We start from the raw sequence: 846,130 nt of genomic DNA on the forward strand, positions 1-846,130 counted from the left end.
CGGCCGAACAGCATAGGATCGCCGCCCTTGAGACGCACCACGCGCTCGTACTTCGTCGCCATGTCGATGATCTGGCGGTTGATGAACAGTTGTGCCGTCGAACGCTTGCCGCAGCGCTTGCCCACTTCCACCAGCCTGGCCTGCGGACACCAGGCCAGCATCTCGGGCGACACCAGTGCGTCATGCAGCACGACCTGGGCTTCGCCCAACAACCGTGCACCGCGCACCGTAATAAGGTCCGCCGCCCCGGGGCCCGCCCCGATCAGGTAGACCTTGCCGGTCGATTTGCCTGCCTTGTCCATCATCTGCCCCTTGCCTCGCGTGACGTGTGTCCTGATGCTCAGGAGTATGCACGGATCATGCCCGCGGCGACCGTGTGGTTGGTTGCCTCGTCGATCAGCACGAACGCGCCGGTCGCCGGGTTGTCACCGTAGGCATCGCACACGATCGGCTTCTGCAGCGAAAGCTGCACCGAGCCGATGTCGTTCAGGCGGATGTCGTGGCGGCCGGTCTCGTGCGACAGCGTGTGCACGTCGAGCACGCGGTCCACTGACGACACGCGCGCGAACACGCTGGCCGTGGTGTGCTTGAGCACATATTTACGCGACGGGTTCAGCGATTCATCGTCGAACCAGCACAAGTCGGCTTGCAGCTTCTTCGCGGAAGCGGCGGTCGCATCGGCGGCGACGAACATGTCACCACGTGACACATCGACGTCCTCGGACAGGCGCACCGTGACGGTGTCGCCAGCGCTGGCGGAATCGGCCGAGCCGTTCGGCGTCAGCACTTCGGCCACCACCGCTTCGCGGTTGGCCGGCAGCACGCGCAGCTTCTGGCCGACGCGCACGGTACCCGCTTCGACGCGGCCGGCATAGCCGCGAAAGTCGTCCGACTGCGAACCGTCCTGGCGGATCACCAGCTGCACCGGGAAACGCAGGGCGGCATCGCCTTCCGGAGCGGCTTCTTCCACCGGCAGCGCTTCGAGCAGCGGCAACAGCGACTCGCCCTGGTACCACGGCATGGCGTCGCTGGCGTGCACGATGTTGTCGCCGCGCAGCGCCGACACCGGCACGTAACGCACGTCCTTCAGCCCAAGTTGCTCGGCCAGTTCGGTGTAGGCAGTACGGATCTCGTTGAAACGCTGCTCGCTGTACTCGACCAGGTCCATCTTGTTGACGGCCACGATCACGTGCTGCAGTTCCAGCAGCTTCAGGATGGCCGAATGGCGCTTGGTCTGGGCCAGCAGTTCGGCGCGGCCGTCCTTGACCGTCACTCGCGTGGCATCGACCAGCACGATGGCCGCATGCGCGGTCGAGGCGCCCGTGACCATGTTGCGCGTGTACTGCTCGTGGCCCGGCGTATCGGCGATGATGAACTTGCGGCGCGCGGTCGAGAAGTAGCGGTACGCCACGTCGATCGTGATGCCCTGCTCGCGCTCGGCTTCCAGGCCATCGGTCAGCAGCGAGAAGTCGATCTGCTCGCCGGCGGTGCGCTTGTTCTTGGCGTTGGCCAGCGCGGTCAGCTGGTCCGACAGCACGGCCTTGCTGTCGAACAGCAGGCGGCCGATCAGCGTGCTCTTGCCGTCGTCGACGGAACCCGCGGTGATGAAACGCAGCAGGCCCTGATGGGTAGATTGGTGAGTCATGTTCTGAATCCTTGGCTGCGTCGGCTTAGAAATAGCCTTCCTTCTTGCGGCGCTCCATCGACGCCTCGCTGGTCTGGTCGTCCATGCGCGTGGCACCCCGCTCGGTGATTTCGGTCACCGCGGTTTCGGCGATGATCGCTTCGGGCGAATCGGCCTCGCTGGCCACCGGGCAGGTGCAGCTGATGTCGCCGACGGTACGGAAGCGGACCGACAACGTTTCGCTGACGTCACCATCTTGCTTCGGCGTGATCGGCGTCACCGGCACCAGCAGGCCGTTCTTGCGCACGACTTCACGCTGGTGCGCGTAGTAGATCGGCGGCAGGGCCAGCTTCTCGCGGGCGATGTACTGCCACACGTCGAGTTCGGTCCAGTTCGAGATCGGGAACACGCGCATCTGCTCGCCCTGCGCCATGCGGGCGTTGTACAGGCTCCACAGTTCGGGGCGCTGGGCCTTCGGGTCCCACTGGCCGAATTCATCGCGGAACGAGAAGATGCGTTCCTTGGCGCGGGCCTTCTCTTCGTCGCGGCGGGCACCGCCCATCAGCGCGTCGAACTGGTGCGCCTCGATGGTTTCGAGCAGCGTCACGGCCTGCGCGGCGTTGCGCGAATCGGTTTCCTTGCGCAGGCGCACGGTGCCGCGCTTCATGGAATCCTCCACATGGCCCACCACCAGGCGCGCGCCGAGTTCGGCCACGCGCTGGTCGCGGAACTGGATCACTTCCGGATAGTTGTGGCCGGTGTCGATGTGCACGAGCGGGAACGGCAGCTCGATCTTGCGGTCACCGAGGCGGAAGGCCTTCAATGCCAGGTGCAGCATGACGATCGAATCCTTGCCGCCCGAAAACAGCAGCGCCGGGTTGCGGCACTCGGCCACGACCTCGCGGATGATGTAGATCGACTCGGCCTCCAGGCGGTCGAGGTGATCGTTCTGTACCTGCAGCAAGTGCGCCACGCTGCTGGTGGCGCTTGCGATGTCGTTCATGATGCCCATGTCGTTCGGCCTCGAATGCTTCAATGCGTCAATGCTTGATGTTCTGTTCGTGGAGCCCGCACTCTTTCGAGTCCTTGCTCTCCCACCACCAGCGCCCGGCGCGCAGGTCCTCGCCCGCGCGCACCGCACGCGTACAAGGTTCGCAGCCAATGCTGGGGTAGCCCTTGGCATGCAGCGCGTTCACCGGGACGTTGTGGCGCTTCAGGTATGCCCACACCTCGGCCTCGGTCCAGTCCGCAAGCGGATTGAACTTCGGGATGGCGCGAGCTTCGTCCATTTCCTCGAACGGCAGTTCGGAACGCGTGACGGCTTGCTCGCGGCGCTGGCCGGTCATCCAGGCGTCCGCGTGCGACAGCGCGCGGTTGAGCGGCTCGACCTTGCGGATGCCGCAGCAATCCTTGCGCAGGTCGATGCTGTCGTAAAACGCGTTCAGGCCATGCTTCTTCAGGTAGTTCTCGACGGCCTCGGTGTCCGGCGTGAACTGCTCGACGGTGTAGCCGTAATGCACCTTCACCTCGTCCAGCACAGCCAGCGTTTCGGCGTGCAGGCGGCCCGTGTTCAGCGTGAACACGCGGATGCCCGCGCGCACGGCCGGCGTGCCGCGCAGGATCGCGTCGGTCAGCACCATGTCTTCGGCAGCAAGGCTAGTGGCAAAACGCGCGCGGAAGAAGCGTGCGGCAATGCCGGCCAGGCGGGCCGACAGCTCGCGTTCCTTCTCGTCGAGGTCCGCCAGGCTGCCCGTGTACTCGGGCATGGTCCACAGCGTGGGACGCAGCGCCGATGCCGGCGCGCCGCCATCCACGACTGCGATGTCGCTCAGGCCGCTCATGCCGATTCCCTTGCGCCAACCTCGGCACGTGCGCGGCGGAACAGCGGCAGCGGCTCATCGACCGAAGCCTGGTAGGTCACGGTGAATTCGGTGAAGCCCTTGATCGCGTCGTCGATGTTCTTGTCGGCGCGCACCGCGAAGGTGTCGAAGCCGCAGCGCTTCATGAAGTTGAGCTGGTCGCGCAGTACGTCGCCGATGGCGCGCAGCTGGCCCTTCCACTGATAGCGGGTGCGCAGCAGGTAAGCCGTAGAAAAACCACGGCCATCGCGGAACACCGGGAAGTCCACCGCCACCACGGCCACGCCATCGAACAGCGCCTGGGCATCGCCCGGCTCGTCTTCGGGCGCGAGCCACACGCCGGTGCGCTCACGCGCACGGCCGGCCAGCAGGCCTTCATGCGACTTCCACACCGTCAGCGGGAACAGGACAGCGTCCTGGCTCTGCACCGCGGCGACGATCTGCTCCTCGGTCAGCGGCTGGCCTTCGGCGCCGCGCAGCACGGTCCAGCTGTCTTCGACGATGACCGGGGTGACGGCGTCGGCCGTACGTTGCAGTTGAATAATCTTTGCCATGTCTGTTTCTCCGGTCCTCAGGCTTCTGCGCGCTCGCGCGGTTGCTTGTCGGCGTACACGCGCTCCTTGAACGGGGCGATGCCGATCCGGTTCACGGTCTCGATGAAGCGTTCGTCTTCGATGCGGTTCGCCACGAAGGTCTCGATAATGCGCGAGATCACGTCCGGCATTTCCTCTGCGCTGAACGACGGGCCGATGACCTTGCCCAGCGCCGTGCTGTTGCCTTGCGCGCCGCCGAGCGTGACCTGGTACCACTCCGAACCGTCCTTGTCGACGCCGAGGATGCCGATGTTGCCGACGTGGTGATGGCCGCAGGCGTTGATGCAGCCCGAGATGTTCAGCGACACTTCGCCCAGGTCATGGACGAAGTCCAGGTTGTCGAAGCGCTCCTGAATGGCCAGCGCGATCGGGATCGACTTGGCATTGGCCAGCGAGCAGAAGTCGCCGCCCGGGCAGGCGATGATGTCGGTCAGCAGGCCGATGTTGGCCGTAGCCAGGCCGGCCTTCTTCGCGAGTTGCCACAGGTCGTACAGGTCGTGCTTCTTCACGTCCGGCAGCACCAGGTTCTGCTCGTGCGCCACGCGCAGCTCGCCGAAGCCGAATTGGTCGGCCAGGTCGGCCACGGCTTCCATCTGTTCGGCGGTGGCGTCACCCGGAGGCGAGACCGGACCCGGCTTGGTCGACAGCGTCACGGCGGCGTAGCCCGGCACCTTGTGGCCGTGCACGCTGCGGCTGACCCAGCGCGCGAAGGCCTTGTCCTCGAGCAGGTGCTTTTCGTACGAGGCGTCAGTGTCGGCCAGCTTTTCATAGGCCGGCGGCGTGAAGTACTGCGCCACGCGATCGAACTCGTCCTGCGTCAGCGTGCCGGGACCGTCCTTGCTGTACTGCCATTCCTCTTCGACTTCCTCGGCAAACTTCTCGGCGCCGATGGCCTTCACCAGGATCTTGATGCGCGCCTTGTACTTGTTGTCGCGGCGGCCATAGCGGTTGTACACGCGGATGGCGGACTCGACGTAGGTCAGCATGTGCTGCCACGGCAGATCGTCCTTGATGATCGTGCCGAGGATCGGGGTGCGGCCCAGGCCGCCGCCAGCCAGCACGCGGATGCGGGTCTCGCCGGCGTCGTTCTTGTACACGTAGATGCCGATGTCATGCATCTGCACCACGGCGCGGTCGTCCTTCGAGGCCGAGATGGCGATCTTGAACTTACGCGGCAGGAAGGCGAATTCGGGCTGGAACGTGCTCCACTGGCGCAGCAGTTCGGCCAGCACGCGCGGGTCCACCGACTCGTCCGGCGCGACGCCGGCGAAGTGATCGGTGGTGATGTTGCGCACACAGTTGCCCGAGGTCTGGATGCCGTGCATCTCGACGCTGGCCAGCTCGGCCAGCACGTCGGGCACGCGCTCGAGTTCCATCCAGTTGTACTGGATGTTCTGGCGCGTCGAGAAATGGCCGTAGCCGCGGTCGTACTCGCGTGCGATATGGGCCAGCTTGCGCAGCTGCTTCGAAGCCAGCAGGCCATATGGGATCGCCACGCGCAGCATGTACGCATGGCGCTGCATGTACAGGCCGTTCTGCAGGCGCAGCGGCAGGAATTCTTCCTCGGTCAGCTCATCCGACAGGCGGCGGCGCACCTGGTCGCGGAACTGGGCAACGCGCTCGTTGACGATGCGCTGGTCGTATTGATCGTACTGATACATGGTGTGGGTCCGTTCAGTATTCGTTGAATTCAGGAGACGAGCTTGATGGCGACCAGCGTCAGCGTGGTGGCCAGGGCCGCGCGTACGAGCCGCTCGGGCAGCGCGCGCGACAATTGCGCGCCCAGCCAGATGCCGGGGATCGAGCCCACCAGCAGCGACAGCAGCAGATTCCAGTCGACGGTGCCAAGCCATACGTGGCCCAGCCCCGCCAGCGCCGTCAGCGGGACGGCGTAGGCGATATCGGTGCCAGCCACTTCGGCCGGCTTCATTTGCGGATACAGCAGCAGGATCAGCGTCGCGCCAACCGCGCCGGCGCCGATCGACGACACCGTGACCAGCACGCCGATCACGGCGCCGACCACGATGGTCGCAATCACTTGCGCACGGCCGTGCAGCTGGAAGCGCGGATTGCGCTCGAGCCAGGCCAGCATCTGCTTGCGGAACAGCAGCGACAGCACGGTCAGCAGCACCGACACGCCGATCGTCACGCGAATCACATGCAGCCACTGGGCATTCAGTTCGCCGGCGTTCTTCAGGACGAGGATGGCGGCCACAGCGGCCGGCAGGCTGCCGATGCACAGGCGGCGCACGACCTGCCACTGCACGTGCCCGTGGGCGCGATGCGCGATGGTGCCGAAACCCTTGGTGATCGCCGCGAAGGCCAGGTCGGTACCCACGGCGGTGGCCGGCGAGAATCCGAACAGCAACGTCAGCAGCGGCGTCATGAGCGAGCCCCCGCCCACCCCGGTCAGACCGACGAGGACGCCTACGAGCAGACCGGAAACGGTATAGGCAAGGGACATGTGGAGGCTTGGCTGGGCCCGTCCGTCTTGCCGGCGTCACTTTCAGGGTGGTGACTGCGGGCGCAATGCGGGCTGGCCGTTCATTAACAAAGTTCGAGAATCGTAATAAACTGGCCTCATACCTCAAACTAATAAGAAGTTGTTTGTTTATACGACCCGAGTTATATGAACCTGCACCAGTTTCGCTTTGTGCGTGAGGCGGTACGCCAGAACTACAATCTGACGGAGGCCGCCAAAGCGCTCTACACATCACAACCCGGTGTGTCCAAGGCCATCATCGAGCTGGAGGAAGAGCTCGGCGTCGATATCTTCACGCGCCATGGCAAGCGCATCCGCAGCCTGACGGAGCCGGGGCGCCGCATCCTGAACTCGGTGGAAAAAATTCTTCAGGAGGTGGAAAGCCTCAAGCGTGTCGGCATGGACTATGCGGCACAGGACCAGGGCAATTTCACCATTGCGACCACGCACACGCAGGCGCGCTACGCGCTGCCGCGCGTGATCAGCGAGTTCACCAAGCGCTACCCGAAGGTCCGGCTGTCGATCCAGCAGGGCAATCCTTCGCAGATTGCCGACATGCTGCTTCATGACCAGGCGGATATCGGCATCGCCACCGAAGGCATCACCCACGAGAAGACCTTGGTCTCCCTGCCTGGCTACCAATGGCAGCACGTGGTGATTACGCCACCCGATCACCCGCTACTGGAAAAAAAGCATCTGGCGCTCGAAGACCTGATGAGCTACCCGCTCATCACCTACGACCCGAATTTTGCCGGGCGGCCCAAGATCAACAAGGCGTTCGAGCTGCGGCACTTGCAGCCTGACATCATCCTGGAAGCGATCGATGCGGACGTGATCAAGACCTATGTGGAGATCGGCCTCGGCATCGGTATCGTTGCGGGGCTTGCCTATGACGCTGAGCGCGACCGCAACCTGCGCGGCATTCCCGCCGGGCACCTGTTCGGCACCAATGTGACGCATCTGGCCGTCAAGCAGGGCGCCTACCTGCGCAGCTTCGTCTATACCTTCATCGAGTTGTTCTCGCCCACGCTGAACCGCAAGCTGGTCGAACAGGCGATGTCGGGCGACCACGAGGCGTACGAACTCTGAACGGGGCGGCTACGCCCTTCCCTCTCTATATAGCAGGACAAAATTCATGAACATTTCCCTGGCACTCGTGTGCCGCGCGCAGCCGGAGGCCCGCCTGTGAGTGATTTTCCGCAGATCCACTGGACCGAAGACGGCGTCGAACACAGCGCGCGCTGGCGCTCGGAAGCCGGCCTGCCACCACCGCGCCGCGTCGTGGTGGCCGATGACACCACATCGGCCGATACCGCCTACCGCCTCGCCTGCGAAGGCACCGCGCTGCTGTGGCGTGGCGACTTCCAGAATGCGCGCCAGCTGCTGCAGGCCATGGCCCGGCGCACCGAGCGCAAGCCGAAGAAAAAGAGCCGGCCCGGCCACAAGCACGCCGCAGGCTCGGCGACCGAAGCCTTCCACCAGCACCGGCTGGCCCAGTCCCAGCGCGCACGCACGCTGGGCATGCTGCTGCTGCCGTTCGAGCCCGGCCACACGCTGCCGCTGCGCCGTGCGCCAGAGGTCAGCCAGGCCTGCGAGCAGGTCTACGGCAGTGCCGCCGAACCCTATGTGGCGTCCATGCGCGAACTGCTCGGCATGATCGGCGCGTATGAATGGCGCCGCAAGGGCGTGGAGATCCCTGCGCTCGACGCACGCATCCACCCGTGGTACGGCGTGTTCTCGCCGGTGCGCGGCGAGTATGTGGATCTCGTCGCCAACGAGCCGCTGCCGGCCAAGACGCTGGCCTTCGACATTGGCGCAGGCACCGGCGTGCTGTCGGCCGTGCTGGCCCGGCGCGGCGTACAGCGCGTGGTGGCGACGGACATGGACGAGCGCGCGCTCGCCTGCGCCCGTGAAAACATTGCGCAGCTCGGCTACGACAAGCAGGTGGAAATCATCACCGCCGACCTCTTCCCCGAAGGCCGCGCACCGCTGATCGTCTGCAACCCGCCGTGGGTCCCAGCGCGGCCCAGTTCGCCCGTGGAGCGTGCGGTCTATGACCCCGACAGCGCCATGCTGCGCGGCTTCCTGGACGGCCTGGCGGCCCACCTGGAACCGGGCGGTGAAGGCTGGCTGCTGTTGTCCGACCTGGCCGAGCACCTCGGCCTGCGTTCGCGAGAGCAGCTGCTCGGCTGGATCGATGCAGCCGGGCTGCGCGTGCTGGGCCATTCCGACATCCGCCCGCGCCACCCGCGCGCCGCGGACGCTGCCGATCCGCTGCATGCGGCGCGCTCGGCAGAGGTGACCTCGCTCTGGCGGCTTGGCGCCAAGTAAGCCGCGAAACAGCGGGAATGCGCCAAATGCGGATCACCTGCCACTTCGCTATGCTTGCTGCCTGACTGCTTCTCTCTCCCACCGGGGAGAGAAGCGGCGGAGAAAAAGAAAACACATACCGAGGAGAACCATGCCCAACCCGCTGCGCCGCGCGCTCGTCATCGCCTGCGTGTCCGCCACCGCACTGATTGCCAATGCCGCGCTTGCCGATATCCACGTCGGCGTCGATGTCTCCACCACCGGGCCGGCGGCGTCGATCGGCATTCCATCCAAGAACACCGTGCTGATGTGGCCACAGACGCTTGGCGGGCAAAAGGCGCACTACATCGTGCTGGACGACGCGACGGACCCGTCCGCCGCCGTGCGCAACGTGCGCAAGCTGATCTCCGAGGACAAGGTCGACGTGATCGTCGGCCCCAACATCACCGCCACGGCGCTGGCCTCGCTCGACGCCATTCGCGAGGGCGAAACGCCGATGGTCACGCTGGCCGCCTCGGCCACCATCGTCGAGCCGCAGAGCGACCCGAAGCGGCGCTGGGCCTTCAAGATGCCGCAGAACGACTCGCACATGGCGACCGTGCTGACCGAGTACATGAGCAATCATGGCGTGAAATCGGTCGGATTCATCGGCTTCAATGACGCCTACGGCGAAAGCTGGTGGCGCGAGTTTTCGCGGCTGGCGGATCTGCGCAAGATCAAGGTGGTGGCCAACGAGCGCTTCTCGCGCGCGGATACCTCGGTGACCGGCCAGGTGCTCAAGCTGATGGCTGCCAATCCGGATGCGATCCTGATCGCCGGCGCCGGCACGCCCGCCGTGCTGCCGCAGAAGACGCTGGGCGAGCGCGGCTACAAGGGCAAGGTCTACCAGACCCACGGCATCGCCTCGTGGGAATTCCTGCGCATGGGCGGCAAGGACGTGGAAGGCACGCTGTTCCCGACCGGCCCGGTAGTGGTGGCGCGCCAGTTGCCGGACGGCCATCCGGTGAAGAAGGTCGCCCTGTCCTTCGTCAACCAGTATGAAGGGAAGTACGGCCCGGACACCGTTACCCAGTTCGCCGGCGACGCCTGGGGCGCGTGGCAACTGCTCGACGACGCCAGCCGCCGCGCGCTCAAGACCGGAGCACAGCCCGGCACGCCCGCATTCCGCCATGCGCTGCGCGATGCGCTGGAAACGACCAACAATCTCACCGTCCCCAACGGCGTGCTGAACCTGTCGGCCAAGGATCACCAGGGCTTCGACCAGCGTTCGCGCGTGATGGGGGTCATCCGCAACGGCAAGTTCGCCTACGCGCCGGACCAGTGATCCGGTGCGAGGCGGCTGCCGGATTCGCAACAAGGAAGTTCTGACATGACTGCAACGCAATCGACTACCGTCGCCTTCATCGGCCTGGGCGCCATGGGCTCGCACATGGTCCGCCACCTGCTGGCCGCGGGCCACACGGTGCGCGCATTCGTGCGCCGCCCTGAGGCGGCCGAAGCCGCCCGCGCGCTCGGCGCCGAACCGTTCTTCACGCCCGCCGAAGCGGCGCGCGGCGCGAGCGTCGTGTTCACCAACGTGACCTCGTCCGAGGACGTGCGCGAGGTGCTTCTCGGCGAGAACGGCGTGATCCACGGCGCCGCGCCCGGAACCGTATGCGTCGACCACAGCACCATCTCGCCGATTGTCACGCGCGAGATCGCCACGGCGCTGGCCGCGCGCGGCATCGACGCACTGGACTGCCCGGTGTCGGGCGGCACGGCCGGCGCCGAGGCTGCCACGCTGACCATCATGGTCGGCGGCAAGCCGGAAGTGCTGGAGCGCGTGCGCCCGCTGCTGGCGCTGCTCGGCAAGAGCATCACCTACATCGGCGGCAACGGCGCGGGCCAGGTGGCCAAGCTGTGCAACCAGATCGTGCAGGTGGTCAATATCGAAGGCATCGCGGAGGCGATGCATTTTGCCGCTGCACAGCAGGTCGACACCGGACGGGTGCTTCAGGCGATCTCCACGGGCTTTGCGGGCAGCCGCATGCTGGACCTGATGGGCCCGAAGATGGTCGAGCGCGAGTTCGCAGCCGGCATCGAGGCGCGGTTGCACGACAAGGACTTCGGGCTCGCGCGCGATATCGCGCAGGAAATCGGCCTGAAACTGCCGGCCATGCAGGCAACTTCAGCGCAGCTGAAGTCGCTGATGGAACACGGCTGGGGCAAGGACGATACCTCGTCCCTGCTGCGCGTGCTGGAAAACTGAGAGCGATTACGTCCTGACGCCCGTCAGTGTCAGGACAGCGCGCAGCAGCGTGCTGTCGGGATTGGCCAGGTCGTCCATCACGTTGAAATGGTGCCGGCCCGGCAGCGGCACATCCTGCGCCGCATTGGCCGGCCACGCCGCTCGGATCAGCGCGTTCTGGCGGTGGTACTCGGCCGCTTCCAGTTCGCCGACGGCCGTCACCAGCGGCGCGTTCGTCGCGGGCTGCATGAACGCCGGCGACAGGCGCGCCACGTCCTCCTCGGACAGGCGCAGGTCGCGCTGCAGGAAATCGGCGCGCCGCAGCGGTTCGAGGTCGTACAGGCCGCTGATCGACAGGCCGCCCTTGACCAGGTCATCCGGCAAATCCGGCCCGACCTGTGGCCATAGCGCCGCCATCAACATGGCCACCAGGTGGCCGCCGACCGAATGGCCCGCCACGAAGATGCGGGAATGGTCATGCCCAAGCCGTTCCGACTGCCGGTAGAGCCACGCCACGCTGCCCACCACCTGGCGCACGATGGCGGGCACCGTCACGGACGGGCACAGCGAATAGTTCACCACCGCCACGGATACGCCGAGCCGCGGCAACTCGCTGGCCACGAAGCTGTGGTCGCGCTTGTCCAGCGCGCGGAAATAGCCGCCATGCACGAAGACCAGCAGCGGCGGACGCTCGCCGGTGCCCGGGAAGTAGTCGAGCCGCTGGTCCTGCGCATGGGTCGCACCGGGCGCCGCGTAGCTCAGATCCTCCTGATAGCCGCCACGCGCCCGCACCTCCGCCGACAGCCCCGCCCAGCGCGCCATGTGCTCGGCGTTGTCGGGCACGCGCGCACGGTTGTTGTATTCTCGCTCGTAAAAGGCCGGGTCCTGCGAAGGCAACCGGGCCAGGCTGGACAGGGAGGATTGTGCGGGCATGGCGGGCTCGACAAGGTGGCAAACCCTGGCATGCTAGCCCCTGCCCGGCTCGCGCGGATATCCGTACCAATACCCACTCACCGGACGCGCCACATGGTCGTCAAACGCAGTCTCCGGGCCGGCCGGCATGACCAGCTCGGCCCGCCTGACCCCGACCCCGAGGCCGCCACAGGCCGCTGTCCGCTCTGCGGCCGGGAACTCGTGGCGGGCCCGAGTACCGACCTGCACCACCCCGTCCCGCGCAGCCACGGCGGCCGCGACACCGTACCGATGCACCGCGTCTGCCACCAGAAGATTCATTCGGTCTTTACCGAGGCCGAGCTGGCCGGCAGTTTCCATGACTGGGAAGCGCTGCGGCGCCACCCGGCCATGGCCGACTTCATCCGCTGGATCGCCCGCAAACCGCCCGAATACTACGACCGCAGCCGCCACACCAACGAACGGCGCGGTCGGTGAACGGCCTCAGGTTGTCGCCAGAGGCAATTTCCGGCATAATTCGCGGCTCAGCGCGGTGCCGATTCCGGCGCCCACACCTGCCCGGGTGGTGAAACAGGTAGACGCAGGGGACTCAAAATCCCCCGCCGCAAGGCGTGTCGGTTCGAGTCCGACCCCGGGCACCACATACTCTTCCGAAGCAGTCCACGGAAATCCATCCACTCCACACGCTCAGCGTCCCGGCAATTCGTAGGCGATTGTGCGGATGACTCCACCGCTGTCGGGCACTTCGCAGAGGATCCGCGCGGACAGCACCTTCATATTGAATGGCGGCGCAGTCAGGACTAGTCCACTCGGTTGTTCCCCGAACAGGCGCAGGTGCGAGCCGATCGCTTTGTCGAGATTGGGCGTGAAACTGGATCCCAGGGGCAGGTATTCGGTCAGAATCAGAATCTTGTACGGCCCCAGTTTCGATAGCACGGTGGCAATGCGCACATTGTCCAGGTGGTCCAGCACCTGGCGCAGGAACACAATATCGCCCGGTGGCAACGGGTCGGTCGTGATGTCCACGCAACGAAAGTCGACGTCGAGATGGGAAAAACGCGTGCGGTTCGATTGGATCGCCGCATCGACCACGTCGCACGCCATATAGCGTCCGCATACAGACCGGATGCGCTTGCCGACGTTGAAATCGCCGCAGCCCAGATCCACGACCGTCGGCCGCTCGGGCAGTGCACTCAGGTACTCGGTCACTGCCTTCACATACGGCTCGACAATTTTCGGGTCATGAGAACTGCTGCCGCTATAGAACCCGGACTGATCTTCCGCTACGCCCCAAGCGCCGGTCTTGTACACATGGGTGAACACTTCGCCCAGCGGCTTGCCTTCATACATCGAGCCTTCCCTGCGTATCACACGGTCGCGATGGAACTTCAACACCCATGCCGGAATCAACGGCTTCAGCCTTTGCTTGAATCGTTGCGCCAGCACGGAACGTGTGGAAGTGACAGCCGTAGTCATGTTGCCTCCTGTTCTGGGACGGGGGTGGGGAACGATTTGGTTGTCTGAGTCTAGCAACAACCAAATGCCGCTCCATACCAAAGGATGATGACGTTTGTGCGGAAGGCCTCAGAACGGCAGAACTGCTTGGCTTGTTGTCATGGGGTCGCCACTTCGCTTCAGCGATGACACGCCAAGTGGATGATCCCCATTTCGACAACCCGGCAATCAACAATCAAAAGCGCATGCCCTTATGTGCGCCGATCGCCTATGGATAGAACGAACGCGTCGTTTGCATGGCGGGCCCTCCGCAGTATCGTCTCGATACCCTGACGCGGTCGCCGCCATCAACAACACATCACCGGAAATCCATCGTGCCCAAGCCCCTGAAGATCGTTGCAGTCAACGGCAGTACCCAGCAACCCTCGCGCACGCTAGCGCTGGTCCACGCGCTGATCGGCGCGCTCGACGCACGGCTGCATGTCGACGCTCGCGTCATCAGCCTTGCCGATATCGCGCGCCCCCTCGGCGGCGCCCTCTGGCGCACGGAACTGCCGCCCACGATCGAGGCGGAACTGCAGGCGCTCGAATCCGCCGATCTCATCATCGCCGCGGCGCCGGTCTATCGCGGCACGTATCCGGGACACTTCAAGCACCTGTTCGACCTCGTCGGCCAGGAAGCTCTCACGGACAAGCCCGTGCTGCTGGCAGCCACCGGCGGCAGCGACCGACACGCACTCGTACTCGAGCACCAGTTGCGGCCGCTCTTTGGATTTCTACAGGCTTTGACACTGCCCATCGGGGTCTATGCGAGCCCCTCGGATTTCGCGGGCCACACGGTGCAGAGCCCCGCGCTGCTCGAGCGTATCCGGCTCGCGGCCGACCGCGCTGTGCCGCTGTTCGCGGCAAATCAGCGGGTCGCATTGAAGGCCGCGTAAGCGCCGAGCACAGCCCGCACGATCGCGCGAAACGCCTAGCCGCCTCGTCGATGCACGCGAGACGGCCGGTATCCCCGGCACCACATCCGTGCGACCCACTCGCCGCCCTGCGTGTCGGACGGAATCCACTGGCGCATCCGCCCACGGTTTTCCTATGCTATGCATTGGTCAATCCCGCCACGGAGTCCCAGCCATGACGCGATATGCACGATATGCCGTCCCTGCCCTTGCCTGCATTGCCCTGCAGGCCGGTTGCGCCAACATGAACATGGACAGCATGACGCAGGCGGGCGGCAGCCTGTTTTCTGCCGCCTCGCTGTCCGATGCCAACGTCAAGACCTTGTCCGACCAGTCATGCGCGGAGATGGACAAGAAGAACACCATCGCCGCAGCCGACAGCACCTACACGAAACGGCTCGCCAACGTCATGAGCGGCCTGGGCAATACCGGCCTGCCGCTTGATGCAAAGGTCTACATGACCAAGGACGTCAATGCCTGGGCCATGGCCAACGGCTGCGTGCGTGTCTACAGCGGCCTCATGGACCTGATGACCGACGATGAAGTCCGCGGCGTGGTCGGGCACGAAATCGGCCACGTCGCGCTGGGGCATACCAAGGCCGCCATGCAGGTTGCCTACGGCACGTCGGCTGCGCGCGGCGCGCTGGGCGCGCTGGGGAACCCGACGCTTACCGCGCTGACGTCATCGCAGATCGCGGACCTTGGTGAGCAGTTCATCAACGCGCAGTTTTCCCAACGGCAGGAAAGTGCCGCCGATGACTATTCTTTCGATTTGCTGACGAAGAACGGTGCAAACCGGCAAGCGCTTGCCTCCGCGTTCCGCAAGCTGGCCTCGCTCGATGGCGGGCAGTCAAGCATGCTGAGTTCCCACCCGGGCTCGCTTGAGCGCGCCAAGCATATCGACGCGCGCCTTGCCGGAGGCAAATAAGCGCGACACCGTGACAGCCGTGCGACACCCGATTGGGTGAAGCACGGCACAAGCATCTCCAGCCCACACTGCACCGCACCGCGATGCAGTGCAGCAGCCATTGACGGCGTTTAAATCACAGACAAAAGCTTTCACTACGCCGGCCACAACTCGACAGTGATAATCCATCGCGCCGCATCCAGGCGGATGCGGACGCGTACTGGCTGCTCGCCTGACCGTACGTTTCTCACGGCCAGTTTCGACGGCATGTATCCGCGCCACGCTGAACGCACCAGGGATATCGTTGCCGCGCAATGGAATTGCTTTCAGACTTGCTTGCCTCCCAACCGGAGATCGCGCTCTTCCTCGCGCTCGCGGTCGGCCATGCGATTGGCGCGATCCGTTTCGGGCCATTCCAGCTCGGCGGCATCTGCGGCACGCTGATCGCCGCGCTCGTGATCGGGCAAAGCGGGGCGCGTCTCGACAACGACGTCAAGAACGTTGCCTTCGCGGTGTTCATCTTTGCGCTCGGCTTCACCGGTGGCCCGCAGTTCTTCGCCAATGTCGGGCGCGAATGGCGCATCGGATTGCTCTCGCTCGTGGAAGCCTTTGTACTCCTGGCACTGCTTGCGATCGCCGTACCGTTGCTGAGCCTGGACCAGGGTACGGCCGCCGGCCTGCTCGCCGGCGCCGCGACCGAATCGGCCGTGATCGGCACCGCTTCCGAAGCGATTTCCCGGCTCGGCATCTCTTCCGAGCAGGTGCGCGTGCTGCAGACCAATATCGTCACCGCATACAGCGTGACGTACCTGTTCGGCCTGATCTCGATCGTGCTGTTCACGAGCCAGCTCGCGCCGTGGCTGTTGCGCGTGAACCTGCGCGAATCGGCGGAAAGGCTGTGGCAGAAGCTCGGCGGCGAGAACGACTTGGGCGAAGGCCAGAGCAGCGCACTGCCGTTGCTGGTCGGTCGCGTGCTGCGCGTGGAACGCGTCGCGGGCAAGACGGTGCTGGAAGCGGAGCAACTGGTCGCGCTCGGCGCAACGATACGGCGCGTGCGGCGCGATGGCGAGACCTTCCGGCCATCGCCCGCCGAGTTGCTGCGCACCGGTGACGTTGTGCTCGCAGTCGGCCGGCGCGATGCAATGGTGGCCTTCGCCGGCTACGTCGGCACCGAGTTGCCTGAAGAGCCCGGCATGGAAGCCGTGCAGAACGAGCAGGACGTGCTGCTCACGCGGCGCGAGATCCGCGGACTGACGCTGGCCCGGCTGCGCCAGATGGCCGACGTCGGCATGGGCCGCGGTGTCTATATCCAGCGTATCTCGCGCATGCAGCATCGGGTGCCCACGCTGCCGGAAACGGTGCTCGAGCGTGGAGACGTACTGACGCTGAGCGGACCGCAGGAAGCCGTGCAGCGCGTGGTGCCGGAACTCGGCTACGCGGTCACGCCGACGATCAAGACGGATTTCGTGTTCCTGGGCATCGGCGTGCTGCTAGGCATGCTGATCGGTGCGTTCAGCGTCAAGTTCGGTCAGGCCGATCTCACGCTGGGGACCGGCGGCGGCTGCCTCGTGTCGGGCCTGATCTTCGGCTGGCTGCGCGCGCGCATGCCGCTGTTCGGCTCGCTGCCCTCTTCCGCGGCCGAGATCCTGAAGGACTTCGGCCTCGCTACGTTCATTGCCGCAGTCGGCCTGTCCGCCGGACCCGATGCGATCACGCTCATCCGCGAGTACGGCCTGATCCTGCCCGTCGCGGGCATCCTGGTTTCCGTGGTGCCGGCCGCGATTTCGCTGTTCATCGGCCACCGCTGGCTGAAGCTGGACACGCCGATCCTGCTCGGCGCCGTCGCAGGCCAGCACTGCAGCACGCCGACGATCATGGCGCTGACCAGCGCGGCCGGCAACGGCACCCCGGTGATCGGCTACACGATCACGTATGCGATTTCCAATGTCCTGCTTCCGCTGCTGGGGCCGATTTCCGTGGCCATGGCGGGCGCCCTGGCGAGGCACTGATGCCCCGCGACTGAGAACACGTTTCACCAACCGGGCAGCACATTCAGCCCTGCAGTCTCAACCCGCTCCCATCGCAACAGGAGGCCCTCATGGAATGGTTGCATGACATTTTCCAGAAATCGCCGGAATCAGCGCTATTCCTGTCGCTGGCCGTCGGCTATGCCATCGGCAAGATTACGTTCGGGCGCTTCCAGCTTGGTGGCGTGGCGGGCTCGCTGCTGGCCGCGGTGCTGATCAGCCAGGTCGGCGTCCAGATCGACAATGGCGTCAAGGCGGTGATGTTCGCCGTCTTCATCTATGCGGTCGGCTACGAAAGCGGCCCGCAGTTCTTCAACTCGCTGAACCGCAGCTCGCTGCGCGAGATCGCCATGGCGGTGTTCATGGCGGTATGCGGCCTGGTCACGGTGGTGGTGCTGGCCAAGATCTTTGATCTCGACAAGGGCATCGCCGCAGGCCTGGCCGCAGGTGGCATGACGCAGTCGGCCATCATCGGTACGGCCGGTGATGCGATCACCAAGCTTGGGCTGCCACCGGACCAGGTGAAGCAACTACAGGCAAACGTTGCAATAGGGTATGCGGTGACATATGTGTTTGGGTCTCTCGGCGCGATCATCGTTTGCGTGAACATCCTGCCGCGCTTCATGAAAGCCGACCTGAAGGAAGACGCGAAGAAGATGGAAGCGCAGCTGCACGGCGGGCTGCCGCAGTTCGGCCCGAACCAGCGCGGTGCGCTGCCGCGGCTAGTGGGCCGGCTTTTCCGCGTGGGCGGCGCTGCGGGCAAGACCGTTTCGCATATCGAGATCGGCGGCGAGGATCTCGTCACGGTGGAGAAGATCCAGCGCGGCGGCAAGGCGCTCGAGGTCAAGCAGGACATCGTGCTCAAGGACGGTGACCTGGTGCTGCTGGTGGGCCGCCGCGACGCCATGGTGCCCACGGCCGCGCTGATCGGCGAGGAAGTCGCCGATGTGGAAGGCATGGGCGTCGTCATGCAGACGCGCAAGGTGGTGTTCACCGCCAAGGGCATGAACAACAAGACGGTCGCGGAGATCGTCGAGATGGTGGGGCGCGACATGCGCCACGGTGTGTACATCGAGCATATCGAGCGCTACGACAACCCGCTGCCGTTGCTGCCAGAACTGAAGCTGCAGCATGGCGACATCCTCACGCTGTACGGCACGCCGGCCGATACCAGGCGTGCCGCGCAGATGGCCGGGTACGAACTGGCGCCCACCGAGAAGACGGACTTCGTCTACTTCGGTGCCGGTGTGCTGGTGGGTCTGCTGATCGGCCTGCTGGTATGGCGCATCGGCTCGATCCCGCTGACGCTCGGCGCCGGCGGTGGTGCGCTGCTCTCCGGCCTGGTGTTTGGCTGGGCCCGATCCAAGCACAAGATGTTCGGCGCGATGCCGACTGCCGCGTGCCAGTTGCTGAAGGACTTCGGGCTCGCTGCGTTCGTGGCCATCGTCGGCATCAACTCGGGTCTGCAGGCTGCTACCACGTTGAAGCAGCAAGGCCTGACCATCTTCATCCTTGGTGCCGTGGTCACGCTGCTGCCGCTGTTCCTGACCATGTTCTTCGGCCGCTACGTGCTCAAGTACGACAACGCCGCGCTGCTCGCGGGCGCGCTGTCCGGGTCGCGCAGTGCGAACCCCGCCTTCGGCGGCATTCTCGACAAGGCCGAGAGCCCGGTGCCGACCGTGCCCTTCGCCATCACCTACGCCATTGCCAACGTGCTGCTGACGCTGCTCGGACCGCTGGTGGTCGGCCTCGTCTAGCGGTCACGTCGTTTCACCGTTCTTCCTGCTGCGCGGGCCGCCCTTCCCTCCCGGCCCGCCAGCGCCAACCCGACAAGCGTCTTAACAGGAGCAAGTCATGACCAAACCGGATATGTCCAAGCTGGCGAGCCTCTCGCCGTTCGAACTGAAGGATGAACTGATCAAGCTTGCCAGCAGCGATGCGGACCGCCTGATGCTGAACGCGGGCCGCGGCAACCCCAATTTCCTCGCCACGATTCCGCGCCACGGCTTCTGGCAACTCGGCCTGTTCGCCATGCGCGAATCGGAGCGTTCGTTCTCGTACATGCCCGAAGGCGTAGGCGGCTTCCCGCGCCGCGAAGGCATCGAGGAACGCTTCGACCTGTTCGCGCGCGAGTTCGCGCACGTGCCGGGCGTCTCGTTCCTGGCCGGAGCCGTCTCCTATGTGCGCGACCAGCTTGGGCTGAACGCCGGCGCTTTCCTCTATGAAATGTGCGAAGGCATCCTGGCCTGCAATTACCCGGTGCCGGACCGCATGCTGAAGCTGTCCGAGGTCATCGTGGGCCAGTACATCCGCAAGGAGATGATCGGCAACCATCCGTTCATCGGCGAGTTCGACCTGTTCGCGGTCGAAGGCGGCACCGCGGCGATGACGTACCTGTTCAACTCGATCCGCGAAAACCACCTGCTCAAGGCCGGCGATACCATTGCGCTGGGCATGCCGATCTTCACGCCGTACATCGAGATCCCGGAACTGAACGACTACAAGCTCGTCGAGCTTTCGGTCGAGGCCGATCCCGGCGAACGCTGGCAGTACTCGAACAAGGAACTCGACAAGCTGCGCGACCCGAAGGTCAAGGCCTTCTTCCTCGTCAATCCGAGCAACCCGCCCTCGGTACGCATGAGCGATGAAAGTCTCGAGTACCTGGCGTCAATCATCGAGGAACGTCCCGACCTGATCATCCTGACCGACGATGTGTATGGCACCTTTGCTGACAACTTCGTCTCGCTGTTTGCGATGTGCCCGAAGAACACCATCCTGGTGTACTCGTTCTCGAAGTACTTCGGCGCGACCGGCTGGCGGCTCGGCGTGATTGCCACGCACCGCGACAACGTGTTCGACGAAAAGATCGCCGCGCTTCCCGATGCCGCGCGCAAGGAGCTGCACGAACGCTATACGTCGATCACCACCGAGCCGGACAAGCTTAAATTCATCGACCGCCTGGTGGCCGACAGTCGCACGGTGGCGCTGAACCACACGGCCGGCCTGTCCACGCCGCAGCAGGTACAGATGGTGCTGTTCTCGTTGTTCTCTCTGATGGACACGCCCGACAACTACAAGATCGCCATGAAGCGGCTGATCCGGAACCGCAAGGCTGCGCTGTATCGCGAAATTGGCATCGCGCCGGAGGCGGACGATCCGAATGCCGTGGATTACTACACGCTGCTCGACATCGAGGCGCTGGGCGGCAAAGCGCTCGGTCCTGACTTCGTGAAATGGGTGCTCGCCTCGGTGGAGCCCAATGAGCTGCTGTTCCGCCTGGCTGAAGATGCAGGCGTGGTGCTGCTGCCAGGCCGTGGCTTTGGTACGCGCCATCCGTCCGGCCGCGTATCGCTGGCCAACCTGAACGAATCGGACTACGCGAAAATCGGCCGCTCGATCCGCAAGCTCTTCGAGGAGTATGTGGAAAAGTACAACGAAGCCACCGGCAATAAGGCCAACAAACACGTGGTGAAGAAGTAGGCGCGACGCGCCCGGCACTGCGGTTCCGGGCGCGTCGCCGGCTGCATGCGGTTGGCTGCATGCAGCCGGCTCTGGTATGGTCGTGGGCGATTCCAGTGACCTCCGCCGCCATACCCGAGCCCCGGCATGCCGCTTCCACCGTTCCTGTCCTCGCTGCCCGATCCTGCCCTGTGGTGGGGCCCGCTGTTCACGGTGACCGAATGGGCGATCCGCCTGACGATGCTGGTCTACGTGCCGCAGCGCCGTGCGCCGGCTGCCGCGCGCACGTGGCTGCTGCTGGTGTTCTTCCTGCCGTGGCTGGGCCTGATACTTTATGCGCTGTTCGGACGCATCTACTATCCGAAGTCACGCCGCCTGAAACTGGCCCGCATCAACCAGGGGATCGAGCAGCTGCGCGCGCGCATCAGCCATGAACTGCCACAGGGTCCATTGCCGGATGGGCTGTGCCAGACGGGTTCCTGCCTGATTGAACGGGTCGGCTCATTCGCGCCGATGCGCGGCAACGATGTCACGCTGATCGACCGCTACGACGACGTGATTGCCGCAATGGTGGCCGACATCGACGCCGCGAAGCAGTCGGTGCACATCCTGATGTACATCTACGCGGACGATGCGACGGGCCGAAGGATTACCGACGCCGTGCTGCGCGCCGCGCGCCGTGGCGTACGCTGCAGCGTGCTGATGGACGCGCTCGGTGCGCGCGACGGACTGAAGGCCTTTACCGGCAAGCTGCGCTCTGCCGGCGTGCAGGTGGTACCGGTGCTGCCGATGCGCTCGCTGTCGGCAGTGCTCAAGGGCAAGAGTGCGCGCTTCGACCTGCGCAATCACCGCAAGATCGTCGTGCTCGATGGCAGCGTCGGCTATATCGGCTCGCAGAACGTCGTCGATGCCGAATCGATGCCGGGTCTGCCCAATGAGGAACTGGTGGCCCGCGTGACCGGCCCGGTGGTATCGCAACTGCAGGCTGTGTTCCTCGCGGACCGCTACCTCGAGACCGGCGACAAGGACCTCGGCGCTGCCGATTTCCCGCCGCTGGCGCCGGACGGGCCGTGCATTGCGCAGATGCTCCCGAGCGGGCCTGGCTACGGCACGCAGAATGCGCAGATGGTGCTGGTGTCGATGATCCACAATGCCGTGCGCCGCGTGGTCATCACCACGCCTTATTTCGTGCCCGACGAGTCGTTCCTGCAAGCGCTGCACGTCGCGTGCTATCGCGGCGTGGAGGTGCATCTGGTGCTGTCCCAGCGCATCGACCAGCGCTTCACGCAGGCCGCGCAGGAAGCGTATTTCGGTGTGCTGCTGGAATCGGGCGTGAAGGTCCACCTGTACCGGCCCGCGTTCCTGCATGCCAAGCATGTGACCATCGACGACACGGTGGCGATGGTCGGCTCGACGAACATGGACATCCGCTCGTTCGCGCTCAATGCGGAATCGGCGCTGGTGATTTACGACAGGGATGTGGTGGCGAAGATGGTGCGCATTCAGCAGCGCTATCTGGCTGCGAGCGACACCGTGGTACGCGAGAAATGGGCCGCGCGGCCGTTGCGCACGCGGACCTGGCAGAACCTTTGCCGGTTGGCGGATTCGTTGTTGTGATGGCGAGGGCTGCGGCAAGCGCTGGCCCTCTCCACGGAGTTCGGCTTAACGCCCTTCTACAAACCCCAGCACCGCCGCCAGCATCTGCTTCAGCGACGGCTGCAGCGCCGAGGCCTTGGCCTCGTCATACGCGAACGGATACGACTCGCTCATGTACGCCGATTGCGCGAGTTCGAGCTGCACGGCATGCACGCCGTCGCGCGGTTGCCCGTAATTGCGCGTGATATAGCCACCCTTGAAGCGACCGTTGAGCACCGCAGTGTGGCCCGGGATACCCTGTGCAATCTCCAGCAGTTCGTCCGCCAGCGATTGATCACAGCTATCGCCATTGGCCGTGCCGAGGTTGAAGTCGGGCAGCCTGCCTTCGAAGAAGCGCGGCAGCATCGAGCGGATCGAATGCGCATCCCACAGCGCCACCGTGCCGTGCTGCTGGCGCAGGCGAGCGAGTTCCTCGGCCAGCGCGCCGTGGTACGGGCGCCATACGGCATCACGCCGCGCGCCGATCTCGGCATCGTCAGGACCGACGCCGTTCGCGTACAGCGGCGTCTTGTCGAAGGTATCGACCGGGCACAGGCCGGTGGTGTCCTGGCCCGGATAGAGATTGGCGTTATCGGGCGGTCGGTTCAGGTCCACCACGTAGCGCGAATGGGTGGCCGCCAGTACCGACGCGCCAAGTTCGCGCGCGAAGTCGTAGAGGCGTTCCAGGTGCCAGTCGGTATCGGGCACCGTGCGTGCCTCGGCGGTCAGCCGCTGCGACACGGTGGCGGGTAGGTAGGTGCCGACGTGCGGCATCGATACCAGCAGCGGACGGGTGCCGCGATGCAGGGTAAAAGCGGGGGTGTCGGTAGAAAAGGACATGGTCTGTGCAATGCAGGGCAGCGCGCCGCGCAATGCGGCGGCTGCCGGTTTTCAGTCGCCCAGCAGGCTCGCGCGCGCCGACACGAACAGCTGGCCAGCTTCCGCCTGCAGCGGATGCGCACCATGCTGCACGCGGCAACGGCCGGCAGTGCGGACTTCCGCTAGTGTCTCATGGCCGTGGTTGGCAAAGACGTGCGTGGCCAGCGCCTGGGCGCCGTCAAGCCCCGCCAGCGCGGGATGCGAGCCATCGAGCACGACGAAATCGGCCTGCTGGCCCGCCGCGAGCCCGGCTACCGCGCGGCCCGTTGCACGCGCACCGCCGGCCACCGCCTCGAGGTAGAGACGATCCGCGACCTGCATATGCGATTCCGAGGCCAGCACATTGCGCTGCTGCAGGGCCAGCCGCTGGCCGTACTCGAACATGCGCAGCTCTTCGGCGACGCTGACGCTCGCATGGCTGTCCGAGCCGATGCCCCATGCACCGTGCTGGGCGAGGTACGGCGCCGCTTCGAACACGCCATCGCCCAGGTTTGCCTCGGTGGTCGGACAGATGCCAGCCACCGCCCCGCTGTGCGCGAGGCGCCGGCGTTCATCCCAGTCCATATGCGTGGCATGCACAAGGCACCAGCGCGCATCGACCTCGGCATGGTCGAGCAGCCATTCGACGGGCCGGATGCCGGTCTGCGCGATGCAGTCGTCCACCTCGCGCTGCTGCTCGGCGATGTGGATGTGCACAGGTGCAGTAGGATCCATCGCATGCAGGCCGGCCAATGCGTGCGTGAGGCTTTGCTGTGGCACTGCGCGCAACGAGTGCGGGGCGAGGCCCAGGCGCGCGCCGTGCTGCGCGCACGCGGGCGACAGGCGTTCGAGCAGCCTGAGCATGGCGTCGGTGTCATGCAGGAAGCGGCGCTGCTCCGCCACCGCCGGCTTGTCGCCGAAGCCGGCCGTCTGGTACAGCACCGGCAGCAGCGTCATGCCGATGCCAGCGCGTTCGGCCGCGCGCAACAGGCGCAAAGACATCTCGGCCGCGTCTGCATATGGCTTGCCGTCGATGTCGTGGTGCACGTAGTGGAACTCGCATACGCTGGTGTAGCCCGCGCGCAGCATCTCGATGTAGAGCTGCGTGGCGATGGCCTCCAGCGTGTCCGGCGACAAGCGCAGCGCGAAGCGGTACATCAGCGTGCGCCAGCTCCAGAACGAGTCTGCGCCGGCGGGATCGCCGCCCTGCGTCACGCTGCGGTATTCCGTCAGGCCGGCAAAGCCGCGCTGGAACGCGTGCGAATGGAGATTCGGCATACCGGGCAGCACGGGGCCGGCGGCGCGCGGCACATCGGCACTGGCCGATGCGCCCGCCTGCACCGTTGTCAGGCGGCCCGTTGTATCCCATGCCAGTAGCACGTCGCGCGCCCAGCCGGTCGGCAGCAGCGCGTGGGGTGCAAGAATGCGTGCTTCGTTCATGCGCTCATGCCCTCCCGCCGTGTTGCGACGTCGCCGGATGGATGCGTCCCTGCCGCACGACCACCGCGGCCGGGTTGCGGCCGAACCAGTAAGCCAGTTCCGCCGGTGACTCGACGCGCCAGAGCACGAAATCCGCTGCGCGTCCGACTGCGAGCTTTCCATGCCGGTCCGCTGCGCCGAGCGCGCGCGCCGCATGCGTGGTCACGCCGGCCAGCGCCTCGGGCACCGTCAGGCGGAACAGCGTGCAGGCCATGTTCATCATCAGCAGCAGCGATGTGACCGGCGAGGTACCCGGATTGTGGTCCGTGGAAATCGCCATCGGCACGCCGTGCTTGCGCAGCAGCGCAATCGGCGGCAGGTTCGTGTCACGCAGGAAATAATAGGCGCCCGGCAGCAGCACTGCCACCGTACCGGCGGCCGCCATGGCTTCTACGCCGGCCTCGTCCAGATGCTCCAGATGGTCCGCCGACAGCGCATGGTGGCGCGCGGCCAGCGCAGCGCCGCCGAGGTTGCTCAGTTGCTCGGCATGCAGCTTGACGCGCAAGCCATGGCGCGCGGCGGCTTCGAACACGCGCTCGGTCTGCGCGAGCGAGAAGCCGACCGATTCGCAGAACGCATCGACAGCATCGACCAGTCCTTCTTCGGCCAGTGCCGGCAGCATCGTGTTGCAGACCAGGTCGATGTAATCGTCGGCGCGCCCCGCGTATTCGGGCGGCAAGGCATGCGCGCCGAGGAAAGTCGCATGCACCGACACGCCGAACGCTTCGCCAAGACGGCGCGCGACACGCAACTGGCGGCGTTCGGCTTCGAGTTCGAGGCCATAGCCCGACTTGATTTCGATGGCCGTCACGCCTTCCGCCAGCAGCGGCGCGAGGCGCGCAGCGGCTTGCGAGAACAGGGTGTCTTCGTCGGCCGCGCGCGTGGCGCGTACCGACGAAACGATGCCGCCGCCGGCGCGTGCGATCTCTTCATAGCTCGCGCCTGCGAGGCGCATTGCGAACTCATCGGCACGCTGGCCGCCATAGACGAGGTGCGTATGACAGTCGACCAGTCCGGGCGTCATCCAGGTTCCACCCGCATCGTGGCGCGGCAGGCTGCGATAGTCTGCGGGCAATTCCGCTTCGGCGCCCAGCCATGCGATGCGGCCCTGCTCGACAACCAGCGCTGCGTCGCGCACGGCGCGGTCGGGATCGGCATCTGGCAGCAAATGGCAGCAGTGCCAGATGCCGTCGGCGGATTGAATGTCGGGGCGTCCCGAAGCGAGGGGCGCGTTCATTGGTCAGCCTCCGTTTCCAGCGTGATGCAAAGGCACAGCGAATCGCCTTCGAGCGGCGCGAGCGCATGGAATGCAGCGGTCACGCCTGTCGGATACCAGACGCCTTCATTGGCGCGTAGAGGTTCCATCTGGCTCGCACCGGGATCACGCCACGCGCCGCGCAGCACGAACAGCGCCACGGCATCCTCGCCCGAGTTGAAAGAGAAGCCGTGCCGCATGGCATGCACATTCGCGCGGCAGACGCCGCGGCGCGCCATCACGTTGAAGTCTCGCGTGGCACCGGCAATCAGCGTGGCGTTGACGGCCACATCACCCGAAAATGCGAACGGCTCGCCGACGGCGTCAAGGCGGTGGTCAAAGCTGCCATCGGCAGCGCGCAACTGCACGCCCGCGCCGTCAAGCAGCACGATCTGCCGGTCGATTCCCGCAAACGCCGAGAACGGTCCATCCGCGGCAATATCGGCGATGCTGATGCGCCAGGCAAAGTCGTCGAGCCCGGCATCGGGCGGCCACACCGCGACTTCGCGCGTGGTGCCGCCGCCGTTCTTCCACGGCGTAGGTTCCATCGAGTCAAGTGCGAAGCGGGTCATGAGCGATTCACCATCGGCAAGTTGAGGCCCTTCTCGTGCGCGCATTCGATGGCAAGCTCGTAGCCCGCATCGGCATGGCGCATCACGCCCGTGGCCGGGTCGTTCCACAGCACGCGCTCAATGCGCTTAGCCGCCGCGTCGGTACCGTCGCAGACGATCACCACGCCCGAATGCTGCGAGAAACCCATGCCGACACCACCGCCATGATGCAGGCTGACCCACGTCGCGCCGCCGGCGGTGTTCAGCAACGCGTTGAGCAGCGGCCAGTCGGAAACGGCATCGGAGCCGTCGCGCATGGACTCGGTTTCGCGGTTCGGCGAAGCGACCGAGCCGCAGTCCAGATGGTCACGGCCGATCACGACGGGCGCCTTGAGTTCGCCCGACTTCACCATCTCGTTGAATGCAAGGCCCGCGCGATGACGCTCGTCCAGCCCAACCCAGCAGATGCGCGCGGGCAAACCCTGGAACGCGATGCGGTCGTGCGCCATGTCGAGCCAGCGGTGCAGGTGCGTGTCCTCGGGGAAAAGCTCCTTCATCTTGGCGTCGGTCTTGTAGATGTCCTCGGGATCGCCGGATAGCGCGACCCAGCGGAACGGGCCCTTGCCGCGGCAGAACAGCGGCCGGATATAGGCCGGCACGAAGCCGGGGAAATCGAAGGCATTCTTCACGCCCTCGTCGAACGCAACCTGGCGAATGTTGTTGCCGTAGTCGACAGTCGGCACGCCCATCTGCTGGAACGCGAGCATTGCCTGAACGTGTTTCACAATCGACGGTCGCGCGGCGGCTTCCACCGACTTGGGATCGTGCTGGCGTGCGTGTTCCCATTGGTCAACGGTCCAGCCTTGAGGCAGGTAGCCGTTGACGAGGTCGTGTGCCGAAGTCTGGTCGGTGACGATGTCCGGACGCATGCCACCGGCCTGCGCGCGCTTGACGAGTTCCGGGACGATGTCGGCCGCGTTGCCGAGCAGCCCCACGGAGATGGCTTCCTTCTTCTGCGTGGCCTCGGCGATCATCGCCAGCGCTTCGTCGAGCGTGGTGGCCTTCTTGTCGAGGTAGCGCGTACGCAGGCGGAAGTCGATGCGCGATTCCTGGCATTCGATCGCGAGCACGCACGCACCGGCCAGCACACCGGCCAGCGGCTGCGCGCCGCCCATGCCGCCCAGGCCTGCCGTCAGTATCCACTTGCCCGACAGGTCGCCGTTGTAGTGCTGGCGACCCGCCTCGACGAAGGTTTCATACGTGCCCTGCACGATGCCCTGTGTGCCGATGTAGATCCACGAACCCGCGGTCATCTGGCCGTACATCATCAGGCCGGCGCGGTCGAGTTCGTTGAACTTGTCCCAGTTGGCCCAGTGCGGCACGAGGTTGGAGTTGGCAATCAGCACGCGCGGTGCATCGGCGTGCGTGCGGAACACGCCCACCGGCTTGCCGGACTGCACAAGCAGCGACTCGTCTTCGCCGAGTCGGCGCAGGCTGTCGAGGATCGCGTCGAAGCATTCCCAGTTGCGCGCGGCCTTGCCGATGCCACCGTAGACCACCAGGTCTTGCGGGCGCTCGGCCACGTCCGGGTCCAGGTTGTTCTGGATCATGCGGTAGGCCGCTTCGATCAGCCAGTTCTTGCAGTGCAGCTCGGTGCCACGCGGCGCGCGGATTTCGCGCTGGCCGCGCTGGAGGAATCGGGATTCGTGAGCGTTCATGGGGACTCTCTCCTTGCTCAGGCGTTCTTGGTATTCGTCGGCAGGATGTCGCGCACCGCAGCAGGCCAGCCTGCCCCCGCATCGCCCTGCACCACCCACCGCTTCATCGCCTCGATATCCGGCGCCAGGTAGCGGTCGGCCTCCACGAACGCCACGCATGCGCGGATGCGGGCCAGTTCCTGCTCCACCAGCGGCGACGACTTCAGCGGGCGATGGAATTCGATGCCCTGCGCGGCGGCCATCGCTTCGATGCCGACCACCACCGCGGTATTGGCCGCCATATCGCCAAGCCGGCGTGCGCCGTAGGTGGCCATCGACACATGGTCCTCCTGGTTGGCCGAAGTCGGCAGGCTGTCCACGCTCGACGGATGCGCGAGCGATTTGTTCTCCGAGGCCAGCGCCGCGGCGGTGACCTGCGCAATCATGAAGCCCGAGTTCAGGCCGCCATCGCGCACGAGGAACGGCGGCAGGCCCGACAGGCCCGTGTCCAGCAGCAGCGCCAGGCGGCGCTCGGAAATCGCGCCGATCTCGGCAATCGCCAGCGCGATGATGTCGGCCGCGAACGCAACCGGCTCGGCGTGGAAATTACCGCCCGAAATCACGTCGCCCTGCGCGGAGAAGACAAGCGGATTGTCCGAGGCGGCGTTCGCTTCGATGCGCAAGATGCGCGCGGCATGCTGCAGGTTGTCCAGGCACGCGCCCATCACCTGCGGCTGGCAACGGATCGAGTATGGGTCCTGCACGCGGCCGCAGGCCTTGTGCGAGTCGACGATCTCGCTGCCATCGAGCATCGCGCGCACCGCGGCGGCCACCGCGATCTGGCCGGCCTGGCCGCGCGCTTCATGGATGCGTGCATCGAACGGCTTGACCGAGCCCTTGATCGCTTCGAGCGACAGCGCGCCGGCCACCAGACCGGCGGCAAAGGTATCTTCGGCGGCAAACAGCCCGGCCAGCGCCAGCGCGGTGGAAACTTGCGTGCCGTTCAGCAACGCCAGCCCTTCCTTCGGACCGAGTTCAAACGCCGACAGGCCGGCATGTGCGAGGCCTTCGGCAGCCGGCACGCGACGGCCATCAACGATCACATCGCCCACGTCGATCAGCGTGCACGACATATGCGCGAGCGGCGCGAGGTCGCCCGAGGCACCCACCGAGCCCTTGGCCGGGATGCAAGGGGTCACGCCGTGGTTGGCCAGCGCGAGCAGCGCTTCAATGATTTCGGGCCGCACGCCCGAGTGGCCGCGCGCGAGGCTCACTGCCTTGATCGCGAGGATCACGCGTACCACGTCCTCGGCCAGGTCCGGGCCGGTGCCGACGCTGTGCGACAGCACCAGATTGCGCTGCAGCGTGGCGAGCTTGTCATTCGGAATGCGCGTCTGCGCAAGCTTGCCGAAGCCGGTGTTGATGCCGTAAACCACGGCATCGGCGTCGATGATGTCCTGCACGGTGGCCTGCGCGGCACGTACGCCGGCCCAGGCCGAGTCGGCCATCTCCAGGCGAACTTCGCCACGGTAGATGCGGCGCAGGTCAGCCAGGGTGACCTGGCCCGGATTCAGGGTCAGCAGCGGGCGGGAGGCTTGGTTGGTTTGGCTGGCGCTCATGAGTGATTCCTGTCTTGTATGTTCCTGTCTATACAGCTTAGAACAAAATTTGGGTGAGATGGCTGACTTCTGTCGGAAATCAGCCGAAGGCGGGATTGCCGTCGGCGCGGAAGCGGCTCCCGAGGCGGTAGCGGTTGCCGGGGTGCAGGCAACGCACGAAGGTCACGGGCACGCCATTGGTCCACGTGCGGCGTGTCAGCATCAGGCAAGGTTGCGTCGGCGGCATTTCGAGTTGCGCGGCCTGCTCGGGCGTGGCGGAGATGGCGTCGACCACGTGCTCGACCTGATCGTAGGGCACATTGCGCAGCAGGTACTCGCCGGGCTTGATGCCGCTGAAGTCCTGCGTAATGAAATCCGGTGCCACGCGCGGATTGACATAGCGGTCTTCGAGCTGCACGGGCACGCCGTCCTCGCGGTGCACGCAGACGGAGTGGAAGACCGACTCGCCCGTGCGCAACTCCAGCGCCGCGGCCACTTCGATCGACGCGGCCACGCGCTCCACCAGGATCACGTCGCAGGCATAGTCATGGCCGCGCATGCGGATTTCGTCCTGCAGGTTGACCACGCTAAGCAGCGTGGACTGCGGCTTGTGCTCCGCCACGAAGGTACCCACGCCGGCCACGCGCACCACCCTGCCCTGCTCGGACAGCTCGCGCAGTGCGCGGTTGACGGTCATGCGCGACACACCGAAGCGGGTCACCAGTTCCTGCTCTGACGGCACGCGGTCGCCCGGCTGCCACGCACCGCTCTGGATCTGGCGGGCGATGTACTCCTTCACCTGCTGGTAGAGGGCGGTGGGAGAGTTCGTAGCGGAAGTGGCAGGCCCCTGGCCGACGGCGTGGTTCATGGCGTTCAGTGCTCGGCCGCGGCCATGGCCTCGGCGCGGATCTCCTCGGTCAGCCGCGCCTTGAGCGCGGAGAACTCCGGCGACGTCTTGATCGTGTAATGGCGCGGATGCGGAAAATCGACCGCGATCTCGCTCTTGATCCGACCCGGCCTGGCGGAAAACACCGCCACCCGGTTGGCCATGAAAATGGCCTCGTCGATATCGTGGGTCACGAATAATACCGTCTTGCGCGACGCCTCCCAGATGCCGAGCAGCAATTCCTGCATCAGCACGCGGGTCTGGTTGTCGAGCGCGCCGAACGGCTCGTCGAGCAGCAGGATCTTCGGGTCATTGGCCAGCGCGCGCGCAATCGCGGTGCGCTGCTGCATGCCGCCCGAGAGCTGCCTGGGGTAGTGGTGTTCGAAGCCGCGCAAGCCCACGCGCTGGATGAAGAAGTCGCTGCGCTCGCGTTGCTCGGCCTCGCTCATGCCACGCTCGCGCAGGCCGAACCGAACGTTCTGCGCGATCGTGAGCCACGGGAACAGCGTGTAGGACTGGAACACCATGCCGCGGTCGGCGCCCGGGCCGGACACCGGCTGGCCGTCGAGCAGCACGGTGCCGCCGGTTGGCGTGTCGAGGCCGGCGACGATGCGCAGCAGCGTGGATTTACCGCATCCCGACGGGCCCAGGATGGTGACAAAGTCGTTGTCACGCACTTCGAAATCGACCGGCAGCAGCGCCTGCGTCTGGCCGCCGCGCGGATTGGTGAAGGTGCGCGAGACCTGCTGGATGGACAGTGCGCTCATCAGATCGAACTCCACGGGAACAGGTGCTGGTTGGCCTGCTTGAAGACGAGGTCCGACACCAGCCCGATGCAGCCGATGACGATGATGCCGAAGATGATCTGCCCGGTGTTCAGCAACGCCTGGCTGTCGGTGATCATGTGGCCGATGCCCGACGACGAGCCGATCAGCTCGGCGACGATCACGTAGGTCCAGGCCCAGCCGAGCACGAGCCGCAGGATCTCCGCGATCTCGGGCGCAGCGCCTGGAATCAGCACGCGCTTGACGATGCCGCGGCTGTTGGCGCCGAGCGTATAGGCGGCTTCCACGAGATCCTTGCGCGCACCGCCGACGGCCACCGCCACCATCAGTACGATCTGGAAGAACGAGCCGATGAAGATCACCAGCAGCTTCTGCGTCTCGCCAATGCCGGCCCACAGGATCAGCAGCGGGATGAAGGCCGAGGCGGGCAGGTAGCGGCAGAACGAGACGAACGGCTCGAAGAACGCCTCGGCCGCCTTGTACGCGCCCATCAGGATGCCGAGCGGCACCGCGAGCACCGCCGCCAGCACGAACCCGCCAAGCACGCGCCACACGGTCATGCCGATGTCGCCGATGAAGTTGTACTGCGTGAACAGCGTCAGCCCTTCGCGCGCCATGGTCGCCGGATCGGCCAGGAACGTACGCGGCACGAAGCCGCCCAGCGTCACCACAGCCCACACCGCGAAGAACAGCACGAAGAAGGACAGGCCCAGCACCCAGCGCGCATGCGGCGACACCGGCACCAGCGGCGACAGCCAAGGATGGCGGCGACGTGCCGGTGCCGCCTTGGCAGCCATCGCCACCGGCGCTGCGGAACTCACTTGAACTTGCGCCATGACATCAGCCCCTGCTTACTTGAGGAAACGCGCGTCGTAGAGCGTGGTCACGTCGGGCACCTGGCGGATCACGCCAATGTCGAGCAGCACGCCGGCGGCTTCCTTGCTGAAGCTGGCCAGCTCGCCCGAGAAGAACTTGCGATTGGCCTCGCGATCCTGCCAGCGCAGGTAGGCCGACGACTTGGCGAACTGCTCGCCGGTTTGCTTGACCGCCGCGCCCATGATTTCGTTCGACTTCTCGGGCTCCTTTCGGATCATCTCAATCGCTTCGAAGTAGCTGTCAACCAGCGCCTGCGCGGCCTTGGGATTGTCCTTGAGCCATTTGGGCGCGCAGCCGAGCGTGTCGGTCACCATCGGGTAGTCGAGCGTGGTGGCCAGGATCTTGCCCTTGTCCGGGTTCTGGCGAACGGTCGACAGGTACGGCTCGTACGTCATGGCGCCGTCGTTCTGGCCAGCCACGAACGCCTGCGCTGCCGCCTGCGGCGACAGCGTCGTGGTCTTCACGTCCTTGAGCGTCATGCCGTTCTTCTTGAGCATCCAGGCCAGGCCGAAGTAAGGCGCGGTACCCGGCGCATCGACGCCGATGGTCTTACCCTTCAGGTCGGCAAAGCTCTTCACGTCGGCGCGCACGGCCAGGCCGTCGGCGCCATAGGACTTGTCGAGCTGCACGATCTGCGTGATCGGCACGCCGTTGGCGTTCCAGGCGACATGCGTTTCCACGGTGGTCGCCGCGCACTGGATCGCGCCCGAGGCCAGCGCCAGGTGGCGGTCCTTCTGCGGGATCATCTTGATGTCCACATCGACGCCGTGCTTCTTGAAGATTCCTGCCTTGTCGGCCAGTGTCAGCGGCGCGAAGCCGGTCCAGCCGCTCATGCCGAGCGTGACCTGCGTCGTCTGGGCATGAGCAGCCCCGACCATGGCAACCGCTGCCAGCAGCGACGCGCGGGCCATGCGCATGGCGGCCTGACCTGCAATCCGGCTCTGAATCCTCATCGGTAAGCTCCTTTGGTTTGTCCGTCAGCGGCAGCGCCATGCATGGTGGCAGTGCTCGGTTCCGGAGATTTTACAATCCTGTATATACAAGTCAACGTAGTAGTTGCCCGGGGCAATGAAGCGCCATGAGTGCGATAGCAGGCGCTTTTTCCCCAAACGCGCAGCAAAGTGCACAGTCGAACGGCTACCAGTGCGGGGACAGCTTGCCTCGCATTGGTGCGGAATACCGGTTGCTGTATAGACAGGAGTCGACGCGGCGTGGGGGACGCAAGCGCCGTGCCTGAAACGGCACGGCGCAACGCTCGCCCGGATCAGGCGTCAAAGAAGGAAGCGACGGTCGGATAGCGCAGCCGCAGGCGCAGCTCGCGTTTAAGGCGCCGGTTGTCGAGGCGGCGCGATTCGCTCATGAAGCTGAGCAGCGTGGGGTCGATCACTTCCCGCGCTTGTTGGCGCGTGATCCGTGGCGGCCGCGGCAGGCCACGGCGATCCGCCACGAGGTCGAAGTAATCGGCCATGCGCAGTTCGGTGTCGTCGCTGGCGTGGACGATGCGCTGGGCCCGGCCGCGGAACAGCGCGGCGATCATGGTGCGCGCAAGATCGTCGGCGTGAATGTGGCTGGTGTAGACGTCGTCCTGGGGCGCGAGGGCCGGGGTGCCGCGCTTGAGCCGCGCCACCGGCAGGCGGTCTTCGGCGTAGATGCCGGGGATGCGCACGATGCTGGTGCGCCAGCCGCCACTACGGCCGAACTTGCGCACTGCCTGTTCGGCCGCAACGCGGCGACGCGCGCGGGCCGTTTCCGGGCGCACGCGCGCGAATTCCGCCACGCGCGCGCCAGCCCGGTCGCCGTAGACGCCCGAAGTGCTGGCATAGACAAAGGCCGGGCGGGTGCCTTGCCGGTCGGGTAGAATGACGGGCTCGCCGGCATGCACCCGGCTGCGGCGCCATGCGGTGCGGCGCAGGGTGGCTAGCAAGGCGCGTGTGCGCGGATCGCCCTCGCCCGTTCCGGGCGGCGGAGCCAGGTCCAGCACGCGGCTGGCCAGCCCGCGCAGGCGCGCAAGCGTGGCTGGTCGGTCGAGATTCGCGACGAGCGGCACCGCACCGGCCGCACGCAGTTCCGCCCGGCGCTCCGGCTGCGACGTCACGGCAAATATACGCATGCGCGCCGAGAGGATTCGCAGGCAGCGCGTCCCCACATCCCCGCACCCCACGATCAACAGGCGCGGGCGGCCCAGACGAATAGCTGGGCGCGGACGGCGCACTGGCTGCAGTTTCGTAAGAATTTGGCTCATAGATCGATTATGGCTTATCAAGTCACCGTAATGCCCAGCGGCCACAAGTTTGAAGTGGCTGACGATGAAACCATCCTGGGCGCCGCCCTGCGCCACAGCATCGGCCTGCCCTACGGCTGCAAGAACGGTGCATGCGGCTCGTGCAAGGGCCGCGTTCTGGAAGGCTCGATCGTACAGGGCGACCATGCCCCGGCCGCGTTGACCGCGCAGGAAAAAACCGAAGGCCGCGCGCTGTTCTGCTGCGCGAATGCCAGCTCGGACATCACCATCGAATGCCGCGAGGTGCACGGCGCCGGCGACATCCCGATCAAGAAGGTGCCGTGTCGCGTCACCTCGCTGGAACGCCTGGCCGACGACGTGATCGCCATCAAGCTGCAACTCCCCGCCACCGAGCGCATGCAGTACCTGGCCGGCCAGTACGTGGAATTCCTGCTGCGCGACGGCAAGCGCCGCAGCTACTCGATCGCCACGCCGCCGCATGAAGACGGCCCGATCGAACTGCATATCCGCCACATGCCGGGCGGCGCGTTCACCGACTACGTGTTCGGCGCCAAGGAAGGCGCCCCCGCCATGAAGGAACGCGACATCCTGCGCTTCGAAGGCCCGCTGGGCAGCTTCTTCCTGCTCGAGGAATCCACCGCGCCGATGATCCTGCTGGCCTCCGGCACGGGTTTCGCGCCGATCAAGGCGATCGTCGAGCACGCTGCCTACACCGGCATCACGCGCCCGATGACGCTGTACTGGGGCGGCCGCCGGCCGAAGGACCTGTACATGCACGCGCTATGCGAGCAATGGGCGCGCGACCTGCCGAACTTCAAGTACGTGCCAGTCATTTCCGAAGCGCTGCCGGAAGACAACTGGAGCGGCCGCACCGGCTTTGTCCATCAGGCCGTGATCGCCGATCATCCCGACCTGTCGGGCCACGAAGTCTATGCCTGCGGCGCGCCGGTCATGATCAACGCGGCGCGTGGCGATTTCACGAAGCAGTGCAAGCTGCATGAGGATGCGTTCTTCGCCGACTCGTTCACGTCCGAGGCCGACATGCACCCGGCGGGCTCGGCGCCGGCGGCCTGAGGCGCGCGCCGCCAGCCGTTCCCGAAGCCGCTCTCCCCGTACAACGATGCCCGGGACTGCCAAAATTCGTTTTGACACCCGGGCGCATGCGCCTTATATTTGTGCGCATGCACATGACCTTCAACCGACGCCGCAGCTTCCGTACGTCGCTCCCCGCTGGGGTGCCGCGCGGCTGACCGTCGACAGCGTCTGTTCATGTCAACGAGCCACGGGCAACCCCCGTGGCTTTTTGTTTTTGTTCCGGCCCTTCCGCCCCTCCGTCCATCATTCAAAGCCGACCCCTGGAGTCCGCCATGGCATTTGCTGAGTATCCCGTTCAATCCCTGATGTACATCACCAACCGGCCCGAACTCGTGTTCACCGAGGGCAAGGGCTCCTGGCTGACGGACCATAACGGCAAGCGATACCTGGACTTCGTGCAAGGCTGGGCAGTGAACTGCCTCGGCCACTCCAACCAGGGCATGGTCGACGCCGTGGTCGCGCAGGCCGGCAAGCTGATCAACCCGAGCCCGGCTTTCTACAACGCGCCGATGATCAAGCTGGCCAAGCAGCTCACCGACAACAGCTGCTTCGACAAGGTCTTCTTCGCCAACAGCGGCGCCGAAGCCAACGAAGGCGCAATCAAGCTCGCGCGCAAATGGGGCCGCAAGCACAAGAACGGCGCGTTCGAGATCATCACCATGGACCACAGTTTCCATGGCCGCACGCTCGCCACCATGAGCGCGTCGGGCAAGGCTGGCTGGGACACCATCTTCGCGCCGCAGGTGCCCGGCTTCCCAAAGGCCGACCTGAACGACCTGGCCTCGGTGGAAAAGCTGATCACCGACAAGACCGTCGGCATCATGCTCGAGCCGGTGCAGGGCGAAGGCGGCGTGCTTCCCGCCACGCGCGAGTTCATGCAGGGCCTGCGCGCGCTGGCCGACAAGCACAAGCTGCTGCTGATCGTCGATGAAGTGCAGACCGGTTGCGGCCGCTGCGGCACGCTGTTCGCGTACGAGCTGTCGGGCGTGGAGCCGGACATCATGACGCTGGGCAAGGGCATCGGCGGTGGCGTGCCGCTGTCGGCGCTGCTGTGCAAGGCTGAAGTCGCGAGCTTCGAGGCCGGCGACCAGGGCGGCACCTACAATGGCAACCCGCTGATGACCGCGGTCGGCAGCGCCGTCATCGAGCAACTGACCGCACCGGGGTTCCTGGACGATGTGAAAGCCAAGGGCGAGTACCTGAAGGAACAGCTGCTGGCCCTGTGCAGCGAATTTGGCCTGGCCGGCGAGCGCGGAGAAGGCCTGCTGCGTGCCCTGCAACTCGGCAAGGACATCGGCCCGCAGCTGGTCGAGGAAGCGCGCGACATGGGACCCGACGGCCTGCTGCTGAATGCGCCGCGCGCCAACCTGCTGCGCTTCATGCCGGCACTGAACGTGACGCGTGAAGAGATCGACCAGATGATCGGGATGCTGCGTACGCTGCTGAAGAAGCTGGCCTGATCGTCAGACGAAACGGGCCCTGAACGGGCCCTCTGCCTGCCATCGGGGAGGCGGGACGGGGCACCCCGCGCCCCGTCCCCCAGCACAGGTCACCGCGCCCGGATGGTCAATTCCAGATGGGATTTTCCTTCTGCATCTGTTCCTTGGTCTTCGCTTCCCAATACGCGCCGATCTGGCGTTGGGTGACATAGCCGCGCTTCAGCGAATCGATCTTGCTGAAGTTCTTGTAGACCTGTGGCATCCCCGCTTTCGCTTCGTCACGGCTGAGCTTGCCGTCGTGGTTGGCATCGGCCGCCTTGAAGCGGTCGGATATAAGCGCCTTGGCTTCAGCGGTGGTCGGGGGTGCCGTCGGAACCTGGCTGTCCGCCCCCGGAGCACTCGCCTGCTGGGCACTCGCGGCCGTACAAGCCAGCGCCATCACGGCTGCCAGGCATACTGCAGGCAATTTACGCACGATCATTTCCATCTCCTCTAGGATTTTGTCGAGAAGGGCCTTCTTGCGAAATACCGGCAAAAAAAATCCCTGTGAGCCAAAGCTCACAGGGAATTCTAGGCACTGGTGGCCCGCCTACCAACACATTTATGCATCGGTGGGTCTGCCAGTCCAGTGCTTCTTGACTGACGACAAGCCTTACTCGCCCAGGTAGGCGGCGCGGACCTTCGGATCGTCCAGCATCTGCTTCGCCTCACCGTTCATCGTGATCAGGCCTGACTCCATCACGTAGCCGCGGTGCGCGGCCTGCAGCGCCAGGCGCGCGTTCTGCTCCACCAGCAGCACGGGCACGCCTTGTGCGGACACGTTGCGCACCACCTCGAAGATCTTCTCGACCATGATCGGCGAGAGACCCATCGACGGCTCGTCCAGCAACAGCAGCTTGGGCTGGCTCATCAGCGCGCGCGCCATGGCCAGCATCTGCTGTTCACCGCCCGACATCGTGCCGGCCAGCTGGTTCGCACGCTCCTTGAGGCGCGGGAACGTCTGGAACATGCGGTCGATATCGTCCTTGATGGTGCTCTCGTCATTGCGAGTGTAGGCGCCCATCTGCAGGTTTTCGGTGATGGTCATGCGCGCGAACACGCCGCGGCCTTCCGGCACCATCGCCAGGCCCTGCTTGAGCAGCGCGTAGCTGGGCACGCCCTTGATGGACTTGCCCATGTACTCCACGTCGCCGCCGGACCAGCTTTGCAGTCCGGTGATGGCCTTCATGGTCGTGGTCTTGCCGGCGCCATTGGCTCCGATCAGCGTCACGAGTTCGCCGTCCTTGATTTCGAGGTCAACGCCCTTGACGGCCTGGATGCCGCCATAGGCAACCTTGAGGCCGGAGATCTTCAGTACTGTCTGTTTCATTGCTGTCCTCCGCCTCAGTGCGCCGAAGCACCCAGGTAAGCCTCGATCACCGCCGGGTTGCTCTGTACTTCCTGCGGCAGCCCTTGCGCGATCACCTTGCCGTAGTCGAGCACGGTCAGGCGGTTGCACAGGCCCATCACGAGCTTCACGTCGTGCTCGATCAGCAGGATGGTCTTGCCATCGTTCTTGATCTTTTCGAGCAGGCCGCGCAACTCGACCTTTTCGGTCGCGTTCATGCCAGCTGCCGGCTCGTCCAGCGCCAGCAGCTTGGGCTCGGTCGCCAGCGCGCGGGCAATTTCCAGACGGCGCTGGTGGCCGTAGGAAAGATTGCGCGAGGTGAAGTTGGCGTATTTGCTGATGCCAACGTACTCGAGCAGGTCGTGGGCCATGTCCTCGATGCCTTCTTCCTCACGGCGCACGCCGGGCGGACGGAAGATAGCGCCGAACAGGCCGGCCTTGGTACGGACGTGACGGCCCACCATGACGTTCTCCAGCGCCGTCATGTCGCCAAACAGGCGAATGTTCTGGAACGTACGGGCGATCCCGGTCTTGGCCACCTCATGCACGGCCGTCGGCTGGTAGGGCTTGCCGCCCAGCCTGAACTCGCCGGAATCGGGCGTGTACAGGCCTGTAATCACGTTGAAGAACGTGGTCTTGCCGGCACCGTTCGGGCCGATCAGGCCATAGATTTCACCGGCCTTGATCTGCAGGCCCACATCGGACAGCGCCTGCAGGCCGCCGAATCGCTTGTTGACCCCCTGTACCGACAGGAGGAAATCGTTGTTGCTCATGTTGTCCTCCTGGTCAGAAACGGCCCACACTGCCCGCACGGCGCACCACCGGGCGGTCTTCCTTGCGCGGCGACGGCCAGATACCTGCCGGGCGGTAAAGCATCACACCAACCAGGGCCAGGCCGAACAGCAACTGGCGCAGGACTTCGGCGTCAACGATCACGTGACCGAAGATACCGGTCTGGATCGGCTCGGCGACCACGCGCAGCAACTCCTGGAAGCCGACCAGCAGGATGCCGCCCAGGATCACGCCCGGGATATGGCCCATGCCGCCCAGCACCACGATGGCCAGGATGTAGATCGACTCCCACAGCGTGAACGATTCCGGCGACACGAAGCCCTGGAACGCACCGAACACCGCGCCCGAGGCGCCGCCGAACGATGCGCCCATGGCGAAGGCCAGCAGCTTGATGTTGCGGGTGTTGATGCCCATCGCCTTGGCGGCGATCTCGTCTTCGCGGATCGCCACGAACGCACGGCCGATGCGCGAGTTCTGCAGGCGCAGGCACACAAACACGATCACGATGACCAGGAACACGAGCAGGTAGTAGTACATGAACACCGGCGAGAATTTCAGCCCGAAAATCTCGTGCGTCTTCGAGAAGTCGAAGCCGAAGATGTGGACCGGGTCCACCGCCGTGATGCCCTTCGGCCCGTTGGTGATGTTCAGCGGGCGGTCCAGGTTGTTCATGAAGATGCGGATGATCTCGCCGAAGCCAAGCGTCACGATGGCGAGGTAGTCACCGCGCAGCTTCAGCGTTGGCGCGCCAAGCAGCACGCCGAACGTGGCCGCCACCAGCACCGCAAGCGGCAACACCCACCACATCGACAAGTGCAGCCCGTGGGGGAACAGTTGATGGATCCACTCGAACTGGTTGGCCAGGTGGGGCGAGCCGAGCAGCGCCATCATGTAGGCACCCACCGCGTAGAACGCGATATAGCCGAGGTCAAGCAGGCCGGCAAAGCCCACCACGATGTTCAGGCCCAGCGCCAGCATGATGTACAGCAGCGCGAAATCGAGCACGCGCACCCAGTAGTTGCCGCCCAGCGTCTGGACGAAGAACGGGGCGCACAGCGCGATCACCAGGAAGCCCAGCAGCGCGGCCAGGGTCTTCGCCGGAACTCGGGACGGCGCAGCGACGGCGGCCGCGGATGGAATCGGAGTATTCATGGATTCTCTCCCCTCAGGCACGGTCAGCCACGCGTTCGCCCATGATGCCGGACGGACGGAATACAAGTACGGTAATCAGCACAATGAACGCAAAGACGTCCTGGTAGTTCGAACCGAACACGCCATTGGTCAGGTCGCCGATGTAGCCGGCGCCCAGTGCTTCGATCAGGCCCAGCAGCATCCCGCCGACCATGGCGCCGGCCAGGTTGCCGATGCCGCCCAGCACCGCGGCGGTGAACGCCTTCAGGCCCGGGATGAAGCCCATGTAGAAGTGGGCGTTGCCGTAGTTGGTCGCCATCATCACGCCGGCCAGTGCGGCGAGCGCGGCGCCGATCATGAAGGTGGCGGAGATGACGAAGTTCGGGTTCACGCCCATCAGGCCGGCCACCTTCTGGTTTTCGGCGGTGGCGCGCATCGCGCGGCCCAGCTTGGTGCGGTTGACCAGGGCCAGCAGGCCAGCCATGACCATCACGGCCAGGCCAATGATGACCATTTCCTTGCCGGTAATGGTGGCGCCCGTGGATCCGATATCGATCGGCTCGGAAGGCAGCAGTTGCGGGAAGGTCAGCGGGTTGCGCGACCAGATCAGCATGCCCGCGGTCTGCAGGATGATGGAAACGCCGATGGCGGTGATCAGCGGGGCCAGGCGCGGCGCATTGCGCAGCGGCCGGTAGGCGATCCGCTCGATGGAATAGGCAAGCACTGCACAAACCGGCATGGCGATCAGCGTGGCAATCACCAGCGTCAGCCACTCGGGCAGGCCGGGCGCGAATTTCTGCAGCCCAAGAATCGCTGACAAAGCGGTCAGCGCGCCAATCATCAGGACGTCGCCGTGGGCGAAGTTGATGATGCCCAGAATGCCGTAGACCATGGTGTAGCCCAGTGCGATCAGCGCATAGATGCTGCCGAGCACCAGACCGTTCACGATCTGTTGGATAAAGATATCCATGAAAACTCCTGCTTCAGTCCCGGTTCCTGCGGCATGGTGTGGATGCCGGGGGGACCATGGTGTGGGATGGGTAGTATGTTGCGGTGGTGGGTTTGCTGGTAAGCGGCCTGCCCTGCTCCATCCATGGTAAGGATGCTTCTACATTAGGCGAGGCTAAAAAGAACGGCACCGCAAAATACTCACGGTGCCGTTCGGATGGGCCGGTAAGCCCGAATTACATCTTCACGACGTCGAGAACGGACTTCTTCTTGTCCTTGTACTCGTACAGCGTGATGGTGCCTTCCTTCATGTCGCCCTTCTCGTCGAAGGCGATGTTGCCGATCACGCCCTTGTAGTTGGTCTTGGGCATTTCGGCCAGGATGGCTGCCGGATCGGTCGAGTTGGCGCGCTTCATGGCGTCGACGATGACCATCACGGCGTCATACGTGAACGGTGCATAGATCTGCACCGGCGCGTTGAAACGAGCCTGGTAGCGCTTCTCGAAGTCGGCGCCGTTCTCCATCTTCGACAGGGCCAGGCCTGCCTCGGAGCAGATGATGTTCTGCACGGCATCGCCGGCCAGCTCGGCCACCTTGTCGGTACAGACGCCGTCGCCGCCAACGATCTTGGACGAGATGCCCAGTTCCTTGGCCTGCTTGGCGAACGGGCCGCCGGTGGCGTCCATGCCGCCGTACATGATGACGTCCGGCTTCTTGCCCTTGATCTTGGTCAGAATGGCCTTGAAGTCGGTGGCCTTGTCGTTGGTGGCTTCACGCGCCACCACGTTCACGCCGGCCGCCTTCGCGGTCTTCTCGAACTCGTCGGCCAGGCCCTTGCCGTAGGCGGTAGCGTCGTCGACGATCGCCACGCTCTTGGCATGCAGGGTCTTGGCGGCGTAGTTGGCCAGTGCCGGACCTTGCTGGGCATCGGTGGCGACCACGCGGTAGGTCGTCTTGAAGCCTTGCTTGGTGTAGTCCGGGTTGGTCGACGACGGCGAGATCTGGACAATGCCGGCATCGCTGTAGATCTTCGAGGCCGGGATCGACACGCCCGAGTTCAGGTGGCCGACCACGGCCACGACCTTCTGGTCGACCAGCTTCTGGGCAACGGCGGTGCCGGTCTTCGGATCCGCGGCGTCGTCTTCGCCGATCAGTTCCAGCTTGACCTTCTTGCCGCCGATCTCCAGACCGTTCTTGTTGACTTCTTCCACGGCCAGGCGGGCGCCGTTTTCGTTGTCCTTGCCAAGGTGGGCGATACCGCCGGTCAGCGGAGCCGCGTGGCCGATCTTGACGACGACTTCACCGCCGCCTGCGGCCGGAGCAGCCGCTGCCGGAGCCGATGCCGACGGTTCAGCCGGCTTTTCTTCTTTCTTGCCGCAAGCTGTAACGAGCGCCACTGCGGCCGCGATCGGCAGAATCTTGGCAAACGTGATTTGCATGAGTGATCTCCTAGGATTCACAAAATGGGGATTTTGCAACGCCTCCCGGGCGCGTCCCCATACCGCCTTTGTTTAGTTTCAATTTGAAACGCGCGCATTGTATCCCCTTTCTTCGGCGATGCAATACGCGACGCAACAACCTGAGCGAATTACCCGCCAAATGAGCTAGGGAATTTCCCCAATGCACAGATTGGGGCAATTCCCGCTCACCTGACGGGGGCCGCACCACCGCTTACAAGAATCGTGCCCGGTAGCTCTCTCCCATCGCAATTTGCACGCCCGGTGCCACGTATAATCCATCTGTATTAATTAGGCGTTCATTCCATAAATCCTGCACCGATCTCTAATGTGCAGAATGTAGCGCCGCACCATAATAGGGAAAACCCCAGTCACGGGGATTACCCTGATTTGTCTGCTTGCATTGACAGGTACGTAATCGATGCACCTTATCGGAGCATAACGACCTAGGAATGGTGGATTATCGTTGTGACGGTAAAAGCATTCAGCGAAATGGAATGAAAATGCGCGCGCGATCACGCACGCATCGCGCGAAAGCAGTCTGACGAAAAGGCAGGAGAGAGGCGCCGCAGAACGCGGCGCCGGCAAGACAGGTCAGCAGGTCAGGCCGTGACGCCGACCGTGGCAGCGGCCTGGAGGCCGCGCGGTAGCGGGAACGCCATGTTTTCTTCGATGCCGGCAAGGGCACGCACGTGGCCGGCACCGAGCTCGCGCAGTCGTGCAACGATGGACTGGGCCAGTTCCTCGGGCGCCGATGCGCCGGCGGTCAGGCCGATGCGCCGCTTGCCCGCCACCCATTCCGGGTGCACCTGCTCGGGTGCATCCACCATATAGGCGGGCACGCCCAGTCGTGCGGCCAGTTCGCGCAACCGGTTCGAGTTCGAACTGTTGGGGCTGCCCACCACGATCACCACATCGACCTGGGGCGCCATGAACTTAACGGCATCCTGGCGGTTCTGCGTGGCGTAGCAGATGTCCTGTTTCTTTGGCTCGCGGATCAGCGGGAAACGGGCCTTGAGCGCGGCCACGATCTCGAGGGTTTCATCGACCGACAGCGTGGTCTGCGTCACGTACGCCAGGCGCGCGGGATCGGCAACCACCAGCCCTGCGACATCCGCCACCGACTCCACCAGCAGCATGCCGCCTTCGGCCTGGCCCATGGTGCCTTCGACTTCCGGGTGCCCGCGGTGGCCGATCATCACGATCTCGCAGCCCTCCGCGCGCATCTTGCCGACTTCGACATGGACCTTGGTCACGAGCGGGCAAGTCGCGTCGAACACGTTGAGGCCGCGTGAGGCAGCTTCGGCGCGAACGTCCTTCGACACGCCGTGGGCGCTGAAGATGACAGTAGCGCCAGCCGGCACTTCATCGAGCTCGCGCACGAACACCGCGCCCTTGCGGCGCAGGTCGGCGACGACATAGGCGTTGTGGACAATCTCGTGACGCACATAGATGGGCGCCCCGAAACGCGTAAGCGCGCGCTCGACGATCTCGATGGCGCGGTCGACGCCGGCGCAAAAGCCGCGCGGCTGCGCCATCAGGATCTCGGCATCGGGTGCGGTAGTCAGGTCAGGCATGCTGCAATGTCAGGACAAGTGAGCGCAATCAGAGGATCCCGATCAGCTGCACGTCGAACAGGATGGTCTGCCCGGCCAGCGGATGGTTGAAATCGAACAGCGCCGCAGTGTCGCCGATCTCCTTGAGGACGCCCGCATATTTGCCACCGCCGGGTGCGTTGAACTCGACCAGATCGCCGGGGCTGTAGTCTTCCTCGAACGAGCTGTTCTCGCGCAGCGTGGCGAGCGATACCCACTGCAGCAATTCCGGGTTGCGCGGGCCGAAGGCCTGTTCGGGCGCCAGGCGGTAGGTCATGCGCTCGCCCTCGGGCATGCCGAGCAGCGCCTGCTCCAGCGTCGGGGCGAGCTGCCCCTGGCCAAGCAGCATCGTGGCGGGATTCTCCTCGAACGTGCTCACGACTTCGGTGCCGTTTTCGAGAGAGATACTGTAGTGGAGGGTCAGGAAGGAGTCGGCCTGGACCGTCTTGCGGTCAGCCGCGCCGCCGTCGGCTTCCGACGCAAATGTTTGCAAATTCATGGGTGATCAACCTGTCGACAACCCGTATTGTATTCGACTGGGCCACCGGACGCCCTGCCGATCCACCCTCGCCCGGCCCGACGCACCCGTCACGAGACTCCCGCGACATGAGTATCACAAACTGGCCCGCCTGCGAGCGGCCACGAGAAAAACTGCAGGAATGCGGCGCCGCCGCGTTGTCTGACGCCGAACTGCTGGCTGTGTTCCTGCGCGTTGGCGCAACCGGCAAGAGCGCGGTGGAGCTTGCGCGCGACCTGATGGTCCGCTTCGGCTCGCTGACGCGCCTGTTCACGGCCGACGCGCGCGCCGTGCTCGGCATCCGGGGCATGGGCGAAGCCAAGTACACCCAGCTGCAGGCCGTGCCCGAACTGGCGCGCCGCATGCTCGCCGAGTCACTGGAACTGCCGAGCGGGCTGGATTCCCCCGCGGCAGTACGCAGCTATCTGCGCCTGACACTGGCGCCGCTCGCCCAGGAGGTCTTCGTCTGCCTGTTTTTGGACACACGCAACCGCATGATCGCCAGCGAGGAGCTGTTCCGCGGCACGCTGAACCAGACCGCCGTCTACCCCCGCGAAGTGGCGCGCCGGGCGCTGGCGCATAATGCGGCCAGCGTCATCGTTGCGCATAATCATCCCTCCGGCTGTTGCACGCCGAGCCAGAGCGACCTGCAGATGACGCGCATGCTGGCGCGCGCGCTCGACCTGATCGATGTGCGGCTGCTCGACCATTTCGTCGTGGCCGGCACCCATGTGCACTCGTTTGCCGAACACGGCGAGCTTAAGACCGCCACGTGACGCCTGCGGCACGGTGCAGAGGTATACGGCCGGTATACAACGCCAGAGTGGCGAAGGCATTGATTAGCCGATGCTTTCCGGTCTATAATGCCCGTTTTGCTGAAGTCTCATCCGCTGCAGTCCGGGCCGCGCGCCTTTTGTTGATCTGTTGCGAACATTGTCCACGAATAGAAGAGTTAGGAGTGCTTCATGGCACGCGTCTGTCAAGTGACCGGGAAAGCGCCGATGGTCGGCAACAACGTTTCCCACGCAAACAACAAGACCAAGCGCCGTTTTCTGCCCAACCTGCAGAATCGTCGTTTCTTTGTTGAATCGGAAAACCGTTGGGTGAGCCTGCGCGTCTCGAACGCCGGCCTGCGCCTGATCGACAAGAAAGGCATCGACTCCGTGCTCGCCGACCTGCGCGCACGCGGCGAAGTCTAATTAGGAGTACATCATGGCAAGCAAGGGCGGCCGCGACAAAATCAAGCTGGAATCGACCGCAGGTACCGGTCACTTCTACACCACGACCAAGAACAAGCGCACCATGCCGGAAAAGATGGAGATCATGAAGTTCGATCCCGTCGCCCGCAAGCACGTCGCTTACAAGGAAACCAAGATCAAGTAATTGATCCCGGTTTTCACCCAAAAGGCCCCGCAACTGCGGGGCTTTTTGTTTTGTGGCGCTGACGCGGCTTGGGGGCCAGCCACCGTGCAATTTGACCCTCGCGGCATTGCAGCTCTGGTGCATCAGGGCATCACCCGGGTGTAGACTTTCGAGCTTTCCCTCTAGCGCCGCGCCCCCGCGCGCGCCACTCCTGCACCATGAACTTCGACGTCGCCATCGTAGGCAGCGGGCTGGCCGGTCTCACGGTCGCGCTGCAACTGGCCGACACCCATCGGGTTGTCATCCTCAGCAAGCGCGCCATGACGCAGGGCGCCAGCGACTGGGCACAGGGCGGCATTGCCGCCGTGCTTGATTCGGGCGACAGCCACGACGAGCATACGCAGGACACGCTCGTGGCCGGTGCGGGCCTCTGCGATGAAGAGGCAACGCGCTTCATCGTCGAGCATGGACGTGAAGCGATTCAGTGGCTGATCGACCGCGGCGTGCCGTTCACCAAAGATGAGCAGGCCGAACTCGGCTATCACCTGACACGCGAAGGCGGACATAGCCGGCGCCGCATCATCCATGCCGCGGATGCAACGGGTCACGCCGTGGTCAGCACGCTGTCGGAGATGGCCCGCCAGCATCCGAACATCACTGTTATTGAAGACCAGTTTGCGATCGACCTGATCACGTCGCGCAAGCTGGGGCTGCCGGGGAACCGCTGCTACGGCCTGTACGTGCTCGACGACAGCACCGGAGAAGTCCGTACCATCACCGCGACGCACACGGTGCTGGCGGCCGGCGGCGCAGGCAAGGTGTACCTGTACACGACCAACCCAGACACGGCCACCGGCGACGGCATTGCCATGGCATGGCGCGCGGGTTGCCGCGTGTCGAACATGGAATTCATCCAGTTTCATCCGACCTGCCTGTACCACCCGTACGCCAAGTCCTTCCTGATCTCGGAAGCCGTGCGCGGCGAAGGCGGCCTGCTCAAGCTGCCGGACGGCACCCGCTTCATGCCCGAGCACGATGAGCGCGCAGAACTCGCGCCGCGTGACGTGGTGGCACGGGCGATCGACTTCGAAATGAAGAAGCGCGGCCTGGACTGCGTCTATCTCGATATCACGCACCAGCCCGAGGCCTTCCTGAAGGAACATTTCCCCACGATCCACGCGCGCTGCCTGGAACTGGGCATCGACATCGCGCGCGAACCGATCCCCGTGGTACCGGCTGCGCATTACACCTGCGGCGGCGTGGTGACCGACACCCTGGGCCGAACCGACATCGGCAATCTCTACGCCGTGGGCGAGACGGCATGCACCGGGCTGCACGGCGCTAACCGTCTTGCATCGAATTCGCTGCTCGAATGCATTGTGATCGGCCGCGCGGCCGCGACCGACATCGCAAGCCAGGACAAGGCCGGCCTGCCGGATCTCGCACTGCCGTCGTGGGATGAAAGCCGCGTCTCCGACGCCGACGAGGAAGTTGTGGTCTCGCACAACTGGGACGAGCTGCGCCGCATGATGTGGAACTACGTCGGCATCGTGCGCACCAGCAAGCGCCTGGAACGCGCGCAGCACCGTATCCGCCTGCTGCGCGAGGAGATCGCCGAGTACTACGCGAACTTCCGCGTCACGCGCGACCTGCTCGAGCTGCGCAATCTCGTCGAAGTTGCCTCGCTGATCGTCGATAGCGCGTACTCCCGCCACGAAAGCCGCGGCCTGCATTTCAGCCGGGACTATCCGGATACGTTGCCGAAGGCTCTTCCTACCGTGATGCAGCCGGCCCGCAAGCGCTAAAGAGAAGTCCCTGCACGCAGAAAGCAAAACGGCCCACATAAAGCGGGCCGTTTTTGTTCTGACGTAGCTGACGATCAGCCGATGATCCGCAGCGAGTAGTCGGTGGCGCGCACGTCCTTGGTCAGTGCTCCCACCGAGATACGATCCACGCCGGTCTCGGCAAATGTGCGAATGGTGTCGGCATTGACACCACCCGACACCTCGAGCAGTGCACGGCCGGCGTTGATGCGTACGGCATCATGCATCATCGGCACGGTGAAGTTGTCGATCAGGATCGAGGTCGCGCCAGCGGCCAGCGCCTCTTCCAGCTCGGCCAGCGATTCCACTTCGATCTGGATCGAGGCGTTGGCACCGAGTGCCAGCGCGGCTTGCATCGCAGCCGTGATGCTGCCCGCCGCGGCGATATGGTTTTCCTTGATCAGGATGCCATCGTAAAGCGCGAGGCGCTGGTTTTCGCCCCCACCAATCCGGACCGCATACTTCTGGGCCAACCGCAGGCCCGGCAGCGTCTTGCGCGTATCAAGCACGCGCGCATTGGTGCCGGCGATCAGGTCGGCGTAGCGTCGCGTTGCCGTTGCCACGCCCGACAGCAGTTGCAGGAAATTGAGCGCCGGACGCTCCGCCGTGAGCAGAGCCCGGGCCGGGCCAGTGATCTCGCAAACCACGGAATCCGGCGCCATGCGGGCACCCTCTTCCTGCTTCCACGTGACCGTCAGCCGCTCGTCCACCGCCTTCATGCAGGCCGAGAACCACGGTTGGCCGCACAACACGGCCTGCTCACGCACGATCACGCGCGCGTGGGCCTGCTTGTCCGCCGGCACCAGCAGGCCGGTCAGATCACCACTGCCGACGTCCTCGGCGATCGCCGCGCTGACGTTGGCTTCCAGCGCCGACTTCAGCGCCGGACCATAGCTATCGAACACCGAATTCACACTCATGCCGGACCGATTCCCTGGAACAAGGCCTGTTCCTTCGCAAGGTCAGCCGCCGGCCGGACATTGGCCTTCTGCTGCGCAGCGAAGTCGAGCATGCGATTGATGCAGGTCACCGCCTGTCGGCCGGTGGCCGGATCCACATGGATCTCGTTGCGGCCGGTCTCGAGCACTTCGGCCAGGTTCGACAGCGCATTCATCGCCATCCACGGGCAATGTGCGCAGCTCTTGCAGGTAGCGCTGTTGCCCGCCGTCGGAGCTTCGATGAAATGCTTGCCCGGTGCCGCCATCCGCATCTTGTGCAGGATGCCGTTGTCGGTCGCCACGATGAACTCGGTCGCGTCCAGTTCCTGCGCGGCCGCGATGAGTTGCGACGTGGAGCCCACCACATCGGCCTGCTCGACCACATTGGCCGGCGACTCCGGATGCACGAGAATCTTGGCCTTCGGAAATTCGCGGCGCAGCAGGTCGAGTTCGATGCCCTTGAACTCGTCATGGACCAGGCACGAGCCCTGCCACAGCAGCATGTCGGCGCCGGTCTCCTTCTGGATATAGCTGCCGAGGTGCTTGTCGGGCGCCCACAGAATCTTCTCGCCGCGCGCATGCAGGTGCTGCACGATCTTCAGGCCAATGCTGGACGTCACCATCCAGTCCGCGCGCGCCTTCACCGCCGCGCTGGTGTTCGCATACACGACCACGGTGCGATCCGGATGCGCGTCACAGAACGCCGCAAACTCGTCGGCGGGGCAGCCGAGGTCGAGCGAGCAGGTCGCGTCCAGGTCCGGCATCAGGATGGTCTTTTCCGGACTCAGGATCTTGGCGGTTTCGCCCATGAAGCGCACGCCGGCCACGACCAGGGTCTGGGCCGCATGGTCACGGCCGAAGCGGGCCATTTCGAGCGAGTCGGAGACGCAGCCGCCGGTTTCTTCGGCGAGGTCCTGCAGGTCGGCGTCCACGTAATAGTGGGCAACCAGCACGGCATTGCGTTCCTTCAGCAACCGCTTGATGCGCGCCTTGAGCGCCTGGCGTTCGTCCGGCGTCAGCACGGGGGGCACCTTGGCCCAGGCGTGGGCCACGCAGCTACCGCCGGCGGGGCTTTCGGTATCCGTCAGGTCCGGCTTTTCGAACTCGACGGTCTTGATCGATTGTGGGGTCATCTCCGGTACTCCTCTAGACCTCACGCATGCAACATCATGCGGACAGCCAGAACCTGGGGGAGTTTATCTAAAACAAAAGCCCCGCCATGGGCGGGGCTTTGTAACCATACGGCGCGGCCGAATTGTATCAGGCGTAGCGGCGCAGGCGCAGCGAAAAATCGTGCAGCGCCTGGATACCACTAGCCTCGGCACGATGGCACCAGGCCTGCAGCTGCTGCAGCAGCTGCTCGCGCGTCAGGTTCGAACGGCCCCAGATGGCGGCCAGTTCACGTCGCATTTCCACGAACGTGTGCAGCGACTTGCTCTGCTCGACGATGCTCGCGAGCTGCTGGCGCTGCGGCGCGGCCAGCTTGGCCTCTTCGCGGTGGAACCACTTGCTGGCCGGCTTGAACGTGCGGTACTCGGCAACGCGGCCTTCCTTCAGTTGTTCCAGCTCTTGGCGGAACGCGCTCTTCACGGCCTTGGCGTAGCGTGCCATTACGTCATAGCGGTTGGCGATGATCGCTTCCAGCGTGTTCTCGTCGACCGGGCGCGCTTCCACCAGGCGAGCCTTGGGCGGCGTCTTCTTCACCTTGGCGAGGCCTACGGCTTGCATCGCGCGGATATAACCCCAACCCACATCGAACTCGTACCACTTGATCGAAAACTTCGCCGAAGTCGGGTACGTGTGGTGGTTGTTGTGCAGCTCTTCGCCACCGATGACCAGGCCCCACGGCGAGACATTGGTCGATGCATCCTCGCAATCGTAGTTGCGGTAGCCCCACCAGTGGCCCAGGCCGTTGATGACGCCGGCAGCGTTGATGGGGATCCACAGCATCTGCACGGCCCAGACGGTCATGCCGATCACGCCGAACAGCGCCAGGTCGATGATCAGCATCAGGCCGACGCCCTGCCAGCCGAAGCGCGAGTACACATTGCGCTCGACCCAGTCGTTCGGGCAGCCATGGCCGAACTTGGCGATGGTTTCCTTGTTCTTGGCCTCGGCGCGGTACAGCTCGGCGCCTTCCAGCAGCACCTTGCGGATGCCACGGGTCTGCGGGCTGTGCGGATCATCCTCGGTCTCGCATTTGGCGTGGTGCTTGCGGTGGATCGCGGTCCACTCGCGCGTGACCATGCCCGTGGTCAGCCAGAGCCAGAAGCGGAAGAAATGCTGGGCAATCGGGTGCAAGTCCAGCGAGCGGTGCGCCATGCACCGATGCAGGAAGATGGTGACGCCCGCGATGGTGATGTGCGTCACCACCAGCGTGTAGATCACGATCTCCCACCAGGACCAGTTGGCAAGGCCATTCGCGGCCCAGTCAAGAATAGTGTCGAACAAACTCTGTTCTCCGTCAGTTAAACAGGGGCTTTCCTTTGCGGCTGCCCCGGCGCCGTGCCCAACGCGCAGAAAAAAGACTGCAAATCTACTGATTGCGATTTGGTCTGGCGTCCGCCACGGACCCGCCATCCGTTGGCGGGAACCCCTGGCGCGCAGTTCCGGCGCCGGCGTTGGCAGGCGGGACAGGCACGAGCCGCTGCAATCTGGCGGCTGTCTGGTGTGGGGGCGGGATGGTAAACCCGCGACAACCCGGCATTCTACCGGATCATGCAGGTCTGAGTCATACGCTTTTTCCCCGAGTTTGACGGGCACGCTTCATTTTTGTTCCCTTGTGAAGCGCCCGCCTGTTTCCTTATACAGTCATGCCTGATTCGCCACTTCTACGGCTTGCGCGGAGGCGTCACTCAACGACTGAAAGTGACCATTGGTCAACACACGGACCTCGCGCTGGGGATAAGGAATGGAGATGCCGTGCTCGCGCAGCGTCCGCCAGATCGCGCGGTTCATGGCGGATTGCACGCCAAGCTTGCCGTTCTGCGGATCGGCGATATAAACCGCGACTTCATATTCGATGCCGCTGTCAGCAAACAGAACCAAGAACGCCGCCGGTGCCGGATCCTGCAGCACTCGAGGCAGTTCGCGGACACATTCCGTCAGCAGCATGATCACAGTCTCAGGATCGGCGCCGTAATCAGCCTGCACGCGTGTTGCCACGCGGACATTGGTGTTCGAAAACGAGTGGTTTTGCACTGATTGGGCCACCAGCTGCTCGTTCGGCACCAGCGTCTCGCCATCGCCATTGCGGACGACCGTGTAGCGGGTGCGGATCTGCGAGACGATGCCCGTGCACTTGTCCACCGTGATCTGATCGCCAAGTTTCACGGAACGATCGAGCAGGATGATGAAGCCCGAAATATAGTTACTGGCGATTTTCTGCAAGCCAAGACCAAGGCCAACACCCAGCGCGCCGCCAAACACCGACAACACCGTCAGGTCGATACCGACCAGGGACAGGCTCAGCAGCAGTGACACCAGCAGCAGCAGCGCCTTGGAAATGCGTGTCAGCACCACCTTCAGGTTCACGTCGAGGCTGGCCGAGCGCATCAGGCGCTCTTCCAGCCAAGATCCGAACCACATCGCGACCAGCACGGTCAGCAGGATCCACACCACGGCCATCAGAATGTCTGCAAGGCTCACCTTCTGCTTGCCGAGCGAGAAGCGCATGGCCTCCATCCACTTGGTCACCTCCGGCAACACCCCCAGCACATACAGCGCCATGGCCACCCACACCAGCGTAGTCAGCACCTTCTCGACAAGGAGCAGCATGCCGTGCAACTGGCCGCTGCCCGAGAGCACCCGGCGCAGGATGTAGAAGGTGAAGTACAGCGACGTGATGCCAAATAACGGCACGAGCGCGAGCCGCAGCACGCTGATCGCCATGACAGGCTCCAGCACGAAGCGGGCCGTCATGACCAGCAGCCAGCCGAACAGCGGGAACATCGCCCGCTCAAGGCTGGCCGCGGCGAAGCGCAGCGAGAAGCTGGAGGCGGCGTAGTGTTTCTCGAGCCGCTTGTCGACAAAACGCGCGAGCGGCCAGGCGGCCAGCAGGCAGCCGGCCAGCACGACAAGTTGCCAGATGAAGCCGGGCCCGCCTGCGTCCCGCATCAAGTCGTCGAGCATTCTGCCGAACGTCGCGTGCGAAGCCGTCAGGTCCGTTAATGGGTTTCCGTTCATGGGAATTCTGCCTGGATACCCTGTCGCCGCACCGGCAGCCGCGCGAACCGCGCGAGTGCCGGTGGGATGGGGAGATTACTGCGTACGCTCCAGCACGGCGGCGAAGAAGCCGTCGGTCTGATGCAGATGGGGATACAGCGCGAACATGTCGCCTTCTGTCTGCAACGCGGGCACTTCGATCTTTTGCTCGGCCAGCACTTCCGTCGCCGGGACCAGCCGGAAAGTCGGGTGTTTGGCGAGGAAGTCTCGAACGATCGCCTCATTCTCCGCCTCAAGCACACTGCAAGTGGCATACACCACTCGCCCCCCACCTTTGACGAGCCGTGCCGCAGCCTCGAGGATCGCGCTCTGCTTGGCGGTCAGCTCAAGCACCGATTCGGGGTTCTGGCGCCACTTCAGGTCGGGATTGCGCCGCAGCGTCCCGAGCCCGCTGCACGGCGCGTCTACCAGCACGCGGTCGATCTTGCCCGCCAGGCGCTTGACCTTGGCATCGCGCTCCGAGTCGATCAGCACCGGGTGCACGTTCGACAAACCGCTGCGCGCAAGCCGCGGCTTCAGGTTGGCAAGCCGCTTTTCCGACACATCGAAGGCATAGAGTCGGCCAGTCGAGCGCATGGCCACGCCAAGCGCCAAGGTCTTGCCGCCTGCGCCGGCACAGAAATCGACGACCATCTCGCCGCGCTTCGGTCCTACCAGGCTGCACAGCAGCTGGCTACCCTCATCCTGGACTTCCACCAGGCCGTTCACGAACATCGGCAACTGGTTCAGCGCAGGCTTGCCTTGCATGCGGATGCCGGCGGGAGCCATCGGCGTGGGCTCGGCACGCAAACCTGCCGCCTCGAGCTCGGCGAGTGCTGCCTCGCGCGTGGTCTTGATGAGATTTACACGCAGATCCAACGGCGCCGGGCGCAACCAGGCGTCGCCAAGCGCCGACGTAAAGGCTTCGCCATGGCGCGCCACGAGGTTATCGAACAGCCACTCGGGCAGGTTCGCCCGTACACGCGGCGACAGGCTCGATCGCTCGATCGTGGTCAGGCGGTCCAGCCACTCGGCCTCGTCGGGATAGAGGAACGGCGTAAGCGTATCGCGGCCCAGTGTTGCCGCCAGGCCCAGCAGCGCCAGGCGGCGCGAGGCCGAACCGGTGCCGCTTTCGGCAAACTGACCGAACTCCACGCGCCGGCGCAGCACCGCGTAGACCGCCTCGGCAATGATGCCGCGCTCGCGATGGCCAAGCTTGCTGTTCTCGCGGAAGTAATAGCTCACCACGGCGTCGGCCGGACGCGCAAACAGCATGACCTTGCCGAGCAGCCGGTCGATATGCTGGATATGGGACGCGTGCAGGCCTCCGTGCACGCGCGTGGGCTGACCATCCGCTCCCGGACCCTGAGCGGACCGCGCGTTTGCCGGCCTGCGGATCGGGCTCGACTTGCGGGCTTTAGCAGGTTGGCGGGAATCCTTGGGCGCCGGGCGCGCCCCGGCCTGATGACGACTCATGGCTTTGCTCCTGCCGCCGGTACACCGGCGGAGATGGCCATAAGCAGTTGCGGCTCGGCCGGATTGACGTGTACGACCCCGTTTTGCACCTGCAGGCGTCCTTCGACGAACCACTGGACGGCGCGGGGATAAATGACATGCTCGCAGTCGAGCAGGCGTGCGGCGAGGCTCTCTGGAGTATCGTTTGGCAATACATCGAGGCCCGCCTGGATCACGATCGGGCCGTGATCGAGTTCCGGGGTCACGAAATGCACGGTCGCACCGTGCAGCTTCACGCCTGCGTCGAGCGCCTGCTTATGGGTGTTCAGACCCGGGAAGCACGGCAGCAGCGACGGATGGATATTGAGCAGTCGGCCGGCATAACGATCGACAAAGCCGGTCGTCAGGATGCGCATAAAGCCGGCCAGCACGACCAGATCGGGTTCGTAGGCATCAATGGCCTCGGCCAGCGCCGCATCGAAGCTGGCGCGGTCGGGATGCTGGCGATGATCGACCACGCCGGCGGCAATGCCGTGGTCCTTGGCAAACTGCAGTCCGGCGGCATCCGGCCGGTTGGAAATGACTGCGGCAATGCGCGCCGGCCAACCCCCGGCCGCGCATGCCCGGACGATGGCTTCCATATTGGAGCCACGCCCTGAAATCAGGATTACGATTTTTTTCATCGCGCAATTCTACCAAGTGCAAGCACTAAACTCTGCCAAAGCGAATACATTAGGCACTTAATTCACGACAATCCGAGATTCGGGGCGCAACCGGGATGCGACACCCGGGCTGTAAACCCCCATTTGATGGATTGTGACGCTTCCCACGCTCTGATAGAGTGGATCCTACGTCCACGCGCCAATTTTGTGCATGCTGGTGACAACAAGGACGAAACGGGAAATTAGACGGGAATTAGCATGTCGAACGCTGCACCGACGTTGTTGGTGGTCGATGATCATCCTATGGCCTTGTCCGGCACTACCGCATTCCTGACGGAGGTGATGCCTGATGTTGCAGTCCACGCCGCTGGCAGCGCCAGGGAGGCATTGACGAGCCTTCAGCAGGGCCTGCGTCCTGATATTGTCCTGCTCGATATCTGGCTGAACGATGGCACGGGTTTCGATGCCATGCAGACGTTCAAGACCGTGATTCCGGGCGCCCGCTTCATTTTCATGTCAGCTGAGGCCACGCCTGAAATCGTCGGGCGCGCCCGCGCGCTGTCGGCCTGCGGCTTCGTAGGAAAGCACCTCGATGCTCACGCCTTTACCTCGGCTGTACGGAAGGTATTGGCTGGCGACACGTCGTTTCCGACCGATGAGGCCCTCAGCGGCCGCGCCCAGTCGTTCGGACCGGCCCACGGGATCCCCGTCACGCCGGCCGAGCTTGGCCTGACGCCGCGCCAGGGCTCCGTACTCGCGCTCGTACTCGAAGGCCTGCCCAACAAGGTGATCGCGCGCCGGCTAGGCCTGACCGAGAACACGGTAAAGGAGCACGTTTCCGCCATCCTGCAGCGGCTCGGCGTGCGTACGCGCATGCAGGTCATGTCCCGCATGGAGCGCTTCCGCCTGCGCCAGTAAGTCGGAACGCCGGTGCGACACACGCCGTCAGGCGGGGCGCAACCAGCGACGCAGCAGCATGCGCAGTGAAGCCGGATCGACGGGCTTCGGCAGCACAAAATATCCCGCCTCCTCCGCCGCCGCCAACGCGGCAGATTTCAGGTCTCCGGTCAGCAAGGCGCTGCGCGCCTGCGGTTGGGTGTTCTGCCAACGCTCCAGCAGGTCGAGGCCGTTTTCGCTGCCTGGCAGCCGCAGGTCGCAGAAGATGATGTCCGGTCGGAATCCCTGGGCAAACAGTTTGTCCGCTTCCGCGCCATGCGCTGCACACTCAACGCGGATACCCCAGGCCTCCATCAGCGCAATCCATGCCTTGCGGATCTGGGTATCGTCGTCGACGACGAGTACCGTGCCCTGAAGCTTGTCCGGCTTCGATTCCTCGGCCGCCGCCATGGCGCGCATTTCGCGCACGCTGGCAACGGTCTCATCGGGCACCGTGCCCAGCGCGAACCAGAATACCGACCCCTTGCCGGGCACCGAACGCACGCCATAGGTGCCGCGCATCAGGCGCACGCATTCCTTGAAGATGGCCAGCCCCAACCCGAGACCCTGCGACGGATCGCGCTGTGGGTTATGCACCTGGTAGTACGGCGAAAAGATGTCCGGCAAATGGTCGGGCAAGATGCCAGCGCCCGTGTCCCACACCTCCAGCCGCACGTGCTTGCGGCGCTGCCGGGCCGTGACCAGCACGCCGCCGCGCTTGGTATAGCGCAGCGCGTTCTGCACGAGGTTGAATAGCGCGCGGCGCAGCAGCACCGGCTCCGCCATCGCAAAGAGTTCGTCGGGCACGCGTGGCGTCAGCGTCAGACCGCTTTCGCGCGCATCGGCGGCGAACTGACTCATCACATCGCGGATCAGCGCGCTAAGCTCGCATGGCTCGAGCGTGGGCAGCACCTTGCGGCCCTCCAGCTTGGAGAGATCGAGCAGCGAGCGGAACAGCAGGTCGATGGTCTGCGTACCGGCCGCGACCTGCTCCACCAGCGGATGCAGCACCGTGGACTGGTTGCGCGCGCGCAGCGCTTCCACCAGCATCACCAGCGCATGCACGGGCTGGCGCAAGTCGTGGCTGGCCGCGGCCAGGAAACGGGATTTTTCCTCGCTCGCGTGCAGCGCACGCTCTTTTTCCTCCTGGAACTGCTTGGCCAGACGGCGGCTGTCGCCTTCGAGCTGGATCGCCCTGACCAGCGTGCCCTGCAGGCCGAGCGCATGGCGGCCGAGCATCATCGCGTAGATGACGAGCAGCAGCTGCACGTAGATGCCATGGCCGGGGAACGCAATCTCGGCCATCAGCAGATTCGGCACCAGGATGGGAATCCCCGCATAGGCGAGGTTCGACGGCACGGGCGCCTGGGATACCGCACCACCGGCCAGCACGCCCAGGCTCAACAGGTAAAGCACGCTCGAGAACACCGCCGAGCCCGTGTACATGTGGAGCACCGCGGAACTGCCCCATGTCACCCCGGTCAGGAACGCCAGGGCGCGCATATTGCCCCACCACTTGCGCGTGTGGGCGGAACGGCTCATGGAAGCACCGTCGCGCTGGTAACCCAGGTAGAACCACAGGCCGCCAGCGAGCAGCAGCAGCATCACGGCGCCCCAGCCAAGCAGCGCGGCATGGTCGGCCGAGTTCCAGAAGGCCAGGATGGTTAGCGCCGGCAGCAGTACCGCCGCCACCGCAGCGGACGGCGAGGCCTTATGGACGATGGCCATCAGCTTGGCCCGCGTCTCGATATCGAGCTGGGCGCCGGGAGGCGGCAGGATTCTTGGCAACAGCCGGTTGAGCAGCGCGTTCAAGTGAATGTGTGAAGGAAGCGCGGGCGCCGGCATACATGCTTCGCGCCCTTCTTGGGTGGCGCATATCATGCCGCCTTTTGCGGTATCGCGCCACGGAGGTGGGCCGATTGCGCCACAAATTCAGTGACTTGACGCGGTGGACGGGCACCCGGAAGGGGCAATCGCAACCATTCGCCTTATAATGCTCGCTTTACCCGAAACATTTCCCGCCGTCCCCGTGAAAGTCTTCCGCGGCCTGCCCAACGCCGAGAGCCGGGCGCCCTGCGCGCTCACCATCGGCAATTTCGACGGTGTGCATCGCGGCCACCAGTCGCTGCTTGCGCGCGCCCGCGCGGCGGCCGACGCGCGCGGCCTGCCCCTGTGCGTGATGACGTTTGAGCCGCATCCGCGCGAGTTCTTCACCCCGGACAAGGCGCCGACGCGCATCGCCCTGCTGCGCGACAAGCTCGAAAGCCTGCGCCGCAACGGTGTCGACCGCGTCGTGGTCGAGCATTTCAACGCCCATTTCGCCGGCCAGTCGCCGCAGGCGTTCGTCGAGAACGTGCTGTGGCATGGCCTGCATGCGCGCTGGGTGCTGGTCGGCGATGACTTCCGCTTCGGCGCGAAGCGCGCCGGCGATTTCACTTACCTGCAGGACGCCGGCCGCCGCTTTGGCTTCGACGTCGAGCAGATGGGCTCTGTGTCCGAAGGCGGGATCCGGATCTCAAGCTCGGCTGTGCGCCAGGCGCTGGCCGACGGCGACCTCGAACACGCTCGCCGCCTGCTCGGCCATGGCTACGCGATCAGCGGGCACGTGATCCACGGCCGCAAGCTGGGCCGCGACCTCGGCTTCCCGACGCTGAACCTGCGCATCTCGCACAAGCGTCCCGCAGTCAATGGCATTTTCGTAGTGCAGGTGCACGGCATTGCCGATCATCCGGTACCCGGCGTGGCCAGCATCGGCGTACGCCCGACCATCGAGGATGCCGGCCGGGTGCTGCTTGAAGTTCACCTGTTCGACATCAACGAAAACCTGTACGGGAAGCTGATCCGCGTCGAGTTCATGAAGAAGCTGCGCGATGAGGCGCGTTTCGACAACCTGGAAGACCTGACTGCGGCCATCGCCAAGGACAGCGCCGAGGCACGCGCCTTCTTCGGCCTGACCGCGCCGGACGCCCACACCGGCCGTGCCGAAGGCACTGGCGGCCGCGACTTCGCCACGTCGGCCACCGACCGAATTAGCTAGCGGCCCGGCACCCTGCGGTGCCGGTTCGCGCTCCGCCTCATCCCGACTTTCCTGCGCGCATGCCCGTATCCGGCCCTGCGTGGCCCAAATATGCGGCCCGATGCGCGCCAAACGAATTGCCCCGAGAATCGACATGTCCGACGACAAACGCGCCAAGCCCGAGAAAAGCAAGTATCCGGTCAACCTGCTGGACACCACCTTCCCGATGCGCGGCGACCTGCCCAAGCGTGAACCGCAGTGGGTCAAGCAGTGGCAGGACAAGCAGCTCTACAAGAAAATCCGCGCGGCCCGCAAGGGTGCGAAGAAGTTCGTGCTGCACGACGGCCCCCCGTACGCCAACGGCGACATCCACATCGGCCACGCGGTCAACAAGGTCCTCAAGGACATGATCGTCAAGGCGCGCGGACTGAGCGGCCTGGACGCCGTCTACGTGCCGGGCTGGGACTGCCACGGCATGCCGATCGAGATCCAGATCGAGAAGCAGTTCGGCAAGGGCCTCCCCGTGCAGGAAGTCCAGGCCAAAGCGCGCGCCTATGCCACCGAGCAGATCAAGCGCCAGATGGTGGACTTCGAGCGCCTGGGCGTGCTCGGCGACTGGGGCCACCCGTACCTGACCATGAACTACAGCAACGAGGCCGACGAACTCCGCGCCCTTGGCAAGATCATGGAAAAGGGCTATGTGTTCCGCGGCCTGAAGCCGGTGAACTGGTGCTTTGACTGCGGCTCGGCGCTGGCCGAGGCAGAGGTTGAGTACAAGGACAAGGTCGACCTGTCGATCGACGTGGGCTTCCCGTTCGCCGAGACGGACAAGCTGGCGCACGCGTTCAAGCTTTCGATCGAGCAGCTCAACGCCAAGCCCGGCTGGATCGTGATCTGGACCACCACGCCGTGGACGATCCCGAGCAACCAGGCGCTCAATGTGCACCCGGAAGTGGAATACGCGCTGGTCGACACGCCGCGCGGCTACCTGATCCTGGCAACCGAGCGCGTCGAGGAACAGCTCAAGATCTACGAACTCGAAGGCAAGGTCGTGGCGACCACCACGGGCGCCGCGCTGTCGGAGATCCGTTTCCACCATCCGCTGGCCAAGATGGACACCGGCTATGACCGCCTGTCGCCGATCTACCTCGGCGACTACGTGACCACCGACACCGGCTCGGGCATCGTGCACTCGGCCCCGGCCTACGGCGTGGAAGACTTCCAGTCGTGCAAGGCGCACGGCATGAGTGACCACGACATCATCAGCCCCGTGATGGGCAACGGCGTGTACGCCGGCACGCTGCCGCTGTTCGGCGGCCTGTCGATCTGGGACGCGAACCCCAAGATCGTCGAGGTGCTGAAGGCGTCCGGCAATCTGTTCAACTCGCACAAGTACACCCACAGCTACATGCACTGCTGGCGTCATAAGACGCCGATCATCTACCGCGCCACGTCGCAGTGGTTCGCGGGCATGGACGTGGATCCGGTCGAGCAGGACGGCAAGGCCGTGCCGACGCTGCGCGAAACCGCGCTGGCCGGCATCGAAGCCACCGAGTTCTACCCGTCGTGGGGCAAGCAGCGCCTGCACAACATGATCGCCAACCGCCCGGACTGGACGCTGTCGCGCCAGCGCCAGTGGGGCGTGCCGATGGCCTTTTTCGTGCACAAGGAAACCGGCGCGCTGCATCCGCGTACGGCCGAGTTGCTCGAAGAAGTCGCCAGGCGCGTCGAGCAGCATGGTATCGAAGCGTGGCAAACGCTCGACCCGAAGGACGTGCTCGGCGACGAGGCCGACCAGTACGAAAAGAACCGCGACACGCTCGACGTGTGGTTCGATTCGGGCACCACGCACTGGACCGTGATCCGCGGCTCGCACCGCGACGACCTGTACGATCCGTCCGCCGATGAAGCCGACGGCCGCCTTGCGGACCTGTACCTGGAAGGCTCGGACCAGCACCGTGGCTGGTTCCACTCGTCGCTGCTGACGGCCTCGATGCTGTACGGCAAGCCGCCCTACAAGGCGCTGCTGACACACGGCTTCACCGTGGACGGCGAAGGCCGCAAGATGTCGAAGTCGGTCGGCAACACTGTGTCGCCGCAGGACATCGCCAACAAGATGGGCGCCGAGATCATCCGCCTGTGGGTGGCCTCGACCGACTACTCGGGCGAGCTGTCGATCTCCGACGAGATCCTGAAGCGCGTGGTGGAAAGCTATCGCCGCATCCGCAACACGCTGCGCTTCCTGCTGTCGAATCTGTCTGACTATGACCACAGCAAGCATGCGCTGCCGGCTTCGGAATGGCTCGAGATCGACCGCTACGCCGTGGCGCTGACCGAGCGCCTGCAGAAGGAAGTGCTGTCGCACTACGACTCGTACGAGTTCCACCCGGTGGTCGCCAAGCTGCAGACGTTCTGCTCCGAAGACCTGGGCGGCTTCTACCTGGACGTGCTGAAGGACCGCCTCTACACCACCGCAGCGGACTCGAAGGCCCGCCGCGCGGCGCAGAACGCGCTCTATCACATCACGCAGGCCATGCTGCACTGGATGGCGCCGTTCCTGTCGTTCACGGCCGAGGAAGCCTGGCAGGTGTTCGCGCACGGCACCGGTCACACCGACACCATCTTCACGAGCACGTACTACACGCTGCCCGAAGTGGACCAGGCCGACGACCTGCTGCAGAAATGGCACAGCCTGCGCGAAGTCCGCGCGGAAGTCACGAAGCAGCTCGAGGCGGTGCGCGTGGAAGGCGCGATCGGTTCGTCGCTGCAGGCTGAGGTCAACATCCAGGCCGGAGGCCCGGTGCTGGCCGCGCTGCAGAGCCTGGAGGACGACCTGCGCTTCGTGCTGCTGACTTCTGCGGCAACGGTTACGCCGGCGCCCGAAGCCGGCGACCTGCTGGTCACCGTGACGGCATCGACACATGCTAAATGCGAGCGCTGCTGGCACTACCGCGCCGACGTCGGACAGAATCCGGACCATCCGACCCTCTGCGGCCGCTGCGACAGCAATCTGTTCGGCGCCGGTGAACACAGGAGCCATGCCTGATGGCATCGACCACGTCCCGTTCCGCCCGCCCCGCGCGGCGCAATAACAAGGCGTCGGGCAACACCACGCCACTGCTGTGGATGGCGTTCGCCCTGCTGGTGGTGGTGCTGGACCAGTTCTTCAAGATCGTCATCGTGCGTACGTTCACGTACGGCGAATCGCGCCCGGTGACGCGCTTTTTCAACCTGGTCCTGGTGTACAACAAGGGCGCAGCGTTCAGCTTCCTGGCCGACGCCGGCGGCTGGCAGCGCTGGTTCTTCACCGGGCTCGGCCTCGTGGTCGGCGCGTTCATCGTCTGGCTGCTGTACCGCCATACGGGTCAGAAGCTGTTCTGCTTCGCTGTGTCGCTGATCCTCGGCGGCGCAGTGGGCAATGTGGTCGACCGCGTGGTCTACGGCCACGTGATCGACTTCCTCGATTTCTACGTGCGCAACTACCACTGGCCGGCGTTCAACGTGGCCGACTGCGCCATTACCGTGGGTGCGGTGCTGCTGATCGTCGACGAGCTGCGGCGCGTGCGCAAGCACTAAGCCGCCGCCGGCAGCCTGCGCAGGCTGCCGGTATCATGCCGAAACCCAATCTCTGACGAGCCTTCCATGGATTTGCGCGGCAAGCACATCGTTCTCGGCCTGACCGGCGGCATCGCCTGCTACAAGTCGGCCGAACTGGTCCGCCTGCTGACCAAGGCCGGCGCCACGGTTCAAGTGGCGATGACCGAGGCGGCGACCCATTTCATCACCCCGGTCACGATGCAGGCCCTGTCGGGCCGCCCGGTGTTCCTGTCGCAGTGGGATGCGCGCGTCGACAACAACATGGCGCACATCGATCTCTCGCGCGAGGCCGATGCCATCGTGATCGCGCCAGCATCGACGGACTTCCTCGCCAAGCTGGCCAACGGGCTCTGCGACGATTTGCTGACCACGCTGTGCATTGCGCGCGACTGTCCGCTGCTCGTGGCACCGGCCATGAACCGCCAGATGTGGGCCGCTGCGCCGACGCAACGCAATGCGGCGCAACTCCGTGCCGATGGCGTCGTCATCCTCGGCCCCGGCAGCGGCGATCAGGCCTGCGGCGAAGTCGGCGACGGCCGCATGCTGGAGCCCGAAGAGCTGGTCGACGACATCATCGCGTTCTTCCAGCCCAAGCCGCTGGCAGGCAAGCGCGTGCTGATCACCGCGGGCCCGACGTTCGAAGCGATCGACCCGGTACGCGGCATCACCAACCTGTCGTCGGGCAAGATGGGCTTTTCGATCGCGCGCGCCGCGCGCGAAGCCGGTGCCGACGTGCGGCTGGTCTCCGGCCCGACTGGCCTGCCCACGCCGCGCGGCGTAGTGCGCAGCGATGTGCGCAGCGCCCAGCAGATGCATGACTCGGTGCTGGCCCAGTTGCACGACGTCGACGTGTTCATTGCGGTCGCCGCCGTGGCCGACTGGCGCCCCGCCGAGGTCGCCCAGCAGAAGCTCAAGAAGGTCAACGATACCGACACCCCGACGCTGCAGTTCGTGCAGAACCCGGATATCCTCGCCACCGTGGCGGCGCGCGCCGATGCGCCCTACTGCGTCGGCTTTGCCGCCGAGAGCGAGAACCTTGAGCAATACGGCGAGCAGAAGCGCCAGCGCAAGGGCGTGCCGCTGCTGGTTGGCAATATCGGCCACCATACCTTCGGGCTCGACGACAACGAGATCGTGCTGTTCGATGCCGCGGGCATGACGCGACTGCCGCGCGCCGACAAGCTGACGCTGGCGCGGCAGCTTGTGGCCGCCATCGGTCAGCGCCTGCCGGGCCGTGCCCACCCCTGACGCGCATGACTGCGAACCGACCCCGGCTGCGCCTGTCCGTGCTCGACCAGAGCCCGGTGATCGCCGGCCATACCGCGCGTGACGCGCTTGCTGCCACCATCGAACTGGCCCAGATGGCCGACGCGCTCGGCTACACGCGCTACTGGTGCGCCGAGCATCACGGCCTGCGCGGCGTCTGCAATCCGGCGCCCGAAGTCATGCTCGCGCGCATCGGCAGCGTGACGCAGCGCATCCGGCTCGGCTCGGGTGGCGTGATGCTGCCCTACTACAGCCCGTTCAAGGTTGCCGAGCAATTCCGCATGCTCGAAGGACTGTTCCCGTACCGTATCGACCTCGGCGTGGGCCGCGCGCCTGGCGGCGATATGCGCACTGCACAGGCTGTGGCGATGGGCCAGTATGATCGCGGCTCGCAGTTCGAGGAGCAGGTGCGTGACCTTGCATGCCTGCTGAGCGGCGAGGTCCCTTCCGGCCATCTCGCTGAAGGCGTATTGCTCCAGCCCGTCATCGATACGCGGCCCGAACTGTGGGTGCTCGGTTCGAGCGACTACGGCGGCGCACTGGCCGCAAAGCTTGGGCTGCGGTTTGCCTTTGCGCACTTCATCAACGCGCACACCGGCCACCACGTCGCGCGGCAGTATCGCGAGGACTTCCAGGAAGGCTACGAGGCCAAGCCCTACAGTGCCGCCGCGATCTTCGTGATCTGCGCCGACACTGACGCGGAGGCAGCCGAACTCGAGCGCGCTGTCGACCTGCGCCGCCTGCAGATGGCCTACGGCGTAAACGCGCCGATTCCCTCTCTGGAACAGGCCGGAAGCCACACGCCAACCGAACGCGACCGGCTGATCATCGAGCGCGAACGTCCGCGCACGATCTGCGGCACGCCGGAACGCGTGACCGAGCGGATGCTTGCGCTGCGCGAGCAATTCGCTGCGGACGAACTCGTCGTGCTCAGCGTGACCGCCACCTACGCCGCGCGGCTGCGTACGTACGAACTGCTCGCCGAAGCGTTCGAACTGAATTCCGAAAACTGATGTCCGGCCCGGGCAAGCTGCCCGGCCTGCGACTGACTGAACCGATCCAGAAATGAGCCAACAACTGAACCCGACCGTTGAAATCAAGGTCCTCGACGCCCGCCTGAACGAGTGGGGCCTGCCCGCCTACCAGAGCGACATGGCCGCCGCCATCGACCTGCACGCCTGCGTCGATGCGCCCGTGTCCATCGCCGCGGGCACCGCTGCGCAACTGGTGCCGGCCGGCATCGCCGTGCATATGGGCAACCCGTACATGGCCGCGACCATCGTGCCGCGCTCGGGGCTGGGCCACAAGAAGGGGCTCGTGCTCGGCAATTCGATTGGCGTGATCGATGCCGATTACCAGGGCCAGATCATGGTCAGCGTGTGGAACCGCAACGCGCCGGGTACCGAGCCGATCGTGATTCAGCCCGGCGAGCGCATCGCGCAGATGATGTTTGTGCCCGTGCTGCGCCCGGTGTTCACGACGGTAGAAGAGTTCTCGGAGAGCAGCGAGCGCGGCGCCGGCGGTTTCGGGTCGACAGGCGTGCACCACGCCAAGGCCAGCGCCTGAGCGCCGGCTGGCTTCAGTGCATCAGTCCTGCTGCTCGAACAGCAGGGCCACACCTCCGGCGGCATCCGCCGGAATCAGTGTTTCATGCGGCCCCAAGTCCATCGCGGCAACCCCTGCGGAGCGCCATAGCTGGCGCGCCTCCGCCAGCGCGGTAGTGCGCAGGCGGATCGCCGCATAGCCGGGCACGTCGCGCCGGATATGCGACGTGCCGGTCGCGGCCGCCAGCGCCTGCGGCGTGCTGATGACCAGCGTGGCATCGTCGACCGCCAGGCTGCAGATGTGGTCGCTTAGCTGGGTCATCTCGCCGCCGGTCAGTTCGGCATACGCGCGGCCGGCCGCATCCACCAGCGACGGCGCAACCACCAGAAACATCGACGCAATCGCCTGTGCACCATTGGCGTGTCGAATCCATTCCGGCCGCCAGAGTAGTTCAGGCGTACGGTGTTCACAGACGAAGTAGCGCGCGCCCGGCGCGTCGTCGAGCGCCGTGACGCGGAACGTGGCCGCGTACTCGCTGCCATCGTCGAGCACCACGGGACGCGAGAACTCGATCGGGTCCGAGGTGTGCCATCCGCCCTCGCGCAGACGCGCTGCCGTTGCGAACGCATCAGCGCTCTTGCACGACATGGCCGCGCAACCGCCTCCGCGCTGCTGCGCTTCCCAGTAATACTGCCGGCTAGGATTGGGCGCGGTGACGTGCAGCAGTTCGACATAGTCGCGGGCGAGCATGATGCAGTGGTTCTGCGAACCGAGCGTGTGGTAGCCGCGCGGCGTCAGCGTGAAGCCGAGCCGCCGCCAGGCTTGCGCGCCGGCATCGAGATCGAGACAGACCACGACGGCGTGGTCAAACATTTCTGCCTGGTTTGCCATTACTCGAACTGGATATTGGCCTTGCGTGCCACGGCCTGCCACTTGTCGTGCTCGTGCCGCACGAGGTTGCCAAGCTCAGCGGGGCTGCCCCCGACGATTTCGAAGCCCTGCGCTGCCAGTGCATCGACCACGCGCGGCTGGTGCAGTGATTCCACGAGTGCGTCATGGATCCGGCTCACGGTGGCGGGCGCCATGCCCGCCGGGCCGAACACGCCGATCCATGAGTACGCTTCAAACCCGCGCACGCCCTGCTCCGCCACGGTCGGCACCTGCGGCAACTGCTTCAGGCGGCTGGTGCCAGTGACACCGAGCACCTTGATGGTTTTGGCCGCCACATGGGCCTGCACGGCTGCGTAACTGCTGAAGAAGATATCGACCTCGTTCGATAGCACCGCCTGCACGGCCGGCCCACCGCCCTTGTAGGGCACGTGCAGCATGTGCACGCCGGCTTCGGTCGCCAGCGCTTCGGCGGCAAGCTGGTTCAGGCTGCCGATACCGGACGAGGCATAGCGCACGCCGTCGTGCTTCGCCTTGGCGAGCGCGATCAGCTCGCGCACATTCGACGCGGGCAGGGCCGGATTGGCGGCGATCACCAGCGGGAAACGCACGAGCTGCGAAATCGGCGTGAAGTCGCGGAAGGTGTCGTAGGGAAGCTGCTTGTAGGCAAACGGGTTGATGGCGTGGGTGTCGAACGCCATCAACAGCGTATTGCCATCCGGCTTGGCCCGGGCCACCGAACTCGAGGCGAGCAGGCCGCCCGCGCCTGGCTTGTTGTCGACCACAACCGTCTGGCCCAGCAAGGATTTCAGGCCCGGCTGAAGCTGACGCGCCACGATGTCGACGCTGCCACCGGGCGGGAACGGCAGGACCATCGCGATCAGACGGCCGTTCATGGGCAATTCGGCGGGCGCGCTGGCAGCAGTGGCAGCAACGGCTTGCACCGCGGTCAGGGGCGTGGCGGCCAGCGGCAGCGCTTTGAGCAGCATGCGGCGCAGCCGCGTGCGATCGGGACGGGACATCGGGCTTTCAGGAAGGGGCAGCTGGCAGCTGCCTGGACAAAAACAAAGGGCGGCATTTCTGCCGCCCCTGTATTTTGCCCGAGGATGGCCGCAATTGCAGACAATGTCCTCGCGCGCCCGCTCAGGCCTCTGCGCGCTGCTCGCTTTCCGGTGCTTCCGGCGGTTCCGGATCGGCCTCGGAGAAGTCCAGCTTGATCTGGTCCTGCTCGTCGAGATCCACCACGACCTTGCCACCGGACACCAGCTTGCCGAACAGCAGTTCGTCGGCCAGAGCCTTGCGGATCATGTCCTGAATCAGGCGCTGCATCGGGCGTGCGCCCATCAGCGGGTCGAAGCCCTTGCGTGCCAGGAACTTGCGCAGCTTTTCGGTGAAGCTCGCTTCCACCTTCTTCTCGTGCAGCTGCTCTTCGAGCTGCATCAGGAACTTGTCGACCACGCGCAGGATGATTTCCTCGTCCAGCGAACGGAAGCTGATGGTGGCATCCAGCCGGTTGCGGAACTCCGGCGTGAACATGCGCTTGATGTCGGCCATCTCGTCGCCCTGCTGGCGCGACGTCGTGAAACCGATGGTGGCGCGGTTCATGGTCTCCGCCCCCGCGTTCGTGGTCATGATGATGATCACATTGCGGAAGTCGGCGCGCCGGCCGTTGTTATCGGTCAGCGATCCATGGTCCATCACCTGCAGCAGGATATTGAAGATATCCGGATGCGCTTTTTCGATTTCATCGAGCAGCAGCACGCAGTGCGGCTTCTTGGTGACGGCCTCGGTCAGCAGGCCGCCCTGGTCGAAACCGACGTATCCCGGCGGCGCACCGATCAGGCGGCTCACCGCATGGCGCTCCATGTACTCTGACATGTCGAAGCGCAGCAGTTCGATGCCCATGATGAACGCGAGCTGCTTGGCGACTTCGGTCTTGCCCACGCCGGTGGGGCCCGAGAACAGGAACGAGCCGATCGGCTTGTCGGTCTTGCCAAGGCCCGCGCGCGACATCTTGATCGCCGACGCCAGCGCCTCGATGGCCGGATCCTGGCCGAACACCACCGACTTCAGGTCGCGTTCCAGCGTCTGCAGCTTGCTGCGGTCGTCCTGGTTCACGCTCTGCGGCGGGATGCGGGCGATGCGCGAGACGATGTCCTCGATCTCGCTCTTGCCGATGGTCTTCTTCTGCTTCGACTTCGGCAGGATGCGTTGCGCTGCGCCGGCTTCGTCGATCACGTCGATCGCCTTGTCAGGCAGGTGACGGTCGGTGATGAAGCGCGCCGACAGTTCGGCCGCCGCGGTCAGCGCGGAAGACGCGTACTTGACGCCATGGTGTTCCTCGAAGCGCGACTTCAGGCCGCGCAGGATCTGCACGGTCTGGTCCACCGACGGTTCAACCACGTCGATCTTCTGGAAACGCCGCGACAGCGCTGCGTCCTTTTCGAAGATGCCACGATACTCGGTGAAGGTAGTTGCACCGATGCACTTGAGCTGGCCCGACGACAGCGCCGGCTTGAGCAGGTTACTCGCGTCCAGCGTGCCGCCCGATGCGGCGCCCGCGCCGATCAGCGTGTGGATCTCGTCGATGAACAGGATCGCGTTCGGATTGTCCTTGAGCGACTTCAGCACACCCTTGAGGCGCTGCTCGAAGTCACCACGGTACTTGGTGCCGGCCAGCAACGCGCCCATATCGAGTGAGTAGACGGTCGCCTTCTCGAGGATGTCGGGTACCTCGTTCTTGGTGATGCGCCAGGCCAGGCCTTCGGCGATCGCGGTCTTGCCGACGCCAGCCTCGCCGACCAGCAGAGGGTTGTTCTTGCGCCGGCGGCACAGCACCTGCACCACGCGCTCGACTTCGCTCTCGCGGCCGATCAGCGGATCGATCTTGCCGGCCTTGGCCAGCGCGTTCAGGTTCTGCGTGTACTGTTCGAGCGGGCTTTCCTTGCCGTCGCCGCCCTCGCCTTCGCCAGTGCCGTCACCGTGCTTGGCCGGTTCGGACTGATCCTTGCGGATGCCGTGGCTGATGAAATTGACGACGTCCAGGCGCGTCACGCCCTGTTGCTGCAGGTAGTAGACGGCATGGGAATCCTTCTCGCCGAAGATCGCGACCAGCACATTGGCGCCCGTCACTTCCTTCTTGCCGTTGGAAGTCGACTGGACGTGCATGATCGCGCGCTGGATCACGCGCTGGAAACCGAGCGTGGGCTGGGTATCGACTTCGTCGGTCCCCGGAACCACCGGCGTGTTGTCAGCAATAAAATTCTTCAGGCTCGTGCGCAAGTCCTCGATATTGGCCGCGCAGGCGCGCAAGACCTCGGCTGCCGTGGGATTGTCGAGCAACGCCAGCAGCAGGTGCTCCACGGTAATGAACTCGTGGCGTGCCTGCCGGGCCTCAACGAACGCCATGTGCAGGCTCACTTCCAATTCTTGCGCAATCATGCTTCCTCCATCACGCACTGCAAGGGGTGCCCCGCCTGCCGCGCGTGCGTTGACACCAGCTCGACTTTTGTCGCGGCGATATCTCTGGTGTAGATACCGCAGACGCCCTTACCTTCCCGATGCACCGTGAGCATGATCTGCGTCGCGGTTTCCCGGTCCCTGCTGAAATACTGTTGCAGGATCATGACTACAAACTCCATCGGAGTGTAGTCGTCATTGAGCAGCACCACCTTGTACATAGCGGGAGGTTTGAGCTGCTGCTCTTTCCGCTCCAGAATGGTGCCTGCTTCGCGTTGTGGGACATTCGCCAGCCGTGTAGCCATGGCTTTATTCTAACCCTTACTCGCAACTCTGCAATTTGGGGAACAGTTGCAGGATTCAAGAGCCGTGCCACCTGTTTCCATCTGCTTCCCCGACGATCAAGAAGCGCCAAAGGCACTGCAAAGCACGTGGCTGGTGCACATGTGCAGGCTACCGCTGGCGCGCTCCGCACTACCGTGCGCACCCCCACACGGTACCATCAGCCGCCGTCCCATTCCCGCCACACCCTGCCGCGAGTGGGGAATCCGCCAGCTTGACAGTAGATGGGTTTGCCAGAAAAATCGGTCGCACATCCGGTACAGGCCAGCGAGCCAAGCAAAAAGGCCACGCCGGGTGATCCGTGAGCAGGGAGGCCCACGAATCCAGTGGCGGCATTTCGGGCAGGCAACTGCCAGATCCGTCGCCGCGCGAGACATCATGCCGCGTCATTGCCGACCGCATCCGACAGGAAGCGGCCGCCATGGCGCCGCAGCGCTTGTCATCCGGCTGGCCGCAGGCATCCCCGCTTTGAAATCTGCAATTTCGTTGGGGGAGTATATGGCAAGCGGTATCGTCAAATGGTTCAATGACGCCAAGGGCTTCGGGTTCATCAAGCCGGACGAAGGCGAAGAAGAACTGTTTGCGCACTTTTCGGCTATCCAGATGGCGGGCTTCAAGACGCTCAAGGAAGGTCAGCGCGTCTCGTTCGAGGTCGTGCAAGGCCCCAAGGGCAAGCAAGCCACGAACATCCAGGACGCCTCGGCCTGAAGTGCGCCGCGACCGCACCCGGGCCGACAGAGTTCCGGGGTGGTCACCAAGGATGCGGGGGGAACTCCCCCGGAACGGGATCCGCGCAGGTTGTGCCGCCGCCCTCAGGGCTGCGGAGGTGCCATGGCACGGACTCAGCTGCACGCTACCGCATCCGACAGAAAGCCCGGCTTCGTGCCGGGCTTTCTGCATTTCTTTTCTGCATCTCGTACCTGTGATAACGGGGCGCAGATCAGGCCCAGCCCTCGATCTTCAGCCCGCTGGCCTGCTCGGCCTCTTCCCGGCTGACCTTTCGCACGGTCTGGCCGAAAGTCCAGACATGGCCTTCCGGATCGCGGGCGGTATAGGCGCGATCGCCGTAGAACTGATCCTCCGGCTCGCAGATGATCACTGCGCCGGCCGCACGCGCGCGCTCGCAGTGCGCATCCAGCCCTTCCTGAAGGTGGACATGGATCGACTGCGTGTTCTTGCCGTTCACGCTGGCGGGGCTCGCCGTGAAATCAGCCCATTCGCTACCCACCATCAGGTAACTGTCCCCGAAACGCATCTCGGCATGCGCAAGCTTGCCCCGGTCGTCGGTGATGACCATGGTGCGCGTGAAGCCGAACGCCTGCTCCAGCCAGTCCAGCGCGCCCAGCGGTTCCCTGTAGAACACTGCCGCGCCGAGTGCGGCGCGGCGAAACGGGTCTTCCATTTGTTGGCTCCTTACACTGTCGGACACCCTGACGTTCTAGGCAGCCGGCATCGCGCAGACAAGAAAAAAAACCCCGGCAGCCTCATCGCTTACCGGGGTTCTGACGCGCCGCGCCCGCGCATGGGCGCCGGGCGGGATCACATGTTTTCGATCATCACCTGACCAAAACCCGAGCACGACACCTGGGTCGCACCTTCCAGCAGGCGGGCGAAGTCATAAGTGACCTTCTTCGACAGGATCGACTTTTCCATCGAGGCGATGATCAGGTCGGCCGCTTCGGTCCAGCCCATGTGGCGCAGCATCATTTCTGCCGACAGGATTTCCGAACCCGGGTTCACGTAGTCCTTGCCAGCGTACTTCGGCGCCGTGCCGTGCGTGGCTTCGAACATGGCCACGGAGTCGGACAGGTTCGCACCGGGGGCAATGCCGATACCACCGACCTGTGCTGCCAGTGCGTCCGAGATATAGTCGCCGTTCAGGTTCAGCGTCGCGATCACTGAATACTCAGCCGGGCGCAGCAGGATCTGCTGCAGGAAGGCGTCGGCAATGGCGTCCTTGATGACGATGTCGCGGCCCGTCTTCGGGTTCTTGAACTTGCACCACGGGCCTCCATCGACCAGCTCGGCGCCGAATTCCTTCTGGGCCAGCTCATAGCCCCAGTCACGGAAACCGCCTTCCGTGAACTTCATGATGTTGCCCTTGTGCACCAGCGTGACCGACGGCTTGTCGTTATCGATGGCGTACTGGATAGCCTTGCGCACCAGGCGCTGGGTGCCCTGCTTCGACACAGGCTTGACGCCAATGCCCGACGTTTCCGGGAAGCGGATCTTCTTCACACCCATTTCGTTCTGCAGGAAGGCAATCAGCTTCTGGGCCTGCGGGCTTTCGGCCTCCCATTCGATCCCGGCGTAGATGTCTTCCGAGTTCTCGCGGAAAATGACCATGTCGGTCTTTTCCGGCTCGCGCACCGGCGAAGGCACGCCCTTGAAGTAGCGCACCGGGCGCAGGCACACGTACAGGTCGAGCTGCTGGCGCAGCGCCACGTTCAGCGAGCGGATGCCGCCGCCGACCGGCGTGGTCAGCGGGCCCTTGATCGAGACGACGTATTCCTTGAGCACGTCCAGGGTTTCGTCAGGCAGCCACACGTCCGGGCCATAGACCTTGGTGGACTTCTCGCCGGCGTAGATTTCCATCCACGAGATCTTGCGCTTGCCGCCGTAGGCCTTTTCCACCGCGGCATCCACCACCTTGATCATCACAGGCGTGATGTCGAGGCCCGTACCATCGCCTTCAATATAAGGAATGATCGGAGTGTCCGGGACATTCAGCGAGAAATCCTGGTTGACCGTGATCTTCTCGCCGGCCGGGACCTTGATGTGTTGGTACATGACGTCTCCAGTACGGAACGGTTAAGACGGCCGCCCGGTACACGACCCGGCAGCGAAATATGGGAGGCGTAGCGAAGGCATTGTAGCCGGGCACCCCGGTTCATCTGCACTGCGCCGCACAATCCAGCCTTGCTTTCAGTCTTATATAAGACACAAGACTGGTTTCATATTATGCAGCAATTTTCCGTGATCTGCCATTCCGCCAAGCCGCGCCAGTCAAGGAAAGCAGGCGATTGGCCCCGTCTGCGGCATACTGCTGCCCCATGACGTTGATTGCCCTGAACAAACCCTTTGGCACGATGAGCCAGTTTTCCGAGCATCCCTCTCGCCCAACGCTGGCCGAGTGGATCGCAACGCCTGGCGTGTACCCGGCAGGCCGGCTTGATGCCGACAGCGAAGGCCTGCTGCTGCTGACCGATGACGGCGGCCTGCAGGCGCGCATTGCCGATCCGCGGCACAAGCTAGCCAAGACCTACTTCGCGCAGGTCGAGGGGATTCCCGACGAGGCCGCGCTGGCGCGCCTGCGACAGGGCATCGACCTCGGCGACTTCCACACCTTGCCGGCCAAGGTACGCGCGGTCGAGGAGCCGTCATGGCTTTGGCCCCGAAACCCACCGGTGCGCTTTCGCGCCGCGATTCCGACCAGTTGGCTGGAGCTCCAGATCCGTGAAGGCAAGAATCGCCAGGTTCGCCGCATGACGGCGGCCGTCGGCTTCCCGACGCTGCGCCTGCTGCGCGCCACCATCGGGCGGCTGGATCTACGTGAACTGGGCCTGCAGCCCGGACAGTCGTGCATCGTGGAGCCGGACCGGCTGGGCCTGCCACCGACTCGCACACCGCGCCCGGAGCCGCGAACCCTCGGGTCGGGCAACGCCGGAACGCGCGGCACCGGCATCAAGGGTCGAGTGCGTTACAAAAACTAACACCCGGCACGTCAACGCACCGGGCGGTGTCCTCGTTGTTGTCGGTGACGCGCCCAATTGCGCGCCGACCTTTCCGACTACAGTCACCCTTCGAGGTAATCGCAATGAAAAAACTGATCGCTGCCCTGGTTGTTGGTCTGTTCGCCACCGGCGCTTTCGCCCAGGCTTCGGCTCCTGCTGCTGCCGACGCTGCTCCGGCCGCCAAGGAAGCCCCGAAGGCCCAGAAGAAGAAGACCTCGCACAAGAAGCACCACGCCAAGAAGTCGACGGCTGCTGCTTCGGCGCCGGCTGCGCAGTAAGCATGCGGCTGCGGCGGGCATCCGCCGCACCGTGTGAAAGGCAGGTTGCCCGGCAACCTGCCTTTTTTGTATCTGCCGGACCGCCATACCCATGCCGCTCAGTCTTCGCCGGCGTGCGTTATGCTTGCGGCTGCCTTCGAATCTCCCGCCGCATTGCCATGCGAACCTTGACCAAGACCCCGCTTTCCCGCTGCATGTTGGTGGCCGCTGCCTTCAGCGGTCTGGCCCACGCCCAGAGCGCCCTCCCCGTGGTGCCACTCACAGCCGGCATGTACGCCATCCAGGCAGAGGTCGCGTCAACCCCCGCGGCACGTGAACAGGGGCTGATGTACCGGAAGTCGATGCCGGCCAATGCCGGCATGCTGTTCGTGTTCGAGCAGAAGGCCGGACACTGCTTCTGGATGAAGAACACCGACCTGCCGCTATCGATCGCCTTCCTGGCCGATGACGGCAGCATCGTCAATATCGAGGACATGGCACCGCAGACGCAAGACAACCACTGCCCGAAGGCAGCGATCCGCTACGCGCTCGAAATGAACAAGGGCTGGTTCGCGCAGAAGGGCATCCGGGCCGGCGCGAAGATAGGCGGACTGCCGCAGCCGCGCTGAGCGCACGCTGCAGCGAGGCGCCGGCATTGCACCGGCGCCCCTACAGGTACGGGGCAATCAGTCCCGGAAGTTGTTGAAGTCCAGCGGCGCCTCGGACACGTCCTTGCGCAGCATGGCGATCACGCTCTGCAGATCATCGCGCTTGGTGCCGGACACGCGCACGGCGTCGCCCTGGATGCTGCCCTGGACTTTGATCTTGCTGTCCTTGATCATGCGCACGATCTTCTTGCCCAGGTCGCCAGTCACGCCCTTCTTGATCGTGATGACTTGCTTGACCTTGTCGCCGCTGATCTTCTCGACCTTGCCGTAGTCGAGGAACCGCACGTCGACGTTGCGCTTGGCCATCTTGTTGAGCAGCACGTCCTTGACCTGCCCCAGCTTGAAATCATCGTCGGCAAAGGCGGTCAGTTCGCCCTCCTTCTGCTCGACCCGTGCGTTCGAACCCTTGAAATCGAACCGCGTCGAGATCTCCTTGTTGGCCTGCTCCACCGCATTCTTGACCTCGACCATGTTCGCTTCGCACACTACGTCAAACGACGGCATTGCATTCTCCTTGTCACTTGCCTGTCCGGCGCCCGCAACCCGGGCGGTCCGCGCCGGTACTTCCGTATAATCCAGCCTGCCTCGCGCTCCACGGAGCACCCGGCCGCCCAGCGGCGGCCGCATCACCTCTAGCTTGCATGGCAGATTTCCACGAATTTTATCCCCTGCGCCGCCACAATACATTCGGATTCGACGTCCGGGCGCGATATGCATCCCACATCCGCAGCGAAGCCGACCTTCTCGCCGCGCTGAATGACCCGCGTGCCGTCGGACTGCCGCTGGTGGTGCTCGGCGGCGGCAGTAATGTGGTGCTGACCGGCGATCTCGACGCGCTGGTTCTGCTGATGGAGATTCCGGGCTTTCGCGTTGGCACGGCGCCAGATGCCTGGCTGGTCACGGCGGGCGCTGGCGAAAACTGGCATGGGCTGGTCTGCCGCACCATCGCGGAGGGCCTCCCTGGCCTCGAAAACCTTGCCCTGATTCCCGGCACCGTCGGGGCGGCGCCTATCCAGAACATCGGCGCGTATGGCGTCGAACTGCGCGAGCGTTTTGCGAGCGTGCGGGCGCTCGACCGCCAGACGATGCGTTTCGTGGACCTCGACCTGGAACAGTGCGCGTTCAGCTACCGCGACAGCCTGTTCAAGCAGGCTGGTCGCGACCGTTACATCATCACGGCAGTGACGCTGCGCCTGTCGCGCGACTGGCAGCCGGTGCTGGCCTATGGCGAGCTGGCACGCGAAGTGGAAGGCAATGCCGCGCCTGACGCGGTGGCGATCCGCGATGCGGTGATCGCCATCCGCTCGCGCAAGCTGCCCGATCCCGCGCAGATCGGCAATGCGGGCAGCTTCTTCAAGAATCCGCTGGTCAGTGCAGAGCAACGCGACGTGCTGCTGGCGAGCCACCCCGATCTGGTCAGCTATGCCCAGCCCGACGGCTCGTTCAAGCTCGCCGCGGGCTGGCTGATCGACCGCTGCGGATTCAAGGGACTCAACGACGGCCCGGTGGGCGTCTATGGCAAGCAGGCGCTGGTGCTGGTACACCACGGTGGCGGCACCGGCGCAGCGCTGCTGGCGCTGGCCGGACGTATCGCCGATACGGTGCAGGCCCGCTTCGGCGTGCGGATCGAACCGGAACCGGTCGTGCTGTAATGGGCTCCGCGGCTGAGATCAGCCGTTCTGGTCAGCCAAAGTGGCAGACGTAGTCCAGGGTTTCCTGGACTTCAATGTCAAAGCTGCTGTTGCCCGGCACATCGAACTGCTGGCCGGCGCCATACGTCTGCCAGGCTTCGGAGCCGGCCAGGCGCACGCGGCACACGCCAGCGTTGATTTCCATGATTTCCGGAGCGCCGGTGTTAAAGGTCAGCGTCGCCGGGAAGATCACGCCGAGCGTCTTGCGCGTGCCATCGGCAAACAGCACGGTGTGGCTCACGCACTTGCCGTCGAAATACAGGTTGGCCTTCTTGACGACCGATACGTTATCGAACTGGCTCACTTCCATCTCCTTGATTGCAGTTTTGTGGATGCGGTCACGTAAAAAGAGGGGCCATGGCGGCCCCTCCCGTTGTGCCTGCCGGCGCGCGCCTCAGTGTCAGTAGCGGCCGCAGAGCAGATATTCCATCAGCGCCTTCTGCACGTGCAGGCGGTTTTCCGCCTCGTCCCAGACCACGCTCTTGGGGCCGTCGATCACGGCGGCCTCGACTTCCTCGCCGCGGTGGGCGGGCAGGCAGTGCATGAACAGAGCGTCCGGCTCGGCACGGTCCATCATCGCCGTGGTCACCATCCAGTTCTGGAACGCGCGCTTGCGCGCCTCGTTCTCGGCTTCGAAGCCCATGCTGGTCCACACATCGGTGGTCACCAGGCTCGCGCCCTTGCAAGCAGCGAGCGGATCTTCAAACACCTTCAGCTGGCCTGCCGCCGATGCCGGCACCAGGGCCGGATCGAGCTGGTACCCCGGCGGCGCCGAGAAATGGAACGTGAAGCCCAGCCGTTCGGCTGCCTGAATCCAGGTATAGGCCATGTTGTTGGCATCGCCGATCCACGCCACCGTTTTGCCGCGGATGCTGCCGCGCTGCTCGATATAGGTGAACACGTCGGCCAGCACCTGGCACGGGTGATATTCGTTGGTCAGGCCGTTGATCACCGGCACGCGCGAATGCGCGGCGAAGCGTTCGATGATGTCCTGCCCGAACGTGCGGATCATGATGATATCGACCATGCGCGAAATCACCTGCGCCGCATCCTCGATCGGTTCGCCACGGCCAAGCTGCGAGTCGCGCGTGTTGAGGAACACCGCATGGCCGCCGAGCTGGTGGATGCCGGCTTCGAACGACAGGCGCGTACGCGTCGAGTTCTTCTCGAAGATCATGGCCAGCGTGCGGTCGTGCAGCGGATGCCATGTCTCGTAGTTCTTGAACTTGGCCTTGAGGATCCGTGCGCGGTCCAGCAGGTACTCGTACTCGTCGGGAGTCAAGTCGCTGAACTGGAGGTAATGCTTGATCGGGGTTGAGCTCATAAAACAAAGAAGGCGGCCCGGAGGGGACACGCCGTCATCAAGTGCATGACAGAAGCGCGTCGCGGAGCCGCCTTTCGCGTCGCATACGCAATTTACTTGGAATGATCATAAGGGATTATTTCTGCTTTGGCGAGCCCGGAAGAACCCGGTTCGCCACCCGTTGACAGGTTCCCGACAGGATTTCGAGCTTATGCGCAAGTCTTATATAAGATATAATACTGGCTGATTCACGCGGGGCCCGGCATACCCATGCCGCCTGCCCGCCGCCGGCATCAAAAGTGCCCCCGCAGACACCGACGCCCCGCCAGTCCCGGCCGGAAAGAGCGAACCAACACTCGCCGGCCGCGTCAAACCGGGCGCCCGTTACGCGGGTTTTCCGTCGAGTCACCACGCCTCACCCGCAGTCGCCCAGTCTCATGAACCCCAATGTTCGCGAATATTTCATCCAAGGCATTACCAAGGAGGGCAAGACCTTCCGCCCGAGCGACTGGGCTGAACGACTCTGCGGCGTCATGGCGCAATTCCGTCCAGAAGGCGATACCGGCGATCCCCGCCTGACCTACTCCCCGTATGTACGCCCGATCTTCTCGGGCAACGTCAAATGCGTCGTGGTCGATGTGCGACTGCGCGAGATTGAACCCAAGGCGCTGGACTTCGTGCTGAACTTCGCGCGCGACAACAACCTGCAACTGGTCGAAGCCTGCTCGCTCGAATAATCCAACCGGGGCCGCAGCAGGATGCGGTAGCCAGAAAGCAAAAAAGCTCGTCGGATGACGAGCTTTTTTGTTGGGCGGGTACCGTAGCACCCGTCAGCGGGCCGCCGTGGCGGCCCGGGCAGCTATCAGGCAGCCATGGCCTTGATGGCAGCCGACAGACGCGACTTGTGACGTGCAGCCTTGTTCTTGTGCACGATCTTCTTGTCAGCAATGCTGTCGATGGTGGCTTGCGAGTTCTTGAAGATCTCGGCAGCGGCAGCCTTGTCGCCGGCGTCGATAGCCTTGCGAACAGCCTTCACGGCGGTACGCAGACGCGAGCGCAGGCTGGAGTTGTGGGCGTTCTGGGCAACGGCTTGGCGAGCGCGTTTGCGAGCTTGTGCGGAATTTGCCATTTAAATAAGTATCCTGAATTCTCAGATGCGTGCCGCGGGGGACACAACAATTAAGTCATATCAAGCGACCCGGGATGCACTGACACACGAATCCGGAACGCAACTGTCCTTGTGAATCGGCAATTATACACACACGTCAGCGCCACACGCAAGACTCACCTCGGTATACGGCGCTGCCCCCGGAAGCCGCCGGGACGATCCGTATAATAGTCGTCACTTCGACGCGCGCGCGTGCCGCCGCGGCAACTTTACCGCGCGCCGGGCGTCAGAACCGCCATCCCGATGCTAGCGCGGCGTGCGCGACCCGCACCCTGCCGTGCCAGCGCCAGCACTGCCGATCCACCACTTCCCGCCCACTCACCTTGAATCTGCTCAAAGCGCTCGCCACCATCAGCGGCCTGACCATGCTCTCGCGCATCACGGGGCTGGTGCGCGAAATCCTCATCGCCCGGGCGTTCGGCGCGTCGGACATGACCGATGCCTTCAACGTGGCCTTCCGGATTCCCAACCTGCTGCGGCGCATCTTCGGCGAAGGCGCGTTCTCGCAAGCCTTCGTGCCAATTCTGGGCGAATACCACGCCAAGCGCGGTGACGCCGAGACCAAGCTCCTGATCGATGCCGTCGCCACGGTCATGACCTGGGCGCTGATGGGCGTGTCACTGCTTGGCGTGATTGGCGCGCCACTGGTGATGACTGTGGTGGCGACCGGCTTTCGTGGTCAGGGCGAAACCTACACCGCCGCGGTATTCATGACGCGCGTGATGTTCCCGTACATCGGCCTGATCTCGCTGGTGGCATTGGCATCCGGCATCCTGAACACATGGCGCAAGTTCGCGGTGCCTGCCTTCACGCCAGTCCTGCTGAACCTGTGCCTGATCGTCGCTGCGCTGTTCGTGGGCCCGCACATGGCGCAGCCGATCTATGCGCAGGCTTGGGGCGTGCTGGTTGGCGGCATCCTGCAACTCGTGATCCAGGTACCTGCGCTGCGTCGCCTGGGCGCGATGCCACGCCTGAGCTTCAGCGTGCGCGCAGCATGGGCCAACGCCGGCGTGCGGCGCATCCTGAAGCAGATGGGGCCGGCCCTGCTGGCCGTGTCGGTCGCGCAGATCAGCCTGATCATCAATACCAACATTGCTTCGCGCCTGGCTGCGGGCAGCGTGTCGTACCTGACCTATGCCGACCGCCTGATGGAGTTTCCGACCGCGCTGCTCGGCGTGGCGCTCGGGACCATCCTGCTGCCGAGCCTGTCGAAAGCAAGCGCCCAGGACAATCGCGAAGAATACTCGGGCCTGCTCGACTGGGGCCTGCGCCTGACCTTCCTGCTCGCGGTGCCATGCGCGGTGGGCCTGTTCGTGTTCGGCACGCCGCTGACCGCGGTGCTGTTCAACTACGGCAAGTTCGACGCGCACGCTGTCGAGATGACGCGCCAGGCGCTGGTGTCGTACGGCACCGGCCTGCTCGGCCTCATCGTCATCAAGATTCTGGCCCCGGGCTTCTATGCGCGGCAGGATATCCGCACGCCGGTGAAGATTGCGATCGTGGTGCTCGTCATCACGCAGGCCTGCAACTATCTGTTCGTGCCATGGATGGGTCATGCGGGCCTGGCGCTGTCGATCAGCGTCGGCGCAAGCATTAATGCACTGCTGCTTTTTGCGGGGCTGGTGCGTCGGGGGTTCTACCGGCCGGCGCCCGGATGGTGGCTGTTCCTGGCGCAGCTCTTCACCGCGGTGCTGCTTCTCTCGGGCCTGCTGCTCTGGTTCGTACGCAACTTCGACTGGGTCGGCCTGGGTGCCACGCCGCTGCTGCGCATTGCCCTTCTGGCCTCCTGCCTGATACTTGCGGCGGTGGTCTACTTCGGTACACTGTGGCTCATGGGACTGCGATACGCCGCCTTCAAGCGCCGGACGGCCTAAGGCCTGTTCATATATGGAACGTGCCATAGCGAGTAGTGGGCGCCAGCGCACGGCCCGGCCGTGCCGCATCAGGAATCCGCAATGACAAGTACGAAAGTCCTGGACTATTTCGCCAGCCTCGTGGCCGACGAAAACGGCATCCCCCTGACTGAAACCGCACTTTCCATCGCGCAGGACGCTTACCCGGATCTGGATTTGCAAGCCGAACTCGCGGCGCTCGATGTACTGGCGCTGCGCCTGAAGCGCCGGATAGCCGAGGGCACCCCAGCGATCCAGCGGCTGCGTCTGCTGAACCACTTCTTCTATCGCGACCTCGGCTTTGGCGCCAACGCCAACGACTACTACGACCCGGACAACTCGTACCTGAACGTGGTGCTGAAACAGCGTCGCGGCATCCCGATTTCGCTGGCGGTGCTGTACATGGAACTTGGCCAGCAGATTGGCCTTCCGCTCAAGGGCGTATCGTTCCCGAACCATTTCCTGGTGCGCATGACGATCCCCGCCGGCGAAGTCGTGCTCGACCCGCTGACTGGGGAAACCCTGTCAAAGGAACAGCTTCAGGAGATGCTCGACCCGTATCTGGAGCGAGAAGGAATTTCCGACCCCGGCCAAGTGCCGCTGGGCCTGTTCCTGCAGGCTGCAAGCCATCGCGAGATCATCGCGCGCATGCTGCGCAACCTGAAGGCGATCTATCTGCAGGAATCACGCTGGCAGCGGCTGCTTGCGGTACAGAACCGCCTGGTGATCCTGCTGCCCGGGTCGATCGAGGAAGTACGCGACCGCGGCCTGGCGTATGCGAATCTCGAGTGCTTCCGCCCGGCGCTCGAAGATCTGGAAGCCTATGTGAAGGCGCGCCCGGACGCCGCCGACATCGCGCAGATTCGCGACCGCATGCCGGCCCTGCGCATGATGAGCCGCAGCCTCAACTGAGACCGCGGCAGAGCGGGTTCAGCGCTCGACGCTCGGCGTGCTGCGCTTGTTGCCGCGCACCAGCCGCCACAGCCCGCCCAGCACCAGCGGCACCACAGCCGCGCCGATACCGGCCAGCACGATCAGGTTCAGGTACTGCTTGATGAACGGCAGGTTGCCGAAGAAATAGCCCGCAAACACAAGCCCCGCGACCCACGCCATTGCGCCGATCACGTTGAAGAACTGGAAGCGCGCGAACGTCATCTGCGACACGCCCGCGACGAACGGCGCGAAGGTGCGCACGATCGGCACGAAGCGCGCCATCACGAGGGTCTTGCCACCGTGGCGCTCGTAGAAATCGTGTGTGCGGCGCAGCGCTTTCTGGTCGAGAAAGCGCCATTGATGGTCGAACACCTTGGGCCCGATCCAGCTGCCGACCCAGTAGTTCACGGTGTTGCCCGAAATCGCCGCCGCCAGCAGCAGCCCGATCAGCACCCATTCATTCATGGCGCCGGTTGCGCAGAACGCGCCCGCAATGAACAGCAGCGAGTCGCCCGGCAGGAACGGCAGCACCACCAGCCCGGTTTCGGCAAATACGATGAGGAACAGGATCGCATAGACCCATGCACCGTATTGCTGGATAACCGTGCCGAGATATTTGTCGACATGCAGGAGCATGTCGATGAGCTGCAGAGCGAGATCCAAGTCGTTCCCCGTTATGTTGTAGGTTACTTCACCAAGCGCGACATCATACAAGACCCGCCCGACGCATCGGTCACCTGGCGGGGCTTGCGCGGCCATCTCGCGTGTGGCGCGCCACGTATAATCGCCCGCATGCCAGCCTCCGCCTCCCGCACCGCGCAGCCGCCACGGCCGATCCGTCCCCTGCCCGACCAGCTCATCAGCCAGATTGCCGCCGGCGAAGTCGTGGAACGGCCGGCATCCGTGGTCAAGGAACTGCTCGAAAATGCACTCGACGCAGGGACAAGCCAGCTCGGCATCCGGCTCGAAGAAGGCGGCGTGAGGCGCATCGTCATCACGGACAACGGCTGCGGCATTCCGCCCGCCGAACTGCCCGTCGCGCTGATGCGCCATGCCACCAGCAAGATCGCTTCGCTCGACGAACTCGAGGCCGTACTGACCCTCGGTTTCCGCGGCGAGGCCCTTGCATCGATTGCGTCCGTCTCGCAACTCTCGCTGACCAGCCGTACCGCCAGCGACGCGCACGCCACGCAGGTCAGTGCCGATACCGGCGCAATGCAGCCGGCTTCGGGCGGCGTCGGCACCACCGTCGATGTCCAGCATCTCTACTTCAACACGCCAGCGCGCCGAAAGTTCCTCAAATCGGAACAAACAGAGCTAGGTCACTGCCTGGAAATGGTCCGCCGCGTGGCACTGGCCCGCCCAGACGTGGCCATTTCGGTCCATCACAACGGCAAGCCGCTGGAACACTGGAACGCCGGTGACGTGGCCACGCGCACCGCACAGGTCCTCGGCAGCGATTTCGCCCGTGCACGGCTGCCGCTCGACGAGGAAGCCGGCGACCTGCATCTGTATGGCTTTGCAGGGTTGCCCACGGCCTCGCGCGGCCGCCCGGACCAGCAGTATTTCTTCGTGAACGGCCGCTTTGTGCGCGACAAGCTGCTTAATCATGCCGTGCGCAGCGCCTACCAGGACGTACTGCATGGCGACCGCTTCCCGTCCTACGTGCTGTGCCTGGACCTGCCGCCGGAAATGGTGGACGTGAACGTCCATCCGTCCAAGATCGAGGTGCGCTTCCGCGAATCGCGCTCCGTGCATCAGTTCGTCTATCACGCCGTGCAGCGCTGTCTCGCGCGCCAGGCTGGTGAGAACGGCGACAGCCTGCACACCGGGACCGACGTCGAAGACGTGCCGGCAGCAGGCGGCGCGGGCGAACTGCGCGAGCCCCGCGCGCCATACGGTGGCACGGCGAGCAGCGGCAGCCAGTGGATCAACTATTCGGCGGCGCGCCAGACCGAACTCGGCATTGCGCAGCCACGCCAGGCTTATCTGGGCATGGTGCGCGAAGCCACCATGCCGCGGCCTTACGTGCCATCGTCCCAGCCGCCCGCGTGGCTCGCCGATGCGCAAGCCGCGCGCGCCGATGAACCGCCGAGCCTGCTCGATGGTGTGGCCCCGGCCCGCATGGCGCTGCCGATTGCGGAAGACGCTACGGAAGGCGCTGAGGACCACCCGCTCGGCTACGCGATTGCCCAGCTCCACGGCATCTACGTGCTCGCGCAGAACGCGCGGGGCCTTGTGCTCGTCGACATGCACGCGGCGCACGAGCGCATCCTGTACGAGCAGATCAAGGACGCGCTTGATGCACGCGATCTCGCCGTGCAGCCGCTGCTGCTGCCCGTGACACTGCCGGCAAACCCCGTGGAAATCGGCACTGCCGAAGAACATCGCGAAACGCTCGAACTGCTCGGCTTCGACATCGCTCCCGTATCGCCCACCACGCTCGCGGTGCGTGCCGTGCCGGCGCTGCTGCAGCAGGCCGACGCAGAAGCGCTGGCCCGAGACGTGCTGCGCGACCTGCATTCTTATGGCGGCTCCCGCGTGCTGGCCGAGCGCCGCAACGAACTGCTGGCCACGCTGGCCTGCCACAGCGCTGTGCGCGCCAACCGCAAGCTCACGCTGGAAGAGATGAACGCGCTGCTGCGCCAGATGGAACAGACCGAACGCGCCGACCAGTGCAATCACGGCCGCCCGACGTGGGTTCAGCTGAGCGTGTCTGAGCTCGATCGTCTTTTCCTGCGCGGCCAGTAACACCGCGTTTTTCACCGCGTTCGCGCACTACGCCTTGCAGAAGTCCTGATGTCCGCCCTGCCTTCGTCCGAACACCCGCCCGTCGTCTGCCTGCTGGGCCCGACCGCCTCAGGCAAGACCGCGGCCGCCCTGGCCCTGGCACAGCAGGCGCCGGTCGAGATCATCAGCCTCGATTCGGCGCTGGTCTATCGCGAGATGGATATCGGCACTGCCAAGCCCACGCGTGAAGAGCTGGCCTCCGCGCCACACCACCTGATCGACATCATCGATCCGACCGACAGCTACTCCGCCGCGCAATTCGTCACCGACGCCGAACGGCTGATCGCCGAGATCCGCAGTCGCGGCCACCAGCCGCTGATCGTCGGCGGCACCATGCTGTACTACAAGGCGCTGACGCAGGGCCTGAACGACCTGCCGCAGGCTGATCCTGCCGTGCGCGCCAAACTCGACGAACTGGCCGCCGAACGCGGCTGGCCCGCACTGCACGCGATGCTGGCGGAGGTCGACCCGGTCACCGCCGCGCGGCTCGCGCCCAACGACGCGCAGCGCATCCAGCGTGCGCTGGAGATCCACCGGTTATCGGGGCAACCAATGTCCGAGCTGCTGGCGCGGCAGGCCGACGGCCGTACCTTTACGGGCGCAGCGGATCAGCGCTACCGCGTGATCGCGCTGGAGCCGTCGGACCGCGCCGTGCTGCATGCACGCATCGCCGCGCGCTACGACGCCATGCTGGCTGGCGGCTTTATCGAGGAAGTCGAACGCCTGCGCCGGCGCGGCGATCTCCATCCGGGCCTGCCGTCGATCCGCTGCGTAGGCTACCGTCAAGTCTGGGAATACCTGGACGGCGACACCGATTACGCGACCATGCGCGAACGCGGCATCGTGGCCACGCGCCAGCTCTGCAAGCGCCAGATCACGTGGCTGCGCAGCACGCCCGAGCGGCTGTCCGTCGATTGCGTCGCACCCGACTACGTCCAGCAGGTAGCGCGGCTGGCGGGCATGTGACCCACCCGTCGGCACTAAGCCAGCCTATTGCGGCGACGCCTTGCGCTCGCCGTGGATCTCGCCTGCCACGCGCTCGATGCAACGCATCGCCTTCATCGCCATGGGCGACGGCGTGCGATTGCGCAGGCTCACAATACCCATGCCGGCATGCAGCGTGGGAAGCCCCTCGACGTCGAGCGGTACCAGTTCGCCCGAAGCCACCTGCGCCTCTACCGCTGCTTCTGTCGCGCCGAGCACCATGTCCGTGGACAGGGTGACCGCCCGGATCACGGCGAAATCGTCGCACTCGAGCGCCAGGACGGCTTCCTGACCGGCGGGCAATCCCAAGGCTTTCGTCAGCGCCGCCGTTACAGCGCGCGGCGCCTTGACGGCGGCGACGCCGTACGCCCACGCAGCCTTGATCGTGCATGACGTACCGGCGAGCGGATGCCCCGCGCGGACAAAGAAGCGTGCGGCCTGCGCCGGCAGCGGCCGGATGTCCAGCGCGTCGTCATCGGGCAAGTCGCGTACGTCAGCGACAAAGAACTCAATGTCCTCGGCACGCAAACGCTCAAGCAACAGTACCCAGTTGCTCTCTTCAACGCGCAAGGCGACCTGCGGATGCAGGCGCCGCAGTTCCGTCAGCACGCGCGGCATCAGGGTCGCGGCGGGGAACGGCCCGACGCCGAAAGCCGTGTCTCCAAGTTGATTGTCGAGGTAGAGATCGACGTCGCGCTGCATGCAGCGGGCCTCGAACAGCAGCCGCCTGGCACGTTCGAGCACGAACTCACCGGCCGGCGTCGGCCGGATATCCCCCACATCACGCTCGAACAGGCGCACCCCGAGATCGTTTTCGACCGCCTGGATGCTTCGGCTGAACGCGGGTTGACTAAGGTGCACTTGCTCGGCTGCACGTGCGAAGTGCAGCGTGTCGGCAAGGGCAACCACATGGCTGAGCCGGCGAAGGTCCATGGCGTTCTCATTGCGTTTTGCACATTGGAATGATGTCGATTATGCATTGGACGCATCGATATCGCCAACCTAGAGTGGTCCGTACAAAAAGCATTACCGGAGACATACCTCATGAACTTGCAGCTTCAGAACCTGCTGATCGGCAGCATCATCGTCGGCTTTGCCGTGATGGAATTCGCCTCGCGCCGCTACCAGCAAAGCGTGCGCGCCGACGCCAACGACACCAAGCTCGAAGTCCTGATGTTCGTCAGCCTGATCGCCGTCACGCAGCCGCTTGCACTGCTTGGTGCCAACTGGCTCTGCGGCTGGCTAATCCCCGAGATGCACGGCGCTTGGTCCCACCTGTCGTGGTGGAGCATGGTTGCCATCCTGCTGGTCGCCGACGACATGACGCAATACTGGTGGCATCGGGCGTCCCATACACCGTGGTTGTGGCCGCTGCATCGAGCGCATCATTCGGCGTCGTACATGAGCATCCGCGTCACGTACCGGAACAACTTCTTCTACTACCTGATGATGCCGGGGCTGTGGATCGCGGGCGTGCTGCTTTACCTGGGCTTCGGCAAGGTCTACGGCGTATATATCGTGGTCAAGATGCTGGTGATCCTGGGTGCGCACTGCGCGTGGCGCTGGGATGAACCGCTCTATCGGATGCGCGCGCTGCGACCGTTGATGTGGGTCGTCGAGCGGACCATCTCTACGCCTGCCACGCACTGGGCCCACCATGCGCTGACCAATGCCGATGGCATCGGCCACTACAAGGGCAACTTTGGCAACCTGCTGTTTTTCTGGGACGTTCTGTTTGGGACGGCCCACATCACCCGCAAGTACCCGGCTAAAGTCGGACTGGAGGATGATCGCCGCTTCGGAGCCGAACACTGGGCCGCGCAGATGTTTTATCCGCTGCGCCAGTCGCAACGGCAGCACACGGCACTGCGGTTCGGGGGCGAGGCATTTGGCGATCAGGACACCGCTGCAGATGTCACGGCCGCCGGAAATCGCTGATACACGTGACTCAAAACAAAAAAAGCGCATGCAGTGCATGCGCTTTTTTTTATTGCGTTGCCGGCCAGCGAGCCGGCATCCGGGCGTGTCAGACCACCACGGTCTGCGCCTGGCCTTCAGCGCGCTCGCGGATCTCGCCAATCTCCCACACGGCTTCACCGGCAGCCTGCAGATGGCGGATCGCACGCTCGGCATCTTCCTTGGCAACAATGACCACCATGCCGATGCCGCAGTTGAACACGCGGTGCATTTCGTCATCGGCCACGCGGCCTTGCGACTGCAGCCACTGGAACAGCGGCGGCAGCGCCCACGCGTCGCGCTGGAGCACGGCCGTGGTGTTCTGCGGCAGCACGCGCGGCACGTTCTCGGTCAGGCCACCGCCGGTGATGTGAGCCATGCCCTTGACCGGCAGCGTTTCGATCAGCGACAGCAGCGGCTTCACGTAGATGCGCGTCGGCGCCATGATGGCGTCCTGCAGGCGCTGGCCGTGGAAATCGGCGTCCAGGTCCGGCTTGGCGACTTCGATGATCTTGCGCACCAGCGAATAGCCGTTTGAGTGCGCGCCCGACGAGGCCAGGCCCAGCACCACATCGCCCGGGGTGATGGTGGTGCCGTCGATGATCTTCTTCTTCTCGACCGCGCCGACCGCAAAGCCGGCCAGGTCGTATTCGCCGTCCGGGTACATGGTCGGCATCTCGGCAGTTTCGCCGCCGATCAGTGCGCAGCCGGCCAGTTCGCAGCCGCGGGCGATGCCTTGGATCACGGTGGCGGCCGTGTCAACGTCGAGCTTGCCGCAGGCGAAGTAGTCGAGGAAGAACAGCGGCTCGGCACCCTGCACCAGGATGTCGTTCACGCTCATGGCGACCAGGTCCTGGCCCACGGTATCGTGGCGGTTAAGCTGGAAGGCGAGCTTCAGCTTGGTGCCCACGCCGTCGGTACCCGACACCAGCACGGGCTCCTGGTACTTCTTCGACAGTTCGAACAGCGCGCCGAAACCGCCGATGCCAGCCATCACGCCTTCGCGCATGGTGCGCTTGGCGAACGGCTTGATGCGGTCGACCAGGGCATCGCCGGCATCGATGTCAACACCGGCATCGCGGTAGGAAAGGCCTGCCTGGCCGGCGGTCGAGGAAGCGCTCATGAGAACCTGCTTGTGTCAGAGGAGATAAAGTGGAGACTTCGCCGCTCCGGCAACCTAGCTGTGGCAGGGGGCGGGCGCGAGTCCAGTAGAATTGCGATTTTAACGGATACAGGCGCCCGGCTTCCAGTTTCGCCAGTTCCGCCCTGTGCGCCCATTCGATGAACGCTCCCCTGCTGAACGATGAGACCAAGCGCGTCCTGCTCTGGATCGCGGTCGCTGCGGGCCTGTTCGCCGCCATCATCGCGCTGGCGCCGATCCTGACGCCCTTCCTGCTGGCCTTCATCTTCGCCTACATCCTGACCCCGGGCGTGGACTGGATGGCGCGCCGGCGCGTGCCGCGCGCGATCGCCGTGGCCGTGATGATCCTGTTGCTTGTCGTGGTCTGCGTGGTGTTGGTGCTGCTGCTGATCGCCGTGCTGCAGCGGGAAATTCCGCAGGTGCGCGAGCAGTTGCCGATGCTGCTGAAGAAGCTCAACGCCGTGGTGGCGCCTCGGCTGGCGGACTTCGGCGTGCGCGTGCGCTTCGATTTCCCCGGCCTGCGCAGCATGCTGTCGGACCGCTTCTCGGCGAGCCCCGAAGACCTGCTGGCGATGCTGCTGAACTATGCCAAAGTCTCCGGCTCGGCGCTGCTCGAGGTGGCCGGCATGGCGTTCGTCATTCCGATCGTCATGTTCTACCTGATGATGGACTGGCACATGGTGATGCGGCGCATCGAAGGCCTGGTGCCGCGCCGCTGGGTGCCGAAGGTGCGCGAACTGACGGCCGAGACGGACGTGCTGCTGTCGCAATACCTGCGTGGCCAGATTCTGGTGATGGTAATCCTGGCCTCGATCTATTCGATCGGCCTGACCGTGGCCGGCTTTGACGTCGGCGTACCCGTGGGCGTGTTCACGGGATTGGCCGTGTTCATTCCGTATATCGGCTTCGGCATCGGCCTGGTGCTGGCTATCCTGGCTGCGCTGTTGCAGTTCGGCGACTGGTACGGTTTGGCAGCGGTGGCCGTCGTGTACGGCATTGGCCAGTTCATCGAAAGTTTCTACCTGACGCCGCGGCTGGTCGGCGAGCGCATCGGGCTGCATCCGCTCGTGGTGATCTTCGCACTGCTCGCATTCGGACAACTGTTCGGCTTCTTCGGCGTGCTGCTGGCGCTGCCCACCTGCGCAGTGCTGCTGGTCGGGGCGCGGCAGCTTCGTCGCGTGTACCTGGCCAGCGACCTCTATCGGAAGTAATGGAAATAACGGAAGCGACGGGAAAAATGACGGACAATAGTCGGCTTGAGCCGATTCCATGTGCACCGCGCAAGCTGTCCCCCGCAAGTTAGCCATACGTCATGTCCCCGCGTCCCAAGCAACTTTCGCTCGAGCTTGGCAGCCCCCCGCCTTCGACCTTCGACAATTTTGTCGTGGCTTCGAACCGCGAGGCGGTGCAACGCCTGCACGACCTGCCCAGTGCGGTCGCGCAGGAGCGCGCCATTGACCGGCTGTTCTATCTGTGGGGGGAAAACGGCTGCGGCCGCACGCACCTGCTGCATGCGGTGTGCGAGGCGACGCCCCAAACCGGCATCAACTGCCGCTACCTGAGCCCGCACCACCCGCTGTCCGATTTCCTGTTCGACCCGTCCTGCCAGCTTTATACGGTCGATGACGTCGAACTGCTCGATGAAGCGCGGCAGATCGCGGTGTTTTCGCTGTACAACGAAGTCCGCGCGCACGTGCGCACCGCGCTGGTCGTGGCAGGGGGCATGGCACCGCGCGCCATGCCCGTGCGCGAAGACCTGCGCACCCGGCTCGGCTGGGGATTGGTCTACCAGGTCCAGCCGCTGTCGGACGAGGACAAGATGTCCGCAGTGCTTCAGGCGGCACGCGAGCGGGGCCTGCAGCTGTCCCCGGAAATCACGCACTGGCTGGTCACGCGCCATTACCGCGACATGCCCAGCCTGATGGCGCTGCTCGATGCGCTGGATACCTACTCGCTGGAGCGCAAGCGCCCGGTCACCCTGCCCCTGCTTCGCGAAATGTTCGCGGAGTTTCGGGAATAATCGCCGGAAATCTTCGCCACCCGCCTTTTTGTGGCCGGCGCGAGAGCACGCGGACCGGCACACTCGCTTAAGGTAAAATCGCGCCCCATGAATCTGGCACTCTTTGATCTCGACCATACCCTGATCCCGACTGACAGCGACCACGAATGGGGCCGTTTCCTGGTGCGCCAGGGCGTTGTCGACGAGGACTCCTACCGCCGCAGGAACGATGAGTTCTATGGCCACTACAAGGCCGGCACCCTGGATATCCAGGCATTCCTGCGCTTCGCGCTGGCGCCGCTGGCCGCCAACACGCGTGAGCGGCTTGACACCCTGCGCCAGCATTTCATGCGCGAAGTCATCGATCCGGTCATCACGCCGCAGGCGCGCGCGCTGGTCTACAAGCACATCGAAGCCGGCGACCTTTGTGCCGTGGTGACCGCAACCAACAGCTTCGTCACCGCCCCAATCGTGTCGGCATTCGGCATCAAGCACCTGATTGCGACCGAGCCAGCGACAGTCGACGGCCGGCCCGAAGCCCAGTTCACCGGCGAGGTCGACGGCGTGCCGAGCTTCCGCGAAGGCAAGATCACCCGTGTCGAAGCATGGCTCAAGAGCCAGGGCGCACACTGGGACGACTTCAGCACGACCTACTTCTACAGCGACTCGATCAACGACCTGCCGCTGATGGAAAAGTCGAGCGAACCGATCGCCACCAACCCGGACGATCGCCTGCGCGAGCATGCCGCCGCTGCGGGCTGGCGCATCATGGACCTGTTCTGACGTGATCAAAAAGCTCATCAACCGGCTACTCGGCAAGCCCGGCCCCAAGCAGCGCCGCATTGGCCGCGCCCACACGCCGCGCATCGTCACCGTGGAAGAGCACCGCATCGACCCGACGCTGCTGTCGCGCAATGCGGTCAAAGTCACTTCCACGCTGCAACAGGCGGGGTACCAGGCCTTTATCGTCGGCGGCGCTGTGCGGGACCTGCTGCTTGGCATCAAGCCGAAGGATTTCGACGTCGCCACCAACGCCACGCCCGAGCAGGTGCAGTCGCTGTTCCGGCGCTCGCGCATCATCGGGCGGCGCTTCCAGATCGTCCACGTGACGTTCTACGGCGGGCGCGAGCAGGAAATCATCGAGGTTTCCACGTTCCGCGCGCTGGTCGATGCCGTCGCCAGCGAGACGCTGCCAGAGGGCCGGCGCCTGAAGCGTTCGGAACTCGACAGCAAGACGCACGCGATCGACGCATCGGGACGCGTGTTGCGCGACAACGTGTGGGGATCGCAGGCCGAAGACGCGGAACGCCGCGACTTCACCATCAATGCGATGTACTACGACCCGGCCGCGCAGACCGTGCATGACTACCATCACGGCATGGAAGACATCCGCGCGCGCACGCTGCGCATGATCGGCGACCCGACCCTGCGCTACCGCGAGGATCCGATCCGCATGCTGCGCGTGGTGCGCTTTGCGGCCAAGACCGGCTTCGGCATCGACGAGGCCACGCGCGAGCCGATCGGCGGCCTGGCGTCGCTGATCCACAACGTGCCGAGCGCGCGCCTGTTCGACGAAATGCTCAAGCTGCTGATGTCCGGCCATGCGTGGGCATCCCTACAGGAACTGCGCAAGGCCGGCCTGCACAAAGGCCTGCTGCCGCTGCTCGACGTGGCGCTGGAACAGCCGATGGGCCAGCGCTTCGTGCAGCTCGCGCTCGACAACACCGACCGGCGCGTACAGGCCGGCAAGCCGGTCTCGCCGGGCTTCCTGTTCGCGGCGCTGCTGTGGCACCACGTGCTGCAGCGCTGGAACGCCGAGCGCGAACGCGGCGAGCATCCGATCGCTGCGCTCAATATCGCCATGGATGCCGTGCTCGAAAAGCAGACCGGCCAGCTTGCGATCCAGCGCCGCTTCGTCACCGACATGCGTGACATCTGGGGCATGCAGCCGCGCTTCGAAAAGCGCGTGGGACGCATGCCGTTCCGCCTGCTGGAGTCGCCGCGCTTCCGCGCCGGCTTCGACTTCCTGCACCTGCGCTGCCAGTCCGGTGAAATGCCCGAGGAGATTTCCCGCTGGTGGCAGGACTTCCAGAATGCCGACCCGGATGAGCGCGAAGGCCTGATCGACGCCGCGCGCACCCCGCGTGGCCCGGCCGGCCAGGCCGGTCCTGCTGGCACCGAAGGCGAAGGCCCGGCGCGCAAGAAGCGCCGCCGACGCGGTCCGCGGAAATCGGATAAAGTTTCTTCCCGGAGCGACACGGACGCGGGGCAGGAATCACATGCCGGCCGCGGCCAGCCGGAGGAACATCAATGACACTCGCCTTCATCGGCATTGGTGCCAACCTGGGCGATGCCCGCCAGGCACTGAAAGACGCGATCGTATGCCTGGCTCAGCAGGTCGGCATTACGGTACTGGCACGGTCTTCGCTGTATCGGACCGCGCCCGTCGATGCCGATGGCGACGATTACTACAACGCGGTGGTCAAGGTGCAGACCTCGTTCACGGCCGCGCAGCTGCTTCGCATCTGCCACCACATCGAAGACCAGTTTGGCCGCGAACGCCCGTTCCGCAACGCGCCGCGCACGCTGGACCTGGACCTGCTTGTGTTCGGTGACGAACAGCACAACCACGAGCATCTGACGGTACCGCATCCGCGCGTCACCGAGCGCGCCTTTACGCTGGTGCCGCTGCTGGAGCTGGCCCCCGAACTGGTGATTCCCGGCGTCGGCCCCGCCGTCGACTTTCTCGCTCGGGTTGGCGGCCAGCGCATCGATAAAGTCTCCACCTGCAAGTGCATGCGCGCGCAGGCCGCCGGTTCAGCCGGCCCCTCCGACGCTAAGGACTGAGCCGGCGGAGCCATCCGCCTCGCGCCGGCAACGATATGCTCGAACACCTGCGCCGCATCGTCGTGGAAGGCCCGGTCGGGTCCGGCAAGACTTCGCTGGCCCAGCGCCTTGCGCACACGCTGCACGCGGCCGAACTCCCCGACGGCGTCCGCAGCAACCCCTTCCTCGAACGCTTCTACCGCGATCGCGCGCGCTATGCGCTGCCGCTGCAACTGGCCTGCCTGAACAAGCGTGCCGACCAGCTCCAGCAATGGCAAAACGCCCTGTTCGCAGGGCAGCGCATGGTCAGCAATTTCCTGATCGCAAAGGATCGCCTGTACGCTTCGCTGAACCTGCCCGAGGACGAGCTGGCACTCTATGACGCGATTGCCTCACGGCTGCAGTTGCCACCACAGCGCACCGACCTCGTGATCATGCTGCAGGCCACCCCGTCGCTGCTGCGCGAGCGCATCGCCCGCCGTGGCGAGCCCGGCGAGGCTGCCGGCATCGACGAGGCCTACCTGCAGCAGCTGACGGACGCCTACGGCGAACTGTTCCATCGCTATGACGAAGCCCCCGTACTGATCGTGGATACGGCCCACTTCAATCCGGTGGACAACGATGGGGATTTCCGTACACTACTGACGCGCATCGAGAACATGCGCGGCCGCAGGGCCTTTCTCAATCTGGCTGCGCCCTGACCGCAGCGGGCTTGCCCGCGACGGCACACAACCATAACGACAGCCGCGCCGGCCCGCCTCACGCCGAGCGCCCTCTCCTGACTCGTCACTGCCATGAGCTACCTCCTCGATCCCTCCCGCAAGACCGTCACCATCACCCGGCTGCAGGCCATGCGCGACGCCGGTGAAAAGATCGCGATGCTGACCGCTTACGACTCCAGCTTCGCCGCGTTGCTCGACTACTGCGGCGTGGAAGTCATCCTGGTCGGTGATTCGCTCGGCAACGTGATGCAAGGCCAGCAAACCACGCTGCCCGTGACGCTGGAGCACATGGCTTACCACACCGAATGCGTGGCACGCGCCAACCAGACGGCGCTGCTGGTAACCGACCTGCCCTTCGGCACCTACGGCACGCCGGAAATGGCATTTGCAAGCGCGGTCACGCTGATGCGTGCGGGCGCGCACATGGTCAAGCTCGAAGGCGGCGACTGGCTGGCCCCGACCGTGAAGTTCCTGGTCGAGCGCAGCATCCCGGTGTGCGCCCATATCGGCCTGACCCCGCAGTCGGTGCATGCGTTCGGCGGCTTCAAGGTGCAGGGCAAGACCGATGAAGGCGCAGCCCAACTGCGGCGCGACGCTCAGGCAATGGAGGCTGCCGGCGCACAGATCGTGCTGATGGAGGCGGTGCCGGCCACGCTCGCCGGCGAGATCACGCAGATGCTCAAGGTGCCGACCATCGGCATCGGTGCCGGCGCGGACTGCTCGGGCCAGGTGCTGGTGCTGCAGGACATGATCAACGTCTACCCGGGACGCAAGGCCAAGTTCGTGCGCAACTTCATGGACGGCCAGACGACGATCGAAGGTGCGATCCGCGCCTATGTGGCCGCCGTGAAGGATGGCAGCTTCCCGGCAGCAGAGCACACCTTCTCCGCCTGACCGGTGGAGATCGGCGCCGCCACGCTGGCCGCGTTCCGCCTGCTTGCCAGCGGCGACGCGGCGCTCTGGTTCATTGTCTGGACCTCGCTGATGGTCGCGGTGCTGGGCCTGGCCATCGCCACGGCTCCCGCCGTAGGTGCGGCCTGGCTGATCGCCACGCACCGGTTCCCGGGCCGCCGCGCGGTCGTCGTCGTGGCGCAGGCCTTTCTCTCATTTCCGACCGTGCTGGTCGGGCTCATCCTCTACCTGCTGCTGACGCGACAGGGCCCGCTTGGCGGCTTTTCGCTGCTGTTCACGCCGGGTGGCATGGTGCTGGGGCAAGCGGTGATCGGCTTTCCCGTGATCCTCGCGTTTTCGTTGTCCACATTGCAGGGCGCCGATCCACGACTGCAGGAAACCGCGCGCGTGCTCGGCGCGGGCCGCTGGCGCATCTTCTTCACGGTGATCCGCGAACTGCGCTTCGGGCTGATGGCCGCCATCGTGGCAGGCTTCGGCCGCGTGATTGCCGAGGTCGGTTCGGCGCTGATGATCGGCGGCAATATCGAAGGCTCCACGCGCACCATCACTACGGCGATCGCGCTTGAAACCAGCAAAGGTGAGTTTGCGCAGGGCATTGCGCTGGGCATCGTGCTGGTAGCACTGGCACTGCTCGTGAATATCGGAATGGCGTGGCTGCAGGGCGCCGGAGGATTCCGCCGATGAGCGCGTCCTCCACACCATTGCTGACCGTACGCCGCCTGTCGCGCAGCATCGGCGCGCGCCGCCTGTTCGATATCGGCGAACTGATGTTCCCGCGCGCCACGGCCATTGTGCTGACGGGACAAAACGGCGCCGGCAAGACCACGCTGCTGCGCATGGTGGCCGGGCTTGAGCCGGCGCCAGGCGCCACAGTGCACTGGACCGACGCGCACACATCCGCGCGCAGCGCACCGCTGGATCCGCTGCCACGCGAGTTGCGCGAGCGCATTGCCTACCTGCACCAGCATCCATACCTGTTCCGCACTTCCGTGCGCGAGAACGTCGCCTATGGCCTGCGCGCACGCGGCCTGCCGAGCGATGAAATCCTGCGCCGCGCCGACGAGGCACTGGCCTGGGCGGGTGTGACACACCTGCAGGACACGGCGCCCGAGAAGCTGTCCGGCGGCGAAGTTCAGCGTGTGGCGCTGGCGCGCGCCAAGGTACTGGAACCGGACCTGATGCTGCTCGATGAACCGACCTCAAGCCTGGACGGGCAGGCGCGAGAGCAGGTCATTGCGCTGGTGCGCGAACTGGCGGAGGAAGGCCGCACGGTGGTGATGATTTGCCACGACCGCGAGCTGATCAATCTGCCCGGTGTGGTGCGGTGGAAGCTTGGCGATGGGTTGCTGGATATTCACCATCGGTAGAGCGCGCTCGCCGTCGCAGCCTAGCGCCAGCTTGCCCGCATCACGCCGCGCAGCGAATTGACGGCCAGCACTGCCTCCGCGCGCATCAGCATTGCCCGCGTTACAACCGCCTCGCGAGCCGGACCATCGAGCATTGGATCGCCCTCCTCCAGCACCACCGCCCGCATCACGCCGGGCAGGATGTCCGCGGCCAGCGGTGGCGTCAGCCATTCTCCATCGACCTTGACGAATACCGAGCTGCGGCCACCCTCGAGCAATTCATCGCGTGTGTTGAAGAACAGGCGATCGAAACAGCCGGCGCGCTCCGCTGCCTGCCAGCCGGCGTCGTAGACAGCGCGCGCGCTGGTCTTGTGCCGGCGCAGCGGGTCGGCGTCGGGCAGCGGCTCGTCGGCGATGTCGAGTCCGACGGTCGCTTCCGCCAGTGGCCGCAGCGCGCCGCTGGCAAACGACAGCTCGCCGTGTTTGTCGACGCTCATGCGCAGGCGCCAGTTTCCGGCGCCCAGACGGACCATCTCGGCCGTCAATGCGGCCATGACCGCCGGCCGGTCGAAGGCAAACCCAAGCGCAGCACATGACGAGGCCAACCGCGCGAGGTGCCGATCGCCGCGAAGGCAGCGGCCGTCTTCGACGTGCATGGTCTCGAACAGCGTAAGGCCGGGATCATGGCGAGTGAGGAAGCGCGCCTTCCAGCCGCACTCGGCAAACTCGTCGGCCGCCACGCTGTCGTGCACGATGCCACCACCAACGCCCATCTCGCCGGCTCGCAAGCCATCCGCCGCACGCGGCGACAGCACTAGCGTGCGAATGGCTACGGACATGGCGAAACGGCACAGGCCACCATCGCTGGGCTCTGGCGCATCGAGCCAGCCGATTGCACCGGTGTAGAGGCCGCGAGGCGCGGGTTCGAGCTCGGCAATGATTTGCATGGTACGCCGCTTGGGCGCGCCGGTGATCGAGCCACACGGGAACAGCGCCCCGAAGAGTTCGCCGAACCGCGTGGCAGCGCGCGCCGTTGCCCTGACGGTCGAGGTCATCTGCAGCACGGCGCCGAACGGCTGCACAACAAAGCGGTCCGGCACTTCCACGCTGCCCGGTTGCGCAATGCGTCCAAGGTCGTTGCGAAGCAGGTCCACGATCATCACGTTCTCGGCGCGATTCTTCGCATCGGCGGCGAGGCCGGCGGCGGCTTGCGCGTCTTGCCCGGGATCGCCGGACAGCGGCGCAGTGCCCTTCATCGGACGCGTGAGCAGACGGCCGCTTCCATCGTGCTGCACGAAAAGCTCGGGCGACAGCGACAGTACCCAGCCATCGCCGGGCAGGCAGGCCAGCACGCCATAGGGCACCGGCTGCGCGTCGCGCAACGCGGCGTAGAGCGCGCGCGGATCGCCAAACGACGAGAATGCGATCCGCTGCGTGAAATTGACCTGGTAGGTATCGCCGGCTTCGATCCATGCATGGATGCGGGCAATGGCGGTATCGAAGGCTTCGCGCGGGGTATCCGCGGCGACATTCATGAGCCCGGCGGGCGCTTGTGCATCGGGTTCAGGCAGCCAGGCGCGCACGGCATCGCCGTCGAGCCGCCGCATGTCGCGGAACCAGAGCAGGCGCACGGCGCCATCGTGGAAGGGCAACCTGTCGTCGGTGTGCGCCGGGGCGCCGACCAGCGCGCCGCCGAATTCGTAGGGTGCGAACAGCGTCGCGTGCCAGCCCTGGCGCCAGCCTTCGGCGAGCAGTGCATCGATCAGCGCGACATCACTGCCAGCGGGCAGCCGGTCTTCGCGAACGAGGCCGGTGTAGAGCCGTGACATCGCTTCGCCAGATGGCGCAGTAGCATCGTCCAGCAGTACGAACGGTTGGGGATCGGAGCAGGAAAGCGAGAGAGGCACGACAAGAAGGCGGGAAAATGCACGGCGCCTGCATTATGCGCTGCCGGCCCGTGTTGCGGGCTCAAAAGCAAACCGGCCACGCGCTTGCGTGGCCGGTCTAGCGGGGGCTGGCTTAGCTGAAGAAGCTCTTCACCTTGTCCAGCCAGGACTGCTCCTGCGGACTGTGGCGCGAGCCGCCTTCGTGCACAGAGCGGTCGAACTGGCGCAGCATGTCCTTCTGGGCCTCGGTCAGCTTGACCGGCGTCTCCACGTTCACATGCACGTAGAGATCGCCCGGATAGCCCGAACGCACGCCCTTGATGCCTTTGCCGCGCAGGCGGAACGTCTTGCCCGACTGGGTGGCTTCAGGCACCGGGAACGTGGCCTTGCCGTTCAGCGTCGGCACTTCCAGATCGCCGCCCAGCGCCGCGGTGGCGAAGGAAATCGGCATCTGGCAGTGCAGGTCGTCGCCGTCGCGCTCGAACACCGGATGGGCCTTGATATGGACTTCGACATACAGGTCGCCCGGCGGGCCGCCGTTGATGCCCGGCTCGCCGTTGCCCGACGAGCGGATGCGCATGCCTTCGTCGATGCCAGCCGGAATCTTCACTTCCAGCGTCTTCTGCGACTTCAGCTTGCCCTGGCCGTGGCACTTGGTGCACGGCTTCGGAATGAACTTGCCGCTGCCGTGGCATTTCGGGCAGGTCTGCTGCATGCTGAAAAAGCCCTGCGACACGCGCACCTGGCCGGCGCCGTGGCAGGTCGGGCAGGTTTCCACGCTCGAGCCGGGCTCGGCGCCATTGCCGTGGCAGTGGTCGCAATCGTCCCAGTGCGGCACGCGGATCTGCGCCTCGTGGCCATGCGCGGCCTGCTCCAGCGAGATTTCCATGCTGTAGCGCAGGTCGGCGCCGCGGTAGGCCTGCGGGCCACCGCCACCGCGGCGGCCACCGCCGGCCTGCTGGCCGAAGATGTCGCCGAAGATGTCGCCGAACGCTTCGGCAAAGCCGCCGTAGCCCTGACCGCCGCCAAAGCCGCCTGCCATGTTCGGATCGACGCCGGCATGACCATACTGGTCATAGGCCGCCTTCTTCTCCGCGTCGGAAAGCATCTCGTAGGCCTCTTTGACCTCCTTGAACTTTTCCTCGGATTCCTTGCTGTCCGGATTGCGGTCCGGGTGGTATTTCATCGCGAGCTTGCGATAAGCCTTCTTGATCTCGTCGTCGCTCGCGTTCTTGCCTACCCCGAGCACTTCGTAGTAGTCACGTTTTGCCATGGTGGCTCATTACCTGATGGCCCGGAACCGGCAGAACACGGCTCGGGGCGAATAGCAAAAAAGCCGAGCGAGGCATCCGACGGCGGTTTCCCGCTGGGTCCGATGTCCGTCGCCCGGCGTCGGGACAGGGGCGGCGCCGGCGCATGCCCGCGCCGCCGCCCTTCCCGATTACTTCTTGTCGTTGACTTCCTTGAACTCGGCGTCGACCACGTTGTCGTCCTGCGGCTGGGCTTGCTGCTGGGCACCGGCGCCGGCTGCACCGGCCGCGCCCTGCTCGCCGGCCTTCGCCTGCATGTCGGCGTAGACCTTCTCGCCCAGCTTCTGGCTGACTTCCGACAGCGCGGTGACCTTGGCGTCGATCTCGGCCTTGTCGCCGCCGCGTGCGGCGTCTTCCAGTTCCTTGATCGCAGCTTCGATCTTTTCCTTCTCGCCGGCTTCCAGCTTGTCACCGTATTCGGTCACGGCCTTCTTGGTCGAGTGGACCAGCGCGTCGGCCTGGTTGCGGGCGTCAGCCAGCTCGCGGGCCTTCTTGTCTTCCTCGGCGTTGGCCTCGGCGTCCTTCACCATGCGCTGGATCTCGTCTTCCGACAGGCCCGAATTCGCCTTGATGGTGATCCGGTTTTCCTTGCCGGTCGCCTTGTCCTTCGCGCCCACGTGCAGGATGCCGTTCGCGTCGATGTCGAACGACACCTCGATCTGCGGCGTGCCGCGCGGCGACGGCGGGATCCCTTCGAGGTTGAACTCGCCCAGCAGCTTGTTGCCGGTCGCCATTTCACGCTCGCCCTGGTACACCTTGATGGTCACGGCCGGCTGGTTGTCGTCAGCGGTCGAGAACACCTGCGCATGCTTGGTCGGGATGGTGGTGTTCTTGGTGATCATCTTGGTCATCACGCCACCGAGGGTTTCGATACCCAGCGACAGCGGCGTCACGTCCAGCAGCAGCACGTCCTTGCGGTCGCCCGACAGCACCGAACCCTGGATCGCGGCACCGACGGCCACGGCTTCGTCCGGGTTCACGTCCTTGCGCGCTTCCTTGCCGAAGAACTCCTTGACCTGCTCCTGCACCTTGGGCATGCGGGTCATGCCGCCGACCAGGATCACGTCGTCGATCTCGCTGACCTTGACGCCCGCATCCTTGATGGCGGTGCGGCACGGCTCGATCGTGCGCGTGATCAGGTCTTCGACCAGCGCTTCCAGCTTGGCGCGCGTGATCTTCAGGTTCAAGTGCTTCGGACCCGACGCATCGGCCGTGATGTACGGCAGGTTGATCTCGGTCTGCTGCGAGCTCGACAGTTCGATCTTGGCCTTTTCAGCGGCTTCCTTCAGGCGCTGCAGGGCCAGCACGTCCTTCGACAGGTCGACGCCCTGGTCCTTCTTGAACTCGCCGATGATGTAGTCGATGATGCGCTGGTCGAAGTCTTCGCCGCCCAGGAAGGTGTCGCCGTTGGTCGACAGCACTTCGAACTGCTTTTCGCCGTCGACGTCCGCGATCTCGATGATCGAGATGTCGAAGGTACCGCCACCGAGGTCATACACGGCGATCTTGCGGTCGCCCTTCTCGTTCTTGTCCATGCCGAACGCCAGCGCGGCCGCGGTCGGCTCGTTGATGATGCGCTTGACGTCCAGGCCCGCAATGCGGCCGGCGTCCTTGGTCGCCTGGCGCTGCGAGTCGTTGAAGTACGCGGGCACCGTGATCACGGCCTCGGTGACCGGCTCGCCCAGGTAGTCCTCGGCGGTCTTCTTCATCTTGCGCAGCACTTCGGCGGACACCTGCGGCGGCGCCAGCTTCTGGTCACGCACGCCGACCCATGCGTCGCCGTTGTCGGCCTTGACGATGGAATACGGCATCAGGCCGACGTCCTTCTGGACTTCCTTCTCTTCGAACTTGCGGCCGATCAGGCGCTTCACGGCATACAGCGTGTTGCGCGGATTGGTGACGGCCTGGCGCTTGGCGGGTGCACCGACCAGGATCTCGCCGTCTTCCATGTAGGCGATGATCGACGGGGTGGTGCGGGTGCCTTCCGAATTTTCGATGACCTTCGGCGTATTGCCTTCCAGGATCGACACGCAGCTATTGGTGGTACCGAGGTCGATACCGATGATCTTACCCATTTATTCTCTCCTATTGAGCCATCGCTATCCGCGCGGCTGCAATTCATCCTGAGTGCGAAATGTGGCCGTCCGGGGCCATTTCAAGGGCGGAATTCGCAAATCCGAGTAATTTTCTCGGTTACTTCCGTCCAATTCACGGCAAGCTCACTGTCGACATTGAGTGGCGCGGGCCGGCGGACCATCGAACGGGGATGTCGACGGCCAAAAGAATTCTATTAATCACTTTTTTCCGGTGCATTTGCCGTATCACGCCCGCGCTGCCAGAGCACGTCGCTACCGCCGTCCAAGCGATTGAGCACGCGGGCCAACACGAACATCAGGTCGGACAGGCGGTTCAAGTACTGGCGCGGTGCCTCATTGAGCGCTTCCATGGCACCGAGGGCCACCAGAGCGCGCTCGGCACGCCGACAGACGGTACGACAAACATGCGCGAGCGCTGCGGCACGGCTGCCGCCCGGCAGGATGAATTCGGCCAGGCGCGGCAGGCCGGCGTTGTAGTGCTCCAGCCAGACGTCCAGCTGTGCCACCTGCTCCGGCTTGAGCAGCGTGTAACCGGGAATGGAGAGCTCCCCGCCCAGGTCGAACAGGTCATGCTGCATATGCAGCAGCGCCGCGCGCACATCGTCCGGCAGCGTTTCCGTGAGCAGCACGCCGATCTGGCAATTCAGTTCGTCCACGTCGCCAATCGCGGCGATGCGCAGGCTGTCCTTGCCCGTGCGACTGCCGTCGCCGAGGCCCGTGGTGCCCGCGTCGCCGGTGCGGGTTGCAATCTTGGACAGGCGGTGTCCCATGCCGGTCTCCTCTGGAAGTCTCTGTGATGGCGCGCATTATGGCGCCCTTTGCCTCCCGCGCGAACGGATTGTGCCGCCGGAATGGCCGTCATCTCGGCCAAGGGCGGGGGTGCATCAGGCGCCGCGCGGCGTAGAATGGCGATATTCCCCAATCAACAACCGGATCGCGCCCCTTCCGTCGCCGACGCCGCCGACAACCGCCGACGGTTCCGGAAGCCTGCCGCATCGCGCAGCGACCCGCCGGAGACCCGCATGAACCACCCCGCGCCACACGCCGCCCTGGCTCGCCGCCCGTTGCCTTCTGCATTGCGTGACGCGCTGCAGGCACGCTTCGGCGACCGTTTCTCGACCTCCGCCGGCGTCTGCGAACACCATGGCCGCGACGAATCGCCGTTCCCGCCGGCGCTCCCGGACGGCGTGGTGTATGCGCACAGTACCGAGGAAGTGGCCGAGGTTGCGCGTCTGTGCAACGAGCACGGCGTGCCGTTGATCCCCTACGGTGCGGGCTCCTCGCTCGAAGGCCACCTGCTGGCCGTGGCCGGCGGCATCAGCCTGGACCTCTCGCAGATGAACAAGGTGCTGGCGATCCAGCCGGAAGACCTGACCGTCACCGTGCAGCCCGGCGTCACGCGCAAGCAGCTCAACCAGGACATCAAGGACACGGGCCTGTTTTTCCCGATTGACCCGGGCGCGGATGCGTCGCTGGGCGGCATGTGCGCGACGCGGGCCTCGGGGACCAATGCAGTGCGCTACGGCACGATGCGCGAGAACGTGCTCGCGCTGACCGTAGTGACCGCCGACGGGCGCGTGATCCACACTGGCACGCATGCGCGCAAGTCGTCGGCGGGCTATGACCTGACGCGCCTGTTTATCGGTAGCGAAGGCACCCTCGGCATCATCACCGAGGTAACGGTGCGCCTGTACCCGCAGCCGGAAGCGATTTCCGCCGCGGTCTGCGCATTCCCAAGCATGAGCAGCGCCGTGCAGGCCGTGATCCAGACCATTCAGCTCGGCGTGCCGATCGCGCGCGTGGAGTTCGTCGATGCGCTGGCCATCCGCGCGATCAACCGGCACGACAACCTGACGCTGCCCGAAATGCCGCATCTGTTCTTCGAGTTCCACGGCACCGAGGCCGGCGTGCGCGAACAGGCCGAGACCGTGCAGCAGATCACCACCGAGCACGGCGGCCAGGACTTCGAGTGGGCCACGCGGCCCGAAGACCGCAGCCGTCTGTGGAACGCTCGCCATACCGCGTATTTCGCGATGCTGCAGCTCAAGCCGGGCTGCCGCGCAGTGACCACCGACGTGTGCGTGCCGATCTCGCGCCTGGCCGACTGCGTGGCCGAGACCGAGAAAGACCTGATCGCCTCGTCGCTGCCCTGCCCGATCGTCGGGCACGTCGGCGACGGCAATTTCCACGTCGCGATCCTGATCGACCCCGACAAGCCCGAAGAGATGGCCGAGGCCGAGGACATCAACCGCCGCATCGTCGAGCGCGCGCTGGCGATGGGCGGCACCTGCACCGGCGAACATGGCGTCGGCCTGCACAAGATGGATTTCCTGGTGCAGGAGCATGGCGAGGACGCGCTGGACCTGATGCGCGTGATCAAGCACGCGCTCGATCCGAACGGCATCCTGAATCCGGGCAAGATCTTCCGCTCCGCGCGCGGCCCGGCGGGCTGAGCGGCATGGCTTCGATGTTCAACCGCGTCCCGCCTCTGCACCTGCTCGTGGCCTTTGAGGCCGCGGCGCGCCTGGGCAGTTTCGCGCGCGCGGCCGAGGAGTTGTCGGTCACGCCCAGCGCGGTGTCGCACCGCATCAAGAACCTGGAAGAGCTCTGGGGCGAGGATCTGTTCGTGCGCTCGAACGCTGCGCTGCGCCTGACTGCGGCCGGCACGCGTTATCTGCGCAACGTGCAGGACGCGCTCAAATCGCTCAACGAACTGGCGCGGCCCGAGTACAACAAGATGCGCACGCGGCTGCGCGTGGCGATCCCACCGACGTTCGGGCGCCAGCACCTGGTGCCGCGCTTGCCCGAGTTCGGCGCGCTGTATCCGCATATCGACATCGAGCTGCACCTGGCCATCCCGTTCCTAGACGTGAAGGCCGAAGACACCGATGTCGAGATCCGCTACGGAACGGGCCGCTATCCGGACCTGAAGACGACCAAGCTGCTGGTCGAGCCCGTGTTCCCGGCCTGCGGGCGCGAGTACTACGAGCGCGTCAACGGCCGCGCCATCACCAAGCCCGAGCATCTGCACGGACTGGTGCTGCTGCGCAGTCCGCTGGAACCGTGGAAGCCGTGGTTCGAAACCGCCGGCCTGGACTGGCCCGAGCCGCAGACCGGTCCGCAGCTCAACGATATCGGCCTGATGCTGGAAGCGGTCGCCTCCAACCAGGGCGTGGCGCTTGTGCGCCAGCGCATGGCGCGGCACTGGCTGTCGCTGGGCCAGATGGTAAGGCTGCTCGATATCGAATCGGTGTCGCCGCACGGCTACTACATCGTCGAGCGCGAACAGGCGCCACTCAAGCCCGAAGCGCGCTACTTCGTCGACTGGCTCTTGAGCCTGGACTGGTAAGGAAGAGACTCGCCATGGAACTGCGCCTGTTGACCCCCACCGATGCTCTCGCTTTCCAGGCCTTGCGCCTGGCCGGGTTGGTCGAGGCGCCCGAGGCATTCGCCTCCAGCCTGGAAGAGGAAACAGACCTGCCGATCGAGGTCGTGGCCGCGCGTCTTGCCGCGAATGACGACGGCGCTGTGTTTGGCGCCTTTGACGGCAGCGAACTGGCCGGCGTGGTCGGCGTACTGCGCGAAGCCAAGCGCAAGCACCGCCACAAGGCGTTCATCTGGGGCATGTACATTGCGCCCGCGTGGCGCGACCGCAAGCTCGGCCGCGCGCTGATGGAATTCGCGCTGCAACGCGCCGCGGCCATGCCGGACGTGCGCCAGGTCACGCTGTGCGTCAACGCGGGCAGTACCGGAGCGGTGCGCCTGTATGAATCGCTCGGCTTCGTGCGCTTTGGCCTGGAACCCGAAGCGCTGTACGTTGCGCCGCACTTCCACGACAAGCTCGACATGGTGTACCGGCTGCCGGCCACGACCGCACCCTGACGCCGCCCGGCGCGGCCTTCCCTGCACGCGCCCGGCGATGCTACGCTGATCTGGCAGGCCCGGCACCGCACAGCGGACCGTGGCCATGATGAGCATTTTTGATCGGCTTGCCGTGCCGAATTCACGTACCGGGGCGTGCTGGCGGCGCAAGCGCTGCGCTATAGTCACCCGTCCCCTCCGGCCGCACGCCGGCCTCGCAGACAGGCACATAGGAGTCGCCATGAATGCCCCGCACGAAGCCCCACTGACCACCGGCGCCACACCCGCCGGTAACGGCGCCGCCGATGGCCGCCGCAGCGCGCTGCTGGCGGGCCTTGCGCAGATCCTGCCGGACGCCGCATTGCTGTGGAAGCCGGAAGACACCGTCCCCTACGAGTGCGACGGCCTGGCCGCCTACCGCCAGGTGCCGATGGCCGTGGCCCTGCCCGATACCGAGGAACAGGTCTGCGCGATCCTGCGCCTGTGCCACAGGCTCAGCGTGCCCGTGGTGCCGCGCGGCGCGGGGACGAGCCTGTCCGGCGGCGCCATGCCGATCGCCGAAGGGCTGGTGCTGTCGCTGGCCAAGTTCAAGCGCATCCTGAAAGTTGACCCGCACTCACGCACCGCGGTGGTCCAGCCGGGCGTGCGCAACCTGGCCATCTCCGACGCCGCCGCTCCCTTCAACCTGTATTACGCGCCCGATCCGTCGTCGCAGATCGCCTGCACCATCGGCGGCAACGTCAGCGAAAATTCGGGCGGCGTGCACTGCCTGAAATACGGCCTGACCGTGCATAACGTGCTGCGCGTGCGCGCGGTGACGATGGAAGGCGAGGTCGTCGTGTTCGGCTCCGAAGCCCCGGATTCGCCGGGCCTGGATCTGCTCGCCGCAATGATCGGCTCCGAAGGCATGCTGGCCGTGGTAACCGAAGTCACCGTGCGCCTGATCCCGAAGCCCCAGCTTGCGCAGGTGATCATGGCCTGCTTCGACGACGTGGAAAAAGGCGGCAACGCGGTGGCCGCGATCATCGCGGCCGGCATCATCCCGGCAGGCCTGGAGATGATGGACAAACCCGCCACGGCCGCCGTGGAAGAGTTCGTGCACGCTGGCTACGACCTCGACGCCGCGGCCATCCTGCTATGCGAATCCGATGGCACGCCCGAGGAGGTCGCAGAGGAAATCGAGCGCATGAGCGCGGTGCTGACGGCTTCGGGGTGCACGCGCATCGTCGTCTCGCAGAACGAAGCCGAGCGCCTGCGTTTCTGGAGCGGCCGCAAGAACGCGTTCCCGGCGGCGGGCCGCATCTCGCCTGACTATTACTGCATGGACGGCACTATCCCGCGCAAGCATATCGGCACACTGCTGCGCCGCATCGAAGAGATGGAGCGCAAGTACGCGCTGCGCTGCATCAACGTGTTCCATGCCGGCGACGGCAATATGCATCCGCTGATCCTGTTCGATGGTGCGGACGAGGACCAGTGGCACCGTGCCGAGCTGTTTGGCTCGGACATCCTGGAAGCTTGCGTGGAACTGGGCGGCACCGTCACCGGCGAACACGGCGTGGGCGTGGAGAAGCTCAACTCGATGTGCGTGCAGTTCTCGCCGTCCGAGCGCGATGCCTTCTTTGGCGTCAAGGCTGCCTTCGACCCGGCGCGACTGCTGAACCCGGACAAGGCCATCCCGACGCTCGCGCGCTGCGCCGAATACGGCAAGATGCACGTCAAGAAGGGGCTGCTGCCCCACCCCGACCTGCCGCGCTTCTGAACGACGCGCCAGCCATGCCGCACCGCGAGACCAACCAGACCCTGCGCCAGCGCCTCGGCCGGCCCGAGACCGGCTGGCGCGAGCGCTGGTACACGATCATCTTCGAGGCCGATACGCGCGAAGGCCGGCTGTTCGACATCACGCTGCTGGTCGCCATCGTGGCCAGCGTGCTGATCGTGATGGTCGACAGCCTGCAAGGCGTGAACGAACACCTGCGCACGCTGTTCACGGTGCTCGAGTGGATGTTCACGCTGCTGTTCACGGCCGAGTACGTGATGCGGATCCTGGTGGTGCAGCGGCCGTGGCGCTATGTGTTCAGCTTTTTCGGCGTCATCGATTTCATCTCGATCATGCCGACGTGGCTCGCGTTCTTCCTGCCGGAGCTCGCGTTCCTGATCGATGTACGGCTGCTGCGGCTGCTGCGCGTGTTCCGGATCCTCAAGCTCACGGTGTACTTCGAGGAAGCCGAGATCCTGTACCGCGCGCTCGCTAACAGCCGGCGCAAGATCTTCGTGTTCCTGGGCACGGTGTTCATCATCACCGTGATCCTCGGCACGGTGATGTACGTGGTGGAAGGCCCGCAACATGGCTTCACGAGCATCCCTGTGAGCATGTACTGGGCCGTGGTGACGCTGACCACGACTGGCTTTGGCGACATGGTGCCGAAGACCCCGCTGGGGCAGTTCATCACCTCGCTGACGATCCTGCTGGGCTACGGCATCATCGCGTTCCCGACCGGCATCGTCGGCGCCGAGCTGGCCGCCAGCATCATGAAACGCCCGCTCACGACGCGCACCTGCACGCACTGCCTGACCGAGGGGCACGACGCGGATGCGCTGTACTGCAAGCATTGCGGCAGCAAACTGCCCGAGTACCAGAACGACCGCCCAGAAGTACCGGGCGGGCCCGCCGGCGGTCGCCGGAAAGACGCCTGACCCACGGGCAATACGTACCCGCACGATAAAGAACCGGACCCACATGCAAGCCACTCTCGACGCCCTCCGCGATGCCGTACGGCATGCCTCCGAGACGCGCACGCCGCTGCGCCTGCGCGGCGGCGGCAGCAAGGACTTCTATGGCAATGCCATGGACGGCGCACTGCTCGATACGCGCGCGTACCGCGGCATCGTCGAATACGATCCTGCCGAGCTGGTGGTCACCGCACGCTGCGGCACGCCGCTGGCCGAGATCGAGGCCGCGCTCGCGGAGAAGCGCCAGATGCTGGCATTCGAGCCGCCGCATTTTGCCGCCCCGGGCCAAACGAGCAGCGCGACACTCGGCGGTGCCGTGGCCGCGGGCCTGTCCGGTCCGCGCCGGCAATCGGTCGGTGCGCTGCGCGACTTCGTACTGGGCGCGCAGATGATGGATGGCCACGGCGAGGTCATGAGCTTTGGCGGCCAGGTCATGAAGAACGTCGCGGGCTATGACGTGTCGCGGCTGCTGGCGGGATCGCTCGGCACGCTGGGGTTGATTCTCGAAGTCTCGCTCAAGGTGCTGCCGACGCCGTTCGACGACGCCACGCTGTGCTTTGCGATGAGCCAGGCCGAGGCCATCGACCGCATTAACCAGTGGGGCGGCCAGCCGCTGCCGATCGCGGCTTCCGCATGGCATGAAGGCGTGTTGCACGTGCGGCTGTCGGGCGCCACGGCCGCAGTGCGAGCCGCACGCGCGCGGCTCGGCGGCGATGCCGTCGCGCAGGACGAAGGCGTGGTCTTCTGGCAGTCGCTGCGCGAACAGACGCATGCGTTCTTCGCGCCGGCGCTGCAGGGCCGCGCGCTGTGGCGCCTGGCGGTGCCGCCGACATCGGCGCCGCTGGATCTGCCCGGCTCACAGCTGGTCGAATGGGGCGGCGGGCAGCGCTGGTGGCTGCCCGATGCGGGCCCGGACGGCAACCATGCCAGGCTCGTGCGGGGAACCGCGCAGGCCGTCGGCGGACATGCCACGCTGTTCCGCAACGGCGACAAGTCGGTCGGCGTGTTCACACCACTGGCCGCACCGCTGGCCGCGATCCATGCACGGCTGAAGGCCACCTTCGACCCGGCAGGCATCTTCAATCCGCAGCGCATGTACCCCGGCCTCTGAGCCGCGCGCATCGTTCAACGCCAAGGCAAACCCACCCCACACCATGCAAACGACCCTGGCCAATTTTCTCCGCAATACGCCTGAAGGCGAGGAAGCCAAGTCTATCGTCGGCAAATGCGTGCACTGCGGCTTCTGCACTGCTACCTGTCCGACCTACCAGTTGCTCGGCGACGAGCTCGACGGCCCGCGCGGGCGCATCTACCTGATGAAGCAGGTGCTGGAGGGGAATGCCGTCAGCGAAAGCACACGTCTGCACCTGGACCGCTGCCTGACGTGCCGCAACTGCGAATCGACCTGCCCTTCGGGCGTGCGCTACGGGCGGCTCGTGGACATCGGCCGGCAGGTGGTGGATGAACAGCTTGAAGCGCGCGGCGTGCGTCGTCCCGCGCGCGAACGCGTGGCGCGCTGGGTGCTGCGCGAAGGCCTGACACGCCCCGCCCTGTTTGGCACCGCGCTGAAGCTGGGGCAGATGGTGCGGCCGATGCTGCCGCCCACGCTGCGCAACAAAGTGCCCCAACTCAGCAAGTCCGCCGAGCCCGGCCAATGGCCGCGCACCACGCATGCACGCAAGATGCTGTTGCTCGACGGTTGCGTGCAACCGGCCATGTCGCCCAACATCAATGCCGCAACCGCGCGCGTGTTCGACCGTGTCGGCGTACAACTGATCGTGGCGCGCGAAGCGGGCTGTTGTGGCGCCATCCGCTTCCACACCGGCGACCACGATGGCGGCCTCGACAATATGCGCCGCAATATCGATGCATGGTGGCCGCATCTCGAAGCGGGCGCCGAGGCCATCGTCATGACCGCATCGGGCTGCGGTGCCATGGTCAAGGACTACGGCCACCTGCTGCGCAACGACCCCCGCTACGCCGAGCGCGCGCGCCGCGTCTCGGCACTCACGCGCGACCTGTCGGAGATCCTGCCGGACTTTGCCGACCTGCTGCACAAGCGCGCCGGCGCGGTGCCGCGCGATGGACGCCGCGTGGCGTACCACCCGCCATGCACCCTTCAGCACGGCCAGCAGATCCGCGGCAAGGTCGAAGCGCTCTTGACCGGCCTCGGTGTGGAAGTCAAACTCTGCGCTGACAGCCACCTGTGCTGCGGCTCGGCGGGCACGTATTCCGTGTTGCAGCCGGAACTGGCCTACCGCCTGCGCGACGACAAGCTCGCCAAACTGCAGGCCACCGAGCCCGAAGCCATCGTGTCGGCCAATATCGGCTGCATCACCCACCTGCAGGGCGGCACTGAAACGCCGGTCGTGCACTGGATCGAACTGGTGGACAAGATGCTGGGCTGAACAGCCCCGGGGCGTGGTTGTCTCCCCGCTCCCGCTTGCGGGAGCGGGGATAAACAGTACAACCAAGACGCCCTCATGCTCCAGACCTTTGCCATCCTCCTGGTTTTCCAATCCGTCGGCGAGGTGGTCAGCTACGCGCTGCGCCTGCCCGTGCCCGGCCCCGTGCTGGGCATGATCATGCTGTTCGGCTGGCTCGTCTTCGACGACCGCCTGCTGCCCATCATCCAGGGCACGACCAGCGAACTGCTCAAGCACCTGTCGCTGCTGTTCGTGCCGGCCGGCGTCGGCATCATGGTCCACGCGAACCGCATCGAAGGCGAGTGGATGCCAATCCTGATCGCACTCGTGGTATCGACCTGGCTCGCCATCGCGACCACCGCCGTGGTCACGCGCATGCTGATGCGCAAGCCCAAGGCGCCCGCCGCGCAGGCTGCCAATGCTGCCGACCACAGCGGAGAACAAGCATGATGACGCCCCGCCTCAACGAGATCTGGGTCTACCTTGCCGCGAGCCCGCTGGTCGGGCTGACCGCAACGCTGCTGGCCTATGTGTTCGCGTTCCGCATCTACGAGCGCTCGCGTTTCTCGCCGCTGGCCAACCCGGTGATGATCGCCGTGGCGCTGCTGGTCACGGTGCTGACAGTCACGGGCACGCCGTACAAGACCTACTTCGATGGTGCGCAGTTCGTGCACTTCCTGCTCGGCCCCGCCACCGTGGCGCTGGCCGTGCCGCTCTACCTGCAACTGCCCAAGCTGCGCACGCATGTGTTCCCGCTGCTGGTAGGCCTCGTCGCCGGATCGCTGGTCGCGGTGGTATCGGCGGTCGGCATTGCATGGCTGCTCGGCGCATCGCGCGAGACGGTGCTGTCGCTCGCACCGAAGTCGGTGACGATCCCGATCGCCATGGGCGTAGCCGAGAAGATCGGCGGGCTGCCTTCGCTGACCGCAGTGCTGGTGATGGCCACCGGCATCATCGGCGCAGTCAGCGCAACCAGCCTGCTGAACCTGCTGCGCGTCCGCGACTACACGGTGCGTGGTTTCGCCACTGGCGTGGCGGCGCACGGCATCGGCACCGCGCGCGCATTCCAGGTGAACCAGGAAGCCGGTGCATTCGCCGCGCTCGGCATGGGACTCAACGGCGTGCTGACAGCCATCATGGTGCCGGTGCTGGCGGCCTGGATGCCCCACTGAACGTGCTGACACGCTCCTGACAGGACGCTGTCAGCAGGCCCCGCGCAAGATGCGGACTCCTTTTCCCCGTGACCAAGGAGTCCATCATGAGCAACGGTCTGATCAACTGGCTGGAGATCCCCGTCGTCGATATGCATCGTGCGATCCACTTCTACGAGCAGGTATTCCAAACGACGCTCAAGCGCGAAACCATGAGCCAGGTCGACATGGCGGTGTTCCCGAACCCAGATCCCGGCGGCGCGCTCGTGGCCGGCGAAGGCTACCGGCCCAGCCAGCACTACGGCCCGGTGCCTTATCTGCACGCGCCAGGGCTCGATGCGCTGCTGCAGCGCGTGGCCCACGCGGGCGGCAAGACCGTGTTCGGTCCGCTCCAGCTGCCCGGCGACATCGGCCGCATCGCGCATATCGCCGACAGCGAGGGCAACCGCATCGGCCTGCACGAGCCGTTCACGGGCTAATGCCCGCCATACCGGAGGACCGATGAGCCGCCGCGCCGACCGCCTGTTCCAGATCGTCCAGGTCCTGCGCGGGCGCCGCCTGACCACGGCGGCGTTGCTCGCGCAGCGGCTCGGCGTGTCCGAGCGCACGGTCTACCGTGATATCCAGGCGCTGTCGCTGTCGGGCGTGCCGGTCGAGGGCGAGGCCGGTATTGGCTATCGGCTGCGTGCCGATTTCGATGTCCCGCCGCTGATGTTCACCGCCCTCGAAGTCGAAGCGCTGGTGGCCGGCCTTCGCCTGCTCAAGGCCTGGGGCGGTGGTGCGCTCGCGGCCGCCGCCGACCCCGCGCTGGAAAAGCTGATGGCAGCTCTGCCGCCGCCACGCCGGCTAGCTGCGCAGCAAAGCCGCGTGTTCGCGCCGGAGTATGTCAATCGCGCGCAGGTACGTGAGGCATTCGACGTCGTGCACGGCGCGCTTGGGTCGCAAAGGCTTCTGCTGCTTGACTATTGTGATGCCGAACAGCGCATCACCGAACGCGTGGTGCAGCCGCTCGGCCTGTTTTTCTGGGGCAATGCATGGCTGCTGGCGGCATGGTGCACGACGCGCACCGACTACCGCAGTTTTCGCCTGGACCGCTGCCGCGAAATCCGCATGCTCGACGACCGCTTCCACGAAACGCCGGACCGCTCGCTCAACGGCTTTCTGCGCGCGGTGCGGGCCAGTGGCGTATAGCGTGTTTCAGGCAGCCGGATCGGCCAGCAGCGTTTCGATATCCGCGCGGATCTCTTCCGGCTTGGTGATCGACCCGTAGCGCTTGTAGACCGTGCCGTCACGGCGCAGCAGGAACTTGGTGAAATTCCACTTGATTGCCTGCGTGCCGAGCACGCCGCGCTTCGCGCTGGTGAGCCATTGGTATAGCGGGTGCGCGTCAGGCCCCTTCACGTCGATCTTGGCGAACATCGGAAACTTGACGCTGAAGCGCGATTCGCAGAACTGGCCGATCTGCTGCGCGTCGCCTGGCTCCTGCTTGCCGAACTGGTTGCACGGGAATCCCAGCACTTCGAGTCCGCGCGCGGCGTACGCGTCGTGCAGGGCCTGCAGGCCCGCGTACTGCGGCGTAAAGCCGCATTCGCTGGCGGTGTTGACGATCAGCAGTACCTTGCCGCGGAACTGCGACAGCGGCACGGGCTGCCCCGCGAGGGACTTGGCTTCGAACTGGTAGACATTGCTCATGCGGACTTGGCTCCTGGAACGGACGCGCGGATCAGATAACGTTCAAGTGCTCGGTGCCGGCACCCAAATCGCTGTCCTTCCTGGTCGCACTGTGCAGCTTGATCATCAGCCGAAGGTCATTGAGCGAATCGGCATTGCGCAGCGCGTCCTCATACGTGATCTTGCCGCTTTCGTGCAGGTCGAACAACGCCTGGTCGAACGAAATCATGCCCTGCTCGCGCGATTTCTTGATCACTTCCTTGAGTTCGTGGATCTCGCCCTTGAAGATAAGGTCGGCCACCAGCGGCGTGCCGATCATGATTTCGACGGCCGGCACACGCCCCTTGCGGCCCGCTCGCGGCAGCAGCCGCTGCGACACCATGGCCTTCAGGTTCAGCGACAGGTCGATCAGCAACTGCTGGCGCTTCTCTTCCGGGAAGAAGTTGACAATACGGTCGATCGCCTGGTTGGCGTTGTTGGCGTGCAGCGTGGCCAGGCACAGGTGGCCGGTTTCCGCGTACTGCATCGCGTATTCCATGGTCTCGCGATCGCGGATTTCGCCGATCAGGATCACGTCGGGCGCCTGGCGCAGGGTGTTCTTCAGCGCCACATGCCAGGACTCGGTATCGATGCCCACCTCGCGCTGTGTGACGACGCAGTTCTGGTGCGCATGCACGTATTCGATCGGGTCCTCGATGGTGATGATGTGGCCGTACGAATGCGCATTGCGGTGATCGAGCATCGCCGCGAGCGTGGTCGACTTGCCCGAGCCCGTGGCGCCGGTCACGATCACCAGGCCGCGCTTGGACATGACGATCTCGTGAAGCGTGGGCGGCAAGTCAAGGTCCGACACCGACGGAATGCGCGTGTTGATGGTCCGCACCACCATGCCGGCCTTGCCCTGCTGGATAAAGGCCGATACGCGGAAGCGGCCGGCCTTGGGCGCCGAGATGGCGAAGTTGCATTCACGGCTGTCGTCGAACTCCTTGACCTGGCGCTCGTTCATGATCGAACGCACCAGGCCCAGCGCCTGCGTAGGATTCAGCGGCTGCTGCGAGACGGGCGTGATCTTGCCATCGACCTTGATAGCCGGCGGAAAGTCGGAGGTGATGAACAGGTCCGACCCGCGGTTGCTCACCATAAGCTCGAGCAGGTCGTTGATGTACTTGGCGGCGGATTCGCGGTCGAGCATGGCGTGGTCCTGCTGAATGGACGAATTGGGCGGATGGAGCGGAACGGCGGCCGCGCGCACGGCGCGGCACGGCACGGCGCGGGACTCAGCCCATGAAGGCGTCCGGGTTCTTGGCGATGGCGCGCGCGTCGCTGTAGCTGATCAGGCTGCGCTTGATCAGGTCCGACAGGCACTGGTCCAGCGTCTGCATGCCCAGGCCGCTGCTGGTCTGCATCATCGAGTACATCTGTGCAATCTTGTTCTCGCGGATCAGATGGCGGATCGCGGGCGTGGCGATCATGATCTCGTGCGCCGCGGTACGGCCATTGCCGTCGCGCGTCTTGAGCAGCGTCTGCGAGATCACCGCCTCGAGCGATTCGGACAGCATTGTGCGCACCATGTCCTTCTCTTCGGGCGGGAACACGTCTACCACACGGTCGATGGTCTTGGCCGCGGAACTCGTGTGCAGCGTGCCGAAAACCAGGTGGCCGGTTTCCGCCGCGGTCAGCGCGAGGCGGATGGTTTCAAGATCGCGCAATTCGCCGACGAGGATCACGTCCGGGTCTTCACGCAGTGCCGAACGCAGCGCGTTGGCAAACGAATGCGTGTGCGGACCGAGTTCGCGCTGGTTGATCAGGCTCTTCTTCGACTGGTGCACGAATTCGATCGGGTCTTCCACCGTGAGGATGTGGCCCATGTCGTTTTCGTTGCGGTGATCGACCATTGCCGCGAGCGTGGTCGACTTGCCCGAGCCGGTCGGCCCGGTCACCAGCACCAGGCCACGCGGCTTCATGCACAGGTCGGCGAACACCGCCGGCGCGCGCAGCTCTTCAAGCGTGAGAACCTTCGAGGGAATCGTACGGAACACCGCGGCCGCGCCGCGTTGCGTGTTGTAGGCGTTGACCCGGAAACGCGACAGGCCGCCGATCTCAAACGAGAAATCGATCTCGAGCCGTTCTTCGTAAACCTTGCGCTGGGAGTCGCTCATGATGTCGTACACCATGGCGTGGACGTCCTTGTGCGCCATGGACGCGACATTGATGCGCCGCATGTCGCCGTGGATACGTACCATCGGCGGCATGTCCGCCGAGAGATGCAAATCGGACGCCTTGTTCTTGACTGCGAAAGCCAATAGCTGCGCGATGTCCATCTATAATGACCCCACCCGATTAATTGTATGCAGTACTTTTAGTACTTCTTTTTACTTCTTCTGTATGTCCGCCGGATTATGTCTGTAATTGCCGCCAACTTGCAAGCTGTGTACCGCGGCATCGCGGCGGCGGCACAACAAGCCGGAAGGACGCCCGAAGAGGTGGCGCTGCTGGCCGTTTCCAAGACTGTCGCGCCTGGCATCGTGCGCGAGGCATTCGAGGCCGGACAGCGCGCTTTTGGCGAAAACTACGTGCAGGAAGGCGTGGAAAAGATCGTCGCGCTGGCCGACCTGCGCAGCCAGATCACATGGCATTTCATCGGGCCGCTGCAAAGCAACAAGACGCGTCTCGTCGCCGAGCATTTTGACTGGGTGCATGCGCTCGATCGCCTCAAGATCGCACAACGGCTGTCGGAACAGCGCCCGGCCGGCATGGCGCCGCTGCAGGTCTGCATCCAGGTGAATATCAGCAACGAGGCAAGCAAGAGCGGCGTAGCCCCCGGCGAGGTGCCGGAACTGGCTCGCGCCGTAGCCGCCCTGCCCGGCCTGCGGCTGCGCGGGCTGATGGCGATTCCCGAACCGGCGACCGATCCTGCGGCACAGCGCGAGCCATTCACCGCCATGCGCAACCTGTTGCAATCGCTGCAGGCCGAAGGCCTGCAGCTCGACACCTTGTCGATGGGCATGTCGGGCGACATGAACGCAGCGATCGCAGAAGGCGCCACCATCGTGCGCATCGGCACGGCCATTTTCGGCGCACGCGCTTGAGCGCCACGACAGCATTTCCCTACACCATTCCAGCCAGAGACTGACATGCTCGACACCCTGACCTTCGGCTTCCTTGGCGGCGGCAATATGGCCACCGCGCTGATCAGCGGCCTGATCGCCCGCGGCGTGCCCGCCGGTTCGATCCGCGTGGTCGATCCGTTCCCCGATGCGCAGCAGCGCCTGGTGCGCGACCTGCGCGTGCATGTCGCCGGCGCACCCGACGCGGCGTTCGGTGGGTCCGACGTCCTGGTGCTGGCCGTCAAGCCACAGCAGTTCCGTGAAGCCGCCGCCAGCTTGCTGCCGCACCTGCCTGCGACTGGCGCCGGCAACCTGATCATCAGCGTCGCCGCCGGGATTCGCCTGCAGGACATGGAGCGCTGGCTGGGCGGCCGCACGCGTCTGGTGCGCGCCATGCCGAATACGCCCGCACTGTCGGGCATGGGTATGACGGGCTTGGCCGCGCCCGCCGGACTATCGCAACACGATCGCGCGATTGCCTCCGCCGTGGCGGAAGCCGTGGGCAAGAGCGCATGGGTCGATGGCGATGAGCAGATCGACGCGGTTACGGCCATTTCGGGCAGCGGTCCGGCTTATGTGTTCTATTTCATCGAAGCGATGGAACGTGCGGCGACGGAACTCGGCCTGACCACGCAGCAGGGTCGCGAGCTTGCGGTGCAGACTTTCCTCGGGGCAGCCACGCTGGCCGGGCAATCGACGGAACCGGTCGCTACGTTGCGCGAGCGGGTGACATCCAAGGGTGGCACGACGTATGCGGCGCTCACTGCCATGGAAAGCGCTGGAATCGGCGATGCTTTCGTGCGCGCCATGCAGGCTGCAGCGGCGCGTGGGAAGGAGATGGGGGAAGAGTTCGGGAAGGATTGAGCGGGCGTTTAATCTGACAGGGCGCTCGCCATACAGCAGACCGGCTCCCCCCTCCCTTGTGAAGGGGAGAGGGGAGAAAACCTAGCGGATCGCGTAGGCCACCGCGGTTCCCGCAAACACGCAGGCACCCAGCCAGTTGTTATGGCGAAACGCCGCAAAACACCGCATGCGATCCCGGTCGCGGATCAGCGTGTAGTGATAGCCGGCGCAAACCGCCGCAGCAGCCAGCCCCACCCAATACGGCCACCCCAGCGACAGCATCACGCCTGCCCAGCCCATCAGCACCAGGAACGCCGCGTAGCACAGCATGATCGCGGCCACATCAAAGCGGCCAAACGTGATGGCCGAAGTCTTGATGCCAATCAGCAGGTCATCGTCGCGGTCCACCATCGCGTAGGCCGTGTCATAGGCGACCGCCCAGAACACATTCGCCAGCAACATCACCCACGCCACCAGCGGCACCTGATCCTGCACGGCCGCGAATGCCATCGGAATGCCGAAGCCAAACGCAATGCCGAGGTAAGCCTGCGGAATCGCGAAAAAGCGCTTGAAGAACGGATACGTGCCAGCTACCACGGCAGCCACCACCGCGAGCCATTTGGTCAGGCTGTTCAGCGGCAGGATCAGCGCGAATGCGATCAGCGCGAGCACGGCGGCAATCAGCACCGCTTCCCACGCCGCGATCTTTCCCGCGGTCAGCGGGCGTTCCTTCGTGCGTTTCACATGCTTGTCAAAATCGCGGTCGGCATAGTCGTTGATCGCGCAGCCTGCCGAGCGCATCAGGAACGTGCCGGCAAAGAAGATGCAGAACACGCTCAGCGCAGGTGGGCCACCGGCCGCCATCCACAGCGCCCACAGCGTGGGCCACAGCAGCAGCAGCGTGCCGATGGGCTTGTCGATGCGCACCAGGCGCGCATAGAGGGCTAGGCGTTCAGACATGGGAGCTTGGGGGAAGGAAAGCAACACGGCGACAGCGGGGCGAGAGGAATCGGAGGAGCACGCGTTCAACGGACAGCGCCCATCGAACGAAAACGCGCCGCAGCCAGGACGGTTGCGGCGCGTTGGGGCAGCATGGGGATCAGATGGCCATCAGGCCAGCATCGAGCGCAGCATCCACGCAGTCTTTTCGTGTGTCTGCATGCGCTGGGTCAGCAGGTCGGCCGACGGTTCGTCGCTGGCGGCATCGACCAGCGGGAAGATCGAGCGCGCGGTGCGCACCACGGCTTCCTGGCCTTCGACGAGCTTGCGGATCATTTCGGTCGCTTCCGGCACGCCTTCCTCTTCCTGGATCGACGATAGACGCGCGTATTCCTTGTAGGTGCCCGGAGCCGGATAGCCCAGCGCGCGGATGCGCTCGGCGATGGAATCGACGGCCAGCGCCAGTTCGTTGTACTGCGTCTCGAACATCAGATGCAGCGTGTTGAACATGGGACCCGTCACGTTCCAGTGGAAGTTATGGGTCTTGAGGTAGAGGGTGTAGGTGTCAGCCAGCAGCTTCGACAGGCCTTCCGCGATCTTCTTGCGGTCCTTGTCGGAAATGCCGATGTTCACGCTCATCTCATTCTTCTTTGCCATGGTGATTACGCTCCGTTCGGAAAACTGGGAAAGCATGGGTCGCCGCCCAAGGGCAGCCCAACCCGCGCTGGGTGGCATAACCCCGACATTATTGCATTACCATGCAAGCCCGGACAAACCCCGAGGCAATTGATATGTATGGGTTTCTGGTGGCGGTGGTGATCGCGCCTGGCAGGCGCCCGCGCCCGATTTCCTGACTCTACGCGGCTGCAAGCAGGTCGCCGGCTACGCCGACGAAATAGCGGCGCCGCCAAGAACGACAACCCGTCAAGCCGCCTCAGCCAACTCCTTGGCATTCAACTTCCTGACCCCCGGCAATTCACACGCCGCCACCGCGTTCGCCAACGCCTCCATAGCTGGCAGCCGCGTAAAACTCTTCCGCCAGGCCAATACCACGCGCCGGTCAGGTACGGGCTCGGCAAACGGCACATAGGCCAGCATATCGCCCTTGGCCTTCATATCCGGCACAGACGTGCGCGGCAGCACGGTTATTCCTACGCCGCTCGCCACCATATGGCGAATGGTCTCGAGGGACGAGCCTTCAAACGTCTTCTGGATCCCGTCCGACGCCTGCGAGAAGCGCGACAGCTCGGGGCAAACGCCAAGCACATGATCACGGAAGCAATGCCCGCTACCAAGCAGCAGCATGGTCTGCTGCTTCAGCTCATCCGGATCAACATGGCTGACCTGCGCAAGCTGGTGCCCGCGCGGCACGGCAACGACGAAAGGTTCGTCATAGAGCGGCCGCACAGTGAGACCGGAATCGGCAAACGGCTCAGCCATGATCGCGCAATCGATCTCGCCCTGCTTGAGCAGTTCGATCAGCTTGACCGTGTAGTTCTCCTGCAGCATCAGCGGCATCTGCGGTACGTTCTCGATCATCTGCTTGACCAGGGCCGGCAGCAGGTACGGCCCGATCGTGTAGATCACACCGACTCGCAGCGGACCGGCCAGCGGGTCCTTGCCCTGTTTGGCAATCTCGCGGATGGCCATGGTCTGTTCGAGCACGCGCTGGGCCTGGGCCACGATCTGCTCGCCGACGGAGGTCACGGAGACCTCCGAGGTGCCGCGCTCGAAGATCTGCACGTTGAGTTCGTCTTCCAGCTTCTTGATCGCCACCGACAGGGTCGGCTGCGATACGAAGCACGCTTCGGCAGCACGGCCGAAATGGCGCTCTCGCGCCACGGCGACGATGTACTTCAGTTCGGTGAGCGTCATGACTTATCAATGTGCGGTAGGCGATAGATTTTACCTTCGATTCCCGAATCTGTCAGAACGCCGCGCGAATGCGGCGAACAGGCCACTGCGTCGTCAAAAAGAGCCGTAGCTCAGGCCTTCAGGTAGTGCTCGCGCCCGCCGAGCCAGCGCGACAGATGCGCCTCCACCGCCTCAGGAAACTGCGCAAGCATCACCTGTGCGGCTTCCCGAGCATATTCGACGAGCCACGCATCGGTGTTCAGGTCGGCGAAGCGAAGCATCGCTTCACCGGACTGTCGCGCACCGAGAAATTCGCCTGGCCCGCGGATATCGAGGTCGCGCCGCGCGATCTCGAAGCCGTCGGTCGTCTCGCGCATGGTCGCAAGGCGCTCGCGCGCCGTGGGCGACAGCGGCGCCTGGTACATCAGCAGGCAGACGGACTCCGCGGTGCCCCGCCCGACGCGGCCGCGCAACTGGTGGAGCTGCGCGAGGCCGAAACGCTCGGCATGCTCGATCACCATCAACGAGGCATTGGGTACATCTACGCCGACTTCGATCACCGTCGTCGCCACCAGCACCTGCAGGCGGTTGGCGCTGAAATCGTCCATCACGGACGCCTTCTCGGCCGGCGGCAGGCGGCCGTGGACCAGGCCGACGCGCAGGTCCGGCAGCGCGGCGACCAGCGTTTCATAGGTTTCCACCGCGGTCTGGAGCTGCAGGGCTTCGCTTTCCTCGATCAGCGGGCAGACCCAGTAGACCTGGCGCCCTTCTGCGGCGGCATGGTGGATACGGTCGATGACTTCGTCACGCCGCTCGTCATTGACCAGGCGCGTGACGATCGGCGTGCGGCCCGGCGGCAATTCGTCGATCACGGATACGTCGAGGTCGGCGTAATACGTCATGGCCAGCGTGCGGGGAATCGGCGTGGCCGACATCATCAGCTGGTGCGGGACGGTGTCCGGGGCAGTTTGAGCAGGCTCCGCGCTGCCGGCCTTGCCACGCAACGCCAGCCGCTGCGCGACGCCGAAGCGGTGCTGCTCGTCCACCACTGACAAGCCCAGCCTGGCGAAGCGCACGGTGTCCTGGATCAGCGCATGCGTGCCGATGGCTAGCCGCGCTTCCCCTGACTCCACGCGAGCCACGGCCTCGCGCTTCTCGCGCGCCTTGAGGCTGCCGGCGAGCCATACCACCGGCACGCCCAGCGGCTCGAGCCACGCCGACAGCTTGCGATAGTGCTGCTCGGCCAGGATTTCCGTCGGCGCCATGATCGCGGCCTGGTAGCCGGCGTCGATGGCCTGGCACGCGGCCAGCGCCGCGACGATGGTCTTGCCGCTGCCCACGTCGCCCTGCAGCAGACGGTGCATCGGGTGCTGCGCGGTCATGTCGGCCGCGATTTCCTCGACGACGCGCTGCTGGGCGCCGGTCAGGCGGAACGGCAGTGCGGCCAGGAAGCGCGTGAGCAGGCCGCCTTCCTGCCGGGGCATCGATGGCGCGTTCTTTTCGCGCCGCGCCTCGTGGGCACGCCGCAAGGAAATCTGCTGAGCGAGCAGTTCATCAAACTTGATGCGCTGCCAGGCCGGATGCGACCGGTCGGCCAGTGCCGCCTCGCTTTCCTGCGGTGGCGGCGTATGCAGCAGGCGCAGGGATTCGGCGAGCGGGCGCAGCTTTAGCTTTGCGACCGGGCCTTCGAGCACGGCGGGGGGCAGCGTCTCGGGCAAGGGCGTACGCGCTAGCGCGCCGGAGATGGCTTTGCGCAGATAGGCTTGCGAAATACCGGCCGTGGCGGGATAGACGGGCGTGAGCCGGTCTGGCAAGGGCTCATCCGGTGCGACCGGCCGCACCGTCGGGTGCACCATCTCGGCCCCGAAGAAGCCGCCGCGGACTTCGCCGCGCACGCGCAGGCGCACGCCCTCTTCCATCTGCTTGGTCTGGCTGCCGTAGAAATTCAGGAAGCGCAGCGTGAGTTCGCCGCTGTCGTCAGCGATCTTCACGACGAGCTGGCGACGCGGGCGGAACGTGACTTCATTGGAAATCACTTCGCCTTCGACCTGTGCCGGCTGGCCGAGCCCGGAGCGGCGGATGGCTTCAGCGATCGGCATCAGCGTGGTTTCGTCCTCGTAGCGCATCGGCAGATGCAGCACGAGGTCGACGCTGCGCCGCAGCCCCATCTTGGCGAGCCGCGCGACGGCGGACGATGGCTTGCTGTCCTTGCCCGTCGCCTTGCTCCCAGCCTTGCCCGCTGCCTTGGCCTTCGCGGACGGCGCTGAGTCGGGGGCTTCGGCTTTGTCCTCGGTGGGTTCGGTGGCGGTTCCGGGCATCGGTAATCGGGCGGGCGGAGAAATAAGGGGGATCACACCGGGCCGGGCGGCGCCTGGCGCCCAAGCCTTACAATATCGGATTCGCCGATTGTACCTATCCCGGTTGCCGCTCCGCGCGGCGCCTTGCCGGGGCATTGCCGTTTCCCCATGTTGACGCTGTCCGATTTCGACTTTCCGCTGCCACCCGAACTGATTGCACAGAGCGCGCTGCCCGACCGCAGTGCGAGCCGGCTGCTCGTGGTCGAGCGCCTCGCGCCAGGCGAGCAGCCCGATGCCATCCGGCTCGTCGACCGCGCGTTCAGCGACATCATCGGGTACCTGAAGCCCGAAGATTTGCTGGTCTTCAACGATACCCGCGTGATCAAGGCGCGCTTCTTCGGCCAGAAGCCGAGCGGCGGCAAGGTCGAGGTGCTGGTCGAGCGCGTGCTCGATACGCACACCGTGCTGGCCCAGGTGCGCGCATCGAAAACGCCCGCCGAGGGCAGCCTGCTGCACCTCGCCGAAGACGCGTTCGCTGTCACCGTCGGCCCGCGCGTCGACCAGTTCTTCACGCTGCGCTTTCCCGCGCCCGCGCTGGACCTGATCGAGCAGTACGGCCGCCTGCCGCTGCCGCCGTACATCACGCACGATCCCGACGCCTACGACGAAACCCGCTACCAGACCGTTTACGCGCGCAATCCCGGCGCCGTGGCCGCGCCGACGGCCGGCCTCCATTTCGACGATGCACTGTTCGCGCGGCTCGACGCCGCCGGCGTGCGGCGTGCGTTCCTGACGCTGCATGTCGGCGCTGGCACCTTCCAGCCGGTACGCACCGAGAACATCGCCGAACACAAGATGCACTCCGAGTGGTACGCGATTTCGCCGGAACTGGCCGATGCCGTTCGCGAAACGCGCAAGCGCGGCGGCCGTGTCATTGCGGTGGGCACGACCTCGCTGCGGGCACTGGAATCGGCCGCCAAGCCCGACGGCACGCTCGAAGCCGGCAATGGCGACACCGACATCTTCATCACGCCGGGCTACCAGTTCCGGCTCGTCGATGCCCTGATCACCAACTTCCACCTGCCCAAGTCGACGCTTCTGATGCTGGTCTCGGCGCTGGCCGGCGTGGAAGCCATCCGCGCCGCGTACCGCCATGCGGTCGAGGCGCGCTATCGTTTCTTCAGCTACGGCGATGCCATGTTGCTGACCCGCCAGTAACGCCTGAAGCCGAACCGAATCCCGCCATGCTCAATTTCGAACTCATCACTACCGACGGCAACGCACGACGCGGCCGGGTCACGCTGAACCACGGCGTGGTCGAAACGCCCATCTTCATGCCGGTCGGCACCTATGGCTCGGTCAAGGCCATGTCGCCGCTGGAACTCAACGAGATCGGCGCGGAGATCATCCTGGGCAACACTTTCCACCTGTGGCTGCGCCCGGGGCTGGACGTGGTGAACACGCATGAGGGCCTGCACCGCTTCATCGGCTGGGACAAGCCGATCCTGACCGACTCTGGCGGCTTTCAGGTGTTTTCGCTCGGCGACCTGCGCAAGATCACTGAAGATGGCGTCACGTTCGCGTCGCCCGTCAACGGCGACAAGCTGTTCCTGTCGCCCGAGATTTCGATGCAGATCCAGCGCACGCTGAACTCCGACATCGTCATGCAGTTCGATGAATGCACGCCGTACGAGATCGAAGGCCGCCCCGCCACGCATGAAGAGGCGGCCAAATCGATGCGCATGAGCCTGCGCTGGGCCAAGCGCTCGCGCGACGAGTTCGAGCGGCTGGCCAACCCGAACGCGCTGTTCGGCATCGTCCAGGGCGGCATGTTCGAGGACCTGCGTGATGAATCGCTGGCGGGCCTGTCCGAACTGGATTTCCATGGCTTCGCGATTGGCGGCCTGTCGGTGGGCGAGCCAAAGGAAGACATGATGCGCGTGCTCGAGCACGTGGCGCCGCGCCTGCCGGCCGACAAGCCGCATTACCTGATGGGCGTCGGCACGCCGGAAGATCTGGTGGCGGGCGTGGCGGCTGGCGTCGACATGTTCGATTGCGTGATGCCGACCCGCAACGCGCGCAACGGCTGGCTGTTCACGCGCTACGGCGACGTCAAGATCCGAAACGCTGCGCACCGCAATGACCCGCGCCCGCTCGACGAAAGCTGCGCGTGCTACACCTGCCGCAATTTCTCGCGCGCGTACCTGCACCATCTGCACCGTGTCGGCGAAATTCTTGGCGCACGCCTGAACACGATTCACAACCTGCACTACTACCTGCAGCTCATGCGCGAGGTGCGCGAGTCCATCGAGCAGCACCGCTTCAGCGACTTCCGCCGCCAGTTCGCCAGCGACCGCGCGCGCGGCACGCGCTGAGCCGCGAACTTTCCGACGCGGCGCGGTCGAATACCGGGCGACGGGTCTGTCGCGCATCTGCGCCAAGTCGCCCGCAACGCACCCCGAACAAACCCGGATTCCCGCCCTAGAATGCCAGGGCCGGCCTTGCACGGGTGATAGAATGGTCGATTACTTGAATGACTTTTGTGACGGAGAATCAACGTGCTGATTTCTAACGCATTCGCCCAGACCGCCGGTGTCGGCGGCGCAGCGGGTGGCCTGATGAGCTTCCTGCCCATCATCCTGATGTTTGGCGTGCTGTGGTTCATCATGATCCGCCCGCAGATGAAGCGCCAGAAGGAAGCCAAGGCAATGATGGAAGCACTGGCCAAGAACGACGAAGTCGTCACGGCCGGCGGCATCCTGGGCAAGGTCACCAAGGTGACCGACCAGTACGTGAGCCTGGAAATCGCCCCGGGCACCGAAATCACCGTGCAGAAGAACGCCGTGACCACGGTACTGCCGAAGGGCTCGCTGAAGTCGCTCTGATTCCTGTTCGCGACACTGCCCTTTGTCTTGTTCCGGCGTGCCGCCTTGTGCATGCCCTGGCAGCCGCCTGATCAGCCCGAAGGCCTGTAAAGGACCCTTCGTGGCGGCCAGGCGGCTGTTTGCCAACCGGTCCGGCCCCGACGGAGTGCCTCCAAGGCTCCCGGCGGACCCGCCAACCGCAGAATGACTGGCCAGAGATGAATCGTTATCCGCTTTGGAAATATGTCGTGATCCTGGTGGCCCTGGCCATCGGCATCATCTATACCCTGCCGAACTTCTTCGGCGAGGCGCCTGCCGTGCAGGTCTCCTCGGGAAAGGCCACGGTCAAGGTGGACCTCTCCATGCAAAAGCATGTGGAGGAAATCCTGGCCCAGAACCAGCTCCAGCCTGACGGCGTGTTCTTCGATGTATCGGGCCAGTCCGGCTCGGTCAAGGCGCGCTTCCGTACCACCGACGACCAGCTCAAGGCCAAGGACGTCTTGTCGCGCGCGCTCAATCCGGACGCTGCCGATCCGACTTACGTGGTCGCGCTGAACCTGCTCTCCGGCTCGCCGCGCTGGCTGACCGCGATGCATGCGCTGCCAATGTACCTGGGCCTGGACCTGCGCGGCGGCGTGCACTTCCTGCTGCAGGTCGACATGAAGGGTGCCGTCGACAAGAAGCTCGACAGCCTGGCGGGCGATGCCCGCACCCTGCTGCGCGACAAGAACGTGCGCCACGGCGGCATCGACCGCGACGGCGACAAGCTGACCGTGCGCTTCAACAATGCCGACGACGCCAACCGCGCGCGCGGTATCCTGGCCGACAACCTGCGCGAACTCGCCTTCGCGATGGACGGCAACAACGTGGTCGGCACCTTCACCGAAGCCGCCCGCAAGGCCGTGCAGGACGCCGCCGTCAAGCAGAACATCACCACGCTGCACAACCGCGTGAACGAACTCGGCGTGGCCGAGCCGGTGATCCAGCAGCAAGGCGCCGACCGCATCGTGGTCCAGCTGCCTGGCGTGCAGGACACCGCCAAGGCCAAGGACATCATCGGCCGCACCGCCACGCTGGAAGCCCGCCTGGCCGATCCGGACGCGCCGCGCAACCCGCGCGCAGGCGACCCGGTTCCGTTCGGCAGCGAGCTGTTCACGCAAGGCAACGGCGCCCCGGTCGTGCTGAAGAAGCAAGTCATCTTCACCGGCGACCGCATCGAAAGCGCATCGGCCGGCTTCGACCAGAACCAGCGCCCGTCGGTCAACATCAAGCTCGACGCCCAGGGCGGCCGCGTGCTGCGCGACGTCTCGCGCGAGAACATCGGCAAGCCGATGGGCATCGTGCTGTTCGAAAAGGGCAAGGGCGAGGTGCTGACGGTCGCGACGATCCAGTCCGAACTCGGCTCGAGCTTCCAGATCACCGGCTCCTACTCGACCGAAGCCGCCAACGACCTCGCGCTGCTGCTGCGCGCCGGCTCGCTGGCCGCGCCGATGGAGATCATCGAGGAACGCACGATCGGCCCGTCGTTGGGCGCGGACAACATCCAGAAGGGCTTTGACTCGGTGGCTTACGGCTTCGGTGCCATCACCTTGTTCATGGTGCTGTACTACATGCTGTTCGGCGTGTTCTCGGTCGCGGCGCTAGGCATCAACCTGCTGCTGCTGATCGCTGTGCTGTCGATGCTGCAGGCCACGCTCACGCTGCCAGGTATTGCCGCTATCGCGCTGGTGCTGGGTATGGCCATCGACGCGAACGTGCTGATCAACGAACGTATCCGCGAGGAACTACGCGCGGGTGCTTCGCCGCAGATGGCCATCGCCGTCGGCTTCGAACGCGCCTGGGCCACCATCCTGGACTCCAACGTCACCACGCTGATCGCGGGCCTGGCGCTGCTGGCCTTCGGCTCCGGCCCGGTGCGCGGCTTTGCCGTGGTGCACTGCCTGGGCATCCTGACCTCGATGTTCTCGGCGGTGTTCTTCAACCGCGGCCTGGTCAACCTCTGGTACGGCCGCAAGAAGAAGCTGCAGAGCGTGGCCATCGGCCAGATCTGGAAACCGGGTGCGGACTCCCCGGTCGCCAAGTAAGCACCGATTCATCAGGACAACATCATGGAATTCTTCCGCATCCGGCGCGACATTCCGTTCATGAAGCACGCGTTGATCTTCAACGTGGTCTCCTTCCTGACGTTTGCCGCGGCCGTATTCTTCCTGTGGCACAAGGGCTTGCACCTGTCGATCGAATTCACCGGCGGTACGGTGATGGAGGTCAACTACCAGCAGGCCGCCGATCTCGAAAAGATCCGCGGCCAGGTGGGCAAGCTCGGCTATACCGACGTGCAGGTGCAGAACTTCGGCACCTCGCGCGACGTCATGATCCGCCTGCCGCTGCAGAAGGGTCCGGACGGCAAGCAAGTGACGTCGGCCCAGCAGAGCGAACAGGTCATGGGCGCACTGCAGGCCGCCACGCCTGACGTGAAGCTGCAACGCGTCGAGTTCGTCGGCCCACAGGTCGGCAAGGAACTGGCGACCGATGGCCTGCTGGCGCTGCTGTGCGTGGTCATCGGCATCGTGATCTACTTGTCGTTCCGCTTCGAGTGGAAGTTCGCGGTGGCGGGCATCATCGCCAACCTGCACGACGTGGTGATCATCCTGGGCTTCTTCGCGTTCTTCCAGTGGGAATTCTCGCTGTCGGTGCTGGCGGCCATCCTGGCGGTGCTCGGATACTCGGTGAACGAATCCGTCGTGATCTTTGACCGGATCCGCGAAGCCTTCCGCAAGTACCGCAAGATGACCACGCACGAAGTCATCGACCACGCCATTACGAGCACGATGTCGCGGACCATCATCACCCACGGCTCGACCGAAATGATGGTGCTGTCGATGTTCTTCTTCGGCGGCCCCACCCTGCACTACTTCGCGCTCGCGCTGACGGTCGGTATCCTGTTCGGCATCTACTCGTCGGTGTTCGTTGCCGCGGCGTTGGCCATGTGGTTCGGTGTCAAGCGCGAGGACCTGATCAAAGGCGAGAAGAAGGCTGGTGGTACGGATCGCGATGATCCGAACTTCGGGGCGCAGGCCTGAAGCCGGCCTGATGTCCAAATAAAAAAGCGCACCAGCCGGTGCGCTTTTTTGTTGCCCGCGGTAGCAAGTCGCTCAAGCCAATTCAGAAAACCGCTCGATCCAGATCGCCAGACGGTCCGTCGAAAAGCTGGCCGCGCGTTCGCCGACACGGCACGCAATGGCATCGCCTTCTCGCGCGAAGCGCAGCGCGCCGCCGACTTCCTCAAGCCACAGCAGGCACGCCAGCCATGTCGCATGCTGGGCCGACACCGCTTCACCAACCGGCTTCGCCACGAACTCGCTGAGCGCAGACGGCGAGGTCCATACCACCGCTTCGCCGTCGCGGCGCACGGTACCATCGCCGAGCGATTCGGCAATGACCTGTACCGCGTCCGCGGCGCCGCGCCCCGCATAGCGTCCGCGCAAACCCGCAAGCTGCGTCGCTACCGCATGGCCGAAGCTGCCGCTGCGTTCGCTCTCGGCGCGCACAAGGTCGGCGTAGTCCATACGCTGCCAGTCAGGCTCGGCATTGCGCGCGCCCGCCAATTCGGTTGCGGCCAGGTAGGTTTCCACGGGCTGGAAACGGCCAGGGCCAATCAGGCTCGCGCACAGCGCGTGAATCATCCCGATGCGCGTTGCCACGGTCTGCGTCTGCAGCACGCTCAGCTTTTCGCGCACGAGTTGGTCGCGCTCCTTGCGCAGGCCGGCCATCTCCAGCGCCTGCTTCAGTTCCATGCGCAGCGCGGTGATGTCCCACGGCTTTTTGATGTAGCGGTGGATCTGGCCCTGGTTGACCGCTTCCACGGTCTGGTCGAGTTCCGAGTATGCCGTGGTCAGGATCCGCACGATATGCGGATAGCGCTCGCGCGCATGGCGCAGCAGTTCATTGCCGTACTCGCCGGGCATGCGCTGGTCCGACACCAGCACCGCGAGGCTGTCGGCGTGCGCCTCGAGCAGCGTCTTGCCCTCCTCCACGGAGCCGGCCGTCACCACCGGGGCCAGGGCGCCGATCGCGCGATGGAAGTATTTGACGGCTGTGGCTTCGTCGTCGACGAACAGAATCGCCGGGGGTGGTGCCTGGGTGGCATTCGGTTCGCTCATCGGTCACTCCTGTGCATTCGATTCTTGAAATTTGGGAAGTCCAGCGTCACCGTCGTGCCGGCTCCGGACGCTGAGGCGATCCGGATGCCGCCGCCAAACGACTGCATGACGCGGTTGCAGAAAATCATGCCGAGGCCACTGCCGCCGGCCCCCGCGTGAGTAGTGACGGGATCCACGAGCAGGCGGTCCATCACTTCGGGCGGAATCCCCGGACCGTTGTCGCTGATGCGGATCTCCTGCCGCGGCTGCGCGACCACGACAAAGCGCAGGTTTGGCACACTGGTGTCGCCGAGTGCGCGCAGCGCATTGCTCATCACCGACGACAGCACCAGCGCCACGCAGTTGGGCAAGGTCTGTACCGGGAAGTCGCCGTGCATCTCGACCTGTACCCAGTTGCGCTGATCGCCGGCAAACGGATAGGTATCGAGCAGCGATGCGACCAGCGCGCCCGCGCTCACGTCGGCGGCGGGCTCCTGACGCGTCGGCGCGCTGCCCGCGCTGCTGCGCACGGATTGCAGGAACGACGACAACACCGCGAGGCAATACTGCGCGTTGTCGTGCATCGCGGTGGCTGCCTGTCCGATCTCGCCCTGCCGCTGGGCACTGTATTCGGCTGCCACGCGGCCTTCGATACCGCGCGCGAAATTGGCGATGGCCGCCAGCGGCGTGTTCAGTTCATGGGCCAGGAACGCCAGCGTCTCGTCGATGGCCATCAGGCGCTGCTGCCGCAGGGTCCGCTCGCGGGAGCGCTCCACGGCCAGGCGCAGCACGTTGCGCACATCGCCGACGCTGAGCGGCTTCTCCAGGATGCGGAACACCTCGCCGGAATTGACAGTCTGCAGCAGCACGTCCTTGTCGGCATAGGCCGTGACGAGGATGCGCACGATCTGGGGGAATTCCTCGGCCACCTGGCGCAGCAGGTCCCCGCCGTCGCGCCCCGGCATGCGGAAGTCGGTCACCAGGATGACCGTACGCGTACCGGCGGCACGCAGCATGCCGATGGCTTCGTCGGCGCCGGCGGCGGTCAGCACTTCGTACTCGTTGCCGACGGCGCGCGCAAAGTACTTGCGCGCCATATCTTCATCGTCGACGTAGAGCACGGCGGGCCGTGCCTGCTGGGCTTCTGTCATGGCCGTGTCACTCCGCGCGCGGCAGGTCGAAGCTGAAGGCGGCCCAGTGGCCGAATTCGCTCTCGACGATGAGCTGGCCGCCATGCCGTTCGATCACCGCGTAGCTGATCGACAGGCCGAGCCCCAGTCCCTGGCCCACGTCGCGCGTGGTAAAGAACGGCTCGAACACCCGTGCGATGTTCTCTTCCGCGATGCCCGGGCCATTGTCCTGCACGCGCACATGGAGCCGGTTCTCCATCCACTTGACCGTGGTATGGATCGCGGGCGCCGCCGTGCCTGCCTTGCGCATCGCCAGCGCGGCGTTCGAGAACAGGTTGATCAGCACGCCGATGACAGCAGCTTCGTCGCCGAGCACGAGGGTGTCGTCCGGCAGCTCGCGCGTCACCTTCACGCCGCGCAGTTCGTGGGCCGTGAGGCGGATCGACGAATCCAGCGCCTTTTCGAACAGGAACGGCGTGCCTTCGACCTCGGCACCAGGCTTGCGGTACGCAAATGTCTTCAGGTCCGACACGATATGCTGGATGCGCTGCATGCCCTGCTTGGCATCGACCAGGCACTCTTCGAGCGACGGGTTTTCCTTGGCCTGCGGCTCTTCCATGGCCACCTCGATCGCCATCAGACAGAAGTTGACCGGGTTGTTGACCTCATGCAGCAGGCCGGCCGCGAGCGTACCGATGGCGGCCATCTTTTCCTGCTGCAGCATCTGGCCTTTGATATCTACGAGCTTGCGGTTGATGACTTCGAGTTCGGCGTTCTTCTCGGCCACCTCGGCCTTGAGCCGGAACAGCATGAAGCGCGCGCGCTCGTTGAAAAAGGTATAGACCCCGCTGGCGGCCGCCGCAAACAGCAGGAACAGCGAATTGACGATGAAGGTACCTACCGGATCGATGCCGCCGTGGTGCAGCAGGCAGGCCGCCGCGTACAGCAGGTACGAAAGCAGGCCGAACACCAGGTTTTGCCACAGCCCGAACGGCAGTGCGATGCCCGAGGCGAAGATCGCGAGATTGAGGCCAACGTAATAAGGCGACTCCACGCCCTCGGTCTGCGAGATCATCCACGCGATCATGATCTGCGGCAGCAGCAGCCAGGTCAGCGTAAGCCATGGCGCGAAACGCCGGCCCGCGGCGCTGTAGAGCATGACCACCACGCCGGCAATCAGCAGCGACACCACCACGCGGGCCAGGCCAAAGGCGAGTTGCTGCTGCGGATACTGACCGTAGTCCAGCCCTACCCCGAGCAGGACGAGCGCGATGGCGGTGTAGGCACCCCCGCGGCTGAACGCCAGCCGGAAATCCGCGAGTTCCGACTGGTAGCCTGCATATAGTTGGTTCGTACTCATGACCTGGTCCGTTGGTGCCCCACCGCGCCAGCCCGCTGGCGCGGAACATGCACGGTCAGTGCCTCATTGAATGGTCGCTTCGGCGAATACGTTGACGCCGGTGGCATCGACATAAATCCGATGGCCATGCGAGTGCTCGGGCAGCAGTGACTCCATGCCCGCGTCGTCCCGATAGATCAGGTACCACTCGAGCAAGTGCTCCATGCCGAATTTCTCCGGATTGTCCGCATGCACGTTGGTCACGAGGATCTGCCCGCCAGGCCGGGTGCGCGACGCGAAGTACGAAAGCAGGCGCGAGCACACTTTGTCCGACAGGTAGTCGAAGAGACCCGCGCAGTAGACGGCATCGAACTCCCTGGCATCGATATCGTCCGGGGAGATGCGGCGCTTGAGCAGTTCGTGCACCGACTGGTGGACCATCTCTACCGAGACCTTGTGCCCGGCCTGCGCGGCGGCGCGTTCGATCGAGCCCCTGGTGTAATCGAGTGTCTCTTCGCTGAAGTCGACGAGCTGGAACGACAGCATTTCCGGATGCTGGTACTCGCGGACAAAGCGCTGGATCTCGAAAGCCGGACCGCAGCCCACATTGAGCACGCGGAACGGGCGCCCTGCCTGGCGCGCACGCTCGGCTTGCCGCGTCAGGAATTCGATCAGCAGGTCGATGCGGTTGCGGTGCGCCGTCGCCACCGCCGCCTTGAGGAAGGCGGTGTTGACGATCTGGAAGTAGGTGGTGGGCCCCTGCTGCGGATCGCTCAGGATCTGGTTCACCATCTCGTAGTCGCCGGCGTAGCCGAGCGGCTTGGTAAAGGTCCGGTAGACGAACGGTGCGCGCAGCAGCAGCGGATGCAGGGCCGCCTGGGCATAGGTGCGGTGCACCGGGGCGATTTCCGGGTCGACACTCTGGGCCTCGCCCTCGAGCCACTCGAGGTAGCGCTTGGTGCGGCCCATGATCGGCGTGGCGAGTTCGTAGAACACGTCCTCGCGCAGGCGGCCTTCGACCTTGGGCAGCGTCTCGGTCAGGTCGACCTGCTCCACCCAGCGCGACACCTCGGACAGGAACGCGCGCATCTCGTTGACCACGATCTGGTAGTCCCGCCGGATATTGAAGCGGGCATCCCAGTCCTGCACGAACAGCTCGGCCTCGCGGGCCACCGACTTGGGCTCGTTGTTCAGGTCGGTCAGTTCGCGCCATTCGTCGATCAGCGTCAGCGACACCACCGCGGTCAGGCCGGTATTCACCAGGCTCATGACCACGGCCTTGCCGAGGTAGGCGTTCTTGGCCCCCATCCGGACACTGAGCTCGCTCAGCACCTCGCTGACCTGCACGATCGAATATGGATTGTAGATTTCCATCACCAGAGACTTTCTCTGGAGATTGATGATCGTGCCCCGCACCTGCTCACCCTGCGAGTTGCGGAAACTGACCACCGGATCGATTTGCGTTTTGGAATACACGGTATTGCGCCAGGGGAAATCCGAGAAACGCTGCGGCCATGCCGCCCGACAAATCCGCCGGGCAAGGCACGCAGGGGCGAGTGGGACGCGGGAATGGCTACCGGAACGGGCTACGACAGCGAATGCTCATAGTAATGCGCGATTGCCTGAGTTGGATGCGGGGGCTGGCTCCCCCCCACGCAGACGGGCAGGCGCGTTGCCTGCACCGACGATGGGGAAATGCCGCGGACCATTGTACTGTGGCTGCCGCATGCCGTACAACCAAGTGCATAGTACGCCCTCTTCGCAATGAGCGCCCAAGAAAAAAGCCGGCGGATGCCGGCTTTTCGTGTGCAGCAGATGGCGGATCTTACTCGGCGCGGATGCCTTCGACCTGGATCGCCAGCTTGACATCGGGCTTGAAGCCCATCTTTACGCCGTAGTCGATGCCGAAATCGGCGCGGTTGAACGTGCCGACTGCGTCGGCACCGCAAGCTTCACGCTTGAGCATAGGGTGCTGGATGCACTTGAAGTCGCGGATTTCCAGCTTCACGGGCTTGGACACGCCGCGCAGCGTCAGCACGCCCTCCACTTCGGTCGGGACGTCGCCCTTGAACTTGCTGAACTTGCCCTTGTAGCTCGCTTCCGGGAAAGCCTCGACGTCGAACATGTCGGGGCTCTTGACGTGCTGGTTCAGCTTGGCATTGCCGAAGTCGATCGACGCCGGATCGATCTTCACATCGACCGTGCCGGTCTTGGCCACGCGATCGAGGGTGACCACGCCGCTGGACTTTTCGAACTTGCCGCGCCACGTCGACAGGCCACCGAGGTGGTCGGCTTCGAAGCTCGGGTAGGTGTGGGTCGGATCGAGGTTATAGGTTACCGTGTTGGCCGAAGCCACGCCGAAGGCGGCGGTTGCGGCAATGGCTGCCACGGCGGTCATGAGGGTACGCAGTTTCATGGGATCTCCCGACAGAAGGTTGGAGAGGAACATCAATGGGAATGGCAGCGGCTGTTCAGTGCGTAAAGTCCGGCAATGCCGGGCTTCACGTCTTTCACTTCTTTGCCGCCATCACGATATGGAATTTGATCTGCACGTCGTCGGCCACCACGGAAGTGTCCTTCCATTCGCCATCGCCGACATTGAAGACCGTGCGCTTGATCGGCAGCACGCCGTCGAACACCTGGGCACCGCCTTCTTGGCGATAGGTTGCCGGCACCACGACATCCTGGGTCTTGCCCTTGATGGTCAGCTTGCCGGCGACTTCGTACTTGCCCGGCGTGCCATTCTTGATGCTGGTGGACTGGAACACGGCCTTCGGATACTTCGCCGCGTCGAACCAGTCCTTGCCCTTCACTTCCTTGGTGGTCTCGGCATCGGCGATCTCGAAGCTCGACACGTCGATCTCGATCTTGGCCGACGACGTCGCCAGCTTGGCCGGGTCGAAGTCGACGTTTGCATCGAACTTCTTGAACTTGCCCTCCATGGGCACGCCGATCTGGCGCGCCACCGCGGTCACCGAGCTCTTCGCGGCGTCGATCTGCGCCCAGGCGAGATTTGCGGCGAAACCGGTAGTGGCCAGCACGGCGGCCAGCAGCAGCGAACCGGGGCGGGGAATGCGTTTCATCAATGACTCCTGTCAGTGGGCGGCGCCAAACGCCGCGCATCAGAACCGAAAAGGGACTTCCCGAACAATGGCAACCGGGTATGCAGCCTAGCGCAGGAACGGCAGCATGCGGCCGAGCGTGCCGTCGCGGTCGACCACCTGGTGCTTGATGGCAGCCGCCGCATGCACGGCCACCACGGCTGCCATCAGGTAATTCAGCCAGACGTGCACGGCCTTGAAGACTTCCTTCAGTGCATCGTTGGGCTCGATCAGCACCGGCATCTTCCACAAGCCCAGATAGACCACGGGCACGCCCGCAGACAGGCTGTACAGATAACCGGTGATGGGAACCACGATAATCAGAACATAAAGCAAGTGGTGAGCACCCGCAGCCGCCTTAGCCTGCCACGCCGGTGTGCCCGCGGCCACCGGCGGCGCTGCGTGCGTGGCTCGCCAGAGAACGCGCAGCACGGCAATGCCGAACACGGTCACGCCGAGCCATTTGTGCCATGAAAACAGCTTGAGCTTGGTAGGAGTCAGACCGGGGATGCCGGTCATGTACCAGCCAAGCCCGAAGGCGGCAAAAATCAGCAGGGCAATGATCCAGTGCAGGCCGATGGCCGTGGCACCGTAGCCGGTAGCATTGGCGTTAGAACGCATCAAATTCCTCAGCCCGAGTCGCGGGCGTTTCACAATCTTTGGGTAATTCCGCAGCGGAAGATCGGGCCCCACGCTTACGATTCTCGCATTATTGCGACGAATCGTGCGCAGATGAAGGACAGTCCTTAATTAAGTTATTCAAATGATTTGAAGCGACATTCTGACGCACGGAAAGCCGGACCATCGTTTCGATAGGCACAAAAAAGCCACCCCTTCGGGGGTGGCTTTCTCATTGACGGCTGGAACAGCGGCAGATCAGATGCGCTCGGCCAGCACCACTGCCTTGCCAATGTAGCTGGCCGGCGTCATGGCCAGCAGCAGGTCCTTGGCCTCTTGCGGAATCGCCAGGCCGGTGATGAACGTCTGCAGTGCCTCGCGCGAAATGCCCTTGCCGCGGGTCAGCTCCTTGAGCTGTTCGTACGGGTTCGGCACGCCGAAGCGACGCATCACGGTCTGCACCGGCTCGGCCAGCACTTCCCAGCAGTTGTCGAGGTCCTCGCTCAGGCGTTCCGGGTTGGTTTCCAGCTTGCCCAGGCCGCGCAGGCACGCCTCGTAGGCCAGCAGGCTGTAGCCGAACGCCACGCCGATATTGCGCAGCACGGTCGAGTCGGTCAGGTCACGCTGCCAGCGCGACACCGGCAGCTTTTCCGACAGGTGGCGCAGCACCGCGTTGGCCAGGCCCAGATTGCCTTCCGAGTTCTCGAAGTCGATCGGGTTGACCTTGTGCGGCATGGTCGACGAGCCGATCTCGCCGGCCTTGGTCTTTTGCTTGAAGTAACCCAGCGAGATATAGCCCCAGACGTCGCGGTTCAGGTCAAGCAGGATGGTGTTGGCGCGTGCGACCGCGTCAAACAGCTCGGCCATGTAGTCGTGCGGCTCGATCTGGATGGTGTACGGGTTGAAGGTCAGGCCCAGGCGCGTTTCGATAACCTGCTTCGAAAACGCTTCCCAGTCGAACGTCGGGTACGCCGACAGGTGCGCGTTGTAATTACCGACGGCACCGTTCATTTTGCCGAGCAGTTCCACGCGTTCGATGCGATCGATCGCACGGGCCAGGCGCGCGGCCACGTTGGCCATTTCCTTGCCGAGCGTGGTCGGGCTGGCCGGCTGACCATGGGTGCGCGACAGCATCGGCTGCGTGGCATTGAGCTTGGCCAGTTCGACCAGGCGCGCTTGTACGCGCTTGAGCGCCGGCACGATGACACCTTCGCGCGCGCCCTTGAGCATCATGCCGTGCGAGGTGTTGTTGATGTCTTCCGAGGTGCAGGCGAAGTGGATGAATTCGCTCGCCGCTTCAAGTTCGGCATTGCCCTTTACCTGCTCCTTGAGCCAGTACTCGACGGCCTTCACGTCATGGTTCGTGACGGCTTCGATTTCCTTGATACGGGCGGCGTCGGCCTCGCCGAACTTGTCCACGAGTGCCAGCAGTGCCGCTTCCGAAGCCGCCGAGAACTTCGGCATATCGGGCAGGCCGGCCTGGGCCAGCGCGATCAGCCAGTGCACCTCGACCTTGACGCGGTTGCGCATGAAGGCCGCTTCGGATAGCCATTCGCGCAGCGGGTCGGCCTTGGAGGCATAGCGACCATCAATGGGGGACAGGGCGGTGAGCGGCGAAAGCGAAGAGGTGGACATGCTGGCAACCGGGGAGAATGGGGGTACGGGATGGATTGCAGGCGCGCGCCATGCGCGGGGAGGGCCCCGCGGGCAGCTGGCAAGCGGCCGATACGCCGCACCGCGGATGTCTTGCGGCTAACGGCGCTGACGGGCCGGCGCCGCGCAACGGGCGATTTTACCACCCATGCCCCGGTACCGGGGCAACGCTGCAGCACCGCCATGGGACATCCGTTCGGGAGGACTCATTCGCCATGCAGCGCGGGTATACTCGCGCTCGCCGTTCCGCTAGCCTGTTATGAAGTGCATCGGGCAAGCATGGCCCCGAGGCTCCTGCGCAGCTTGCCGCCGAGCGTCGATGCACTTCATAACAAGCTCGAGGGGAGAAAATGAAGCTGTTCGCGTCCCAAACCAGTCCCTACGCGCGCAAGGTGCGCGTAGTGATGGCGGAAAAGAAGATCGACTACCAGTTGATCGAAGAGAACGTCTGGTCAGCCGATACGGTGATCAGCCAATACAATCCGCTCGGCAAGGTGCCTTGCCTGGTCATGGAAGACGGCAGTTCGATCTATGACTCGCGCGTGATTGTCGAATACGTGGACACGCTCACCCCGGTCAGCCGCCTGATTCCGCAAGGCGGCCGCGAACGCCTCGAAGTGCGCTGCTGGGAAGCGCTGGCCGACGGCCTGCTCGATGCCGCGTTGCTCGCGCGCCTGGAGAACACCCAGCGCGAACCGCACGAGCGCAGCGAGCGCTGGGTGCAGCGCCAGCTCGGCAAGATCCACGCCGCGCTGGCTGCCATGTCGAACAACCTGGCGGATCGTCAGTGGTGCAGCGGCAACCACTATTCGCTGGCCGATGTGGCCGTGGGCTGCGCGCTGTCCTATCTGGACTTCCGCTTCCCGGAAATCAACTGGCGCGAGCGCCATCCGAACCTGGCCACGTACCACGAGAAACTGGCCAAGCGCCAGTCGTTCATCGACACCGAACCGCCAAAGGCCTGAGGCCGATCCGCAAAGCAGAAACGCCCGCAAATGCGGGCGTTTCTGCCTTCTGACGGCACAATCGGCTTACTGCGCTGACTGAATGATGCCGCCGCCGAGGCAGACATCGCCGTCGTACAGCACTGCCGACTGGCCCGGCGTGACCGCCCATTGCGCTTCGGCAAACGCAAGCTTCAGCATATCGCCATCGGCCGCATCGACCACGCATGGCGCATCGCTCTGGCGATAGCGCGTCTTGGCTGCCATCGATGCGCCGGCCAAAGGTGGCTCGCCCGCCACCCAGGAAAGATCGGCGGCGACCAGCGTGGGCGTGAGGAGCCACGGATGGTCGTGCCCCTGCACGACATAGAGCGTATTGCTCGCCATGTCCTTGCGCGCCACGTACCAGGCATCGCCAGAGCCCTCGCGGCTGCCGCCAAGGCCGATACCTTTGCGCTGACCAAGCGTGTAGAACGCCAGCCCGATATGCTCGCCAACCACCTTGCCGTCCGGCGTCTTCATCGGTCCCGGCTTGGTCGGCAGGTAGCGATTCAGGAAATCGCGGAACGGCCGCTCGCCGATAAAGCAGATGCCGGTCGAGTCCTTTTTCTTCGCGTTCGGCAAGCCGATTTCCGCGGCGATCTCGCGCACGCGGGTCTTCGGAATCTCGCCGAGCGGGAACAGCGTGCGCGACAGCTGTGCCTGGTTCAGCCGATGCAGGAAGTAGCTTTGATCCTTGGTATGGTCGAGCGCCTTGAGCAACTCGAAGCGACCAGCCGCGTTCTGCCGCACGCGAGCATAGTGGCCCGTGGCGATGGTCTCTGCGCCCAGCGACATGGCGTGGTCGAGGAAGGCCTTGAACTTGATCTCGGCATTGCATAGCACGTCGGGGTTCGGCGTGCGGCCCGCGGAATATTCGCGCAGGAAATCGGCGAACACGCGGTCCTTGTACTCGGCCGCGAAGTTCACCGCTTCGACATCCACGCCGATCAGGTCGGCCACCGATACCACGTCGAGCCAGTCCTGGCGCGTGGAGCAGTACTCGCTGTCGTCATCGTCTTCCCAGTTCTTCATGAACAGGCCGATGACTTCGTAGCCCTGCTGCTTGAGCAGCCATGCGGTGACCGACGAATCGACGCCGCCCGACATGCCCACTACGACACGCTTGCCGCTCACGATGCCGCTCCGGTAGCGAGTACGGAGGGGTGCGTGTAGAGCGCGTCAAGCGCAAAGCGCTTGCCGGCAAGATAGTCTTCCACGCAGGCAAGCACCAGCGGCGTGCGGTGGCGTTCCGGACAGGCGCGAATTTCGTCGGCGCTCATCCACACCGTGCGCACGATGCCGGTGTCGAGCTGGCGGCCCGCGTCGAGCGAACCGAGGTCGCCCGTGAACGCGAAGCGCACATAGGTGACGTCCGTATCGGTGCGCGACGACAACGCACGGCCCATGTAGCAGCCGAGCAGCGCGCGGGGTTCAAACGTGTGCGCGGTTTCTTCCAGCGTTTCGCGGATAACGGCGCGGATCAGGCTTTCGCCCGGGTCGAGATGGCCCGCTGGCTGGTTCAGCCGCAGGCCGTCGCGGGTTTCTTCTTCCACCAGCAGGAACCTGCCGCCGCGTTCGATGACCGCGGCAACCGTCACGCTGGCATTCCAGTCAGTGGGCATGGTGCACATTTTTTAGGCAATCCGGCATTTTACCGGTTGCGGGGGCATTGTGCAGCGCGGCGACAGGCGGCGAGGCGGTCACGTGGCGCCACGCCAAAACCCGACCAATCGGTCACCAACAAACGTCAGATTCCTGTAAGCTGCGTGAAAAATTGTGCGCTGCGGCTGTTGACAGTCGTAGCGAACAACGGGCCAGACGTCGGCTCGCCAACCAGATATGACGCCAGCAAAAGGAGAAATTGACGATGTACATCGGCATCCCGCAGGAGACGCGGGCCGGCGAGACTCGCGTCGCCGCCACCCCGGAGACCGTCAAGAAGTACGTCGCACAAGGCCATAAGGTCGTGGTGCAGGCGGGCGCCGGTGTACGGGCCAGCCAGCCTGACAGCGCCTATGAGGCCGTTGGCGCGACCCTTGGCACCGCGGCCGACGCATTCGGCGCCGACCTGGTGCTGAAAGTGCGCGCCCCGGAAGCCGCGGAGCTGGCGCTGATGAGGCCCGGCTCGGCACTGGTGGGCATGCTCAACCCGTTCGATGCAGAGAACAACGCGCGCATGGCCGCTGCATCGGTCACGGCCTTCGCGCTGGAAGCCGCGCCGCGCACCACGCGTGCGCAGAGCATGGACGTGCTGTCCTCGCAGGCAAACATCGCCGGCTACAAGGCCGTGCTGGTCGCCGCGCACCACTATCAGCGCTTCATGCCGATGCTGATGACCGCCGCGGGCACCGTCAAGGCCGCGCGCGTGCTGATCCTCGGCGCCGGTGTGGCGGGCCTGCAGGCGATCGCCACGGCCAAGCGCCTCGGTGCGGTAATCGAAGCGTCAGACGTGCGCCCGGCGGTGAAGGAGCAGATCGAATCGCTCGGCGGCAAGTTCCTCGACGTGCCGTTCGTCACCGACGAAGAGCGCGAGATTGCGCAGGGCGTGGGCGGCTATGCGCGCCCGATGCCGCCTGACTGGATGCGCCGCCAGGCCGAACTGGTCCACGAGCGCGCCAAGCAGGCCGATATCATCATCACCACCGCACTGATCCCGGGCCGCAAGGCACCCGTGCTGCTGCAGGAAGAAACCGTGCAGCAGATGAAGCCGGGCTCGGTGGTGGTCGACCTTGCCGCCGCGCAAGGCGGCAACTGCCCGCTGACCGTGGCCGACGAAGTGGTCGAGCGCCATGGCGTGATCTTCGTGGGCCATACGAACCTGGCCAGCATGGTCGCGGCAGACGCCTCGGCGCTGTACGCGCGCAACGTGCTGGACTTCCTCAAGCTGGTCATCGACAAGGACGGCAACTTCACGCTCAACCTGGAAGACGACATCGTCGCTGCCTGCCTGATGTGCAACGGCGGCGAAGTCGTGCGAAAGGCGGCGTGAGTCTTCCCGGCACCCGGGTCTAAGCGCATGACGGCCAGCCTGTGTCGGGATTCCGCAGCGAAGGCGGCACCATGGGGTGCCCGCCTTGGCATGCGGTTCGCCCAGGCGGCCGGCATTGGATTGCTGGCGCTGTGCGCGGCCTGCAGTACATCTGGCGGCGGCAACGCCGATATGGCAAGCGCTGCGGCCACCAGCGGCCCAAAGCTGCTTGATCCCCTGCCCGCCTGGCGCGACGGCGCTGCCAAGCAGTCCGTCCTGAATTTCGTCAGCAAGACCACCACGCCGGGCAGCCCCGAATTCGTGGCGCCCGAAGACCGCATCGCCGTGTTCGACAACGACGGCACCCTGTGGCGCGAAGATCCGGTGATCGAACTGCTGTTCGTGATCAACCGCGCGCAGGAGCGTGTGCGGGCCGAGCCGGCATTGGCCGGACGATCGCCCTACAAGGAATTTCTGGCCGACCCCGCGGCCTATTTCAAATCCACCGGGGAAGCGGGCGCCGTGCGCCTGCTCAACGAGCTCTACGGCAACACCTCTCTCGATGCCTTCCAGGACGACGCGCGGCGCTACTTCGCCAACGCGCGCCACCCGAAATCCAAGGCGCCGCTGCGCGAAGGCACTTACCAGCCGATGCTGGAACTGCTGGCGCTGCTGCGCGCGCACGGCTACCAGACCTGGATCTGCTCAGGCGGCACGACGGACTTCATGCGCGTCGTCTCTCAGTCCTACTATGGCATCCCCCCGCAACAGGTCATCGGCTCACGGGTCGCCGCGCAGTTCCGTGAAAGCGGCCGCGACAACGAGATCTGGCGCGAACCGAAGATCGAAAGCTTCAACGACAAGCAGATGAAGCCGGTCAACATTGCGCTGCAGATCGGCAAGCGGCCAGTGTTCGCGGCGGGCAATGTCGGCGGCAAGGGCGATATCGCGATGCTGTCGTACTCGCAGGCACGCAAGGGACCGTCGTTCCAGCTGCTGGTCAACCATGACGATGCCGAACGCGAATCGGCGTATGCGGAAAGCGACGGCGCGTCGCTGCGCGCGGCATCCGAGCGCGGCTGGACGGTGGTCAGCATGAAGCGCGACTGGAGCCGGGTGTTTCCGACCCCCGGCGCGGCGGCGGCATTGCAGGCACCGGCGCTGGCACAGGCGCCGTAGCGCAGCGACGCCATCCCGGTCGTTCGCATTCCAGACAAAGAACACAAGCGGCATCCAGGATTCAATGCAAGGGAGGAGAAGTCGATGGAGATGGTGAACCACACGGTGATCAACCTGATCATCTTTGTGCTGGCGATCTACGTGGGTTACCACGTGGTCTGGACGGTAACGCCCGCGCTGCACACCCCGCTGATGGCCGTGACGAATGCGATCTCGGCCATCATCATCGTCGGCGCCATGCTGGCCGCCGGCCTCACCGAGGGCGCCACGGGCCGCATCATGGGCACACTGGCGGTGGCCCTGGCTGCCGTCAACGTGTTCGGCGGCTTCCTGGTGACCCAGCGGATGCTGGAGATGTTCAAGAAGAAAGAGCCGAAGGCCAAGGCCGCCAAGGAGGGTGCGTGATGACCGAACTCGTCAGCATGAACCTTGTCACCCTGCTCTACCTGATCGCCTCGGTCTGTTTCATCCAGGCGCTCAAGGGGCTTTCGCACCCGGCTTCGGCCCGCAAGGGCAATGCCTTCGGCATGATCGGCATGGCCATTGCCGTGGTCACTACGCTGGTGCTGATCATCAAGCTCAAGAACGAGTTCCTCGCGGCCGGCACGGCGCAGTCCTCGGTGGGTTCGGGCCTGGCGCTGATCTTCGGCGCGCTGGTCGTGGGCGGCGGCATTGGCGCCTATGTGGCGAAGAAGGTCGAGATGACCAAGATGCCCGAACTGGTCGCGGCGATGCACTCGCTGATCGGTCTCGCGGCGGTGTTCATCGCGGTGGCCGCGGTGGCCGAGCCTTCGGCCTTCGGCATAGCGCCGGCGGGCTCGCATGAGATCCCGCTGGGCAACCGCATCGAACTGTTCATCGGCTGCTTCGTCGGTGCCATCACCTTCTCCGGTTCGGTGATCGCCTTCGGCAAGCTGGCCGGGCGCTACAAGTTCCGCCTGTTCCAGGGTGCGCCGGTGGTGTTCGCGGGCCAGCACATGCTGAACCTGGCGCTCGCCGTCGCCATGGTCGGCTTCGGCATCGCGTTCTTCATGACGCAGGAGTGGCTGCCGTTCCTCGTCATGCTGGCCATTGCCTTCGTGCTCGGCGTGCTGATCATCATCCCGATCGGCGGCGCCGACATGCCGGTGGTGGTGTCGATGCTGAACTCGTACTCGGGCTGGGCGGCGGCAGGCATCGGCTTCTCGCTGAACAACCCGATGCTGATCATTGCCGGTTCGCTGGTGGGTTCGTCCGGTGCCATCCTCTCGTACATCATGTGCAAGGCGATGAACCGCTCGTTCTTCAACGTGATCCTGGGCGGATTCGGCGGCGAGGCGGCGGCGGCCGGCGCGGCCGGGGCACAGGCCCAGCGCAACGTGAAGTCGGGCTCCGCTGACGATGCGGCCTTCCTGATGGGCAATGCCGAGACCGTGATCATCGTGCCGGGCTATGGCCTGGCGGTGGCACGGGCCCAGCATGCGCTCAAGGAGCTGACCGAGAAGCTGACCGAGAAGGGCGTGACGGTGAAGTACGCGATCCACCCGGTAGCGGGCCGCATGCCGGGCCACATGAACGTGCTGCTGGCCGAAGCCGAAGTGCCGTACGACATGGTCTTCGAGATGGAAGACATCAACAGCGAGTTCGGCCAGGCCGACGTGGTGCTGGTGCTCGGCGCCAACGACGTGGTCAACCCGTCGGCCAAGACCGATCCGAAGTCGCCGATCGCCGGCATGCCGATCCTGGAGGCGTACAAGGCCAAGACCATCATCGTGAACAAGCGATCGATGGCGGCCGGCTACGCGGGCCTGGACAACGAGCTGTTCTACATGGACAAGACCATGATGGTGTTCGGCGACGCCAAGAAGGTGGTCGAGGACATGTTCAAGGCCGTGGAATAACCACGGGCGCTACAGTCGAATCGCGAATTCGTGCCTGATGCGCCACGCTGCCGCCCTTCGGGGCGGCAGCGCGTTATACTGGCCTGCGCTGAATTCCCAGCGTTGCTGCATGGCCCGAACGCACCATGACATTCAACCCGCACGACAGGAACCTGTCGGTTTTCCATCACCCGATCCTGACCGTCCTGGTCGATGACAGCAAGTCGTTCATCGACAGCCTGGCGTTCCAGATGGACGCCTCGCGCGCGGTGGTCACCTTCACCGACCCGCGCGAAGCGCTGCAATGGATCCGTGAAGCCTACGCCACGCGCTTCCCCGCCTTCCTGCCGGTGCGGGTCACCCACGACGACCTGACCTTCCTGACCGAGCGGCGCACCGTGCAGCTCGACATCGACCGCATCCACCGCCAGATCCACGACATCAACCGCTTCCTGCAGCCGGGCGTGATCGTGGTGGACTATTCGATGCCGCAGATGGACGGACTGGAGTTCTGCCAGGCCCTGCAGGACCTGCCGTGCAAGACCATCCTGCTGACCGGCACCGCCGACGAGAGCATCGCCGTGCAGGGCTTCAACCATGGCCTGATCGACCGCTACGTGAAGAAGCACGAAGCCAATATGGTCGAGCGCCTGGGCCAGGAAATCGACGCGATGCAGCAGCAGTACTTCGCCACGCTGTCGCGCACGCTGCGCGAGCTGCTGACGCGGCATTCGTATTCGTTCCTGTCGGATCCGGCCATGACGGAGCGTGTGCGCCAGATCACCGCGCGCTACGGCTTCGTCGAATACTACCTGTACCCGAATCCGGTCGGCATCCTCATGCTGACCGCGCAGGGCCATGCGACGCTAATGGTGATCGAGACCCGCGCAGGGCTGATGAGCCAGGTCGAGTCGGCCGAGGCCTACGATGCGCCCGCCACGCTGATCGAAGGCCTGCGCGAAGGTCGCCTGCTCCCCTTCTTCTGGCCTGGCAACGGCATGTACACGCCTGCCTGCGTTGACTGGGAGCAATATTGCCTGCCGGCCGAACGCTGCGAGGGGCGTGAGGAATACTTCTATGCGCTGTTCGACCTGCCGCGCCACCTGCTGCAGGAGCCGGTAATCAGCCAGCAGGCCTTCCTGGCCGATTTCACGCGCAATCCCGACGCGCTGATCGGCCGCAAGCACCCCTGACGCCGCGGCCGCCCGGGCGGCCCGGGCCGATTGGACCGCTCAGCCCGGCTGCGGCCCGCGGTTGCCGCCCCGCACCATATCGAAGCGGAACAGGCGGCATTCGATATTGCCGTTGTAAAGCGGCGTGCGACGCGACTCTTTCAGGCGCAGCCGCTTCGGCATAGACAGATCCCCCGTGAAGACCCACGCCTGCCAGCCGGCGAAGTTCTGCTTGAGGGTGGTCGCAAAGGCGCTGGCGAACTGGTTGGCGGCGGCCTCTTCGGCCTCGTCGCGCGGCATTTCGGCCTGTGGCTGACGACGGTCGCCGCGCACCACGATTCGTTCGCCGTACGGCGGGTTCATCATCAACAGCCCCGGTTCAGCGAACGGCGGCTGCGTAAAGCGCGCATCGACCTGCTTGGTACGCGCTTCGCCGGGCAAGCCGGCGCGCGCCCAGTTAGCGTGGGCCATGGCCAGCATGTCGGTGGAAATGTCCGAGCCTGCGATCTGCAGGCCCTCCGCCGACGCCAGCATGCGCGCGCGCTGCGCGTCCGACTTCAGCTTCTGCCAGGACTTGGTGTCCGCACCCTTGAGCCATTCGAAGGCAAAGCTGCGGCTGCCGCCCGGCGCGATATCCAGCGCCACCTGCGCGGCTTCGATCAGGAACGTGCCGCTGCCACACATCGGGTCGTAGAACGGCAGGTTGGTCTGGCCGCGCACCCAGCCGGCCAGGCGCAGGATACCCGCCGCGAGATTCTCCTTCAGCGGCGCCTCGCCCTTCTCCATGCGCCATCCGCGCTTGAACAGCGGCTCGCCGGTCGTGTCGAGATACAGCGTGCAGTCGTGCTCGGTCAGGTGGGCATAGATGCGCACATCCGGGCTGACCGTATCGACGCTCGGCCGCGCGCCGACGCGGTCGCGCATGCCGTCGCAGACGCCATCCTTGATGCGCAGCGCCGTGAAGTTGAGGCTGCGCAGCGGCGACTTGGTGGCCGTCAAGTCCACTCGAATCGACTCGTCGGGCGAGAACCACTGCTCCCAGCGCTGGTTGCGCACCAGCGAGTAGATGTCGTCCTCATGCCGGTAGCCGCGCGCCGCCACGCGCATCAGCACGCGGCTGGCAATGCGCGAATGGAGGTTGACGGCGTAGGCAGCGGCCATCTCGCCCGAAAAACTGACACCGCCCGGCACCTCGCGATGCACCTCGAACGGGGCCAGCGCCGCCATGCCGGGCCGCGCGGCAATCTCGCGCAGTTCTTCGGCGAGCGCACCCTCGAGGCCGCGCGGGCAGGGAGCAAAGAAAGCTTGGGTCATGGATTCGGGTTCCTGCAAACAAAAACGTCCGCCGTGGCGGACGGGAGATCAGATTAGCCTAGCCGACGGTTCAGCCTGCCGCCAGTGCGCGGTCGAGGAAGTCCAGCCGGTCCTGGCCCCAAAAGGGCTGGCCATCGTAGATAAACCACGGGGCCCCAAAGACGCCCGCGGAGATCGCATCCTGCGTGTTTTGCGCATAGGCATCCTGCACGGCCTTCCCTTCGCTGGCCTTGAGCAGGTTGGCGCCGTCCAGGCCGGTTTCATCCGCAAGCTGGGCCAGCGTGGCGGCGTCGGCGATATTGCGCTGCTGCGCCCACACCGCCGCGCCGATGGCGCCGGTGAGCTGCATGGCCCGCGCGGTGCCGTGGGCAAGCTGGGCAGCGATGATCAGCTTGCTGGCCGCATCGCCGGACACCGGAAAATAAGTTGGATGGAGATTCAGCGGCAGCCCGAGGTATTCGCTCCAGCGCGCAAGCTCGACCAGGCGGTAGGCCTGCCGCTGCGGCGGACGCTGCGCGAGCGGCAAACCGCCCGAGACGGAAAACACCTTGCCGAGATCGCACGGCTTCAGGTTCACCTGGGCACCGTGCCTGGCCGCGATGGCGACAAAGCGCTCATGGCCGAGGTACACGAAGGGGGACTGCGGCGTGAGATAGTAGTCGACCTGCTTGCTCATCTTGCTCTCATCGAGGACATCCGGACGGGCCGGGATTCAGAACGGCTTGACCACCACCAGGATCACCACTGCCAACAGCACAAGTACGGGCAGTTCGTTGAACCAGCGGTAGAAGGTATGCGAGCGGGTGTTGCGGCCCGCCTCGAACTTCTTGAGCAGCCGGCCGCAGCCATGGTGATAGCCGACCAGCACCAGCACCAGTGCCAGCTTGGCATGCATCCAGCCCTGCCCCGGCCCGCGGCCGATGCCGTAGCCGAGATACAGCCACAACCCGAACACCACCGCCGGCACGGCCAGCATGGTCATGAAGCGGTACAGCTTGCGCGCCATCAGCAGCAGGCGCTGCGTGCTGGCGGGCTCGGTCTCCATGGCCAGATTGACGAAGATTCGCGGCAGGTAGAACAGGCCGGCAAACCAGGACACGACAAAGACGATATGAAGCGCTTTGACCCAGAGCATTCAGCGAAGCGTTTGCGGAGCAGTTGTTGTTCTTTGCGGCGGGCATGATCGCCCGCCGGCGCGTTCTCAGGTACGGATCTCGCCGTGGCCGAACACCACATACTTCAGCGACGTCAGCCCTTCCAGTCCGACCGGGCCGCGTGCGTGCAGCTTGTCGTTGGAAATGCCGATCTCCGCGCCAAGGCCGTACTCGAAGCCGTCAGCAAAGCGCGTCGACGCGTTGATCATCACGCTCGCCGAATCGACTTCGCGGATAAAGCGCATGCCGGTCGAGTAGTTCTCGGTGATGATCGAATCGGTATGGTGCGAGCCGTATTCGTTGATATGCGCGATGGCCTCGTCAAGTCCGGCCACTGTCTTGATGGCGAGGATCGGGGCCAGGTACTCCAGGCGCCAGTCTTCTTCGTGCGCATCGACAAGCCCGCTGAAGCCCGCGGCTTCCAGCATGGCGCGCGTAGCCGGGCAGACACGCAGCTCGACGCCCTTTTCCTGGTAGATGCGGCACAGCGGCGGCAGCGCGCGCGCGGCGATGTCCTGCGACACCAGGAGCGTCTCCATGGTGTTGCACGGCGCGTAGCGCTGGGTCTTGGCGTTGTCGCAGACGCGCACGGCCTTGTCGAGGTCCGCGTCGGCGTCGATGAACACGTGGCAGATGCCGTCCAGATGCTTGATCATCGGCACGCGCGCTTCTTCCATCAGACGCGCGATCAGGCTCTTGCCGCCACGCGGCACGATCACGTCGACGTACTCGGTCATCGTGATCAGGCGGCCGACCGCAGCGCGGTCCGTGGTTTCGACGACTTGCACGGCCTCGGGCGGCAGGCCGGCGGACGCCAGGCCTTCAGCGACGAGCGCGGCCAGCGCGGTGTTCGATTCGATGGCCTCCGAGCCGCCGCGCAGGATCGTCGCATTGCCCGACTTCAGACACAGCGCCGCTGCATCAATGGTCACGTTCGGACGCGATTCGTAGATGATGCCGATCACGCCGAGCGGCACGCGCATCTGGCCGACCTGGATGCCGGTCGGGCGGAATTTCATGTTCGAGATCTCGCCGATCGGATCGGCCAGCGCGGCGATCTGCTCAAGGCCTTCAGCCATGGTCTTGATGGCCTTGTCCGACAGGGTCAGGCGGTCGACGAAGGCCGCATCCTGGCCGTTGGCGCGGGCACGCTCGACGTCACGCGCGTTGACGGCCTTGAGCTTGTCGGCATCACGGCGGATCGCCGCGGCAATGGTCAGCAGCGCGCGGTTCTTGTCGGCAGTGGAGGCGCGCGCCATCGCGCGCGATGCCGCGCGTGCCTGGCGGCCGACGCGGTCCATGTATTGGTTGAGATCGAGCTCGGTCATGTTCGTGGCCTACAGACGACGGCCGTCTGAGAATGTTTCTTCGTTCCCGCGAGCGGGAGCGCGGTGCAAGGATCAGCGCGCAATCATCAGCGCCAGCTGCTGCAAGCCATCCCATGGCTCTGCCGGCAGCGGCGCGCTGCCCGGTGGCGGCAGGTCTTGCAAACCCTTCACTTGCCGGTCCAGCCGCGCTGCCATTGCCAGCGCCGCATCGAGTTTGCCCTGCGTGAGCCGCTGCGCGGCCTGCGGCACCAGCCGTTCGCGTGCGCCCCAGACCCGCAGTTCGCGCATCAGCACGGCGGCGGGCTTGCCGGCCGCAATGCCTTGCCGGACCTTGGATAATACGCGAATTTCCTCGGTCAGCGCCCACAGCACCAGGACCGTGGCTTCGCCCTCGCCTCGCAGCCCTTCGAGCATGCGCACCAGCCGCGGCACGTCGCCGCCGAGCATCGCTTCAGACAGTTTGAAGACGTCGTAGCGGGCCACGTTGAGCACCGCATCGTGCACCTGGTCGAAGGTCAGTTCGCCGGTCGGGTACAACAGGCCGAGCTTCTGAATTTCCTGGTGGGCGGCCAGCAGGTTGCCTTCAACCTTGTCGGCAATGAACTGCAGCGCTCGCCGGCCGGGCTCGCCGCCTTCCACGCGCTGCTGCTGCAGGGCCAGGCGTTCGCCGACCCAGGCCGGCAGCCGGGTTCGGTCCACGGAGTCGACCTTGATCGATACGCCCGCACCTTCCAGCGCCTGGAACCACGCCGACTTCGACGTGGCGAAATCCAGCCGCGGCAGCGTGACGAGCATCACCACGTCGGGCGACGGCTGAGCCGCCACGGCGCGCAGCGCCTCGCCACCCTCTTTGCCAGGCTTGCCGGACGGAATGCGCAGTTCGACGATCTTGCGATCACCGAACAGCGACATCGACTGCTGCGCCTCGACGAGCTGGCTCCAGTGGAAATTGCGTTCGACCACGAGCACGTCGCGCTCGGAGAAACCGGCCTCGCGCGCGGTCTGGCGCAGGCGGTCCACCGCTTCGAGCACCAGCAAGTGCTCGTCGCCATGGACGACGTAGAGCGGCGCGAGACCCTTGGCCTTGGCCTGCCGCAAATGGGCGTCGAGTCCGTCGAGCTTGAGCTGCATGCCGGTGCGGGACGTCGATGCGCTCAGATGGCCTTGACCGCGGCCAGCCGGCGCATGAGCTGCTGCACGATATCGCGCTGCATGTCGCGATAGAGCTGCTGCTCTTCGTAGTCCTTGGCCAGCGTATTGGCTTCGTTGTACGTAAGGTCGCGCGTGAGGATCAGCTGCGACGGCGCGATCAGTTCCTTGCCCGTGGCGTCGCGCAGGCGGAAGCTGAAGCGCTGCGTCAGGCGGTATTCGCGCACCACGCCTTCGGTTGTGATCGACAAGATGGTCTTGGTGCGCGTGTCCTGCAGCACGTCCAGCAGCGCGTCGGCCTCTTTCTGGTCGGCCACGACCACGGTGTCCGAACCGCCGCGGATCGCGCGGCGCAGGTCGGCGCCCATCAGCGTATTGGGCGGAATGCCGATATAGAGCCGCTTGAACGCAAAGTCAGCATTGCCGCGCATGTGGAAGCCGCAGCCCGCCAGCAGGCCCGTGGCCAGCATCGCGGCGAGCAGCTTGCGGCGGCCCTTGTCCAGTCGATCCATTCTCGGCGATTCCTTCATCCGCTTATCGGTTCCGATCCCTGTGCTTACAGCACCACGTTGACCAGGCGGCCCGGCACGACCACGATCTTCTTCGGCGCCTTGCCCTCGGCAAACTTGGCCACGGTCTCGCTGGCAGCGGCGGCGGCCTCGATCGCGGCGCGGTCGGCATCAGCCGGCACGGTCACGCTGCCGCGCACCTTGCCGTTGATCTGCAGCACCATTTCGATTTCGGTTCGCACCAGCGCGCCTTCATCGACCTGCGGCCACGGGGCGTCGAGCAGGTCGCCGTACTGCGTGGCGTAGCCCAGCGCATCCCACAGGCCGTGCGTGATGTGCGGCACCACCGGGTACAGCACGCGCAGCAGGATGCCGAAGCACTCGCGGCGCGCGACCGGCGAAGCGTTCTTGGCGTCTTCGAGCGCGTTCAGCATCTTCATCGTGGCGGACACCACGGTGTTGTACTGGATGCGCTGGTAGTCGTAGTTGGCCTGCTTGAGCACGCCATGGATCTCTCGGCGCAGGTCCGCGTCATCCGCGGTCGGCGCGGCGCCAGCACCATCGCGTACGGCCGCGGCGTTGGCGAAGCCATAGTTCCACACGCGGCGCAGGAAGCGCGATGCGCCTTCCACGCCCGAGCCACTCCATTCGAGCTGCTGTTCCGGCGGGGCGGCGAACATCACGAACAGGCGCGCGGTGTCGGCGCCGTGCTGGTCGATCAGGGCCTGCGGGTCGATGCCGTTGTTCTTCGACTTCGACATTTTCTCGACGCCCCCGATCACCACCGGCTGGCCATCGGCCTTCAGCGTGGCGCCCACGGGACGGCCGCGGTCATCGGTCTGCACGTCAACGTCGGCCGGGTTGTACCAGGTCTTCTTGCCGGCAGCGTCTTCGCGGTAGAAGGTTTCGTTGAGCACCATGCCCTGCGTGAGCAGGTTCGTGAACGGCTCGTCGAACTTGACCAGGCCCAGGTCGCGCATGACCTTGGTCCAGAAGCGCGCGTACAGGAGGTGCAGGATCGCGTGCTCGATGCCGCCGATGTACTGGTCCATCGGCATCCAGTAATCGTTGCGCGCATCGACCATGGTGGCCGCGTCCGGGCACGTATAGCGCATGTAGTACCAGCACGAATCGATGAACGTATCCATCGTGTCGGTCTCGCGGCGCGCGGGCTTGCCGCAGGACGGGCAGCTGCACTGCAGGAAGCGGGGGTCCTTGTTCAGCGGGTTGCCCGTGCCGTCCGGCACGAGATCCTCGGGCAGCACCACGGGCAGGTCCTGCTCGGGCACCGGCACCACGCCGCAGCTGTCGCAGTGGATCAGCGGGATCGGCGTGCCCCAGTAGCGCTGGCGCGAGATGCCCCAGTCGCGCAGGCGCCAGGTGATCTTCTTCTCGCCGAGGCCCATCGCGCCGAGATCGGCAGCGATCGCCTCGACCGCGGCCAGGTAACCGAGGCCGTTGTACTTGCCGCTTTCGATGCAGACGCCGTTTTCCTTGTCGCCGTACCACTCCTGCCAGGCTTCGGTCGAATACGGCTGGCCCTTGACGTCGATGACCTGCCTGATCGGCAGCTTGTACTTGTTGGCGAATGCGAAATCGCGCTCGTCGTGCGCGGGCACGCCCATCACGGCGCCGTCGCCGTAGCTCATCAGCACGTAGTTGCCAACCCAAACGTCGACCTGCTCGCCGGTCAGCGGATGCGTGACCTGCAAGCCTGTCGGCATGCCCTTCTTCTCCATGGTCGCCATGTCGGCTTCCATGACCGAACCATGCTTGCATTCGTCGATGAAGGCAGCAAGTTCGGGGTTGTTCGCGGCGGCGTGCGTGGCCAGCGGGTGCTCGGCGGCGACCGCGCAGAAGGTCACGCCCATGATCGTGTCGGCGCGCGTGGTAAACACGTACAGCTTGCCGTCATTGATCAGCTGACCGTCGTCGCCCTCGATATCGTGCTTGAACGCAAAGCGCACGCCCACGCTCTTGCCGATCCAGTTCTGCTGCATGATCTTGACGCGCTCGGGCCAGCCCAGGCCGTCGAGGTCGCCGAGCAGTTCCTCTGCGTAATCGGTGATACGCAGGTAGTACATCGGGATCTCGCGCTTTTCCACGATCGCGCCCGAGCGCCAGCCGCGGCCGTCGATGACCTGCTCGTTGGCCAGCACGGTCTGGTCGACCGGGTCCCAGTTGACGGTGCCGGTCTTGCGGTAGGCAATGCCCTTTTCCAGCATCTTCAGGAACAGCCACTGGTTCCAGCGGTAGTAGTCGGGGCTGCAGGTCGCGACTTCGCGCGACCAGTCGATCGCCAGGCCCATCGACTGCATCTGCTTCTTCATGTAAGCGATGTTGTCGTAGGTCCAGGCGGCCGGGGCCACGCCGTTATTCAGCGCGGCATTTTCCGCCGGCATGCCGAAGGCGTCCCAGCCCATCGGCATTAGCACGTTGTTGCCGTTCATGCGCAAGTAGCGCGCCATCACGTCGTTGATCGTGTAGTTGCGCACGTGTCCCATGTGCAGCTTGCCCGACGGGTACGGCAGCATCGAGCAGGCGTAGAACTTGGGCTTTTCCTTGCCGTCGGGGCCGGTGGCATGCTCGGGCACGCGGTAGGCGTCGATCGCCTGCCAGTGTTGCTGGGCGGCTTGTTCAACGGCGGAAGGAAGATATTTGTCTTGCATGGTCGGGACAACGTTCAGGACAACGGTCTGCGCGGCGTCAGGCATGCCCGCATCCGGGGGACAGGAAGGCAGATGGCGAGCAACCGCTGGTGCGGCGTCCGCCTGTCGTGCAATGCGAAAGAAGCTGATTATAACCGTGCGGCAAGGCCGTCACGGCCTTGCCAACCCGGGTGCCGCCTTACTTCAGGCCCAGCACGTCCTGCATGTCGAACAGGCCGTTCGGCTTGTCGGCCAGGAAGCGGGCCGCGCGCACGGCGCCATCGGCATACGACTGCCGGCTCGAGGACTTGTGGCTGATCTCGATGCGCTCGCCGATGCCGGCGAACATCACGGTGTGGTCCCCGACGATATCGCCGCCGCGCACGGTGGCAAAGCCGATCGAGTTCGGATCGCGCTCGCCCGTGTGACCTTCACGCGCATAGACTGCACAGGTCTTGAGGTCGCGACCCAGAGCTTCTGCCACCACCTCGCCCATCTTCAGCGCCGTGCCCGACGGGGCATCGACCTTGAATCGGTGGTGAGCTTCGATGATTTCGATGTCGTAGCCGGTAGAAAGCAGCTTTGCCGCCACTTCCAGCAGTTTGAAGGTTGCATTGACGCCCACGCTCATGTTCGCGGCGAACACGATGCCAATCGACTTTGCCGCTTCGGCCAGCGCGGCCTTGCCGGCGTCGTCAAAGCCCGTCGTGCCGATCACCATCTTGACGCCCAGGCGCTTGGCCACGGCAAGGTGAGCCAGCGTGCCCTCGGGGCGCGTGAAGTCGATCAGGCAGTCGGCGCCGGCCAGGCCTGCTTCGAGGTCGGCCGTAATCGCCACGCCGGTTTGGCGGCCCAGCAACAAGCCGGCATCCTGACCCAGCGCAGGCGAGCCCGGCACGTCGAGCGCGCCCGACAGCGAGACGCCTTCGGTGGCGAGAATGTGTTCGATCAGCATGCGGCCCATGCGGCCGGAGGCGCCGGCAATGGCAATGTTCATGGTGTTTTACCTGGCGAAATCGGAAAACGGCCGGTCGCAAAGCGCCGGCCGGGAATCATGGTGGCAACCGTTGCGGGTTGCCTCACGCGCCTGAAGCGCGCTTCAGTTGGACTGTGGAGCGGATTCAGGCTGCGTAGCGGCGGCCGGCTGGGCGGCCGGCGTGGCGGCGGAAGTCTCCGGAGCGACCGCCTGCGGTTCGGTGGGTGCCGCCGGAGCGTCTTGCGGGGCAGCGGGCGTTGCCGCCGGCGCTGTTGCTGCCTGGCTGCTGGCACTGCCGCCGATGCCCGGTTTCTGGTCTTTCAGTGCCTTTTTCATGCCATCGATTTCGGCAATCAGCTCGTATTCGGACGGCAGTTCGTCACCGCCAAACTTCACCAGCTTGTCGCCGTCAAAGTAAACGGTAAAGCGGCGCTGCTGGACAATCGCTGCATTGCCACGGCGGAATGAGAACACGTAGTCCCAGCGATCGGCATGGAAGACGTCGGTCAGCAGTGGCGTACCGAGCAGGAATTTGACCTGGTCGCGGGTCATGCCCTCGTGCAGTTGCGAAGCCGCCTCACGCGAGACGAAGTTGCCCTGCACGATATTGATCCGATACGGCGTAATGGCGTTTGTGAGCTTGCGCGAAGTGGAGTCGTAGGTCGAGCAGGCACCGGCCAGAAGCGCCGCAGCCAGCAGGGAAATCACCAGCGTCGGACGCATGGCAGACGAACGGAATGAACGCATGTATCTCGCTTCCAGAGGGAAAGGAAAGTGCCGACAGGGACATTTCCGCCGCGCGGCGGCTGTCTGGGCTGCCACGGCGTCCGGCGGGCTGAAGCCGCCTTTGCTGGCCCTGGCACCGGGCGACTTTTGTCGCCAAAACCCTTATGATTCAACTATCCAGACATTGTACTCTAGGGAGTCACGCCCATGCCGAGTCCGGCGGAGCTCAAGAATATCGGCCTAAAGGCGACCGTGCCGCGGCTGAAAATTCTTGAGATTTTTCAGACCAGTGAACAGCGCCACCTGAGCGCTGAAGACGTCTACCGAATCCTGCTCAACGAGCATATGGATATCGGCCTGGCGACCGTTTACCGTGTGCTCACCCAGTTCGAGCAGGCGGGCCTTCTGTCGCGCAACAATTTCGAATCCGGCAAGGCCATTTTCGAGCTCAACGAAGGCAAGCACCACGACCACTTGGTATGCCTCGATTGCGGCCGCGTGGAGGAGTTCTTCGACGGCGAGATCGAGCAACGCCAGCAAAGCATCGCGCGCGAACGCGGCTTTGCGCTGCAGGAACATGCGTTGTCGCTGTACGGCAACTGCACCAAAACTGATTGTCCCCACAGACCAAAACGATAAGCCGGCCACCGCTCGTGCGCGGCGGGATGGCAGCAAGAAAAAACCGGCGCCTGTGCGCCGGTTTTTTCTTGGGTCCGAATGAGCCTGAGGCTGCGATCAGGGGGTTTCGACGTCCTGCTCGGCAACCATACGCAGCTGCCGTGCGGCCGGCATGCCGACGAATTCGCCCACTACCTGTCGGAACAGGCCGCGCGCCCACACCAGCATCGGGTGCGTATTGCGGCTGCGGTGCCAGAACATGTTCAGACCGACTGTGGTGTTGAGCTCGGCCGGCAGCGGAAACGCCTTGAGGCCGTAGGTCTCGCAGGCCATGTCCTTGGTCAGTGCGTTGACCGTGAAGATCATGTCGGTCTGCGCGGCCAGCTCGGCCTGCGCACGCCACGAATGGACGGTCAGCGTCGCGTTGCGCTTGAGCCCTCGCTGCTGCAATGCGTAGTCGAGCGGGATCAGCGACGGAGCCGGCCGGCCCGCGCCGCCCGAATGCGCCATGAAGATATGGCCACAGTCGAGGTATTGCTCCAGCGTGCACTGGCCTTTCAGCAGCGGATGGTTCTTGCGTGCGCACACCCACAGGCTCAGCGACGTCACCATCTCCTCGACGATTTCCGGATGCCGCGTCGGGAACGGCGAAAAAGCCAGGTCGAGTTCGTTCGCGCGCATCGAAGCCACATCGGTTTCCCACGAATGGGATTCGACCAGCTTGATATGCAGTTCCGGTGCCAGCTGCTTGATGCGCAGCACGAAACGGTTGAACACCGTGTCGCCCAGTTCCGCGGCAAAGCCGATGCTCAGCGTGCCCGTGGCGATCGCCGGATCGAAATTGTCGGCATCGCCTTCATTGATCGACGACCACAGGTCCAGCATGTCGCGGATCTTGGGGCCAAGTTCGAGCGCGCGGGGCGTCGGGGTCAGCCCGTGCGGCACACGGATGAAAAGCGGATCGTCGAAGATCTCGCGCAGCCGGCCAAGCGAATGCGACACGGCCGGGGCCGTCATGTGCATTTTCTCCGCGACATAGGTCGCGTTCCGCTTGCTCAGCAGTTCGGTGAAAATCACAAGAAGCTTGGTGTCCACGTTCACCATGATCAGGCCCTGTTCCGATTTATTCCGATCTTAGATGGCCCCGCGACTTGCACTGGCTGCACATCAGATATCAACGGCTCGTTATTAGTGTAAGTGGAAAAAACGCCATCGGAAAGCAGATTCAGCATTTCACTCCGGGCAATGGTCTGCATTTTTCGCGACTGTATGATGAACTTCAGGTCCATTTCGTGAAAAAGGGCTCCCGCCGTCGGACAGCAATCACATGAAGGTCGGCGTATAGTCGGGTTTCCCCCGATCCCACTTTTGCGCCTATGCCATCACACCGCCAAGCGGTTCAACTCGTGAAAGCCTACCGGTTGCTGAACCACGGGCCGACCGTGCTGGTCAGCGCAGCCGCCGGCGGGCACCGCAACATCATGGCGGCCGCATGGGCGATGCCGCTGGATTTCTCGCCGCCCAAGGTCGCGGTGGTGCTGGACAAGAGCACTTGGACACGCCAGCTGCTGGAGCAGAGCGGCGAATTTGTGCTCCAGGTGCCGACCGTGAGCCAGGTCGACCTGACCGAAGCGCTCGGATCCAGTTCCGGGCAATCGCTCGCCGAGCAGCAAAGCACGGACAAGTTCGAAACCTTCGGCCTGGAAACGTTCGCCGGCGACGTCGTCGGCGCCCCGCTGCTGGCTGGCTGCGCCGCCTGGCTGGAATGCCGGCTGCTGCCCGAACCGCCGATCCAGCAAACCTACGACCTGTTCCTCGGCGAAGTGGTGGCGGCCCATGCCGATGCGCGCGTATTCAGCAACGGTCGGTGGCATTTCGAAGGACACGACGCCCTGCGCACGATCCACCACGTCGCCGGCGGCCATTTCCTTGTGGATGGTGCCGCCGTGGACGCACGGCCGCTCGCGGCACGGCCCGCCAGTTGACGCGTAGCTTGACGCCCGCCCAAAGAAAAACGCGCCCGAAGGCGCGTTTTTTCGCGACAGGCAGCCGGATTACTTGGCCACCACGCGTGCCATTTCCAGGCACTTGTTCGAGTAGCCCCACTCGTTGTCGTACCAGCTCACGACCTTGATAAAGGTGCCGTCCAGCGCGATGCCGGCTTCAGCGTCGAAAATCGAGGTGCGTGCATCGCCGCGGAAGTCCGTGGCAACAACCTTGTCTTCGGTGTAGCCCAGCACGCCCTTCAGCGCGCCCTGGCTCTGGGCCTTCATCTCGGCGCAGATTTCTTCGTACGACGCCGACTTTTCCAGTTCGACGGTCAGGTCGACCACGGACACGTCCGAAGTCGGCACGCGGAACGACATGCCGGTCAGCTTCTTGTTCAGCTGCGGAATCACCACGCCCACGGCCTTGGCGGCGCCCGTCGACGACGGGATGATGTTTTCCAGGATGCCGCGGCCGCCGCGCCAGTCCTTGTTGGACGGGCCGTCGACGGTCTTCTGCGTGGCGGTGGCAGCGTGCACGGTGGTCATCAGGCCGCGCTTGATGCCCCACTTGTCGTTCAGCACCTTGGCAACCGGTGCCAGGCAGTTCGTGGTGCACGAAGCGTTCGAGATGATCGCTTCGCCCTTGTACGTTTCGTGGTTCACGCCGTACACGAACATCGGGGTGTCGTCCTTCGACGGTGCCGACATGATCACCTTCTTGGCGCCCGCGTCGATGTGCTTCTGCGCGCCTTCCTTGGTCAGGAAGATGCCGGTCGACTCGATCACCACGTCGGCGCCGACTTCGCCCCACTTCAGCTCGGCCGGATCCTTGACGGCGGTCAGGCGGATCTTCTTGCCGTTGACGACCAGCGTGTTGCCGTCGACCGACACTTCACCGTCGAAACGGCCGTGCACCGAGTCGTACTTCAGCATGTACGCGAGGTAGTCGGGCTCGAGCAGGTCGTTGATGGCAACGACTTCGATGTCCTTGAAGTTGGCGGCGGCTGCACGGAATACCATGCGCCCGATGCGGCCGAAGCCGTTGATGCCGATCTTGATGGTCATGTCTATCTCCTGAAATGCCTGATGCTAGAAAACTGGGGCGCCGGGTTGTCCGCCGCGACTCTTATTGCAGCGTGTCCTTGACGGTCCGCACGACGTTCTCGACGGTGAAGCCGAAGTGCTTGAACAGCACGCCGGCCGGCGCCGACTCGCCGAAGGTGTCAATGCCCACAACAGCCTGGACCTGGTATTTCCACCAGAAATCCGTCACACCGGCTTCCACGGCCACGCGGGGCACGCCGGCCGGCAGGACGCTCGCCTTGTAGGCGCTGTCCTGCTTGTCGAACACAGTCGTGGCCGGAATCGATACCACGCGCACGTGCACGCCTTCGGCGGCCAGCTGGTCGGCAGCGCCGACGGCCAGGCCCACTTCGGAGCCGGTGGCCAGGATCACGGCGTCGGGACGGCCGGTGTTCGCGTTCGTGCCGTCGCGCAGCACGTAGCCGCCGCGCGCGATATTGGCGCGGGTCGCGTCGTCACGCTGCTGGAACGGCAGGTTCTGGCGGCTGAAGATCAGGCAGCTCGGGCCGTTTTCGCGGCGGATCGCCTCGGCCCAGGCCACGGCGGTCTCAGTGGTGTCGGCGGTACGCCAGACGTCCATGTTCGGGATCAGGCGCAGGCTGGCGACGTGTTCGATCGACTGGTGCGTCGGGCCGTCTTCGCCCAGGCCGATCGAGTCATGGGTGAACACGAACAGCGAGCGGATTTTCATCAGCGCCGCCATGCGCAGCGCGTTGCGGCTGTAGTCCGAGAAGGTCAGGAACGTGGCGCCGTAGGGGATGTAGCCACCGTGCAGCGTAATACCGTTCAGGATGGCGCTCATGCCGAACTCGCGCACACCATAGTTGATGTGGTTGCCCCAGGCATCCACACGCACGGCCTGGCTGCCCGACCAGTTGGTCAGGTTCGAGCCGGTCAGGTCGGCCGAGCCGCCGAGGAATTCGGGCAGCACCGGGCCGAAGGCCTCGATGGTGTTCTGGCTCGCCTTGCGGGTAGCGATGGTCTCGGCCTTTTCCTCGCACTTGGCGATGAAGGCGTCGACGGCGGCGTCGAAGCTGCCTGGCAGCTCGCCGCGCATGCGGCGCTGGAATTCACCGGCTTCATACGGGTGGCGGTCGGCGTAGCCTTCGAACAGCGCGTTCCAGGCCTTTTCCAGGGCGAGGCCAGTGGCCTTGGCATCCCAGGCGTCGTAGACATCCGCCGGCACTTCGAACGGGGCGTGGGCCCAGCCAAGCGCTTCGCGCGTGGCCAGCACTTCGGCGCCGCCAAGCGGGGCGCCGTGCACGTCGTGACCGCCTTCCTTGTTGGGCGCGCCCTTGCCGATCTTGGTGCGGCAGCAGATCAGGGTCGGCTTGTCGCTGGCCTTGGCCTGCGAAATCGCCAGGTCGACAGCGGTCACGTCGTGGCCGTCGATGCCGCGGATCACGTTCCAGCCGTAGGCTTCGAAGCGCTTGGGCGTGTCGTCGTTGAACCAGTGCACCACGTCGCCATCGATCGAGATGCCGTTGTCATCCCACAGTGCGATCAGCTTGTTCAGCTTCAGCGTGCCGGCCAGCGAGCAAGCCTCGTGGCTGATGCCTTCCATCAGGCAGCCGTCGCCGAGGAACACGTAGGTGTAGTGATTGACAATGTTGAAGCCCGGGCGGTTGAATTCTTCACCGAGCAGGCGTTCGGCCAGCGCCATGCCGACGGCATTGGTGATGCCCTGGCCCAGCGGGCCGGTGGTCGTTTCCACGCCAGGGGTGATGCCGTATTCCGGGTGACCGGCGGTCTTGCTGTGAAGCTGGCGGAAGTTCTTCAGCTCCTCGATCGGCAGGTCATAGCCGGTCAGGTGCAGCAGCGCGTAGATCAGCATCGAGCCGTGGCCGTTCGACAGCACGAAGCGGTCGCGGTCCGCCCAGTGCGGATTGGCCGGGTTGTGCTTCAGGTGGCGGCCCCACAGCGCCACTGCGATATCGGCCATGCCCATCGGCGCGCCAGGATGGCCGGAATTGGCTTGCTGGACGGCGTCCATGGCAAGCACGCGAATGGCATCGGCCATCAGCTTGGCAGGCTGGGAAGCAAAGGGACTTGTGGCGGGATGAGCAAGGGCGGACATGCGGGCGTAAGGGCGCTGGGCCTGGCGGCAGGAAAACAGCAATTTTAGCAGAAGCTAAGGGTAAATCCGGCTGCAACGCTGCCGTCGGACGGACCGGACAGGGGCCGGTAATCGCACAGGCACTTGCCCGGCAGCGATCGCAGATTGCCGTTGATGCACTTTGGAGCGCGGGGCGAGGACTTCGACAGCACCGGCGCGCACGCGTAAGATGCACACTCGCACCGCGCTCCCGCATCCATTAAGGAACGCGAGGTTTCCCCGACAGGAGACGACCATGACGAGACCGGCCAACACCCCGAGGCTCACGCCCTACCTGACCGTCAGCAACGGGCGCACCGCCCTGGACTTCTACCAGCGCGCCTTCGGCTTCGCGGCGGGCCACGTGGTCGACGAGAACGGCGTGCCCACGCATGCCGAAATGTCCTATCAGGGCGAGCTGATCGTCATGTTCGCGCCCGAGGGCGCCTGGGGCAGCACGGCGCGCACACCGCGCTCGCTTGGCGTGGAGTGCCCGCAAACGTTCTACGTCTATTGCGACGACGTCGACGCCATGCATGCGCAAGCCGTGGCGGCCGGCGCGGTCAGCCTGATGGAGCCCGCCGACCAGTTCTGGGGCGACCGCTACTGCATGGTCGAAGACCCGGACGGCTACCGCTGGGGTTTCGGCAAACCCGTAGCGGGCAAACAGGAAGACAAGACCAGCTGATGCCACCGCGTTTCTTTGTCGGCAGCGCCGACGCGGCGCTTGCCGCCGGTACCGATTTCGACCTCCCCGAAGCCGTCGTTCGCCATGTGCAGGTGCTGCGCCTGGCGCCGGGCGACGCCATCACGCTGTTCGATGGCCGTGGCGGCAGCCATGCCGCCACGCTGCTTGATTTGGGCAAGCGCCACGCACTCGCGCGCGTGGGTGAGCGAGACAACACGGAAACGGAACCACCATTCCGTGTCATGCTTGCCCAGGGCCTGGCCGGCGGCGACAAGATGGACTGGCTGATCGAAAAGGCCGTCGAACTGGGCGTGACTGCCATCCAGCCGCTGCAGGCCGCGCGTTCGGTCGTACGGCTCAGCGGCGACCGCGCGCAGAAGCGCCAGGCCCACTGGCAGGCGCTCGTAGAAGCTGCCTGCGAGCAATGCGGCCGCAATCGCTTGCCGGCCGTCGCGCCGGTAACTAACTTGGATACGTGGCTGCGTGCCGCAGGCGAAGGCAACCGGCTCTTGGTGTCGCCACGTGCCGACCAGTCGCTGCCGGCCTATGCCGCGGCGAACAGGGTAAGCCTGCTGGCTGGCGGCGTCACGCTGCTGATTGGGCCAGAAGGCGGCCTGGCGCCGGAAGAGGAAGATGCCGCCCTGCACGCGGGCTTCACCGCCGTGTCACTCGGCCCGCGCATCCTGCGCACCGAAACTGCCGGGCTTGCCTGCCTGGCAACGCTGAACGCCTTGCTGGGCGGATTCTGATGGCGGCGCACGCCATCCTTCATCACAAAGGAGTCGACCATGGGATTACTCGATAGCGTGCTGGGCGGGGTGCTCGGGCAACTCGGCGGCGCGCGCCAGGGGGAAGGTGAAGGCGCCGAAGGCGGCCTGAACCCGAAGCTGATGATGGCGTTGGGTCTGCTGGCAATGATGGCAATGCGCCACAAGAGCGGTGCCTCAGGGGATCCGGCTCAAGCCACCACGGACGATGGACTCGGTGGACTGGGCAGCCTGGGCGGCTTGCTGGGGGGCCTGACCGGCGGTTCGGGCGCTACCCCCGGCGGCGGCCTGGACCTTGGTTCGCTGATCGGCGGCTTGCTGGGTGGACAAGGTGGCGCGCCGGCGAACAGCCAGGCGCTCGGCGCCGCGGCCGGCGGCATCGGCGCGCTACGCGATGTGCTCGCGCAGGCGGGTCTTGGCGAGCAGGTGGATTCATGGATCGGCTCCGGCGCCAACCAGCCGGTCACGCCTTCTGCCCTGAGCGATGCGCTGGGCAACACCGGCGCCCTCGACTCGCTGGCGACCTCCACGGGCATGTCGCAAGAAGACGTGGCCGCGCAGTTGAGCGAAGGCCTGCCCGAGCTGATCGACCGGCTAACCCCGCACGGCCACGTGCCGTCACAGTCCTGATCGACTGGCCGACCTGCCATCAAACAAAAGCCCGCGACGTCGGTGACGGTCGCGGGCTTTCTAATTTCTGTCCCGCCAGGCATTAAGCGGGCAGGCGGTCAGGAATTAGCAATCAACGATCAGGCAAACGAATAGAACACCCGGAACTGGACCTTGCGTTCGCCCCAGAACTCGGCGGCATCGCGGAATACGTCCAGCAGGACCTCGCGCCCTTCCTTGTCAAACTTTTGCGCAATCGGCAGGCCTTCGAGCACGATTACGAAGCCCGGCTGCTGGCCGGCCTTGTAGATCATGTCGGTCAGGCAATCCGCCAGCGCGTCGAAGTTCTTGCCGAAATGCTTGGGGAACGTGAACGACGTGGCGATCGTTTCCAGAACCTCCGCCTTGCTCGCGCAATGGGCGCAGTTCGCGTACAGGAAATGCTGGCCAAGGTCGGCCGCCGCCTGGGCAAGATCGGGCACGCGGAATGCGCGGATCGACTGGACAATGTTCGGTCGCACCGACTTGAACAGGTTCATGGCTCCCTCGGCCCCGTCGGCCCAGCTTGCGATAGCCGGCACGGCGACCGGGGCAGCGGGCGGAAGTCTGTGCGTGAGCTCTTGGCGCGGCATCATCAGCACGTTGTCGTAAAGGTTCTGGGCCTGATGCTGCGCCCGCTGCCAGCCATCTCCGGCGCCGCGCTCCTCGCGGGCGGCAAGGGCGTCGCCCAATCCGAAAATGTCAGTCATCATTTGGTTATCCGTTTGAAGCTGTTGTAGTGGTCTTCTGTGTAGTAGCAGTCGTTCGCCGCGCGCTGGTCGCCCCCGCAAACGATCCGCTTTGCTCCCCGGTTCCGGCTGTTCTGGCTCTTGACCGTATATTCGCGGTAGTAACCGCGTTGTTGTTGAGGGAGGGCGCGTTCATAGTTGCCGAATCGCGTGCCGTCCTTCTCGTAGGGAAACGGGCCGCCGGCCTCGATACGCTCCAGCGTCTGCCGTGCCTCATTGGGCAGTTGCTGCACGGCAATGGTTCCCGCCAGTCCCTCGGCCTGTTGCTGCCTGGCCAGCGACGGCTGCATGAAGGCCAATGCCAGGACCATGCCTGACAACGCCTGCGCCAGCAAGCGCCGGCCGCGCACGGGCAGCGGTTGCCGCTGCTGTATCACGGGAATCTGGAAACCCACGTTGGTCTGTCTTGGTTGAACCGGAAATCGAGCCTGCCGCCTGCTGGGTAGACAAGTATCCGGGCCACCCTGGCCGGCTTACCTGCCGCCGACCGCACCGGAGCGCCCGTGGCGAGCGCCTGTATCAAGGGCGTAAGGGTACGCGTATGCAAGCAATTAATCAATCCCGGCTCTGCGCCAGCGCGAAATCCTCAATTGTTTCAATGTGTTAATAGGATGTGTGCGCATACTAACTGGCAGCCGCAAAGCGAAAAAAAGCCGGGCAAGCCCGGCTTTTCCGCCACATTGAACCGTACTGCGGCTTAGCGCTTGGCAGCAGCGTCGACCACGACCAGCGAGGTCATGTTGACGATGCGGCGCACCGTTGCCGACGGGGTCAGGATGTGCACCGGCGCCTTCACGCCGAGCAAAATCGGCCCGATGGCGACGTTGTTGCCCGCCGCAACCTTCAGCAGGTTGTACGAGATATTGGCCGCGTCGATGTTCGGGCAGACCAGCAGGTTCGCCTCGCCCTTGAGCGTGCCGTCCGGCACCAGGGTATTGCGCAGCTTCTCGTCCAGCGCGCTGTCGCCGTGCATTTCGCCGTCGACTTCGAGCTCCGGTGCGCGTTCGCGCAGGATCGCGAGCGTATCGCGCATCTTGCGGGCCGAAGGCGCTTCGGACGACCCGAAATTCGAGTGCGACAGCAGCCCCACCTTGGGCTCGATGCCGAAGCGCTTGAGCTCTTCAGCCGCCATCAGCGTGATCTCGGCCAGTTCGTCGGCGGTCGGATCCACGTTCACGTGGGTATCCACCAGGAAGATCTGGCGGCCCGGCAGCACCAGGCCGTTCATGGCTGCGTAGACCTTGCTGGTCCCACCCAGAACCTGGTCGATGTAGCGCAGGTGTGCGGCGGTGTTGCTGACGGTACCGCAGATCATGCCATCGGCCTCGCCCCTCTTGACCAGCATGGCGCCAATCAGCGTGGTGCGGCGGCGCAGTTCGAGCTTGGCGTACTGCGGCGTAACGCCTTCGCGCGCCATCATGCGGTAATACGCGTCGGAATAATCGCGGAAGCGCTCGTCGTGCTCGGGGTTGACCACGGCGAAGTCCACGCCGGGGCGCAGGCGCAGGCCGAAACGCTCAATGCGATGCTGCAACACCGCCGGGCGGCCGATCAGGATCGGGTTGGCCAGCTTTTCATCGACGACCACCTGCACGGCGCGCAGCACGCGCTCCTCCTCGCCCTCGGCAAAGACGATGCGCTTCTTCGCCATCTCGACCTTGCGGGCGGCGGCGTAGATCGGCTTCATCAGCGTGCCGGAGTGGTACACGAACTGCTGCAACTGCAGGCGGTAGGCGTCCATGTCCTCGATCGGACGCGAGGCCACGCCAGATTTCATGGCGGCTTCCGCCACAGCCGGTGCCACCCACACGATCAGGCGCGGATCGAACGGCTTCGGGATCAGGTATTCCGGGCCGAACGCCAGGTCCTGGATGCCGTAGGCCGTGGCCACGATATCGCTCTGCTCCTGGCGCGCCAGCTCGGCGATCGCGTTGGCGGCGGCGATCTCCATCTCACGCGTGATGGTGGTCGCACCGCAATCGAGCGCGCCGCGGAAGATGAACGGGAAGCACAGGACGTTATTGACCTGGTTCGGGTAGTCGGTACGGCCGGTCGCCATGATGGCGTCCGGGCGGACTTCCTTGACCAGTTCCGGTGCGATTTCCGGGTTCGGGTTGGCCAGGGCCAGCACCAGCGGCTTCTCGCCCATGCGCTGGACCATGTCCTGCTTGAGCACGCCGGCGGCGGACAGGCCCAGGAAAATGTCGGCGCCATCGATCACCTCGCCAAGCTTGCGCTTGTCGGTCTTCTGGCAGAAGCGGGCCTTCTCCGGGTCCATCAATTCGGTACGGCCTTCGTAGACCACGCCGGCCAGGTCCGTCACCCAGATGTTCTCGATGGGCAGGCCCAGGTCCACCAGCAGATCCAGGCAGGCCAGCGCGGCGGCGCCGGCGCCCGAGGCCACCAGCTTGACGCTCTTGATGTCCTTGCCGACGACCTTCAGGCCGTTGATGACGGCGGCAGCCACGACGATGGCGGTACCGTGCTGGTCATCGTGGAAGACCGGGATCTTCATCTTCTCGCGCAGCTTGCGCTCGACGTAGAAGCACTCCGGTGCCTTGATGTCTTCGAGGTTGATGCCGCCGAAGGTCGGCTCCAGCGCGGCAATGACCTGCACGAGCTTTTCGGGGTCTTTTTCGTCGATTTCGATGTCAAAGACGTCGATGCCGGCGAATTTCTTGAACAGGCCGGCCTTGCCTTCCATGACCGGCTTGGACGCCGCGGCGCCAATGTCGCCCAGGCCCAGCACGGCGGTGCCATTGGTGATTACCGCCACCAGGTTGCCGCGCGCGGTGTAGCGGAAGGAGTTGGCGGGGTCGGCGACGATCTCCTCGCAGGCAGCTGCCACGCCCGGCGAATAGGCCAGGGCCAGGTCGCGCTGGTTCGACAGCGGCTTGGTCGGCGTAACGGAGATCTTCCCGGGAGTCGGAAACTCGTGATACTCGAGCGCCGCTTTGCGCAGCGCCTCACGCTGCTGCTGTTTCAGATCGTCTTGGGACGGGGACTGCTGAGGGCTGGTCATCGGCGCATATTCCAATCGGTGGAGCCGTCATTTGACAGGGCTTCGGATGATTGGCGGACCGGCTCCACGTGCCCGCCAATCTCTTCCTCTGGACCCGGCATTTTATATTGTGAAATACTATTTCACAATAAGCATTTGACGAGGACCAGCATTGTGTTTCGGTACAATATGCCCCAAGCCGCTGGCCTTGAACAGCAAGCAACAGTCAATGCTGCCGCCCGCTGCAGTATCTTGCCGAGCCGCTGGCCTGGCACCATCCTTGTCCCGATCCGCCTTTTTTGCGCCGGCGCCGCCCTGGCCCGGTTAGTCCCATGTCCACGATCCGCCGCGCGCAGCTCTCCGAGTTCGATCTGATCCGCCGTTTCTTTACGCGTCCGGTACGCAAGGCCGTGCTTGGCGTGGGCGACGACTGCGCGCTGATCGATCCGCGGCCCGGCCATCACCTGGCCATCAGCACCGACATGCTGGTCAGCGGGCGCCATTTCTTTGCCGATGTCCCGCCCCGTGCACTGGGCCATAAGGCGCTGGCGGTCAACTTGTCAGATCTGGCGGCCATGGGCGCCGAGCCGCGCGGGTTCACGCTCGCGCTGGCACTGCCCGAAGCCGATCCCGCATGGCTTGAAGAACTGGCTGCAGGCATGTTGGCGCTCGCCGACGAACACGGCTGCGAGCTGATCGGCGGCGACACCACACGCGGGCCGCTCACGCTTAGCCTGACCGTATTCGGCGACGTGCCGGCGCGCGCCGCCCTGCGACGCGATGCCGCGCGTCCTGGCGACGATATCTGGGTTTCCGGAACACTTGGCGACGCGCGTCTCGCACTGGGCGACTGCCGCGGCGAATGGCTGTTGCCCGAACCCGAATTCAGCCGCGTGCGCCCGCGTATGGAAATGCCGACGCCGCGCGTCGCGCTGGGCATGGCGCTGCGCGGTGTAGCGCATGCGGCACTTGATATTTCAGATGGCCTGATCGGCGATCTCGGCCACATCCTGACCCGCTCGCAGGTCGGGGCACTGCTCGACGTGGACTCGCTGCCGCGTTCAACCGTGCTGGCGGCCCAACCGGACTCGCTGCAACGCGAATGCGTGCTGGCCGGCGGCGACGACTACGAACTTTGCTTCACCGCGCCGATCGGCAACCGTGAAGCCATTGCCGCCATCTCGGATCGCCTGGAACTGCCGCTGACACGCGTCGGCTCGATCACACCGGAACCCGGCTTGCGGCTGGTCGACCGCCATGGCAGCCCCGTGACCTATGCCGGCGCTAGCTTCGACCACTTCGCGTCGCCCTGACAGCCTGCGCGCGGGCGTGTCATGATGCCGGCTTGCAGCGCCAGCATCATGATCTGCCCGGGAGGGAACCCGGGAAACTGGCACGCCGGGCGCCGCGCACATAAAACATAAGTACACGAGCCAAATCCGATGTCGACCTCTCCCCCCGCGGCCGCGCCGCGCGACCCCGCCATGACCCTCGAAGCCGGGCAGACTGTCAAGGTCACGCGCCCGACGGCCCGCTTCATGCTCGCGCACCCCGCGCATCTGATCGCTATCGGCTTCGGTTCCGGCCTGTCGCCGGTCAGCCCGGGTACCGTAGGCACGCTCTATGGGTGGCTCTCGTTCGTCGTGATTTCCCTGTGGATCGAACCGACGACATGGCTGTGGATCATCGGTGCGGGCTTCCTGATCGGCATGTGGGCCTGTGGACGCACGGCGCGCGACATGGGCGTGGACGACCACGGCAGCATGGTCTGGGACGAGATCATCGCGTTCTGGCTGGTGCTGACCTTTGTCATGCCCACCGGCCTGTGGGGCCAGTTTGCCGCCTTTCTATGGTTCCGACTGTTCGATATCGCCAAGCCGGCACCGATCGCCTACTACGATCGCACGCTGAAAGGCCCGGGACTGCGCGGCGCATTCGGCGTGATGTTCGACGACATCTTCGCGGCGTTCTACACCCTGCTGGTATTCGCGCTGTGGCGCTCGTTCTGACGCTTTCGCCACGTTTCCCGCGACGTTCACTCGCCATCTTTCTTCAAACGCCACGCACCTTTCACCCATGTCCATCAGCCGCTTGCTCGACCAACTGGCCATCCAGGCCGGCGTAGCCCTCGCCGAAACATCGCTGATGCTGGCCACGGCCGAGTCCTGCACCGGAGGACTCGTTGCCGCCGCCATTACCGATGTATCGGGCTCTTCCGGATGGTTCGAACGCGGCTTTGTCACGTACTCGAACGAGGCCAAGAGCACGATGCTCGGCGTGCCCGCCAAGATGATCCGCGACTACGGCGCGGTCAGCGAGGAAGTGGCCCGCGCGATGGCGGAGGGTGCGCTGCTCAACAGCCGCGCACAGGTATCGCTGTCCATCACAGGCGTGGCCGGCCCCAACGGCGGCACGCCCGAGAAGCCGGTCGGCATGGTCTGCTTCGGCTGGAGCAACCGCATCACCACGCGCACCGAGACCCAGCGCTTCAAGGGCGACCGCGCACAGATCCGCCGCCAGGCGGCCGAGCATGCGATGCGCGGACTGCTGGAACTGGTACGCAACGAGGCCTGAAACGACAAAGGCCGCGCCCGGTCAGGCGCGGCCTTTTGCTGTACTGACGCTATCTGACAGCCTGGCTCGGATTACCCGTGCCGGTAGCGGTTGATGGTATCCCGCGTTTGCATCGCCACATGGCGTGCAGCGGTGGCGAAATCCTTCTCGCCGCTCGCATAGAGAATCGCGCGCGACGAGTTGATCATCATGCCCGTGCCGTCAGCCGTGCGGCCAGCCTTCACCGTTGCCTCGATATCGCCGCCCTGCGCGCCGATGCCCGGAATCAGCAGCGGCATGTCGCCAACGATCTGCCGCACACGGGCGATCTCGTTTGGGAACGTGGCGCCGACCACCAGGCCCATCTGCCCCGTCGTATTCCAGCGTTCCTTCGCGGCTTCGGCCACGAGTTGGTAAAGCGGCTTGCCATCCACCTGCAGAAATTGGACGTCCGAGCCGCCCGGGTTGGACGTGCGGCACAGCACGATCACGCCGCGGTCTGGATAGGCCAGGTACGGCTGCATCGAATCGAAGCCCATATAGGGGCTCACGGTCACCGCATCGGCCTTGTAGCGTTCGAATGCCTCGCTCGCGTAGTGCTCGGCGGTCGAGCCGATGTCGCCACGCTTGGCGTCCAGGATCACCGGAATACCCGGGTGCGCATCATGGATATAGTGGATCAGCTGTTCCAGCTGGTCTTCGGCGCGCTGCGAATGGAAGTAAGCGATCTGCGGCTTGAATGCGCAGACCAGGTCCGCGGTGGCGTCGACGATTTCGCGGCAGAAGGAAAAGATTGCGCCGCCGGCCCCGGTCAGGGACAGCGGCAGCTTCTGCGGGTCGGGATCGAGTCCGACGCAGAGTAGGGAATCGTTGCGCTGCCAGGCGGCAGACAGCTGCTCGATGAAGGTCATGGGTTGACTCGATATCCTGGTTGCTCCGGCGCCGCCGGCGCGTGGCGGGCGACCCGGTTGCTGCGGGCTGGGGCGGATAGACCCCCTCATATCGCAGCATATGTCGTTTCCGGCAATTTTACCCGCTGCGTGCTATCGTTTTGCGCTCAAAGTCAAAACAAAGAGCGGCGTAGTTCACAGCCGCCATCCACGACATGTCTCTCGATCGCCGCGGCCTCGTCCTGCTGGTCATCCTGACCATCGCCTGGGGCGTCAACTGGCCCATCATGAAAATCGGCGTGGCGCACTTCCCGGCCATGGGTTTCCGGCTGCTGTGCATGGCCGGCGGCGTCGCCGCGCTGGGGATTGCGCTGACCGTGCGCGGCGAATCGCTGCGCGTGCCGCGCTCGCAATGGGCCACGGTAGTGAAGCTCGCCATCCCGAACATGGTGTTCTGGCACCTGCTGGCCATCTGCGCCGTCAAGATGCTGTCCTCGGGACGCGCCGCGATCCTCGGCTACACCATGCCGATCTGGGCCGTAGTGTGGGGCCTGGTGCTGTATCGCGACCGCATCGGCGTGTCGGCCTGGGTCGGCATCGGCTGCGCGCTGGCCGGCACCGTCCTGCTGCTGTCTGGCGAGATCCGAGCGCTGACCGGCAGCCCGGCCGGTACATTGCTGATGCTGGCTGCAGCCGCCGGCTGGGGCTTCGGCACCCAGCTCATGAAGCGTACGCAGATCGACATCCCTATCGGCACGCTGACGTTCTGGATGCTGGCGGTCACCCTGCCCTTCCTGGCCGCCGGCACGCTGTTGCTCGAGACCGGCTGGCGCATGCCCACCGCCGCCGAGTGGGGCGCGATCGCCTATAACGCCGTGGTGGTGTTCGCCTACTGCCACCTGGTCTGGTTCGGGCTCGCGCGCAACCTGCCGCCGGTGGTGTCGAGCCTGTCGGTCATGTTCATCCCCGTGGTTGGCGTGTTCTCCGGCATGTGGATGCTCGGCGAGCAGCCGCACTGGCAGGACTACGCGGCGATTGCACTGATGTTCGCCGCGCTGTCCTCGGTGATGCTCGTGCCACTGTTGCGGCGGCGACTGCGGACCGGCATGGCGCGTGGAGATTTCACTTAACAAGCCCCCCTGCGTTGGGCTACACTCGCGGCCATCACAATCCCGGAGAAACTACGTGGGCAGTAGCATCGGGTGTTCGAGTTGCCGCGGTAACGCAGTTAACGCAGCTTCGTCGGATGCCATGTCACTGCGGGCTGCGTAGACGAACCGCCGGAGCCGCCAAGCGCTCCCGCATCGTCGCATCGCCCGCAGAATCCATGCGGGCGAGTGTTTTTCCGTATCGCCGACGGCCACCGAAGCGTGGGCCGTGCCATTGCGGATATTCCCTCTCCCGGCTTGCCAGCCACCCCAGGCAAACGCCATCGCCTTGCGCCCGTCGGCCCTGCCGCCGCCCGCAGCGCGATCACGCTTGCCCGTGATTCCGCACTGAACCGGTCCGGACCACCCTGGGATGCGGCGAGCCTGCCTGCGCTTGTCTTCGCGCTTGTCTTTGTTTTTCGTCGCAATCAGCATAGCAATAAGGAATCCCGGGGATGATCAACCTGTTCGTCCTGCAGAAAGGCCGGCTCGCCCAAGAGCAGGTCGACGAGCGCAACGAGCTGCTGCAGCACAAGCCGATCTGGATCGACGTCGTCAGCCCCGACGACGAGGAACTCGCCTGGATCAAGGAAGCGTACGGCGTCGCCCTGCCGGAACTCGAAGACCTGGGCGACCTGGAAGCGTCCGCGCGTTATTTCGAAGGCGAGGACGAGAACATCCACATCCGCACCGACTTCCTGCTCGATGAGGAAGAGGCTTCACGCAACGTGCGCGTGGCATTCGTGCTCACGCGCGACGTGCTGTTTTCCATCCACGACGAAGACCTGCCGGTGTTCCGCCTGGTGCGGCTGCGCGCGCGCATGCGCCCGGGCTCGGTGCGCAACGCCAAGGACGTGCTGATGGATCTGTACGCGACCGATGCGGAATACTCGGCCGACTCCATCGAGGAAGTCTACGAACGCCTGGAAGAAGCCAGCCGCCGCGTGCTGGCCGAAAACGTGACCGATGCCGCCGCCGCCGACGTGCTCGAAACCATCGCGCGCGAGGAAGACTTGAACGGCCGCATCCGACGCAACGTCATGGACACGCGCCGCGCGGTGTCGTTCCTGATGCGCAGCCAGCTGCTGTCAGCCGAGCAGCAGGACGAGGCACGCCAGATCCTGCGCGACATCGACTCGATCGAGAACCACACCGCATTCCTGTTCGACAAGATCAACTTCCTGATGGATGCGACCGTCGGTTTCATCAACATCAACCAGAACAAGATCATCAAGCTGTTCTCGGTGGTGTCGGTGGCATTGATGCCACCGACGCTGATCGCGAGTATCTACGGCATGAACTTCAAATTCATGCCGGAGCTGGACTGGGCGGCCGGGTATCCGTGGGCGATTGCGTTGATGGCGGTGTCGGCGGCGATTCCGTTGGTGTATTTCAAGCGGAAGGGGTGGTTGAGCTGAGGGCTGAAACAACGACAGGCTGACTCCCCTCTCCCCCGCTCCTCTCCCGCAAGCGCGAGAGGAGAGAAACCAAGGAACGCCAGCCGTCAATCCGGCAACGTAGCCGCCCCCATCCGCCGCGCAATAATCCCCGCCTTCACCCTGAAGTTCACGCGCACATTCGCGCAGTACTCCTTCTTGTCGAAGCACTTCGGCGCAGGCAGCGCCGCCGCCAGGCGCGCCGCCTGGCCCACGCCGAGCTTCCCGGCGTTCGTACGGAAGTAGTGCTGCGCCGCAGCCTCCGCACCGAACACGCCTTCGCCCCACTCCACCGAATTCAGGTAGATCTCGAAGATGCGCTGCTTGTCGAGCCAGAACTCGAGCATCCACGTGATGGCCAGTTCCTGGCCCTTGCGCAGGTAATGCTGCTCGGACGACAGGAACAGGTTCTTGGCGAGCTGCTGGGTGATGGTCGAACCGCCGCGCACGACGCGGCCGCGCTTCTTGTTGCGCTCCCACGCGTCGAGCATGGCGTCGATTTCGTAGCCGGGATGATTGACGAAGTCAGCGTCTTCGCTCGCGATCACTGCGCGCTTGAGGTTGCGCGAGATCTGGTCGTACGGCACCCAGCGGCGGTCGATGCTGCAGTTCCAGACGTTGAAGCCGCACAGGCGCCAGCGCTCGGCGCGCATGAACGACGTGGAAGACGGCGCCACGTACTGCCATGCGGCGATCTGCAGGAAGAAATAGACCTGCATCGCGACCACGCCGGCCACGATGCAGCCGAGCAGGAAACCGATCCAGCGCAGCGGGGAGAATGCCGTGCCGGCGGCGCGCGCGGAGCGCTGTCGGGTGGCCACGGGCACTGGCGGCGATCAGCCCTTGCGCTCGGCCTGCAGCGCGGCGCGCAGGTCGGCCAGCACGGGCGCGGTGCGCGGACGCACGCCGCGCCAGATGTAGAACGCTTCAGCTGCCTGTTCGACCAGCATGCCGAGACCGTCGGCCGTGCGCGCGCCGCATTGCGCAGCGTGCTGCAGGAATACGGTCGGCTCGGCGCCGTACATCATGTCGTAGGCGAGCACGCCTTCGCCGAGCAGGAACGCCGGCACCGGCGGCACTTCGCCATGCAGGCTGCTCGACGATGCGTTGATGACGACGTCGCAGACATCGTCTTCGGACAGCTGCTTAAGCGCATCGAGGCCACCGCCCCACAACTCCACGCCGAACGAATCGGCCGCTTCCACGAACTCTTCGAGCATGTCGCTCGCGCGCGAGGCCGTGCGGTTGGCCACCACAATGCGCGACGGCCGGCATTCAATCAGCGGCAGCATCGCGCCCATGGCCGCGCCGCCCGCGCCGAGCAGCAGCACACGCTTGTCTTCGAGCAGGGTGTCGAGATTGTCCTGGATATCGCGCACGAGGCCGATGCCGTCGGTATTGTCGCCGTGGATCAGGCCATCCTCGATCCACATCGTGTTGACCGCGCCAGCGGCTTCCGCGCGCGGCGTCAGGCGGTCGGCCAGATCATAGGCCTGCAGCTTGAACGGCACGGTCACGTTGAAGCCATAGCCGCCTTCAGCAAGGAACGCGCGCATGGTGTCTGCGAAAGCGTCGAGCGGCGCTTCCAGGCGGCCGTATTCGACGGCTTCGCCGGTCTGCTTGGCAAACGCGGCGTGGATGAACGGCGAACGGCTGTGCGCGACGGGGTTGCCGACCACGACGTAGCGGTCAGCCGGCTGGGAGGATTCGGTGGATGTCATCAGCGTGCCTGCAAGCGGGTTTCCAGCCCGCTGCGCGAAAACTTGAATGTGGAAATCACTTCGAGAATGTCCTGGCGCGCGGCCATCTCGGCCGTGAACGGACCGAACGGCGCGGCGGCGCGGACGATCGCGACGGCCTGGCGGTCGAGCGCTGGATCGCCCGAACTCTTGACCACGTCGATGGCGTCGACGTTGTAGCCGTCGCGGTTGTAGCCGAGCTTGCCGAGCCGGTTCACGTTGATCACGAGGATCAGCTGGCCGTACAGCGGCTTGCCGTTGTGCTGCGGGAAATCGCTGGTGCCGCGCGCCTCGATCTTGCGGCGCAGGCGGTCGTAATACTGGGCGTAATCCACTTCGCGCGCGCTCGTGGCGGTGAGCTGGTAGCGCTTGGGCCGTTTGGCGTACTGCTCGAGATTGCGGCCGATCTCGGCCTCGAGCTTGGCCATCTCGTCGGTGGAGGTACGCTCGTCCTGGCCGCGAAGCAGGTCGTCCTGGCGCCGTTCGCCGGGCTTGAGCGGTTGGCTGCGCACGGCGGGGGCCGCTTCGCGCGACTGCGTCATCAGGCGCTGCTGTTCCTGCTCGAGCTGCTCGACGCGGCGCTGTACCTGGCGTACGAGATCGCCGTCCTGCGAAACTGTCTGCGCGGGCAGCGGCGTGGTCGCGCGCTGCTGGTCGTGGTCGCCGCCGCCATCGAGGTTGGCCTGCGCCAGCACGTTGGCATTGCGCGGCTTCTGCGCGGACTTGGAGTTGACCAGCACCACGTCCAGCGCGGCATCCGAGCGCTTGATCTCGAATACCTCGGGCGCCGCGATCCGCACCATCAGCAGCACGAGATGGATGACTACCGAGATGGCCAGCGCCTTGGCCAGCGTGTTGCTGGCGTGCCACCAGTGGCGGGGATCGACGAGAGCGGCGTTCACGATGGGAGCTGGCTGGGCAATGGCTTGGGAATCGCTAGGGAGACTCGCCGGGGCAGCATGGCGTCATGCGCCCCCGGCCCGGCGGCTACGCCGGGTCAGAAGGGCATTGTATGTGAGCCGCCGGCTTTTCCGAAGGGATCAGCCCTGGCCGGGGACAATGGTGTCGCGCGCGGCAGACGCCTGGTCGGCGATGTCCTCGTCGCTACCCGCGCCGGCCAAGTCGCCGGCATCGTCCTGTGCTGGCGCATCCCCTTGCGCCGACTGTTCGGCGGCCTGCTCCGCCGCCACTTCGGCGGCAGCTTCGGCCGACACTTCAGCGGCTTCCTCGTCGCTTTCGTCGCCGTCGACGCTCTCCAGTTCCTCTTCAGGCAACGCGCCCTCGCCTGCGAAGACTTCGAGCACGCGGCACGAGACCTCGAGCGAAATCTCGTCGATCGGGCCGATTTCCAGCAGCACCTGCGTGCCGCGCTGGGCTTGCATGAGCTCCGGCACGCGCGTGACCAACGGGATCTCGGTGAAGCGCACGGCGCCTTCCTTGAGCGTCGTGGCCATCATGCGTTCACGGCGTTCCTGCTGCAGCCAGCGCAGGCACCAGTAGCGCTCCATGGTCGACTGGTGGTCGGCATAGGCGGCGTAGGTGCCTTCGAAATCGGCCACGGCGGCCAGCAGGTCGGCGTCCTTGGGCTTGAACGGCGCTACCAGCTTGGCCGTGATGCCATGCTGCGCCACCGCCAGGATCTGCCACTGGTTGACCAGGTCGACATAGCGGCGCAGCGGTGAAGTGCTCCACGCGTACTGCGCCACGCCCAGGCCTTCGTGCGGCGCCGGGTATGTCTGCATGCGCGTGCGGTGCATGCCCCAGGCCTTCTGCGTGCGGTAGATGCCCGGCACGCCGTTGTCGGCGAGCAGCTTGCCCCACGTGCTGTTGGCCAGGATCATCAGCTCGGCGACGATCTTGTCCAGCGGCGAACCGCGCTTGCGCTGTTCGATGCGCACGCGCTGGCTGCCATCGGCCTGGTCGTCGAGGTAGAAGTTGTAGTCCGCGCGGTTGTGCGATTCGGGCCGAAGGCCGCTGGCCAGGCGCGCCTTCTGGCGCTCGTCGTGCAGCGCGCCGGCAAAGTGCCACAGCCGCGTGAGCTGGGCGCGGAACGGATAGTCGCCAGTGCCGTCGGCCAGCGACGCCTCGGTGATGACATCGTCCAGCAGGTTGTGGCGCAGGTTGGCCGCGATCATGACCATCTCGGCGCGCGATTCGCTGCCCAGCACCTGCCAGTGCACCGGCTCGACCGTCACGTAGAGCGACAGCGCGGGGCACTGGCGGCCCTCTTGCAGCGTGTAGCGCTCGACCACGCTGTCGGGCAGCATGGTGATCTTGTCGCCCGGGAAATAGACCGTGGACAGGCGCTGGCGCGCGATTGCGTCGAGCGCCTCGCCACGGCGGATGCCGAGCGCCGGCGCCGCAATGTGAATGCCGATGCGCAGGTTGCCGCCGGGCAGTTCGGTGACCGACAGCGCGTCGTCGATTTCGGTGGTGGTCACATCATCGATCGAGAACGCCTCCACGTCCGCCACCGGCAGGTCGGCGGACGGCTCGGGCACCTCGACGTCAGGGAAGCCCGTGCCCTTCGGGAAGCACTCGGCCAGGAACTTCGCCTCATGCAGCGCGCGCGCGCTGGCGACGCCGCCGACCGCCACCATCAGGCGCATCGGCGTCATGCCCAGCGCCGTGCAGGCGGCGTCCATTGCCTTGAATTCGAGGCTGTTCTTGTCCGGCTTGAACAGCAGTTGCAGCACCTTGTTACGGAACGATTCCGGCAGCGTCAGCGCCTTGAGCTGTTCCTCGTACTCGGCTTGCACCAACGCCTGCTGCTTCTTGCGCTCGAGCGCGGCCAGTGCGGCCTTGAGCTGGTCTTCCGGCGCGCGCTGGTAGCGTCCGCGGCCCTTGCGGCGGAAGTACACCGGGTTGCCGTGCAGCGCCATGGCCAGTGCCGCCTGTTGCACCGGGCCGGGATCAGCGCCGTAGTATTCGGCGGCCAGCTCGGCAAAGCCGAACTCGGCTTCGGGCGCGCATTCCCACAGGAAGTCGAGGTCGATCTCGGCGGTCATCTCGCCAGTCTGGCGCACCAGTTCGATCGCTGACGGCTGGGCAAACTGCAGCAGCACATCGCGCGATTTGACCTTGGTGCGCTTGCCGGCGGGCAATTCGACCTGGTAGGCCTCGCCCTGCTGGGCCAGCACGGTGCCGGCGCGAATCTCGCCGCCTTCTTCGAACAGCAACTGCATCGATCGGTACTTTCAGAAATGCCGGGAACCCTGCCGCTTAAGCGGCCAAAACGCGGGTTCCGGGGAGATAGTGTGAGCGCCCCTGCGGGCGGGCTGGCCGCAAGGGCCGAAATCAGAATGATACCGCACCGTTTACAGCCGCCTCCGGGAAACCGGCCTGGCGGCCGGCAACGAGTGACGTCAGAGCGACATGCCGCCGCTGGTTTCGATCGCCACGCCGTTGATGTAGCTGGCGTCGTCGCTGGCCAGGAACGCGTACACGCTGGCGATCTCGGACGGCTCGGCCAGACGGCGCATCCAGCACGATTCCTTCATGCCGTCGAGCACCTTCTGCGGCACGGTCTGCAAAATCTCAGTGTTGACGAAGCCCGGGCACACGGCATTGACGCGCACGCCCTTGGGCCCGAGTTCGCGCGCCCAGGTCTTGGTGAAGCCGATCACGCCGAACTTGCTGGCCGCATAGTTGGTCTGGCCGAAGTTACCGTACAGGCCGACCACGCTCGACGCGTTGAGGATCACGCCCTTGCCCTGTTCCGTCATGATGCCGGCGACGGCCTGCGCGCAATGGAACACGCCCTTCAGGTTGACGTCGATGACGGCATCGAACTGCGCCTCTGTCATCTTGGCCAGGCGCGCGTCCTGGGTGATGCCGGCGTTGTTGACCAGCACATCGATGCGGCCATGCGCGGCCAGCACCGCGCCGACCATGGCGTCGACTTCGTCGCGGCGCGTCACGTCGACGCGGTAGGCGTCAACCGTGGCGCCGGTGGCGGCGAGCTTCGCCGCCGCTTCACGAACGCGCCCGTCCTGCACGTCGCAAAGAATGACGATGGCGCCCTCGGCGGCAAAACGCTCGGCCGTGGCAAACCCGATGCCTGCGGCTGCGCCGGTGATGATGGCAACGCGACCCTGCAATTTCATGATGTCTTCTCTTGATGGTCTTGGTAGTGTGTCAAACAGGCCAGGCCCGGATCTGATCAATATCTCTGCCCGAGTCCCCGCGATGGCCGTGTCAGCAGGTCCGGCAAAAAGACCTCTGTCACGAGCATGACGCCGGCGCCGCGCCGGAATACGGAACGGCGCGCAGGCAGCATGGGTAGCGGTGCCATAGCCGGCAGGATCCGCAGCAGCGCCTGACGCAGCGGATGGTGCGGCAGCAGCCGCGCAAACTGGAACGGATCGCGCCGCACGACCGGGTCGACGAACAGGCGCCCGCCGAGCGGGCGCTCGCCGAGCCCGCGCAGGAACGGCCAGTCACGGCGCGCATGCCGTTCGCGCACGACGGTGTGGGCGTAGATGGCGGGCTGTTCGTCGCAGATCAGCAGTACTTCGCGTGTCAGCGCCGGTTCGCGGCCGCATTGACCGAGCACCTGCCATTCGTCGAGGAAAGGTCGCGCCGATGCCTGGAACAGGCGGCGCACGCGAAAACGTTCGGAAGCGGCCACCAGTCGCGCGGTCAGCGAGCCTTCACCCGTGACCCAATGCCGCAGGTTCGGCGGAATCGTCGGATCGAAGGGCAGGTGGCAGGTCCAGCCGCAGCGGCGCGCGTATTGCGCGCTCATGCCGCGCGGCCCGGCACCACGCCGCCAGGCCCGTAGCCGCAGAAAGTCAATACGTCGTCAACGTAGTCGGCAAACTCGCTGATGCCGTGGTCGCTGCCGGAGATCACGCGGATGTGCGCGCCCGTGCAGGCGGCCACCATCTCGCGGTAATCGAGCACTTCATCGCCGGTCGCGGCAAGCAGGTAATAGCGTTCGGGATGCGAGAGCGTATCGACGCGCAGGTCGAGCAGTTCCTGCATATGGCGCGGCTCGACAGTGACCGTGCCGCCGCCGTGCCACAGCGGCTGCTCGCCGATGTATTGCATCAAATCGGTCCACGGGTGGATGGCGGGGTTCAGTAGCACCGTGCGGCAGCCGTGACGCTCGCCAAGCCAGCGCGCGTAGAACCCGCCCAGCGAGGAACCGACGATCGCGATTTCCTGGTCGCCGCCCGCGCGCGCGGCGTGGATGGCGGCCTCGGCCTGTGCGATGGCCTGGACCGGCGAAACATTGAGCAAGGGGCAGGCGTAGTAGCGGCCCACGCCCCACTCGCGCATGCGCTCCTGCACCAGCCGCGCCTTGAACGACTGCGGCGAGGAGCGGAATCCGTGCAGGTACAACAGCATGTCGGTGTCCTCAGCCTGCCTTACCCAACGCGTCGAGCAGCTTCTGGTGCACGCCGCCGAAGCCGCCGTTGCTCATGACCAGCACCTGGTCGCCCGGCTGTGCGGCAGCGCGCACGGCCTCGACCAGTGCGCCGAGATCGTGGAACGCCGCCGCCTTCTTGCCCAGCGGCGCCAGCGCGCCGGCCAGGTCCCAGCCGAGCGCGTCCTTGCCGCTCGGCGCACCGTAGCCGAACACCAGGTCGGCCTGCTCGAGGCTGGCCGGCAACTGCGCCTTCATCACGCCGAGCTTCATGGTGTTCGAGCGCGGCTCCAGCACGGCCAGGATGCGCGCACCGCCGACACGGCGGCGCAGGCCGTCCAGTGTGGTCTGGATCGCGGTCGGATGGTGGGCGAAGTCGTCATAGACCGTCACACCTGCCGCCACGCCGCGCACTTCCATGCGGCGCTTCACATTGGCGAAGCGGCCCAGCGATTCGATCGCCTGCGCAACCGGCACGCCGACGTGGCGCGCAGCGGCAATCGCGGCCAACGCATTCATGCGGTTATGGGTGCCCTGCAGGTCCCAGCTCACGCGGCCCTGGACGGCGTCGCCGAACCACACGTCGAACGCGTCCTTGCCATCGTCGGTGCCGGCGTCGCTTTCGCGCCAGTCACCGACGCCGAACTGCTCGACTTCGCTCCAGCAACCGCGCTCGATCACGCGCGCCAGGCTAGCTTCGAGGCCATTGACGACAAGACGCCCCTGCCCCGGCACCGTGCGCACGAGATGGTGGAACTGCGTTTCGATCGCGTCGAGATCAGGGAAGATGTCGGCGTGATCGTATTCGAGGTTGTTCAGGATGGCCGTGCGCGGGCGGTAGTGAACGAACTTGCTGCGCTTGTCGAAGAAGGCGGTGTCGTATTCATCCGCCTCGATCACGAAGAAATCCGACTCCGTCACGCGCGCCGAAATGCCGAAGTTCTGCGGCACGCCACCTACGAGGAAGCCGGGGTTGTAGCCGGCGTCTTCGAGGATCCACGCGAGCATCGACGTGGTGGTGGTCTTGCCGTGCGTGCCGGCTACGGCCAGCACCCACTTGCCGGCGAGCACATGTTCGCCAAGCCATTGCGGGCCCGACACATACGGCAGGTTGCGGTTCAGGATGGCTTCCATCAGCGGATTGCCGCGCGACACCACGTTGCCGATCACGAACAGGTCCGGCTCGAGCGAGAGCTGGGCCGGATCGAAGCCCTCGATCAGTTCGATGCCCTGGGCTTCGAGCTGCGTGCTCATCGGGGGATAGACATTGGCATCGCAGCCCGTGACACGGTGACCCGCCTGCTTGGCGAGCACCGCCAAGCCGCCCATGAAAGTGCCGCAGATGCCAAGGATATGTATATGCATGGGGTTCCCGGAAAGACTTGAGACCGGCCGGGCCGGTCGGCATGCCAGCGATGATCCGTCGGACCATGCCGTGCAGGAAGGTCCTGATTGTACCCGAGCACTTCCGCGCGTCGCTGCACTGCGGCAGCGCTTGCGGCCCTTGCTGCCCCACCGGTTTCCCGCCCTGCTCCGGTATCATCGGGCCATGTCCCGACGCACTCTTTCCGACCCCGTCCGTCTGCGCGAAGAGATTGCGCAGGCCGCGGCACGCATGATCGCCGAAGACGGCGCCGACTATGCCACCGCCAAGCGCAAGGCCGCGCGCCAGTTGCTTGGCGAGCAGCGCGTGGCCGGCGAATGGCTGCCTGATAACGAGATGATCGAAGCCGAAGTGCGCGCTTATCAGGCACTTTTCCACTCCGATACCCAGCCGCGCATTCTGGCGCTCATGCGGCGTCTCGCCGTCCTGGCGATGGAAGACCTCGCGCCTTTCCGGCCTTACCTGGTAGGCGCCGTACTGAATGGCACCGCGACCGAGCATTCAGACATCTATCTGCAGTGCTTCTGCGACAGCCCCAAGGACGCCACGCTGCATCTGCTCAATGACGGCGTCGACTTCGAGACCAGCGAGACCCGCCACTTCAACGGCCGCGGCGAAGTCGAGACGCTGAGCTTCCTCTGGAAGGGCCAGTGGCCCGATCGCCGCGAAGCGCGCCTGCTCGCCGGCGAAGTGCGCGCGGAGCTCGGCGCGCCGGTCGGGATTCATATTGCTCTGTATGATGCCAACGATGAACGCGGCGCCGTACGCACTGATGCGAGCGGTCGCGTGAACCGGGCCGACCTGCAAGCAGTGCAGGCCCTGCTCGCCGCCAGCGAGGCCGGCGATTCGAACTGAGTCAGGGCGGCCCTGTCACACGTTCACCATCTGCCGTTATCAGCGCTGAATGCCGCCCCCGGACACCGCCGTTCTTACCGAGACTCCATGAACGCTCCCACCCAGAAACCCGTCCGCCGTTCCCGTCTTTGGCTATGGGTCGCCGTCGCCGTGGTGGCCTGCGCCGCTGGTGCGCTGGCCGGCCAATTCGTATTCGCGCCGAAAGCGGCGTCGGACCACGCCGTGGAGACCTTCTTCCAGACACGACTGCCTGACCCAAGCGGCGCCGACATCGATCTGAGCAAGCTGCGAGGCAAGACCGTGGTGATCAATTTCTGGGCGCCTTGGTGCGGACCGTGCGTGGAAGAAATGCCCGAGCTCACCGCGCTGCACGCCGAGTACGCGCCCCGCAAGGTCGAGTTTGTCGGGATCGGCATCGATTCGGCTGCCAATATCCAGCAGTTCGTCAAGAAGGTGCCTGTCGCCTATCCGCTCGCAGTGGCTGGGTTCGCAGGCACGGAGTTGTCGCGCAATTTTGGCAACGCTGCGGGTGGCCTGCCCTACACGGTGGTGATCAATCCCGACGGATCCGTCAAATATCGCAAGATGGGGCGCGTGACTTCCGACGAATTGCGCGCCGTTCTGCCACGTTCGTAGTGGAGCAAGGGGCATAACACGCTTCTTCAGTCAAGTTCGCCGAAACCGTGGTGAACTTGCACTGAAACGCCGCGCATATTGCCGGGGATGCCTTAATGTGGCCTAATCACCCCGCAAGCGCTGATCACGACGTGGAGGCTTGTATCGCCTGCTAGACAAATCCCTCTAAGCTACGGTAATCTCCGCGCAATTTCGTTGAACTGGTCGAGCCGCCGTGACTGCAACCCGCTCCAATCGTCGCTCTGCCCGCTACCGCAAGGTGCTGGTCCTGCATGGGCCGAACCTCAATCTGCTGGGCACGCGCGAGCCGGAGACGTACGGTCACACTACGCTGGCTGATATCGACGCCGCACTGGCACAGCACGCCGCCGACGCCGGTATCGCGTTGTCGTCGTTCCAGTCCAACCACGAAGGCGACCTGGTAGACCGCGTGCATGCCGCACGCACGGAAGGGGTGGACTTCATCGTCATCAACCCGGCCGCCTATACGCATACCAGCGTAGCGCTGCGCGATGCGCTGGCCGGCGTAGCCATTCCGTTTGTCGAAGTGCACCTGTCGAACGTACATCGCCGCGAAAGCTTCCGCCACCATTCCTATTTCTCCGACCTTGCCGTCGGCGTGATCTGCGGACTGGGCTGGCAGGGCTATCTGCTGGCGCTGGACTATGCTCTCGGGCTGGAGCAGCCGCCGCCGAAGGGCTGAGACGCGGCTGAGACGCCCAAGCAGAACGACGTACAAAGACAAAGCAAAGGCTTTACCCGAAAACATGATGCGCGCCGCCTCGCGGCCGCGCCTGCAGCGTGCGCAGCAAGCACGGCGGGCGCGGAGAGCGGGTGGCCGTACCGACGATTTCTTCCGCCGCTGCCCGCGAGGGCATGCCCGGACAACCTGATTCAGGAGGATAGAAGATGGACCTGCGCAAGCTGAAGACGCTGATCGACCTGGTGGCCGAATCCGGCATCTCGGAGCTGGAAGTCACTGAAGGCGACGGCAAGGTTCGTATCGTCAAGCAACCGCCGCAAGTCATCGCCGCGCCGATGGCCATGCCGCAAATGCAGGCGCTGCCGGTCATGCCCGCCGCTGCTCCGGCAGCCAGCGCCCCGGCAGCCGCTGAAGCGGCCGCCCCGCAGCTTCCCGCCGGTCACATCGTGACCTCGCCGATGGTCGGCACCTTCTACCGTGCACCGTCGCCGGGCGCCGCGCCGTTCGTCAACGTCGGGGACTCGGTCAAGGAAGGCCAGACCGTCTGCATCATCGAAGCCATGAAGCTGCTCAACGAGATCGAGTGCGACAAGGCCGGCGTCATCAAGGAAATCCTGGTCGAAAACGGCCAGGCGGTGGAATACGGCCAGCCGCTGTTCGTCATCGGCTAATGCTGCCCGGCATGCCGCGCCGCCCTGCCCCCCGGGCTGCGGCCTGCCGGATGTCGTGGATGTTCGCACGTTGCGAACCGCATCCCTTGCCATGAAGCGGCCCCTGGCCCCGCCAGTTTCCCGGCCGCGCACCCCGCGTGCCGCGGCGGCACCTGGCGGGACCGCTCCCGTTCTCGCAGAGAGAGACCATGTTTGAAAAAATTCTGATCGCGAACCGCGGTGAAATTGCCCTTCGCATCCAGCGCGCCTGCCGCGAGCTGGGCATCAAGACCGTGGTGGTGTACTCGGAAGCCGACAAGGAAGCCAAGTACGTGAAGCTGGCCGACGAAGCCGTGTGTATCGGCCCGGCCCCGTCGCCGCTGTCCTACCTGAACATGCCTGCCATCATTTCGGCCGCCGAAGTGACCGACGCGCAGGCGATCCACCCGGGCTACGGCTTCCTGTCCGAAAACGCCGACTTTGCCGAGCGCGTGGAGAAGTCCGGCTTCGTCTTCATCGGCCCGACCGCCGAGAGCATCCGCCTGATGGGCGACAAGGTCTCGGCCAAGCAGGCCATGATCAAGGCCGGCGTGCCGTGCGTGCCGGGCTCGGAAGGGGCACTGCCTGACGATCCCGCCGAAATCGTCGCGGCGGCGCGCCGCGTGGGCTACCCGGTCATCATCAAGGCTGCCGGCGGTGGTGGCGGCCGCGGCATGCGCGTGGTGCACACCGAGGCCGCGCTGGTCAACGCCGTCAACATGACGCGCGAAGAAGCCGGCCGTGCCTTCGGCAACCCCGAGGTCTACATGGAGAAGTTCCTGGAGAATCCGCGCCACGTGGAGATCCAGATCCTTGCCGACCAGCACAAGCAAGCTATCTGGCTGGGCGAGCGCGACTGCTCGATGCAGCGACGCCACCAGAAGGTGATCGAGGAAGCGCCCGCGCCGCACATTCCGCGCCGCCTGATCGAACGCATCGGCGACCGTTGCGCGGAGGCTTGCCGCAAGATGGGCTACCGTGGCGCCGGCACGTTCGAATTCCTGTACGAGAACAACGAGTTCTACTTCATCGAGATGAACACGCGCGTGCAGGTCGAGCACCCGGTCACCGAAATGATCACGGGCATCGACATCGTGCAGGAACAGATCCGCATCGCATTTGGCGAGAAGCTGCGCTACCGCCAGAAGGATGTGCAGTTCCGTGGCCATGCGATCGAATGCCGCGTGAATGCCGAGGACCCGTTCAAGTTCATTCCGTCCCCGGGCCGCATCACCGCCTGGCACATGCCCGGTGGCCCCGGCGTACGCGTCGACTCGCACGCGTATGATGGTTACTTCGTCCCGCCGAATTATGATTCGATGATCGGCAAGATCATCACCTACGGCGCTACCCGCGAGCAGGCGATTGCCCGCATGCGGATCGCGCTGTCGGAGATGGTGGTGGACGGTATCCAGACCAACGTGCCGCTGCACCGGGAGCTGATGATGGACGCCAACTTCGTCGAAGGCGGCACCAGCATCCACTATCTCGAGCATCGCCTCGCGCAGCGCGAGAAAGCCTGACGCGGCGACTGCCGCACCTGCTGTACAAGAGGAAGCCCGTGGCCTTTCAGGAATGTGTGATCGAAGTGGCGCAGGACCAGGCCGAAGCCTGGTCTGACGCCCTGTTCGACCTTGGCGCGTTGTCGGTGTCGGTGGAAGATGCCGATGCCGACACGCCGGACGAGCAGCCGCTGTTCGGCGAGCCCGGGCTCGAGCCGACCAAGCTCGCGTGGAACCGCTCGCGCGTCGTGGCGCTGTTCGGCGATGATACCGATCCGGCGCTCGCCGTCGCGGCCGCGTCGAATGCGCTCGGCATCGATCCGGTGCCGGCGTATGCGCTGCGCGAGGTCGAGGACCAGGACTGGGTGCGTCTCACGCAATCGCAGTTCGAGCCGATCCGCATCGGCGAGCGCATCTGGGTCGTGCCGTCGTGGCATGACGCGCCGGAGCCCGACGCCGTGGTGCTGGAACTCGATCCGGGCCTGGCCTTCGGCACTGGCAGCCATCCGACCACGCGCCTGTGCATGCAGTGGCTCGAGCAGAACCTGAAGGCCGGCGAAACCGTGCTCGACTACGGCTGCGGCTCCGGCATTCTCGCTATCGTTGCGAAGAAGCTCGGTGCGGGCGATACACTCGGCATCGACATCGATCCGAATGCCGTGGAAGCGTCGCGCTACAACGCCGAGCGCAACCAGGTCCAGGCCGACTTTGCCTTGCCCGAGTCGGTCTCGGAAGCGACCTACGATCTCGTCGTCGCCAATATCCTCTCCAACCCGCTCAAGCTGATGGCGGCCATGCTCAGCGCACGCGTGCGCGCCGGCGGACGCCTGATCCTGTCCGGCGTGCTCGAGCGCCAGGCCGAGGAAGTGGCCGCGGCCTACGCCCCTTGGCTGCCGCTGACTGTGTGGCGCAGCGAGGAAGGCTGGGTCTGCCTGCACGGCACGCGTCCCTGAGGTGCGCCGATGGCCGCCGCCAAGCTTGTCACGCGCTGCCCGGCCTGCCGCACCGCCTTTCGGCTCGTGGCCGATCAGTTGCGGCTGCGCCAGGGGCTCGTGCGTTGCGGACACTGCGAAACCGTCTTCGATGCGCGCGAGCACCTGATCGAAGTGCCGGCGCCGGCGACCTCAGCCGCCGCGCCGTCGCCGCACCGGCAGCCTGAACCTTCGCCACCCGCGAGCGCACCTGTCAACACCGAGTTCGAAGCCACGCCGGCGTCATCCGCCGCCGTGTTCGATCCCGGCTACGACCCCGGGTACGACGTGCCCGCGCTCGATTCGCCGACCATGATGATGGCTCCCGCCGAGGACGAAGAAGAAGCGCCCTTCGACGTGGAAGACGATGCCGTGCGAGACCCGGCGCCATCGTGGGAGCCCGAACGCACCCCGCACGCCGTTGCACAGCCTGCGCTGCAGGAAGCGCTACCTGAAGCACCTGTCGAGATCCATGGCGGGCATGCGGAAGAGACTGCGGGCGAAGACACCGAATTGCAGCCCACGCAACCCGAAGCTGCGGAAGCTGCGCAAGCGACGGAGGCTTCCGCAGCGGAGCCTGAGTCCGAACCTCACAACGAATCTCAACTTGAACGCGAGTCCGTTGAAGCGGAGCAGCCGGAAGTCGGGCCCGTCGCGGCCGCCAACGGCCTGCATTATGCCGAGCAGGATGCACCGCACGAAGCGCCGGAATCCGCAGCCATCGTGACCCCTCACGCGGCTTGGCCAACGCTCGATCGCTCCGCGTTTGAAGATGAGGAGCCCGCTCCGGCTGCGCCGGACGTGGTGCAAGCTGGAGCACAGGAAGATGCGGCCGATGAGCCGGCCAGCGAGCCGCGTGCCGGGTCGCCCGCCGACCCCGTGCTACGCAGTGCGAGCGAGTTTTTGCGCGCGCAGTCCAGCGACAGCACCGAAGTGCCTGCCCTGGCTGACGCCGCGCCAACAACGTACGAAGCTGGCCACGAGACGCGCCGTGGATACGGAAGCGACGGACACGAAGGCCACGACGCTGACCACGAATCCGCGCACGCGTCCGGACACGAAGCCGGACCGGATTACGGCCGCAATCTCGGCCCCACCTATGGGCCGAGCCCTGGCGAGGCCTTCAGTGCCACCGCCGGCGCCATCGCGCGCGAGAATGCCACGCGGCGCTGGGCTCGCGAGGAGCCGCAAATGGGCCCCGCGTTCGCGCCTGACTTCCTGCGCCAGGCCCGCGAACGCGAACGCGCGCGCGAGGTTGCTGCGACACCGTCGACGCCACGCTCTCGCTATGGCTGGCATATCGCCGCGGGCGTGCTGGCCCTGGGCGTGGTCATGCAAGGGCTGTACCTGATGCGTGGGCAGCTTGCGGGCCACTTCCCGGCGCTACGTCCTGTGCTCGAAGCCGCCTGCGCGCCGCTCGGCTGCGACGTGCCGCCCTGGCGCGACATCGACGCGCTGCGCATCGATACTTCGCAGTTGCAGAAGCAGGAAGAAGGCAGCGATGCCTATCTTCTTGCCGTCACGCTACGCAACCAGGGCCGTGCTACGACGGCCTTGCCCGCGATCGAGCTGGTCATGACCGACCTGCAGGACCAGTTGCTGCTGCGCCGTGTGCTGGAACCCTCCGAGTACCTGGAACCCGCGCAAAAGACCTTTGCCACACATGGCCTTCGTGCGGGCATGGAACTGCCGGTTCGGGTACGATTCCGGACTCAGCAGGCGGCGGCCAACTACCGCGTGCTGATTTTCTATCCATAAGGTCTGTTCACGCACACGACGCACACGCGTTTCACAGGTGAACGCCTCCTGGAATCCGCAGGCTTGCCGCCGAAGACCGAATCGAGTCCGGCTGCAAGCTGCGCCCCCCCCCGAAGATCCTGAACAGGAAGGAGCAGAGATGAGCAACGTGACCCTCGGCGGCAACGCTATCGAAGTGGCAGGCAAGTTCCCGCAACCTGGCGACAAGGCCGCCGATTTCAAGCTGGTCGGCAAGGACCTGAAGGACGTGACGCTGGCCGACTTCGCCGGCAAGCGCAAAGTGCTCAATATCGTACCGAGCCTGGATACCCCGGTGTGCCAGGCGTCGACGCGCAAGTTCAACGAGGCCGCCAGCGGCGTGGCCAACACTGTCGTGCTGACCATCTCGGCCGACCTGCCGTTCGCCATGGGCCGGTTCTGCAGCGCTGAAGGCCTGGACAACGTGGTGCCGCTGTCGACCATGCGCGGCGCCGAGTTCAAGGGCAACTACGGCGTGGACATCAAGTCCGGCCCGCTGGCCGGCGTGACCGCGCGTGCCGTGGTGGTGCTCGACGAAAACAACGTCGTCAAGTACAGCCAGCTGGTGCCCGAGATCAAGACCGAACCCGACTACGACGCCGCGCTGGCCGCACTGAAGTAAGCTGCCCCGGCAATCCGCACCGGCCGCCTGCATTCCCGGGGCGGCCGCTTCTGTTTTCCGAACCCCCCGGGCTGTATGCGTGCAAGCAGCCCGACCATCCCAAGTACCTGGAGAGAGCATGGCCAGCCTGATCTGCGGCTCCGTCGCCTACGACACCATCATGACGTTCGACGGACGCTTCCGCGAACACATCCTGCCGGACCAGATCCACATGCTGAACGTCTCGTTCCTGGTGCCCGGCATGCGGCGCGAGTACGGCGGCTGCGCCGGCAACATCGCGTTCACGCTCAAGATGCTCGGTGGCGAGCCCGTGGTCATGGCCACTGTAGGCGCCGACGCCGAACCGTACCTGCAATACCTGCGCGGGCAGAACATCGACACCACGCATATCCGCGTGCTGCCCGATACCTTCACGGCGCAGGCGATGATCACCACCGACCTGGACAACAACCAGATCACCGCGTTCCACCCGGGCGCGATGAGCCAGTCGCAGCTCTCCAACGTGAAGGATGCGCTCGGCGGCAGCCAGCCGCCGAAGCTCGGCATCGTCGCGCCGGACAGCCGCGAGGGCATGCTGCACCACGCACGCCAGTTCGCCGAGACCGGTATCCCGTTCATCTTTGATCTTGGACAGGCCATGCCGCTGTTCAACGGCGAAGACCTGCGGGAGTTCGTTGAACTCGCCAGCTACGTGACAGTCAATGACTACGAAGCGCAGGTCCTGCTGTCTCGCACGGCCTGGACCAGCGCCGAGGTTGCCGCCAAGGTTCGTGCCTTCATCGTCACGCACGGCGAGCGCGGCGCCAGCATCTTTGCCGATGGTCAGCAGTACGCGATCCCTGCCGTTCCGGCCGAGCGCATCGTGGACCCGACCGGCTGTGGCGACGCCTTCCGAGGTGGCCTGCTGTTCGGCATCGAAAACGGGTTAGACTGGGAAACCACTGGCCGCCTGGCATCGCTGATGGGATCAATCAAGATCGCACAGCAGGGTCCGCAGAACCACTGGCTGCCGCTCGACGAGATCGGCAACCGTTTCCAGTCTGCATTCGGTTACCGCTACGCCTGACCTGCAGCGGGGCGTGGCACATTGACGGGAATGAACATGAACAACAAGCTCCGAACCGGAGTCGTCACCATGCTTGCCGTGACCGCGCTGGTCAGCGGCTGCGCCACGGAATCCAACTCCAACAGCGTCTACTCGACCGGGCAGGCGCAGCGCGAGCAGACGGTCCGCTACGGCGTCGTCGAAGGCGTGCGCGACGTGATGATCCAGGGCAGCCAGACCGGTGCCGGCACGCTCGCCGGCGGGGCGATCGGCGGCGTGGCCGCAGGCAGCCTGATCGGCAGCGGCAACGGCTCCGTGGCGGCCGGCCTCCTTGGCGCGGTACTCGGCGGCATTGCCGGCAGCGCGACCGAAAACAAGGTCAACCAGCGGCGCGGACTCGAGATCACCGTGCGGCTCGAAAACGGCGAGATGCGCGCGATCACGCAGGAAGCCGACGAGCTGTTCCGACCAGGCGACCGCGTCCGGCTGCTGTCCTCGGGTGGCGTCACGCGGGTCACGCACTGATCGTTCCACGTCCCGGGTTTTGGTGAAGGCGCCGTATCCGCGAGGATGCGGCGTTTTTCTTTTGTGATCGCCCCCAGCGCAACCTCAGGCGGTGAACTGGCAAGGCGTCTCTGCTCGGGGAACCCCAAAAGAAAAACCCGCCGGGCAGCAGCCATCGGCGGGTGGGCAAGACTAGTGTCTTGCAGGCCGGATACGGCGTATCCGGCCACTATGGCACGCTATACGTGCCCGGGTGACCCCTTGCGGAAGTCGTAGTCCCCACTCTGTCGAGCGAAGACTTACGGACGGTTGCCCGTCGGGAACGGCCATGCGGCGGCCGGGTTCAGCGCGGTCTTGGCAGTGGAAGCAGGAGCAACGGCGGGCGCAGCGGCAGGGGCTGCCGCAGGGGCAGCCTTGGCCTTCTTCGCAGCCGGCTTCTTGGCGCCAGCCTTCTTCGCAGCAGGCTTGCCAGCGGACTTCTTCGCAGCAGCCTTCTTGGCCGGTGCAGCCTTCTTGGCAGCGGCCTTCTTGGCCGGTGCTGCCTTCTTGGCGGCGACCTTCTTGACTGCAGCCTTCTTGGCCGGTGCTGCCTTCTTGGCGGCGACCTTCTTCACTGCGGCCTTCTTGGCCGGTGCTGCCTTCTTGGCGGCGACCTTCTTCACTGCGGCCTTCTTGGCCGGCGCTGCCTTCTTGGCTGCAACCTTCTTCACTGCGGCCTTCTTGGCCGGTGCTGCCTTCTTGGCGGCTACCTTCTTGGTTGCGGCCTTCTTGGCGGCCGGTGCTGCCTTCTTGGCGGCTACCTTCTTCACAGCGGCTTTCTTGGCCGGTGCAGCCTTCTTGGCTGCCGGCTTGGCGGCCTTCTTAGCCGCCGGCTTCTTCTTCGCAGTCGTTGCCATGGATAACTCCTTCACTAGAGAGTGAATATCGAATGACCAAAGTTGGCGACCCGACCGACCCGAGGCGCAGCGTACTGCCGCTACCCCAGTCGAGCGAGCGATTCATCGGCGCACGGCTTTACCTCCGCCGCACGCTAATGAATTCGGTAGCAGGGCCGTCGCCGATAGCGACGCACTGGCGGCAAGGCGGGCCCGCAAGCGGGCTCCGGGCACTTGCCGCGCCCCGGAATATTCGATCGGCCCACGCCGCCCGTCGAGTCGGCGTGCAGCCAGCAATGAGGAGATATCGGACGGCTTGCCTGCGGTGCGGGCATGGCCTCGCGCACGGCAGACGGCATTCATCTTGAGGTAGCTGACCCATCCCGTCTCTGGGCCAAAGGAGACTGCACGCGTTTTAAGAAGCCGGTTCGGCTTGGTCTGCGTCAAAGTTCTCGTGCTCCTCAGCTACCTGCATCACTGTGTCACTGCATCGAAGCGCGCATCGCGCTCATCGTTCGATCTTGCTTCCTGCTTCGCTGCAATGAAGTGGGACTCTTGTCAAGGCGAATCATAATTCGTTTGCACGATGATGTTAAGAAAAAAGTGCAAAAAAACTTGCGTGCGCACGCATGTCGATCTAGTTCATGTGCGCCGCCTCGCGAAGACATCGCCGACACCATCGCGCGACGACGTCCGCATGCATCAACACACGACCTGTTCGACGATGCGAACACGCGCCACGACACGCGCGAATGCACGCTCTCCAACACCGCCGGACAGTCGCCTCGCGTCACGCGCGTCGGCATCGCAAAGACGGCTCGGCACGGCGCACGATCACGCGCAACGAACCTCACTCCGACTGGAAACCCGCATGAACAAAGGCTTTCCGGCAGGCGAAGCAAGACTGCGGCAAGCGTGTTCCGTTGCAGGCTCGGGCGACATGCGATCAGGCACCACGCCATCGCGACAGTCGCGCCACTACCAGTTCCGACACGCAACGCACGCGATGATTCACTCGCCGCGATGACGCGCGCGATGGTCCACCGCATCGATGCCCGCGACGACGCGAGACAGTGATGCGTCAGCGCAACGATTTGCATCGGCGCAACAACTTGGCAGCGTTCGAAGCGTTGCGATCCGGCAAAGCTTTTGCAATGAACGCGCGTTGCGATGCCCGAAGGCAACGACCGGCTTGCATGTCCGCACGCGTCGACCGATGCCGTGTCCCCCGCGTTCGTCTGACAGCGGGACGCCGACAAGGCGTGCGATGCAGCCGCTTAGAGGAATGCTTCGGCACCTCGCACGACGCGCTTTGCTGCGATACAGAATTCCCGCAAACGGCGCGCGCATGCGGCTTTCGGAGAAGTGCGCGGCGGCATGCCCGTCGTTCGCCCGCCAGCGTGCCGATTGCCGAGCGTCTACCGCGCCAGTAGATTGGCGTGCATGCCTGACACCGCCGGACTGTGCGACACGCCACGCTGCACGGCTGCCGGCATCGCGCACAACAGCCACCACTACCCGAGAGGAGACTTCATGCACATTCATCCCCACGCCACCACCGCGCGCACGCTGCTGCGCGCCGGCATGTTCGCCGCCGCCATGGTCGCAAGCGCCGCGGCGCTCGCGCAGGCGACACCCGGCGGCAGTTGGAAGACCATTGACGACTCCACCGGCAAGCCGCGCGGACTGGTTGAGATCACCGAGAAGAACGGCGTCTACAGCGGCCGCCTGGTGAAGACATTCGTCGAGGGCGACGGCAAGCCCAAGGTATGCGAGAAGTGTACGGACGCGCGCAAAGACCAGCCCATCATCGGCATGACGATCCTGTCGGGCTTGCGCAAGACCGGCGACAACGAATGGAGCGGCGGCGAGATCCTCGACCCCGAGAACGGCAAGGTCTACAAGAGCAAGATGTCGCTGTCCGATGACGGCAACAAGCTCAACGTGCGCGGCTTCATCGGCATCAGCCTGCTGGGCCGCACGCAGACCTGGGAGCGCGAGCGCTGATCGTGCGAGTGGGTAGTCACGCATCACGGAGCGCTGTGCGGGCATCGCCGGCGACATGAGGCACCCCATGGCGAACCGCACCACGCACCGCATGACGCACCGCATGACGCACCTTAAGCGAACTGACAGCGAGTCCGGGTAACATCGTCCGGCATCCGCACTGCACGGAGTCGTCGTCGCGCTGCGGACCGATCCAACAAGTCGAGTCGGAGACAACCATGCGACAGATCCCCGCCAGCCGAGCGCTGGTCCTTGCCTTGCCATCCGTTGCCGCGGCCGCCGCGGTGACCGCGATGACTTTTGCAGTCCTGCCCTCGCAAGTCCATGCCGCCGATGCGTGGCCAAATCACGTCATCAAGTTCGTCGTGCCGTTCACGGCGGGCGGTGCCAATGACCTGGTGGCGCGTGCCGCGGCCGATGCAGTCAGCAAGCGCCTGGGCCAGGCTGTCGTGATCGAGAACCGTCCCGGCGCGGGCGGTGTGGTCGGTGCCGACTATGTGGCCAAGAGCAAACCCGATGGCTACACGTTCCTCGTCGGCGCGGTCGGCACCGTGACCAACAGCCTGATCCGTACGAAGATGCCGTACGCGCCTGACGACCTCGTGCCGGTGTCGCTGATTGCGGTGAGCCCGTCGGTGATCGTGGCACCGCCATCGCTGCCGGTGAACAACCTGAAGGAGCTGATCGACTACTCGAAGAAGCAAGGCGGCGGCGTGAACTTCGCCACGGCGGGCAGTGGCAGCACGCCTCACTTCGTCGAAGAGATGCTCAAGGAGAAAGGCGCCGCGCTGACGCCGGTGCCATACAAGAGCGGATCGGAAAGCATCACCGCGGTGATGGGCGGACAGGTTGCCGCGACATCCGAAGCGAGCGTGGTGGTGCTGCCGCATATCAAGGCGGGCAAGCTCAAGGCGCTCGGCGCAACGTGGGACAAACGCATGAGCGCCGCGCCGAACATCCCCACCACGGCCGAACAGGGCATGCCTGAAGTCCGCATCGGACACTGGGCCGGCATCTTCGCGCCCAAGGGAACCGATCCCGCCATCCTGAAGAAGCTGAACACCGAAATGACCGCGGCAATGCAGACGCAGGAAACGCGCGAACGGCTATTGCCCAATGGCATCGAGCCGGCCGGCGGATCGCAGGAGAGCTTCGTCGCGTTCATCAAATCCGAGCGTGAACGCCTGGGACGGATCGCAAAGAACGCAAAGATGAGCGCCGACTGAGAAATATTTTCAAACTGACTTCGCGGTCATTTTTCTGAATGTATTAGAACGGCCCTTCTTTCGACGGGCCGTTTTCTTTCATGGCGCCGCGCTGGCAAAACGCATGGGCGTTCGCTGGCGATCGATTATGGCGCTTTGTCCACTATTCTCGGCTGTTTTGTCTCATATTAGATACATCATAGACGGCCATACCTTGTCTGTGTCCTATCAGCAACGTGAATTGCAACGCAAATCATTCGCATTTATATTCTGCGAGCCCAAATCATTGCCCCCTTTGACCGCATTTCCGATTGCAGTGGATTCGCGCCGGCGGCCGCGCTATATGTGCCCGTAGCGGGGGAACAAAAACACCTGAGCCATGAACCGCCGCTTCCAACGCACCCCCCTTGCCACCGCGCTGATCGCCCTGTCCGCCGTCCCCGCTGCAACCCTCGCCCAGCAGGCCCCGGCCACAGCTCCGACGCAACAGGCGGCAGCCGCCACAACGTTGAAGGAGGTCGTGGTCTCGGGCGCGGCATCGCGCGACGACTTCAACGCCGGCAAGACCTCCCTCAGCAAGCTGCCTGAAGACCTCCACGATGTGCCTCAATCGGTCACCATCGTGAACAAGGCGTTGATGGAGTCGCAGGGCGTGAATTCGCTCGCCGACGCGCTGCGCAATGTGCCGGGCATCACCATCGGGGGCGCCGAAGGCGGCCAGATCGGCAACAACATCAACCTGAACGGCTTCTCGGCGCGTACCGACATCTACCTGGACGGCTTCCGCGACCGCGGCCAGTACTACCGCGACACGTTCGCGCTGGACCAGGTGGAAGTGCTGATGGGCCCGTCGTCGATGTTGTTCGGCCGCGGCTCCACGGGCGGCGTGATCAACCAGGTCACCAAGAAGCCGCAGCTGAAGGCCGCCACCGAAGTGACGGGCTCGGTGACCACGAACGGGCTGGTGCGCGCGACCGCGGACTACAACACGCCGACGGGCGAGACCTCGGCGTTCCGCATCTCGGCCATGGGCCAGGACGGCCGGCCGACCACGCGCGACGAAATGACGGTGCAGGACTTCGGCATTGCGCCGTCGTGGCGCCTGGGTATCGGCACCCCCACCGAAATCACCCTGTCGGCGCTGCTGCAGCACAACCACGACATGCCGGACTATGGCTTCTCGAACATCAACGGCCACCCGACCAGCGTCGACCGCAATACGTTCTACGGCTTCACCGACGATCGCACCAACCAGGACATCGCCGCGCTGAACGCCAGCATCTCGCACAAGTTCTCGCCGAACCTGCGCCTGCGCAACCAGACGCAGTTCAACTATGTGGAAACCGATGCGCGGGAAACCGCGCCGAACTCGGTCGGCTCGGTCAGCGCGCGAGGCTTCACGCCGCTGACCACCAGCGCCCTGCCGCTGGACCAGCTGTTTGTGCGCCTGCAGAGCCACGACCGCAAGATCCGCGACTATTCCATCTACAACCAGACGGAACTGACCGCTAACTTCGACACCGGCTCCATCAAGCACACGCTGCTGGTCGGCGCCGAAATTGGCCATGACGGCTACAACAACCAGAACTATTACCGCAACGGCAGCTGCAATGGCCAGCCGCTGGTCAGCGGCACGACCGCCGCGACCGTCGGTTACGTTGCCTGCGAGCCGGTAGTCAACCCGGCGTACACCGCCTCGCCCGCCAATGCGCCTGCCAGCACCGGAAACCTGCAAGGAGGTTCGGCGAACACGATTGCCGCCTACCTGAACGATTCGATCGAGCTCACCAAGCAATGGAAGGCCGTGGCTGGCCTGCGCTATGACCGCTACATCGCGAGCGTCAGCAACTCGATCAATTCGTCCAACGACGCCGGCGCACCGTATTTCAGTACCGCACTGGCGAGCGCCGACCAGACCGTCAACTTCACCAGCGTGCGCCTCGGTGGCATCTGGCAGCCGACTGAAGCCCAGTCCTACTATGTGTCGTACGGCACTTCGTTCAATCCGTCGCTGGAGCAACTGGTCGGCACCGTGGGCCAGCAGAGCCTGGATCCGGAAAAGAACAAGTCGTATGAAGTCGGCGGCAAGTGGGACGTGATGGGCGGCGACCTGTCGCTGACCTCCGCGCTGTTCCAGATCACCAAGGACAATGCCCGCAGCCAGATCGACGCCACGACCTATGCGTTGTCCGGCAAGATCCGGGTAAAGGGCTTCCGCGCAGGCGCCACCGGGCATATCACCAGCAAGTGGCAGGTGTTTGCCGGCTATACGTACCTCGACGGCGAGATCATCAACGGCATCGCCGCGAGCACCACCGGCAAGGTACCGACAAACACGCCGAAGCACACCGCCACGGCCTGGACCAGCTATCGCTTCCTGCCGAACTGGGAAGTCGGCGGCGGCGCTTTCTATATGTCGGAGCGCTTTGCCAACAACACCAACACGGTCCAGGTGGGCAGCTTCGTGCGCTGGGACGGCATGATCGCCTACCATCAGCCCAAATATGATGTGCGCCTGAACCTGTTCAACATCTTCGACAAGATGTATTACGATGCGCTGATCCAGTCGGACGGCGGACGCTCGGTGCCGGGCACGGGCCGCACCGCCATGCTGTCGTTTACGTATCGCATGTAAGCAGGAAAGGAAAGCCTGATGCTGGTCGTCATCCCCCAGGTCCTCAACGCCGAACAGGTCGGCGCCGTACGCGAACGGCTCGAACATGCGGGCGAGGCCTGGGTCGATGGCCGGGTCACGGCTGGCTACTCGGGCGCGCCGGTCAAGTTCAACCAGCAGATCGACGAACGCTCCGACGTGGCGCTCGAGTGCCAGCGGCTGATTCTTGGCATGCTCGAGCGCAACCCGCGATTCATCAGCGCTGCGCTGCCGAATATCGTCTACCCGCCGATGTTCAACCGCTACAGCGAGGGCATGACGTTCGGCGCCCATGTGGACGGCAGCGTACGCATCCATCCGCATGACGGGCGCAAGCTGCGCACCGACATCTCCGCCACGCTGTTCCTGTCGCCACACGGCAGTTACGACGGCGGCGAGCTGCAGGTGCAGGACACCTACGGCATGCACTCGGTCAAGCTCGACGCCGGCGACATGGTCGTCTACCCCGCCACCAGCCTGCACCAGGTCACGCCGATTACGCGCGGCACGCGCGTGGCCAGCTTCTTCTGGATCCAGAGCCTGATACGCGACGACACGCAGCGCTCGCTGCTGTTTGACATGGACAACGCCATCCAGCGGCTGAACCAGACCGGTGCGGACGAGGAAGCGCGCCGCACGCTGGTGGGCTGCTATCACAACCTGCTGCGGCAGTGGAGCGAGACGTAAGCCGAAAGTCTGGTCACGGAAGCGAAAAAAGGGCCGGGCGGTGAATCACCGCCCGGCCCTTTTTGCTGACCGCCGACTCGCTTACATCCGATAGCGAATCGTCGCCATCACGCTGCGGGGCGCACCCGGCATGTTCAGGTTCGGGTTAGTGCCATGCGCCGAAACGATGTAGCTCTTGTCGAACAGGTTGTACAGGTTCAGCTGGGCTTCAAACGCGCCATGGCGGTACCACGCCATCATGTCGGCCGTCACGTAGCCGGGCAGCGTGACGGTGTTGAGCGGATCGGCGTAGCGCGCGCCTACGAGGTTCAGGCCGGCGCCCACGCCAAAGCCATACCCAAGGCTCTTCGTCAGCCAGACATTGCCTGAATGCTTTGGCGTGATCGTTGCGCGCTTGCCCTGCAGCGCGGCGGTCGACTTGGTCACTTCGGCGTCCAGGTAGGCGTAGCCCGCCAGGAAGCGCCAGCCGCTGCCCAGTTCCGCGGCACCCGAGATCTCCACGCCGTCGGTACGCTGTTCGCCGATCGGGATCAGCGCCGTATTGGTGGCATTGGCCACCTTGATATTGGTGCGCTCGAGGCGGAAGACCGAGACCGTGGCGCTGGCCTTGCCATCGAGGAAGTCATACTTGGCGCCCACTTCGGTGTTGTTGGTGGTTTCCGGGGCGAGCTGCGTATTGTTGGCCGCCAGCGCGAAGGCCTCGCCGGACGGCTGGAACGACTTGCTCCACGACACGTAGTACGACTGCGCCTTCGACGGCTGCCACACCAGGCCCGCGCGCGGGCTCCAGGCATTGTCCGTGCGCGAAAGGTTCTGCAGCCCGGCAATGTTCTGCAGCGTTTGCTGCTCGAAGTGGTCGTAGCGCAAGCCCACCAGCGCCTTCCATTGCTCGCTGAACGTGACCATGTCCTGCGTATAGAACGCCAGGGTATTGAACACGCCCAGGTTGTTGGTGGTCGGCGTGCCCGGGGCCACGCGCGCCAGCGTCGGCAGCACCGGGTTGAACAGGTCGAAGCTGCCCGGCACAGGCTTGGTGTTGTTGACCTGGTTCTTGTTCTGCTGGCCGATTTCCATGCCGTACAGCAATTCATGCTGCATGCCGAAGACGCTGGCCTTCTGCGTCAGGTCGGTCTGGTTGAACCAGCCATGCTCTTCGCGGCCGACATTGCCGTGGTTCATCGTGAAGGTCTGCGCCGCCTCGTTGACCGCGCTGGTCAGCGTGTTGTTCCGGTCCAGCGAATAGTGGTAATAGCGCGTCGCATTGCGGATCGACCAGCTGTCGTTGAAGCGGTGGTTGATCGTGGCCGTGCCCGAGTACACACGCGACTGCGAGTAATCAGCATCGCGCGCATTGGCCGCGCCGTAGTAGCGCGATGCCGGCACGTCGACCGGCCGGCCCTTGTACGCAGGGATGCCGAAGTCGGTGACGCGACGATCCTCTAGATAGTCGGCCTGCAACAGCACCGTGGTCTCGGGCGCGATGCGCAGTTCGAGCGACGGCGCAATGGCCTTGCGATCGAGAAACTGCTGCGAGCGATAGCTGTTGGCCTTTTCCACGGCGCCCGTCACACGGAACGCAGCCGCGCCGTCGGCGAACACGCGGCCGACGTCGGCTTCCGCGCGTCGGTCGGCCCACATGCCGTAGCTCAGCGCGAAGTCGGTCACGTCGACGCCCGGCTTCTTGGTCACGCGGTTGATCAGGCCGCCCGAGGAGCCGCGGCCATAGAGCACAGCCGCCGGCCCCTTGATGACTTCGACGCGGTCCACGTTGGACAGGTCGCGGAAGTACAGCGCGTCGTCACGGATGCCGTCGACAAACTGGTCGGCAATCGCCGTGAAGCCGCGGATCGACACCTGGTCCCGCTGGCCGTCGCCAGTGGAGAACGACACCCCCGGCACGTTCTTCAGGGCGTCCTGCATGGAGTTGGCATGCTGGTCGCGCATGACATCGGCCGTGACCACGTTGACCGTCTGCGGCACGTCACGCAGCGGCGCCTCGGTCTTGGTCGCGCTGACGGTTTTGGACGGGTTGTAGCCAGTGCCAAGGTCCTGGCTGGCATCGGCCCTCACCGTGACCTCCGGAAGGCTTTGCTGGGACGGCGCGGCGACGCCGGCCTCCTGTGCGAGGGCGATGCCCGCGAGCATGGGCTGGCAGGCGAATACCGTCAGAACGGCACGGTGGACCGGATGCAGTTTAAGGCTCATTTCCCTGTAATTTTTTGTAATGCTTTCGATAAAATGCGAAGCATTATCATTTACAAGGAGCGGAGGCGTCAAATATGGGGATAAATGTCCTCTTTGGTATTCCTGGTAAGGCGCTCTCTACATCACAATCAGAGCCTGGCTCGGAGCTTGTCATCCAAATTGTTCTGCCAACGCATCGCGCGCTGCGGCGATGAAATCCGGTTCACCGCGCTTGGCTGGTAACAGGAAGAACTCCGCTTCCGGCAAGGCCGGCAGGCCAAGCCTGCGCTGGCTGGCGGCATCGAGAGGCGCCACGCCCGGGCCGATCGCCGACGCATTCAGGCACGAGAGGCCCAGCCCTGCAGCCAGAGCGAGATGAAGCCCCGCCACGCCCGAGGCCGAGTGCGCGATCTCGAACGCCCTGCGCTTGCGCACCAGCAGCTTCACGACAAACTGGTGCAGCGAGCACGAGTCAGGCAGCAACACCAGCGGCAGCGTCTCCGGCAAGGTGCCCGCCTCGCCCTGCGCCGTCACCCATGACAGCGACTCGCGACGCAGCAGGGTCCCGCGTCGCGCTGCCGCCTGGCCGCGCGTGCCGACGATACGCATGCTCAGTCCGATATCGAATGCGTCCATGTCAGCGCTCGCGTCGATCACGGCGCTTTTCATCACCGTGACGTGCAGGCGCAGCAGCGGATGGCGTTCGCGCAGGCGGCGCAGCATGCCGGCGATCTCCGCAGGCCGGAAATAGTCGGTCACCGCGAGCCGCAACTCCCCTTCCAGCACGCGGCCGCGCAGTTCCTGCAGCGCCATGTCGCTGAGCGCCAGGATGCGCCGCGCATGTTCCAGCAGGCGCGTCCCGGCAGGCGTCGGCACCGCGCCTTTGCGGCCGCGTGTGAGCAGCGGCACGCCGGCGCGCTCCTCGAGCTTGCGCAATTGCTCGCTGACCGAGGACTGCGACAGAAACAGCCGGGGCGCCGCCGCGGACAGGCTGCCGCTGTCGGCCACTGTGACGAAGGTGCGCAAGTGGTCCGTATCGAATCCGCGCATGGCGATCCTCCGTTGATTTCGATGATTCGGATAAACCGATGGTTCATATCGGAATTTCCTGCTTTTCCGATATTACACCGCCACCTACCATGACATCACCAACCCAACGAAACAGGAGCCAGCCATGCCCCACATCAACCTGCAGATCTCCGGCCAGCCCGACGCCGCCCTCACCCGCCGCAGCGCCGCCGCGGTGTCCGAAATCACGCAACGCGTGCTCGGCAAGAAGCCCGATGTCATCGCCATCGCGGTCCAGTACGTGCCGCGCGAGCAGTGGATCATTGGCGGCGAGGCGCTGTCTGATACCGGGCGCAATGCGTTCCATCTCGATATCAGCGTGACCGACGAGACGAATACCAAGGCGGAGAAGGCGGCCTACCTGAAGGCCGTGTTCGAGGCGCTGTCGGAGTTGATCGGCAACGTGCATCCGGTTTCGTATATCCACGTGATCGATGCGCGCGCGGCGGCGTACGGGTATGGCGGGCTGACGCAGGAGTATCGGCATCAGCATGGGTGAGCCAGTGCGCCGCCGGCGTATGGGCTGACCGGACATTTCCACGCTTAATCCAGGCCCGGCGTTCTTGTAGATTGGTAGCTTGTTAACTAGTCAGTGCGCGCATGCCAACGCGCTACGAGGATAGCCACCATGAAACATGTCACCCTGCCTGATGGCGAGCGCATACCCGCGCTTGGCATGGGAACGTGGAATATGGGCGAGAACCGCGCCGCGCGTGTCGAGGAAATCGCCACGCTGCGGCTGGGCCTGGACCTGGGCCTGCGCCTGATCGACACCGCCGAGATGTACGGCGAAGGCCAGTCCGAGGAGATGATCGGCGAAGCCATTGCCGGGCGCCGCGACAAGGTCTTCCTGGTCAGCAAGGTCTACCCGCACAACGCCAGCAAGCGCGGCACCGTGGCTGCGTGCGAGCGCAGCCTGCGGCGGCTTGGCACCGATCGTCTCGATCTGTACCTGCTGCACTGGCGCGGCGGCATTGCATTCGAGGAAACGGTGGAAGCGCTGCAGAAGCTGCAGCGTGACGGCAAGATCCGCCGCTATGGCGTGAGCAACCTGGACCTGTCCGATATGGAGGAACTGTGGGATGTCCCCGGTGGCGACCAGGTGGCGGTCAACCAGCTGCTCTACAACCTCACGCGGCGCGGCATTGAATGGGATCTGCTGCCGTGGCTGCGCGAGCGCCGCGTGCCGGTGATGGCCTACTCCCCGATCGAGCAGGCGCGGCTGGTGCGGCATCCGAAGCTCGTGCGCTTCGCGCAAGACAGCGGCATGACGCCGGCGCAGGTGGCGCTGGCGTGGCTACTTGCGCACGACGACATCATTGCGATTCCGAAGACCGGCCATCGCGAGCGCCTGCGCGAAAACCTGGGCGCGCTACAGCATCCGCTCACGCCGGAACAGCTGCAGGAACTCGACCGCCTGTTCCCGCCGCCGACTGGGCCAGGGGCGCTTGAAATGCTCTAGCGCCGGCGCGGCTTACTTGTTGTGCGCAACGTAGCGCTCGCGCTCGACATAGCGCGTCAGGTAGCTGCGCGCCTTCTCGCGGGTATCCGTCGTCACGCGGTCCGCCGCCTGGCGCGCGCCGGACTTGCCGTGCGACGACACCATTTGGCCATCCAGGTACGAACCGAACGCATCGTGCATGGCCTTCAGCTCGCCGTTGCAGGCGGCCAGTGCCGAGGACACCACCTCCTTCGTCTGGGCTTTGCCCGCGATGCCGTCGTCGGCACGGTGCTGCACGCAATCCATGTAGCGGGCGCGCAACGCTTGCCAGCCATTGTCGGCACTTGCATCGGCGTTGGCAGCGGCACTCGCATCAGGCGCCGATGGCTGCGACCCGCAGGCGCCTAGCAGCACCGCGACCAGCAGGATGGAGAGTTTGGGGGCTTGGAGGATCGTCTTCATGCGTCGGGACTGTACCGCAGCATGTCCGCCTTTGCCGGGCGAAAGTCGACCACACATCACAACATTAACAAATGGAAACGACTTCGACGTGTTGCATACGGTCCACCATTGGCCCAAAGGCGGTCGCGCACTATGCTTAAAAGTACACAAACAAGCAGAAGGAGATCCTATGAAGCGCCGCTCATTCCTCCAAACCAGTGCCGGCCTCGTGCTCGGCGGCTTGTCGCTGGCTGCCTGCACCACCACGGGGCCCGATGCGCCAAGCGACAAGGCCGCGCGGCGGCGCGAACTGGACTCCGGCGTGGATGCCACGCTCAGCAAACTGTACGGCAGCGTCAATGGCTCGCGTGACCTGGCCAACAAGGCGCGCGGCATCCTGGTCTTCCCGAAGACGCTCACGGCGGGCTTCGTGGTCGGCGGCGAGTATGGTGACGGCGCGCTGCGCTCGGGCGGTGCCACGCGCGGCTATTACCGCCTGATTGCAGGCTCGGTAGGCTGGCAGATCGGCGCGCAGTCCAAGTCCGTCATCCTGATGTTCCTGACGCAGGAGGCCTACGACAAGTTCGTGCGCAGCAACGGCTGGACCGCCGGCGTGGATGCCACCGTGGCACTGGCTACGGTCGGTGCCAACGGCGTGCTGGACACCAACACCGCGCAGAGCCCGATCGTCGGCTTCGTCATGACCAACGCGGGCCTGATGGCCGGGCTGAGCCTCGAAGGCAGCAAGATCACCAAGCTCGACCTGTAGCACCAACCACATCAACCGGCCGCCGTGTCGACCGCTTTTTCCGGCGGCGCGGCGCGACCGGATAGAATTCGTCCCTTTGGCCGAATTCCTCCCATGTGGTTCAAGAACCTGCAGCTCCACCGTTTTTCCGCTCCATGGTCGCCCAGCGCCGACGAAGTCGAAGCCAGCCTGGCCAAACATGCCTTTTTCCCCGGCACCAGCCTTGAAATGCAGACGCAGGGCTGGGCTTCGCCACGCGACAACGGCCAGCTGGTGCACGCCGTGGGCCGCCAGATGTTGCTGACGCTGCGCACCGAAAAGAAGCTGCTGCCCGCCACCGTGGTCAACCAGGTCACCAAGGCACGCGCGGCCGAGGTCGAGGAGCAGCAAGGCTACAAGCCGGGCCGCAAGCAGCTGCGCGAACTGAAGGAGCAGGTCACCGAAGAACTGCTGCCACGCGCGTTCAGCATCCGCCGCGACACGCGCGTGTGGATCGACCCGGACAATGGCTGGCTCGCCATCGACGCCGCCAGCACAGCCAAGGCCGACGAAGTACGCGGCATGCTGTTCAAGGCACTGGACGCGCTGCCGCTCGCGAATCTGCACGTGAACCAGTCGCCCGTCGCTGCGATGACGGACTGGCTGTCGACCGACGTCGCTCCCGCCGGCTTCACCGTCGACCAGGAAATCGAGCTGCAGTCGGGCAGCGAGAGCAAGGCCACCGTCCGCTACGTCCGCCATCCGCTCGACGCCGAAGACCTGCGCCGCCATATTTCCGGCGGCAAGCGCTGCACGCGCCTGGCCATGACCTGGAACGACCGCGTGTCGTTCGTGCTGACCGATTCGCTGGCGATCAAGCGCGTAGCACCGCTCGATGTGATCAAAGAACAGGCCGACGGCACGGTCAGCGACGAAGACGAGCGTTTCGACGCGGATTTCACGCTGATGGCCGGAGAACTGGCCGGCATGCTCGGCGACCTGACCGAAGCGCTTGGCGGAGAACGCAAGGCCTGAGGCCTGCCTGCCCCACCGATCTGAAAACTTTCGACGGCCGCTCCACGCGGCCGTTTTATGTTTAGCCTTGAAGTTGCCCCACACGCCCTTTTCCGGAGCTACACGTGGACAACTCCAAGGCTTCGCCTTCTGGCGCCCCATCACGCACCGGCGCCCCGGCTGCGGGCCCCTTCTCCTATCCTGCGTTCACGGTGCTGTGGATCGCCACGGTGCTCTCGAATATCGGCACCTGGATGCATGACGTCGGCGCCGGCTGGCTCATGACGTCGCTCGCGCCGTCGCCGGCGTGGGTGGCACTGGTGCAGACCGCGACGTCGCTGCCGGTGTTCCTGCTGGCGCTGCCAGCAGGGGCGCTGGCCGATATCCTCGACCGGCGCAAGATGTTGCTGGCGGTGCAGATCGTGATGGCCCTGGTCGCTGCGGGCCTCGGTGTGGTGGTGTTGCTGGGTGCGGCCACCCCCGTGCTGCTGTTGCTGTTCACGTTCGCAATGGGCGTGGGAGCCGCCATCACGGCGCCGGCCTGGCAGGCCATCGTGCCGAGCCTTGTCCCGCGCCAGGCGCTGCAGCAGGCGGTGGCCACCAACAGCGTGGGTATCAATATCAGCCGCGCCATCGGCCCTGCCCTGGCGGGCTTCATCATTTCCGGCATCGGCGTGGCTGCGCCCTTCCTGATCAATGCCGTCAGTTTCCTGGCTGTGGTGGCCGCACTCGCGTGGTGGCGCCCGCCTGCACCGGCAGAGCGCCGGCTGCCCACCGAAGACCTGCTCGGCGCCATGCGCGCCGGCGTGCGCTTCGCATGGCATAGCCAGGCGCTCAAGGCCACGCTCGCGCGCGCGGCAGCCTTCTTTCTGTTCGCGAGCGCCTACTGGGCCATGCTGCCGTTGATCGTGCGACAGGTGCTGGCCGGGGGCGCCCAGCTCTACGGCGTGCTGCTTGGCTGCGTGGGCGTTGGCGCGGTGCTGGGCGCGCTGGGATTGGGCCGGCTGCGCCAGCGGCTCGGCCCCGACAGCGTGGTGGCGCTGGGCACCATGGGTACTGTGGTAGCGCTGTTGCTCTTTGCCACGATCCACAACCCCGTGGCAGCCGGTGTGGCGAGCCTCGTAGCAGGCGCCTCATGGATTGCCGTGCTGACCACGCTCAACGTGTCCGCGCAGACATCGCTGCCGGAATGGGTGCGCGCACGCGGCCTGTCGATCTTCGTCACCGTGTTTTTCGGCTCGATGAGCGCAGGCAGCATCGTCTGGGGCCAGACCGCAACGCACTTCGGCATCTCCGCCGCGCTGCTGATCGCGAGCGCCGGCGCGGTGCTGGCCATCGCGCTGACGTGGCGCTACAAGCTGCAGCAGGGCGATTCTTCGCAACTGGCCCCGTCCATGCATTGGCCAGCGCCGACGGTCAGCGATGAAGTCGCGCACGACCGCGGCCCGGTGCTGATCACGATCGAATATCAGGTACGGCCCGAAAACGCGGCACGCTTTGTCGCCACGCTGGACGAACTGAGTCAGGCCCGCCTGCGTGACGGTGCTTTTTCATGGGGCTTGTTCGAAGATGCCGCGCAGCCGGGGCGCTACGTCGAATGCTTCCAGGTCGTGTCGTGGCTGGAGCACCTGCGCCAGCATGAGCGCGTGACGCTCCATGACCGCGATGTGCAGGAACGCGCGCTGGCATTCCACAGCGGCGCGCAACCGCCAGTGGTATCGCACTTCATCGCGCCGCAGACACCGCCGGCCGCGTGATGCTGAAGCGATCCCTCAGTCGATCCAGTTGACCTTGGGGAAGCGGTCCGCAAAGCCGGCCGGCATCGCCTTCACTTTCTTCTCCTGGTAGTCGAAGAACACGAAGCCGGACTTGGCCATGGCGATCAGCGCGCTGTCCTGCGGGCGCGTGATGCGGAAGATGATGTCGCCGCCGTACTTGTTGAAATCCATCACGCCGACTTCGAACAGCAACTGGTCGCGCGCATGCGCTTCATTGCGGTACATCGTGGCAAGATCCGTGACGATGATGCCGAGGCCTTCGACCTGGTCGCCTGCGCTGCCGTGCTCATAGAGGAAACGGGCGCGCGCCTCGGAAATCATGGAAATCATGGCATCGTTGGCCAGGTGATTGGCCGAGTTGATCTCGGTGACACGCACAGTCAGATGGGTCGAATAGCAGAACTGGTCGGCAGGAAGGTCGAGCTGAAGACGGGCCATGGCGGCATCGGGCAAAGTGGAAGGAAAACCGCCGCCAGTCACGGGATCATGGGGGGTGCGGCGGCGAGGCGCCCATCATAGTCGATCCGGCCTGTTCGGCCAGCCCCCGCTCAGGGGTTGAGCGGCGGCAGTGCCGCCGGCGTGGCTCGGTGCCTGGAGATGTGCCGGCGCGCAGCGGCATATTTCGGCAGGACTTGCGCGAGCGCGCTGCCGGACCACTGTCCGTGCCCGGCATCGGCGCCGAACAGGTGCCGCTCCAGGGCACCGACGGCCGCGATCACAGCCTGATCGTCCGTGCCGGCGGCCCAGTCCGACGGCGCCTTGCCCGACGCGGTATTCGACCACGCGCCCAACGCGCGGTATGCCGCTGCGGCGTCACTGGCGCGACAGGCCTGTAGCAGCGGCGCCAGGCGCGCTTCGCTGCTGGCTGCGCGGGCGCTGCGCCGCGCAGCCAGTGCCCGCCGCCACCGCGCCACGTGCGGACGTGCCCAACGCAGCAGCAGCCATGCAAGCCCCAGTACCACCGCACCACCGGCGGCCCATCGCCACAAGCGCCACGTGGTAACGCCTTCGCCGGGCAGCGCCGCCGCATGCGGACCGGTCGGCAAGAGGCCTGACAGCCTCGGCGCGGATGCCACTTCCACCTTTACCTCGGGCGCTTCCGATTCGCCGGGCTGGCGCGTGACGGGATCGAACCATTCGACCTTGACCGCGGGCAGCGTATAGGTGCCGGCATGCTCGAACACATAGGTGATGCGGTCCGTGCGCCTGCCGCCCGTATTGCCCGCGCTGTCTTGTGCGGCGTCGCTGAGCTGCGGATCGCCCGCGAACACGCGCACGCCGGACGGCGCCTCGAGCTTCGGCGGCCGGATCATCATGGCCTGCGTCTGCGGCGCGAACGTGGTGATGGTGCGCACCAGCGCATCGCCAGCGTGGAACTGCGCCTGCGCGCCGTTGACCGGCCGGTCGAAACTCTGCGTGACGTTCAGGCGTGCCACCGGCAGTGTCGTGCTGACCGCGGTACCCGCAGCCCCAGAAGCGTGAATCGTGGTGGCCGGCAACGTGACCTTGCCTTGCTGCGGCTTGCCGTCGTCGCCCGCGTAAGTGAAGGCAATCGACACCTGCGGCAACGGGAAATCGCCGCCCTGCTCCGCCGCGAACAGATACGTCTTCTGGATGCCGGCATAGCTCACGCCGTCGATCTTCTCGACCGTGTTGAGGCCGCGGTCATCCGGCATGGTCACGATCGCGCCGGGCACCTGCAGCGTCGGGAAGACCGGCGCCGACATGAAGAAGTTGGGCGCCAGGATCGTCACCTCGACCGGGATCTGCTGGCCCGGCAGCACCGGCTGCTTTGCATCGACCTTGACGCGCACCACCGGCTCGGCCGCCAGCGCGAGGGCGCAGGAAAGCCACAGCACAAAGCCGGCCAGCCAGTGCCCGATATCGCGCCTTGCCCGCATCATGGCTTGTCTCCGGCGGACGGCTGTGCCTGGCTCTGCTGCAGCGCGAACTTGCGCTGCAGCAGCTCGGTCGGCGAGGTCTGGATCGCACGCATCCAGGTCTCGGCGCTCTGGACCGCACCCATTTCCGTTTTCTTGCCTTCGCCCTCGGGCGGCTTGGACTCACGGTCATACTTGACTTCGTCAGGCTTGATGTCCGGCGGCTCCTCGCCTTCCTTTGGCTTGTCCGCCTTCGCGGCCAGCTTTTCCATGAGCGCGAGATTGGCCGTCGCCGCCGGCCATTGCGGACGGCGCTTCAGCGCCTGCCGATAGCGCGCCGCCGCGTCCTTGTACTTGCCAAGGTGCGCCAGCGCATCGCCCTGGTTGAAGTCGCTCTCGGGCGAATCGACGAGTGCGAAGCTCTGCACGGCCTTCGCGTACTGCCCCACGCGGTACTGCGCCACGCCGCGCCACATGGGGTCGTCGAACAATGCCGCGGCGCCGGCGAAATCGCCGCGCTCGAATGCCAGCCGGCCCTGCTGGTCATGCGTGAGCCACAGGTCGGCGAAGCGCCACGCAGGGGGTGCTGCGTCCGGTGCGGACGCTTGCGCGCGCAGCTCCTGTTGCGGCGCGCCCAGCGCCATCGCCAGCAACAGGCCGGTGATCCAGCGCACGGTCCAGCCCTTGCGGAACCACAGCACGCCGAGCAGCGCGATCGGGATCGTGAGCCACCAGCCCTCATCCTTCCAGCGCGAGTTCTCCACCGTTTGCTTCTGTGCGAGATGCGACTGCACATGACGCTGCACCCAGGCCACGTCATCGTCGCTGTCAGGCGTGAACGTGGCCACCGGCACGCCGGTATCGTCGCCAAAGCGCTTGAGTGCGGCCGTGTCCATGCGCGAGAACACGCGCACGCCGTCCTTTTCGACAAAGCCCACGGATCCGCTGCGCAGCGGGCCGCCGCGTTCGGTGCCAATCGCCAGCACCACGGGCTGGCTGCGCCCGCTGCTGGCCTGGGCCTTGAACGCGCGCACGGCGGCTGCCTCCATGCTGTCGGTCAGGAACAGGATGGTTCCCGGTACCTCCTCATGCGCGAGTGCGGCGTCGATGGTGCGCAGCGCGAGCGCGGTGTCCTTGCCGGGCGCGGGCATGATCCGTGTCTGCAGCGCATCGACAAAGGTCTGCAACAGCGTGGCGTCGTCAGTCAGCGGCAGCACCAGGTGCGTCGAGCCCGCGTAGGCCCAGATCGCCGTGCGTCCGCCGTCGCGGCGCGCGAGCAGCGCCTTGACCTTGAGCTTGGCGCGCTCGAGCCGTGTGGGCGTCACGTCGATCGCGTCCATGGTTGGCGACAGGTCGATCGCGATGGCCAGCGGCGCCTTGTCGTCGAGGAATGGCGGGCGCTCACGCTCCCATGCCGGCCCGGCCAGTGCGATGGCGCCGAATGCGAGCAGCAGCGCGGTCAGGTGTACGGGCCGGATCGCCAGCCGACGGCGCTCGCCGACCATCAGCGCATCGAGCAGATGCGGGGCGATGGCGTCGCGCCAGCGCCGCCGGACATCGCCGCGCCGTTGCACGGCCCACACCAGCAGCACCGCCGCAATCAGCACGAGCAGCCACCACGGGCGCAGGAAATGGAATGACGCGAGCGCCTGCATCACGGCTCCTCCGTGGCCGCCTGCGGTACGGCTTGCCGGCGTGGCCGTGACGACCATGCCGACCAGATCGCCATGATCAGCTGGTACGCGAGCACCACACCGATCGCCGCACCAAGCGGCCACATGAACAGCTCGCGCCGCGGCCGCCATGACAGCGTCTTGTGGTTGTGCGGCGTGATGCGGTCGAGCGTCGCGTAGATGCTTTCCAGGCTGTTCTGGTCCGCACCGAAGAAGTAACGCCCGCCGGTCTGCGCCGCCATGCGCTGCAGCACGCCGAGATCGACGCGCTGCTCGCCCTCGGCGGACGGATCGCCGATGCCGATCGTATGCACGGTCACATGCCGCTGCTTCGCGATATCCGCCGCGCGCTCGGGCGGCATCTTGCTGGCCGTGTCATTGCCATCGGTGAGCACGATCAGCACCTTCTCCGGTGCCTGGCTCTGGTCGAACATCTTGATGCCGAGGCCGACCGCATCACCCAGTGCGGTACTGGGTCCGGCCATGCCCGGCAGCAGGTCGCGGATCATGGTCTGCACGAGCGCGTGGTCCAGCGTGAACGGCGCGAGCGGATACGGCGCATCGCCAAACACGATCAGGCCGATGCGGTCGCCGGGCCGGCGCGCCACGAAGCTGCTGACCACCTCGCGCACCGCCTGCACGCGCGGAATCAGCGCGCCGGACGGGTCACGGAAATCGCGCGTGTCCATGGATTGCGACAAGTCCAGCGCAAGCAGCAGATCGCGCACGGGCTGCGTCTTTTCGATCGGCGCCTCCAGGAACTGCGGCCGCGCCAGCGCGGTCACCAGCAACGCCCATGCGAGCGGCGCCAGGATGCGCTGCAGCCAGTTGCTGCGTGGCACGACGGCGCCAGCCGCCGGCTCCAGGCCCAATGCGCTCGCCACCTCGCCGAAGAAAGGCAGCCGCACTGAAGGACTTTCCTCGCGATACGGCGGCAACAGCCACCACAGCAGCAAGGGCAGCGGCAGCAGCACGAAGAGCCACGGATATTCAAACTGGTACATGGTGACCGGCAATCCATTGCTGGCAGGCGGTGGCCGTGGCCGTTACCTGGGTTTCCGGCCACTGCGCCAGCGCGGCGGCATCGCGGTACTGCGCGTCGTTGACGAGCGCCGCGAGCGTCGGCACGGCCGCGCCGGCCTTGCCCGCGTTGGCCTGCAGGAACTGCACCCACTCCGCGCCCGCCATGCTGGCCACCTGTGCGCGCGGCCATGCCGCCAGCGCGGTGCGCTTGAGCAGCTCGGCCATGTCTGCCAGCGCCTGCGCGCGCGCGGCAGGGGAAGCTGTCATGCCTGCGCGCAGCCGCGCGAGTTCGGCCAGCGCCTCGCGGCGATAGCGGTTCGCGCGATAGCGGCGCCACCAGCGCCAGGTGGCAAACACCAGCAGCGCAAGCACGATCGCACCAGCCACGGGCCAGCCGATGGTCTGCGGCCGCCACGACGGCGGCGGCGGAACGGCCACATCGGCCAGGGTCTGGAGTTCGCCGGAGATCGTGGCGCTGTCGGGCTCAGCCGTGCTGCGCACGAGGTCCGTCATTGCTGCTCTACCCGTGCGCCGCGAACGCGCGTTTGACCTTGCGGTGCGGCCTGGCCCAGCAGACGACGCAACTGCTGCGGAGTCTCCTCAGCCGCCGACAACGGCAGCAGCGGCACGCCGATGGCGCGATGCCAGTCCATGAGGCTGCGGCTCTGCGTGTCTACGAAATCGGCGATGCCCTTGCGCGTGGATGCCTGGCCGAAGCCGAGTTCGACCTGTAATTCGCCGTCACTGACCACGAGATGGCCGGAGTCGGGGAGTTCCAGCAGGAACGGGTCGTACACCAGCATCGTCAGCACGTCGTTGCGCGCGCACATCGACAGCATCAGGTCGCGCGTGGTCGCGTCATGCCCGTCAAAGTCACTGATGACGATGACGAGGTGGTCGTGCCGCGCGAGCCTTGCTGCGCGCTCGAGCGCGGCGTTGAGCTGACTTGCGCCGCGCCGTGCAGGAGCATCGGCGCGTAGCGACTGGTTATGTCGCGCGATCTCGCCGAGCAGGTGCTCAACGGCCTGCCGGCTGCGGCGCGGCGCAAGCTCGGTGCATTCGTTGTCGCCGAACACGAGCCCTCCGACGCGGTCGCCCTCGGACAGCACGCGCCACGCCGCCAGCGCCGCAGCCTCTGCGGCCACGACCGACTTCATCGCGCGGCGGCTGCCGAAGAACATGTTGATGCGCTGGTCCACGAGCAGCAACACGGGACGGTCCTTCTCCTCGCTGTACACGCGCACGTGCGGCTTGCCGGTGCGCGCGGTGACGCGCCAGTCCATGCTGCGGATATCGTCGCCGGGCAGGTAGCCGCGCAACTCTTCGAAGGTCAGGCCGCGTCCGCGCACGCGCGACGCATGCCGGCCGGCGAGCACGCTGTGCACCGGCTGGCGTGGCAGGAAATGGAAATCGCGTGCGGCGACTTCGAGCGCAGCCAGCGTCGCGGCATCGACGCTGACGCCGGGCTGCACGCGCTCCTGCGCAGGGCTGGCAGCCACGGGCGAACGGGCGAGCGATGCGAGATGGGACCGCATAATCGCGCCCGCCGCATCAGGCCACAGCCACCTGCTGCACGAGGCGATCGATCACGGCATCGGCACTGACGCCGGCCGCGTGCGCCTCATACGACAGGATCAGGCGATGGCGGAATACTTCATGCACGACGGCCTGGACGTCCTCGGGCGAGACGAAGTCATGGCCACGCAACCAGGCATAGGCGCGTGCAACCTTGTCCAGCCCGATCGAGCCACGCGGGCTCACGCCGACCTGAATCCATCGATCCAGCTCGTCGTCCACGGCCTTCGGCTCGCGCGTGGCGTGTACCAGCGCGACCATGTAGCGTGCCACCGCATCGCTGACATGGATGCCGTGGATCTCGGCACGCGCGGCGAAGATGACTTCGGGGGCCAGCCGCTGCGCAGCCGCGCCCTGCGCGTTCGACGCCGCGCCGGATTCTTCGGCCCGCGCCAGCGCCACGATCTGCGCCTCGGCATCCGCGGCGGGATAGGTCACGTTCACGTGCATCAGGAAGCGATCCATCTGCGCCTCGGGCAGCGGGTATGTCCCTTCCTGCTCGATCGGGTTCTGCGTGGCCATGACGAGGAACAGCGGGTCGAGCTTGTGCGTCGTGCCGCCCACGGTGACCTGGCGCTCTTCCATCGCTTCAAGCAGCGCCGCTTGCACCTTCGCCGGAGAGCGGTTCACTTCATCCGCCAGCACCAGGTTGGCGAAGATCGGGCCAGCCTGGAAGCGGAACTCGCCCTTGCCGCCCTCGCTGTAGTACACCTCGGACCCGGTGATGTCGGCCGGCAGCAAATCCGGCGTGAACTGGATGCGCGACAGCTTCGCCTCCAGGTTGCGCGCGAGCACCTTGATCGCGCGCGTCTTGGCCAGCCCTGGTAGCCCTTCCACCAGCAGGTGGCCATCGGCCAGCAGGCCAAGCAACAGGCGCTCGACCATATGCTGCTGGCCGACGATGGACTCGCCCATCCGCTGCTGCAGCGCCAGCACGTCGTCACGGGTGCTCATTGGGGATTCCTCGATGGAGCGGCGGCGCGGCGGCCACCGCCGAACCAGGCGTAGTACGGATTGTCGGGATCGGTGCGCATCACCTTGTTCATATGCAGCGCCCAGGCCTCGCGGTCACCGTAGTAGGCGTCGAGACCGGCCGTGTAGAAGGTGTGCAGCGTTTCGCGTTCGAGTCCGATGTCGGAGATCAGCGCCGCGTCGGCCTCCGCCAGCGGCGGCTCAGTCTGCAGCGTCAGCAGCCGCTGCAGGACCTGCGGAAACTCCGTGCGCCGCACCCAGCCCGCGTATTCGATGCGAGGATGGTCGTCGGTCACGGCGGGCGCATCGCCCGCGTAGCGCTCCAGGCCTTCCCGGCCGGTCACCCAGGTCGCGAGCAATGCAGCCGTCGACGTCACGCCCACCGCGCGCAGTGCCGCCGACACCTCGGGCTCGGCAAAACGCTGGCGGATGCGCTCCGGATCCAGCTTGATCGGCGACATCGAGCCGACCAGCATCATCTCGTGCAACTCGGTGGTCCACAACGTCGCATGCGGAAACACGTCGAGGAAGCTGCGCACCAGCGCACGCGTGTCCTCGTCGTTCTGCGTGGGCAGCGGCAGCCATTGCGCGACCAGCCCGCCCGGCTGCAGGCGCGCCGCCGCCAGCTTGTAGAAATCGGTCGAGTACAGGCTAACCACGCCCGCGGCCGAAGGCGGGGGTGGCTCCAGCGTGATCAGGTCGTAGCGTTGTTCGCTCTGCAGCAGTTCGCGCCGGCCATCGCGCAGCCGGATATCGACACGCTTGTCGCCGGCCACGTTGTAGTTGCCCTGGAACTGGGGCACCGCGCGCAGCACGGGTGGCAGCAGCTCTGCGACGACGCGATGTTCAAGGCCCGGATACGGCAGCGTGGCGCCGGCCGTGATGCCCGTGCCCAGACCGATCACCAGCACCGAACGCGGCGTGCCGCCATGCACGATCAGCGGCAGCAGCGCCTGCAGGCGCATGTAGCGCAGAGACGTCATGGTGTCGCCGGAGTTGGACACGCCCTGGATATAGAGCCGATTGAACGTGTGGGTCGCAGATGCCTGCTTCACCACCGCTACAGTCGCGCCGCGGCCTTCCTCGTAGAACGCAATCTCGCCACCGCGTGCGCGTGCGAGCAGCGTGGCGAGCCGGTCCGCGGGCGCCAGCGCCGCGGCGATCACGGCGAGCAATGCCACCATCGGCACCGCCCAACGTGCGAGCTTGTGCACGCCAGAGCCGAGTGCCACCGCGATCACGCCAACGATGCCGGCACCGACGGCCAACAGCGACAGTGCGTGCACAAGCCCGATGCGCGGCACCAGCACAAACCCCGCCACAGCCGTCCCCGCGATACCACCCAGCGTATTGAGCGCGACCACCGCACCCACGCCAGAGCCAAGCCGGTGGTTGTCCACGCCGACGCGCAACACGAACGGGAATGCGGCCCCCAGCAGCAGCGTCGGCACGAACACCACGCACAGCGCCGCCACCGCGAAGCTCGCGCATGCGGCAGCCAGACCGTTCGACGTGGCGGACTGCACCCACGCCGATACCGCGGCTTGCGCGAGCAGCAGCCACTCCCCGAGTACGACGATTTCCAGCAGTGCGACGAGCCCGGCCGCGGCGATCAGCATCGCGAATGCGCCCCACGGATCGCGTACGCGATCGGCGCGGCGCGCGGCCAGCGCGCTGCCGATCGCCAGCCCGGCCAGATACGTGGCCAGCACCACCGTGAACGCAAACGTGCGCGTGCTGATGAACTGCACGATCGCTTGCGACCAGACCACTTCATAGCCGAGCGCGATGCCGCCCGCTGCGGCATAGAGCACGAGCGCGAGCCGGCCACCACCGGCATCTCGCGCCGGCTGTGCAGATGCGGGCACCGGGTCCGCCGCCGACGCTTCTGTTGCTACGGCTCGCGATGCCATGGCAAACGCGGCGATCGCTGCGACGCCGTTGAGCGTGGCCGCGGCCAGCGCACTGCCCGTGATGCCGAGCCACGGAATCAGCACGAAGCCCGCCAGCAGCGTGCCGGCAATGGCGCCCGTGGTATTGGCGGCATACAAGCGCCCGCCGTGCGTGCCGACCTGCCCCGCACGCGACGCCAGCACGCGCATCAAGACTGGCAGCGTGCCGCCCATGGCTGCAGCCGGCAGGATCACCAGCACGAACGGCAATGCCCAGGCCAGCAGGCCTACACGACTTTCGAGCCATGCGAACGGCGCAGCGGATCGTGCCAGCAACAGCGTGGCGCCAATCGCCAGCACGAGCACGCCGATTTCGAGCCACGCATACAGCCGCAACGGCCTCGCATGGCGGTCAGCGACGCGGCCGAACAGCCAGCCGCCGAGCGCCAGCCCGGCAAAGAACGCGCTCACGGCCGTGGTCACGGCGTGCACATCCACCCCGACCACGAGCGCAAGCTGCTTGATCCAGAGAACCTGGTAAATCAGTCCGGCCGCGCCGGACGCGAAAAGCAACAGGGCAGGTGCCAGCAAGGCGCCGTGTTGCGCCAGTTGACCCTGCCCTGCCTGCACGGCGGCGCCTTGCGTACGCCGTGATTTGCCCGATCTGTGCCGCGCTTGCTGTTTGCCAGCGTCCGTGCCGGCATGCGCTTCTCTCATGTCGCGATCCTGTGAAGCGGTTGGCCGGGACAGCCCGGCCAACCATTGCTGCTGGAATTACTTCCCGGCCCCGGCAGCCCCCTTGTCAATGGACTTCATCACCGCCTCCGTCATCTGGTCGATCGTGAAGCTCGCCGGACGCTGGCTGGGCGGGTAGTCCTTGAACGTCTGGAGGAACGGTGCGACCCGCGATGACGCGTAGCCGATCATGTAGGCGTTTTTCGCCGTCCAGTCATAGTACTGATCGGAGACGATATCCGCACGCTCATACGGGTCCATGCGGAGGTTGAACGCCTTTGGCACGCGCAGGCAGGTAAAGGGATTCGCCCATACCTCGAAGCCGCCCGGGTGTCGCTGCTCGCAGAACACAAATTTCCAGTCGTTGTGGCGCATGGCGACCAGCACGCCGTCATCGTTGAAATAGAAGAAGTCCTGGCGCGGTCCGACATTAGTCTGTCCGGTCAGGTATGGCAGGAAGTTATAGCCGTCGAGGTGCACCTTGAAGGACTTGCCGCCAATGCTCGCGCCCTTGAGCAGCCGGTCCTTGATGTCGCCATCGCCAGCCGCCGCAAGCAGCGTCGGGAACCAGTCGAGGCCGGACATCATGGTCGTTGACACCGTGCCAGGCTTGATCCTGCCCGGCCAGCGCACCATTGCAGGCACGCGGAACGCACCTTCCCAGTTGGTGTCCTTCTCGCTGCGGAACGGCGTTGTTGCGGCGTCCGGCCAGGACCACTGGTTCGGCCCGTTGTCGGTCGTGTAAATAACGATAGTGTTGTCGGCAACCTTTAGGTCGTCGAGCGACTTGAGCAGCTTGCCGACATCGCCATCATGTTCGAGCATGCCGTCCGCATAATCGTTACCGGGCATGCCGCTCTGTCCGCGCATCGACTCGCGCACGTGCGTGAACGCGTGCATGCGCGTGGTATTCATCCACACGAAGAACGGCTTGTCGGCCTTGACCTGCTTCTCCATGAAGCCGATCGCCGCCGCCGTGGTTTCGTCATCGATGGTCTCCATGCGCTTGCGGTTCAGCGGACCGGTATCTTCGATCTTGCCGTCGGCGTACGTATGGAGCACGCCACGCGGCGCGTTTGCCTTGACCCATGCCGTATCGTTCTTCGGGTAGTACGGACGCTCGGGTTCCTCTTCCGCGTTCAAGTGGTAGAGGTTGCCGAAGAACTCGTCGAAGCCGTGCGCGGTCGGCAGGTACTCGTTGCGGTCGCCCAGGTGATTCTTGCCAAACTGGCCGGTCGCATAGCCGAGCGGCTTGAGCGCCTGTGCGATCGTCACGTTCTGCGCCTGCAGACCGACCGGTGCGCCGGGAATGCCGACCTTCAGCAGACCGGTGCGCAAGCCAACCTCACCGGTAATGAACGTGGAGCGGCCTGCCGTGCAGCTGTTCTCGCCGTAGTAGTCGGTGAGCATCATGCCTTCATTGGCGATGCGGTCGATGTTGGGCGTACGATAGCCCACCACGCCGTGACTGTAGGCGCTGATGTTGGTCTGCCCGATGTCATCGCCGAAGATGACGAGGATGTTCGGCTTCTTGCCGGACGACGAGGTAGCCGCCAGCGCCGGCGCCGATGCCGCGTCAACTGGCGCACTGGCCGCCACGGGCGGGTTTTCCTTTGCAGGCACCGGAGCCTGCGCCACAGGCGCGGGCGCGGGCGCCTGTGCCGCTGGCTGCTGTTCCTTGGGCGGCGTTTCCTTCTTGCCGCAGCCCGCCAACGTGAACACGGCGGCGGCCATGGCCAGCATCACCAGCCTGGTGCCCCTTCCTCTGCTACTGCCTTCTTCAACTCGGTGCATGTCCTGCCTCCGTTTGTCGACCCATGATTGCCAGCTTCGTGCTGCTGTTGAACGTCACGGCTTGCCGGCCGGATAGACCTGCAGCCAGTCCTGCTTCATGCTGACTACCGTCCAGCCCTTGGCCCGGGCCGCGTCGAGCGCCTTGTCGAGTTTGCCGACCCTGGACTGCCGGTCATAGGCAAACTCGCGCTCGGCGTCGTCGTGGTGGACCAGCACGGCCAGCCGCAGGCCTTCGCCGCCCGCGGTGTACTCCAGCATCTGCAGGTCGCCGTCCGAATTGCCCACGGCGAGAATGGGGCGCCGCCCGATATGGCGGTAGATGCCGACTGGCTTGCCGGGTCCGTCATCGATGAATTCCAGCTTCGGTTCTCGCACAAGCACTGGTTTGCCGTCGCGCAGCGTGTACTTGACCGCCTGCGAGGAACCGATCACCTGCTCGGGCGGAATGCCGTAGATCTTTTCTGTCCAGGGGCGCATGAAATCGATGGTGCCGCCCGAGACGATGTAGGTCTTGAAGCCGTTGGCACGCAGGTAGGACAGCAGCTCCACTTGCGGCTGGTAAACCAGTTCGGTGTATGGACGCTGCAGCTTCGGGTGCTTCGCCTGCGCGAGCCACGTGCGGATCGTGCGGTCATACTCATCGACCGTCATGCCGCTGTTGGCCGCGGCGATCAGCGCGAGCAACTGTTTCTCGTTGCGCATCAGGGCCTGCATGTCGTTGGCCATCAGCGCCTTGAAGGCTGGATTGCTCTTCCACTCGGAATGCTGCGGTGCGGCGGCCTTGACCTGATCCAGCAGGAAGAAGAACTGGAAGTAGAGCGGCTGCTCGCTCCACAGCGTGCCGTCGTTGTCGAACACGGCAACGCGGTCGGCCGGCGCGACAAAGGTGGGCGAACCAGGACGCGTGGTATCCGCCACGAACTTCAGCAATGCCTGCCGCGCCGGCCCGTCGCGCCATGACGGCAGCGCTTGCGCAGCGGCCTGCGGCGAGTGCGCGGACTGAGCAATTGGCTCCGCCGCGGCGCCTTCGGTCGGTGCCGCGCATCCGCCGAGAGTGCCGCCCGCAAACGTCAGTGCGGCCAGGCACAGGGCGGCCAGCGCCGGGCTCAGCCGGTTGCGGGCCGGCGGCCTGGGTGTGGAGAGGTGCATCGCGCGCGCTCCTGTTGTTGGAAAACGGTTCGAAAGCAGAACAAGCAGAACGAGCCGAACAACGGCTATCGCGCCATGGCCACTGGCTGCTGCTTTCGCATTTCGGCCCAGCGGCTGTCGTCCATCACCAGACGGAAGCCGAGATGCGACATGCTGTTGTACGGATCGGTGCCGCGCCGCGCGCTGGGCCGGTAGCTCAGGCAGTAATCCTCATTGCAGAGAAACGACCCGCCGCGCGTGACGCGCTTGGGCGCGCCGACGGGCACGCCAGGCTCGCTCGGATCCCATGACGCCAGCGGGCCAGGAGGATCGTCGACCAGCTTGCCCTGCGCAGCCTCTCGCCGGAACTGGTCGGCGCGGTACCAGTCCGCGACCCACTGCCACGCATTGCCAGTCATGTCATAGAGGCCGTAGCCGTTGGCCGGAAACGTGCCGACCGGGCTCGTGCCGAGCGCGCCGCCAGCCTTCGGGCTGATCACGGGGAACGGCTGCCCCTGCTGGCCCTGCCAGACATTGGCCATCTGTTTGCCATCGGGCGCGAACTTCTCGCCCCACGCGTAGGTGGCCTGCTCCAGCCCGCCGCGCGCGGCGAACTCCCACTCGGCTTCGGTCGGCAGACGCTTGCCTGCCCACTTGGCATAGGCCTGCGCGTCTTCATAGGAGACCTGCACAACCGGGTGATTGTCCTTGCCCTCGATCGACGTACCCGGCCCGCCCGGATGGCGCCAGTCCGCACCCGGGACGTAGCGCCACCAGCGCGAATAGTCCTGCAGCGGCACGGGCCGCGACGTGCCCACGAACACCATGGCGCCCGCGACCATTGCACTGGCGGGCGGGCGTGGCGTACCGGGCGGCAGTTGGACTTTCAGCGTTTCCCAGTCAGGCGATTTCTCGGCCGTGGTGACATAGCCGGTCGCCTCGACGAACTTGCGGAACTCGGCATTGGTGACATGGTGCTGGTCCATCCAGAAGCCGTGGATGCGCACCTTGTGCGCGGGCTTCTCGTTGGCCTGCGCCATCTTGCTGTCGCTGCCCATGAGGAATTCGCCGCCGGGCACATGGACCATGCCGGCCGGGCCACGCATGCCATCGCCAACGACCACGCCCTGCCCTTGCTCACCGTGCCTGCCGTGCTGGAACCACCAGGTCGCACCGAAGCCCGCCGCCACACCGGTGCATACCAGCATGGCGACGATGGCGCCGCGCCAGCGGCCCGGCCGATCAGCGACCGTTGCCGCAACGCCTTCCGCCTGCGCCATGCCTGTGGCGGAATTCCGGCGCTTCTTGCTGCCCATGACTCTTCCTCCGCAATGCATAAGTGGTGCGTAGACCGCACCCCGAAGCTATCGTTACAGAAGGAAAAGCGAAACGGAATTGAGTTTTCTCGGGTGGTGATTTTAGATATTTCGCATCGACTAACCGCAGGTCATCTGCGGCTGGGCGGGATCCGTGTCTTCCCCCGAATGCCGTGCACCGGCATTTTTGTATACAATATTGGAATACAATAACGGACCTGAACTGTCCGGGCCGCGCCCGGCGACCCTTGGAAAGGAGGAAACCATGACATCCCGCGAAGCCAGCCTGACGCCGCAATACGCTGCCGCCCTGGAACCTGTCGAGAACTACCTGAAAGGTCACGCGACCGGCAACGGCGAGTACATCCGCAAGGCGTTCCACCCTGACGCCCGCATCATCTCTTTTCGCGACGGCGTGCACTACAGCCTGACCGTCGACGACTTCATTGCCGCGCGATTTCATGGCGAGCCAGCCGCTGACGAAGCCCAGCGCAAGCGTTTCATCACGCAGTTCGATGTCACGGGCAATGCCGGCGCGGCCAAGGTGGTGCTGCAGTATCCGGGGGTGACGTTTACCGACTACTTCACGTTGCTGGAGATCAACGGCGTGTGGGGCATCGCCAACAAGACCTTCAGCGCTGCGACGCAGCCGGAAGCCAGGTAACGGTCGCCATCCGCGCGCTGCTGGTGCGCGACTCCGCGCCGGACAGGCGTGCCTTGAGTTCGTCGCGCTCGCTGAAGCGTGGCGCGGCGAGCCACGCGCTGAGTTCGTCGCGCCAGTTTTCCCACGCGTTCTCGTCGAAATCGAATTCCTCGTCGAGCCGCCCGCGGTCGCGCAGATAGAAGCCTGACACGCGCATGCCATCCCAGTAGGCGACAGCCACATCGGCAAAATCGGCCGTGGTGCCGGCGGGCATGTCGCGCAGCAGCATCGCCAGGGTTGCCTTCAGCTCCTTGAATGCCTTGTGCGCCTTGAAATCGTCGGTGGGCATGGCGGGCTCCGCTGGAGGGTGAGACGATGCTGACAGCGTGCTCCTGTTCGCAGGCCGCGTCAAATCACCCGTGCGCTACCACACGGTTCCTGCCTCGCTCCTTGGCCGCGTAGAGTCTGTGGTCCGCCGGGGCGGCCTGCGCATCGAGGCTGTCGCATGCGTCCGTCACCAGCTCCGCGACGCCGATCGATACCGTATAGCGGATCTCCCGCCCCGGCGAGCCAAATCGCAACAGTGTCGCGTCCCGCATGCACACAAGCGGCAATCGCCAGACGCAGACGCCCGGCGATCTCCGCCGCATCCTCGGGAGTGGTATCGGGCAGCAGCACGCAGAACTCCTCGTCACTAACACGCGCCACCATGTCTTGCGGCCGCACCGCGGCCTTGCTCACTGTAGCCAGGTGCTTGAGCAACTCGTCGCCGGCGGCATGACCAGGGAGTCCCGGACGCGAGTCCTAGAGCAAGTCCTGGTGCAAGTCCTTGTGCTTGCCGCTGACACGTTCGTCGCCAAGAATGAATGAAGCACCGCTTATCCCTCAGGATTCCCTTGGATCCGATCAGGAGTCGACGACCATGCCAGAAGCCAGCATCACCGCACATCTCCCCACCGTGGACATCGAGTTCACGCGACGCAACGCGCCCGAGCAGAATGCCGAACTGATATCCGTGCTGATCCGGGCAACGCCATCCTTCGCGGCCATGGAGCACTGGCTTGCGCAATATCCGCCGCTGCCTTTCGAAGAAGTCGTCCAATGGTGGGCGGACATGGTGCGCGCGACATGGCAACCGTGGCTGGCGCTCAATCCAGCCTTCTCGCTGCTGCTGCCGTACCACGAGCGGGATGCATAGTCGCTGTCCCGGCAAAAGCAGATCATCGGGCACATTCACGGCAGCCGCGGATTGCGGCCAGTGACCGCTGCTGCGCTTGTTCCGGCACTCCGCCTGACCTAGACTGAATGCGGCGTTCTGCGCCGTGCACTTTCCGCGGCCGCCCGCGCAGCCAGCGACCGGCCGCGCCCTGCAAGGAGACAGGCGATGCTGCAAACATCCATTTCCGAGCGGGCGCTGTCCCGCGGGCTGCTCGATGTCCTGATCCGCGCGGGGCTAATCGCCACGCTCGTCATCTTCTGCTTCGAGATCTTCCACCCGTTCTTCGACCTGGTGGTCTGGGCGCTGATCCTCGCGGTCACTATCTACCCGCTGCAAGTCAGGCTGCGCGGCCGGCTGGGACTCAGCGAGGGCCACATCGCCACGTTGATTGTCCTGCTTTCTATCGCCATCATCCTGGTGCCTGCCTACCTGCTGGGCGTCGCCGTGTTCGAGTCGGTGGAACGCGCCATCGACGTCGTCAAGGACGGCAGTCTCAGCATCCCCCAGCCGGCGGAGTCCGTCGCCAGCTGGCCGCTGGTGGGCCAGCAGCTCTATGCCTTCTGGCAACAGGCGGCTACCGACCTGAGCGGCCTGCTGATGAAAGTCGCGCCGCAGCTGAAGGGGTTCAGCGTCGGCTTGCTGGCCAAGCTGGCAGGCCTTGGCACGGGATTGCTGGTGTTCGTGTTCGCGCTAATCATCGCAGGCATCATCATGGCCTACGGCGAGATGGGGTCGCGCAGCGCCGAGCGGATCGCCTCGCGCATCGTCGGGCCTGACCGCGGCCTACGCATCGTGGAATTGTGCACCGCCACCATTCGTGCCGTGGCGCAGGGCGTGGTCGGCATCGCCTTCATCCAGATGATGCTGATCGGCGTGGCCTTCATCGTCAAGGACATTCCGGGCGCCGGGCTGCTGGCGCTTGCCGTCCTGCTGCTTGGCATCATGCAGCTGCCGGCGACGCTGATCACAGTACCGGTGATTGTTTATGTCTTCGCCACCGAGGGAACCACCTTCGCGACGATCGTCTTCTCGATCTATGTGTTCGTCGCCGGCCTCGCCGACAACGTGCTCAAGCCGCTGCTGCTCGGGCGCGGCGTGGACGTGCCGATGCCAGTGGTGCTGATCGGCGCGCTCGGGGGGATGGTCACCGGCGGCATCATCGGCCTGTTCATCGGCCCGGTGATGCTGGCGGTCGGCTACCGTCTGTTCTGGCTTTGGGTTGACGAACCCGCCGCCACGGTCGAAGTCGTGACGCCCGAGCCGACCGAGGCGCTGTCGCCGGCAGCGCCCCCGCGCGTCAGCTGAAACCCTTCGCGGTCTCAGCGTTCCGAGCCCTGGCGGGCCAACAGGTCCGCCATGTCGTCGGCGTGTTCTTCCTCTACCGCGAGGATCTCTTCCATCATGCGCCGCGACGTCGGGTCGCGGTCGCCAAGGAACTTGACGATCTCGCGATAGCTGTCGATCGCGATGCGCTCGGCGACAAGATCTTCGCGAATCATGTCGGTCAGCGTCTTGCCTTCGACATACTCGGCGTGTGAACGGCTGGTCAGCCCGTCGGGCGCAAAGTCTGGCTCGCCACCGAGCTGCACGATGCGCTCGGCAATCTTGTCGGCATGCCCCTGCTCTTCATTCGAGTGCGCAAGGAATTCCTCCGCCACGCTCTTCGAGTTCGGTCCCTGCGCCATGAAGTAGTGACGGCGATAGCGCAGCGTGCAGACGATCTCGGTGGCGAGCGCGTCATTCAACAGCTTGAGTACGGTATCGCGCTCCGCGGAATAGCCGGCCGTCACCGCGCCGTCGTCGATATGCTTGCGCGCACGCTCGCGCAGGGTTTTTACGTCGGTGAGGAATGGGGTTGTCGTTGTCGTCGTTGTCGTCGTCATCACGGGCTCCTGAGCGGACGGCGTGCGGGGCTGCGCAGTCCGGGGGTGGGATGGCTTTGTGACGCGAGAAGCGTGCCAGACACGACGGCTTCCGCAGACGGCGGCGGCACGGGCTTTACGCCCAGATGCAACATGCGTCAGTGAAAAAAATGCACAGGCGGGAGGGGCGAGTGGTCCAGGAATTGCAAAGCCGTCATTCCCCATTCTCCACTCCCCACTTCCCAATTGCCTCCGGCACCTGTGCGCTGAATCGCCGCCATGACACAGGGCCACCTGTTGGAGCACAAACGATGCCGGCGCTTCCGCAGCGGGCTGGATCTTCCGGTCCCGTCCGACCCCGAAGCGCTACCTGGCCCGCCGCTTCAACTCCACATTCACCAGCCCTTTCCCAATCGCGCCAGACGACGCGGCCTTGAGCAGCTTGCGAAAGGTCGGGCATTCGGCATGGCTAGGCGCAGGACAAGCCGCCGCATGCCGCAGACCGTGGCTCATCGCGCGGAGCCGCTTGATCAGCGCGTCGATCTCGTCAGCCTTCTCCACCAGCATCTGCCTGTCGATGTTCGGCTGCCCGTCTGGCGAGAACATCGACCGAATCTCTTCCAGCGAGAGCCCCGCAGCCTGCCCGAGCGAGATCAACGCGAGCTGATCCACCACGTTATCGGCAAAGCTGCGCCGTGCGCCCTGCGGCCCCAGCGACACGATCAGCCCCATCTTCTCGTAGTAGCGCAGTGTCGAGGCGGGCACGCCCGTGCGCTTTGCGACTTCCGCGATATCCATCCGAACACCCTTGACTTGAAGTTGACTTCAACTTCTATAGTGGCCACATCGCTTCCGCAAGTCAAACAAAAGGGCCCCTCATGACTCGCCTGCCAGATATCGCAACCGCCACTGCCATCGTTGCCACAGGAATCGGCGCCACCGCCTTCATGGACGTCTGGCTGACGTTCCTCAAACGGATGGGCGTTCCGACGCTGAACTTCGCGTTCATCGGGCGATGGGTCGGACATCTCTTTCACGGCACGTTTGCGCATGCCTCCATCGGGAAGGCAAGACCGATTCGCGGCGAACGCTCGCTGGGCTGGGTGACCCACTACGCAATCGGCATCGCGTTCGCGGCGTTGCTTGTCGCGATCCAGGGAATCGGCTGGATGCGTCATCCAACGGTGCTGCCCGCAGTGCTTATCGGCATGGTCACCGTCGCCGCACCGTTGTTCGTCATGCAACCGGCGATGGGCTCCGGCTTCGCCGCCTCGCGCACGCCGACGCCGCTCAGGAATTGCCTGCGCAGCGTCGCCAATCACACCGTGTTCGGATTCGGCCTGTACCTCTCAGCGCTCGTTGTCGCATGTATCGGGCAATGAACGGTGCTTGCTTCGATCGACGCATAACGCCACCTGGAAACCACATCATGAAGAAGCTAGCCATCATCTATCACAGCGCCCACGGCCACACCAGGCACATTGCGTCCTGTGTGCGCCAGGGCGCCGCGAGTGTCGCCGATACCGAGGCGCAATTGCTGAATGCGGAGGACCTTGCCGGAGCGCCCGACACACTGCTTGGCTATGACGCCTACATTCTAGGCTCGCCCACCTATCTCGGCGGCGTCTCCGGTCCCTTCAAGTCTTTCATGGACGCCACCGGCCGCTTGTGGCGAACGCAGCAGCTCAAGGGCAAGCTAGCGGCCGGCTTCACGGTGTCGTCGCTGCCCGCGGGCGACAAGCAATCCACGCTGATGTCGATGTTCGTGTTCTGCATGCAGCACGGCATGCTGTGGGTCGGCAATCCGATCCTGCCGGAGCAGCATGCCGGTGTCCCTTACGACGACGCCGCCAACCGGCTCGGATCATGGTCGGGCCTGATGGCACAGTCCGATCACTCCGCGCCGGCGGACGGATTCGGTGCGGGAGATGTGAAGACCGCCCGGATGTTCGGCAGGAACTTCGCGGAAACGCTGCACCGCATCCTTTGACCATGTCCAGTAAATGGAACCGCGAGGTACTCAGATGATCCCCAGCAAATACGCGCCGCAGTTGTTCAGTCTCGTGCTGTCAGGACTCATGTCCCTGATTGTTGCGGGCATCTCCACCTATCGCGCTGTCGGGTTGGTGCCGGACTTCGCCGGTATCTGGGCCGGTACGTGGCTCACGGCATGGATCGTCGCATTCCCGGCCGTGCTGGTGGTCACGCCGGTTGCACGGCGGGCGGTGCAGATACTGGTGGTGAAGGAGTCATGACGAGATCGCAGCAGCCACGCGGCGACGCTCCGGCGCGCCGCACCGGCTCGGAGTCTGCCCACGTCAAGCCCGCATGACGGAATAACCCATTTCCAGATTCGACAAGAACATAGCGGACAGGCCGCTTGTCAGACAGCGTACGCCACCTGACGCTTGCGTCCCCGCATGGAACCCTCTGTCGAACTCACACTGCGCATCGGCTGTCTGCTGGCCGTGATCGCCGCCTGCAATGTTGCCGCAATCAAGCTGCGGTTGCCCGATGCGCTCACGCTCACCGCTGCCGGTCTCGCGCTTGGCACGGGCTTGCTGATCACCAGCACCGTGGCCCCGACATTTACTGCGCAGACCATCCAGCCCTTTCTGTCTCCGTCGCTGCGGCCCGAAGGCTATCTCTGGATCTTTCTGCCTCCGATTCTCTTCCAGGCCGCGCTGGAGGCCGATGCAGGCGCGATGGCACGGGACCTGCTCCCCATCCTGGTCCTGGCGATCGGCGCGGTGTTCGCCGCGACGCTGCTGGTGGGCGTCACGGCGCATGCGATTTCCGGCGCGAACCTCGCGGTTTGCCTGCTGGTCGGAGCCATTGTCAGCACCACGGATCCGTCGGCCGTGATCGACCTGTTCCGCAGTAGTGGCGTGCCGGGGCGCATGGTGCGGCTGGTGGAGGGCGAGAGCCTGCTGAATGATGCAGCGGCGATTACGCTGGCGTCGCACCTGATGGCGCGCATCGTTGGCCAGCCGGCGCACGCCATGACAGGCTCGGTCCTGGGCGACCTGTTTGGCTCGCTGTTTGCCGGCGGGCTACTCGGCGCGCTCGCGGGTGCGTTGCTGGCGCGCGCGTGCCGGGCCATTCCCGCTGCGCCGCTGTCGCGCTTCACGCTATCTCTGGCGCTGCCGAATCTGCTCTATCCGATTGCCGACCTGTGGCTGCATGTGTCGGGCGTGGTGACGGTGGTGTCGGCCGGGCTGACCGCCGGCACGTTGTTGCGGCGCTCCAGCACACCCGAGGAACACGCGATATTCCGCCACTTGTGGCGCAGCATGGGTGGCATGGCGGGCGGCATGGTCTTCCTGCTCGCGGCGATGCACGTGCCTGACTTGCTGCGCGGGCTGCGTGGATCCGACCTGTGGCTGATCCTCGGTGTGCTGGTCGCGGCCCTGTTCAGCCGCTGGGCCGTGCTTGGCTCCAGCCTGCCGCTGCTGAGCCGCCTCGGCATGTGCGCGCCGCTGCCGCGCGCGCACCGACTGGCCATCACGTGGGGCGGGGTGCGCGGCCCCGTGACACTCGTCCTGGCCCTATGCGCCGCGCAGGCAACAAGTTTGCCGCCGGAGGCAAGGCATCTGGCCTCCGTGGTGGCCGTCGGCTTTGTCCTGGTCAACCTGACGTGCAACGGGCTGACGCTGCGGCCGCTGGTGCGCCGGCTGGGAATTGGCGGCGACGTCAATGCAGGGAATCATGCCTGACGCCTGAGCGCGCACGACCGCCGTTCAGCGTCCCTGCCACTTCGGTGGCCGGCGATTCACGAACGCACCGACGCCCTCATGGAAGTCATTGCTGCCGTAGCAGCGGCGCACCAGATCATCGGTGTCGGGCACCGACTCGACGGTCTGCCTGCGCAGCGCCTCCTTGACGACGCTCTGCGTGACGGGCGCCAGCGCGCCAAGGCGGTCGCATAGCGCGGCCACCTCTGCATCCAGCGTCTCGGCCGGATACACGCCTTCCAGAAAGCCACACACCAGCGCCGCCTCGGCATCGAGTATCTGCGCCAGCAGCAGCATGCGCCGCACCGGCTGGAGGCCCCACGCCGCGCGCAGCTTGGCAAGGTTCTGCGCCGACAATGTATTGCCGAGCGTCTTTGCGATCGGCACGCCAAAGCGGGCTCTGGGCGTCGCCACCCGGAAATCACAGGCCGTGGCGATGGCCAGTCCACCGCCAACCGCCCAGCCTTCAATCACCGCGACTGTCGGCATCGGCAACTGCTCGACCAGTTGGATGCCTTCGTCGATGCGCGCCTCGTAGGCAACCCCGTCATCGCCGTCCGAGAACTGCTGGAATTGGGCGATGTCCGTGCCCGCAACAAAGGCCTCGCCGCCTGCGCCTCGCAGTACAACCACGCGAGCGCCAGCGTTGCCATCGGCAGAAAGCGCGCGGCAGTGCGTGGCGAGTTGCTCGTACATCGCCCACGTCATCGCATTGCGTGCCGCGGGGCGGTCGAATGTCAGGGTCGCGACTGGCCCCTGCATTGTCAGCGTGACGCGCCCCTCGGCAGGGACCTCGCCTTCCGGCGACAGTGGGGGGCTCATGCGCCAAACGCGCCGGCTGCCGCCAGCGACTGCTGTTGATCCTTCGAAAGGCCAAGCTCCGCCAGGACTTCCTCCGTATGCTGACCCAGCAACGGCGGCGGACGCCGGACCTGCTGCGGCGTGCCGCCCATCTTCACGGCGAAGCCGATATTGGGCACCTTGCCTTCGATCGGGTGATCGATCTCGATACGCATCTGGCGGTGCTTGCCGTGCTCGCTGTCGAACGCCTGCGGATACGTCAGGATCGGCCCGGCCGGGATACCGACTTCGAGCAGGTGCTCGATCCAGTAGTCGCAGCCCTGCTGCGCGAAGCTTTCCTCCAGCGCGGAAATCAGCGCCTTGCGGTTGTTCAGCCGCAGCGCCACGGTCGCAAAGCGCTCGTCCGCGAGGAGGTCGGGCCGGTCGATGGTCTTGCACAGCAACTGCCACAGCTTCTGGTTGGTGGCGCCCATCACGAAGTAGCCATCGGCGGCTTTCATGGCCTGGTACGGCGCGCTCATGCGGTTGGCCGTGCCCAGCGGCTCGGGTTCGCGGCCCGTGCCCCAGTATTCGCACGTGTCCCACACCGAAAAGGCCAGTGCGGAATCGAACAGCGAAGCATCGACGTACTGCCCTTTTCCTGTCGCCTTGGCCCCGATGTACGCGGACAGCATGCCGTAAGTGGCAAACAGCGCGCAGCCAATGTCGGCCACCGGCACACCGGCCTTCACGGGCGCGCCGCCCGGGTAGCCGGTCACGCTCATGACGCCCGACATGGCCTGCGCCATCAGGTCGAAGCCGGGCCGCGTGGCCCACGGGCCGCTCTGCCCGAAGCCGGAGATGCTGCAGTAGACGAGCTTCGGATTGATCTTGCTAAGCGTCTCGTAATCGATGCCGAGGCGTTTCATCACGCCCGGCCGGTAATTCTCGACGAGGATGTCGGCGGTTTCCGCCAGCCGGTACAGCACCTCGCGCCCCGATTCCGTCTTCAGGTCCAGCGTAACGCTGCGCTTGTTGCGGTTCATGTTGAGGAAGCCCATGCTGTCCGGGCCCTTCATCTTGAAGCCCATCGAGCCGCGCGTCTGGTCGCCGCCCTCTGGCGGTTCGATCTTGATCACGTCGGCGCCAAGGTCGGCCAGCAGCATGCACGCGTAGGGGCCGGCCATGACCTGGCTGACGTCGAGCACGCGCACGCCGGCCAGCGGCAAGGGGCGAGCGGAGTCCTGAACGCGGGTATCGCTGAAATCTGTCATCGGGTACTTCCTGGATAGAGGAATGGAGTAGCGTGCGTCGGTGCGGCGGCGACCGGCCATCAGGCCTCGGCCTTCACGCCAGCGTCCTTCACGACCTTGGCCCATTTGCTCGACTCGGACGCAATGAAGGCGGCGAACTGCTGGCTCGATCCGCCGGAGTCCTCGGCGCCGAAACTCTTGAGACGCTCGACCACGTCAGGCATGGCCAGCACGCGGTTGACGTCCTCGTTCATGCGCTGCACCAGCGCGGGCGACATGCCCTTAGGGCCCACGAGCCCGTACCACGATGCCGCGTCAAGGCCAGGAAAGCCCGACTCCGCCAGCGTCGGCACATTGGGATGGCTGGCCGCGCGCTTCAGGCGCGTCTGCGCGATGGCAATCACCTTGCCCTGCTGGATGAACGGCGTGGCGGCGGTCATCGTGTCGAAGGCATAGTCGATCTGGCCGCCCATCAGGTCGGCCACCAGCGGGCCCGAACCCTTGTACGGCACGTGCACCACATCGAGCTTGGCCTGCATCCGGAACATCTCGAGCGCCAGATGCTGCGCCGAGCCGATGCCGGACGAACCGAAAGAAATCTTGCCCGGCTTCTGCCGGCACAGCGCCACGATGTCCGACACGGTGCGCACCTTCTGCTCGGGGCGGCAAGTCAGCATATTGGGCGTGACGCCAACCATCGAGATCGGCGAGAAGTCAGTGCGCGGGTCGTACTTGACGTCGAGCAATGCGGGAGCGATGGCGTGGCTGTTCACGTGCGCCATCAACAGCGTGGTGCCGTCAGGCGGCTGCTTGGCCACATAGGCAGCGGCGATCGCGCCGGTCGCACCGGGCTTGTTCTCGACCAGCACGCTGGTGTTCCACATGGCGCCGAGCTTCTGCCCGATCACGCGCGCCAGCACGTCCGTGCCGCCGCCCGGGGCAAAGCCGACTACGATCCGCACCGGCCCGTGCACGTCAGAGGCCGCCGCGCGCACCAGCCCGGGCACCGCCAATCCGGCCGCAGCCGCGAGAATGAATTGCCTGCGCTGCATTGCGTGTCTCCGTCCTGATAGTTTTATGGAGTCCATGATGCGCAATGCCTTCACCGCGGGCTATCGCTATTTGGGTGATTCAGGTTTCGCGTTCTGCGCAAGCACCGCCACCACGCTCTGCGCGGCCGAGGACAACGCGCCATGCGGTCGATGGCACAGCACAAACTGCCGCTCCGCCCAATCCCCGGCGATGGGCAGCCGCGCAAAGCGGCTGCCACCGGCGACCTCGCGCGCGATGGCCTCCGGCATCACCCCGCCTCCGAGGTTCTGCGCCACCAGCGCGGCGATGCTATCGAAGCCCCCGACCCGCATGCGCATGCGCAGCACGCGACCGGCCTCCTCTGCCAGCCGCTCCAGCCCGATCGAGATCGCCGAGCTTTCGCCGAGCACGATCAGATCGCAGTCCAGCACATCCTCCGTCGTCACCTGCTTGCGGCGCGCCAGCCCGTGTCCGCGCGCAACGACCAGCACCAGCCGATCGGCGCGATACGGCTCCGTCGGCATGTCGACCACGCCGAGGCTGCCCTCATAGATGCCGATATCCACGGTTCCCCGTCGCAGCGATTGCTGGACTTCCTGGCTGTTCATCTCCTGGAGATCGATGCGGACGCCAGGACAGGCGGCGGCGCAGCGCTGGATATCGAACGGGAGAAACTGGATCACCGCGGACTTCGGCGCCGCCACGCGCACCACACCCAGGTCGCCGCCGACGAACGAAGACGCATCGTCCTGCATGCGCTGGACGGTGTGGGTGATACCACGCGCGTGGGCCAGCAAGGCGCGGCCGGCCTCGGTCAAAGCCATGCCGTGCGGAAGCCGTTCGAAAAGCGAAACCCCGAGCTGAGATTCCAGTTCGAGGATGCGGCGGGAAGCGGCGGCAGCGGCCAGGTGCAGGCGCTGGGCGCCGCGGGTGATGCTGCCCTGGTCTGCTACGGCGATGAAGAGCTGGATGGTGGTGAGGTCGAAGTGCAGGCGGGAAGAGCGTGAGGGGGCGGTGGACGTCACGATGGTCTGCGCTCGAGCGGGCGCCGTTGGGAAGCGAACTGCCTGTTCCGGGAGAGAAAACGTGCAGCGCCTGGAGCTGCCGTAGTGTTGTGGCCCGATTTTGCGTCGATCAAGCCGGATCGGCAATTGCGGATTTCCCGTGTCGTCCTTTTGTCACCGCTGCAAGTCGTCCGATCGAACCCTCGCCACATACCGCCGAACCGCCGTGACAACCGCATTGGCCATGCTCGCCTGATTCCCCGGATCACTGACATACCCCTCATCACCGGGATCCACGATCACGCCCGCCTCCAGCAACACAGCCGGCATGGCGGTGTGCCGCAGCACAGCGAGATCATCGAATCGATAGATCCCGATATCGGGCGCCAGCAATTCCCGCGACTCCCCGGCAATCGGCTCCGCATGATGCAGCGTCGGCGCCCTGCCCAGCTTGCGCATTTCCTCGCCCAGCATTTGCGCGAAAGCGTAGCTTCCCGCGAAGCTCGGATTGCGCTGCGATACGAAAACTGAATACCCAGCGATCGGCCGCGTGGTCCGGTACGCGTCACGGTCCTCCACCCTCACCTTTTCGAGATACTGCATCTGCGCCGAGTCGTGGTGAATGGACAGGAACAGGTCCGCCTGCCGTGCATTGGCGATCCGGGCGCGTTCCTCGAGCGACAAGTTGTCGTCCGGACCACGGGTCAACGTCACGTCGAACCCTGCCTGCGTGAGCGCCTGTGCCACCTGCGACGCCAGCCGATCGTTGTAGCGCACCTCATAGACGCCGCGAACGCCTAGCGCTCCACCCTGCGCCGGCGTGTGGCCGGGATCGATGACGATCCGGAACGCCCGCGCACCGGAGGACAGCGGCGATGCGGTGGCCAGCATCGGCACACAAGCCGCCAGCCATGCCAATGCGGCGCGGCGGCCCGTTGAGATCGTCCGCGCCATGGCGTCAGTTCCAGGACTTCTTGCTGATCATGTCGTTGCGGCAGGTGCCCGCCTTGCACTCGCGCACGCGGTCGCGCAGGTACTCCGCGCGGTCGCGGTTCACGCGATAGTTGCAGTCCACGTCAATCGCCCCGCTCGACTCGCACGATGCGTCGCGGTACTTGATCCATTCCAGCTGGGTGTCCTTGAGCTTCTGCTTCGCGCCATCGGCGATCAGGCCACGCAGTTCGGTGTAGCTGGCGTTCAGCTCCTTGTCGGATTCGAGGAACAGCTTGGCGAAGCAGTACGTCTTGTCGTAGCTCGTGCGGTATTTGTCGCACTCGTTGGCGGCGTGGGCGGCGACAGGGGCCAGAAGGGCGAGAGTCAGGGCGGAGAGGATGGCTTTCATGGAGTCCGGATTGACGTAGGGAAAGAATAGGCTGTCGGCGATCAAACAATCGCCATCTGCGGGACAACAGCGCTGCAGTGTATCTGCGCAGACCAGCGGCTGCATCTGGTTATGGCACGTCTTCTCACGACGAGCAACAAGTCCCCGCGATAACTTCCTGTGTCAGCGGGCCATCAGGATCCTTGTCAAATCGGACTGACCTTCGCAGCGATGATAGTGGCGAGGTTTCGCCTGGCCTGGGCCCCGTTCCCAGGCACCCCACCAAAGAGCTATGCAACTCCGCGCGACTTCGTCGTTAGGAATGAAGTCGTAAGCCGGCCTGCAGCGGCCGCGCGCTCGCGGTCTCCTGACACGCCTCAACCTTCATGTCTACGCGTTCCCGTTTCCAGCTTTCCAGCTTCCTGCGCTTCAGCACCGATATCCGCACCAGCTCGCGCGCGCGGCTGCAGGATGCCGACCAGCGCATCGATGCTGCACGCGAACGGATCGAGCGCATCAAGCAACAACCCGGACAGGTTGAGCCCGTTGCATGTCATGCGCCGACAACGGCCCCACGCCCCGCACTCGCATGCTCCGCGCGGGTAATCGGGATGGCGGCTTGCGTCGTCCTGGTGTTGGCCGCCGCCGCGTTCGCCGCCGAACAGGTGTTGAAGCTGCAGCTTTCACTGCCGGTGTCGACGGCTGTCGGCCTGGCCTTCGTTGTTGCCACCCTGCTGTCGATGAGCGTGACCTATCGGGTCGAGCGAGCGAACGCGCGCCTCGTCGACACGTACGCGTTGCAGGCGAAAGGGTTCGCGGCGTCTGCCGGTCGGCTTGCGGCGCACGCGGACCGGCCAGCCGACGCCAGGCAGCAGCACAGTCAGACGATCGAAGCGCCGCGAGCGACGCCTAGCGATCCCGCGAAAGCGTCTCCATCCGCATCGCATCAAACCGCGCGCACTCTGCCTTGAGCCATGCCGAGAAAATGGTCACACGCCGATCATCCGGATTCCGGGAAAGCAGCATGTAGCGCGCCGGCGCGCGTACGTGCTGGCGGAACACATTCACCAGTCGCCCGCTCCTGATCTCGTCATAGACCAGCGCCGTACGTCCCATCGCCACGCCCTGGTGGTTCAGCGCCGCGCCGATGGCCAGGCTCGACAGATTGAATTGCGGCCCTTCCAGATGCGCCATCCATGTCGGATGAAACGCCTCAAGCCATGTGCGCCATTCCACGAACTCGGCCGCACCGACCCATGGCGATGCGTCGTGCAGCAACACGACGCCGTCGAGCGACGTCCCCTCGGCTAGCTCGCGATGCTCGGCGAGATACTTGGGCGTAGCCACCGGAATCAGATACTCGTCCAGCAAGACATCCGCGTGCAGCCGGCTGTAGCGGACCGGGTCGTAACGCACCGCCACGTCAATGTCTTCCGTGTCCATCGATTGCCTGTCCAAAGCCTGGAACTCGGCTTTCAAGCGTACGGAAACGTCCGGCTGTTCGCGGTGGAAATCGGTCAGGCGCGGCATCAGCCATTGCAGCGCGAACGACGGCAGGCAATTGACCTGCAGCGGCGCGTTCGGCATGCCGAGTCGCTGGATGGTCTGCTGGATGTCATGCAGTGCGCGCGTCGTGGTCTGGAACAGCGCCTCGCCCTGTGGCGTCAGTTTCAGGCTGCGCGGCTGGCGCACGAAAAGCACGTAGCCGAGACGGTCTTCCAGATGGCGAATCTGCTGGCTCACCGCGCTTTGGGTGAAGTTCAGCGATTCGGCGGCCTTGGTGAAGCTCAGCAGGCGCCCTGCGGCTTCGAAACACCGCAGCGCGCCTAGGATGGAGGAATCGAGCTGCATGGCTATTAGCCAGACTAATGCATGCGTTAGAAACGATCGCTATTCTTGCACGGCTGCGGGGCTTACGATCTCTTTCGGTAAGGAATTTTCTGGAGAATGACCTGATGGTCACCCTGTCCCTCACGCCCGAGCTATTAGCAAAACTTCAATCGAGACAACCGCTGCTTTGGCTGAATCCGAGGTTGGGACAACCGCTGCCGGCTTCCGCCCCATCGTTGGAACTGATCGCAGCGGCAGAAGCGCGTCTTGCACGCTGCACCCCGCTTATGGCGGCGCTGTTTCCCGAACTGGCGTCCAGCCATGGGCAAGTGGAATCGCAACTGATGCGGGCCGCCGAACTCCAATACGCGCTCGGCGGGAACGTTGACACCGAGGGGGCCTGGTTCATCAAGCGTGATGACGAGCTGCCGATTGCCGGTTCCATCAAGGCACGCGGCGGCTTTCATGAAGTGCTGGCGATTGCTGAATCCATCGCGATCGAACGCGACATGCTCGACCCGGATGGTGATCGCCGCGTGCTGGCAACAGAGGCGGCGCGCAAGCTGTTCTCGCAATACTCGGTGACGGTCGGCAGCACCGGCAACCTCGGCCTGAGCATCGGCGTGATGGCGGCGGCGCTCGGATTCGATGCGGTGGTACATATGTCCGCGGACGCCAAGGCGTGGAAGAAGTACCGCCTGCGCAAGCGCGGCGTGCGCGTGGTGGAGCATGAAGGCGACTACGCGCAAGCCGTGGCAGCGGGCCGCGAACAGGCATCGGCAGCGCCACGCTGCCATTTTGTCGATGACGAGCGCTCCGCCCTGCTTTTCTTCGGATATGCCGCCGCGGCACGTCATCTGGCGCGCCAACTGGCCGAAGCCGGCCGCGTAGTGGATGCCGCGCATCCGCTCTTCGTCTATCTCCCGTGCGGGGTCGGCGGCGCGCCCGGTGGCATCACGTATGGGCTCAAGGCACTGTTAGGCGACCACGTGCATTGCTTCTTTGCCGAGCCCGTGGCCTCGCCGTGCGTACTGGTGCAGTTGGCCTCCGGCTCGGATGATCCCGTATCCGTCTACGACATCGGCCTCGACAACCGGACCGATGCCGATGGCCTCGCTGTCGGCCAGGCATCCCATCTGGTCAGCCCGCTGATGGCTTCCCAACTCGCCGGCGTGTTCACGGTCCCCGACGATCAGCTCTATGTTCAGTTGCTCGCGCTCAAGACGTCGATGGGTGTGGAAGTCGAACCCTCAGCGGCGGCCGGCATCGGCGGCCCGGGCTGGTTGCGCGACGCCCCCGAAGGCCGAGCGTATGTGCGCGATCACGGGCTCGACATGCGCGACGCGACGCATGTGATCTGGGCTACCGGCGGCTCGCTCGTTCCGCGAGAAGAGCTTCACCGGTTTCAGGCTTACGCGACCGCACTGGCCCATGTGCCTGGGGCGATGCATAAGGCAGCCTGACGCTCTCGATCCCAGTGTTTTCCGTGATCGCCTCACCAGCGTCATGTGCGCACTATCCTGAAATGGAGGGAACGCCGGACAGGAAATCGGGACGGGTTGCTGGAATAAATTTGACCTGTCAGGCGTTTACCAAAAGGGACGGATAGTCCGGCGCGGGCCCCGAGCGACCCGGCCGTGAAGCAGCAAGGCTGGGGGACACATCATGAACGGGCGCAGGCTTTGCAAGATCGCCCTGGCATTCGTGGCGGGAGCGGCGATAGCCGCCAGCGGTCCGACACTGGCGGCGGGTCGTGGGAGCGGCCGTGGTGGTGGTGGTGGTGGCGGCGCAGGCATGCACGGCGGCAGCTTCCAGGGTCACGGTGGCTTCCACCAGGGCGGCTTTCATCATCACGGCTTTCACCATGGGCACGTAGCATTCGTGGCAGGCTTCGGCTGGCCGGGCTGGTGGGGATATCCATACGATGGCTGGCCATACCCCAGTTCCTACCCCGCTTACTACGCGCCGACGCAATACATCGAGCAAGGCGATGGGTCGGACGTCGCGTCGGCGAACGCGTGGTGGTACCGCTGCGATCAGCCCAGTGGCTATTACCCGTACGTCCAGGACTGCCCGGGCGGCTGGCAAACGGTGCCCGCCCAGCCGTCGCCGTAATCCCAACGTTCACATGAAGCCGCGTTCCGTTCCTCTCCTGATGGTGGCAGTGCTCGTTCTGGGCGCTTGTACGGCGATGCCGTCGGGCCCCAGTGTGATGGTGCTGCCCGGCAGCAATAAGACGTTTGATCAGTTTCTCGGAGACGACCGCAACTGCCGCCAGTTCGCGCTAGGCCAGGTGGGCGGCGCCAGTTCGCCTCAGGCCTCCAACATGGCAGCGGCGGGCACTCCAGCGGTCGGCACCAGTAGCTCGGGCGATCCGGGATACGGTGCACAGTACCGGTATGACGTTGCCTACATCCAGTGCATGTACGCAAGCGGACACCGCGTCCCGGTCTACGGCCCGATGCTGGGTGCGCCGCCCGCGACGCCCCCTGCCAACTACAAGCCCGACTTCCCGCCGCCAGCGCCGCAAGGGAATGCCCCCTGAGTGGTCTGGCGGTTCATCTGTCCCGAGCCATCGCATGTCTGCGTGCTGGCGCCGGCACCGTCTGGCCCGGCTGATGAGGCTCCTTCGGTACTTCCATCACGCGAAGCCTTCAGCGCTACGAGACTGACCACCTCCCGAACCTGTACCGGGATGGGGTCTTTGTACAGTTCTGTATCACGCCGCACCAACGATACGCGCACCGACAAATCCGGCCGCAAGTTTCTACAGGCGCGATACATCGGTTTTCTTTAATACGTTCCACGGGCCCGCAGCGAGTTGCAAACGATGCAGTCTCCACCGGGCCCATACCCTCTCAAACGTTAAAGGAAGCCGATCATGACTACCCACATCGCCAAGCGCTTTGTCCTCGCCATCGCCCTGGTTGCCGCTGCAGCCGGCGCACAGGCGGCCAGCCTCTCGTACGCAGGCGCACGTGACCCTTTCACCGACGGTGGCCGCGCCGTCAGCGATGCACGTGACCCGTACACCGAAGGCGCGCGCTCGGTGCAGGACCCGCGCAGCCCGTTTGTCGATGGGGCACGTAATGTCGATCCGTTCCTGGATGGCGCGCGCTCGCTGGCTGGTTTGGACCGGACTGGGGTCTCGGCGGAGCCGGCTCGCAGCGTGGATCCGTACTACGACGGCGCGCGTTCCCTGGCGGGCCGGGACCAGACGTGGCCCTCGAACGCTCCGGCGCGCAATGTTGATCCGTATCTGGATGGTGCGCTGGCGTGATGCTGTGCTTCCTTCAGACGCTGGCGAATGCTCGAAGACTTCCGCTACGACATGAGCGCGATGTGTCGGCTGATGATCCACGGCGTCGACGTACGTCCGCCATTGCGTCGTTTCCGCGTGAAGGGCTCGCAGTGGCCCCTGTCGGACGAAGTGCGGTTTGACGGCGATGCCGAAGTCGCAGGCTAGGCGAAGATCAGGTTATCAACGCCTTGCCCCGACCTAACGGGGCCTCTGGACTGTCCGTTTCTTCGCCGCGCGCGTGCGCGCAGCCTTTTGGGCCGCCTCGGATCGGCCCGCCGCACCCTTGGTCTTGGCAGCCTTCTCGGCGGCCGCGGAGCGATCTGCCGCAGTACGCTTGCTGGCCGCGTTCTTGGCCTGGGCTGACAGCGCCTCATGCGAGGCACCGGCCGTGCTCTCTCGCTTCAGGGCCTTGGTAGCGGCACTGCGACGCTTGGCCGTGCTTTCCGAACTAGGCCGCCTTGGCGCCTTGTCGCCGGTACTCTTGGCGGCGGGCTTGCCGGCACTCTTCTTTGCCGCTACGGCCTTGGACCCCGTCTTGGGCGGCGGCACGTCCACGCCTGCGCGGCGCGCTTCCGACAAACCGATGGCGATGGCTTGCTTGGCGGAACGCACGCCATGCTTGCCATGGCGAACGGTTTCGATCTCGTCGCGGACGAAATGGCTGGCCTGGGTGCTCGGTGCCTTGCCCGAACGCTTGTCCGCCTTTGCCTGGGCAATGCTGGATGCTTTTGGCATGATCGGTCTCCGTGGTGTTTGCGGAAGGTTTGAGCATGCCGCATATGCCGTGCCAGGCTTATAAGTTGTGGAGAACGTCACTTACAAGGGAAGCGGCTCTGCGGTTGCTTGCGAAAGGTGCACTGTGGACGTCGAATCTACAAAGCGGCTGGCCGCTATTGGATTAAGGCGGCTATTCTTCTGGGTGACCGTGTAGCCGCCGTCGGCCTCATGGACACTTGTGGCCCATGTATCTCGACTTGGAAATCGCAGCGGGGCTTGGGCGTGGATTCAGAGGCATCGCTCACAGTAAGGGGGAAAGATTCCACCCCGGACTACCCAGTAGCCCCTACGCGAATTCTCCCCAGAGGCCCCTAAATGGTGGCTCTGGAGCAACCAAACGCCATACCTCGCCAGAGGTCTTACACCGGTACCAACGCTCTTCCACCCCGAAAATGAGATCGCTGCTCGGTTCGCTTACAGGAACCTGCTCAAACTCCCCAGCATCTACTTGAGCGGCAATCCACGCGCAAAAGAGTGCATATTCACGCGGCGACTCAAATCCATGGATAGACTCCCAGCCACACGAATTCATAGCCTTTTTATCTACGAAGAATCAACTTTAAAATTCAGGGGAAAACTTCCCCGCCCACAGGGCTCAGCTCATATATTGAATGGCCGCCGTCAAGTCCAATATTTGTCATGGAAGAGATGATTCTTATGTCGGAATGGCACCATTCTTACTCTCTTCGGATCAACCACCAACGACACCTGGTCTCTGGCTCCAAGATAACGATCGCATCCGCTCTCGCACCACGGATGTCAAAATAGGCCGTACCCCAGCACCTGACGCGTCACAATATAGCTCAACCTTCGTCGTCCGTTCGCTGACCAGATTAAGGACTTCGTGCCCAGTGCACCAGGCAGGCTCAGCGCCGCGCAGCCCAGTAACGTTACAGGTGGATCCTTATCTCATACTCGGGTCCCAACTCCGTCCTCAACTGGGCGGCAAGACGAAGACCTTCGTGCTTGAACTCAGCATCCGCCTCGGAATTTTCGAATCTCGAGTCCGGCGGATAGTCCATGTTTAAGGTTTCGTCGTACTGGCGCGCCTCCCCGATTGGAAGCGATGACGAGCCAGGTAGCCGAGGCCATAGAATCCCTATTCTGAGTTTCTGGAGATTTTATTCTGCCAAAGTATCCGCGCTTCTCTAAGGCTGCAAGAATTCGCCCCGCCCGCATAGTCTGGGGCGGCTGATTGCACTGGGTCATCCTCCCACCCGCAAATCGTGCATATCTCGTAGACGCCTACTTCATCGAGCGTAAAGCTGCCGCAGCAAGGGCATGAATTTAACTCGCGGCCTTCAATTATCTTGATCATTGCTTGTTCCAGTAGCCAATTCCATCCTGCGGCCGAAACATTGTTCTGGGAGCACCGTCTGCAGTCTTAGTTGCAAAAGTATTCGTTGCTGGGTCATACAGCAGTGTATCCCCGTTTGGACGTGTTTTCACTAACGTGCCCGCTGGCGGATTCGTTACGAAATTCTGCGCCCCCTGGACGTACTGCACTGAGTTCTGATATTCGGGGAATTCAGATTGGTGCTTGTCCCAATGACCATATGCGTTCTCCACTGAGGACTGGTTTTTCTTTGACGACCAGAAAGAACCTGCTCCGCCAACCACCGCACCGAGTGCAGCATCGACCGTTCCTGACACATCGATAGGCGACAACCCGGATAGTGCAACCGCCGTTGTCGGAGAAGCACCCGACGCTAACAGCGCTTGCTGAGTCTTGGCCTGCGCCAAGGCATTGGCAGTGTCATTCCATCGCCGTACAGCGGTAGCAGCAGCTGACGAATTCTGCGATGGCAGGCTGCTCAGCAAGAGCTCACAAGTGGCGACGCCTCGATGGTAGCCAGAAACGATGAACCCGGCCGAAGCCGGGTCCGTCAAGGCTAATCACGCCATAACTTGCCCTATTCGTAAACTCTAGCTGCCAACAATATGTCAGCCAACGTCCGCCAAGTCGGCATGTCTGGAATAGGCTGGCCAGCATTCTTGTAATACCCATCCATATCTCTAATCCAGGCTTCCATCGCAGCAAGGAACCCTTCTAGGCTAACGTTCTCCCATTCCTGTGGATTTCTCACTAGGTCATCAAGGAGCGCAGCGACAAGGTCTGCAAGCCGCTCCTTCGAATCAATTTCACCGATCTGATCCTGCAGATTCATCTCCGTCTCCTATTGCTTTGGAACACCCCTGATACACACAATGCACCCTTGGTTCGGCGTTGTAAATTTCCACACTTGACTCATTACTTCCTGAGCCGTTGCGGGCGTTATGTTGACCATAGTACCGGCTTGCGAGGTCACAAACAGCCTTCGATTGTCCAGCGTATAGAACAGCCCATCCTTTTCAAACACGCGTATCGGTGGCAAGCTGGTAGGTGAAAGGCTCCCTGATTGCAAGGCTCCAATTGCATCTTGTAGAGATGTCCCATTGGAGAACGTCGAACCAATACTACTTTGCGTGAAGCGAATCGAGTTTGGATCTGCCAGCCCACTCAGGGTACTCGGTACGCCGCTATCTTTGACGAGTTGCCCTTCCAAAGCCCTAGCAGCATCGTCACCAACAGACCTCATTGGGCCCAAGAGACCAACACCCTTGAGGGTGCCAGTGGCCAGCCCCTTGAGGAGCCCAGTACCAATCAAGTCATCCGGCGAGAAAACCGGCAGCTCAAGCCCTTGGGCCTTCGCTTGCGCGATCTGCCAACTCTTGTCCAAGACCTGGCAGTCTGCAGAGCCGCTGGCGGACCCACAACCCAGGGACGTCTTCTGGTCCTGAACCCAGTTGGCTAGGGACTGGCAACTGCTTCCCTCACACCTGGTCAGGCCATCGGCCAGAATGTCGTTGCTTTTCTGATCTTTCTCCGCGTAAATGTTGGCTGCGGCACACGACGACCAGACGCCGTTCGCACATTCTCGCTTGGCCTTCTCAAACGCTTGCCGATCTTTCGGGCTGGCCGCCTCATTCTGCGCCGCACCCGCCGCAGCGATTCCATTCTGGCCCAGTGTGTTGGCCAGGGTTCCGCCGGCCAGCATTGCTGTACCAATCACGACCGCCTGGTTGATCGAGTTGGCCCGGTCGGCATTGGTCTCGATGCCCAGCGCACTACCCACCAGCGGCGAGACGACCGCACCCGCAGCACCACCGATGGCGCCTGACTTGCAATCAGCGCCACTGGCAGCAACAGCAGCACAGCCCAGTGCCGCGTGCTCGGCGATGTTCTGCCAGGAGCCCGCCTCGGTGGAGGCGCCGATCGCATTCGCCGCAAGCGCTGCGGACTGAGCAACTAGACTGCCAGCCAGCGCCTTCCCGAAGCTGCCGCCGTAGACGGCCGTATTCACCCCAGCGTTGATCAGGGCGGCACCCACCATCCCCATAGCTTGCTGGGCGAGTGTGCCGGTTGCGCCGTCCTGTGCGGCCTGCAATACGCCGCCAATACTGTTCGTGCCGGCCAGATTCGCCAGGCTGTTGGTGCCCTTCAGTACGGTATCAAAGCCATTCACCCCAAAGCTGCTGCCATCGAAGGTGATGCCGTTGGTCAGGCCTGCTGTCGCGGCACCCACCAGCCCTGCGATGGCTACCTTCCCGAAGTCCAGACCTTGGCCGGATACCAACTGACTGGCCACACTGCCTGCCATGCTGGAGAGTGCCGCAACCATCATGGCCTGTGCCAGCGTCATGTTTGCGAGTGCAACGCCCATGGCCGCCGCAGCAGCGCCAGCAGTCACAATGGACGCTGCCACAGCAGCAACGATCGCAACGACCTGGCCAATCGGCCCAAGTCCCTTGTCTTGCTTGATGAAGTGCGTGTGGATGTCATCGCTGACCGACCCCTCGGTGTAGTCCACTCCGAGGTTGCTCTTCAGCTGCGCGATCAGCGCGCTGGTCGCCGCCTCGTCCACGCTGCCGTCAGCACGCAGGATGCGGAGCGCATCGTTGACCGCATTGATGCTATCGGCCTCGATGTTCATGTGCATCGCGCTCATGAACCCGCCCGGCTGCACCTGCGTGCCGGTGTACTCCATCCAGCCGCCGCTCACGCCGTACGCCGACTTGCCGATGTCCACCACATTGGGCGACAGGTCCAGGCTGCCCGCCTTGACGCTCAGCGTGTCACCGGCCGACACCACGCCGCTGTTGCGCAAGTTGCCTGCGATGTCCAGGCTGATGTTTTCGCCCGTGATCGTGCCGCCCGTCGGCTTGGTCAGCGCCTGCGCATAGCCTTCCGGGAGGTAGACCTGCGGCACCAGTGCATTCACGCCCGGGCACACCACGCTGCTCGCGGTGTTGCAACTCGGGTCGGGCACCGCCTGCTCCACGTACCAGAGCATCGGCTTATCCAGCTTCGCCACCTGCTCCGGCGTCAGCGCCGTGCCCAGGGTCAGGTTGTGCTCCTTGGCGTAGTCCGCCGCGTTCTTGTACAGGGCCAGCTTCTCCTGGTCGGTCACCGAGAGTTGGTTCTGGCTGTCGTAGGCCAGGCCGTTGATGAAGCTGGCCTGCCCCGTTTGTTGCAGCGCGCGTAGCTATCGGTCTTTGGCCCCAACGCGGGTTTTGGGCTGCGCAACGGAAAGCCAAGCACGCCCACCCGGCGAGGCGCAGGTCTATCCGAGCATCGCTGGGTCAGCTGCAGGGTGTTGCTCCAAATCCCGACCACCTACAGAAACACTTCGACTACTGATTCTTTGGCTTGGGGCATAGCAAGGAAGCGCTTCCACCCTTCTAGAATCAGCTTCCATTCGCGCAAGGAGAAATGGCCTTCCTCTGTTCCCACCCAGTCTTCATTAGCCTCGATATCGACCTGCACCCCTTCACGAGTCAACGTAAGCGTGACGTCGTTACCACCAGTCTCCACCTCTTGCTCCAGTCCACCTTCGACCGCACTAAGGAAGCTGAGCAAGCGATCACAGTCTTCGATGGTCTGTGCGATGGCGCCAAGGACACCGCAGACGTATCTGTTGTAGCGCGGAACGTCAACTCCCCCAATTGCAATCGGGTGCCAGTGAAATACATGCCCTGCAGCGGGGTGAGTTCCGCCGTCCAAATAGGAAAACACCAACTTCATTACGTCTCCTTAAGGCACCTTAGACGACTGGCACACCAATGGCATCCCGGATCAGCGGCGCCGCCAGCGCACTGGCCGCCCCGCCAAATGGCACGGCACGCGCAATCCCCTCTGTCAGGCTCTGCGCCACACCCCAGCAGCGCATGGCTACTCTAGCGCGAGAGTCACCATCCGTCGCAGAGCAATCGTTCGACAGTCTCCTCTTCCGATTTGGCGAATACAACATCGAAGTGATGTGCCTCCTCCGGGCGCCAGTCAAGAACGGAGTCGCGCAACAAACGCAAATAGATCTTCAGATCCGACTCGGGCAACATCGGAAGCTCGGGATGAATGAGCACGATGTCATGTTCACTCATCCAACTGAAATCACGGAGGCAGTCAAACAGCGCATCCCAATTCGAGCCAAAATAGGCCGGGAATGCGAGCACGGACGCAAGCGCTTCCAGTAGAACACTCTTCGTTGCGATGCCAGTTGGGAGCACGGCAACGAACGCGTCCTTCTGGTGGTAATTGTGAAGTTCCTCCTCGTAGCGAAAAGGATGCGCGATTTTCATGGTATTCACCTTTTCACGGGAGTGAACGTCTTGTAGTGATCGGGTGTGTAAAACACCTCGCCATTTTTCCCAGTCACGATCCGCTGAGGACCAACACCCTTCACATTGGGTGTGGGAACAACATATTCGGTGTAGTAACCCGCTGGCTGCTGCGGCAACAGACCTTCATTATTGTTGAAGGTGGTGCCGTCATTGCGTGACGGATATTTTACGCCGCTCGAGATTCGGTCCGGCGTCGGTTGAAGGTCAACAGTGCCTTCGTAGACGTTTCCAGTAGCACGGTGAGGGGCCGATTCGTAGACGAAGCGACAGGGTGAAGCAATGTGGCTCCGACGGGACAAAGGATGCCAGATCACATTGATCGCAAGTTATGCCCTGCACCACAGCATGCATGGTCGAACTCCTATTTCCTTACGTTCAAATGTCCATTGCTAATCTTGACGCGTTGACCGGTTATTGAATTCACGCTGTAAGAATCAAAATTCACCGGCACGCCTGTCTTGACGAATGGTGATGCTTTCTCCGTAGGGAGACGGTGAACTCGTGTTCACGCGATTGCCCCGACGCGGTTTCCATTCCCAGATTTGGCCCTAGACAACGGCGCCGCCAATGCACTGGCCACCCCACCAATCGCCCCAACTGCGCAACTCAGTCGCTCATCAACTCAAGCGCGATTTCCAGTTTTTCTCTCACCTGACGCGAATGAGGCTTTCGCCGGAACATTGCAACATCAATGGTGTCTAGCGAGACATCCTCCTCGCCATCTAACTGTCCTCTACGAATCTCTACTTTCACAATCGTTGACAGGCTGGTAAGTACCCAGAAAATGTCTTCCGCCTGCTCCGGTAGCCACTCCAGAATGAATGCATGATCAAGCGTCGGCAAGAAACGACGCAGTGCGAGACCCAAGGCATTCGCTCCGGTTTTCGAACACAATTGTTCGGAAGTAACAAGAAGCTCCCTTTGAATCGATTCCCTTTTTTCAACTTTCTTTGCTCTCATTTCAGCTTCCCGGGAAATGCCGTTACTAGGTTACCGTACTTGTCTGTAATCACAGTCATTGTGGACGTCGGCTGGTAGTTATTAAACTTGTCGGCTCCCACCACCTGCCCGGCATTTACTTCACGGACGTAGTTGATGTCATTACCGCTTGGGATGGTACGCGTAACAGGTGTCGACACGGTGGTTCTGCTCTGCAGCAGTTTCGTAAGATCACTCTCACTAATCGTAAACTGGCTTGCATTCACAGTCGGATCAAGATGTCGATCGCCAATGTGAGCCATGCCAGCATTGGTCACGTTGATCCTCGACTGTACTCGACCAGGTACACCGCTAGAGCTACCGCCACCATCAGAATCGACGCCCGTCACGCCCTTGATCGCCCCGAACAAGGCCACGTTGCCGACGATCGCCTTCGCGACGAAGGCGTCCACCGGGTTCGAGGAGTCGGCCGTGCCTTGCTGATACCGCTGCAGCGCTCCGTCAAGCTGCGTCGTTGTGTAGCTATTGCCCTGTGATTGGCTGAGTCGTCCCAGATAATCACGTGCCGCTACATTGGCATCCTGATGCGCGATCGCCTGACCATAGGCCTGCTGGTAGAGACCTCGTTCTTGCTGCCGTGCGGCGACGCAGTCAGCGCTACTGCCGCACTTGGCCGCGATCTTGTCATCGCTCAGCGCCCCAATCTGCTGCTCCAAGAACGCAGCATTGGAGCGGCACGACACCGGGTCGACGCAGTCTCCCAGCGCCTTCACGTTCGCCTGGAAGCGCGGATCCTTGACGTTCTGCCACTTGCTTGTGGTGTTGTTCAGCGCCTCGTTCTGCGCCGCCAGTGCCGCCGCGGTGGCATCCTGGCCCAATACAATCCCAGTCGTCCCACCGACCAACGTCGCCAGTCCCACCGTAATGGCTTGTCGAACCCTGTCGTCGCTGTAATTCAGTACCGGGCTATCCGCGTAGATCGCATCACGGATCAGCGGCGCCGCCAGCGCACTAGCCGCCCCACCAATGGCACCGCCGGCGCAGTCGCCACCCGTCAGACTCTGTGCCGCACACCCCAGCAACGCATGACTGAGAGCATTCGCCATGACAGTGCCCGGCGTCGCACGGTCCGCACCGATACCCGGAATCGTCGCACCAATCGCATTGGCGCCAACCGCCGCCACATCTCGCACGATCCCGTTCGCAAAGGCCTGCCCAAAGCTCCCGCCATAGGCCACCGTATTGATACCGGCACTAATCGCCGAACGCACCACACTCGCGGCCACCGCATTCGTCAGGTTGGACTGGACCGCGGCCCAGTCGCCGACACTGATGTTGGTGCCAATGCTCGACACCCCGGCATTGGCAAGCCCCATCGCTCCTAGGGCGCCCTGCGTCAGGCCGGCCGTGGCGGCCGACACCAGACCGGATTTCAGCGCCGCGCCGAGATCGACCGAACCGGTCATGATGACCTGCCCCACCATGCTCGACAGCGTGCCGGCAATCAGCCCGGACACGGCCATCGATATCGCGGTGCCAACAGCAGTTGCAGCAAATGCCGAGCCCGCCACGGCGCCAACCACGGCCAGACCAGCCCCTGCGGTCACGATGGAGATTGCCACGGCCGCCGCGATGGCGATGACCTGGCCAATCGGCCCAAGCCCCTTGTCCTGCTTGATGAAGTGCGTGTTGATGTCGTCGCTGACCGACCCCTCGGTGTAGTCCACTCCGAGGTTGCTCTTCAGCTGCGCGATCAGCGCGTTGGTCGCCGCCTCGTCCACGCTGCCGTCAGCACGCACGATGCGCAGCGCATCGTTGACCGCATTGATGCTGTCGGCCTCGATGTTCATGTGCATCGCGCTCATGAACCCGCCCGGCTGCACCTGCGTGCCGGTGTACTCCATCCAGCCGCCGCTCACGCCGTACGCCGACTTGCCGATGTCCACCACATTGGGCGACAGGTCCAGGCTGCCCGCCTTGACGCTCAGCGTGTCACCGGCCGACACCACGCCGCTGTTGCGCAAGTTGCCTGCGATGTCCAGGCTGATGTTTTCGCCCGTGATCGTGCCGCCCGTCGGCTTGGTCAGCGCCTGCGCATAGCCTTCCGGGAGGTAGACCTGCGGCACCAGTGCATTCACGCCCGGGCACACCACGCTGCTCGCGGTGTTGCAACTCGGGTCGGGCACCGCCTGCTCCACGTACCAGAGCATCGGCTTATCCAGCTTCGCCACCTGCTCCGGCGTCAGCGCCGTGCCCAGGGTCAGGTTGTGCTCCTTGGCGTAGTCCGCCGCGTTCTTGTACAGGGCCAGCTTCTCCTGGTCGGTCACCGAGAGTTGGTTCTGGCTGTCGTAGGTCAGGCCATTGACGAAGCTGCCCTGGCCGGTCTGCTGCAGCGCCGCCTGCTGGAGTTTCTGCCCTTCGGTGTACGGGTCGTAGTAGAAACTCACGTTGCCCGGGCGCAACTCGGGCGGCAACTGGTTGAGCAGTGCATCTGGCGTGATGCCGGCAAGCACCGAGGTCGCGGCCGACGGATTCACATACCGGGCGCGGTCGCCATTGGGAGCCGGCCCCGACAACGGGTTGCCGCCCAGGTTGGCCGTGAAGTGCCAGTCGATGGTCGACGCGCCACTGGCCGTCGGGGCGCCGGGCGTCGTCACGATGACCGGGCTGAACTGCCACGGCTGGGTCGGATCGGTGGCCGGCGTGCCCGGCGGCAGCGAGCCGGCCGGCATGGGCGGCGGACCGAGCGAGATCACCTGCTTGGGCGTCGTCGAAGGTGGCGTCGGCTGGTTCGGGTTGGTGTAGCCATTGATCAGCGTTGCACCCGTCACGTCCACCTGATTGCCCATCAGGTTGCCCGTATTGACGATCTGGCCGCTTGAGGCGACCGTCAGCGCGTTGCCGGCCTGGATCAGCGACTCCTGGCTGCCCAGTACCGCCGTGCCGCCGGTGCTGTGGGTCTTGTCCGATCGGAACGCCCCGGTCTTCTCGACCCACAGTCCGGCCCAATTGGCGTTCTGCAGCAGGCTGGTGTTGTCGACGCCGCCGGTCATGTTGACCGTCACGTTGCGTCCGCCCGAGATCATCCCACCGTTGTTGGCCAGCGTCGTGCCGGACAGGCTCACGTCACGCGCGCCCTGGATGATGGCGGCAGGCCCGGCCGCCACGGTTTCGTCGGCCGAACAGTTGCTGCCCTTGTAGCTGCCCCCTGCGTTGCAGCCCCCTGCGTACGACGGATTGAGGTTGCCGTAGTCCTTTGTGCAGTGTCACCGGATCCATGGCCTTATTGACCACGGTCGGCGCGGTGATCGACACATCGGCGTTGACCGACTGGATGGTGCCGCTCTGGTTGGTGACACTGTTCCCAGCGGTCAGACTGACATTGCCCTGCGCAGCCAGCGTGCCGTTCAGGTTTCGGATGTTCGCCGCTTCGATGGTGAGGCCCTGGCCAGCCCCCACGGTGTTGTTCTGTTGCTGCCAGCTCAGATCATCGTAGTGCGGGTTCGGGTTGGCGACGGCCTGCAACTCTAGACACAGCTTGGCTTTGCAGGCCGTCAACACCCCGACGCGGGTGCCGGTGGCGGCTTTTTGCCCCAGACGCGGTTTTTGCCCGCGCAATCCGGTTTCCTTAAAACGAAATGCGCGCCCGCGTGAGCACGCGGATGATGGTTGCGTCTAGCCTGGCCTTTATTGCCCTCCAGAAACGACGAACCCGGCCGAAGCCGGGTTCAGCAAGGCTTTCACAACATCAATTCAGTAATTTTTCGATGACCAAGTATCCAACAAACACCACAGCTGCACCGACCAATATGCAATAGACGGACTTTTCTGCCTTGCTCATCCGTTTCCATTGCTCTGGCGATGGCCCTCCTCCTACTGCCGGCATTTCTTCCTCCTATTTCGAACCGGTACCCACAGGAATCGAATGACTCCAGGGCACAATCCCGAATGTCTTTCCGCCCGGTGTGCCTATCCCAAGCTCGATCGCTGTTGCGCCACCGTAGGCATGCGTTACCGCACCAACCACGTTGAATGGGAAGGGGGTGGGGATAGACACAAACGCTTGATTGCCATCTCCATTCAGGAAAGAGTTGGTTGCTGCTGCTCCTTGCGCTCCCCAGATCCAGCCAAGTGTGGCACTACCCCCAGGCGACCAGGATATGGCAGAAGGATTGCTCTGCCCCACACCGAAGGCGAGATACTTCGTACCATCGACAAGATTTATCACACCGCCAGCCGAACCCGACAATATCCCAACGTTCAGTGTCGCGTAATTTGGCGACACTGTTCCAAGCGCCTGTTGCGCATTCTCCCCCTGTGCCTGCAGCATCGTGCCTAGCAACTGCGTGTTGCACGGCTGACTGCCATTGCCGCAGGCTGCTGTCAACGCAGATCCCCCGAAGGATTTTGGTGTCGTATTGTGGACTTGCTCCGAGTTGTTCAGAGCCTCGTTTTGTGCAGCACTTGCCCCAGCCACCCCGTTCTGACCTAACGCTTGCGCCAAACCACCGCCAGCAAGCATAGCAATGGCGGTGATTGCTGCTCGATCCCCCAAAGTCAGGTTTGCAGCGCCGCCTGCCTGATCAACGAGTGAACCAGCCACGACAGCCGATGTCGCCCCGCCAATGGCCCCACCTGCACAGCCTGTGCCAAGTGCCGCCGAACTGGCGCAACCTAACGCTGCGTGAACCAGCACATTGGCAATTTGAGTGTCTGCCGTTGCCCTGTTATCACCAATGCCCGGAATATCCTCACCGATGGCGTACGCCCCCAGCGCCGCCCCTTGGGTGATCAGGTTGGTCGTCAGCGCATTGCCAAAACTGCCGCCATAGAATGCGTTACCCACACCCGCAGTAATCAACCCGGTGCCAAGGATTGCGGCACCTTGCTGCCACAGCGCACCGGTTGCGCCATCCTTTGCGGCTTGCATGACGCCGCTGGAATTGCTGACGCCTGCCAGGCTCGCCAGGCTTTGCGTTCCCGAGCCCGCCACATTGACGCCGGTGTTGAAGCCAAGGCTGCCGGTGCTGTCGACCGTAATGCCGTTGGTCAGGCCCGCCGTGATGGCACCGACCGCTCCCGCCTCCAGCACCTTGCCGAAATTGATGCCTTGGCCCGACAGTCCTTGAGATACCGCGCTGCTGGCCATGCCAGCCAGCGCGGCCGATGCCATGACGTTGCCCAGGCCGGCAGAGGCGGTAGCCGTCGCAGCGGCCCATGTGCCGCCTACCGCCGCCGCTTCAGCGGCACCTGCCGCAGCCGTTCCTGCCGCTGCAGCACCAGCAGCGCCTGCCTCCGCTGCGGCGGCCGCACCAATCGCATAGCTCGCCGCGCCATAGGTCACGATGGCGATAACAACCGCCGCCGCCATGATGGCCCAGCTCGGCAGCGCGCTTTCCTTCTTGATGAAATTCTGGTGAATGTCATCGGTCACCGTGCTGGCGGTGTACTGCTCGCCCAGGCTGGCGCTCAGCTGCGCAATGAATGCCTCGGTGGCCGCCTGGTTGGTCGTACCGTCCGGGTTGGTAATGCGGAAGGCATCGTTGACCGCGTTAATGCTGCCGGCCTGGAGGTCCAGGTTGGCCGCACTCATGAAACCGCCCGGCTGCACCTGCGTGCCGGTGTATTCCATCCAGCCGCCCTGGACCCCATAAGCCGACTTGCCGATGTTCACGACGTTGGGGTCGTTATCGATGGTGCCGGCACGGACGACCAGCTTGTCGGCGGCCATGACGGCCCCGCTATTGCGAATCTGACCGGCAATGTCAAGGCTTACGTCATTGCCGACGATGGTCCCCCCGGTGGACTTCGCCGTCGCTTGCGCATAGCCTTCGGGCAGGTACACCTGCGGGACCAAGGCTGTGACGCCCGGGCACACCGCGCTGCTCACCGTGTTGCAACTCGGGTCCGGCACCGCCTGCTCGACGTACCACAGCATCGGCTTGTCCAGCGCCGCAATCTGCGCAGGCGTCAGCGCTGTGCCAAGGTGGATGTTGTTCGCCTTGGCGTAGTCGGCGGCGTTCTGGTACAGCGCCAGCTTCTCCTGGTCCTGGACGGAAAGCTGGTTCTGGCTGTCGTAAGCTAGACCGTTGATGAAGCTGTTGTGACCGGTCTGCTGCAAGGCGGCCTGGTCCAGCTTCTGGCTTTCAGTGTACGGGTCGTAGTAGAACGTCACGCTGCCCGGCTTCAGGTCCGCCGGCAACTGGGACAACAGGTAGTCCGGCGTCACTCCAGCGAGCACCGCTGTGGCGGGGGACTGATTCAAATACTGCGCGCGGTCGGTGTTGGCGCCTGGCGCGTTGAGTGGGTTGCCGCCGAGATTGGCCGTGAAATGCCAGTCGATCGTCTGCGGGCCGCCCGTGGTTGGCGTGGCGGGTGCCGTGACGATCACCGGGTTGAACTGCCACGGCTGGGTCGGGTCTGTGGCCGGAGTACCCGACGGCAGCGAGCCGGCCGGCACGGGGGGCGGCCCGAGCGAGATCACCTGCTTGGGCACTGTGGACGGCGGCGTCGGCTGATTCGGGCTGGTATAGCCGTTCAGCAGCGTGGCGCCGCTCACATCCACCTGCTGGCCCATCAGGTTGCCGGTGTTCTGGACCTGACCACCAGCGGTCACCGACAACACATTGCCCGCCTGGATCAGCGACTCCTGGCTGCCCAGCACCGTCACGCCGTTGGTGCTGTGGTGCTTGTCCGAACTGAACATGCCAGTCTTTTCGACCCACATGCCCGCCCAATTGGCGTTTTGCAGCAGGCTGGTATTGTCCACCGCACCGGTCATGTTGACCGTCACGTTGTTGCCGCCCGAAATCATCCCCCCGTTGTTGGCGAGCGTCGTGCCCGAGAGCGCGACATTGCGCGCCCCTTGGATGATGCCGGCGGGGCCTGCGGCCACGGTCTCATCGGCCGAGCAGTTGCTGCCCTTGTAGCTACCGCCCGCATTGCAGCCGCCCGCGTAGGACGGATTGAGGTTCCCGTAGTCCTTGTGCAGCGTCACCGGGTCCATGGCCTTGTTGACCAGGGTTGGCGCGGTGATTGACACGTCGCCGTTGACCGACTGGATGGTGCCGCTCTGGTTGACAACGCTGATGCCGGCCGTGACGCTCACGTTGCCCCGCGCGGCAAGCGTGCCGTTCAGGTTCTGCACGCTCGCTGCCTGCACCGTCAGCGTGCCGCCTGCTGCCACGGTGTTGTTCTGCTGCTGCCACGTCAGGTCATCGACATGCGGGTTCGGGTTCGCGCACGTGGTCGAGCCCGGCATGCACCCCGGCGTGGTCGTGACCTTGGCGTCGTAGAAGCCCTGGTTGGTGAAGGTCCCAGGCGTGGTGATGGTGATATTGCCAGCCGCTGCCAGGTCACCGGCATTGGTCAGGTTGCCCGTGCCGTTCAGGGCCAGGTTGCCACCGACGATAATTTGGCCGGCCTTGCCGACGCGCTCGGTCACGCTGGTCTGGACCAGTCCCGTCACAGTCGAGCCGTCAGCAGCCTTGCCGATCACGAAAGGCGTGTCGACTGCCGTGGGGATGGAGCAGCCATTGTCCCCTCCGCTGCACTGGGGAATCGTGAGCGGGCCATACATCAACACGTTGCCGGGCGCAGCCAGTCCCCCCATCGAGGTGCCGCCGATGGCCTGCAGTTGCGTCAGGAATGCCGACAGGCTGGCCTGGTTGACCGTGTCGGTCACGCCGTCGAGCAGCGATGCCGAATGGCCGTTGTCGAGCGCCCCAACGTTCAGCGTGGCGTCGCCTGCGGCCGAAATGACCCCGCCTTTGTTGGAGAGCGACGCAGCGGTCATATCCAGCTTGCCACCGCTGGTGATCTGGCCGGCAACGCCCTCGGTCTGCTGCATGACCTTGCGGTCCACCGTCACGGCAGACAATGGCACGATTTGTTGCCAATCAGCGGTCAGATCGGGATACCACGTCGGGTTCATCCCAAGGTGCCACATCAGCACCCATTGCGACGAGCCGTTCAGGTCGCCCGTCGGCACCTCGACGTTGCCTAGCAGCAGCGGAATGGTGCCGTCCGAATTGCGGATCAGGTCGCCGAGGGTCAGGTTGACGGGCGGTCCCGTCATGGTGGTGTTGCAACCGGCGTCGCCGTAACAGTTGGTTTCCGCCGTGGCATGGCTGCCAATGACCGTCGAATTGACCAGCGCATCGTTGATGACCTGGCCGGAAACGCTGCCCGCATCGACCGGCGTGCCACGGTCATTGATGACCTGCTGCGCGGCAATGTGCACGTCCCCCACCGCGCCGATCACGCTGGCGGTGTTGTTGAGCGTGCCGCCGATGTCGATGGCGAGGTTCTTGCCCGCCTGCGTGGTGCCGCCCCGGTTGTCGTAATCGCCGCCGGTGATATTCAGGTTACTCAGCGCCTCGACCGTGCCAGAGTTGACCACGTTGCCGGCCAGCGCCAGATCGCCGTCGGCGTGGATCGTGCCGGAGTTGCCAACCGTGGACCCGGACATCGTGAGGCTGCTGCCTCCGACGATGTTGCCCTGGTTGTCCAGCGTGCCGCCGGTGGTCAGGGTCAGGTTGCCCGCGCCCTGGAGCGTGCCGGTGTTGCTGATGCCCTGCGCGCCGTTGAGCACGGTATTGGCGGCACCGGGCGTCGTCCAAGTGCCGATGTTGTCGATCGATTGCGCCGCGAGCGTGACCGTGTTGTTGGCGCTGATCGTGCCGGTGGTCGCCGCTGACAGGTCGATTGCCTGGTTAGGCAGGTTGACCGTGGCGTTGTTGCCCGCCAGCACTTGCCCAGCCGCGTTGTTAAAGCTGCTATTGCCGCCCGTCACCGTCAGTGTCAGGTCGCCCGTGGTCGGACTCTGGCCGGTCAGGTCACCCGCGAACAGCGTGCCGCCCGCGTTGCTGATGAGCGCACCGGTGGTGACGTTCAGCGTCTGCACGCCAACGATTAGGCCTCCCGTGTTATCCAGCGTATTGCTGGCCGTCAGGTTGACGGTCTGCCCGCCCAGCGTGCCCCGGTTCACCACATCGGCCATGTCGACGCTGACCTGATTGCCGGCGAGTGTGCCCAGGTTACCCAGCGTGCCGCCGCTGGCCGACAAGGTTTGCTTGGCGACCGTCGTACCGGCGTTGACCAGCGTCGGCGCGGCCAGCGTCACGTTGGTGGCCTGAGTGTTGCCGATGAGCGCCACGCTGTTGGTCGCCGCCGCGTCCAGCGCGCCGGCGACCACATTGTCCTGGATCGCCGCCGAGCCGAGTGCGATGTCCTTGCCGCGCAACGTGGCATTACCGCCCACGTAGGGCAGCGCACCGACCGTCAAGTTCTGGCCTGCGCTCGCGTTGAGGTCGCCAACCGTCAGCACGCCTCCGCCCAGTGTCGTGTTCTGGCCGCCGCTGATGGTCGCATTGCCGAAGCTCAGCAGGCCGCCCGTGACGGTGGCCGAGCCATTCGTCGCCTGAACCGTGGTGTTCCCGCCGCTGCCAACGCTGCCCGTTACGGTCGCGTCCTGCGCCGCCTTGATGGTGGCATCGCCATTAGCGGAAAGCGCGCCATTGACCGTCGCGCTACCGCCGGTGGCCGTGATCGTCGTGTTGCCGGCGCTTTGCGCCTCACCGCCCACCGTCACGTTTTGCGCGGCGATCAGCGTCAGGTTATCGTTGCTGCTGACCTGGCCGCTGGTGCTGATGCTGCCGGTTTGTGCGGTGACGTTGATCGGGCCGGTGGCGGCGACCTGCCCGCCCAGGCTCGCGTCAGTGCCCGCATTCACGGTCAGCGAACCGGGCGAGACCACATCTCCAGTCGTCGTGACACTGCCCGTCACGCCGGTCAGGCTCACGTTGCCACCGACGCTGGCCGCTGTGCCGTTGATGGTCAGGTTGCGCTGCGTGGAAAGGTTCAGGTCGCTTGCGGTGATCGCGCTGCCATCGATGGTGGTGTCGCGTGCCGCATTGAGCTGGATCACGCCCGGCGAGGTCACGTCGCCGCCAAGGTGGATGTCACCCTTGCCGTCGTTGCCCGCCGCTGTCACCGTGACCTGCGAGCCCGACACGTCACCACCGACATCCACGCTGCCGCCCGCGGCAAGCATCGCCGCCTGCTGGGCGGTCACGCTACCCGCTCCGTTGATCGATCCGCCCGCGCTCACCGTCACCGCCTGGTTGGCGCTGAGCGTGCCGCCCAGCATCGCGTCGCGGCCCGCGCGCACGGTGTAGTTGCCTTCGGACTGCCCATTGCCGGCGGCATCGATGCTGCCTGCGGCGCTCAGGGCGACGTCGCCCTTGCCATAGGTCTTGCCAACCTTCAGGTTGCCGGCCGAATCGAGCGTCAGGTTGCCCGCCGAGGCGGCCAGGTTCCCGTCGGTGCGCACGCCCACGCCGGCTGCCGTCGACAGGATCGAGATCTGGCCCGCCGTCATGGCGCCAAAGGCCGTAGCGTCGATCGCCAGGCCATTGGCTGCGGTGGTGTTGGTGCTGGCGTTGTTCGGGCCGGTAACTGTCGTGGCGAAGCCCGTGCCGGCCGGTGCCACCAGCTGGCGCCCGGCCATCACGTTGATCTGGTTGCCGGCATAGAGCGCGGCATCGATGCCGATGGACTCGGCAATCAGGTTGACGTTGCCGACGGTGCCTTCGATGCCAACGCCGTTGGGGTTGCCCGGCGCCGGGTTGGCGATCTGAATGCGCCCGCCTTCCACGAGGAAGCCGGCGGCGGTGGCCGCATCAAAGCTGCTCGGTGCGCCAGTCGTGGACAGGAACTGCGGCACGCCCGTGGTCAGCGTGACTTGGGTCGCATTGGTAAAGCCAGCGCCACTGGTATAGACGCCGCCGGGCGCGGCAATGACCAGCGCCGCAGGCCCGCCAAAAACCTCCACGGTGCCGTTGACCTGCGCCGCAGCCGAACTGGTGACCTGGTTGATGATCAGGTTCGCGGGCCCTGACCCGGACAGATTGGGATTCGCCGCGACCTGGCCGCCAAGAAAGGTGCCACCGCCGGTCGTGCTGTTGTTCAGGATCAGGCCGACCGGATCGACCACGAACGCCCGATACTGGTTCAGGGAGATACCCGCCGCGTTCGGCGTGGTGATCCCGACCACCGGGACGCCGCCCTCGGGCGCACCCGGCCCCGTGGTCGTGGAGATCGTCGGTTGGAAGCGGATCGGCGCAGTCGGGTCAACGATGGGCGCGGCACTCGCCTCGCGCAGGCCGAAGCTGACCACCACCGGGAGATAGTTGACCGCCCAGCGCAGCAAGCCCTGGCGCGCCGCGCCCGCCTGCACCGCCGGTGTATCAACCGCAACGGCGCCCGCGGCCAGAACGCCGGCTGCCTGCCGCGCTTGCTGGAGCGACACCTGCAGCGGAGCCAGCCACAGCATCACCGCCAGCAAGCCGGTCAAGGCACGTCCCGCCACGCTGTGGCGGGTGCGCTCGGCCATCGAGACACCAGGCGTCATGCCTGACGTTGCGTCACCCGGCAGCATGCCAATCTGGGCTGTGGTTCGGTTCTGTGCTGCGGGGGCCGTAGCGGCCGACTGCTTGCGAGTCATGGAAATCCTGACGATGCGGTTCGCTGCTTGTTTTGCGTCGAGGCTGGCATGGCGCGTTGGCTCACGCGACAGAGCCAGAGGCCAGGCGTTGCCTCGCCGTGCTGCTCGCTTACTGGGACACCTTCGCCTTGGCCAGAAGCTGGGTGACCAGCGCCGTGGTCGCGCGCTCGAGCGCCTGCGCCTGCAGGGCCTGCTGGATGCCTGGCTTCGTCTGTTCGAAGGTCGGCACCTGCGTCGGGCGCACCTCGTCCAGCTTCATAAGGTAGTAGTGGTTGTTCCAGGCAATCGGAGTAGCCGTCACCGCGCCCGCGGGCAACGCTGCAAGCGCCTGCGCAATCGGCAGCGGCAGGTTCTGTGTCTTGCCTTCCTGCACCGGCACCTTGAAGCTGATCCAGTCCATCTGGCCACCGCTGGCCTTCGAGGGTGCGAGGCTCACAGCCTCCGCCACCTTGGCGAAGTCCTCGCCGCCCTTGATGCGCGCCAGCGCCGCCCTGGCACCTGCCTCGTCCCCAAGCTGGATGAGGCGCGCCTTGTATTCCTTGTCGCCGAGCGTGGCCACGATGGCGTCGTAGCGGGCCTTGACGTCGACCTCGGTAACCGGAGCCGGCTTGATGCGCTCCTTGAGCCAGGCCTGCGTGAGGATGGCCGTCCTGGCGTCACGGATGGCCTGCTGTACGTCGGGCCGCGATTCCAGGGATTTGTCCTTGGTGGCTTCCTGCCGGAACAGCTCGCGCGCGATCAGTTGCTGGGTGATCGCGCTGCGTGCCTGCGGCGTGTCCGCCAGGCGGGACTGCTGCAAGGTCGCCGTGACCTGGCTGTCCGGGATGGCCACGCCGTTGACGGACGCAGCATGGGCGACGGACAAGCCTGCCTGCAGGCCGAAGGCCAAGGCAATGGTGACAATCAGGCGGGAAATATTGGTTTGCATATGTGATTCCTTGGAAATCGCGGCTAGTACATCCAGTTGAGCGTGGCCAGCACGATGGGTCGCCTGGCGCCCAGCACGGATGGTTGTGCCAGCGGCATGCCGACCAGCAGCTCACTGGTGAAGGTCTGTCGGGCCCATTGGGCCGAGAGGCGAAGGCCGGCGCCGGTGCCGGACACGTATTGCCAATGACGGTTGGCGACATACATCGCCTGCCCCCCGTCCAGAAACAGGTACGGTTCCATGCGCAGGCCAGCCAGCGTCGGGGCATTGGCCCAGGCCAATTCGTTGCGCCAGTACGCACCCCGATCGCCGGCAATAACCCCTTCGCGAAAGCCCCGCACCGTGCTCATGCCGCCGGCATAGATCTGCTCGGAGCCGAACAGCGCCACGTTGGTCCACTGGCCGACCACCTGACTGCGCCAGGCCAGCCGAGCGCTGTCGAGAACCACGGGCAATGGCAGTTGCCAGCCCACATTGGCGTCGAGCTTCGTGAACTGGGCATGTGCTTCGTCGGACCGGATGTCAGAGGGGTCGCGCGTCGCATTGACGCTTGGCAGGCCGCGCGAGAGACCGACCTCTGCCGTGCCATATCCCGGCTGGCCGTTGGCCGCGAAGCGCCGAAGCCCGCTCCACGCGGCGCGCAGCACCGTCAGCCGCTGCGGGTCGAGCTCGAAATTGTTGATCTCGCGCTCAGTCTTGCGATGCGTGAGCGTCAGGTCGAAGGCCTGTCGGCCGCTCTGGCTGCGCGTGAGTACCCGGTTCCAGCCAACGGTATGGCCGAAGGTGCGGCCATACAGCAGCGCGGTGTCGCCGATGACGTTCTGGTACTCGGAAACCGAGCCGGTGTAGCTGAAGGTGTTGTAGCCCCAGGGCACCGCCGCCGATATGACGGCGGCATTCGTATCCAGGGTACCAACGTAACTGGCTGCGAGCGACTCCTGAAAGCCCAGGGCGTTATCGGCGTCAATGCCAAGGCGTGTTCGCGAGATGCCGGTCGATTTGCTGCCGTAGTTGTCCACCCCCGCGTTGAAGCGGAAGCGGTCGGCAGGCGCGTTGGTAAGCGCAACGATGGAGCTGCCCGGTGTCTGGCCGGGCTGAATCTGCAACTCGGCACGATTGCGGCGCAACCGGTTGATCTGGTCCACGCCCTGCTCCAGGTCCTGCAGCCGCAACGTGTCCCCCGGCGCGGGGAACTGGCCAGCGGTACCGGCGTCGGTCACCCAGCCGCCACCAGCCGTATCGAACAGGGCGCGCTCGTTGGGACGGATGGCGCTGCCATTGAGCGTAACCGCCTCGACCTTTCCGGGCACGACCGTCACCACGAGCACGCCACTGGTCAGGTTCTGCTCGCCCAGGTAGGCGCGGGTGGTGATGTAGCCCTTGGCCACGAACGCTTCCGTGAAGCGGCGCAGCAGCAAGTTGATGCGATTGGTACCGAGCGCATGGCCAACGAACGGCGCAGTGATGGCCTCGATCTCGCGCTCGGACAAGACGGTGTTGCCGAGGACCTCGATGCGCTGGATATCAAAGGTGGCCGAAGTTTCCTGCACCGACTCCACCGGGGCATCGGCTGGCACGACGGTGGGCGTTTCGATCCTGGTCGGCGGCTGGCTTGCCTCTCGCTCGAGCTCCCGCTGGCGCTGTTCGCGCAACAAGCGCTGGGCGGGATCTTCCGGCACGAGCGCGGCGGGCGGCACTTGCGCCCACGCCGACGCACAGGCCAGCGCGGCCGCCCAGGCAGCGGCGCGCAGTGAGTCAGCACGCCACCTCATCGCCACAACCATGAAGTGAGGCCGAGGTGATTCTCGATAGTGACCGGATCCCGTTGCCGAGGGCGAGTGATAGTGGCCACGCCGCTGACCGCAACATTGCCATCGAAGCTGCCGCCCTCGGTCACGGTGTCGCCGTTGATCTGGGTCTTGCCGGAGGCCATCCAGCTGCCGCCGACATCCGCTGCGTACAAGCGTGCCCAGGTATCCCCGAAGAAGGCCTTGAAGCCGCGATCTCGCGAGATGGCGGTGTAGCCGGTGATGCCGCTCGCATAGGTGACCGGCGCCGTGACGGTGAGGTTCCCCATGGCCAGCACCCGGCCGCCAACATTGATCGCCGCCTTGCCAGCCTGGATGTCGATATCGCCGCCGGCCGACAAAAGGCCGCCAGTCACGGACGTGGTTGACGAGGCCGTGGTGCGACAGAAGATCAGACAGGATCGTTCGTAGTGTGCAGCGCCAGTTGCAACGCCTTCGGTCCTGAATGTATCGGAGGCCCGGATACGGATCGGCCCGTTGTTGGCGTAGATCTCGCCGCCATAGTTGGTGACATTGCGTCCGGAGACGGTCGTGCCCTTGTCCGAAAGCAGGTAGGCAATCTGACCAGGCCGGTCGGCAGTGCCGTAGTCCACGTCAAAACCCGCCGAGCGCTTCGTCAGCACCAGCCAGCGCTGTCCGGACGCCCCGTAGAAGTCAGGCTGCTCTCCATTGGCGCCGTTCTGCTTGCTGATCTCGTTGGAAACATCGCCATCAGCGTACACGCGCAGAAAGCCGTTCGAGAGCATCCGCGCATGTTGATTCAAGACATTGCCGCGCGCCTGCACGTCGACATCGTCGCCCGCGCCGAACAGGATGCCGAGGTAAGCGGGCGTGGATGAATTCGTGACATTGCCGCCGGCACGCACGGTCACGGCACCCGCGGATTGCGGCTCACTAGCGATGCGCGTCTGGCCCTGGATCAACGCGCCGCTGTTGGTCACATCCGTATCGGACTGGATCAGCACCCCGCCATTGCTGGCAACAAGCGTGGATTGCCGGTTAGCGGAATCGAGCACCACTGAGCCGGCGTGCAAGCGTATGTCGGTGGCCGCCAACACATCACTGTCCTGCTGAGCGTAGGCACCGCTGCCGTCGATGGCCACTGCGCCGCCGGACGACTGAACCTTGGAGTCCTGCAGCGACAGGTTTCGCGCGGTAATGCCGGTGCCGCCCACGCCGTCAATATCGGTAGCGGCTAGCGTCTCCTCGTCCGCTGCAATCGACACCGTGCCGGACCTTGACGTGAGCGTCGTGCGCTGGCCGGTAGCTTGCGTCGTCAGGCTCGGCACCGCCACGACCACGTTGCCGTTGGCCGTAAGCTGCGTGCCCGTCACGACCAGGCCTGCACCCGCGTCGAAGACGCCGATGCCGCCACTGGCGGTAAGGGTTGAGTCCGTCAGCCGGACGGGCTGGCTGTGGACCTGGCCGTCGGCACCGATCACAAGATCACCTGGTACCCGCGTGCCGGCGGCAAGCGTTGCTTGCGACAGGTCCACGCGGCCCGACGCAATCTGCAGGCGGCGCCCGGCACTGACATCACCGCTACCAGTGAAGCCGCCGCTGCCGACCAGCACGTCTTGCTTTGCGTCGATCTTGCCGGAGGCCAGCTGCAAGTCACCGGTGCCCGACACCACAAAGTCGCCCACGGTGGCATACGCCGCGCCGGCATGGCGCACACCGGCACCCTGATCGGTGACCATGAGTTCGATGCGTCCCGCCATGAGACTGCCCGCGGCGGTGATGTCAATGGCGATGCCCTGGCCTGGATTGACGGCTGGCGTCGAATAGGTAATCCAGGGCGTGAGATTGTCTGTGGGCGAGACGCTGGTGTCGATCTCCGCGCGGCTATTGCCGGCTACCAGACGTGCGCGGGCATTCGGATCGTCGTACAGGTTTGTGACGGGGCCGCCGATGCGGAGCCGTTTGGCGATCAGTTCGAGATTCAGGAGCGTCCCGGTCAGGCCCTCGGGCCCAATCTCGATGGCGCCCTGATTGGTATCGATGCGCGGGTTGCGCTGCAATTGCCCGCTGGCCGTCGTGAAATCGTTAAAGGAGACCTGGCCGGTAGTGAGCGCCAGGTTGCCCGTGTTCTGCACGCTCAGTCCATTGACGCTGATCCCATTGGGATTAGCAATGATGACGTTGGCACGCGAGCCAAGCACAACCAGGGGTCCTTCCAGCAGTGAGGGATTGGTGCTCGTGACCTGGTTCAGGATAGTGCGGGCGCTCGCCGCGCGATTGTCAAGATCGACGCCAGCGCGCGATACGTTGAAGTCTCGATAAGTGTTGGTGGAGACACCGCCAACCGGGGTGTTCACATTGACCGTGATGTGACCGCTCGCGCTCGCTGTGACAGTCGGCGCGTTGATGCCACCGTCCGGCACTACGCCTGATGCCAGCGCGCGGCTGGCCAGCAACGCCACGCCCCACGCAAGCGCGGATGGCTGCAGCCTGTGCCCGTACACCCGCACCCGATCGCATCGTTGTATTGCCTTACGTTGCCGCACCACTGCGCTCCCTCGTTGGATGGCGCGGCTGGGATCAACTGTGACGGTGGGCGAATAGCCAAGGCTATCCGCTCCACGTCCGCCGCGCATAAAGTTGGCGCGACATTAATGGCAAATTAGCTAAATGTATTTAGGACATTTCAGATTCCTCGTCGAATATCACAGTTGTTTGCATTTGGCGGGAAATACCAACCGGAGCCAAAGGCTGTTGTCCACAGCATGAACCTGGCACGTTGATGAAGGGGATCGATTGGACTATCGGATCGACGCCCTGCGGCTCGGCCTGCAGCCGCGGATGCCGTTCGGGACGATCGACGCGGCGTCAGCATCAAAGTAGATGCCATCGTATCGATCGCCGGTGTAGAAGAGCGTGTAGATCAGCTTGCGCTTGAACTGCCCGGTCAGGCGGACTACAGGGCTCGCACAACCTCGGTCTGACGCATCGCTTGAGTCTGCGTACTTGAGCAGCGGCGCGTCGGAACCCTTGTATAGAACAACGACATCCCAGCCGATGAACCGCATCGGGGTGTCATTCGCGTTATCGAACGTTCGGGCACCTGTCTGGCCGTCCACTCCCGCTTTTAGCACTCGGTACTGCACATAGCAGTCTCCACAGGCGTACTGCATGTGCATGACATCAATCGTTGTGTTTTCGCTGGACAGTGGGAAGGGGTATAGGAAGGCGGCCAACACTCCAGCGCTCAGCAGAAGCACCAGAGCCAGCACTTGGCGCGCAACCTTGCAGGCAAGCAGTTTCATATTCTTGACCACCTTGTACAAGACGACACCATTCACTCACGGGACTGGCTTCTACCGGATTGGCTGTGGCCCAGGACAACACGGATGGGGACAGGCCGGTTGAAATACCACATAGACCTCGCTTACTGGCATCACGTTCTTGGTGCCGGACTGAAGCTCAAGCATCGCAGTATCAACTTCCGAATGCTCGATCCGCTCTGGCACCAAACCGATCGCCCCCAAAGCTGCCTTCGCGCTTTCCAGCCGCATCATGGCTAGATTCATCGATGGACGCCCGCTGTATGCTCGCCTGACAAAGACGGCATACCGCCCTCCACTGGGAAAGCCCTGCTTCATTCTTGCGTTCCACTCGGCCAGCTTGCGTACTTCGGCTGCTGGCAAGACGTTATCGTCATTGGCAAAGCTGAGTTCGTGTTCGAGACCGGTCAGCGAGCAAGGGAATGTAGAACTGCACCACGTGAACAGCAGGGCAGCGGCGAGTCTTCGCAGCATGTTCAATCTCCGATGCTGAAGATATAGCCTGCAATGTTGTCGGCATTGACGATGCAGAACTGATCGCGCATAGCTATGTTCGCGTCCTTTGCCCTGTTTGCGGTAAGCGGAAATTTCCCGCGCCATTTTCGGATTTGCTCGATTGATTCCGTAATAGGCACCTTGTTCCATGACTCCAGTGGCGCCTTGCCATGCTCACCGGAGTCAGATATGGCCTCAATCAGAAGCGCGATTCTCCCAAGACCACCCTACTTAGACCTTTGCGCTCCGTCAGCAATCCCTGACGTACACGTGCGTACGGAGGTTTCGCCATGGTGACTCGGACCTATCTCATCAGAGGCGATAGGGCCAACAACGGCGCCATCATTTCCGGGGGCAGCGACTCGTACTTCTGGCACAACGTTCCCGTCGCCCGGGAAGGCGATGCCGTGTACTGCCCCGTATGCAAGCGCGCGGGCAGAATTGCGTGCGTCGGGCCGCGCGTGCCATGTTCGGACATGGGCAAGGAAGTCGCACTCAGCGGAGATATCTGTGTTTGCGGTTGCCACCCGGCACCGGTCTTCTATGCCTCGCGACCGTTCACGATGACCATCGTTTCCGAGGAAGTTGCACAGCGGCAAAGCGCCGCGCCCAATGGCTTTGCAGCGACCGTGCGAGCGCAGCAATCCGGCGGGGCCACCAGTCACGATCAACGGATTCAGCTGCTTGATGAGGCTAGCGGCCAGCCGTTGGCAATCTGGCGGTATTGCGTTACGGGCGAGAACGGCACGCATGAGGGCCGCACAGACAGCAATGGCTTCACCACACGGGTGTTCGCGGATCGCCCCATGACTGTCAGGCTTGAGGTCTTCGGGGAGGTGGCGTAATCATGCAACCGCTCAAGACTCTCGATATACGGTTGACGCCAACTTCGGACACGGAGCATGTCAAGGTGTATCTGCTGCGGCCTCGGGGGACTTTATATTGGGGTGGTGCGGGGTTGGACGGCAGCTATATCCCGTTAACTACCCAGGCATTTCAGGCAGCCGGCATTGGATCGTTCAATCTCGGCCTCACCAACTCGGCAACACGGTCGGCTCTCGGCGATCGTGGAATGCTGGTTGATGCCATCCGGGCTGGACTTACTATCCGCTATGAGGATGATGCGGAATGGGTCATCAACTCTGGCATGTCGGCTGATGCACCGCAGTTCAACCTGATCGGCTATTCCTACGGGTCATTGCTTGCAGCCCAGACTGCCAACTACTACGCGAACCAGGGACATACTGTGGACCATCTGGTGTTGATCGGCTCTCCAATCGACGGAACATTTCTGGGCAAGTTGCGCAAGCATCGACACATTCGCAAGGTTGTCGCGATTGACCTGACGGAACATGGAGATCCTATTCACGCGGGCATGTCACAACTCTCGTTGGTTTCGGCGGCTCCGAAGCTTGCCAGTCAAATGGCGGCTGGAAATGGTGAAGGTCACTTCTACTATGCGCACATGGTCCCGGATCTGCCACGCAGGCTGCAGAAATTGGCGGCTCGGGTAGCGGATGAGGGAGTCAGATGATGGTCTTGCGTTGGTTGTTCCTGCTGCCATCCGTCTTGCTACCAGCATCACTCATTGCGCTCAGCCTGTTTCACATCGTCGCAGCGCCGACACGGGACGATATGTTCGTCGGATATGCAGGCGTTATATCCGCCGCCGTGCTCCTGTTTGACCTCGTCCTCGCGCTGGTATGGCTTGGCGCATTTGGATACCTGCTCTACGTCAGCCCTGGGCAGCGACGGCTATTGCTGATGATTGCAGGAATGACCATTCTGGCGTTCGTCGCCTGCTACGTCCTGGACAGCAAGCTGATTCGGGCACTTCCGGGATGAGCGACGCCGCATTTGAAGCATGGGCGGCGCGAACACGCGGGTGGCGTCCGTCGCGTCGCCCCAACCCCACCAGCGCCCGCAACTCCCGCGCCATGGCAGGCGCCACCTGACTGGCACCGGCCAAGATTGACTTGCATGGCCGTGGCGGCGACATCCAACAGGATCGGGTCAATGCTGTAGTCGCGCTGATCCAGCCATACAAGCACATCCAGCAAGTGCCAGAGTGTGGTGCTGCCTTCATGCACCGGCGCCGGGAAAGACTCGGGATAGCCGATCATCAACTTGCGCATGTTCTGGCGGGACATGCCGACGGCATCGGCGATATCGGAGAGTCCCACCAGATCGGGCACCGCTTCGATCAGCGTAGCGGACGGCATGGCGCGCCTGGCATCGGCAAGGGCGCTCACCATCGCCGCCTTCGCTGAATCTGCCTCGCGGACAAATGACAACGCCACGCGTCCTGGCAGGCCGGTACCCACGAGTGCGTCATCACAGCCTGCCTCGCCCAGGCGTTCGACCAGTGCTTCGATGTCGTGGTCGGCCTGCGATAGCAGGCATCTGAAAGTGAAAGAGTACATCTATCGTCAAGGCGTTCCACCGCGTCGGTGCACAGGGCATCGCCCTTCCCAAATCGGCGGCAGACGTCCTGGTCGTCTATAACGAGTACGCAGACAACCCGGGCAGCGGCACACTCGGAGGCGGTGCATTTACTTCGCGCGTTACTGGACGTCGATGGCTACGCAATATGCGCCGTAGTTCAGGCTTCACCAACCGGGATTCGATCTTCAAATGTTGCCTTGGCTCGTGCGACTATGTCTCCGTAGTAGTCGGCGATGGGGCGTGGAGCCGACGAATCGCGAGCTCCAGGGTGGAACGTTCGATAGCATTCGATGCCATTGGCCGAAAAGTGCCAAAGGGCTCGGGGCTCCACGAAGTGCGTCTGTCGATCCGGGAGCACCTCTTTGAGCGCTCGGTCGTACTTATGGCCGCTTCCGAAGATAATGAGATCCGGCTTGAGTAACTCAATCTCGAAACGAACGGCAGCGACGGAGAAATCGAACAACTCTTGAGAATGGTTGATAGACGTTCGCGAATAGCCGCGCTCCGGACGATACCAATCCATCTTCATCAAGTTATTCCAGCAGATCGTAAGTCGGTTCCCGCAGGCGAACTCGGTCGCCAGGAGTTTAGTCCGCTTCAAGAAAGCACTGGTACCAGTCGGGCGACTGAACTGATCGAGGTATCGGGCCTTCAGAACCTCGAGCCCGTCCGGCAGTTCGTAGTACTTACGGAGCTTGCCATACCAGCCGTTTGTCTCCTTTCCTACGAACATGACCCGAACTGGCGCACTCAGATATGCCTCCGAGACATTCAGCAGGAACGGAGCGGAAAGCGTGTCCAGGTGTTTGTCGAAGCCGTGCCGGGCATTATCAAGTGAACGCGTGTAGTACTCGTCCAGTTCGGCTTGTATATTAACTCCAAGCGTCATTCGCATAGATCCTGTGTTGCCGGGCCACTTGGAAATTTGACCGGCAGTCAACGTACGAGTTGTTGTCGGCCCACAGCATACTGTTGAGATAACACAATGCAGATCCATCTCATTGTCGGCAGTATCCGCGTTCCTTAGCCTTGCCGTTGGTGCTGAACACACCACTCGCAACGGCCTCACCGCACCCGACAGACCGCGGTGTTTCTTCGTCCATAGCTTCCGCTAAGGCCGGGTAGCGCGCATCGATACAAGACCCGAAAGGGAAAACATGCGGGCCGTTTGCGAGCGGTGTTCACGTACCTGGCCGCCCTTTGAACAGGGGCGAACTTAACAATCTTCGCAAGGATTGTCATGACGAAACGAAGCTCGCCGTTGCGCATTCGCACTGTCAAGATTTGCCGCACCTACTTTCCCCTTTGTCCCTGGCAGCACCAATGGCTTTACTGGCCTACGGGCAATTCCGTGGATTCGACTGCGTGGTGTTTGGTTAGAAGAGGCAGGGTTCAACGTCGGGCAATCGCTGAAGGTCAAAGTGCAACGAAAACGCATTGTGATCTGGGTGGCGTAGCGGCAAGGGCTAGCCGCCTTGCATGGGCAAACGGCCATCTGCGACCCGAAACGGTCAATTGGTAGTTAATGGGGTCGCGTTCGTAGGCTAAGGACGAAGAACCTCGCCTGTCGAGTAGTCGAGCCGATAGATAGCCTTATTAAAGTCCACGACCTCAATATAGTTAGGTAACAAACGAACGCCCTCGGTGAATATGTCTGCGCCTGACGTTTGCCAGGCGATGACCCCGTCGGTCGACAACCGAGAAATCTCCAATTCACCGTGCGAAATGAGAGCGCGTTGATGCTCAGCCCAGTAGATGCCAAAGCACGTTGCCATATCGGTCTGAACGGACCAGAGAAGCTCATGGGTGGACTCCAAAGACATGCAAGCGACGCTGTCGCCGACGGCCAAATAGAGCTTGTCGTCCATTATCAACGCAGAATGCTCATGTACTGCCGAGCATCCTCCGCCTGCTCCGACTACCACGATTCCGTCGCCATTCAAATGTATGCCATGGATGGATGATACGGAATCGTCCGCGAGGCGGATCTCCTGAGCATAGCGTCGCGTGTTGTCTGTAGAGTCAAATGAGTAAGTCGGCTCGTTGACAATTCTGATAAGTCCGTACTTAGTGTCCAAGTCCATGCGACTATCGTTTGTGCCATTGATACGTCCCAATTATGTCTCCGATTGAGGGCGTCGTTGTTGAAAGCCGAATGTCCATTCCTGACCGATAGCAGCCACATTAGCCAAGAAAAATGGGAGCCTTCGGCTCCCATTTTTCGTCGTTGATTAACTAACCACCAACCCTCAATCCCAGCTCAACGCCCCACCCGTCTGATACTCAATAACCCGCGTCTCAAAGAAGTTCCGCTCCTTCTTCAAATCAATCATCTCGCTCATCCACGGGAACGGATTCTCTTCATTCGGGAACAGCTGATCAAGACCAATCTGCTGGCAACGGCGATTGCAGATAAAGCGCAGATACGACTTGAACATTGGCGCATTCAGCCCCAGCACGCCGCGCGGCATGGTGTCCTCAGCGTACCGATACTCCAGATCAACAGCCTTCTTGAACAGCTCAGTAATCTCAGCCTTGAATTCAGCCGTCCAAAGATGCGGATTCTCCAGCTTGATCTGGTTAATCAGGTCGATACCAAAATTGCAGTGCAGCGACTCATCCCGCAGGATGTACTGATACTGCTCCGCCGCCCCAGTCATCTTGTTCTGCCGCCCCATCGCCAGGATCTGCGTGAAGCCCACATAGAAGAACAGCCCTTCCATGATGCAGGCGAACACGATCAGCGACTTCAGCAGCTTCTGGTCGTTTTCCGGCGTGCCGGTCTTGAACGACGGGTCGGTCAGCGTGTCGATGAACGGGATCAGGAACTCGTCCTTGTCGCGGATCGACTGCACTTCGTGGTACGCGTTGAAGATCTCGGCTTCGTTCAGGCCCAGCGATTCAACGATGTACTGATAGGCGTGCGTGTGGATGGCCTCTTCAAAGGCCTGGCGCAGCAGGTACTGGCGGCATTCCGGCGCGGTGATCTGGCGGTAGGTGCCCAGCACGATGTTGTTGGCGGCCAGCGAGTCGGCGGTGACGAAGAAGCCGAGGTTGCGCTTGATGATGCGGCGCTCGTCCTCGGTCAGGCCGTTGGGGTCTTTCCACGTCGCGATGTCGCGCGACATGTTGATTTCCTGCGGCATCCAGTGATTGGCGCAGCCGGCCAGGTACTTTTCCCACGCCCACTTGTACTTGAACGGGACGAGCTGGTTGACGTCGGTCGAGCCGTTGATGACGCGCTTGTCGGCGGCGTTGACGCGGCGGTTGCTTTGCGCGGCGGCGGCGTTGGGGTTGTTGCCCAGGATGCCGGCTTGCGTAGCGCTCGACGGCAGCACGCCTTGCTGGTCAGCCGTGACGGCGGCAGCGGGTTGCAGGTCAGGCTGCGGTGCGGCCTGCGGGGTGGCTTGAACGTCGTCGTCCCAGCTCAGCATGATGTTGTTCTCCGTGATTCGATTGGGGGGCGCGGTGGTCAAAGATGACGGCTCACGATGTGGTGGCGCCGGCCCTCTCCCCCGGCCCCTCTCCCGCGTGCGGGAGAAGGGAGCAAACCCCGGGGGTGGTTGGTTACTACGCTATGTCGCTACTGCGTGATTACTGGCAGGCTTCGCACTCTTCGAAGCCGGGATCGCCCGGACGCATCGTGCAGACCGCGCCTTCCGCTTCCGGCATGGCCGGTGCCGAGGCAGCCGCTGCGTCCATTGCCGAACCACCATCGCTGCCCGACGACACCGCGTTCAGCGAGCCGCGCGACACGGTGGACTTCTCCACATGGGTGGCAGCCATGGTGCGCAGGTAGTACGTGGTCTTCAGGCCGCGCAGCCAGGCCAGCTTGTAGGTGTCGTCCAGCTTCTTGCCCGAGGCGCCGGCCATGTAGATGTTCAGGGACTGGGCCTGGTCGATCCACTTCTGGCGGCGGCTGGCGGCTTCGACCAGCCAGGTCGGCTCGACTTCGAACGCGGTGGCGTAGATGTCGCGCAGGTCTTGCGGAATGCGGTCGATACGCGACAGCGAGCCGTCGAAGTACTTCAGGTCGGCGACCATCACTTCGTCCCACAGGCCGCGTTCCTTCAGGTCGCGCACCAGGTAGTCATTGACCACCGTGAACTCGCCCGACAGGTTCGACTTGACGTACAGGTTCTGGAACGTCGGCTCGATGCACGCGGACACGCCGATGATGTTCGAGATCGTGGCGGTCGGCGCGATGGCGATGCAGTTCGAGTTGCGCATGCCGTGCTGCTTGATGCGGGCGCGCAGGCTGTCCCAGTCCATGCTGCTCGACAGGTCCACGTCCAGGTAGCCGCCGCGCTCTTCGGCCAGCAGCTTGAGCGAGTCCTGCGGCAGGATGCCGCGGTCCCACAGCGAGCCGGCGTAGGTCTCGTAGCGGCCACGCTCTTCGGCCAGCTCGGTGGAGGCCTGGTAGGCGTAGTAGCACACGGCTTCCATCGAGGTGTCGGCGAACTTCACCGCGGCGTCGCTGGCGTACGGCGTGCGCAGCACGTGCAGGCAGTCCTGGAAGCCCATGATGCCCATGCCGACCGGACGGTGGCGCAGGTTGGAGTTGCGGGCCTTCTCGACAGCGTAGTAGTTGATGTCGATGACGTTGTCGAGCATCCGCATGGCGGTGCGGATGGTCTTCTGCAGCTTGGCGTGGTCGAGCACGTACGAGCCATCGGCCTGCTTCGTCAGGTGCGCGACCAGGTTGACCGAGCCCAGGTTGCAGACGGCGATTTCGCTGTCATTGGTGTTCAGCGTGATTTCCGTGCACAGGTTGGAGCTGTGGACGACGCCAACGTGCTGCTGCGGGCTGCGGATGTTGCAAGGATCCTTGAAGGTGATCCACGGGTGGCCGGTTTCGAACAGCATGCCCAGCATCTTGCGCCAGAGCTGCATGGCCGGGACCTTCTTGAACAGCTTCAGCTCGCCGCTGGCGGCCTTGGCTTCGTAGCCGAGGTAGGCCTGCTCGAACGCCTTGCCGACCTTGTCGTGCAGGTCCGGGCAGGTGGACGGCGAGAACAGCGTCCATTCGCCGTTTTCCATCACGCGCTTCATGAACAGGTCCGGAATCCAGTTGGCCGTGTTCATGTCGTGGGTGCGGCGGCGGTCGTCACCGGTGTTCTTGCGCAGTTCCAGGAACTCTTCGATGTCCAGGTGCCACGTTTCCAGGTAGGCGCAGACGGCGCCCTTGCGCTTGCCGCCCTGGTTCACGGCCACGGCGGTGTCGTTCACCACCTTCAGGAACGGCACTACGCCCTGCGACTTGCCGTTGGTGCCCTTGATGTGCGAGCCGAGTGCGCGCACGTTGGTCCAGTCATTGCCCAGGCCGCCGGCGAACTTCGACAGCAGCGCGTTTTCCTTGAGCGCTTCGTAGATGCCTTCCAGGTCGTCCGAAACCGTGGTCAGGTAGCACGACGACAGCTGCGAGCGACGGGTGCCCGAGTTGAACAGGGTCGGCGTGGACGACATGAAGTCGAACGACGACAGCAGCTGGTAGAACTCGATGGCGCGCGCTTCGCGGTCGGCTTCGTTGAGGGCCAGGCCCATGGCGACGCGCATGAAGAATGCCTGCGGCATCTCGATGCGAGTCTCGTCGATGTGCAGGAAATAGCGGTCATACAGCGTCTGCAGGCCCAGGTAGTTGAACTGGAAGTCGCGGCCGGCGTCCAGCGCAGCGCCCAGGCGGGCCAGGTCGAACGTGGCCAGCTTTTCGTCCAGCAGCTCGGCGGCGATACCGCGCGCGATGAACTTCGGGAAGTATTCGGCGTAACGCGTGGTCATTTCAGCCTGCGTCACTTCAGCACCCAGGATTTCCTTGCGGATGGTGTGCAGCAGGATACGGGCCGTGACCTGGCTGTAGTCCGGGTCCTTTTCGATCAGCGTACGCGCGGCCAGGATGGCGGAGTCGTACACCTGCGTCATCGGCACGCCTTCGTACAGGTTCTTGAGCGTTTCCTTGAGGATCGGCTCGGCGCTCACGGCCTTGCCCAGGCCGGCGCAGGCGGTGTCGAGCAAATCGTGCAGCGCGACGATGTCCAGCGGCTTGGTCACGCCGGCGTCGGTCACGTTGAACTGGATGCCGGATTCCTGCACGCGGGCCACGGCCTGCGCGCTGGCGCTCGCGCGCTCTTGCGCGCGCTTTTCGCGGTACAGCACATAGGAACGGGCCACTTCGTGCTCACCCGAGCGCATCAGGGCCAGTTCGACGTGGTCTTGCACGTCTTCGATATGGATGGCGCCACCGCTCGGGCGGCTGCGCACCAGCGCGCGCACGACGTTCTGCGTCAGTTGCTCGACGATCTCGCGCACGCGCGCGGAAGCGGCACCTTGCCCGCCGTTTACGGCGAGGAAGGCCTTGGTCATGGCAACGTTGATCTTGGACGGCTCGAACGCCACCACGGCGCCGTTACGGCGGATGATCTTGTAATCCTGGTAGTTCGTCGTGCCGGCTTGGGCTGCGGGGGCTTGTTGCGCGGTACCTGCAATACCGGCGGCGCCCGTCGCGCCCGTGGTGATTTCGTTCTGGGCCGTTTGCATATAGGAACTCCTGTTTTTAGCCTGTTTTAAGAGACAAAAGAGTCCCTGGCGAAATGCGGATGCGAAAGCGTCCTGCCGGACCTGAAGAACGGCTGAACTGACTGCTTTTTGCTACACATTTCGCCAGGGACTCTTGTGATGCGCCGGCCCCACATCAGGGTTTCAACCACTATCGCCACGTCTGCGACAGCTCCCTCATGGTTGGGCCAGCTCCCCGGATGAACTACTAGATATAGTGGTCGCTGCGGAAAACTGGGCTAAGTATAGTGAAACAAAACCGAAAGACCAGTCTTGACAAGCGTGGTTGCGACACCCGGATGACAAGTGCGGCAGCGCCACATTCCCGGGAACCGCGCTACGACAAGGGATCGCGCCAAGCCGTTCGCAAGCGCACATTTTTTGGAAATTTTTTTTATCCGTGTGGCGCGCCTGATAGCCCCACACCACCCTGGGGAATTGGCATGTGACACCGCGCCGACATGGTGCTGTGGCGGCTGCCCGACAGCACCTTAGTTGTGCGAGGGGCGGTAGGGTAACAGGTTTTGCGGAACCCCGGCGAGACCGGCAAAACGGTCCCAGTCGAAGTGCGGTCCGGGGTCGGTCTTGCGGCCCGGAGCGATGTCGCTATGGCCTGCAACCGCCCGCACTGGCAGGGTGGCGCGCAGGGCCTTCACCAGCGTGGAGGTGGTGGTGTACTGGGCGGCGGTGAATGGCAAGTCGTCAGTGCCTTCGATCTCGATGCCGACCGAGAAGTCATTGCAACGGCTGCGGCCGAAGAAATCAGACTGACCGGCATGCCAGGCGCGCTTGGTGCACGGGACGAACTGCACGAGTTCACCATCGCGCCGCACCAGGAAGTGCGCCGATACCTGCACCTGATGGATCGTCGCGAAGAACGGGTGGCGGTCGGGGTCGAGCCGGTTCTGGAAGAAGGCCTCGATATCACCGCTGCCGAACTGGCCCGGCGGCAGGCTGATGTTATGGAGCACCACCAGGTCCACCGGCATGCCGGCGGGCCGCTCGTCGAAGTTGGGCGACGGCACGCGGCGCGCGGCCGCAACCCAGCCTTCGGCGTCGGGCAGGAAACTGGCCGGGATGGGACCTGCAGCCGGAGCCGTCATGCCGCGCCCTCCCCTTCCTCGCGTTCATCGCGCCCGTCGCGGATACCGAGTTGCTGGATGCGGTAGCGCAACTGGCGCAGGTTCAGCCCCAGCAGCGGCGCGGCAGCGGTGCGATTGAAGCCGGTCTGGGCCAGCGCCTGCAGGATGATCTCGCGCTCCACGTCTTCCAGCCGGGCTGGCAGATCGATCGGGAACGTGACGCCACGGCAAGCGCGTTCGGCGGTATCAGGCAGGTCGGCCGGCACGACGATGGCCTCGGACTCTGGCGCGGTGGCGGCCTGTGGCGTGGGCTCGGGTGCCGGAGCGGGCTCCGCTGTCGCCAGGCCGCCGGCCCATGGCGTGTACGGCGTAAGCGGCGACGGCGCGGGACGCAGCGCCGCGTGCTCCATATTGGCGTCGAGCGGCCCCAGGTCTTCCACCTGGATATCCTCGGCCTCGGCAAACGCGTAGGCGCGTTCGAGCAGGTTTTCCAGTTCGCGGACGTTGCCCGGAAACGGATACGCCACCAGCCGCTCCAGCGCGGCCTGCGACAGCCGGCGCGGGCGCGGGTCGCTGTAACGCACGGCCAGGTGTTCGAGGATGGCGCGGGCCAGTACGGGAATGTCCTCGGCGCGCTCGCGCAGCGTCGGCATGCGCAACCCCAGCACATTGAGGCGGTAATACAAGTCCTGCCGGAACTGGCCGGTCGAGACCATCGCGGCCAGGTCCTTGTGGCTCGCGCACATCACGCGCACATCGACGGCATCTTCGCGGCTCGCGCCGATCTTGCGCACGCGGCGCTCCTGCAGCGCGCGCAGCAGCTTGACCTGCATGGCGAGCGGCAGGTCGGCCACCTCGTCGAGCAGCAGCGTGCCGCCGTTGGCAGCCTGGAAGAAGCCGCCGCGCTCGGCGTCGGCGCCGGTGAACGCGCCTTTGACGTGTCCGAAGAACTCGGACTCCATCAGGTTTTCCGGGATGGCGCCACAGTTCACCGCCACGAACGGGTGCGCGGCACGCGTGCTGGTGGCGTGGATGGCACGCGCGGCGCGTTCCTTGCCGCTGCCCGACTCGCCGCTGATCACCACCGGTGCCATGCTGCGCGCGAGCCGCGACAGCGAACGGCGCACCTCCTGCATGGCCGCCGAGTGGCCGGGCAACAGCGCAGCGGCACGGTCTGCAGCCAGGGCGGCTTCCGCGGCGGCTGCGTTGTCCTGGTCTTCGCGTTGCTGGCGCCCAAGCGCATTCATCACGAGGCTGCGCAACTGGTCCAGCGACACCGGTTTGGCAATGTAGTCGAACGCACCGGCCTTGAGCGCTTCGACGGCGTTGTCGGCACTCCCGTACGCGGTGATGACGGCCACCGGCACACGTTCCGGCGCGGCCGCAAGCTGGCGCACTATCTCGATACCGAGGCCGTCGCCAAGGCGCATATCGGTCAGCACCAGGCTGTAGCGTTGCTGTACGAGCTTCTCGCGCGCTTCGGCCAGCGAGCCGGCCAGCACCACGTCATGCCCCATGCGGCGGATGGAAATGTCCAGCAGCTCGCGCAAGTCTGCCTCGTCGTCGATGACGAGGATGGGATCGAGGCCAGGCGTTCTGGGTGGCATGGAGCTACGTATCGGAGGCGGAGTTTCGGTGGACAAGCGGATCGGCGCCTCGGGCCGGCGCCGCATCGCCGGTGTCGATGCGCAGCGTCAGCACGAAGGCCTTGGCAGGCAGTGTATCGCGCGGCGCAGCCAGCAGTCCGGTGCGCGCGAGCAGGTCGTCGAGTGCGATGGTGCCGTAGCGGACCTGCGCGTCATTAGCGCCGCATAGCTCGCGCGCCATGAACAGGCCGAGCCCGGTGCCCTGTGCATTGCTGGTAAAGAACGGCTCGAACAGGCTGCGCTGGTGCTCGCGCGGAATCTCCGTGCCGTCGTTCCAGACGATCAGCTCGGCATGGTGCTGGTCCAGCGCATGCGCGAGCAGGCGGATGGCGCCCGGCAGGCGGCTGCAATAGCGCCATGCGTTGTCGAGCAGGTTCCCAAGCACCTGCTGGAGCTGCGAGGTATCGAAGACAACCTGCTGCGGCACGTCTACCGTGAGCCGGATGGCATTCGCATTGATCTCGCCGCGTCCGGGCTGGCGCGTGTCACCGCCGCGCGGCACGCGCAAGCGCATTTCCAGGCGCCAGCGGTCGACGATCTCGGGCAGCGCCTGCGCCAGGTGCACGGTGCTGCGGCCCGTGCGCGGGCGGCGCGAGATCTGCAGCACGTCTGACACGACCTGGTCGAGCCGGCGCACATTGTCATGGATGATGCGCAGCAGGCGCGCATCGACATCGGACTCCACGCCGCCGCCGCTGCCCATGCTGGCGCCGTCGCCGAGTAGTTCGCTGGCCTGGCTGATCGCGGCCAGCGGGTTGCGGATCTGGTGCGCAACGCTGGCCACCAGCCGGCCCATGGCGGCGAGCTTTTCCTGCTGGACCTGTTCGGCGATGCGTTCCCAGCTTTCGATGTGGACCAGCACGGTGTCGCGCATCTCGCTGCGCAGCAGCGCCTCGTCGTCGGGCGTCCAGGCCATGGCTTCCTGCTGGGCAATGGCCAGGCGCAGGCGCGCGGCGGCTTCGGGCGTCAGTTCGTTCCAGGCGGCCGTGTCGAGGTTCGATGGCATCGTCGAGGTGCTTGCCACGGTGGCACGCAACCCGGCCAGCCCCGGCAGCACGAAACGCAGGCGCAGCCGCGTGTGCAGCGTGCCGCCGGCGGGCGGCGCCGGACGCGAGACGATGGGCAGCAGTTGCAGGATGCGGGGCACATCGTCCTTGCTGCGCAGCCAGTCCCGCAGCATTTCCATGAGCGGCTGCAGGCGCGGAATGCGGCGCAGGTCGAACAGCGCGGCCTGGCCACCTTCGTCGCCCTCGCCTTCGCGGCCGCGGCGCGAATAGACGCGCTCATGCGGCTGCACGCCCAGCAGCACCACGGCGGCCGGGTTGGCGGCCACGACCATGCCATTGGCGCGCACCAGCATCACGCCATCCTGCATGTCGTTGACCATCAGCCGGTTCACGAGCTGCTGCAGGCGCAGCTCCTGCTCGCGCGCGAGCGCGATCTTTTCCTGCGCGACCTGCCGGTAGGCCAGCATATACATCAGCAGCGCCGCGATCATGAACACCAGCCCGTACAGGCCCGAGCCGAGCAGGCCGGCATCGGCCTGGCGCAGCAGGATGGTCTGCATGAACGGGTGCGCCATGATCACCAGCGCCGAGAGCGAGGCGGCAAACAGCGCGAACAGCAGGCTGGTGAGCGCGCCGGCTTCCAGCGCCGGCAGCAGGAAGATCATCGCCAGGCCATCGGCATGGCCGTTGCGGCCGAGCATCTCGTAGATCAGGCCAAGCATGGCCAGATCGGCCAGCACCTGCAGCCGCACGCGCAAATGGAAACGCCTGCGCCACAACGTGCCCGCCAGCATGGCGAGCGCGATGCCAAGGTAAGGGATGGCCAGTTGCATGGCCGCCGTCGTGTGGGCGGGCAAGGTGAGCTGGAACGGCAGCACGAGCGACACGCCGTGCGTATCCGCGCCTCGCTGCATGATGGTGAAGGCCAGCAACAGCAGGCCCACGGCCACGCGGGTCCAGCAGAAATAGCGCAGCAGGCGCCAGTGGAAATCAGGCGGCTCGGGCGCTCGCCACAGTTGGGCAAAGCCGAGCCACGGGGCGTGCCGGGCGGTGATCGTCGGCCGCGCCGTGCTCATGCGCGGTCGCCGCTGTCGTCGGGCAAGTGGCTGCGCCGGCAGTAATGCAGGCCGCGCCAGGCAATGGCCTCGCTCTTCGGCAGGTGCACGCCGCAATGGGCGCACTGGACCATGGTCTCGGCGTGGTCGTCACGCGGTGCAGGCGTCGGGCGAGCCGCGCGGGAAGTCTGCTCGCGCTGCGCTTCGGCGCGCGAGCGCAGCCACCAGAACACCCCCAGCACCACGGCCAGCAGAATGAAGATTCTTGCCATGGCGGTCTCAGAGCCGGTGCAGGATCACTTCAATCACGAAGCGGCTGCCGACATAGGCCAGCAGCAGGATGCCGAACGAGGCAATGACCCAGCGCAGCGCCACGCGGCCGCGCCAGCCGCGGAAGTGCCGCCCGGCCAGGATGCCGCCGAACATCGCCCACGAAATCAGCGCGAACACGGTCTTGTGGTCGAGCCGGAACGCGCGGCCGAATAGTTCCTCCGAGAACAACAGGCCGGAGGCGATGGTCAGCGTCAGCAGCACAAAGCCGGCGCCGATGAGCCGGAACAGCAGCTTTTCAAGCGTCAGCAGCGGCGGCAGCAGGTCCAGCCAGCGACCCAGCCACTCGTTTGCCGGCGCCTTGGCCGTGCCATTGCCCGGACGCGCGGGTGTGTGCTTGAAGCCGTGCAGGCGGCGCTCGGCCATCAGCATCAGGAACGCGTGGAACGCCGCCAGCGTGAACAAGCCATAGGCGACGTTGGCGATGATGAAATGCAGCTTGAACAGCGGCTGCGCGGCATAGCCCAGGATCTGCGAGCCCGGAAAGGCCAGCGGCATCAGGCTGGCGACGAGAGCCACCGGGATCACGATCAGTCCCAAGCCGGCCAGCGAGAAGAAGAAGCTTTCGATCCAGTAGATTCCCACGCCGAGCCACAGCATGGCCGAGAGGGCGAAGGCGAAGCCGAACATCATGCGGTCGGCCGGGAAGATGGTTTCATGCAGCAGCATGCCGTGGCTGGTCAGCACGGCCGCCATCAGCAGGTGCCACCAGCCCGGCTGCGCCTCGCCGCGTCCTCCCGCGACGCCCGCAGGTCCGCCGTTGGCCGTCAGTACAGCCGACGCCGCGCCGCCAGCGGGGCCACCGGCGGCGGCGAGCCGGGGATTGCGCGTCACCCAGCCGTGGAAGGCCAGGCCGCAATAGAGAAGTGCCGTCAGGGCATACAGTACAATGACCATTTGCGCAGTTTACCTTAGTGCCTCCTGCCAGTGGCGGGCGGCTAACGCGGTAACAAAGGCCGCAACACAGCCCTTTCTTCCCCCATTCCTGCCATGCTGGACAATCTCACTCAACGCCTGGCGCGGGTCGTCAAGACCATGCGCGGCGAGGCCCGCCTGACCGAGGCCAATACCGCCGAAATGCTGCGCGAAGTGCGCCTGGCCATGCTCGAGGCCGACGTGGCGCTCCCGGTCGTCCGCGACTTCATTGCCCGCGTCAAGGAAAAGGCGATGGGCGAGGACGTCGTCTCGAGCCTGACCCCGGGCCAGGCCCTGGTCGGCGTGGTGCAGCGCGAGCTGACCACGGTGATCGGCGGCGAGGAAGCCATCTCCGGCAAGGGTGCGGAGCTGAACCTGGCCGTGCAGCCCCCCGCCATCATCCTGATGGCAGGCCTGCAGGGCGCCGGCAAGACCACCACCGTCGGCAAGCTGGCCAAGTGGCTTAAAGAGAACAAGAAGAAGAAAGTGCTGACGGTCTCGTGCGACGTGTACCGTCCGGCAGCTATCGCCCAGCTGAAGACGGTGTCCGAACAGGTCGGCGCCGAATTCTTCCCGTCCCAGCCCGACCAGAAGCCGGTCGACATCGCCCGCGCGGCGGTGGACTGGGCGCGCAAGCATTACCACGACGTGCTGATCGTCGATACGGCGGGCCGTCTCGGTATCGACGAGGCGATGATGCAGGAAATCGCCGCGCTGCACGCCGAGCTGAAGCCGGCCGAAACGCTGTTCGTGGTCGACGCCATGCTCGGCCAGGACGCGGTCAACACGGCCAAGGCCTTCAACGACACCCTGCCGCTGACGGGCGTGGTGCTGACCAAGCTGGACGGCGATGCGCGCGGCGGTGCCGCGCTGTCGGTGCGCCATGTCACCGGCCGGCCGATCAAGTTCGTCGGCGTCGGCGAAAAGCTCGACGGCCTGGAGCCGTTCTACCCCGACCGCATGGCCCAGCGTATTCTGGGCATGGGCGACATCCTCGCACTGGTCGAGGAAGCCCAGCGCGGCGTGGACATGGACGCCGCCGAGAAGCTGGCCAAGAAGATCAAGAAGACTGGCGGCTTCGACCTGGAAGACTTCAAGGCCCAGATCGGCCAGATGAAGAAGATGGGCGGCCTCGGCAGCCTGGTCGACAAGCTGCCCGCGCAGTTCGCGCAGCAGGCCCAGGGCGCCAATATGGATCAGGCGGAAAAGCAGGTGCGCCGCATGGAAGGCATCATCAACAGCATGACTGCCGCCGAGCGCGCCAAGCCCGAGCTGATCAAGGCCAGCCGCAAGCGCCGCATTGCCGCGGGCGCGGGCGTGCCGGTGCAGGAAGTGAACCGCCTGCTGAACCAGTTCGACCAGATGCAAGGCATGATGAAGAAGCTCAAGGGCGGCGGCATGATGAAGATGATGCGCCAGATGGGTGCAATGAAGGGCGGCATGAAGGGCCTTTTCAACCGCTGATCGGCGCCGCGCTCCCTACCTGCCCTACCCCGCAAGAGACAAGAACAGGAAAGACATCATGATGACCGCTGAACAGGCCCGCGAACTGTGGGCCAACTCCGAGGAAATCGTCAGCGCCCAGGAAGTCCAGGCATCGCTGGACCGCATGGCGAAAGACATCACCGCGAAGATGGGCGATGCCTTCCCGCTGGTGCTGTCTGTGATGGGCGGCGCGGTGGTGTTCACCGGCATGCTGCTGCCCAAGCTGCAGTTCCCGCTGGAATTCGACTACATCCACCTGTCCCGCTACAACAACAAGACCGTGGGCGGCGAGATGCAATGGCGCGTGGCGCCGCGTGAATCCGTCAGGGATCGCGTGGTGCTGGTGCTCGACGATATCCTCGACGAAGGCGAGACCATGGCGGCCATCCGCCAGCGCATCATGGATATGGGCGCCAAGGAATTCCACGCCGCGGTGCTGTGCGAGAAGACGCTGACCAAGCTCAAGCCGATGCATCCGGATTTCTGCGGCTTCCAGGTGCCGGACCGGTATGTGTTTGGTTGCGGGATGGACGCGAAGGGATACTGGCGGAATCTGGGGACGATTCGGGCGCTGATGTAAGCGCCCGTCAGCCGGCGTGGTGTGCCCCCAGAATCGGCCACAGCGACGCCAGCAGCAGCAACGCCATCCCCACATTGAACACGCGCAGCACGCGCGGCTGCGACAGCCAGCGGCGCAGGGCCGAGCCAAACACGGCCCACATCGCCACGCTCGGCAGGTTGATAACGGCGAAGATGCCCGCCATCAACGCCACGTTCAGCCACACATTGCCGTGCAGCACATAGGTGCTGCACGCGCCTACCGCCATCACCCAAGCCTTTGGGTTGACCCACTGGAACGCGGCCGCCTGCAGGAAACCCATCGGGCGCGCGACCTGTCGATCCTGCAGGCCGCCTGAGGTAGCAAGCTTCCATGCGAGCCAGACCAGATAAGCGCCGGCCGCGATCCGAAGCACCTGCCACGTCCATGGCCAGTGCGAGAACATCGAGCCAAGCCCAAGACCTACCAGCGCGACCATCAGCGAAAAGCCGCTACTGATGCCTAGCAGATGCGGAATCGTCCGCGTGAATCCGAAATTCACGCCGGAGGCGAGCACCATGGTGTTATTGGGACCGGGCGTGATCGACGACACCAGGGCGAATGCAGAAAACGCGAGAAAGACGCCAGAACCAGCGACAAGATCGGGGAAAGCCATGGCACGCAACCGCTGAATATGGGGGATTGCTGCCAGTCTAGTCACAGCTAACAGTACAGTACCGGTACAGTTTCGCGAAATTCTTCCGTGACGGCAGTGCGCCGTACAGCGGGCCGGTCGTTATGCGCCTGCGCGATATGGGTGCTCACGCAGCCACTTGGTAGCGATCCATTTTTCGCCCGATTGCACCGGCAGGCCGGCGTGCAACGTACGTTCGTCGAGCTTGCCGTCGGGTTGCAGATAACTGAAGTACACAGCGTTGCCCTTGACCGGCGCCACTTCCAGGCCGATGCGCGGGAACGCCGTTGCGCCGCCCGCCTGCGGCGTGTTCAGGTAGATCACGAGCGTCGCAGTGCGCTGGCCGCCTACGCGGAGCTGGCGTGCCTCGCCGGGGCGCTTCGGATTGAAGAAATCGAAATGCGGCTGGTATTCGCCGCCCGGCTTGTAGTTGAGTATCTGCAAACCTTCCCCATGGTCGACGGGTACGCCGAGCACGGCGGCAATGCGGTCCTCGATGCGCTGGATCAGCGTGTGCTCGCCCACCTGGAACATGGCACCCATGCTGGTGCGCGCATCGATCAGGTTTTCGTCGCCAGTATCCGGGTTGATCACCGGCGAACGCGCAAGGCGTCCGCGTGCGAGTTCGACCAGCGCATCGCACTCGGCATCGCTCAACAAGTGTTGGTACAGACGGATGCTCGGCGACTGCAGGGAAAACAGCACGGGAACTTCGCGCCGGGCGAGACGTGGCGCGGGTTGAGTAGCCGACGCATCGGGACGACGATGGCCCATTGCCGTGGCCACGGCGCTGCGCGCGAACGCGGCGTCATAGCCAGACCGCAGCATGGAAAGCACAAGCGATTCGGCGCCAAAGCCCTCGGAAATATGCCGCGCCAGCCAGCGCTCAAGCTCGGGCGACGAGGTGGCATAGCCCGGATTGCCCACGGCCGGACGCGTGTCGACAGTCATGACGGATTGGCCAGGCGCTGCGGCGAGAACGGGTTACGCGCGGGCGCCTCGGGCAGCAGCTTGCGCGGACGGGTCGGCGCGTTCTCCGGGTCGCCCGCGACGGTAACCGTGGCTTCCGAATACTGCCAGCGCTTCCACGCGGCCAGCACCGCGTTCGGGTATTCAGGACGGCCGCGGCTGCCGTTGTAGCGGCCGAGCGCCAGGAACAGGTCGCCCTGCTCGCGGTCCAGGTAGTGGCGCAGGATGGTGCAGCCGTAGCGCAGGTTGCTCTGCAGGTGGAACAGCTTGCGCGGGTCGTTGTCGCCGATCGTGCGGACCCAGAAGGGCATCACTTGCATCAGACCGCGCGCGCCGACCGAGCTGATCGCGTACTTGCGGAAGTTGCTTTCGACCTGCACCAGGCCCAGCACCAGCGAGGGTTCGAGCCCGGCGCGCTTGGCTTCGTAGTACGCGGCTTCGATCAGCTCCACGCGCATCTGCGGCTCGGGGATGCGGCCTTCGAGCCGATGCGACATTTCGCCGAGCCACTTGAGGTAGGCCAGCCGTTCGCCGCCGGTGGCAAAGACCGGCCGCACCGGGCGCGAGTCGGCAATGGCCGCAGCCAGCGCGCCGCGCACCGAATCGGCCAGATCTTCTTCCTTTTGCGCGCCAGCCTGCGCGGCAGTGGCGGCAAACGCCAGCAGCAGGCTGCCGGCCGTGCGAACCAGACGGGCCGCGCGCATGGGCTTACTTGCCGATCTGGCCGCGTACGTGGCCGACCACGTCGGCCACGGCCACTTGCGTCGCCTGCGCGTCGCGGCGGCCCTGGTATTCGACCTTGCCTTCCTTCAGGCCACGGTCGCCCACCACCACGCGGTGCGGCACGCCGATCAGTTCCCAGTCGGCGAACATCACGCCGGGGCGCTCGCCACGGTCGTCAATGATGACGTCCACGCCGGCAGCCAGCAGCTCGGCGTGGATGCGGTCAGCCTCGGCCTTGACGGCTTCGGAGCGGTCATAGCCGACCGGGCACACCACGACCTCGAACGGGGCAATGGCGGCGGGCCAGATGATGCCGCGCTCGTCGAAGTTCTGCTCGATGGCGGCGCCAAGGATACGGGTCACGCCGATACCGTAGCAGCCCATCTGCATCGGTTGGGTCTTGCCGTTCTCGTCCAGGAAGGTCGCGTTCATCGACTCGGAATAACGCGTGCCGAGCATGAACACGTGGCCCACTTCGATGCCGCGGCAGATTTCCAGCGTGCCCTTGCCGTCCGGCGAGGCGTCCCCGGCCACCACGTTGCGCAGGTCGGCAACGATCGGCTCGGGCAGGTCACGGCCCCAGTTGACGCCGGTGAAGTGGTAGTCGCGATAGTTCGCGCCGCAGCAGAAGTCGCTCATGTTGGCGACGGTGCGGTCGGCCACGACCTTGACCGGCTTCTTCATGTCGATCGGGCCCAGGTAGCCCGGGGGCGAACCGAACGCGTCGACGATCTCGTTTTCGGTGGCGAAGCGGAAGTCAGCCAGGCCCGCCACCTTCGAAGCCTTGACCTCGTTAAGCTCGTGGTCGGCGCGGATCAGCAGCAGCCAGATCTCTGCGCCGGCCTCGGTGTCCTTGGCCAGCACGATCGACTTGACGTTGCGTTCGAGCGGGATGCCCAGGAACTCGGCCACTTGCTCGCACTTGACCTTTTCCGGAGTAAAGGTCTTTTCCAGCGCCTGGGTCGGCGCGGCACGCTCGGCCACCAGCGGCAGCGCCTCGGCGGCTTCCATGTTGGCGGCGTAGTCGGACGTCGGGCAGTAGACGATGGCGTCTTCGCCGGTGTCGGCAATCACGTGGAATTCGTGCGAGCCCGAACCGCCGATGGCGCCGTTGTCGGCCGCCACGGCGCGGAATTCCAGGCCGAAGCGCTGGAAGATGCGCACGTACGCGTCGTACATGTTCTCGTACGACTTCTTCAGGCCCTCGGCGTCACGGTCGAACGAGTACGCGTCCTTCATCGTGAATTCGCGGCCGCGCATGATGCCGAAGCGAGGACGGCGCTCGTCGCGGAACTTGGTCTGGATCTGGTAGAAATTGACCGGCAGCTGCTTGTAGCTGCGGATTTCGCTGCGCGCAATGTCCGTCACGACTTCCTCGGAGGTCGGTTGCACGGCGAAGTCGCGCTCGTGGCGATCCTTCAGGCGCAGCAGCTCCGGGCCCATCTTGTCCCAGCGGCCGGTTTCCTGCCACAGCTCGGCCGGCTGGATCACGGGCATCGACAGTTCCACGGCGCCGGCGCGGTTCATTTCCTCGCGGACGATGTTTTCCACCTTGCGGATCACGCGCAGGCCCACCGGCATGTAGTTGTAGATGCCGGCGCCGAGCTTCTTGATCATGCCCGCGCGCATCATGAGCTTGTGCGACACGATTTCCGCGTCGGCGGGGGCTTCCTTCAGGGTGGAAATGAAAAATTGCGAGGCTTTCATCCGAATGTCTTCTCTGGAAACCGGTAAATCCCGGTGAATTGGCGGCAGCCATGCCGCGCATAATCGACTGGAACGCGCCGACAACTGCCTGAAACTGCCCTTCCCGCTCGGGGAAAACCAGCAGCACCCCGCCTGAGCCGGGCCGCGCGCATCCTTTATAATCGACATAATTCTAAAGGATTCGAGGTGCAGTCATGCTCGATCGTGAAGGCTTTCGCCCGAACGTCGGCATCATCCTCATCAACGCACGAAACGAGGTTTTCTGGGGCAAGCGAATCGGCGAGCATTCCTGGCAGTTTCCGCAAGGCGGCATCAAGTACGGCGAAACGCCCGAACAGGCCATGTATCGCGAACTGCATGAGGAGATCGGCCTGCTACCGGAGCACGTCAGGATCGTCGGTCGCACGCGCGACTGGTTGCGCTATGAGGTGCCGGACAAGTTCATCCGCCGCGAGATCCGCGGCCATTACAGGGGCCAGAAGCAGATCTGGTTCCTGCTGCGCATGGCAGGCAGGGACTGTGACGTACACCTGCGCGCCACGGAGCATCCCGAGTTCGATGCCTGGCGGTGGAGCGACTACTGGGTGCCGCTGGAGGCAGTCATCGAGTTCAAGCGCGACGTGTACCAGCTTGCACTGACAGAGCTGTCGCGCTTCCTGAACCGCAATCCGCGCGTGCCGCTGAGCCCGTACGGCGTGCATCACGGCCGCCATGGCAGCGGGCAGCGGTATGCGCAGCAGCCCGGCCAGCCGCCCACGCTGGCGCAGCGCCGGCCGCTGCAGCCCGTCACGCAGGTCGCGCCTGTTGCACCGGCAGCGGAAGCGGTGCAGGCAGTGGAAAGCGATGCAGTTTTGCCGGCTACGCCGGCCCCCAACCCGACGGAGTCCTGATGAATCGTGTTACCGGCCTGGGCCGCCGCGGCGGCCTGACCGCTGCTGGCCTGTTGCTTGCCGCCGCCTGCCTGGCACTGGCAGGCTGCAAGACCACCGGCAAGGAAATGCCCGAAGAAGAATCCAAGTGGATCAATCCGTTCGAGCCCAAGACCTTCAAGGAAGAAGAGGCCATTCTGCCAGCGCTGCCGCAGGATGCGAACCTGATTCCGTTCTCGGTCAACGGCACCGGCAATCTCACGTTCGAGGTGGACGGCAAGTCGGTGTCGGTCGGCAACGACAAGGTGGTGCGGTTCACGGTGGTAATCAGCAGCTCGACGGGTGCGCGCAACGTGAATTACGAAGGCCTGCGCTGCGACGCCTTCGAGCGGCGGATCTACGCGACGCTCCCGGCAGGTGCCAAGGAATGGGAAGTGAACCGCGGCGAGTCTCGCGACAGCTGGATCCGCATGCAGACTTCGGCGCGCAACGCCTATGCGGCGACGCTGGCGACGGATTTCTTCTGCGAAGGCCGCACCGTGGCCGGTACGCCGGAGAAAATGGTCCGCGACCTGAAGGACAGCGCACCGCACCGTCGCTGAATGCCAGCCGGCTGAATGCAGAAAGGGCGATGCCTCGGCGTCGCCCTTTTCTTTTGCGGCGTGATGCCGGCTCAGACCAGCACGAGGTTGTCCCGGTGGATCAGTTCGGGTTCGTTCAGGTGGCCGAGCACCGACTCGATCTCCGACGACGGCTTGCGCGCGATCAGGCGGGCCTCGGCGCTCGAATAGTTGGTGATGCCGCGCGCCACTTCGCGCCCGTCCGCGCCGACACAGGCAATTACCTCGCCGCGCGCGAACTCGCCCTGCACTTCGACCACGCCGATCGGCAGCAGTGACTTGCCGCCGCTCGTCAGCTTTTCGACGGCGCCGGCGTCGATGACCACGCGGCCGCGCAGCTGCAAGTGATCTGCCATCCACTGTTTGCGCGCGGTCAGGCGGCCGGTCGGCGCCAGCAGTTGCGTGCCAATGGCCTCACCGGCTGCCAGGCGTTCGAGCACGTTGGCCTCACGGCCAGACGCAATGGTCGTGTGCGCGCCTGACTTGGCCGCGCGCTTGGCCGCGAGGATCTTGGTCAGCATGCCGCCCCGGCCGATCGATGTACCGGCGCCGCCCGCCATCTGCTCCAGCTCGGGCGTGCCGGCCAGCGCCTCGTCGACGAACTCGGCATTCGGGTCCTTGCGCGGATCAGCGGTGTAGAGCCCACGCTGGTCGGTCAGGATGACCAGCGCATCGCCTTCGATCAGGTTGGTGACCAGCGCGCCAAGCGTGTCGTTGTCGCCGAACTTGATTTCGTCGGTAACCACGGTGTCGTTCTCGTTGATGATCGGCACGACGCCGAGAGACAGCAGCGTGAGCAGCGTGGAACGTGCGTTCAGGTAGCGTTCGCGGTCGGCCAGATCGGCGTGGGTCAGCAGCACCTGCGCGGTGCGGATGCCATAGCGGCCGAACTGGCTTTCGTAGACCTGCGCCAGGCCCATCTGGCCAACGGCGGCGGCGGCTTGCAGTTCGTGGATTTCACGCGGTCGGCGTACCCAGCCCAGGCGTTGCATGCCCTCGGCAATGGCGCCGGAACTAACCAGCACCACTTCCTTGCCGATCGAACGCAGCTTTGCGATCTGCGCCGCCCAGCGCGCAATGGCGTCGTAGTCCAATCCCTTGCCGTCGTTGGTGACCAGGCTGGAGCCAACCTTGACGACGATACGTTTTGCCTGGGCAATGACCGATTGCATGGCGAGAAATCCTGTCTCCGGGGGGCTTTTCTGGCATCCCCAATGGTGATCCCTCGCCCCGCATGGGCGAGGGAGAAAAGCTGGCTTACTGCTCGTGACCGTCGTGGTCGACGTTATGCAGGCGCTCGTCGAGGCGGATATCGGGCTCGGCCAGCGCTGCGGCCTCTTCAGCCTTGAGCGCTGCCAGGTGGTCCTTGATCGCGTAGATCAACTCGCGGCAGCCGTCGCCGGTCAGCGCGGAGATCTGGAACACCGGGCCCTTCCACTTGTAGCGCTTGATGAAGTCCTTCACGCGCGTGGCGCGCTCTTCCTCGGGCACTACGTCGAGCTTGTTCAGCACGAGCCAGCGCGGCTTGTCGTAGAGCGTTTCGTCGTACTTCTTGAGCTCGTTGACGATGGCCTTGGCTTCCGCCACGGGATCCACGGCTTCATCAAACGGCGCGAGGTCAACGATGTGCAGCAACAGGCCCGTACGCTGCAGATGGCGCAGGAACTGGTGGCCGAGGCCAGCGCCTTCGGCCGCGCCTTCGATCAGGCCCGGAATGTCGGCCACCACGAAAGACTGCTCATGGTCGACGCGCACCACACCCAGGTTCGGGTGCAGCGTGGTGAACGGGTAGTCCGCCACCTTCGGCCGCGCGTTCGAGATATGCGAGATGAACGTCGACTTGCCGGCGTTGGGCATGCCCAGCAGGCCGACGTCGGCCAGCACCTTGAGTTCGAGCTTGAGCATGCGGCGCTCGCCCGGCTTGCCGTCAACCTGCTGGCGCGGCGCGCGGTTGGTACTGGACTTGAAATGCAGGTTGCCCCAGCCACCCATGCCGCCTTCGGCCAGGCAGACCTTCTGGCCGTGCTCGGTCAGGTCGGCGATCAGCTCGCCGGTGTCCATGTCGGTGATCAGCGTACCGACCGGCATGCGCAACGTGACGTCGTCGCCGGCCGCACCGTAGCAGTCGGAGCCACGGCCGTTTTCACCGTTGCGCGCCACGTGCTTCTTCGCGTAGCGGAAGTCGATCAGCGTATTGATGTTGCGGTCCGCCACGGCGAACACGCTGCCACCCCGGCCGCCGTCGCCGCCATCCGGACCACCGAAGGGCACAAACTTCTCGCGCCGGAACGAGGCGCTGCCATTGCCGCCGTTGCCGGCGATGGCTTCGATTCGGGCTTCGTCGATGAACTTCATGATGGGTTTCCGTGATGGAGCCAGGTGACCGGGCGGGTGACTGGCATTGACTATTTATATTGTCGCCAGAAACAAAAAAGCCCCGCAAGCGTTGCGGGGCCTTCGTGCTGCAAAGGCTGTTATCAGGCCGCCGGGACGACGCTGACGTGCTGCTTCTTGGCAGGGCCCTTGACGGCGAATTGCACGTGGCCGTCGACCAGTGCAAACAGGGTGTGGTCCTTGCCCACGCCCACGTTGTCACCGGCGTGCACGCGGGTGCCGCGTTGGCGGATGATGATGCCGCCGGCGTTGATGGCCTGGCCACCAAACACCTTCACGCCCAGACGCTTCGATTCGGAATCACGGCCGTTCCGCGTGGAACCGCCGCCTTTTTTCTGTGCCATGTCTTACTCCTGTCGCTTTACCGGGTTACGTTCGAATGATCAGGCGTTGATCGCTTCGATGCGCAGCTCGGTGTAATTCTGACGATGGCCCTGACGCTTCTGGTAGTGCTTGCGACGGCGCATCTTGAAGATCTTCACCTTGTCGTGACGACCTTGGGAGATAACGGTAGCCTTGACGGAAGCCCCGCTAACCAGCGGCGTACCAAACTTGATTTGGTCGCCGGCGCCCACTGCGAGCACCTGGTCGAGCGTGATTTCTGCGCCAATGTCTGCCGGTATCTGTTCTACTTTAAGTTTTTCGCCAGCAGCAACCTTGTATTGCTTGCCGCCGGTTTTTACGACCGCGTACATTGTCGAACCTCTCGGATGTGAATAAAACGCCGATGACCTGCACCAGAGCGCTTGCGCGCCCCGCATTTGGGCGCTTGCGCGCATGGTGAGGCCCGGTTATCTCCCACCGGTCAGCAGCCGCAAAACGGGCAAAGCAACCGGAGGAAACCGCGTATTGTAAACGAGGCCACGGAAAAACGCAAAGAAAACAGGCACATAGCCTGTCCGGCGACGCCTTGCGCACTTCTGCGCCAACGAGGATCAGGTCAGATCGGCCAGCAGAAAGCCCGCCAGTGCGGCAAACGCCACCCACCAGGCCGTGCGGCGGACATTGCGGCGGGACATGGGCTTGTTCATGTCCGGATTATAGTCCGCCGCTACCCGCATCCCCCGAACGGGGACAGCCATTGGCGTGAACCACGTTCGCATCGCATATAATCGTCCGGTTTTGCGTAACGGTGATCATCTTGACCCAGCCTTCCGCCACTGCCTTGCTTGCCCCGGTCGCTGCAGACATGCGCGCGGTCGATGCGGTCATCCGTCAACGGCTGTCTTCTGAAGTTCCACTGATCGAACAGATCGGCGAATACATCATCAGTGCCGGCGGCAAGCGCCTGCGCCCGGTGATCCTGCTGATGTCGGCACGCGCGTTTGGCTACGACGGCAACCGCCACCATGAGCTCGCAGCCGTCGTCGAGTTCATCCACACCGCCACGCTGCTGCATGACGATGTGGTCGATGAATCCGAACTGCGCCGCGGCCGCGAGACCGCCAACGCGGTGTTCGGCAACGCCGCCAGCGTGCTGGTCGGCGACTTCCTTTATTCGCGCGCATTCCAGATGATGGTCGATGCGGGCAGCATGCGAATCATGGAGATTCTGTCCAACGCGACCAACGTGATCGCCGAAGGCGAAGTGCTGCAGCTGCTGAACATGCACGATCCCGACGTCACGATCGAACGCTACCTGCAAGTGATCCGCTACAAGACGGCCAAGCTGTTCGAGGCCTCCGCCCAGCTTGGCGCGGTGCTGGCCGGTGCGGACGCCGCCATGGAAGAAGCCGCCGCCGAGTACGGCCGCCGTATCGGCACCGCGTTCCAGCTCATCGATGACATGCTCGACTACACCGCGAGTGCCGAGCAGATGGGCAAGAACGCCGGCGACGACCTTCGCGAAGGCAAGCCGACGCTGCCGCTGCTGCACCTGCTCGAGTACGGCACGCCGGAGCAGCGCGTGCTGGCGCGCGAAGCGATCGTGCAAGGCGGCACCGAGCATTTCGACGCAGTGTTCTCGGCCATCCATGCGAGCGGCGCGCTCGATGTCACGTTCGAAGCGGCACGCCGCGAAGCCGAAGCCGCCGAGAAGGCTGCGCAGCAGTTCCCGGCGTCCGACTGGAAAGACACGCTGATCGCGCTGTGCGAGTTCTCGCTGCAGCGGCAATCCTGAAATTGCCGCCAGCCTCTTCCCTTCCGGAAGAAACGCTGTTAAAGTTACGTTCTTTGCTGCTGACGCTAACGTGTTAGCAACAAAGCAGAGTATTAGCAACAGAATTTCGGGGTGTAGCTTAGCCTGGTAGAGCGCTACGTTCGGGACGTAGAGGCCGGAGGTTCGAATCCTCTCACCCCGACCAGAATTCATGGCCATGCAGTACTGGGCCAGCAAGAAGCCGCACAGCAATGTGCGGCTTTTTTGTTTTCTGCGTCGCCTTCTTCGCGAGCCTTCTCGCGGCACCGATATTCCGCCCATCAGCCGCTACTGCGCTGCCGCGCCCGCTCCCCGCGCAAGTAGGGTTGCGCCCGTGTCGCACAAATGCCGACACCGTCCATTTGTCGCCTTTACAAAAAGTGACCCCGGCGGCAAACTGCGCCGATCCGGGGCCCATGGCCCCGACCGGCGCCTCCGGGCGCAATGCACTACCTGGTCCCTGCCATGACACTTGGTCTCGCCCTTGCACAGAGCCGTCGTATCGCCCCCGCGCTGCTCGCCCAACTTGAGCAGTCGGCACGCGAAAAGCAGACGCAGCTGATCGACGAGATCGTTGGCACCGGCACCATGACCGCGCACGACGTCGCACTGTTCGCCGCCGACAAGTATCAGCTTCCACTGCTCGATCTCAGCCAGTACAACATGAACAAGGTGCCGTCCGCGCTGGCCGGCAACCGCGAATTCCACGCGCACCGCCTGCTGCCGCTGGGGCGGCGCGAGAACCGCCTTGTCGTGGCCATGTCGGACCCGTCCAACCAGGCGGGACTCGACGCCATCAAGCAGAAGTACAACCTGCCGCTCGACACCGTGGTGGTGGAGCACGACAAGCTGATGAAGCATGTGCGTTCCGCCGGCGAAGCGCTGGGCACGCTCAAGGACGTTGCGCCCGGCACGCCCACTGAGCGCAAGATGATCGAATACGATCCGGTCGCCGCCGCCGCGCAGCGGCCCCGCACGGGCGCCACCAACGACATCGACGATGCGCCGGTCGTGCGCTTCCTGCAGAAGCTGCTGACCGAAGCCTTCCACCGCGGCGCGTCGGACTTGCACTTCGAGCCGTTCGAGACCTTCTACCGCATCCGCTTCCGCGTGGACGGCGTGCTGCACGAGGTCGCGCGGCCGCCGCTCGATATTCGCGACAAGATCGCCACGCGCATCAAGGTGCTGTCGCGCCTGGACATTTCTGAAAAGCGCGTGCCGCAGGACGGCCGCATGAAGCTGCTGATCGCGCTGCCCAAGGACAAGGACAAGGACGGCAAGGACAAGGAAACCGTCGAGAAGGCGGTGGACTTCCGCGTGTCGACGCTGCCCACGCTCTTCGGCGAGAAGATCGTGATGCGTATCCTGGAATCATCGTCCGACAAGCTCGATATCGACCAGCTCGGCTACGAGCCCGAACAGAAGGCGCTGCTGCTGGAAACCATCAAGCGGCCCTACGGCATGATCCTGGTGACCGGGCCGACCGGCAGCGGCAAGACCGTGTCGCTCTATACGTTCCTGAACCTGCTGAACCAGGGCGATATCAATATCTCGACCGCTGAGGACCCGGCTGAAATCCAGCTGCCCGGCATCAACCAGGTCAACGTCAACGACAAAGCCGGCCTGACCTTTGCCGCGGCGCTGCGTTCGTTCCTGCGGCAGGATCCGGACATCATCATGGTCGGCGAAATCCGCGACCTGGAAACCGCCGATATCTCGATCAAGGCCGCGCAGACAGGCCACCTGGTGCTGTCGACGCTGCACACCAACGATGCGCCGACCACGCTCACGCGACTGATGAACATGGGCGTGGCGCCGTTCAACATCGCATCGAGCGTGCTGCTGATCACGGCGCAGCGCCTGGCGCGGCGGCTGTGCACCTGCAAGAAGCCCGGCACGATCCCGCGCGAAGCGCTGCTCGACGCCGGGTTCAAGGAACCGCAGCTCGACGGTAGCTGGCAGCCGTACCATCCGGTCGGCTGCGAGCGCTGCAATGGCAGCGGCTACAAGGGACGCTGCGGCATCTACCAGGTTATGCCGATCACCGAGGCGATGCAGCAGATCATCCTGTCGCACGGTACGGCGCTGCAGATTGCCGAGCAGGCGCGGCGCGACGGCGTGCTATCGTTGCGGGAAGCTGGCCTGCTCAAGGTCAAGCAAGGGGTCACGTCACTCGAAGAAGTGCTGGCCACCACCAATTCATAAAACTACAGACAAAACATTCATGTCGGGGGTCGATCATGGCAACGCGCGCACCAGCTGCGAGCGCACGGGCGGCAGTGCCGCCACGCGCGAAGGCAGGACGAGCAGGACGTAAAGCACCCACGCAGTACATCTTCGAGTGGGAAGGCAAGGACCGCAAAGGCAAGACGTTCACCGGGGAACAGCGGGCCGAAAACCAGGCCGAGGTCACGGCGGCGCTGCGCAAGCAGGGCCTCACGGTGGTCAAGCTCAAGAAGCGCAAGGCCGCGCGCGGCAAGAAGATCACCGAGAAGGACATCGCGTATTTCACGCGCCAGCTTTCGACCATGCTGAAGGCTGGCATTCCGCTGCTGCAGTCGATCGACATCATCGCGCGCGGGCACGCCAATCCGAACTTCACGCAGCTGCTGTCCGACATCCGCTTCGACATCGAATCCGGCAGCAGCATGGCGGCGGCGTTCCGACGCCATCCGCGCTACTTCGACACGCTGTACTGCAACCTGATCGACGCCGGCGAGCAGGGCGGTATTCTCGACTCCCTGCTCGAGCGCCTGTCGCTCTACATGGAAAAGACCATCGCGCTGAAGAGCCAGATCAAGTCCGCGATGATCTACCCGATCGCGGTGCTGACCGTGGCCTTTGCCGTGACGGTGATCCTGATGCTGTTCGTGATCCCGGCGTTCAAGGGTGTGTTCTCGAGCTTCGGCGCGAACCTGCCGGCGCCGACGCTGGTCGTGATCGCCATCTCGGACTTCTTCGTCGCGTACTGGTACATCGTCATCGGCATACCGGTGGGGGCAATCGCGTTCTATTTACGGGCCTTGAAGAAATCCGAGAAGGTCCAGCGCACCACGGACCGCATAATGCTGAAGCTGCCCATTTTCGGCAGCCTCTTCCGCAAGGCCGTGATCGCGCGCTGGACGCGTACGCTCGCCACCATGTTCGCGGCGGGTACGCCGCTGGTGGAATCGATGGAATCCGTGGCCGGCGCGGCGGGCAACTGGGTCTACTACGACGCCACGCGCGAGATCGAACAGTCCGTGCGCATCGGTACCAGCCTGACCAACGCCATGCAAGCCACGCACGTGTTCGACAACATGGTGCTGCAGATGACGCAGATCGGCGAGGAATCGGGCGCGCTGGACAATATGCTCATCAAGGTGGCGGAGTTCTACGAGCGCGAGGTCGATGACGCCGTGGCGGCCATTTCGAGCCTGATCGAGCCGCTCATTATCGTGGTGCTGGGCGTGCTCATCGGCGGTATGGTGGTCGCGATGTACCTGCCGATCTTCAAGCTGGGACAGGTGGTGTAATTGATGAATCCGGCATTCCCCGCCGGCGGCGCCTTTGCGCTGCCGGCGCTGGCGGCACTGCCGCCGTGGTTTCTGGTGGCGGCAGCCGCCGTCCTCGGCCTGCTGGTCGGCAGCTTCCTGAACGTGGTGATCCACCGGCTGCCGCGCATGATGGAACACGACGAGGCCAACTACATCGCCGAAGTGCGCAGCGACCCGCTGCCCTACCCCGACCGCTACAACCTGATGGTGCCGCGCTCGGCCTGCCCCCACTGCGGCCATGCGATCGCGGCCTGGGAGAATATTCCGGTTATCAGCTACCTGTTCCTGCGCGGACGCTGCTCGTCATGCAAGGCACCGATCGGCATGCGCTATCCGCTAGTGGAGCTGGCGACCGGCGTGCTCAGCGCGCTGGCCGCTTGGCACTTCGGCGCGACCTGGCAGGGCGTGGCCGCGCTGGTGCTGCTGTGGGCGCTGATGGCACTGACGATGATCGACGCCGATACGCAGTTGCTGCCCGACCAGATCACGCTGCCGCTGGTGTGGCTGGGCCTGCTGCTGAACCTGGCCGGGCTGTTCGTGCCGATTGCCGATGCCGTGATCGGCGCCGTGGCCGGCTACCTGCTGCTGTGGAGCGCCTACTGGCTGTTCAAGCTCGTGCGCGGCAAGGAAGGCATGGGCTACGGCGATTTCAAGCTGATGGCCGCGCTGGGCGCCTGGTTCGGCTGGCAGGCCTTGCCGTCGCTGGTGCTGCTGTCGTCGGTGGTCGGCGTGGTGTTCGGCGTCGCCAATATCGCGCTGCGCCGCCAGGGACGGGACACGCCGTTCCCGTTCGGCCCATTCATTGCGGGCGCCGGCGGGCTGGTGCTGTTCTTCGGCCCGGGTGTGCTGCCGCTGCTATTCATGCCGTAAGCGGCGCCAGAGGACCGGAGAAGCGCCAAGCTGGTATCGTTTGGGGCATTGCACCCACGGAACCTGACATGCTGGAGATCGGACTGACTGGCGGTATCGGCAGCGGCAAGACCCGCGTAGCCGACATGTTCGCCGCGCGCGGCGCCGCCATCATCGACACTGACCTGCTGGCCCACGAGATCACTGCCCCGGGCGGGCAGGCCATCCCCGCGCTGGTCGAGGCCTTCGGCCCGCAGTGCCTGCGCCCCGACGGCGCCATGGACCGCGATGCCATGCGCGCGGTGGTCTTTGCGGACCCGGCCGCCAAGGCACGGCTCGAAGGCATCACCCATCCGCTGATCCGCGAACTGACCACGTCACGCGCCGCCGAGATCGCGCACGCCCGTGAGCATCCCTATCTGATCTACGTAGTGCCGCTGCTGGTTGAATCGGGCGCATGGCTCGATCGCGTGGGGCGCGTGCTGGTCGTGGACTGCAGCGAGGACACGCAGATCGCCCGTGTCATGTCGCGCAACGGCTTCAGCCGCGAGCAGGTGCTGGCCATCATGGCTAAGCAGGCAACGCGTGCACAGCGCCTGGCAGTCGCCCATGACGTGATCGACAACGATGGGCCGGTTGAGGCACTGACGGCACAGGTGGATCAGCTTGATCGCACCTATCGTGCACTGTCCGCCGCCGGCGTCACGCAAGCGTGAGCCGGAGCACGACCGGGCACCGGACCACTCCAGAACACGGCGCACCGTTCACATTGCATTGTCCTCTCAGCCCGTCTCGCATAGAATGCGCTGGAACATGACGCGAAATGCGTGGAAAGCTGAATCGTCCACACATTCCTGACGTTCCCCGGGCCACGCCCGCACCGTGGCGCTCCGACCGGAGCGCCGCCAAAGCGCTGCACGGACATAGCACTTGATCCTGTACGAATATCCTTTCAACGAACGCATCAGGACACTCCTGCGCCTGGAAGACCTGTTCGATCGCCTGGATTACTTCCTCGGCCAGGAACATCCACTGCAGCACCATGTCGCGCTGACCACGCTGTTCGAGATCATTGACGTCGCCGGCCGCGCCGACCTCAAGACTGATCTGATCAAGGAACTCGAGCGCCAGCGCCAGGCGCTGACTGCGCTGCGGGTCAATCCGCAGATCGATCAGGAGGCGCTGGACGCCATCATCGGCGAGATCGAGCAAGGCATTGCCATGCTCAACCAGACTGTCGGCAAGGCGGGACAGCTGCTGACTGACAATGAGTGGCTAACGAGCATCCGCAGCCGCGCCATCATTCCGGGCGGCACGTGCGAATTCGACTTGCCGGCGTACTATGCGTGGCAGCACCGTCCGGCCGAAGAACGCCGCGCCGACATCCTGAAATGGGCCCGCCCGCTGGTCGCGCTGCGTGCCGGTACGTCCACCGTACTGCGCCTGCTGCGTGAATCGGGCCAGAGCGGCAAGGTGATCGCCACGGGCGGCAGCTACCAACAGATGCTGTCTGGCCGCAGCTACCAGCTCATGCAGGTGCACCTCGACGATTCGCTGCTGGCCTTCATCCCCGAGATGAGCGCCAACAAGTACATGCTATGGGTGCGCTTTACGCAGCAGGACGGCGACCTGCGCCCGCGTTCGGTCGATGCCGACATTCCGTTCCTGCTCAAGCTCTGCAATTTCTGAAGTCATGCCTGCCGTCGTCAAATGTCCCACCTGCGGCACCAAGGTGGAATGGATTCCCGAGAACAAGTTCCGCCCGTTTTGCTCGGAGCGCTGCAAGCAGATTGACCTGGGCGCGTGGGCGTCCGAAAAATACGTGATCGGCAGCAAGCCCGGCGAAACGCCTTCGCCGGACCTGCCTGAAGACGAGGACGACTGAGTCGTCCCGTCCTACAGCGCAGTCAGTGCGCCGCGGCCAGCACGCGGCGGTAGAACCCCACGCACACGAGCACGAACACCGCCAGCCCGAGCCATTCGGCCGTGCCGGCGAAGCCCTCGCCCACCACCGCCAGCGGCGCATCCTTGCCGGACAGGCCGATCACGGCCGCCAGCAGCACCCCGATCAGGCTTTCCCCGACGATCAGCCCCGAGGCCAGCAGCGTGCCGCGGCGTTCGGCATGTTCGAGCGCCAGCTTGACGTCGTCCCCACGTGCGATAGCGCGGCGGCGCTCGGCGCGCAGCAGGACCCACGCCAGCACCGCCCCCACCACCAGCGCCGAACTGATGGTCGGCGGCAGGTAAATGCCGATGCCCACCGCCAGCACCGGCAAGCGTGCGGTACCGCCGCGGCGGCGCAGGATCTCGTCGATCACGATCAGCACCACGCCTAGCGCGATGCCGATCAGGATCATGTTCCAGTTGAGCTTGTGCGTGAAGATGCCGGTAGCAATGGCCGTCATCAGCGTGGCCTGCGGCGCCGCCAGAGCCTGGCCCGGATCCATGCCCGTGCGCGGCAAGGCACCCGCAAACCCGTAGGCGTTGTAGAGCAGATCCAGCACCGGCGGGATCACCGCCGCACCGACCGCGCAGCCGATCAGCAGCGCGACCTGCTGGCGCCACGGCGTCGCGCCCACAAGCCAGCCGGTCTTCAGGTCCTGCAGGTTGTCATTGGAGATGGTCGCCACCGCCAGCACGGCCGAGGTCGTGAAGATGGCGAGTGCAATGGCAAACTTGCTGCCATCGGGCGTATCGAGCAAACCGTCCGCTGTGCCGATCAGAAGGATCAGCAGCGACACCAGGATCACCGCGATGATGCCGATGCCCGAAATCGGGCTTGCCGACGAGCCCACGAGCCCGGCCATGTAGCCGCACGCGGCCGCGACCAGGAAGCCGAACACGAACGCAAACAGCACCGCGCAGCCGACCAGGCGCCAGCGTGCACCCGCATCCAGCGGCGCAGGCATCATGAAGTAGCCGAAGGTGACCGCGAGCACCACTGCCAGCACGACCGCGAGCACGCCGATCCAGCGCACCGGCATGTCCTGCCGCGTGCGCGGCACACCGGCGCCGCCCGCCGCGCCTGCGCCCTTGATCGCGCCCAGCGAGGCACGGATGCCGTCGAGCATCGGCCTGGCCAGCGTTATCAGCGTCCAGATCGCCGCGATACCGATCGTGCCTGCGCCGATGAAGCGCACTTGCGTGCTCCACACCATGGTGCCAAAAGCCTGTAGCGTGGCGCCCTCCGGGCGCGGCGTGATGGCTGTCAGCCACGGCACGGCGATGCCCCACGTCAGCAGCAGGCCGAGCAACATGGCCAGACCGCCGACGATGCCGACCAGGTAGCCCGCGCCGACCAGCGCGAGCGAGAAGCCCATCGAGAACCGCACTACCGAAGCGCCAGCGGCGAGCCACAGGTTCGCGCCCTCCGCCAGCAAGCGCAGTCCGCCTGCGGCAAAGCTGAACACGCCGGCCACGAGACCGCCGGCCATCAGGTCGGCCAGACCGGTGCCCTGCTTCTTCGCGCCCGGCGCCACATCCTGCCCTGCGCTGCCCACGCGCAGGATTTCCGCAGCGGCCACGCCCTCCGGATACGGCAGTTCGCTCTGCACCACCATTGCGTGACGCAGCGGGATGCTGAACAGCACGCCAAGCATGCCGCCGGCCGCGCAGATCGACAGCGTCTGCCAGAACGGGAAGCCCTGCCAGTGACCCAGCATCACCAGGCCCGGCAGTACGAAGATGATCGACGACAGGGTGCCCGCGGCCGAGGCCTGCGTCTGCACCATATTGTTTTCGAGGATATTGGCGCCCGGAAACAGGCGCAGCACCGCCATCGAGATGACGGCCGCCGGAATCGCCGAGGAAAAGGTCAGCCCGACCTTAAGACCCAGATAGATATTGGAGGCGGTGAACACCACCGTGATCAGCGCCCCCAGGATGATGCCGCGCAGGGTCAGCTCAGGCAGGGAAATATCGTCGGCAACGCGGTCTGCACGTAGCATACGGATCCTTTCTTGCTGTTGTTATGCCGGCGCGATCACGGGCGCCGCAGCCGCAGGGGCGCGGGTAAAGCTCGAATTGTCAGGCGGGCCGGGATTCTTCGCCCAGCCATTCGACCACCGGGATGGTGGCCGGCAGCAGCGGTTCCACCGTCACGGGGACCGTCTGCCAGGAAAAAGCCTGCCCTTCGCGGCCGACCGGGTCACCGCGCCAGGCCGTGACCTTGCAGAAATGCAGCCGCACGTAGGCGTGCGGGTAATCGTGTTCTAGCACATGCCAGCGCACGCACTCGGTAATGTCCAGGCCCAGCTCTTCATGCAACTCGCGCGCGAGCGCGGCTTCCACCGTCTCGCCCGGTTCCAGCTTGCCGCCGGGAAATTCCCAGTAGCCCTCATACGGCTTGCCGCCCGGGCGCTGCGCCAGCAGGAAGCGGCCATCGGGCTGCACCAGCACGCCCACGGCCACTTCGGTCACCTTGCGGGGCGTCGTGCTGTCTTGCGTCTGCGTCATGCGCCCTCCACATCCGCGATGAACGGCTTGCCATGCTTGCCGCCCCAGTCGCGTGCAAACTGCCACGCCACGCGGCCCGAACGCGAGCCGCGTTCGAGCGCCCAAACCAGGGCATCGCCACGCGCTGCGGCGATGTCCTCGTCGGTGCAGCCGAAGTGCTTCAGCCAGTGGCCGACGATCGACAGATACTCGTCCTGCTTGGGCGGGTAGAACGACAGCCACAGGCCGAAACGCTCGGACAGCGAGATCTTTTCCTCGACGACTTCGCCGGGATGGATTTCGCCGTCCTCGGTGTGGCGGTAGGACTCGTTGTCCTTCATGTACTCGGGCAACAGATGGCGGCGGTTCGACGTCGCGTACACAAGCACATTGTCCGACTGCGCGGCGACCGAGCCGTCCAGCGCCGACTTGAGCGCCTTGTAGCCCGACTCGCCGTCCTCGAATGACAGGTCATCGCAGAAGATCACGAAGCGCTCGGGGCGCTGCGAGACCTGCTCGACGATATCGCCGAGATCGCCGAGGTCGCTCTTGTCGACTTCCACGAGACGCAGCCCGTCCTTGACGAAGGCATTGAGACAGGCCTTGATCAGCGACGACTTGCCGGTCCCGCGCGCGCCGGTCAGCAGCACGTTGTTGGCCGGCAGCTTGTTCACGAACTGGCGCGTATTGGCGACGATGGCGTCCTTCTGGCGCTCGATGTTCTTGAGGTCGTCCAGGTGGATCGGCGGCAGTTGGCGCACCGGTTGCAGGTAGCCAATATTGCCGAACAGGCTCTGCCGCTTGCGCCAGCGGAACGCTACCGCTTCCTGCCAGTCCGCTTCCGTGAGCTGCGGCGGTAGCCACTGTTCGAGTCGGGCGAGGAAATTGTCGAGGCGAGAGGCGAGGTCAGACATGGCAGCAGAGCGTCGTTGAACAGGGGGCGATGATCAGGAACGGTAGTCCGCGTTGATCGATACGTAGTCGTGCGAGAGGTCGCAGGTCCACACCGTGGCCTCGGCGTTGCCGCGGCCCAGCGCGATGCGCACGGTGATTTCGGCCTGCTTCATCACGCGCTGGCCGTCTTCTTCCCGGTATTCGGGGTTGCGGCCGCCGTCGCGCGCGACCCAGACGTCGTCAAGCCACAGGTTGACGCGGTCGACATCGAGATCATCCACACCGGCGTAGCCGACTGCGGCCAGGATACGGCCGAGGTTGGGGTCCGAAGCGTAGAACGCGGTCTTGACCAGCGGCGAGTGGGCCACGGCATAAGCGATCTGGCGGCATTCAGCCACGTCCTTGCCGCCTTCCACGCGGATGGTCATCAGCTTGGTGGCGCCCTCGCCGTCGCGCACGATCATCTGCGCGAGTTCCTGGGCCAGGCTGGTCACGGCCTCGCGCAGCGCCTCGAAGGCCGGGCCGTCGGCGCGGTCGATCGCGGCGCCCGACTTGCCCGTGGCGATCAGCACGAAAGAATCGTTGGTCGACGTATCGCCGTCGATCGTGATGCTGTTGAACGAGTGGTCGGCCGCATGCGACACCAGCGCCTGTAGCACCGGCTGGGCCACGGCCGCGTCGGTGGCGATGAAGCCGAGCATGGTCGCCATGTTCGGGCGGATCATGCCAGCGCCCTTGCTGATACCGCTCAGCGTGACCGTCTTGCCGTCGATCTGTACCGTGCGCGACGCCGCCTTGGGCTGCGTGTCGGTGGTCATGATCGATTCCGCTGCGGCCAGCCAGTTGTCAGCCTTGGCGTTGGCGATGGCCGGTGCCAGGCCGGCGAGCAGCCGGTCCATCGGCAGTTGTTCGAGGATCACGCCGGTCGAGAACGGCAGCACCTGATTCGCGGCGATGCCCAGTTGGCCAGCCAGCGCGTCACATGTGGCACGCGCATTGGCCAGGCCGGTCTCGCCGGTCCCGGCATTGGCGTTGCCAGTGTTGATCACCAGCGCGCGAATACCCTTTCCGCCAGCAAGGTTCTCGCGGCAAACCTGCACCGGCGCGGCGCAGAAGCGGTTGCGCGTAAACACGCCAGCCACCGTGCTGCCTTCGGCCACGCGCACGACAAGCACGTCCTTGCGGTTGGCCTTGCGGATGCCGGCCTCGGCCCAGCCGAGCTCCACGCCGGCAACGGGTTTCAGGTTGTCTGCCTGCGGCAGCGGAAGATTGACGGGCATATCGGCTCCTGTCCTGTAGTCCTGTGGTCCTGCTTGACCTGTTTCTGTTCAGTCGTCAGACGAACATGCCCGCGTAGCGCGGGCATGTCGTTATCTCTTCGCCCCTTCCGCTACGGCGGCCAGGGCAATCCTGCACGGCGCGGCTGGCGCGGGGCTCAGCTCAGCTTGCCGTGGCACTGCTTGAACTTCTTGCCCGAACCGCACGGGCAAGGATCGTTGCGGCCGACCTTCGGCATGCCGGCCACCGCCATCTCGGCGGCCACCGCAGCGCCCGTGCGCAGCGACGGCGCGTCCTCCACGGGCTCGCGGCCCTCGGCAAACTCGTCGTGCTTGTACTGGACGTTCTCCAGGTGCGACAGGCCTTCCTCGATCTGCTCCGAAGCCTGCTCCAGCTCTTCCGGCGACTGGATCTGCACGTTGAACGTCACGCGCGTGACTTCGTTCTTGATCACGTCCAGCAGGCGCGCGAACAGTTCGAACGACTCGCGCTTGTATTCCTGCTTCGGATCCTTCTGCGCATAGCCGCGCAGATGGATGCCCTGGCGCAGGTGGTCCAGCGCGGCCAGGTGCTCGCGCCAGTGCGAGTCGATGCTTTGCAGCATGACCGAGCGCTCGAAGCCCGCGAACGATTCGCGGCCCACCATCGCAACCTTGCCTTCGTAACGTTCCTCGGCCGCCTTGAGGATCATGTCGAGCAGCGCCTCGTCCTCGATGCTCTGAGCGCCTTCGATGGTCTTGGCCAGCGGCAGCTCCAGGCCCCAGTCCTCGCGCAGGCGCGTTTCGAGGCCGGCGATGTCCCACTGCTCTTCCATGGTGTCGGCCGCCACGTGCTCGCGGAACAGCTCGATCAGCACGCTTTCGCGCAGGTTCTTGACCATTTCGCCGACGTCATTGGCTTCGAGCACGTCGTTGCGCAGCTTGTAGATTTCCTTGCGCTGGTCGTTGGCAACGTCGTCGTACTGCAGCAGCTGCTTGCGGATGTCGAAGTTGCGGCCTTCCACCTTGCGCTGCGCCGATTCGATCGAACGCGTGACGATGCCGGCCTCGATCGGCTCACCCTCGGGCATCTTCAGGCGTTCCATGATCGCGCGCACGCGGTCGCCTGCGAAAATGCGCAGCAGTTGGTCGTCCAGCGACAGGTAGAAACGCGACGAACCCGGGTCGCCCTGGCGCCCGGCACGGCCACGCAGCTGGTTGTCGATACGGCGCGATTCATGGCGCTCGGTGCCCACGATATGCAGGCCGCCGAACGACTTGACCTGCTCGTGCAGCGACTGCCATTCATCCTTGAGTTGCTGGATACGCGCGGCCTTGTCGGCGTCCGACAGGTTCGGGTCAATCTCGACAAAGCCTGCCTGCTTCTCCACGTTGCCGCCGAGCACGATGTCGGTACCGCGGCCCGCCATGTTGGTCGCGATGGTGATCATCTTGGGCCGGCCGGCCTGGGCCACGATCTCGGCTTCGCGCTCGTGCTGCTTGGCGTTGAGCACCTGGTGCGGCAGCTTTTCCTTGTTGAGCAGGTCCGACAGGTATTCGGACGTCTCGATCGAGGTCGTGCCGACCAGCACCGGCTGGCCACGGTCGTAGCAGTCGCGGATATCGCGCACGACGGCGTCGTAGCGTTCCTTCGACGTCTTGTAGATCTGGTCCTGCAGGTCCTTGCGCTGCGCCGCGCGGTTGGTCGGGATCACGACCACTTCCAGGCCGTAGATCTCCTGGAATTCGTAGGCTTCCGTGTCAGCCGTGCCGGTCATGCCGGCCAGCTTGGTGTACATGCGGAAGTAGTTCTGGAAGGTGATGGTCGCCAGCGTCTGGTTTTCCTGCTGGATCGACACGCCTTCCTTGGCTTCCACGGCCTGGTGCAGACCGTCGGACCAGCGGCGGCCCGTCATCAGGCGGCCCGTGAATTCGTCGACGATCACGACTTCGTCGTTCTGCACCACGTAGTGCTGGTCGCGATGGAACAGGCTGTGCGCGCGCAGGGCCGCGTACAGGTGGTGCATCAGCGTGATGTTCTGCGGTGCGTAGAGCGATTCGCCCTCGCCGATCAGGCCTTGCTGCGCCAGGATCTCTTCCGCCTTTTCGTGGCCAGCCTCGGTCAGGTAGACCTGGTGGCCCTTTTCATCCACGTAGTAGTCGCCCGGCTTCTCGACGCCCGTGCCGTCGGCCTTTTCCTCGCCGATCTGGCGCTCGAGCAGCCTCGGGATGCCGTTCATGCGCTGGTACAGGTCGGTGTGGTTCTCGGCCTGGCCCGAGATGATCAGCGGCGTACGCGCCTCGTCGATCAGGATCGAGTCCACTTCATCGACGATCGCGTAGTTCAGCGGACGCTGCACGCGCTGCGACGGGTCATAGACCATGTTGTCGCGCAGGTAGTCGAAGCCGAACTCGTTGTTGGTGCCGTAGGTGATGTCGGCGTTGTACGCGGCCTGCTTCTGGTCATGCGCCATCTGCGACAGGTTCACGCCCACCGACAGGCCCAGATAGTTGTACAGGCGCCCCATCCACTCGGCATCGCGCTGGGCCAGGTAATCGTTGACGGTCACCACGTGCACGCCCTTGCCGGTGATGGCATTGAGGTACACGGCCAGCGTCGCGGTCAGCGTCTTGCCTTCGCCGGTGCGCATTTCGGCGATCTTGTTGTCATTGAGCACCATGCCGCCGATCAGCTGCACGTCGAAGTGGCGCATCTTCATGATGCGCTTGCTGGCCTCGCGGCACACGGCAAACGCCTCGGGCAGCAGCGACTCGAGCGACTCGCCGCCAGCGTGGCGCTGCCGGAAGGTCTCGGTCATGCCGCGCAGTTGGTCGTCCGAGAGCTGCTCGAACTTGGGCTCCAGCGCGTTGATCTGCTCCACCGTGCGGCGGTATTGTTTGATCAGCCGTTCATTACGGCTGCCGAAGACTTTCTTGAGAAGGCCCGTGATCATCGAGTGCTTTCACCTGCGCGGTCCGGACCGGCGACCCATGGATAGGCAGCCCCAGCCGTGCCAGGCATGGATAGATTGGCGCAAAACGCCGAGTTTATCATGTGCCGGGGTCGCGGCCGGGACAGCGGCCGCCGTGTTGCCAACACCCCGGCAAGCCCCGGCGCGACGTGGATTTATTGACAGATCGGGGCGGATCGGCAAGGTTCAATCACCCGTTGCCAAACGGATTGCGGCGGCGGTCGCGGAAGTCCACCTGACCCGACACGAAATCGTGCCGCTTGCGTGACACGCTGTTCACATGGACCTTCAAATGCAGGCGGGCCGGTCGAGCGGCATCGCCTGCTGCGGACGGAAGGGGCCATGCCGGAACACCAGCCTGCCAAGTTGTTAAAATGTGTTGATGCGCCTGTTCACCCACCACGCCCTGCAGACTCCGGCAGCCAAGCCTCTCAATGACTGGCTGGCCAAGGCCGGACCTGTCTCCGCGCTGATGCAGACCGCGCGGGAGCTGGCTTCGCTGGAAGCGGAGGTGCTGTCGTTGCTGCCGCCTGGCATGCGCAACGGCATTGCCGTTGCCGGCGTCAAGCGCGACGGGCGGGGACCTCAGCAGGAACAGGTGCTGCTGTTGCTGGCCGCGCATGGCGCGGCGGCGGCGCGTGTGCGCCAAGTGGTGCCGACGTTGCTGTCCCGCCTGCAGGAGCGGGGCTCGCAGGTCAGTGCCATCCGGGTACGGGTACAACCAGAGGCGACGCGGCACAGTGACTGGGATACCGGGCCTGTGGTGCGGCCGCGGACCAACGGGAAGATGACCGCGGTCGGGCTGGCCAGCCTCGACGAACTGGCGCGCAGTTTGCCGCCGTCACCGTTACAGGACGCGCTAAAGACCTTGCTGTCGCATCATCGCTAGGACCACAGAAACAAAAAACCGGCCTTCTGGCCGGTTTTTTGTTTTCGGTGCCGGCCCCGATCAGGCAAACGCCGGCTGCACCTGCGGCAGGAACGCAACGGGCGCGTCCTCCATGCGATCGAACGTCACTACCTCATACGCTTCCTGGTCAGCCAGCAACGCACGCAGCAACTGGTTGTTCAACCCGTGACCCGACTTGTGCGCCACATAAGCGCCAATCAGCGGATGGCCGACCACATACAGGTCACCGATCGCATCCAGGATCTTGTGGCGCACGAACTCATCGCCATAGCGCAGCTCTTCGTTGTTGAGCATGCGGTGTTCATCCAGCACGATCGCATTGTCGAGACTGCCGCCACGTGCCAGTCCCATCTCACGCAAGGCTTCCACTTCATGGGCGAAGCCAAAGGTCCGCGCACGCGCGATTTCACGCACGTAGCTGGTATCGGCGAAATCGATCTCGAAGTTCTGGCCAGTCTTGTCGACCGCCGGATGACGAAAGTCAATCGTGAACGACAGCTTGAAGCCAAAGAACGGCTCCAGGCGCGCCAGCTTGTCGCCCTCGCGCACTTCCACGGCCTTTTTCACGCGGATGAAACGCTTGGCGGCATTCTGCTGTTCGATGCCAGCCGATTGCAGCAGGAACACGAACGAAGCCGCGCTGCCGTCCATGATCGGGATTTCTTCGGCGTCGACATCGACATAGAGGTTGTCGATGCCCAAGCCGGCACAGGCCGACATCAGATGCTCGACCGTCGACACACGCGCACCATCCTTCTGCAACACCGACGCAAGGCGCGTGTCGCCTATGGCGCCGGCAGCGGCGGGGATTTCGACGGCTTCGGGCAGGTCCACGCGGGTAAAGACGATACCGGTGTCGGCCGGTGCCGGCCGCAGGGTCAGCGTCACTTTGCGACCCGAGTGCAGACCGATGCCGACCGTCTTCACCAGGGACTTGATGGTGCGCTGTTTGAGCATGGCGGCCTCAGTAATTATTAAAACCTATCAGGTTTCATATTCGATTAAGTGATTTTACCACTGCTAGGGAAATCCCGCTAAGACACTTTGTTTCGGTGTGTTAATACATGCACATGACGTGTCATTTGCGACACACCGAATTGAGAATCTGTGTCAGCCGCGCAACGCCTCTAGCATCGCTTCGGCGCTGCTGGCCTTGAACTCGCCGGGCGCCTCGACTTGAAGGTGGGTCACGACGCCATCGTCCAGCACCATGGCGTACCGCTTGGAGCGGACGCCCATGCCGCGCGCCGACAAATCCTGGTCAAGACCCAGCGCACGCGTCCATTCTGCGCTTCCGTCGGCCATCATGCGCACCTTGCCTTCAGTGTGCTGTTCGCGGCCCCAGGCGCCCATCACGAACGCGTCGTTGACCGAAACACACCAGACTTCGTCCACGCCCGCGTCGCGCAGCGCCTGTGCTTCGGCCACGTAGCCGGGCACATGCTTGGCCGAGCAAGTCGGCGTGAACGCGCCAGGCAAGGCGAAGACCACGATCTTGCGACCCTTGACGAGGTCCGAGACGCTGAAGGCATTGGGACCGAGCGAGCAACCTTCGCTCTGGGTATCGAAGAATTCCTGCAGCGTGGCGTCCGGCACGCGTTGTCCGACAGCGATCATGGTGGGTGACTTCCTGTCAAAAAGGAGGGATCTGAAAGCCTGCCGGCAATCATAGGCGCCATGGCGCGCTCGTCCAAGGCCGATGACATCCGGTGGCATTTCGATACAGCTTGCTACAAAAAACGTCCGCGCGGCGCGCCTTGCAGCGCGCCGCGCGGACGACGACACATCCCGACCGGGAGGGCGGGAACCAGTCCGGGGAGGCGGCCAGCGGCCGCCCGTCCCGGCGACAGGATGTGAACGGAGGCGGTTCAGCGCGGACGCGGCATCACCGGCAGCCCGGGCGGGTCACACCATCCATGCAAGGCACGCGCGGATAGGGAGCGCTGCGTGCTTCGCGACAAGGACGTGCAATCCGACAGGGACCGGCCCTGCGATGCTGGATCCGGCCGCTCCGGCTCAGTCTGCCTGCTTGCGCAGGAAGGCCGGGATATCGTACGTATCCACACCCTTTTCCTGCAGCGCCGCCACGTGGGCCGACGCCGATTCACGCGAGCTGCGCCACACGGCCGGGGTATCCAGGCCGCTGTAGTCCGGCGAGCTGTGGTGCGTGGTCGCGGCTGCCGCCATGCCGGCCATCATCTGCACCGGCATGTTGTCGGTACCGGTCTTCAGCAGCGTCATCGGTTGCTGCTTCTTAGCCGAACGGCCCAGGCCCGTCGCCACAACAGTAACGCGCAGTGCATCGCCCATTGCATCGTCGTACACCGTACCAAAGATCACGGTCGCATCTTCCGCGGCGTAGCTGCGGATGGTGTTCATGACTTCCTTGGTTTCCGACAGCTTGAGCGAACGGCTGGCCGTGATGTTGACCAGCACGCCGCGCGCACCGGACAGATCCACGCCTTCCAGCAGCGGGCTGGCCACGGCCTGCTCGGCAGCCAGGCGGGCGCGGTCCACGCCCGACACGGTCGCCGTGCCCATCATGGCCTTGCCCTGCTCGCCCATCACCGTCTTCACGTCTTCGAAGTCGACGTTCACCAGGCCATCGACATTGATGATTTCGGCGATGCCGGCCACGGCGTTGTGCAGCACGTCGTCGGCGCACTGGAAGCACTTGTCCATCTCGGCGTCATCGCCCATGACTTCGAAGAGCTTCTCGTTGAGCACGACGATCAGCGAGTCGACCGAGCTTTCCAGCTCGCTCGAACCGTGTTCGGCCACCTTGGCGCGGCGTGCGCCTTCGAAGTCGAACGGCTTGCTGACCACGCCCACGGTCAGGATGCCCATTTCCTTGGCCACCTGAGCGACGATCGGCGCGGCGCCGGTACCGGTGCCGCCGCCCATGCCGGCAGTGATGAAGACCATGTGCGCACCGCGCAGTGCGTCCGCGATCTGCTCGCGGGCCTGCTCGGCGCAGTTGCGGCCGACTTCCGGCTTGGCGCCGGCACCCAGGCCCGAATTGCCGAGCTGCAGCACGCGCGAAGCGGTCGAGCGCTTCAGCGCCTGCGCGTCGGTGTTCATGCAGATGAACTCCACACCTTGCACGCCGCGGCTGATCATGTGCTGCACGGCATTGCCGCCCGCGCCGCCCACACCAACCACTTTGATGATGGTGCCGTCCATCACTTCCGTTTCGATCATGTCAAAGTCCATCACTGCCTCCGAGAAAAATCAGTCCCCAGACGTTGCAGCCTCCCCGCCGCAACCGCTGGTTCCTGAACAAGAAACCAATTAAAAGAAACCGTTCACTTCAACGCGCCATCCCCGTCCAGGTAGACAAGAACGACAAGGGCAGCGCGACTTTCCTTTTGTCAGACAAGCTTCACGTCAGAAGTTGCCGACAAACCATTCCTTCATGCGGCCCCACACCTGCTTGACCGAGCCGCTCTGCACAGCCACCTTTCGTCCGCGCATGCGCTGCACGCGGCCTTCGAGCAACAGACCCATCACCGTTGAGTAGCGCGGGCTCTTCACCACCTCATGCAGGTTGCCGCGGTACTCAGGCACGCCCACACGAACCGGTTTCAGGAAGATGTCCTCGCCGAGCTCGACCATGCCCGGCATCATCGCCGTGCCGCCGGTGATCACCACGCCGGACGACAGCAGCTCCTCATAGCCCGATTCACGCACCACCTGGTGCACCAGCGAATACAGTTCCTCGATACGCGGCTCGATCACCGCCGCCAGCGCCTGGCGCGACAGCGTGCGCGTGCCGCGGTCGCCCACGCCGGGCACCTCGATCATGTCTTCCGGATCGGCAATGGCCTGCTTGGCGATGCCGTACTGCACCTTGATGTCCTCGGCATCCGGCGTCGGCGTGCGCAGCGCCATCGCGATGTCGTTGGTGATCTGGTCGCCGGCGATCGGGATCACGGCCGTATGGCGGATCGCGCCCTCGCTGAAGATCGCGATGTCGGTGGTGCCGCCGCCGATGTCGACGAGCACCACGCCCAGTTCCTTCTCGTCGTCGGTCAGCACCGCCAGGCTCGACGCCAGCGGCTGCAGGATCAGGTCATGCACTTCCAGGCCGCAGCGGCGCACGCACTTGACGATGTTCTGCGCCGCGCTCACCGCGCCGGTGACGATATGCACCTTCACTTCCAGCCGGATGCCGCTCATGCCGATCGGCTCGCGCACGTCTTCCTGGCCGTCGATGATGAATTCCTGCGTGAGGATATGCAGGATCTGCTGGTCGGTCGGGATATTGACCGCCTTCGCGGTCTCGATCACGCGCGCCACGTCGGTCTGCGTGACCTCCTTGTCCTTGATGGCCACCATGCCGCTCGAATTGAAGCTGCGGATATGGCTGCCGGCAATGCCGGTGAACACCTCGGCAATCTTGCAGTCGGCCATCAGCTCGGCCTCTTCCAGCGCCTTCTGGATCGACTGCACGGTGGCCTCGATATTGACCACGACCCCTTTCTTCAGACCCTTGGACTCTGACTGGCCCATCCCGATCACCTCGTAGCTGCCGTCGGGGCGCAGTTCCGCCACCACGGCGGCCACCTTCGAGGTGCCGATGTCGAGACCGACTAGTAGGTCCTTGTATTCCTTGCTCATCGGGTTTTCTCCGCGTTCTTGCTCTTCAGTCGCGTCGGATTGTTAGTGGAAGTACCAGTTGCTGTGGATCCCTTGCCTGCCGCCGCAGCCTTCGCCGCCGCCGCAGCCTGCGCGTCGGTCAGGAAGCGCGCGCTGGCCGTGCGGATCGCGAACCCGTTCGGGTAACGCAGGTCCGCGTAGTCGATCTGCTTGCCCCACTGCTCGGTGACCTGCGGCCACGCGGCGACAAAACGCTTCACGCGCTGTTCCATCGCTGCGCGCTCTTCATCGTTCTGCTCCCGGCCCAGCTCGACCACCATGCCGTTGGAAAGCTTGGTGCGCCATGCATAGCGCCCGGACAGCGCCACCGACAGCGGTTCGGCCTTGAGCGGCTTGAACCATTCGCGCATGACTTCAAGTTTCTCGATCACGTCGCCTTCGCTGTCGGGCGGACCGTCGAGCGCCAGCAGCTGGGCGTCCTCCTCGGCCTCCGCGGTATTGGCGACGAACACCTCTCCATAGGTATTGATCAGCCTGCCGCTGTCTGCCGCCCCCCAGGTGCCCAACGCTTCGTGTTCCTCGACTTCCACGGCCAGCCCGTTGGGCCATTCGCGCCGCACGCTTGCGCGCCGCACCCAAGGCACCGACTCGAACACCAGCCGTGCCGCGTTCAGGTCGAGCGTGAAGAAGTTGCCGGTCAGCTTGCCCAGCGCATTGGACCGCACGCTCGGCGCGTTGACGTGGCGCAGTGCGCCGCCGTCCATCGACGCCACCACGACATGGGTAATGGCGAACACCGGCCGCTGCGCCAGCCACAGCAAACCGGCCGCAAGCGCCATCAGCGCCACCAGCGCGTACAGCGCGGAAGCGATCAGGTTGAGCAGGCGTGCGTTATGCCACATGTTCCAGGGTCGTCCGGTATGGTCTTGCCAGGGTTATTCGGGTTTCCAGTGTTCGTTCGGATGCAGGTCCAGCGTCGCGGCGGCCACCACCTGCATGACGAAGTCCTCATAGCTGATGCCAGCCGCGCGCGCGGCCATCGGCACGAGCGAATGGCCGGTCATGCCAGGCGAGGTATTCATCTCAAGCAGGAAAGGCTTGCCGTCGGCGCGCAGCATCACGTCCGCACGCGCCCAGCCACGGCAGCCCAGCACGCGGTAGGCCTGCACCGCCAGTTGCTGCACCTCGCGCTCGACTTCAGCACTCAGGCCTGACGGACACAGATATTGGGTATCGTCAGTAAAGTACTTATTTTGATAGTCATAGTTAGAATCCGGCGCGACGATGCGAATCACCGGCAGCGCTTCAGCCGTAGCGCCCTCCCCTACCAACGGGCAGGTCAGCTCGGCGCCGTCAATGAAGGTCTCTGCAATGACGTCGTTGTCGAGCGCGGCAGCCTTCTCGAATGCCTCGCGCATCTGCGACGCATCGGTGACCTTGCTCAGACCGATCGACGAGCCTTCGCGCGCCGGCTTGACGATCAGCGGCAGGCCGAGATCGGCGACGACTGCATCGAAGTCCGTATCGGCATAGAGCATCGCGAAACGCGGCGTGGACAGGTCATGCGTCATCCACAGGCGCTTGGTCGCCTGCTTGTCCATGGCCAGCGCCGACGCCAGCACGCCGCTGCCGGTGTAGGGCACGCCGAGCTGCTCGAGCAGGCCCTGCATGGTGCCGTCCTCGCCGTAGCGGCCGTGCAGCGCGATGAAGACGCGGTCGAAGCCGGCCGCGGCCAGTTCGGCCACGCTCTGCGTGGCCGGGTCAAAGCCGTGCGCATCCACGCCGCGCGACTGCAGCGCGGCCAGCACGCCGCTGCCGGACATCAGCGAAATCTCGCGCTCGGCCGAGCGGCCGCCATACAGCACGCCGACCTTGCCCAGCGATTTCGGGTCGATCTTGGGATTGGCGACGAAGCTCATGCCGCACCTCCCGCCTGCAGCGGCTGCTGGTGCGAGACCACCTGTCCCGGTACCGCGCCGATCGAGCCGGCTCCCATCGTTACGACCACGTCGCCAGGCCTGGCGGCATTCATGATGGCCTGCGGCATCTCTTCCATCTGCTCCACGAAAACAGGTTCTACCTTGGCCGCCACGCGCAGCGCACGGGTCAGCGCGCGGCCATCGGCCGCGACGATCGGCGCTTCGCCGGCGGCATAGACCTCGGCCAGCAACAACGCATCAACGGTGCCGAGCACCTTGACGAAATCCTCGAAGCAATCGCGCGTGCGCGTGAAACGGTGCGGCTGGAACGCCAGCACCAGGCGGCGGCCCGGGAACGCGCCGCGCGCGGCGGAGAGCGTAGCGGCCATTTCCACCGGGTGGTGCCCGTAGTCGTCGACCAGCGTGAACGTGCCGGTGCCATCCGCCGTGGCCACTTCGCCGTAGCGCTGGAAGCGGCGTCCTACGCCGTGGAACTCGCGCAGCGCCTTGACGATCGCGGCGTCCGGGACTTCCAGTTCCGTCGCAATCGCGATCGCGGCCAGCGCGTTCTGCACGTTGTGCAGGCCGGGCAGGTTCAGCACCACGTCGAGTGGCGGTTCGGCATGGCCGTTGAGGTGGCGCAGCACGGTGAAATGCATCTGGCCATCGACTGCGCGCGCATTGACAGCGCGGATCTGTGCATCCTCGGCAAAGCCATAGCGCACGACAGGCTTGGACACGAATGGCAGAATCTCGCGCACGTTCGGATCGTCCACGCACAGCACGGCGATGCCGTAGAACGGCAGGCGCTGCGTGAATTCGATGAACGCCTGCTTGAGCCGAGCGAAGTCGTGCCCGTAGGTGTCCATGTGGTCGGCATCGATGTTCGTGATGACTTCGATGACCGGGAACAGGTTCAGGAACGAGGCATCGGATTCATCGGCTTCGGCCACGATGAAATCGCCCGTGCCCAGGCGCGCATTAGCACCCGCGGAATTCAGGCGGCCGCCGATCACGAAGGTCGGGTCGAGCCCGCCCTCGGCCAGCACCGACGCCACCAGGCTCGTGGTCGTGGTCTTGCCGTGCGTGCCGGCAATGGCGACGCCCTGCTTCAGGCGCATCAACTCGGCCAGCATCACCGCGCGCGGCACCACCGGGATACGCTTGCTGCGGGCGGCCAGCACTTCGGGGTTGTCCCCGCTCACGGCCGTGGAAACCACCACGGCGTTCGCACCGGCGATGTTCGCCGCGTCATGCCCGTGCATGACCGTGGCACCGAGCGAAGCCAGGCGCCGCGTGGCGGCGTTGCTGCCCACATCGGAACCCGAGACCTTGTAGCCCAGGTTCAGCAGGACCTCCGCGATGCCGCTCATGCCGGCGCCGCCGATGCCTACGAAGTGGATGTTTTTGACGATATGCTTCATTGAGTCACTACATGTATTGGGCTTCAGTCCCTGGCCATCTGGCTGCATACCTCGGCGACGCGCCGGGTTGCCTCAGGCTTGGCCAGTCCGCGCGCCAGGCGCGCCATCTCTTTCAGTTGCGGCCGGTTCAGGCCGGCGATGGTCTTCGCCAGCCCGTCCGCCGTCAGTTCTTGTTGCTGCACAAGCAGGGCTGCACCCTGCTTGGACAGGAATTCCGCATTGGTCGTCTGGTGATCGTCCACCGCGTGCGGGAACGGCACGAACAGCGCCGCCACACCGGCGGCCGCCACTTCCGAGACCGTCATCGCGCCCGCGCGGCAGATCACCAGGTCGGCGTCGGCATACGCCTTCGCCATGTCATCGATAAAAGGCAGGGTCTGAGCAGACACTTGCGCGGCGGCATAGTTCGCACGCAGCTTGTCGATCTGCTTTGCGCCGGCCTGGTGCGTGACCACCGGACGCTGCGCTTCAGGCAGCATGGCGATCGCCTTCGGCACGACGTCGTTGAGCGCCGCGGCGCCCAGGCTGCCGCCGACCACCAGCACGTTCAGCGGGCCGGTGCGTATGTCATAGCGTGCCTCCGGTTCCGCCATGTGTGCGAGCTCTTCGCGTACCGGGTTCCCGGTCCACTCGCTGTCGGGCAGCGTATCCGGGAACGCGCACAGCACGCGGTCCGCCACTTTGGCAAGCACCTTGTTGGCGAGTCCGGCAATCGAGTTCTGCTCGTGCAGCACCAGCGGCCGCCCGAGCAGCGAGGCCATCATGCCCGCCGGGAACGTGATATAGCCGCCCATGCCCAGCACCACGCTCGGCCGCACGCGGCGCAGCGCGCCGAGGCTCTGCCAGAACGCGCGCAGCAAGTTCAGCGGCAACAGGAACTTGGTCACGAGCCCCTTGCCACGCAGCCCGCCGAACTGGATGAACTCCATCGGGATGTCATGCTTGGGCACCAGCGTGGCCTCCATGCCGGTACGGTTGCCCAGCCAGACCACCTTCCAGCCCTGCTCGCGCAGCGCGTGCGCGACCGCCAACCCGGGGAATACATGCCCCCCGGTGCCGCCGGCCATCACGAGCAACGTGCGCTGCTGCGTCATACCTTCCCTCCACGCATCAGCACACGGTTTTCATAGTCGATACGGAGCAGGATCGCCAAAGCCATGCAATTCATCAGAATGCCCGAGCCGCCATAGCTCACCAGCGGCAGCGTCAATCCCTTGGTCGGCAGCAGGCCCAGGTTCACGCCCATATTGATAAAGGTCTGCCAGCCGATCCACACGCCAATGCCCTTGGCCACGAGGCCGGCAAACGTGCGGTCGAGTTGCAGCGCGGTGCGGCCGATGCCGAACGCGCGGCGCACCATCCAGTAGAACAGGATGATGACGACCAGCACGCCCACAAAGCCAAATTCCTCGCCAATCACGGCGAGGATGAAGTCGGTATGCGCTTCAGGCAGGTAGTGCAATTTTTCGATGCTGCCGCCAAGGCCGACACCGGTCCATTCGCCACGGCCAAACGCGATCAGCGAGTGGGTCAACTGGTACGCCTTGCCGAGCGCGTTGCTCTCTTCCCACGGATTGAGGTATGCAAAGATCCGTTCACGCCGCCATGGCGATGCCGTGATCAGCAGCGCAAACGCGCCGACCGCCACACCGACCAGTCCCGCGAACAGCTTGCCGTTGATGCCGCCAAGGAACAGAATGCCCATGGCCACCGCGGCGATCACGAGGAACGCGCCCATGTCCGGCTCGAGCAGCAGCAGCATGCCGACCACCACGACCGCCACACCCATTGGCAGGAAGCCCTTGGACACGGTCTGCATCCACTCCTGCTTGCGCACGGTGTAGTTGGCCGCGTACAGCACCACGGCCAGCTTCATCAGCTCCGACGGCTGGAAGTTCATGATGCCGAGGGGAATCCAGCGGCGCGCGCCATTCACGCCCTTGCCGACGAACGGCACCAGCACGATCACCAGCAGCACCAGCGCGATGATGAACAGCTTGGGCGCGTATCGGTCCCACACCTTCACGGGAATCTGGAACGCCGCCAGGCCGACCGACAGCCCGATCAGCAGCGCGAACGCATGGCGGACCAGGAAATGGCTTTCGCGATAGTTGGCGTAGCGCGGCGAATCCGGCAGCGCAATCGACGCCGAGTAGACCATCACCAGGCCGAGCGCGAGCAGCACGATCGCCACCCACAGCAGGGGCTGGTCGTACTCCATCATGCGCGAACGGGTCGGCTTGACGCCGGACACCGCATCGCGCAGGCCACCCCAGGCATTGCCGATGGTGGCGCCGATGAAACCGCTGCGCTTGACCTGCGATTCACTCATGGCATGATCCCCCGCGACAGGGCCAGTTCTTCCACCGCCGAGCGGAACACTTCGGCGCGGTGCACGTAGTTACGGAACATGTCGAGGCTGGCGCAGGCCGGCGACAGGAGCACAACGTCGCCGCCTTCAGCCAGCTCCGCCGCCTTGTTGACGGCTTCTTCAAGCGTGGCCGCGTCGACCAGCGACGCGCCGCTGCCTTGCAGCGCATCGCGCAACTCGCCCGCTGCACGGCCGATCAGCACCACGGCGCGCGCGTACTGCGCGACCGGCGCGGCCAGCGGCGAGAAATCCTGACCCTTGCCTTCGCCGCCGGCAATCAGCACGACGCGCTTGTCCAGACCCGACAGCGCGGCCACCGTGGCGCCCACGTTGGTGCCCTTGCTGTCGTCGAAATACTCGACTTCATCGATAGTGGCGACCCACTCCACGCGATGCGGCTCGCCACGATATTCGCGCAGGCCATGCAGCAGCGCGTTGAGCGGCAGGTCGATCGCGCGGCACAGCGCCAGCGCCGCCATGGCGTTGGTAGCGTTGTGCATGCCGCGGATATGCAGCGCGTCGGCCGGCATCAGGCGCTTGTGGCGCACCGGCACGGCCTCCTGCGCGGTGGCATCGGCCTTGCGGCGGCGCGGCTTGCCCTCCCCTTCCGCTTCCGAGTCGGGTTCGGCGAGCACCAGCCACGGCATGCCGCCTTCGCGCAGCACGCCGAAGCTGCCCGGCGTCTCGGGCAGGTCGGTGCCGAAGGTCACCGGTGCCGTGCCCGGGCGGGCCATGTCCATGGTCAGGCGGTCATTGCGGTTCAGCACCTGCACGCAAGCCGTGCCGGCCGGTCCGAAGATGCGCGCCTTGGACGCGGCATAGGCTTCCATCGAGCCATGCCAGTCGAGGTGATCCTGCGTGACGTTGAGCACGGTCGCCGCGTGCGGCGCCAGCGTATGCGTCGTTTCGAGCTGGAAGCTCGACAACTCGAGCACCCAGACGTCCGGCAGCGTGGCCGAAGCAATGCACGCCGACAGCTTGTCGAGCGCCGACGGGCTGATATTGCCGGCCACCGCCACGCTCTTGCCGGCGCGCTCGACCAGCCGGCCGGTCAGCGCGGTCGTAGTCGTCTTGCCGTTGGTGCCGGTGATCGCGAGCACCTTCGGCGCATAGCCGGATTCGGCCTGCAGGTGCGCGAGCGCGCGCGCGAACAGTTCGATCTCGCCCCACACGGGGATACCGCGCTGGCGTGCCGCGGCCAGCAGCTCGCCGGTATTCGCCTCCAGCGGCGACAAGCCCGGGCTGATCGCCACCAGGCCGATGCCGTCGAGCAGGCTTTCGGCGAACGGGCCGCCCACGAACTCGGCCGACATCAGTTCGGCCTGCAGGAAGACAAGGTTGGCGGGTGCCTCGCGCGTGTCGGCCACGCGCACGGCGCAGCCGTTCAGGCCACACCAGCGCGCCATGGCCAGCCCCGATTCGCCGAGGCCCAGTACCAGCACATGAGGTTTTTGCAGCTCGCCAAACACTTCGTATTCCTGCCTTTTGAGTTCAGTAATCCTGTTGTCTATATAGAAAGCGCCCGAATCAGCGCAGCTTCAGCGTGGACAGCCCGATCAGCACCAGCAGCATGGTGACGATCCAGAAGCGCACGGTGACCTGCGTTTCCTTCCAGCCGCTCAGCTCGAAATGGTGATGCAGCGGCGCCATGCGGAAGAGCCTTCGCCCTTCGCCATAGCGGCGCTTGGTGATCTTGAACCACGTGACCTGCAGCATCACCGACACGGTTTCCACGACGAAGATGCCACCCATCACGAACAGCACGATCTCCTGGCGCACGATCACGGCCACGGTCCCGAGCGCGCCGCCGAGTGCCAGCGCACCAACGTCGCCCATGAACACCTGCGCCGGATGCGCGTTGAACCAGAGGAAGGCCAGCCCCGCGCCCGCCATCGCCGAACAGAAGATCAGCAGTTCGCCCGCGCCCGGAATATGCGGGAACAGCAGGTATTTGCTGTAGACCGAACTGCCCATCACATAAGCGAAGGCGCCCAGCGCGCCGCCAACCAGCACCACTGGCATGATCACCAGGCCGTCGAGGCCATCAGTCAGGTTCACGGCGTTGCTGGAGCCGACGATCACCAGATAGGTCAGCACGATGAAGCCGGCCACACCCAGCGGATAGCTGACTTCCTTGAAGAAGGGCACGATCAGGTTGGACTTGTACGGCATATCCAGCGACAGGCCGCCCTCGACCCAGCTCAGGAACAGGTCCCAGACCCGCACATTGCTGCTTTCCGACACCGAGAACGCCAGGTAGACCGCGGCGACAAGGCCAATCAGCGTCTGCCAGAAGAACTTCTCGCGGCTCGACATGCCGCGCGGATCGCGATAGACCACCTTGCGGTAGTCGTCGACCCAGCCAATGGCGCCATAGCCGAGCGTCACCAGCATCACCACCCAGATGAAGCGGTTGCCCCAGTCGCACCACAGCACGGTAGAGATGGCGATGGAAACGAGCACCAGCACGCCACCCATAGTCGGCGTGCCGGACTTGACCAGATGGGTCTGCGGGCCGATCGTGCGCACGGCCTGGCCGACCTTCAGCTCGGTCAGTTTGCGGATGACCCACGGACCGGCGGCAAGGCCGATCACCAGCGCGGTGAGGTTGGCCATCACCGCGCGGAAGGTCAGGTAGTTGACGACCCGAAGGAAGCTGTAATCGTTTTGCAGCCACTGGGCCAGAGCCAATAACATCGTGTTCTACTTATCTAGTGAGCGGGAGTGTCTGCGACCAGCGCAGCCACCATCCGTTCCATGCGCATGAAGCGCGATCCCTTCACCAGCACGGCGCCAGCCTTCGCCACCGTGCCCCCTGCGTCTTCCTCCAGCGCCCGGGCGAGATCCGCCGCCCGTTCGAAATGCCTGCCTTGCGCACCGAATGCCTGCACGGCATGCGTGGCCAGTTCGCCCGTCGCCCACAACGCTTCGATGCCGAGCGCCTGCGCATAGCCGCCGATTTCCGTGTGGAACGCCGGCCCCTGGTCCCCGACCTCGCCCATGTCGCCGATCACCAGCAGGCGCGGCGCGGCAAACCCGGCCAGCACGTCGATCGCGGCGCGCATGGAATCGGGGTTGGCGTTGTAGGTGTCGTCGATCACCACGGTGCCACCCGGCGTGTGCTTGACCTGCAGCCGGCCTTTGACAGCCTTGAATGCCGCCAGTCCTTGCTGGATAGCCGGCACCTGCACGCCGGCCGCCAGCGCGCAGGCGGTAGCCGCGAGCGCGTTGCGAACGTTGTGCGTGCCGAGCAGGCCGAGGTGCACCTCGAATGCATGGCCCGGCGCGCGGACCTGCATCACCTGCACGCCGTCGACGAGCGCCACCGTGGCCTGCACGTCGGCCTCGCCCGCGGTGCCGAAGCTGAGCACGCGCCGCGTACCGGCAGCTGCGCGCCAGATCGCGGCATGCTGGCCGCCGCTTTCTTCGTCGAGCGGGAACACGGCCACGCCATCGGCAGGCAGCGCGGCAATGGCCGCGGCATGCTCGTGGGCGACAGCTTCCACGCTGACCATGAATTCCTGATGTTCTCGCTGCGCATTGGTGACGACCGCCACCGTCGGCTGGGCGATGCCGGCCAGGTAGACCGTCTCGCCCGGATGGTTCATGCCCAGTTCAAGCACGGCCAGCCGGTGCGTCGCGCGCAGGCGCAGCACCGTCAGCGGCAGGCCGATATCATTGTTCAGGTTGCCGCCCGTGGCCAGGCGCTGGTCTTCACCCACCGCCGCCGCGAAGATCGCCGCGATCATTTCCTTGACCGTGGTCTTGCCGTTGCTGCCCGTCACCGCGACGGCCGGCAACGTGAACTGCCGACGCCAGCCGGCGCCGAGTTCGCCGAGCGCAATGCGCGTATCCGGCGCGACGATGGCCGGCACGCCGGCATCGACGTCGCGGCTCACCAGTACGGCGACAGCACCGCGTGCCACCACGTCGGCGATGAAATCGTGCGCGTCGAAGCGCTCACCCTTGAGCGCGACAAACAGGTCGCCCGGCTCGACCGTACGACTGTCGGTATGCACGCGGGCAAACGCCTGCGTGCCATCGCCCAGAACACGCGCGCCGGCAATCCAGCCGGCGGCTTCCTGCAAATTCGTCATCTTGGAATCGCTCATGCCGATACCCCCCGCGCGGCGAGGGCCAGGCGTACATGCTCGCGGTCCGAGAACGGCCGCTTGCGGCCATGGGCTTCCTGCGTGGCCTCGTGGCCCTTGCCGGCCACAAGCACCACGTCGGCACCGGCCGCGTGCTTGATTGCATAGAGGATCGCAGCGGCGCGGTCTTCGATCTGGCGACCGCGCGCGCGGTCGGCCATGCCGTCGGCAATGGCGTCGAGGATGTCCTGCGGATCCTCGCTGCGCGGGTTGTCGCTGGTCAGCACGATCTCGTCGGCCAGGCGCTCCGCCACGCCGCCCATGAGGGGGCGCTTGATCGGGTCGCGGTCGCCGCCACAGCCGAACACGCACCACAGGCGGCCATTGCGTGCCTGCGCAACCGGGCGCAGCGCTTCCAGCGTCTTTTCCAGTGCATCGGGCGTGTGCGCGTAGTCGACCACGGCCAGCGGGCCGTCCTGGCCCGCGTGCGCGCCGAACAGCTCCATGCGGCCATCGACGGGCGAGAGCGCGCGCAGCGCGGCGAGCGCCGCATCCCACGCCACCCCGTTGGCCAGCGCCGCACCGAGCACTGCAAGCAGGTTGCTGACATTGAACGCGCCGATCATCGGCGTGGCGACATCGGCGCTGCCGAAGCTGCCGTCGATGTGGAATGCGGTGCCGGTCGCCGTCGCGCGCACGCCGCTGGCGCGCAGCCATTGGCCACGCGCGCCGCTGATGGACGCACGCGCCGGACCGTCGATGCCGTACTCGATCACATGCGGCGCCGCGATGGCCGCGCCGTTGGACGCCAGCAGGCGCCGCCCCATCCCGTCATCGCGATTGATCACGGCGGTGCGCAGGCCGTCCCAGCGGAACAGGCGCGCTTTGGCGGCCTCGTACTCGGCCATGGTGCCGTGGTAGTCGAGGTGGTCCTGCGTCAGGTTGGTCAGCACCGCGACCGAGAAATGCGTACCGGCCACGCGCTCCTGTTCGAGACCGTGGGACGACACTTCCATTGCCACCGCGCGCGCGCCGGCATCGTGCAGGCTAGCCAGACTGGCTTGCAGTTGCACGGCATCGGGCGTAGTGAAGCCGGTCGGCTGCAGCGCATCCGGGAAGCCGGTACCGAGCGTGCCGATGGTCGCGCATGGCGTACCGGTGGCTTGCAGCAGCCGCGCCAGCCACTGGCTGCACGAAGTCTTGCCGTTGGTGCCGGTCATGCCGGTGACGGCCACGCCGCGAGCGGGATTGCCGTACCAGCCGGCGGCAATCGGGCCGGCAAGCTGGTGCAGGCTGTTCAGCGCGAGATGCGGCACGGTGTCGCCGAACGTCCAGTCGAAGCCATCGGCCTCATACAGGATCGCACCGGCGCCGGCGGCAATGGCCTGCGCGATATGCGGGCGGCCGTCGGTGGACAGGCGCTCGTTGCCGAGCACGTAAGCCAGGAAGACGTCGCCGCGCGCCAGGCGGCGCGTATCGCCGGTCAGCCGGGCACTGGCCGGCACCTTGGTACGCAGCCAGGCCAGCGCGTCGCTGGCCTGTGCGGTGACTTCGAGCGGGAGCAGCGGCTTGGCCGTCATTGCGTCGAGCTCCACGGTTCGCTTTCCTGCACCTTGTCGCTGACCACCAGTTGGCGGATCGGCGAATCGGGCTGGACATTCAGCGCACGCAGCGTGCCGCCGGTGATCGCGGCGAAGACCGGGCCGGCCACCGCGCCACCGTAGTGGCTGCCGGCGGTCGGCTCGTCCACGCTGACGGCGACGATCACGCGCGGGTTCGACATCGGCGCCAGGCCGATGAACGAAGCGCGGTACTTGCTGCGGTTGTAGCCGCGGCCTTCGTGCTTGTATGCGGTACCGGTCTTGCCGCCGACGCGGTAGCCCATCACCTGCGCCTCGGGCGCGGTGCCGCCGGGCGCCGTCACGGTTTCAAGCATGGCGCGCACGTCGCGCGCGACCTGAGGCGACAGGATGCGTTCGCCGGTCACGGGGCCATTGGTGCGGAACATCGATACGGGGATGATCTCGCCGTCATGCGCGAAGACCGTGTAGGCGTGCGCCATCTGGAACAGCGACACCGACAGGCCGTAGCCGTACGACATGGTGGCCTGTTCGATCGGACGCCAGCTCTTGAACGGACGCACGCGGCCCGCCACGGCGCCCGGGAAGCCGATCTTCGGCGCCTGGCCCAGGCCGACGCTGGTGAACATGTCCCACATTTCCTGCGGCTTCATCATCATCGCGATCTTGGTCGTGCCGATATTGCTCGACTTCTGGATCACGCCGCCCACGGTCAGCGCGCCGTAGTTGTGGGTATCGGTGATGGTGGCGCCTTCGAAGTTGTACTTGCCGGTGGTGACGACGACCGTGGACGGGGTCACGCGCTTGAGCTGCAGCGCGAGGCCGATCGTGATCGGCTTCATCATCGAGCCGGGCTCGAAGGTGTCGGTCAGCACGCGGTTGCGCAGCTGTTCGCCCGACAGCCGGGTGCGGTCGTTCGGGTTGTAGGTCGGCCAGTTGGCCAGCGCCAGCACTTCGCCGGTCTGGGCGTCGAGCACCACCGCGCTGGCCGCCTTGGCCTTGTTGCGCTCGACCACGGCCTTCAGCTCGTTGTAGGCGAGGTACTGGATCTTGGCGTCGATCGACAGCTGCATGTCCTCGCCGTCGCGCGGGGTCTTGAGGATGCCGACGTCCTCGACCACACGGCCGAGGCGATCCTTGATCACCTGGCGCGCGCCGGGCCGCCCGGCCAGGCCGGCCTCGCGTGCCAGCTCCACGCCTTCCTGGCCGCGGTCTTCCACATTGGTGAACCCGACGATGTGCGCCATCGCCTCCCCTTCCGGGTAGAAGCGCTTGTATTCGCGGGTCTGGTGGATGCCTTCGATCTTCAGCGCGGCAATCTTCTCGGCCGCGTCGGGCTGGACCTGGCGCTTCAGGTAGACAAAGCTCTTGTCCTCGGACAGCTTGCGGCTCAGGTCCTTCTCGGACATGTCGAGCAGCTTCGCGAGCTGGCGGATCTTGGCGGCCTCGACCTGGTTCGGCACATCCTCGGGCACGGCCCAGATCGCCTTGACCGGCAGGCTGGTGGCCAGCACCAGGCCGTTGCGATCCAGGATCTTGCCGCGCGTGGCCGGCAGCTCGAGCGTGCGCTGGAAGCGCTTCTTGCCTTCTGCCTCATAGAACTGGTTACCGGGCCCCTGGATCCACAGCGCGCGCACGGCCAGCGCCACGAATGCCGCGAACATCAGGAACACGACAAACTTGGAGCGCCACATTGGCAGGCGCAGGCCCAGCACGGGGCTGGCCGAAAACTGCCCGGTGCGCGGACGCGAGTTGTTCGGGCGATTGCGCGAGGCGTTGCCGCTGCGTGCCATGGTCATGGACGTTCCTCCCCGGCAGGGGCGGATGCGGCTGCCGCGGGCGCCGGTGCCGCCGGCGGCAGCACGATGCCCGACAGGTACTGGGTCCTGCCTGCCATGATGGGTGCCATGCGCAGCTGGGTGCGCGCCGCGTCGGCAATGCGCGCGCTCTTGCCGAGCGCGCTTTGCTGGTACTGCAGCCGCGACCAGTCGACGTCGAGTTGCTTTTCCTCGGCCTGGGCGCGCTCGAGCGCGACGAACAGCGTGCGCGCCTGGTGCTGCGCGCTTACGAGCGAGAGCGCACAGAAGATCAGTGCCGCAAGGAGGAAAAATGTTAGTCGGTTCATGCTGGCGCCGCCCCTCGGCCCGATGCGGCTGGTGCCAGTTTTTCGGCGACGCGCATCACGGCCGATCGCGCGCGCGGGTTGTCGGCAACTTCCTGCGCGCCGGGCTTGACGCGGCCCAGCAGGCGCAGCGTCGGCTGTGGCAAATCGGCCGCGCGCAGTGGCGCGCGGCGCAGCGCGGGATCGGCATCCTGCTGGGGACGGGCGTGCGCCGCCATGAACCGCTTGACGATGCGGTCCTCCAGCGAATGGAAGCTGATCACCACGAGGCGGCCCCCTACCTGCAGCAGGTCATAGGCAGCCTTCAGCCCTCTTTCGAGGTCCTCAAGCTCTTGATTGATGTGAATCCGTAGAGCCTGAAAGGTGCGGGTCGCAGGGTCCTGACCCTTCTCGCGTGTTTTGACGGCTTTCGCCACGAGCGCGGCAAGGTCGGCAGTAGTGGCGAGAGGTCCGCCATCGCCGGGTTCGCGCCGGCGAGCAACAATCGCCTTTGCAATCTGTACAGCAAACCGTTCTTCCCCATAGTCTCGTATCACCCTGGCAATGTCCTGCTCTTCCGCCTGCGCCAGCCACTCGGCGGCGGTAATGCCGCGCGTGGTGTCCATGCGCATGTCCAGCGGGCCCTCGAAACGAAAGGAAAACCCCCTCGCCGCTTCATCGATCTGGGGCGAGCTGATCCCCAGGTCGAGCAGCACGCCGGCCACATGGCCGCGCCCGGCCAGGCGCTCGCCCATGGCCGCAAAGCTCTCGTGCTCAATGGAGAAGCGGGCATCCTGGATGGTGCCCGCTTCTGCGATTGCTGCTGGGTCCTTGTCGAACGCGACGAGGGCCCCGTCTGGCCCCAGCCGGGCCAGAACTGCCCGGCTGTGCCCTCCCCTGCCGAAGGTGCCGTCCACGTAAACACCGTCGGGCCGCCAGACCAATGCCTCGACGGCCTCGTCCAGCAGCACGGTGCGATGGCGCAGGGCGGGGGTTGCCGGCGATCCGGTAGGACTCATGACCTCGTCAGAAAGAGAAATTCTTCAATGCTTCCGGCATGCCTTGCGCCATCGCCTGCTGTTCCTTGGCGGCGTATGTCGCGGCATCCCAGACTTCGAAATGGCTGCCCATGCCGAGCAGCATGACTTCCTTGTCGAGCATGGCGGCACCGCGCAGCTCCGGTGCGATCAGCACGCGGCCTGCGCCGTCCATTTCCACGTCGGCAGCGTTGCCCAGGAAGATGCGCTTCCACCAGTGCGCATCCATCGGCAGCGCCGCAATCCGTTGCCGGAAACTTTCCCACTCGGGCCTGGGAAACAGCAGCAGGCAGCCATCCGGGTGCTTGGTCAGCGTCACCCGGCCCTCGGCCTGCTGTTGCAGCGCTTCCCGGTGCCGCGACGGAATCGACATCCGCCCCTTGGCATCCAGCGAGAGCGCCGATGCTCCCTGAAACAAGCTTGCTCCCCGGTCCGGCCGGCAACTGGCTTGCCGGCACGTGCGTGAATCGTTGCATTCCGACCTGCGGGATGATCCCACGGTACGGGTCCAATTTCACACAAAAATACACTTCCTCACACTATTTCCCACTTTAGAGGAAGCAATTTCGCGGGTCAAGGCTCGCTGCACGGCAACAAACCGGGATTTTCGAATCAGAACAAAGACTTAGCGCGCATACCTCCACGCACCGTAAACGTGAATCCTTAATGAAATGAAGATCTTAGGGAGCAAAGCAGAGAAACCACCTGAGAACTGCCGGGGGAGGGACTGCCGAAATCGCGGGAAAGACCGGCCCGAGACCGTGGGGAAGGATACAACATTTGCCGGACATGGCCGGCGAAACGGGCCCAGTACCGGGCCCAGTACCGGGCTCCGTGCGGGCCCGATGCGGAGCCCCTTGCAGGCCCCGCTGCACAAGCTCAGATCCGGTACGCGGCGGTCGTCATGACGCGGGATGCGCCGCGCATCAGCGCACGCACCGGCGCGGGCAGCGGCACGCCGCCGGCAGCGCGGGCGGCATCGCCATGGCGGATCTCGTCATCGCGCATCTGTTCGAGGATAGCGCGCGAGCGGCCGTCGGCCGCGGGCAGCTGGTCAAGGTGGCCGCTCAGGTGCTGCTCGACCTGGTGCTCGGTTTCCGCGACGAAGCCGAGGCTGACCTTGTCGCCGGCGCGGCCGGCCAGGAAACCGATCGCAAAAGCGCCCGCGTACCACAGTGGGTTCAGCAGGCTCGGCCGCGAATCGAGTTCGCGCAGCCGTTCGGCGCACCAGGCGAGATGGTCTTCCTCTTCGCGCGCGGCGGTGTCCATCTGGGTTCGCACGTCGTCATTGCGCGCGGTGAGCTTCTGCGCCTGGTAGAGAGCCTGCGCACAGACTTCGCCGACATGGTTGACTCGCATGAGTCCGGCCACGTGGCGGCGCTCGGCCTGCTCGAGTTGCCCGTCGTCCGGTGCGAGCCGGTCAGCGGGATTAGCCCGGCCCGAGCGCGTGGCACCAGCAATGGCGCGCAATGCCATGTCGAATTCGCGGATGAAAGTGTCCATGCGATGCGGGAAAGCGAAAAGGCCAGTAAAAGAAAAAGCAATCGGGCAATAAGCCTGAAATCCCCGGGGCTGGTGCAGAAATACCCTGCCAAAGCAGGGGCAACATGCCGCCATTGCGAACCGCCGAAGACATCGGGATTACCCGCATTGTAGCAAGGCTCTAACTCCCGCTGTCCCATGCCAGGCCTAGCAATTTACTCGCGGGTACAAGAAAACCCTGAGTTGTTAAAAGCCGACAACGGGGTTGGCCGCAGATAGTGAATTTAAGGTTGTTTGTTACAGTACTTCGCAGCTTCTCAGCAACGCAGGAAGTCTGGCAGTGAGGAATGGAGATTTAGGAGGTTTTCTCGCTCGCCACATAACAATTCATTAAGTGGAGATCGTTGAGCATGAAGAAATCGCTTATCGCGCTGGCAGCACTGGGCGCGTTTGCAGGTGCGGCACAAGCACAATCGAGCGTGACGCTTTACGGTGTGGTCGACGCCAACATCGAATACGTCAATAACGTCGGTGTCGTACCCGTTGCGACCAACGGGTTCAATCGCGGCCCTGCCCATTCCGTTACCCGCATGGATCCGGGTGGCCTGTCCGGGTCGCGCTGGGGCTTGCGCGGCACCGAGGATCTCGGTGGCGGCCTGAAGGCCCTGTTCGTGCTGGAAAGCGGCTTCAGCTCCGACACCGGTGGCCTGCAGCAAAGCGGCCGTCTGTTTGGTCGTCAGTCCTTCGTGGGTCTGCAAAGTGACCGCATCGGCCAGTTCACCTTCGGCCGCCAGTACGTCTCGATGTTCGACGCGCTGGCCAACTTCTCGCCGACTGCCTACGCCACCCAGTACGAACCTGTCGTACTGCAGCAAGGCCCCAACTACCGTGAAGACAACACCATCAAGTACACCGGCAAGTTCGGTCCGATCACGGCGGGCGCCCATTGGTCGTTCGGTACTGGTGTAGCGTTGCCGGCGACGGTTGGCGTGGCAACGCCGATCGGCGGCAACGGCGAAGTCCCGGGCGCGTTCCGCCGCGATACGGGCTACGGTGCTGCCGTGACCTACCTTGCAGGCCCGTTCGGCGCAACGGTTGGCTACGATCAGTGGAACCCGACCATCGGTACCGGCAACGGCACCGTCAAGAAAGCCTCCGCCGCAGCCAGCTATTCGTATGGCCCGGCCAAGATCATGGGCGGCTACCGCTGGGGCCAGCAGAAGAACGCCGCGGACGTGCTGATCCAGCGTGACGACTTCTACTGGATCGGTGCTAACTACCAGGTCACCCCGGCCGTCGGCCTGACGCTGGAATACAACTACGACAACATCAAGAGCCTGTTCGGCGACACGCACGTTGCCAACCCGTGGCAGATCGCCTTCATCGCGACCTACTCGTTCTCCAAGCGTACCGACGTCTACCTGAGCACTGCCTACGCCAAGAACGCCGGCCTGACGATGGAATCGCTGGCCACGACGTACGCGACGAGCCTTTCCTTGGGTCAAAGCTATGCGCTGGCCAATGGTCAAAGCTCGATGTTCGGCGCTGCCATCGGCATCCGCCACAAGTTCTGAGCGTATTTCGCCTGAACCGCAAAGGCACCTTCGGGTGCCTTTTTCTTTGGCATGGCGCATGTGCGGTCATAGGGCATCACCTCATCGGCGTTCACGCGGGTGCCCACTAGAATGCACTGACCCATCCACAGACCGGGCTTGCCCGGACATTTCAGGAGACCCGCATGCCATCCCATCGCCGGCACGTCGTCGCACTGCTGTTGTCCGGCAGTCTCGCCGCATTACTGAGTCAGCCGGTCCTGGCGGCGGATCCCTATCCGAACAAGCCGATCCGGCTCGTGGTGCCGTTCGCGGCCGGCGGCACGACTGACATCCTGGCGCGCGCGGTGGCGGCCGAGCTTGCGAAGCTGCCCGGCTGGAACATGGTGGTGGACAACAAACCCGGCGCCGGCGGCAACATCGGCGCCGACATCGTGGCCAAATCCGCGCCTGACGGCTACACGCTGCTGATGGGCACGGTCGGCACGCACGGCATCAATCAGTCGCTGTACGGCAAGCTGCCGTTCGATCCGATCAAGGACTTCGCGCCGATCACCGAAGTCGCCGCTGTGCCCAATGTGCTGGTGGTCAACCCGGCCTTCGCGCAGCAGAACAAGATCAGCAACGTCCGCGACCTGATCGCCTATGCGCGCGCCAACCCGGGCAAGCTGAACATGGCATCGAGCGGCAACGGTACGTCGATCCACCTGGCCGGCGAACTCTTCAAGACGCAGACACGCACCTATATGGTCCACTTCCCGTACAAGGGCAGCGGACCCGCGCTGACGGACCTGGCGGGCGGCACCATGCAGGTCATGTTCGACAACCTGCCGTCATCCATGGCGCTGATCAAGGCCGGCAAGCTCAAGGCGCTGGCAGTGACCAGCGCCAAGCCGTCGCCGGCCCTGCCCGACGTGCCGACCATCGCAGCCGCCGCGAACCTGCCCAGCTACGAGGCCAGCTCCTGGTTTGGCCTGCTGGCGCCGGCCGGCACGCCGCCCGACATCATCCACCGCCTGCAGCACGAGGTCGCCAAGGCGCTGGGCTCGCCCGCCGTGCGCGAGCGCCTGCTGGCCCAGGGCGCGGAACCGGTCGGCAATACGCCGGAGCAGTTCGCCGCGCTGATCCGCTCGGAAACCGCCAAGTGGGCCCAGGTGGTCAAGGCTTCGGGCGCCAAGGTCGACTAAACAGGCCAGACAGCGGCCCGAACCGGCCAACCGGCATATACTTGAGGCATCAAATGTCTGGACTGCCCGCAAGTCGCGGGCGGTCCGGCCGCATAACCGTCCATCCAGATGCCCAATCCCTCCACCGCCGGCAACGCCGATGCCGTCCCGGTCGACCTTGAAACCCGTGCTGGCGACACCGAGCACGAGGCACTGCGCCTGTGGCTGCGCCTGCTGACTTGCACCAACCTGGTCGAAGCGGATATCCGCAGCCGGCTGCGCCAGGACTTCGCCTGCACGCTGCCGCGCTTCGACCTGCTGTCCCAGCTCGACCGCCATCCCGAAGGCCTCAAGATGGGTGAGCTGTCGCGCCGCATGATGGTGACAGGCGGCAATGTCACCGGCATTACGGATCAGCTCCAGCAGGAAGGACTGGTTTCGCGCGAGGCCCTGCCGACCGACCGTCGCGCCTACCTGATCCGGCTCACGCCTGCGGGACGCGAGGCGTTCTCGCGCATGGCGCGTGCACATGAAGACTGGATCGAGCAACTGTTCTCGGGCCTGGCCGATACCGACCGCCGCGCCCTGTTCCGACTGCTTGGCCGGCTCAAGGCCGGGCTGACTGCGCCATGAAGACGACCTACACACTCGTTCTGGCCGCGCTGATGGCCACCATTGCCGGCTGCAATACCGCGCCGCCAGCGCCACAGGTCATGCCGCTGAACGCCACCATCAAGCTCGGCCGCGTCACGGAGAAGACCTTTCTGACGCGCGTCGACGTCGCGACCGATGGCGGCGGCTACGGCAACTATGGCGGCGTCGGGGTCGGCGCCGTGGGCGGCAGTGGCGGGGGCGGAGGCGGCGTGGGGGTCGGCTTCTCGTTCGATCTTTCGCGCCTGTTCAACCGGCCACCGCCGCCGCAGCAGATCGACCTGTTCCAGTACAAGGTGCGCACCGTCGACGGCACGATGGCCTCCGTCAATGCGCCCGCCGCACCCGGTCTGGAGCCCGGTGCCTGCGTGCGGCTGATTTACGTCGATGGCAGCAGCGATGCCAGGCTGGCGCCATCGAACGAGTGCTGAACGTAGCGGGCTCAAGCAAAACGGCCTCCCGGGTGGGAGGCCGTTTTGCTTGAGCCGTGCCAGGCGATCAGGCTGCCTGACGCGTATCGCGCAGCTCGCGCCGCAGGATCTTGCCGACATTGGTCTTCGGCAGCTCGGTACGGAACTCCACGTATTTGGGCCGCTTGTAGCCGGTGAGCCGCTCCTTGCAGAACTCGATCACATCGGCTTCGGTGAGCGCCGGATCCTTCTTCACGACGTAGAGCTTCACCACCTCGCCCGAATGCGTGTCGGGCACGCCCACCGCGGCCACTTCCAGCACGCCCGGGCATTCAGCCGCCACGCCCTCGATCTCGTTCGGATACACGTTGAAGCCCGACACCAGGATCATGTCCTTCTTGCGGTCGACGATCTTGGTATAGCCGCGCTCGTCCATCACGCCGATATCGCCGGTCTTGAAGAAGCCGTCGGGCGTCATGACCTTGGCGGTCTCGTCCGGACGGTTCCAGTAGCCGGCCATCACCTGCGGGCCGCGGATGCAGATCTCGCCGGGCTGGCCAAGCGGCACGTCGCGGCCGTCGTCGTCGCGGATCGCGATTTCGGTCGATGGCAGCGGCAGGCCGATGGTGCCCGAGAACGCGTTGCTGTCGGTCGGATTGCAGGTGGCCGACGGCGAAGTCTCGGACAGGCCATAGCCCTCGATGATCGGGCACCCGGTCTTGGCAAGCCACTGCTTGGCCACCGCCTCCTGCACCGCCATGCCGCCGCCATTCGCCACGCGTAGCCCCGAGAAGTCGACCTTGCCGATTTCCGGGTTGTTGAGCAGCGCGTTGTACAGCGTGTTGACCGCCGGGAACATGTGGAACTTGTACTTCTGCAGTTCCTTGATAAAGCCCGGGATATCGCGCGGATTCGGGATCAGCACGCTCATCCCGCCATTGCGCATGCCGAGCAGGCAGCAGACCGTCAGCGCGAAGATGTGGTACAGCGGCAGCGCGGTGATCGTGACCACCTGCTCGATCGGCGCGCCCTTGTTCAGCGCCGGCTGCATCCACGCTTCCGATTGCAGCACGTTGGCAACTACGTTTCGGTGCAGCAGCACGGCGCCTTTCGAAACGCCGGTGGTGCCACCCGTGTATTGCAGGAACGCAACGTCGTCAGGCCCCGTGGTGGCCGGCTGCAGCGTGAGCTTGCGCCCTTCGGCCAGTACGGCATTGAAGCGCACGCAGTTGGGCAGCTCCCACTCCGGCACCATCTTCTTGACGTTGCGCACCACGAAATTGACGATGGCCCCCTTGAGGCCGCCAAGCAGGTCGCCCATGCTCGCGACCACCACATGCTTGACCGGCGTGCGCGCCAGCACCTGCTGCAGCGTGGTGGCGAAGTTTTCGAGGATGACGATGGCCTCGGCGCCGCTGTCCTTGAGCTGGTGCTCCAGCTCGCGCGGCGTGTAGAGCGGGTTGACGTTGACGACGACAAACCCTGCGCGCAGCACTGCTGCCAGCACCACCGGGTATTGCAGCACGTTAGGCATCATGATTGCCACGCGCGCGCCGGGACGCAGGCCGCGCGACTGCAGCCACGCGGCAAAGTGCGCCGACATGCGGTCCAGCTCGCCGTAGGTGATGGCCTTGTCCATGCAGACGAAGGCGCGGCGGTCGGCATAGGTGCGGAAGGAATGCTCGAGCAGCTGCGCAAGCGAGCGAAACTGGCTGGCATCGATCTCGGCGGGCACGCCGGCCGGGTAGTGTTTCAGCCAAAACCTGTCCATGACACCGTCTCCTGATTTCTGAATGGTCGTTCGATTTTTCGGAAATGCTAAACGCCAGCCCGCGTGAAAACAACACGTTAGACGAAGTCCTCAGGGGGAAAGACCGGTCCCCAGGCGCATTATGCGCCACGGGCACAGCACCGACCACGGGATAACCCCGAGGCCGCGCTCAGGCTGGCAGCACCAGCTTCATCATGTTGGACGCCAGCTCCTGCGCGAGCGCCTCGGGTTCCATGCGGCCCGGCTGGTGCCACGTGTACATGAAGCCGACCACGCTGCCGATCGAATGGGCCGCGACGCGCGCATCGCCAAACGCGAACACGCCTTCGCGCTTGCCTTCCTCGAGCAGCGCATACAGGTCGCGATAGAAATCGCGCGCCATGCTATCGAGCCAGGCCACCGTCTCAGGCTTGAGGTACTGGTTGTCGCGGAAACTCAGCGTGGCCGCCACGTGGCACGACACGCAGCGGCGCGCCATTTCGAGCACGCACGCATGCAGCCGTTCGCGGACCGGCAGCGACGGATCGGCCGTCTCGCGGATGACAGGCAAGCAGGTCTGCGCCGATTCGCGGCACAGGATGTCGAAGATCTCGTACTTGTCGGTGAAGTAGTAGTAGACGGCCGGCTTGGTCACGCCCAGCGCGCGGCACAGGTCATTCATGGTCATGCCGGGATAGCCCTTGGTGTAGAAGAGCTGCGCGGCCGCGTCCAGAATCTGGCGGCGGCGCGCTTCCTGGCGTTCGGCAATATGCGGGCGGGCCGGCGCTTCCTCGGCTTCCGCTGCGGGTTTCGGTGCAATTGACATGTCGCAATTCTCGCATGGGCCCGCAGGCTCGCCATCGGGGCACACCCAGCCCACATTCGGGGGGACCACAGGCGTTCGGCGGATTGACGCAAACGCGCGTCCCGCCTACGATCATACCCATCGGTAAATAAATATACCAAAAGGTACACAACTGCGGCGTGCTGATCGCGCCGCTACCGACACATCCTGCGAGGAGACACCCGCTGATGGACCCGACCGCAACGCCGCCCATATCCGCCGCGCTCCGCGCACCACGGAATGAAGCCGAGTATCTCGATGATCTGCGCCGCCGCTGGCACGCCGCCTGGCCGGCCGGTGCGCCGCGCGAACCGCAGTACCCGCTGGGCCGCGTGCCGCTGTCCGAGATGCTGCGCCATTGGGCCCGCGAACGCCCGCAGCAGCCCGCGGTCCACTTCTATGGCCATGTCACGAGCTATGCGGAGCTCGATGCGCAGAGCGACCGTTGCGCCGCCTTGCTGGCCGCGCACGGCATCGGCACCGGCGACCGCGTCGCGGTACTGCTGCCCAACTGCCCGCAGTTCCATGTCGTGTTCTTCGGCATCCTGAAGTTGGGCGCGATCTACGTGCCGGTAAGCCCGCTGTCGCAGCGCGCCGAATTGTTGCATGCGCTGCGCGACAGCACGCTTTGCGCACTGATCGCGCTGGATCAGTTGCTGCCGCTCGTGGCGGACACGCGCGAAGAACTTGGCGCTGACGATCCGTTGCGCAATCTCTTTGTCGCCAGCTACGCTGACGTCGTGCCGGCCGAGCCCACACTGCCGTTGCCACCGATGGTGCAGGCCCCGCGCCTGGAACCCCAGGCCCAAGACCGCGCGATCGACCTGCTGCGCGCGATGTCCACCTGCACCGCGCCGGCGCCACAAGCAATTCCCGATCTCGATGCCCCGGCCGCGCTCAACTACACCGGCGGCACCACAGGCTTGCCGAAGGGCTGCATCCACACGCAGGGCGACATGGTCGACATGGCCGCCGCGTTCGGCGCCGTGGCACTGCCCATGACCGACGACTCCGTCATGCTCGGCTTCTTCCCCGAGTTCTGGATCGCGGGCGAGAACCTGTGCCTGATCTTCCCGGTCTTCTTTGGCATACCGCTGGTTTTGCTGGCGCGCTGGGACGCCCAGACTTTCATGGCCGCCGTGCAGCACTACCGGGTCACCAATGCTTCGATGCTCGTCGACAGTGCCGTCGAGGTGATGGACCACCCGCGCGTTGCCGACTACGATCTGCGCTCGCTGCGCCATGTCGGCGTGTCGTCGTTCATCAAGAAGCTGAACCTCGATTACCGCCACCGCTGGCAGGCGCTGACCGGCGCCACCATCGCTGAAACCGCGTGGGGCATGACCGAAACGCAGACCTGCAACACGTTCACCTGCGGCATGCAGGACAACGACATGGACCTGCGCGCGCAGCCCGTGTTCGTCGGCCTGCCGGTGCCGGGCACCGAATTCAAGGTGTGCGACTTCGCCACGGGCGAACTGCTGCCGCTCGGCACCGAGGGCGAGTTGTGCGTGCGCACGCCGACGCTGCTCAAGGGCTACTGGAACAAGCCCGAGGCCACACGCGAATCGCTGCGCGACGGCTGGTTCCACACCGGCGACATCGGCGTGATCGACACCGACGGCTACCTGCACTATCTGGGCCGGCGCAAGGAGATGCTCAAGGTCAACGGCATGAGCGTGTTCCCGGCCGAGATCGAAACAATGCTCGGCCAGCACCCGGCCATCCTTGGCTCGGCCGTGGTCGGGCGCCCCGACGAGGACCGCGGCCAGGTGCCGGTGGCCTTCGTGATGCTCAAGCCCGACGCCGTCGGCACCGTCGACGAAGCCGCGCTGACCGCGTGGTGCCGCGGCAGCATGGCGGTCTACAAGGTGCCGCAGCTTCACATCGTCGATGCGCTGCCGCTGACGGCGACCGGCAAGGTGCGCAAGCAGGACCTGGTGCCGATGGCCGACGCACTGCGCTGACGCTGTATCCCCTCTGCCTGCCCCACGCATTTCGATGCTGGGGCGGGTGCCCCATGCCTCACCGCTATCCGACATGAATCCGCCGAAGCTCCTGATCGCCAACCGCGGCGAAATCGCCATCCGCATCGCCCGCGCGGCAGCGGCCCTGGACATGCCGAGCGTGGCCATCCACAGCGAGGACGACCGCGACGCGCTGCACGTGCGCAAGGCCGATGATGCCGTGGCGCTGCCCGGCAGCGGTCCGCGCGCTTATCTCGATATCGAACAGGTGGTTGCCGCCGCGCGGCGCGCCGGCTGCCAGCTAGTTCATCCCGGCTATGGGTTCCTGTCCGAGAACGCGGACTTCGCGCAGGCCTGTCTGGACGCGGGTCTGATCTTCGTCGGTCCGGCGCCCGATGTGCTGCGGCTCTTCGGCGACAAGGCGCGGGCGCGCGCACTGGCCCGCGAACATGGCGTGCCAGTGGTGCCGGGAACGACCGGGCCCACCACGCTGGCCGAAGCACATGCCTTCTTTGCCGACCTGCCGAACGGTACCGGCATGATGATCAAGGCGCTGGCCGGCGGCGGCGGACGCGGCATGCGTGCAGTCCATGATGTGGCGCAGATCGACGAAGCATGGACACGTTGCGCGTCGGAAGCGACGGCGGCATTCGGCAACGGCGCGGTCTATGTCGAACAGATCGTCACGGCGCCGCGCCACATCGAAATTCAGGTGGTCGCGGACACCAATGAGCAAGTCGTCACGCTCGGCGAACGCGAGTGCAGCCTGCAACGCCGCCACCAGAAGCTCGTGGAAGTCGCGCCCAGCCCCGCGCTCGACGATGCGACGCGCGCGCGCCTCGCCGAGGCTGCCGCCACGCTGGCACGCGCGGCCGCGTACCGGGGCATCGGCACGTTTGAATTCCTTGTGCAGGAACGCGACGGCCAGCCGCCCGCGTTCTGGTTCATGGAAGCCAACCCGCGCCTGCAGGTCGAACATACCGTGACCGAGATGGTCACCGGCGTGGATCTCGTGCAAACCCAACTCGCCATTGCGATGGGCGCAGATCTCGCGCAACTGAGTATGGCACGCGCGCCGGTACCGCGCGGCGTTGCCGTGCAGCTGCGCATCAATGCCGAACATCTCGACGGACAGGGCAACCTGCGCCCGGCCGCGGGCACGCTCACCGCGTTCGAGGCGCCGAGCGGCCCCGGCGTGCGGGTCGATAGCGCGGGCTACGCGGGCATGGCAGCCAACCCGCGCTTCGACTCGCTGCTCGCAAAGCTGATCGTGCACGAACCCAGCGGCAACTACGCACGTGCGCTGGGTCTGGCGTACCGCGCGCTGTGCGAGTTCCGCATCGAGGGCATCAACACCAACCGGCGCCTGCTGCAGGACTTGCTGCAACAGGACGCCGTGCAGCGCAACGCGGTCCACACGCAATACCTTGACCATGCATTGCCTGCGCTCGCCGCAGCCGATAGCGATCATCCTGCGCTGCATGCCACCGCAACCGCGATCCCGGAGCAGGACCCCGACGACGAGGATGACCTGCCCACCGATGCGTTCGCCGTGCAGGCGCCGATGGACGGCGCGCTGGCCGCACTCCATGTGAAGCCGGGCGACACCGTGCGCCGTGGCCAGCCGCTAGCCGTCATCGAAGCGATGAAGATGGAGCACCCGGTCGAGGCACCAGCCGCCGGCACCGTGCTGGCCGTGCGGACGGAGGCCGGCGCCACCGTACGTGCCGGCGCCACGCTGGTGCTGATCGAAGCCGGCGACGACACCGGCCATGCCGAGCAGGCCTGCGCCGCCGCTGATCTCGAGCATATCCGCGCCGACCTGCGCGAAGCGCTCGAGCGCCACGCACTCGGCCACGATGCCGCGCGCGACGCTGCCGTGGCAAAACGCCACGCACAGGGCGGCCGTACCGCGCGCGAGAACATCGCGCAACTATGCGACGCCGACTCCTTCATCGAATACGGCGCGCTGGCCATCGCGGCCCAGCGCCAGCGCCGCACGGAAGACGACCTGATCCGCTCGACGCCGGCCGATGGCATCGTCACCGGCATCGGCACCGTGAATGCGGCGCAGCTTCCCGATGCTGACGCGCGTTGCATGGTCCTCGCCTACGACTACACGGTGCTGGCCGGCACGCAGGGCTACTACGGCCACAAGAAACTGGACCGCATGCTCGCCCTGGCGCGGCAGTGGCGACTGCCGGTGGTGCTGTTCGCCGAAGGTGGCGGCGGCCGCCCCGGCGACACCGACATGCCGGTAGTGGCTGGACTCGACTGCACCTCGTTCATCCAGTTCGCGCGGCTTTCCGGCCAAGTGCCGCTGGTCGGGATCGTGCACGGGCGCTGCTTCGCCGGCAATGCGGCGCTGCTCGGCTGCGCCGACGTGATCATCGCCACGCGTAGCGCGACCATCGGCATGGGCGGCCCGGCCATGATCGAGGGCGGCGGCCTCGGCGTGTACGCACCCGAGGAAGTCGGCCCGGTCGGCGTGCAGGCGCCCAATGGCGTCATCGATGTCGTCGTCGACGACGAGCAGGCCGCTGTCGACACCGCGCGCCGCTACCTGGCCTACTTCCAGGGCGATGCCCCCGGCTGGCGGGGCGAAGACCCACGCCATCTGCGCCATGCGATTCCCGAGAACCGCCTGCGCAGCTACGACATGCGTGCCGTCATCCACGCGCTGGCGGACACAGATTCCGTGCTCGAACTGCGCGCTGCGTTCGGCACCGGCATCATCACCGCGCTGATCCGCATCGAAGGCCGTGCGTTCGGCTGCATCGCCAACAACCCGCGCCACCTCGGCGGCGCGATCGACAGCGCCGCCGGGGACAAGGCCGCACGCTTCATGCAGCTGTGCGATGCGCACGGCCTGCCGATCCTGTCGCTGTGCGACACACCGGGCTTCATGGTCGGCCCGCAGGCCGAGAAAAGCGCCACGGTGCGCCACGTCTCGCGCCTGTTCGTGGTGGCCGGCGCGCTGCGCGTGCCGTTCTTCACAGTTGTGCTGCGCAAGGGCTACGGGCTCGGCGCGCAAGCGATGGCCGGCGGCAGCTTTGCCGCGCCGTTCTTCACGGCAGCGTGGCCAAGCGGCGAATTTGGCGCCATGGGGCTGGAGGGTTCGATCCGGCTCGGCTTCCGCAAGGAACTGGAAGCCGTGGCCGACCCCGACGAGCGCGAGGCGCTGTTCGCGCGCATGGTCGATGCCGCGTACCAACGCGGCCGCGCACTGAACATGGCGAGCCACCTCGAGATCGACGCCGTGATCGACCCTGCCGACACGCGCCGCTGGCTGTTGCGCGGCCTCGCCTCGGTGCCGCCCCGCAGCCTCGGGCGGCGCACTGGCGAGGACCGCCGCTTCATCGACACCTGGTAATAACGCGCCGGGAACACGGCGCCACCCGGATTCTTCATCGACACAGGAGGAGACACCTGATGCAGTCCACCCCGTCAACGCACAGATCAACCGGCGCGCGCAAGCGTCCCCTGGCCCGCCTGCTGGCCACCACGGCCTTGGCCCTGCTGCCAGCATTGGCCGCGGCTCAGGACGCGCCAATCAAAGTCGCGTTTATCGACCAGCTCTCCGGTCCGCTGGCCAATGTCGGCGAGATCTTCCAGGCCAACCTGAAGTTCGCGATCGACGATGCCAATGCGCAGGGCGGCGTACTCGGCCGCAAGTATGAGCTGACGAGCTACGACAACAAGCTGTCCGCGCAGGATAGTCTGTCGGCGCTGCAAAGTGCGATCGATGCCGGGGTAAAGGTCGTGTTCACGGGCGGATCGGGTTCTTCGGTGGTCACGGCACTGGTCGAAGCCGCCACGCGCCACAACGAGCGCAACCCCGATCGACGCATCCTGATCGTCAACTACGCGTCGATCGATCCGGACCTGACCGGCGCGCGCTGCAGCTTCTGGCATTTCGCGACTGAGGCCAACACGTCCATGAAGATGCGCGCGCTGGCGGACTTCACGCGCGAGCAGAAGGACATCCACAAGCTTTACTTGCTGAACCAGGACTATGCGCACGGGCGGGTATGGGCGGCGCTGGGCCAGCAGATGATCGCCACTGCGCGTCCGGACACGCAGTTCGTCGGCGCCACGCTGCACCCGCTCGGCAAGGTCAAGGACTTCGCACCCTATGTCAGCAAGATCAAGGCGAGTGGCGCCGACACCATCGTCACGGGCAACTGGGGCCAGGACCTGAGCCTGCTGATCAAGGCCGCCGGCGACATCGGCTATGACCCGCGCTACCTGAACCACAGCGGCGGCGGCGCGCCCGGTACGGTGCTGGCGGTGTCGCAGGCGAAAAGCGGCAAGCTCACATGGGTGTCGGAATGGCTGCCCAATACGGAAGATCCGGCACTGTCCGCGCTCGCGGCGCGCGTGAAGCAGACCGCCGCCGGCGAATACTTTACGCCGCGCGTGCTGGTGTCGGTGCAGCTCGTGACCGAGGCGATACGCCGCGCTGGCACCGATGAGCCGACGAAAATCGCGATGGCACTCGAAGGCATGAAGATGAAGACGGCGCTGGGCGAGGTCACGATGCGCAAGAGCGATCATCAGCTACTGCTGCCGCAGGTGGTGTCGACCGTGGCGCCTGTGGACGGCAAGACCGTCAAGGTCGGCGCCGAAGGCACGCAGTACGGCTTCCGCCTGAACAGCGTGACGCCGGCACAGGCACTCGACTTGCCGTCCGCCTGCCACATGAAGCGGCCTACCGGCGTCTGATTTGGCCCGTGTCCGGTCAGTGGCCGAACTTGCCCACGCCCGATGAGTGATCTTCGGCGTTTAGCGTACCCGTGTTCACCGCCGGCGGGGCCAGCTTGCTCAGCGCGGCGTGGCGCTCGGCTTCCGGCAGGTCGCCGATGCGCTGCACTTCGGCATAGAACCGCGTCCAGTCGCCGCCCACGCTGTCGAGCAGTGCGGAGAACGCGGGCACCCATTGCTGGTACGTCGCCACGGCGGCCAGGTGCGCATTGGTCAACGGCTGGTCGAACCAGCGGTCGTAGCCGCTGTAGCCGCCCCACTCCGTACGCAACGCGGCGTACCGGTGCCGCAGGCTGTCAAAGATCTCGTTCTTGCCGCGGCGCTTGGCGTCATCGTCGGCGCCCGAACGGTACATGGCGTCGAGCCGGTCGCGCGTATCGAGCAGCAGGGCCCGGAACTGCTTGCGCCGGTTGTCGTACTGCCGGTAACTCGCGCGAGCATCCTCGGACGCCTCGTCGCGAAGCCAGCGCTCGACGCCGGCCATTTCGACTGCGGTCGCGAAGGACTCGTTGAAGGGCGTGTCGTTGCGCACGTACACGACCTGGTGCGCCAGTTCGTGGAAGATCATCCGCGCCAGCTCCCCTTCTGGCAGGTACAGGAAGGTGTTCAGCAGCGGATCGTCAAAATAGCCGAGCGTGGAATAGGCCGGGATACCGGCCACATAGGTTTCCAGGCCCTCGCGGCGCAGGCCGGCGGCATATTGTTCGGCATCGCCCTGCGCGTAATAGCCGCGGTAGCTGATGCAGCCGACGATCGGGAAGCACCACTTGTGCAGCGCCATCGACAATTCCGGCGTCGCGAACACGCTCCACACGACATAGGGCCGATGGAGGTTGGCATAGCGGCGGTAGCTGCCGTTGTCGGGCAGCTTCAACTCGCGCGAGGCATAGTCCCGGATCTGGCGCGCGAGCCCCAGGCGCTGAGCAAGGCGCGTGTCGTTGGACGCCTGTGCGCGGGCAATGGCATCGTCGAGCGCCTGCGCCTGCGCCATCACGCCAAGATGGCCGCCGATGGACTGGTAGTAATAGCCGAGCGTGTCACAGCCGGCCACCGCCAGCGTCAGCCCCGCCGCTGCAAGGATGCCCGCCGTCCGCCGGCGAACCTTTTTCCAGTCCATCACTGCATCATGAGGCAGCCGCCGCTGCCTCGCCGACTTCCTGCCATGCCTCCACCTCGACCAGGCAATCGTAGAACACGGGCGCGCGGCCCAGATCCGTCAGGCGCTGGCTGGTCAGCTCGTTGGCGTTCTTGCCGTCCGGCGCCAGTTTTTTCCACCAGATCGACAGGCCCACCACCAGCCCGCGCCGCGCACGGTCGGTCACCCGTGCGCGCGCGAGCATGCTGCCGCGGTCGTTGAACGCGCGCACCAGGGCGCCGTTGGCAATGCCGCGCGCATCCGCATCGGCGGGGTGGATGTCCAGGTGCGGCTCGCCCTCGGTCGCGCGCAGGCTGTCGACGTTGACAAAGGAGCTGTTCAGGAAGTTGCGCGCGGGCGGCGAGATCATCGCCAGTGGATACTTGCCAGCCAGTTCCGGTGCGGACGAAGGTGCCTCGTACGGCGCTACATAGTCCGGCACCGGATCGAGGCCCGCGCTACGCATGGCTTCGGAATAGAACTCGCACTTGCCGGACGCAGTCGGAAAACCGCCGTGCGCGAACGGCGCGCTCGGCAGCGACAGCTTCTGCCAGCCCTTCTCCTTCAGCGATTCCCACGTGATGCCCTGTGCGCGCTGGTCGCCCGGGACAATGGCCTGCGCGGCGATCTGCTCATCGCTGTCGGCAAAACAGGGATCACTGAAGCCCATGCGCTGCGCCAGGCGGCGGAAGATCTCGGTGTTCGGCAAGGCCTGGCCCATCGGCTCGATGGCGGCGTTGTTGGCGAGGAAGTATGTGTGCCCGTAGGCCTTGTGCACATCCACGTGTTCGAGCTGCGTGGTGGCCGGCAGCAGGATGTCGGCGTAGTCCGCCGTATCGGTGCGGAACTGCTCCAGCACGACCGTGAACAGGTCCTCGCGCGCAAAGCCCTCGGCCACCTTGCCCGATTGCGGCGCCACGGCCACCGGGTTGCTGTTGTAGACCACCACGGCTTCGAGGCGCGGCTTGCCCGGCGCCCCCACGTCCAGCAGCGCGTCGCCGATCGTGCTCATGTTGACCGTGCGCGGCAGCCGGCCGGCTGGCAGCAGGTCAGGCCGCTGCAAGGCCCGGTCGTTGACCGGGAAGAATCCCGACGTCGAGAGCTGAAGCCCGCCCGCCGGATGCCGCCACGCACCAACCAGCGAAGGCAGGCACGCGACCGCGCGCACCGCCTGCCCGCCACCGTGCACGCGCTGCATGCCGTAGTTCAGGCGGATCGCCACCGGCTGGCGCTCACGTACCGCCAGCATGCCGTAGAGGCCGGCCAGCCATTCAATGTCCTCCACCGGAATCCCGCAGATTTCCGCGGCGCGGGCTGGCGAATACGCTTGCGCGCGCTCGCGCAGCGCGTCGAAGCCGAGCGTGTGCTGCGCGATGTAGTCGTGGTCGAGCAGGTCGTCGCGGATCAGCACGTGCATGATGGCCAGCGCCAGCGCGCCGTCCGTGCCCGGCATCGGCGCAATATGGTGGTGGCACTTCTCGGCGGTCAGCGAGCGGTACGGGTCGATCGCCACCAGCGTCGCGCCGCGGCGCTTGGCCTCCTGCGCGCGCGTCCAGAAGTGCAGGTTCGAGGCGATCGGGTTGCCGCCCCAGATGATCACGAGCTTCGCATCGACGACGTTTTCCATGTCCATGCCGACGCTCGCGCCATAGGTGTAGCGCAGCGCCGTGGCGCCGGCACTCGCGCAGATCGTGCGGTCGAGCAGCGAGGCGCCGAGCTTGTGGAAGAAGCGCGCGGCCATGCTCTCGCCCTGCACCAGCCCCATGGTGCCGGCGTAGCTGTACGGCACGATCGCCTGCGGATCGCGCACGGCAATGGCATTGAGCCGCGTGGCGACTTCGTCAAGTGCTTCGTCCCAGGAAATCGGCTCGAACTTGCCCTCGCCCTTGCGCCCGACGCGGCGCATCGGCGTCAACAGGCGGTCAGGGTGATAGGTGCGCTCGGTATAGCGCGACACCTTGGTGCACAGCACGCCCTGCGTGCCCGGGTGATCCGGGTCTCCGTTGACCTTGATGGCGCGGCCGTCCTCGACGGTGACGAGCAAGGCACAGGTGTCGGGGCAATCATGCGGGCAGGCGGCGCGGACAATGCGGGAAGCCATGGAATCTCCGGGCGGGCAGGAAGGCGGCTGGGTGCGATCGGGGCGAATGGCCAGGGGGATGGGCCGGATGCCTGTCACTACCGGGAAAACCACGGCGGACAGGACGGTTTCTGGTCGGATTGTATTCGATTATGATGCAGCGGCGCGTTCCGGTCCTGGCCGGAAAGGCCTCGTTGTCCCGCCCGCGTCCCGCGGCCTGAACCGGCTCGCGGCCAGCGCATGCGGGCCAACGGGGAACCGACGTCGGCGCAGACCGGCCCGGGTGGCGCATGGGTATCCAACCTGACTTTTCTTGCGGGGTTTCATGTCTGATCTGAACGGGGTCAAGGCCAGGCGTTTCGCCGGCCTGCTGGTGGCATGCGCCATCGGCTTTTGCGGCGCTGCGGGCGCCGCCGTCGCAGCGGAAACCGGCGTGACGGCCGACGCGATCGTGCTGGGCCAGTCGGCTGCGCTGAGCGGGCAGACGGCGGCACTGGGCAAGCAGATGGGCGCCGGCGCGCGCCTGTACTTCGAGTCCGTCAACCGCCAGGGCGGCATCTACGGCCGCCGGATCGAGTTGCAGACGCTGGAGGACTACAACGAGCCCGAAACCGCGGCGGCCAACACGCGCAAGCTGATCGGCGAGAACCGCGTGTTCGCGCTGTTTGGCTATGTCGGCACTGACAACGCCGAGGCGTCGCTGCCGATTGCCACCCAGGCCGGTGTGCCGTTCTTTGCGCCCTACTCCGGCGCGCAATCGCTGCGCGATCCGCGCCTGCGCAACATCTTCCACGTGCGAGCCGGCTTCAACGAGGAAACCGCCGCCATCGTTCGGCAGATCCGCACCACCGGGCTCAAGCGCGTCGCCGTGGTGTACAACGACGACGCCTACGGCAAGGCCGGGCTGGAGGGCCTGGCCCGCGCACTGCAATCGTCAGCGGACAACAGCGTGCAGATCGTTGCGCGCGAATCCGTGGTCCGCAATACCGCGGAAATCGGCGACGCCATGCAGGGCACGATGAAAGCCCAGCCCGACGCGGTCGTGCTGATCAGCGCCTACCGCACGGCCGGCGCCTTCGTGAAGGAAGCGCTACGCCGGGGCTACAACGGCCAGTTCTACAACGTGTCCTATGTGGGCACGCAGGCGCTCGCGCGCGAACTCGGCCCGCGTGGCAGCGGCGTGATCATCTCTCAGGTCATGCCGCATCCGGGCAACGCCACACTGCCGGTCGTGCGTGAATACCTGCGGCTGTTGCAGGCCACGGGCAAGCCGGACGATTTCGACTACGTCGGCATCGAGGGCTTTGTCGCCGCGAAGGCTTTTACGGAGGGCCTGCGCCGCGCCGGCAAGGACCTGACGCGCGAACGGCTCGTTGCGGCGCTGGAAGGCATGCACAATTTCGATCTGGGCGGATTCATCGTCAACTTCACGCCCGAAAACCATGTCGGGTCGAAGTTCGTGGAGATGACGATCATCAACTCGAAGGGGCAGGTGATTCGCTGAGTGGCTGCGAATCACGCGGCTTTCTCCCTCCCCCCTTAATGGGAGAGGGAGAAAACAAGAGGATCGCTGGATCGATCTACGCCATATCGTTCAGGTGACACGCCGATAGCCTGCCCGGCGCGATCTCCTTCAACAGCGGCTGTTCGGTCGTGCAACGCGGCATCGCATGCGGGCAGCGCGGATGGAAGTGGCAGCCCGTCGGCGGATTCAATGGCGACGGGATCTCGCCACGGATCGCCACATAGGTCTTTTTGCCGACTTCGAGCTTCGGCGCCTCGGCCAGCAAGGCCTGCGTATAGGGATGGTTCGGTGCAGCGAATACCTGCTCGGTCGGCGCCGACTCCACCACGCGCCCCAGGTACATGATCACCACGCGGTCGCTGATGTGCTTGACCACCCCGAGGTCGTGGCTGATGAACAGGTAGGTCAGGTTCAGTTCCTGGCGCAGCCCCATGAACAGGTTCAGCACCTGGGCCTGGATCGATACGTCGAGCGCCGCGACCGATTCATCGCACACGAGGAACTCTGGCTTCACCGCCAGCGCGCGGGCAATGCCGATGCGCGCGCGCTGGCCACCTGAGAACTGGTGCGGGAAGCGGCGCAGCACGGTCGGATCCATCCCCACACGCACGAGCATGTCTTCCACATAGGCCTTCTGCTCGCCGCGCGCGATCATGCCGTGCACGACCGGCGCCTCGCCGACGATGTCGATCACGCGCAGCCGCGGATTGAGCGAGGCATACGGGTCCTGGAAGATCATCTGGATCGCGAGCTGCTTCTCGCGGCGCTTCTCGAGCGGCAGGTGATCGAGGTTAGTACCGCGCCAGAACCGCTCGCCCTCGCTCAGCGTATGCAGGCCCACAGCCATGCGGCCGAGCGTGGATTTGCCGCAGCCCGACTCGCCCACGAGCCCCACCACCTCGCCCGTACGGATGCTCAGGTCAACGCGGTCGACCGCATGCACCACCTCTTCGCGCGCATGTGCACCGAACAGGTTTGCGATGCGCGCCGCCGTATCAAGCGATTTGACGAAGCGCTTGGAAACGCCGCGCAACTCCAGCAGCGGCGCTGGTGGCGTAACGGGCTGCGAAGTCCCTTCTATCATGGCTGGCATATCGAGGTCCGTTTCGCTCATGCCGCCTCCTGCTGTGTCAGCATCGGATGGAAGCAACGCAGCCGCCTGCCGTCGGGCGCGGTCTCCAGCGGCGGGTCCGTTCTGCACACCTCGGTGGCGTTGGGACAGCGCTCGCGGAACGAGCAACCACCGGGCAAGTTCAGCAGCGACGGCGTCATGCCGGGAATCTGCTTCAATGGCGCGCCGCGCGGATTGCGCGAAGGCGCCGAGCTGATCAGCCCGTGCGTGTACGGATGCTCGGGGCGCTCGAGAACCTGCCGCACATCACCCGACTCGACGATCTTGCCCGCATACATCACGCAGACCGAGTCGGCCAGTCCCGCGACCACCGACAGATCATGCGTGATCCAGATCAGCGCCGTGCCCGATTCGCGGCACAGCGTCTGCATCTCGTACAGGATCTGGCCCTGGATGGTCACATCCAGCGCCGTGGTCGGCTCATCGGCGATGATCAGGTCAGGCTTGTTCAGCAGCGCAATGGCGATCGCCACGCGCTGGCGCATGCCGCCCGAGAACTGGTGCGGATAGGCGAGCAGTCGTTCGTCCGGCGACGGGATGCCCACGCGAGCGAGCGCATTGCGCGCCCGCTCGCGCGCCGCAGGCTTGCTGACATTGTCATGCGCCATCACCGCCTCGATCATCTGCGTGTCGATGCGCAGGACCGGGTTCAGCGTCATCATCGGGTCCTGGAAGATCATCGCGATGCGGTTGCCGCGCACATCGCGCTGCTGTGCCGGCGTGAGCGCGCGCAGGTCGCGCGTGACGCCGTCGCGGCTGGTCAGCGCGATGCGACCGTCCACGACTTTGCCGGGCGGATCGATCAGGCCCATGATCGAATAGCCCGTCATCGACTTGCCGGAGCCCGATTCGCCGACCAGGCCCATGATCTCGCCGCGGCCGACCGTGAACGACACGTCGTCGACCGCTTTGGCGATGCCGCCGCGCGTGAAGAACTGCGTCTTGAGGTGTTCCACCACCAGGGTAGGTTGTGCCATGTTGCCCTCCCCTCCCTATTGCGTCTGCAGGCGCGGGTTCAGCACGTCGCGCAACTGGTCGGCCACCAGATTCATGGCCACGATGGTGATGACGAGCGCAATGCCCGGGAAGAAGCTGATCCAGTACTTGCCGGACAGCATGTACTGCTGGCCATTGGAAATCAGCGAACCGAGCGACGGCTCGGTGATCGGCACGCCGAGCCCGAGGAATGACAGCGTCGCTTCGAGCGTGATGGCCGATGCCACCTGCAGCGCCGCGATCACGATCAGCGGCGGCAGGCAGTTTGGCAGCAGATGTCGGAACATGATGCGGCCCGGCGGCAGGCCGAGGCATGTCGCGGCTTCGATGTATTCCTTGCGGCGTTCTACGAGTGCTGCGCTGCGCGTGGTGCGCGCATAGTAGGCCCATTGCACCGCCACGAGCGCGATCACGATGTTGCCGATGCCCGGCCGCAGAAAGGCCAGCAGGATCAGCGCGAGCAGGATTGGCGGGAACGAGAGCTGCAGGTCGGCGACGCGCATGATGAACGCTTCGGTACGTCCGCCGAGGAAGCCAGCCAACAGGCCCAGCGTCGCGCCCAGTATCAGCGCGATGACCGTGCTGACCACACCTACGCCTATGCTGATGCGCAGCCCGTACATGACCGCGGACAGAATGTCGCGCCCCTGCTCGTCGGAGCCCAGCACGAACGTCATGCCGTTGCCGGCCTGCTCGCCGGGCGCGAGGCGTGCGTCGAGCACGTCGAGCGTGGCAAGGTCATACGGATTCTGCGGCGCCAACCATGGCGCGAAGATCGCGATCAGGATCACTGTGATCAGCGTGATCAGCCCGGCCACGGCAATCTTGCTGGACAGGAATTCGGCAGCGAAGCGGCGGAACGGCGTCTGCTCGTGCGCGGCTTTCGGTTTGTCTGCGGTTACGGCAGTCATGGCTCAGCCCTTGTTGTCGGCAATGCGCACGCGCGGATCGAGCACGCTGTAGAGGATGTCCACCGCCAGATTGATCAGGATGAACAGCGTCACGATCACCATCAGGTACGCAACGATGACGGGCCGGTCGAGCAGCTGGATCGAATCGATGATCAGCTTGCCCATGCCGGGCCACGCGAAGATCGATTCGGTCACGATCGCGAACGCGATGATAGAGCCGAACTGCAGTGCGATCACCGTCACGATCGGGATCATGATGTTCTTGAGCACATGCACGCCGACGATGCGCGTATTGGACAGTCCCTTTGCACGGGCAAACTTCACGTAATCCTGCAGCATCGCCTCCTGCGTACCCGCGCGCGTCAGGCGAATCACCATCGCGATATTGAGCAGCGACAGCGTCACCGCCGGCAGGATCAGGTGGCGGATGCCATCGACGGTCAGGAAGCTCAGCGGCACGCCAAGCACGCGCACGGTCTCGCCGCGTCCGTTCGAAGGCAGCCAGCCGAGCTGCACCGCGAACACCATGATCAGCATCAGCCCGACCCAGAACGTCGGTAGCGAAAAGCCGAGAATCGATACCGTCATGATCGACTTGCCGGCGATGCCATTCGGGCGCAGGCCTGCCCAAAGCCCCAGCGGAATGCCCAGAACAATGGCCAGCAGGATCGCGCATACGGCCAGCTCAAGCGTCGCAGGCATGCGCTCGAAGATCAGCTTGAGCGCGGGCGTGCCATGAGCGAACGAGATCCCCAGCTTGCCGTGCAAGGCGTTCTGCAAGAAGACCAGATACTGCTCCCACAGCGGTTTGTCGAGCCCGAGCGCGGCAATGGTGCGCCGGATGTCCTCCTGATCCGCTTGCGGATTGATCAGGATGTCGACCGGGTTGCCGATGGCGAAGACGCCGAGAAAGACGAGCAGCGACATGATGAAGAGCACAACCACGCTCTGCATCAGCCGCCGGATGATGAAAACCAGCATATTGAACCACTTCCTTTCGCACACCGCTGCGGGTCGCGCCGGGCCAGCCCCGCGCCCGTCCCAGGCACGGCCCGCATGGTGTACGTTGCCGCGAGCACTACCCGCAGGCGACCGAATGGCGCCGCTTACTGCGGCTTGAAGTTGTGCGCATAGGTGCGTTCGTCGGTGCGCGGAATATAGACGATACCCTTCTGCGTGGCCCAGGTGGTCACCTGCTGGTGGATCGGGATGATACCGCCGTCGTTGATAGCAATGGCAGTGGCTTCCTGCAGCAGCTTGGAACGCTCGTTGTCATCGACCGTGGCCAGCGCCTTCTCCAGCACCACATCCATCTTCGGATTGCAATATTCGCCCCAGTTAGTGGTGCCGAAGCCCTTCTTGCTGTCCTCGCACGCCAGCAGCGCGCGCAGCGGCGAGCTGACTTCTCCGGTCTGTGCGCCCCAGCCGAGCAAGCCGAACGACCATTCGTGCTTGATGCCCTTGGACGAATACGTCGCCATCGGCATGCCTTCCACCTTCGTCGCGATGCCGACGCGCGTGAGGTTCTGCGCGATGGTCTGCGCAATCTTCTCGTCGTTGACGTAGCGGTTGTTAGGCGTGTGCAGCGTCACGCCAAAGCCATTCGGATACCCCGCTTCCGCGAGCAGCTTCTTCGCGCCCTCGGGATCGTACTTGACCGTCTTGAGGTTCGGGTTATAACCGAACAGCGTGGGCGGCACGAGATTGTTGGTCGGCTCGGACAGGCCTTCCATCAGTCGGTCCTTGATGCCCTGCCGGTTGATGGCCATGCTGATGGCATTGCGCACGCGCGCATCCTTCAGCGGGTTCTTGTCCATCGGCTGACCTTCCTTGGTCGTGACGTACGGCGACTTGTCACGCTTGGCATCGAAGTACAGGTAGATCACGCGGTGCGAAATCTTGGAGAAGAACGACAACTTGGGATCGTTGCGCACCTTCGGCAGATCCGGCGTCGGCACGTTCTCGATCGCCTGCACATCACCGGACAGCAGCGCCGCGAGGCGCGTGGCCGGATTGGGAATGAAGCGCAGCGTCACCTTGTCCCACGCGGGCTTCGGGCCCCAGTAATCGGGATTGCGCACCAGTTCGACCCGGTCGTCGCGCGCGTAGCTCACGAACTTGAACGGGCCGGTGCCGATCATGCCCTTGCCCTGGGCGAAGTCATCCGAACTCAACCCTTGCGTGGCCTTCTTCTGCACGACGAAGATCGACGTGAGGTCGTTCAGCATCAGCGGATACGGCTGGTTGGTAGTGAGCTGGATGGTGTACTTGTCGATCACCTTCTTGTTGATGATCGCCTTGGTGTAGACGTCGAACTTGCCGGGACTGTTCTGAATGGTGGCCGGCCGGTCCAGCGACCAGACGATGTCCTCGGTGGTCAGCTCGGAGCCGTCATGGAACTTCACGCCCTTGCGGATCTTGAATTCCCAGGTCAGGTTGTTGATCATCTTCCACGACTCCGCGAGGCCGGGAATGATGCGGCTGTCGGGGTCCATCTTGATCATCGTCTCGAACACGTGTTCAGACACGTTGATGTTCGAAAACAGATTGTAGAAGTGCGGATCCATCGAGGTCGGCGGCGAACTCATGGCAAGCTTGAGGTCAGCGGCCTGTGCCGCGCCGGCCAGCACAAGGCTCATGGCCCCGGCTACCGCGACAGCACCAAATGCCTTCTTGATTGTGCGAAGGGACATCGCGCAATTCTCCCAGGAACAGATGAAGCAGACGTTAGGATCGGCAATGGACGCGCCGCAGCATCACACGAAAGAGCGCTGCATTTTGGTGCGGTCAGGCATCAGGGATGCGACGGTATTGCCGGCCGGGCACTTCAAGCATGAACTGTTCCAGCAGCCGGTGAAAGCTGGCATTGGGGGAAACCCACCCACTCGTCTTGCACCGCGGCATCGCGCAGATGTCCATACAATTTGGCGAAGGCTTGGAATCGGCCCGCTTTGGCGCTTTGCGGGCCGGCGTCGTATGATCGCGGTATCCATCGACAGTCGTAGGGTCTCCGGCACCATGAAGCTCATTCCCGAAATCCTGCAGGCGCAAGCCGACATCCGCACGATCCGACGCGACATCCATGCGCATCCCGAGTTGTGTTTCCAGGAACAACGCACCGCCGACGTGGTGGCGAGCAACCTGGAATCCTGGGGCATCGAAGTCCATCGCGGACTCGGCAAGACAGGCCTGGTCGGCGTGATCCGCCAGGGCAACAGCGCACGCAGCATTGGCCTGCGCGCCGACATGGACGCGCTGCCGCTGCAGGAAGCCAACACGTTCGGCCATCGCTCGCAGCATGATGGCCGCATGCACGCGTGCGGCCACGACGGCCACACTGCGATGCTGCTGGGCGCGGCGCGCTATCTGGCCGAGCATCGCAACTTCGACGGAACTATCAACCTGATCTTCCAGCCGGCCGAAGAAGGCGGTGGCGGCGCGCGCGAGATGATCAAGGATGGCCTGTTCGAGCGCTTCCCGTGCGATGCGGTGTTCGGCATGCACAATTGGCCTGGCATGCCGGTCGGCGCATTCGGTACGCGCGCCGGCCCGCTGATGGCATCGAGCAATGAATTTCGCATTGTCGTGCGCGGCAAGGGCGCGCACGCAGCCATGCCCAACAACGGCAGCGATCCGGTGTTCACCGCCGCACAGATCGTGTCGGCATTGCAGGGCATCATCACGCGCAACAAGCGGCCGATCGACACGGCCGTGATCTCGGTCACGCAGTTCCATGCCGGCGACGCGACCAATATCGTGCCGGACCAGGCGTGGATCGGCGGCACGGTGCGTACCTTTACGGTGCCCGTGCTCGACCTGATCGAGCGGCGCATGGAGGAAGTCGCGCGTGCCGTGGCATCGGCCTTCGATTGCACGGTCGACTACGAGTTTCACCGCAACTATCCGCCGACAATCAATAGCGCCGCCGAGGCAGAGTTTGCCGCCGGCGTGGCGGCCGAACTGGTCGGTTTAGACAACGTCAATGCCGATGTCGAGCCGACGATGGGCGCCGAGGATTTCTCGTTCATGCTGCAGGAAAAGCCCGGCTGCTACCTGTTCATCGGCAATGGCGACGGCGCGCATCGCGAATCCGGCCACGGCATGGGGCCGTGCATGCTGCACAACCCTAGCTACGACTTCAACGACGAACTGCTGCCTGTCGGATCGACATTCTTTGTGAAGCTGGTGGAGAAGTGGCTGCCCCGGGCCTGAGCGAGCACGACAGCCATGGCTCGCATCGCATTGGACCTGGACATCGCAGATGGATTTGCGCGCGTAGCGCTTGAGAACATCGGGCGCCGCTACCCGTACAAGCTGGACCACATGCTGACGCGGCCGGACGAGCCGCTCGATCCCGCGTTGCTGCATCCCGTGTTCTGCGGCAGCTATGACTGGCACTCTAGCGTGCACATGCACTGGCTGCTGGTGCGCCTGCTCTTGCTCTGCCCGGACTTGAACGATTCACCGCGGATCCGGGCCATGCTCGAACGGCAGTTCCAGCCCGAGTCGATCGGCACCGAACTGGCGTACTTCCAGCAACCGGCGTCGCGCACGTTCGAACGGCCTTATGGCTGGGCCTGGCTGCTGCGGCTGCAGGCTGAACTGCAGGCAGCTGGCACACACGATGCGCAGATCGCCCGATGGGCCGAAAGCTGTGCACCGCTAGCGCGCCACCTTGCCCAGCAACTCATCGACTATCTGGATGTGGCGGACTTCCCCGTCCGCACCGGCACGCACTTCAACAGCGCGTTCGCGCTGGTCATGGCGTTGAGCTATGCGCGCACGGATCAGCATCACGCACTGCGCCGCGCAATTGTCCGTCGCGCGCACCGCTGGTTCGGCCACGATCAGCGCTATCCTGCGCGTTATGAGCCGGGCGGCGACGAATTCCTGTCGGGCGGACTGACGGAGGCGGTCCTGATGCACGCCGTCATGGACGGATGTGCCTTTTCGGAATGGTGGGAATTGTTTGCCCCGACACGCACGGAACTGGCCAACTGGCTCACGCCGGTTGCCGTCGCGGACCGCAGCGATCCGAAGATGACGCACCTCGACGGACTCAACCTGTCACGTGCGTGGTGCTGGCGCATGCTGGAGCCCGCATTGCCCGAGGAGCTGCGTCCGCTCGCTGTGCGCGCGTGGTCGGACCATATTGAAGCGTCACTGCCGCAGGCCGTGCAAGGCGACTATGTCGCAAGGCACTGGCTTGCGTCGTTCGCCGTGCTGGCGCTCAGCGAGCCCGTGGGGGGCCTGTAACGGAGGCGACGATCAGTCCAGGGCGATGTCGCCGTACCAGGACTCTGCCGTGCTCCGTGTATTGTCTGTATCGGTCATGATGCCAACGGCGATGACCTGGCCCGGGTCAGTGCCGAAGGCCTTACGGTAGTCGGCACGCAGATCCCTCTCGTGGCAACGCCACTCATTGGTGTGCTTCGTGCCGGCATCTACCACGATCATGCGCACTCGATCGGTATGCGGATTCGACAGCACGGTGCCTTCCGCCCGCTTGCCCCCCCAGATATACATCAGGGTTGCGTACGGCATCTCGCGGCCCGTTGTCAGGCGGGCCATCTCGTACATCAGTTGATCCTTGAGCGACAGACTGCCCTTGTCGCCATCGAATGCGACAAACAGGCGTAACGGGGCATCTTCACGCTGCCCCTGGCCGTTGTCAGCATTGCGGATAATGCCATTGGTCTTCCACGTCCAGCGCAGCACACCCGCATCGCGGTCACGCAAGGGCACGTAGAGGCCTGAGGCCGAGCTGTCGGCCTGGGCGTGGACGACGACGCGTTCGTCCACTTCCGCGAGCGTGTAACGCGTCGGCGTCTTGTTCCGGTTGATCGTCCATGGCTGCCACCCGACTGGCAGGCGGCTCTTCAAGGACGCAGCGGAGAATCTGGGAAGGTGCGCCAGGAGCGGCGCCGGTGCTGTATCCCCGTCGTCGCCAGCTTCCGCCTCGATAGCTTGATCGTTGGCGACGGTCACTGCATCGGACACCGGGTCATCAGCGGGATGGCTTTTCTGAGACGCGACACGGGCCGCGAAGACCTTGCAATCGATGGCGGAGGCCGCAGCCATCTTCGACGGATCCGATGGCGGACTGACCTGCGTCGATGCGCATCCCGCCAACGTCAGCGCGACCGCCACGCCAGTCAAAACAAGCCGATACCACCTGGCCGCCATGTGACCCCCTGCCTCTCTGAATCCGCCGCAATGCTGCTTCGCATCGGGCTTTGGTATTACGTACTGCTTGCCGCAAATTGCATGCGGCAGACTGCGTCGCTTCGGTCCCGGCCGAAGCTTGGGAAAGAACATATCAGAAGCGCTGAATGCCCGGAATGCTCCGGTACCCTCGAATCAGCGCGCAACAACACCGCGCCGGGGCTAGGGTGCGCTTTCTAACGTTTCAGCGCCCCAAAAGCAAAAACCCCTCAGCTCGAATGAGCTGAGGGGTTCTGCATTATAAGAGCCTGGCGATGACCTACTTTCACACGGGTATCCGCACTATCATCGGCGCGGAGCTGTTTCACGGACCTGTTCGGGATGGGAAGGGGTGGTTCCAGCTCGCTATGGTCACCAGGCATGAGGGGTTGTGAGGCTGACGCGGTCAACCTCACCAATTCGGGATGTAGTTTTGTAGCGTTGGGTTGTGCTGTATCGGCACAAGGCGATTGACTCACCAGGCTAAAACACACTGGTTATAGGATCAAGCCTTACGGGCAATTAGTACTGGTTAGCTTAACGCATTACTGCGCTTCCACACCCAGCCTATCAACGTCCTGGTCTCGAACGACCCTTCAAGGAGGTCAAGCCTCCAGGGAATCCTCATCTTCAGGCGAGTTTCCCGCTTAGATGCTTTCAGCGGTTATCTCTTCCGTACATAGCTACCCTGCGATGCCTCTGGCGAGACAACAGGTACACCAGCGGTACGTCCACTCCGGTCCTCTCGTACTAGGAGCAGCCCCCGTCAAGATTCCAACGCCCACGGCAGATAGGGACCAAACTGTCTCACGACGTTTTAAACCCAGCTCACGTACCTCTTTAAATGGCGAACAGCCATACCCTTGGGACCGGCTACAGCCCCAGGATGAGATGAGCCGACATCGAGGTGCCAAACACCGCCGTCGATATGAACTCTTGGGCGGTATCAGCCTGTTATCCCCAGAGTACCTTTTATCCGTTGAGCGATGGCCCTTCCATTCAGAACCACCGGATCACTATGTCCTGCTTTCGCACCTGCTCGACTTGTCGGTCTCGCAGTTAAGCACGCTTTTGCCATTGCACTTTAGGTACGATGTCCGACCGTACCAAGCGTACCTTCGAACTCCTCCGTTACACTTTGGGAGGAGACCGCCCCAGTCAAACTGCCTACCATGCACTGTCCCCGACCCGGATTCACGGACCAAGGTTAGAACCTCAAACAAACCAGGGTGGTATTTCAAGGACGGCTCCACGTGAACTAGCGTCCACGCTTCAAAGCCTCCCACCTATCCTACACAGATCGGTTCAAAGTCCAATGCAAAGCTACAGTAAAGGTTCATGGGGTCTTTCCGTCTAGCCGCGGGGAGATTGCATCATCACAAACACTTCAACTTCGCTGAGTCTCGGGAGGAGACAGTGTGGCCATCGTTACGCCATTCGTGCAGGTCGGAACTTACCCGACAAGGAATTTCGCTACCTTAGGACCGTTATAGTTACGGCCGCCGTTTACCGGGACTTCAATCAAGAGCTTGCACCCCATCATTTAATCTTCCGGCACCGGGCAGGCGTCACACCCTATACGTCCACTTTCGTGTTTGCAGAGTGCTGTGTTTTTATTAAACAGTCGCAGCCACCATTTTATTGCAACCCCTTCACCCTTCTGGCGCAGGCCAGTCAAGCTACCAGGGCGTACCTTATCCCGAAGTTACGGTACCAATTTGCCGAGTTCCTTCTCCCGAGTTCTCTCAAGCGCCTTAGAATACTCATCTCGCCCACCTGTGTCGGTTTGCGGTACGGTCTCGTATGACTGAAGCTTAGAGGCTTTTCTTGGAACCACTTCCAATTGCTTCGCGAGCCTAGCTCACTCGCCCCACAGCCTTGAATTGCGCGCCCGGATTTGCCTAAGCGCCTTCTCCACTGCAGGGACCGGGACTTCCAACACCCGGACAACCTTCCGCGATCCGTCCCCCCATCGCATCATACGACGGTGCAGGAATATTAACCTGCTTCCCATCAGCTACGCATCTCTGCCTCGCCTTAGGGGCCGACTCACCCTACGCCGATGAACGTTGCGTAGGAAACCTTGGGCTTACGGCGAGGGGGCCTTTCACCCCCTTTATCGCTACTCATGTCAGCATTCGCACTTCCGATACCTCCAGCATCCTTTACAAGACACCTTCACAGGCTTACGGAACGCTCTCCTACCACGCACATTGCTGTGCGTCCGCAGCTTCGGTATATGGCTTAGCCCCGTTACATCTTCCGCGCAGGACGACTCGATCAGTGAGCTATTACGCTTTCTTTAAAGGGTGGCTGCTTCTAAGCCAACCTCCTGACTGTTTTAGCCTTCCCACTTCGTTTCCCACTTAGCCATATTTGGGGACCTTAGCTGGCGGTCTGGGTTGTTTCCCTCTTGACACCGGACGTTAGCACCCGATGTCTGTCTCCCGTGATTGCACTCTTCGGTATTCGGAGTTTGCTATGGCGGGGTAATCAGCAATAGACCCCCCAACCATGACAGTGCTCTACCCCCGAAGGTGACACACGAGGCACTACCTAAATAGTTTTCGGAGAGAACCAGCTATTTCCAGATTTGTTTAGCCTTTCACCCCTATCCACAGCTCATCCCCTAACTTTTCAACGTTAGTGGGTTCGGTCCTCCAGTACGTGTTACCGCACCTTCAACCTGGCCATGGATAGATCATCTGGTTTCGGGTCTACACCCAGCGACTAATCGCCCTGTTCGGACTCGCTTTCGCTACGCCTGCCCTAATCGGTTAAGCTCGCCACTGAATGTAAGTCGCTGACCCATTATACAAAAGGTACGCCGTCACCCCTTACGAGGCTCCGACTGTTTGTATGCATGCGGTTTCAGGATCTATTTCACTCCCCTCCCGGGGTTCTTTTCGCCTTTCCCTCACGGTACTGGTTCACTATCGGTCGATCACGAGTATTTAGCCTTGGAGGATGGTCCCCCCATCTTCAGACAGGATTTCACGTGTCCCGCCCTACTTGTCGTACACCTAGTTCCACAACGCTGTTTTCGCATACAGGGCTATCACCTGCTACGGCCGGGCTTTCCATCCCGTTCTGCTAACAACACTGCTAAAGAGTACAAGGCTCTTCCCATTTCGTTCGCCACTACTTTGGGAATCTCGGTTGATTTCTGTTCCTGCAGCTACTTAGATGTTTCAGTTCGCCGCGTTCGCTTCCCACACCTATGAATTCAGTGTGGGATGACCCATTCGGGCCGGGTTTCCCCATTCGGACATCTCCGGATCAAAGCTCGTTTGCCAGCTCCCCGAAGCTTTTCGCAGGCTACCGCGTCCTTCATCGCCTGTGATCGCCAAGGCATCCACCACATGCACTTGTTCGCTTGACCCTATAACAAGTGTGTCTCAAGGACACCGTCTCGCTACAGGTTGAGTTCTCGCATTTGTGCCGTATTCCAAGTCATCTTTCGATCACTTAAATACTTTGGTTGATACAATCACAACCCGGTATCGCGTTATACAACTGAGCGTCTCATCAACGCTCGCGCGACACCTTTACTACATCCCATATTGTTAAAGAACAGCCGATCTTGCGATCGCTTGGCAATGCCAAATGCAAACACTCTTCTGCAGAGCGCTTGCATTTGGCCAACCAAACCAAGGTACTTCCGTCCCGCTCGTAAGCGGTGGTGGAGGATGACGGGATCGAACCGACGACCCCCTGCTTGCAAAGCAGGTGCTCTCCCAGCTGAGCTAATCCCCCCTCGGATAACTTGGTGGGTCTGGTAGGACTTGAACCTACGACCCCCGCCTTATCAAGACGGTGCTCTAACCACCTGAGCTACAGACCCTTGGCTGTAACAGCAAACAAACCGATAAGTGTGGACACTGAGCACGCAGAACGCGCGCCTCTGGAAAGGAGGTGATCCAGCCGCACCTTCCGATACGGCTACCTTGTTACGACTTCACCCCAGTCATGAACCCTGCCGTGGTAATCGCCCTCCTTGCGGTTAGGCTAACTACTTCTGGCAAAACCCACTCCCATGGTGTGACGGGCGGTGTGTACAAGACCCGGGAACGTATTCACCGCGGCATGCTGATCCGCGATTACTAGCGATTCCAGCTTCACGTAGTCGAGTTGCAGACTACGATCCGGACTACGATGCGTTTTCTGGGATTGGCTCCCCCTCGCGGGTTGGCAACCCTCTGTACGCACCATTGTATGACGTGTGAAGCCCTACCCATAAGGGCCATGAGGACTTGACGTCATCCCCACCTTCCTCCGGTTTGTCACCGGCAGTCTCTCTAGAGTGCCCTTTCGTAGCAACTAGAGACAAGGGTTGCGCTCGTTGCGGGACTTAACCCAACATCTCACGACACGAGCTGACGACAGCCATGCAGCACCTGTGTCCACTTTCCCTTTCGGGCACCTAATGCATCTCTGCTTCGTTAGTGGCATGTCAAGGGTAGGTAAGGTTTTTCGCGTTGCATCGAATTAATCCACATCATCCACCGCTTGTGCGGGTCCCCGTCAATTCCTTTGAGTTTTAATCTTGCGACCGTACTCCCCAGGCGGTCAACTTCACGCGTTAGCTACGTTACTGAAGAAATGAATCCCCAACAACTAGTTGACATCGTTTAGGGCGTGGACTACCAGGGTATCTAATCCTGTTTGCTCCCCACGCTTTCGTGCATGAGCGTCAGTCATGTCCCAGGGGGCTGCCTTCGCCATCGGTATTCCTCCACATCTCTACGCATTTCACTGCTACACGTGGAATTCTACCCCCCTCTGACACACTCTAGCCTTGCAGTCACAAGCGCCATTCCCAGGTTAAGCCCGGGGATTTCACGCCTGTCTTACAAAACCGCCTGCGCACGCTTTACGCCCAGTAATTCCGATTAACGCTCGCACCCTACGTATTACCGCGGCTGCTGGCACGTAGTTAGCCGGTGCTTATTCTTCCGGTACCGTCATCCCCCCACCGTATTAGGGCAAGGGTTTTCTTTCCGGACAAAAGTGCTTTACAACCCGAAGGCCTTCTTCACACACGCGGCATTGCTGGATCAGGGTTGCCCCCATTGTCCAAAATTCCCCACTGCTGCCTCCCGTAGGAGTCTGGGCCGTGTCTCAGTCCCAGTGTGGCTGATCGTCCTCTCAGACCAGCTACTGATCGTCGCCTTGGTAGGCTCTTACCCCACCAACTAGCTAATCAGACATCGGCCGCTCCTATCGCGCGAGGCCGTTACCGGTCCCCCGCTTTCACCCTCAGGTCGTATGCGGTATTAGCTAATCTTTCGACTAGTTATCCCCCACGACAGGGCACGTTCCGATGTATTACTCACCCGTTCGCCACTCGCCACCAGGCCGAAGCCCGTGCTGCCGTTCGACTTGCATGTGTAAGGCATGCCGCCAGCGTTCAATCTGAGCCAGGATCAAACTCTTCAGTTCAATCTCTGTGTGGACCCGAAGGTCCTCGCTCTTTCGAGCGGTCGCTCACTCTCAGAAAACTGACTGACCAGATCCGTAGACCCAGTCACGTTTTGCTGTGCGAGCACTGATAACTTTTGAAGCTCCGAAGTCCGAAGACTTCGTGCGTCCGCTACCCAGCGCCCACACTTATCGGTTGTTTGGTTGTTAAAGAACCCGCCCTTTCAGGCCACGCTACCGGCTTTGCCGTTTGCGTCGCTGCGTCAGCAGCAGAGAAACGAGATTATGCAGAACTTTCTTCGTTTCGTCAACCGGGTCAGCACTTTTTTTTGCTTCGGTTCGTCGCGCTAACTCTCTCGCTCCGAACCACCCAGTCGCCCCGCAACCCTTGTCAGCCCTGCCTTGCAGCGCCGCGTTGTGTTGCGAGGGGGCGAATATTAAGCCGGTTTGCCGAGGGTTGCAACACCTTTGTCACAACGGCACAGCAACCTGCACCATCCAATTCACCCAACTCTTTGATCGATAAGGGAATACGGCGTTCTTTTTAGCACCGGGAAACTGAATACCCCTGAGAAAACCTCGGGTATTCCCCTATCAAGTTATCAGCGATGCTTGAAGTCAGGGCTGCGTTTCTCGACAAAAGCAGCCATGCCTTCCTTCTGGTCTTCGCTGGCAAACGTCGCATGGAAGAGCCGGCGCTCGAAGCGCACGCCCTCAGCGAGCGTTGTCTCATAGGCCGCGTTGATCGATTCCTTGATCATCATGACCACAGGCAGCGAGTAGCCGGCGATGGTCTCCGCCGCTGCGAGCGCTTCATCCAGCAGCTTGTCCGCCGGCACCACGCGCGAGACAAGGCCGGCCCGCTCCGCTTCGGCGGCATCCATCATGCGCGCGGTCAGGCACAGGTCCATGGCCTTGGCTTTGGACACCGCGCGCGGCATGCGCTGGGTGCCGCCGGCGCCGGGCATGGTGCCGAGCTTGACTTCCGGCTGCCCGAAGCGGGCATTTTCAGCGGCAATGATGATGTCGCACATCATCGCGAGTTCCGAGCCACCGCCCAGCGCGTAGCCTGCCACGGCTGCAATCACCGGCTTGCGGATGGTGCGGATCGTTTCCCAGTTGCGGGTAATGTAGTCGCCCTTGTACACGTCCATGAACGAGTACTTGGCCATCATGCCAATATCGGCGCCGGCCGCGAACGCCTTTTCGCTGCCGGTAATAACGATGGCACCGATGTTCTCGTCCTTGTCGAACACCGTCAGTGCGGCACCCAGTTCATCCATCAATGCGTCATTGAGCGCATTCAGCGCCTTCGGACGGTGCAGCGTGACCAGCCCGACGCGGCCGCGCGTTTCCACGAGGATGTTTTCGTACGACATGTCTTCTCCTTTGTAGGCAAATGCAGCCGGAGAGTTTGCCACGTTGACGCGGCAATTGGGACTATCCGCGCGGAGTGGCAGGTGCGACGCCGCGGGCATTCGCGAGACCACCTGGCTTGGTCCACAAACCCTTTTGCGGTGATTGCCTGTTCCGGGGTCTGTCGCTACCTTTCATCGCCACCTCCGCCGCGCGGGGATTCCCATCGGCCGAGATGAGCTCATGCGAAGCCTCGACGACCTGATCCACCTGCACGTCCTCGATCAACGTGCCCGTCCATGGCTTGACGATGCGCAGGCGGTTGCTGTCCCCTGCCGGACCTGTCACGTGGGAAAGCGTCGGCCCGAAAATCGCGATGACCGGTGTACCGAACGCCGCCGCGACGTGGGTTGGACCGGTATCCGTGCCGATCAGAAGATCCGCGTCGGCGATCAGCGCCATCATTTCCGGCAGCGGCGTCTTGCCGCACAAGTTGATGACGCTCGGATACTTGTCCGCAATCTGCGCAATGTGCTCAGCTTCGGCCGGCGTACCAATCAGCACTGGTTGATGGTGCGGGAAGTATCGCGACCATCCGTCCAGCAACTCGATCCATTTCCCCACAGGCCAGAGTCGCGTGTTCGCCCTGTTGTGATAGAACGAACTGTTCCCGGTATGCAGGCAGATAAAGGGCGATGTCAGCCCGTAGCGCGCCCGGATATCGATATCCGGTCTTCTCAGCGAAGGCATGGCCCGCTGTGCAATGTGTTGAGGCGTGCAATAGGCGAGCAGGCGCTGGACGACCGTCGTCCTGTGGGTCTCCGGCGGATCTACCTCGTGGCGCACCTTGTAGACCTTGACCTTGTGAGCGGCGGGGAAGCACCAGCCAAGACTCGGGAAAAAGTCCGTCCTGTTGATGGTCAGGTCCAGAATCAAGTGATAAGGATAGCGAATCAACGCCTGCGCGAGTATCAGCCACTTGTGCGGATTCACCAGCAAAGGCAGCCTGGGGCCGCCACGCAGGATGAGGATCCGAGAAATACGCGGGTCGTGCTTGAACAGTTCGCCAGACCGGTGCTTCAGCAGCAGGTCGATCTCGATATCGCTCCCGTACGTTTCGCGCAAGGCGTCGATGGACGCGCTGGCCCACACGACATCTCCCAGGCCACCAATGCAAAGAACCAGTGCACGGGGCCTCTTGCCGTTGGCCAGCTTCGTTTTCTGCAACATTGATTCTCCAGCTTCCGCGATTTCGCCCGGGGCGGCCCAAACATTCCGTTCACTGGCTCCGGAGCCCTGGGAAAGGCGCCACGGAGTTTGCCAGACCTTTGTTTGGATATAAAGACAGGCAAAACCATGTTTGGTTGCATCGACTTCGCATACGGAATTGGGAATCGTGCAGGATGGAAGCGCAGCACTTTGGCGGCTGCTGCCGAGCAGCGCCTATTTACAATAGGAAAAATGTGGGAGGCCGGCAGCTTTGAGGGATCGCCGGGAATGAGGCGCCGAGGCTTGGCCAGCGAGCATGGGTCGTGGCAGAGTGGCCCCGACTGGGGAGGCCACCGCACAATTTCAATTGTCATGCGGTGGCGAGTTACAGCGACTAGAGCGTGTGTGCGAGGAATTCCCGCGTCCGCGCATGGACCGGTGCCCCAAACACGCGCTCGGGCGGCCCTTCCTCGAGGATCCTTCCTTCGTCCATGAACACGACATGATTGGCGACTTCGCGCGCGAAGCCCATCTCATGCGTGACCACCAGCATGGTCATGTGTTCGTCGGCCAGTTGCCGCATGGTTCGAAGGACCTCTCCGGTCAGTTCGGGGTCGAGCGCCGACGTCGGCTCGTCGAACAGCATGATGTCGGGCTCCATCGCCAGCGCGCGGGCAATCGCCACGCGCTGCTTCTGGCCGCCGGACAAGCGCGCAGGATAACTGTCCCGCTTGGCCAGCAGGTCGACCTTGCGCAACAGTTCCTCGGCCTTGGGCAGCACCGCGTCGCGCGACAAACCCTTGACGGTCATCGGCGCTTCGATGATGTTCTGCAGCACCGTCATGTGCGGGAACAAGTTGAACGACTGGAACACCATGCCCATCTTCCGGCAGATACGGCGTACTTCCGCATCCGGCACGTACTTGGCCACGCCATCGACGCCCATCGATGCAAGCGCCTCGCCTTCAATTTCAACGGTGCCGCTGTCGATCACTTCGAGATGATTGAGGCAGCGCAGCAACGTGCTCTTGCCCGATCCCGACGGACCGATCACCGCTGTGACATCGCCCTTGCGCAAGGTCAGGGACACACCGCGCAGCACTTGCAACGGTCCGAAGGCCTTCACGATGTCCCGCGCCGCGACCATGACGCTGGCGCCGCGATTGGAAGCGGCTCCGGCCGCGTCAGTCATCATGTTTGGCATAGCGTTTCTCGAGGTTCTGGAAGAACCAGGTCAGGATCAGCGTCATCAGCAAGTAGAAAAGCGCTGCCACCAGGAACGGCGTGGTCGTGAAATCGCGCTGCACGATGCCGCGCGCGGTGCGAAGAATATCGTTGAGCGCCAGCACGTAGATCAGCGACGTGTCCTTGATCAGCGTGATGGTCTCGTTGCTGACCGGCGGCAATACGCGGCTGACCATCTGCGGCAGCACGACGCGGCGCATGGTCTGGAAATAGGTCATGCCGAGCGCTTTGCTGGCTTCGTACTGTCCACGGTCGACCGACTTGATGCCCGCACGGAAGATTTCCGCGAAATAGGCGGCGTAGTTCAGCGCGAACGCCACCACCGCCGCAGGAAAATCAGGCAGCCGCACGCCAATGACCGGCACGAACGGCAGCGCGAAATAGATGAACAGCATCTGCAGCATCAGCGGCGTACCGCGCATCAGCCAGATATAGCCGTTGACGAGGCTGCTCAGCAGCGGCCACTTCGAAATGCGGGCAAGCGCCAGCGCCAGGCCGAGCGGTACAGACAGGGCCAGCGTGATAAAAAATAGTGTGAGGGTGATTTTCGCACCCTGCGCCAGGGGCGGCAGAAGGGATAAGACGTAATCCATGCTTGCGCGGATGGGAGGGGTTCGGATCCCGGGCGCCTGGCTGCTGCTACTTTGCCGGCGCGCGGGCCGCGATGAGGCGCGACGCCGCGCCAATGGGGCACGGGACGTCGCGAACGATCCGGATTACTTGGTGATGTCGACGCCGAACCAGCGGGTGGCGATGCGGGCCGCCGTGCCATCTTCCTTCATCGAATGGAGCGTCTTGTCGAGTTTGCCAAGCAGCTCGGCATCGTCCTTGCGCACGCCTACGCCGTAGTCTTCCGTACCGAAGTTCTCGTCGAGTACACGGTATTCGCTTGCGCGCTTGCTGATCAGGTAGCGGCCCACGACTTCGTCGACCACGATCGCATCGAGGCGGCCGGCCGACAGGTCCATCAGCGCCGTCACGTTGTCGCCGAAGGTCTTCAGTTCCTTCAGGCTGCCCGCGACCTGCGCTTCCTTCTTGATCGCGTCCACGGCGCTGCTGCCATCCTGTGCGCCGACAATGCGGCCCGACAGGTCAGCCTTGGTCTTCACCGGCGAATTGGTGCCGACAATGACGATCTGGTGGTTCGTCATATAGGGCGCGGTGAAGCTGATGTTCTGCTTGCGCTCTTCCGTAATGGTCAGGCCGTTCCACAGCACATCCACGCGCTTGCCATTGAGCTCGGCTTCCTTGGCGCTCCAGTCGATCGGCTTGAACTCGACCGTCAAGCCGAGGCGGCGGCTCGCCTCCTTGGCCATGTCGATGTCGAAACCGACGAGCTCGTTATTGCTGTCGCGGAAGCCCATCGGCGGGAAATTGTCGTCGAGGCCGACGATGATCTTTGTAGCGGCAACCGGAGCCGGCTCCGTGCCGGCGGCAGGTGCCGATTCCTTCTTGCCGCACGCACCGAGTAGGGCGACGGTCGAAATGAGGAGTAGTGCTGCGAACTTCTTCATGGAGGTATCCAATACAAATAGACGGCGCGCCGGTGTCCCGGGTACGGAGACCGGCGGATTTCAGGTTATTGCTGGCAGCGCGATTATAGAGCGACGCCCCCCTCCGGCATTGCGGCGGTCGCCGGCAATCGCGCAAACCCTCTTGTGGTGCCGCTGGTAAGGCACCTGAACGGTCCTTAATAGCCTGTAAGCAGCAGCACAGTCATCACACCCACGCCCGACTTTTGATGCTACCATTCACCGACCGATCGGTCGGTTAATTAAAACCGTCCGGCAAGAACACCAAGGCAGGAGACAACAATGCCCCCGATGCCCGCGCCCACTGGCCAGCCGGTCAGCATGGACTCCGGCCCGGTCTTGCTTGCATGGCAAGGCAACGTGGCCGTCATCACCCTGAACCGCCCCGACAAGCTCAACAGCTTCACGCGCGAGATGCACGGCGCGCTGCAGCAGGCACTCGATCATGTGGAGGCTGGCGGCGCTCGCGCCCTGCTCCTGACCGGTGCCGGCCGCGGCTTTTGCGCCGGACAGGACCTGGCCGACCTCGACTTCACGCCTGGAAAGATGACCGATCTGGGCGATCTGATCGACAGCTACTTCAATCCGCTGGTCCGCCGCCTGCAGGCGCTGCCGATGCCCGTCGTGGCCGCCGTCAACGGCACCGCCGCGGGTGCCGGGGCCAACCTCGCGCTGGCCTGCGACATGGTGCTGGCGGCGCGCTCGGCCAGCTTTATCCAGGCCTTCGTCAAGATCGGTCTGGTGCCGGATTCCGGCGGCACCTGGTTGCTGCCCAAGCGCATCGGCATGTCGCGCGCCATGGGACTGGCCATGACCGGCGAAAAACTCACTGCCGAAAAGGCTGAGAAATGGGGCCTGGTCTGGGAAATCATGGACGATCCGCTGCTGCACGAGCAGGCGCTGGCGCTGGCCACGCAACTGGCAGCCCAGCCGACGCGTGCGCTCGCCGCGATCAAGCGTGCGATGTATGCGAGCGCAACCGCAACCCTCGATGCGCAGCTCGACCTAGAGCGCGACCTGCAGCGCGAGCTTGGGCAGTCCGCCGACTATGCGGAAGGCGTCAATGCCTTCCTGGAAAAGCGCGCGCCGAAGTTCACCGGCCGCTGACCTGCAGGCGCCATCGTGCGCCGCCCCACCGAGACAGGAGACCCGCTTGACCAAGAACCCGCAGGCACTTGCCGAGTCGGCCGCCGCCGCCATGTATGAAGCCGATACCTGTAGCCGCTGGCTCGGCATCGTGGTGCAGGAAGTACGGCCCGGCTATGCCCGGCTGACCATGCCGGTACGCCCCGAATTCCTCAATGGCCACGGCATCTGCCACGGCGGCCTGATGTTTACACTGGCTGACTCCAGCTTCGCTTTCGCGTGCAATAGCCACAATATCAATACCGTGGCGGCAGGCTGCAGCATCGAGTTCCTCAAACCCGTGCATGGCGGCGACGTGCTGACCGCCGAAGCGGTGGAACAGATCTTGTCGGGGCGGCACGGCATCTACGATATCCGCGTGACCAATCTTGCCGGCGAGGCCGTGGCGATGTTCCGCGGCAAGTCGGCGCAGATCAAGGGACACGTGGTACCGCCGGACAGCAGCAGCACCTGAAGTTCGCCAGGCCCGTGGCCTGACCCCGCACAAGACGATTTCACGATTCCATCGACAAGAACGCCCACGTGCAGGAGACGATATGAGCACGCGCCTGACCGATCTGCCGCTCGAGCCTATCGAGACCGCCAGCCGCGACGAATTGCGGGCACTCCAGCTCGAGCGCCTGAAATGGTCGCTGCGGCATGCCTACGATAACTCGCCGGTCTACCGCCGCAAATTCGACGAGGCCGGCGTGCATCCCGATCAGGTCCAGACGCTCGCAGACCTCGCGCGCTTCCCGTTCACCACCAAACAGGACCTGCGCGACAACTATCCGTTCGGCATGTTCGCGGTGCCGCAGGACCGCGTGGCGCGCGTGCATGCATCGTCGGGCACTACGGGCAAGCCGACCGTGGTCGGTTACACGCTCAAGGACATCGACACGTGGGCCACGGTGATGGCGCGCTCGATCCGGGCTGCCGGAGCGAGGCGTTGCGACAAGGTGCACGTCAGCTATGGCTATGGCCTGTTCACGGGCGGCCTCGGCGCGCACTACGGCGTGGAAAAGGCCGGCCTGACGGCGATCCCGTTCGGCGGCGGGCAGACCGAACGCCAGGTGCAGCTGATCATGGATTTCAAGCCCGAGATCATCATGGTCACGCCGAGCTATATGCTCGCCATCGCCGACGAATTCGAGCGCCAGGGCATCGATCCCGCCACGACGTCGCTGCGCGTCGGCATCTTCGGCGCCGAGCCGTGGACGCCGGAAATGCGCCTCGCGATCGAGAAGCGCATGAATATCTCGGCCGTCGACATCTATGGCCTGTCCGAAGTGATGGGCCCGGGCGTGGCCAATGAATGCGCCGAGACCAAGGACGGCCCGACCATCTGGGAAGATCACTTCTACCCTGAGATCATCGACCCGGACACCGGTGAGGTACTTCCCGACGGCGAGTTCGGCGAACTCGTGTTCACGTCACTGACCAAGGAAGCGATGCCGGTGGTCCGCTACCGCACACGCGACCTGACGCGCCTGCTGCCGGGCACCGCGCGCGCGGCGTTCCGGCGCATGGAGAAGGTCACCGGCCGGACCGACGACATGATGATCGTGCGCGGCGTAAACGTGTTCCCGTCGCAGATCGAGGAGCTGATCCTGAAGCGCCCGGAACTGGCGCCGCACTACCAGTGCGTGCTGACGCGCGAAGGGCCGATGGACCTGCTGACAGTGCGCGTGGAATGCGCCCACGGCGGCGAACCGGCGACGGCGCAAGCCGCGCGCGAGGCGCTGGCCCGCGACATCAAGGCCTATATCGGCGTGAGCGCCGGCATCGAGGTGCTGCCGACCGGCGGCATCGAGCGCTCGGTCGGCAAGGCGCGGCGCATCGTCGACCAGCGCCCAAGCAGATAGTTACCGCGCGGCGCGTCAGCTGCGCGGCATCAGCACCCACATCCGGCCGCCCTGCTTCATGCGGCCGGCCGTCTCGCCCGCGGCATCGCCCGCGCCCCAGAAGAAGTCCGCACGCACACCGCCCTTGATGGCGCTGCCGGTGTCCTGCGCGAACATCAGGCGCTCGATCGGTTCGGTCGACAGCGGGCGCGTGGTCGACAGGAACACAGGCACGCCAAGCGGAATCGTCGCCGGATCGACCGCGATCGAGCGCTCCGCCGTGAGTGGCACGCCGAGCGCACCGACCGGACCGTCATTGGTCGGCGGCAGCTCCTTGAAGAACACGAAGCGCGGGTTCACGTTGAGCATTTCCTCGACGCGCGAGGGGTTGGCGCGCGCCCATGCCTTGATGCCCTGCATGGTCGCCTGCGCCGGCGTGATCTCGCCGCGGTCGAGCAGCCACTTGCCAAACGAGCGGAACGGCTGGTCATTGGTGCCGCCAAAGCCCACGCGCATCATGGTGCCGTTGGCGAGCCGGATACGGCCCGAACCCTGGATCTGCAGGAAGGCGGCCTCGACGGCATCGTCGACCCATACCACCTCGTTGCCACGCATCGCCGGGCTCTGCAGCAGTTCGGCGCGCGGCGGCAGCGCGCGGTTGGCCAGTTGCGGCGGCTTGCGGTACAGCGGAACCTGATACTGGCCCTGCCGTGTGCGCGAGCCGTGCAGGATCGGTTCGTAGTAGCCGGTGATCAGCCCGTTGTCGGTGCCGTCGCCGTTGATGACGCGGTAGGGCTGGAAGTTGGATTCAAAGTAGGCACGCATGGCGCCGAGGTCGCCGGCGTCGACCATCAGGCCAGCGGCACAGGCGCGGCCCCATTCGGCGCGCTTCTTCAGCGCCTGGCAGCTAGCCTGCAGCGCGGGCCACGCGGCGCGCATGTCGTCCTGCGTCCAGCCGCTGATCTCGTTCCAGTTCGCGGCCTGCAGGCGCCCCTTCTGCGCACCCGGCGTTGGCGCCGTCGTGCCGGGCGCACCGCCGGTCTCGATGCGCGGCGGCGGCCCGCTCATGCAGCCGGCCAGCAGCGCGGCGCCGGCAGCCAGCGCCAGCCACCCGCGCCAGGGCGCGCCGGTGCGGCTATGGGATCGCGAAAACGTGGAAAGGGAATGCGGAATTGCCATCTTGTCTGTTCGTATTGTCCAGCGCCGCCGCGCATGCATCGGGGGGCGATGCCCTACAATGCCCGGCGTCAGTCTTCACCGTTGCCGGCGCCTGTGAAGGACGCCCGCCATACCGATCATGTCCGAGTTCCTTGAAGCCCACCCGATGCTGCTGTTCGCGCTCGAAGCCGGCGTGGCACTGTTCCTGCTGATCTTCATCGTGGTCTGGACCATGGGTACGGCCAAGAAGAACCCGCGCCCTACCCGTGCGCCAACCGATCATCCGTCGCGCCAGACTCAGGCGCCTGCGCAGGATCAGGACAGCCGGCCGCGCCAGTAGGTTCCTCGCGCGGCCCGCGGCCGCTCAGTGCAGCATGCGCGGCAGTACCAGCGCGAATTCGGGAATCGGCACCTCGAAGCGGTGCCCGTCTTCGGCCACGCAGAAATATTCGCCCTTCATCGAGCCGACCGGCGTCGAAATCGTGGCCCAGCTCGTGTATTCGAAATGCTCGCCCGGCTTGAGCAGCGGCTGATGGCCGACCACGCCCAGGCCCGAGACTTCCTGCGACGCATTGTCGCTGTCGGTGATGATCCAGTGGCGCGAGATCAGCTGCGCCGCAACCTCGCCTGTATTGTGGATCGTGATGGTGTAGGCGAAGGCGTGGCGCCCGCGCTCGGGGTCTGACTGGTCGGGCAGGTACTGGGTACGTACCGCCACGGAAAAGGCGTACTCGCTCATTTGTCTGGTCTGCGGGATCCGGCTCAAGGGTAGGCGCATTGTGCGGCAAGGCTCCGGCAGCGGCAAGTGCAGCCCCGGCCCCGGCCCTGTTGCGCGGACAGGCGTAAAATACGCGCGATTCGCCGGCCGGCCAACCCGGATCGCCCCGCAAGGGGCAGGATTCCCGCCGTGCCGCCGCCGCCCAGTCTCCAATTGTCCCCATTCCGCCCGCCGCCATGAGCACGCCCACCTACCGCATCGCCCCGTCCATCCTCTCCGCCGATTTCGCCCGCCTGGGCGAGGAAGTCCGCCGCGTGACCGAGGCTGGCGCCGACTGGATCCACTTCGACGTGATGGACAACCACTACGTGCCGAACCTGACGGTGGGTCCGCTGGTCTGCGAGGCGATCCGGCCGCACGTGACCGCGCCGATCGACGTGCACCTGATGGTGCGCCCGGTGGATCGCATCATCCCGGACTTCGCCAAGGCGGGTGCCAATATCATCACCTTCCACCCGGAAGCCAGCGAACACGTGGACCGCTCGCTTGCGCTGATCCGCGACAACGGCTGCCAGGCCGGCCTGGTGTTCAATCCGGCCACGCCGCTGCACCACCTGGACCACGTGATGGATCGCCTCGACGTGATCCTGCTGATGTCGGTGAACCCGGGCTTCGGCGGCCAGTCGTTCATCCCGGAAACGCTGAACAAGCTGCGCGCGGTGCGCCAGCGCATCGACGCCTACACCGAGCGCACGGGCCGCAAGATCCTTCTCGAAGTGGACGGTGGCGTGAAGGTCGACAACATCGCCGAGATCGCGGCGGCGGGCGCCGACACCTTTGTGGCGGGCTCGGCCGTGTTCGGCAAGCCCGATGCGGACGGCGGCTACCGCGGCATCATTTCCGCACTGCGCGGCGAGCTGGCCAAGGTCGGCCAGTGAGCGCCGGCATGACGCTGCGCCGCACCGACTGGCGCGGCATCGAAGGCGTGATCGTCGATCTGGACGGCACCATGGTCGACACCGCCGGGGATTTCCACGCGTCGATCAACGCGATGCTGCTGGCGCTCGCGCACCTGCACCCGAACCTGGGGCCGGTCGCGCCGATGTCCGAGCAGGAGATCGTGAGCTTCGTCGGCAAGGGTTCGGAGAACCTGATCCGGCGCGTGCTGGACGCCCGGTTCTCGCCACTGCACGCCAACGGCCTGTTCGCGCAGGCCTATGCGCTGTACGACCGCGAGTACATCCGCATCAATGGCCAGTTCTCGCAGATCTACCCCGGCGTGCGCGAAGGCCTGGCGGCGCTGAAGGCGGCCGGCCTGCGCATGGCCTGCGTGACCAACAAGCCGTACAACTTCACCGAGCCGCTGCTGGCCAAGACCGGGCTGGCGCAGTATTTCGAGCTGGTCTACGGTGGCGATGCGTTTCCGCTGCGCAAGCCGGACCCGTATCCGCTGCTCAAGGTGGCCGAGGTTTTCCACCTCGATCCGTCGGCCATGCTGGCCATCGGCGACTCGGAAAACGACGCGCAGGCGGCCCGCGCGGCCGGCATGGGTGTGCTGCTGATGCCCTACGGCTACAACCATGGCAACCCTGTACAAGCCGTCGACGCCGATGGTATAGTCGATTCCATTGCCCGCGTGGCAGAGCTTCTTTCTGCACACGGAACCTGCTGAGAAAGCGGTAATTCGCTGGCAATCAGACTTTCATAGCCCCTGAACACCTCAATGTTCTTCAACCGCAAACGCATCTCTTCTGGCAGTGATCGGCAGGCTTGGCCCTGGCGTCGCTGGCGCGCCTCCCAACAGGCGTAAAGTGCGTTCGCGAGTCCGCTGAGCGGCCTTCGTACCGAAGGCTCGCCAGCACCGGCCAGGGTGCCGGCATCCTTACCAGGATCCCTCTTCACTCCCCGCCAGCAAGCGTAGCTGCATGTGCTACGTTTAGCTCAAGAACGCGCCACACGCCGCCCCGGCCGTGTGCGGTCTTGTCCGCAGTCTTCCCGCACCACGGTTCCGCAACCGGAGCGGCCTTGCGCCTGCTCCCGCCTAATTGCCGACACCACGGCGCCGCGCCAACAAGAACACGCCGCGCCGCAAACGAGGATCGACATGACCGAACTGGAATTCAAATCGCTGGCCGACCAGGGCTACAACCGCATCCCGCTGATCGCCGAGGCCTTCGCCGATCTGGAAACGCCGCTGTCGCTGTACCTGAAGCTGGCCCAGTCGCAGACGCGCGGCGTCAACACCTTCCTGCTGGAATCGGTGGTGGGCGGCGAACGCTTCGGCCGCTACTCGTTTATCGGCCTGCATGCGCGCACCCTGCTGCGCTCCTACGGCAACCGTGCTGAAGTTGTCACCGACGGCAAGGTGGTCGAGACCCACGAAGGCAACCCGCTTGATTTCATCGCCGAGTTCGAGAAGCGCTTCAAAGTCGCGCTGCGCCCGGGCCTGCCGCGCTTCTGCGGCGGTCTGGCCGGCTATTTCGGCTATGACGCGGTGCGCTATATCGAGAAGAAGCTGGCCAACACGCAGAAGCCCGACGACCTCGGCCTGCCCGATATCCAGCTGCTGCTGTGCGAAGAGCTGGCCGTGATCGACAACTTGTCCGGCAAGCTCTACCTCATCGTCTACGCCGACCCGACCACACCGGAAGCCTATTCCCGCGCTCGCCAGCGCCTGCGTGAGCTGCGCATGAAGCTGCGCCAGCCCGTGGATGTGCCGGTAACGAGCCCGTCGGTGCAGACCGACGTCTACCGCGAGTTCGACAAGGCCGATTACCTGGCCGCCGTGCACAAGGCCAAGGAATACATCATGGCCGGCGACATGATGCAGGTACAAATCGGCCAGCGCCTGATGAAGCCGTACCGCGACGCGCCGCTGTCGCTGTACCGTGCGCTGCGCTCGCTGAACCCGTCGCCGTACATGTACTTCTACAACTTCGGCGATTTCCAGATCGTCGGGGCCTCGCCCGAGATCCTGGTGCGCCAGGAATCGCGCAAGGTCGGCACCAATGGCGATTCGCGCGACGAGCACATCGTCACGATCCGTCCGCTGGCCGGCACGCGTCCGCGCGGCAATACGCCCGAGAAGGACGCGCAGCTCGCCACCGAACTGCTCAACGACCCGAAGGAGATCGCCGAGCATGTGATGCTGATCGACCTGGCGCGCAACGATATCGGCCGCATCGCCGAGACCGGCTCGGTCAAGGTCACCGACAAGATGGTGATCGAAAAGTACTCGCACGTGCAGCACATCGTCAGCTCGGTCGAGGGCACCCTGCGCCCGGGCATGAGCAACCTCGACGTCCTGCGCGCCACCTTCCCGGCCGGCACGCTGTCGGGCGCGCCCAAGGTGCACGCGATGGAGATCATCGACGAACTGGAGCCGCGCAAGCGCGGCATCTACGGCGGCGCCGTGGGCTACCTGTCGTTCGGCGGCGAGATGGACCTGGCGATTGCGATCCGCACCGGCATCATCAAGGACGGCAATCTCTACGTGCAGGCCGCGGCCGGCATCGTTGCGGACTCGGACCCCGAAGCCGAATGGAGGGAAACCGAAGCCAAGGCGCGCGCCGTGATCCGCGCGGCCGAGCAGGTCCAGGATGGCCTGGACTCCGACATCTGAACCAGGGAACAAGGGAGAAAAGGCCATGCTGCTGATGATCGACAACTACGATTCGTTCACCTACAACCTCGTCCAGTACTTCGGCGAACTCGGCGAGGACGTGCGCACCTACCGCAACGACGAGATCACGATCGAGGAAATCGAGGCGCTCAAGCCCGACCATATCTGCGTATCGCCGGGCCCGTGCAGCCCGAAGGAAGCCGGCATCTCGGTGGCCGCGCTGCAGCACTTTGCCGGCAAGGTGCCGCTGCTCGGCGTGTGCCTCGGCCACCAGGCCATCGGCGAAGCGTTCGGCGGCAAGGTGATCCGCGCGAAGCAAGTCATGCACGGCAAGGTCAGCACCATCGAGACCACGCAGCAAGGCGTGTTCGCCGGCCTGCCCAAACACTTCGACGTGACGCGCTATCATTCGCTGGCGATCGAGCGCGAAACCCTGCCGGACTGCCTGGAAGTGACCGCCTGGACGCCTGACGGCGAGATCATGGGCGTACGCCACAAGACGCTGGCCATCGAAGGCGTGCAGTTCCATCCCGAGTCGATTCTTTCCGAACAAGGCCATGCGCTGCTGGCCAACTTCCTGAAGACGACGCGATGAGACTGCTCGACACTGCCACGCCGTCCGTTTCGTCCATTCCCATCGCGCCGCACGCCACCCAACCGACCGAGACCGCCATGACCATCACCGCCCAGGAAGCGCTGACCCGCTGCATCGAACATCGCGAGATCTTCCACGACGAGATGCTGCACCTGATGCGCCAGATCATGCAGGCGCAGATCTCGCCGGTAATGGCCGCCGCGATCCTGACCGGCCTGCGCGTGAAGAAGGAAACCATCGGCGAGATCTCGGCCGCGGCGCAGGTCATGCGCGAGTTCGCCAACAAGGTCGAAGTGACGGACCGCGAGAACTTCGTCGATATCGTCGGCACCGGCGGCGATGGCTCGCATACCTTCAATATCTCGACCGCCTCGATGTTCGTGGCCGCCGCTGCCGGCGCAAAGATCGCCAAGCACGGCAACCGCGGCGTGAGCTCCAAGTCGGGCAGCGCTGACGTGCTGGAAGCCCTGGGCGTGAATATCATGCTGACGCCAGAACAGGTCGGCCAGTGCATCGCGCAGACCGGCATCGGCTTCATGTTCGCCCCGACCCACCATCCGGCGATGAAGAACGTGGCGCCGATCCGCAAGGAAATGGGCGTACGCACGATCTTCAATATCCTCGGCCCGCTGACCAATCCGGCCGATGCGCCAAACATCCTGATGGGCGTGTTCCACCCGGATCTCGTCGGCATCCAGGTGCGCGTGATGCAGCGCCTCGGCGCGAAGCACGCGCTGGTCGTGTACGGCAAGGACGGCATGGACGAGGTGTCGCTCGGCGCCGCGACGCTGGTCGGCGAACTGAAGGACGGTGAAGTGCGCGAGTACGAAATCCATCCGGAAGACTTCGGCCTGTCGATGATTTCCAACCGCGGCCTGAAGGTTGCCGATGCGGTCGAGTCGAAGGCGATGCTGCTCGAAGCGCTCGGCAACGTGCCCGGCACGCCGCGCGAGATCGTCTCGCTCAATGCGGGCACCGCGCTGTACGCCGCCAATGTCGCCGATTCGATCGAAGATGGCATCCGCCGCGCGCGCGAAGCCATCGCGAGCGGCGCCGCACGCGAGAAGCTCGACCACTTCGTGCGCGCCACGCAGCAATTCAAGTAAGGCAACCATGTCCGACATCCTCGACAAGATCCTGGCCGTCAAGGCCGACGAAGTCTCCGCCGCGCGCAAGAAGCGCGACCTGCCGAGCCTGCGCGCCGAGGCCGAGAGCCTGCGCAATGAAGCGGGCTTCGCACCGCGCGGCTTCGAACGCTCGCTGCGCGACAAGATTGCCGCCGGCCACGCCGGCGTGATCGCCGAAGTCAAGAAGGCATCGCCGTCCAAGGGCGTGCTGCGCGAGAACTTCGTGCCCGAGGCCATCGCCGAAAGCTACGCGAGCCACGGTGCGGCCTGCCTGTCGGTGCTGACCGACGTGAATTTCTTCCAGGGCCACGCCGACTACCTGAAGCGCGCGCGTGGCGCCTGCCCGCTGCCCGCGCTGCGTAAGGACTTCATGGTCGACCTGTACCAGGTCTATGAAGCGCGCAGCTGGGGCGCGGACTGCATCCTGCTGATCGTCGCCGCGCTCGACCCTGGCCTGATGGCCGACCTGGAAGCGTGCGCGCACGAGCTGGGCATGGACGTGCTCGTGGAAGTCCACGGCGCCGACGAACTCGACAGCGCACTGCGCTTGAAGACGCCGCTGCTGGGCGTCAACAACCGCAACCTGCGCACGTTCGAAGTCTCGCTCGACAACACGCTGGACCTGCTGCCGAGCATGCCGGCCGACCGGCTCGTGGTGACGGAATCCGGCATCCTGGGCCCGAACGACGTGAAACGCATGCGCGATGCCGATGTGCACGCGTTCCTGGTCGGCGAAGCGTTCATGCGCGCGAAGGACCCCGGCGTGGAACTGGCGCGGTTGTTCGCGTAAGCCGATGGCGCAGGAAATCGAGCTGAAGCTCGCCGTTCCCGACGATGCGCTGGCGCAGCTTGCTGCGTGGCTCGACGCCAACGGCGAATCGAAGGGCGAAGTCACGCTGCTCAACGTCTACCTCGATACGCCAGAACGCGATCTCGCCCGCGCGCGCGCCGCGCTGCGCCTGCGCCGCAAAGGCGCGCAGTGGCTGCAGACGCTGAAGACCGCGGGGCAGAGTCAGGGCGGCCTGGCGAGCCGGCACGAGTGGGAAACCGAGGTGGGCGGCGAGGCGATCGAGCTGCAAAAGCTGCCCGACGAAGCGCGGGCCTTGCTGGCGCCGCTGGCTGACCGCCTTGCCCCGGTGTTCCGCACCGACTTTGTCCGCCGACTGTGGATCTTGCAGCACGACGGCGCACGCATCGAAGCGGGGCTCGACTGCGGCACCATCACGGCACCGGCCACGCAGGCGCAGGAACGCATCCAGGAACTGGAGCTGGAATGGCTGTCGGGTGATGAGAGCCGGGCCGCCGATGTTCTGCATGGGCTCGGTGCGCGGCTGCAGGCTGTCGCGCCGCTGACGCCGTCCGATCTCAGCAAGGCCGCGCGCGGCTACCGGCTCGCCGGTGTCGACAACGCCTGAACCCTCCTTCCCTGCCATCCCGCGCCAATCCGTACGCATGCAAGCCGATCTTTTTGCTCCCGAGACTGACACCGCCCCACCGTCGTCCGCAGCCGCCGGGCTGCAAGCACAAGCCGACGCCCTGCCCGCCGCGTGGCGTGCCTTGCTCGCGCCGTGTCTGACGGCGCCCGCCTGGCAGGAATTGTCTACTTTCGTCGATGGCGAGCGCGCCGCCGGCAAGCCGGTCTTCCCGCATCACGTCTTCCACGCGCTGCACCTGACGCCCCCGGACGCGGTCAAGGTCGTGATCCTCGGCCAGGACCCATACCACGGCACCGGCGTCGTCGGCGGCATGGAACTGCCGCAGGCGCATGGCCTGGCGTTCTCGGTGCCGGACGGCATCAAGGTCCCGCCGAGCCTGCGGAACATCTTCAAGGAAATCGCGGCCGAATACGGCGACAGCCCGGCGCCGCGCACGTCCGGCAACCTGGAAGGCTGGGCGCGCCAGGGCGTGCTGCTGCTAAACACGGTGCTGACGGTGGAACAAGGCCAGGCTGCCAGCCACGCGCGCCGCGGCTGGGAGGCCGTGACCGACTGCGTGATCCACGCGCTGGCCGCAAGCCATCCCAATCTGGTGTTCCTGCTGTGGGGCAGCCATGCACAGGCCAAGAAGCCGTTGCTGACGGACAGCCATTGCGTGCTTGAGGCCCCGCATCCGTCGCCGTTGTCGGCGCATCGCGGGTTCCTTGGCTGCGGGCATTTCCGCGCGGCTAACCGGTGGCTGGAAGCGCATGGCCGGACGCCCATTGACTGGCTGGCGGCCTGATCTTTGATCTCGCCAGCGCTGTCTGACGGCAACGTCAGCTACAACGTCGGCCGCAAATCGAAATCCTCGAACTTCCCCTGGCCCGGCTCGACATCCACACGCGCGACATGCGCGGCCGGCGGCCCGGCCTGCATCCAGTTGCGCAGCGCCTCCAGCTGCTGGATCGTACCGCTAGCCATGACCTCGACCGTGCCGTCGGCCCGGTTGCGCACCCAGCCTCTTACCCCTAGCGCAATGGCCGCCTGCGCGCAGCCCGCGCGGTAGCCCACTCCCTGCACGCGCCCATGCGCGGTCATGTGCCAGGTTTCCATGGCAAGCTCCTTTTGCGGCATGTCGACAGCGACGATACATCGACACGTCACCCACAAGACGTAAACTAGTCGGCTGTCCCAGGCGTTACCAGAGAATGCGCGCCAGAAGGCGTGATGCCGGCGGCACCCACACCGCCTGTCGGGCCTGATCCACAGGCCGCCCGTTCGCCACCAGCATCCGCAAGCTGGTCGCCCAGTCCACCAAGCGCCATGATTCAGCCCCCAGCCAACGACAATCCGGCCACGCCAGCACCCGGCTATGACAGCCAGTTGCTGACCGCCCCGCCCAATCGCTTCGATTTCGCGCTGCTGCCGATCATCCTCGCGATCATCGTCATGGTGGCGTTCGCGGCACAGCAGATGAACGTGCCGTTCGTGCCCGGCGAGCCGATGACCGTGCACCTGGACATCGCCTACCTGCCCTATTACCTGATGCGTACGAGCATTCGCATGCTCGCGGCGCTGGCGGCATCGCTGGTGTTCTCGCTCGCGTTCGCGGCGCTCGCGTCAAAAAACCGCACGGCCGAAAAGGTGCTGGTGCCCGCGCTGGATATCCTGCAGTCGATCCCGGTGCTTGGCTTCCTGTCGATCACCGTGACCGGCTTTATCGCGCTGTTCCCGGGCAACCTGATCGGCGTGGAATGCGCGGCGATCTTCGCGATCTTCACCTCGCAGGCCTGGAACATGGCGTTCAGCCTGTACCAGTCGTTCCGCACGATTCCGGGCGACCTGATCGAGGCGGCGGCCATGTTCCGGCTGTCGCCATGGCAGCGCTTCTGGCGCCTCGAAGTGCCGTTCGCCATGCCCGGGCTGCTGTGGAACATGATGATGTCGATGTCGGGCGGCTGGTTCTTCGTGGTCGCGTCGGAGGCCATTTCGGTGTCGGGCCAGGACATCCGGCTGCCGGGCATCGGCTCCTATATCGCGCTGGCCATCCAGCAGCAGAACCTGGCTGCGATCGGCTGGGCCATCCTGGCCATGCTGGTTGGCATCCTGGTGTATGACCAGCTGCTGTTCCGCCCGCTGGTCGCGTGGGCCGACCGCTTCCGCTTCGAGACGCTGTCGCAGGACAACGAGCCCGAGTCGTGGCTGCTCGACCTGCTGCGCCGCTCGGAATGGGTACGGGCGCTGCTCGCGCGCACTGCGGCGCTGGCTGAACGCACGCTCGCCTGGGGCGCACGACGCCAGGCGCCTGCGACGGCCGAGCCCGATCCGCGCCGCGTGCAATGGCGCGAGCGCGCCGGTAACGCGGTCATCCTGCTCGTGGCGCTGGCCGCGCTGAGCCGCGTGATGTACTTCGTGCACAGCGAAGTCGGCTGGCTCGAAGTCGGCCATGTGCTGTGGCTCGGCACGCTGACGATGGTGCGCGTGATCGTGCTGATCGCGCTGGCCGCGGTGATCTGGGTGCCGATCGGCATCCGCATCGGCCTGAATCCGTCGGTGGCGCGCATCGCCCAGCCCGTGGCGCAGTTCCTGGCGGCCTTCCCGGCGAACCTGATGTTCCCGCTGGTCGTCATGCTGATTGTGCGCTTCGGCCTGAACCCGGAAATCTGGCTGAGCCCGTTGCTGATCTTTGGCACGCAGTGGTACATCCTGTTCAATGTGGTGGCTGGCGCCTCGGGCATTCCGACCGAGCTGAAGCTGGCCGCCCGCAATTTCGGCCTGCGCGGCTGGCTGCTGTGGAAGCGTTTCCTCATTCCCGCGGTGTTCCCGAGCCTGCTGACCGGGCTGGTGACGGCCGCGGGCGGTTCGTGGAATGCCAGCATCGTGGCCGAATACGTGACGTGGGGCGACCGCACGCTGGTGGCGACGGGCCTTGGCAGCTATATCGCCGAGACGACCGCACGCGGCGATTTCCCGCGCATTGCGCTCGGCATCGGCGTCATGGCGCTGTTCGTAGTCGGCTTCAACCGGCTGCTGTGGAACCGCCTGTATCAACTCGCGCAGGAGCGCACCCGCTTGTAAGGTAACGATGGCAGAAAACCTGAACCACGCCGTCACGGCGCCGGCCGTGATCGAGCTGCGCGGTGTATCGAAGATCTTCCGCACGGCTAACAAGAGCGACCGCGCCGTGCTCGAAGGCGTCGACCTGACGCTGCGCGAAGGCGAGATCGTGGCCATGCTCGGGAAGTCAGGCTCGGGCAAGTCGACGTTGCTGCGCATCATGGCCGGCCTCGTCGGCGCCGACCGCGGCGATGTGCAGTTCCGCGGCAACCGTCTCAACGGCACGGCCGAAGGCATCGCCATGGTGTTCCAGTCGTTCGCGCTGTTTCCGTGGCTGACGGTGCAGCAGAACGTCGAGCTGGGACTTGAAGCCCAGGGCGTCGCCAAGACCGAGCGCGCGCGCCGCGCCGAAGCGGCGATCGACATGATCGGGCTATCCGGCTTCAACAGCGCATTGCCGCGCGAGCTGTCCGGCGGTATGCGCCAGCGCGTGGGCATTGCGCGCGCGCTCGTGACGCAGCCCGACCTGCTGCTGATGGACGAGGCGTTCTCCGCGCTCGACGTGCTGACCGGCGAGACACTGCGCGACGAGATGCTCGACCTGTGGGAAAGCGGCCGCGCCAACATCAAGTGCATCCTGATCGTTTCGCACAATATCGAGGAAGCGGTGATGATGGCCGATCGCATCGTCATCCTGTCGAGCGATCCGGGGCGCATCCGCGCCGAAGTGCGCGTGCCGTTTCCGCGGCCGCGCAACCGCGACGATGCGCAGGTGCGCGCGCTGATCGACGAGGTCTACACGCTGATGACCTCGCCCGCGGCGGCCGAGCCGCGCGCGCCGGCGCTGGCGCCTTCCCGCCAGATCGGCTACCGGCTGCCCGAGGTCGACATCAGCCAGATGGATGCCATTCTGGATCTGCTGTCCGAACCGCCGTTCCATGGCCGCGCGGATCTGCCGCACCTGGCCGACGAAGCCGGCCTCACCGACGACGACCTGCTGCCCGCGTGCGAAGCGCTCCAGCTGCTGCAGCTCGCGCATATCGAACGCGGCGACATCACGGTCACCGAGGCCGGCCGCCGCTATTACGCGGCCGAGCCGACCGTGCGCAAGGAAATGTTCGGCAGGCAGTTGCTTGCCCACGTCGCACTCGCCACGCATATCCGGCGCGAACTGGACGCGTCGGAGGACGGCGAAATCGGCGAGGAACAGGTGCTGCGCGAGCTGGAGGCGTTCCTCAAGCCCGAGGAAGCGGAGCGCGTGTTGTCGGTGGCGGTGGACTGGGGGCGGTACGGAGAGGTGTATGAGTACAGCTATAACAGCGGGATGTTGACGTTGCCGAGGGAAGAACAGGCGGAGTCCGGGGACACGCAGTAAAGCGGGCGCCAGTCCGCGCCTTCGCTCAATCCCGCGTCCGCATCGCCCTTCCTATCGCGCCGGTGCGCAGCGCGATCTTTGCCGCATCCTCACGCAGCGCGCGCAACCGTCGTTCGAGCACCGCATTGGCGGGCCGGCCGGTCGAACTTGCCGTGGGGCCAGGCTCTTGAACGGATTCCCCTGCCGCCGCCGCATGCGCAAGTTCATCGGCGCGGCGCCGGTCGGCCGAATCGGCTAGCCGCGCACGCCTGTCATCGGCATGTTCGGGCGGCGGCCCTTCCAGCGAAGGACCGCTGACAATGGCCACCTGCTCGCTTGGGCGGATAAAACCCGCGCCGCGGCTACCAGAGCGGTCGTCCGCAGCCAATCGCTCGATCGCGAGCTGCAGGCTGCGATTCGCCGCATCGGTCGCCTGTTCGATCGCCGCTTCGGCCGCAGGAATATCAAGCTCGGTGTAATGCTGGCGCACCTGGATCCGAGCCGCCGCCACGTGCGCCGCCACCAGGTAGTTCTGCACGATGAAGCGGTTCAGGTTGTCCACCGCGCGGTGCCGGCTCTTGGGCTCGTCGAGCATGCGCTGGAACGAGCCGATCAGTGCCGACAGCGCATCCATGAACTGCTTGCGCTGCACGCGGTAGGCGAAATCATCCTTGGCCCGGCGCAGCAGCAGGTCGCGCGTGGCCGTGATGTAGCGGCGGTTGGCTTGCAACACGCCTTCCACAAGTTTCGGGATCGCGCGGTATTCCCAGCTCGGCAGCACGAAGCTGAACAACGACGCGATGATGCCGCCGATCACCGTATCGACCAGTCGTTCGCCCGCCGCATTTTGCGTGTTCGGCATCAGCAGGTTGATCTGGATAAGCACCTGCACGCAGGCCGCGATCGCCGTGTAGCGGTACTTGATCGTCGAGAACGCCGCGCTCGCGACAAGTGCCAGGAACAGGAAGCCGAGCAGCACCAGCGGTTCGTCAAACACCTTCAGGATGCCCACGGAAATGATGCAGCCGATCAGTGTGCCGATCACGCGGTCGTTGTAGCGCTGCTTGGTCATGCTGAAGTTCGGCTTCAGGATGACGATGATGGTCAGCAGGATCCAGTACCCGTGCGAGGCGTATGGCAGGTGGTCCGCGATCCACAGCCCCAGGGCCACCGCCATCGAGATGCGAATCGCGAAGCGGAACGCCGGCGCACGCCACTTGAGGTTGTCGCGCAGCACGCCAAGCTCGTATTTCTGGCGCGTCAGGAACGGGGTCATGTCGGCGCCCGGCAGGACCTTGGCCGGCTCGACAGGCGTACGCGAGGCCTCGTGCAGCTGCCCGATCAGCGTGATGGCGCCGCGAATCATGTCCAGCGTCTCGCACAGCGCCGTCATCGCCGCAGGCGAAATGTGGTGGTGGCGAAGCTGGGCGATCTCGCGCTCCACCGCGCGCAGGTCGTCGCGGTAGTCGACGGCGGCGTAGGACGGCCGCCCGCGCGTGACTTCGTAGGCAATCTCCTCGACGTCCTTGCACATCAGCATCACCAGCCGATGCAGGTGGTCGAGCACCGGCGTGCTGCCAAAGGTTTGCCGCAGCAGCGGATAGTCAGTGTTGGTCGACAGGATGTACTCGTACAGGTCGAGCATGCGCAGGTGGACCTGCACCAGCAGCCCGTCATGCGGCGTACGGTTGCCGCGCAGCACCAGATCTCGCGCGGCCTGCTGGCGCTCGGCCACGATGATCTGCTGCCGAACGAGCCGGTTGAACTGCGCCTCGTAATCATTGCCGGCGTCGTAGAAGGCGGCCTTGACCTCGAGATAGCTGGCCATCTCGTACAGCGATTCCGCGAGGATCTGCTGCTTGGTGCGGCGCTCGGTGATCCAGCTTACGAGCATCGCATAGGCCAGATACGCCACGGCGCCGAGGATAAACAACGCCGTGTGCTCGAGCGCGCGGCGCACCACGAAGTCCTCGTTGATGGTCAGCGTCATCACGAACAGCGTGGAGAACTGCAGCGGCAGCGTCTTGTTGCCGTACACCGACATCATGCCGGCCATGAACGTGACCAGCACGAGCACGAATGGCATCACACGTGAGAATGGCGTTGCCAGCGCCACCACCAGCGTGACGGCACCGCAAAGCAGCACGCTGGCCAGCATCTCGTTGAACTTGTGGTTCACGGGGCTGGGCAGGTCCATCAGGCTGGTGCACAGCGCGCCCATCGAGATCACCATCGCCGTGGGCAGGTCGGCGAACTGCAGCGCGATCAGCGTGGCGCCGATCACCCCCGTGGCCGAGCGCAGGCCACGGTAGACATAGTGCGAATAAACGAAGGTGCGGGGATCGTGCGCGTATTGCATGGACGCGTGGCTAGGTCAGGCTGGGGGGAGATGCGGGCGGGAATGGAGACGCTTCAGCGTCCCAGCCAGCGCGTGCGCGAAGCGTGTTTCCCGCTCTCCAAGGTCAGCTTGAACTGCGCCGCCGGTTCGCGTGCCAGCGTGATCGGCAACACCTGCAGTTCATCGCGACGGAATACGTGCAGCGTGACCGGGTCGCCGGCGCGGTAGCGTCCGAGCAGCTTGTCGAGCTGCCCCGGCGCAACGCGCAAGCCATCCACGGCGGCAAGCAAGTCGCCCGCGGAGATGCCGCCGGCCTGCGCGGCGCCGCCGTCGAGCACCTGCGTCACGCGCACCCAGCCGTCGTCAGTCTTGGTCTTGATGCCGAGCGCCGCCGTGCGGGCCGGCTTCTGTGCCTCGGCCTTGACGCCGAAGCGCTTGAACAGCGGCGCCAGCGGCAGTTCGCCGGTGCCTTCGGTCAGCGAACGCAGCAACGCGCCGAGGCGCAGGCCCGTGATCTCGTCGAACAGCGCATGGACTTCGGCTTCAGTCACGCCACGCTGCACGGCGTCCGGCGCATAGAAGTCACGCCCGTAGCGCTGCCACAGCGCGCGCATGACGTCGTCGAGCGAACGCCGGCCGGCGGTCTTGTCGCGGATGGTCAGGTCCAGCGCCAGCGCTACCAGCGACCCCTTGGTGTAGTAGCTGACGATGGCATTGGGCGCGTTTTCGTCCTGGCGGTAGTACTTGGTCCACGCATCGAACGAGCTTTCGGCCACGCTCTGCTTGGTGCGGCCGTTGCCGCGCAGCACGCCATTCCAGGTCTTGGCCAGCATCTCGACATACTGCGTGTCGGTCACGCAGCCCGAGCGCACCAGCACGAGGTCGTCGTAGTAGCTCGTGAAACCCTCGAACAGCCACAGCAGCGGCGTGTAGGTTTCTTCCTGCAGCCGGTATGGCACGAACGCCGCGGGCTTGATGCGCTTGACGTTCCAGGTATGGAAATACTCGTGGCTGCACAGGCCCAGGAACGTGCGATAGCCCTCGCTGGTCTCGCTGTCGGCGAGCACAGGCAGGTCCGAACGCGCGCACATCAGCGCGGTGCTGGCGCGATGCTCGAGGCCACCGTAGCCGTCGGTGGTGACCATCGTCATGAAGACGTAGCGGCGGTTGCTGTCGAGGAACGGCGCGCGTGCGCTGCGCGGTTCGAACAGGCGGATCTGCGCTTCGCAGATTCGCTTGAGGTCGCGGCAAACGCGATCGATGTCGAGCTGCGGCACGCGACCCGTGAAGACCACGTCGTGCTGGGCGCCGCATGCGCGGAACGTCGCCATCAGGAAATCGCCCATTTCGACCGGATGGTCGACCAGTTCGTCGTAGTCAGCGACCTGGTAACGGCCGAAGCCATAGCGCTTTGCGCCTTCACGGCCCGAGGCTTCACGCATCGCCGTGGCAACGCGCCAGTTGCGGTAGGTCTCGCCGGCGGGCGCGTGGATGTCCACGGTGCACGGCTGATCTTCCTGTCCGTCCACGCACAGGAAGACCGAACTGCCGTTGAAGAAGCCGTGGGTCGTATCGAGATGCGCGGCGCGCACCGACAGATCCCACGCGTAGACCTCGTAGCTCAGCGTGAGCGGACCGGCGGAAACATCGACCGGCGCGGCCTGCCAGCTCTGCTTGTCGAGCTTGGTCAGCGCCACGGCTTTGCCCCCCGCATCGGCGCGGATGCGCACGATATGGCGGGCGAAGTCGCGAATCATGTAGCTGCCCGGAATCCAGGCCGGCAGGAAAAAGCGCTGGCCGGCGGAATCGGGCGAAGTCACCGTGACGGTGACGGCGAAGAGATGCGCTTCGGGTTGAAGCGGAGCGATGGCATAGCGGATCGGCGTCATGGGCATGATTGTATCGTTCGTCATTCGGCGCGATCCGCCGAGGCTGCCAACGCGCTCAGCTGCGGTTGACGTTGACCACCGTGCGCCCACGCAGGCCGCCTTCGACGATGCTGCGGCCGGCTTCGACCGCTTCGCCCAGTGCGATCTCGCGCGTGATCGCGTTGAGGCGATCCGGCTCGAGGTCCGTGGCCAGCCGCGCCCATGCCTGTTCGCGCAGCGACATGGCTGCCATCACGCTGTCGATACCGGCCAGCGTCACGCTGCGCAGGATGAACGGCGCGACCGAAGCCGGGAAGTCCATGCCCTGCGCGAGCCCGCATGCCGTGACTACGCCGCCGTACCGCACCTGCGCGCACGCGTTGACGAGCGTGTGCGAACCCACCGCATCAATCACGGCGGCCCAGCGTTCCTTCTGCAGCGGCTTGCCCGGCGCCGACAGTTCGGCACGGTCGATGACCTCCGCTGCGCCCAGCGCCTTGAGGAAATCCGCCTCATCGCGCTTGCCGGTGGACGCCACCACGCGATAGCCGAGCTTGCCGAGAATCGCGATCGCCACCGTGCCCACGCCGCCCGATGCGCCAGTGACCAGCACATCGCCATCGCCGGGACGCACGGGGCCATTGACGCCGCCGCGCTCCAGTCCGAGCACCGATAGCATCGCCGTATAGCCTGCCGTGCCGATCGCCATGGCCTGGCGCGTCGTGAAGGCATCGGGCAGCCGCACCAGCCAGTCGCCCTTCAGGCGCGCACGCTGCGCCAGGCAGCCCCAGTGCGTTTCGCCGACGCCATAGCCGTTCAGCACCACCTTGTCGCCGGCCTTCCAGCGCGGGTGCGCGGACTCCAGCACCGTGCCGGCACCATCGATGCCGGCCACCATCGGCCACTTGCGCACCACGGGCGAACGCCCCGTGATCGCCAGGCCGTCCTTGAAGTTGATCGTCGAATAGTCGACCGCGACCAGCACGTCCCCCTCAGTGGGCAGTTGGCTCTCATCCAGCGTGGCGATGTTGGCCTGGGTCGCGCCGTCGGCCTGTGTCAGCAGCAATGCCTGGAACGTCATGGAAGTCTCCTGTGCCGCCCTGCCGGGCGATCTTGCGAAGGGATGATGCGGGGATGGTCCGCAAAGCAAAACGGCCGGACTGAGCCGGCCGCCTGCTCGGGCCGGGACATTGCCGGCCGATCCTTACTTCTTGATGCTGGCGAGCTTGCGTTCGAGCGTGCCGGCGTCGGCCGCGCCCGGAATGCGCGTGCCGTCCATGAAGAACACCGCGGGCGTGCCCGTGATGTTCATGCGCTGGCCGAGTGCGAGGTTGTCGTCGAGCGGCGTCTTGCAGTTGCCGTTGCCGGTCAGCGCGACCTTGTTCAGCATCCAGTCGCGCCACGCCTTGGTGCGGTCGGCGGAGCACCAGACCTGCTTCGCCTTGGTTTCCGAATCGGGCGACAGCACCGGATACAGGAAGGTGTAGACCGTGATGTTGTCCATCTGCTGGAAGGTCTGCTCGATGCGCTTGCAGTAGCCGCAGTTCGGATCGGAGAACACGGCGACCTGGCGGCTGCCGTCTCCCTTGGTCCATTTGATGGCGCGCGCGAGCGGCAGGTCGGACCACTTGATGCGGTTGATGTCGGCCAGGCGCTCTTCCGTCAGGTTGGTGCCGGTCTTGGTATCGATCATCTCGCCGTTGATCACGTAGCGGCCGGTGGCATCGGTGTAGACCACCTGCCCGCCGACATTGACCTCGAACAGGCCGGGCACCGGGCTCTTGGTCACGCTCTTCACTTCGGCGCGGCCGCCCAGCATCTTCTGCAGGGATTCCTTGATGCGGTCCGTGCCCGGTTCGCCCGCCGCCATGGCGTGCAGGGCAAAGCCTGCGGCCGCCAGGCCGCCGGCAATGGCAGTGGTCCAGGCAGGGTGGCGGCGCATGAGTTGGAACATATCGACTCCAGGTATTCAGTCAAGGTCCGGGCACCCGGCGTCAGCCGAGCGCCCGTTCAATCAGGATGCGCTTGAGCAGCGACTGCCGCCCTACGGTGCGGATGCCGGTGTTGCGCACCACGCGCGCCGCGCTGCCGGGCAGCGAGAACAAGCGGTGCAGGCCGTCGGTCGCGGCGGTCAGCGACAGCAAGTCGGTGGCGCGCGCGCGCTCATAGCGGCGCAGCAGGCGCAGGTCGCCCTCGCTGCGGAAAGATTCTTTGGCGGCCATGACCTTGCCGAGTTCCGCAACATCGCGCAAACCCAGGTTCATGCCCTGCCCCGCAAGCGGATGCACCACATGCGCGGCGTCGCCCACCAGCGCCAGATGCGGCTGCACAAACTGCTCCGCGCGCTGCAGCACCAGCGGAAATCCCTGCGCCGGCGTGATACACCGCAGCGTGCCGAACTGGCTGCCAACTGCGCCGGAGGCAGCTTGCATTACTGTGTTGGCCAGCGCCTCTGGCGACAGCGCGAGCAGGTCATGCGCGTGCGCCTCGTCGGCCGACCACACCATCGACACGCGCGAACCCGGCAGCGGCAGCATGGCGAGGATCTCGCCGTTGGCGGGCTCCTCGTCGGCCATCAGCTTTTCCGGGGCGCCCAGGAACCACTGCCAAGCCGTGTCGTGGTGCGGCCGCTCGCATTCGAAGTTCGCCACCACGCCAAGCTGGCGGTAACGCCGCGTGGTCACGCCGATATGGCACTGCTGGCGCACCCAGGAGCGCGCGCCATCGGCCCCGACCACACATGCCGCGCGGATCTTCGTACCACCGGAAAGCGTCAGGGTGGCGCCATCGGCATCGCGCTCCAAGCTTGCGGCGGTGTCGTCATGCCACTGGACCTGGTGCTGGAAGCCGAGCGCGGTATCGAGCGCGCGCTCCACGAGCCCGGACTCGACGATCCACGCGAGCTGCGGCACGGCCGCGGCGTAGGCCGAGAAATGCAGGTCGCCATCGAGGCTCGGCGAGGTCTCGGCGGCGCTCACGTCGCCGAACACGCGCATATCGCGCACTGGCTGGATGCGGGACGGATCGAGCGCCTCCCACACGCGCATGCGCGCGAGCAGCGCCTGCGAACTCGCGGAAAACGCATAGATACGGCTATCCCAGTCGTCAGGCCCGGCCGGGGGGCGCCCGCGCGTTGGACGCGGCGCGGCCAGGGCCACGCTCATGCCCTGCTGCGCCAGCAGCAGCGCGCAGGACTTGCCCACGATGCCGCCGCCGACAACGGCGATCTGGAAAGCTGAGGAATTGCGGATGGACGCGTTGGATCGGGTCATGGCTGGATTATAGCCACCTCACCCGCGCGGCCCCGGCGGCTCATGGCGCGGCGGGGCAAGGCCGAGAGCCCCCATCCGCTAGAATATGGGTTTTGCTATTTCCCGCCTGACACCATGAGCCTCCAATGCGGCATCGTCGGCCTGCCGAACGTCGGCAAGTCCACGCTGTTCAATGCCCTGACCAAGGCCGGCATCGCCGCCGAAAACTATCCGTTCTGCACCATCGAACCCAATGTGGGCGTGGTCGAAGTGCCGGATCCGAGGCTCGCCAAGCTGGCCGAGATCGTCAAACCGGAGCGCATCCTGCCGGCCACGGTCGAGTTTGTCGACATCGCCGGCCTGGTGGCGGGCGCTTCCAAAGGGGAAGGCCTGGGCAACCAGTTCCTTGCCAACATCCGGGAATGCGACGCCATCACCCACGTGGTGCGCTGCTTCGAAGACGAGAACGTGATCCACGTGGCCGGCCGGGTCGATCCGCTGTCGGACATTGAAGTGATCAACACCGAACTGGCGCTGGCCGACCTGGGCACAGTCGAGAAGGCGCTGGCCCGCTATATCAAGCCCGCCCGCGCCGGCGACAAGGAAGCCCAGCGTCTGGTCGCCGTGCTGGAAAAGGCACAAGCCGTGCTCGACCAGGCCAAGGCCGTGCGCACGCTCGACCTCGCGCCGGAAGAGTGGGATGCGATCCGCCCGTTCTGCCTGATCACCGCCAAGCCGACAATGTATGTCGCCAACGTGCGTGAAGACGGTTTCGAGAACAACCCGCACCTGGACGCCGTGCGCGAGTACGCCAAGCAGACCAATTCCCCGGTCGTGGCCGTCTGCGCCGCCATCGAAGCGGAGATCGCCGACCTGGACGACGCCGACAAGGCCGAATTCCTGGCCGACCTCGGCATGGAAGAGCCTGGCCTGGACCGCGTGATCCGCGCCGGCTTCAAGCTGCTGGGCCTGCAGACCTACTTCACGGCAGGCGTGAAGGAAGTTCGCGCCTGGACCATCCACGTGGGCGACACGGCGCCGAAGGCTGCCGGCGTCATCCACACCGACTTCGAACGCGGCTTCATCCGCGCGCAGACGATTTCCTATGACGACTACATCGCCTTCAAGGGCGAGACTGGCGCGAAGGAAGCCGGCAAGATGCGGGCGGAAGGCAAGGAGTATGTGGTGAAGGATGGGGATGTGTTGAATTTCTTGTTCAACGTCTGATCTGCATCCCGCCCCAGTCGAGAAAGCCCGCAATCGCGGGCTTTCTTGCTTTCCGGGATCGGGAGAATCTACAGCTCTTCCATCCGCTCCCCTCTCAACCCCACCAACAACGCTTGCCCGTTCCCATCGACGCGGAATTCCCCAAACCGCGCCTTCTCGAAGCGAGCGCCCTGCCCTTCCTGAAAGAAATACGCATCCGTCGACACCTGCACCTGCCTGCCGCCCCACCGCGATTCGACTGTCTGGAAGCGCAGTAGCCGCTCATCCGCCGCCACCGGCTCGTCGCGATGCAGGCGGATGAACGAAGCTTCCCGCTTCGCATCGAGCCGTATGACCGCGACCCCGTTGCGCCGCTCGAACCCCTCTGGTTGCGCAGCACGGATGGCAGCACCGATGGCAAAGTTCAACGCCATGTAATCGCCTTGCATCAGCGATCGCGGATCGACCGGGGCGAGCCTGAGGTAGACGGTATCGCCACGTGCCAGCACGCGTTCCTTGCCGAAGATGCCCACGGCGGCCAGCGCCAGCGTGAGTGCCCAGGCGATCAGGGTCCATCGTTTCATGCGACCTCCTTTACCAGCGCGCCACGCATGAGCCATTGGCGCAGGCCGAGCAGCACGATTCCCGCGGCAACGAGCGTGGCGGACTTGGCCAGCAACGTCCAGTGCAGCGAGCTGTAGTACCAGATAAAGCCGATGGCAATGGCGGCGATGCCGAGGCCCAGCCATGGCAGCGAAGCGCGCCGCAGCGCCAGTCCGAGCGCGAGCGCACCGGCGCCGACAGCGGGCGCTGCGGACATCAGCACGCCGAATGCCGCTGTGCCGGCAAGCACGACGGCAGTTGCCGGACCACACAAGGCAAGCCGCTGGCATTCCATCCACGCGAAGCCAACCAGCACCACGCCGACCAACGCGCCTGCCAGCCAGCGCGCGCTGGTAAAGAGCGGCACGGTTTCTGGAATCTCCAGCCAAGCCAATGGATGGCTGGCACCCGTCACCACCAGCGCCGCGCCCAGCGCGAATAACAGCGTGGCATCCATGGCGGGCTCCAGCCAGACATGCCGGCCCGCAGCGCACAGGCGCTGCTCGGCGACAGTGAACCACGCCGCGAGCGCGCAAGCGGCCGGCGCCAGCCAGCCCAGCGACCATGGAATGGCCAGCCACGCATGGCGCACCGAGTCCGTCAGCAGAAGATGGACAGCGACTGCCAGGCCGATCCACACGCCTGTCGCAGCTAGGAAGCGGTGCAATCGGTTCGGGATCAGCACGTACAGCAGCGCTTCGAATACGGCAAGCCCGACCCAGAAAGGCGCGGTCTCGACCAGCCGCTCACCGCCGAGTACCGTGGCGACGCCATAGACTGCCATGCCCTGGCCGCTCAGGCTCACTGCCAGCGCAAACTGTCCCAGTGCGATCCCCGTGCCGCTGCGCCCGTACAGCACTGCCGCCAGCGCAATCATCGCTAGGCCGGTCAGCGCGATAGCGGCGGCGTTCTCGCGCACCGCGACGAATACGGCGCCGAGGAAGAACATCTGGAAGAACAGTGCGCCGAGCCATCCGGCTGCGCCCATCAGCGCGCGCACCGCCCATGGCGTGCGTACCCGCGCAATGAGTTCGCCCTGCACCTCGCGCCGCAAGGCCAGCTCGCGCCACAGCGCTTGTTCGGTCTGAACGGTATCGGTCATGACAGTTCCACGGCTTGTGCCCGGTAAGCCTGCATCAGCCACGCGGCCGCACCAGCCGCCATGCCTACGGTAAGCAGCCCGAGCAGCAGGAAGGCGCCGAAATCGGCCTTGCCTTCCAGCAGCAGGCGACCGACTGCGGCTACGACGAGGACGATGCCAGTCAGGCTCGCCAGGCTCAGCACCACGATGTCGAAGGCGCGCTGCCGGAACCACCAGCCCAAGGCGAGCAGCGCCAGCGCCGCCAGTCCGAACGCCGACAAGTCGGGCCGGTTCGCAAATAGCGCGGACAGGCCCACGAAACCCGCGTGGAAGCAGGCCATCGCGGCCAGGATGCGTGCGCCCGTCTGGCCGCGGAAGCCGAATGCGGCGGCATGCGCGCAAAGCCAGGCCCACAGTGCAAGCTGAAACAGCACGGCGCCAAGCAAGAGCAGCGTCGTGGTGCGCGCGTGGCGGGCATCGAACAGCAGCTCGAACATGCCGCCAACGCCGAGCCGTACGCTGAGGTAGCGCAGCAGCGCTACATTGCCGATCACGATCACGAGCCACCAGTGCGGCGCCACGCGCGCCGCCAGCGCCCATGGCACCGCCAGCAGGGCCCACAGCGCGAAGAGCTGCCAGGCGTCGGCCCCGGTCTGGTAGGTCTGGCCGATCACGGCGAGCAGCACGCCGGCCAGCGCTTGCGCGCCGCCGAGTGCCGCGCGGCCCGCCATGTCGCCGCCCGGCCGGACCAGCGCAAACCCGGCCAGCAGGCTGATGGCCGCCGCCAGGACGCCGAATTTCGCGAACTTGTGCAGGTCCTGCCAGTTGAAGGCGAAGAAGACGATCACGCCCGCACAGAGCAATACCGTGCCGAGCGCAAGCAGCGCGTGGTCGAGCCAGCGGTGCCAGTCGGCCGCTTCGGGCTCAGTGCCGGCCCAGGGGCGCGCCACGCTGCCGGCCGCGACCCGCCCCTCTGCGCGCCAATCCGCCAGGGCCTGGCGGATGGCGCGGCGATCGCCGGTTGCCGGCGTCGATGTCATGGTCATGCACGTGCCCCGGAGTCGGAATGGATCGACTCTAGCAAAGCGCAGCCAGCGCCGCACGTGGAAAGATCAAGGCGGCCTATGAGGGCCCGGCGTGCGCCGGTATGCTTTGGCTTTTCGCTTCCAGCACGTCCCCCATGACCCTCGGCATCCTCGCCGCCCTGCATGACGAAGTCGACAGCCTGGTCGCTGCCATGCGCCATGAAGACGCCCGCGCGGCCATCCACCGCATCGGCATGCGCGATTATCACGTGGGCCATCTGCACGGACAGCCGTGCGTGCTCGTGCTTGCCCGCGTCGGCAAGGTCGCCGCAGCCGCGACCACGGCCACGCTGATCCGCGAATTCGGCGTGCAGGAGGTCGTCTTTACCGGCCTGGCCGGCGGCGTCGGCGACGGCGTGCGCGTCGGCGATATCGTGATCGCCAGCGAAACCATGCAGCACGACATGGACGCGCGTCCGCTGTTCCCGCGCCATGAAATACCGCTGCTGGACTGCGTGCGCTTTCCCGCCGATCCCACCCTGACCGAAGCGCTGCGCGCGGCGGCCAACCGGTTCCTGCGCGACGACCTGCCGACCGATGTGCCGCCAGGGGTGCGCGAACACTTCGGCATCGGCACGCCGGCGCTGCAGCTTGGGCTCGTCGCCAGTGGCGACCAGTTCATCAACTCGGCCGTGGCCGTCGCGGAACTGCGCGAACGCCTGCCGGGACTGATGGCCGTGGAAATGGAAGGGGCCGCCGTCGCGCAGGTCTGCCATGAATACGGCGTGCGCTACGCGGTCATGCGGACTATCTCCGACCGCGCCGACGACAGTGCGCATGTGGATTTCCCTGCATTTCTGAAGCAGGTCGCCAGCCACTATTCGGATGGCATCCTGCGGCGGTTCCTGGCCGCGCGCGCTTGACCACCATCAAACGCGGCTGCCGATTCCTGCGCGATCGTCAGTTCTGAAGTTATCCGTGGCGGGGCCGCAACGCGCCCCACACGCCGACCAGCAGCGCGGCGCCGACGATCGCCGCGAGCCAGCCGCTGAGCTGGCCGTCGATAAACAAGTGGAGCGCGCGCCCGCCGTAGAAAGCCGCCGCGGCGCCCGCCATGCCAAGCACCACCGCGGCTGGCAGGGAAACCACCCTGCCGGCCGGATGCATCTGCCGCGCGCTCAGGCCGACCAGCAGTCCGACGATCAACGTGCCCAACATCCTCGCTCCCATGTGTTGTTATCGCCACAAAGCAGTGGCATCCGCGTAACGATTCGGCTCTGGCCTCTGGCCGCCGCGCCGGCCTGCAAGATCCGATCCCGACGTTATAATGGCAATCGGGCCGCACACGCTGCGGACCCGGTACCAGTCCCTACAAATGCAACTGCTCGCGATCGGCATCAATCACACGACGGCACCAGTCTCGCTTCGCGAGCGGGTGGCGTTTCCGCTTGAGCAGATCAAACCCGCACTTGGGGCGCTGCGCACACATCTGGCCGGGCGCAATGGTACCGAAGCTGCCATCCTTTCCACCTGCAATCGCACCGAAATCTACTGCGCGACGGACATCCTGAAGCCGGGCGCCGAAGGTTTCGAGCACACGTTGCGGTGGCTGTCGCAGCACCACAACGTGCCGGCGTCCGACCTGGCACCGCACCTGTATTCCCTGCCCCAGTCCGAAGCCGTACGGCACGCGTTCCGCGTCGCCAGCGGGCTCGACTCGATGGTGCTTGGCGAAACCCAGATCCTGGGCCAGCTCAAGGACGCGGTGCGCACGGCCGGCGAAGCCGGCTCGCTCGGCACGTACCTGAACCAGCTGTTCCAGCGCACGTTCGCGGTCGCCAAGGAAGTCCGCGGCCAGACCGAGATCGGCGCGAATTCGGTGTCGATGGCGGCGGCGGCGGTACGGCTGGCACAACGGATTTTTGAAAGCGTCTCGACGCAGCGCGTGCTGTTCATCGGCGCGGGCGAGATGATCGAGCTGTGCGCGACGCACTTCGCCGCGCAGAAGCCGCGCCAGGTGGTGGTGGCCAACCGCACCGTCGAGCGTGGCGAGAAGCTGGCGGAGCAACTTGCCGAACAGGGCCTGACGACGCAGGCGATCCGCCTGCAGGAACTGGGCGAGCGACTCCATGAGTTCGATATCGTGGTGTCGTGCACGGCGAGCTCGCTGCCGATCATCGGGCTTGGCGCCGTGGAACGCGCGGTCAAGCGCCGCAAGCACCGCCCGATCATGATGGTCGACCTGGCCGTGCCGCGCGACGTCGAGCCGGAGGTTGCACGCCTCGACGACGTGTTCCTCTACACCGTCGACGATCTCGGCGCTGTCGTGCGCGAAGGCAACGCCCTTCGCCAGGCTGCCGTGGCGCAGGCCGAGGCCATCATCGAAAGCCGTGTGCAGAATTTCATGCACTGGCTGGAGACGCGCAGCGTGGTGCCGGTCATCCGCGAACTGCAGACTGCCGGCGAGTCGATTCGTCAGGCCGAACTCGAACGCGCGCGCCGCATGCTGGCGCGTGGCGACGATCCGGAAGCCGTGCTCGAAGCGCTGTCCGGCGCGCTCACGCGCAAGTTCCTGCATGGCCCGACCCATGCGCTGAACCATATGCAGGGCGAGGACCGCGAGGCGCTGGTGCGCCTGGTGCCCGGCCTGTTCCGCCAAAGCAGCCACTCCGAGCGCTAGCCGCGCTGATCGCTGCGCCCGCGCGCAATGCGCGCCGGCAACCGCCGCCCGCCCCCATCGGGGCCCGGTATCCTGCCTTCCCCACCCGGAATCCCATGAAAGCCAGCATGCTTGCCAAGCTCGACCAACTGGCCGAGCGACTCGAGGAAGTCAACGCGCTGCTCGCACGCGAGGACGCGACCGCCAATATCGACCAGTACCGCAAGCTCAGCCGCGAGCATGCCGAACTGTCGCCGGTGGCCGAGCAGTACGGCTTCTATCGACAGGCGCAGGACGACCTCGCTACGGCGCAGGCGCTGCTCGACGATCCGGAGATGAAGGACTTCGCCGCCGACGAGATCGCCAGCGCGCGGGAACGGCTGGAAAGCCTGGAAGGCAGCCTGCAGAAGCTGCTGCTGCCCAAGGACCCGAACGACGACCGCAACCTGATCCTCGAAATCCGCGCGGGCACCGGCGGCGAGGAAAGCGCGCTGTTCGCGGGCGACCTGCTGCGCATGTACACACGCTTTGCCGAGCGCCAGCGCTGGCAGGTGGAGATCATGAGCGAGTCGGAATCGGATCTTGGCGGCTACAAGGAAGTGATCGTGCGCATTGCCGGCGATGCCGCGTTCTCGCGCCTGAAGTTCGAGTCGGGCGGCCACCGAGTGCAGCGCGTGCCGGCTACCGAGGCGCAGGGCCGCATCCACACGTCCGCCTGCACGGTCGCGGTGATGCCGGAAGCCGATGAAGTCGGCGATGTCGAGATCAATCCGTCCGACCTGCGCATTGACACGTTCCGCGCATCGGGCGCCGGCGGTCAGCACGTCAACAAGACCGACTCGGCCGTGCGCCTCACGCATCTGCCGACCGGGATCGTGGTCGAGTGCCAGGACGACCGCAGCCAGCACCGCAACAAGGACAAGGCCATGAAGGTGCTGGCCGCGCGCATCAAGGACCAGCAGATGCGCGCCGCGCAGGCGAAGGAGGCAAGCACGCGCCGCAACCTGATCGGCTCGGGCGACCGCAGCGACCGCATCCGCACGTACAACTTCCCGCAGGGACGCGTGACCGACCACCGCATCAACCTGACGCTCTACAAGATCGACATGATCATGGACGGCGACCTTGAAGAGCTGGTGTCCGCGCTGGCGGCCGAGCATCAGGCCGACCAGTTGGCAGCGCTCGGAGAGGATAGCTAAGGCGCGCCTAGGCGAGTGCCTTAAGCATTACATCGCAGCAACACCGCTCAACTGCATCGAACGCTTTGTATCTGTTGTAAATGCTTGAAACAGCACTGGCGGCCATAGGGCCGCTGTCTATAATCGTTCTCGACCGGCTACACAAGAAGCTGCCGGCATTTGTCTCTCCTGACGCACGGACATAAGGACGAAATCATGAAGAAACTGCTCGCTTTGTTGATGATCACCGCGGCGATGGCCGCTTGCAGCAAGAAGGAAGAAGCCCCCGCTACGCCGAGCGCCGATACCGCCATGCAGAACGCGGCTGAATCGGCCAAGGCCGCCGCCAGCGATGCCGCCGCGGCCGCCAGCAACGCCGCCGATGCCGCCAAGGCCGCGGCCAGCAACGCCGCTGCTGATGTCTCCGCCGCTGCGGACAAGGCCAAGGTCGACGCCGGCAACGCCATGGAAAACGCCAAGCAAGCCGCCAAGGATGCCGTCAACGCCGGCGCCGACAAGGCCAAGGACGCCGTCAATAAGTAATGACCGCGACGCGGGTTTCACGCCTGCCGCCAGGGTTCAGCGCTACACTGTCTCCCTAGCTGCCAGACCCGCCGAAAGCCCCGCCAGGCCAACGCCCGGCGGGGTTTTTTGTTTTTTGGCTGGCGGTTTGCCGCCGGCGTATCCGTCCCCGCATTGCCGATGTCCCCTGCCATGTCCGGCGCCTTGCCGGCTACTCCCACCGTGCGTGAAGCGCAGTCGCTCGCCGCCATGGCCGGCCTGCCGACGCTGGAAGCGCGGATGCTGCTGACCCACGTCACGGGCCTGACCCGCACCCAGCTGATCACGCGTGACGGCGACACCCTGACCCTGCCGCAGCGCGATGCCTTTGCCACGCTGCTGGCGCGGCGCTTGGCCGGCGAGCCGATGGCCTACCTGATCGGCGAGCGCGAGTTCTTCGGCCGCAAGTTCCGCGTCACGCCCGATGTGCTGATCCCGCGCCCCGACACGGAAATCGCCGCCGAATCGTCGCTCGCGCGGCTGGCCGGCGTGCCGCATCCGCGCGTGCTCGATTTGGGCACGGGCTCGGGCATCCTGGCCGTGACCATTGCACGCGAACGGACCGATGCCGAAGTCTGGGCCACCGATATCTCGCCCGGCGCGCTGATGGTGGCGCAGGACAATGCCAGCGCGCTTGGCGCCAACCGCATCCATTTCCTGGTGTCGGACTGGTATGCCGCGCTGCCGGCCGAACTGCATTTCCACCTGATCGTCAGCAACCCGCCCTATATCGCCGAAGGCGATCCGCATCTGATCGAGGGTGACCTGCGGTTCGAACCGATCGACGCGCTTACCGATCACAAAGACGGACTGTCCGACCTGGCGGCGATCGTCGCCGGCGCGCACGGGCGGCTGCTGCCAGGCGGCTGGCTGCTGATGGAGCATGGCTACGACCAGGCCGAGGCCACACAAGGGCTGCTGGAGCGTGCCGGCTTCACCGAGGTCTTCACCGCACGGGACCTCGCCGGACAGCAGCGCTGCACTGGAGGGCGCCGCCGGCCGGCCGCCTGAAGGCTGGCGGCGATTCCGGTAAAATTTGCAGCCAGATCACCACCGCACGGTCACCGTGCGGCCTTCGACACCCGGTGGCGCCTGACGGTCAGGTGCCCCTCAACCGACAAAGCAACCATGAGTGACGTGCAACAAAAGATCGACCAGATCGTCAAGGGCAACCCGGTGGTCCTGTTCATGAAGGGCACCGCGCAGTTCCCGATGTGCGGCTTCTCGGGCCGCGCTATCCAGATCCTGAAGGCCTGCGGCGTGGATTCGCCGGCCACGGTCAACGTGCTGGACGATGAAGGCATCCGCCAGGGCATCAAGGAATACGCCAACTGGCCGACCATCCCTCAGCTCTACGTGAACGGCGAGTTCATCGGCGGCTCGGACATCATGATGGAGATGTACCAGAACGGCGAACTGCAGACCCTGCTCAAAGGCTGAGGACTGCCATGCCCGTGACCGGCGGCGCCGTGCCGCAACGGCTGATCGTCGCCATCACGGGCGCCACCGGCGCCATCTATGGCGTGCGCCTGCTGCAGGTACTGCGCGAGGTGACGACGGTGGAAACCCACTTGCTGATTTCCCCGGCGGGCGTGATGAACCTCCAGCACGAACTGGAGATCAGTCGCGCCGACGTGGAAGCCATGGCCGACGTCGTGCACAACGTGCGCGATATCGGCGCTACCATTGCCAGCGGCTCGTTCCGCGCGCATGCCATGGTGGTGGCCCCGTGCTCGATGCGCACGCTGGCTGCCATCGCACACGGCCTTTCGGATAACCTCATAACCCGCGCCGCGGACGTCACGCTCAAGGAGCGCCGCCGGCTCGTGCTGATGGTGCGGGAAACGCCGCTGAATCTCGCGCATCTGCGCAATATGACGGCGGTGACGGAAATGGGCGGCATCGTGTTCCCGCCCGTGCCGGGCTTCTACCAGAAGCCGCAGAGCATTGCCGAACTGGTCGACCATACCGTGGGCCGCGTGCTCGACCTGGTCGATTTGCCCGATATCGGCCAGACACTGGCGCCGAGCTGGCCGGGCCTCAATGGCAAAGCCGGCGAGAGCGGCGGCAACTGAGCCCCCTCGCCGGCCTTCGGGCCTCTCCCCTTACCAGTAGTGGCGCCGGCCGTAGTAGCCGTATCCACCGTAGTACGGCCGCGGCGATACCACTACCGCCGGCGGTCCAACATAGACCGGCGCTGGCGCTACTGCTACAGGGCCCGGTCCTGCCGGATACGGATACACCGCGCAACCGCCCAGCAAGGCTGTGGCGGCGGCCGCGGCGGCCAATCCAATCGTTACCGTTCTCATCGTATTTTCCTTGGGGGTCGCTTCGGCATGTGCCTGCACTGAGAACGTTATACGGGGCGCCTGCGTAATACAGCGTCAAGGCGCTGTAACGCTTGTTACGATTCGCAACGGTTTGGTGAACGTAAATCCTCGTTCAAATCTCGAACCGGATGCCCTGCGCCAACGGCAACGTGTCGCCGTAATTGATGGTATTGGTCGCGCGCCGCATATAGCCCTTCCACGCATCCGACCCCGATTCCCGCCCGCCACCGGTTGCCTTCTCGCCGCCAAATGCGCCGCCAATCTCCGCACCGCTGGTGCCGATGTTCACGTTGGCGATGCCGCAATCGCTGCCTGCCGATGACAGGAAGCGCTCCGCCTCGCGCAGCGATTCGGTGAAGATGCACGACGATAGTCCGTGCGCGGCCGCATTATTCAGTGAGATCGCTTCATCGAGCGAGGTGTACGGCATCAGGTACAGGATCGGCGCGAACGTCTCGGTCAGCATGGTGTCGTGCTGCTCGTCGGTCATCACCAACGCGGGCCGCACATAGCTCGCGTGCGGGAAGCGGTCTGCCAGCAGGCGTTCACCGCCGGTGACGATATTGCCCTGCGCGCGGCAGCTGGCCAGCGCGTTGGCCATGGCATCGGCCGCGCCCGTGTCGATCAGCGGGCCGAGCAGCGTGCCGTCTTCGAGCGGATCGCCGACGGGCAGGCGGTCGAACACCGTGACGAGCCGGCTCGCCATGGTGTCCATGAGGTCGGCGTGGACGAAGCATCGGCGTAGCGTGGTGCAGCGCTGGCCGGCCGTGCCGGCCGCCGCAAACGTAATGGCGCGCACCGCCAGTTCGATATCGGCCGACGGCGTCACAATGGCCGCATTGTTGCCGCCGAGTTCCAGGATGCTGCGCTTGAAATGCTGGGCGCAGGCGATGCCCACCTCGCGGCCCATGCGAGTCGAGCCGGTCGCGCTGACCAGGCGCACCGCCGGATGCCCGACGAGATGCGTACCGACCATGCGACCGCCGGGCAGCACCGCCGATATGCCCACATAGTGCGGCGCCGTCGCGGCCAGCACGCGTTCGAGCAAACCATGCGCGGCCAGCGCGCACAGCGTGGTCTTTTCCGACGGCTTCCACAGCACCGCGTTGCCACACACCAGCGCGAGCGCAGCGTTCCAGGCCCACACCGCCACCGGGAAATTGAACGCCGAAATCACGCCGCACAGGCCATACGGATGCCAGGTTTCGCGCATCGCATGCTGGGGCCGCTCCGACGCAATAGTCAGCCCGTGCAGCTGCCGCGACAGCCCGACCGCGAAGTCGCAGATATCGATCATCTCCTGCACTTCGCCAAGCCCCTCCTGCTGGATCTTGCCTGACTCCAGCGACACCAGCCGGCCCAGCGCCGTCTTGTGTTCTCGCAGCACCTCGCCGAAGCGCCGCACGATGTCACCGCGTACCGGCGCCGGAACCAGCGCCCAGCTGCTCTGCGCCGCATGCGCGCGGACAATCCGCGCATCGGCCTCGGCCGGCGTACAGGCCGGGACGTGGCCGAATGCCTCGCCATCGACCGGCGACCGCACGATGACCGTGCCCGCCGGCGTGCCGTCGCTCCATGGCCGCGGCAGACCCATCGATTGCCAGCAGGCCGCAATCTCTTGCGCTTTCATACGGTGGTCTCCTGCAGCGGATGCTGCGTGTAGTGGCAGCCGAAGCGGTTGGCCAGGAACATGGCGAGCGGCATGGCTTCCTGCCGCACGAAGCCAGACTGCGGCAGCGCCCCGCTCACCACCATGTCCAGCGCCGCGCAGATGCTCGCGGCCGTGGTGAGTTGAATCGCATTGACGTGTCCGGCCGGACCGTCCACGCCGCCGATGCGCGCCGAGAACGAAGCCTGCGTAAGCGGGCCGCGTCCGCGCTCGCCGCCGGCCGGATAGCCCGTCGCGGTGGCGAAGATGATGACCACGTCCTGCTCCGTCACCGGAATCGCACGATCGAAGATCTCGCGCAGCCAGCCGCGCCGCTCGCGCAGGCGCAGGTCGTTGAGCAGCAGCTTCATCTGCGCACAGTGGCCCGGATAGCGGATGGACTTGTAGTCGACATTGCGCGCCCGGCCCGCCAGCGTCTCCGGCAACGTGCCGAGGCCGCCCGATGTATTAAAGGCCTCGTAATCGATGCCGTCCAGCGCGAAGGTTTCCAGCCCTTCGAGCGCCGGCAGCTCGACACAGCGGCCATCGACGATGGCCTCGCACGGGTTGCAGTACTCGTTGATGAGCCCTTCCGTGCTCCACGTCAGGTTGTACTTGAGCGCATTGCTCGGGTAGCGCGGCAACGCGCCCACACGCATCTGCAGGTCGAGCAGTTCGCCGCCGCCGCGCACGAAGCGCTGCGCAAGGTCGTGGCCAACCACGCCGATAAAGCCCGGCGCGAGCCCGCACTGCGGCATCAGCACCGACCGCGCGTTCTGGCCCAGTTGCCGGATGGCCTGCGTCGCGGCCACGTCTTCGGTCAGGTCGAAGTAATGCACGCCGAGGCGGGCCGCCACCGTCGCCACGCTGACCGCGGCGTGGAACGGCAGCGCGTTGAGCACGGCGTCGGCGCCTGCAAGCAGCGCGGCGCATGTGCCGGGCTCGGTCGGGTCGCCGGCGCGCACGGTAATCGCGCGCGGCAGGCCGTCGAGCCGGCGCGCGTCGTTGTCGACCAGGCAAACGCGGTAATCGCCGCTGTCATGCAGCATGGCGGCGATGGTGCGGCCGATCTTGCCGGCGCCTAGCACCACCACTTGCAGCGGGCCATTGGCCCGGGACAGAACGCGCGGCGTGTCGCGGCCGAGAGTGGATGGCTGCATGGTGTCCTCCGTGGTTCAAGCCCTGATCGATATGTGCCTGATTGGAGTATGGGCAGCGCGCGCAACAGAAAGAAGGGTCGAGTTCGACGAATACCGTCCATAATCGAACGAAACGACGACGGATTTCGACGAAATGGCTGACACCGACAAGCTTGACCAGACCGACCGGCACCTGCTGTCGCTGTTGCAGGCCAACGCGCGCGAAAGCGCGGCCAACCTCGCACGCCATCTCGATATCGCGCGGACTACGGTGGTGGCGCGCATCGCGCGGCTGGAGCGGCTCGGCGTGATTGCCGGCTATGGCGTGCGGCTCGGCCGCGAGATGGGCGACAACGCGATCCAGGCGTTCTGCGGGCTGTCGGTCCAGCCCAAGGCCGGCCCGGCCATCGTGCGCGCGCTGCAGCGGCTGCCGGAGATCGAGGAGTTGAGTTCTGTCAGCGGGCCGGTGGACTACATGGCGGTGATCCGCTGCGTCACGCACGCGCGCCTCGACCAGTTGCTCGACGAGATCGGCATGCTCGACGGCGTGAACCACACCACCACGTCGATCGTGCTCGCGCGAAAAATCGACCGCCGGCGAGCAACGGAATAGCGCGGTATCCTCCACCGACCGCAATCCACCCAACGGAGCAAAAACAATGAGCAATCCGATCCGTGTCGCCGTAGGCGGCGTAACCGGCTGGGCCGGCGGCGAACTGGCGCGCGGCGTGGCGCACGCGGCCGACATGACGCTGGTGGCGGGCCTGTCGCGCGGTGCCGCGGGCCAACCGCTCGCGCAACTCACCGGCCATGCCGACACGCCGGGCGTGGCGGCGGCCAGCATCGAGGCCCTGGGCAGCACGCCCTACGACGTCTACGTCGAATACACCAAGCCGGCCGTTGCCAAGCACAACATCTTGCAGGCAATTGCCCACGGTGCGCACGTGGTGGTGGGCACTTCGGGCCTGACCGACGAGGACTATGCCGAGATCGACGCCGCCGCGCGCAAGGCTGACCGCGGCGTGCTCGCGTGCGGCAACTTCGCGATCACGGTCGTGCTGCTGCAGAAGTTCGCGGAAATGGCGGCGCGCCACCTAGACCACTGGGAGATCATCGATTACGCCAAGGCCGGCAAGGTCGACGTACCGTCAGGCACGGTGCGCGAGCTGGCATTCCGGCTTGGCGAGATCAAGGCCGCTCAGCAAGCCGTGCCGGTGGACCAGGTCAACGGCCCGCGCGAGACGCGCGGCGCGACCATGTCCGGCACGCAGGTTCACGCGGTGCGGCTGCCCGGCTACCAACTCGGCGTGGAAGTGATCTTCGGCGCGGACGGCCAGCGCCTGCATCTCAAGCACGAGGCCGGCGACGGCTCCAAACCCTATGTGTCCGGCGCACTGCTGGCGATCCGCAAGGTCCACACCGTGCGCGGCGTGGTGCGCGGTCTTGACAAGGTGATGGAAGGCATCTGAGCCGGCACCGACAGCTCCCGGCCCGGCGTTACCAGCTGCCGGGCTTGACGGGCTTGGGCGCCGGCTTCTTTTCCTTGCTCGGCGCGGCAGCCGGTGCCGATGCAGGTGTGAGCTGCTGCGCCACCTGCGCATCCTTGTCCGCCATCAGCTTGCGTGCCTGTGGCAGCAGCATTTCGATGGTGCCGGTGTTCGGGTCTTCGGGCATGGCATACAGCTCGACCGTCAGCGGCTTTTGCATCCAGCCCGCGTGGATGGTCTTCACAGTCTTGCCGGCCTTGTCGCGCATGTCTTCCTGTTCCTGGCGGAACGGCTTGCCGTAGAGCGCGTTGATGCTGTCGAGCGCGGCTTGCTGCGAGTTGGCGCCGGCGGTCGGCACGATCATGCCGACCAGCGCATTGCCGTCAACAAAGGCCACCACGTGGGGGCCATCCATGAAAGACGGACGCTTGTCACGCGGCAGTCCGACCTGGCGCATGACGCCGTCCCCCTTTACCTCGACGCAGACGGCGGTCACGTCGCGGCCGTCCGGCGTGCGCTTGTCGGCACAGTCGGGCAACGCGGGCAGCGGGTTGCCGATCTCGAGCAGTTTCAGCATCGGCGACAGCGCACTGTTACCGGCTGGCGCGGCCTTCGGTGCAGCAGCGGGAGGGTTGGCGGTAGGGGCAGAAGCGGCGGCGGGAGCCGCAGGGGCGGCAAAGGCGCACGTGGCGGCGCCGATCAGGCCGGCAGCAGCCAGCCCGGCAACGGGAAATTTCAAAATCCAGACTCCTCAAAAAGGCCCCTGTTGGAGCCCGCGGCAGGCGGTATGTTCCGGCCGACGGTACCACATGCCGTCAGCATGGCGAATGATGCACCCCGCGTGCGCCGCAAACCGAGTCTAACCCGCCGCGCGCAGCAACACGTTAGCGAGGGCCGCCAGCATAGCCAGCACCAGCACCCATGCCAGCAGGTGCGGCACCCGGCTTGGCGGCAACGGATGGCGCGGCGTCCGCTGCGCGGGCGGCAACGGCCGGCGCAGCCGTGAGTGGCTCTGCAAACCGCGCGTGGGCCATATGGTGTCGGGCCCGATATCGCGCAGGAGGGTGCTTTCCTTGCGCGGAGGCCGGGCGCGGCCGGCCGGTCGTTGCGAAGCCATGGGTGCTCCCGGAATGCAGACGACAGCATGCCGGCGAGATCGGTGTGCCGCCGCTACACACGAGCCGGTCCTGCGACCGGCGCGCCACAACGTTAGGGGAAAGCCGCGCGCGCCACCATGGCTTGGCGCACATAGCGCAGCGTCAGCTCGCGGGGGCCTTGCGCACCAGCGCCATCGCCTCGCGCCGGAACACATGGCCGACGTGGTGGTAGAACGGATGCGGCGAGAACTGGCGCGAGATGAACGATGCCAGCAGCGACGATGCCAGCAGGAATAGCGTCAGGTCCTGCGTGCGCGTCATCTCCATGACGATCACGCTCGCGGTGATCGGCGCCTGCGTGGCCGCCGCGAGGAACGCGGCCATGGCCACGAGCGCGAGCACGCGCGGCTCATGCATGCCCGGGATGAAATGCGCGACGTTTTCGCCGATGCCGGCGCCGATGGCCAGTGCTGGCGTAAAGATGCCGCCGGGGATGCCCGCGAAGTACGACACCACGGTGGCAACCAGCTTGGCCAGCCCGAACCACAGCGTGGCGTGCGATTCGCCGTTGATCAGCGCCGACGCTTGTTCGTAGCCCGTGCCGAATGTCGCCCCGCTTGTCGCCCAACCGAGTACCGCCACGACCAGGCCGCAGCCAAACGCCACCTGCACCGGATGCTCGAGCGGCCAGTGGCGCCAGCGCACCGGCAAGAGGCCCGGCACGCCGCCGATCAGCCCCTTGGCGAACAGCCCGCCGAGCACGCCGTTCACGACCGCGCACAGCAGCACCGGACCCCAGGCGTTTCGCAGCACCAGCATCGGCACCTTGACGGCGAAATACGGGTTGTTGCCGAGCAGCGCCAGCGACAGGAAACCGGCCGTCAGCACGCCCGACAGCACCAGCCGGTCCCAGCGCACGGCCGTGCCGCGGCCAAGTTCCTCGATCGCGAACACCACGCCGGCCAGCGGCGTGTTGAATGCTGCCGCAAGCCCGCCCGCGGCGCCCGCCGCGATCAAAGCGTTCGGATGGAAGCCGATGCGAAAGCGCATCTTTTCGTGGCACCAGCGGCCCCACGCCAGCATGGCCGCTGCGCCGACCTGCACCGAGGGCCCTTCGCGTCCGACCGACGCCCCGGCGAGGAGGCCCGCAGCGGTCAGCACCACCTTCCACATCGACTGGCGGAACGACACGAGCACCGTCTGCGCCGGTCCTGCCGGCGGCAGCGTGACCGCGGCGATCACCTGCGGTATGCCGCTGCCGCGCGCTTGCGGCGCGAGCCGGATGGTGAGCCAGCGCAGCGCGGCCAGCCCGAACGGCAGCATCACGAATGCGATCCACGGCGTGCTCTGCGTCAGGTGATGGTTCCAGCGCAGCGCGACCTCGGCGATCCACGCGAACACCATCGAGAACAACGCCACGCAGCCGGCGCCGCACATGAAGACGGCATAGCGCAGCGTGGTGCGAGAGATGCGGCCGGCCTGGCGTGACTTGCGCCACGCCGCCATGCGCGCGCGGCGGCTGATGGCTTCGGACAGGCGTGCTTCGGCGCGCTCGGTCGCGCGATCGGTTCCGGTGTCTGGAGAATCTGCGTGGGAAGCGTCGGCGCGGTCAGCGCCGGGGGACGGTTCGGCTGGGTCGGAGGGGGCGCGGTCAGTCATGACGAGGGGGCATGGCCAAGGCATATTGCGCCGTGTTGGGGGAGGCGCCTATGCCGGTATGTCCCGGCACTATACGCCGGTCATGCCGCCCGGGGCGGGCCGCGCGCCGGTTATCGGCCACATATCGGCCTCACGCTTGCCAGGCGGGGACGAGCGCCCTCTTGCCTCGTCGCGCCATCCCCTGCTGTCAGTCCAGCGTGATGTTGTTCGCGCGGATCACTTTGCCCCAGTGCTCGCGGTCCGCCTCGATATAGCGGTCGATCTCCGCCTGGGTGCGCGGCGGCTGCACCACGAGCCCGAGATCGCTGAACGTGGCGCGGAACTTCGGGTCCTTCAGCACGCTGTCCGCCGCGGCGCGCAGCTTCGCCACCGCTTCGGGCGGTGTCTGCGCGGGCACGGCCAGCCCGAACCACGTGGCAGCCTGGAAGTCCGGATAGCCGCCTTCGGCGACAGTCGGCACATTGGGCAGCACGTCCAGCCGCTTGCGGCTGGTCACGGCCAGCGCCTTGAGCTTGCCGGCCTTGATGTGCGGCAGCGAAGTGCTGACCACATCGACCATCAGCTGCGTGTCATTGGCGAGCAGCGCCGACAGCGCCGGCGCGCTGCCGTTGTAGGGCACGTGCGTGACCTGGATGCCGAGTTCGGTCTTCAGCATCTCGGTGGCGAGTTGCAGCGCGTTGCCGAGCCCGACCGACGAGTAATTGAGCTTGCCGCCACTGGCCTTCGCGTAGTTCGCGAACTCGCGGATATTGCTGGCCGGCACGTGCGAGTTGGTCACGACGACCAAAGGCACCTCGGCGCCGATACTGAAGATCTTGAAATCGCGCGGCGGGTCGTAGGAGATCTTCTTGTACAGCTGCGGGTTGAGCACCATGCTGCCGTTGGTGGCCAGCACCATGGTGTAGCCATCTGCCGGGGCACGCGCGACGCTGGTGGTGCCGATCATCGTGGCCGCACCGGGCCGGTTTTCCACGACCACGGTCTGGCCGAGCTGGCGCGACATGCCGTCGGCAATCGCGCGGCCGAACTGGTCGGTCGAGCCGCCGGGCGTGTATGGCACCACGAGCTTGATGGGATGGTCCGGATACGCAGCCAGCGCGGGCGCGGCGCCGCCTGCCAGTGCACCTACGGCGGCTGCCGCTGCGGTGGCGAGCCAGGCCCGACGGCCGAATTTACTGCCTTGCATAGTGTCTCCTGTTGATGGCGGCGCCTTCGTGGCGCCTTTCTTTTGATCTTTGCCGGGTATTCCGTGCGTATCTCAGACGCGCCGCTGCCGCCCTTCCCAGTACCGGTCGCGCAGCCGGCGCTTGGCCAGTTTGCCGGTCTCGTCGCGCGGCAATTGCGCTTCGATCACGATGTTGCGCGGCACCTTGAAGCCGGACAGGCGCTGGCGCAGCCAGTCGATCACGTCTTCCTCGCGGATCGCCGCGTCGGGCATCGGCTGCACCATGGCCAGCAAGCGCTCGCCGTACTCGTCGTCGGGCACGCCGAACACGACGCAGTCGGCCACGCCCGGATAGCGCACGAGTTCATGTTCGATCTCGGCCGGGTAGATGTTCACGCCGCCCGAGATCACCATGTCGGACGCGCGGTCGCAGATGAACAGGTAGCCGTCGGCATCGACATAGCCCATGTCGCCAAGCGTCACCAGCCCGTCGCGGTCGATGGCGCGGCGCGCGGCCTCATTGTTGCGGTAAGTGAAGTCGGGGTAAGCCGGCTGGCGCACGTACACCAGGCCAATCTCGCCCGTTGCGCACGGCTTGCCGTCTTCATCGAGGATGCGAAGCTGCGCGTCGTCCACCGGCTTGCCGGCCGTGCCGGGGCGCGCCGCGGCATCGGCAGGCGTGGCCACGGTGATCATGCCGGCCTCGCTCGACGCGTAGGTTTCGTGGATGACTGGGCCGAACCATTCGAGCATCGCGCGCTTGACCTCGGGCGAGCACGGCGAACCGGTCGAAGCAACGAAGCGGATCGACGACAGGTCGTAGCGCGCGCGCACCTCGGACGGCAGCTTGAGCAAGCGCACGTACATGATCGGGACGAGATAAAGCACGTCGATGCGGTGCTTTTCGACCAGCGCCAGCACCTGCTCGGCATCGAAGCGCGACGTGAGCACGAGGCGTTCGGCCATCTGCAGCGCGTTCTGGATGAACGAACCGGGCGCGCTGTGGTACAGCGGCGCCGACATCAGCGCCCGACAGCCGGGCACGATGCCGTAGGTCTGGCGCACCAGCGAACGCGCGCGCGCCATCTGGTCGTCAAGCTGGTCCAGCGGGACGGGTTCGCGCAGCACGCCCTTGGGACGGCCCGTGGTGCCGGAGGTGTAGGCCATATGGCCGCGCGGGGATACACGTGGGCCATCGTACGGGGCCTGCTGCGCAAGCCACGCTTCGTACTCGCTGCCGCCGGACACTTCGGCGCCATCGGCCACCACCAGCACGGGGATGCCCGCAGGCACCGCCTCGCGCACTGCCGCCAGCAGGCCGGCATGCACGATCAGCGCTTTGGCGCCGCTGTCGGCCAGCAGGAAGCGCACTTCCTCGGCGGTGAAGTGCCAGTTGATCGGGCAGTAGTAGGTGCCACCGATGCGGCAAGCGTGCACGACATCGACATAGACCGGATCGTTGCGCAGCAGCACCGCAACGATATCGCCTTCTTTCAGTCCCGCGGCGCGCAGGCCACCGGCAAGGCGGGCGCCGCGGTCGAGCAGTTCGGCGCCGTCGCGGTGCATGTCTTCGAACCAGAGGTCTGTGGCCATATCGGTAGTCTCCTGTCTTTGTCCTGAACTGGCAGCGTTCCACTGTAGCCGCGCAGCCTGGCATCGACAATCCGCCACACCGGAATCACAATGTTGCGCCTGACGTGACAATCCTGCAGGGAATCCCCGATGGACCTGAACCTGATCGAAGCGTTCGTCGACATCGTTGATGCCGGCAACCTGGCCGAGGCCGGCCGGCGGCGTGGTGTGACGCGCTCCCAGGTGAGCCGCCAGTTGCGCGAACTGGAGCAACAGGCCGGTGCGCAACTGCTGCGGCGGACCACACGCAGGCTGGAGATGACCGAACCCGGCCAGGCGCTCTACCAGCATGGGCTCCGCATTTTGCAGGAGGTGGCCTCCGCACAGGCCGAGATCGACAGCCTCGGCAAGACGCTGCGCGGCCATGTGCGCGTCAGTATGCCCACGGGCCTTGGCGATACGTTCATCGCCCCGCTGCTGCTGCAGTTTGCCCAGCGCTATCCCGGCATCACGTTGCGCGTGTTCTTCGCGAACCGCGTGGTGGACCTGATCGCGTCGGAAATCGACGTGGCGCTGCGCGTGACGTCGGCACCGCCGCTCGATCATGTGGCGCGCGAGATCTGTCCGATCGACTGGCGGCTGTGCGCGTCTCCGGAGTACCTCGAACGCGTGCCGGCGCCACGCGTGCCGGTCGACCTCGCGCGCTGCCACTTCCTTTGCCCGCCCTATGGATCGCGCTTCCTGCTGGCGCTCAACCGCAATGGCCAGCGCGAGGAAGTGGAACTCGCGCCGCACCTGCAATCGGAACACTTCCGCTTCCTGTTGCAGGCGGTGCTGGAAGGCCACGGCATCAGCCTGCTGCCGCGCTACATGGGCTGGGAAGAGATGCGACAGGGCCGCCTGGTGCCTGTGCTGAGCGACTGGAAGCCCGAGGGGCTCGGCAGCAGCCTCTATGTCATCACCACGCCGAGCCGGCATCCGACCATGGCCACGCGCGCGCTGATTGCGTTCCTGAAGGAGGAAATCGGCAACCTGCCGGTGTTCCGGGACTGAGCCGGGCGCGTAGTGGCGCGTCAAAGAAAAGAACCCGGATCTGTCCTGGGGGGCCGATCCGGGTGGAGGAAACAGACGGCTAAGACCCGCCTGATCGGCACTCGCGCCCGGAAAGTGAAAGACGCGATACCGATGTCCCGCAGCCTACCGATCCACCAACGGGACAATCAATCGGACAAAACAGTTTCGTGCGATGTTCGCATTCGGGCCGCGCAAACTTTCATTTCGCAAGCTATGCTCCTAAAACTTGCAAATCGAAAGTAAAGCCAGCGGCGAGCACGGAGACCTATGCCCCCCACCGATTTCACCACCATGCCCTGCCCCGTGGCCCGCTCGATGGCGGTGCTCGGCGAGCGCTGGGCGATCCTTGTGATGCGTGAGGCCTTTTACGGCAGCACGCGTTTCGATGAATTCGAGAAAAACCTCGGGATCGCGCCCAATATCCTGAGCGCGCGCCTGAAAACGCTGGTGACGCACGAGCTGCTTGCCCGCGTTACGCCGGAAGGCGGCGGTCGCCACGTCTACCAGCTCACGGAAAAAGGGCGCGATTTCTTCCCGGCTTATGTAGCGCTCAAGGCCTGGGCGGACCGCTGGATGACCGATGAAAAGGGCCCGCTGACGGTGCTGCAGGACAAGCTTAGCGGCGCGGAAATCGCTACCCCGGCGCTGATGCGCGCCGACGGCAGCGCCATCACGCTGGACGATGTGCGCGTGCTGCCCGGCCCCGGCGCGGGCCGTTTCCTGCGGCGCCGCTTCGGCGAAGCTGCGGCCGAACAGGAACAGGAGAACGGCCATGCCTGAGACGCCCGCCATGACCGTATCCAATACCGTTGCCGCCGCCAGCACCGCACCGGTCCCCGCCACCGAACTGGCGCGGCGCATCGGCAGCCTGGCCGGCCCCACCGCCGTCATCGCCTTGCTGCAGTCCTGCGCGCAACTCGTGGAAACGTGGCTTGCGGCGCGCCAGGGTACGGCGGCGCTGGCGGGCTGGGCCGTGGTGTTGCCGTTTGCGCTACTGCTGCAGCAGATGTCCACGGGTGCGATGGGTGGCGGCGTAGTGTCGGCCATCGCCCGCGCGCTGGGCGCCAACAAGCGTGAAGAGGCCTCGTCGCTGGTCCTGCATGCGCTGATCATCGCGGTGACGGCCGGCCTCGCATTTGCCATCGTGCTCGCAGGCTTCCCACGCGGCGTGTTCGGCGCCGTGGCCGGCGCCACTGCGGCCGAGGCTGCGGCGACCTATGCGATCTGGCTGTTCGGCGCGGGCGCCGTGCCGGCCTGGCTTGCCAATACGCTGGCTTCCGTGTTGCGCGGTGGCGGACGCCACGCACTGGCCGCGCGCGTGCTGGCGTTCATGTGGGTGGCCTTCCCGCTGCTGGCGTGGCTGCTCGCCGAGCCGGCGGGCATGGGCCTGGCCGGGATCGGTGCGGCGCTTGCGGCGGTGTCGTGGGCGGCGGCGCTGGGCATGGCGGTCGTCGTCATGCGTGGCGGTGCGGGCTTCGTGCCGGTGCTGCGCATGCGCCCGTCGCGTGCATTATTCGTGCGTATCCTGTCCGTCGGACTGGTAGCCTGCGCGCTCGCTTCGGTCGCCAACCTGACCACCATCCTCGTGACCGCGCAGCTGCGCCACCACGGAACGGCGGCGGTGGCCGCCTACGGGATCTCGGCGCGGCTGGAATTCCTGATGATCCCGCTCGCATTCGGCGTGGGCTCCGCGCTGACGGCGCTGGTGGGCCGCGCGGTGGGGGCCGGCGACTGGCATACGGCGCGACGCACGGCGTGGGTCGGTGCGCTGCTGGCGCTGCTGATCGCGGGACTGGCCGGCGCGGCGGTCGGCATGATGCCGCACCGGTTCGCCGGACTGTTCACGCAGGACCGGCAGGTCGCGGCCATTGCCGCGCGGGCGCTGTCGTGGGTCGGCCCGGCCTTTGGCGGTTTCGGCCTTGGCATGGCGCTGTACTTCGCGTCGATGGGCGCGGGCCGCATGCGCTGGCCGATCGCGGCGGGCCTGTGCCGGATTGGCCTGGCAGCCGGCGGCGGCTGGCTGCTGGCCAATGTCGCTGGCATGGGGCTGGATGGGCATTTCCTCGGCGTGGCGATGGGGATCACCGCGTACGGACTGGTCACCGCGCTGGGCGTGCGCGAGGGAGAATGGTCAGCGCGCTAGCACCGGCGCATCGCCCTGCATGCCAGCGCCCTTCACTGTATCGGGCACCGACGGCCAGCCACCACCGAGCGACTTGTACAGCGCCGCCGTGCCGTTCAGCACATCGACCTGTCCCTGGATGGCCGCCAGCTGCGCGTCGAACAGCTTCTCGCGCGCATTGGTGACTTCCAGGTAGCTCGAATAACCGCCCTCATACCTTGCGTAGGCCTGATCGGCATAGACGGTCAGGCTCTTTTCCTGCTGGCGCAGGCTGCCCAGGCGGTTGCGCGTCTCGACACCATTGGCCAGCGCGCTGTTCACGTCGGCCAGTGCCGCCAGCACGGTGCCCTGGTAAGCCAGCAAGGCCTCGGTACGCTGCGCCGATGCGGTCTGCACTTGCCCACGGATGGCACCACCCTGGAAGATCGGCTGGGTCAGTCCCGCACCAAACCCCCACACCCGCGATGCGCTGTCCCACAACCCCGCCGGTGACGCGGCGACCGCGCCGAACAAGCCGCTCAGGTTGACGGCCGGGAGGTAGAGCGCCTGCGCCGCGCCCAGTTGCGCGTTAGCCGCGACCGCCACCTGCTCGGCCTGCAGCACGTCGGGCCGGCGCGACAGCAGCATCGCGGGCAGGTCGGCGCCTACCGACGGCGCCTGCAGCTCGTAGATGCCCTTGCCCCGCTCGATGGGCCCCGGCTGGCGCCCGACCAGCACCGACAGCGCATTCTCGGTCTGCGCAATGCCGGTGCGGATCTGCGGAATGGAAGCCTCGGCGACATAGAAGTCGTTCTGCGCCTGCGCCAGCTCCATCTCGGAGATCACGCCGCCTTCGTAGCGCTGCCTGAAGATATCGAGCCCGCTCGCGCGTGACTCCAGCGTCTGCTTCGCGACCTCGAGCTGCGCATCGAGCCCGCGCAGCGTGGCATAGCCTTGCACCACCGACGCGGCGAGCGACAGCACGACGCCACGCCGTGCGTACTCGGCGTTCCACAGGCTCGCTTCCGCGGCTTCAGCCTGGCGGCGGATGCGTCCCCACAGATCGAGTTCCCAGCTCGCGTTAGCGAGCAGCTGGTATGAATTGCGTGGACCGTCAAACGGCGCGAACGGCGTGCCATTGAACGTACCCGCGCGCTGACGGGTGGCGGCCGCGCCGAGGTTCAACTGCGGGAAAAAGCCCGAACGCGCGACCATCAGCTGGCCGCGGAACTCGTCGATGCGCGCGGCGGCGATGCGCACGTCGTAATTGTTTGCGAGCGCCTCGTCGATCAGCGCATTGAGCACCGGATCGTTGAACTGGTTCCACCAGTCGCTATCGGCGGCGATGGCAAGCTGGCCGGTGTCCATGCGGTATTGCGAGACATCGGGCGTTTCGGGCCGCTGGTAGTTGGGACCGATCGCGCAGCCGCCCAGCGCCGCCACCGCGCAGGCGCCGAGCATCCAGGCACGCGGTCTCATGATGGTTCTCCCGCCGGAGGAATGGTAGGCGGCTGCGACGCGCCACCTGTCTTGGCCTCGCCCTTGGGCTTGCCTTCGGATATGCGCTCCAGCCCCCAGAAGAACATCGGGATGAAGAACAGCGCGATCACCGTGGCACCCAGCATGCCGCCGATCACGCCGGTCCCGAGCGATTGCCGGCTGGCCGCCGAGGCGCCACTGGCGATGGCCAGCGGCACACAGCCCAGGATGAACGCGAGCGAGGTCATGATGATCGGGCGCAGGCGCAGCTTGGACGCGTGAATGGCGGCGTCATAGGCGCTGAGCCCTTCCTTCTCGCGCATTTCGACGGCGAACTCGAAGATCAGGATGGCGTTCTTGGCCGCCAGCGCGATCAGCACAGTCAGGCCGATCTGGAAGTAGACATCGTTCTCCATGCCTCGCATCAGGATGCCAAGCAAGGCGCCGAACAGTGCGAACGGCACCGCCAGCAGCACACCGAGCGGCAACGACCACTTCTCGTACTGCGCCGCCAGGATCAGGAACACCATCAGCAGTGCGAACGCGAACACGTAGACGGCGGTGGATCCGGCGGTCTTCTCTTCGTAGGCCTGTCCGCTCCACGCGTACGCGTAGCCCTCGCCGAGCACCTCCTGTGCAGTCTCCTCCATGGCCGCCAGCGCCTGCCCCGAGCTGTAGCCCGGTGCGGCATCGCCGACGATCTTGGCCGCGGGGAAATTGTTGAAGCGCGTGACGATGTCGGCGCCGGGCACGTATTTGGTCGTGGTCACCGCCTTGATCGGCACCATCTCGCCCTTGCTGTTGCGCACGTAGACCTTGTCGAGATCTTCAGGCCGCGAGCGGAAGTCCGGTTCGGCCTGCAGGATCACCTGGAACAGACGGCTGTTCTTCGGGAACTGGCTCACGTACAAGGAGCCGAACATGGTCTGCAGTGCCGAATAGACATTTTCGACCGGCACCCCCTGCGTTTCCGAACGTTCCCGGTCCACCTCCACGAGGTACTGGCGCGAGCGCGAGTTGATGGTCGAGTTCACGCCTGTCAGCTCCGGCCGCTGGTGGGCCTTGGCAATGAACTCGCGCACCTTGCCCTCAAGCTGCTGATACGTGCTGTCCCCGGTGCTCTGCAGCCAGAATTCGAAGCCGCCGGTCGTACCCAGCCCGGGGATCGACGGCGGGTTGATCGGGATGGCGAGGCCGTCCTGGTAGGTGGAAAACTCTTTCTTGCCCTTGGCGATCAGGTCGTTCGCGCTTTCGCCCTTGCCCCGGTCGTGGAAGCCTTTGAGCGTGATGAACAGCGTGCCGGCGTTGGCCTTGTTCTGCGAATCGATCAGGCTGTAGCCATCCACGGTCGCCACCGATGCCACGCCGGGTTGCCCGCTCAGCCATTTTTCCGCGCGCTTGGTCAGGTCACCCGTGCGGTCGAGGCTGGCAGCATCGGGCATGACCACGGCGCCAAACAGGTAGCCCTGGTCTTCCACCGGCAGGAACGATGACGGGATGCGGATGAACATCAGCACGCTCACCGCCACCATCACCAGGATCAGCGCAATCGACACCACGGTGCGGCGGATGACCAACTGCAGCGACTTGTCGTACCCGGCAATGAGCTGGTCAAACTTGTTGTTGAACCACGTGAAGAAGCGGTTCTTCTTGTGCTCGCCCGGCTTGAGCAGGATGGCCGCGAGCGCTGGCGACAGCGTCAGGGCCACGACGCCCGACAGCACTACGGACACCGCAATCGTGATGGCGAACTGTTTGTAGAGCTGGCCGGTAATGCCGGAAAGGAAAGCGACCGGGATGAACACCGCCAGCAGTACCAGCACAATGGCGACGACAGGGCCGCTCACCTCGTCCATCGCCTTCTTGGCGGCTTCCTTCGGCGGGAGCTTGAACTCCGTCATGTTGCGCTCGACGTTCTCGATCACCACGATGGCATCGTCCACGACGATGCCGATCGCTAACACCATGCCGAATAACGTCAGCATGTTGACCGAGAAACCGAACGCGCTCATGCCCACAAAGGCGCCGATGATCGACACCGGCACGGCCAGGATCGGCACCAGCGTCGCGCGGAAGCTCTGCAGGAACAGGTACACCACCAGGATCACTAGGATCACGGCGTCGCGCAGCGTATGCACCACCTCCGTGATCGACTCTTGCACGAACTCGGTCGTGTCCAGCGCGATCTCGTACTCCAGCCCGGGCGGGAAGCTCTTCTTCAACTCGGCCAGCGTGGCGCGCACCTGCTTGGCCACGTCCAGTGCATTGGCGCCCGGCTGCTGGTAGACCGCCATCAGCGTGGCGGTCTTGCCCTTGTAGCGGCTGCGCAGCGAATAGTCCTTCGAACCCAGTTCGGCGTGGCCGATGTCCTTGAGCCGCACCAGCGCCGTTTCGCCGGACTGCGCGCGCAAGATCATGTTGTCGAACTCGGCCGGCTCCGTCATGCGGCCCTTGGTCGAGATCGGGAACGTCAGCTGCACCGGACCGTTGGTCGGGGACTGGCCGATACGCCCGGCCGAAAACTGCTGGTTCTGGGCCGAGACCGCGTTCTTCACGTCCTCGGTCGTGATCCCGAGCGAGGCCATGCGGTCGGGCCGCAGCCAGATGCGCATCGCGTAGTCGGGACTGCCGAAGATCGACGACTGGTTGGCGCCCGGAATGCGCTTGATCGCGTCCAGCACATAGATGTTGGCGTAGTTGCCGACAAAGGTCTGGTTGTAGCTGTTGTCTGGCGAGTAGATGGCAATCACCATCATGAATGCGGACGAACGCTTCTGCACCGACACGCCCTGCGACGTCACCTCGCTCGGCAACGTGGGCAGCGCCAGGTTGACGCGGTTCTGCACGTCCACCTGCGCAAGTTCCGGGTCCGTGCCGATCTCGAAGTACGAGGTCAGCGTCAGGTCACCGGTCGACGAACTCGTCGAGTTCATGTACATCATGCGGTCCGCGCCGTTGACTTGCTGCTCGATCGGTGCGGCCACGTTCTGGGCCACCACTTCCGCGCTGGCGCCCGGGTATCGCGTGGTGACGGTGATTGTCGGCGGCGTGATATCGGGAAACTGCGCGATCGGCAGCTTGGTCAGCGCCACCAGACCGCCGACCGTGATGATGATGGAAACGACCGACGCAAAGATGGGTCGGTCGATAAAGAAATGGGCAAGTTTCATGACTTGCCCCCCGCCGGCGCCGATGCCGCCGCCGCTGCGCCGGATGCCGGCGCAGCCGGGGCCTGAGGTGCCGGCATTTCCGCAGCGGCACCGCTGGCCACCGCAGGCACGGTGCCCGGCTTGACCTCGACCGCCTTGACCGGCGCCCCGGGCGCCAGGCGCAAGGTGCCGCTCACCGCCACGCGCTCACCGGGCTTCAGTCCGGAACGTACCACCCAGTTGTTGCCGGTCCACTCGCCAACGTCGACCACGCGCTGCTGGGCCTTGTTGTCCGGGCCGATCACCCACACCGTCTGGCCGCGCTGGCTCTGGATGATCGCGTCCTGCGGCACCGCAATCGCGTTCGTCCGCGTGGCCCCGTGCACCTTGACCCGCACGAACTGGCCGGGACGCAGCACGCCTTCCGGGTTGGCCACCTCGGCACGGACCAGATAAGTGCCGGTTTCGGCGTTGAACGATGCATCGGCGAAAGCGATCCGACCGCGGTTCGGGAATACCGTGCCGTCGGCCAGCACGATGGCTACCTCGAACTTGTCCTGTTCGGGGTAACGAATCGCGCCAGATTCGCGCTCGGTGCGAATTCGCAACACCTCGTTCTCCGACAGGCTGAAGTTCACCCACATCGGATCCAGCTTGGCGACGTACGTGAGCAGGCTGTTGGTCGGGTCAATGTAGGAGCCCGGCTGGCGCTTGGCAAAGCTCGACAGGCCCGCCACCGGCGAAGTAATCGTCGTGTAGCCGAGATTGAGCTTGGCGGTGATGACATTGGCGCGCGCCCCCTCGACCGCTGCGGCGGCCGCTTGCTCCTTGCCAATGGCATCGTCCAGGTCGCGCTGGCTCAGGGCATTGCGCTCAGCCAGCGGGCGTACACGTTTCAGGTCGGCGCGCGCCGTGGACAGCCGGGCCTGCTCCTGGCCCAACTGCGCTTCGGCCGCCTGCAGCGTGGCCTCGAACGGCTTGCGGTCCATCAGGAACAGGGTCTGGCCGGCCTTGACCACCGCGCCTTCGGTATAGACCCGCTTGTCCAGGAAGCCATTGACGCGCGCCCGGATTTCAACCTGCTGCGAGCTTTCCGTCTGCCCGACGAAATCGTAGATCAGCGGCACGTCGCGCAGCGCCACCGTCATGACCCCGACCTCGGCTGGCGGGGGCGCGACGGCTACCGGCTTCTCCTTGCCGCAGCCCGCTGCCAGCAAGACCGCAATCAGCCCCGCTGCATTGCGCCAGTTGAGCATTGTCCTCACGTGACCTCCTGTGCCAGCAGCCATGGCCGCTCCCCCTGTCGGACAAACGGGTGAAATCCCGCCGCTCCGGTGCCTGTTCAGGCAGGTTACGGCGCGCCTAATGGCGCGCCAATTCAAATTTTTTGTGGCCGTGTTTACTCATTTCGACGTGCATGCCGATGCGCATGCTGGCGGGCGGATTCAGCGTTGTCTGTGCGCCTGGCAAAGACGACTCATCGCCGGAAGCCGCCGTGGAATCGGCCGCCTCCGCGGAAGCCACCGCCCCCACCGCCGAAGCGGCCGCCGCCCTGCCATTGCTGCGCCGCGCCCTGGAATCGTTGCTGGCCGATGTCGCGCGCCTGGCGCTGCTGTTCCAGCCGGCCGGTGACTTCGTTATTGGGCTGCACGGGTTCCCAGCCGCCGGGCGTGTGCTTTTGCCAGCCGCTGTCGGTGTGCTGGTACACGGAACCGTCATGGCCGGCGTACACATTGCCGTTGTTCCACGCCACCGCATTGCCCTTGTCGGGATTGGCGACAAAGCCACGGCTGCCCGCCGTGTGTTCGCCGGTCTGGGTATTTCCGGCAATACCAGCCTCCGCAGCGCCCACGCGGCCCGTCTGCGCGTTATAGCCCGCGACCTGACGGCCAGCCGCGTAGTTGCCGGTGTACTCGTTGCCGACGACACCGCCGCGTCCGGCACCTTCGCGCCCTGTCGACGGGTTGGCGAACGAGCCCTGCCGTCCCGCTGCGTAATTGCCCGAATAGGGATTGAAGGCGGCGCCGCGGCTGCCCTGGAAATGCGCCCCCGTGGCCGGGTTGAACCCGGACGCCGCGGTGCCGCGCCATTCCGTACCCGTCCAGGCATTCCAGCCCTGCGCATGCGTGACCGTGCCCTGTCCCCAGCGGCCATAGAAGTTGGCCTGGTTCACGTTCACGTAATTCCAGTTGTACGGGCCGCCCCACCAGTACGGTCCCCAGTACGGCGATGCCGCGCCCCAGAACGCGCCCGCGGCAAAGCCGAACGCAAAGCCCTCGGCCAGGCCGATGCCGAAGCCGGCGCCATAGCCGTACGTGACCGGGTAGCCGTAGTAGACCGCGCCCACGTACGCCGGATAGACGTAGCCCGTGCCGTACACCACGGTGCCGTCGGCGCTGACCACCACGCCCATGTAGCCCGGCGTGTAGCCGACCACGACCGTATCGGGCGTGACCGAATAGATGCGCACATAGGTCACGTAGTAGACCGGCGAGCTCGGCGGGATCGTGTAGATCGCCGACGGCACTTCGGTCGCCACGCGCCAGGCGCCCGTCGAGACGGGAGCCGTGAACCAGACGCCGTTGGCCACGGCGTAGTAGTGACTGCTGTCCACCTCGATCACCGGCGTACCGGTATTGACCGCGTAGCTCAGCGAGGTACCGGTGATCGGCACAAAGCGCGGCGCGCCATCATAGGCCACCGTCAGCGCCGCCTTCGCGCGCGAGACGTTCGCGGTCTGCGGGATCGTGGCGGCGATCACGGCTTCCTTCGCCTGCGGCGTGCCGGGCACGGACACCAGCACGTTGGCCTTGGCGTCGTTCGGCGAAATCTTTGCGAAATCGGCTGGCAGCTCGCCGCCAGGCACGTATTGCCACGGGCCGGTCAGCATCGGCGCGCGGAACCAGCGCCCGGACACCAGCACGTAGTAGTTGTTGGACGCCGGATCGACGAACACGGCATGATCGGCATTCGACATCGTCAGCAGCCCGCCGCCACCCACCGGCGTCATCTGTGGCGCACCGCTCGTCACCACAAGCTCGGTCGGCCGGGTTGCGAGTTGGATGGCCGGCGCACGCGCCGGGCGCTTGCCGTCGGACGGCAGCATGGCATCGGGCCTGGAAGCGGCTGCCGCCTTGGTCGCCGCGGCCTGCAGGCCCTTGGGTACCGTCGACATGACTTCCCACGCGCCGCCAGCGGACTCCGAACGGAACCAGTAGCCCGCCGCCTGCAGGTACAGCTCGCCGCCGGGCTCGCGCAGCAGCATTGCGCGGCTGTTCGGCGCGCGTTCGTAGGAGGTACCGGGCACGTTGCGCCACGCCGGATCACCGTCCACGTGGACCAGCAGCGTCGGCGTGGTGGCAAAGATGATCTGCGGCGCATCGTTCTTCACGGGCACCTTCGTCGCACTGGCCAGCTGGCGCGAGACGGCGTAGCTGGCCTGCAGTTCGTCGAGCGGCACCGTCAGGCCGCCCGCCGGCAGCCGGGCCAGCAGCGCGTTGCGCACCTGGTCGGCGGCTTCGGGACGCGTCGGCACCTCGACGCTTTCGATGGTGATCTGCGTCAGCTGCACCAGCGCTGAGGGCTTGTCGATATCGGCGACCGCCGAGAAGTGGACCACACCGTAAGTCGGCGTCCCGTCCTTCGCACCGACCGCGACCGCGGCACGGCCGGACATGCGGTTGCCCTCCCATTTCTCGATCTCGGGCTGGTACAGCTCCACATGCTCGCTAGCGGCATCGAAGTTGCGCGGCCAGTCCAGCGGCGTCACCGCCTTTGGCGGCGTTGCCGCCTCCGCCATGGCCGGCGCGATCGCGATGCAGACGGCTGCCACCAGCGCGCTGGTGTGCTTCAGGCGAAACGACATGGCAATCTCCAGGTAGGGACAGTCCGCTGCATGGCCCCGCTGCGATGCCCCAAGGGCAGGCCGGACGAACGTTGGGCACGATACTGCACAACGAGCAGCCGTGCGTCCGAATCTAAATGAGCCTGCAAGGGCGGACAATCCGTTTCAAAAACATTCAGCACGCCGCCACAAAGGGCGCAGATCACTGGCATCCGCGCCGCCGAACGAGCGCTTGCAGCGTCACATGCGGGTGTCTGTTGGATCACCGGAAGCCGCCGGAAATCCCCACCGGCTCGCGCAATAGTGCATTGCAATCACTTCAGCCCGGTGCTGCTCTTGAACGCGCGCCGCGCCGGCCCCACCTTTTCCGGACTGTCCTCCAAGCCCGCCCCCATGCCCCCACGGACCACCATCCTCACCGCCGGCACCATCACGGCCCTGCTCCACGCCTATATCGGCTGGCGCCTTCTGCCGGACCTGCCGGTTCCCCTGCTGATCAAGGCGCTCGGCGGCATCTGGCTCGCGCTGTCGTGCGTACTCCTGCCCGCCGGCCTGCTGGCGCGCCGCATCAGCCAGCCCTGGGCGGACGCGGTGTCCTGGGTCGGCATGCTCGCGATGGGGTTCTTTTCGTCGCTGCTGATCCTGACGCTGGCGCGCGATATCGTCCTCGCCGTAGCATGGCTGGCGGGCTGGCAGCCCCCCGGACTGCACGCTTACAGCGCAGCGGCGGTGGTATTGCTTGCGCTGCTCGTGACGCTTGCCGGCTACGTGAATGCGCGCCGGCTCGCCCGCGTGGTCGATGTCGACGTGCCGGTCCACGGCCTGCCGGAGGCGCTGCATGGCTTCACGATCGCGCAGATCAGCGACATCCACGTGGGCCCGACCATCAAGCGGCCGTACCTCGACCGTATCGTCGACCGCGTCAACAGCCTGGAGGCCGACGCTGTGGCCATCACCGGCGACCTCGTCGACGGCACGGTGAGAGAGTTGTCCGCTCACACGGCACCGCTGGCGCGCTTGCAGGCGCGCCATGGCGTGTACTTTGTGACGGGGAACCACGAGTACTACTCGGGCGCCGAACCGTGGATCGCGGAACTGCGGCGGCTAGGGCTGCGCGTGCTGATGAACGAGCACGTGGCGCTCGAGCATGGGAGTGATGTGGTGGTGCTGGGCGGGGTGACCGACTACTCGGCCGGGCGCTTCCACGAGACCCATCGCAGCGACCCGAAACGCGCTCTGCAAGGCGCGCCGAGCGCTGGCGTGCGCGTGCTGCTCGCGCACCAGCCGCGCACGGCGGCGGCTGCTGCCGAGGCAGGCTTTGATCTGCAGTTGTCAGGCCACACGCATGGCGGCCAGTTCTGGCCGTGGAACCTGTTCGTGCCGATGCAGCAGCCGTACACGGCGGGGTTGGTGCGGCATGGGGCAATGTGGGTCTACATCAGCCGGGGGACGGGGTACTGGGGGCCCCCGAAGCGGTTTGGAGCGCCGTCGGAGATTACTCGGGTGAAATTGGTGCGGGCAGACGATTGAATCCGCACAAGACAAAAAAGCCAGGCGCGAAGGCCTGGCTTTTTCATTGGCACCGCGCCATCAGCGCGAAATCGGCTTATACCGGATCCGCTTAGGCTTGGCCGCTTCCTCGCCAAGGCGACGCTTCTTGTCCGCCTCGTACTCCTGGTAGTTCCCCGGGAAGAACTCCACATGCGAGTCGCCTTCAAATGCCAGGATGTGCGTGGCGATACGGTCCAGGAACCAGCGGTCGTGCGAGATCACCATCACGCAGCCCGCGAATTCCAGCAGCGCGTCTTCCAGCGCGCGCAGGGTTTCCACGTCCAGGTCGTTCGACGGTTCATCGAGCAGCAGCACGTTGCCGCCGGCGATCAGCGTCTTGGCCATGTGCAGGCGGCCGCGTTCACCACCCGACAGCGTGCCGACCTGCTTCTGCTGGTCGCCGCCCTTGAAGTTGAAGCGGCCGATATAGGCACGCGACGGCGTTTCGTAGCGGCCGACGGTCAGGACATCGGCGCCGCCCGAGATTTCCTCGAACACGGTCTTGGTGCCGTCGAGCGCGTCGCGGCTCTGGTCGACGAAGGCCATCTTCACGGTCGGCCCGATCTTGATCTCGCCGCTGTCCGGCTGCTCCTTGCCCGTGAGCATCTTGAAGAACGTCGATTTACCGGCGCCGTTCGGGCCGATGATGCCGACGATGGCGCCCGGCGGCACCTTGAAGCTCAGGTTCTCGATCAGCATGCGGTCGCCAAAACCCTTGCTGACGTTATCGAACTCGATGACCTCGTTGCCCAGGCGCTCACCCACGGGGATGAAGATTTCCTGGGTTTCGTTGCGCTTCTGGTATTCCTGGCTGTTCAGCTCGTCAAAGCGCGCCAGACGCGCCTTCGACTTGGCCTGGCGACCCTTCGGGTTCTGGCGCACCCATTCGAGTTCCTTGTGCAGCGCCTTCTGGCGGGCCGATTCGCTCGCCTCTTCCTGCTTGAGGCGCGCTTCCTTCTGGTCGAGCCACGAGCTGTAGTTGCCCTTCCAGGGAATGCCCTGTCCGCGGTCCAGTTCCAGGATCCACTCGGCGGCGTTGTCGAGGAAGTAGCGGTCGTGGGTCACGGCCACGACGGTGCCCGGGAAGCGCGTCAGGAACTGCTCGAGCCAGTCCACCGACTCGGCGTCCAGGTGGTTGGTCGGTTCGTCGAGCAGCAGCATGTCGGGGCGCGACAGCAGCAGGCGGCACAGCGCCACGCGGCGCTTTTCGCCACCGGACAGATTGCCGATCTTCGCTTCCCACGGCGGCAGGCGCAGTGCGTCGGCGGCGATTTCCAGCTGCAGCTCGGCGTTGTTGCCGTCGCTCGCGGCCAGGATGGCCTCGTACTTGGCCTGGTCGGCGGCGAGTGCGTCGAAGTCCGCATCGGGCTCGGCATAGGCCGCGTAGATCTCGTCGAGCTTCTTGCGCGCCTCGAATACGCCGCCCAGCGCTTCTTCGACCGACTCACGCACGGTCTGCTCGGGATCGAGCTGCGGTTCCTGCGGCAGATAGCCGATGTTCAGGTTCGGCATCGGCGTGGCTTCGCCCTCGATCTCCTTGTCGAGGCCGGCCATGATCTTCAGCAGCGTGGACTTGCCCGAGCCGTTCAGGCCCAGCACGCCGATCTTGGCGCCGGGGAAAAAGGACAGCGAGATGTCCTTCAGGATGTGACGCTTGGGCGGAACGATCTTGCCCACGCGGTTCATGGTGAAAACGTACTGAGCCATGGCGTGCGGTGTCCGTGTGTTCAGGGAATTTGGGAATGGGCGGAGTTTAACAAAGCACGTGCCCGCCGGTCTGCGCAATGCTCGCGCGGCCGGTACAATCGCAGGTTCGCTTTCGCGCTAACTCGTTGATTTCATTCGACCATGAGCAAACCTGCCCTGACCCTGAAGTTCAAGTGCAAGAAGTGCACGAAGCCCGTCACGCTGTATCTGCAGAAGACGTCGGCGTGCTCGCACATCACCCCGTATCAGGGCTTCTGCAAGTGCGGCGAGATGATGCGCCACGCCACCGGCGACAAGGACGCGGTCGAGTCGTTCGTGAACTCGCTCGACAACAGCTGGATGCACCACCATCACCACCACCACTGATCCGCACGCAGTGAACGGCAACACCTGGCAGCCCGGCACCAAGGATCCGATGCGCTTCCTCGGCGGCTATCCGCCGGAGGTGCTCGACCAGGTGCGCGAACTCGCCGCCGCGGGCCGCCTCGGTGACCACCTCGCGCGGCGTTATCCGCAGCGCCACGCGGTGCAGACCGACCGCGCGCTGTACGACTACGCCACCGAACTGAAGCAGGAATTCCTGCGCAGCGCGCCGCCGCTGCATAAGGTCGGCTTCGATGCGACGCTGGACTCGGCACACAGGGCGCTGGGCCTGCATACCGCGATTTCGCGCGTGCAGGGCGGCAAGCTCAAAGCCAAGAAGGAAATTCGCGTGGCGACGCTGTTCAAGGACGCGCCGCCGGAATTCCTGCGCATGATCGTCGTGCACGAGCTCTCGCACCTGAAGGAGAGCGACCACAACAAGGCGTTTTACCGGCTCTGCGAACACATGGAGCCGCGCTACCACCAGCTCGAATTCGACACGCGCCTGTGGCTCGCATGGCGCGAAGTGGAACGCGCAGCGAAGGCATAACGGCAGGTTGTTGCGGCACCCTCCGCTGCGCCTGCTTCGTGCACCGCAACACACAAGCTGCTTGACGCTCCCGCGCGCCGCTATGTATAACGAGCGCGTGGGTAGAAGCGGTCGATTGGACAGCAGCGGCGCAATGCCGTGAGGTCCAACTGGAGATTGCTCACTGACGGAGTGTTTCGTCGGTGGCGCAGTTGTCCAACGTTCCCCTGACAAAGACTCCCGAAAACAGCATGCAAGGCGCCCGCGGCGCTGGTTCGCTCGCGTATCGCGCGCGTTCGCCGCATGCGTGTCCAACCTAGTCATTGTTAGGGGATCTCCCATGATCATCGACACCAGCTGTTATCCGACAAACCTGGTGGACCTGGCCTGGCGCCACGACGGCGAGCCGTTCTCGGGCGAGCGCCTGATCCAGATGATGGACGGCCCGTTCACCATCAACGGCAAGCCGCGCCGCATCGACAAGGCCTTTATCCAGCCCCCGCAAGGCAACACCATCTACACGTGGACCGATGGCGAGAAGTCGGGCAGCGAATCCATCGACGCGTACATGGCCTACACGGTCGAGATGGTGAAGAAGTACCCGGACCGCTTTATCGGCTGCTTCGTCTACAACCCGCGCTGCGGCGTGCAGAACGGCGTCAACGCGATCGAGCACTATGTAAAGACGCTCGGTTTCAAGATGGTCCAGTTCCAGGCCAATATGCACGCGTACCGGCCCGACCGCGCGCTCGACTGGCTGCGGCCCGCGCTACAGAAATGCGCGGAACTCGGCGTGCTGGTCAAGCTGCATACCGGCGACGGCCCGTACAGCATCCCGACCGAATGGGTGCCAATGATGAAGGAGTTCCCGACGGTCAACTTCATCATGGCCCACTTCGGCGTGCAGACCGGCGGCGTGTACTGCTTCGAGCCGTTCCAGATGGCCATGGATATGCCCAACGTGTACTGCGAATCGGGCTGGTGTCTGCAGTCGCGCATCGTCGAGTTCGCCAAGGTGCTGCCGAAACACAAGATCCTGTTCGGCTCCGATACCCCGCCCAACGAGCCAGGCATGTGGCTGCGCCTGCTGGAAGTGCTGTGCTTCGAGCCGCCGCAAGGCCTGAACCTCGACGAAGACACGCTCGAGGATTACCTCGGCAACAACGTCGCCCGCATGATCGGCCTGGAGCCGACACCGGTGCCGCGCACCCTCGAGGAAGCCAGGGCGCGCCTGGCTGCATGAGCGCTATGCACTGACAACGGACTCCGGAGCACACACCATGATCATCGACACCCACCTGCACCCGACCAACCTCGTCGACGAAGCCTGGCGCCACACGGGCGAGCCCTTCAACGGCGAGCGCATGCTCAAGATGATGGACGGCCCCTACATGATCAACGGCAAGCCGCGCCGCATCGACATGGGCTTTATCCAGCCGCCGCCGGGCAATACCGGCTACCGCGACGGCAATCGCCGCGGCCGCGAAGGCATCCGCGACTACATGGCCTACGTGGCCAGCCTGTGCCAGAAGTACCCTGACCGCTTTATCGGCAACTTCACGTTCAACCCGCGCTGGGGCCCGGAAGAAGGCGCGCAGGAGCTGGAATTCCATATCAAGGAATATGGCTTCAAGATGGTCAAGCTGCACGCCAATATGCACGGCTACCGGCCCGACCGCTGCCTCGACTGGCTACGCCCGGCGATGAAGGTCTGCGCCAAGTACAACACCGTGGTGCTGATCCACACCGGCGACGGACCGTACACGATCCCGACCATGTTCTACCCGGTGATCCGCGAGTTCCCGATGGTCAATTTCATCATCGGGCACTTCGGCATCCAGACCGGCGGCAACTACTCGTTCGAGGCGTTCTGGATGGCGATGGACACCCCCAACGTGTACTGCGAATCGGGCTGGTGCTTCCAGTCTCGCATCGTCGAGTTCGCGCGCGAGCTGCCGCGCAACAAGATCGTGTTCGGCACCGACACGCCGCCCAACGAGCCCGGCATGTGGCTGCGCGAGCTGGAAATGCTGTGCGGCCCGGCGCCGCAGGGCATGGATCTCGATGAGGACGGCCTTGAGGACTACATGGGCAACAACATCGCGCGGCTGGTCGGCATCGAGCCCACTGCGCCGCCGAAGACCCAGCAAGAGGCACAGGCGCGGCTCAAGGACACCTACGCCAGCACGCGCTGAGCCACACCGAGTAGATCCGCAGGCATGGCACGGCGGCCGCGACGAGCGGCCGCCGGGGCAGCCTTCGCCGTGCCAACCCTGACGACAGGAGGCATTCATGAACTCGCCCTCCGCGCCCTTCGCTACCGCATCGGCGCACAAGACTTTCCACGACACCTCGCAGGATTTCCACCAGTTCCTGGCCGCATACCGCGAGGCGTATCCCGATGATGTGCTGCAGATCCGCGAACCGGTCAGCGCCGATCAGGACCCGACCGCGCTGGTCTGGGCACTCGCGGCGCAGGGCCGCCATCCGGCGCTGCTGTTCGAGCAGGTAGATGGACTTGGCACGCCACTGGTCACCAACCTCTTCGCTTCGCGCGAGCGCGTGGGCCGCATGCTCGGCGGCGTGCCGCCATCTGCCATCCACGCCGAGTATCAGGCGCGCAGCCGCCGCATGGTCGCGCCGCGCGTGCTGGAGGGCGGCGCCGTCACCGGCCATGTCGAGACGCGCCACATCGACCTGCGCACCATCCCGGCGATCCGGCACTTCGCGAGCGACCGCGGCCCGTACATCACTAACGCGATCCTGATCGCGGAAGACCCGGAGACCAGCGTCGGCAACGCGAGCTTCCACCGCTCGATGCTGCATTCGCCGACCGAAATCGCCACGAGCCTGCATTCGCGCGGGCACCTGTGGCGCATGCAGCAGCGCGCGGCCCAACTGGGCAAGCCATTGCCGGTGGCGATGGTGATCGGCGCGCACCCGCTGTTCATGCTTGCCGGCGCGGCTCGGCTGCCGTTCGGCGTGGATGAGCGCCATGTCGCCGGCGGCCTGCTTGGCGCGCCGATGGAGGCGGTGCGCACGCCGCGCTATGGCATCCTCGTGCCGGCACACGCCGAGATCGTTCTTGAAGGCGTGATCGATCCCGAAGCGCGCGTCGAGGAAGGCCCGTTCGGCGAGTTCACCGGCTATTCGTCGGACCGCTCGACCAACAACCTGCTGCGTGTGGAAAGCGTGATGCGGCGCACCGACGCGTGGCTTGTCGACGTGGTCGGCGGCAACTCGGCCGAGCACCTGAACCTTGGCCGCATCCCGCGCGAATCGGAGATGGTCGAAAAGCTCAGGGAGCGCTTTCCGAGCGTGACCGCCGTGCACTATCCGAGTTCGGGCACGCACTTCCACGCCTACGTGGCACTGCGCCAGAGCCGCCCGGGCGAAGCGCGCCAGGTGATGCTGGGCCTGCTCGGCTGGGACCCGTACCTGAAGACCGTCGTGGCCGTCGATGAAGACGTCGACATCACGCGCGACGACGAAGTGCTGTGGGCCATGGCCACGCATCTGCAGCCGCATCTCGATGTGGTGGTGGTCGACGGGTTGCCGGGTAGTGCGTTGGACCCATCTGCGTCCGGTGTTGGCACGACCTCGCGCATGGGACTGGATGCCACACGCGGGCCGAACTTCGATGGGGTGCGCGCGCGCATCGATGCAGCGGCAATGGACAGGGCTCAGGCGCTGCTCGCACGCCTGGCAGTCCCGTAAGGGATTACCCCGTCGAAACGGCGGATTCATCGTCCAACCCGATCGATAAATCCGCCACGAGCATTGTTCCTGACCGCCCCCGCTGGCATGCTGGATTCATAGAACAGGACAGGCGCGGGCATGCAAGGGATGGCATCGACCATCCGTACACGATCGCCGGCGACCTTCGGGCGACACCGACGCAACCGAGCGCGACCGGCGTGGTACCGACCAATGGAGACAGCATGACCCCCAACCTGCAATCGCATGGGGCAGTCCCCGTGCATCCCGTCGACGAAGTCCTGCCCGCCCCGCGTCTGCTCGCATTGGGCCTGCAGCATGTGCTGGTGATGTATGCCGGCGCCATTGCCGTGCCGCTGATCGTGGGCGGCGCGCTCAAGCTGCCCAAGGACCAGATCGCGTTCCTGATCGCCGCCGACCTGTTCTGCTGTGGCCTCGTGACGATGATCCAGAGCATCGGCATCTGGAAAGTTGGCATCCGGCTGCCCGTCATGATGGGCGTGACCTTCACGGCCATCGCGCCGATCATCGCGACCGGTTCCAATCCCTCGCTCGGGCTGCCCGCCGTGTTCGGCGCGGTGATGCTCGCCGGCATTTTCACGTTCCTGGTGGCGCCATACGTCGGCAAGATGGTGCGCTGGTTCCCGCCGGTGGTAACGGGCACCGTGGTGCTCGTGATCGGCATCTCGCTGATGCGTGTGGGCATCAACTGGGCTGCTGGCGGCAACCCGATGATCTCGACGCCCAACGGGCCCGTACCGAACCCGAACTTCGGCGTGCCGGTCAACATCGCCATTGCCACGGTTGTGCTGCTGACGGTGCTGGCTCTGGTGGCGTTCGCCAAAGGATTTCTATGCAATGTCGCCGTGCTGATCGGCATCCTGACCGGCTTCGCGATTGCGCTGTCGCTCGGCAAGGTCAGCTTCGACGGTCTCGCTGCGGCGCACTGGGTGGAGCTGATCACGCCGTTCCATTTCGGCTGGCCGACCTTCGATCCGATGACGACTGTCACGCTGTGTGTGGTGATGGTGGTGATCATGATCGAAGGCGTCGGGCAGTTCCTGGCCCTTGGCGAGATCGTCGGCCGGCCGGTGACCTGCGACGACCTGACACGCGGGCTGCGCGCTGACGGCGTCGGCGCGCTCGTCGGTGCGGTGTTCAACACGTTCACCTACACATCGTATGCGCAGAACGTCGGACTGGTGCAGGTCACTGGCGTGCGCAGCCGCTGGGTCTGCGCGACGGCCGGCGCGATCCTGGTCGTGCTCGGCTGCCTGCCGAAGCTCGCGTTCTTCGCGGCGTCGATTCCGCAGTACGTGCTGGGCGGTGCCGCGCTCGTGATGTTTGGCATGGTCGCGGCCACAGGCGTGCGCATCCTCGGCCATGTCGATTTCGTCGAGAACAAGAAGAACGCCTACATCGTCGCGGTGAGCATCGCGCTCGGCATGATTCCGCTCGTGTCGGAGCGGTTCTTCTCGCAGATGCCGGAGCTGCTCGCCAAGTTCTGCCAGAACGGCATCCTGCTCGGCACGCTGTCCGCGGTGCTGCTGAACGTGCTGTTCAATGCGCGCTCGCCGCAGCCGCAAGCGCACGGCCTTGCGAAAGAGCCCGCCTGACGACTAACCGAGATTGCCGCGATTGCGCATCAACAGGTCGCGGAAGCGCTGGGCCGGCGGCGACAGCGACCGGTCCGCGTGCACCAGCAGCGAGATCTCGCGATGGATCACCGGATCGGTCGGCATGACCGTGGCCAGTCCCAGCGCCTCGGTCAGCCGCGTCACTGCGGCGCTCATCACGGCGATACCGAGGCCGGCCTCGACCATGCCGACCATCGTCAGCGGCAGCAGCACCTCATGCAGCCGCGACAGCGTGATGCCGCGCGCGGCCAGTGCGGCATCGAGGCAGTCGCGGATCGGATTGCCCTTGTGCGGACCGATCAACGGAATGGGCGCCACATCTTCCCAGCGCAGAGTCTTGCGCCGCAGCAGCGGATGGTCGGGCGGCATCACGATCACAAACGGATCCGTCGATAGCCGGTGCGCGGCCAGGTCGGGCTGCCCTTCCGGAATCGTGCCGATGCCGAAGTCGACCTCGCCCGAGCTGACCATCTTCGGCACCTCATGCTCTGACACATCGTGGATGTCGACCTTCACGCCCGGATGTCCAAGGCTGAACTCGCGAATGAAGCGCGGCAGCATCAGTGCCGCCTGGATCGACGAGGCCGCAATCGATACGCGCCCCCGGCCCAGCGTGCGCAACTCGCTCGACGTCTCGATCGCGCTGTCGATATCGGCCACCGCCTTCTTCACGAGCGGCAGCAGTTCCTCGCCAGCCTGCGTGATGTGGAGCTGGCGCGTATGCCGGTCGAACAGCTTCAGGCCGAGGTTGTCTTCGAGCTCGTGGATCAGCGCGCTGACAGAGGACTGCGACAGGTCCAGCTTTTCCGCCGCGCGCGTGAAATGCCGCTCCTGCGCCACCGCGATAAAGGCGCGCAGTTGCCGCAGCGACACGTTCATGTTGCCGATGTTGGCCACTTGTCTTCCTCCTGTGGTCAGGTGCGCGCCTGCTGCGGAGATCCGCGCGGCGCATCTGATTCAGAGGGTAACACGATCAATTAATAGGTTTCGAGGTCTTTACCGATGATGGCCCTCACACCATGATGGTTGCTAACGGATGGCCCCGCAGGCCGCCGAAGCAATCCTCAGGAGAAGCGATGAGAGCGTTTGAATACTTCGAGCCGGCCACGCTTGCCGATGCTTCGGCAATGCTGCACCGCGCCGGCGGCAAGGCCACCGTGCTGGCCGGCGGCACCGACCTGCTCGTGCAGATCAAGGAGTCGGTGCGCAAGCCCGAGCAGGTCATCAACATCAAGAAGATCCCGGGCATGGACGTGCTTACGTTCGATCCCGTGAATGGCCTGCGCATCGGTGCGCTGGTCACTACGCGTCAACTCGAAACCTGTGGCTTTGTGCAACGGCACTACGCCGGGCTGGCGAAGGCGGTGACGGACTTCGCCTCGATCCAGGTGCGCCACCGCGCAACCGTGGTCGGCAATGTGTGCCGCGCGTCGCCGTCGGCCGATTCCATCGCGCCGCTGGTCGCGGATCGTGCATCGGTGCATTTGTATGGACTGTCGGGCTCGCGCGAGATGCGCGTGGAGGACTTCATCACCGACGTCGGCAAGACCGCGATCGCACCGGACGAAATCGTGACTCGCATCACCGTGCCCGCACCGCGCGCGCATACCGGCAAGGTCTATCTCAAGCATGGCCGGCGCGTGCAGATGGAACTGGCCACGGTTGGCGTAGCGGTATCGCTGACCATCGAAGAAGGCCGCTGTACAGATGCCAACATCGTGCTCGCCGCGGTGGGGCCCACGCCGGTACGCGCCGAACACGCCGAGGCACTGCTGCGCGACCACCACCTCACCGATGCACTGATCCTGCAGGCCGCACATGCCGCCACACGCGACGCGCGCCCGATCAGCGACGTGCGTGCGAGCGAAGCCTATCGCCGACAGATGGTCAGCGTGCTCACGCGCCGCGCGCTAGAGGAAGCCCACAAACGCGCTTTGGAGGCCACACCATGCGAAAGCTAATCGAACTCGTCATCAACGGCGAACCGCGCGAGCTTGCGGTCGAGCCGCACGCCACGCTGCTGGACGCGCTGCGCAACGACGCCGGCCTGACTGGTACCAAGAAGGGCTGCGACGTCGGCGAATGCGGCTCATGCACCGTCATCGTCGACGGCAGGCCGATGAATTCGTGCCTGATGCTTGCGCCCGAGGCGCATGGCTGCCAGCTCACCACGATCGAAGGCGTGCAGCCGTCGCCCGACACCGTGCATCCGATCCAGGAGCAGTTCATGCAATGCGGCGCCGCGCAGTGCGGCTTCTGCACGCCGGGCTTCGTGATGATGGCCAAGGCGCTCCTTGAAGCGAACCCGCACCCGACGCGCGACGAGATTCGCTTTGCGATTGCCGGCAACATCTGCCGCTGCACGGGGTACACCAAGATCATCGAGGCGATCGAAAAGACTGCCGCCGCGATGGCGAACGAGGAGGCATGATGACCCACGCCGTGATCGGACACAGCGTCAAGCGCACCGACCTGCTCGACAAGGTCACCGGCAATGCGAAGTACGTTGCCGACATGCCGTTCGCCGGCCTGCTGTTCGGCAAGATCAAGCGCTGCGAAGTCGCGCACGCAAAGATCCGCCGCATCGACACATCGCGCGCGCTTGCGCTGCCCGGCGTCAAGGCCGTGCTCACCCACGAGAACGTGCCGCGCGTGTTGCATGCCGGATCGCCGCATCCGCGCTCTGCGTCAGTGACGTGCGACCAGTACATCCTCGACGACAAGGTGCGCTACTGGGGCGAAGGCGTGGCCGCCGTGGCCGCGACTAGCGAGGACATCGCGGCGCATGCGATCGAACTGATCGAAGTCGAATACGAGACGCTGCCCGCCGTATTCACGACAGAAGATGCCGAACGTTCCGACGCGCCGCGCATCCACGACCGCGAACCCGGCGGCAACCTGGTGTTGCCGCCTGTCATCGTCAAGCGCGGTGATGTCGAAGCCGGCTTTGCCGAAGCGGATTTCATCCTCGAAGGCATCTATGAAGGCGGCCGCCCTACCCCGGCCTACATGGAACCGAACGTCTGCACCTGCAACTGGGACGGCAACGGCAATCTGACCGTGTGGATTTCCACGCAGACCGCGTTCATGGTACGCGGCATCATGGCCGAAGTGCTGGGCCTGCCGCTGCACAAGGTACGCGTGCTGGTCGACCATATGGGCGGCGGCTTTGGTGCGAAGCAAGACCTGTTTCAGCATGAGTTTCTGTGCGCATTGATGGCGCGCGAGACGCGCCGGCCGGTGCGCATGGAATACACGCGCGAGGAAACCTTCCTCGGCGGACGCACACGCCATCCGGCCAGGATCTGGCTCAAGCAGGGCTTCCGCAACGACGGCACCATCACTGCGCGCCAGGCGAAGGTGGTGTTCAACTCGGGCGCGTATGGCTCGCATGGTCCCGGCGTCACCAACGTCGGCACCGCAGCCATGGTCTCGCTGTACCGCTGCGACAACGTGCTGCTCGAAGGGCGTTGCGTCTACACCAACAGCCCGATCGCGGGCGCGTTCCGTGGCTATGGCGTGGTGCAGACCTACTATGCGCTCGATGTCCAGATGGACGAGGCGGCCGAACATCTCGGCATGGACCCCGCCGACCTAAAACTGAAGAACGCCGTGCGCGAAGGCGATATCGCACCGTCCAATCACCCACTGATCGGCCACGGGCTGGAAGCATGCATCAGCAAGGGCATGGAAGCCACCCGTTGGGCCGCACTGCGACAGCGCCCACGCGATACGGAAGGCCCGATCCGCACCGGCTGGGGCATCGGTTGCGAGATGCACGGCAGCAGCGCCTATCCGGGCATCAAGGAGCAGGGCAACGCGATCATCAAGATGAACGAGGATGGCACCGTCGTCCTGCTGACGGGTGCTGCAGGGCTTGGCACGGGAGCGCATACGGCGCTCGCGCAAATCGTGGCAGAGGAACTGACGCTGCCGTTCGAGTCGGTGTCTGTGGTCCACGGCGATACCGATGTGGTGCCGTGGGACATCGGCGCCTTCGCGAGCCATACGACGTACATGGTCGGCAAGGCCGCGCAGATGGCGGCGGGCGAGATCAAGCGGCAACTGTTCGATCGCGCGGCGAAGCTGCTCGAATGCACCCCTGATGCATTGATGCTCACGGCTGGCGTGATCGCGGTGCGCGACCGCGAAGGTCCAACGCTGACGGTGCGCGAAGCAGTCATGCCACGCAAGGGTATTCCTGCCGCGCAACTGGTCGGCACCGCCACATACCACCCGACCAAGTCGTATTCGTTCGCCGCGCATTTCGTGCAAGTCGAAGTCGACACGGAAACGGGCTTCATTACCGTGAAGCAGGTAGTGCCCGTGCATGACGTCGGCAAGGTGATCCACCCCGTGGCGGCGGCCGGCCAGATCGAGGGTGGCATCCAGCAAGGCATCGGCCATACGCTGTACGAGGACTACCAGATCGACATGCGCACCGGCCGCTCGCTCAATGCCAACTTCGTCGACTACAAGATGCCGCTCGCGATGGACATGCCGGAGATTCACACCATCATCCTTGAAGCGGCCCCCGATCCTGGCGGACCGTTCGGCGCCAAGGGCGTAGGGGAGGATCCGATCGTCGCGATCGGACCGGCCATTTCCAACGCCGTGTTCGATGCGATCGGCGTGCGCTTCCGGCACTACCCGATCCGGCCGGAGCAGGTGCTGCAGGCGCTTGCCAAAAAGGCGGCGGCATGACGAAGCGCCTTGTCGTCGCTATCACCGGTGCGAGTGGCGCGGTCTATGGCGTGCGCGTGTTGCAGGCGCTGTCACCGCTGGCGGACTGGGAAACGCATCTGGTGTGCTCGCCTTCCGGCCTGCTGACCGCACACCACGAACTCGGCCTGCAGCGACCGCAGGTCGAGGCGATGGCCGATGCCGTGCACAACGTGCGCGATATCGGCGCAGCGATCGCGAGTGGATCGTTCCGCTGCGACGGCATGGTGGTAGCGCCCTGCTCCATGCGCACGCTGGCCGCGATCGCGACGGGCATGGCCGACAACCTCGTCACGCGCGCAGCCGACGTAATGCTCAAGGAACGGCGCCGACTCGTGCTGCTTGCGCGCGAGACGCCGCTGCATCTCGTGCATCTGCGCAACATGACTGCAGTCACCGAGATGGGCGCGATCGTGCTGCCGCCCCTTCCTGCCTTCTACACGCATCCGCAGACCGTCGACGATATCGTCAACCACACGGTTGGTCGCGTGCTCGATCTGTTCAACGTTCCGCACGATGGACTGGTGCAGCGCTGGGAAGGCCTGCGCCCTGCCATCGGCGCCGCATAGCCCACGTTTCGCTTATCGCCCCGCCAACGGGGAACGCAGTTTGAATCAGGAGACAACATGACGCACCACGCCACGCAGTTGCCGCCCGTACCGGTCACCATCCTCACCGGCTTCCTTGGCTCCGGCAAGACCACGCTGCTGAACCACATCCTGACGCAGAAGCACGGGCACCGCATCGCGGTGATCGAGAACGAGTTCGGCGAGGTCGATGTCGACTCCGATCTCGTGATGACTTCCGACGAAGAGATCTACCAGATGACCAACGGCTGCATCTGCTGCGTTGTGGACGTGCGCACGGACCTCGTGCGCATCCTGCAGAAGCTGCTCGAGCGGCCCGAGCGATTCGACCACATCCTCGTGGAGACCAGCGGCCTGGCCGACCCGACGCCAGTGGCCGCGACCTTCTTCATGGACCATGAAGTTGCGCAGCAGGTAAGACTCGATGGCATTCTGACGCTCGTGGATGCGGTGCACATCGAAGATCACCTCGATGATCCGCAACTGACAGGGTTCGACAACCAGGCCGTGGACCAGATTGTCGCGGCGGACCGCGTCATCCTGAACAAGACCGATCTCGTCAGTGCCGCGCGGCTCGACGCACTCGAAGCGCGCATCCACAAGCTCAATGAAGGCGCGCAGATCCTGCGCTCCAACTATGCGCAGGTCGATCTAGGCAAGATCCTCGGCATCGGCGGGTTCACGCCGGGCATAGTGCAGATGGAGGATCACGGACATGCGCATCACGAGCACGATCATGCTGGCCACGTCTGCGACGAGCATTGCGACCATGCGCATGATGAGGCCGAGCATGGTCATCGTCATGATCCATCGGTGACATCGGTCTCGCTGGTGTTCGACCAGCCATTCGATCGCCAGCGGCTTGAATACGGCTTGCGGGCATTGCTCGCCGCACAGGGCGACGATGTATTCCGCATGAAAGGCATCGTCGCCGTGGCCGGCGATACGCAGCGCTACGTGTTGCAGGCCGTGCACCGGCTCATGGATTTCCGTGCGGACGCGCCATGGGGCACGGAAGCGCCGCAGAGCAAGTTCGTGTTCATCGGCCGCAACCTGGACAAGCAGCGGCTGCAGACACTGCTGAACGTTTGCATGCCGGTGCGCGTAGCAGAAGCGGCGTAATGTCCCTGGCGGGTTAACCGGCTGAAGCGCGTCTCTGTCGTGGAGACCGCTTCAGCCCCGCGGCGCCTGCAAGGTATCCGACGGCAGTTCGCCGAACGCCTTGCGGTACTCGCGCGAGAACAGGCTCAGGTGCGTGAAGCCATGGCGCAACGCGATGGCGCTGACCATCCCTTTTTCCTGCGGTACGCGCTGCAAGTCCGCACGGGCCGCCTGCAGGCGCAACAGCCGCAGATATTCCATGGGCGTCGTGTTCTTGCTCTTGCGGAACCCGAGCTGCAGCGTGCGCGCCGACACACCGCAATGCGCTGCCACCCGCTCCAACGTGAGCGGCTGATCCAGGTGCGTGCGGAGATACGCGATCGCGCAGCGGACATAGCCCGGCAACGCCGGCGCAAAGCGACTCGGCAACATGCCACCGTCTGCGGCGAAGCGGTCGAGCAGCAGCGTGGACAGCACGATGCGTTCGATGCTTGCATCCATCGCGGGCGCGCCGGTGCCTTCGCGCCGCACGCGCGTTTCTGCGCGCAGGTATGCCACCAGGGCCTGCCAGCGCTCGGCGCGGCCATCATCTGCGACCGGCTGCATGTCGAACTCGATCGGCGTTGGCGGATCGAAGCCGAACTGCAGGCGGAACGCTTCCTCGATCAGCTGCCGGCGGATCACCACACTGAAGCGCTCGCAATCGCGGTCGAGCGACAGGCTCGCCGGCACCGTGGGCGAAAACACGAACGTCGCGCCCGGCGGCATCTCAACCGTGCCGTGCGGCGCATGCACGCGGCAGCGTCCCGCAAGCAGCGTCTGGATCACGAACTCGTCCTTGCCCTGCTGCGGCTCGATATCCACGGCCTGGTTGTAGCCGATGGTCACCAGCGTCAGGCGGCCAATCGCACAGGTATCGATGCGCGCGTCGAGCGCAGCGTCATCCTCGGCCGCGCGCAGCCGCGTGGGCCCGAACACACGGCCGGACAGCGACTGGATGCGTTGCGCATCACTAGCTCGGCCGGGGCTGTTCGATGCAGCGGGAAAGGCTCGATTGGCTGGAATGGCTGGCATGCGGGAAGCGGGTGCAGGCAAGGAAAGCTGCGTGGAAGCGTCGTGTCCATCCTAGGGTCCGTACCCGATCACCGCAAGCCAAGGGAAACCCCTGATGCCGCTTTCACGTGCGATTGCGGACGGATGCCATCGCCTTCGCAATTGCGCTATAAGCGCGCGGCGCACGCCGCTATCTTCCATGCATGCACCGGCGGCCAGCCGCAGCCGGCACGGTGCGCGTCCCCCAACGACAGCGGCAGGAGACACCACCATGACAACTGCCGTGCACCCCGTCGATCAGATATTGCCCGCGCGCGCCATGGCGTCGCTGGGCTTCCAGCACATGCTGGTGAGCTACCTCGGAGCAATCGCCGTACCGATGATTGTAGCGAGCGCGCTGAAGATGACCCCTGCGCAGACGACCATGCTGATCAGCACGGCGCTGTTCACATCCGGCATCGCCACATTGCTCCAGACCGTGGGCTTCTGGAAATTCGGAGTACGGCTGCCGCTGATGCAAGGCGTGGCATTCAGCTCAGTCGCGCCGGTGATCGCGGTCGGCAGCGACCCGTCGCTGGGCTTCAATGGCGTGTGCGGCGCCATCATCGGCGCAGGCGTGATCACGATGCTGCTCGCGCCCGTGATCGGGCGGCTCAAGCGCTTTTTTCCGCCGGTGGTCAGCGGCTGCACCATCACCGCGGTGGGGCTGTCGCTGTTCCCGGTGTCGTTTCACTGGTTTGGCGGTGGGAGGGGTGCGCCGGATTTTGGCAGCCCCGTCTTTTTCGCGGTCGGCTTCGGTGTGGTGGCGCTGATCCTGCTCATCAACCGCCACCGCAGCGAACTGGTGCGCAACCTGGCGGTGATGATCGGCCTGCTTGTCGGCGGCGCCGTGGCGTGGATGCTCGGCATGGGCAACTTCGATGAAGTGTCGCGCGCGCCGTGGTTCACGATGGTCACGCCATTTGCATTCGGCATGCCCGTTTTCGATATTGGCGCCATCACGACGATGGTGATCGTGATGGTTGTGCAGATGGTGGAATCGATGGGCCTGTTCGTGGCTGTCAGCGAGATCGTCAAGCGCCCTATCACCGAACAGGACGCCACGCGCGGACTACGCGCCAACGGGCTTGCCAGTGCCATCGGCGGCATGTTCGCGGCGTTTCCGTATATCGCCTTCATGGAGAACGTGGGCTCGTGATCGTCACCGGCGTGCGCAGCCGCTGGGTGGTTGCGACCTGCGGCGTGATGCTGTGCGCGGTGGCGCTGGTGCCGAAGATTGGCGCGCTGTTCGCGTCGATCCCGCCTGCGGCACTCGGCGGCGCGGCGATGGTGATGTTCGGCGTGGTTGTAGCGGCCGGCATCAAGACGCTGGGCCGAGTCGAATACGACCGCAATCCGGCCAACCTGTCGGTAGTTGCCATCACGCTCGCCTGCGCCATGATGCCCGTGATGCTGCCGTCCATGCTCGATAAGCTGCCCGGCTTCCTGCAGCCGTTCGTGCACAGCAGCGTGATCATCGCGTGCGTGGTCTCCGTACTGCTGAACCTGCTGCTCAATGGCGTGCCCGCGCGTGACGAGAGCGAGCACCCGATCCATACCGACAACATCCAGGAGGTCTGAACATGGTGTCCACCGCTGCCGCCCCGACGGGCAATCTGCTGATCCGCAACGCCGCCGCCGTGATGACAGGGCGCGCCGGCGACCCCGCGCGCGCGGGGGCTGCCGATATCCGCGTGCAAGCGGGCCGCATTGCGGAGATCGGCGCTGCCCTGCCCCGTCACGAAGGCGAAGACGTGATCGACGCCACCGGCTGCGTGATCTACCCGGGCTGGGTCAACACGCATCACCATCTGTTCCAGAACCTGCTGAAGGCCGTGCCCGGCGGCATGAACGCCGACCTGCAGCAATGGCTGGCCGCGGTGCCCTATCCGCGCCTCGCGCGCTTCACGCCCGAGATCTTCCGCACGGCGGTGCGCCTCGGCATGGCCGAACTGCTGCTGTCGGGCACGACAACATGCGCGGATCATCACTACCTGTACCACCACGGCCATGGTGCAGAAACCGGCGATGTGCTGTTCCAGGTCGCCGAAGAACTCGGCATGCGCCTCGTGCTATGCCGCGGCGGAGCAATCCAGTCCGCCGCCGATCACCCTGGCATGGCTGCTGCCGCGCTGGTGCCCGAGACGCTGGACGAGATGCTCGCCGACATCGAACGCCTGAAGGCGCGCTACCACGACGCCTCCGCCGACGGCCTGCGCCGCGTGGTAGTCGCGCCAACCACACCGACGTTCTCGCTGCCGCCAGTGCTGCTGCGCGAACTGTCGGCCTTCGGCCGCGGCATGGACTTGCGCCTGCACTCGCACCTGTCCGAGACCGATAACTATGTGCGCTTTTGCCGCGAGAGATACCAGTGCTCGCCGGTGCAGTTCGTGGCCGACCATGATTGGCTGGGGCCCGATGTGTGGTTCGCGCATCTGGTCGCGGTCACCTCCGAGGAGATCCGGATGCTCGCGGTCACCAACACCGGCATGGCGCACTGCCCGGTCAGCAATGCGCGGCTCGGCAGCGGTATCGCACCCGTTCGCAAGATGGCCGATGCGGGCGTGCCGATATCGCTGGGCGTCGATGGTGTGGCGTCCAACGAGTCCGGCAGCATGGTGCATGAAGCGAACTTCGCGTGGCTGGTGCACCGGGCGGCGGGCGGCGCCGCGCAGACGCGCGTGGAGGAAGTGATCCACTGGGGCACGGCGGGTGGCGCGCGCGTATTGGGGTTGCCCGGCACTGGGATGCTTGCGCCGGGACAGTCAGCGGATCTTGCGATCTACGATGTGAGCGGCCTGCGCTTCCACGGCTTCCACGACATCGCCACCGCACCGGTAGCGGCCGGCGAACCGACGCCTGTGCGGCACGTCTTGGTACGCGGCAGGCAGGTTGTCCGCGATGGCGAGGTTGTCGGGCTAGACCTCGGCAGACTGCGCGAGGACGCGCGGCGCGCGCTGGCAGCGCTGTTGGACTGAGTGGCAAACGCCCGCTGCGTGGCCGTTCGACGGGACACGCAGCGAGCGCGTACGGCTATCGCGACAACACCCAGGTTGCCAGCGTCTTCAGGTCAGCATCGTCGAGCTGCGGGAACGCCGGCATTGGCACCTGTCCCCACTTGCCGCTGCCGCCGCTGCGGATGCTCTGCATCAGCTTGCCGGTGGCGTCGGCATTGCCCGCATACTTGGCCGCCACGTCATGGAACGCGGGGCCGACCACCTTCTTGTCGACGGCATGGCACGCGCTGCACTGGTTAGCACCGAGCAGCGTGTCCACCGAGCGTGGCGCGCCAGCAGCCGCCGCCGTGGCAGGTGCCGCGGTGGCTGCCGCGGCGACCGGCGTAGCACTGCCGCGCTCGGCGCCGTAGGTCTTGACCAGGTAGTCGACGATCAGCGGGATGTCTTCGTCGCGCAGCGGCGCGCCGAACGGCTTCTTCATCTTCTTGACGGTCGCGTCCCAGTAGGCGCGCGGCGACGTCTGCGGCTGGGTCTCGACGTACTGGGCCGAATGGCACGTCATGCAGTTCTGCTGCACTAGCCGGTAGCCGGGCAGATCGCTCGGGCGATAGGCCGCGGTTTCGGCGGGCAGGGTAACTTCCAGCGCCATGGCCGGAAGGGCACAGGCCGCGAACACAGCGGCGATCAGGGGCTTCATATTCATCGTGTCGCCCTCCCTTAGACTGCGGTAACGCGCGTGGACTCGACCACGTTGCGCATATAGCCGGGCGGATTCCACAGCGCCTCCATCGGCTGGCTCTGGCCGGCGCGGTTCACGGCACGCACGCGCAAGTCGAGATTGCCGCGGCGCGGCGGGCGCAGCACCGCCGTCCATTCGCGGAACGAGTAGCGGCCCAGGTCCTGCCCAAGCTTTGCCGATTGCCAGGAACGGCCGCCATCCGCCGAGAAACCGACTTCGCCAATCCCGTAGCCGCCGTCGAAGGCGATGCCACGCACCACCGTCTCGCGGCCGGTCGGCACCTTGGCGCCATCCGTCAGGCTGGTGATGAACGAACGCACGTTGAAGCGTCCGATGGGCGTGGTGGCCGAGGGCGCCGTGCCGGGCGCCACGCAGGCACACGGGTTCGCCGGAATGCGGTAGGCAGAGGCCATCCAGAAGCCGTCGAAGACCTTGTCCACAACCTGGATGTCCGACAGGTGCTTGACCCAATACGTGCCGTAGTGCCCAGGCACCACGAGCCGCAGCGGATAGCCGTTGAGCATCGGCAGGTCGGCGCCGTTCATTGCCCAGGCCAGCATCACCTCGCCGTCGAGCGCGTGGTCGATGTTCAGCGCCTTGACGAAGTCCGGGCCGCCTTCGAGCGGCGGCTTGTCCATGCCGTTGAATGTCACCTGCACGGCGCCCGGCTGGACGCCGGCCTTTTCCAGCACCTTCCTGAGCGGCACGCCGGTCCAGCGCGCATTCCCCATCGCACCATTGCCCAGCTGGCCACCGTTGACGCGCGGGTCAAAGAAGCCGCGGCTGTTGCCCGAGCACTGGTTCACGGCCACGATCTCGACCGGATCCGCGAGCGTCTTCAAATCCGCCAGCGACAGTTCCAGTGGCGCCTTCACATGGCCGCCGACGCGCAGGCGATAGGTCTGCGGGTCGATCGACGTCGGAATCCCGCTCCAGTGGTAGCGCACGAAGAACGCGTCATTCGGCGTGAGCACACCTTCGTTGAACACGCTGAACGGCGTCTCGAGTTGTGGCGGACGGCTGGTCAGCAGGATCAGCGGGCGCTTCTGCGGGAAAGCGACCAGTTCGCGCTCGCCGTTGGCGAACGGCATGGTGACCTTGGCCGGCGTGGCGGCGAACGCGTCGAACGCGGTGGCGCCGAGCGTGGCCTGGGCCATCAGGGCGCCGGCGCCTTGAAGGAATTTGCGTCGGCCACCGGTGTGTCGCCGATGGGGATTGTCAGGCGCATTCATGGTCTTCTCCTCTTGTTCTGGATCTGGAGTCCGCGGCAGGGACGTAACCGCCGGATTGTCGCTATCACAAGGTTTAGCGTACAACTCGATATTCCGGTAAGGGTTATCGGCGGAATCGAATTCCCGGGCGCAGAACGGTCATTGCCTCATGTGACGGCTACAATGCGCCCTACCCTCGTGCCACGACAGCACCCATGCCAAACCCGAACCGGGCCTACCTGCTCGGCCCGCTGCTGAAGGGAGTTTCCCGTTCGTTCTACCTGACGCTGCGCATCCTGCCAGCGGGCATGCGCGATCCTGTCGGGCTCGCCTACCTGATTGCGCGTGCGGCGGACACCATTGCGGATACCTCGCTGATCTCCCCTGCCGTACGCCTCGATCTGCTGCTGTCGCTGCGTCGGTGCGTCAATGGCAGCGACGATCCGGCTCAGCTTGCGGATCGACTGGCACGGGAAGTCGCTGGGCATCAGACGCAAGCGAAAGAGAGCGCGCTGCTGGAGTCGATCCGCCCCGCGTTCGACGTGCTGGCGCAGCTCGACGACGCCGACCGCACCGCCGTGCGCGGCATCGTCACCACGCTGACCGAGGGCATGGAATTCGACCTGCGCACTTTTCCGGATGAGCGCTCAGGACAGCTTGGCGCATTGCCCGACCTGTCCGACCTGGACCGCTACACCTACCTCGTCGCTGGCTGCGTGGGCGAGTTCTGGACGGCGATGACCTATGCGCACCAGCCCGGCGTGCTCAAGGAGGATTCGACCGTCATGCATCGCCGGGGCATCCGCTTCGGCAAGGCCTTGCAAATGGTCAACGTGCTGCGCGACTGCGCCAATGATCTGCGCATCGGACGCTGTTACCTGCCGACGGATGTGCTCGGCCGCCACGGTGCCCAACCGCGCGACCTGCTGCAACCCGCGAACTCGCAACGCATGCGGCCGGTGCTGTTCGAACTCGTGCGCCTCGCGCTGGACCACTTCCGGGAAGCCATGGCCTACACGCTCGCAATCCCGCGTACGGCCGTGCGCTTGCGGCTGGCCTGCCTGTGGCCGATCCTGATCGGCCTCGAAACCTTGCGGCAGCTCGTGCGGAACGAAGTTTGGCTTGACCCCGCACAGGTCTCGAAGATCGATCGCAAGACGGTCTATCGCATCCTGGGTCGCAGCACGTTGCAGGTCATGTCCGATCGGACGCTGCGCCGCTGGATGGAGGGCGAGATCGCGCGGATTGAGCGGGTGCTGTCGCCATAGCGACGCGCGCCGGCCAGCTGCCGTCTCCGATCTGCTCGCTGACGATTTCCGTCAGCAGTTCATGCACCGCCGAGGCCGCCACGGACAGTGGCATGGTGGCCGAGCGGCACAGGAAGACCGGCCGCGACATGGCGGGCTCCGCAATGCGCGAGGCCGACAACAGACCCTTGCGCAGCTCCGCGCAGACCGAAGCGTAGGACAGCACCGTGCAGCCGACGCCGGCCGCGGCCAGCGCGATCAGTTCGGGAATCGCATTCACTTCCGCCAGTACGTGGAGGTCGATCTCGTTCGCGCGCAGGTGGCTGTCGATCAGCGCGCGCAGGCCATGCTCGCCGGCGGGCAGAATCATGGGGTAATCGCTCAGCTCGCGCAGGCGGATCGCGTTGGCCGGCAGGACGTCGCGCCGTCTCGCCCCGGCAAACCGGCCGGGCTCCGCCACGATCACAAGGTCTTCATCGACAAGGTGATCGAACTGGAGGCCGGGGTCGGCATTTGCCTGGAAGGTCAGGCCGATATCGATATGGCCCGTCAGCAAATGGTTCGGGATGTAACCGGTGCTCAGCTCGATCACCTGCAGGCGCACCTTGGGCCAGCGCCGGATGGTCTCCCGCACCAGCGGCACGGTCAGGATCTTGGCCATGGACTGCGGCAGGCCAATGGCGACGCGGCCTTCCGGGTCCGTGACGAGGTCCCTGACGTCTTCGCACGCCAGGTCGACCCGCTTCAGGATATCCCGCGCGTGGTGCTCGAAACGTTGGCCGGCGGCCGTGACCGACACGCCCCGGTGGCTGCGCGTGAACAAGGCCACGCCGAGTGTGTCTTCAAGCTGGCGGATCTGCAAGCTCAGCGCCGGCTGGGCGATATGCAGCGTTTCCGCCGCGCGCGAGATCGATCCCGCCGCCGCCACGGCGAGAAAGCCGCGCAATCCCCGCACGTCCACCGGTATTCCCATGGCTGTCTCCTGACCCTAGTGTGTGCCCGCTGGCTATAAGGATTCATGATACCAGGCATCCAAAATATATCTTGGACATATAGCCCAGCGCCCCGGATAGTGACACCCACCTGCCCCGCGCAACGCACGCGGAATCCGGCGTACACCTTCCTTGGAGACAACATGAGCATCGGTCGCCGCACCTTTCTTGCTGGCACAGGCGCCGCGCTGTTCGCGCGGCCCCTGCTCGCCAATTCACCATGGCCCACGCGGCCGGTCAAACTAGTCGTGCCATTCGCTGCAGGTGGTTCCGGCGACTTCGTCGCGCGCCAGATCGCCATGCCGTTGTCGCAGAAACTCGGCCAGCCGGTCGTCGTAGAAAACAAGCCCGGCGCTGGCGGCAACCTGGGCACGCAGAGCGTGCTCGACGCCAGCCCCGATGGCTACACGATCCTGCTCAACACGGTCGGCATGCATGCGGTCAATCCACTGATGTTTCCGGACCTGCGCTTCCAGCCGCAGCGCGACCTGCTGGCGCTGGGCGTGGTGGCGACCGTGCCGAACGTGCTGGTGGTCCATCCGACCAAGCTTGGCGTCAACACCGTGGCGGATCTCGTCCGGCTTGGCCGGCAGAAGCCCGACAACCTCAGCTATGCCACCTACGGCGCGGGCAGCTCGCCGCATATCTATGGCGCGCTGCTGCTCAAGGCTGCGAAGTTCTCGGCAGTCACCATTCCCTACAAGGGCAGCGCGCCGGCCAGCAGCGATGTGATGGCGGGCAACGTCGATTTCCTGTTCGACAGCATGACCACGAGCGTTGGTCAGATCCAGGGCGGCAAGCTCAAGGCGCTGGCGATTACGTCGGCGGCGCGTTCGCCGCTGCTGCCCGACGTGCCGACGCTGGCTGAAGCGGGATATCCGGCGGTCGCCCTCAAATTCTGGCTTTCGCTGCAAATCTCCGCGCGCACGCCGCCGGCCATTGTCGGTTTGCTGCGCGAAGCCGTGGCCGAATCCGCGCGCAATGCCGCGTACGGCAACGCGCTGGTCGCGCGCGGCGCGGAGCCGTTCCATCTCGCGCCGGGCGAGGTGCAGGACTTCGTCAACCGGGACGCAGCACGCTGGACCGCGCTGGCGCGGTCGATCGACATCAAGCCTGAATAAGGCAGGCGGGCCCAACCCGCCCAGAGACATTCAACGGATAGACACATGATTGCATTGCAGGGAATTCGGGTGCTCGACCTGAGCAAGGTACTTGCGGGCCCGCTGTGCGGCCAGTATCTGGGGGAGCTTGGCGCCGAAGTCATCAAGGTCGAGCCGGTCGGTAGTGGCGACGACACGCGCGCGTGGCTGCCGCAGGACCAGGGCCAGTCGGCGACCTTCCTGGCCGTCAACCACAACAAGCGCAGCATCGCGGTCGACCTCAAGACGGCAGAGGGCCGGAAGATCGTCCACGCGCTGGCGGCCAAGTCCGATGTCGTCCTGCAAGGATTTGGCAGCGGGGCGGCCGCTCGGCTCGGCGTTGACTACGACACCCTTTCGGCCCTGAACCCCGCGCTGATCTACTGCGAGATCTCCGGCTACGGCCGTACCGGCCCGCTCGGACAGGAACCCGGTTACGACGTCATGCTGCAAGCGTTCAGCGGCATGGTCAGCACCATGGGCGAACCCGGCGGCAGGCTCGCTCGCGCAAGCTTTTCCCCCGTCGATCTCGGCACCGGCATGCATGCGTTCAGCGGCGTCCTGGCCGCGTTGATCGAACGCCAGAAGACCGGCCGCGGCATGCAACTCGAGGTCTCGCTGCTCGACACCGCGATGGGATTCATGGGCTACCTCGCACAGAACTACTGGTGCAGCGGCAAGGTGCCGCGCCCCATGGGTACCGCGCATCCCGCCATGGCGCCTTACCAGGTGTTCGAGGCTTCGGATGGGCCGGTCATGATCGGCATCGGCAACGACGCACAGTGGCGGCGCTTCTGCCCCGTCGCTGCCCTGCAGGCCTATGTCGACGATCCACGCTTCGCCACCAATGCCGACCGTGTCGCGCACTTCGACGAGGTCGTCGCCCTGGTACAGGCGCGCATTGCCACCCAGCCCGTCGCATTCTGGCTGGACGCGCTGCGCAACGCCGGTGTCGCCTGCGCGCCGATCCACACACTCGACCAGGCGCTCGCGCATCCGCAACTGGCCGCGCGCGGGCTAATCGTCGAGTCCAAGCACCCGGTGCTGGGCAAGGTGAGGAACATGGGCCTGCCCATCCGCTTCCAGGGGGAAGACCGGATCGCGCACCGGGCGCCGCCATTGCTGGGCGAGCATACCGGGGAGTTACTGCGCCAGGCCGGCTATGACAACGATGCTATCGCCGCGTTGCATGCGAGCGGCGTGGTGGCAACCACGGGCCACACGGAATCCAACACGCCGACGCAACAGCGCGCCGCGGCATGACCATGCGAGACAACATGAGCACCGTTACCTATGAAGTCCGCGACCGCGTCGCGGAAATCCTGCTGGACAGCCCGCCCGTCAACGCCCTGAACGAAGGCATGATCGATGCGCTGCTGGACGCCCTGCACCGTGCGGCGAAGGACGATGCCGTACGCGCGGTCATCCTCGGCAGCGCCGTGCCACGGCGCTTTTGCGCGGGCCTGCAACTCGACGCGCTGCACGGTGCATCGCCACAGCGCGCGTACCAGTTGGTCGACAAGCTTTACAGCGGCTTGAACGAAGCGCAGTTCCGGCTGGGCAAGCCATCGATTGCGGCAGTGGGCGGCACGGCGCGCGGCGGCGGCATGACGCTGGCGATTCACTGCGACATGATCGTCGCCGCCGATACCGCAACCTTCGGCTATCCGGAGATCGACGTCGGCGTCACGCCCGCGATCCATTACACGCACCTGCCCCGCATCATCGGCCGCCATCGCGCATTCGATCTGCTGTTCACGGGCCGCTCGTTCGGCGCCGATGAAGCCATGTCGCTCGGGCTGGTCAATCGCATCGTCCCCGAAGCCGACGTCATGTGCGAAGCGCGTGCCCTCGCGCAGACGTTCTGCGACAAGTCCCCGGTCGTGATGCGGATGGGACGCACGGCATTCCTGCGCGCCAATGACAGCGACTACCGCCGCGGCATCGCTACGGCAGTGGAATCGTTCGGCAATGTCTTTGCCACCGACGATGCCAGGGAAGGCATATCCGCATTTGTGGAGAAGCGCAAGCCGTACTGGCAGGCGTGAACACCGTCCGGGCGTCAGCGGTTATGGCCTCACGCCCTGCTTGTTCCGCGGCGCCGAATCGGCCGCAAAAACGACAAGGGGTTACAAGCCAAATGGCGTGTAACCCCTCGATGATCTGGTGCCGGCTGCAGGACTCGAACCCGCCACCTGATGATTACAAATCAACTGCTCTACCTGATGAGCTAAGCCGGCATATCTGATGCAGACCGCGATTCTACTGCATCACGGTCCGCTTTGGTAAGTCACCCGTGACTTACTTCACCACCTTCAGCGACGGCTTCTTGCCGCCGATGCGCGGCACGGGCGGCGGCGTCTCGTCATCGTCCGGTGCGCCCGGTTCGGGGCTCACGGCCGTTTCGGATTCCACGGGCGCCAGCTTGGGCGGCGGGTTGTTCTCGCGCTCGGTTGCGGCCTGCGTTTCCGGCACGCTGCGCTCGACCGGGAATGCCATGCCCTGGCCGTTTTCGCGCGCATAGATCGCAAGTACGTTTTCCACGGGCACGTCGATCTTGCGCGAGACGCCGCCGAAGCGCGCGCTGAACGTGATCCACTCGTTGCCCATGTCTAGGCCGCTGGTGGCGTCGAAGCTCACGTTGAGCACGATCTCGTTGTTCTTGACGAACTCGCGCGGCACGTTGGTGTTGGCGTCGACAAAGACGGCGACGTAAGGCGTGAAGCCATTGTCCGTGCACCACTCGTAAATGGCGCGGATCAGATAGGGCTTGGTGGAGGTTTCAGGCATGGTGCTTCTTCATGGCGCCGGTGGTTGGCCCGATGCAAGCATCGGGCCCGCCATGCTTAACGGCGCATTACCTTTTCCGACGGCGTCAGCGCCTCGATGTAGGCCGGACGGCTGAAGATGCGCTCGGCGTACTTGAGCAGCGGCGCGGCGTTCTTCGACAGTTCGATACCGTAATGGTCCAGGCGCCACAGCAGCGGGGCGATGGCCACGTCGAGCATCGAGAACTCTTCCCCAAGCATGTACTTGTTCTTGACGAAGATCGGCGCGAGCTGCGTCAGGCGGTCGCGAATCGCGGCGCGGGCGCGCTCGTGGTTCTTTTCGGCGGCCTTGCCCTTTTCGTTTTCGAGCACGTACACGTGCGTGAACAGTTCCTTTTCAAAGTTGAACAGGAACAGGCGGGCGCGGGCGCGCTGCACCGGGTCAGCCGGCATCAGCTGCGGGTGCGGGAAGCGCTCGTCGATGTACTCGTTGATGATGTTCGACTCATACAGGATGAGGTCGCGCTCTACCAGGATAGGCACCTGGCCGTAGGGGTTCATCACCGAAATATCTTCGGGCTTGTTGAACAGGTCGACGTCGCGGATCTCGAAGTCCATGCCCTTTTCGAACAGGACGAGGCGGCAACGTTGGGAAAACGGGCAAGTCGTACCCGAATACAACACCATCATGGTTGGATTCCTTGGGCTTAGCCGATGCTGGGTCGGACGGTAAGGTCTGACATTCTGCCAAATCCGGGCATCGAAAAGCAAATAAGTTGAATATAATCCACTTTTTGAGCACCACCTTGGCCGACTCTCATAGAAAAAGGGCCAGAGCGGTGCTGCAACAGCAACTTCCGCTCTGGCCCTTCTTTGCTGCCGGGCCGGCCTGAGGCGTTACTTCACGTCCTTCCAGAAGGCGGCGTTCAGGCGCCATGCAAAGACAGTGAACATGCCCAGGAACAGCAGCACCCAGACGCCGAGGCGTTTGCGGTGGTTCTGCGCCGGCTCGGCCATCCAGTCCAGGAAGCCAACGAGATCGGCGGTGGCCTGGTCATACTCGACCTTGCTCATCTTGCCCGGGCTCAGCTGCTCGAAGCCGGCAAACTTGTGGACCTTCTCGCCGTGCACTTCCGCTTCGGCGAACTTGGCGGCACGCTGGCCCTGCAGTTCCCACAGCACGTGCGGCATGCCGACGCTCGGGAAAACCAGGTTGTTCCAGCCGGTGGCGCGGCTATCGTCGCGGTAGAAGGTACGCAGGTAGGTGTAGAGCCAGTCGTCGCCGCGCGCGCGCGCGATTACGGACAGGTCGGGCGGCTGCGCGCCGAAGAAGGCCTTGGCTTCCTTCGGCTGCATGGCGATGGTCATGGTCTCGCCAACCTTGTCTGCCGAGAACAGCAGGTTCTCGCGGATCTGGTCATCGGTCAGGCCGATGTCCTTGAGCCGGTTGTAGCGCATCATCGATGCGCTGTGGCAGTTCAGGCAGTAGTTGACGAACAGCTTGGCGCCTCGCTGCAGCGACGACAGGTCGGCGGTGTTCACCGGCGCGGGCTCCAGGGGATAGCCCCCTTCGCTGGCCATGACGGGCGCGGCGGCAAAGCAGGCGCCTGCCAGCGCAATGATGGAAAGCAGCTTTTTCATCGTGTGTCCTTGTCCTCTTGTCGGGGTTCGCGCGTTCGCTCAGTGCGGATGGAACGTGACGCGCTCCGGCACCGGCTTGAACTCGCCGGCGCGGCTCCACAGCGGCATGGTCAGGAAGAAGGCGAAGTACAGCAGCGTGCCGAGCTGCGACACCTTCTCACCCACCGGCGACGGCGGTTGCACGCCGAGGTAGCCGAGGACCAGGAACACCACCACGAAGACGATCAGGATCGTCTTGTGGAAAGCGGGACGATAGCGGATGGACTTGACCGGCGAGCAGTCGAGCCACGGCATGAAGAACAGCACGACCACCGAGCCGCCCATCACCAGCACGCCCCAGAACTTGGCGTCGATGAAGTAGAAGCCGACTGCGAGGATCACGGCAATGGCGATCGACGCAGCCTTGATGCGCGCGTCCTTGCTGCGCACGAACAACATGCCCAGCACCAGTGCGAAGAACACCCACAGGATCGGCAGGAAGTTCGACGTGGTCGCACGCAGCATCGAGTAGAACGGCGTGAAGTACCACACCGGCGCGATGTGCGGCGGAGTCTTGAGCGGATCAGCCGGGAAGAAGTTGTTCGCTTCCAGGAAATAGCCGCCCACTTCCGGGAAGAAAAAGATCACGGCCGAGAAGATCACCAGGAAGCCGGCCACACCGAGCGTGTCGTGGACCGAGTAGTACGGGTGGAACGGAATGCCGTCCAGCGGGATGCCATTCTCGTCCTTCTTCGCCTTGATCTCGACGCCGTCCGGGTTGTTGGAGCCTACTTCGTGCAGCGCGATGATGTGTGCAACGACCAGCGCCAGCAGCACCAGCGGCACCGCGATCACGTGGAACGAGAAGAAGCGGTTCAGCGTGGCATCGCTCACGACGTAGTCGCCGCGGATGAACAGCGACAGGTCCTGGCCGATCACGGGGATGGCCGAGAACAGGTTCACGATCACCTGCGCGCCCCAGTACGACATCTGGCCCCATGGCAGCAGATAGCCCATGAACGCTTCGGCCATCAGGCACAGAAAGATCAGGCAACCGAAGATCCAGACCAGCTCACGCGGCTTGCGGTACGAACCGTACAGCAGTCCGCGGAACATGTGCAGGTACACCACGACGAAGAACGCCGAGGCGCCGGTCGAATGCATGTAGCGCACCAGCCAGCCCCACGGGACTTCGCGCATGATGTATTCCACGCTGGCGAAAGCCACGGGAATACCGGCGGAGTTGAGCGTGCCGTCCGGCTTGTAGTTCATCACCAGGAAGATACCGGTGACGATCTGGATCACCAGCACCAGCAGTGCGAGCGAGCCGAAGAAGTACCAGAAGTTGAAGTTCTTCGGCGCGTAATACTTCGAGAGATGGTCTTCCCAAAGCTGTGTGGCGGGGAAGCGGGCGTCGATCCAGCCCAGCAGACCGGTTGTCTTGACTTGCTTTTCGGCCGCCATGATCAAGCTTCTCCTTTTTCGTCCTTGCCGATCACGATCTTGGTGTCGGTCAGGAACTGGTACGGGGGAACATCGAGATTCTGCGGCGCCGGCTTGTTCTTGAACACGCGGCCAGCCAGGTCGAAGGTGGAGCCGTGGCAGGGGCAGAGAAAACCGGGGTCGGTGCCGAGCTGAGGATTGGAGCCAGCGGCGAAGGGACCCGACGGCGAGCAGCCAAGGTGGGAGCAGATGCCCACGACGACCAGGAGGTCCTTGTGTTCCGCGCGGGAGCGGGTTTCGTTCTTGCAGTAATCCGGCGTTTGCATCGTAAACGGAACGTCGGATTTGGGATCAGCGACTTCGCCGTCGGTCTTCTTGAGCGAGGCCAGCATCTCGTCGGTCCGGCGCAGGATCCAGACCGGTTTGCCGCGCCACTCAACGGTCATCATTTCGCCGGGCTTGAGGGCGCCGATATCGGCTTCCACTGGCGCTCCGGCTGCCTTGGCTTTCTCGGATGGTGCAAAGGTACTGACGAAAGGAACCGCTACCGCTACGCCTCCGACGCCGCCAGCGACGGATGTCGCGATCAACCAATTGCGGCGACCTTTATCCACGCTCTTCACGTCTTGCTGGTCACTCATTCCAAACCCCAGGGGAAGTCAATTTAGATTTTGCGTCAACCATAAATTGTACATGAGGCACCTCGGCACGAGATAGGCGAAAAACCCAATGGGAATGTACGATTATCGGTCGCACAAGCCCGATAGCCGCATGCAAGCTTGCGTTCCGCGCATTGATGCGGCAGGCTTCTGAGCTTGAAACGTTCATTGCTTGCAACAATAAGGAGAATGCCCCATGAGCATGATGTCGGAGTTCAAGACCTTTGCAATGCGCGGCAACGTGATCGACCTTGCGGTCGGCGTAATCATTGGCGCGGCATTTGGAAAAATCGTCGATTCGGTGGTCAATGACCTGATCATGCCGGTCATCGGGCGTATCGTCGGCAAGCTGGATTTCTCGAATATGTTTGTTACCTTGGCCGAACCGCCTCCCGGTACGCCCATGACGCTTGACGCGCTGAAAAAAGCTGGTGTGCCCGTGTTTGCTTACGGGAATTTTCTGACTATCGTTGTCAACTTCGTGATTTTGGCCTTCATCATTTTCCTGATGGTGCGGGCATTCAATAAGATGCGTGCGGAAGAGCCGGCCCCGGCAGAGCCACCGCCGCCGCCGGAGGATATCGTCCTGCTGCGTGAAATCCGCGACAGCCTGAAAACCCGCCAGCCCTGAACCGGCAAAACGTCGGAAGCAGGATTCTGACAAGACAACGGCCCCGATGGGGGCCGTTTTTTTTGACATGCGTCAAACAGGATTGGGAATATCGATGAAGGTATGCTGCAGGCCGAAGCGCTGCGCCACATGCTCGCCAAGCGAGCGAATGCCGTAGCGCTCGGTCGCATGATGCCCGGCCGCGAGATAAGCCACGCCGCTTTCGCGCGCAAGGTGCGTGGTCTGCTCGGAGACCTCGCCACTCAGATAGGCGTCGACGCCGGCTGCGACGGCAGCATCGAAATATCCCTGGGCGCCGCCGGTGCACCACCCGACCGTGCGGATCATCTGGCAGGGGTCGCCGATAGCGAGCGGCTCGCGCCCGAGCACGCCACCGACGTGCGCGGCGAGCGCCTGCAGCGGCATCGGCGCAGGCAGCGTGCCAGTCCAACCGAGCTGGTCGTCGCTGAAGCGCCCGGTTGGCGCAAAGCCAAGCTGCAGTGCGAGCTGCGCGTTGTTGCCGAACTCGGGATGATTGTCGAGCGGCAGGTGATAGGCGAACAGGTTCATATCGGCACCCAGCAACCGCTTGAGGCGCGCATGCTTCTGGCCGACCACGCGCGCGTCCTCGTTCTTCCAGAAATAGCCATGATGCACGAGGATGGCCTGGGCACCGGCCTCGATGGCGGCCTCGACCAAAGCCAGACTGGCCGTCACCCCGGTCACGACGTGTGTGACCTCGGCGTTGCCTTGCACTTGGAGGCCATTGGGACAATAGTCCTTGTAGCGGGAAACTTCCAACAGGTCGTTCAAGTACAATTCCAGCTCTTTAGTCTTCATTTCTTGCTCAAACTCCAATATGTTGCGGCGCTTTTGGCTGTTCTTTGCCCAGGCTGTCACGGTCGTGCTGGCAGTCTGGTTCGTCGTGGCCACGCTCAAGCCAGAGTGGCTGCAGAGGGGCCGCGTCGCGGTGCAGTCGGGGTCGCCTATCGTGGCGCTGAAGGAAGTCGTGCCCAACGTGGCCGGCGCTGCCGCGCAAGCGTCTTACAGCGAAGCTGCGCGGCAAGCCATGCCTGCCGTAGTGAATATCTTTACCAGCAAGAACGGCTCCCGACGCTCGCCCCATCCGCAGGCTGAGGACCCGTGGTTCCGCTTCTTCTTCGGCGACCGGCTGCCTGAGCGCCAGGAACCGGTGTCCAGCCTGGGCTCCGGCGTCATCGTCAGTGCCGAGGGTTACATTCTAACCAACCACCATGTGGTGGACGGCGCCGATGAAATCGAGGTCGCGCTGACCGATGGCCGCAAGGCCAACGCCAAGGTGGTGGGCTCGGACCCTGAAACTGATCTGGCGGTTCTGAAGATTTCGCTGAAGGAACTGCCTGCGATCACACTGGGCCGGCTGGAAAACGTCAAGGTGGGCGACGTGGTGCTGGCGATCGGTAATCCGTTCGGCGTCGGCCAGACCGTGACGATGGGGATCGTCTCCGCACTGGGCCGCAGCCATCTGGGGATCAACACGTTTGAGAACTTTATCCAGACGGACGCGGCCATCAACCCGGGCAACTCCGGCGGAGCGCTGGTGGATGCGCAGGGCAATCTGCTCGGCATCAACACGGCGATCTACTCGCGGTCGGGCGGCTCGCTCGGCATCGGCTTCGCGATTCCGGTCTCGACGGCCAAGCAGGTGATGGAATCGATCATCTCGACGGGCAGCGTGACGCGCGGCTGGATCGGCGTGGAACCGCAGGACATGACGCCCGAAATCGCGGAATCGTTCGGACTCGACGCCAAGCAAGGCGCGCTGATCGCGGCCGTGGTGCAAGGCGGCCCGGCTGACAAGGCAGGCGTGAAGCCGGGCGACGTGCTGGCTTCCGTCGATGGGCAGCCCATTACCGATACCACCGCACTGCTCAATGCTATTGCCCAGCTCAAGCCCGGCGTGGATATCAAGATGAAGGTGATTCGCCGCGGCAAGCCTGCCGAGCTGACGGTGACGATTGGCAAACGGCCCCCGCCTCCGCGGCGTTCGCTGCCGTTCGATGATGAGGAACAGTAGGTCCATCTGGTTCCTGATTGCACAACCGAAAAGCCCCGCCCAGCATGGCGGGGTTTTTTGTTGTCCTTCTCCAGCTGCCCTACTCCTGAACAATTAGGTTCGGGAATTGTCGGTATCGACAGCGCTTCGCGTAGGCATCCCGACAAGCCAGGAAGATATTTTTAGCCTGCACCCTACACGCCGCGAACTGGGGATTCGTGCAGGCACCGGCGCTGCGGCACCAGAGCAACCTTGATAGCCGTTGCGGACAGGAACGATGCGCAGCTGATGCTCGGCACATGCAAAAACGTTCTGCTCTCGCACACCATGCAGATGCGCGTGGCTGAAGACAAGACAAAACGCCGGCACCCTTTCGGATGCCGGCGTTTTTTCAAGCCAATCTACTGCGGGCTCAGGCCCGCTTCAGATTAGAACTTGTGGCGGATACCAACGGTAGCGCCGAACTGGCTGTCGCCCTTGCCGGTCGAGTCGACGTTGGTCTTGCCGAAGCCGCTAACACCCAGATTCGAGTTGTCGCGGTTGTAGGCGTAGGCCAGGCTCAGGTAAGCGTCGGTGCGCTTCGACAGTGCGTAGTCAGCCGTAGCAACGAACAGCCACGGATCAGCCTTGGCACCACGGAAGTCTTGGTAGTAAGCCGCGCCGGTCAGCGAGAATGCCGGCGTGATTTGGTAGCCAGCGCCCAGCCAGTACAGGTTCGACGACGCCTTCGCGCCGCTGATTGCCTGGAGGCTCGTGTTGGCCAGGAACGGGATCGTGCCCAGATCAACACCCTTGGCCCAACGGTAGCCAGCGAACAGCTTGGCCGGACCGAAGGCGTACGTACCAGCCAGCGAAGCGCGGCGCACGGTTGCGTCCGGGTTGGCGGTGAAGCCCAGGTTGGTTTCGTCATAGACGGCACCAACTGCGAACGGGCCAGCAGCGTAGGTCAGACCCAGGCTGTATTCGCGACCGATCTTCCACGTGCCCGGGACTTCACCCTGGTTGCCCTGGAAAACGCCAGTGGCGCCGCCGGTGTTCGAGCCAAAGCTATACAGAGCGTTGGCGGTCAGGCCACCGAACGTACCGATGTACTTGATCGAGTTGTCGGCACGGCCCGCGAAAGCGCCGTCCTGAGCGGTGATCGAGTAGTTCGAAGCAATGGCCATCGGGTCGAACTGCAGACCGAAGTCATAGAACGGAGTTTGGTGACGACCCAGGGTCAGCTGACCGTACTGGCTGCCCAGACCGACGTAAGCCTGGCGACCGAACAGACGGCTGTCATTGCCCATCTTGCCATCGTCAACGGTGAAACCGCTTTCCAGGACGAACAGACCCTTCAGGCCACCGCCCAGGTCTTCCACGCCACGCAGGCCCCAACGGCTGCCCGACTGGCCGCCCGAGATCATGCGGGTCACGCTGTGACCAGAGCCCACACCCTGCGACACGTTGGCCGGCTGGTTGTTCTGATATTCGATACCAGCGTCAACCACACCGTACAGGGTCACGCTCGACTGGGCATACGCGCCGCCAGCGGCCAGAGCGGCGACGGCAGCAGCAAACAGTTTCATCTTCATATCGACACTTTCCTTGTCAACTGATTGGGAAATCTTGGTTGCCCAAGTGCTTGGGCGACGCATCTTACTTTCACGTCTGCTGCGTATTATGGGCCAGCGTCCCCGGCCGTCAGAAGGCTTTTTCGGCGTAAACTGCGTATACGGACGTTTTTTGTTGTGATTGAACAACAGAATCGCGCCGATAATTCCCCAAATCGGTGCAAAACGCCGGCTTCCGCCACCCGGGAAGCTCAATCCGCCTGAGTTTCGCCAGCGGCATCCGCGCTGGCTTCCGGACGCCCGACAAAGCGCGCCATGAGCAACCCGAGTTCATACAGGGCGATCAGCGGCAGTGCGAGGAGCAGCTGGGAAAGCACGTCCGGCGGCGTGACAACGGCCGCAATGATGAAGGCGCCGACAATCACATACGGGCGAATCTGCTTGAGCTTGTCCAGCTCGACCACCCCAAAGCGCACCAGCACGATCACCACCACCGGCACTTCGAAAGTGATGCCGAACGCGAGGAACATGGTCATCGCGAAGCTCAGGTACTTGTCGATGTCCGTCGACATGTCCGCGCCCAGCGGCGCGTTGTAGTGCGCCATGAAATGGAACACGGTCGGGAAGACCAGGAAGTACGCGAATGCGACGCCGCACAGGAACAGCACGTAGCTGCTGCTAACCAGCGGCACGATCAGCCGCTTCTCATGCTGGTACAGGCCCGGTGCGACGAACTGCCAGACTTGGTACAGCACCCACGGCAGCGCAATCAGGAACGCGACCAGCAGCGTGACCTTCATCGGCACAAAGAAGGAGCCGGTCACATCGGTCACGATCATCTTGCCGCCCTTGGGCAGCGATTCCATCAGCGGCCGCGCAAACAGATTGAAGATGACGGGCGCCCAGTACACCAGCCCCACGAACACCAGGATGATGCCGGCGACCGCCTTGACCAGCCGCTCGCGCAGCTCGATCAGGTGCGAAATGAAGGTTTCCTGCTGCGATTCGTCTTGAGGATCGTTGGACCGGTTGTCGCTCATGGCGTAGACGCTCAGCCGCGCGCGGCTGGCATTTGAAATTCGGTGGCACCGCTTGCGCGGCAGGCATCGCGACGACACGGGCGGCAAGCATGCTGCTGCCCGGCCATGCTCATTCGAAGAAGGAACGGGCCCGGCCCGCAGCCGGACGGTGGCGTTTGACGCGTGCGGCTCCGGACTGCACCCAGACGCGGACATTGTTCTGGCGCTTGAACCAGAGCGGACGGGCACCCTGTTTGACGCGCCAGCTCTTGCGGCCGTTGTGCGCCTTGTGGGCGGAATGCCAGCTCGGCACGAAATCCGACACGCCCCCACCCGATTCGGCCGAGGGTTCAATACCGCCCAGCGCTTCGTTCAGCGCCTGCGTCTGCTCGCTGACTTCCTTGTGGATGGTGCGCTCGACATCGCGCGCGGCGTCTTCGAATTCCGTGCGCATCTTGCGCAGTTCTTCGAGCTCCACCTCGCGGCTCACTTCAGCCTTGACGTCATTGATATAGCGCTGCGCACGGCCGACCAGCGCACCCACCGTGCGCGCGACGCGCGGCAGGCGCTCCGGGCCGATCACGATCAGCGCCACGGCGCCGATCAGCGCCAGCTTCGAAATGCCAAGGTCGATCATGCGGGCGTCACGCGGACAAGAGCCAAAGCGAGATTCATCGGGCGAGTAACCACTCGGTGCAAAGAGACTGGACGGAAACGAGAAAAAGCCGGAGTGCCAGGCTTATTGCTGGCGCGTCTTTTCCTTGGCGTCCACGTCGATCGTGGTGGAATCGCGCAGTTCCTTGGCCGGCGCCGCCTTGTCGTCGCCTTCCTTCATGCCATCCTTGAAGCCCTTGACCGCGCCGCCCAGGTCCTGGCCGATATTGCGCAGCTTCTTGGTGCCGAAAACGAGCATGACGATCACCAGAACGATCAGCCAATGCCAAATGCTAAACGAACCCATTTCTTGCTCCTGATGAAGCCGCGGGCGATACCTGTTGCCGCCCGGACCCGTTGTTCCGTCCGAATTTGGCCGCGCCGGGCGACGGTTGCCGGCGCAGCGTCCGGACCGCACGCGCGGTCCGGCTCCTCATGCCAAGGGTTGCCTGTTCAGGGCAGCGGCACCTTCCATTGGTGGCGCGGCCCGCCGAGCACATGCACGTGCAAGTGGTAGACCTCCTGGCCGCCATCCGGGCCGGTATTGATCACCGTCCGGAAGCCGTTGCCACAGCCTGCCGCGCGCGCCAGTTCTGGCACCTTCAGCATCATTCTAGCAAGCACCTCCCCTTCGGCTGGACCGCACTCTGCCAGCGAGTCGACATGTGACTTGGGGATCAGAAGGAAATGTACCGGGGCCTTCGGGTGGATATCGTGGAAAGCCATCATGTCGTCGTCTTCATAGACTTTCCGCGACGGGATCTGGCCAGCCACAATCTTGCAGAAGATGCAATTATCCTGGGAATTCATGAAGTTTTCGTTGCGATGTCGGGCGCACACCAGCGCGCCGCCATATCCCGGCTAGAAGGACTGCTCCGGATACATTGGCTTGCTGTCGTTGAGGTAAAGCCAACCCTTGACGATACGATACAGCATCCACAGGGACAGAACGCCCCACACCGCGAAGGCGAGCGGAATCAGCACCACGCTGACGAACAACACACCACCGAGAATTCCCCAGGCCACCGACCACCAGAACGAGCGAATCTGCCACGCGAAGTGCGATGCATATAGCGTGCCGCGCGCATCGTCGCGCTTGACGTAGTCGACGATGATGGCAATCAGCGCCGTCACGCCACCGGTCAGCCAGAAGATCGCGTACAGCGCATAAAGGATGTGCATCAGCTTGCGCAGGCTGCCCTCCCGCTCGCTGTCGCTGACCGTGACCTGCCCGGTGTAGTCGTTCGCCATGCTGGCCCTCCCGATTCAGTGCGCCCTGGTCCACGGGCTGCGGTATCAGCCCTGGTCCTTGCGGCTCGCCTTTTCCTCGATGCCGGACAGGCCTTCGCGGCGCGCCAGCTCGTTGACGACATCGGCCGGCGTCAGGCCGAAGTTGGCCAGCAGCACCATGGTATGGAACCACAGGTCGGCCACTTCATAGACGATCTTGTCGGCGTCGGCACCGGTCTTGCCGGCCGCGCGCGCATCCTTGGCCGCCATTACGGTCTCGGTGGCTTCCTCGCCGATCTTCTTGAGGATGGCGTCGTCACCCTTGCGGAACAGGCGAGCGACGTACGATTTCTCGGGGTCGCCGCCATTCTCAGGCTTGCGCGACTCCAGCACCGCAGCCAGGCGCGCCAGCACATCGGTACCGGCGGGTTGGGATTCGGTCATGGTTTGGCCGTGTAGATTTGGGAAGGGTCCTTGAGCACAGGCTCGACGGTCTGCCAGTCGCCACTCTCGGCGTCACCTTCGAACTTCTGGAAGAAGCACGAATGCCGACCAGTGTGGCAGGCGATGTTGTCGACCTGGGTGACCTTGAGCAGTACCACGTCTTCGTCACAGTCGAGGCGCATCTCGTGCACCTTCTGCACGTGGCCAGACTCTTCGCCCTTGTGCCACAGGCGCTTGCGCGAACGCGACCAGAACACGGCTTCGCCGAGTTCCGCGGTCTTCTGCAGCGCATCGCGGTTCATGAACGCGAACATCAGCACGTCATTGGTGCCGACTTCCTGCACGATCACCGGCACCAGGCCGTTATCGTCCCACTTGACCTTGTTGAGCCACTTCTTTGCCATGATCAGATCCGCACAGGAATGCCCTCGCGGGCCATGAATGCCTTTGCCTCGCCAACCGTATGCTGGCCGTAGTGGAAAATGCTGGCGGCCAGCACCGCATCCGCGTGGCCGAGCCGGATGCCATCGGCCAGGTCCTGCAGGCCGCCGACGCCGCCCGACGCGATTACCGGCACCGGCACCGCATCGCTGACCGCGCGGGTGAGTTCCAGGTCGAAACCGCTCTTGGTGCCGTCACGATCCATGCTGGTCAGCAGGATCTCGCCCGCGCCACGTGCCGCCATTTCCTTCGCCCACTCCACCGCGTCGAGCCCGGTTGCCTTGCGTCCGCCGTGCGTAAAAACTTCCCAGCGCGGGGGCTCGCCTGGCGCCGAGCTGCGCTTGGCGTCGATGGCAACCACGATGCACTGCGAGCCGTACTTGCCGGTGGCATCCGACACGAGTTGCGGATTGGCGATCGCCGACGAATTGACGCTGATCTTGTCCGCACCGGCGTTGAGCAGGCGCCGCACATCTTCGACGGCGCGCACGCCGCCGCCAACGGTCAGCGGAATAAAGACCTGCGAGGCCACCGCCTCGATGATGTGCAGGATCAGGTCGCGCCCATCGCTGGTCGCGGTGATGTCGAGAAAAGTGATTTCGTCGGCGCCCTGCTCGTCGTAGCGTCGCGCGATTTCCACGGGATCGCCCGCATCGCGCAGCTCGACGAAGTTGACGCCCTTGACCACCCGCCCGTTCGTCACATCGAGGCAGGGGATGATACGTTTGGCTAGCATGAGATTCCTTGTCCGCCGCGAGACCGGTAGCAGCCTGGCGGTGGCAGCGCCCCGCGGGGCGCGTTGGCTTATTCCCCGTTGCTCAGCTTGTCCGCACGCGCCTGCGCGTCGGTGAAGTTGAGATCGCCGGAGTAGATGGCACGGCCGCAGATGACGCCTTCCACGCCTTCGTTCTCCACGGCGCACAGGTTGTCGATATCGGCCAGGTTGGACAGGCCGCCGCTGGCAATTACCGGGATCGACATCGACTGCGCCAGCTTGACGGTGGCATCGATATTGATCCCTTGCAGCATGCCGTCGCGTCCGATGTCGGTATAGATGATGGCCTCCACGCCGTAGTCTTCGTACTTGCGTGCCAGGTCCGCCACCTCGTGGCCGGTCAGCTTGCTCCAGCCGTCGGTCGCCACCTTGCCGTCCTTGGCATCGAGTCCGACGATGATGTGACCGCCGAACGCCGAGCAGGCATCCTTCAGGAAACCGGGGTTCTTCACCGCCGCGGTGCCGATGATGACGTACGACAGGCCGTCGTCCAGCCACCGTTCGATGGTGTTCAGGTCGCGGATGCCACCGCCGAGCTGCACCGGGATCTCGTCGCCGACCTCGGCGATGATGGCCTTGATGGCGGCTTCATTGCGGGGCTTGCCGACAAATGCACCGTTGAGATCGACCAAGTGCAGGCGGCGCGCCCCTTGATTGACCCAATGGCGTGCCATGGCGGCGGGATCTTCGGAAAAGACGGTGGCCTGGTCCATGTCGCCTTGTTTGAGGCGTACACACTGACCGTCCTTCAGGTCGATGGCCGGAATGAGCAACATAATCGTGACGAGCGTGGTTGAGTGAGAGAGATAGAGCCAGCCCGGCCAGTGGCCGGTCAGTCCGGGTCAATAGGCAAGTATTCCAGAATGGCGTTGGCTGGCTCGGATCGGATCTTCAGGGATTCCAGTGCACGAAGTTCCGGTAAAGCTGCAACCCCATGGCTGCGCTTTTTTCGGGGTGGAACTGCGTGGCAAAAATATTATCGCGTGCTACCGCACTGGTAAACACGACCCCATACTCCGTTTCGCCGGCAATATGGGCCGGATCCTGCGCGCGCACGAAGTAGCTGTGCACGAAGTAAAACCAGCTTTCGTCCGGGATGCCATCCCACAGCGGATGGGGCCTGGACTGTTTGACGCGGTTCCAGCCCATCTGCGGCACCTTGTAGCGCGAGCCGTCCGGCTGGGTCATCCCGTCCAGTTCGAAGCGGATGACTTCACCCGGCATCAGCCCCAGGCAAGGCGTCTTGTCGGTGCCGGGCCTGGCTTCGCTGCTGGACTCGAACAGCATCTGTTCGCCAACGCACACACCGAACATCGGCTTGCTGGCTGCCGCCTCGATCACCGCCTCCTGCAGCCCCGAAGCGCCCAGCGCCGACATGCAGTCAGGCATGGCGCCCTGCCCCGGCAGCACCACGCGATCCGCGCTCCGAATGCCTTCCGGGGCATCCACCACGCGCACATCCGCCTCCGGTGCCGCGGCCCGCAGGGCCTGCGCCACCGAGCGCAGGTTGCCCATGCCGTAATCCACAATTGCTATGGTAGTCATGATTTCAAAACAGGCAATAATGTCTTCAGCCCGTCCACAATGAATTCAACGGCCAGCGCCGACAGGATCAGCCCCATCAGGCGCGTGCCGATATTGATGCCGGTACGCCCCACCACGCGGGCGATCGGATCGGCCGCGCGGAACACCCCATACACCACCGCACCAAGCACCACGCCGATTCCGACCAGGATCAGCAACTGGTACCAGTGCTGCGTCTTGCCCGCATAAACGATCACGGTACTGATCGAGCCCGGCCCGGTCAGCAGCGGCAGTGCCAGCGGCACCACCGCGATGCTTGACCGCGCCTCGGCCTCGTCCTCTTCTTCGGGCGTGGCCTTGGTGCGGCTGGTCTGGGCGTTCAGCATGTTCATGGCCATCATGATCATGATGAGCCCGCCGCCGACCTGCAGCGACGCCACCGAGATATTGAAGAACTCGATGATCTGCTGGCCCAGCAGCGCCGACACCGCCACCACGATCGCCACCGAGACCGATGCAGTCTTGATGGTACGCAGCTTTTCCGCTTCCGACTGCTGGCTGGTCAGGCTGATGAAAAACGGAATGGCGCCGATCGGGTTGATCAGCGCCAACAGCGAGATGAACGACTTGAGCGTATCCATCGGTTGCGGATGGCCGGTGTCCCGGCCCGGGTTCGCGAAGTTCGGTCAGCGGGCGCCGCAACCAGCCGGCACGCCTTCGGTTCAGCAGCCGGTCAGAGCGTGCCCTTGGTCGATGGAATGGTGTTGGCCGCGCGCGGATCCAGCTCCACCGCCATGCGCAGTGCCCGGCCGAAGGCCTTGAACACGGTTTCGCACTGATGATGGGCATTGATGCCGCGCAGGTTGTCGATATGCAACGTGACGCCCGCATGATTGACAAAGCCGCGGAAGAACTCGATCGTCAGGTCGACGTCGAAACTGCCCACGCGTGCACGCGTGAATGGCACATGGAATTCCAGGCCGGGGCGACCCGAGAAATCGATCACCACACGCGACAGGCATTCGTCGAGCGGCACGTAGCTGTGGCCGTAGCGGGTGATGCCCTTCTTGTCGCCGATGGCCTTGGCCACGGCCTGACCCAGCGTGATGCCTACGTCTTCCACCGTATGGTGGTCGTCGATATGCGTGTCACCGGTGGCTTCGACTTCAAGGTCGAACATGCCATGCCGGGCGATCTGGTCGAGCATGTGGTCGAGGAACGGCACGCCCGACGCCAGCTTCTGGCGGCCGGTGCCGTCGAGATTCAGGGAAACGCGGATTTGCGTTTCCGATGTATTGCGGGTGACCTCTGCAACACGCATGGTGTTAATCCTGCAGCGACGCTGCGAATGCCTCAAGGAACTGCGCGTTTTCTTCGGGAGTGCTGACCGTCACGCGCAGACAGTTGGCCAGCAATGGGTGCATTTTACTCACGTTCTTGATCAGTACCTTGCGTGCAAGGAGCCGATCGAACGTCTGTGCCGCATCCGGCACACGCGCGAGCAGGAAATTGGCTGCGCTGGGGAACACGGTCACGCCACCATGGGCCGCCATGCCTTCCGCCACACGCGAACGTTCGGCGCGCAGCTGTGCTGCCTGCTCGTCGAGCACCGCGACGTGCTCGAGCGCGAACAGCGCGGTCGCCTCGGTCAGCACGTTGACGTTGTACGGCGGGCGCACCTTGTCGAGCTGCTCGAGCCATTGCGGGTCGCCAGCCACATAGCCCAGGCGGATACCGGCCAGGCCCAGCTTGGACACCGTGCGCATGACCAGCAGGTTGCCGAAATCCGTCAGGCGCGACATCCAGCTTTCCTGCGCAAACGGCTGATAGGCCTCGTCCACGACTACCAGGCTGCGGCAGACGCTACCCTGCGCGGCGCGGACGATGGCTTCCATGTCGGCGGCATCGAACAGGTTGCCGGTCGGATTGTTCGGATAAGCGAGATAGACGATGGCGGGCTGGTGCTCGGCCATGGCGGCCAGCATCGCGCCGCGGTCCAGCGTGAAGTCAGCGCGCAGCGGCACGCCCACGAACTCCAGGCCCGCGAACTGCGCCGACATCGCATACATCACGAAACCGGGCACGGGCGCCATCACCTTCGCGCCTGGCCGCGCCGCGGCCAGCGCGAGCATGCTGATGATTTCGTCCGAGCCGTTGCCGAGCAGCACTTCCATGCCGGCCGGCACCTGCATGACTTCTTTCAGTTTCGCACGCAAGGCCTCGCTGCTCGGCACCGGGTAACGGTTCAGCGCCACCTCGCCGAGCCGCGCCGCCAGTTCGCTGCGCAGTGCGGGCGGCAGGCGGTACGGGTTCTCCATGGCATCGAGCTTCACCAGACCATGCGAATCCGGCACGTGGTAGGCGCCCATGGCGCGCACGTCGTCACGGATGATTCGCTCGATCAGGGAAGGGTCTACGACTGACATGGATGCTCCTGTATGGGCTGCCGCAACGCTGCGGCAGCAATGGGTTCAACTACGCTTGAAACGGTACTCGGCGCTGCGCGCGTGGGCCTGCAGGCCTTCGCCATATGCAAGTTCGGCCGCGATCTGGCCCAGCATCTGCGCCCCGCCCTCGCTGACCTCGATCAGGCTTGAACGCTTCTGGAAGTCGTACACGCCCAGCGGCGACGAGAAGCGAGCGGTGCGCGAAGTCGGCAGCACGTGGTTCGGCCCGGCGCAGTAGTCGCCGAGCGACTCGCTGGTATAGCGACCCAGGAAAATGGCGCCGGCGTGGCGGATCTTCTCGCTCCACTGGCGCGGGTTCTCGGCCGAGATCTCGAGGTGCTCGGGCGCGATCGCGTTGGCGATCTCGCAAGCTTCTTCCATGTCGCGCACCTTGATCAGCGCGCCACGGCCTGAAATCGATGCGGCGATCACCTCGCGGCGTGGCATGCTGTCGAGCTGGCGCTGGATACTTGCCTCGACCTGCGCGATGTAGTCGGCGTCCGGGCACAGCAGGATCGACTGCGCGAGTTCATCGTGCTCGGCCTGCGAGAACAGGTCCATCGCCACCCAGTCCGGATCAGTCGTACCGTCGCAGATCACCAGGATCTCCGACGGGCCGGCGATCATGTCGATGCCCACGGTGCCGAACACGCGGCGCTTGGCTGCGGCCACATAGGCGTTGCCGGGGCCGACGATCTTGTCGACCTGCGGCAGCGTCGCCGTGCCATACGCCAGCGCGCCAACCGCCTGCGCACCGCCGATCGTAAACACGCGATCCACACCAGCGATCTGCGCAGCCGCCAGCACCAGTTCATTGCGCACGCCGCCCGGCGTGGGCACGACCATGATGATTTCCTTGACGCCCGCGACGCGCGCGGGAATCGCATTCATCAGCACCGACGACGGGTACGCGGCCTTGCCGCCCGGCACGTAGATGCCGACGCGGTCCAGCGGCGTCACCTTCTGGCCCAGCATGGTGCCATCGGCCTCGGTGTATTCCCAGCTATGACTGCCGCATTCGATCTTCTGCTTCTCGTGGTAGGCACGCACGCGCGCGGCGGCGGCTTCCAGCGCGGCGCGGCGCTTCGGCTCCAGGTCTTCGAGCGCAGCTTCGAGTTCGCTTTGCGAGATTTCCAGCGCGCCCATCGACGCCGCCTCGACCCGGTCAAACCGCTGCGTGTATTCGAGTACCGCGGCGTCGCCGCGATCCTTCACGTCGGCCAGGATCTGCGCCACGGCGCGGTCGATGGCCTCGTCCTCGCCGGCCTCGAAGGCCAGCACCTCGCGCAGCGCTTGCGCGAAGCGCGGATCGCTTGAATCGAGCCGGCGGATCGACACGTTTTCCATTTCGGTTGCGTTCATGACTCCATTCCTATCTGGGACGCAGGCCTCAGGCCAGCGCCGCCGATGCCTTCTCGAACGCGTCGAGAATCGGCGTCAGCCGTTCGCGCTTGAGCTTCAGCGCAGCCTGGTTCACCACCAGCCGCGACGAAATCTGCACGATCTCTTCGACTTCCACCAGGTTGTTCGCGCGCAGCGTGCCGCCCGTGCTGACCAGGTCGACGATGGCATCCGACAGGCCCACCAGCGGGCCCAGCTCCATCGAGCCGTACAGCTTGATCAGGTCGACGTGCACGCCCTTCTTGGCGAAGTGCTCGCGCGCGGTCTGCACATACTTGGTCGCCACCGACAGGCGCGCGCCCTGGCGCACGGCGTTGGCATAGTCAAACCCGGCCGGCACCGCTACCGACATGCGGCAGCGTGCAATGTTCAGGTCGATCGGCGCGTACAAGCCGGTCATGCCGTGCTCCATCAGCACGTCCTTGCCGGCCACGCCGAAATCGGCCGCGCCGTATTGCACGTAGGTCGGCACGTCCGATGCGCGCACGATGATCACGCGCACAGCCGGATCGGACGTCGGCAGGATCAGCTTGCGCGACGTCTCCGGATCTTCCATGACACGGATGCCGGCGGCTTCGAGCAGCGGCAGCGTTTCCTTGAAGATGCGGCCCTTGGAAAGCGCCAGCGTGAGCTGGTTGGGCGAAGCGTTGAATGCGGGGCTCATCGGGTTCCTCAGGCGATGCGGCGGATCTTGGCGCCGACTGCCGACAACTTGTCTTCCATGCGGTCGTAACCGCGGTCCAGATGGTAGATGCGATCGATCACGGTATCGCCATCTGCGACCAGGCCAGCGATGACCAGGCTCGCCGATGCGCGCAGGTCGGTCGCCATCACGCTGGCGCCGGACAGGCGCGGCACGCCGGTCACCACGGCCGTGTTGCCTTCGGCGGTGATGTTGGCGCCCAGGCGGTTCAGTTCCTGCACGTGCATGAAGCGGTTTTCGAAGATCGTCTCGGTAATGCGGGCGGTGCCTTCGGCCACGGCATTGAGCGCCATGAACTGGGCCTGCATGTCGGTCGGGAACGCCGGGTATTCCGAGGTGCGGAAGCTCACGGCCTGCGCGCGTTGCGACATGGACAGGCGGATCCAGTCATCACCGGTTTCGATATTGGCACCGGCCTCGCGCAGCTTGATCAGCACCGCGTCGAGGATCAGCGGCGGAATATCGCGCAGGACCAGGTCGCCCAGCGAGGCAGCGGCCGCGCACAGGAAAGTGCCGGCCTCGATGCGGTCAGCGACGACCGAATGCGTCGCGCCATGCAGCTTGTCGACGCCCTGCACGATCAGGCGGTCAGTACCGATGCCGTCGATCTTCGCGCCCATCTTGACGAGCAGGTTCGCAAGGTCGGTCACTTCGGGTTCGCGCGCGGCGTTTTCGAGCACGGTCTCGCCATCGGCAAGCGTCGCGGCCATCAGCAGGTTTTCGGTGCCGGTCACGGTAATCATGTCCGTCACCACGCGCGCGCCCTTCAGGCGCGACGCACGGGCGTGGATGAAGCCGTGTTCGATACTGATTTCGGCACCCATGGCCTGCAGGCCCTTGATGTGCTGGTCCACCGGGCGCGCGCCAATGCCGCAGCCGCCCGGCAACGACACACGCGCCTCGCCAAAGCGCGCGACCAGCGGGCCGAGCACCAGGATCGACGCGCGCATGGTCTTCACCAGCTCGTACGGCGCCTCGGGCGAATTGATATCGGTGCCCTTGAGCGTGGCGGTGCTGCCGGTCATCTCGGCGTGCATGCCCATCTGCCGCAGCAGCTTGAGCATGGTGCGCGTGTCCTGCAGGTTGGGCACGTTGTCGATGGTGACGGTATCGGCCGTCAGCAGGCCGGCGCACAGGATCGGCAGCGCGGCGTTTTTGGCGCCGGAAACACGGATCTCGCCTTTGAGCGGGCCATTGCCCTGGATCTGGAATTTGTCCATGTTCTGTCAGTTGCGGCCGGACGGGGTCATCACGTCCGGCATCGATTTCGCGGGAACCACGCGCGCCAGGCGCGCGGCTCGATTCGGTGAAGCTGCCGTCCCTTAACCTGTTACTTGCCGGCACCCGCCTGCCATTCGGCCGGCGTCAGCGTCTTCATCGACAGCGCATGGATCTCGGCGCGCATGCGGTCGCCAAGCGCGGCGTACACGCGCTGGTGGCGCTGGATCAACCGCTTGCCGTCGAATTCGGCGCTCACGATGGTGGCAAAGAAGTGCTGGCCGTCACCTTCGACTTCCAGGTGTTCGCAGGGCAAACCTTGGGCAATGTATTCCCTGACTTGTTCCGGAGTAGGCAGCATGTTTTCTTCTCTTCTGTGTGGAGGGCCGCGCTTCAGTGGCGCAGCTTGTAACCCGACTTCAACAGGCGCAGCGCCAGCGCCGCGAGCAGCACGAAGGCCGCGCCGACCACCGCCAGGCTGAACATCGGCGACACGTCCGAGACGCCGAAGAAGCCATAGCGGAAGCCGTCGATCATGTAGAAGAACGGGTTGGCATGGGACACCGCCTGCCAGAAGGCCGGCAGCGAATGGATGGAATAGAACACGCCCGACAGGAAGGTCGCGGGCATGATCAGGAAATTCTGGAACGCGGCAAGCTGATCAAATTTTTCGGCCCAGATGCCGGCGATCAGCCCGAGCGTGCCGAGGATGCCGGCACCCAGCAGCCCAAACACGAGAATCCAGCCCACACTGGCGAAATGCAGGTGGGCGAACCACGCGGTCACGATCAGCACGCCGAGTCCGACGGTCAGCCCGCGGATCACCGATGCGACCACATAGGCGCCGAACATCTCCCAGTGCGACAGCGGCGGCAGCAGCACGAACACCAGGTTACCGGTGATCTTGGACTGGATCAGCGACGAAGAACTGTTCGCGAACGCGTTCTGCAGCACGCTCATCATCACCAGGCCCGGCACCAGGAACGCGGTGTAGCTGATCTGGTCGTAGACCTTGACGCGGTCTTCCAGCACGTGGCCGAAGATCAGCAGGTACAGCACAGCGGTCAGCACCGGTGCGGCCACTGTCTGGAAGCTGACCTTCCAGAAGCGCAGTACTTCCTTGTAAAGCAGCGTGCGGAAGCCAACCAGCCCGCCGACGGCCATCGACGCGAGCCGCGTGCCATCGAGCACTTCGATATCGCCAGGCTGTTTCATGCCGCGGCCTCCATGGCCTGGTCAGGCAGCGCGCCTGGCATGTGCCCCTCGCGCCGCATGATCTGAACGAACACGTCCTCGAGATCCGCCTTGTTGATTTCCATGTCTTCGATTTCACAGCCGGCCTCGCGGCAGGCGGCCAGGATCGGCTCCACAGCGGGGTAGCCCGACAGGCGCAGGCGCACTGCGCGCTCGCCGGGGTTGGCCGGCATGCGCAGCGGCTCGAGCGCCGTCGGCAGCGCGCCGCGCGAGAACGTCAGCACGAGTTGCAGGCCGGCGAACTGCGTCAGCAGGTTGCTGGTGCGGTCCAGCGCCACGACCTCGCCAAACTTCAGCATGGCGATGCGGTCGCACAGCGCTTCGGCCTCTTCGAGGTAGTGCGTGGTCAGGATGATGGTGTGCCCTTCCCGGTTCAGCCGCGAAATGAACTTCCACAGCGTCTGGCGCAGCTCCACGTCCACGCCGGCGGTGGGCTCGTCCAGCACGATCACGGGCGGACGGTGCACCAGCGCCTGCGCCACCAGCACGCGCCGCTTCATGCCGCCGGAGAGCTGGCGCATGTTGGCATCGGCCTTGTTGGTGAGATCGAGGTTGGCCATGATCTCGTCGATCCAGTCGTCATTGCGCGTCAGGCCAAAGTAGCCGGACTGCAGCCGCAGCGTCTCGCGCACGGTGAAGAAGGGATCGAACACAAGTTCCTGCGGCACCACACCGAGCATACGCCGCGCCATGCGGTAGTCGGACACGACATCGTGCCCGAGCACACTGACGCGGCCGGAATCCGGACGGTTCAGTCCCGCCAGGATGGAGATCAGCGTGGTCTTGCCGGCACCGTTGGGACCGAGCAGGCCGAAGAATTCGCCGCGCTCGACGGTGAAGCTGACGCCCTTGAGCGCCTGCAGGTTGCCGTAGCGCTTGCGAACGTCGGTGAGTTCGATGGCTTTCATGGCCAAATGTCTGGGGCTGTCCCGATTGGGGACCGGCCGTCTGGAAATGGGGACCAACTGGTGCCCGGGGCTACCCTGACCCGGCCTGACGTGCTGCGGGGGAATGGGCGAACAACCCGGAATTATAGGGGATGCGGGGAGAGTCCCGCTTGGGGCGCGGCCACCGCCTCAGGCAGCGGCCGGGGCATCCGGATGACCGCTGGTGTAGCGCGCGGTCAGGGATGCCGGTTCAATGTCGATGAGCAGCCGCCTGCGGGGCCAAGCCCAGCAGGCTGTCGACCCCGTACAGCGAGGCCAGTTCGGCGAGTTGCCGTGGCACGCCGCTCAGCGCCAGCTTGCCCTGGCGGGCGGCAGCGGCGCGCTGCCAGGCCAGCAGCACGGCCACCGCCGACGAATCGACTTGTTCCAGCGCCGCGCAATCGACTTGCGTTTCTCCCCGGGCCACGCGCGACAGCCCGTCACGCAGCACCGCGGCGGCGTTCTGGTTGGTCAGCGAAGTGCCTAGCGAAAGCATCGTGAAAGTCGGATTGGCGAAGCCAGCGAGTTCGGAAAACACAAGCTCCCGCACAAAGGCGGGAGCTTGCATGCGTACAGCGATTGTAGAGCAGATTGCCGCTGCGTGCTGCAATGCAGCGCAGCAGCGGCAGCGCGACGTCAGCTCTTGGCGTTGGCCAGCTGGCGGTTGCGGTCCTGCAGCGTCTTGATCACGCCGTCCACGCCCTGCTGGCCGACGATGGTGTTGAAGCTGCCCTTGTAGGCCTCGGTCAGCCACGCGCCCAGCACGTTGATGTCATAGACCTTCCAGCCCTGCGCCGTCTTCTCGAGACGGTAGTCGAGCTGGATCGGCTCGCCCTTGTTGATCACCTGGGTGCGGATAGTCGCATCGGTGTCGTCCGGCGAACCGCGGTACGGCTTGTACTGCACGGTCTGGTCGCGAATCTGCGCGATCGCGCCCGCGTAGGTGCGGATCAGCAGCGTCTTGAACTCGTCGGTGATGACCTTCTGCTGTTCGGGCGTGGCCTTCGACCAGTTGCGGCCCATGGCGATCTGCGTCGTCTTCTGGAAGTTCGCGTTCGGCAGGATCTTCTGCTCGACCAGGGCGGAGATCTTGCCGATATTCCCGGCCTGCATGTCCTTGTCGCTCTTGACGCTGGTCATCACATCGTTGACCACGGCCTTGACCAGCGCTTCGGGGCTGGCGGCATCCTGCGCCGAAACCTGCGCATGGGCGGCACCGGTAAAGGCAGCTACAGCGAGGAGGGGGAGCAACAGTCGCTTGATCATGGAATTTCCTTCTCAGTCAGATTCATTCGCCGCCCGGGGCAGGTCCGGCTTTACGAAGCCCGCAATCCCCAGGCGTTGCGCACATTGGAACATAGTCCGTGGCGGCGGGTTGCCGGCCCTCGTGCATCCCCCGCCACTTCAAAACAAATTGTTTCAGCGCTCACAGCACACTCACAGCCGGCTTACAGCGCATTTACAGGCTCCCCCCACACCTCAGCGGATGCGCAGGCCACCGCCGGGAACGATGCGCTGCATCGGTGAAGCCGGCGGCACAGGCAGGTTCTGGCCCTCCGGCTGCGTGGCGCCTTCGGCGGGCGCGGCCGGCTGCGACGGCTGTTCGGACGACGGCTGCGAAGGCGATGAGGAAGGCTGCGCCGGCTGACCATCGCTCTCCGATTCATCGTTGTCCCGACTCGGAGGATTGCCGTCGTAGATCAGATACTCACGCCGCTGCAGATAGGAATCGCGCAGGAACGCATACTTGTCCAGCGCGGCCTGCTCGAGCAGGTTGGTCGCGCCAAGCAGTTGCGCGCGGCCCGCAACAATGCGCACCCCGACCAACGAGTTGCGCAGCGAAACGGGGTAGAAATAGGCCGAAGGGTCAATCTGACGGTCCACCAGCATGCCCGCGGTGTCGCGCACGGTGCTCGGCCCAAACAGCGGCAGCACCAGGTACGGCCCCGCCGGCACGCCCCAGACACCAAGCGTCTGGCCGAAATCTTCCTTGTACTTGGGCAGGCCGCCCGGCGTGGCAATGTCGATCAGGCCGCCAATACCTAGCACGGTGTTGATCGCCACTCGCATGGTGTCCTCGGCCGCACGGCTGGGCTTGCCCTGCAGCAGGTTGTTCACCGCCGAATAGACGTCGCTGACATTCGAGAAGAAGTTATCCACCGCGGTCTGGACGGGCGACGGAATGTAGTCCGCATAAAGCTGGGCAACAGGCCTCAGCACGCCCTTGTCGAAGTCTTCATTGATGCGCGAGACCTCGCGATTGAACGGCTCGAGCGGATCCTTCGGATTGGCGGTCGGGCCGGTGGCGCAACCCGCCAGCCCCATCAGGACACCAGCTGCCAACGCCAGGACAGCGTGCCTGGCCGCCGGCTTGCACGAAGGAACGGTCATTTGCCGGCTCCGCCCACAGCCGGCGCGCTCGCCGCACCACCGCTGCTGGCCCCGCCGGCCCCGGCGTCGGCAGCCTTGTTGTACAGGAACTGCCCGATCAGGTTTTCGAGCACCACGGCCGACTGCGTCATGGTGATGCGCGAGCCCTGCGCCAGCATGGCGGTATCGCCGCCGGCCTCCAGGCCGATGTACTGCTCGCCCAGCAGGCCCGACGTCAGGATCTTGGCCGAGGAGTCCTTCGGAAACTGGTACTGCTTTTCCAGGTTCATGACCACGGTGGCCTGGTACGTCTTGTCATCGAACCGGATCGCCGCCACACGCCCCACCACCACGCCAGCGCTCTTGACCGGCGCGCGCGGCTTCAGGCCGCCGATGTTGTCGAAGCGGGCTTCGACTGCGTAGGTTTCCTGGAAGGTGAAGGCACTCATGTTGCCGACCTTCAGGGCAAGAAACAGCAAGGCAACAAACCCTGCTACCACGAACAGCCCCACCCAGAAATCGAGTGCACTTTTTTTCATTGGGATCTCTTTCTACCCGTTGTCCTGCCGTTTGGCCCGGTGCGTTGCCCATCAACTGAACATCAACGCTGTCAGCAGGAAATCCAGCCCAAGCACGGCCAGCGACGCGATCACCACGGTGCGGGTTGTGGCCCGCGACACGCCTTCCGGCGTGGGCTTGGCTTCGAACCCCTGGTACAGCGCAATGAACGTCACGGCAATGCCGAAAATAAAACTCTTGATGACGCCGTTGACCACGTCGTCACGCACATCCACGCCAGCCTGCATCTGCGACCAGAAGGCGCCCGCATCCACGCCGATCAATTGCACGCCGACCAGGTAACCGCCCAGGACGCCGACAGCGCTGAAGATCGCGGCCAGCACCGGCATAGCCACCACACCTGCCCAGAAACGCGGCGCAATCACGCGTTGCAGCGGATTGACGGCCATCATTTCCATGGCGGTCAACTGCTCGCCCGCCTTCATCAGTCCGATTTCCGCGGTCAGGGACGTGCCCGCCCGGCCGGCAAACAGCAATGCGGTGATGACCGGCCCCAGCTCGCGCACCAGCGAAAGCGCTACGAGCAGCCCGAGCGCCTGCTCGGAACCATAGCGGTTCAGCGTGTAGTAGCCCTGCAGCCCCAGCACGAAGCCAACGAACAAGCCCGACACCGCGATGATGACGAGTGACAGGTTGCCGACGAAGAAGATCTGGTCGGTCACCAGACGGAAGCGGCGCAGGAGTGCCGGGGACAAGCCCAGCACGGTAAAGAACATGCCTGCGGCATGGCCGAGGCCGGCGACACCTTGCCGCACCGCCGAGCCGATGGCGGCGAAGAAGCCCGTCATTGCGCACCCCCGCCGGCAAAGTCCTCGACCAGCGACGGGCCCGGATAGTGGAAAGGCACGGGGCCGTCGGCCTCCGCATGCACGAACTGGCGCACGAACGGATCGGTCGAGGCGCGCAGCGCTTCGGGTTCGCCTTGCGCGGCGATGCGGCCGTTGGCAATGAAATACACGTAGTCCGCGATCTGGAACGTCTCGTGCACGTCGTGCGAGACGATGATGGTGGTGGCGCCCAGCGCATCGTTGAGGCTGCGGATCAGCCGCGCGGTCAGCCCCAGCGAAATCGGGTCGAGTCCGGCAAACGGTTCGTCGTACATCAGCAGCGACGGATCGAGCGCAATCGCGCGGGCGAGCGCCACCCGGCGCGCCATGCCGCCGGAGATCTGCGACGGCATCAAATTACGCGCGCCGCGCAGCCCCACGGCGTTGAGCTTCATAAGCACGAGGTCCCGAATCATCGACTCCGGCAGGTCCGTGTGCTCACGCAGTGGAAAGGCCACATTGTCGAACACCGACAGGTCCGTAAACAGCGCGCCGAACTGGAACAGCATGCCCATCTGGCGCCGCACGGCGTACAGGCCCGTCACATCGAGCTTGTGGATATCGGCACCGCCGAACGTGACCATACCGGCTTGCGGCCGCACCTGGCCGCCGATCAGGCGCAGAACGGTGGTCTTGCCACAGCCCGAGCCGCCCATCACCGCGATCACCTTGCCACGCGGGAATTGCATGGTCAGGCCGGTCAGGATCGGCGTGGCGTCTGGCGAGTAGGCAAAATCTACCGCGTTGAGTTCGACGAGATTGTGGGCAGGTTCAGTCACGTTGGCAGCAGTCCGGGCAGTCGCGCATTATAAGGGCTACTACCTAGAACTGCAGGCGGCCCGTGGGGCCGCCGCCACATCCGTCGGCGCGGGTTCGGAATGGGTTACGGCTCGCCCTGCGCGGCATCACGCAGGATCACCTGCCACTGGATCGATTCCGAGCGGATTGCGGTCGCAAAGGCCTCCGGAGAATCGCGCAGCGGCGTCAGGCCAGCGGCCATCAGGCGCGCGCGGACCTCGCGCTCGGCCATCACCTCGTCGAGTTCGCCCGCCAACCGTGCAATGATGGCCCGCGGCGTTTTGGCCGGTGCCATCACGCCGAACCACGCTGCAGCGGCGTAGCCCTCCAGACCAGATTCCTGGAGCGTCGGCACCAGCGGTGCCAGCGGCGAGCGCGACATGCCGGTCACGCCGATCATGCGCAGCGAGCCGTTGCGCACATGGCTTTGCACGGCCGCATAGGAACAGAAGCACGCGCTGATGCGCCCGGCGAGCATTTCCTGCACAACGGCGCCCTCGCCCTTGGCCGTGACCAGCGGCACCCCGTTGCGGACACCGCGCACGGCAAATTCGGCATAAAGGTGCGACGGGCTTCCGGGCTGGCCATACCCGTAGCTGTAGGAGCCTGGATTCGACTTGACCGCCACGGCCCATTGTTCCGGCGTACGCATGGGCAGCCGGCCGTCGATGACCAGGAACAGCGGCGTCGTGGCCACGCGCGCCACCGGCGTAAAGTCCCGAATCACATCGTATGGCACGGGTTCCAGTCCCGGCTGGATCAGCATGTTGGCCTGGTGGAACAGCAGCGTGTGGCCGTCCGAGCTGGCCTTCGCGACGACATCGCCGGCCGTGGTACCGGCCGCGCCGGGTCGGTTGTCCACGTCAACGGGCACACCGAGGCGTGCGGACAGCCGTTCGGCCAGCAAGCGGGCTACGGCGTCGGCGACGCCGCCTGCCGGAAACGGAACGATCAGGCGCATAGGACGCGCCGGAAACGAGATGGCCCGCGCCGTGGCAGGCGGCGCCGAGGCAACGGCCGGCGATACCGCCTGCGCAGCAAAAGGTGCCCCTGCCACAATAAAAGCGGCCAACACCCCAAACCACATCACTACAGCGTCCCGGATGGCAGCAGGAAGCGTCAACTTCGCTTTACCTCGCCAAAGCCGCGACAACGTGCGCACTTCGGACATCAATTTTCTCCGGCGTGTCCCGCTTAGCAGGACCGCAGCTGGGTCGACGGAAAAATGGATTCGAGGCAGTTTCCGTTTTTGTTTTTTGAAAATTGTACGAACAACCCAAAGGGGGGCACAGGCACGTAAACCATAGCGCGGGAGAACCCTGAAGCCCTTGTGTGCCAAGGGAATCCCGGCGCTGGGGGGCAGTTGCGCAACCAGTTGCAAGGTCTTCTACAATGTCGAATGTCTGAATTTTTGCTGCGGCGCATGACGGCCGCTGACTTGCCCGGCGTGCTCCGCGTTCAAGCGGAGTGCTATCGCAGTGATCTTCTCGAAGGCACAGAGGCCTTCGCCAGCCGGCTCGCGCTATCGCCGGCCACGTGCTGGGTCGCCACGTCCTGGGATGATCGAGCGGCGCTGGCCGCGTACCTGTTCACCCATTCCTGGCCGCAAGGCAGCCTGCCGCCGCTCAATGGCGTACTGCTGCAATCCGCGCACGATGTCACCGATACGGCGACGCTCACCTGGTTTGTCCATGACATGGCTGTGGCGCCAGCCGGACGCGGTGGCGGGCTTGCGATGCGGCTCTACGAAGCTGCGCTGCAGTCCGCGCTCGATGGCGGTCTGCGGCACTCCCGGTTGATTGCCGTGCAATCGGCAGCGCCGTGGTGGCGCCGGGTTGGGTACGTGCCAGTGGTTGCGCAAGCGGGCTCCGCATATGTGGAAAAGCTGGCCGATTATGGGCCGGGCGCGATGATGATGGAGCGTGTGCTCGCTGCCTGAGCGTCTTATCGAGGCAAAAAAACGCCGGGATTCACCCGGCGTCTTTCCTGAAACAGCTTTCCAGCTGATCAGCGCGGCAGTTCCGTATGCCCCATCAGGAACGCGTCTACCGAACGCGCAGCCTGGCGGCCTTCCCGAATCGCCCACACCACCAGCGACTGGCCACGGCGCACGTCGCCAGCGGCGAACACCTTCGGCACATTGGTGTGGTACGCACGCTCGCCTTCCGTGGCAGCCTTCGCGTTCTTGCGCGCATCGGTGTCAACACCGAATGCGTCCAGCATCGAACCCACCGGATTGGTAAAGCCCATCGCCAGCAGCACGAGGTCGGCCGGCAGAATGAACTCGCTGCCCGGCACTTCCTGCATCTTGCCGTCCTTCCACTCGACGCGGCAGGCCTTCAGCGCGGTGACCTTGCCGTTTTCGCCGATGAATTCCTTGGTGGCGACGGACCAGTCGCGATCGCAACCTTCTTCATGCGACGACGAGGTGCGCAGCTTGATCGGCCAGTACGGCCACACCAGCGGCTTGTCCTCTTCTTCCGGCGGCTGCGGCAGCAGTTCGAACTGGTTCACCGAGGTCGCGCCATGGCGGTTCGAGGTACCGACGCAGTCGGAACCCGTATCGCCACCGCCGATCACGATCACGTTCTTGCCTTCGGCACGGATCTCGTTCTCGCCGTCGCCGGCCACTTCCTTGTTCTGCGGAATCAGGAATTCCAGCGCGAAGTGGATGCCATCCAGGTCACGGCCCGGCACCGGCAGGTCGCGCGGCACTTCCGAACCGCCGGCCAGCACGACAGCGTCGAACTGGTCCATCAGATCCTTGGCGGAGATGGTTTCACGCGCATAGTTCTTGATGCCGGCCGGCAGCGCGCCGTCGGTCACCATCACGCCTGCGCGGAAAGTCACGCCTTCGGCCTGCATCTGCTCGATGCGGCGGTCGATCAGCGTCTTCTCCATCTTGAAGTCGGGGATGCCGTAGCGCAGCAGGCCGCCGATGCGATCGTTCTTTTCGAACACGGTCACGTCATGGCCGGCGCGTGCCAGTTGCTGCGCGGCCGCCATGCCGGCGGGGCCCGAGCCGACCACGGCGACGGTCTTGCCGGTCTTGTGCTTCGGCGGCTGCGGTGCGACCCAGCCTTCTTCCCAGGCCTTGTCGATGATCGCGTGCTCGATCGACTTGATGCCGACCGGCAGCTCATTGATGCCGAGCGTGCAGGCAGCTTCGCACGGTGCCGGGCAGATGCGGCCCGTGAACTCGGGGAAGTTGTTGGTCTGGTGCAGCACTTCGATCGCCGACTTCCAGTCCTGGCGGTACACCAGGTCATTGAAGTCGGGAATGATGTTGTTGACCGGACAGCCGTTGTTGCAGAACGGGATGCCGCAGTCCATGCAGCGCGCACCCTGGATCTTCGCCTCGCTGTCGGACAGCGCAAACACGAATTCCTTGTAGTGCTTCACGCGCTTGACTACCGCTTCGTAGCCTTCGTTCTGGCGCGGAAATTCGAGAAAGCCAGTCGCCTTACCCATGTTGCGTCCTTGATCTTGCTAGGCAAGACCGGCGTGGCCGGCCTTGCTGTGAGGTCAGTATCTTGTCGGGATCGTCGCCGGTGTTACCGTTGGGGCGATCCCTGTCTCGTGGTGCCGCGGATCAGGCGGCGATGGCTTCGCGGTCGCTATCGCGGGCAGCCTGTTCCTTGGCGTACATCTCGCCCAGCGCGCGCTTGTACTCGGTCGGGAAGACCTTGACGAACTTGCGGCGTGCCGTGGTCCAGTCAGCCAGCAGCGCCTTGGCGCGCTCGGAGCCGGTGTAGCGGAAGTGCTGCTCGATCAGGTTGCGCAGCACGACTTCGTCGAGCTGGCGCTTGCCGTTGACCTTGTGCCACGAAGCCGGGCTCTGGCCCTTCTCCTGGTCGGCCGAGGCCAGCACGGCTTCCAGCGCGACCATCGACGTGTTGCAGCGCTTGTCGAACAGGCCGTCCTCGTCGTAGACGTAGGCCACGCCGCCCGACATGCCTGCCGCGAAGTTACGGCCTGTGCCGCCCAGCACCACCACGGTACCGCCGGTCATGTACTCGCAACCGTGGTCGCCGGTGCCTTCCACCACAGCCACCGCGCCCGAGTTACGCACCGCGAAGCGCTCGCCGGCCACGCCGTTGAAGAACGCTTCACCGGCGATGGCACCGTACAGCACGGTGTTGCCGACGATGATGTTGCGGGTCGGATCACCGCGGAACTCATGCGGGGCACGCACGATCACGCGGCCGCCCGACAGGCCCTTGCCGACGTAGTCGTTGCCATCGCCGACCAGGTCCAGAGTGATGCCGTGCGCCAGGAACGCGCCGAACGACTGGCCGGCCGTGCCTTGCAGCTGGATGTGGATGGTGTCATCCGGCAGGCCTTCGTGGCCGTACTGCTTGGCCACCACGCCAGACAACATCGCGCCGACGGTACGGTTCACGTTCTTGACCGGCTGGATGAACGACACGCGTTCGCCCTTCTCGATCGCCGGACGGGCCTTGGCGATCAGCACGTGGTCCAGCGCCTTGCCAGCCTCGACCGACAGGCCGTGGTCTTGCACGTCGGTGTGGAACAGCGGCGTGTCCGCCGGCAGCGACACCTGGTGGAAGATGCGGCTGAAGTCCAGGCCACGCGCCTTCCAGTGTTCGATGCCAGCCTTCGTGTCGAGCAGGTCGGCGCGGCCGATCAGTTCGTCGAAAGTGCGGATGCCCAGCTGGGCCATGATCTCGCGGGCTTCTTCTGCGACGAAGAAGAAGAAGTTCACCACGTGTTCCGGCTTGCCCTGGAATTTCTTGCGCAGTTGCGGATCCTGCGTGGCCACGCCCACCGGGCAGGTGTTCAGGTGGCACTTGCGCATCATGATGCAGCCCTCGGCAACCAGCGGTGCCGTGGCGAAGCCGAACTCGTCAGCGCCGAGCAGCGCACCGATCACGACGTCGCGGCCGGTCTTCATCTGGCCGTCGGCCTGCACGCGGATGCGGTTGCGCAGGCCATTGAGCAGCAGCGTCTGCTGCGTCTCGGCCAGGCCCAGTTCCCACGGCGAGCCGGCGTGCTTGATCGACGACCACGGCGAAGCGCCTGTGCCGCCGTCATGGCCAGCGATCACGACGTGGTCGGCCTTGGCCTTCGACACACCGGCAGCCACCGTGCCGACGCCTACTTCGGACACCAGCTTGACCGAGATATCTGACGACGGGTTGACGTTCTTCAGGTCGTGGATCAGCTGTGCCAGATCCTCGATCGAGTAGATGTCGTGGTGCGGAGGCGGCGAGATCAGGCCAACGCCCGGCACCGAGTAACGCAGCTTGCCGATGTAGTCCGAGACCTTATGGCCCGGCAGTTGGCCGCCTTCGCCCGGCTTGGCGCCCTGCGCCATCTTGATCTGAATCTGGTCGGCGGAGGCCAGGTACTCGGCGGTTACGCCAAAACGGCCCGATGCCACCTGCTTGATCTTCGAGCGCAGCGAGTCGCCCTCCTTCAGCGGCAGGTCGGCTTCGATCACATCGCCCAGCAGGCTCTTCAGGCTGTCGCCCTGCTTGATGGGGATACCGCGCAGTTCGTTGCGGTAGCGCTTCTCGTCCTCGCCGCCTTCGCCGGTGTTCGACTTGCCGCCGATGCGGTTCATCGCCACTGCCAGCGTGGCATGGGCTTCGGTCGAGATCGAGCCGAGCGACATCGCGCCCGTCGCGAAGCGACGCACGATTTCCTTGGCGGGCTCGACTTCTTCCAGCGGAATCGCCTTGGCCGGATCGACCTTGAACTCGAACAGACCACGCAGCGTCATGTGGCGCTTGCTCTGGTCGTTGATGATGTTCGCGTATTCCTTGTACGTCTGGTACGAACCCTTGGCGTCTTCGGCACGCACCGAGTGCTGCAGCTTGGCGATCGAGTCCGGGGTCCACATATGCTCTTCGCCGCGGATACGGTACGCGTATTCGCCGCCGCTATCGAGCATGTTGTCCAGCACCGGGCTGTTGCCGAATGCGTCCTTGTGCAGGCGCAGCGCTTCCTCGGCCACCTCGAAGATGCCGATGCCTTCGACATTCGACGGCGTGCCGTGGAAGTACTTCTGCACCAGTTCGCGCGACAGGCCGATCGCTTCGAAGATCTGCGCGCCGGTGTACGACATGTACGTGGAGATGCCCATCTTGGACATCACCTTGAACAGGCCCTTGCCGATCGCCTTGACGAAGTTCTTGACCGCCTTCTCCGGCGACAGGTCGCCCGACAGGCCGGCGGCCATGTCGGCCAGCGTTTCCATCGCCAGGTACGGGTGCACGGCTTCCGCGCCGTAGCCAGCCAGCAGCGCGAAGTGGTGCACTTCACGCGCGGTGCCCGTTTCGACGACCAGGCCGGTGGACGTGCGCAGGCCCTTCTCCACCAGATGGTGGTGAACCGCAGATGTAGCCAGCAGCGCCGGAATCGCAACCTGGTCGGCATCGACGCGGCGGTCGGTCACGATCAGGATGTTGTAGCCCGAACGCACCGCATCCACGGCTTCGGCGCACAGCGAGGCCAGGCGTGCTTCGATGCCTTCCTTGCCCCACGCGGTCGGATAGCAGATGTTCAGTTCGTACGAACGGAACTTGCCGCCGGTGTAATGCTCGATGTTGCGGATCTTGGCGATGTCCTTGAAGTCCAGCACGGGCTGGGACACTTCGAGACGCATCGGCGGGTTGATGTTGTTCAGCTCGAGCAGGTTCGGCTTCGGGCCGATGAACGACACCAGCGACATCACCATGTTCTCGCGGATCGGGTCGATCGGCGGGTTGGTGACCTGGGCGAACAGCTGGCGGAAGTAGTGGTACAGCGTCTTGTTCTTCGACGACAGCACGGCGAGCGGCGAGTCATTGCCCATCGAGCCGGTGGCTTCCTCGCCCGACAGCGCCATCGGCGCCATCAGGAACTTGACGTCTTCCTGCGTGTAGCCGAACGATTGCTGACGGTCCAGCAGCTTGGCCACAGGCTTCTTCTCGGCGGCAACGTCTTCCGGCTTGGCGTCGATCTCGTCCAGCTTGATGCGAACGGCGTCGATCCAGCTCTTGTACGGCTTGGCGTTGGCCAGGTTGTCCTTGAGTTCCTTGTCGTCGATGATGCGGCCCTGTTCCATGTCGATCAGGAACATCTTGCCCGGCTGCAGGCGCCACTTTTCAACGATGCGCGATTCGGGGAACGGCAGCACGCCGGCTTCCGACGCCAGCACGACGATGTCGTCCTCGGTCACGTAGAAACGGGCCGGGCGCAGGCCGTTGCGGTCCAGCGTCGCGCCGATCTGGCGGCCGTCAGTGAAGCAGATCGCGGCCGGGCCGTCCCACGGCTCCATCATGGCAGCGTGGTACTCGTAGAAGGCACGACGGTTGTCGTCCATCAGCGTGTGCTGTTCCCAGGCTTCCGGGATCATCATCATCATCGCGTGGACGAGCGGATAGCCGGCCATCGTCAGCAGTTCGAGGCAGTTGTCGAACGATGCCGTATCGGATTGGCCCGGGTAGATCAGCGGCCACAGCTTCGGCAGGTCGTCGCCGAGCACCGGCGATGAGATCGCGCCGGTACGGGCGTTGATCCAGTTGACGTTGCCCTTGACCGTGTTGATTTCGCCGTTGTGGGCGACCATGCGGTACGGGTGGGCCAGTTCCCAGGCCGGGAAGGTGTTGGTCGAGAAGCGCTGGTGCACCAGGGCCAGGGCCGACACGGCGCGCTGGTCCTGCAGGTCCAGGTAGTACTCGCCGACCTGGTTGGCCAGCAGAAGGCCCTTGTACACAACGGTACGGGCCGACATCGACGGCACGAAGTATTCCTTGCCGTGCTTGAGCTTGAGCGCCTGGATGGCGTGGCTCGCGGTCTTGCGGATCACGTAGAGCTTACGTTCCAGCGCATCCGTGGTCATGATGTCGCGGCCGCGCCCGATGAAGATCTGGCGGATCACCGGCTCGGTCTTGCGGACCGTCGGCGACATCGGCATGTTGCAGTCCACCGGCACGTCGCGCCAGCCCAGCACGACCTGGCCTTCCAGGCGGACGGTGCGCTCGAGCTCCTGCTCGCAGGCCAGGCGCGAAGCGTGTTCCTTCGGCAGGAAGATCATGCCCACGCCGTATTCGCCGGCGGGCGGCAGGCTCACGCCCTGCGCGGCCATTTCTTCGCGATAGAACTGGTCCGGGATCTGGATCAGGATGCCGGCGCCATCGCCCATCAGCGCGTCCGCGCCGACTGCACCCCGGTGGTCCAGGTTCTCGAGGATCTTCAGGCCCTGGCTGATGATCTCGTGCGTCTTCTTGCCCTTGATGTGCGCGACCATGCCGACGCCGCAGGCATCGTGCTCGTTGGTCGGGTCATACAGGCCTTGCGCTTGCGGACGCAGAGCGATGTCAGTGGAAGTTGCGCTGGTCTGCGCCTGGGCCAGTTCCTGGGCCGGATGGTTTTGCGATTGGTCCACGGGCTGAATTCCGGTGAAGGCTGCGCGGGTTGCCGGGCGAACCGAACGGGACCGTACTGCTGCCTGCACGCGCCGGGCACAAATTCGCACCGGCTGGTCCGGTTTGGACCGGCTCATCATCTGCTGACAGGGAAGCTACGGGGGACCGAAGCGGCGTACACGAGCGTGACGCGCCGCACAATGACTGTGGGTGGAGCAACTATATGAGAATCCCACAAAGCCTGCAAAGTTTTTAAATGGGGTCAGAACACATTTAACTTCGCACCGTTTTGAAGATGAGCTTAAATGGGGACACATTAAATTGCGGCGTATTGGTGCATCCTTCACATCTCATCTGTCATATGGGACGCCTACGCCACCGATTCGTCCGGTTCGGTGGCCTCCGCCCCCGCTTCCCGCTTGGGGCGGCCTTTCGGCAGCGGCTGCACACGCCGCGTGGCCTGCCGCTCGAGCTGGGAAAGAAAGCCGTCGCCGCCAAGCGGCCATCCGCTGTGGGCGTGTTTGCGCAAGGTCGCGAGCGTGCGGCCTGACAGGCCTTCATTGCTAAGCGTGCGATAGTTGGACTGGCGCTCGAACGGTGTATTGCCCAGCTCCCAGTACGCAGAGTGATCACTTACCAGTGCGCTGGCCTCAATGCCGACATGGTGTCGGTAGCTACTCCACCGGTCGGCCTCGGGCGTCATGACTTCACCGGCGCGCATGGCGTTGCCCTCCGCATACAGCATGGCCGGCAGCATCCATTCGGCCGGATCGAACACCGCGGAACGGAAGCGCCCTTCCCACAGCGTTCCCGTGCGGTTTGCCGTACGGTTGAAGTAGCGCGCATAGCGGCGCCCGACAGCCTGCATGGTCAGGCTCAGCGAATCGGCCCCGCGTGGCGTGGCGACCAGATGGATATGGTTGGGCCGCAGCCCATACGCATGAATGGCGAGGTCGTGCTCGCGCGCGGCCATGCGCAGGCTGTCAAGGTAGTGCAGGTAGTCGTCGGGCCCAAGGAAAACGGGCTGCCGGTTGTTGCCGCGTTGCAACACAAGGGCTGGCAGGCCAGCCGGGGAGAAACGGGGAAGTCGTGCCATCGAAGCGCCGCTGGGATCAGGACCGGAGTTGCTCCAGATGATAGCCTGATCCGTCCCCAATTTCTGCGGACACCTTCCGGTGCCCGCCAAGGTACGCTGCCGATCAATTGCCTTCGCTGACCGCGAAAATCCGCCGATGCTCGCGAATCGCATACCGGTCCGTCATGCCGGCAATGTAATTGGCGATCAGACGCGACTGGTCGCCGCCATGCGCCGCCTGGTACTGAGGCGGCAGCAAACGGGAATCCGACATGAATGCCCCGAACAGGTCCGAGACGATGCGCTGGGCCTTGGACGACATGCGCATCACCAGGTAATGCCGGTACAGGTGACGGAACAGGAAACGCTTGAGCGCAGCGGCCTCTTCGTGGATCTGCGGGCTAAACCCGATGAGCGGACCGGCCGCACGCACGGCGTCGATCGAACGTGGATTCGCCGCGGCGATATTGCGGCTCGTGGTCTCGATCAGGTCGACGATCAGCGTATTGATCATGCGCCGCACGGTTTCGTTGATCGCGCGGCGGCCATTGATGCCTGGGAAGGCCTCTGCCACCTCGGCACGATGGCGCCCCCACATGGGAACTTCGTCGAGCTGCTCTAGCGTCAGCAGCCCCGAGCGCAGGCCATCGTCGATATCGTGGTTGTTGTAGGCGATCTCGTCGGCAAGGTTGGCCAGCTGGGCTTCCAGCGATGGCTGCGTGCCCTCCAGGAAGCGCCGGCCCAACTCGCCGAGCGCGGCGGCGTTGACGCGCGAACAGTGCTTGAGGATGCCTTCCCGCGTCTCAAACGTCAGATTCAGCCCGTTGAAGCCGCCATAGCGCTCTTCCAGTTCGTCGACGACCAGCAGGCTCTGCAGGTTGTGCTCGAAGCCGCCGTGGTTCTTCATGCAGGCATTGAGCGCGTCCTGGCCGGCATGGCCGAACGGCGTGTGGCCGAGGTCGTGCGCGAGCGAAATCGCCTCGACCAGATCCTCGTTCAGGCGCAGGTTGCGCGCGATCGAACGGGCGATCTGCGCGACTTCCAGGCTGTGTGTGAGGCGCGTGCGGAACAGGTCGCCTTCATGGTTGACGAAGACCTGGGTCTTGTACTCCAGCCGCCGGAAGGCCGTACTGTGGATGACGCGGTCGCGGTCGCGCTGGAACTCCGTGCGCGACGACGACGCGGACTCCGCGTGGACGCGCCCGCGTGTCTGCGCGGAGCGGGCGGCGTAGGGAGCGAGGTGGCTTTCAAGGTCGGTCATGCGGCAATCCGTGGGCTGGGTCAGGGTTGCGAGGCATAACCGATCGTTTACGCGACCGTGGCCTCGGTGGGAGGTTTAAGGACTGCCTGCGCCAGTGTCGCGCGCAGATCGGTATCGGGAACCGTGGTGATGAACGCTTCGCCAAGCTTCTTCAGCAGGATGAACTTGATGCTGCCGGCTTCGGCCTTCTTGTCCACCTTCATCAGTTCGATATAGCGGTCGGTGCCCAGTTCCGGCGCGACGATGGGTAGCATGGCCGCCTGCGTCAGTTGCCGGATGCGCGCACGCGTCTCCGTGTCGATAAAGCCGAGCCGGTGCGACAGGTCCGCCGCCATCACCATGCCGCAGCCCACTGCTTCGCCATGCAGCCATTCGCCGTAGCCCATGCCGGCTTCGATGGCATGGCCGAAGGTATGGCCGAAGTTCAGGATTGCACGCAATCCGCCTTCGCGCTCGTCCTGGGCCACGACACCAGCCTTGATCTCGCACGAGCGCTGTACGGCCAGCGCCATCAGGTCCGGGTCGCAACTGTTCAGCGCGGCGATATTGCGCTCGATCCAGGCGAAGTAATCGGCGTCGGCGATCGCGCCGTGCTTGATGACTTCGGCCATGCCGGCTGCCAGCTCGCGTGCAGGCAGCGTACGCAGCGTGTCGATGTCGGCAATCACCGCGTTGGGCTGGTGGAACGCGCCAATCATGTTCTTGCCGAGCGGGTGATTGATGCCGGTCTTGCCGCCAACCGACGAATCCACCTGCGACAGCAGCGTGGTCGGCACCTGCACGAACGGCACGCCGCGCATATAGCACGCCGCCGCAAACCCGGTCATGTCGCCCACCACGCCGCCGCCCAGCGCGACCAGCGTGGTCTTGCGATCAGCGCCAGCGGAAAGCAGCGCATCGAAGATCAGGTTCAGCGTTTCCCACTGCTTGAAGGCTTCGCCGTCGGGCAGCGTGACCACGCGCACGGTCTTGCCCAGTTCCTTCAGGCTCGCTTCGACGCGGGCCGCGTAGAGCGGGCCGACGGTTTCATTGGTGACGATAACGGCGTGCTGGCCGCGCACATGCGGGCGCAGCAGCTCGGCGTTGCCGAGCAGGCCGGTACCGATATGGATGGGATAGCTGCGCTCTCCCAGGTCGACTTGTAGCGTGATCATGAATGCGTATCGTTGGCCGGCTGGTCCGACGCGGCGGCGGTGTCGATGCGGAAACCGGCCATTTCCAGCTGCATCAGCACCATATTAGCAAGCTGTGCCACCGAGGGCTTGCCGGTCTCGATGATGAAATCGGCCACCTCGCGGTAAAGCGGGTCGCGCGCGCCATAGAGCGCTTCGAGCTTGCCCTTCGGATCCTCGGTCTGCAGCAGCGGGCGGTTGCGGTCGTGACGGGTGCGCAGCCACAGGTCGTGCGGGCTGGCGCGCAGGTAGACCACAGTGCCGCGTGATTTGAGCAGTTCGCGGTTTTCGGGCCGCAGCACCGCGCCGCCGCCTGTGGCAAGCACAATGCCGCTGCGGCCGGTGAGTTCACGGATCATGGCGGCCTCGCGGTCGCGGAAACCTTCTTCGCCCTCGTGCTCGAAAATCACCGGGATGCGCACGCCGCAGTGCGCTTCCAGCTCGTGGTCGGAATCAAAAAACGGATAGTGCAGGCGCCGCGCGACCGTCCGGCCCACGGTAGTCTTGCCGGCGCCCATCAAGCCGACGAAGAAGAGGTTGGGACGGCCGGTCTCCATGGCCATCGGCAAGGCTGTCACTGGATTGTCGCTCGGGAATGCGGATTCCGGTCCGCCCTCCCCCGTTGGAAACTGCATCATCTTCTTATGTTGGGCCGCAACCAGCAAGTGGCGGATGCGGCATGACCGCGCCGACGGGCCGCCACGGACAAAAAAAGGCCGCATCGGTCGATGCGGCCTTGCAGTCTACTGCATCCAGCCCTCCGGGCGCCAATTGCGCCTCTCCGGGCCGCCGGGCGCGTCATTTCAGCGTAACGCTCTCGTTCAGGACACGCGGCGTCAGGAACACCAGCAGTTCGGTGCGGTTGCGCACCTTCGCGTTGTTCTTGAACAGATAGCCGAGCACAGGGATATCGCCCAGGAACGGCACCTTGTCCACATCCGTGCTTTCCGTTTGCGTATAGATACCGCCGATGACCACTGTGCCGCCATTGTCTACCAGCACCTGGGTCTGCACGTGCTTGGTATCGATGGCGAAGCCCGAGGTCGTCTGGATGCCCACGCTGTCCTTGTTCACATCCACGTCGAGCAGCACATTGCCTTCCGGCGTGATCTGGGGCGTCACTTCCAGCTTCAGGTTGGCCTTGCGGAACTGCACCGAGGTGGCGCCACTGGACGTGGCTGCCTGGTAAGGCAGTTCCGTACCTTGCTCGATCAGCGCCTTGATGTTGTTAGCTGTGACCACGCGCGGGCTGGAAATGATCTTGCCCTTGCCATCCGCTTCCAGCGCCGAGAGTTCGAGCGCCAGGAACCGGGTGGCGGCGCTATTGAAGATGCTGACCGCGATGTTCGCCGGGTTCGTACCGTTGATCGCTCCGGCCGGCAGGCTCAGGAACGGCCCGTTATCGGAATTCGCGCCAGGCAGCACGTTGCTGTACGTGTTGCCGACCCGGGCGTTGTTGTACTGGCCGGCAAAGCCGAGCTTTACGCCGAGGTTACGGCTGAACGTGTCGGTGGCCTCGACGATGCGCGCCTCGATGATCACCTGGCGCACCGGGATGTCGATCTTGTTCAGGAACCCCTGCACCTCTTCCAGCTTGCTGGCGATGTCCGACACGAACAGCTGGTTGGTGCGGGCATCGGCAGTCAGCGAACCGCGCTTGGACAGCATGCGCGAAGCCACGCCGGCCGCGCCGCCGATGCCGACAGCCGGGACCGCCGCGCCTGCGGCACCGCCCGTGGTGATGCCGAGCAGCATCTTGCGCACATCCTCGGCGCGCTGGTAGTTCAGCTGGAACACCTGGCTGCGGATCGGCTCGAGTTCATTGATCTGCTGCTGCGCCTCCAACTCCAGCTTCTCCTTGGTGGCCAGTTCAGCCTTGGGCGCCACCCACAGCACATTGCCATTGCGTCGCGACGCCAGCCCCTTGGCATCCATCACGATCTGCAGCGCCTGGTCCCACGGCACGTCCTTGAGACGCAGCGTGATATTGCCCTGTACGGTGTCGCTCGTAATGATGTTCAGGTTCGTGAAATCGGCAAACACCTGCAGCAGCGAGCGGATGTCGATGTTCTGGAAGTTGAGCGACAGGCGCTCGCCACGGTAACCCGGGCCGCTGATCAGCTTGGCCGGGTCTTCCTTGATCGGCCGCACTTCCACCACGAACTGCGTGTCGGTCTGGTAGGAGCTGTACTCCCAGTTGCCGCGCGGCTCGATGGTCAGGCGGGTATTGCCGCTGGCGTCCGTGGCGCGCATGCCCTGCACCGGCGTGCCGAAGTCGCTCACGTCGAAACGACGGCGCAGGTTCTCGGGCAGCGAGGTGCCCAGGAAATCGACCACCACGTTCTGGCCTTGCTGCGCGATATTGATGCCCGAATCACGCGAGGACAGGTCCACCACCACGCGTCCCGCGCCATCCGTGCCCCGCCGGAAGTCGATGTTGCGCACGGACGCACGTGCCGCGGCGACCGCGGTCGGTGCGGCAGGCGCGGCAAAGGTCGGCGCGGCCGCCCTGGCAGCAGGCGCGACATTGTCGAGCAGCACCAGGAACTGGTTGCCGCGGACCTCGGTCCGGTAAGTCGCCGTGCGCGTCAGGTCGAGCACCACGCGGGTGCGGTCACCGATCTGCATGACACTCGCCCCGCGCAGCAGCTTGCCGGCGTAGTCATACTGAGCGCGGCCGGCGGCAAACCCGGTATCGAAGAAATCGATCGCGATGCGAGCCGGATTCTGCGTTGTGAAGTCCGCCGGCTTCTGCGCCGGCGGCGACTGCAGGTCGATGGTGAACAGGGTCTGCTCGCCCACCACATTGGCGTCGACCGACTTCACCTGGTTGCCCTGTGCGAGCGCCGCCGGGGCGGCCAGCACAAGTGTCATCGTCATTGCGCCTGCAAGCGCTCGGTACCAGCGACCCAGGGTCATGCCGACACCTCCAGCTTCAGGCTGGTCATTTTCTCTTTCCACTCGGATACCCCTTCCCGGACCAATTCGCGCAACACGATCTCCTGATCGGTGATGCGGACCACCCGGCCGTAACTCTGGCCGAGATACTGACCCACCTTGACGTGGTGGATCTTGTTATCAACACGCACGATGCCGAAGGTCTCGCCGTTCTTCTTCATCATGCCGAGCATCTTGAAGTTTTCGAGCGGATAGTCTTCGAGCGGCTCGCGGCGACGCCCGGCTTCGGGCGACTCCGCCAGCATCTTGTTGAGTTCGCCGATCTTGGTCTGTGCGAACGGCTCCGGCGCGCTGCGCCCCGCGTATTCGCGCGGCACATAGGGCTTGGGTTCGGGCAAGGGCGCGGGCGGCTGGGCTTTGGCGTTGCGCGTGGCATCCATCCACTGCCGCAGCGCCTGTTCGTCGCCGGAACCGCACGCGCTCAGCAGTCCGGCAGCCAGCGCGGCGGCAAGCAGGCCCAGACGACGCATGGAAAGGCTCACGATGCGGCTCATTTGGCACCTCCGGCGGGCTTGGCGGCATTGGCGGCAGCCTTGCGTTGCGCGGCCTGCTCGTCCGGGTCCAGGGTGCGGTAGGCCATCGCCACCGCTTCCATGGTCAGCGCGCCTTCCTTGGTATTGGCGAGCTGCAGGTTCTGCATCGATACGATCCGGGACAGCGCGGCGACGTCGGCGTTGAACTGCGCAACATCGTGATAGCGCCCCGTCACCTTCAGGTTCACCGGGATCTCTGCAAAGTAAGGCTTGAGCACCGCAGCCTGCGGCTTGAACAGCTCAAACTGCAGGCCGCGCGCCACGCCGGCGTGGTTGACGTCGGCGAGCAGCGCGTCCATCTCGGTCTTGTTCGGAAGCTGGCGCTCGAGCTGCGCCACCCGCAGCTCCACCTGCTTCTTCTGTTCGCGCAGCGCTTCCAGGTTGGCGACCTGGACGACCTTTGACTGGTAGGCCTGCTTGAGGTTTTCCTGTTCCGCGCGCTGGCGGTCGAGTTCCTCGGTCTTGCCGCTCCAGTAGAACTGCCAGCCGAGCAGCAGCACGACAGCCGCCGCGATGAGCGCGAACACGACGCGCGGCGCCGTGGGCCAAGTCTCGGGCTCGTTCATATTGAGCCCGCGGAACTGGCCTGTCAGGTCCGCCAGGTTGATTTCGGTATTGAGCACCATGGTCAGGCCTTTCCGTTAGCGGCCGGTGCCTGGGCCGCGCTTGCCGCGCCGTTCTTCTTGTCGGCAGGCGTTTCGGGAGCGCGGTAGGCGAAGCGCATCGAGAAATCGAACAGGCGGCGCTGTTCACGCAGGTTGTTGGTCATGGTCACGGCCTTGGACTCGACCAGTTCGGCCTTGTCGAGCCATGGCACCGCGCCGACATTGCGCAACAGCTCGGAAATGCGCTCGTTGGACTGCGCCACGCCGGCAATCGTGAACGAATCGCCGGTCTGCTTGAGGCTGGTCAGGTAGACGCCTTCCGGCACCTGGCGTACCAGTTCCTCGAGCAGCTGCACCGGCCGGTTGCGTTCGGTCTGCAGGCTCTCCACGGCCTGCTGGCGTTGCAACAGGGCCTCGATGTCCTTCTTGAGTGTGTTGACCTCGCGGATCTGGCCGTCCAGGCGCGCGTTTTCGGCGGTGAGCACCTGGTTCAGCCCCACCACGGATTCGATCTCGTGATCGATATAAAGCCCGCCCAGCAGCACCACCACCGCGCCGGCCGCCGCCGCGCCCCCAAGGATCGCGTAGACGCGCTTGCGTCGGGCGGCCTTGCGGGCTTCGTGGTAGGGCAGGAGGTTGACCGACGGGAGTGTGTTCGTTGACATTCGGATTCCCCCGGGGTGCGTTATTGCAGGCCGCGCAATGCCAGTCCGGCGCTGACGATATACGCCGGCAAGTCACGCTGCAGATACCGTTCGTTGACCTTGCCGTTCGTGACCATGTTGGCGAACGGGTTCGCGAGCGTGGTAGTAATCTGGGTCTGCTGCTGGATCGCCGCCTGCACGCCGAGCAGCGACGCATGCCCGCCCGACAGCAGGATCTCGTCCACGCGCCCCAGGCTGGAACTGGCGATGAAATTGCCGACCGCGGCCTGCACTTCCATGGCCAGCGCTTCGAGCGACGGCTTGAGCAACTGGGTACGCCAGGCTTCGGGCAGCGTGTTCTTGCGCTTCTTGATCTCGGCCTTGAGCGCATCGAGCGTGAACATGCGCGCGGCGCTCTGCGTAAGCTGGTCGCCGTAGCTGTTCAGCGGCTGCTCGTATAGCTCTTTCCAGCCTTGATAGAAGATGGCCTTGGAACGGCTGCCGCCCAGGTGGACGACCGCCACTACGGGCAGCGCGCGCGCATCGGCTTCCGACATCTCGCGCGGCACGCCGAGCATCTGCACGATGGTGCGCTGCACCGCGTATTCCTCGACGTCCATGACCTGCGGGCGCAGCCCGGCCATCTCGGCGGCGGTCACGCGCTCCTGCACGCGATCGCTGTTCGCCGCGGTCACGCGCACGCCGATGCCGCCCTCGGTTTCGCTCGGGCCGATCACGGCGAAGTCGAAATTGACCGTCTGCGACGGCGGATAAAGCCGGTGCGCTTCGGATTCGACCTGGGAATAGAGTTCGTCTTCGGACAGGTTGTCCGGCAAGCTGACAGTCTGTGACTCCGTCAGCATCGACGGCACGCCGAGCACCACGTCCTTCGAGCGGATGCCGGCCTTGCCGAGCGCGCGCTTGAGCGCGATGCCCACAGCTTCGATGTTGATGACGTTGCCGTCGGCAACGGCATTGCGGTCCAGCAATTCGCTGGCACATTTTTCCAGCCGGTAGTCCTGTTTGCTGCCCCCCACGGACAGCTCGACTACCTTGACACTGGACGACCCGATGTCCACGCCGACCGTAGTCCGGCGCAGAAGCCCCGACAAAATGCCCCGTCGCAAGGTGACCCCCCTGACATTTGAACTCGCCCCCGGCTTGACTGCTCTAATCGGGCGAGCCTTGTTTCTTGGATGAAACGTTTGCTCTTTTATGTTGGTCGATTCTCACAAAAACCGGCAGTGCTGGCAATGTGCCGGTTTGACCACGCTTTTATTTTTCCGGCGACGTTGCCAAAACCCCACGGTCGTCGGGTTCCCTTCCGGGCCCTTTTTCTGCAAGCCCATCCGCGTAAGCCGCCGCGGCCACGACATTACATCTTGTAACAGCGCGGTAGCGTCGGGGCCGCCACTGCACGGGGAGTAGCCGCTATACCGGAAGATATAATCCCCCGCACTCCTGACTAGGTTTTTCCCTTATGGCCACAGCACAACCGAAGCCGTCCCTCCCAGCCCGCCGCTCGCTCTGGGCGCGCATCACGTTCTGGGTAGTGGGGCTGATCGTCGCCGGCATCGTGGCGGTCGCGCTGCTGCTCGGCTACGCGCTGCTCGTGGCCGCGCCAAACCTGCCGTCGCTGGACACCATCACGGACTATCGCCCGAAGATCCCGCTGCGCATCTTCACTGCTGACAATGTCCTGATCGGCGAGTTCGGTGAAGAGCGCCGCAACTTCGTGCCGATCGCGGAGATTCCCGACGTCATGAAGAAGGCGGTGCTGGCGATCGAAGACGACCGCTTCTACGAGCACGGCGGCGTCGACTTCGTCGGCGTGATGCGCGCGGGCCTGGCGAACCTGCGCGGCGGGCTGTCGCAGGGCGCATCCACGATCACCATGCAGGTCGCGCGCAACTTCTTCCTGTCCAGCGAGAAGACCTACACGCGCAAGATCTACGAAATGATGCTCGCGTACAAGATCGAGGCGAACCTGAGCAAGGACCAGATCCTCGAGCTGTACATGAACCAGATCTACCTGGGCCAGCGCGCCTATGGCTTCGATAGTGCCGCGCGCGTCTACTTCGGCAAGTCCGTGCGCGACGTGACGCCGGCCGAAGCGGCCATGCTGGCCGGCCTGCCCAAGGCGCCGTCGGCGTACAACCCGGTGGTGAACCCGCGCCGTGCCAAAGTCCGCCAGGAATACATCCTGCAGCGCATGCGCGACCTGCGCTACATCACGCCGGAACAATACGACGCCGCCCTCCGCGAAGCCCCGAAGGTGCGCAGCGAGGGCAACGAGTTCTCCACGCACGCGGAGTACGTGGCGGAAATCGTGCGCCAGCTGATGTACGCGCAATACCGCGAGGAAACCTACACGCGTGGCCTGACGGTCTACACCACGCTGACCAAGCCTGACCAGGACGCTGCCTACGAGGCCGTGCGCTCGGGCATCATGAACTACGAGCGCAAGCACGGCTATCGCGGCCCGGAAGCGTTCATCGACCTGCCGTCCGACCAGGCCGAACGCGAACAGGCTATCGACGATGCACTCGTCGAACATCCCGGCAGCGACGACCTGCGCTCGGCCGTGGTGACCACCGTGTCGCCACGCCAGGTGAAGGCTACGCTGCTGTCCGGCGAAGTGGCCACGATCGAAGGATCGGCGCTGCGTTTCATTGCCCCGTCGCTGTCGGCCAACGCCCAGCCCAAGACCAAGATCCGCCCCGGCGCGATTATCCGCGTGACGCAGGACGACAAGGGCGACTGGACGGTCACCCAGTTGCCAGAAGTGTCGGCGGCGTTTGTCTCGATCAACCCGCAGGATGGCGAGATCCGCTCGATGGTCGGGGGCTTTGACTTCAACCGCAACAAGTTCAACCACGTGACGCAGGCCTGGCGCCAGCCCGGTTCCAGCTTCAAGCCGTTCATCTACTCGGCAGCGCTGGAAAAGGGCTTCTCGCCGGCCACCGTGATCAATGATGCGCCGCTGACGATCGGCCCGGACACCGGCGGCCAAGTGTGGGAGCCGAAGAACTACGACGGCAAGTTCGAGGGCCCGATGACCATGCGCCGCGCGCTGGCCAAGTCGAAGAACCTGGTCTCGGTGCGCATCCTGCGGGCAATCGGTACGCAGTACGCGCAGGACTACATCACCCGCTTCGGCTTCGAGGCGGAGAAGCACCCCGCCTACCTGCCGATGGCGCTGGGCGCCGGTAGCGTCACGCCGCTGCAGATGGCCGGCGCCTATTCGGTGTTCGCCAACGGCGGCTACCGCATCAACCCGTACCTGATCCAGAAAGTTGTCGATGCGCGCGGCAAGGTGCTTTCCGAAACCCAGCCGCAGCGCGCCGGCAGCGACGCCGTGCGCGTGCTCGACGCACGCACGGCGTTTATCGCCGACACCATGTTGCGCGATGTGGTGCGCATGGGGACGGCCAACCCCGCCAAGCAGCGCCTGGGCCGCAATGACCTGGCCGGCAAGACCGGTACCACCAACGATGCCGTCGATGCGTGGTTCGCGGGCTACACGCCCAACCTGGTTGCGATCGCCTGGATGGGTTACGACCAGCCCAAGAGCCTGGGCGTGCGCGAGACCGGCGGCGGACTGGCCCTGCCGATCTGGGTTGGCTACATGGGCAAGATGCTCAAGGGCGTGCCGGAAAGCCCGGAACGGCCCGCACCGGAAGGCGTGGTCATGGCCGGCGGCGACTGGACCTTCGAAGAGAACGCGAGCGGCGCTGGCGTGGCATCGGTCGGCCTGGGCGACCCGTGGCCGGGCAAGCCGGAAGAAAGCACGCGTCCGCCAGCCGATGTGGAAGCGGAGAAGAAGAAGATCCTGGAAATGTTCGGCGGGGGCTGAACGTCTCACGGACGCCATGCACACGAAAAAGCCGGCCTGCTTGGGCCGGCTTTTTCATTGGTCAGCGCCGGATGGGACGTTGCTCAGCCTAGCTTGAGCGCCGCCTCCGCCTGCTGGCTGACATAGGCCGACAGTGCGGCATACAGCTCATCGCCGCTGCGCGTATCGACCCACCGCTCGCCGTCGCGGCGGAAATGGAAACCGCCCGAGCGCGCCGCTACCCACAGTTCCTGCATCGGGGCCTGGCTGTTGATGATGATCTTGGAGCCGTTCTCGAACTCCAGCTCCATCACGTTGCCGGTACGGCTGATTTCGATGTCGGCGTCGGCCGCGTCGGCGGCCGCTTCCACCGCGGCTTCGATGCGGTCCAGCTCCTTGCCGGCCAGGGCCAGGAACTCGCTTTCACTCAAGGGGGGCATGCTAAACTCCAAGACCGCCGGCGCCAGTACTCTGTCCGCCTTGCTGCTGCGCATGGGGCACATGCAGTGGCCGGCTTTTATTGTTGAGGATTTCCGGATTCCGGCCGTGCCCTGGAACTCTGGCGGCGGCCGCGTACGACACGCCGGCTGCCGGTCCGACAGCTTTCCCAACCGTATTCAAGGACGACCCGATGCTCCGTCGTGTTGCGATTGTATCGGCGTTTGCCGCCGGCCTTGCGATGCCCCTGCTGGGCGGATGCGGCATTCGCGGGCCGCTGACCATGCCGAAGGTCCCGCCCGAGCCGACCGCGCCGTCCGTGCCCGATCCGGGCCTGGGCCATCCTGACGCCAAGCTGCCCGCGTCGGCAGCACCCACCACGCCTCCGGCCTCTTCCGACGCCCCCACCAGCCGATAACCATGACCGCATTTTTCCATCGCCAGGACGGCGCCCTGATGGCCGAACAGGTGCCGCTGGCGCAGATCGCCGCCGAATTCGGCACGCCGGCCTATGTGTACTCGCGCGCCGCGCTGACCGCCGCGTACCAGGGCTACGCTGCCGCCTGCAAAGGCCGCAAGGCGCAGGTGCAGTACGCCATGAAGGCCAACTCGAACCTGGCGGTACTGCAGGTCTTCGCAAAACTTGGCGCGGGCTTCGACATCGTCTCCGGTGGCGAACTCAAGCGCGTGCTGGCCGCCGGTGGTGATCCGCGCAAGGTGGTGTTTTCCGGCGTCGGCAAGAACGCGGCGGAGATGGAACTCGCGCTCGCCCATGACGTGCGCTGCTTCAACGTCGAATCGATTCCCGAACTGGACCGCCTCAATGCCGTGGCCGGCCAGATCGGCAAGCGCGCGCGCGTGTCGCTGCGCATCAACCCGGACGTCGATGCCAAGACCCACCCATACATCTCGACGGGCCTGAAAGGCAACAAATTCGGCATCGCGTTCGAGGACGTGCTGCCCACGTACCGTGCTGCCGCTGCGCTGCCGAATATCGAAGTCACCGGCATCGACTGCCACATCGGTTCGCAGATCACCGAAGTGGCACCGTATCTGGAAGCGCTCGACAAGGTGCTCGACGTGGTCGAAGCGCTGGAGCGCGAAGGCATCGTACTCGAGCACATCGATGTCGGCGGCGGCCTGGGTATCACCTACACCGACGAGACGCCGCCCGACATCACGGGCTTTGCCACCACGCTGCTTGACCGTGTGGCCGCACGTGGCCATGCGCATCGCGAAGTGCTGTTCGAACCGGGTCGCTCGCTGGTCGGCAATGCCGGCGTGCTGCTGACGCAGGTGGAATTCCTCAAGCCCGGCGCGGCCAAAAACTTCTGCATCGTCGATGCCGCCATGAACGACCTCGCGCGCCCGGCCATGTACGAGGCCTATCACCGTATCGAGCCGGTCAAGGCGAACGGCGGATCGCAGGTCGTCTACGACATCGTCGGTCCGGTGTGCGAATCGGGCGACTGGCTTGGCCGCGACCGCGCGCTGGCCGTGCAGCCGGGCGACCTGCTGGCAGTGATGTCGGCCGGTGCCTACGGCTTCGTGATGAGCTCCAACTACAACACCCGCCCCCGCGCCGCCGAAGTCATGGTCGACGGCGGCAAGGTCCACCTCGTACGCGAACGCGAACTGGTCGAAGACCTGTTCCGCGACGAACGCCTGCTGCAGGACTGATCCACCCGCCAGTCTCCCGGCCTGCCTGCCTCAGCGGGCGGCCGGACGCCAGCGCCACCACAGGCGCAGCCCCAGCAGCACGAACACCACTGCAGCGTAGATCGACACTTCGCTGAAGTCGTTCTTGCCAGCCTTGTGCCACCAGTAGTGCAGGATGGCCAGCACCGCGATCGCGTACACCGCCTTGTGCAGCGCCTGCCAGCGCTTGCCGCCGAGGCGCCGAACCATGCCGTTGGTCGAAGTCAGCGCCAGCGGGATCATCAGCACAAAGGCAGCGAACCCGACCGTGATGAACGGCCGCTTGACTACATCCTTCAGCATGTAGGCGAAGTCGAAGCCGCGATCTACGCCGATCCATAGCAAGAAGTGCTGAAGGCCGTAGAAGAACGCGAATAGCCCCAGCATGCGGCGCAAGCGCACGAGCCAGTTCCAGCCGGTCAGGCGCCGCAGCGGCGTAACCGCCAGCGTCACGCACAGCATCACCAGCGTCCACGTGCCGGTTGACCGTGTCACGAACTCCAGCGGATTGGCGCCGAACTGGCTCGTTGCTCCCAGGTACAGCAACCGCACAAACGGCAGCATCGCCAGCAGCCAGATGAACACCTTCAGCGTGCGCACCTGCGCCGCGGGCAACGCCGCCAGCCCGCCGGCCCTGCTGCCCGGGACCGCGCCTTGCGCGCGTGTCGAAGTGGGTTGCGAAACCGTCATGTCAGCCCTGCCCATCAGAAAAATTTCCTCAGATCCATGCCCTGGTACAGCGACGCGACCTGCTGGCCGTAGCCATTGAACGGCAGCGTCTTGCGCTTGGGCGCGAACAGCGCGGCAAAGCCGCCGCCACCGCTATCCTCGCCAATGCGCCGCTCGGTTGCCTGGCTCCAGCGCGGATGGTCCACATCCGGGTTCACGTTCGAGTAGAAGCCGTATTCCTGCGGCGCGGCCAGATTCCAGCTCGTCGGCGGCTGCTTGTCGACGAAGCGGATCTTCACGATCGACTTCGCGCTCTTGAAGCCGTATTTCCATGGCAGCACCATGCGCACCGGCGCGCCGTTCTGGTTCGGCAGCACCTCGCCATAAAGACCAAAGGTCAGCAGAGCAAGCGGGTGCATCGCCTCGTCCATGCGCAGGCCTTCGCTGTAGGGCCAGTCCAGCACCGAGCTGCTGATGCCGGGCATCTGCTTCTTGTCGGCGAGCGTGATGAATTGCACGTACTTCGCGCCCGGCTGCGGCTCCACGCGGCGAATCAGCTCAGCCAGCGGATAGCCAAGCCACGGGATCACCATCGACCAGCCTTCCACGCAGCGCAGGCGGTACACGCGCTCTTCCATCGGCGCGAGCTTGAGCAGCTCGTCCAGGTCATAGACCTTGGGCTTTTTCACCAAGCCTTCCACCGCCACCTGCCACGGACGCGGCTGCAGCGTGCCGGCATTGCGCGCCGGGTCGGACTTGTCGGTACCAAATTCGTAGAAGTTGTTGTAGGTGGTGACATCCTCGTAGGGCGTACGCTTTTCTGTCACCACGAAAGCGCTGTTGGGCGTGGCCGCCAGCTTTGCCCCATGACGGCCCTGGGCGCGGGCCTCGCGCGCAAGCCACGGACTCAGCGCAGCACCGGCGGTGCCGGCCGCGGCGAGCGCCAGCAAGCGCCGGCGCGTGGCGAACACATGGCGCGGCGTGATCTCGGAGGCGGCGATGTCATCACCGCGCAACCACTTCGGGGAGGGAATCAGCATGGTTGTTCCTTGGTACTTCGAACGGCCCGGGAGTTGGACTTCCCGTTGGTCGGATGGTGCTGGCCATTCCTGACAGCTTTTTTTCGCAGGAGGCGGCCGATGCGCCTAGCCGCCCTGGCCTTGGTATTGCTGGTACACGGACTGCGCCAGTGTCAGCAGGCGCGCACGATCCACCTGCCCGGCCAGCGCGAACCCGAGACTGCGGTCGATCCAGTAAAACGCCATCGCCCCTGCTCCCGGCCGGCCGGGAGCAGGCTGCGGCATGCGCTCGAGCCGGAAGCCCGTATCGGGCGTGCCTTGCGCCATGCGGCGCAGCTGCAGCGACAGGCGCGTACCGTCGTCGGCTTCATACATGAGGATCGCGGACGGCCCGCCTTCGGCCACGCCAAGGCGGCCTCCGATCAGGTGGAAGCCCTGTGGGCGCAGGTCGGGCACCTGCAATGGCGCACCGAGCCGCTTGGACAGCCACGCAATCAGATGGGCTTCGTCGGTGGCCGGCACTTCCACGGGATGCCGCACTTCGGGCGCATAGACCGCGTGGGAGACCAACGCTTCGCGCGCAAAGCGCTCGCCCGGCGCCATGGCAATGACAGGGCCGTCCGCCATGCGTCCATGCGCGATCCAGCCAATCGTGCCGCCCACGGCCAGCGAGGCGACCGACGCACAGGCCGCGATCCATCCGGTACGCCAGCCGCGCGCCCTGCCGTCGTGCCGGGGCGAGCCGCCACGCAGCGGCTCGGGCAGCGCGGCAAGCGGCACCGGTTCGTTGAGCACGCCATCGAGTGCGCCATGCAACGCGTCCGCCTGCCTGCGCCATTCGGCCACGCGCGCCGCCACTTCCGGCTGCTCGGCCAGGTATGCCTCCACGACTGCGCGGCGGCGGCCGCTTAGCTGGCCGTCGGCGTAGGCATGCAGGTCGGCTTCGTGGATCGGGGACATCATTTCACTCGCTGCAGCGTCGTGGCCGGCTCGGTGGCCTGTGCGCCATGTTGTGGCTTCACTGTGCCGTCGAGCAGGGTGCGCATGTGTTCGCGCGCTCGCGCCAGGCGGGACATCACGGTGCCAACCGGAACATTGAGCACGTGTGCGGCCTCCGCGTACGTGAACTGTTCCAGGCTGACCAGCAGCAGCACCGCGCGCTGGGCTTCGGGCAAGGCGGTCAGCGCCTGCAGCAGATCGCGCCGCAGCCCGGGATCCGTGGCCGGGGCGCTGACCTCCGGCAGAGTTTCCATGGCGACGACCAGGTCCTTCCGGCGCACGGCATTCAGGCGCAGGCGGTGCATCAGCGTGAGCAGCCACGGCAGCAGGCCGTCGGCGCCATCGCCCCACCATGCGCCCGGACGCAGGCGAAAGCGCCAGCGGTAGCGCAGCGCGCGCTCCAGCGTGTCCTGGACCAGGTCATCGGCCTGCGCCGCGTCGCTGGTCAGGCCACGCGCGTGGCGCCGCAGGCGCGGCGCCAGCGCGATCAGCTGGCCTTCAAACCCGTCCATGCCTAGCCGGACTCAATCTGTCGCCAGGTGCTCAGGGCTTGGCGACGTGCCAGACATTGTTGAGGTTGTCGCCCATACGGTCGCCCGCCTTGGCATCCTTGGCGAAGCGGTACAGCGGCATGCCACGGTAGGCCCACTGCTTGCTGCCGTCTTCACGCGTGATGATGGTGTAGCTGCCCGAGGCGCTAGTGTTCGGCGCTGCCATCAGCGGCGGCCAGTTGTTCGCGCACATCCCGTTGCAGGCGCTCTTGCCGCTGTCCTTGGTGTCGCGGTCGAACGTGTATAGCGTCAGGCCTTGCGGATCGGTCAACACCCCGTCGGTCACCTTGACGGTTGGCGGCATGCTGCCGGCGCCGCTCATGCCCATCCCGCCCATGCCGGAACAGGCGGCCAGCAGGACAACGGAGGTACAGCCAAGGGCCAGTGCAACAGGACGAAGGAGGGATGCAGCGGTAGGACGACGCAGACGTGCCATGATGTTCTTCTCCATGCAAGCCGGTGCCGCCAGCCGGCACCGTTCCTCAAGTAAACACCGGATGTGATGCGTTTATTCCCTGCGGGCGAAAAAAAACCTGCCGGCAGGGCAGGTTCTCTTCACTGATGCGGAAGCCGCATGAATCACAATTCGCCGTAGCTGTGCAGGCCGGACAGGAACATGTTGACGCCCAGGAAGGCGAACGTTGTCACCAGCAGGCCCATCAGCGCCCACCATGCTGCGACGGTGCCGCGCAGCCCCTTCATCAGCCGCATGTGCAGCCAGGCCGCATAGTTCAGCCAGACGATCAGCGCCCACGTTTCCTTCGGATCCCAGCTCCAGTAGCCGCCCCACGCTTCCGCCGCCCACAGCGCACCGAGGATGGTGGCGATGGTGAAAAACGCAAAGCCGACCGCGATGGCCTTGTACATCACATCGTCTAGCACTTCGAGCGACGGCAGGCGCTCGGCCAGGATGCCGCGCTGCTTGAGCAGGTAGGCCACCGAAACCATCGCCGCGAGCGCAAACGTGCCGTAACCGATGAAGTTGGCCGGCACGTGGATCTTCATCCACCAGCTCTGCAGCGCCGGCACCAGCGGCTGGATCTCCTGCGCATTGCGCCTGACCGTGTACCAAAGCAGGAAACCCACTGCGGCCGACACCACCAGCATCACGAACGGGCCGAGCGCACGCGTCGCGTAACGGCCTTCGTAGTAGAGATAGAACAGTGACGTGATCAGCGTGAATAGCACGAACACTTCATAGAGGTTCGAGATCGGGATATGGCCGATATCGGTGCCGACCAGATACGACTCGTACCAGCGCACCAGCATGCCCGTGAAACCGAGTACCACCGCGGCCCAGCACAGCTTGCTGCCGATGCTATAGCCGGTCGCCGAGCGCGTGGCCAGTCCCACCCAGTAGAACAGTGTGGACAAGAACACCAGCGCGCTCATCCACAAGATGGCCGACTGGCTGGACAGGAAATACTTCAGGAAGAACGCCTGGTCGGCACGCGCGAGCTGGCCCTGGTATAGCTGCACGGCGAACAGCGACAGCACGGCGAGCCCGACCATGAGCGGGCGCACGGGCTTCCAGTGCCAGCCGAGCAGCGCGAAAGTCGGCACCGCGGCAATCAGCACGGCCTTGTCATAGCCGTTCATCCACTGGCCGTAGCGCGACAGCGCCACGCCGGCGCCGACTGCCAGCAGCACGGCGAAGGCCCAGTCCAGCCACGTGAGCCGGCGCAGAAAGGAGGGTTCGAGGTAGGACTCGTCCAGTGCGCCGGAATCAGCAGAAGTCGCCGGGCGCATGGCCGGCCGGGCGGCCTGGTTCAAGTTAGAAGACATAGCGTTACCTGCGATCTGCACGCAGCCTGAGGCTGCGCCACAAAAGCCGGGCGGCAACCGGAGACGATCACCACGGTCCGGCCCGACGGGTTCAATGCTGCGCCTGCGCCGAGGTGTCTGTTTCCGCCCCGGCCGCGCGGCCGATATCGTCGCGCAAGGCGACGAATTCCTTCTCGAAGTCCAGCGTGCGACGCTGAGTCGACATGGCCATCAGCACATGGCTGCCTGACGATGCCGCTTCCGTTTGCACGGCGGCGTCCGCATGATGGCCCGGATCCTTGATCCAGACCCAGACGCGGCGCTCGCGAATATAGAACATCGAAAACACGCCCAGCACCAGCAGCAGACAGCCAAGATACACGATGTTCTTGCCCGGCGCACGGGTCATCTGGAACACGCTGGCCTTGATCTCCTTGAAGTCGTCGAGCTGCAGGAACACCGGCGCGCCGTAGAAGAAGCTGTCGGACAGCGCATTGATCGATTGCTGCAGGAAAGCGCCGCTCTGCGCACTGTTGGGTACCACGGGCTGCTTGTCTTGCGCGCGCGCGATCTGCCACAACTCCCACATCGAGCCGTTGAGGATCTTCAGCAGCACATCGGCGGCTTTCTGTTGCTCCGCCGCCGGCACCGACTTTTCCAGGAATGACGCGATCGCGGTAAAGCCGCCCGGTGGGGAATCCGGATTCGGGCGGGTGGCGCCGGCAAAGAGATCCAGCGCGCGCAGTGCGCTTTCGGCAAGCTGGCCACGCAGTTCGGCCTTGTCGGCACCCGGCATCGAGGCGAGCGCAAAGCGGCGCGCCGCCTCGCCGCGCATGGCGCGGTCCTGCAGCGCGGCGCGCAGGCGCATCCAGTCGGCCACGCTGCCCTGGTCATCGGCGGGAATGCGCAGGTAACGGAACGGCTCGTTGGGCGACTCGCGCATGCCGGCCAGGAACACCGACTGGCCGTCAAGCTGCACCGGCACCATGTAGTTGTTGTACTCGCGCGCCTGGCCGTTGCGGTCGCGCAGCTTGTACTGAACCGAAGGGCCGACATTGCGCAGCGTCTTTTCCTTTTGCGCGCTGGCGGCGGCGCCCAGGTGCGACTCGATGGTCTCGTTGAACGACTTGCGCGCCACGCCACGCGCATCGGGCTTGCCCGAGGCATCGGTGACGTTCTCGATGTTCATCAGGCGGAAATCGCTGAACTCGACGGTCAGGCCTTCAGTGTCCGCGGCCAAGCCGGTGCCGGTCAGCGGGGCGTTGCCACCGACGGTGCCGGCAAACGGGAAAGTACCGTGGGCTGTGCCCTGCATCGGGTAGCCGACGAACTTCAGCTGCGAGCCGCCGTCCTCGAAACTCGACTGGTAGATCGCAACACCATCGACGATCAGCGGCTCGTTGACCTTCACCGTCGCATGCGTCTGCTTGCCCGTGGCACGGTCGGTCACGACCACGTCGGACGCGAACAGCTTGGGCATGCCGGTCGGGTAGAAATCGATCGTGAACTTCTTGAGCGTGAGGTTGAACGGCAGGTCCTGCACGAGTGCGCCATCGGCGATGTTCAGGATCGCAGTGGAGACAGTCGAACCTTCAGGCACGAACGCATTGCCGCGGAAGCCCGGGTTGCTGGTCGACAGCCGGTGCTGCGGCGGGATATCGCTGATGACGGCGTTGCCGCGGATCGGTGTCTTGCCGCCGAACCACATTTGCGCGCGGATCAGCATGTCGCCATCGAGCAGGCCACCGATGCAGATCACCACGATCGCGGTATGCGCGAGGATATAACCGAGCTTGTTCGCCGCCCCCGCCTTCGCCGCGAGCAGCGTCGCGCCTTCGTGCTCAACCTGTCGCGTGCGGTAGCCGCGGTTGCGCAGGAGGGCCGTGACGCGAGCCGTGGCCTCGGCGCGCGGCCGCGCCGCCTCGAATTCGCCGCGATGGTGGAACGCACGCAGGCTGCGTTCGCGTACATGGTCCTTCCACGAACGCATATCGACGATCATCTTGGGCGCATTGCGCACAAGGCACAGCGATGTCGACACCACCAGGAACGTCAGGATCAGCAGGAACCACCACGAGCCGTAGACCTTCTGCAGCGACAACGCGTGGAAGACATCGGCCCAGAACGGCCCAAACTGGTTCACGTAGTTGGGGTAGGGCTCGTTCTGCTTGAGCACGGTACCCACGATGCTGGCAATGGCAATCACCGTCAGCAGGGCAATCGCAAAGCGCATCGAGGACAACAATTCGACCGCGTCGCGCAACACGCGGTGGGGGGTCTTCAGGTGCAGGCCTGAAGTGGAAGCGGTCGACATGTGCAGTGCAGCAGTAAGCTTTGAAATAAAAAAGGGTGGACATGCTTGGCAAGCAGGCCACCCTCTTCGATTGTTGCCGACGCCAACGGTTTCATCCTGCTTCGTGCCCCGCTCCTGCGAGGCGCAGGCCAACCGTCCGGCCGGCGCGGAACGACTTAGCGAACGCCGGCGACGTAATCCGCCACGGCCTTGATCTCGGCATCCGACATCTTGGCAGCGATGGTCGTCATCACCGGATTGTTCTTGCGGGTGCCCTGGCGGAATGCCACGAGCTGGGCTTCGGTGTAGTCCGACCACTGACCGCCGATGCGCGGATACTGGGCCGGAATACCGGCGCCGGTCGGGCCATGGCAGGCGGCACAAGCCGGCACGCCCTTGGCCGCGATACCCGCGCGGTAGATTTTCTGGCCGGCCTCGATCGTGTCCTTGTTCTTGGCGGTGGCCGGCTTGATCGGCTGCTTCGCGAGGTAGGCGCCGATGTCCTTCATTTCCTGGTCGTTCAGCGCGCCAGCCAGCGGCGACATGATCGCGTTATTGCGCGACTTGTCCTTGAAGTTGGCCAGCTGCTTGTGGACGTATTCGGGATGCTGTGCAGCCAGCTTCGGGTTGGCGGCGGCGCCGCTGTTGCCGTTGGCACCGTGGCAGCTCAGGCAGGCGGGAACATTGCGATCGGGCGCGCCCTGCGTATACAGCGTTTCGCCCTTTGCCGGATCTGCCTTCGCGGCGGCTTGCTCGGAGGCAGAAGCCAGACCGGTCATGGCGGTTGCAGGCAGGGCCAGCACCAGGACACCCAGAAGCTTCGCAATGCGGTTCATTCGCACACCTTGTCTGAATTGTATTGAATACCGTAGTGCATGCCGGCCGGCACTTTGCGGGCGGTGAGGACGCGCCTTGCAAGGCCCTGCATCGTGGTGGCAACGACCGAAACATCCGGTCAGGCCGGTGCGCCAGGCAGCAGACCCCGCCTTCCTGGCACCGCTCACGATGGAACGGCAAACACGGCCTTCCGTCCGGATGGAACGGGTCACCGGCAACGCGGCCATGGATGCCCTGCGTCACCCGGACAGGAGACCGTAAACCGGCGTATTGTACAATAAATAATGTGCCGGATTGATGCCATGGAGCCCCTGTGCCTGTGCTGGATCAAATCCGGCGGCCTGGCCGATCCCGTGCCGCCAGCCTTATCACCTCGGCGTGACCGTGGTTGCCGCGCTTCGCGCATGTCGCGCCGCCGCAATCAGCCCGCCCCACCCGCTTCAGCGCATGTCCCTCCTACACCAGGCCCGCTTTTTTACGACCGTCAACCATCTGCGCGACCTGCCTGCCACCGCGGTGCCCGAAGTCGCGTTCGCCGGACGCTCCAACGCCGGCAAGTCGACGGCCATCAACATCCTTTGCAACCAGAAACGCCTGGCCTTTTCGTCCCGCACGCCGGGCCGCACGCAGCACATCAACTACTTCACGGTGGCCCCGGTAAAAGCGCCGGATCCGATCGCTTTCCTGGTCGACTTGCCGGGCTATGGCTATGCCGAGGTGTCCGGCTCGGCCAAGTATCACTGGCAAGGGCTGCTCAGCGATTACGTGCAGACCCGGTCGCAGCTCTCGGGCCTGATCCTGATGATGGACGCGCGCCGCCCCTTCACCGATCTCGATTGCCAGATGGTCGAGTGGTTCCTGCCCACCGGCAAGCCGGTGCATGTGCTGCTGACCAAGGCCGACAAGCTCACCAACAGCGAAAACGCCAAGGCCCTGCGCGAAACCCGGAAGATGCTGGAAGGCTATGCGGAGCAGCTTGCCACCCCGGTGCCTCTGACCGCCCAGCTGTTTTCCAGCCTCAAGCGCCGCGGCATCGAAGAAGCACAGCGGGTCATCGCGGGCTGGTTGTCGCTGCCCGAAGCTCAGGCAGCGGCGCCGGCAGAACAACCGGCTGCGCCGGGCGCGTCCGAGTGACACGACCATAGCGCGCGGACAAAAAAAAGCCCCGTTGCAAGCAACGGGGACGAACTTTCCCGCCGGTTGAGGCGGGTACCCGCTCAGGGAGGAGTAGCGGGGGACACCGCGCCACGCGAGGCGCAACGCAAGGTGTCCGCGAGTATGATAGCGGGCACACACAAAAGTTTAGTTTTTCTGCGGAATGCGCTACGGCGTGCCCGCCGCGGGTCGGTGGTGAACCATCTTCCGCACATTTCCTCCTGTGAATTTCCCTCCTTCAAGCTGCCATGTCTGCCTTTCCCGAGTACCGTCCCCGCCGCATGCGTCGCGATGACTTCTCGCGGCGTCTGATGCGCGAAAACCGTTTGTCGCCGGACAACCTGATCTATCCCGTCTTCATCCTGGACGGGCAGAACCAGCGCCAGACGGTGGCATCCATGCCCGGCGTGGAGCGCGTGTCGGTCGACCTGCTGCTGCCGGTGGCCGAAGACTGCGTGAAACTCGGCATCCCGGTGATCGCGCTGTTCCCGGTCATCGACCCGTCGCTGAAGACGCCCGACGGCATCGAGGCGACCAATGCCGACGGCCTGGTGCCGCGCGCCGTGCGTGCGCTGAAGGACCGCTTCCCGGAACTCGGCGTGCTGACCGACGTGGCACTCGACCCGTACACGAGCCATGGCCAGGACGGCGTGCTTGATGACAACGGCTACGTGATCAACGACCAGACTGTCGAGATCCTGGTCAGGCAAGCACTGGTCCAGGCCGAGGCCGGCGTCGACATCGTCGCGCCGTCCGACATGATGGATGGCCGCATCGGCGCCGTGCGCATGGCGCTGGAAGACGCGGGCCACATCCATACGCGCATCATGGCGTACTCGGCCAAGTACGCGTCAGCGTTCTACGGCCCGTTCCGCGACGCCGTCGGCTCGGCTGCCAATCTGGGCAAAGGCAACAAGATGACCTACCAGATGGACCCGGCCAACACCGATGAAGCCCTGCGCGAAGTCGCCCAGGACATCATGGAAGGCGCCGACATGGTGATGGTCAAGCCCGGCATGCCGTACCTGGACATCGTGCGCCGCGTGAAGGACGAGTTCCGCTTCCCGACCTACGTCTACCAGGTCAGCGGCGAGTATGCGATGCTCAAGGCCGCCGCGCAGAACGGCTGGCTCGACCATGACAAGGTCATGATGGAATCGCTGCTGGCGTTCCGCCGCGCCGGCGCCGACGGCATCCTGACCTACTTCGCGCGCGACGCCGCGCGCCTGCTCGCCGGCTAAGGCCACGCCGCACGCATGGAGTTGCTAGGCTTTTCAGCCGGCCAGGTTCACCCGCTCGCCTCCCTGGATGAGGCGGCGGCGTTCCTCGGCGGCAATGCGGCGGCCCGCTTTGTCTGGGCCGATTTCCCGATCGAAGAGGTATCCGCTGCACCGGACGTCTGGCGCGAGAACGTGCGGCGGCTTGCCGGAGCGCCGATCCTCGACCTGCATCTGACCGATGCCACCAACACGGCGCATCCGTCGTATTTCGACACGACGCACGCGTACGACATGGTGATCTTCCGCAAGCTGACGTTCGAGACGAGCCGCGCGATCGCCGAGGCCGACGGCTCACCGGTGACAGCGGTCGAAGCCGCGCCGAAGCCGCGGCGTTATCCTCCCGGCTTCCTGCCCGCACTGGCCCGCATCGACACCCAGCCGGTCACCTTCTTCGTCTTCGACACAGTACTTGTCACCGTCCGGCCGGGCCCGTCGCGCACAATCGACCAGGTACGCCAGCGCCTGCTGGAATCCTGCCAGGAGCCGCGCCCCGTGGCGCCGAAAGCGTACGGCCACGCGCCGTTGCTGCACGGCACGCGGCCGCCAAGCCGGCCCGAGGACCTGATGCTGCGCCTGCTCAACGCCATGGTCGACCGCTATCTTGAACTGCGCGCGCCGCTCACGCGCCAGCTCGACCGCTGGCAACGCGCGCTGCTCAATTCGCGACGCAGTTTCTCGAGCTGGGAAGGGCTTCTGGATGCACGCATTCAGCTGCGCAGGCTCGAACACCTGAGCGAAGAACAACGCGATGCGCTGCAGGAGTTCCGCGACAGCGTGCTGGACAACCGCTACAGCGCCGATCCGACCGAGCCAGCGGACAAGGCACCGGGCCGCGACGAAGTGCTGCTCGTGCGCATCAACGACCTGATGGAGCACATCCAGCGCGTGCTCGCGCATGCGCGCCGACTTGAAGACTCGATCGAGTCCGCCGTCCAGATCCATTTCTCGGCGGTGGCCCACCGGACCAACCGCACAATGCGCACGCTGACGCTGATCACGGCGCTATTCATGCCGCTGACGCTGATCACCGGCATCTTCGGCATGAACTTCGAACGCATGCCGTGGCTGCGCGAGCCCGACGGGTTCTGGTGGTCGATCGGCCTGATGGGCGCGGTGGTGGTGATACTGGCCGCCGTATGGGGACTTGGGCGGCAGTTGGAGCGGTAGGGCTCAGGTGCTGGGGCGTGTACCGAACGCACGCTCCAGGCTGTCCAGGAAGCGGCCTGCGGACTGGTAGCCGATCACGCGCACAGGCCGTTCGCGGCCATCGGCGCCGAACAGGATGATCCCCGGCGGACCGAACAGGCCGAAGCGCTTGAGCAGCGCCTTGTCATCGGCGTTGTTGGCGGTCACGTCAGCCTGCAGCAGCACGATTTCCGACATGCGCGCCCGAACCTTGGCGTCCGTGAAGGTCAGGTGTTCCATTTCCTTGCAACTTACGCACCAGTCCGCGTAGAAGTCGAGCAGCACGGGCTTGCCGGCGGCCGCTGCCTGGGCCACGCGTGCATCCAGTTCCGCGACGCTGCGGACGCGCTCGAAGCGCACGGACTGCGGTCCTGCCGCCGTCTCCGCTCCACCGCCAGCGACGCGTGCCAAGCTCAGGTGCGCCAACGGCTGCAGCGGATCCCGGCCACCCGAGGCCAGTCCCAGCAGCAGGATCGCACCCGCCAGCGCCGCCAGTACACCCAGTCCCTTGCCCAGCCTCGCCAGGCCGCGGGCCTCAGCACCGAGCGCATCAAACGCGCCCAGGAACACCGCAGCCACCAGCAGCAACGCGGCCCACAGCGCCATGGTCAGCCACGCCGGCAGCACCGGCGTCACCATCCAGATCGCCACGCCCAGCAGCAGGAAGCCGAAGAAGCGCTTGGTGGCCTCCATCCAGTGCCCGGCGCGGGGCAGCAGATTGCCTGCGCCCACGCCAACGAGCACCAGCGGAACACCCATTCCCAGTGCCATGGCCAGCAGCGCGGTGCCGCCGGTTACCGCATCGCGGGTCTGCGCGATATACGCGAGCGCACCGGCTAGCGGTGCCGTCACGCACGGCCCGACGATCAGCGCGGAGATCGCGCCCATGGCCGCGGCGCCGATCACTTGCCCGCCCTGGCGGCGGTTTGATGTGGCCGTCAAGCGGGTCTGCCAATGCTGCGGCAGCTGAAGCTCGTAGAGCCCGAACATCGACAGCGACAGCGCCACCATCAGCGCCGCGAACGCGGCCAGCACGGCCGGGGTCTGCAGCGCTGCGGCCAGGCCCTCGCCGAGCAGGCCTGCGGCAACGCCAATCGCCGTATAGACGACGGCCATGCCGAGCACATAGGCCAGCGACACCACCAGCGCACGGCTGCGCGTCGCGTGCTCGCCGACGACGATGGACGACAGGATGGGCACCATCGGCAGCACACAAGGCGTGAACGTCAGCAGCAGGCCAAGGCCAAAGAACAATGCGAGGACGACGCCAAGGTTGCGGCTGGCCAGGACGCCGGCGATGCGGTCGTTCTCGTCGAGGCGCGCGGGGGGCGCAACGGCTTCCGTACCGGGCCTCGCCGACGCTGCCGGCGGCACGGTCGCCTCGCTGCGCGGCCTGTCGGCGAACAGGTTCCCCAAGGGCGAGCCACCCACCTTGTAGACGCTTTCCATCGGCGGATAGCAGAGTCCCTTGTCGGCACAGCCCTGGGACGTGACGACGAGCGACCATTTGCCATCAGCCGGCGCGGACTGGACCGGCAAGCGGATCACCACCGCATCGCGGTAGGTTTCCATCTCCTTGCCGAACGTCTCGTCGAACTTCACCTTGCCGTGAGGAAATTCGGGCTGGCCCAGGCGGACAGTGTCGGGCCGGGCGGCAAAGGCAAAGCGCTCCCGGTACAGGTAATAGCCGCTTGCCACGTCGAAGCGCACTTCAATGGTCTGAGGGTCGATCTGCCGGGCGGCAAAGCGAAAGGCCTGCTCAGGGGGCAGGAAATCGTCTTCCGTGGCCGCATGGGCGCCAGTGACCAGGCACAACCAGGCCACCATCACCGCCAGCACTGCGGCGATATGCCGCGCCCAGCCCGCCCCGTATGACCGCGCCAAAAGCGCAAAACCCATGCTCATAGACCGTCCTGAATCCTTTCTGTCACTCTGCGATGCTGTGTGCCTGGCGCCTCAATCCTTGTGTTGCTCGGCGCGAGTTACCTCGCCCCGCACCCATGCGAGATATGGTCCGAAACCTTGGCTCACGGGCCAGGCAATGATTTCCGGCACATCATAGGGATGATTGGCGCGGATCACAGCCTCCACCGCCGAATATTGTCCGCGCGTGGTCTTCGCCAGCAGCGGCCATTCCGTTGCCTGTTCCAGCTTGCCTTGCCACCAGTACTCGGATTCGACGGGCGCAAGACGGTTCACGCACGCGCACACGCGCGCTTCCAGCAAGGCCCGCGAAAGCTTCGCCGCGGTGTCTGCATCGGGCAGGTTGGTCAGCACGGCAATGACCGCCTCGTTGCCGCCGTCCTGGGCATTTTGTGAACTGTTACCGGCTTGCATCTGGCCCCTCCGAATCCTGGCGCACAAAAACAAAAGAGCCAGGCAAATTGCCTGGCTCGATTGTAAGCGGTGTGTCCGAACCCGTCGGGAGACGGGCTGGAACTCAACTTTACTCAGCAGCTTCTTCAGCCGGAGCTTCGGTGATTTCCGGACGATCCACCAGTTCGACCAGCGCCATCGGCGCATTGTCGCCCTGACGGAAGCCGAACTTCAGGATACGCGTGTAGCCGCCCGGACGAGCGTTGTAGCGCGGGCCCAGTTCGGTGAACAGCTTGGTGACCATGTCGCGGTCGCGCAGACGGGCGAAAGCCAGACGGCGGTTGGCAACGGTGTCCTTCTTGGCCAGCGTGATGAGCGGCTCGACAACCTTGCGCAGTTCCTTGGCCTTGGGCAGGGTGGTCTTGATCAGCTCGTGCTGGAACAGCGAGTTGGACATGTTGCGCAGCATCGCGAGACGGTGCGACGAGGTGCGGTTCAGTTTCCGCAGACCATGACGGTGACGCATGATGATTCCTTTTCAGATTGAGTGTTTGACCAGCTCTTCTATCACCCCGGGAGCAAGCTCCCGAGACGCGGGCCGGTAGTCATACATGCCCCGGCCGGAACCGGGGCGGTCCGCAACGCGAGGCCGAAGCCTCGCATCACAATTACTTGTCCAGACCTGCGGGCGGCCAGTTCTCGAGCTTCATGCCGAGGGTCAGGCCACGGGAGGCGAGGACTTCCTTGATCTCGTTGAGCGACTTGCGACCCAGGTTCGGGGTCTTCAGCAGCTCGTTCTCGGTACGCTGGATCAGGTCGCCGATGTAGTAGATGTTCTCTGCCTTCAGGCAGTTGGCCGAACGCACGGTCAGCTCCAGGTCGTCGACCGGGCGCAGCAGGATCGGGTCGATCTGCGGTGCGCGGCTCGAAGCGGCCTCGGCGGCGGACTCGGTGCCTTCCAGCGCGGCGAACACCGACAACTGATCAACCAGGATGCGGGCCGACTGGCGAATCGCTTCCTCGGGCGAAATCACGCCGTCGGTTTCGATGTTCATCACCAGCTTGTCCAGGTCGGTACGCTGCTCGACGCGAGCGGACTCGACGGCGTACGACACGCGGCGCACCGGCGAGAACGAGGCGTCCAGCACGATACGGCCGATCACCTTGCTCGACTCGTCGCCGAACTTGCGCACGTTGCCCGGCACATAGCCACGGCCTTGCTCGACCTTGATCTGCATGTCCAGCTTGCCGCCGGCCGACAGATGAGCGATGACGTGGTTCGGGTTGATGATTTCGACGTCGTGCGGCAGCTCGATATCGGCTGCAGTCACGATGCCCTCACCGTCCTTGCGCAGCGAAACCGTGACTTCGTCGCGGTTGTGCAGCTTGAACACGACGCCCTTCAGGTTGAGCAGCAGGTTGACGACGTCTTCTTGCACGCCATCGATGGTGGAATACTCATGGACCACCCCAGCGATCGTCACTTCGGTCGGTGCATAACCGACCATCGACGACAGCAGCACGCGACGCAGGGCGTTACCGAGCGTATGGCCGTAGCCGCGCTCGAACGGCTCCATCACGACCTTGGCGTGATGGTCGCCCAGAGGCTCGACGGCGATGATTTTTGGCTTGAGGAGTGCTGTTTGCATTAGGTTGTCCTTTTCAATACCCTCGGCTCGTTACACCGATAAGGCTGACGTTTGGAACCTTGAAATCCCATCGCACGATGGGCAACAAGCCCGACCGCGCATAGTGCGCGTCGGGCTGCAGAAGGAGAGGCTTTGCGGCGAACGCAAGCGCTGAGTCGTCTTGCCCGCGGATTAACGCGAGTACAGTTCGACGATCAGGCTTTCGTTGATGTCGCCCGAGATGTCAGCGCGGTCCGGAACTTGCTTGAAGGTGCCCTCGAACTTCTTGGCATCCACGGCAACCCAGGTCGGGAAACCCGACTGCTCGGCCAGCGACAGCGCTTCAGCGATACGGACTTGCTTCTTCGACTGCTCGCGAATGGTGATGACGTCGCCCGACTTGATCTGGGCCGACGGCACGTTCAGAGTCTGACCGTTCACCAGAATCGCCTTGTGCGACACCAGCTGGCGTGCCTCAGCGCGGGTCGAGCCAAAGCCCATGCGATACACCACGTTGTCCAGGCGCGATTCCAGCAGTTGCAGCAGCTTCTCACCGGTGTTGCCCTTGCGGCGATCGGCTTCGGCGAAGTAGCGGCGGAACTGGCGCTCGAGCACACCGTAGATGCGCTTGACCTTCTGCTTTTCACGCAGCTGGTTGCCGTAGTCGGAGGTGCGGGCACCCGAGGTGCGGCCATGCTGGCCCGGCTTGCTGTCCAGCTTGCACTTGTCGGCGAGCGAGCGACGGGCGCTCTTCAGGAACAGGTCGGTACCTTCACGGCGGGAGAGTTTGGCCTTCGGGCCGGTATAACGTGCCACGTTGTCTTCCTTTGTTCGATCGCGACGCCTTGTTGACGCGCCGCGAGTCCGCCAGCGCTGTCCACCGGGAATTGCCGGTGACCGTGACGGACGGTGGGCTTATGAAGCGCGTCCCGTTACCGGGTACGACGCTGAAAGCATGTACAGAGCGCAACCGAAATGTGTCTTATGCGACATTTCTGTCGAGCAAAACGAAAACCTGCCGCATCAAATGCAGCAGGTCAACGCGCGATACTACCATATCCAAAACCAGCAGGTAAACCCGCCGGCTCGGACACGCCAACGCTTAGATACGACGGCGCTTCGGCGGACGGCAGCCGTTGTGCGGAATCGGCGTGACGTCTTCGATGATCGCGATCTTGATGCCCAGCGCGTTCAGTGCGCGGACAGCCGACTCACGACCCGGGCCCGGGCCCTTGATGCGCACTTCCAGGTTCTTGATACCCTGGTCTTGCGCCACACGGCCGGCGTTCTCGGCAGCGACCTGGGCAGCGAACGGGGTCGACTTGCGCGAACCCTTGAAGCCCTGGCCACCAGCGGTCGCCCACGACAGGGCGTTGCCCTGACGGTCGGTGATCGTGATGATGGTGTTGTTGAACGAAGCGTGGACGTGCGCAATGCCGTCGGCAACGTTCTTCTTGACCTTCTTACGCGCGCGAGCGGCGTTATTCGGACCTTTTGCCATTAGTTTCTTCCTCTGCCTTCGGCTTTACTTCTTCAGAGCCACGCCGGCCTTGCGCGGACCCTTGCGGGTACGGGCATTGGTGCGGGTACGCTGGCCACGGAGCGGCAGGCCCTTGCGGTGACGCATGCCACGATAGCAACCAAGGTCCATCAGACGCTTGATGTTCATCGTGGTTTCACGACGCAGGTCACCCTCGACGGTCACCTTGCCCACTTCGTCACGAAGCTTTTCCAGGTCGGCGTCGGTCAGATCCTTGACCTTCTTGTCAAACGGTACACCGGTGGCCTCGCAAATCTTGCGAGCGCGCGAGCGGCCGACACCATAAATGGCCGTCAGGCCGATTTCGGTGTGCTTGTGGTTCGGGATGTTAACCCCTGCGATACGTGCCATTCGTCAATCCTCTTTCCGATTAGCCTTGGCGTTGCTTGTGGCGGGGATCCGACGAGCAGATCACGCGCACGACACCGTTGCGCTTGATGATTTTGCAGTTGCGGCAAATGCGCTTAACAGAAGCCAGCACTTTCATAATTTTCCTCTTCCTTCAATTCCTGTTCGCTCACTTCGTCCGGAAGACGATCCGTGCGCGCCATACCTTGTCTGTACCGATCTGAATCAGCGCAGGGTCAGGTTGCCCTTAAAGTTCGCCTTCTTCAGCAGCGATTCATACTGCTGCGACATGACGTAGGACTGCACCTGAGCCATGAAGTCCATCGTGACGACCACGATGATCAGCAGCGAGGTTCCGCCAAAATAGAACGGAACGTTCCAGCGCAGCACCAGGAATTCCGGCAACAGGCAGACCAGTGTGATGTAGATCGCACCAGCCAGCGTCAGGCGCACCAGAATCTTGTCGATGTAGCGCGTCGTCTGCTCGCCCGGACGAATGCCCGGAATGAAGGCACCGCTTTTCTTCAGGTTGTCCGCCACTTCCCGGCTGTTGTAAACCAGAGCCGTGTAGAAGAAGCAGAAAAATACAATCGCAGCCGCATACAGCAGGATATACACCGGCTGTCCCGGCGACAGCGTGGCAGCCAGGTCCTTGACGAACCGGCCGACCGCACCCGTCGACTGAGACGTGAACCAGCCCGCAATCGTCGCCGGGAACAGGATGATCGACGATGCGAAGATCGGCGGAATCACCCCTGCCATGTTCAGCTTCAGCGGCAGGTGCGACGACTGACCGCCGTACACCTTGTTGCCGACCTGACGCTTGGCATAGTTCACCAGGATCTTGCGCTGGCCACGCTCGACGAACACCACGGCGAAGGTCACACCGATCACGATCGCGACGATCAGGATCGCTGCGATGATGCTCATGGAACCCGTACGAACCAGTTCGAACAGTCCGCCGATCGCGTTGGGCAAGCCCGCTGCGATACCGCCGAAAATGATGATCGAGATGCCGTTGCCCAGACCACGCTCGGTGATCTGCTCACCCAGCCACATCAGGAACATCGTGCCGGTCACCAGCGTGATCACCGCCGTGGCCCGGAACATCAGGCCCGGATCGATCACCAGCCCCGGTTGCGACTCCAGCGCGACCGCGATCGACAGCGCCTGGAACGTGGCCAGAACCACGGTGCCATAACGCGTGTACTGCGTGATCTTGCGCTGACCTGCCTGCCCTTCCTTCTTCAGCGACTCCAGCTGCGGCAGCACGATCGTCAGCAATTGCATGATGATCGACGCCGAGATGTACGGCATGATGCCGAGCGCGAAGACGGTAAAGCGCGACAGCGCCCCGCCCGAGAACAGGTTGAACATCCCGAGGATGCCACCCGACTGACTCTGGAAAAGCTTCGCGAGCTGATCCGGATCGATTCCCGGCACCGGAATGTGTGCGCCGATGCGGTAAACGATCAGGGCCAACACCAGGAACATCAGCCGGCGCTTGAGGTCGCCGTACTTCGCCGTGTTCCTGGCTTGCGCGCTTGCATTGGGTTTCGCCGTGGCCAAACGATGCTCCGACTATGACTGCCTATGCTGCGATGATTGCTGCCGATTTACTCTGCGATCTGGCCGCCAGCGGCTTCGATCGCGGCCTTGGCGCCAGCAGTGGCGCCCAGACCCTTGATCGTCACCTTGCGGGTCAGCTCGCCAGCCTTGATGACCTTGGCGCTCTTCACCAGGTCGCTCACCAGGCCAGCTTGCTTCAGGACCAGCAGATCGACTTCGGCCGCTTCCAGGCGCTCGATATCACGCAGCGAGACTTCGGCCGTGAAGGCCTTGGTCAGCGACGTGAAGCCGCGCTTCGGCAGACGACGATACAGCGGCATTTGACCGCCTTCGAAGCCCACCTTGTGGAAGCCGCCCGAACGCGACTTCTGACCCTTGTGACCGCGACCGGCGGTCTTGCCCAGGCCGGAGCCGATACCGCGGCCGACGCGACGCTTGGCGTGCTTCGAACCGGCAGCCGGTTTCAGGTTGTTCAGTTGCATCTTGCTCTCCAAGTCCCGATCAGGCCAGAACCTTGACCAGGTACGAGACCTTGTTGATCATGCCGCGCACGGCGGGCGTGTCCTGCAGCTCCGACACCGAGTTGATGCGGCGCAGGCCCAGGCCACGCACGGTGGCGCGATGATCCTCGCGCGTGCCGATCAGGCTGCGCACGAGTTGCACTTTTACGGTTTTCTGCGACATTGCGTTCACCTTAACCCAGGATGTCTTCGACCGACTTGCCACGCTTCGCAGCGATCTCGCTCGGCGTGCTCATCTTCTGAAGGCCGTCCAGCGTGGCGCGAACCATGTTGTACGGGTTGGTGGAGCCGTGCGACTTGGTCACCACGTTGGTGACACCCATCACTTCGAAGATCGCGCGCATCGGGCCGCCGGCGATCACGCCGGTACCTTCCTTGGCGGGCATCATCAGCACCTTGGCGGCGCCATGCTTGCCAACGACTTCGTGTTGCAGCGTGCCGTTCTTCAGCGAGACCTTGACCATCTTGCGACGGGCTTCGTCCATTGCCTTCTGAACGGCAACCGGCACTTCCTTGGCCTTGCCCTTGCCCATGCCGATGCGGCCATCGCCGTCACCAACCACGGTCAGCGCAGCGAAACCGAGAATCCGGCCACCCTTCACCACCTTGGTGACACGGTTGACCGAGATCATCTTCTCGCGGAGGCCGTCGTCGCGTTCGTCCTGTTGGACTTTTGCTTGCATCTTTGCCATGACGTATCTCTCTCTATGCGCTTAGAACTTCAGGCCAGCTTCGCGGGCGGCGTCTGCCAGGGCCTTCACGCGGCCATGGAAACGGAAGCCGGCGCGATCGAATGCGACGGTTTCCACGCCGGCAGCCTTCGCCTTTTCGGCGATGCGCTTGCCCACGACGGTAGCGGCAGCGGCGGTAGCGCCCTTGCCATCCAGTTCCTTGCGCACTTCCACCTCGGCGGTCGAAGCCGAAGCCAGCACCTTGGTGCCGCACTCGGAGAAGACCTGGGCGTAAATATGCGAATTCGTACGGAACACGGTCAGACGATTGACTTTCATCTCCGCGATCTTGGCGCGGGTCTGACGTGCACGGCGCAAACGAGCGTCTTTCTTGTTCATCATTGCACCCCTTACTTCTTCTTGGTTTCCTTCAGGATGACGCGCTCGTCGCTGTAACGCACACCCTTGCCCTTGTAGGGCTCAGGCGGGCGGTACGCGCGGACTTCCGCGGCAACCTGACCGACTTTCTGCTTGTCCGCACCCTTGATGATGATCTCGGTCTGCGTCGGCGTTTCCGCCTTCACGCCTTCCGGCATCTCATGGATCACGTCGTGCGAGAAACCAAGCTGGAGCTTCAGCGCAGCACCTTGCAGCTGGGCACGGTAGCCCACGCCGACCAGGTTCAGCTTGCGCTCGAAACCGGTGGTCACGCCCTTGACCATGTTTGCCGCCAGGGCGCGCATGGTGCCTTGCAGGGCGTTTGCTTCACGCGATTCGTCGGCCGGAGCGAAAGTCAGCGTGTCGTTTTCGACGTTGACCTTGACCAGGCTGTGAATCGGTTGCGACAGCGTACCGAGCGGGCCCTTCACGGAGAGCACGCCAGCTGCCACGTTCACTTCCGCGCCCTTGGGGAGCGCGATGGGAGCCTTACCTACACGGGACATGGTTCTCTCCTTAAGCGACGTAGCAGAGAACTTCGCCACCCACACCCGTGGCACGTGCCTTGCGGTCGGTCATCAGACCCTGCGGGGTCGAGATGATCGCGACGCCGAGGCCGTTCATCACTTGGGGGATGTCGCTGCGGCCCTTGTACACGCGCAGGCCGGGCTTCGAGACGCGCTCAATGCGCTCGATGACCGGACGGCCGGCGTAGTACTTCAGGCCGATGCTCAGTTGTGCCTTGCCGCCATCTTCCTGGACGGCGTAGTCGTCGATGTAGCCTTCGTCCTTCAGGACCTTGGCGATTGCCACTTTCAGCTTCGACGACGGCATGACAACCGACGCCTTCTGCACGCCTTGGGCGTTGCGGATGCGCGTCAGCATATCGGCGATAGGATCGCTCATGCTCATACTGTTTCTCCTGTAGCCTGTGCGTAATTACCAGCTGGCTTTCGTCAGACCCGGGATTTCGCCCTTGAAGGCGATTTCGCGGATCTTGTTACGCGCCAGGCCAAACTTGCGGAAGGTACCGCGGGGACGACCGGTGATCGCGCAGCGGTTACGCTGGCGAGTCGGGTTCGCGTTGCGCGGGAGCTGTTGCAGCTCGAGACGCGCCATGTAACGCTCTTCTTCCGACTTTTCTTGGTCGTCAATAATGGCCTTGAGGGCAGCGCGCTTGGGGGCGAACTTCGCCGCCAGCTTGGCGCGCTTCTTCTCACGTTCAATCAGAGCCAGTTTAGCCACGGTTACCCCTTAATTGCGGAACGGGAACTTGAACGCACCGAGGAGTGCCTTGGCTTCCTCGTCGTTCTTTGCCGTCGTCGTGATGCTGATGTTCAGACCACGCAGTGCGTCGATCTTGTCGTACTCGATTTCGGGGAAAATGATCTGCTCTTTCACACCGATGTTGTAGTTGCCACGACCGTCAAACGAACGGCCCGACACACCACGGAAGTCACGCACGCGCGGCAGGGCCACGGTCACGAAACGATCGAGGAATTCGAACATGCGCTCGCCGCGCAGGGTCACCATCGCACCGATGGGGTAGCCCTGACGGATCTTGAAGCCAGCGATAGCCTTCTTGGCCTTCGTCACCACCGGCTTCTGGCCAGCGATCTTGGTCAGGTCGCCGACAGCGTTTTCAATGATCTTCTTGTCATTGATCGCTTCGCCAAGGCCCATGTTCAGGGTGATCTTGGTGATGCGCGGCACTTCCATGACCGACTTGTAACCGAACTGCTCGATCAGCTTCGGCACAACCTTTTCTTTGTAAAACTCTTGCAGACGTGCTGCCATGCTCAACTCCTATACGTGCCCAGAATCAAGCTGCCACGACGGCGCCGGTGGTCTTCAGCACGCGCACGCGCTTGCCGTCTTCCACCTTGATGCCGACGCGCGACGGCTTGCCATTGGCATCCACGAGCGCAACGTTGGAAATATGCAGCGGCATGACCTTGTCGACCACACCACCAGTGGTGCCCAGCATCGGGTTCGGGCGAGCGTGCTTCTTGGCAACGTTCACGCCTTCCACTGCAACCTTGTCGCCGAGCACGGCTTGCACGGTACCGCGCTTGCCCTTGTCTTTGCCGGTCAGGACGATGACTTCGTCGCCTTTGCGAATCTTGTTCATGGCGGCTCCTTACAGCACTTCCGGAGCGAGCGACACGATCTTCATGAAGCGCTCGGTACGGAGTTCACGAGTCACCGGCCCGAAGATACGGGTGCCGATCGGCTCGAGCTTGTTGTTCAGCAGGACAGCGGCGTTACCGTCGAACTTGACGAGCGAGCCATCCGCGCGACGCACGCCCTTGGCGGTGCGCACGACGACGGCGTTGTAGATATCGCCCTTCTTCACACGGCCGCGCGGAGCTGCGTCCTTGACGGTCACTTTGATGATGTCGCCAACGCTCGCGTAGCGGCGCTTGGACCCACCCAGGACCTTGATGCACAGCACTTCGCGCGCACCAGTGTTATCGGCCACTTCGAGCCGGCTTTCTGTCTGAATCATGGTGTTTGTCTTCCCAACTTAATCCGCCAGGTGTCAGAAACGCCTGCCGGTCAGTCTTGGTCCCGTCGGTTCCGGCTTTGCGCCATCCCCGTATGGGTTGATCAACTTTGAAGTCGGTAGGAATCAGGCAATCTCGACAACATCTCGAGGCCACTTGACCCTGGCTCGCTCTCCAGGCCGCCCGGGTGATACTGCATTGGCGGACGCAACAAAGCGGAAGTCCAGGATTATAGCTACATAATCCTGGACTTGCAAGTCAGACTAAGAACGTGTTGTTCTTAGATGACGCGTGCAGCCTCTACCAGCCGGGAAACCACCCAGGACTTGGTCCGCGACAGCGGACGGCCTTCCTGGATTTCGACCTTGTCGCCTTCCTTGTACTGGTTGGCTTCGTCGTGTGCGTGGTACTTCTTCGAACGCAGCACGTACTTGCCGTACAGAGGATGCTTGACGCGGTTTTCCACCAAGACCGTAACGGTCTTGTCCATCTTGTCGCTTACCACACGACCGACGAGGGTGCGGCGAAGCGACGTTTCCGTTTTTGCAGCTTCAGTCATTTCGCGTTCGCCTTCTCAGTCAGCACGGTTTGCACTCGCGCGATGTCCTTGCGAACCTTCTTCAGCTGGCTGGTGTTCTGCAGCTGTTGAGTCGCCTTTTGCATGCGCAGGCTAAATTGGGCCTTCAGCAGCTCGGAGAGCTCCTGGTTCAGGCCTGCGGCGTCCTTGCCGCGAAGTTCGGATGCTTTCATCCCTGCTCTCCTTACGTCCCGACCTGGCGCACCACGAAATTGGTGGCGATCGGCAGCTTGGCAGCCGCGAGGCGGAACGCCTCGCGTGCCAGATCTTCACTCACGCCATCCATCTCATAGAGCATCTTGCCCGGCTGGATTTCAGCCACGTAGTACTCCGGATTGCCCTTACCGTTACCCATACGGACTTCAGCGGGCTTCTTCGAGATCGGCTTGTCCGGGAAGATCCGGATCCAGATGCGGCCGCCACGCTTGATGTGACGGGTCATCGCACGACGTGCCGACTCGATCTGACGAGCCGTCAGGCGGCCACGGCCCATGGCCTTCAGGCCGAATTCGCCGAAAGACACGGCGTTACCACGGGTAGCTTTACCCGTGTTGCGGCCCTTCTGCTCCTTGCGGTATTTTCTGCGCTTAGGTTGCAGCATCGTTATTCTCCACTCTTCGCATCGCCAGGCGCAGCGCGGCGACCGGCACCGGCGCCACCGCGACGGTTGCCACCCGGGCGACCTTCGCCTTCACGGCGACGGCCTTCCGGACGACCCGGACGACGACGACGGTCGTCTTGCGGCTCTTCCACCACCGGCGCGTCATTGCGGCCGAGGTGATCACCCTTGTAGACCCACACCTTGACACCGATGATGCCGTAGGTGGTTTCTGCTTCGGAGAAGCCGTAGTCGATGTCGGCGCGCAGGGTGTGCAGGGGCACACGGCCTTCGCGGTACCACTCGGTACGTGCGATTTCGATACCGTTCAGACGGCCCGAGCTCATGATCTTGATACCCTGGGCGCCCAGGCGCATCGCGTTCTGCATCGCACGCTTCATGGCGCGGCGGAACATGATACGGCGCTCGAGCTGCTGGGTGATCGAATCGGCGATCAGCTGAGCATCGGTTTCCGGCTTGCGGATTTCCTCGATGTTCACGTGCACGGGCACGCCCATGCGACGCTGCAGTTCAGCCTTGAGCAGTTCGATGTCCTCACCCTTCTTGCCGATCACCACTCCCGGACGCGAGCTGTAAATGGTGATACGTGCGTTACGGGCCGGACGCTCGATGACCACGCGGCCAACCGATGCGTTCTTGAGCTTCTTCTTCAGGAAGTCGCGAACTTCGATGTCTTCCTTCAGCATGCCGGCGAACTTCGTATTGTTGGCGTACCAACGCGAAGCCCAGTTACGGCTGACGGCCAGACGGAAGCCAGTCGGATGAATCTTCTGTCCCATCGTGACTCCTTAGTTGCCGAGCGTCACAGTGATGTGACAGGTTTGTTTCTCGATGCGGTTGCCGCGGCCCTTCGCCCGTGCGGTGAAGCGCTTGAGCGAGGTTGCCTTGTCGACGAAGATCGATTTGACCTTCAGTTCGTCGATATCGGCGCCTTCGTTGTGCTCGGCGTTGGCGATGGCCGATTCGACCACCTTCTTCACGATCCCGGCAGCCTTTTTCGGGCTGAACGTCAGGACATTGAGCGCGCGCTCGATCGGCAGACCACGGATCTGGTCAGCGACCAGGCGCGTCTTCTGGGCGGAGATGCGGGCACCGCGATGAATCGCTTTCACTTCCATGATGGCACCTTACCTCTTCGCTTTCTTGTCAGCCGCGTGGCCCTTGAACGTGCGGGTGAGCGCAAATTCGCCGAGCTTGTGGCCAACCATGTTTTCCGTCACATACACCGGCACGTGTTGACGGCCGTTGTGCACGGCGATCGTCAGGCCGATGAATTCCGGCATGATGGTCGAGCGGCGCGACCACGTCTTGATGGGCTTCTTGTCCTTGCCGCCTACGGCCGCTTCCACCTTCTTCAGCAGGTGGGCGTCGCAGAACGGACCCTTTTTAGCGGAACGAGTCATATCTTTAGCTCCTACCTACCGATTAACGCTTGTGGCGCTTCTGGACGATCATGCTGTCCGTGCGCTTGTTGCTGCGGGTGCGGTAGCCCTTGGCCGGGGTACCCCACGGCGAAACCGGATCGCGACCAGCAGCGGTCTTGCCCTCACCACCACCGTGCGGGTGGTCGACCGGGTTCATCACGACACCACGGACGGTCGGGCGGATACCGCGCCAACGGGTTGCACCGGCCTTGCCGATAACGCGCAGGCTGTGCTCTTCGTTGCCAACTTCACCGATGGTGGCGCGGCACTCGATGTGCACGCGGCGCACTTCACCGGAGCGCAGGCGAACCTGAGCGTACAGGCCTTCGCGGGCCAGCAGCACGGCGGAGCCGCCAGCAGCACGAGCGACCTGAGCACCCTTGCCCGGCAGGATTTCCACGTTGTTGATCGTGGTACCAACCGGAATGTTGCGGATCGGCAGGTTGTTGCCAGCCTTGATCGGGGCTTCAGCGCCGTTCAGCAGTGCCTGGCCAGCAACCATGCCCTTGGTGGCGATGATGTAGCGGCGCTCGCCGTCGGCGAACAGCACCAGCGCGATATTGGCGCTGCGGTTCGGATCGTATTCCAGGCGCTCGACCTTGGCGGCGATGCCGTCCTTGTCGTTGCGCTTGAAGTCGACCACGCGGTAGTGGTGCTTATGACCACCGCCCTTATGGCGGGTGGTGATATGACCGTTGTTGTTACGACCCGACTTCTGGAATTGCTTTTCCAGCAGCGGAGCGTGCGGGGCGCCCTTGTGAAGGTCCTTGTTGACGACCTTCACCATCGAGCGACGACCCGGGGACGTCGGCTTGGTCTTGACGAGTGCCATGATTACTTGGCCTCCGCTTCAAAATTGATTTCCTGACCCGGCTTCAGCGAAACGTAGGCCTTCTTCACGTGGTTGCGACGCCCCATGAAGCGACCGAAGCGCTTTTGCTTGCCCTTCTGGTTCAGGATCTGAACGGACTGCACCTCGACCTTGAACAGCAGTTCGACGGCGGCCTTCACTTCTGCCTTATTGGCATCGCGAGCGACTTCGAACACGACTTGTTCATTCTTGTCGGCGACCAGGGTTGCCTTTTCGGAAACCACCGGCGCGAGCAGCACCTGCATCAAACGATGATCGTTCTTGGCTACTTGCGTCATTTCAGCAACTCCTCGATCTGCGCGACAGCTGCCTTGGTCACCAGCACTTTCTTGTAGTGCACGAGCGACAGCGGGTCAGCCTGGCGCGGCTCGACAACTGCCACGTGCGGCAGGTTGCGCGAAGCCAGGTAGAGGTTTTCGTCGAGGCTGTCGGTGATGATCAGCACCGAGTCCAGGCCCATGGCCTTGAACTTGTCGGCCAAGAGCTTGGTCTTGGGCGCGTCGACGGTGAAACCGTCCACCACATTGATACGGCCTTCACGTGCGAGCTGCGAGTAAATCGAGCGCATGCCGGCACGGAACATCTTCTTGTTGACCTTCTGGCTGAAGTTCTCTTCCGGCGAATTCGGGAAGATACGGCCGCCCCCGCGCCACAGCGGCGAGGAAGACATACCGGCACGAGCACGGCCCGTACCCTTCTGGCGCCACGGCTTCTTGGTCGTGTGCTTGACCTCTTCACGATCCTTCTGCTTACGGTTGCCGCTGCGAGCGTTGGCCTGGTAAGCGACGACGATCTGGTGAACGAGGGCTTCGTTGTAGTCACGGCCGAACACTTCGGGCGAGGCTGCAACGCCTGCACCGACTTGGCCATTGTCCTGGAGGAGCTTGAGTTCCATTACATGCGCTCCTTAAGCTTTGGCTTTGGCCTTGACGGCCGGGGTAACGATGACCTTGCCGTTCTTCGAACCCGGGATGGCGCCCTTGACCAGCAGCAGCTTGCGCTCTGCGTCGATCTTGGCGATTTCCAGGTTCTGCACGGTGCGGGTGACATCGCCCAGGTGACCGGTCATGCGCTTGCCCGGGAACACACGGCCCGGATCCTGCGCCATACCGATCGAGCCCGGCACGTTGTGCGAGCGCGAGTTACCGTGCGTGGCACGGCCGGAGGCGAAGTGGTAGCGCTTGATGGTACCGGCGTAGCCCTTACCGATGGTCACGCCCTGCACGTCGATCTTCTGACCGACTTCGAACAGGTCGACCGACAGCGAACCGCCAGTTTGCAGTTCGGCAGCCTTGGCTGCATCGATACGGAATTCGCGGATGATTTCGCCGGCTTCCACGCCGGCTTTGGCGAGGTGACCCGCCAGCGGCTTGGTAACGCGGCTTGCGCGTCGTGCGCCGAAGGTGACTTGAACGGCGGTGTAACCGTCGGTCTCGTCCGTCTTGATTTGCGTCACGCGGTTGTCGCCGACCTCGACCACGGTAACGGGAATCGAATCACCGTCGTCCGTGAAAATACGGGTCATGCCAACCTTGCGACCTACAAGGCCAAGGCTCATGGTTTGCTCCATTCCCAGCTGCGATTGGCCGGGGCTGATTGATACACGAAAACTGTGTTTGCGCTGATGCGCGTTTGCGTTTTCACGCTTGCGTTTTCACGCGATTGGGCGCGCTGAAGAGGACTGCGCACGGCCAAAACGGCCAACCCACCTACCCAGAGACACGGGTAGCCTTACACTATAACCCAGTGCTTTTGGAAGGGCAAGCTGAATTGTCGATTCCGGCGGGGACTTCCTGCGGCGATCGTCGGATTCCGTGAAATTGCGGCGCGAAGCCGACTTGCGGCGGCGCGATGGCCGCCGAAGCGTTCAAAGTCATGCCCCGTTCACTGGCGCTCGCTCTCGCTCCACCGCGCCATCAGCGTGTTAGACGGCTGTGTTTCGTCCAGCAGCTTGCGCGCGGTCTCCACGCCTGCCACCGGCAAACCCTTGGGGTCGAGCCAGCCGATCTGCACGAGCACGCTGGCCTGATCCCAGTAGATGTGCTCGTGGTAGAGCTTGTCCCCGCGGAACTTGACAATCGCGATCAGCGGGATCTCCACGCGCTTGCCGGTCGGCGGCACGCCGGGCAGCATCCAGTCGATCTCGCAAGTATGGGTGAAGCAGAACAGCATCTCGTCGACCACCTGGCTCGCGCCGATCGTGCGCGACAGCGGGATCAGCGTGGTGTCAGGCGGATTGCTGTGGACGAAGTGGTGCTGGTAGAAGCGCTTGAGCTGGCGGTAGCCCACGCCTCCGGTCATCGTCGGGATGTGGTTGACGTAGGGCTCGGGCACCATCGTTGCCATGGTGGCATCGACATCGCGCGTGGCGAATTCGTGCTCGCAGTGCTTGTCCCATAGCGCGGAGAAGTCGTAGTGCGGGCCCATCTCGCTGCGGTACGCCGCGATGGAGCGCTGGTGCGCCATCAGTGCCGACGCCTTGTCGAAGTGCTCGCCGCCAACGCGCGCGAAGGCGTGGTCCATGCCAGGATAGACGTACAGTTCGATGCTGGGCCGGCCGCCCAGCGCTTCACGAATCTGCGCCTGCGCTTCGGGTGGGCAAAAGCCATCTCGTTCGGCAATATGCAGCACGAGCCGTCCTCGGATATTGTCCGCCTCGTCCAGCGCCCGTTCGATGCCGACGCCATAGTAGCCGACGGCACAAGCCACGCCGGGCAACCGGCACGCCGCCAGGTAGGCCAGCTTGCCACCCAGGCAGAAGCCAAGCACACCGGTCTGGCCGACGCATTCTGGCCGTGCGCGCAGTGCATCAAGCGCGGCGCCCACATCCTGCACGCCCTTGTCCTCGTCGAACTGCTGATATAGCCCTAGCGCCCGCTGGAAGTCCTCGCCTCGGTCCGTCAGCTCGATTCCGGGCGCAATACGCCAGAACAAGTCCGGCACCAGCACCGTGTAGCCTTCCTCGGCGTAGTAGTCCGCTACTTGCCGCATCGTGGCATTGACCCCGAAGATCTCCTGGCATAACACGATGCCGGGGCCCTTGCCTGCCGCCGGGATGGCGAGATAGCCGCTGAAACTGCCATCCTGGGTCTGGATCTGGATAGTCTGGCCCATGCCTGTCGCTCCTTTAAGTTCCATAGGTTCTGTGGGGACTGCCGCAGCGAGCGCTTCCGCTGCTGCCTGCATGATGGCAGACCCGCACCGCGACATGGACGGCTCAGTGCGGAATATCGGGGGAGTGTCTGACGCAGAGATTGAGCCAGTACTGGAAAGGCAAATCGGCACAAGTCCCTTACCGGGCCCCAAAAACAAAAACGGCGAACCGAAGTTCGCCGTTTTTTCTGCAGCAGGCCGCGATGCGGCCGGAAGCATGATTACACCTTGATCTCGACGTCCACGCCGGCCGGCAGGTCGAGCTTCATCAGCGCGTCGACGGTCTTGTCGGTCGGGTCGACGATGTCCATCAGGCGCTGGTGAGTGCGGATCTCGAACTGATCGCGGCTGGTCTTGTTGACGTGCGGCGAACGCAGGATGTCGAAGCGCTGGATGCGGGTCGGCAGGGGCACCGGGCCCTTGACGATCGCGCCGGTACGCTTGGCGGTATCCACGATTTCGGCGGCCGACTGGTCGATCAGGCGGTAGTCGAAAGCCTTCAGGCGGATACGGATCTTCTGGTTCTGCATGATATTTCCTTAAAAGAGCGATGGGCAATGTGCCCGGATCAAAGGGGACATGCCTGAAGGCATGCCCCAGGAAGTTACTTAGTCGAGGATCTTGGCCACGACGCCGGCGCCGACGGTACGGCCGCCTTCACGGATAGCGAAGCGCAGACCTTCTTCCATGGCGATCGGGGCGATCAGCTTGACGGTGATCGACACGTTATCACCCGGCATCACCATTTCCTTGTCCGCCGGCAGCTCGATCGAGCCGGTCACGTCGGTGGTACGGAAGTAGAACTGCGGGCGGTAGTTGTTGAAGAACGGGGTGTGACGGCCGCCTTCGTCCTTCGACAGGATGTACACCTCACCGGTGAAGTGGGTGTGCGGCTTGATCGAACCCGGCTTGCACAGCACTTGGCCGCGCTCGACGTCTTCACGCTTGGTACCGCGCAGCAGCAGGCCGACGTTGTCGCCAGCTTGGCCCTGGTCCAGCAGCTTGCGGAACATTTCCACGCCGGTGCAGGTGGTCTTCACGGTCGGGCGGATACCGACGATTTCGATTTCTTCGCCGACCTTGATCACGCCGCGCTCGATACGGCCGGTCACCACGGTGCCACGACCCGAGATCGAGAACACGTCTTCCACCGGCATCAGGAAGGTACCGTCAACGGCACGCTCCGGCGTCGGGATGTAGGTGTCCAGCGCGTCGGCCAGGTTCATGATGGCCACTTCGCCCAGCTCGCCCTTGTCGCCTTCCAGCGCCAGCTTGGCCGAACCCTTGATGATCGGGGTGTCGTCGCCGGGGAATTCGTACTTCGACAGCAGTTCGCGAACTTCCATCTCGACCAGCTCGAGCAGTTCAGCGTCGTCCACCATGTCGCACTTGTTCAGGAACACGATGATGTACGGCACGCCAACCTGGCGGGCCAGCAGGATGTGCTCACGCGTTTGCGGCATCGGGCCGTCAGCGGCCGAGCAAACCAGGATCGCGCCGTCCATCTGGGCGGCACCCGTGATCATGTTCTTCACGTAGTCGGCGTGGCCCGGGCAGTCAACGTGCGCGTAGTGGCGGTTGGCCGTTTCGTATTCGACGTGGGCGGTATTGATGGTAATACCGCGTGCCTTCTCTTCCGGCGCTGCGTCGATTTCGTCGTACTTCTTGGCGGCACCGCCGAACTTCGCTGCCAGCACCGTGGCGATCGCTGCGGTCAGCGTGGTCTTGCCATGGTCAACGTGACCAATCGTACCAACGTTCACGTGCGGCTTAGTCCGCTCGAACTTTTCCTTTGCCATTTCTTAGCTCCTGATAGGAATGCAGTCTTGTTGTTTCATCGCGCCGCCGCACCGGCTGGCGCGGCGGCAAACTTCCAATTACTTGCCCTTGGCCGCCATCACGGCTTCGGCGATGTTCTTCGGTGCCTCAGCGTAGTGCTTGAATTCCATCGTGTACGTGGCGCGGCCTTGCGTGGCCGAGCGCAGCGACGTGGAATAACCGAACATTTCCGACAGCGGGACTTCGGCCTTGATGATCTTGCCGCCGCCCACCATGTCGTCCATGCCCTGCACGATGCCGCGGCGGGACGACAGATCGCCCATCACGGTACCCGTGTAGTCTTCCGGCGTTTCCACTTCCACGGCCATCATCGGCTCGAGCAGAACCGGGCTGGCCTTGCGCATGGCTTCCTTGAAAGCCATCGAGCCGGCCATGCGGAACGCGTTTTCGTTCGAGTCCACATCGTGGTACGAACCGAACGTCAGCGTGACCTTCACGTCCACCACCGGGAAGCCGGCCAGAATACCGGACGGCAGCGTGTCGACAATACCCTTTTCGACCGCCGGGATGTATTCGCGAGGAATCACACCGCCCTTGATGGCGTCGATGAACTCGAAGCCCTTGCCCGGCTCTTGCGGTTCCAGCGTGATCACGGCGTGACCGTACTGGCCGCGGCCGCCCGACTGCTTGACGAACTTGCCCTCGACGCCTTCGGCCGTCTTGCGAATGGTTTCGCGGTAGGCCACCTGCGGCGCGCCGATGTTGGCTTCCACGCCGAATTCGCGCTTCATGCGGTCGACCAGAATTTCGAGGTGGAGCTCGCCCATACCCGAAATGATGGTCTGGCCCGATTCTTCATCGGTACGCACGCGGAACGACGGATCCTCAGCGGCCAGGCGGTTCAGGGCGATGCCCATCTTTTCCTGGTCAGCCTTGGTCTTCGGCTCGACAGCCTGCGAGATCACCGGCTCAGGGAAGATCATGCGCTCGAGCACGATCGGCGCAGCCGGATCGCACAGCGTGTCGCCCGTGGTGGCATCCTTCAGGCCCACCGCAGCGGCGATGTCGCCGGCCAGCACTTCCTTGATTTCTTCGCGCTGGTTGGCGTGCATCTGCAGAATACGGCCCAGACGCTCCTTCTTCTGCTTCACCGGGTTGTACACGGTGTCGCCCGAATTGATCTTGCCCGAGTAGACGCGGAAGAAGATCAGCTGACCAACGAACGGGTCGGTCATGATCTTGAACGCCAGTGCCGAGAACTTTTCGGTGTCGTCAGCCTTGCGCTCGAGCTTCTTCTCGCTGTCGTCCTCGTCCGTGCCCGTAACCGGCGGAATGTCGACCGGCGACGGCAGGAAGTCGATCACGGCGTCGAGCATACGCTGCACGCCCTTGTTCTTGAACGCGGTGCCGCACAGCATCGGCTGGATTTCGCAGGCGATGGTACGGTCACGCAGCGCCTTGACGATCTCGGCGCGGGTCAGCTCTTCGCCGCCCAGGTACTTTTCCATCAGCTCTTCGCTGGCTTCGGCGGCGGACTCGACCATCTTCTCGCGCCATTCGTCAGCGGTGGCTTGCAGTTCGGCCGGGATGTCCTGGTATTCGAACTTCACGCCCTGGCTGGCTTCGTCCCAAATGATCGCCTTCATTTCCAGCAGATCGACGACGCCCTGGAAGCCGTCTTCAGCGCCGATCGGCACTACGACGGGCACCGGGTTGGCCTTCAGGCGGGTCTTCAGCTGGTCGTAGACCTTGAAGAAGTTCGCGCCGGTACGGTCCATCTTGTTGACGAACGCCAGACGCGGCACCTTGTACTTGTTGGCCTGGCGCCAAACGGTTTCCGACTGGGGCTGCACGCCACCCACTGCACAGTAGACCATGCAGGCGCCATCCAGCACGCGCATGGAACGCTCCACCTCAATGGTGAAGTCCACGTGTCCCGGGGTGTCGATGATGTTGAAGCGGTGCTCGGGGTAGTTGCCGCCCATGCCCTTCCAGAAGGCCGTGGTCGCAGCAGACGTGATCGTGATGCCGCGCTCCTGCTCCTGCTCCATCCAGTCCATGGTGGCCGCGCCATCATGCACTTCACCGATCTTGTGGTTCACACCGGTGTAGAACAGGATCCGCTCGGTCGTGGTGGTTTTACCCGCGTCAATGTGAGCCGAAATACCGATGTTACGGTAGCGCTCAATAGGAGTCTTACGAGCCACTTTAATCCTCTATTCGTCCATGAGGCGCAGAAATCTCATGGTCTGCGCCCTTAACACAAACGGGCGAGATGTGTAAAAACACAGCCCGCCCGGCAACCAACAGTGTTTTCGCGCGCTTTAGAAGCGGAAGTGCGAGAACGCCTTGTTGGCTTCGGCCATGCGGTGTACTTCGTCGCGCTTCTTCATTGCGCCGCCACGGCCTTCCGATGCTTCCAGCAGCTCACCTGCCAGGCGCAGCGCCATCGACTTCTCGCTGCGTTTTTTCGCGGCCTCACGCAGCCAGCGCATCGCCAATGCCAAACGACGCGACGGACGGACTTCGACCGGAACCTGATAGTTGGCGCCGCCCACGCGACGGCTCTTCACTTCCACCACCGGCTTCACGTTGTTGATCGCAACGGAGAACACTTCGATGGGGGCCTTGCCTGCCTTCTTTTCGATCTGGTCGAACGCGCCGTACACAATGCGTTCGGCAACCGACTTCTTGCCGTCCAGCATCAGCACGTTCATGAACTTGGCAACTTCAACGTTGCCGAACTTCGGATCAGGCAGAACATCCCGCTTGGGGACTTCACGACGACGTGGCATCTTCTTTCCTTTAGATTCAGTTGAGAGCGCGGTCAGTTGTTCCCGCTCTCCGGCCACCAACTAGCTTGCATGCGATAGACAGCAAATTCGCCGGGTGACCACTTACTCGACGGCACGGCGCACAAAACGCTCCGTTGTACCGCCGCCTGTTGACAGCTGCATGACGAAAACCGCCTGCGGCCATCGCTTGTTGCTTGCTCTGAAAGCTTAGGCAGCCTTCGGACGCTTTGCACCGTACTTCGAACGGGCCTGCTTGCGGTCCTTCACGCCTTGCAGATCCAGCGAACCACGGACGATGTGGTAACGCACACCCGGCAGATCCTTCACACGGCCGCCGCGGATCAGCACGACCGAGTGTTCCTGCAGGTTGTGGCCTTCACCGCCGATGTACGAAATGACTTCGAAACCGTTGGTCAGGCGCACCTTGGCGACCTTACGCAGTGCCGAGTTCGGCTTCTTCGGCGTCGTGGTGTACACGCGGGTGCACACGCCGCGACGCTGCGGGCAGTTCTCAAGCGCCGGGCTCTTGCTCTTGATGACTTCAGAGACGCGCGGCTTGCGAACCAGTTGGTTGATAGTTGGCATTGTTCAATCCAGCTTGGTTTTTACGAAAAACACCCCTCGCACCGGTTTGCACCAGGATGGAGAGGCAGCTACGGGTTTTGGGCGGGAGAGGTGAGCAGACGCGCTCTGAAGACGGGACTGTGCGGTAACAGCATGCCAAAGAGCGCGAGCCGGAACCCGGATCCCGCGTCTGCCGCCGCCGGACTCTCAGAAGTCATCCGGAAGGCTTGCCGGGAGCGGAGCAAAGTCCACATGTCCGACGGGCGAGCGAAATCCAAAGCCAAAAACTCGAATCTGGCATGGTAGCAGCGGAATCGTATACGGTCAAGGCGTATACCCGATCGGCTTACACCCTGCTCAGGGTGTCGACGATCGCCTGCCCATAACGCTCGAGCTTGGATGCACCAATACCGGGAATGCCCTCCATGGCCGACAGCGACCCCGGCGCCGTGCGGGCCAGTTCGGCCAAGGTGGCATCGTGGAAGATCACATAGGCCGGCACGCCGTGCTCGCGTGCGGCCTCGGTGCGCCACCGGCGCAGCGCTTCCCAGTTCGCAAGCGTGTCGGCATCCATATCCGCCGTATGGTCGGTACGCGCGCCGCGCGCAGCGCGCTCGCCAGACTTGCCCGGCTTGGAGGCCTGCCGGCGCAGGATGATCTGGCGCTCGCCCTTCAGCACTTCGCGCGCACCCTCGCCGAGCAGCAGCGCGCCGTGGCCGCCGTGGTCGATCATCAGCCATCCCTGCGCAATCAGCTGCCGGAACACCGTGTGCCATTCGTGGACCGAGCGGTCCTTGCCAATGCCGAAGGTCGAGACCTTGTCATGGCCCCACTGCTTGATCTTCTCCGACGCATTCCCACGCAGCACATCGATCAGGTGGGTGGCGCCGAAGTGCACCCGGCTCGCCTGCGCCGTACGGTACACGCACGACAGCGCCATCTGCGCCTCGCGCGTGCCGTCCCACGTGGCAGGCGGCTCCAGGCACGTGTCGCAATTGCCGCAGGGCTCGCTGGTTTCGTTGAAGTAGGCCAGGATGCGCACGCGCCGGCAGCCTGCGGTTTCGCACAGGCCGAGCAGCGCATCGAGCTTCGACGACGAGACGCGCTTGAACGCGTCGTCGGCCTCGGACTCGTCGATCATGCGTTTCTGCTGGACCACGTCGCCGAGACCATAGGCCATCCAGGCATTGGCAGGCAACCCGTCGCGCCCGGCACGGCCGGTTTCCTGGTAGTACCCCTCCATGCTCTTGGGCAGGTCCAGATGGGCGACGAAACGCACGTCGGGCTTGTCGATGCCCATGCCGAAAGCGATCGTCGCGACCATCACCAGGCCTTCCTCTTCGCGGAAGCGCGCCTGATGGCGCTGACGCGTGCCCGGATCCATGCCAGCGTGGTACGGCAGCGCATTGAGACCATGGCCTTGCAGCCATTCGGCGGTGTCCTCGACCTTCTTGCGCGACAGGCAGTAGACGATGCCGCTGTCATGCGTGCCATCGGCGGCCATGTGCTCCGCCTTGATGAAGGCGAGCAGTTGCTGGCGCGCGTTGTCCTTTTCGACGATCCGGTAGCGGATATTGGGACGGTCGAAGCTCGAGATAAAGACACGTGCATCGTCGAGCGCCAGCCGTTCGATGATCTCGTCGCGCGTCAGCGCATCGGCCGTCGCCGTCAGCGCGATGCGCGGCACATCCGGGAAGCGCTCGTGCAATACCGACAGCTGGATGTACTCCGGCCGGAAATCGTGGCCCCACTGCGACACGCAATGCGCCTCGTCGATCGCGAACAGGCCGACGCGGGCACGTCCGAGGAGATCGAGAAAGCGCGGGGTCATCAACCGCTCGGGCGCGACATAGAGGATTTCGAGCCTGCCAGCCAGCAGATCGCGTTCGACCGCCGAGGCTTCCGAACTGGTCAGCGTCGAATTGAGCACCGAGGCGCGTACGCCGGCCTCGGTCAGCGCCGCAACCTGGTCCTGCATCAACGCGATCAGCGGCGACACCACGATGCCTACGCCCTCGCCTGCGCGCTGGCGCAGCAGCGCCGGAATCTGGTAGCACAACGACTTGCCGCCGCCAGTGGGCATCAGCACCAGGCAGTCGCCGCCCGTCGCGACATGGTCGATGATCTCGCCCTGGCGGCCACGGAAGGCGTGGTAGCCGAATACATCCTTGAGGATCGCCAGTGCTTGCGACATGGACAACGGAATTGCTGAAGCGGAAAAGCCGTAACCATACCACTAAGCAAGCCGCTGACCGCCGCCAAACAACAAACAGTCCGATGTTTCTCACGTCCAACGTTGGCCACACAAAACAAAGCGGCCGGTCAATGCCGGCCGCCGTGTACTTCTCGATTCCTGTCGCCCTACATCATCCGGTGCGCGAAATGTCCGTGCTGCGCATCGGACATGAGGGCCATGAACTGTTCGGTACTCATATGCACGAGTTCCTGGTGGTCACCCGCTTCAAAATAGACGTCCGAATGCGTGAGCAGGCTGTCGTCCAGCCAGGTCTGCATGCCATACGCCATCCCCACTGGAGGAAGCGCGCCGACGTCGCAGTCCCGGAACACTTCGCGCACGCCATCCTCGTGCGCGAGCGACAGCTTGCGGCCCGTCTGCTCACAGATCTCCGACAGCTTCAGGTGGTGGGTGGAAGGGATTACGGCAGCAAGGTAGCCCTTTTCGTCTTCCAGCAAGACCGTTTTGGCCAGACGGTCGCCAGGAATATGCGCCGCGTGGGCGGTAGCCATGCTGCTGAGGCTATACGGGTGACGAACGGTGTCGAACTGGGTCTGCTTCTTGTCCAGGCAGCTCGCCAGCGTGGTAGCCATGGTCATGATTGCAACCTCCGTCGCGATCATCGCGACAGTTATTCGGGGTGCTAAAACTATAGGCCAGCGCACGGGTTGCAGAGGCCTGCCTGCCGCTTTCCAGACGGTTTCTTTTTGCCGCACCGCAACGCCCATCCTGACCTGCGCATTCCCTGTTATCGCGCGGTCACTCCGCATCGCGGACGAAAAAAAACCCGGCTGGGATCAGCCGGGTTTTCGTGCCCGCCTCGCGGCGGGTCGCTACAACGCAGGGACTCAGGCGTTGTCGCCTTCGCCCTCGGTCGTCGCCTGCACCACGGGCGGCGGCTCGATGAAGAGCGACTGCTCTTCGTCGGCAATCGCCTGGGCGCGTTCGCGCTCGGACGCCTCGCGTGCCTTGCGGGCACGGTGGTAGGCCAAGCCGGTACCGGCCGGGATCAGACGGCCGACGATCACGTTTTCCTTCAGACCACGCAGGTCGTCGGTCTTGCCCATGATCGCGGCTTCGGTCAGCACGCGCGTGGTTTCCTGGAACGATGCCGCCGAGATGAAGCTGTCGGTCGACAGCGACGCCTTGGTAATACCGAGCAGCAGGTTCTCGTAGGTTGCCGGACGCTTGCCTTCGGCGATCACGCGGTCGTTCTCGTCGAGCAGTTCCGAGCGCTCCACCTGTTCACCCGGGATGAACTTGGTGTCGCCCACGTCAGCCACCTGCACGCGGCGCAGCATCTGACGAACAATCACTTCGATGTGCTTGTCGTTGATCTTCACGCCCTGCAGACGGTACACGTCCTGCACTTCGTCGACGATGTAGTGCGCCAGCTCCTCGATGCCCTTCAGGCGCAGGATGTCGTGCGGATCCGCCGGACCTTCCACGATCATTTCGCCCTTGTTCACCACCTGGCCGTCGTGCACCAGCACCTGCTTTTCCTTCGCGATCAGGAACTCGTGGGCATTGCCGTCCAGGTCAGTAATGACCAGGCGCTGCTTGCCCTTCGTGTCCTTGCCGAACGAAGTCGTGCCGGTGACTTCCGCCAGCACGGCGGCGTCCTTCGGCGAACGCGCTTCGAACAGCTCGGCCACTCGCGGCAGACCACCGGTAATGTCACGAGTCTTCTGCGATTCCGTCGGGATACGTGCAAGCACTTCACCGACGTGCACCTGCTGGCCGTCCTTCACGGTAATCAGCGCGCCGACCTGGAAGCCGATGGTCACGGAGTGGTCCGTGCCCGGGATCTTCACTTCCTGCCCGTTAGCGTCGAGCAGCTTCACCTGCGGGCGAATGCCCTTGGTGGCAGCCGTGCGGCGCTTGGCGTCGATCACCACGAGGGTCGACAGACCGGTGACTTCGTCCATCTGCTTGGCGACGGTCACGCCCTCTTCGACGTTCTCGAACTTGGTCGTACCGGTGTACTCCGACACGATCGGACGCGTCAGCGCGTCCCACGTGGCCAGCTGCGTACCAGCCTTGATGGCCTGGCCGTCCTGCACCAGCAGCGTGGCGCCGTACGGGATCTTGTGGCGCTCGCGCTCGCGGCCGTGGTCGTCGGTGATCAGCGCCTCGCCGGAACGCGAGATCACGATCAGTTCGCCCTTGGCGTTGGTCACGTAGCGCATGGTCACCGTGAAGCGGACCGTACCGGTCGCCTTGGCTTCCACGCTCGATGCCACTGCCGCACGCGATGCCGCACCACCGATGTGGAACGTACGCATGGTCAGCTGCGTGCCCGGCTCACCGATCGACTGGGCAGCGATCACGCCCACCGCCTCGCCGGAGTTCACCAGTACGCCGCGGCCGAGGTCGCGACCATAGCACTTGCCGCACAGGCCGTAGCGCGTGTCGCACGACAGCGGCGTGCGCACCTTGACTTCATCGACGCCGAGGGCGTCGATCAGGTCGACCAGGTCTTCGTCCAGCAGCGTGCCGGTTTCGATCGCGGTTTCCTGGGTTTCAGGGTTCACCACGTCAGCCACCGTCACACGGCCCAGAATACGATCGCGCAGGGCTTCGATCACTTCACCGCCTTCGACCAGGGCCTTCATGGCCACGCCGTTGGAGGTGCCGCAATCGTCTTCCACCACGACCAGATCCTGCGTCACGTCGACCAGACGACGGGTCAGGTAACCCGAGTTCGCGGTCTTCAGTGCCGTATCAGCCAGACCCTTACGTGCACCGTGGGTCGAGATGAAGTACTGCAGAACGTTCAGGCCTTCACGGAAGTTCGCCGTAATCGGCGTTTCAATGATCGAGCCATCCGGCTTGGCCATCAGGCCACGCATACCGGCCAGCTGGCGGATCTGCGCAGCGGAACCCCGTGCGCCCGAGTCGGCCATCATGTAGATGGAGTTGAACGACTCTTGCTTGACGGTGTTGCCGTTGCGGTCGACCACGTCTTCGTGCTGGAGCTGCTCCATCATCGCCTTGCCCACCTGGTCGCCGGCGGCGCCCCAGATGTCCACGACGTTGTTGTAACGCTCCTGGTCCGTCACCAGACCCGACATGTACTGCTTGTCGTATTCCTTCACCTTGGCCGAGGCCTCGGAGATGATCTTCTCCTTGGCCGGCGGCACCAGCATGTCGTCGATCGCGATCGAGATACCGGCGCGCGTTGCCAGGCGGAAGCCCGACTGCAGCAGCTTGTCGGCGAAGATCACGGTCTCGCGCAGGCCGCACTTGCGGAACGCCGTGTTGATCAGGCGCGAGATTTCCTTCTTCTTGAGCGGCTTGTTCAGCACCGAGAACGGCAGGCCCTTCGGCAGGATCTCGGACAGGATCGCGCGGCCGACCGTGGTGGCCTGCAGCGTGATCTTGGGTGCGAAACGCGCGTCGCCTTCGGCATCCTTGTCGACCAGCTCATACTCGGTGATACGCACGTTCACGCGGGAAGCCAGTTCGACTTCCTTGTTCTCGTAGGCGCGGATCACTTCGCTGATGTCGGCAAAGGTCATGCCCTCGCCCTTGCCGTTGATCTTGTCGCGGGTCGTGTAGTACAGACCCAGCACCACGTCTTGCGACGGGACGATCGACGGGTCGCCGTTGGCCGGGAACAGCACGTTGTTGGAGGCCAGCATCAGCGTGCGGGCTTCCATCTGCGCTTCCAGCGACAGCGGTACGTGGACAGCCATCTGGTCACCGTCGAAGTCGGCGTTGAACGCCGCGCAGACGAGCGGGTGCAACTGGATGGCCTTGCCTTCGATCAGCACCGGCTCGAACGCCTGGATACCCAGGCGGTGCAGCGTCGGCGCACGGTTCAGCATCACCGGGTGCTCGCGGATCACCTCTTCGAGGATGTCCCACACCACCGGCGTCTGGCTTTCGACTTCCTTCTTCGCCGCCTTGATCGTGGTGGCGATGCCCATCGTTTCCAGCTTGTGGAAGATGAACGGCTTGAACAGCTCGAGCGCCATCAGCTTGGGCAGGCCGCACTGGTGCAGCTTAAGCGTCGGGCCCACCACGATGACCGAACGGCCCGAGTAGTCGACGCGCTTGCCCAGCAGGTTCTGACGGAAACGGCCGCCCTTGCCCTTGATCATTTCGGCCAGGGACTTCAGCGGACGCTTGTTGGCACCAGTCATCGCCTTGCCGCGACGGCCGTTGTCCAGCAGCGAGTCAACCGCTTCCTGCAGCATGCGCTTTTCGTTGCGCACGATGATCTCGGGCGCCTTCAGCTCCAGCAGGCGCTTCAGACGGTTGTTACGGTTGATGACGCGGCGATACAGGTCGTTCAGGTCCGAGGTCGCGAAGCGGCCACCGTCCAGCGGCACCAGCGGACGCAGTTCGGGCGGCAGCACCGGCAGCACTTCGAGAATCATCCACTCGGGCTTGATGCCCGAACGCTGGAAGGCCTCGAGCACCTTCAGGCGCTTGGCGAACTTCTTGATCTTGGCTTCGGAACCGGTCGCTTGCAGCTCGGCGCGGATCTGTTCGATCTGCTTCTCGATGTCGATGCCGCGCAGCAGTTCACGGATGCCCTCGGCACCCATCATGGCGACGAACTCGCCCTCGCCGTACTCGTCGCACTTCGCGAGGTAGTCGTCTTCCGACATGATCTGGCTCTTCTTGAGCGGGGTCATGCCGGGTTCGAGCACCACGAATGCTTCGAAGTACAGCACGCGCTCGATGTCGCGCAGCGTCATGTCCAGGACCATGCCCAGACGCGACGGCAGCGACTTCAGGAACCAGATGTGCGCGGTCGGCGCGGCCAGTTCGATGTGGCCCATGCGCTCGCGGCGCACCTTGGCCAGCGTCACTTCAACGCCGCACTTTTCGCAGATCACGCCACGGTGCTTCAGGCGCTTGTACTTGCCGCACAGGCACTCGTAGTCCTTGATCGGGCCAAAGATCTTCGCGCAGAACAGGCCGTCGCGTTCCGGCTTGAACGTACGGTAGTTGATCGTTTCCGGCTTCTTGACTTCACCGTACGACCACGAACGGATCTTCTCGGGCGAGGCCAGGCCGATCTTGATCGCGTCGAACTGCTCTTCCTGCTGTACCTGCTTAAAGAGATCGAGCAATGCTTTCATTGCAACTCCTTGTTTCGCCGCCGCACCGAACTCTGTTCGGCACCGCGGCATTCATTCTGTGGGAAATCCTGCACTGGTGAGTGCCGGCCGCAGCCGGCACCCGCATCGGTTCGATCAGTAGCGATCGAGGTCGATGTCGATACCCAGCGAGCGGATTTCCTTCACCAGCACGTTGAACGATTCCGGCATGCCGGCATCGATCGAGTGCTCGCCCTTGACGATGTTCTCGTACACCTTGGTACGGCCGTTCACGTCATCGGACTTGACCGTCAGCATTTCCTGCAGCACGTACGACGCGCCGTAGGCTTCCAGTGCCCACACTTCCATCTCACCGAAACGCTGGCCACCGAACTGGGCCTTACCGCCCAGCGGCTGCTGCGTCACCAGCGAGTACGGACCGGTCGAACGCGCGTGCATCTTGTCGTCGACCAAGTGGTGCAGCTTCAGCATGTGCATCACACCCAGCGTGACCGGACGCTCGAACGCCTCGCCGGTGCGGCCGTCGTGCAGCGTGACCTGTTGCTTGGAAGCCGTCAGACCCTTTTCCTTGGCGATGTCGTCCGGGTAGGCCAGGTCCAGCATGCGGCGGATTTCGTCTTCATGCGCACCGTCAAACACCGGCGTTGCGAACGGCACGCCCTTCTTCAGGTTCGTTGCCAGTTCCAGCACTTCGGCGTCGGACAGGCTGTCCAGGTCTTCGGCCTTGCCGCTCTCGTTGTAGATCTGCGCGAGCAGCGGACGCAGTTCCTGCGCCTTGGCCGAGGCCTTGAGCATGTCGCCGATGCGCTGGCCCAGACCGCGCGCGGCCCAGCCCAAGTGGGTTTCCAGAATCTGGCCCACGTTCATCCGCGACGGCACGCCCAGCGGGTTGAGCACGATGTCGGCCGGGGTACCGTCCGCCATGTACGGCATGTCTTCGATCGGAACGATCTTCGACACCACACCCTTGTTACCGTGACGGCCGGCCATCTTGTCGCCAGGCTGCAGGCGGCGCTTGACGGCCAGGTACACCTTGACCATCTTGATCACGCCCGGCGGCAGTTCGTCGCCTTGCGTGAGCTTCTTGCGCTTCTCTTCGAAGGCCAGGTCGAACTCGTGGCGCTTCTGCTCGATGGCTTCCTTGACGGCTTCCAGCTGGGCAGCCACTTCCTCGTCGGCCGGACGGATGTCGAACCAGTGGTACTTGTCGATTTCCGCCAGGTATTCCTTGGTCAGCTTCGCGCCCTTTGCCAGCTTCTTCGGACCGCCGTTGACGGTCTTGTCGATCAGCAGACGCTCCAGACGCTGGAACGCGTCGCCTTCCACGATACGCAGCTGGTCGTTCAGGTCCAGGCGATAGCGCTTCAGTTCGTCGTCGATGATCGACTGGGCACGCTTGTCGCGGGTCACGCCTTCGCGGGTGAAGACCTGGACGTCGATCACGATGCCGCTCATGCCCGACGGCACGCGCAGCGAGGTGTCCTTCACGTCCGAAGCCTTCTCGCCGAAAATTGCGCGCAGCAGCTTCTCTTCCGGGGTCAGCTGGGTCTCGCCCTTCGGCGTGACCTTGCCCACCAGCACGTCGCCGGCTTCGACTTCGGCGCCGATGTAGGTGATGCCCGACTCGTCCAGGCGAGCCAATTGGGCTTCGGCCAGGTTCGAGATATCGCGCGTAATTTCTTCAGGTCCGAGCTTGGTGTCGCGGGCAACGACCGACAGTTCCTCGATGTGGATCGAGGTATAGCGGTCTTCGGCCACCACACGCTCCGAGATCAGGATCGAATCCTCGAAGTTGTAGCCGTTCCAGGGCATGAACGCGACCAGCATGTTCTGGCCGAGCGCGAGCTCGCCCAGGTCGGTCGAGGCGCCATCGGCCACGACGTCGCCGCGTGCCACGATGTCGCCGACCTTGACCATCGGACGCTGGTTGATGTTCGTATTCTGGTTCGAACGCGTGTACTTGATCAGGTTGTAGATGTCCACGCCGACTTCACCGGCCACGGCTTCGTCGTCGTTCACCCGGATCACGATACGCATCGCGTCGACGTAGTCGACCACGCCGCCACGCATCGCCTGCACGGCAGTACCCGAGTCGACCGCAACGGTGCGCTCGATGCCGGTACCGACCAGCGGCTTGTCCGGACGCAGGCAAGGCACGGCCTGACGCTGCATGTTCGCGCCCATCAGTGCACGGTTCGCGTCATCGTGTTCCAGGAACGGCACCAGCGATGCTGCGGCCGACACGATCTGCGACGGCGCCACGTCGATGTACTGCACGCGGTCCGGCGTGACCATACGGGTTTCACGCTCGGAACCTTCACGTGCCGACACCAGTTCGTCGGTCAGGTTGCCCTCGGCGTCGACGGTCGCGTTGGCCTGCGCCACCACGTACTTGCCTTCCTCGATCGCGGACAAGTAGTCGACCTGGTCGGTCAGCTTGCTGTTCTCGACCTTGCGGTACGGCGTTTCCAGGAAGCCGTACTCGTTCAGGCGCGCATACAGTGCCAGCGAGTTGATCAGACCAATGTTCGGACCTTCCGGCGTTTCGATCGGGCACACGCGGCCATAGTGGGTCGGGTGCACGTCACGGACTTCAAAGCCGGCACGCTCGCGCGTCAGACCGCCCGGGCCAAGGGCCGAAACACGGCGCTTGTGGGTGATTTCCGACAGCGGGTTGGTCTGGTCCATGAACTGCGACAGCTGCGACGAACCGAAGAACTCGCGAATCGCCGACGAAATCGGCTTCGAGTTGATCAGGTCGTGCGGCATCAGGTTCTCGGTCTCGGCCTGGCCCAGACGTTCCTTGACGGCGCGCTCCACGCGCGACAGGCCGGCACGGAACTGGTTCTCGGCCAGTTCGCCGACGCAACGCACGCGGCGGTTGCCCAGGTGGTCGATATCGTCGACTTCGCCCTTGCCGTTACGCAGGTTGACCAGGATCTTGATGGTCTCGAGGATGTCCTCGTCCTGCAGCACCATGCTGCCCTCGCCGCTCGGGCGCGACAGACGGCTGTTGACCTTCATGCGGCCCACGCGCGACAGGTCGTACGACTCTTCGCTGTAGAACAGGCGCTGGAACAGCGCTTCCACGGCTTCTTCGGTCGGCGGCTCGCCGGGGCGCATCATGCGGTAGATCGCGATACGCGCAGCGGTCTGGTCGGCGGTCTCGTCCACGCGCAGCGTCTGCGACATGTACGGGCCCTGGTCCAGATCGTTGGTGTACAGGGTCTGGATCTGCTTGACGCCGGCTTCGCGCAGGTTCTCGAGAACAGTTTCGGTCAGCTCGTCGTTGGCGTTGGCGATCACCTCACCGGTGTCCGGGTCGATGATGTTCTTGGCCAGCACGCGGCCCAGCAGATAGTCTTCCGGCACGCTGATCAGCTTGGTGCCAGCCGAGTCCAGGTCACGGATGTGCTTGGCGTTGATCCGCTTGTCCTTCTCGACGACCACGCGGCCGTTCTTGTCCGCGATGTCGAAGCGCGCGACTTCACCGCGCAGGCGCTCGGGCACGAACTCGAGCTGCGCGCCTTCCGACTGCAGCGTGAAGTTGTCGAACACGAAGAAGTGCGCGAGGATCTGCTCCGGCGTCAGGCCGATCGACTTCAGCAGGATCGTCACCGGCATCTTGCGGCGGCGGTCGACGCGGAAGTACAGGATGTCCTTCGGATCGAATTCGAAGTCCAGCCACGAACCACGGTAAGGGATGATACGTGCGGAGAAGAGCAGCTTGCCCGAGCTGTGGGTCTTGCCCTTGTCGTGCTCGAAGAACACGCCCGGCGAGCGGTGCAGCTGCGAGACGATGACACGCTCGGTGCCGTTGATCACGAACGAGCCGGTCGAGGTCATGAGCGGAATCTCGCCCATGTACACTTCCTGCTCCTTCACTTCCTTGACCTTGCCCGGGTTCTCGCGATCGTTGATGATCAGGCGGACCTTCGCGCGCAGGGCCGAGTGGAACGTCAGGCCACGCTGCTGGCATTCCTTGACGTCAAACGGCGGGTTGGAAAGGTGATACGAGACAAACTCCATACGGGCAAGCCCGTTATGGGAGGCAATCGGGAAAATCGCGTTGAAAGCGGCCTGCAGGCCTTCGGTCTTGCGACGCGCGGCCGGCGTTTCCGCTTGCAAGAACTGGGTGTAGGATTCAATCTGGGTTGCAAGCAGGAATGGAACCTGATGAACCGTCGCGCGCTTCGCAAAGGATTTGCGAATGCGCTTCTTTTCGGTGAAGCTGTACGCCATGGGATCTCCGAATCATCGCAGGGCGGCTGGACCTGGCCACGCCTGAGGTGTTCAGCGACTGGGAGGGGATTTGGCGGTTGGCCGCTACCAACCTCTGGCTGACGGTGTCCGCACGCTGCGGGCGGTGTGGTCATTGCATTGGCGCAAAGCCTGTACTCGCCCGGGGGACACCCGACCAAACTTGTCTTCTGCAGTCGGTTCAGAAGACAAACATCAGCAGCAACACGGTAGTTTGCCACTGATGTTTGGCGTCTGCTGGAACATCGGGAGTTTATCCCGCTTCAAACAACCAATAAATCACATTTCGCCGGTAGCGAGTGGCCAATAAAACACACTCGCACAAGCGCAAAAAGGCTGGCGCCGGGAATTTCCCTTTGCCAGCCCCATTTGCGTGCCGGAATGGCACGCAGGCAATGCTTACTTGACGTCGACCTTCGCGCCAGCGTCTTCCAGCTTCTTCTTGGCTTCGGCAGCAGCGGCCTTGTCCACGCCTTCCTTGACGGCCTTCGGTGCGCCATCGACCAGGTCCTTGGCTTCCTTCAGGCCCAGACCGGTGATTTCGCGAACGGCCTTAATCACGCCGACCTTGTTGGCGCCGACTTCAGCCAGGATCACGTTGAACTCGGTCTGCTCTTCGGCAGCAGCAGCACCGCCAGCGCCCGGGGCAGCAGCCACGGCCATTGCAGCGGCGGACACGCCAAACTTCTCTTCGAACGCCTTAACCAGGTCGTTCAGTTCCATCACGGACATCGCGCCAACGGCTTCCAGGATGTCGTCTTTGGTGATTGCCATTTGGATTACTCCTAAATTTGATTCGGTATCGGTATTGCGATCGGTATGCCCGATCTGTACGCAGCCTTAAGCAGCCGGGGCTTCCGCTTCCGCGGGAGCGCCTTCGCTCTTCTTGGCGGCCAGTGCACCCAGCAGACGGGCAAAGCCCGACACCGGTGCCTGCATCACGCCAAGCAGCTGAGCAATCAGTTCGTCGCGGCTCGGGATCGAGGCCAGCGCCTTGACGGCGTTGACGTCGAGCACCTTGCCGTCATACGACCCAGCGCGCAGGACCAGCTTGTCGTTGGTCTTGGCAAAGTCGTTGAGAACCTTGGCCGAGGCCACTGCATCTTCGGAAATACCGTAGATCAGCGGACCGGTCATTTGCTCTGCGAGGCCAGCAAACGGCGTACCTTCCACAGCGCGGCGGGCCAGCGTGTTCTTCAGAACGCGCAGGTAGACGCCTTGCTGACGGGCGGTAGCACGCAGCTTGGTCAGATCGCCAACCGCAATGCCGCGATATTCGGCCACGACGATGGTCTGGGCTTTGGCGACTTGCGCCGAAACCTCAGCAACGACGGCCTTCTTATCTTCAATATTGAGTGGCACGGTTTAGCTCCAAAACGATGCTTGTCTTGCGACGCGCATCAGTCCATACGAACGGCGACCGATTGGCCCGAATCACCCGGATCGAAACCCGGCTTCCTCATTCCCTTCGGGTGCGCCATCTGCGCTGGCGGGCCGGAGATCGTCGCAGCGGGTTGCCCCGTTACGCACGCACCTTCCGATTAAGCCCACACCCCCTGACTACAGCGGCGTGGACACCAGCGGTCTTTGATAACCAGCGATGCCTGCCGCGGCTTTCGCCTGCGGCGGGCACCACTGCCCAAAGCCTTGCTCCATTCCTCGCGGTCCGGAGACGGTTCCCGCGCGTGGCAGGAACCTTCAATTCTTGCAGCTGACCAGCGTTATCGGGTTCCGGTCAACCGAGTGCCGTCAGCTCAGGCCGACAGCGAAGCCTGCTCGACGCGCACGCCAACGCCCATGGTGGACGACACGGCGATCTTGCGCAGGTACACGCCCTTGCTCGTAGCCGGCTTGGCCTTGACCAGCGCGTCCAGCAGCGCAGCCAGGTTGCTCTTCAGCGCGGTGTCTTCGAACGAACGGCGGCCGATGGTGGCGTGAATGATACCGGCCTTGTCGACACGGAACTGAACCTGACCAGCCTTGGCGTTCTTCACAGCCTGGGCCACGTCCGGTGTTACGGTGCCAACCTTCGGGTTCGGCATCAGGCCGCGCGGGCCCAGGATCTGACCCAGCGTACCGACGATACGCATCGTGTCCGGCGAAGCGATCACGACGTCGAAGTTCAGGTTGCCGGCCTTGACTTGCTCGGCCAGGTCTTCCATGCCAACGATGTCAGCACCGGCGGCCTTGGCGGCCTCGGCCTTGTCGCCCTGGGCGAACACGGCCACGCGCACCGACTTGCCGGTACCGGCAGGCAGCACCACGGAACCACGGACAACCTGGTCCGACTTCTTGGCATCGATGCCAAGTTGAACGGCAACGTCGATCGACTCGTCGAACTTCGCCGAAGCGCAGCCCTTCACCAGGCCCAGGGCCTCGTCGATCGGGTAAAACTTGGTACGCTCGATCTTCGCCTTGTTGGCGGCGACGCGCTTGGAAACCTTAGCCATTTACAGACCCTCCACGGTGATGCCCATCGAGCGAGCCGAACCGGCGATGGTACGCACGGCGGCGTCCAGATCGGCGGCGGTCAGGTCAGCGTTCTTGGCCTTGGCGATTTCTTCAGCCTGGGCGCGGGTGATCTTGCCAACCTTGTCGGTGTGCGGCTTCGGCGAACCCTTGGTCACGCCAGCGGCCTTCTTGATCAGCACCGTCGCCGGGGGCGACTTCATCACGAAGGTGAAGCTCTTGTCGGCGAAAGCGGTAATCACCACCGGCACCGGCAGACCAGGCTCCATGCCTTGGGTCTGGGCGTTGAACGCCTTGCAGAACTCCATGATGTTCAGACCACGCTGACCCAGTGCGGGACCAACGGGCGGGGAGGGATTTGCCTTACCAGCCGGAATCTGCAGCTTGATAAAGCCAATAATCTTCTTGGCCATCTTTACTCCAATCCAGATCACTCCGTTTCACGGAGATGATCCTGTTGAGTCGTAACGCGCTGTCGCCGTACCGTCGGTACGGCCTCACGCTCCTCTTGGCGCAGCACCTGGCTGCGCCCTTTGCCCGCTGCCGGCCTTGCGGCCAGGCAACCGGCAAATTCCTTACACCTTCTCGACCTGACCGAACTCCAGTTCGACAGGGGTAGCACGTCCGAAGATCGTGACCGAGACGCGCAGACGCGACTTCTCGTAGTTCACTTCTTCCACGTTGCCGTTGAAGTCGGTGAACGGGCCGTCCTTGACGCGCACCATTTCGCCCACTTCGAAGAGCGTCTTGGGACGCGGCTTCTCGACCCCTTCCTGCATCTGGGTCATGATCTTGTCGACTTCGCGCTGCGAAATCGGGCTCGGGCGGTTGCGGGCACCGCCCACGAAACCGGTGACCTTGCTGGTGTTCTTCACCAGGTGCCAGGTTTCGTCCGTCATTTCCATCTCGACCAGGACGTAGCCCGGGAAGAAACGACGTTCGGTGACCGACTTGTGGCCACCCTTGATTTCCACGACTTCTTCCGAGGGCACCAGGATGCGGCCGAACTTGTCCTGCATCTCGGCGCGCTCGATGCGCTCCTGCAGCGCGCGTTGCACACTCTTCTCCATGCCGGAGTAGGCGTGCACGACATACCAGCGCTTCTTCGACGAAGGCGATTCCGCGGCGGTGTTTTCCTGCTGGGCGTTATCCGTCATGCGCTACCTCTTATTTCCAGCCCAGTACGAGCGAAAAGATGACCCACTCGATGAGCTTGTCTGCCGACCACAGGAACAGGGCCATGATCACGACGAAGGCGAATACCAGGCCGGTCATCTGCCCGGCTTCCTTGCGCGTCGGCCAGACGACCTTGCGAACTTCCCGGTACGATTCCTTGGCGAATCCAATGAAGTCCTTGCCAGGTGCGGACACCAGCGCAACGACTACACCCAGCGCGATACCCGCGAACAGTGCGGCGCCACGTACATAAGACGGTTGCTGTGCCAGTGCATAGAAACCGATGACGCCGGCAACCACAAGCAGCACCGCGACACCAAGCAACCACTTGCCGCTGTTGGCGTTTACGGTTTCGACATTGGGATTGGCCATGTTTCGCAAACGAGACTAAGCCGCGTCACGATGGTGTCTCGCGACGCGGCTGATTGATTTGGCAGGGGCAGAGGGAATCGAACCCCCAACCTTCGGTTTTGGAGACCGACGCTCTGCCAGTTGAGCTATACCCCTAAAACTACTTTGGGATCAGCAATGCTGCCAATCCCTCTGGCAACGAACGCGACCGGTTGGTGCCGCGTTCGCCTGATGCTACTTAGTCGAGGATCTTGGCCACGACGCCGGCGCCGACGGTACGGCCGCCTTCACGGATAGCGAAGCGCAGACCTTCTTCCATGGCGATCGGGGCGATCAGCTTGACGGTGATCGACACGTTATCACCCGGCATCACCATTTCCTTGTCCGCCGGCAGCTCGATCGAGCCGGTCACGTCGGTGGTACGGAAGTAGAACTGCGGGCGGTAGTTGTTGAAGAACGGGGTGTGACGGCCGCCTTCGTCCTTCGACAGGATGTACACCTCACCGGTGAAGTGGGTGTGCGGCTTGATCGAACCCGGCTTGCACAGCACTTGGCCGCGCTCGACGTCTTCACGCTTGGTACCGCGCAGCAGCAGGCCGACGTTGTCGCCAGCTTGGCCCTGGTCCAGCAGCTTGCGGAACATTTCCACGCCGGTGCAGGTGGTCTTCACGGTCGGGCGGATACCGACGATTTCGATTTCTTCGCCGACCTTGATCACGCCGCGCTCGATACGGCCGGTCACCACGGTGCCACGACCCGAGATCGAGAACACGTCTTCCACCGGCATCAGGAAGGTACCGTCAACGGCACGCTCCGGCGTCGGGATGTAGGTGTCCAGCGCGTCGGCCAGGTTCATGATGGCCACTTCGCCCAGCTCGCCCTTGTCGCCTTCCAGCGCCAGCTTGGCCGAACCCTTGATGATCGGGGTGTCGTCGCCGGGGAATTCGTACTTCGACAGCAGTTCGCGAACTTCCATCTCGACCAGCTCGAGCAGTTCAGCGTCGTCCACCATGTCGCACTTGTTCAGGAACACGATGATGTACGGCACGCCAACCTGGCGGGCCAGCAGGATGTGCTCACGCGTTTGCGGCATCGGGCCGTCAGCGGCCGAGCAAACCAGGATCGCGCCGTCCATCTGGGCGGCACCCGTGATCATGTTCTTCACGTAGTCGGCGTGGCCCGGGCAGTCAACGTGCGCGTAGTGGCGGTTGGCCGTTTCGTATTCGACGTGGGCGGTATTGATGGTAATACCGCGTGCCTTCTCTTCCGGCGCTGCGTCGATTTCGTCGTACTTCTTGGCGGCACCGCCGAACTTCGCTGCCAGCACCGTGGCGATCGCTGCGGTCAGCGTGGTCTTGCCATGGTCAACGTGACCAATCGTACCAACGTTCACGTGCGGCTTAGTCCGCTCGAACTTTTCCTTTGCCATTTCGCGACTCCTGTCTGGTAGCGATATTGCCAGTGCGGTATTTGGTGCCCATGGGCAGGATCGAACTGCCGACCTCTCCCTTACCAAGGGAGTGCTCTACCACTGAGCCACATGGGCAAAACTAGACGTATTACTTGTCGACAGCAACCGCGTTGTTTGGAGCGGGTGAAGGGAATCGAACCCTCGTCGTAAGCTTGGAAGGCTTCTGCTCTACCATTGAGCTACACCCGCCCGGTTCTCTTTGCTTCACCGGCCTTGTTAGCCAGTCACTGTCTTGCATTCTGGTGGAGAGGGCTGGATTCGAACCAGCGTAGGCGTAAGCCAACAGATTTACAGTCTGCCCCCTTTAGCCACTCGGGCACCTCTCCGCAGAGAACTATCGATTATGGTACCTCTCGCCTCGCCTGTCAAGCACTTTCCGTTGCGGAGTACATCGACCGGACCATCGAGCTGGCCACTGCCGGGCACGCTGGCACTGGCTATGGCAACCCACAAACACAGTTTAAATTTCTGCGTTCTCACCCTATAGGGAGGCTAAAAACGGCCTCCTGAAGGCCGTTGGAGGCCAATCCGGCAAGCCTGTCGGCCCAGGGAATGAGCTGCAGAAAGGACTTCAGAGTCCGTCAGCGGCGCCACAAAAGACAAAACCCCTCGCAGCACACGCTGTCGAGGGGTTTTGGGTATAAGAGCCTGGCGATGACCTACTTTCACACGGGTAATCCGCACTATCATCGGCGCGGAGTCGTTTCACGGACCTGTTCGGGATGGGAAGGGGTGGTTCCAACTCGCTATGGTCACCAGGCATAAGGGGTTGTGAGGCTGACATGGTCAACCTCACCAATTCGGGATGTAGTTTTGTAGCGTCGGGTTGTGCTGTATCGGCACAAGGCGATTGACTCACCAGGCTAAAACACACTGGTTATAGGATCAAGCCTTACGGGCAATTAGTACTGGTTAGCTTAACGCATTACTGCGCTTCCACACCCAGCCTATCAACGTCCTGGTCTCGAACGACCCTTCAAGGAGGTCAAGCCTCCAGGGAATCCTCATCTTCAGGCGAGTTTCCCGCTTAGATGCTTTCAGCGGTTATCTCTTCCGTACATAGCTACCCTGCGATGCCTCTGGCGAGACAACAGGTACACCAGCGGTACGTCCACTCCGGTCCTCTCGTACTAGGAGCAGCCCCCGTCAAGATTCCAACGCCCACGGCAGATAGGGACCAAACTGTCTCACGACGTTTTAAACCCAGCTCACGTACCTCTTTAAATGGCGAACAGCCATACCCTTGGGACCGGCTACAGCCCCAGGATGAGATGAGCCGACATCGAGGTGCCAAACACCGCCGTCGATATGAACTCTTGGGCGGTATCAGCCTGTTATCCCCAGAGTACCTTTTATCCGTTGAGCGATGGCCCTTCCATTCAGAACCACCGGATCACTATGTCCTGCTTTCGCACCTGCTCGACTTGTCGGTCTCGCAGTTAAGCACGCTTTTGCCATTGCACTTTAGGTACGATGTCCGACCGTACCAAGCGTACCTTCGAACTCCTCCGTTACACTTTGGGAGGAGACCGCCCCAGTCAAACTGCCTACCATGCACTGTCCCCGACCCGGATTCACGGGCCAAGGTTAGAACCTCAAACAAACCAGGGTGGTATTTCAAGGACGGCTCCACGTGAACTAGCGTCCACGCTTCAAAGCCTCCCACCTATCCTACACAGATCGGTTCAAAGTCCAATGCAAAGCTACAGTAAAGGTTCATGGGGTCTTTCCGTCTAGCCGCGGGGAGATTGCATCATCACAAACACTTCAACTTCGCTGAGTCTCGGGAGGAGACAGTGTGGCCATCGTTACGCCATTCGTGCAGGTCGGAACTTACCCGACAAGGAATTTCGCTACCTTAGGACCGTTATAGTTACGGCCGCCGTTTACCGGGACTTCAATCAAGAGCTTGCACCCCATCATTTAATCTTCCGGCACCGGGCAGGCGTCACACCCTATACGTCCACTTTCGTGTTTGCAGAGTGCTGTGTTTTTATTAAACAGTCGCAGCCACCATTTTATTGCAACCCCTTCACCCTTCTGGCGCAGGCCAGTCAAGCTACCAGGGCGTACCTTATCCCGAAGTTACGGTACCAATTTGCCGAGTTCCTTCTCCCGAGTTCTCTCAAGCGCCTTAGAATACTCATCTCGCCCACCTGTGTCGGTTTGCGGTACGGTCTCGTATGACTGAAGCTTAGAGGCTTTTCTTGGAACCACTTCCAATTGCTTCGCGAGCCTAGCTCACTCGCCCCACAGCCTTGAATTGCGCGCCCGGATTTGCCTAAGCGCCTTCTCCACTGCAGGGACCGGGACTTCCAACACCCGGACAACCTTCCGCGATCCGTCCCCCCATCGCATCATACGACGGTGCAGGAATATTAACCTGCTTCCCATCAGCTACGCATCTCTGCCTCGCCTTAGGGGCCGACTCACCCTACGCCGATGAACGTTGCGTAGGAAACCTTGGGCTTACGGCGAGGGGGCCTTTCACCCCCTTTATCGCTACTCATGTCAGCATTCGCACTTCCGATACCTCCAGCATCCTTTACAAGACACCTTCACAGGCTTACGGAACGCTCTCCTACCACGCACATTGCTGTGCGTCCGCAGCTTCGGTATATGGCTTAGCCCCGTTACATCTTCCGCGCAGGACGACTCGATCAGTGAGCTATTACGCTTTCTTTAAAGGGTGGCTGCTTCTAAGCCAACCTCCTGACTGTTTTAGCCTTCCCACTTCGTTTCCCACTTAGCCATATTTGGGGACCTTAGCTGGCGGTCTGGGTTGTTTCCCTCTTGACACCGGACGTTAGCACCCGATGTCTGTCTCCCGTGATTGCACTCTTCGGTATTCGGAGTTTGCTATGGCGGGGTAATCAGCAATAGACCCCCCAACCATGACAGTGCTCTACCCCCGAAGGTGAGACACGAGGCACTACCTAAATAGTTTTCGGAGAGAACCAGCTATTTCCAGATTTGTTTAGCCTTTCACCCCTATCCACAGCTCATCCCCTAACTTTTCAACGTTAGTGGGTTCGGTCCTCCAGTACGTGTTACCGCACCTTCAACCTGGCCATGGATAGATCATCTGGTTTCGGGTCTACACCCAGCGACTAATCGCCCTGTTCGGACTCGCTTTCGCTACGCCTGCCCTAATCGGTTAAGCTCGCCACTGAATGTAAGTCGCTGACCCATTATACAAAAGGTACGCCGTCACCCCTTACGAGGCTCCGACTGTTTGTATGCATGCGGTTTCAGGATCTATTTCACTCCCCTCCCGGGGTTCTTTTCGCCTTTCCCTCACGGTACTGGTTCACTATCGGTCGATCACGAGTATTTAGCCTTGGAGGATGGTCCCCCCATCTTCAGACAGGATTTCACGTGTCCCGCCCTACTTGTCGTACACCTAGTTCCACAACGCTGTTTTCGCATACAGGGCTATCACCTGCTACGGCCGGGCTTTCCATCCCGTTCTGCTAACAACACTGCTAAAGAGTACAAGGCTCTTCCCATTTCGTTCGCCACTACTTTGGGAATCTCGGTTGATTTCTGTTCCTGCAGCTACTTAGATGTTTCAGTTCGCCGCGTTCGCTTCCCACACCTATGAATTCAGTGTGGGATGACCCATTCGGGCCGGGTTTCCCCATTCGGACATCTCCGGATCAAAGCTCGTTTGCCAGCTCCCCGAAGCTTTTCGCAGGCTACCGCGTCCTTCATCGCCTGTGATCGCCAAGGCATCCACCACATGCACTTGTTCGCTTGACCCTATAACAAGTGTGTCTCAAGGACACCGTCTCGCTACAGGTTGAGTTCTCGCATTTGTGCCGTATTCCAAGTCATCTTTCGATCACTTAAATACTTTGGTTGATACAATCACAACCCGGTATCGCGTTATACAACTGAGCGTCTCATCAACGCTCGCGCGACACCTTTACTACATCCCATATTGTTAAAGAACAGCCGATCTTGCGATCGCTTGGCAATGCCAAATGCAAACACTCTTCTGCAGAGCGCTTGCATTTGGCCAACCAAACCAAGGTACTTCCGTCCCGCTCGTAAGCGGTGGTGGAGGATGACGGGATCGAACCGACGACCCCCTGCTTGCAAAGCAGGTGCTCTCCCAGCTGAGCTAATCCCCCCTCGGATAACTTGGTGGGTCTGGTAGGACTTGAACCTACGACCCCCGCCTTATCAAGACGGTGCTCTAACCACCTGAGCTACAGACCCTTGGCTGTAACAGCAAACAAACCGATAAGTGTGGACACTGAGCACGCAGAACGCGCGCCTCTGGAAAGGAGGTGATCCAGCCGCACCTTCCGATACGGCTACCTTGTTACGACTTCACCCCAGTCATGAACCCTGCCGTGGTAATCGCCCTCCTTGCGGTTAGGCTAACTACTTCTGGCAAAACCCACTCCCATGGTGTGACGGGCGGTGTGTACAAGACCCGGGAACGTATTCACCGCGGCATGCTGATCCGCGATTACTAGCGATTCCAGCTTCACGTAGTCGAGTTGCAGACTACGATCCGGACTACGATGCGTTTTCTGGGATTGGCTCCCCCTCGCGGGTTGGCAACCCTCTGTACGCACCATTGTATGACGTGTGAAGCCCTACCCATAAGGGCCATGAGGACTTGACGTCATCCCCACCTTCCTCCGGTTTGTCACCGGCAGTCTCTCTAGAGTGCCCTTTCGTAGCAACTAGAGACAAGGGTTGCGCTCGTTGCGGGACTTAACCCAACATCTCACGACACGAGCTGACGACAGCCATGCAGCACCTGTGTCCACTTTCCCTTTCGGGCACCTAATGCATCTCTGCTTCGTTAGTGGCATGTCAAGGGTAGGTAAGGTTTTTCGCGTTGCATCGAATTAATCCACATCATCCACCGCTTGTGCGGGTCCCCGTCAATTCCTTTGAGTTTTAATCTTGCGACCGTACTCCCCAGGCGGTCAACTTCACGCGTTAGCTACGTTACTGAAGAAATGAATCCCCAACAACTAGTTGACATCGTTTAGGGCGTGGACTACCAGGGTATCTAATCCTGTTTGCTCCCCACGCTTTCGTGCATGAGCGTCAGTCATGTCCCAGGGGGCTGCCTTCGCCATCGGTATTCCTCCACATCTCTACGCATTTCACTGCTACACGTGGAATTCTACCCCCCTCTGACACACTCTAGCCTTGCAGTCACAAGCGCCATTCCCAGGTTAAGCCCGGGGATTTCACGCCTGTCTTACAAAACCGCCTGCGCACGCTTTACGCCCAGTAATTCCGATTAACGCTCGCACCCTACGTATTACCGCGGCTGCTGGCACGTAGTTAGCCGGTGCTTATTCTTCCGGTACCGTCATCCCCCCACCGTATTAGGGCAAGGGTTTTCTTTCCGGACAAAAGTGCTTTACAACCCGAAGGCCTTCTTCACACACGCGGCATTGCTGGATCAGGGTTGCCCCCATTGTCCAAAATTCCCCACTGCTGCCTCCCGTAGGAGTCTGGGCCGTGTCTCAGTCCCAGTGTGGCTGATCGTCCTCTCAGACCAGCTACTGATCGTCGCCTTGGTAGGCTCTTACCCCACCAACTAGCTAATCAGACATCGGCCGCTCCTATCGCGCGAGGCCGTTACCGGTCCCCCGCTTTCACCCTCAGGTCGTATGCGGTATTAGCTAATCTTTCGACTAGTTATCCCCCACGACAGGGCACGTTCCGATGTATTACTCACCCGTTCGCCACTCGCCACCAGGCCGAAGCCCGTGCTGCCGTTCGACTTGCATGTGTAAGGCATGCCGCCAGCGTTCAATCTGAGCCAGGATCAAACTCTTCAGTTCAATCTCTGTGTGGACCCGAAGGTCCTCGCTCTTTCGAGCGGTCGCTCACTCTCAGAAAACTGACTGACCAGATCCGTAGACCCAGTCACGTTTTGCTGTGCGAGCACTGATAACTTTTGAAGCTCCGAAGTCCGAAGACTTCGTGCGTCCGCTACCCAGCGCCCACACTTATCGGTTGTTTGGTTGTTAAAGAACCCGCCCTTTCAGGCCACGCTACCGGCTTTGCCGTTTGCGTCGCTGCGTCAGCAGCAGAGAAACGAGATTATGCAGAACTTTCTTCGTTTCGTCAACCGGGTCAGCACTTTTTTTTGCTTCGGTTCGTCGCGCTAAACCCCTCGCTCCAAACCACCCAGTTGCCCCGCAGCCCTTGCCAGCCCTGCCTTGCAGCGCCGCGTTGTGTTGCGAGGGAGCGAATAGTACGGCAGCAAATCACCCTTGGCAAGCGGTTTGGTGAAATAAATCGCCAAACCCCATAAAGCGGCGACCGCCGCACTTATTCTCTTTCAGCTTAGGCTACCGGACCAAATCGAGGCTTCTCTATATAGAGTGCCTATTGGTGTGTGGCTCCCCGAGCGACTTGGTAGAGGAATGCAATGGCGGAGGTGCGGATGTTTGTCATGCACGACACGATGATTCATGATCAAGGCCTGACCAAGCGCTACCGCCCAGGCGGAAACTTCCATGACAATCCGGATCGTTCGACTGGGATCCCCCCGCGCCGCCGATGAAGGGCTTCGCATCGGCACTGTCCGACGACCGCCCCGCGGCGTGCCAAAGGCGGAATTCGCGAGCCGCGATTTCTATGACGTCTGGTATCCCGTCCTATCACCGACGCCAGAACTGGTTGCCCAGGCGCTCGCGGCCACGGACGACAAGGCCTGGCGCACCTTCGTCAGGCATTTCCGCAAGGAAATGGCCGGACCCGATGCCAGCCGTACGCTAGACCTGCTCGCGGCCCTGTCACACCAGACCAACTTCTCGATCGGTTGCTATTGCGAGGATGAAGCGCATTGCCACCGCTCGGTACTGCGCGATTTACTCGCCGAGCGCGGCGCAGTGATCGGCTGACACAGCTTCCACTGCCACAGTTATCCGCGCGGGGCCGCCGCCCCACGGCGGCGCTCCCTCTCTGCTCCTATTTCCGATGGTCCTGAATTTCGTCTGGCTCGGCTTCTTCCTGATTGCGTTCCTGGCTGCCTGCATTCGGCTCGCGAACGGCGACCTCGCCGTATTTCCCGCCATGCTGGCCAGCCTGTTCGACAGCGCCCGCACGGCGTTCGAGATTTCACTGGGACTGGCCGGCGTGATGAGTCTGTGGCTTGGCATCATGCGCATCGGCGAGCGGGCCGGCGTGGTCGACGCCTTCGCCAGACTTGTCAACCCGCTTCTGCGACACTTCTTCCCCGGCGTGCCGCAGGGCCATCCCGCCCAGGGCGCGATGATGATGAACGTCTCGGCCAACCTGCTCGGGCTGGACAACGCGGCGACGCCGCTGGGTCTGAACGCCATGCGGGAATTGCAGACGCTGAACCGGCGCCCGGATGTCGCCACGGACGCGCAGATCATGTTCATCGTGCTGAACACGGCGGGCCTGACGCTGATTCCAACCTCGGTCATCGCCATGCGGCAGGCGATCGCGATCAAGCAAGGGCTGGTCGGGTTCAATGCGGCCGACATCTTCCTGCCGACATTGCTGGCGACTGGCGGTTCGTTCCTGGCAGGCCTGCTGGCCGTTGCCTGGGTGCAGCGGCTGAACCTGTTGCGGCCTGTGGTGCTGGCCGCTTTTGCGCTGGGCGCACTTGGCGTAGGCGGGCTGCTGGTCTGGCTTCGCCACGCGCCGCCAGACCAGGTCAGCCGGCTCACTGCCCTGGCGGGTAGCGGTTTCATCCTGTCGCTGATCACCGTGTTCCTGATATGTGGGGCGATACGCCGCGTGAATGTCTACGAGGCATTCATCGACGGCGCCAAGGAAGGGTTCGGCGTCGCGGTCCAGATCATCCCGTATCTGGTGGCGATTCTCGTCGCGATCGGCCTGTTCCGCGCGACCGGTTGCATGGACATCCTGATGCAGTGGCTGTCCGCGGGCTTCGCCTGGCTTGGCCTGAACACTGATTTCGTCCCGGCGCTTCCGGTCGGGCTGATGAAAATACTTTCCGGCGCCGGCGCGCGCGGACTCATGGTCGATGTCATGACCACTTACGGCGTCGACTCCTTCCAGGGGCGGCTGGCTGCCATCATCCAGGGATCGACCGAAACCACCTTCTATGTCCTGGCGGTCTATTTTGGCAGCGTCAATGTGCGCAATACGCGCCATGCGCTTGGGTGTGCTCTGTTTGCTGACGTTGCCGGGCTCTTCTGCGCGGTGGGCGCCGCCTATCTTTTTCGATAGCAAAAACGCCTCATGAGGCGCACAGTAGCGTGGTTCGTCATCATCTGTTGTAAGAGGACAACAACATTGTGTCAGAAAGCAAACATTCCCGAGGGTCGGCTTGGTGCGTCGCAGCAAGACGTGTATAGTGAAGTCTGTCTCCTCCACCACCTCGGTGGATTCCAACCCGCGCAGAACACTGCGCGGGTTTTTTTTGCCCAAATTTCGGCATAAGCCCCCGCTCTCATCGGAATTCTGGGCGAGACGTGCCTGCAGCGGGGATATGTATCGCTTCAGTCACCATTGACGGTGGTGGCGGCAACAGTGGCGCAAATCATTGCAGACAAGGGAGCAATTCGCGATTTTGTTGCATCGCAACATACGCTGTCGTAGAGTGGCCACAGCACCCGCTCACGCCTATGCCAGTCCTACCCTTGTTGCTTCGCTATTGGCCTGACCCCGCGCTGATCCGCCGCGGCCTGATCTATGCTGGCTCATTTATCGCTCTCGCCGGCATGGGTTGGCTCAGCGGTCAGACAAACTACCTTTGGGCCGCGACCGCCTCCATCTGGACATGCCTCGCCGACCGGGAAGGCACGGCCGCTCAACGTCTTGCGAGCCTTGGCGCAGTCGGCATCGGTGGCTCAGTCGCGAGTGCGATCGGTGCCGCCGTGGCCTTCAGCCCGTTTGCCGCTGTACCTGTCGTGCTGGTCGCGGGCCTAGCCGCGGGCTTTGCGGAAACGCGCGGCCCCGCTGCGGCGATCTCGGCCAAGCTGCTCTATGTGGTGCTGATCGCCGCCTGCCTGCAGCCTGTCGCAAGCCACGATGTCGCCGCCCACCTGCTGGATTCCGGGCTGGGATACCTGCGGGGCGGGGCATTCGCCTGCCTGGTTTGCCTCGCTCTGATTCCCTCGCGCCGCGAAATGCGTCCGCGCCCTGAGACCGAAGCCGCCTATGCCGCGCTTCAACGCTTCGCCTCCGCACTCGCCGACGGCGGCGATGCGCGGACGTTGACCGCCTGCAAGCAAGACATCCGCAACCATATCGAGGCGGCACGACGCGCTATCCAAGCGCGCCGCAACCTGCGGGACGCCTACGCGCTGATCCACTACGCGTATGTCGTCGGGATCGCGGATGCCCTGTTCGGCCTGCTGATTGTCGCGGCGGAACTGCGTGAACGAGCCGGCCCCGCGCACTCTCTGCCGTTGCGGCACATCGCGCGCTGCATGGCCGATGCGCACGAGCAGGTCCGCCACGCGATGGCCCGGCATGCGGCGGACCTGCCTTCCCTGGGCGTGGCACTCCGGCATGAGCTGCGGCGGCTGGTTGCGCCGGTGCCCAACGCCAGTGCGCCGCCGCCATACCAGTCAGCGCTGGCGGCCTTGGCGCGGCACCCGGACTTCGAACGCTGGCGTGCCGGATTCGCCTGGCCGTGCCGCGGCCTGTGGCATGTCGTGGACCGCCTGCGCGGCGCGCTCCGCGAACATACGGCCCGCGACGCACTGGCCGGCCGCCATGCGATCCGTCTGGCCCTCGGCGGCTGCCTGAGCTTGCTGCCCGCGCAGTGGTGGCATGTGGATCACGGCTACTGGGTCGCCGTCACCGTCATCATGGTGCTAAGCCCGCAATTGCAGACCACGCGCCAGATCTCGCTCAAGCGCTTCGCCGGATCGCTCGCCGGAGCATTGCTCGCCTGCGCGATTGGCCTGTTGCATCCCGAGCCAGCGGTAGCGTTGGGCATCAGCGCGCTGTTCCTGTCCGGCGCATACGCAAGCCGGCTCGCGGCGCAGCCTGCCGGCTTTGCGTTCTGCCTGACGCCGGCGGTCATCCTGTTCTCATGGATAGGGGCGCCTGCGGTCGACAGCAGCCACTTTGCCGCCCTGCGGGGCATCGATACGGCACTGGGCTGCCTGATCGCGTTGGCGAGCTACTACGTGCTGGCGCCGCGTGTGGAGCGTTCGCGCATGTTCCGACACGCCTTCGACGCGCTTGCCGTCAATGCCGTCTATCTTCGGGCCGCGTTTATCGCAGCCCGCTCGGGTGCAGCTGGCACCGCGCGGCTCGAAGCCTTGCGGATCTCGGCCGGACGGGCATCGACCCGCGCGGAACGTACGCGGGACGAGCATGGCCACGGACTGTCGCCCGATGCCGCGCAGGCCTATGCACAGATGCACGCCACCGCACGCCGCATGGCGGCGCTGGCTGGCGTGGTACGGGCCGGCGCAGAGTCGGGTTCGTTCGCCGAGCTCCCGCGCGCACCGGTGCAGGCCGCCCTGGCGGCTCTGGAGACCCGGCTCGCGGAAGTCGCGGTGCGCCCGGGATATAGGACCGGCGGGACCGACTGCCATTCCGAGTACAAGGGACAGGCAGCAGAGTTCCTGCCGGTGCTTCCATTCGAGCGCTTCCTGGCCGAACAGGCAGACTACGCCGACGCGCACATTGCCGCCGCGCATGCCGTCGCCAAGGCGTTGCAAAGGCCGGAGTCAGCCGCTGCGCCGTTCGGCTACGCGCGGAGCGCCTAATGGCAATCCGGTTGTCCCAGCCAGCGTTTGATCTGGCCACCTTTACCGCAGCAGCCGATGTCCTAGAATGTTCTCATTCGTTCGTCGACCGCACGAGGGGTACGCCATGTCCGCTGTCTCGTTTCCTCGCGCCAATCCGACCTACTGCGCGGCCAGCCTGAGGCTGTCCTGTCCTGCAACGGTCAACGGCAGCCCCACCCAGTATTCCGTCACGGCGGAAGCACTGGAGGCGCACTTTGGCGCGCGTTCTCCGCGCGAAGAAGACTTGCTGGCGGCCTTCACCAGCAATCGCCAGCGTATCGAACAACTGGCGGAAAGCCTGTTCGAGCTGACCGAGGCCCGCGAGATCGTGCTGCGCAGCGGACATTTCCGCTTCGCCGGGTAACGATTTCCGGACTGCCGACCGGATCAGTCCGCAGCGCCTTCGCCGCGCACAAGCAGCACCGGCATGGTCGACTGCCGGATCAACGCTTCGGCCACACTCCCCAGCACCAGCCTGCGGACACCGCGGCGGCCGTGCGTGCCGATCACGAGCAGGTCGGCGCCCCACTGGCGGGCAGCCTCGTTGATGGACGCACCGATGTCCCCAGGCACCGCTGCATCGCTGACGAGCCGGGTTTCGTATTTCACATTGGCGGCTGCCAGTCGGCTGGCCGCATCTTCGAGCGCACGCTGGCCACTTTCGACGATTGCCTTCTGCACCTGGCTCGGATCGTAGAAGCCGGCATCGAAGAGCGGCATCGCGTTGTCAACCACATAGAGCGCGAGCACCGTTGCGCCGCCGGGGCCCGCGATCCGAACCGCCTCGTTCAAGGCCAAGGTCGACGTGCTGCTGCCGTCGACCGCCACCACGATCTTGTTGTACGCCGCGCCAGTCATCTTCGTTACCTCCACAGACAGGAAAAAGGGATGGCGGCGCAAGGGCCGCCAGGACGATACTACACGTGCTGCCAGCGGCACGCGGAGCGGCCTATCGGCAGATCTCGTGTGCTAGATTAGGCCCAACCTTCCAACGGTGGAAAAGACAAGTGTGGTGGGATTAGGATGGACTCCCTGATCACCGCCGCGGCCCGTGCGCTGGCGGCCGGTGACCCGCTCGGCGCGCTGAACCGCGTCGCCCTGCGCGACGATGCGCCAGCGCTCGCACTGCGCGGGATCGCAATGGCGCAGCTCGGCGATTTTTCGCTCGCGAAGGCGCTGCTGCGCAAGGCTGCACGTGCCTTCGGTCCGAAGGAGATCATGGCCCGTGCGCGCTGCGTTGTCGCCGAAGCCGAGATCGCGCTAGTTTCACGCGACCTGCACTGGCCTGTGAAGGCGCTCGACGCTGCGCGGGCAACACTGGAAGCGCACGGCGACCGCGCCAACGCCGCGCAGGCGCGCTATCTGCAAGTGCGCCGCCTGCTGCTGATTGGCCAGCTTGAGGCGGCTGACCATATGCTTGCCGGCCTTGACCCCGCCACACCTCTTCCGGCTGCCCTGCACGCCGCGCACGAACTTGCAGTCGCCGGCATCGCTATCCGGCGACTGCAAACCGGTGTGGCGCACACCGCGCTCGCCCGTGCCCGGGACGCAGCCCGTCGGGCAGGCATCCCGGCGCTGATGGCGGAGGTCGAAGCCGCATCCCGTGTCCTCGATACACCGGCCGCGCGACGGATCTCTCGCGGCCGTGAACGGCTGCTCATGCTCGATGAGGTGGAAGCGCTGCTGGCATCCGGAACGCTCATCGTCGACGCATGCCGCCTCGTCGTACGTGACGCCGCCACCCTGGTTCCGCTGGCCCGGCGGCCGGTTCTGTTCTCGCTCGCCCGCACGCTCGCCGAAGCATGGCCGGGTGATGTGCCCCGCGACACGCTGATCGCCCGTGCGTTCCGGATGAAATTCGCCGATGCCTCGCATCGCGCGCGCCTGCGCGTGGAAATCGGACGGCTACGCGCTGCACTCGGGCCGCTCGCTGACGTATCCGCGACGAGGCACGGCTACGCGCTGGCACCACGTGACGCGCCCGGAGTCGTTGTGCTGGCGCTGCCGGTCGAAGACGCCTATGCCACCGTGCTCGCCTGCCTCGCGGACGGAGAGTCGTGGTCAAGCTCCGCCCTGGCGCTGGCGCTCGGCGCGAGCCAGCGCACCATGCAGCGCGCGCTCGACGCACTGGCGGCGACCGGCAAGGTCCAGCCGATCGGCCATGGGCGTGCACGCCGGTGGATCACCCCCCCGATACCCGGATTCGCGACGACCTTGTTACTCCCTGGGCCGCTACCCGGCAGCTAGCATGAAACGCACATCAACCAGTGACGAGGACACGAACATGAAGCGATCCGCAGCGGAAGTCATTCGTGAATACGGGCCCTTTGCCGGCGTGGAGGCCATCCATGGCGTTACCTACGACGGGCGCCAGGTGTGGTTTGGCTCTGGAGACAGGCTCAACGCGCTCGATCCGGCGAGCGGGCAGACGGTGCGCACCATCGAGGTCCCCGCGCACGCCGGGACGGCGTTCGACGGGCGGCACCTTTACCAGATCTCCGAAAGCCGCATCCAGAAGATCGATCCTCAGACCGGCCGCGTGCTCGCGACCATTCCGGCCCCAGGCGGTGGCGGCGATTCCGGCATGGCCTGGGCCGAAGGATCGCTCTGGGTGGGACAGTACCGCGAACGGAAGATCCACCAGATCGATCCCGACACCGGCAAGGTGCTGCGCACGATCGAATCCAACCGTTTCGTGACCGGGGTCACCTGGGTGGACGGTGAGCTATGGCATGGGACATGGGAAGGCGAAGAGAGCGACTTGCGGCGCATCGACCCACGCTCGGGTGAGGTTCTGGAACGACTCGACATGCCTGCGGGCGTCGCGGTATCGGGGCTTGAGTCCGATGGCGCGGACCGGTTCTTCTGCGGCGGTGGAAGCAGCGGCAAGCTCAGGGCCGTCCGCCGTCCACGGAAGGACGCCTCACAGACCTGATCGTCAACTCTGGAACAGCGTGCCTTACCGCGAAGTCAGCCGCATCTGCGCGAGCAGCGGCAGATGATCGGATGCAAGCCGAGCCACCGGACTGCGGTGGCTCGACACTGCGACGAGATGCGCGCGCGGCGATGTCCAGATGCGGTCGAGCGCGAGCACCGGGCAACGCGACGGAAACGTCGACACATGCGGCGTGCGTTCGAAATAGGCATGCAGCCAGCGCAACGGCCGGCCCCACAGAAACCATTCGTTGACATCGCCAAGCAAGATGGTCGGCTGGGCGGGTACTTCGGCCAGCGCCGTCAGCAGGCGGCGCACCTGTGCGCGGCGTTCGCTGGGCAGCAGGCCCAGGTGCGTGGCAATCACACGCAGCGCGAACGTGCCGGCTTCGATCGCGTCGCATTGCAGCTGTGCATCGATGGCACCGCGCGGTTCGCGCCCTTTCACACTGAGATCGATGTGCCGCACGCGCAGCGGCGCATAGCGTGTCAGCAAGGCATTGCCATAGTCGCCATCGTCGCGCACCAGCGTCGGGCCTGGTATTGCATGCAGCCCAGTATGCCTGGACAGGAAGCCGAGCATATCGAAGCCGGTGGCGCGGGTTTCCACTTCCTGTAGCGCGACCAGGTCGGCCCGCAACTCGCGCAGCACCTCGCAGATGCGTTTCGGCACGAAATGACCGTCGGTGCCGACGCCGCCGTGGATGTTGTAGCTCGCCACCGCGATCTCGGCATGCCGGGCGGCAAGCGGTGCTTCTGGCGCGTTCACCGCGTTCTCTCGTTCGGCGCGGTGCGCACACCGCATGAATGGCACACGCCTGTGTCGTGTGGCTGGTGCGCACGTGTGGTCCGGCGGCGGCGCTCGCGTCTTCGCCGCAGCAACACCCACACACACACGGGCACGAGCAGCACCAGTGCGAGCCACGCAAACGTCAGCGCGCCCGGATTGCGCGCTACGGCGGCAATGCGATCCACCAATGACGCCGAGACAATGATGCCGGGCGACATGCCGATGGCCGTCCCCAGCAGGCAATCGCGCAGGCGGATGCGCGAGGCGCCCACGACAAGATTGACCAGCGTGAACGGCGCGACTGGCACCAGCCTGAGTGCCACCATCGCAAGCACGCCGTGCTGGCCTACGCGCTGGCTGAGCCGGTTCAGCCGCCGGCCGCCGAAGCGCTGCACGGCGTTGCGACCCAACAGGCGCCCTGCCGTGTAGCCGACCGCAGCGCTCAGCACAGTGCCCGCCAGCGCCATCGCGCCGCCATACAAGGGCCCGAATACGACTACCGTGACCACGATCAGCACGGTCACCGGGATCAGCATCATCCCACCGACGACATAGGCGCACATCATCACGAGCGGCGCGAGCGGCATCTCGTCCACGCGCTCCATCAGGACCAGCAGGTGGCGGACATCGGCCCATTCGCGCAGTGGCGTATAGCGCCACGCAAACGCCACGCCGGCGAGCACCAGCAGGAACCCAACGAGCATCGCCACGTGGCTTGCGGCGCGCGGGCGCGCATCGTGGCCGATGAACTCTGCCATGACCTGGTCGGTGTCGATCGGCTCCATCGGATCGAGCAGCGTGGCGTCGGGCAACGCCGCGTCGACCTCGTCCGGGACACTGGGCATGAATGGCACGAGGGTCCGGTCTTCCGAGCGTTGCAGCGAGCGCAGTGCATCGTTGAGCCGCGGATGCTCGGCCAGCGCCTGATTCAGCGCATCAGGCGAGACCGCCAGGTGTTCGCACAGCAAGCGGTCACGCATGGCGCGGATCGATGCGGCGATGCGCGCGTCGCCGTTCGATTCGATCACGAGATTGCATTCGGTATCGAGTCCGAAAGACCGGTTGCTCAGGTTCGCGGAGCCGATCATGAGCAGGCGGTCATCAACGACCATCACCTTGCTGTGGACATTGACGCAGGCATCGCGCAGGCCCGGCACGTGCGGGCAGTAAAGCCGGAAGCGACCGTGTGAGTCCGCGGCGCGCAAGGTACGGCAGAGGCGCGCGCGCAGCACGCCCATGCTGGCTTCCTCGAGCCAGCCGCTTTCCGTCCGGCGCGAGACGAGTGCGATGTCAGGGCTGTCGGATTCGCGTAACCGGGCCGCGAATGCGTCGGCGATCAGTGCGGAGCTGAAGTACTGGTTTTCGAGATACAGGCTGTCGCGCGCGGCAGCGATCGCATCGGTATGGAGTTCCCGGATCTCGGTGACGGCGGGCGCATCATCGCGCGCCGGATAGGTACGGCTGATGCCGACGCGTACATCCGTGGCGTCCGGTGGCACCCGGCTCGGCCACGGGTCCGCGCCAGTCGCCGTCGGCACGCGTGCATGGCGACCCGTCGCACGCAGCCATCGCTCCGCGGCGAGATCGCCGAGCGCGCGCGCCGCGTCGCCGTCCACCATGCACTGCACGTCATGAAATGGCGCGTAGGGCTTGCCGTCGGGATCGGTCCTGAGCGGCTCGTCGGCGCGGTGTTCGGGCGTGTCCCAGCGTCGGATGGTGAGGTCCAGGCCGCCAACGAACGCGAGCGCGTGATCAATGACCACCACCTTCTGGTGATGCGACGCACCGGGCGGATGATTGCCGTCCAGGCAGAACGACAGGCGCCGGTGCGCCTCCCAGTGCTGCCGTGCCGCGGGCAGGAATTCGCGCTCGAACGCGAACACCATGGCGAAATCCCAGCTCAGCACGTAGACGTGCAGGTCAGGTCGCCGCTTGCACAGCGCATGAAGGAAGTCGCGCAGTTCGGCGGGCAAGCCATCTTCCGGCCCCTCTTGCGCGAGGCGCATGCGGCTGTCGATATCCCATCCGACGATATAGATGGTTTGCTCCGCACGTGCCAATGCCTCCCGCAGTGCGGTGAAATAGGCGTCCGCATCGACCAGCATCGCAAAGCGCGTGCAGGGCTCCACGCGCCAGCAGTTGTGCCCCGGACGCAGCAGCGAGGGATGGGCATCGTTTGTCATGGCGAAGGGTAGACCCCGCAAGTTTCGTACCGGTGGGCAGGGCCCAATATGCCGCCATCACGGATCCGATGTCGCGCCTGGCTTACTTGCCATTGCAAAAGTTGCCATCACGCCGCTGCCATGCCATTTAATTGACCGACCGGTCGGCTTATATATAATGGGGCCGAACCACAGGCGCAAAGCCGGCCGTCAGAGCCGGGACAGCCGCTGCCAAAGGAGGCTCCTATGTACACGCAGAGTCTGGATTTGCCCGGCAATCCCGCTTCGGTGACCGCAGCCGCGGACGACGCCAGCCGCCAGGCGGCGTTCGATGCACGCATGGCCGCCGACAGCAAGATCGAGCCGCAGGACTGGATGCCCCAGGCCTACCGCAAGACGCTGGTCAGGCAGATCTCCCAGCACGCGCACTCCGAAATCGTCGGCATGCTTCCCGAAGGCAACTGGATCAGCCGCGCACCGTCGCTCAAGCGCAAGGCCATCCTGCTGGCCAAGGTGCAGGACGAAGGCGGACACGGCCTCTATCTCTATTCCGCCGCGGAGACGCTCAATACGTCGCGCGACGAGATGGTCGACGCGCTGCACACGGGCCGGGCCAAGTATTCATCGATCTTCAACTACCCGACGCTGACCTGGGCCGATGTCGGCGTGATCGGCTGGCTTGTCGACGGCGCGGCGATCATGAACCAGATCCCGCTGTGCCGTTGCTCGTATGGCCCGTACGCGCGCGCCATGATCCGGATCTGCAAGGAAGAGTCGTTCCATCAGCGCCAGGGGTTCGACGCGCTGCTGGCGATGATGCGCGGCACCGACGCCCAGCGCGAGATGGTGCAGGACGCGGTCGATCGCTGGTGGTTTCCGGTGCTGATGATGTTCGGGCCGCCCGATTCGGCATCCACCAACAGCGCGCAGACCATGGCGTGGGGCATCAAGCGGATTTCGAATGACGACCTGCGGCAGAAGTTTGTCGACGCGACAGTGGAACAGGCCAAGGTGCTGGGCGTCACGCTGCCCGATCCGGGCCTGCAATGGAATGCCGAGCGCGGCCACTATGACTACAGCCCGCTGGACTGGGACGAGTTCTGGCGCGTGATCAACGGCGATGGCCCGTGCAACCGCGAACGTCTGGCGACGCGCGTGAAAGCCCACGAAGACGGCGCCTGGGTGCGCGAAGCGGCGCTGGCCCACGCGGCCAAGCAGGCCGCGCGCGAAACACAGCGTGAAGCCGCCTGACGCAAAGGACAAGGAGACCAGCATGACGCAGAAGGAATGGCCGCTGTGGGAAGTGTTCGTGCGCAGCAAGCAGGGGTTGGAGCACAAGCATTGCGGCAGCCTGCATGCCACCGATGCCCAGCAGGCGCTGCACATGGCGCGCGACGTCTATACGCGCCGCCAGGAAGGTGTGTCGATCTGGGTGGTGCCGTCCACCGCGATCACCGCCAGTGCGCCCGAGGAAAAGCCGGAGCTGTTCGACCCGATGGCCGACAAGATCTACCGGCATCCGACCTTCTACCAGCTACCCGACGAAGTCAACCATATGTAAGGGCCCGGCACCATGATGACCCCGACGACCGACACCACGCTGTCGCATCTGCCGCCTGAGCGCACGGCCGCGCTGCGCTACGTGCTGCGGCTCGCCGATAACGCGCTGATTCTCGGCCAGCGCAACGCCGAGTGGTGCGGCCATGGCCCGGTGCTGGAAGAAGACATCGCGCTGGCGAATATCAGCCTGGACCTGATCGGCCAGGCGCGGCTGCTCTATGCCCATGCCGGCGAGCTGGAAGGCGCGCTGACCGGCAGGCCGCGCCATGAGGACAACTACGCGTACTGGCGCGCCGAACGCGAGTTCTGCAACTGGACGCTGGCCGAGTTGCCACACAGCGGCCCGCTGGCAGGCACCGCCAGCACCGACCGCGACTACGCCGTCACCATCACGCGCAACTTCCTGTACAGCGCGCTGATGGTGGAACTGTGGAACGTGCTGCAGGCGAGTACCGATGCGGAGCTGGCCGCTATCGCGGCGAAATCGGTCAAGGAAGCACGCTATCACCTGCACCACGCCGCTGGCTGGATGGTGCGCCTTGGCGATGGCACCGAGGCTTCGCACCTGCGCATGCAGCGCGCGCTTGACCATCTGATGCCGTACATGAACGAATGCTTCGCCGGCGACGACGTGGAGCAGCTCGCCGCCGCGCAGGGCGTGGCGGTGCCGACTACCGACCTGCGCGACGCATGGGAAGCGACGGTCGACGAAACTCTCGCGGAGGCCACGCTGGAAAAGCCGGTGCCGAACGCCTTTGTTTCGACTGGCAAGCATGGACTGCATTCCGAACATATGAGCTACCTGCTGGCCGAAATGCAGAGCCTCGCGCGGGCCCATCCTGGCGCGCAGTGGTAGCACGGGGCCCGATATGAACACTGTTGCGCTTTCCGACGCCGAACGCACCACGCGCGCGTGGGCTGCGCTGGAGTCGGTGCCCGACCCCGAAATCCCCGTGGTATCGATTCGGGACCTCGGCATCCTGCGCGATATTGCCGTAGCCGACGACGCGACGCTCGAAGTCACCATCACGCCGACGTATTCGGGCTGCCCGGCCATGTCGCAGATCGCCGAGGACATCGGCCAGGCCCTCGACGCGGCAGGACTCGGGCCCTGGCGCGTCCGCACGGCGCTATCGCCGGCGTGGACGACCGACTGGATCAGCGACGCCGCACGCGAACGCCTGCGCGAATTCGGCATTGCGCCGCCGCGGCAATGCGACGCGGCACCAGCCACGCAGCCGTTGCGCTTCGTGCCGCGCGCCGCCCGCGCCGGCGCACCGGATACCGTGGCCTGTCCGCGCTGCGGCAGCCGCCATACGCAGGAAATCTCGCGCTTCGCATCGACGGCCTGCAAGGCGCTTTACCGTTGCCTCGATTGCCGCGAACCGTTCGACTACTTCAAACCCTACTAACCGTTACCAACCCCGCCGTCCCGAGCGAGCTGCCATGACCCCACAGTTCCATCCGCTGCGCGTGGCGCAGGTGCGCCCCGAGACGGCCGACACGATTTCCATCGCGTTCGAAGTGCCCGAGACCCTGCGCGACGCCTACCGCTTCACACAGGGGCAGTTCCTGACGCTGAAGGCCCCGGTCGATGGCCAGGACCTGCGCCGCTCGTACTCGATCTGCTGCGGCGTGCAGGACTATGCCGAGCGCGGTGAGCTGCGAGTGGCAGTAAAACTCGTCGAGGATGGCGTGTTTTCGAGCCACCTCCATGACACGCTGGCCCCGGGGCAGCTTATCGATGTGATGACGCCGGACGGCCGCTTCCATGTGCCGCTCGACGCGGGCGCGGCACGCCACTATGTCGCCTTTGCCGCGGGCAGCGGCATCACGCCGGTGCTGTCGCTGATCCGCACCGCGCTGGCGGCCGAACCGCAGAGCCGCTTCACGCTGGTCTATGGCAACCGCAATGTCGACAGCATCATTTTTTCCGAAGCGCTCGAAGACCTGAAGAACCAGTACCTGTCGCGCTTCACGCTGTACCACGTGCTGTCGCGCCAGCCGCAGGAAGTCGACCTGCTGCACGGGCGCCTCGACCACGCCCGGGTCACGGCCTTCCTGCAGACGCTGATCCCGGTGGACGGCATCGATGCGGCGTTCGTGTGCGGACCGGCCTCGATGATCGACGAGGTCGAAACCGCGCTGCGCGATGCCGGGTTGGATCCGCACCGCATCCACGCCGAGCGGTTCGGTGTGCCGGTGGACCGCCAAAAGCGCGCGCCCCCCCACGCCCATGCCGACGACGCCGGCACGGCCGAGCTGGTCGTGGTGCTCGATGGCAAGCAGCACACCATGCGCCTGCCGATGGAGGACGGCAAAGTGCTCGACACGGCGCTGGCCGCCGGGCTGGACCTGCCCTATGCGTGCAAGGGCGGCGTGTGTTGCACCTGCCGGGCCAAGGTGCTGGAAGGCCAGGTCGAGATGGAAAAGAACTACACGCTGGAGCCGTGGGAAATGGAAAAGGGCTTCGTCCTGACCTGCCAGGCGCGCGCGCTCACGCCCCGCGTGGTGGTCAGCTACGACGAACGCTGAGCCGCCGCGCCAAACGTGCGCCGGGCCGCGCGCGGTGTCTGGCACGCCCGGCTGCCCAAGTCGCGCCGTGATTACAATGGGAAGGGAGCGCGTTGCGGACGCCTGGAGGTGACTGAGAACCGTCCCACGCATATACAATCACGGCCATGCAATATATCCACGTCGTCAACGGCGATGTCGCCGGAAATACCCTGCGCCAGGCGCTGGCCCAGGCTGCCCGGCCCGACCCCGTGGTCGTGCTGCGCGACGACCTTGCCGTGGGCCCGCTCGTGGACGTCGACAGCACCGGGTCGATCCGTTCCGGTTTCTGGCAACGCGTGGCTCCGCACACCGACATCGATTTCGCCGCCGAAATGCGCCAGGCGCTCGACCAGCTTCAGAAGCTGCGCCAGAGCGACATGGAAATCGCGATCTGGCACGGCCAGAGCGCGGCCGACCAGCTGATGCTGCGCCGGGTCGTATTCCACCTCTACCAGGCGCCCCAGCGCATCAATGAAGTCGCGATGGACCTGCGTGAGCTGGAACTGCCGCCGCAGGCCGGGCTGGCCGCCATCGGCATGTATTCGCCGGCACGGCTGGCGCGGCGCTTCTCGACCATCGCGCCGGTGTCCGTGCTGCGCCTGGGCCGGCTCGGCTACGAATGGCAGCAGAACGTGCGCGAAAACGCCGACGTGCGGCTGTGGAAGGGCAATACGCTGGTGGCAGCGGCCTACCACAGCATCGATGACATCATCATGGAGCGCGCGCCGTCCGAGTGGACGCCTGCCGCCGAAGTCGTGGGCAGCGTGATGGGCGCCATCGAAGGCCTGCTGGCCAGCGACTGGTTCGTGTTCTGGCGCTGCCGCGAGCTGATCTCCATGGGCCGCATGGTCCTGCGCGGCAACGCGGATTCGCTGGATACCTGCGAGCTGCGCCGGCACGTGATTGCCAGCGCGGAATAACGGAATAGCGGATTAGCGGACCAGCCCGCTCCTTCTTATTTCCCCTTCCCGGACACTCCCTGCCGGAACGACATGGCGCGAACCAAGGCACCCGATTTCGAAGCACAGCGCGAGCAGATCCTGGAACTGGCGGCCGCCGCCTTTGCCAACAGCAGCTACCCAAGCACCTCGATGGCCGACCTGGCCGCCGCGTGCGGCACGTCGAAGGCGCGCCTGTACCACTATTACGAGAGCAAGGAAGCGATCCTGTTCGACCTGCTGGACCGCTACACGCGTCGGCTGATGCTGATCGTGACCGAGGTCGAGGCCGATTCCGAACGCCAGGGCCGCACCGACCGCGAGAGCTTCGCCAGCCTGATCCGCGCATTCCTGGCCGAGTACGAGAACTCGCAGACGCGCCATATCGCGCTGATCAACGACGTCAAGTTCCTGGCCGAGGAACAGCGTGACCTGATCCTCGGCCGCGAGCGCGACGTGGTTGCGGCGTTCTCGCGCATGCTGCGGCGCGCCTACCCGGAGCGCGTCACGCGCGAAAACCAGACCGCGCTGACCATGACCGTGTTCGGCATGATCAACTGGACCTTCACCTGGCTCAAGCCGGGCGGCAAGCTGTCCTACGGGGCGTTTGCCGATATGGTCGTGGACCTGCTCGAAGGCGGCCTGCCGGGCAAGGCCGCCGCGTCCGCGGAATTGCTGGCGCGGCGCTGAACGCGGGCCAGCGCCTCCATCAGGACCATTCGGCCTCTTCCCGCTGGCGCCGCTGCTCGCGGTCCTGGCGGAACATCTCCTGCAGTTCGTCGCGCGCCTGGCGCGCCAGCGACACCAGCTTCTTCTGGTCCGTGTAATGCGGATAGAAGCGGTCGATGGCCTGGATGTTGTGCCGGCGGAAACGCAAGGCCACGTTGCGGGCCTCCGCCGGATCGAAGCCCAGCCCTTCCAGTACGCGGCGGCCCAGCATCAGCGAACCCTCGAACATCTCGCGTTCGAACAGGTTCACGCCGCGGTCCTTGAGCTGGTAGATGTGTGAGACATGGCGCGCGCGCGCATAGATCTGCAGATCCGGATAGCGCTCGCGCACGCGGTCGATCAGTTGCAGGCTGTCGTCCATGCCGTCGATGGCCACGATCAGGATGCGTGCCTTGTCAATGCCCGCTGCTTCGAGCAGGTCCAGACGCGTGGCGTCGCCGTAGAAGATCTTGAAGCCGTACTGGCGCAGGAATTCGATCTGGTCGGGATCGTGGTCCAGCACAGTCACGCCGACGCCCTGCGCGTACAGCAAGCGGCCGATGATCTGCCCGAAACGCCCGAAGCCGGCGATCATCACGGGGTTGTTCTGCGGCGTGATGGCCTCATCCGCACGGCGCTTGGTCACACCGAGGCGCGGCGCCACCAGACGGTCATAAGCCAGCAGCAGCAAGGGCGTGGCTACCATCGACAAGGCCACGATCAGCACCAGCAGCGCCTCGGTCTCGCGCGGCAGCAGGCCTGCCGTGCCGGCCACGCCGAACACGACGAAGGCGAACTCGCCGCCCTGGGAGATCAGCAGCGCGAACAGCAGCCGCTGTCCGCGTGCGATCTCGAAATAGCGGCCCAGGAACATCAGCACCGCGGTCTTGGCGACTACGAACACAGCCACCAGTCCAAGGACCGTGCCCGGCGCGCGCGCCAGCACGGCGAAGTCGATGGACATCCCGACCGCCATGAAGAACATGCCGAGCAGCAGGCCCTTGAACGGTTCCAGGTCGGCCTCGAGCGCATGACGGTACTCGGAATCGGCCAGCAGCACGCCGGCGACGAAAGTCCCCAGCGCCATCGACAGGCCCACCGCATCCATCATCAGCGCAATGCCCACCACCAGCAGCAGCGCGAACGCAGTGAACATCTCGCGCATATCGGTCCGCGCGATGAAGCGCAAGGCCGGACGGACGAGGTAGCGGCCGCCGAAAACCACGGCGGCAATCACCGCCACGGCCTTGGCTGCGGACTGCCAGCCACCGCCGCTGGCGTCGGCCGCGCTCTCTGCTGCCAGCAGCGGCAGCAGCGCGATCATCGGAATCGCCGCGATGTCCTGGAACAGCAGGATGCCGAAGCTCGCCCCACCCGCAGGCGTGCCGAACAGGTTGCGCTCGCCCAGCGTGGCCAGCGCAATGGCCGTGGATGACAGCGCCAGCCCGAGCCCCGCCACGAGCGCCACTGGCCATGGCGCTCCCACAAGCGCCGCGAGGATGCCGATCACCAGCGCGCACGCCGCCAGCTGGATGCCGCCATAGCCGAAGATGCTCCGCCGCAGCGCCCATAGCTTGCGCGGCTCCAACTCGAGGCCGATCACGAACATCATCAGCACTACGCCGAATTCCGAAAAATGCAGGATCGACTCGACATTGGTCACCATACGCAGCGCGAACGGGCCGATGGCAGCGCCGGCAAGCAGGTACCCCAGCACCGCGCCAAGCCCGGTGCGGCGCGCAAGCGGCACGGCGACCACGGCCGCCACCAGGAACACCACCAGTGCAATCAGGAAATCATGCTGGTTCATGCACGCACCTCCGCGCCTGCCGCTACCGGGCTATCCGTATGAGCGCCGATGCGCCTGCAAACGTGCGCAATATGCTCGGCCAGCGCCTGAGTGTCGGTGTTGTCGGCATCGTGCAGGACCTGCGGCGGCAGCCAGTCCATGCCGCACAGGCGCGCCGTCTGTTCCAGCGGCAGCAGGAACGCTTCGATCGGATGGCCGTGGTTGCCTTCCGGCCCATAGGAGTCGAAGGTCCCGCCGGTGCTCGCCACAGCGAGCATGGATTTGCCGCGCAGCGCCGTGCCGCCGGGGCCATAGGCCCAGCCGTACTCCAGCACTTCATCCAGCCAGAGCTTCAGCAGCGGTGGCACGCTGTACCAGTGCACCGGGTATTGCAGAACTACCGTGTCCGCGGCAGCCAGCGCGCGCTGCTCGGCCACGACGTCGATGTCGTAATCGACATAGCGGCAATAGAGGTCGCGCACATCAATGTGAGGCTGTGAGGCGAGCGCCTTTGCCAACGGGCGATTGACCCGTGAACGGCCTGGCGTGGGGTGCGCATAGATCACAACAATCGGAGATTCGCTTTTCGTCACGGCGGTTTAGTCCGAAATTTCAGGCGTACCTATCGCAGCGGGGGCACTGCGACAGAACGGAATGCGGCGTTGCAGCAAATCCACAGCCGGACAGCTGAAACAATCGATCACATTTTCTCAAGTTTTTGATTTTAATGAAGGTTTTTATCGAAATCGGGTTCGCGCAGCGCTGCTGCGACGCGGGAAGCTTACGCCGAACTGACAGTTCCGCTACAATACTTTTCAAATTGCATCAATATAGTGTTTGCCCTAATCTGGCACGCAGTGATGCGAAAAGTGCCTAGACGAATACCACAGCGGTGCTATTTTTATCGCTGATTGCACCGGATTGCACCGGGAAGGAAACATCGTGAATCCGCTCGAACTGAGCAAGGCCGTCGGCGCCGTTACCGACGAAGATCTGCGCAAAGCAGCCGAAGCCGCACAGGCCGCCCAGCGCGCCACCGTTCTGGTGCGCGAGCTGGCCGCCCATCACCGCTCGCGCCTGCTGAAGCATTTCCTCGCCCTGGGCGAGGAGGATCGCCTGCTCCGTTTCGGCCAATCCGTGGGCAACCACGTGATCGAAGCGTATGTCGACAGCATCGACTTCGACCATGATTCCGTGTTCGGTGTGTATGACGAGAAGCTCGAGCTGGTCGGCGTCGGCCACTTCGCCAACCTGCGCGACAACGCGCAGGGCCGCGTGGCGGAATTCGGCGTCTCCGTGTCGAAGAGCGCGCGCGGGCGCGGCATAGGCAGCGCGCTGTTCGAGCGCGCCGCCATCCACGGCCGCAACACCAGCGTGCGCACGCTCTACATGCACTGCCTGTCGCGCAATGCGGCCATGATGCACATCGCCAAGAAGGCCGGCATGAAGGTGCAGTACGCGTACGGCGAAGCCGACGCCTACCTGGAACTGCCGCCTGCGGACACCATGAGCCGCCTGACCGAGGCGCTGGACGAGCAGGTCGCCGATTTAGACTACCTGGTGCGCCGCAACCTGCGCGACGCACGCCGCTTCGGGCTGCGCTTCTGGCGCTCGATGGTGCCGCAGAAGCGCACCGCCTGATATCACCGCGGCCCGGCCTGACACCGACCCCACGCCAGACGGCGCATCGTGACGATGCGCCGTTTTTGTTTTGGCCGCGCGCTCAGCCCCCGGCCACCGGCAATGCGGTGGTGTCCTTGATGCTTTCCAGCGCAAAGCTGGAGCGAACGTCGATCACGGACGGGTGCGCCAGCAACTGCTCTTGCATGAAGCGCGCAAAGTGTTCCATGTCCTCGACATAGACCTTGAGCAGCAGGTCCATTTCGCCCGTCATGGCATGGCACGCCGCGACTTCCGGCCAGGTGCCGATGGCCGCGCGGAACAGATCGAGCGGCGCCTTGCCCTTCGGTGCGCCGCCGTGCTTTTCCAGCCGCACATTGATATAGGCCAGCAGGCCCAGGCCGATCTTGCCGGGCTCGAGCAGCGCCGCGTACTGGCGGATCACGCCGATCTCCTCCAGCCTGCGGATACGCCGCAAGCACGGACTCGGCGACAGGTTCACGCGCTCGGCCACCTCCAGGTTGGTCAACCGGCCGTTGGTCTGCAGGACCTCCAGGATCTTCCGGTCGATCTTGTCCAACTCCACCTTGCTCACGATTTCGTTGCTCCGCAATATGTTTATTTGCAATTTTTTTGCGCAAATTTAGCAAGTTGTGCACAAGTACGCAATTTTTTGTGGAATCCGTCAGATTTGACGCCGTATCCATCACTCCTTCAGCGAAACAGGGTGCCGGGTAGGCGGATTTGCCCACCCATCCGATCGACGTGGGGAAGGCAAGGATGGTGCCAAGCCCGCCGCACAGGCAGCGGGCATTCTACGGTTGTTCCGACGTTTTACGGCGAAAATGCCGGCGTCAGCGACAGGCGCCAAAAGAAAAACGCGCGACCCGTGAAGGTCGCGCGCGCATCGCAGCCATTGTCCCGGTCATCCCGGGACTATCGAACCGGTTCAGCCGCCGCTGCTGGAAGGGGCTCCCGGTGCAGCCGGCGCGCCCGGGCCGCGCGGCATGCGTTGCATGCGTTCCTGATGCATCTTCTGCATGCCGGCCCTGATTTCATCCTGGGTCAGCTTGCCGTCATGGTTCGCGTCGAGCTGGTCGAAACGCTCCGCCAGGTGCGGCATGCCTGCCTTGGCCTCATCCTTGGTCAGCGCGCCATCGCCGTTCTTGTCAGCCGCCTTGAACTTGGCATCGAATTCCTTCTGCATCTCGGCGCGACGCTGTTCCATCATCGTCTTGCGATAGGCAGCCATCTCGCTCTTGTCGAGCTTGCCGTCGTGGTTGGTGTCGATGCGGTTGAAGAGCGCGTCGGCCTCGGCCTTGGAAATTGCGCCGTCACCGTCGGTGTCGATCGATTTCATCCACATGCCACCGCCGTGATCCATGTGGTGATGCATCCCGCCACGCGGCGCCGGTGCAGGCGCGGTGGTGGCGGCTTGGGCAAACGCGCCGCCGGCGACGAGGAACGCGGCGGAAGCGGCCAGGAAGTGCTTGAGAATCTGCGGCTTGGATTTGCCTTGCATGTCTTGCTCCTTTTCATCACGTGGGCATGTACGGATTAGAACGCGGACGATGCGGGGAAGTTGGCGGTTTTAATACGATGTTACGCGGCTCACAGATAGGGCTGTCGGCCGTAAGCGATTGCAAGGGATCCGGAATATTGCAGGCACACTGAACAGCCGGCGCTGCGGGATCAGTTCTTCGGCACGAGGGGATCGGCCGGGGGTACGGCCGGCGCCATGGCGGGCTGAAGCTGGCGCTGATCGATTTCCTGCGTGTGCGATTGCGCCGCCGGTTGCTGCACGGCGGCGGACGCCGAGGGTTGTACAGACTGGACAGGTGGCTGGCTGACCGCCGGCGCGGGCGGTGTCATCGGGGTAGCAAGTGGCGCGGCTGCGCCGGAGGGTGGCGTCGCGGGCAACGGAGCCGAGCCGGGACGCGCGGCGCCGGTCTGCACCGGCAGCGCGATTTCCTGGCGAACGCCGTTGCGTTCGATCACCACGGAACGGCCGTGGATTTCAACAAGACGAATTTGTGCGGATAGTGCCGTGCCGGCGCGCACCGCCTTGGGCGGCCCGCCGTCCAGCGACACGATTGCAGCGCCGGCGCCATCGGCGACATCCGCCACGACCCCGATCAGTTGCACGTCGCGAACACCGCCCTGCGCCGAGCCGCCGAACAGCGTGGCGACGGCGCCCGTCTCCACGGCCTCGGTCTGCGCCACACGGGCGGACTGCGGCACCGGAATCGTGCGCATCGCGCTGAAGGTCAGCACCCAGCGGGTCGCCAGTGCGCACAGTGCGATGAAGAGAACCAGACTGGCTGCACGCGGCAACCAGGCCGCAGCATCGAGACGGAGGGCGGGCCGGATGGAGAGTTGCACGGAATCAGGGATACGCTCGACATGGAATGCGCCAAGCGTATCAGAGCCCTATGACCGTGTCTGTGGCGGCTTACAACAGGTCGTCGAGCAGATCCGGGCCGAACACTTCGCGGTGGATATGCCCGACCGGGACACCAGCGCTGATCAGCGCGTGCCGCTGCGCCTGCATGAACCCGAGCGGTCCGCACAGGTGGAAGTCGCCGTCGATAAACAGACGGTTGTCGGGCGCATCGAGCAGTGCGGCGACGGGCATGGTGCCCGCGTGGTCGTAGTCACGGCCCGCGACATCGGCGGCTTGCGGCTGTTCGTAGCTGATATGGGTACGCAGCTGCGGCAGGCGTTCCCTGGCCCAGGCCACGTCGGCACGATGGGCGTGGTGGCGGCCGTCGCGGGCCGCGTGGGCAAACAGAATCTCGCGCCTGGAGCCTTGTGCGGCCAACGTGCGCAGCACCGACAGCATCGGCGTGATGCCGATACCGGCCGACAGCAGCACGATCGGGCGGTGGTTATCCAGGCGCGGCGCGAAGTCGCCGAACGGCGCGCTCACCGACAGTTCCGTGCCGGGCTGCGCGTTGGCATGCAGCCAGTTGGATACTGCGCCGGCCGGCGTGGCGTGGTCGCCGTCCTCGCGCTTGACCGAGATTTGCCACGTCGGCAGGCCGCGCTCCGCAGACAGCGAGTACTGGCGCTGCTGGCGGTTGCCGTCATCGAGCGTGACTTCGACGCTGACGTACTGGCCCGGGCGGAAATCGCGCAGCGGCTGGCCGTCCACGGCCGACAGCGTCAGCGCGACCACGGTGTCGCTCTGCACTTCGCGGCGGTCGACCCGTACGGCGATGCGTTCGCCGGCGGCCATGCCGGTGCTCTGGTACAGGCGCGCTTCGGCGGCGATCAACTCGCCGGCCAGCAGCCAGTACGCTTCGTCCCAGGCGGCAATCAGATCGGGCGTGGCGGCTTCGCCGAGCACGGCGGAGATGGCGCCCAGCAGGTGCCGGCCGACGATCGGGTAATGCGCGGGCTTCAGGCCCACCGCTGCATGCTTGTGCACGATGCGTTCGACCACCGGCGCAAGCGCGTTGGCGTTGTCGATATTGGCGGCGTAGGCGAACACGGCGGAGGCGAGCGACTGCTGCTGCGAGCCGTTGGCCTGGTTGCCCATGTTGAACAGTTGGGTCAGTTCAGGGCGCGCCGCGAACATCTCGCGGTAGAAATGGGTAGTGATGGCGAGGCCATGTTCACGCAGCACCGGTACGCTGGCATCAATGTAGGGGCGGGAAGCAGCAGACAACATCAGGTAAGGCTCCGTTTTAAATCATGCAAACAAAATGCATGTTTTTACTCACAACAAAGCCGGCGCACGTAACGCCAGAACTGCGGCTCAAAGCGCGCCGTTCAAGCCGTACGCCGGCTCACAAAATCGCGATGCAGCCGGATGATCGACTCGGCAGTCTGGCTGCCGGTGACATCCGCCAGGGTGACAGTATCAAGCGAGCGATAGAACGCCTGCTCCGCCTCGTCCAGCGCCCGGCGCAGCCGGCAGTTTCCCTTCAGGGCACATGGCGGGTCATCACAGTCGATGACCGGCTTGTGCCCTTCCAGTTCGCGCAGGATCGTCCCGATGGTCAGCTGGTCAGCCTGCGGCCCCAGTTCCAAGCCGCCGTGGCGGCCGCGCGTGGCCGTGATCCAGCCCAGCTTCGACAGGCGCGCTGCCACCTTCACCAGATGGTGATGGGAAACCTCGAACTGCTGGCCCACCTCGGCAATGGTGATAGGCCGGCTGCCGTCGGCGCGTGCCACGTACATCAGCAGCCGCAGTGCGTAGTCGGAAAAGCGGGTCAGTTGCATCGTGGTGACATCTTAGATAAGCGGCATTTCAAATGCAAGTTTTATTGTGCGGCGCGGAATCCCGTGACACAAATCAGACTCCGGGCCGCGAGAATTCCTCGCCACAAAAAACAGTCATAGGGTGGCGGTTATACTGATTGTCGAACGCCGGGCGCGTGGCCAGCGCGCGCCCCCGCCATCCAGCACGAGGTCCAGACACGATGCGCCGATCCACATCCCTATTCGCCAGTACCCGCTCCACACGTTCGCCCCGCTCCCATGCCGATCGCACCAAGCGCGGCAGCCGCGGCTTTACCCTGATCGAAATCATGGTGGTGATCGTCATCCTGGGGGTGCTCGCGGCGTTGGTGGTGCCGAAGATCATGAGCCGCCCCGATGAGGCCCGTATCGTTGCCGCGCGCCAGGACATTTCGTCGATCATGCAGGCACTGAAGCTCTACCGGCTCGACAACAGCCGCTATCCCACCACGGAACAAGGCCTCGCCGCGCTGGTGGCCAAGCCAACCACCGAGCCCGTGCCGAACAACTGGAAGGCCGGCGGCTATCTGGAAAAGCTGCCCAAGGACCCGTGGGGCCATCCGTACCAGTACCTGAACCCCGGCGTGCGCGGCGAGATCGACATCTTCAGCTTCGGCGCCGACGGCCAGGCCGGTGGCAACGGCAATGACGCCGACATCGGCAACTGGGAATAACGCCGTACCGGCAACATGAAACCGGCCCCGCGCCGCCGCGCCGCCGCTTGCCGGCCCCGGGGCTTCACCCTGCTCGAACTGCTGGTGGTCATGGTGATCGCCGGCATTGTCATTTCGCTGGTCGCGGTCAACGCGTCGCCCAATGAGCGCGGACGCCTGCTCGACGACGGCCAGCGCATCGCGCGGCTGTTCGAGCTGGCGCAGGAAGAAGCCCAGCTCGGCGCGCGCCCGATCGCCTGGGAAGGCAGCCCCGGCGGCTGGCGCTTCCTCGAATCCACGCCGAATGGCTGGGTCCCCCTGCGTACCGATGTGTTCGCGCCAGGCCACTGGCGCCTGCAGCCGGACCAGGTGATCGTCGCCGAAGGTGGCCGCAACGCCGGTACGGGCGGCCCGCCGCGCCTCGTCTTCGGGCGCGAACTGATCGACGGTCCGCAGCGGGTGATACTGGTGCGCGGCGACATCCGCGTCGATATCGCCGGCGACGGCGGCGGCCGCTACTTCGCCAGCACGCCATGATCGCGCGCGCGCATCGCCGCCGTCAGAGGCACGGCTTCACGCTCATTGAAGTGCTGGTGGCGCTGACAATCCTGGCCGTGGCGCTGACGGCCGCCATGCGGGCCATGGGCAGCATGGTCGATGCCAGCGCGTCATTGCAGGCGCGCATGCTGGCCGAGTTCAGCGCCGAAAACCACCTGGCCACGCTGCGCCTGTCCAAGACCTGGCCCGAGCCCGGCGTGAGCGGCTATGACTGCCCGCAGGGCGGCACCCCGCTCTATTGCGAGCAGAGTGTCTCCGGCACGCCCAATCCGGCGTTCCGGCGCGTGGAGATCGCGGTCTATCCGTCCGCCGCCGACCGCTCCGTGCGTCTGGCGTGGCTTGTCACCATCATTCCCAATGAAACGCGCAACCTGCTCTGATCGCCGCACGACTCGGCGCGGCTTCACGCTGCTGGAAATGCTCGTGGCCATTACGCTGCTGGCGGTCATGGCCGTGATCGGCTGGCGCGCACTCGACAGCATGACGCGCAGCCGCGAACGCCTGACCGACCACGACGCCAGGCTGGATGCGCTGAAGGTGCTCTACGGGCAGTTCCAGTCCGACTGCGAACACCTGTCCGACCCCGGCCTGCTCCAGGCCAGCCCGGTCGAAGTCGCGCCCGGCCAGGTTTTGATGGTGCGCGACCGCCGCGAAGAGAACCAGCCGCCGATGTGGCAGGCGCTGAGCTACCGGCTGGAGGGCAACGCGCTGGTACGCCTGGCAGCGCCGCCGGTGGACAGCCGCGCCGCCGTGCAGTCCGCCCTGCTCTCGCTGCGCCAGGCTGGCCGCCAGAACAATGTGCAGGCCCGTCAGGTACTTGGCGATGTGGACAGTCTCGGCGCGCGAGTATGGATCGATCCGGCGGGTTGGCTGGCGGACAACGGGCGCATCCGCGGCGCGCTGTTCAATCCGACCGGTGCCAGTGCCGTGGCGGCGACCGCTACGACCAGCACGGCCAGCGTCGTCGTTCGCGCCGTCGAGTTGTCCATCCAGGCCCGCATGGGCGACGGCGATGCGCCGCGCGATTTCCGCAAGATCTGCATGACCGGGCTGTGAACATGCGCCGACGCCTCCCGCCCCTGTCCCGACGCCGCATGCGTGGCGCCGCCGTGGTCACGGCGCTGCTGATGGTCACGCTCGCCGTGGTCATTGTCTCCGGCATGCTGTGGCGCCAGCAGGTGCAGATCCGATCGATCGAGAACCAGCGGCTGCTCGCTCAGGCCACGTGGATCGAGCGCGCGGCCGTGGACTGGGCCCGGCTCATCCTGCGCGACGACCAGCGCCGCACCAGCGTCGACGAACTGGGCGAGCCGTGGGCCGTGCCGATCGCAGAGACGCGCCTGTCGGATTTCCTGGGCGCCGCGCTGCGCACCGACCAGGCCGGCGAGACATCGTTCCTGTCGGGCCGCATCCTGGACGCGCAGGCGCGCTTCAACCTGACCAACCTGGTGCTGTGGACGGCCACGCCGACGCAGGGCCGCGCCGCCACGGTCGATCCGGCCGCGCTGGCAGCATACCGCCGCCTGCTGCAAACCGTGGGCCTGAATCCGTCGCTGGCCGAGACCACGGGACGCTTCGTGCTGCGCGCCGCGCAAGGCGGCTCTGACGGCCAGCCGGCGCCGCGCCCGCCGGACAGCGCCCAGAGCCTGCTGGCGATCCCGGGCTACACGCCCGAGATGGTCACGGCGCTGGAACCGTTCATCATCGTGCTGCCGGAGCGCACCGTGGTCAACGCCAATACGGCCGAGCCCGAGGTCCTGTCCGCCGTCATCACCAACCTGGCCCTGGTCCGCGCGCGCGAACTGGTGCGCGAACGCGATCGCGCGTACTTCAACAATGTCGGCGACCTGCAGACCAAGCTGGGCAGCGTCGCGCCGCAGGCCGACACCAGCAACCTGTCCTCCATGCTGGACGTCCGCTCCCACTATTTCCTGATTTATGGCCTGGTGCGCCATGAGCGCGCCAGCCGCCTCCAGGTATCGCTGGTTTACCGGGGCGAGGTGCTGGGTAACACCAACACCACTCGTGTGCTGTGGATCCACGACACGGACCGGCTTCCCGACATGCGATGAGCCATAGCGCAGATTTGCGTGCGCTGCGGCACGCTGCTTCCACCCTTGCGGGCCCGGCTACCGGGGGAGAATGCTATTGACGCGGTTTAGTCACACAGGCAAGGTATGCTGCGGCGCTGCCGCAACCGTGGCGCCATGCCGAGCGGCGCCTCCCTGCCCGTCCGTGTCCGCAGCCGGCACCTCCGCGCCCCGGCCATTCCGCTGCCCCGGCAATCCGCCCCCAGCACAGGCTCCACTGACGTCAAAGCTAGGAAACCTTGAGTACCACCCTGTACGTTCGCCTGCCGCATCGGCCGCATGACCAACCGCAACCATGGCATTTCGGTGCCCTGCCGTTCGCGCTGGTACGCGACGCTGGCATGCCGGCTGCCCGCCGCTCCGACGCCGCGCAGGCGCCGGAAGTGTTGCGCGAAGGCCACGCCCAGATCGGCGCGATGCCGCCCGCCGAGCGCCTGGTGCTGATCCTTGCCGCCAGTGACGTACTGCTCACCACGGCCACCGTGCCGCCGCTGCCGCCGGCGCGGCTGAAACAGGCACTGCCCAATCTGGTGGAAGACGCCCTGGCCACCGACGCGCAGCCCTGCCACATTGGCGTGGGCCCGGCGCTCGACGGCGAGGCGGCTCGGCCGGCACGCGGCCCGCGACGCCGCCTGCTGATGGTGGCCGACCGCGCCTGGCTGCGCGCGGTGCTAGACGCGTTTGCCGAACACCGCCACCGCCGGCGCCATATCCTTCCCGCTCAGATGTGCCTGCCGCTGGCCGTCCCGGCCGCTCTGGCTGAGGCCACCGATGGCGACAACGCCGCGGCGCAACCCGCCACGCTGGTTGTAGAGGCCGCGGCCACTTCGCTGGTACAGGCCGAAGGCATGGTCGAACCGACGCTGGCGCCTGAGGCGGCGCCAGCCAGCAGCCAATGGCAACTCACGGTGCGCACCGGCCGCCATGAAGGCTATGGCCTGCTGCTGGGCACCGATGCGCTTGCCGCCTGGCAGGCGCTGGCGCCGGAAGGCTTGTGGCACGGCGACGCCAACGCCATGGCCAACGCGCCAGTGCCTGCACTGCGACAGGCCAACGCGGCCGACTGGCGCATGTGGATCGCCGGCGCGCAAGGCTGCCTGCAGGAATCCGGCCTCGATCTCGCCCAGTTTGAATTTGCCCAGGGGCGTGCCGACCGCTGGAACTTGCTGGCGTGGCGCCTGCCGCTTGCGCTGGCTGCCGGCATCGTGCTGGTCCAGCTTCTTGGCATGAACATCCACTGGCTGATGCTGCACCGTGAACAGCAGCGCCTGGAAGCCGCGCAGCTGCAGACGCTGCACACCGCGTTTCCGCAGATCCAGACCGTGCTCGATGCCCCGCTGCAGATGCGCCGCCAGGTGGAACAGCTGCGACTGGCCAGCGGGCGCAGCACGCCTGACGATTTCCTGCCGCTGGCCGACCGCTTTGCGCAGGCTGCGCGCCAGTTGCCGCCCGATGGCCTGCAGGCGCTCGAGTACCGCAGCCGCACGCTCGTAGCCACCCTCAAGCCCGGCACCGATACCGCCGCGCTGCGCGGCGCCGTGCGCCAGGCCGGCCTGCAGATGGAAGAAGACAAGACGGCGGATGCCTCGCGCACCGTCGGTCCGGCCGGCTCGCGCTGGGTCATCAAGCCAGGCCTGTGAACCGAATCATGAGTCCGAGCAAAGACAACCTCCGCACCCAGACGCCGCACGCTGCCGCGGCGTCTGGCCGCCCTTCGGCCCGCACAACGCTGGCGCGCTTCAAGCCGCGCGTGCCGCAAGTCTGGCGCGAGCAGTTCGACGCCTTCTGGTCGGCGCGCAACCCGCGCGAGCAGGCCATTCTCGGTGGCGGCGCTGTGGTGCTAGGACTGGTGCTGGTCTACACCGTGCTGTGGGAGCCTGCCGCCGATGGCCGCGCGCGGCTGTCGCGCAGCCTGCCTGGAATGCGCGCGGACCTGGCAGAAATGGAAACCCTGGCGCAGGAAGCCCGTGGCCTGAACGCGAGCCCGGCACCCGCACTGCGCGGCGACGCACTGACGCAAGCGTTGCAGGAGAGCCTGGGCAAGTACGGCCTGAAGGCAACGCGACTGGCCGCCGGCGCCGACAACAGCGTGCAGGTGCAGCTAGACAAGGCGCCGTTCGGCGCGGTCGCGGGCTGGCTGCAGGACGTGCGCCAGCAGCAGCGCCTGAAGATCACGGACGCGCGCATCGTCTACGTAGGCGCCACCGCGCTGGTCAACGTCAGCGCGACCCTGCAGGGTCCGGGTGGCCGCAGCTGATGGTACGGCTGGAGTCGCTGCGGCTGCCCCGACGCAAGCTGCGCCGCCCGGCAGGCTGGCGCCGCGCCGGCTGGCTGCTGCTGGGCCTGGCCACGGCCGGCATTACCGTGCTGGCCATGCTGCCGGCCGCATGGATCGCCGACACGGTGGCGGCCCGCACGCAGCGGCGCGTGCTGCTGGCCGATGCCGCGGGCTCGCTGTGGCACGGCAGCGCCACGCTGGCGCTGTCGGCCGGCGCGGGCAGCCAGACCGCGACGGTGCTGCCGGGCCGGCTGCAATGGTCCGTGGCTTTCTGGCCGTTGCTGACCGGCTCCGCACGCATGGTGCTCACGCATACGGAGGCCATGCCGGCGCCGGTCGGGCTGACCGTCACGCCGGGCGGCTGGACCGCGCAGGCGGGCGCCATCCGGCTGCCGGCCGCGCTGCTCGAAGGCGTGGGCGCGCCGTTCAACACGCTGCGCCCGGACGGCCTCATGCGCGCGGACTGGTCGGCGTTGCAGGGTAAATTTGCGGGCGGGCTGCTGTACGGGCATATCACGCTGCGCATCGAACAAGTGTCGTCGGCGGTAAGCCGCCTGCGTCCGCTGGGCAGCTACCGTGCCGAGATCGACTGGAACGGCGCCGATGGCAAGCTCGCGCTGAGCACCATCGCCGGGCCGCTGCATCTTGATGGCAGCGGCACGCTGGGCCGGCAGGCGCGCTTCGAGGGCACAGCCAATGCCGAGCCCGAAGCCGCTACCCAGCTGGTCAGCCTGCTGAGCCTGCTGGGACGACGAGAGAACAATGTGACAAGGCTGCGCTTCTGAGCCAGGCAGCGCCAGGAGCCGACCGGAACCAAACATGAAAACCGAAGCCACCCGACCCTTCTTCCAGACCGCCAGTGCCCGTGCCGTGGCCCTGCTGTGCGGCCTTTCGCTGCTGGCGCCGACGCCGCTGTGGGCGCAGCAGCCCGCCAGCCCTGGCGCGCCACCGGACATCACGCCGCGCAACCGGGACCAGGTGGTGCTGAACTTCGTCAACGCCGACCTCGATTCCGTGGTCAAAGCCGTAGGCCAGGCCACCGGCAAGAATTTCGTGATCGACCCGCGCGTGAAGGGCACCGTCAATCTCGTCACCGAGCAGCCGGTCTCGCGCGCGCAGGCGCTCGAAACGCTGGGCTCGGTACTGCGCATGCAGGGCTATGCGATGGTGGAGAGCAATGGCTTCACCAAGGTCGTGCCCGAAGCGGACGCCAAGCTGCAGGGGTCGCCGATCGTGGTCGGCGGCGGGGGCGGCCGCGGCGACCAGGTGGTGACGCAGGTGTTCCGGCTGAACTACGAGTCGGCCAACAACCTGGTGCCGGTGCTGCGGCCGATGATCGCGCCCAACAACACCATCACCGCCTACCCGGCCAACAACACGCTGGTGATCACGGACTATGCCGAGAACCTGCGCCGCCTCGGCCGCATCATCGCCGCGATCGATGCGCCGGCGGCGGGCGAAGTCGAGCTCGTACCGCTGAAGAATGCCATCGCCAGTGACACGGCGCTGGTGCTGCAGAAGCTGCTCGACCCGGGATCGGCGACGACGGGCGCGGCGGGAGGCGGCGCGGCGTCCGTCGACAGCAGCCTGCGCACGACCGTGGTGGCGGAGCCACGCAGCAACTCGCTGATGATCCGTGCAACAAGCCGCGCGCGCCTGCAGCAGGCACGCATGCTCATCGAAAAGCTCGACCAGCCTTATGCGCGCCCCGGCAATATCTGGGTCGTGCCGCTCAAGAACGCCGACGCCGTCAAGCTGGCCGCCACGCTGCGCGCGATCGTCGCCGCCGACAGCAGCTTTGCCACAAGCACGCAACCGGGCGCCGCGGGCGCGGCAGGGGCCGGCGGACTGACCAACGTGTCGACGCCGGCCGGCGGCCAGTACACCGGCGGCACCACGGCAAGCCAGGCCGGCATGCGCTCGACCGGCACCAGCGGGTCGAGCACGGGCGGCGGCGCCTATGGCAATTCGGCGTTCGCGGCATCGTTCAACCCAAACACCCAGCCGACCACAGGCGGCATCATCCAGGCCGATCCGGCCACCAATGCCCTGATCATTACGGCCACCGAACCGGTGTACCGCAACCTGCGCGCCGTGATCGAGGATCTCGACGCGCGCCGCGCGCAGGTCTACATCGAATCGATGATCGTGGAAGTGACCTCCACGCAAGCCAGCCAGCTCGGCATCCAGTGGCAAGGACTGCTCAGTTCGAGCAGCGGCAACAACAACGTCTTCGCGGGTACCAACTTTGGCACGGGCGGCCAGAACATCCTGAACCTGACACTCGCCGGCGCGCTGTACAACAGCAACCACAGTGCCGGCATCGTTGCCGCGCAGCAGCTCGTGCCCGATGTGGGTGGCCTGAACCTTGGCGTGGTGAACAAGGCGCTGGGCCTTGGCGCGCTGCTCCGCGCGCTGGGCACCAACGGCAGCGTGAACCTGCTGTCGACGCCAAACCTGATCACGCTCGAGAACGAGGAAGCCAAGATCCTGATCGGCCAGAACATCCCGATCACGACCGGCTCCTATGCACAGACCGGCGGCGCGGCCTCGGTCACCCCGTTCCAGACCTTCGACCGCAAGGATGTCGGCATCACGCTGCGCGTGCGGCCGCAGATCACCGACGGGGGCCTGGTCAAGATGCAGATCTTCCAGGAGTCGTCGTCGGTGGTGCCGGGTACGCTGACGCAGGTGCAGGGCCCGACCACCAATGTGCGCTCGATCGAGACCAACGTCCTTGTCGACGACGGCCAGATCATCGTGCTCGGCGGGCTGATCGAGGATTCCTACGGCGACGGTGTGCAGAAGGTGCCGCTACTGGGCGATATCCCGTGGATCGGCGGCCTGTTCCGCTATGAGAACAAGAACCGCGCCAAGACCAACCTGCTGGTGTTCCTGCGCCCGTATGTGATGCGCACGGCCGGCGCGGCCGACCGGTTGACGCAGGACCGCTACGATTACATGCGCGCGCAGCAGACCGACTTCGTCTCGCCTAACATCATGGTGCGCGACGCCAACACGCCGGTGCTGCCGCCCGCGGATGCGCCGACCACGCCGTTCGTCGACCCGCGTGGCAACGGGCCGGTGCAAAGTCCGCTGCCACTGCCGCAATCCGTGCCGCAGACTGCACCGGGGCAGCAAGCGCCGCAACCAGTGCCGCAGCCGATTACGCAGCAAGGCTATCCCGGCACGTTCGCGGGCTCGGCATCGCCCGACGCCGGCCGCCGTAACTGAGCCAGACCATGGCAAGCGAAGTCCAAGCCGCCCTTGACAGCCAGGATATTCAGGAGCCGCCGTCACCGATGGCGGCGCGCCTGGTGTCGTACAGCTTTGCACGCGAAGCGCCGCTGCTGATCGCGCACCAGCGCGCCGACGGCCTTGAAGTCTGGGTGAGCCGCGCCACATCGCCCGCTGCGCTTGCGGAGGTGGCGCGCGTGCACGGCGCGCTGCGCCTGCGCGTGATGGAGCCCGATGCGCTCGAACGCGCCATGTCCGACGCCTACAACCGCCAGGACGGCAGCGCCGCGCAGGTGGTGGGCGAAGTCGAAGGCGAAGTCGACCTGTCGCGCCTGATGCAGGACATTCCCGCTGTGGAAGATCTGCTCGAGTCCGAAGACGACGCGCCGATCATCCGCATGATCAACGCGCTGCTCACACAGGCCGCGCGCGAAGGCGCATCGGACATCCACATCGAACCGTTCGAATCGGCGTCGGTCGTGCGCTTCCGTGTCGACGGCACGCTGCGCGACGTGGTGCGGCCGAAGAAGGCGCTGCACGGCGCGCTGATCTCGCGCATCAAGATCATGGCGCAGCTCGATATTGCCGAGAAACGCTTGCCGCAGGACGGCCGGATCACGCTGCGCGTGGGCGGGCGCCCCGTGGATGTGCGCGTGTCCACGCTGCCGACGGGCCACGGCGAGCGCGCGGTGCTGCGTCTGCTGGACAAGGAGGCAGGCCGCCTCGACCTGGCCAAGCTCGGCATGTCGCCGCGCACGCTGGCCGGTTTCGACGACCTGATCCGCCAGCCGCACGGCATCGTGCTCGTTACCGGGCCGACAGGCTCGGGCAAGACCACTACGCTGTATGCGGCGCTATCTCGGCTGGACGCGCGCTCCACCAACATCATGACGGTGGAGGATCCGATCGAATACGACCTCGACGGCATCGGCCAGACGCAGGTCAACGCGCGTATCGACATGACCTTCGCCAAGGCCCTGCGCGCGATCCTGCGCCAGGACCCGGACGTGGTGATGATCGGCGAAATCCGCGACCTGGAAACCGCGCAGATCGCGGTGCAGGCTTCGCTGACCGGCCACCTAGTGCTGGCCACGCTGCACACCAATGACTCGGCCTCGGCGATCACGCGGCTCGTGGACATGGGCATCGAGCCGTTCCTGCTGTCGTCGTCGCTGCTTGGCGTGCTCGCGCAGCGGCTCGTACGCCGGTTGTGCCCGCATTGCAAGCGCGAGGAAGTCATCGAAGTCACCGCCGGCGAAGCCGAAACGCTGCATACGCAAGGCAAGCCGCTACAACACCTGTGGCATGCGGTGGGCTGCGACAAGTGCGGCAACTCCGGCTACCAGGGCCGCATGGGCGTGTACGAGCTGCTGACCGTCGACGACGAGATCCGCACGATGATCCACCGCCAGCAGCCCGAGTCGGAGATCAAGCAGGTCGCGCTTGCTCATGGCATGCAGACCATGCGCGGCGATGCGCAGCGCTGGATCGACACCGGCGCCACCGCGCTCGAAGAAGTGCTGCGCGTCACGCGCGACTGACGGAACGCCGCCATGCCCGCCTTCCGCTACGAAGCCGCCGACGCCCTGGGCAAGACCGACCGCGGCGTCATCGAGGCCGACAGCCCGCGGCAGGCGCGCTCGCAACTGCGCGCGCGCGGGCTGACGCCGCTGACGGTCGATCCGCTCGCTGGTACTGGGCAGGCCCCGCGCAGCGGCAGCCAGCTTTTCACGCGCCGGCTTTCCACGCAGGAACAGGCACTGTTCACGCGCCAGCTCGCGAGCCTGATCGTCTCGGGCCTGCCGCTCGACGAAGCGCTCGGCGCGCTGGCTGACCAGGCCGAGCGGCCCTATGTCCACGAGCTGCTCGCCGGCATTCGCGCCGAGGTCATGGGTGGCAGCTCGCTGTCGGTGGCCCTGGCCCAGCATCCGCGCGATTTTCCCGATATCTACCGTGCACTGGTTTCCGCCGGCGAGCACTCCGGCCACCTCGGGCTGGTGCTCGAGCGGCTGGCCGGCTACATCGAATCGCGCAATGCGCTGACGTCCAAGATCCGGCTGGCCTTCACCTATCCGGCGATCGTCACGGTGGTGGCATTTGCGATCGTGATCTTCCTGCTGTCGTATGTGGTGCCGCAGGTGGTCAGCGTGTTCGCCAACACCAAGCAGAAGCTGCCGACGCTGACGATTGTCATGCTGGCGCTGTCGGATTTCGTGCGGAACTGGTGGTGGGCGGCGCTGGCGGTGATCGCCGTGATCGCCATGATCGTGCGCAGCCTGCTCAAGCAGCCGGCTGTTCGGCTGGAGTGGCACCGCTGGCTGCTGACGGCGCCGCTGATCGGCAAACTGACCCGCGGCTACAACACCGCGCGCTTCGCCGGCACGCTGGCGATTCTGGTGTCGGCTGGGGTGCCGATCCTGCGGAGCCTGCAGGCGGCTGGGGAGACGCTGACCAATGAAGCGCTACGGGCCAATGTCGAAGACGCGACGACACGCGTGCGGGAAGGCGCGTCGCTCGCGCGGGCGCTGGCCGCGCAGAACCAGTTTCCGCCCGTGCTGGTGCATTTGATTCGCTCTGGCGAGGCGACCGGGAATTTGCCGGTGATGCTCGATCGCGCGGCTCAGGGCGAGGCGCAGGAACTGGAGCGGCGGACGCTGTTTCTTACCAGTCTTCTGGAGCCGCTGTTGATCTTGACGATGGGTGTTGTGGTGCTGCTGATTGTCTTGGCGGTGTTGATGCCGATTATTGAGATCAATCAGCTGGTGAGATAGGGCTTTGGCGGGCTGGCATGCGCCAAGCGCCGCCAAAAGCATCCCAACCCCTCAACTCTTGACCTTCCTCCGCGTCTTCCTCACGGGTTTCGCCTCAGAGGCATCCGCCACCGGAGCCGCCTCAGAAAACCCTTCAAACGCCTCCTGCACCTGCGCCGTCAGCACCGTATCTCCGGGCGCAGCGAACACGGACTGATCGATCGGCCAGGGCTTCTCGCTAAGCGCCACGTCGGGCCGACGCGGCGCCCGCTTGCGAGCGGGTTTCTTCGCCGCCGGCGCGGGCGACTCTTCCGCGATGACATCGGCTGCCACCACCTCCGGAGCCTCAACTTCCGGCACTGGCGCAGGTTCAGGTACGGGTTCTGAAGCAACGGAAACCTCGACAGGCTCCCGAACCGGCTCCGGTTCCGGCGCAGCAACCGGTACGGCCGCGACCTCCGGCGGAACGACTGGCTGGCGGTTTTCCGGCTGCGGTGCAGGCGTCTGTGTCGGCTGCGCCTGCGGCTTCTCAGCCTGACGCTGGCCGCCAGCATGGCGCCCATCTCCTTCCTGCCCTTGCTTGCTGCGCTTCTTCAGCCGCACCCAGATGGTCTTGTTGTTGCCGCCATTGCGGGTTTCGACCTCGAACAGGCCGGTGGCAACCACAAGCTCCGAAAGCTTCCCATACCCATAGTTCCGCGAATCGAACTCCGGAGCCTGCTTGGCGATGTGATTGCCCATGCCGCCAAGCGTCGACCAGCCGTCATCGTCCGACACCGCCTGCGAGGCATTCTGCAGCAATCGCACCAGGCGCGAGTCCTGGCGCAGTTCGCCGCTACTGCGACGGCGCGTCGGCGTGGCAGCCTCGTCGACTTCGGCGTCAGCGCGCAGCACATCGGAGTAAATGAACTTGTCGCACGCCGTGACGAACGGCTTGGGCGTCTTGCGCTCGCCGAAGCCATAGACGATCAGCCCTTGCTCCCGAATACGCGAGGCGAGGCGCGTAAAGTCACTGTCGCTCGACACGAGGCAGAAGCCATCGAAGCGTTCGGTGTACAGCAGATCCATCGCGTCGATGATCATCGCGCTGTCGGTGGCGTTCTTGCCGACGGTGTAGCGGAACTGCTGGATCGGCTGGATCGAGTGCGACAAGAGGCACTCCTTCCAGCCCGACAGATTGGGCTTGGTCCAGTCGCCATAGATGCGCTTGACGGCGGCGACGCCGTACTTGGCGACTTCGGCCAGCAGGCCTTCGATGATGGCGGGCGCCGCATTGTCGGCGTCGATCAGCACGGCCAGGGTCGCGGTGCCCTGGCGGGGGGAATTGGTCATGTTCGGTCCTGCTCGGAGGAGATTCCCGGCCATGTTGCCGGACGGAGGTTGCACCGGACCGGCGCGTGCCGGTCCTTGGCAGGGGCGCCTTGGGCCACATCGTAGTGCATGTGGGTGGCGCGTTGGATGCATCGCAGTGTACACGCGAAGCCCTGTCCATACGGGAACTCCTGTCGAGACAGGTGCGGTTCTTGCTGCATTGCAAGGTGCCGCGGATTTTTGAGCGGTGCTACCATCCGCGCAGAGACACCACCTGCCGAGGCCTTCACAAGAGGCTCAGGACGGTCGGCCCCATGAATGTAGTAGTCGGTGATCCCGACAACACACCCCATAGAGGAGCACTTATGAATGCCCCCCTGACCACTCCGGTCAGCGACGCCATCCGCCGCGCGCTCGCAAACGTTTCCCTCGACGACAAGTACACGCTTGAGCGTGGCCGCATCTACATCAGCGGCACGCAGGCGCTGGTACGCCTGCCGATGCTGCAGCAGGAACGCGACCACGCCGCCGGCCTTAACACGGCCGGCTTCATTTCCGGGTACCGCGGGTCGCCGCTCGGAGCGCTGGACCAGTCGCTGTGGAAAGCCAAGAAGCATCTCGCCGCGCACAATATCGTGTTCCAGGCCGGCCTGAACGAAGACCTCGCCGCAACGTCGGTCTGGGGTTCGCAGCAGGTCAATATGTACCCGGATGCGAAGTTCGATGGCGTGTTCGGCATGTGGTACGGCAAGGGGCCAGGTGTGGACCGCACCGGGGATGTGTTCAAGCATGCCAACTCGGCCGGCTCGTCGCGCCACGGCGGCGTGCTGGTGCTGGCGGGCGATGATCATTCCGCGAAGTCGTCGACGCTCGCGCACCAGTCGGAACACATCTTCAAGGCCTGCGGCCTGCCGGTGCTGTATCCGTCGAATGTGCAGGAGTATCTCGACTACGGCCTGCATGGCTGGGCGATGAGCCGCTACTCCGGCCTATGGGTGGCGATGAAGTGCGTCACGGACGTGGTCGAATCGTCGGCTTCGGTCGAACTCGATCCGCATCGCGTGCAGATCGTGCTTCCCGACGATTTCGTGCTGCCGGCGGGCGGCCTCAATATCCGCTGGCCCGATCCGCCGCTCGAACAGGAAGCGCGGCTGCTCGACTACAAATGGTACGCGGGCCTGGCTTATGTGCGCGCCAACAAGATCGACCGCATCGAGATCGATTCGCCGCATGCGCGCTTCGGCATCATGACCGGCGGCAAGGCTTATCTCGATACGCGCCAGGCGCTGGCCGACCTGGGCCTCGACGATGCCATGTGCGCGCAGATCGGTATCCGCCTGTACAAGGTCGGCTGCGTGTGGCCGCTCGAAGCGCATGGCGCGCGCGCCTTTGCCGAAGGCCTGCAGGAAATCCTGGTCGTCGAAGAAAAGCGCCAGATCATGGAGTACGCGCTCAAGGAAGAGTTGTACAACTGGCGTGACGACGTGCGCCCCAAGGTCTACGGCAAGTTCGACGAGAAGGACAATGCGGGCGGCGAATGGTCGATCCCGCAGAACAACTGGCTGCTGCCCGCGCACTACGAGCTGTCGCCGGCGATCATCGCCAAGGCCATCGCCACGCGGCTGGAAAAGTTCGACCTGCCGGTGGATGTGCGTGCGCGCATTGACGCGCGGCTTGCAATCATCGAGGCCAAGGAAAAAGCGCTGGCCACGCCGCGCGTGACTGCCGAGCGCAAGCCGTGGTTCTGCTCGGGCTGCCCGCACAATACGTCGACCAACGTGCCCGAGGGCTCGCGCGCGCTGGCGGGTATCGGCTGCCACTACATGACAGTGTGGATGGACCGTAATACCAGCACCTTCAGCCAGATGGGTGGCGAAGGCGTCGCGTGGATCGGCCAGGCACCGTTCGCGGGCGACAAGCATGTGTTTGCGAACCTCGGCGACGGCACTTACTTCCACTCGGGGTTGCTGGCGATCCGCGCGTCGATTGCTGCGGGTGTCAACATCACCTACAAGATCCTCTACAACGATGCGGTCGCCATGACCGGCGGCCAGCCCGTGGATGGCCAGCTCTCCGTACAGGACATCGCGTGGCAGGTCCACAGCGAAGGCGCAAAGAAGATCGTCATCGTCACGGACCAGCCCGAGAAGTACAACGGCGCGATCAAACTACCGGAGGGCATCACGGTCCACCATCGCGACCAGCTCGATACGATCCAGCGCGAGCTGCGCGAGGTTCCCGGTTGCACGATCCTGATCTACGACCAGACCTGCGCCACCGAAAAGCGCCGCCGCCGCAAGCGCGGCACGATGGAGGATCCGCAACGCCGTGCCTTCATCAATGACGCGGTGTGCGAAGGCTGCGGCGATTGCTCGGTCAAGTCGAACTGCCTGTCGGTCGAACCGCTCGAAACCGAATTCGGCACCAAGCGCCAGATCAACCAGTCGTCGTGCAACAAGGACTTCTCCTGCGTGAATGGCTTCTGCCCGAGCTTTGTCACGGCTGAAGGCGCGCAGGTGCGAAAGCCCGAGCAGCATGGCGTGGCGATGGACAGCCTGTCCGCACTGCCTGAGCCTGCACTGCCGGAGATCCGCCGCGCGTACGGCATCCTGGTGACCGGCGTGGGTGGCACCGGCGTCGTGACCATTGGTGGTCTGCTCGGCATGGCCGCGCACCTCGAAAACAAGGGCGTTACCGTGCTCGACATGGCGGGCCTCGCGCAGAAGGGCGGCGCGGTGCTGTCGCATGTGCAGCTCGCCACGCGGCCGGAAGACCTGCACGCCACGCGCATCGCGATGGGCGAAGCGGACCTGATCATCGGCTGCGATGCGATCGTGTCGGCCAACGACGAGGTCATCTCGAAGACGCAGTCGGGGCGCACGCGCGCGGTCGTCAACACCTCGCAAACGCCGACGGCCGAGTTCATCAAGAACCCGAAGTGGCAGTTCCCGGGCCTGTCGGCCGAGCAGGATATTCGCAACGCGGTTGGCGAACAGTGCGACTTCATCAACGCGAGTGGTCTCGCCGTCGCGCTGCTCGGCGATGCCATCTACACGAACCCGCTGGTGCTTGGCTACGCGTGGCAGAAGGGATGGATTCCGCTGACGCTGCAGGCGCTGGAACGTGCAATCGAGCTGAATGGCGTTGCGGTGGAAAAGAACAAGGCGGCGTTCGACTGGGGCCGCCATATGGCGCATGACCCGGAGCACGTGCTGTCGCTGACCGGCAAGCTGAAGAACACCGCCGAAGGCGCGGATGTGGTGAAGCTGCCGACGTCGTCGGGCGCGCTGCTTGAAAAGCTGATTGCCCGACGTGTCGAGCATCTGACGGCCTATCAGGACGCGGCCTATGCACGGAGTTATCGCGAAGCCATCGACCGCGTGCGCGCGGCCGAAAGCGCGCTGGCGGGAAGCGGCAAGCCGCTGCCGCTCACCGAAGCTGCCGCGCGCAACCTGTCCAAGCTGATGGCGTACAAGGACGAGTACGAAGTCGCGCGGCTGTACACCGATCCTGTTTTCCTCGACAAGCTGCGCGCGCAGTTCGAAGGCGAACCCGGCAAGGATTACCAGCTCAACTTCTGGCTGGCACCGCCGACGACTGCAAAGCGCGACGACAAGGGACATCTCGTCAAGCGCAAGTTCGGGCCGTCGACGATGACGCTGTTCCGCGTGCTCGCGAAGATGAAGGGCCTGCGTGGCGGCATGCTCGATATCTTCGGCAAGACCGAGGAACGCCGCACGGAACGCGCGTTGATTGGCGAGTATCGGGCGTTGCTCGATACGCTGATCGCCGGATTGAATGCCGCGAACTACGACACCGCTGTGACGCTGGCCAATCTGCCGGACGATATCCGGGGTTTTGGCCATGTGAAGGAAAACAACCTGAAGGCGGTTCGAGTGCGTTGGGCGAAATTGCTGGAACAATTCCGGCATCCGGAGACGGCGCAGCGCGCGGCGTAAGCCGCCGGACTGGCAGCGCTTGCAGCGCTGCCAGTCGTCAACCCTACGCCTTCGCCAACTCCTTCTCCCCCGGCTTCACATACATCGAGTTCCGCGGTTGCGCCAACACGCGCCGCACCATCGGCTCGAAGAACGACAGCGGCAGCGTGTCATAGTCCGTCATGAACGCGGCCGCGTCATATTTCTGGCAAAACTCCGCGGTACGCTCGAACAGTTCAGGCTGGTCGCGGAATTGCTCGCGCAGGTTGCGGTCCAGGCCGAGGTGATGGAAGAAGTAGTAGCCCTGGAAGACGCCGTGCTTCTCGACCATCCACAGATTTTCTGCGCTGACGAACGGCTTCAGGATCGCTGCGGCGATATCGGGATGGTTGTAGCTGCCGAGCGTGTCGCCAATGTCATGCAGGAGCGCGCACACCACGTACTCCTCGTCGCGGCCATCGCGATGCGCGAGCGTCGCGGTCTGCAGCGAATGCGTGAGCCGGTCTACGGGAAAGCCGCCGCAGTCGCCTTCAAGCAAACGCAGGTGTGCGAGCACACGGTCAGGCAGCTGTTTTGCGAACGGCATGAATTCGGCGGAGATCGCGGCCCAGTCTTCGCGGGTGCCGTGCTCCATGTGGCTGAACGTGGCGTGTGCGGGTGCGTGGGTGTCACTCATGCTTGTCTCCTTGGCGGCGGGGCGCCTGTCGTTGTAGAGGCTGTGCCCGCATTGTGGCACCGACGCTGGCGACTACACTGTCAAATACTGAACAATGCACCGATTGGTGCAGCGCACCGCAAACCGATAACAAGGAGAAGCCATGACATACCAGGGCAGCTGTCATTGCGGGGCCATCGCCTTCGAGGTGGAGGCCGACAATATTCCTAGCGTGATCCGCTGCAACTGCTCGATCTGCCGCCGGCGCGGGCATCTGCTGTGGTTCGTGCCGCGGCTGCAGTTCAAGCTGACCACCCCCGAAGCGAATGCATCGACGTACCGCTTCAACACAATGAAGATTGCGCACCGCTTCTGCCCGGTCTGCGGATGCGGGCCGTATGCGGATGGGCAGGACAAGGACGGGCGGCCGATGGCGGCGGTCAATGTGCGCTGTCTCGACAACGTCGATCTCGATGCGCTGAAGATCATCGACTACGACGGTCTGCACCACTGAGCGCCATGTTCCGCATCTTAGGCATTGATCACCTCGTCCTGCGCACCGCCGATGTCGACCGGCTGCGGCGCTTCTACGTCGACGTCCTCGGCTGCAGCGTAGAGCGCGAGCAACCGGCGTTTGGCCTCACGCAACTGCGCGCGGGCAGCGGGCTCATCGACCTGGTCTCCCTCGACGGGCCGCTGGGCCGCGCTGGCGGCGCAGGTCCCGGCGCCGAGGGCCGCAACCTCGACCACTTCTGCCTGCGCATCGACCCGTTCGATGCCGACGCCGTGCGTGCCAGTCTGGCGCGCCACGGCGTGGAGGCGAGCGCGGTGGAGCAGCGCTTTGGCGCGGAGGGCAAAGGGCCGTCTCTGTATGTGAAAGATCCCGATGGCAATGTGGTCGAGCTCAAGGGGCCGGCCGAAAGTGCCTGAGGATCACCGCGGCACGCGCGGGCTCGCTACAATTTCCGCTTAGCCCGCTGCGCCGCCCCCAGGCGCCGGGCGCGCCATGACCCGAACAGACGCCACGCCCGACGCGGATTCCGCCACGCCCTCCGTTCCTACCGATACCGGCACTCCGGCCCCGCCACCACGCAGCCTGGTCTGGATGCTCGGACTGACCGAGACCATCTCCTGGGGCACGCTGTACTTTTCGTTCACCGTCTTCATCGAGCCGATGAGCCGCGCGCTCGGCTACACCAAGCCCTTCCTGGCCGGCGGCTTTTCGCTAGGCCTGCTGGTGTGGGCGATGTGCTCGTTCGCCGTGGGCCGGCTGTTGGACCGGTTGCCGGCGCGCAAGGTGATGGGCGCCGGTTCGCTGCTCGCCGGAGCTGGCCTGCTGCTGTGGGCGTGGTCGCCATCGCCAACGGTGTTCCTGCTGATGTGGGTGCCGCTCGGGCTGGCCATGGCCACCACGCTCTATGAGCCCGCTTTCGTCGTGCTGCGCCAGGCCTATGGCGATGGCTATCAGAAACCGATCGTCACGGTCACGCTGATGGCTGGCTTTGCGAGCACGATCTTCGTGCCGCTCGCGCAATGGCTGGTGTTGCATCTCGGCTGGCGGCAGACGCTGCTGGTCTTCGCCGCGCTGAACCTGCTGGTCTGCGTGCCGCTGTATGCGCGCCTGCGCTACGTGCTGCACGCGAGTTACGCCGCCGTCCAGCCGGCCTCGCCACTGCCCGCCAGCGATACAGGCAAGCATGGCATTGCGCGTGCCACGCTGCGCCTGCCCGTATTCTGGGCCGTGGTGCTGGCCTTCACCGCGACGAACATGGTGGCATCGCTGCTCGGCGCGCATTTGATCCCGATGCTGACCGAGAAGGGCCTGCCGCTGGGACAGCAGCTCGTGGTCGCCGCGCTGATCGGTCCGGCGCAGGTCGTGGGCCGCCTGCTCATGATGCGTGCCGCCGTCCGGCATCCGGTACGGCTGGCCGTGCCGGTCTACCTGCTGATGAGCGCGGGCCTGCTATGCATGGCGCTCGGCCATGGCGCCTGGCTCATGGTTGCGGCGCTGCTCTACGGCTGCGCCAATGGCGTCAACACCATGTTGCGCGCCATGGCCATGCCGGAACTGATCTCGCGCCATCACTACGCCACGCTCAACGGCCTGATGATGACGCCGGTGCTACTGATGCAGGCCGCCGCGCCATGGCTGGGCGCCCTGCTCTGGCGCTTCGCCGGCGGCTACTGGCTGATGCTGTGGACCATGGTGGCGCTGGCGCTGGCCGCGCTGCTGTCGTTCGCATTCGCGCTGCAGCGGCGCGGCCTGCTACGCGCCACCGGCTGACGCCGTCCCGGTCCCGCTTTACACGGCCATCACGGCAATGCGGGACAATGCTCGTTTTGCCACAGGCCACGCGCACGCCGCGCGGCCCGCAGTTCCCGCCATGTCCGAGTCGAGTCCCGGCACATCGTCGCCGCCCGCTTCCACCCTACCCGCTGACCGCGTAGCCCGCGCCACGCGGGGCACCATGGCGCTGTTCTTCGTCAACGGTGCCACCTTTGCGACGTGGGGCGTGCACATCCCAACCATCAAGGCGCGCTTCGGCCTGTCCGACGCCATGCTGTCGATCGCGATGCTGGCCGTGGCTGGCGGCGCCATTGCCGCGATGGGGCCGGTCGGGCGCTGGGTTGCGCGCGTGGGCAGCGCCCGTGCATCGATGGCCAGCGGCCTCGTCTACGCACTGGCGACGGTGGTGATCGTTGCCATGCCTGACTTCCGTCTGCTGCTGCTCGCGCTGCTGGCCTTCGGCATGGCGAATGCCGCATTCGACGTAGGCATGAACGCGCAGGCCGCAACGGTTGAAGCCAGCCGTACCCGGCCGGTGATGTCGGCGCTGCATGGCATGTTCAGCCTGGGCGGCATGGCTGGCGCGGCGTTCGGCGGGCTGATGCTGTCACTCGGCGTGCCGCCGCTGGTTCATGCGGCGATGATGGCGGGCCTGACCGCCGCGGTGGCCCTTGGCACGGCGCCCGGGCTGCTGGCGGACCACCCCGTGCTGCCGACCGCCAGCCACCACCGCGACCACGCGGTGCGCGCGCTGTGGCTGCTGGGGCTGCTGGCATTCCTCGGGCTGATCGGCGAAGGCGCGATGTACGACTGGTCCAGCGTCTATATGCGCGATGTGGCCATGGCGCCGGCAGGCTGGATCAGCTTTGGCTATGCGGCGTTCTCGGGCGGGATGGCCTGCGGGCGCTTCGGCGGCGACCGCCTGCGCGCGCGCTGGGGGGAAGCCGGCACGCTGGCCGCCAGCGCGTGGCTCGGCTTTGCCGGCATCGTGCTGGCGCTGGCCGTGCCCGTACCCATGGCTGCGCTGGCGGGATTCAGCCTGATGGGGCTGGGCGCGGCCAACATGGTGCCGATCTTCTTCGTAGCGGCATCAGGCCTGCCCGGCGTGGCGCCGGCGGAAGCCATCGCGCGCGTGGCGCGCTTCGCCTATCTCGGATTGCTGCTGGGCCCCGTGCTCATCGGCGGCGTGGCGCACCTGGCCAGCCTGCGTGTCGGCCTCGCCGTGGTGGCGCTGACCATGGGCTGGATCGCGCTGGCGGGCGCCCGCTCGGCACGGCGCTACCTGCCAGCGCGCAAGCGATAAGGGTCAGGCCGCTGCTCGTGCGGGCGGCTGGGCGCCGGCGGCGAGACCGTTGAACACGAAGGTATCCATGGCCAGCACGCCGTAAGTGACTTCGTCGGCGACCCGCTTCACCTCCGCCGGTGCCTGACCGGTTCCGGCATCGCGCGGACCGAGCGCGGCACCCAGCGCCACATAGAACGGCAGCAAGTGCTCGTCGGTCGGATGTGCGCGGCGCGCGTGCGGAGCCTGGGCGCGATAGTCGGCAATGCGGCTGGTGTCGCCGGTCGCCAGCGCCTCATCGAGCGCAGCGAGCATCCAGTTGCGGAACGCATCGACATACGGCTCGGTGGCCGGACCATGTTGGGCACGCCGGCCGCCGCCGAACACTTCCTGCAGGTTGTGCGTGAAGCTGCCCGAGGCAAGCACCAGCACACCCTCGTCACGTAGCGGCGCCAGCGCGCGGCCGATGTCGATCTGCGTCGCGGGCGACAGGTAGGGATTCAGCGCGAGCTGCACCACAGGAACGTCCGCATCCGGGAAGAAATGGCGCATCGGCATCCAGGCACCGTGGTCGAGCGGGCGCTCTTCGTCGAACCCGACAAAGCCGGCGCCCGGGACATGGGCCGCCTCGACCAGTTCCTTGACCCGCGCCGCAAGCTCGGGCGAGCCCGGCGCGTCATAGCGCAGCGCATAGAGCTCGCGCGGAAAGCCACCGAAGTCGTGCCACGCTTCCTGGCGCTCGCGCGTGCCGACCGCCAGCGTGCTGTAGATCCAGTGCGCCGACACTACGAGCACCGCGCGCGGCTTCTGCGCGCGCAGGCTGGCGCCAAGCGCGTCAAAAATGGCGCCGGTCGGGCCCGGGTCGATGGCCAGCATCGGCGAACCGTGCGAGATGTAGAGCGAGGGCAGCATGGCATCTCCTTCAAAGCATTTCGTGTCCTGAATGAAGTTTGACAAAGAAGTCGCCCCGCGGCGGACCGGATTTGCGGACACTTCGTGCAAAAAACTTGAATGGTGGGCAGGGCCGTCATCGTTAGGTGGCCCACACAGCGCATTGCTGCGCCCGCACTACGGTAGATGAAATGGCATACGATGCCTCTGGGAGCCTGTTCCGGCTCGCCGCGGTGCCATAGGCAAGCACCACGCGCTTCCCACAACGCATGGCCGCCGGCACGCGCCGGTGAGATGGAGACTTTCGTGGTACAGCGCTCCTCGCGCCGCCACAAGCGGCCCGCACCGATTCCTGCACACTGGTGGCGTGCTGGCGCCTACGCCAGCGCGCCTGCCGTGGCCCTGTGGATCGTCGCGCGAATGCCAGCCGCCCTCTTGACCATGATCTTCGGCACGCCCAGTGCAGCCTACTGGCTCAACCATGCTGGCGATACCGTGTTCGTGGCCGGCTGGCTGGCCAGCGCCGTGGTGCTTTGGATTGCGCGCCGGCACGCTGCGCGCCCGCCGGAAGCGGAACCAGACCCGGCACGGAACCCGCCTCGCCGCCATCACGTGGGATAGCGCGGGGCGCCGTGTGCAAGACTTACAACCGGTGATCTGAAAAGATTCGCGCGTGCGGCTGGCGCCTCTCCGGGCCACGGTATCCCTCGCTAGAATGCTTCACGGGTGCGGCGCACGGGGCTTGGCGCCGGGTTCGGAACCCTACGCGGCAACTCGAATGTGCGCATTTCAGCAATTTCGCAGGGCCGCGATGGCCTTGCCAGCCTGTCTGGTCATATCGGGTTCGCTCTGGCTCTTGCCGGGGCAGGTACACGCGCAGGCGCAGGGACAAAGGTTTCAAGTCATCGGTACGAACGTGCAGAAGCATGCCAACGGCGTGCTGACGCTGATGTCCTATTCGGTCGTACCGGACCTGGCCTCGAGTTCGCTGTCCATCAACAACGCGGCGACGGAGGACCCCGGCGTCTTCATGTGGCAACTCGGCGGCGGCTTCACCATCAGCAAGTCCTTCCCGCTTTACCTGGAAGGTGCGCTCGCCTACAGCCGCTACGACCCGACCTTCGTTGCCAGCGACGGCACCCAATCGCGCGCCTTGCCCGTCAGGTGGAACACGTTCTCCGGCACCGTCGGCATCGGCTGGGATTTCCCGCTCACCGAGAATAAGGAACTGGTGTTCCGGCCGATTTTCAACGCCTCGCTCGGCAATGTCTCCAGCGACCTCAGGATCGGTGAGGCCGTGATCGAGCGCAACACCGACCGCTCGATCGACTTCCTGGAACATGGCTCGCTCAACGCCTACGGCCTCGGCGGCTCCGTCATGCTCGACTGGGAGCATTACCGCGAGACGCACGAGATCGACCTCGAACTGCGCTACACCAATATCCACCTGCAGAGCTTCGGAGGCTCGTCCAGCGGCGTCACGGGCACGGCCACCGCGCAGACCGCCAACCTCTATGCGCGATGGCGAGCGCCGACCGGCATGCGTGCGCTGGACCGGCCCGTCCGCTATGTGCTCGAACTCTCGCATTCACACTACCTTGGCAGCCAGGCCGGGGTGCTCGGCTTCAACTACCTGACCACGCTGGGCACGGGGCTGGAACTCGACACCAGCGCCCACGAGGTCTTCGTCACGCGGATCCGCGCGGTGGTGCGGTATGTGTTCGGCAACAACGTTTCCGGGGTTTCGCTGGGACTCGCGGCCAGTTTCTGAAACGTTCGGGCATGTGATCCGCATGTCCGATTCCGGCCTTCCGCAAACCGCGCGCCCGGTGCATGATCACCGGCGGACGCCGGTGCCACGCAAGTATGGCCGGCCATCACCAACCCGGGCCATGGAAAGGCACGCATGACACGAAAACAGGAAGCCGCCGCCGAACGCGTGCGCTGCGGCTGGTGCGGCACGCTGGAAGACTATTGCCACTACCACGATAACGAATGGGGCTTTCCGGTCGACGACGACCGGCGCCTGTTCGAGAAACTCTGCCTCGAAGGCTTCCAGGCCGGCCTGAGCTGGCTGACCATCCTGCGCAAGCGCGAGGCCTTCCGCAAGGCGTTCGCGAACTTTGACATCGAGAAGGTCGCTCGCTTTGGCGAGCGCGACATCCAGCGCCTGCTGGCCGATGCCGGCATCGTGCGCCACCGCGGCAAGATCGAGGCGGCTATCAACAATGCGCAGCGCGCTGCCGAGTTGCTGGAAACGGAGTCGTCGCTGGCGGCCTACTTCTGGCGCTACGAGCCCGACCCGGCGAGCCGGCCCACGGTACTGACGCCCGAGGTACTGCGGACCATGGCGACGTCGGCGGAATCGGCGGCGCTGTCCAAGGACTTGAAGAAGCGCGGCTGGCGCTTCGTCGGACCGACCACGATGTACGCGCTGATGCAGGCGATGGGCCTCGTCAACGACCACCAGGACGGCTGCTGGACCCGGACCGAAGCACTGCGCGCGCGCAAGGCGTTCAAGGTGCCGCGCTAGGCGGCGCGCTCAAGGCAGGCAGAACGTCACCGACGGCACGTCGTCCACTGTCACACGCGCGGGCAGCGTGTACACGCGTTCCATGTTCTGCGGCGTCAGCACATCGACCGGCGTGCCGTGGGCAATCGTGCGCCCGTTCGACAGCAGCAGCAGGCGATCGCACCACCGCGCGGCCAGGTTGACGTCGTGGAGCACGACGAACACCGCCAAATCCTCTTCGCGGCTCAAGGCCCGGACAGCGTGCAGCAACAAGAGCTGGTGGCGCGGGTCCAGGCTGGAAATCGGTTCATCGAGAAACAGCATCCGATACTGGCCCGGCGAACGCGCGGCAAGCACCTGTACCAGCGCGCGCGCCATCAGCGCCGCCTCGTCATCGGGACTCAGCTCGGGAAACGGATAGGCGCCCATCGCGATCACTTCGCGCACGGACAGGTCGAAGCCGAGCGATGCCGACTGCGGCAGCACCGCTCGGCGGCGTGAAAGCGCAGCGGGTTTCCACTCGCGCAGCGGGCGCGTATCAAGCGTGACGGCGCCGCCGCTGGCCTCGAGCTCGCCGGCGAGCACCGCGAGCAGCGTGGTCTTGCCGGCGCCGTTGGCGCCCAGTACGCCGAGCACTTCGCCAGCATGAAGATCGAGATCAATGCCGTCGAGTACCCGGCGCGTGCCGCGATGGCAAGTCAGTCCGCGTGTAGAAAGCATCTCAACTCCCTCTGCGTGCCAGCATCCACAGCAGGAACGGCCCGCCGACGAGGCTCGTGACGATGCCGATCGGCAGTTCCGCGGGAATCACGACAACACGCGCGAGCCAGTCGGCCAGCGTCAGTGCGATGGCACCGCCCACCAGCGTATTCGGCAGCAGCCAGCGGTGATCGGCGCCGAGCGGCAGCCGGATCAGGTGCGGCACGACCAGCCCGACAAAGCCGCTGGTCCCCGTCACCGCGACCAGCGGCCCCACCAGCAGCGCGGTCAGCACGACCAGGCGGCGAGAGGTATACGGTCGTGGCACAACGGGCGGGATAGACATCAAGCGTTCGACAGCAACGATCCCTGATGTCTTTTCTTAAAACTGTTTACGTATACATAAATAGTAGTAGTAGGTAAACCTCGCCTTCGGCCGTGGATAACAACCTTTTTCCCTTTAGGATCAGCTGGTTGCAAGAAAGACAACCCGTGTGCGGGAGGGCGGTTGCACCTGAATATCCGGGAGCGGACGTATACGTCGGCGAAACAAGGTAAACGTTGTACGTATACGCCCCACAGTGCACCCCCAGGCGGATCACAGCCTTCCCATGCAGTTATCCCCAGGGCAGGGCGAAGATATCCACAGGCCCTCAGCTACGGGCTTCCTTTGGAGGGGCGTATACGGGATCGACGTGTGTCATCACGCTCAGCACGTGGTGGCGGTCCACCGTGCGTTGATGTGCTTCCGCTGCGATCGCGTGGCCTTCCGCCACGGTCAGGTTGGCGTTGATCTCGAGATGCACGTCGACCAGCACCTGGTCGCCCATCTTGCGCGTGCGCAGGTCGTGCACGCCGAGTACGCCCGGGGTTTCGAGCATGGTCTGCCGGATCGCGCCCACGGTCTCGGTGTCGGCGGCGCGGTCCATCAGGTCGTTGAGCGCATCCCAGCCAAACTTGCAGCCCATGCGCGACACCATCAGGCCCACTACGATTGCGGCGACCGGATCCAGCACGTGATAGCCAAGCAGGTTGCCGCCGACGCCAAACGCCACCACCAGCGAAGATGCGGCGTCCGAGCGCGCGTGCCACGCATTGGCCACCAGCATGCCGGAGCGCACGCGCTTGGCGACGGCCAGCATGTAGCGAAACAGCAGTTCCTTGGACAGCAACGCCACCACGGCAACCCACAGCGCGATCGGCTTGACCGCCTGCGCGCCCTGCGGATGCTGGATCTTGCCGACCGCCGCCCATAGCATGCCGACGCCCACCGCGAGCAGCAAGCAGCCGAGCAGCAGCGACGCGGCGGTTTCGTAACGGCGATGGCCGTACTGGTGATCGGCATCCGGGCCCTTGCGGCCGTGATGTCCGGCCAGCAGCACCACGAAGTCGGACAGGAGGTCCGACAGTGAATGCAGCGCGTCCGCCAGCAGCGCCTGCGAGCCTGCCCATAAACCCGCCACGGCCTGGGCCACGCTCAGGCCGATATTGACGGCGACACTGACCAGCGTGCTGCGCCGGCCAGCAAGGTAATCGGCGTGCGCGTCGGCGCCCGGGCCGGAAGGAATGTCCTGGATAGGCATCGTACTCAGCGCTCCACGGCGTCGACCAAATTGGCGCGCACGCGCTGCAGCAGTGCAATCAGTTGCTCTTGCTCCTGCGGCGTAAAGCCTCGCAGGGCCTCAGCGGCAATCTCGTCGCCGACGAGCCGCGCCTGCCCCAGCGCTTTGCGTGCCTTTGCGGTCATCTGCACCAGCCGTTCGCGGCGATCGTCCGGATTGAGGCGGCGTACGATCCACCCGCCCTCTTCCATACGGTCAAGCAACCGGCCAGCAGAGATCGGTGCCACCTCGAGGATGTCGGCCAGGCTGGCCTGATTGATCTCGCCATGGTGGCCGAGATAGGCGAGCGCACGGCACTGCGCGCGCGTGAGATCGAGCTTGGACTTCGCCAGGGCGTCGAACCGCTTGCCGCACAAGCGGCCAACGTCGGTCACCAGGAAGCCAAGGCGTTTTTCGGATTCCGATTCCATCGCGCGACTATAGCTGAAGAACTACGACAGTGAAGAGGTCGGCACACCGGGATGACGCGCCCTGTCACACCACCCCACCCGGCCATATAATAAGCACGCTTATCAATAAACGGCCCCCGCGCGCTTCATGTCCTCTCTAGCCAAGCCGGCCGGCGCCGACACGCCGCTGAACCGGCCCATGATCACTGTCTCGATCATGCTGGCAACGCTGATCCAGACGCTGGACAGCACCATTGCCAACGTCGCGCTGCCGCACATGCAGGGCACGCTCTCCGCATCGCAGGACGAGATCACGTGGGTGCTGACGTCCTACATCGTCGCCGCGGCCATCGCCACGCCACTGACGGGCTGGTTGTCCGACCGGCTCGGCGTGAAGCGGCTGTTGCTGATCGCCATCGGTGGCTTCACAGTGGCATCGGCCTTCTGCGGGCTGGCCGAGACGCTGCCGCAAATGGTCGCCGCGCGCCTGCTGCAAGGCATCTTCGGCGCATCGCTGGTGCCGCTGTCGCAGTCGATCCTGCTCGACATCAACCCGCCGTCGCGCCAGGGACAGGCCATGGCGGTGTGGGGCATGGGCGTGATGGTTGGTCCAATCCTCGGGCCGACACTGGGCGGATGGCTGACCGACAGCTACAACTGGCGCTGGGTGTTCTTCATCAACGTGCCGATCGGTGCGTTTGCCATGTTCGGTGTCATGTCGTTCCTGCCCGCCAGGGCGCCGCGAAGGGAGATCAAGTTCGATGCGTTCGGCTTTGCCACGCTGAGCCTGGCCATCGGTGCGCTGCAGGCCATGCTCGACCGCGGCGAGCAGCTCGACTGGTTCAGCTCGCTGGAAATCCGCATCGAAGCGCTGCTCGCGGTGATCAGCTTTGCCTATTTCATCGTGCACACGGCGACGGCAGGCGCGAAGTCGTTCTTCCGGTTCGAACTGCTGAAGGACCGCAACTTCGCCACGGGCACGTGTTTCATCTTCGTCATCGGGGCGGTCATGTACGCCACGCGTGCACTGCTGCCGCCGATGCTGCAAGGGCTGATGCAGTATCCCGTGGCGACCACTGGTCTTGTCACCGCGCCGAGCGGCGCCGGCACCATGGTGGCGATGCTGCTCGCCGGCCGTTTGCTGCGCCGCATCGATGCGCGGCTGCTGCTACTGTCGGGCTTCCTGATCTCGGCGTTCGCGCTGTGGCAGATGATGCACTACACCATCGTGCTGTCGATGTCCGATATCGTCTGGCCCGGCGTGATCCAGGGCTTCGGTCTGGGGCTCGTGTTTGTGCCACTGAGCGCGCTGACGTTCTCCACGCTGAGGCCGGATCTGCGCGCCGATGGCACCGCGACCTACAGCCTGGTGCGCAATATCGGCAGCAGCATCGGCATCTCGGTCATCCAGGCGCTGATGACACGCAACACGCAAGTCGCGCACGCCGACCTGGCCGCGCATGTCAGCGTCTACAACCCGAACCTGCAATCGATGATCGCAAACGGCTCGCGCACCGACCTGATGGCGCTGAACCATGCCATCACCCAGCAGGCGTCGATGATCGCCTACCTCAACGACTTCAAGGCGATGTTCATCGCCACGCTGCTGGTCGTACCGCTGATCCTGCTCGTGCGGCCTGTCAGGCAAGCGCCGACAGACCTGGCCCATGCTGCGATGGATTGACGATGGACCGAGAAGCGGCCGTTGTATGCGCGAGACGACACAGGTGTATGGAGACGTAACAGCACTGGCGAACTTGCTGTGACGTACTACGGTACAAATTGGGCGTCGCCAATGGCGTCCGAGGAGTCCGCATGGCTATCCGGTCGCTTGCTTCGCACAGCACATCTCAATTACGCCGCCTGATCGGCCAGATGCAGGCGGAGGTCGACGCGCTCGAACAACTCTCCGCGCCAGACCCCGATGCGCAAAGCCGGCTTGGCTATGCCACGGCAAGGTTGAGGGATGGGATCGAGGCGGTGGAAGATGCGTTGCAGTCATTGAGGGCGCTGCAACAGGTACGGCCTTCGGCGATGAAGGCGAGGCGGGGGCAGAAGGTAGCGTGAGGTGGAGCTCGGCGCCGAAACAGGAACGGGAAAACAAAAAGGGCTCGGCATTCATGCCGAGCCCTTTGTATTTGGTGGACCGAAGGAGGATCGAACTCCCGACCTCTGCATTGCGAACGCAGCGCTCTCCCAGCTGAGCTATCGGCCCGTCGCGGACGATTGTAGCCTACTTCCTTCGAGCGCTTCAATCCGTACCCGCGGGGTGAGGATCGCGCGCAACATCAGGGCGCCATGCCCGGGTTTCGCTCCATGCCGACCACGCGCGGCTGGTTCAGCGGGCGGGCGCTGACCTCCTTGTTGGCGCGCAGCCATTGGGCCATGACGTCCCAGATCGGTGCGCCGCCGGCTTGTTTCGCTTCCTCGGCCACAGGCGCCCAGCCGGCTACCTTGTAGGTTTTGCCGGCGTCCAAAGGCTGTCCGTTCAGGCGCATGTCACGGATGCGCTTGCCCATGCCGGCGTTCGGGTCGATGGTGTACTGCAGGCCGCCCACGCGCACCATGTCGCCGCCCTGCTGGTAGTACGGGTCCGGGTTGAACAGGTTGTCGGCTACGTCTTCCAGAATGGTCTTGATGGTCTCGCCGGTCATGTCCGTCACCGTGGTGTACGGATACGTGATGGCGGTCTGGTCCATCAGGTGTTCCATCGTGATGGCCTGGCCCGGCAGCAGCGTGGTGCCCCAGCGGAAGCCCGGCGAGAACGCGATCTGTGCGCCCTGCACTTCCATCAGGCCATCCAGGATCAGCTGATCGAAGGTGCCGTTGAAGTTGCCGCGCCGGTACAGCAGGCCGCGGTTGACGGCCAGGACCTCGCCAAGTTTCTGTTCGTACGGCGCGCGGACCTTGGTGATCAGCGCGTCCATGGCCGGATCGGCCGGAAGGTAGTTCGCGAACACCGGCAGCAGGCGGTAGCGGAAATCCGTCACCTTGCCGTTCTTCACGTCGAAGTCCAGCACGCCGAGGAACTTGCCGTTCGAGCCCGCATTGGTGACGAGCGTAGTACCGCCGGCATTATTCACCGGCACCGGCGCCGGCATGCCGTCATGGGTATGGCCGCCGAGGATCGCATCGAGCCCGCGCACGCGCGAGGCAAGCTTCAGGTCGACGTCCATGCCGTTGTGCGACAGCAGCACGACCACCTGCGCGCCCTTGGTGCGCGCATCGTCGATGACCTGCTGAAGGTTTTCTTCCTGGATGCCAAAGGTCCAGTCCGGCACGAAGTAGCGCGGATTGGCAATCGGCGTGTACGGGAAGGCCTGGCCGATGATGGCGACCGCGACACCGTTGATGTCGCGGATCACGTACGGGTCGAAAACCGGATCGCCGAAGTCGTTGGTCTTGATGTTCTGCGCGAGAAACGAAACCTTGTCCTTGAAGTCCTTCTCGACGATTTGCTTGACGCGGTCGGCGCCGAGCGTCATTTCCCAGTGCGGCGTCATGACGTTGACGCCGAGCGCGAGCGCCGCGTCGACCATGTCCTGGCCCTTGGTCCACAGCGCGGTGGCGGAGCCCTGCCACGTGTCGCCGCCGTCGAGCAGCAGCGCGCCAGGGCGGCTCGCCTTCATGCGCTTGACCAGCGTTGCCAGGTGCGCAAACCCGCCGACCTTGCCATAGCGCTGCGCAGCCTCGGTGAAGTCGAGGTATGTGAATGCGTGCGCCTGCGGCGTGCCGGGGCGGATGCCGTAATGGCGCAGCAGCGCGTCGCCGACGAGATGCGGTGGCTTGCCGGCATAGGCACCGATGCCAAGGTTGACGTTCGGTTCACGGAAGTACACCGGCCGCAGTTGTGCGTGGCAGTCGGTGAAGTGCAGCAGGTGGACATTGCCGAAGCGCGGCAGGTCATACATGGCCTCGGCGGATTTCGCCGCCTGGGCCGCGCTGGCGGGGAAGCTCATGCCGCTGGCGCCGGCAATGGCCAGCACCTGCAGGAACTCGCGTCGGTTCATGTCGTCGTCTCTTCCTGTGGAATCGGCGTGCCGGTGGGCGCCGTGCAGGGCATGCAAGGCGCTTCCGGCATCGGTTTCATGTTGGCCGCGCGCCGATAAACGTTGGCACACGCGGCAAGGCGTAATTCAGGGCTTGGCGTAGCGGTCGAGCGCCGCGACTTCGTCTTCGAGCATCTCGCCCACTTCCTTCTGCACCACGCGCCCGCGTGCATCGATCACGTACAGCTCCGGCAGGCCCTTGCGCGGGCTGATTGCCGTACGCAGTGCCGGCGAGTCCATGGTGACGGGGAAGGTGTAGCCGCGCTTGCGCAGGTACTCGGTTGCCTCGCGCGGATCCTTGTCGATGCTGATGGTCAGCACCTGCAGTCGCGTGCCGCGCGTGCGTTCGTAGAGCTTCTGCAGGCGCGGGTTCTGCATGGCGCAGAACGGGCACCACGACGCCCATACCTCGACGATCAACGGCTTGCCGGCAAGCGATGCAGCGGTCAGCGTGCGTCCGTCCAGCGTCTGCACATCGGGCAGGCGCACCGTGTCGCCCACCTCCAGCGCGCGGGCGCCGCCGGCACCGGCCATCAGGCCGAAAGCCAGCAGCCACGCGATGAGCGATGAACGGACGCGCAGCATGCCGTGCCCTTACTGGTTGACCGGCGAAGCCGGGTCCAGCAGCAGCGCCATCACGTCGCGAATCTGCGCTTCGGTCAGGATGCCCTTGTGGCCGAAGCGCGGCATATTCGAGCACGCCGCGTAGGCGCTGGAGTCCCAGATCTTGCCCCACGTGTACTTGACCACGTCATCGGAATTGCCGCGCAGCTTGCCGTACTGGTACAGCGACGGGCCGATATTGCCGAACGAGATCTCGGCCTTGGTCATCTGGTGGCACGCGTAGCAGTTGCCACCGTTGACGCCGCCGACCTGGTCGGAGAACTGCATGCCGCGGCCGTTCTGCGCGACCTTCTCGCCTTCCTTCCAGTCGCCGAGCCACTTGCCATCGGCGGGATACTTCACCTGCTTGATCTCGGCAGCTTCGATCTTCTTGGCCGTGGCAGCCGGCACCTTGCTGCGGTCCGGATACTGGCTGCAGGCTTGCTGCATGGCATCCTGGTTGAGCACGCCTTCGACGGTGGCCGGGCCCTTGGACGAGAACGAGCCTTCGATCAGGTGCTTCATGTCGGCGCTGCTCACGGCGGCGGCCTTGCCCTTTGCCGCCGGCTTGGCCTTGGCATTGTCCTGCGCGACGGCACCGGTGCTGGCGGCCAGCGCCAGGGCGGCCGCGAGCCACACGCTGTATTGCTTGGTGAATCGTTGCATGTTTGTCTCCCGTGCTCGTCAGCGCTTCATGGCGGGGCCATCGTAGGTGCCGCCGTTCGCGTTCCTGGCCAGGAACATGGTGAGGGCGGTGATCACGTCCGAGCCGTAAGCGGGCTCGGGAAAGCGCTGCTGGCGCAGGCAGTCGTACAGGCGGTGCTGCATGGTGCGTACCTCGCCCTGCGAGACACGGTAGGCCGGCCACGTGGTGTAGGCCGCCTGTGCGCCCTTCTCGGTCAGAAGGTTGGGCAGGTCCTGCAGGCGGATGCGCTGGCCATCCACGGCATGGCAAGTAGCGCACGCAAAGTCATAGGCGCCGCCGCGGTAGAAGAACATCTTCTGGCCGAGCGCGTAGGTGCGCTGCTCTTCCGGATGGCTCAGCTGGACGTTCATCTTCACGCCGCGCGATTCGGCCGTCAGGTACGAGGCCAGGCGCTCGATGTCCGACGGCTTGCCCGACGACGAGAAAGGGTTGGCCATCGCCTCTTCCTTGGTCAGACCCTGGAGCGTCACGCGGCAATAGGCCAGGCGCTGTTCGAGGTCCATGACCTTGCCCGTGTCCTTGAAGTAGCGCGGCAGTTCGGCGTAGGCGCCCTTGGTCACGCCCGGGCCCTTGCCCAGGTCGCACTGTTCGAGCGAGACGTTCTTCGGGCCGGCAGGCTTTTTCCACAGTTCTTCGCCGGCGGCTTCCCACAGTTCGGCGGGATTGCCTTCGGCCAGCATCTGACGGTACTTGGCGATTTCGTCGGCGGTGCTGCCCTGCGCGTGCACGGCGGCCGCCAGGGTCAGCGCGGTGGCGCCGGCTGCCGCCAGCGCGGCGCCCGAGGCCAGGCGTCGGATCTTGGTCATTGGGGGCTTCTCCTCCCGGCCGCTCGCGCGCCGGGTTGTTCTTCTGTCTCCGGGCCTTCCCTCGCCCGGGCCGTCCTCAAGGCTTGATGTAGGCGTAGCCTTCGTCAAACTGCAGGCGCGCGATTTCCACCACGCCGGCCGGTACGATCTTGCTTTCCATCAGCAGGCTCGACTCGGAAATCTTGCGTGCCGTCAGCGTATTGCGGCACACGCGGAACTCGACACCGGCCGAAGCCAGCGCGCCTACGGGGCCTTCAAAGGTGTTGCCGCGCGAATCCTTGGCGCCTTCCACCAGGAAATCCACGCCGTAGCCGAACGCGACCACAACGATCTTCGTACCCGGCGCGCCGTTCAGGTGGTTGCGCAGATTGCCCATCGCGCGCACCGCCTGGTCGATGCCTTCCGAAAGCTGGTACACCACCTTGACGCGGCCGCCCTTGCCAGCGGATGGGGCCGGCGCAGCTTGCGCCGACGCCTTTGCCGCCAGTCCGATGGCGGCCAGCGCCGCCGATGCCCGAATAAATGCTCGCCGCATGATTGTTCCCGAGGTCAGTTTCCGACCAGAACCATAGCAGACGACGGCCAGGCGCGCCGCGCGCGAATCAGGCGATGGTCGCTTCGTCGGTGCGCTTGTCGCCGCGGTTGTCGATCCAGGTCACGGTGACCTTGTCGCCCTTGGCGCCGCCCTTGAACTTGAAGTTCAGGAACGGGTCCTTCGACACTGCCGGCCCGAACTGGGCGCGGAACACTTCCTTGCCCTTGCACTGGGCACTGACGGTCTGGATATGCCACGCCGGAATGGTCTTGCCGGCGCTGTCCTTGCGCTGGCCGGTTTCCATGTCGTGCTTCATCAGAATCTTGACGTCGACCACGCCGCCGTTTTCGGTGGCGCGTACGCGCATCGGGTCTGCCATTGCTCTCTCCTGTTGCAGATGATCGTGGATTGGCGGGGCGCGGGGCTCAGCCGCCGCAGCCGCCCAAGGTGACCTTGATTTCCTTGGATGCCACGTACCACTTGCCGCCGGCCTTGACCGCGGCGTGCACCACGGAGGTCTGGCCCATCTTCACGCGCGTGGAGACGAACGGTTCGGTGCCTGCCGGGATCACGAAATCCGCGGCCAGCGTGTTGGGGTTCTTTTCGACCAGGATCGCGATCTGCTCGGTATCCGGGATCGTGCTGGTCACGGCCACCGGCACCACGGCGCCGTTTTCGGCGATGTCCGGGGCGTTGAAGGTGATGGCGGTGCTCTTTTCCGTGCCACTGCCGCCCAGGGCCTTGATCACATCGGCCACGCTCTTGCCGTCAAAAGCGGTCTTGTTCCACTCGGCTGCCTGCGCTTCGGTGATCAGGCCCGTTGCGGCCATCAGCGACAGGACAGCGGTGACCCGCAGTACTTCTCTTCGTTTCGAATTCATTGTGCTTTGCTCTCCGGCTACTCCGTTCCCAGTCGTGGTTGACCGCTTGGGGCGGTGCTTGCTGCATGCGGCCGGTGCTTTGCCGGCCGCTGTGCTCTGTACCCAGGTCCGCACGGCGGAGGCCGGCGAGCCTGTTGCATCGGTTTGTCTGCCCTTGCGGGCCTTGCTTACTTGGCCGGCGCGCCAGCCAGCACCCACTCGACGACCGTCTTGATGTCGGCGTCGCTCACGCCGGCATTGGCGGGCATCGGCACCGGGCCCCACACGCCGGAACCACCTTGCTTGACCTTCTTGGTCAGGGTCGCAAGGGCGTTCTTGTCGCCCTTGTACTTGGCGGCCACGTCCTTGTAGGCCGGGCCAACCAGCTTCTTGTCGACCTGGTGGCAACCCATGCAGGCGTTCTTGTTGGCGATCTCCTGTGCCTTGGCGGCATCGACCGCGTGGGCCGATGCGGCGGCGCCCAGCATCAGCGCTGCGATGACAAACTGCTTCATTATTAAGCTCCAAGCTTTTGAAAAGCCGTGGGGACGGCAAAGGCCACGTCACAACCGGACTGCGTTGCGACATAACACACTCTGGCCGCCGCCTGGGGGCACTCCAGCGGCCAGCCCGCTATTTTGCCTCAAGAATCCACCCTACCATCGCGCGGATGTCCGAATCCGGGATCTGTGGCTGCGGCGGCATCGGCACGCTGCCCCACGCGCCCTGCCCGCCGGCCTTGACCTTGCGCTCCAGCGCGGCGTGCGCGTCACCCTGGCCGCGGTATTTGCTCGCGATATCCGAAAATGACGGGCCGACCACTTTCCGGTCGAGCGCATGGCAGGCCATGCATTGGTACTGGCCGGTGAGCTTTGCGCCGGGTGCGACCGGCGCGGAAGCCACCGTCGCCGCGGTCGTCAGCGCTGCCACGCCGCGCGTCGGCCCAAACCCGCGTTGTTGCTGGGACAGGTCGCCATGCGCGTCGCGTGCGTACGCTGGCATCGCCGAGACAACCTTCACTGTCGCTTCGCAGTCCTTCATGCATGCCGTGTTGCGCGTGTCGGGCCGACCACGACCGGGCCACATGCCGTGGTTCGTGGTCATGCCGTTGCGGTTCGGCATCTTGCGCTGGACTTCGGCGATGTTGGCGTCCGACAGCGTGAAATCGGCCGGGACGATCTCCCCGAGGTTCAGCAGATACGCCGTGACGGCATAGACATCGTCGGCATTCAAGCTGCGCGGCGCATTCCACGGCATCGCCCGGTGGATGTAATCCCACAGCGTGCTGACCGTGCTCACCTTCATTAGCGTCGTGCGGTACGGCTGGTTGCCGGTCATTGCGGCGACGCGGCCGGTGCGGACATCGTCGGCCGTGGTGCCCCCCACGATCGGCGAGAACACCTCGTTCGATTCGCCGAAGTCGCCATGGCAGGACGCGCACTTGCCATCCCAGATCTTCTGGCCCTGCGACACCGTGCCGCTGCCCTTGGGCAGGCCCTGGAAGTCGGGGCGCACGTCGATGTCCCAGGCGGCGACTTCCGCTGCTGTGGCGGTGCGCCCCAGCGCCGCGCGTGCCGCGGTGGTGTCGGCCGTGCCAGCCCATGCCGCCGAGACCGCGCAACCGGCGGCAAGTGCCAGGACGCGTGCCATGTCAGCCCACATGGACATTGGACACCTCCCCGCCCTGCGCCACCTGCCAGCTCTGGATGGCGTTGTTGTGATAGATCGAGCGCGTGCCGCGCACCGCGCGAAGCTGCGCCATCTTCGGCTGCACGTAGCCGGTTTCGTCGATCGCGCGGCTCTGCAGGATGGCCGGGCCGCCGTCCCAGACCCAATCCAGGTTGAAGCGCGTCAGGCACTTGGACAGGACCGGCGTCTCCAGCCGCGCCGTGCGCCAGTTGCGGCCGCCGTCGGTCGAGACATCGACGCGGCGGATGCGCCCACGCCCGGACCAGGCGAGCCCGCTGATGTTGTAGAAGCCCTGGCCGACCATCTGCTGCCCGCCCGACGGCGAGGTGATGACCGACTTGCACTCCTGGATCGACGTGTACTGGCGCAGCTTGCCGTCCGGCATCATGTCGACGTAGTGGATGGTCTCGTCCTTCGCGTTCCACGGCTGGTCGCCAAGTTCCAGCCGGCGCAGCCACTTGACCCACGACACGCCCTGTACGCCCGGCACCACGAGACGCAACGGATAGCCGTTCTCGGGGCGCAGCATTTCGCCGTTCATGCCCCATGCGACGATGATCTCGTTGGCCAGCTCCATCGGGATCGTGCGGGTCATGCCTGAGCCATCGCCACCTTCGGCCAGCAGGTACTTGCCACGGCGGAAGTCTGCACCGGCATCGTCGAGCAACACCTTGAGCGGGACGCCCGTGAATTCGCAGCACGACAGCATGCCGTGCGTGTACTGCACGGTCGGCACCGCGACGTTGCCCCACTCCATGCCGGTATTGGCGCCGCACTCGATGAAGTGCATGCGCGACACCGAGGGCAGGCGCATCAGGTCATCCATCGTATAGACGCGCGGTGCCTTGACGAGCCCGTTGATCATCAGCCGATGGCGGGCCGGGTCGATGTCCTGCCAGCCCTGGTGGTGCCGCTCGAAATGCAGGCCATTGGGCGTGATGATGCCGAACAGGCCCTGCAGCGGCGCGAACGCGACCGAAGCGGCCGATACGCGCGTCAGACCCGGCGACTCGCGCCGCACCAGGTTCTTCTCATGAACGGAGGGCTGGCCGTACGGCCGCGCCGCCACTGGCTGGCCCAGCGACGTGGCCCAAGGCTGCGGCTCGAGGATGGCGGGATCGCCCTCGCCAGCCAGCGCACGCCGGCCCAGCGTTGCCGCAGCCACGCCGGCTGCGGCGCCAAGGAAGCTCTTGCGCAGGAAGTCGCGCCGCGGGCTGTCGAGGCCGTGCCGGGCGATGTCTTGCTGCAGCGATGCGCTGACGAAGTGCTCGGGCGCGGACACGATGCGCCCGCGCGGTGTGCGTTCCTGCAATGCCGTCTCCTCCGGCGCGTCAGCGGTGGCGGCGCGCCTGTTCTGATGCGGTTTGCAGGAAGAGCTAGGCTACTGCGCGGCCTTGCGCCGGCGGGCGGGGGACGGTGCAGGCTGGGTCATGAAGCGGTCGACCGCGTTGGAGGGCAAGGCATTGTCCTCCAGCCGGCTGGCCACCTGCACGCAGACCGTGCGGCACAGTTCCACCACGCTTTCGTCCGCAATGGCGTAGAACACGAGGTTCGCTTCCTTGCGGCGCGACAGCACGCCCGAGCGGTACATCGCGTTGAGATGCCGCGAAACATTGGTCTGGGACGAACCCACCGTCTCCACCACCGTGTTCACCGGCTTCTCGCCATCGCACAGGGCGTGCAAGATCTTCAGCCGCGTTGGCTCCGCCAGTAGGCTGAAATATCCCGACACCTTCTCGAACACGCGATCCAGCTCTTCCATGCCGTCCAATATATTCGTATATGCGTGATTGCGCATATAGTGTTTACCCATTGATGCAGAACAGCATGATTGTGCCGCCAGTCGCACGGCGGCACCAGAACTCGCTAGAGATCAGCGGCGCGCGAAACGCCGGCCCATCCACAGACGGCCGCCGAAAACGTTGAGCAGCAGGCCGGCCATGACCACCGCCGCGCCAAGCCACTGGGGCAACGACAGGTCTTCGCCAAGCAAGCCATGCGCGGCCAGCAGCCCAACCACCGGCACCAGCAGCGTGAGTGGCGCAACCTGGCTGGCCGGGTAGCGTGTCAGCAACCGGCCCCACATGGTGTAGCCGAACACCGTCGCGGCAAACGCCAGGTACAGCACCGCGAACACGCCCATGCCCGAGATATGGGTCAGGCTGGCGGCGATGCGCGCCGGGCCTTCGAACCACAGCGACAGCAGTGCGAACGGCACGATCGGGATCAGTGCCGCCCACACCACCAGGCCGAGCAAGTCGACGGGGCCAATCTTCTTGCTGACAATATTGCCGGTCGCCCAGCTCGCCGCTCCGCAAAGCGTCAGCAGAAACCCGGCGGTGCTCATTCCCCCCGTACCCGTTGCAGCGCCCGAGCCGATCAGGACGAGGCCGCCCGCCGCCACCACCATGCCGGCCAGGTTATGCCAGCGCAGCGGCTCGCCCAGCCACAGCGCGGCAATGCCGACCGTGAAGAACACCTGCGACTGCAACACCAGCGACGCGAGCCCGGCCGGCATGCCGACGGCCATCGCATAGAACAGGAACGCGAACTGCCCGAGGCTGATGGTCGCCCCGTACGCCAGCAGCATGCGCAGGGGTACGCGCGGGCGCGGCACGAAGAAAATCGCCGGGAACACGACCAGGCAGAAACGCAAGGCGCCCAGCAGCATCGGCGGGACGCCCGCCAGCCCTACCTTGATGACGACGAAATTGACGCCCCAGACGCAGACGATGGCCAGGGCTAGGAGACGGTCTTTGGGTTGCATGGCGGATGGGCGTGCAGCGCGGGGGCGGATTCGGAAAGCCCCAGCGTAGCAGCGCCCCGGCCCGGGGCATTGCACGTTCTTGCGGTTTATGCGGAACGGCTAGCTCAGCATGTCGGCCCAGATGCTCTTCGCCCAGGCCAGTGCCAGATCGCCCTCGGGCGTGTTCGGCGCGGCCGACAATCCGCCCGAACCTGGCACCGTGATCATCGTCCTCTGCGCCGCATCGTAGCGATGCACGCTCGCCACATGCACGGCTTCGCGGTCGGACGTGAAGCTGTAGCAAGTATTGTTGTAGAGCGGTTCCGCGTCCGGCGTATTGCCGGAGAGCAGCGCGACGATGGCCGCCGCCGCGACCTTGCCATGCTGGTTCGCCATATGCCCCGACTTCGGCATCAGCGGCGCGATCTGGATCGCGTCGCCGAGCACGTGGATATTGGGCACGGCGAGCGATTCGAACGTGAGGAAGTCGACTTCGCACCAGCGCCCGTTGGCCGTCGCGAGCCCCGCCGACACTGCGATCGCTCCCGCACGCTGCGGCGGCAGCACGTTCAGCACATCGGCCCGCTCGTCGTCCTGCACGTCGAACTTGAGGGTGTGTGTAGCCGGATCCACGTCCACCGCGTTGTACTGCGGCCGGTACTCGACCATGCCCTTGTACTGCGTGGCCCAAACCTGGCGAAACAGTGCCGCCTTGGAGGTAATGTCCGGATTCGCATCGAGGATCAGCACCTTGCTGCGCGGTTTGTGCCGGCTGAAATAGTGCGCGACCTGGCACGCGCGCTCGTATGGGCCCGGCGGGCAGCGGTACGGCGCGAGCGGGATGCTGATGACAAAGGTCCCGCCATTGCGCATCGCTTCGAGCTGGCGGCGCAGTGCGAGCGTCTGCGGACCAGCCTTCCATGCGTGCAGGATCTGGTCGCCGCCGGGTTGCTGCAGCCCCGGCAGCGCGTCGTTCATCATATCGACGCCGGGCGAGAGCACTAGGCGGTCATAGGCCAGCGTCACGCCACCGGCGAGGCGTACGGTACGTTTGCCGGGGTCGATGGCGACGGCGCTGTCGCGCACGAGCTTCACGCCATGGCGGCGCACCAGCGCGTCGTACGGCACGGTAATGTCTTCCATGCGCCGGCTGCCGCCGATCACCAGATTGGACAGCGGACACGAGACAAAAGCCGCGTTTGGCTCGACCAGCGTGACATCGATGGCATGACCGCTCCACTCACGCAAGTAGCGCGCGGCGGTGGCACCGCCATAGCCCCCGCCAACCACCACGACCTTCGCCGGCGCGGCTGCGCGCGCGCCTAGCGTACCCAGCGCAGCGGCGCCAGCCGCCGCCTTCAGAAAGTTGCGTCGTTGCATGGCGCGCTCCTACCTGACGGCGGCGAACCACGCCGCGATGGCGGTGATCTGCTCGTCGCTGTAGCCCCTGGCGATCTGGTGCATGACGGTGGCCGGACGCGTCCCGGCCTTGAACGCCTGCATCTGGGCAACGAGTTCGGACTGGGGACGCCCGGCCAGCGCCGGAATTGGACTACCCGCAGGCGGGCGGCCCTGCGGGCCATGGCAACTGGTGCAGGCAGCGGCGTGATCGCGCGCGCGCAGTGCCGCGGAGTCCGTATCGGCCGCGGAAGCGGCGCCGCACGCAATCGGCAAGGCCAGCGCGGCCAGTGCCGCCGGCATGGGGATCCTTGACATGGTCTCGCTCCTGAGTCCGCCCGGCGGGCGGCGCGTGGCAACCGTATCACATCGCGCGCGGGCAGGTGGCGCGGAATCCTCATGAGGTCAGGCAGTCCGCGCTGACCTCTGGTCCCCATGCCGATCAGGGAAGGCTACGTCCGGGCGGCAGCGCCACAGGGGAGCTTACGGGCGAGGCGACGGGACTCGCGACAGCGCCGTTGGCGGCGGATGAACCGGCGGGCGCAGTGACCGGACCACCCACGCCCGGCACCGATTGCACCGGTGCGGGCGTACCGACGGTACCGTCGGGCGGCGGGTTCTGCGAGGTGGAGGCTTGATCCAGGCGCGCGCGCTCCGCTTCGCTGACGTAGTCAAAAGCCTTGACCACCTTGGTGACGCCGCTCGTATTGCGGGCGACTTCCGTGGCGCGGTCGCCCTCGGTCGTGGTGACGATACCCAGCAGGTAGACCACACCCTTGTCGGTCGTGACCTTGATGGAGTTCGACGGCACGCCCTCGGCGGTCATGAGCTGGGTCTTGACTGCGCTGGTCAGATAGGTGTCCTGGGTCTGCGTCATGAACGACGGCGAAGACGTGATTTCCAGTTCGTTGACGACCACGCGTGCATTCTGCAGGCCGCGCACGTACTGGTCGACCTGCTGCTTCACGTTGTCGTTCGCGGCTTCGCCAGTCAGCAGGACCTTGCGGTTGAATACGGTGACGCTCACGCGCGCCTGGCCGTTGTAGCGCGAGCTGAGGGTGCTGTCGGCCTCCATCTGCAGCCCGCGGTCCACAGTCTGCGTGGCGGTCGGGCGACGGTCGGTGGCCACCGCGACGCCGCTGGCCACGGCGCCGGCCATCACCGGGAAGCAGCCGGCGAGCTGGGTAGTGCCAACCGCTAGCACGGCGGCTGTCATTGCGATGCGGGTCAGGCGGGAGGCCTGGAAAGGCAGATTCTTCATGCTGTCCTTGCTGTAGCTGGGGTAAGTGGATCAGGCTTCGCCGAGCAATGCCTCGTCGATGCCATCGCACAGGCAATGCAGGGTGAGCAGGTGAACTTCCTGTACGCGCGCCGTCCGCTCGTTCGGCACGCACAGGTGGATATCGAATTCGTCGAGCATGGCGCCGATCTGGCCGCCGCCCTTGCCGGTCAGCGCGACCACGCTCATGTCGCGCTGGCGCGCAGCCTCGATGGCGGCGATCACGTTGCCCGAGTTGCCCGACGTGGAGAGCGCCAGCAGGATGTCGCCGGGCTGGCCCAGCGCCTCGACCTGCTTGGAGAACACCACGCTGAAGTCATAGTCATTGCCGATGGCGGTCAGGATCGAGCTGTCCGTGGTCAGCGCAATCGCCGCCAGCCCGGGCCGCTCGCGTTCGAAGCGCCCGACCAGTTCGGCGGCGAAGTGCTGGGCGTCGGCGGCGGAGCCGCCGTTGCCGCACACCAGGATTTTGTTGCCGCTGGTCAGCGCGCCGACCATGCGCTCCACCGCGGCGTCGATATACGGCGCCATCACGGCCGCGGCCTGCCGCTTGGCTTCCGCGCTGTCCAGGAATTGCTGCTGAATGCTTTCGATGCTCATCGCTCGAGGGGGCCTTGTTGTTGCTGTCGCGGCACGGGCCGCGTTACCGCGCATTATGAACCAGCGCGGCCGCCGAGCCCCACTCAGCCTGCCTCGCCGGCTGTGTCGAGATCGAACGCATGCTGCAGCCATTCGAGCCTGCCCGGCGCCAGCGCTACCACGTCGAACCGGCACGGCGGCTGCTGCGCCAGCGTAGACAGGTAGTGCTGAGCCGCCAGGACCACGCGCCGCTGCTTGGCCGGCGTCACGCTGGCCGCGGCGCCGCCAAACGCGCTCGCGCTGCGCTGGCGCACTTCTATAAATACCAGCGTGCCGTCCGGCGCGCGCATGACCAGGTCGATCTCGCCGCCTTTGCAGCGATAATTGCGCACCACGGGCTGCAGGCCGTGCCGCTGCAGGTGAGCGAGCGCGCGGTCCTCAGCCAGCGCGCCGCGTGCCTGCGTCGTGCTTTTGAATGATGGAATCAACGGAAGTTCTCATGAGTGACTGGATCTCGCTGGCGGCCGGCCAGTCGTACCCGGCCGGCACGCTGTATATCGTGGCGACTCCGATCGGCAATGTGGCGGACCTGTCGCTGCGTGCGCTGCATGTGCTGGGGCTGGCCGACGCCATCGCGTGCGAAGACACGCGCAACACGGGCCAACTGCTGTCGCGCGTGGGCCTGCAGCGCCCGCTGGTTGCCGTGCACGAGCACAACGAGCGCGAAGCGGCAGGCCGCATCGTGCAGCGCCTGGCTGCGGGCGAGCGCATTGCCTATGTGTCGGATGCCGGCACGCCGGGCATTTCCGATCCCGGCGCACGGCTGGTCGAGGCAGTGCGCGCCGCTGGCCTGCCGGTGGTGCCACTGCCCGGCCCCAGTGCCGCCGTGGCGGCGCTGTCGGTCGCCGGCGAAATGCTCGACACCGGCGCGGGCCGCTTCACCTTCGTCGGCTTCCTGCCGAGCAAACCCAAGGCACGCGGCGAGGCCATTGCCGCGCTGGCGGCGCTCGATCATGCCTGGGTCCTGTACGAAGCGCCACACCGCATCGCCGAGACACTGGCCGCGTTGGCCGCGGGCCTCCCGCCCGCGCGCCGGCTGCTGGTCGGGCGCGAACTGACCAAGCTGTTCGAGGAGACGCCGGTAATGACCGTGGCCGAGGCGCCGGCATGGCTGGCGGCCGAAGCCACGCGGGCCAAGGGCGAATTCGTGCTGGTGGTGGAAGGTGCCGCGGCGAATGCGGCCGATGACGGGGCGCCCGACGCGCAAGCACAGCGCGTGCTGTCGCTGTTGCTGGCGGAACTGCCCGCCAAGCGCGCGGCCAAGCTGGCCGCCGCGATCACTGGTGCTAGTACCGATGCGCTGTACAAGCTGGCGCTGGCGCAGCGCGGCGGGGACTGAAGGGAAGCGGAGAAAGAGGAAGGCGGGGGGACGGGCCGGGGCGCGTGGCGGCATGCGTCGGCCCGCGCCGAATCAGTGGCGCTTGCGCTTGGCCGTCGACCTGGCCTTCGCGGACGACCTGCCCTTGGTCGGCGCCAGCGAGTTGGCCAGTTCCGGCACAGCAACGTCGTCATCGCCAGCACCATCGCCGGCTTCGTTGCCACCTGCGTCAAACTGAGGGCCCAGCGCGGCGACTTCCGTGCGCGACAGCCGCCGGATTTCAACCTGCGTGGCGCCGTGGTCGACAAAGCCAAGGCGGCGCGCGGCACCATAGGACACGTCGAGCACGCGGTTGCCGTGGTACGGGCCGCGGTCGTTGATGCGCAGTACGGCGACCTTGTTGTTGCGCAGGTTGCGCACGAGCACCCAGCTATCGAGCGGCAGCGACGGATGCGCCGCGGTCATCGCGCGCATGTCGAAGCGTTCACCGTTGGCGGTCTTGCGGCCATGGAAGCCCTTGCCGTACCAGGAAGCCATGCCGCGTTGCTCGAACGAGCCCATGTCGGCGCGCAGGCCGTCCAGCGAACGGCCGCTCAGGCTGCTGTCGTCCTGATCGAGGCCAAACAGGTTCCAGCTACCGGTATCGGGCTTGTCGGCCTTGGCAATTTTGGGCGCGCGGGCAGCCTTGGTCGGCACCGCGCCAGAGGTCCCGGCATCGGCGGAGCTGCCGCCCTCGGGCGGCGTCGCACAGGCGGCCAGAACCGCGGCACATGCCGTGCATGTGCCCAGTTTTGCCAGCCGCTGCCAGCCGGAGAAGATCGGCAGAATCCAGTTCATCGCGCGAGTCTATCATCGTACAGTTCCGTCTATAGCATTGATTTTGTTACGAATTATGTGCGATCTCGCACGAATGGCCCCTCAATTCGCCGCAATCCCCCGCCTGGCAAGGGATTGCGGCCGACACAATATTTTCGGGGAATGGTGATTTAAGAGGCGCTTTTAGAGCTCGCCGCCGGCCCTTCCGCCTGCCGGCGCTACAATGCCGGCACAACCTGCCGCATGCGACCGAGCCTGTCGCGGCCCACGAAAAGACACCCATGAAAGCCCTGCTGATCCCCGTCACGCCCTTCCAGCAAAACTGTTCGCTGCTGATCGACGAGCACACCGGCAAGGCCGCCGTTTGCGATCCCGGCGGTGACCTGGACCGCATCCTGGAGGCCGTGAAGGAACAGGGTGTGACGCTGGAAAAGATCTTCCTCACGCATGGCCATGTCGACCATTGCGCGGGCGCCGCGGCGCTGTCGCGGCAACTCGGCATTCCGATCGAAGGTCCGCACGAGGACGAACGCTTCTGGATCGACCAGCTTCCCGAGCAAACCCGCCGCTTCGGCTTCGGCCAGGCCGAAGTGTTCGAACCCCAGCGCTGGTTGCAGGACGGTGATACGGTCCAGTTCGGCGGCGAGACGCTCGAGGTCTACCATTGCCCCGGCCACACGCCCGGCCACGTGGTGTTCTTCTCGCGCGCCAACCGGCTCGCCGTGGTCGGCGACGTGCTGTTCGCCGGCTCGATCGGCCGCACGGACTTTCCGCGCGGCAATCATGCGGACCTGGTCCGCTCGATCCGCACGCGCCTGTGGCCGTTGGGCGAGGACGTGACCTTCATTCCGGGCCACGGCCCGGTATCCACATTCGGCGAAGAGCGTCGCAACAACCCGTTCGTGGCCGATCACCTCATCGACGCAGCCTGAACCACAGGCCGTTTCCGCAAGCGCCATGGCAAAGCGGCAAGCTCCCGACACCCGCCCGGAGATCTACGTCAGCACCGACATCGAGGCTGACGGACCGATTCCCGGCCCGCATTCGATGCTGTCGTTCGCATCGGCCGCCATGCTCGCCGACAAGACCGTGGTCGGCACGTTCTCGGCCAACCTGGAGACTTTGCCCGGCGCGGTGGGCCATCCGGTCCAGATGCAATGGTGGGAAACGCAGCCCGAGGCCTGGACCGCCTGCCGGCGCGACCTGCAACGGCCCGAGGCAGCGATGGTCCGCTACGTCGAGTGGGTCGAAAGCCTGCCCGGCAAGCCTGTGTTCGTGGCCTTCCCGGCCGGCTTCGATTTCACGTGGATGTTCTGGTACATGATGCGCTTCGTCGGCCGCTCGCCGTTCGGCTGGGCCGCGCTGGACGTCAAGACGCTGGGGTTCGCGCTGACCGGCCTGCCTTATCGCAAGGCCGTCAAGCCGGCATTTCCGGCTGCGTGGAAGGATCCGCTGCCCCACACCCACGTGGCGCTCGACGATGCGCTGGAACAGGGCGCTCTGTTCTGCAACATGCTTGCCGAAGTCCGCGCGCGTGAAGCCCGGCTGGCTGCTGGCGAGGTCTCCGACGCAAGCGAACCTTCACCTCCGCCGGTGACGGAGTGAGCCGCTGTTTCCGCCGTATGTGCGCGGACTGGCATCTGCCGGCAGGCCGCCTATAGTAAAGATGCAGGTGGCGGCACCGGGTGAAACCTGACGACTTGCGATTCGCGGACCAGCGCAATCACGCCATCTGCCTGCGCCATCGCGTTGCCCGGCCTGCGCGGCCCCCGCCGAGGAGGTGTTGATCATGCGTATTCCTACCGACCTGCACTTCAAGGAACTGGCCGGCCGGATCCATTGGCCGCATCCCGCCGAGCGCAATGCTTCACAAATCACCCATCGACACACCTCGGATGAAGATGCCGAAGTCGCCAAGGCGACGCTATATGTGAGTACGGTTACGTTGGTCGTGCTGCTGGTGGTGCTGGCGGCAATCGCTTTCGGTCAGGAAGCTATGCACTGGTTGGGTGTTCCTTAAGACGACTCAACCTGAAGCTATCTGGTTTAGCTGACCGGGCCGGCCTCTGCCTCGGGTGGAGGCCGGTTTTGATTTTTATGCGTTGTCGTTCCGGGCGTGCGCCAGGAACAACAACGTCTTCAAGCACCCCGAGCCCCCAAATCACCCCAACAAACTGACCACCTTCTCCGGGGGCCTCCCGATCGCGGCCCGCCGGTTCCTGACCACTACCGGCCGCTGCAGCAAGATTGGATTGTCGGCGACGGCCGCCAGCAATTCGGCATCCGTGAGCCCTGGATCAGCCAGATCCAGCTCCTGATACGGCGGTTCGTTGTCCCGCATCATTTCCCGCGCCGACACCCCGAGCATGGTCTGCAGCTGCCGCAGCGTCGACAGCGAAGGCGGCGACTTCAGATACTCCACGACCTCCACCGGTTCGCCGAGGCGTTCGGCGGCGGCCTCGACCAGGGCCAGCGTTTCGCGCGATTTCGAGCAGCGAGGGTTGTGATAGATGGTGATCATGGCAGGTGTCCTTCTTGTCGAATAATCACGCACTATATACGTGCACCAGCGCTGTGCAAGCCTGCTGCCCGATGCCGGCATGCATTGTGCTGAATGGCTCGCACACTACGATTGCCAACCATGGCGGCGACACCGATTCCCATGACGATTTCCCCGATTTCCCTGCCCCCGGCGAGAGCCGGACAGCAACGCAAACCGTTCACCCTTCGCGATGCCGGCCCGGCCGACGTGCCGGCCATCCAGGCGATCTACGCTCACCACGTGCTGCACGGCCGCGCCTCGTTCGAGGAAACACCGCCCGGTGTGGACGACATGCAGTTGCGCATGGCCGAAGTCTTGCGCAAGGGACTGCCGTACTTGGTCGCGGAGCGCGATGGTGAGGTGCTCGGTTACGCCTATGCCTCGTCATACCGTGCGCGCAGTGCTTACCGGTACGCCATCGAGGACTCCATCTATATTGATCACCGCTGTGTAGGCGAAGGTCTGGGGCGAACCTTGCTGGAAGCGCTGATCGCGCGCTGCGAGACCGGGCCGTGGCGGCAGATGGTCGCGGTGGTCGCCTGCACCGCCAGCGGCGAGGGTGCTGGCTCTCTCGCCGTGCATGAGCGGCTCGGTTTCCGCACGGTCGGCCGGCTGGAAGCGGTCGGCTTCAAGCACGGGCAGTGGATCGATACGGTGCTGATGCAGCGGCCGCTTGGCGCTGGCAACGGGACGCTGGCCGAGTAGCCGTTCAGGCTGCCCGGATTGCCAGGCTCCCCGTCCACGCATTGAGCCGCTCAAAGCCGCGTGCGACGAAATCCTCGCCGCGCGCCATATTCTCCATGCGCACCACTTCGACCTGCGTGATGCCGACCGAGCCAAATACATACTGCAGGTAAGGCGTCATCATGTCGCGCTGGCTGCCCGGCCCGTCATGGAACGGTCCGCCGCACGATACCACGGCCAGCACCGGGCGGTCCGCCAGCAGGCCGACCTTGCCGGCAGGCGTACTGCGAAACGTCCGGTTGGATCGCACCACATGGTCGATCCAGGCCTTGAGCGCGGACGGCACCGTGAAGTTGTGCATCGGCGTGGAGATCAGCACGATATCTGCCGCCTCCAGTTCACCAATCAGCGTCTCGGACAACGCCAGCGCAGCATGCTCGGCGGGACCGCGGTCCGCAGCCGGCATCAGGCTTGCGCGGGCCATGGCGCCGTCGATATGAGGCACCGGGTCGGCGGCAAGGTCGCGATCGATCACCGTCACCGGCCCGTGCCGGCGTTCCAGCCACTCGATCATGCGAGCGCCGGCCTGCCGGCTATAGGAATTTTCGGCGCGCGGACTCACGCTCAGGTAAAGGAGCTTGGGCATGGTCAATCCAGAACGATGTTGAAACGCAGCGCCGAGGCGAGCAGGCCGTTGCGGTAATAGAAGCGGTGGCCAAGCACGTTGGTGAGCGGCGTATCGAGCACCAGCTTGGTGCAACCGAGCGCGCGTGCCTCATTTTTGAGCCGATCCATCAGCCGGGCGCCGTACCCACCGCTGCGCGCAGACTCGTCGGTGACGAGGTCATCGACATAGAAGTGAACGCCGTGGACCAGGTTGTCCTGCAGGCGAAAGCCCGCCAGCGCGACCGGACGACCCTCGTCCCAGACGGCCATCAGCCTGTAGCCGGCCGACTGCTGGCGGCGCCAGCGTGCGATGAGTTCGTTCACGTCAGCCAAATGAGGACGTAGCTGGCGCATCAAGCCGAAGCAGGCCGCTACATCGTCGTCATCATCAACGTAACGAATATCCTCGTTGATTTTTTCAATTGGCATATTCATCGCGCAGCTCCGATGTCGGACGTCGGCGGCGTGAACCGGTAGCCCACGGCGATACGGTTCCAGAAGTTGATGCTGGCGATCGCCGTACCGAGAAACACAAGTTCCTGTTCGGAGAACTGCTCCCGGACCTGCGCGTAGATGGCATCCCCCGGGCCATGGCCCGACAGATCGCTCAGGGCCTCCGCCCAGGCCAGCGCAGCCTGCTCCCGGTCGCTGAACACGCCTGCGTCACGCCATGCCGCGAGCAGGTCGAGCTTGCGCGGATCGACATCGAGCTTGCGGATGATGTTCAGGTGGAACTGCAGGCAGAACGCGCAGCCGTTGATCTGCGAGACGCGCAGCTTGACCAGTTCTACCAGCGCCTTGTCCAGTCCGGAGTCGGTCACGGCCTTGCTGAGCGCAGCCAGCGCGGCATAGACGGCGGGAGCGGTCTGGGTGAACTGCTGGTATTCCATGCGTGCCATGGTGTTCGCCATTGGGTCCTCCGTTGGAAGTGATAATATCAGAGCACGAACATAATATAAGAGCACTGACATTATGCGCAAGACCAAGGAAAAGACCGCATCCGTGGCAGGGAATTCCGGCGCGGAGGGCGTACCCATTCCAGCGCCCGGCGAAGGCAAGCGCGGGGAAAGCGGCTATCTGGGCTACCTGCTCCGCCAGGCCGGCGCCGCGAATCGCCTGCGTATGGAGCGAGCGCTCGCGGATCTCGGCGTGACGCCGCCGCAGTTCGTGGTGATGACGATGATCGGCGCATACCCGGGCGTGTCGAACGCCGATCTCGCGCGGCTTGCGGTGCTGACGCCGCAGACAGTCAGCTTGATCATCGGCAACCTCGAGAAGGCCAGTGTCATCGAACGCCAGCCGCATCCCGTGCATGGACGCATCCAGAACATCGCCCTGACGGAGGCAGGCAAGACGCTGCTCGCGCAATGCCGGGAGCGCGTACAGGAGAACGAGGCGCGCCTGCGCGCGGGACTCACGGACGCCGACGAGCAGGTCATCCGGCGCTGGCTGGTGGCGCTGGCCGTCGAGACGGAGTGATATCTACAAAAGAAAAGACCCGCATTGCTGCGGGCCCTCCGGACTTCGCGATGAAATGCCGAAGCCTTACGCCATCAGGTCCGACAGCGCCAGCGCCACCACCTTGGTCGCGCGGTTCAGGTCGTTGAGGCGCAGGTTCTCGTCCGAGTTGTGGCCGCGTGCTTCCATCAGCGTGCGCGGGCCGGCGCCGTACAGCACCGTCGGGATGCCGCGCTTGGTGTAGTGGCGCGCGTCGGTGTACAGCGGCACGCCTTGCACCGGGATCTCCACGCCGAACACGGACTCGGCACGGCTCTTCAGCGCGCCGATCAGCTTTTCCACGCCCGGCAGTTCCGACAGCGGCTCGGCCAGGATGATGCGCTCGACCTTCACCTCGATGCCCGGACGGTCCTTCGCGGCCTTTTCCACCACGGCGCGGATTTCGCCTTCGGCGTCAAAGCCGATTTCCTCGGGGATCATGCGGCGGTCGACGCGGAAGGTCACCAGGTCCGGCACCACGTTGGTGTTGATGCCGCCCTTGATCAGGCCCACGTTCAGCGTAGCGGTGTCGATGCCCGGCACCTTGGACTTGCGCGTGGCCAGCTCCGCGCGCAAGCCGTAGATGGCTTGCAGGATGTGCGTGGCGGCTTCGATGGCGTCGACGCCGGTGTGCGGCATGGCGGCGTGGCCTTGCTTGCCCTTGACCGTCACTTCGACGTGCAGGCAGCCGTTGTGCGACGACGTGATGCCGTACGAGAAGCCGGCCGAAATCGCGTAGTCGGCCTTGCTCAGGTTGTTGTCGAGCAGGAACTTGGGACCGATGTCGCCGCCGGTTTCCTCGTCATAGGTGAACTGCAGCTCGACCGCACCGTTGATCTTCGCGCCCTGCTTCTCGGCTTCCATCAGCGCCAGCACGGCGTAGGTGTAGGTCGCGAAGTCCGACTTCGACACCGCCACGCCGCGGCCGTACATGACCGGGCCGTGCTCGCTGTCCGCAATCTCGCCGCCGTACGGATCCTTGGTCCAGCCCAGGCCCGGAGGCACCACGTCGCCGTGGGCGTTCATGGCGATGACCGGGCCGCCCGTGCCGAATTGCTTGCGCACGACCAGGTTGGTCGCGCTGATCATGCCGGCGGCCTTCACTTGCGCTTCAGGCACCTTGTGCGCTTCGACGGTGAAGCCCAGACCTTCCAGCAGTTCCTTGGTGCGCTTGCCGTGGGCATCGCAGTCGCCCGCCGGGTTGTCGGAGGGGACCTTGACCAGCTCTGCCAGGAAGGCTTCCTGTTGCGGGCGATGCTGGTCGATGAACGTCGTCAGCGTGGTTTCGATCGGGTTCATATTGTCTCGTGCGGTCATGGCTTGTTTTCTGGGAATCTTAGTAACAGGAAGCGTTCGGGGGACAGCCTTATTGCTGCCGCTGGAAGTGCTCGACGAAATCGCTGAACACGCGCGCGGACAGTTCGGCGTCCTCGGCGGTCATGGTTTCGGTCGGGTGGTGGCTGATGCCGCCGTTGCCGCAGCGCACGAACAGCATCGCGACGTCGGCAATCGCGGCAATGGCCATGGAGTCATGGCCGGCGCCGGAGGGAAGGTGGCGCACCGGCACGCCCTGGCGGGCGACGGCGGCGGCCCATTGCTCCTGCAGCCACGAGGCGCAGGGAACACTCTTGGCTTCGTGCGTCTTGCGCACCTGCGCACGCACGTTGCGGCGTGCGCACACGCGTTCGATCTCGGCCAGTACGTCGTTCACGGCGGCTTCGCGCTCGGCGTCCTCGCCGGCGCGGATGTCGATCGAGAACACCGCGCGGCCCGGCACCGTGTTGGTCGCGCCGTTCGGCACGTTGAACTGGCCCACGGTGCCCACCAGGCCCGGCTTGCCGCCGCAGCGCTTTTCGATGTAAAGGCCGATTTCGGCACCCGCCATGGCCGCATCGCGGCGCATGTCCATCGGCACCGTGCCGGCGTGGCCGGCGAGGCCTTCGAGTTCGATGACGAAGCGGGTCGCACCCGAAATCGCGGTCACCACGCCGACTGGCAGGCCTTCATTGAGCAGTACAGGGCCCTGTTCGATATGGACTTCGATAAAGGCCAGCACTTTCTTCGGGTCGTGCGCGGCGGCGGGCAGGCCGGCCGGGTCGAAACCGGCCGCGGCCATCACTTCGCGCATGGTCTTGCCGCTGTCGTCGACGTTGTCGAGGACGTTGTTGTCGAAGGTGCCGGCAATGGCGCGGCTACCGAGCAGCGTCGCCTTGAAACGTACGCCCTCTTCTTCGGCGAAGCCGACCACCTCGATCGCGAACGGGAAGCGCTTGCCCTGGCGATTCCATTCCGCCACGCATGCGACCGGCAGGATCACGCCGAGGTTGCCGTCAAAGCGCCCGGCATCGCGCACGGTGTCGAAATGCGAACCTGTCAGCAGCGCCGGGGCGCCCGGGTCTGTGCCTTCATAGCGGCCGATCACGTTGCCGGCGGCGTCACGGCGCACGGTCATGCCGGCGGCCTGCATCCATTCGGTCAGCTGTGCGGCCGCGCCGTGGTGCGCCTCGGTCAGATAGGTGCGGGTGAGCAAGCCGGGCTGCTCGGTGTGAACGGCCAGGGCGTCGGCCCAGGTCATGATGCGCGTGCCGATGTCTGCGGACGGCGACAGGTTTGCTGCCATGCGTTGTCTCCTGCTGGAAGGGCTTGAAGCCGCGGCACGCCTGGCTGGCGAGGTGCCAGTCGGGGCTATGCCTGGTACAGGCGCCCCATGGGCCGAAGCTCTATTCTGTGCGATTCATGGTAGCACAGTGAATTCAAAAATTGCATACAAAAATGATATGCACTATATTCGGTTCCACGTTCAGACAATCCGCTGCGGACAATCCGGTCCGGACAACGGATAGCGTGGATTCCGTCCCAACAGGGGGGCAGTCCGCGGAGGTGATGTGCCGGTGACTCGGACACGAACCTGAACGGCAAGGCCGGCAGCCCATTGGCCAACGAAGCACCGGGCTGCAGGCGTTCCTGAATCAAAACGGGCAGCCCGGCGACAGGCCAGGCAACGACCCGGTACGGAGACAACCATGCAGCACGCAGTCCAGTCGCGCCCCGCCCCTGGTGGCCGCCTCCACACCCGCTTCACCCGGTCGCTGTTCGGCCAGGTGCTGATCGCCCTGGTGATCGGCACGGCGCTCGGCATGCTGTTCCCCGAATTCGCCGCCAAGCTCAAGCCGCTCGGCGATGCGTTTATCAAGCTGGTCAAGATGCTGATCGGCCCCATCGTGTTCTGCGTGGTCGTGGCCGGCATCTGCGGCGCGGGCGAGCTCAAGAAGGTCGGCCGTGTCGGCATCAAGGCGGTGGTGTACTTCGAGATCGTCACGACCATCGCGCTGGCGCTCGGCATCCTGCTGGCCTATGTCTTTCACCCGGGCACGGGCATGAACGTGGACCCCCGCTCGCTCGATGCGTCGGCCATCTCCGGCTATATCGAGAACGCCACCAAGGTGAAGAGCGAGGGCACCGCCGACTTCCTGCTCAAGCTGATCCCGAACACGATCATCGGCGCCTTCTCCAGCGGCGACGTGCTGCAGGTGCTGCTGGTCTCGGTGCTGTTCGGTTGTGCGCTGTCGCTGGTCGGAGAAAAGGCCAAGCCGCTCGTGAGCCTGATCGACACGTTCTCGCACACGCTGTTCAAGATGATGGGCTTCATCATCAAGCTGGCCCCGCTGGGCGTGCTGGGCGCTGTGGCCTTCACCGTCGGCAAGTACGGCATTGGTTCGCTCAAGCAGCTCGGCTTCCTGGTGGTGCTGTTCTACGGCGCGGTGACCATCTTCGTGCTGGTGGTGCTGGGCACCATCATGCGGCTGTGCGGCTTCTCTGTGATCAAGCTGATCCGCTACCTGCGCGCCGAACTGCTCGTGGTGCTGGGTACTGCTTCGTCGGACAGCGTTTTGCCGCAGGTGATGAAGAAGCTCGAGTTCATGGGCATCAAGAAATCCGTGGTCGGCCTCGTAATCCCGACTGGCTATTCTTTCAACCTTGACGCGTTCTCGATCTACCTGACGCTGGCCGCCGTGTTCATCGCGCAAGCTACCAACACGCCGCTGGCGATGGGCGACCTGCTCGGCATCCTGGCGGTGGCGCTGGTCACCTCCAAGGGGGCCCACGGCATCCCGGGCTCGGCCATCGTGATTCTGGCGGCGACGCTGTCGGCGCACCCGGCTATCCCGGCTATCGGCCTGGTGCTGGTGCTGTCGGTGGACTGGTTCATCGGCATTGCGCGTGCGCTCGGCAACCTGATCGGCAACTGCGTCGCCACCGTCGTCGTGGCGGCCTGGGAGAAGGACATCGACCGTGACCGCGCGCGGGACGTGCTCAACGGTGTGGTGCCGGCCACCGAGCTGGACGAAGGCCTGCCGATGGCCGACGCGGCCCACAATGCAGTGCCGGTGCCGTCCCCCGCGGCGGGGCGCTAGAATCTCGGCATTTCCCCAAACGCGCAGGCCCTGCGCCCAAGCAAGCCATGCCCGAGCATATCGATCCCGACATGACCGCCGAAGCGATTGCCAACGACATCGTCGCGGCGATCGTCTCGCACCGGCTGCCTCCGGGCACCAAGCTGCGGGAGGAAGCCCTGGCCAGCGTCTACCGCGTGAGCCGCACCAAGGTGCGCGCGGCGCTGCTGATGCTGTCCAAGGACAAGGTCATCCAGATCGTGCCGGACAAGGGCGCGTTCGTCGCCAAGCCGAGCGCCGAGGAAGCGCGTGAGGTCTTCGCGGTGCGCCGCATCCTGGAAGCGGCGCTCGCGCGGGAGTTCGTCGCCAAGGCAAAGCCTGCGGACTACAAGCGAATCGACAAGCACCTGGCCTCCGAGCGCAAGTCGATCGAAGGCGTCGATGCCCAGACCCGCACGCGGCTGCTCGGCGATTTCCACATCGTGCTGGCCGAAGTGGTCGGCAACAGCGTGCTGACCGAGATGATGCGCGAGCTGTCCGCGCGCAGCGCGGTCATCACCATGCTGTACCAGTCGCGCCGCGATGCGGCGTGCTCGTCCGACGAGCACCGCGAGTTCATCGAAGCGGCACGTGCTGGCGATGTCGAGCGCGCGGTGGCGCTGATGGTCGACCACCTGAGCCACGTCGAGGCCGCCCTGCATTTCGAGGAAAGCCCGCCAGCCGCGCGGGGCAAGGATCTGGTAGCGGCACTGCTCGCGTAACCGGCCTTGCCGCTTGACCCCGGTCAAAGCGTTTGCGGGGTCGCCGATGCAATATTGACCCCGCTCGTGAAGACGCGGGGGCGCACTTCACGGGCACCGTGCCTGACTGATTCCTCCTGGCAGGCCGCCCGCACACCGCAACGGTGTGCGGGCTTTTTCTTTTTGGAAGGCTGTCTTTGCCGGTTGCCGCCCCGCCCGGCCGCGCCACATAATTTCCGCTGCTGCGGCGCGGCATTGCGCAGGCGGGGCATGAACGGAATCCGTCTTCGGGTTAGCATGTCGCAGGCCTGAGCCAGCGATAACTAAAGACAGGAGACACCATGCACGATTGCACCTACCTTATCGCCTGCTGCAACACCTTGCCGGAAAAGCGCGCGCGCTGAAGCCGGCCCTGCTTTTCGCTGCTCCCCCTCCTCCCTTTACGTGAACCGCCGGCTTGCCATCGGCACGCCGGTGCCTTGTCTCGCTCACCCATTCAACAGAGGGAATCCCATGTCCAGTGCATTCCGTCCTGACGCGCTCGCCGGCAAGACCGTTTTCGTGGCCGGCGGCTCGTCCGGCATCAACCTTGGCATCGCGCAGAGCTTTGCGCGCTCCGGCGCGAAGCTCGCGCTGATCAGCCGCGATCCGGAGCGCGTGGCGGCCGCTGCCGCCACCATCACCGAAGCCGGCGGTACCGCCATCGGGATGGCCGCTGACGTGCGCGACTACGCCGCGGTGGAGGCCGCGCTGAAACAGGCGCGCGACACGTTTGGCCCGATCGACATCGTCATTTCGGGCGCGGCCGGCAACTTCCTGGCGCCCGTGGTGGGCATGTCGGCCAATGGCTTCAAGACCGTGGTCGATATCGACCTGATCGGCACGTTCAATGTGTTCCGCGCGTCGTTCGATTACCTGAACAAGCCTGGCGCATCGCTGATCGCCATCACCGCGCCGCAGGGCGTGAACGCGATGATGTTCCAGGCCCACGCGTGCGCGGCCAAGGCCGGCATCAACATGCTCGTGAAGTGCCTGGCGATGGAATGGGGCCCGGCTGGCGTGCGCGTAAACGGCATCTCGCCCGGCCCGATCGCCGATACCGAAGGCATGGCGCGCCTGGCGCCCACGCCCGAGATGGAGGCGCGCTACAAGGGTCGCCTGCCGCTGCGCGACTACGGCAGCAAGCAGGACATTGCCGATGCGGCGCTGTATCTGAGCTGCGACAACGCGCGCTACGTAACCGGCACCATCCTGGATTGCGACGGCGGCAGCAAGCTCGGCGATGCGTCGGCCGATGCCCTGAAGACGAAGTGAACCCCGATTCCCGAAGGAAAACACCGCAATGACTTCCCCCGTGCTCTACCACGCCAGCGAAGGTGTGGCCACCATCACCCTGAACCGTCCCGAAGTCCTGAACGCACTCAACGCGGAACTGCTGCGTGAACTGCGCGCGGCCGTGGACCGTGCCGCCGCCGATGAATCCGTGCGCGCCGTCGTGCTGACCGGCGCCGGCCGAGGCTTCTCGTCGGGCGCAGACTTGGGCGCGCGCCAGAACGCCAGCGGCGAGATGGCCGATTCCGGCACGCTGCTGCGCGAACGCTATCACCCGATCGTGCTGGCGCTGCGCCAGATGCCCAAGCCCGTGATCAGCGCGGTGAACGGCGTTGCCGCCGGCGCAGGCATGAGCCTCGCGCTGGCTGCCGATGTGGTGCTGGCCGGGAAATCGGCCTCGTTCCTGCAAGCCTTTTCGAAGATCGGCCTCGTGCCGGATGCTGGCAGCACGTACTTCGTGCCGCGCTATGCGGGCGAAATGCGCGCCCGTGCGCTCGCCATCCTGGCCGAGAAGATCGATGCGGAAGAAGCCCAGCGTATCGGCCTGGTGTGGAAGGTCCACGCAGACGACGCGCTGCAGGCCGAGGCCAGCAAGATGGCGAGCCACCTCGCCAATATGCCGACCTTCGCCTACGGCCTGATCAAGGAAGCGCTCAACGCGAGCTCCGGCAATGATCTCGCGACGCAGCTCGAGCTGGAGGCCTCGCAACAGTCGCGTGCGTGCCGCAGCGAGGACTTCCGCGAAGGCGTGGCCGCCTTCGTCGCCAAGCGCCCGCCGCAGTTCAAGGGCCGCTGATCGCCCCGTCGCCGTTTGCAGCACCCCCGGGATGGCCGTCCCGGGGCATCACGAGAACAACACAGGGAGACGCATCATGCTGGGCCTCATGCAAGACCGTCCGTTGTTGATTTCATCGCTGATCGAGTACGCAGCGGCGTACCACCCGCAACAGGAAATCATCTCGCGCACCGTGGAAGGCGGCACGGTGCGCACCAATTACGACCAGGTGCACCGCCGCGCGAAGCGGCTCGCCAACGCGCTCGCGAAGCTGGGTCTCAGCGAAGGCGACCGCATCGGCACGCTCGCGTGGAATACGCACCGGCACCTGGAGATGTACTTCGGCGTATCGGGCTCGGGCGCCGTGCTGCATACGGTCAACCCGCGGCTCTTTCCCGAGCAGATCGAATACATCATCAACCACGCCGAAGACAGCGTGCTCTGCTTCGACAGCTGCTTCGCACCACTGGTGGCCAAGCTGGCGCCGCAGTTGAAGACCGTGCGGCACTACGTGGCGATGACCGATCCCGAACACATGGCCGCGCTGGCCAGTGCCGGCATTCCCAATCTGGTCTGCTACGAAGACCTGCTTGCCGACAGCAGCGAGGACTACGAATGGCCGCAGTTCGACGAGCGCACCGCGTCGTCGCTGTGCTACACGTCAGGGACCACGGGCAATCCCAAAGGCGTGCTGTATTCGCACCGCTCCACCGTGCTGCATAGCCTCAAGGCGAGCGGCTCCGACACGTTCGGCGTGAGCCCTGAAAGCAGCATCCTGATGATCGTGCCGCTGTTCCACGCGAATGCCTGGGGCCTCCCCTATGCGTGCGCGATGAACGGCGCGAAGATGGTGCTGCCTGCCCAGCATCTTGACGGCGAAAGCGTGTACCGCTTGCTGCGCGACGAGCGCGTGAACTACTCGACCGCCGTGCCGACGGTGTGGCTGATGCTGTTCCAGTATCTCGACGCGCATCCGGAAATCGATCCGCGCGAGCTGAGCCTGCGCATCGCCGGCGTGGGCGGATCGGCCGCGCCCGCGGCGATGATCGAGCGCTTCGAACAGCAGTTCGGCGCGACGCTGATGCAAGGCTGGGGCATGACCGAGACCAGCCCCATCGGCGTGATCAACACGCTGCTGCCGCAGCACGCGGGCCTTAGCGAAGCCGAGCAGCTCAAGATCAAGCTCAAGCAAGGCCGCGCGCTGTGGGGCGTGGAACTGCGTATCGAGGACGATGAAGGCCGGGTGCTGCCGCACGACGGCCAGGCGTTCGGCAAGCTCAAGGTACGCGGGCCGTGGATTGCGTCAGCCTACTTCAAGGCCGAACACGATGCGCTCGACAATGACGGCTGGTTCGATACCGGCGACGTGGCCAACATCGATCCCGAAGGCTATGTGCAGCTCGTCGACCGCGCCAAGGACGTGATCAAGTCGGGCGGCGAGTGGATTTCGTCGATCGACCTCGAGAACGCGACCATGAGCCATCCCGCCGTGGCCGAGGCAGCTGTCATTGGCGTGCCGCATCCCAAGTGGCAGGAGCGGCCCCTGCTGATTGTTGTGAAACGCCCGGACCACGAAGTCACGTCCGCCGAATTGATCGCCTTCCTGGCCGGCAAGGTCGTGCGCTGGTGGGTGCCCGACGATGTGGTGTTCGTCGATGCATTGCCGCACACCGCCACCGGCAAGCTGCTCAAGGTGAAGCTGCGCGAGGCGTACCGCAACTACGTCCTGCCGACCGTGCGGGACGAACGCATCGCATAGACCGTGATGCTCGCGCTCCCCGGTGCGGGCATTCATCCCGAACACTGTACGAATCAATAAGGAGCCGCGCATGAGCGCCAGCAGCACCGACCGCATCATTGTGACCATCGAAGACGGCGTTGCCGACGTCCGTCTCAACCGCGCGGACAAGATGAACGCGCTCGATCCCGCGATGTTCGACGCATTGATCGCCACTGGCGAGCAATTGAAGCAGACACCGGACCTGCGCGCGGTGGTGCTGTCGGGCGAAGGCCGCGCGTTCTGCGCGGGGCTGGACATGGAAAGCATGGCCGGCATGCTGGGCGGCGGCGCGAGCGGCGATCCGGGTATCCGTCCGGGCCGTCTGGCTGCGCGCGTGCACGGCATTTCGAACCGTCCGCAATACGCCTGCATGGTTTGGCGCGAACTGCCGGTGCCGGTATTCGCTGCCGTGCACGGCGTGGCCTTCGGTGGCGGACTGCAGGTCGCACTCGGCGCCGATGTGCGCTTCGTCACGGCAGACACGAAGCTCTCCGTCATGGAGATCAAATGGGGTCTGGTGCCCGACATGGCGGGCATGGTGCTGACGCGCGGACTCGTGCGTCCGGACCTGCTGCGCGAGTTGATCTTCACGGGGCGTATCGTTACCGGCGCCGAGGCGTGCGAACTTGGTCTGGCCACGCGCGTCGTCGACGATCCACGGGCCGCTGCGCTCGAGGCCGCGCGCCAGGTCGCACAGAAGAACCCGCATGCCATTCGTGCTGCGAAGCGGCTGATGGAGGTGGTCGAGGCCGGCGATGACGCGGCCATTCTGATGGCGGAATCGGTCGAGCAGGACAAGCTGGTCGGATCGCCAAATCAGCGTGAAGCGGTGCGCGCGAATCTGGAGAAGCGTGCGCCGAGGTTCGAACCCGCGCAGCGCTAACTGAGTCGCTGGCGGCGCCACCAGATTGCGTAGATCGCCACGTTAAGGACAAGCACAAACGCACCCAGCCACAGCTGTATGGCTGGGGTTAGTCCAGCCGGATAGATCACCGGCAGCAAATACCGCTCGACAAACCCGCCGCCATACCCAGCCTCCCCGGCCGTCCGACGCAGCGCATTCTCGAGCGGCGTCAACGGACACATGCGGCCCGACCACTCCACGAATACGCCCCACGCCGCCGCAGGGAGATGCACCCACGCCACGCGCGGCCACCGGAACAGCAGCAGCGCGCCGCCGACCACGAAGGCGATGAACAGGAAGTGGACCACGACCACCAGGTCCGCCAGCCACCTCGCCATCAGCGCCCTCCCCTTGCGCGGGTCAGCCGCGCGCCGTCCAGTAGCCCGGCTGCGCGAATTGCGCTTTCAGATGCTCGATGAAGAAGCGGATCTTGGCCGGCACCGGACGCTGCTGCGGGTACACGGCGAGGATGTCGTAATCCGGCAATGCGTACTCGTCGAGCACGGTGACCAATTCGCCGCTCTCCAGTTGCGGCAAGATCTCCCACGTGGAGCGCCAGCCGAGGCCCAGGTGCTCGCCGGTCCAGCGGTGCAGCAATTCGCCATCGTTGCAGTCGAGATTGCCATTGACGCGCACGGTCACGGTCTTGCCGTTCTGCTGGAAATACCAGCCGCGCTGCTGGCCGCCCTGCAGGTTGAAGGCCAGGCAGTTGTGGTGCTCCAGGTCGTCCAGCGTCAGCGGCACGCCGTGCTTGGCAAAGTACGCGGGCGTACCGCACACCACGCGCTTGTTGGTGGCCAGCTTGATGGCGACGAAGTTCGGGTCGATCGCGCCGCCGATGCGGATGCCGACGTCATACCCTTCGCGCACGAGATCGACCACGCGGTCGGTCAGGTTGAACGAAATCTGCACTTCCGGGTTCGCGGCCAGGAAGGCCGGCGCATGCGGCGCCACGTGCTTGCGGCCGAACGCGGCCGGGGCCGACACGATCAGGTGGCCCGTCGCCTTGTGCTTGCCTTCGGCGATCAGCATCTCGGCGCGGTCCAGGTCGGCCAGCGCCTTCTTGCACTGCTCCATGAATACGGCGCCCTGCTCGGTGACCACGATGCGGCGTGTCGAGCGATGCAGCAGCTTGACGCCGATTCGCGCTTCCAGCGCGTTGATGCGGCGCCCGATCATCACGGGCGTGACGTCCTGCGTGAGCGCGGCAGCGGCCATGCTGCCGTGCTCGACCACCGCGATAAAGGCTTCGATTTGCTTGAGTTTGTCCATATGGTGTTGCGTCTCCTGCCCGCCATTGTGCGGCATCGGCGGCGCCGTGACATCGTGCCGGCACTTATGAAGCGGATCGGGACTTGCGCATGGTGGCCAGCGGCTCCTCCATCTGGCGGGCACAATGGCGCACCTCGCGCACGAATTCGGCGCAGACGTGGGTCATCAGGTCCATCGAGCGGTAGACCAGGAACACGCGGAAATCGGGCAATTCGTCCTGGATCGGCAGCGGCGTCAGCGCGTCGCGTACCAGCTGCAGCGGTCCGCCGGTGCCGAAGAAGACGAAATCCGACCACATGCTGACCAGGTCGGTCTTGGTGGCGAGCTGCAGTCCGAGCAGGTTCGACGCGGTCTGCACCACGCGTTTCGGCATTTCGAGCCGGTGCAGGCGCATCAGGCTGGCCAGCGGGCTGCCAGCGTCGTCGACAGGGTCGAGTACGAGCCAGTCGGCATCGAGCAGCGGCCGCAGCCGCCGCGCGCGCCGCAGCGGGTGGCCCGTGCGCACCGCCAGCTTCATGCCGACCGAGAACAGCGGTTCCCACTGGAACGATGCCGAGCCGGGTCCACTATTGGTGGAAATCAGCCCCAGATCGAGCCGCCCTTCGCGCAGTCCCTCCTGAATCTGCTGCGGGCGCAGTTCGAAACCACGCAGCGCCACGTTCGGGAAGCGCTGGCGGAACGCCGCCATGGCGTCCGGCAATGGCCCGCTGGACGCGACCGCCGTGAAACCGATATTGAGTTCGGCCTCGGCATGGCCGCGGATCGACTCGATATCTTCCAGCGCGTGCCGCAGTTCCTGTTCGACCACGCTGGCGCGCTTGACCAGCGCCACGCCGTAGGCCGTCAGGCTCACGCCGCGCACCGAGCGCGACATGAGCGTGACGCCGAGTTCGCGTTCGAGCTCCGCGATCGCCTTCGACAGCGCCGGCTGCGAGATATGCAGCGAACGCGACGCCTCATGGATGCTGCCGTGCTCGGCCACGGCCAGCAGGATGCGCAGTTGTTGCAGCTTCATCGATTCCTTTCTTTTTGTGCAGCAAGCCCGCGTGCAGTGCAGCGTGCCCCGATTGCGGGCGTGGCCTGCGATGCGCGGCGGACGCCGCTTCCCCGCGAACCCGCATCGGTGCTGTGTTTTGCGCGCCGGATCGGTACTTGTCCCGATATCCGTCGGCACCCGGTTATGACGGTGATTCGATTTGGTTATCAATATGAAAATATATGATTTTTTGTCCCGCCGCGTTTGCCTGAATACTTCATCGCAGTCATCGCCACCCCATGGCCAGCGCGGATTCCCACCAACCGGCAAGGAACAAGACCGGCCCCGCGTGCGCCTCCTACCCACCAGTTCGTGGAGACCGCATGAACGACGCCACCCTCGCCGCCGGCAGCGGCACGATTGCCAAGCCGGCGCGACCGCAAAGCCAGTTCCGCCTGATCGCCGCCTGTTCGCTCGGCAATGCGCTCGAGATGTTCGACTTCACCGTCTACAGCTTCTTCTCGCTGCTGATTGGCAAGCTGTTCTTCCCGTCCGACAACCCATACGGCTCGCTGCTGCTGGCTGTCGCAACCTTCGGCATCGGCTTCGTGATGCGCCCGCTCGGTGGTGTGGTGATCGGCAGCTATGCCGACCGCCGTGGCCGCAAGGCCGCCATGACGCTGACCATCGGCCTGATGGTCGCCGGCACGCTGTGCATCGCGCTCGCGCCGCCGTACGCATCGGCTGGCGTGTTCGGCTCGCTGATGATCCTGGCCGGGCGCCTGCTGCAGGGCTTCTCGCTCGGCGGCGAGATCGGCGCATCGACGGCCATGCTGATGGAGTCCGGCGGCGTGCGCGGCCGCGGCTGGCGCGTGAGCTGGCAGCTTGGCAGCCAGGGCATCTCGGCGATGCTGGGTGCGCTCACAGGTGCGAGCCTGTATGCACTGCTGCCGACCGAATCGCTCGAAAGCTGGGGCTGGCGCCTGCCGTTCCTGGTGGGCCTGCTGATCGCGCCCGTGGGCCTCTACATCCGCGCCAATCTCGACGAAACGCACCAGGCCGACGAACATGCGCCGAGTCCGCTCGGCGAGCTGTTCCGCAACCACTGGGCGACGGTCGTGAAAGGCATCCTGGCCACCACGGCCGGCACCGCGACGATGTACCTGGTGGTCTTCTTCATGCCGACCTACATGATCCGCGTGCTCAAGATGCCGCCGTCGCTGTCGTTCCTGTCCGGCTGCGTGACGGGGCTCACGCTGACGGTGGTGTCGCTCGTCGCCGGCCGCCTCGCTGACCGCCTGACGAACCGCAAGCCGCTGGTGGTCGCATCGCTCGTCTTCAGCATGCTCGCCGTGTATCCCGCGTTCTGGCTGATCAACGCGCATCCGAGCGTGCCGCTGGTGCTGTGCCTGTCGGCGCTGCTGACCGCCGGCATCAATCTCGGCACGACGCCAATGTTCCTGATGATGCTGGAAATGCTGCCCGCCAGCGTGCGCGCCAGCGGCCTGTCGGTCATCTACAGCGTCGGCGTGACCGTGTTCGGCGGCTCGTCGCAATTTATCGTCACGTGGCTGCTCTCGCGCACCGGCAACCCGCTGTCGCCGGCGTGGTACATGCTGGTCTGCGGCGCCATCACACTGATCGCCGTGCTCAGCATCCGCGAACGCCGCGCGCACTGATTTCCACCATTCATCCGGAGACCCGATCCATGACTCGCGCACCCACGCTCAAGCCGTTCCAGTACCTGCCGCACCTGCTGCCGAATATCAGCATCGACGCCGAGACCTTCGTCGGCATCCGCCGCCAGATCCACTCGCATCCCGAACTCGGTTTCGAGGTCGGCGCGACCAGCAAGCTCGTGGCCACTCTGCTGAGCGAATGGGGCTACGAAGTGCATACCGGTATCGGCAAGAGCGGCGTGGTCGGACAGTTGAAGCGCGGCACCGGCAAGCGCCGTCTCGGCATCCGTGCCGACATGGACGCGCTGCCGGTCATCGAAGCCACGGGGCTGCCTTATGCGAGCCAGCTGCACGGCAAGATGCATGCGTGCGGCCATGATGGTCATACGGCGATCCTGCTCGCTGCTGCGAAGGCAATCGCCGACCATCCCGATTTCGACGGCACGCTGAACCTGATCTTCCAGCCCGACGAGGAGAACCTGTGCGGCGCGCGCGCAATGATCGAGGATGGATTGTTCGAACGCTTCCCGTGCGATGCGGTGTTCGCGCTGCACAACATGCCGGGTGTGCCGGCGGGCACGTTCCGCGTGCTGCCCGGGCCGGTCAGCCTGTCGTCCGATGTGGCTGACGTGACCATCAAGGGCGTGGGTGGCCACGGTGCCATGCCGCACCGCGCGCGCGATCCGATCGCTGCGTCGGCGGCGATCGTCACTGCGCTTCAAACCGTGGTCGCGCGCAATGTCGCGCCTGATGACACGGCGGTGGTGTCGGTCGGCTTCATTCGTGGAGGCGCTACGCATAACGTGATTCCCGAGTCCGTGACGATCGGACTGAACGTGCGCGCGGCACGTCCGGAAACGCGTGCAATGGTCGAGCAGCGCATCCGCGAAATCGTGTCGCTGACAGCGCAGGCGCATGGTGTGGAAGCGCAGATCGATTACCGGCAGCTCACGCCGCCGATGGTCAATGCCGAAGCGGAGACGCAGCTCGCGCAGCGCGTGTGTGCGGAACTGGTCGGTGCGGAGAATGTGGTCACGCAGGCGCCAAAGGGTCTGAACGGGAGCGAGGACTTCGCGTGGATGCTGAATCAGGTGCCGGGGTGCTATCTGATCCTGGGCAACGGTGAAGGGGAGTTCGGCGGGTGCATGGTGCACAACCCGGGGTACGACTTCAACGATGCCGTGCTGCCGCTCGGTGCAGCGGCGTGGGTGAGGCTGACGCAGGCGTACCTGGCTGCGCAGTGAATCCGCCGCTTCTTACTGTGCGGGGGCCGGCTCGGTCGATGGTGCCAGGCCCGCGCGCTTCGCGCCCAGCCGCGCGTTGATCTCCGCCGCTTCCGCAAGCACGTGGGACAGCCGCCGCAACGGCCGGCTGCATTGCGCGTGCACGTACAGGTAGAACGCGGCACCCACGACCACCATCACGGCATAGAGCCACAGCAGCGATCCTTTCATCTCCGCCTGATGCGGTAGCGGATGCAGCCCGCTGACCAGCACCAGCGCGGCCGGCGCCAGTGCAAGTAGCAGCCCAACGGTGCGCGCCATCCCTTCCCATAGCCGCAATTGCAGCGCCACGCGCCGCTGCCGCGCGTGCAGCTGCAACGGATGAATCCGCCCAAGCCGCCGCAGCAGCGCGTTTTCGATCGCGCTGTCGAGATCCATCTGAACGGCCTGCCAGCGCAGCGGATTGCGCAAGATCGCCAGTACGCCGGGCAGGCGCATCAGCCCCGAGGCCGCATAGCACGCGGCCGACAGCACGAGCAGCGCTTCCGTGAGCCGGATCGACCATGGCGCAAGGGGATGCTTGAGCACCAGCCGCCAGACAACCAGACCGGCTGCGGCAATCAGCGTGGCCACCAGCGTGACGACGAAACCGAGCCAGAAAGCGCGTCCGGCCCGCTGCGGCCATGGCGTCGCCCCCACCGCGCTGGCGGACGCCGGCACTGGCGCGGGCGCCGGAACAGCGGCAAGGGCCTCAAGCAATTCGTAGGTGGAGGGTAGCCGGGAGTACATGGCGGAGAAATGCGGGATCGGGTCGGCGCGGGCAATCCCGCCATTGTCGCCGCAGCAGCACGTCGCGGGTAGCGTCTGGCGTATCCCGATCGTCACATCCCATCTGGAATCCCGGCGCGCCGGGCACGGACGCCAACCGTCCATCGCGGCTTCCAAGGCCAAATTACAAACTCTAGGTATCGAATCAACTGATCTCGCTTCCCTTTATCCGACACCCGTTGCGGGAATAGGATCAACTCCAACGGAAAACCCACCCCAACTGGAGACAAGATCATGGCAAAAATGAGAGCAATCGACGCGGCCATCGCGGTGCTGGAGAAGGAAGGCGTGACCACGGCGTTCGGCGTGCCGGGCGCGGCGATCAACCCGTTCTACTCGGCGATGCGCAAGTCGGGCAACATCAGCCACGTGCTGGCCCGCCACGTCGAAGGCGCCTCGCACATGGCCGAAGGCTACACCCGTGCCGAGCCGGGCAATATCGGCGTCTGCGTCGGTACCTCGGGCCCGGCTGGCACCGACATGATCACCGGCCTGTACTCGGCCTGGGCGGATTCGATCCCCATTCTCTGCATTACCGGCCAGGCGCCGCGCGCCCGCCTGTACAAGGAAGATTTCCAGGCCGTCGATATCGAATCGATCGCCAAGCCCGTCACCAAGTGGGCCGTGACCGTGCGTGAGCCGGCCCTGGTGCCGCAAGTGTTCCAGCAAGCGTTCCACATCATGCGTTCGGGCCGTCCGGGTCCGGTGCTGATCGACCTGCCGTTCGACGTGCAGGTGGCCGAGATCGAATTCGATGTCGAGACCTACCAGTCGCTGCAGCCGTACAAGCCGGCCGCCTCGCGCGCCCAGATCGAGAAGGCCATCGCCATGCTCAACGCGGCCGAGCGCCCGCTGATCGTCTGCGGCGGCGGCGTGATCAACGCTGACGCGTCCGATCTGCTGGTCGAGTTCGCCGAGCTGGTCAACGTGCCGGTGGTGCCGACCCTGATGGGCTGGGGCGTGCTCGCCGACGACCATCCGCTGCAAGCCGGCATGGTCGGCCTGCAGACCTCGCACCGCTATGGCAACGCCACGCTGCTCGCCTCGGACTTCGTGATGGGCATCGGCAACCGCTGGGCCAACCGCCACACCGGCAGCGTCGACGTCTACACCAAGGGCCGCAAGTTTGTGCACGTCGATATCGAACCCACCCAGATCGGCCGCGTGTTCGGCCCGGATCTGGGCATCGTGTCGGACGCCAAGGCTGCGCTGGAACTGTTCGTGGAAGTCGCCCGCGAAATGAAGATGGCCGGCCGCCTGCCGTGCCGCAAGTCGTGGGTTGCCGATGTGCAGAAGCGCCGCCGCACCATGCAGCGCAAGAGCGATTTCGACAACGTGCCGGTCAAGCCGCAGCGCGTGTACCGCGAGATGAACCAGTACTTCCCTCGCGACGTGCGCTACGTCAGCACGATCGGCCTGTCGCAGATCGCCGCGGCGCAGTTCCTGTCGGTCAACGAGCCGCGCCACTGGATCAACTGCGGCCAGGCTGGCCCGCTGGGCTGGACCATTCCCGCCGCCATCGGCGTGAAGACCGCATCGCCGAACTCGGACGTGGTGGCGATCTCGGGCGACTACGACTTCCAGTTCATGATCGAAGAACTGGCCGTGGCCGCGCAGTTCAAGGTGCCGTACATCCACGTGGTGGTGAACAACTCCTACCTCGGCCTGATCCGTCAGGCACAGCGCGGCTTCGAGATGGATTACTGCGTGCAGCTCGCGTTCGACAACATCAACGCGCCGGAACTGAACGGCTACGGCGTGGACCACGTCAAGGTCGTCGAAGGCCTGGGCTGCAAGGCGATCCGCGTGTTCAAGCCGGAAGACATCGCGCCGGCCTTCGCCGAAGCGCGTGACCTGATGGCCGAGTTCTCGGTGCCGGTGGTGGTCGAAGTGATCCTGGAGCGCGTGACCAACATCGCAATGGGCACCGAAATCGACAACATCAACGAGTTCGAGCCGATCGAAGACATCGAGGACGCCGACGAGGCCATCCTGAACGAAGAAGTGGAAACGGCGTAAGCAAGCCTCCAAACGCGGCGCGGGCGACAGGCCCGCGCTGCTGTCAGCGCCCCCTGTTTTTGCAGCAGAAACGAAAGCAGTAGCGGCTCCGCACCGGCGGAGCGACAACCACAATTAAACCGGAGAGATTCATGACCAAACTTGCGGCAAACCTCACCATGCTGTTCAACGAAGTGGGCTTTCTCGACCGCTTCGAAGCCGCCGCACGCGCGGGCTTCCGCGGCGTGGAATTCCTGTTTCCGTATGCGTTCCACGCGGACCAGATCGCGGACCGCCTGAACCGCTTCCAGCTGGACCTGGTGTTGCATAACCTGCCGGCCGGCAAGTGGGATGCGGGCGAGCGCGGCATTGCGTGCCACCCGGATCGCGTGAGCGAGTTCCAGGACGGTGTGGGCGAGGCCATCAAGTACGCCAAGGTGCTCGGCGTGCGCCAGCTCAACTGCCTGGTCGGCATCCAGCCGCAGAACGTGAAGCGCGAGCAGGCGCAGGAAACGCTGGTGGAAAACCTGCGCTTCGCCGCCAATGCGCTCGCCGGCGAGCATATCGACCTGCTGATCGAGCCGATCAACACGTTCGATATCCCGGGCTTCTTCCTGGCGCGCACGCAGCAGGCGGTGGACCTGATCAACCAGGTCAACGTCCCGAACCTGTACGTGCAGTACGACATCTATCACATGCAGCGCATGGAAGGCGAGATCGCCAACACGATCAAGGCCAACCTGCCGAAGATCAAGCATGTGCAGCTGGCCGACAACCCGGGCCGCAACGAGCCGGGCACGGGCGAGCTGAACTACCAGTTCCTGTTCAAGTACCTGGACGAAATCGGCTACACCGGCTGGATCGGCTGCGAATACAAGCCGAAGACCACCACTGAAGCCGGCTTGGGCTGGCGCGCCGCCCACGGCGTGCAGTAACAGCGTGCAGTAACGGGTTACCGCATACGCAATCCATCACAGACTTAACATCCAATCGGAGACATCAACATGGCAAACCAACGCAACGTCGGCTTCATCGGTCTGGGCATCATGGGCGCACCCATGGCGGGCCACCTGCGCGCCGCCGGCCACACGCTGTTCGTGCATGACGTCAACCCGGCCCCGCAAGCGCTGGTCGATGCAGGCGTGACCGTCTGCACCAGCGCGGAGGAAGTCGCCAAGCGCGCCGACATCATCGTCATCATGGTGCCGGACACGCCGCACGTCGAAGCCGTGCTGTTTGCCGACAAAGGCGTTGCCGCCGCGCTGAAGGCCGCGGGCAAGGAAGCCAGCTACAGCAAGATCGTCGTCGACATGAGCTCGATCTCGCCGATCGCGACCAAGGACTTCGCTGCGCGCATCAACAAGCTGGGCGCTTCGTACCTGGACGCGCCGGTGTCGGGCGGTGAAGTCGGCGCCAAGGCTGCATCGCTGACGATCATGGTTGGTGGTCCGGAAGAAGCGTTCGACCAGGTCAAGCCGCTCTTCGAGCTGATGGGCAAGAACATCACGCTGGTCGGCGGCAACGGCGACGGCCAGACCACCAAGGTGGCCAACCAGATCATCGTCGCGCTGAACATCCAGGCTGTGTCCGAAGCGCTGCTGTTCGCCTCGAAGGCGGGTGCCGATCCGGCACGCGTGCGCCAGGCGCTGATGGGCGGCTTCGCCGCATCGCGCATCCTGGAAGTGCATGGTGAGCGCATGGTCAAGCGCACCTTCGATCCGGGCTTCCGCATCGAACTGCACCAGAAGGACCTGAACCTGGCCCTGCAAGGCGCCAAGGCGCTGGGCGTAGCGCTGCCGAATACCGCTACCGCGCAGGAACTGTTCAACACCTGCGCTGCCAACGGCTTCGGCAAGGCCGACCACTCGGCGCTGTGCCGCGCGATCGAGATCATGTCGAACCACGACATCGCCAGCGCCAAGTAGACACATCGCTGTACACGCAACATCCGCAGTACCTGTAGTTGCAGCAAACGCCGTCCCCTTCGCGGGGACGGCCTCAGTTTCAGTTCCCAGGATTCCCCATGCTCGACACCGAAACCAGCGCCGCCCTGCTGACCCCGCAGCGTCCCAGCCTCCAGCCGCGCGCCCTGTTGCGCGACCTGTTCGATACCGCCGTGGCATCGGTCAGCGCCAGCCACTGCCTGCCGCCGCACCTGCCGCATCCGCCGAAGGGCCGCACCGTGGTAATCGGCGCCGGCAAGGCCGCCGCCGCGATGGCGCAGGCTGTCGAAGCGCACTGGCAAGGCGAGCTGAGCGGACTGGTGGTGACGCGCTATGGCCACGGTGCCGACTGCAAGCGCATCGAAGTCGTCGAAGCCGCGCATCCGGTGCCCGATGAAGCCGGCGCGCGCGCCGCGCAGCGCATGGTCGAACTCGTGCAGGGCCTGACCGCCGACGATCTCGTGCTGTGCCTGATTTCCGGTGGCGGCTCCGCGTTGCTCGCCGCGCCCGCGCCTGGCATCTCGCTCGCCGACAAGCAGGCTGTGAACAAGGCCCTGCTGCGCAGCGGCGCGAGCATCGGCGAGATGAACTGCGTGCGCAAGCACCTGTCGGCGCTCAAGGGCGGGCGCCTCGCGTTGCACTGCGCACCGGCGCGTGTCGAGACGCTGCTGATTTCCGATATTCCCGGCGATGACCCCACGCTGATCGCGAGCGGCCCGACGCTGCCCGACGCAACGACGTGCGCCGACGCGCTCGCGGTCATCGCCAAGTACGGCATCGACGTGCCGGCCAATGTGCGTGCCCATCTGGAAAGCGGCGCAGGCGAAACGCCGAAGCCCGGCGATGCACGCTTTGCGGGCCACCGCAGCGTGACGCTGGCCACCGCGCAGCAATCGCTCGAAGCGGCCGCGGCACGTGCGCGCGAACTCGGCTTCGAGGCGCACATCCTGTCCGATTGCATCGAAGGCGAAGCGCGCGACGTGGCGCTCGTGCACGCGGCCATCGCACGCCAGATCGCACAGCACGGCCAACCCTTCAGCAAGCCATGCGTGCTGTTGTCCGGCGGCGAGACCACGGTGACCGTGCGCGGCAAGGGCCGTGGCGGGCGCAATGCGGAATTCCTGCTGTCGCTGGCCGTTGCGCTCGATGGCCTGCCCGGCGTGCATGCGATTGCTTGCGACACCGACGGCATCGACGGCTCCGAAGACAACGCCGGCGCGCTGCTCGCGCCGGATACGCTGACCCGCGCCGCCTCACGCGGCTTGTCGGCCCGCGCGCATCTGGAAAACAACGACGGCTATGGCTTCTTTGCCGGCGTGGACGACCTGATCGTGACCGGCCCGACCCGCACCAACGTGAACGATTTCCGCGCGATCCTTATCGTTTGAGTATCGCGTCCGAACTGAACCGCATTACCGGCGCGCCACCACGGCGCGCCGTTCCGAGAATGGAAGAGGAGACATCATGAGACGCCAGCGCAAAGCCAAGATCGTTGCCACGCTCGGTCCCGCGAGCACCGATATCGCGGTGATCCGACAGCTGTTCGAAGCCGGGGCCGACGTATTCCGCCTGAACTTCAGCCATGGCACGCATGAAGACCACCGCGCGCGCTACGACGCTGTGCGCCAGATCGAAGCCGAGACCGGCCGCCCGATCGCGGTGCTGGCCGACCTGCAGGGTCCGAAGCTGCGCATCGGCGTATTCGCCGCCGGCAAGGTTGCCGTGCGCGCGGGCGACTCGTTCGTGCTCGACAGCGATCCGACCCCTGGCGATGGCACGCGCGTCCATCTGCCGCATCCGGAACTGTTCCACGCAGCACAGCCGGGCCAGTCGCTGCTGATCGACGATGGCAAGGTGCGCCTTGCGATCGAATCCGTGGCGAGCGGCAGCATCACCACGCGTGTGGTGAACAACGGCACGCTGTCGGACCGCAAGGGTGTGAACGTGCCTGATGCGGTCATCCCTATCCCTGCGCTGACCGAGAAGGACCGCAAGGACCTGGACTTTGCACTGTCGCTGGGTGCTGACTGGATCGGCCTGTCGTTCGTGCAGCGCCCTTCCGACATCGTCGAAGCGCGCGAGATCGTCGGCACGCGTGCCGGCATCCTGTCGAAGATCGAAAAGCCCGCCGCGCTGCAGCAGCTGGAAGAGATCGTGCGTGTGTCGGATTCGGTGATGGTCGCGCGTGGCGACCTTGGCGTCGAACTGCCGCCCGAGCGCGTGCCCGGCGTGCAAAAGCGCATCCTGCGTGTGTGCCGCCAGCTGGGCAAGCCCGTGGTGATCGCTACGCAGATGCTTGAGTCGATGATTGACTCGCCGGTGCCGACGCGTGCTGAAGCCTCGGACGTGGCGAGTGCGATCTATGAAGGTGCGGATGCGGTGATGCTGTCGGCGGAGTCGGCCAATGGCCGCTACCCCGTGCCGGCGGTGTCGATGATGAATCGCATCGTCACCGAGGTGGAGCGCGACCCGCTTTATCGCAACCTGCTCGATGCGCAGCATGAGACGCCGCTGAACACCCGTCAGGATGCGATCTGCGCGGCGCTGCGGGAAGTGACGCAGATCATTGGTGCTGTGGCGACGGTGACCTACACGTCGTCAGGTGCGACGGCGCTGCGCGCTGCGCGTGAACGGCCTTGCGCGCCGATCGTCAGCATCACGCCGAACCTCGAGATCGCGCGCCGGCTGGCGATTGCCTGGGGCATTCACTCGACGGTGAGCCCCGACGTGAAGAGCGTTGACGAGATGGTCGAAGCGGCAACGCGTGCGGCGCTGGTTGAAGGCTATGCCGCGCCGGGTGACCAGATCACGATTGCTGCTGGTATGCCGTTTGGGCAGGGCGGCACGACCAACTTGCTGCGCGTGGCGGAAGTCGGCGGCAATGCGGTGGCTGGTGTGGAATCTGTGCGGGAGAGCGCCACAGTCTGATTTGTCTTGGTAGTTGGGCGCTGGCCGCGCCCGGATGGTGTTGATTGCCGCCCGTCACCCGCCAGTCTCATTGTTGAGGTCTGGCGGGTGGCGTTTTTTGTTTTTGGGGTATTGAGAATCGGGATGGTTGATGGGATGTCGTGCATGCCAGACACGCCAACCCTCATTGCTATACTTCATTCCATCCCCGCTCAAATTCCATTCCCTGGAGCCACCAATGCGTCTCGATGACGAAGCCGAAAGCCAAAACGTTGAAGACCGCCGTGGCGGCTTTGGCGGTGGCGGGTTCGGTGGTCCGAAGACCATCGGCATCGGCACCGTCATCATCGCCCTTGCCGCCTCGTATTTCTTCGGCATCGACCCGTCGGTCATCATGCAGGGCGCTTCGGTGCTGCAGGGCCAGCAGGCGCCGCAGCAGCAACAGGTCAACCGGCCACCGGCCACTGACAAGCTGACGGTGTTCACGAAGAAGGTGCTCGGCAATACCGAGCGAACCTGGGAACACATCTTCGAAACCGAGCTCAACCGCCGCTACGAGCCACCCAAGCTCGTGCTGTTCTCGGGGGCCACGCCGACGGCGTGCGGTACAGGGCAATCAGCCATGGGCCCGTTCTACTGCCCCGGCGATCACAAGGTCTATATCGACCTGGCCTTCTATGACGAACTGCGCCAGCGCTTCGGCGCCAGCGGCGACTTCGCGCAGGCCTATGTGATCGCGCATGAAATCGGCCACCATGTGCAGAACCTGCTGGGCGTCTCCGACAAGGTCGATGCGGCGCGCCGCCGCATGGGCGAGGCGCAGGCCAACCAGCTTTCGGTGCGGATGGAACTGCAGGCCGATTGCCTGGCGGGCGTCTGGGCCACCAACGCGCAACGCGCCAACCAGCAGTTGCTGGAGCCTGGCGATATCGAGGAAGGCCTGAAGGCCGCCGCCGCAATCGGCGACGATCGGCTGCAGCGCCAGGCGCAGGGCTATGTGGTGCCGGAAGCCTTCACGCATGGCACCAGCGAGCAGCGCGTGCGCTGGCTGCGGCAAGGCCTGACTACCGGCGATATCCGCAAGTGCGACACGTTCGCCGCGCGCCAGCTCTGAGCCTACGGAAGCCACGCGGACGTTGCGGCACGGCCAACCTGCTCAAGCGCCATGAGTCGCAGGCGCAGCGCCATCCAACAACAGCGCCGTCAGGAATAAAAATCGCCTGCCCGGCGCAGAGAGAAGGAGGAGGAGGTCTGCCGGGCAGGCGGGAGAGAAAACTTGCGGCCACCGAGGTGGCCGCTGCAGGTTCCGGAAGAACCCTGGGGGATACGCGTCAGACTCGGTAGCCGTACAGCGAGCCGTCGCCGGTACGCGAGTTGTCGGTCGAGTTCGCGGAAATCTCGCCGCTGAATGCCGCTGCCCCGTCGGTATAGACGTCGTATTTGCCTTGCTTCGCGCCGTCGGTATAGACGTCGTACTTGCCTTGCTTGGCGCCGTCCGTGTAGACGTCGTATTTGGCTTGCTTGGCGCCGTCCACGTACGGGTCGAACTTGCCGGTGCGCAGTGCGTCGGCGTAGACATCGAACTTGCCTGCCTTGCTGGTCGCGGCAGGGGCAGCGATCGACGCGGCCGACACGGCCAGGGCCGCTACCACGAACGCGCCGCCAAGAATGCGTTTGGCGATCATTTCGGACTCCTTCAACTGATTTCGTCTTTCTTTATGTGACCGGCTGACTTCTTGCCGCTACACAATCTTTGTTGTGATGCGAGCACGGACTGAAGCTTAGTCACAGGTAGCGCCATCGGAAATGACGCTGCGACGAATGGTGAGTTGCTAGTCGTGAAACGACGACCTTGCTGACGAACGGTGCGTGTGGATCGCCACCCGCATGCGGCCCTGCCCATGAGCCCATGAGCGTCCGGGCCCGCACGCGTATGTCGTGCGGTGCCCGTCGCACAGGGGTCAGAGCGTGTACTGGCCGCTGGCCTCGGGCTGGAAGGTGATCTCGGTCACCGAGACGTGCTGCTCACGGCCATCGGGCAGGCGATAGCTTACGGTCTCGCCCGCGCGCGCGCCGAGCAGCGCCTGGCCGACCGGCGACAGCACCGACAGGCGGCCTGCATCGAAATCGGCTTCATCGGGATAGACCAGCGTCCACAGGCGCGGCGTCGCGTCGCCCTGCAGCGCGCAGACCAGGCGCGAGTTCATGGTGACGACATCGGTCGGGATGTCTTGCGGCGCGACGATTGCCGCGCGTGCGAGCAGCGCATCGAGCATGTCGGCCATCGGGCCCGCGCCGGGGCGGCTGGCAATGCGCTCCAGACGCGTGACGTCAAGTTCGGTCAGGTAGAGGGTCGGTGCGCTCGGGTTGGTGGCCGTCATGGCTAATCCTCCATCAAGAGTCGTAGTGATCAGGTTTGGCCCGGCATAGCTCGCGGGGCGGCAATGCCGGCACCGGGCCATGCGGGGACATCAGAAAGGTGAAGCGAAAGCTGCATCGGTGCGTCACACGGCGGCTGCAAGTCGCGCGGAACGCACGCATGTCAGGACACTGGCGTAGGGCTCGGGCCCGGTTCGGCCCGGGCCCCGGTGGGGATGGTCAGGCTGGGAACCGGGCGTGATCAGGCGGAGCGCTGATCCGACGTCGAGGCGTGATGCGCGTGGCCAGGGCCGTGGCGCCGGCGCGCACGCACGCCTGCCGCGCGTTGCGGGCAGGAACGGCGGACAGCGATTGGCGAGCTGGCATGGTGATCACGCGAATAATGGGTACTAGGAACTGGAATCACCCGCACCGGTCTGGTGCAGAGAGGGGAACTGGGATCGTAGCACAGGCCGTGCGGCGTGCGCGGTCGTCAACCGGCGTGCCCGCCGCTTGCATGTGCGTGGCACTCGCACGGCGCCCCAGCCGCCGCTTGCTGCAGGTTCTGCAGGATGCCGCATTCGCTGGCGGCCTGGTGCTGGTGGTGACAGGTCTCGCGCAACGCGCGCAACTGGCTTTCCAGCGCTTCCAGCGCCAGGCGCTGCGCATGGATCTGCTCGATCTGCCGGTCCAGCAGCGCGTTGACGTCATCGCAGTCCTGCGACGGATTGCGCTCGAAGTCGCGCAGCCGGCGTACATCGGACAAGCTCATGCCGAGCGAGCGGCAATGCCGTACAAAGTTGAGTTGGACGAGGTGGGTTTCGCCGTAGCGGCGGTAGCCGTTGTCCTCACGCTGCGGGGCATCGAGCACGCCTTCGCGCTCGTAGTAGCGGATGGTTTCGACGTCGCAACCGCTGTGCCGGGAGAGTTCGCCGATTCGCATGGTGCTGGAATCTCTGTAGTGACTACGGGGTTCAACGCAGTGTAGCGCAGAAGCGAATCGTTTGCCGGGGCGGCGTCAGCGGCACCCGGCTATACCGCGGGCTTCATCGCGCAGCGTCATCGTGCGCGGTGCAAGCGCTGCGCGGATATGCTGCGCGGCCATCTCCGGGCGGGCCGTGCCGCACATGAAGATATCCACAGCCGCGAAGCCGTACTCGGGCCACGTATGGATGCTGATATGCGACTCCTTGAGCAGCAGCACGCCCGTGACGCCAAGCCCGGGCCCGAAATGCTGGAAGCGTGCATCCACTGGCGTTGCCCCGGCCACGTGCGCTGCGCCATACAGCACACGTTCGACCAGCGCCGCATCGGTCAGCAGGTCTGGTGCGACACCCTGCAGGTCAAGCAGCAGGTGGCGGCCAAGCACGGCCGGGCACGGCAGCGGGGGCGCATTCACGATGCCGGCCTCACTTGTGCCCACCGCCCGACGACCAGCTGCCACCGCCGCTGCCGCCGCCCCACATGCGGCCGGCCCCCGAGCCGCCGGAACGGGAGTCCGTGCCGGAACCGAGGTTGTAGAACGTCGCGCCGAACAGCACGATCAGTCCGTAAATCAGATAGAGAAGTCGCACGTCGTCAGTCCTTTGACCAGCGGCCCACGAGCCACAGCGGTGCCCACAGCAGCAGCATGGCGAAGACCAGCGTGATCCAGCCGCTGTCTCTGAACAGCGCCACCGGTACGTTGAGGATCGCCAGCACGATGGCGTACCACTTGGCGGCCTTGCGGCAGAACGCGAGATCGGAGTTGTCGGGCGTCTTGCGCGTAGCGGCGTCCGGCCGTGTGGCGGCCTTGGCGAGCGCCTTGTTGTCCTTGAACCATTGCGCCACCTGCACACGGGTCACAGGGACGGAGCGGGTCCACACGATTTCCGTGTCGGAAGTCTCGCGCGTCAGGCGTTGTTGCGGATTGCCGAACTCCGTCAGTTGCGTGCTGTCGCCCACGCGCACGCGCCAGTTGAAGGTGCCGGCGGCATACAGCACTTCGCTGCGATAGTCGAAGCCCTTGCGGAAGAGCCCGCCCTGCCAGGTCGCCACGTCGACGGACGACAGTCGCGGCCAGGTATCGAGTACCTCGACCTTGTCCCAGCCGCTGTCCTGCTCCACGAGCCAGAACATGCCGCGCTCTTCGTTGAAGAGCAGGTATTCGACCCACGTGGACGCCTCGTCCTCGTCGTTGTCCGTGCATTGCATGAGCCCGAGCACGGTATAGGGCTTACCGCCGATATTGCCGGTGTCTCCGGGCGCGAGGCTGGTCTTGAGCGCCTCCAGTTCCTTGTGCTTTTCCAGCACAATGGCGGTGGACGTGGTGCAGTCCACCTCGCTGTGGCAGCTGCCGCAGACGACGAAGCTCGCCATGCCGGCGCGATAGGCAATCGGGCTGCCGCAGTTTGGGCAGGCCAGCGATACCGTCTTGCCGCGGTAGCGGTCCGCCGTGCGGCCGATTTCGTCCGCCCCGCGCAGCAGTTGCGCCTTGAGCTGATCCAGCGTGACAAGCTCGCCCGTGTAGACGGCCGGCGGAAACCCGTCGGCATAGTCGAGCGTCAGGAAGCGGCCTTCGTCGCGGAAGTCGGCCACTTGCGCAGTCCAGCCCGTGCCGACGACGAACGGCAGTTCGCCTTCACCGCCCGTGCAGCGTGCGGTGCGCACGTCGCCGGCGAGCCAGCGCCGCTTGTCGAAGAACAGGCTGTCACCGGGACGCAGGGCCTCGAACTTAGGCGGCGTATCGAACTGTCCGGCCGTGGCCTGTTCCGGCGACAAGCGTCGCGTGAGCATGTACTGGCCCGAGGCATCGGCAAGCCAGCCGTCGCTGCCGTCGTCGAACAGCAGATACCACTCGTTCCACAACCCGGCTTCGTAGCGCAGCTGGATGCGCCCCACCAGCGTGAAGCCTTGCCCCTGCCACTGGCCCGAAGTATTGAGTTGCAGCGGCGTGTAGTCTTCGAGCACGGCCGACATCTTGCCGATGTCCTTGACCGACTCGGCATCCTTGACCAGCGTGCTATGGCAGTACTCGCATACGGCCATGACGGCTGCGGAGGAGCGGAACGCGACCTCCGCGCCGCAACCAGGACAGTTGACCTGTTGCATGCAGCCCCGTCAGCCGACCAGCTTCTTGAGGATCTCGGCCTTGGCGCTGTCGAATTCGGCCTGCGTGATCAGGCTCTTGTCGAGCAGCTCCTTGAGCTTCTGCAGGCGCGCGGTGGGGTCATCCGCTGCTGCCGCTTGCGGCGCGGCAGGCGGCACCGCAGGCGCGGGTACGCCCGGCGCACCCGCCGCGCCGGCCAGTCCGCCGGCCATGGCCTGCCCCATCACCGCACCCGCGGCGAGGCTCGCGCCGAGGCCCGCCACGCCGCCTTCGTTCTGCGCGGCCAGCGGGATCGAACTGGCGACCTGGTACTGGGTGTACTTCGCCATGTCCCCCATCATGCCCATCGAGATGCGCGTGTCGATCGCCTTCTGCAGTTCTTCGGGCAGCGAGACATTGGTGACCGCGAAATTGTCCAGCGCCACGCCATAGCGCTCGAACTCGGGCGCCAGCCGCTCGCGAATAGTCTGCGACATCAGCGCCTGGTTGGCCGCCATGTCGAGGAACGGTAGCGACGACGCGCCGAGCGCATTCGTCATGGTGGCGATCAGCAGGTTGCGCAACTGCTCTTCGACCTCGTCGCGCGTGTATTCAGCACGCGTGCCGCTGATCTCGCTGTAGAACTTCGCCGCATCGGCGACTTTGTACGAGTACAGGCCGAACGCGCGCAGCCGCACCATGCCGAAGTCCGCGTCGCGGATCGTGATCGGCTGCGGCGTGCCCCACTTGCGGCCGATCTGCAGGCGCGTGCTGAAGAAGTAGACATCCGACTTGAACGGTGACTCGAACAACTTGTCCCAGTTCTTCAGGTAGGTCAGCACCGGCAGCGTCTGCGTGGTCAGCTTGTACATGCCGGGGCCGAACACGTCGGCGATCTTGCCTTCGTTGACGAACACCGCCATCTGCGATTCGCGTACGGTCAGGCTGCCGCCGTACTGGATTTCCATGTCCTCCATCGGGTAGCGCCAGGCCAGCACGCCGTCCGTGTCCTCCGTCCACTGGAGGATGTCGATGAACTGCTTCTTGATGAAAGAACCGATGCTCATGTCAGGTCTCCTCTTGCGTGGATGCGCGATCCGGTATTCGGGCGCGTTTCAGGACAGGCAGGCCGCGTTGATCGCGCCCACGGTGACCGAGATGGTGCCCATCAGGGCGCCCATGCCGATGTTGTTGGATTCGATGGCGGCGTCCATGTCGGGCAGCGCGCGGGTCAGGCCAGCGTACACCAGCGCCTGGACAATCATGGCGCCCACCGCCCACGACAGGAACGTCGGAAAGGTATCGTTGTGCTGGATCGACGAAGACAGCGTGAAGCAGAAACCGAGGAGCGCACCCCCGAGCGAAAGCGCTGCCGCAATGTTGCCCTGGCGGATCAGCGTGAACTCGTGGAACGGCGTGATCCTGGTGTAGACTCCGACGAACACGGCAAGCAGGACAAGGCTTGCCAGCAGGTGCAGTGCGTAGGCGTAGATCGGTTGCATGCTGTTTCCATAGCGGTTGTCGACAGCGCCGGTATTCGCGTAGTCATGCGCGCCGATTTCGACGACACAGGACATTTGACTACGATTGCGCCGGCAGCGCGCGAATGCGCCGCAAGTATATCCGCAGTCTCATCCACCAGTTCCCCCCGAACCGTTCAGAACCCCGCCGGACTGCCGCCTGATGCGCGACCGTACCCTCGTTATTTCGGTGTTAATCGTGGCCTCCTGCGGGCTTGGCTACGAACTGATCGCCGGCGCCCTGTCCAGCTATCTGCTGGGCGATTCCATCCTCCAGTTCTCGTCCATCATCGGCTGCTATCTGTTCGCCATGGGCGTAGGGTCGTGGCTGTCGCGCTATGTGAAGGGCGAGGACGTGCTCGCCCGCTTCATCGACATCGAGATACTGGTCGGCCTGCTCGGCGGCATCTCGGCGGCGCTGCTGTTCGTGGTGTTCGCGTGGCTGTCGGCGCCGTTCCGCACGGCACTGTACGCCCTGGTGTTCCTGACCGGCGTGCTCGTGGGCATGGAGATCCCGCTGGTCATGCGTATCCTGAACGCGCGCCGTGCGGCCTTCAGCGATCTGGTGAGCCGTGTGTTGACATTCGACTATCTGGGCGCGCTGGCGGTGTCGCTGGTCTTCCCGCTGGTGCTCGCTCCAAGGCTTGGTCTGTCGCGCACCGGCTTCCTGTTCGGCATGCTCAATGCGGCGGTGGCGCTGTACACCACGCGTCTGTTTCGCGACGAGCTGCCGCAGGTGCCGCTGCGCACGATGCGCGCGTTGGTGGTGATCGCGCTGCTTGGTGCTGGCTTTGCCGGGTCGGACCGGCTCACGCACTGGGCCGAACGCGGCCTGTTCGGCGACGAGATTATCCACAGTGAATCGACGCCATACCAGCGGCTGGTGATCACGCGCTGGAAGGACGACCTGCGCCTGTACATCAACGGCAACCTGCAGTTCTCGTCACGCGACGAGCACCGCTATCACGAGGCCCTTGTGCATCCGGTAATGCAAGCGCTGCCGTGGGCGCGCCGCGTGCTGGTGATCGGCGGCGGCGATGGGCTCGCTCTGCGCGAGATCCTGCGACACCGCAATATCGAGCATGTGACACTGGTCGATCTCGATCCGGCCATGACCACGCTGTTCTCGCAGAGCGCCCCGCTGCGCGCGCTCAACCGGGACTCGCTGCGCGATGCGCGCGTGACGGTGGTCAACGCCGACGCCGCGCAATGGATGGAGCAGAACGCCGAGGTATTCGACGCCATCATCGTCGACCTGCCCGACCCGTCCAACTTCGGTCTGGGCAAGCTGTATTCGGTGCCGATGTACCGGCTGCTGTCGCGCCATCTGGCCGAGAAGGGTTATGCGGTGGTGCAGTCGACTTCGCCGTACTACGCGCCGCGCTCGTTCTGGGGCATCGATGCAACGTTGCACGAGGCCGGCCTGCATACGTGGCCCTACCATGCCTATGTGCCGTCGTTCGGGGAATGGGGTTTCATCCTCGCCGGCAAACGCAGCGACTACACGCCGCCGACCCGCTATGACATGCCGATGAAATTCCTGGATGCGGACAGCACCGCGCTGATGTTCCGCTTCCCGCCCGACATGGCGCCGCGCGCGGGCCATGCAAACCGCCTCAACGAGCAATCGCTCGTGCATGACTTCGAGCAGGACTGGGGCAATGTCATTCGCTGATACGCCGACGAAAGCACAGTGATGGATCGCCGCACGTTCCTGATCGGCGCGTCCGCCGCGCTGGCCGGCTGCGACCGGCTTGGCGATGCGTCGCGCCGCTTCCTGTCCGGTGTGGGATTTTATGAGCCCCCGCCTGTCGTGCTGCGTCCGGGCATGGCGCAGGGCCATGCATTGCGCGACGACGCGCGATTGCCGCCGCCCGACGGCGAATTACGCACGGACGTCGCCATTCTCGGCAGCGGTGCAGCAGGCCTGTCAGCCGCATGGCAACTCGCGCGCGCGGGCAAGCGCGATTTCATCGTGATCGACGGTCCCGAATTCGGCGGCAATACGGCGGCGGGGCAGTTCGGTGACCTGGGCTTTCCGCGCGGCGCGCACTACCTGCCGCTGCCGTCGGCGGAGTCGACGCATATGCGCGAGATGCTCGCCGACGTCGGCGTGATCGAACAGGATCCGTTCAGCGCGCGACCACGCTTCGATGAGCGCGCCGTTGTGCACGCGCCGGAAGAGCGGCACTTTCGCAACGGCCGGTGGCATGACGGCCTGTTGCCGAACGACGGACTCGAGGCCGACGAACGCGCGCAGCATGCGCGCTTCTTCTCGCACATCAACGAACTCCGCGACACGCGCGGCAACGACGGGCGCCGCGTCTTCACCATTCCGCTCGCGCTGGCGTCGCGGGACCCGAAGTGGACAGCGCTCGATAGGCGCACTTTCCGTCAGTGGTTGCTCAACGAAGGCTTCACGTCATCGACGCTCCATGCCTACGCCGACTATTGCTGCCGCGACGACTACGGCGCCGGCCACGATGTCGTCTCAGCATGGGCAGGCCTGCACTACTTCGCGAGCCGCGGCGGCCATGCGCAGAACGCCGCAGATGGCGCGGTGCTGACCTGGTCGGACGGGCTGCACGGACTGGTGTCGAAGCTGACTGCGCGAATCAGTGCACTCGCCGGCCGCCCGGACTGGCATCGCCCCGGCATGGCGCTCAAGGTGGAGGAATCGCGCGACGGCGTTGAGGTGCTCTGCACCGGCATGGCGGACGCGAACGGCGTACCGCGCACGGTGCGCTTGCGCGCGCGGCGCGTGATCTGCGCCATGCCGCTGCACGTGGCCGCGCACCTGATGCCGCTCGCGCGCTTCGGCTTCGACGCGACGCGCCACCTGCCACCCCATGCGGCCTGGCTGGTGTCGAGCTTCCGGCTGCGTGGCTTTCCCGCCGAAGCACCGGGCGTGCCGCTGGCCTGGGACAATGTCGTCCATGGTTCCCGCGCCCTCGGCTATGTGGTGGCGACGCACCAGATGATCCGGCAAGCGCCACCGCCACGTACGGTCTTCACAGCCTATTGCCCGCTCGATCGTGCTGCGCTTGGCCATTCCGCAGCGCCGGGCGAGGTGCGGCGCTGGCTGGCCGAAGCGACCCCGGGCGACCTGATGGACTACGCCGTGACCGACCTGCGCGAAGTCTACGGCCGTGGATTCTGGCGCCACGCCGATCGTGTGGAAATCACCGCACGCGGGCACGCCATGGCGTCGCCGTTGCCGGGTTTCCTGACCAACGCGGGCGCGGCGGCGCTGCGCGCGCTGGACGGGCCCATCCAGTTCGCGCACGCCGACCTGTCGGGGCTGTCGGTCTTCGAGGAGGCCGCCTGGTGGGGTACCCGGGCCGCCACACGCATGGTTGGCTAGCGATCATTACGCCACCGCGAGGCACGGCGCCATCCTGTAGAATTCGGGACGTCCCCATTGTGTTTCCGTTTCGCGTGCGCACCATCCGGCTCCTCCTGCTGGTTCTGATGCTGGCCTACATGCCGTTCCAGGCCTGGGCCGGTACCGCCGTGCACGTTTCCGATGCGGCCGCCTGCGTCACGCAGCACGCCGACAACCACCGGGCCGGCCTGTGTGCTGCAGTGGAAGACGCCGCTCCCGGGGGCACCGCCCCTGCCGATGTGGCCGAGGCCGCCGAGTCTTCACCGCTCGGTGCCGACCTTGCGGAACAGCTTCTGCCCGCCCCCCAGTTGCGCGTCGTCGCCGGTTCCGCCCAGTCCGGGCTGCCGCGCTACGCCGGCGCTGCCCTGCCTGACCCCGACCTTCCTCTGCTGCCGCGTCCACCGCGCGGCTGATCCCCACCTGCGCGGCAATCGTCGCGCATGACCGTTCCTGCGTGCAGTGCCGTTGAAGCGCCGCGCGCGCCTGCGGCTCGTCCGCGTCTTTCCTGCTGTCTTGTTCCACACTCATGAAACGCGTCCTGCTTTTCCTGGCGACCAACCTCGCCGTCATGCTTGTCCTCAGCATCACCGCCAGCGTCCTTGGCGTGAACCGCTTCCTGACCGCCAACGGTCTCAACTTCGGCATGCTGCTCGCTTTTGCCGCGCTGATGGGCTTCGGCGGCGCCTTCATTTCGCTGCTGATGTCGAAAACCATTGCCAAGTGGTCCACCAGTGCGCAGGTCATCACGCACCCGAGCACAAGCAGCGAACTGTGGCTGGTGCAGACCGTGCAGAAGCTGTCGCAGAAGGCCGGGTTGCCCATGCCGGAAGTGGCGATCTACGAGGGCGAGCCCAACGCGTTCGCGACGGGCGCGACGAAGAACAGCTCGCTGGTCGCCGTTTCGACTGGCCTGCTGCAGTCGATGTCGCATGACGAGGTGGAAGCCGTGCTGGCGCACGAAGTGGCGCACATCGCCAATGGCGACATGGTCACGCTCACGCTGATCCAGGGCGTCGTCAACACGTTCGTGATCTTCCTTGCGCGCGTGGTCGGCTATTTCGTCGATTCGATGCTGCGCAAGAACGACGAGGAGTCGAGCGGGCCCGGCATTGGCTACATGGTCACGGTGATCGTCTGCGAAATCGTCTTCGGCGTGCTGGCCAGCATCATCGTGGCCGCCTTCTCGCGCCGTCGCGAGTTCCGTGCCGACGCCGGTGCGGCGAGCCTGATGGGCTCGCCCACGCCGATGGTGGGCGCATTGCGCCGCCTCGGCGGACTGGATGCCGACGGGTTGCCGCAGAACATGCAGGCCATGGGCATAGCAGGTGGAAAGTCGTGGATGGAGCTGTTCTCGAGCCATCCGCCGATCGAGCAGCGCATTGCGGCGCTGCAGTCGGCACGCTGAAGCCGATCCATCGCTGCGACCCGCGCCGGGGCCTCGGCGGCCCGGGCGGTGTCGCAGGCATCCTGTCAGGGAGCAAGAGATGCAAGCGAACCTGTTGGACATAACAAGTACCGCCTGGCGCGCCGCCCTGGGGCGCTGCAGCCATGATTGCCACCACACGCCTGGGTGGCTGAAGACAGCGGAGCGCAGCGAACGCGGGCGGGCGTTTGCGGTGCACGTGACGAACGGCACCCACGAACTGCTCGTGCCGTTCGTGCGCCGCGAGATTACCGAAGGCCTGTGGGACGCCACCTCGGCGTACGGGTACGGTGGTCCGCTCACCAGCACGAGCGCGCCACCGGATTTCGCCGATGCGGCGTTCCGGGCCGCGGTGCAGATGCTGCGTGAAGCCGGCTGCGTGGCCTGCTTTCTGCGCCTGCACCCGCTGCTGAACGCGCACTGGAAAAGTTCGCTGGGCCTTGTGCTCAAGCAGGGACTGACCGTATCGGTCGACCTGACGAAGCCGCCCGAGAAACTCTGGCAGGAGACCCAGTCGCGCCACAAGCTTGGCATCAACCGCGCCCGGCGCGCTGGCGTGATGGTACGGCTCGACAAGAACTTCGAAACGCTCTCGCGGTTCATCGACATCTACAACCAGACCATGACGCGCCGCTGCGCAACGGACTACTACTTCTTCGACAAGCAGTACTACCGTTCGCTGGTGGATGACCTCGGCGATGATTTGTTGCTGATGGTGGCGGAGGAAGCTGACAAGGTCATTGGCGGCGCACTGTTCACCCTCGCGCGGCGGTCCGGCATCATGCAGTACCACCTGTCAGGATCGGACTGGGACTACCGCCACCGGCAGCCGACTAAGATCATCATCCACACCGCACGCGAATGGGGCCGCATGAACGGCTTCTCGCGACTGCATCTTGGCGGCGGCCTCGGGTCGGCCGCGGACTCGCTGCATGAATTCAAGCGTGGATTCTCGCCGGACACCCACGTCTTCGCCACGCAGCGCGTGGTCATCAATCCCGAAGCTTACCGAGCCTTGTCGGAAGGACGGAGTACCTCGACGGACGATCTGAGCGGCTATTTTCCGGCCTACCGGCAGCCTATTCCCGTCAGGGTGCCGGCGGGCAGCAGGCTCGCTGTCTGAGCGCTCATTCGGTGACGCGGCCGCGCAGCGCCTTGACCTGGCTGCGCTGGCTCTTGCCCTCCAGGCGGCGCTTGCGCGAAGCGAGCGTCGGTCTTGTCGCACGGCGCGTGCGCGGTGGTGTTGCCACGCTGGCGACCAGTTCGTGCAGACGCCGAATCGCATCGTCGCGGTTCAGCTCGAGGCTGCGATGCTGCTGCGCCTTGATGACGACCACGCCATCGCGCGTGATGCGGTGGTCATGCAGTTGCAGCAGCCGTTCCTTGTGGTCGGGCGCGAGCGAAGACGTGCGCACGTCGTAGCGCAGATGCACCGCGTTAGACACCTTGTTGATGTTCTGCCCGCCCGCGCCCTGCGCGCGAATCGCCGTGATGTCGTACTCGTGGTGGGGAATCAGGAAATCGTCGGGCATGCACGCATCATAGCAAGCCACATGCCCGAGAATTTCGCTACGCCGACGGCGCGATGTTCTGGTTCACGCAGAACAGGTCGTCCGGGTCGTACTTCTGCTTGATGCGCGCCAGCCGTTCGTAGTTGGGGCCATAGGCTGCGCCCACGCGTGCCGCTTCGTCCTCGGTCAGGTTATCCACAGTCATGCCGTACTTGCGCGTCAGCCAGCCGAAGCCGCCGCCAAGCGTCAGCCCGGCCACACCGGCGGTCGAGTTGATGCCCAGCGGCGTCGCCAGCCCACAAGCCTGGGCCTCGTGGTCGAAGTCCGCCAGCAGCGCACCGGGCTCGACCCAGGCACGCCGCGAACCAGTGTCGATATGGACCGCGCGCATCGGCGACAGCTCGCGGTTCAGCGACGCAAATTGCGCGCCACGTGCGGCAACGCACCGACATAGCGTGCCTCTAGACAGAATCGGCTTAAGCGCCGCACCAATGTGGACGGAAGTGTTTCAACGACGATGTGCCGCACATTCCGCTGCGCGGACCGTATCGCGCCACATCTGGCGGGCTTTCGATGCAGAGTTGCCCTCGATACCCTGGCCAATTGGTTGCAGCGGCGACACGTATATCGCACTACCGCCACGCGTAGCCAAGCCCGATACCATAGGTGATCTGGTTGCGTGTGCCGCGCTGGGTGACGATGGGACTGTCGGCGGCATCTCCGGCCAGGCGCTGCGCATAGACCATGGCGCCGGCGTACCAGTTTTTGTCGATCCGGTAGAGGAGCGCCAGCCAGCCGGTGTACTGCTCCAGTCCACCGCCCGGGTTGTACGCGGGCAAGCCGCTCGCGGCCGAATCGGCTTGCGTCACGCCGAAATAGGTGCGGTTGAAGCTGTCGCTGACCCACGTGGCACCCAGCCCCAGGCCGGCATAGACGCGGTGGTGTACCGGGACCCAGGCCGACGCGTTGGCCGTCACGCGCGCGCCGCCGTAGACGATGCCCGCATTCGTCATCACATTGACGCCGCCGCGCAGGCGAAACGGGATGGAACCCTCGTGCAGGTACTCATAGCCCATCCAGCCACCGGCCTCGACCGTGGTGTCGATGTCATGGATGCGCGACACGACCGGGTCATCGACGCCGCTGCGTCCGAGTCGCAGCGATGCTGCCGGACCCCACTGGAAGCCGGTCAGCCCGCCGAAGTTGAATTGCGCATACGGCCCGTACCACTCGATCAGGCGGCCGCCGGGCGTGACGTAGCGCAGGCCTGGCACGACGCCGACTATGCGGTCCTTGCCACCGGCGTATTGAGTGGTGGTGCCGATGCCCAGACCCACCATATTGGGCAGTTCGCCCGGCAGGTCGACCGGTGACGCGATGCTGCCGGCACTGGCCAGTGCCATCGCCGCGCCCACCAGGCCAGAGCGTGCAATACGCCGGATCTGTCCCGCCAGTGCCGTCAATCCCATTTTCCTTCTCTTCCGGACCCGTCAGATCAAGCCAATTTATCAGCACATCCGCGCGCGCCGGCCGGCTTCACGATATGAAAGTTTTCGGAAACGCGGCGAAAGCGGCATTCCGGCACATCGCTCTACGGCGGCGTACTGCGGCGTAGCGTCCATCGGAATTGCGACTAATATGAAAGCGCGCCAGCCGGCACACACATTGCGCGGGCGAAGCGGCAGAGGCGCTGCCAAGGCGGGCGGTCCGCATACCGGCCCGCACAGGAGTGTGCAATGACTACCAGGCAAAAACTGCAGGCATTGACCGCCGCGGCGTGCATGACGCTGGCCGTGGCATCGGGAATGGCCCGGGCCGACGAGGTTCCGCTGGTAACGGGCAAACAGTGGACCGAGTCTTCGGAGCAGATGAAGAAGGCTTACCTCGTGGGCATTGCCAACGTCGTGCAGGTCGACATCGCCTATCACGCCGGCAAGGCTCCGCCCGACACGCAGACCATCGTGCCGCGCCTGGCCAGAGGCCTGAAAGGACAAACGCTCGATTCGGTCCGCGTGGGGCTGGACCGCTGGTACGCCGCCCACCCCGACCGCCTGCAGCGGCCGGTGATCGAGACCATCTGGTTCGAGATGGTGGTACCTGGACTGCAGGCCAACAAGTAGGGCTAGGGGTTAGGCCATGACACGACTTCAATGGATCGGCGCGGCGCTGGTGCTGGGTAGCGTTACCGCATGCACGGGCATGTCGCCGGAGCAGCAAGGGACGATGTCCGGAGCGGCGATCGGTGCCGCAGCGGGTGCCGGCATAGCCGCCATCGCCGGCGGCAGCGGCTGGACCGGCGCGGCCATCGGCGCGGTGGCCGGCGGTGTCGCGGGCAATATCAAGGGTCGGAACGAGCAGCAGCGATATTGACCACGGAGGGCCCTCGCATGCTTTCGGGGGCTCGCCATAGCACTCATCTGTCCACCGAAAGCACAGGCTTCCGACGGAAGCGCTTGCACAGCCTCCGCCATACACTCCACAGGCGCCGGATTGCTCCTCTCGATACTTGAAAGGGCAGCGAATGGGCGGGCTGCCGCTTGCCCAAGCCGACCAATGCAATGTCGCATGCGCGGCCGATCACCAGGCATAGGCGCATTGGGCCTGTGCGCGACGTTACTGTCTGAATCCACCTTGGAAATTTGGCGCGCCCGGCTGGGATCGAACCAGCAACCCCTGCCTTCGGAGGGCAGTACTCTATCCATTGAGCTACGGGCGCGCGGAGAGCGGTCTGGCACGCGTGGCAGGCACTGCCACGACTGTGCAACCAGTGCGACGAGTGAATGCCGCCGCAGAGAAGTCGCATAGGATACCGCGTTTGTCGTGACGCGTCCATGCGCGGGAATCCGGGGAGGTCACCGGACGTCTCGGAACCGTCTCTTTTGGCCCAGCCATGAGGCCTTTGGGGCTATAATCGCGAGCTATTTCCGTTATAACGCAGCGCGCTGCGGTCGTAGACGGGGGACAGTACTGAACAACCACGCAATCAGAGGACCCATCCACCAAGGGCCCGATAAATCAAGCCGAGCGTGAGCGGCTGAAGTTTCCTGCAAAACTGAGAGTTCTGTATGAGCGACGTCCAACACCAACACGACGAACACGAGTCTCCCATCAAAACGCCGAAGCAGCTGATCGCGGTAGTGATCGCTGCCTTCCTGGTTCCGATCATCGTGATCATCCTGCTGGTCAATTTTGTCGGCCATGGCTCCAAGGAAGGTGCCGGGTCGGTCACTACGGCGGAAGCCATCAATGACCGCATCAAGCCGGTCGCTTCGCTCGAGATCAAGGACGCCAACGCACCGCGGGTCTACAAGACCGGTGAACAGGTCTACAAGGAAGTCTGCGCCGCTTGCCACGCCACTGGCGCGGCGGGTGCGCCGAAGTACAGCAATGCCGGCGACTGGGCCCCGCGCATCGGCCAGGGCTTCGACGGCCTGCTCAAGTCCGTCCTGAACGGCAAGGGCGCCATGCAGCCGCGCGCCGGCACGACGCCGGACGACTATAGCGACTATGAATTGGGCCGTGCCGTGGTCTACATGGCCGACGCTGGCGGCGCCAAGTTCCCCGAGCCTGCTGCGCCTGCTGCCGCGGCTCCGGCCACCGCCGCGGCGTCTGACGCTGGCGCTGCTGCCCCGGCAGCCGCCGCTGCTCCGGCTCCTGCGGCAGCACCGGCTCCCGCCGCAGCCGCGCCGGCCCCGGCTGCCGCACCCGTTGCTGCGTCCGCCGACGTGGGCAAGAAGGTCTATGACCAGGTTTGCGCAGCCTGCCACGCCGCTGGCGTTGCCGGCGCACCGAAGTTCGGCGACAAGGCCGCCTGGGCGCCGCGCCTGAAGGAAGGCATGGATGCCGTCCACAACTTCGCGCTGAAGGGCAAGGGCGTAATGCCGCCGAAGGGTGGTTATGCCGGCGCGGACGCCGACGTAATTGCAGCGGCCGACTACATGGCCAACGCCGCCAAGTAATTCCGGCTCCGGATACAGAAAAGCCCGCGACATGTTCGCGGGCTTTTTTTCGTCCGTCGTTCTGGCGTCGTTGCGCCTCGGCCTCAGACTACACGGGAATACTTCGGTACGAACCGGACAGGCTGCGCGCCGTCATTGGCGGCCGGTTGCACGGCAGGCGGTCGTGCGGCGTCTTCGCGCAGGTAGCGGTCGAACACCATGGCCACGCGGCGAACCAGCAAGCGGCCAAGCAAGGTCACCTCGATCCGGCGCGGATCGCGACGCACCAGGCCATCTTCGGCGAGGCGGTCGAGATCCGCGAGTTCGGCTGCGAAGGCGTGCGCGAAATCGATGCCATGGCGTGCCTCGATCTGCGTGATGTCGAGTACCCCGTTGCACATCAGCGCGCCGATGATCTCGCGTCGCAGGTGGTCATCCTGATTCATCGCGAAGCCACGCATCACTGGCAGATGGCCGGCATCGAGCGACGCATAGTATTCGTCGAGCGTGCGCGCGTTCTGCACGTAGCGGCCCGCCACGGCGCCGATCGCGGAAATGCCGAAGCCGAGCTGGTCGTAGCCCGCATGCGTGGAATAGCCCTGGAAATTGCGCTGCAGCCGGCCTTCGCGTTGCGCTACGGCGAGGTCGTCATCGGGCAGCGCAAAGTGGTCCATGCCGATGTAGACATAACCGGCGGCGGTCAGGCGTTCGATCGTCGAGACGAGGATGTCGAGCTTCTCGCCTGCGCTCGGCAGCGCATTCTCATCGATACGCCGTTGTGGCTTGAAGACGTGAGGCAAGTGCGCGTAGCTGTAGACCGAGAGCCGGTCGGGCCGCAGCGTCAGCACCTGTTCCACCGTGGCATTGAAGCGCGCCGTGGTCTGGTGCGGCAGACCATAGATCAGGTCCAGGCTCACCGAGCGGAATCCGAGCTCACGCGCGGCATCCACGACGGCGCGGGTTTCCTCGAACGGCTGCACGCGGTGGATGGCCTGCTGCACTTCTGGATCGAAATCCTGCACGCCGAGGCTCACGCGGTTGAATCCCAGCTCGGCCAGCAGCGCCATGCGCGCGTGGTCGACGCGGCGCGGATCGATCTCGATCGAGTGCTCGCCCTCGGCCGGCAGGTCGAAATGCTCGTGCAGCGACACCATCACGCGCCGCATCTCTTCCGGGTTCAAGAAAGTCGGCGTGCCGCCGCCCCAGTGTGACTGCAGCACCTGGCGACGCCCGCCAATGTGCGCAGCCGCCAGGGCCATTTCCTTGGCCAGATAGTGGACGTACTTGGCGCTGCGGCCGTGATCGCGCGTGATGACCTTGTTGCAGCCGCAGTAGTAACAGATGTTCTCGCAGAACGGGATGTGCAGATACAGCGACAACGGCGCGGGCGCGGCGGCGCGGCAGTCCGCCAGCGAAGCGTGGTAGCCGGCCTCGCCGAGTTTGTTGTGGAAGCGGTCCGCCGTGGGATACGAGGTGTAGCGCGGGCCGTTCCCATCGATGCGGCCAGCCAGCGCACGGAAGTCGGACAGGGCACGGCGGTCGAGCGCCGGGGATGATGTTGCGGGGGAATTCATGGGGGCGGACTTACCGGGGAGTTTGACGGCCCATGCTAGAGCCCCTAGGCCAATGGGGAATTGACGCGCATCAAGCGCGGCAGCCATGGCATGCGCGCAGCCCCTCGTCAGCGGGGGTATTTCGTCACATTTTTGTCATGCGTGCCGGATACGCTGCCCCCCGCACCTCCGGCGGCCGCCGGCCGGGCCGCCAGAAAACCGTTCCAATGCCCTCGATCCTTCACCATCCGCCGTACCCGCCGCTGCGCGCCGACAAGCTGCCGGCCTCCGCGCAGCGCCGCCAACTGATCTTGGCCCTCGGGGGCCTGGCCGCCGCGCCGCTCGCGCTGGCCCAGTCGCCGGCCCGCCGCACGGTCGTCGTCGGCCATCTGCTGGATCGCAGCGGCGCGCAGGCCGATCTTGCGCGCGACTACCTGGCGGGGGCCAAGGTCATGTTCGATGCGGCCAACGCCGGCGGGGGCCCGGTGCGGATCCAGCATGTCGTGCGCGACGCCGATGCCAATCCGCGCGCGGCGCTCGCCCAGGCGCTGTCGCTGGTGGACGGCGAGCATGCCGAACTGTTGTTCGGCCCCGGAGACCAATTGCTGCCGGCGCTTGCGGGCTCGTCGGAACTGCACCGGCGCGGGGTGCAGATCGTTGCGCCGCTCTCGGGCCTGGCGCTGAACGCCGAAAACGTCTGGTTCACGCGCGCGGACTACCAGGCCGAACTCGACGCCGCGGTCAGGCAGCTACGCGACTATGGGCTGACGCGCGTGGCGTTGGCGGTCTCGAAGGAATTCGCGTCGATTGCCGCCGGCAACGGCGCATCGTGGCTGGCCCGGCAGGAGTCCGCGATGGGTGCCCGCGCGGTGCCGCTGGACGGTAACGCGGATGCCGCTGCCCGCAGCATCGCGGCCCAACGGCCGGGCGCCGTCTTCGTGGTGGGCGACACGCTTGCATACGCGAGCCTGGGCCGCGCGCTGGCCGCGCAGGGCTGGTACGGATTCCTGGTCGGATTGTCGGCGGTCAGTCCGACAGTGGCGCGCGAAGTGCTCGGCGCCGGCTACGCAGGTGGCATCGTGCTGACGCAGGTCGCGCCGGGCCCGCAGGCCGCGACGCTGCGCGTGGTCAAGGAGCACGTGGCGCGCATGAAGCAATACCTCGACGAGCCGCCCTCGCCGGCAACCATCGCCGGGTATATCGGCGCGGCGTGGCTGGTGCGCGCACTCGGCACGTGGCGCGGTGGCACGGCGGAACTGCGACGCGCACTGCAGGCGCGCGTGGACGTCGGCGACTTCACGCTCGATTTCACGCAGGGACAGCGCGGCTCGCGCTACGTCCAGCTCGCCGCGTCAGGCGCGCGGTAGGTCGATGCGCACGCGCAGGCCGCCGGCCTCGCGGTTGGCAATCGTCAGTTCACCGCCGTGGCGCGCGACGATGTCGGCCGCGATCGACAAGCCCATGCCGACGCCGCCGGTGGCGCGGCTGCGCGACGATTCAAGCCGGTAGAACGGCTCCAGCACGCGCGCCAGCTCTTCGGGCGGAATGCCCGGGCCTTCGTCGCAGATATCGATCCGCACTCGCTGCGCGCTGTCGGTCAACACAATGTGTGCGCGCTCGCCATAGCGCTGCGCGTTCTCCACAAGGTTGACCACGGCGCGCCGCAACTCTGCCGGGTAAGCCAGCAGCGGCGCCGCCTGGCCGTTCAGCAACACCTCGTGGCCAAGCTCCGCAGCGTCGTCCACGACCGCCTGCAGCAACGCCAGCACGTCGACGCGCTGGCGCGGACCAGCGGCCTCGTCGCGGTCGCGCAGGTAATACAGCGTCGAATCGATGAGCCCGTTCATCTCGGCCAAGTCCTGGCGCAGCCGGTACTGCACCGGGTTGTCGGCAATTCCCTCGAGGCGCAGGCTCATGCGCGTGAGCGGTGTGCGCAGATCGTGCGAGACCGCGGCGAGGAAGCGCGACTGCTGCGCAAGCTGCATGCGGATGCGTTGCTGCATATGGTTGAACGCCTGCGCGGCCGCGCGCGCCTCGGCCGGGCCGGTGTGCTCGTCCAGCGGCGGCGCGTGCACATCCTGCGCAAGGCGCCCTGCTCCGCTTGCGAGTTGCTGTACGGGGCGCGCCAGAAGGCGTGCGCCGGCCCATGACGCGGCCACGATGGCAGCCAGCTGGAACAGCATGCCGAGATGAGGCGGCCAGATTCCGCGCAGCCCTGGCGGCGGCGGTGGCGGGCGACTGCCCTGCGGCGGGCCAGGCGCTCCGGGGGGCGGATTGCCGCGCATCTCATGCGGGACATGGTGCCCGCCGGGACGCGGAAACAGGCTTTCGATCACGGTCACGCCGAGCAGGTGCACGCACAGCATGATCGTGGCCATGACCACGAACAGCCGCAGGAACATCGAGTCGTAGCGCGCGAAGCGGGCCATGGCTTCAGCGCTCCGGCGCCGTGGTGAACACGTAGCCTTCGCCGCGCACAGTGCGGATCAGTACGGGGTCGCGCGGATCATCGCGCAGCTTCTGGCGCAGCCGCGACACCAGCAGGTCGATGCTGCGATCGAACACATCAAGGCCGCGACCACGCGCCTGGTTGATCAGCAGCTCGCGGTCGAGCACGCGGTTCGGATGCTCGACAAAGGTCAGCAGCAGGCGGAATTCGGCATTGGACAGCGGCACCACCACGTCGTCGCCATCGACAAGCTGGCGCAGCATCGTGTTGAGGCGCCAGGTGCCGAAACGCACCTCATGGCCGCCCGACGTTGCCGCCGCGCGGCGGGTGTCACTGCGGCTGCGGCGCAGCACCGTGTGGATGCGGGCCACGAGCTCACGCATCTCGAACGGCTTGGTGACATAGTCGTCCGCTCCCACTTCAAGCCCGACAACGCGATCGGCGAGTTCGGCCCGCGCGGTCAGCATGATCACCGCCACATCGGTCTGCGCGCGTAGCTGGCGGCACAGGTCCAGACCGCTTTCGCCGGGCAGCGACAGGTCGAGGATGACCATGTCATAGTCGCCGGCGGCCATGGCACGCCGCATCTGTGCACCGCCCTCGACGCCGTCGGCCTGCATGCCGAAGGTGGACAGGTACTCGGCGAGCATGGCGCGGATCTGTGGGTCGTCGTCGACGACCAGCAGGCGAATCGGCAGGTTGGGAGCGAAATCCATGAGGCGGTGTGGCGATGCAGGCACGAGCCGGCGATGACAGTGCCGGTCAGAGGGTAAAGCGGCCGACCACTTTACCAGTTCGGCATGCCGGCCCTTTGGCGCCTTTGTATCAAGGCGGATACAAAGGCGTGCCCGCCTGAAACCAGGCCGGCGAGGCCCCGAGGTCCGCAGCGCTACCCGCCGCCGGGGTCATGTCGCGCTGGTAGCGCTTTGTATCTTGAATGCTGCCTGCCGGCGTCAGCCCTGCGCCGCCTTGCCGCCATTCCCGAGCAACGCCTTCAGCGCACCGAGCCGATCCTTCGGACTCATCGCAGGCATGTCGTCCTTCGGCGCCGGCGCCTCTTCCAGCTTCATCTCGCCGATGAACCGCGACGGTTCGCACGAGTAGGTTTCCCGCGCGCGCTTGCGCTTCTTGCACCAGCTGATATGCAGACTGCGCTGCGCACGCGTAATTCCCACGTACATCAGTCGCCGTTCTTCTTCGATCTTCTCGTCGCCCATGTCCTCGTCCTCGCGGCAATGGGGCAGGATGCCCTCTTCCACGCCGACCAGGAACACGTGGGGATACTCGAGCCCCTTCGACGCATGCAGCGTCGACAGGCGCACGGCATCGGGATCTTCCTCGCGGCCTTCGAGCATGCTCATCAGCGCCACGGTCTGGGTGAGTTCGAGCAGGTTCTTGCCTTCGTTGCCAAAGCCGTCGGCATTGTCGAAGCCGGTTGCCTCGCCCTCGGCTTCCGCCTCGGGCTTGGTGCCCTTGCGCTTGAGCCAGTCCAGGAATTCGAGCGTATTGGTCCAGCGCGACTGCGCCTGCCGTTCGTCGAAGGCGTCGTAGAGATAGGCTTCGTAGTGGATGCCTTCCATCAGGTCATCGAGCACCACGGTGGCCGGGTCTTTCGCCGCGCGATCGGCCAGCCGCACCATCGATTCGCAGAACACGCGCAGCGGCTCGAGCTGGCGTGGTTGCAGCTTGGCTTCGATGCCGCCCATCATCGCGGCCTCGAACAACGAAACCTTCGCTTGACCCGCGAACGTGCCCAGCACTTCCAGCGTGGTGTTGCCGATGCCGCGGCGCGGCGTGGTGATCGCGCGGATGAATGCTGGATCGTCGTCCGGGTTGGCGATCAGCCGAAGATAGGCGCAGATGTCCTTGATCTCGGCCTTGTCGAAGAAGCTCTGGCCGCCCGACAGCACATATGGAATGCGCTCGCGGCGCAGGATCTGCTCGAACAGCCGTGCCTGGTGGTTGCCGCGGTACAGGATGGCGTAATCGCGGAACTGCGCCCGGCGTTCAAACTTGTGCGCGGACAGGCGGAACACGACCGACTCGGCTTCGTGCTCTTCGTCGTTCATCGGATTGATGGCGATCGGGTCGCCCATGCCGTGCTCGCTCCACAGCTTCTTGTCGAACAGCTTCGGGTTGTTGGCGATGACCGCGTTGGCCGCTTCCAGGATGCGCACCGTGGAACGGTAGTTCTGTTCGAGCTTGACGACCTTCAGGTCGGGGAAATCGGTCTGCAGCAGGCGCAGGTTGTCGAGCGTGGCGCCGCGCCAGCCGTAGATGGCCTGGTCGTCGTCCCCCACTGCGGTGAATGCCGGCGCGCGCAGGTGCGAACCGCCCGCCAGCAGCTTGAGCAGCTGGTACTGGCACGCGTTGGTGTCCTGGTATTCGTCGACCAGGAAGTAGCGCAGGCGGTTCTGCCACTTGAGCTGTACCGTTTCATTGCGTGCGAACAGTTCGGCGGGCAAGCGGATCAGGTCGTCGAAATCGACTGCCTGGTAGGCGTTCAGCGTAGCCACATAGTTGCGGAAGACCAGCGCGGCCTGGTGTTCGTCGGCATTGGCGGCCTGGGCGATCGCCGTTTCGGGATCGACCATGCCGTTCTTCCACAGGGAGATGGTGCTCTGCACGCCGCGGATCAGCTTCTTGTCGGTGGTGCCCAGCTGCTCCTGGATCAGGCCGAAGCAGTCGTCCGAATCCATGATCGAGAACTGCGGCTTGAGGCCCACGTGCTCGGCTTCCATGCGCAGGATCTGCACGCCCAGCGAGTGGAAGGTACAGACCGTGAGCTGCTTGAGCGGCAGGCGCTTGCCCTCGCGCGTGGTCTTGCCTTCCATCAGCTTGCCGATGCGCTCCTGCATCTCCTTGGCTGCCTTGTTGGTGAAGGTGACAGCGGCGATGTGGCGCGGCTCGAAACCCTTGTCTTCGATCAGGTGGGCGATCTTCTGCGTGATCACTCGCGTCTTGCCCGAACCCGCGCCTGCGAGCACGAGGCAGGGTCCGTCCAGGTAGCGGACGGCTTCGGATTGGGCAGCGTTGAGGCCGTGAGTCATGCGCGGGGAAGGAAGTAGGCGTGGAGAGGGGCAGGCGCCGGGAACGCAACATGCCGCAACAGGCTGGCGTCTGACGCGAAGCTGACCATGCTAACACGCTCTCCAAGCTCGGATCAGTCAGCGGAAATCGCTATTTCGCGGCCCAAGTTGTTGCGAAAGTAACACTTGGTAAGTCCTAAAACCGGCCCTGTCCTGATGCCTCTAACAAATATGGCGGGATCTCCCGTCCACACGTATTTGAGTCACTTTCGGAGCCAAATCATGAAAACCCTACGAGCCCTTTCCAAAGCGACACTGGTCGGCGTGGCCGTTGCAGCCCTTGCGAGCGGATGTGCGGACATGACGCCGAAGCAACGTAATACGGCCATCGGCGCGGCCGCCGGCGGCGTCGGCGGTGCCGTGCTGACCAACGGCAGCGCGGTAGGTACGCTGGGCGGCGCGGCACTGGGCGGCGTGGTCGGTAACGTGGTGACGGACGACAACCACCATCACCACTAATGCCGCCGAAAGGGGCTGGGCCCCGCGTTGACAAAGGCAGGGCCCTCCCGTACATTGCGCGCATCCGACCGGGAGAGCGCGCACAGTCTTGCGCCGCCGAAGGGGTATCACCCGAAAACTCTCAGGCACCACGGACCGTTCGGATCGGCATGCAACATGCACACGATGCATGCCGCACTCTGGAGAGCGGCACCCGCCATCAATGGCGAGCGTGCCCACCGAAGGGGCGCGCGAGGATCGGATCCAACGGATCGGCCTCGTAATCTCTCAGGTATCGAGGACAGAGGGGTCATCCGCCGCAGCGGATTGCGAAGCCATTTGGGCGAAGCAAGCGCTGCGGCGGATGACCTTTTTTCGTTTTCGCAACCGAGATTGCCCCGAGGATTCCCATGACGCTCCAGGCCACGCCCCTCAATGCCATCCACCGCGCCCTCGGCGCCCGCATGGTCGACTTCGGCGGCTGGGACATGCCGGTCAACTACGGCTCCCAGATCGAGGAACACAACGCGGTGCGCAGCGACGCCGGCATGTTCGATGTGTCGCATATGTGCGTGGTCGACCTGAACGGCGCCAATACGCGTGCGTTCCTGCGCGGCCTGCTGGCCAACAACGTCGATAAGCTGCAGACGCCGGGCAAGGCTTTGTATTCCTGCATGCTCGACGAAAAAGGCGGCGTGATCGACGACCTGATCGTCTACTTCTTCGCCGAGGATCGCTTCCGCCTGGTGGTCAATGCCAGCACCGCGCTTGGCGATATCGAGTGGATCCGCGCACGCAATGACGCGACCGGCAGCGGCGTGACCATCACCCCGCGCCGTGGCGATGTGGCACCGGCGGGCGCGCTGCCGCTGGCGATTGTCGCCGTGCAGGGCCCGAACGCGCGCACCAAGGTGTGGAACACCTTCCCGTCCACCCAGCCTTCCGACGCTCTCAAGCCATTCAACGCCGTCGTGGTCCACGACCCGGCCATCGGCGAGATCATGGTCGCGCGCACCGGCTACACCGGCGAAGACGGCTTTGAACTCGTGGTGCCTGCCGAGAACGTCGCTGCCGTGTGGGAAAAGCTCGATGCCGCCGGCGTGCGCCCGGCCGGCCTCGGCGCGCGCGACACGCTGCGCCTGGAAGCCGGCATGAACCTGTACGGCCAGGACATGGATATCAACACCTCGCCGCTCGACGCCGGCCTGGCCTGGACCGTCGACCTGCAGAGCGAGCGCGATTTCACCGGCAAGGCGGCGCTTGCCGCCGCCGGCCAGCGCCAGCAGTTCCTGGGCCTGATCCTGCGTGACAAGGGCGGCGTGCTGCGCGCGCACCAGAAGGTCGTCACCGCGGCCGGTGATGGCGAAATCACGAGCGGCACCTTCAGCCCGTCGCTGTCGCAATCGATCGCTTTCGCGCGCCTGCCGATGGGCGTGGCGGTCGGCGACACGGTGCAGGTGGAGATCCGCGACCGCAAACTCGCGGCGACTGTGGTTAAACTGCCGTTTGTGCGTAATGGCAAGGCACTCGTGAGCTGAGGCGGCAACGCCCCCGCTCACCACAACGGTCGCCCGTCGCGCCTGCCCCCTCGACCGATGGCAGGCGCCCGAACCAAGAACAAATCTGAATCCCGGAGAACCTCATGAATTTCCCCGCTGACCTGAAATACACCGAGTCGCACGAGTGGGTGCGTGTCGAAGCCGACGGCACCCTGACGATTGGCATCACCGACCACGCGCAGGACGCGCTCGGCGACATCGTCTTCCTGGAACTGCCCGAAGTCGGCAAGTCGGTCGGCGCCGGCGACGCGCTGGCCGTGGTGGAGTCGGTGAAGGCCGCTTCCGACATCTACGCCCCGGTGGCCGGCGAAGTGATCGCCGTGAACGAGGCCGCCACGGCCGCACCGGAAAGCGTGAACGCCGACGCGTTCGACGCGTGGCTATTCAAGCTCAAGCCGGCCAACGCCGACGACGTGAACGGCCTGATGTCGGCTGACGCCTACAAGGCCAGCGTCGGCGCCTGACGCCGCGCCAGCCGGCCCTGCACCGCGCATGGGCCGGCCACTGTATTGATGCGCGGCGGCATGGCTGACCACCTGCCACCGCGCCCCCAACGAGGTTCTTGCCATGAACGCCCCGCTTCCCATGACCGCCACCCAAGGTAACCGGCCCACGCTGGCCGAACTGGAGGCGCGCGACGCCTTCGCCGCCCGCCATATCGGACCCGACACCCCCGAACAGCAGCACATGCTCAAGGTGCTCGGCTATGACAGCCGCGCCGCGCTGATCGACGCTGTGATCCCCGAGGCCATCCGCCGCCGCGACGGCATGCCGATGGGCGAGTTCACCGAGCCGCTGCCCGAGGAAGCCGCGCTGGCGAAGCTGCGCAAGCTCGCTGGCAAGAACAAGGTCCTGAAGAGCTTTATCGGCCAGGGCTACTACAACACGCTGACCCCGGCCGTGGTCCTGCGCAATATCTTCGAGAACCCCGCCTGGTACACCGCCTACACGCCCTACCAGCCGGAAATCTCGCAAGGCCGTCTGGAAGCGATGCTGAACTTCCAGCAAATGGTCACCGACCTGACTGGCCTGGACATCGCCAACGCGTCGATGCTCGACGAAGGCACCGCCGCGGCCGAAGCCATGACGCTGCTGCAGCGCGTGAACAAGCATGCGTCGAACACGTTCTACGTGGCTGACGATGTACTGCCGCAGACGCTGGAAGTGGTACGCACCCGAGCCAAGCCGCTGGGCATTGAAGTCAAGGTCGGCCCCGCTGCCGATGCTGCTGCCGCCCACGCGTTCGGCGTGCTGCTGCAATACCCGGGCGTCAATGGTGACGTCACGGACTACCGCGCCATTGCCGATGCCGTGCACGCGGCCGGCGGCCTGGTGGTGGCTGCCGCCGACCTGCTCGCGCTGACGCTGATTACGGCGCCGGGCGAATGGGGCGCCGACGTCGCCGTGGGCAACTCGCAGCGTTTTGGCGTGCCGCTCGGTTTTGGCGGCCCGCACGCTGGCTACATGGCCGTCAAGGACGCGTTCAAGCGGTCGATGCCGGGCCGCCTCGTCGGCGTGACCGTCGATGCGCAGGGCAACAAGGCCTATCGCCTGGCCCTGCAGACGCGCGAACAGCATATCCGCCGCGAAAAGGCCACTTCCAACATCTGTACCGCGCAGGTGCTGCTGGCCGTGATGGCGTCGATGTACGCTGTGTACCACGGCCCGCAAGGCCTCAAGCGCATTGCGCAGCGCGTGCATCGCCTGACCGCCACGCTGGCCGCCGGCCTGCAGACCCTGGGCTTCACGCGCACCAACGCGACGTTCTTCGACACGCTGACGTTCGAGACCGGCTTCAACACCGACGCGATCCACGCTGCCGCAACCGCACGCGGCATCAACCTGCGCCATGCGGGCGCGACGCGCATTGGCGTATCGCTCGACGAAACCGCGACGCGCGATGATGTCGTGGCGCTGTGGGAAATCTTCTCGCACGGCAAGCCGCTGCCCGCCTCGCTGACGTTCGATGCAATCGAAGCCGCGGCCGAGGATGCGTTCCCGGCCAATCTTGCCCGCACCAGCGCATACCTGACGCACCCGGTCTTCAACACGCACCACGCCGAGCATGAGATGCTGCGCTACCTGCGCATGCTGGCGGACAAGGACCTGGCGCTGGACCGCACCATGATTCCGCTCGGTTCGTGCACGATGAAGCTGAACGCGACCAGCGAGATGATCCCGGTGACCTGGCCCGAGTTCAGCCAGATCCACCCGTTCGCACCGCTGGACCAGACCGTGGGCTACCGCGAGATGATCGACCAGCTCGAGGCCATGCTGTGCGCGGCCACCGGCTACGCGGCCGTGAGCCTGCAGCCGAACGCCGGCTCGCAGGGCGAGTACGCGGGCCTGCTGATCATCCACGCCTACCACGCGAGCCGCGGCGAGAGCCATCGCGACATCTGCCTGATTCCGTCGTCGGCGCACGGCACCAACCCGGCGTCGGCGCAGATGGCCGGCATGAAGGTTGTCGTCGTCGCGTGCGATGAAAACGGCAACGTCGACCTGGAAGACCTGGCGAAGAAGGCCGAACTGCACAGCAAGAACCTGGCGGCCATCATGATCACCTACCCGTCCACGCATGGCGTGTTCGAGCAGGGCGTGCAGCAGATTTGCGAGATCGTGCACCAGCACGGCGGCCAGGTGTATGTCGACGGCGCCAACATGAACGCGATGGTAGGCACGGCGGCGCCAGGCCACTTCGGCGGCGACGTGTCGCACCTGAACCTGCACAAGACCTTCTGCATTCCGCACGGCGGTGGCGGCCCCGGCGTGGGCCCCGTGGCAGTCGGCGCGCACCTGGCTGATTTCCTGCCGAACCAGGACAGCGTCGGCTATCGTCGCGACGACAACGGCATTGGTGGCGTATCGGCCGCGCCGTTCGGCTCGGCCAGCATCCTGCCGATCTCGTGGATGTACATCGCGATGATGGGCTCGGCCGGCCTGACCGCCGCGACCGAGAACGCGATCCTGACCGCCAACTATGTCGCCAAGCGCCTGTCGCCGCACTACCCGGTGCTGTACACGGGCCAGCACGGCCTGGTGGCGCACGAATGCATCCTGGATCTGCGCCCGCTGCAGAAGGAAACCGGCATCAGCAACGAAGACGTCGCCAAGCGCCTGATGGACTACGGCTTCCACGCGCCGACCATGAGCTTCCCGGTGCCGGGCACGCTGATGATCGAACCGACCGAGAGCGAAGCACTGCACGAACTCGACCGCTTCATCGACGCCATGATCGCCATCCGCAAGGAAATCGGCCGCGTCGAAGACGGCAGCTTCGACCGTGACGACAACCCGCTCAAGCACGCGCCGCACACCGCGGCCGTGGTCACGGCCAACGAGTGGACGCGCAAATACACACGTGAAGAAGCCGCCTATCCGGTGGCATCGCTGCGCACGCAGAAGTACTGGCCGCCCGTCGGCCGTGCCGACAACGTGTATGGCGACCGCAACCTGTTCTGCAGCTGCGTGCCGATGAGCGAGTACGCGCAGGACTGAGGCCGCCCCTCAGCCCGTGGGCCGGTTACGGCCGTCCCGCGGGCGCGCTATGCTCGACATAGAGGCGCCGCGCTTCGCGGCGCCATCAGCACAGCGGAGGCTGCATGTGGAATCTCAGTGCCCCATGGTGGGAGTTCGTGCTGCGCGGCCTGATTGTGTATGGCGCGGTGCTGGCCCTGCTGCGGATGTCTGGCAAACGCCAGATCGGCCAGCTCACGCCGTTCGACCTCGTGCTGCTGCTGGTAATTTCCAACGCCGTGCAGAACGCCATGAACGCCGGGGACAACTCCGTGACAGCGGGCCTGATCCTTGCCGTCACGCTGGTGGCAGCCAACGCGGTGCTGGGCTACGTGACCTGGCGCAGCCGCAAGCTAGAAATTCTCGTCGAGGGCCGGCCGCAGTTGCTGGTCCACGACGGCAAGGTGTACCGGGACATCATGCGCCGTGAACACATTAGCTTCGACGACCTGAACAAGGCGCTACGCCATGCCGGCTGCAACAGCGTCGCCGACGTGCATTTTGCGATTCTCGAAACCGACGGGACCGTTTCGGTCAAGATGCACGAGCGCCCGCCGCCGACAGCGCCGGGGACCTCGATCTGGAACCAGTCGAACAAGGACGAGGCGGTCTGACCTTTCGTCACCCTTCCCACATCACCTGCAGTCGCTTTCAGGAGACTTTCGTGGCAGTCAGCGTCTTCGATCTGTTCAAGGTGGGCATCGGCCCGTCGAGCTCACACACCGTGGGCCCGATGCGCGCGGCCCTGATGTTTGCCCAGGGCCTGGAGCGCGACGCCCTGCTGCCGCAGGTCGCCAGTGTGCGCGTGGAGTTGTACGGTTCGCTCGGCGCGACCGGCAAGGGCCACGGCACCGACAAGGGCGTGATGCTGGGCCTGATGGGCGAAGCGCCCGATACCATCGATCCCGATTCCGTCGACGGCCGGTTGCATGCGTTGCGCGCGAGCCGCACGCTGTCGCTGCTCGGCCGGCATCCGATCCCGTTCGTCGAGAAGGAGCACATTGCCTTCTACCGGCGCGAGGCCATGGCCGAACACCCGAACGGCATGAAGTTCCACGCGTATGACGCGCAGGGGACGTCGCTGCGCGAGGCACGCTATCTGTCGGTCGGCGGCGGCTTCGTCGTGACCGCGGGCGCGCCGAACACGCAGGTACTCAACGCGGCGCAGCAACTGCCGCATCCGTTCCGCAGCGGCAAGGACATGCTGGAGATGGCGAACGAAAGCGGCAAGTCCATCGCGCGGCTGATGATGGAGAACGAACTCGTCTGGCGCAGCGAGGAAGACGTCACCGCCGGGCTGCTGCATATCTGGGACGTGATGCAGGCCTGCGTCGCGCGTGGCTGCCGCACCGATGGCGAACTGCCGGGCCCGTTCAAGGTCCGACGTCGCGCGCCCGAGCTGTACCGCAACCTGACGGAGCGCGCCGAGCGCACGCTGTCCGATCCGCTGTCCGTGATGGACTGGGTCAACCTTTACGCCATGGCCGTCAACGAAGAGAACGCCGCGGGCGGCCGCGTAGTGACGGCGCCGACCAACGGCGCAGCCGGCATCATCCCGGCCGTGCTCCATTATTACGACCGCTTCGTGCCCGGCGCCGACCGCAAGGGCGTGGTCGATTTCCTGCTGACCGCCGGCGCCATCGGCCTGCTCTACAAGCTCAATGCGTCGATCTCGGGGGCCGAGGTCGGCTGCCAGGGCGAAGTCGGCGTGGCGTGCTCGATGGCCGCCGGCGCGCTCGCGGCTGTGCTCGGCGGCACGCCTGAGCAGGTCGAGAACGCTGCCGAGATCGGCATGGAGCACAACCTGGGCCTGACCTGCGATCCGGTCGGCGGACTGGTACAGATTCCGTGCATCGAACGCAATGCCATGGCCTCGGTCAAGGCCGTGAACGCAGCGCGCATGGCGCTGCGCGGCGACGGCACGCACTACGTGTCGCTCGATTCGGTCATCAAGACCATGCGCGAGACCGGCGCCGACATGAAGACCAAGTACAAGGAAACGGCGCGTGGCGGCCTTGCGGTGAATATCGTGGAGTGCTGAGGCCTTAGCGGCGTATCATGGCGCCAGTCTCCCCGGGCGCCACCTCAGGCGCCTGCAGAAACAGAGCAAAAAGCGAGGCGCCATGCAAACCTTCTATCAGCTGTTCGACGAAACCTCGTCGACCTTCACCTACCTGCTGATCGACGCCACCACGCGCGACGCGATCCTGATCGATCCGGTCGACCACCAACTCGAGCGCGACATGGCCGTGCTGCGCGACGCGGGCGCCAGCCTCGCGTGGGTGGTGGAAACCCATGCCCATGCCGACCACATCACGTCGGCAGGCCATGTCGCCATGCAGACCGGCGCAAAGACCGCTGCGCCATCGGGATGCGACATCAAGCCGGCGCAGATGCAGCTGATCGACGGCGATACGCTCACCTTCGGCACGCAGGTACTGCGCGCGATCCATACGCCCGGGCATACCGCCGGCAGCATGAGCTACCTGTGGGAGGAAGCCACGCCGGATGGCCCATTGCGCCGCGTGTTCACCGGTGACGCATTGCTGATCGACGGCTGTGGCCGCACCGATTTCCAATCCGGCGATGCCGGCACGCTATATGACAGCCTGACGCGCAAGCTGTTCGCGTTGCCCGATGAGACCCTCGTATTTCCGGCGCACGACTACAAGGGCCGGACGTCGTCGACCATCGGCCAGGAGCGTGCACACAACAGCCGCGTGGCCGGACGTACGCGCGATGAGTTCATCGACATGATGCGCAACCTGAACCTGCCGCGCCCGAAGCTGATCGATGTCGCAGTGCCGGCCAACCAGCGGCTCGGGCTGCGCGATGGCGAAAGCGTGCCGCATGGCGCCTGAGTACAGGCGCGTCAAATCCTTCTATTCGGCGCGCCAAAAACTCTGAATTGACTTCGCGCTGACCGCTGCAATACTGATCTCTCTGCCATATCGGGCATGCACTGGCGTTGCGGCGTTGCGCATGGAGCGCGCCGGGCCATCACAGGGAGATGTCATCATGAAGCTGAACACGAGCGCTCACCGCAGCCTGGGTGTGCTGGCAGCCATGCTGGCCGCGCTGGCTCTCGCACCGGCCCAGGCGCAGCAAAAGCCGGTCGCCTATCCTGCCAAGGGGCAGAGCCAGCAGCAGCAATCGAGCGATGACGGTGCCTGCTACAGCTGGGCCAAGCAGCAGACCGGCGTCGATCCGGCACAAGCCGCGGCGCCGCAACCTCAGGCACAGGCGCAGAGCGGCCAGCGCGTGCGCGGCGCAGCAGGTGGTGCGGCGACCGGTGCGGTGGTCGGAGCGATCGCGGGCGATGCCGGCAAGGGAGCCGCGGCCGGCGCAGCGGCGGGTACGGTTGCGGGTGGCGTGGCACACCGGCAATCGCGCAGGCAGGCCGCCGCCGCCAATGAGCAGATGGCAGCCAATACCAGCCAGGCGATGTCAAGCTACTACCAGGCCTGGGGAGCCTGCATGCAGGGGCGCGGCTATTCCGTGAAGTAGGCGGCCGTGGCGGCCGGGCGGTGCGTCAAGCCGCCCAGCGCTCGCAGGCCTGCCGCACCGTTTCGCGCTGGGTGCGCGCGTCGGCGTCGACCTGGCGCAGCCATTCGGCATCCCCGTTGCGATTCTCGGCCAGTGCACGAATATTTGCCAGCGCCTGCATCGACCCCAATGCCTCGGCGTGCGGCACGAGCGCGTCGCAGATCGACAGGATGTGCTCGGCGATTGGCCGGCGCGTCAGCTCGTTGGGGTGCACGTATTCGCCTTCCAGCCCGAAGCGGCAGGCCTGGAAGCGGTTGAAGGTGTAGACCAGGTAATCGTCTTCCTGCGGCATGAACGGGCGCGACAGCAGCAGGTAGCGCGCCAGCATCTGGATGTACGCGGCGATATCGCAGGCACGCTCCACGGTCAGCGGCGTGTCCATCACGCGCACTTCGATCGTGCCGAATTCGGGCTTGGGACGGATATCCCAGTAGAAGTCCTTCATGCTCTCGATCACGCCCGTATTGCGCATTTTTTCGAAATACGCGGTAAAGGCGTCCCAAGTGAGCAGGAACGGCGCGCGCCCGCTCATCGGGAAGGCCGCGACCGAGTTGAGGCGCGCCGACGCAAAGCCGGTATCGACCCCTTGCACATACGGCGAAGAGGCTGCGAGCGCAACAAAGTGCGGCACGTAGCGGCCGATGGCATGCAACAGGAACAGCGACTCATCCGCGCTCGGGCAGCCGATATGGACGTGCTGGCCGAACACCGTGAACTGCTTGGCGAGATAGCCGTACAGCTCCGAGATGTACTGGTAGCGCGGGGAGTCCGAAATGATGCGGTCGGCCCATTGCTGGAACGGATGCGTGCCGCCTCCGCTGATGCCGATGTTCAGCGAGCGAGAGGCGGCCTGCATCAGGTCGCGCATGGTGGTCAGTTCGTCCAGCGCCTGCTGGTAGGTGTGGCAGATGCCCGTGCTGATCTCGATCATCGACGGGCTGATCTCGGGCTTGATATCGCCGGCATGCTGGGCGCCCTTGAGCGCGCGCAACAGGTCAGGCGCGAATGGCGCGAGGTCATAGTCATGCCGATTGACAAGCTGCAGCTCCAGCTCGACGCCGAAGGTCAGTGCTTCGGAATGCTTGAACGGTTCGAGCGACATCAGCGCCCTCCTCCATTGCCGCGCTGGTCGGCACGGACTTCGCCGGCGAAGCGCAGCGCCCAGGCCGCGATCACGGGGCCCAGCAGTTGCTCGATGGCCAGCGCGCACAGGATGATGGCGGCCAGCGGTTGTCCGGTACTCGGATACAGACGCGCGACATCGTTCATCAACAGGTACGCCAGGCCCGACATCGGCGCGAGCGCCAGGCCCAGTGCCATGCACTGGCGCAGGCTCAGGCCAGAAAACGATCCCAGCGACACCACGCCGGCAAACTTCGCCGCATGGCGCAGCAGCACCAGCACCACGGCATACATGCCGCCGACGACCCAGTCTTGCGCCGTGAGCGGCAGGCCCAGCGACACCACCATCACGATGATCAGCAGACTGCCCGCGCTACCGAAGTGCGTCGGCCACACATGCGGCTGGCTGTCCTGGTGCTTGAACACCACGCCGGCCAGCATCAGCGTGAGCGGCATGGACAATTTTAGTACCCGAGTCAGCGCAAGCGTGAACAGCACCAGGCCCACGAGCACAAGGAAGCTGTAGTGGTCGTCGGCCGACATGCGCTCATAGATCGCATGCCCGATCTTGCCAACCACCCAGGCCAGCAGGCAGGAGCCGACCAGCAGATAAAGCGGATGAAGCAGCGCGGCGCCGAGGTTGCCATATTCCGAATGCAGCCAGCCCGTCGCGACCTGCACAATCACGGCGGCATAAATGCTGTTGAGCGCGGCCATGGCCATCAGCCGCTCGGTCACCTGGCCTTCGGCGCGCAACTCGTTCTTGAGCTGCAGCACGATAGTCGGCGAAGTGCTGACTGCGATGCCGCCCGCAAGAATCGCAATCCCGGGCGATGCGCCGATCCACTGCAACACCGCGGCCACCAGGCCCCAGGTCAGCACGCTTTCGAACGCACTGGTCAGCAGCAGCCAGCGGTTGGCGCTCAGCCAGATCAGCGAAAGACGATGCCCCAGCTCGAACAGGGCGAGTGCCAGCGCCATATCGATCAGGATACGGGTCTGGCCGATCATGTTGGTGTCGACGATGCTGCGCCCGAGCATGCCCGCGCAGAGGCCTGCCGCCGCATAGCCGACGATGCGGGGGCAGCCCAGCCAGCGGCGGCATAGTTCGCCCGCAAGGCCAGCGCCGACCAGCGCCAGGCCGACCCAGAACAGGCCGCCGGGGGCGAGCGGAAGTGACGGGAAAAGTTGGCTTAGTCCATTCATGCGTGACATGGTAATGGAAGCACATGACATTCCATGTCAGCCATTGTCTGACACCGCACGCATTGCGCCAACTTCTTTCGCTAACTTTCAATAAAAAACGCCATCTTCGCTGATGGAGTTTCTCATTGTGGGATCGCGCGGTGCATGAGGCCGTATCAGCCCCGTGATCAGTGCTTTACACGCCCCACAACTTCCATTTCGGCCGGGTAGCCCGCAATGCGGCTTCGACCTTGGCATGGAGGCCGCGCGTACGGCCCTGCTCGGCGCCCGCGGCGCGCGCCTTGTCGAAGTAGCCGAGTGCGGTCTCGCGCTGCGCCAGTCCGACCGCCGATTCCACCGCACGCAGCCAGGTCTCGGCATCCCAGTCGTCGCGCACGGCAAACGCGGCCGCGAAGTCTGCCAGCGCCGCGTCGTGGCGCGCGGCGGCATTGTGGATCAGCGCGCGCTGCACTCGCGGCGCGGCCTGGTCCCACGCATCGCCTTCGGTCATGACAATGGCCTGCTCGAACAGCGGCAAGGCGCGCTCATAGTCGCCCAGGTCACGCCAAACCTGTCCAAAGCGGTTGAACAGCCACGCATCCTCCACGAGCAGCGCGCGACGTTGCTGGGTGTCGATCTCGGCCAGTGCATCGGTACGGTCGTGCGGATCCATGCCGTCCATGCGCGTCTGCACCAGCGCTGCGTAATGCGCCCGCGCATGCGCCATCGGGTGCGCGGCCTCGCTGCGGGCCTCCACGGGCAGTGCGTCGAGGCGGGCGTCCATATGCGCCATGGCTGCCCCCGCGGCCTCGGCCGCTTCGGCACCCCCGATGGCCTTCCACGCGGCGATCAGCCGGCTGAACGCCCACGTCACATCGGCCGGATTGCGCTCGAGTGGATAGCGATTGAGCACCTCGCCCGCCAGTTCTACCACCTGCTGGTGCTGGCCGGCGCCAGCATGGCAATCGAGCAGGTCGATCCAGTGGTCGATGAACTCGCTCGCGGCCATGCCCTTGCGGTGCAGCGCGATGCGCGACTCCAGATTGCCCGCGTCGGCCGGAAGGCTGCGCGACAGAAGGCGGCACAGCAGCGAATAGACGTGCGGGTCGGCATTGCCGCCATGGCCGCTGGCATCGCCCTCGCCGGTCGCGAAGTACTGGTCGAAGCGCGCGACGCCAAGCTGGCAGGCTTCCACCAACCGGGGCCGCAGCGCGGCTTCGGCCTGCGGCACCTCGTCGATAAACTCGCCGAGCGCCGTGGCGGCACGGTAGTAGCCGGCGCCGTCGTCACTATCGGTCGCCAGGCTGAACTTCAGCCAGGGTTGGGAATCGGTACCCGGCGTGCCGGGCTGGGCCGTCCGGGCGGCCTGGTGGCGCCAGGCCATTGCGCGTACCTGGGTCTGCGGGTCCGGGCACTGGCGCTGGTACACGGCGAGGTCGTCCTGCGCCCCTTCCGTGTCGCCGGCACCGAAGCGCAGCGGCGCACGCAGGCGGCGGGCCTGCGGATGGTCCGGAGATGCGGCAAGCACCAGCCCGGCTTGCTCGCCGGCGAGCGCATCGGCGACTTCGGGTTCAAGTTCGAGCAGATCCGGGTTGTCCAGCGCAATGCGCCCCAGGCAGACGCGCATCATGGGCTCGACGGGCTGGCCCGCTGCCTCGGTACGGACGATTGCGTCGTGTACGAGCGGCAGGATGTCCTCCGCGCCCAGATCAGGCGCGCGATACAGCAGGTCGTGCCAGTAGCGGCCTGCGCCGGCCAGGTCGCCGAGTCGGTAGCAAGCCAGCCCCGCGTGGAAATGCGCGGGCCACTCGCCTGACAGCAGGCCGTTGCGCTGCGAGGCCTCGTGCAGCCACGGCAATGCATCGCGATCCCGGCCAAGGCTCATCAGCATGGCGCCATAGCGATGCGCGAGCACACCGCGCGACGCCCACCGGTGAGGCGGCGCAAGGTTCAACGTCTCCAGCCGCGAAAGTGCCCCATCAAGCACCGCGAAGGCCGACTGCGCATCGCCCTTGTCGAAGAACAACCGTGCCTGCAGCGTGGTGAAATCGACCACTTCGGGCCGGGCCGCCGACAACTGGCCGGCAATCTCCAGCGCTTCATCGAACCGGCCTACACCGGCCAGTTCGACGGCGCGGTCGTAGCTGACTTCCTGCACGGACACGTACTGCTCCTTCTGGATTGGATAAACGAATGCGGAATTATGCGCCAAAGGCACGATCCCCCATCCGGGACAACAAACGGCAGGGGTCAGTTCAATCTTTAGGATTGGCAAGAAAAAACGCCACCCTCGCAGGGTGGCGTTCTTCTGGCCTGGCGCCGGTGGGCTTACTTGCCGCCAACCGTCTCCAGCACGGTCCACTTGCCGCCGACCACCTTGTAGACGGTGATGCCGCCGTCCTTCAGGTCGCCACGGGCGTCGTACGCCAGCGTCTTGGTGGTGACGCCCTGCATGTTGGTCGCCGCCAGCACCGGCAGATAGCGCGCCGGATCGGCCGAGCCGGCCTTGACCATGGCGGTCATCATCGCGGTGGCGCCGTCATAGGCGTACGGCGAGTAGGTCTGCACCTTCGAGCCGAAGCGCTTCTCGTACTTCTTCTCGTACGCGGCGCCGCCCGGCATCTGGTCCAGCGGCAGGCCGGCCAGCGACACGACCGTGCCTTCGGCAGCCGGGCCGGCCAGCTTCAGGAAGTTGTCGGTCTTGGACATTTCGCCCGACACCAGCGGGGCCTTCATGCCCAGTTCCTTGACCTGCTTGGCCATCGGGGCCGACTGGGTCTCGGCGCCGCCGTAGAAGATGATGTCCGGGTTGCTGCGCTTGATGTTGGTCAGCACGGCCTTGAAGTCCACCGCCTTGTCGTTGGTGAACTCGCGGCGCACGATCTTGCCGCCGGCGGCCTTGGCGGCCTTCTCGAACTCGTCAGCCAGGCCCTGGCCGTACGCGGTGCGGTCGTCAACGATCGCGATGTTCTTCGCGCCCAGCTTCTTCACGACGAACGCGCCGATCACCGAACCTTGCTGGGTGTCGGAAGTCATCATGCGGAAAGTCGTCTTGAAGCCTTGCTTGGTGTATTCCGGTGCGGTCGCCATGGCGATCTGCGGAATGCCTGCGCGGTTGTAGACCATCGACGCCGGGATGGTGGTGCCCGAGTTGAAGTGCCCGAGCATGCCCTGGATACCGTTGTCGACGAGCTTCTGCGCGACCACCGAGCCGGTCTTCGGATCGGCCTGGTCGTCTTCGGAGACCAGCACGAACTTGACTTCCTTGCCGCCGATCTTCGGCTTGGTGGCGTTCATGTCCTCGATGGCGAGGACGATGCCGTTCTGCATGTCCTTGCCGTACTGGGCCTGGCCGCCGGTCATCGGGCCGGCAAAGCCGAGCTTGATTTCCTGGGCCTGGGCGAAAGCCGCCGTGGCGCCAGTCAGGCCAGCGATAGTCAGGGCAACGGTCAGGGCCGTCTTGTGGAATGTCGAGGTCATCAGTTCTCCTTGGTGGCTGGTTCAGCCTTCTTGCTGCGCTTTTTCTACGCTTCGGGAACGCCGTCTGGGCGCTCCTCCCCTATGGATGCGCATGGCGGCAGGATCGCCGCCGCACATGCGCACGTCAAACTCTGTCCGTGCCGGCTCAGCCGATCGTCATCAGGCTGGCGTTGCCGCCGGCCGCCGCCGTGTTGACCGACAGCGAACGCTCGATCAGCAAACGTTCAAGAGCGATATTCGGCTCACCTTGCGCGAGGCCCTGCACGCCGATGATCGGCCCCGGCCGCGCTGCGACCTGCTCGCACACCGTGCGCAACTGGTCGGAATCGCCATGATGGATCACCGCGTCGAACGCGACCTCCGGCGAAGTCCAGTCAGACACAATGCGGACGCGCGATTGTACGCCCTTGGGCAGCCGTGCAAACAGCCCACGCGAAACAGGGTTTTCCGCCATCACAGCCTGGCTGCCGACTGCCAGAACAGCCGCGAGCTGGATGGCCAGATCCTGTTCCTGCGCCGCCAGGCACAGGACATGGTGGCGCGGCAGCAGCGAGTAGGTGTTGCGCTCGCCGGTCGGCCCGGGCAGCGTCACCGAAATGCCAGCCGCCGAGGCTTCGGCAAAGCGATCGCAGGCGGCGGCGACTTCCGGCATCTCGGTCTTCGCCCAGTCCTTCAGCGCCTGTGCGGCGACTGGGCGCTCCGGCGCAGCCGGCGCGTTGCCCGACGCTTCCGCCTGGCGCACGCTGCGAACCACCGCATCCTGCGGGCAGACCGACAGCAGGCGGTGCAGGTACAACGGGCCACCGGCCTTCGGACCAGTGCCCGACAGCGCCTCGCCGCCAAACGGCTGCACACCCACCACCGCGCCGACGATATTGCGGTTCACGTACAGATTGCCCACCTCGGCATGCTGCACGATCTGCGCGATGGTCTCGTCGATGCGGGTGTGGATCCCCATCGTCAGGCCATAGTTGGTACCGTTGATCTGGCCGATCATAGTGTCCAGCGCGGCGCGCGGGAAGCGCACCACGTGCAGCACGGGGCCGAACACCTCGCGCTTGAGTTCGTCGATGCTGTCGAGTTCGATCAGGGTCGGCGGCACGAAGGTGCCATGGCGGCAGCTGGCGCCCTGCGGGGCATTCGGATCGGCCTGGTGCACGCGGCGACCCTTGGCGCGCATCGCATCGATATGGCGCACGATATTGCCGCGCGCTTCTTCGTCGATGACCGGGCCCACATCGGTGGACAGGCGATCCGGGTTGGCCATGGTCAGTTCATTCATGGCGCCCTTGAGCATGGCGAGCACGCGGTCGGCCACGTCTTCCTGCAGGCACAGCACGCGCAGCGCGGAGCAGCGCTGGCCGGCCGAGTCGAACGCGGAGTTGACTACGTCGCCCACGACCTGTTCGGCCAGTGCAGACGAGTCGACGATCATCGCGTTCTGGCCACCGGTTTCGGCGATTAGCGGAATCGGACGGCCGGCGGCATCGAGACGGCCGGCGATATTGCGCTGGAGGATACGCGCGACTTCGGTCGAGCCCGTGAACATCACGCCCTTGACGCGGGCGTCGCCCACCAGTGCCGCGCCCACGGTCTCGCCACGGCCCGGCAGCAGCTGCACGGCACCCGCCGGCACGCCGGCCTCGCGCAGGATGCGCACCGCGGCAGCGGCAATCAGCGGCGTCTGCTCGGCGGGCTTGGCCAGCACCGTATTGCCGGCGGCCAGCGCTGCGGCCACCTGCCCGGTGAAGATCGCCAGCGGGAAATTCCACGGGCTGATGCAGACCACCGGGCCCAGCGGGCGGTGCGTCTCGTTGTCGAAGCTGCGGCGCACTTCGGCCGCGTAGTAGCGCAGGAAGTCCACCGCCTCGCGCACTTCGGCGATCGCGTTCGAGAAGGTCTTGCCGGCCTCGCGCATGATGATGCCCATCAGCGACTGCATCTGCGCTTCCATCAGGTCGGCGGCGCGTTCAAGCGCGGAGGCACGGACGTCGGGCGGCGTGGCCTGCCAGATCGGTGCCGCATTGGCGGCGGCCTGCAGCGCGGCGTCGACATCGGCCTGGCTGGCTTCAGTGACCTGGCCCACGACGTCGCGATGGTCGGCCGGGTTCAGCACCGGCGTGGTGATGGCATCGGCTGCGCGCGGGACCTCGGTACCCAGCATCGGATCGGCCACGACGCGTTCGCTTGTACCGGCCAGCAGCGCGGACGACAGCGAAGCGAGGCGATGCTCGTTGGCAAGGTCGATACCCGCCGAGTTCGCGCGCGACTTGCCATAAAGGCCGCGCGGCGACGGGATCTTCGGATGCGGCAGGCCCAGCGTGCCTTCATCGCGATGCATGGTCTCGACCACGGCGACCGGGTCGGCCACCAGTTCATCGAGCGAAATCGTGTCGTCGGCAATCCGGTTGACGAACGAGGTGTTGGCGCCGTTTTCGAGCAGGCGGCGCACCAGGTAGGCGAGCAGCGTTTCATGCGTGCCAACCGGCGCGTAGATACGGCACGGGCGGTTGAACTTGCCGTCGGCGATCGGGCCGACGACCTGGTCGTACAGCGGCTCGCCCATGCCGTGCAGGCACTGGAATTCGTACTGGCCGGGATAGTAGCTATGGCCGGCAATCTGGTAGATGGCCGACAGCGTGTGCGCGTTGTGCGTGGCGAACTGTGGATAAATTGCGTCGGGCACCGACAGCAGCTTGCGCGCGCAGGCCACGTACGACACATCGGTGTAGACCTTGCGCGTGTAGACCGGATAGCCTTCCAGGCCTTCGACTTGGGCGCGCTTGATTTCGCTGTCCCAGTAGGCGCCCTTAACCAGGCGGATCATCAGGCGGTGGCGGCTGCGGCGCGCGAGGTCGATCAGGTAGTCGATCACGAACGGGCAGCGCTTCTGGTAGCCCTGCACCACGAAGCCGATGCCGTTCCAGCCGGCCAGCTCGGGCTCGAAGCACAGGCGTTCGAGCAGGTCGAGCGAGATCTCGAGGCGGTCGGCCTCTTCGGCGTCGATGTTGATGCCGATGTCGTACTGGCGCGCCAGCAGCGTCAGCGACTTCAGGCGCTCATAAAGCTCGTTGATCACCCGCTCGTGCTGGGCGCGGCTGTAGCGCGGATGCAGCGCCGACAGCTTGATCGAAATGCCCGGGCCTTCATAGATGCCGCGGCCGCGCGAGGCCTGGCCAATCGCATGGATGGCCTGCTCGTACGACGCGAGGTAGCGCTGCGCATCCTCTTCCGTCATCGCCGCTTCGCCAAGCATGTCGTAGGAATAGCGGAAGCCCTGCGCTTCGTACTTGCGCGCGTTGGCCAGCGCTTCGGAAATGGTCTCGCCCGTGACGAACTGCTCGCCCATCAGGCGCATGGCCATGTCGACGCCCTTGCGGATCAGCGGTTCGCCGCCCTTGCCGATGATGCGCGTGAGCGCCTTGCTCAGGCCCGATTCGGTATGGGTGGCGACCAGCTTGCCGGTCAGCAGCAGGCCCCAGGTCGCGGCGTTGACGAACAGCGATGGGCTCTGGCCCAGGTGCGACTGCCAGTTGGCGCCGCTAATCTTGTCGCGGATCAGCGCGTCGCGCGTGGGCTTGTCGGGAATGCGCAGCAGGGCCTCGGCCAGGCACATCAGCGCTACGCCTTCTTGCGACGACAGGGAGAATTCCTGGATCAGGCCCTGCACCAGGCCTTCGCGGCCGGTGCCCACCTTCTGCTCGCGCAGCGCGGTGGCCAGCTTCTTGGCCATCTTGATGGCGGCTTCGGCCTGTTGCTGCGGCAGGCGTGCCTGCTCCAGCAGCACCGGCACGCAATCGGTTTCAGGACGGCGATAGGCCGAAGTAATTGCGGCGCGCAGTACGGATTGCGGCTGAATGCTTTGCGCGAATTCCAGGAACGGCTGCGGTGCGCCATCGGCGTGGCTCATCTCAGCACCGTCGGCTCCATCGGCCTCCCCTGCGCCGCCTGCCATCGCCTCATGCGGCAGGTGGCCACGCTCGATCTGCTCGAGATACGTGAAGATCGCCTGCTTGATCAGCCAGTGCGGCGTCCGGTCGATGGATTGGGCGACACGCTTGAGGCGATCGCGCGAAGCGTCGTCGAGTTTGACGCCGAGGGTGGTGGTGGCCATGCGAGCTTTCTCCGTAAGACACAAGGCTGCGGGTCGATGTCGCCCGCGTGGGACGTGAGCGGCGGTGGGGCCCGACTGCGCAACCTCTGGGCTGGCGCGATCTTACTCCTGAAAAACGCAAAGGTGCAACCTAGTGCAACCACTATCTCGAAAGCCGGTTGCTACGGTTGCACCCCAGTCACATGCAGCCCGGCACTCAGATTCTCAGCGGGTCGATTTCCAGTTGCCAGCGCACGCCTCTTGCGTCTGCGCCGGCATCGGAAAAAGTCCGCACCCACTCGCTCACAAATCGTTGCAAAACGGGCCTTGAGCTGGCTTCCAACAACATCTGGGCACGTTCGCGGTTAGCAATGCGCACCATCGACATCGGTACCGGATCGTGCAGTTGCACCTCCGGCGCCAAAGCATTGCCGTCTGCCAGGCGCCGGACCGCCTGCAGGAACTGCAATGCCCGTTCGAGCTGGCCATGCTCGGCAGTCAGCAGCACCTGATAGCAGAACGGGGGCAACCCGGCCTGGCGGCGCTCGCGCAACTGGCCGGCGGCGAATCCATCATAGTCATGGCGCACGAGGGCCTGCAATGCCGCAGCGTCTGGATAGCGGGTCTGGATGAGGACTTCGCCGGGCAGGTCGGCCCGCCCGGCCCGCCCGGATACCTGCATCAGCGACGCGAACAGGTGTTCGGCGGCGCGGAAATCGTGGCTGAACATGGCGGCGTCCGGATGCACGATGCCGACCAGCGTCACCCGTTGAAAATCATGGCCCTTGGCGATCATCTGGGTACCGACGAGGATGTCCACCTCGCCGGCATGCACTTCGTCGAACATCGCCTGCGCACTGCCTTTGCGCCGCGTGGAATCGGCATCGATGCGAGCGATACGAGCCTGTGGAAAACGTGCCGCCAGCGCTTCTTCGATGCGCTGGGTGCCACGGCCAAGCGGCGCGATATCCATATTGCCGCAGTCAGGGCAATGGTGCGGCACGGGCGCCTCCAGCCCGCAGTGGTGGCAGCGCAGCCGCCGTTCCGGCCGGTGCAGCACCAGGTATGCCGAACAGCGCGGGCAGCCAGACAGCCAGCCGCAGCTATCGCAGGCCAGCACCGGCGCATAGCCACGTCGGTTCAGGAACAGCAGGCTCTGCTCCCCGCGAGCCAGCCGGGCGTCGATCGCCTCCAGCAACGGCACCGACAGGCCTTCGAACAGCGCCCGCTGGCGCTGGCGTTCATGGTTCAGATCGATCAGACGCACGGCCGGCAACGCCGCTTCAGCCTGCGCGCGCTGGCGCAGCACCAGCTTGCGATACGCGCCCTGCTCAGCGCGCCACCAGGTTTCCATTGACGGCGTGGCCGAGCCAAGTACGACCGGAATTTCGAGCCGCTTGGCGCGCCATACGGCCAGGTCGCGCGCGGAGTAGCGCAGGCCCTCCTGCTGTTTGTAGGACGTGTCGTGCTCTTCATCGACCACGATCAGCGCAAGATTCGGCATCGAGGCCATGATCGCCATGCGCGTGCCCAGTACGATGCGCGCTTCGCCGCGATGGGCGGCGAGCCATTGCAGGCTGCGTTCCTGGTCAGCCAGCCCGCTGTGCAGCACGGCCAGCGGCAGGTGCGGAAAGCGCGCGGCAATGCGCGACTGGAGTTGCGGGGTCAGGTTGATCTCGGGCACCAGCATCAGCACCTGCGTGTGAGGATCGCGCGCGAGTACCTGGGCCATGGCATGCAGATAGACCTCAGTCTTGCCGCTGCCGGTCACCCCGTGCAGCAGGAACGGAGCAAAGGACGCAGCGGCGCCGATAGCTTCGACCGCCGCAAGCTGTGCTTCATGCAACGCAGGCGCCACCGACGGGGCCTGCGAGGGCGCGGTGCCGAGCAAGGTACGGTCGGCGCTGATCGCCTCGATCCAGCCTGCAGCGGCCCATTCAACAAGCCTTGCTGGCGCGGCGGTGCATAATTCGCGCGCCTCGGCCAGACTCATCGGCTCGGGCACTGCGCCGTCGGCGGCGCGGTCGGCCAGCGCCTGCGCAAGCGCCCGCACCGATCGCGCACGCCCAGGTATCGACTCGAGCAACGTAGGGATATGTGCCGCAACGACCCGGTACGCCTCGGTCCGTGCACGCTGGCCAAGGCGTGGCCAGCCCTCCGGCTCCCGCAGCGACGGCGGCAGCGACGGCAGCATCACCTCGCCAAGGCAGCGCTGGTAATAGCGCGCGGCGAACGTCGCAAGATCGCGCCATTCCTGCGCTAGCGGCGCCAGCCAGCCCAGCCGCGCGGAAACTGCCTTGATCCGGTCCGCCGGCACGGCCGACTCGGCGGCGCGCGCAACGGCAACGCCGACCACGCTGCGACGTCCGAACGGTACGACCACCAGATCGCCCGGCACCACTTCATCGTCGGCGAGGTAGTCGAAACAGTCGTCCGCGGGCGTATCAAGCGCCACGCGGACAATGCCTGCGCTACGCGGTTCGGTGTCGTCTGGCAACGTCATCAGAGGCAGTTCTGGTGCACGGCGCGTGCGCAAAGACTGTGCGGATTCAGGCGCAAAGGGAATAGAAGCAGGCTTAGTGTGCGGCGCAACATCAACTTAAAGTAAAACTTCAAATGTGGCCCTAAGTCGATGATAGATGACTGCTTTTCCACTAATTCCACAGACCCTGTGGATAACTTTGTTGAAAAGTCGCTGTGGGACGCCGCGAAAGCCCGAAAAACAAGGGAATCACTGGCAAGCGCAACCGCTTTGAAAAACTTCCAATTCCTTAAAAATCAAGGCCTTGCAAACATCCCCCAGATGAGTTAAGGGGTTACCCCTTCTTGCAGTGCGGCAAACCTATCGGTGTGCATAAGTCAAGCCTCCACCGTCAATTGCAAGCACCTTTTTGGCGAATCAGGATGAAATTGTTTACTTGACAGCAGCAGCGGCGCGCCTCCAGCGACACCGCTGACGTTGGCGCCAAAATCGCTGCACCGCGAGGAAAATATGACCGGCGCATGACGCCGGTACTTTCGGGATATCGGTGTTTCAGCCCTGCGACGTGCGCAGCTGGCGGCTATAGCGATGCACTTCGTCGACGAGCACCGCCACGCTTTCCGGGGGCGTGAACTGCGAAATACCGTGGCCGAGGTTGAACACATGACCGTCGCTACCGCCCGCTGCCGCATAGCTGTCGAGCACGCCCCGCACCTGTTCCCGAATCGCCGCTTCGGGGGCGAACAGCACTGTCGGATCGATATTGCCCTGCAGCGCCACGCGGCCACCGGTGCGTCGGCGCGCTTGCGCAAGGTTGACCGTCCAGTCCAAACCAATGGCGTCGGCGCCGGTGTCGGCGAGGCCTTCCAGCCACAGGCCGCCACCCTTCGTGAAGACGATCGCGGGGATCTGCTGTCCGTCATGCTCGCGCTTCAGGCCGGCGAGCACCTTGCGCATATAGGCCAGCGAGAACGCCTGGTACATGCCGTCAGCCAGCGCACCGCCCCAGGTGTCGAAGATCATGACGGCCTGCGCGCCTGCCTCGATCTGTGCATTCAGGTACTCGCTGACCGCCTGCGCATTGATGTCGAGGATGCGGTGCATCAGGTCCGGCCGGCCGTACATCATCGCCTTGACCGTGCGGAAGTCGTCCGAGCCGCCGCCTTCGACCATGTAGCAAGCCAGCGTCCACGGGCTGCCCGAGAAGCCGATCAGCGGCACGCGCTGGCGCCCGTCCTGGACCAGCGCGCGGCGGATCTCGGCCACGGCGTCGAACACATACTGCAGTGATGCCATGTCGGGCACGGCAAGCTTCTGCACGTCGGCCTCGGTACGCAGCGGCCGCGCGAAGCGCGGGCCTTCGCCCTGGGCAAACGACAGGCCGAGGCCCATGGCGTCGGGCACGGTCAGGATGTCGGAGAACAGGATGGCCGCGTCCAGCGGATAGCGGTCCAGCGGCTGCAGCGTCACTTCGGTGGCATAGGCTGGATTCTTGGCCAGGCCCAGAAAGCTGCCCGCGCGCGCGCGCGTGGCGTTGTACTCAGGCAGGTAGCGGCCCGCCTGGCGCATCAGCCACAGCGGCGTGTATTCGGTCGGCTGCCGGCGCAGTGCGCGCAGGAAAGTGTCGTTCTGCAGTGCAGTCATGGTCATCCTCGTAAGACCGCCATTCTAAGGGATGGCCGCCGCGCACCGGCGCCTGATGCGACAGTGCCGGCGCACCAGACCGCTAGACGTCGTCGAACAGGCTCGCGAAGGCCTGCGCGGCACGTTGCATCCATTCGCGCGCGCGCGGCGCGTCCGGTTGCAGGCGTGCGAATCCGTGCGTCATGCCACTGGCCTCGATGGTGACTACCGTGGCGTCGTGCCGGACGAGGAAATCGGCATAGGCAAGCCCGTCATCGCGCAACACGTCGTTGGCGGCAACGACGATGGCGGTGGCCGGCGGCTGCACCTTCGGCGCCTGCGCCATCAGATGAATGCGTAGATCTTCGTGTTGCGCGCCGCGCGCCAGACTCTCGGCGCCGATAAACTGCGTCCAGAACCAGGCCATCTCGTCACGGGTCAGCCCGGGGCCATCGGCAAAGGCGCGGTAGCTCTCGCTGGAAAGCACCGGCGCTGTGACCGGATAGACGAGCAACTGCGCCACCACCACTTGCTGTCGGGCTTCGGTGTTGACCTGCTGCGCCGCGAGTGCTGCGAGGTGTCCACCAGCGCTATCGCCCGCCACGGCAAGGAAGCCGGTATCGAAGCCCAGCGACGCGCGCTGCACGGCGAACCAACGGACAGCATCTACGGCGTCATCGCATGGCGCGGGAAACGCATGCTCAGGCGCGAGCCGATAATCCACGCTGGCTACCGCGCAGCCCGTATCAGCCGCCAGCAGTGCTGCGACGGTATGGTGGGTCTCGTGCGATCCGACGACCCAGCCGCCGCCGTGGAAATAAACGATCAACCGGGACGGCGCATCGGCCACCGGACGGAACAGGCGCGCCGTCAGCGAGCGGCCTTCCAGCGCAAGGGTGAGGTCTTCCCACGTGCTGCCGGCAGGATCAGGTACGACCGACGAAGCTGCCACTTCGGCAAAGCGCTCGCGCCGCGCGCGCGCATCAACGGGTACGGGAAGGGCGCCATATTGCTCGGCCAGGCGGCGGTAATAGGCGAGGAGTTGCGGATCGATAGCCATCGGGTCAGGCGAAAGGGTTCAGGACAGCGCGAGCTGGCGGGTGAGCTCGATCTTGCTGCAGCAGTCTTGCACGGCGAGCAGGCCCTCTACGCGGGCCTGGCCGATAGCGGCGTCGTTCACGATACCCAGCTGCAGCCATACGCCACATGCGCCGATCGCCTTCGCATCGGCGACCACGGGCGGAGTGTCTTCGGCGCGGCGAAAAATGTCGACCCAGTCGATGCGCTCGCCCTGTGCCGCCATCGCGGTCGCCGCGTCCTGCAGCGAGGCGTGGCACGGCTCGCCTAGAATGCGTTCGCCGGCATGGCGCGGATTGACCGGCACGATGCGGAAACCGTGCTGCTGCAGGAATTCGGCAACCTCATGGCTCGGTCGATCAGCACGGTCCGACAGGCCCACAATAGCCACGGTCCTCATGCCGAGCATTTTCCGGATCGCGTCCTGCATATCTGCCATCATGAACTCCAGTACATGGCCTCGGGCAGCGCCGGGCGTGGTTGTAACCGGGCAATCGTAACTGACGATCGGCTCTCGCGCCGGAAGCGCCGCATTGTTCGCCAGCGCACAGGGAATTCGACGCACTACGGTGCGCACAGATCACGTTATGAGTAGAAAGTGACGCCTTATGTGTTGGATGTGCGTATGACGCTCCATTTCGCGCGAGTTGGCTTTCAACTTCTTGCAAAAGGATACATTTTGTTACTGCCATTGCAGGGACTTTCCCCCACAATGCATTGACACACCGGCGTTTGGTGGACCGCGTCCCCGCGAAGAAGTGAGTAACGAGAAGATGGGGCGCTGAAGAAAGCCCTTGGCAGTGATTCCCGATTTTCCGAGCCAGCAGGCGATGCCTGCTGGTCGGACACCAGGAAGACCCGATGGCGCGAGGCCTTTGCGGCCGAATGTGCGAACCAGATTCGCTGCGCCTTAGTAGTCCTGGACCGAACCCGTTCCTTCGAATTGACCCCTCGAAGGGATTTTCCCGTCCGCGCGGAGCCTCCCCGGCCCGCGCGCTTTTTTTTGGTCCAAGCACAAGAAGCTTATCCCCACAGCATAAAAAAAGGCAGCCGCGTGGCTGCCTTTTTTGGTTGTCGCACCGAAAAAACAACAGTGCGACAGGGACTGCTTGCTGCTTACTTCTTACGACGCAGACGGGCGATGGCAGCCAGTTGCGCGGCGGCCACGGCGAGCTCGCTCTGAGCGCGTGCAATGTCCAGATCGCTGCTCTGGTTTTGCATCAACTCTTCGGCGGCACGCTTGGCTTCCTGCGCCTTGGCTTCGTCCAGATCGGTACCGCGGATAGCGGTATCGGCCAGCACGGTAACGTGCTGCGGCTGGACTTCGAGAATACCGCCGGCAACGAACACAAACTCTTCGCTGCCGTCTTCCTTCTCGATACGCACGGCGCCCGGCTGGATACGCGTAATCAGCGGCGTGTGGCCCGGCAGAATGCCCAGCTCACCCGACTCGCCCGGCAGCGCCACGAACTTCGCCGGACCGGAGAAGATCGACGCTTCCGCGCTGACGACGTCTACAAGAATGGTTGCCATATGAATTCCTTTGTCCGTTCGCTTCACTTCTGACGGCCGGGCGCGCAAGGCGGCCGGCCGCCACTCCCGCACCGGGGTGCGGGAGCGTCAAAGCGAGGCTTACTGGAGCTTCTTGGCCTTCTCGAAGGCTTCGTCGATCGAGCCGACCATGTAGAACGCCTGCTCGGGCAGGTGATCGCACTCGCCATCCACCAGCATCTTGAAACCACGGATGGTTTCCTTCAGCGGCACGTACTTGCCCGGCGAACCCGTGAACACTTCGGCCACGTGGAACGGCTGCGACAGGAAACGCTGGATCTTACGCGCGCGGTTCACGGCCATCTTGTCTTCCGGCGACAGTTCGTCCATGCCCAGAATCGCGATGATGTCGCGCAGTTCCTTGTAGCGCTGCAGCGTCTGCTGAACGGCACGCGCGACATTGTAGTGCTCCTGACCCACAACCTGCGGGTCCATCTGGCGCGAGGTCGAGTCCAGCGGATCCACTGCGGGGTAGATACCGAGCGCAGCGATGTCACGCGACAGCACGAGGGTCGAGTCCAGGTGCAGGAAGGTGGTTGCCGGCGACGGGTCGGTCAAGTCATCCGCAGGCACGTACACGGCCTGGATCGACGTGATCGAGCCAGTCTTGGTCGACGTAATACGTTCCTGCAGCTTGCCCATTTCTTCAGCCAGCGTCGGCTGGTAGCCCACGGCGGAAGGCATACGGCCCAGCAGTGCCGACACTTCGGTACCGGCCAGCGTGTAGCGGTAGATGTTGTCGACGAAGAACAGGATGTCGCGGCCTTCGTCGCGGAACTTCTCGGCCATGGTCAGGCCGGAGAGTGCCACGCGCAGACGGTTGCCCGGCGGCTCGTTCATCTGGCCGAACACCATGGCCACCTTGTCGAGCACGTTGGAGTCCTTCATTTCGTGGTAGAAGTCGTTCCCTTCACGGGTACGCTCGCCCACGCCGGCGAACACCGACAGACCGCTGTGCTGCTTGGCGATGTTGTTGATGAGCTCCATCATGTTGACGGTCTTGCCCACGCCAGCACCACCGAACAGGCCAACCTTACCGCCCTTTGCGAACGGGCAGATCAGGTCGATCACCTTGATGCCGGTTTCGAGCAGGTCGGTCGAAGGCGACAGTTCGTCGAACTTCGGTGCCTTCTGGTGAATCGCGCGGCGCTCGTCCGAAGCGATCGGGCCAGCTTCGTCGATGGGGCGACCCAGCACGTCCATGATGCGGCCCAGCGTGCCCTGACCCACCGGCACCGAGATCGGCGCTTCGGTGTTCTTCACGGCCATGCCGCGGCGCAGGCCGTCCGACGAACCGAGGGCAATGGTACGCACCACGCCGTCGCCCAGCTGCTGCTGGACTTCGAACGTCAGGCCCTTTTCGGCGAACGACGTTTCGCTGCTGTCTTCCAGCACCAGCGCGTCGTACACCTTCGGCATTGCGTTGCGCGGGAACTCGATGTCCACCACGGCGCCAATGCACTGCACAATATTTCCGATACTCATTTCGTATCTCCGATAGCTTGAATTCTTGACGCCTTAGACGGCTGCCGCACCGCTGACGATTTCCGACAGTTCCTTGGTGATCGCTGCCTGACGGGTCTTGTTGTAGTCCAGTTGCAGTTCGCCGATCACGTTCTTGGCATTGTCGGATGCCGCCTTCATGGCCACCATGCGCGCCGATTGCTCGGACGCCATGTTTTCGGCCACGGCCTGGTACACCAGCGCCTCGACGTAGCGGACCAACAGGTCTTCCACCACGGTCTGGGCGTCAGGCTCGTAGATGTAATCCCACGAGTAGGCGCGCTTTTCCTCTTCGGTCTGGGCCAGCTTGTCGGCGGCGAGCGGCAACAGCTGCTCGACCATCGGCTCCTGCTTCATCGTATTGATGAACCGGGTGTACGACAGGTACACCGCGTCGACTTCACCGTTGGTGAATGCGTCGAGCTGAACCTTGATGGCACCGATCAGCTTTTCCAGATGCGGCGTGTCGCCAAGCTGCACCACGTTCGAGACCACCTTGGCGCCAATACGGCTCAGGAACTGCATGCCCTTGCCGCCGATGGCGGTCGCTTGCACGTCCACGCCGCGGCCCTGCAAGGTCTTCAGTTCATTGGTGACCGCACGCAGCACGTTGGTGTTCAGGCCACCGCACAGCCCCTTGTCGGTCGTCACCACGATCATGCCGACGCGCTTGACTTCGCGCTCCTGCATGAACGGATGCTTGAACTCGGGGTTGGCCGAAGCCAGGTGCGCCGCGATATTGCGCACTTTCTCGGCGTAGGGACGGGCATTGCGCATCCGCTCCTGCGCCTTGCGCATTTTGGACGCGGCGACCATCTCCATCGCCTTGGTGATCTTGCGCGTGTTCTGCACGCTCTTGATCTTGGTTCGAATCTCTTTCGTTCCGGCCATATCTTCCTCTCCATTCGAACTCTCGCCGCGCACCGCCGGGGCGACCCCGGCGCAGGCGCGGCGAGCTTCGTGGAATCACGCGGTTAGAACGCGGCGGACTTCCTGAAATCCTCGATCGCAGCACGCAGCGCCGGTTCATCTTCCTTCGAGAGGACCTTGGTCTCTTCGATGCGGTTGACGAGGTCGGCGTACTTGGTCTTCAGATGGTCGTGCAGGCCCTTCTCGAACGGCAGAATGTCCTTCACTTCCACGTTGTCGAGGAAGCCATTGTTGGCGGCGAACAGCGACGCGGCCAGTTGCCACACTTGCTGCGGCTGGTACTGAGCCTGCTTGAGCAGTTCGGTCACGCGGCGGCCACGCTCGAGCTGCTTGCGGGTAGCGTCGTCCAGGTCCGAAGCGAACTGCGCGAACGCAGCCAGTTCACGGTACTGGGCCAGGTCGGTACGGATACCGCCGGACAGGTTCTTCACCACCTTGGTCTGTGCAGCACCACCCACGCGCGACACCGAGATACCGGCGTTGATCGCGGGACGGATACCGGCATTGAACAGGTCGGTTTCCAGGAAGATCTGACCGTCGGTAATCGAGATCACGTTGGTCGGCACGAATGCGGACACGTCACCAGCCTGCGTTTCGATGATAGGCAGTGCGGTCAGCGAACCGGTCTTGCCCTTCACGGCACCCTTGGTGAAGTTCTCGACGTACTCTTCGTTCACACGGGCAGCACGCTCCAGCAGGCGCGAGTGCAGGTAGAACACGTCGCCGGGGTAAGCTTCGCGGCCCGGCGGGCGGCGCAGCAGCAGCGACACCTGGCGGTAGGCCCAGGCCTGCTTGGTCAGATCGTCATAAACGATCAGCGCGTCTTCGCCGCGGTCGCGGAAGTACTCGCCCATCGTGCAGCCGGCGTAGGCAGCCAGGTACTGCATGGCGGCCGAATCCGAAGCGGCGGCAGCCACGACGACGGTGTATTCCATCGCGCCGTGTTCTTCGAGCTTGCGCACCACGTTGGCGATCGTCGAAGCCTTCTGGCCGATTGCCACGTACACGCAGAAGATGCCCTTGCCCTTCTGGTTGATGATGGCGTCGACAGCCACGGCGGTCTTGCCGGTCTGGCGGTCGCCAATGATCAGCTCACGCTGGCCACGGCCGATCGGCACCATCGAGTCGATCGACTTCAGGCCGGTCTGCACCGGCTGGCTCACCGACTGACGCGCGATCACGCCCGGCGCGACCTTTTCGATCACGTCGGTTTCCTTCGCGTTGATCGGGCCCTTGCCATCGATCGGCTGGCCCAGCGTGTTGACCACGCGGCCCAGCAGCTCCTTGCCAACGGGCACTTCCAGAATGCGGCCGGTGCACTTGACCGTATCGCCTTCCGAAATGTGTTCGTAGTCGCCCAGCACCACGGCACCGACGGAGTCGCGCTCGAGGTTCAGCGCGAGGCCGAAGGTGTTGCCCGGGAATTCCAGCATCTCGCCCTGCATCACGCCAGACAGGCCGTGCACGCGGCAGATACCATCGGTCACGGAAATCACCGTGCCGGTGTTGCGCACTTCAGCGTCGGCGCCAAGACCCGAGATGCGGGACTTGATCAGCTCGCTGATTTCTGAGGGGTTCAGTTGCATCACAATGCTCCTAATTCTTCAATCCGACGGACGGCCGATCAGACGGCGGTCAGCGCGGTTTGCATGGCAGCCAGGCGCGCACGCACGGAGGTGTCGAGCACTTCGTCGCCGACCTTGACGCTCACGCCGCCGATCAGGGACGGATCCACCGCCACCTTCGCGTACAGCTTGCGGCCGAACTTGCGTTCGAGTGCAGCGACCAGGTCGTTCAGAGGCTGACCATCCAGCGGGAATGCACTGGTGATCTCGACGTCCGACGAACCTTCGCGGGCGTTCTTGAGCGCATGGAATTGCTCGGCGACTTCCGGCATCACTGTCAGGCGGTTGTTTTCCACCAGCAGCTTGACGAAGCGGCGTGCCTCGTCATTGACCGGGGACTTCACCACCGACAGGAACAGGTCACCCAGCTTGTCGCCGGGGACGTTCGGATCGTCGGCGAGCGCCTTGATGTCGGGGTTGGCGGCGATCTGCCCCATCTCCGACACCAGCTCGGACCATGCACCCAGATTGCCGGCTTCGCTGGCGACGCGGAACAGCGCCTCAGCATAGGGACGGGCAATGGTTGCGGTTTCGGCCATGATTAGAGCTCAGCTTTGAGTTGATTGAGCAGGTCGGAATGGACCTGCGCGTTCACTTCGCGCTTGAGGATCTGCTCGGCACCCTTGACTGCCAGCACGGCAACCTGGTCGCGCAGCGATTCGCGTGCGCGGGTCACCTGCTGCTCTGCCTCGGCCTTCGCCTGGGCAATGATGCGTGCGGCTTCTGCCTGGGCGTTTTGCTTGATCTCTTCTGCCGTCAGCTGGGCGCGCTTCTCGGCGTCAGCGACGCGTTGAGCACCCTCGGTGCGGGCTTCGGCCATAGCCTGGTCCACACGCTTGTTGGCGAGTTCAAGCTCGGCCTTGCCCTTCTCGGCAGCGGCGAGGCCATCGGCGATCTTCTTTGCGCGTTCGTCGAGCGCCTTCACCAGCGGCGGCCAAATGAATTTGGCAACAACCCACCACAGGATGAAGAACACGACCATCTGCGCAAAAAACGTTGCGTTCAGATTCATGGTGTGTTCCTTTCGGTAATCAAACTACAGATAAATGCACAAAAGGCGGCCAGGCTGATGGCCTGCGCCGCCCGTCAGCATCATGCAGACCGAAAAGAAATTACTGAATGACAGCCAGCAGCGGGTTGGCGAAGGCGAACAGCATTGCAACACCCACGCCGATCAGGAATGCCGCGTCGATCAGACCAGCCAGCAGGAACATCTTGGTCTGCAGCGGGTTCATCAGCTCAGGCTGACGTGCGCAGGCTTCAATGTACTTGCCACCCATCAGGGCGATACCCAGGCAGGCGCCGATAGCGCCCAGACCGATGATGATGCCGATACCGATAGCGGTCAGACCCTGGATGTTGGCGAGAAATGCTTGCATGATGACTCCTTTAATTTAGAGAGACTTAGAACCAAAAAACCAAAAAACCAAAAAACCTAAAACCTGTGTCGATCAGTGGTGATCGTGAGCCTGGCCGATGTACACCAGCGTCAGCATCATGAAAATGAATGCCTGGAGCAGAACGATCAGGATGTGGAAGATCGCCCAAACCGTGCCGGCAACGACGTGGCCGACAAAGCCCAGCGCCGACAGGTCAGCACTGAACGTCCAGATGGAACCCAGCAATGCGATCAGCAGGAACACGAGTTCGCCGGCATACATGTTGCCGAACAACCGCATGCCGAGCGACACGGCCTTGGCCAGGAACTCGATGATGTTCAGGATCAGGTTGAACGGAGCCAGGTACCACTTGGCGCCGAACGGGGCAGAGAACAGTTCGTGCATGAAGCCGCCCGCGCCCTTGATCTTGAAGCTGTAGTAGATCATCAGCACCAGCACCGAGCACGACATGCCCAGCGTACCGTTCAGGTCGGCCGTGGCCACTGCGCGGTGGTGAGGAAGGTGAATGTGGAAAATGCCGAGGAGGTTGTTCAGGCCGGTGACCCAGTCGACCGGAATCAGGTCGATGGCGTTCATCATGGTGATCCAGCAGAACACCATCAGCGCCAGCGGAGCAATCCACGAACGGTCGCCGTGAATGATGCCCTTGGCCTGGTCGTCGACCATCTCGACGATCATCTCGACAAAGGCCTGGAAGCGACCCGGCACGCCAGCGTGAACGCGACGCGCGGCGATCAGGAGGAAGATCACGGCGATGGCGCCGCACAGCACAGACCAGAACACCGTGTCATAGTTCAGCACGGAGAAATCGACCACCGACGCTTGCTTGCCGCCGACCGAGTTCAAGTTCTGCAAGTGTTCGGCGATATAGCCGGAGGGTGTCAGCGCGTGTTCGGCGCCTTGGATAGCTTCTGACATGTCGAGACGAACGGTATATTGCGAAATCTTGGATCCGGCCCCCTCGCATTGGCGGGCAGCCGGTACGCGTCTTGCATTGCCTTCGGCCTTGTGGCCGGTCACCGCCATGCAAGCGGGTCAAACTTTGTCGGCACACGGTTTCACCACTGTGAAACCCTGCACCGTGCATCTTGATATTCCGTTTTGGTGCCCAATCTCACCGGGAAGCACACACTTCGTGCGGCCGGCCCGGTCGGTTTGCCGCAGTCTTACCGCATCACCAGAGCCACCACCCAATACGTCTTGAGCGCAAGCAGCAACGTGACGAGCATCGGCACCCAACGCAGGTCGCGGTACAGCACCACCACGAGCACCATCAGTGCGACGGTGGCGAACACCTTGATCGCCTCGCCCATTACCAACCCGCCAATCGAGGCCCGATCGCGCGCCATCCACAGGCGAAATGCGAAGAACCCGCTGGGCACGAAACACACCGCACCGCCAAGCAACGCGGACCAGCCGTACGGCCCGGCCTGCTTGCCGAACAACGCCCAGCACAATGCCGAAAGCAGGGTCACAACCACCTGCGCCAGCACAACTTTGCCGGGTGTCATGCGCGAAGGACGCAACGCGCGTTCGCCAAACAGTGTCACCGCTTCCGCGCGTGACAGCGGATCGACAGCTTCTTCTTCACGTTCTGCGTCAAAATCCCACTCATCATTGCGGGCGTTTACCTGACGCGAATCGTTCTGCTGCTGTCGGTCTCGAACCACTACTGTCTGCCTCATTCAGGCCGGAACTTTTCGGCCCGACCAGAATTCAAACCGCACGATTTTAAGGGGAAATACTGAGTCGCGTCAACGTGCTTACAGTTTGCTTGCAGGGGCAAACTACACAACGGTTGCTATCACGATTGCATGATGGCTTCGTTGAAATTGCGCAGCAACGACGCTTGACGTAATTGAATTGCGCAACTCGCGTGACGCATGATGGAGGATCCGTGACTGCCCGGTGCGTTAACCGGATGTCGGACTGTTAACTGCTGCGTGAATGCAACAGTGCGCATGCAAATGGCCGTTTATCGCGCAGCTTTTTGCACGGAGTCGGCGTGAGTCGTTTACGCGACCCGTTGCCCTTCGCCTGCATCGCGCAGACGCTCGAGCACATCGTCGAGCGCTTCGTTATTGCTGAAGTGAATGGTGAGTTGGCCCTTGCCGCGCGCACCTACCTTGATCTGCACTGACAGTCCCAGCGCATCCGACAATTCTTCTTCCAGCCGTGCGACATCGCGCATGCCATTGCCGGTCTTGTGCTTGAGGGACTTCAGTTCGAACGGCTTCAGCGTAGCAGCAACAAGCTTCTCGGTCTCGCGCACCGATAGCCGCTTGTTGACGATCTGGTTGGCCAGCGTGATCTGATTCGCGCCGTCGAGCGCCAGGAGTGCACGCGCATGTCCCATATCAAGATCGCCCGCCATCAGCATGGTCTGCACCGGCGCTGCAAGGTTCAGCAGGCGTAGCAGGTTCGAGACTGCGCTGCGAGAGCGGCCCACCGACTCGGCCGCCTGCTCGTGCGTAAACTGGAATTCGCGGATCAGGCGCATGATGCCTTGCGCTTCTTCGAGCGGATTCAGGTCTTCGCGCTGAATGTTCTCGATCAGCGCCATGGCCGCCGCGGCTTCGTCGGCAACCTCCTTCACCAGCACCGGCACCTTGTCGAGACCGGCGAGTCGCGAAGCGCGGAAACGGCGTTCGCCCGCAATGATCTCGTAGCGATCAGGCTCGGCCACGCGCCGCACCAGGATCGGCTGCATCAGGCCTTGCGCACGGATGCTTGCAGCGAGCTCTTGCAGAGCGCCCTCGTCCATGCGCGTGCGCGGCTGGTACTTGCCGGGTTGAAGCTGATCGAGCCGCAGCACGGTGGGCGCGCCCTCCTGCTTCGCGGTTTCGACGATCTCGGCCGGGCCGCCGAGCAGGGCTTCCAGGCCGCGGCCAAGACCCTTCTTCTTCACGGTGCTCATGGTCACTGTCCTTGCAACGCGGTGGCAGCTTCCGGCGCCGACAGCTGCCTGACACGGGCGATCATCTCGGCGCCGAAGTCGAGATAAGCCTTGGCGCCCTTCGACGACGGATCGAAGGCAACGCCCGGCATGCCATAGGAAGGCGCCTCAGCGAGGCGCACATTGCGCGGGATCAGGGTCTTGAAGACCTTGTCGCCGAAATGCGATTCGAGCTGGGCCGACACCTGCTGCTGCAGCGTGACGCGCGGATCGAACATGACGCGCAGCAGGCCGATCACCTTCAGTTCACGGTTCAGGTTCGCGTGAACCTGCTTGATCGTGTTGACAAGGTCGGACAGCCCTTCGAGTGCGAAGTACTCGCACTGCATCGGCACGATCACGCCATGCGCGGCGCACAGCCCGTTCAGCGTCAGCAGCGACAGCGACGGCGGGCAATCGATCAGCACGAAGTCATACTGGTCGTCGACCTCGGCGATCGCGTGCTTGAGCTTGCGTTCGCGCTGGTCCAGTTCCACGAGTTCGACTTCCGCGCCGGCGAGTTCGCGATTCGCGGGCAGCACGTCGTACTTGCCAGTCTCGGAGCGCTGGCGCGCCTGCTCGACCGAGGCGAGTCCCACCAGCACCTGGTACACGCTGTGTTCGAGCGACTGCTTGTCGATGCCCGACCCCATCGAGGCATTGCCCTGCGGATCCAGGTCGACCAGCAGCACACGCTGGCCTTGCGCAGCCAGGCCTGCGGCGAGGTTCACCGTCGTGGTGGTCTTGCCCACCCCGCCCTTCTGGTTCGCGATCACGAATACCTTGGCCATATGCTTCTGAGGCTCCCGATTGAATTCCTTATCCGGACATGGCCCGCTGGCCCGCCCGGTTCGCGGCGCACGCGCCGCTACCATCATTTACGCGACAACAGCACCAGGTGGCGCTCGGCATCGAGCCCCGGGACAGTGAGGCGCCGCACTTCCTCGACCTGCCACGCCGCCATCAGCCCCGCCGCTTCCATGCGATCCAGTTCAGCCTGCGGGTACACGCCCTTCATCGCGATGAGCCTGCCGTGCGGTGCCAGCAGATGACCGGACAGGTTGACGAAGTCCGTCAGTTCCGCAAACGCACGTGACGTAATCACCGCAAATTTATCTGGATCTTCCAACCTCTCGACCGGGCCCCAATGGGCGGCCGCATTCGACAAGCCGAGCTGCGCCCGGCACTGCGTCAGGAACGCGGTCTTCTTCTGGACGATGTCGACCATCAGCACCGACACGTCGGGGCACGAAATCGCCAGCGGAAGGCCGGGCATGCCGCCGCCCGAGCCTACATCGAGCACCCTGCCCCGCGCAGCACCGCCAACCTCCGACGAGCGCGCCATCTCCGCCAGCGCCGGCACGGCGGCCAGCGAATCGAGCAGATGGTGCGTCAGCATTTCATCGGGATGACGGATCGCAGTCAGGTTATAGACGCCGTTCCACTTGCGCAGCAGCGCCAGGTACGCGAACAGGGTGTCGATCCGATCCGGCGGCAAGGCCAGGCCGATCTCGGCCAGGCCCGCCTCGAGGCGACGACGCTGTGCCGCGTCGTCGATCATGGTGTGTCGTTGGCCGCCCACTCAGGCAGCCTCTTGCGAGTTGCCGGAACGGGTGCGCCCCAGCCCCTTCTTCTTCAGGTGAACCAGCAGCAGCGAGATCGCCGCCGGCGTCACGCCGGAAATACGCGAGGCCTGGCCAAGCGTCTCCGGCCGATGCTGGTTCAGCTTCTGGCTGACCTCGAAGCCCAGCCCGCGCACTTCGGTGTAGTCGAGCCCTTCCGGCAGTCGCGTCGATTCGTTGGCTTCTAGCTTGTCCACCTCGGCAGCCTGACGGGCGATGTAGCCGTGATATTTCACGCCGATCTCGATCTGCTCGCGGATCTGGTCCATCAGCAGCGGGTCCCCGTCCAGCGGAACTTCCGGCGCATGACGTCCGCCCTGCAGCGCCATCAGATCGTTGTAGACGACTTCCGGGCGACGCAGCAGATCAGCCAGGCTGTACTCGCGCTCGATCGGCTTGCCCAGCAGCGGCACGGCATCTTCAGCCGGCAGGATGGTCGGATTGACCCACGTGCTCTTCAGCCGCTCTGTTTCACGTGAAACAGCGTCGCGCTTGCGGTTGAAAGCATCCCAGCGCAAGTCATCCACCACACCAAGCTCGCGGCCGACCTCGGTCAGGCGCATGTCGGCGTTGTCTTCACGCAGGCTCAGGCGGAATTCAGCACGGCTCGTGAACATGCGGTACGGCTCGGTCACGCCGCGCGTGATGAGATCGTCGACCAGCACACCAAGATAAGCCTGGTCGCGGCGCGGCGTCCAGGCATCGCGCTCGCGCACGTAGCAGCCAGCATTGATGCCAGCCAGCAGGCCCTGTGCCGCCGCTTCTTCATAGCCGGTCGTGCCGTTGATCTGGCCGGCAAAGAACAGCCCGCTGATCGCCTTGCTTTCCAGCGAAGCCTTCAGCGCGCGCGGGTCGAAGTAGTCGTACTCGATTGCGTAGCCCGGGCGCAGGATGTGCGCGTTCTCCAGCCCGCGGATCGAGTGCACGAGTTCAAGTTGGACGTCGAAAGGCAGACTCGTCGAGATGCCGTTCGGGTAGAACTCGTTGGTGGTCAGCCCCTCCGGTTCCAGGAAGATCTGATGGCTGTCCTTGCTGGCAAAGCGATGGATCTTGTCCTCGATGCTCGGGCAGTAGCGTGGCCCTACCCCTTCAATCACGCCGGTGTACATCGGCGAACGATCGAGGCCGCCCCGGATGATGTCGTGGGTACGGCTATTGGTATGGCTGATCCAGCAAGGCAGCTGTTGCGGGTGCTGCTCCGGACGGCCCAGGAACGAGAACACCGGCACCGGATCGAGGTCGCCAGGTTGTTCTTCCATCACCGAAAAGTCGATGGTACGGCCGTCGATGCGCGGCGGCGTGCCGGTCTTCAGGCGGCCCTGAGGCAGCTTCAATTCCTTCAGGCGAGCCGACAGTGATACCGACGCCGGGTCGCCTGCGCGACCTCCGGTGTAGTTGTCCAGGCCGACGTGGATCTTGCCGTCCAGGAAGGTGCCTGCAGTGAGTACCACCGCTCGGGCGCGAAAAGCGATCCCGACCTGCGTGACGGCGCCGACAACGCGATCCCCTTCCACCAGCAGATCGTCCACGGCTTGCTGGAACAGCATCAGGTTCGGCTGGTTTTCCAACCGGGTACGGATGGCCTTGCGGTATAGCACGCGGTCAGCCTGGGCACGCGTCGCGCGCACGGCCGGCCCCTTGCTGGAGTTCAGGATACGGAACTGGATGCCCGCCTCGTCCGTGGCGGCAGCCATGGCGCCGCCCATCGCGTCCACCTCCTTGACCAGATGCCCCTTGCCAATGCCGCCGATCGACGGATTGCAGCTCATCTGCCCGAGGGTCTCGATGTTATGGGTCAGCAGCAGGGTCTGGCAGCCCATCCGGGCAGCGGCCAGGGCGGCTTCCGTGCCGGCATGACCACCGCCGACGACAATGACATCGAATTCTTTCGGGTAAAGCATGGGACACCTCCTCCGGGAGGCTGACGGGAAAAAGCTGAATGTCGAATTATAGCGGCAATCGACTGTGGGATTTTTGGGGGTGGCGTTGTTTCACGTGGAACGTGGAGGGAGGGTTACTTCGTGGATGGGGATGTGTGTTTCACGTGAAACACATGGGGCGTCGTTTGGTGGGCGCGCTATTCTTGGCATGCGCCGCTGTTTCGCCGGCGTAGCCGGCGAGGCATTTTTTTCCAAGCGACAAAAAGTACCCAAAAAACGCGTCGCTAGCCGCTGGCATCAATTCCACGGCGGCAGTGATTCACGCGGCTTTGGACGCCTGTCACGGTGGTCAGTGGTGCGAACCTGCTACGCCATGTGAGTCAGAACCGGAGCCTGCCGCGGCACGGCTTTTGGACGATCCCCAAGACGGACTCGGGTACAGCGTTACAACAGCGTCAGTGGTGGGACGCCTTCGCCTGCGCTGCGCGCGCGTCCTAGCCTGGATGTGATGGGCATCAACGTCGCTGGCGTTTCGGGGTCCTCAAAGCTTCGCGCATGCAACGCGCGGGCCTCGTCCCCGAAGCGAGGTTTGCCCTGGGCCTGCCTGCCAAGACTTGAGCTCTGCGCGCAGCGCAGCCGAAGGCGATCATACGATATCGGTAGCAGCCGGGGCCACAGACGCTTGCAGGGCTCGTTCAATCAGCGCTGTAATTCTGATCACGGTGGTGCCCCACGCGGCAGGCAGCGTGAAGGACTCTGAAGCCCATACCCGTACAACACCCCTGGCAAACTACGATAAAAATTCGCCCCTTTGGGGCAAGCCTGACGCGCTTTTGCCTACTTTTGTCGCTCGGACAAAAGTAGGTCGCCGGCTACGCCGGCGAAACAGCGGCGCATGCCAAGCACACAACCCCCATTACCAACAAAAACCAAAAGGGCCGGTGCCCAAACAAAAGCGATCGACCCACTGTTTCACGTGAAACAAACACCCAAACCTTCAAACACTCCGCCTCACATACTCCGCAATCCTCAGCGTCAGCAAAGTCAAATCCCTCTGCAACGTAGCAAAACCCTCATTCCTCTCCCGCGTCCCCTCCTCCATATAGAGCGGCCGCCTGATCTCAATCTGCAAGCTGTTACGCCGCTCAGCCGGCCGGCCGATCTGAGCGATCAGTTGCACGCCCTTGTAGGGATCGTTCCGTGCCACGGTGTAACCCTTCCCGCGCAACTCCCTCTCCACCAGATCAACCAGACCAGGCTCGCACGTCGTACCGTCCCGATCTCCCAGTACGAAGTCCGCCAGCGGACGCGGGCTCTGGATTTTTAGCCGCTCGTAAGCATTATTCGGCATGGAGTGCAGGTTCAGATGCCAGACCGCCCCGAAGCGCTGGTAAGCGCCCTCCACTGCCTCGGTCAGCGCGGCATGGTAGGGCCGGTAGTAACGGTTGATACGCCCCTGCACTTCCGCCACCGTCAGCTTCCGGTCGTAGATCGGCGTCGCCGCGTCGATGTTGCTCCAGATCAGCCCGTAGCCGAGGCGAGTCTTCTCCCCCGGCGCCAGTGGGGTGGGCCACGGCCCTTCCAGCTGTGCCGGATCGATATCGTCCAGCATGCGGTTCGGATCGATGTAGACCCGCGGGAAAGTCGCCGCCAGCAGCGTGCCGCCGACGCGCGGCACGGCTTCCCACAGTGCATCGACGTGGGTGTCCTCGCCACCACGCAGGCGCTCCGGTGCCACGACCGCGCCAAAGTCGGCGGGGTAAAAGGTGCCGCTATGCGGCGAATCGCACACCAGCGGCAGGGCCTCCCCCTCCGGCAGCGCCAGCGTGAACGGCGCGATCTGCTTCGTATCCATGGCTTGGTTCATGCGTCAGTCCAGCTTGATGTTGGCCGCCTTGGCTACGCGTGCGTACCGCGCCATGGCCTGTTGGATCTGCACCTTGAACTGGTCCGGCGTCGTCGGCACCAGCGTGCCGCCCGACTCTTCCACCTTGCGCTTGAACTCGGGGTTCTGCATGGCCTTGTGGATGGCCTGGTTCAGACGCATGACGATGGCCGACGGCGTACCCGCCGGCGCGACGATGCCGAACCAGCCCCCTTCGCCCATGTCCTTGAAGCCCAGTTCCGCATAAGTGGGTACGCCCGGAAGCTGCGGCGAGCGGGCAGCGCCCAGCACCGCCAGCGCACGCAGACGGCCCGATTTCACGTGAGGAAGCGTCGACGACAGGTTGTCGGTGATCGCATTCACCTGACCTGCCACGGCGTCGTTGAGCGCCAGGCCCGCGCCCTTGTAAGGCACGTGCAGCAGGTCGATGTGGGCCAGCATCATGAAGTTCTCGATATTTACGTGGCCCAGCGAACCGGCACCCGGCGACGCGAAGGTGTACTTGCCTGGATTGGCCTTGGCCAGTGCGATGAACTCCTGCATGGTTTTGGCCGGTACGCTGGGGTGCACGGCGAAGACGCTGGGAATGGCCACCACATTGGTTACCGGCGCAAAGTCCTTGATCGGGTCGTACTTGAGCTTCGGATAGACCGCCGGGTTGGATCCATGCGTGCTGACCGTGGCCATGCCGATGGTGTAGCCATCGGGATCCGACTTGGCTACCTGCTCCATGCCCACCGAGCCCCCTGCCCCGCCCTTGTTCTCGACGACGATCGGCTGGCCCAGTTCGCGCCCGGCGAACTCGGCCACGAGGCGTGCCGAGAGATCGGTCGAGCCGCCTGCCGCGAACGGCACGACAAGGCGGATGGGACGGTTGGGATAGGCAGCCTGCGCGAATGCGCTGCCTGTAACGGCCAGCGCTGTGGCAGCCACGACGCCAGACAGCATCAGTTGGCGACGCGACATTCGGGCTCGGGTCATGGGGGCTTTCTCCTGTTATTGGGTTGTAAATTGCCGCCCGAGTGTCAGCCGTTTACCGGTCCGGGGCAAACGACTATATTGCACTTTTGCATTACCAAAGGTCATCGTCGACCTCCGGCCCATGCGGTTGCATTCCCCTTCAATGTCCGAGCTGCACGCCTTCGTCGCCGCCGCGCGCTTGGGCAGTTTCACCCGCGCGGCCGACACCCTATGCGTGACACAGGGGGCTATCAGCCGGGCCATTGCCCGGCTCGAGGAACACTTTGGCCAGCCGCTGATTCAGCGCAATGCGCACCGGTTGACACTGACGGGTGCCGGACAGCAGTTGCTGGACGCTGTCGCGGGCCCGCTTGCCGCGATCGAGAACGCGAGTGCGGCATTGCGTGCCGGTGACCGTAGCCACCATCTGACGCTTTCTGCCGTGCCAACGCTTGCCAGTGTCTGGCTGGTGCCCCGCCTGCCCGACTTCCACCGTCGACACCCCGATATCCGCCTCGATTTCGTGCCCTACCGCCGCGACGAGGATTTCTCCGGTGCTGCGCCCGATGCTGCTTTACTGGCCGGCGAGCCGGGCAAATGGCCTGGCCTCCAGGTGGACTATGTAGTGGGCCGCGAGATGGTGCCGGTCTGCCATCCCGACCGCGCACGCCAACGGCATGCAGCCGGACGCTGGCGCGAGCCCGCCGAGCTGATGGATGAACCCCTGCTCTATCACACCACCGCCCCTGCAAACTGGGCCAACTGGCTGCAGGCGGCAGGCGTACCCAACGCTGCGCCGAAGCTGTCATCAGGCTTCGACCAGGTGTCGATCCTGGTTCAGGCCGTGCGCGCCGACATGGGTATTGCGGTGCTGCAGCGCTGTCTGTTGCACGACGAACTAGCCGCCGGGCGGGTCGTAGCGCCGTTCGATCTTCCGATTCGGCTGCAACGCGGCTATTTCCTGTGTTCACCAAGGGAGCGGCGCGATCATCCCGCCCTGCGTTGCTTCCGCGAATGGCTGCTGGAAACTGCCGCGCAGGATTCTAGGACATAAGCGACCCAGACTATTCGTCAGAAAGATGATCGCCTGCACTTAACACAGCTAATATCGATAAATCGAATCAACCTGTTGATCCCACGGATGAATCATTCACCTGAAGAATTTTATTCAGCTAAATCAATCCACCGAAATCCATGCCGAGATATATAGCTTCGCCACTTGGTACTGGACTCGCCTTGATATTTACTGAACGAATGAAAAGGCCCGCCGAAGCGGGCCTCGCATTCATCAAATAACTACCCCGGTTCAAGCCGCCTTCTTTGCCAGCCCCAGATAGGTTTCAATCACCTTCGGATTGCTGGCGAGCTCCGCCGCCGGCCCTTCCATCGCCATATCGCCGGTCTCGATCACATAGCCGTAGTCCGCCACCTGTAGCGCTGCACGCGCGTTCTGCTCGATCAGCAACGTCGCCACGCCGGTCTGGCGCAGGTTGCTGATGATGTGGAAGATCTCCTTAACGATCAGCGGCGCCAGGCCGAGGCTCGGTTCATCGAGCATCAGCAGTTGCGGCTTGGCCATTAGCGCTCGCCCAACGGCAAGCATCTGCCGTTCGCCGCCAGATAGCGTGCCGGCGTCCTGCCGCGCCCGTTCACGCAGGCGCGGGAACAAGTCGTAGACCACGTCCATCTGGTCCAGAAAGTTCTTCTCACCGGCGCGCTTGCGCCGGAAGGCGCCGAGCAGCAGGTTGTCTTCCACCGTCATCGACGCGAACAGCTCTCGCTTCTCCGGCACCAGGCACATGCCGCGCGCCACCCGGCCCTCCACCGGAATGCCGGCCATGTCATGGCCGAGATAACTGACGGTGCCATTCGCCGAGCCATTGACCGGCAGCGCACCCATGATTGCGTTGAGCATCGTCGATTTTCCGGCGCCGTTGGGGCCGATCACGGTAACGATCTTGCCGGCTTCCACTTTGAGGCTCGCGCCGTGCACGGCTTCCACCTTGCCATAGCGGACGTGAAGGTCCTTCACTTCGAGAATCAAGCTCATGTCGCGTCCTTACTCCACACCGCCAAGATAGGCCTCAAGCACAGCCGGGTTCTTCTGTACGTCTTCGGGCACGCCTTCGGCGATGCGCGTGCCGAACTCCATCACCACGAGGCGATCGGTGAGGTTCATCACGAAGTCCATGTCATGCTCGACCAGCAGCACGCTCATCCCTTCGGACTTCAGCTTGCGCAGCAGTTCGGCCAGCGCCTGCTTCTCCTTGTAGCGCAGGCCGGCAGCCGGTTCATCAAGCAGCAGCAGCGCCGGATCGCAGCACAGTGCGCGCGCGATTTCCAGGATGCGTTGCTGACCCAGCGCCAGGCTGCCGGCTTCCATGTACATGCAGTCGGCCAGCCCCACGCGTTCGAGCTGGCGCCGCGCTTCGAACAGCAGCTTCTCTTCCTCGACGCGATTCATGCGCAGCATCGCGGCCGACACGCCACCCTGCGCGCGAAAGTCTCCGCGCAGGTGCGCGCCGATCGCCACGTTCTCGAGCACCGTCATGGACGGCAGCAGATGCACGTGCTGGAAAGTACGGCCTACGCCGCGCTTGACGATCTCGCGCGAGGGCAGACCCGATATCACTTCGCCGCGATATCGCACTTCGCCACGCGTGACCGGCAGCACGCCCGTGACGAGATTGAACGTCGTCGACTTGCCCGCACCGTTCGGACCGATCAGGCCAATGATCTCGCCGGCGCGCACCTGAAAGCTCACGTCGTTGACGGCGACAAGTCCACCGAACTGCTTGCGCGCAGCGCGTACGTCAAGGATCAGCTCGCCGGCCTCAGGCTTCTGCCGCACCGGAAGCGCGTCGGCCACATCCGGCGCGCGCACGGGCGGGCCCGATGGCAACACCCTGCGCAAGAACGGCCACAGACCATCGCGCGCATACTGCAGCAGCAGCACGAGCAGCACGCCGAATACGATGATCTCGAAATTGCCATTGGCACCGAGCAGCTTCGGCAGCAGTCCCTGCAGCGTGTCCTTGAGGATCGTGAGAAGGCCCGCGCCCAGCACCGCGCCCCACACATGACCCACGCCACCGACCACCGCCATGAACAGGTATTCGATACCGTAGTTCAGGCCGAACGGCGTCGGGTTCACCGCGCGCTGCAAGTGCGCGTAGAGAAAGCCTGAGATGCAGGCGAGCACTGCGGCGACGACGAACACTACGACCTTCATCCACGCGGTGTTCACGCCCATCGCTTCAGCCATCACGCCGCCGCCCTTCAACGCGCGCATCGCGCGCCCCGGGCGTGAATTCAGCAGGTTCTGCACGGCCAGCACCGCGAGCAGCACCACGGCCCAGATCAGGTAGAACATCGACCGGCCCGACTGCAGTTCAATGCCGAACAGCGACAGCACAGGAATGCCATTGAGGCCGTCGTACTTGCCGAGGAACTCGAGGTTGCCAAACAGGAAGAACAGCGACAGTCCCCACGCAATCGTGGCAAGCGGCAGGTAGTGGCCGGACATGCGCATCGTGATCAGGCCAATCACATACGCACATGCCATGGTGATCACCAGGCCCACCAGCAATCCGAACCACGGCGACAGCCCGAACTGCGTGGTCAGGTACGCAGTGCTGTACGCACCGAGTCCCACGAACGCGGCCTGCCCGAACGACGTCATGCCGCCCACGCCTGTCAGCAGCACGAGCCCGATCGCCACGATGCTGTACAGCCCGATGTAATTGCCCAGCGTGATCCAGAACTCCGGCGTCGGCAGTACCGGCATCAGCGCGAGCACCACGATGAACAGCAGCGTGAGCACGCGGTTGCGCTGCAGGCCGGCGCGGTTGCCGGCGCGTTCGCCACCCACAGCCGCTTGCTTGTCGGTCAGCATCGTCATGGCTTATTCCTCCTCCTCGACGTGCTTGCTCGTCAGCGAGCGCCACAGCAGCACCGGAATGATCAGCGTAAAGACAATGACCTCCTTGAACGCGCTGGCCCAGAAGGACGAATACGATTCAAGCAGCCCCACCAGCAGCGCACCCAGTGCGGCGATCGGGTAGCTCACCAGCCCGCCGACGATCGCGCCGACGAAGCCTTTCAGGCCCACGAGGAACCCCGATTCGTAGTACACGGTCGTGAGCGGTGCAATCAAGATGCCGCACAGCGCGCCCATCGCCGCGGCCAGCGTGAACGACAGCCGCCCTGCCTGCGTCGTGCCGATGCCGACCAGGCGCGCGCCAAGGCGGTTCACCGCCGTCGCGCGCAATGCCTTGCCCTGCAGCGTGCGATCGAAATAGAAGTACAGCGCGCCGATCAGCAATGCCGACACGCCCACGATCCACAGGCTCTGGCCCGAGATGGTGAGGCTGCCTACTTCGAAGCGCGCGTCGGAAAATGCCTCGGTACGCGAACCCTCCGCGCCGAACATCACGAGTCCCAGGCCTACCAGCGCGAAGTGCACGCCGACCGAGACGATCAGCAGCACCAGCGTGCTCGCTTCGGCGAGCGGCTGATACGCAAGACGGTACAGCATCGGCCCAAGCGGAATGATGACCAGCAGCGTCATCGCGATCTGCGCGAGCATCGGCAACGGTTGCGCGCCGTATTGCTGCACCAGCAGGTGCACCACCAGCGGAAACACGAGGTACTTGCCGGCCAGCACAGCGAGCCTTCGCCCGAGCGTTCGGCGCAGTTCCGCGCTTCGCAGCACGGTCACGGTTTCATACAGGAAAGTCAGCACGCCCATGGCCAGCAGCAGCCACGTGGTCTGAGGCACATGTCCGGCCTGCATGGCGGCCAGCGTGAGCGCGCCATAGGCGACGAACTCGCCTTGCGGAATGAAGATGACGCGGGTCACCGAGAACACCAGCACCAGTGCGAGCGCGAGCAGCGCGTAGATCGCACCTGAAGTGATGCCGTCCTGCGCCAGGATGGCGGCAATCGAAAGGTCCATTGTCTTCCCGTGTTGTCGAATGATTCTGCCTGCAAGCCAAGGGGCGGACAGGACGCTATCTGCGCTGGGATCGTCGCAGAGGCGTGCGCACAGATATGCGCTGGGATTACGAAATGGTAAACGGGTTATCCATTGCAGAAATACAGGGCAACCCTAGTTGTCGCATCGGCGAATGCAGCGCGCAAAAAAGAAAGCGCATGGGGTTCACCATGCGCCTTCCTTTGCTACGCGTCCAGCAACTGCCAGCGGCTTACTTGGTCAGCAGCTTCCACTTGCCGTCGACGATCTGCACCATCACGCGCGAGCGCTGATCGAAGCCGAGGTGGTCGGTCGGGCTCATGTTCATGATGCCGTGCGAGACCGGAAGGTTCTTGATCTGCTCCATCGCGTCACGCAGTGCCTTGCGGAATTCCTTCGTGCCGGGCTGGCCCTTCTTAAGCGCTTCCGGAATGGCATGCTGCAGGATCAGGCCCGCATCCCACGCATGGCCGCCGAACGTCGACACCTGGCCGCCGAACGCTTTCTCGTAAGCGGTCTTGTAGGTCATGGCCGGCTTCTTGACCGGATTGCTGTCGGGAAGCTGGTCAGCCACGAGCAGCGGGCCCGCCGGCAGCAGCGTGCCTTCGCAGTCCTTGCCGCACACGCGCAGGAAGTCGGGATTGGCAATGCCGTGGGTCTGGTAGATCCTGCCCTTGTAGCCGCGCTCCTTGAGCGCCTTTTCCGGTAGCGCCGCGGGCGTACCCGAGCCTGCGATCAGCACCGCGTCGGCATTGCTGCCCATCATCTTGAGGACCTGGCCGGTCACCGAGGTATCGGTGCGCGCAAAGCGCTCGTTGGCGACGACCTTGATCTTGCGCATCTCCGCCACCTTGGCGAATTCCTGCGCCCAGCTGTCGCCGTAGGCATCCGCGAAGCCGATGAACGCCACCGTCTTCACGTTGTTGTTGGTCATGTGCTCGGCAATGGCCGTGGCCATGTGCGAGTCGTTCTGCGGTGTCTTGAAGACCCAGGCGCGCTTGGCATCCATGGGTTCGATAATGCGGGCCGACGCGGCCATGGTGATCATCGGCGTCTCGTTCTCGGCCACGATATCGACCATGGCCAGCGAGTTCGGCGTGACGGTGGAACCGACCACGACATCGACCTTGTCTTCGCTGATCAGCTTGCGCGTGTTCTTGACGGCCGTGGTGGTGTCCGACGCGTCATCGAGGATGATGTACTCGACCTTCTTGCCCGCGATCTCCTTGGGCATCAGCGAGAAGGTGTTCTTCTCCGGAATGCCCAGCGATGCCGCCGGACCCGTGGCCGACACCGTGACCCCGACCTTGACCTGTGCGCTGGCAGTGCCGGCAACTAGGGCAGCCGCAGCGATGGCCAGCAGGCTGGCGCGCTTGAAGTTCATCTTGTCTCCTTCGTTCCTGCAAACGGAAAGGCATCCGTACGGCCCCGCCGCCGGATGCCTCTTTTGTCGACCCCTCGGGTCAGCGCAGGCACATCGCTGGCACCTGCGTATTTCAAGGGAGGAACAAGGTCCATCCCGTCTTTCCCCTCCGCACCACTCCCCCGGAAATGTCGCGGTCATTTCCCGACCGTGCGGTCGGGAATGCGAATCGAGTCTAACACAGCGATCCTGCACTTCCAGGCAGGATTAACCCGCATCGCGGGCATCACAAATCAACGCAAAAAGGCGTCCCACGCCGTCTTCAGGATCAGCGCGCTGACCACAACGATAAAGACCTTGCGCACGAAGCCGCTGCCGTGGCGCAGCGCAAGCCGGCTGCCCACCTGGCTGCCGGCGACATTGGCGACAGCCATGACCAGACCGAGCTGCCACCAGATATGGCCCTTGCTGGCCAGCAGCAGCAGCGCGGCGAGATTGGTCGCCAGGTTCACCACCTTGGTTGAGGCGGACGCATGCAGGAAGTCATAGCCGAACACGCGTACAAACACGATCATCAGGAAGCTGCCCGTGCCCGGCCCGAACACGCCGTCATAGAAGCCGATGGCGGCGCCCGCCAGCAGCGCCGCAACACGTTCGCGCGTGCCGGTCAGCGAAGGGGCGTGCTCGGTGCCCAGATCCTTCTTGGCCACCGTGTAGGCGAGCAGCGCCACCAGCACGAACGGCAATGCTTTGCGCAGCGGCTCGGCCGGCATCATCGTAAGCGCCCATGCGCCTGCCATCGAGAACACAAAGGCCGCGACCACGGCGGGCGCTGTCGCGGCCCAGTAGATGCGCACATTGCGCCCGTAGCGGATTGCGGCGTTGGCCGTTCCGGCGACTGACGCCACCTTGTTAGTGCCGAGCAGCGTGGCGGGCGACATGCCGGGAAAAGCAGAAAACAGCGCGGGGATCTGGACCAAACCGCCGCCGCCAGCCACCGCGTCGATCAGGCCGGCGAGAAAGGCGGCAACCGCCAGGAATGCAAACTCCATCATTGCAGGAAACGAAGAAGGTAAGGAGGAAGGAAGGAGCAAGCAGCGACCGGACGATTAGCCCAGCGCCTTGGGGGCCGGGGACAGGCCGCGGTGCCAGAGCCCGCTGGCATGCCGGACAAAGCCGGACGGCCCGGAAGGGGTATTGGCAGCCAGCGCAGGCGCCAGCAGGATGTGACGTATACCGTGCGCGCGGCACCAGTCGGCCAGCGTGGCAAGGCACGCCTCCAGGCAGCCCGATTGCGTACCCACTGCAGCGACGTCGAGCCACCATTCGGTCGCGCAGGCCGTCAGTCCGCCGAACGCCAGGCTCGGATGCAGGGCCACTGGCAGGCAAGCGGCGAATCCGCCACCCTCGGCATCGGCCAACAGGCATGCCCCCTGCCCGGACTGCGCCAACAATCCTTCCAGCACCAGCCGTCGTGCGCGCGCCACGGGTACGGGCAACGGAGCTGCCGCCTGCAGCCAGGCATCCAGTGCGGATGCGTCGGCACTCGTGCCAAGGCGTACCTGGTACTGCGGGGAAGATTGGGACTGAGGGGAAGAAGCGGGATCGGACGGCATGGCAGGCTTGAAAGGCAGCCGGCATTGTCTCATGTGACCCGGAGCCCGGTTATGCCGTTGCGGCATCGGTGCCCAGATCTGGTGCGCGTGAGGAAAAGGTCACTCGGGAATGAAAAAAGCGTTGCCGAGGATCACCCGGCAACGCCCTTTATTTTATAACGCTGCTACCCGACACCGGGTGCGCGCCTGTCGTCTCCTCGCTTCCGCCTCCATTTAACCTGCGAAAACCGTGTGTGAAATGTAACGAACCGGTGCAAATGGGACAAGCTAGAAGAAACCCTAGCCCCAATTCCGGGCATGTCGACCAGTGATCACTCCTGCTTGCGGCCGAAGAGCGCGATCAGCTCGCCCATGATGCCGCGGCGGAAGGTCAGCACGCAGATCACGAAGATCGCGCCGATCACCATGGTCACGGACTCGCCCAGCGAGTTGAACCACTGGAAGCCAGTGGCCGAAGCCAGGAACGCACCGATATCGCCGAGCTTGTTCTCCAGCGCCACCACCACGAAGGCGCCGACAATCGGGCCCGACAATGTGCCGAGGCCGCCGACCAGCGTCATCAGGATCACGGAACCCGACATCGACCAGTGCACGTCGGTCAGCGTCTCGAAGCCGAGTACCAGCGCCTTGATCGAACCGGCCAGGCCGGACAGCGCGGCAGACAGCACGAAGGCGGTCAGCTTGAAGCGGTCCACATCGTAGCCGAGCGAAATCGCGCGCGGCTCGTTCTCCTTGATCGCCTTGAGAATCTGGCCGAACGGCGAATGCACGGTGCGCACAATGAGCGCGAACGCCGCCACGATGATCACCAGCGCCACGTAGTACAGCGTCAGGTCGTCCGACAGCGACAGCACGCCGAACAGCTTGCCGCGCGGGATGCCCTGCAGGCCGTCCTCACCGCCCGTGAACGGCGCCTGCAGGCAGATGAAGAACAGCATCTGCGCCAGCGCCAGCGTGATCATCGAGAAGTAGATGCCCTGGCGGCGGATGGCCAGCGAGCCGACCACGTAGCCAATCGCCGCGCCGCCGGCAGTACCCAGGATCAGGCCGATCTCGGGCGTCACGCCCCAGACCTTCATCGCTTCGCCCGAGATATAGCCCGCGCCGCCGAAGAACGCCGCGTGCCCGAACGACAGCAGCCCGGTATAGCCGATCAGCAGGTTGAACGCGCACGCGAACAGCGCAAAGCACAACACCTTGAGCACGAACACCGGATAGGCGCCGGCCATCGGCGCTGCCACCAGCGCGAGCAGCAGCAGTCCGTACAACAGTTTCTTTTGCACGCCCGTGCCCTCTTTTGCCTGTCCGGACTTGATCGTCACAGTGGATTCTGCACGCATCACTTCTCCCTCCCGAACAGTCCGGCCGGACGCAGCAGCAGCACGATCACCATGATGAAGAACACGACGGTCGACGATGCTTCAGGATAGAACACCTTGGTCAGCCCTTCGATCACGCCGAGGCCCAGGCCGGTCAGGATCGAACCCATGATCGACCCCATGCCGCCGATCACTACCACCGCGAACACGATGATGATCAGGTTCTGCCCCATCAGCGGCGAAATCTGGATCACCGGCGCCGCGAGCACCCCCGCAAACGCCGCCAGCGCCACGCCGAAGCCGTAGGTCAGCGTCACCATCAGCGGCACGTTGACGCCGAAGGCTTCCACCATCTTCGGGTTCTCGGTACCGGCGCGCAGGTAGGCGCCGAGCTTGGTCTTCTCGATCACGTACCATGTGGCAAAGCACACCACCAGCGACGCCACCACGACCCACGCGCGATAGTTCGGCAGGATCATGAAGCCAAGGTCGGTCGCGCCCTGCAGCGCATCCGGCGTCTGGTACGGCAGGCCCGATACGCCGTAGATCGAGCGGAAGATCCCTTCGATCACCAGCGTGATGCCGAGCGTGAGCAGCAGGCCGTAGATATGGTCGAGCTTGTAGATCCAGCGCAGCATGGTCTTTTCGATGACCACGCCTATCACCGCCACAGCGAGCGGTGCCAGGATCAGCATGACCCAGTAGTTGAGCCCCGCGTACTCCATGCCCATCCAGGCCAGCACGGCCCCGAGCATGAACAGCGCGCCGTGCGCGAAATTGATGACGTTGAGCAGGCCGAAGATCACCGCCAGGCCCAGGCTCAGCATCGCATAGAAGGCGCCATTGACGAGGCCCAGCAGCAGCTGGGACAGCATGGCGGGAAGAGGAATTCCGAAGATGTCCATAGGCATCCGTTGCTGGTGGTATCTCCCCTCTCCCGCTAGCGGAAGAAGCGGGAAAGGGGAGCAAACCGGCGGGCTCGCGGATTGCCCGAGCCTGCCTGCTTCCTTACTTCTTCATCATCGAGCACTTCGACTCGGCGACCGTCGTAAAGGCCTGGTCACCCGGGATCGTCGCCACGATCTTCAGGTAGTCCCACGGCTTCTTCGACTCGGCCGGCGACTTCACCTGCATCAGGTACATGTCGTGGATGCCGCGGCCATCCTGGCGGATATAGCCCTTGGTGTAGAAGTCGTTGATTTTTGTCTTCTTCAGCTCGGCCATGACCTTGTCCGGATCATCCGTCTTGGCGGCGGCCACGGCCTTCAGGTAGGTGCTGACGGCGGAATAGTCGGCGGCCTGCAGGCTGCTCGGCATCTTCTTCATCTTGCTGAAGTACCGGTTCGCGAACTTGCGCGTGTCGTCGTTCATGTCCCAGTACCAGCTGTCGGTCATCAGCAGGCCTTCGGTGTTCTTCAGGCCCAGGCTGTGGATGTCGTTGATGAACATCAGCAGGCCGGCGATCTTCATCGTCTTGGTGATGCCGAATTCCTTGGCCGCCTTGATCGAATTGATGGTGTCGCCACCGGCATTGGCCAGCCCAAGGATCTGCGCCTTGGACGCCTGCGCCTGCAGCAGGAACGACGAGAAGTCAGACGCCGACAGCGGGTGGCGCACCGACCCCAGCACCGTGCCGCCGTTGGCCTTCACCACCGCCGCGGTATCGCTTTCGAGCGAGTGGCCGAACGCATAGTCGGCGGTCAGGAAGAACCACGACTTGCCACCCTGCTTCACGACCGCGCTGCCGGTGCCCTTGGCAAGCGCCACGGTGTCATACGCGTAGTGCACCGTGTACGGCGAGCACTCTTCGTTGGTCAGGCGGGCCGTACCCGCGCCGTTGTTGATGTAGACGCGCTTCTTCTCCGCGGCCACCTTGTTCATGGCCAGCGCGGTACCGGAGTTGGTACCGCCGATCAGCACGTCCAGGCCCTGTTGGTCCATCCATTCGCGCGCCTTCGACGCGGCGATGTCGGCCTTGTTCTGGTGGTCGGCCGTGACCAGTTCGATTGGCTTGCCGAGCACTTTGCCGCCCGCATCCTCGATGGCCATCTTGATGGCCTCGACGCCGCCTTGCCCGTCGATATCGGCGTACAGGCCCGACAGGTCGGTGATGAAGCCGATCTTGACGGTGTCGCCCGATACCTGCGCGGCGGCGTTGAACGAAACAGCACCCATGACGATGGCCGCCATCGCGGCCGCGAGCCGAGTCTTCTTCATTGCGTTGTCTCCTGTGTTGTAGCGCCAGCGCGCCACCCGTTCCTGCCAAATAACCGATCTGGCGATCCGTGCGAAGCGGATACGCGGATCAGACCCCCAGCAATTCATTGAGCACCGGCATCTTGGCCTGCAGCTCGCTGGCCGCGAAGCGCTCGACGATGCCGCCGTGCTCCATCACATAAAAGCGGTCCGCCAGCGGCGCGGCGAAGCGGAAGTTCTGCTCCACCATCACCACCGTGTAGCCCTTCTTCTTGAGCATCAGGATCATGCGCGCGAGCGCCTGCACGATCACCGGCGCAAGGCCCTCCGAGATCTCGTCGAGCAGCAGCAGGTTCGCGCCGGTGCGCAGGATGCGCCCTACCGCCAGCATCTGCTGTTCGCCGCCCGACAGACGCGTGCCCTGGCTCTGGCGGCGCTCCTTCAGGTTCGGGAACATGTCGTAGATCTCGGCTTCGCTCATGCCCTTGCTGCTGTCTGCGCCCTTGAGCACCGGTGGCAGCATCAGGTTCTCTTCACATGACAGGCTCGAGAAGATCGCCCGCTCTTCCGGACAGTAGCCAATGCCGTAGTGCGCGATCTTGTGCGTGGGCAGGCCGATGGTCTCGTGGCCGTTGACCTTGATCGAGCCCTTGCGCGCGCCAGTGAGGCCCATGATCGCGCGCAGCGTCGTGGTGCGGCCCGCGCCATTGCGGCCCAGCAGCGTGACCACCTCGCCGCGGTTCACGGTCAGGTCCACGCCGTGCAGGATGTGCGATTCGCCGTACCAGGCGTGCAGGTCCTTGATTTCAAGCGCGGGTACGTTGGATGTCGTCATGTCGATGGCCTCCTCAGTGCGCGCCCTGCAACTCGGCGTCCGCGGTGCCCATGTAAGCCTCCATCACACGCGGATCCTTCGAGACTTCCGCGTACGGACCTTCGGCGAGAATCGCGCCACGCTGCAGCACCGTGATCTTGTCGGCGATCGACGACACCACGTTCATGTTGTGCTCGACCATCAGGATCGTGCGGCCCGCCGACACCTTCTTGATGAGCTGCGTGACACGATCGACGTCTTCGTGGCCCATGCCCTGCGTCGGCTCATCGAGCAGCATCAGCTCGGGCTCCATCGCAAGCGTGGTGGCGATTTCCAGCGCGCGCTTGCGCCCGTACGGCAGGTTCACCGTGACGGTCTGCGCGAACTCGGTCAGGCCGACCTGGTCGAGCAACTCCATCGCGCGGCTGTTGAGCACGTCGAGCGAACGCTCGCTGCGCCAGAACTGGTACGCGGTGCCAAGCTGGCGCTGCAGGCCGATGCGCACGTTCTCCATCACCGTCAGATGCGGGAACACGGCCGAGATCTGGAACGAACGGATCACGCCGCGGCGCGCGATCTGCGCGGGCTTTTCACGTGTGATGTCGATGCCGTTGAAGAGGATGGTGCCGGTGGTCGGCTCCAGGAACTTGGTGAGCAGGTTGAAGCAGGTGGTCTTGCCGGCACCGTTGGGTCCGATCAGCGCATGGATCGAGCCGCGGCGCACGCGCAGATTGACGTCGCTCACGGCCGTGAAACCCTTGAATTCCTTCGTCAGGTTTCGCGTTTCCAGGATGGTTTCCTGTGAATTCATAGTCTCCTGCCCGCCCTGTTGCTGAACTGCCGGCTTGTGCCCGGCACCACTGACAATCGGTTCGAACTCGGCGTTTCGCCGTTGGGTCGCTTTAGTGTTTTTTTCCGCGGTGCGACTACCGCTGTTGCTGTTGATGCCCCGTGCCATGTGCCGGGTGGTGCACCAACCGCAGGCGTCTATTGTGTGCGCCTGTTGCATCGCAAAACATCGGGGTTTGCACTATAAGACATGAACCATGTGTCAGGTTTTTGACGCGCTGCATCAAGGACTTGCGGGCGATTGGCGCCCCGCCCTGCCCTTTCCGCGTGCGCGCCATGTCATGCAGCGAGTTGCTGGCGGCGGTCCTCGCGCAGCATGTCGCTCGCCCGCTCGGCAATCATGATGGTCGGCGAATTGGTGTTGCCCGATGTAATCAGCGGCATGACCGAGGCATCGACCACGCGCAGTCCCTCGATCCCATGTACGCGCAGACGGTGATCCACGACGGCAAGCGGATCGTCCGTGCGGCCCATGCGGCATGTGCCGACCGGATGGAAGATCGTGGTGCCGATATTGCCCGCGGCCTCGGCCAGCGCTTCGTCCGTCTCGAAGCCAGGGCCGGGCAACCACTCCTCCGGGCGATACGGCGCCAGTGCGGGCGACGCCACGATGCGACGCGTGAGCCGCAACGAATCGGCTGCAACCTTGCGGTCCTCGTCCGTCGACAGATAGTTGGGCGCGATCACCGGCGCCTGCCGGAAATCAGCGCTATCGATATGGACGCTGCCGCGCGAGGTCGGGCGCAGGTTGCAGACGCTGGCCGTGAATGCGTTGAACGCGTGCAGCGGCTCGCCGAACTTGTCGAGCGACAGCGGTTGAACGTGGTACTCCAGGTTTGGCCGCGCCTGCGACGCATCCGAGCGCGCGAACGCGCCAAGTTGCGATGGCGCCATGCTCATCGGCCCGCTCTGGTTGAATGCGTATTCCAGCCCGATGCCGAGCTTGCCCCACCAACTCGCCACGCGCGTATTCAGCGTGCGCACACCATTGACCTTGACCACGGTGCGCAACTGCAGGTGGTCCTGCAGGTTCTCGCCCACGCCCGGCAATGCATGCCGCACCTGAATACCCAGGGCCTGCAGGCGCTCGCCCTGCCCGATGCCTGACAACTCGAGCAATTGCGGCGTGTTGACTGCGCCCGCGGCCAGGATCACTTCGTGCCGCGCCGCCGCGCTGTGCGCCTGCCCGCCACCGACGTAGCTCACACCCGTGCAGCGTCGCCCTTCGAAAGTCAGCGCACTGACTTGCGCCCCCGTCACGATAGTCAGATTCGGCCGGTCCGCCGCACGCCGCAGGAAAGCCTTGGACGTATTCCAGCGGATGCCGCGGCGCTGGTTGACCTCGAAATACCCCACGCCGAAGTTGTCGCCACGGTTGAAGTCGTCGGTGCGCGGAATGCCGGCCTGCTCGGCGGCGTCGATAAAGCGTTCAAGGATGTCCCAGCGCAGGCGCTGCGCTTCCACACGCCATTCGCCGCCGGCGCCATGGAATTCGCTGGGGCCGCGATGGTGGTCCTCGCTGCGCTTGAACAGTGGCAGCACGTTGTCCCAGCGCCAGCCGTCGTCGCCGCTCAGGCGTGCCCAGTCGTCATAGTCCTCGCGCTGACCGCGCATATAGATCATGCCGTTGATCGACGACGAGCCCCCGAGCACACGTCCGCGCGGATAACCGAGCGAACGGCCGTTGAGCCCCTTCTCCGCAACCGTGCGATACAGCCAGTCCGTGCGCGGATTGCCGATGCAATAGAGATAGCCGACCGGAATATGGATCCAGTGATAATCGTCCTTGCCGCCCGCCTCGAGCAGCAGCACATTGACATCCGCGTCCTGCGTGAGGCGGTTGGCCAGCACGCAGCCGGCCGAGCCGGCGCCCACGATGATGTAGTCGAAGGTCTCCATACGAGTCGTCTCGTCTCCGTGCTTGTTCTTGTTATGTCGGTGTCTGGCAGGGCAAATGCGCGTCCCGGAGGACGACCATCTTTGCGTTCAGTGAAGATGCGGCACGCGCTTCCTGACATGCAGCTGCCCCGTGACCGCAAGATTGGCGCAGTTGCACGGGCCCGTCCAATGATTTATCGTCAATCGCAATATAAGCCGCGCAAAATATTGCAGCGCACACTGAAGCGCCCCGGACCTTGGATCTCCATCACCTGCGCGCCTTCGTCGCCGTCGCGCGCGAAGGCAATCTGACCCGCGCCGCCCAGCGCCTGCACCTCACGCAGCCGGCCGTGAGCCTGCAGCTCAAGGCGCTGCAATCGGCATGGCGCGTCCGCGTGTTCGAACGCACCGCCACTGGCCTCACGCTGACCGCCGATGGCGCCGCCCTGTTGCCGCTCGCCGAGCGCATTCTCGACAGCGTCGGCGACCTGCAGCACACCGTCGATGCAATGCACACCACCGTGCGGGGCAAGCTTGCGATCGGCACCATCCTCGACCCGGAATTCACGCGTCTCGGCGTCATGCTGCGCACGCTGGTCGAGCGCCATCCGCAGATCGGCACGGAGTTGCGCCACGGCATGTCGGGCTGGGTGCTGCAGCAGATACGCAGCGGCGCGCTCGATGTGGGCTTCTACCTCGGGCAGCTGCCGGATGCCGGCTTCCATGCGCTGGCATTGACGCCGTTCTCGTATTACGTGGTCGCGCCTAAGGGCTGGAAGGAGCGCACCGCGCTGCGCTCGTGGGCGCAGCTCGCGACGCTGCCGTGGATCTGGACGCCGTCCGAATCCGCGCACAACCGGCTGCTGTCGGCGCGCTTTGCCGAAGCGGGCGTCGACGCGGCCAGCGTGCACAAGGTCGCGCATGTGGACCAGGAAGCATCGATGCTGGACCTGGTGCGCTCGGGTGTCGGCCTGTCGCTGGTGCGCGACTCGATCGCGCTGCGCGAATCGCACGCGCATGGCCTCGTGGTGGTGGAAGGCATGTCCGTGCAGACGGAACTGATGCTTGTCGCGCTGGCCAGCCGACGTGAAGATCCCGTCGTCAGCGCAGTGTTCGGCGTCGCTGAGTCCGTTTTTCGAACCTAGACTGGCTGCGCCAGATGCCGCCGCAGCCAGTCCGTCAGCGCCGCAAATACCTTGCTGCGCAACGGCTCGGCCTCGTTGAAGATCTCATGGTAGCCCTCGCCGAACCACACTTCTTCGCGGAGATCTGCCGGCACATGATCGAAGAAGGTCCGGCTTCCGCCCGGATCGACGATCTTGTCCGCGCCGCCGACTAGCATCAGCATCGGTGCCTCCAGCCGCGGCGCATCGGTCTGCGCTTGCGCCATGCCCCGGATGAAGCTCTCAAGTACGCCGGCCGTAATCGTGGTCTGTACCAGCGGATCAGCGCGATAGCGCGCCACGACATGCGCGTCGTGCGACAGCATGCGCGCATCGATCGGGTTGGGCACGCGCAAGCGCGGCGCCAGCGTAAGAAGTACGCGGTGGATCGTCAGCATCGTCGGAGACAACCGCAATGCCAGCGCCGGCGACGACAGCACCAGCGCACGCACCGGGCGCAAGCGCGCAGTGGCGAAGCGCGCGGCGACCAGCCCTCCCATGCTGTGGCCGAGCAGGATCGGCAGTTCCTTCCAGACCCGCACTGCCGCGTCATGGATTTCGACAAGGTCATTGAGGTAGGCATCGGGATGTTCCGCGACCATGCGCGCCCCACCGCTCGCACCATGGCCGCGCTGGTCGTATGCACGCACACGCAGGCCCAATCCGCACAGCACCTCGGCCACATGCTGGTAGCGGCCGCAGTGCTCAGCCAGCCCATGGACGAGCAACACGCAGCCGACCGTTTCGGGGAACATGCACGGATCCGGTTCCCAGGTGCGCAGCAGCAGTTCGGTGCCGTCGCGCATACGCTGGCGGCTTTCTACTGCTGCAAGACCGGGCGCTTTGCCAGCCGCGTCCGCAGGACCGGATGGGCCTGCTTCAGCAGGATGAACGGGGTTTTCCGTCATGGGCTTGTCCATCCGCGGGTCTCCTCCCGATGCCGCCCGACCGGCGCGGGGGCATTGCGTTTCTGATTATTGTTCGTCCGCCACCGTACCGCTACATGCGCCCTCACCATGGCAATGCGCATGGTCATCGGGCTGCGCGAAGTCGGCGAGGATGGGGCAATCGGGCCGGTCGTCGCCGCTGCAGGCCTCGGCCAGCGCGCGCAGCGTATCGCGCATCGCGGCAAGTTCGGCAATCCGCTTTTCCAGGTCCGCCACATGCCGCAGCGTCATCGCCTTCACATCTGCGCTGGCGCGCCGGCGGTCATGCCACAGCGACAGCAGCCCGCGGATCTCCTCGAGCGAGAACCCGAGACTACGGGCGCGCCGCACGAAGCGCAAGGTATGCACGGCGCGCTCGTCGTAGCGGCGGTAGCCGCCTTCGGTGCGCGGCGGCGCATCGACCAGGCCGATGGACTCGTAGTGCCGGATCATCTTCGCCGAAACGCCAGAGGCGTCCGCTGCCTCGCCGATATTCATGCCTTTGCTCCTGTTTCACCCGTCTCGCCACCCGGATGCCAGCGCCGCAGCAGCAACGCGTTGCTGACGACGCTCACGCTCGAGAACGCCATCGCGGCCCCGGCGACCACCGGGTTCAGCAGCCCTGCCGCAGCCAGCGGAATGCCGACCACGTTGTAGAAGAACGCCCAGAACAGGTTCTGGCGAATCTTGCGCACGGTGCGGTGTGACACGGCCAGCGCGTCGGCGACGAGCGCCGGATCCCCGCGCATCAGCGTGATCCCCGCTGCGTGCATGGCGACATCGGTACCAGTGGACATCGCAATGCCGACATCGGCCGCGGCCAGCGCTGGCGCATCGTTGATGCCATCGCCGACCATGGCCACCACCGCGCCATCCTGGCCGAGCGCACGCACACGCGCCGCCTTGTCTTCGGGCAGTACCTCGGCCTGTACTTCATCGAGACCGAGCGCCTGGGCCACGCGTGCCGCGGCGCCCTTGTTGTCGCCGGTCAGCATCACCGTGCGCACGCCGGCTGCGCGCAGCCGCGCAATGGCCGCGGGTGCGCCGGGCTTGATGGCATCGCCAAACGCCACCAGGCCAGTGACGCGTGGCGGCTGCGTTTCCACCAGCCACGACACCGTGCGACCCTCGTCGCGCAGGCGTTCCGCCGCCGCCTGCAGCGTACCCGCATCAGCGCCGAGCGCTTCGCGCAGCCGTTCGCTGCCGAGCTGCAGCGCTTGCCCGTCGACCACGCCGGCAATGCCGCGCCCCGGCAACGCCTGCACATCAGTGGCCGCGGGTGCGGTGATGCCGCGCGTTTGCGCCGCATTCAGCACCGCGCGCGCCAGCGGGTGCTCGCTTCCTGCCTGAAGTGCCGCCAGCCGCGCCAGCAGCCTGGCGCCGTCGGCATCCTCCGGGTCGGCGGCGTGCAGCGCCACCACTTCCGGCCGGCCCACGGTCAGCGTGCCGGTCTTGTCGAACGCCACCACGCTCACGCGATGGGCAATCTCGAGCGCCTCTGCATCCTTGATCAGAATGCCCGCGCGCGCACCGGCGCCGGTGCCGGCCATGATCGCGGTTGGCGTGGCGAGCCCCAGCGCGCACGGGCAGGCGATCACCAGCACTGCCACCGCATTGAGCAGTGCCGTTTCCCAGTCGCCCGCGAACAGGCCCCAGCCGAGCAGCGTCACCAGCGCAATGCCCAGCACCACCGGCACGAACACCGCGCTGACCTGGTCGACCAGGCGCTGGATCGGTGCCTTGGCCGCCTGCGCATGCTCGACCATGCGGATGATGCGAGCAAGCACGGTCTCGGCGCCCACCGCGACAGTGCGCGCTACCAGCAGCCCTTCGAAATTGATGGCGCCGCCGGTGAGCTTGTCGCCGGGGCCCTTCGGTACGGGCACGCTTTCGCCGGTCAGCATCGATTCATCGGCATGGCTGCTGCCTTCGATCACCACGGCATCGACGGGGATACGCTCGCCCGGACGCACCACCACTTCGTCCCCCACACGCACCGATCCCAGCGGCACCGTCACTTCCTGGCCGTCGCGGCGCACGCGAGCGGTGTCGGGTCGCAGCGCGGCGAGCGCGCGGATGGCATCGGCGGTCTGGCGCTTGGCCCGCGTCTCCAGCCATTTGCCCAGCCGCACGAGCGTGATGACCACCGCGGCGCTTTCGAAGTAGAGATGCGGCATGCCGTCCGGCATGCGCCACATCAGCCACAGGGACAGGCCATAGGCAGCGCTCGTGCCCAGCGCCACCAGCAGGTCCATATTGCCGGCGCGGGCGCGCACTGCCTTCCAGCCGGCCTTGTAGAAGCGCCAGCCAAACACGAACTGCACCGGCGTGGCAAGCAGCCACTGCACCGAGCCCGGCAGCATCCAGTGCATGCCGAACCATTCGAGCACCATCGGTGCGACCAGCGGCACGGAAAGCGCCGCCGAGAAGATCACCGGCCATGGACCGGTCCAGAAGTCGCGTGCGGCATCGCCCGGCGCAGCCGATGGCAGCGTTTCGGTGACCGGGATTGCACCGTAGCCCGCGCGCGCGACCGCGGCGGCGAGCGAATCGGCATCGGCGGCGCCGCGCAGCAGGGTCACGCTCGCGCGTTCGGTAGCAAGGTTGACCTGGGCATCAAGCACACCTGGCACGGCGCGCAGCGCGCGTTCGACACGGCCCACGCAGGAAGCGCAGGTCATGTCTGCGATATTGAGTTCTACCGTCTCGCGTGGCACTTCATAGCCGGCATCCGCCACGGCCTTGGCTGCGGCCGGCAGCACGGCGCCGCTGTCCGCATGGAGCGTGGCCTGCTCGGTGGCAAGGTTCACGGCCACGTCCTGCACGCCGGGCACCTTGGCCAGCGCATTCTCGACACGCCGCACGCACGACGCGCAGGTCATGCCGTCGATCGGCAGCCGCCACTCCGGCGCCTGGCTGCCCGTCAAGGTGGGGGAAAGGCTGGCATTCGACATTGATGGACTCGTCCTCGGTTTCGGTTACTGCATGATGGACCTTACCATCATAGGAAGGTCAATGACGATTCGAGTGTCGCATGATGCGCTTTTCGATATTCATTGGAGGTTTGTGCTTGCGCTTCCCACCATGGGAAGGTTCACACTACGTCCGTCGCGGCGATCGTGCCGCCAGTCCATCTCAATCAGGAGGTCCCAGCCATGATCCAGTTCCAGGTCGAAGGCATGTCCTGCAACCACTGCGTGGGCGCCATTACGCGCGCCGTGCAGGGCGTTGATCCCGCCGCACGCGTGAATGCCGATGTACCGGCCCAGTCGGTCAAGGTGGAAAGCGGCGCGGATGTGCAAGCGCTGCGCGCAGCCATCGAAGAGGCCGGGTACCCGGTGAAGTCGGCGGCGTAAAGCGCGCTGCAACCTGCCAGTGAAGCAAAGAAAACGGGGCGCACAAGGCGCCCCGTTCTTCGTTCCTGGATACGTCCTGACGGAAATCAGAACTTGTAGCCCACGCTCAGGAAAGTCACCACCGGATCGATCTTGATCTTGGTGTGCGACACGATCGTCACCCCGTTCGCCTGGGTGGTGAGGGTGGCACGGGTAGACAAGGGCAGGTAGGAAACCGACAGGCCCACGAACCAGTTGTCAGTGATGGCGTAGCTCGCGCCCACGTTGAACACCGGGTTCCACGAGCTTTCCGCATTGGCGGTCATCTTGGCGCCGGGAATACCGAAGGCGTGGTTGACGAAGTCCTGGTTGGTGATGGTTTCGTCCGTGAACCAGGTGTAGTTCACCCCCAGGCCGACATAGGGTCGAAATTTCGTCTTGGCATCGAAGAAGTGGTACTTCACCACCACCGCCGGGCTCCACTGCCTGACCGAGCCCAGCTTGCCATATTGGCCATAGTCGCCGGTGCCCTTGACGTCATGCTTGGGCGGAATGCCTGCGACCAGTTCGGCCGAGATGTTGTCCGTGAAGTAATGCTCGAAGGCGATACCCAGCGTATCGGCACTCTCGATACTGGCGCCCGTGTTTGCCCGGGTCATATTGACCGGACGGCCATTGATGCTGTCCACCGTCAGCGGATCGGCCGAGCTGTTCGGCATCACGCGGAACCAGCCCAGGCTCACGATATTGCTGCCCGCGGATTGCGCCTGTGCCGTACCTGCCAGCGCCATGACAGCGCCTGCCGCCAGCATCTTCTTATAGTTCGATTTCATAGTCCTCATACTCCTCATTCGGGTTGCTGCCGGAGGCATTATCCGGCCTGCAGCAGCGGGACTGTTTCATCGACGACACTGATTCGTAGAAGGACTCCCCTAAAGGAAGGGTTAACCATTAAGAAAATCGCATCGAGGCTGACCTTGGCCTCCGGTACCGCAGCATCCGCGCAACGCTTTTGCGGTGTCGCGCGAAAAACCCTCGAATATACGTGGTTTTACGAGGGCGGCGGCTGGTTCTCCATCGGGCCGCCACCCCTGAGCACCGCTGTTGCGTCAGGGCGTCACGATGGCGAAGTTGGTGTCGAACTTGTCCATCAGCCCCACCCACGTGCGCAGCGCGCCGGCATCGCCGTCGACACGCGCGCGTCCGGCTTGCACCTCGGCCGACAGCGTGGTCTGGCCGGCAAGCACCCCCATCAGCGCCATGCGAGGGATGCTCAGCGTCACCTGCGGGTTCTGGTGCTGGGCATCGGCCTTGTACCGGAACACGCCGTTATCCACAGTCAGTGCGTAGCGCTTGGCCGTATCGGGCTGGACCCAGTTGATGGCGAGCTTCTGGCCCGCCGCGCGCTCGCCATTCAGGCGGATCGCCAGGTAATCCAGCAGCATGGTGTCGGTCATGGCATTCAGCACATCGGGGCTGGAGGTGCGCGCGCCTGAATCCTTCGATAGGCCATTGCGCAGTTCCTGCGCACCGCTCAGGAAAGCGCTGCGCCACGTGGCCGATTCGGTCTGGTAGCCAAGCTGCTCGAGCGCGTCCGCTTCGAGATTGCGCGCCACCTGGTTGGACGGGTCGGCAAACACGACCTGCTTCATGACCTCGGCCACCCAGCGGTACTCGCCACGCGCAAATGAAGCCCTCGCCTGTTCGATCACCTTGTCGGCCCCGCCCATGAACTGAACATAGTGCCGGGCCGATTCTTCGGGCGGAAGCGGATAGAGGTTGGCCGGATTGGCGTCATACCAGCCGAGGTAGCGCTGGTAGACCGCCTTGGCGTTGTGGTTCACCGTGCCGTAGTAGTCACGCAGGTCCCACTGGCTCGCCAGCGACGGTGGCAGCTTCACGCGCTCGCCGATCTCGGCCGGCGTGAAGCCCTGGTTGGCCAGGCGTAGCGACTGGTCGTGGATGTACTTGTAGCCATCACGCTGGTTGCCCAGGTACGTCACGATGTTCTGCTGGCCCCACTTCGGCCAGTGGTGCTGCGCGAACAGGACCTCGGTACGGCCGCCGAAGCGGTCGATGGTCTCGTCCAGCGCGCGCCACCACTGGTTGGCGTCGCGCACCTGTGCGCCGCGGATGGTGTACAGGTTATGCATGTTGTGGGTAGCGTCCTCGGCCGCGCACAGCGCCTTCCACTGCGGGAAGTACATCAGCATCTCGGCCGGCGCCTCGGTGCCGGGCGCCATCAGGAACTCGATCTGCACGCCGTCGATCGTGCGCGTCTCTCCGGTCTTCGCGATCAGGTCGGTCGGCGCGATCAGCGTGATGGTGCCGCGGGACACCGCTTTGCCCAGTCCCGAGTCGACATGGCCGTTGGCCGCCCTCGGCAGGTTGACACCGTACATGTACTGCGCGCGGCGCCCCATTGCATTGCCCGCGAAGACGTTCTCGCTGACTGCCTCCTCCATGAAACCTTCAGGTGCCAGCACCTTCACGCGGCCAGCCTTCACCTCCTCGTCGGTGGTCACGCCCTTCACGCCCCCGAAGTGGTCACCATGGCTATGGGTGTAGATCACTGCCGCCACGGGCTTCTTCGGTCGATGCTTGTAGTAAAGATCCAGCGCCGCGTGCGCCGTTTCCTTCGAGGTAAGCGGGTCGATGATGATCAGCCCGGTATCGCCCTCGATGATCGTCATGTTCGAGATGTCGAGTCCGCGCACCTGGTAAATGCGGTCAGTGACCCGGAACAAGCCGTTGTTCATGTTGAGCTGGGCCTGACGCCACAGGCTCGGGTTGACCGTGTCCGGTGCTCTGGCATCGCGCAGAAATGCGTACGTATCAAGCGACCAGACCACGCGCCCCTGCGCATCGCGGATTTCGTTGCTGTCCAGCGTACCGAGGAAGCCGCGCTGCGCATCCTCGAAATCCTGCCGGTTGGCAAACGGCAACTGCTGCAGGACCGCGGCGTTGGCCTTTGCTGTGGCAGCCGTCGCCGCCTTCGGACTTTCGGCCGCGTGTACCGGCCCCAACAGGCACATGGCAGCAGCAGCGAGCGCTGCGTATCGATAAATCATTCGGTTCTCCTTGAGACATGGGCTCAGTGCGAGCCTGCTCACGCAACAAGGCGGCAAAACGGAAAGTTGCCGCCCACCAGCGGGGGCGCATTGTGCTGAACGTTCAGTACAATCCCGAAGTTTGGTTCGAATCGCGTCACACTGTCAAATGCCGAGCGGCTGTGTTTTGCGCCGCCGAGCCTGTTAGTGATTCAAACGACATATTTGGTCCCCTCATGCCCGTGTCCTCTCTCTCGCCGCACGCCAATCCGAAAAACCGCCGTGGCCTCGAGACCCGCCAGCGCGTGCTGGAGGTCACGCGCGACCTGATACGCGCACATGGCTACGCCGACGTCACGCTCGACCAGATTTCTGCGAGCGCCGGCGTGGCCAAGAGCAGTCTGCTATGGCATTTCGGCAGCAAGGAGATGTTGCTGGCAGAGGCGGCCACCAGCCTGTTCCAGCAAATCGCCCAAGAGATAGAACCGGACGTGCGTGCCGGCGAAACGCCTCAGCGGCGGCTGGACCGCGTCTTCAATCAGGTCGCGCAGGCTTTCACCGCCAACCCCGAAGCCAAGGGTGTGGTGCTCGGCATGCTGTTCTCGGGCAGCGTGCCGGCCAGCGTGCGCGCCGAGATCCGGCGCGGCTGGGACAGTCATGTGCGGCAGCTTGTCGACGCGTTCTCGCAACCGCATCGTCCGATGCCAGCCGCGATGGCACGGCTGATGCTGGCCACGTTCCATGGCTGCTACTGCCACTGGTATGCCGGCGGTTGCAGCGAATCGGTTGCCGAGTACCTGGAGCCCGCGCGCGAGCTGTTTCGTGCCTGGCTCGGGGCGGACGCAGGCTAGTCCGGGCGGCTGGCCAGCACGCAGGCCGCCAGGTCCCACAGCGCGTAGCCGACGCTCTTGAACACGAGCGGGCTGCTGCGGCGGGCGCGGATGGCATCCGCCTGCAGGATCGCTGTTTCGAACGGCTGCACGGTCGACCAGTCGATGCCCGCCTGCAACAAGTCACCAGCCTCTTCCTCGATGCCGAACAGCGTATCGGCGAGCAGGCGCCCGCTGGCCGACGCCGCATGGCACAGCGCTGGCGGCAGTTCGCACATGTCCGGACGGAACGCGCCGACCGCGGCAATGAAGTGGTGCTCTTGCCACAGACCGCTATCGATGTCGGGCAGTACCGGACTGAGGCTCGACGTGACGGTCACCACCATCGACACGCGCGGCAGCACGGATGCAACATCATCGGTCACCTCCGCCGTCACGCCGAGCGAGCCAGCGTGCGCGGCCAGCGCTTCGGCCTTGTCGCGCGTGCGCGAATGCAGCCACACGCGACGTACCGGCAATCCAGCGATGAAGGCTTCCAGATGGGTCATCGCTTGAACGCCGGCACCGATGATCAGCAGTTCGCCGTCCGGCTGCGCCGCAAAGCGCTGCGCCGCCAGCAACGACACAGCGGCGGTGCGTCGACCGGTGACGGTGGGACCATCCAGCATTGCGAGGCGCTCGCCCGTATGCGCGTCAGCGACCACGACCTCGCCGAGGATATTCGGCAGCCCGCGACGCGGATTATCGGGATGCACCGTGATGTTCTTGGTCATCACCAGCCGCCGGTTGCGCGCCGGCATCACCAGCAGCGTGCCCGCCCCGCCCTGCGCGTCGCCGACCGGCAGCGCGATACGCGGCGGCGCCATGGCGGTGCCATCGCGCAACTCGCCCAGCATGTCGGCGATCGCCCCGGCGAGTTCGGGATAAGGCAGGCGCGCCGCCGTGCTGGCGGCATCGAGGGGAATCAGGGCCATGCGGACACTCCGGCAGGTCGGTTCAGGACCCGCCATTATGCGGCAGGCCCTGCACCCGAATCAGCGTGCCAGCATCGGCATCACATGCTCGGCATAGCGCGTACCCGCCGCTGCGCCGGCCGGGAAAATGGCATCGATATCCGCCAGCTCCTTTGCATCGAGCCGCACGTCCAGCGCGCCGAGGTTGTCGTCCAGATTGGCGATGCGGCGCGTACCGGGAATCGGCACGATCTGCGGACCGCGCGCCAGTACCCAGGCAAGCGCGAGCTGCGCCGGCGTGCAGCCTTTTGCGTCCGCCAGTGCGCGCACCTTGTCGACAAGCGCCAGGTTGCGCGCGAAGTTTTCGCCCATGAAGCGCGGGTTGGTGCGGCGGAAATCGTCCGCATCGAAGTCCTCGGGGCTGCGGATCGCGCCCGTCAGGAAGCCGCGGCCCAGCGGGCTATAGGGCACGAAGCCAATGCCCAGCCGCTCGCACGTAGCGAGGATGCCGTCGGTATCCACATCGCGCGTCCACAACGAATACTCGCTCTGCAAGGCCGTGACCGGATGCACCTTGTGCGCGCGTTCGAGGGTTTGCGCGCCGGCCTCGGACAGCCCGATCCAGCGGATCTTGCCGGCCTTCACGAGTTCGGCCATCGCGCCCACGGTTTCCTCGATCGGCACCTCCGGATCGACGCGGTGCTGGTAGTACAAATCGATGTGCTCTACGCCGAGGCGCTTCAAACTTGCCTCGCAGCTCGCGCGCACATACTCGGGGCGGCCATTGACGCCACGCGCTGCGGGTTTCGACAAATCTCGCACGATGCCGAATTTGGTCGCGAGCACGACCTGCTCGCGACGCCCGGCGATGGCACGGCCCACGAGTTCTTCATTGGTATGCGGCCCATAGATGTCCGCGGTATCGAGCAGCGTAATGCCGCGATCGAGCGCATGGTGGATCGTGCGGATCGACTCGGCATCGTCATGCGCGCCGTAGAAATCGCTCATGCCCATGCAGCCAAGGCCGATGGCCGAGACCGTGGGGCCATGGTTGCCTAGCTGGCGGGTTGCAACGCTCGCAGCGGGGTTGGCGTTTCCGGTCATGCTTGCTCCTGTCGGTTGGCGTCGCGCGCGGCGACGAATGCACGCCAGCTTGAAGCGCTGCGAGGCGTGCGACTGGTTCAAGGTACCACGCGCAGGATCAGCGAGCGCCGCGCCCCGTTTGCGCGGCGGGAGCACGCACGCTTGCCCCGCGCACTTCAATGCCGATACGGTCCACCACCTTGCCCGCGGCGTCGAGCAACTCAACCTGATGCCGGCCGGGCCACGGCAGCCACGCCACTTCACCGCCACGCCCAAGCGGCTTGCCATCCATGCGCCACGTCACAGAACGCGCGGTCTGGCCCGTTACGCCTTCGGCGTGGAACCACACACGTTGCGCCGACGGCGGCATGTCAGGGTCCAGCGCAAACACCGTGCCGTTGGCCGGATTGGCAATGGCCGGCACGCCAGATCGCGCTGACGACATCCCCACGCCGACACGTGTCTGGGCCGTACCAACGAGAAACACTTCTTCACGCGCTGGCTCGAGGTCATCGTCAAACGCCAGCGCGACGCGCTCCACGCCCGCCGGCGCCGCAGGCGCCATGCTCGGCTGCGAACGGTGCAGCGCCTCCATCACGTCATGCCAGACCGGCGCCGCGCCGGATACCCCCGATACGTCATGCATGCTGGCCCCGCTCGCATTGCCAACCCACACGCCAACGGTATAACGCCGTGACCAGCCGATGCACCAGTTGTCGCGCATGTCCTTGCTCGTACCGGTCTTCACCGCAGTCCAGAAACGCGTGGTCAGCGGACTGTCGAGCCCGAACGTGCGCGCCCGTGCGTGGCGGTCGGACAGGATGTCGCCGATCACGTAGCTCGCTGCTGGCGCCATCACCGCCGTAGTCGGCACTGCCGCCATGCCCGCACGCATGCGCACCGGTGCATAGCGACCGCTGTTGGCAAGCGCGCGATACGCGTTGGTCAGCGCCAGCAGCGACACATCGGCGCTGCCGAGCGCAAGGCTATATCCGTAGTAGTCGCCGGCTTCTGTCAACGGCAGTCCCAGCGACACCAAGCGTTTGTAAAAGCGGTGCGGTGTCACCATCACGAGCGTGCGCACCGCGGGCACGTTCAGCGAAGCAGCAAGCGCCGCGCGCGTACTGACCCAGCCCGCGTAGCGATGGTCGTAGTTCTGCGGCACGTACAGCCCGCCGCCGACCGGCAGGTTGACAGGCCGGTCGTCGAGCAGCGAAGCAGCCGTCAGCCGCCGTTCTTCCAGCGCCTGCTCGTACAGGAATGGTTTCAGCGTTGAACCCGCCTGGCGCAGCGCCTGTGCATGATCGACTTCCGACGCACCGGACAACTCGCCGGACGAGCCCACGTAGGCCAGCACGTCGCCGCTCGCGTTGTCGATCACCACCACGGCGCCGTCTTCCACATGGCGTCCGGCCAGTTCGCGCAGATGCCGCTGCAGGCTCGCCGTGGCCACGCGCTGGAGATCTGCGTCAAGCGTCGATCGAAGGTACGACTGCGCCAGATCTGTCCGTGGTTGCGCACGCGCCTGACTCGCCAGCATACGACCAAGATGCGGTGCGAGTTGCCTCGGCTGCGGCGACGCTGCCGTGCCGCGCTGCGCGACGGTGCCTGAGCGCAGCAATGCCAGTTGTGCAAAGCCTTCCAGCCCCTCGCACTCGCGCGGCAAGCGCATCTCGCGCAGGATGCCGCATGCGCGGCGCGACACCTGCGCTGCCTTTGCGTTGGGCGCACGCACGAGCGCCACGGCCAGCGCCGATTCACGCGCGTCCAGTCCCTCCGGAAACTTGCCGAACAACACTTGCGACATCGCCGACAGCCCGACAAGTTCGCCACGGAACGGCACGAGGTTCAGATAGGCTTCAAGGATCTGGTCCTTGCTCCAGCTTCGTTCCAGCGACGCGGCGCCGGCAGCCTGTCCGAGCTTCTGCGTGACGCTGCGGCCCTGCCCCGCGGCGCTCGGCCTGCGCAGGTCCTCATCGAGCAGGCCTGCCAGTTGCATCGTCAGCGTGGAAGCACCGCGCGTCCGCGTGTTAAAGAGATTGGCCCAGGCCGCTGCAGCCACGCCTTGCCAGTCGACGCCGCTGTGTGCGTAGAAGCGCTTGTCCTCCGACAGCACGATGGCCGTGCGCAACGCCGGCGAGGTTTCCTGCAGGGTGACCCAATCACCGCGGCGCACGCGGAAATCGTCACGTATGCGCGCCACGGTTTCGCCGTTGCGATCGGTGATGACGAGGTCGGAGCTTCGCCAGTCTGCGCGGACTTGGGTGAAGCTTGGAAGTGCATGGGCGGGGAGTGTTGTGCATGTCAGCGCAATCGCAAACATGACAACTGCCGCACGATGTGCTGCCGGCCTTTTCATCCCCCCCGCTCTCCACGATTCGCCACAATGCCCGCGACGATCAGCACCTGTGCCGCCCAATACGTCCACCAGATACCGAGCTGGAAACTGTCGAACGGCACCAGGAACCGCGCGATGCCGATCATCATGTCGGACGCTACGAAACACAGTGCGCCCAGCGCAGTCAGCGGTGTGGGCAACTTTGCCACAAGCGCGCTGCACGCCATCGCCGCAAGTATGACGACATAGACCGTCACCCCCTCGGCAAGCGTGCCAAGATTAGGCCAGAAGCGGCCCAGCATCGTGCCCGCCACGCCGATCAGCGCGCCACATGCAATCAGCCGATGCGAGCGCGAGTCGCCCGCAAGCGGCACCAGAATCCGCAAGTACGCCAGATGTGCGAGCAGGAAAGCACCAAGCCCGCCGACGAACGAAATGCGCAGCGCGGGCACCGCGAGCAGGAAATCGCCGATCGCCGAGAACACCAGCGCAACCACGAGCCAGCGCCGCTCGGACAGCGGCCGGTGGAACCACGCCGCGCGCGCCAGCATCAGCGCCATTGCCGTCTTCCACACGGGCTGCATCGCGATGTGCCCGGTCAGTGGCGCGCCTTCCGGCAATTCCATCGATACCTGCAGCAGCAACGCACCGTAGACCACGCCCGCTAATGTGCCGGCCAGCCACCACTCGCGCACGCGCGCCGGCATCATCAGCGCGAGCCAGCTCATGGGCGGGCCCCCACAGTCAGGCGCGCGTTCGGTGCGGCGCCAAACACGTCTGGCGCGTACATCGCTTCGACGCGCGTCGGCGGCAGGGCAAAGTCGCCCGCATTGTTCAGGCGCACCGTGTACTCGACCGAGATGCTGCCCTTGGGCAGGTACTCGTAGTACTCGCGATAGGCCTGTGGCGTACGTTCGGTATAGGCGGCCCATGCCATGCCCTTGCGCCGTTCGCCGCGCGTGGCGATTTCCGAATCGCGGCCGAGCCCGCTGCCGAGGATCGTTGCACCGGCCGGTATCGGATCGCTGATCACCACCCACGTCATGTCGGCCTGCGCATCGACCTCCAGCTTCACGCGATACGTGTCGCCGCGCGACCACTTGCCGGACACGGCCTGCTCCACAGGCGTCACTGTGCGGCGCACACGATAGCCCGCAGCCAGCGGACCGGACAGCGGCACCGCCGCCATCGCTCGCACTGTCGCCCACGGATGTCCCGCGCCAGCATGCTCAAGCTGCAGCGTGCCACCGCTTTCGCCGCCCGGCCACGGCAGATCGACGCTGCCCTGCGCCACCCCGTCGCGACGCTGTGCACGGCTCCAGTCGACGCTGCGTGCGGATTCGCCAGAACCGCTGACCGACATGCGCGTAGTGCCAGCCACCGGCGTCTTCTCGAACACCTGCGCAAAGCGCGTGATGGCGAGCATGCCCCATGCATTGGCATTGGTCGTGCCCCACGCACCACGCACCTGCCGTCCGATCAGGCCTACAGCAAGCTGCGGCGCGTCGTCCTTCCAGCCTGGCAGTTCCGCAGCCAGCGCGAGCAGGCGTGCCGCGTTCACATCGCCACCTGACATCAGCCACCACCAGTCGTCACTGCGCTCGGTCGAGAAGGCCAGCCGCGTGCCTTGCACCATCAGTCGCGCGCGCAGCAACTGCTGCGCCTCGGCCAGGCGTGCCTCGCGTTGCGGAATGTCCTGCATGCGCGTCAGCAGCAGGGTCCAGTCGATCAGCGCCGATGTAGGCCATTGCGCGGGCAGAATCTGGATCGAGCCGAGCATGCGCGCCTGCGCATGGCCGGTGCGCGACAGCGCTTCGAGCGCGGCGAGCTTGCGGACTTCCAGGTCCATCGTCGCCGACGACGGCGCCCACGCGTCGGGACGGATGCGGCCTTCGACGAAGGCCACCAGTCCGCGCTCCATCTGCGTCCGCAGCTCATCCGGCACGCGCAACGTCAGGCCAGCACGTGCCGCTTCATCGCTGATCGACAGCAGGTAAGCCGTCAGCGCAACGCTGCCGCTCTGGCTGTCGCTGCGCAGCGGGAAGTACGCGGTCAGGCCGTTCGCATCGAGGTAGGAAGGCAACTGGTTCATCAGCGCTTCCCACGCCGTGCCGTCGGCCAGGCCGATGGCCTTGGACGTGCGTTGCTCCAGGCAGCTGAACGGGTAGTTTACGAACCACTCGCGCACGCCCGGCATGCCGCCCGCGAGCGACGACTGCAGGTTCACCTGCAAGCCGCCGCGCACCTTGCCGGTCGGATCGGCAAGCGCGCCCGGCGGCGCCTTCACGGGCACACTCAATTGCGGTGTGAGCTGCGCCAGGGTGGCCTGCTGCACTGTCACAGGCTCTGCCGGCACGATCTGCTGCGACACCTTGATGCGATCCGTCGCGCCGCCGGAGCCCTGCTCGGCAGCCTGCACTTCCCATTGCACCGTGCCGCTGCGCGAGAACGCGAGCAGCGCGGGCGCAGTGACATCCCAGCCGATCTCGCGCGCTTCGCCCGCGGGAATCTGCACGGTCTGCACAGGCAGTGCGTTGGCGTTGCCGACCAGCGTGGCACGTGCGCTCGCTTGCACCGTCATCCCGCGCTTTGTCGTATTGCGTAGCGTAAACATGGCACGGTAGCGATCATCCTCGCGTATCAGCATTGGCAGGCCAGATATCACCTGCAGATCCTGAGTCGCTGCAATGGTTGCGCTGCCGGTGCCGAAGCGTCCCACGCCAAGATCCGCGACCGCAACGATACGGAAGCTCGTCAGAGAATCGTTGAGCGGCACGTCCACCGTGGCCCTGCCCTGGGCATCCAGCTGCACGCGCGGGTTCCACAGCAGCAGCGTGTCGAACAGCTCGCGTGTCGGGCTCTTGCCGCCGCCACCGCCAGCCGGCACCGCCTTGCGCCCATAGTGGCGGCGCCCGATGATCTCCATCTGCGCGGTGGAGGTCTCCACGCCATAGCTGCGCCGCTGCAGCATCGCGTCGAGCAGATCCCAGCTATTGTTCGGCATCAGTTCGAGCAGCGCCTGATCGACTGCAGCCAGTGCGATTTCGCCGTTGGCGGCGGGCTTGCCGTCCGGCAGCTTCACTTGCAGCGCCACGCGCGCCTTGCCTCGCACGGAATAGGACGCCTTATCCGGCGTCACCGTCACATCGAGCCGGTGCGCCTCGTTGCCGACGCGGATCTCCGCGAGTCCCAGCCGGAACGCCGGCCGCGAAAGATCGACCAATGCCGTCGGCGCCGCGTACTCTTTGCCTTCACTGCGGAACGCCCGCCACCATTCGCCCGGCTGGCGCCAGCCCCACGTGAAGAACGAATACCACGGCACTTCGTGCAGACGCCCGCGGATCGTCATCACCGAGACGTACACGTTAGGTCCCCACTCCGGCTTGACCTTCACGCGCACCGTCGGATCACTGCCGTTGAGTTCGACCACCTGCGTTTCGAGCACGCCTTCACGCTCGACCGCGACTAGCGCGGTAGCCTGGCGGAACGGCATGCGCACCTGGAACACCGCGGTATCGCCGGGCGCATACTGCTTCTTCTCGGGCAGCACGTCGATGCGGTCATGGTTCTCGCCGCCGAACCACAGTTCGCCCTGGCGCGTGACCCACACGGTCGATGCGGCCTGCGCGCTGCGGCCATCCTTGTCGCGTGCAATCGCAACCAGCTCGACTTGGCCGGCCTGGTCCAGCGTGACATCGCAACGCGCACGCCCCTGCACATCGGTACGCGTTTCGCACACGGTACCGAGGTCGCGGCTCTCGCTGCGGTTGTCGTAGCGATAGAAGCCGCCGACCACACGCTTGCGCGTCGACGTGGTGATGCGTGCGCGCGCATTGAACTTCACCGGCGCATCGGCGACCGGCTTGCCTTGCGTATCGAGTACCAGGCCATGCACGGCCAGCTTCTGCTTCACCGAGACCCAACCCTCGGTGCGGATGCCCGCCACGACAGCCGATGGCCACACCGGTACGGTCTGGCGCAACGTCTGGACTTCGCCATTGGGATCGGCGAAACCGGCTTCCAGCACAAGATCGCGTGGCGCATCGATCTTCGGCATCTTGCGCAGCGTGACGCTGCCGTTGCCGTTCTTGTCCAGCGTCAGTGGCAGCTTGTCGGCAATCAGCTTCTGTGCGCCATCGCGTGCCTGGCCTTCATCGACATCGCTCATCTCCTCGTCGCCCGATGCGCTCTCGCGCGTGGGGCGCGGCGGACTGAACGAGTACTCGTCATAACCGGGGAAGTTGATCCACTTGTCGCGCAACAGCGCTGACACACGCACCGGAAGGCCGGCCGCGCCGCCGCCAGATACGTAGTGCACCTCGACCCCGACCGGCAGTTCGGCCGGCGCGACCACGGCGCCGCCCTTGCCGCCCGACGCCTGCAGCGTGCCGGTCAGCACCGGCAGCCGGAACGCCTCGACGCGGAAGCTTCCGCTGGAATAGGTACGCGCGCTGCTGTCGCTGCCATCCCCACTGCCTTCGGCCTGCAGCGCTACGTTGTAGACACCAAGCTTCGCCGCGGGCGGCACCTGGAAGCTGCTTTCGGCGCTGCGTCCACCCGTGGCGGTGTTACGCCACTGCAGCGGCAACTCATAGGTCTGGCCGCTGCCTTCATGGCGGATCACCACGGTCTCCGGCAGCTTGCGGTTCTCCGGCGGCAACGCGAAGCCCTGCGCGGTCTCCGAACGGATGAAATGCTTCATCGACACGGTTTCCCCCACGCGCAACAGCGTGCGGTCAAACACCGTGTGCGCACGCACGGTCTGCGTGGCGCTGGCATCGGTCGGCACGTTGAAGCGCCAGGTCTCGATGCCGCGGTTCCAGTCGGACATGACAAAGGCCATGTCGGCCTTGCCACGCGCTTCCGGATGTGTAGCAGCGATGCGTGCGGAAACGAAGTAGCCCATCAGCCCGTTGCCATCGCAGGTGCGGCCGCGAACATCGTCGAGCTTCGCGAAGCGCACCACGCCGCTGGCGTCGGTGCGGCCTTCGCCAAGCAGGCGGCCTGAACAGTCACGCACTGCGACGGCTGCGTCGCGCACCGGCTTGCCATCATCGAGCGCGGTGACCCACGCAAGGCCGCTCATCGAGCCGTCGCCATCGCCACGCGCAAGCTTGAAATGAACGCCGAGGTTCGTGACCAGCGCGGCGGTACGCACATACATCGGCGCGCGCTTGCCGAGCAGCGCTTCGCCTAGCATCGGCGAGGCAATTTCCACGACATGGAAGCCCGGCTCAGGCAGCGGAATGCCAACCACTTCGAACGGCCGCGGCGCATCGCCCGAAGGCTTGGGCACCGACAGCTTCTGCACGCCCTGCGCGCGTTCCAGCAGCGACACCGAACGCGTTTCGATCGACGGGGCATTGCGCGGGTTGTTCACGCCATACGGCGAGCGGCCAGCCAACACCGCGTCGAGTTCGGCACGTGTCCAGCTCGCTTCATGCATGCGGCGCACCAGGCCGAGCCAGCGCAGCACGGCGCCGTCGTCATCAACCTTGAGCTTCATCACCGTGCCCGCCTGCGCCTGCACGCCGCGGACCTGCAGGTCGGCTTCGACATTGCGCAGCGTGACGGGCAGCAACGACGGATAGTCAGCCGGCGCCTTGCCCTTGGGCAGTTCGCCGAAACGCTCGACGACGCCAAACGGCGCTGCGGCGAACTTGGCCAGCGGCGGCATCGAGGCCGTCGACACCTTCAACGGGAACAGGTCCGCATTGGCGAGCGTGCGGCCACTGTCGTCCTTGAGGTCACGCGGGATCTCGATCGTGAAGTTCGCCTTCTCGGCGAATGGCGCGGCGAAGGTCAGCGACGTCACGTTCGCATCGGGCGCGAGATCCACCTCGAACTGCGGCGCGCGCGGGCCCGACGGCGTCTTCAGTACCACGTGTTCGGCCAGCTTGCGCGAGATCGGCGCCGAGAACGACACCGTCATCGGGCGCAGCGGCGTGCACGGCGATTGCGCGTGCTCGCGCTCGCAGCTGAAGCTCGCCGTGAACGGTTCGCGCACCGTGTAGTCGAAGCGGCGCTCGTCGCGCGTGGCAAGGCCCGAAGGCGTGGCAATCCCGGCGCCGAGCACGAGTTGCATGCGCGCGCCGGCCGGCAGCCGCTGCTGGCAAGCGAGCAGGTGGATCGCGTCGGGCGCGTCCTTGGCGATGCGCTTCCAGTAGATGGCGTCGAGCACGCCGTCGCGCTCCTTGCCGGTGAGCAGGCGCACGGGAATGCGTTCGCCAAGGCCTTCGGCCTGGCACCACGCATGGTCGCGGACGGAGGCCGCCGTCGCAGCGCCGTTGAAGCGCAGCGCGAATATCTGGTCTTCCTCGATTTCGCCGCCGGATGGCCGGCTGGCCACCACGGTCGGGCCGCCGGTTTCGAAGCGGTACTCGGGCTTGCCCGCATAAGCCTTGCCGGCCGCGCTGCGCAGGCTCGCGGACATCCGGACCGAGCACCGCACGCCCGGAGGCAGGTCGCGTTCGAAATCGAATACCCAGTTGCTTGCATCGACCCAGCGTCCGTGTCCGGCCGTGGCGGCGCCGGTACAGGCAATGGCCGCCGGCGCGGCCGCCTGCACATCGCCCATGGGGACCATCGCCTCGTCGAAGCGGATCGCCACCTGCCGTACCTGCGGAACCGTGCCTTCCGGCGAGAAGCGTGTCACTTGTGCCGCGAACGCCGCAGACACGGACAGCCATGCGAGCACGCCGGCCATCGCCACGCGGCTTGCCCGCGCGACTTGCCTGCCGACACCCCGACCCGGTCGGGCAACGATTCCCTTCATCCTGCGATCCTCCCGTCAAAGCACCCGGCGAGGGTGACATGTGACGTTTAGGAGTGCAAGGCCGGCACGCAAACCTGCAAGGCGGCCGACAAATATTTCAGCGCAGGTGAGACAGCGGCAAGGCGCCTTCGGACTTCAACGCAGTCAGGACAATATTGGAACGCACGCTTTCCACGCCGGGCACGCGCATCAGCCGCTTCATGGTGAAGTCGGCCAGCGTGGGGAGGTCGGGCACGACCACGCGAATCAGGTAGTCGGCCTCGCCCGCGACGGAATAGCACTCCTGCACTTCCTCGAGCAGCAGGATCTCCTCGGCGAAGCGCTCGATGATGGTGTCGCCGTGGTGGGCCAGCTTGACGCTGATGAACACCTGCACGCCCAGCCCCAGCGCCTGGGTCGACAGGCTCACGCGGTAGCCCGTGATGACGCCATCGGCCTCCAGCCGGGCCAGCCGCCGGCCGACCTGGCTCGGCGACAGGTGTACGCGCTCGGCGAGCTGCTGGTGGGTCGAGCGCCCGTCTGCCTGCAGCGCCGCAATCAGGGCAAGGTCAAACTGGTCAAGCGACACCATACGTGATTCCCGCATTCACTCTCGATATAGCGCGGATTATACGCACGAGAGTCCGCAAAGCAGCCCATTTTGCGGCCGAATTGCAGCACCACACGCCTAAACTACGCAGATAAACCGCATATCACGGCGCATAACGCCAAACCCAGGAGACAAAGCTGATGTCCGCTACCGCCAGCGCCCTCGCCCACGAGGCTTCCGGCCAGTTCGACGGTGCCTTTCAGGGCACCATGACCGACAAGCTCAGGGAACAGTTCGACGCCGGCCTGCTGTCCGGTCAGGAACTGCGCCCGGACTTCACCATCGCGCAACCGGTCCACCGCTACACCAGCACCGACCACGCCATCTGGCGCAAGCTCTACGAGCGCCAGGCTTCGATGCTGCGCGGGCGCGTCAGCAATGAATTCCTGCAAGGCCTCGCCACACTCGGCATGGAGAAGGACCACGTGCCGGAGTTCGACCAGCTCAACGAAACGCTGATGCGCGCCACCGGCTGGCAGGTCGTGGCCGTGCCGGGCCTGGTGCCGGACGAAGTGTTCTTCGACCATCTGGCCAACCGCCGCTTCCCGGCGAGCTGGTGGATGCGCAAACCCGAGCAGCTCGACTACCTGCAGGAACCGGACTGCTTCCACGATGTGTTCGGCCATGTGCCCCTGCTGATCAACCCGGTCTTCGCCGACTACATGGAGGCGTACGGCAAGGGCGGGCTCAAGGCCCATGGCCTGGGCGCGCTCGACATGCTCTCGCGCCTGTACTGGTACACGGTGGAATTCGGCCTGATCCGCACGCCCGAAGGCCTGCGCATCTACGGCGCCGGCATCCTGTCCAGCCAGGGTGAGTCGGTCTACAGCCTCGATTCGGCCAGCCCGAACCGCATCGGCTTCGACGTGCGCCGCATCATGCGCACGCGCTACCGCATCGACACGTTCCAGAAGAGCTACTTCGTGATCGACAGCTTCGAGCAGCTCTTCGACGCGACCCGCCCGGACTTCGAGCCGCTGTACCAGGAACTGCGTGACCAGCCGACGCTGGGCGCCGGCGACGTGATCGACGGCGACCTCGTGCTCAACGTTGGCACCCGCGAAGGCTGGGGCGACAGCGACGATATCTGAGCGGGCGGCCGGTTTGTGGTCCATCGGCGGCCACTACGCGGCATCCCGCTTTATGAAACAATGCCGGCATGCCCGCCAGGGCGGGCCGGTTTTTTCTTTTCACTGATCGAGCCCACTATGACACCTCTCTCGCCCCAGGCGCGCGCCACCCTGCTCGCCGAACTGCCCGGCTGGACCGACGTCGACAACCGCGACGCAATCCAGAAGCGTTTCACCTTCCCCGATTTCAACGCCGCATTCGCGTTTATGACACGCGTGGCCATCCAGGCTGAAAAGGCGGACCACCACCCCGAGTGGTTCAACGTCTACAACCGCGTCGACATCACGCTGTCGACCCACGACGCAAACGGCCTGACCCAGCGCGATATCGACCTGGCCCACTTCATTGAGCGCGCGGCGGCCTCGCTGCGCGTGGAGTAAGGCGCACGGGCTTCCGGTCGTCAGGGCTGTAGGCAAACCGAAAGGAAGACAAGGGCCTCGCCCTGTACAATCTGTGGATCGCGGTTCCGCGTGTGCGCCACGCCGCGCCTGCCGCCTCCTGTCTTCCTTCCCGGCTGATCCAGCCATGTCCGACGTCCTGCCCGAACTGCCGCCATGCGTATCCTGCTGATCGAAGACGACCGCCAGATCGCGAGCGGCGTCGAAGCCGGCCTGACCCGTGCCGGCCACCAGGTGCGCGTGGTCCATGACGGCGTCTACGCCACCGAGCACCTGCTGCGCGAGCAGCATGACCTTGTCATCCTCGACCTGGGCCTGCCCGGTATTGACGGCATGACGCTGCTCGCGCGCTACCGCGCCCGCAACCGCACCACGCCCGTCATCATCCTGACCGCGCGCGACGAGCTCGAAGACAAGCTTTCCGGCCTGAACGCCGGCGCCGACGACTACCTCGTCAAGCCATTCGCACTGCCCGAGCTGGAGGCCCGCGTGCGTGTGCTGTTGCGCCGCAGCCAGCACGGCGAAGCCGTACCCGATCGCGACGTGCGCCTGGGCCGGCTGCGCCTGTCCGGCAACGATCGCCGCATGTTCATCGACGGCAAGCCGCTGGAACTGTCGCCGCGCGAGTTCGCGGTGCTGGAACTGCTGCTGCAGCGCCAGGGCCGTGTGGTCAGCAAGGCACAGCTCCAGGATCACCTGGCCACCTTCGCCCACCCGGCCGGCGAAGGCGGCGACACGGTCGGCGACACCGCCATCGAAGTCTATGTGCACCGCGTGCGCAAGAAGCTCGAGGAAAGCGACGTCGAGATCGTCACGGTACGCGGCTTCGGCTACCTGCTGCAGGCCCGCGCCGGCCAATGAGCACGCGCCCGCGGCGCCGGCCGGCTGACTGAAATCCAGCGCCATGTGGCCGCGAACCCGCTCCTCACGTACCAACACCGATTTCGCCGAGTCGACGCAGTCGCAGAGCCGCCGCGGCATGAAGCAGGCGCCGCGCGTGGCGGCCAACGCCAGCCTGCGCGTCCACCTGCTGCGCGCGCTGGCCACGCCGCTGTTCGCACTGGTGCTGGTCAGCGGCTCGCTGTCTTACTGGCTGGCGGCGCATTACACCACGCAGGTGTTCGACCGCGCCCTCTATGGCGTGGCGAACAGCATCGCGCAGCAGATCCGCATTGCCGGGCCGCGGCTCGAGCAGGACATCCCGATGATCGCCCAGACGCTGGTCGAGGCCGAAGGCACCGACCGCATCTACTGGCGCATCCACGGGCCTGACGGCTTGATCGGCGGCATGGACACCTGGCTTGGCTACGGCACCGGCCAGACCACGCTGCACGACGCACGGCTGTTCTACGCCTGGTTCAGCGGCCGCCAGGTGCGCGCGGTGCGGCTCCCGGTCATGCTGCCCAGCCCGGCGACCGACGAGCTCGGGACCAATGAAGACGACAAGGTGACGCGCGGGCCGATCGTGGTGGAAGTGGCGGAGTTGCTGGACCGCCGCGAAACGGCGGCCAACGAGATCCTGCTGTCGGTGTCCGTGCCGCTGATCCTGCTGCTGCTCGTGGGCAGCCTGATCCTCTCGCACGTGCTCAAGGAAGAGCTAGTGCCGCTGCAGATCCTGACCGACAAGCTCAACCGCCAGACCGCGCGCTCGCTTGCCGCGCTCGACGAAACGCAGGTCCCCGCCGAGGTGGCGCCGCTGATCCGCGGCCTGAACGCGCTGTTGTCGCGCCTGCGTGATGCCCTCGACGCCCAGCGCAAGTTCATCGCCGACGCCGCGCACCAGTTGCGCACGCCTTTGACGGCGGTAAAGCTCCATGCCGATCGCGCCATGGAAGCCGATTCGCTGGATGTTGCCCGCCATGCGCTGCGCGAGCTGCAGACTGCCGCCGACCGGGCGGTGCGACTGTCCAACCAGCTGCTGTCGCTGGCGCGCGCAGAGCCGGGCCTGTCATTGGAGCGGCTTGGGCCGGTGGAATATTTCGACCTGGCGGAACTGGCGTTCGAAACCGGCGCGGAATGGGTGCCTCAGGCGCTGGCGCGCCGCCTGGACCTGGGTTTTGAAGTGCTGCCGGGCCCGACTTTCACGGGCGGCTCACCGGCCATGGTGCGCGGCAATCGCCTGCTCATGCGGGAAGCGCTGTCCAACCTGATCGACAACGCGGTGAAGTATGTGCCCCCAGGCGGGCGCATCACGGTACGCGCGGGCGGCGAGGCATTGGGCAACCGTGGCATGGCGGTCGTGATGATCGAAGACAACGGCCCCGGCATCGCCCCACAGCGGCGCGAGGAGGTCTTCAAACGCTTCTTCCGCGGCGACAGCCAGGGCGACCAGGCGCTGGCCACGCAAACCGCGGGTGCCGGGCTGGGCCTGGCCATCGTGCACGAGATCATCGGCCTGCACCACGGCACCATCCGCATCGAGGACGTGCCCGCTGCGGACGCCCCCGCGGAACCGGCCACAGGCGCCGAGCGGCGCGCGACCATGCGCTTTGTGATCCGTATCCCGTGCGAGGCTGCCGGCCTAGCCGCCTGACGCTTGCGGCGGGCAGGCTTTGCTTGCCCGCTTACTTCGACGACGTCTTGCCCTTCGGCGCCAGCATGGTGCCGCGGCAGTCCGGGCTGCCACAACGGCACTCGAATTCCTTCTTGAGCTTCTTCGTATAGCGGGCGTCAATCACCAACCCGTAGTCATAGAAAAGCTCTTCGCCGGTGGCAATGTCGCGCAACGCGTGGATGAACACGCGGCCCTTCTTTTCGCGCGCCTCGCAGTTCGGGGTACACGCATGGTTGATCCAGCGCGCGCGGTTACCGCCGAACTTGGCGTCGATCACGCTGCCGTCGTCCAGGCTGAAATAGAACGTGTGGTTGGGGTCGTTCGGATCGTGCGGATGGCGATCCAGGGCCTTCTTCCAGGAAATGTGCTCGCCCTTGTACTCGATTACGCGCTCCCCCTCTGCGATCGGCGCAATCGCGTAGACCCCCTTGCCATGCACGCCAGACTGGCGCACCTCGATGCGGTCGCTTGCCGACTTGACCGCCTTCTTTTCCTTGTCGCTGTCCTTGCGCTTTGCCTTGTCAGCCATTTGCCTTTCCGTGCTGGTCGCTACCGTTGCGTTGCCGGCGCCGGTTCAGTCGGCGCGATCGGCATGATACCGGGGTGCCATGGCCACCGTATACGCATGCCGGGCGCCAGGTGCCACGTATACGTCAAGTGACGCAAGAACGACGGCGTGGATGGCACGTTAACGCCTCTCGCGGTTTACGCGAAGGAGCCACCAATGTGGATAAAGCCGCCAGTTTCTGTGGATAAGAAGCCGGATTGCGTGTGGGCTGCCTGGGGCTGGCATGGGGACGCCACGGGAACAAGTCAGGACGTCGGGAAGGGACCTTCCGCATCAACCCCGAAGTCATCCACGTCCGCCAACACTGCGTCCCTGTAGTTCTCGTTTACGTAAACCTTTGATCCGCCTTGAGTTTACCGGCTTATCCACAGCGCGGACCGCCGTTTACCTACTACCACTATTTGTATACATGAAAAGAAAGACGTAAACCCAGTGGTCCGCCGCCGCCGGGACTCTGATGGCGGCAAGAATTCCCGGGCGGAGATAAACCAGCCTCGGCCGTATACGCCAACGAAGAGGGCGATTTCAGAAAACAACATGGATTGACGGCATCGGCGAGGTATACGCATGCGGCCGTATACGGCGTCGCCCGATCTTCGACCCGCTCCTCGGTCATTCGCGTTGCGAATGGTAAGAAAACGGAAACTGAGGAAACGCTCGATCCGCATGCAACATAGTGCATAGCCTTCCCATGGAAGGGCGCGGTAGAGAGAAGGCGGTGGCTCAAGAAACGCTTGTAAGGGCTTCAGAGGCCTTTGGGCGCCGCGCAGGGCAACTTCCCCACCCCGGAGAGGTCGTAGAGCACTGAAAGGCGTATACGGGCTCCAAGACGCTATTCCTGCTGGCAGGGTCAGGAAGACGTGGACATCACTCGCTGTGCCGGCTATAGGCCCCACGGAGTGACCCGGCTTTTGCGGATTCACGGCCTGATGCGGGCTTCCGGGAAAGGTCCTCGTAACAATCTCATCCGGTGCGCCTTGTCCGGCACGGTATCATGTGGCCCGCGACGTCTTTGCCGGGCCGGCCCTGCCATGGGCTGCCCGTGCCCGGACGTCTGTGTTTTATCAACTCGATACGGAGTGAAGCATGACGAAAACCGAACTGATCGACGCTATCGCTGCAGGTGTGGACGGTCTGACCAAGGCTAAGGCTGAACAGGCACTGAACGTGACGCTGTCGGCCATCATGGATGCCGTTGCCAACGGCGATACGCTGAGCCTGGTCGGCTTTGGCACGTTCAGCAAGGGTGAGCGCGGCGAGCGCATGGCCCGCAACCCGCGCACTGGCGAAGAAATCAAGGTGGAAGCAGCCAAGACGGTGAAGTTCAAGGCTGGCCAGAAGTTCAAGGACGCCGTCAACCAGTAATCCCGGGCATGCCCGGCGGGTCGCTGCCGCGCCCCGGTTTTGCATGACCCCGCCATGCCGCCACCGTGTCGTCCAAGGACGCAGGTGCGCGCCCGGCGGGGGAACGTTATCCACAGTACTCGTAAGATACTTCTGCAGAGCAATCTGCACCGCAAGCCGGCCCGTCCGCGGCTGGCCGGCCAGACCCGCAAACAGCCGTTCAGGCACGGTTGATCAAGGCCGTAGCGAATACGGCGCATCATGGGGCCATATGCTTCCACGATCGCACAAGGGCACCTTTCCACAGCGTTATTCACAGCGCTTTCCACAGCCGATTCCACAGGCTTCTCCACAGGTCCTGCGCCCGGTCTTATGCGCTGCGCTGGCGCTTGCCGTGCTGGCGGGCTGCAGCACTGTCAGCGAACCGGTGCGCCCGCAGGCCACTCCCCTTCCCGACATGGAACGCCCCGTGACCACACCGGGCGCCACGGCGCGCGAGCGCATCGTAGAAATCGCCACGCAGGAATGGCGGCGCTGGGGCTCGCAGACTGTGCGGCTTGGCCGCGACGATTCGGCCTGCGTGACGTTCAGTCCGCTGCCGGCACCTCAGGTCGTGGCCACCTCGGCCACTCCTGATACAGGCGCTCCAGCGCACGGATCCGCCGACAGCGATGCAGAGGCGGACACCGACGGCGCAGGCTGCGTGTCGTTCCCGGACGGTACCGGCATGGAAGCCACGCCGCTGGGTTGTCAGATGGCTCAGCGCTACTGGGGGATCGTCGGGGAAGCGCCCAGTTGCGGGCAGGTCACGCAGCCGTCGTGGGCGTGGTCGGCCGTGTTCATTTCCTGGGTCTTGCGCAAGGCGGGGCTCGACGACCGCCAGTTCCTGACCGGCCAGTCACATTCGATGTATGTCGTGGATTCCCGCGACGGTATCCTGCCCCGGCCCGCATTTCACATCGAACCCGTTCCTGCGCTGCCGCGGCCCGGCGACATCATCTGCGCACCACGCGGCCGCGACAAGTACATCGACGACATCGCCGAGATCAGCTTTGGCACCACGCCCATGCATTGCGACATCGTGGTGTCGGTCGATCCTGCCGTGCGGCTTGTGAAAGCCATTGGCGGCAATGTCCAGCAGTCGGTGTCGATGGACGAGATCGAGCTCGGTGATTCAGGCAAGCTCGACGGCGTAACCAATTCGCACCTGCCATGGCTGCTGATCATGCGGAACGATCTGCAGTAGTTATTTGTGCGAAAAATCAGTGGTGTGATTTTTTTGATTAAACAATTTGTCGGGTGAATGACAATCACGGAAACAGCTCAAGCTGTGTCCTGTCGCGATCGCTGGTCGCGACCCCTACCCCGAGCAACCGCACCGGCAAGCCGCGCCGGGCATGGCCTTCGGCAAGCAGCCGCGCATAGGTATCGCGGTCCGGTGCATGGCCGCGGCATTCGACGGTGGTCTGGCGGAAGTCCGAGAAGCGCAGCTTCACGGTGAGCTTGTCGATCGTGTCATGCGCCTGGGCCCGCACAATGCGGGCCTCCAGCATGGCGATCAGCGGTTCCAGTTCGGCCAGGCACGCTTGCAGATCCGGCAGGTCGTCGGCATACGTTTCCTCGACACTGATCGACTTGCGTTCGCGTTCGGGCGAAACCGTGCGGTGGTCAATGCCGCGGCACAGGTTGTAGAGCCGCGCGCCGAAGCTGCCGAACTCGCGGTGCAACCTGTCAGCGGGCCATGCGCGCAGGTCGCCGCAGGTTTCGGCGCCCAGCCGCTTGAGCTTGCCAGCCGTAACGGCCCCCACGCCATGGATCCGTCCGACCGGCAGTTCCGCGACGAATACGTCGACGGAAGCAGGCCGTACCACGAACAACCCGTCGGGCTTGTTCCAGTCGCTGGCGATCTTGGCGACGAACTTGTTCGGGCCGACGCCCGCTGACACCGTCACACCGACCTCCTCGCGCACACGCCGCCGGATTTCCTCCGCGATGCGCGTGGCGCTGCCATCGTGCTGCGGACACTGGCTTACGTCGAGGTAGGCTTCATCCAGCGAAAGCGGTTCCACCAGCGCCGTGTATTCACGGTAGATCGCAAAGATCCGCCGCGACACCTCGCGGTATTTGTCCATGGCCGGGCGCAGGATCAGCAGGTCCGGGCAGCGCCGCACCGCCTGCGCCGACGACATGGCCGAGCGCACGCCGAACGCGCGCGCCTCGTAGTTGCAGGTTGCGATCACGCCGCGGCGGTCGGGGGAGCCGCCTACCGCCATGGGGCGGCCCCGCAACGACGGGTCATCCCGCATCTCGACCGACGCGTAGAAGCAGTCGCAGTCGCAATGGATGATCTTGCGCTGGACGGCTGCTTCCGGGGGCGTGGATGGGTCGACGGGCATGATAGCCATGGATCGAGCAATGCCGATCCATTGATGCGAATTATTGTGAGGGGTTGATTGTCTTGTGTGTGATTAATGGCGTCGATGAAAACTGCCGACGCAGTAATGATTTCGTAGCCAATTTCATCTATACGATGAATCACACGGGTTCATTATTAAGCCACTTCATCTTTCGCGCTGATAGAAGTCGACCTCTGCCGCGCCGTGATCCACAGCCCTTCCGCTGCGTACAAGGCCAGCGATACCCAGATCAGCGCGTAGCCAAGCTGCTTCTGAGGCGGAAACGGTTCGTGCCACAGCCACACGCCAAGCAGTAGTTGCAGCGTCGGGCCCGTGTACTGGAGCAATCCAAGCAGCGACAACGGAATCCGGCGGGCGCCGGCGGCAAAGAACAGCAGCGGCACGGCGGTGACCGGGCCGGCCATCAACAGCAGGCATTGTGTACCTGGTGCTGCGTGCCGGAAGCCGTCCTGACCCGTTGCAAACAGGTAGCCAAGCGCAGCGGCGGCGATCGGGAACAGCAGCAGTGTCTCGAGCGACAGCCCTTCCAGCGCGCCAAGCGCGCCCGTCTTGCGCAGCAGACCGTAACCGCCGAAGGTGGCGGCCAGTGCCAGCGCAATCCACGGAAGCTGGCCCGACGCAACCGTCAGCCAGGCGACGCCAGCGGCGGCGACCACGATCGACAGCCACTGTCCCGGCCGCAGGCGTTCATGCAGGAACATCACGCCGAGCAGCACACTGAACAGCGGGTTGATGAAATAGCCGAGGCTCGCGTCGACCACGCGGTTGGCGGACACGGCCCAGATATAAAGAAACCAGTTGCCGCACAACAGCGCGGCGCTGGCGGCAAACGACACCAGCAGGCGCCGGTCCGTCACGACCTTGCCGAGCCATGCCCACTGGCGCCGGCTGGCCAGGATGATGGCCAGGAACGCCAGCGACCACACCATCCGGTGCAGCAGGATTTCGGCCGGCGCGATGCCTGGCAGCGATTTGATGTAAAGCGGGAGCAGCCCCCAGATGATGTAGGCCAGGAGCGCGTAAAGGATGCCGAGTTGCATGGAAAATTCCGGTAGATGCTGCGCGCGATTCTACCGGCGAGGGTGTTTTGTTGCCGGCGCCCGCAATGCGGCGGCATGCCAGGCGCACCAAGCAAAAACCCCGTGCCGTCACCGGAACACGGGGTTTGTGCAGGCAGGAGGCCGGTCTGCCTCCCGGCGTGCTTTACAGCTTGCGCGCGAAGCTGAACTGCGAGAACGCCTGCTCGGCCACGTTGAACCAGGCAGCCTCGTTGTTGCGGAACACGCGCCAGTCGTCATAGATCTTCTTGAACGACGGGTTCTTGGCGGTTTCGTCGGCGTAGGCTTCCTGGGTGGCCTTGAAGCAGGCCTCCATGATCTCCTTCGAGAACGGGCGTAGCTTCACGCCGTTTTCGAGCAGGCGGGCCAGCGCCTGCGGGTTCACCGTGTCGTACTTGGCCATCATCGTGGTGTGGGCCTCGATGGTGGCGGTTTCCAGCGCGCGCTTGTACAGCGCCGGCAGCTTTTCGAACTCGCTGGCCGAGGCGTAGAACGACAGCTGCGCGCTGCCTTCCCACCAGCCCGGGTAATAGTAGTACGGTGCCACCTTGTAGAAGCCGAGCTTCTCGTCGTCGTACGGGCCCACCCACTCGGCCGCGTCGATGGTGCCCTTTTCCAGCGCCGGGTAGATGTCGCCGCCGGCGATCTGCTGCGGCACCACGCCAAGGCGCGACAGCACCACGCCGGCAAATCCGGCGATACGGTACTTCAGGCCTTGCAGGTCCGCCACGGTCTTGATTTCCTTGCGGAACCAGCCGCCCATCTGTGCGTTGGTGTTGCCGCCCAGGAAGTTGACGACGTTGTATTCCTTGAAGAATTCACGCATCAGCTTCATGCCGTTGCCTTGCAGCATCCACGCATTTTGCTGGCGCGCGGTCAGGCCAAACGGCACGGTGGTGTCAAAGCACAGCGTCGGGTTCTTGCCGAAGTAGTAGTAACCGGCGGTATGGCCAATCTGGACGGTGTTGTTCTGCACCGAGTCCAGGACCTGCAGGCCGGGCACGATTTCGCCGGCGGCGAAGACCTTGATGTTGAACTTGCCGTCGGTCAGTTCCTTGACCCGGGTCGCGAGGAGTTCGGACGCGCCGAAGATGGTGTCCAGCGACTTGGGGAAGCTCGATGCCAGGCGCCATTCTACGGCGGGGTTGCTGCCGACGACGGCGGGGGCTGCTGGGGCGCTGGCAGCCGGTGCGGCGGCCTTTTCTTCCTTTCCGCATGCGGCAAGGGCCCCGGTAGCGGCCACTGCCGACGCTTTCAACAGGAAGGAACGACGTTGCATTGACTTCTCCTCTTTTATAGATATTTGGTGCGGATGGGCCTGGGACGCCGATCGTGTCATCGCGCCTTGCGCCGAGCCTTGACGCGCCCGCGGCGGGGTTGGTGCCGCGCGCAACGCAGTGCCTGTTACGGACGGGAACCCTGGTGATGCCGGGACGATGTGCAACCGACGCGATGCAACCGCTGTTGAGGCACCCGTTCGTAACAAGGCCGCGGCTGTCTTACCCGAAAGACAAGCCCACCGATTATAGCGGTGCCTTTTTCTGCACGGAGCCCTGCAGAAGTCCGGGTTTTCGCTAGTTCTTTCGCGTGATTTCGGCGCGCTGACGCATCGTCCGGCATGTGGCGGACATTCGGCTTTTCGTATTGTGAGAAGGCACACGCAGTGATGGATTTTGTAACCCGTCTTGCAGTCAAATCGTGCGGCTGTTAAAAAAAGACCCCCGTACCGGCGGTCTGGCCGCCTGGTCGTTCGTTGCATGCTGTCCCGACTCCCTGTTGCCTCCTGTCGTTGCTTTCCCCGCCGCCGCCTGAGTGCCGCCGTTCTGGCCGCCTGGGGGATGGTGGCTTGCGCGCAGACGCAGCAGGGCGCCCAGTCCCTCTCCATCACCCCGCCTCGCATACAGGATGCGCGCCCCGCGCCTGCCGTGCTGGCCATGGCGACGCCCCAGGACGATCCGCTCGGCGCCCTGATCGCCGGTGAGACGCCTCCTGCTGCCGCGGCACCGCAAACGGCGCCTGCACCGGCACCCGCCGAGGCATCGGCCGGTGCGCAGGTGGCCGGTGCGCAGGTGGCCCAAGCCGCCGCGCCGGTCGACGACACGTTCGTCGGCCCGCCTGATTCCGCGGCTCCGCCTGCCCCGCCTACCCCACCCCTGGTGCTGTTCCCGTCGCGGCTCGGGCATTTCGTGGCTGAACCCCCGGCCGAACCGATTGCCGATGCGGCCACCGCCGAAGAGACGCCATCAGACGCGCCGCCGGTGCTGCGCTCGCAGTTGCCGGCCGACGATGCGGCGGTAGATTCGGTCTGGCGACTCAGCTACAGCGGCCGTGCCGCCGCCGAGGACCGCGACGCCACCATGCGCGCGTGTGCCGGCGGCGCGCTGTCCACCGGCATCGGCCACGGTCTGGCGTGCCGCAGTTCGGGCGAGGTGAGGATCCGCGAGTCGGTGCTCAACCTCGACGGCGGCGCGCAGGTCATGCTGATCGCCCAGGCCCGCGGCACCGATGCGACCTCGGTCAACGGCCGCCCCGCCGCCGTCGATCCCTACGCGCTGGTGCCGCAGTTCTATACGGCGGTGAGCGGCCTGTCGGTGCTCGACGGCGCCACCATGTGGGCCGGCCGCCGCGACAGCAGCCCGTTCCTGATGTCGTCAGGCCTGCTGCCCCCGAATTCCACGGCCATGCGCTTCGGCGTGGACAATGCACGCATGATCGGCGATGTCGGCCTGAGCTACCAATACACGGCCCGAAACGAGCAGAACGGACAGAACCAGCCGAGCTACCACTCGGTGCGCACGGCGCCGATCACGACCAACGAGCAGGGCTCGGTGCAGCTTGGCTTTACGCGGGTCGAGGCCCAGTCGCTGGTCGCCGATTCCGGCAGCGCGTGGTGGGCGTCGGCGCTTCATGAACAGAAAGGTGTGCTCGCCGGGACCAACCGTGTCGGGCTGCAGTTCGGCTCCGGCGCCCGCAGCGCCATGGCAGGCTACACGGGCATGGGCCCGGCGCTGTCGCGCGTGCGCGTCGCGGAATCGCTCGAATGGAAGGGCCGGTCCGGCCTGGGCGGCTCGGTCGAATCGAGCATGCAGTTCGATCGTTCGCCCATTGGCACGCTGCAATGGGCCGCCACGCGGATCCGTCCAGCCTATGTGGCGAGCGACCAGTTCAAGATGGTTTTCGAAGTTGCGCGTGACCAGATCTCGTCAGGCTTCGGCGCGAGCGGCCAGCGCACCGCGCTGACGATCGCGCCGACGCTGACGCTGGGCAAGTCGGCGGGCAACGCGAACCTGCGCGCGTTCTATACCTACAGCCGCGCCAACGACGTGGAGGGCATCGCGTTCACGGCGCCGGCCGAGGCCTGGGCCACGCAGAACAGCGGCTCGATCTTCGGCGTCCAGCTCAATCGGCGCTGGTAGCGGCCGGCTTGCCCGCGCGCCAGCGCGCAGCGGTTGCGCGCTTTTCCCCGCGTTCCGCCCTTTCGGGGATCTCTGCCGGCTTGCGGCACAGCCAATGGAACAACAGCGTGGCACTGAGCCCGCCCGCAATCTGCGCGAGCACGAAGCCCGGCACATCGACCGGTCGGATACCCGTGAACGTGTCGGTCAGCGCGCACGCAATCGTCAGCGCCGGGTTGGCGAACGAGGTCGATGACGTGAACCAGTAGCCGGCGGTGATATAGCCGGCCACCACGAACGGCACCAGACCCGGCCGGCTGCGCAGTGTGCCGATGCCTACCCCGACCAGCCCGAACGTCGCCACGAACTCGCTCCACCACATCGGCAGCCCGGTGCGGCTGTGCGCGGACCACGCCAGCGCCGGTTCGCCGAACATCGCATGCGCGGCCAGCACGCCGGCAATGCCGCCACCGATCTGCACGGCCGCATAGCCGAGCGCGACGCGCGGCGAGAGTGCGCCCTGCACCAGTGCCGACAAGCTCACCACCGGATTGAAATGTCCGCCCGACACCGGACCCAGCGCCACCAGCAGCGCCACCAGCCCGGCGCCGGTAGCCAGCGCATTGCATAGCAAGGCAAGCCCGACATTGCCATCGGCCAGCCGCTCGGCGCGGATGCCCGACCCCACCACCACGGCGACCAGCAATGCCGTACCCAGTCCCTCGGCCACCAGCCGGCGCGAAAGCGTACTCACTGCTGCGCTCCGGTCGTGCGGATGGTCATGGATCGGGTCAGGCGCGACGGTCGCGTCGCGCGGCACAAGGTCATCGGGGGCATGTCTGGCCAGGGTGCGGGCATGTCCTGACGGGCAGGACGACAAGCCGAAAGAGAGGACGACAGTGGCGTGGCAGCGGGATGCGCAACGTCGCCTGAGACGACGCCTCGATCGGGGGCAAACCGGCGCGCACGCATGGCGAACCGGCACGCGAAGTGTTCCGCTGCGGGCGACGGGCGTCAATGCGCCCGCGCGATGTTATGAACAGACGGCAGGTATCGAATCAGGCGCAGGAAAGCACCGCAGGGCGCGATTGCGCTGGCCTCAGCGGTTGCTCGCGGCGAGCTTCAGACCGAAGCCCACCAGCGCGATGCCAGCCAGCCGCGTGGCCACCTTGCGCGCGAACGGGAGCGCCTTGAGCTTGCCGGCGATGGCGTTGCCGACGAGAACCAGCCCGGCCTGATACAGCAGGCTGATCAGCGTGACGTGGGCCATCATCGCGGCCAGCGTCAGCGGGGGCGAATCGGGCCGCAGGAACAGCGGGAAGAACGCGACGAAGAACAGGATCACCTTGGGATTGGTGAGGCTGACAGCGAATCCCTGGCGCAGGTACACCTTCGCGGTCTTGCGCGGTTCCGGTGCCGCGGGCACATCGCTGATGCGCGCGCGCAGCAGTTGCACGCCCATCCAGCACAGGTAGGCCGCGCCGAACCACTGGAGCCCCTGGAACAGCGGCGGGTTTGCCTTCATCACCGCCGCCAGCCCCGCCACGGCAGCAACCATGAACGCCAGGTCGCCCAGCAAGGTGCCCAGCACCGCACCCATGCCCGCGGCGACGCCGTTGCGCGCGGTGGCGTTGAGGATCGCGATCGTACCCGGACCGGGAATGAGCTGGAACACCAGGATCGCAAGCAGGAAGCTGTAATAGTTCTGGATGTCGAACATGAAAGTTTCCGGTGGATATTGCCGCTCAGGGGGGCGATCAGGCATGGTACTGCACACCGGCCCGGTGTGCGCCGCGCGTTCATGCTGTCCTACACTGAGCTGTTTGCCACGTCCCACTGACCTGCCGGGCAAGGCCCGCCATCAGACAGGAGAGCGCCCCATGTGGCGTCGTTCGCTGCCGCAGCCGCGCTGGCTGCCCCGTCTTGCGGTCATGCGGCCCCATCGCGTGGTGGTCGGCTGTTTCGCCGTGGTGTTGCTGCTTGCGTTGGTGGTTGGATTGCGCGACGTGTACCTGGTGCGCGAGCGCGACCTGCGGGCTCGCCAGCACAATCTCGAACTGCGCGCCCTTGGCGTCGAAGCGGTGCTGGAAGGCGAACGGCGACGGCTCGAGTACCTGAGCACCTACGCGGAGCGTCTGTTCGAGATCCAGGCGAGCGCGGATGCAGTGGCGCCCGATGCGGCGATCCGCCAGGCCTACGCGCAGCGCAATGCCACAGTCTGGCAGATGAAGCTGCCACTGGATGGCCCGGCCCTGATCGGCGTCGGCCCGGCGGGACTGACAGGCCTGCGCAGCTTCGACCGCCGCGACCCGGATCTCATGGCCGATCTGTACGTGGGACGGATGATCAGCGAGCTGCTGGGCCTCAGCATCCGCGCGGACCACGTTCAGGGCAACGCGATATTCATCTCAAGCAACGGCTTCTTCGTGGCCTACCCGGCGATCGACCCGGCCGTGGCCCCAAGCATGATGCAACGCTTCGACAGCATGCCGTACTACCGTGGCCAGACCCCCGAGGTGAATCCCGGCCGCGAGCTCTACTGGGTACCCATGTACGACGATTTCCAGAGCAAGCGGCGCATGACCACGCTCAGTGTGCCGATCTATGCCGGCCAGCAGTTCCGCGGCGTCGTGGCGATCGACGTCGAGCAGAAGCGCCTTGACGAGCTGCTGCGTGCTGCCAGCGATCCCGGCGCGGTCCAGTACATGATGAACGCCCATGGCGATGTGCTGGCGATCAGCGATGACCCGGTCCGAAAGGTACAGAAATGGCCCGACGCCGTACCCGGGAACTGGAAGGATTTCGCGCCAGCGGACCTGTTCGCACGCGGTAGCGGCATGGTGAAGCACGACGGCGACTATCTGCTGTTCCATCGCGCGCCGCAGAGTCCCTGGCTGCTGATGGACCTGGTGCCGGCGCGCAAACTCTACGCGAGCATGTTCGCGAGCATGAGCCGGCCGCTGCTGATGATCTGGGTGCTGCTGCCCTTGCTGCTATGGATCACGCTCAAGGTCGTGACGCAGCTGTTCGACCATTACATCGCGCTCGGTGAAAAGCTGCAGGAGATCGCGCGGCAAGACCCGCTTACGGGGCTGGCCAACCGGCGCCGCATGCGCGAACTGGCGCAGTCCGAATTCGAGCGCCAGAAGCGCGACGGCCAGCCGCTGGCACTGGTCATGATCGATATCGACTTCTTCAAGAAGGTAAATGACCACTGGGGTCATGCGAGCGGCGACAAGGTACTCGTCGAACTCGCCCGCACGATGCGTGCAAACCTGCGCAACGTCGATCAGCCGGCGCGGCTTGGCGGCGAGGAGTTCGCCGTGCTGATGCCAAATACGAGCCTGGCCGAGGCCGCGCAGAGCGCGGAGCGGCTGCGACGCGCCATCGCGGCATGCGTGGTCGAAGCCGACCTCGAGGCCTGCGTCGAACGGGCCGACCGCATCATCCGCTTCACCATTTCCGTGGGCGTCGCCGAAGCGCGGGGCGAGGCTGCCGACGGTGTGCCGATGACGCTCGATGGCCTGGCCGCCATCGCCGACCGGCGTCTCTACGACGCCAAGACGCAAGGCCGCAACCGCGTGGTCAGCGACGACAACGCGCACGCTGCGGCTGTGCCGCAGGTGCAGGCGTAATCTGGAGAGGGGCAGCTGCGCTCAGCGCAGCAGGAACGCGATGTCCTCGACGCCGATCCGCGCGACCGGAATGCCCCGGCGCCGCTGGAACAGGATGTGCTGCTGCACGCGGCTGCGCTGCTCGGCAAATTTGGCGGGATCGATCGGCGTGCCGATGCGCATGTAATGCTGCACCAGCAGCTTGTACGCGCGGTGGCGGATTTGCAGGGTCTCTGTTTCCGCGCGCAGGCGCTTCATCTCGGCCGGACTGCGGTCCACGGCCTGGTGCAGCTCGTCGACGGTGCGTTGGTGCAGTTCGCGGTAGACATCGCGTTCGGCTTCGGCGTGGTGGAGTTCATCGCGCAGGGCGCGGATCTTCTGCTGCAGCTTCAAGGTCTGCGCCATCGTCTGTTGCACATTCCTTGCCGCACCGAGTGCCTGGCTGGCCGCGGCCATCGTGCTCTTCCAGATGCCGCGCTCGGCGGTGTCCGATTCCTGCGGCCAGCCGATTCCTGCTTCGGACAGCGTATCCATAGTGACCCCCAGTAAAAACAGTCTGACCCGGCCGCGCATTCTGTGCACGCGATTCCGATTCCCGTCGTGTGTCAGTCAATCGTAGAGATATGTCTATCGACCGCCAAGTCAAAAGTTTTTAGATCTGGTTTGTGCCGGGCGAACGGATGGCCGCGTGCTGAACCTATGGGAGGATGCAAAAACAAAAAGCCCGACTCGAAGAGTCGGGCTTTTGATGTTCTGGTGGCCTGGGACGGAATCGAACCGCCGACACAAGGATTTTCAATCCTCTGCTCTACCGACTGAGCTACCGGGCCAAAGAAGCGAAACTATATCAATGGATTCGGCGCCCGTCAAGCGTTCGTTGCATCACTGCTCCGCAGGTTCCTGCTTGTTGCGGCCCAGCTCCACGCCAAGCTGCTTGAGCTTGCGGTAGAGGTGCGTACGTTCCAGTCCGGTCTTCTCGGCCACGCGCGTCATGCTGCCGTGTTCGCGCACCAGGTGGTACTCGAAGTAGGCACGCTCGAACAGGTCCCGCGCCTCGCGCAGCGGCATGTCGAACGAGAAGTGCATTTCGGCTTCGGGCGGGCGCGCGGCATTGCTGCCGTTGGCCGCGGCGTCGAGGCTGGCCTCGGCAGAGGCCGGTGCCAATGCGGTTTCGATAGCCGGCGCCGCCGGTGCGGGCATTGCCGCGGGCGCTGCGCGCGGGCGTTCGATACCACGGGCCAGGCCCTGCTCCACTGCCGACAGCAGTTTCTGCAGCGCGATCGGCTTTTCCAGGAAATTCAGCGCGCCGATCTTGGTGGCCTCGACCGCGGTGTCGATGGTGGCATGGCCAGACATCATGATCACCGGCATTGTCAGCTGGCCTTGCGCGGACCACTCCTTGAGCAATGTCACGCCATCGGTGTCGGGCATCCAGATATCGAGCAGCACGAGATCAGGGGTCGTGCCCGCACGGTATTCGCGTGCCTGCTGCGCGTTCTCGGCGACTTCGACCACATGGCCTTCGTCGCTCAGGATTTCCGAGAGCAGTTCCCGGATTCCCATTTCGTCATCGACTACGAGGATCGTTGCCATACTTCCCCTCTTAACCCCACCAAAGCGTTCCGTGACGGACCGCCAAGTTGACTATGCCAGTTTAACGAACAGGATCGAGATCTGTGCACCGACGATCTCGGCACCTTCCATTCGATTGCGCAGTTCAATGCGCGCGCCGTGTTCGTCAATGATCTTCTTTACCATCGCCAGCCCGAGCCCCGTACCCTTGGCCTTGGTGGTCACATAAGGCTCGAACGCACGGCTCAGGATGCGAGGTGCAAAGCCCGGACCATTGTCCGCAATGGTTAGCTTGACTGCCTGGCGGTTTTCGCCGGCAGAATCTTTATATTCTACCGTCTCGGTGTGTAGAGCGATATGGGGCGCCGCCCTACCAGCCGCGACGTTCTCGGCCGCGGCATCCTGCGAGTTCTGCAACAGGTTGTGGATCACCTGGCGCAGCTGTGTCGGATCTCCCTTGATCTCGGGAAGGTCCGCGTTCAGCGTCGCATGGATCACCGGATGTTCATGTACCGCCGGGTCATCGATGCCATACAGGTGCAGCACTTCAGTCACCAGCGCATTGATCTGCAGCGACTGCAGCATGGCGGGCGGCGTGCGCGCATAGTCACGGAAATCGTCCACCATGCGTTTCATCGCCGCCACCTGGTTAACGATCGTGGCCGCACCGCGCTTTAGCACCTCGGCGTCTTTATCCTCGAGTTTCGGCGAAAGCTTCATCTGCAGGCGCTCGGCCGAGAGCTGGATCGGCGTGAGCGGGTTCTTGATCTCGTGTGCGAGGCGCCGTGCGACCTCGCCCCAGGCTACCGACCGCTGCGCCGAAATCACGTCGGAGATGTCGTCGAACACGACCACGTAGCCAGGCTCGTCACGCTCGCCGCCGGGCAGGTGCGCGCCACGCACGAGCAACGTCAACGGCTGCTCTTCATGGCCCTGCGGAAGCTCGATCTGCTTTTGCCAGTGCTCGGCGCCGCCCAGCACCTCGCGCGTGTTCTGGTCGGAAAACGCCTGGCGCACGATCTCGCCGAACGGCCCCATGCCTGGAATCTGCTCGACCGGCAGTCCGAGCACGGCCGCGAACGGCTGGCGGAAGATGCGTTCGGCGCCGGGGTTGGCGGTAATCAGTACAAAGCGCCGGTCGAACACCAGCACGCCTGCAGTCAGGTTCTGCAGCACGCTTTCCAGGTACGCCTTGGACTGTTCCAGCGCCACGCGGTTCTCTTCCACGGCCAGGCGCGCTTCGGCAAGCTGGCGCGTCATCTGGTTGAACTGCTGCGTGAGCATGCCGAGTTCGTCGCGGCTCTTCAGTTCGCGCTTGGGCGAGAGGTCGCCCTCGGCCACTTCCTTGGTTCCCTGCAACAGCATCAGCAGCGGGCGCGCAAGCTGGCCGCCGAGCAGCAGCGCGAGCATCACCGCGATGAATACGGCGAGGAACAACGTGAGCGTCAGCGTGCCGATATACATCTTGCGCAGGCCGGTGCGGCCCAGCGCCTTTTCCTGGTATTCCTGGTAGGCACGCTGCACTTCGTCCGCATTGCGCGCGAGAACGGCCGGCACGGGATGCACCACCTGCAGGTAACGTTCCTCGCGCACGGTGTCGCCCACGAGGCCGAAGCCGCTCGATGGCGAGTCTTCGGGCCGGCGTTCCACCGACAGGCCGGAACCCGCCCAGCGGGCCTTTGGCGCGGCGGCGACACGTGGGGCGCTGGCTGCGGCTGCGGTCGTGTCGCCCGCTGGCGCCGCGCCGAGCGGAATGATCACGCGCAGGCGGTACAGGTGGCTGCTGTCGACGCGCGGATCGGGGTGGTTGCCATCCACGGATGGGTCCGTACCGCCTTCGACGGCAGCGTAGCCGCCCGCCAGCCGTGCCTGCTCGGCGAGCACGCCAGAAGGCAGGTCCGGTACCAGTGAGGCATAGTTGCTCGATGCCGTGGCCAGCACGCGTCCGCTGCCCGTGAAGATCGCGGCTTCCTGCACGCCGTATTGTTCGCGCAGACGGTTCAGTTGCAGCGAGGTGGCCATGCCCGACGGGCCGCTCAACTGCTCGGCCATCAGGCGCGCCTTGCCCTGCAGGTCGGCCAGCGCGCTGTCGATCGTGGAGCGGCCCAGGTTCAGGCCTGCTTCGAGCGCGGTTTCCACACGCACGTCGAACCACGATTCGATGCTGCGTGAAACGAATTGCAGCGACACCAGGTAGATCAGCACGCCGGGCAGCACGCCGACTACGCCGAAGAACACGGCGAGCTTGGTCATCAGCCGCGTGCCGAACTTGCCGCGGCGATAGCGCAGCCATAGCGTGACCGCGAGCGCACCGACGGTGATCACCAGCAGTGCGCCGATCACCAGGTTGACCTTGAACAGCAGCGTGAAGTAGCGGTCGAAGAATTCCGTGTTGGCCGATGCGCCGGCCAGCAGGCCGACCAGTACGAGAGCAAGGAAGACAATGATCCCGGCTACCACCCGGTAGAGCACGCGACGGAACCGGCTGTCCCAGAGACCGCTGGTGTTCATGGCTGGCCCGGCACCGACTGCACGAGCGTGGCAGGCGACAGCGCTGTCGACACCGCCTGCACGAAGGGGCCGATGCGCGGATCGGCCGATGCGGACGGCGCCGAAGCGGGCATCGGTGGCGATGCCGGCATGGCCGGTGAAGCTGGTAGCGCGGGCGCGGTCACAGGTGGTGAAGGCGGCGGAGGTGGCGGAGGTGGCGCAGGTGGCGGCGCGTTCAGATCGGTCGGCACGGTATAGATGAAGCGGCGCCAGTCCGAAGCAAGGTTCCATTCACGCGTATTGACCGCATTGATCTGGAACGGTTTGGGCAACTGGGACAGGTCGAGCTTCATGCGCACTTCCGCATGGTAAGACTCGCCGGGTTTGACCGCGTTGCGATCGAATACGCGCCAGCCATGCACGCGCTGGATAAACTGCAACGCGCTCTTCAGCCGCGGGAACGGAAGCTGGAGGCCGCCGGTGGAAACGCGGTACTGGCGCGTCAGCGGCTGGTATGAGAGCCGAATGGTACGGCTGGTATTGACGGGCTTTTCGTCGAACCAGTACCAGCGCGGACGGCTCAACTGGAACTCGACCGTGAAGTACAGCGAGATGCCTTTGTTCAGCGCGTCTTCCAGTGGCGGGGGCAAGTCGAAGTCAAAACTCGCAGTCAGTTCGAAGCCGTTGTCCTGGTATTCGATGCGCGCCTCGGTGGCCTCGATGACTTGCGCGCCGACGGCGCCAGGCCACAGCACCAGGCAGGCCAGCACCAGCACCGCGCATGCGCGCCGCAACAGGGTGGCAGTATCACTGCACCACGCCCCGGCAACCGTGTGCGCTTGGTCGGCAGGGGCGCGGAAGGCTGACAGGCGCAGCGTGCTCACCATCGGATCGGATCAGGCGCGTAATCAGGCGCGTTTCTGGAAGCGGGCGTAGAAGAAGCCATCATGATCAGATGGCAGGCTGACCTGGCCAGCATGGTTGTCGCCGGCAGGCTGTGTTGCATGCGTGCCGGGCAGCAGCTGCCCCGGCGCCTGCAATCGTATCGCATCTGCCAACTGTGCACCAAACCAGCGCGCCTGCTCCTCCCCTTCCGTTGGGAAAATAGAACAGGTGACATAGACCAGAATGCCGCCAGGCTTGAGCAGCGGCCAGAGTTGCGAAACGATGCGCCGCTGTTCATTGACAAGCCGGGCAATATCGGCTTCACGGCGCAGCCAGCGAATATCGGGGTGGCGCCGCACGATGCCCGATGCGGAGCACGGCACGTCGGCCAGGATGCGGTCGAACTGCTGGCCATCCCACCAGTCGCCGGGGCGGCTCGCGTCGCCCACGACGATGCTCGCGCGCTTGCCGAGGCGCGACAGGTTTTCGTCGATGCGCGACGCACGTTGCGCGTCGCTCTCCACGGCAGTCACGTCGATATCGGCCAACTCCAGCAGATGCCCCGTCTTGCCGCCGGGCGCGGCGCACGCGTCGAGCACGCGCATGCCGTCGGCTACCTCGAGCAGCGGCGCCGCGAGCTGCGCGCCGGCGTCCTGTACCGAGACATCGCCGCGATCAAATCCCGGGACTTGGGAGACCGGCACTGCGCGAACCAGTCGCACGGCCTGCGTGCCGATGGCCTGGCCGGCCAGTCCGGCATTGGCAAGATCCGTCAGGTATTGCTGCAACGGGATGCGTGCCGTATTGACGCGCAGTGTCATAGGCGGACGCACGTTCGCGCTTTCGGCGAGCGCTGTCCACTGGTCGGGATAGGCTTCGCGCAGCATGCGCAGCCACCATTCGGGCAGGTTCCAGCGCGCCTGGTCGTCGCGGCTGACTTCGGCGAGCAGCGCCTTGCGTTCACGCAGGAAACGCCGCAGCACGGCGTTCACGAGGCCGCGCGCATGCGCAGTCTTGGGTTCGGATGCCGCGGCGCTGACGGCCTGGTCCACCACCGTGAATGCGTTATAACCTCCGCGGCCGGCCTTGGCTGCATCGCCCTCCTCGCCTTCGAGCAGCAGCGACAACGCCACGGCGAGCAGCGAATCGACCTGGGCGCCGGGCGGGCGCGTGACCAGTTCCGTGACCAGCGCTCGCGCCGTGCCGAACTGGCGCATGGTGCGGTAGGCCAGGTCCTGCACGGCGCCGCGCGTGGCGGCATCGCGCACGCGGTCCAGGCGCAGGTGCGCGGCGGTATCTTCAATGGCCTGCGGCAGGGCCGTGCCTTCATTGACGGCACGCACGGCCATGGCGGCACCGAGCATCTGGAAGGCAAGCGATTCGTGGGGCAGGCGCATATCGGTAAGGCTTCAGACTTCAGACAATAGAACAAAGCAGGCGCGGCAACGGCCGCCTGGCCATGCAGGCGCAGGCGGCGCCACGCAGGCAAGAAAAAGCCCGCTGGCTTGACGGGCAAGACAGCGGGCAGTTTACCTTGTGCGCGGATCAGCCCCGGATTTGCATGCCGGGGCATGCCAGGCTCTCACGGACTTCAGGCCGGATAAGTACCGGTCTGGGCCATCTGCATCAGACGGGCGATGCGTTCCTCGGTCGCCGGGTGGGTCGAGAACAGATTGGCGATGCCGCCGCCCGACAGCGGATTCATGATCATCATCTGCGCCGTGGCCGGGTGCTCTTCTGCGGCCTGGAACGGGATGCCCTGCGCATAGCGGTGGATCTTGTCGAGCGCGCTGGCCAGTGCCTGCGGATCGCCGCTGATCTCGGCGCCGCCGCGGTCGGCTTCGAACTCACGCGCACGCGAAATCGCCATCTGGATCAACGAAGCGGCCAGTGGCGCCAGGATTGCCACGGCAATGCTGGCAATCGGATTGGTGCGGTTGCCGTTTTCGTCGCGCCCGCCGAAGAACATCGCCATGTTTGCGAGCGCCGAGATCGCACCGGCCATGGTCGCGGCGATGGTCGAGGTCAGGATGTCGCGGTGGCGCACGTGCGCGAGTTCGTGCGCCATCACGCCGCGCAGTTCGCGCTCCGACAGCACGCGCAGGATGCCAGTCGTCGCCGCCACGGCCGCGTGTTCGGGATTGCGGCCCGTTGCGAACGCGTTCGGTGCATCCTCGTTGATCAGATAGACGCGCGGCATCGGCAGGCCCGCGCGCTGCGCCAGTTCCTGCACCATGCCGTAAAACTGCGGCGCGCTGCCGGCGTCGACTTCCTGCGCGTTGTACATGCGCAGGACCATCTTGTCCGAGAACCAGTAGGAGAAGAAGTTCATGCCCAGCGCCATCAGCAGCGCGAACATCATGCCGTTGCGTCCGCCGATCATGCCGCCAATGACGATGAACAGCGCCGTGATGGCGGCCATCAACATGAAGGTCTTGACCCAGTTGAACATTGACGTGATCTCCGAGTAGTCGTATCCCGCGCCGCCGTCGCAGCGGGGCGCGCTGAACATTAGATAGGGGTGAATCGCTGAAAATTCAACGGTTTCACACCGCTCGGCGAGTCCGGCGCTGCGTCAGGCGCGGCAGGGAGTGCACGATCGTGCCCGCCGCCCGCGTTTTATGCAGGCACCACAAAGCGCGTTCCCGGCAGCAGCGGCGTGCCTTGCAGGAATTGTTGCGCCGGCTGGCGGCGGCCGCCGGGTTTCTGCAACTCGGTGACCTGCAGCGCACTGCCGTTGCCACAGGCGATGATCACGCCGCTGGCGTCCGAGGCCAGCACCGTGCCCGCCGGGTGCGGCAGGCTGGTGCCGGCGGACAGCGGCACGGCTTGCCAGCACTTGATCACCGTGTTGTCGAGCTGCAGCGTGGCGCCCGGGAACGGGTTGAACGCGCGGACCTGGCTGGCAAGTTCAGCGGCCGGGCGGCGCAGATCCAGTGGCGCTTCGTCCTTGCCGATCTTCTCGGCGTAGGTGATGCCGGCTTCGGGCTGCGGCGTGGCAGGCAGTGTTTCGCCCGCGGCGAGCTTGCGCAGCGCCTCGACGATCATGCGGCCGCCGAGTGCGGCGAGCTTGTCATGAAGCGAGCCGGTGCTGTCATCTGCTGCAATAGGTACGGCTTCGCGCGACAGCATGGCGCCGGTGTCCAGGCCTTCGTCCATCTGCATCAGCGTGATGCCGGTCTCGGCGTCGCCAGCCTCGATCGCGCGGTGGATCGGGGCGGCGCCGCGCCAGCGCGGCAGCAGCGAAGCGTGGATGTTCAGGCAGCCGAGCCGCGGCAGCGTCAGCACTTCAGCCGGCAGGATCAGGCCGTAGGCAGCCACGACCATCACGTCGGGCGCGGTCTGCGCGAGCGCGTCGATGGCTGTGGCGGCATCCTCGGGATACTTTCCCGTACGGCGCAGCGAACGCGGCTGCAGCACCGGCTCCAGGGCATTGGCGACTGCGTACTGCTTGACGGGGCTTGCCTGCAGTTGCATGCCGCGGCCCGCCGGCCGATCCGGCTGGCTGAGCACTGCGACAACCGGAAAACCGGCGGCATGGATGGCTTCAAGCGCGACACGCGCGAATTCGGGCGTGCCGGCAAAGGCGACACGCAGGGACTGGGCTTCGGACATGGCGGGCTCCCTGAATGCAGGACCAGGAATGCAGGGCCAAAAGCAGAACCGGCCGCATAGCGGCCGGTACGTTTTTGACTTCGGAAGCCATAACGATAGCAGACACGGCGCAGCTGTCCAGCCGTGCGCGTGCTTGTTACATGCGTGCGCGTTCGCGCTTGTGCAGCTTGGACTTGATGCGGTTTTGCTTGAGCGGCGACAGGTATTCGACAAATACCTTGCCGAGCAGGTGGTCCATCTCGTGCTGGATGCAGACGGCGAGCAAGTCGTCTGCGTCGAGCTCGAAGGTCTCGCCCTTTTCGTTGAGCGCGCGCACGCGCACGCGGTCCGGGCGTTCGACGCGGTCATAGACCTCAGGCACCGACAGGCAGCCCTCTTCCCAGACCTTGCGGGTGTCGCTGGCCCAGACGATCTCCGGATTGATGAAGACCTGGAGCGCGTCGCGCGTTTCGGACACGTCGATCACCACTACCTGCTCATGCACGTTGACCTGCGTCGCGGCCAGGCCGATGCCGGGCGCTTCGTACATGGTTTCGGCCATGTCCTTCACCAGTTGGCGGATGCGGTCGTCCACTTCCTTGACGGGTTTTGCCACGGTGTGCAGACGGGGATCAGGGTAGGTCAGGATGTCGAGTTTTGCCATGATGCTCGGGCGCAACGCCGGCTGCTCTGGGCTGTCCGGCCGCGTTGCGGCGGCGGGGGTTTACATGCAGAATCGGGGCGCTAGTACAAAAATTCAAGGCGCGCCGCAGCAGGCACGCTCTCCAGGGTCAATCCGGTTGTTCTACCAGCCGGTTCACGAAAATGCGCGATCTTACCAAAGAACAGGCGGCGTCGGGCCGCAGGCTGTACGCGTTCACCCATGCCATATTGGGTGCTGTAGGCGTCACTGCCGCAGCATGTGTTCCGGCTCTGGCGGCTGACCTCACGGTCACGCCCGCACAGCACGCCGAAGCCCAGCGCGTGGCGCAGCAAGGTATTCCGACTTCAGCGCTGGCACCCAACGCGCCATCCCAGTATACGGTGCGCAAGGGCGATACGCTGTGGGGCATCTCCGGGCAATACCTGCGACAGCCTTGGCGCTGGCCTGAGCTGTGGGGCATGAACCGGCAGCAGATCCGCAATCCGCACCTTATCTATCCGGGCCAGGTCCTGTACCTGATCCAGCGAGATGGCCGCGCGTGGCTCTCGACCACGCCGGGCGCCAACGGCACTGTCAAGCTCACGCCGCACGTGCGCGGCGACGCCGAAAACGCCGCCATCCTCAGCATTCCGGCGAAGGACATCGAGCCGTTCCTGATCCGCCCGCTGGTGGTGGACGAGGGAACGCTGGCCACGTCGGCGCGAATCGTCGCCGTGCCCGAATCGCATGTCTACCTCGGTCGCGACGATACTGCCTACGCGCGGGGCATCGCGCCCGACGCGGCAGCGGTCGGCGGCGACTGGCAGGCGTTCCGGCCTGTCACGCCTGTGTACGATCCGGTCACCGGCCGGATCCTTGGCTATGAGGCCGAGTACGAAGGCAATGTACGCCTGACCCGTGGCCCCGAAGGCCCGAGCGGGGTTTCCACGCTGCGCGTGACGCAGGCCCAGCAGGAGATGGGTGTGGGCACGTTGCTGCTGCCCCAGCCGATGCGCGAGTCCGTGCGCTACATGCCGCGCGCGCCGGAGACGCAGGTCGACGGCCGTATCGCCAAGGTTTACGGTGGCGTGCAGTACGGTGGCGCCAAGCAGGTAGTGGTGCTCAATGTCGGTTCCAATGCGGGTCTCGAACCGGGACACGTGCTCGCCCTGTCGCGTACTGGCGAGGTCGTCAAGGACCGGACCGAGGGCAATCGCGACATCGTGCTGCCTGACGAGCGTTACGGATTGGCATTCGTGTTCCGCGTATTCCCGGGCGTGTCGTACGCGCTTGTCACCGACGCCTCGAACGTGATCGAGGTCGGCGATCGCGTCATTTCCCCGCGTTGACCGCCAGCCAGGCGCCGGCCGCCGAATGGCCGGACGTGGCGCGGAATCCGGATGACACGCTGGCGTGGTTGCGACTGGTGTCTGCGCCCGGTATCGGCCCCGTAACGGTGCGATTGCTGCTGGCGGCGTTTGGCCTGCCTCAGCAGGTGTTCGCGCAAAGCGTGGAAGCGCTGTCGTCGGTCGTGCCACGCAAGCTCGCCAGCGCGGTACTGGCCGCGCCCGGCGCCACCGTGAGCCATGCGCTGGCCAAGACCATGGCGTGGCTTGAGCAGCCCGGCAACCATCTGCTGACCTTTGTGGATCCGCGCTATCCGGTGCGCCTGCTTGATCTGACGGATCCGCCGCCGCTGCTATATATCAAGGGCGACCCTGCTGCACTGTCGCGGCCCGCGCTCGCCGTTGTTGGCGCACGCAGTGCTACGGCGCAAGGCAAGGCCGACGCGGAAGCGTTCGGCCGGTCTTTCTCGGCGGCGGGCCAGACCGTGGTGTCGGGGCTCGCGCTTGGTGTCGATGCCGCGGCCCATGAAGGCGGGCTGGCGGGCGCAGGCGGCACGGTCGCGGTGATCGGCACGGGTGCCGATCGCGTCTATCCGGCCCGCAACCTGAAACTTGCGCATCGCATCGCCGAGCAAGGGGCGATCGTCAGCGAGTTTCCGCTCGGCATGCAGGGATTCAAGGACAATTTCCCGCGGCGCAACCGCCTGATTGCGGCACTGGCGCGCGGCGTGCTCGTGGTGGAGGCTGCGGCTAGGTCGGGCTCGCTGATCACTGCCCGGCTCGCGGCGGAATTGGGTCGTGAGGTGTTTGCCATCCCTGGTTCGATCCATGCGCCGCTCTCGCGCGGCTGCCATGTGCTGATCCGCCAGGGCGCCAAGCTGGTCGAAACGCCGGACGACGTCATGGAGGAGTTCGGCTTGTCGTGCCAGCCGGGAAAGGTCGCGGTTGCCGTGCCGCCCATGCGTAGCACTCCGGACGATCCGCTCCTTGCCGTCCTCACGCACGACCCGGTCACGCTCGACACACTGTGCGAGCGCAGCGGACTGGCGCCGGAAACGCTGGCCACGCGACTGCTCGAACTGGAACTGGAGGGGCGCGCCGAGCGTCTACCGGGAAACCTCTTCCGCAGTCTGTCCTAGACTTCGCCAGTGGCCTCAGGCCCGTTGCCGATACAATCGGCGGTCCCTGGTGCCTGAAGAGGCTCATGTTTGAACCGTCATGACCGTTTACTTTCCCGAACGTGACGTTGCCGCCATCAGTGCAGCGCTGTCCGCCCGTCCGCAGAGCCGGCTGGTGGCCTGCTTGTGCGCGCAGTGGTGCGGGACATGCCGCGATTACCTCAAGGCATTTTCCGCGCTCGCCGCGCGCCATCCGGAGGACTGCTATGTATGGATCGACATCGAGACGCATGCGGATCGGCTTGGCGACATCGATATCGAGAATTTCCCGACGCTGCTGGTTCAGCCCATAGCAGGGGGACCGGTGCAGTTCTACGGGACGCTGCTGCCGCACATCGAGGTGCTCGAGCGGATGCTCGCGCGTGGCACATCTATGCCTGGCGCACAGGAGGATGTCCCGGAAGTGCTGAAGTGGTTGCTTTCCGAGGGGAGGCGCGCGGCATAGCGGCGAATTCGCCGCATTCGGCGCTGCCGGTGCCAGCTTGCACCGCCGTCGAAACCGCGCTTATGATTGGCGCCTCAAAGCCCCCGGGGGCGTTTGTCTACTAAGTTTGTTATGCAATTCGCGTGTTGCCGGAAGCAGCCCGCAAGGACCCGTTCAATGTCAAAAGCCCTCATCATCGCGGAAAAGCCATCGGTCGCGGCCGATATCGCCCGTGCCCTCGGGGGCTTTACCAAGCACGACGAGTACTTTGAAAGTGACGACTACGTGCTGTCGTCCGCCGTGGGCCACCTGGTGGAGATCGCCGCGCCCGACGAATACGAGGTCAAGCGCGGCAAATGGAGCTTCGCCAACCTGCCGGTGATCCCGCCGCATTTCGACCTGCGGCCGATCGCCAAGACCGAGTCGCGGCTCAAGGTGCTCAACAAGCTCATCAAGCGCAAGGACGTGACCGGCCTGATCAACGCGTGTGACGCGGGGCGCGAAGGGGAACTGATCTTCCGCCTGATCGCGCAGCAGGCCAAGGCGAAGCAGCCGGTGCGCCGGCTGTGGCTGCAGTCGATGACGCCGCAGGCGATTCGCGACGGCTTTGCGAGCCTGCGTGCCGACGAAGACATGCTGCCGCTTGCCGATGCCGCGCGGTGCCGCTCCGAAGCCGACTGGCTGGTGGGTATCAACGGCACGCGCGCCATGACCGCCTTCAACAGCAAGGGCGGTGGCTTCTTCCTGACCACCGTGGGCCGCGTGCAGACGCCGACGCTGTCGATCGTGGTCGAGCGCGAAGAGAAGATCAAGCACTTCGTGCCGCGCGATTACTGGGAGGTGCACGCCGAGTTCATCGCCGCCGCCGGCCTGTACGAAGGCCGCTGGTTCGACCCGAAGTTCAAGAAGAGCGAGTTCGATCCCGAGGCCCGCGAATCGCGCCTGTGGAGCGAGGCCGAGGCCAAGAGCATCGTGGCCGCATGCCGCGACAAGACCGGCACCGTCACCGAGGAATCGAAGCCGTCGACGCAGCAGTCGCCGGCGCTGTTCGACCTGACCACGCTGCAGCGCGAAGCCAACTCGCGCTTCGGCTTCTCGGCCAAGAACACGCTCGGCCTGGCGCAGGCGCTGTATGAAAAGCACAAGGTCCTGACCTACCCGCGTACCGACGCGCGCGCGCTGCCCGAGGACTACATGGAAACGGTCAAGCAGACCATGACCATGCTGGCCGACAGCTCGCCCAATTACCTGCCGCACGCGAAGAAGATCCTGTCGCAGGGCTGGGTCAAGCCGAACAAGAAGATTTTCGACAACAGCAAGATCAGCGATCACTTCGCTATCATCCCGACGCTGCAGGCGCCCAAGAACCTGTCGGAGCCGGAACAGAAGCTGTATGACCTGGTTGTGCGCCGCTTCCTGGCGGTGTTTTTCCCGGCAGCCGAATTCCAGGTCACGACCCGCATCACGGAGGTTGCTGGCCACCACTTCAAGACCGAAGGCAAGGTGCTGGTCAACCCGGGCTGGCTCGTGATCTACGGCCGCGAGGCGCAGGGCGACAAGGACGCCGCCAATCTGGTGCCGGTGGCCAAGGACGAGAAGGTCAAGACCGACAAAGTCGAAAGCGTGGGCCTGACGACCAAGCCGCCCGCGCGTTACAACGAAGCGACGCTGCTGTCAGCGATGGAAGGCGCGGGCAAGCTGGTGGATGACGACGCGCTGCGCGAAGCCATGGCCGGCAAGGGCCTTGGTACCCCGGCGACGCGCGCGGCCATCATCGAAGGCCTGCTGACGGAAAAATACCTCGTGCGCGAAGGCCGCGAACTGATTCCGACCGCCAAGGCGTTCCAGTTGATGACGCTGCTGCGCGGCCTCGGCGTGCAGGAACTGACCCAGGCCGAGCTGACCGGCGAGTGGGAGCACAAGCTGTCGCAGATCGAACGCGGGCGCCTGAAGCGCGACGAGTTCATGCTCGAAATCGCGCAGATGACGCAGCAGATCGTCAAGCGCGCCAAGGAATACGACAGCGATACGATCCCGGGTGACTACGCCACGCTGGATACGCCGTGCCCGCAGTGCGGCGGCCAGGTGAAGGAAAACTATCGCCGCTTTGCCTGCATGGCATGCGAGTTCTCGATCAGCAAGATCCCTGGCGGCCGCCAGTTCGAGATCGAAGAGGTCGAGGAACTGCTCCTGAAGCGCGAAATCGGCCCGCTGCAGGGCTTCCGCAGCAAGATGGGCCGGCCGTTTGCCGCCATCCTCAAGATCGCCAAGGACGACGAAGGCCATTTCAAGATGGAATTCGACTTCGGTCAGAACGATGACGAAGGCGACGGCGAGCCGGTCGACTTCAGCGGCCAGGAGCCGGTTGGCACCTGCCCGAAATGCGGCGGCGCGGTGTTCGAGCACGGCATGAAGTACGTGTGCGAAAACAGTGTGGCCAGCCCGAAGAGCTGCGACTTCACGACCGGCAAGATCATCCTGCAGCAGGAAATCAGCCGCGAGCAGGTCGGCAAGTTGCTGAACGATGGCCGTACGGATCTGCTGACTGGCTTCAAGTCGTCGCGTACGGGCCGCAATTTCAAGGCTTTCCTGGTCAGACAGGCGGACGGCAAGATCGGCTTCGAATTCGAGGCCCGCGAGCCGAAGGCCGGTGCCAAGGCCTCAGGCAAGACCGCATCGCGCGCGGCTGCCGAAACCGGGGAAGCCGAAGCGGCGGCGGCAAAGGCGCCGGCCAAGAAGGCTGCGGCAACGAAGACCGCCACCAAGACCACGGCGACCAAGACCGCCGCGAAGAAGGCGCCCGCCAAGACGGTAGCGGCCAAGAAGACTCGCGCCGCGGGCAAGGCGACGGTCGAAGCCGAGGAATAAGCGGCGAGGCGGTGCGGGCGCGGCGGCGTTTCAGCTGCGGCTACCCGCCCGCTCAGGAAAACTGTTCGTCCCGGCCTCTGACCTGGCCTTCTTCCAGCAGAAAGTCAATGAACGCGCGGACCTTGGTCGGCAGGAACTTGCGGCTCGGGTAGACCACGCTGACATCGCGCCGCGGCAGCTGGTACTGCGGCAGCACACGCACGAGGTTGCCGGCCTCGATGTTTTGCCGGGCCAGGTACGACGACAGCATCGCCACGCCCATATTGGCTAGTGCGGCCTGGTGCGCCAGTTCGGCGTTGCTGCACAGCAGTCCGGGGCGGATCGGCACGGTCACTTCGCCCTCCGGGCCCAGCAGCGTCCATTCGTGTTCCACGTTCGGCAGGCGCATCGCGATGCAGCGATGGCTGGTCAGCTCGTGCGCGTGGCGCAATGGTGCGTGCGTGCGGACATATTCCGGCGAGGCGCACAGCACGATCTCCGCCGAGATCAGCGGACGGGCGACCAGGTGCGAACCGAGGCCCAGGTCCGACAGCATGACGGCGACGTCCCGGCCCTCTTCGACGATGTCCACGTTCCGGTCGGACAGGAGCACGTCAAACACCACGTCAGGGTATAGCTGCTGGAAGCGCGACATCAGGTTCGGCAACAGGTGCAGGCCGAACATCACCGGTGTCACCAGTCGCAACGTGCCGGATAACGACTGGCTGCGGGCTGTCACGACGCCCTCGGCCTCCTCCACGTCTTCAAGGATCTGCTGGCAGCGCTGCAGGTAGGTTTCGCCGGCGTCGGTCAGGGAAAGGCTGCGCGTCGTGCGGTTCAGGAGCCGCGTGCCCAGGTGACTCTCCAGGTCCGCGACATAACGTGTCACCACCGCATTGGACATTTCCAACTGCTGCGCTGCACGCGCGAAGCTGCCGAGTTCCACAACTTTGGCGAACACGCGCATCGATTGCAGGCGATCCATGACATAGTCTCCCGTCGTTTCCCTGAATTTTTCCCGGTTCAGGCGACTTTATTGTTGGAATCAGAACTAATCATTGTGGCAACCGATATTTATTGATATGAGGGAAACGCCTAATATCTAGTCATCGGATGCCGCGATGCAGCAAGTCAGACTGCCGAGACAGGTATCCCAGCTTGAAGAAATTGAACAGAGCCATGAAATCTACCCGTCACACCCTGATCGCCGTTGCCACCCTCGCCGCTGCCCTGTGCGCCGGGCCGGTGTTGGCCAAGTCCGGCAAGTTCGACCCGTACGCTGACGGTGCCAAGGCCACCAAGTTCGACGTGTACAGCGACGGCGCGAAGGCCGGCAAGTACGACGTCTACAGCGACGGTGCCAAGGCTGGCAAGTTCGACACGTATAGCGACGGCGCCAAGTACGATCTGTCGTCCGACCGCATGCCCCTGTAAGCAGGGACTGCCCTGCTGCGGTCCGGGCCGTATCTCCCTATGCGGCCCCTCCCCTTCAACCTGGTCTCCACAGGTCGTTTGGAGAGGGTCTGACAGACCTCTCCGCATTTATTGGAGAAGAAGCCCGCACTGGTTGCGGGCTTCTTTGTTTCTGCGCCCGGTCCATACGGCTCATGTTGCTGAGCCATTATGCCAGATGGCGCAAAGAAAAAACGGGCCAGAGCGGCCCGTTTCTGCATCCAGTGCGGCTGAGCGTGTGCTCAGTCGTCGTAGTGGTGGTGCTTGTGCTTCTTGTGTTTGTAGTAGCCGCCGCGATAGTTACGACGGTCATCTTCGTACGAGTTGCTGCGCGAGACATTTCCGCCCAATGCCGCGCCCGCGCCGCCGCCAACCGCCGCACCCAACAACCCGCCGGTGCGGCCACCCATCGCATTGCCTGCCGCCGTGCCGGCGCCACCGCCGAGCGCGCCGCCAATGATGGCACCGGAGCGCTCGCGACGATTGGAAGTCACTGCACCACCCGCACCGCCGCCCACTGCGCCACCGATTACGGCACCGGTGCTGCCGCCCAGCGCGCCGCCGACGGCCGCCCCCGCCACGCCACCGAGGGCGCCGCCAAGGGCATTGTTCATGTCGCCCGCGAATGCCGGCAGCGCGGACGCCGCCAGGGCGATAGCCAGGGTCATATTGCGAACGGGATGGCGAGACATATCTTTTCCTTTGTTTGCCATGATGTGTCGCAAGTGTAGAGAGCGATTCCCGGACTTGCTGTAACCACGTGTAAAGGCATGTAACCCCCTGCAGAAACGTCTTATTTGAGCGACAACGTGGATGGGGCGGACGCTTTGCCACCGCAAAAGAAAAATGGGCAACCCGAAAGTTGCCCGTCCTGATCAGCCACTCACCGCCGGCCGTGGCCAGCGGGAGGCCGGATCAGCAACACTTGCCCTGCCCGCCGCCGTACCGCGCCTCCTGGCGTTCCCGGAAGAACTCCTCGTAGCTCATCGGCTCGCGGTCCGGGTGGGTGCTTTCCATGTGAGCCACATAGGTCTGGTAGTCGGGCAGACCGACCATCAGCCGCAGAGACTGCCCGAGATAGCGGCCCATTGTTCCCAATTGTTCCAGCATGGCCAGCTCCTTGTGCCAATACGGTATCAGGACTGCGCCGAGGCGGCCGCCGGCAGCGGCTCGAACGGCGTTTCCTTGTCGGTGGGGCGGTTCACGGCGCGTGCCTGCATGGCGGTCTTGAAGCCGTAGGCCACGATCGACAGCACCACGAACATGAACAGCGCGCACAGGCCGGCGTCCAGGTAGTCATTGAAGACGATGCGCTGCATCTGCTCCAGGCTCTTGGCCGGGGCTAGCACCTTGCCTTCGGCAATGGCGGCGCTGAACTTGCTGGCGTGGGTCAGGAAACTGACCTTCGGATCGGCGTCGAACAGCTTCTGCCAGCCGGCGGTCAGCGTGCAGACCAGCAGCCAGACGGTCGGCACCAACGTGACCCAGGCGTACTGGCCGCGCTTCATCTTGACCAGCACGCAGGTGCCCAGCACCAGCGCCACGGCGGCCAGCATCTGGTTGGAGATACCGAACAGCGGCCACAGCGTGTTGATGCCGCCCAGCGGATCCACCACGCCCTGGTACAGGAAGTAGCCCCAGGCCGCCACGGTCAGCGCGGTAGCGATCAGGTTGGCCGGCAGCGAGTCGGTACGCTTGAGCGACGGCACGAAGCTGCCCAGCAGGTCCTGCAGCATGAAGCGGCCGGCGCGGGTGCCTGCGTCGACGGCGGTCAGGATGAACAGCGCCTCGAACAGGATCGCGAAGTGGTACCAGAACGCCATCATGGCTTGGCCGCCCACCACCTGGTGCAGGATGTGGGCGATGCCCACGGCCAGCGTCGGCGCGCCGCCGGCGCGCGAGATGATGGTGTTCTCGCCGACGTCCTTGGCGGTCTGGATCAGCACATCAGGCGTGATCACAAAGCCCCAGGTCGACACGGCTTGCGCCACGGCTTCCGGCGAGGTGCCGATCACCGCGCTCGGGCTGTTCATCGCGAAGTACACGCCCGGCTCGATCACCGAAGCGGCCACCAGCGCCATGATGGCGACGAACGACTCGGCCAGCATCGCGCCGTAGCCGATGAAGCGCGCGTGCGATTCGTTTTCCAGCAGCTTGGGCGTGGTGCCCGACGAGATCAGCGCATGGAAGCCCGATACCGCGCCACACGCGATGGTGATGAAGAGGAACGGGAACAGGTTGCCCGACCACACCGGACCGCCGCCCTGGGCGAACTGCGTGAAGGCTGGCATCTTCAGTTCCGGCGCGACGATCAGGATGCCGATGGCCAGCGCGATGATGGTGCCGATCTTCAGGAAGGTCGACAGGTAGTCGCGCGGGGCCAGCAGCAGCCACACCGGCAGCACGGCGGCGATGAAGCCGTAGATGATCAGCATCCAGGTCAGTGCCTTGCCGTCGTATGTGAACAGCGGCGCCAGCACCGCGCTTTCGTGCACGTACTGCCCGCCGAGGATGGCCAGCATCAGCAGCACGAAGCCGATCACCGACACCTCACCGATGCGGCCCGGGCGGATATAGCGCGTGTAGATGCCCATGAACAGCGCGATGGGGATGGTCACAGCGACGGTGAACGTACCCCACGGGGAGCCGGCCAGCGCCTTCACCACGATCAGCGCCAGCACCGCCAGGATGATGATCATGATCATGAAGCAGCCAAACAGCGCGATCATGCCCGGCACCGTGCCCATCTCGGACTTGACCAGGTCGCCCAGCGAACGGCCGTCGCGGCGCGTCGAGATGAACAGGATCATGAAATCCTGGACCGCGCCGGCGAACACCACGCCTGCCAGGATCCAAAGCATGCCCGGCATATAGCCCATCTGCGCGGCCAGCACGGGGCCGACCAGCGGGCCGGCGCCGGCAATCGCCGCGAAGTGGTGGCCGAACAGCACTGCCTTGTTGGTCGGCACGTAGTCGAGCCCGTCGTTATGGCGCCAGGCCGGCGTCATGCGTTTCGGGTCGAGCTGCATCACCTTGTCGGCAATGAAGCGGCTGTAGTAGCGGTAGGCGATCAGGTAGATGCAGAGCGCGGCAACCACGATCCATAGCGCGCTGACGGCTTCGCCGCGCGCGAGCGCGACCGTGCCGAAGGCAAACGCGCCCAAGATGGCGACGGCCAGCCACACGAGGTGTTCTCCGATGCGATTCATAGTGAAGGTCTCCTCAGACCGGGTATCGAAAGCCTGCGGCGTCGAATGGCGGAGGCCGGCAAGGGATGGCAGCAAACTGCGTGCCGGCGGGCGCACGGACTGCGGACAATCCTGCGGGGATGGGGTCTCCTGGATCGTGCTGCGTGCGCCCGGTCTTGCCTTGTTGGCTCCGGATCTCGTCTGGCAGGCGGGCGGTGCGCCGTTCAGTCTGCACGGCCCACCCACTGCGTCGATGCACAGGCCACTGGGGCTGCATGCATCCGGCGTGTAGTATTGACACCCGCCATACCCCGCACAAGCGCGAAACTACGCAGCACTTCTGCGTAGTACTACGCAAATCGACGGTGACATGCCGCCTGCGCGGCATCGGTGTTTACCCCCGGCCAAGATGAAACTCCGCCAGAAGATCCTGTTGCTCGCCGTCGCGCCGCTCGCGGTGGCCATGCTCGGCATCGCGCTTGCCGTGCGTTTCCAGGCGACGCAACTGGCCCGGCACGAGCGCGCGCTGGTCGAGGCCGCCTATATCCAGAGCAAGGAAACCGAGCTGCGCCACTACGTAGAACTCGCGCAGAGCGCCATCGCGCCGATGGTGCGTTCGGGCCACACGGATGCCGCCACGCGCCAGGCTGCCATGGAAGCCCTGGCCCGGCTCGACTACGGGCCGGACGGCTATTTCTTCCTGTACGACATGCAGGGCCGCAACCTCATGCACCCGCGCCAGCCCGAACTGGTCGGGCAGGACCTGTGGACGCTGCGCGACCCGCAGGGCGCGCTCACCATCCAGAAGCTGATTGCGGCGGCCAAGGCGGGCGGCGGCTCGGTACGCTACCTGTGGAAAAAACCGTCTTCGCAGCAGCTCGCGCCCAAGCTCGGCTACGTGGTGGCCGTACCCGAATGGGGCTGGATGCTCGGCACTGGCATCTATCTGGATGATGTGGAAAACACGCTGCGCCAGCTCGATGCGCGCGCAAAGACGGATATCCGCGAAACCATGGCCTGGATTGGCGTGATTGCGGCCGTCAGCATCCTGCTGGTGGCGGCGAGCGGCCTGGCGCTCAATATCAGCGAACACCGCGAGGCCGATGCCAAGCTGCGCCAGCTCGCGCAGCGCGTGGTGCAGTCGCAAGAAGAAGAGCGCGCGCGGCTGTCGCGCGAGCTCCATGACGGCATCAGCCAGTTGCTGGTGTCGGTCAAGCTCGTGCTGGAAGCAGCCGCCAACCGGCTGCGCCTGGCCCCGGCCGAAGGCGCGGCCGTGGCGCCGGTGCTTGGCATGGCGCTGAACCGGCTCGATACGGTGTTCAACGAGGTGCGGCGCGTGGCCCGCAACCTGCGCCCGGCGTTGCTCGATGACCTTGGAATCTTTGCGGCCTTGCAGCATCTCGCTCGCGAGATGCAGGGCGGCAGCCAGCTCGAGATCACCGTGGCCCAGCGCGGCGCGCCGCGCGAACTGCCCGACGAACAGGCCACCGCGTTGTACCGGATCGCGCAGGAAGCGCTGACCAATGTCGAGCGCCATGCCGGCGCGCGGCAAGTGACCGTCGCGCTGGTGTTCGATCCGGATGCCACCAGCCTGACCGTGCGCGACGATGGCCGCGGGTTTGACGTGGCCCGCATGCAGCTCGATCCCCAGCGCGGCATCGGCCTGCGCAACCTGCGCGAGCGCATCGCGGCGCTGGGCGGGCAGTTCGGCATTGTTTCCGGCATCGGCGGCACCGAGCTGGTGGCCACGCTGCCGGTCGTGAAGGCGGCCGCCCGACCCACCACTCCCCTTCCCGCAGAATCTTCGCAGTCATGACCCAGATATCGGACCCCGACGAACCGGAAGGCCATTCCATCGATGCGCCCGCGCGCGTGCTGCTGATCGACGACCATGCGCTCGTGCGTGACGGCATGCGCATGCACCTGACGCTACAACCCGACCTGCATGTGGTCGGCGAAGCCGATGGCGGCGAGGCGGCGCTGGCGTGGCTCGAGCGAGCCGGTGCGCGCGAGCGTCCGGACCTTGTCATCACTGATATCGGCATGCGCGGCATGGGCGGCATCGCATTGACCGCCGCGCTGCACGAGCAGTACCCGGAAATCGCCGTGCTCGTGGTCAGCATGCACGACAACCTCGAATACGCACGCCAGGCGGTGCGCGCCGGTGCGCGCGGCTATGTGCTCAAGGATGCGCCCGCGGACGAGCTGATGGCCGCGATCGAGGCGGTGCTGGCCGGACGCGTGTTCTACAGCGCCCGCATCGCGCGCGGCATGGCGGAACAGATGCCGGCGACCGGTCCGCTCGACGCGCTGACACGGCGCGAGCGCGACATCCTCGGCTGCATCGGCCGCGGCATGGCGAACAAGGAGATTGCGACGCAGCTCGGGGTATCGGTGCGCACGGTGGAAACGCACCGGCTCAATCTCAAGCGCAAGCTTGGCATCGAAGGCCGCGCGGGGCTGGTGAAGTATGCGGTGGAGCAGGCGGGGGAAACCGAGGGCGGATAGGAAAACAAAAACGCCCGTCTCCGGATGAGACGGGCGTTTTGTCTTGCTGTCCTCAAATCAGCAGGACAGCAACGTGGCAGCGAGACTTTAGCCCTCCAGCCGCTTGCCCAGCGCCGCGCGCGCTTCGGCCAGCGCCTGTGGCAGGTTGTGCTTCAGTTGCGTGAACAGTTCGTCGTGCAGCGCCAGTTCCTGCTTCCAGGCATCGGCATCGATCGACGTGACCTGCGTGAACTGCGCCACGGAGAATTCCACGCCGCTCCAGTTCAGGTCTTCGTAGCGCGGGCTCGTCCCGAACACGTGCTCGGCGCCCTCGCCTTTGCCTTCCACGCGGTCGATCATCCACGACAGCACGCGCATGTTCTCGCCAAAGCCCGGCCACACGAAGTTGCCGTCGGCGTCCTTGCGGAACCAGTTCACACAGTAGATTTTCGGCAGCTTCGCGCCAGCGGCTTCGAGCTTTTGGCCCAGTGCGAGCCAGTGGCCAAAATAGTCGCTCATGTTGTAGCCGCAGAACGGCAGCATGGCGAACGGGTCGCGGCGCACCACGCCCTGCTGGCCAGCGGCCGCAGCGGTGGTTTCGGAGCCCATGGTCGCAGCCATGTACACGCCTTCGGTCCAATTGCGCGCCTCAGTCACCAGCGGCACGGTGGTCGAGCGGCGGCCGCCGAAGATGAACGCATCAATGGGTACACCTGCCGGGTTGTCCCAATTCTCGTCGATCGACGGGCACTGCGATGCCGGGGCGGTGAAGCGGGCGTTCGGGTGCGCGGCCTTGGCGCCGGTGGCCTTGGCGATCTCCGGGGTCCAGTCCTTGCCCTGCCAGTCGGTCAGATGCGCCGGCGCTTCCTTGGTCATGCCCTCCCACCACACGTCGCCGTCGTCGGTCAGCGCCACATTGGTGAAGATGACGTTTTCCTTCAGCGTCGCCATGGCGTTGAAGTTGGTCTTCTCGCTCGTGCCCGGGGCCACGCCGAAGTAGCCGGCTTCCGGGTTGATCGCGTACAGGCGGCCGTCCTTGCCCGGCTTGATCCACGCGATGTCGTCGCCGATTGTCGTGACCTTCCAGCCTTCGAATCCCTTGGGCGGGATCAGCATGGCGAAGTTGGTCTTGCCGCAGGCCGACGGGAACGCGGCCGCAACATGGAATTTCTTGCCCTCGGGCGAAGTCACGCCCAGGATCAGCATGTGCTCGGCCAGCCAGCCTTCGTCGCGGCCCATGGTCGATGCGATACGCAGTGCGAAGCACTTCTTGCCGAGCAGCGCGTTGCCGCCGTACCCCGAGCCGAACGACCAGATCTCGCGCGACTCCGGGAAGTGGACGATGTACTTGGTCGGGTTGCACGGCCACGGCACATCCTTCTCGCCGGCGGCGAGCGGCTTCCCGACGGTGTGCACGCACGGCACGAAGTCGCCGCCGGTGCCCAGCACGTCATACACGGCCTTGCCCATGCGCGTCATGATGCGCATGTTGACGGCCACGTACGGGGAATCGGACAGCTCCACGCCAATGTGGGCGATCGGCGAGCCCAGCGGGCCCATCGAGAACGGCACCACGTACAGCGTGCGGCCGCGCATGCAGCCGTCGAACAGGCCGCTGAGCGTCGTGCGCATTTCGGCCGGAGCGACCCAGTTGTTGGTCGGGCCGGCGTCTTCCTTCTTCTGCGAGCAGATGAAGGTGCGGTCTTCGACACGTGCGACGTCGGACGGGTCGGACAGGGCGAGGTAAGAGTTCTTGCGCTTGGCGGGATTCAGGCGCTTGAGCGTGCCGGCGGCGACCATCTGTTCGCAGAGGCGATCATATTCCTCCTGCGAACCGTCGCACCAGTGAATGCGCTCCGGCTTGGTCAGCGCGGCGATCTCCGCAACCCAGGCCACCAGCTTCTGGTTCTTGACCCAGGCCGGGACGTTCAACGCCGTCGTGCCTTGCATCGAGGGGTGGTTCATACTGCAACTCCAAAGTGTAAAGGGAAGGAAGAGGGGAAATCTTTTCAAAGCCCGGTCCTTGGCCGGCAAGGCCGGCGTGTCCTGTGGCTCACACCGGTCGTCACATCCCGTTACAACTCCACTGCGGCCCAGGCAACGCAAAGGGTCGCGGCATTCCCCGCGCCTGCGCTAAAGTTGCGCTTCGCCCGCGCGGGGCTTGCTGCACGGGGCCATGCGGGCTTTGTCCGGCGACACGAGGTGTCGGGAGCAAGGCTCGACCGACAGTCCCTGGCGGCACCGGAACGGGCAAGGATACCACTGCTGCACCCCGCTGTTTTTTGCTGCGCAGCATTGCCGGCCCGGGATTTACGCAGCAATTGTGCCGGCACGCGATGCCCGACAATAGCGCCTGGCGCTCGCGGTTTCCGTTGCCGTACGCACCATTCCCGATCCCCAGGCCAGCCGACAATAAAGAGTTACTGATGAAGATTGCTGTACTCGACGATTACCAGGACGCCGTGCGCAAGCTGCCCTGCTTCAGCCTGCTGGAAGGGCACGACGTCAAGGTGTTCAACAACACCGTCAAAGGCGTGGGCCAGCTGGCCGCGCGCCTCTCCGATGTGGAAGCGGTCGTGCTGATCCGCGAGCGCACCCGCATTACGCGCCAACTGCTCGAAAAGCTGCCCAAGCTGAAGATCATCAGCCAGACCGGTCGCGTCGGCACCGCGCCGAACACGCATATCGATGTCGAAGCGTGCACGGACCGCGGCGTGGCGGTGCTTGAGGGCGTGGGCTCGCCGGTGGCGCCGGCCGAGCTGACCTGGGCGCTGATCATGGCGGCCCAGCGCCGCATCCCGCAATACGTGGCGAGCCTGAAGCACGGCGCCTGGCAGCAGTCGGGCCTGAAGTCGACGACCATGCCGCCGAATTTCGGCCTAGGCCAGGTATTGCGCGGCCAGACGCTCGGTATCTGGGGCTACGGCAAGATCGGCCGGCTGCTGGCCGGATATGGCCGCGCCTTCGGGATGAACGTGCTGGTGTGGGGGCGAGAGGCATCGCAGGAAGCCGCGCGCGCGGACGGCCTGGCGGTGGCGGAGTCCAAGGACCAGTTCTTTGCCGACAGCGATGTGTTGTCTCTGCATCTGCGCCTGAACGACGACACGCGTGGCCTGGTCAAGCTGACCGACCTGACCCGCATGAAGCCAACCGCGCTGTTCGTCAACACCAGCCGCGCCGAGCTGCTGGAAGAGAACGCACTGGTCGCCGCCCTGAACCGCGGCCGTCCGGGCATGGCTGCCGTGGATGTGTTCGAGTCCGAGCCGATCCTGCAGGGCCACGCACTGCTGCGTATGGAAAATTGCATCTGCACGCCGCACCTCGGCTACGTCGAGCGCGACAGCTACGAGCTGTACTTTCGCACGGCGTTCCAGAACATCCTCGACGTACTGGCCGGCCAGCACGACAGCATCGTCAACCCGAAGGCCCTGACGCCGGCGCTGTCGCGCTAAGTCTTTGGGTACCCGCCCTCTCCCGCCTGCCTGAGGGAGAGGGATGTCTCTTTCGGGGCGGCACGGCCACGCGCTGCCGCCACGTTTGTCCCCGCGGACGCGAATTTAGGGAAACCGCTACACTCGGGACTTCCCTGACCGCCGGCCGTCCATGGTCCGCGGCGCACCCCGACAACAAAAAGGCGCAGCGCGCCGCCCCTCCAGCAAGGCCGGAATGGACCCCAGGCTAGTGACGCTCTGCGTCGGCAATTTCATCATTGGCACCGGCGCGATGATCGTTACCGGCATGTTGAACGACATTGCCGCCGATTTCGGCCTGGGCGTGGCCAGCGCCGGCCAGTTGATCTCGGTGTTTGCGCTAGCCACCTGTGTGGGGGCGCCGCTGTTTGCCACGCTGGGCTCGCGTATCGACCGCCGGCTGTTGCTGGCCGGTTCGCTCCTGATCTATGCGGTAATGCATCTGGCCGCGGCGCTGGCGCCGAGCTTCGCGACGCTGATGGCGATCCGCTTCCTGACGGCGATCGGTGCGGCCATCTATACGCCGCAGACCGCGGCCACGCTGCCCTTGCTGGTCAACGCGCAGACGCGCGGCCGCGCCATCAGCTTCGTGTTCCTCGGCTGGAGCATCGCCAGCGTGGTCGGCATGCCGTTGGGGACCTGGATTGCCAGCACACTCGGCTGGCGCTTCAGCATGGCGGTCGTCGGCGTGCTGGCGTTGGTGGTGTCGGCGGCGGTGTGGCGTGCGTTGCCGCGCGGGCTGTACGTGCCGGCCGTGGGGCGTGAAGCCTGGGGCGCCGTGCTGCGCCACCGGCCGATCATGCTCGTGGTGGCCGCCACGATGATCCAGTCGGCCGGCATGTTCACGATGTTTACCTACATTGCGCCGCTGATGCGCGATGCCTACGGCATCACCGGTGCCGCGCTGAGCCTGATGTTCCTGGCCTATGGCGCTTGCGGGGTGCTCGGCAACGCGGTGGCGGCGTCGCGCATGGACCGGATCACGCCGAGCCGGATTGTCCAGTTCACGCTGCTGACCTCGACCGCGGCAATGGTGCTGTGGCCGCTCGCGGGCCTGGGCAGCGTCGCGCTGGTGCTGCTGTTCATGCTGTGGGGCATCGGCGGGTTTGCCACCAACAGCGCACAGCAGGCGCGGCTGGTCATGATCGAGCCCGACCGTGCATCGGTGTCAATCTCGCTCAACTCATCGTCGATCTATCTCGGCCAGGCGCTGGGCGCCATGGCTGGTGCGGCCATCTATACGGTGGCGGGCACCGGTTCGCTGCACTGGGGTGCAGCGGCTCTGACGCTGGTGGCGCTGGCGGTTTCGCAGTGGGCGCGCGCGCTGGGCCGCCAGTGGCCGCGTCGGCAAGCGGCACAACAGGCCTGAACCGGGCAGGGTCGTTGCCCACAACCCGCTGAGCGGCGTCTCGCTCCACAGCTTTTCCACAGTGTTGTTCAGCGCACTGTCCACCACCTGTTCCCTGCGTTATCCACGGAGTTATCCACAACTCCTGCAGCGGGGGCATCGTGAGGGAAACCAATGGAGCTCTGGCCGGCGCGCGCGTGCTGGCAATCAGCATCGGCAAGGCCATCCCGCTGGTGGTGGCGCGGGCCGGCACCGAGGCCGTGGTGATGTCCGGCATCCGCAAGCATCCGGTCAGCACGCTGGCCCACCCGCTGGGCGTACAGGTGCGCCCGCTGGGCGTAGCCGGTGACGAACAGGCGGACCTGACTGCCCACGGTGGCCTCGACAAGGCCGTCTACGCCTATCCCGCCGAGCATTACGCGTGGTGGAACGCGCGCCGCCGCGCAGCGGCGCAGCCGGAGGCGCACCGTGGCCTGGCTTTTGGCGCCATGGGCGAAAACCTGACGATCGAAGGGCTGGAGGAGACCGAGCTGTGGGTCGGTGACGTGCTGCGCATCGGCAGCGCGGTGCTGTGCGTGGCATCGCCGCGGCAGCCGTCATGCAAGTTCAATGCGGCACTCGGCTATCGCCACGCCGCGCGCGATATGGTCGAGAGCGGGTATTCCGGCGTCTACCTGAGCGTCGTCCAGACCGGCGAAGTCCGGGCCGGCGACCCTATCCATGTGCAGCGTGGGCCACGAAAATTGTCGATCGACAGCATTAACCGCTGGCGCCGCGATGGCCGGCGGCATCTTTTCTGATAATGTTTGTCTATCGATACAAGCAATCGCCCCCCGCGACCGCCACGCTAAGCCCACTCCCTTCGTTGCCCGCAAGCCACGGCCGCCGCACGCCGTTACTGTTGCTGTAACGCGCTGTAATTTTCGGCGCTGGCCCTGCGGGGCGAACCGCTGTACTAGTAGAGGTTTGCGCGACACGTACCCGCCCGGCCCCCGGCCGCCCGTCGTGGGCGGCCGCGGCAGGAACAGAGGCAGGACGTCCCCGGGGAGGGCGCGTTGCGGCTAAGAGGGTCCACACAAGATGAAGACAGACAGGATCGACCAGCCCAAGGGGTTTGTCGACAGCAACTGGAGCGCGTCCACGGGAACCGGCCGGGGCCGGGTATCGCCGTGGGCGGTGCTGGTGACTGTGCTGGTGCTTGCCGGCCTGGGGTGGTTTGCCTGGCGTACCTGGTTTGCCCCAAAGCCCGTTGCCAAGGGGCCGGCGCCCGTGGCGGTCGCCACCGCGCTCGTGCAGCAGGGTGACGTGCCGCTGCAGTTCACGGCCAACGGCAATGTGACGGCGTTATCCACAGTCGAAGTGCGCCCACAGGTCTCGAGCACGGTCCGTACCGTCCATATCAAGGAAGGCCAGACCGTGAAGCCGGGCGACCTGCTGTTCTCGCTCGACACGCGCATGGACGAAGCCAACCTGGCCAAGGCCCAGGCGCAATTGCTACGCGACCAGGCCGACCTGTCCGATGCGCGCCGCAACCTGTCGCGCAGCAAGGAACTGCTGGAGCGCAATTTCATCTCCAAAAGCGCGGTGGATACCGCCCAGGCCAAGGTGGACGGCTTCGAGGCTACTATCCGCGCCGACCAGGCGGCCATCGAGGCCAGCCGCGTTGCTGTCAGCTATGGCGCGATCCGCGCGAGCATCGGCGGGCGTACCGGCGTGATCAACGTGTTCCCGGGATCGATGGTGCTGCCAAACAGCGCCGGGCCGATGGTGACCATCGCCCAGATCCAGCCGATCGCGGTGACCTTCAGTCTGCCCGAGCGGCAGCTCGCCTCGTTGCGCGACGCCCTGCGCAACGGCCTCGTGCAGGTCACGGCCCAGCCCAACGACGGCAGCAAGACGCCGGTGACCGGCAAGATCACGTTCATCGATAACACCGTTGATCCGCAGTACGGCACCATCCGCGTCAAGGCGCAGTTCGACAATGAGGAGCAGCGCCTGTGGCCAGGTACGTACGCCAACGTCAGCGCCGTGGTCCAGACGTTGAAGGACGCGCTGTCGGTGCCGCCGCAGGCCGTGGTGACGGGTCCGGAAGGACGCTTCGTCTACACAGTGCAGCCTGACAACAAGGTCGCCCGCGTGCCCGTGAAGATGGTGACCACCACCGCCACGTCGGCGGTGATCGAGGGCGTGCAGCCCGGCACGCGCGTGGTCGTCGAAGGCACGCAGAACCTGCGTCCCGGCACCGTGGTACGAGAGGTTCCGCGCGTCCCTTCCGCCTCCGCCGGGGCCGCGAGCACGCCCGCCGCCCAGGGGCACTGAGCCATGACGCTGTCCGAGCTCTGTATCCGCCGTCCGGTGATGACGGTGCTGCTGTGCATTGCCGTCATCGTGACCGGCATCGTGCTGTACCCGACCATCCCGATCGCGGCACTGCCCAGCTTCAATTCGCCGGTGATCCAGGTCACCGCCACGCTGCCGGGGGCGAGCCCTGAAACCATGGCCGCTTCGGTGGCCACGCAGCTCGAAAAGCAGTTCGCGACGATTCCGGGCGTGACGGTGATCAGCTCGTCGAACACTCTCGGCAATTCGAGCATCACCATCGAATTCAACAGCGACCGCGACATCGACGCCGCGGCCGTGGACGTGCAGGCCGCGCTGTTCCGCGCGCAGCGTTCGCTGCCGATCGAGATGACGGTGCCGCCGTCGTACCGCAAGGTCAACCCGGCCGATGCGCCGGTGCTGCTGCTGGCGATCAACTCGCCGGCCATGAGCCTGGCCGAGCTCAATGCGTTCGGCGACAACCTGATCTCGCCGACGCTGGCCACGCTGCCCGGCGTGGCGCAGGTGCAGGTGTTCGGCCAGAAGCGCTTCGCCGTGCGTGTGCGCGCCCACCCGGATGCGCTCGCCGCGCGCGGCCTCACGCTCGACGAGCTCGCCACGGCGCTCAACCGCGCCAACGCCAATACACCAGTGGGTACGCTCGACAGCGCGCGCCAGACGCTGACCATCCAGGCCAACCGGCAGCTCGCCAATGCCGACGCGTTCCGCAACATCATCGTCGCCAGCCAGGCCAACGGCGTGCTCGTGCGGCTGTCCGACGTGGCCGAGGTCGAGGACAGCGTCGAGACCATCAAGACCGGCAGCTGGCTCAACAACGAGCGCTCCATCGTGCTGGCCGTGCTGCGCCAGCCTGACGCCAACACCGTGGCTGTGGTGGACGCCATCAAGGGCGCCCTGCCCCGCCTGCTTGCGCAGATGCCGGGCTCGGTCAACGTGTCGGTGGTCAACGACCGCTCCAACTCGATCCGCGAATCGATCCACGACGTGCAGTTCACGCTGGCGCTGACCGTGGCGCTGGTGGTGATGGTGATCTTCCTGTTCCTGCGCCGCGCCGCCGCCACGCTGATCCCGACCGTGTCGTTGCCGATCTCGCTGATCGGCACGGTCGCGCTGATGAAGGCCTTCGGCTACAGCCTGGACAACGTATCGCTGCTCGCCATCACGCTGGCCGTGGGCCTGGTGGTGGACGACGCCATCGTGATGCTCGAGAACATCGTGCGCCATATCGAGGAAGGCGTGCCGCCGCTTAAGGCCGCGTTGGTCGGTTCGCGCGAGATGGGCTTCACCATCCTGTCGATCTCGATCTCGCTGGTGGCGGTGTTCATCCCGATCTTCTTCATGCCGGGCGTGATCGGGCTGCTGTTCCATGAATTCGCGGCAGTGGTGTCGCTGTCGATCCTGGTGTCGGCGCTGGTGTCGCTGACGCTGATCCCGATGCTGTGCGCACGCTTCCTGTCGGCCGAGAACGTGCCGGTGGATGAATCGCAGCATGCGTACGGCGACCATGCCGGCCACGCGCCAGCCGTGGTGCAGAAACAGACCATCGGCATGCGCTCGACGCAGTGGTTCGAGAACCTGTTCGAATGGACGCTGCACAAGTATGCCCATGGGCTGGACTGGTGCCTGGCGCACCGGCGTGTTGTGCTGGTGGCCGCAGGTTTGACCTTCGTGCTGACCGCGGTACTGTTCGTCAAGATTCCGAAGGGCTTCTTCCCCGAGGAAGACATCGGCCAGATCCAGGTCAACGCCGAAGGCCCGCAGGACATTTCCTTCGACGCCATGGCCGAGCGCCTGCGCGATGCTGCCGAGCGTATCCGTGCCAACGCGGCGGTGAAGAGCGTCGTGGTCTCCATCGGCGGTGGTCCTTCGCCGGCCATCAACACTGGCCGCATGTTTGTCGAGCTCAAGCCGCTCGGCGAGCGGCCGAAGATGCATCAGGTCGTCGAGTCGCTGCGCAAGGACGTGTCGGCGGTGCCCGGTCTGGCGGTGTATTTCTCGCCGGTGCAGAACCTGCGCCTGGGCGGCCGCCAGAGCAAGAGCCGCTACCAGTACACGCTGCAGAGCGTGAAGGCGGGCCAGCTGCAGGAATTCAGCGACAAGCTGATGGCGAAGATGCGTGCCGACACGCTGTTCCGCGACGTCACCAGCGACTCGCAGCAGTCAGGCCTGGAGGCTCAGCTTTCGATCGACCGCGACAAGGCCAATGCGCTCGGCGTGCAGATGCAGGACGTGCGCACCGCGCTGTACTCGGCGTTCGGTGAACGTCAGGTGTCCACCATCTACACGCCGATCGACAACTACTACGTGATCCTGCAGGCGGCTGACGTCGACCGGCAGGACGAAAGCGCGTTCTCCAAGCTCTACGTGCGCAGCAAGACCGGCCAGATGGTGCCGATCTCCGCGTTCGCCACCACCGAACGCCGCGTCGGGCCGATTGCCGTGAACCACCAGGGCCAGCTCCCGTCGGTGACGGTATCGTTCAACCTGGCGCCCGGTGCGGCGCTGGGCGAGGCATCGGCGAAGATCGACCGCTACCGGCAGGAGATCGCCATGCCGACCTCCATCTTCACGAGCTGGGGCGGTGACGCGGCGGTGTTCCAATCGTCGCAGGCCACGCAGATCGTGCTGCTGGTAGCGGCCATCGCGGTCATCTACACGCTGCTGGGCGTGCTGTACGAAAGCTACATCCACCCGCTGACGATCCTGGCTGGCCTGCCATCGGCAGCCATCGGCGCACTGCTGACGCTGTTCCTGTTCGACGTCGAGCTGTCGCTGATCGCGACCATCGGCGTGCTGATGCTGATCGGCATCGTGAAGAAGAACGCCATCATGATGATCGACTTCGCGCTGGCCGCGCAGCGCGAACAGGGCATGCCGCCGGCCCGCGCCATCCGCCAGGCCTGCCTGCTGCGCTTCCGGCCGATCATGATGACCACCTTCGCCGCCGTCATGGGCGCGCTACCGCTGGCGCTGGGGATTGGCGCGGGCGCGGAACTGCGCCAGCCGCTGGGCCTGGCCGTGGTCGGTGGCCTGTTGTTCTCGCAGGTCATCACGCTGTTCATCACGCCGGTGATCTATCTGGCGCTGGATCGGTTCTCGGGCACGGGTCCGTTGCAGATCGATTCGGAAGGGAATCGGTTGCCGGAAGCGGTGCAGGGTGAGGTGGTGCACCAGCATTGAGACGGAGGCCGCGGCTTCGGGCGCGGCCTTGAGTTTTCGGTGTTGTAGTCTGTCCCTCTCCCGTTCGGTGGGAGGGGCGCAAAGCGCGTTCGCACTTGTCGAACCGTCTCCTTTGGCGAGTCGCCGTAGCCCTTCGGTGACATTCTCCTCGTAAAACATTCTGAGATGAGATTTCGATAAATCGCTATCACATTCGGAATCGTTCCATATATTTCCGTAGCTGCTTTTGGAACGCTGTGGGGGCCGGTGCGCCTTGTGCCGGTTCACGGAGTTTTGCGATCGCAATGCCGCCCGCCTTGACACCCCCTAACCGCAGGAGGGCGCCGGGATCTGCCCCGAGAAGGTATGTCGCCGGCAGGGCGATTACCGGCCCGCAATTCGACGACGGTCCCCTTTTCCAACTACCACTCATGATCATTAGCCCACCGTTCCTGCCACAGAATGGTCTGACTTCAACCGATCCGGCCAAGGACGATCCAATGATGGATGCCGTCGACCAGTTCGAGTTGGGACACCACGGCGTCTACCCCATTGCCTTCGACCGCCGCTGGCACTGCGGCACGCACCTCGCCCCAAATGATCAGACCGAACCAGTGCGGGCGATTGCTGATGGCGAAGTAGTCGCGTACCGCGTTAGCCAGAAGGCCATTTCCGACGGGCAAACGAAAAGAGATGGAAGCCCTGATCTGAACTCCAATATCGGTTTCGTTCTGCTTAAGCACAAGACCGACACTGGAGAACGAAGGACGATCACCTTCTACTCCTTGTATATGCACCTGCTGGACATCAACAACCAGCAGCGCATCGCGCCACAGCCAACAAATCCGCCGGCTGTCGGCACCTCTAGCGCCTTGCCTGCCTGGTTGTTGTCTCCGACCGATGGGGTGCAAGCCGGTGGCGGCAAGAAGGTCTATCGGAAGGACATCCTGGGGTATTGGGGCCATTGCCACGGCCAGCCGCACCTGCACTTCGAAATCTTCATGACGGAGGAGGATTTTCGTGCTTGGTTTTCTCAGGCCGGACATACCGTGCAGCTTGGCGAGAAGAATCCAGCGACGCCAGCGTCGAAAGACTACTGGGGCCACAGCTACTTCGTGATTCCGGGCGGCGAAGTCATTGTCAGCGTACCTCCTGGGCAGGACAGTTCACCCTACTTTCCGCCGCTCACAGCCGGCGCCCTTAGTGCCCCGAACAAGCTATATGTTGAAGCCTACTTTTATAAGGGGCAGCGTTATACGCGTTCATGGATCGAGAAGAACGGCAAACTTGAAGCGTTGACGCCTGCTCCGGTCAGAGATCCCTACGCAGACTACGAATACAAGCTGTACCAGCGGGCGACCGACCTATATCCCAAGTGCCCAAGCGCCGGATACGAACTGCTTCGTTTTGGTCGGGTTTTGAATACCGAACTCCCAACACTGTCCCGTGCGGAAAGCCGTACATGGATTGCTGTTACGTATGATGCGGGTGGTGCGCAGGGGTATATCGACATCAGCCAGGACGCTATTAAGAAGCTCTCGGATGCGGACTTCCCGTTCTTCATGGGTTGGCAGAAGATTGAGGAGGCAAACACGCCGTTCAGCCAGGATGGTGTGTGCGACTTCGATGAACTTCGCAGAATCGTGGATCTTGTGGAGGAATCAGAGACTCCCGAGCAACGGAGGGAAGCCGAATACAAGCAAGCAGACCAACTGACTGCGTACGTGTACGGCAATGATGCTGTGCGGGGCAAACTCAGGGGATTCGTCTGCCATGCGCCGAGCGAGTGGGATGCGAGTGGTAATGATGCTCGCTATGCCAGGCTCAACCGTCCGGACGGATTCTTTGGCACGCGAAAGGACTTCGATCGTCATGGGTACGAGAACTTCATCGGTTTCCTGAGGCAACTGCAGTTCCTTGATCAGACACCGCTGGGCGCTGGCAGGAAGTTCCGGTTTTTTCATCCGCTGGCCTTCATTCGGCATTTTAGAAAGTGCGGGTGGATCGGCTCGCATGAAATAAGCCAAATTATGCCGGCAAAGAGCTGGCTTACTCAATCAGGGCAGCGGCGTACTCCCCTGTCAAAGCTACTATCAGCATCCGATGTTGTCACACGCGTTTCGGCACATCTCAGCAGCCTTAATGTGGCAATACGAAAATACTCGATTGGTTTTCCAGCGGATCGACTTGCTCTGTTTCTCGCGCAGACATATATCGAGACTGATCGTTGGAACACCTTGCGAGAATATGGAAAAGGTGCTTCAAATCCAAGCATTCCAATGGCTCAATATTATGAGGCATTTTACGGACGCGGGATAATGCAATTGACGTGGGCGGAAAATTATGACGCATATGGAAAGTTCTCGGCCCTGCCGAACAATCACGGTCCATATGAAGGTGAAAGCAGGATTACACAATCTTCCGCGCACTATAGGAGCGATCCGACTATTAGGGATAGGAAAACATACCAAATTATTGGGATAAGAGGCGTTCCCAAACTTTGGGCGCCACTTTATAGCCCTGAGCTCATAGCAAAAAGCTCTGGTTACGCCTGTGATAGCGGCGGATTCTTTTGGGTTTGGAAGCATTACGATGGAAACCGAAATATTAGTCGTGTGGCAGATGGTGGTTTCACCGGAAGCACGGTGGATAAGATCAATAAATTAGTAAACGGCGGCTCGTTTGGGTATTTCGAAAGATTCCTGTTTTCTTGGTACACAAGAAGCATCTTTACGGATTGGATTCCATCGAGCAATGAGCCGGCAATTGAAACCCCGAGGGGGGTTACTGTCGTTTGTGATCTAGCTAGGCCAAAATAATGGATGGTTTATCATGAGTGATGCAAAACGAACAATTTCGGCGCTTATCTTCCTTTTTACGTCTTTGGCATCTTCCAGTTCTATGCCGGCCTCAAAACCGGAGGGGGCATATTCAAAGTGCATGACCAGAACAAAAAATGAGCGACTAACCTGCATATCAGGATGTGGAATGATTGTCCAAGATTGCTATGACGAGGGTATGGTTGAAGTCAACGAGAAAATCAATTCAACATTGACGGCTTTAAATAAAAATAGCAACAAGAAGTGCGCCCATCTTGCGACTGAATATCTAAACAAGGCCATGGCGTTGGAGGCAGACATGACGGGGGAGGTGGGCAACCAATCTGATTGGTTTGCCGCGGAGCTGAAATTACATCTGGTGCAGCAGCGCCTGGCTACGGTTCAGTTCATCCTAAAGAATTGTACGTAATCATTCATCTTTTAAAATTATTCGTCGCTAACGGATTCAAGTGAGATGGAGGTGGTTCCGGTAATAGCCGGCCGCCGGTTTTACGGCGTGAGGCGATGCAAACGGGTAATACGTCCGAGTCGTTCCACAGCAGTGAGCCTTTTGGAAACGTCGTGATCGTGCAGGTGAAGAAATTAATATCCTTGGCCTCTGTATCGCAGGTTTGGCAGCCGCCTATCCGGATATGTGCAAACCGACAACAGGAACGGCAGAACAGATTGTCGGGCCATGTCGCTTTAGAATTGCGAACATGTATGGCGAGGAATTTCGGGCGCCTCGTCCTGATAGCTCGCCACCGCATCAGGGGACGTACTATCTCCCTGTAACGGGCCCGACAGCTTTTCTGGCCGGTGGCTTCAGCATGTTTTGCGTTGAGGCCACCAATGATCGGATCATTTCTGCCCTGAACGCGAAGTATGTTGACGGCCGTTGGCAGAGGTATGGACTGGATGGTGGCCCTGAATTTGTTCCATTCTAGAAGGCGGCGAACGCTCGAACGGTCTCGATGAAGGGGAGAAACTGGACTGGAATCGCATACATTGAGGATGACACCACTGGCGACGAATGGCGCCGGGCTCGTATTTTTCACTTTTGCCTGATCCACAATGTCCATGCGTTGTGTGGAAATGCGCCGGTTAAATGGCTCGCGGATCGCAAGGCGCGAAGTGATCTTGATCGGATGAGGACCATCCTTGAGTCGGTCGAGTTTGTCGATCCCCCGGCGCCGCGAGGTTCCAGTGCCGCGGACACGTCCGACGCTCCTCCGGCCGCTCGCCCCCCGCAACCATGAAGTCGAAGGAAAGCCGTCCATGCCATGCCGCGCCTTCAGCTCCTTTCGCTCTGCCATCGCCGTCGCCACAGTCCTCGCCGGTTGCACCACCACGCCGCAATCGCCGTCCCCCGACACCCTCAGCACAACCTTCCCCGCCAACTCCTACATCCTCCTAGGCGAAGTCCACGACAACCCCACCGGCCAGCTGCAGCGCCTCGCCGCACTGACCCGAGCCGTCGAGCAAGGCTGGCGCCCCGCCATCGCGATGGAGCAGTTCGACCGCGAACGCCAGGCCGATATCGACCGCGCTCGCCGCGAGCGCCCTACCGATGCTGACTACGTGATAGCGCAAGCTGGCGGTGGCGGATGGCAGTGGCCACTGTACCGGCCGGTGGTTGCGTTGGCGCTGCAGTACGACCTGCCGTTGCTGGCCGCGAACCTGTCGCGTGCGGACGCCGCGAAGATCGTGCGTGGTGGCCTCGACGGCCTGTTCACGCCGCAGCAGCGTGCGCAACTCGGCCTGACCGGCGCATTGCCACCAGACCTGGCCGCCGCGCAGACCGCGGTGCTGGACGAAGGCCATTGCGGCAATTTCCCCAAGGCCATGCTGCCCGGCATGCTCGACGCACAGGCCGCGCGCGATGCCGTGATGGCGGCCACGCTGCGACCGTACGCGGCGCGGGGCGCGGTGCTGATTGCCGGCAACGGCCATGTGCGCAACGATATCGGCGTGCCGCGCTGGCTCGGTGACGGCAAAGGCAAAGCGATCAGCGTGGGCTACCTCGAGCGCGGCCAGGGCAATCCGGCCGGCTTCGATCGCGTCGTCACCGTGGCGCCGGTCGAGCGCGGCGATCCGTGCCGCGATGCCGTCGTGGGCAAGGCCATGCCGGCCGCCGCATCGGCGCCCGCAGCGCGTTGAATGTCTTATATATCCACGTAAACCCCGATGCCAACGCAGTCAATCTGACAGCCTTTTGACAGTTTGCAACGCCTAGAATCCGGCTCATGATCCGCCAGCGGGTCACGCAGAAGTCCAACAACAATGCCGGCATGCAACGCGTGCAACGGCCGGGAGACAGCGAGCCGACGGTTGCTTTGTGACCGCGTGGGGCGGTGTCTTCCGGTTTCGCAACGACGCCATGACGGCCAGCCGAAGATACGGCAACACAATTAAGGAGACCGTTATGCGTCGCTCGATTCACCGTTTCGCCCACGTCGTCATGGCCTCGGCCGCCGTTGCCGCCACCGTCGCTGCCGCGCCGGCTTTCGCGATGGACACCGTCAAGTTCATGATCGGCGCCAACCCGGGCGGTGGCTACGACCAGACCGGCCGCGGACTCGGCGCGGCGATGATCGCCTCGGGTGTCACCAAGACCGCTACCTACGATAACAAGGGCGGCGCGGGCGGCACCATCGGCCTGACCCAGTTCGTCAACACCGACAAGGGCAACCCGAACGCGCTGATGGTCGTCGGCGCGGTGATGGTCGGCGCGATCGAGACCAACCATCCGCCCGTCACGCTGAAGAACGCCACGCCGATCGCGCGCCTGTACGCCGATACCATGGTCATCACCGTGCCGGCTAACTCGCCGCTGAAGTCCATCAAGGACCTGACCACGCAGCTCAAGGCCAACCCGGGCAGCGTGAGCTGGGGCGGCGGTTCGAAGGGTTCTATCGACCATATCCTGGCCGGCCTGATTGCCAAGGACATCGGCGTGGATCCGAAGAAGATCAACTATGTGCCGTTCCAAGGCGGTGGCGAGGCCTCGGCTTCGATCCTCGGCGGCCACGTGACGGTCGGCATTGCCGGGGTGTCGGAATTCCTGCCGTTCATCAAGAGCGGCAAGATGCGTGCGCTGGCGGTGACCTCGAAGGATCGCACCGCCGATATCCCGACGCTCAAGGAGCAGGGCGTGAACGTCGAGATCTACAACTGGCGCGGCGTCTACGGCGCGCCGGGCACGACGCCCGAGCAGCGCAAGGCCATGGTCGACGCCGTCGTGAAGGCGACCGAGAGCAAGGCCTGGAAGGAAACGCTGCAGAAGAATGACTGGACGCCGTTCCTGCTGACCGGCGACGAGTTCGGCAAGTTCGTCGACAGCGAATCGGCCCGCCTGGGCGGCACGCTGCGTGAACTGGGCGTGGCCAAATAAGCCGCTCAAGTTCAGGCAACCTCATAGCAGTACGGATCCGCAGCCTTGCGGATCCGAGCAGTGCTGAAGCGTTACCTGTCGTGCCTGCCGAAGCCACCGATGTGGAAGGTGGCCGGGAAACGGCACGGGGCCCGGTGTCTGCCACCTGCGATAGCCAAACCAAAACTACATGTCGCCGGGCCCCGTGACCGCGCGGGAAATCGAACGCCAGCGTCGCGGACGCCAGCCAACCCGGGCTGGCGACAAAGGCCAAGGAGTCTCCATGAAACCCTCCCATCTCGCCATCGGCATTGCCGTGCTGGCGATCTCGCTGTTCTTCTTCCTCGGCCTGCCGGGCATCTCGGGTGAAGAGGGCTATGCCGGCCTGTCGCCGCGCTTCATGCCCACGCTCGTGGCCATCGGCCTGGCCGTTTGCGGCGCGCTGCTGACCTGGCAGGGCGTGCGCGGCGGCTTCCGCAACATGCCTGAAGAAGACGCCGAACTGCCGAGCGCCCCGCACAACTTCAAGGGCTTCCTGTGGGTGGCCGCCGGCCTGGTGCTGAACATGGCGCTGATCGGCACGCTCGGCTTCGTGCTGTCCTCCACGCTGCTGATGATCTGCGTGGCGCGCGGCTACGGCAGCCGCCGCATCGTGCGCGATGCGCTGATCGGCCTATGCATTACGGTGCCGATGTGGGCGCTGTTTGAATTCCTGCTCGGCATCAACCTGCCGCTGCTCCCCATCGCTGGCTTCTGAGCCCGCCTGACCAGCTAGGAGTCACGAATGGATACCCTGAACCAGCTGATGCACGGCTTCGCCGTGGCCATCACACCGATCAACCTGATGTGGGCCCTGGTGGGCTGCTTTCTCGGCACCGCCATCGGCGTGCTGCCCGGCATCGGCCCCGCACTGACGGTGGCGATGCTGCTGCCGCTGACCGCCAAGGTCGAACCCACTGCTGCGCTGATCATGTTCGCCGGCATCTACTACGGTGCCATGTACGGCGGCTCGACCACGTCGATCCTGATGAACACGCCGGGCGAGTCGTCCACCATGGTCACGGCCATGGAAGGCAACCTGATGGCGAAGAACGGCCGCGCGGGTCCGGCGCTGGCCACTGCCGCCATTGGCTCGTTCGTAGCCGGCACCATCGCCACCGTGCTGCTGTCGATGTTCGCGCCGGTGGCGGCGGACGTGGCGCTTGAATTCGGGCCCGGCGAGTACTTCATGATCATGCTGCTCGCGTTCACCACGGTCTCGGCCGTGCTGGGCTCGTCGTTGCTGCGCGGCATGACGGCGCTGTTCCTGGGGCTCGGCATCGGCCTGATCGGCATGGATTCGCTGTCGGGCCAGACCCGCTACTCGATGAACGTGCAGGAGCTGTACGACGGTATCGATATCGTAGTTGTCGCCGTGGGCCTGTTCGCGGTCGGCGAGGCGCTGTTCAATGCGTTCTTCCCGCAGCCGGAAGGCACGTTCAACAAGCTCAGCTCGGTCCACATGAACAAGTCGGACTGGAAGCGCTCGGTCCCGGCGTGGATTCGTGGCACCCTCATCGGCTTCCCGTTCGGCCTGATCCCGGCCGGTGGCGCTGAAATCCCGACCTTCCTCTCCTACGCCACGGAAAAGAAACTGTCGAACCACAAGGAAGAATTCGGCAAGGTCGGCGCCATTGAGGGCGTGGCTGGCCCCGAGGCTGCCAACAACGCCGCGGTGACCGCGACGCTGGCCCCCCTGCTGACGCTGGGCATCCCGACCTCGAACACCACCGCGATCCTGCTGGCGGCATTTCAGAACTACAACTTGCAGCCTGGCCCGATGCTGTTCCAGACCTCGGGCGACCTGGTGTGGGGCCTGCTGGCGTCGCTGTATATCGGCAACGTGATGCTGCTGGTGCTGAACCTGCCGGCGATCGGCCTGTGGGTACGCATGCTGCGCGTGCCGACGCCGCTGCTGTACGGCGGCATCCTGATCTTCGCGGGCCTGGGCGCCTACGGCATCCGCCAGTCGTGGTTCGACCTGCTGCTGCTGTTCGTGGTCGGTTTGCTCGGCATGGTGATGCGTCGCTTCGACTTCCCGACCGCGCCGGTCATCGTCGGCCTGATCCTGGGGCCGATCGCCGAGAAGCAACTGCGCAACGCGCTGTCGATCGGCCAGGGAGACTGGAGCCTGTTCGTGAAGCAGCCGATCTCGGCGACGATCCTCGCCATGACCGTGGCCGTGGTGGTGATCCCGCGCCTGCTGCGCTGGCATGCCAACCGCTCGTCGGCGCACGCCCAGGCGGACAATGCGGCCTGATGCGTTGTCCACAGTCATGAGATGATCGAAGCCCGGCGCGCGAGCGTCGGGCTTCATGCATTTTGCGTTCACAACAACAAAGGCGCCGGCGCCCCTGCCAGGCCGCTGCATCATGAATCTCTCCGCGCACCGCTGGCTGCCGGTCGTGCTGACGCTGCTGCTCGGCCTGGCTGCTGCCCTGCTCTGTACCGTGCTGCACACGCCGCTGCCGTGGATGATCGGTCCGCTGCTGTCCGTGGCGAGCGCGCGCATGGCCGGCGCCGACCTGCGCGCGCCGACGCAGGCGCGCAATGCCGGCCAGTGGGTGATCGGCGCATCGCTTGGGTTGTACTTCACGCCGGACGTGGTGGCAAGGTTGCTGGAGTTCCTGCCCTATATCGTCGCGGGCTCGCTGTTCGCACTCGCACTGGGCGCGGGTGGCGCGGTGCTGCTGCGCCGGACCACGGGCGTGGCGTTCAAGACGGCGTTCTTCTCCACGGCCATTGGGGGCGCATCGGAGATGGCCAACCTCGCCGAACGTAATGGCGCGCGCATCGACCAGGTTGCCGCGGCGCATTCGCTGCGCGTGCTGATGGTGGTTGTGACGGTGCCGGCCATCTTCCAGTACGGCGGCATCCATGGGTTGGACCCATATATTCCGGGCCCGCGCACAGTGGACGCCGTGGGGCTGCTCGCGCTGATCGGTATCACGCTAAGCGTGGCCCTGCTTGTGCGTCGGTTGAACATGCCGAACCCGTTCGTGATTGGCACGCTGATTGCAGCGGCGGTGCTGACCGCCTCCGGCATCGAACTGTCCGCGATTCCGATGTGGATGAGCCGTGCCGGCCAGCTGCTGATCGGCGTGTCGCTGGGCTCCCGCTTCTCGCGCGACTTCCTGCATACCGCGCCGCGTTTCCTGTCGGGCGTGGCGTTGTACACGGTGGTGGCGCTGCTGGTCTCGGCGCTGCTGGGCTGGGCGCTGGCCGCAATCTCCGGCGCGCATCCGGCTACGGTCATTCTCGGCACCACGCCGGGCGGCATTGCCGAGATGTGCATCACCGCCAAGGTGCTGGAACTCGGCGTGCCGCTGGTGACCGCCTTCCATGTGATCCGGATGGCCTTCGTGGTGCTGGCCACCGGCCCCCTGTATCATTGGCTCAAATATCGCGTCGCGCCGGAGGAGACGGAGTAGCGGCCAGCCCTGCACGAATCGGGCGGCTACCGGGCGACATCCCGCGGGACAACAAGACCAGGATCGCCATGTCCGAATCCGCCGAATGCCGCCTGACGCTTGCCGATATCAATGCCACGCTGGAACGCGTACTCGCCCCCTGGGTGCGCCAGCTCGGCTTGCGCGCCGAGGCCGTCGATGACGCCGGCATCACGCTGCGGCTGCCCTTCCAGGAAATGTTCCGCCATGCGGGCGGCGTCGTGTGCGGCCAGGTGCTGATGTCGGCCGCCGACACGGCGATGATCGTCGCCGTGGCCAGCGCGCTGGGCGGCTTCCGCCCGATGACCACCGTCACCCTGAACACCAACTTCATGCGCCCCGTGATCGACGGCGACGTGCTGGTGCGCGCCAACGTGCTGCGCCTCGGCAAGACCGTGGTGTTCGGCGAGATCGAACTGACCGGCACCGACGGCAAGCTCGCCGTGCAGGCCACCACGACCTACGCGCTGCTCTGAGCGCGCCAGGCCACATCCCTACACGCAAAGCGCAGCATGAACGCAGGCACCGCCACACCGTTTGACCAGATCGTATTCGCCGGCGGCGGCAATCGCTGCTGGTGGCAGGCGGGCTGGTGGGACACCGTGGCGCCGGAGCTGCATCTGCGCCCGCGCGTGATCACCGCGATCTCGGCGGGCGCGGCCACGGCTTGCATGGTCTATGCGCACGACTCGCAACAGACCATGGCGTACTACCGCGAAGTGCTGTCCGCCAACAAGCGCAACGCGTACTGGGGCAACCTGCTGCGCAACGAACGCGTGTTTCCGCACTACGGCATCTATCGCACGGCGCTGCTGTCGATCTTTGGCGATGGCCGGCTTGAACATCTGCGACAGGCGCCGGAGATCCGCATCGGCGTCGCGCATATTCCGCGCTGGAGCGGTCCACGCCTGGCAGTGGCGGCGGGACTGCTCGCGTACAACATCGACAAGCACGTGCTCAAGACGCTGCATCCGCGGCTTGGGCGCAGGCTTGGCTTCCGGCCGGAGTTCGTGCGCGCGCAGGACTGCGGCTCGCCCGAGCAGCTTGCCGACCTGCTGCTGCAGTCGGCTTCCACGCCGCCGTTCACGCCGGTGCTGCGCCGTGACGGACGTGCCGTGCTCGATGGCGGCCTTGTGGATAACGTGCCCGTGGACGCGCTCGACGCCACGCCGGGCAATGTGCTGGTGCTGGTCACGCGGCTGTATCCGCGGCCGCGCCGTTTCGTGATGCAAAGCGGCGGCCAGCGCCGCCTTTACGTGCAGCCTTCGCAGCGTGTGCCGATCGCGAGCTGGGACTACACCCGGCCCGACGCGATGGCGCACGCGTATGACCTTGGCCGCCGCGACGGGGAAACTTTCCTGCGCGAGTGGCCGTCGATCCTGAATACGGAACTGCGGTCCGGCGCCTAGCCTGCGCGGCGGCGCTGGTCCGATCGTTTGTCGATGCGGCCGCGTGCCGCGACAGGAGGCATGGATGAGCAAGCGCCAGACAACAACCGCCACGTCCGACAACGGACCAAGGCGGGCCCGTCAAGTCAGTGCCGAGCCGGCGATGGAGCGCGTGCCGCGCTCACGCGGCAAGGGTGGCAAGCCGATGCGTACGCGCAAGGCGGATTTCGTCGTGATCGGCGGCGGCTCGGCCGGCGTTGCCTGCGCGCGGCGCGCTGCGTCGCATGGTGCCAGCGTCGTGCTGATCGAACGCGATGAAATCGGCGGCACCTGCGTCAACCGCGGCTGCGTGCCGAAGAAGATGCTGTCGTATGGCGCCACGTGGGCTGCCATCCTGTCCGGCTGCCTGTCGCACACCGGCGGGCATGAGGACTGGCGCGACGCGATCGTGCGCGTCAATGCGGAAGTGGCGCGACTGAACGTGGTCTACGCACAGCGCCTGCTGGAGGCCGGCGTTGACATCCTGCGCGGCGACGCGGTTGTGACGGCGCCCGATGAAGTGCGCGTGGGCGACGAAGTCATCCGCGCCAAGCGCATCCTGATCGCTACCGGCGCGCGACCGAAGACGCTCGATATTCCCGGCGGCGAACTCGCGAGCAATTCCGACGATGTGTTCACGTGGCAGACCGTTCCGGGATCGATCGCGGTCATCGGCGGCGGCTATATCGGCGTGGAGCAGGCATCGATCCTGTCGCGCTACGGGGTCAAGGTCGACCTGCTGGTCGCCGGTGACAGGCTCCTGCCGCATTTCGATGCGGAAATCGCAGAAGCCCTCGCGGGCGCGTTGGAAACCAAGGGCGTGCGGCTGCACCTCAATGCCAGCGTCAACCTGATCAGCCAAGCCAATGGCGCGCTCGAGGTCTGCTATCGCCCCGGCAACAAGCCCGGGCAGACGGAGTCGATACGCGCGCAAGCGGCACTGGTCGCGGTCGGGCGCGTGTCCAACGTGGACGGGCTTGGCCTCGATGCAATTGGCGTCAAGCTCGGCGACAAGGGCGGCATCAAAGTGGATCGCCAATTCCGCAGTTCGGTGCGTTCGATCCATGCGATCGGTGATGCGATCGAGGGCCTGCACCTGACGCCGGTTGCCACCTCACAGGGCCGCTGGCTGGCAGACCGGCTGTTCGGCCGGCGCGGCGAACGCGCGGACTTCGATTTCGTGCCGACCGCGGTGTTCTGCGAACCGGCGATCGGCGCCGTGGGGCTCACGGAAGCGCAGGCCATCGAAGAGGCCGGCAAGCCCGAGCGCATCCGCACCGTGGTCAAGCGCTTTGTCTCGCTGGAAAACCGCTTTGGTGGCAATGGCATGCAATCGGTGTTCAAGCTCGTGCTCAATGCGCGTACCGGGCGCGTGCTCGGCGTGCATCTGATGGATAACGCGGCGCCGGAGATCGTGCAGGCCATGGCCGTTGCGCTGCGGCTCGGCGTGAGGGAATCCCATCTGGAGACGACGCTGCAACTGCATCCGACGGTGGCGGAAGAGCTGTTCGGTTGAGAGGAAGGTGAAATCAAGGGGCCGTGACGTCCGCGCGCGTCACAGGTCCTGTTCGCTGACCGGCAGTTGCAGCAACGCCCTGACGCCCCGCCCCTGCGATCCTTCGGTCAGCGTCACCGTGCCGCCGAAGCGCGCCGCCATCTCGCGCGAGATCGCCAGCCCCAGACCCGAGCCGGGCTCGGTGTTGCCCACGCGCCGGTAGAAGCGCGCGAATACCTTCTCGCGCTCGCCGGCGGGAATGCCCGGTCCGTCGTCCTCGACCATCAGGCACGCGGTCTGGTCGACGCGCCGTGCCGACAGCGTGATGCGGCTGCCCTTCGGCGAATACTGGATGGCGTTGTGGACAAGGTTGGCGAGCGCTTCGCGCAGCAGCGCCGCATCGGCGCGCACGGGCAGCTTGAGCCCTGGCGTCGGCTCCCAGCCGAAGTCCTGCTGCTTGCCGCGCGCGAGCGGCAGGTAGTCGAGCGCTACCTGCTCGGCCACCGTGACCGCATCAAAGATATCCACAGTATCGGCAGCTGGCGCGGCCGCTTCGCCATGGTGTTGGCGTACCCGCGCCAGCGCCAGCAGCTGGTTGGTCAGCCGCGCGGCCTGCTCCAGTTGCGTGACGATGCCGCCGACAGCTTCGCCGGCAGCCTGGCGAGACGCAGGATCGTCGCCATCCGCGCACAACTGCCGCTGCGCGAATTCCGCCTGCGTCTTGAGGATGGCCAGCGGCGTGCGCAATTGGTGCGCCGCATCGGCGATGAATTGCGCCTGCGCCTGCGCCATCGCTTCGGAGCGCGCGACATGCAGGTTCACGGCGTCGACCAGCGGGCTCACTTCGATGGGCACGCGGTCGAAGGCGAGCGGCGTCAGGTCGTCGGGCGAACGCGCCTCCACATCGTCGCGTACCCGTCCCAGCGGGCGCAGCACGTAGGTGACGCCGCCGACGAGGATTGCTGCGCTCAGCACGATCAGCAGCAGGTCGCGCGCGAGCGCGCTGCGCCAGACCGTGCCGATCAGCGCCGTGCGCGGCTCGGCAGATTCGGCGACCTGGATGATGACGCGCATGCGCGCATCGGGCCGGTACACGGGCCGTGCCATTGCCGCGATGCGTACGGCCTCGCCACGGTAGTCGTCATCGTCGTAGAAGCGCGGCTGGTTGTTGGCGAGCGAGCCTTTCGGCAGCGGCAGGTCTTCGTAACCGGTGACGGTTTCGACCGTGCCCGCGCGCTCGAGCGAGACGCGATAGTACACATGGGTCTGCGCCGCGGTCTCGAACATCTCCATGGCGGCGTCCGGCAACGAGAGCTGGAGGCTTTCGCCAGCCATGCCGATGGCGTTGTCGATCGCCCGGATCGAGCCATACAGCGAGCGGTCGTACGCGGTGTTGGCGGCATGGCGCAGCGTGCCGTAGGTGAGCCAGGTGTCGATCGCCATCATGGCCGCCAGCGCGGGCACCAGCAGCAGAAGCAACTGGCGGCGCAGGCTGCCGCGCCGCCACAGCGGGATCGGGCGCCGCGCGCCGTGGCGCAGCTTGCGGAGCCACATGTCAGGCGGCCGGTGTCTCAGGCTCGAGCAGGTAGCCGAAGCCACGCAGCGTGACGATCGTCACGCCATGCCCGGCCAGTTTCTTGCGCAGGCGGTACACGAGCACCTCGATGGCATCGGGGCTGACATCGGCGTCGAGCGAAAACACCTTGTCGAGCAACTGGGCCTTGGTGAGCGGCTGGCCGCTGCGTGCGAGCAGCGCACCGAGCAGCGTCGATTCGCGCGGCGTCAGCGCGAGCGGCTGGCCGTCGAGCGTAAAGCCGCGGGACTCCCCATCGAACACCAGCGTGCCGCATTGCAGGCGCGGGTGCGCGCGGCCGCGGCTGCGGCGGATCAGCGCGAGGATGCGGGCTTCCAGTTCGGCAATCGCGAACGGCTTGGGCAGGTAGTCGTCGGCGCCGAGGTTCAGGCCGCGCACGCGTTCGTCGAGCGTGTCCTGCGCGGTCAGGATCAGCACCGGCGTGCGGTCGTCGCGCGCGCGCATGGCCTTGAGCACGGCCAGGCCATCCTTGCCGGGCAGGCGCAGGTCAAGCACGACCACGTCGTACTCTTCGGCCACAAGCCGCGCCTCGGCCTGCAGGCCATCGCCCACGTGTTCGATCACGAAGCCGCCCTGCTCCAGCGCGCGGGCAACCCAGCGCGCCAGTTCGACTTCATCTTCCACCAGCAGAATGCGCATGCTGGTTCTCCTCCATTTTTTTGATCGTGCGGTCCATGGGACGCGGGCGCCTATAATACCCCCGCCCCGCCATTACCGGCGTTCCCGGCGCGTGTCGCGCCCCGGCCCATCCGTTGCCGCTCTGCACAATCTTGTCCCAGCGCCTGACATCCCCTCCCGAACCTGATATCGCGAGTGCCCCGGCTTCCACGCTGCGCCGCAAGCTGCTGGCCGGTGCCGCGCTGGCCCCGCTCGCGGGACGGACGCTCGCGCAGGACGCTATGCCGGCGCCGCCGGCCAGCTACCCGTCCGAGTATGAGGTGATCGTGTCACGCGCCATGCGCGAGGGCGAGGTGCATGTCTATGCCTCGACCGACCTCGACGTCGCCCAGCCGCTGATCCGCGCGTTCGAGGCGCGCTACCCGGGCATCCGCGTGCGCTACGAGGACCTGAACACGATCGATCTGCACGAGCGCTTCCTGGCCGAAACCGCGGCGCTCGGCAAGGCGCAGCCGGCCCCGGATTCCGCGTACGCCGATGTGCTGTGGAGCACGGCCATGGACCTGCAGATCAAGCTCGTCAATGATGGCTATGCGCAGCGCTACCACTCGCCGGAACGCAGCGGCCTGCCAGCCTGGGCGGTGTGGCGCGACGAAGCGTGGGGCACGACGTTCGAGCCGGCGGTCATTGTGTATAACCGCAACCACTTTGCCGGCACCAAGCCTCCGGGCAGCCGCAGCGGCCTGGCGCGCGTGCTGCAGGAGCACGCGCCGCGCTGGCGCGGAAAAGTCGTCACTTACGATGTGGAGCGGTCCGGCGTCGGCTACCTGCTGGCGCAGCAGGACGCGCGCATGGGCAGCGAATTCTGGTACCTGGCCCAGGCGCTCGGGCGCACGCACGCGCGGCTGTCGGCGTCGACGGCCGACATGATCGAACGCATCGCCAGCGGCGAATACGTGCTCGGGTACAACCTGCTGGGGTCTTACGCGCTGTCGCTGATGGAGCGCGGCGCGGCCATCGACGTCATCGCGCCGCGCGACTACACGCTGGTGATGTCGCGCGTGGCGTTCATCGCGCGTCGCGCGCCGCGTCCGAATGCGGCGCGGCTGTGGCTCGATTTCCTGCTCTCGCGCGAGGGGCAGGCGGTGCTTGGCAAGTCCACCTCGCAGCTCTATACGGTGCGTACCGACACCGACAGCCCGCACACGGCATCGGCGCTGTCGGAACGGCTCGGCTACGCGCTCAGGCCGATCAGCGTCGGCCCGGGCCTGCTGGCGGCGCAGGACACGCTGCGCAAGCGTGCCTTTCTGGAGCGCTGGCGCGAAGCCATGCGCGGTTAGCTCGGCAGCGCCGTTACGGCGCGCCGTTGGCTTCCTGGCAGGCTTTCTCGCAAAGCGTACTCAGCTCGCGATCGAGTTCCGCCATCGGTCGCGGCACATAGCCATGGCGCAGCGCCGGGGAAAACCTGAGCGTATCGATGAAGGCGTCCGACAGGCGCTCGGCATTGGCGTCGAGGTCGAAGTCCTGTGGCGAGAACAGCCAGTGCGCGAGCACGCCGCCAATCGCCGCATGGAACGCGTTCACGGCCAGGTCCAGGTCCAGATCGGCCGGAAGCTGGCCGCGCTCCACCGCAAAGCGCAGGTGCTCGCGGATCTTCACCATGCCTTCCTGGTGCGACTGGCGCTGGCGTTCGAAGATGGCCCCGTTGTCCTGCACCATCTCGCACTTGTGGAAGATGATCTCGAACACCCGCCGCCAGCGCGGATTGACCACGGTCTGGCGCATGACGAAGGCGCAGATGTCGCGTATGCCTCCCAGCGGGTCTTCCTGGCGCGCGATGCGCTCCGGGTCGCATAGCGCTTCCACGGGCAGGTTCACGCGGTCGCACATGGCGGCGAACACGTCGCTCTTGTTCTTGAAGTGCCAGTAGATGGCGCCGCGGGTAACGCCGGCCGCCTCGGCAATGTCTGCCAGCGACGGGCGCGCCACGCCGCGCGCGTGAAACACGGTTTCGGCTGCGTCGAGAATCCGGTGGCGCGTTTCGAGCGCCTCTTCCTTGGTGCGTCTGACCATTTCTATCTCTGGTGCCGGCCTTGACGATGCATGAGTGCGTCAATGGCCGGTCCGTTTTCCTCCCCCTGGCGTGACTGCGGCAGCAGCCCAGCGTTTTGGTGCTCTGCACCGGCGGGTCGTTATCGTCACTTCGATTTGCTTCAAGACAGCTGCGTGCCTCAGCCCGCCGCCGCGACCGGCGCGCATCCTAACCCGTCAGGAACGCACCGTGCTTTGTTTCAACGCCTGAAACGGGATTCCGTTGCACATAGTCTCCGTAAATAAGCAAGCCAGGCGTCGAAAAGCCCGCTTTGCGGAATAGGCTTAACATACATGCTTGAATGTATATATAATACTCGCCTGTCCGACGTTCAGCCAGCACGCAAAGTTTTGTGCACAAAGCTGCACCAGCGTTGTTTCTGACCAGTCGGTCATTAATGCTGTTCATCCAAGAAAATGCCACGTTCGTCGCTTCGTCCTTGTCGCGACATACCGTTTGGCTAGCATCACGCTTTTTCCGCTGCCAGGCACGCAGCGGACCGCATCGCGCCCCGGTTGCCCCCTATTTCCACCAGGCATGCCGGGACCGGCGCGGCAGATCTCAAAATTTCATCATGGGGTTATCGATGAGGAAGTCCCAACGTATCCATTGCGTTGCCGTCGCCGCGTTGTCGGCGCTGGCGCTGACCGCTTGCGGCGAGAAAAAGCCTGAAGGCGGCGCCATGCCCCCGCCGGAAGTGGGCGTTGTCACCGTGACGCCGTCGGCCGTCGCCATCGTCAATGAATTGCCGGGCCGCCTGGAAGGCGTGCGTACCGCCGAAGTCCGTGCGCGTGTCGAAGGCATCGTGCTGTCGCGCAACTACACCGAAGGTGGCGAAGTGAAGGCCGGTCAGGTCATGTTCCGCATCGACCCCGCGCCGTACCAGGCGCAGCTTGCGTCGGCCAAGGCCGCACTGGAGCGTGCCGAGGCCAACGCCGTGTCGGCACGCCAGAAGGCCGAGCGCTACAAGCCGCTGGTGGCCGTCAATGCCGTCAGCAAGCAGGAATATGACGAGGCCGTGGCCGCCGCCGGCCAGGCCAATGCGGACATCGCCTCGGCCAAGGCTGCCGTGACCACCGCGCAGATCAACCTGGGCTACACCACCGTGACCGCCCCGATCAGCGGCCGCGCCGGACGTGCGCTGGTGACCGAAGGTGCGCTGGTCGGCAAGGGCGAGGCCACCAAGCTCGCGCTCGTCGAGCAGGTCGACCCGATCTGGGTGACGTTCACCCAGCCCGCCGCTGAAGTCACGCGCCTGCGCCGCGCCATCGAGTCCGGCGCGGTCAAGGGCGTGGACGGCGGCGCCAGGGTGCACCTGTATGTCGAAGATGGCCACGAATACGAACAGACCGGCAAGCTGCTGTTCTCGGACATGACCGTGGACCCGACCACCGGCGCCATCACGCTGCGCGCGCAGTTCCCGAACCCGAAGCGCGAGCTGCTGTCGGGGACTTTCGTGCGCGTGAAGATCGAGCAGGGCGTGGATGAGAACGCGATGACCGTGCCGCAGCGCGCGCTGATCCGCAATGCCCAGGGCGCCAGCGTGCTGGTGGTGGGCAATGACGGCAACGTGGCCGCTCTGCCGGTGAAGGCGCCAAAGGCGATCGGCGACCGCTGGATCGTGACCGAAGGCCTCAAGGGCGGCGAGAAGGTGATCGTCGAGGGCCTGCAGAAGGTCAAGGTCGGCGCGCCGGCCAAGGCCGTGCCGTTCCAGCCGGCCGGTGCTCCGGCGCCTGCCAAGCAGGCTTCGGAGCCGCAACCGGCTTCGGGCAGCAAGGCCGGTGCCAAGGCGGAAGCCCAGGCTGACGCCAAGTCCGACGCCAAGCAAGGCTAAACCCAGCGCATCAGACAGAGGGAGCCAGTTTTATGGCCAAGTTTTTCATCGACCGGCCGGTGTTCGCGTGGGTGCTCGCGCTGATCATCGTGCTGGGCGGGTTGCTGTCGATCGTGCAGTTGCCGATCGCGCAGTACCCGAACATCGCCCCGCCGACGATCTCGGTCACCGCGACCTATCCGGGCGCCTCCGCGAGGACGCTCGAGGATTCGGTCACCTCGGTGATCGAGCAGGAGCTCAACGGCGCGCCCAACCTGCTGTACTACCAGTCGACCAGCGAATCGTCGGGGCTGGCGTCGATCACCATCGCGTTTGCGCCGGGATCGAACGTCGACCTGAACTCGGTCGAAGTGCAGAACCGCCTCAAGCGCGTCGAGGCGCGCCTGCCGGCGGAAGTGCGCCAGCAGGGTGTGCGCGTCGACAAGGCGGGCAACAACTACATGATGTTCCTGACGGTGTCGTCGAAGTCCGGCGAGGCCGACGCCATCCAGCTGGGCAACTACGTGTCGTCGCAGGTGATCGACTCGATCCGCCGCGTGCCGGGCGTGGGCCAGGCCGACCTGTTCGGCACGGAATACGCCATGCGTGTGTGGCTGGACCCGGCGAAGCTCACCGGCTTCAACCTGACGCCGCTTGACGTCACCGCCGCGGTGCAGGAGCAGAACATCCAGGTCGCCGTGGGCGAACTGGGCGGCACGCCGTCGCCCAAGGGCACGGAGCTGAACGCCACCGTCACCACCGAAAGCCGCCTGACCACGCCGGAGCAGTTCGGCAACATCCTGCTGCGCACGAACCCGGATGGTTCGTCGGTGCGCATCAAGGACGTGGGCCGCGTGGAACTCGGCGGCGCCGATTACTCGACGCTCGCCCGCACCAACGGCAAGCCGTCGGCGGCCATCGCCATCAAGCTGGCCCCGACCGGCAACGCGCTGGCCACGGCCACCGCCGTGCGCGCCAAGATGGAAGAGCTGTCCAAGTACTTCCCGGCGGACTACCAGTACAGCGTGCCTTACGACACGTCGGCCTTCGTCAAGATCTCGATCGAGGAAGTGATCAAGACCCTGCTCGAAGCCGTGGTGCTGGTGTTCCTGGTGATGTACCTGTTCCTGCAGAACTTCCGCGCGACGCTGATCCCCACGCTGGTGGTGCCGATCGCACTGCTCGGTACGTTCGGCGCGCTGCTCGCGTTCGGTTTCTCTATCAACGTGCTGACGATGTTCGGCATGGTGCTGGCGATCGGTATCCTCGTGGATGATGCGATCGTCGTGGTGGAAAACGTCGAGCGGATCATGAGCGAGGAAGGGCTCTCGCCACGCCAGGCTACGCGCAAGGCGATGGGCCAGATCACGGGCGCCATCGTGGGCATTACGCTGGTGCTGACGGCCGTGTTCATCCCGATGGCGTTCTTCTCGGGCTCGGTCGGCAATATTTACCGCCAGTTCTCGCTGTCGCTGATCGCGTCAATGGCGTTCTCGGCACTGCTTGCGCTGACGCTGACGCCGGCACTGTGCGCGACGCTGCTCAAGCCGGTCGAGGCGGGTCATCATCACGAGAAGACGGGCTTCTTCGGCTGGTTCAACCGTACGTTCGCGCGTGCATCCACGAGCTACCAGGGGGTGGTGGGCCGCATCCTCGCGCGCAGCGGGCGCTACCTGATCATCTACGCGGTCATCATCGTCGGCGTGGTGGTGCTGTTCAAGCGCCTGCCGTCGTCGTTCCTGCCTGACGAAGACCAGGGCTACATGATCACCGTGGTGCAGTTGCCCAACGGCGCGACGCAGGACCGTACCATCGGCGTGCTCAAGCAGATCGAGGATTACTACCTGCAGAAGGAAAGCAAGGTGGTGGACCAGATGATCACGGTGGCGGGCTTCTCGTTCTTTGGCCGCGGCCAGAACGGCGGTATCGCGTTCGTGCGCCTGAAGGACTGGAAGGAACGTACCGGTGCCAACGAAACCGCGCAGGCGCTGGTGGGCCGTGCATTCGGCGCGCTGTCGTTCATCAAGGACGCCATCATCTTCCCGCTGAACCCGCCGGCGATTTCGGAACTCGGCAACTCGTCGGGCTTCGACTTCCGCCTGCAGGACCGCTCGGGCCAGGGCCACGCCAAGCTGATGGAAGCGCGCAACATGATGCTCGGCATGGCGGCCAAGAACCCGGTGCTCGTGGGCGTGCGCCCTGAAGGCCAGGAAGATGCTGCGCAGCTGCAGATCGACATCGACCGCGAGAAGGCCAAGGCGCTGGGCGTGACGGTGGCAACCATCAACTCGACGCTGTCGATTGCGTTCGGCTCCAACTACGTCAACGACTTCATCTATGAAGGCCGCGTGCGCAAGGTGATCGTGCAGGCAGAAGGCGCCGACCGCCGGCTGCCGGACGACCTGACCAAGCTGCGCGTGCGCAACAGCAACGGCGACATGGTGGCGTTTGCCGCGTTCGCGACCTCGAAGTGGGTCATGGGCTCGCCGCGCCTGGAGCGCTACAACGGCATGCCGGCAGTGAAGATCGCGGGCCAGGCCGCACCGGGCCACAGCACGGGTGAAGCCATGCGCGTGATGGAAGAGAACTTCGCCAAGCTGCCGCCGGGCTTTGGGTTCGAGTGGTCGGGCCAGTCGTACGAAGAGCGCCTGGCCGGTTCGCAAGAGCCGATGCTCTACACGCTGTCGCTGATCATCGTGTTCCTGTGCCTGGCCGCGTTGTACGAAAGCTGGTCCATCCCGTTCTCGGTGCTGCTGGTGGTGCCGCTCGGCGTGCTGGGCGCACTGCTCGGCGTGACGCTGCGCGGCATGCCTAACGACGTGTACTTCAAGGTGGGCCTGATCGCGACGATCGGCTTGTCAGCGAAGAACGCCATCCTGATCGTGGAATTCGCCAAGGACCTGCAGGCGCAGGGCAAGGGGCTGATCGAAGCGACGCTCGAAGCGGTGCACCTGCGCTTCCGCCCGATCCTGATGACGTCGATGGCATTCATTTTGGGCGTGCTGCCGCTGGCGATTGCCACCGGCGCGGGCTCGGGCAGCCAGCGCGCGATCGGTACCGGCGTGATGGGCGGGATGATCACGGCCACGGCGCTGGCGATCTTCCTGGTGCCGGTGTTCTTCGTGGTGGTGCGCAAGCGCTTCAAGGGCAGCGAGCGCCAGCACGAATTCGAACGTGCGCGCCTGTCCGCAGCGCAGGAGGACAATTGATATGACCAAGACACTGACCACACTGCTGCTGGTGGCCGGCGTTCTGACGGGCTGCACGCTGGCGCCGAAGTATGAGCGTCCGGTGCCGCCGGTGGCCGCTGGTTTTCCGGGTGCGCCGGAAGGCTACGCCACGGCCGAAGTGAAGAGCGGCGAGACGCGTCGTGCCACCGACATCGGCTGGCGCGAGTTCTTCCGCGACCCGCGCCTGCAAACGCTGATTGCGACTTCGCTCGAAAACAACCGCGACCTGCGTCAGGCTGCGCTACGCATTGAAGAGGCGCGTTCGCTGTACCAGATCCAGCGTGCCGACCTGCTGCCGACGGTGAATGCAAACGCCGGCTACACCCGGGCCCGCACCTCGGCCGCCCAGACGGCGACCGTGCTGGGGCAGCCTTCGGTGAGCGACCTGTATTCGGTTGGCCTGGGCATCTCGTCCTACGAACTGGACTTCTTCGGACGCGTGCGCAGCCTGTCGAACGCGGCACTGGCGCAGTACTTCGCCACCGAGGAGGCGCATCGTTCGGCGTATATCTCGCTCGTGTCGGAAGTGGCCAAGGCCTACCTGTCCGAGCGCTCGTTCGCCGAGCAGTACGAGATCGCGCGTGACACGCTGAAGGCGCGCGAGAGCACGTATGCACTGGCCAAGCAGCGCTTCGACGTCGGCGCCACGTCCGCGCTGGACCTGCGCGACAACGAATCGCTGGTGGCGCAGGCACGCGTCTCCGCCGCGCAGCTGGCACGCCAGCGCGCGCAGGCGCAGAACGCGCTCGAAGTGCTGGTGGGCAAGCCCATCGGCTCGATCGAAAATCTGCCAGAGCCGATGCGGCTGTCGGACGAACGCATCATCAGCGATATCCCCGAAGGCCTGCCTTCGGATCTGCTGGAGCAGCGCCCCGACATCCGCCAGGCCGAGCAGCTGCTGCTGTCGGCTAATGCGAATATCGGTGCGGCACGTGCGGCGTTCTTCCCGCGCATTACGCTGACCACCAACATCGGCACCATCAGCCCGACGTTCTCGGGCCTGTTCGACGCTGGCACCAAGGCTTGGTCGTTCGCGCCGCAGCTCACGCTGCCGATCTTCGACTACGGCCGTAACAAGTCGAACCTGGACCTCGCCAACGTGCGCAAGAACATCGAGGTGGCCAACTACGAGAAGACCATCCAGACGGCCTTCGCGGAAGTGGCGGACGCGCTGGTGGCACGCGGCACGCTGGAAGACCAGGTGGCCGGCCAGGAACAGGTGCGCAATGCGGAAGCGGCGCGTTATGAGCTGGCGCGCCTGCGGTTCCGTAGTGGTGTGGCCAGCTATCTGGATGAGCTCGATGCACAGCGCCAGCTGTTCACCGCTGAGCAGGCGCTGATTCAGGCGCGGCAGCTGCGGCTGAACAACTCGATCGATCTCTACCGATCGCTTGGTGGCGGGCTGAAGGAGACCGGCGAGGTGGCGCAGACGCCGGTTCCGGCTGCGCCGGCGGGGACGGTTACGCAGTAAGGGTTTACAGGTCGGTTCAGGAACGGCGCACTGTGGTGCGCCGTTTTTTTTAAGCTTCTTGCCGAAGAACGATACCCGCCGCACTTCGGCGAAGACCGCTCTTGACCCATCAAAACCTGTAAGACGCCGCCAGATAAAACACAATGGGATTCGGCTCCAGCTTCGTTTTTGACGTCGACAACACCGTCCCATCCGACGCCTTGATCGTCATCGTCGACGTCGTCGACAGCGGGATATAGGTGACCGAAGCCGTCAGCCCCCAGTGTTCATTGAAGTTGTACGTGCCCCCCACGTTGAACACCGGTGCCCACGACGACGACGCGTCTGCATGCACGGAGGTCGGTCCAGGGATCCCTGCGCCAGCGGCAAGGATCGCGCCGAGGTTGCTGTTGACCGAAGCGGAAAAGGCAGGGTTCACTTCGATGTTGGTGTAGAAGTTGTACGAAAGCCCCAGCCCGACGAACGGCCGGAAGCTCGCGGTTGGCGTCAGGAAGTGGTATTGCACCATGGCGGCTGGGCTCCACTGGCGTGCCTTGGTGATGATCGGGTTGAGCGCCGGGTCGCCCAGGCTCTGCCGGCCCAGCGCCCCGGCCGGACCTGGCGGAATCAGTTCTCCATGGCCGTAAATCTTGAACTCCGGCGGAATGCCGCCGACCGCGGTCAGTGCGATATGGTCGGTGAAGAAATGGCTGAAGGTGAAGCCGACCGTATTGGCATTGGACGTCGACAGGCTGCTGCCTGGTGCGCTGAAAGTGGATGGCAGGCCAAGCGGATAGTTGATCGGCACCTGCGCCACCGACGTGGTGAGCGGGTCGCTGTGGCCGCTGGTCTGGACGTTGAACCAGCCCGCGGTGACGACGTTGTCGCCGGCCTTCTGCGCGTGGGCCGGCGCGCTCGCCAGCGTCAGCGCGGCGCAGGTTGTCGCAAGGATGATGAAGCGCTTGTGAATGGCTTGCATATGGTGTCCCCGGTCGATCGAATAGGTTGCGTCCATGCCGCTTATTGCACGAAGGCCCCGACCGTGAAGTACGGGCCGCTGCTGCGCGATTCCAGGAAGCCGAATGCGCCGCCGGTGAACATCAGCTTGCCGGTGGGTAAGGCGTTGGCCGCGGCGTCCCTGGGCGTGACCCTGACCACGCCCGGCACGGTTTGTGAATAATCGAGCCGGTACGGCGAAGCCAGGGACGCATCGGCCGGACGGAACGGATCGAGCAGGGTCGCGGCCGCGTCGACCAGCGCCGTGGTGCGGTAGTCGAAGTTGCTGTCCACGCCGACGTATTCGCCGTTGACGCTTCCCTGCGTGATGGCCACTGACGGCGACATCATGCCGATACCGATTTCGTCGTCGGCGCCGAGCGGCCCGTAGGTCAGGCTGTCGCTGGCATAGCCGACGCGGATCATGATCGGCACCAGCGCGTCGCGCAGCTTGCCCACGATCAGGTACGCCTTGCCCAGCGTGCCGCCCATGGTCGGCGGCTGGACCTCCGCCTTGTAGTTGGTGGACAGCAGCGCCCCGCTCGGCTGCGGCACGAAGTTGTTGCCCTTGCGCGAGCAGGTGCCCGTGACGTTGTCGCACACCGTGAAAGATCCATCGGCGGCGAGCTGCATGCGGTAATCCTGTGCGACCGTCTGGAAATTCTTTGACGGCACTTCATGAAAGCCCACGCCGTTGTAATAGCCAGCGATCTTTGACAGGTCGGTCTCGGTCTGCGCAAAGCCGATGAACTGGAAGTACGGGAAGGTGGTGTCCGGCACCGCGCCCGCGCCGCCAATGCCGGCGAAACGGATGCGCGCGCCCGGGATGGTGCCGCCCACCACGCCCATCCCGACGAACAGACGGGCCGGGCGGTTCGGGTCCAGGCTCGCGCCGTTGAGCCGGAACGCGCACTGGTTGAGCTTCGCGGTGGGCAGACCCGTTTCCTGCGACAGCGAGCCTTCCATCACGTTCTGGCCGTTGGTCGGATCGCTGCGCGTCGGCTGCACAGTGCCGGTGGTGCGCGGCACCGATGAGTCCAGGAACGTGACGCGCCACGTAAGCTTCGCCGTGTCGACCTGCACTTTGACCAGTTCACCCGAGCCGGTGCCACCGGTGAAGGTGGTGGTGTAGTCGAGCGAGGCGGGGCACAGGCGCGTGTCGACGGCAGTCGGCGCAGCCGGCGCGCTGTCGCTACCGCCGCCTCCGCACGCGGCGAGTCCGGCCGCGGCGGCGACGGTCAGCATGGCGGCGCGCAAGGTGGCGGGAGCCGGACGGTTTGAGTGAAGCGATCGTGAGCGGTTGCGGGTCTGCATGGCCAGTCTCCTCTGTCGTGTCTTGTTGGCTTTGGGCACGGGTATGGCGGGTGCGTCAGGGGCTCGCGAGCACGCTGACGCGAAAGCTCGGGGTGCCTGTCCCCGCCAGGTGCGCGAACACGCGGCCATTGGCGATCAGCGTGCCGCTGGTGCCACTGTTGTCAGTGGTGTCCACCATGCCCGCCGTGCCTTGGGTGAAGTCGAGCTGGTAGCCGCCGGTCTGTGTCAGCGTCGACGGGTCGAGCAGGTCCACACGGTTGCCGTTGACCAGCGAGAACGTGTACGACAGGTCGCTGCCCGAGCCGATATAACCGCCATTGATCTGGCCGGCAGCCAGCGGCGTCGCGGGCGCGAGCAGCGCCAGCCCCGATTCGTCATCGACATTGATGTTCGGTGGCAGCGCCGAGATTTGCGCGTAGCCGGCGCGGATCACCAGCGGAATCAGCGCACCGTTGAGCTTGCCCACCACCATCAGCCCTTTTGCGCGGCTCGCGTTGGTGGCAGTGATGGCTTGGCTGTAGAAGGCCGGGTAGCGGCGGCTGCCGTCGTCATTGCTGCTCTCGAACGTGCCATCATCACCGGCGCGCAGCTTCCAATGGTTTCCCGTGGTGACGCAGTTCGCGCCGGTGGCCGTGCAGCTGCCATCAGCGTTAAGCGTTTCAGTCGTGCGGGCCGTGGCGGGCGTGAAGTGCGAGGAGGCCGTCAGCGATCCACCCGACGGCACCTGGTGGTAGCCGAGCACGTTGTAGGAGCCGGCTACCTTGCTGAAATCGGTCTCGGTCTCTGCGAAGGCGAGCACCGGATAGATCGGGAACGTGGTCGCGGGAATCGCGCCGATGCCCAGCACGCCCGGATAGGAAATTGTCGCGCCCGGAACGCCGCCACCCGCGACGCCGTTGCCAAGGAAAATCACAGGCGGATGGGCGGGATCGACGAGCGCCTGCGAACTGCCGTCAGAGGCGGTCGCGTTCTGCAGCACGACCGCGCAACGGTTCTGCTCCGCGGTCGGCAGCGAAGTCATGTTGGCGATCGTGCCGGTGAACCTGACGCCGGCGCGCGTGGGGCTCACGCTGCCGGGCTGCTTCGGCACCGGCGACTCCAGGATGTCGAGCTGGAAGGTGTGCGCCGAGGTATCGAAGCGCAGCTTCACCAGTTCACCGGCGCCAGAGCCGCCAGTGAAGGTCGTGCCGTAGTCGAGCGTGGCGGGACACAGCGGCCCCGGCGGCACGCCGTTGCGGATCGGCCCCGATACCGGGCAGCTGCTATTGCTCGCGCATTGCGTGTTGGGACTGCTCGTGGTGGCGGAGCTGCCGCCGTCACCGCCGCCGCAGGCGCTCAGCAGCATCGCGATGCTGACCCCGGATACTGCGAAGGTCCTGCGTCGAAGCCTGGACATCGTCATGGCTTGTCTCCTTGTCTTGTGTAAAAACGCTGGCCTGTTGTCGCCCTTGCAGTCGTGCATCGGGTCGGACGACTCTCGCCGCCGGCGTGTTTGAGCGTCAATAGAGCGGCCGTTCCAAACATGGCCGGCGGTTCTGAGTGCGTGGCACGGCAAGCGTTGGGCGGCGGCATTGAAACTGTTGCGCGTGCCGCACGCGTCGTCTGTTTGAATTTGCGTGCGGACGGTCAGAAGCGGTAACCGGGCTCATCGAAGGAATGGCGCACGGCCTTCCCGAACAAGATCTTTTTCGCGATGCAGCCGTAGGTGTCCCACGCGCGCTTGACGCGCGGGAAACGGCCGCTTCAGTTCGGAACGGTCACCGCGTCCGGGAGCCGCTATGTCCGGGCGCGCATTCGCATCCAGTCATCCAGCGGATTGCTGGGGAACGTCACCGCCGGCTCGCGCGCACGGACAGGGACACTCGCGATGGCTGCACGGGCGGTGCCTTCGTTGCGCGCGGCGCGTGCGCCCTGTCGCGGCTTGGCGGCAGCAGCTTCCGCGCGATGGCCGGCGTCTGCGTTGGCGACGGCATTGGCTGCCGCTATCGCCGCTGCCGCCGCCGTTTCGCGCCCCTGTGCTTGGGCCCGCTGCATCGCCTCGTTGGCGTCGTCGAGGTCGAACACCGATTGCAGCGACGCCCGCTGCTCGCTGCCGGGTGCGGGGACCCGCAACGCGGCCATGACCATGGCGGTGAGTTGGGCCAGCATGTGCGCGTCGCTCAGCGGTCGGCCCTGAGCAAAGGCGGACATGAGGTTGGAAATGTCGTCGCTGGCCAGTACGCCGGCCAGGGCCTTGAGCGAGAACTGCAGCCGCCAGCCCAGTTCATGGCGCGGCTGCTCGGGCAATGCGCGCGAGAACGCATCGAAGAAGCGCTTGTACACCGTCGCGCAATGCTCCATCAGGTAAGACTGGATGAAGGGCGAGGTGTCGGCGTGCACGCGTCCGAGCAGGCGCAGGAATGAAGGGCCGCCCACGGCCGGATTGCGCGCCATCTGCAGTGCGGGCACGAACAGCGCGCCCATCACGTGCTCGCAGCGGATGCGGTGGCCGGGCCAATGCGCTTCGCAGGCATCCAGCAGCGCCAGGCGGCGTGCGTTGAGCGGACCCAGGCGCCGGCCGAGCACGGCCTGCATCATGATGTCCTTGCTGCCGAAGTGGTAGTTCACGGCGGCCAGATTGACCATGGCGCGGGACGTGACTTGCCTCAGTGAGGTGGCTTCGTAGCCGACCTCGATGAACAACTTTTCCGTGGCGTCGAGAATGCGAGCCTTGGTGTCTCCTGCCGTGCTTTTGCCGGTCTTCATGGGGGCGAGTCTCTTTGTACTGCGATGAACCCCTTGCAATCGACTACCCTGGTTTTACTCCGTGCTCTGTCGGCATACGGATGCTTGAAACAGGTGAATGAAGCGTATCCCACGCGTTCGGGCGTTTCACAAGCGTGGAATTCGAATGCCTGCTCTAATTCGCCTGTTCTGTGGGCTATCGCGCAACATTGTCGGAGCGCGTGGCTATCTGGCATGGGCCGAGGATGCCTGCCGCAAAAAACATGGGCGCTGGCCCGTCCTTCGGGCCGCCGCGAATTGTGCCGATAATGCGGTCATCCGCGCCTCAAGACCCGATCGCTGATCTCATGCACATCCGCTGGCTCGAAGACTTCATCTGCCTCGCCCAGGCCGGCAGCCTCGCGCGCGCGGCCGAACTGCGCAACGTCACGCCGCCGGCGTTCGGGCGGCGCATGCAGGCGCTCGAAGTCTGGGCGGGCGCGCCGCTGATCGACCGCAGCGCGTTTCCGGTACGCCTGACCGCCGAGGGCCGGCAGTTCCTTGAAGCCGCACAAAACGCGCTGCAAACGCTAGAGGACGCACGCCTCGCACTGCGCACCGCCCATCGCGCCGATGCCAGCACCCTGACCATCGCCACCGGCAAGACGCTCGCGCGCTCGATGGTGCCGGCGTGGCTCGCAGGCCTGCGGCGGGTGCTGGGCCATGACAAGGCGGCAGCGGGCTTCCGCACGCGCCTGTCGACGTTTCCGATGCACGATGCGCTCGCGATGTTCACCGAAGGCGATGCCGATTTCCTGCTGTGCTACAGCCCTCCGGATATCCCGGTGATGCTCGACGACGCGCGCTACCGTTTCCACATGGTGGGCGTGGAGCGGCTGGTATGCGTGAGCGCCGCCGATGCGCGCGGCGCGCCGGAGTTCCGATTGCAGGCCGCCAAGGGCGGCGCCCGCACGGCGCCCACGCCGATGATCGCCTACGCAGATAGCCTGACGCTCGGCCGCATGGTCAACCAGGAAATCGCGCGCCGCAAGCTTGCCAGCCGGCTCGACGTGATCGCCGTCAGCGACTTTGCCGAGTCGGTGCACGAGATGGTGCGCCAGCGCATGGGGCTGGCATGGCTGCCGGCGCGGCTGATCGCGGACGATCTCCATGCGGGGCGGCTGGTGCGCGCGACAGCGGGTCGCAGTGCGGAGGAGGTGGATCTGGCACTGGAGATCCGCCTGTACCGCCAGCGTGCGCCGATGCGGCCACTGGCGGAGGCGTTCTGGGAAGCCGCGGTCAGCGAGCCGCGCAGCTGAGGCATTGCCGAATTGGCAACCCTCCTTGCCAAAGGCGCAAGCCGCCGCCTGGCGCGCTCACTACCATCAGGCCAGCGTCGACCCCATTCCAAAAAATCCGATCCGAGCCATGACCACTAAGACCACCCTGCTGCGCGCGGCCTCCGCCGCTACCCTCGCCCTTTCCACACTGGCCGCGCATGCCAGTGGCTGGCCGACCAAGCCGATCACGCTGGTCGTGGGTTACACGGCCGGCGGCAGTGTCGATCTGGTCGCACGCACGGTCGCCCCCGAACTGGGCAAGCGTCTGGGGCAAAGCGTGGTCATCGAAAACCTCGGCGGCGCGGGCGGCGCCATCGGTGCGTCCAAGGTGGTCAAGGCCGAGGCCGATGGCTACACGCTGTTGCTGGGATCGGGCAGTGAAGTGTCGATCGCGCGCCTGACCAACCCGGCGGTGCGCTACGACGGCGAGAAGGACCTGGCGCCGATCACCTTCGTCGGCACGCAGCCGATGGTGCTGGTCGGCAAGACCGCGCTGTCGGCGAAGAATGCCGCCGAGCTGATCGAGCTGGCCAAAGCGCAGCCGGGCAAGCTGTCGTATGCGTCGTCGGGTGTGGGCACGCCGCTGAACCTGGCGGGTGAACTGATCAAGCAGCAGGGCAAGGTCAACATCACGCATGTGCCGTACAAGGGTGCCTCGGCCATGGCCACCGACCTGCTCGGCGGCCAGATCGACCTCGCGGTGATGGTGCTGTCCTCGGCGCTTCCGCATATCCAGGCCGGTCGCGTGAAGGCTTATGGCGTGACGGAGGCAAAGCGTTCCGGCGTGGCGCCGAACGTGCCGGCGCTGGCGGAAACCCCTGCGCTCAAGGGCGTGGACATGGGCGTGTGGTTCGGCCTGATGGGCCCGGCGGGCACGCCGCGCCCGGTCATCGACCGCCTGAACACCGAAATGCAGGCCGTGCTGGCCATGCCCGACGTGAAGAAGAAGCTCGCCGAAGCCGGCGTGGAAGTGGCCCCGGGCAATCCGGCGCAGTTCGGCGCGTTTATCAAGCGCGAGACCGGCCGCTACCGCACCATCGTTCAGACCGCAGGCATCCGCGAATAAGCCGTCATCCAGCAGCACAACCCAGCATGAACAACGAATCCCTTACCTTGGACGCCTATCCCGTCGAGGTCGAATTCCCGGATATCCGCCCGTATGCCGAGGGCAACTGCGGCATCCCTTACGTGTTCACGTTCGACAGCGGCGTGGCCGGCCCGCATGTGATGGTCAACGCGCTCACACACGGCAATGAAGTGTGTGGCGCCATCACCGTGAAAGGCTTGCTCGACGCCGGTGTGAAGCCGCGCCGCGGCCGCGTGACGTTCGCGTTTGCGAACGTGGACGCGTATGCGTGCTTCGACCCGGCCCGGCCCGATGCCTCGCGTTTCGTCGATCAGGATTTCAACCGCGTGTGGACGTCGGCAGTGCTGGATGACGCAAGCCGCGATTCGTCCGAATTGCGCCGCGCGCGCGCCATGCGTCCGGTGATCGACACCGTGGACCTGCTGCTCGACCTGCACTCGATGCACGAGAAGAGCCGCCCGCTGATCGTGTCCGGCCCGCTCGACAAGGGCATCGCACTGGCTCGCGCGCTTGGCGCGCCGGCCGACGTGATCGTCGACGAAGGCCATCCGGAAGGCCGGCGCATGCGCGACTACGCGGATTTCGGCGATCCGGCCAGCGCGCGCAATGCACTGCTGATCGAATGCGGCCAGCATTGGGAGACGTCTGCGGTCACGGTTGCGCGGGATAGCGCGGCACGCTTTCTGCTGAATGCGGGCGTGATCGATGCCCAGGATGTGCCGACTGGCTGGCTGCAACCGCTGCCCGCCACGCAGCGAGTGGTACGCGTGACCGAGCCTGTCGTCGCCAACAGCATGGACTTCCGCTTCGCCGGCCCTTACACCGGACTGGAGACCTTCATGGAGGCCGGCACCGTGATCGGCTGGTGCGACGGCGAGCCGGTGGTGACGCCCTATCCGAACTGCGTGCTGGTGATGCCGTCGCTGCGGCAGCTTCGCCCCGGCGTGACGGTGGTGCGCCTGGGGCAGCTGGAAGCCTGAACGTTCAGGACGCGGCGGCGGTGCCTGTCGCCGGCGCCGCCACGGGCGTGCCGGCCGGCGGGGGCGGCGGCGGCAGCATGCCCGGGAACAGCTGTTCCACCAGCTCATCGAGCTTTCGCTCCGGCATGACGAAGTTGCTCAGGTTGATTCCGCCCGCGCTGCGGTTCGCGTTGTAGACCGCCTTGCCCACACGTGCGCCGTTCTGGTACACGATGATGTCCACGCTGTTCAGGAACGACATCCAGAACCACGCGCTCTTGGCCGAGTACGTCGCCACCAGCGGGCACGACACCACGGGCGCGTACGGCGGCAGCAGCTTCACTTCGAAATTGCGCGCCTGCAGCGATGCGCGGAACGCGTCGAGATATTCATTGCCGCTGACCGGGTTCGCCACCACGCACAGCAGCGCGCCGTTGGCGCCGTAGTTGCCACGCGGGCCGGCCGCGACGGTGCTGCCGGCGGGGATCTGGAAGGCGCCGAGCGGGTCGGCCTGCTCGGGCCTGTCCACGGGCATCACGGCCTGGTAGGTGGAGCAGCCGGTAATCGTCAGGCCCAGCGCGGCGGCTAGCAGTGCTTTGTTCATGGAGTGTCCTGGAGGCATCGGTGCTCATTGCCGCTTGCGGCAGGCGGAGCATCGGGAACTTATCCACACACTGTATGCGCTGGCGCCACGCGCCAATAGCCGGAACAGAGGCGCAAAACCGGCGCTCCTGCCCGGTCTCTGCGCCGTGCGGCGTTTCAGGCGCCCGCGACGGGCTGTGCCAGGCGCCCCACCAGGATCAGCAACAACGCCGCCAGGCAAAGGCCGATCACGGCAATCTGCAGGCGCCCCACAGGCTTGCCCTGTAGCAGGGTCTGGCTGATGAGCGAGGGAGAGACCAGCCCAACCGCAGTGGCGATCAGGACCAGGATGGCGAGGACAGACAGGACGGTTTGCATAAGAGGACTCAGTTGGCGCCGCCGCGCAGCAGGCAATCGCTTAGCAGCGGCGTGCCGTCGGACAGACCCGCGCCGTTGCACTCCACCGCCACCTTCTGACCACGCCGGACCATGGTGGCGCGGGCTTCGACCTCGCACACGCGGCCAGCCGGCCCGCAGATCTGCCGGCGCAACAGTTGCGCGCGCACGACCGCGTTCGGGTCGTTGGTGCGGATATCGACGAATACATCGTCCGCCTCGCCGCGCCGCACGCCGCTGGCCACGCCTTCGACGATGATGTACTTGCCGCGGTAGCGGTCATCGGCCGCGCCGGGGTTGTTTCGATAGTCGTCGAGGATGGCGTCGGCCTGGTATTGCGGCAGCCGGTCGGCCGGGCGCTGCGGATCGATGCTCACGGGGTCGAGCGTGCCGTTGCGCGGCACGCCGCGTACGTCGCTGGCAGCCGATGCAGGCGCCAGTGCTGCATCGGCCGTCGCAGCCTCCTGGCTGCGGTCCTTGTCATTGCCGGCAAACCAGAGCATGCCAAGGACCGCCAGGGCGACAATGGCAATGAGGATTTGCTGGGTACGGTTCATCATCTGAATTTCCTGCCTGAATAGTGGAACGGCGCCTTGCGACGGCCGCTATGCCGTGCTCCGTCGGCAAAAGGTTTCGATGGCGGCTACGGCGTTGTCGACACCGCGCTCCGCCCGGATGGCCGCGCCGAGCGCTGCGGCGTTCTCGCGCACGTCGGGCCGTTGCGTGAAGGCAAGCATCGCAGCGAGCTTGCGCGCGTCGATGTCATGGCCGGCGACATAGCGCGGCGCCACGCCAAGCGCCGCCAGCCGGCCGGCCCAGAAGAATTGGTCCCCCGCGAACGGCAGCACGATCGACGGCACGCCGGCCGCGGCAACCGCGTGAACGGTCCCCGCACCGCCATGGTGTATGGCCGCGCTGACACGCGGCATCAGCCAGTCATGCGGCGTGGCGCCGATCACATGGAAGTTCGGCGGCAGCGCGGCGACGTCAATGCCGCTCCAGCCCGGATAGAACAGTGCGCGCCGGCCGTCCATGGTCTGCACCAGCGCGCGCACGACCTTATCGCGGTCGAAGCCGGCCATGCTGCCGAAGCCGACGTAGACCGGCGGCTCGCCCGCGTCGAGAAAATCCTGCAAGACTGCGGGTGCTTCCCAATCGGCCTGCGCCGGCAGCGTCCACGCGCCGCAGACCAGCCAGTCCGCATGCCAGTCGCGCGGGCGCGGCACCAGGTGCGGGGAAAAACCGTAGAGCGACGGGAAGTCCTGCCACACCGCCTTGCGCGGCGCCAGCCCGAACTGTGCCTGCCGCCCCGCGTTGATGGCAGGCCGGAACATGCGCCACAGCACGTGGTTGATCAACTGATGGGTGGTCCGGTTGGCCCAGCCCGGCAGGCGCCACGGCGGCAGGAACGCCGATGGAAACTCGCGCGTCGGCGACAGCGGGAACATCGCAGCGGCGATGGCGGGTTTGGCAAGCGCCTCGCCCACGGCCATGCCGACATATGCGGCAAGGCCTGAGAAGACAATGGCATCGCGTTCACGGGCGGCTGCCGCGAGCTGCGCCATCCACTGCGCGGTGTTGTCCTCCGCAATGCGGGCGAACGCGCGCGTGGCCTCGCTGACGTTGCCGCCTTCGGTCATCAGCTTGTGCAGCGCGCCGCCGGGCGCGAGCGTGGCCTGAATGTCACCGGCCAGCGCCTCGAACGCCAGCCCCTGCTCGGCCGCCAGCGCCGCCGCTGACTGTTCGCCAAGCAGCAGCACATCATGACCGGCCGCCTGCAACCCCGCACCGAGTGCGACGATAGGGCGGCAATCGCCCTGGGTGCCGAAGGTGATGAGGGTCAGGCGCATGCGGTGGAGGGTTTCTGGAAATGGCGGCTCGTGCTCTCGCAAAGAGGCAGGCTCGCCGGCCCGATAGTGTACCCGCACGCCAAAGGTGAGCCGGGGCTCGAGGGTTTTCCGCCAGCGGCCTCGCGGCCCATGCACAATCAGGGCTTCTGGCCATCCACCGGGACAGACGCCATGACCGCATCGATCTCGCTCGTTCTGTTCGACATGGAAGGGGTACTGACCCACTATGACCGCGCCACGCGCGCAGAGCATCTCGCCGCGTCTACCGGGCGGTCAACGGAGCAGGTACGGCACGCGATCTGGGGATCGGGGCTGGAAGCGCGCGCCGATGCCGGCGAGATCAGCGATGACGAGTACCTGCAGGCACTCGGGCAACTGCTGGGGTGCCGTGTCAGCCGGGACGACTGGCTGGCCTCACGCCGCGCATCCATCACGCCCAATGCCGAAACACTGGCACTGGCCGCCAGGCTGGGCGGCCCATACCGCATCGCAATCCTGACCAACAACTGCAGGCTGGTCACGGACCATATCGCTTACCTGAATCCGCCGGTCGCGCAGTTGTTCGGGCAGAACGTTTATCCCTCTGCAGCGTTTGGAGCGACCAAGCCGGCTGCGCAGGCTTATCTGGGGTGCATTGGGCAGCTTGGATGCTGTGCGGCGCAGACGTTGTTCATCGATGACACGGCGGCCAATGTGCAGGGAGCGGTTGATGCCGGGCTGCACGGGTACCGGTTCGTGAATGCTAAATCCCTGGCGGCGGAGTTTGCGTCGAGGTCGTTGATCTAGCCCAATTTGACCCCAATAGGATGCGATTACGAATCTAGTGCTTTCACTATTGTAGAATGCTTTCATTGAAGTCAAATTGGAGCAATGACTGCAATGGCAACGCTAACCATACGCAACCTGCCCGACGAAACCCACCGCGCGTTACGCGTACAGGCGGCCGCGCACGGCCGCAGCACGGAAGCCGAGGTCCGCGACATTTTGGCGCGTGCCGTGAACCCGCCGGAGCGGGTGAAGATGGGGGAAGCGCTGGCTCAGCTGGGTCGTCGCCTGGGCCTGACCAACGCCGACGTGGAGGCGCTCGAACAGACGCGTGACAGAACGCCTGCACAACCGCCGAGGTTCCACGAATGATCGTGCTGGACACCAACGTGGTTTCGGAGGCCATGAAGCCGGAGCCGGCGGCAACAGTGCGTGCCTGGCTTGATGAGCAGGTGGCCGAGACGTTGTACCTGTCCAGCGTCTCGCTGGCCGAATTGCTGTACGGCATTGCTTGCCTGCCGGACGGACGTCGCAAGCTTGCGCTGGAAGACGCGTTGGAAGGCCTGATGGCGCTGTTCGCTGGACGTGTGCTGCCCTTCGATCCCGGTGCAGCACGCTGCTATGCCGAACTCGCGGCGAAGGCTCGCGCGGCAGGCAAAGGTTTTCCCACGCCGGACGGCTACATCGCCGCCATCGCGACCGCACACGGATTCACGGTTGCCTCACGCGACACGGCTCCGTTCGAAGCTGCCGGCGTTCCGGTGATTGATCCCTGGCATTGCGGGCGTGAAGCCCAAAGATAGTCGGATGGATCGTTGGCAATGGGCCGCTGTACGGACGAGCCGATCTGGACCATTTTGCCGACGTCAGCAAGGTCTCGCACCCATTCAGCACAAGTTGCGTCGATACCTTGAGGGCGGCCGCAACTACTTCCCAATACAAAACCGCGTAAAAATCGTCCCCAACAGATCATCACTCGTGAACTCCCCGGTGATGCTGTTCAGATGCTCCTGTGCCAGCCGCAACTCCTCCGCAAACAGGTCCAGCGCCTGCGCCTGCCGTTCGCTCTGCTCCGCTGCCACGTCGAGGTGCGATTGCGCCTGCCGCAGCGCCGTCAGGTGCCGTTCGCGCGCAAGGAAGGTGCCTTCGTTGCCGGACTGCCAGCCGACCAGCCGAAGCAGTTCCTTGCGCAGCAGTTCGATGCCCGAGCCGGTGCGTGCGGAGATCCAGATCTCGGTGGGATTGGGCCCGTTGGCGGCAACCACGTGCGGACGGTTTCCACTGAACATCATGCCCCCCACCGTCGGTGCGACGTCGATCTTGTTGACCACGCGCACGATCGGCGCGCCCGGTGGCAACTGGCCGCTCAGGCGGTCATCGATGGCGTCGTCGATTTCGGACAGGCCGTGGCGCAGGTAGTCGGTGGCATCGACCAGGTGCAGCACGATGTCGGCACGCCGGATCGCGTCCCACGTGCGTTCGATGCCGATGCGCTCCACCTCGTCCGTGGCTTCATCGCGCAGCCCTGCGGTGTCGATGATATGCAGCGGGATGCCTTCGATCTGGATCGTTTCCTTGACGCGGTCGCGCGTGGTGCCGGCGATCGGCGTGACGATGGCCAGTTCGGCGCCGGCCAGTGCGTTCAGCAGCGACGACTTGCCCACGTTGGGTTGGCCGGCGAGCACGACCGACAGGCCTTCGCGCAGCAGCGCGCCCTGCCGGGCCTGCGCGAGCACGTTGCCGAGATCGTTGCGGATCGTTGCAAGCTGGCCGCGCGCGTCGGAGGCTTCGAGGAAGTCGATCTCTTCTTCCGGGAAATCCAGCGTGGCTTCCACCAGCATGCGCAGGTGGATCACCTTCTCGACCAGCGTGTGAATAGCATGCGAGAACTCGCCCTCCATCGACCGGGCCGCTGAACGCGCGGCGGCTTCGGTGCTGGCCTCGATCAGATCGGCCACGGCCTCCGCCTGGGCCAGGTCGAGCTTGTCGTTGAGGAAGGCGCGGCGCGTGAACTCGCCGGGTTCGGCCAGGCGCAGGCCGATCCCGTGCCCGGCCTGCAGGCAGCGTGTCAGCAGCATCTGCATGACCACCGGCCCGCCGTGCCCCTGCAGTTCCAGCACCTCTTCGCCGGTGTAGGAATTCGGCCCCGGGAAGTACAGCGCCAGGCCATGGTCGATGACCTTGCCGTGGCCGTCCAGGAACGGCAGGTAAGTGGCATGGCGCGGCTTGAGCGCCTGGCCGCAGATGGCGTGCATGACCGGGCGCACATCCGGGCCCGACACGCGCACCACGCCAATGCCGCCGCGTCCGGGTGCGGTGGCAATGGCGGCAATGGGAGGCAGGGGAGCAGTCATGGCGCTATTGTCTCAGATCGATCGGACCGGGGCCGCGGCGCGCCTTGTGCAGCGCATCGCGCTAGAAAAGCGGTGTAGCAGCCCTTTTGAGGTGGCTCACGCAGCAATGGGTGCGGCGTCCTGTATCTCGGGAGGCACGTCCAGGCATTCAGCCATGAGCCGGCGTGCCACGCTGTCGTCGACCACGCTGCCCAGTTTGCCCTGGCCCTTCACGAGCTTGCGATGCAGGCGTTTGGCTTTCTGCTCCGGTAATACAGGCCTGAGCGCCTCGATCGCGTAGCGCAGGCGCTTGCCGGCGATGCGCTGCCGATGGACGGCCCGCAGGCCGTCATGGCGCGCGCTGCGCTTGCGCTGGCGCAGCGTCTTGCGGGCCTTTTGCACACGCTTGCGCGCGAATGGCCGAAGGGCGTCGCTGCCGTCATCGGTGTGCACCGGCAGGTGCGCCAGGTCGCGGTGCAGCGCGGGTAGCGTGTCGTTGCGATGCTGGTCCAGACCGGCCAGCATGGTCTCTCGTGCGAGCTGACGGCGTACGCGGGCTGTGTCGATCACGGCATGCAGAATCGGGTCACCGGGCTGGCGGTCCAGCGCGGGCTGCATGGTTTCGGCAAGGAAGACGTCCCAGTCGCGAACGTTGCCGGCGGCATCGGCCAGTGCTCCCAAGTCGTCCTTCCAGCGCTCGGTCATGCCCCTGGGTAAAAGCGGGCCAAATATCCACAGTACAGCGCGCAGGTGGCGCACTGCTACACGGAGGGCGTGCACGTCTTCCACCTCGTCGCGCTGCAGCAGCGTGGCGAGGCTGTCTTCGATGCGGCGCAGCCCGGTCTCGCCCAGCGCGGCGAACGCCGCGGCCGGACGCGTCTTGCCGCGCAGCCTGGCAGTGGGGTCAGCTTTCATGGAGGCCTCTTCCAGTTCGAGAGACGGGCGGGACGCAGGTTCCAGTGTAGGCGACGCGGCACGTCGGCAATGCTGCGGCGCGCTGCATGCGCCGCACCGAAGATTGACAAGACCACCCCTTCGCGCTGCAATGCGCGCACACCTACCGCGCGAGGGACACCATGTCGACCGAACAGGAACGGCTGCTATTGCGTGAGACCATCGAGGCCGGCTTCCGCCAGGCCGCCTTTGTCAGCGACGTAGGCATCATGCTGGTCGATTGCGGTCCCGGCTGGTGCGAGTCCGAACTCGCCGTGGCTCCCCGCCATCTGCAGCAGGGTGGCGTCGTGCATGCCGGGGTGCAGGCGACCATGGCTGACCATACTGCCGGCGCCGCGGCCTCGACCATCCTGGAAGCGGGCCGCCACGTGGTCACCGCGGAGTTCAAGATCAACCTGCTGCGCGCCGTGCGCAGCGAACGTCTGCGCTGCCGCGCCGACGTGTTGAAGTCGGGCCGATCGATCATCGTGGTCGAAGCCGATGTCTTTGCCGATGTGCACGGCGAGGCTGTGCTCGTCAGCCGCCTCAACGCCACCATGAGCGTGATCGACCTTGCCTGAATTGCCAATTCTGACTGCGCCACACCGGTGTTTCTCCTCTCCCACTAGCGGGAGAAGGAGAAACCAAAACCCTCAGCGCGTTGCCACCACAAACAACCGCGGGAACGGCAACAGCACCGACCCATCCGGCAACGCGGGATACGCCTTGGCAATCTCCACCTCATACTGGGCCAGATAGGCCGCACGCTCGGCATCATCCAGCGGTTGGATAAACGGCCGCAACCCACTGCCCTTGAACCATTCCACGATGGCATGCGCGCCACCGGCCAGCGGATGGTGGTAGACCGTCAGCCACACATCCACGCGCGAGCAATGTGGCTTCAGCAGTTCGTAGTACCAGCGCGCCGTAGCCCGCGCCGAGCGGGCGTTGCTCGCAGTGGCTAGCTTGGCTGCCCACGGGCCGTTCGCGGCGGTCTCGCGCATCAGCCGGTGCGCGGGTTCCTCCAGGTTATCGGGCATCTGCACGGCCAGCGTGCCGCCTTCCGAAAGCTTCTGCACAAGCGCCGGAAACAGCTTGGCATGGTCCGGCACCCACTGCAGCACGGCATTGGCCAGGATCACGTCGTACGGGCCGGCGTCGTTCCAGGCCGTGATGTCCGCGACATCGAACTGCACATCGGGCAAGCGTTTGCGTGCGGCTTCGACCATGTCGTCGGAGCTGTCCAGGCCCGTGATCGAAGCCCCCGGAAATCGCGACATCAGCACCTCGGTCGAATTGCCCGGCCCGCAACCGATATCCACCGCCGTGCGCACAATTTCGTTGGGAATCGCGGCAACAAGATCGCGGACCGGGCGCGTGCGTTCGTCTTCAAAGGCCACATATTGGCGGGCGGACCAGCTCATCGACATCTCCTTGGAACACTGCGTACCGGCATGCAGCCGATACAAAAAAAGCCCGGTGTCTCCACCGGGCTTTCACTAAACCTTCAGCATCTCTCGCGCTCAGCTCTTGGCGACCGCAGCGGTCTTGCCCTTGCCGAGCATCCGGTTGATCTGCCACTGCTGGGCGATCGACAGGATGTTGTTCACAACCCAGTACAGCACCAGGCCGGCCGGGAAGAAGAAGAACATGAACGAGAACACCAGCGGCATGATCATCATGACCTTGGCCTGCACGGGGTCCGGCGGGGTCGGGTTCAGCCTGGTCTGCACGAACATCGACACGGCCATCACGATCGGCAGGATGTAGAACGGATCCGGCACCGACAGGTCATGGATCCAGCCCAGCCACGGCGCGCCGCGCATTTCCACCGACGACAGCAGCACCCAGTACAGCGCGATGAACACCGGGATCTGGATCACGATGGGCAGGCAGCCGCCGAGCGGGTTGACCTTCTCGGTCTTGTACAGCGCCATCATCTCCGCGTTCATCTTCTGCGGATCGCCCTTGTGGCGTTCGCGGATCGACGTCATGCGCGGCTGCAGGTCCTTCATCTTGCCCATGGACTTGTAGCTCGCCGCCGACAGCGGGAAGAACACCAGCTTGATCAGCACGGTCAGCGCGATGATCGACCAGCCCCAGTTGTTCAGGAAGCCGTGCAGCTTCTCGAGCAGCCAGAACAGCGGCTTGGCCAGGATGGTCAGCCAGCCATAGTCCTTCACCAGCTCCAGGCCCGGGGTGATCTTCTCGAGCATGCGCTCTTCCTGCGGGCCCGCGAACAGGCGCGCATCGGTCGTCACCGTGGCACCCGGGGCGATCTGGCCCAGCGGCTGCTGGATGCCCACGCGGTACAGGTTCGGGTCGATCTGCTGGACGTAGAAGCTGTGCTCCTTGCCGGCTTGCGGAATCCAGGCCGAGGCAAAGTAGTGCTGCACCATCGCGACCCAGCCACTGGTGGTAGCGGCCGGCGTGCTGGCCTTGCCCTTGGCGATGTCTTCGAAGGTGATCTTGTGGTACTTGTCCGCGTCCGTGTAGATGGCCGGGCCGGTGAAGGTGCTGTAGAACTGCGACTGCTCCACCTTGCTGCCGTCACGCGCCAGTTCCATGTACAGCGTCGGCGAAACCGGCGCGGTGCCATCGTTGGTCACGGCAAAGCGCGCGTCGACCACGTAGCTGCCCTTGTGGAACACGTAAGTCTTCACAAACTTCACGCCGTTCTTGTCGGCGGTCAGCGTGACTTCGAGCTTGTCGGCACCGTCCAGCGTGCGCGGGCCAGGGGTGGCCGTGAACACGGTGGTGTGGTTCGGCAGGTCGCCGCCGATCAGGCCGGAGCGGGCCATGTAAGTGCGCGTGGTATCGCGCTCGAACAGCACCACGGGCTTGCCGTCCTTCTCATGCTCGTTGAGCAGCTCCAGGCGCGACAGGATGCCGCCGGCGGTGTCGATCTCGGCGCGCACCTCGTCGGTGGTCACGATGATCTTTTCGCCGGTGGGCTGTGCGGCTGCCTGAGGTGCGCCACCGGGGGCTGCCGGAGCGGCGGCGCCTGCGGTCGCGTTGGCCTTGGGCACATCGCCCTGAGCGGCGCTGGCGGCGGGCGCCGAAGCGGCCTGCTGCTGCGTCGCGCTCGGGAAGAACATCGACGCGTGGCCGTTGGCGCGCTGCCAGTTGTCATAGAGCAGCACGAGGGACATCGAGAAGATGACCCAGAGGATGGTGCGTTTGATATCCATGTCTCGCTGTGGTCGGGGAAATCAGGGTCGTGGGAGACGGACGGTGACAGGCCCATGGCCTGCCGCGGGATGGGCAAATTTGCCCGTTTGTGCAGTTTCCGTTTCCACACCCGGCACGGGATCATACCCGCCTTGTGTGAAAGGGTGGCAACGGCACAGCCGGCAGGCGGCCATCCAGCTGCCGCGCGCGGCGCCATGCTGGATGACGGCCTCGCGGGCGTAGTCGGAACAGGTCGGCCAGAAGCGGCACCGCGAGCCCAGGTACGGGCTCAGAGCGATCTTGTAGATGCGCAGCAGGGCTAGCAGGATTCGCTTCATGGCTGGGGCGGTCAGGCCGGAAGGCCCTTGGGCTGTTCTGGCGCGGCCGATGGTGACGGCGGTGGCGGAGGCGGCGGCAACGGCTTGGCGGCGACTTCCAGCAGGCTGGTCATCTCCGTCAGGCACGCCCTTCGGACCGCGGCGCGGCTGGTAAATTCCGCACGCGGAAACTTGGTCTGCAAGCGCAGCAGCACATCGCGCCCGCCAAGCTGGTCCTGCCGCTGGCGGAACAGCTCGCGCGCCATGCGCTTGACGAGGTTGCGCTCGGCCGCGCGCGGTGCGAACTTCTTGCCTACCACCACGCCAAGGCGGGCTTCGGCCCGGCCGTTGGCGCGCACGTAGAGCACGAAGTGCGTACTGCGCCGCCGAGGCCGCAAAGCAAAAACGGATGAAAATTCATCCGTCTTTGTCAGCCTCGCGGCTTTGGGATAGGCAAAGGTAGACACGCTTGGCAAAGCTAGCGGGAACACTGCACCCTGCGGCAAGCTACCGGCCATCCAGAAGGCGAGGCGGTTGGCATGGACGGCGTTGCCACCGTCCAGACCGGTCGCCCGGCCCTTAGATTGCCAGGCGCTTGCGGCCCTTGGCGCGACGAGCGTTGATGACGGCGCGGCCGCCACGGGTCTTCATGCGGACGCGGAAACCGTGGGTACGCTTGCGACGGGTAACGGAAGGTTGGTAGGTACGTTTCATGTTGCACTCTCTGGTTGATCTGGGCTAGCCCGCCTCCGGCCGGTGCCGGGGTGCCTTGGCCGCCGCGTATGGTTCGCATTGGGGTTGCCGCGCGCCGGAAACGCTCAAAGCCTCAAAGCGTATACCGACAAGTCGGCGATTCTGGTTCTGTCTTGGTGCCGGCCCTGAAACCGGCCAGCGCCTGGGTTGCAGGTATACCTGCAAGGCGCGGGCGGCACGGACAGGCCAGACCCGGCGATGCGCATACGTGTGATCCCCTGCCGCATCGCAGAACCCGCCATTTAAGCGATTTTCGCCGCCAGTGTCAAGACTTCGTAATGTGGGCAAGGACACAATCGCGACAGCACGCGGTAAACGCCACGTAAACAGCCGTGCGCCATTGTCCACAACAGCCTGTTAACAAGTTTGCGTGCTGATTTATGCACTGCGACAGGCTGCCAGATTGACCGAAGTCCCTGTTTCCTCTGGTTTTTCCGGCGTTGCAGCATGCCGGAAAGCCGCGCCACTGCTCGGGTTGTGCACACCAATCCACTGAATTTGCACAAGTTGTCCACAGACTTATCCTTTGTGGATAACTTGAGGCCGGGGGTACAATCCCGGTCCAATCACTACACGGGCTGCGTGGCGCAGGCGCATCCCGGGCTTCCCCCCAAGTTTTTGCAGGCCGACGCGGCGGACCGTATACAGGACGTATACGTAAGTCGCTGCCGGCGTTGCAGGCGTGGGTACAGGGAGGGCCGGGCGGCGAGGCGCGACAGTAGCCGTGGCGCACCCTGGGGATGCGCTAACTAAACAAAAAACA

768 protein-coding genes, 14 tRNA genes, 6 rRNA genes, 6 pseudogenes and 2 riboswitches (1 of these 796 cut by a window edge) are annotated in these 846,130 nt (G+C 64.9%); of the genes and pseudogenes, 309 read left to right on the plus strand and 485 right to left on the minus strand.

The window, feature by feature from the left end:
* The 7 genes in view from cobA to K2O51_RS26825 are tightly spaced (at most 38 nt apart) and all read right to left on the minus strand, a layout consistent with a single transcriptional unit that may run on beyond the window.
* Positions 1–302 carry the start of a uroporphyrinogen-III C-methyltransferase gene (gene cobA / locus K2O51_RS26795; RefSeq protein WP_011298839.1) on the minus strand. It extends 502 nt beyond the left edge of the window, so the window shows 302 of its 804 coding nt (coding positions 1–302); it begins with the start codon at positions 300–302; its stop codon lies beyond the left edge, outside the window.
* A gap of 38 nt (positions 303–340) precedes the next feature.
* Complete coding sequence (locus K2O51_RS26800) at positions 341–1,645, minus strand: sulfate adenylyltransferase subunit 1 (RefSeq protein WP_011298840.1); 1,305 nt, start codon at positions 1,643–1,645, stop codon at positions 341–343.
* A 25-nt stretch (positions 1,646–1,670) separates the two neighbouring features.
* Positions 1,671–2,636 carry a sulfate adenylyltransferase subunit CysD gene (gene cysD, locus K2O51_RS26805; RefSeq protein WP_011298841.1) on the minus strand — a complete coding sequence of 322 codons (966 nt, stop codon included), beginning with the start codon at positions 2,634–2,636 and terminating at the stop codon, positions 1,671–1,673.
* A 28-nt stretch (positions 2,637–2,664) separates the two neighbouring features.
* The gene (locus tag K2O51_RS26810) at positions 2,665–3,465 is read right to left on the minus strand and encodes a phosphoadenylyl-sulfate reductase (protein WP_011298842.1); all 801 of its coding nucleotides are present in this window, start codon (positions 3,463–3,465) and stop codon (positions 2,665–2,667) included.
* On the minus strand, positions 3,462–4,037 hold the full coding sequence (locus tag K2O51_RS26815; protein ID WP_011298843.1) for a DUF934 domain-containing protein: 576 nt from the start codon (positions 4,035–4,037) through the stop codon (positions 3,462–3,464). Before K2O51_RS26815 ends, K2O51_RS26810 begins: the two co-directional genes overlap by 4 nt.
* Before the next feature lie 17 nt (positions 4,038–4,054).
* On the minus strand, positions 4,055–5,737 hold the full coding sequence (locus tag K2O51_RS26820) for a nitrite/sulfite reductase (RefSeq protein ID WP_011298844.1): 1,683 nt from the start codon (positions 5,735–5,737) through the stop codon (positions 4,055–4,057).
* A gap of 29 nt (positions 5,738–5,766) precedes the next feature.
* Positions 5,767–6,540, minus strand: a complete 774-nt coding sequence (locus tag K2O51_RS26825) for a sulfite exporter TauE/SafE family protein (RefSeq protein WP_011298845.1) — start codon at positions 6,538–6,540, stop codon at positions 5,767–5,769.
* A gap of 165 nt (positions 6,541–6,705) precedes the next feature.
* On the opposite strand from K2O51_RS26825, the gene K2O51_RS26830 reads away from it, so the two are divergent.
* The 4 genes from K2O51_RS26830 to K2O51_RS26845 all read left to right on the plus strand — a co-directional run bounded on the left by K2O51_RS26830 (position 6,706) and on the right by K2O51_RS26845 (position 11,116).
* On the plus strand, positions 6,706–7,647 hold the full coding sequence (locus tag K2O51_RS26830; RefSeq protein WP_011298846.1) for a CysB family HTH-type transcriptional regulator: 942 nt from the start codon (positions 6,706–6,708) through the stop codon (positions 7,645–7,647).
* 96 nt (positions 7,648–7,743) lie between these two features.
* Positions 7,744–8,889 carry a methyltransferase gene (locus K2O51_RS26835; protein ID WP_011298847.1) on the plus strand — a complete coding sequence of 382 codons (1,146 nt, stop codon included), beginning with the start codon at positions 7,744–7,746 and terminating at the stop codon, positions 8,887–8,889.
* A 130-nt stretch (positions 8,890–9,019) separates the two neighbouring features.
* On the plus strand, positions 9,020–10,192 hold the full coding sequence (locus tag K2O51_RS26840; protein ID WP_140951128.1) for an ABC transporter substrate-binding protein: 1,173 nt from the start codon (positions 9,020–9,022) through the stop codon (positions 10,190–10,192).
* Between the two features lie 45 nt (positions 10,193–10,237).
* On the plus strand, positions 10,238–11,116 hold the full coding sequence (locus tag K2O51_RS26845) for an NAD(P)-dependent oxidoreductase (protein ID WP_011298849.1): 879 nt from the start codon (positions 10,238–10,240) through the stop codon (positions 11,114–11,116).
* Between the two features lie 6 nt (positions 11,117–11,122).
* Here the strand turns inward: K2O51_RS26845 and K2O51_RS26850 are convergent, their stop codons facing one another.
* Entirely contained in the window at positions 11,123–12,028 is a 906-nt protein-coding gene (locus tag K2O51_RS26850; protein WP_011298850.1) for an alpha/beta hydrolase, read from the minus strand.
* A 93-nt stretch (positions 12,029–12,121) separates the two neighbouring features.
* On the opposite strand from K2O51_RS26850, the gene K2O51_RS26855 reads away from it, so the two are divergent.
* Entirely contained in the window at positions 12,122–12,484 is a 363-nt protein-coding gene (locus tag K2O51_RS26855) for an HNH endonuclease (protein ID WP_140951130.1), read from the plus strand.
* 79 nt (positions 12,485–12,563) lie between these two features.
* Positions 12,564–12,648 (plus strand) — tRNA-Leu (locus K2O51_RS26860).
* 46 nt (positions 12,649–12,694) lie between these two features.
* Here the strand turns inward: K2O51_RS26860 and K2O51_RS26865 are convergent.
* Positions 12,695–13,483: a class I SAM-dependent methyltransferase gene (locus K2O51_RS26865; protein ID WP_011298852.1), complete on the minus strand. Its 789-nt coding sequence runs from the start codon at positions 13,481–13,483 to the stop codon at positions 12,695–12,697.
* A 353-nt stretch (positions 13,484–13,836) separates the two neighbouring features.
* Between K2O51_RS26865 and msuE the strand changes: the two genes are divergently transcribed.
* The 6 genes from msuE to cls all read left to right on the plus strand — a co-directional run bounded on the left by msuE (position 13,837) and on the right by cls (position 22,428).
* Entirely contained in the window at positions 13,837–14,400 is a 564-nt protein-coding gene (gene msuE / locus K2O51_RS26870; protein WP_220631009.1) for an FMN reductase, read from the plus strand.
* 193 nt (positions 14,401–14,593) lie between these two features.
* The gene (gene loiP / locus K2O51_RS26875; RefSeq protein WP_011298854.1) at positions 14,594–15,346 is read left to right on the plus strand and encodes a metalloprotease LoiP; all 753 of its coding nucleotides are present in this window, start codon (positions 14,594–14,596) and stop codon (positions 15,344–15,346) included.
* Between the two features lie 293 nt (positions 15,347–15,639).
* Positions 15,640–17,334, plus strand: coding sequence for an aspartate-alanine antiporter (gene aspT, locus K2O51_RS26880; protein WP_011298855.1), 1,695 nt, complete (start codon positions 15,640–15,642; stop codon positions 17,332–17,334).
* Between the two features lie 89 nt (positions 17,335–17,423).
* A complete protein-coding gene (gene aspT, locus K2O51_RS26885; protein WP_011298856.1) occupies positions 17,424–19,109 on the plus strand; it encodes an aspartate-alanine antiporter in 1,686 nt (561 codons plus the stop codon).
* Positions 19,110–19,206: 97 nt separating this feature from the next.
* Positions 19,207–20,832: a bifunctional aspartate transaminase/aspartate 4-decarboxylase gene (locus K2O51_RS26890; protein ID WP_011298857.1), complete on the plus strand. Its 1,626-nt coding sequence runs from the start codon at positions 19,207–19,209 to the stop codon at positions 20,830–20,832.
* Between the two features lie 126 nt (positions 20,833–20,958).
* The gene (cls, locus tag K2O51_RS26895; RefSeq protein WP_011298858.1) at positions 20,959–22,428 is read left to right on the plus strand and encodes a cardiolipin synthase; all 1,470 of its coding nucleotides are present in this window, start codon (positions 20,959–20,961) and stop codon (positions 22,426–22,428) included.
* Between the two features lie 45 nt (positions 22,429–22,473).
* Here the strand turns inward: cls and hutG are convergent, their stop codons facing one another.
* The 11 genes from hutG to K2O51_RS26950 all read right to left on the minus strand — a co-directional run bounded on the left by hutG (position 22,474) and on the right by K2O51_RS26950 (position 34,673).
* Complete coding sequence (hutG, locus tag K2O51_RS26900; RefSeq protein ID WP_011298859.1) at positions 22,474–23,286, minus strand: N-formylglutamate deformylase; 813 nt, start codon at positions 23,284–23,286, stop codon at positions 22,474–22,476.
* 51 nt (positions 23,287–23,337) lie between these two features.
* Positions 23,338–24,744, minus strand: coding sequence for a formimidoylglutamate deiminase (locus tag K2O51_RS26905; RefSeq protein WP_011298860.1), 1,407 nt, complete (start codon positions 24,742–24,744; stop codon positions 23,338–23,340).
* A gap of 4 nt (positions 24,745–24,748) precedes the next feature.
* Entirely contained in the window at positions 24,749–26,020 is a 1,272-nt protein-coding gene (hutI, locus tag K2O51_RS26910) for an imidazolonepropionase (RefSeq protein WP_220631010.1), read from the minus strand.
* Complete coding sequence (locus K2O51_RS26915; RefSeq protein WP_011298862.1) at positions 26,017–26,610, minus strand: HutD/Ves family protein; 594 nt, start codon at positions 26,608–26,610, stop codon at positions 26,017–26,019. Before K2O51_RS26915 ends, hutI begins: the two co-directional genes overlap by 4 nt.
* Positions 26,607–28,307, minus strand: coding sequence for a urocanate hydratase (hutU, locus tag K2O51_RS26920; RefSeq protein ID WP_140951137.1), 1,701 nt, complete (start codon positions 28,305–28,307; stop codon positions 26,607–26,609). The genes K2O51_RS26915 and hutU overlap by 4 nt, the downstream gene beginning before the upstream one ends.
* 17 nt (positions 28,308–28,324) lie before the next feature.
* Positions 28,325–29,905, minus strand: a complete 1,581-nt coding sequence (gene hutH / locus K2O51_RS26925) for a histidine ammonia-lyase (RefSeq protein ID WP_220631011.1) — start codon at positions 29,903–29,905, stop codon at positions 28,325–28,327.
* Positions 29,906–29,984: 79 nt separating this feature from the next.
* Positions 29,985–30,752: a histidine utilization transcriptional repressor HutC gene (gene hutC / locus K2O51_RS26930; protein ID WP_011298865.1), complete on the minus strand. Its 768-nt coding sequence runs from the start codon at positions 30,750–30,752 to the stop codon at positions 29,985–29,987.
* A gap of 5 nt (positions 30,753–30,757) precedes the next feature.
* Positions 30,758–31,537 carry an ABC transporter ATP-binding protein gene (locus K2O51_RS26935; RefSeq protein WP_220631012.1) on the minus strand — a complete coding sequence of 260 codons (780 nt, stop codon included), beginning with the start codon at positions 31,535–31,537 and terminating at the stop codon, positions 30,758–30,760.
* Entirely contained in the window at positions 31,537–32,391 is an 855-nt protein-coding gene (locus tag K2O51_RS26940) for an ABC transporter permease (RefSeq protein WP_140951143.1), read from the minus strand. The genes K2O51_RS26935 and K2O51_RS26940 overlap by 1 nt, the downstream gene beginning before the upstream one ends.
* A 15-nt stretch (positions 32,392–32,406) precedes the next feature.
* The gene (locus tag K2O51_RS26945; protein WP_220631013.1) at positions 32,407–33,384 is read right to left on the minus strand and encodes an ABC transporter substrate-binding protein; all 978 of its coding nucleotides are present in this window, start codon (positions 33,382–33,384) and stop codon (positions 32,407–32,409) included.
* A gap of 311 nt (positions 33,385–33,695) precedes the next feature.
* Positions 33,696–34,673, minus strand: a complete 978-nt coding sequence (locus tag K2O51_RS26950; RefSeq protein WP_011298869.1) for an NAD-dependent epimerase/dehydratase family protein — start codon at positions 34,671–34,673, stop codon at positions 33,696–33,698.
* Between the two features lie 9 nt (positions 34,674–34,682).
* Here K2O51_RS26950 and K2O51_RS26955 point away from each other — a divergent pair, with 9 nt between their 5' ends.
* A complete protein-coding gene (locus tag K2O51_RS26955) occupies positions 34,683–35,747 on the plus strand; it encodes a CDP-6-deoxy-delta-3,4-glucoseen reductase (protein WP_220631014.1) in 1,065 nt (354 codons plus the stop codon).
* Positions 35,748–36,040: 293 nt separating this feature from the next.
* Positions 36,041–37,228: an acetylornithine transaminase gene (locus tag K2O51_RS26960; RefSeq protein ID WP_011298871.1), complete on the plus strand. Its 1,188-nt coding sequence runs from the start codon at positions 36,041–36,043 to the stop codon at positions 37,226–37,228.
* A 106-nt stretch (positions 37,229–37,334) separates the two neighbouring features.
* Here K2O51_RS26960 and K2O51_RS26965 read toward each other — a convergent pair whose 3' ends face one another.
* The 8 genes from K2O51_RS26965 to K2O51_RS27000 all read right to left on the minus strand — a co-directional run bounded on the left by K2O51_RS26965 (position 37,335) and on the right by K2O51_RS27000 (position 45,016).
* Entirely contained in the window at positions 37,335–37,688 is a 354-nt protein-coding gene (locus tag K2O51_RS26965; protein WP_011298872.1) for an EF-hand domain-containing protein, read from the minus strand.
* A gap of 171 nt (positions 37,689–37,859) precedes the next feature.
* A complete protein-coding gene (locus K2O51_RS26970) occupies positions 37,860–38,576 on the minus strand; it encodes an ABC transporter ATP-binding protein (protein ID WP_140951439.1) in 717 nt (238 codons plus the stop codon).
* Positions 38,577–38,590: 14 nt separating this feature from the next.
* On the minus strand, positions 38,591–39,367 hold the full coding sequence (locus tag K2O51_RS26975; RefSeq protein WP_011298874.1) for an ABC transporter ATP-binding protein: 777 nt from the start codon (positions 39,365–39,367) through the stop codon (positions 38,591–38,593).
* Positions 39,368–39,380: 13 nt separating this feature from the next.
* Entirely contained in the window at positions 39,381–40,538 is a 1,158-nt protein-coding gene (locus tag K2O51_RS26980) for an ABC transporter permease subunit (RefSeq protein ID WP_011298875.1), read from the minus strand.
* 13 nt (positions 40,539–40,551) lie between these two features.
* A complete protein-coding gene (locus tag K2O51_RS26985; RefSeq protein ID WP_140951437.1) occupies positions 40,552–41,487 on the minus strand; it encodes a branched-chain amino acid ABC transporter permease in 936 nt (311 codons plus the stop codon).
* A 214-nt stretch (positions 41,488–41,701) separates the two neighbouring features.
* A complete protein-coding gene (locus K2O51_RS26990) occupies positions 41,702–42,904 on the minus strand; it encodes a branched-chain amino acid ABC transporter substrate-binding protein (protein ID WP_011298877.1) in 1,203 nt (400 codons plus the stop codon).
* Between the two features lie 620 nt (positions 42,905–43,524).
* A complete protein-coding gene (gene ispH, locus K2O51_RS26995; RefSeq protein ID WP_140951433.1) occupies positions 43,525–44,499 on the minus strand; it encodes a 4-hydroxy-3-methylbut-2-enyl diphosphate reductase in 975 nt (324 codons plus the stop codon).
* Positions 44,500–44,527: 28 nt separating this feature from the next.
* Positions 44,528–45,016 carry an FKBP-type peptidyl-prolyl cis-trans isomerase gene (locus K2O51_RS27000; protein ID WP_011298879.1) on the minus strand — a complete coding sequence of 163 codons (489 nt, stop codon included), beginning with the start codon at positions 45,014–45,016 and terminating at the stop codon, positions 44,528–44,530.
* Positions 45,017–45,123: 107 nt separating this feature from the next.
* On the opposite strand from K2O51_RS27000, the gene radC reads away from it, so the two are divergent.
* From radC to nadB, 4 genes are all read left to right on the plus strand, one after another.
* Positions 45,124–45,810, plus strand: coding sequence for a RadC family protein (gene radC / locus K2O51_RS27005; RefSeq protein WP_011298880.1), 687 nt, complete (start codon positions 45,124–45,126; stop codon positions 45,808–45,810).
* Positions 45,811–45,999: 189 nt separating this feature from the next.
* Entirely contained in the window at positions 46,000–46,233 is a 234-nt protein-coding gene (rpmB, locus tag K2O51_RS27010) for a 50S ribosomal protein L28 (RefSeq protein WP_006575661.1), read from the plus strand.
* A gap of 13 nt (positions 46,234–46,246) precedes the next feature.
* Complete coding sequence (gene rpmG, locus K2O51_RS27015; RefSeq protein ID WP_010814980.1) at positions 46,247–46,417, plus strand: 50S ribosomal protein L33; 171 nt, start codon at positions 46,247–46,249, stop codon at positions 46,415–46,417.
* Between the two features lie 197 nt (positions 46,418–46,614).
* Positions 46,615–48,201 carry an L-aspartate oxidase gene (gene nadB, locus K2O51_RS27020; protein ID WP_011298881.1) on the plus strand — a complete coding sequence of 529 codons (1,587 nt, stop codon included), beginning with the start codon at positions 46,615–46,617 and terminating at the stop codon, positions 48,199–48,201.
* Between the two features lie 74 nt (positions 48,202–48,275).
* Here nadB and nadC read toward each other — a convergent pair whose 3' ends face one another.
* The 6 genes from nadC to purN form a co-directional block, all read right to left on the minus strand.
* Positions 48,276–49,139 carry a carboxylating nicotinate-nucleotide diphosphorylase gene (gene nadC, locus K2O51_RS27025; protein WP_140951431.1) on the minus strand — a complete coding sequence of 288 codons (864 nt, stop codon included), beginning with the start codon at positions 49,137–49,139 and terminating at the stop codon, positions 48,276–48,278.
* A complete protein-coding gene (gene nadA, locus K2O51_RS27030; protein WP_140951429.1) occupies positions 49,136–50,290 on the minus strand; it encodes a quinolinate synthase NadA in 1,155 nt (384 codons plus the stop codon). Before nadA ends, nadC begins: the two co-directional genes overlap by 4 nt.
* 127 nt (positions 50,291–50,417) lie before the next feature.
* On the minus strand, positions 50,418–51,608 hold the full coding sequence (locus tag K2O51_RS27035; protein ID WP_011298884.1) for a DesA family fatty acid desaturase: 1,191 nt from the start codon (positions 51,606–51,608) through the stop codon (positions 50,418–50,420).
* 360 nt (positions 51,609–51,968) lie between these two features.
* Complete coding sequence (locus K2O51_RS27040) at positions 51,969–53,342, minus strand: mechanosensitive ion channel family protein (RefSeq protein ID WP_011298885.1); 1,374 nt, start codon at positions 53,340–53,342, stop codon at positions 51,969–51,971.
* A 75-nt stretch (positions 53,343–53,417) separates the two neighbouring features.
* On the minus strand, positions 53,418–54,836 hold the full coding sequence (locus tag K2O51_RS27045) for an RsmB/NOP family class I SAM-dependent RNA methyltransferase (protein WP_041679695.1): 1,419 nt from the start codon (positions 54,834–54,836) through the stop codon (positions 53,418–53,420).
* On the minus strand, positions 54,833–55,498 hold the full coding sequence (purN, locus tag K2O51_RS27050) for a phosphoribosylglycinamide formyltransferase (protein ID WP_011298887.1): 666 nt from the start codon (positions 55,496–55,498) through the stop codon (positions 54,833–54,835). Before purN ends, K2O51_RS27045 begins: the two co-directional genes overlap by 4 nt.
* A 237-nt stretch (positions 55,499–55,735) precedes the next feature.
* Between purN and K2O51_RS27055 the strand changes: the two genes are divergently transcribed.
* Positions 55,736–56,395, plus strand: coding sequence for a response regulator (locus K2O51_RS27055; protein ID WP_011298888.1), 660 nt, complete (start codon positions 55,736–55,738; stop codon positions 56,393–56,395).
* 27 nt (positions 56,396–56,422) lie between these two features.
* Here K2O51_RS27055 and K2O51_RS27060 read toward each other — a convergent pair whose 3' ends face one another.
* A complete protein-coding gene (locus K2O51_RS27060) occupies positions 56,423–58,225 on the minus strand; it encodes a hybrid sensor histidine kinase/response regulator (RefSeq protein ID WP_041679696.1) in 1,803 nt (600 codons plus the stop codon).
* A gap of 217 nt (positions 58,226–58,442) precedes the next feature.
* Here K2O51_RS27060 and K2O51_RS27065 point away from each other — a divergent pair, with 217 nt between their 5' ends.
* The 6 genes from K2O51_RS27065 (at position 58,443) to dut (ending at position 65,858) form a co-directional block, all read left to right on the plus strand.
* Entirely contained in the window at positions 58,443–59,450 is a 1,008-nt protein-coding gene (locus K2O51_RS27065; RefSeq protein WP_041680042.1) for a bifunctional riboflavin kinase/FAD synthetase, read from the plus strand.
* 133 nt (positions 59,451–59,583) lie between these two features.
* Positions 59,584–62,475, plus strand: coding sequence for an isoleucine--tRNA ligase (gene ileS, locus K2O51_RS27070; RefSeq protein ID WP_220631015.1), 2,892 nt, complete (start codon positions 59,584–59,586; stop codon positions 62,473–62,475).
* Entirely contained in the window at positions 62,475–63,005 is a 531-nt protein-coding gene (lspA, locus tag K2O51_RS27075) for a signal peptidase II (protein ID WP_011298892.1), read from the plus strand. The genes ileS and lspA overlap by 1 nt, the downstream gene beginning before the upstream one ends.
* Before the next feature lie 66 nt (positions 63,006–63,071).
* The gene (gene coaBC / locus K2O51_RS27080; protein ID WP_140953166.1) at positions 63,072–64,274 is read left to right on the plus strand and encodes a bifunctional phosphopantothenoylcysteine decarboxylase/phosphopantothenate--cysteine ligase CoaBC; all 1,203 of its coding nucleotides are present in this window, start codon (positions 63,072–63,074) and stop codon (positions 64,272–64,274) included.
* Between the two features lie 5 nt (positions 64,275–64,279).
* A complete protein-coding gene (locus K2O51_RS27085) occupies positions 64,280–65,305 on the plus strand; it encodes an LLM class flavin-dependent oxidoreductase (RefSeq protein ID WP_011298894.1) in 1,026 nt (341 codons plus the stop codon).
* 52 nt (positions 65,306–65,357) lie between these two features.
* Positions 65,358–65,858: a dUTP diphosphatase gene (dut, locus tag K2O51_RS27090; RefSeq protein WP_011298895.1), complete on the plus strand. Its 501-nt coding sequence runs from the start codon at positions 65,358–65,360 to the stop codon at positions 65,856–65,858.
* A 21-nt stretch (positions 65,859–65,879) separates the two neighbouring features.
* Here the strand turns inward: dut and K2O51_RS27095 are convergent, their stop codons facing one another.
* The 4 genes from K2O51_RS27095 to clpS form a co-directional block, all read right to left on the minus strand.
* A complete protein-coding gene (locus K2O51_RS27095) occupies positions 65,880–66,728 on the minus strand; it encodes a VOC family protein (protein ID WP_220631016.1) in 849 nt (282 codons plus the stop codon).
* On the minus strand, positions 66,728–67,747 hold the full coding sequence (locus tag K2O51_RS27100; RefSeq protein ID WP_220631017.1) for a tripartite tricarboxylate transporter substrate binding protein: 1,020 nt from the start codon (positions 67,745–67,747) through the stop codon (positions 66,728–66,730). The genes K2O51_RS27095 and K2O51_RS27100 overlap by 1 nt, the downstream gene beginning before the upstream one ends.
* Before the next feature lie 121 nt (positions 67,748–67,868).
* A complete protein-coding gene (gene clpA, locus K2O51_RS27105; protein WP_011298898.1) occupies positions 67,869–70,166 on the minus strand; it encodes an ATP-dependent Clp protease ATP-binding subunit ClpA in 2,298 nt (765 codons plus the stop codon).
* Positions 70,163–70,489 (minus strand): ATP-dependent Clp protease adapter ClpS, encoded by a 327-nt coding sequence (gene clpS, locus K2O51_RS27110; protein WP_011298899.1) that lies wholly within the window; start codon positions 70,487–70,489, stop codon positions 70,163–70,165. The genes clpA and clpS overlap by 4 nt, the downstream gene beginning before the upstream one ends.
* Before the next feature lie 535 nt (positions 70,490–71,024).
* Here clpS and K2O51_RS27115 point away from each other — a divergent pair.
* Positions 71,025–71,234: a cold-shock protein gene (locus K2O51_RS27115; RefSeq protein WP_011298900.1), complete on the plus strand. Its 210-nt coding sequence runs from the start codon at positions 71,025–71,027 to the stop codon at positions 71,232–71,234.
* 232 nt (positions 71,235–71,466) lie between these two features.
* Here K2O51_RS27115 and K2O51_RS27120 read toward each other — a convergent pair whose 3' ends face one another.
* Positions 71,467–71,928 carry a VOC family protein gene (locus K2O51_RS27120; RefSeq protein ID WP_220631018.1) on the minus strand — a complete coding sequence of 154 codons (462 nt, stop codon included), beginning with the start codon at positions 71,926–71,928 and terminating at the stop codon, positions 71,467–71,469.
* Positions 71,929–72,065: 137 nt separating this feature from the next.
* Positions 72,066–73,316, minus strand: a complete 1,251-nt coding sequence (icd, locus tag K2O51_RS27125; protein WP_140953161.1) for an NADP-dependent isocitrate dehydrogenase — start codon at positions 73,314–73,316, stop codon at positions 72,066–72,068.
* A gap of 263 nt (positions 73,317–73,579) precedes the next feature.
* On the opposite strand from icd, the gene K2O51_RS27130 reads away from it, so the two are divergent.
* The 3 genes from K2O51_RS27130 (at position 73,580) to K2O51_RS27140 (ending at position 75,146) form a co-directional block, all read left to right on the plus strand.
* Entirely contained in the window at positions 73,580–74,239 is a 660-nt protein-coding gene (locus tag K2O51_RS27130) for a pseudouridine synthase (protein WP_220631019.1), read from the plus strand.
* 104 nt (positions 74,240–74,343) lie between these two features.
* Positions 74,344–74,538: a hypothetical protein gene (locus tag K2O51_RS27135; protein ID WP_041679698.1), complete on the plus strand. Its 195-nt coding sequence runs from the start codon at positions 74,344–74,346 to the stop codon at positions 74,536–74,538.
* Positions 74,539–74,696: 158 nt separating this feature from the next.
* The gene (locus tag K2O51_RS27140) at positions 74,697–75,146 is read left to right on the plus strand and encodes a DUF192 domain-containing protein (RefSeq protein ID WP_041679699.1); all 450 of its coding nucleotides are present in this window, start codon (positions 74,697–74,699) and stop codon (positions 75,144–75,146) included.
* Positions 75,147–75,203: 57 nt separating this feature from the next.
* Here K2O51_RS27140 and K2O51_RS27145 read toward each other — a convergent pair whose 3' ends face one another.
* A complete protein-coding gene (locus tag K2O51_RS27145; RefSeq protein ID WP_140951549.1) occupies positions 75,204–75,689 on the minus strand; it encodes a YajQ family cyclic di-GMP-binding protein in 486 nt (161 codons plus the stop codon).
* Positions 75,690–75,826: 137 nt separating this feature from the next.
* Here K2O51_RS27145 and murB point away from each other — a divergent pair, with 137 nt between their 5' ends.
* Positions 75,827–76,837, plus strand: a complete 1,011-nt coding sequence (murB, locus tag K2O51_RS27150) for a UDP-N-acetylmuramate dehydrogenase (RefSeq protein ID WP_140951551.1) — start codon at positions 75,827–75,829, stop codon at positions 76,835–76,837.
* A 31-nt stretch (positions 76,838–76,868) separates the two neighbouring features.
* Here the strand turns inward: murB and ppnP are convergent, their stop codons facing one another.
* Complete coding sequence (gene ppnP / locus K2O51_RS27155) at positions 76,869–77,180, minus strand: pyrimidine/purine nucleoside phosphorylase (RefSeq protein WP_140951553.1); 312 nt, start codon at positions 77,178–77,180, stop codon at positions 76,869–76,871.
* 96 nt (positions 77,181–77,276) lie between these two features.
* The gene (gene argF, locus K2O51_RS27160; protein WP_011298909.1) at positions 77,277–78,200 is read right to left on the minus strand and encodes an ornithine carbamoyltransferase; all 924 of its coding nucleotides are present in this window, start codon (positions 78,198–78,200) and stop codon (positions 77,277–77,279) included.
* A 416-nt stretch (positions 78,201–78,616) separates the two neighbouring features.
* On the opposite strand from argF, the gene K2O51_RS27165 reads away from it, so the two are divergent.
* Positions 78,617–78,916, plus strand: coding sequence for a DUF3579 domain-containing protein (locus K2O51_RS27165; RefSeq protein ID WP_011298910.1), 300 nt, complete (start codon positions 78,617–78,619; stop codon positions 78,914–78,916).
* Positions 78,917–79,041: 125 nt separating this feature from the next.
* Here K2O51_RS27165 and rpsT read toward each other — a convergent pair whose 3' ends face one another.
* On the minus strand, positions 79,042–79,308 hold the full coding sequence (rpsT, locus tag K2O51_RS27170) for a 30S ribosomal protein S20 (protein ID WP_011298911.1): 267 nt from the start codon (positions 79,306–79,308) through the stop codon (positions 79,042–79,044).
* Between the two features lie 362 nt (positions 79,309–79,670).
* On the opposite strand from rpsT, the gene murJ reads away from it, so the two are divergent.
* Both murJ and K2O51_RS27180 read left to right on the plus strand, forming a co-directional pair.
* The gene (gene murJ, locus K2O51_RS27175; RefSeq protein WP_011298912.1) at positions 79,671–81,221 is read left to right on the plus strand and encodes a murein biosynthesis integral membrane protein MurJ; all 1,551 of its coding nucleotides are present in this window, start codon (positions 79,671–79,673) and stop codon (positions 81,219–81,221) included.
* Between the two features lie 81 nt (positions 81,222–81,302).
* Complete coding sequence (locus K2O51_RS27180) at positions 81,303–82,151, plus strand: SirB1 family protein (protein WP_011298913.1); 849 nt, start codon at positions 81,303–81,305, stop codon at positions 82,149–82,151.
* 18 nt (positions 82,152–82,169) lie between these two features.
* On the opposite strand, the gene K2O51_RS27185 is transcribed toward K2O51_RS27180, so the two are convergent.
* Complete coding sequence (locus tag K2O51_RS27185) at positions 82,170–82,823, minus strand: VTT domain-containing protein (RefSeq protein WP_181184495.1); 654 nt, start codon at positions 82,821–82,823, stop codon at positions 82,170–82,172.
* Between the two features lie 141 nt (positions 82,824–82,964).
* Between K2O51_RS27185 and mutL the strand changes: the two genes are divergently transcribed.
* Positions 82,965–84,923: a DNA mismatch repair endonuclease MutL gene (gene mutL, locus K2O51_RS27190; protein ID WP_011298915.1), complete on the plus strand. Its 1,959-nt coding sequence runs from the start codon at positions 82,965–82,967 to the stop codon at positions 84,921–84,923.
* A 48-nt stretch (positions 84,924–84,971) separates the two neighbouring features.
* Positions 84,972–85,928, plus strand: a complete 957-nt coding sequence (miaA, locus tag K2O51_RS27195; protein WP_220631020.1) for a tRNA (adenosine(37)-N6)-dimethylallyltransferase MiaA — start codon at positions 84,972–84,974, stop codon at positions 85,926–85,928.
* Between the two features lie 24 nt (positions 85,929–85,952).
* Here the strand turns inward: miaA and K2O51_RS27200 are convergent, their stop codons facing one another.
* Positions 85,953–86,879 (minus strand): LysR family transcriptional regulator, encoded by a 927-nt coding sequence (locus tag K2O51_RS27200; RefSeq protein ID WP_011298917.1) that lies wholly within the window; start codon positions 86,877–86,879, stop codon positions 85,953–85,955.
* A gap of 111 nt (positions 86,880–86,990) precedes the next feature.
* On the opposite strand from K2O51_RS27200, the gene K2O51_RS27205 reads away from it, so the two are divergent.
* On the plus strand, positions 86,991–87,884 hold the full coding sequence (locus K2O51_RS27205; RefSeq protein WP_011298918.1) for a sterol desaturase family protein: 894 nt from the start codon (positions 86,991–86,993) through the stop codon (positions 87,882–87,884).
* An 88-nt stretch (positions 87,885–87,972) separates the two neighbouring features.
* Here K2O51_RS27205 and purM read toward each other — a convergent pair whose 3' ends face one another.
* The gene (gene purM / locus K2O51_RS27210; protein WP_011298919.1) at positions 87,973–89,025 is read right to left on the minus strand and encodes a phosphoribosylformylglycinamidine cyclo-ligase; all 1,053 of its coding nucleotides are present in this window, start codon (positions 89,023–89,025) and stop codon (positions 87,973–87,975) included.
* Between the two features lie 158 nt (positions 89,026–89,183).
* On the opposite strand from purM, the gene K2O51_RS27215 reads away from it, so the two are divergent.
* The 9 genes from K2O51_RS27215 (at position 89,184) to K2O51_RS27255 (ending at position 96,869) form a co-directional block, all read left to right on the plus strand.
* Positions 89,184–90,254: an AI-2E family transporter gene (locus K2O51_RS27215; RefSeq protein ID WP_011298920.1), complete on the plus strand. Its 1,071-nt coding sequence runs from the start codon at positions 89,184–89,186 to the stop codon at positions 90,252–90,254.
* Between the two features lie 101 nt (positions 90,255–90,355).
* The gene (gene hda / locus K2O51_RS27220) at positions 90,356–91,063 is read left to right on the plus strand and encodes a DnaA regulatory inactivator Hda (RefSeq protein ID WP_011298921.1); all 708 of its coding nucleotides are present in this window, start codon (positions 90,356–90,358) and stop codon (positions 91,061–91,063) included.
* 87 nt (positions 91,064–91,150) lie between these two features.
* On the plus strand, positions 91,151–91,825 hold the full coding sequence (locus tag K2O51_RS27225) for a histidinol-phosphatase (RefSeq protein ID WP_011298922.1): 675 nt from the start codon (positions 91,151–91,153) through the stop codon (positions 91,823–91,825).
* A gap of 1 nt (position 91,826) precedes the next feature.
* Positions 91,827–93,356 carry a polynucleotide adenylyltransferase PcnB gene (pcnB, locus tag K2O51_RS27230; RefSeq protein WP_011298923.1) on the plus strand — a complete coding sequence of 510 codons (1,530 nt, stop codon included), beginning with the start codon at positions 91,827–91,829 and terminating at the stop codon, positions 93,354–93,356.
* Positions 93,353–93,889, plus strand: coding sequence for a 2-amino-4-hydroxy-6-hydroxymethyldihydropteridine diphosphokinase (folK, locus tag K2O51_RS27235; RefSeq protein ID WP_011298924.1), 537 nt, complete (start codon positions 93,353–93,355; stop codon positions 93,887–93,889). The genes pcnB and folK overlap by 4 nt, the downstream gene beginning before the upstream one ends.
* Before the next feature lie 35 nt (positions 93,890–93,924).
* Positions 93,925–94,569, plus strand: coding sequence for a deoxynucleoside kinase (locus K2O51_RS27240; RefSeq protein ID WP_011298925.1), 645 nt, complete (start codon positions 93,925–93,927; stop codon positions 94,567–94,569).
* A gap of 93 nt (positions 94,570–94,662) precedes the next feature.
* Positions 94,663–95,484, plus strand: a complete 822-nt coding sequence (gene panB / locus K2O51_RS27245) for a 3-methyl-2-oxobutanoate hydroxymethyltransferase (protein WP_011298926.1) — start codon at positions 94,663–94,665, stop codon at positions 95,482–95,484.
* A gap of 3 nt (positions 95,485–95,487) precedes the next feature.
* The gene (locus K2O51_RS27250) at positions 95,488–96,186 is read left to right on the plus strand and encodes an ABC transporter permease (RefSeq protein ID WP_011298927.1); all 699 of its coding nucleotides are present in this window, start codon (positions 95,488–95,490) and stop codon (positions 96,184–96,186) included.
* Positions 96,183–96,869, plus strand: coding sequence for an energy-coupling factor ABC transporter ATP-binding protein (locus K2O51_RS27255; RefSeq protein WP_011298928.1), 687 nt, complete (start codon positions 96,183–96,185; stop codon positions 96,867–96,869). The genes K2O51_RS27250 and K2O51_RS27255 overlap by 4 nt, the downstream gene beginning before the upstream one ends.
* Before the next feature lie 20 nt (positions 96,870–96,889).
* On the opposite strand, the gene K2O51_RS27260 is transcribed toward K2O51_RS27255, so the two are convergent.
* The 4 genes from K2O51_RS27260 to K2O51_RS27275 form a co-directional block, all read right to left on the minus strand.
* Entirely contained in the window at positions 96,890–98,677 is a 1,788-nt protein-coding gene (locus K2O51_RS27260; RefSeq protein ID WP_011298929.1) for a chorismate-binding protein, read from the minus strand.
* A 190-nt stretch (positions 98,678–98,867) separates the two neighbouring features.
* Positions 98,868–100,007, minus strand: a complete 1,140-nt coding sequence (dnaJ, locus tag K2O51_RS27265) for a molecular chaperone DnaJ (protein ID WP_011298930.1) — start codon at positions 100,005–100,007, stop codon at positions 98,868–98,870.
* 168 nt (positions 100,008–100,175) lie between these two features.
* Positions 100,176–102,119, minus strand: coding sequence for a molecular chaperone DnaK (dnaK, locus tag K2O51_RS27270; RefSeq protein WP_220631021.1), 1,944 nt, complete (start codon positions 102,117–102,119; stop codon positions 100,176–100,178).
* A 215-nt stretch (positions 102,120–102,334) separates the two neighbouring features.
* Positions 102,335–102,910 carry a cob(I)yrinic acid a,c-diamide adenosyltransferase gene (locus tag K2O51_RS27275; RefSeq protein ID WP_011298932.1) on the minus strand — a complete coding sequence of 192 codons (576 nt, stop codon included), beginning with the start codon at positions 102,908–102,910 and terminating at the stop codon, positions 102,335–102,337.
* Positions 102,911–103,162: 252 nt separating this feature from the next.
* On the opposite strand from K2O51_RS27275, the gene K2O51_RS27280 reads away from it, so the two are divergent.
* The 11 genes from K2O51_RS27280 (at position 103,163) to K2O51_RS27330 (ending at position 113,502) form a co-directional block, all read left to right on the plus strand.
* On the plus strand, positions 103,163–104,593 hold the full coding sequence (locus tag K2O51_RS27280) for an FAD-binding oxidoreductase (protein ID WP_011298933.1): 1,431 nt from the start codon (positions 103,163–103,165) through the stop codon (positions 104,591–104,593).
* 5 nt (positions 104,594–104,598) lie between these two features.
* On the plus strand, positions 104,599–105,489 hold the full coding sequence (locus K2O51_RS27285; RefSeq protein ID WP_011298934.1) for a LysR substrate-binding domain-containing protein: 891 nt from the start codon (positions 104,599–104,601) through the stop codon (positions 105,487–105,489).
* A gap of 14 nt (positions 105,490–105,503) precedes the next feature.
* Entirely contained in the window at positions 105,504–106,022 is a 519-nt protein-coding gene (locus tag K2O51_RS27290; RefSeq protein ID WP_011298935.1) for a GNAT family N-acetyltransferase, read from the plus strand.
* A 220-nt stretch (positions 106,023–106,242) separates the two neighbouring features.
* Entirely contained in the window at positions 106,243–107,763 is a 1,521-nt protein-coding gene (locus K2O51_RS27295) for an FAD-linked oxidase C-terminal domain-containing protein (protein WP_011298936.1), read from the plus strand.
* Positions 107,764–107,777: 14 nt separating this feature from the next.
* Entirely contained in the window at positions 107,778–108,698 is a 921-nt protein-coding gene (locus K2O51_RS27300; protein ID WP_011298937.1) for an ion transporter, read from the plus strand.
* Between the two features lie 43 nt (positions 108,699–108,741).
* Positions 108,742–109,845, plus strand: a complete 1,104-nt coding sequence (gene glcE / locus K2O51_RS27305) for a glycolate oxidase subunit GlcE (protein ID WP_011298938.1) — start codon at positions 108,742–108,744, stop codon at positions 109,843–109,845.
* 43 nt (positions 109,846–109,888) lie between these two features.
* Positions 109,889–111,142, plus strand: a complete 1,254-nt coding sequence (gene glcF, locus K2O51_RS27310; protein ID WP_011298939.1) for a glycolate oxidase subunit GlcF — start codon at positions 109,889–109,891, stop codon at positions 111,140–111,142.
* A gap of 75 nt (positions 111,143–111,217) precedes the next feature.
* On the plus strand, positions 111,218–111,610 hold the full coding sequence (locus K2O51_RS27315) for a CidA/LrgA family protein (protein WP_011298940.1): 393 nt from the start codon (positions 111,218–111,220) through the stop codon (positions 111,608–111,610).
* Positions 111,607–112,332 (plus strand): LrgB family protein, encoded by a 726-nt coding sequence (locus K2O51_RS27320; protein ID WP_011298941.1) that lies wholly within the window; start codon positions 111,607–111,609, stop codon positions 112,330–112,332. The genes K2O51_RS27315 and K2O51_RS27320 overlap by 4 nt, the downstream gene beginning before the upstream one ends.
* A gap of 86 nt (positions 112,333–112,418) precedes the next feature.
* The gene (locus tag K2O51_RS27325) at positions 112,419–112,790 is read left to right on the plus strand and encodes a VOC family protein (RefSeq protein WP_011298942.1); all 372 of its coding nucleotides are present in this window, start codon (positions 112,419–112,421) and stop codon (positions 112,788–112,790) included.
* 22 nt (positions 112,791–112,812) lie between these two features.
* On the plus strand, positions 112,813–113,502 hold the full coding sequence (locus tag K2O51_RS27330; protein WP_011298943.1) for a helix-turn-helix transcriptional regulator: 690 nt from the start codon (positions 112,813–112,815) through the stop codon (positions 113,500–113,502).
* Positions 113,503–113,508: 6 nt separating this feature from the next.
* On the opposite strand, the gene K2O51_RS27335 is transcribed toward K2O51_RS27330, so the two are convergent.
* The 3 genes from K2O51_RS27335 to K2O51_RS27345 form a co-directional block, all read right to left on the minus strand.
* Positions 113,509–114,003: a glutathione peroxidase gene (locus K2O51_RS27335; protein ID WP_011298944.1), complete on the minus strand. Its 495-nt coding sequence runs from the start codon at positions 114,001–114,003 to the stop codon at positions 113,509–113,511.
* 31 nt (positions 114,004–114,034) lie between these two features.
* Positions 114,035–115,174: a PilT/PilU family type 4a pilus ATPase gene (locus tag K2O51_RS27340; protein ID WP_011298945.1), complete on the minus strand. Its 1,140-nt coding sequence runs from the start codon at positions 115,172–115,174 to the stop codon at positions 114,035–114,037.
* Between the two features lie 85 nt (positions 115,175–115,259).
* Positions 115,260–116,303: a type IV pilus twitching motility protein PilT gene (locus K2O51_RS27345; RefSeq protein WP_011298946.1), complete on the minus strand. Its 1,044-nt coding sequence runs from the start codon at positions 116,301–116,303 to the stop codon at positions 115,260–115,262.
* Between the two features lie 78 nt (positions 116,304–116,381).
* On the opposite strand from K2O51_RS27345, the gene K2O51_RS27350 reads away from it, so the two are divergent.
* On the plus strand, positions 116,382–117,071 hold the full coding sequence (locus K2O51_RS27350) for a YggS family pyridoxal phosphate-dependent enzyme (protein ID WP_140951563.1): 690 nt from the start codon (positions 116,382–116,384) through the stop codon (positions 117,069–117,071).
* A gap of 45 nt (positions 117,072–117,116) precedes the next feature.
* Entirely contained in the window at positions 117,117–117,953 is an 837-nt protein-coding gene (gene proC, locus K2O51_RS27355) for a pyrroline-5-carboxylate reductase (protein ID WP_011298948.1), read from the plus strand.
* An 81-nt stretch (positions 117,954–118,034) separates the two neighbouring features.
* Here proC and ubiA read toward each other — a convergent pair whose 3' ends face one another.
* The 4 genes from ubiA to recG all read right to left on the minus strand — a co-directional run bounded on the left by ubiA (position 118,035) and on the right by recG (position 123,043).
* Positions 118,035–118,892 carry a 4-hydroxybenzoate octaprenyltransferase gene (ubiA, locus tag K2O51_RS27360; protein WP_011298949.1) on the minus strand — a complete coding sequence of 286 codons (858 nt, stop codon included), beginning with the start codon at positions 118,890–118,892 and terminating at the stop codon, positions 118,035–118,037.
* 150 nt (positions 118,893–119,042) lie between these two features.
* Positions 119,043–119,528, minus strand: a complete 486-nt coding sequence (locus tag K2O51_RS27365) for a Dps family protein (RefSeq protein WP_011298950.1) — start codon at positions 119,526–119,528, stop codon at positions 119,043–119,045.
* A gap of 267 nt (positions 119,529–119,795) precedes the next feature.
* Positions 119,796–120,746: a LysR substrate-binding domain-containing protein gene (locus K2O51_RS27370; RefSeq protein WP_011298951.1), complete on the minus strand. Its 951-nt coding sequence runs from the start codon at positions 120,744–120,746 to the stop codon at positions 119,796–119,798.
* Positions 120,747–120,856: 110 nt separating this feature from the next.
* A complete protein-coding gene (gene recG / locus K2O51_RS27375; protein ID WP_011298952.1) occupies positions 120,857–123,043 on the minus strand; it encodes an ATP-dependent DNA helicase RecG in 2,187 nt (728 codons plus the stop codon).
* 147 nt (positions 123,044–123,190) lie between these two features.
* Here recG and queA point away from each other — a divergent pair, with 147 nt between their 5' ends.
* The 5 genes from queA (at position 123,191) to secF (ending at position 128,966) form a co-directional block, all read left to right on the plus strand.
* On the plus strand, positions 123,191–124,240 hold the full coding sequence (gene queA / locus K2O51_RS27380; protein ID WP_011298953.1) for a tRNA preQ1(34) S-adenosylmethionine ribosyltransferase-isomerase QueA: 1,050 nt from the start codon (positions 123,191–123,193) through the stop codon (positions 124,238–124,240).
* Positions 124,241–124,266: 26 nt separating this feature from the next.
* Positions 124,267–125,397 (plus strand): tRNA guanosine(34) transglycosylase Tgt, encoded by a 1,131-nt coding sequence (gene tgt / locus K2O51_RS27385; RefSeq protein ID WP_011298954.1) that lies wholly within the window; start codon positions 124,267–124,269, stop codon positions 125,395–125,397.
* A 183-nt stretch (positions 125,398–125,580) separates the two neighbouring features.
* Entirely contained in the window at positions 125,581–125,907 is a 327-nt protein-coding gene (gene yajC, locus K2O51_RS27390) for a preprotein translocase subunit YajC (protein WP_011298955.1), read from the plus strand.
* Between the two features lie 197 nt (positions 125,908–126,104).
* Positions 126,105–127,970: a protein translocase subunit SecD gene (gene secD, locus K2O51_RS27395; protein ID WP_220631022.1), complete on the plus strand. Its 1,866-nt coding sequence runs from the start codon at positions 126,105–126,107 to the stop codon at positions 127,968–127,970.
* A 24-nt stretch (positions 127,971–127,994) separates the two neighbouring features.
* Positions 127,995–128,966 carry a protein translocase subunit SecF gene (gene secF, locus K2O51_RS27400; protein ID WP_011298957.1) on the plus strand — a complete coding sequence of 324 codons (972 nt, stop codon included), beginning with the start codon at positions 127,995–127,997 and terminating at the stop codon, positions 128,964–128,966.
* Between the two features lie 72 nt (positions 128,967–129,038).
* On the opposite strand, the gene K2O51_RS27405 is transcribed toward secF, so the two are convergent.
* The 8 genes from K2O51_RS27405 to purB all read right to left on the minus strand — a co-directional run bounded on the left by K2O51_RS27405 (position 129,039) and on the right by purB (position 137,848).
* Positions 129,039–130,046 carry a response regulator gene (locus K2O51_RS27405; protein WP_011298958.1) on the minus strand — a complete coding sequence of 336 codons (1,008 nt, stop codon included), beginning with the start codon at positions 130,044–130,046 and terminating at the stop codon, positions 129,039–129,041.
* Positions 130,043–131,176: a hybrid sensor histidine kinase/response regulator gene (locus tag K2O51_RS27410; protein ID WP_011298959.1), complete on the minus strand. Its 1,134-nt coding sequence runs from the start codon at positions 131,174–131,176 to the stop codon at positions 130,043–130,045. Before K2O51_RS27410 ends, K2O51_RS27405 begins: the two co-directional genes overlap by 4 nt.
* A gap of 7 nt (positions 131,177–131,183) precedes the next feature.
* A complete protein-coding gene (locus tag K2O51_RS27415) occupies positions 131,184–132,515 on the minus strand; it encodes a sensor histidine kinase (RefSeq protein WP_011298960.1) in 1,332 nt (443 codons plus the stop codon).
* 63 nt (positions 132,516–132,578) lie between these two features.
* Positions 132,579–133,970, minus strand: a complete 1,392-nt coding sequence (locus K2O51_RS27420) for a class I SAM-dependent methyltransferase (protein ID WP_011298961.1) — start codon at positions 133,968–133,970, stop codon at positions 132,579–132,581.
* Between the two features lie 349 nt (positions 133,971–134,319).
* On the minus strand, positions 134,320–134,910 hold the full coding sequence (locus tag K2O51_RS27425; RefSeq protein ID WP_011298962.1) for a YceI family protein: 591 nt from the start codon (positions 134,908–134,910) through the stop codon (positions 134,320–134,322).
* Positions 134,911–135,004: 94 nt separating this feature from the next.
* Positions 135,005–135,577, minus strand: a complete 573-nt coding sequence (locus K2O51_RS27430) for a YceI family protein (RefSeq protein ID WP_011298963.1) — start codon at positions 135,575–135,577, stop codon at positions 135,005–135,007.
* 87 nt (positions 135,578–135,664) lie between these two features.
* On the minus strand, positions 135,665–136,216 hold the full coding sequence (locus K2O51_RS27435) for a cytochrome b (RefSeq protein ID WP_011298964.1): 552 nt from the start codon (positions 136,214–136,216) through the stop codon (positions 135,665–135,667).
* Between the two features lie 255 nt (positions 136,217–136,471).
* On the minus strand, positions 136,472–137,848 hold the full coding sequence (purB, locus tag K2O51_RS27440; protein WP_220631023.1) for an adenylosuccinate lyase: 1,377 nt from the start codon (positions 137,846–137,848) through the stop codon (positions 136,472–136,474).
* Between the two features lie 368 nt (positions 137,849–138,216).
* Between purB and K2O51_RS27445 the strand changes: the two genes are divergently transcribed.
* The gene (locus K2O51_RS27445; protein ID WP_011298966.1) at positions 138,217–138,831 is read left to right on the plus strand and encodes a glutathione S-transferase family protein; all 615 of its coding nucleotides are present in this window, start codon (positions 138,217–138,219) and stop codon (positions 138,829–138,831) included.
* Positions 138,832–138,897: 66 nt separating this feature from the next.
* On the opposite strand, the gene mnmA is transcribed toward K2O51_RS27445, so the two are convergent.
* Positions 138,898–139,986 carry a tRNA 2-thiouridine(34) synthase MnmA gene (gene mnmA, locus K2O51_RS27450; RefSeq protein ID WP_011298967.1) on the minus strand — a complete coding sequence of 363 codons (1,089 nt, stop codon included), beginning with the start codon at positions 139,984–139,986 and terminating at the stop codon, positions 138,898–138,900.
* A complete protein-coding gene (locus tag K2O51_RS27455) occupies positions 139,983–140,474 on the minus strand; it encodes an NUDIX hydrolase (RefSeq protein ID WP_181184546.1) in 492 nt (163 codons plus the stop codon). Before K2O51_RS27455 ends, mnmA begins: the two co-directional genes overlap by 4 nt.
* Before the next feature lie 245 nt (positions 140,475–140,719).
* Between K2O51_RS27455 and K2O51_RS27460 the strand changes: the two genes are divergently transcribed.
* The 5 genes from K2O51_RS27460 to K2O51_RS27480 all read left to right on the plus strand — a co-directional run bounded on the left by K2O51_RS27460 (position 140,720) and on the right by K2O51_RS27480 (position 146,051).
* A complete protein-coding gene (locus K2O51_RS27460) occupies positions 140,720–141,841 on the plus strand; it encodes a Re/Si-specific NAD(P)(+) transhydrogenase subunit alpha (protein WP_220631024.1) in 1,122 nt (373 codons plus the stop codon).
* Between the two features lie 90 nt (positions 141,842–141,931).
* Positions 141,932–142,999: an HAD family hydrolase gene (locus K2O51_RS27465; RefSeq protein WP_140953136.1), complete on the plus strand. Its 1,068-nt coding sequence runs from the start codon at positions 141,932–141,934 to the stop codon at positions 142,997–142,999.
* A gap of 84 nt (positions 143,000–143,083) precedes the next feature.
* Positions 143,084–143,404: a proton-translocating transhydrogenase family protein gene (locus tag K2O51_RS27470; RefSeq protein WP_011298971.1), complete on the plus strand. Its 321-nt coding sequence runs from the start codon at positions 143,084–143,086 to the stop codon at positions 143,402–143,404.
* Positions 143,404–144,879 carry an NAD(P)(+) transhydrogenase (Re/Si-specific) subunit beta gene (locus K2O51_RS27475; RefSeq protein WP_011298972.1) on the plus strand — a complete coding sequence of 492 codons (1,476 nt, stop codon included), beginning with the start codon at positions 143,404–143,406 and terminating at the stop codon, positions 144,877–144,879. Before K2O51_RS27470 ends, K2O51_RS27475 begins: the two co-directional genes overlap by 1 nt.
* A 125-nt stretch (positions 144,880–145,004) precedes the next feature.
* Positions 145,005–146,051: a response regulator gene (locus tag K2O51_RS27480; RefSeq protein WP_011298973.1), complete on the plus strand. Its 1,047-nt coding sequence runs from the start codon at positions 145,005–145,007 to the stop codon at positions 146,049–146,051.
* A gap of 39 nt (positions 146,052–146,090) precedes the next feature.
* On the opposite strand, the gene K2O51_RS27485 is transcribed toward K2O51_RS27480, so the two are convergent.
* The 9 genes from K2O51_RS27485 to K2O51_RS27525 form a co-directional block, all read right to left on the minus strand.
* Positions 146,091–147,344, minus strand: coding sequence for a THUMP domain-containing class I SAM-dependent RNA methyltransferase (locus K2O51_RS27485; RefSeq protein ID WP_011298974.1), 1,254 nt, complete (start codon positions 147,342–147,344; stop codon positions 146,091–146,093).
* 70 nt (positions 147,345–147,414) lie between these two features.
* Positions 147,415–148,020 carry a 2-hydroxychromene-2-carboxylate isomerase gene (locus K2O51_RS27490; RefSeq protein ID WP_011298975.1) on the minus strand — a complete coding sequence of 202 codons (606 nt, stop codon included), beginning with the start codon at positions 148,018–148,020 and terminating at the stop codon, positions 147,415–147,417.
* A gap of 36 nt (positions 148,021–148,056) precedes the next feature.
* Positions 148,057–148,479 (minus strand): CopD family protein, encoded by a 423-nt coding sequence (locus tag K2O51_RS27495; protein ID WP_011298976.1) that lies wholly within the window; start codon positions 148,477–148,479, stop codon positions 148,057–148,059.
* A 66-nt stretch (positions 148,480–148,545) separates the two neighbouring features.
* Positions 148,546–149,826, minus strand: a complete 1,281-nt coding sequence (locus K2O51_RS27500; protein ID WP_011298977.1) for a glutamate-5-semialdehyde dehydrogenase — start codon at positions 149,824–149,826, stop codon at positions 148,546–148,548.
* A 72-nt stretch (positions 149,827–149,898) separates the two neighbouring features.
* Positions 149,899–150,957, minus strand: a complete 1,059-nt coding sequence (gene holA, locus K2O51_RS27505) for a DNA polymerase III subunit delta (protein WP_220631025.1) — start codon at positions 150,955–150,957, stop codon at positions 149,899–149,901.
* Between the two features lie 23 nt (positions 150,958–150,980).
* Positions 150,981–151,487: an LPS-assembly lipoprotein LptE gene (locus tag K2O51_RS27510; protein WP_011298979.1), complete on the minus strand. Its 507-nt coding sequence runs from the start codon at positions 151,485–151,487 to the stop codon at positions 150,981–150,983.
* A gap of 44 nt (positions 151,488–151,531) precedes the next feature.
* Positions 151,532–154,153: a leucine--tRNA ligase gene (gene leuS, locus K2O51_RS27515; protein WP_220631686.1), complete on the minus strand. Its 2,622-nt coding sequence runs from the start codon at positions 154,151–154,153 to the stop codon at positions 151,532–151,534.
* 178 nt (positions 154,154–154,331) lie between these two features.
* Positions 154,332–155,129, minus strand: a complete 798-nt coding sequence (gene dapB / locus K2O51_RS27520) for a 4-hydroxy-tetrahydrodipicolinate reductase (protein WP_220631026.1) — start codon at positions 155,127–155,129, stop codon at positions 154,332–154,334.
* Between the two features lie 102 nt (positions 155,130–155,231).
* Positions 155,232–155,855: an outer membrane protein assembly factor BamE gene (locus K2O51_RS27525; protein WP_011298982.1), complete on the minus strand. Its 624-nt coding sequence runs from the start codon at positions 155,853–155,855 to the stop codon at positions 155,232–155,234.
* Positions 155,856–156,041: 186 nt separating this feature from the next.
* Between K2O51_RS27525 and fur the strand changes: the two genes are divergently transcribed.
* Complete coding sequence (gene fur, locus K2O51_RS27530) at positions 156,042–156,473, plus strand: ferric iron uptake transcriptional regulator (RefSeq protein WP_011298983.1); 432 nt, start codon at positions 156,042–156,044, stop codon at positions 156,471–156,473.
* Positions 156,474–156,569: 96 nt separating this feature from the next.
* Here fur and K2O51_RS27535 read toward each other — a convergent pair whose 3' ends face one another.
* On the minus strand, positions 156,570–157,556 hold the full coding sequence (locus K2O51_RS27535) for a LysR family transcriptional regulator (RefSeq protein WP_140952147.1): 987 nt from the start codon (positions 157,554–157,556) through the stop codon (positions 156,570–156,572).
* 272 nt (positions 157,557–157,828) lie between these two features.
* Between K2O51_RS27535 and K2O51_RS27540 the strand changes: the two genes are divergently transcribed.
* On the plus strand, positions 157,829–158,437 hold the full coding sequence (locus tag K2O51_RS27540) for a flavin reductase family protein (protein WP_220631027.1): 609 nt from the start codon (positions 157,829–157,831) through the stop codon (positions 158,435–158,437).
* Between the two features lie 69 nt (positions 158,438–158,506).
* On the opposite strand, the gene gap is transcribed toward K2O51_RS27540, so the two are convergent.
* Together gap and tkt are read right to left on the minus strand one after the other, a co-directional pair.
* Positions 158,507–159,505 carry a type I glyceraldehyde-3-phosphate dehydrogenase gene (gap, locus tag K2O51_RS27545; protein ID WP_011298986.1) on the minus strand — a complete coding sequence of 333 codons (999 nt, stop codon included), beginning with the start codon at positions 159,503–159,505 and terminating at the stop codon, positions 158,507–158,509.
* Between the two features lie 61 nt (positions 159,506–159,566).
* Entirely contained in the window at positions 159,567–161,600 is a 2,034-nt protein-coding gene (tkt, locus tag K2O51_RS27550) for a transketolase (protein WP_181184513.1), read from the minus strand.
* A 274-nt stretch (positions 161,601–161,874) separates the two neighbouring features.
* Between tkt and K2O51_RS27555 the strand changes: the two genes are divergently transcribed.
* Genes K2O51_RS27555 through K2O51_RS27565 form a run of 3 tightly spaced genes read left to right on the plus strand, consistent with a single transcriptional unit; the run spans position 161,875 to position 163,703 of the window.
* A complete protein-coding gene (locus K2O51_RS27555; protein WP_011298988.1) occupies positions 161,875–162,306 on the plus strand; it encodes a VOC family protein in 432 nt (143 codons plus the stop codon).
* Entirely contained in the window at positions 162,306–163,055 is a 750-nt protein-coding gene (locus tag K2O51_RS27560) for a 16S rRNA (uracil(1498)-N(3))-methyltransferase (RefSeq protein WP_011298989.1), read from the plus strand. The genes K2O51_RS27555 and K2O51_RS27560 overlap by 1 nt, the downstream gene beginning before the upstream one ends.
* A 39-nt stretch (positions 163,056–163,094) precedes the next feature.
* The gene (locus K2O51_RS27565) at positions 163,095–163,703 is read left to right on the plus strand and encodes a YidB family protein (RefSeq protein WP_011298990.1); all 609 of its coding nucleotides are present in this window, start codon (positions 163,095–163,097) and stop codon (positions 163,701–163,703) included.
* A gap of 119 nt (positions 163,704–163,822) precedes the next feature.
* Here K2O51_RS27565 and K2O51_RS27570 read toward each other — a convergent pair whose 3' ends face one another.
* The 3 genes from K2O51_RS27570 to K2O51_RS27580 all read right to left on the minus strand — a co-directional run bounded on the left by K2O51_RS27570 (position 163,823) and on the right by K2O51_RS27580 (position 167,492).
* Positions 163,823–164,434 carry a barstar family protein gene (locus K2O51_RS27570; RefSeq protein ID WP_011298991.1) on the minus strand — a complete coding sequence of 204 codons (612 nt, stop codon included), beginning with the start codon at positions 164,432–164,434 and terminating at the stop codon, positions 163,823–163,825.
* Positions 164,431–164,781 (minus strand): guanyl-specific ribonuclease, encoded by a 351-nt coding sequence (locus tag K2O51_RS27575; RefSeq protein ID WP_181184515.1) that lies wholly within the window; start codon positions 164,779–164,781, stop codon positions 164,431–164,433. The genes K2O51_RS27570 and K2O51_RS27575 overlap by 4 nt, the downstream gene beginning before the upstream one ends.
* 386 nt (positions 164,782–165,167) lie before the next feature.
* Positions 165,168–167,492, minus strand: coding sequence for an NADP-dependent malic enzyme (locus K2O51_RS27580; RefSeq protein WP_011298993.1), 2,325 nt, complete (start codon positions 167,490–167,492; stop codon positions 165,168–165,170).
* 311 nt (positions 167,493–167,803) lie between these two features.
* On the opposite strand from K2O51_RS27580, the gene thiL reads away from it, so the two are divergent.
* The 3 genes from thiL (at position 167,804) to K2O51_RS27595 (ending at position 170,045) form a co-directional block, all read left to right on the plus strand.
* Positions 167,804–168,784, plus strand: a complete 981-nt coding sequence (thiL, locus tag K2O51_RS27585) for a thiamine-phosphate kinase (RefSeq protein WP_011298994.1) — start codon at positions 167,804–167,806, stop codon at positions 168,782–168,784.
* A gap of 129 nt (positions 168,785–168,913) precedes the next feature.
* Complete coding sequence (locus tag K2O51_RS27590) at positions 168,914–169,480, plus strand: phosphatidylglycerophosphatase A family protein (RefSeq protein ID WP_011298995.1); 567 nt, start codon at positions 168,914–168,916, stop codon at positions 169,478–169,480.
* 67 nt (positions 169,481–169,547) lie between these two features.
* Positions 169,548–170,045: a CinA family protein gene (locus K2O51_RS27595; RefSeq protein ID WP_011298996.1), complete on the plus strand. Its 498-nt coding sequence runs from the start codon at positions 169,548–169,550 to the stop codon at positions 170,043–170,045.
* A gap of 71 nt (positions 170,046–170,116) precedes the next feature.
* On the opposite strand, the gene pyrF is transcribed toward K2O51_RS27595, so the two are convergent.
* Entirely contained in the window at positions 170,117–170,935 is an 819-nt protein-coding gene (gene pyrF, locus K2O51_RS27600; RefSeq protein WP_041679704.1) for an orotidine-5'-phosphate decarboxylase, read from the minus strand.
* 194 nt (positions 170,936–171,129) lie between these two features.
* Here pyrF and K2O51_RS27605 point away from each other — a divergent pair, with 194 nt between their 5' ends.
* Complete coding sequence (locus tag K2O51_RS27605) at positions 171,130–172,044, plus strand: DMT family transporter (RefSeq protein ID WP_011298998.1); 915 nt, start codon at positions 171,130–171,132, stop codon at positions 172,042–172,044.
* A gap of 473 nt (positions 172,045–172,517) precedes the next feature.
* A complete protein-coding gene (gene corA, locus K2O51_RS27610; protein ID WP_011298999.1) occupies positions 172,518–173,480 on the plus strand; it encodes a magnesium/cobalt transporter CorA in 963 nt (320 codons plus the stop codon).
* Between the two features lie 86 nt (positions 173,481–173,566).
* On the opposite strand, the gene mtgA is transcribed toward corA, so the two are convergent.
* The 8 genes from mtgA to mpl form a co-directional block, all read right to left on the minus strand.
* The gene (gene mtgA, locus K2O51_RS27615) at positions 173,567–174,268 is read right to left on the minus strand and encodes a monofunctional biosynthetic peptidoglycan transglycosylase (RefSeq protein ID WP_041680049.1); all 702 of its coding nucleotides are present in this window, start codon (positions 174,266–174,268) and stop codon (positions 173,567–173,569) included.
* Between the two features lie 66 nt (positions 174,269–174,334).
* On the minus strand, positions 174,335–175,219 hold the full coding sequence (aroE, locus tag K2O51_RS27620) for a shikimate dehydrogenase (protein WP_220631028.1): 885 nt from the start codon (positions 175,217–175,219) through the stop codon (positions 174,335–174,337).
* A complete protein-coding gene (locus K2O51_RS27625; protein ID WP_140952131.1) occupies positions 175,219–176,139 on the minus strand; it encodes an energy transducer TonB family protein in 921 nt (306 codons plus the stop codon). Before K2O51_RS27625 ends, aroE begins: the two co-directional genes overlap by 1 nt.
* Before the next feature lie 138 nt (positions 176,140–176,277).
* Entirely contained in the window at positions 176,278–178,422 is a 2,145-nt protein-coding gene (locus K2O51_RS27630) for a ribonuclease catalytic domain-containing protein (RefSeq protein ID WP_140952128.1), read from the minus strand.
* Positions 178,423–178,602: 180 nt separating this feature from the next.
* Entirely contained in the window at positions 178,603–179,343 is a 741-nt protein-coding gene (gene fabG, locus K2O51_RS27635) for a 3-oxoacyl-ACP reductase FabG (RefSeq protein WP_220631029.1), read from the minus strand.
* 56 nt (positions 179,344–179,399) lie between these two features.
* Complete coding sequence (locus tag K2O51_RS27640; protein ID WP_220631030.1) at positions 179,400–179,984, minus strand: chorismate--pyruvate lyase family protein; 585 nt, start codon at positions 179,982–179,984, stop codon at positions 179,400–179,402.
* The gene (locus tag K2O51_RS27645) at positions 179,981–180,589 is read right to left on the minus strand and encodes a YqiA/YcfP family alpha/beta fold hydrolase (protein WP_011299006.1); all 609 of its coding nucleotides are present in this window, start codon (positions 180,587–180,589) and stop codon (positions 179,981–179,983) included. The genes K2O51_RS27640 and K2O51_RS27645 overlap by 4 nt, the downstream gene beginning before the upstream one ends.
* A gap of 10 nt (positions 180,590–180,599) precedes the next feature.
* A complete protein-coding gene (gene mpl / locus K2O51_RS27650; RefSeq protein WP_011299007.1) occupies positions 180,600–181,973 on the minus strand; it encodes a UDP-N-acetylmuramate:L-alanyl-gamma-D-glutamyl-meso-diaminopimelate ligase in 1,374 nt (457 codons plus the stop codon).
* A gap of 184 nt (positions 181,974–182,157) precedes the next feature.
* Here mpl and K2O51_RS27655 point away from each other — a divergent pair, with 184 nt between their 5' ends.
* From K2O51_RS27655 to K2O51_RS27700, 10 genes are all read left to right on the plus strand, one after another.
* Positions 182,158–182,847, plus strand: a complete 690-nt coding sequence (locus tag K2O51_RS27655; RefSeq protein WP_011299008.1) for a hypothetical protein — start codon at positions 182,158–182,160, stop codon at positions 182,845–182,847.
* An 87-nt stretch (positions 182,848–182,934) separates the two neighbouring features.
* Positions 182,935–183,483, plus strand: coding sequence for a TlpA family protein disulfide reductase (locus tag K2O51_RS27660; protein ID WP_011299009.1), 549 nt, complete (start codon positions 182,935–182,937; stop codon positions 183,481–183,483).
* Between the two features lie 214 nt (positions 183,484–183,697).
* Positions 183,698–184,186: a type II 3-dehydroquinate dehydratase gene (gene aroQ / locus K2O51_RS27665; protein WP_220631031.1), complete on the plus strand. Its 489-nt coding sequence runs from the start codon at positions 183,698–183,700 to the stop codon at positions 184,184–184,186.
* A 206-nt stretch (positions 184,187–184,392) separates the two neighbouring features.
* Entirely contained in the window at positions 184,393–184,857 is a 465-nt protein-coding gene (gene accB, locus K2O51_RS27670; RefSeq protein ID WP_011299011.1) for an acetyl-CoA carboxylase biotin carboxyl carrier protein, read from the plus strand.
* 188 nt (positions 184,858–185,045) lie between these two features.
* Positions 185,046–186,398, plus strand: coding sequence for an acetyl-CoA carboxylase biotin carboxylase subunit (accC, locus tag K2O51_RS27675; protein ID WP_011299012.1), 1,353 nt, complete (start codon positions 185,046–185,048; stop codon positions 186,396–186,398).
* Positions 186,399–186,436: 38 nt separating this feature from the next.
* A complete protein-coding gene (prmA, locus tag K2O51_RS27680; RefSeq protein WP_220631032.1) occupies positions 186,437–187,330 on the plus strand; it encodes a 50S ribosomal protein L11 methyltransferase in 894 nt (297 codons plus the stop codon).
* A gap of 9 nt (positions 187,331–187,339) precedes the next feature.
* Positions 187,340–189,106 (plus strand): zinc-ribbon and DUF3426 domain-containing protein, encoded by a 1,767-nt coding sequence (locus tag K2O51_RS27685; protein WP_220631033.1) that lies wholly within the window; start codon positions 187,340–187,342, stop codon positions 189,104–189,106.
* 139 nt (positions 189,107–189,245) lie between these two features.
* A complete protein-coding gene (gene tpx, locus K2O51_RS27690; protein WP_220631034.1) occupies positions 189,246–189,746 on the plus strand; it encodes a thiol peroxidase in 501 nt (166 codons plus the stop codon).
* Between the two features lie 118 nt (positions 189,747–189,864).
* A complete protein-coding gene (locus K2O51_RS27695) occupies positions 189,865–190,812 on the plus strand; it encodes a carbohydrate kinase family protein (RefSeq protein ID WP_011299016.1) in 948 nt (315 codons plus the stop codon).
* Between the two features lie 36 nt (positions 190,813–190,848).
* A complete protein-coding gene (locus K2O51_RS27700; protein WP_140952121.1) occupies positions 190,849–191,316 on the plus strand; it encodes an outer membrane lipoprotein in 468 nt (155 codons plus the stop codon).
* 278 nt (positions 191,317–191,594) lie between these two features.
* On the opposite strand, the gene K2O51_RS27705 is transcribed toward K2O51_RS27700, so the two are convergent.
* Complete coding sequence (locus K2O51_RS27705) at positions 191,595–192,191, minus strand: histone H1-like DNA-binding protein (protein WP_011299018.1); 597 nt, start codon at positions 192,189–192,191, stop codon at positions 191,595–191,597.
* 1,512 nt (positions 192,192–193,703) lie between these two features.
* On the opposite strand from K2O51_RS27705, the gene K2O51_RS27710 reads away from it, so the two are divergent.
* From K2O51_RS27710 to K2O51_RS27725, 4 genes are all read left to right on the plus strand, one after another.
* Complete coding sequence (locus tag K2O51_RS27710; protein WP_011299020.1) at positions 193,704–194,177, plus strand: DUF2147 domain-containing protein; 474 nt, start codon at positions 193,704–193,706, stop codon at positions 194,175–194,177.
* A gap of 218 nt (positions 194,178–194,395) precedes the next feature.
* Positions 194,396–195,403, plus strand: a complete 1,008-nt coding sequence (locus K2O51_RS27715) for a Bug family tripartite tricarboxylate transporter substrate binding protein (protein WP_011299021.1) — start codon at positions 194,396–194,398, stop codon at positions 195,401–195,403.
* A 358-nt stretch (positions 195,404–195,761) separates the two neighbouring features.
* Positions 195,762–198,017 carry a TonB-dependent receptor gene (locus K2O51_RS27720; RefSeq protein ID WP_220631035.1) on the plus strand — a complete coding sequence of 752 codons (2,256 nt, stop codon included), beginning with the start codon at positions 195,762–195,764 and terminating at the stop codon, positions 198,015–198,017.
* Positions 198,018–198,035: 18 nt separating this feature from the next.
* Positions 198,036–198,722, plus strand: a complete 687-nt coding sequence (locus K2O51_RS27725) for a Fe2+-dependent dioxygenase (protein WP_220631036.1) — start codon at positions 198,036–198,038, stop codon at positions 198,720–198,722.
* A gap of 81 nt (positions 198,723–198,803) precedes the next feature.
* On the opposite strand, the gene K2O51_RS27730 is transcribed toward K2O51_RS27725, so the two are convergent.
* A complete protein-coding gene (locus tag K2O51_RS27730) occupies positions 198,804–200,927 on the minus strand; it encodes a TonB-dependent receptor (protein ID WP_220631037.1) in 2,124 nt (707 codons plus the stop codon).
* A 150-nt stretch (positions 200,928–201,077) separates the two neighbouring features.
* Positions 201,078–201,956: a LysR family transcriptional regulator gene (locus tag K2O51_RS27735; RefSeq protein WP_220631038.1), complete on the minus strand. Its 879-nt coding sequence runs from the start codon at positions 201,954–201,956 to the stop codon at positions 201,078–201,080.
* A gap of 124 nt (positions 201,957–202,080) precedes the next feature.
* Here K2O51_RS27735 and K2O51_RS27740 point away from each other — a divergent pair, with 124 nt between their 5' ends.
* Both K2O51_RS27740 and K2O51_RS27745 read left to right on the plus strand, forming a co-directional pair.
* A complete protein-coding gene (locus K2O51_RS27740) occupies positions 202,081–202,473 on the plus strand; it encodes a tautomerase family protein (RefSeq protein ID WP_011299026.1) in 393 nt (130 codons plus the stop codon).
* A gap of 129 nt (positions 202,474–202,602) precedes the next feature.
* Positions 202,603–203,436, plus strand: coding sequence for an aldo/keto reductase (locus K2O51_RS27745; RefSeq protein ID WP_140952105.1), 834 nt, complete (start codon positions 202,603–202,605; stop codon positions 203,434–203,436).
* Positions 203,437–203,448: 12 nt separating this feature from the next.
* On the opposite strand, the gene K2O51_RS27750 is transcribed toward K2O51_RS27745, so the two are convergent.
* Complete coding sequence (locus tag K2O51_RS27750; protein ID WP_140952102.1) at positions 203,449–203,877, minus strand: hypothetical protein; 429 nt, start codon at positions 203,875–203,877, stop codon at positions 203,449–203,451.
* 169 nt (positions 203,878–204,046) lie between these two features.
* Here K2O51_RS27750 and K2O51_RS27755 point away from each other — a divergent pair, with 169 nt between their 5' ends.
* From K2O51_RS27755 to K2O51_RS27765, 3 genes are all read left to right on the plus strand, one after another.
* Positions 204,047–204,625, plus strand: a complete 579-nt coding sequence (locus K2O51_RS27755; RefSeq protein ID WP_011299028.1) for a BPSL1445 family SYLF domain-containing lipoprotein — start codon at positions 204,047–204,049, stop codon at positions 204,623–204,625.
* A 93-nt stretch (positions 204,626–204,718) separates the two neighbouring features.
* Positions 204,719–205,618, plus strand: coding sequence for a recombination-associated protein RdgC (locus K2O51_RS27760; RefSeq protein WP_011299029.1), 900 nt, complete (start codon positions 204,719–204,721; stop codon positions 205,616–205,618).
* Positions 205,619–205,722: 104 nt separating this feature from the next.
* Positions 205,723–207,354 (plus strand): MFS transporter, encoded by a 1,632-nt coding sequence (locus tag K2O51_RS27765; RefSeq protein WP_011299030.1) that lies wholly within the window; start codon positions 205,723–205,725, stop codon positions 207,352–207,354.
* Between the two features lie 15 nt (positions 207,355–207,369).
* Here K2O51_RS27765 and K2O51_RS27770 read toward each other — a convergent pair whose 3' ends face one another.
* The 11 genes from K2O51_RS27770 to K2O51_RS27820 form a co-directional block, all read right to left on the minus strand.
* On the minus strand, positions 207,370–207,813 hold the full coding sequence (locus K2O51_RS27770; RefSeq protein WP_011299031.1) for a thioesterase family protein: 444 nt from the start codon (positions 207,811–207,813) through the stop codon (positions 207,370–207,372).
* Positions 207,814–207,923: 110 nt separating this feature from the next.
* The gene (locus tag K2O51_RS27775) at positions 207,924–209,279 is read right to left on the minus strand and encodes a BatD family protein (RefSeq protein ID WP_220631039.1); all 1,356 of its coding nucleotides are present in this window, start codon (positions 209,277–209,279) and stop codon (positions 207,924–207,926) included.
* On the minus strand, positions 209,276–210,967 hold the full coding sequence (locus tag K2O51_RS27780; RefSeq protein ID WP_425332989.1) for a vWA domain-containing protein: 1,692 nt from the start codon (positions 210,965–210,967) through the stop codon (positions 209,276–209,278). Before K2O51_RS27780 ends, K2O51_RS27775 begins: the two co-directional genes overlap by 4 nt.
* Positions 210,910–211,932, minus strand: coding sequence for a vWA domain-containing protein (locus K2O51_RS27785; RefSeq protein ID WP_220631040.1), 1,023 nt, complete (start codon positions 211,930–211,932; stop codon positions 210,910–210,912). The genes K2O51_RS27780 and K2O51_RS27785 overlap by 58 nt, the downstream gene beginning before the upstream one ends.
* Complete coding sequence (locus K2O51_RS27790) at positions 211,919–212,464, minus strand: DUF4381 domain-containing protein (RefSeq protein WP_140952088.1); 546 nt, start codon at positions 212,462–212,464, stop codon at positions 211,919–211,921. The genes K2O51_RS27785 and K2O51_RS27790 overlap by 14 nt, the downstream gene beginning before the upstream one ends.
* On the minus strand, positions 212,461–213,486 hold the full coding sequence (locus K2O51_RS27795; RefSeq protein WP_011299036.1) for a DUF58 domain-containing protein: 1,026 nt from the start codon (positions 213,484–213,486) through the stop codon (positions 212,461–212,463). The genes K2O51_RS27790 and K2O51_RS27795 overlap by 4 nt, the downstream gene beginning before the upstream one ends.
* 16 nt (positions 213,487–213,502) lie before the next feature.
* Entirely contained in the window at positions 213,503–214,480 is a 978-nt protein-coding gene (locus K2O51_RS27800) for an AAA family ATPase (protein ID WP_011299037.1), read from the minus strand.
* Positions 214,477–217,107, minus strand: a complete 2,631-nt coding sequence (locus K2O51_RS27805) for a fused MFS/spermidine synthase (protein ID WP_140952081.1) — start codon at positions 217,105–217,107, stop codon at positions 214,477–214,479. Before K2O51_RS27805 ends, K2O51_RS27800 begins: the two co-directional genes overlap by 4 nt.
* 57 nt (positions 217,108–217,164) lie before the next feature.
* Positions 217,165–218,919, minus strand: a complete 1,755-nt coding sequence (locus K2O51_RS27810; RefSeq protein WP_245001886.1) for an arylsulfatase — start codon at positions 218,917–218,919, stop codon at positions 217,165–217,167.
* Positions 218,920–218,973: 54 nt separating this feature from the next.
* Positions 218,974–220,068: an HAD family hydrolase gene (locus K2O51_RS27815; RefSeq protein ID WP_220631041.1), complete on the minus strand. Its 1,095-nt coding sequence runs from the start codon at positions 220,066–220,068 to the stop codon at positions 218,974–218,976.
* A 65-nt stretch (positions 220,069–220,133) separates the two neighbouring features.
* Entirely contained in the window at positions 220,134–221,363 is a 1,230-nt protein-coding gene (locus tag K2O51_RS27820; protein WP_220631042.1) for a formylglycine-generating enzyme family protein, read from the minus strand.
* Positions 221,364–221,628: 265 nt separating this feature from the next.
* Here K2O51_RS27820 and K2O51_RS27825 point away from each other — a divergent pair, with 265 nt between their 5' ends.
* Complete coding sequence (locus K2O51_RS27825) at positions 221,629–222,027, plus strand: nuclear transport factor 2 family protein (RefSeq protein ID WP_220631043.1); 399 nt, start codon at positions 221,629–221,631, stop codon at positions 222,025–222,027.
* On the opposite strand, the gene K2O51_RS27830 is transcribed toward K2O51_RS27825, so the two are convergent.
* The 3 genes and pseudogenes from K2O51_RS27830 to K2O51_RS35820 all read right to left on the minus strand — a co-directional run.
* Positions 221,996–222,355 (minus strand): hypothetical protein, encoded by a 360-nt coding sequence (locus tag K2O51_RS27830; protein WP_011299043.1) that lies wholly within the window; start codon positions 222,353–222,355, stop codon positions 221,996–221,998. The genes K2O51_RS27825 and K2O51_RS27830 overlap by 32 nt on opposite strands.
* Positions 222,356–222,419: 64 nt before the next feature.
* Positions 222,420–222,605: a diguanylate cyclase gene (locus K2O51_RS35300; RefSeq protein WP_041679708.1), complete on the minus strand. Its 186-nt coding sequence runs from the start codon at positions 222,603–222,605 to the stop codon at positions 222,420–222,422.
* A 19-nt stretch (positions 222,606–222,624) separates the two neighbouring features.
* Positions 222,625–222,777, minus strand: a pseudogene (locus K2O51_RS35820) (diguanylate cyclase domain-containing protein); the annotation flags it as partial.
* 151 nt (positions 222,778–222,928) lie between these two features.
* Here K2O51_RS35820 and K2O51_RS27840 point away from each other — a divergent pair.
* Positions 222,929–223,204, plus strand: a complete 276-nt coding sequence (locus K2O51_RS27840) for a hypothetical protein (protein ID WP_011299044.1) — start codon at positions 222,929–222,931, stop codon at positions 223,202–223,204.
* A 186-nt stretch (positions 223,205–223,390) separates the two neighbouring features.
* Positions 223,391–224,530, plus strand: coding sequence for an AI-2E family transporter (locus K2O51_RS27845; RefSeq protein WP_220631044.1), 1,140 nt, complete (start codon positions 223,391–223,393; stop codon positions 224,528–224,530).
* A gap of 14 nt (positions 224,531–224,544) precedes the next feature.
* On the opposite strand, the gene K2O51_RS27850 is transcribed toward K2O51_RS27845, so the two are convergent.
* Both K2O51_RS27850 and K2O51_RS27855 read right to left on the minus strand, forming a co-directional pair.
* Positions 224,545–225,108: a ferritin-like domain-containing protein gene (locus K2O51_RS27850; protein ID WP_011299046.1), complete on the minus strand. Its 564-nt coding sequence runs from the start codon at positions 225,106–225,108 to the stop codon at positions 224,545–224,547.
* A 345-nt stretch (positions 225,109–225,453) separates the two neighbouring features.
* Positions 225,454–225,885 carry a helix-turn-helix domain-containing protein gene (locus K2O51_RS27855; protein ID WP_011299047.1) on the minus strand — a complete coding sequence of 144 codons (432 nt, stop codon included), beginning with the start codon at positions 225,883–225,885 and terminating at the stop codon, positions 225,454–225,456.
* A gap of 80 nt (positions 225,886–225,965) precedes the next feature.
* Between K2O51_RS27855 and K2O51_RS27860 the strand changes: the two genes are divergently transcribed.
* From K2O51_RS27860 to K2O51_RS27875, 4 genes are all read left to right on the plus strand, one after another.
* Entirely contained in the window at positions 225,966–226,469 is a 504-nt protein-coding gene (locus K2O51_RS27860; RefSeq protein ID WP_011299048.1) for a DUF2938 domain-containing protein, read from the plus strand.
* A gap of 47 nt (positions 226,470–226,516) precedes the next feature.
* Positions 226,517–227,077 (plus strand): flavodoxin family protein, encoded by a 561-nt coding sequence (locus K2O51_RS27865; protein ID WP_011299049.1) that lies wholly within the window; start codon positions 226,517–226,519, stop codon positions 227,075–227,077.
* 34 nt (positions 227,078–227,111) lie between these two features.
* On the plus strand, positions 227,112–227,342 hold the full coding sequence (locus K2O51_RS27870; RefSeq protein WP_011299050.1) for a DUF2798 domain-containing protein: 231 nt from the start codon (positions 227,112–227,114) through the stop codon (positions 227,340–227,342).
* 165 nt (positions 227,343–227,507) lie between these two features.
* Complete coding sequence (locus K2O51_RS27875) at positions 227,508–228,803, plus strand: cation:proton antiporter (protein WP_220631045.1); 1,296 nt, start codon at positions 227,508–227,510, stop codon at positions 228,801–228,803.
* A gap of 24 nt (positions 228,804–228,827) precedes the next feature.
* Here K2O51_RS27875 and K2O51_RS27880 read toward each other — a convergent pair whose 3' ends face one another.
* The 6 genes from K2O51_RS27880 to K2O51_RS27905 form a co-directional block, all read right to left on the minus strand.
* Positions 228,828–229,643: an enoyl-CoA hydratase/isomerase family protein gene (locus K2O51_RS27880; RefSeq protein WP_220631046.1), complete on the minus strand. Its 816-nt coding sequence runs from the start codon at positions 229,641–229,643 to the stop codon at positions 228,828–228,830.
* The gene (locus K2O51_RS27885; RefSeq protein ID WP_220631047.1) at positions 229,640–230,875 is read right to left on the minus strand and encodes a CaiB/BaiF CoA transferase family protein; all 1,236 of its coding nucleotides are present in this window, start codon (positions 230,873–230,875) and stop codon (positions 229,640–229,642) included. Before K2O51_RS27885 ends, K2O51_RS27880 begins: the two co-directional genes overlap by 4 nt.
* Positions 230,876–230,934: 59 nt before the next feature.
* Positions 230,935–231,906, minus strand: a complete 972-nt coding sequence (locus K2O51_RS27890; protein WP_220631048.1) for a Bug family tripartite tricarboxylate transporter substrate binding protein — start codon at positions 231,904–231,906, stop codon at positions 230,935–230,937.
* A 66-nt stretch (positions 231,907–231,972) separates the two neighbouring features.
* Entirely contained in the window at positions 231,973–232,911 is a 939-nt protein-coding gene (locus K2O51_RS27895; RefSeq protein WP_011299055.1) for a LysR family transcriptional regulator, read from the minus strand.
* Positions 232,912–233,064: 153 nt separating this feature from the next.
* Entirely contained in the window at positions 233,065–233,781 is a 717-nt protein-coding gene (locus K2O51_RS27900; protein ID WP_220631049.1) for an N-acetylmuramoyl-L-alanine amidase family protein, read from the minus strand.
* Positions 233,782–233,848: 67 nt separating this feature from the next.
* Positions 233,849–234,232 carry a lysozyme inhibitor LprI family protein gene (locus K2O51_RS27905; RefSeq protein WP_041680058.1) on the minus strand — a complete coding sequence of 128 codons (384 nt, stop codon included), beginning with the start codon at positions 234,230–234,232 and terminating at the stop codon, positions 233,849–233,851.
* 365 nt (positions 234,233–234,597) lie between these two features.
* On the opposite strand from K2O51_RS27905, the gene K2O51_RS27910 reads away from it, so the two are divergent.
* Complete coding sequence (locus K2O51_RS27910) at positions 234,598–235,182, plus strand: hypothetical protein (protein ID WP_220631050.1); 585 nt, start codon at positions 234,598–234,600, stop codon at positions 235,180–235,182.
* On the opposite strand, the gene K2O51_RS27915 is transcribed toward K2O51_RS27910, so the two are convergent.
* On the minus strand, positions 235,121–236,068 hold the full coding sequence (locus K2O51_RS27915; protein WP_220631688.1) for a LysR substrate-binding domain-containing protein: 948 nt from the start codon (positions 236,066–236,068) through the stop codon (positions 235,121–235,123). The two genes, K2O51_RS27910 and K2O51_RS27915, sit on opposite strands and share 62 nt — an antisense overlap.
* Positions 236,069–236,166: 98 nt before the next feature.
* On the opposite strand from K2O51_RS27915, the gene K2O51_RS27920 reads away from it, so the two are divergent.
* The 5 genes and pseudogenes from K2O51_RS27920 to K2O51_RS27940 all read left to right on the plus strand — a co-directional run bounded on the left by K2O51_RS27920 (position 236,167) and on the right by K2O51_RS27940 (position 239,507).
* Positions 236,167–237,504: a D-serine ammonia-lyase gene (locus K2O51_RS27920; RefSeq protein WP_220631051.1), complete on the plus strand. Its 1,338-nt coding sequence runs from the start codon at positions 236,167–236,169 to the stop codon at positions 237,502–237,504.
* Positions 237,505–237,706: 202 nt separating this feature from the next.
* On the plus strand, positions 237,707–238,156 hold the full coding sequence (locus K2O51_RS27925; RefSeq protein WP_011299061.1) for a hypothetical protein: 450 nt from the start codon (positions 237,707–237,709) through the stop codon (positions 238,154–238,156).
* Positions 238,157–238,169: 13 nt separating this feature from the next.
* Positions 238,170–238,586 carry a glycine zipper family protein gene (locus tag K2O51_RS27930; RefSeq protein WP_220631052.1) on the plus strand — a complete coding sequence of 139 codons (417 nt, stop codon included), beginning with the start codon at positions 238,170–238,172 and terminating at the stop codon, positions 238,584–238,586.
* 336 nt (positions 238,587–238,922) lie between these two features.
* Positions 238,923–239,234: pseudogene (locus K2O51_RS27935) on the plus strand (hydroxyquinol 1,2-dioxygenase); the annotation flags it as partial.
* Positions 239,235–239,348: 114 nt separating this feature from the next.
* Positions 239,349–239,507: a hypothetical protein gene (locus K2O51_RS27940; protein WP_166487020.1), complete on the plus strand. Its 159-nt coding sequence runs from the start codon at positions 239,349–239,351 to the stop codon at positions 239,505–239,507.
* Positions 239,508–239,540: 33 nt separating this feature from the next.
* On the opposite strand, the gene K2O51_RS27945 is transcribed toward K2O51_RS27940, so the two are convergent.
* The 18 genes from K2O51_RS27945 to K2O51_RS28025 all read right to left on the minus strand — a co-directional run bounded on the left by K2O51_RS27945 (position 239,541) and on the right by K2O51_RS28025 (position 264,890).
* Positions 239,541–240,077, minus strand: a complete 537-nt coding sequence (locus K2O51_RS27945; RefSeq protein ID WP_011299064.1) for a DUF6496 domain-containing protein — start codon at positions 240,075–240,077, stop codon at positions 239,541–239,543.
* Between the two features lie 1,141 nt (positions 240,078–241,218).
* Positions 241,219–241,437 carry a CPCC family cysteine-rich protein gene (locus K2O51_RS27950; protein WP_220631053.1) on the minus strand — a complete coding sequence of 73 codons (219 nt, stop codon included), beginning with the start codon at positions 241,435–241,437 and terminating at the stop codon, positions 241,219–241,221.
* Positions 241,434–241,940, minus strand: a complete 507-nt coding sequence (locus K2O51_RS27955; protein ID WP_181184511.1) for a hypothetical protein — start codon at positions 241,938–241,940, stop codon at positions 241,434–241,436. Before K2O51_RS27955 ends, K2O51_RS27950 begins: the two co-directional genes overlap by 4 nt.
* 92 nt (positions 241,941–242,032) lie before the next feature.
* Positions 242,033–242,287, minus strand: a complete 255-nt coding sequence (locus K2O51_RS27960) for a DUF7660 family protein (RefSeq protein WP_011299067.1) — start codon at positions 242,285–242,287, stop codon at positions 242,033–242,035.
* 9 nt (positions 242,288–242,296) lie between these two features.
* Positions 242,297–244,570: a DUF637 domain-containing protein gene (locus tag K2O51_RS27965; protein ID WP_220631054.1), complete on the minus strand. Its 2,274-nt coding sequence runs from the start codon at positions 244,568–244,570 to the stop codon at positions 242,297–242,299.
* 206 nt (positions 244,571–244,776) lie between these two features.
* A complete protein-coding gene (locus tag K2O51_RS27970; RefSeq protein WP_011299069.1) occupies positions 244,777–245,184 on the minus strand; it encodes a hypothetical protein in 408 nt (135 codons plus the stop codon).
* Positions 245,185–245,203: 19 nt separating this feature from the next.
* Positions 245,204–245,329: a hypothetical protein gene (locus K2O51_RS35600; protein WP_258234705.1), complete on the minus strand. Its 126-nt coding sequence runs from the start codon at positions 245,327–245,329 to the stop codon at positions 245,204–245,206.
* A gap of 19 nt (positions 245,330–245,348) precedes the next feature.
* Complete coding sequence (locus K2O51_RS27975) at positions 245,349–245,738, minus strand: barstar family protein (RefSeq protein ID WP_011299070.1); 390 nt, start codon at positions 245,736–245,738, stop codon at positions 245,349–245,351.
* Between the two features lie 5 nt (positions 245,739–245,743).
* Positions 245,744–246,094 carry a guanyl-specific ribonuclease gene (locus tag K2O51_RS35825; protein ID WP_207206575.1) on the minus strand — a complete coding sequence of 117 codons (351 nt, stop codon included), beginning with the start codon at positions 246,092–246,094 and terminating at the stop codon, positions 245,744–245,746.
* Between the two features lie 292 nt (positions 246,095–246,386).
* Complete coding sequence (locus K2O51_RS27985) at positions 246,387–246,740, minus strand: hypothetical protein (protein ID WP_011299072.1); 354 nt, start codon at positions 246,738–246,740, stop codon at positions 246,387–246,389.
* Positions 246,737–249,844, minus strand: a complete 3,108-nt coding sequence (locus tag K2O51_RS27995; RefSeq protein WP_245001887.1) for a DUF637 domain-containing protein — start codon at positions 249,842–249,844, stop codon at positions 246,737–246,739. Before K2O51_RS27995 ends, K2O51_RS27985 begins: the two co-directional genes overlap by 4 nt.
* Before the next feature lies 1 nt (position 249,845).
* Complete coding sequence (locus K2O51_RS35305; RefSeq protein ID WP_011299074.1) at positions 249,846–250,337, minus strand: hypothetical protein; 492 nt, start codon at positions 250,335–250,337, stop codon at positions 249,846–249,848.
* A 277-nt stretch (positions 250,338–250,614) separates the two neighbouring features.
* The gene (locus K2O51_RS28000; protein ID WP_220631055.1) at positions 250,615–258,225 is read right to left on the minus strand and encodes a polymorphic toxin type 22 domain-containing protein; all 7,611 of its coding nucleotides are present in this window, start codon (positions 258,223–258,225) and stop codon (positions 250,615–250,617) included.
* Positions 258,226–258,334: 109 nt separating this feature from the next.
* Positions 258,335–259,153 carry a peptidylprolyl isomerase gene (locus tag K2O51_RS28005; RefSeq protein ID WP_220631056.1) on the minus strand — a complete coding sequence of 273 codons (819 nt, stop codon included), beginning with the start codon at positions 259,151–259,153 and terminating at the stop codon, positions 258,335–258,337.
* 23 nt (positions 259,154–259,176) lie between these two features.
* Positions 259,177–260,925 (minus strand): ShlB/FhaC/HecB family hemolysin secretion/activation protein, encoded by a 1,749-nt coding sequence (locus tag K2O51_RS28010; protein ID WP_220631057.1) that lies wholly within the window; start codon positions 260,923–260,925, stop codon positions 259,177–259,179.
* Entirely contained in the window at positions 260,922–263,426 is a 2,505-nt protein-coding gene (locus tag K2O51_RS28015; protein ID WP_245001888.1) for a filamentous hemagglutinin N-terminal domain-containing protein, read from the minus strand. Before K2O51_RS28015 ends, K2O51_RS28010 begins: the two co-directional genes overlap by 4 nt.
* Before the next feature lie 297 nt (positions 263,427–263,723).
* Positions 263,724–264,227, minus strand: coding sequence for a hypothetical protein (locus K2O51_RS28020; protein WP_220631059.1), 504 nt, complete (start codon positions 264,225–264,227; stop codon positions 263,724–263,726).
* 51 nt (positions 264,228–264,278) lie between these two features.
* The gene (locus K2O51_RS28025; protein WP_220631060.1) at positions 264,279–264,890 is read right to left on the minus strand and encodes a hypothetical protein; all 612 of its coding nucleotides are present in this window, start codon (positions 264,888–264,890) and stop codon (positions 264,279–264,281) included.
* 140 nt (positions 264,891–265,030) lie between these two features.
* On the opposite strand from K2O51_RS28025, the gene K2O51_RS28030 reads away from it, so the two are divergent.
* The 3 genes from K2O51_RS28030 to K2O51_RS28040 are packed head-to-tail and all read left to right on the plus strand — an operon-like array spanning position 265,031 to position 266,585.
* Positions 265,031–265,585 (plus strand): PAAR domain-containing protein, encoded by a 555-nt coding sequence (locus K2O51_RS28030; protein WP_220631061.1) that lies wholly within the window; start codon positions 265,031–265,033, stop codon positions 265,583–265,585.
* Positions 265,586–265,587: 2 nt separating this feature from the next.
* A complete protein-coding gene (locus K2O51_RS28035) occupies positions 265,588–266,274 on the plus strand; it encodes a thioesterase domain-containing protein (RefSeq protein WP_220631062.1) in 687 nt (228 codons plus the stop codon).
* Positions 266,271–266,585, plus strand: a complete 315-nt coding sequence (locus K2O51_RS28040) for a hypothetical protein (protein WP_220631063.1) — start codon at positions 266,271–266,273, stop codon at positions 266,583–266,585. Before K2O51_RS28035 ends, K2O51_RS28040 begins: the two co-directional genes overlap by 4 nt.
* A gap of 64 nt (positions 266,586–266,649) precedes the next feature.
* On the opposite strand, the pseudogene K2O51_RS28045 reads toward K2O51_RS28040, so the two are convergent.
* Positions 266,650–267,163: pseudogene (locus K2O51_RS28045) on the minus strand (helix-turn-helix transcriptional regulator); the annotation flags it as partial.
* A 179-nt stretch (positions 267,164–267,342) separates the two neighbouring features.
* Complete coding sequence (locus K2O51_RS28050) at positions 267,343–268,074, minus strand: hypothetical protein (RefSeq protein ID WP_220631064.1); 732 nt, start codon at positions 268,072–268,074, stop codon at positions 267,343–267,345.
* Positions 268,075–268,531: 457 nt separating this feature from the next.
* On the opposite strand from K2O51_RS28050, the gene K2O51_RS35830 reads away from it, so the two are divergent.
* Entirely contained in the window at positions 268,532–268,642 is a 111-nt protein-coding gene (locus K2O51_RS35830) for a SymE family type I addiction module toxin (protein WP_425333001.1), read from the plus strand.
* Between the two features lie 87 nt (positions 268,643–268,729).
* On the opposite strand, the gene K2O51_RS28060 is transcribed toward K2O51_RS35830, so the two are convergent.
* From K2O51_RS28060 to K2O51_RS28095, 8 genes are all read right to left on the minus strand, one after another.
* A complete protein-coding gene (locus K2O51_RS28060; RefSeq protein WP_220631065.1) occupies positions 268,730–269,269 on the minus strand; it encodes a hypothetical protein in 540 nt (179 codons plus the stop codon).
* A 165-nt stretch (positions 269,270–269,434) separates the two neighbouring features.
* The gene (locus tag K2O51_RS28065; RefSeq protein ID WP_220631066.1) at positions 269,435–270,619 is read right to left on the minus strand and encodes a ribonucleotide-diphosphate reductase subunit beta; all 1,185 of its coding nucleotides are present in this window, start codon (positions 270,617–270,619) and stop codon (positions 269,435–269,437) included.
* A 160-nt stretch (positions 270,620–270,779) separates the two neighbouring features.
* The gene (locus tag K2O51_RS28070) at positions 270,780–273,719 is read right to left on the minus strand and encodes a ribonucleoside-diphosphate reductase subunit alpha (RefSeq protein ID WP_220631067.1); all 2,940 of its coding nucleotides are present in this window, start codon (positions 273,717–273,719) and stop codon (positions 270,780–270,782) included.
* Positions 273,720–274,228: 509 nt separating this feature from the next.
* Entirely contained in the window at positions 274,229–274,840 is a 612-nt protein-coding gene (gene ampD, locus K2O51_RS28075; protein ID WP_220631068.1) for a 1,6-anhydro-N-acetylmuramyl-L-alanine amidase AmpD, read from the minus strand.
* Entirely contained in the window at positions 274,837–276,426 is a 1,590-nt protein-coding gene (locus K2O51_RS28080) for a sigma-54-dependent transcriptional regulator (protein WP_220631069.1), read from the minus strand. Before K2O51_RS28080 ends, ampD begins: the two co-directional genes overlap by 4 nt.
* Positions 276,427–276,430: 4 nt before the next feature.
* Positions 276,431–278,548: a sensor histidine kinase gene (locus tag K2O51_RS28085; protein ID WP_011299089.1), complete on the minus strand. Its 2,118-nt coding sequence runs from the start codon at positions 278,546–278,548 to the stop codon at positions 276,431–276,433.
* Positions 278,545–278,799 carry a PP0621 family protein gene (locus K2O51_RS28090; RefSeq protein WP_011299090.1) on the minus strand — a complete coding sequence of 85 codons (255 nt, stop codon included), beginning with the start codon at positions 278,797–278,799 and terminating at the stop codon, positions 278,545–278,547. The genes K2O51_RS28085 and K2O51_RS28090 overlap by 4 nt, the downstream gene beginning before the upstream one ends.
* Before the next feature lie 7 nt (positions 278,800–278,806).
* Positions 278,807–279,754 carry a cytochrome C assembly family protein gene (locus K2O51_RS28095; RefSeq protein ID WP_140952259.1) on the minus strand — a complete coding sequence of 316 codons (948 nt, stop codon included), beginning with the start codon at positions 279,752–279,754 and terminating at the stop codon, positions 278,807–278,809.
* Between the two features lie 93 nt (positions 279,755–279,847).
* On the opposite strand from K2O51_RS28095, the gene ffh reads away from it, so the two are divergent.
* Together ffh and K2O51_RS28105 are read left to right on the plus strand one after the other, a co-directional pair.
* Positions 279,848–281,236 (plus strand): signal recognition particle protein, encoded by a 1,389-nt coding sequence (gene ffh / locus K2O51_RS28100; protein ID WP_011299092.1) that lies wholly within the window; start codon positions 279,848–279,850, stop codon positions 281,234–281,236.
* Positions 281,237–281,294: 58 nt separating this feature from the next.
* Positions 281,295–281,837: a hypoxanthine-guanine phosphoribosyltransferase gene (locus K2O51_RS28105; RefSeq protein WP_011299093.1), complete on the plus strand. Its 543-nt coding sequence runs from the start codon at positions 281,295–281,297 to the stop codon at positions 281,835–281,837.
* Between the two features lie 7 nt (positions 281,838–281,844).
* On the opposite strand, the gene K2O51_RS28110 is transcribed toward K2O51_RS28105, so the two are convergent.
* The 4 genes from K2O51_RS28110 to K2O51_RS28125 form a co-directional block, all read right to left on the minus strand.
* Entirely contained in the window at positions 281,845–282,471 is a 627-nt protein-coding gene (locus K2O51_RS28110) for a LysE family translocator (RefSeq protein WP_140952262.1), read from the minus strand.
* 120 nt (positions 282,472–282,591) lie between these two features.
* Positions 282,592–283,440, minus strand: coding sequence for a 2OG-Fe(II) oxygenase (locus K2O51_RS28115; protein ID WP_011299095.1), 849 nt, complete (start codon positions 283,438–283,440; stop codon positions 282,592–282,594).
* A complete protein-coding gene (locus K2O51_RS28120) occupies positions 283,437–284,162 on the minus strand; it encodes a lytic transglycosylase domain-containing protein (RefSeq protein ID WP_011299096.1) in 726 nt (241 codons plus the stop codon). The genes K2O51_RS28115 and K2O51_RS28120 overlap by 4 nt, the downstream gene beginning before the upstream one ends.
* Before the next feature lie 4 nt (positions 284,163–284,166).
* On the minus strand, positions 284,167–285,888 hold the full coding sequence (locus K2O51_RS28125) for a proline--tRNA ligase (RefSeq protein ID WP_140952267.1): 1,722 nt from the start codon (positions 285,886–285,888) through the stop codon (positions 284,167–284,169).
* Between the two features lie 194 nt (positions 285,889–286,082).
* On the opposite strand from K2O51_RS28125, the gene K2O51_RS28130 reads away from it, so the two are divergent.
* Both K2O51_RS28130 and K2O51_RS28135 read left to right on the plus strand, forming a co-directional pair.
* Positions 286,083–286,778 (plus strand): RNA pyrophosphohydrolase, encoded by a 696-nt coding sequence (locus K2O51_RS28130; RefSeq protein WP_011299098.1) that lies wholly within the window; start codon positions 286,083–286,085, stop codon positions 286,776–286,778.
* The gene (locus K2O51_RS28135; protein WP_011299099.1) at positions 286,778–287,359 is read left to right on the plus strand and encodes a CNP1-like family protein; all 582 of its coding nucleotides are present in this window, start codon (positions 286,778–286,780) and stop codon (positions 287,357–287,359) included. The genes K2O51_RS28130 and K2O51_RS28135 overlap by 1 nt, the downstream gene beginning before the upstream one ends.
* Before the next feature lie 71 nt (positions 287,360–287,430).
* Here K2O51_RS28135 and proB read toward each other — a convergent pair whose 3' ends face one another.
* The 4 genes from proB to rplU all read right to left on the minus strand — a co-directional run bounded on the left by proB (position 287,431) and on the right by rplU (position 290,466).
* A complete protein-coding gene (gene proB, locus K2O51_RS28140) occupies positions 287,431–288,549 on the minus strand; it encodes a glutamate 5-kinase (protein ID WP_011299100.1) in 1,119 nt (372 codons plus the stop codon).
* 85 nt (positions 288,550–288,634) lie between these two features.
* The gene (gene obgE / locus K2O51_RS28145) at positions 288,635–289,732 is read right to left on the minus strand and encodes a GTPase ObgE (RefSeq protein ID WP_011299101.1); all 1,098 of its coding nucleotides are present in this window, start codon (positions 289,730–289,732) and stop codon (positions 288,635–288,637) included.
* Positions 289,733–289,854: 122 nt separating this feature from the next.
* Positions 289,855–290,115 carry a 50S ribosomal protein L27 gene (gene rpmA, locus K2O51_RS28150; RefSeq protein ID WP_011299102.1) on the minus strand — a complete coding sequence of 87 codons (261 nt, stop codon included), beginning with the start codon at positions 290,113–290,115 and terminating at the stop codon, positions 289,855–289,857.
* A 39-nt stretch (positions 290,116–290,154) separates the two neighbouring features.
* Complete coding sequence (rplU, locus tag K2O51_RS28155) at positions 290,155–290,466, minus strand: 50S ribosomal protein L21 (RefSeq protein WP_011299103.1); 312 nt, start codon at positions 290,464–290,466, stop codon at positions 290,155–290,157.
* Positions 290,467–290,960: 494 nt separating this feature from the next.
* Between rplU and ispB the strand changes: the two genes are divergently transcribed.
* From ispB to K2O51_RS28195, 8 genes are all read left to right on the plus strand, one after another.
* The gene (ispB, locus tag K2O51_RS28160) at positions 290,961–291,890 is read left to right on the plus strand and encodes an octaprenyl diphosphate synthase (RefSeq protein ID WP_049796430.1); all 930 of its coding nucleotides are present in this window, start codon (positions 290,961–290,963) and stop codon (positions 291,888–291,890) included.
* Between the two features lie 107 nt (positions 291,891–291,997).
* A tRNA-Pro gene (locus K2O51_RS28165) sits at positions 291,998–292,074 on the plus strand.
* A 299-nt stretch (positions 292,075–292,373) separates the two neighbouring features.
* Complete coding sequence (pilB, locus tag K2O51_RS28170; RefSeq protein WP_041680065.1) at positions 292,374–294,113, plus strand: type IV-A pilus assembly ATPase PilB; 1,740 nt, start codon at positions 292,374–292,376, stop codon at positions 294,111–294,113.
* Positions 294,114–294,148: 35 nt separating this feature from the next.
* Positions 294,149–295,423: a type II secretion system F family protein gene (locus K2O51_RS28175; protein WP_011299106.1), complete on the plus strand. Its 1,275-nt coding sequence runs from the start codon at positions 294,149–294,151 to the stop codon at positions 295,421–295,423.
* A 3-nt stretch (positions 295,424–295,426) separates the two neighbouring features.
* Positions 295,427–296,314, plus strand: a complete 888-nt coding sequence (locus tag K2O51_RS28180; protein WP_245001889.1) for a prepilin peptidase — start codon at positions 295,427–295,429, stop codon at positions 296,312–296,314.
* A gap of 68 nt (positions 296,315–296,382) precedes the next feature.
* A complete protein-coding gene (gene coaE, locus K2O51_RS28185; protein WP_140953486.1) occupies positions 296,383–297,009 on the plus strand; it encodes a dephospho-CoA kinase in 627 nt (208 codons plus the stop codon).
* A 214-nt stretch (positions 297,010–297,223) separates the two neighbouring features.
* Positions 297,224–297,982, plus strand: coding sequence for a cell division protein ZapD (gene zapD / locus K2O51_RS28190; RefSeq protein ID WP_011299109.1), 759 nt, complete (start codon positions 297,224–297,226; stop codon positions 297,980–297,982).
* A gap of 4 nt (positions 297,983–297,986) precedes the next feature.
* The gene (locus K2O51_RS28195) at positions 297,987–298,178 is read left to right on the plus strand and encodes a DNA gyrase inhibitor YacG (RefSeq protein ID WP_011299110.1); all 192 of its coding nucleotides are present in this window, start codon (positions 297,987–297,989) and stop codon (positions 298,176–298,178) included.
* A 22-nt stretch (positions 298,179–298,200) separates the two neighbouring features.
* Here K2O51_RS28195 and K2O51_RS28200 read toward each other — a convergent pair whose 3' ends face one another.
* The 5 genes from K2O51_RS28200 to secA all read right to left on the minus strand — a co-directional run bounded on the left by K2O51_RS28200 (position 298,201) and on the right by secA (position 305,831).
* Positions 298,201–300,240: an OPT family oligopeptide transporter gene (locus K2O51_RS28200; RefSeq protein WP_220631070.1), complete on the minus strand. Its 2,040-nt coding sequence runs from the start codon at positions 300,238–300,240 to the stop codon at positions 298,201–298,203.
* A gap of 79 nt (positions 300,241–300,319) precedes the next feature.
* Entirely contained in the window at positions 300,320–300,748 is a 429-nt protein-coding gene (locus K2O51_RS28205; RefSeq protein WP_140953488.1) for an NUDIX domain-containing protein, read from the minus strand.
* Complete coding sequence (locus tag K2O51_RS28210; RefSeq protein WP_011299113.1) at positions 300,745–301,641, minus strand: ATP-binding protein; 897 nt, start codon at positions 301,639–301,641, stop codon at positions 300,745–300,747. Before K2O51_RS28210 ends, K2O51_RS28205 begins: the two co-directional genes overlap by 4 nt.
* Positions 301,642–301,674: 33 nt before the next feature.
* Positions 301,675–302,901, minus strand: coding sequence for a bifunctional glutamate N-acetyltransferase/amino-acid acetyltransferase ArgJ (gene argJ, locus K2O51_RS28215; protein ID WP_011299114.1), 1,227 nt, complete (start codon positions 302,899–302,901; stop codon positions 301,675–301,677).
* A gap of 155 nt (positions 302,902–303,056) precedes the next feature.
* Positions 303,057–305,831, minus strand: a complete 2,775-nt coding sequence (gene secA / locus K2O51_RS28220) for a preprotein translocase subunit SecA (RefSeq protein ID WP_011299115.1) — start codon at positions 305,829–305,831, stop codon at positions 303,057–303,059.
* 400 nt (positions 305,832–306,231) lie between these two features.
* On the opposite strand from secA, the gene K2O51_RS28225 reads away from it, so the two are divergent.
* Positions 306,232–306,738: a DciA family protein gene (locus tag K2O51_RS28225; RefSeq protein ID WP_140953489.1), complete on the plus strand. Its 507-nt coding sequence runs from the start codon at positions 306,232–306,234 to the stop codon at positions 306,736–306,738.
* 60 nt (positions 306,739–306,798) lie between these two features.
* Here the strand turns inward: K2O51_RS28225 and lpxC are convergent, their stop codons facing one another.
* The 18 genes from lpxC to coq7 all read right to left on the minus strand — a co-directional run bounded on the left by lpxC (position 306,799) and on the right by coq7 (position 327,384).
* Complete coding sequence (gene lpxC / locus K2O51_RS28230) at positions 306,799–307,716, minus strand: UDP-3-O-acyl-N-acetylglucosamine deacetylase (protein ID WP_011299117.1); 918 nt, start codon at positions 307,714–307,716, stop codon at positions 306,799–306,801.
* A 153-nt stretch (positions 307,717–307,869) separates the two neighbouring features.
* Entirely contained in the window at positions 307,870–308,376 is a 507-nt protein-coding gene (locus K2O51_RS28235; RefSeq protein WP_011299118.1) for a peroxiredoxin, read from the minus strand.
* A 399-nt stretch (positions 308,377–308,775) separates the two neighbouring features.
* Complete coding sequence (gene ftsZ / locus K2O51_RS28240) at positions 308,776–309,972, minus strand: cell division protein FtsZ (RefSeq protein WP_011299119.1); 1,197 nt, start codon at positions 309,970–309,972, stop codon at positions 308,776–308,778.
* Between the two features lie 174 nt (positions 309,973–310,146).
* Positions 310,147–311,379, minus strand: coding sequence for a cell division protein FtsA (ftsA, locus tag K2O51_RS28245; protein WP_220631071.1), 1,233 nt, complete (start codon positions 311,377–311,379; stop codon positions 310,147–310,149).
* Positions 311,376–312,260: a cell division protein FtsQ/DivIB gene (locus tag K2O51_RS28250; protein WP_220631072.1), complete on the minus strand. Its 885-nt coding sequence runs from the start codon at positions 312,258–312,260 to the stop codon at positions 311,376–311,378. Before K2O51_RS28250 ends, ftsA begins: the two co-directional genes overlap by 4 nt.
* Positions 312,261–312,293: 33 nt before the next feature.
* Positions 312,294–313,277, minus strand: a complete 984-nt coding sequence (locus K2O51_RS28255; protein ID WP_011299122.1) for a D-alanine--D-alanine ligase — start codon at positions 313,275–313,277, stop codon at positions 312,294–312,296.
* Positions 313,274–314,701, minus strand: a complete 1,428-nt coding sequence (gene murC / locus K2O51_RS28260) for a UDP-N-acetylmuramate--L-alanine ligase (protein ID WP_011299123.1) — start codon at positions 314,699–314,701, stop codon at positions 313,274–313,276. The genes K2O51_RS28255 and murC overlap by 4 nt, the downstream gene beginning before the upstream one ends.
* Positions 314,702–314,724: 23 nt before the next feature.
* Positions 314,725–315,795, minus strand: a complete 1,071-nt coding sequence (gene murG, locus K2O51_RS28265; RefSeq protein ID WP_011299124.1) for an undecaprenyldiphospho-muramoylpentapeptide beta-N-acetylglucosaminyltransferase — start codon at positions 315,793–315,795, stop codon at positions 314,725–314,727.
* Positions 315,792–317,033, minus strand: coding sequence for a putative lipid II flippase FtsW (ftsW, locus tag K2O51_RS28270; protein ID WP_011299125.1), 1,242 nt, complete (start codon positions 317,031–317,033; stop codon positions 315,792–315,794). The genes murG and ftsW overlap by 4 nt, the downstream gene beginning before the upstream one ends.
* The gene (murD, locus tag K2O51_RS28275; RefSeq protein WP_011299126.1) at positions 317,030–318,541 is read right to left on the minus strand and encodes a UDP-N-acetylmuramoyl-L-alanine--D-glutamate ligase; all 1,512 of its coding nucleotides are present in this window, start codon (positions 318,539–318,541) and stop codon (positions 317,030–317,032) included. The genes ftsW and murD overlap by 4 nt, the downstream gene beginning before the upstream one ends.
* Positions 318,542–318,599: 58 nt before the next feature.
* Positions 318,600–319,769, minus strand: coding sequence for a phospho-N-acetylmuramoyl-pentapeptide-transferase (mraY, locus tag K2O51_RS28280; protein WP_011299127.1), 1,170 nt, complete (start codon positions 319,767–319,769; stop codon positions 318,600–318,602).
* 14 nt (positions 319,770–319,783) lie between these two features.
* The gene (locus tag K2O51_RS28285) at positions 319,784–321,184 is read right to left on the minus strand and encodes a UDP-N-acetylmuramoyl-tripeptide--D-alanyl-D-alanine ligase (protein WP_011299128.1); all 1,401 of its coding nucleotides are present in this window, start codon (positions 321,182–321,184) and stop codon (positions 319,784–319,786) included.
* Entirely contained in the window at positions 321,181–322,743 is a 1,563-nt protein-coding gene (locus tag K2O51_RS28290; RefSeq protein WP_011299129.1) for a UDP-N-acetylmuramoyl-L-alanyl-D-glutamate--2,6-diaminopimelate ligase, read from the minus strand. Before K2O51_RS28290 ends, K2O51_RS28285 begins: the two co-directional genes overlap by 4 nt.
* Entirely contained in the window at positions 322,740–324,542 is a 1,803-nt protein-coding gene (locus tag K2O51_RS28295) for a peptidoglycan D,D-transpeptidase FtsI family protein (protein ID WP_011299130.1), read from the minus strand. The genes K2O51_RS28290 and K2O51_RS28295 overlap by 4 nt, the downstream gene beginning before the upstream one ends.
* Complete coding sequence (ftsL, locus tag K2O51_RS28300) at positions 324,539–324,868, minus strand: cell division protein FtsL (protein ID WP_011299131.1); 330 nt, start codon at positions 324,866–324,868, stop codon at positions 324,539–324,541. The genes K2O51_RS28295 and ftsL overlap by 4 nt, the downstream gene beginning before the upstream one ends.
* A complete protein-coding gene (gene rsmH / locus K2O51_RS28305) occupies positions 324,865–325,863 on the minus strand; it encodes a 16S rRNA (cytosine(1402)-N(4))-methyltransferase RsmH (RefSeq protein WP_011299132.1) in 999 nt (332 codons plus the stop codon). Before rsmH ends, ftsL begins: the two co-directional genes overlap by 4 nt.
* Before the next feature lie 7 nt (positions 325,864–325,870).
* Positions 325,871–326,299, minus strand: a complete 429-nt coding sequence (gene mraZ, locus K2O51_RS28310; protein ID WP_011299133.1) for a division/cell wall cluster transcriptional repressor MraZ — start codon at positions 326,297–326,299, stop codon at positions 325,871–325,873.
* Positions 326,300–326,760: 461 nt separating this feature from the next.
* Positions 326,761–327,384, minus strand: coding sequence for a 2-polyprenyl-3-methyl-6-methoxy-1,4-benzoquinone monooxygenase (coq7, locus tag K2O51_RS28315; RefSeq protein ID WP_011299134.1), 624 nt, complete (start codon positions 327,382–327,384; stop codon positions 326,761–326,763).
* Positions 327,385–327,773: 389 nt separating this feature from the next.
* Here coq7 and K2O51_RS28320 point away from each other — a divergent pair, with 389 nt between their 5' ends.
* The 4 genes from K2O51_RS28320 (at position 327,774) to K2O51_RS28335 (ending at position 331,164) form a co-directional block, all read left to right on the plus strand.
* Positions 327,774–328,937 carry a porin gene (locus K2O51_RS28320; RefSeq protein ID WP_011299135.1) on the plus strand — a complete coding sequence of 388 codons (1,164 nt, stop codon included), beginning with the start codon at positions 327,774–327,776 and terminating at the stop codon, positions 328,935–328,937.
* A gap of 164 nt (positions 328,938–329,101) precedes the next feature.
* Positions 329,102–330,103, plus strand: a complete 1,002-nt coding sequence (locus K2O51_RS28325; protein WP_011299136.1) for a Bug family tripartite tricarboxylate transporter substrate binding protein — start codon at positions 329,102–329,104, stop codon at positions 330,101–330,103.
* A 108-nt stretch (positions 330,104–330,211) separates the two neighbouring features.
* Positions 330,212–330,715, plus strand: a complete 504-nt coding sequence (locus tag K2O51_RS28330; protein ID WP_011299137.1) for a MarR family winged helix-turn-helix transcriptional regulator — start codon at positions 330,212–330,214, stop codon at positions 330,713–330,715.
* Complete coding sequence (locus K2O51_RS28335) at positions 330,712–331,164, plus strand: hypothetical protein (protein WP_220631073.1); 453 nt, start codon at positions 330,712–330,714, stop codon at positions 331,162–331,164. Before K2O51_RS28330 ends, K2O51_RS28335 begins: the two co-directional genes overlap by 4 nt.
* Before the next feature lie 67 nt (positions 331,165–331,231).
* Here the strand turns inward: K2O51_RS28335 and K2O51_RS28340 are convergent, their stop codons facing one another.
* The gene (locus K2O51_RS28340; RefSeq protein ID WP_011299139.1) at positions 331,232–332,914 is read right to left on the minus strand and encodes a long-chain fatty acid--CoA ligase; all 1,683 of its coding nucleotides are present in this window, start codon (positions 332,912–332,914) and stop codon (positions 331,232–331,234) included.
* Positions 332,915–333,083: 169 nt separating this feature from the next.
* Positions 333,084–333,719 (minus strand): TetR/AcrR family transcriptional regulator, encoded by a 636-nt coding sequence (locus K2O51_RS28345; RefSeq protein ID WP_140952378.1) that lies wholly within the window; start codon positions 333,717–333,719, stop codon positions 333,084–333,086.
* A 206-nt stretch (positions 333,720–333,925) separates the two neighbouring features.
* Between K2O51_RS28345 and K2O51_RS28350 the strand changes: the two genes are divergently transcribed.
* From K2O51_RS28350 to K2O51_RS28360, 3 genes are all read left to right on the plus strand, one after another.
* Positions 333,926–335,704, plus strand: coding sequence for an AMP-binding protein (locus tag K2O51_RS28350; RefSeq protein ID WP_220631074.1), 1,779 nt, complete (start codon positions 333,926–333,928; stop codon positions 335,702–335,704).
* A gap of 73 nt (positions 335,705–335,777) precedes the next feature.
* Entirely contained in the window at positions 335,778–339,077 is a 3,300-nt protein-coding gene (locus K2O51_RS28355; RefSeq protein WP_220631075.1) for an acetyl-CoA carboxylase family protein, read from the plus strand.
* A 59-nt stretch (positions 339,078–339,136) separates the two neighbouring features.
* Positions 339,137–340,429 carry a branched-chain amino acid ABC transporter substrate-binding protein gene (locus tag K2O51_RS28360; RefSeq protein WP_220631076.1) on the plus strand — a complete coding sequence of 431 codons (1,293 nt, stop codon included), beginning with the start codon at positions 339,137–339,139 and terminating at the stop codon, positions 340,427–340,429.
* Positions 340,430–340,445: 16 nt separating this feature from the next.
* Here the strand turns inward: K2O51_RS28360 and K2O51_RS28365 are convergent, their stop codons facing one another.
* Positions 340,446–341,585 (minus strand): aminopeptidase, encoded by a 1,140-nt coding sequence (locus K2O51_RS28365; RefSeq protein WP_220631077.1) that lies wholly within the window; start codon positions 341,583–341,585, stop codon positions 340,446–340,448.
* A gap of 7 nt (positions 341,586–341,592) precedes the next feature.
* Complete coding sequence (locus K2O51_RS28370; protein WP_220631078.1) at positions 341,593–343,704, minus strand: molybdopterin-containing oxidoreductase family protein; 2,112 nt, start codon at positions 343,702–343,704, stop codon at positions 341,593–341,595.
* Positions 343,705–344,008: 304 nt separating this feature from the next.
* On the opposite strand from K2O51_RS28370, the gene K2O51_RS28375 reads away from it, so the two are divergent.
* The gene (locus K2O51_RS28375) at positions 344,009–345,187 is read left to right on the plus strand and encodes an ABC transporter substrate-binding protein (protein WP_011299146.1); all 1,179 of its coding nucleotides are present in this window, start codon (positions 344,009–344,011) and stop codon (positions 345,185–345,187) included.
* 76 nt (positions 345,188–345,263) lie between these two features.
* Here K2O51_RS28375 and K2O51_RS28380 read toward each other — a convergent pair whose 3' ends face one another.
* From K2O51_RS28380 to K2O51_RS28400, 5 genes are all read right to left on the minus strand, one after another.
* Positions 345,264–346,322: an ABC transporter ATP-binding protein gene (locus K2O51_RS28380; protein ID WP_011299147.1), complete on the minus strand. Its 1,059-nt coding sequence runs from the start codon at positions 346,320–346,322 to the stop codon at positions 345,264–345,266.
* Positions 346,319–347,317 (minus strand): ABC transporter ATP-binding protein, encoded by a 999-nt coding sequence (locus K2O51_RS28385; RefSeq protein WP_140952399.1) that lies wholly within the window; start codon positions 347,315–347,317, stop codon positions 346,319–346,321. The genes K2O51_RS28380 and K2O51_RS28385 overlap by 4 nt, the downstream gene beginning before the upstream one ends.
* A 15-nt stretch (positions 347,318–347,332) precedes the next feature.
* Positions 347,333–348,247: an ABC transporter permease gene (locus K2O51_RS28390; RefSeq protein WP_011299149.1), complete on the minus strand. Its 915-nt coding sequence runs from the start codon at positions 348,245–348,247 to the stop codon at positions 347,333–347,335.
* 3 nt (positions 348,248–348,250) lie between these two features.
* Positions 348,251–349,228, minus strand: a complete 978-nt coding sequence (locus tag K2O51_RS28395; RefSeq protein WP_220631079.1) for an ABC transporter permease — start codon at positions 349,226–349,228, stop codon at positions 348,251–348,253.
* Between the two features lie 125 nt (positions 349,229–349,353).
* Positions 349,354–350,940, minus strand: coding sequence for an ABC transporter substrate-binding protein (locus tag K2O51_RS28400; RefSeq protein WP_011299151.1), 1,587 nt, complete (start codon positions 350,938–350,940; stop codon positions 349,354–349,356).
* A gap of 325 nt (positions 350,941–351,265) precedes the next feature.
* Between K2O51_RS28400 and K2O51_RS28405 the strand changes: the two genes are divergently transcribed.
* Positions 351,266–352,459, plus strand: a complete 1,194-nt coding sequence (locus tag K2O51_RS28405) for a M20 aminoacylase family protein (RefSeq protein ID WP_011299152.1) — start codon at positions 351,266–351,268, stop codon at positions 352,457–352,459.
* A gap of 15 nt (positions 352,460–352,474) precedes the next feature.
* Positions 352,475–353,503 (plus strand): DUF2891 domain-containing protein, encoded by a 1,029-nt coding sequence (locus tag K2O51_RS28410; RefSeq protein ID WP_011299153.1) that lies wholly within the window; start codon positions 352,475–352,477, stop codon positions 353,501–353,503.
* Positions 353,504–353,515: 12 nt separating this feature from the next.
* Here K2O51_RS28410 and K2O51_RS28415 read toward each other — a convergent pair whose 3' ends face one another.
* The 11 genes from K2O51_RS28415 to K2O51_RS28465 form a co-directional block, all read right to left on the minus strand.
* Positions 353,516–354,433 (minus strand): DUF3047 domain-containing protein, encoded by a 918-nt coding sequence (locus K2O51_RS28415; RefSeq protein WP_220631080.1) that lies wholly within the window; start codon positions 354,431–354,433, stop codon positions 353,516–353,518.
* Positions 354,434–354,718: 285 nt separating this feature from the next.
* Positions 354,719–354,831 (minus strand): 5S ribosomal RNA (rrf, locus tag K2O51_RS28420).
* Positions 354,832–354,952: 121 nt separating this feature from the next.
* Positions 354,953–357,833: ribosomal RNA gene (locus K2O51_RS28425) — 23S ribosomal RNA — on the minus strand.
* Between the two features lie 298 nt (positions 357,834–358,131).
* Positions 358,132–358,207, minus strand: a tRNA-Ala gene (locus K2O51_RS28430).
* An 11-nt stretch (positions 358,208–358,218) separates the two neighbouring features.
* Positions 358,219–358,295, minus strand: a tRNA-Ile gene (locus K2O51_RS28435).
* A 64-nt stretch (positions 358,296–358,359) separates the two neighbouring features.
* A 16S ribosomal RNA gene (locus tag K2O51_RS28440) occupies positions 358,360–359,893 on the minus strand.
* Together the 16S, 23S and 5S rRNA genes with 2 tRNA genes alongside form the textbook arrangement of a ribosomal RNA operon.
* A 581-nt stretch (positions 359,894–360,474) precedes the next feature.
* A complete protein-coding gene (locus tag K2O51_RS28445) occupies positions 360,475–361,251 on the minus strand; it encodes an enoyl-CoA hydratase (RefSeq protein WP_011299155.1) in 777 nt (258 codons plus the stop codon).
* Positions 361,252–361,312: 61 nt separating this feature from the next.
* Positions 361,313–362,458 carry a glycosyltransferase family 9 protein gene (locus tag K2O51_RS28450; RefSeq protein ID WP_011299156.1) on the minus strand — a complete coding sequence of 382 codons (1,146 nt, stop codon included), beginning with the start codon at positions 362,456–362,458 and terminating at the stop codon, positions 361,313–361,315.
* A 373-nt stretch (positions 362,459–362,831) separates the two neighbouring features.
* The gene (locus K2O51_RS28455) at positions 362,832–363,584 is read right to left on the minus strand and encodes an amino acid ABC transporter ATP-binding protein (protein ID WP_041680069.1); all 753 of its coding nucleotides are present in this window, start codon (positions 363,582–363,584) and stop codon (positions 362,832–362,834) included.
* A gap of 37 nt (positions 363,585–363,621) precedes the next feature.
* Positions 363,622–364,275 (minus strand): amino acid ABC transporter permease, encoded by a 654-nt coding sequence (locus K2O51_RS28460; protein ID WP_011299158.1) that lies wholly within the window; start codon positions 364,273–364,275, stop codon positions 363,622–363,624.
* A 123-nt stretch (positions 364,276–364,398) separates the two neighbouring features.
* Positions 364,399–365,196, minus strand: a complete 798-nt coding sequence (locus tag K2O51_RS28465; protein WP_220631081.1) for an amino acid ABC transporter substrate-binding protein — start codon at positions 365,194–365,196, stop codon at positions 364,399–364,401.
* A gap of 339 nt (positions 365,197–365,535) precedes the next feature.
* On the opposite strand from K2O51_RS28465, the gene paaG reads away from it, so the two are divergent.
* The 3 genes from paaG to paaK all read left to right on the plus strand — a co-directional run bounded on the left by paaG (position 365,536) and on the right by paaK (position 368,204).
* A complete protein-coding gene (gene paaG, locus K2O51_RS28470; protein WP_049796475.1) occupies positions 365,536–366,321 on the plus strand; it encodes a 2-(1,2-epoxy-1,2-dihydrophenyl)acetyl-CoA isomerase PaaG in 786 nt (261 codons plus the stop codon).
* A 46-nt stretch (positions 366,322–366,367) separates the two neighbouring features.
* Positions 366,368–366,814 carry a hydroxyphenylacetyl-CoA thioesterase PaaI gene (paaI, locus tag K2O51_RS28475; protein WP_041679714.1) on the plus strand — a complete coding sequence of 149 codons (447 nt, stop codon included), beginning with the start codon at positions 366,368–366,370 and terminating at the stop codon, positions 366,812–366,814.
* Positions 366,815–366,896: 82 nt separating this feature from the next.
* Positions 366,897–368,204, plus strand: coding sequence for a phenylacetate--CoA ligase PaaK (paaK, locus tag K2O51_RS28480; RefSeq protein ID WP_220631082.1), 1,308 nt, complete (start codon positions 366,897–366,899; stop codon positions 368,202–368,204).
* A gap of 15 nt (positions 368,205–368,219) precedes the next feature.
* Here paaK and mltA read toward each other — a convergent pair whose 3' ends face one another.
* A complete protein-coding gene (mltA, locus tag K2O51_RS28485; protein ID WP_041679715.1) occupies positions 368,220–369,362 on the minus strand; it encodes a murein transglycosylase A in 1,143 nt (380 codons plus the stop codon).
* 118 nt (positions 369,363–369,480) lie between these two features.
* Between mltA and K2O51_RS28490 the strand changes: the two genes are divergently transcribed.
* Positions 369,481–369,681, plus strand: coding sequence for a hypothetical protein (locus K2O51_RS28490; RefSeq protein ID WP_011299164.1), 201 nt, complete (start codon positions 369,481–369,483; stop codon positions 369,679–369,681).
* 24 nt (positions 369,682–369,705) lie between these two features.
* On the opposite strand, the gene apaG is transcribed toward K2O51_RS28490, so the two are convergent.
* Positions 369,706–370,080 (minus strand): Co2+/Mg2+ efflux protein ApaG, encoded by a 375-nt coding sequence (gene apaG / locus K2O51_RS28495; protein WP_041679716.1) that lies wholly within the window; start codon positions 370,078–370,080, stop codon positions 369,706–369,708.
* Between the two features lie 215 nt (positions 370,081–370,295).
* Here apaG and rpe point away from each other — a divergent pair, with 215 nt between their 5' ends.
* The 8 genes from rpe to K2O51_RS28535 all read left to right on the plus strand — a co-directional run bounded on the left by rpe (position 370,296) and on the right by K2O51_RS28535 (position 377,623).
* Positions 370,296–370,997 (plus strand): ribulose-phosphate 3-epimerase, encoded by a 702-nt coding sequence (rpe, locus tag K2O51_RS28500; RefSeq protein ID WP_011299166.1) that lies wholly within the window; start codon positions 370,296–370,298, stop codon positions 370,995–370,997.
* A gap of 8 nt (positions 370,998–371,005) precedes the next feature.
* The gene (locus tag K2O51_RS28505; RefSeq protein WP_011299167.1) at positions 371,006–371,731 is read left to right on the plus strand and encodes a phosphoglycolate phosphatase; all 726 of its coding nucleotides are present in this window, start codon (positions 371,006–371,008) and stop codon (positions 371,729–371,731) included.
* Positions 371,732–372,163: 432 nt separating this feature from the next.
* Entirely contained in the window at positions 372,164–373,681 is a 1,518-nt protein-coding gene (gene trpE / locus K2O51_RS28510) for an anthranilate synthase component I (protein ID WP_011299168.1), read from the plus strand.
* 25 nt (positions 373,682–373,706) lie between these two features.
* Positions 373,707–374,276, plus strand: coding sequence for an aminodeoxychorismate/anthranilate synthase component II (locus K2O51_RS28515; protein WP_041679717.1), 570 nt, complete (start codon positions 373,707–373,709; stop codon positions 374,274–374,276).
* A 77-nt stretch (positions 374,277–374,353) separates the two neighbouring features.
* Positions 374,354–375,382, plus strand: coding sequence for an anthranilate phosphoribosyltransferase (gene trpD / locus K2O51_RS28520; protein ID WP_041680070.1), 1,029 nt, complete (start codon positions 374,354–374,356; stop codon positions 375,380–375,382).
* 7 nt (positions 375,383–375,389) lie between these two features.
* On the plus strand, positions 375,390–376,193 hold the full coding sequence (gene trpC, locus K2O51_RS28525; RefSeq protein ID WP_011299171.1) for an indole-3-glycerol phosphate synthase TrpC: 804 nt from the start codon (positions 375,390–375,392) through the stop codon (positions 376,191–376,193).
* Between the two features lie 4 nt (positions 376,194–376,197).
* On the plus strand, positions 376,198–376,818 hold the full coding sequence (locus K2O51_RS28530; RefSeq protein ID WP_011299172.1) for a CYTH domain-containing protein: 621 nt from the start codon (positions 376,198–376,200) through the stop codon (positions 376,816–376,818).
* A 37-nt stretch (positions 376,819–376,855) separates the two neighbouring features.
* Complete coding sequence (locus K2O51_RS28535) at positions 376,856–377,623, plus strand: uracil-DNA glycosylase (protein WP_011299173.1); 768 nt, start codon at positions 376,856–376,858, stop codon at positions 377,621–377,623.
* Positions 377,624–377,661: 38 nt separating this feature from the next.
* On the opposite strand, the gene K2O51_RS28540 is transcribed toward K2O51_RS28535, so the two are convergent.
* The gene (locus tag K2O51_RS28540) at positions 377,662–377,934 is read right to left on the minus strand and encodes an acylphosphatase (RefSeq protein ID WP_011299174.1); all 273 of its coding nucleotides are present in this window, start codon (positions 377,932–377,934) and stop codon (positions 377,662–377,664) included.
* Positions 377,935–378,144: 210 nt separating this feature from the next.
* On the opposite strand from K2O51_RS28540, the gene K2O51_RS28545 reads away from it, so the two are divergent.
* Together K2O51_RS28545 and K2O51_RS28550 are read left to right on the plus strand one after the other, a co-directional pair.
* Entirely contained in the window at positions 378,145–379,899 is a 1,755-nt protein-coding gene (locus K2O51_RS28545) for an ABC transporter permease (protein WP_011299175.1), read from the plus strand.
* 7 nt (positions 379,900–379,906) lie between these two features.
* Positions 379,907–381,253, plus strand: coding sequence for an ABC transporter ATP-binding protein (locus K2O51_RS28550; protein WP_011299176.1), 1,347 nt, complete (start codon positions 379,907–379,909; stop codon positions 381,251–381,253).
* Positions 381,254–381,278: 25 nt separating this feature from the next.
* On the opposite strand, the gene K2O51_RS28555 is transcribed toward K2O51_RS28550, so the two are convergent.
* The 5 genes from K2O51_RS28555 to K2O51_RS28575 all read right to left on the minus strand — a co-directional run bounded on the left by K2O51_RS28555 (position 381,279) and on the right by K2O51_RS28575 (position 388,710).
* A complete protein-coding gene (locus tag K2O51_RS28555; protein WP_220631083.1) occupies positions 381,279–383,591 on the minus strand; it encodes an FUSC family protein in 2,313 nt (770 codons plus the stop codon).
* A 53-nt stretch (positions 383,592–383,644) separates the two neighbouring features.
* Positions 383,645–385,459 (minus strand): M61 family metallopeptidase, encoded by a 1,815-nt coding sequence (locus K2O51_RS28560; RefSeq protein ID WP_220631691.1) that lies wholly within the window; start codon positions 385,457–385,459, stop codon positions 383,645–383,647.
* A 55-nt stretch (positions 385,460–385,514) separates the two neighbouring features.
* Positions 385,515–386,519 (minus strand): acrylyl-CoA reductase (NADPH), encoded by a 1,005-nt coding sequence (gene acuI / locus K2O51_RS28565; protein ID WP_011299179.1) that lies wholly within the window; start codon positions 386,517–386,519, stop codon positions 385,515–385,517.
* Between the two features lie 123 nt (positions 386,520–386,642).
* Positions 386,643–387,392, minus strand: a complete 750-nt coding sequence (locus tag K2O51_RS28570) for a DsbC family protein (RefSeq protein ID WP_011299180.1) — start codon at positions 387,390–387,392, stop codon at positions 386,643–386,645.
* A 40-nt stretch (positions 387,393–387,432) separates the two neighbouring features.
* The gene (locus tag K2O51_RS28575) at positions 387,433–388,710 is read right to left on the minus strand and encodes a UbiH/UbiF family hydroxylase (RefSeq protein WP_140949680.1); all 1,278 of its coding nucleotides are present in this window, start codon (positions 388,708–388,710) and stop codon (positions 387,433–387,435) included.
* Positions 388,711–388,824: 114 nt separating this feature from the next.
* Here K2O51_RS28575 and ychF point away from each other — a divergent pair, with 114 nt between their 5' ends.
* Positions 388,825–389,916, plus strand: a complete 1,092-nt coding sequence (gene ychF / locus K2O51_RS28580; RefSeq protein WP_041679719.1) for a redox-regulated ATPase YchF — start codon at positions 388,825–388,827, stop codon at positions 389,914–389,916.
* Positions 389,917–389,984: 68 nt separating this feature from the next.
* Here the strand turns inward: ychF and K2O51_RS28585 are convergent, their stop codons facing one another.
* From K2O51_RS28585 to K2O51_RS28595, 3 genes are read right to left on the minus strand one after another with little or no spacing between them, the layout of a single operon-like run.
* Positions 389,985–390,479, minus strand: a complete 495-nt coding sequence (locus K2O51_RS28585) for a GDYXXLXY domain-containing protein (protein ID WP_011299183.1) — start codon at positions 390,477–390,479, stop codon at positions 389,985–389,987.
* A complete protein-coding gene (locus K2O51_RS28590) occupies positions 390,476–391,600 on the minus strand; it encodes a DUF4401 domain-containing protein (RefSeq protein ID WP_041679720.1) in 1,125 nt (374 codons plus the stop codon). Before K2O51_RS28590 ends, K2O51_RS28585 begins: the two co-directional genes overlap by 4 nt.
* Positions 391,597–392,625, minus strand: a complete 1,029-nt coding sequence (locus K2O51_RS28595; protein WP_140949676.1) for a DUF2157 domain-containing protein — start codon at positions 392,623–392,625, stop codon at positions 391,597–391,599. Before K2O51_RS28595 ends, K2O51_RS28590 begins: the two co-directional genes overlap by 4 nt.
* A 134-nt stretch (positions 392,626–392,759) precedes the next feature.
* On the opposite strand from K2O51_RS28595, the gene K2O51_RS28600 reads away from it, so the two are divergent.
* Positions 392,760–393,527 carry a 5'-methylthioadenosine/adenosylhomocysteine nucleosidase gene (locus K2O51_RS28600; protein ID WP_011299186.1) on the plus strand — a complete coding sequence of 256 codons (768 nt, stop codon included), beginning with the start codon at positions 392,760–392,762 and terminating at the stop codon, positions 393,525–393,527.
* Between the two features lie 49 nt (positions 393,528–393,576).
* On the opposite strand, the gene K2O51_RS28605 is transcribed toward K2O51_RS28600, so the two are convergent.
* A complete protein-coding gene (locus tag K2O51_RS28605; protein ID WP_011299187.1) occupies positions 393,577–393,822 on the minus strand; it encodes a hypothetical protein in 246 nt (81 codons plus the stop codon).
* A 157-nt stretch (positions 393,823–393,979) separates the two neighbouring features.
* On the opposite strand from K2O51_RS28605, the gene hemA reads away from it, so the two are divergent.
* The 6 genes from hemA (at position 393,980) to K2O51_RS28635 (ending at position 399,077) form a co-directional block, all read left to right on the plus strand.
* Positions 393,980–395,284 (plus strand): glutamyl-tRNA reductase, encoded by a 1,305-nt coding sequence (gene hemA, locus K2O51_RS28610; protein WP_220631084.1) that lies wholly within the window; start codon positions 393,980–393,982, stop codon positions 395,282–395,284.
* A gap of 95 nt (positions 395,285–395,379) precedes the next feature.
* Complete coding sequence (prfA, locus tag K2O51_RS28615) at positions 395,380–396,462, plus strand: peptide chain release factor 1 (RefSeq protein WP_011299189.1); 1,083 nt, start codon at positions 395,380–395,382, stop codon at positions 396,460–396,462.
* 195 nt (positions 396,463–396,657) lie between these two features.
* Positions 396,658–396,984 (plus strand): hypothetical protein, encoded by a 327-nt coding sequence (locus tag K2O51_RS28620; protein WP_140950665.1) that lies wholly within the window; start codon positions 396,658–396,660, stop codon positions 396,982–396,984.
* A 159-nt stretch (positions 396,985–397,143) separates the two neighbouring features.
* Positions 397,144–398,013 carry a peptide chain release factor N(5)-glutamine methyltransferase gene (prmC, locus tag K2O51_RS28625; protein ID WP_011299191.1) on the plus strand — a complete coding sequence of 290 codons (870 nt, stop codon included), beginning with the start codon at positions 397,144–397,146 and terminating at the stop codon, positions 398,011–398,013.
* 117 nt (positions 398,014–398,130) lie between these two features.
* Positions 398,131–398,442, plus strand: coding sequence for a Grx4 family monothiol glutaredoxin (gene grxD / locus K2O51_RS28630; protein ID WP_011299192.1), 312 nt, complete (start codon positions 398,131–398,133; stop codon positions 398,440–398,442).
* Positions 398,443–398,450: 8 nt separating this feature from the next.
* Positions 398,451–399,077 carry a UbiX family flavin prenyltransferase gene (locus K2O51_RS28635; RefSeq protein WP_220631085.1) on the plus strand — a complete coding sequence of 209 codons (627 nt, stop codon included), beginning with the start codon at positions 398,451–398,453 and terminating at the stop codon, positions 399,075–399,077.
* 30 nt (positions 399,078–399,107) lie between these two features.
* On the opposite strand, the gene K2O51_RS28640 is transcribed toward K2O51_RS28635, so the two are convergent.
* The 3 genes from K2O51_RS28640 to K2O51_RS28650 all read right to left on the minus strand — a co-directional run bounded on the left by K2O51_RS28640 (position 399,108) and on the right by K2O51_RS28650 (position 402,140).
* The gene (locus K2O51_RS28640) at positions 399,108–399,311 is read right to left on the minus strand and encodes a hypothetical protein (protein WP_084791916.1); all 204 of its coding nucleotides are present in this window, start codon (positions 399,309–399,311) and stop codon (positions 399,108–399,110) included.
* A 133-nt stretch (positions 399,312–399,444) separates the two neighbouring features.
* On the minus strand, positions 399,445–400,962 hold the full coding sequence (gene amaB, locus K2O51_RS28645; RefSeq protein ID WP_011299195.1) for an L-piperidine-6-carboxylate dehydrogenase: 1,518 nt from the start codon (positions 400,960–400,962) through the stop codon (positions 399,445–399,447).
* Entirely contained in the window at positions 400,959–402,140 is a 1,182-nt protein-coding gene (locus tag K2O51_RS28650; protein ID WP_011299196.1) for a saccharopine dehydrogenase family protein, read from the minus strand. Before K2O51_RS28650 ends, amaB begins: the two co-directional genes overlap by 4 nt.
* Positions 402,141–402,273: 133 nt before the next feature.
* Here K2O51_RS28650 and K2O51_RS28655 point away from each other — a divergent pair, with 133 nt between their 5' ends.
* Together K2O51_RS28655 and dapB (K2O51_RS28660) are read left to right on the plus strand one after the other, a co-directional pair.
* On the plus strand, positions 402,274–402,732 hold the full coding sequence (locus K2O51_RS28655) for an Lrp/AsnC family transcriptional regulator (protein ID WP_011299197.1): 459 nt from the start codon (positions 402,274–402,276) through the stop codon (positions 402,730–402,732).
* A gap of 46 nt (positions 402,733–402,778) precedes the next feature.
* Positions 402,779–403,588, plus strand: coding sequence for a 4-hydroxy-tetrahydrodipicolinate reductase (gene dapB / locus K2O51_RS28660; RefSeq protein ID WP_140950667.1), 810 nt, complete (start codon positions 402,779–402,781; stop codon positions 403,586–403,588).
* A gap of 28 nt (positions 403,589–403,616) precedes the next feature.
* Here the strand turns inward: dapB (K2O51_RS28660) and K2O51_RS28665 are convergent, their stop codons facing one another.
* From K2O51_RS28665 to K2O51_RS28685, 5 genes are all read right to left on the minus strand, one after another.
* Entirely contained in the window at positions 403,617–404,345 is a 729-nt protein-coding gene (locus K2O51_RS28665; RefSeq protein WP_011299199.1) for a hypothetical protein, read from the minus strand.
* Positions 404,346–404,465: 120 nt separating this feature from the next.
* Complete coding sequence (locus K2O51_RS28670) at positions 404,466–404,723, minus strand: hypothetical protein (RefSeq protein ID WP_220631086.1); 258 nt, start codon at positions 404,721–404,723, stop codon at positions 404,466–404,468.
* A 142-nt stretch (positions 404,724–404,865) separates the two neighbouring features.
* Entirely contained in the window at positions 404,866–406,362 is a 1,497-nt protein-coding gene (locus K2O51_RS28675) for a chloride channel protein (protein WP_084791917.1), read from the minus strand.
* 187 nt (positions 406,363–406,549) lie between these two features.
* A complete protein-coding gene (locus K2O51_RS28680) occupies positions 406,550–407,548 on the minus strand; it encodes a Bug family tripartite tricarboxylate transporter substrate binding protein (RefSeq protein WP_011299201.1) in 999 nt (332 codons plus the stop codon).
* A 72-nt stretch (positions 407,549–407,620) separates the two neighbouring features.
* On the minus strand, positions 407,621–409,120 hold the full coding sequence (locus K2O51_RS28685) for an acyl-CoA synthetase (RefSeq protein ID WP_220631087.1): 1,500 nt from the start codon (positions 409,118–409,120) through the stop codon (positions 407,621–407,623).
* A gap of 129 nt (positions 409,121–409,249) precedes the next feature.
* Between K2O51_RS28685 and K2O51_RS28690 the strand changes: the two genes are divergently transcribed.
* The 3 genes from K2O51_RS28690 to K2O51_RS28700 all read left to right on the plus strand — a co-directional run bounded on the left by K2O51_RS28690 (position 409,250) and on the right by K2O51_RS28700 (position 412,316).
* On the plus strand, positions 409,250–410,152 hold the full coding sequence (locus tag K2O51_RS28690) for a LysR family transcriptional regulator (RefSeq protein ID WP_011299203.1): 903 nt from the start codon (positions 409,250–409,252) through the stop codon (positions 410,150–410,152).
* A gap of 288 nt (positions 410,153–410,440) precedes the next feature.
* Positions 410,441–410,953, plus strand: coding sequence for a winged helix-turn-helix transcriptional regulator (locus K2O51_RS28695; protein ID WP_220631088.1), 513 nt, complete (start codon positions 410,441–410,443; stop codon positions 410,951–410,953).
* Positions 410,946–412,316: an MATE family efflux transporter gene (locus K2O51_RS28700; protein WP_220631089.1), complete on the plus strand. Its 1,371-nt coding sequence runs from the start codon at positions 410,946–410,948 to the stop codon at positions 412,314–412,316. Before K2O51_RS28695 ends, K2O51_RS28700 begins: the two co-directional genes overlap by 8 nt.
* Here K2O51_RS28700 and K2O51_RS28705 read toward each other — a convergent pair.
* The 4 genes from K2O51_RS28705 to K2O51_RS28720 form a co-directional block, all read right to left on the minus strand.
* The gene (locus K2O51_RS28705; RefSeq protein ID WP_011299206.1) at positions 412,305–413,753 is read right to left on the minus strand and encodes an efflux transporter outer membrane subunit; all 1,449 of its coding nucleotides are present in this window, start codon (positions 413,751–413,753) and stop codon (positions 412,305–412,307) included. The genes K2O51_RS28700 and K2O51_RS28705 overlap by 12 nt on opposite strands.
* On the minus strand, positions 413,750–416,923 hold the full coding sequence (locus tag K2O51_RS28710) for an efflux RND transporter permease subunit (protein ID WP_140950672.1): 3,174 nt from the start codon (positions 416,921–416,923) through the stop codon (positions 413,750–413,752). Before K2O51_RS28710 ends, K2O51_RS28705 begins: the two co-directional genes overlap by 4 nt.
* Positions 416,920–418,158, minus strand: coding sequence for an efflux RND transporter periplasmic adaptor subunit (locus K2O51_RS28715; RefSeq protein ID WP_220631692.1), 1,239 nt, complete (start codon positions 418,156–418,158; stop codon positions 416,920–416,922). The genes K2O51_RS28710 and K2O51_RS28715 overlap by 4 nt, the downstream gene beginning before the upstream one ends.
* Positions 418,159–418,379: 221 nt before the next feature.
* A complete protein-coding gene (locus tag K2O51_RS28720) occupies positions 418,380–420,767 on the minus strand; it encodes a carbohydrate-binding family V/XII (RefSeq protein WP_220631090.1) in 2,388 nt (795 codons plus the stop codon).
* 372 nt (positions 420,768–421,139) lie between these two features.
* On the opposite strand from K2O51_RS28720, the gene K2O51_RS28725 reads away from it, so the two are divergent.
* Positions 421,140–422,276, plus strand: coding sequence for a metallophosphoesterase (locus tag K2O51_RS28725; protein WP_011299210.1), 1,137 nt, complete (start codon positions 421,140–421,142; stop codon positions 422,274–422,276).
* Positions 422,277–422,336: 60 nt separating this feature from the next.
* Here the strand turns inward: K2O51_RS28725 and ettA are convergent, their stop codons facing one another.
* The gene (gene ettA / locus K2O51_RS28730) at positions 422,337–424,004 is read right to left on the minus strand and encodes an energy-dependent translational throttle protein EttA (protein WP_011299211.1); all 1,668 of its coding nucleotides are present in this window, start codon (positions 424,002–424,004) and stop codon (positions 422,337–422,339) included.
* A 141-nt stretch (positions 424,005–424,145) separates the two neighbouring features.
* On the opposite strand from ettA, the gene K2O51_RS28735 reads away from it, so the two are divergent.
* The 6 genes from K2O51_RS28735 to K2O51_RS28760 all read left to right on the plus strand — a co-directional run bounded on the left by K2O51_RS28735 (position 424,146) and on the right by K2O51_RS28760 (position 430,229).
* Complete coding sequence (locus K2O51_RS28735; RefSeq protein WP_010812270.1) at positions 424,146–424,370, plus strand: hypothetical protein; 225 nt, start codon at positions 424,146–424,148, stop codon at positions 424,368–424,370.
* Positions 424,371–424,419: 49 nt separating this feature from the next.
* Entirely contained in the window at positions 424,420–424,917 is a 498-nt protein-coding gene (locus K2O51_RS28740; protein WP_011299212.1) for a M48 metallopeptidase family protein, read from the plus strand.
* A gap of 319 nt (positions 424,918–425,236) precedes the next feature.
* Entirely contained in the window at positions 425,237–426,139 is a 903-nt protein-coding gene (locus K2O51_RS28745; RefSeq protein WP_011299213.1) for an amidohydrolase family protein, read from the plus strand.
* A 37-nt stretch (positions 426,140–426,176) separates the two neighbouring features.
* Entirely contained in the window at positions 426,177–427,091 is a 915-nt protein-coding gene (locus K2O51_RS28750) for an amidohydrolase family protein (protein WP_011299214.1), read from the plus strand.
* A 97-nt stretch (positions 427,092–427,188) separates the two neighbouring features.
* Positions 427,189–428,613 carry a UbiD family decarboxylase gene (locus tag K2O51_RS28755; protein ID WP_011299215.1) on the plus strand — a complete coding sequence of 475 codons (1,425 nt, stop codon included), beginning with the start codon at positions 427,189–427,191 and terminating at the stop codon, positions 428,611–428,613.
* A gap of 224 nt (positions 428,614–428,837) precedes the next feature.
* Positions 428,838–430,229: a nucleobase:cation symporter-2 family protein gene (locus K2O51_RS28760; protein WP_011299216.1), complete on the plus strand. Its 1,392-nt coding sequence runs from the start codon at positions 428,838–428,840 to the stop codon at positions 430,227–430,229.
* Positions 430,230–430,232: 3 nt separating this feature from the next.
* Here the strand turns inward: K2O51_RS28760 and K2O51_RS28765 are convergent, their stop codons facing one another.
* Positions 430,233–431,147, minus strand: a complete 915-nt coding sequence (locus K2O51_RS28765) for a LysR family transcriptional regulator (protein ID WP_245001891.1) — start codon at positions 431,145–431,147, stop codon at positions 430,233–430,235.
* Positions 431,148–431,326: 179 nt separating this feature from the next.
* Between K2O51_RS28765 and K2O51_RS28770 the strand changes: the two genes are divergently transcribed.
* From K2O51_RS28770 to K2O51_RS28790, 5 genes are read left to right on the plus strand one after another with little or no spacing between them, the layout of a single operon-like run.
* Positions 431,327–432,211 (plus strand): FAD binding domain-containing protein, encoded by an 885-nt coding sequence (locus tag K2O51_RS28770; protein ID WP_220631091.1) that lies wholly within the window; start codon positions 431,327–431,329, stop codon positions 432,209–432,211.
* Complete coding sequence (locus K2O51_RS28775) at positions 432,199–432,681, plus strand: (2Fe-2S)-binding protein (protein ID WP_140950675.1); 483 nt, start codon at positions 432,199–432,201, stop codon at positions 432,679–432,681. Before K2O51_RS28770 ends, K2O51_RS28775 begins: the two co-directional genes overlap by 13 nt.
* Positions 432,681–434,954: a xanthine dehydrogenase family protein molybdopterin-binding subunit gene (locus tag K2O51_RS28780; protein WP_011299220.1), complete on the plus strand. Its 2,274-nt coding sequence runs from the start codon at positions 432,681–432,683 to the stop codon at positions 434,952–434,954. The genes K2O51_RS28775 and K2O51_RS28780 overlap by 1 nt, the downstream gene beginning before the upstream one ends.
* A complete protein-coding gene (locus K2O51_RS28785; RefSeq protein ID WP_011299221.1) occupies positions 434,951–435,541 on the plus strand; it encodes a UbiX family flavin prenyltransferase in 591 nt (196 codons plus the stop codon). The genes K2O51_RS28780 and K2O51_RS28785 overlap by 4 nt, the downstream gene beginning before the upstream one ends.
* Before the next feature lie 57 nt (positions 435,542–435,598).
* The gene (locus K2O51_RS28790) at positions 435,599–436,681 is read left to right on the plus strand and encodes a CobW family GTP-binding protein (protein ID WP_011299222.1); all 1,083 of its coding nucleotides are present in this window, start codon (positions 435,599–435,601) and stop codon (positions 436,679–436,681) included.
* Positions 436,682–436,732: 51 nt separating this feature from the next.
* Here K2O51_RS28790 and K2O51_RS28795 read toward each other — a convergent pair whose 3' ends face one another.
* Positions 436,733–437,734 (minus strand): helix-turn-helix transcriptional regulator, encoded by a 1,002-nt coding sequence (locus tag K2O51_RS28795; RefSeq protein WP_220631092.1) that lies wholly within the window; start codon positions 437,732–437,734, stop codon positions 436,733–436,735.
* 250 nt (positions 437,735–437,984) lie between these two features.
* Here K2O51_RS28795 and K2O51_RS28800 point away from each other — a divergent pair.
* Positions 437,985–439,333 (plus strand): annotated as a pseudogene (locus tag K2O51_RS28800) (nucleobase:cation symporter-2 family protein).
* 2 nt (positions 439,334–439,335) lie between these two features.
* The gene (locus K2O51_RS28805; RefSeq protein WP_220631093.1) at positions 439,336–440,730 is read left to right on the plus strand and encodes an amidohydrolase family protein; all 1,395 of its coding nucleotides are present in this window, start codon (positions 439,336–439,338) and stop codon (positions 440,728–440,730) included.
* Between the two features lie 55 nt (positions 440,731–440,785).
* Here K2O51_RS28805 and sorB read toward each other — a convergent pair whose 3' ends face one another.
* Both sorB and sorA read right to left on the minus strand, forming a co-directional pair.
* Positions 440,786–441,412: a SorB family sulfite dehydrogenase c-type cytochrome subunit gene (sorB, locus tag K2O51_RS28810; protein WP_011299226.1), complete on the minus strand. Its 627-nt coding sequence runs from the start codon at positions 441,410–441,412 to the stop codon at positions 440,786–440,788.
* A gap of 14 nt (positions 441,413–441,426) precedes the next feature.
* Positions 441,427–442,680, minus strand: a complete 1,254-nt coding sequence (gene sorA, locus K2O51_RS28815; protein ID WP_011299227.1) for a SorA family sulfite dehydrogenase catalytic subunit — start codon at positions 442,678–442,680, stop codon at positions 441,427–441,429.
* A gap of 194 nt (positions 442,681–442,874) precedes the next feature.
* Between sorA and K2O51_RS28820 the strand changes: the two genes are divergently transcribed.
* Positions 442,875–443,927, plus strand: a complete 1,053-nt coding sequence (locus K2O51_RS28820; RefSeq protein WP_140950677.1) for a phytoene/squalene synthase family protein — start codon at positions 442,875–442,877, stop codon at positions 443,925–443,927.
* Here K2O51_RS28820 and K2O51_RS28825 read toward each other — a convergent pair.
* Positions 443,854–444,879, minus strand: a complete 1,026-nt coding sequence (locus K2O51_RS28825; protein ID WP_140950678.1) for a LysR family transcriptional regulator — start codon at positions 444,877–444,879, stop codon at positions 443,854–443,856. The two genes, K2O51_RS28820 and K2O51_RS28825, sit on opposite strands and share 74 nt — an antisense overlap.
* Positions 444,880–445,041: 162 nt before the next feature.
* Between K2O51_RS28825 and K2O51_RS28830 the strand changes: the two genes are divergently transcribed.
* Genes K2O51_RS28830 through K2O51_RS28840 form a run of 3 tightly spaced genes read left to right on the plus strand, consistent with a single transcriptional unit; the run spans position 445,042 to position 448,085 of the window.
* Positions 445,042–446,019: a Bug family tripartite tricarboxylate transporter substrate binding protein gene (locus K2O51_RS28830; RefSeq protein ID WP_220631094.1), complete on the plus strand. Its 978-nt coding sequence runs from the start codon at positions 445,042–445,044 to the stop codon at positions 446,017–446,019.
* Positions 446,020–446,064: 45 nt separating this feature from the next.
* Positions 446,065–447,300, plus strand: coding sequence for a CaiB/BaiF CoA transferase family protein (locus tag K2O51_RS28835; protein ID WP_140950680.1), 1,236 nt, complete (start codon positions 446,065–446,067; stop codon positions 447,298–447,300).
* A gap of 14 nt (positions 447,301–447,314) precedes the next feature.
* Positions 447,315–448,085, plus strand: a complete 771-nt coding sequence (locus tag K2O51_RS28840) for an enoyl-CoA hydratase/isomerase family protein (RefSeq protein WP_041680075.1) — start codon at positions 447,315–447,317, stop codon at positions 448,083–448,085.
* Positions 448,086–448,201: 116 nt separating this feature from the next.
* Here the strand turns inward: K2O51_RS28840 and K2O51_RS28845 are convergent.
* From K2O51_RS28845 to petA, 6 genes are all read right to left on the minus strand, one after another.
* Positions 448,202–448,277: transfer RNA gene (locus tag K2O51_RS28845), tRNA-Thr, on the minus strand.
* Between the two features lie 61 nt (positions 448,278–448,338).
* Complete coding sequence (locus K2O51_RS28850; protein WP_011299233.1) at positions 448,339–448,827, minus strand: ClpXP protease specificity-enhancing factor; 489 nt, start codon at positions 448,825–448,827, stop codon at positions 448,339–448,341.
* A gap of 56 nt (positions 448,828–448,883) precedes the next feature.
* Positions 448,884–449,495, minus strand: coding sequence for a glutathione S-transferase N-terminal domain-containing protein (locus K2O51_RS28855; RefSeq protein WP_008643086.1), 612 nt, complete (start codon positions 449,493–449,495; stop codon positions 448,884–448,886).
* A 207-nt stretch (positions 449,496–449,702) separates the two neighbouring features.
* Complete coding sequence (locus K2O51_RS28860) at positions 449,703–450,446, minus strand: cytochrome c1 (RefSeq protein WP_011299234.1); 744 nt, start codon at positions 450,444–450,446, stop codon at positions 449,703–449,705.
* A gap of 39 nt (positions 450,447–450,485) precedes the next feature.
* On the minus strand, positions 450,486–451,889 hold the full coding sequence (locus tag K2O51_RS28865) for a cytochrome b (protein WP_011299235.1): 1,404 nt from the start codon (positions 451,887–451,889) through the stop codon (positions 450,486–450,488).
* 2 nt (positions 451,890–451,891) lie between these two features.
* The gene (gene petA / locus K2O51_RS28870; RefSeq protein WP_011299236.1) at positions 451,892–452,509 is read right to left on the minus strand and encodes a ubiquinol-cytochrome c reductase iron-sulfur subunit; all 618 of its coding nucleotides are present in this window, start codon (positions 452,507–452,509) and stop codon (positions 451,892–451,894) included.
* 214 nt (positions 452,510–452,723) lie between these two features.
* Between petA and mscL the strand changes: the two genes are divergently transcribed.
* Entirely contained in the window at positions 452,724–453,158 is a 435-nt protein-coding gene (mscL, locus tag K2O51_RS28875; protein WP_011299237.1) for a large conductance mechanosensitive channel protein MscL, read from the plus strand.
* 72 nt (positions 453,159–453,230) lie between these two features.
* On the opposite strand, the gene K2O51_RS28880 is transcribed toward mscL, so the two are convergent.
* Complete coding sequence (locus K2O51_RS28880; protein ID WP_011299238.1) at positions 453,231–453,977, minus strand: Nif3-like dinuclear metal center hexameric protein; 747 nt, start codon at positions 453,975–453,977, stop codon at positions 453,231–453,233.
* Positions 453,978–453,996: 19 nt separating this feature from the next.
* Here K2O51_RS28880 and K2O51_RS28885 point away from each other — a divergent pair, with 19 nt between their 5' ends.
* Entirely contained in the window at positions 453,997–455,193 is a 1,197-nt protein-coding gene (locus tag K2O51_RS28885; protein WP_011299239.1) for a Do family serine endopeptidase, read from the plus strand.
* Between the two features lie 407 nt (positions 455,194–455,600).
* Here K2O51_RS28885 and K2O51_RS28890 read toward each other — a convergent pair whose 3' ends face one another.
* The 27 genes from K2O51_RS28890 to K2O51_RS29020 form a co-directional block, all read right to left on the minus strand.
* Positions 455,601–456,746, minus strand: coding sequence for a porin (locus K2O51_RS28890; protein WP_041679723.1), 1,146 nt, complete (start codon positions 456,744–456,746; stop codon positions 455,601–455,603).
* A 230-nt stretch (positions 456,747–456,976) separates the two neighbouring features.
* Positions 456,977–457,765 carry a twin-arginine translocase subunit TatC gene (gene tatC, locus K2O51_RS28895; RefSeq protein ID WP_011299241.1) on the minus strand — a complete coding sequence of 263 codons (789 nt, stop codon included), beginning with the start codon at positions 457,763–457,765 and terminating at the stop codon, positions 456,977–456,979.
* 109 nt (positions 457,766–457,874) lie between these two features.
* On the minus strand, positions 457,875–458,381 hold the full coding sequence (tatB, locus tag K2O51_RS28900; RefSeq protein WP_011299242.1) for a Sec-independent protein translocase protein TatB: 507 nt from the start codon (positions 458,379–458,381) through the stop codon (positions 457,875–457,877).
* A gap of 102 nt (positions 458,382–458,483) precedes the next feature.
* Positions 458,484–458,705, minus strand: a complete 222-nt coding sequence (gene tatA, locus K2O51_RS28905; RefSeq protein WP_011299243.1) for a Sec-independent protein translocase subunit TatA — start codon at positions 458,703–458,705, stop codon at positions 458,484–458,486.
* A gap of 146 nt (positions 458,706–458,851) precedes the next feature.
* A complete protein-coding gene (locus K2O51_RS28910; protein WP_011299244.1) occupies positions 458,852–459,208 on the minus strand; it encodes a histidine triad nucleotide-binding protein in 357 nt (118 codons plus the stop codon).
* Positions 459,209–459,259: 51 nt separating this feature from the next.
* On the minus strand, positions 459,260–459,649 hold the full coding sequence (locus K2O51_RS28915) for a DUF4870 family protein (RefSeq protein ID WP_011299245.1): 390 nt from the start codon (positions 459,647–459,649) through the stop codon (positions 459,260–459,262).
* A gap of 45 nt (positions 459,650–459,694) precedes the next feature.
* The gene (locus tag K2O51_RS28920; RefSeq protein ID WP_140952678.1) at positions 459,695–460,072 is read right to left on the minus strand and encodes a phosphoribosyl-ATP diphosphatase; all 378 of its coding nucleotides are present in this window, start codon (positions 460,070–460,072) and stop codon (positions 459,695–459,697) included.
* Positions 460,069–460,476 carry a phosphoribosyl-AMP cyclohydrolase gene (hisI, locus tag K2O51_RS28925; protein ID WP_011299247.1) on the minus strand — a complete coding sequence of 136 codons (408 nt, stop codon included), beginning with the start codon at positions 460,474–460,476 and terminating at the stop codon, positions 460,069–460,071. The genes K2O51_RS28920 and hisI overlap by 4 nt, the downstream gene beginning before the upstream one ends.
* Before the next feature lie 2 nt (positions 460,477–460,478).
* Positions 460,479–461,249 (minus strand): imidazole glycerol phosphate synthase subunit HisF, encoded by a 771-nt coding sequence (gene hisF, locus K2O51_RS28930; RefSeq protein WP_011299248.1) that lies wholly within the window; start codon positions 461,247–461,249, stop codon positions 460,479–460,481.
* 68 nt (positions 461,250–461,317) lie between these two features.
* The gene (hisA, locus tag K2O51_RS28935; RefSeq protein WP_011299249.1) at positions 461,318–462,064 is read right to left on the minus strand and encodes a 1-(5-phosphoribosyl)-5-[(5-phosphoribosylamino)methylideneamino]imidazole-4-carboxamide isomerase; all 747 of its coding nucleotides are present in this window, start codon (positions 462,062–462,064) and stop codon (positions 461,318–461,320) included.
* Positions 462,065–462,179: 115 nt separating this feature from the next.
* Complete coding sequence (gene hisH / locus K2O51_RS28940; protein ID WP_140952675.1) at positions 462,180–462,833, minus strand: imidazole glycerol phosphate synthase subunit HisH; 654 nt, start codon at positions 462,831–462,833, stop codon at positions 462,180–462,182.
* The gene (locus tag K2O51_RS28945; protein ID WP_011299251.1) at positions 462,830–463,453 is read right to left on the minus strand and encodes a YchE family NAAT transporter; all 624 of its coding nucleotides are present in this window, start codon (positions 463,451–463,453) and stop codon (positions 462,830–462,832) included. Before K2O51_RS28945 ends, hisH begins: the two co-directional genes overlap by 4 nt.
* A 92-nt stretch (positions 463,454–463,545) precedes the next feature.
* Positions 463,546–464,133 (minus strand): imidazoleglycerol-phosphate dehydratase HisB, encoded by a 588-nt coding sequence (gene hisB / locus K2O51_RS28950; RefSeq protein ID WP_011299252.1) that lies wholly within the window; start codon positions 464,131–464,133, stop codon positions 463,546–463,548.
* Positions 464,134–464,137: 4 nt separating this feature from the next.
* Positions 464,138–465,238 carry a histidinol-phosphate transaminase gene (hisC, locus tag K2O51_RS28955; RefSeq protein ID WP_011299253.1) on the minus strand — a complete coding sequence of 367 codons (1,101 nt, stop codon included), beginning with the start codon at positions 465,236–465,238 and terminating at the stop codon, positions 464,138–464,140.
* A 45-nt stretch (positions 465,239–465,283) separates the two neighbouring features.
* Positions 465,284–466,621, minus strand: coding sequence for a histidinol dehydrogenase (gene hisD, locus K2O51_RS28960; RefSeq protein ID WP_011299254.1), 1,338 nt, complete (start codon positions 466,619–466,621; stop codon positions 465,284–465,286).
* Positions 466,622–466,649: 28 nt separating this feature from the next.
* Positions 466,650–467,324: an ATP phosphoribosyltransferase gene (gene hisG / locus K2O51_RS28965; RefSeq protein WP_011299255.1), complete on the minus strand. Its 675-nt coding sequence runs from the start codon at positions 467,322–467,324 to the stop codon at positions 466,650–466,652.
* Between the two features lie 8 nt (positions 467,325–467,332).
* Positions 467,333–468,583 (minus strand): UDP-N-acetylglucosamine 1-carboxyvinyltransferase, encoded by a 1,251-nt coding sequence (gene murA, locus K2O51_RS28970; protein WP_011299256.1) that lies wholly within the window; start codon positions 468,581–468,583, stop codon positions 467,333–467,335.
* 110 nt (positions 468,584–468,693) lie between these two features.
* Positions 468,694–468,942 carry a BolA family protein gene (locus tag K2O51_RS28975; protein WP_011299257.1) on the minus strand — a complete coding sequence of 83 codons (249 nt, stop codon included), beginning with the start codon at positions 468,940–468,942 and terminating at the stop codon, positions 468,694–468,696.
* A 32-nt stretch (positions 468,943–468,974) separates the two neighbouring features.
* Positions 468,975–469,796, minus strand: coding sequence for an ABC transporter permease (locus K2O51_RS28980; protein ID WP_011299258.1), 822 nt, complete (start codon positions 469,794–469,796; stop codon positions 468,975–468,977).
* Positions 469,793–470,743 carry an ABC transporter ATP-binding protein gene (locus K2O51_RS28985; RefSeq protein WP_011299259.1) on the minus strand — a complete coding sequence of 317 codons (951 nt, stop codon included), beginning with the start codon at positions 470,741–470,743 and terminating at the stop codon, positions 469,793–469,795. Before K2O51_RS28985 ends, K2O51_RS28980 begins: the two co-directional genes overlap by 4 nt.
* 229 nt (positions 470,744–470,972) lie before the next feature.
* The gene (locus K2O51_RS28990; RefSeq protein ID WP_041680076.1) at positions 470,973–471,257 is read right to left on the minus strand and encodes an STAS domain-containing protein; all 285 of its coding nucleotides are present in this window, start codon (positions 471,255–471,257) and stop codon (positions 470,973–470,975) included.
* Positions 471,258–471,397: 140 nt separating this feature from the next.
* Complete coding sequence (locus tag K2O51_RS28995; RefSeq protein WP_011299261.1) at positions 471,398–472,027, minus strand: MlaC/ttg2D family ABC transporter substrate-binding protein; 630 nt, start codon at positions 472,025–472,027, stop codon at positions 471,398–471,400.
* Positions 472,028–472,240: 213 nt separating this feature from the next.
* Positions 472,241–473,152 (minus strand): MlaA family lipoprotein, encoded by a 912-nt coding sequence (locus K2O51_RS29000; RefSeq protein WP_011299262.1) that lies wholly within the window; start codon positions 473,150–473,152, stop codon positions 472,241–472,243.
* Positions 473,149–473,670 carry an outer membrane lipid asymmetry maintenance protein MlaD gene (gene mlaD / locus K2O51_RS29005; RefSeq protein WP_011299263.1) on the minus strand — a complete coding sequence of 174 codons (522 nt, stop codon included), beginning with the start codon at positions 473,668–473,670 and terminating at the stop codon, positions 473,149–473,151. The genes K2O51_RS29000 and mlaD overlap by 4 nt, the downstream gene beginning before the upstream one ends.
* A gap of 51 nt (positions 473,671–473,721) precedes the next feature.
* Positions 473,722–474,498, minus strand: a complete 777-nt coding sequence (gene mlaE / locus K2O51_RS29010) for a lipid asymmetry maintenance ABC transporter permease subunit MlaE (protein ID WP_011299264.1) — start codon at positions 474,496–474,498, stop codon at positions 473,722–473,724.
* Positions 474,495–475,316: an ABC transporter ATP-binding protein gene (locus K2O51_RS29015; RefSeq protein ID WP_011299265.1), complete on the minus strand. Its 822-nt coding sequence runs from the start codon at positions 475,314–475,316 to the stop codon at positions 474,495–474,497. Before K2O51_RS29015 ends, mlaE begins: the two co-directional genes overlap by 4 nt.
* Before the next feature lie 104 nt (positions 475,317–475,420).
* Entirely contained in the window at positions 475,421–476,506 is a 1,086-nt protein-coding gene (locus tag K2O51_RS29020; protein ID WP_041679724.1) for a Bug family tripartite tricarboxylate transporter substrate binding protein, read from the minus strand.
* A gap of 228 nt (positions 476,507–476,734) precedes the next feature.
* Here K2O51_RS29020 and K2O51_RS29025 point away from each other — a divergent pair, with 228 nt between their 5' ends.
* Positions 476,735–477,274: a GNAT family N-acetyltransferase gene (locus K2O51_RS29025; protein ID WP_011299267.1), complete on the plus strand. Its 540-nt coding sequence runs from the start codon at positions 476,735–476,737 to the stop codon at positions 477,272–477,274.
* Between the two features lie 68 nt (positions 477,275–477,342).
* Here K2O51_RS29025 and K2O51_RS29030 read toward each other — a convergent pair whose 3' ends face one another.
* The 11 genes from K2O51_RS29030 to pilM form a co-directional block, all read right to left on the minus strand.
* Positions 477,343–478,806, minus strand: a complete 1,464-nt coding sequence (locus K2O51_RS29030; RefSeq protein ID WP_011299268.1) for a glutamate synthase subunit beta — start codon at positions 478,804–478,806, stop codon at positions 477,343–477,345.
* A gap of 121 nt (positions 478,807–478,927) precedes the next feature.
* The gene (locus K2O51_RS29035) at positions 478,928–483,730 is read right to left on the minus strand and encodes a glutamate synthase-related protein (protein WP_011299269.1); all 4,803 of its coding nucleotides are present in this window, start codon (positions 483,728–483,730) and stop codon (positions 478,928–478,930) included.
* Between the two features lie 350 nt (positions 483,731–484,080).
* Complete coding sequence (locus tag K2O51_RS29040; RefSeq protein WP_220631095.1) at positions 484,081–484,806, minus strand: transposase; 726 nt, start codon at positions 484,804–484,806, stop codon at positions 484,081–484,083.
* 103 nt (positions 484,807–484,909) lie between these two features.
* Positions 484,910–486,046, minus strand: a complete 1,137-nt coding sequence (locus tag K2O51_RS29045; protein ID WP_011299271.1) for a deoxyguanosinetriphosphate triphosphohydrolase — start codon at positions 486,044–486,046, stop codon at positions 484,910–484,912.
* 47 nt (positions 486,047–486,093) lie between these two features.
* Positions 486,094–487,200, minus strand: a complete 1,107-nt coding sequence (aroB, locus tag K2O51_RS29050; RefSeq protein WP_011299272.1) for a 3-dehydroquinate synthase — start codon at positions 487,198–487,200, stop codon at positions 486,094–486,096.
* Positions 487,197–487,775, minus strand: a complete 579-nt coding sequence (locus tag K2O51_RS29055) for a shikimate kinase (RefSeq protein ID WP_011299273.1) — start codon at positions 487,773–487,775, stop codon at positions 487,197–487,199. Before K2O51_RS29055 ends, aroB begins: the two co-directional genes overlap by 4 nt.
* A 241-nt stretch (positions 487,776–488,016) precedes the next feature.
* Entirely contained in the window at positions 488,017–490,137 is a 2,121-nt protein-coding gene (locus tag K2O51_RS29060; protein WP_011299274.1) for a type IV pilus secretin PilQ, read from the minus strand.
* Positions 490,134–490,670, minus strand: a complete 537-nt coding sequence (locus K2O51_RS29065) for a pilus assembly protein PilP (protein WP_140953284.1) — start codon at positions 490,668–490,670, stop codon at positions 490,134–490,136. The genes K2O51_RS29060 and K2O51_RS29065 overlap by 4 nt, the downstream gene beginning before the upstream one ends.
* On the minus strand, positions 490,667–491,335 hold the full coding sequence (locus K2O51_RS29070) for a type IV pilus inner membrane component PilO (protein WP_140953283.1): 669 nt from the start codon (positions 491,333–491,335) through the stop codon (positions 490,667–490,669). Before K2O51_RS29070 ends, K2O51_RS29065 begins: the two co-directional genes overlap by 4 nt.
* Before the next feature lie 2 nt (positions 491,336–491,337).
* Positions 491,338–491,979, minus strand: a complete 642-nt coding sequence (locus K2O51_RS29075; RefSeq protein ID WP_011299277.1) for a PilN domain-containing protein — start codon at positions 491,977–491,979, stop codon at positions 491,338–491,340.
* 20 nt (positions 491,980–491,999) lie between these two features.
* Entirely contained in the window at positions 492,000–493,070 is a 1,071-nt protein-coding gene (gene pilM, locus K2O51_RS29080) for a type IV pilus assembly protein PilM (RefSeq protein ID WP_041679726.1), read from the minus strand.
* A 368-nt stretch (positions 493,071–493,438) separates the two neighbouring features.
* Here pilM and K2O51_RS29085 point away from each other — a divergent pair, with 368 nt between their 5' ends.
* Positions 493,439–495,814 (plus strand): penicillin-binding protein 1A, encoded by a 2,376-nt coding sequence (locus tag K2O51_RS29085; RefSeq protein WP_011299279.1) that lies wholly within the window; start codon positions 493,439–493,441, stop codon positions 495,812–495,814.
* Between the two features lie 83 nt (positions 495,815–495,897).
* Here K2O51_RS29085 and cyaY read toward each other — a convergent pair whose 3' ends face one another.
* Positions 495,898–496,233 carry an iron donor protein CyaY gene (gene cyaY / locus K2O51_RS29090; RefSeq protein ID WP_011299280.1) on the minus strand — a complete coding sequence of 112 codons (336 nt, stop codon included), beginning with the start codon at positions 496,231–496,233 and terminating at the stop codon, positions 495,898–495,900.
* Between the two features lie 191 nt (positions 496,234–496,424).
* Here cyaY and K2O51_RS29095 point away from each other — a divergent pair, with 191 nt between their 5' ends.
* Positions 496,425–496,649, plus strand: a complete 225-nt coding sequence (locus K2O51_RS29095; protein WP_041679727.1) for a hypothetical protein — start codon at positions 496,425–496,427, stop codon at positions 496,647–496,649.
* Positions 496,650–496,651: 2 nt separating this feature from the next.
* A complete protein-coding gene (lysA, locus tag K2O51_RS29100) occupies positions 496,652–497,911 on the plus strand; it encodes a diaminopimelate decarboxylase (protein WP_011299282.1) in 1,260 nt (419 codons plus the stop codon).
* Positions 497,912–497,941: 30 nt separating this feature from the next.
* On the opposite strand, the gene msrQ is transcribed toward lysA, so the two are convergent.
* From msrQ to K2O51_RS29140, 8 genes are all read right to left on the minus strand, one after another.
* The gene (gene msrQ / locus K2O51_RS29105; protein WP_011299283.1) at positions 497,942–498,619 is read right to left on the minus strand and encodes a protein-methionine-sulfoxide reductase heme-binding subunit MsrQ; all 678 of its coding nucleotides are present in this window, start codon (positions 498,617–498,619) and stop codon (positions 497,942–497,944) included.
* A 14-nt stretch (positions 498,620–498,633) separates the two neighbouring features.
* Complete coding sequence (gene msrP, locus K2O51_RS29110; protein ID WP_011299284.1) at positions 498,634–499,638, minus strand: protein-methionine-sulfoxide reductase catalytic subunit MsrP; 1,005 nt, start codon at positions 499,636–499,638, stop codon at positions 498,634–498,636.
* Between the two features lie 105 nt (positions 499,639–499,743).
* Positions 499,744–500,580, minus strand: a complete 837-nt coding sequence (locus K2O51_RS29115) for an anti-sigma factor family protein (RefSeq protein ID WP_041679728.1) — start codon at positions 500,578–500,580, stop codon at positions 499,744–499,746.
* On the minus strand, positions 500,577–501,128 hold the full coding sequence (locus K2O51_RS29120) for an RNA polymerase sigma factor (RefSeq protein WP_011299286.1): 552 nt from the start codon (positions 501,126–501,128) through the stop codon (positions 500,577–500,579). The genes K2O51_RS29115 and K2O51_RS29120 overlap by 4 nt, the downstream gene beginning before the upstream one ends.
* A 31-nt stretch (positions 501,129–501,159) precedes the next feature.
* Positions 501,160–501,603: a COG4315 family predicted lipoprotein gene (locus tag K2O51_RS29125; protein ID WP_011299287.1), complete on the minus strand. Its 444-nt coding sequence runs from the start codon at positions 501,601–501,603 to the stop codon at positions 501,160–501,162.
* A 143-nt stretch (positions 501,604–501,746) separates the two neighbouring features.
* Complete coding sequence (gene ccsB / locus K2O51_RS29130) at positions 501,747–502,952, minus strand: c-type cytochrome biogenesis protein CcsB (protein WP_425332990.1); 1,206 nt, start codon at positions 502,950–502,952, stop codon at positions 501,747–501,749.
* A gap of 91 nt (positions 502,953–503,043) precedes the next feature.
* Positions 503,044–505,245: a cytochrome c biogenesis protein ResB gene (locus K2O51_RS29135; protein WP_011299289.1), complete on the minus strand. Its 2,202-nt coding sequence runs from the start codon at positions 505,243–505,245 to the stop codon at positions 503,044–503,046.
* Between the two features lie 155 nt (positions 505,246–505,400).
* Positions 505,401–506,060, minus strand: a complete 660-nt coding sequence (locus tag K2O51_RS29140) for a c-type cytochrome (protein WP_011299290.1) — start codon at positions 506,058–506,060, stop codon at positions 505,401–505,403.
* A 448-nt stretch (positions 506,061–506,508) separates the two neighbouring features.
* Here K2O51_RS29140 and yihA point away from each other — a divergent pair, with 448 nt between their 5' ends.
* The 3 genes from yihA (at position 506,509) to K2O51_RS29155 (ending at position 509,663) form a co-directional block, all read left to right on the plus strand.
* The gene (gene yihA / locus K2O51_RS29145) at positions 506,509–507,195 is read left to right on the plus strand and encodes a ribosome biogenesis GTP-binding protein YihA/YsxC (RefSeq protein WP_011299291.1); all 687 of its coding nucleotides are present in this window, start codon (positions 506,509–506,511) and stop codon (positions 507,193–507,195) included.
* 269 nt (positions 507,196–507,464) lie between these two features.
* A complete protein-coding gene (gene hemB, locus K2O51_RS29150; RefSeq protein ID WP_011299292.1) occupies positions 507,465–508,457 on the plus strand; it encodes a porphobilinogen synthase in 993 nt (330 codons plus the stop codon).
* A gap of 15 nt (positions 508,458–508,472) precedes the next feature.
* The gene (locus K2O51_RS29155) at positions 508,473–509,663 is read left to right on the plus strand and encodes a magnesium transporter CorA family protein (protein ID WP_011299293.1); all 1,191 of its coding nucleotides are present in this window, start codon (positions 508,473–508,475) and stop codon (positions 509,661–509,663) included.
* Between the two features lie 3 nt (positions 509,664–509,666).
* Here K2O51_RS29155 and dsbD read toward each other — a convergent pair whose 3' ends face one another.
* The 55 genes from dsbD to K2O51_RS29430 all read right to left on the minus strand — a co-directional run bounded on the left by dsbD (position 509,667) and on the right by K2O51_RS29430 (position 555,861).
* On the minus strand, positions 509,667–511,586 hold the full coding sequence (dsbD, locus tag K2O51_RS29160; protein WP_011299294.1) for a protein-disulfide reductase DsbD: 1,920 nt from the start codon (positions 511,584–511,586) through the stop codon (positions 509,667–509,669).
* Between the two features lie 51 nt (positions 511,587–511,637).
* Positions 511,638–512,018: a divalent-cation tolerance protein CutA gene (gene cutA, locus K2O51_RS29165; RefSeq protein WP_011299295.1), complete on the minus strand. Its 381-nt coding sequence runs from the start codon at positions 512,016–512,018 to the stop codon at positions 511,638–511,640.
* 109 nt (positions 512,019–512,127) lie between these two features.
* Entirely contained in the window at positions 512,128–512,523 is a 396-nt protein-coding gene (gene rplQ, locus K2O51_RS29170; RefSeq protein ID WP_011299296.1) for a 50S ribosomal protein L17, read from the minus strand.
* Positions 512,524–512,665: 142 nt separating this feature from the next.
* Positions 512,666–513,646, minus strand: coding sequence for a DNA-directed RNA polymerase subunit alpha (locus K2O51_RS29175; protein WP_011299297.1), 981 nt, complete (start codon positions 513,644–513,646; stop codon positions 512,666–512,668).
* Positions 513,647–513,817: 171 nt separating this feature from the next.
* Positions 513,818–514,441, minus strand: coding sequence for a 30S ribosomal protein S4 (rpsD, locus tag K2O51_RS29180; protein WP_011299298.1), 624 nt, complete (start codon positions 514,439–514,441; stop codon positions 513,818–513,820).
* A gap of 286 nt (positions 514,442–514,727) precedes the next feature.
* On the minus strand, positions 514,728–515,126 hold the full coding sequence (rpsK, locus tag K2O51_RS29185; RefSeq protein ID WP_010812376.1) for a 30S ribosomal protein S11: 399 nt from the start codon (positions 515,124–515,126) through the stop codon (positions 514,728–514,730).
* Between the two features lie 24 nt (positions 515,127–515,150).
* Complete coding sequence (gene rpsM, locus K2O51_RS29190) at positions 515,151–515,516, minus strand: 30S ribosomal protein S13 (RefSeq protein WP_011299299.1); 366 nt, start codon at positions 515,514–515,516, stop codon at positions 515,151–515,153.
* A gap of 19 nt (positions 515,517–515,535) precedes the next feature.
* On the minus strand, positions 515,536–515,652 hold the full coding sequence (gene rpmJ, locus K2O51_RS29195; protein WP_008642959.1) for a 50S ribosomal protein L36: 117 nt from the start codon (positions 515,650–515,652) through the stop codon (positions 515,536–515,538).
* 86 nt (positions 515,653–515,738) lie between these two features.
* On the minus strand, positions 515,739–517,082 hold the full coding sequence (gene secY, locus K2O51_RS29200; protein WP_011299300.1) for a preprotein translocase subunit SecY: 1,344 nt from the start codon (positions 517,080–517,082) through the stop codon (positions 515,739–515,741).
* 47 nt (positions 517,083–517,129) lie between these two features.
* Positions 517,130–517,564 carry a 50S ribosomal protein L15 gene (gene rplO / locus K2O51_RS29205; RefSeq protein ID WP_011299301.1) on the minus strand — a complete coding sequence of 145 codons (435 nt, stop codon included), beginning with the start codon at positions 517,562–517,564 and terminating at the stop codon, positions 517,130–517,132.
* Between the two features lie 19 nt (positions 517,565–517,583).
* Entirely contained in the window at positions 517,584–517,766 is a 183-nt protein-coding gene (gene rpmD, locus K2O51_RS29210; RefSeq protein WP_010812381.1) for a 50S ribosomal protein L30, read from the minus strand.
* A 10-nt stretch (positions 517,767–517,776) separates the two neighbouring features.
* Positions 517,777–518,295, minus strand: a complete 519-nt coding sequence (gene rpsE / locus K2O51_RS29215) for a 30S ribosomal protein S5 (RefSeq protein ID WP_011299302.1) — start codon at positions 518,293–518,295, stop codon at positions 517,777–517,779.
* A 21-nt stretch (positions 518,296–518,316) separates the two neighbouring features.
* Positions 518,317–518,673, minus strand: a complete 357-nt coding sequence (gene rplR / locus K2O51_RS29220) for a 50S ribosomal protein L18 (protein WP_010812382.1) — start codon at positions 518,671–518,673, stop codon at positions 518,317–518,319.
* An 11-nt stretch (positions 518,674–518,684) separates the two neighbouring features.
* Positions 518,685–519,218 (minus strand): 50S ribosomal protein L6, encoded by a 534-nt coding sequence (rplF, locus tag K2O51_RS29225; protein WP_011299303.1) that lies wholly within the window; start codon positions 519,216–519,218, stop codon positions 518,685–518,687.
* A 10-nt stretch (positions 519,219–519,228) separates the two neighbouring features.
* A complete protein-coding gene (gene rpsH / locus K2O51_RS29230; RefSeq protein WP_010812384.1) occupies positions 519,229–519,624 on the minus strand; it encodes a 30S ribosomal protein S8 in 396 nt (131 codons plus the stop codon).
* A gap of 27 nt (positions 519,625–519,651) precedes the next feature.
* The gene (gene rpsN, locus K2O51_RS29235) at positions 519,652–519,957 is read right to left on the minus strand and encodes a 30S ribosomal protein S14 (protein WP_011299304.1); all 306 of its coding nucleotides are present in this window, start codon (positions 519,955–519,957) and stop codon (positions 519,652–519,654) included.
* A 9-nt stretch (positions 519,958–519,966) separates the two neighbouring features.
* Positions 519,967–520,509 (minus strand): 50S ribosomal protein L5, encoded by a 543-nt coding sequence (gene rplE / locus K2O51_RS29240; protein WP_011299305.1) that lies wholly within the window; start codon positions 520,507–520,509, stop codon positions 519,967–519,969.
* Positions 520,510–520,534: 25 nt separating this feature from the next.
* Positions 520,535–520,843 (minus strand): 50S ribosomal protein L24, encoded by a 309-nt coding sequence (gene rplX / locus K2O51_RS29245; protein ID WP_011299306.1) that lies wholly within the window; start codon positions 520,841–520,843, stop codon positions 520,535–520,537.
* Between the two features lie 9 nt (positions 520,844–520,852).
* On the minus strand, positions 520,853–521,221 hold the full coding sequence (gene rplN / locus K2O51_RS29250; RefSeq protein WP_006576237.1) for a 50S ribosomal protein L14: 369 nt from the start codon (positions 521,219–521,221) through the stop codon (positions 520,853–520,855).
* A gap of 278 nt (positions 521,222–521,499) precedes the next feature.
* Positions 521,500–521,778: a 30S ribosomal protein S17 gene (gene rpsQ / locus K2O51_RS29255; protein WP_011299307.1), complete on the minus strand. Its 279-nt coding sequence runs from the start codon at positions 521,776–521,778 to the stop codon at positions 521,500–521,502.
* Positions 521,775–521,969, minus strand: a complete 195-nt coding sequence (rpmC, locus tag K2O51_RS29260) for a 50S ribosomal protein L29 (protein ID WP_008642937.1) — start codon at positions 521,967–521,969, stop codon at positions 521,775–521,777. The genes rpsQ and rpmC overlap by 4 nt, the downstream gene beginning before the upstream one ends.
* Positions 521,970–521,980: 11 nt before the next feature.
* Complete coding sequence (gene rplP / locus K2O51_RS29265; RefSeq protein ID WP_010812391.1) at positions 521,981–522,397, minus strand: 50S ribosomal protein L16; 417 nt, start codon at positions 522,395–522,397, stop codon at positions 521,981–521,983.
* 2 nt (positions 522,398–522,399) lie between these two features.
* Entirely contained in the window at positions 522,400–523,194 is a 795-nt protein-coding gene (gene rpsC / locus K2O51_RS29270) for a 30S ribosomal protein S3 (RefSeq protein WP_011299308.1), read from the minus strand.
* A 9-nt stretch (positions 523,195–523,203) separates the two neighbouring features.
* A complete protein-coding gene (gene rplV / locus K2O51_RS29275) occupies positions 523,204–523,533 on the minus strand; it encodes a 50S ribosomal protein L22 (protein ID WP_010812393.1) in 330 nt (109 codons plus the stop codon).
* A gap of 9 nt (positions 523,534–523,542) precedes the next feature.
* A complete protein-coding gene (gene rpsS / locus K2O51_RS29280) occupies positions 523,543–523,818 on the minus strand; it encodes a 30S ribosomal protein S19 (protein WP_011299309.1) in 276 nt (91 codons plus the stop codon).
* 22 nt (positions 523,819–523,840) lie between these two features.
* The gene (gene rplB, locus K2O51_RS29285) at positions 523,841–524,671 is read right to left on the minus strand and encodes a 50S ribosomal protein L2 (RefSeq protein WP_011299310.1); all 831 of its coding nucleotides are present in this window, start codon (positions 524,669–524,671) and stop codon (positions 523,841–523,843) included.
* Between the two features lie 2 nt (positions 524,672–524,673).
* Complete coding sequence (gene rplW, locus K2O51_RS29290; protein WP_006576245.1) at positions 524,674–524,988, minus strand: 50S ribosomal protein L23; 315 nt, start codon at positions 524,986–524,988, stop codon at positions 524,674–524,676.
* Complete coding sequence (gene rplD, locus K2O51_RS29295) at positions 524,985–525,605, minus strand: 50S ribosomal protein L4 (RefSeq protein WP_011299311.1); 621 nt, start codon at positions 525,603–525,605, stop codon at positions 524,985–524,987. The genes rplW and rplD overlap by 4 nt, the downstream gene beginning before the upstream one ends.
* Positions 525,606–525,617: 12 nt before the next feature.
* Positions 525,618–526,268 (minus strand): 50S ribosomal protein L3, encoded by a 651-nt coding sequence (rplC, locus tag K2O51_RS29300; protein ID WP_011299312.1) that lies wholly within the window; start codon positions 526,266–526,268, stop codon positions 525,618–525,620.
* 326 nt (positions 526,269–526,594) lie between these two features.
* The gene (locus K2O51_RS29305; RefSeq protein WP_140950919.1) at positions 526,595–527,824 is read right to left on the minus strand and encodes a dienelactone hydrolase family protein; all 1,230 of its coding nucleotides are present in this window, start codon (positions 527,822–527,824) and stop codon (positions 526,595–526,597) included.
* A gap of 260 nt (positions 527,825–528,084) precedes the next feature.
* Positions 528,085–528,393 carry a 30S ribosomal protein S10 gene (gene rpsJ, locus K2O51_RS29310; RefSeq protein WP_006160488.1) on the minus strand — a complete coding sequence of 103 codons (309 nt, stop codon included), beginning with the start codon at positions 528,391–528,393 and terminating at the stop codon, positions 528,085–528,087.
* Between the two features lie 78 nt (positions 528,394–528,471).
* Entirely contained in the window at positions 528,472–529,662 is a 1,191-nt protein-coding gene (gene tuf, locus K2O51_RS29315; RefSeq protein WP_011299314.1) for an elongation factor Tu, read from the minus strand.
* Between the two features lie 78 nt (positions 529,663–529,740).
* Complete coding sequence (gene fusA / locus K2O51_RS29320; protein WP_011299315.1) at positions 529,741–531,849, minus strand: elongation factor G; 2,109 nt, start codon at positions 531,847–531,849, stop codon at positions 529,741–529,743.
* A gap of 117 nt (positions 531,850–531,966) precedes the next feature.
* Complete coding sequence (gene rpsG, locus K2O51_RS29325; RefSeq protein WP_010810459.1) at positions 531,967–532,437, minus strand: 30S ribosomal protein S7; 471 nt, start codon at positions 532,435–532,437, stop codon at positions 531,967–531,969.
* 207 nt (positions 532,438–532,644) lie between these two features.
* Positions 532,645–533,022, minus strand: coding sequence for a 30S ribosomal protein S12 (gene rpsL, locus K2O51_RS29330; RefSeq protein ID WP_006576501.1), 378 nt, complete (start codon positions 533,020–533,022; stop codon positions 532,645–532,647).
* Between the two features lie 325 nt (positions 533,023–533,347).
* Positions 533,348–535,195 carry a DNA helicase RecQ gene (gene recQ, locus K2O51_RS29335; protein WP_011299316.1) on the minus strand — a complete coding sequence of 616 codons (1,848 nt, stop codon included), beginning with the start codon at positions 535,193–535,195 and terminating at the stop codon, positions 533,348–533,350.
* Positions 535,196–535,362: 167 nt separating this feature from the next.
* Positions 535,363–535,836 carry an aminoacyl-tRNA deacylase gene (locus K2O51_RS29340; RefSeq protein ID WP_011299317.1) on the minus strand — a complete coding sequence of 158 codons (474 nt, stop codon included), beginning with the start codon at positions 535,834–535,836 and terminating at the stop codon, positions 535,363–535,365.
* 249 nt (positions 535,837–536,085) lie between these two features.
* Positions 536,086–540,333 carry a DNA-directed RNA polymerase subunit beta' gene (gene rpoC, locus K2O51_RS29345; protein WP_011299318.1) on the minus strand — a complete coding sequence of 1,416 codons (4,248 nt, stop codon included), beginning with the start codon at positions 540,331–540,333 and terminating at the stop codon, positions 536,086–536,088.
* A gap of 114 nt (positions 540,334–540,447) precedes the next feature.
* Entirely contained in the window at positions 540,448–544,554 is a 4,107-nt protein-coding gene (gene rpoB / locus K2O51_RS29350) for a DNA-directed RNA polymerase subunit beta (protein WP_011299319.1), read from the minus strand.
* Between the two features lie 417 nt (positions 544,555–544,971).
* A complete protein-coding gene (gene rplL, locus K2O51_RS29355; protein ID WP_011299320.1) occupies positions 544,972–545,346 on the minus strand; it encodes a 50S ribosomal protein L7/L12 in 375 nt (124 codons plus the stop codon).
* Between the two features lie 66 nt (positions 545,347–545,412).
* Positions 545,413–545,934 (minus strand): 50S ribosomal protein L10, encoded by a 522-nt coding sequence (rplJ, locus tag K2O51_RS29360; RefSeq protein WP_011299321.1) that lies wholly within the window; start codon positions 545,932–545,934, stop codon positions 545,413–545,415.
* Positions 545,935–546,326: 392 nt separating this feature from the next.
* Complete coding sequence (gene rplA, locus K2O51_RS29365) at positions 546,327–547,022, minus strand: 50S ribosomal protein L1 (protein ID WP_011299322.1); 696 nt, start codon at positions 547,020–547,022, stop codon at positions 546,327–546,329.
* Positions 547,023–547,454, minus strand: a complete 432-nt coding sequence (rplK, locus tag K2O51_RS29370; protein ID WP_011299323.1) for a 50S ribosomal protein L11 — start codon at positions 547,452–547,454, stop codon at positions 547,023–547,025.
* Positions 547,455–547,616: 162 nt separating this feature from the next.
* Positions 547,617–548,198: a transcription termination/antitermination protein NusG gene (nusG, locus tag K2O51_RS29375; RefSeq protein ID WP_011299324.1), complete on the minus strand. Its 582-nt coding sequence runs from the start codon at positions 548,196–548,198 to the stop codon at positions 547,617–547,619.
* A gap of 10 nt (positions 548,199–548,208) precedes the next feature.
* Complete coding sequence (gene secE, locus K2O51_RS29380) at positions 548,209–548,589, minus strand: preprotein translocase subunit SecE (RefSeq protein ID WP_011299325.1); 381 nt, start codon at positions 548,587–548,589, stop codon at positions 548,209–548,211.
* A gap of 59 nt (positions 548,590–548,648) precedes the next feature.
* Positions 548,649–548,724 (minus strand) — tRNA-Trp (locus K2O51_RS29385).
* A gap of 82 nt (positions 548,725–548,806) precedes the next feature.
* Positions 548,807–549,997: an elongation factor Tu gene (gene tuf / locus K2O51_RS29390; protein ID WP_011299314.1), complete on the minus strand. Its 1,191-nt coding sequence runs from the start codon at positions 549,995–549,997 to the stop codon at positions 548,807–548,809.
* A 42-nt stretch (positions 549,998–550,039) separates the two neighbouring features.
* Positions 550,040–550,114, minus strand: a tRNA-Thr gene (locus K2O51_RS29395).
* 40 nt (positions 550,115–550,154) lie between these two features.
* A tRNA-Gly gene (locus K2O51_RS29400) sits at positions 550,155–550,228 on the minus strand.
* 51 nt (positions 550,229–550,279) lie between these two features.
* Positions 550,280–550,365: transfer RNA gene (locus K2O51_RS29405), tRNA-Tyr, on the minus strand.
* 320 nt (positions 550,366–550,685) lie between these two features.
* Positions 550,686–550,799: ribosomal RNA gene (gene rrf, locus K2O51_RS29410) — 5S ribosomal RNA — on the minus strand.
* A gap of 121 nt (positions 550,800–550,920) precedes the next feature.
* A 23S ribosomal RNA gene (locus tag K2O51_RS29415) occupies positions 550,921–553,801 on the minus strand.
* 298 nt (positions 553,802–554,099) lie between these two features.
* Positions 554,100–554,175 (minus strand) — tRNA-Ala (locus K2O51_RS29420).
* Between the two features lie 11 nt (positions 554,176–554,186).
* Positions 554,187–554,263 (minus strand) — tRNA-Ile (locus K2O51_RS29425).
* A gap of 64 nt (positions 554,264–554,327) precedes the next feature.
* A 16S ribosomal RNA gene (locus K2O51_RS29430) occupies positions 554,328–555,861 on the minus strand.
* 681 nt (positions 555,862–556,542) lie between these two features.
* On the opposite strand from K2O51_RS29430, the gene K2O51_RS29435 reads away from it, so the two are divergent.
* The 4 genes from K2O51_RS29435 to K2O51_RS29450 all read left to right on the plus strand — a co-directional run bounded on the left by K2O51_RS29435 (position 556,543) and on the right by K2O51_RS29450 (position 561,136).
* Complete coding sequence (locus K2O51_RS29435; protein WP_011299326.1) at positions 556,543–556,929, plus strand: DUF488 domain-containing protein; 387 nt, start codon at positions 556,543–556,545, stop codon at positions 556,927–556,929.
* A 76-nt stretch (positions 556,930–557,005) separates the two neighbouring features.
* On the plus strand, positions 557,006–558,250 hold the full coding sequence (locus tag K2O51_RS29440; protein WP_220631096.1) for a nucleoside recognition domain-containing protein: 1,245 nt from the start codon (positions 557,006–557,008) through the stop codon (positions 558,248–558,250).
* A gap of 398 nt (positions 558,251–558,648) precedes the next feature.
* A complete protein-coding gene (locus tag K2O51_RS29445) occupies positions 558,649–560,751 on the plus strand; it encodes an FUSC family protein (protein ID WP_220631097.1) in 2,103 nt (700 codons plus the stop codon).
* Positions 560,752–560,857: 106 nt separating this feature from the next.
* Positions 560,858–561,136 (plus strand): DUF1488 family protein, encoded by a 279-nt coding sequence (locus tag K2O51_RS29450; RefSeq protein ID WP_011299329.1) that lies wholly within the window; start codon positions 560,858–560,860, stop codon positions 561,134–561,136.
* 23 nt (positions 561,137–561,159) lie between these two features.
* On the opposite strand, the gene K2O51_RS29455 is transcribed toward K2O51_RS29450, so the two are convergent.
* Positions 561,160–561,630 carry a universal stress protein gene (locus tag K2O51_RS29455; protein ID WP_220631098.1) on the minus strand — a complete coding sequence of 157 codons (471 nt, stop codon included), beginning with the start codon at positions 561,628–561,630 and terminating at the stop codon, positions 561,160–561,162.
* Between the two features lie 165 nt (positions 561,631–561,795).
* Here K2O51_RS29455 and K2O51_RS29460 point away from each other — a divergent pair, with 165 nt between their 5' ends.
* Positions 561,796–563,019: a helix-turn-helix domain-containing protein gene (locus K2O51_RS29460; RefSeq protein WP_220631099.1), complete on the plus strand. Its 1,224-nt coding sequence runs from the start codon at positions 561,796–561,798 to the stop codon at positions 563,017–563,019.
* A gap of 37 nt (positions 563,020–563,056) precedes the next feature.
* Positions 563,057–563,707 (plus strand): Vgb family protein, encoded by a 651-nt coding sequence (locus K2O51_RS29465; RefSeq protein WP_011299332.1) that lies wholly within the window; start codon positions 563,057–563,059, stop codon positions 563,705–563,707.
* Positions 563,708–563,731: 24 nt separating this feature from the next.
* Here the strand turns inward: K2O51_RS29465 and K2O51_RS29470 are convergent, their stop codons facing one another.
* Both K2O51_RS29470 and K2O51_RS29475 read right to left on the minus strand, forming a co-directional pair.
* Positions 563,732–564,511: an endonuclease/exonuclease/phosphatase family protein gene (locus K2O51_RS29470; RefSeq protein ID WP_011299333.1), complete on the minus strand. Its 780-nt coding sequence runs from the start codon at positions 564,509–564,511 to the stop codon at positions 563,732–563,734.
* Positions 564,472–566,679 (minus strand): VTT domain-containing protein, encoded by a 2,208-nt coding sequence (locus tag K2O51_RS29475; protein WP_220631100.1) that lies wholly within the window; start codon positions 566,677–566,679, stop codon positions 564,472–564,474. The genes K2O51_RS29470 and K2O51_RS29475 overlap by 40 nt, the downstream gene beginning before the upstream one ends.
* Before the next feature lie 225 nt (positions 566,680–566,904).
* Between K2O51_RS29475 and paaA the strand changes: the two genes are divergently transcribed.
* From paaA to K2O51_RS29510, 7 genes are all read left to right on the plus strand, one after another.
* Positions 566,905–567,909, plus strand: a complete 1,005-nt coding sequence (paaA, locus tag K2O51_RS29480) for a 1,2-phenylacetyl-CoA epoxidase subunit PaaA (protein WP_220631101.1) — start codon at positions 566,905–566,907, stop codon at positions 567,907–567,909.
* 22 nt (positions 567,910–567,931) lie between these two features.
* A complete protein-coding gene (paaB, locus tag K2O51_RS29485; RefSeq protein WP_011299336.1) occupies positions 567,932–568,219 on the plus strand; it encodes a 1,2-phenylacetyl-CoA epoxidase subunit PaaB in 288 nt (95 codons plus the stop codon).
* Positions 568,220–568,231: 12 nt separating this feature from the next.
* The gene (gene paaC / locus K2O51_RS29490) at positions 568,232–569,074 is read left to right on the plus strand and encodes a 1,2-phenylacetyl-CoA epoxidase subunit PaaC (RefSeq protein ID WP_011299337.1); all 843 of its coding nucleotides are present in this window, start codon (positions 568,232–568,234) and stop codon (positions 569,072–569,074) included.
* 13 nt (positions 569,075–569,087) lie between these two features.
* Entirely contained in the window at positions 569,088–569,630 is a 543-nt protein-coding gene (gene paaD / locus K2O51_RS29495) for a 1,2-phenylacetyl-CoA epoxidase subunit PaaD (RefSeq protein WP_140949208.1), read from the plus strand.
* A gap of 34 nt (positions 569,631–569,664) precedes the next feature.
* Positions 569,665–570,753 carry a 1,2-phenylacetyl-CoA epoxidase subunit PaaE gene (gene paaE, locus K2O51_RS29500; protein ID WP_220631102.1) on the plus strand — a complete coding sequence of 363 codons (1,089 nt, stop codon included), beginning with the start codon at positions 569,665–569,667 and terminating at the stop codon, positions 570,751–570,753.
* 146 nt (positions 570,754–570,899) lie between these two features.
* The gene (locus tag K2O51_RS29505; protein ID WP_011299340.1) at positions 570,900–571,694 is read left to right on the plus strand and encodes a DUF1835 domain-containing protein; all 795 of its coding nucleotides are present in this window, start codon (positions 570,900–570,902) and stop codon (positions 571,692–571,694) included.
* Between the two features lie 72 nt (positions 571,695–571,766).
* Positions 571,767–572,402 carry a TetR/AcrR family transcriptional regulator gene (locus K2O51_RS29510; protein WP_011299341.1) on the plus strand — a complete coding sequence of 212 codons (636 nt, stop codon included), beginning with the start codon at positions 571,767–571,769 and terminating at the stop codon, positions 572,400–572,402.
* Positions 572,403–572,421: 19 nt separating this feature from the next.
* Here K2O51_RS29510 and kefC read toward each other — a convergent pair whose 3' ends face one another.
* Together kefC and kefF are read right to left on the minus strand one after the other, a co-directional pair.
* The gene (kefC, locus tag K2O51_RS29515; RefSeq protein WP_220631103.1) at positions 572,422–574,230 is read right to left on the minus strand and encodes a glutathione-regulated potassium-efflux system protein KefC; all 1,809 of its coding nucleotides are present in this window, start codon (positions 574,228–574,230) and stop codon (positions 572,422–572,424) included.
* Positions 574,227–574,775 (minus strand): glutathione-regulated potassium-efflux system oxidoreductase KefF, encoded by a 549-nt coding sequence (gene kefF, locus K2O51_RS29520; RefSeq protein ID WP_220631694.1) that lies wholly within the window; start codon positions 574,773–574,775, stop codon positions 574,227–574,229. The genes kefC and kefF overlap by 4 nt, the downstream gene beginning before the upstream one ends.
* A gap of 376 nt (positions 574,776–575,151) precedes the next feature.
* On the opposite strand from kefF, the gene K2O51_RS29525 reads away from it, so the two are divergent.
* Complete coding sequence (locus K2O51_RS29525; protein ID WP_011299344.1) at positions 575,152–575,850, plus strand: GNAT family N-acetyltransferase; 699 nt, start codon at positions 575,152–575,154, stop codon at positions 575,848–575,850.
* Between the two features lie 82 nt (positions 575,851–575,932).
* Here K2O51_RS29525 and K2O51_RS29530 read toward each other — a convergent pair whose 3' ends face one another.
* From K2O51_RS29530 to K2O51_RS29550, 5 genes are all read right to left on the minus strand, one after another.
* Complete coding sequence (locus K2O51_RS29530; RefSeq protein WP_011299345.1) at positions 575,933–576,424, minus strand: Lrp/AsnC family transcriptional regulator; 492 nt, start codon at positions 576,422–576,424, stop codon at positions 575,933–575,935.
* Positions 576,425–576,778: 354 nt separating this feature from the next.
* Positions 576,779–577,351, minus strand: a complete 573-nt coding sequence (locus K2O51_RS29535; protein ID WP_011299346.1) for an EF-hand domain-containing protein — start codon at positions 577,349–577,351, stop codon at positions 576,779–576,781.
* Positions 577,352–577,521: 170 nt separating this feature from the next.
* A complete protein-coding gene (locus K2O51_RS29540; RefSeq protein ID WP_140949206.1) occupies positions 577,522–578,211 on the minus strand; it encodes a type II secretion system protein N in 690 nt (229 codons plus the stop codon).
* A gap of 70 nt (positions 578,212–578,281) precedes the next feature.
* Entirely contained in the window at positions 578,282–579,502 is a 1,221-nt protein-coding gene (locus K2O51_RS29545) for a globin domain-containing protein (protein WP_011299348.1), read from the minus strand.
* Between the two features lie 101 nt (positions 579,503–579,603).
* Entirely contained in the window at positions 579,604–580,056 is a 453-nt protein-coding gene (locus K2O51_RS29550) for an RrF2 family transcriptional regulator (protein WP_011299349.1), read from the minus strand.
* Positions 580,057–580,256: 200 nt separating this feature from the next.
* Between K2O51_RS29550 and gspG the strand changes: the two genes are divergently transcribed.
* The 11 genes from gspG (at position 580,257) to gspF (ending at position 591,661) form a co-directional block, all read left to right on the plus strand.
* On the plus strand, positions 580,257–580,748 hold the full coding sequence (gspG, locus tag K2O51_RS29555; RefSeq protein WP_011299350.1) for a type II secretion system major pseudopilin GspG: 492 nt from the start codon (positions 580,257–580,259) through the stop codon (positions 580,746–580,748).
* Between the two features lie 15 nt (positions 580,749–580,763).
* Entirely contained in the window at positions 580,764–581,264 is a 501-nt protein-coding gene (locus tag K2O51_RS29560) for a GspH/FimT family pseudopilin (RefSeq protein ID WP_011299351.1), read from the plus strand.
* The gene (gene gspI, locus K2O51_RS29565) at positions 581,261–581,665 is read left to right on the plus strand and encodes a type II secretion system minor pseudopilin GspI (protein WP_011299352.1); all 405 of its coding nucleotides are present in this window, start codon (positions 581,261–581,263) and stop codon (positions 581,663–581,665) included. Before K2O51_RS29560 ends, gspI begins: the two co-directional genes overlap by 4 nt.
* Positions 581,643–582,341: a PulJ/GspJ family protein gene (locus K2O51_RS29570; RefSeq protein ID WP_041679732.1), complete on the plus strand. Its 699-nt coding sequence runs from the start codon at positions 581,643–581,645 to the stop codon at positions 582,339–582,341. Before gspI ends, K2O51_RS29570 begins: the two co-directional genes overlap by 23 nt.
* Positions 582,342–582,343: 2 nt before the next feature.
* Positions 582,344–583,357 carry a type II secretion system minor pseudopilin GspK gene (gene gspK, locus K2O51_RS29575; RefSeq protein ID WP_220631104.1) on the plus strand — a complete coding sequence of 338 codons (1,014 nt, stop codon included), beginning with the start codon at positions 582,344–582,346 and terminating at the stop codon, positions 583,355–583,357.
* 257 nt (positions 583,358–583,614) lie between these two features.
* Entirely contained in the window at positions 583,615–585,015 is a 1,401-nt protein-coding gene (gspL, locus tag K2O51_RS29580; RefSeq protein WP_011299355.1) for a type II secretion system protein GspL, read from the plus strand.
* An 8-nt stretch (positions 585,016–585,023) separates the two neighbouring features.
* On the plus strand, positions 585,024–585,632 hold the full coding sequence (locus K2O51_RS29585) for a type II secretion system protein M (RefSeq protein ID WP_220631105.1): 609 nt from the start codon (positions 585,024–585,026) through the stop codon (positions 585,630–585,632).
* The gene (locus K2O51_RS29590; protein WP_220631106.1) at positions 585,632–586,438 is read left to right on the plus strand and encodes a type II secretion system protein N; all 807 of its coding nucleotides are present in this window, start codon (positions 585,632–585,634) and stop codon (positions 586,436–586,438) included. The genes K2O51_RS29585 and K2O51_RS29590 overlap by 1 nt, the downstream gene beginning before the upstream one ends.
* 34 nt (positions 586,439–586,472) lie before the next feature.
* Positions 586,473–588,887 (plus strand): type II secretion system secretin GspD, encoded by a 2,415-nt coding sequence (gene gspD / locus K2O51_RS29595; RefSeq protein ID WP_220631107.1) that lies wholly within the window; start codon positions 586,473–586,475, stop codon positions 588,885–588,887.
* Positions 588,888–588,895: 8 nt separating this feature from the next.
* Complete coding sequence (gene gspE, locus K2O51_RS29600; protein WP_084791919.1) at positions 588,896–590,431, plus strand: type II secretion system ATPase GspE; 1,536 nt, start codon at positions 588,896–588,898, stop codon at positions 590,429–590,431.
* 12 nt (positions 590,432–590,443) lie between these two features.
* On the plus strand, positions 590,444–591,661 hold the full coding sequence (gene gspF, locus K2O51_RS29605; RefSeq protein ID WP_011299360.1) for a type II secretion system inner membrane protein GspF: 1,218 nt from the start codon (positions 590,444–590,446) through the stop codon (positions 591,659–591,661).
* A gap of 51 nt (positions 591,662–591,712) precedes the next feature.
* Here the strand turns inward: gspF and K2O51_RS29610 are convergent, their stop codons facing one another.
* On the minus strand, positions 591,713–592,972 hold the full coding sequence (locus K2O51_RS29610) for an NYN domain-containing protein (protein WP_011299361.1): 1,260 nt from the start codon (positions 592,970–592,972) through the stop codon (positions 591,713–591,715).
* A 344-nt stretch (positions 592,973–593,316) separates the two neighbouring features.
* Here K2O51_RS29610 and K2O51_RS29615 point away from each other — a divergent pair, with 344 nt between their 5' ends.
* On the plus strand, positions 593,317–596,910 hold the full coding sequence (locus K2O51_RS29615) for an indolepyruvate ferredoxin oxidoreductase family protein (protein ID WP_220631108.1): 3,594 nt from the start codon (positions 593,317–593,319) through the stop codon (positions 596,908–596,910).
* Positions 596,911–596,953: 43 nt separating this feature from the next.
* Here K2O51_RS29615 and K2O51_RS29620 read toward each other — a convergent pair whose 3' ends face one another.
* The gene (locus tag K2O51_RS29620; protein WP_011299363.1) at positions 596,954–597,565 is read right to left on the minus strand and encodes an HD domain-containing protein; all 612 of its coding nucleotides are present in this window, start codon (positions 597,563–597,565) and stop codon (positions 596,954–596,956) included.
* Positions 597,566–597,707: 142 nt separating this feature from the next.
* On the opposite strand from K2O51_RS29620, the gene K2O51_RS29625 reads away from it, so the two are divergent.
* From K2O51_RS29625 to K2O51_RS29640, 4 genes are all read left to right on the plus strand, one after another.
* Positions 597,708–598,058, plus strand: a complete 351-nt coding sequence (locus K2O51_RS29625) for a GFA family protein (RefSeq protein WP_041679733.1) — start codon at positions 597,708–597,710, stop codon at positions 598,056–598,058.
* Positions 598,059–598,063: 5 nt separating this feature from the next.
* Positions 598,064–598,474 carry a VOC family protein gene (locus K2O51_RS29630; protein WP_140949198.1) on the plus strand — a complete coding sequence of 137 codons (411 nt, stop codon included), beginning with the start codon at positions 598,064–598,066 and terminating at the stop codon, positions 598,472–598,474.
* Between the two features lie 76 nt (positions 598,475–598,550).
* Positions 598,551–599,828 (plus strand): MFS transporter, encoded by a 1,278-nt coding sequence (locus K2O51_RS29635; protein ID WP_011299366.1) that lies wholly within the window; start codon positions 598,551–598,553, stop codon positions 599,826–599,828.
* Between the two features lie 100 nt (positions 599,829–599,928).
* Positions 599,929–601,134 carry an MFS transporter gene (locus tag K2O51_RS29640; RefSeq protein ID WP_084791920.1) on the plus strand — a complete coding sequence of 402 codons (1,206 nt, stop codon included), beginning with the start codon at positions 599,929–599,931 and terminating at the stop codon, positions 601,132–601,134.
* Between the two features lie 3 nt (positions 601,135–601,137).
* Here K2O51_RS29640 and K2O51_RS29645 read toward each other — a convergent pair whose 3' ends face one another.
* Complete coding sequence (locus K2O51_RS29645; RefSeq protein ID WP_011299368.1) at positions 601,138–602,025, minus strand: DODA-type extradiol aromatic ring-opening family dioxygenase; 888 nt, start codon at positions 602,023–602,025, stop codon at positions 601,138–601,140.
* 285 nt (positions 602,026–602,310) lie between these two features.
* Here K2O51_RS29645 and K2O51_RS29650 point away from each other — a divergent pair, with 285 nt between their 5' ends.
* The 3 genes from K2O51_RS29650 (at position 602,311) to K2O51_RS29660 (ending at position 604,537) form a co-directional block, all read left to right on the plus strand.
* Positions 602,311–602,625 (plus strand): hypothetical protein, encoded by a 315-nt coding sequence (locus tag K2O51_RS29650; RefSeq protein WP_140949197.1) that lies wholly within the window; start codon positions 602,311–602,313, stop codon positions 602,623–602,625.
* A 190-nt stretch (positions 602,626–602,815) separates the two neighbouring features.
* Positions 602,816–603,775, plus strand: coding sequence for a hypothetical protein (locus K2O51_RS29655; RefSeq protein WP_011299370.1), 960 nt, complete (start codon positions 602,816–602,818; stop codon positions 603,773–603,775).
* Positions 603,776–603,910: 135 nt separating this feature from the next.
* Complete coding sequence (locus tag K2O51_RS29660; RefSeq protein ID WP_011299371.1) at positions 603,911–604,537, plus strand: DNA-3-methyladenine glycosylase I; 627 nt, start codon at positions 603,911–603,913, stop codon at positions 604,535–604,537.
* Between the two features lie 9 nt (positions 604,538–604,546).
* On the opposite strand, the gene K2O51_RS29665 is transcribed toward K2O51_RS29660, so the two are convergent.
* From K2O51_RS29665 to K2O51_RS29680, 4 genes and pseudogenes are all read right to left on the minus strand, one after another.
* A complete protein-coding gene (locus K2O51_RS29665; RefSeq protein WP_220631109.1) occupies positions 604,547–605,236 on the minus strand; it encodes an ATP-binding cassette domain-containing protein in 690 nt (229 codons plus the stop codon).
* Between the two features lies 1 nt (position 605,237).
* Positions 605,238–605,522: pseudogene (locus K2O51_RS29670) on the minus strand (iron chelate uptake ABC transporter family permease subunit); the annotation flags it as partial.
* 346 nt (positions 605,523–605,868) lie between these two features.
* Entirely contained in the window at positions 605,869–606,798 is a 930-nt protein-coding gene (locus K2O51_RS29675) for a cation diffusion facilitator family transporter (protein ID WP_011299373.1), read from the minus strand.
* A 5-nt stretch (positions 606,799–606,803) separates the two neighbouring features.
* Positions 606,804–607,247, minus strand: coding sequence for a MarR family winged helix-turn-helix transcriptional regulator (locus K2O51_RS29680; RefSeq protein ID WP_011299374.1), 444 nt, complete (start codon positions 607,245–607,247; stop codon positions 606,804–606,806).
* 127 nt (positions 607,248–607,374) lie between these two features.
* Between K2O51_RS29680 and K2O51_RS29685 the strand changes: the two genes are divergently transcribed.
* On the plus strand, positions 607,375–608,910 hold the full coding sequence (locus tag K2O51_RS29685; protein WP_220631110.1) for a DHA2 family efflux MFS transporter permease subunit: 1,536 nt from the start codon (positions 607,375–607,377) through the stop codon (positions 608,908–608,910).
* A 131-nt stretch (positions 608,911–609,041) separates the two neighbouring features.
* Positions 609,042–609,293 carry a hypothetical protein gene (locus K2O51_RS29690; protein WP_041679735.1) on the plus strand — a complete coding sequence of 84 codons (252 nt, stop codon included), beginning with the start codon at positions 609,042–609,044 and terminating at the stop codon, positions 609,291–609,293.
* Positions 609,294–609,365: 72 nt separating this feature from the next.
* Here K2O51_RS29690 and K2O51_RS29695 read toward each other — a convergent pair.
* The 18 genes from K2O51_RS29695 to K2O51_RS29780 all read right to left on the minus strand — a co-directional run bounded on the left by K2O51_RS29695 (position 609,366) and on the right by K2O51_RS29780 (position 622,964).
* Positions 609,366–609,441 (minus strand) — tRNA-Ala (locus K2O51_RS29695).
* 73 nt (positions 609,442–609,514) lie between these two features.
* Positions 609,515–611,236, minus strand: a complete 1,722-nt coding sequence (gene soxB / locus K2O51_RS29700) for a thiosulfohydrolase SoxB (RefSeq protein WP_140949194.1) — start codon at positions 611,234–611,236, stop codon at positions 609,515–609,517.
* A 126-nt stretch (positions 611,237–611,362) separates the two neighbouring features.
* Positions 611,363–611,860 (minus strand): TlpA family protein disulfide reductase, encoded by a 498-nt coding sequence (locus K2O51_RS29705; RefSeq protein ID WP_011299378.1) that lies wholly within the window; start codon positions 611,858–611,860, stop codon positions 611,363–611,365.
* 9 nt (positions 611,861–611,869) lie between these two features.
* Positions 611,870–612,544 carry a sulfur oxidation c-type cytochrome SoxX gene (soxX, locus tag K2O51_RS29710; protein ID WP_011299379.1) on the minus strand — a complete coding sequence of 225 codons (675 nt, stop codon included), beginning with the start codon at positions 612,542–612,544 and terminating at the stop codon, positions 611,870–611,872.
* Positions 612,545–612,562: 18 nt separating this feature from the next.
* Positions 612,563–613,390, minus strand: a complete 828-nt coding sequence (gene soxA / locus K2O51_RS29715; protein ID WP_011299380.1) for a sulfur oxidation c-type cytochrome SoxA — start codon at positions 613,388–613,390, stop codon at positions 612,563–612,565.
* A 76-nt stretch (positions 613,391–613,466) separates the two neighbouring features.
* A complete protein-coding gene (locus tag K2O51_RS29720) occupies positions 613,467–613,925 on the minus strand; it encodes a DsrE family protein (protein ID WP_011299381.1) in 459 nt (152 codons plus the stop codon).
* 67 nt (positions 613,926–613,992) lie between these two features.
* A complete protein-coding gene (gene soxZ / locus K2O51_RS29725) occupies positions 613,993–614,304 on the minus strand; it encodes a thiosulfate oxidation carrier complex protein SoxZ (protein WP_011299382.1) in 312 nt (103 codons plus the stop codon).
* Positions 614,305–614,350: 46 nt separating this feature from the next.
* Positions 614,351–614,806 carry a thiosulfate oxidation carrier protein SoxY gene (gene soxY, locus K2O51_RS29730; protein WP_011299383.1) on the minus strand — a complete coding sequence of 152 codons (456 nt, stop codon included), beginning with the start codon at positions 614,804–614,806 and terminating at the stop codon, positions 614,351–614,353.
* A gap of 167 nt (positions 614,807–614,973) precedes the next feature.
* A complete protein-coding gene (locus tag K2O51_RS29735) occupies positions 614,974–615,300 on the minus strand; it encodes a c-type cytochrome (protein ID WP_011299384.1) in 327 nt (108 codons plus the stop codon).
* A 118-nt stretch (positions 615,301–615,418) separates the two neighbouring features.
* Positions 615,419–616,453: a c-type cytochrome gene (locus K2O51_RS29740; protein WP_011299385.1), complete on the minus strand. Its 1,035-nt coding sequence runs from the start codon at positions 616,451–616,453 to the stop codon at positions 615,419–615,421.
* Positions 616,437–617,786, minus strand: a complete 1,350-nt coding sequence (gene soxC, locus K2O51_RS29745; RefSeq protein WP_220631111.1) for a sulfite dehydrogenase — start codon at positions 617,784–617,786, stop codon at positions 616,437–616,439. The genes K2O51_RS29740 and soxC overlap by 17 nt, the downstream gene beginning before the upstream one ends.
* 69 nt (positions 617,787–617,855) lie before the next feature.
* Positions 617,856–618,272, minus strand: a complete 417-nt coding sequence (locus K2O51_RS29750; protein WP_140949191.1) for an ArsR/SmtB family transcription factor — start codon at positions 618,270–618,272, stop codon at positions 617,856–617,858.
* A 75-nt stretch (positions 618,273–618,347) separates the two neighbouring features.
* Positions 618,348–619,241, minus strand: a complete 894-nt coding sequence (locus K2O51_RS29755) for an O-acetylserine/cysteine exporter (protein WP_011299388.1) — start codon at positions 619,239–619,241, stop codon at positions 618,348–618,350.
* Between the two features lie 99 nt (positions 619,242–619,340).
* On the minus strand, positions 619,341–620,600 hold the full coding sequence (locus tag K2O51_RS29760) for an NAD(P)/FAD-dependent oxidoreductase (protein ID WP_220631112.1): 1,260 nt from the start codon (positions 620,598–620,600) through the stop codon (positions 619,341–619,343).
* Between the two features lie 9 nt (positions 620,601–620,609).
* On the minus strand, positions 620,610–620,936 hold the full coding sequence (locus K2O51_RS29765) for a c-type cytochrome (RefSeq protein WP_220631113.1): 327 nt from the start codon (positions 620,934–620,936) through the stop codon (positions 620,610–620,612).
* A gap of 124 nt (positions 620,937–621,060) precedes the next feature.
* A complete protein-coding gene (locus tag K2O51_RS29770; RefSeq protein WP_425333002.1) occupies positions 621,061–621,834 on the minus strand; it encodes a BON domain-containing protein in 774 nt (257 codons plus the stop codon).
* Positions 621,835–621,909: 75 nt separating this feature from the next.
* Positions 621,910–622,497 carry a phosphoheptose isomerase gene (locus K2O51_RS29775; protein ID WP_011299392.1) on the minus strand — a complete coding sequence of 196 codons (588 nt, stop codon included), beginning with the start codon at positions 622,495–622,497 and terminating at the stop codon, positions 621,910–621,912.
* An 83-nt stretch (positions 622,498–622,580) separates the two neighbouring features.
* Positions 622,581–622,964 (minus strand): YraN family protein, encoded by a 384-nt coding sequence (locus K2O51_RS29780; protein ID WP_220631115.1) that lies wholly within the window; start codon positions 622,962–622,964, stop codon positions 622,581–622,583.
* An 11-nt stretch (positions 622,965–622,975) separates the two neighbouring features.
* Between K2O51_RS29780 and rsmI the strand changes: the two genes are divergently transcribed.
* The gene (gene rsmI, locus K2O51_RS29785; protein WP_011299394.1) at positions 622,976–623,875 is read left to right on the plus strand and encodes a 16S rRNA (cytidine(1402)-2'-O)-methyltransferase; all 900 of its coding nucleotides are present in this window, start codon (positions 622,976–622,978) and stop codon (positions 623,873–623,875) included.
* A 72-nt stretch (positions 623,876–623,947) separates the two neighbouring features.
* On the opposite strand, the gene K2O51_RS29790 is transcribed toward rsmI, so the two are convergent.
* On the minus strand, positions 623,948–624,691 hold the full coding sequence (locus tag K2O51_RS29790; RefSeq protein ID WP_011299395.1) for a septal ring lytic transglycosylase RlpA family protein: 744 nt from the start codon (positions 624,689–624,691) through the stop codon (positions 623,948–623,950).
* A 260-nt stretch (positions 624,692–624,951) separates the two neighbouring features.
* Here K2O51_RS29790 and K2O51_RS29795 point away from each other — a divergent pair, with 260 nt between their 5' ends.
* From K2O51_RS29795 to K2O51_RS29805, 3 genes are all read left to right on the plus strand, one after another.
* Positions 624,952–625,602, plus strand: a complete 651-nt coding sequence (locus K2O51_RS29795) for an MBL fold metallo-hydrolase (protein WP_011299396.1) — start codon at positions 624,952–624,954, stop codon at positions 625,600–625,602.
* Positions 625,603–625,627: 25 nt separating this feature from the next.
* Complete coding sequence (locus K2O51_RS29800; RefSeq protein WP_011299397.1) at positions 625,628–626,275, plus strand: hypothetical protein; 648 nt, start codon at positions 625,628–625,630, stop codon at positions 626,273–626,275.
* A 184-nt stretch (positions 626,276–626,459) separates the two neighbouring features.
* Complete coding sequence (locus tag K2O51_RS29805) at positions 626,460–626,690, plus strand: hypothetical protein (RefSeq protein ID WP_041679736.1); 231 nt, start codon at positions 626,460–626,462, stop codon at positions 626,688–626,690.
* 141 nt (positions 626,691–626,831) lie between these two features.
* Here the strand turns inward: K2O51_RS29805 and arsC are convergent, their stop codons facing one another.
* Positions 626,832–627,191 carry an arsenate reductase (glutaredoxin) gene (gene arsC, locus K2O51_RS29810; protein ID WP_011299399.1) on the minus strand — a complete coding sequence of 120 codons (360 nt, stop codon included), beginning with the start codon at positions 627,189–627,191 and terminating at the stop codon, positions 626,832–626,834.
* 141 nt (positions 627,192–627,332) lie between these two features.
* Between arsC and K2O51_RS29815 the strand changes: the two genes are divergently transcribed.
* Positions 627,333–627,917, plus strand: a complete 585-nt coding sequence (locus K2O51_RS29815; RefSeq protein ID WP_140949210.1) for a GNAT family N-acetyltransferase — start codon at positions 627,333–627,335, stop codon at positions 627,915–627,917.
* Positions 627,918–627,921: 4 nt separating this feature from the next.
* Here the strand turns inward: K2O51_RS29815 and K2O51_RS29820 are convergent, their stop codons facing one another.
* The 3 genes from K2O51_RS29820 to K2O51_RS29830 are packed head-to-tail and all read right to left on the minus strand — an operon-like array spanning position 627,922 to position 629,473.
* On the minus strand, positions 627,922–628,542 hold the full coding sequence (locus K2O51_RS29820) for an FMN-dependent NADH-azoreductase (RefSeq protein WP_220631116.1): 621 nt from the start codon (positions 628,540–628,542) through the stop codon (positions 627,922–627,924).
* A gap of 2 nt (positions 628,543–628,544) precedes the next feature.
* Positions 628,545–628,991, minus strand: coding sequence for a GNAT family N-acetyltransferase (locus tag K2O51_RS29825; protein ID WP_373460818.1), 447 nt, complete (start codon positions 628,989–628,991; stop codon positions 628,545–628,547).
* 2 nt (positions 628,992–628,993) lie between these two features.
* The gene (locus K2O51_RS29830; protein WP_011299403.1) at positions 628,994–629,473 is read right to left on the minus strand and encodes a carboxymuconolactone decarboxylase family protein; all 480 of its coding nucleotides are present in this window, start codon (positions 629,471–629,473) and stop codon (positions 628,994–628,996) included.
* A gap of 61 nt (positions 629,474–629,534) precedes the next feature.
* On the opposite strand from K2O51_RS29830, the gene K2O51_RS29835 reads away from it, so the two are divergent.
* Positions 629,535–630,041, plus strand: a complete 507-nt coding sequence (locus tag K2O51_RS29835) for a MarR family winged helix-turn-helix transcriptional regulator (protein WP_011299404.1) — start codon at positions 629,535–629,537, stop codon at positions 630,039–630,041.
* Between the two features lie 66 nt (positions 630,042–630,107).
* Here K2O51_RS29835 and K2O51_RS29840 read toward each other — a convergent pair whose 3' ends face one another.
* Positions 630,108–631,376, minus strand: coding sequence for a M20/M25/M40 family metallo-hydrolase (locus K2O51_RS29840; RefSeq protein WP_220631117.1), 1,269 nt, complete (start codon positions 631,374–631,376; stop codon positions 630,108–630,110).
* A gap of 49 nt (positions 631,377–631,425) precedes the next feature.
* Entirely contained in the window at positions 631,426–632,679 is a 1,254-nt protein-coding gene (locus K2O51_RS29845; protein ID WP_011299406.1) for an allantoate amidohydrolase, read from the minus strand.
* A 403-nt stretch (positions 632,680–633,082) separates the two neighbouring features.
* On the opposite strand from K2O51_RS29845, the gene K2O51_RS29850 reads away from it, so the two are divergent.
* From K2O51_RS29850 to K2O51_RS29875, 6 genes are all read left to right on the plus strand, one after another.
* Positions 633,083–634,474: a C4-dicarboxylate transporter DctA gene (locus tag K2O51_RS29850; RefSeq protein WP_011299407.1), complete on the plus strand. Its 1,392-nt coding sequence runs from the start codon at positions 633,083–633,085 to the stop codon at positions 634,472–634,474.
* A 47-nt stretch (positions 634,475–634,521) separates the two neighbouring features.
* Complete coding sequence (locus K2O51_RS29855) at positions 634,522–635,214, plus strand: GntR family transcriptional regulator (RefSeq protein WP_140949188.1); 693 nt, start codon at positions 634,522–634,524, stop codon at positions 635,212–635,214.
* Between the two features lie 492 nt (positions 635,215–635,706).
* Positions 635,707–636,507 (plus strand): SDR family oxidoreductase, encoded by an 801-nt coding sequence (locus tag K2O51_RS29860; RefSeq protein WP_220631118.1) that lies wholly within the window; start codon positions 635,707–635,709, stop codon positions 636,505–636,507.
* A gap of 28 nt (positions 636,508–636,535) precedes the next feature.
* Entirely contained in the window at positions 636,536–637,321 is a 786-nt protein-coding gene (locus tag K2O51_RS29865; protein WP_011299410.1) for an enoyl-CoA hydratase-related protein, read from the plus strand.
* 76 nt (positions 637,322–637,397) lie between these two features.
* Complete coding sequence (locus tag K2O51_RS29870) at positions 637,398–639,059, plus strand: long-chain-fatty-acid--CoA ligase (protein ID WP_220631119.1); 1,662 nt, start codon at positions 637,398–637,400, stop codon at positions 639,057–639,059.
* Positions 639,060–639,129: 70 nt separating this feature from the next.
* Positions 639,130–639,963, plus strand: coding sequence for a crotonase/enoyl-CoA hydratase family protein (locus tag K2O51_RS29875; protein ID WP_220631120.1), 834 nt, complete (start codon positions 639,130–639,132; stop codon positions 639,961–639,963).
* On the opposite strand, the gene K2O51_RS29880 is transcribed toward K2O51_RS29875, so the two are convergent.
* The 3 genes from K2O51_RS29880 to K2O51_RS29890 form a co-directional block, all read right to left on the minus strand.
* Positions 639,960–640,322 (minus strand): DUF2784 domain-containing protein, encoded by a 363-nt coding sequence (locus K2O51_RS29880; protein WP_011299413.1) that lies wholly within the window; start codon positions 640,320–640,322, stop codon positions 639,960–639,962. The genes K2O51_RS29875 and K2O51_RS29880 overlap by 4 nt on opposite strands.
* A 22-nt stretch (positions 640,323–640,344) precedes the next feature.
* Positions 640,345–641,256: a LysR family transcriptional regulator gene (locus tag K2O51_RS29885; protein WP_011299414.1), complete on the minus strand. Its 912-nt coding sequence runs from the start codon at positions 641,254–641,256 to the stop codon at positions 640,345–640,347.
* Between the two features lie 64 nt (positions 641,257–641,320).
* On the minus strand, positions 641,321–642,271 hold the full coding sequence (locus tag K2O51_RS29890; RefSeq protein WP_011299415.1) for a LysR family transcriptional regulator: 951 nt from the start codon (positions 642,269–642,271) through the stop codon (positions 641,321–641,323).
* Between the two features lie 344 nt (positions 642,272–642,615).
* Between K2O51_RS29890 and K2O51_RS29895 the strand changes: the two genes are divergently transcribed.
* On the plus strand, positions 642,616–643,911 hold the full coding sequence (locus K2O51_RS29895) for an MFS transporter (protein WP_220631121.1): 1,296 nt from the start codon (positions 642,616–642,618) through the stop codon (positions 643,909–643,911).
* A 29-nt stretch (positions 643,912–643,940) separates the two neighbouring features.
* On the plus strand, positions 643,941–645,155 hold the full coding sequence (locus K2O51_RS29900; RefSeq protein WP_220631122.1) for a M20 aminoacylase family protein: 1,215 nt from the start codon (positions 643,941–643,943) through the stop codon (positions 645,153–645,155).
* Between the two features lie 12 nt (positions 645,156–645,167).
* On the opposite strand, the gene K2O51_RS29905 is transcribed toward K2O51_RS29900, so the two are convergent.
* Positions 645,168–646,019, minus strand: a complete 852-nt coding sequence (locus tag K2O51_RS29905) for a hypothetical protein (RefSeq protein ID WP_245001892.1) — start codon at positions 646,017–646,019, stop codon at positions 645,168–645,170.
* A 177-nt stretch (positions 646,020–646,196) separates the two neighbouring features.
* On the opposite strand from K2O51_RS29905, the gene gcl reads away from it, so the two are divergent.
* From gcl to ypfJ, 6 genes are all read left to right on the plus strand, one after another.
* A complete protein-coding gene (gcl, locus tag K2O51_RS29910) occupies positions 646,197–647,981 on the plus strand; it encodes a glyoxylate carboligase (protein ID WP_011299419.1) in 1,785 nt (594 codons plus the stop codon).
* Between the two features lie 131 nt (positions 647,982–648,112).
* Positions 648,113–648,895 carry a hydroxypyruvate isomerase gene (gene hyi / locus K2O51_RS29915; RefSeq protein ID WP_220631123.1) on the plus strand — a complete coding sequence of 261 codons (783 nt, stop codon included), beginning with the start codon at positions 648,113–648,115 and terminating at the stop codon, positions 648,893–648,895.
* A gap of 69 nt (positions 648,896–648,964) precedes the next feature.
* A complete protein-coding gene (glxR, locus tag K2O51_RS29920) occupies positions 648,965–649,885 on the plus strand; it encodes a 2-hydroxy-3-oxopropionate reductase (protein WP_011299421.1) in 921 nt (306 codons plus the stop codon).
* Between the two features lie 98 nt (positions 649,886–649,983).
* On the plus strand, positions 649,984–651,291 hold the full coding sequence (locus K2O51_RS29925; RefSeq protein ID WP_011299422.1) for a glycerate kinase type-2 family protein: 1,308 nt from the start codon (positions 649,984–649,986) through the stop codon (positions 651,289–651,291).
* Positions 651,292–651,367: 76 nt separating this feature from the next.
* Positions 651,368–652,831, plus strand: a complete 1,464-nt coding sequence (gene pyk, locus K2O51_RS29930) for a pyruvate kinase (RefSeq protein WP_011299423.1) — start codon at positions 651,368–651,370, stop codon at positions 652,829–652,831.
* Between the two features lie 217 nt (positions 652,832–653,048).
* The gene (gene ypfJ, locus K2O51_RS29935; RefSeq protein ID WP_041679739.1) at positions 653,049–653,924 is read left to right on the plus strand and encodes a KPN_02809 family neutral zinc metallopeptidase; all 876 of its coding nucleotides are present in this window, start codon (positions 653,049–653,051) and stop codon (positions 653,922–653,924) included.
* A gap of 217 nt (positions 653,925–654,141) precedes the next feature.
* On the opposite strand, the gene K2O51_RS29940 is transcribed toward ypfJ, so the two are convergent.
* From K2O51_RS29940 to K2O51_RS29975, 8 genes are all read right to left on the minus strand, one after another.
* Entirely contained in the window at positions 654,142–654,495 is a 354-nt protein-coding gene (locus K2O51_RS29940) for a hypothetical protein (protein ID WP_011299425.1), read from the minus strand.
* A gap of 276 nt (positions 654,496–654,771) precedes the next feature.
* Positions 654,772–655,191, minus strand: coding sequence for a nucleoside diphosphate kinase regulator (gene rnk / locus K2O51_RS29945; protein ID WP_140949299.1), 420 nt, complete (start codon positions 655,189–655,191; stop codon positions 654,772–654,774).
* Positions 655,192–655,661: 470 nt separating this feature from the next.
* Entirely contained in the window at positions 655,662–656,111 is a 450-nt protein-coding gene (locus K2O51_RS29950) for a Cd(II)/Pb(II)-responsive transcriptional regulator (RefSeq protein WP_011299427.1), read from the minus strand.
* A 75-nt stretch (positions 656,112–656,186) separates the two neighbouring features.
* Positions 656,187–656,567, minus strand: a complete 381-nt coding sequence (gene speD, locus K2O51_RS29955) for an adenosylmethionine decarboxylase (RefSeq protein ID WP_049796479.1) — start codon at positions 656,565–656,567, stop codon at positions 656,187–656,189.
* Between the two features lie 10 nt (positions 656,568–656,577).
* Positions 656,578–656,742 carry a hypothetical protein gene (locus K2O51_RS29960; protein WP_166487025.1) on the minus strand — a complete coding sequence of 55 codons (165 nt, stop codon included), beginning with the start codon at positions 656,740–656,742 and terminating at the stop codon, positions 656,578–656,580.
* A gap of 4 nt (positions 656,743–656,746) precedes the next feature.
* Positions 656,747–658,258 carry a DUF4178 domain-containing protein gene (locus K2O51_RS29965; RefSeq protein WP_140949300.1) on the minus strand — a complete coding sequence of 504 codons (1,512 nt, stop codon included), beginning with the start codon at positions 658,256–658,258 and terminating at the stop codon, positions 656,747–656,749.
* Positions 658,259–658,267: 9 nt separating this feature from the next.
* Positions 658,268–659,302, minus strand: coding sequence for an SPFH domain-containing protein (locus tag K2O51_RS29970; protein ID WP_011299430.1), 1,035 nt, complete (start codon positions 659,300–659,302; stop codon positions 658,268–658,270).
* A gap of 48 nt (positions 659,303–659,350) precedes the next feature.
* Positions 659,351–659,737 (minus strand): DUF350 domain-containing protein, encoded by a 387-nt coding sequence (locus K2O51_RS29975; protein WP_041680085.1) that lies wholly within the window; start codon positions 659,735–659,737, stop codon positions 659,351–659,353.
* Between the two features lie 181 nt (positions 659,738–659,918).
* On the opposite strand from K2O51_RS29975, the gene K2O51_RS29980 reads away from it, so the two are divergent.
* The 5 genes from K2O51_RS29980 to K2O51_RS30000 all read left to right on the plus strand — a co-directional run bounded on the left by K2O51_RS29980 (position 659,919) and on the right by K2O51_RS30000 (position 665,686).
* Complete coding sequence (locus tag K2O51_RS29980; RefSeq protein WP_220631124.1) at positions 659,919–661,430, plus strand: polyamine aminopropyltransferase; 1,512 nt, start codon at positions 659,919–659,921, stop codon at positions 661,428–661,430.
* Between the two features lie 21 nt (positions 661,431–661,451).
* Entirely contained in the window at positions 661,452–663,119 is a 1,668-nt protein-coding gene (locus tag K2O51_RS29985) for an NAD(P)-binding protein (RefSeq protein WP_220631125.1), read from the plus strand.
* A gap of 59 nt (positions 663,120–663,178) precedes the next feature.
* Positions 663,179–663,553, plus strand: a complete 375-nt coding sequence (locus K2O51_RS29990) for a hypothetical protein (protein ID WP_245001893.1) — start codon at positions 663,179–663,181, stop codon at positions 663,551–663,553.
* Positions 663,554–663,666: 113 nt separating this feature from the next.
* Positions 663,667–664,545, plus strand: coding sequence for a protease HtpX (gene htpX / locus K2O51_RS29995; protein ID WP_220631126.1), 879 nt, complete (start codon positions 663,667–663,669; stop codon positions 664,543–664,545).
* 79 nt (positions 664,546–664,624) lie between these two features.
* Positions 664,625–665,686, plus strand: a complete 1,062-nt coding sequence (locus tag K2O51_RS30000; RefSeq protein ID WP_011299436.1) for a peptidoglycan bridge formation glycyltransferase FemA/FemB family protein — start codon at positions 664,625–664,627, stop codon at positions 665,684–665,686.
* A 4-nt stretch (positions 665,687–665,690) separates the two neighbouring features.
* On the opposite strand, the gene arfB is transcribed toward K2O51_RS30000, so the two are convergent.
* The 3 genes and pseudogenes from arfB to K2O51_RS30015 all read right to left on the minus strand — a co-directional run bounded on the left by arfB (position 665,691) and on the right by K2O51_RS30015 (position 667,543).
* On the minus strand, positions 665,691–666,095 hold the full coding sequence (arfB, locus tag K2O51_RS30005; protein ID WP_140949302.1) for an alternative ribosome rescue aminoacyl-tRNA hydrolase ArfB: 405 nt from the start codon (positions 666,093–666,095) through the stop codon (positions 665,691–665,693).
* A 37-nt stretch (positions 666,096–666,132) separates the two neighbouring features.
* A pseudogene (locus K2O51_RS35835) lies at positions 666,133–666,477 on the minus strand (FAD-binding oxidoreductase); the annotation flags it as partial.
* Between the two features lie 229 nt (positions 666,478–666,706).
* On the minus strand, positions 666,707–667,543 hold the full coding sequence (locus tag K2O51_RS30015; protein ID WP_220631127.1) for a MipA/OmpV family protein: 837 nt from the start codon (positions 667,541–667,543) through the stop codon (positions 666,707–666,709).
* Between the two features lie 267 nt (positions 667,544–667,810).
* Between K2O51_RS30015 and K2O51_RS30020 the strand changes: the two genes are divergently transcribed.
* Complete coding sequence (locus tag K2O51_RS30020; protein WP_011299447.1) at positions 667,811–668,194, plus strand: hypothetical protein; 384 nt, start codon at positions 667,811–667,813, stop codon at positions 668,192–668,194.
* 16 nt (positions 668,195–668,210) lie between these two features.
* Positions 668,211–668,444, plus strand: coding sequence for a YMGG-like glycine zipper-containing protein (locus K2O51_RS30025; RefSeq protein ID WP_220631128.1), 234 nt, complete (start codon positions 668,211–668,213; stop codon positions 668,442–668,444).
* Positions 668,445–668,714: 270 nt separating this feature from the next.
* On the opposite strand, the gene K2O51_RS30030 is transcribed toward K2O51_RS30025, so the two are convergent.
* Positions 668,715–668,790 (minus strand) — tRNA-Arg (locus K2O51_RS30030).
* 349 nt (positions 668,791–669,139) lie between these two features.
* Here K2O51_RS30030 and K2O51_RS30035 point away from each other — a divergent pair.
* Positions 669,140–670,033, plus strand: a complete 894-nt coding sequence (locus K2O51_RS30035; RefSeq protein WP_011299449.1) for a c-type cytochrome — start codon at positions 669,140–669,142, stop codon at positions 670,031–670,033.
* An 83-nt stretch (positions 670,034–670,116) separates the two neighbouring features.
* Here the strand turns inward: K2O51_RS30035 and hemN are convergent, their stop codons facing one another.
* Complete coding sequence (hemN, locus tag K2O51_RS30040; protein ID WP_011299450.1) at positions 670,117–671,586, minus strand: oxygen-independent coproporphyrinogen III oxidase; 1,470 nt, start codon at positions 671,584–671,586, stop codon at positions 670,117–670,119.
* Positions 671,587–671,792: 206 nt separating this feature from the next.
* Between hemN and K2O51_RS30045 the strand changes: the two genes are divergently transcribed.
* The gene (locus K2O51_RS30045; protein ID WP_220631129.1) at positions 671,793–672,932 is read left to right on the plus strand and encodes an ABC transporter substrate-binding protein; all 1,140 of its coding nucleotides are present in this window, start codon (positions 671,793–671,795) and stop codon (positions 672,930–672,932) included.
* Here K2O51_RS30045 and K2O51_RS30050 read toward each other — a convergent pair.
* The 3 genes from K2O51_RS30050 to K2O51_RS30060 all read right to left on the minus strand — a co-directional run bounded on the left by K2O51_RS30050 (position 672,918) and on the right by K2O51_RS30060 (position 677,064).
* Positions 672,918–673,994: a sensor histidine kinase gene (locus K2O51_RS30050; protein WP_011299452.1), complete on the minus strand. Its 1,077-nt coding sequence runs from the start codon at positions 673,992–673,994 to the stop codon at positions 672,918–672,920. The genes K2O51_RS30045 and K2O51_RS30050 overlap by 15 nt on opposite strands.
* A 4-nt stretch (positions 673,995–673,998) precedes the next feature.
* Positions 673,999–674,730, minus strand: coding sequence for a response regulator (locus tag K2O51_RS30055; RefSeq protein ID WP_011299453.1), 732 nt, complete (start codon positions 674,728–674,730; stop codon positions 673,999–674,001).
* Between the two features lie 237 nt (positions 674,731–674,967).
* Complete coding sequence (locus tag K2O51_RS30060) at positions 674,968–677,064, minus strand: UvrD-helicase domain-containing protein (RefSeq protein ID WP_140949306.1); 2,097 nt, start codon at positions 677,062–677,064, stop codon at positions 674,968–674,970.
* Between the two features lie 261 nt (positions 677,065–677,325).
* Here K2O51_RS30060 and K2O51_RS30065 point away from each other — a divergent pair, with 261 nt between their 5' ends.
* The 8 genes from K2O51_RS30065 to K2O51_RS30100 all read left to right on the plus strand — a co-directional run bounded on the left by K2O51_RS30065 (position 677,326) and on the right by K2O51_RS30100 (position 686,123).
* The gene (locus K2O51_RS30065; RefSeq protein WP_011299455.1) at positions 677,326–677,562 is read left to right on the plus strand and encodes a glycine zipper 2TM domain-containing protein; all 237 of its coding nucleotides are present in this window, start codon (positions 677,326–677,328) and stop codon (positions 677,560–677,562) included.
* Positions 677,563–677,621: 59 nt separating this feature from the next.
* Positions 677,622–677,710: riboswitch (glycine riboswitch) on the plus strand.
* Positions 677,711–677,731: 21 nt separating this feature from the next.
* Positions 677,732–677,856, plus strand: a riboswitch (glycine riboswitch).
* A 95-nt stretch (positions 677,857–677,951) separates the two neighbouring features.
* Complete coding sequence (gene gcvT / locus K2O51_RS30070; protein ID WP_011299456.1) at positions 677,952–679,079, plus strand: glycine cleavage system aminomethyltransferase GcvT; 1,128 nt, start codon at positions 677,952–677,954, stop codon at positions 679,077–679,079.
* Between the two features lie 104 nt (positions 679,080–679,183).
* Positions 679,184–679,564: a glycine cleavage system protein GcvH gene (gcvH, locus tag K2O51_RS30075; RefSeq protein WP_011299457.1), complete on the plus strand. Its 381-nt coding sequence runs from the start codon at positions 679,184–679,186 to the stop codon at positions 679,562–679,564.
* Between the two features lie 103 nt (positions 679,565–679,667).
* Positions 679,668–682,598, plus strand: a complete 2,931-nt coding sequence (gcvP, locus tag K2O51_RS30080; protein WP_011299458.1) for an aminomethyl-transferring glycine dehydrogenase — start codon at positions 679,668–679,670, stop codon at positions 682,596–682,598.
* Positions 682,599–682,702: 104 nt separating this feature from the next.
* Positions 682,703–683,230, plus strand: a complete 528-nt coding sequence (locus K2O51_RS30085) for a DUF421 domain-containing protein (RefSeq protein WP_011299459.1) — start codon at positions 682,703–682,705, stop codon at positions 683,228–683,230.
* 50 nt (positions 683,231–683,280) lie between these two features.
* Entirely contained in the window at positions 683,281–684,657 is a 1,377-nt protein-coding gene (locus tag K2O51_RS30090; protein ID WP_011299460.1) for an L-serine ammonia-lyase, read from the plus strand.
* 82 nt (positions 684,658–684,739) lie between these two features.
* On the plus strand, positions 684,740–685,477 hold the full coding sequence (locus tag K2O51_RS30095; protein WP_011299461.1) for an MBL fold metallo-hydrolase: 738 nt from the start codon (positions 684,740–684,742) through the stop codon (positions 685,475–685,477).
* A 157-nt stretch (positions 685,478–685,634) separates the two neighbouring features.
* Complete coding sequence (locus K2O51_RS30100) at positions 685,635–686,123, plus strand: YMGG-like glycine zipper-containing protein (RefSeq protein WP_011299462.1); 489 nt, start codon at positions 685,635–685,637, stop codon at positions 686,121–686,123.
* A 25-nt stretch (positions 686,124–686,148) separates the two neighbouring features.
* On the opposite strand, the gene K2O51_RS30105 is transcribed toward K2O51_RS30100, so the two are convergent.
* The 24 genes from K2O51_RS30105 to K2O51_RS30220 all read right to left on the minus strand — a co-directional run bounded on the left by K2O51_RS30105 (position 686,149) and on the right by K2O51_RS30220 (position 717,536).
* Positions 686,149–687,264: a YbdK family carboxylate-amine ligase gene (locus K2O51_RS30105; protein ID WP_011299463.1), complete on the minus strand. Its 1,116-nt coding sequence runs from the start codon at positions 687,262–687,264 to the stop codon at positions 686,149–686,151.
* Positions 687,264–688,490: a cation:proton antiporter gene (locus K2O51_RS30110; protein WP_084791921.1), complete on the minus strand. Its 1,227-nt coding sequence runs from the start codon at positions 688,488–688,490 to the stop codon at positions 687,264–687,266. Before K2O51_RS30110 ends, K2O51_RS30105 begins: the two co-directional genes overlap by 1 nt.
* Before the next feature lie 175 nt (positions 688,491–688,665).
* A complete protein-coding gene (locus tag K2O51_RS30115; RefSeq protein ID WP_220631130.1) occupies positions 688,666–690,633 on the minus strand; it encodes a tetratricopeptide repeat protein in 1,968 nt (655 codons plus the stop codon).
* A gap of 164 nt (positions 690,634–690,797) precedes the next feature.
* A complete protein-coding gene (locus K2O51_RS30120) occupies positions 690,798–691,949 on the minus strand; it encodes a branched-chain amino acid ABC transporter substrate-binding protein (RefSeq protein ID WP_140950002.1) in 1,152 nt (383 codons plus the stop codon).
* Between the two features lie 145 nt (positions 691,950–692,094).
* Positions 692,095–696,063 (minus strand): trifunctional transcriptional regulator/proline dehydrogenase/L-glutamate gamma-semialdehyde dehydrogenase, encoded by a 3,969-nt coding sequence (gene putA / locus K2O51_RS30125; RefSeq protein ID WP_220631131.1) that lies wholly within the window; start codon positions 696,061–696,063, stop codon positions 692,095–692,097.
* A gap of 196 nt (positions 696,064–696,259) precedes the next feature.
* Positions 696,260–698,545, minus strand: coding sequence for a primosomal protein N' (locus K2O51_RS30130; protein WP_220631132.1), 2,286 nt, complete (start codon positions 698,543–698,545; stop codon positions 696,260–696,262).
* A gap of 531 nt (positions 698,546–699,076) precedes the next feature.
* Positions 699,077–700,168 (minus strand): uroporphyrinogen decarboxylase, encoded by a 1,092-nt coding sequence (gene hemE, locus K2O51_RS30135; protein WP_011299469.1) that lies wholly within the window; start codon positions 700,166–700,168, stop codon positions 699,077–699,079.
* Between the two features lie 82 nt (positions 700,169–700,250).
* A complete protein-coding gene (locus K2O51_RS30140; protein WP_220631133.1) occupies positions 700,251–701,207 on the minus strand; it encodes an alpha/beta hydrolase in 957 nt (318 codons plus the stop codon).
* Between the two features lie 18 nt (positions 701,208–701,225).
* Positions 701,226–701,663: a CoA-binding protein gene (locus K2O51_RS30145; RefSeq protein WP_011299471.1), complete on the minus strand. Its 438-nt coding sequence runs from the start codon at positions 701,661–701,663 to the stop codon at positions 701,226–701,228.
* A gap of 677 nt (positions 701,664–702,340) precedes the next feature.
* Positions 702,341–702,757, minus strand: coding sequence for a F0F1 ATP synthase subunit epsilon (locus tag K2O51_RS30150; RefSeq protein WP_011299472.1), 417 nt, complete (start codon positions 702,755–702,757; stop codon positions 702,341–702,343).
* Positions 702,758–702,856: 99 nt separating this feature from the next.
* A complete protein-coding gene (gene atpD / locus K2O51_RS30155; protein ID WP_011299473.1) occupies positions 702,857–704,260 on the minus strand; it encodes a F0F1 ATP synthase subunit beta in 1,404 nt (467 codons plus the stop codon).
* 33 nt (positions 704,261–704,293) lie between these two features.
* A complete protein-coding gene (gene atpG, locus K2O51_RS30160) occupies positions 704,294–705,169 on the minus strand; it encodes a F0F1 ATP synthase subunit gamma (RefSeq protein ID WP_011299474.1) in 876 nt (291 codons plus the stop codon).
* Between the two features lie 83 nt (positions 705,170–705,252).
* On the minus strand, positions 705,253–706,794 hold the full coding sequence (atpA, locus tag K2O51_RS30165; protein WP_011299475.1) for a F0F1 ATP synthase subunit alpha: 1,542 nt from the start codon (positions 706,792–706,794) through the stop codon (positions 705,253–705,255).
* Positions 706,795–706,832: 38 nt separating this feature from the next.
* Positions 706,833–707,372: a F0F1 ATP synthase subunit delta gene (locus K2O51_RS30170; protein WP_011299476.1), complete on the minus strand. Its 540-nt coding sequence runs from the start codon at positions 707,370–707,372 to the stop codon at positions 706,833–706,835.
* 2 nt (positions 707,373–707,374) lie between these two features.
* The gene (locus K2O51_RS30175) at positions 707,375–707,845 is read right to left on the minus strand and encodes a F0F1 ATP synthase subunit B (RefSeq protein ID WP_011299477.1); all 471 of its coding nucleotides are present in this window, start codon (positions 707,843–707,845) and stop codon (positions 707,375–707,377) included.
* 100 nt (positions 707,846–707,945) lie between these two features.
* The gene (gene atpE, locus K2O51_RS30180; protein ID WP_011299478.1) at positions 707,946–708,212 is read right to left on the minus strand and encodes a F0F1 ATP synthase subunit C; all 267 of its coding nucleotides are present in this window, start codon (positions 708,210–708,212) and stop codon (positions 707,946–707,948) included.
* A gap of 72 nt (positions 708,213–708,284) precedes the next feature.
* Positions 708,285–709,151 carry a F0F1 ATP synthase subunit A gene (gene atpB / locus K2O51_RS30185; protein WP_011299479.1) on the minus strand — a complete coding sequence of 289 codons (867 nt, stop codon included), beginning with the start codon at positions 709,149–709,151 and terminating at the stop codon, positions 708,285–708,287.
* A gap of 248 nt (positions 709,152–709,399) precedes the next feature.
* Positions 709,400–709,918, minus strand: coding sequence for an ATP synthase subunit I (locus K2O51_RS30190; RefSeq protein ID WP_011299480.1), 519 nt, complete (start codon positions 709,916–709,918; stop codon positions 709,400–709,402).
* 329 nt (positions 709,919–710,247) lie between these two features.
* Positions 710,248–711,150, minus strand: a complete 903-nt coding sequence (locus K2O51_RS30195; protein ID WP_011299481.1) for a ParB/RepB/Spo0J family partition protein — start codon at positions 711,148–711,150, stop codon at positions 710,248–710,250.
* 2 nt (positions 711,151–711,152) lie between these two features.
* Positions 711,153–711,959 carry a ParA family protein gene (locus K2O51_RS30200; protein WP_011299482.1) on the minus strand — a complete coding sequence of 269 codons (807 nt, stop codon included), beginning with the start codon at positions 711,957–711,959 and terminating at the stop codon, positions 711,153–711,155.
* Positions 711,960–712,042: 83 nt separating this feature from the next.
* A complete protein-coding gene (gene rsmG, locus K2O51_RS30205) occupies positions 712,043–712,729 on the minus strand; it encodes a 16S rRNA (guanine(527)-N(7))-methyltransferase RsmG (protein ID WP_181184414.1) in 687 nt (228 codons plus the stop codon).
* A 21-nt stretch (positions 712,730–712,750) separates the two neighbouring features.
* On the minus strand, positions 712,751–714,691 hold the full coding sequence (gene mnmG, locus K2O51_RS30210) for a tRNA uridine-5-carboxymethylaminomethyl(34) synthesis enzyme MnmG (protein WP_220631134.1): 1,941 nt from the start codon (positions 714,689–714,691) through the stop codon (positions 712,751–712,753).
* Positions 714,692–715,667: 976 nt separating this feature from the next.
* On the minus strand, positions 715,668–716,537 hold the full coding sequence (locus tag K2O51_RS30215; RefSeq protein ID WP_140949999.1) for an N-formylglutamate amidohydrolase: 870 nt from the start codon (positions 716,535–716,537) through the stop codon (positions 715,668–715,670).
* 3 nt (positions 716,538–716,540) lie between these two features.
* A complete protein-coding gene (locus K2O51_RS30220; RefSeq protein WP_140949998.1) occupies positions 716,541–717,536 on the minus strand; it encodes a Bug family tripartite tricarboxylate transporter substrate binding protein in 996 nt (331 codons plus the stop codon).
* Between the two features lie 121 nt (positions 717,537–717,657).
* Here K2O51_RS30220 and K2O51_RS30225 point away from each other — a divergent pair, with 121 nt between their 5' ends.
* A complete protein-coding gene (locus K2O51_RS30225) occupies positions 717,658–718,569 on the plus strand; it encodes a LysR substrate-binding domain-containing protein (RefSeq protein ID WP_140950004.1) in 912 nt (303 codons plus the stop codon).
* A gap of 252 nt (positions 718,570–718,821) precedes the next feature.
* On the opposite strand, the gene K2O51_RS30230 is transcribed toward K2O51_RS30225, so the two are convergent.
* From K2O51_RS30230 to K2O51_RS30285, 12 genes are all read right to left on the minus strand, one after another.
* Positions 718,822–719,565 carry an ABC transporter ATP-binding protein gene (locus tag K2O51_RS30230; RefSeq protein ID WP_011299488.1) on the minus strand — a complete coding sequence of 248 codons (744 nt, stop codon included), beginning with the start codon at positions 719,563–719,565 and terminating at the stop codon, positions 718,822–718,824.
* 9 nt (positions 719,566–719,574) lie between these two features.
* Positions 719,575–721,416: a branched-chain amino acid ABC transporter ATP-binding protein/permease gene (locus K2O51_RS30235; RefSeq protein ID WP_011299489.1), complete on the minus strand. Its 1,842-nt coding sequence runs from the start codon at positions 721,414–721,416 to the stop codon at positions 719,575–719,577.
* A gap of 3 nt (positions 721,417–721,419) precedes the next feature.
* Positions 721,420–722,472, minus strand: a complete 1,053-nt coding sequence (locus K2O51_RS30240; RefSeq protein ID WP_011299490.1) for a branched-chain amino acid ABC transporter permease — start codon at positions 722,470–722,472, stop codon at positions 721,420–721,422.
* 250 nt (positions 722,473–722,722) lie between these two features.
* Positions 722,723–723,874 (minus strand): ABC transporter substrate-binding protein, encoded by a 1,152-nt coding sequence (locus tag K2O51_RS30245; protein WP_011299491.1) that lies wholly within the window; start codon positions 723,872–723,874, stop codon positions 722,723–722,725.
* Positions 723,875–724,146: 272 nt separating this feature from the next.
* On the minus strand, positions 724,147–724,905 hold the full coding sequence (locus K2O51_RS30250; RefSeq protein WP_041679745.1) for a sulfite exporter TauE/SafE family protein: 759 nt from the start codon (positions 724,903–724,905) through the stop codon (positions 724,147–724,149).
* 57 nt (positions 724,906–724,962) lie between these two features.
* On the minus strand, positions 724,963–725,469 hold the full coding sequence (locus K2O51_RS30255; RefSeq protein WP_245001894.1) for a hypothetical protein: 507 nt from the start codon (positions 725,467–725,469) through the stop codon (positions 724,963–724,965).
* A gap of 311 nt (positions 725,470–725,780) precedes the next feature.
* Positions 725,781–726,809, minus strand: coding sequence for a branched-chain amino acid ABC transporter permease (locus tag K2O51_RS30260; RefSeq protein WP_011299494.1), 1,029 nt, complete (start codon positions 726,807–726,809; stop codon positions 725,781–725,783).
* The gene (locus tag K2O51_RS30265) at positions 726,809–727,693 is read right to left on the minus strand and encodes a branched-chain amino acid ABC transporter permease (RefSeq protein ID WP_041679747.1); all 885 of its coding nucleotides are present in this window, start codon (positions 727,691–727,693) and stop codon (positions 726,809–726,811) included. Before K2O51_RS30265 ends, K2O51_RS30260 begins: the two co-directional genes overlap by 1 nt.
* 103 nt (positions 727,694–727,796) lie before the next feature.
* Entirely contained in the window at positions 727,797–729,005 is a 1,209-nt protein-coding gene (locus K2O51_RS30270) for an ABC transporter substrate-binding protein (protein ID WP_011299496.1), read from the minus strand.
* Between the two features lie 88 nt (positions 729,006–729,093).
* On the minus strand, positions 729,094–729,819 hold the full coding sequence (locus K2O51_RS30275) for an ABC transporter ATP-binding protein (protein WP_011299497.1): 726 nt from the start codon (positions 729,817–729,819) through the stop codon (positions 729,094–729,096).
* 13 nt (positions 729,820–729,832) lie between these two features.
* A complete protein-coding gene (locus K2O51_RS30280; protein ID WP_011299498.1) occupies positions 729,833–730,609 on the minus strand; it encodes an ABC transporter ATP-binding protein in 777 nt (258 codons plus the stop codon).
* A 317-nt stretch (positions 730,610–730,926) separates the two neighbouring features.
* Entirely contained in the window at positions 730,927–732,546 is a 1,620-nt protein-coding gene (locus tag K2O51_RS30285; protein WP_140949996.1) for a GMC family oxidoreductase, read from the minus strand.
* A gap of 236 nt (positions 732,547–732,782) precedes the next feature.
* Between K2O51_RS30285 and K2O51_RS30290 the strand changes: the two genes are divergently transcribed.
* A complete protein-coding gene (locus K2O51_RS30290) occupies positions 732,783–733,670 on the plus strand; it encodes a LysR family transcriptional regulator (RefSeq protein ID WP_140949995.1) in 888 nt (295 codons plus the stop codon).
* On the opposite strand, the gene K2O51_RS30295 is transcribed toward K2O51_RS30290, so the two are convergent.
* Genes K2O51_RS30295 through K2O51_RS30305 form a run of 3 tightly spaced genes read right to left on the minus strand, consistent with a single transcriptional unit; the run spans position 733,667 to position 737,568 of the window.
* A complete protein-coding gene (locus tag K2O51_RS30295) occupies positions 733,667–734,608 on the minus strand; it encodes an alpha/beta hydrolase (RefSeq protein WP_220631136.1) in 942 nt (313 codons plus the stop codon). The two genes, K2O51_RS30290 and K2O51_RS30295, sit on opposite strands and share 4 nt — an antisense overlap.
* A 54-nt stretch (positions 734,609–734,662) precedes the next feature.
* Positions 734,663–735,112, minus strand: coding sequence for a Cu(I)-responsive transcriptional regulator (gene cueR, locus K2O51_RS30300; protein ID WP_011299502.1), 450 nt, complete (start codon positions 735,110–735,112; stop codon positions 734,663–734,665).
* A complete protein-coding gene (locus tag K2O51_RS30305) occupies positions 735,109–737,568 on the minus strand; it encodes a heavy metal translocating P-type ATPase (protein WP_220631137.1) in 2,460 nt (819 codons plus the stop codon). Before K2O51_RS30305 ends, cueR begins: the two co-directional genes overlap by 4 nt.
* Before the next feature lie 201 nt (positions 737,569–737,769).
* Here K2O51_RS30305 and K2O51_RS30310 point away from each other — a divergent pair, with 201 nt between their 5' ends.
* A complete protein-coding gene (locus K2O51_RS30310) occupies positions 737,770–737,970 on the plus strand; it encodes a heavy-metal-associated domain-containing protein (protein WP_011299504.1) in 201 nt (66 codons plus the stop codon).
* An 86-nt stretch (positions 737,971–738,056) separates the two neighbouring features.
* Here K2O51_RS30310 and K2O51_RS30315 read toward each other — a convergent pair whose 3' ends face one another.
* A complete protein-coding gene (locus K2O51_RS30315; RefSeq protein ID WP_011299505.1) occupies positions 738,057–738,782 on the minus strand; it encodes an OmpW/AlkL family protein in 726 nt (241 codons plus the stop codon).
* Positions 738,783–739,058: 276 nt separating this feature from the next.
* Positions 739,059–741,020 (minus strand): alkyl/aryl-sulfatase, encoded by a 1,962-nt coding sequence (locus K2O51_RS30320; RefSeq protein WP_220631138.1) that lies wholly within the window; start codon positions 741,018–741,020, stop codon positions 739,059–739,061.
* 215 nt (positions 741,021–741,235) lie between these two features.
* Here K2O51_RS30320 and K2O51_RS30325 point away from each other — a divergent pair, with 215 nt between their 5' ends.
* Positions 741,236–741,850, plus strand: coding sequence for a TetR/AcrR family transcriptional regulator (locus K2O51_RS30325; protein ID WP_041679748.1), 615 nt, complete (start codon positions 741,236–741,238; stop codon positions 741,848–741,850).
* Here K2O51_RS30325 and K2O51_RS30330 read toward each other — a convergent pair.
* The 6 genes from K2O51_RS30330 to K2O51_RS30355 form a co-directional block, all read right to left on the minus strand.
* Complete coding sequence (locus tag K2O51_RS30330; RefSeq protein WP_220631139.1) at positions 741,847–742,803, minus strand: delta(1)-pyrroline-2-carboxylate reductase family protein; 957 nt, start codon at positions 742,801–742,803, stop codon at positions 741,847–741,849. The genes K2O51_RS30325 and K2O51_RS30330 overlap by 4 nt on opposite strands.
* 60 nt (positions 742,804–742,863) lie before the next feature.
* The gene (locus tag K2O51_RS30335; RefSeq protein WP_425291324.1) at positions 742,864–743,811 is read right to left on the minus strand and encodes an aldo/keto reductase; all 948 of its coding nucleotides are present in this window, start codon (positions 743,809–743,811) and stop codon (positions 742,864–742,866) included.
* Positions 743,812–743,983: 172 nt separating this feature from the next.
* Positions 743,984–746,188 carry a penicillin-binding protein 1C gene (gene pbpC / locus K2O51_RS30340; RefSeq protein ID WP_220631140.1) on the minus strand — a complete coding sequence of 735 codons (2,205 nt, stop codon included), beginning with the start codon at positions 746,186–746,188 and terminating at the stop codon, positions 743,984–743,986.
* Between the two features lie 32 nt (positions 746,189–746,220).
* Positions 746,221–746,931, minus strand: a complete 711-nt coding sequence (locus K2O51_RS30345; RefSeq protein WP_011299511.1) for a lysoplasmalogenase — start codon at positions 746,929–746,931, stop codon at positions 746,221–746,223.
* Positions 746,928–752,978, minus strand: coding sequence for an alpha-2-macroglobulin family protein (locus tag K2O51_RS30350; RefSeq protein ID WP_220631141.1), 6,051 nt, complete (start codon positions 752,976–752,978; stop codon positions 746,928–746,930). The genes K2O51_RS30345 and K2O51_RS30350 overlap by 4 nt, the downstream gene beginning before the upstream one ends.
* A gap of 97 nt (positions 752,979–753,075) precedes the next feature.
* Positions 753,076–753,549, minus strand: a complete 474-nt coding sequence (locus K2O51_RS30355; RefSeq protein ID WP_011299513.1) for an Lrp/AsnC family transcriptional regulator — start codon at positions 753,547–753,549, stop codon at positions 753,076–753,078.
* 158 nt (positions 753,550–753,707) lie between these two features.
* Between K2O51_RS30355 and phhA the strand changes: the two genes are divergently transcribed.
* From phhA to K2O51_RS30375, 4 genes are all read left to right on the plus strand, one after another.
* Positions 753,708–754,658: a phenylalanine 4-monooxygenase gene (gene phhA / locus K2O51_RS30360; RefSeq protein WP_011299514.1), complete on the plus strand. Its 951-nt coding sequence runs from the start codon at positions 753,708–753,710 to the stop codon at positions 754,656–754,658.
* Positions 754,659–754,775: 117 nt separating this feature from the next.
* The gene (locus K2O51_RS30365; protein ID WP_041679750.1) at positions 754,776–755,078 is read left to right on the plus strand and encodes a 4a-hydroxytetrahydrobiopterin dehydratase; all 303 of its coding nucleotides are present in this window, start codon (positions 754,776–754,778) and stop codon (positions 755,076–755,078) included.
* A 174-nt stretch (positions 755,079–755,252) separates the two neighbouring features.
* Positions 755,253–755,957: a response regulator transcription factor gene (locus tag K2O51_RS30370; protein ID WP_011299516.1), complete on the plus strand. Its 705-nt coding sequence runs from the start codon at positions 755,253–755,255 to the stop codon at positions 755,955–755,957.
* A gap of 43 nt (positions 755,958–756,000) precedes the next feature.
* Positions 756,001–757,629 (plus strand): sensor histidine kinase, encoded by a 1,629-nt coding sequence (locus K2O51_RS30375; RefSeq protein WP_011299517.1) that lies wholly within the window; start codon positions 756,001–756,003, stop codon positions 757,627–757,629.
* Between the two features lie 31 nt (positions 757,630–757,660).
* Here the strand turns inward: K2O51_RS30375 and K2O51_RS30380 are convergent, their stop codons facing one another.
* On the minus strand, positions 757,661–758,179 hold the full coding sequence (locus tag K2O51_RS30380) for an SET domain-containing protein (protein ID WP_011299518.1): 519 nt from the start codon (positions 758,177–758,179) through the stop codon (positions 757,661–757,663).
* Between the two features lie 1,125 nt (positions 758,180–759,304).
* Between K2O51_RS30380 and K2O51_RS30385 the strand changes: the two genes are divergently transcribed.
* Both K2O51_RS30385 and K2O51_RS30390 read left to right on the plus strand, forming a co-directional pair.
* Entirely contained in the window at positions 759,305–759,583 is a 279-nt protein-coding gene (locus tag K2O51_RS30385) for an HU family DNA-binding protein (protein ID WP_011299519.1), read from the plus strand.
* A gap of 250 nt (positions 759,584–759,833) precedes the next feature.
* On the plus strand, positions 759,834–760,808 hold the full coding sequence (locus K2O51_RS30390; protein ID WP_140949984.1) for a DUF2272 domain-containing protein: 975 nt from the start codon (positions 759,834–759,836) through the stop codon (positions 760,806–760,808).
* Positions 760,809–760,872: 64 nt separating this feature from the next.
* On the opposite strand, the gene dinB is transcribed toward K2O51_RS30390, so the two are convergent.
* From dinB to K2O51_RS30405, 3 genes are all read right to left on the minus strand, one after another.
* The gene (gene dinB / locus K2O51_RS30395) at positions 760,873–761,967 is read right to left on the minus strand and encodes a DNA polymerase IV (RefSeq protein WP_140949983.1); all 1,095 of its coding nucleotides are present in this window, start codon (positions 761,965–761,967) and stop codon (positions 760,873–760,875) included.
* A 146-nt stretch (positions 761,968–762,113) separates the two neighbouring features.
* Positions 762,114–763,019 carry an EamA family transporter RarD gene (gene rarD / locus K2O51_RS30400; RefSeq protein ID WP_011299522.1) on the minus strand — a complete coding sequence of 302 codons (906 nt, stop codon included), beginning with the start codon at positions 763,017–763,019 and terminating at the stop codon, positions 762,114–762,116.
* A 163-nt stretch (positions 763,020–763,182) separates the two neighbouring features.
* Positions 763,183–764,316: a TRAP transporter substrate-binding protein gene (locus K2O51_RS30405; RefSeq protein ID WP_041679752.1), complete on the minus strand. Its 1,134-nt coding sequence runs from the start codon at positions 764,314–764,316 to the stop codon at positions 763,183–763,185.
* A 478-nt stretch (positions 764,317–764,794) separates the two neighbouring features.
* Here K2O51_RS30405 and K2O51_RS30410 point away from each other — a divergent pair, with 478 nt between their 5' ends.
* Complete coding sequence (locus K2O51_RS30410; RefSeq protein WP_140949982.1) at positions 764,795–766,453, plus strand: carbohydrate porin; 1,659 nt, start codon at positions 764,795–764,797, stop codon at positions 766,451–766,453.
* Here the strand turns inward: K2O51_RS30410 and K2O51_RS30415 are convergent.
* Both K2O51_RS30415 and K2O51_RS30420 read right to left on the minus strand, forming a co-directional pair.
* The gene (locus K2O51_RS30415) at positions 766,437–767,186 is read right to left on the minus strand and encodes an aquaporin (protein WP_041679753.1); all 750 of its coding nucleotides are present in this window, start codon (positions 767,184–767,186) and stop codon (positions 766,437–766,439) included. The two genes, K2O51_RS30410 and K2O51_RS30415, sit on opposite strands and share 17 nt — an antisense overlap.
* 345 nt (positions 767,187–767,531) lie before the next feature.
* The gene (locus K2O51_RS30420) at positions 767,532–768,152 is read right to left on the minus strand and encodes a LysE family translocator (RefSeq protein WP_041679754.1); all 621 of its coding nucleotides are present in this window, start codon (positions 768,150–768,152) and stop codon (positions 767,532–767,534) included.
* Positions 768,153–768,312: 160 nt separating this feature from the next.
* Between K2O51_RS30420 and K2O51_RS30425 the strand changes: the two genes are divergently transcribed.
* Positions 768,313–770,067 (plus strand): cellulose biosynthesis regulator YedQ, encoded by a 1,755-nt coding sequence (locus tag K2O51_RS30425; protein ID WP_011299527.1) that lies wholly within the window; start codon positions 768,313–768,315, stop codon positions 770,065–770,067.
* 21 nt (positions 770,068–770,088) lie between these two features.
* On the opposite strand, the gene K2O51_RS30430 is transcribed toward K2O51_RS30425, so the two are convergent.
* The 9 genes from K2O51_RS30430 to def form a co-directional block, all read right to left on the minus strand.
* Positions 770,089–770,580, minus strand: coding sequence for a hypothetical protein (locus K2O51_RS30430; protein WP_220631696.1), 492 nt, complete (start codon positions 770,578–770,580; stop codon positions 770,089–770,091).
* A 220-nt stretch (positions 770,581–770,800) separates the two neighbouring features.
* Positions 770,801–770,876, minus strand: a tRNA-Phe gene (locus K2O51_RS30435).
* A gap of 52 nt (positions 770,877–770,928) precedes the next feature.
* Positions 770,929–771,639 carry a response regulator gene (locus tag K2O51_RS30440; RefSeq protein ID WP_140950428.1) on the minus strand — a complete coding sequence of 237 codons (711 nt, stop codon included), beginning with the start codon at positions 771,637–771,639 and terminating at the stop codon, positions 770,929–770,931.
* Between the two features lie 51 nt (positions 771,640–771,690).
* Positions 771,691–774,129 carry a sensor histidine kinase gene (locus K2O51_RS30445; RefSeq protein ID WP_011299530.1) on the minus strand — a complete coding sequence of 813 codons (2,439 nt, stop codon included), beginning with the start codon at positions 774,127–774,129 and terminating at the stop codon, positions 771,691–771,693.
* Positions 774,126–774,995, minus strand: coding sequence for a DUF4390 domain-containing protein (locus K2O51_RS30450; protein WP_220631142.1), 870 nt, complete (start codon positions 774,993–774,995; stop codon positions 774,126–774,128). Before K2O51_RS30450 ends, K2O51_RS30445 begins: the two co-directional genes overlap by 4 nt.
* Positions 774,996–775,016: 21 nt before the next feature.
* Entirely contained in the window at positions 775,017–776,390 is a 1,374-nt protein-coding gene (gene rsmB / locus K2O51_RS30455; protein WP_011299532.1) for a 16S rRNA (cytosine(967)-C(5))-methyltransferase RsmB, read from the minus strand.
* Between the two features lie 194 nt (positions 776,391–776,584).
* Positions 776,585–777,445 (minus strand): zinc metalloprotease HtpX, encoded by an 861-nt coding sequence (gene htpX / locus K2O51_RS30460; protein WP_041680095.1) that lies wholly within the window; start codon positions 777,443–777,445, stop codon positions 776,585–776,587.
* Positions 777,446–777,612: 167 nt separating this feature from the next.
* Complete coding sequence (gene fmt / locus K2O51_RS30465; RefSeq protein ID WP_220631143.1) at positions 777,613–778,608, minus strand: methionyl-tRNA formyltransferase; 996 nt, start codon at positions 778,606–778,608, stop codon at positions 777,613–777,615.
* Positions 778,609–778,744: 136 nt separating this feature from the next.
* The gene (gene def / locus K2O51_RS30470) at positions 778,745–779,251 is read right to left on the minus strand and encodes a peptide deformylase (protein WP_220631144.1); all 507 of its coding nucleotides are present in this window, start codon (positions 779,249–779,251) and stop codon (positions 778,745–778,747) included.
* Between the two features lie 161 nt (positions 779,252–779,412).
* Here def and K2O51_RS30475 point away from each other — a divergent pair, with 161 nt between their 5' ends.
* The 4 genes from K2O51_RS30475 to K2O51_RS30490 all read left to right on the plus strand — a co-directional run bounded on the left by K2O51_RS30475 (position 779,413) and on the right by K2O51_RS30490 (position 785,046).
* Positions 779,413–780,579, plus strand: coding sequence for a LysM peptidoglycan-binding domain-containing protein (locus K2O51_RS30475; RefSeq protein ID WP_011299536.1), 1,167 nt, complete (start codon positions 779,413–779,415; stop codon positions 780,577–780,579).
* Positions 780,576–781,715: a DNA-processing protein DprA gene (dprA, locus tag K2O51_RS30480; protein ID WP_011299537.1), complete on the plus strand. Its 1,140-nt coding sequence runs from the start codon at positions 780,576–780,578 to the stop codon at positions 781,713–781,715. The genes K2O51_RS30475 and dprA overlap by 4 nt, the downstream gene beginning before the upstream one ends.
* A gap of 79 nt (positions 781,716–781,794) precedes the next feature.
* Positions 781,795–782,199 (plus strand): thioredoxin family protein, encoded by a 405-nt coding sequence (locus K2O51_RS30485; protein WP_220631145.1) that lies wholly within the window; start codon positions 781,795–781,797, stop codon positions 782,197–782,199.
* Positions 782,200–782,355: 156 nt separating this feature from the next.
* Positions 782,356–785,046 (plus strand): DNA topoisomerase III, encoded by a 2,691-nt coding sequence (locus K2O51_RS30490; protein WP_011299539.1) that lies wholly within the window; start codon positions 782,356–782,358, stop codon positions 785,044–785,046.
* Positions 785,047–785,098: 52 nt separating this feature from the next.
* Here the strand turns inward: K2O51_RS30490 and K2O51_RS30495 are convergent, their stop codons facing one another.
* A complete protein-coding gene (locus K2O51_RS30495; RefSeq protein ID WP_011299540.1) occupies positions 785,099–786,010 on the minus strand; it encodes a LysR family transcriptional regulator in 912 nt (303 codons plus the stop codon).
* Between the two features lie 194 nt (positions 786,011–786,204).
* Between K2O51_RS30495 and K2O51_RS30500 the strand changes: the two genes are divergently transcribed.
* Positions 786,205–786,459 (plus strand): hypothetical protein, encoded by a 255-nt coding sequence (locus K2O51_RS30500; RefSeq protein ID WP_041679755.1) that lies wholly within the window; start codon positions 786,205–786,207, stop codon positions 786,457–786,459.
* Positions 786,460–786,719: 260 nt separating this feature from the next.
* Here K2O51_RS30500 and K2O51_RS30505 read toward each other — a convergent pair whose 3' ends face one another.
* The 3 genes from K2O51_RS30505 to K2O51_RS30515 form a co-directional block, all read right to left on the minus strand.
* The gene (locus tag K2O51_RS30505) at positions 786,720–787,169 is read right to left on the minus strand and encodes a hypothetical protein (RefSeq protein ID WP_011299542.1); all 450 of its coding nucleotides are present in this window, start codon (positions 787,167–787,169) and stop codon (positions 786,720–786,722) included.
* A 223-nt stretch (positions 787,170–787,392) separates the two neighbouring features.
* A complete protein-coding gene (locus K2O51_RS30510; protein WP_010811333.1) occupies positions 787,393–787,587 on the minus strand; it encodes a YbdD/YjiX family protein in 195 nt (64 codons plus the stop codon).
* A 26-nt stretch (positions 787,588–787,613) separates the two neighbouring features.
* Positions 787,614–789,686 (minus strand): carbon starvation CstA family protein, encoded by a 2,073-nt coding sequence (locus tag K2O51_RS30515; RefSeq protein WP_011299543.1) that lies wholly within the window; start codon positions 789,684–789,686, stop codon positions 787,614–787,616.
* A gap of 388 nt (positions 789,687–790,074) precedes the next feature.
* Between K2O51_RS30515 and K2O51_RS30520 the strand changes: the two genes are divergently transcribed.
* Complete coding sequence (locus K2O51_RS30520) at positions 790,075–791,481, plus strand: cache domain-containing protein (protein WP_220631146.1); 1,407 nt, start codon at positions 790,075–790,077, stop codon at positions 791,479–791,481.
* Complete coding sequence (locus K2O51_RS30525) at positions 791,478–792,173, plus strand: response regulator (RefSeq protein WP_140950431.1); 696 nt, start codon at positions 791,478–791,480, stop codon at positions 792,171–792,173. Before K2O51_RS30520 ends, K2O51_RS30525 begins: the two co-directional genes overlap by 4 nt.
* An 87-nt stretch (positions 792,174–792,260) precedes the next feature.
* Here K2O51_RS30525 and K2O51_RS30530 read toward each other — a convergent pair whose 3' ends face one another.
* The gene (locus K2O51_RS30530) at positions 792,261–794,117 is read right to left on the minus strand and encodes a phosphoenolpyruvate carboxykinase (GTP) (RefSeq protein ID WP_140950432.1); all 1,857 of its coding nucleotides are present in this window, start codon (positions 794,115–794,117) and stop codon (positions 792,261–792,263) included.
* 461 nt (positions 794,118–794,578) lie between these two features.
* Here K2O51_RS30530 and K2O51_RS30535 point away from each other — a divergent pair, with 461 nt between their 5' ends.
* From K2O51_RS30535 to K2O51_RS30605, 15 genes are all read left to right on the plus strand, one after another.
* A complete protein-coding gene (locus K2O51_RS30535; protein WP_140950433.1) occupies positions 794,579–795,604 on the plus strand; it encodes a D-2-hydroxyacid dehydrogenase family protein in 1,026 nt (341 codons plus the stop codon).
* Between the two features lie 214 nt (positions 795,605–795,818).
* A complete protein-coding gene (locus K2O51_RS30540) occupies positions 795,819–796,991 on the plus strand; it encodes an MFS transporter (protein ID WP_220631147.1) in 1,173 nt (390 codons plus the stop codon).
* Between the two features lie 140 nt (positions 796,992–797,131).
* Positions 797,132–797,770 (plus strand): MOSC domain-containing protein, encoded by a 639-nt coding sequence (locus K2O51_RS30545; protein WP_220631148.1) that lies wholly within the window; start codon positions 797,132–797,134, stop codon positions 797,768–797,770.
* Between the two features lie 280 nt (positions 797,771–798,050).
* The gene (locus K2O51_RS30550; protein ID WP_220631149.1) at positions 798,051–799,289 is read left to right on the plus strand and encodes an efflux RND transporter periplasmic adaptor subunit; all 1,239 of its coding nucleotides are present in this window, start codon (positions 798,051–798,053) and stop codon (positions 799,287–799,289) included.
* A gap of 3 nt (positions 799,290–799,292) precedes the next feature.
* Entirely contained in the window at positions 799,293–802,490 is a 3,198-nt protein-coding gene (locus K2O51_RS30555; RefSeq protein WP_011299551.1) for an efflux RND transporter permease subunit, read from the plus strand.
* Between the two features lie 479 nt (positions 802,491–802,969).
* A complete protein-coding gene (locus K2O51_RS30560; RefSeq protein ID WP_245001895.1) occupies positions 802,970–805,288 on the plus strand; it encodes a hypothetical protein in 2,319 nt (772 codons plus the stop codon).
* Positions 805,289–805,301: 13 nt separating this feature from the next.
* Positions 805,302–805,718 (plus strand): hypothetical protein, encoded by a 417-nt coding sequence (locus K2O51_RS30565; RefSeq protein ID WP_220631151.1) that lies wholly within the window; start codon positions 805,302–805,304, stop codon positions 805,716–805,718.
* An 848-nt stretch (positions 805,719–806,566) separates the two neighbouring features.
* Positions 806,567–807,448, plus strand: coding sequence for a ChaN family lipoprotein (locus K2O51_RS30570; RefSeq protein WP_140950439.1), 882 nt, complete (start codon positions 806,567–806,569; stop codon positions 807,446–807,448).
* A 265-nt stretch (positions 807,449–807,713) separates the two neighbouring features.
* Entirely contained in the window at positions 807,714–808,682 is a 969-nt protein-coding gene (locus tag K2O51_RS30575) for a tripartite tricarboxylate transporter substrate binding protein (RefSeq protein WP_220631152.1), read from the plus strand.
* Positions 808,683–808,944: 262 nt separating this feature from the next.
* Positions 808,945–809,418 carry a tripartite tricarboxylate transporter TctB family protein gene (locus tag K2O51_RS30580; RefSeq protein WP_011299556.1) on the plus strand — a complete coding sequence of 158 codons (474 nt, stop codon included), beginning with the start codon at positions 808,945–808,947 and terminating at the stop codon, positions 809,416–809,418.
* Positions 809,419–809,445: 27 nt separating this feature from the next.
* On the plus strand, positions 809,446–810,960 hold the full coding sequence (locus K2O51_RS30585) for a tripartite tricarboxylate transporter permease (RefSeq protein WP_011299557.1): 1,515 nt from the start codon (positions 809,446–809,448) through the stop codon (positions 810,958–810,960).
* 112 nt (positions 810,961–811,072) lie between these two features.
* Positions 811,073–812,131, plus strand: coding sequence for an AbrB family transcriptional regulator (locus tag K2O51_RS30590; protein WP_140950440.1), 1,059 nt, complete (start codon positions 811,073–811,075; stop codon positions 812,129–812,131).
* A 68-nt stretch (positions 812,132–812,199) separates the two neighbouring features.
* A complete protein-coding gene (locus K2O51_RS30595; RefSeq protein WP_220631153.1) occupies positions 812,200–812,625 on the plus strand; it encodes a PaaI family thioesterase in 426 nt (141 codons plus the stop codon).
* A 36-nt stretch (positions 812,626–812,661) separates the two neighbouring features.
* On the plus strand, positions 812,662–813,558 hold the full coding sequence (locus K2O51_RS30600; RefSeq protein WP_220631154.1) for a patatin-like phospholipase family protein: 897 nt from the start codon (positions 812,662–812,664) through the stop codon (positions 813,556–813,558).
* Between the two features lie 64 nt (positions 813,559–813,622).
* Positions 813,623–815,092, plus strand: a complete 1,470-nt coding sequence (locus tag K2O51_RS30605; RefSeq protein ID WP_041679758.1) for a dihydrolipoyl dehydrogenase family protein — start codon at positions 813,623–813,625, stop codon at positions 815,090–815,092.
* A 39-nt stretch (positions 815,093–815,131) separates the two neighbouring features.
* Here the strand turns inward: K2O51_RS30605 and K2O51_RS30610 are convergent, their stop codons facing one another.
* Together K2O51_RS30610 and K2O51_RS30615 are read right to left on the minus strand one after the other, a co-directional pair.
* Positions 815,132–816,625: a sensor histidine kinase gene (locus tag K2O51_RS30610; protein ID WP_140950443.1), complete on the minus strand. Its 1,494-nt coding sequence runs from the start codon at positions 816,623–816,625 to the stop codon at positions 815,132–815,134.
* A 1-nt stretch (position 816,626) separates the two neighbouring features.
* Positions 816,627–817,304 carry a response regulator gene (locus tag K2O51_RS30615; RefSeq protein ID WP_011299563.1) on the minus strand — a complete coding sequence of 226 codons (678 nt, stop codon included), beginning with the start codon at positions 817,302–817,304 and terminating at the stop codon, positions 816,627–816,629.
* A 260-nt stretch (positions 817,305–817,564) separates the two neighbouring features.
* Here K2O51_RS30615 and K2O51_RS30620 point away from each other — a divergent pair, with 260 nt between their 5' ends.
* Complete coding sequence (locus K2O51_RS30620) at positions 817,565–818,623, plus strand: ABC transporter substrate-binding protein (protein WP_181184435.1); 1,059 nt, start codon at positions 817,565–817,567, stop codon at positions 818,621–818,623.
* A gap of 13 nt (positions 818,624–818,636) precedes the next feature.
* Here K2O51_RS30620 and K2O51_RS30625 read toward each other — a convergent pair whose 3' ends face one another.
* Positions 818,637–819,356: a TetR family transcriptional regulator gene (locus K2O51_RS30625; RefSeq protein WP_011299565.1), complete on the minus strand. Its 720-nt coding sequence runs from the start codon at positions 819,354–819,356 to the stop codon at positions 818,637–818,639.
* Positions 819,357–819,961: 605 nt separating this feature from the next.
* On the opposite strand from K2O51_RS30625, the gene K2O51_RS30630 reads away from it, so the two are divergent.
* The 3 genes from K2O51_RS30630 to K2O51_RS30640 are packed head-to-tail and all read left to right on the plus strand — an operon-like array spanning position 819,962 to position 825,889.
* The gene (locus K2O51_RS30630) at positions 819,962–821,209 is read left to right on the plus strand and encodes an efflux RND transporter periplasmic adaptor subunit (protein ID WP_011299566.1); all 1,248 of its coding nucleotides are present in this window, start codon (positions 819,962–819,964) and stop codon (positions 821,207–821,209) included.
* A 32-nt stretch (positions 821,210–821,241) separates the two neighbouring features.
* Positions 821,242–824,397 (plus strand): efflux RND transporter permease subunit, encoded by a 3,156-nt coding sequence (locus tag K2O51_RS30635; protein ID WP_011299567.1) that lies wholly within the window; start codon positions 821,242–821,244, stop codon positions 824,395–824,397.
* Position 824,398: 1 nt separating this feature from the next.
* Positions 824,399–825,889, plus strand: coding sequence for an efflux transporter outer membrane subunit (locus tag K2O51_RS30640; RefSeq protein WP_220631155.1), 1,491 nt, complete (start codon positions 824,399–824,401; stop codon positions 825,887–825,889).
* A gap of 109 nt (positions 825,890–825,998) precedes the next feature.
* Here the strand turns inward: K2O51_RS30640 and K2O51_RS30645 are convergent, their stop codons facing one another.
* The 4 genes from K2O51_RS30645 to K2O51_RS30660 all read right to left on the minus strand — a co-directional run bounded on the left by K2O51_RS30645 (position 825,999) and on the right by K2O51_RS30660 (position 830,923).
* Positions 825,999–826,847 carry an OmpW/AlkL family protein gene (locus tag K2O51_RS30645; RefSeq protein WP_220631697.1) on the minus strand — a complete coding sequence of 283 codons (849 nt, stop codon included), beginning with the start codon at positions 826,845–826,847 and terminating at the stop codon, positions 825,999–826,001.
* Between the two features lie 41 nt (positions 826,848–826,888).
* The gene (locus K2O51_RS30650; RefSeq protein WP_425333003.1) at positions 826,889–828,109 is read right to left on the minus strand and encodes a DUF2957 domain-containing protein; all 1,221 of its coding nucleotides are present in this window, start codon (positions 828,107–828,109) and stop codon (positions 826,889–826,891) included.
* A gap of 124 nt (positions 828,110–828,233) precedes the next feature.
* Positions 828,234–829,580: a DUF2957 domain-containing protein gene (locus tag K2O51_RS30655; RefSeq protein WP_220631157.1), complete on the minus strand. Its 1,347-nt coding sequence runs from the start codon at positions 829,578–829,580 to the stop codon at positions 828,234–828,236.
* A 374-nt stretch (positions 829,581–829,954) separates the two neighbouring features.
* The gene (locus tag K2O51_RS30660; protein ID WP_220631158.1) at positions 829,955–830,923 is read right to left on the minus strand and encodes a TetR/AcrR family transcriptional regulator; all 969 of its coding nucleotides are present in this window, start codon (positions 830,921–830,923) and stop codon (positions 829,955–829,957) included.
* A 326-nt stretch (positions 830,924–831,249) separates the two neighbouring features.
* Here K2O51_RS30660 and K2O51_RS30665 point away from each other — a divergent pair, with 326 nt between their 5' ends.
* From K2O51_RS30665 to K2O51_RS30675, 3 genes are all read left to right on the plus strand, one after another.
* Positions 831,250–832,200: a LysR family transcriptional regulator gene (locus K2O51_RS30665; RefSeq protein WP_041679760.1), complete on the plus strand. Its 951-nt coding sequence runs from the start codon at positions 831,250–831,252 to the stop codon at positions 832,198–832,200.
* Between the two features lie 109 nt (positions 832,201–832,309).
* Positions 832,310–833,287: a Bug family tripartite tricarboxylate transporter substrate binding protein gene (locus tag K2O51_RS30670; protein ID WP_220631159.1), complete on the plus strand. Its 978-nt coding sequence runs from the start codon at positions 832,310–832,312 to the stop codon at positions 833,285–833,287.
* Positions 833,288–833,313: 26 nt separating this feature from the next.
* The gene (locus tag K2O51_RS30675; RefSeq protein WP_140950448.1) at positions 833,314–834,288 is read left to right on the plus strand and encodes a M14 family metallopeptidase; all 975 of its coding nucleotides are present in this window, start codon (positions 833,314–833,316) and stop codon (positions 834,286–834,288) included.
* 4 nt (positions 834,289–834,292) lie between these two features.
* On the opposite strand, the gene K2O51_RS30680 is transcribed toward K2O51_RS30675, so the two are convergent.
* From K2O51_RS30680 to K2O51_RS30695, 4 genes are all read right to left on the minus strand, one after another.
* Positions 834,293–834,871, minus strand: coding sequence for an Sbal_3080 family lipoprotein (locus K2O51_RS30680; RefSeq protein WP_140950449.1), 579 nt, complete (start codon positions 834,869–834,871; stop codon positions 834,293–834,295).
* Between the two features lie 155 nt (positions 834,872–835,026).
* Positions 835,027–835,227 (minus strand): hypothetical protein, encoded by a 201-nt coding sequence (locus K2O51_RS30685; protein ID WP_041679762.1) that lies wholly within the window; start codon positions 835,225–835,227, stop codon positions 835,027–835,029.
* A gap of 8 nt (positions 835,228–835,235) precedes the next feature.
* Positions 835,236–835,805, minus strand: coding sequence for an OB-fold putative lipoprotein (locus K2O51_RS30690; protein WP_011299577.1), 570 nt, complete (start codon positions 835,803–835,805; stop codon positions 835,236–835,238).
* A 45-nt stretch (positions 835,806–835,850) separates the two neighbouring features.
* Positions 835,851–837,095 (minus strand): glycosyltransferase, encoded by a 1,245-nt coding sequence (locus K2O51_RS30695; protein WP_220631160.1) that lies wholly within the window; start codon positions 837,093–837,095, stop codon positions 835,851–835,853.
* Positions 837,096–837,266: 171 nt separating this feature from the next.
* On the opposite strand from K2O51_RS30695, the gene K2O51_RS30700 reads away from it, so the two are divergent.
* The 3 genes from K2O51_RS30700 (at position 837,267) to K2O51_RS30710 (ending at position 838,663) form a co-directional block, all read left to right on the plus strand.
* Complete coding sequence (locus K2O51_RS30700) at positions 837,267–837,881, plus strand: HAD family hydrolase (RefSeq protein WP_220631161.1); 615 nt, start codon at positions 837,267–837,269, stop codon at positions 837,879–837,881.
* 93 nt (positions 837,882–837,974) lie between these two features.
* Positions 837,975–838,232, plus strand: coding sequence for a FitA-like ribbon-helix-helix domain-containing protein (locus K2O51_RS30705; protein ID WP_011299580.1), 258 nt, complete (start codon positions 837,975–837,977; stop codon positions 838,230–838,232).
* Entirely contained in the window at positions 838,229–838,663 is a 435-nt protein-coding gene (locus K2O51_RS30710; protein WP_220631162.1) for a type II toxin-antitoxin system VapC family toxin, read from the plus strand. Before K2O51_RS30705 ends, K2O51_RS30710 begins: the two co-directional genes overlap by 4 nt.
* Before the next feature lie 123 nt (positions 838,664–838,786).
* Here the strand turns inward: K2O51_RS30710 and mnmE are convergent, their stop codons facing one another.
* Both mnmE and K2O51_RS30720 read right to left on the minus strand, forming a co-directional pair.
* The gene (mnmE, locus tag K2O51_RS30715) at positions 838,787–840,214 is read right to left on the minus strand and encodes a tRNA uridine-5-carboxymethylaminomethyl(34) synthesis GTPase MnmE (RefSeq protein WP_011299582.1); all 1,428 of its coding nucleotides are present in this window, start codon (positions 840,212–840,214) and stop codon (positions 838,787–838,789) included.
* 96 nt (positions 840,215–840,310) lie between these two features.
* Positions 840,311–841,108, minus strand: coding sequence for a CHAD domain-containing protein (locus tag K2O51_RS30720; RefSeq protein WP_220631163.1), 798 nt, complete (start codon positions 841,106–841,108; stop codon positions 840,311–840,313).
* A gap of 161 nt (positions 841,109–841,269) precedes the next feature.
* Between K2O51_RS30720 and K2O51_RS30725 the strand changes: the two genes are divergently transcribed.
* Positions 841,270–841,707, plus strand: coding sequence for a PaaI family thioesterase (locus tag K2O51_RS30725; protein WP_220631164.1), 438 nt, complete (start codon positions 841,270–841,272; stop codon positions 841,705–841,707).
* A gap of 72 nt (positions 841,708–841,779) precedes the next feature.
* Here K2O51_RS30725 and tam read toward each other — a convergent pair whose 3' ends face one another.
* From tam to rpmH, 5 genes are all read right to left on the minus strand, one after another.
* On the minus strand, positions 841,780–842,550 hold the full coding sequence (gene tam, locus K2O51_RS30730; protein WP_220631165.1) for a trans-aconitate 2-methyltransferase: 771 nt from the start codon (positions 842,548–842,550) through the stop codon (positions 841,780–841,782).
* Between the two features lie 99 nt (positions 842,551–842,649).
* On the minus strand, positions 842,650–844,317 hold the full coding sequence (yidC, locus tag K2O51_RS30735; protein WP_220631166.1) for a membrane protein insertase YidC: 1,668 nt from the start codon (positions 844,315–844,317) through the stop codon (positions 842,650–842,652).
* A gap of 21 nt (positions 844,318–844,338) precedes the next feature.
* A complete protein-coding gene (gene yidD / locus K2O51_RS30740) occupies positions 844,339–844,635 on the minus strand; it encodes a membrane protein insertion efficiency factor YidD (RefSeq protein WP_011299587.1) in 297 nt (98 codons plus the stop codon).
* 11 nt (positions 844,636–844,646) lie between these two features.
* Positions 844,647–845,132: a ribonuclease P protein component gene (rnpA, locus tag K2O51_RS30745; RefSeq protein ID WP_373460913.1), complete on the minus strand. Its 486-nt coding sequence runs from the start codon at positions 845,130–845,132 to the stop codon at positions 844,647–844,649.
* Positions 845,133–845,193: 61 nt separating this feature from the next.
* Positions 845,194–845,328 (minus strand): 50S ribosomal protein L34, encoded by a 135-nt coding sequence (gene rpmH, locus K2O51_RS30750; protein ID WP_008650850.1) that lies wholly within the window; start codon positions 845,326–845,328, stop codon positions 845,194–845,196.
* Between the last annotated feature and the right edge of the window lie 802 nt (positions 845,329–846,130).

This window comes from Cupriavidus pinatubonensis (assembly GCF_019602855.1).
Classification (GTDB): domain Bacteria; phylum Pseudomonadota; class Gammaproteobacteria; order Burkholderiales; family Burkholderiaceae; genus Cupriavidus; species Cupriavidus pinatubonensis.

What these genes read in the sequence shown, in the direction of transcription:
- gspK (WP_220631104.1), top strand. Translation starts at nt 582,344, where the DNA reads ATGCGCCGACGCCTCCCGCCCCTGTCCCGACGCCGCATGCGTGGCGCC.
- accC (WP_011299012.1), top strand. Translation starts at nt 185,046, where the DNA reads ATGTTTGAAAAAATTCTGATCGCGAACCGCGGTGAAATTGCCCTTCGC.
- corA (WP_011298999.1), top strand. Translation starts at nt 172,518, where the DNA reads ATGATCAACCTGTTCGTCCTGCAGAAAGGCCGGCTCGCCCAAGAGCAG.
- K2O51_RS28640 (WP_084791916.1), bottom strand. Translation starts at nt 399,311, where the DNA reads ATGAGAACGGTAACGATTGGATTGGCCGCCGCGGCCGCCGCCACAGCC.
- ccsB (WP_425332990.1), bottom strand. Translation starts at nt 502,952, where the DNA reads ATGTCTTCTAACTTGAACCAGGCCGCCCGGCCGGCCATGCGCCCGGCG.
- K2O51_RS30475 (WP_011299536.1), top strand. Translation starts at nt 779,413, where the DNA reads ATGCGCGATCTTACCAAAGAACAGGCGGCGTCGGGCCGCAGGCTGTAC.
- K2O51_RS27780 (WP_425332989.1), bottom strand. Translation starts at nt 210,967, where the DNA reads ATGGTCGTCACGGCCACGCCGGCAAGCCGTACCGCAGGCGGCCACGGA.
- purB (WP_220631023.1), bottom strand. Translation starts at nt 137,848, where the DNA reads ATGTCCACCTCTTCGCTTTCGCCGCTCACCGCCCTGTCCCCCATTGAT.
- lysA (WP_011299282.1), top strand. Translation starts at nt 496,652, where the DNA reads ATGACCGCATTTTTCCATCGCCAGGACGGCGCCCTGATGGCCGAACAG.
- K2O51_RS30015 (WP_220631127.1), bottom strand. Translation starts at nt 667,543, where the DNA reads ATGGGATTGACGGCACTGGCGGGACAGATCCGGCGTATTGCACGCTCT.
- K2O51_RS30505 (WP_011299542.1), bottom strand. Translation starts at nt 787,169, where the DNA reads ATGTCTCGCCATCCCGTTCGCAATATGACCCTGGCTATCGCCCTGGCG.
- K2O51_RS29770 (WP_425333002.1), bottom strand. Translation starts at nt 621,834, where the DNA reads ATGACAGCCGCCGTGCTAGCGGTTGGCACTACCCAGCTCGCCGGCTGC.
- radC (WP_011298880.1), top strand. Translation starts at nt 45,124, where the DNA reads ATGAGTATCACAAACTGGCCCGCCTGCGAGCGGCCACGAGAAAAACTG.
- K2O51_RS26800 (WP_011298840.1), bottom strand. Translation starts at nt 1,645, where the DNA reads ATGACTCACCAATCTACCCATCAGGGCCTGCTGCGTTTCATCACCGCG.
- hutH (WP_220631011.1), bottom strand. Translation starts at nt 29,905, where the DNA reads ATGAGCGCCAGCCAAACCAACCAAGCCTCCCGCCCGCTGCTGACCCTG.
- K2O51_RS28020 (WP_220631059.1), bottom strand. Translation starts at nt 264,227, where the DNA reads ATGAAACTGCTTGCCTGCAAGGTTGCGCGCCAAGTGCTGGCTCTGGTG.
- K2O51_RS30265 (WP_041679747.1), bottom strand. Translation starts at nt 727,693, where the DNA reads ATGGACATCTTCGGAATTCCTCTTCCCGCCATGCTGTCCCAGCTGCTG.
- ampD (WP_220631068.1), bottom strand. Translation starts at nt 274,840, where the DNA reads ATGACGGCTCCGGCTGCAGGTCCCATCCCGGCCAGTTTCCTGCCCGAC.
- K2O51_RS27180 (WP_011298913.1), top strand. Translation starts at nt 81,303, where the DNA reads ATGACAAGTACGAAAGTCCTGGACTATTTCGCCAGCCTCGTGGCCGAC.
- K2O51_RS28340 (WP_011299139.1), bottom strand. Translation starts at nt 332,914, where the DNA reads ATGGACAGGTTTTGGCTGAAACACTACCCGGCCGGCGTGCCCGCCGAG.
- K2O51_RS29735 (WP_011299384.1), bottom strand. Translation starts at nt 615,300, where the DNA reads ATGAAGCAGTTTGTCATCGCAGCGCTGATGCTGGGCGCCGCCGCATCG.
- K2O51_RS28990 (WP_041680076.1), bottom strand. Translation starts at nt 471,257, where the DNA reads ATGCTTTCGCTAGGCACTTCGCTGACCAACCAGAACGCCGCCGCGGTG.
- K2O51_RS27570 (WP_011298991.1), bottom strand. Translation starts at nt 164,434, where the DNA reads ATGATGACTGACATTTTCGGATTGGGCGACGCCCTTGCCGCCCGCGAG.
- K2O51_RS29665 (WP_220631109.1), bottom strand. Translation starts at nt 605,236, where the DNA reads ATGCTTTCTACACGCGGACTGACTTGCCATCGCGGCACGCGCCGGGTA.
- K2O51_RS29435 (WP_011299326.1), top strand. Translation starts at nt 556,543, where the DNA reads ATGACAATCCGGATCGTTCGACTGGGATCCCCCCGCGCCGCCGATGAA.
- K2O51_RS29460 (WP_220631099.1), top strand. Translation starts at nt 561,796, where the DNA reads ATGGACTCCCTGATCACCGCCGCGGCCCGTGCGCTGGCGGCCGGTGAC.
- K2O51_RS27145 (WP_140951549.1), bottom strand. Translation starts at nt 75,689, where the DNA reads ATGCCGTCGTTTGACGTAGTGTGCGAAGCGAACATGGTCGAGGTCAAG.
- kefC (WP_220631103.1), bottom strand. Translation starts at nt 574,230, where the DNA reads ATGAACCAGCATGATTTCCTGATTGCACTGGTGGTGTTCCTGGTGGCG.
- K2O51_RS28125 (WP_140952267.1), bottom strand. Translation starts at nt 285,888, where the DNA reads ATGAAAGCCTCGCAATTTTTCATTTCCACCCTGAAGGAAGCCCCCGCC.
- recQ (WP_011299316.1), bottom strand. Translation starts at nt 535,195, where the DNA reads ATGTCGCAAGCACTGGCGATCCTCAAGGATGTATTCGGCTACCACGCC.
- K2O51_RS29840 (WP_220631117.1), bottom strand. Translation starts at nt 631,376, where the DNA reads ATGACCGCACGAGACAATATGAACCCGATCGAAACCACGCTGACGACG.
- K2O51_RS29970 (WP_011299430.1), bottom strand. Translation starts at nt 659,302, where the DNA reads ATGAGCATCGGTTCTTTCATCAAGAAGCAGTTCATCGACATCCTCCAG.
- htpX (WP_041680095.1), bottom strand. Translation starts at nt 777,445, where the DNA reads ATGTTCAACTGGGTCAAGACCTTCATGTTGATGGCCGCCATCACGGCG.
- K2O51_RS30580 (WP_011299556.1), top strand. Translation starts at nt 808,945, where the DNA reads ATGAAACCCTCCCATCTCGCCATCGGCATTGCCGTGCTGGCGATCTCG.
- K2O51_RS29305 (WP_140950919.1), bottom strand. Translation starts at nt 527,824, where the DNA reads ATGGGCCAGACTATCCAGATCCAGACCCAGGATGGCAGTTTCAGCGGC.
- K2O51_RS30245 (WP_011299491.1), bottom strand. Translation starts at nt 723,874, where the DNA reads ATGAACTTCAAGCGCGCCAGCCTGCTGGCCATCGCTGCGGCTGCCCTA.
- K2O51_RS27875 (WP_220631045.1), top strand. Translation starts at nt 227,508, where the DNA reads ATGGAACCCTCTGTCGAACTCACACTGCGCATCGGCTGTCTGCTGGCC.
- K2O51_RS30355 (WP_011299513.1), bottom strand. Translation starts at nt 753,549, where the DNA reads ATGGTGTCGCTTGACCAGTTTGACCTTGCCCTGATTGCGGCGCTGCAG.
- K2O51_RS27410 (WP_011298959.1), bottom strand. Translation starts at nt 131,176, where the DNA reads ATGACAGAAGCCCAGCAGGCACGGCCCGCCGTGCTCTACGTCGACGAT.
- K2O51_RS28710 (WP_140950672.1), bottom strand. Translation starts at nt 416,923, where the DNA reads ATGAAACTTGCCCATTTCTTTATCGACCGACCCATCTTTGCGTCGGTC.
- K2O51_RS27490 (WP_011298975.1), bottom strand. Translation starts at nt 148,020, where the DNA reads ATGAGCAAGCAGGTCGACTACTATCTCACGCCGCAGTCCCCCTTCGTG.
- prmC (WP_011299191.1), top strand. Translation starts at nt 397,144, where the DNA reads ATGTCCCCTGCCATGTCCGGCGCCTTGCCGGCTACTCCCACCGTGCGT.
- K2O51_RS30605 (WP_041679758.1), top strand. Translation starts at nt 813,623, where the DNA reads ATGAGCAAGCGCCAGACAACAACCGCCACGTCCGACAACGGACCAAGG.
- K2O51_RS30530 (WP_140950432.1), bottom strand. Translation starts at nt 794,117, where the DNA reads ATGAACCACCCCTCGATGCAAGGCACGACGGCGTTGAACGTCCCGGCC.
- K2O51_RS26825 (WP_011298845.1), bottom strand. Translation starts at nt 6,540, where the DNA reads ATGTCCCTTGCCTATACCGTTTCCGGTCTGCTCGTAGGCGTCCTCGTC.
- rpmD (WP_010812381.1), bottom strand. Translation starts at nt 517,766, where the DNA reads ATGTCGCAGAAAACCGTAAAAGTGCAACTCGTGCGCAGCCTGATCGGC.
- K2O51_RS28130 (WP_011299098.1), top strand. Translation starts at nt 286,083, where the DNA reads ATGCTCGATCGTGAAGGCTTTCGCCCGAACGTCGGCATCATCCTCATC.
- K2O51_RS29060 (WP_011299274.1), bottom strand. Translation starts at nt 490,137, where the DNA reads ATGACCCTGGGTCGCTGGTACCGAGCGCTTGCAGGCGCAATGACGATG.
- K2O51_RS27365 (WP_011298950.1), bottom strand. Translation starts at nt 119,528, where the DNA reads ATGGCAAAGAAGAATGAGATGAGCGTGAACATCGGCATTTCCGACAAG.
- K2O51_RS27890 (WP_220631048.1), bottom strand. Translation starts at nt 231,906, where the DNA reads ATGCAGCGCAGGCAATTCATTCTCGCGGCTGCGGCCGGATTGGCGGTG.
- hemN (WP_011299450.1), bottom strand. Translation starts at nt 671,586, where the DNA reads ATGAATTCCCCCGCAACATCATCCCCGGCGCTCGACCGCCGTGCCCTG.
- K2O51_RS27225 (WP_011298922.1), top strand. Translation starts at nt 91,151, where the DNA reads ATGAATCTGGCACTCTTTGATCTCGACCATACCCTGATCCCGACTGAC.
- K2O51_RS26830 (WP_011298846.1), top strand. Translation starts at nt 6,706, where the DNA reads ATGAACCTGCACCAGTTTCGCTTTGTGCGTGAGGCGGTACGCCAGAAC.
- K2O51_RS28350 (WP_220631074.1), top strand. Translation starts at nt 333,926, where the DNA reads ATGGACCCGACCGCAACGCCGCCCATATCCGCCGCGCTCCGCGCACCA.
- K2O51_RS30670 (WP_220631159.1), top strand. Translation starts at nt 832,310, where the DNA reads ATGACCACTAAGACCACCCTGCTGCGCGCGGCCTCCGCCGCTACCCTC.
- K2O51_RS28790 (WP_011299222.1), top strand. Translation starts at nt 435,599, where the DNA reads ATGACGCACCACGCCACGCAGTTGCCGCCCGTACCGGTCACCATCCTC.
- mlaE (WP_011299264.1), bottom strand. Translation starts at nt 474,498, where the DNA reads ATGACGGGCTTCTTCGCCGCCATCGGCTCGGCGGTGCGGCAAGGTGTC.
- K2O51_RS28005 (WP_220631056.1), bottom strand. Translation starts at nt 259,153, where the DNA reads ATGCAAACCAATATTTCCCGCCTGATTGTCACCATTGCCTTGGCCTTC.
- K2O51_RS28975 (WP_011299257.1), bottom strand. Translation starts at nt 468,942, where the DNA reads ATGCTGCCTACTCCGGAACAAGTCAGGGAATACATTGCCCAAGGTTTG.
- K2O51_RS28560 (WP_220631691.1), bottom strand. Translation starts at nt 385,459, where the DNA reads ATGACGCCGATCCGCTATGCCATCGCTCCGCTTCAACCCGAAGCGCAT.
- paaC (WP_011299337.1), top strand. Translation starts at nt 568,232, where the DNA reads ATGATGACCCCGACGACCGACACCACGCTGTCGCATCTGCCGCCTGAG.
- K2O51_RS29120 (WP_011299286.1), bottom strand. Translation starts at nt 501,128, where the DNA reads ATGGACGGGTTTGAAGGCCAGCTGATCGCGCTGGCGCCGCGCCTGCGG.
- K2O51_RS30200 (WP_011299482.1), bottom strand. Translation starts at nt 711,959, where the DNA reads ATGGCCAAGGTATTCGTGATCGCGAACCAGAAGGGCGGGGTGGGCAAG.
- K2O51_RS29980 (WP_220631124.1), top strand. Translation starts at nt 659,919, where the DNA reads ATGCGCGACCGTACCCTCGTTATTTCGGTGTTAATCGTGGCCTCCTGC.
- K2O51_RS29925 (WP_011299422.1), top strand. Translation starts at nt 649,984, where the DNA reads ATGCTCGACACCGAAACCAGCGCCGCCCTGCTGACCCCGCAGCGTCCC.
- K2O51_RS29805 (WP_041679736.1), top strand. Translation starts at nt 626,460, where the DNA reads ATGCGTATTCCTACCGACCTGCACTTCAAGGAACTGGCCGGCCGGATC.
- K2O51_RS28915 (WP_011299245.1), bottom strand. Translation starts at nt 459,649, where the DNA reads ATGGCGAACGACTACACCGGGCAGGTCACGGTCAGCGACAGCGAGCGG.
- K2O51_RS27900 (WP_220631049.1), bottom strand. Translation starts at nt 233,781, where the DNA reads ATGCTGGCCACCGCATCGCCGCTGTCCTCCGGTGCGCGGGCGTTCCGG.
- fmt (WP_220631143.1), bottom strand. Translation starts at nt 778,608, where the DNA reads ATGTCCGAAGCCCAGTCCCTGCGTGTCGCCTTTGCCGGCACGCCCGAA.
- hutC (WP_011298865.1), bottom strand. Translation starts at nt 30,752, where the DNA reads ATGAACCACGCCGTCGGCCAGGGGCCTGCCACTTCCGCTACGAACTCT.
- ileS (WP_220631015.1), top strand. Translation starts at nt 59,584, where the DNA reads ATGTCCGACGACAAACGCGCCAAGCCCGAGAAAAGCAAGTATCCGGTC.
- rnpA (WP_373460913.1), bottom strand. Translation starts at nt 845,132, where the DNA reads ATGGCCGGTAGCTTGCCGCAGGGTGCAGTGTTCCCGCTAGCTTTGCCA.
- rplB (WP_011299310.1), bottom strand. Translation starts at nt 524,671, where the DNA reads ATGGCACTCGTCAAGACCAAGCCGACGTCCCCGGGTCGTCGCTCGATG.
- K2O51_RS28295 (WP_011299130.1), bottom strand. Translation starts at nt 324,542, where the DNA reads ATGACCATGGCACGCAGCGGCAACGCCTCGCGCAATCGCCCGAACAAC.
- hemA (WP_220631084.1), top strand. Translation starts at nt 393,980, where the DNA reads ATGCAACTGCTCGCGATCGGCATCAATCACACGACGGCACCAGTCTCG.
- K2O51_RS28825 (WP_140950678.1), bottom strand. Translation starts at nt 444,879, where the DNA reads ATGGGAATACCGGTGGACGTGCGGGGATTGCGCGGCTTTCTCGCCGTG.
- K2O51_RS26840 (WP_140951128.1), top strand. Translation starts at nt 9,020, where the DNA reads ATGCCCAACCCGCTGCGCCGCGCGCTCGTCATCGCCTGCGTGTCCGCC.
- K2O51_RS28225 (WP_140953489.1), top strand. Translation starts at nt 306,232, where the DNA reads ATGCGCCTGTTCACCCACCACGCCCTGCAGACTCCGGCAGCCAAGCCT.
- K2O51_RS29340 (WP_011299317.1), bottom strand. Translation starts at nt 535,836, where the DNA reads ATGACCATGGCTACCACGCTGGCGAGCTGCCTGGACAAGAAGCAGACC.
- K2O51_RS27735 (WP_220631038.1), bottom strand. Translation starts at nt 201,956, where the DNA reads ATGCGCGGATTCGATACGGACCACTTGCGCACCTTCGTCACAGTGGCC.
- K2O51_RS29075 (WP_011299277.1), bottom strand. Translation starts at nt 491,979, where the DNA reads ATGTCAACGAACACACTCCCGTCGGTCAACCTCCTGCCCTACCACGAA.
- K2O51_RS28325 (WP_011299136.1), top strand. Translation starts at nt 329,102, where the DNA reads ATGCCATCCCATCGCCGGCACGTCGTCGCACTGCTGTTGTCCGGCAGT.
- atpE (WP_011299478.1), bottom strand. Translation starts at nt 708,212, where the DNA reads ATGCAAGCATTTCTCGCCAACATCCAGGGTCTGACCGCTATCGGTATC.
- K2O51_RS29630 (WP_140949198.1), top strand. Translation starts at nt 598,064, where the DNA reads ATGTTCCGCATCTTAGGCATTGATCACCTCGTCCTGCGCACCGCCGAT.
- K2O51_RS30100 (WP_011299462.1), top strand. Translation starts at nt 685,635, where the DNA reads ATGAAGCTGAACACGAGCGCTCACCGCAGCCTGGGTGTGCTGGCAGCC.
- K2O51_RS28590 (WP_041679720.1), bottom strand. Translation starts at nt 391,600, where the DNA reads ATGACCGATACCGTTCAGACCGAACAAGCGCTGTGGCGCGAGCTGGCC.
- K2O51_RS28835 (WP_140950680.1), top strand. Translation starts at nt 446,065, where the DNA reads ATGATTGCATTGCAGGGAATTCGGGTGCTCGACCTGAGCAAGGTACTT.
- gspF (WP_011299360.1), top strand. Translation starts at nt 590,444, where the DNA reads ATGCCCGCCTTCCGCTACGAAGCCGCCGACGCCCTGGGCAAGACCGAC.
- K2O51_RS28010 (WP_220631057.1), bottom strand. Translation starts at nt 260,925, where the DNA reads ATGAGGTGGCGTGCTGACTCACTGCGCGCCGCTGCCTGGGCGGCCGCG.
- K2O51_RS27910 (WP_220631050.1), top strand. Translation starts at nt 234,598, where the DNA reads ATGTCTACGCGTTCCCGTTTCCAGCTTTCCAGCTTCCTGCGCTTCAGC.
- dnaK (WP_220631021.1), bottom strand. Translation starts at nt 102,119, where the DNA reads ATGGGTAAGATCATCGGTATCGACCTCGGTACCACCAATAGCTGCGTG.
- K2O51_RS27695 (WP_011299016.1), top strand. Translation starts at nt 189,865, where the DNA reads ATGGCCAGCCTGATCTGCGGCTCCGTCGCCTACGACACCATCATGACG.
- K2O51_RS28515 (WP_041679717.1), top strand. Translation starts at nt 373,707, where the DNA reads ATGCTGCTGATGATCGACAACTACGATTCGTTCACCTACAACCTCGTC.
- yidD (WP_011299587.1), bottom strand. Translation starts at nt 844,635, where the DNA reads ATGAAGCGAATCCTGCTAGCCCTGCTGCGCATCTACAAGATCGCTCTG.
- K2O51_RS30645 (WP_220631697.1), bottom strand. Translation starts at nt 826,847, where the DNA reads ATGCAAGCCATTCACAAGCGCTTCATCATCCTTGCGACAACCTGCGCC.
- K2O51_RS29940 (WP_011299425.1), bottom strand. Translation starts at nt 654,495, where the DNA reads ATGATCGCCAAACGCATTCTTGGCGGCGCGTTCGTGGTAGCGGCCCTG.
- K2O51_RS29455 (WP_220631098.1), bottom strand. Translation starts at nt 561,630, where the DNA reads ATGACTGGCGCGGCGTACAACAAGATCGTGGTGGCGGTCGACGGCAGC.
- K2O51_RS28695 (WP_220631088.1), top strand. Translation starts at nt 410,441, where the DNA reads ATGCCCCCCACCGATTTCACCACCATGCCCTGCCCCGTGGCCCGCTCG.
- K2O51_RS30410 (WP_140949982.1), top strand. Translation starts at nt 764,795, where the DNA reads ATGCTGTCCCGACTCCCTGTTGCCTCCTGTCGTTGCTTTCCCCGCCGC.
- cutA (WP_011299295.1), bottom strand. Translation starts at nt 512,018, where the DNA reads ATGCAAGCCGGTAACAGTTCACAAAATGCCCAGGACGGCGGCAACGAG.
- K2O51_RS28365 (WP_220631077.1), bottom strand. Translation starts at nt 341,585, where the DNA reads ATGGACTGGAAAAAGGTTCGCCGGCGGACGGCGGGCATCCTTGCAGCG.
- rplF (WP_011299303.1), bottom strand. Translation starts at nt 519,218, where the DNA reads ATGTCCCGTGTAGGTAAGGCTCCCATCGCGCTCCCCAAGGGCGCGGAA.
- K2O51_RS30110 (WP_084791921.1), bottom strand. Translation starts at nt 688,490, where the DNA reads ATGAATGGACTAAGCCAACTTTTCCCGTCACTTCCGCTCGCCCCCGGC.
- K2O51_RS30325 (WP_041679748.1), top strand. Translation starts at nt 741,236, where the DNA reads ATGCCCGTGTCCTCTCTCTCGCCGCACGCCAATCCGAAAAACCGCCGT.
- K2O51_RS30540 (WP_220631147.1), top strand. Translation starts at nt 795,819, where the DNA reads ATGGACCCCAGGCTAGTGACGCTCTGCGTCGGCAATTTCATCATTGGC.
- K2O51_RS30240 (WP_011299490.1), bottom strand. Translation starts at nt 722,472, where the DNA reads ATGGACCTTTCGATTGCCGCCATCCTGGCGCAGGACGGCATCACTTCA.
- K2O51_RS27040 (WP_011298885.1), bottom strand. Translation starts at nt 53,342, where the DNA reads ATGAACGGAAACCCATTAACGGACCTGACGGCTTCGCACGCGACGTTC.
- K2O51_RS27860 (WP_011299048.1), top strand. Translation starts at nt 225,966, where the DNA reads ATGACTCGCCTGCCAGATATCGCAACCGCCACTGCCATCGTTGCCACA.
- K2O51_RS27725 (WP_220631036.1), top strand. Translation starts at nt 198,036, where the DNA reads ATGCTGGTCGTCATCCCCCAGGTCCTCAACGCCGAACAGGTCGGCGCC.
- aroB (WP_011299272.1), bottom strand. Translation starts at nt 487,200, where the DNA reads ATGATCACGCTACAAGTCGACCTGGGAGAGCGCAGCTATCCCATCCAT.
- K2O51_RS28865 (WP_011299235.1), bottom strand. Translation starts at nt 451,889, where the DNA reads ATGGCGGCCGAAAAGCAAGTCAAGACAACCGGTCTGCTGGGCTGGATC.
- K2O51_RS29440 (WP_220631096.1), top strand. Translation starts at nt 557,006, where the DNA reads ATGGTCCTGAATTTCGTCTGGCTCGGCTTCTTCCTGATTGCGTTCCTG.
- K2O51_RS28255 (WP_011299122.1), bottom strand. Translation starts at nt 313,277, where the DNA reads ATGAGCTTCGTCGCCAATCCCAAGATCGACCCGAAATCGCTGGGCAAG.
- K2O51_RS28740 (WP_011299212.1), top strand. Translation starts at nt 424,420, where the DNA reads ATGCGCTTCCTCGGCGGCTATCCGCCGGAGGTGCTCGACCAGGTGCGC.
- K2O51_RS28585 (WP_011299183.1), bottom strand. Translation starts at nt 390,479, where the DNA reads ATGAAACGATGGACCCTGATCGCCTGGGCACTCACGCTGGCGCTGGCC.
- K2O51_RS29615 (WP_220631108.1), top strand. Translation starts at nt 593,317, where the DNA reads ATGAATGCCCCCCTGACCACTCCGGTCAGCGACGCCATCCGCCGCGCG.
- rplO (WP_011299301.1), bottom strand. Translation starts at nt 517,564, where the DNA reads ATGCAACTGAACAACCTGAAACCGGCTGCCGGTTCGAAGCACGCCAAG.
- K2O51_RS29825 (WP_373460818.1), bottom strand. Translation starts at nt 628,991, where the DNA reads ATGCCAATTGAAAAAATCAACGAGGATATTCGTTACGTTGATGATGAC.
- cyaY (WP_011299280.1), bottom strand. Translation starts at nt 496,233, where the DNA reads ATGCCCCCCTTGAGTGAAAGCGAGTTCCTGGCCCTGGCCGGCAAGGAG.
- K2O51_RS30560 (WP_245001895.1), top strand. Translation starts at nt 802,970, where the DNA reads ATGATGGATGCCGTCGACCAGTTCGAGTTGGGACACCACGGCGTCTAC.
- K2O51_RS28885 (WP_011299239.1), top strand. Translation starts at nt 453,997, where the DNA reads ATGTTGCGGCGCTTTTGGCTGTTCTTTGCCCAGGCTGTCACGGTCGTG.
- fur (WP_011298983.1), top strand. Translation starts at nt 156,042, where the DNA reads ATGCCGAGTCCGGCGGAGCTCAAGAATATCGGCCTAAAGGCGACCGTG.
- K2O51_RS27255 (WP_011298928.1), top strand. Translation starts at nt 96,183, where the DNA reads ATGAGCGCGTCCTCCACACCATTGCTGACCGTACGCCGCCTGTCGCGC.
- K2O51_RS30310 (WP_011299504.1), top strand. Translation starts at nt 737,770, where the DNA reads ATGATCCAGTTCCAGGTCGAAGGCATGTCCTGCAACCACTGCGTGGGC.
- K2O51_RS27480 (WP_011298973.1), top strand. Translation starts at nt 145,005, where the DNA reads ATGACATTCAACCCGCACGACAGGAACCTGTCGGTTTTCCATCACCCG.
- K2O51_RS27315 (WP_011298940.1), top strand. Translation starts at nt 111,218, where the DNA reads ATGCTCCAGACCTTTGCCATCCTCCTGGTTTTCCAATCCGTCGGCGAG.
- murG (WP_011299124.1), bottom strand. Translation starts at nt 315,795, where the DNA reads ATGACGCAGCAGCGCACGTTGCTCGTGATGGCCGGCGGCACCGGGGGG.
- rpoC (WP_011299318.1), bottom strand. Translation starts at nt 540,333, where the DNA reads ATGAAAGCATTGCTCGATCTCTTTAAGCAGGTACAGCAGGAAGAGCAG.
- rsmB (WP_011299532.1), bottom strand. Translation starts at nt 776,390, where the DNA reads ATGCGCCTGCCCCACGAATCGCTTGCCTTCCAGATGCTCGGTGCCGCC.
- K2O51_RS30630 (WP_011299566.1), top strand. Translation starts at nt 819,962, where the DNA reads ATGAGGAAGTCCCAACGTATCCATTGCGTTGCCGTCGCCGCGTTGTCG.
- K2O51_RS28205 (WP_140953488.1), bottom strand. Translation starts at nt 300,748, where the DNA reads ATGACGCAGACGCAAGACAGCACGACGCCCCGCAAGGTGACCGAAGTG.
- K2O51_RS30390 (WP_140949984.1), top strand. Translation starts at nt 759,834, where the DNA reads ATGCTTCCACGATCGCACAAGGGCACCTTTCCACAGCGTTATTCACAG.
- ftsZ (WP_011299119.1), bottom strand. Translation starts at nt 309,972, where the DNA reads ATGGACTTTGACATGATCGAAACGGAAGTGATGGACGGCACCATCATC.
- K2O51_RS28750 (WP_011299214.1), top strand. Translation starts at nt 426,177, where the DNA reads ATGATCATCGACACCCACCTGCACCCGACCAACCTCGTCGACGAAGCC.
- K2O51_RS27715 (WP_011299021.1), top strand. Translation starts at nt 194,396, where the DNA reads ATGCGACAGATCCCCGCCAGCCGAGCGCTGGTCCTTGCCTTGCCATCC.
- K2O51_RS29445 (WP_220631097.1), top strand. Translation starts at nt 558,649, where the DNA reads ATGCCAGTCCTACCCTTGTTGCTTCGCTATTGGCCTGACCCCGCGCTG.
- K2O51_RS28770 (WP_220631091.1), top strand. Translation starts at nt 431,327, where the DNA reads ATGAGAGCGTTTGAATACTTCGAGCCGGCCACGCTTGCCGATGCTTCG.
- K2O51_RS28980 (WP_011299258.1), bottom strand. Translation starts at nt 469,796, where the DNA reads ATGAAACAGCCTGGCGATATCGAAGTGCTCGATGGCACGCGGCTCGCG.
- K2O51_RS26940 (WP_140951143.1), bottom strand. Translation starts at nt 32,391, where the DNA reads ATGGCGCAAGTTCAAGTGAGTTCCGCAGCGCCGGTGGCGATGGCTGCC.
- hda (WP_011298921.1), top strand. Translation starts at nt 90,356, where the DNA reads ATGTCCCCGCGTCCCAAGCAACTTTCGCTCGAGCTTGGCAGCCCCCCG.
- K2O51_RS27755 (WP_011299028.1), top strand. Translation starts at nt 204,047, where the DNA reads ATGAAGCGCCGCTCATTCCTCCAAACCAGTGCCGGCCTCGTGCTCGGC.
- sorB (WP_011299226.1), bottom strand. Translation starts at nt 441,412, where the DNA reads ATGAATATGAAGCCCCTGATCGCCGCTGTGTTCGCGGCCTGTGCCCTT.
- rpsG (WP_010810459.1), bottom strand. Translation starts at nt 532,437, where the DNA reads ATGCCACGTCGTCGTGAAGTCCCCAAGCGGGATGTTCTGCCTGATCCG.
- thiL (WP_011298994.1), top strand. Translation starts at nt 167,804, where the DNA reads ATGTCCACGATCCGCCGCGCGCAGCTCTCCGAGTTCGATCTGATCCGC.
- K2O51_RS30615 (WP_011299563.1), bottom strand. Translation starts at nt 817,304, where the DNA reads ATGCGCATTCTGCTGGTGGAAGATGAAGTCGAACTGGCGCGCTGGGTT.
- K2O51_RS27240 (WP_011298925.1), top strand. Translation starts at nt 93,925, where the DNA reads ATGCTCGAACACCTGCGCCGCATCGTCGTGGAAGGCCCGGTCGGGTCC.
- K2O51_RS28025 (WP_220631060.1), bottom strand. Translation starts at nt 264,890, where the DNA reads ATGGAACAAGGTGCCTATTACGGAATCAATCGAGCAAATCCGAAAATG.
- msrP (WP_011299284.1), bottom strand. Translation starts at nt 499,638, where the DNA reads ATGCTGATTCCCTCCCCGAAGTGGTTGCGCGGTGATGACATCGCCGCC.
- paaD (WP_140949208.1), top strand. Translation starts at nt 569,088, where the DNA reads ATGAACACTGTTGCGCTTTCCGACGCCGAACGCACCACGCGCGCGTGG.
- K2O51_RS28530 (WP_011299172.1), top strand. Translation starts at nt 376,198, where the DNA reads ATGGCGCAGGAAATCGAGCTGAAGCTCGCCGTTCCCGACGATGCGCTG.
- K2O51_RS29450 (WP_011299329.1), top strand. Translation starts at nt 560,858, where the DNA reads ATGTCCGCTGTCTCGTTTCCTCGCGCCAATCCGACCTACTGCGCGGCC.
- K2O51_RS29790 (WP_011299395.1), bottom strand. Translation starts at nt 624,691, where the DNA reads ATGAACTGGATTCTGCCGATCTTCTCCGGCTGGCAGCGGCTGGCAAAA.
- rplU (WP_011299103.1), bottom strand. Translation starts at nt 290,466, where the DNA reads ATGTACGCGGTCGTAAAAACCGGCGGCAAGCAATACAAGGTTGCTGCT.
- K2O51_RS27850 (WP_011299046.1), bottom strand. Translation starts at nt 225,108, where the DNA reads ATGACGACGACAACGACGACAACGACAACCCCATTCCTCACCGACGTA.
- K2O51_RS29590 (WP_220631106.1), top strand. Translation starts at nt 585,632, where the DNA reads ATGGTACGGCTGGAGTCGCTGCGGCTGCCCCGACGCAAGCTGCGCCGC.
- K2O51_RS27275 (WP_011298932.1), bottom strand. Translation starts at nt 102,910, where the DNA reads ATGGGACACCGCCTGTCCAAGATTGCAACCCGCACCGGCGACGCGGGC.
- K2O51_RS30510 (WP_010811333.1), bottom strand. Translation starts at nt 787,587, where the DNA reads ATGCTGGAACAATTGGGAACAATGGGCCGCTATCTCGGGCAGTCTCTG.
- acuI (WP_011299179.1), bottom strand. Translation starts at nt 386,519, where the DNA reads ATGACGTTCCAGGCATTGCTGCTGACACAGGCCGACGGCGCGACCCAG.
- K2O51_RS29635 (WP_011299366.1), top strand. Translation starts at nt 598,551, where the DNA reads ATGACCCGAACAGACGCCACGCCCGACGCGGATTCCGCCACGCCCTCC.
- K2O51_RS29020 (WP_041679724.1), bottom strand. Translation starts at nt 476,506, where the DNA reads ATGTCCGAAGTGCGCACGTTGTCGCGGCTTTGGCGAGGTAAAGCGAAG.
- K2O51_RS30330 (WP_220631139.1), bottom strand. Translation starts at nt 742,803, where the DNA reads ATGGCCCTGATTCCCCTCGATGCCGCCAGCACGGCGGCGCGCCTGCCT.
- K2O51_RS28105 (WP_011299093.1), top strand. Translation starts at nt 281,295, where the DNA reads ATGATGACCGCTGAACAGGCCCGCGAACTGTGGGCCAACTCCGAGGAA.
- purN (WP_011298887.1), bottom strand. Translation starts at nt 55,498, where the DNA reads ATGAAAAAAATCGTAATCCTGATTTCAGGGCGTGGCTCCAATATGGAA.
- rpsE (WP_011299302.1), bottom strand. Translation starts at nt 518,295, where the DNA reads ATGGCAAAGATGCAAGCAAAAGTCCAACAGGACGAACGCGACGACGGC.
- K2O51_RS27815 (WP_220631041.1), bottom strand. Translation starts at nt 220,068, where the DNA reads ATGCACCTCTCCACACCCAGGCCGCCGGCCCGCAACCGGCTGAGCCCG.
- K2O51_RS28085 (WP_011299089.1), bottom strand. Translation starts at nt 278,548, where the DNA reads ATGAGCACGGCGCGGCCGACGATCACCGCCCGGCACGCCCCGTGGCTC.
- K2O51_RS28570 (WP_011299180.1), bottom strand. Translation starts at nt 387,392, where the DNA reads ATGTTCCAACTCATGCGCCGCCACCCTGCCTGGACCACTGCCATTGCC.
- K2O51_RS30380 (WP_011299518.1), bottom strand. Translation starts at nt 758,179, where the DNA reads ATGGCTGACAAGGCAAAGCGCAAGGACAGCGACAAGGAAAAGAAGGCG.
- K2O51_RS28685 (WP_220631087.1), bottom strand. Translation starts at nt 409,120, where the DNA reads ATGGCCACAGACCTCTGGTTCGAAGACATGCACCGCGACGGCGCCGAA.
- rpmA (WP_011299102.1), bottom strand. Translation starts at nt 290,115, where the DNA reads ATGGCACAGAAAAAAGGCGGCGGTTCCACGCGGAACGGCCGTGATTCC.
- K2O51_RS26970 (WP_140951439.1), bottom strand. Translation starts at nt 38,576, where the DNA reads ATGAAACAGACAGTACTGAAGATCTCCGGCCTCAAGGTTGCCTATGGC.
- rpsQ (WP_011299307.1), bottom strand. Translation starts at nt 521,778, where the DNA reads ATGACTGAAGCTGCAAAAACGGAAACGTCGCTTCGCCGCACCCTCGTC.
- K2O51_RS30565 (WP_220631151.1), top strand. Translation starts at nt 805,302, where the DNA reads ATGAGTGATGCAAAACGAACAATTTCGGCGCTTATCTTCCTTTTTACG.
- K2O51_RS27455 (WP_181184546.1), bottom strand. Translation starts at nt 140,474, where the DNA reads ATGCCCACTGACTGGAATGCCAGCGTGACGGTTGCCGCGGTCATCGAA.
- K2O51_RS28920 (WP_140952678.1), bottom strand. Translation starts at nt 460,072, where the DNA reads ATGACCGAATCCCAACCCGCCGGTACCGATGTGCTGGCGCGCCTGGCT.
- murC (WP_011299123.1), bottom strand. Translation starts at nt 314,701, where the DNA reads ATGAAGCATATCGTCAAAAACATCCACTTCGTAGGCATCGGCGGCGCC.
- K2O51_RS29820 (WP_220631116.1), bottom strand. Translation starts at nt 628,542, where the DNA reads ATGCCCAAGCTCCTTTACCTGAGCGTGAGTCCGCGCGCCGAAAATTCC.
- gcvH (WP_011299457.1), top strand. Translation starts at nt 679,184, where the DNA reads ATGAATTTCCCCGCTGACCTGAAATACACCGAGTCGCACGAGTGGGTG.
- secF (WP_011298957.1), top strand. Translation starts at nt 127,995, where the DNA reads ATGGAATTCTTCCGCATCCGGCGCGACATTCCGTTCATGAAGCACGCG.
- K2O51_RS28675 (WP_084791917.1), bottom strand. Translation starts at nt 406,362, where the DNA reads ATGACTGACCGCGCCCCCTCCGACCCAGCCGAACCGTCCCCCGGCGCT.
- K2O51_RS27830 (WP_011299043.1), bottom strand. Translation starts at nt 222,355, where the DNA reads ATGCCCACCGACGATTTCAAGGCGCACAAGGCATTCAAGGAGCTGAAG.
- rpsL (WP_006576501.1), bottom strand. Translation starts at nt 533,022, where the DNA reads ATGCCAACTATCAACCAACTGGTTCGCAAGCCGCGCGTCTCTGAAGTC.
- K2O51_RS28805 (WP_220631093.1), top strand. Translation starts at nt 439,336, where the DNA reads ATGGTGTCCACCGCTGCCGCCCCGACGGGCAATCTGCTGATCCGCAAC.
- K2O51_RS30635 (WP_011299567.1), top strand. Translation starts at nt 821,242, where the DNA reads ATGGCCAAGTTTTTCATCGACCGGCCGGTGTTCGCGTGGGTGCTCGCG.
- K2O51_RS29885 (WP_011299414.1), bottom strand. Translation starts at nt 641,256, where the DNA reads ATGGACAAACTCAAGCAAATCGAAGCCTTTATCGCGGTGGTCGAGCAC.
- pbpC (WP_220631140.1), bottom strand. Translation starts at nt 746,188, where the DNA reads ATGTTTGCGATTGCGCTGACATGCACAACACTCCCCGCCCATGCACTT.
- rplW (WP_006576245.1), bottom strand. Translation starts at nt 524,988, where the DNA reads ATGACGCAAGTAGCCAAGAACGATCATCGTTTGATGCAGGTGCTGCTC.
- K2O51_RS30085 (WP_011299459.1), top strand. Translation starts at nt 682,703, where the DNA reads ATGTGGAATCTCAGTGCCCCATGGTGGGAGTTCGTGCTGCGCGGCCTG.
- K2O51_RS28780 (WP_011299220.1), top strand. Translation starts at nt 432,681, where the DNA reads ATGACCCACGCCGTGATCGGACACAGCGTCAAGCGCACCGACCTGCTC.
- K2O51_RS28670 (WP_220631086.1), bottom strand. Translation starts at nt 404,723, where the DNA reads ATGGCTTCGCAACGACCGGCCGGCCGCGCCCGGCCTCCGCGCAAGGAA.
- soxX (WP_011299379.1), bottom strand. Translation starts at nt 612,544, where the DNA reads ATGCAACGATTCACCAAGCAATACAGCGTGTGGCTCGCGGCCGCCCTG.
- phhA (WP_011299514.1), top strand. Translation starts at nt 753,708, where the DNA reads ATGTCCGCTACCGCCAGCGCCCTCGCCCACGAGGCTTCCGGCCAGTTC.
- K2O51_RS29070 (WP_140953283.1), bottom strand. Translation starts at nt 491,335, where the DNA reads ATGGTGCTCAATACCGAAATCAACCTGGCGGACCTGACAGGCCAGTTC.
- ubiA (WP_011298949.1), bottom strand. Translation starts at nt 118,892, where the DNA reads ATGTCTGAACGCCTAGCCCTCTATGCGCGCCTGGTGCGCATCGACAAG.
- K2O51_RS28945 (WP_011299251.1), bottom strand. Translation starts at nt 463,453, where the DNA reads ATGGATACGCTCAAGTCGTTCATCTCGCTGTTGGCGCTGATCAACCCG.
- msrQ (WP_011299283.1), bottom strand. Translation starts at nt 498,619, where the DNA reads ATGACGGTTTCGCAACCCACTTCGACACGCGCGCAAGGCGCGGTCCCG.
- K2O51_RS27130 (WP_220631019.1), top strand. Translation starts at nt 73,580, where the DNA reads ATGACGTTGATTGCCCTGAACAAACCCTTTGGCACGATGAGCCAGTTT.
- K2O51_RS26915 (WP_011298862.1), bottom strand. Translation starts at nt 26,610, where the DNA reads ATGACCCGCTTCGCACTTGACTCGATGGAACCTACGCCGTGGAAGAAC.
- K2O51_RS28370 (WP_220631078.1), bottom strand. Translation starts at nt 343,704, where the DNA reads ATGGCTTCCCGCATTGTCCGCGCCGCCTGCCCGCATGATTGCCCCGAC.
- K2O51_RS28285 (WP_011299128.1), bottom strand. Translation starts at nt 321,184, where the DNA reads ATGAGCGATTCCAAGATGACGAATTTGCAGGAAGCCGCCGGCTGGATT.
- K2O51_RS29690 (WP_041679735.1), top strand. Translation starts at nt 609,042, where the DNA reads ATGGCTATCCGGTCGCTTGCTTCGCACAGCACATCTCAATTACGCCGC.
- K2O51_RS30215 (WP_140949999.1), bottom strand. Translation starts at nt 716,537, where the DNA reads ATGAACCAAGCCATGGATACGAAGCAGATCGCGCCGTTCACGCTGGCG.
- K2O51_RS30440 (WP_140950428.1), bottom strand. Translation starts at nt 771,639, where the DNA reads ATGGCAACGATCCTCGTAGTCGATGACGAAATGGGAATCCGGGAACTG.
- K2O51_RS27945 (WP_011299064.1), bottom strand. Translation starts at nt 240,077, where the DNA reads ATGCCAAAAGCATCCAGCATTGCCCAGGCAAAGGCGGACAAGCGTTCG.
- K2O51_RS28060 (WP_220631065.1), bottom strand. Translation starts at nt 269,269, where the DNA reads ATGGACTTGGACACTAAGTACGGACTTATCAGAATTGTCAACGAGCCG.
- K2O51_RS28540 (WP_011299174.1), bottom strand. Translation starts at nt 377,934, where the DNA reads ATGGAAACCTGGCACATGACCGCGCATGGGCGCGTGCAGGGAGTGGGC.
- K2O51_RS27445 (WP_011298966.1), top strand. Translation starts at nt 138,217, where the DNA reads ATGAAGCTGTTCGCGTCCCAAACCAGTCCCTACGCGCGCAAGGTGCGC.
- K2O51_RS26945 (WP_220631013.1), bottom strand. Translation starts at nt 33,384, where the DNA reads ATGAGGATTCAGAGCCGGATTGCAGGTCAGGCCGCCATGCGCATGGCC.
- K2O51_RS29140 (WP_011299290.1), bottom strand. Translation starts at nt 506,060, where the DNA reads ATGAACCGCATTGCGAAGCTTCTGGGTGTCCTGGTGCTGGCCCTGCCT.
- K2O51_RS29470 (WP_011299333.1), bottom strand. Translation starts at nt 564,511, where the DNA reads ATGCGGTGTGCGCACCGCGCCGAACGAGAGAACGCGGTGAACGCGCCA.
- K2O51_RS27575 (WP_181184515.1), bottom strand. Translation starts at nt 164,781, where the DNA reads ATGGTCCTGGCATTGGCCTTCATGCAGCCGTCGCTGGCCAGGCAGCAA.
- K2O51_RS27800 (WP_011299037.1), bottom strand. Translation starts at nt 214,480, where the DNA reads ATGAGCACCCGTGACGACGTGCTGGCGCTGCAGCAGCGGATGGGCGAG.
- ftsW (WP_011299125.1), bottom strand. Translation starts at nt 317,033, where the DNA reads ATGAGTGAATCGCAGGTCAAGCGCAGCGGTTTCATCGGCGCCACCATC.
- K2O51_RS27770 (WP_011299031.1), bottom strand. Translation starts at nt 207,813, where the DNA reads ATGGCCCGTCTTCAGCTCGACCTTCCTGCCGACCAGTTCTGCTATTCG.
- cysD (WP_011298841.1), bottom strand. Translation starts at nt 2,636, where the DNA reads ATGGGCATCATGAACGACATCGCAAGCGCCACCAGCAGCGTGGCGCAC.
- rplE (WP_011299305.1), bottom strand. Translation starts at nt 520,509, where the DNA reads ATGGCAGCACGTCTGCAAGAGTTTTACAAAGAAAAGGTTGTGCCGAAG.
- K2O51_RS30270 (WP_011299496.1), bottom strand. Translation starts at nt 729,005, where the DNA reads ATGAAGAAGACTCGGCTCGCGGCCGCGATGGCGGCCATCGTCATGGGT.
- K2O51_RS28795 (WP_220631092.1), bottom strand. Translation starts at nt 437,734, where the DNA reads ATGCCAGCCATTCCAGCCAATCGAGCCTTTCCCGCTGCATCGAACAGC.
- rplQ (WP_011299296.1), bottom strand. Translation starts at nt 512,523, where the DNA reads ATGCGTCACCGTCATGGTCTGCGGAAACTGAACCGCACCTCGTCGCAC.
- K2O51_RS27905 (WP_041680058.1), bottom strand. Translation starts at nt 234,232, where the DNA reads ATGAAAGCCATCCTCTCCGCCCTGACTCTCGCCCTTCTGGCCCCTGTC.
- K2O51_RS29880 (WP_011299413.1), bottom strand. Translation starts at nt 640,322, where the DNA reads ATGGCGAGGTGGCTGGCGGACCTGGTGGTCGTGGTCCACTTCCTGTTC.
- proC (WP_011298948.1), top strand. Translation starts at nt 117,117, where the DNA reads ATGCTCGACACCCTGACCTTCGGCTTCCTTGGCGGCGGCAATATGGCC.
- tpx (WP_220631034.1), top strand. Translation starts at nt 189,246, where the DNA reads ATGAGCAACGTGACCCTCGGCGGCAACGCTATCGAAGTGGCAGGCAAG.
- K2O51_RS30260 (WP_011299494.1), bottom strand. Translation starts at nt 726,809, where the DNA reads ATGCGTGCAGAATCCACTGTGACGATCAAGTCCGGACAGGCAAAAGAG.
- K2O51_RS26905 (WP_011298860.1), bottom strand. Translation starts at nt 24,744, where the DNA reads ATGAACGAAGCACGCATTCTTGCACCCCACGCGCTGCTGCCGACCGGC.
- obgE (WP_011299101.1), bottom strand. Translation starts at nt 289,732, where the DNA reads ATGAAGTTCATCGACGAAGCCCGAATCGAAGCCATCGCCGGCAACGGC.
- K2O51_RS27885 (WP_220631047.1), bottom strand. Translation starts at nt 230,875, where the DNA reads ATGACAGATTTCAGCGATACCCGCGTTCAGGACTCCGCTCGCCCCTTG.
- K2O51_RS27750 (WP_140952102.1), bottom strand. Translation starts at nt 203,877, where the DNA reads ATGAAGACGATCCTCCAAGCCCCCAAACTCTCCATCCTGCTGGTCGCG.
- K2O51_RS27590 (WP_011298995.1), top strand. Translation starts at nt 168,914, where the DNA reads ATGTCGACCTCTCCCCCCGCGGCCGCGCCGCGCGACCCCGCCATGACC.
- K2O51_RS29660 (WP_011299371.1), top strand. Translation starts at nt 603,911, where the DNA reads ATGACACGAAAACAGGAAGCCGCCGCCGAACGCGTGCGCTGCGGCTGG.
- K2O51_RS26965 (WP_011298872.1), bottom strand. Translation starts at nt 37,688, where the DNA reads ATGATCGTGCGTAAATTGCCTGCAGTATGCCTGGCAGCCGTGATGGCG.
- putA (WP_220631131.1), bottom strand. Translation starts at nt 696,063, where the DNA reads ATGGCCACCACCACCCTCGGCGTCAAACTCGACGACGCTTCGCGCGAT.
- K2O51_RS30175 (WP_011299477.1), bottom strand. Translation starts at nt 707,845, where the DNA reads ATGAATCTGAACGCAACGTTTTTTGCGCAGATGGTCGTGTTCTTCATC.
- atpB (WP_011299479.1), bottom strand. Translation starts at nt 709,151, where the DNA reads ATGTCAGAAGCTATCCAAGGCGCCGAACACGCGCTGACACCCTCCGGC.
- rpsH (WP_010812384.1), bottom strand. Translation starts at nt 519,624, where the DNA reads ATGAGCATGAGCGATCCTATCGCCGATATGCTGACGCGCATCCGCAAC.
- K2O51_RS28235 (WP_011299118.1), bottom strand. Translation starts at nt 308,376, where the DNA reads ATGATCGCTGTCGGACAACGCGTGCCGGACGCCACGCTGCAGGAATTC.
- K2O51_RS27345 (WP_011298946.1), bottom strand. Translation starts at nt 116,303, where the DNA reads ATGGACATCGCGCAGCTATTGGCTTTCGCAGTCAAGAACAAGGCGTCC.
- gspG (WP_011299350.1), top strand. Translation starts at nt 580,257, where the DNA reads ATGCGCCGATCCACATCCCTATTCGCCAGTACCCGCTCCACACGTTCG.
- rsmH (WP_011299132.1), bottom strand. Translation starts at nt 325,863, where the DNA reads ATGAGTCCTACCGGATCGCCGGCAACCCCCGCCCTGCGCCATCGCACC.
- K2O51_RS27760 (WP_011299029.1), top strand. Translation starts at nt 204,719, where the DNA reads ATGTGGTTCAAGAACCTGCAGCTCCACCGTTTTTCCGCTCCATGGTCG.
- K2O51_RS28040 (WP_220631063.1), top strand. Translation starts at nt 266,271, where the DNA reads ATGATGGTCTTGCGTTGGTTGTTCCTGCTGCCATCCGTCTTGCTACCA.
- K2O51_RS28785 (WP_011299221.1), top strand. Translation starts at nt 434,951, where the DNA reads ATGACGAAGCGCCTTGTCGTCGCTATCACCGGTGCGAGTGGCGCGGTC.
- loiP (WP_011298854.1), top strand. Translation starts at nt 14,594, where the DNA reads ATGACGCGATATGCACGATATGCCGTCCCTGCCCTTGCCTGCATTGCC.
- K2O51_RS29055 (WP_011299273.1), bottom strand. Translation starts at nt 487,775, where the DNA reads ATGGAGACCGGCCGTCCCAACCTCTTCTTCGTCGGCTTGATGGGCGCC.
- K2O51_RS30105 (WP_011299463.1), bottom strand. Translation starts at nt 687,264, where the DNA reads ATGTCGCTCGAACCGTTCAAGCATTCCGAAGCACTGACCTTCGGCGTC.
- K2O51_RS29890 (WP_011299415.1), bottom strand. Translation starts at nt 642,271, where the DNA reads ATGAAGCTGCAACAACTGCGCATCCTGCTGGCCGTGGCCGAGCACGGC.
- K2O51_RS30405 (WP_041679752.1), bottom strand. Translation starts at nt 764,316, where the DNA reads ATGCAACGTCGTTCCTTCCTGTTGAAAGCGTCGGCAGTGGCCGCTACC.
- K2O51_RS27325 (WP_011298942.1), top strand. Translation starts at nt 112,419, where the DNA reads ATGAGCAACGGTCTGATCAACTGGCTGGAGATCCCCGTCGTCGATATG.
- rplC (WP_011299312.1), bottom strand. Translation starts at nt 526,268, where the DNA reads ATGAGCCTTGGCCTTGTAGGTCGCAAGGTTGGCATGACCCGTATTTTC.
- folK (WP_011298924.1), top strand. Translation starts at nt 93,353, where the DNA reads ATGACACTCGCCTTCATCGGCATTGGTGCCAACCTGGGCGATGCCCGC.
- rplR (WP_010812382.1), bottom strand. Translation starts at nt 518,673, where the DNA reads ATGAACAAGAAAGACGCTCGTTTGCGCCGTGCACGTCAGACCCGCGCC.
- K2O51_RS28180 (WP_245001889.1), top strand. Translation starts at nt 295,427, where the DNA reads ATGAATCCGGCATTCCCCGCCGGCGGCGCCTTTGCGCTGCCGGCGCTG.
- K2O51_RS29135 (WP_011299289.1), bottom strand. Translation starts at nt 505,245, where the DNA reads ATGTCGACCGCTTCCACTTCAGGCCTGCACCTGAAGACCCCCCACCGC.
- K2O51_RS26985 (WP_140951437.1), bottom strand. Translation starts at nt 41,487, where the DNA reads ATGGATATCTTTATCCAACAGATCGTGAACGGTCTGGTGCTCGGCAGC.
- K2O51_RS28535 (WP_011299173.1), top strand. Translation starts at nt 376,856, where the DNA reads ATGCAAGCCGATCTTTTTGCTCCCGAGACTGACACCGCCCCACCGTCG.
- K2O51_RS27200 (WP_011298917.1), bottom strand. Translation starts at nt 86,879, where the DNA reads ATGGACCTTCGCCGGCTCAGCCATGTGGTTGCCCTTGCCGACACGCTG.
- K2O51_RS27960 (WP_011299067.1), bottom strand. Translation starts at nt 242,287, where the DNA reads ATGAATCTGCAGGATCAGATCGGTGAAATTGATTCGAAGGAGCGGCTT.
- K2O51_RS28390 (WP_011299149.1), bottom strand. Translation starts at nt 348,247, where the DNA reads ATGACTGCCGTAACCGCAGACAAACCGAAAGCCGCGCACGAGCAGACG.
- K2O51_RS27605 (WP_011298998.1), top strand. Translation starts at nt 171,130, where the DNA reads ATGTCTCTCGATCGCCGCGGCCTCGTCCTGCTGGTCATCCTGACCATC.
- K2O51_RS27280 (WP_011298933.1), top strand. Translation starts at nt 103,163, where the DNA reads ATGAACCACCCCGCGCCACACGCCGCCCTGGCTCGCCGCCCGTTGCCT.
- K2O51_RS29875 (WP_220631120.1), top strand. Translation starts at nt 639,130, where the DNA reads ATGAGCGCCAGCAGCACCGACCGCATCATTGTGACCATCGAAGACGGC.
- K2O51_RS29155 (WP_011299293.1), top strand. Translation starts at nt 508,473, where the DNA reads ATGGAGTTGCTAGGCTTTTCAGCCGGCCAGGTTCACCCGCTCGCCTCC.
- K2O51_RS29625 (WP_041679733.1), top strand. Translation starts at nt 597,708, where the DNA reads ATGACATACCAGGGCAGCTGTCATTGCGGGGCCATCGCCTTCGAGGTG.
- K2O51_RS30345 (WP_011299511.1), bottom strand. Translation starts at nt 746,931, where the DNA reads ATGAGCTGGCTCGCGCTGATGATGCCGGCGCGCGTGCGCGAGTGGTGG.
- hisA (WP_011299249.1), bottom strand. Translation starts at nt 462,064, where the DNA reads ATGTTGCTCATTCCGGCCATCGACCTGAAGGACGGTCAGTGTGTACGC.
- K2O51_RS28860 (WP_011299234.1), bottom strand. Translation starts at nt 450,446, where the DNA reads ATGAAAAAGCTGCTTTCCATCATTGCGCTGGCAGGCGCCTGCTTTGCC.
- K2O51_RS30050 (WP_011299452.1), bottom strand. Translation starts at nt 673,994, where the DNA reads ATGGCCCGCTTCGCGCGCTACGACTCGATGTTCCTGCGGCTGTTCGTG.
- lspA (WP_011298892.1), top strand. Translation starts at nt 62,475, where the DNA reads ATGGCATCGACCACGTCCCGTTCCGCCCGCCCCGCGCGGCGCAATAAC.
- K2O51_RS28725 (WP_011299210.1), top strand. Translation starts at nt 421,140, where the DNA reads ATGCCCCCACGGACCACCATCCTCACCGCCGGCACCATCACGGCCCTG.
- hisH (WP_140952675.1), bottom strand. Translation starts at nt 462,833, where the DNA reads ATGACTACCATAGCAATTGTGGATTACGGCATGGGCAACCTGCGCTCG.
- K2O51_RS27930 (WP_220631052.1), top strand. Translation starts at nt 238,170, where the DNA reads ATGAAGCCGCGTTCCGTTCCTCTCCTGATGGTGGCAGTGCTCGTTCTG.
- K2O51_RS28775 (WP_140950675.1), top strand. Translation starts at nt 432,199, where the DNA reads ATGCGAAAGCTAATCGAACTCGTCATCAACGGCGAACCGCGCGAGCTT.
- dinB (WP_140949983.1), bottom strand. Translation starts at nt 761,967, where the DNA reads ATGGCTATCATGCCCGTCGACCCATCCACGCCCCCGGAAGCAGCCGTC.
- soxY (WP_011299383.1), bottom strand. Translation starts at nt 614,806, where the DNA reads ATGAATTCGAAACGAAGAGAAGTACTGCGGGTCACCGCTGTCCTGTCG.
- K2O51_RS27525 (WP_011298982.1), bottom strand. Translation starts at nt 155,855, where the DNA reads ATGCGTTCATTCCGTTCGTCTGCCATGCGTCCGACGCTGGTGATTTCC.
- K2O51_RS28880 (WP_011299238.1), bottom strand. Translation starts at nt 453,977, where the DNA reads ATGAAGACTAAAGAGCTGGAATTGTACTTGAACGACCTGTTGGAAGTT.
- proB (WP_011299100.1), bottom strand. Translation starts at nt 288,549, where the DNA reads ATGCAATCGGTCATTGCCCAGGCAAAACGTATCGTCGTCAAGGTTGGC.
- rpsJ (WP_006160488.1), bottom strand. Translation starts at nt 528,393, where the DNA reads ATGCAGAACCAGAAGATCCGTATCCGCCTGAAGGCTTTCGACTACCGC.
- K2O51_RS35300 (WP_041679708.1), bottom strand. Translation starts at nt 222,605, where the DNA reads ATGCGGGACGCGACACTGTTGCGATTTGGCTCGCCGGGGCGGGAGATC.
- K2O51_RS29030 (WP_011299268.1), bottom strand. Translation starts at nt 478,806, where the DNA reads ATGGGTAAGGCGACTGGCTTTCTCGAATTTCCGCGCCAGAACGAAGGC.
- K2O51_RS26815 (WP_011298843.1), bottom strand. Translation starts at nt 4,037, where the DNA reads ATGGCAAAGATTATTCAACTGCAACGTACGGCCGACGCCGTCACCCCG.
- K2O51_RS30690 (WP_011299577.1), bottom strand. Translation starts at nt 835,805, where the DNA reads ATGATGAACCGTACCCAGCAAATCCTCATTGCCATTGTCGCCCTGGCG.
- K2O51_RS27290 (WP_011298935.1), top strand. Translation starts at nt 105,504, where the DNA reads ATGGAACTGCGCCTGTTGACCCCCACCGATGCTCTCGCTTTCCAGGCC.
- rpmG (WP_010814980.1), top strand. Translation starts at nt 46,247, where the DNA reads ATGGCAAGCAAGGGCGGCCGCGACAAAATCAAGCTGGAATCGACCGCA.
- K2O51_RS27645 (WP_011299006.1), bottom strand. Translation starts at nt 180,589, where the DNA reads ATGCTGTTGTACCTGCACGGATTCCGCTCCTCGCCGCAGTCGTTCAAG.
- mscL (WP_011299237.1), top strand. Translation starts at nt 452,724, where the DNA reads ATGAGCATGATGTCGGAGTTCAAGACCTTTGCAATGCGCGGCAACGTG.
- murB (WP_140951551.1), top strand. Translation starts at nt 75,827, where the DNA reads ATGGCAGATTTCCACGAATTTTATCCCCTGCGCCGCCACAATACATTC.
- K2O51_RS30195 (WP_011299481.1), bottom strand. Translation starts at nt 711,150, where the DNA reads ATGAGCACCGTGAAGAAGAAGGGTCTTGGCCGCGGCCTGGAAGCCCTG.
- nusG (WP_011299324.1), bottom strand. Translation starts at nt 548,198, where the DNA reads ATGACGGATAACGCCCAGCAGGAAAACACCGCCGCGGAATCGCCTTCG.
- K2O51_RS29965 (WP_140949300.1), bottom strand. Translation starts at nt 658,258, where the DNA reads ATGCAACAGGTCAACTGTCCTGGTTGCGGCGCGGAGGTCGCGTTCCGC.
- K2O51_RS29835 (WP_011299404.1), top strand. Translation starts at nt 629,535, where the DNA reads ATGCGCAAGACCAAGGAAAAGACCGCATCCGTGGCAGGGAATTCCGGC.
- K2O51_RS28090 (WP_011299090.1), bottom strand. Translation starts at nt 278,799, where the DNA reads ATGGCAAGAATCTTCATTCTGCTGGCCGTGGTGCTGGGGGTGTTCTGG.
- K2O51_RS28210 (WP_011299113.1), bottom strand. Translation starts at nt 301,641, where the DNA reads ATGTCTGACCTCGCCTCTCGCCTCGACAATTTCCTCGCCCGACTCGAA.
- secD (WP_220631022.1), top strand. Translation starts at nt 126,105, where the DNA reads ATGAATCGTTATCCGCTTTGGAAATATGTCGTGATCCTGGTGGCCCTG.
- hisD (WP_011299254.1), bottom strand. Translation starts at nt 466,621, where the DNA reads ATGAACGCAACCGAAATGGAAAACGTGTCGATCCGCCGGCTCGATTCA.
- K2O51_RS30045 (WP_220631129.1), top strand. Translation starts at nt 671,793, where the DNA reads ATGCCCTCGATCCTTCACCATCCGCCGTACCCGCCGCTGCGCGCCGAC.
- K2O51_RS27790 (WP_140952088.1), bottom strand. Translation starts at nt 212,464, where the DNA reads ATGACGGACCTCGTGCGCAGCACGGCTGAGCCCGACAGCGCCACGATC.
- K2O51_RS26980 (WP_011298875.1), bottom strand. Translation starts at nt 40,538, where the DNA reads ATGAATACTCCGATTCCATCCGCGGCCGCCGTCGCTGCGCCGTCCCGA.
- K2O51_RS29755 (WP_011299388.1), bottom strand. Translation starts at nt 619,241, where the DNA reads ATGCAACCCAAAGACCGTCTCCTAGCCCTGGCCATCGTCTGCGTCTGG.
- K2O51_RS27700 (WP_140952121.1), top strand. Translation starts at nt 190,849, where the DNA reads ATGAACAACAAGCTCCGAACCGGAGTCGTCACCATGCTTGCCGTGACC.
- hisC (WP_011299253.1), bottom strand. Translation starts at nt 465,238, where the DNA reads ATGTCAGTCGTAGACCCTTCCCTGATCGAGCGAATCATCCGTGACGAC.
- ispH (WP_140951433.1), bottom strand. Translation starts at nt 44,499, where the DNA reads ATGCCTGACCTGACTACCGCACCCGATGCCGAGATCCTGATGGCGCAG.
- K2O51_RS28385 (WP_140952399.1), bottom strand. Translation starts at nt 347,317, where the DNA reads ATGGCACAACCTACCCTGGTGGTGGAACACCTCAAGACGCAGTTCTTC.
- holA (WP_220631025.1), bottom strand. Translation starts at nt 150,957, where the DNA reads ATGCAGCTCAAGCTCGACGGACTCGACGCCCATTTGCGGCAGGCCAAG.
- rplV (WP_010812393.1), bottom strand. Translation starts at nt 523,533, where the DNA reads ATGGAAGTGAAAGCGATTCATCGCGGTGCCCGCATCTCCGCCCAGAAG.
- K2O51_RS27795 (WP_011299036.1), bottom strand. Translation starts at nt 213,486, where the DNA reads ATGCGGTCCCATCTCGCATCGCTCGCCCGTTCGCCCGTGGCTGCCAGC.
- K2O51_RS30385 (WP_011299519.1), top strand. Translation starts at nt 759,305, where the DNA reads ATGACGAAAACCGAACTGATCGACGCTATCGCTGCAGGTGTGGACGGT.
- K2O51_RS28345 (WP_140952378.1), bottom strand. Translation starts at nt 333,719, where the DNA reads ATGTCAATTGCACCGAAACCCGCAGCGGAAGCCGAGGAAGCGCCGGCC.
- hutI (WP_220631010.1), bottom strand. Translation starts at nt 26,020, where the DNA reads ATGAACGCGCCCCTCGCTTCGGGACGCCCCGACATTCAATCCGCCGAC.
- K2O51_RS27855 (WP_011299047.1), bottom strand. Translation starts at nt 225,885, where the DNA reads ATGGATATCGCGGAAGTCGCAAAGCGCACGGGCGTGCCCGCCTCGACA.
- lpxC (WP_011299117.1), bottom strand. Translation starts at nt 307,716, where the DNA reads ATGCTCAAACAGCGCACCATCAAGTCCCTGGTGAAGACGGTCGGCATC.
- K2O51_RS27825 (WP_220631043.1), top strand. Translation starts at nt 221,629, where the DNA reads ATGACATCCCGCGAAGCCAGCCTGACGCCGCAATACGCTGCCGCCCTG.
- K2O51_RS29000 (WP_011299262.1), bottom strand. Translation starts at nt 473,152, where the DNA reads ATGACCGTTCCTTCGTGCAAGCCGGCGGCCAGGCACGCTGTCCTGGCG.
- cueR (WP_011299502.1), bottom strand. Translation starts at nt 735,112, where the DNA reads ATGAATATCGGCGAGGCAGCGGACGCCTCTGGCGTTTCGGCGAAGATG.
- K2O51_RS27165 (WP_011298910.1), top strand. Translation starts at nt 78,617, where the DNA reads ATGAACCCCAATGTTCGCGAATATTTCATCCAAGGCATTACCAAGGAG.
- K2O51_RS27920 (WP_220631051.1), top strand. Translation starts at nt 236,167, where the DNA reads ATGGTCACCCTGTCCCTCACGCCCGAGCTATTAGCAAAACTTCAATCG.
- K2O51_RS30365 (WP_041679750.1), top strand. Translation starts at nt 754,776, where the DNA reads ATGACACCTCTCTCGCCCCAGGCGCGCGCCACCCTGCTCGCCGAACTG.
- paaE (WP_220631102.1), top strand. Translation starts at nt 569,665, where the DNA reads ATGACCCCACAGTTCCATCCGCTGCGCGTGGCGCAGGTGCGCCCCGAG.
- K2O51_RS28820 (WP_140950677.1), top strand. Translation starts at nt 442,875, where the DNA reads ATGCCAAACCCGAACCGGGCCTACCTGCTCGGCCCGCTGCTGAAGGGA.
- hutU (WP_140951137.1), bottom strand. Translation starts at nt 28,307, where the DNA reads ATGAACGCTCACGAATCCCGATTCCTCCAGCGCGGCCAGCGCGAAATC.
- K2O51_RS28700 (WP_220631089.1), top strand. Translation starts at nt 410,946, where the DNA reads ATGCCTGAGACGCCCGCCATGACCGTATCCAATACCGTTGCCGCCGCC.
- K2O51_RS26890 (WP_011298857.1), top strand. Translation starts at nt 19,207, where the DNA reads ATGACCAAACCGGATATGTCCAAGCTGGCGAGCCTCTCGCCGTTCGAA.
- rpoB (WP_011299319.1), bottom strand. Translation starts at nt 544,554, where the DNA reads ATGGCGTACAGCTTCACCGAAAAGAAGCGCATTCGCAAATCCTTTGCG.
- atpD (WP_011299473.1), bottom strand. Translation starts at nt 704,260, where the DNA reads ATGAGTATCGGAAATATTGTGCAGTGCATTGGCGCCGTGGTGGACATC.
- K2O51_RS30285 (WP_140949996.1), bottom strand. Translation starts at nt 732,546, where the DNA reads ATGGAGACCTTCGACTACATCATCGTGGGCGCCGGCTCGGCCGGCTGC.
- rplP (WP_010812391.1), bottom strand. Translation starts at nt 522,397, where the DNA reads ATGCTGCAACCTAAGCGCAGAAAATACCGCAAGGAGCAGAAGGGCCGC.
- hisG (WP_011299255.1), bottom strand. Translation starts at nt 467,324, where the DNA reads ATGAGCCCCGCATTCAACGCTTCGCCCAACCAGCTCACGCTGGCGCTT.
- K2O51_RS29800 (WP_011299397.1), top strand. Translation starts at nt 625,628, where the DNA reads ATGGCAAAGCGGCAAGCTCCCGACACCCGCCCGGAGATCTACGTCAGC.
- K2O51_RS30695 (WP_220631160.1), bottom strand. Translation starts at nt 837,095, where the DNA reads ATGCGCCTGACCCTCATCACCTTCGGCACCCAGGGCGATTGCCGCCCT.
- pyrF (WP_041679704.1), bottom strand. Translation starts at nt 170,935, where the DNA reads ATGACCTTCATCGAGCAGCTGTCTGCCGCCTGGCAGCGCAACGATTCC.
- K2O51_RS27370 (WP_011298951.1), bottom strand. Translation starts at nt 120,746, where the DNA reads ATGACGCTCACCGAACTGAAGTACATCGTCGCCGTGGCGCGAGAGCGC.
- K2O51_RS28655 (WP_011299197.1), top strand. Translation starts at nt 402,274, where the DNA reads ATGGCTGACACCGACAAGCTTGACCAGACCGACCGGCACCTGCTGTCG.
- secA (WP_011299115.1), bottom strand. Translation starts at nt 305,831, where the DNA reads ATGATCACGGGCCTTCTCAAGAAAGTCTTCGGCAGCCGTAATGAACGG.
- K2O51_RS28115 (WP_011299095.1), bottom strand. Translation starts at nt 283,440, where the DNA reads ATGACTGTCGACACGCGTCCGGCCGTGGGCAATCCGGGCTATGCCACC.
- K2O51_RS30150 (WP_011299472.1), bottom strand. Translation starts at nt 702,757, where the DNA reads ATGGCAACCATTCTTGTAGACGTCGTCAGCGCGGAAGCGTCGATCTTC.
- coaE (WP_140953486.1), top strand. Translation starts at nt 296,383, where the DNA reads ATGCTGGAGATCGGACTGACTGGCGGTATCGGCAGCGGCAAGACCCGC.
- K2O51_RS28035 (WP_220631062.1), top strand. Translation starts at nt 265,588, where the DNA reads ATGCAACCGCTCAAGACTCTCGATATACGGTTGACGCCAACTTCGGAC.
- K2O51_RS28330 (WP_011299137.1), top strand. Translation starts at nt 330,212, where the DNA reads ATGCCCAATCCCTCCACCGCCGGCAACGCCGATGCCGTCCCGGTCGAC.
- K2O51_RS30235 (WP_011299489.1), bottom strand. Translation starts at nt 721,416, where the DNA reads ATGACGATGCTGACCGACAAGCAAGCGGCTGTGGGTGGCGAACGCGCC.
- K2O51_RS28195 (WP_011299110.1), top strand. Translation starts at nt 297,987, where the DNA reads ATGCCTGCCGTCGTCAAATGTCCCACCTGCGGCACCAAGGTGGAATGG.
- K2O51_RS30315 (WP_011299505.1), bottom strand. Translation starts at nt 738,782, where the DNA reads ATGAAATCGAACTATAAGAAGATGCTGGCGGCAGGCGCTGTCATGGCG.
- K2O51_RS27630 (WP_140952128.1), bottom strand. Translation starts at nt 178,422, where the DNA reads ATGCAGTTGCTGTTCGAAGAAGGCGGCGAGATTCGCGCCGGCACCGTG.
- K2O51_RS27640 (WP_220631030.1), bottom strand. Translation starts at nt 179,984, where the DNA reads ATGAGCGCGCAATACGCGCGCCGCTGCGGCTGGACCTGCCACCTGCCC.
- K2O51_RS26845 (WP_011298849.1), top strand. Translation starts at nt 10,238, where the DNA reads ATGACTGCAACGCAATCGACTACCGTCGCCTTCATCGGCCTGGGCGCC.
- K2O51_RS28360 (WP_220631076.1), top strand. Translation starts at nt 339,137, where the DNA reads ATGCAGTCCACCCCGTCAACGCACAGATCAACCGGCGCGCGCAAGCGT.
- K2O51_RS29610 (WP_011299361.1), bottom strand. Translation starts at nt 592,972, where the DNA reads ATGACCAATTCCCCCCGCCAGGGCACCGCGACCCTGGCCGTGCTGATC.
- K2O51_RS27775 (WP_220631039.1), bottom strand. Translation starts at nt 209,279, where the DNA reads ATGATGCGGGCAAGGCGCGATATCGGGCACTGGCTGGCCGGCTTTGTG.
- K2O51_RS30575 (WP_220631152.1), top strand. Translation starts at nt 807,714, where the DNA reads ATGCGTCGCTCGATTCACCGTTTCGCCCACGTCGTCATGGCCTCGGCC.
- K2O51_RS28600 (WP_011299186.1), top strand. Translation starts at nt 392,760, where the DNA reads ATGACCCTCGGCATCCTCGCCGCCCTGCATGACGAAGTCGACAGCCTG.
- K2O51_RS27460 (WP_220631024.1), top strand. Translation starts at nt 140,720, where the DNA reads ATGTACATCGGCATCCCGCAGGAGACGCGGGCCGGCGAGACTCGCGTC.
- K2O51_RS26865 (WP_011298852.1), bottom strand. Translation starts at nt 13,483, where the DNA reads ATGACTACGGCTGTCACTTCCACACGTTCCGTGCTGGCGCAACGATTC.
- amaB (WP_011299195.1), bottom strand. Translation starts at nt 400,962, where the DNA reads ATGAAAGCGCAAGAGATTGCGGCCTGCTGGCAATCGATGGGTCTGCCG.
- K2O51_RS30680 (WP_140950449.1), bottom strand. Translation starts at nt 834,871, where the DNA reads ATGAACAAAGCACTGCTAGCCGCCGCGCTGGGCCTGACGATTACCGGC.
- K2O51_RS27135 (WP_041679698.1), top strand. Translation starts at nt 74,344, where the DNA reads ATGAAAAAACTGATCGCTGCCCTGGTTGTTGGTCTGTTCGCCACCGGC.
- K2O51_RS28840 (WP_041680075.1), top strand. Translation starts at nt 447,315, where the DNA reads ATGAGCACCGTTACCTATGAAGTCCGCGACCGCGTCGCGGAAATCCTG.
- K2O51_RS27500 (WP_011298977.1), bottom strand. Translation starts at nt 149,826, where the DNA reads ATGACCGAGCTCGATCTCAACCAATACATGGACCGCGTCGGCCGCCAG.
- soxZ (WP_011299382.1), bottom strand. Translation starts at nt 614,304, where the DNA reads ATGGCAGACCCGATGCGCGTACGCGCCACCGAAAACGGCGGCGTGGTC.
- K2O51_RS30095 (WP_011299461.1), top strand. Translation starts at nt 684,740, where the DNA reads ATGCAAACCTTCTATCAGCTGTTCGACGAAACCTCGTCGACCTTCACC.
- leuS (WP_220631686.1), bottom strand. Translation starts at nt 154,153, where the DNA reads ATGCAAGACAAATATCTTCCTTCCGCCGTTGAACAAGCCGCCCAGCAA.
- hyi (WP_220631123.1), top strand. Translation starts at nt 648,113, where the DNA reads ATGACCAAACTTGCGGCAAACCTCACCATGCTGTTCAACGAAGTGGGC.
- K2O51_RS30220 (WP_140949998.1), bottom strand. Translation starts at nt 717,536, where the DNA reads ATGACCCGAGCCCGAATGTCGCGTCGCCAACTGATGCTGTCTGGCGTC.
- K2O51_RS30430 (WP_220631696.1), bottom strand. Translation starts at nt 770,580, where the DNA reads ATGGATACGCTGTCCGAAGCAGGAATCGGCTGGCCGCAGGAATCGGAC.
- K2O51_RS28200 (WP_220631070.1), bottom strand. Translation starts at nt 300,240, where the DNA reads ATGCTACGTGCAGACCGCGTTGCCGACGATATTTCCCTGCCTGAGCTG.
- dnaJ (WP_011298930.1), bottom strand. Translation starts at nt 100,007, where the DNA reads ATGGCAAAACGTGACTACTACGAAGTGCTCGGGGTAGGCAAGAACGCG.
- yihA (WP_011299291.1), top strand. Translation starts at nt 506,509, where the DNA reads ATGTCCCTCCTACACCAGGCCCGCTTTTTTACGACCGTCAACCATCTG.
- K2O51_RS27685 (WP_220631033.1), top strand. Translation starts at nt 187,340, where the DNA reads ATGGCCGCCGCCAAGCTTGTCACGCGCTGCCCGGCCTGCCGCACCGCC.
- K2O51_RS27435 (WP_011298964.1), bottom strand. Translation starts at nt 136,216, where the DNA reads ATGCGTTCTAACGCCAATGCTACCGGCTACGGTGCCACGGCCATCGGC.
- K2O51_RS29570 (WP_041679732.1), top strand. Translation starts at nt 581,643, where the DNA reads ATGAAACGCGCAACCTGCTCTGATCGCCGCACGACTCGGCGCGGCTTC.
- K2O51_RS27300 (WP_011298937.1), top strand. Translation starts at nt 107,778, where the DNA reads ATGCCGCACCGCGAGACCAACCAGACCCTGCGCCAGCGCCTCGGCCGG.
- rplD (WP_011299311.1), bottom strand. Translation starts at nt 525,605, where the DNA reads ATGGAACTCAAGCTCCTCCAGGACAATGGCCAAGTCGGTGCAGGCGTT.
- K2O51_RS28910 (WP_011299244.1), bottom strand. Translation starts at nt 459,208, where the DNA reads ATGAATTCCCAGGATAATTGCATCTTCTGCAAGATTGTGGCTGGCCAG.
- mnmE (WP_011299582.1), bottom strand. Translation starts at nt 840,214, where the DNA reads ATGACTGCTCCCCTGCCTCCCATTGCCGCCATTGCCACCGCACCCGGA.
- K2O51_RS29125 (WP_011299287.1), bottom strand. Translation starts at nt 501,603, where the DNA reads ATGGCACGTCTGCGTCGTCCTACCGCTGCATCCCTCCTTCGTCCTGTT.
- glcF (WP_011298939.1), top strand. Translation starts at nt 109,889, where the DNA reads ATGCAAACGACCCTGGCCAATTTTCTCCGCAATACGCCTGAAGGCGAG.
- K2O51_RS26990 (WP_011298877.1), bottom strand. Translation starts at nt 42,904, where the DNA reads ATGCAAATCACGTTTGCCAAGATTCTGCCGATCGCGGCCGCAGTGGCG.
- K2O51_RS30320 (WP_220631138.1), bottom strand. Translation starts at nt 741,020, where the DNA reads ATGATTTATCGATACGCAGCGCTCGCTGCTGCTGCCATGTGCCTGTTG.
- K2O51_RS26820 (WP_011298844.1), bottom strand. Translation starts at nt 5,737, where the DNA reads ATGTATCAGTACGATCAATACGACCAGCGCATCGTCAACGAGCGCGTT.
- K2O51_RS29510 (WP_011299341.1), top strand. Translation starts at nt 571,767, where the DNA reads ATGGCGCGAACCAAGGCACCCGATTTCGAAGCACAGCGCGAGCAGATC.
- gspI (WP_011299352.1), top strand. Translation starts at nt 581,261, where the DNA reads ATGATCGCGCGCGCGCATCGCCGCCGTCAGAGGCACGGCTTCACGCTC.
- K2O51_RS27335 (WP_011298944.1), bottom strand. Translation starts at nt 114,003, where the DNA reads ATGAGCAATGTCTACCAGTTCGAAGCCAAGTCCCTCGCGGGGCAGCCC.
- K2O51_RS30665 (WP_041679760.1), top strand. Translation starts at nt 831,250, where the DNA reads ATGCACATCCGCTGGCTCGAAGACTTCATCTGCCTCGCCCAGGCCGGC.
- apaG (WP_041679716.1), bottom strand. Translation starts at nt 370,080, where the DNA reads ATGAGCGAGTACGCCTTTTCCGTGGCGGTACGTACCCAGTACCTGCCC.
- arfB (WP_140949302.1), bottom strand. Translation starts at nt 666,095, where the DNA reads ATGCCCGACGATTTCCTGATTCCCCACCACGAGTACGACATCACGGCG.
- K2O51_RS29025 (WP_011299267.1), top strand. Translation starts at nt 476,735, where the DNA reads ATGTCTGAATTTTTGCTGCGGCGCATGACGGCCGCTGACTTGCCCGGC.
- rpmB (WP_006575661.1), top strand. Translation starts at nt 46,000, where the DNA reads ATGGCACGCGTCTGTCAAGTGACCGGGAAAGCGCCGATGGTCGGCAAC.
- K2O51_RS28080 (WP_220631069.1), bottom strand. Translation starts at nt 276,426, where the DNA reads ATGCCACCCAGAACGCCTGGCCTCGATCCCATCCTCGTCATCGACGAC.
- dut (WP_011298895.1), top strand. Translation starts at nt 65,358, where the DNA reads ATGAGCCAACAACTGAACCCGACCGTTGAAATCAAGGTCCTCGACGCC.
- K2O51_RS27340 (WP_011298945.1), bottom strand. Translation starts at nt 115,174, where the DNA reads ATGCTCGACCGCGAATCCGCCGCCAAGTACATCAACGACCTGCTCGAG.
- K2O51_RS27660 (WP_011299009.1), top strand. Translation starts at nt 182,935, where the DNA reads ATGAACGCTCCCACCCAGAAACCCGTCCGCCGTTCCCGTCTTTGGCTA.
- panB (WP_011298926.1), top strand. Translation starts at nt 94,663, where the DNA reads ATGAGCTACCTCCTCGATCCCTCCCGCAAGACCGTCACCATCACCCGG.
- paaA (WP_220631101.1), top strand. Translation starts at nt 566,905, where the DNA reads ATGTACACGCAGAGTCTGGATTTGCCCGGCAATCCCGCTTCGGTGACC.
- K2O51_RS35600 (WP_258234705.1), bottom strand. Translation starts at nt 245,329, where the DNA reads ATGCGCTGCTGGGGTGTGGCGCAGAGCCTGACAGAGGGGATTGCGCGT.
- K2O51_RS30700 (WP_220631161.1), top strand. Translation starts at nt 837,267, where the DNA reads ATGACCGCATCGATCTCGCTCGTTCTGTTCGACATGGAAGGGGTACTG.
- soxA (WP_011299380.1), bottom strand. Translation starts at nt 613,390, where the DNA reads ATGACCAAGATCCGACGCCTGGCCTCGGGCGCCGCGCTGGCGGCAGCC.
- paaG (WP_049796475.1), top strand. Translation starts at nt 365,536, where the DNA reads ATGGACTCCGGCCCGGTCTTGCTTGCATGGCAAGGCAACGTGGCCGTC.
- K2O51_RS30130 (WP_220631132.1), bottom strand. Translation starts at nt 698,545, where the DNA reads ATGACGTTGCCAGACGACACCGAACCGCGTAGCGCAGGCATTGTCCGC.
- K2O51_RS28120 (WP_011299096.1), bottom strand. Translation starts at nt 284,162, where the DNA reads ATGCGCGCGGCCCGTCTGGTTCGCACGGCCGGCAGCCTGCTGCTGGCG.
- K2O51_RS29550 (WP_011299349.1), bottom strand. Translation starts at nt 580,056, where the DNA reads ATGCAACTGACCCGCTTTTCCGACTACGCACTGCGGCTGCTGATGTAC.
- ffh (WP_011299092.1), top strand. Translation starts at nt 279,848, where the DNA reads ATGCTGGACAATCTCACTCAACGCCTGGCGCGGGTCGTCAAGACCATG.
- K2O51_RS30145 (WP_011299471.1), bottom strand. Translation starts at nt 701,663, where the DNA reads ATGGCAGATATGCAGGACGCGATCCGGAAAATGCTCGGCATGAGGACC.
- K2O51_RS29065 (WP_140953284.1), bottom strand. Translation starts at nt 490,670, where the DNA reads ATGAGCCGCATCGTGAGCCTTTCCATGCGTCGTCTGGGCCTGCTTGCC.
- K2O51_RS28490 (WP_011299164.1), top strand. Translation starts at nt 369,481, where the DNA reads ATGTCCGAGTTCCTTGAAGCCCACCCGATGCTGCTGTTCGCGCTCGAA.
- K2O51_RS29640 (WP_084791920.1), top strand. Translation starts at nt 599,929, where the DNA reads ATGTCCGAGTCGAGTCCCGGCACATCGTCGCCGCCCGCTTCCACCCTA.
- rpmJ (WP_008642959.1), bottom strand. Translation starts at nt 515,652, where the DNA reads ATGAAAGTGCTGGCTTCTGTTAAGCGCATTTGCCGCAACTGCAAAATC.
- hutG (WP_011298859.1), bottom strand. Translation starts at nt 23,286, where the DNA reads ATGTCCTTTTCTACCGACACCCCCGCTTTTACCCTGCATCGCGGCACC.
- K2O51_RS30660 (WP_220631158.1), bottom strand. Translation starts at nt 830,923, where the DNA reads ATGAAGACCGGCAAAAGCACGGCAGGAGACACCAAGGCTCGCATTCTC.
- K2O51_RS27485 (WP_011298974.1), bottom strand. Translation starts at nt 147,344, where the DNA reads ATGACCCAAGCTTTCTTTGCTCCCTGCCCGCGCGGCCTCGAGGGTGCG.
- K2O51_RS27975 (WP_011299070.1), bottom strand. Translation starts at nt 245,738, where the DNA reads ATGAAAATCGCGCATCCTTTTCGCTACGAGGAGGAACTTCACAATTAC.
- tuf (WP_011299314.1), bottom strand. Translation starts at nt 529,662, where the DNA reads ATGGCAAAGGAAAAGTTCGAGCGGACTAAGCCGCACGTGAACGTTGGT.
- rpe (WP_011299166.1), top strand. Translation starts at nt 370,296, where the DNA reads ATGAGCACGCCCACCTACCGCATCGCCCCGTCCATCCTCTCCGCCGAT.
- K2O51_RS30500 (WP_041679755.1), top strand. Translation starts at nt 786,205, where the DNA reads ATGAAATCTACCCGTCACACCCTGATCGCCGTTGCCACCCTCGCCGCT.
- K2O51_RS30685 (WP_041679762.1), bottom strand. Translation starts at nt 835,227, where the DNA reads ATGCAAACCGTCCTGTCTGTCCTCGCCATCCTGGTCCTGATCGCCACT.
- K2O51_RS30065 (WP_011299455.1), top strand. Translation starts at nt 677,326, where the DNA reads ATGAAAACCCTACGAGCCCTTTCCAAAGCGACACTGGTCGGCGTGGCC.
- K2O51_RS27565 (WP_011298990.1), top strand. Translation starts at nt 163,095, where the DNA reads ATGGGATTACTCGATAGCGTGCTGGGCGGGGTGCTCGGGCAACTCGGC.
- prfA (WP_011299189.1), top strand. Translation starts at nt 395,380, where the DNA reads ATGAAAGCCAGCATGCTTGCCAAGCTCGACCAACTGGCCGAGCGACTC.
- K2O51_RS30190 (WP_011299480.1), bottom strand. Translation starts at nt 709,918, where the DNA reads ATGAGGCAGACAGTAGTGGTTCGAGACCGACAGCAGCAGAACGATTCG.
- K2O51_RS28635 (WP_220631085.1), top strand. Translation starts at nt 398,451, where the DNA reads ATGCCCGTGACCGGCGGCGCCGTGCCGCAACGGCTGATCGTCGCCATC.
- K2O51_RS27595 (WP_011298996.1), top strand. Translation starts at nt 169,548, where the DNA reads ATGTCCATCAGCCGCTTGCTCGACCAACTGGCCATCCAGGCCGGCGTA.
- K2O51_RS27870 (WP_011299050.1), top strand. Translation starts at nt 227,112, where the DNA reads ATGATCCCCAGCAAATACGCGCCGCAGTTGTTCAGTCTCGTGCTGTCA.
- K2O51_RS29900 (WP_220631122.1), top strand. Translation starts at nt 643,941, where the DNA reads ATGACTCGCGCACCCACGCTCAAGCCGTTCCAGTACCTGCCGCACCTG.
- secE (WP_011299325.1), bottom strand. Translation starts at nt 548,589, where the DNA reads ATGGCCAATCCCAATGTCGAAACCGTAAACGCCAACAGCGGCAAGTGG.
- mutL (WP_011298915.1), top strand. Translation starts at nt 82,965, where the DNA reads ATGCCAGCCTCCGCCTCCCGCACCGCGCAGCCGCCACGGCCGATCCGT.
- K2O51_RS29845 (WP_011299406.1), bottom strand. Translation starts at nt 632,679, where the DNA reads ATGGCAGCAAACCTGTCGCCGTCCGCAGACATCGGCACGCGCATCATG.
- argJ (WP_011299114.1), bottom strand. Translation starts at nt 302,901, where the DNA reads ATGCCCGTCAATCTTCCGCTGCCGCAGGCAGACAACCTGAAACCCGTT.
- hisI (WP_011299247.1), bottom strand. Translation starts at nt 460,476, where the DNA reads ATGGCAAAGAAGTGGCTCAACAAGGTCAAGTGGGACGATAACGGCCTG.
- K2O51_RS28465 (WP_220631081.1), bottom strand. Translation starts at nt 365,196, where the DNA reads ATGAAGAAGTTCGCAGCACTACTCCTCATTTCGACCGTCGCCCTACTC.
- dapB (WP_220631026.1), bottom strand. Translation starts at nt 155,129, where the DNA reads ATGAACATTGCCATTGCCGGCGCCTCCGGCCGCATGGGCCGCATGCTG.
- rpsC (WP_011299308.1), bottom strand. Translation starts at nt 523,194, where the DNA reads ATGGGACAGAAGATTCATCCGACTGGCTTCCGTCTGGCCGTCAGCCGT.
- hemE (WP_011299469.1), bottom strand. Translation starts at nt 700,168, where the DNA reads ATGACTGCACTGCAGAACGACACTTTCCTGCGCGCACTGCGCCGGCAG.
- K2O51_RS28505 (WP_011299167.1), top strand. Translation starts at nt 371,006, where the DNA reads ATGACGCTGCGCCGCACCGACTGGCGCGGCATCGAAGGCGTGATCGTC.
- rpsS (WP_011299309.1), bottom strand. Translation starts at nt 523,818, where the DNA reads ATGACTCGTTCCGCTAAAAAGGGTCCGTTCTGCGACGCCCACCTGCTG.
- K2O51_RS27810 (WP_245001886.1), bottom strand. Translation starts at nt 218,919, where the DNA reads ATGCACCGAGTTGAAGAAGGCAGTAGCAGAGGAAGGGGCACCAGGCTG.
- K2O51_RS27720 (WP_220631035.1), top strand. Translation starts at nt 195,762, where the DNA reads ATGAACCGCCGCTTCCAACGCACCCCCCTTGCCACCGCGCTGATCGCC.
- rplL (WP_011299320.1), bottom strand. Translation starts at nt 545,346, where the DNA reads ATGGCAATCACCAAAGACGACATCCTGGAAGCCGTTGGCGCGATGTCC.
- nadA (WP_140951429.1), bottom strand. Translation starts at nt 50,290, where the DNA reads ATGACCCCACAATCGATCAAGACCGTCGAGTTCGAAAAGCCGGACCTG.
- yidC (WP_220631166.1), bottom strand. Translation starts at nt 844,317, where the DNA reads ATGGATATCAAACGCACCATCCTCTGGGTCATCTTCTCGATGTCCCTC.
- gspE (WP_084791919.1), top strand. Translation starts at nt 588,896, where the DNA reads ATGGCAAGCGAAGTCCAAGCCGCCCTTGACAGCCAGGATATTCAGGAG.
- K2O51_RS30445 (WP_011299530.1), bottom strand. Translation starts at nt 774,129, where the DNA reads ATGAACACCAGCGGTCTCTGGGACAGCCGGTTCCGTCGCGTGCTCTAC.
- K2O51_RS27465 (WP_140953136.1), top strand. Translation starts at nt 141,932, where the DNA reads ATGCGGTTCGCCCAGGCGGCCGGCATTGGATTGCTGGCGCTGTGCGCG.
- K2O51_RS28985 (WP_011299259.1), bottom strand. Translation starts at nt 470,743, where the DNA reads ATGAAAGCCATCGAACTCACCGACGTTCGCAAGCGCTACGGCAACCTG.
- K2O51_RS28890 (WP_041679723.1), bottom strand. Translation starts at nt 456,746, where the DNA reads ATGAAGATGAAACTGTTTGCTGCTGCCGTCGCCGCTCTGGCCGCTGGC.
- K2O51_RS30375 (WP_011299517.1), top strand. Translation starts at nt 756,001, where the DNA reads ATGTGGCCGCGAACCCGCTCCTCACGTACCAACACCGATTTCGCCGAG.
- K2O51_RS27470 (WP_011298971.1), top strand. Translation starts at nt 143,084, where the DNA reads ATGGAGATGGTGAACCACACGGTGATCAACCTGATCATCTTTGTGCTG.
- K2O51_RS29795 (WP_011299396.1), top strand. Translation starts at nt 624,952, where the DNA reads ATGAAAGCCCTGCTGATCCCCGTCACGCCCTTCCAGCAAAACTGTTCG.
- rpsK (WP_010812376.1), bottom strand. Translation starts at nt 515,126, where the DNA reads ATGGCAAAAGGTCCGAATAACGCCGCTCGCGCGCGTAAGAAGGTCAAG.
- K2O51_RS30025 (WP_220631128.1), top strand. Translation starts at nt 668,211, where the DNA reads ATGACACGACTTCAATGGATCGGCGCGGCGCTGGTGCTGGGTAGCGTT.
- K2O51_RS29045 (WP_011299271.1), bottom strand. Translation starts at nt 486,046, where the DNA reads ATGACCGACCTTGAAAGCCACCTCGCTCCCTACGCCGCCCGCTCCGCG.
- K2O51_RS27535 (WP_140952147.1), bottom strand. Translation starts at nt 157,556, where the DNA reads ATGGTGAACGTGGACACCAAGCTTCTTGTGATTTTCACCGAACTGCTG.
- K2O51_RS28720 (WP_220631090.1), bottom strand. Translation starts at nt 420,767, where the DNA reads ATGTCGTTTCGCCTGAAGCACACCAGCGCGCTGGTGGCAGCCGTCTGC.
- K2O51_RS29645 (WP_011299368.1), bottom strand. Translation starts at nt 602,025, where the DNA reads ATGCTGCCCTCGCTCTACATCTCGCACGGTTCGCCGATGCTGGCCATC.
- K2O51_RS28070 (WP_220631067.1), bottom strand. Translation starts at nt 273,719, where the DNA reads ATGCAAACGGCCCAGAACGAAATCACCACGGGCGCGACGGGCGCCGCC.
- K2O51_RS29475 (WP_220631100.1), bottom strand. Translation starts at nt 566,679, where the DNA reads ATGACAAACGATGCCCATCCCTCGCTGCTGCGTCCGGGGCACAACTGC.
- K2O51_RS30305 (WP_220631137.1), bottom strand. Translation starts at nt 737,568, where the DNA reads ATGTCGAATGCCAGCCTTTCCCCCACCTTGACGGGCAGCCAGGCGCCG.
- K2O51_RS26955 (WP_220631014.1), top strand. Translation starts at nt 34,683, where the DNA reads ATGGCTTATCAAGTCACCGTAATGCCCAGCGGCCACAAGTTTGAAGTG.
- K2O51_RS28415 (WP_220631080.1), bottom strand. Translation starts at nt 354,433, where the DNA reads ATGGCGGCCAGGTGGTATCGGCTTGTTTTGACTGGCGTGGCGGTCGCG.
- K2O51_RS29620 (WP_011299363.1), bottom strand. Translation starts at nt 597,565, where the DNA reads ATGAGTGACACCCACGCACCCGCACACGCCACGTTCAGCCACATGGAG.
- K2O51_RS29585 (WP_220631105.1), top strand. Translation starts at nt 585,024, where the DNA reads ATGAGTCCGAGCAAAGACAACCTCCGCACCCAGACGCCGCACGCTGCC.
- trpC (WP_011299171.1), top strand. Translation starts at nt 375,390, where the DNA reads ATGTCCGACATCCTCGACAAGATCCTGGCCGTCAAGGCCGACGAAGTC.
- K2O51_RS28620 (WP_140950665.1), top strand. Translation starts at nt 396,658, where the DNA reads ATGAAGAAACTGCTCGCTTTGTTGATGATCACCGCGGCGATGGCCGCT.
- K2O51_RS30280 (WP_011299498.1), bottom strand. Translation starts at nt 730,609, where the DNA reads ATGAATTCACAGGAAACCATCCTGGAAACGCGAAACCTGACGAAGGAA.
- hemB (WP_011299292.1), top strand. Translation starts at nt 507,465, where the DNA reads ATGTCTGCCTTTCCCGAGTACCGTCCCCGCCGCATGCGTCGCGATGAC.
- K2O51_RS30490 (WP_011299539.1), top strand. Translation starts at nt 782,356, where the DNA reads ATGTCAAAAGCCCTCATCATCGCGGAAAAGCCATCGGTCGCGGCCGAT.
- K2O51_RS27805 (WP_140952081.1), bottom strand. Translation starts at nt 217,107, where the DNA reads ATGAGAGAAGCGCATGCCGGCACGGACGCTGGCAAACAGCAAGCGCGG.
- K2O51_RS29860 (WP_220631118.1), top strand. Translation starts at nt 635,707, where the DNA reads ATGTCCAGTGCATTCCGTCCTGACGCGCTCGCCGGCAAGACCGTTTTC.
- rsmI (WP_011299394.1), top strand. Translation starts at nt 622,976, where the DNA reads ATGAGTGACTGGATCTCGCTGGCGGCCGGCCAGTCGTACCCGGCCGGC.
- glcE (WP_011298938.1), top strand. Translation starts at nt 108,742, where the DNA reads ATGCAAGCCACTCTCGACGCCCTCCGCGATGCCGTACGGCATGCCTCC.
- K2O51_RS28690 (WP_011299203.1), top strand. Translation starts at nt 409,250, where the DNA reads ATGGACCTGAACCTGATCGAAGCGTTCGTCGACATCGTTGATGCCGGC.
- ftsL (WP_011299131.1), bottom strand. Translation starts at nt 324,868, where the DNA reads ATGAACCGACTAACATTTTTCCTCCTTGCGGCACTGATCTTCTGTGCG.
- rarD (WP_011299522.1), bottom strand. Translation starts at nt 763,019, where the DNA reads ATGCAACTCGGCATCCTTTACGCGCTCCTGGCCTACATCATCTGGGGG.
- atpA (WP_011299475.1), bottom strand. Translation starts at nt 706,794, where the DNA reads ATGCAACTGAACCCCTCAGAAATCAGCGAGCTGATCAAGTCCCGCATC.
- K2O51_RS27655 (WP_011299008.1), top strand. Translation starts at nt 182,158, where the DNA reads ATGTCCCGACGCACTCTTTCCGACCCCGTCCGTCTGCGCGAAGAGATT.
- K2O51_RS30550 (WP_220631149.1), top strand. Translation starts at nt 798,051, where the DNA reads ATGAAGACAGACAGGATCGACCAGCCCAAGGGGTTTGTCGACAGCAAC.
- K2O51_RS27865 (WP_011299049.1), top strand. Translation starts at nt 226,517, where the DNA reads ATGAAGAAGCTAGCCATCATCTATCACAGCGCCCACGGCCACACCAGG.
- K2O51_RS30225 (WP_140950004.1), top strand. Translation starts at nt 717,658, where the DNA reads ATGCGGTTGCATTCCCCTTCAATGTCCGAGCTGCACGCCTTCGTCGCC.
- K2O51_RS28135 (WP_011299099.1), top strand. Translation starts at nt 286,778, where the DNA reads ATGAATCGTGTTACCGGCCTGGGCCGCCGCGGCGGCCTGACCGCTGCT.
- K2O51_RS27845 (WP_220631044.1), top strand. Translation starts at nt 223,391, where the DNA reads ATGCTGCAAACATCCATTTCCGAGCGGGCGCTGTCCCGCGGGCTGCTC.
- hisB (WP_011299252.1), bottom strand. Translation starts at nt 464,133, where the DNA reads ATGCGTGTTGCAGAGGTCACCCGCAATACATCGGAAACGCAAATCCGC.
- recG (WP_011298952.1), bottom strand. Translation starts at nt 123,043, where the DNA reads ATGCCCGGAACCGCCACCGAACCCACCGAGGACAAAGCCGAAGCCCCC.
- K2O51_RS28705 (WP_011299206.1), bottom strand. Translation starts at nt 413,753, where the DNA reads ATGAGACCGCGTGCCTGGATGCTCGGCGCCTGCGCGGTGGCGGCGCTG.
- gcvT (WP_011299456.1), top strand. Translation starts at nt 677,952, where the DNA reads ATGACGCTCCAGGCCACGCCCCTCAATGCCATCCACCGCGCCCTCGGC.
- K2O51_RS30555 (WP_011299551.1), top strand. Translation starts at nt 799,293, where the DNA reads ATGACGCTGTCCGAGCTCTGTATCCGCCGTCCGGTGATGACGGTGCTG.
- K2O51_RS27705 (WP_011299018.1), bottom strand. Translation starts at nt 192,191, where the DNA reads ATGGCAACGACTGCGAAGAAGAAGCCGGCGGCTAAGAAGGCCGCCAAG.
- K2O51_RS30620 (WP_181184435.1), top strand. Translation starts at nt 817,565, where the DNA reads ATGCCGGCGCCGCCGGCCAGCTACCCGTCCGAGTATGAGGTGATCGTG.
- rplN (WP_006576237.1), bottom strand. Translation starts at nt 521,221, where the DNA reads ATGATTCAGACAGAAAGCCGGCTCGAAGTGGCCGATAACACTGGTGCG.
- K2O51_RS30650 (WP_425333003.1), bottom strand. Translation starts at nt 828,109, where the DNA reads ATGCTGACCGTCGCCGCCGCGGCCGGACTCGCCGCGTGCGGAGGCGGC.
- K2O51_RS27730 (WP_220631037.1), bottom strand. Translation starts at nt 200,927, where the DNA reads ATGAGCCTTAAACTGCATCCGGTCCACCGTGCCGTTCTGACGGTATTC.
- rplA (WP_011299322.1), bottom strand. Translation starts at nt 547,022, where the DNA reads ATGGCTAAGGTTTCCAAGCGCGTCGCCGCCAACAAGGCGAAGATCGAG.
- ispB (WP_049796430.1), top strand. Translation starts at nt 290,961, where the DNA reads ATGCGCGCGGTCGATGCGGTCATCCGTCAACGGCTGTCTTCTGAAGTT.
- K2O51_RS27295 (WP_011298936.1), top strand. Translation starts at nt 106,243, where the DNA reads ATGAATGCCCCGCACGAAGCCCCACTGACCACCGGCGCCACACCCGCC.
- K2O51_RS30535 (WP_140950433.1), top strand. Translation starts at nt 794,579, where the DNA reads ATGAAGATTGCTGTACTCGACGATTACCAGGACGCCGTGCGCAAGCTG.
- K2O51_RS30020 (WP_011299447.1), top strand. Translation starts at nt 667,811, where the DNA reads ATGACTACCAGGCAAAAACTGCAGGCATTGACCGCCGCGGCGTGCATG.
- K2O51_RS27985 (WP_011299072.1), bottom strand. Translation starts at nt 246,740, where the DNA reads ATGAGAGCAAAGAAAGTTGAAAAAAGGGAATCGATTCAAAGGGAGCTT.
- paaB (WP_011299336.1), top strand. Translation starts at nt 567,932, where the DNA reads ATGACGCAGAAGGAATGGCCGCTGTGGGAAGTGTTCGTGCGCAGCAAG.
- K2O51_RS29830 (WP_011299403.1), bottom strand. Translation starts at nt 629,473, where the DNA reads ATGGCGAACACCATGGCACGCATGGAATACCAGCAGTTCACCCAGACC.
- paaK (WP_220631082.1), top strand. Translation starts at nt 366,897, where the DNA reads ATGAGCACGCGCCTGACCGATCTGCCGCTCGAGCCTATCGAGACCGCC.
- K2O51_RS30710 (WP_220631162.1), top strand. Translation starts at nt 838,229, where the DNA reads ATGATCGTGCTGGACACCAACGTGGTTTCGGAGGCCATGAAGCCGGAG.
- K2O51_RS28760 (WP_011299216.1), top strand. Translation starts at nt 428,838, where the DNA reads ATGACCCCCAACCTGCAATCGCATGGGGCAGTCCCCGTGCATCCCGTC.
- K2O51_RS27320 (WP_011298941.1), top strand. Translation starts at nt 111,607, where the DNA reads ATGATGACGCCCCGCCTCAACGAGATCTGGGTCTACCTTGCCGCGAGC.
- K2O51_RS27085 (WP_011298894.1), top strand. Translation starts at nt 64,280, where the DNA reads ATGACTGCGAACCGACCCCGGCTGCGCCTGTCCGTGCTCGACCAGAGC.
- K2O51_RS27330 (WP_011298943.1), top strand. Translation starts at nt 112,813, where the DNA reads ATGAGCCGCCGCGCCGACCGCCTGTTCCAGATCGTCCAGGTCCTGCGC.
- K2O51_RS29175 (WP_011299297.1), bottom strand. Translation starts at nt 513,646, where the DNA reads ATGCAAACAGCACTCCTCAAGCCAAAAATCATCGCCGTCGAGCCTCTG.
- ychF (WP_041679719.1), top strand. Translation starts at nt 388,825, where the DNA reads ATGAGCCTCCAATGCGGCATCGTCGGCCTGCCGAACGTCGGCAAGTCC.
- fabG (WP_220631029.1), bottom strand. Translation starts at nt 179,343, where the DNA reads ATGAAATTGCAGGGTCGCGTTGCCATCATCACCGGCGCAGCCGCAGGC.
- K2O51_RS27820 (WP_220631042.1), bottom strand. Translation starts at nt 221,363, where the DNA reads ATGGGCAGCAAGAAGCGCCGGAATTCCGCCACAGGCATGGCGCAGGCG.
- K2O51_RS30625 (WP_011299565.1), bottom strand. Translation starts at nt 819,356, where the DNA reads ATGGTCAGACGCACCAAGGAAGAGGCGCTCGAAACGCGCCACCGGATT.
- K2O51_RS26950 (WP_011298869.1), bottom strand. Translation starts at nt 34,673, where the DNA reads ATGAGCCAAATTCTTACGAAACTGCAGCCAGTGCGCCGTCCGCGCCCA.
- K2O51_RS30610 (WP_140950443.1), bottom strand. Translation starts at nt 816,625, where the DNA reads ATGTGGCTCCGCAAGCTGCGCCACGGCGCGCGGCGCCCGATCCCGCTG.
- K2O51_RS26850 (WP_011298850.1), bottom strand. Translation starts at nt 12,028, where the DNA reads ATGCCCGCACAATCCTCCCTGTCCAGCCTGGCCCGGTTGCCTTCGCAG.
- K2O51_RS27405 (WP_011298958.1), bottom strand. Translation starts at nt 130,046, where the DNA reads ATGAGCGAACCGAATGCCACCCAGGCACCACCCCCGGCGATTCTGTTC.
- K2O51_RS30275 (WP_011299497.1), bottom strand. Translation starts at nt 729,819, where the DNA reads ATGACGACATCCAACGTACCCGCGCTTGAAATCAAGGACCTGCACGCC.
- icd (WP_140953161.1), bottom strand. Translation starts at nt 73,316, where the DNA reads ATGTACCAACACATCAAGGTCCCGGCCGGCGAGAAGATCACGGTCAAC.
- K2O51_RS27055 (WP_011298888.1), top strand. Translation starts at nt 55,736, where the DNA reads ATGTCGAACGCTGCACCGACGTTGTTGGTGGTCGATGATCATCCTATG.
- aspT (WP_011298856.1), top strand. Translation starts at nt 17,424, where the DNA reads ATGGAATGGTTGCATGACATTTTCCAGAAATCGCCGGAATCAGCGCTA.
- clpS (WP_011298899.1), bottom strand. Translation starts at nt 70,489, where the DNA reads ATGGCTACACGGCTGGCGAATGTCCCACAACGCGAAGCAGGCACCATT.
- K2O51_RS27950 (WP_220631053.1), bottom strand. Translation starts at nt 241,437, where the DNA reads ATGATCAAGATAATTGAAGGCCGCGAGTTAAATTCATGCCCTTGCTGC.
- K2O51_RS27510 (WP_011298979.1), bottom strand. Translation starts at nt 151,487, where the DNA reads ATGGATCGACTGGACAAGGGCCGCCGCAAGCTGCTCGCCGCGATGCTG.
- K2O51_RS29685 (WP_220631110.1), top strand. Translation starts at nt 607,375, where the DNA reads ATGTCCTCTCTAGCCAAGCCGGCCGGCGCCGACACGCCGCTGAACCGG.
- K2O51_RS27115 (WP_011298900.1), top strand. Translation starts at nt 71,025, where the DNA reads ATGGCAAGCGGTATCGTCAAATGGTTCAATGACGCCAAGGGCTTCGGG.
- K2O51_RS29750 (WP_140949191.1), bottom strand. Translation starts at nt 618,272, where the DNA reads ATGCGCAATCACGCATATACGAATATATTGGACGGCATGGAAGAGCTG.
- K2O51_RS27260 (WP_011298929.1), bottom strand. Translation starts at nt 98,677, where the DNA reads ATGTCACGGCTCTACACCGGCCTCGTTCGCGAAGACCGGCTGCCCGCT.
- K2O51_RS29095 (WP_041679727.1), top strand. Translation starts at nt 496,425, where the DNA reads ATGCTCCGTCGTGTTGCGATTGTATCGGCGTTTGCCGCCGGCCTTGCG.
- gspD (WP_220631107.1), top strand. Translation starts at nt 586,473, where the DNA reads ATGAAAACCGAAGCCACCCGACCCTTCTTCCAGACCGCCAGTGCCCGT.
- K2O51_RS29985 (WP_220631125.1), top strand. Translation starts at nt 661,452, where the DNA reads ATGGATCGCCGCACGTTCCTGATCGGCGCGTCCGCCGCGCTGGCCGGC.
- tam (WP_220631165.1), bottom strand. Translation starts at nt 842,550, where the DNA reads ATGAGCTGGTCCGCCCGCCAATATGTGGCCTTTGAAGACGAACGCACG.
- K2O51_RS27940 (WP_166487020.1), top strand. Translation starts at nt 239,349, where the DNA reads ATGCTCGAAGACTTCCGCTACGACATGAGCGCGATGTGTCGGCTGATG.
- mlaD (WP_011299263.1), bottom strand. Translation starts at nt 473,670, where the DNA reads ATGAAAAAAAGTGCACTCGATTTCTGGGTGGGGCTGTTCGTGGTAGCA.
- K2O51_RS30525 (WP_140950431.1), top strand. Translation starts at nt 791,478, where the DNA reads ATGACCCAGATATCGGACCCCGACGAACCGGAAGGCCATTCCATCGAT.
- K2O51_RS30655 (WP_220631157.1), bottom strand. Translation starts at nt 829,580, where the DNA reads ATGACGATGTCCAGGCTTCGACGCAGGACCTTCGCAGTATCCGGGGTC.
- K2O51_RS29975 (WP_041680085.1), bottom strand. Translation starts at nt 659,737, where the DNA reads ATGCAACCGATCTACGCCTACGCACTGCACCTGCTGGCAAGCCTTGTC.
- mnmG (WP_220631134.1), bottom strand. Translation starts at nt 714,691, where the DNA reads ATGCTTTACCCGAAAGAATTCGATGTCATTGTCGTCGGCGGTGGTCAT.
- K2O51_RS30585 (WP_011299557.1), top strand. Translation starts at nt 809,446, where the DNA reads ATGGATACCCTGAACCAGCTGATGCACGGCTTCGCCGTGGCCATCACA.
- K2O51_RS30035 (WP_011299449.1), top strand. Translation starts at nt 669,140, where the DNA reads ATGAGCGACGTCCAACACCAACACGACGAACACGAGTCTCCCATCAAA.
- clpA (WP_011298898.1), bottom strand. Translation starts at nt 70,166, where the DNA reads ATGATTGCGCAAGAATTGGAAGTGAGCCTGCACATGGCGTTCGTTGAG.
- K2O51_RS27495 (WP_011298976.1), bottom strand. Translation starts at nt 148,479, where the DNA reads ATGCTCTGGGTCAAAGCGCTTCATATCGTCTTTGTCGTGTCCTGGTTT.
- K2O51_RS27120 (WP_220631018.1), bottom strand. Translation starts at nt 71,928, where the DNA reads ATGGAAGACCCGTTTCGCCGCGCCGCACTCGGCGCGGCAGTGTTCTAC.
- K2O51_RS29505 (WP_011299340.1), top strand. Translation starts at nt 570,900, where the DNA reads ATGCAATATATCCACGTCGTCAACGGCGATGTCGCCGGAAATACCCTG.
- K2O51_RS26810 (WP_011298842.1), bottom strand. Translation starts at nt 3,465, where the DNA reads ATGAGCGGCCTGAGCGACATCGCAGTCGTGGATGGCGGCGCGCCGGCA.
- K2O51_RS30170 (WP_011299476.1), bottom strand. Translation starts at nt 707,372, where the DNA reads ATGGCCGAAACCGCAACCATTGCCCGTCCCTATGCTGAGGCGCTGTTC.
- trpE (WP_011299168.1), top strand. Translation starts at nt 372,164, where the DNA reads ATGACCGAACTGGAATTCAAATCGCTGGCCGACCAGGGCTACAACCGC.
- K2O51_RS30725 (WP_220631164.1), top strand. Translation starts at nt 841,270, where the DNA reads ATGTCGACCGAACAGGAACGGCTGCTATTGCGTGAGACCATCGAGGCC.
- gcl (WP_011299419.1), top strand. Translation starts at nt 646,197, where the DNA reads ATGGCAAAAATGAGAGCAATCGACGCGGCCATCGCGGTGCTGGAGAAG.
- K2O51_RS28745 (WP_011299213.1), top strand. Translation starts at nt 425,237, where the DNA reads ATGATCATCGACACCAGCTGTTATCCGACAAACCTGGTGGACCTGGCC.
- K2O51_RS30570 (WP_140950439.1), top strand. Translation starts at nt 806,567, where the DNA reads ATGCCATGCCGCGCCTTCAGCTCCTTTCGCTCTGCCATCGCCGTCGCC.
- K2O51_RS30140 (WP_220631133.1), bottom strand. Translation starts at nt 701,207, where the DNA reads ATGGCTATCGATCCGCAACTCCTCGCCTATTACCGCCGCCTGGCCGAG.
- K2O51_RS28380 (WP_011299147.1), bottom strand. Translation starts at nt 346,322, where the DNA reads ATGAGCGAAACGGACCTCGATATGCCAGCCATGATAGAAGGGACTTCG.
- gap (WP_011298986.1), bottom strand. Translation starts at nt 159,505, where the DNA reads ATGACCATCAAGATCGGCATCAACGGCTTCGGCCGCATCGGGCGCATG.
- grxD (WP_011299192.1), top strand. Translation starts at nt 398,131, where the DNA reads ATGAGTGACGTGCAACAAAAGATCGACCAGATCGTCAAGGGCAACCCG.
- K2O51_RS30120 (WP_140950002.1), bottom strand. Translation starts at nt 691,949, where the DNA reads ATGACCTCGACATTCCACAAGACGGCCCTGACCGTTGCCCTGACTATC.
- K2O51_RS28175 (WP_011299106.1), top strand. Translation starts at nt 294,149, where the DNA reads ATGGCAACGCGCGCACCAGCTGCGAGCGCACGGGCGGCAGTGCCGCCA.
- K2O51_RS27970 (WP_011299069.1), bottom strand. Translation starts at nt 245,184, where the DNA reads ATGAAGTTGGTGTTTTCCTATTTGGACGGCGGAACTCACCCCGCTGCA.
- K2O51_RS28250 (WP_220631072.1), bottom strand. Translation starts at nt 312,260, where the DNA reads ATGTGGCATAACGCACGCCTGCTCAACCTGATCGCTTCCGCGCTGTAC.
- rplX (WP_011299306.1), bottom strand. Translation starts at nt 520,843, where the DNA reads ATGAACAAGATTCGCAAAGGCGACGAAGTCATCGTCCTGACCGGCAAA.
- rplK (WP_011299323.1), bottom strand. Translation starts at nt 547,454, where the DNA reads ATGGCCAAGAAGATTATTGGCTTTATCAAGCTGCAGATTCCGGCTGGT.
- K2O51_RS28715 (WP_220631692.1), bottom strand. Translation starts at nt 418,158, where the DNA reads ATGCTCAACTGGCGCAATGCAGCGGGGCTGATTGCGGTCTTGCTGGCA.
- K2O51_RS27285 (WP_011298934.1), top strand. Translation starts at nt 104,599, where the DNA reads ATGGCTTCGATGTTCAACCGCGTCCCGCCTCTGCACCTGCTCGTGGCC.
- aroE (WP_220631028.1), bottom strand. Translation starts at nt 175,219, where the DNA reads ATGACATCCACCGAATCCTCCCAGCCGGCTGACCGCTACGTCGTGGTC.
- K2O51_RS30595 (WP_220631153.1), top strand. Translation starts at nt 812,200, where the DNA reads ATGTCCGAATCCGCCGAATGCCGCCTGACGCTTGCCGATATCAATGCC.
- K2O51_RS28395 (WP_220631079.1), bottom strand. Translation starts at nt 349,228, where the DNA reads ATGCTGGTTTTCATCATCCGGCGGCTGATGCAGAGCGTGGTTGTGCTC.
- K2O51_RS28650 (WP_011299196.1), bottom strand. Translation starts at nt 402,140, where the DNA reads ATGCAGCCATCCACTCTCGGCCGCGACACGCCGCGCGTTCTGTCCCGG.
- K2O51_RS27880 (WP_220631046.1), bottom strand. Translation starts at nt 229,643, where the DNA reads ATGAGCCCCCCACTGTCGCCGGAAGGCGAGGTCCCTGCCGAGGGGCGC.
- mraY (WP_011299127.1), bottom strand. Translation starts at nt 319,769, where the DNA reads ATGTTATTGGCTCTGGCCCAGTGGCTGCAAAACGATTACAGCTTCCTT.
- K2O51_RS28000 (WP_220631055.1), bottom strand. Translation starts at nt 258,225, where the DNA reads ATGACTCGCAAGCAGTCGGCCGCTACGGCCCCCGCAGCACAGAACCGA.
- tgt (WP_011298954.1), top strand. Translation starts at nt 124,267, where the DNA reads ATGCTCAATTTCGAACTCATCACTACCGACGGCAACGCACGACGCGGC.
- K2O51_RS27045 (WP_041679695.1), bottom strand. Translation starts at nt 54,836, where the DNA reads ATGAGTCGTCATCAGGCCGGGGCGCGCCCGGCGCCCAAGGATTCCCGC.
- coaBC (WP_140953166.1), top strand. Translation starts at nt 63,072, where the DNA reads ATGGATTTGCGCGGCAAGCACATCGTTCTCGGCCTGACCGGCGGCATC.
- K2O51_RS29865 (WP_011299410.1), top strand. Translation starts at nt 636,536, where the DNA reads ATGACTTCCCCCGTGCTCTACCACGCCAGCGAAGGTGTGGCCACCATC.
- K2O51_RS28575 (WP_140949680.1), bottom strand. Translation starts at nt 388,710, where the DNA reads ATGACCCGATCCAACGCGTCCATCCGCAATTCCTCAGCTTTCCAGATC.
- htpX (WP_220631126.1), top strand. Translation starts at nt 663,667, where the DNA reads ATGAAACGCGTCCTGCTTTTCCTGGCGACCAACCTCGCCGTCATGCTT.
- miaA (WP_220631020.1), top strand. Translation starts at nt 84,972, where the DNA reads ATGTCCGCCCTGCCTTCGTCCGAACACCCGCCCGTCGTCTGCCTGCTG.
- K2O51_RS28320 (WP_011299135.1), top strand. Translation starts at nt 327,774, where the DNA reads ATGAAGAAATCGCTTATCGCGCTGGCAGCACTGGGCGCGTTTGCAGGT.
- K2O51_RS30350 (WP_220631141.1), bottom strand. Translation starts at nt 752,978, where the DNA reads ATGAAGGGAATCGTTGCCCGACCGGGTCGGGGTGTCGGCAGGCAAGTC.
- K2O51_RS28065 (WP_220631066.1), bottom strand. Translation starts at nt 270,619, where the DNA reads ATGCTGAGCTGGGACGACGACGTTCAAGCCACCCCGCAGGCCGCACCG.
- K2O51_RS28455 (WP_041680069.1), bottom strand. Translation starts at nt 363,584, where the DNA reads ATGGTCGCGGCGCGGGACATCGTGAAGGCCTTCGGACCGTTGCAAGTG.
- mltA (WP_041679715.1), bottom strand. Translation starts at nt 369,362, where the DNA reads ATGGCAATTCCGCATTCCCTTTCCACGTTTTCGCGATCCCATAGCCGC.
- K2O51_RS30495 (WP_011299540.1), bottom strand. Translation starts at nt 786,010, where the DNA reads ATGGATCGCCTGCAATCGATGCGCGTGTTCGCCAAAGTTGTGGAACTC.
- K2O51_RS28755 (WP_011299215.1), top strand. Translation starts at nt 427,189, where the DNA reads ATGAACTCGCCCTCCGCGCCCTTCGCTACCGCATCGGCGCACAAGACT.
- K2O51_RS29895 (WP_220631121.1), top strand. Translation starts at nt 642,616, where the DNA reads ATGAACGACGCCACCCTCGCCGCCGGCAGCGGCACGATTGCCAAGCCG.
- K2O51_RS27140 (WP_041679699.1), top strand. Translation starts at nt 74,697, where the DNA reads ATGCGAACCTTGACCAAGACCCCGCTTTCCCGCTGCATGTTGGTGGCC.
- dapB (WP_140950667.1), top strand. Translation starts at nt 402,779, where the DNA reads ATGAGCAATCCGATCCGTGTCGCCGTAGGCGGCGTAACCGGCTGGGCC.
- K2O51_RS28555 (WP_220631083.1), bottom strand. Translation starts at nt 383,591, where the DNA reads ATGCAATACGCGCACGATCCCCGCACCTTCGTTTATTCGCACTATGTC.
- K2O51_RS27425 (WP_011298962.1), bottom strand. Translation starts at nt 134,910, where the DNA reads ATGAAACTGCGTACCCTCATGACCGCCGTGGCAGCCATTGCCGCAACC.
- K2O51_RS30000 (WP_011299436.1), top strand. Translation starts at nt 664,625, where the DNA reads ATGCAAGCGAACCTGTTGGACATAACAAGTACCGCCTGGCGCGCCGCC.
- K2O51_RS30295 (WP_220631136.1), bottom strand. Translation starts at nt 734,608, where the DNA reads ATGGACAAGCCCATGACGGAAAACCCCGTTCATCCTGCTGAAGCAGGC.
- K2O51_RS29545 (WP_011299348.1), bottom strand. Translation starts at nt 579,502, where the DNA reads ATGTTGTCTGCTGCTTCCCGCCCCTACATTGATGCCAGCGTACCGGTG.
- queA (WP_011298953.1), top strand. Translation starts at nt 123,191, where the DNA reads ATGTTGACGCTGTCCGATTTCGACTTTCCGCTGCCACCCGAACTGATT.
- K2O51_RS30420 (WP_041679754.1), bottom strand. Translation starts at nt 768,152, where the DNA reads ATGTTCGACATCCAGAACTATTACAGCTTCCTGCTTGCGATCCTGGTG.
- K2O51_RS28030 (WP_220631061.1), top strand. Translation starts at nt 265,031, where the DNA reads ATGGTGACTCGGACCTATCTCATCAGAGGCGATAGGGCCAACAACGGC.
- ypfJ (WP_041679739.1), top strand. Translation starts at nt 653,049, where the DNA reads ATGCGTCTCGATGACGAAGCCGAAAGCCAAAACGTTGAAGACCGCCGT.
- K2O51_RS27740 (WP_011299026.1), top strand. Translation starts at nt 202,081, where the DNA reads ATGCCCCACATCAACCTGCAGATCTCCGGCCAGCCCGACGCCGCCCTC.
- K2O51_RS29655 (WP_011299370.1), top strand. Translation starts at nt 602,816, where the DNA reads ATGGCCTTGCCAGCCTGTCTGGTCATATCGGGTTCGCTCTGGCTCTTG.
- def (WP_220631144.1), bottom strand. Translation starts at nt 779,251, where the DNA reads ATGGCAAAACTCGACATCCTGACCTACCCTGATCCCCGTCTGCACACC.
- coq7 (WP_011299134.1), bottom strand. Translation starts at nt 327,384, where the DNA reads ATGGACACTTTCATCCGCGAATTCGACATGGCATTGCGCGCCATTGCT.
- K2O51_RS30055 (WP_011299453.1), bottom strand. Translation starts at nt 674,730, where the DNA reads ATGGATTTCGCTCCCAACCTGCCGATTCGCCTGCTGGTCGTCGACGAC.
- accB (WP_011299011.1), top strand. Translation starts at nt 184,393, where the DNA reads ATGGACCTGCGCAAGCTGAAGACGCTGATCGACCTGGTGGCCGAATCC.
- K2O51_RS30675 (WP_140950448.1), top strand. Translation starts at nt 833,314, where the DNA reads ATGAACAACGAATCCCTTACCTTGGACGCCTATCCCGTCGAGGTCGAA.
- K2O51_RS27215 (WP_011298920.1), top strand. Translation starts at nt 89,184, where the DNA reads ATGAACGCTCCCCTGCTGAACGATGAGACCAAGCGCGTCCTGCTCTGG.
- K2O51_RS29675 (WP_011299373.1), bottom strand. Translation starts at nt 606,798, where the DNA reads ATGCCTATCCAGGACATTCCTTCCGGCCCGGGCGCCGACGCGCACGCC.
- rpsM (WP_011299299.1), bottom strand. Translation starts at nt 515,516, where the DNA reads ATGGCACGTATCGCAGGGGTTAACATCCCGAACCACAAGCACACCGAA.
- K2O51_RS27785 (WP_220631040.1), bottom strand. Translation starts at nt 211,932, where the DNA reads ATGTACCAGTTTGAATATCCGTGGCTCTTCGTGCTGCTGCCGCTGCCC.
- K2O51_RS27205 (WP_011298918.1), top strand. Translation starts at nt 86,991, where the DNA reads ATGAACTTGCAGCTTCAGAACCTGCTGATCGGCAGCATCATCGTCGGC.
- K2O51_RS28830 (WP_220631094.1), top strand. Translation starts at nt 445,042, where the DNA reads ATGAGCATCGGTCGCCGCACCTTTCTTGCTGGCACAGGCGCCGCGCTG.
- rnk (WP_140949299.1), bottom strand. Translation starts at nt 655,191, where the DNA reads ATGACGGCCACCAACCCGAGCGCACCGACCCTCTACCTGACCGAACTT.
- K2O51_RS30640 (WP_220631155.1), top strand. Translation starts at nt 824,399, where the DNA reads ATGACCAAGACACTGACCACACTGCTGCTGGTGGCCGGCGTTCTGACG.
- sorA (WP_011299227.1), bottom strand. Translation starts at nt 442,680, where the DNA reads ATGAATGCGCCTGACAATCCCCATCGGCGACACACCGGTGGCCGACGC.
- K2O51_RS30370 (WP_011299516.1), top strand. Translation starts at nt 755,253, where the DNA reads ATGCGTATCCTGCTGATCGAAGACGACCGCCAGATCGCGAGCGGCGTC.
- murA (WP_011299256.1), bottom strand. Translation starts at nt 468,583, where the DNA reads ATGGACAAATTCCAGATCCAGGGCAATGGCCCGCTCAAAGGCGAGATC.
- tatA (WP_011299243.1), bottom strand. Translation starts at nt 458,705, where the DNA reads ATGGGTTCGTTTAGCATTTGGCATTGGCTGATCGTTCTGGTGATCGTC.
- K2O51_RS29740 (WP_011299385.1), bottom strand. Translation starts at nt 616,453, where the DNA reads ATGTCCATGTGGGCTGACATGGCACGCGTCCTGGCACTTGCCGCCGGT.
- K2O51_RS29815 (WP_140949210.1), top strand. Translation starts at nt 627,333, where the DNA reads ATGACGATTTCCCCGATTTCCCTGCCCCCGGCGAGAGCCGGACAGCAA.
- K2O51_RS29465 (WP_011299332.1), top strand. Translation starts at nt 563,057, where the DNA reads ATGAAGCGATCCGCAGCGGAAGTCATTCGTGAATACGGGCCCTTTGCC.
- rpmC (WP_008642937.1), bottom strand. Translation starts at nt 521,969, where the DNA reads ATGAAAGCATCCGAACTTCGCGGCAAGGACGCCGCAGGCCTGAACCAG.
- K2O51_RS29535 (WP_011299346.1), bottom strand. Translation starts at nt 577,351, where the DNA reads ATGCAAGGCAAATCCAAGCCGCAGATTCTCAAGCACTTCCTGGCCGCT.
- K2O51_RS27840 (WP_011299044.1), top strand. Translation starts at nt 222,929, where the DNA reads ATGCCAGAAGCCAGCATCACCGCACATCTCCCCACCGTGGACATCGAG.
- K2O51_RS28545 (WP_011299175.1), top strand. Translation starts at nt 378,145, where the DNA reads ATGATTCAGCCCCCAGCCAACGACAATCCGGCCACGCCAGCACCCGGC.
- K2O51_RS29560 (WP_011299351.1), top strand. Translation starts at nt 580,764, where the DNA reads ATGAAACCGGCCCCGCGCCGCCGCGCCGCCGCTTGCCGGCCCCGGGGC.
- rpsT (WP_011298911.1), bottom strand. Translation starts at nt 79,308, where the DNA reads ATGGCAAATTCCGCACAAGCTCGCAAACGCGCTCGCCAAGCCGTTGCC.
- K2O51_RS27580 (WP_011298993.1), bottom strand. Translation starts at nt 167,492, where the DNA reads ATGACCAGCCCTCAGCAGTCCCCGTCCCAAGACGATCTGAAACAGCAG.
- K2O51_RS27540 (WP_220631027.1), top strand. Translation starts at nt 157,829, where the DNA reads ATGCCATCACACCGCCAAGCGGTTCAACTCGTGAAAGCCTACCGGTTG.
- tatB (WP_011299242.1), bottom strand. Translation starts at nt 458,381, where the DNA reads ATGATCGACCTTGGCATTTCGAAGCTGGCGCTGATCGGCGCCGTGGCG.
- K2O51_RS28460 (WP_011299158.1), bottom strand. Translation starts at nt 364,275, where the DNA reads ATGGATTACGTCTTATCCCTTCTGCCGCCCCTGGCGCAGGGTGCGAAA.
- rpmH (WP_008650850.1), bottom strand. Translation starts at nt 845,328, where the DNA reads ATGAAACGTACCTACCAACCTTCCGTTACCCGTCGCAAGCGTACCCAC.
- K2O51_RS29765 (WP_220631113.1), bottom strand. Translation starts at nt 620,936, where the DNA reads ATGTCAAGGATCCCCATGCCGGCGGCACTGGCCGCGCTGGCCTTGCCG.
- K2O51_RS27560 (WP_011298989.1), top strand. Translation starts at nt 162,306, where the DNA reads ATGCCACCGCGTTTCTTTGTCGGCAGCGCCGACGCGGCGCTTGCCGCC.
- K2O51_RS29040 (WP_220631095.1), bottom strand. Translation starts at nt 484,806, where the DNA reads ATGGCACGACTTCCCCGTTTCTCCCCGGCTGGCCTGCCAGCCCTTGTG.
- K2O51_RS29705 (WP_011299378.1), bottom strand. Translation starts at nt 611,860, where the DNA reads ATGCTGCGCGTCCGTTCATCGCTCATCGCGTGGCTGCTGGCTTTCGGC.
- glxR (WP_011299421.1), top strand. Translation starts at nt 648,965, where the DNA reads ATGGCAAACCAACGCAACGTCGGCTTCATCGGTCTGGGCATCATGGGC.
- K2O51_RS30230 (WP_011299488.1), bottom strand. Translation starts at nt 719,565, where the DNA reads ATGAGCTTGATTCTCGAAGTGAAGGACCTTCACGTCCGCTATGGCAAG.
- arsC (WP_011299399.1), bottom strand. Translation starts at nt 627,191, where the DNA reads ATGATCACCATCTATCACAACCCTCGCTGCTCGAAATCGCGCGAAACG.
- K2O51_RS28855 (WP_008643086.1), bottom strand. Translation starts at nt 449,495, where the DNA reads ATGATGGTGTTGTATTCGGGTACGACTTGCCCGTTTTCCCAACGTTGC.
- K2O51_RS26855 (WP_140951130.1), top strand. Translation starts at nt 12,122, where the DNA reads ATGGTCGTCAAACGCAGTCTCCGGGCCGGCCGGCATGACCAGCTCGGC.
- tkt (WP_181184513.1), bottom strand. Translation starts at nt 161,600, where the DNA reads ATGTCCGCCCTTGCTCATCCCGCCACAAGTCCCTTTGCTTCCCAGCCT.
- K2O51_RS27350 (WP_140951563.1), top strand. Translation starts at nt 116,382, where the DNA reads ATGTCTGTAATTGCCGCCAACTTGCAAGCTGTGTACCGCGGCATCGCG.
- tatC (WP_011299241.1), bottom strand. Translation starts at nt 457,765, where the DNA reads ATGAGCGACAACCGGTCCAACGATCCTCAAGACGAATCGCAGCAGGAA.
- nadB (WP_011298881.1), top strand. Translation starts at nt 46,615, where the DNA reads ATGAACTTCGACGTCGCCATCGTAGGCAGCGGGCTGGCCGGTCTCACG.
- K2O51_RS30450 (WP_220631142.1), bottom strand. Translation starts at nt 774,995, where the DNA reads ATGGTGAGCACGCTGCGCCTGTCAGCCTTCCGCGCCCCTGCCGACCAA.
- K2O51_RS28335 (WP_220631073.1), top strand. Translation starts at nt 330,712, where the DNA reads ATGAAGACGACCTACACACTCGTTCTGGCCGCGCTGATGGCCACCATT.
- K2O51_RS28375 (WP_011299146.1), top strand. Translation starts at nt 344,009, where the DNA reads ATGTCTGATCTGAACGGGGTCAAGGCCAGGCGTTTCGCCGGCCTGCTG.
- atpG (WP_011299474.1), bottom strand. Translation starts at nt 705,169, where the DNA reads ATGGCCGGAACGAAAGAGATTCGAACCAAGATCAAGAGCGTGCAGAAC.
- K2O51_RS28445 (WP_011299155.1), bottom strand. Translation starts at nt 361,251, where the DNA reads ATGTCGTACGAAAACATCCTCGTGGAAACGCGCGGCCGCGTCGGGCTG.
- K2O51_RS29115 (WP_041679728.1), bottom strand. Translation starts at nt 500,580, where the DNA reads ATGATGTCCCCGATCCACGAAGCCGACCTGCATGCCTACGCCGACGGC.
- K2O51_RS28995 (WP_011299261.1), bottom strand. Translation starts at nt 472,027, where the DNA reads ATGATCAAGCGACTGTTGCTCCCCCTCCTCGCTGTAGCTGCCTTTACC.
- K2O51_RS29950 (WP_011299427.1), bottom strand. Translation starts at nt 656,111, where the DNA reads ATGCGAATCGGCGAACTCTCCCGGCACAGCGGTTGCGACGTCGAAACC.
- trpD (WP_041680070.1), top strand. Translation starts at nt 374,354, where the DNA reads ATGACCATCACCGCCCAGGAAGCGCTGACCCGCTGCATCGAACATCGC.
- K2O51_RS29870 (WP_220631119.1), top strand. Translation starts at nt 637,398, where the DNA reads ATGCTGGGCCTCATGCAAGACCGTCCGTTGTTGATTTCATCGCTGATC.
- K2O51_RS27745 (WP_140952105.1), top strand. Translation starts at nt 202,603, where the DNA reads ATGAAACATGTCACCCTGCCTGATGGCGAGCGCATACCCGCGCTTGGC.
- K2O51_RS27475 (WP_011298972.1), top strand. Translation starts at nt 143,404, where the DNA reads ATGACCGAACTCGTCAGCATGAACCTTGTCACCCTGCTCTACCTGATC.
- K2O51_RS29085 (WP_011299279.1), top strand. Translation starts at nt 493,439, where the DNA reads ATGGCCACAGCACAACCGAAGCCGTCCCTCCCAGCCCGCCGCTCGCTC.
- K2O51_RS27095 (WP_220631016.1), bottom strand. Translation starts at nt 66,728, where the DNA reads ATGGCAAACCAGGCAGAAATGTTTGACCACGCCGTCGTGGTCTGTCTC.
- ftsA (WP_220631071.1), bottom strand. Translation starts at nt 311,379, where the DNA reads ATGAGCAAGGAATACAAGGACCTACTAGTCGGTCTCGACATCGGCACC.
- K2O51_RS29850 (WP_011299407.1), top strand. Translation starts at nt 633,083, where the DNA reads ATGCAGCACGCAGTCCAGTCGCGCCCCGCCCCTGGTGGCCGCCTCCAC.
- K2O51_RS27710 (WP_011299020.1), top strand. Translation starts at nt 193,704, where the DNA reads ATGCACATTCATCCCCACGCCACCACCGCGCGCACGCTGCTGCGCGCC.
- tuf (WP_011299314.1), bottom strand. Translation starts at nt 549,997, where the DNA reads ATGGCAAAGGAAAAGTTCGAGCGGACTAAGCCGCACGTGAACGTTGGT.
- K2O51_RS28595 (WP_140949676.1), bottom strand. Translation starts at nt 392,625, where the DNA reads ATGACCATGACATCGACGCCGGCAACCGGCGATCGCCGCGCCATCCGC.
- K2O51_RS27925 (WP_011299061.1), top strand. Translation starts at nt 237,707, where the DNA reads ATGAACGGGCGCAGGCTTTGCAAGATCGCCCTGGCATTCGTGGCGGGA.
- K2O51_RS28735 (WP_010812270.1), top strand. Translation starts at nt 424,146, where the DNA reads ATGAGCAAACCTGCCCTGACCCTGAAGTTCAAGTGCAAGAAGTGCACG.
- K2O51_RS30515 (WP_011299543.1), bottom strand. Translation starts at nt 789,686, where the DNA reads ATGAATCGCATCGGAGAACACCTCGTGTGGCTGGCCGTCGCCATCTTG.
- K2O51_RS26935 (WP_220631012.1), bottom strand. Translation starts at nt 31,537, where the DNA reads ATGAGCGCACTGTCCATCCAGCAGGTCTCGCGCACCTTCACCAATCCG.
- K2O51_RS29720 (WP_011299381.1), bottom strand. Translation starts at nt 613,925, where the DNA reads ATGCGGCGAGCATTTATTCGGGCATCGGCGGCGCTGGCCGCCATCGGA.
- K2O51_RS30060 (WP_140949306.1), bottom strand. Translation starts at nt 677,064, where the DNA reads ATGACTCACGGCCTCAACGCTGCCCAATCCGAAGCCGTCCGCTACCTG.
- K2O51_RS28355 (WP_220631075.1), top strand. Translation starts at nt 335,778, where the DNA reads ATGAATCCGCCGAAGCTCCTGATCGCCAACCGCGGCGAAATCGCCATC.
- K2O51_RS27430 (WP_011298963.1), bottom strand. Translation starts at nt 135,577, where the DNA reads ATGAAACGCATTCCCCGCCCCGGTTCGCTGCTGCTGGCCGCCGTGCTG.
- rsmG (WP_181184414.1), bottom strand. Translation starts at nt 712,729, where the DNA reads ATGATCGACGACGCGGCACAGCGTCGTCGCCTCGAGGCGGGCCTGGCC.
- dsbD (WP_011299294.1), bottom strand. Translation starts at nt 511,586, where the DNA reads ATGAGCATGGGTTTTGCGCTTTTGGCGCGGTCATACGGGGCGGGCTGG.
- K2O51_RS28050 (WP_220631064.1), bottom strand. Translation starts at nt 268,074, where the DNA reads ATGACGCTTGGAGTTAATATACAAGCCGAACTGGACGAGTACTACACG.
- K2O51_RS30485 (WP_220631145.1), top strand. Translation starts at nt 781,795, where the DNA reads ATGACCGTTTACTTTCCCGAACGTGACGTTGCCGCCATCAGTGCAGCG.
- K2O51_RS29855 (WP_140949188.1), top strand. Translation starts at nt 634,522, where the DNA reads ATGCCCGAGCATATCGATCCCGACATGACCGCCGAAGCGATTGCCAAC.
- pilB (WP_041680065.1), top strand. Translation starts at nt 292,374, where the DNA reads ATGACACTTGGTCTCGCCCTTGCACAGAGCCGTCGTATCGCCCCCGCG.
- K2O51_RS27415 (WP_011298960.1), bottom strand. Translation starts at nt 132,515, where the DNA reads ATGAGTACGAACCAACTATATGCAGGCTACCAGTCGGAACTCGCGGAT.
- soxB (WP_140949194.1), bottom strand. Translation starts at nt 611,236, where the DNA reads ATGAACCGACGCGAGTTCCTGCAGGTGCTGGCCATTGCCGGCGCCAGC.
- K2O51_RS30425 (WP_011299527.1), top strand. Translation starts at nt 768,313, where the DNA reads ATGTGGCGTCGTTCGCTGCCGCAGCCGCGCTGGCTGCCCCGTCTTGCG.
- K2O51_RS28110 (WP_140952262.1), bottom strand. Translation starts at nt 282,471, where the DNA reads ATGGCTTTCCCCGATCTTGTCGCTGGTTCTGGCGTCTTTCTCGCGTTT.
- K2O51_RS27100 (WP_220631017.1), bottom strand. Translation starts at nt 67,747, where the DNA reads ATGTCCCGTCCCGATCGCACGCGGCTGCGCCGCATGCTGCTCAAAGCG.
- K2O51_RS26960 (WP_011298871.1), top strand. Translation starts at nt 36,041, where the DNA reads ATGGCATTTGCTGAGTATCCCGTTCAATCCCTGATGTACATCACCAAC.
- K2O51_RS27000 (WP_011298879.1), bottom strand. Translation starts at nt 45,016, where the DNA reads ATGAATTTGCAAACATTTGCGTCGGAAGCCGACGGCGGCGCGGCTGAC.
- K2O51_RS28400 (WP_011299151.1), bottom strand. Translation starts at nt 350,940, where the DNA reads ATGTCCCTTCGCACAATCAAGAAGGCATTTGGTGCTGTCGCGGTAGCC.
- K2O51_RS28680 (WP_011299201.1), bottom strand. Translation starts at nt 407,548, where the DNA reads ATGCAAGGCAGTAAATTCGGCCGTCGGGCCTGGCTCGCCACCGCAGCG.
- K2O51_RS30255 (WP_245001894.1), bottom strand. Translation starts at nt 725,469, where the DNA reads ATGCCGTCCGATCCCGCTTCTTCCCCTCAGTCCCAATCTTCCCCGCAG.
- K2O51_RS30590 (WP_140950440.1), top strand. Translation starts at nt 811,073, where the DNA reads ATGAATCTCTCCGCGCACCGCTGGCTGCCGGTCGTGCTGACGCTGCTG.
- K2O51_RS28550 (WP_011299176.1), top strand. Translation starts at nt 379,907, where the DNA reads ATGGCAGAAAACCTGAACCACGCCGTCACGGCGCCGGCCGTGATCGAG.
- cls (WP_011298858.1), top strand. Translation starts at nt 20,959, where the DNA reads ATGCCGCTTCCACCGTTCCTGTCCTCGCTGCCCGATCCTGCCCTGTGG.
- K2O51_RS28095 (WP_140952259.1), bottom strand. Translation starts at nt 279,754, where the DNA reads ATGGTCATTGTACTGTATGCCCTGACGGCACTTCTCTATTGCGGCCTG.
- K2O51_RS26975 (WP_011298874.1), bottom strand. Translation starts at nt 39,367, where the DNA reads ATGAGCAACAACGATTTCCTCCTGTCGGTACAGGGGGTCAACAAGCGA.
- K2O51_RS28410 (WP_011299153.1), top strand. Translation starts at nt 352,475, where the DNA reads ATGGCTCGCATCGCATTGGACCTGGACATCGCAGATGGATTTGCGCGC.
- K2O51_RS29760 (WP_220631112.1), bottom strand. Translation starts at nt 620,600, where the DNA reads ATGCAACGACGCAACTTTCTGAAGGCGGCGGCTGGCGCCGCTGCGCTG.
- K2O51_RS28605 (WP_011299187.1), bottom strand. Translation starts at nt 393,822, where the DNA reads ATGTTGGGCACGTTGATCGTCGGACTGCTGGTCGGCCTGAGCGCGCGG.
- pyk (WP_011299423.1), top strand. Translation starts at nt 651,368, where the DNA reads ATGAGACGCCAGCGCAAAGCCAAGATCGTTGCCACGCTCGGTCCCGCG.
- K2O51_RS28450 (WP_011299156.1), bottom strand. Translation starts at nt 362,458, where the DNA reads ATGTTGCAGAAAACGAAGCTGGCCAACGGCAAGAGGCCCCGTGCACTG.
- K2O51_RS28850 (WP_011299233.1), bottom strand. Translation starts at nt 448,827, where the DNA reads ATGCCTGAAACCTCCACCAAGCCCTATCTGATCCGCGCCATTTACGAG.
- K2O51_RS27555 (WP_011298988.1), top strand. Translation starts at nt 161,875, where the DNA reads ATGACGAGACCGGCCAACACCCCGAGGCTCACGCCCTACCTGACCGTC.
- K2O51_RS30705 (WP_011299580.1), top strand. Translation starts at nt 837,975, where the DNA reads ATGGCAACGCTAACCATACGCAACCTGCCCGACGAAACCCACCGCGCG.
- argF (WP_011298909.1), bottom strand. Translation starts at nt 78,200, where the DNA reads ATGAGCTCAACCCCGATCAAGCATTACCTCCAGTTCAGCGACTTGACT.
- K2O51_RS30250 (WP_041679745.1), bottom strand. Translation starts at nt 724,905, where the DNA reads ATGGAGTTTGCATTCCTGGCGGTTGCCGCCTTTCTCGCCGGCCTGATC.
- K2O51_RS30600 (WP_220631154.1), top strand. Translation starts at nt 812,662, where the DNA reads ATGAACGCAGGCACCGCCACACCGTTTGACCAGATCGTATTCGCCGGC.
- hisF (WP_011299248.1), bottom strand. Translation starts at nt 461,249, where the DNA reads ATGCTAGCCAAACGTATCATCCCCTGCCTCGATGTGACGAACGGGCGG.
- gcvP (WP_011299458.1), top strand. Translation starts at nt 679,668, where the DNA reads ATGAACGCCCCGCTTCCCATGACCGCCACCCAAGGTAACCGGCCCACG.
- K2O51_RS29775 (WP_011299392.1), bottom strand. Translation starts at nt 622,497, where the DNA reads ATGAGCATCGAAAGCATTCAGCAGCAATTCCTGGACAGCGCGGAAGCC.
- purM (WP_011298919.1), bottom strand. Translation starts at nt 89,025, where the DNA reads ATGAGCGCTTCCTCGACCGCCGGCCAGGCAGGCCTTTCCTACCGCGAT.
- ettA (WP_011299211.1), bottom strand. Translation starts at nt 424,004, where the DNA reads ATGGCTCAGTACGTTTTCACCATGAACCGCGTGGGCAAGATCGTTCCG.
- aspT (WP_011298855.1), top strand. Translation starts at nt 15,640, where the DNA reads ATGGAATTGCTTTCAGACTTGCTTGCCTCCCAACCGGAGATCGCGCTC.
- K2O51_RS30720 (WP_220631163.1), bottom strand. Translation starts at nt 841,108, where the DNA reads ATGAAAGCTGACCCCACTGCCAGGCTGCGCGGCAAGACGCGTCCGGCC.
- K2O51_RS28405 (WP_011299152.1), top strand. Translation starts at nt 351,266, where the DNA reads ATGAAGCTCATTCCCGAAATCCTGCAGGCGCAAGCCGACATCCGCACG.
- K2O51_RS28290 (WP_011299129.1), bottom strand. Translation starts at nt 322,743, where the DNA reads ATGACGGCCAAGCCGCTGCTCCCGCTCGAAGTCACCGCACAGGCCAGC.
- K2O51_RS30520 (WP_220631146.1), top strand. Translation starts at nt 790,075, where the DNA reads ATGAAACTCCGCCAGAAGATCCTGTTGCTCGCCGTCGCGCCGCTCGCG.
- K2O51_RS29680 (WP_011299374.1), bottom strand. Translation starts at nt 607,247, where the DNA reads ATGGAATCGGAATCCGAAAAACGCCTTGGCTTCCTGGTGACCGACGTT.
- nadC (WP_140951431.1), bottom strand. Translation starts at nt 49,139, where the DNA reads ATGAGTGTGAATTCGGTGTTCGATAGCTATGGTCCGGCGCTGAAGTCG.
- mpl (WP_011299007.1), bottom strand. Translation starts at nt 181,973, where the DNA reads ATGCATATACATATCCTTGGCATCTGCGGCACTTTCATGGGCGGCTTG.
- petA (WP_011299236.1), bottom strand. Translation starts at nt 452,509, where the DNA reads ATGAGTGACCAGCAAGACGTGAAGAGCGTGGATAAAGGTCGCCGCAAT.